Genomic DNA, 655,000 nt, shown 5'->3' with positions numbered 1-655,000 from the left:
AACATCTCAGTACCCGCAGGAAGAGAAAACAACCGTGATTCCGGGAGTAGTGGCGAGCGAAACTGGATGAGGCCAAACCGTATGCGTGTGATACCCGGCAGGGGTTGCGTATACGGGGTTGTGGGAGTGGGCTTTCATGGTCTGCCGGCTGTGAGACGAGTCAGAAACCGTATGGATAGGCGAAGGACATGCGAAAGGTCCGGCGTAGAGGGTAAGACCCCCGTAGCTGAAATCTGTACGGCTCGTTTGCTTACCACCCAAGTAGCACAGGGCCCGAGAAATCCTGTGTGAATCTGGCGGGACCACCCGTTAAGCCTAAATATTCCCTGGTGACCGATAGCGGATAGTACCGTGAGGGAATGGTGAAAAGTACCGCGGGAGCGGAGTGAAATAGTACCTGAAACCGTGTGCCTACAAGCCGTGGGAGCGTCGCATCGAGTGCTTGCGCTTGGTGTCGTGACTGCGTGCCTTTTGAAGAATGAGCCTGCGAGTTTGCGGTGTGTTGCGAGGTTAACCCGTGTGGGGGAGCCGTAGCGAAAGCGAGTCCGAACAGGGCGCCGTCTTTAATTAGACATTTAGTAGCATGCTCAAGACCCGAAGCGGAGTGATCTAGCCATGGGCAGGTTGAAGCGGCTGTAAGAGGTCGTGGAGGACCGAACCCACCAGGGTTGAAAACCTGGGGGATGACCTGTGGTTAGGGGTGAAAGGCCAATCAAACTCCGTGATAGCTGGTTCTCCCCGAAATGCATTTAGGTGCAGCGTCGTGTGTTTCTTGCCGGAGGTAGAGCACTGGATAGGCGATGGGCCCTACCGGGTTACTGACCTTAGCCAAACTCCGAATGCCGGTAAGTGAGAGCGCGGCAGTGAGACTGTGGGGGATAAGCTCCATGGTCGAGAGGGAAACAGCCCAGAGCATCGACTAAGGCCCCTAAGCGTACGCTAAGTGGGAAAGGATGTGGAGTCGCAGAGACAACCAGGAGGTTGGCTTAGAAGCAGCCATCCTTGAAAGAGTGCGTAATAGCTCACTGGTCAAGTGATTCCGCGCCGACAATGTAGCGGGGCTCAAGCGTACCGCCGAAGTCGTGTCATTCGTATGTTAAGCCCTAACGGGTGTACGGATGGGTAGGGGAGCGTCGTGTGCCGGGTGAAGCTGCGCCGGAAGGCAGTGGTGGACGGTTCACGAGTGAGAATGCAGGCATGAGTAGCGATACAAGAGTGGGAAACTCTTGCGCCGATTGACTAAGGGTTCCTGGGTCAAGCTGATCTGCCCAGGGTAAGTCGGGACCTAAGGCGAGGCCGACAGGCGTAGTCGATGGACAACCGGTTGATATTCCGGTACCCGCTTTGGAACGCCCAGTACTGAATCTTCTGATGCTAAGGCCGTGAAGCCGCCTTTGATCTCTTCGGAGTGATGGGGAGTGGTGGAGCCGCTGGCCCGATGGGGTAGTAGGTAAGCGATGGGGTGACGCAGGAAGGTAGTCCAGCCCGGGCGGTGGTTGTCCCGGGGTAAGGGTGTAGGGCGTGCGGTAGGTAAATCCGTCGCACATGGTGCCTGAGACCTGATGCCGAGCCGATTGTGGTGAAGTGGATGATCCTATGCTGTCGAGAAAAGCCTCTAGCGAGTTTCATGGCGGCCCGTACCCTAAACCGACTCAGGTGGTCTGGTAGAGAATACCGAGGCGTTCGGGTGAACTATGGTTAAGGAACTCGGCAAAATGCCCCCGTAACTTCGGGAGAAGGGGGGCCATTCCTGGTGATGGGATTTACTCCTTGAGCTGGGGGTGGCCGCAGAGACCAGCGAGAAGCGACTGTTTACTAAAAACACAGGTCCGTGCGAAGCCGTAAGGCGATGTATACGGACTGACGCCTGCCCGGTGCTGGAACGTTAAGGGGACCGGTTAGTCATGCTTTGGTGTGGCGAGGCTGAGAACTTAAGCGCCAGTAAACGGCGGTGGTAACTATAACCATCCTAAGGTAGCGAAATTCCTTGTCGGGTAAGTTCCGACCTGCACGAATGGCGTAACGACTTCTCGACTGTCTCAACCATAGGCCCGGTGAAATTGCACTACGAGTAAAGATGCTCGTTTCGCGCAGCAGGACGGAAAGACCCCGGGACCTTTACTATAGCTTGATATTGGTGTTCGGTTCGGCTTGTGTAGGATAGGTGGGAGACTGTGAACCCTAAGCGCCAGCTTGGGGGGAGTCGTCGTTGAAATACCACTCTGGTCGTGCTGGATGTCTAACCTCGGTCCGTGATCCGGATCAGGGACAGTGTCTGGTGGGTAGTTTAACTGGGGCGGTTGCCTCCTAAAGGGTAACGGAGGCGCCCAAAGGTTCCCTCAGCCTGGTTGGCAATCAGGTGTTGAGTGTAAGTGCACAAGGGAGCTTGACTGTGAGACTGACGGGTCGAGCAGGTACGAAAGTAGGGACTAGTGATCCGGCGGTGGCTTGTGGAAGCGCCGTCGCTCAACGGATAAAAGGTACCCCGGGGATAACAGGCTGATCTTCCCCAAGAGTCCATATCGACGGGATGGTTTGGCACCTCGATGTCGGCTCGTCGCATCCTGGGGCTGGAGTCGGTCCCAAGGGTTGGGCTGTTCGCCCATTAAAGCGGTACGCGAGCTGGGTTTAGAACGTCGTGAGACAGTTCGGTCCCTATCCGCTGCGCGCGTTGGAGTCTTGAGAAGGGCTGTCCCTAGTACGAGAGGACCGGGACGGACGGACCTCTGGTGTGCCAGTTGTTCTGCCAAGGGCATGGCTGGTTGGCTACGTTCGGGAGGGATAACCGCTGAAAGCATCTAAGCGGGAAGCCTGCTTCGAGATGAGGGCTCCCACCCACGTGATGGGGTAAGGCTCCCAGGAGACGACTGGGTTGATAGGCCGGATGTGGAAGCCCTGTGAGGGGTGGAGCTGACCGGTACTAATAGGCCGAGGGCTTGTCCATGTGTGCTCGCGTCCACTGTGTGGTTCTGAAACAACCAGCCACCAACCCCCACCCTTGGGGTTTCCGGGGTGGGTTGGTGTGTGTTTCATGGTGTTTCGGTGGTCATAGCGTTAGGGAAACGCCCGGTTACATTCCGAACCCGGAAGCTAAGCCTTTCAGCGCCGATGGTACTGCAGGGGGGACCCTGTGGGAGAGTAGGACACCGCCGAACAATTATTAGAGGCCCGGCCTCGGATCTGAACAGGATCCGGCGCCGGGCCTTTTTTGTGTCTGGGGTAGAGTCGCCCCGCAACGTCCGCACATGCAGCACGTAGATACAGCAGGAGGGGACCCGGTGGAGGTCCAGGAGACCAGGGTGCAAACGGATCGGATCTTCACGATCCCCAACATCCTGAGTATGGCCCGCCTGGTGGGCGTTCCCGTGTTCCTGTGGCTGATTCTGTGGCCCGAGTTCGGTGGACCGAAGGTTGACGGATGGGCGCTGCTCGTTCTCGCGCTCAGCGGCATCAGTGACTACCTGGACGGGAAGCTGGCCCGGCGGTGGAATCAGATCAGCAACCTCGGCCGGCTGCTCGATCCGGCCGCGGACCGGTTGTTTGTACTGTCCACGCTGGTCGGGCTCACCTGGCGCGACATCCTTCCGCTGTGGCTCACGATCCTGCTGCTGGCACGCGAGGCGATGATGGCGGTGATGCTGCTGATCCTGCGGAGGCACCACTACGGCCCACCCCAGGTGAACTTCATCGGGAAAGCGGCTACCTTCAACCTCATGTACGCCTTTCCGTTGCTGCTGCTCAGCGACGGAAGCGGATGGCTCGCGACCCTGGCAGCAATTTTCGGCTGGGCGTTCGCAGGTTGGGGTACAACCCTGTACTGGTGGGCAGGGATCCTCTATGTGGTGCAGGTCCGGCGACTTGTCAGGGCTGACACCACGGCTGACTGAGTCACGAGGAGGATGTTTCCGACATGAAGGCGGTTGTAATGGCAGGCGGCGAGGGTACCCGCCTTCGCCCGATGACCTCGAGCATGCCCAAGCCTCTGCTGCCTGTGGTCAACCGGCCGATCATGCAGCACGTTCTGACACTGCTGAAGCGGCATGGCCTCACTGAGACGGTGGTCACAGTCCAGTTCTTGGCGTCCCTGGTGAAGAATTACTTCGGGGACGGCGAAGAACTCGGAATGGAGCTTACCTACGCCCACGAGGAAAAGCCGCTGGGGACGGCCGGAAGCGTCAAGAACGCCGAAGAGGCGTTGAAGGACGACTCCTTCCTCGTGATTTCCGGTGACGCCCTCACCGATTTCGATCTGACCGAGCTGATCGAATTCCACAAGGAGAAGGGTGCACTGGTCACGGTCTGTCTGACCCGTGTTCCGAATCCGCTGGAGTTCGGTATCACGATCGTCGACGACGAAGGCCGCGTCGAGCGCTTCCTGGAGAAGCCGACGTGGGGTCAGGTGTTCTCCGACACGGTGAACACCGGTATCTACGTGATGGAACCCGAGGTCTTCAACTACGTCGAGCCCGATGTGTCCGTGGACTGGTCGGGCGATGTATTTCCGCAGCTGATGAAAGAGGGGAAGCCGGTTTACGGCTTCATCGCCGAAGGCTACTGGGAGGACGTCGGCACCCACGAAAGCTATGTCAAGGCCCAGGCCGACGTACTGGAGGGCAAGGTCGACGTCGACATCGACGGCTTCGAGATCTCGCCCGGCGTGTGGATCGCCGAAGGTGCCGAGGTGCACCCCGACGCGGTGCTGCGCGGACCGCTCTACATCGGTGACTACGCGAAGGTCGAGGCCGGCGCGGAGATCCGCGAGCACAGTGTCATCGGTTCCAACGTCGTGGTGAAGACAGGCGCGTTCCTGCACAAGGCGGTGATCGCCGACAACGTCTACATCGGACAGCACACCAATCTGCGCGGCTGCGTCATCGGCAAGAACACCGATGTGATGCGGGCGGCGCGGATCGACGAGGGCGCGGTCATCGGTGACGAGTGCCTGATCGGCGAGGAGTCGATCATCTCGGGCAATGTGCGGGTCTATCCGTTCAAGACCGTCGAGGCCGGTGCCTTCGTCAACACCTCGGTGATCTGGGAGTCCCGCGGCCAGGCGCATCTGTTCGGCGCCCGCGGCGTCTCCGGCATCCTCAACGTGGAGATCACCCCGGAGCTGGCGGTCCGGCTGGCCGGTGCGTACGCGACCACCCTGAAGAAGGGTTCGACCGTCACCACGGCCCGTGACCACTCCCGTGGTGCCCGCGCGCTCAAGCGGGCGGTCATCTCGGCGCTGCAGGCGAGCGCCATCGATGTCCGGGACCTGGAGAACGTGCCGATGCCCGTGGCGCGGCAGCAGACCGCGCGCGGCAGCGCCGGCGGCATCATGATCCGGACGACGCCGGGCCGGCCCGACTCGCTGGACATCATGTTCTTCGACGAGCGGGGCGCCGACCTGTCGGCCGCCGGACAGCGGAAGCTGGACCGGGTCTTCGCCCGCCAGGAGTACCGCCGGGCGTTCCCCGGCGAGATCGGTGACCTGAACTTCCCGGCCACCGTCTTCGACTCCTACACCGGTGCGCTGCTGCGCGCGGTGGACACCTCGGGCATCGCGGACGCCGGGCTCAAGGTCGTGGTCGACGCCGCCAACGGCAGCGCCGGCCTGGTGCTGCCGAGCCTCCTCGGCAGGCTCGGGGTGGACGCGCTGACCGTCAACCCCGGTCTGGACGAGGCCCGTCCGACCGAGACCGAGGAGAGCCGCCGGGCCGGCCTGGTACGGCTCGGCGAGATCGTGTCGTCGGCGCGGGCCGCCTTCGGGGTGCGCTTCGACCCGGTGGGCGAGCGGATGTCGCTGGTGGACGAGCGCGGCCGGATCATCGAGGACGACCGGGCGCTGCTGGTGCTGCTCGACCTGGTGGCCGCAGAGCGGCGCAGCGGCCGGGTGGCACTGCCGGTGACCACGACACGGATCGGCGAGCAGGTGGCCGCGTACCACGGCACTCAGGTCACCTGGACGACGACGTCACCCGACGACCTGACCCGGGTGGGCCGGGAAGAGGGCACGATCTTCGGCGGTGACGGGCGCGGTGGGTTCATCGTGCCGGAGTTCAGCAGTGTCTTCGACGGCTCGGCCGCGTTCGTGCGGCTGATCGGCCTGGTGGCCCGTACCCAGCTCACCCTCAGCCAGATCGACGCCCGTATCCCGCGCGCCCACGTCCTCAAGCGGGACGTACCGACACCGTGGGCGGTGAAGGGCTCGGTGATGCGCCGGGTCGTGGAGGAGGCCGGGGAGCGGTCGGTGGACACCACGGACGGTGTGCGGGTGGTGGAGTCCGACGGACGCTGGGTGATGGTGCTGCCCGACCCCGCCGAAGCCGTAACACACCTGTGGGCGGAAGGCCCGGACGACGCGTCCGCGCAGGCCCTGCTGGACGAGTGGTCGGAGGTCGTGGAGAGCGCCGGGCGGTGACCTGACGCCGCAACGGCGCGTCGTACAGGGGCCGTTCGAGTCCGACGGCCCCGACGTGCGACGATGTGCGGCATGCCGCAGCAGCGACCCGATCGGAGCAGCCCCGTACCCGGGGCTGCTCCGCGGCGTCCCGACGCCTCGATGTCGCTGCTCACCAACGTCATGGAGCACAGCCTCGACGACGGGTACGCGGAGGCCGCGGCGCGGCGTGGCGCGGTCGGCACCTCCCGGCTGCCCACCGCGCTCAGCGGCCGGCTCTGGCTCGCCGCCGGACTGGTGCTCGCCGCGATCGTGGTGACGCTGGGCGCGGCGCAGGCGCAGGTCTCGGCGCCGACCGAGGCCAAGGAGCGGCAGAAGCTCATCGACCGCATCCAGACCGAGACCAGGAGCGCCGACCGGCTCCAGCAGGATGTGGACTCGCTGCGTGACACCGTCTCCAGCGAGCAGCAGGCCGCGCTCAAGCAGCACGGCGGCGACGGTGACGCCCGGCTCGAACTGCTGGCCGCGGCCACGCCGGTGCGGGGGCCCGGTGTGAAGCTGATCGTCGACGACGCCAGGGAGGCCTCCCAGGGATCCACCGGCGGTCCGCGTGAGAGCAGTGGTTTCGCCGACACCGGGCGGGTCAGGGACCGGGACATGCAGCGTGTGGTGAACGGCCTGTGGGCATCGGGTGCCGAGGCGATCACGGTCAACGGGCAGCGCCTGACCGCACTGTCGGCGATCCGGGCCGCGGGTGACGCCATACTGGTCGACAACAAACCGCTGGCGCCGCCGTACACGGTGCTGGCGATCGGGGACGGGAAGCGGTTGAGCAAGGCATTCCAGGAGAGCGCTGACGGGCAGTACCTGCACGTGCTGCAGGAGAACTACGGGATCCGCGCGAGCATCTCCGTCCAGGAGGACCTGCGGCTGGCCGCCGCTCCCAGCCTGATCGTGCGGTACGCCGAACCGGTCGCCGGGCAGCCGGCGGCCGACGGCGGCAAGCAGGCGGGCAGCGCCGGGAACGGAAAGGGTTCGAAGTGATCGCGGTACTGGGCCTCGTCGTTGGAGTCGTGGTCGGACTCGTGGTGCGCCCCGTGGTGCCCTCCGGCTTCGAGCCCTATCTTCCGATCGCCGTGGTGGCGGCCCTCGATGCGGTCTTCGGCGGCCTGCGGGCCATGCTGGACGGGATCTTCGACGACAAGGTCTTCGTCGTGTCGTTCCTCTCCAACGTGGTGGTGGCCGCGCTGATCGTCTTCCTCGGCGACAAGCTCGGGGTCGGCTCGCAGCTGTCCACCGGTGTGGTGGTGGTGCTGGGCATCCGGATCTTCTCCAACGCGGCCGCCATCCGCCGCCATGTCTTCCGGGCGTGAGCGCGCGATGAGCGACGAGCACGAACCGCCCGAGCCGGACGGCCCGTTGGAGCCGGCGGATCATCCGCCGGAACAGGCCCAGCCGGCCGCGGAACCGGCCACTCAGCCGGCCGCCGCGCCCAAGGCCCGGATGACCGGCCGGCAGCGGCTGGTGGCCGGCCTGTGGCCGCCGCGGCTGTCGCGGGCCCAATTGATCGTGGCGCTGCTGCTGTTCGTCCTGGGGCTCGGCCTGGCCATCCAGGTCCGCTCCACCAGTGACAACGGCGGTGCGCTGCGCGGTGCCCGGCAGGAGGACCTGGTCCGCATCCTGACCGAGCTGGACAACCGCAGCCAGCGACTGGAGGACGAGAAGCGGGGACTGGATAGCCAGCGCAGCCAGTTGGAGACCAGTTCCGACCAGGCGGCCGAGGCGCTCAAGCAGACCCAGCAGAAAGCGCGGGAGTTGGGCGTGCTGGCCGGTACGGTGCCTGCCCAGGGGCCGGGCATCACGTTGACCGTCACCGACCCGCGCGGCGGTGTGGAGGCGGATTCACTGCTGGACGCCGTCCAGGAGTTGCGGGCAGCAGGAGCGGAGGCGATCCAGATCGACAACGTCCGGGTCGTCGCCGACACCTATTTCACGGAGGGTACGGACGGCGTGCAGGTCGACGGCCACCAGGTGGCGCAGCCGTACGAGTTCAAGGTCATCGGCAATCCGCAGGATCTGGAACCGGCGCTGAACATCCCCGGCGGGGTGGTTCAGACGCTGGAGAAGGAGCAGGCCACTGCCGATGTGGTCAGGTCGCAGAAGATCGTCGTGGACGCCTTGCGGCCGTCGAAGCAGCCTGACTACGCTCGGTCATCCCAGTGAGGCTGGGGGCCGGGGCATCGGTGGGGTGCGGTGTAGGGGAAACTGTGTGTAGCGAGGGTTCGTCCTGCCCCACGGGCGGGTCTGCTTCTTTCAAGGGGAATCGCCCGTGAAGTTGTTTGGGAAGTTGTTCGGCAAGAGCGCGCGGCAGTCGGGTGACCCGGCGACGGCGCGTCACCGTGCGCCACGGAGCCAGGCCGAGGAGGACCAGGGCGCGGAGCGCCCGCTGTTCAGGAATGAAGGACAGGGCCGCGGCGGGGAGTATTCCGGCGCTCCCGGCGTGGCGTCTGTTGACCCCGCTTCGGCCGCCCGCATAGGTTTCGGGGAATCATCGGCCTCAGCGACGGGTGGAGGGTCCGGCTTGTCGGTCTGCAGCAGGTGCGGTCACACCAACGCGGAGTCGAGCCGCTTCTGCAACAACTGTGGCGCGCCGCTGCGTGGCTCCGGTGGCGGGTACGAGCGGGCGTCGGAGACGACGTCCACCATCTCGATCTCCGGTCTTGAGGCGTACGAGGCGGAGGCCACCGGTCAGACGGTGATGCCGTCGCTGTCGCCGGAGGCGCAGGCCGCGGTGGACGCGCTGCCGATCGGTTCGGCGCTGCTGGTGGTGCGCCGCGGGCCGAACTCGGGCAGCCGCTTCCTGCTGGACGGTGAGCTGACCACGGCTGGCCGGCATCCGCAGAGCGACATCTTCCTGGACGATGTGACGGTCTCCCGGCGTCATGTGGAGTTCCGGCGCGGCCAGGACGGCGGGTTCACCGTTTCGGACGTGGGCAGCCTCAATGGCACCTACGTCAACCGGGAGCGGATCGACTCCGTGCCGCTCGCGAACGGCGACGAGGTGCAGATCGGCAAGTACCGGCTGGTCTTCTACGCGAGCCAGCGGGGCATCTGACCTCTCCCGGACTCCGTCGGGGGGAGGGTCTTAGGGAAGGTGTGCATGCCGAGAACGTCGGGCGGTGCCGGAGACGGCACCGCCATCGCCGACGGTGCCCTGCTGAGCATCGGCGCGGTGCTCAGCCGGCTGCGGGACGAGTTCCCCGAGGTGACCATCTCCAAGATCCGCTTCCTTGAGGCGGAGGGGCTGGTCGAGCCGCAGCGCACCCCGTCGGGGTACCGGAAGTTCGGTCCCAAGGACGTGGAGCGGCTCGCCTACGTGCTGCGGGTGCAGCGGGACCACTACCTGCCGCTGCGGGTGATCAGGGAACACCTGGACGCCATGGACCGCGGTGAGACGGTCTCGCTGCCGGGCCCGGGGGAGTCCAGAGAGGCCCTGGACGGCTCTGTGGAGGCTCTGGAGCCCGAACAGCCGCCCGAGCTGCGGATCGGCCGGGAGGAGCTCCTGGCCGCCACAGGGGCCGACGACGCCGAGCTGGAGAGCTGGGAGTCGTACGGGCTCGTCGAGGCCGGCCGGGACGGCGGCTACGACGCCGAGGCGGTCGCCATCGGGCGGCTCATCGCCGACCTGGGCCGCTTCGGCCTCGAACCGCGTCACCTGCGGGCGGTGAAGGCCGCCGCGGACCGGGAGGCGGGCCTGGTGGAGCAGGTGGTGGCGCCGCTGCGCCGGCACCGCAACCCGCAGACCCGGCTGCACGCCGAGGCGACGGCCCGGGAGCTGGCGTCGCTGTCGGTGCGGCTGCACGCCGCGATGGTGCAGTCCGCGCTGCGGGTCCGCCTGCGCTGACCGGCCCGTCCGGCCCCCTCGGACGGCCCCGGAAGCGCCGTCCGAAGTGGCGGTATGTCGGCGCGGCGGGGTGCCCGACTACCCAAACCCGGCGAGCACGGCCTAGGGTTGCTGTGTGAACGAGCTCGACGTTGTGGGTGTCCGGGTCGAAATGCCGTCCAACCAGCCGATCGTGCTCCTGCGCGAAGTGGGAGGCGACCGGTACCTGCCGATCTGGATCGGGCCAGGTGAGGCGACGGCCATCGCCTTCGCGCAGCAGGGCATGACGCCTGCGCGACCGCTCACCCATGACCTCTTCAAGGACGTGCTGGAAGCAGTCGGCCAGACTCTCACCGAGGTGCGCATCACGGATCTGCGCGAGGGCGTCTTCTACGCGGAGCTGGTGTTCGCCAGCGGCGTCGAGGTCAGCGCCCGCCCGTCCGATGCCATAGCGCTCGCGCTGCGCACCGGGACGCCGATCTACGGCAGTGACGGGGTGCTGGACGACGCCGGGATCGCGATCCCGGACGAGCAGGAGGACGAGGTGGAGAAGTTCCGCGAGTTCCTCGACCAGATCTCACCCGAGGATTTCGGCACCAGCAACCAGTGACAGCGGCCGTCGATGAACCGCAGTGACGCGGCGCCGGGAGGCAGCACTGCCGCCGGCAGACCATTCGGAGCGCCGTTCCCGTCTTCCGGTCACGTCAAACCACTCTTGGGGGGAATATCACTCGGCGTGCCGAGTGTGGCGATCGTTGACGCACCCCTGGTGACTGCCTACCGTCGGTGGGGAAAGTCCGGTGGCACGTGCGCGCGGCCACAGGACGTGAAGGGACGGAGGGCGGCGTGAGAAGCACCGGCGACGGTCTGGCGACCGGCGGCCCATATCCGCCCCGGGGGACACTGGCCCGCGCCACGTCCGAGGCGGGCGGCGGACCCGCACAGGAACCACCGGCCGAGACCATCGGCTACCGCGGACCCACGGCCTGCGCGGCCACCGGCATCACGTACCGCCAGCTGGACTACTGGGCGCGTACCGGCCTGGTCGAGCCCAGCGTGCGGCCTGCTTACGGCTCCGGCACCCAGCGGCTCTACAGCTTCCGCGACGTCGTGGTGCTGAAGATCGTCAAGCGGCTGCTGGACACCGGCGTCTCCCTGCAGAACATCCGCACCGCCGTCCAGCACCTGCGTTCGGTGGGGCCGGCGGAGCTCGCCAGGATGACTCTGATGAGCGACGGCGCCACCGTCTACGAGTGCACCTCGCCCGACGAGGTGGTGGATCTGCTCCAGGGCGGGCAGGGCGTCTTCGGCATCGCGGTGGGTGTGGTCTGGCGGGACGTGGAGAACTCCCTCTCCCAGATGCACGGCGAGCGGGTCGACACCGGTGAGACGCTGGTCGGCCACAATCCGGCCGACGAGCTGGCCAGGCGGCGCAACCGGGCGGTCTGAGCCGCCCCCGCGGGTGCCGCCGCCCGGTCCCGTCCTGTGTCGCGGCAGGTGCGGCGGGCGCCGCGCCGTACACCCGTACGGTGAATGTCGGTGGTGTGCGGCACGATCGATGGTGTGAGAAGTTCGCCGACGATCCTGCATCTGGACATGGACGCGTTCTTCGCCGCGGTCGAGCAGGCCTCCAAGCCGAGCCTGCGGGGCAAGCCGGTGGTGGTCGGCGGCCTCGGGCCCCGCGGCGTCGTGTCGACCGCGTCCTATGAGGCACGGGTGCACGGCGTCCACTCGGCGATGGCCATGGCACGGGCGCGCCGGCTCAGCCCCAATGCCGCGTACCTCTACCCCCGTTTCGGCATCTACCGGCGGATCAGCGAGACGGTGATGGGGCTGCTCGCCGAGGTGTCACCCCTGATAGAGCCGCTCAGCCTCGACGAGGCGTTCCTTGACCTGGAGGCGGCCGCGCGCGACGAGGACCCGCGGGTTGTCGCCGTCGTGCTGCGGGCACGTATCCGCGCGGCCACCGGGCTCACCGCGTCGGTCGGGCTGGCCGGCTCCAAGCTGCTGGCGAAGATCGCCTCGGAGCAGGCCAAGCCGGACGGCCTGGTGGTGGTCGAGCCGGGCACCGAGCGCGCTTTACTCGACCCGCTGCCGGTCCGCACCCTGTGGGGCGTCGGTCCTGCCACCGCCGAGCACCTGCGCCGCGCCGGTATCGGCACCGTCGAGGAGATGGCGAACTCCGGCGAGGCCGAGCTGGTGCGGCTGCTCGGCAAGGCCCACGGCGCGTCGCTGTACGCCATGGCGGCCGGCCGGGACAACCGGCCGGTGGTCGCCGACCGGGACGTGAAGTCGATCTCCGTCGAGGACACCTACGACAACGACCTCACCGACCGCGCCCACGTCCGGTACCAGATCGACCGGCTCGCCGACCGCTGTGTGCAGCGGCTGCGCGGCGCCGGCCGCTCCGGCCGCACCGTCGTGGTCAAGGTCCGCAGGTACGACTTCTCCACCCTGACCCGCTCCGAGACGCTGCGGGCGCCCACCGACGACCCCGTGGTGGTGCGGGAGACGGCACGGCGGCTGGTGGAGGGCGTCGACACCACCGGCGGCGTACGGCTGCTCGGCGTCGGGGTCGCCGGGCTCGCCGACTTCACGCAGGAGGACCTCTTCGCGCAGAGCGCCGGGAGCCGCCCGGCGGACGAGGACGCGCCCGCGTCGCTGCCCGCGCTTCCGCCGCCGGTCCCCGAACGGGTGAACCGCTGGCTGCCGGGCCAGGACGTCACCCATGAGGAGTACGGCGCGGGGTGGGTGCAGGGCAGCGGCGTGGGACGGGTCACCGTCCGGTTCGAGGTGCCGTCGGACACCGGGCCGGGACGGGTGCGCACCTTCGCGGTGGACGACCCGGCACTCGTCCACAGCGACGCCCTGCCGCTGGTGACCCCGCCGGACGCTCCGGAGCGGGGCCAGGACTCAAGTCGGGCCGGATGAGGGATCGGTGCCGTCCTGGCCGCCCGCCAGCTCGCCGAAATCCCGGTCCTGATGCGGCCCGCCGTCCGCCTTGGGCACCTGCATGCCGTAGTGGTGGTAGAGCTGCAACTCCTGCTCGGGCGACAGGTGGCGGCCCACCCCGAAGTCCGGCGCGTCCCTGATCAGGGATTTCTTGAACGGCACCCGCAATTCGTCGTTCACCAGCTCGCTCGGCTCCAGCGGCACGAAGGCATCCCGGGTGAACAGCCCGGTGCGTACCGCGGCCCACTCCGGCGCGCCCGTCGCGTCGTCGAGGTACACCTCGTCCACCGTGCCGATCTTCGTACCGTCGCGGTCGAAAGCACGGCGGCCGATCAGGCTGCGCGGATCGATGTCGGTCTGCACGGTCCCTCCAACCGGTGGCGCCGGGTCGGCGCCATCCAACGACGCCAACGAATGACGACTGCTGCTGGGTACCACGAAAAGCCACATCGCAGGCGGTGTCGACTCGGGGAGTGGCGTGACGTGTGTCGCTCCGGCGGTTCCGGACGGCTGGAAAGAGGCGCTGGTAGGCTGGGAAGCGGCCGCAAACTCCATGCGGGAGAGTCTTCCGAACACCCGGCGACGGGTGGGACGGAGGCGCCGAAGGAGCAAATCCTCCCCGGAATCTCTCAGGCACCCGTACCGCATGGGCCAGGTCACTCTGGAAAGCAGGGCCGGCCCGGACGTTCGGGGCGCGTCCTCACCGACGGTGCAAGCCGCCCCCGCCCGGGCGGTGAAGCTCTCAGGTTCGATGACAGAGGGGGAGGCCAGAAGGGTGCCCGCGCCGCCGGCACCCCCGAAGGTCGTCACGACCAGGAGGGCCTCCGCAGATGACCGACCGCCGTATTTCCCTCGCCGAGCTGGAAGCCGGCTCACCCTTCGCCACCCGGCACATCGGCCCTGACGCCGCAGCGCAGGCCAAGATGCTCGCCCAGGTCGGCTACGGCTCGCTGGACGAACTGACCGACGCGGCCGTGCCGGACGCCATAAAGAGCGCCGAAGCACTCGGCCTGCCCCCGGCCCGCACCGAAGCCGAAGTCATCGCGGAACTGCGCGCGCTGGCCGACCGCAACCAGGTGCTGGCCCCGATGATCGGCCTCGGCTACTACGGCACCATCACGCCGGCGGTCATCCTGCGCAACGTGATGGAGAACCCCGCCTGGTACACGGCCTACACGCCGTACCAGCCGGAGATCTCGCAGGGCCGCCTCGAAGCGCTGCTGAACTTCCAGACCGTCGTCGCCGACCTCACCGGGCTGCCCACCTCCGGGGCGTCGCTGCTGGACGAGAGCACCGCCGCCGCCGAGGCGATGGCGCTGTCCCGCCGGGTCGGCAAGGTGAAGCAGGGCGTCTTCCTGGTCGACGCCGACACCTTCCCGCAGACGGTCGCGGTCATCGAGACCCGCGCGGAGCCGACCGGCGTCGAGGTCGTCACCGCCGACCTCAGCGACGGCATCCCCGCCGAGCTCGCCGAGCGCGGGGTGTTCGGCGTACTGCTGCAGTACCCGGGCGCCTCGGGCGCGGTACGCGACCTGCGGCCGGTGATCGAGCGGGCGCACGAGCTGGGCGCGGTCGTCACCGTCGCCGCCGATCTGCTGGCCCTGACCCTGCTCACCTCGCCGGGCGCGCTGGGCGCGGACATCGCGGTCGGCACGACGCAGCGCTTCGGCGTCCCGATGGGCTTCGGCGGCCCGCACGCCGGCTACATGGCGGTCCGTGAGGGCTACGCCCGCAACCTGCCGGGGCGGCTGGTCGGCGTCTCGGTGGACGCCGACGGCGACAAGGCGTACCGGCTGGCGCTGCAGACCCGTGAGCAGCACATCCGCCGGGAGAAGGCCACCAGCAACATCTGCACCGCGCAGGTGCTGCTCGCCGTCATGGCGGCGATGTACGCGGTCTACCACGGCCCCGACGGGCTCGCCGCCATCGCCCGCCGCACCCACCGCTACGCCGCCGTGCTGGCGGCCGGTCTGCGGGCGGCCGGGGTCGAGATCGTCCAGGACGCCTACTTCGACACCCTCACCGCCCGGGTGCCCGGCCGCGCCGGCGAGGTGGTGGCCGCCGCCCGCGCCGCCGGAGTCAACCTGCGGCTGACCGACGGCGATCACGTCGGCATCGCCTGCGACGAGACCACCGACCGGGGCCGGCTGACCGCGGTGCTCGCCGCCTTCGGCGCCGGGAGCGAGCCGGACCTGGACGCCTTCGACGCGGCCACCGAGGACGCCCTGCCGGCCGGCCTGCTGCGTACCGATGCGTACCTGACCCACCCGGTCTTCCACCAGCACCGCAGCGAGACCGCGATGCTGCGCTACCTGCGGCGGCTCGCCGACCGCGACTACGCGCTGGACCGCGGCATGATCCCGCTCGGCTCCTGCACCATGAAGCTCAACGCCACCACCGAGATGGAACCGGTGACCTGGCCGGAGTTCGGCGCGCTGCACCCCTTCGCGCCTGCGGAGCAGGCCGAGGGCTACCTCGCGCTGATCCGCGGCCTGGAGGACCAGCTGGCCGAGGTCACCGGCTACGACAAGGTCAGCCTGCAGCCGAACGCCGGCTCACAGGGCGAATTCGCCGGACTGCTCGCGGTCCGCGCCTACCACCGGGCCAACGGAGACACCGGCCGTACCGTCTGCCTGATCCCGTCCTCCGCGCACGGCACCAACGCGGCCAGCGCCGTGATGGCGGGCATGCAGGTCGTGGTGGTGAAGACCGGTGAGAACGGTGACGTGGACGTCACCGACCTGCACGCCAAGATCGAGCAGCACCGCGACCGGCTCGCCGTCCTGATGGTGACCTACCCCTCCACGCACGGTGTCTTCGAGGACAACATCACCGACATCTGCGCGGCGGTGCACGACGCCGGCGGCCAGGTCTACGTGGACGGCGCCAACCTCAACGCGCTGGTCGGTCTGGCCCGGCCGGGCCGGTTCGGCGCCGATGTGTCGCACCTGAACCTGCACAAGACGTTCTGCATCCCGCACGGCGGCGGCGGCCCCGGCGTCGGCCCGGTCGCGGTCCGCGAGCACCTCGCCCCCTACCTGCCGAACCACCCGCTGCAGCCCGGTGCGGGCCCGGCGACAGGTGTCGGCCCGGTGTCGGCCGCCCCCTGGGGCTCGGCGGGCATCCTGCCGATCTCCTGGACGTACGTCCGGCTGATGGGCGCCGACGGCCTCAAGCGGGCCTCCCAGACGGCCGTGCTGAGCGCCAACTACGTCGCCAAGCGGCTCGAACCGCACTTCCCGGTGCTCTACACCGGCCCCGGCGGCCTGGTCGCGCACGAGTGCATCATCGATCTGCGCCCGCTCACCAAGGAGACCGGGGTCAGTGTCGACGACATCGCCAAGCGGCTGATCGACTACGGCTTCCACGCCCCGACGATGTCCTTCCCGGTGGCCGGCACCCTGATGATCGAGCCCACCGAGAGCGAGGACCTGGCCGAGCTCGACCGCTTCTGCGCGGCGATGATCGCGATCCGCGGCGAGGTCGACCGGGTCGGCTCGGGCGAGTGGCCGGCCGACGACAACCCGCTGCGCAATGCCCCGCACACCGCGGCGGCGCTCGGTGGCGAGTGGACGCACCCGTACACCCGGCAGGAGGCGGTCTTCCCCGCCGGAGTGTCGGCGGCGGACAAGTACTGGCCGCCGGTGCGCCGGATCGACGGTGCCTTCGGTGACCGCAACCTGGTCTGCTCGTGCCCGCCGCTGGAGGCGTACGACCAGTGACCGCGGGGCGGTAGCCCGGCAGGATGACGACCATGGCAAAAGCCGGTTCCGCGGGCGGCAGCGGGACCGGCTTTGTCGTCAGGGGCCCGCTGTCAGGCCGCGGTGGTGATCTGTCCGGCGCCGAGCGGGCGGTGCGGCGCCACGATCCGGCCGTCGGGCAGCAGTTCGCCGGTGTCGTCGAAGAGCAGAACCCCGTTGCACAGCAGGCTCCAGCCCTGCTCCGGGTGGTGGGCCACGGTGCAGGCGGCCTCACGGTCGGCGCATTCGGCGGTGGGGCACTGCGGCTGGTGCTTGCACATGGGAGATGTCTTTCGGTGCGAGAAGTGGGTGGTGCCGGTGGTCGCTTGCCCTGTCTGGTTCATGTCCGTCCCCCCGTTCACGGTGCGGCCGGTCCCAGTGTTGCTCCGCGGGCCCGGATTCGCAGGCATTTGGCGCAGGCTGTCCTCAAAGGAGGAAGACGCGTCACCCGCCCGGGCGGTTGCCGTCACGGTCTGTTCATGCTGAGGGCCCAAAAGGGGCAGTGCCCCTCACCCGTGCGGGTGAGAGGCACTGTTGTGCGAGGCGGACCGGCGCCGTCTCAGGCGGGCGACCCCAGCAGCGGGGGAGCCAGCCGGCGGGTCAGCGCCGGCACCAGCTCGACCAGCCGGTGCACCCGGTGCGCGGTGATCCCGGGCGGCGCGGGCGCCAGCGGGATCAGCAGATCCGACGGGTCGGGCTGGGCGGTCGCCGCTTCGGCCCGCGGGTCGCTGTGCAGCCACAGCGCGAGCATGTAGAGGCCCGGCACCGACAGCAGATGCGGCTGGTACGTGGCCGGGAGCGTCTCCGCCTGCCGCAGCGCCCGTTCGGTGGAGGCCAGGTACGGGCCTTCGGAGAAGCGGGAGAACACCCAGCCGTCCGGCGTCGCCACCGTCTCGCCCGCGGCCGCCACGGTGGCGCCCGACCTGATATGGAACCGCCAGCCGGTCAGCCGCGCCTGGGGCAGGCCGCCGGGCACCGGTGCCGGTTCGAAAACATGGACGGGCAGCGGGTGTTCGGCTTCCAGCGGCCCTTCGGCGGTACGCAGCGCCGGGGTCCGGATCTCCAGGACCGCGGCGGGCGAACTGAGCGCGGCCAGGACGCTCAACAGGGCGGGGGCAGGTGCTGGCGGGACAAGCAGCGGCATGATGTCGCCTCTCACTGGGAGACAAACAGTGGTGCGCGGGCGGGTGCGGACGGCGCAGTCGATGCAGGGCGGACTCCTGCTCCGGCACGTCCGGCGAGGGCGGATATTTTGCCTGGTGCGCGGAGTTTATACGACGCGTGTTCGCTCCGTGTTTCATCTAGTCGCTGCCAGTATTACGCGCAAGGCGAGAATTCGCCTTCTTCTGCGGGGGTGGCCACGACAATCCCGCAGGGTATGGGGCGGCGGGCGCGTTTTCCTGCCCGCCAGGGACGGCTGGAACGCAACCGTCTATTCGCCGCGACTTTACCCGGGGCCGGAGACAAGCGAATGTGCCACTGGAACGTGCGCGTGAGAGTGCTATGCCAAGCGTAGCGTGCCGAACGGGTCGGGTACGGCGTTATCGATCATTTGGGTGGGCATCCTCTCAACGGAACCGGACCCCGGCCGGACGACGAAGGGACGCGTCGATGGGCGAGAAGGTCGTTGCCAGCGTGTTCGACCTGGCCGACCGCCGGCTGCACCGGCGCAAGCTGCAGCAGTGCCTGGTGGGGCTGGAGCGGCTGCTGGACGAGGGGCGGTTCGACCGGCCGCGCAATCTGATGGGACTTGAGATCGAGTTGAATCTAGCGGATTCGCACGGCCTGCCCCGCATGATGAACGAAGAGGTGCTGGAGCGCATCGCCAGCCGGGATTTCCAGACCGAGCTGGCTCAGTTCAATATTGAAGTGAACATCGCGCCGCACCGGCTTTCCGGCCGGGTCCTCGACCGGCTCGGCGAGGAACTGCGCACCGGCCTCGGCTACGCCGACCGGAGGGCGTCCGAAGTGGGTGCCCGCATCGTCATGGTGGGAATTCTGCCCACCTTGGAGGCACAGGACCTGGTGTCCGCCAATCTGTCCACTGCCGACCGCTACCTGCTGCTCAACGAGCGGATCCTGACGATGCGTGGCGAGGACATCACGCTGGACATCCAGGGGGTGGAGCACCTCGTATACACCTCCGCGTCCATTGCCCCGGAAGCCGCCTGTACCTCCACCCAGATGCATCTGCAGGTGACGCCCGGCAGATTCGCCGGGGTGTGGAACGCGGCGCAGGCGGTGTCCGGGCCGCAGATCGCGGCCGGCGCCAACTCGCCGTTCCTCTTCGGCCGGGAGCTGTGGCGCGAGACCCGCCCGATCCTCTTCCAGCAGGCCACCGACACCCGCCCGCAGGAACTCCGGGCCCAGGGCGTCCGGCCGCTGACCTGGTTCGGCGAGCGCTGGATCGACTCGGTCACCGATCTCTTCGCGGAGAACGTACGGTACTTCCCCGCGCTCCTGCCGATCTGCGAGGACGAGGACCCGCTGCGGGTGCTGGACGACGGGGGAGTGCCGCGCCTGCGTGAGCTGACCCTGCACAACGGCACCGTCTACCGGTGGAACCGGCCGGTGTACGAAGTGGTGGACGGGGTGCCCCACCTGCGGGTGGAGAACCGGGTGATGCCCGCCGGGCCGACCGTCGCCGACGTGCTGGCCAACACCGCCCTCTACTACGGCCTGGTCCGGGCGCTGGCCGACGCGCCGCATCCGGTCTGGCAGCGGATGCCGTTCGGGGCCGCCGCCGCCAACTTCGACGCCGCCTGCCGTTACGGCATCGGCGCCGTGCTGCACTGGCCGCGCGGACGCGGCGGGAGCCTTGCCGAGATCCCGGCCGCCGACCTGCTCCGCGACGAACTGCTGCCGCTGGCCGCGGCGGGGCTCGACGCGTGGGGCATCGACCCGGTGGACCGTGACCACTACCTCGGCATCATCGAGGAGCGCTGCCGGAAGCGCACCAACGGCGCGGAATGGCAGTCCGCGGTCTTCCACCGGATGCTGGAACGCGGCCTGGACCGGCGGCCGGCGCTGGCCGCCATGACGCAGCGGTACCGGGAGTACATGGAGGGCGGCGAGCCGGTGCACACCTGGCCGGTGGCGTGAGGGCGCCCGCGGCGGTCCTCGCGTCACCCGGCACCGTGACTGCGGCTGCGGCTGCTGCTGCTGGGCCTGGGGCTCGGGCTCGGGTCAAGGAGTCTTCGCCGCCGCGCTGGTCGCCGCGGCCACCACCGCCTTCAGCAGCACCGCCTGGATCTGCGCCGGGTCGTTGACGCGGTAGGCGGCGCCGCCGGTGGCCTGGGCGATCTTGTCGCACGCCGACTTGTCGGCGTCCGGGCCGACCGCGATGGCGATCAGCGGCACCGGGTGCGCCGGGTCGTCGAGCGCCTTGAGCTTCGCGGTCAGGGCGCTCAGCGAGATGCTGCCCGGGTCCTCGTTGGCCCCGTCGGTCAGGATCACCACCGCGTTGAACTTGCCGTTCACATACGACGAACCGGCGTCCTGATAGACCGCGAGCGCGGTGTCGTACAGACCGGTCGAGCCGTCCGGCACCGGCTTCAGCGCCTTGAAGGCGGCACTGAGCAGGTCCCGGCGGGTCCTGCCGCCGGAGGGGTCGCCGAGGCGGCCGGCCGGGACCACCTTCTGGTAGTCGCGTGCGCCGTCCAGGCGGGTGGAGAAGCGCCAGAGTCCGATCTCGTCCTGGTCGGTGAACTGACCCAGCGCCTGCTGCAACGAGGCCTTGGTGACGTCGAGCCGGCTCTTGCCGCCGGAGCCGGGCACCAGGGTGCCCATCGAGCCGGAGACGTCCACCACCGTGGTGATCCGGGCACTCTGCACGGTGATCTGCCATTCCAGCCGGAGCTTTTGCAGATCGGCCGGCGAGGGGGAGGACGCGGGTGCGGCGGTCACCGGCTGCGGTGCCTGGCCGCCGGCCTGCTGGATGGTGGCCTTCGCCGGGTCGCCGACGGCCGGCCGGAAACCGGCCTCGCCGAGGGCGTGCACCGAGGCGGTCTCCCCGAGCAGGCTCAGGAAGCGGGTGGCGGCCCGCGACTGGTCGATGTCCTGCGCGGTGTCGTCGACCAGCGTGTAGGGGTAGTCGAGCGTCGCGGCGCCGTCCTTGGGATAGAAGAGCCGCAGCGGTGGGCCCGAGCCGCCGTTGTGCGCGTACGCGGCCTGCTCGGAGAGGATCAGCGCCTGACTGTGCTGCGGGTCGGCGAGTTCGGTCTGGGTGGCGCCGCGCGGCAGGGTCGCCTCCGCCTGGGCGGCGGTCGGCGAGGTGCGCTGCGCGAGCAGTCTGGCGGCGCCGGCGGACTGGGTGTCGGTGTCCGCGCTCTCACCGCCCGCGGCGTGCACGATCGAGGCGTTGATCATCGCCAGTGCGAGCATGCCGGTGGAGTTCTTCGCCGGATCGGGAGTGCCGACGCGCAACCGTGTCGTCGCCGCGGCGCCGGCGAACTCCGCCCAGCTGTACGTCCTGGTCGGCCAGCCCAGCCCGTCGGCCGGTGCCTGCAGCACCCCCACCACCACCGGGGACAGCGCGACCGATCCCATCGGCGAGAGCGGCAGGCCCTGACCGGAGTTGACGATCTGGCTGACCCAGAGACTGTCGTCCGGGATCCACACCGTGAAGCCGGGCCGGTGGGTGCTACCGGGCGCCGACGGCTTCCCGCTTCCCGCGAGTTCGGCTGCGACCTGCGCGGATTCGCGTGCGGTGACCCGTACGTCGAGGCAGCGGCCGTCGGTGAGCGTATGGTCGGCGCGGGCCTCGTCGGCGATCTTGCCGAGAGTGGGGGCGATGTCGGGGGAGGCGACGGCGGTGATCCGTACCGTGCCGTCGTGGCAGGCGCCGCCGACCGGCAGCAGATTGCCGCGCAGCACCCCGAAGGCACCGGCGCCGACGGCGAGGACCAGAATCGTGGTCAGCACCGTGGTCCGGCCGCGATGGCGTACCGGCCCGCCGCCTGGCCCTCCCCGCGACGAGGGCTGGTGGGAAGGGGATAGCCGGTGACGTCCCATGCGGCCGTGCCTCTCCTGCGATGCTCCGAACGTTGGGGGGTGGCTCCCTGCCGCGGAGCCCGATCTTCGTATCTTTTTCCGGAAGACCCTAATCGCGCGCGGACCGCGCTGAAGCGGGATGACGATATTGGAGGGCCGCGTGCACGCACAGTCATACGAGGTGGAGACGCGTACAGAACCCCGCATGCTGCGCAGCGAGACCCTGATCGTCCTGGCGCTCTCGCTCGGTGCGAGCGGGGTCTCCGCGCTGATCAGCTTCATCGGCTCCGTCACCAGGCCCGGTGCGCTGAAGAACCAGGCGGCCACCCTCGTCGGCTCGCAGGCACCCGGGCGGCCGTGGCTCGACCTGGCCTGGCAGCTCTTCGGCATCGCCAGCTCGCTCGCCCCGGTGGCGCTGGTGGCCCATCTGCTGGCCAGGGAGCGGGTCGGCATGCCGGCGATCGGCTTCGACCTGACCCGGCCGCGCCGCGATCTGGCCTGGGGAGCGCTGGTGGCCGCCGTCATCGGCGGTACCGGGCTGGCCTTCTACCTCGGCGTGCGGGCGGCCGGCTTCAACCTCACGGTGGTGCCGGAGTCGCTGCCGGACGTGTGGTGGAAGATCCCGGTGCTGATCGCCTCCGCGGCGCAGAACGCGGTGCTGGAGGAGGTGATCGTGGTCGGCTATCTGCTGCGCAGGCTCAGCCAGTTGGGCTGGTCGCCGAACGCGGCCCTGGCGGCCAGCGCGATGCTGCGCGGCTCGTACCACCTCTATCAGGGGCTCGGCGGCTTCGTCGGCAACATGGCGATGGGCGTCGTCTTCGTGCTGCTCTACCGGCGCTGGGGCCGGGTCGGGCCGCTGGTGGCCGCGCACACCCTGATCGACACGGTGGCCTTTGTCGGGTACGCGCTGCTGGCCGGCAAGGTGGGGTGGCTGCCGACGGGCTGAGCGGGCTTACGGGACGGCGTGCAGTTCGCCGTCCACCACGGTGACGGCGGAGCCGGTGATCAGGACGCGGTCGCCGCTCAGGCGGGTGGTGACCAGCCCGGTGCGGGCCGACGCCTGGAGGCCGACCAGGCGGTCGCGGCCCAGGCGGCGCGACCAGAAGGGGGCGAGTGCGGTGTGCGCGCTGCCGGTGACCGGGTCCTCGTCGACGCCGACCGCCGGGAAGAAGCCGCGCGAGACGAAGTCGTAGCCGCTGCCGGGGCCGGCGGCCGGGGCGGTGGCGATCACCCCGCGGCGCGACAGCCGGGCCAGGGCGGGGAAGTCGGGCGCGAGCGCGCGTACCGTCGCCTCGTCGGCGACCTCGACCAGCAGGTCGCCGCAGTCAGGGCCGGTGTCCAGTACGGACAGCGGCTCCGCGCCCAGCGCCCGCGCGAGGCCGGCCGGAACTTCTTCCGGCGTCAGCGGCGCGGCCGGGAAGTCCAGGGTGATCGTGCCGTCGCCCTGCGCCGAGGTGGACAGCGCTCCGGCGCGGGTGCGGAACCAGACCGTGCCGTGCGCGGTGCCGGTGGTCCGCATGACGTGCGCCGTGGCGAGCGTGGCGTGCCCGCACAGCCCCACCTCGGTGACGGGGGTGAACCAGCGCAGCGCCCAGTCGGCGTCCGGTGCGTCCTCCAGCGGGTGGGCGAAGGCGGTCTCGGAGAGATTCAGCTCGGCCGCGACCTGCTGCATCCAGCGGTCGCCGGGAAACCCGTCGGCGCCCAGCAGTACCACCCCCGCGGGATTGCCGGCGAACGGGCGGTCGGTGAAGGCGTCGACGATTCGGATGCGCATGCGGTGAGCCTAGGCCGTGTCCGGCCCATCCCGCCCGCCCCGCGGCGTCTGTGACGGCCTTGGGGCGGCCTGGGGGTTCCAGCCCGGTGCCCTGTGGCAGTGATGTCTGACCGTGGTCAGCGGAGTGTGACCGCGGGGCCGCTGCTGACCGTTTTCTGGGCGACGTCCTCGGGAAATCGGCGTCCAGCTGGTCCCCGTCTCACATGGTCTGGTCCGATCCGCCGGGCACCTCGGAGGATCTGGTCCGCCAGAGCTGTCAGCAGGTGTCGGATCCGGGGGGTTCCGTGACATGCGTGTCCTGGGAGTCGGTCCGCAGGGAGCGTGCCACATCGGCGACGTGCTGTGCCTGGGCAGCGGACAGACGCCGTGCCTCCCACAGCAGTGCTGCGGCATCTGCCGCCTCCGTCGGCGGAGGCGGCGGAAGCTCGGGCAGATCGACGCCCGTCAGCGCGGCAAGGTCGCGTGCGTCCATCCCCAGCAGGGCGGCGAAGTCCGTCACCAAGCGCGGGGTCAACTCCTCGCGGCCAGAGCCGATCACACCGTAAGTGGCCGCCGACAGATACGTGGGCGTCACCAACGCGAGAGCCTTCGCCATGCCCGTCCAGTCCAGATTGCGGTACTGGAGCATGCGGACGACCCCCTTTCCCGGACCGCCGGCGAGGGGCATGAACAGCGATGCACGGGAAAGCCTGAAGCACCTTCCGGACCGCAGACCGACTCATCACCGGCCTGTCTGATCTGCGAAGTCGTCCTGCCAGCGGTAGAGGTCGCGCAGCAGGGAGATCTCGGCGCCGTGATGGATCAGCTCCCTGTTGACGTGCAGGACCCTGTTCTCCATGGGAAACCGCTCGGGACCCACCGTGGGCGGATTGTCCAGGTCAGCGTCCGAGAGCTCGCGGACCCCCGCGTTCCATCTCCCATACATCTCATCGAGCTGTTCCAGCGCCTCGTCAGCGGTCCCCGCGTAGGCGAATGTCTGGGAGTCGACGTCCTGGCCGCCGAAGTACCATCCGACCCGATAGCCCAGGCACGAGACGATGATGTGCGCCAGCCGCCAGGCAATCGTGGTCACCGGTGCCGGCACCGGGGCAGGGGACGCGGAGTCCATCGTCCATTCCCCCGAGCCTTCCACCATCGGTGCGGCCGACGTGCCACGTGGGCGGAGGCTCCAGCAGCCGCGCACCGGCTCCCAGAGGTATTCCTCGTCGGTAAGACCGTCCAGCCGTGGCCGCAGGTTCTTGCGCCAGTACCAGTCCAACTGCTCCGCGAGCCGCTCGCTTCGTGTCATCGCCGCACACTACAGACCCATCGGGCAGAGTGATCGTCGCCGTCTGCGGTCCTCCTCCACTGTCACGAACCCCGCAGACAGTCATCCCTCACTGTCACAGAAGTCCCTTGACCGGCCTTCGCCGGCAATCGATCAACACCCACTGACACAGGTCAGACATGCCTGGCGGGGGGGGGTTGTCAGGCGATCGGTTCCGATATATCGTTGAGCTGTCGCGAACGATCAACGATGGAAGGAGCGACATCATGCGTTCCCAAGGACACGAGCATGGACATGGAGCCGGCCGCGGGCACTGCGGGCCCGGCCATCACGGGTGGGGCGAGCGGGAGAGCCTGCGAGCCGCATTCGCACAGTTCGGGCCGCCGTTCGGCGGACCCTTCGGGCCCGGCGGAGGCCGGGGGCGCGGGGGACCGCGCGGCCGGGCGCGGCGTGGCGACGTACGCGCGTCGATCCTGGCGCTGCTGAAGGACCGCCCGATGCACGGCTACGAGATGATCCAGGAGATCGCCGAGCGCAGCGGCGGCGCGTGGCGGCCGAGCCCCGGCTCGGTCTACCCGACGCTGCAGCTGCTGGAGGACGAGGGCCTGATCACCAGCGTGAGCGAGGGCGGCAAGAAGCTCTTCACGCTCACCGAGGCAGGGACCACCGAGGCCGAAGCCGCCCCGGACGCCCCCTGGGAGGACGCCGGCCGCGGAGTCGACTGGGACTCCCTCAACGAAATAAGGAAGGCGGGCGGCGGCCTCGTCGAAGCCTTCCGCCAGGTCTGGGCCACCGGTACGCCCGAGCAGCGCGACAAGGCGCTGGTCGTGGTGAACGAAGCCCGCAAGAAGCTGTACCTGATCCTCGCCGAGGCCGAAGAGGACAGCACGGAGGACTGACCGGAGCGCCGGACAGTCTGACGGCCGGGCAACCGGCTGACGGGCCGGCCAACGGTCCGCATCGAGCCGGCCGGGGCATCACGCCCTGGTCCGGCTCGATCCGCGTATCAGCAGCCGGGTTGGGACGATCCGCGGCTCGGCCTCCAGCTTGACCTTCGTCGGGCCCGCGTCCAGCAGCCCGCGCAGCGCCGCCACCGCCTGCTCGCCCAGCGCCCGCTGGTCCTGCGCCACGGTCGTCAGCGCCGGCCTGACCAGCGCCGCCGCGTCGATGTCGTCGAAGCCGACCACCGCGAGGTCGCGCGGCACGGCAAGCCCCGCGTCGGCCGCCGCGTGCATCGCGCCGATCGCCATCTGGTCACCCGCCGCGAAGATCGCGGTGGGCGGCTCCGCCGCCCGCAGCAGTTCGCGGGCCGCCGCCTCCCCGCTGGCCAGGAAGAAGTCGCCCTCCGTCACGTACTGCGGCGGGACCGCGAGCCCGAGCCGCTCGCAGGCGCGCCGGTAACCCGCCAGCCGTTCGGCGGCCGGCGGCAGGTGCAGCGGCCCGGTGATGGTGGCGATCCGGCGGTGACCGAGCCCGTAGAGGTGGTCGACCGCGGCCTCGGCGCCGGCCGCGTTGTCCGAACTGACCCGTACCGTACGGGGACCGGTGAAGCCGGTGTCGATACCCGCGCACGGCACATTGGACGCGGCGAGCACCCGCAGACAGCGGTCGTCGGGCGGCGTGGTCAGGACGATCACGCCCTCCAGATTGTGCCGCCGCACCGCCTGCAGATAACTGCCGTCCGGATCCTCGGCAGCCGGCGTGGTCAGCAGCATCAGGTGGTAGTCGGCCTCGGAGAGCGCGGTACGCACCGCGCTCAACAGGCCGAGCAGAAAGGGGTTGTGCAGCCCGCGCGCCTCCTGGCCGCTGTCCCAGATCAGCCCGATGGTGTCCGAGCGCCGCCGCACCAGCGTGCGGGCCGGCTCGTTCGGCGCGTAGCCCAGCTCGATCGCCAGCCGCCGGATGCGCTCGCGGGTGGCCTCGCTCACCTCGGCCCGGTCGTTCAGCGCGCGTGACACGGTGGCGGTAGAAACCCCGCTTCGGCGGGCCAATTCACGGATGTTCACGAAATACCCGTTCTGCGCGAGGGACATGACCGTATGGGGTTAACACCTGGTGGCAAGCGTGCGGCAAAACGGCTCCTGCGTACAGTCTTGACGATCCGTGAGAACGGGGGACAGACTTCCGGCCGATCGGAAACGTTTACGGCACTCGGTCCCCATGCCGGGACCCCGAACAGGAACGGGACTCCTGCGATGCCAACAAACGCACGACGACTGCCACGCCCACGCCTCAGAGGCATCCTCACGCTCGCCACCACCGCGGCATGTGTCGCGGCGGTCGCGTCGGTACCGGCCCAGGCCGGCGACAATCCGACGTACACCAATCCGAACGCCCCCATCGATGTGCGGGTCCACGATCTGCTGAAGAGGATGACACTCGCCGAGAAAATCGGCCAGATGGACCAGATATCCGTGGTCAACATGCAGGGCGACTGCCAGTGGAGCGGTGGCGAATTCACCGAGTCCTGCATGAAGAGCGTTCTCGTCGACAATGCGGCCGGTTCCGTACTGTCCGGCGGCGGCGCGGGACCGGCCGTCAACACCCCGGAGAACTGGGCGAAGATGGTGAACACCGTGCAGAAGTACGCGGTGGACCACTCCCGCCTGCACATCCCGGTCATCTACGGGGTCGACGCCGTGCACGGCCACAACAACGTGCTGGGCGCCACGATCTTCCCGCAGGAGATCGGCCTCGGCTCGACCTGGGACCCGGCGCTGGTCAAGGACGCCGGTGCCTCGACGGCCGAGGCGGTCGCCGCCACCGGGATCGACTGGAACTTCGCCCCGGTCGCCGACATCGCCCGCGACCAGCGCTGGGGCCGCTACTACGAGACCTTCGGCGAGGACCCGCTGCTGGCCGGCACGCTGGCCGCCTCCGCCGTCAAGGGCATCCAGGGCGCCGGCGGCGCCAAGGACGTGGCCGCCACCGTCAAGCACTTCGGCGGCTACGGCGAGCCCGGCAACGGCCACGACCGGGTGCCGGGCGATGTGTCGATCCGCTATCTGCAGGACACCCTGCTGCCCTCGTACAAGCAGGCCATCGACGCCGGCGCCAAGTCGGTGATGGTCAACTCCGGTGCCATCAACGGCATTCCGGCCACCGCGTCGCACTACCTGCTGACTGATGTGCTGCGGCGCCAGTGGGGCTTCGACGGCGTCGAGGTCAGCGACTGGCAGGACGTACGGGCGCTGCAGACCTCCTACCACGTCGCCGCCGACTACCCCGAGGCCATCGCCAAGGCGGTCAACGCGGGCCTGGACATGGCGATGGAGCCGTACGACGCCCAGGGCTGGAGCGACGGGCTGAAGACCGCCGTGCAGCGCGGACTGGTCTCGGTGAAGCGGATCGACCAGTCGGTGTCGCGGATCTTGACGATGAAGTTCGAACTCGGCCTCTTCGAACACCCCTATGTGGACGCGTCGAAGGCCAATGGCCGGGTGCTCGGCGCCGACACCGGCCTGGCGCGGCAGGCGGCCGACGAGTCGCAGGTGCTGCTGCGCAACGACGGGAACGTGCTGCCGATCCCGTCGTCCGCCAAGAAGATCGTCGTGGCCGGCTCCTACGCCGACGACATCAACGACCAGGTCGGCGGCTGGACCGTCGGCTGGCAGGGCGTGCCCGCCGGGGTGACGCTGCCCGGCACCACCGTGCTCCAGGGCATCAAGAAGGCGGCGCCCTCCGGCACCCAGGTGGTGCGGGCCACGACCGCGGACGACGCGGTGGTCCAGGCCAAGAGCGCCGATCTGACCGTGGTGGTGGTCGGTGAGAAGGCCGCCGCCGAGGGCAGCGCGGACAGCCCGCGGCCGGAACTGAGCGCCGACCAGGTGGCGTTGGTGAAGTCGCTGAAGGCGACCGGCAGGCCGGTGGTCACCGTGGTGCTCGCCGGACGCCCGCTGGTGCTCGGCGACGCGGACGGCACCCAGGGTCTGCTGATGTCGTGGCTGCCCGGCAGCGAGGGCGGAAACGCCGTCGCCGACGTGCTGTTCGGCAAGGTGAACCCGAGCGGCCGGCTCAACGCGACCTGGCCCAAGGACATCGGCAACGAGCCGATGTACTACCAGCAGCTGCCCGGCACCAACGCGGGCCCCGAGTCCTTCGTGGACGCGGCCTACCCGTTCGGGTCCGGCCTGTCGTACACCTCGTACAGCTTCGACTCGGTGAAGGCCGGCTCGGCCACCGCACGGACCAAGGACACCATCCACCTGAAGGTGGCAGTCACCAACTCCGGTGCCCGCGCCGGTGACCTGGTGGTGCCGGTGTACGTGTCCCGGCCGTCGGACGACGTGCTCTCGCCGTCCCGGAAACTGGTCGCCTTCACCCGGGTGCACCTCAGCGCCGGGCAGTCCGGCACCGTGAACCTCGATGTGCCGCCGAGCCGCCTCGCGGTGACGCCGGGTGACATCGACGGCGCAGGCAAGCAGCAGGTGGAGCGCGGGGAGTACGTCTTCACCGCCGGCACCCGGACGGTGACGGTGACGGTGCGCTGATCACCGCCGGCCGGGGCGGAACCGTCCCGGCCGGCCGGCTCCGTGCCGGGCCCGGGCGGGTTGCACCGCCCGGGCCCGGCCTGTGCTGTCTGATGGACCCCGTTACGGTCGGGCGGACGACGGGAGGACCCTCATGGGCGACGGTGACCGGACGGGCGGCGGTACGGGACCGGTGGACGACGCGGAGCTGCTGGCGCGGCTGCGGGCGGCGCCGGTGCTGGCGGGACCGCTGCCGGAGTTCGACCCCGGGCAGGCGCCCGGCACCCCCGGGCCGCTCTTCGCCCAGTGGCTGGACCGCGCGCTGGCGGACGGGGTGCCGGAACCGGGCGTCGTCACGCTCAGCACCGCCGGGGCGGACGGGACGCCCAGCGCCCGGGTGCTGATGCTGCGCGGCATCGACACCTCCGACTGCGCCTTCGACTTCGCCTCCGACTCCCGCAGCCCCAAGGGCCTCGACCTGGCGGTCAACCCGGTGGCCGCGCTGACCTGGTACTGGCCCGCGCACGGCCGGCAGATCCGGCTGGCGGGACCCGTCAGCGTCCGCGGGCCCGAGGACACCCGGCGGGACTTCCTCGGCCGCAGCGAGACCGCCAGGGCCGCGGCCCTCGTCGGGCGGGTGAGCGCACCGCTGAGGGACGCGGGGGAGTACGAGCGGGCGATGCGGGTGGCGCGGGAGCAGGTGGCGGCCGAACCGGAACGTGTCCCCGCCACGCACGCGCTCTACCGGCTGCGCGCACGGGAGGCGGAGTTCTGGCAGGGCAACCCGGTGCCCTTCCATCTGCGGCTGCGCTACGAACGCGACGGGGACGGCTGGACCCGGAACTTGCTGTGGCCATGACGCGTCCCCCGCGCCGCGGCGGCCCGGGGGGCCGGTGTCAGCGGCCTGGCCGACCCGCTTGACGCGCCCGCCGCCGGCCCCGGCTGCCGGGCCGGGAGAGCGCCGCGGGCGGCCGGCGCCGATGTCAGCGGCTACTGGGATGACGGTCCTGTCGTGAGCTGACATCATGTCCCGATGTACGCAACTCGGGGCAGCAGCAGAGGACTCGGGCTCGCCCTCGTGTCCGCCTGCGCATTCGGCGGGTCGGGGGTGGCGGCCAAGCCGCTGATCGAGGCGGGGTTCGACCCGCTGGCGGTGGTCTGGATGCGGGTGGCCGGCGCAGCCCTCATCCTGCTGCCCGTCGCCCTGCGCGACCGCACCCTGCCCCGGGCACGGCCCGGACTGCTGCTCGGCTTCGGCGCACTCGGCGTCGCGGGCTGCCAGGCGCTGTACTTCGTGGCCATCTCCCGGATACCGGTCGGCGTCGCGATCCTGGTCGAGTACCTCGGTCCCGCGATGCTCCTCGGCTGGGTGCGGTTCGTGCAGCGCCGGCCGGTCAGCCGTGCCGCGGTCGTCGGCGTGGTGCTGGCGGTGGCCGGCATGGCGTGCGTCGTGGAGATCTGGTCCGGCCTCGCCTTCGACGCGATCGGACTGCTCTGCGCCTTCGGAGCGGCCTGCTGCCAGGTCGCCTACTTCGTGCTGGCCGACCACGGCGCCCAGCAGGAGGACGCACCGGACCCGGTGGCCGTCATCGCCTACGGACTGCTGGTCGGCACGGTGGTGCTGACCGCTTTCGCCCGGCCGTGGACCATCGACTTCCCGGCACTGGCCCACCAGGCGGCGCTGGGGGACCGCGAGGTCCCCTCGGTACTGCTGCTCGCCTGGATCGTGCTGGTGGCGACCGTCGTCGCGTATCTCTCCGGCGTGCTCGCGGTACGGCGGCTCAGCCCGCCGGTCGCCGGGGTGGTGGCCTGCATCGAGGCCGTGGTCGGGACCGTGCTCGCCTGGTTCCTGCTCGCCGAGCACCTGGGCGCCGCCCAGTTGGCGGGCGGCACGCTCGTCCTCGCCGGGGCGTTCACCGCGCAGACATCGGCGGCCGGTGCGCCGCCGCGGGCGGACGGCCCCGAAGTCGCCCAGTCCCGGCAGGATCCGACGCTCGGCCCGCAGCCGGCGGTCAGGACCGAGGGACAGGGTGCGGACGTGCCCTCCACCGTGCTTCCGCCTCCCGCCCGCTGACGCGGGCGGCGCGACCAGTTGAGAGACCGGCCGGCACCCGGTGTCCGACGACGCGGGTGAACCGGGTGGTGAGTGCTGTCCGCAGACGGTGACGAGACCGATCGCACCTCTTGCGCGGGAGAACACTGGTGTCACTCATCCCTGCCCGGCCTGCCGGGCTGTCGACCGGCCGCGGGCTGGTCTACGTCGTCTTCGCCGCCACCGCCTGGGGAACCGCGGGCGCCGCGGCGGCTCTGCTCTACGACGGCAGCGGCCTGGGGCCGCTCGCCCTCACCTTCTGGCGCGCCGCCGGCGGCTTCGTGCTGCTGCTCGCGGTGCGGTGTTTGCGTTCCCGCGGCGGCCCGGCGCGGGCGGTGCTTCCGGTGCTTCCGGTGTTTCCGGCACGTTCCGGGGCGCGGGGCCGGCGCGGCGCGGTGCGGATCCTCGCCACCGGTGCCGGGCTCACGCTCTTCCAGGCCGCGTACTTCGCTGCGGTCAAGTCCACCGGGCTCGCCGTCGCGACGGTGGTCACCCTCGGTTCCGGGCCGGTACTGATCGCGCTGGCGGCCCGGCTGACGATGGGCGAACGCCTCGGCCGGGGCGGCGCCGCGGCGGTCTGCGGCGCGCTCGCCGGACTGGCCGTGCTGGTCCTGGGCGGCGGCGGAACGGCGGTCCGGCCGGCCGGGGTCGTCCTGGCGGTGCTGTCGGCCGCAGGCTACGGCGGAATCACCCTGCTGACCCGGTGGTTCGGGGTCCGCGGCGCGGCCGGCGACCCGCTGGACACCTCGCTGTGGTCCTTCGGCATCTGCGCGCTCCTGATGCTGCCGGCCGCGCTCCGCGAAGGCATGTGGCCGGCCGCGGCCGGCATCGGCCGCACCCTGCTGCTCCTCGGCTATCTGGCCACGATCCCGACCGCGGTGGCCTACGGCCTGTATTTCGCGGGCGCCGCGGTGCTGCGGTCCGCGACGGTGTCGGTGATCGCCCTCATCGAACCGGTGTCGGCGGCGGTGATCGCGGTGGGCCTGCTCGGCGAACACCTCACCGCCGCCACCCTGGCCGGGACGGTGATCCTGCTGGTCGCGGTGGCGGCGCTGGCCTGGGAGGAGGCATACGGCGACCGTCCGGTGGCGGTCCCGGCCGGCGGCTGAGGCGGCCCGCTGGGCCGGGCCGCCGCGGCGGTTCAGTCGTCGGCGTGGGTGTCCCGCGCCGCCAGCCGCCGCAGCTGGTGGGCGCGGGCCGCCGCGTCGTGCGGGGCGGCCCGCTCGGCGAGCAGACCGGTGACCCGGCGCTGGACCGCGGCGGGCTTGTTGCCGCCGAACTTGAACTTGGCCCGCACCTCGGTGATGTCCAGCCGGATGCCGCGCAGCCCGGGCAGCATCCTCCCGAACGGCTCCTGGCCCGGCACGACCGGTGCGGTGCCGCCACCGGGCTGGAAGTGGGCGACCTGACGGCGCAGCAGTTCGGCCTTCTGCCCGGGGTCGTCCAGGACGCTCGCGACGCCGAGCAGCTGGACGGCCGCGTAGAAGCTGGTGGGCGTGCCGCGGTCGGTGGGCTCGTCCAGCGGGGCGTGCCAGGGGCCGGGTATGAAGGCGTAGTCGTCCACCACGCTCAGGGTGACCCGCGGGTTCGCCGCCAGTGCGGGCCACAGCGGGTTGGGGCGGGCGAGGTGCAGCAGTACCTCGCCGTGCGCACCGGGCGCGGGGTCGTAGAGGAAGTGGGTGGGCTGGACGAACGGCGGTTCGCTGTCCGGGCCGTTCACCGCGAGCTGGCCGAAGTCGTGGGCGGACAGCCAGTCGCGCCACTCGCTGTCGTCGGCCGGGGCGTCCCAGGGGTGGATCAGCACGGGGATTCCTCCCGGACGGTGCCGCGCGGGCCGGCCGGCGACAGATAGGCGGGCAGCGGGGTCGAGGGGTCCAGGCCGTCGGCGGGCAGCGGCGTCCCGTAGGTGCTCGCGACCGGGACCAGCCCGCTCCAGTACGGGAGCGCGAGATCCTCGGGGTCGTCCTGGGGGCCGCCGGCCCGGACCTTCGCGGAGACCTCGCGCAGGTCCAGCCGGATCACCGTGGTGGCGGCCAGCTCTTTGGCGTTGGCCCGGCGGGAGTCGGTGGACCGGCCGGGCACCGCCTGCTCCACGATCGCGTCCAGGGCGACCGCCCGCTCCCCGGGGTCGGTGACCTGGTGAGCGGTGCCGTGCACCACCACCGAGCGGTAGTTGACCGAGTGGTGGAAGGCGGACCTGGTCAGCACCAGGGCGTCGACGTGGGTGACGGTCAGGCAGACCGGCAGCCCCGGGCCCGCCCCGCGCAGGGGGCGCGATCCGGTCGAGCCGTGCACGTACAACCGCTCGCCGTGCCGGGCGTAGAGGGTGGGCAGCACCACGGGCGCGCCGTCCCGGACGAAACCGAGGTGGCAGAGATAGCCCTCGTCGAGGATGGCGTGGACGAGCGCGCGGTCGTACGAGGCCCGTTCCCGCAGGCGGGTCGGGGTCACGCGGTCGGTGACCGGATAGCCGGGGGAGGGGGCGGGGGCAGGATCGGGGGAGGGCACGGGTTCAGGTCCGGGAGACGTCGCGGAAACCATGGCGCGTTCCTTTGTACTAGTGCATAATCTCTTTTGTGCTAGGAGAGTATCGAATCCAGGGCAGGGGCGCATCGGAAATCGCGGCCGACGTCGAGGGCGCGGTCGGCTCGGGCGTGCTCCGCCCCGGTGACGCGCTGCCGCCGCTGCGCGAGCTCGCCCGGGAGCTCGACGTCAACCCCAACACCGTCGCGTCCGCCTACCGGTTGCTCCGCGACCGCGGCGTGATCGAGACGGCCGGCCGCCGCGGCAGCCGCATCCGCTCCCGGCCGGCCACCTCCCCGCGCGACGAGATCGGCGTCGATGTCCCGCCCGGTGTCCGCGACCTGTCCCGGGGCAACCCCGACACCGCCCTGCTGCCGTCACTGGCCGCAGCACTCGCCGAGGTCGCCGCGGACCACGACCGCGCTCCGGTGCTCTACGGCGAACCGCCCGTCGATGCCGGACTGGCCCGTCTCGCCCGGGCCGGCCTCGACGCCGACGGCGTGCCGGACGGCCCGATCGGCGTCACCTCGGGCTCCCTCGACGCCATCGAACGGGTACTCGCCGCCCATCTCCGTCCCGGTGACGCGGTGGCCGTCGAGGACCCGGGCTGGGGCAGCCTGCTCGACCTCGTACCGGCTCTCGGACTGCGCCAGGTCCCGGTCGCGGTGGACGACGAGGGCCCGGTCGCCGCCGAGGTCGCCCGCGCCCTCGACGCCGGAGTGCGCGCCCTGATCGTCACCGACCGGGCCCAGAATCCCACCGGCGCCGCCCTGTCCGCCGGCCGCGCCGCCGAGCTGCGCCGGTCGCTGGCCGCCCACCGCCAGGTGCTGGTCATCGACGACGACCACGCGAGCGGCCTGGTCGACGTACCCCTGCACTGCCTCTCCGGTGCCACCGACCACTGGGCGCTGGTCCGTTCCACCGCCAAGGCGTACGGCCCCGACCTGCGGCTGGCGCTGTACACCGGCGACTCCGTCACCGTCGACCGGGTACGCGGGCGGCACCGCCTGGGCGCCGGCTGGGTCAGCCACCTCCTGCAGCGGACCGTCGTCCACCTCTGGTCCTCCGGCGCCGTGGACGCGGCGGCTGTGGCCCGTTCCTACGGCGAACGGCGCGACGCGCTGCTCCAGGCGCTCGCCGGACACGGGATCCCGGCGCACGGACGCAGCGGCATGAACATCTGGATCCCCGTCCCCGACGAGACCGGCACCGTCACCGGACTGCTGCGACGGGGCTGGGCGGTGACGCCCGGCGCCCGCTTCCGGGTGCACTCCGCCCCCGGCGTACGGCTCACCGTCTCCCCGCTCACCCCCGCCGACATCGAGCCACTGGCTGACGCGGTCGCCGCCGTGCTGGCATCGGCCGGCGCCGGCCGCTACGGCTGACCCGCCGCACCGGCCTTGCGTATCGCCCGCGGCCGCAGCTGGGTCAGCGCGGCACCGGCCAGGATCACCACCGCGCCCACCGGCTCGTTCCAGCTCAGCGTCTCGCCGAGGAGCAGCGCCCCGGCCGCGGTGGCCACGATCGGGATCAGATAGGTGACCATGGACCCGATCGTCGGCCCCTTCTCCGCGACCAGGCCGTACTGGATAAGGAAGGCGAAACCGGTGCCGACCGCGCCCAGCGCCAGCACCGACAGCACGGACTTCGCCGGATACGTCTGGGGGAGCGAGGTGAAGAGCGGCGTGACGACCAGCAGTTGCGCCGTCCCCAGCATCAGCTGGGTCGCCGACACCGACAGATGGGAACTGCCGGTGTGTGTGAGGGTCCGCCGCACATACGCCCAGCCGACCGCGTAACTCAGCGCCGCCGTCAGCGCCATCACGGTGCCCTTCGGGTCCTGGCCGGAGAAGCCCTGCCAGGCGCCCAGCACGGTCAGCACGCCGGCGAAACCGATGCCCACCCCGGCGAACCGCTGCCGGGAGGGCCGGTCCTCGGACAGCGCGACAACCGAGACCAGCATCGAGAAGAGCGGGGTGGCCGCGTTGCACATCCCGGCCAGCATCGACGGGATGGTCTGCTCGGCGGTGGCGAAGAGCGAGAACGGCAGCGCGTTCAGCAGGAAGGCGGCCACGGTCAGATGGGCCCAGGTGCGCAGGCCCCGGGGCAGCCGGTCCCGCTTGACCGCGACCGCGCCGGCCAGCACCGCCGTACCGAACACCATCCGGCCCAGGGTGACCTGGAGCGGTGCGAACGCCTCGTTGCCGACTTTCATGAAGAGGAAGCTGAAGCCCCAGACCAGGCCCAGCGCGGCGAAGCGCACCCGCCAGTCCAGCAGCCGGCGCACAGCGACCGCAGGGCCGTTCCCGGTTACGGGTACGGTCACGGCGCCGGCCGCGGTCCGTGTCCCGGGCCCGGTCCCGGCAGGCGGACTCGTCCCGACCGTGGTGGCCGCCGTGGCCGTAGTGACCGTTGCCGCTGTCGTGCCCGCTGCCGCCGCCGCTCTCGTGCCGGTCGTGCCCGTCGTGCCCGTCGCGGCGGGACGGCTCCCCGTGGATGCGCTCATGGCTCCACGATGGACCGCCGGACCTCGTAGAACAAGCGAGTTCTTTTACACGGACGACGTAGCATTGCTTACATGTTGAGCCTGGAACGTCTCCGCATCCTGCACGCCATCGACACCTACGGTTCGGTCAGCGCCGCCGCCGACGTGCTCGGGGTGACGACCTCCGCCGTGTCCCAGCAGATGGCCAAGCTGGAGCGGGAGACCAACCAGACGCTGCTGGCCAAGAGCGGCCGGGGCGTGCGGCTCACCGACGCCGGCCGGCTGCTGTCCGGGCACGCCGACCGGATACTGTCCCTGGTCGAACTCGCGCACTCCGACCTGGAAGCACACCGCGGCGCCGCGGTCGGCGAACTGCGGGCCGCCGCCTTCCCCACCGCGGTGCGCGGGCTCTTCCCGGCCGCGCTGACCGCGCTGCGCCGCGACCACCCCGGCCTGCGCACGGTCGTCCACGAACTGGAGCCGAACGAGTCGCTGGCCCGCCTCACCCGCGGCGACATCGACCTGGCGGTCGTCCTCGACTGGTACAACAAACCTCTGTCGCTGCCCGGCGGTCTGGCCAAGGCACCGCTGCTGGACGACGTCGCGGACGTCGCCCTGCCGGCCGGGCACCGCCTGGAGGGACGCCCCTGGATCGAGCTGGACGAACTCGCCGACGAGGAATGGATCGCCTGGCCGGACGGCGGCTTCTGCCACGAATGGCTGCTCTTCACCCTGCGCGGCAAGGGCATCGAGCCGCGCATCTCGCACCACGCCGAGGAGCACGCCACCGCACTCGCACTGGTCGCCGCCGGCCTCGGTGTGGCCGTGATGCCGCGGCTCGGCCGCGATCCGATGCCGGGCGGCGTGTGCATCACCCCGGTGCGCCGCACCATGCACCGCCATGTGTACGCGGTGTGGCGGGAGGACGCGGACCGCCGGCCGGCCATCCGCGTCGCCGTCGACGCGCTGCTGCAGTCGGCCGGCCGGCCCCGGGCCTGATGCCAACCGGCATCGGGCCGCGGGCCGGCCTGTCCACCCGTGCGGCGCCCCGGACACCAGGGCGCCCAGGGCGTCAGGCCAGCGTGACCTCGCTCCCGGAGACGGTGACCTGCTTGGCGGGCAGGGCCTGGGTCGCCGGGCCGTTGGCCACGCTGCCGTCCGCCACGTGGTACTTGCTCCCGTGGCAGGGGCAGTTGATGGTGCCGTCCGAGACGCTGGTGACCGTGCATCCCATGTGGGTGCAGATCGCCGAGAAGCCCTTGAACTGACCTGCCGTGGGCTGCGTGACGACCACCTTCTGGTCGGCGAAGATCTTGCCGCCGCCGACCGGGATGTCGGAGGTCTTGGCCAGCGGCGTACCGCCGCCCCCGCCGGAGCCGGCGGTGGTCGGGGCGTCGGAGGGCGCCGGGTTGCCGTTGGACGCGGACGACGGCGAGGAGGAGTCCGAGCTGGAGTCCGAGCCCGACCCGCAGGCGGCGAGGACTGCGGCCAGTCCCACGCCGCCCGCCGCGGCGACGACACCGCGGCGGGTGGGGGACACGGGAGATCCGGAGGTTTCGGGCATGACGTGAATCCTGTCCGTTCGTGGAACCGGGCGGCGGCGAGCCGCCGCCCGGCAGCGTTCTCTTACGCGTGACCGTTCATACGGCCGGGCGGGCCGGAACGTTCAACGACACGCGCAAGAAGTTCATCTGGTGGCGCAGCAACCCCTCCACCACCGCCTCGTCACTCGGCGAGTGGGTGGTGGCGGAGAGCGGCAGCACCTCGTGGTGGCGGTGGGCGGCGAGCAGCGCAGCGGACAGCCGCAGGGTGTGCGCGGGCACCACGTTGTCGTCGGCCAGACCGTGGACCAGCAGCAGCGGCCTGCGCAGCGCCGCCGCCTCGCCGATCGGCGAGCTGCGGTCGTACGCCTCCGGTTCGTCGTCGGGGTGGCCGAGGAAGCGCTCCCGCCAGTGCGTGTCGTACAGCCGCTGGTCGCTGGGGCCGGCGCCGGAGATCGCCGCGTGGAAGACATCCGGACGGCGCAGCACGGCGGCGACGGCCAGCGTGCCGCCGTAGGACCAGCCGCGGATCGCGACCCGGGTGAGATCCAGCGCGGGGAACCGCTCCGCGGCGGCGTGCAGGGCCGTCACCTGGTCCTCGATCGGCGCGCTCAGTGTGTCGCCGTGCACCGTCTTCTCCCACCGCGGGCCGCGCCCCGGGGTGCCGCGGCCGTCCGCGATCACCACCGCGAACCCCTCGTCGGCGAACCACTGCCCCTCGGCCATCGCCCAGCCGCAGGCCCGGGTGACCAGTTGGGCCGCCGGGCCGCCGTACGGCTTGAGCAGCACCGGCAGCGGGCCGCCGCCGGGCTCGTACCAGGAGGGCAGCAGCACCGCGGTACGCAGCTGCCGCTCCCCGGCCCGCAGCCAGGTGACGCGGGGCGGGGTGACCGGCTCGGCGGCGAGCGAGGCGACGGGGAGGACGCGCCGCGGACCCGCGCCCTTCGGGACCGTACTCTCGGGGTCCGCGCCGGCCGGTCCCGCGCCGTCCCACCGCGCGCCGTCCGGTCCCGCACTCCCCGGAGCTGCGTGCTCCGGTCCCGCGCCGTCCCGCCCCGCGCCCGGCCGGGCACCGTCCATCAGCAGCCGGAAGGTCCGCCGGCCGTCCACCGCGGACTCCAGCAGCACCGTGCCGCCCGCGCGCTGCCCGCTGTGGACGCCCGGCTCCGCGCTGATCCGGCGCAGACCGCCGGCCCGCGGATCGTACGACCACAGGTGCTGCTCGGTGGGCTCGTCGCTCGCCACGAAGAGCACCGACTCGCCGTCCACCGACACGACGTACCGCAGTTGCAGCCCCGGCGGGGTGACCGGTTCGCCGTCGACCGTCAGCCGCCTGGTGTCGCCCTCGTCCGCGGTGTGCACGAGGGTTCCCGTGGCCGTCCGGGCGGGTGTCCCCGGGATCAGCTGCACCCACGCCGGGTCGCGCTGCTCGTGCAGCGGCCGGGTGGCGCCGGAGTCCGGGTCCGCGGCCAGTACCCGCAGCGTCCGCTGATCGCGGCTCTGCACGCCCAGCAGCGGGCCGTGGGCGTCCCAGCCGGCGGTGGCCAGGTACTCGTACCCGGCGCGGTCCCAGCGCACTTCGGTGCGTTCGCCGTCGAGGCCGAGCACGTGGAGCGACACGTCGGCGTTGGCGGTGCCGGCCGCCGGGTACGGGACGGCGCGCGGCGGCCGGTGCGGATTCGCCGGGTCCCCGATCCACCACCGCTGCACCGGCGTGGTGTCCACCCGTGCCGCCAGCAGGTGCTCGCCGTCGGGGGACCACCAGTACCCGCGGTAGCGGTGCATCGACTCGGCCGCGACGTGCTCGGCGAGGCCGTACGTGATGTCCTCGTGCTCGGGCTCGGCCGCCGCCAGGTCCGCCCCGGTCGTCTCCACCACGTGCAGCGCGCCGCCGGTGACGTAGGCGACGCGGTGCCCGGTCGGGTCGAGCCGGGGGTCCACCACCGGTCCCGCGGTGGGCAGCCGCCGGGCCGGCCGGCCGCCGTCGAGGCCGAGCATCCACAAGGTGCCGTCGAGCGCGAAGGCGACGGTCCGCACCGCGGCGTCGGCGCTGTAGGCGACGATGCCGCCGGAGTGCTCGCGGGCCCGCTCCCGGCGGACGCGTTCGGCTTCCGGCAGTTCGCCGGCCGCCCCGGCGAGTGTCGAGGGATCCACGAGCAGCCGTTCGCCGGCCGCGTCGCGCAGCCACAGGCAGCCGGTGCGGTCCTCCGGGCCGCGGGTGCGCAGGAACAGCACCCCGGAACCGTCCGGGAGCAGGGTGAAGGACCGGGGCAGGCCGAGTGAGAAGCGCTGGGTGCGGGCGAGTTGGCGGGGAAGAGTGATCTTGTCCATAGGGGCAGTCTTCACCCGGCTAGCCTGGGGGGATGTTGAGAGAAGTGACCGGCATCCGCTACGTGACGCCGCTGCGTGAGGGCGGCTCGGTGCCCGGTGTGGTCGAGGCCGACGACCTCGGCACCTACGTCGTGAAGTTCACCGGCGCCGCGCAGGGCCGCAAGGCGCTGATCGCGGAGGTGATCGCCGGGGAGCTCGGCAGGCGGCTGGGGCTGCGCGTGCCCGAACTGGTGCGCTTCGACTTCGACCCGGTGATCGGACTCGGTGAGCCCGACGTGGAGATTCAGGACCTGCTGAAGGCGAGCGGCGGGCTCAACCTCGGGATGGACTTCCTGCCCGGCGCCCTCGGGTTCGATCCCCTGGTCTTCGGGATGGAACCCGAGGAGGCGAGCCGGATCGTCTGGTTCGACGCGCTCATCGGCAACGTCGACCGTTCGTGGCGGAACCCTAACATGCTGGTCTGGCACCGGAACGTGTGGCTCATCGACCACGGTGCCTCACTGATCTGGCACCACAACTGGAAGTCGGCGGCGGCAGCTTCGGCGAAACCGTACGACGCCTCGGACCACGCGCTCTCCCGCTTCTCACCCGAACCTGCGGCTGTCGCGGCCGAGTTGGCGGCCAGGGTGACGGAGGAACTCCTCATCGAGGTGACCGCTCTCGTGCCCGACGAGTGGCTGACCGACGAGCCCGGCTTCGACACCCCCGACGACGTGCGCCGCGCCTACCGCGAACTGCTGGCCGCCCGCGCGGTGGATGTCCACCAGCGGATCACCACCGGTCAGCGGCCGGAGAAACAGCCGCCGCCGGAGTGGCTGCGCCCCTGGGTCGAAGGGAAGAACGCCAAGTGAGCGGGCGCGACGTCTTCGAGTACGCGCTGGTGCGCGTGGTGCCGCGGATCGAGCGCGGCGAGATGATCAACGCCGGGGTGCTGGTCTACTGCCGGGCGAAGAGCTATCTGGGCGCGCGCATCGACCTGGACGAGACGCGGCTGCGCTGCCTCGACGCCGAGGTGGACGTCGCGGGCGTACAGGCGGCACTGCGTGGCTACCAGGGCGTCTGCGCGGGGGGCGGGCCGGCCGGGCAGGCGGCGGGGGACGACGCCGGCCGCCGTTTCCGCTGGCTCACGGCGCCGCGCAGCACGATCGTGCAGCCCGGCCCGATCCACACGGGGCTCACCGCGGACCCGGACAAGGAGGCCGACCGCCTCCTGGACCTCCTGGTCCGCTGACCCGTCCGCCCCCTCCACCCGTCGTCGCGCGCGCGGTTCCGCGCGTCCGGACGGGCACCCCGCGACCGCGGCAGGCCGGCGGCAGGCCGGCGGCAGGCGTGCGGCGGGCATGCGACAGGCGTGCGGCGGGCATGCGGCAGGCATGCCGAGCGGGCGTCGACCGGGCCACATCGCCGGTGGATGGCGTTGACAGTGGGTCACTGCCCTCCTACGGTTTCGCAAAGGGACCTACTAAGCGGTCGCTCATACGCGGGGCGCATGCGCGACCGCCCGTCACACCGGGCTGAGGAGAGACAGATGTCCACCACCGAGCAGCGCGTCGCGATCGTCACCGGCGCCGCACGCGGAATCGGCGCCGCCACCGCGGTACGGCTGGCCGCGGAGGGCCGGGCCGTCGCCGTACTCGACCTCGACGAGGGCGCCTGCAAGGAGACCGTGGAGACCATCACGGCGGCCGGCGGCAAGGCCGTCGCGGTCGGCGCCGACGTCTCCGACGAGGAGCAGGTCGAAGCCGCCGTCGCCAAGGCCGTCGAGGAGCTGGGCGCGCCCACCATCCTGGTCAACAACGCCGGCGTGCTCCGCGACAACCTGCTCTTCAAGATGACCGCCACCGACTGGGACACCGTCATGAACGTCCACCTGCGGGGCGCCTTCCTGATGACCCGGGCGGTCCAGAAGCACATGGTGGACGCGAAGTTCGGCCGGGTGGTCAACCTCTCCTCGTCCTCCGCGCTCGGCAACCGCGGCCAGGCCAACTACTCCGCCGCCAAAGCCGGTATGCAGGGCTTCACCAAGACCCTCGCCATCGAGCTGGGCAAGTTCGGCGTCACCGCCAACGCGGTCGCCCCCGGCTTCATCGTCACCGACATGACCGCCGCCACCGCCGCCCGGGTCGGGATGGGCTTCGAGGACTTCCAGGCCGCGGCCGCCACCCAGATCCCCGTCCAGCGGGTGGGCAGGCCCGAGGACGTCGCCAACGCCATCGCGTTCTTCACCGGCGACGCGGCCGGCTTCATCTCCGGCCAGGTCATGTACGTGGCCGGCGGCCCGCTCAACTGACAAGCGCGAAGGCATCGTTCACCATGACTCAGCTCCCCCCCGCCAGCGGCCGTGTGGCCCTGGTCACCGGCGCAAGCCGCGGTATCGGCTACGGCATCGCGCAGGCGCTCGTCGCCCGCGGTGACCGCGTCTGCATCACCGGACGCAACGAGGACGCCCTCAAAGAGGCCGTCGAGAAGCTCGGCCCCGACCGGGCCATCGGCGTGGCCGGCAAAGCCCACGACCTGGAGCACCAGGCGGTCGCCGTCGAGCGCACCATGGAGGCGTTCGGCCGGATCGACCACCTGGTCAACAACGCGGGCACCAACCCGGTCTACGGCCTGCTCAGCGAGATCGACCTCGCGGTGGTCCGCAAGGTCTACGAGACCAATGTGATCTCGGCGCTCGGCTTCGCCCAGCAGACCTGGAAGGCCTGGCAGAAGGAGAACGGCGGTGCGATCGTCAACATCACCTCGATCGCCGGCCTGGCGCCGTCGCCCCTCATCGCGGCCTACGGCATGAGCAAGGCCGCCATGGTCAACCTCACGGTGCAGCTCGCCGCCGAGATGGCCCCCGGAGTACGGGTCAACGCCATCTCGCCGGCGGTGGTGAAGACCAGGTTCGCCGCCGCGCTGTACGAGGGGCGCGAGGAGGAGGCTGCCGCAGGGTATCCGCTGCGGCGGCTCGGCGTCCCCGAGGACATCGGCGGCGCCGCCGCCTTCCTGCTCTCCGACCAGGCCGGCTGGATCACCGGCCAGAACCTGGTGATCGACGGCGGGATCTTCCTGCGGGCCGGCTCCTGACCTCCGCTCCGCGCCCCGGGTGGCGGCCCCAACACCGCTGCCACCCGGGGCTTTTCGCATGCCGGGCCGCGCTGTCAGTGGGGCGCGGTACGTTCTGGAACAGCAATGGATCGCTTACCGGAGGTTCCTGACGTGCCCAGCATGCTGCCCGATTCCTGGGAGACCGCGCTCGGTGGGGAGTTGGAGAAGCCGTACTTCAAGCAGCTCACCGACTTCGTCGAGGAGGAACGGCGCGAGCACCGGATCTTCCCGCCGCGTGACGAGGTCTTCGCGGCGCTGGACGCGACCCCGTTCGACCAGGTGAAGGTGCTCATCCTCGGCCAGGATCCGTACCACGGCGAGGGCCAGGGGCACGGCCTGTGCTTCTCGGTGCGGCCGGGCGTGAAGACCCCGCCGTCGCTGCGGAACATCTTCAAGGAACTGCGGGACGAGCTGGGTTACCCGGTGCCGGACAACGGCTATCTGATGCCGTGGGCCGAACAGGGTGTGCTGCTGCTCAACGCGGTGCTCACCGTCCGCGAGGGCGAGGCCAACTCGCACAAGGGCAAGGGCTGGGAGAAGTTCACCGACGCGGTGATCAAGGCGGTCTCCGCGCGCCCCGACCCGGCGGTCTTCGTGCTGTGGGGGAACTACGCCAAGAAGAAGCTGCCGCTGATCGACACCGAGCGGCACATCGTGATCCAGGGCGCCCACCCGTCACCGCTGTCGGCGAAGCTCTTCCTCGGCAGCCGCCCGTTCAGCCAGATCGACGAGGCGGTCAAGGCCCAGGGACACGACCCGATCGACTGGCGGATCCCCGACCTCGGCGCGACGGCCTAACGGCCGTAATTCTGACGGCAGATGGTGGCCGCGGGGCTGCCCGCCGCCCAGCCGCCGTAGGACTCGCCGAGGTCGCACACCGACGTGCCGCCGGGCAGCGCGGTGGCCCGCGGCGCCGCTTTGGGCCGGGGCTGCGGCCGGGGCACCACCGTCCGGTGGCCGTGGTGCGGCGGCGCGGCCGTGCCTCCGGCGGGCGGCACCGAGGGCGAGGAGGTGGCGGGAGGCTTCGCCCCTGCCGTCTCCAGCACCGCGTGGGGCGGCTGGGCCGGCGCCCCGCCGGAACGGTCCGCGCCGGGGCCGGGGTGCGCGGGGGCGGCCGACCGCGGTACGGCCGCGGGGTCGGTCGGCGTGGCGGTCGACGTGGCGGTCGAGGGGGACACGCTGGTGCAGCCGGCGGCAGCGCAGGCGGTCAGCAGGATCAGGGCGAGAGAGGCGCGACGCACTCGGCCAACTGTGCCGCAGGGCAGGGCGGCCGGGGAATTCCCCGAAGGGGTGATCCTCCCGCCGCCGCCCACCCCCAAGCCACCCGTACGGGGAAGCCCGCGCCCGCCGCGCCCTCCCGCCGTGGCGGCCCCGACCGGCCCGTATGCTGCGGTGACACCCGTACGGGAACCTGTGGGACGGACCCGTACGGCGATCGCGTACGCGAGCGGGCCGACCACCGTCCCCACGGGTCCGGCGCAGCCGGGCGGAGACGACAGGAGCATTCATGGCACCGGGCAGCGCCCCCCTGAAGATCGGCGTCATCGGACTCGGTGACATCGCGCAGAAGGCGTACCTCCCGGTGCTCGCCGCCCAGCCCGGCCTCGAACTCCACCTGCACACCCGGACCCCGGCGACCATGGAGCGGGTCGGCGACGCCTACCGGCTGCCGCACCGCCACACCTCGCTTGACGCGCTCCTCGACCAGGGCCTGGACGGTGCCTTCGTGCACGCGCCGACCGAGCACCACGCCGAGATCGGCGCCCGGCTCATCGAGGCCGGCGTCCCCGCCTACATCGACAAGCCCTTCGGCTACCACGTGGCCGACGCCAGGCGGCTCGTGGAACTCGCCGACAGCCGCGGGGTGTCCCTGACGGCCGGCTTCAACCGCCGCTGCGCGCCCGGGTACGCCCAGTGCCTCGACCACCCGCGCGACCTGATCCTCATGCAGAAGAACCGGGTCGGTCTCGCCGACGACCCGCGCCGGGTGGTGTTCGACGACTTCGTGCACGTGGTGGACACGCTGCGCTTCCTCGTACCCGGTCCGGTGGAGCAGGTGCGGGTCTCGGCCCGGGTACGGGAAGGGCTCCTCCACCACGTGGTGCTGCAGCTGACCGGTGACGGCTTCACCGCGATCGGCTCGATGAACCGGATGAGCGGCTCCACCGAGGAGAGCCTGGACGTCAGCGGCGCCGACTCGCGCCGCCAGGTGCTCAACCTCGCCGAAGTGGTGGACCACAAGGGTCAGCCGACCCTCCGGCGGCGTGGCGACTGGGTTCCGGTGGCCCGGCAGCGCGGCATCGAGCAGGCCGCGCTCGCCTTCCTCGACGCGGTGCGCGGCGGCACGCTGCTCAGCGCGCGCGACGCGCTGGAGACCCACGAGCTGTGCGAGCGGATCGTCACCGAGATCGCCGGCTGACCGGGCCGGCCGTTTCCCGGGAAGGCCGGCCGGGAGCGGCGCCCGGTCTCAGACGGCGTGCTCGGGGACGGGCGCCGCGGACTTCCTGACCCGGGCCGTCACCTCGTAGGCGAGCGCGGCGAGCGCCAGCAGCAGGGCGAGCCGCGGCACCCAGTCGCCGAACCGCGCATAGGGGCTGCGCCCGGTCGCCAGCGGCACCTGGAAGACCTCGGACGTGCTGCTGCTCGTACCGATCCGGTGGCCGACCGGCCGGCCGTCCGCGTCGTACACCGCGCTGATCCCGGTGAGGGTGGCGTGCACCATCGGCCGCCAGTCCTCGGCGGCCCGCAGCGCGGCGAGCGAGGCGTGCTGGGCGGGCGCCCAGCTGTGCTGGAAGGACGACGTCGACGACTGGGCGATGAGCACCTGCGCCCCGTCGCCCGTCAGATGACGGCTCATGTCGGGGAACGCGGACTCGAAGCAGACCAGCGGCCCGAGCCGCAGTGTCCCGGTGTCCATCACCACCTGCCTGGTGCCGGGCAGACGGTCCTGGCCGGCCGCCTTCCCCACCGAGGTGGCCCAGCCGAGCACCGAGCGCAGCGGTACGTACTCGCCGAAGGGCACCAGACGCATCTTGTCGTACGTCGGGCCGGTCACGCCGTCCGGGCCGACCAGCTCGGAGGTCTTGGAGATGCCCTTGCCGTCGGCGCGCGGGGCGTCCACATTGACCAGCAGGTCGGCGCCCACCTCGCGGGACAGGGCGGTCAGCTTCCGGGTGACCTGCGGATGGTCGGCCAGGTCGACACTGATACTGCTCTCGCCCCACACCACCAGGTCGGGGTGCGATCCCACCAGCCCACGGGTCAGCTGCACTTCACGGTCGAACCGGCTGTTGCCGGCCGCCAGGACTCCCGACTGGACCACCGCGATCCGCGCCGAGCCGGACTGCTGGGCGCGCGGCGCCCACAGCCACACCGCGGTGGTGACCGCGGCCGCCAGGGCCAGCGCGGCGCCGGCCGGCCGGCGGACGGCCGGCACCGCGAGGAGCGCCACCAGGCAGGTGTTGACCAGCACCAGCAGGAAACTGACCAGCCAGACCCCGCCGATCGACACCAGCCGCAGCGCGGGCGCGAACTGCCACTGGCTGGCACCGAACAGCCCCCAGGGACCGCCGAGGTACTGCCAGGAGCGCACCAGCTCGACCAGCAGCCAGGCCGACGGGACCAGCACGGTCGCCGCCACCGCCTGACCGGAGCCCGCGCCCTCGCCGAGCAGCCGGCGCACCGTCCAGCCCCACGGCGCCCAGAACACCCCCAGCAGCAGCGCCAGCGCCACGATGAACACACTCAGGCTCGGCAGCAGCCAGTGGTGCACGGCCAGCATGAAACCGGCGCCGCCGAGCCACCCGTCGATCGCGGCCCGCCGCCCGGTGGGTGCCGAGCGGACCAGCAGCATCCACGGCACCAGGGCGACATAGGCGAGCCACCACAGGGAGGGCGCGGGGAACGCCAGCGCGGGCAGCGCGCCCGCCAGTGCGACGGCCGCGCCGCGCCACCAGGGCGACGACAGCCGGGGCGTGGCATGTCGCTCGGCCGTCACCGTCATGAGCCGCTCCCTCACGATTCCCCGCGTGTCTCCCGGGGCGACCAGTGTCCTGGCACCGGCCTACCCTGCACCACACGCGACATGCCGTGCGTCCGGCGTGTCGCCCCGCGCCGGCGGGAGGGGGCGGAATCCGGGGGGCGGTTCAGGCTTCTTCGGGTTCCGTGGCGGTCTGCTCGCCGTTCTGCCCGTCGCCGCCGGCCGAGCGGCCGCGGATGACCAGGGCGGCGGCCGTGGCGGCGGCGGCGAACGCGGTCGCCACCACCCAGGGCCGGTTGAGGCAGTGCCCGGTGACGTGGTCGAGCGAGAACCGGCCGGGGCCGGCCAGACCCAGCGAAGCGGCGGTCCAGCCGACCAGACCGGGGTGCTCGAAGCCGCCGCCGGCGTTGAAGAAGCCCGCCGGGGCGTGCACCGAGACCGCGCTGGCCATCGCACCGGCCGCCGCCGCGCCCGCGGCCGGGGGTGCCGAAGCCCAGCGCGAGCAGCAGGCCGCCGCCGGTCTCCCCGAGCCCCGCGGCGATGGCCGCCGCCCGGCCGGGCCTGAACCCCATCTGCTCCATGCCCTGCGCGGTGGCGCCGATGCCGCCACCGCCGAACCAGCCGAAGAGCTTCTGGGTACCGTGCGCGAGCAGCACCGAGCCGGTGCCGAGGCGCATCGCGAGCAGGCCGAGATCGGTGCGGTACGGAAGGGCCATGGCCGGAGTCCTCTGCTGAAGCGGGAAGAGCGGAAGGGGGCGGGGGCGGCAGGGCGTGCCCCTCTTCCCAGTCTTCGCGCCCCGGGCCGCTCCGCCCGGTCACGGGGGCCGTACGGGCGAACCGGCGCCTGCCGCGGGCGGCGCGGCGGGCCGCTCAGGGCTGGCGGTTCCAGGCGGTCAGCACATGGCGTCCGTGCTCAAGGCCGAGCCGGCTGACCGTACCCGTCGACAGCTGGAAGAGCGCGCCGTCGGAGGCCGGCAGACCCAGGCGGCGGGCGGTGAGGACCCGCAGGAAGTGGGCGTGCGCGACGAGCACCACATCGCCGCCGTCGCCGTCGGCGAAGGCCGCGTCGACCCGGGCCAGTACCCGGTCCGCCCGGTCGCCGACGTCCTCGGCGCTCTCGCCCGGGTGCCCCTCGGGGCCCGGGATCACGCCTTCGGTCCACTGGTCCCAGTGCGGGCGGGTGCGGTGGATCTCGCGGGTGGTGACGCCCTCGTAGCCGCCGTAGTCCCACTCCCGCAGGTTGGGGTCCACCTGGGCCTGGTCGAGGCCGGCCAGCTTCGCGGTCTGCCGGGCCCGCTCCATCGGACTGGTCAGTACGCATCCGATGTGCCGGGAGGCCAGCAGCGGGGCCAGCGAACGGGCCTGGTCCTCACCCCTGGGGGTCAGCGGGAGGTCGGTGTAGCTGGTGTGCTGCCCGGAGAGGGTCCACTCGGTCTCTCCGTGCCGGATCAGAACAAGCTCGCCCATCGAGCACACCTCCCGTGACGCCCCTCGGCGCCCCGATCTTGATCATACGTGGCCGGTCCCCGCCCATCACCTGGAGCGGATGACGGGCCACCGCCGACTTCCTTACGGGAAGGGAACGGGGGAACGCAGGAAAGGCTTCCCCCGCGGCGGCCTCGTTACGATGGCGCCGCACACACCGGTCGGGGCAGCAGGCCGCCGGACAGCGACACAGCAGCACAGGGAGCCCATATGAGCGACGCCGCCCGCACCTACGACGTGGTGGTCATCGGAGCGGGACCGGTGGGCGAGAACGTCGCCGACCGCACCCGGGCCGCCGGGCTCAGCACGGTGATCGTGGAGAGCGAACTCGTCGGCGGCGAGTGCTCGTACTGGGCGTGCATGCCGAGCAAGGCACTGCTGCGGCCGGTGGTGGCCAGGGCCGAGGCCCGCCGGCTGCCCGGGCTGAGCGACGCGGTGGCCGGGCCGCTGGACGCGCCCGAAGTGCTCTCCCGGCGCGACGCGTTCACCTCGCACTGGAAGGACGACGGCCAGGTGGGCTGGCTGGAGTCGGTGCACGTCGACCTGGTGCGCGGCCACGGCAGGCTCGACGGCCCCCGCACCGTGACGGTGGCGACTCCGGACGGCGGCAGCGTGACGCTCACCGCCCGGCACGCGGTCGCCGTCTGCACCGGCACCGACGCGGCGCTGCCCGAGCTGCCGGGACTGGCCGACGTGCGGCCGTGGACCAGCCGGGAGGCCACCAGCGCCAAGGAGGTCCCCGGGCGCCTGGTGGTGGTCGGCGGCGGGGTGGTCGCGGTCGAGATGGCGACCGCCTGGCAGGCGCTCGGCGCGCAGGTGACCGTGCTGGTGCGGGGGAGCGCGCTGCTGTCGAAGATGGAGCCGTTCGCGGGAGAACTGGTCGCCGACGGGCTGCGCGAGGCCGGGGCCGACGTGCGCTTCGGGGTGTCGGTGGTGTCGGCGATCCGCGAGAACGGGCAGGTGCTGGTCGGCCTCGACGACGGCGGCGAACTGACCGCCGACGAGATCCTCTTCGCCACCGGCCGCACCCCGCGCACCCGCGACGTGGGCCTCGAAACGGTGGGGCTGACCCCCGGCGACTGGCTGACGGTCGACGACACCCTGCGGGTGACCGGTGTCGAGGACGGCTGGCTGTACGCGGTCGGCGACGCCAACCACCGCGCGCTCATGACGCACCAGGGCAAGTACCAGGGCCGGATCGCGGGCGCGGTCATCGCCGCCCGGGCCAAGGGCGAACCGCTGGACGACCGGCCCTGGGGCCCGCACGCGGCAACCGCCGACACCGCCGCCGTGCCGCAGGTGGTCTTCACCGACCCCGAGGTCGGCGCCGTCGGCCTCACCGCACAGGAGGCCGAACGGGCCGGCCGCCGTATCCAGGTGGTGGACTACGACATCGCCGATGTCTCCGGCGCGAGCCTGTACGGCGACGGGTACCGCGGCAAGGCCCGGATGGTCGTGGACCTCGACCGCGGGCACCTGATCGGTGTCACTTTCGCCGGCCCCGGTGTCGGCGAACTGCTGCACTCGGCGACGATCGCGGTGACCGGCGAGGTCCCGGTGGAACGGCTCTGGCACGCCGTGCCCTCGTACCCGACGATCAGCGAGATCTGGCTGCGCCTGCTGGAGACGTACCGGGGCTGACACCCCCCGGGGGGCGGCCGGTGGTACGGCGGAAGGGTGACCGGCCGGCCTCAGGCCCCGAGCAGTCCGGCCAGCCGGTCGTGGACGCCGTCCCTGCCTTCGGTGCGGCCGGGCACCAGCTGGTCCGGGTCCTGCGGGTCCCGGACCAGGGTGTGCAGACGGCCGTCGTGGCGGGCGAGCACCAGGTCGGTGCTCTCGCCGGCGACCTCCGCCGAGCCCTCGGCGGTGTAGTGGGTGACGGTCACCAGCGCGGACCGCTCCGCCGCGGTGAGCACGGTGTCCACGTCCGGGGCCCGTCCGGCGTCGGCCGACGGCCCCCGGGGGAGCCATTCGGTGAGGATGTCCAGGGCGTCGTCGAGTGTGTGCAGGCCGATCTGGTGGACGCCGAGTGCGTCGATACGGACCATCAGGGCGATCCGCTCGGGCTGCGGAAGCAGCAGGATCCGCCACGGCTCCCCGGGGACCGTTCCGGTCGCGCGGGCGTCGAGCACCGTCCGGGCCCGCTGCTGGAGCGCCACCGCGATGCCGAGGTCTCCCCGGACCTGGACCTGGTCGCCCGAGGAGCCGGCCAGCAGCAGCTGGCGGGCCGCCAGTGAACGGACCGCCTCGGCGAGGACCTCGTCCGACGGACGGGCCTCCAGGAAGTCCACGATCGCGTCCACGACGGTGAGTTCGGCGATGGTGTAGGCGCCGAGCAGCACCGGCCCGGTGTTCACCAGTTCCACCACGGACGCGACGAGCCCGGCCGGGACGGACGCCTCGCCGGGACCCGGTGCCGGCACGCCGTGCTGATCGTCGCTCACGAGGAACCTCCCAGGCCGTGTCCGCCACCGCCTACGCGCCATCCGTCCGTGCCAGGCGCCGGACAGGGCGCACCGAGCACCCCGGCCGCGATCCGTGACGGCATCTCGGTGACCCATACCTCGGAACTGCCGAACACCCCGCGCCCCGACCTCCCGGACAGCGCCTGGCCCAGCTCACCGGCCAGGTCCTGGCGGTCCGGAGGCGGGAAGCGGGCGGCCAGGTCCTGGGACGCGGCGGTCGTGTCGTCGTCCTCCTCGATCCGGCGCAGCGCCTGGGTCAGCGAGCGGGCGACGGGAGGAGTCAGGGTGGTGGGGACGGCCAGGTTCGGCGAGAGGTACATCGGGCGGCGTTCGGTCATCCGCGACAGTCCCCACGGACCCACATTGCTGCGGGTGATCCGGTACACCACATAGTCCATGAGGTGCCGGACGTCGCTGAGGCTGGGCAGCTTGCGCTTGCCGAAGGCGGCCGGGGTCTTCTCCATCTGCACCCAGGTGCCCTGCTCGGTGCGCCCGTGGAGCTTCTCCCGCACCACCTGGCCGCGCATTCCGTAGTCGGGGTAGAGCTTCTTGTCGATGTTGTGGTGGTGGCTGGACAACCGGGCGTGGCTGATCTTCGGGAACTGCCAGTCCTCGTACAGCTGGGGGTCGTCCACCAGCACATGTCCTCCGCACAGGACGTCGTGCAGCTGCGGCACCTGGAGACCGTGTCTCTCCAGGTCGTCGATGACCACCGCCTCCTCCGGGCTGAGCCGCTCGGCCGCCTTCACCAGCCCTCTGCGGTACTGACCGGACCGGGCGGTGATGTCGATCATGAGCCGGACCCTGCGGCGTACCTCGTCGGCCGTACGGGCGCGCGCGCCGCCGGGGTCCGCGTCGGCGGACCGCGCGGCGCGCGCGACATGGCCGTGCTTGTGATCCACTCAGCCAGTACAGCACGGCCGGTGTGTCTCCGCCCGGGCTGCGCGTCCGGCTGCCGGAGGCGGGCCGGGGCTGGTCAGTGGCCGGCGATCTGGGGGTAGAGGACTTCCGGCCCGGCGGCGAGGGCGGCCTTGACGCGCCTGCTGAGGTCGTCGGCGAGGACCTCGTGGAGGCCCGCCTCCAAGCCTTCGAGGGCCGCGGCGACGACATCGGCAGGGTCGTTCTTCGGCGCGTCGACGTGGGCGGCCAGGTCGGTGTCGACATAGCCGACGTGCAGGCCGGTGACCTGGGTGCCCTGATCGGCCAGGGACAGGCGCAGGGAGTTGGTGAGCGACCACTCGGCGGCCTTGGCCGCGCTGTAGCCGCCGCTGTTCGGTGCGGCGTACCAGGACAGGACGGAGAGCACATTGAGGATCCCGCCGCCGCCGTTGCGGGCCAGGACGGGGGCGAAGGCGCGGCTCACCCGCAGGGTGCCGAAGACGTGGGTGTCGAACTCGCGCTGGAAGTCGGCGAGGTCGCCGGCGACGGTGCTGGCGCCGGTGTCGATGCCGGCGTTGTTGATCAGCAGGGTGACGTCCTGGGCCTGCTCGGCGGCGGCCCGGACCGACTCGGGGTCGGTGATGTCGAGCCGCAGCGGGACGGCGCCGGGGACGCTGACCTTCTTGGGGTCGCGGGCCGAGGCGTAGACCTTGGAGGCGCCCGCGTCGAGGAGGGACTTCACGAACTGCTCGCCGATACCGCGGTTGCCGCCGGTGACGAGCGCGACGGAGCCGTTGATCTTCATCAGGGTGCCTTTCGGAGGTTCTCGGCGACCGGTGAAAACCGATCGGTTTCCAACACCGTATACCGATCGGTTTCCGGTGTCGACCCGGCGCGGTAATGTCGGGGTATGACCACGACGACATCCAAGGCGTCCTCCCGCGACCGGCTGCTCGACGCGGCGGCGGAGCTCTTCTACCGCGAGGGCGTCAGCACCGGCATCGACGCGCTCTGCAAGGCCGCCGGGGTGTCCAAGCGGTCGATGTACCAGCTGTTCGAGAGCAAGGACGCGGTGATCGCGGCGGCACTGGAACGGCAGGGGCCGCGGCTGAGCGCCCTGCTGCTGCCGCCGCCCGGCGTCCCGGAGCGCCCCAGGGCCCGCATGCTGCACGTCTTCGAACGCCTGGAGGAGGCCGCGCTCGAAGCGGACTACTGCGGCTGCCCGTACCTGGCCACGCAGGTCGAACTGAAGGACCCCGGGCACGCGGCCAGCATCGTCGCCGCCCGCGCCAAGGAGGAGATGGCGGAGTTCTTCCGCACCGAGGCCGAACGCGGCGGGGCCGCCGACCCGCGGCTCCTGGCCCGCCAGCTGGTCCTGGTCTACGACGGGGCGAGTGCCAGGGCCGGCATCAAGGCGGACACGCTGGAGGGGCTGGCGGTGGTCACGGCGTCGGCGCTGATCGACGCGGCCGGGGTGAGGGCCTGAGCCCTCCGCCCTGCGGTACGCCGACCCGTTCGCGCCCGCGTCGCCGGCCGCTGCTGCCTCGTCCCGAGCTGACCACGGCCCGCTGACCGCCAGGGCTGTGCCGGTGCCGCGCGCACGGAGGGTGACGCACAGGCTGCCGACGTAGACTCCGCGGCCGTGCGATCCGACGAGGGGGTAAACCTCCATGACCCGCAGGACTGACCGCAGGCGGCCGCACCAGGAACGCCGTCCGCGGGCTGCCGAGTCCGTGGGGGTGGTCACCCGGGGCCGGGACGGCGGGGCGGAGGAGAGGTGCGGCGGGCGCGCCGGCGGGCACAAGGTGCGGGAGATCGGCCACCGGGGTACGTACGTCCGCGTGGACGGCCCGCTGAACGCACAGCGCTTTCCGCGGAGTTGCCCGCCGCCCGTCCGGACCGGCGCCGGCGAGAACCCGGCCGGACCCCGCGCCGGAGCCGTCGTCACCCCCCGGCGGGCCCCCGGCCCGGGCGGCGACCCCCGGAGCACCGGGGTTCCGCGCCGTGCCGCCGGACCCGGCCGTGACCCCAGCGGCATCAGGGTTCCGCCCGCTATGCCCGGACCCGACCGCGACCCCGGGAGCGTCAGGGTTCCGCGCTGTGCCGCCGGCCTGGGACGCGCCCGCGGCGGCGTCGGGGTTCCGCCCCGTACCCCCGCACACGGCCGGCTGAGCCGCCTCGCCGGCCGCCTCTTCGCTAGGCCCACCACCAGCGCCGGGCGTGCCGGCACCGCACTCACGGAGGCCCGGTGACGGACCGTCAGCCTGTAACCCCCGAGCCGGCCGCCGCCGCGGCCGGCTCGGCCGTGCCCGTGGCGGCGACGGCCGGCTGGGTCCGCAGACTCGGCGGTTACTGTCTGCGGCACCGTGCCGACCTGTACACCGCCTTCCTCGGCGCGGTGCTCGCGGCGACTGCCACCGCCACCCTCCCCCTGGTCCTGCGGCACGTCGTGGACGGCGTGGCGGCCGGCACCACCGGTTCCCTGGCGCCCTGGACGGCGCTGCTCGCCTGCCTGGGCGCGCTGCGCTTCGGCGCCAGTTTCACCCGCCGCTACCGGGCCGGCCGCCTCTCCCTCGGCGTGCAGTACGACCTGCGCAACGACGCCTTCGCCGCCCTGCTGCGGCTCGGCGGCGCCCAGCAGGACAACCTGCGGACCGGACAGATCGTCAGCCGCTCGATCTCCGACATCACCCTCATCCAGACGCTGCTGCAGTTCCTGCCGAACATGACAGGCAACGCGCTGATGTTCCTGATCTCGCTGGTCTTCATGGCGGTGCTCTCACCGCTGCTGACGCTGGTGGCGCTCGTGGTCGGCCCGCTGCTGTGGCTGATCGCCCTGCGCAGCCGCCGGGACCTGTTCCCGGCGAACTGGCACGCCCAGCAGGAGGCCGCCGAGGTGGCCTCGACCGTCGAGGCCACCGTCACCGGTGTGCGGGTGGTCAAGGGCTTCGGGCAGGAGCAGCGGGAACTGGCCGGCCTGGAGCGGCGGGCCCGCACACTCTTCTCGTCCCGGCTGCGGGTGGTGCGCTGCACCAGCCGCTACAACCCGGCACTTCAGGCGGTGCCGGCGCTCGGCCAGGTCGCGGTGCTGGCACTCGGCGGCTGGCTGGCGCTGCACGGGCGGATCTCGCTCGGCACCTTCCTCGCCTTCACCAGTTACCTCGGCTCCTTCGTCACCCCGGTCCGCCAGGTCGCCACCCTGCTCACCGTCTGGCAGCAGGCCAGGGCAGGCACCGAACGCGTGCTGGAGGTCATCGACGAGGCACCGGTCATCACCGACGTGCCGGACGCCCGCGAACTCCCCCCTGAGCCACCCGCGTTGAGCTGGCAGGACGTCACCTTCGGCTACGGACACGCCGCCCCGCTGCTGCGCGGCCTCTCCCTCGACATCGCGGCGGGCGAGACCGTCGCCCTGATCGGCCCGGCCGGCTCCGGCAAGTCCACCGCGGCGGCGCTGCTGCCCCGCTTCTACGACGTGCCTGCCGGTGCCGTACGGGTCGGCGGCACCGATGTGCGCGAGCTGCGGCTGGCCTCGCTGCGGTCCCGGATCGGCTTCGTCTTCGAGGAGAGCCTGCTGCTCTCCGACACCGTGCGGGCCAACATCGCCTACGGCGACCCCGACGCGAGCGAGCAACGGATCAGGGAAGCCGCCAGGATCGCCCGCGCCGACGAGTTCATCGAGAACCTGCCGCAGGGGTACGACACGGTGGTCGGCGAGCAGGGCCTGACCCTGTCCGGCGGACAGCGGCAGCGGGTCGCGCTGGCCAGGGCGCTGCTGGTGGACCCGGCGGTGCTGGTGCTTGACGACGCCACCTCCGCGATCGACGCCCGGGTCGAATCGGAGATCCACACCGCGCTGCGCGAGGCCACCCGCCGGCCCACCACGCTGATCGTGGCCCACCGCAGGTCCACCCTGGAACTCGCCGACCGGATCGCGCTGCTGGACGGCGGGCGGGTGGTGGACACCGGCACGATGGACGAACTGCGGGCGCGCTCGGCGCTGTTCCGGTCGCTGCTGACCGCGGCGGAGGTGCCGGAGCCGGGTGACAGTCCCGCCCCGGGCGATCAGCCGGCGGCCCAGGACGTACCCGCCGCGCCGGCCGCCGCGGAACCGCTGCCGGCCGACGAGGAGGACCTGGTCGCGGCTCCGGCCGTGACCGCGGCGCTGTGGCGCCGCCCCGACACCGACGGGCCGGGGCGCCAGGAGGGCACCACGCTGCGGGCCGCCCAGATGATGGCGACGGCGGCGGCCACCGCGGGCCGGGGCCGGGGGCCCGGTGGCAGCGTGCTCGGCGCCGCTCCGCCCACCCCCGAACTCCTCGCCGCGCTGGCCAGGATGCCGCTGCCGGCCGGCGACCCGGACGTACCCACCGAGGAGACCAGGGCCGCCGACCCGCACTTCGGCCTCGGCGCCCTGATCCGCCCGTTCCGGGTGGCACTGCTGCTCGGCCTTGTGCTGGTCGCACTCGACGCCCTCGCGCAGATCATGGTGCCCATCCTCGTCCGGCAGGGCGTGGACGACGGCGTCAGCCGGCACTCCGGCAGCGTGCTGCTCATCGCGGCCGGCGCCGCCGCAGCCGTCGTCGCCACCGACTGGGTGATCTCCATCGCCCAGCTGCGCACCACCGGGCGCACCGGCGAACGGCTGCTCTACACCCTGCGGGTCAAGACGTACGCGCAGCTCCAGCGGCTCGGCCTGGACTACTACGAGCGCGAACTCGGCGGCCGGATCATGACCCGGATGACCACCGACGTGGACGCGCTGTCGAACTTCCTGCAGACCGGGCTGATCACCGCGGTCGTCAGCCTGCTGACCGTGCTCGGCGTCCTCGTCACCCTGCTGGTGATCGACGCCGGACTCGCCGTCGTGCTGCTGTGCGCACTGCCGCCGCTGATCGGCTCCACCGCGCTCTTCCGGCACTACTCGGTGCCCGCCTACCACGAGGCCAGGGAGCGGGTCAGCGCGGTCAACGCCAACCTGCAGGAGAACGTCACCGCCATCCGCGTCACCCAGGCGTTCCGCCGGGAAGAGCGCAACGCCCGCGACTTCGCGGTCCTCGCCTGGGGCTTCCGCGACTCCCGGCTGCGCGCCCAGCGCTACATGGGCACCTTCTTCCCCTTCGTGGAGTTCCTCGGCACCCTGTCCACCGCCGCCGTGCTCGTCGTCGGCGCCGGCCAGGTCCGCTCCGGCACCCTCACCGCCGGCACCCTGATCGCCTTCCTGCTCTACGTGGACCTCTTCTTCTCCCCGATCCAGCAGCTCTCCCAGGTCTTCGACGGCTACCAGCAGGCGGTCGTCGGCCTCGGCAGGCTGCGCACCCTCATGCGCACCCCGACCGGCACCCCGGTCGCCGAACACCCGCTGCCGGTCGAGGGGCTGCGCGGCGGGATCGAGTTCGACCAGGTGTCCTTCGGCTACACCGGCACCGGCGGACAGGAGGTGCTGCACGGGGTGGACCTGCGGATCGCCCCCGGCGAGACGGTCGCGCTGGTCGGCGCCACCGGGGCCGGCAAGTCCACCGTGATGAAACTGATCGCCCGCTTCTACGACCCCACGTCCGGTGCGGTGCGGGTGGACGGGCACGATCTGCGGGAGCTGGATCTGCCCGGATACCGCCGCAGGCTGGGGGTGGTGCCGCAGGAGGCACACCTGTTCAGCGGCACCGTGCGGGACGCCATCGCCTACGGGCGGCCCGAGGCGAGCGACGCGGAGGTGGAGGCCGCGGCGAAGGCGGTGGGCGCCCACGAGATGGTCGCGGCGCTGCCGCTCGGCTACCTCCAGCCGGTGGGGGAGCGGGGGCGGAGCCTGTCGGCCGGCCAGCGGCAGCTGCTGGCGCTGGCCCGTGCGGAACTCGTCGACCCCGACGTGCTGCTGCTGGACGAGGCCACCGCGTCGCTCGACCTGGCCACCGAGAGCCGGGTCGCCGCCGCCACTGACGCGCTGACCCGGCGCCGTACCACCCTGGTGGTCGCCCACCGCCTCACCACCGCGGCCCGGGCCGACCGCGTGGTGGTCATCGACCACGGCACCGTGGTGGAGTCCGGCACCCACGCCGGGCTGCTCGCCGCGCAGGGGCCGTACCGCAAGCTGTGGGACGCCTTCCGGCAGACCGGTGGCGGGGCGACTGTCGACCAGCTGGCGGCGGACAGCGCGGTGACCACTGCGGGGGGCTGACCGCGGACCGGCCGGGGTGCCCCTGTCGCTCGGTTTCCGGACCTTCTGCTGGTGGGGGTTGCGCGCGCCGTTCCTCGCGCCCCTTCCGGCCGGGCTGCCCCGGTCGGTCGGCTTCCGGACCTTCTGCCGGTGGGGGGTTGCTCGCGCGGTTCCTCGCGCCCCTTCCGGGCGGGGTGCCCGGTTCGGTCGGTCCCGGACCTTCTGCCGGTGGGGGTTGCTCGCGCCCCTTGGGGGTCAGTGGTGCCATTCGTCGGCGAGGAGGGTGAGGGAACGGACGCGGTCCTGGTGGTCGTGGGTGATCGTGGTGACGAGCAACTCGTCCGCGCCGGTGGCCTGTTGAAGGACCCGCAGCTTCGCGGCGACGGTCTGCGGCGAACCCGTGAACTGGGTACGGATGCGGTCGTCGACCAACCCGCGCTCCACGTCGGTCCACTCGTGCGCCGCGGCCTCCTCCGGGGTCGGGAAGGGGATCGCGCCCCGCCCGGAGCGGATGCTGTGCACCCACAGCCCGTAGGGCGACGCGAGGTGCCGCGCGGTGGCGTCGTCCTCGGCCACCACGACATCCGCGGAGACCAGCACATGCGGCCGGTCCAGCACGTCGGAGGGGACGAACGCCTTGCGGTACGCCTCGACCGCCTCCAGGACCGCGGCCGGACTGACGTGGTAATTCGCCCCGAACGGCAGCCCGAGCGCACCCGCGGCCTGCGCGCTGGCCCCGGCGCTGCTGCCCAGGATCCACAGCTGCAGATCGGCTCCCTCGCCGGGCAGCGCGTGCGCCTCCAGACCCTCCGGGGTGCGGTAGTCACCGCGGATCAGCGCCTGGATCTGGTCCACCTGGTCGCGGTACTCCGGCAGGTCGGCGCCGGGGAACTGCACCAGCTGGATGTACCGGGTGAGCAGCGGCGAACCGATCAGCGAGCTGATGTCGAACGGCGCCGGTATCAGCAGCCCCTCCGGCGTCCACCGGTCGGCCACCTGCCGGGGCTTCGGCGGTGGCGGCGGGGCGGCGCCGGCCGCCCCGGGCTTGCGGAAACCCGACCGGCCGAGCCCCAGGTCGATCCGGCCGGGGAAGAGCGCGTCCAGCAGGCCGAACTCCTCCACCACCGACAGCGGGGTGCGGTGCCCGAGCTGCACCGCGCCCGCCCCGACCCTGATCCGCTCGGTGGCCGCCGCGACCAGCTGGATCAGCAGCGCGGGCGAGATGCCCGCGACTCCGGTGGCCAGATGGTGCTCGGCCAGCCAGTAGCGGGCATAGCCGGCTTCCTCCGCCCGCCGGGCCAGGTCGACGGTGTTGCGCACTGCCTGCGCCGGCGTGCTGCCCGACGGGATCGGCGACAGATCGAGAACCGACAGGGGTACGGCGGAGGAGTCCGGGGACGGGTGGCTCATGCGCGGCCGCCTTCCTGGGTCGTGGCGAGTGCCGGGCCGGGCGGTTCCGGCGCGGCGGCGGGCAGGGTCAGGACGCGGTTGCCCGGCGTACCGCGTCACCGGGGTGCGGGGTGCGCAGTCCCAGGTGGTCGCGGAGCGTCGTACCGGCGTAGTCGTGCCGGAAGACGCCGCGCTCCTGGAGCAGCGGTACGACCGTGTCGGCGAACTCGTCCAGGCCGCCGGGGGTGACATGCGGGACGAGGATGAAGCCGTCGGCCGCCCCGGCCTGCACAAAGGAGTTGATCGTCCCGGCCACCGTCCGCGGTGACCCGATGAACGTCTGGCGGGCGCTGGTCTTGATGATCAGATCGCGGATGGAGAGTTTCTCGGCCGCCGCCAGCTCCCGCCACTCCCGGGCGGTGGCCAGCGGGTCGCGGACGCTGCGTACGCTGGCCCGGCCCCGCGCCACCGTGTGCTCGCCCGGGTCGGGATCGATCTGCGGCAGCGGGCCCTCCGGGTCGTACGCCGACAGGTCCCGGTTCCAGACCTGTTCCAGCAGCTTGATCGCGGTCTGGCCGCTGACCTGGCTGCGCCGCACCTGATGCGCCTTCTCCTGCGCCTCCGCGTCGGTGTCGCCGAGGACGAACGTGGCGGCCGGCAGGATGAGCACTTCGTCGGGGGTGCGCCCGTACCGCTCCAGCCGGCCCTTGACGTCGCGGTAGAACGCCTGTCCGGCCTCCAGTTCCGCGTACCGGCTGAAGATCGCGTCGGCGGACGAGGCGGCGAACTCCCGGCCCTCGTCGGAGTCGCCGGCCTGGAAGATCACCGGCCTGCCCTGCGGGCTGCGCGGGACGTTGAACCGGCCGGCGATGTCGAAGTGCTCGTCCTTGTGCCGGAAGGCGCCGGCCGCCGGGTCGGTGAGGAAACGGCCGGACTCCTTGTCCGCGACGATCTCGTCACCGCGCCAGGAGTCGAAGAGCTCACCCCCGGTCTCCAGGAACCGCTGGGCCCGGGTGTAGCGGTCGCTCTGGGCGAGGAAGCCGCCGCGCCGGAAGTTCTCACCGGTGAAGGCGTCCCAGGAGGTGACGACGTTCCAGGCGGCGCGGCCGGCCGACAGGTGGTCCAGGGAGGCGAACTGGCGGGCCACCTCGTAGGGCTCGTTGAAGGTGGAGTTGATGGTGCCGGTCAGCCCGATCCGTTCGGTGACGGCGGCGAGTGCGGCGAGCACGGTGAAGGTGTCGGGGCGGCCGACCACGTCCAGGTCGTAGATCTCGCCGCCCTGTTCCCGCAGCCGCAGGCCCTCGGCGAGGAAGAGGAAGTCGAACTTGGCACGCTCCGCGGTCCGGGCGAAGTGGGCGAAGGAGCTGAACTCGATGTGGCTGCCCGCCGCCGGGTCGCTCCACACGGTGGTGTTGTTGACACCGGGGAAGTGCGCGGCGAGATGGATCTGACGGGGCTCGGGTGTGCTCATGGCGGTTGCGGTCCCTCCGGCTCATGCACTGGTGGTGGCGTGGCGGTTGGCGGGGCGCGGCGGTCCTTGCAGGCCGCGCGGCGTCGCGGGCGGGGCGGCCGGTTCGGCTGACGCCGGGAGTCGCCTTTCTCGGTCGGCCCGGAGCCGTACGCGACCGCGGGCCGACGGCCCCATGGCGGTGGGGCGGGCGGTGGTGTCAGCCCGGAAGGGAACCCGGGAGCACCCGGAGTGCGGTCGCGTCGCGGGGGAGGCGGATCAGCGGCGACACAGTGCCGCGGCGACGCGCAGCAGATCGATGTGCCGGCGCCCGTAGAGCCGGACCGGCGGCCCGCCGGGCGCCAGGGTGCGTACGGCGGCGAGGTGGAAGAGGGGGCGCGGAGCGCGGCGGCGGACCGGTGCGCCGGTACGGCGGGACACGCGCACTGCGGTCACCCCCTGTCCGTATCGGACGGTCCACTGGCCTGCGACGTTAACCCCCGGTCTGCGGCGGGCGCAATCCCCGTCCGATGGGCGGTATCTCATGGCTTCTCCCACCTCGCCGCGGGCGGGTTCAGTCCCTGGTGCGCGCGTCCTGCGGGACGGTCAGGAAGTGGAAGACGACCGCGGCGCGCTGGGTGAAGCCGATCGACTCGTAGAGCCGGATGGCGCCGGTGTTCACCGCGGCGGCGTGCAGGAAGGGCGTGTCGCCGCGGTCGGTGATGCCGACGGCGACGTGCCGGACCAACCGGGTGGCGAGTCCCTGGCCCCGGTACCGGTCGTCGGTGCAGACCGCGCTGATCTCGGTCCAGCCGGGCGGGCGCAGCCGCTCACCGGCCATCGCGACCAGGTGCCCGTCCCGGCGGATGCCCCAGTACGCCCCCAGTTCGATGGTGCGCGGCAGGAAGGGGCCCGGCTTGGTGCGCTCCACCAGGTCCAGCATCTCGGGGACGTCCGCCGGACCGAGCCGGACCGCCTCCGGGTCGGTCGCGGGGCGCAGCCCGGTCCCGACCAGCTGGACGCCCTGTCCGGACTGGCCGGTGGCCCAGCCCTCGGGCAGCGTCGGCACCCCGGCGAGCGCGAAGGAGTTCCCCGGTCCGACGAGGGTCGCCAGGTCGGCCCAGCCCGCCGGGTCCCGGTGGTCGGCGATGGCCACGAACGGGGCCACGTCCGTGGGGTAGCGGGCGGCGGACCCGACGATCTCGGCCAGCGGCCGGTGCGCTCCGGTCAGCGTGGCCCAGGCCGGGTTGTCCAGGACGGCCGCGCTGTCCTCCGGCACCTGCTCGTACGGGGACTGAAGACTGGTCGACATCGGCGCCGGTCACTCCGTTCGGGTACGGCACAGCGTCGGTCGCCGCGCACCAAAGGTACGAACCCGGCGACCGGGCCGCTCATTCCGTACCGTCTCAGGGGATGGACAGCACGTCAGCCGGTCCGGCGGCGCGAGGCGGTCTTCTTGGCGGACGTGGCGGATTTGGCGGGCGCCTTCTTCGCGGCGGCCTTCTTCCCCGCGCTCTTCTTCGACCCCGTGGATGACCCGGATGACCCGGATGACCCGGTCGACGACCCCTTCGACGACCCCGTGCCGGAGCCGGCGGATCCGGAGCCGGCCGATCCGGTGTCGTCCCGCGTGCCGGTGGTCTTCTTCGTGGCCGCCTTCTTCGCGGGGGCCTTCTTCCGGCCGGTGGGCTTGAGTTGGTGCACAGTGGCTTCCTGCGCGTTGTCACCCCCGCGGGCCTGGTCCACGGACGCCTGGAGCGCCGCCATCAGATCGACGACCTTGCCGCCACCGCCCTCCTCGCCGGCCGTCGGGGGCTGCACGCCTTCGAGTTTGGCGCTGACCAGGGCCTCCACCGCCTGTGCGTACTCGTCGTGGTACTGGCCGAGATCCGCCTCGCCGAGCGCCTCGATCAGGGTGTCGGCCAGCCGCAGTTCGTTGTCGGTGATCTTGACGTTGCTCCGGGGGGCGGCCTCGGCGGGGGAGTTCAGCTCGTCCGGCCAGCGCAGAGTCTGCAGTACGAGGACGTCGTCCCGGGCCTGTACCAGCGCCAGATGCTCGGAGTTGCGCATCGCGAACTTGCCGACCGCCGCCTTCCCCGACCGGGCCAGCGCCTCGCGCATCAGGACGTACGGTTTGTCGGCCGCGGGGGTGGCGGGCGCCAGGAAGTACGGGGTGTCGAGCTGGAGCGAGTCGACTGCCGCCCTGTCCAGGAAGCCGTTGATCTCGATGGTCTTGGCGGTCGGCAGCGGCAGCGCCTTGAGGTCGGCGTCGGTGATCTCGACCAGCTGGTCCGGCGTCTCGTAGGCGCGCCCGATGTCGGAGGCGGAGAGCACTTCCTCGTCGAGTTCGCAGGTCTTCTGGTAGCGGACACGGCCCTGGTCGGCCAGGTGGATCTGCCGGAAGCTGATCTTGTGGCTTGACACCGCGGCCCCGAGCTTCACCGGGATCGAGACCAGGCCGAAGGCCAGGTTCCCGGACCAGACGCTGCGCATGGCGTGTCCTTTATGTATGGCTATGGGATCTTTATCGTATGCCGATCACCGAGATCGAGGGCCGCCGGATCACCCTCAGCCACCTCGACCGGGTGCTCTGGCCCGGTACCGGCACCACCAAGGGCGAACTGCTCCACTACTACGCGAGCGTCGCGGACACCCTGCTGCCTTACGTCCGCGGCCGGGCGGCGAGCTTCGTACGCACTCCCGACGGGGTGGAGGGCCAGCGCTTCTTCCAGAAACGGCCGCCCGCCGGTACGCCCGACTGGGTGACCGTCGCCGAGACCGTCCGCCACAACGGTGAGCTGATGGACCAGGTGCAGGTGAACGACCTGGCCACCTTGATGTGGGCGGCCAACCTCGGCTGCGTGGAGATCCACATCCACCAGTGGCCGGCCGGTGCGCCCGAGCGCGCCGACCGGCTGGTACTGGACCTGGACCCCGGCGAGGGCCGCACCGTGATCGACTGCTGCCGGGTCGCGCTGCTGCTGCGGGACCGGCTCGCCGAGGACGGCATCGAGGCATGGGCCAAGACCAGCGGCGCCAAGGGCATGCACCTGCTCGCCGCGGTCAAGGGCGCGACGCCGAAGTCCACCAGCGCCTACGCCCGGCACATCGCGCAGGAGCTCCAGACCGGCCACCGCGACCTCGTGGTGGCGACCATGGCGAAGGCCGACCGGACCGGCCGGGTGTTCATCGACTGGTCGCAGAACGCCGCGCGCAAGACGACCGCTGCGCCCTACACCGTACGGGCGCAGCGGGTGCCTGGGGTCTCCGCGCCGCTGTCCTGGGCGGAAGTGGCCGCCGCGGGCGATCCGCGCGAGCTGGCGCTGACCATCAAGGACGTGCCGGGGCGCATCGCCGACCAGGGAGATCCGCTCGCCGCACTGCTCGACCCGGGCCGCGCGGCGCGCCTGCCGGACTGAGCCCGCCCGGCACGCTGCCGGTCACGGCTCGCTGCCCGTCAGGGACCGCTGTCCGTCACGGCGCCCGCTGCCTGTCAGGGCCCGCTGTCTGTCACGGCGCTCGCTGCCTGCCGGCGCGTCAGCGGGGCTCCCCCTTCCAGCGCCACGCCGTCCGCCGCGGGCGGCCCGGCAGCGCCGGCCGCCCGGTCGCCCACAGCAGGGCGGGCCACGGTTCGGCGTCCGCCGGGGCGTCGGGGAAGAGCCGGTGCACGGTCCGCGCGCACCGGGCGGCCGGCGGCTCGAAGGGCGGCAGGCCGAGGCCGAGCGCGAGATCGTGGGTGTGCACCAGGGTCTCCACCACGCCACCTCGATCGGGTACGAGGAGAACTGACCCGCGTCCGGACCCGGCTTCGTCCTCGCCGCCCCGCGCATTCTGACCCGATTCGCGCGCCGCGTCCAGGTTGAGGGTTCGGCGACTGCTCGGCAGTGGTACGTTATCAATCAACCACTAATGCAGGAGTCAATGTGACAGTCAAGGAAGACAACGCAGACCGCCGTGCCGCTGCCCAGCACACCGTGGCCGAGCACCTGCGCCTCACCGCCGCTGGGCACACCGAGGAGTGGGTGCGGCTCTTCGCCCCCGACGCGGTCCTGGAGTTTCCGTTCGCGCCGGCCGGCGTGCCCCGGCGGGTAGCGGGGCGGGACGCCCTGCTCGCGCACATGAAGAACTTTCCCGAGACCTTTGACGTGGAGTTCGTCGGCCTGGAGTTCCACGAGACGGTCGATCCGAGCCTCGTGATCGCCGAATTCCGCTCGACGGGCACCGCCCTGCCGACCGGCAAGCCGTACGAGCAGACGTGCGTATCCGTCGTCCGGACCGATGACGACGCGCGCATCACCCACTACCTGGACTACTGGAACCCGCTGGTGGCCATCGAGGCGCTCACCCCCGACGACGTGCCGTCCGACACCGACCACAGCGTGACGTTTGGCGGCTGAGGGGAGCCGTGTTTCACTGACGCCCATGCCTGCCGCCGGTACGAGCACGAAGAGCGACGAGCGACGCCGGGCCATCATGGCCGCCGCCGTCGACTGCTTCGCGCAAAAGGGGTTCTACGGTACGACGACGCACGAGATCGCCGAGCGGGTCGGCATCTCACAGCCGTATCTCTACCGCCTGTACCCCAACAAGCAGGCGCTGTTCGCGGCGGCGGTCGACCATGTGTCCGTGGTCATGGCCGAAAGCCTGGTCCCACCCGAGCCCGCGCCCGGGGCCGGTGGGGCCGGGCCGACGGGCGAAGCGGCGTTGGACGCGGCGCGCCGCGCCTACGCCGCGCTCGTCGCGGACCGGGCGATCCTGCGTTTCCTCATGCACGCCAACTGCGCCGCCGGCGAGCCGCTGGTGGCGCAGGCCGTGCGCCGCTGCTACGCCAAGCAGGTCGACACCGTACGGCAGCTGCTGGGCGACGACGCCGCCGTGCGGCACTGGTTCGGCGCCGGAATGCTCGACAACGTGGTCGCCGTCCTGGGCCTCGCCGACATCGACGAGCCATGGGCACACGTCCTCACCGCCCGATGACCCCGGCACCGACCAGACGATCACGCTCGGCGCCACCCAACGGACTTCCGGCGGCACCGACGACCGTCACCGCCAAGACGTTCGCCTGTCCCCCACTCGCCCCCCACCGGCCCCGCCGGCTTCTCCCAGGGCCGCCGCCGACCGGATGGTGGTGTTGGGGTACTTCGCTGGTGGCGGTTGGTCCCGGCGTGGTGGGCGCCTGGTCATGGTGTCCGTCGCGCAGGGTCGATGTGCTGCTCGCGGCGTGCGGTGAGCCGTGCCGGCGTGGTGATGGCGTCGGCACGAATGAGGTGGTGACGGATGCCAGGCCTCACCGGTGGGCCTGACGGGCCGACCCGCCGCGGGCGACGCCGGCTCCGTACGGTCGGTGACGGGCATGGAGTAAACGCGTCGCCTCCCGTGTTTCTCCCCCTGGTGGTTCGACGATGACGACGAGGTGGGCCGCGGTCCACCGCAGGGAGGGGTGGGAGCCGGTGAGTCTTCGTCAGTATGAGTACGCCCTGGCCGTTGCCGAGGAGGGCTCGGTGACGGCGGCGGCGGAGGTGCTGCACGTCGCTCAACCGTCGGTGTCCCAGCAGATCCGCGGTCTGGAGCGGGAACTCGGCGTGGAACTGTTCGCCCGTACGCCGACCGGGCTGGTGCCCACCGTGGTCGGCCGCGCGTTCCTGCGGGAGGCGGAGGTCGCGGTGAGGGCGGCGCGGCGGGCGAGGGCGACGGCGCGGGCCGGTGCCGATGACCTGGTGGGTGAGCTGGTGGTCTCGGCGCAGATGGGTTTTGGCACGCGGCAGCTGCCGGGCGCGCTGGGTGCGCTGCGGCGCCGCTTCCGGCGGCTGGAGGTCAGCGTCTTCGAGGAGCCGAGCTCCGCCGAGCTGGATCGGCTGTGCCGCCGTGGCGTGCTGGACCTGGCCCTGATGGCGGCGTGCGAGCGGAGCCCCGCCGACGCCCATCACCTCGGCGACGAGGAGTTCGTCGTGGTGCTGGGCGCCGGGCATCGTCAACTGGCCGCGGACCGGGTCGAGTTGCGCGAGCTGGAGGGGGAGCCGTGGGTGAGGTTCGACCGCGACAGCGCGCTCGACGGTGTGCTGCTGGACGTGCTGCGGGACAACGGTCTGACCCCGACCACGGCTGCCCGTGTGTCACAGACGGCGACGGCCGTACGCTGGGCCGCCCACGGCCTGGGGGTGACGCTCGTCCCGGCCTCCGCGGTGCCTCACGGGTACGAGCACCTCGTTCGTCCGGTGTTCCCGGTCGTGTCCCAGCCCGTCATCGCCGTTGTCCGACAGGGCGCGGGCCCGGCGGAGACGGCCCTGCTCGAATTCCTGCGACAGGAAACCTGGTCCGATTCCGCTTCCTTCTCGCCGATTTCCTGACAGCCGGAGAAGGAAGCGGGCGCCGCTGAATTCCTTCGCCGAAACCGGCGTTTCGGAATGCCGGCTTCAGCGCATGGGGAATTCTCCGCCGTCCACGATGAGATTCCGCCCGGTCAGCCAGCTCGCCCGGTCGGACACGAGGAACAGCACCGCGTGGGCGATGTCCTCGGGCCGGCCATCGCGCCCCAGCGGCGTGCTGTCGCCGGCGTTGATCTCAGCCGGCGCCGCGTCCACGCGCGCGGATACCTCCGCCCACTGCTCCCGCGTCGCTACGCCGCCGGGGGTGGCGGTTCTGCCGGGGGCCACGGTGTTGACGCGGATTCCGGACGGGGCCAGCTCCAGGGCAAGTCCCCGGCTGTAGTTCTCCAGCGCCGCCTTCGCCGTGGTGTAGTGCAGGAACGGTCCTATCGGGGTGAGGACCGCGGCTGACGAGACATGCACGATCGTTCCCGAACGCCGTTCCCGCATCCCCGGTACGAGCAGCGAGTCGAGCCGCACCGACGCCAGGAAGTTCAGGTCCAGCGCGTTCTGCCACTCCTCGTCGGGGATGGCCAGGGCGCCTTCGTGAGGTCGCGCCCCACCCGCGTTGTGGACCAGGATGTCCACCGCGCCGAGCACTTCCTGCGCGGCCGCGGCGAGCCTCTCCGCTCCGGCCCGCGTCCGCACGTCGGCCGCCACGAAGGTGGCCCCTTCCGGCACCGTGCTCGTCGCCGACCTGGCGGTCGTGAGCACCTCGGCGCCCGCGTCCAGGAGTTGGCGTACGACGGCAGCCCCGATTCCGCGAGAACCGCCCGTGACAAGAGCCCGCTTTCCCTCGAGTTCCTGCGTTCCCGATCCGTTCTCGAATGTGGTCATGCCACCGGTCCTCTCGATTGCGTGTTTTTCCGCTCGACGGAAGGAGGATCGACGGTAAGCAGAGCGCGAATCTTCGGAGGAATCGCCGTGGAGCTCCCCGTCGAGCTGTTTCACGGTACGTTCGGAAAAGAACGGGAGGCAAAGACGAAATGTCAGCAGGTGCCATAGCGAATGCCTATGGCATCCCGGCCCCGTACGCCCCCGGCGTGCCGGCCTCGCCTCATTCCTACTGATGAGGTCGTGCGCGGAGTCCGTCGAGGATGAGGGCGAGCATGCGGGGTGAGCGGTCGTCCGGCCCGGGGGCGGCCCGCCAGAGCGCGCCGGAGAGTTGAAGGAAGTCGCCGGCGTCGGCGTCCTCCCGGATGCTTCCGTCCTGCTTGCCGACGTCGAGAATCGCGTTGATCGCGGCGACGACGGGCCCGTAGGACTGTTCGTTGATCGACTGGTACGCGTTGGGGCTGAGCGCGTCGCCGAGCCCGTGCTTCCTGCGCATGACCGCGACAAGCCCGCTTGTCCAGTGGCGGAGCGCTTCCAGCGGCGGCTTCTCCGCCAGCAGTGCCGGCGCGCTGTCGACGATGCGCGCGACCTCGTCCTGGTACACGGCGAGAACCAGTGACTCCCGCGTCGGGAAGTTGCGATAGAGGGTGCCGGCGCCGACTCCGGCGCGCTGGGCGACCTGGTTCATCGACGTGGCGCCGTCCTCGGTGAACGCCTCGCGGGCGGCGGCGAGGATGCGCGCCCGGTTCTCGCGGGCGTCGGAGCGAACCATGGGGAGCCTCACGTTTGCTATGCGGAGAGCTCTCCACTAATGTATCTGGAGAGATCTCCACATACTTTAGAGGAGCACCATGCAGTACATCAAACTCGGCACGACCGGCCTGGACGTGTCACCGATCGCGATCGGCGCGATGACCTACGGCCAGCCGGATCGCGGTCATCCGGTCTGGTCGAAGGGCGAGGACGAGGCGCGCCCGCTGATCAGGCACGCCCTCGATGCCGGGATCAACTTCTTCGACACGGCGAACCTGTACTCGAACGGTTCCAGCGAAGAGATCCTGGGACGCGCGTTGCAGGACTTCGCGGACCGCGACGCCGTGGTGATCGCCACCAAGCTGCGGCACCCGATGCGCCTGGGACCCAACGGCCGGGGTCTGTCGCGGAAAGCGGTCATGACCGAAGTCGACCACTCGCTGCGCAGGCTCGGGACCGACTACATCGACCTCTACCAGATTCACCGCAACGACCACACGACCCCGTGGGAGGAGACCCTCGAAGCCCTCAGCGACCTCGTCAAGGCCGGCAAGGTGCGCTACCTCGGCGCGTCGTCCATGCACGCCTGGGAGTTCGCCAAGGCGCTGCACCTGCAGAAGCAGAACGGCTGGGCACGGTTCGTGTCGATGCAGGACCACTACAACCTGCTCGCCCGCGAGGAGGAGCGCGAGATGATCCCGCTCGCCCTGGACGAGGGCGTCGGCACGATCATCTGGAGCCCGCTGGCCCGCGGCCGCCTCGCTCGGGCGTGGGACGACGCGAAGTCGACCGTCCGTTCAGGGACGGACGGTGCCTACGCCGACATGCTCTACTCGCCGGAGCAGGAGGCCTCGAACCACGCCATCATCGACGCGGTCGGCCAGGTCGCGGACGGCCACGGCGTGAGCCGCGCGCAGATCGCGCTCGCCTGGCTGCGCCGTCAGCCGGTCGTCACGGCCCCGCTGGTGGGAGCCGGCTCGGTCCACCAGATCGACGACGCCGTGGCTTCGCTGGACGTCGAGCTCACCGACGACGAGGCGCACGCACTGGAGGCGCCCTACACGCCGCGGTACGACTGGCAGGGCGTCTCCGACGAAGCCGAACTGGAGGCCATCCGCAGGCGCGTCCCCGGAATGGCACTGTCGTGAACACGTTCGCCCGTCCCGGTGCGGCCGGCCGCGCGGGCCCGTCCTCGGACCGGACGATCCCCCCTCGCTGCGCGTCGTCCGCAGCACGCTCACCGGGGAGGTTCCGGCCTGCCCGCCGATCGGGTCCAGCGGGATCGACGTTCGCGACGTCGCCGGCCTGCGTCTGCGGGCCATGACCGACCCGGCCGCCGGCGGCGCTCACGTGCGGTCCGGCTGAGCGGGCGCAGGCGCCCGTCGTCTACCGGGTCTTCGCCCGGGCTCGCAGCTGTTCTGCCAGGCGTTCCAGTTCGGCCGCCATCGCGGGGGAGGTGTCGCTGAGTCCGCTGTGTACGGCTGTCGAGCTGCGCAGGAAGCGCCGCAGTACGGCCACGAGCAGCCCTTCCGGGAGGGTCCGCAACGCGGTGAACCCGCGGGGGACCGGTGGCGTCGGCAGGGCGGCCAGGTTCTGCCGTACGAGGTGGAGCATGCCGCGGACGGCGTCCGGATCACCGGCCAGCGCCACCGGGCCGCCCGCCGCGTGCACCGCCTGCCCGAGGGGTACTTCGAACGCGGCGTGCGTCCGGAGCCAGGCATCCATCCGCGGCTCGGCCCTGGCGTTGATCCCGGTGGTGCGGAACGCCTCCACGATCCGTTCCAGTCGCGGGGTGGTGCGGCCGTCGGGTTCACCGATCGGCATCGCGACCCGGCGGGTCATGAAGCCGGTCGCGCGGTGGCGGACCACGTCGCCGTCCATCGTCCCGCCGGCGGCGGGGAAGCCGAGCAGCACCCGCTCGTGACCGATCACCGCCCCCAGCGGCTGCGCGCCGGCCGCCCAGTTGTGCAGGAACAGCACGTCGTCTTCGAGACCGGCGAGTGACTCCAGCACCGCGTCCACCTGATGGGTGCGGACGAAGACGGCGATCAGGTCGTAGCCGCCGGCCGGATGCTCGACCACCGGCACCGGTACCCGCCGGACGGCCGGGCTGTTCTCCTCGGCGAGCTGCACGCCGTGCCGGCGCAGGGCGGCCAGGCGCTCGCCTCGGGCGAGGAGTGAGACGTCGTGCCCTGCCTCGTACAGGCGGGCGGAGAACAGGCTGCCGAGGACTCCGGCGCCGTACACGAGCAGTTTCATGGGCAACCCTCTGTCGCACGTTCGGTAGGTTCATCCGGCTTGTTCGAGAGATGTGCGGCCGCCTGGCGCCACCCGGGCATCTGCACCGCGGTCGCCCGCCGCGTGATCGCCGGGTGACCGAGCCCGTCAACGCGCGCACTGCGCCGTGCTCGACCGGCCGACCGACCGCTCGCGCGGCGCGGCCGACGCCCGCGCCGGTGATCGCGCCGGACAAAGACCTAGCTGTCGCTGTGATCGATGAAGCTGAGTGCCGGCCGGATGATCGTCCGGAACAGCTCCTGTCGGGACACCGCGTTGTCCTCCCGGCCGCCGATCAGGGGGGAGAAGGCGAGGTCAGCCAGGATCAGGTGGGCCAGCCGCTGGAACAGGGGCGTGTCGCGGACGATCTCGCCGCGGTCGGCGGCGGCCTCGAAAACGGCGGCCAGTTCGTTCACGACCGGCACGATGATCTCCGTGCGCAGCGCGATGGCGAACTCGGGGTCGGTCGACGCCGTGTGCAGCAGCATGAACCCCATGCGCAGGTCGCGGGCCGGCAGACGATCGGCACGGGCCATCTGCGCGAACACCTCGTCGAGTGAGGCCGCCGCGGCGTAGTCGGGCAGGGCCGGACGCTGATGGGTGAGAGCGGCCATGACCAGGCTGGATTTGTTGCCGCCCCAGTGCCGGTACAGCGTCGCCTTGCTCGTTCGGGCACGGGCCGCCACCGCATCGAAGGTGAGCCGTTCGTAGCCGGATTCCAGCAGCAGCGCACGTACGGCCGCGAACAGCTCGGCGAGACGCTCGGGCGACATGCGGAATCGGGGCGTGGAGTCCGTCGGCATGCCGCAACGGTACGAGAAAGTTTCGTACAGTTCAACCGCGGCGACCGTGCCTGAGCTGAGAGCCAGGACTCGCTCAGCGGTCCGCCCGGGTCACCCGGGCCCCCGGACAAGCACCCGGGCCGCCCCGCGGCAGCGCTCCGCGGGCCGGACCCCGGAATACGGCCCGCCGACCCCGGTGCGCGCATCGTCAAGACCGCGTCAACGTCGCCGTCGCGGGCGCAAGGGAAGCGTCAACAAGCGTCGATACCCCGCCGAGCAGGCGGTTTCCTACAGGAGCCGGGACTTCCGGCAACCCATCTGCCTGCTGTTTCGACAATCCGGGGATCCGCCCATGTCCGATTTCGTTTTCATCGTTGTGACGATCGCGGTCTTCGCCGTGCTCGCCTTCGTGGCCAAGGGGGCCGAGAAGCTGTGAGCGCGGAGAACATCGTCGGACTCATCGTGGCCTGCTGTCTGCTCGGCTACCTCGTGCTGGCCCTGATCCACCCGGAGAAGTTCTAGTGAACGACACTCTCGCGGGCTGGCTCCAGATTCTCGCCCTGCTCGGGGCGCTGGCGCTCTCCTATCGTCCGCTGGGCGACTACATGGCCCGTATCCTCACCACCGCCCGCCATCTGGCGGTCGAGCGGGGCATCTACAAACTGGCCGGTGTCGACGGTGACGCCGACCAGCGCTGGCCGGTTTACCTGCGCAGCGTGCTGGCCTTCTCGGTGGTCTCGGTCCTGTTCCTGTACGGCTTCCAGCGGCTGCAGAACCACCTGCTGCTGTCGCTCGGCTTCCCGCCGGTCAAGGCGGACCAGGCGTTCAACACCGCGGCCTCCTTCGTCACCAACACCAACTGGCAGTCGTACTCCGGCGAAGTCACCATGGGCCACCTGGTCCAGATGACGGGCCTCGCGGTGCAGAACTTCGTCTCCGCGGCCGTCGGCATCGCCGTCGTGGCCGCGCTGATCCGGGGCTTCACCCGCAGGCGCACCGACCGGGTGGGCAACTTCTGGGTGGACCTGACCCGGATCACCGTCCGGCTGCTGCTGCCGCTCGCGTTCGTCTTCGCGATCGTGCTGGTCGCGGTCGGCGTGGTGCAGAACTTCCACGGCATCCACGAGATCACCACGCTGCTCGGCGACAAGCAGTCCATCACCGGCGGCCCGGTCGCCTCGCAGGAAGCCATCAAGGAACTCGGCACCAACGGCGGCGGCTTCTACAACGCCAACTCCGCCCACCCGTTCGAGAACCCGACCGGCTTCAGCAACCTGCTGGAGATCTACCTGCTGCTGGTCATCTCCTTCTCGCTGCCGCGCACCTTCGGCACGATGGTCGGCGACCGCCGCCAGGGCTACGCGATCCTGGCTGTCATGGGCCTGATCTGGGCCGCTTCGGTCGCCCTGATCACCGTCAACGAACTGCACAGCTACAGCAGCACCGCCGGCCACGCGGCCGGCGGCATGCTGGAGGGCAAGGAACAGCGGTTCGGCATCTGGGCCTCGGCCCTCTTCGCCGCGTCCACCACGCTGACCTCGACCGGCGCCGTCAACTCCTTCCACGATTCGTTCTCGCCGGGCGGCGGCGGGATGACGATCTTCAACATGATGCTCGGTGAGGTCGCGCCCGGCGGTACCGGTTCTGGGCTCTACGGCATCCTGATCCTGGCCGTCATCACGGTCTTCGTGGCCGGTCTGATGGTCGGCAGGACCCCGGAGTACCTGGGCAAGAAGCTCGGTGCCCGGGAGATGAAGTTCGCCTCGCTCTACATCCTGGCCACCCCGGCCGTGGTGCTGATCGGCACCGGCGCCGCGATGGCGCTGCCCGGCGAACGGGCCGCGATGCTCAACTCCGGCCCGCACGGCTTCTCCGAAGTGCTCTACGCCTTCACCTCGGCGGCCAACAACAACGGCTCGGCGTTCGCCGGTATCGGTGTCAACACCACCTGGTACAACACCGCGCTGGGCCTGGCGATGCTCTTCGGCCGCTTCCTGCCGATGATCTTCGTGCTGGCGCTGGCCGGCTCGCTCGCCAAGCAGCAGCCCGTCCCGGTCACCACGGGCACCCTGCCTACCCACCGACCACAGTTCGTCGGCATGCTCAGCGCCGTGATCGTCGTGGTCGTCGGCCTCACCTACTTCCCCGCACTCTCGCTGGGTCCGCTCGCGGAAGGTCTGCACTGATGTCCCTGACCACTGACCGGCCCCCGGTCCCGGCCGGCGGCGGTACCGCCTCACAGGGCCCGCACCGGGTCTCCGGCGGGCTGCTCGATCCGAAGATGGTGCTGCGGTCCTTCCCGGACGCGGTGCGGAAGCTCGACCCGCGGGTGATGGCCAAGAACCCGGTGATGTTCGTCGTCGAGGCCGGGGCCGTCCTGACCACGGTGTTCGCGATCAAGGACCCGAGCGTCTTCGCCTGGGTGATCACCGTCTGGCTCTGGCTCACCGTGGTCTTCGCCAATTTGGCGGAGGCCGTCGCCGAGGGCCGCGGCAAGGCGCAGGCCGAGACCCTGCGCCGTACCAAGACCGAGACCGTCGCCCGCCGGCTGGTCGACTGGCGGCCCGGCGCGGCCCACCCGCGCGAGGAGTCGGCGCCCGCCGCCGAACTGCGGCTCGGCGACCACGTGGTGGTCGAGGCCGGGCAGACCGTGCCCGGTGACGGCGATGTCGTCGAAGGCATCGCCTCGGTGGACGAGTCGGCGATCACCGGCGAGTCCGCGCCGGTGATCCGCGAGTCCGGCGGCGACCGCAGCGCGGTCACCGGCGGCACCCGGGTGCTCTCCGACCGGATCGTGGTGCGGATCACCTCCAGGCCCGGCGAGACCTTCATCGACCGGATGATCGCCCTGGTCGAGGGCGCCTCCCGGCAGAAGACCCCCAACGAGATCGCGCTGAACATCCTGCTCGCCTCGCTGACCATCGTCTTCCTGCTGGCCGTCGTCACCCTCCAGCCGATGGCGATCTACGCGGGCGCCGAGCAGTCCATCGTGGTCCTGGTGTCCCTGGTGGTCGCGCTGATCCCGACCACCATCGGCGCGCTGCTCTCCGCGATCGGCATCGCCGGTATGGACCGGCTGGTGCAGCGGAACGTCCTCGCCATGTCCGGCCGGGCCGTCGAGGCGGCCGGCGACGTCAACACCCTGCTGCTGGACAAGACCGGCACCATCACCCTCGGCAACCGGCAGGCCGCCGAGTTCCTCCCGGTCGGCGAGGTCCCGGTCGGCGAACTGGCCGACGCCGCGCAGTTGTCGTCGCTGTCCGACGAGACCCCCGAGGGCCGGTCCATCGTGGTGCTCGCCAAGGAGCGGTACGGCCTGCGCGGTCGCGCCGAGGGCGAACTCGGCAGCGCCTCGTTCGTGCCCTTCACCGCGCAGACCCGGATGAGCGGCGTCGACCTCGTCGAGGACGGCGACCAGCGCCTCCTGCGCAAGGGCGCCGCCACCTCGGTGATGCACTGGATCCGGGAGAACGGCGGTCACCCGACCGACGAGGTCGGCCCGATGGTCGACGGCATCGCCTCCAGTGGCGGCACACCGCTGGTGGTCGGGGAGGTCGTCGTCCGTGACGGCCGGACCAGCGCCACCGTGCTCGGCGTGATCAACCTCAAGGACGTGGTCAAGGAGGGGATGCGGGAGCGGTTCGACGAACTGCGCCGGATGGGTATCCGCACGGTGATGATCACCGGTGACAACCCGATGACCGCCAAGGCGATCGCGGACGAGGCGGGGGTGGACGACTTCCTCGCCGAGGCCACGCCCGAGGACAAGATGGCGCTCATCAAGCGCGAGCAGGCCGGCGGCAAGCTGGTCGCGATGACCGGTGACGGTACCAACGACGCCCCGGCGCTGGCCCAGGCGGACGTGGGCGTGGCCATGAACACCGGCACCTCGGCCGCCAAGGAGGCCGGGAACATGGTGGACCTGGACTCCAACCCCACCAAGCTGATCGAGATCGTGGAGATCGGCAAGCAACTCCTCATCACTCGGGGCGCGCTCACCACCTTCTCGATCGCCAACGACATCGCGAAGTACTTCGCGATCATCCCCGCGATGTTCACCGTGGCCTACCCGGGCCTGGACACGCTCAACATCATGAAGCTGCACAGCCCGACGTCGGCGATCGCCTCCGCGATCATCTTCAACGCGCTGATCATCGTGGTGCTGATCCCGCTGGCCCTGCGCGGTGTGCGCTACCGGCCGTCCTCGGCGGCGAAACTGCTCAACCGCAACATCTGGGTGTACGGCATCGGCGGCCTGGTGCTGCCGTTCGCCGGCATCAAGATCATCGACCTGATCGTCCAGTTCATCCCCGGACTGAGCTGACCGCGGACACCGAGAACGTAGGTGCGTGACATGAACAACCTCCCCACCGCGGTCCGCCGGCACCTGTCGGCGCTGCGCATGCTGATCCTGATGACGATCGTCTGCGGGCTGATCTACCCGCTGGCCGTCACCGGGGTGGCCCAGGCCGCCTTCAGTGACAAGGCCGACGGGTCGCTGATCAAGCAGAACGGCCGGGTCGTCGGATCCAGCGAAATCGGCCAGAACTTCAACCTGCCGAAGAAGGACCCGGACAACGCCGACGAGGCCGCCCGGCCGGACCCGAAGTTCTTCCAGCCGCGACCGTCCGCCGGGTCGTACGACCCGCTGGCCTCCGGTGCCTCCAACCTCGGGCCCAACGACCCGGATCTGGTCAAGACGATCCAGCAGCGCCGGCACGACGTCGCCGCCTTCGACGGGGTGGACCCCGCCACGGTGCCGCCGGACGCGCTCACCGCCTCCGGATCCGGCCTGGACCCGGACATCTCCCCGGCCTACGCCTACGAGCAGGTCAACCGGGTCGCGGCGGCCCGCGGCCTGTCCGCGGACGCGGTGCACCGACTGGTCGCCGCGCATGTGGACGGCCGCAGCCTCGGCTTCCTCGGCGAGAGCCACGTCAATGTCCTGGAGCTGAACAAGGATCTGTCGAAGCTCTCCTGACCGGCGGTCCGGCGCGGCGGGCGGGGTCCGGGTCCACGGCGGACCCGGACCCCGCCGCCACCGACTCGCCAACCGCGATCGGTATCGAGTTCGAGGCGGCGAGCCGGACGTGCCCCGACAGGTCGTCGGCGGGCGTCGGCGCCGGTCAGCAGCCCGGCCAGATGGTCACGCGTCATGGGGTTCCTTCCGCAACGCCGTGACCGGGCGTCACTTCGACGGTGCGAAGACCCGCTGGGCGGCGATCGCCGCACCTCCGCGGGCCCACTCCTCGAACGGCAGCGGCCGGACCACCAGATCGCAGTCCGCGGCGGCACCGAACGCGTGATCGGCGAAGGTCTGCCGGATCTGGTCGGCGAACAGGTCGTACGAGGCGACCCCCTCGCCGGAGATGATGATCCGCTCCGGCCCGATGAGATTGGCCACCGAGGCCATCGCCAGCCCGAGCGTGTGACCGGCCCGGGCGAAGACCGCCCGGACCGCGGGGTCACCGGCGTGCGCCAGCCGTACCGCCTGGTCCATCGTCAGCTCGTCGTCGCCGGTGGCCTGCCGGGCCTGCTCGGTGATGGCGTGCGTCGAGGCGACGGCCTCCACGCAGCCGGTGTTGCCGCAGGTGCAGATACGGTCGGTGCCGCCGACCGGCAGGTGGCCGACCTCGCCCGACACCCCGTGTGCCCCGGACACCACCCGCCCGCCGATGGAGAGCCCGCAGCCGATGCCGGCCCCCACGGTGACCAGGGCGAACGACGACAGTCCGACCCCGGCGCCGAACCACTGCTCGGCCACGGTCAGGGCGCGTACATCGTTCTCGATCACGGTCGGCGTGCCGGTGGCGGTCTCCACCAGCTGGGCCAGCGGCACCCGCCGCCAGTTGAGGAAGGGGGAGTACTGCACGGTGCCGGTGTGTCCGTCGACATCGCCGGAGATGGTGACGCCGATGCTGTGCACGTCGTCCTCGTGCCGGCCGCCCTCGTGCTGCAGGTCCCCGTGCCTGCCGTCCCCGTCCCCGCCGCCCGCCTGTCCGCCGCCTTCCTGGCCGGCCCGCTCGAAGCCGGCCGCCTTGCGCAGCTGGGTGACCAGCCGGGCGATGGCCAGCACCACGGTGCCGACGTCGCGGGAGCCGAGGCGCGCCCGCCGCGCCGCCAGCGGCTGGGCGGTCAGGTCCACCAGCACGCCGATCAGCTCGTCCGCGGTGACCTTGACACCGATGAAGCGGGCGCGTTCCGCCCGCACCGCGATCAGGGTGGCCGGCCGGCCGTTGGCCCGCTCCACGGTGGGGCGGCCGAGTTCGGTGATCCAGCCGTCGGCCAGCAGCGGAGTGGCCACCTTCGTGACCGCGCCCGGTGACAGTCCGGTCCGCCGTCCCGCCTCGGCCCGGGTGAGCGGACCGTGGGCGAGCAGGGTCTGGAAGACCAGAGCAGCGGCGGGCGGCTGATCGGCGAGCGTCATGCCTGGACCATACATTTCCAGGGGAAAGTAAGGAAGTGCGGAGATCGGGCACTTGCGGCCTACGTTCCGCCCGTCCTGGGCCGGTTTTCCGGGACTGGGCCGACTTGGGTGCGGATCGGTCGGGCCAAACATCGGATTTTTCCTGCCGATTATGTTGACGCTGGAAGGAAACCCTGGCTACATTCGCCGCACTTCCTCGCCCCCTCGGTGGTGCTCCGGGACGACCGCCACCGAGGGAACGACCCGAGGACGAGTGAACCCCTGTCCGCATCCCCGGCAGTTCTGATCTCCGCCGCATGCCTCCGCGCCGAGATGGAGTAGACCCATGCCTCGTCCAGCTGGACCCGAAGGACCCGCCGCCCCGCCGCGGCGCAGAAAGCCGTTCTCCCGCCTGCGGGGCGGCCTCGCGCTGCCCCTGCTGGCGGTCGCCGCGCTCGCCGCGGCCCTCCTGGTGCCGACCGCGGCATCGGCCACCGCGTCCGCCGGCGATTCCGGCCGGGCCCCGGCCGCCACCCAGCACGGCAGCGCGCCGGTACTGGCCGACAAGCCGTACATGGGCTGGAGCAGCTGGAGCCTGGAGTCCACCAACTTCCCCGGCTACGGCAACGAGAAGTACCTCACCCAGGCGCACATCCTCCAGCAGGCGGACGTGCTCTCCAAGAAGCTCAAGGGCCACGGCTACGACTACGTCAATGTGGACGCCGGCTGGGTCGGCGGCTTCGACAGCTACGGCCGCCCGGTCCCCAACAAGGCGACCTTCCCCGACGGCTTCACCTACCTCGGTGACCAACTGCACCGCAAGGGACTGAAGTTCGGCGCCTACCTGGCGGTCGGCCTCTACTTCGACGCCTACAACGACGGCAAGACGCCGATCTACGGCGCGCCCGGCTGCACCACCAAGGACATCGTCTACCCCGACCTGCGCAAGACCAGCGGCTGGGACAACGTGTCCTACCAGATGAACTGGTCCAGCCCCTGCTCGCAGAAGTACATCGACTCCGTCGCCGACGAACTGGCCGGCTGGGGCGTGGACTTCCTCAAGGTGGACGGTGTCGGGCCCGGCTCCAACCAGGGTGACGCGGCGCACGACAACGTGCCCGACGTCCAGGCCTGGCACCAGGCGCTGCAGAACACCGGCCGCCCGATCCAGCTCACCCTCTCCTGGTCGCTGAGCCACACCAAGGCCGACGTGTGGAAGGCCAACTCCAACGGGTGGCGCGTCGACACCGACGTCGAGTGCTACTGCGACACCCTGGTGACCTGGAACAACTCGGTCAAGGGCCGCTGGAACGACGTCGTGCCGTGGATCGACGACGCCGGGCCCAGGCACTGGAACAACCTCGACTCCCTCGACGTCGGCGTCGGCCCGATGGACGGCCTCACCGATGTCGAGCGGCAGAGCTACATGACGCTGTGGGCGATCGAAGCCGCCCCGCTGTACATCGGTGACGACCTCACCAAGCTCGACGACTACGGTCTCTCGCTGCTCACCAACGACGAGGTCATCGCGGTCGACCAGGCGGGCAACCCGGCCAAGCCGGTCAGCCAGGCCACCGACCAGCAGGTCTGGTACGCCCGGAACGCCGACGGCAGCTACACCGTCGCCCTGTTCAACCTCGGCAAGGGCTACCAGAACGTCACCGCCGACCTGTCGGACCTCGGCATCAGCGGGCAGGCGAACCTGCGCGACCTGTGGAGCCACAAGAACCTCGGTGGCGTCAGCGGCCACTACACCACCGAACTCCCGCCGCACGGCTCGCGGCTGTTCACCATCACCCCGAAGAAGCCGTCCACCCCGGGCGTCCCGCTCGCCGTGCACGGCACCGCCGCCACCGCCGCCTCGGTCTCGCTGGCCTGGGACGCGGTGGAGAACGGCAAGCCCGCGGGCTACGACATCTACGTCAACGGCAAGAAAGTCAGCTCGACCACCGGCACCGCGGCCACCGTCACCGGTCTGACCTCCGCCACCGGCTACTCCTTCACCGTCGTCGCCAAGGACGCCAAGGGCCACCGCTCCGCGCCCAGCAAGGCGGTCCCGGTCACCACCCCGGCCGCGGGCGGACCCGTCTCCTACGAGGCGGAGGCGGCGGCCAACACGCTCACCGGCAACGCGAGCGTCGGAGACTGCTCCGGCTGCTCGGGCGGCAAGAAGGTCGGCAACCTCGGCGGCGCCGGCAACGCACTGGCGATCAACAACGTCACCGCGCCGAAGGACGGCACCTACCTGCTCAAGCTCGACTACGTGGACGGCTCCACCGGCCGGACCGTCGTCGTCACCTCGGGCGGCACGTCCTTCCAGCTCCCGCTCCCCGGCACCAACGACAACAACTGGGGGACCGCCCAGTCGGTGACCGTTCCCGTCCAGCTGAAGGCAGGCAGCAACACCGTCAGCCTCGGCAACCCGGACGACTACGTGTCCGACATCGACCGGATCACCGTCTGATCCTGCGCCCCTGAAGGCCCAGCCCCGTAAGGCCCGACCCCGCTAGGAGAGTGCCGTGGTGGTCACTTCGCACGACAACCAGACGACGCCGGTGAAACCGCCGTCGGACGCAGTGGCCACCACGGCCGCCCGGACCAGCAGGTTCCGCAAGCCCGCCGGCCCCGGCCGGACCGGCAGGGGCGGCCGGAAAGCACAGCGCAGCACCGTCACCCGGTCCCGTGCGGCCAGCCGCAAGGACCTGCCGGTGGCCCTGCTGCTGATCCTCCCCGCGGTCGCCGGCTTCGCGGTCTTCTTCGCCTATCCGACCTTCCGCGGCATCTACCTCAGCTTCACCGACTTCCATGTGCTGACCCCGCCGAGCTGGGTGGGCCTGTCCAACTTCCACGAGCTGGTCCACGACAGCGTCTTCTGGCACTCGCTGCTGGTCACCGTCTACTTCGTGGTGCTCGCCGTCGTCTTCGGCACGCTGATCTCGCTGGTGACCGCGGTGGTGCTGCACCGGGTCACCCGCTCCGGCCTGCTGCGCGGGGTGATCCTGCTGCCGTTCCTGATCTCCAACGTGGTCGCGGCCCTGGTCTGGCAGTGGATGCTCGACCCCCAACTGGGCGTGGTCAACATCGTGCTGAAGAACGTCACCGGCCACTCGGTCATGTTCCTGGGCACCGGCAACTGGGCCATCCCCTCGCTCGCCGCGATCAGCGTCTGGAAGTGGATGGGCTACTACGCCCTGCTGATCTTCGCCGGGCTGCAGACCATACCGCCGACGATCTACGAAGCCGGCCGGGTCGACGGCGCGGGCGAGGCCCAGATGTTCCGCCGCCTCACCGTGCCGCTGCTCCGCCCGATCCTGGTGATGGTCGTGGTGCTGACCGTCATCAACAGCTTCCAGGTCTTCGACATCGTGGCGGTCACCACCAAGGGCGGGCCGGCCAACGCCTCCAACGTGCTGCAGATGTACATCTACGACAAGGCCTTCCGGCAGTTCGACTTCGGCTACGCCGCCACCATGTCGCTCGCCCTGTTCGCGCTGCTCATCGCGGTCACCTTCACCCAGCTGCGGCTCGCCCGCTCCGACGAATCCGACCTGAACTGAAGGAATCTCAATGATCGTGTCAAGCCGCCTGCGTGACTGGCGGGGCGGAGGTGAACAGCCTCTTGTCACGCAGCATCGCCCAGAGCACGTCGACCCGGCGTCGGGCGAGCGAGAGCAGGGCCTGGGTGTGCAGCAGCCCCTCGGCCCGCTTCTTGAGGTAGTAGTCGCGGGAGGGGCCGGGCCGCATCATGGCGGTCTGGGCGGCCATGTAGAAGATGTGCCGCCGCAGACGGCGGTTGTAGCGCTTGGGCCGGTGGTAGTTGCCGGTTCGGCGGCCGGAGTCCCGGGCCACCGGGGCCAGACCGGCATGCGAGGCAAGGCGGCCGGCGTCGCGGTAGCCGGCCAGGTCGCCGACGATGGCGACGAACTCGGCGCCCAGGATGGGCCCCATGCCGGGCATCGACTCGATGATCTCCGCGCGGTCGTCGGATCGGAACGTCTCGCGGATCTCCCGGTCGTTGTCCTTGATCCGCTCGTCCAGGGCCAGCAGCTGGTGGGCGAGGTCGCAGACCAGCTTGGCGGCCCGCTTCTCGCCGGGCAGTGCGATCTGCTGGGCCTGGGCCGCCTCCACGGCCTTGGCCGCGACGTCGGCGGCACTGCGGACCTTGCGGCGTTCAAGCCAGGCCGTCAGGCGCTTGACGCCGATCCGGCGCAGAGCGGCCGGTGTCTGGTACTCGGTGAGCATGACGACCGGGCCCTTGGCCGCGGAATAGTCGAACGCCCGCTCCAGGGCCGGACAGATGCCGACCAGCAGGTCACGGAGCCGGTTGATCAGCCTCACCCGGTCGGCGATCAGGTCGGCCCGGTAGTTCGTCAGCACCCTCAGGTTGGAGACCAGCTCCGGGGGCGTGTCCAGCGGAGCGAAGTCCCGGCGCATGCGCGCCTGGTCGGCGATGACACGGGCATCCTTGGCGTCGGTCTTGCCCTCGCCCCGGTAAGCGCCGGTCATCCGGTTGACCGTTCGACCGGGGACGTAGACGACCTGTTGGCCGTGCGCGATCAGCAGGGCCAGCAGCAAGGTCGAGGCCCGGCCGGAGATGTCCACTGCCCACCGCACCTCGTCGGCCCGTTCGCGGGCCGTGTCGATGAGGGTGAGGATCTGGGCCTCGTCGTTGATCACCTTCGTCGAGAACAGCGTCTCGCCGTCGGCGTCCACCGCGACTGCCCAGTGGTGCCCCTTGCCGGCATCGATGCCGACCCATATCCGCGTGTCAGACGTGCTCAAGCCCGCCGCTCCGTATCCCTCGTGACCAGCACTCCATGGTCCGAAGAACACCCCGCCGACAGGTCCCTAACCAGCGATGACCGCAGTTCTCAATCAGTGGTCGGAGCGCCCCGGAGGACCGGGCGGCCATTCCTTCCGAGTCATCAACGACAGACCCCCATCAGCCACACCCGGTCCTCCCGGACCGCCTCACATTCTTAGGGAAGCCCCCATGGCGGTCACCCTTGCGCCCACCGCGATCGTGCGGAGCCCCCGCCGCCGGACATTCGCTCCTGGCCGGATCGTGGCGTGGACCTACCTCGGCATCATCGTGCTGATCACGCTCTTCCCCTTCTACTGGATCCTGCGCACCGCGCTCTCCAACAACTACAGCCTCGCCACCCACCCGTCCTCTCCGCTGCCGGTCGGCTTCACCTTCGGTGCCTTCGAACGCGCGCTGGGCATCGCCGACACCGCCCAGGCGCAGGCGCAGGGCGGATCGGGCGCCTCCCTCGACATCGCGCTCTACCTGCGCAACTCGCTGGTCTACGCGTCCGTGCAGACCGTGCTGATCGTGCTCTTCTCGGCGGCGGCGGCCTACGCCTTCTCCCGGCTGCACTGGCGCGGCCGGAACCTGGTCTTCAACATCCTGATCGCCGCGCTGATGGTGCCCAGCGTCTTCACGCTGCTGCCGAACTTCGTCTTCGTCAAAGACCTCGGCCTGACCAACACCTTCGCCGGACTCATCCTGCCCGGGGCGCTCTTCCAGGCGTTCACGCTCTTCTTCCTGCGGCAGTTCATGCTCGGGCTGAGCAGTGAGATCGAGGAGGCCGCGATCATCGACGGCGCCGGGCCGCTGCGGATCTTCTTCCGGATCATCCTGCCGATGTCCTCCGCACCCATCGCCACCATCTCGCTGCTGATGTTCGTCAACGCCTGGAACGACTACCTGTGGCCGCTGCTGGTCACCAACGACGACAGCGTCCAGCCGCTGACCCTGGCGCTCGGGGTCTTCAAGCAGTCCTCGCCGCAGGCCGCCCCCGACTGGGCGGGCCTGATGGCCGCCGCCCTGATCGCGGCGCTGCCGATGCTGCTGCTCTTCGTCGCCTTCGGCAGGCGCATCGTCAACTCCATCGGCTTCTCCGGCATCAAGTAGCGCCGGCCGGCCACGCCATCCGCGGCACCGGATCCTTCGCGGTCCCCGCTTTCGAGCACAACGGGATGAATCACGTGCACACCACCCCCCTGGACACCGCGGGCGACCTGCTGCTGGCCTGGCCGCGGCCGGCCGCCGACTGGAACGAGGCGGCCCCGGTCGGCAACGGCCGGCTCGGCGCGATGGTCTTCGGCGGCGCCGGACGCGCCCGGATCCAGATCAACGACTCCACCGTCTGGTCGGGCACCCCCGGCGGCCCGGCCACGGCGCTCGCCGCCGTAAGGGCGGCCGGCGCGGGCCCGGAGCGGCTGGCCGAGGTCCGTACCGCCATCCGGGCCGAGGACCACCGCCGGGCGGAGAGCCTGCTGATGTCCTTCGAAGGCCCCTACAGCCAGGAGTACCTGCCCTACGCCGACCTCTGGCTCACCGTGTCCGGCGCCGGCCACGGCCGCAACGCCCCGCGGACAGTCCACCACGGCCGTACCCTCAACCTGGACAGCGGTGTGGCCGAGGAGATCTTCGAGACGGCCGGCGTGACCGTCCGCCGGGCCGTCTGGGCTGCTGCCACCGCCACCGCCACCGCCACCGCCACCGCGACCGCCACCGCCGACGGCCCGGCGGACGGTGGCGCGGGCGGCACCCTCGTGGTGGCCCTCACCACCGAGGGCGGAACCGCCGACCTCGGCCTGGACCTGAGCACCCCGCTGCGGGAGGTGCACCGGGCGTGCGACCCCGGCGGCATCACCCTCGGCGTCGAGATCCCGGTGGACGGCGCCCCCTCCCACGAGACCGGCGTCGCAGAACCGCTGCGGTACGCCGGCGGCCCGGTCGACGGGTACGACCCGTTCGGGGCGCTCGCCCTGCGACTGGCCACCGACGGCCGGGTCACGGTCAGCCCCGACGACGGATCGCTGCGGATCACCGCTGCCACGCACCTCCTGGTCACCCTCGCCAGCTCCACCACGGCCGCCGCCCACTGGTCCGGCAACGAAGCCCCCGCCGACCGGGCCGCGCACCTCGCCGCCGCGGCCCGTATCGCCGCCCGGGAGGCCGCCCGCGGCGCCGCGGACCTGCGCGAGAGCCACGAGGCGGACCTGCGGTCCCTGCTCGGCGGCAGTGCGCTGCGGATCGGACCGCGCCGCGCCGGCACGTACGACGTTGCCCGCGACATCCTCGGCGGCGGCGACGAACTCCTCACCGCCACCGTCCTGTTCCAGCTCGGCCGCTACCTGCTCGCCACCGCGTCACGCCCGCACGCCGGGCCGCCCGCCAACCTCCAGGGCATCTGGAACGCCGAACTGCGCCCCGCCTGGTCGTCGAACTACACCGTCAACATCAACACCCAGATGAACTACTGGGGCGCCGAGGCCGCCGGGCTCACCACCTGCCACGAACCGCTCTTCGACCTGCTGGACCGGATCGCCGCCAACGGCGCCGGTGTGGCCCACGAACTCTACGGAGCACGCGGCTGGGTCGCGCACCACAACTCCGACATGTGGGGCTGGGCGCTGCCGGTCGGCATGGGCCACGGCAACCCGTCCTGGGCGATCTGGCAGATGGGCGGCGCCTGGCTCGTCCAGCACCTCTGGGACCACTACGAGTTCACCCAGGACACCGCCTTCCTGCGGGACCGGGCCTGGCCGCTGCTGCGCGGCTGCGCCGCCTTCCTGCTCGACTGGCTGGTGGACGACGGCGCCGGCGGCCTGGAGACGATCCCCTCCACCTCCCCGGAGAATCTCTTCCTCTCGGCTGCCGGCGTCCCGGAATCCCTCACCCGCTCCAGCGCCATGGACATCGCGCTCACCCGCGCGGTCCTGGAGCGCACCCTGCGTGCCGCCGAACTCCTGGGCACCCAGGACCCGTTGACCGCCGAGATCCGGGCCGCGCTGCCGCGGCTGCCGCAGCCCGCGATCTCCGCCGAGGGCCGGCTGCAGGAGTGGTCGCAGGACCTGCCCGAGGCGGACCCTCAGCACCGCCACCTCTCGCAGATGATCGCCGTCCACCCGCTCGGGCAGATCGACCCCGACACCGCCCCCGAACTCGCCACGGCCGCAGGGCTGTTGATGGACCGCCGCGGGCCGGGCGCGATGGGCTGGTCCTGGGCCTGGAAGATCGCCCTGCGGGCCCGGCTGCGGGACGCCGGCACCGCCCGCGCGCTGCTGCTGGAAGCGGCCCGCCCCCTTGACGGCGACCCGGGCGACGACGCGCCGGTGGACGGATCGCGGTGGGGCGGTCTGCTGCCCAACCTCTTCTCCACCCACCCGCCGTTCCAGATCGACGGCAACTACGGCTTCATGGCCGCGCTCACCGAAATGGTGCTGCAGAGCCACACCGGCACCGTCCACCTGCTGCCGGCGCTGCCCGCCGAGTGGCCCGACGGCGAGGCCACCGACCTGCGCTGCCGCGGTGGCCTCGCGGCCGACTTCACCTGGCGGGACGGCGAGCTGACCGGGGTCACCCTGCGCCGCCGTGCCGGCGACGGCGACCGGCCGGTACGAGTACGGCACCGCGACCGGACCGCCGAGGTCCGCGTGCCCGCCGGCGGCCGCCTCACCCTCGACGGGCGACTGCGGCCGGCCGGCCGGGCCACGGCATGCTGACCGGGCCGGATCTGCCGGAGCCCCCGAAGCGCCAAGAGCCCCCGGAGCCGCCCCAGCCGCCCGAGCCGCCCCAGCCGCCCGAGCCGCCCGAGCCGCCGGATCTGCCCGACCTGTGGGCGTACCGCAGCAGTTACCGGGAGCCGGCCGACTTCGACGCCTTCTGGCAGGACACCCTCGCCGAGGCCCGACGGACCGGCCCCCGGCTGGAGCTGACCCCGGTCGACACCGGCCTGGAGACGGTGGACGTCTTCGACGCGTCCTTCCCCGGCTGGGGCGGCCATCCGGTACGCGGCTGGCTGCGACTGCCCCGCGCCCGGAGCGGACCGCTGCCCGCGGTGGTCCAGTTCCACGGCTACGGCAGTGGCCGCGGCGCCCCCGTCGACGACCTGCTCTGGTCGTCGGCCGGCTACGCCCACCTGCTGATGGACACCCGCGGCCAGGGCGGCGCCTGGGCCGGCGGCGGCGCCACCCCCGACCCGGTCGGCAGCGGCCCCGCCCACCCCGGCTTCCTCACCCGCGGGATCGAGGACAAGGACACCTACGTCTACCGGCGGGTCTTCACCGACGCCGTCCGCGCGGTCGACGCCCTACGCGGCAGCGGCCTCGCCGATCCCGCCAAGGTCGCCGCCATCGGCAACAGCCAGGGCGGCGGTATCGCGCTGGCCGTCGCCGGACTCGTACCCGACCTGACCGCGGCGCACATCCAGTCGCCGTTCCTGTGCGACATCCGGCAGGCCACCCGGCTGACCGGCGCCGGGCCGTACGCCGAACTCATCGGCTACCTCGCCGCCCGCCGCGACCGGGTGACGCGGACCTTCGGCACCCTCGGCTACTTCGACGGCCTCGCCTTCGCCCGCCGCGCCACCGCGCCCGCGTGGTTCTCCGCCGGGCTGCGCGACGACGTCTGCCCGCCGGCCACCACCGTCGCTGCCCACCACGCCTACGCCGGTCCCCGGCAGTTGCGGCTGTGGGAGTTCAACGGCCACGACGCCGGCGGCTCGGAAGACCTCGCCATCGCCCTGCGCGCCTTCGGGCCGCTCCTCAAAACGTCGTCCCGCCCCCAGAGCGACGCCCCAGGCACGCTCGGAACCGAAAGAAGGAACCCATGAGAATCCGAAAGGCCGCCGCGCTGGGCGCCACCCTCGCCCTGGCCACCGTCGTCTCCGCCTGCTCCTCCGGCTCGGGCGGCGGCTCCGGCTCCAAGACGGTCAACTGGTGGACGTGGGACGACAAGCAGGCCGCCGCCTACCAGGTCTGCGCGACGGACTTCGAGAAGGCCAACCCCGGCACCACCGTGAAGATCTCCCAGTACAACGTGGACGACTACTTCACCAAGCTCACCGCCGGCTTCGTGGCCGGGAACGCCCCTGACGCCTTCCAGAACAGCGTCCAGTACTTCCAGGCGTACGCATCGCAGCACCAGTTGATGCCGCTGGACGACTTCATCGCCAAGGACGCGTTCGACCTGTCCCGCTTCTCCGTGGGCGTCGACGCCTGGAAGTTCACCGACGGCAAGCAGTACGCGCTCCCGCTGGACTGGGCCGCGGCCGGCACCTACTACAACACGGACATGATCACCAAGGCCGGCTACACCGCGCAGGACGTCGCCGGTCTCACCTGGAACCCCGACGACGGCGGTACCTTCGGCAAGATGGTCGCCCACCTCACCCTCGACGACAAGGGCCGCCGCGGCGACCAGCCCGGCTTCGACAAGAACCACGTCAAGACCTACGGCTTCGGTGAGATCGCCGCCAAGGACTTCATCGGCCAGACCACCTGGAGCCCGTTCGTCTCCACCACCGGCTGGCGGCTGGGCGACAAGCCCAACTGGCCGACTGTCTTCAACTACAACGACCCGCGGTTCGTGAAGACCATGGACTGGGTGCGGTCGCTGGAGGACAAGGGATACGCCCCGAAGATCGGCGAGTTCACCACCAGCGTCAGCGACGTCGACCTGCTCTCCTCGGGGAAGGTGGCCCTGGAGACCGGCGGGTCGTGGGAGGCGTCGACCTTCGCCAAGATCCCGAACCTGAAGGTCGGTATCGCGCCCACGGTGCTCGGCCCCGACGGCAGGACCCGCGCCGTGATGAGCAACTCCAACGGCAACAACATCTGGGCCGGCACCAAGAACCCCGGCCTGGCCTGGAAGTGGGTCTCCTACATGGGTTCGGAGTCCTGCCAGACCAAGGCGTCGCAGACCGGTACGTTCTTCCCCTCGATCCCCGCCGCCATGGACGCCTCGGCGAAGACGCTGGCCGCCCAGGGCGTCGACCTGTCGGTCTTCACCGACATGCTGAAGAACAAGGTGCTCTACCCGTCCCCGGTCTACGGCAACGGAGCCGCCGTCCAGGACGCCATGGACCCGCTCTTCGAGGCGTATTTCGCCGGACAGAAGAGCGACAGCGTCTTCGCCTCCATGCAGAGCCAGAGCAAGTCCCTGCTGGGCAAGAAGTGAGCGCGGCAGAATGATCACCGGCGGCCGTCCCCCGTACGGCCGGCGGCGGTCCACGGACCGCGAAGTTCCACCATGACCACAACCGGGTCCGGCCGGCCACCGGCAGGCCGGACCCGGTCGGCCGGACCCGTCCACTGCGGTGGACACTCGGAAAGGACTCTGTATGCCCGACACCACCGCGCGGATCGTCTCCCTGCGCGCGGCCGGCACCTGCTTCGTCGTGGAGCTCAGCGAGCCGGTGCCCAGAGTCCTGCACTGGGGCCCTGACCTCGGCGAACTCTCCGGCGAGGACGCCGCCGCGCTGGTCCTGACCGCGGAGGCCGCCGTGCTCAACAACGCCATGGACGCTCCCCGCCGCTTCACCGTCTGGCCCACCGAGGCCGAAGGCTGGTCCGGCACCCCGGCCCACGCCGGCCACCTGGCAGGTACCGCCGCCGCCCCCCGGCTCCACACGCTGGCGACCTCCAGCCGCCAGGAACCGGGCGGCGGCGGCGAACTGACCATCGAGCTGGCCGACGACACCTCCGGCCTGGACTTCACCCTCCGCTACACCCTCGACCCCTCGGGCGTGCTGGCGGTCGCCACCGGCGTCACCCGCCGCGGCGGCGCCGATCCGGCACCGTACGACCTCAGCCAGGTCACCACGCTGCTGCCGCTGCCCCGCCGGGCCACCGAACTCCTGGACTTCACCGGCAAATGGAGCCGCGAACGCTCGCCGCAGCGCCGCCCGCTGAACCACGGCACCCACGCCCGTGAGCTGCGGCGCGGCAAACCCGGTCTCGACTCGCCCTACCTGGTCACCGTCGGCACCCCCGGCTTCGGCTTCCGCGACGGCGAGGTGTGGGCCGTCCACCTCGCCTGGAGCGGTGACCAGCGCTATCTCGTCGAACGCCTGCCGGAGGGCGCCGGCACCCATGCCGCCGTCCTCGGCGGCGGCGAACTCCTGCGGGCCGGGGAGATCCGGCTCGGCCCCGGCGACAGCTACCAGGCCCCGGTCTGCCACTACGCCTGGTCCGACGAGGGCCTCGACGGCCTCGCCGACCGCTTCCACACCCTGCTCCGCAACCGCCCGACCCACCCGCGCACCCCCCGCCCGGTCATTCTGAACAGCTGGGAGGCGGTCTACTTCGACCACGACCTGGACCGGCTGCTGCGGCTCGCCGAACGGGCCGCCGAGGTCGGTGTCGAGCGCTTCGTCCTCGACGACGGCTGGTTCAGCGGCCGCCGCTCGGACCACGCGGGGCTCGGCGACTGGACGGTGGACCCGGTGGTCTGGCCCGGCGGGCTGACCCCGCTGGTCGACCATGTCCGGGCGCTCGGCATGGAGTTCGGCCTCTGGGTCGAGCCGGAGATGGTCAACCTCGACTCCGACCTGGCCCGCGAGCACCCCGACTGGGTCCTCGGCCCGGCGGCCGGCGTCGGCCCCGCGGCCCGCCACCAGCACGTGCTGGACCTGGCGAACCCCGACGTCTGGGAGTATCTGCTCGACGCGCTGGACGGACTGGTGGAGAAGTACGCCATCGGCTACCTCAAGTGGGACCACAACCGCGAGGTGCACGAGGCCGTGCACGGCCCGGCCGACCGGCCCACCGCCCACGGCCAGGTCACCGCCCTCTACCGGCTGCTGGACACCCTCAAGGAGCGCCACCCCGGGCTGGAGATCGAGAGCTGCGCCAGCGGCGGCGGCCGGATCGACCTCGGCATCCTGTCCAGGACCGACCGGGTCTGGGCCTCGGACTGCAACGATCCGGTGGAGCGCCAGGCGATCCAGCGCTGGACCGCCCAGCTCCTGCCGCCCGAACTGATCGGCAGCCACGTCGGCCCCGCCACCAGCCACACCACCGACCGGTTCAGCACGGACACCTTCCGGCTCGCCACCGCGCTCTTCGGCCACGCCGGCATCGAGTGGGACATCACCGGCTGCACCCCGCAGGAACTCGCCCGGCTCACCGCGTGGACCGCGCTCTACCGTGAGGTCCGCCCGCTGCTGCACTCCGGGCGGACGGTCCGCGCCGACCTGGAGGACGCCGTGCTGCTGCACGGGGTGGTCGCCCAGGACGGTGCCTCGGCGCTCTACGCCTGGGCCCGGGTGGCCACCTCGCCCGAGGGGCAGTGGGGACGGGTGGCGCTGCCCGGTCTTGACCCCGGCAGCCGCTACCGGATCCGGGTCCGTACCGACCTCGGTGAGCCGTCCTGGCACCAGACCGGCGGCCCGGCGTGGCTCACGGCGGCGCTCGACGGGTGGGTGACGCTGCCGGGCACGGTGCTGGCGGTGGCCGGAGTGCCGATGCCGACGCTCAACCCGGACCAGGCGATGCTGCTGGAGGTCCGCCGGACCGGCTGACAGCGGTTCGGGCGGTTCCCCTGCTCCGGCACCCGGAGCCGCCCGAGCCACGGCAGCGGCCGGCGCGGTGTCATCGTCCGCCGGCCAGCCGGGCCCAGACCGTCTTGCCGGCCGGCTCCGGCGGCGAGTGGCCCCAGGTGTCGCTGAGTTCGGCCACGATGTGCAGTCCCCGGCCGGATTCGGCGAACGGGTCCGCCTCGGTCAGCGCGGGCGGCTCGGGGCTGGGGTCGGCCACCGCGCACACCACCGCGTCCCGCATCCGCAACAGGGCGATCCAGGCGGTGGGTTCGTCCGGCGGCGGCGCCGCCGGGGGCACCGGCAGGAGGGCGTGGGTGACCGCGTTGGCCACCAACTCGGCGGCGACGGTGGTCGCGTCGTCCACCAGCTCCGCCAACTGCCAGTCGGTGAGGGTGCTGCGCAGGAAGCTCCGGGTGCGGGTGACGCTGACCGGGGTGGCGTCGAAGCGCAGGGCGGCGAACCCCTCACCGTCGAAGTCCGACCGGCCGCCGCCGCCCCACGCGCGCCAGTCGGCGCGCAGGAAGGAGTCCAACTGCCGCTCGCCGGGCGGCGGTTGATGGTGCCTGGCGGGAGCACTCCGGGCGGTGGACGACTGGGTGGTCATGCGGGTCACCCCTCCGAGCGAGGTTGCCGGGCGCGCATCGAGTTCGTGCCGACACGGTCAGTATCGAGGTTTAGCACACCGGGATGCAATTGCATCGGAAATTGCATCCGCAAGTGCGCAACGGGCGCCCGGGTATCTATGGTGGTCCCTGATGCGGAAGTGCACACGGGGGACTACAGAACCAACGAAGGAGTGATGCTCGGTGCAGCAGTTCGACAACGGCGTGCAGGCCAGCTCCATCACCGGAGTCCAGTGGATCAAGAGCGGGCGCAGCAACCAGAGCGGCAATTGCGTCGAGGTGGCCATGCTGCCCGACGGCAGTGTCGCGATGCGCAACTCGCGCCACCCCGACGGCCCGGCCCTGGTCTACACCCAGGCCGAGCTCACCGCCTTCGTCGAGGGCGCCAAGGACGGCGACTTCGACGCTTTCACCGGCTGACACCCCGCCCTCACCGGCGGAAAGAGGCAATCGCGCCTGAAGTAGGCCGATAAGCAACCCCGTTAGGCAGTGGCAGCGGGCTCTCCAATGCAATACTGGCCTGTCCGGATATCGCTTGGGAGCCCGTATGCCTGCCTCGCCGCAGCTCGTCTCGCCCATACAACTGCTTGAACGGCGGCCCGACATGGGCGCCAAGGCCATGGCGCGAGTGCTCGGTACGTATCTGCGGTCGCTGCGGGAGAGCCGCGGGCTGACCCCGGCGGCGGCCGGCCACCACATCCGCGCCCACGCCAGCAAGATCAGCCGGATGGAGACCGCCCACGTCACCTTGAAGTCGCGTGACGTCGACGACCTGCTGGCACTCTACGGCGTGGACGACAAGGAGCGCGCCGATATCGGGCGTCTCGTCCAGCGCTCCGCCCAGCCCGACTGGTGGCAGCCGTACGGTGAAGTCGTCCCGGACTGGCTGCAGCAGCTCATCGGCCTGGAGCGGGACGCCCATGTGATCCGCACCTACGAGACCCAGTTCGTCCCCGGTCTGCTGCAGACGCCCGCCTACGCGCACGCCGTCGTGCTCAGCGGCCACCGTCTCGCGCCGGCGGAGGAAGTGGACCGCCGGGTCGCGCTGCGGCTGGAGCGGCAGCGCCGGATGTGGGAGCCGGGCGCGCCCGTGCTCTGGGCGCTGATCGACGAAGGCGTACTGCACCGGCCGGTCGGTGGACCGCGGGTGATGCGGGACCAGTTGACGTATCTGCTCGATGTGCTGCGGCAGCCGGGCGTCCGCCTGCAGATCGCTTCCTACGAGGCCAGCGCCGCGGCCACACCGGGCGCCGCCGTCACCTATCTGCGGTTCGCCCAGGGGTTCCTGCCCGACGTGGTCTACCTGGAGCACATGACCAGCGCGGTCTATCTGGACCGGCTGGAGGACCTGGACCGCTACCGCGCGGCGCTCGACGAGCTGAGCGCGCTGGCCGCGACTCCGGCCGCCAGCCGGGTGATGCTGGAGAAGGCCCTGCAGCGCTACCAGTAATCGGCAGGCGGCAGGGCCCCGGGCCGGAAAGGGCCCTCGTCGAGCGGCTGGTGACGGGCCGTCAGGTCAGGCGGGCGACACCGCCGAACTCGATCCACTCCTCGCTCGGCTGCTTCGGGGCGAGGTCGTTGTCGGCGCGCCAGGTGGAGACCTCCACCAGGCCGGGCTCCAGGATCTCCAGGCCGGCCAGGTAGCTCTCGACGTCCTCCGGGGTGCGGACCCGGCCCCACTGGTCGCCGGTGGACTCGGCCATGAACTCGGTCACGAAGCGGCGCGTCTCCGGGTCGTCGCTGACCAGCTGGCACACCACCAGGAAGCTGCCGGGGGGCAGCTTCTCCCGCACCTTGCGGACGACACCCGCCGGGTCGTCGGAGTCCTTGATGCAGTGCAGCACCGAGACGAAGAGCGCGGCGATCGGTTCGTCCAGCTTTATCAGCCGCTTGAGCTCCGGGCTCTCCCAGATGCTCTCGATGTCGCGGAAGTCGGCCTGCAGCACGGCGGTGTTCTCGTTCTGCTCCAGCAGCGCGCGCCCGTGGGCCAGGACGATCGGGTCCACGTCGCTGTAGACGACGCGGGCGTCGGGGTGGATCGCCTGGGCGATCTCGTGGACGTTGTCCACCGAGGGCAGGCCGGAGCCGTGGTCCACGAACTGCTTGATGCCGTAGTCCCGGGCGAGCACCCGCACGACACGGCGCAGGAAGTCACGGTTGTTGAGCGCCAGCACCTTCATGCTCGGCACCTGCTGGAGCAGTTGCTCGGTGGCCTCACGGTCGGCCGGGTAGTTGTCCTTTCCGTCCAGGAGGTAGTCGTACATGCGGGCCACGCTCGGCACCGTCACGTCGATCTTGTCGGGCAGCGGCGCGTCCCCGTGTTCCATAGGGCCCCTCATGACGTCTCGACTCTGAGTAATCCCGCACGTGCAGAAGCTGCCCCACATCCTAGGCAGCGGCGATCCTCCGGTCGAGTGCGGTCCCCCATCTTCGGTGTCCGCAGCGGATGTTGACGATCCGTCAGCCGCCGAGGACGGATACGGCCCAGGTGTCCGCATCCGGGAGCGCGCTTCACGGCCCCTCGGTCCACGCCATTTCCTTCAGTGCCATCCGGGCGGCCGGTGCGACGTCGGGCACGGTCGCCCAGAACGGATGCGCGGTGATCCGCACGGAGAGCCTGACCAGCCGCCGCCGCAGGACGGTGGTCTGCGTGCCGCCGGCTCCGTTTCCGGCCAGTTCGCGGTAGGTGGCGTACCAGTCGCGCTGCGCCTGGAGGAGGTCGTCGGGGAAGGCGAGGAGGGGCATGGGAGCGATTCTGGCACACATTCGAACGTGTGTGCGATAGCGGGGCCGGTGTTGTCTCACCTGGTCCTGCGGACGCCGCGGCCGGCACGTGGTTCCCGGCCGCCCGTGCCCGTCCGGCCGGTCCGGTCGGCCGTGCCGGCTCCACCGGCCGTGTCGGTCCGGCCGGTGGAGACGTCCCCCTGGCCGCCCTCCGGCGGCCCGGCGGGGTCGAGGAGCGGACCCAGGGGCGGCTCGGTGGCCAGCACCGCGCCCGCGGTGATGGTGAAGGTGATCACCGCGCAGATCGCGATCAGCCACGAGAGCAGGGTGAAGACCGAGCCGAGCGATCCGTACGCGGCCAGGCTCCGGTTGAGGGCCATCGGCATGTAGATCCGGGCGGTGACGGAGAGCGCGGTCATCGCCAGCGCGGTGAGCACCGCGCCGGGCAGCAGGGGCGGCCACGGCATGCGCTTGCTGAGCAGCAGATGCTGCGTCCACCACCACACGCCGGTGTCCACCAGCAGGATCAGCGGCACCCCGAGCCAGAGCCCGGCTCCGAGGCCGTGCCGCAGCGGGCCCTGCAGCACCAGCACCCCGAGCCAGGCCACGATCCACACGAACCAGCGCCACACCGCCACCCGGGTCGCCGCCCGCGGCAGCCGCCAGGCGCGTTCGCACACCCGGGCCATCGCCCGGCTGCTGGCGGTGGCCGACAGCAGCGCCACCAGTGAGCCCACCACGCCGGTGGTCTGCCGGATCGCCTCGGTCTCGTCGTCGCCCCGCGCGTAGACCTGCCGCAGTTGCTCCTGCGAGGCCCCGGAGAGCCCGAACAGGTCCCGCGCGGAGGTCACCAGCTGGTCCCGTACGCCCTTGGGGGCGAGTGCTGCGACCACGAACATCAGCGGGACCGCGGTGAGGAAGAGCTGCGCGGCCAGCCGGGTGGCGGCGTCCAGCAGGTTCACCGAGAGCAGCCGCGCGGTGAGTTCGGTGATCACCGGGAACCGCCGCTCCGCGGCCTGCCGCAGGTGCGCCGCGCGTGCCCGCCACCCGGCCGGCCACCGCTTCCACGACGGCGGTTCCCCACCGGGCCGGTGCCCGGACGGCGCGGCGGCGATGGCGACCTCCAGGCGGGAAAGGAGCGGACGGACCCGGCGGACCCGGCGGACCCGGTGAACCCGGTGACCGGATGAACCCGGTGAGGGAATTATGCGCGTTATGGGCGCTTTTCGGTGTCCGTCCGGTGCGATGTCGGTGGCCGGGTGTGGCCGGGAGGGGGTGGGCGCACCGGCTCCAAGGTCACTAAGTTATTCTTAGCGCCGCTCCTCTCCGTGCGGAGGCGAGCACGACGACCCGTCATCCGTACTGCTGAAGGAGCACGCAATGGCGAAGCTGGGAATCATTGTGGCGAGCACCAGGCCCGGGCGCGTGGGGCTGCCCGTCGCCCAGTGGTTCGAAGGGGAGGCGCGCGCCCACGCGGGCTTCGCGGAGGTCGAGCTGATCGACCTGGCCGAGGTCGCACTGCCGTTCATGAACGAGCCCAACCACCCGCGGTTCGGCAACTACACCCACCAGCACACCCGCGACTGGAGTGCCCTGGTCGGCGCGGTGGACGCCTTCGTCTTCGTCATGCCCGAGTACAACTACGGCTACAACGCCGAGTTGAAGAACGCCATCGACTACCTCCACAACGAGTGGAAGTACAAGCCGGTCGGCTTCGTCAGCTACGGCGGGGTCTCGGCCGGCACCCGTGCCGTGCAGATGATCAAGCAGGTCGTCACGACGCTGAAGATGACACCGGTCTTCGAGGCGGTCAGCATCCCCTTCGTCCACCAGTTCCTGGACGAGGAGGAGGGCCTGGTCCCCAATGAGGTGCTGACCGCCGCGGCCAAGTCGATGCTGGACGAACTGGTACGGGTCGAGGAGGCGCTGCGCCCGCTGCGCCCGGCTCTGGCAGAATCGCCGAAGGGCGCGTAGCCGACGGGGGTCTCCAGGTGTCCGAAGAGTCCATTGCCGAGATCCACCGGGTCTGCGTGCGGTTCCACTCCGCCATCGAGCTGATCGGCGGCCGGTGGACCGGCGCCATCCTGCGCGCCGTCTTCACCGGCCACCACCGGTTCGCCCGGATCAAGGCGGCCGTGCCCGGGCTCAGCGACACCATGCTCGCCCAGCGGCTCCGTGTCCTGGAGGAGAACGAGCTGCTCGAACGCCGGGTGGGCGCGGCGGGCCCGGCGCAGATCGAGTACCACCTCACCGAGAAGGGCCGCGAACTCGGCCCGGTGCTGGAAGCGGTGGTGGCCTGGTCCCACCGCTGGATCCCGCTCCCGGACGACTCCGCCCGGCCGTGACCGGACCCCGCTGACCGGCCGTCAGCCCCCCATCGCACCCCCTTCCTCCGGCCGGCCCGAGGCCGGGCCCCGCGACGCCGCCGGGCCCGGCCTTCGTCGTCCCGCGGTGGCGGCCGGAGCCCGGTGCCGGCCCAACTCCCGTGTCGCGCGGCCGCACTCGCTCACCTGAGGCCCCGCCAACCATTACGTGCACGGGCCTTGTAAATCACCGAGGCGGCTCCTACGGTTTCGCGGTGAGCGGGAATGCTCGACTCTGTTTCCTTCCGTTGACTTAGAACGGCGCATCATCGCGGATCCGCACAACTTCCGCATGCCCGCGTCCGTTGCCGCGAGCGCCGCTGACGCCCGCACTCACCGACACCACGAGCAGAGGAACCCCCATGCCAAGACCTGTCCGCAGGCTGCTCGCCTGTGTGACCGCCGCCGTCGTGTGGAGCGGCGGGCTCGGCGCCGTGGCCGTCACCGCGGGCGTGGTGGCGACCGCCACCCCGGCCGCCGCCCTCGACAACGGTCTCGCCACGACACCCCCCATGGGCTTCAACGACTGGAACGCGTTCGGCTGCGATGTGAGCGAGCAGCTGATCGAGCAGACCGCCGACTACTTCGTGACCTCCGGGCTGAAGGCCGCCGGGTACACGTACGTCAACATCGACGACTGCTGGATGACGCACACCCGGGACGCGCAGGGCAGGCTGGTCCCCGACCCGGTGAAGTTCCCCGACGGCATCAAGGGCACCGCGGACTATGTGCACTCCAAGGGCCTGAAGCTGGGCATCTACGAGGACGCGGGCACCGCCACCTGCGCCGGGTACCCGGGCAGCCTCGGCCACGAGACCACCGACGCGCAGTCGTTCGCCGACTGGGGCGTGGACTACCTCAAGTACGACAACTGCAACAACAACAGCGACGGCACCCGGCAGGACTTCATCAACCGGTACTCCGCCATGCGCGACGCGCTCGCGGCGACCGGCCGGCCGATCGTCTACTCGCTCTGCGAGTGGGGCCAGCAGAACCCCTGGGAGTGGGGCGCCGACATCGGCAACTCCTGGCGCACCACCGGCGACATCAGCGACAACTGGGCCAGCATGCTCAGCATCACCAAGAGCAACCTGCCGCTGGCCCCGTACGCCGGCCCGGGCCACTGGAACGACCCGGACATGCTGGAAGTCGGCAACGGCGGCATGACCGACACCGAGTACCGCTCGCACTTCTCGCTCTGGTCGATGATGGACTCCCCGCTGCTCATCGGCACCGACCTGCGCAAGGCCACCCCCGAGACGCTGGCCATCCTCGGCAACAAGGACGTCATCGCCCTCGACCAGGACCCGCTGGGCGCGCAGGCCACCGTCCTTGCGCAGACCGGCGACACCTACGTACTGGACAAGAAGCTGACCGGCGGCGACCGCGCGGTGGCGCTGTTCAACTCCGGTGACACGGCGCAGCGGATCTCCACCACCGCCACCGCGGCCGGTCTGCCCAAGCGGGCCGGGTACGCCGTCCGCGACCTGTGGTCGCACACCGACTACCAGAGCTCCGGCACACTGGCCGCGACCGTGCCCGCGCACGGCACCGTCCTGCTGCGGATCAGCGGCAGCGCGCTGTCCGCGGTGACCTCGCTGGCGAACCCGCCGCTGCTCGACACCGGGGTGACCGGCGCGGCGACACACATCCAGCCCGGGCAGACCGCGCAGTTGTCCAGCTATGTCACCAACCTCGGCACACTGCCCGCGACCAAGGTCAGCGTGAAGCTGACCGCCCCCGGCGGCTGGACGGTGAAGCCGGCCGGCTCCGGCAGCAGCCTGCTCCTGCTGGGCGGCGCGTCGCTCAAGACCCCCTGGAAGGTCACCGTCCCGGCGGGCACCGCACCGGGCAGCTACCCGCTCGACGGCACGGTGAGCTACCGCGCCCTGCTCGGCAAGAAGACCGTGACGGTCCCGCTGACCGGCAGCGTCACCGTCTTCGTACCGCCCCCGGCCGGGACCAGCTACCTCAGCGATCTGGGCTGGACCGCCGCCACCAACGGGTGGGGACCGGTCGAGAAGGACCAGAGCAACGGCGAGACCGCGGCCGGTGACGGCCACCCGATCACCATCAGCGGCACGGTGTACGCCAAGGGCCTCGGCACCAACGCCCCGAGCACCGTGACCTACGAACTCGGCGGCCTGTGCAGCACCCTGGACACCACCGTCGGCGTGGACGACGAGAAGAACGGCAAGGGGACCGTCGACTTCCAGATCACCGCCGACGGCACCAAGGTCGCCGACAGCGGGGTCCTCGACCACGCGGCCGGCGCCAGGACCCTGCACGCCGGCCTCACCGGCGTGCAGACCGTCCAGCTCGTCGTCACCGACGGCGGCGACGGCAACGACAGCGACCACGCGGACTGGGCCGACCCGCGGATCACCTGCTCCTGACCGGCGCCCGCGGCGGTCCGCCGGGACCCCGCCCGCACCCAGCGGCGGGGTCCCGGCGGCAGGTGCGCCGGCCACCGGCGGCCGCGGCTCAGCCGGCCGAAGCCGCCTGCGCGGTACGGGACCGGGCGTCCGCTTCCGCCGAGCCGGGCGCCCGCGGGGTCAGCGCCCGCAGGATGTCCTCCACGCTCTGCCGGGCGTCGCCGAAGAGCATCCGGGTGTTCTCCCGGAAGAAGAGCGGGTTCTGCACACCCGCGTAGCCCGACGCCATCGAGCGCTTGAAGACGATCACCTGCTCCGCCTCCCACACCCGCAGCACCGGCATCCCGGCGATCGGGCTGCCGGGGTCCTCCATCGCCGCCGGGTTCACCGTGTCGTTGGCGCCGATGACCAGGACCACCGAGGTGCGGGCGAAGTCGTCGTTGATCTCGTCCATCTCCAGCACCACGTCGTACGGCACTTTCGCCTCGGCCAGCAGCACATTCATGTGGCCCGGCAGCCGTCCGGCGACCGGATGCACACCGAAGCGCACCTCGACGCCCCGCTCCCGCAGCGCCCTGGTCAGTTCGGCCACCGGGTGCTGGGCCTGGGCCACCGCCATGCCGTAGCCCGGGGTGATGATCACCGACTCGGCGCTCTCCAGCAGTGCCGCCGTCTCCGCCGCGGTGGTCTCCCGGTGCTCGCCCTGCTCCGTGTCGCCGCTCGCCGGGGCTTCGATGCCGAAGCCGCCGGCGATCACCGAGATGAAGGACCGGTTCATCGCCTTGCACATGATGTACGACAGATAGGCACCGGAGGAGCCGACCAGCGCGCCCGTGACGATCAGCAGGTTGTTGTTGAGCAGGAAGCCCGCCGCCGCGGCCGCCCAGCCCGAGTAGCTGTTGAGCATGGAGACCACCACCGGCATGTCGCCGCCGCCGATGGATGCCACCAGGTGCCAGCCGAGCAGCAGCGCCAGCGCGGTGACGGCGATCATCAGCCCCAGCCCAGGACTCACCGCGAACCAGACGGTCAGCGCCACAAAGGCGGCCAGTGCGCCGAGGTTGAGCAGGTTCTTGCCCGGCAGCATCAGCGGCCGGGACTTGATCCGCGCCGACAGCTTGAGGAAGGCGATCAGCGAACCGGTGAAGGTCACCGCGCCGATGAAGATGCCGATGAACACCTCGGCGTGGTGGATCCGCAGCAGATCGTGGGCGATCGCGGTCTGCGCCGAGCCGTGTGCCTCGACCTCCAGGTAGCTGTTCCAGCCGACCAGGACCGCGGCCAGGCCGACGAAGCTGTGCAGGACCGCGATGAGTTCCGGCATGCCCGTCATCGCCACCTCGCGGGCCCGCCACAGGCCGAGCGCCGCGCCGATCGCCATGGCGACCAGGATCAGTGCCACGGTGGTGCCGGAGACCGAACGGGAGGCGAAGATGACGGTGGCGATCAGCGCCAGCGCCATGCCGCAGGCCCCGAACACCACGCCGGCGCGCGAGGTGCGGTGCTGGGAGAGTCCGGCCAGGCTCAGGATGAAGAGCAGCGCGGCGACGACGTCCGCGGACTGCGTTGCTGTACTGGCGTTCATGGGGTCGGCCTCAGTCCTTCGAGAACATGCTGAGCATGCGGCGGGTGACGGCGAAACCGCCGAAGATGTTGATGCTGGTCAGCAGGATCGCCACGAACGACAGCACGGTGACCGCCGTCCGGTCGTGCCCGATCTGCAGCAGCGCCCCGATGACCACGATCCCGGAGATCGCGTTGGTGACCGACATCAGCGGGGTGTGCAGCGCGTGGTGCACCTTGCCGATCACGTAGTAGCCGATGACCACCGCCAGTACGAACACCGTGAAGTTCTCGGCGAGTTGGGCGGGGGAGAAGGCGATCAGCAAGAAGAGCGCGACCATGCCGAGGCCGATCAGCGAGAAGCGCGCCGCCGCGGACAGGCCCGGCTTCGGCGCCGCGGGGGCCGGCGGCGCGGGCGCCGGTCCGGCCGGCGGGGCGGCCGACACCTGCACCGGCGGCGGTGGCCAGGTCTTCGCGCCGTCCCTGACCACGGTCACCGACCGCTGCACCACGTCGTCGAAGTCCAGGTGCACCCGCCCGTCCTTCTCCGGCGTGAGCAGCTTCAGCAGATTGACCAGGTTCGTGCCGTACAGCTGCGACGCCTGTGCGGGCAGCCGCCCGGCGAGATCGGTGTAGCCGATGATGGTCACCCCGTTGTCGGTGACGACCGCCTTGCCGGCGACCGTGCCGGCCACATTGCCGCCCTGCGCCGCCGCCATGTCCACGATGACGCTGCCCGGCTTCATGCTCGCCACGTCCTCCGCGGTCAGCAGCCTCGGCGCCGGCCGCCCCGGGATCAGCGCCGTGGTGATGACCACGTCCACATCGGCCGCCTGCTCGCGGTAGATCTCCGCGGCCCGCCGGTCGTACGCCTCGGAGGTCGCCCTGGCGTAACCGTCGCCCGCCGACTCCTGGGCCACCTCGACGGCCAGGAACTCACCGCCCAGCGACCGCACCTGGTCGGCCACCTCCGGACGCGGGTCGGTGGCCCGCACCACCGCCCCCAGACTGCTGGCCGCCCCGATCGCGGCCAGTCCTGCGACACCCGCCCCCGCCACCAGGACCTTCGCCGGCGGGACCTTGCCCGCCGCGGTGACCTGTCCGGTGAAGAACCGCCCGAAGACATGCGCGGCCTCGATCACCGCCCGGTAGCCGGCGATGTTCGCCATCGAGCTGAGCACATCAAGGGACTGGGCCCGGGAGATCCGCGGTACCGCGTCCATGGCCAGCACGGTGATCGGCCGCCGGGCCAGCTCCTCCACCAGACCGGGATCGAGCCCCGGGCTGATCAGCCCCACCAGGGTCGCGCCCTCCCGCAGTCGCCCGGCCTCCTCCCGTGAGGGCGCGTTCACCTTCAGCACGACATCGGCCCGCCACGCCTCGCCGATCCGGGCCCCGGCCTGAACATAGGCGTCGTCGGTGAACCCCGAGGCCGTACCGGCCCCTGATTCGACCACCACGTCATAGCCGAGGGCGATGATCTGACGGACGGTCGCCGGGGTGGCCGCGACGCGGGTCTCCCCGGCGGTCGATTCGGCGGCGACACCGACCTGCTGTGGAGCTGAATCTGACATCGTTATCCCTCTCACCTGACAATGGGGTAGCCGGAACCGGGATGTGAACAGGGTGCAGGACACACCCAGAAGACACTGAACGAGCCCGCCCCGCCGCACAAGTCTCCGACGCCGAAGATCGGCCCGTGTGCCGTCCGGTCGTGCCGTCCGTCCGTGTCGTCCATGCCCTCCGTGCCGCTCGCACGGTCCGTGCCCGCTCCTGTCGCCCCTGCCGCGGTCAGCCCTCCCAGTGCCAGTCGGCCACCTCCGGCAGGTCGGTGCCGTACTCGCGGATCCAGGAGTGGTGCCGCAGCCGCACATCTTCCATCAACTGCCGTACCGGCGCCGCCCGTACCGCCAGACCCGGCACCCGGTCGATGACGTCCATCACCAGCCGGTAGCGGTCCAGGTCGTTGCGCAGCACCATGTCGAAGGGCGTGGTGGTGGTGCCGATCTCCTTGTAGCCGCGGACGTGCAGGTTGTCGTGGCCGGTACGGCGGTAGGCGAGCCGGTGGATCAGCCACGGATAGCCGTGATAGGCGAAGATCACCGGCTTGTCGGCGGTGAAGAGCGCGTCGAAGTTCGCGGCGGGCATCCCGTGCGGGTGCTCCTCCTGCGGCAGCAGCCGGGCCAGGTCCACCACGTTGACCACCCGTACCGCCAGCTCCGGCAGGTGCCGCCGCAGCAGCTGCGCCGCCGCCAGCACCTCCAGGGTGGGGACGTCCCCGGCGCAGGCCAGCACCACATCGGGCTCGCGGGTGCCGTCCTCGGTGCCCGCCCAGTCCCAGATGCCGGCGCCCCGGGCGCAGTGCGACCGGGCGGCGTCCAGGGACAGCCAGTCGAAGGAGGGCTGCTTCCCGGCCACCACGACATTCACATAGTCCTTGGACAGCAGGACGTGTTCGGCCACCGACAGCAGGGTGTTGGCGTCCGGCGGCAGATAGACCCGGACGACCTCCGGCGACTTGTTGAGGACGTGGTCGATGAAGCCGGGGTCCTGGTGCGAGAAGCCGTTGTGGTCCTGCCGCCACACATGCGAGGTGAGCAGGTAGTTCAGCGACGCGATGGGGCGGCGCCAGGGCAGGGAACGGGTGGTGCGCAGCCACTTGACGTGCTGGTTCACCATCGAGTCCACGATGTGCACGAAGGCCTCGTAGCAGGAGAACAGCCCGTGCCGGCCGGTGAGCAGATAGCCCTCGAGCCAGCCCTGGCAGGTGTGCTCGGAGAGGATCTCCATCACCCGGCCGTGCGGGTCGAGGTGCTCGTCCACCGGCAGCGTGCGGGCCTGCCACGCCTTGCCGGACGCCTCGTACACCGCGTCGAGCCGATTGGAGGCGGTCTCGTCCGGGCCGACGATCCGGAAGTCACGCCGGTCCGCGGTGTCCTTCATGAGCTGTTCGAGCAGATCCCCCAGCACCCGGGTCGGCTCGTGCGCCGTGGCGCCGGGGGAGTCCACGGGCACCGCGAAGCGCTCCAGTGCGGGCACCGGCAGGTCGCGCCGGAGCAGGCCGCCGTTGGCGTGCGGATTGGCGCCGAGCCTGCGCTCACCCGCCGGCAGGTAGGCCAGCACCTGGGGGAGGGGCCGGCCGTCGGCGTCGAAGAGTTCGTCGGGCCGGTACGAGCGCAGCCACGCCTCCAGCTGGCGCAGGTGCTCGGGGTTGTCCCTGACGCCGGAGAGCGGCACCTGGTGGGCCCGCCAGGTGTTCTCCACCGGCAGCCCGTCCACCTCGGCCGGGCCGGTCCAGCCCTTGGGGGTGCGCAGCACGATCACCGGCCAGCGGGGCCGCTCGGTGGCGCCCCGGGTGCGGGCCGCGCGCTGGAAGGCGGCGATACGGTCCAGGGCGGTGTCCATCGCGACCGCCATCGTGCGGTGCACGGTCAGCGGGTGGTCGCCGGTGACATGGATCGGATCGTGGCCGTAGCCGCGCAGCAGTTCGTCCAGCTCGTCCTCGGCCAGGCGGGCCAGGACAGCCGGGTTGGCGATCTTGTAGCCGTTGAGGTGCAGGATCGGCAGGACGGCGCCGTCGTGCACCGGGTCGAGGAACTTGTTGCCGTGCCAGGAGGTGGCCAGCGGTCCGGTCTCCGCCTCGCCGTCGCCGATCACGCAGGCGACGAGGAGATCCGGGTTGTCGAGCGCGGCGCCGTAGGCATGCGAGAGGGAGTACCCCAGCTCGCCGCCCTCGTGGATGGAGCCGGGTGTCTCGGGCGCGACATGGGAGGGGATGCCGCCGGGGAAGGAGAACTGCTTGAAGAGCCGCCCCATCCCGGCCGCGTCCTGGGTGATGTCCGGATAGGTCTGGGTGTAGGTGCCGTCGAGCCAGGAGTTGGCGACGACCGCGGGACCGCCGTGACCGGGGCCCCAGATGCAGATCGCGTCCAGGTCACGGGCTCTGATCACCCGGTTGAGGTGGGTGTGCACCAGGTTCAGCCCCGGGGAGGTGCCCCAGTGGCCGAGCAGCCGCGGTTTGATGTGTTCGCGGCGCAGCGGTTCGGTCAGCAGCGGGTTGGCCATCAGATAGATCTGGCCCACCGCGAGATAGTTCGCCGCCCGCCAGTGGGCGTCCAGGGTGCGCAGTTCGTCGTGGCCGGGCGCCTTGGGCACGCGGGACATCAGGGCCTCCGTCGGGATCGGCAGCGGACGCGCGCCGCGGGGCACGCACTCCTTCCCGTTTCCCCGGATCGGCCCCGACCGCCCCTGTTCCGGGCCATTCAGGTGACGGCGGGCCGGTCGCCGCAACGCCCGGGCGGCGCCACACCCGGTCGCCGCCACGCCCGGGCGGCGGCCCCGCGGGAGGCGGTCCGCGCCGGTCAGACGGCGGTGACGCTGACCCCGGCCGCCTCGAAAGCGGCCCGCGCCTGCGGGGAGATGTCCTGGTCGGTGACGAGGATGTCGACCGTCTCTATCGCGCACACCTTGGCGAACGCCCGCCGCCCGATCTTGGAGGAGTCGGCGGCGACGACCACCCGGGTGGCCTGCTCGGCGAGCAGCCGGTTGACGCTGGCCTCGTCCTCGTCGTGCGCGAAGGCGCCCGCGTCCGGGTCGAGGGCGCCGACGCCGAGCACCGCGGTGTCCAGCGTGATCTCCCGCAGCACGGTGCGGGCCAGCGGACCGGTCAGCTCGTACGACTGGGGGCGGGCGACACCGCCGGTCACCACCATCTTGATCTGCGGCCGGATCACCAGTTCGTTGGCGATGTTCACCGCGTTCGTCACCACCGTCAGCGCCGGCTGCCGGGCCGCCCCCTCGGCGGCGATGTCACCGCGCAGCGCCAGCGCCCTGGCCACCTCGGTCGTGGTGGTGCCGCCGGTGAGCCCCACCACCTCGCCGACCGCGACCAGCGCGGCCACCGCCTGCCCGATGCGCTGCTTCTGCGAGGCGTGCCGTGCCGTCTTGTACCGCAGCGGCAGCTCGTAGGACACCCCGTTGGCCACCGCCCCGCCCCGGGTTCTGGCGAGCATCCGCTGCTCGGCCAGCTGGTCCAGGTCCCGGCGGATGGTCGCGGGCGACACGCTCAGCGCGGCCGCCGCGTCGTCCACGTCCAGCCGGCCGTGCTCGGCGAGCAGATCGAGCAGCGCGGACCACCGGGCATCGCGGGACACGGGCGCCGCCTCCTCATTGTTGGAATCCCTTGGAATCCTGGGACCGTCCTGCACCGCCCCGGGACCGAAATCCTGTCACCGCGTGCCGCCGGCCGGACCCCTCCGGCCGAACGGACGCTGCTCGATCCTAGGCACTCCCCGGGCCCTCCCGCGCACCGGCCGCCGGCGCGCACCCGCGGACCGCGGTCCACAGAAGGGGTTTTCATCGCCCGACTCGGGTCACGCGAAGCGGTGGAGAACAATCCGCGAGACCAGCAGAGGAGCCGGCAATGAGTTCAGCCGAGACCGAGCGGGAAGCCGCCGCGATGCTGCCGAACGGGGACGTGGTCGCACTGCTGCTGGAGCAGCACGCGCAGATCAGGGGCCTGTTCGCGGAGATCGCCGTAACGGACGCCGAGGCCAGGAAGCGGGCGTTCGACGAACTGCGGGCGCTGCTGGCCGTGCACGAGGCGGCGGAGGAACTGATCGTCCGTCCGGTGGCCGAGAAGACGGCCGGGCCGGGCGAGGCCGACGCGCGCAACGAAGAGGAGAAGGAAGCCAGCCGGGTCCTCAAGCAGCTGGAGGGCATGGACGTCACGTCGCCCGAGTTCCTGCGCACCATCGCGGAGTTCGAGCAGGCGGTCAGCGCCCACGCCGCCCACGAGGAGCAGGAGGAGTTCCCGGCGATCGTCGCCCAGTGCACGGTGATGCAGCGGCGCACCATGGGGGACCGCCTCCGCAAGGCGGAACACCTCGCGCCCACCCACCCGCACCCCACCGCGGCCGGCAACCCGACCGCGCTCAAGATGACCGGCCCGTTCGCGTCGATGATGGACAAGGCCCGCGACGCGATCGGCCGCTGACCGCGCGCCGCGCCGCGCGTCAGGCGCGACCGGGCCCGGGGGGACCGATGCCCAGCGGTCCCCCCGGGCCCGGTCCGTGACGGGGCTGGTGTCCGTGACGGGTCAGGCGTCCTCGGCGGGTCTGGCGTCCTCGGCGGGTCCGGTGTCCTCGGCGGCCGGCCGCCGGGCGCGTCCGCGGACCAGGACCGTGCCCGCGCATCCGGCTGCCAGCGCCGCGCAGACCACCGCGGTGGCCGACCAGCCGGACCCGTCGCCCACACTGTTCCTGAGCAGGTGAACACCGCTGACCGTCGAGGCCACCGCGTGGACGACGATGACGCCGACCGCGGCGGTGGCCGCCGCCGCCCAGGTCCAGACGGTGTCCTGAACGGTCAGCAGCGCTGCCGTCACCAGGCAGACCACGGCGGTCACCACGGCGACGCCGTCCATGTACTCCCCCGCGCGCAGCCCGGCGAAGCCGGCCGGCAGATGGATCACGCCGATGGCCAGCAGCGCGACGGCCGTGGGCAGCCGCAGCACCGACCGCAGCGCGGCAGAGGCGTTACGGCGGGGTGCGGTACCGGCGGCAGGCACCGCCTCGGCGCCGGCCGCCGCACCGGGATGGTCGTCGTCGCGTACGGGACGGGACTCAGGTGACATCGGACGTGTCTCCCTTGCTGGAACGCCAGGGGTGGACACACCCTGCCGATCACCGTGCGTCCGTGCGGAGGCACGTGCCGTCCATGACACCTCCGCGGTGACCGCCGCGCCATCCGAGCCGGGCATACGGGCGAGGCCGAACCCGGCCGGGGCGCGTCCGGCCGGGCAATGTGATGCGGTCAGTTCAGACGCTGCTGCCAGTCCGCCGGCACCCGGTCGGCGGGCCCCGGCACGGACTGGTCGTCCGGCCGGCTCAGCGGCGGACTCAGCTCCGGACCGTCCTCGACGTACGTCTCGGTGCGGTAGTTCCAGAACCACTCCTCGCCCGGCTCGTAGCTGCGGACGATCGGGTGGCCGGACGCGGCGGCGTGCGCGCTGGCGTGCTGCGCGGGTGAACTGTCGCAGCAGCCGATGTTCCCGCACTGGGTGCAGCGGCGCAGGTGCAGCCACCAGCCCCCGGCGGCCTCGCAGTCGGCGCAGCCGGTTCCGCTGGGCTCGGCGGTCAGGTCGATTCCCGGGATCGCGGTCATGCCTGCTCCTCGTTGGATACGGGTGTCTGTGGTGTCTGTGGTGCCTGTGGTGTCTGTGTCTTGGACGACTCCGCCGGCGACGGGTCGGACTCGCCCGACTCCGTCACGGCGGGCCCCGGCTCGGTGGACTCCGCGGTCAGCGGCAGCCGCACCAGGAACCGGGTGTCGCCCGGCTCCGACTCCAGCCGGATGTCGCCGTGGTGCTTGTTGACGATGATCCGCCAGGTGATGTCGAGCCCGAGCCCGGTGCCCTCGCCCACCGGCTTGGTGGTGAAGAACGGCTCGAAGATCCGGCTGCGGATCTCGGCCGGCACACCCGGGCCGCTGTCGCGGAACTCGACCAGCAACTGGTCCAGGTCCAGCGCCGTACGCACGGTGAGGGTGCCTTCGCCGCCCATCGCGGCAACCGCGTTGTCGATCAGATTCGTCCAGACCTGGTTCAACTCGCCTGGATAAGCCGGGATCTTGGGCAGCGTACGGTCGAAGTCCTTGACCACCCGGACGCCGGGGCCGATCTTCCCGGTGAGCATCTGCAGGGTGCTGTCGAGGAGTTCGTGCACATCGACCACCTGGAACGGCGCCCGGTCGAGCTGGGAGTACTGGCGGGCCGCGCCGACGAGGGTGGAGATCCGGGTGGTGGACTCCTGGATCTCGTTCATCAACAGCTCGGTCTCCAGGGTGTAGTTGAGCCACCGCAGCGCCCCGTCCAGCACCCCCGGGTCGCAGGCTTCCGCCACCTGGTCGAGCCAGAGCGTGTCGAGACCGGCCTGGACGAAGGTCGGCGCCATGTCCCAGCCGCCGGTCACATCGTGGTCGTCCAGCCAGTCGGCCAGCGCGTCCTCGCGGTCGGAGGTCTCCACCGGGGAGAGCGGCGGGGCGTTGACGGCCTTGACGGCCTGCTCGACCGCCCGCTCTTGCAGTTCGATCAGTGAGGCCATCGCGGCCCGCCGGTTGGGGTCGCCCGCGATCATGCCCAGCTTGTGCCGCATCCCGGCGACCCGCTCGCGCAGCGTCGAGGTGGCCCGCTGGGCCGCCGCCGCGGGGTTGTTGAGTTCGTGGGTCAGGCCCGCCGACAGGGAGCCGAGTGCCAGCAGCCGCTCACGCTGGTCCACCGCCTGGCGGATGTTCTTGTTGCCGAAGAAGAGCCCTTCCAGCATGTGCACGGCCATCGGGAACCAGTCCCGCATCATCTGCGCGAAAAGCTCCGCGGAGAGCACGTAGAACCGCGAAGGCACCGTGGCCCGCAGCGAGTTGTTGTAGAACTGCGGCACCCGGTCGCCGAGGTACGCCTGGAACGCCCCGGCGTACACCCCGGGCTGGGAGGTCCGGTTGACCTCCACGTCGTCCTCGCCCACCCGGCGCGACATCACGATGGTGCCTTCGAGCAGGACGTAGAAGCAGGTCGCGGGATCGCCCTCGGCGTACACGGGGCCCGGGCCGATCGCCTCCGCCCCGCCCTGCCGGCACAGCCAGTCCAGCTGCTCGTCGGTGAGCTTCTCGAAGAGGAACAGCGACCGCAGTTCGGCCGCGCTGCAGGGACTCTGCTCGATGCTGGTCACAGCCGCTCCAGGTATCGGTGGACGAGCATGACCGCCATCGCGCCCTCGCCGACCGCCGACGCGACCCGCTTGGCGGACTCGGCCCGGGCGTCGCCGGCCACGAACACGCCGGGCACGCTGGTCTCCAGGTGGTACGGGGGCCGGTCCATCGGCCAGCCCGGCGGGCGCTCGCCGGCGGCGGCCAGATCGGGTCCTGCGATCACGAAGCCGCGGGGGTCGCGGCGGACCACGCCGTCCAGCCAGTCGGTGCGCGGCGCGGCGCCGATGAAGACGAACAGATACTGTCCGTCGACCAGTTCGGTGTGTCCGGTGACGGAGTCGCGCAGGGTGATCTGCTCCAGGTGGTCGGTGCCGTGCACGGCCACCACCTCGGTATTGGTGCGGACCGACAGGCCCGGCGTCGCCGCGATCTGCTGGATCAGGTAGTGGGACATGGAGTTGGTGAGCGCGGAGCCGCGGTAGAGGATCGTCACCGACTTGGCGCCCCTGGCCAGATAGACCGCGGCCTGCCCGGCGGAGTTGGCGCCCCCGACGATGTAGACGTTCTGGTCCTGGCAGCCGGCCGCCTCGGTCAGCGCGGAGCCGTAGTAGATCCCGCGGCCGGTCAGCTCCGGCACCCCGGGCGCGTCCAGCTGCCGGTACGACACGCCGGTCGCCAGGATCACGGTGTGCGCGGAGACCGCCGAGCCGTCGGCGAACCGCACGGTACGGGTGGGTCCGTTGATCTCCAGTGCGGCGACCTCGCAGGCGGTGAGGATCTCGGCGCCGAACTTGGTCGCCTGCCGGTGCGCGCGGTCGGTGAGCTGCACGCCGGACACGCCGTCGGGGAAGCCCAGGTAGTTCTCGATCCGGGAGCTCTGGCCGGCCTGGCCGCCGGTCGCCGTCCGCTCGGCCAGCACCGTCCGCAGCCCCTCGGAGGCGCCGTAGACCGCAGCGCCCAGGCCGGCCGGGCCGCCGCCGATGACCACCAGATCGTAGAAGCGCTCGGCCGGCGTGGTCGCCAGGCCCGCGCCCACCGCCAGGTCCTGGTCCGAGGGCTCGACGAGCACGGTGCCGTCCCGGGTGATCACCAGCGGCAGCCGCAGCCCGTCCTGCTCGGCCGCGGCCAGCAGCCCCTGGCCCTCCGGTTCGTCGCTGGCGTACCAGCGGTACGGGACCTGGTTGCGGGCCAGGAACTCGCGGACCTCGGAGGAGCGTGCCGACCAGCGGTGCCCGACGACCTTGGTCTCAGAAACCGGCCGGTGGTCGCTGGCCGACCAGGCGTCCAGCAGATCGTCCATCACCGGATAGAGCTTCTCCTCCGGCGGGTCCCAGGGCTTGAGCAGATAGTGGTCCAGATCGACCACGTTGATCGCGTCGATGGCGGCGCCGGTGTCCGCGTACGCCGTCAGCAGAACCCGCCGGGCGCCCGGGTAGACGTCCATCGCCCGCTCCAGGAACTCGATGCCGTTCATCGCCGGCATCCGGAAATCCGCCAGGATCACCGCGACCTGGTCGCCGCGCAGCCGCATCTCCCGCAGTGCGCCGAGTGCGGACTCGCCGGACTCGGCCCGCACGATGCGGTGCCCCTCGCCGTATTTGCGCCGCAGGTCACGGGCGACCGCCCGCGACACGGCTGGGTCGTCGTCGACGGTCACGATCACGGTCCGTGTCGCACCGCCGGATGCTGTCCCGGGCATGCGTACCCCCATTCGCGCGCTGTTCCGGTGCCGTTCCGAAGCACGGCATTCCTATCGTATGCACGCCGGGCGTGGCGGCGCAGTCCCAGCCGGGGGAGAGGTGCCTGGTCGCGGGGCTGAACCGGGGCATTTGCGGTGAGCGGACCCCGGCCCGGCCTTCCCGCGGTCCCCTGCCCATCCGGCTGCCGGCCGTGACACCGGCCCGGTCCGGCCGGAAACGCGTCCGCCGCCCGCAGGACCGGCCGTCTGCGCCCGCAGTCACGCTCTGTGTCCAATACGTCGGCACTCCGCAGTCGGCAGGACGCGCGCCCCCGGTCCGCTCCACCGTGGGACCGGCCGCTGAATCCCGGGTTGCGGATGCGCCCGGCCCGCCCGACCCCCGATGCTGTGGGGGAGCGGTGACCATGCCGCCCGGCGAGAGGACGTGGGGCACGTGACCGAAGAGCTGCAGGACCGGGTGGCCGTCGTGACGGGGGCCAGCAAGGGGATCGGACTTGCCGTGGCGCGGACCCTGGCCGGTGCCGGCGCCCGGGTGGTGGCCGCCTCCCGGGGTGGCTCCGCGGAGCTGGACGCGCTGGTGGAGAAGTACGGCGCCCGCTCGGTGCGGGCCGACCTCTCCGACCCGCGGGGCGTCGCGGCGCTCGCCGAGGCCGCGGGCGACCGGGTGGACATCCTGGTGAACAACGTCGGCTACGCGCCGGCCCGGCCGGGCGGCTTCCTGTCCATCACCGACGAGCAGTGGCGGACCAGCATCGACCGCAATCTGCTCGTCGCGGTCGCGGTGACCCGGGCGATCCTGCCGCTCATGCTGGACACCGGGCGCGGCTCGATCGTCAGCATCGGCTCGGTCAACGCGGTCTTCCCCGACCCCCTGGTCATCGACTACTCCGCGGGCAAGGCGGCACTGGTCAACTTCTCCAAGGCGCTCTCCAAGGAGTTCGGCGGGCGCGGGATCCGGGTCAACACCGTCAGCCCCGGCCCGGTCGAGACCGACCTGTGGCTCGGCGGCGAGGGCGTCGCGGCCACCGTCTCCGAAGCGACCGGCATGTCCCCGGCCGAGGTACGCGCCCAGGCGACCGGCGCCATCGTCAGCGGCCGGTTCTCCCGTCCCGACGAGGTGGCCGAACTCGTCCTGCTGCTGGCGAGCGACCGCGCCGCCAACGTCCTCGGCAGCGACTTCACGATCGACGGTGGTTTCGTCACCACCACATGAACCCCACGCCCCCCACCCGTAGTTGGTCCAGACCTATTGACGGGTGGTTGAGACCACTCCTACGCTCCGGTCGGCGGCTTCTACCAACGCGTGGCCCACGGGCCAACGACGGGAAGGGAGCAGAGCATGATCGGTCGGAGGTTACGGCTGCTCGGGGCCGGTTTGGCGATGGCCTTCCTCGCGCAGATCCCGGTCGCGGCGGCGGCCCACGCGGCCCACGCGGCGCCGAGCGCCGACACCTGCGCGGCGAAACCGAAACCGGCGGGCAAGGTCCTGCAGGGCTACTGGGAGAACTGGGACGGCGCCGCCAACGGTGTCCACCCGGGGCTCGGCTGGATTCCCATCACCGACAGCCGGATCGCCCAGCACGGCTACAACGTCATCAACGCGGCCTTCCCGGTCATCCGCTCCGACGGCACCGTGCTCTGGCAGGACGGGATGGACACCGGGGTGAAGGTCGCCACCCCCGCCGAGATGTGCCAGGCCAAAGCGGCCGGGGCGACCATCCTGATGTCCATCGGCGGCGCCGCGGCGGGCATCGACCTCAGCTCCAGCGCCGTCGCGGACCGCTTCGTGGCCACCGTCGTACCGATCCTGAAGACGTACAACTTCGACGGCATCGACATCGACATCGAGACCGGCCTGGTGGGCAGCGGCAGCATCTCCACCCTCTCCACCTCGCAGGCCAACCTGATCCGCATCATCGACGGCGTACTGGCCCAGATGCCGGCCGGCTTCGGCCTGACCATGGCGCCCGAGACGGCCTACGTCACCGGCGGCAGCATCACCTACGGCTCCATCTGGGGCGCCTACCTGCCGATCGTGAAGAAGTACGCGGACAACGGCCGGCTCTGGTGGCTCAACATGCAGTACTACAACGGCAGTATGTACGGCTGCTCCGGTGACTCCTACGAGGCCGGCACGGTGACCGGCTTCACCCGCCAGACGGACTGCCTCAACGCGGGGCTGGTCGTCCAGGGCACCACCGTCAAAGTCCCCTACGACAAGCAGGTGCCGGGGCTGCCGGCCCAACCGGGCGCCGGCGGCGGCTACATGCCGACCGGCCTGGTCTCCCAGGCATGGCGGACCTACAACAACGGCCTCAAGGGCCTGATGACCTGGTCACTGAACTGGGACGGTTCGAAGAACTGGACCTTCGGCGACAACGTCAAGGCACTGCAAGGACGTTGACCCGGTGTGATGCCCGCCGGACCCCACCGGCGGGCATCGCTCAGCGCAGGATGCCCGCCACCGTGGCCGCCTTCAGCCAGGACGGGAACTCGGTGAGCAAGCGGTCGTACAGCTCCTCGTCCGACAGCTGCTCGATGTCGTCCACCGCGAAGAAGCCGACGTTGTCGACGCGGCGGCCCGGCAGTGTGTCGAAGCGCTCCAGCACGCCGTAGTCGGCCCGGCCCATGCCGACGAACTGCCAGAACAGCGGCTCCTCGACCGCCTCGCGCAGCTCCCGCTCGATCTCGGCGTTCCGGTACACCCCGCCGTCGGAGAAGAAGAGCACGAAGGTCGGCTCGGGCCGCGGGTGCTCGCGGACGTAGTTCCGCACCTCCGCGATCACCTTCTGCTCCTCGTTCTGGATGCCGACCTGCCGCATGTCGACCTGTCCCGGCTTCATCCCGCGCGGCGGCTTCTTCCGCCCGAACACCGAGATCGCGCCCACCCGGACGTGCAGCTCGATCCACTCGGGCAGCTCGCCCATGGTGAGATCCGGCAGCCGGGCCGGGTTGCGGGCGAAGGTCCACGCCCGCAGGGTGCCGTCCTCGGCGAGCTGCGCGGCGACCGCGGCCATCCGCTCCACCACCCGGCCGACAGCCCCCTTCGCGTACAGCTGCGTCATCGAGCCGGAGGCGTCCAGCACCAGGATGATCCGTGCGGTGACCCCGGCCGCGCCGTGCTTCCGCAGGCTCACCGCGACCTGCTCCTTGCGCAGCGAGAGGCGCTTGCGCATGTCGATCGGCAGGTGCTCCTCGCCCTTGGTCAGCCGCGGGGCCGGCGAAGGAGCCGCCGGGGCTGCCGCCGCCGGGGCGGAAGCGGGCGGTGCGGCCGGTGGCGCGGGAGCGGGGGGCGCGGGCGGCATCGGCGGTACGGGCTGGACCGGCTTCACGTACTGCGCCGGTGCCGGCGCGGCCGGCGGCTGCGCAGGCTGAGGGGCCTGCTGCGGCTCCGCGTCCACCGTGATCCCGAAGTCGGTGGCGAGCCCGGCCAGGCCCGAGGCGTACCCCTGCCCGACCGCGCGGAACCGCCAGCCGCCCTGGCGCCGGTACAGCTCACCGCCCACCAGCGCGGTCTCACCGGCCGCGGTGATGTCGAAGGACGCCAGCTCGGTGCCCTGGGCCGCGTCCAGCAGCCGCAGGACGAGCCCGCGCATGCCGCCGAAGGAGCCTCCGTCGGCGGAGGCGCTGAGCACCACCCGGTCGACGGCCGGCTCCAGCCGGGCGAGGTCCACCTCCACCGCGTCCTCGACCACCGTGCCCCGGCTGGACTTCCCGGCGTGCCGTACCGCGCCCGAGGCGTGCACCGGCTGGTTGTAGAAGACGAAGTCCCCGTCGTCGCGCACCTTGCCGGCCGCCGTCAGCAGCAGCGCGGAGGCGTCCGCGTCCACCCCTGGGCTCTCCGCCCACGACAGCACCACTCGCACCGCGCCGGCCTCGACCGGCAGATTCGCACCCTTGCTCAGCGCCTTGGACGTCATTCCCCCAGTCTGCCGCCTTCCCCGGCGGGCCGACCCGGGGAAGGCACGGACGCGCCCCCGAGCAACCCGTCCAGCGCCGCGTGCGCGACGGCCGCGGCCCCGGCCTCGGTGAGCGGCTGGTGGCCGCTGAGCCGGCGGAAGACCAGCGGGCCGAAGAGCACGTCGATGGCGGTCTCGACATCGACCGTGGGATCGACCTCGCCGCGCCGCAGCGCCCTCGCCCACAGCGTGCGGATGGCCTCGCGGCGGCGGGCCAGGAAGAACCGGCGGAAGTACGGGGCCGCTTCGGGGTCGCCGACGCAGGCGGCCAGCAGCTGCGCGAAGACGGCTCCTGCGGGACTGGCGTAGAAGGCGCTGACCCGCACGATCTGCTCGGTGAAGTCGCCGCGGGCGGTCCCGGTGTCCGGCAGCGGCACCGCCTCGGCCATCTGTGTGCCGAACGCCTCGGCGGCCACCGCGGTCTTCGACGGCCAGTGCTTGTAGAGGGTCGCCTTGCTGACCCCGGAGCGGTCCGCGATGGCGTCCACGGTGACGGCCGGCAGGCCGCCCTCGGCCAGCAGTTCGCGGGTGGCGGCGATGGCCGCGTCGTGGGAGCGCATGCTGCGGGCGGACCTGGGGTGGGCGAGGATGCCGTCAGCCGCCCGCGCGCCTTCGTCGGTGAGTGCCACCGCTCAGGCCGCCGCGACGTCGTCGTGGTCGGTGGAGAGCGACAGGTCGCGCCACTGCTCGATGTCCGCGAGCAGGGAGCCGGTCTTGGTCTCGACGTTGGCCACGCAGTCGGAGCCGAGCAGCAGCCGCAGCGGGGGCCGCGGTGCCTCGGTGATCGTCACGATCGCGGCGGCGGCCTTGACCGGGTCGCCCGGCTGGCTGTGGTTGACCCGGGTCGCGGTCTCCCGCATCGCGCCGGCGGTGCCGGCGTAGTCGGCGATCTCGGTGCCGGCGGTGTGCAGGCTGGAGGCGTCGAGGAAGTCGGTGCGGAAGTAGCCGGGCTCGACGAGGGTGACATGGACGCCCAGCGGGTCCAGTTCCCTGCTCAGCGCCTCGGTGAAGCCCTCCACGGCGAACTTGGTGGAGTTGTAGATGCCCCAGCCGGGAGAGCCGACCAGACCGCCGACGGAACTGATGTTGACGACATGGCCGGAGCGCTGGGCGCGCAGTACCGGCAGCACCGCCCGCTGGACGTTGAGCGTGCCGAAGACGTTCACGTCGTACACCGCCCGGACCGCCTCGTCGGACGCCTCCTCCACGGCGCCGAGCAGGCCGCGTCCCGCGTTGTTGACCACGACGTCGATCCGCCCGAAGGTGTCCACGGCCGTGCCGACCGCGCGCTGGGCGGCGGCCGGGTCGGTCACGTCGAGGTCCAGGGCGAGCAGCCGGTCGCCCGCGTCGGGCAGCAGCTCCTTGATCCGGGCGGAGTCACGGGCGGTGGCGACCACGTGGTGGCCGCGGGCGAGTGCCGCGCGGACCAGTTCGACGCCGAAACCACGGGCGGCCCCGGTGATGAACCAGGTCTTCACGTGCTCGTTCATGGCGGTCGTTCCCTTCGCTGACCGTACGTTTTTCCCTCCCAACCAAACTAAACGACCAGTTCGGAAAGCGCCAGGGGAGTCCTGCGCTGCGGGCGAGAGGCAAGCGTTCTTGCGTCCTGTGTGTCAATTATTTCGCCTGACGCGCGGAGTATTGCGCTCCGGTAACCCCGTCATTACGATCCCCCGCGCCAGGCTTTCACGCCGCAGCCAACCCCACGGGCCCTCGCGGCGACGGGAGTTGACAGCCGATCGGAGGAGAGTCCAGATGGGTGTCTCACGCCGGGTCTTCCTGCAAGCCGCCGTCGCGGTCGGAGCCGCTGGCGCGGTCGGGGCCACGCAGACCGCGACGGCCGGCGCCGCGGCGGCCGCGAGCCCGCCGGGGGATGTGGTCGGCAAGGTGACCGTGGGCTACCAGGGCTGGTTCGCCTGCATCGGCGACGGCGCCCCGATCAACGGCTGGTGGCACTGGACCCAGAACTGGGGGCAGTCGCCCTCACCGTCCAACACCGGCATCAAGTGCTGGCCCGACATGCGGGACTACACCCACGGCTACCAGACCGCTTACGCCAACCTTGGCAACGGCCGGCCCGCCACCCTCTTTTCCTCCTACGACCAGCAGACCGTGGACACCCACTTCCAGTGGCTGCAGCAGTACGGCATCGACACCGCGGCCCTGCAGCGCTTCAACCCCACCGGCGGCGAAGGTCCGACGCGGGACGCGATGGCCACCAAGGTGCGCAGCGCGGCCGAGTCGCACGGGCGGAAGTTCTACATCATGTACGACGTCTCCGGCTGGACGACCATGCAGTCCGAGATCAAGACGGACTGGACCAGCAAGATGTCCGCGCACACCGCGTCCCCCGCCTACGCCCGGCAGAACGGCAAGCCCGTCGTCTGCATCTGGGGCTTCGGCTTCAACGACAACAACCACCCCTTCTCCACCGACGCCTGCCTGGACGTCATCAACTGGTTCAAGTCGCAGGGCTGTTACGTCATCGGCGGGGTGCCGCGCGAGTGGCGGACCGGCGGCGCGGGCACCCGCACCGGCTACTCCGACGTCTACCACGCCTTCAACATGATCTCGCCGTGGATGGTCGGCGCCATCGGCAACTCCGGCGACTCCGACAACGCGTACGCCACCTACACCGTCGGTGACCAGGCGGACTGCGACGCGCACGGCATCGACTACCAGCCGTGCGTGCTCCCCGGCGATGTCTCGGGCCGCCAGCGGGCCCACGGCGACTTCATGTGGCGGCAGTTCTACAACATGGTGCGGGCCGGGGTGCAGGGCATCTACATCTCGATGTTCGACGAGTTCAACGAGGGCAACCAGATCGCCAAGACCGCCGAGTCCCAGGCGTGGACCCCCACCAATTCCGGTTTCCTGGCGCTCGACGAGGACGGTACGGCCTGCTCGTCGGACTACTACCTGCGGCTGACCGGCGACGGCGGCCGGATGCTCAAGGGACAGCTCGCGCTCACCGCCACCCGCCCCACCCAGCCGATGGTCTCCGGCGGCGGCGACACCAGCGCACCGAGCGCGCCGGGCAATCTGCATGTCACCGGGCACACCAGCGCCTCCATCGCCCTCGCCTGGAACGCCTCGACGGACAACGTGGGGGTGACCGGCTACCGCGTCCGGCGGATCACCGGCGGCACCGCGACCGTCGTCGGCACCGTCACCGGCGGCGCGACCGCGTACACCGACAGCGGCCTGAGCCCGTCCACCGCCTACACCTACGACGTACAGGCACTCGACGCGGCCGGAAATGTCTCCGGGCCGTCCGGGCAGGTGAGCGCCACCACCGACGCGGGCAGCTCCCCGAACACCAACCTGGCGCTGCACCGCCCGACCTCCGAGAGCAGCCACACCCAGGTCTACGGCTCCGGCAACGCCACCGACGGCGACCCGAACAGCTACTGGGAGTCCGCCAACAACGCCTTCCCGCAGTGGCTCCAGGTCGACCTCGGCTCGGCGCTCGGCGTACGCCGGATCGTGCTCACTCTGCCGCCCGCCACCGCCTGGGCGACCCGCACGCAGACCGTCTCGGTGCAGGCGGGCGCCGACGGCGGCAACCCGCCGCAGGTCCTCGGCGCCACCGGCTGCACCTTCGACCCGGCGTCGGGGAACACCGCGACACTGACCCTGCCGGCCACGGTCACCGCGCGCTATGTGCGGCTCACCTTCACCGGCAACACCGGCTGGCCCGCAGGACAGCTCTCCGAGATCCAGGTCTACGGCGCCTGACCCCCCGTTCGCCGCCTCATGGACCCCCGGCGCGCGTGCGGTCCATGAGGCGGCTCGCTGTCCTCCGGTGTGCCGTCCGCGGGACCTTGCCGCTGTCCCCGGACGCCCAACTGGTCAACGCGCCCGGGGAACGCACGTCATCGCGCTCGCGGGCCGCCTGCGGGTACGTTCGCGGGCGACCGCTGACGATTCCCGTCGGGCGCGCCCGCCCCGGCGGAGGAAGGACCCACCGATGGCGCACCCTCCCGCACTGGCCCGCGCGCTGGACCTGAGCCCGCACCCCGAGGGCGGCTGGTACCGCAGGATCTACGCCTCCGGGGTCGAACTGCCGCACCCCTCCGGCAGCGGCACCCGCTCCTCCGCGACCCTCATCCACTACCTGCTGGCCCCCGGCGAACGCTCGCAGTGGCACAGCGTGGCCTCCGACGAGATCTGGCTCTGGCACCAAGGCGGCCCGCTCCGCCTGCAGACCAGCGCACCGGGCCCGGCGCCCAGCTCGCTCACCGACCACCTCCTCGGCCCGGACCTCGACCGCGGTGAGCAGTTCCACGTCACGATCCCGGCCGGGCACTGGCAGCGGGCCGAACCGGCCGCCGACCACGAGGTGCTGGTCAGCTGCATGGTCAGCCCCGGCTTCGACTTCGCGGACTTCACCCTGCTGCAGTCCCCGTAGCCGCCGGCGCCCGATGGTCAGTGGCGTCCGGCGGCCAGTGAGCCCCGCCCCTCGCGCCCGGGCACGGCGGGCCTGTGAGGGGGCCCGGTCCTCAGCTGCGGGCGAAAGCCAGCAGGTCGGCGTTGAACTGGTCACGGAACGGCGCGATCTGCGACAAGCCGTGCGGAGCACCCGGGTAGACCTTGTACGTGACGTCCTTGACCAGCTTGGAGGACTTGTCGCCGGCCGCGACGATGGGGACGATCTGGTCGTCGTCGCCGTGGATGATCAGCGTGGGGATGTCGAAGCGCCCGAGGTCCTCGGTGAGGTCGGTCTCGGAGAACGCCTTGACGCAGTCGTAGGCGCCCTTGATGCCCACCGACATCGACCAGAGCCAGAAGGCGTCCCGGGTGCCCTGGGAGACGTTCGCCCCGTCGCGGTTGGCGCCGTAGAACATCGCGCTGAGGTCCTCGTAGAACTGCGAGCGGTCGTTGGCGACGCCCGCCCGGATCTCGTCGAAGACCTGCAGCGGCAGCCCTTCGGGGTTGGCGTCGGTCTTGAGCATCAGCGGCGGGATCGCGCCCAGCAGCACGGCCTTCGCGACCCGGTCGGTGCCGTGCAGGCCGATGTAGCGGGTCACCTCGCCGCCCCCGGTGGAGTGGCCCACCAGGATGATGTCGCGCAGGTCGAGGGTTTCGATCAGGGCTGCCAGGTCGTCGGCGTACGTGTTGAGGTCGTTGCCGTCCCACGGCTGCCCCGAGCGTCCGCCGCCGCGGCGGTCGTGGAAGACCGCCCGGAAGCCGTTGTCGGCCATCAACTGCGCCTGGGCGTCCCAGACGTCGGCGGTCAGCGGCCAGCCGTGACTGAAGACGACGGGCTGTCCTGAGCCCCAGTCCTTGTAGAAGATCTGGGTGCCGTCCTTGGCGGTGATGAAGGGCATGGCGTGGTTCCTTTCGATCGGATCGACCGGCGATGCCACGGGTGCCGGCGCTCGCTGCGCGGCGGCGGTACGGGAAGCCGGGTCCACGTTCACTTGTGCGAACGGCCGCGTGGGCGCCCTGCCCGGGCCGCGGACGCGCCGGCGCGCGGCGCTCATGGCCATATCGGCACAGGCCGTGGCGAAAGCCCCGAATGGGTCAATCACCTCAGACCACGCTACCCGCAAAGCCCCGTATCGGCGCGCCGCGGCAGCGGGCCCTGATACGACGCCGGTCGTACCCCCGTTCACTCTGAGGTCGCACCCGCCGGCAAGCGGAATCCGCCCGTGGGGTGTCGCCGCGGCGGGGGGCCGGGCCGCACGATGAGGGCATACCGCCCCGCCGGCCCACCCACCCGCAAGGACCACCGATGATCGAAGCCCACGCCCTGACCAAACGCTATGGCGAGCGCACCGCGGTCGCCGATCTCAGCTTCACCGTACGGCCGGGCGCGGTGACCGGCTTCCTCGGTCCGAACGGCGCCGGGAAGTCCACCACGATGCGGATGATCCTCGGCCTGGACGCGCCGACCTCGGGCGGTGTCACGGTGAACGGCAAGCGGTACGCCGACCACCCGGCGCCGCTGCGCGAGGTCGGCGCGATGCTGGAGGCCCGCGCCATCCACACCGGCCGGAGCGCCTTCAACCACCTGCTCGCGCTCGCCACCACCACCGGCATCCCGCGCCGCCGGGTGGAGGAGGTGATCGACATCGTGGGCCTGCGCGACGTGGCCCGCAAAAGGGTCGGCGGCTTCTCGCTGGGCATGGGCCAGCGGCTCGGCATCGCCAGCGCCCTGCTCGGCGACCCGGCCACCCTCGTCCTCGACGAACCGGTCAACGGCCTCGACCCCGAGGGCATCCTCTGGATCCGGAATCTGCTCAAGGACCTCGCCGCCGAGGGCCGCACCGTCCTGCTCTCCTCCCACCTGATGTCCGAGATGGCGCTCACCGCGGAGAACCTGATCGTCATCGGCCGCGGCAGGCTGATCGCGGACACCTCCGTCGCCGAGTTCGTACGGGACGCGGCCGGCAACTCGGTGCGGGTGCGTACCGATGACGCGGACAGCCTGATGCGGCTGCTGGCGGGCCCGGACGTGACGGTCGCCTCGACCGGTGGCGGCGTCCTGGAGGTGACCGGTCTCACCAGCGACCGGATCGGTCGGATCGCCGCCGACAACGCCATCGCACTGGCCGAACTCACCCCGCAGCAGGCCTCGCTGGAGGAGGCGTTCATGGAACTCACCCGCGACTCCGTCGAGTTCCAGACGCCCGCGCGCGAGCCGGAAGGACAGCCCGTATGACCACCACGACCCCCGCCACGGCTCCCACCGCGGCCCCCGCCCGGCCGGCGGCCCCGCGCGCCCGGGTCACCCAGGCCCGCGTGCTGCACTCCGAGTGGATCAAACTGCGCACCCTGCGGTCCACCTTTTACACCCTGATCGCCGCCGTGGTGGCGCTGATCGGCTTCGGCGCGCTCTTCTGCGCGGTGACCGCCAACCGCTGGCCGCACATGTCCGTCCACGAGCGGGCCGACTTCAACCCGGCACTCACCAGCCTGCGCGGTTTCTTCCTCGCGCAGCTCGCGGTCGGAGTGCTCGGCGTACTGGTGATCACCGGGGAGTACGCGACCGGCATGATCCGCGCCACGCTGTCCGCCGTACCGCGCCGGCTGCCGGTGCTCTGGGCGAAAGCGGCGCTGTACTCGGCCGTCACCTGGGTGCTGATGACGGCCGGCGCCCTGGTGGCCTTCCTGATCGGGCAGGCCCTGCTCTCCTCCCAGCACATCGACACCTCGCTGAGCGCCCCCGGTGTCACCCGGACAGTGCTCGGCGTGGGGTTCTATCTGACCGTCGTGGCGCTGCTCGGCGTCGCGATCGGCGCCCTCGTCCGCAACACCGCGGGCGGTATCGCCACCGTCTTCGGCCTGCTGCTGGTCCTCCCGGTGCTGGCCGAGGCGCTGCCCGCCTCCTGGGGCGACCGCATCAGCCCGTACCTGCCGGGCAACGCCGGGCAGGCGGTGATCGCCCTGCACCGCGAGGCGCACACGCTGGCCCCGTGGACCGGTTTCGGGGTCTTCTGCCTGTACGCGCTGGCCGCTCTGGCCGGCGCGGCGGTGCTGCTCAAGCGGCGCGACGCCTGAGCCGCCCAGCGGCGATTGGCCCCGGCCGTGGTTCGCCGCGGCCGGGGCCACGGTCAGTGCGGCGCGGTTCCCGGGCCGGTGCCGGCCAGCAGCCGGCGCAGCAACTCCTCGTCGTCGTGGGAGAGCTGCGACACGAACCGGGCCAGTACGGTGTGCCGGTCCCGGCCCCGGCCGGCCAGTTCGGTGTGCATCCGCCCGGCCGCCAGACCCGCGGCGTCCTTGATGGGTGTGTACGCGTAGGCCCGCCCGGTCCTGGCGCGGGCCACCGTACCCTTCCGGTGCAGCCGGGACAGGACCGTGGCGACCGTGTTGCGGGCGAGCGTGCCGCCGAGCGCGTCTCGCACCGCGGCAGGGGTCAGCGGCGCACCCGCCGCCCAGAGGGCCGCCAGCACCGCGGCCTCCAGTTCCCCGGAGCGGCGGCGCGGGGTGCCCGGCTGGGGCATATCGGCGTTCTCCTGATCCATCGCTCCGGTCGCACAGAGGTCTACGTCACTGTAGACGAGCACGTTCCGGCCCGGACGGCGGACTCCGGCAGGCGAGGGCCGGGGCAGCCGGGGGGCCGGTCCCGCATGCCGCCAGGGGCGGTCACTCGGGGACGTCGTACTTCTCGGACCACCGGTTCTCCAGGCGCGGTACGAGCCGGGTGAGGACGAACTCCTTGAAGTGGGGTGTCCGCAGGTGCGCTTCGGCCGCGTCCCGCGACACATACCGTTCGAGGATGACGAGTTCGCGGTCGTCGTCCAGTTGACGGAAGACCGCGAAGGAGACGTTCCCGGGTTCTGCGCGGGTGGCCGCCGCCAGCTTCGGGTAGACGGCGAGGACTTCGTCCACATCCTGGTCGGCGGCGATGGTGTGGTGGGCGATGACCAGGAACTCGGGCACGGTGCTTCTCCCTCAGGGGCCGGTGTGTACTCCGCCCGGTCCTCCGGGTGGGCGCGAAGGTGATGGTCGGGGCGGAAAGCCGCAAATCTAGCAGCGCCCCGGCCGGGACCGGCGGACGCCGGCCGCTGGTCGCCGGCCGCAGGTCGCACCGGCCGGACATCCGCGGTCCGTCCGCAGGCCGCCAGGAAACGCCGCCACCGGAGCGCGGCCCTCCCCGCGGCCACCGGCCGCGAGGAGGGCGCGTCACGACCGCCCGGCCGGGAGCGGGGGTCAGCCCCCCTTCACCGGCGCCATCTTCTGGACGACTGCCGGGTTCTTCTCGATCCAGTCCCGCACGCCCTTGGCGGTTCCGCCCTGGCCGGCGCGCTGGATCGACGCCTCCAGTGAGCCGAGTTGTGCCTCGGTCAGGTGGAACCTCCGCATCCACGCGCTGACCTGGGAGAGCTTCGCGCCGCTCTGCTTGTTGGCGAGATCGTGGATCGCGTCGCCGGGACCCCACAGCCCCTTGGAGTCGCCCAGCTTGGTGAGGTGGTAAGTGCTGTACGCCCAGTGCGGGGACCAGAGCACCACGGCGACCGGCTTGTGCCGAGCGTAGTCGCGTTCGAGTTCGGCGAGCATGCTCGCGGTGGAGCTGCTGACCAGCTGGTACTCCTTGTCCAGCCCGTAGCCGGGCAGCACCTTGGACGCCAGCAGTTTCATCTCGCCGGCGCCCGGCTCGATGCCGATGATCTTGCCGCCGAACTCCTTGCTCCTGCCCTTGAGATCCGCCATCGTCCTGACGCCCTTGACGTAGGACGGCACCGCGACCTCCAGCGATGTGCGGTCGTACCACGTGCCCAGGTCGGTGTAGTCCTTCCCGTACTGCTGGAGGTACGAGGCATGTGTCGTGGGCAGCCAGGCGTCCGTCAGATAGTCCAGCGATCCGCTCGCCAGGCCGGTGAAGGCGGCGCCGGGGTCGTACGTGCTCACCTGCGCCTTGTAGCCGCGGTCGGTGAGCACCTGCTGCCACAGGTTGGCGGAGGCGATGGACTCGTCCCAGTTGAAGGAGCCGATCCGCACCGACTGTCCCTTCCCGGTGTTCTGCCCTGCTGTCACCGGGCCGCCCGGGGAGCCGCTGCCACCGAAGACGCCCGCACCGCCGGCAACCAGCGCCAGCGCGACCACGCAGGACAGGCCCACGGCCGGCCGCGGCCGGTAGCGCAGCACACCGAAGCCGTGCACCGAGCCGCGCAGCCCGGCCAGGGCCCGGCGCCCCAGCGGTGAGACCTGGTCGCCGAGCGCGCCGGTGATCCGGTCCAGGTAGATGGCCAGGATCACCACCGCGACGCCGCCCTCGAAGCCGAGGCCGATGTTCACCTGGCTGATCGCGCCGAAGACCGTGGAGCCGAGGCCCTGGGCGCCGACCATGCCGCCGATGACGACCATCGACAGTGCCAGCATGATGACCTGGTTGACGCCCGCCATGATCGTCGGCAGCGCCAGCGGCAACTGGACGCGCAGCAGGGTCCGGCCGGGCGGGGTGCCGAAGGCTTCGGCCGCCTCGACCAGTTCCCCGTCGACCTGCCGGATGCCCAGCTCGGTCATCCGGACGCCCACCGGCATCGCGAAGACGATGGTGGCGATGACCGCGGGCACGGTGCCCAGGCTGAAGAAGATGATCGCCGGGATCAGATAGACGAAGGCGGGGAGGGTCTGCATCACGTCCAGCACCGGCCGCACCACCGCACCGGCCGTGCGGCTGCGGGCCGCCCACACGCCGAGCGGCACCGCGAGCACGAGGGCCACCACGGCGGAGACGACGACCAGCGACAGCGACTGCATCGCCTGGTCCCACTGCGCGACCGAGTCGATCAGCGCGAAGCCGGCGAAGGAGAGCACCCCGGCCGTCACACCGCGCATCCAGAAGGCGATCACCGCGAGGATGCCCGCCATCAGCAGCGGCGAGGGCCCGCCGAGCACCCACTCCACGCCGTCGTACATATGGTTGACGACGGCGCTGATGAGGTCGAAGAGCCACGCGGCGTGATGGGTGAGCCAGTTGACGACGTCCTCGGCCCGGTCGCCGAGACGGATCCTAGGCACGGTCGGCCTCCTTCCCGGTGCCGGCCGGGGCCGGGCCGGCGGCTCCGACGGCGCTGGGCGGGGCCGCGGCGGCATGGCTCAGGCCGACCACGGTCTCCGGCTCGTCGCCGAGCGCCGCGAGCAGGGTGACCCGCGGTATGACACCGGTGAGCCGGCCGCTGCCGTCCACCACGGCGAGCGGCAGCTTCGACTGGGAGGCGGGGGTGAGCAGTTCGGCCAGCGGAGTGTCGCCGTGCGTGGTGACGCAGTCGGTGTCCATCAGGTCCCGCACCGGGCCGTCGCCGCCGCGCAGCGCCTCGGCCACCTTCTCCTCGGTGACGGTGCCGACCAGCGTGCGGCCGGGCGTGACGACGAAGGCGGCGGACGCCTGCTCGGTCCGCAGGGCGCGCAGCGCGGCGCGCGGCCCGTCGCCCGGGTCCACCGTCGCCCGCGGCTGCTGCATGATCGAGGCCGCGGTGAGCACCCGGGACCGGTCGACGCCCCGCACGAAGCCGGCCACGTAGTCGTTGGCCGGGTCGACCAGGATGTCCTCGGCGCTGCCGGTCTGGACGACACGCCCGTCGCGCATGACGGCGATCCGGTCGCCGAGCCGCATGGCCTCGTTGAGGTCGTGGGTGATGAAGACGATGGTCTTGCGCAGCCTCTGCTGGAGGTCCAGCAGCTGATCCTGCATGTCACGGCGGATCAGCGGGTCGAGTGCCGAGAAGGACTCGTCCATCAGCAGCAGGTCGGCGTCGGTGGCCAATGCGCGGGCCAGGCCGACGCGCTGCTGCATCCCGCCGGAGAGTTCATCGGGCCAGGACTCCTCCCACCCCGACAGACCGACCAGCGCCAGCGCTTCGGCCGCCTTCTGCTCGCGCTCCCGGCGCGGGCGGCCCTGCACCTCCAGGCCGTAGCCGGCGTTCTCCAGCACGGTGCGGTGCGGGAAGAGCGCGAAGTGCTGGAAGACCATGCTGATCCGGTGGGAGCGCAGCTCGCGCAGGGCCTTCGGGGACAGGGCCGACAGGTCCTGTCCGTCGAACAGCACCCGGCCGGAGGTGGGCTCCGACAGGCCGTTCAGCATCCGCAGCAACGTGGACTTGCCCGAGCCGGACAAGCCCATGACCACGAAGATCTCGCCCTGCCCGACCTCGAACGAGGCGTCGATGACGGCTGCCGTGGTGCCTTCCGCACGCAACTGGCTCCGGTCGGCGCCCTCCTGGACACGGCGGACGCCCTCTTCCGGCCTTCGTCCGAAGACCTTGAACACATGCTCGGCGACGAGCTTCGACACAACTGCCTTTCGGGGCCGGTGACAGGACCGAACCGGCAGCCGGGGCGGATGGACGGGCGCGACACGGCGCGCATCCGGTACAAACCCGCAGTAACCGGTTCAGTTCCGAACCTAACGGCCCGCCGGTCCCGGTTCCCAGCGCGCGGTCCGGCGGCGGAGCGGCCCCTCGAACGGCTCCGGCCGACCCCGTACCCCGGCCCCCGGGCTGGGAAAACCAGGCAGGGTCGGAGAAGTGAGCCAGGTCACGCCGCCGGGGTACCCGATGCGGTGGATGCCCGCTTTGCACGGCCTTTGCGACCGTCGCCGTGTGTGGTGGTCCGGGTGCGCTCGGCGGCCGGCGTCCCTGGAGGTGGGGGCGGGTCCTTTGTTTGGAAGGCGGCGCGAGCGGGCGGGAATTTGTCCGATAGGTTCCGCTTTGCCATCGCGCCATCGTTGCCCAGCCGTTATCCACGGGAGACGCTTCCGTAGCCGGCCCCGCCGGCGGTCAGCCGGCCGCCGTCCGGCGGGCCCAGTGGTCCCGGGCCTTGCGGGTCTCGGCGAGGGCCGCCTCGGGCGCCGGCGGAGCGCCCGGGGGAGGGGGCGCCGCCAGCATGGTCTCCAGCAGCCGCACCGCGCCGGCCGGGTCGCCGCTGAGGGCGACCGCGGTGGCATGGGCGCGGGCGTAGTCGAGGGTGTCCGGGTCTGTGGGGCCGCAGGAGGCGGTGGCGTCCGCGGTGATGGCGGCGAAGAGCCGCACCGCCTGGAGCGCGCGGTCGGGCCGGCCGAAAGGGGCGTCGTCGTCGGGGCGGCTGAGCTGGAGCACCCGGTCGGCGAAGTGGGCCCGGGAGCGCAGACCGGCCCGTGTGGTGCCCCGGCCGAACGCCGGATTGCGGGCGAGGGCCAGATCGGCGCTGCCGTCCACCGCACGCTGGCGGGGCGCGGGATAGCGGTGGTCCAGGGGCGCGTCGGCGCGGACCGCGGTACTGGGGAGCATGACCGCCAACTGGCGGTGGACGGTGCCGAGGTCGAGCAGCTCACCCCCGTCCGGGACGCCTTCGCCGAGCAGCCGCAGGAGTTCCCTGGTGAAGCCGGTGACGCGTTCGCCCGGCTCGTAGCGGGCCTTGTGCCGGGCGTCGGTCGCGGTGAGGAGATGAACTCCCCTGGTGGCGGCCGTATCCAGCGCCAGCCCGGAGTAACAGCAGTCCAGCACCGCCACTTTGTGACGGGCGGTGGAAGCGCCCAGCAGCCGCAGCACGTCGTCGGCGGGCAGTCCGGTGCGCGCGGCCTCGCTCTCCCGGTCCACCGAACGGGTCAGCGCCAGGCAGAGCCGCCCTCCCTCGCCGATCAGGCCGTGCCCGCTGAAGGAGAAGAGCAGCAGGTCCGTGCCCGGGGCCGTGCAGGCGGCGGTGACGGCGTCCAGCACCTCGTCACGCGACCGCGGGTCGAAGACGCAGCGCACCCCGCTGGGGTGCAGCGCGCCGGCCGGACCGGTGAGCGCGGCGGCCACCTCCCGGACGGAGCCTGTCGCCTGCGGCATGGGCGTGAGGTCGCTGGGGGAGACGTGTGTCGCGGTGCCCACCAGGACCGCCCGGCTCGCCATCCGGTCCGGGAGCCGCACCGCCCAGTGCGTCACGGGTTCGCGGAACCCTGCTGGGCGCCGCCGTCGAGGAAGGAGCGGACCACCGGCTCCAGCGCGGCGGCCTCGGCGGCGCTGGCCGCGGACAGCTTCACGCGGGCGCCGTCCGGGCGCTGGAGGTCGAAGGTCACCCGCTGGTTCTTCACCCGCTGACCGAGCCAGACGAAGAAGGCGGTGGTGACAGCGCTGACCACCGGGGCGGCCACGGTGGCGATCTCGACGGCTTCGGCCGCACCGCCTTGTTCCCCGGTGCGCGCCGCGACCAGCCGCAACCGTGCGAGACCGCGCAACTCTCCGGTCTCGTCGATCCAGTGCGCCAGCCCGCGGCTCAGCGCGTCCGCCTCGGCGGGCGGGCCGGGAAAGGCGAAGGCGAGCTTCCCGGGCGCGGGGCCCGCGGCCGGCATCGTTTCTTCCGTCATGGTGTGCGGCGGACCTCTCAGCGGTGGGGTGCGGCTGTCAACGGGCGTACGGCGGGCCGAACCCGGCCCCGGGATACCCCGGCAGGTCGCCAAGGGGAGACGGCGGCGGTTCCACCGGGCCGGGCGGTGCACCCGGCGGCCCCGGGGGTTCCGGGGGTTCCGCCCATTCGGCGAAGAGCGGCGGCCTGTTGGGCACCGCGTACGGAAGGCGGAACGCGGCCGCGGCCTCGTCCAGGTCCAGCAGGTCGCTCAGTATCCGTACGGTGCCCGGGTGGCCGAGCACCTGTCCGCTCTCCTGCCGGGCCGGGGCAGGGACACCCTGCCAGTAGGTCTCCTCCAGCCAACTGCGGTTCAGGCCGAGGAGATTGTCGGTCGCGGCGGCTGCCTCCCACGGCGGGGGACGGCGTACGACGGCGGCCCCGGGCGGCGCCGGAAGCCCCGGAAATCCCCCGCCCGCCGGCCCCGCCGGCGCGGAGACGGTGCGGGCGACCTCCTCGGCGAGTTCGAAGAGCCGGTCGCCGTCCGGTGCGGGACCCTCCGAGGCGAGGCTGATCCGCATCCGGTAACCGCGTTCGCCGTAGCGGCGGGCGGCATCCGCCCAGACCCCCTCGGCGTACTGCGAGAAGGGGTCGGGCGGTACGGGCCGCTGCCAGATCGGGTCCGGTGTGCCCGGCCGGGCCAGCACGCCGTAAGCCTGCGCGATATGGGTGAGGCGCGCGGTGAATCCGGCCGGCGCCGACCAGGGTTCGAGGCAGACGCTCAGCATCGTGCGGCGCGGCCGGCGGGCGAGGCTGCTCCACACCGGCTCCCACGACACTCGTCCGCCGCCACCCAACGGTGGGACAGCCAGGCCGAGTTGCTCACCGCGGACGGTCCAGCGAGTGATCGGGCCACGGGCGATCACCTTGCGGATCTCCGCGAGGGCGTCAGGGGCGGGACCCAGCGGCGCCAGCAGTCCTGCGACCTCCGCGGCCTCCTGGACCGGCACCGCCCTGACGTGCGGCGGCGGCCGGCCCAGCCGGTCCCGCAGCGCGATGGCGGCGGCCTCGGCGCCCCGCGGATCGGCGGCGTGCACCTGGCCGATGAGGGCGCAACGGATCTCACCGGTGGGCGGATCGCTGAGGTATCTGATCTCGAAGCGCACCGAACCGCCCGGCACCCACTGATGCGCCAGCCAGTCCCGCTCGCGCCCGACGGCCTCGGTCCGCCGCTGCTCCTCGGTCAGGTCGGCGTAACCGCGGGCGTCCCGCAGATCGGTGGCCGGTGCCAGCCGCACCGCGGTCCACGCCCAGCTCTCGCCGGGCGTGGACCGGATGAGCACCCCCTGCGGTGCCATCGTCGTTCCCCCTGTGTGTCCTGGTGTGCCTGTCCGGGGCTACTGCCGCGGGCCGCCGGGCGGTGCCGTGTCGGGGCCCCAGCTCTGCGTGCGGCCCGGTTCGTGGCCGGGACCGGGACCGGGACCGGGGCCGGGACCGGGGCCGGGCGTCCCGGCGGCGGGCGTGCCGCCGTACGCCGGGGTGCCGTGAGGCGGGGTGTAGGCCGGGCCGTGCGTGGCGAACGCCGGGCCCTGTCCGGGGACGGGGGCCGCCTTCGCGCCTTCCTCGACGATCGGCGGAAGGCCCGCCGGGAAGCCGAAGGACACCGGTACGTCCACCCCGTCGATGGCGCTGCTCAGCCCCTCGCGGCAGGCCGCGTGCACGGCTTCGCGCATCGCCCGCACCCGCTCGGTGCGCAGCATCGACTGCTCGGGGCCATTGCGCCCGAGGACCCCGCCGATGACGTCCACCACGAACTTCCCGATCAGCGTGTAACCGCGCCGGGAGCGCCACATCTGCCAGCCGAGGTACAGGCTCGATCCGTAACCGAACACCGACACATACGCGTTGCAGTTGCCCTCGGTCAGGATCAGCCGGTTGGCCACCTGGCGTGCCCCGACGCCGGTGTACACCGGGCGGTTGGCGGCGGCGATCGGGATGCCCCGCTGCCGCAGGGTGCCCGCGATCTTGCTGTAGACCGAGTCGGTGCGGTCGTACCGGTCGGTGAGCAGCACCCGCCACTCCGCGATCGGCTCGGTCAGCCGCGAGCCGAGCAGCACCGCCCAGAAGGTGACGCCCGAGACCACGTTCGCCAGCACGAAGAAGGCGGCGAAACCGGCTCCGCTCTGCGTGACCAGGGCCGCGATCAGACCCAGGAAGAGCAACGGCAGATACACCACGAGCGAGGCGATGAACGCGGCGACGAACAACTGCAGGATCGCGCGCCAGCCGACCCGGTCGTCGAGCGCGATCTCGATCGGGCGGTGCCGCAGGATCTTGTCCAGATAAGCTGCGTTGGCGTCACCGCCCTTCCAGCCGGGCATCCCTAAGACGTCTGTGTCTGCCATCTCTCCCCCTCCAGGTCCACCGACGGAATCTGACGCTCCGTCATGAAAAATGGTCCCATGGCGGGTATGGGGCGCGCACGGTATTTCCCGTTCCGCGGTGGCGTATTTTCCCCGGTCCTGCGCCGGTCCCTGCTCCGGTCCTGCGCCGGTCCCTGCTCCGGTCCTGCGCCGGTCCCGGCGCCGCCGGCCGGTCCGGGGCGGGAGGCGGCGCCGGGGCGCGGGGACAGGCGTGCCAGCATGGCGTCTGCCCGTTGCGGTGCAGCGGGCCGGCCTGCGGTGCGGCGGCTGCCGCGCGCGGGTCGCGCAGGCACCGTTCGCCGCGGTGGCGGCGAGGCCGCCGCCCGGCCCTGGCGTACCGCAGGAGCAGCGTCGTGACCACCGCAACAGAACTGGACACCCTCCGGGCCCTGATCTCCGACGGGTGCCGGGTGCTCGCCGCCCGCGGTCTCGCGGACGGGATCCTCGGCCACATCAGCGCACGGGTCGGAGCCGAGCGGCTGCTCGTACGCTGCCGGGGCCCGCGGGAACGCGGTCTGCTCCACACGACCCCGGCCGACATCCACCTGGTGGACCTCGACGGGCGGCCCGGCGGCCCGGGCGAACTCGCGGGCGGCTGGCGTCCGCCCAACGAACTTCCCCTGCACACCGAGGTGCTGCGGACACGCACCGACGTCGACACCGTGGTGCACGCCCACCCGCCGGCCGTCGTGGCCGCCGACCTGGCCGGTCTGCGGATACGGCCGATCATCGGCGCCTACGACATCCCGGGCACCCGGCTGGCGGCCGGCGGCGTGCCGGTCTACCCGCGGGGCGTCCTGGTCCGCGACCGGCGCCTCGCGGCCGAGATGGTGGCCGCCCTCGGCTCCCGTCCGGTCGTCGTACTGCGCGGGCACGGCCTGACCAGCACCGGACAGAGCGTCCAGGAGGCGGTGCTGCGGGCGGTCTCGGTTGACGGCATCGCCCGGCTCAGCCTCGACGTCGCCCAGGCGGGCGGTGTCCTCACCGACCTGCCCGACGAGGACCTGGCCGAACTCCCCGACCTGGGCGGCACCTTCAACCTCGACACTGCCTGGCGCCATGAGCTCGCCCGGCTGGAGCCGGTACGCTGACCCGCCGCGCTCACGCCCCGGCCGGACTCCCGGCCGCGCCGGCCCCGGACCGGGCGTGTTCCGGCGCCGGGGCGAGCCTCGCCGCCGTGACGTGGGAGACGACCACGGCCACGATCACCAGGGGCATGACGGTCACGCCGTCGTGCCCCAGCAGCAGCGTCGCCAGCAGCACCGACGTCATCGGCAGCCTGAGCACCGCCACCGACATCGCGCCCATGCCCACCGCGGCGCCGGCCACGTAGGGGAGCCCGGGGAGGTGGGACAGGGCGATGCCGCCGGCCGCCCCGACGAACATCGCCGGAAAGATCGGTCCGCCGCGGAACGCCGACAGCGACACCGCGTAGGCCAGGGCCTTGCACACCACCAGCAGCGTCAGGGTGCCCGCCGAGTAGCCCGCGTGGTGGATCAGCAGCCCCGGCAGCGCGCTCTGCCCGGAGAAGAGCACGTCGGCGGTCTGCTTCCCGGTGCCTTCGGCGTACGCCACGGCGAGGCCCGCGACCACCGTCCCCATGACCGGCGTCCACCACAGACGGCGGCGGTTCACCCGTGGCTGGAGGTGGCGCGCCAGCCGCAGGACACCGGTGCCGGCGAAGGCCGCGGCGAGGCCGATCACCAGCGCCCAGCCGAACTGGGCGATGTCGGGCCGCCCCACCGGTGGCAGGCTCGGGATCGTCAGCGTGCCGCTGCCGACGCCCGCCCAGGAGCCCAGGCCGGTGAAGATCAGTGAGCCGATGCCCGCCGCCAGCAGCCCGGGGAGCAGTACGACGCCGAGCGTCGGTCCGCCGAGACCCGACGCCTCCATCAGCAGGAACGCACCCAGCAGCGGCGATCCCAGCAGCGCGCTGATGGCCGCGAAACTGCCGGCCGCCGCCACCACCGCCTGCGTCGTCGCGGGGGCGTCCGGCCGCAGCAGCCGGAATCCGTACCGGGCCAGGCCGCCGCCGAGTGCGATCAACGGGGCTTCGGGGCCGATCACCGCGCCGAAGGCCAGCGACGCCAGGGCGGCGAGCAGGATGCCGGGGAGTTCCGCCGCGGGCGCGGCCCCCTTGGTGTTCAGGCCCTCGGCCGGCTGGTGGCCGCCGTTGCCCGGCAGATACCGCACGGTCAGCGCGACGAGCACACCGGAGGGCGCGAGCAGCACGAAAGGCCACCACTCGGGTGTCCGGTGGAAGCCGAGCCCGGTGGGGAGGTCCTGGTAGAGCGCGGTCTGCAGGTGGTCCACCGCCTGCAGGAAGCCGTACGCGCCGGCGGAGACCACCACGCCGGCGAAGCCGGCCAGGACCAGGAGCACCGCGTAGGGCCTGGTCCGCAGTGGTGCGAACGGGTCCGCGGCGGAAGCGGCCGCGGGGTCTTCCACCGGGGGGCCTGCCGCCGTGGGGTCCGATGGCATCGGGGAATTCCTCCTGGGGGCCGTCCCGGGTCCAGGAGTCCGGCGTGCCGCCGTCGTCCGGCTGTCGCGTCGATGATGACAGCCGGGCGTGTGGTTTCGCGGTATTTGTCCGGCGGTCGGCGAGCGGACCGCCCGGCAGGCCGCGCACCGTGCGGGAGGGTCACGGCCGGCGGTCCGGCCCTGTCCCCGTTCACCGCAACGCCACAGGTCACGCCCGACGCGTCACGTGCGAACCGACGAGCCGTCGACGCCCGGCGATGTCAGGGCCGACCGGTCCGCCAGGAAGCGGCGGATCCGGGCGACCGTGGTCTCGGCCTCGATCTGCGCGGCCGGCCCGTCGTGCGGCCCGACGGTGAAGACATTGGTCGGCGCGCCGGGCCCCCGGCCGCTGCCCCTGCGCCGCGGCGGCGGCGCAGAACCGGTGGCCACCACCAGCACGTCGTAGCGGAGCGTCGTCCCGTCGGTGAGGCAGACCTCGTCACGGTCGAGGTCGATGCCGGCCGCCCCCGCCCGGCGGAAGGCGATCCCCTCCCGGAGCTGGAGTGTGTCGGGGGGCCGGACGGACTGCGGGCCGTAGACGCCGATGGCCGTGAGCAGGTCGAGTTCGGGGTCACCGCGGTCGGCCCGGTCGATCACCACGATCCGGAATCCGTCCTCGTGACGGTGCCGTGCCAGCTGATTCGCCGTCAGCGTCCCGCTGTTGCCGCTGCCCAGAATGACGATGCGTTTGTCCATGGCCCCACTGTCGGCCGGGAGCGGCGCCGGCCGCATGGGCCGAAAGCCCCTGCCGTGGTGCCCTTTCGGGCACACCTCGCAAGGCTCGCGGCCCCGTGACCGGCGAGCCGCCTCAGTGCCCCAGCGTGGCCCGCAGCCCGGGCTGGAGCAGGTCCGCGTGCGCGCGGACCATCTCGTCGCACAGATCCCAGATGCCCTCCACGGGCAGTGCCGCCGCGGTCGCCGGGTCGGCCATCGCGGCCTGCCGGATCGAGCGCGGGTCGTCCTGGAGGGCGGCCCGCACCACCAGGTCGTTCATGCTGAGGTAGGAGCGGTTGAGCGCGGCGCACTGCGCGGGCAGCGCCCCGACCCGGGTCGGCTGCACCCCCAACGCGTCCACCAGGCAGGGGACTTCGACGGTGCCGCCGGCCGGCAGGTTGTCGATCAGGCCGTGATTGGGCACATTGCCGTAGACCGTGCGGGGCGTGCCGGTGGTGACGCTGTGGATGATCTGCGGCGCGTACTCCATGGTCCCCTCGACCGGCAGCGGGCCGCCGGCCGCGAGTGCGTCCCGGGTGGACTCGTAGATGGACACGTTCTCGTCCACGATGCCGAGGTACGCGCCCACCGGCAGCCGCAGCCGCTCCACTTCGCTGTCGTGGTGCAGATACCAGGGGACGTACTCGGCGGAGTGCTCGCTGGTCTCGGTCGGGTAGTAGCCGAGACGCCGGTACATGTCGACCCGCACCCGGCGCCGCAGCTGCGGGTCACCGGCGATGAGGGCGTCGAGCCGGGGGTAGAGGTCGGTGCCGCCCCGCTCGAAGCGCAGCACCCACGACTGGTGGTTGACGCCCGCCGCCTGGTAGTCGATCTCCTCGAACGGCACCCGCAGCAGTTCGGCCAGGTCGTGCATGGTCCAGTACACCGAGTGGCACAGGCCCACCACCCGGGTCAGCCCGGTGGCCTGCGTGAGGTACTGGACATTCATCGCCATCGGGTTGGTGTAGTTCAGCAGCCACGCGTCGGGGCAGACCTCGGCGATGTCCTCGGCGAGCGACCTGAGCACCGGGAAGGTGCGCAGCGCGCGGAAGATGCCCCCGACGCCGAGGGTGTCGCCGATGGTCTGCCGGATGCCGTAGCGGGCCGGCAGGTCGAAGTCGGTGCGGGTGGACTCCCGCATGCCGACCTGGATGATGTTGATCACGAAATCGGCGTCCGCCAGGGCCGCGCGCCGCTCGGCGTGCGCGGAGACGCGCGGTGCGGCGCCGCGCTCCTCGGCGATCCGGCGCGCGGCGCCCTCGGCGGTGGCGAGGCGTTCGGGGTCGATGTCGTGCAGCGCGATGTGCGCGTCCTTCAGCTCGGGGAAGGCGAACAGGTCCGCCAGCAGCCCCTGGGTGAAGACGACGCTGCCGGCGCCGATGAACGCGATCTTGGTGGGAGTCATCACTGGTTCTCTCCGTTGCGGGGTACGGCGGCCAGCGCCTCGGTCCAGGTGGCCTGGGCGGTGGTGCCGCCGTAGGCCCGGGTGGACAGGGCGCCGCAGGCAGCCGCGAGATCGAGGGCTTGCGTGAGGGGCAGGCCGGCCAGCAGGGCGGCGACGAAGCCGGCGTCGAAACTGTCGCCGGCGCCGACCGTGTCCAGCGGCTCGGCGGGTGTGCCGGCGGTGCGCACGACGGTGCGGCCGTCGTGCGCGAAGGCGCCGTCGGCGCCGTCCTTCACCACGACCAGCGGCCCGCGCCCGGCGAGTCCGGCGGCGGCCTGCTCCGCCGTCACCGCGCCTGCGCCGGCCAGCGCCCGCACCTCCGCCGCGTTGGGCAGCAGGACGTCGGTGACCGCCAGCACCGCGTCGAAGCCCGGTGGTGTCCACTGCCCGCTGGGGTCGTCGTTCGTGTCGAGCGAGGTGGTGGCGCCGGCGGCGCGCGCCGCGCGCAGCACGTCGGGCAGTGCGCCGGCCAGCTTCGGCATCAGGAAGTACGACGCCGCGTGGACATGCCGGGACCCGGTGAGCAGGTCCGCCGGTACGTCGTCGGCGCAGGTCGCCGCGAGCGTGCCGGCCGCGGTGAGGATGGCGCGGTCCGCGCGGCGGTTGACCACGGCGGTCAGCGGGGTCGGCAGGGCCGGGTCGAGCCGCAGCGCGCCGATGTCCACGCCCCGCGCGGCCAGGGCGTCGCGGACGAAGCGGCCGGCGTCGTCGTCGCCGACCCGGCCGGCGAAAGCGGTCCGCAGGCCGAGCCGGGCGGCGCCGCAGGCCATGATCGCGGCGGAGCCGCCGAGGGTGAGCAGACCGGTGTCGACGAGTTGTTCGCGCTGGCCGAAGGCGAGCGGTGTGTCGAGCGGTCCGAGGACGACATCGGGGTTGGCGTCCCCGATGACGAGCAGGTCGAAGTCGTGCGGCATCCGGTGTCCCGTGGTGGTGGAGGAGAGGAGGGCGGTCGTGGCGGGCGGGGCGGCTCAGCCCTTGAGTCCGCTGGAGGTGATGGACTGGATGAAGGACTTCTGCGCGGCGAGGAAGGCGAGCAGCACGGGCGCGATGGTGATGGCGTTGCCCGCCATCACCGCGGACCACTTGGTGTGGTGCTGCCCCTGGAAAGTGGTCAGGCCCAGCTGCAGCGTGTAGTGCACATCGTGGTTGATGGCGATCAGCGGCCAGGTCAGGTCGTTCCAGGTGGACAGGAAGGTCAGCACCGCGACGGTGCTCAGCGCCGGGCGGGAGAGCGGCAGCACGATCGAGAAGAGCACCCGCAGCCGTGAGCAGCCGTCGATCCAGGCGGCCTCCTCCAGCTCCCGCGGCAGCGACAGGAAGAACTGCCGCAGCAGGAAGACCGCGAAGGGCGTCACCAGCGACGGGACGATCAGCGCGCCGAGCGTGTCGATCAGTCCGAGCTTCTTCATCACCAGGAAGGTCGGGATCATCGTGAGCTGGAACGGCACCGCCATCGTCGCCAGCATCAGCGTCAGCAGCGTCTTGGACCCGGCGAACCGCATCCGGGCGAAGGCGTAGCCGCCGAGCGAGCCCAGCAGCAGGTTGGAGGTGACCGCGACCGCCGAGACGATCAGCGAGTTGGCGAACCAGCGCGGGAACATGGCGTTGCCCAGCACGTACCGGTAGCCGGTCAGATGGATGCCGTGCGGCCACAGCGCCGGCGGGAAGCGGTTGATCTCCGCGTCGCTCATCACCGAGCTGAGCAGCAGCCAGATCAGCGGGACCGCGAAGAGCAGCGCCAGCGGTGCGAGCAGCAGGTGCCAGGGGCTGAACGGCAGCCGCAGCCGGCGGCGCGCGGTGCCTCCGCTCCCCGGCGCCGGAGGGGCGCCGCTCTGCTGCCGGGCGCCGGCGGCCAGGGACGACGCCGATGTCGCTGATGTGGCCGTCATCGTGTGGCTCCTTCGAGGCGGGTGTTCTCCCGGCGCCGCATCAGGCGGCTCGCGGCGGCGATGACGAGCAGGGCGATGGCCAGCACGTACGCGGCTGCCGCGCCGTACCCGGCGGTGAAGTTCTGGAACGCCTGCTGCCAGACGAAGTAGACGACGACCGTGGTGGAGCCGATCGGGCCGCCCTTGGTGGTGACGTACACCAGGTCGAAGACCTGCAGGGCGTTGATGGTCTGCCAGAGCAGCAGGAACACGCTGACCGGGGTGAGCGTCGGCAGCACCACGTGCCGCAGCAGGTGCCGCCGGCCGGCACCGTCCAGCCGGGCCGCCTCGATCAGGGTCTGCGGTACGTCCTGGAGCGCGGCCAGGTAGATCACCACGCAGAAGCCGATGCTGCTCCACAACGAGATGCCCACCAGGACGTACAGCGCCTGCCCGGGGTCGGTGAAGAAGCCCTGCGGGGACAGGTGCAGCGCGTGCAGCACCGAGTTCGCCGCGCCGAACTGCGGGTCGAGGATGAAGGAGAAGAGCACGCCCTGCGCGGTCTCGGAGATCACGAACGGGACGAAGATCAGGGTGCGGTAGAGGCCGACGAATCTGATCCGCCGGTTCAGCGCCAGGGCCAGCGCAAGCCCGAGGAGCATGCTGAGCGGCACGTACAGCGCCGTGTAGATCAGGGTGTTGTCCACCGCCTGGCTGAAGTGCGGGTCGTGGCTGAGCGCGCGGTAGTTGTCCAGGCCGACCCAGCGGCTCGGGGTGACCAGGTCGTCCGCCCTGAAGGAGAGCAGCAGCGACCACACCACGGGTACGGCGCTGAGCCCGATGATGACCAGCACGGACGGCGAGATGAACGCCCAGGCGGTGGCCGACTCGCGGCGCCGGCCGCGGCGCCGGGCGCGCAGCCGTGCCCGGTCGGTGTCGGAGAGGGTGAGCGGGGTGGGCAGCGGGGGCATGGGAGGCTCCTCAACGCGGGATGAGCAGGGCGGCGTTGGCCTCGTCGGCGCAGCGGCGCAAGGCTTTGGCGGGGGTGCTCCGGCCGAGCAGCACCGAGACGATCGCTTGGCCCAGCGCCTCCGAGATCTGCGGGTACGCGGGGTGCACGGGCCGGACCCGGGCGGTGTCCAGGGACCGTGTGAACACCGGCATCCCGTCGGTGCCGGCCTCCTGGGCGCGCCAGGCGGCCAGCTTCTCGGTGCTGCGGCTGAGCGGCAGGCTGCCGGCCTCCACGTCCCACCGCACGTCCTGTGCGGGCTGCATCAGCCAGCTCACAAAGGTCTGCGCGGCCCTGACCCGGGCGTCGCCGTTGTCGAACACCGTCCAGGTGTCGGGCCCGGAGATGGTCATCGGCTTGCCGCTGTAGCTGGGCAGCGGCACCACGTGGTAGTCGATCTTCGCGTCGATGATGTCCGGCAGTCCCCAGGGGCCGGTGGCGACCATTCCCATCCGCCCGGAGTTGAAGACCTGGTACATCTGCTCGCTGCCGGGCTTGGGGTCGATGTAGACGCTCTTGGCCCCGGCGAGCGCCTGGACGGTCTCCAGGGCCCGCACCCCGCTGTCCGCGAAGCCGATGCCCTTGCCGTTCGGGGCGACCACGTCGCCGCCGAGGTCCCAGATCATCGGCCACAGCCGCCACACCGTGTCCTCGTCGCCGACGCCCGGCCAGCCGGTGCCGTACACACCGCGCCCCGCGTCGGTGAGCTTGGCCGCCATGTCAAGGAACTCGTCCCAGGTCCAGCCGGCCTGCGGCATCGGCAGTCCGGCGGCGGCGAAGAGCTTCTTGTTGCACACCACCGCCAGCGAGTCCAGCAGCGCGGGGGCGGCACGTACCCGCCCGTTGATGGTGACCGCCTCCCGGGCCGGCGCCCAGTAGTCGCTCCACGGCAGGGGGAGCGAGCCGACCATACGGGTCAGGTCGACCACCCGCGGGCTGCGGGCGATGCCGGCCAGGTCGGAGCCGAAGATGTAGGCGATGTCCGGGTACGAGCCGGAGGCGAGGGCAGCGGTCACCTTCTGGAGCATGGAGTCGGCCAGTACGCCGCCGCCGGGATCGACCCGGATCCCCGGATGGGTGGCGTTGAACGTCTTGACCAGCCCTTCGATGGCCGCCCGGCCGGTGTCGGTCTGGCCGTGCCAGAGTTCGATCGTGACGCGGCCGTCCGCGCCGACCCCGTCGCCGCTGCCCGAGCCGCACCCGGCCAGTGCGGCGCCGGCCGCGATGCCGAGCGCGGCGCCGGAGCCCTGACGCAGCACCCGGCGGCGGGACGGCCGGGCGGGGAGGGACGGCAGCCCGGCGGGAAGGGAACGGCCGAGAGCCATCGGACCTCCAGGGGGAACGGGAAACGGAACGGAACCGGAGGATGATCTTCCGGTCGAAGGGCGGACGCGGCCCCGGGGAGTTGGGGTGGGAGGCACGTCGGGGTCCGTCCCCTGGGGCGCGCTCGAAGGCACGCGCCCCAGGGGACGGTGTGGCCGCGGGTCAGGAGCGGCCGGGGACGGATCAGCAGGTCTGCCGGACGTATCCCTTGTCGCCCTTGGCGACGACGTCCACGTCCCGGCGGACGATGCTCAGCGTGCTGCCCCAGTTCTTGCACGCTTTCGTCAGGCCCTTGGCCGAGTACTCGATGACGATGACCTCGTTGCCGTAGGCAGCGGTGTAGTCGCCGCACTCGTCGTAGTCGGCGCACTCCTCGGCGACGGCGAAGTCCAGGCCGTTGGCGGTGTGGTCACCGGAGAGCTCGGCGGTGTTCTTCTGGGCGATCGCCAGGTTCTTCTGGTGCGCGTGCGCCGAGAGCAGCCGGATGTACGCCTCCGCCTGGGCCTGGGTGAGGTAGTCGGGGAAGCGGTCGAAGGTGTCGAAGTTGTCGGGCTCGACCGCCTGGAAGCCCTTGGCGGCGCACTGGTCGATCCAGCCGTTCACCTTGTCGGCGATCCGCTGCCGGTTGCTCGCGGTGCGGATGTCGAGCACCGCCTCGTCCCAGCCGTCGTCCTTGACGATCTTCCCGTTGGCGTCGTGCAGCAGGAGGTCGGAGTCCCACTCGCCCTCGGCGCCCTCCTGGGTCTGGAAGGCGTTGACGTAACAGATGTTGTAGAGCCCGGCGGCCGGGGTGGCGTCGTGGTCACGGCTGACCACCGTCACACCGGCCGGCGGGGTGTAGGGGCTGCCGATCTGGTAGTCGAAGCCGGCGTGGGCCGGCGGTGGGGTGACGGTGCCGGCCGCGCCGGCCGTGGAGGAGGTGAGCAGGGGCAGGGCCACCGCCGCGGCGGCGGCGGTGGCGCCGGCGGCGATCGCGGCGATCCATCGACGCTGGGGGGCTCGGACGTGATCGTTGCGCATCATCGGACTCCAGATGATGGGGGGTACGTCCCCGCCTCGGAGGCCGGCGGCCGTCCTGGCGACTTAGTCCGGGCTTGCGGCGGGAAGGCCGTCCACCGGCTAGGCGTACCTCTGCGCCGAGTGCTCGAATTCGGCGTTGCGGGAAGTAAAGCGAGCAGCTTTCGTCATGTCAAGGTCCCTCGAACGCCCGGAATTTCCCCCGGCGGGTGGTTACGGGCGGCTTTGGGAGCGCGGGCGGTGCGAGGTCAACGGGCCTGGTGGGCGGCGAAGTAGCGGACGATCTCCGGATCGGGCGGCTCGACGGGGACCGGGACGCCGCCGGCGCGCAGTGACGCGGTCGCCGCGACACCTGCCGCGACCGCCTCGCGGGCGGCGACCGGTGAGGTCTCGGTCGGGCCGCCCTGGGCGGCGAACCGCAGGAACTCGGCCACCAGTGCCGCATCGGCGCCGCCGTGGCCGCCGTCGCCGTCCTCCGCGGCCACGCCCTCTTCGGTGTCCGCACCGCTCCCGGGGTGCTCGGCGTTCCCGGGCTCCGGCGGGTCCGCCGGGAAGGTGACGGTCAGGTCGGCGTCCGGGCGGTAGCCCGAGCGGCGCTTGTTCCAGACCTTCACGGTCGCCTCTTCGCCGCTCAGACCGTCGCCGAAGTTCTCCAGCCGCCCCTCGTCGCCGATGACGGTGTAGTTGCGCCAGTAGTCCGGCGTGTAGTGGCACTGCTGGTAACTGGTGAACACCCCGTTGTCCAGCCGGCTGAGCATCATGCTGAGGTCCTCCACGTCGATGACCGGGTTGAGGTCGCGCAGCGCGGCCGGCGGCCAGGCGTCGGCGTCGAACCAGTCCGGCATCCGCCGCCCGGCCGCGGTGGCCGCGCCCTCGCGGCGGTGCGGATTGTCGCCGTAGACGGTCAGACCGCCCAGCGCGACGACGGTGCGCGAGTAGCCGGACGCCAGCCAGTGCATGGCGTCCAGATCGTGCGCGCCCTTCTGCAGCAGCAGACCGGTGGTCCTGGCCCGCTCCGCGTGCCAGTCCTTGAAGTAGAAGTCGCCCCCGTGCCCGACGAAGTGCCGGCACCACACCGAGCGCACGGTGCCGATCGCGCCCTGCTCGATCAGCGCGCGCATCCGGCGCAGCACCGGCAGGTGCCGCAGGTTGTGGCCGACATAGAGCCGGGTACCGGTACGGGCCGCCTCCGCCAGCACCGCGTCGCAGTCGGCGACGGTGATGGCGAGCGGCTTCTCCACGAACACCGCGACCCCGGCGGCCAGGAAGAACCGTACGGGCTCGGTGTGCACGAAGTCGGGGGTCAGCACGAACACCGCGTCGAGGCTGTCCGCGAGCATGTCCCGGTGGTCGCGGTGCAGGGCCGCCTCCGGTCCGAACAACTCCCGGGCGGTGGCCAGGGCGTACGGATCGGGGTCGGCGCAGGACACGACGCGGGCGGTGCCGGGGCGGTTCGCCGGCACCGCCAGCGGTGCGCGCTGCCCGATCCCGACCACTCCGATACGCAGTTCCGCCATGGGCCGGCACTCCTTCACGCTGCGGCCGGGCCGGCGGCCCGACTGCCGCCGGCGCTCGGCGTGCCGACCCTAGATGCTCACAGATGCTCGATCAACAGCCCCTGTGTGCAGTTACGATCACCTGTGGCATCCTGAGACCCTGGGACGGCGGCGGCTTCACCGGCTCGGGACCTGGACGGACGTTCCGGTCAGCCGCCGAGGAAGTGCACGGTCGGACGGGGGTGCATCAGGAAGTCGTGGTGCGAGATGTTCCACGCGTACGCGCCGGCCAGGGCGAAGACCACGCGGTCGCCGGCCCGGATTCCCGGCGCGGTGACCCCGCGGGCGAGGACGTCCTTGGGGGTGCACAACTGGCCGGTGAGCGTGACCGGTTGCGGACCGGCGGCCGGCCGCGGCCAGGGGTGCGGCCACTCCTCGACCGGGAGCACCGAGCAGGGCTGGTCGTGCCCCTTGGCGGCCGGTGTGCGCAGATGGTGCGTGCCGCCGCGGACGACCGCGAACTCCGCACCGTGGCTGCGCTTCACATCGAGCACTTCCGTGGCGTAGAAGCCGCAGTAGGCGGTCAGGGCGCGGCCCGGTTCGATCCGCAGCAGCAGACCGGGGTGGTCCGCGGCCAGACGTCCGAGCCCGGCCCCGTAGGCAGGCCAGTCGAACCGTGCTGCCGGATCGCCGTAGTCGACGTCCATGCCACCGCCGACGTTCACCTCCCGCAGGGCGATCCGGTGCCGGGCGAACAGCTCCGCCGACCAGGTCACCACCGACGCGGCGACAGCCAGGAGTTGGGGCGCCGCCAGCCCGCTCGCCAGATGGGCGTGCACGCCGAGCAGTTCCAACCGCGGGCAATCGCCGCCGGTGAGCAGGCGCACCGCGGCGTCGGCCCGCGAGGGATCGAGACCGAAGGGCGCGGGGCGCCCGCCCATGGTCAGCGAGCCGGCCGCCAGCATCCCCGGCGGCACCGCGAGATTGACCCGGAGCAGCACCCCGACCCGGTCCCCGGCCTGCTCGGCGGCCCGCTCGGCGGCAGACTCAGCGGCCCGCTCGGCGGCACCGGAAGGGCGCGCGGTACGGGAACTGAGGTCCGCCAGCATCCGCAGCTCGTGCTCGCTCTCGACATGGAAGCGCCGCACCCCCAGCTCCAGCGCCGCGCGGAGCTCGTCCGGGGTCTTCCCCGGACCGCCGAAGGCCAGCGCGGCGTCCGGCAACGCCTTTGCCACATGGGCCAGTTCCCCGCCCGAGGAGACTTCGTACCCGTCCACGAAAGGCGTCAGGGCAGCCAGGATCTCCGGCTCCGGATTGGCCTTCGCCGCGTAGTAGAGCTCGACGCCCGCCGGCAGCGCCGCCCGCACGGAGCCGGCGTGGGCCCGCAGAGCCGCCAGGTCGTAGAGGTAGGCGGGCAGTTGGCCGGACGGCAGGGACCCGGCGTGATCGCGTACCGGCGCGGTGAGGATGCTCCCCTCCGGGCGGCTCACTCGGTCACGTCCCCGGCCAGCGGCGACGGCAGGCGGACATACCCCGCCTCGCGGTCGGCGGCGCGCCCCCACCGGGTGAGCAGGTTGGCCTTGGCCGGCAGCGGGGCCCCGGCCAGCAGTGCCTCCAGCCGCGGCGAGCGGGCGTGCGTCTCCGCGTACTCGACCATGGTGCGGCGGACTTCGGACCACAACGCGCCCTCGGCCGACGGGTGCAGATCGGCGAGCGCGGACACCATCTCCCCGATGTGGTTGACCAGCAGGCAGTACACCAGCCGGTCCCAGCCCCGGTCGGCGTCATAGGTCAGCGGTCCCGCGACCCGCGTCGGCAGTGCGGCGAGCGCGGCGGCGTGGTGTTCCGGAAGGAGTTTGGTGCCCTCCAGGTCGCGGAAGAGCACCTGGACCGGCCGGCCGTCCGCGGCCACGCACACCAGCACGTTCTGCAGATGAGGTTCGAGCACGACCCCGTGGTCGAGGTAGGCCGCCAGCACCGGCGGCACGAGCAGCCGCAGGTACGCACGCCACCAGCGCAGCGCCGCACCCCGGTCGTTCCGGCCGACCAGCCGGGAGATGTGCCCGGGGCCTGTCGGGTACTCGTCGGCCACCGCGGCGGCCAGCAGGGCGGTGGTGCCCGGCCGGGCCCGGTCGGTGAGTCCTTCCCTGACGATGACCCCGAAGCCCTCCAGCAGCGACAGGTCGGGCCGGCCGTCCGGCCCCGGCAGCGCCAGGCTGCGGAAGGCGGGCTCGCGCAGCATGTCGCTCCCCGGGAAGCGCGCCGCCAGGTCGGCCAGCACCGGATCGAGCAGCCGGGTCAGCGCCACCGCCCCGGACAGTTCGTAACTCGCGTTCTTCCGCAGGCAGTTGGTGATCCGGATATTCAGGCTGAACTTGAGGAAGGCGGCGCCGTCGTAGACGGTGCGCACCGAGGCGGTCGCGGCGAAGCGGCGCTGCCCGGTGCCCAGATCGAGTACGTCGCCCCGGCGCAGCGCCGCCCGCAGGCCGGGATGCCGGTGCAGCAGTTCGTACTGCCAGGGGTGCGCGGGCAGCAGCCGGTAGCCGGCCGGCACCGCGGCCAGCCGGTCCAGCGGGGCCGCCGCCCCGGGCGCCGCGCGCTCCTCCACCACCAGCCGGTCGCGCACCGCGAGCAGCCGCAGCGGGAAGGACGCCGCGGCCTCGGGGGCGTACGCGGCCCAGGAGGCGGGGTCTCCGCTGCGGGCTTTGGGCGTGGGATGGAAGCGGTGGCCGTAGACCAGTGACTGTTCGGAGGCGAGGTAGCGGGCGAGCGGGTCCCGGCCCGTCGCGCGGCGCGGCGCCCCGAGGCCGGCGGCCACGCCCCGGTGGCTGGAGACCACCTGGTCGAGGAATTCGTCGTTGGGCATGCCGGTCCGTGCGGACAGCTCGGTGTGCATGTGCTCGGCGAGCCGGAGCCAGCCGATCGCGGCCCAGCCGTCCTCGCGGTGTTCGGCCACCGGCCCGGTGAAGCGGTGGGCGCCGAGCCGGGAGGTGCGGCGCAGCGCGACCCGCAGGCGTACCCCGCTGCGCGGCAGCCGGAGCACCAGCTGCCCGTCGGTGACGGCCGTGCGGTGCTCGGGACCGGACACCTCGCGCAGCAGGCAGTTGAGCAGTGTGTGGGCCACCGCGTCGTCGGCCGTGGCCAGTTCGGCGGTCCCGGTCCGGTCGGCGCAGTCGGCGGGGCCGGTGACGGAGGTGAGTGCCATCAGCGACTCCGCAGCAGGTAGTTGGGACCGGTGGTGTAGTGCTTGTTGATGTCGGACGCTCCTGAACGTTTCTTGGTGAGCAGCGTGCCCGCGGTGACCATGGCCTTGACCGGCAGCCGCGCGGCGTCGAGTACCTGGGCGCGCAGTACGGCTCCGGGCCGGCCGGGGCCGTCCCCGAGCCGCACCGCTGCCTCGTCCAGCCGGTCGTGCACGAGGCCGAGCAGCCGGGTCAGGGGGGCGTGGCCGTAGCGGGCGAGCGTGAAGGCGAAGGCACCGGCGCACAGATGGACGGTGATGGTGGTGAAGAGGTCGAGCACCGGTCCGTCGTCGTCGGCGAAGATCCGCGGGTCGGCGAACTCCGCGGGGCCGGGGGCGTCGGACCCCAGGGCGTCGCGCAGCCGGAACCGGTTGATCCGCGGCCCGTCGTCGTCCTTGAAGAGCAACCGGAGCCGGGGGCGGCCGGCGGGTCCGTCCAGCAGCAGCGAGATGTTCTGCTGGTGGGACTCCAGGGCGATGCCGTAGCCGAAGAGCGTGGTCTGCCAGTCGAGCAGCAGCGTGAGCACGGCGTCCAGGAGGGCGAGCACCTCGCCGCCGAACCAGTGGGCGGCCAGGTGCTCGATGACCGGGCGGCCGTCGGGGGCCGGGGCGGTCAGCGCCGCCAGCGGCAGCACGACCGTGCCGTCGAGCCGGCCGGGATGGCGGCGGACGAGTGCGGCGAGGAGTTCATGGCCGGCGTGGACGTACCGGGTCTCGTCGGCGTGCAGGACACGTCCGGCGAAGCGGGGCTCGCGGGCGGCCACGGTCTCCAGCAGGCGCTGCCCGGCGGCTCCGTCGGTGAGACTGCCGGGTTTGATGGTGCGCCGGTTGAGCAGGCCCAGGGTCGAGGTGGCCAGCGGCAGTTTGAGGTGGACACCGGGGGCTTCGGCGAGCGCGACGGTGCGCATCGACAAGGTGGGCGCGACCGCGAGGTGCGGCCGGTCCGCGAGGAAGGCGCGCTCCGCCAGGCCGGCTTCGCGTAACGCGTCCCGCAGTGGTCCGGCGGCCGTCAACGGGTGGACGGGCAGGGCCAGATGGCTCTCGTCCAGCCCCGGCAGACCGAGCGCGGACGGCCGCGGCCAGAAGGCGCCGAGCCCCGCGGTCCCGTGCGGACCGGGCGCGGTGACCGCGTCCTCGGGCAGCACGGCCCAGCGCAGATCGAAGCGCGGGGCGAACTCCGGTGCGCAGGAGGTGAGGTCACGGTCGCCGAGCCCGGGGCGCGCGGCGGCGGTCGGATAGAGGGGATGGCCGGCCCGGGCGGCGAGCGTGTCGAAGGCCAGGGACGATGCCAGGCCCCGCCACCGCACCGGATCGGCGCCGTGCCGGGCACCGAGCCGGGCCATCACCGCGTCGTGCGTCGCCGCCTGGAGCCGCAGCGCGGCCAGGGCGTCCTCGTACTCGGCGGCGAAGGCACCGAAACCGGTCCTGTCCTCCAGCGGGGCGAGTGCCGCCAGCGCCGCAAGCACCTGCGCACCGGACGTCAACCGCCGTCCCCCGGGCTCCTCTTGGAGCATCGGCAGCCGGGCGGCGTATTCGCACTGGAAGCCGTCCGCGACGACCGGCAGCGCGAGTGCCCGGCCGTCCGGGCAGGGCAGCCGCAGCCAGCGCCCGTCCGCCCGGTCCTGCACGGTGGTGCGGGTGCGCAGGCCCAGCACGTCCTCGCGCAGCAGCGTGCTCAGCACCCGCAGCAGCAGTTCCTCCTCGGCCGTACCGGCGGGGCCGGTCACCGTCACGAGGTGATCTCCCAGCTGTGGCCGGCGAGGAAGCCGGACACCGCCCGGTCCACCGCGTCCTGCCCGGGGCCGACGGCCCGGACGACACCCAGCAGATCGCGGTTGGTGTGGTGCAGCGGATGACGCTCGCCCACCGCACGCAGCGGACGGTACGTCAGCCGGACCTCGCCGACGGTGAGATCGCTGGGGCCGGGCGCGGCGGTCAGCGTCCCGGCCTGCCGTGCGTAGGGGTAGTCGAGCCGGGCCGCCCAGCCGGTGCGGGCACCGAGTTCCGCCGGCAGCCGCTCGCCCAGATGGACCCGGAGGATGTGCTCGAAGAGCGGGATCTCCAGCAGATCGGCCAGGAGCAGATCGCACTGGTCGCCGATCGCCCGGTAGTTGACCTCGATCAGCCGCGCCTGTCCCTCCGACACCACGAACTCGGTGTGGCAGGCGCCGAACCCCACCCCGAGCGCGTCGAGTTGGGCGAGCACCTGCGCTTCCGGCGCGGCCGGCCGGTCCGCGGTGAAGGTCAACCGCTCCTCGATGAAGTACGGCGGCGGGGACAGCCGGGTGCGGAAGCCGCCCAGCACCTCGCGGCGTACTCCGTCCCCCAGCGTCTCCAGGGTGAAGAGCTCACCGGGCAGATACTCCTCGAGCACCAGCGCTTCACCGGGCCGGCGGGCCTGGATCTCCTTGCACCGCTGCTGAAGTTCGGCCGGCCCCTCGACGCGGACGACGTCCTCGCTCGCCACCCCCTCACGCGGCTTGATCACGCAGGGGTACGGCACGTCGGGGGCGGCCGCCACAGTGGCCGGATCCCGACCCGGGGGCAGTTCCGCCGACCAGACGGTGCCGGCGCCCGCGGCGGCCAGCCGGCGGCGCATCTCCGCCTTGTCCTTGGTGCGCAGTGCGGCCCGCCAGTCCTTGCCCGGCAGACCGAAGTAGCCGGCCGCCAGGGCGGTCTGGGTCTGCAGGTGGTCGCTGTTGCTGAAGACCGCGTCCGGCGCGCGGTGGGTCGAGACGCGGGTGATCACCGCGTGGACGTCGCGCACATCGCACTCCAGCAGCTCGACGCCCGGATCGCCGCCGTACGCGGCGCGGTGCGCGGCGGGCTGGTCGGTGAGCACGGTGACGTCCAGGCCGAGCCTGCGGGCGGCGGGGAGGAACCCCTCGGTGACCGAGTCGGTCGGGTTCAGGGCCAGCAGGTAGAGCTGCATCTGGAGATCACTTCCGCGCGCACAGTCGTCGGCCGGCACCGCGGGGCGGTGATCGGCCGGAGGTGGGACGAGCCTAGGTTAGGCATGCCTAAGCCTGTCAATTCGCACCGGCGTGGCTCCGATTGGTGCGAACGATCTCCGCCATGATTAGGTCAGCCTTACCTAATCGTGCTGGTCCTCGGCGTTGAGGAGAACGTGTGCCTCTGGCCCCGGCATCCCCGCCGGCCCGTGCGGCCGACGGCCGCGCCGCCCCGCTGTCGGCTGTTTACCGACGGCTCGTCTCGCTCTGCCCTGCGCTCGACCTCCGGGTGGTGGCTCCCGGCTCGGCGGCCGGCCCCGCATGGGTGGACAGCGCCGCCCTGCTCGCCGGCGACGGCGTGCTCGACGCCTGGCTGGAGGCCGAGGCGGCCCGGATCCGGCAGCGGCACGGCCGCACCGCCCGCCCGGAAGTCGTCGCGTCCCGCGCCCTGCACGGCTACCTCTGGGCGGTCTGCCTGACGATGAGCGGACCCTGGTACCTCCAGCGGCGGGTGCCGCGGATCCGGCCGCGGGACCTGCGGACCGAACTTCCGACCGGAGCCTTCGGCATCGTCCCCGGCGACTTCGCCTGCCTGCCCGGCGACCCGGCGGCCGGACGCCCCGGCGTGCGCGTACTGCCGCACGAGGAGGCCCTGCGGACCGAACTGCGGGCAGCGGTCGCCGACCACGTACGGCCGCTGCTCACCGCGCTGGGGCCGCGGACACGCCGGGGGCCGCGCGCGCTGTGGGGCATGGCCGGGGACGACCTGGTCTCCGGCATCTGGCACCTGGGCCGCGCCCTCGGTGAGGAGGAGCGGGCGGTCCGGGCGGCCGGCGAACTGCTGCCCGGCCCCCTGCCGCCCTTTCCCGGCGGCGCGGACTTCCGCCGGCTGGCCGCCCATGACGGCCGTACGCATCTGACCCGTACCCGGCTCGGCTGCTGTCTGCACTACACGGTCCGGCCCACCGAGACCTGCGGCACCTGCCCCCGGCTGTGCGACGCCGAACGGCTCCTGGCGGCGGGCGGCTCGGCGCCGGACTGACGACCCGTCCCGGTCCCGGCCCCGGCTCCCGGCTCCCTGTCCCGGGTCCGCCGGTGGCCGGGCCGCACGCCCGCGACCCTGGCGCGGTGTCACCCGAACGGCCCTGTACAGATGTCCGGCCGGCCGCGATGGGCCCAGTCTTGAGGCCATGCGCCCGCTCCGGTACAAGCTGGGGGTAGCACTCCTTCCGCTCGTCTTCGTCGCGGCTTCCACCGTCCCGGGACGCGAGTCGCGCGACCCCGGGGACGGCTCGGTCACGCACCGGGCGTCGCTGCGGCCCGTCGTCATCGGGCGGTCGACGTGGCACGCCGATGAGAAGTCCGTGCACGGCAAGCCCCAGTACGACCGTTCGGTGAAGGCGATCTTCATCCATCACACGGACAACCCGAACGACTACGACTGCAAGACCGACGTGCCCGCCATGCTGCTGGCCATAGAGGAGACCCACATCCACGACATGGGATGGGACGACCTCGGCTACAACTTCATCGTCGACCGGTGCGGCAACATCTACGAGGGCCGGGCGGGCGGAGTCGACCGGGATGTGCGGGGCGCGCACACCGAGGGCTTCAACGTCGACACGGTCGGGGTCGCGGCGCTGGGGAACTTCGGCAAGGGGCAGAAGGTGCCGCGTCCCATGCTGGAGGCCATCGCCTCGATAGCGGCGTGGAAGCTCGACCCCGGCATCGACCCGAGGGGCCGGGTGCGGCTGGTCTCCAGCAATGACGAGAGCCGCTTCCCGAAGGGGAAGGCGGTGATGCTGCACGCGATCTCCGGGCACCGCGACGCCTACGAGACCACCTGTCCGGGTGACGCGCTGTACGCGAAGCTGCCGTGGATCCGCGATGCCGCGGCCCGGCTGCGGGCGAAGGCCATCTGGACCACCTGACGCTCACACCGCGGCCGGAACCTGCCGGGACCTGCCGGGACCTGCTGGGACCTCCCCGGGCTCCGGCCGCGGCCTGAGGGTCCTTCCCGGCGGCGCAGCGGCCGTCCACCGCGCGACCGCTCTCCGGACGTAGCGCCGCTGCCCGGAGCCCCGCCCGCCGTGGTCCTTTACCGGAAGCCACTCCTCAAAAGCAGTCCTCGCTGCTATGTTGAGAGTTCGGAAAGTTAACAAACTCAGGCCCTCGCCCGACCTGCCATGGGCTGCTCCGACCGGGACGCGGACGGCTGCCAGATCCAGGGGCGTGTCGGGACGTACGCGCGGGACGGCGCGACCGGCCGGACGGACGCCCGGCTCCGCCCCGCGTCCCTCGATCATCTGTACTTCGACACGGAGGCTCGTATGCCGACCCCATCCACGCCGAACCCCTGGGACGGCGCCCTCTTCATCGGCGGGGAGTTCGTCCCGGCCGAGAACGGCCGAACCTCGGCGGTTCTCGACAAGGCGCGCCAGGAGCCGCTCGGCACAGCGGGCTGGGCCTCGCCCGCCGACCTGGACCGGGCGGCCCGCGAGGCCGCCACCGCCGCCGCGGGCTGGGCAGCCACCGACTTCGGCACCCGCGCCGACCTGCTGCGGGATGTCGCGGCGCGGCTGCGGGAGCGCACGGATGAATTCGCCGGCCTCATCGTCCGGGAGACCGGCTCGATCCGCGGCAAGGCCGAGTACGAGGTGCACGGCGCGATCGACGAACTCCACCAGGCCGCCGCGCTGGCGGGCACCGCGCTCTCCGAGACGCTGCCCTCGCGCGCGCCCGGCCGGGAGAGCGTCGCCGAGCGCGTCCCGCTGGGCGTCATCGGCGTGATCACCCCGTGGAACTTCCCGCTGGTGCTGGCGATGCGGGTGCTCGCGCCGGCGCTCGCCGTCGGCAACGCGGTGGTCCTCAAGCCGTCACCGCACACCCCGCTGAGCGGCGGCCTGCTGCTGGCCGACCTGTTCGCCGCGGCCGGCCTCCCGGCGGGCGTGCTCCAGGTGGTGCCCGGCGGGCAGGACACCGGCGAGGCGCTCACCGCCCACCCGGACATAGCGATGGTCCACTTCACCGGCTCCAGCGCGGTCGGCCGGACCATCGCCCGCGAGGCGGGCGGCGCACTGAAGAAGGTCTCCCTCGAACTGGGCGGCAACAACGCCCTGATCGTGCTGGAGGACGCCGACCTGGAGCAGGCCGGGCAGATCGGCGCCTGGTCCGCCTTCCACTACCAGGGCCAGACCTGCATCACCGCCGGGCGGCACATCGTGCTCCGGCCGGTGTACGAGCGTTACGTCGCCGACCTGGCCGCACGCGCGGCCCGGATCACCGTCGGCGACCCGGCCGAGGACGGGGTCGGCCTCGGCCCGATGATCAGCACCGAGCAGCGCGAGCGGGCCAGGGAACTGCTCGCGCAGGCGGTCGGGGCGGGCGCGAAGGTGGTGGAGGGCGGTGACGGCGAGGGGCTGTTCCACCGGCCCACCGTGGTCACCGGGGTCACCCGCGACATGGCGCTGTGGACGGAGGAGATCTTCGCCCCGATCGCCCCGGTGCTCGCGGTCGACAGCGAGGAGGAGGCGCTGGCGGTCGCCAACGACACGTCCTACGGCCTGGTCGACGCCGTCGTCACCGGTGACCCGGAGCGGGGCCGCCGGCTGGCCAGGCGACTGGGCGCGGCCATGGTGCACGTCAACGACACCACCTGCCTGGACGAGGCGCAGGCGCCGTTCGGCGGGCGCGGCGCCTCGGGCCTGGGCGGGCGCGCGGGCGGCGAGTCCAACCTGCACGAGTTCACCGAACTGCGCTGGCTGACCGTCCAGCACGAGCCGGTGGCGTACCCGTACTGATGCCTCCTGCCGGAAGAGCGGCGCGGTCCGGTGGTCCCGACGGGGCCGCCGGACCGCGCCGCTCCCGACGGCCTCCGGCTCACGCCATCGAGTCGAGCGCCCGGCTGCCGGCGAGGTGCACCGCGCCCAGCAGCGTGGCCCGGTCGCCGAGTCCGCCGACCGTCACCTCGGTGTCCCAGGCCAGCTCGCGCACGGTCCTGCGGACCTCAAGCAGCACCAGCTGGTTCTGGCCGACACCGCCGCCCAGCACCACAAGACCGGGGTCGATGAGCGCGACCACGGCGGCCACCAGCCGGCCGATGTCGGTCGCGTGCCGGTCCACCACCCGGCGCGCGGTGGCGTGGCCGCCGGCCGCCGCCTCGAAGAGCGCCTTGGCGTCGCGCGGCACCGGCCCGGCGCCGGCCGCGGGCCAAGCGGCCGCGCACCGCTCCATCAGCGCGTCGGAGCCCAGGAACCGCTCCAGCCCGGCCCGCCGCGGCTGCTGGGACTCCGACCACGGGAACGGCAGCATGGCGGCCTCGCCCGCCGCGCCATTGGCGCCGTTCATCAGGCGCCCGTCCAGCACGATGCCGACACCGATCTTCACGCCGACCTGGATGTACGCGAACATCTGCTGGTTGCGCGCCACCCCGAAGCGGTGCTCGGCGACGGCCGCGCAGTTGACGTTGTTCTCCACCCTCACCGGCACACCGGGGGGTACCGCCAGGGCGTCGGTGATCCCGGCCGTGCCGTCCGGGCGCAGCGTGCCGCCGCGCTCGGTGGTGGGCAGGGTCGGCGCCGCCACCACCACTTCGCGCAAGGGGCCGTGCCGGCCGCCGACCGTGTCCCGCACCGTGCGCACCGCGCCTGCGGCGGCCTCGACGGCCTCAGGGGTCACGGTGGGGTGGTCGGACGGGAGCCGTTCCTGCGCCGATCCGATCTCGCGGCCGTCCAGGGTGTACGCGGCGGCCCTGACGCCGGTCGCGCCGATCTCCACGCCGAGGACGTGGCCGGCCCGGGACGCCAGGGAGTAGACCACCGCGCTGCGCCCGGTGGCGCCCCGCGAGCTGCCCTGGCCGGCCACGAGCCCCAGCCGCGACAGTTCCGCCATCGCCACCGACATGGTGGGACGGGACAGCGCCAGCACCTCGCTGAGCTGCGGTCTGGTCGCCGGACCGTCGACGGCCAGGGCGCGCAGCACGGCGCGCGCGCTGGCGGGCAGGTCGAACCGGTCGGCGGTAACGCTCGTATCCATCGTGTCCCTCGTGCGACGTGCCCCGGTGCTGCGGGGCGGCCCGGTGGGTCCGGATCCTGTCTCCAGGGGATCCTGGAAGGCAAAGTTATCCGATGGACCTCACCGGGCCCACCTGTGTTCATCAACTTAACGAACTCAGGCTGTCGCGACGCTGAACGGTGACCGTCAGAGCAGGCCGCTCCGGGCGCGGGCCAGCGCGACCGCTCCGGTGACCGGGGCCACCTCCAGCACGTGGAGGGCCAGGTCCGGGTGAGCCGCCGCGAGACGGGTCCGCAGGCAGTCGGCGAGCAGCGGCTGGCCGACCACCACCCCGCCGGCCGCCACCACGGTGTGTCCCCGCGCGCCCCGCGCACGCAGCCGGGTGACCAGGGCGGTCAGCTGCGCCGCCGCCTCGTTCACCACACCGAGCGCCAGGGCCGAGCCGGCCGCCGCCGCGTCGAAGACCGCGGGCGCCGCCGGGCCCCAGTTGGCCGTGGTGGGTTCGTCGTTGACGGTACGGGCCAGCGTCTGCGGGTCCGGGTCGCCGTAGTGCTTCAGCAGCGCCGAGAGCAGCCCGTCGTCGGGACGGCCGGCGTCATAGGCGCCCAGGGCCGCCTTCGCCGCCTCCCGGACGATGGCCGGCGCACTGCCCTCGTCGCCCAGCACCCAGCCCCAGCCGCCGGCGAAGAGCACCGTGCCCGCCGCGTCCGCGCCCACCGCGATGGAGCCGGTGCCCGCGATGACACCGATCCCGCTGTCCAGACCGGCCGCCGGAACCAGCAGCGCCGCGTCGTTCACGACGGTGGCGGGCACCCCCAGCGCCTCCACGGCCGCCGCCAGATGCGCGCAGTGCTCCTGCGTGTCACAGCCCTGCGCCCCGACGCCGACCGCCGCGATCTCGTCGCCCTCCGGCACCACCCGGGCCAGATGGCCGAGCAGCCAGCGCGCGGCCCGGTCCACCGGGGCGGCCTCCCAGCCCGCGGCCGGCATCTCGACGTCGGCCCGTACCGCGCCCTGCGGTGTCTCCACCCGGACGGCGAGCTTGGTGCCGCCCACGTCGGCACCCACGAGAACCCTCATACGGCGGGCCGTTCGGTGGTGACCTTGATGTCGGAGTTGTGGAAGACGAACTCCTCCACGTCGACCCCGCGGACCTCGGCGACCGCCTCGACGAGGATCTGCGCCACCAGGATCTCGATGACGGCACGCTGCGCGGCCGGCATCCGGGGCACCCGCACCGCGTGCAGCAGCGGGCTCTCCCGCACCGGTTCGCCGGTCACCAGGATCACCTGGTGGCCGGCCGACGCCAGGGTGCCGGCGACGGCGTGCTCCCGGGAGTCGCCGAAGATGACATGCACGCCACCGCCGGCCGACTCCATCGCACCGTGCAGGTACTGACGGGTGCTCATACCGGTGGACGGGATGCGGGCCACCTCGCGGAAGAGCAGCGCGCTCCCCTCCGCGGAGCCGACCGCGGGGCCGGCGCCGACGAAGTCGGCCGAGGTGGCGGTGGCGAAGAGCGGCGCCAGGCCCCGCACCTGCTCGCCGAGTTCCTTCTCCGCGGTGGCGAAGGCGGCACCGAGACCGGCCCAGCCCTCGTCCACCGTGCCGCCGTCCCACGCGTCGGCGAGGATGCCGAGCGCGGCGACCGTCGCGGTGAAGCCGATGGTCGAGGCGTAGCTGTCGGGGATGCTGCCCAGGTCGAGCAGGCCGGTGGCGGCGTCGGCGATCGGCGAGGGGACCATGTTGACCACCGCGTGGCGCAGTGCCGGTTCGACCGACTCCAGCACGGCCAGCGTCTCCGCACTCCGGCCGCTCTGCGAGACGCCGAAGACCGGGTGCACGCTGGCCGGGAAGGGCAGCGGGTGGTCGCCGGCGCCGAGCCGCCAGGAGTGGATGCCCCGGCTGCGCAGCTCCCACACCGGCGCGCACGCGGCGGCCAGGCTGGCGCCGATGCCGACGAAGACCGGGCCGGGACCGGCGAGCCGGCCGTCGGCGGCCAGGGCCCGCACTGCCGGGGTGAGCCGGCCGATCGCGGCTTCCAGTTCCTCGGCCTGGGTGCTGCGGGCCGCGGCGTAGGCCAGGTAGCCGTTGCTCATGTCTGTTCCGTTCGGTCGTAGGTCCGTGCGGCCGGATCCCAGTGCGGTGGGATCGGGAGGACGGATGGGGCGGTGCTCGCCACGTGCACCGGCGCTCCGAGGCCGATGGACTCCTCGATGGAGAGCATGACATCGAGCACGTGGTAGGCCAGTTCGCCGCCGGCGCGCGGCGGCCGTCCGGCCCGCACCGCGCGGGCCATTTCCAGCACACCGACACCGCGGTCGCTGGGGACGCCCTCGGCGGGCCGGGTCTGCCAGGGGGCGTCGGGCGTGGTATCGGTCAGCAGCCTGGTGGGGCCGTCGAATCCGCTGACCGGCACCTCCAGCACACCGTCGGCGCCGGTGATCTCGAAGAGCTGGCGGCGTACCGGGGAATCGAAGCTGTAGACGGAGGTGCCGACCACCCCGGAGGCGAACTCGGTCACCACGCTGACGTGGGTGGGGACCTCGACCGGGAAGACCGTGCCGGCGTCCGGTCCGGAGACGATGGTCCGCTCGTGGCGCGGAATCTGGCCGCGCGCGCTGACCGAGGTGATCGGGCCGAGCAGCTGCACCAGGGTGGCGAGGTAGTAGGGGCCGATGTCGAAGAGCGGGCCGGCGCCCTTGGCGAAGAGGAACTGCGGCCTCGGGTGCCACAGGTCGGGTCCTGGCCCCTGCATGAGGGTCAGCACCGTCCGCGGCGCGCCGACGGCTCCTTCGGCCAGCAGCCGGTGGGCGGTCTGGACACCGGGGCCGAGCACGGTGTCCGGCGCGTTGCCGACCACCACACCGGCCGCCGCGGCGGCGTCGAGCACCGCGCGGGCACTCGGCCGGTCCAGCGCGAACGGCTTCTCGCCCCACACGTGCTTGCCGGCCGCTATCGCGGCGAGCGCGACCTCGGCGTGCGCGGCGGGAACGGTCAGGTTCACCACGAGGTCGACGTCGTCGCGGCCCAGCACCTCGGCGGTGGTGCCCCAGCCGGCGATGCCGTACGCCTCGGCCTGCGCGCGGGCCCGTTCGGGCACCAGGTCGGCGACGGCGGTGACAGCCAGGTCCGGGTAGCCGGTGAGGGACGTGAGGTACTGGTCGGAGATGTCACCGGCGCCGATGACCGCGACCCGGGTGGGGGCGCTCATGCGTTCACCAGCCCTTGGAAGTAGGCGGCGTTGCGTTCGACGAGCGGCCATACGTCACTGTGGTGCGCGACGACCTCGACGACGGGCAGTTCGATGCCCGGGCCGGCCAGCGCGAGCACTTCGCCCATCCGGCCGGTGGCGTCGACGCCGAGCACCGGGCGGTCGTTGCCCGGTTCCCGCTCGTGCACGACGTGCAGGAGCCGCACCCGGTCACCGAGCCGGGGAAGCAGTTCGAAGACGTCCGCGCCGCCGACCCCGGCCCAGTAGATGTCGAGTTCCAGCACGACGGCCGGGTCGAGCAGGCCGGTGAGCACCTCGTAGGCCGGGACCCCGTCGACGAGCTGCGCGAACTCGAAGTCGTGGTTGTGGTAGCCGATCCGGATGCCGCGGGCGGTGGCGAGTTCTGCGGCGCTGTTGAGCGCCGCGGCCAGCCGTTCCACGCCCGCCCGGTCGGCGATGCTGCCCGGGTCGACGTACGGCGTGATGACGGTGCCGATGCCGAGGGCCTCCGCGGCGTCCAGGATGTCCGTCACCGCGTGCCGGACCACCGACGCGTGGGCGGTGGCGGCGTGCAGGCCGGCGTTCCGCAGGGCGGTGCCGAGCCCGTCGGGGTCGGTGAGGATGTCGTACGGCTCCGCGTGCGTGAAACCGAACCCCGCCAGGCGGGCGAGGGTGCCGCCGAGGTCGGCCGGTCCGATGTCGTCCCGCACGCTGTAGAGCTGGATCCCCAGCGGCTGTCCGGTCGTCATTCGGCGGCCTTTCCGTGGTCGTGGTCGTGCCCGTGGTGGTGTTCGCCGTGTTCGTGGCCAGCCGGGTGGCAGTGGTCGCCGCCCGATGCCGGGATGTCCAGCGTGGGATTGCGGTCGAAGAAGCCGTAGGGCTTGAGGGCGAAGCCCGCGGAGTCGACCGGCATCACCGGCCAGTCCTCAGGCCGCGGGAAGTGGGTGAGCCCGAAGGTGTGCCACAGCACGATGTCGGTGTTGTCGACCGAGCGGTCCGCGGCCGTCCACTCGGGCAGTCCTGCGCCGCCCTTGTGCATGTTGACCAGGTCACCCGCCGGGTAGATCTCGTCCGGCGCGTAGGGCGTGACCCACAGGTGCCGGGTGGCGAAGGTGGCCCGCTGGTGGATGTCGGAGTCCGTGTCGGCCAGCAGTACGGGCCGGCCCTCCGGGTGCAGCATGTAGCCCACCGGGTTGCCCAGCCGGTTGGTGACCGAGGGGTTGACGACCAGCCAGGACCGGTTGCGGGTGTTGTCGGCGAGCCGCTGGGCGCCGGACTCGGTACGCAGCCGGGTGACGGTCTGGGTGAAGCCGGTCCCGGTCGGGTTGCGCGGACCGCGGGGCACGGCCGCCGCCTCCACCTCGTCGACAGCGTTGTCGGTGCCGTCGACCGCCATGTCCAGCCGGGCGCTGAACAGGTGCTGGTGGTAGGGGGCGCCGAGGCCGGGCGCGAGCTCGGAGGCGAACGCGTAACCGGGGCCGGGATAGGACGAGGTGAAGACCACCCCGGTCGCCTTGACCTCCAGTTCGATGGCGCCGTCCAGGGAGAAGTACCAGTAGAAGCCGTAGTCGTAGTTGCCGACGGTGACGAAGAAGGAGATGACCAGACGCCGGTTGCGGCGGGAGTCCGAGGAGCCGTTCCAGTTGTCGAAGTGCTTCCACAGGATGCCGGTGTCCTCCTCGTGGATGCAGATCGCCTGCGGGATGACCCGCACATCGCCTGCGTTGTCGGCGAGCACCGCGTCGAGATAGGTGATGTCGCCGACGCAGTCGCAGCCCAGCTCCAGGGAGTTGGCGAAGCCGCCGAGCAGGTACTCGCCGCAGTCGAAGAAGTTCTGGAACCAGCGCTGCGGGCTGGGGTCGCCATAGGGGACCATCATCTCGGCGACCGAGGCGCGGTAGACCACCGGGCGCTGCCGGCCGGCGTCGTCGATGCTGATGTTGTGCAGCACCAGGCCCTCCCGCTGGTCGAAGCCGACCTGCAGGGACCAGCCGAGCCAGTCGATGACGCCGTTCTCGTCGATGGTGAAGCTGGGACCCTCGGGCTGGGTGATCTCGATCGGCTTGATGCCGGCCCGGGGCGGGCGGCCCACCCACCGCGGGTCGTGGAAGTTGCCGTCCTCGTCGGGCACCGGCAGGTCCGCGTAGTCGATGACGTCCAGCACCTCGCGGGTGACCACGTCCACGATGACGGTGACGCCGTCCACCGGATGCGCCCAGCCGAGGTCGTCCGGTGTCTTCTGCACGAAGGTGAAGCAGCGCTGCAGCCGGCGGCCGTCCTCGCCCTCGCCGGGGACACCGGACGACAGCGGGTTGACGCGCAGTTGGGTGAGGTCGGTCAGACCGCGCTTGCGCATGGCCGCCAGCCAGCGTTCGTCGCGGTGCACGATCTCCTCGACCAGCGAGAACTCGGCCAGGACCACCGGGACATGGCCGTCGGTGGCGACATCCAGTTCGCGGGCCGAGACGACGCGGTCCTCACCGGGGCAGGCGACCACGTCGTGCGACAGGCCCGTCCGCAGGTCGACCAGCATCGCCCGGAAACGGCGCGGGGCGCTCACCCCGGCCAGGAGTTCGCGCTTGTCCTGCTCGGCCAGGCCGAAGTAGGCGACATGGGTGTCGGGGCCGAGCAGACCCGCCCGCTGGAGGAGGGCCTTGCACGCCGTGATCTCGTCGGGGCGTGGCGAGGCGAGGGCGGCGGCCAGGTCCGCCGGGCTGTGGGCGCCGCCGGGGGAGGGGGGCTGCGTTGCTGTGGTCACAGTGGCTCCGCTTCTGCGAAGGGGGGTCGGAGGACGCCGGCTCATACGCCCGCGTTCCGCATGAAGGAGGTGCGCAGGCGGTAGCGGTCGCCGGCGTAGCGGATCGACGAGGAGAGCAGCGGACGCTGCGTGCGGTCGCGGACCGTCTGCCGCATTTCGAGGACGGGGGTGCCCGCCGCGATGGCGAGGTGACCGGCAAGCGCCGCGTCGGCGGGGCGCGCCTCGATGGTGGTGTCGGCCTGGGCGAGTTCGAAGCCCAGGCCGGTGAGCGTGTCGTACAGGGAACGGGTGGTGAAGTCGACCTCGTCGAAGCCGACGGCGATGTCGGCCGGGACAAGCGAGTGGTCGACCGCGATCGGCACCCCGTCGAGCATCCGGACCCGCTCCAGGCGGTACAGCGGAGTGCCGGGGGCGATCTGGAACGCCTCGGCCTCGTCGAAGGTGGCCGGACCGGCCTCGCGGCGCAGCACCCGGGAGGTGGCCACCAGACCCATCCGCCGGGCGGTCTCGGAGAACGACTCCAGGGTGTTGGGCCACTCCTTGCGCTCCGGTGCCGCGACGTACCAGCCGCGGCCCTGTGCCGCGCGCAGCACGCCCTCGTCGACCAGGGCGGTCAGCGCCTTGCGCAGGGTGACCCGCGAGATGCCGAGCATCTGGCACAGCTCCCGCTCGGGCGGCAGCCGGGAGCCGGGCTTCACCTCACCGACGGCTATCCGGTTCTCCAGCGCGGCTCTCGCCTGCATCCACAGCGGCTCCGGGTACGCGCCGGTCAGCGGCGACGCCGCCAGGCCCGGCCGCTCGGGGCTGATGTGCTCGGTACTCATGCCGGGACCTGGACCCTTTCCCACGTGCCGGAGCGCATCGAGGTGTAGCAGGCGTCCAGTACGTGATTGACGACGACGCCGTCCTCGAAGGTCTCGCGTGGCGTCTCGCCGCGGGCGAAGCAGTCCACGAAGTGCCGCATCTGCTGGCTGAAGCCGTAGGCGCGGGCCTCCTCGGGGACCGGGTAGACCCAGCCGGTGTCGGCGTCGGCCTTCTCCACCAGATAGCCGGCCGGGTGCTCGATGAAGCCCCACACCGGTGTCGCGGAGGTGTCGGTGACCAGGCGGCCGGCGCTGCCGACGAGTTCGTGGCGCAGTTGCATGCCGCCCTTCTCGATCCAGGACGACTCCACGGTTGCCAGCTGCCCGCCGGCGAACTTCAGCAGCGCGATCGCGGTGTCCTCACCGGTGGTCCGCTCCCCGTGCGCGAGGGTGGCACCCCAGGCGAAGACCTCGGTGATCGGGTTGTCCTTGCCGAAGAAGTGCCGGGCGGACTCCACCGTGTGGCAGCCCATGTCGAGCAGCGCGCCGCCGCCCGCGGTCTCGGCGTCCCAGAAGTGCGGGGCGTGCGGGCCGGAGTGGGCCTCGCGGGCCCGCATGGTGAGCAGGTCGCCGATCGCGCCGGCGGTGACCATCTCGTGCGCCTTGGCGATGTTGGGCGAGAAGACCGAGCTCTCGGCGTAGCCGTGCCAGATGCCGGCCTCGCGGACGACGTCCAGGATCCGCGCCGCCTCGGCGCCGGTACGGGCCAGCGGCTTGGTGCACACCACGCCCTTGCCGGCCGCGGCGACGGCGCGGACGGCTTCCAGGTGCGCCTCGTTGGGGACCGCGACGACCACCAGATCGACGGCCGGATCGGCGCACAGTGCCGCCATGTCGTCGTAACCACGGGCGTCCGGTGCCCATTTGGCGGCCAGCGCGGTGGCCCGCGCGAGGTCGCGCGAACAGGTGGCGACCAGCGTCGCGTTCCGTACATCCTGGAGCGCGTCCGCGTATGTGTCGCCGATGAATCCCGAACCTATGAGACCGACGCCGATCACGCGTTCCTCTTCCCTCGTCCTGCGGTGGCCGGCACCGGGCACTGCCCGGTCCGGACTCTCATGGTAACAAATGGTCTACTAGTGGTATTGCATGGGTCCGCTTAATAAAGACCACAGAAGACCACGCAGTCGGCCGTTCCCGTCACCCACTCATCAGCCCCCCAGCAGCGCGTCGAAGGCACGGGAGAGCTCCTGGTCGACCGACTTCAGCTCCGGGTGCGCGTCGTAGTACGCCAGCGCCTCGCGGGCGCCTTCCGCGAAGGACACCTGGGGCGCGAACCCCGGCACCAGAGAGCGCAGTTTGGAGGTGTCGAAGAGCATCGAGTGCCGGAAGTCGTGCTCCAGCACCTCGCCCCAGCCGGGCACCTGCTCGGCGATCGACTCGCTGGAGCGGTGCCGCAGCAGCGGATCGCGCACCCCGGCCGCGCCGGCCAGCGTCAGATGGATCTGGTCCCAGGTGAGGATGTCGCCGCTGACCACGTTGACGCTCTCGCCGACCGCGTGGTCCAGTCCCAGCAGCGGTACGAACGCGCGCGCGAAGTCCCGCGAGTGCGTCAGCGACCACAGCGAGGTGCCGTCGCCGTGCACCACCACCGGCCGCCCGCCGCGCATCCGCTCGATCGCGGTCCACCCGGCGAGCACCGGGATCACCGTGCGGTCGTAGGTGTGGAAGGGCCGCACGATGGTCAGCGGGAAGTCACCCGAGCGGTAGGCGTCCTCCAGCAGCAGCTCACAGGCGACCTTGTCCCGTGCGTAGCCGAAGACCGGCTGGCGGCGCGGACTGGACTCGGTGATCGGCAGATTCGGCACCGGCCGGCCGAAGACCGAGCAGGTGCTGATGAAGACGTACTGCCCGGTCCTGCCGGTGAACAGCTCCGGGTGGGCACGGACGTCGTCCGGGGTGAAGCCGACCCAGTTGACGACCGAGTCGAACTCCTCGTCACCGAGCGCCGCCTTGAGTGCCACGGGGTCGCGCACATCCGCGCGCAGCGACCGTACGCCGTCGGCGACCGGCCGGACGGGCGCGGAGCGCGTCACGATCGTCACGTCGGCCCCCGCGGCGGCGGCCTGCGCCGCCGCCGCGGAGCCGATCATCCCGGCACCGCCGAGGAACAGCACCCTCATGCCCGCTCCTTGGCCGATGCCGGGACGTGCGCGCCACGGGACAGCCCGCGGCCTACCAGGTGGTCGTACGAGCGCCGCAGCGCCTCGAAGGTGTCGATGTGCAGCCGCTCCAGTTCGACGATGTGCCACCGCAGACCGGACGGTGTGGTCAGGGTGCGGGCCCAGTCGATCCCGCCCTCCCCGATCGGCACCATCACGTCGTTCTCGTAGCTGACCGCAGGACCGTCCTTGACGTGCACGAAGCGCACCCGGTCGCCGAGCCGGCCCAGCACTTCGGCCGGGTCGGCGCCGCCCATCTGCGCCCAGTACGCGTCGAGTTCGACCAGCACCCGGTCGTCCAGCAGCTCCAGCAGCAGGTCGTACGCCTGCCGGCCGCCGAACTCCTGGGAGAACTCGGCGAAGTGGTTGTGGTAGGCGATCCGCATACCGCGGCCCGCCGCCCGTTCGGCGGCCTCGTTGACCCGCTCCACCCCGCGCCGGATCGCCTCCGGCGAGTCGAACTCCTCGCGCTCCATGCTCCACACGAGGACCTCGGCGCCCAGCTGCTCGTTCTGGTCCAGCAGCGCCTCGGCTTCGGCGCCGGCCGGGAACGGGGTGTGCGCGCTGGTCAGGGTGAGCCCGGCGGCGGCGATGGCGTCCCTGACCCGGGCCGGGCCGAAGTGCTCCACCAGGCCGTAGGTCTCGATGCCCAGGTATCCCAGGCCGGCCAGTTGGGCCAGGGTGCCCTCCAGGTCGGCTCGCGCCTGGTCGAGCACGGTGTACATCATGACGCCGATACCGGCTGTCATGTCTCCTCCTCCAGCCGTCCCCGCGGGACCGGCGCTTGTCGGCTCAGTCACGGCCGGACGCCCAGAGCAGCGCCTGGCGGACCAGGGTGCGGACCGGGGGTTCGCCCCAGGAGCGCATGTCGTGGCCGAGGGCCAGATAGACCACCCGCCCCGCGCCGGCCTCGCGGGCGTACAGCACCGGAATGACGGCGCCGTCCGCCCGGTGCCGCTGCGCGAGCACCGTCACGTCCTGGTCCGCCAGCTCGAACTCGTAGTACTCGTCGAAGAGTTCGAAGTCGCTCACCCCGCTGGTGATCGGGTGGTCGGCGACGATCTCGATGGTGTGCCGCCCCTCGTGGTGGCCGGGGCCGTGCGAGAGGTAACGGTTGCCGAGCAGTTCGAACAGCGGCCGGTCGGCCGGGTCGAGCCCGTCCCCCTGCCAGCCCATGATGTTGGCGCCGTGCACCCCCACCAGCCCCTTGCCGGCCCGGACCGCGTCGGACAGCGCCTGCTGCTGCTCCGTCGCGAAGTGCCCGCCCGCGGTGTAGAAGAGGTAGACGTCCGCCTCGGCCGTCTCAGGCCGTGGATCGACGAAGCGGCTGGTGCCCATGGCCTTGCGGGTGGCGAAGCCCGCCTCGACGCCCAGCTGCTGGAAGACTCCGGCGGCGCTGAGCAGATCGTGGTGGATGTCGTCGCCGTTCACGACGACCATGGCTCTCGGCGTCGAGAGGTGTGGCATGGCTCTCCTCGCGGGTGCGCGTGGAACAGGAACAAGGGGCTGGATCGGGGGCGCTCAGCGCCGGGGTGCTCAGACCGGCTTCAGCCGCAGGGCGACGACAGGGTTGGGCACCGGGCTGAAGTAGGGATTCTGCGGAGAGGGGAACCCGGTCGCCTTCGCGGTGCTCCAGTTGCCGTAGCTGCCCCAGTAGAACATCGGGATCCAGGGCAGGTTGTCGACGAAGATCTTCTCGATCCCGTCGAGGATCTGCTGCCGCTGGGCGTCCGTGGTGGCCTTGGGGAACTCCTTGAAGAGCTGCGCGGCCTCGGCGTTCTGGAACCGCTCGATGTTCTGGAAGGTCGGCGTGGCCTTCCCGATCGGGTAGTACAGGTTCGGGTTGATCGTGTCGTTGTAGTACGAGAAGGCACGCGGTGCGGAGTTGACCGGATAGCCCATCGTGGAGTCGAAGTCGCCCTTGGAGGTGATGGTGTTGATGTCGTTCACCGTGGTGGTGTCGATGTTCAGCTTGATGCCGATGTCCTTGAGCTGGGACACCAGCACCTGCACCCGGGAGGCGATGTCGGTGTACGCCGACGGGAAGCTGATCGAGAACTCGACCCGCTTGCCGCCCTTGCGGTAGTAGCCGTCGCCGCCCTTGGTGTAGCCGGCGTCGGTGAGCGTCTTGTGCGCCTTGGCCACGTCCTGGGTGAAGTTGACGCCCTGGAGCGCGGGGGAGACCGACGCGGCGTACGCGGGCATCGGCAGCCCGGTGACGCTGGTGGCCTGCGGCGAGTCGGTGGCCGCGCCGACCTGCTTGCGGTTCACCCCGAGGCTGATGGCCTGGCGGACCGCGAGGTCGCTGAGCGGCCACCGCTCCAGGTTGGGGATCAGACCGTCGGTACCGGCCAGCGGCGCCCAGTAGTTGTAGTGCTTGCTGCGGCTGAGATACGTCTTCTCGGCGTTGGCGATGTACGTGCCGCCCCAGTCCGCCTGGCCCTGGACGAGCGCGTTCGTCATGCTCTCGTTGTCCTTGTACGCCACGAACTGCAGCGCCTTGATCTGCGCCTTCGGCTGCCAGTAGTCCTCGTTGCGGATCAGCGTGAAGCTCTGCGCGGAGAACTTGTCCAGCTTGAAGGGGCCGGTACCGACCGGGGTGTCGTCGGTGTACTTCGTCGGGTCCTTCACCTTGGACCAGATGTGCTGCGAGACGATCGGCGCGGACACCACATTGGTGAAGAACTGCTCGGACGGCACCGGGAAGGTGAACACGACCTGGGTGGGGCTGGGCGCGGTGACCGAGGTGAAGTCGACGCCGAGCAGATTGAGTCCGGGGTTCTTCTTCAGCATCGTGTACGTGAAGACCACGTCGTCGGCGGAGAACGGTGTGCCGTCGGTCCACTTCACACCGGACTGCAGATCGAGCGTGAGGGTCTTGTTGCCGTTCGACCAGCGCCAGGCCTTGGCCAGCCAGGGGATGTCATGGCCGATGTTCACGGTGTTGATCTGCACCAGCGGCTCGTAGATGAAGCCGCCCTGACCCTGCGAGGTGTAGGTCAGGCCCTGCGCGGTGTTGGCGAGGAACGGGTTGAAGACCTTGGTGAGGTTGTCGGACTGGCCGGCGACGGTGAGCGTGCCGCTGCCACCGCCCGAACTGCCCCCCGCCGACGGCGAGCAGCCGTAGAGGGCGAGGGTTCCGGCGCCTGCCAGGGCGCTTGCGAGAAGGCCGCGTCTCGTCATGCCTGACGCGATCGGCGACTGCGAAGTGGTCACGTGCGTCTGCTCCTTGGAAGTAGGGAGAGCGGAAGAAGAACCTCGGGGGGCGGCGGGTGGCCCCGGCGGATCAGGAAACGGGGGCGGTCAGGCCCGCGACGGCCTCGGCGTTCTCGGCCCGCTTGGCGCGGGCCTCCGGGTCGTCGGCGTAGAGCCAGCACCGGGCGGTGTGGCCGGCGGAGAGGTCGAACGGCTCGGGCGCCTGGGTCTTGCACCGCTCCATCGCGTACGGGCAGCGCGGGTGGAAGCGGCAGCCGGCCGGCGGGTCGATCAGGCTGGGCGGCTGCCCGATGTCGCGGACCCGGTCCGCGCCGGCCCGCGACGGGTCGGGCGCGGAGGCGATCAGCAACTGGGTGTACGGATGCGCGGCCTGCTGGGTGACCGCCTCCGACGGTCCGCTCTCCACGACCTGGCCGGCGTACATCACCGCGGTGTCGGCGGCGAAGTAGCGCGCGGAGGCGATGTCATGGGTGACGTAGAGCATCGCGGCGTTGCGCTCCTCGGTGAGGCGGCGCAGCAGGTTGAGGATGCCCAGCCGGATGGAGACATCGAGGCTGGAGACGGGTTCGTCGGCGAGGAACACCTCGGGGTCGGCGGCGAGCGCACGGGCGATGGAGATGCGCTGCAGCTGTCCGCCGGACAGTTCGTGCGGGTACTTCTCGGTGAACTGCCGCGGCGGCATCAGGTTGATCTGGGTCATCAGGTCGTCGATGACCGCGGTCTGCTCCTTGCCGCGCTTGCCGGGCTGGTGCAGCGCGACGGCCCGCTTCAGGGTGCCGGCGATGGTCGCCACCGGATTGAAGGACGCGAACGGGTCCTGCAGGATCAGCTGCACCTGGCGGACGTGTTCGCGGAACGCCTTTCCGCGCATCGCCCTCACCGGCTTGCCGTGCAGCCGCACCTCCCCGCCGGTGAGCGGGTAGAGCTGGGCCAGCAGCCGGGCCAGGGTCGACTTCCCGGAGCCGGACTCACCGACCAGCGCGGTGATCCGCCCCGCGTACAAACTCAGCGACACGTCCTCCACGGCGTGCACCACCTTGCGGGTGGCGCCCCTCTTGGGAAGCCCGCCGCGCACCGGGAAGTACTTGGTCACGTGGACGGCTTCGAGCACGGGCTGCGGCCCGTCCGTGGCACCGCCGGTGGTGGTCGCCTCCCCGGCCGTCGTCTCAGCGCTCATCGTGTCTCACCTGTCGCCAGTTCGTTCGGGGTGGTCTCGGAGTGCGCACCGGCGGCACTCGCGTCCGCGGCCGGCTTCGCGTCCGTGTGCAGCAGGCAGGCCGCCAGCGAGGTGCTGCCGCCGGGGCCGCTCACCTGGTAGAGCCGCGGCACCTGAGCGGAGCAGGCGTCGAAAGCGTGCGGGCAGCGGGGCCGGAAGGCGCAGCCGCTGGGCAGCCTGCGCAGGTCCGGCGGGGACCCGGCGATGCCGGTCAGCTCCCGCTTGGGCCCGCCGAGCGTCGGGAAGGAGGCGAGCAGCCCCCGGCTGTAGGGGTGCTGCGGGCGCCGGTAGAAGTCGTCGGCGGCCGCCATCTCGACGATCTTGCCGCCGTACATCACGGCGATGGTGTCGGAGAGTTCGATCAGCAGGGACAGGTCGTGGGTGATGAAGACGACCGAGAAACCGAGCCGGTCCTTCAACTCCATGATCTTCTCGATGATCTGCCGCTGGATGACCACGTCGAGCGCGGTGGTGGGCTCGTCCATGACGATGATCTCCGGGTCGAGCGCGAGCCCGACCGCGATCATGGCCCGCTGCCGCATCCCGCCGGAGAGTTCGTGCGGGTAGGAGTTGGCCCGGTCCGCCGGGATACCGACGATGCCGAGCAGCTCGATCACCCGGGCGGCACGCTCCTGGGCGTTCATCTTCGGCCGGTGGGCCACGATGACGTCCTCGATCTGGGCGCCGATCCGCAGGATCGGGTTGAGCGCGTGCATCGCCGACTGGAAGACGATGGACAGCTCCTCCCAGCGGAAGCCCCGCAGTTCGGCGTCGTCCATGGCCAGGACGTCGACGGTGCTGCCGTCCGGCTTGGTGTAGTGGATCTCGCCCTGGGAGATCTCGGCCGGCGGCTTGTGCAGCCGGGTGATGGCGTAGGCGAGGGTGGACTTGCCGGAGCCGGACTCACCTGCGATACCGAGCACTTCGCCGCGCCGCAGGGTGAACGACACATCGCTGACCGCGGGGGTGCTGCCGTCCTCGCCGACGTAGTCCACCCGCAGATTGCGGACGTCGAGCACGACGTCGGTGCTGTCCTGGGTGAACGGTGTCGCCGCCGGGCGCCGGACCACCGGGCCCTGGCGCTTGACGCGCCGCGCCCGCTTCACCGACACCTGACCGCGCTGGGCCTTCTTGGTGCCGATGCCGGCCTGCCGCAGCCGCGGGTTGATGAACTCGTCGATGCCGAAGTTGACCAGCGACAGAGCCGTACCGAGCACCGCGATCGCCAGTCCCGCGGGCACGAACCACCACCAGGCGCCGGTCAGCAGCGCGCTGCCGGTCTGCGCCCAGTACAGGATCGTTCCCCACGACCACTGGGTGACGTCGGCGAGACCGAGGAACGCCAGGCTCGCCTGAGTGAGGATGGCGAAGTTGACCGTGCCCAGGAAGGAAGCCGCGATCACCGCCACCTGGTTGGGCAGGATGTCCTTGAGGATGATCCGCCAGGTCGGCTCGCCGGTGGCCCGGGCGGCTTCCACGAAGTCCCGTTTGCGCAAGGACAGGGTCTGGGCGCGGAGCACCCGGGCGCCCCAGGCCCAGCCGGTGATGGTGATGACCAGGATGATGCCGAGCGAACCGCTGTGCGGCAGGTACGCGGCCAGGATGATGGTCAGCGGCAGGCTCGGCAGCACCAGGAACACATTGGCCAGCAGCGACAGCAGTTCGTCGCCGATGCCGCCGACGTATCCGGCCGTCACCCCGACCCCCACCGACAAGATGGTGGTGATCACGGCGGCGCCGAGGCCGACCAGCATGGACGCGCGGGCTCCGTAGAGCATCTGGGACAGGACGTCCTGTCCGTTCTGGGTGGTGCCCAGCCAGTGCGAGCCGGACGGTCCGACCAGTGCGTTGTCACTGACCGTCGACGGGTCGTACGGCGAGATCCACGGCGCGATCACGGCCAGCACGATGAAGATCAGCACGATCGCCAGACCGATGATGGTCATCGGCGAGCGCAGCAGACGCAGCCACAGGCGGGTGGGGCCTTGCGAGGACTCCGCGGGGCTGCCCGGGTCGGCGAGGGCAGTTGCTTGCAGGGCCATGATCAGCTCTCCCTCGTCCTCGGGTCGAGGAACACATACGCGATGTCCGCGATGAGGTTGGCGACGAGTACCAGCACGGTGATCAGCAGGAAAATCGCCGACATCAACGGGTAGTCGGCCGCCTGCGCGGCCTTGAACAGCACCGAGCCGATGCCGGGGTAGTTGAAGACGACCTCGGTGACGATGGAGCCGCCGATGACGAAGCCGAGGGACATCGCGAAGCCGGAGAAGGAGGGCAGCATCGCGTTGCGGGCGGCGTAGGTGTACATCACCCGGCGCTTGGACAGGCCCTTGGCCTCGGCGAGCCGGACATAGTCCTCGCTCAGCGTGGTGACCATCATGTTGCGCATGCTGATCAGCCAGCCGCCGACCGACGCGATGGTGATGGTCGCGGCCGGCAGGACCGCGTAGTTGATCGCGCTGCCGATGAAGCCGCCGTTGAGCCCGATGCTCTGGTCCAGTGCGTAACCGCCGGAGAGCGGGAACCACTTGAGCGAGATGGCGAAGACGTACACCATGATGATCGCGAACCAGAAGTACGGGATGGACGACAGGAAGGTCGTGATCGGCACCAGCGAGTCGAGCCAGGTGCCGCGTTTCCAGCCGGCCAGCATGCCCAGCGAGGTGCCGATGACGAAGCCGAGCACCGTGCAGATGGTGACCAGGATCAGCGTCCAGTACATGCTCTGCCCGAGGACCGTGCTCACCTTCGACGGGTAGTACGCGTACGAGATGCCGAAGTTGCCGGTGAACACGCTGTGCCAGTAACTGACGTACTGCTGCCAGAGGTTCTGGTGCGACTGGCCGAAGAGCACCCGCAGGGCGTGCACCGCGGACGGGCTGAGCTTGCCGTGGAACTGGTTGATCAGGTTGTCCGCCGGGTTGCCCGGCATGATCCGCGGGATGACGAAGTTGAGACTGATCGCCGCCCATGCCGTCAGCAGATAGAAGGCGATCTTCCGGAGAAGTGTGCGCACGGGTCAGTCCCCTTCACGATCGGGTCGACAGGCCCAGCGGGCGGCGCGCCGCACGAGTTGGCGCATGGCGGGCTCCCCCCAGATCCGCATGTCGTGGCCCAGTTGGATGTAGCAGACCCGGCCGGCTCCGTACTGGCGGGCGTGGACCAGCGGTTCGGGCCCCGCCTCGGTCTCCCGCCAGGCGACGACCCGCACATCGGCCGATGTGGCCAGCCGGTAGTGCTCGTGGGTCACCTCGAACGGCGCGATCCCCGCGGTCAGTTCGTGGTCCGCGTCCAGCCGCACCTCGAACCGGCTCTCGTGCGGCGGGGGTCCGTGGGACACATAACGGCTGCCGATCAGATCGGCCAGCAGCCGGTCGGCCTCGTCCAGGCGCTCCGGCGGCGAGGCGAGCACCGTGGTGGAGTGCAGTGCGACCAGCCCGCAACCGCCGTGGACCGCCCGGGCCAGCCCCTCGCGCTGCCCGGCGGTGAACCGGCCCAGCGCGGTGTAGAGGACGATCACATCCGCTTCGGCCGCGCCGTCCAGCGGGGCGGTGCCCAGGCTGGTACGGGTCGCGTACCCCTCGTCGGTCAGCGCGCCCTGCAGCGCGGAGGCGGCGGTGAACAGGTCTTCGTAGACATCGTCCCCGCTGATCACGGCGAGGGCGGTGGACCTGGCGACCGGGGCGCGGGCGACGGAGACATGGCGGGGCTGGGATATCTGCATGCGGAGGCTCGATTCAGTAGGTGGAGCGCAGTTCACCGGTAGGGCTCCAGAAGCCCTCCGCTCGCCCGCTGATCAGGGCGTTGTCCATGCGGTCCAGCGGCAGCGGCACACGCCGCCGGGACCTGCTGCTCTCATAGGTGGCGAAGATCAGTTCAGCGCCGCGCAGCCCGTGCTCCGCGTGCAGCGCCGGCCGCCGGCCGGTCCGCAGTGCCGCGACCAGATCGCGGATGGCCTCGGCGGTACCGGCGACGATCGAGGGATCCACCGCGTGGTCCCAGGTACTGCTGTCGGTGTTGAACGGCGACTCCCGCACCAGGTCGTCCTTGCCGAAGCGCCGCGCCACGACGCGTGCGCCCCGGATGTCGGCCCGGCCCTGGGTGCCTTGGACGATCAGTCCGAGGTCGTTCTCCAGGTGGAGTACGGGGGTGTGCGGTGCGCGCCCGGTGGAGACGACCGCCCGCACCCCGTCCGCCCAGCCGACCTGCGTCAGTGAGGCCGTCTCGGTGAAGACGCCGTACACATACCGGTCGACGGAGGCGTCGATCTGGCCGAGCACCCACTGGGGGGCGGCGTCGTGGCGGTGGAAGAGGATGAGGTCGAGGATGTGGGTGCCCCAGTCGAAGAGATTGGGGCAGTAACCCTCGACGGTCACCACGTCCCCGATCTCACCCTGGGCGATCCACTCCCGGGCCTGGCGCTGGAGAGGGTCGAAGCGCCGCTGGAGATTGAAGGTCAGCTGGACCCCGGCGCCGGCGGCGGTGGCCGTCATCTCCAGGGCTTCGCCGTAGGTGAGCGCGATCGGCTTCTCGCAGTGGACCGCCCGGGCCCCGGCCGCGATGGCCGAGCGGACCACCTCGGGGTGGAACGCCGGGGGTGTGCAGACGCTGACGATGTCCGGCCGGGTCGCCGCGAGCAGGTCGTGGACGTCACGGTGGACCGCGGGGATGTCCAGTTCTCCGGCGAGCGCCTCGGCGGAGGACAGGTCCACGTCCGCGACGCCGGTCAGTGTCACTCCGGGGGCGGCGAGGTAGCCGAGAGCGTGCACCCTGCCCTGCGAACCCGCTCCGACCACCACCGCCGAAAGGTTCTCGACGCTCTCGGTGGCGGTTTCCGCAGCATGTTCCATGGCTGACCCCTCCTCTCCGGACCGTTCTGATGGTGTGCCAAACGCATACCACTTGCCGACATCTTAATACGAACGGCGATCCTGTCTAGAGGTTGATGAGGAGGTAACGCGGCGGAAACTCGCCCTCCTATTAGCCACTTTGCCTACAAAAAGGGACATAGAAGACAGGCGAATCCGGCCAAGGACGGGCCGAACCAATGCTTACCACTTAGAACCAGATGGCTACACTGACCAGCACCACTCAGACAGGAGACTCGTATGAAGATCAGTCAGCTTGTCGGCCCTCGCACCTCCGAGGTCGTCTCCGCGGACGACCCGGTCCCCGCGGACGACCAGGTGCTGGTGGAGGTCGTGGCCTGCGGGGTGTGCACCTCGGACATCGGGCCGTGGCTCACCCACGACAAGGGCGCAGACCCGGTGCGGCTCGGTCATGAGATGGTCGGCCGGGTGGCCGCCGCGGGGCGCCACGCGGGACGGTGGCAGCCGGGCGACCTGGTGACCGGTCTGGGCGGTGACGGCTTCGCGACCCTGGCGGTGATGGACGCCAACGCGATCCTGCCGGTGCCGGCGGGCATAGAGCCGGCGCACGCCATCGGCGAGCCCGTCGCGGACCTGGAGGAGGCCCTGTCCCGTACCGGCATCCGCGCCGGGGACCGGGTGGCCGTGGTGGGCCTGGGCTTCATGGGACTCGGACTCGTCCAGCTCGCCAAGCGGCACGCGCCCGGCCTGCTCGTCGGCGTCGACCCCGACCTGGCCCGCCGGCAGCGGGCCCTCGCGCTCGGCGCCGACCTGGTCTTCGCCCCGGACGAACTGCCCGAGGAGTACCGCACGGCGACCAGCCGGGGCACCGACGCCCGGCTGTCCATCGTGCTGGAGGCGACCGGGGTCACCCCCGGCCTCAAGACCGCGGGCAGCCTGGTCCGCCCGTTCGGCACCCTGTGCGTGGTGGGCTATCACCACACCGGCGACGCGATGATGGACATGGACCTCTGGTACAAGGCCGTCACCGTGGTCAACGGTTTCTGTCCCGACCGCACCCGCTTGATGGGCGCCATGCGGGAGACCCTCGACCTCATCGCCGAGCGGCGGTTCAGCTACGAGCCGCTGATCACCCACCGGTTCGGCCTCGACGGCATCGACGAGGCGTTCCGCACCATGGAGGAGAGCGGGCCGGACTTCGTCAAGGGCGTCGTGCTGTTCTGAACGGCCTGATCCTTCTGAGCGGCGTGACCGGCGTGACCGGCGCGGCCTGCTTGACCTGCCCTACGACCGCGCGAACGACGTACGCAGCCGGTAGCGGTCGCCCGCGTACTGGATCGTCGAGACGAACAGCGGCTCCTGATGGGCGCTCAAGGCGAGCTGGCGCATGACGAGCACCGGGTCGCCGGGTGCCAGATCGAGGTGCTCGGCCGCCCGCTCGTCGGCCTTGGTCGCCTCGATGGTGCTGTCGGCCCTGACAGGTTCGACGCCCGCCGCTTCGAGCGTCGAGTACAGCGACCGGTCCCGGAAGTCGGCCTGCCCGATGTCCGGGACCAGGGCCTGCCGCAACAAGGTCAGATCAAGCGCTATCGGAACCCCGTCCAGCAACCGCACCCGCTCCAGCCGGAAGAGCGGGGTCCCCGGCGCGATGCCCAGCTGCTCCGCCTCGTCGATGGTCGCCGGGCTCGTCTCGGCCCGCAGCACCTTCGAGTTCGAGGTGAGCCCCATCCGGGCCGCCGTCTCGCTGAAGGACTCCAGGCTGTTGGGCCACTCCTTCTTCGCGGTCTGCGCCACGTACCAGCCACGCCCGTGCGAAGGGCTCAGCACACCCGCCTCGACCAGGCTGCCCAGCGCCTTGCGCAAGGTCACCCGGCTGATCCCCAGCTGCCGGCACAGCTCGCGCTCCGGCGGCAGCCTGCCACCCGGCTGGAGCACTCCGCGGTCGATCTCCCCGCGGATGACATTGACCGCCTGGATCCACAACGGCTCGGGATATCCCGGCAGTACGGCTCCTGAGACCTCGGGTGAGTCATTCATACGGTGGAGGCCCCCATGGTGATCCGCTCCGGTGAACAAGCGCGGATCACCTTAGCTTCACCGGCCACTCCCTGGCCAGAACCGGCTACACGGGGTGGCGGCACCCGCCGCCGGGCCGGCCGGCCCGCGGTCCCGGCGGCGCCGGCGGGTGGGGGCGGCCGGCCGCCGGCTCAGACGGTGGGCAGCGTGCCGCCGTCGATGACGTACTCCGCGCCGGTGATCCAGCCCGCCCGGTCCGACGCGAGGAAGGCGATGAGCTCCGCGACCTCCTGCGGGCTGCCGGTGCGGCCCATCGGGATGCCGCCGAGCGAGTCCATGATCAGCCGGCGGGCGCCCGCCCGGTCGGTGCCGGTCGCCTCGGCGGTGTCGTCCATCAACTGCTGCGCGCCCTCGGTCTCGATGAACCCGGGCAGCACCCGCACCACCCGTACCCCGGCGGGTGCCAGCTGCGTGGCCAGCCCCTTGCTGTAGTTGCTCAGCGCGGCCTTCGCGGCGGCGTACGGCATCGGCCCGCTCATCGGCAGCGCCCGCGCGATCGAGGTGACGTGCAGGATCACACCCGAGCCCTGGTCCACCATGAGCGGGGACAGCGCACGGTCCAGCCGGACCGGTGCGAGCAGATTGAGGTCGAGGTTCCGCTGCCAGTCGGTGTCGTCGAAGGAGGCCGCGGCGCCGGAGGTCGTGTCGGCACCACCGGCGTTGTGGACGATCACGTCGATGCCGCCGAACGCTTCGAGCACACCGTCCACGACGTCGCGCACCCCCGGTTCGGTGCTGATGTCCGCCGCGACGAAGAGATCGAGAGCGGCGGGTACACCGCCGGCCGGCTTGGACCGTGCCGTGGTCGCCACCCGCGCGCCCTCACCGGCCAACCGGTCGACGATCGCTGCACCGATACCCTTCGATCCGCCGGTGACCAGTACCCGCTTGCCCGCAAGGGATGCCGTCGACATGACTGTCGCCTCCGTGATCCGTGATCCGTGGTTACGGCCGGTCCGATTCCGGCCGTGCAACCACCGTCGGCCTTCCCGTCAGGGGAAGGTCAAACGGGAGACCGCGGAGGTCAGCGGTTCTGCCAGTCGCCACTGGTGATGCGCCGGCCCGAAGCCTCCAGCTCGGCCGCGGTCCGCGCGGTGGCGAGATACACCCACGCGGTGACCGACGCGCCGTTGGTGGTGCGCACCTCACGGGCGACCCGCTCGACGGCCGCGCCGGGATTGCCGGGGGAGTAGTCCATCATCTGGTCGAGACCGGCCAGCATCTCGTCGTACACATCGTCCGGGACCTGGATCGCCTCGCCCCGCACCCGCCCTCCGTTCGGTTTGGCCACCGCGCACGGGAAGTCCGGTCCCTCGTAGAGCTCGGCGTCGTGCAGGACGGCCGGCAGCTCCGAGGTCGCCAGGCCGCGGAACATCCAGCTGTGCTCGGTCGTGCCAGGACGCAGCGTGCCGTAGACGAAGAAGGGCCACTGTCCGGGACGGGGCTCATCCATGAGCGGTGCCCCCTGCTGCCACGACCCGGCCGGCGGCCGGCCCCGGACGACACCGGCGAGTACGGAGGACATTCACGAGGACTCCTTGCTGGAGGGCCGACTTGCGGGGCACGACCGGCAGCCGAGGAGGATGCCGCACGCCGGGTACCGCCGCGGACGCGAAGAGGCAGCTGCCGACGCCCGCGCCTTTCGGGCAACCGTAAAGTCCGTGAGCGCCGCAGCCGTAAAGTGACGCGCCGGGAGATCGCGCGCGGCCCGGCGGCCTATTCGGCGGCTTCGGCCGGTTGCGCTGGTTGGGCCGGTTGCGCCGCTTCGGCCTGTTCCGCCCGTCCGGCAGACCCCCTCGGCGGCCGGGCCGGGAGGTCCGCCTCGGCGAGGCCGGCCGGGGCGGCCTGCCGCCAGGAGTCGACCAGGATCACGTACAGCTCGTCGAGCCCGTCCAGCGCCGCCAGTCTGGCCCGCACCCAGGAGGAGTTGGCCTCATGAGGAGGCACCCAGAACCTCTCCGGCTCCGCGGCGATCAGCTCGTCCCGCTCGTACCGGGGGTAGCGCACCGCGAAGGACGTGCCGTCGCCCGGGACCGTGACGAACATCCGCCCGGCGACATGGAAGGTGGGATGGTTCCACAGCTCCTTCTCCACCGTCCCGGGCAGGGACAGGGCGATCCGACGGACGTCGGAGGAGTCGAGCATGGAGGCGGCCTTCGATCGGCGGGGCGGTTCTGCCCGGACGCTAGCAGCACGCCGCCGCGCGGGCCCGTTCGCCTGCCGTACCTTGCCGCACCTTGTCGCATGTTGCCGCGCGGGCGCGGATGATACCGGCTGGAGCGCTGTCGTGCGGCGTGGAACGCCGCACGATGACCCGTCCGTGGGTGACGACTTGCCGGTCTCTGCGGCACAGATCAGCATGAGGGGGCAGGAGATCGACCTCCGTTCTCCGGAAAGGTCGGGGACATGGGCCTTTACTTCGCGAACGCGATCGACGATCTGGTCGTTGACGCGCTGGCCGGCTTCTGCCGGGCGCACGGTCAGATGGTGAAGTGGGAGGAGCACGACGGCTACGTGCGGGCCTTGCGGTCCGCGCCGTCTCGCCGGGTGGGCCTGGTGTCCGGCGGCGGGTCGGGGCACGAGCCGCTGCACATCGGCTACGTCGGGACCGGCATGCTCGACGCGGCCTGTCCCGGGCGGATCTTCGCCTCGCCGCACAACCGGCAGATCTTCGAGGCGTCCCGGGCGGTGGCCCGTGAGGACGGCGTCCTCCATCTGGTGAAGAACTACACCGGCGACAAGATCAACTTCGGTATCGCCGCCGAACGGCTGGCCCGGGAGGGCATCCCCTGCGCGCGGGTCCTCATCGACGACGACGTGGCCTCGGACTCCGAGGAGGTGGCGACCGGCCGCCGCGGCACGGGTGCGACCGTGCTGGTGGAGAAGATCCTCGGCGCCGCCGCCGACAGCGGGATGGGCCTGGCCGACCTGGCCGCCCTCGGCACCGACGTGGTGAGCCGCTGCCGCAGCCTCGCGGTGGCCTCCGCCGCCCACACCTCGCCGGCGACCGGGCGGCCCGCCTTCGACCTGCCGGCGGGCGACATCGAGTACGGCGTCGGCATCCACGGCGAACGCGCCCGGCGGACCCTTGTCGAGCGGCCGTTGCGCAAACTGGCCTCGGACATGGTGGGCACCCTCGCCGACACCCTGGGTGTCGGTGCCGGGACCCCGGTCTTCGTTCTGGTCAACGGCCTGGGCGCGGTCACCCGGATGGAGCTGTACGCCGTCCTGAACGAGGTGGTGCCGGCGCTCGACGACCGCGGCGCGGTCACCGAACGCACCATGGTCGGTGACTTCGTGACGGCCCTGGACATGCGTGGCTTCTCGCTGACCCTGATGGTGGCGGACGAGGCCACGCTCGCCTATTACGACGCACCGGCCCGTACCCCGGCCTGGTGCTGACCCAGCCCCGCACCGCGACGCCCCCCGGCGCGGCTCCGGAGCATCCGGACCGGCCCTGAGACCACCGGAAGAGGCAGCCATGTCCGTACGACCCGAATCCGCGTCCACCGACGGCTGGATACGACGCTTCGCGGCCTCCGCGGCCGCGACCGAGGCGGAACTGACCGCCTTGGACCAACAAGTCGGCGACGGTGACTTCGGCACCAACCTGCTGGCGGGCCTGGATGCGACCCTGCGCCGCCTCGACCAGGGCACCGCCCCGGGCGCGGCCGGTCCGCTGGAGGCCGCCGCCGCGGCTTTCCTCGACGAGGTCGGCGGCACCAGCGGCCCCCTGTTCGGCCTGCTCTTCCAGGAGATGGCGGTCGCGGTGGCCGCCGCGGGCGACGCCCTGGACATCGCGGCACTGGCGTCGGGCGCGGGCAACGGGCTGGCGGCCATCCAGCGGGTCGGGGAAGCGTCGGTCGGCGACAAGACCCTGGTGGACGCGCTCGCCCCCGCGGTCATGGCGCTGGGTTCCTTCCCGCCGGCGGCCGACCCGGCCGGGGCGCTGGCCCGTGCGGCGGACGCCGCCTGGGAGGGGGTGGGGAGCACCACGCGGCTGACCGCCCGCCGCGGCCGGGCCAGCTATGTCGGCGACCGGGCGGCCGGCGTCCCGGATCCCGGTGCGGTCGGCATCGGCCTGCTCTTCTCCGCGGCCGCGGGCACCGTGTCGAGTCTGGAGCCGCTGCTGCGGGGACCGGTGCCGGACGACGTCCCGGTGGAGCGGAGCGCCTGACGGCTGCCTGAGGCACCGCCCACGGTTCACGCGGGCAGCTGCCGGGCCACCCGCTTGCTCGCCCACTCGAAGACGTCCGGCTGGTCGAGCGAGGCGACCCACAGGTCGACGCTCGCCGCGACCTCCTCGCCCGGCCACGGGCCGACCCCCAGGACCCGCAGGCCGGCCCGGACGGCCGCCTCCACCCCGCAGGTGGAGTCCTCCACCGCGAGGGCGTCGGCCGGCGCGGCCCCGCAGTACCTGGCCGCGGTCAGGTAGACGTCCGGGTACGGCTTGGGGCGGTTGTTCTCGTCGGGGACCACGATGTGGTCGAAGTAGCCCCGCAGCCCGGCGTGGCGCAGGCAGCTCTCCACGACGTCACGCGGGCAGTTGCTGGCGACGGCGAGCGGGGCGAACTTCGCCGCGTTCGCCACCAGCTCGCGGGCGCCGGTCATGGTCTGCGGGTTCCGCTCCACCAGGGTGCGGAAGTGTTCGAGCAGGCCGGACGTCAGCTGCTCGCCGAGCTCGGGGCGGCCGGATTCGTCGGCCATGAGCCGGCCGCATTCGGTGTAGTGCAGGCCCTTGCTGCGCTCGGCGAAATCCGGGGCCGGAGTGACCCCGAAATCGCGCATCACGAGTTCGCGGGCGTCCTGCCAGTGCCGTTCTGTGTCCATGAGAGTGCCGTCGCAGTCGAAGACGATCGCTGCGGGAGTCCAGTTGAGAATGCGATGAGAGGTCATCACAGGAGATGTCCGTTCGGGAATGCCTGGAAGCGCCGGTACGGGATGCCGTGTGCATACGGCTGCCGGCCGGCGCGCCGAAGATTCAGGCAGGCGCGGGCCCTCGGTGGACACAGCCGCAGAAAAGGCGTTTTGGCGTCCACCAAGAACATATCGATCATTACGTTATTGACCGATGCAGAGGGTAGTCAAGCCCTCTCAAGGAGTAACTATTGGTGTCGGCTGTATCCGAGGACCCCGTAGGCGGAGTATTCGGCGCCCTGCAGAACCCGGAAGACACAGGTGCGGTGGTACGCCACGGACTCGACACGCGCGGGCGGCGCGAACTCGGTGAAGCGGGTTGCCACCAGGCGTGCGCTGGTGGGACGGGTCAGCCTGCCGTCGCTTGCTGCCGCGGCCGCCTGACGCGCCGACTCCAGCAGCACCATCCCGGGCACGTGATCGGTCGGATGATCGAAGAAGAAGGGGTGATGGGGGTCAGCCGGCTCGACCGCCAGAGCGTCACCCATTCGGGTGATTAGCACGTCGCGCCCGTCGGCGACGGCCAGCGTCGCGGGTTCGGGACGTCCACCGGCCGCCGGGGGCGACTGCTGTTGCGGCGGTGCGTCCGCCCGCAGAGCGGCGTAGCGCTGTGCTGCGACGAAGCGGACACCGCCGCCGGACCGGGCGAAGATGTCGCCGCCGGCGAGGTAGGTGACGTCGAGCCGCATGCCGTTGACGTCGCCGTGGGTGCCCCGGTGGAGGTCGCTCACCTCGACCCGGCAGGTGACCTCGGTGCAGCCCTGGGCGGCCCGCGGCTCGCGGCCCGCCGTCAGGGTGTACTGCAGATCGGTGATCAGCAGGTGGCTTGTCCGCGGGACGCCGAAGTACCGCAGCGGCACGTAAATGCCCAACTGGCGCATGGTCTCCACCAGGATCAAAGGGCTGTGCAGATCGCTACCGTCGCGCGGAAACGTCGTATGCGATCGCGGCCAGCTGGCCGCGGCCTCGAAACCACCGGTCCGGTCCGGGCGAACGTCCGTAAGGAGCACTTCGGCGACGGACGTGCGGTGCACCAGTTCGCGGGGGACCGTTTGTGACCGGCTCAGTGAACGGTCATGCCCGGAGACATCTTCGACCGAATCTTTCATACAATAAGAAGAACTCACGCTTTGCCGATACGCATGCGCAATTGCTTCGCGGATGTTACTGGAGGCAGTACATTGCCTGCCGTTGGTAACGATGCGGCATCGGAGTGAGTGTGCAGGTACGTGCGGAGACGACCCGGGGGTTTCTTGTGGAAGCCGCCGCGAAATTGTTCGACGAACGCGGATATGCCGGGACGAGCATCAGCGACATCAGCGCCCTGTCCGGCCGTACCAGTGGAGCGATCTACTTCCACTTCGCCGGCAAGGAGAAGCTGGCGCTGGCCGTGGTCGAGGCGCACTTCGCCGCCTGGCCGACGCTGATCGGCGACGCCCGGGCGGAAGACAGACCGGCCCTGGAGAAGCTGGTCGAACTGAGCTTCACGGTGGCCAGGGCCTTCCGGGACGACGTCATCGTCCGGGCCGGATCACGGCTGTGGATGGAGCGCAAGGCCATCGACGCGCAGCTGCCCACCCCGTTCATCGGCTGGATCGAGGTGGTGACCGAACTGCTGGAGGAGGCGGCCCGCAGGGGTGAACTCGCCACCGGGGTCGACCCGGTCATCGCGGCCCCCGGCATCGTCTACGCCTTCTTCGGGCTGCACACCGTCTCCGACGCCCTGGACGGCCGCGACCGCATCGAGGAACGGCTGCACGACCTCTGGCTGCTGCTCCTCGTGGCCCTGCAGGAAACCCCCGACCCGGCCTCCCTCCTCGCCCGTGTCCACGTCACCCGCGCCGCCCGCGAGACCGCCGGGGCACCCGCTTAGCGGCGGCCCGCCGGCCGGGCGGGCCGGCGGGCTAGTGGGAGGAACGGATGCGCAGGGAGCCCTCGGCGGCGAGGTGGTCCCGCACGGTGGCGCGGGTGAGGGTCGACGCCGTGTGCACGATGCTGGCGATGGCGTCCTGGGGGTCGAGCCCGTGCAGGTCGGTCAGGCTGAAGAGCGCCTCGGCGCTGACCACGACCGCGAGATCGTTCTTCAGCTGGGCCAGCGCCGCGGGGTCGGTGGCGCCGAGGGTCCGGGCCAGCGGTGCCAGCGCGTGGTCGATCAGGCCGAAACGCAGGCCGGGCCGGGTGACGCCGCCGGCCGCCGGCCGGACGACGGTGGCCGCGATCATGGCGCGGACCACGCCCTGCCGGGCCAGGACGTGCCGCAGCAGGAACTCGGTGGCGACGGCGACGCGTTCCACCGCGTCGTCCGATCCCGCGACCGGTTCCAGTGCCTCCTCCGGGGTGGGCAGCTGCCCCGCGATGGCCTCCTGCAGCAGGCTGGCGAGGTCCGGGAAGTAGCGATAGGCGGTGGCCTCCGAGACCAGGGCCGTCCTGGCCACCTCGGGCATGGTCACTTCGCGGCCGGTGCGGCTCAGCTCGGCCGCGGCCTGCACGATCGCGGTACGGGTGCGCAGCTTCTGGTTGGCGCGGCCGTCCGTGCTCGGCGATGTCATCGGTCCACCTCTCGTCCGCAATCGCTAGCGAGTGCGCTCCCATGATGAGAGTCTGCTTGCGTCGTACGACGCAAGCACTCTACAGTCATGAGAGCATACTCTCACAAAGGAGTCCACTATGAACGAGGCCGTGATCGTCGCCCCGGAGGGTGGTGAGGTGATCGAGCTGGGTCCGGCCCGGATACGCATCCTGGAGGACGGTGGCACGACCGCGCACCGGCTCGGCATCGGGGAGATCACGCTCGCCCCGCACAGCGCCGGCCCGCCCCAGCACCGTCACGCCGAGCACGACGAGGGCTTCTACGTCGTCTCCGGCACCGCGCGGTTCACCGTCGGACACACCGATCACGACGCGCCGGCCGGCACGCTCGTGATGGTGCCGCCCGGCGTCCCGCACACCTTCGCCAACCCCGGCGACGAGCCGGTCGTGATGGTCAACACCTTCACCCCGGATCTGTATGTGCGGTACTTCCGGGACCTGCGGGACGCTCTGGCCGGAGGCCGGGAGGTGAGCGCGCAGACCACCGCCGAGGTGATGGGCCGTTACGCGACGACGCCGGCCACCGACTTCGCCTGACCGACTGCCGCCGGTCCGCCGCGCATCGGAGCCCGGTGGCTCCAAACGCGCGGCGGGTCGGACCGGATGATCAGGCGGTCTCGGACGGCTTCACGACGGTGTCGACGAAGTCACCGATGGCGCCGAGGGTGAGTCCGGCCTGCTCGATGTGCGGGAAGTGGCCGGCTCCGGGGACCTGCACGAAGTGGCCGTCGGGGAAGGACGCCGCATAGCCGCGACCGTACTCCAGGGGTGAGATGCCGTCCTGTTCACCCCAGACGACGAGGACCGGCACGGTGACCCGGTGCAGGCGGCCGCGGAGCTTGGGGTCATGGGTGAACTCCGGTCCCGCGTATGTGGCGAGCGTCTGCTGGTTGGCGGCCATCACGGCCCGCTGCTGGTCGGTGAAGGAGGAGAAGTCGGGGCGGAAGGCCGGGTTGGCGAAGGAGAGTCCGCTGATGCCGGCGGGGGCGAGACCGCGGGTGTCGACGACCTCGTTGCCGTCCTCGCCGTGGATGCCGACGGCGTTGAGGAGGGTCAGGCAGCCGATCCGGCCGCGGGTGTCGCGCAGGGCCATTTCCGCGGCGATCCAGCCGCCGACGGAGTTGCCGATGACCATGACCCCGGTGAGGTCGAGGGTGTCGAGCAGGTCGAGGTAGGCGATCGCGAGGTCGGCGACGGAGTCGGTCCCTTCCGGGCGGGGCGTGCCGTCGAAGCCGGGGTGGGTGGGGGCGATCACGTAGGCGTGCTCGGAGAGTGCGGAGGCCAGGCCGGCCACCGTGCGGGGGCCGGCGCCGCCGTGCAGCAGCAGCACGGCGCTGCCGTCGGTGTTGGTGCCGAACTCGTCGATGGTGAGGGTGAGGCTGTCGGTGAGGTCGACGGTGCGGGAGGTGTGGGTGGCGGTGGGGGTGCTCATGATGGGCGTTCCTCTTTCGTAAGAGTTGACTCGCATGAATATAGGCGGCTCGCACCCCATCGTGCAAGTCGACTCTCACGACGAGGGTCGGCCACTGTTTCCGGCTGGCGAACGCAGGGCTCAGGAGGCGTCGGACTCCCCGGAGCCGGAGCCGGAGCCGGAAGCGGATTCGGAACCAGAGGCGGCCAGGTGCCGGTCGAAGGCGGTCATCAGCAAGACCAGGACGCCGATGCCGATCAGGATGAGGGCGACATGCCGCAGCCCGGTGTCGTCGACGTGGGTACGGAAGGCGACGCCGGTGATGGTGGAGGCGGCGATCGAGCCGATGTAGCCGAAGGTGCGCAGCAGTCCGGAGGCGGTGCCGACCTTCTCGGCCGGGGACTCCTTGTACAGGGCCGTCTGATTGGTGACGTTGCTCGATCCGGACGTGAGACCGAAGAGCGCCGTCACCGCGATGATCGCGATGACGGGGCTGTGGCTGGTCAGGAAGAGGGTCGCGACCGCCCCGGCCAGCATGAAGACCGCGGCGGCGATCAGCGGCCGGTGGATGGCCTGCCGGCGGGAGACGACCCGTGCGGCGGCCGCGGAGAGCAGGCCCATCGGGATGAGGATCAGTCCCGCTTCGTAGGCCGACAGGCCGTGCGCGGCCTCCATCCACTGGGTGAGCCCGTACAGGATCACGTAGGTCCCGAGCAGGGTGAGTCCGTAGCGGACGTACGTGCGGGTCAGCGCCAGGTTCGAGGCCAGCAGCCGGATGTCCAGGAACGGGTTGGCGGCCCGCAGTTCCCACCGGATGAGCGCGGCGGCGACGGCTGCGGAAGCGCCGAGGGCGATCCACTCGGGGTGGGGGAGGGCGAGCAGGAAGACCAGCAGCGCCGTCATCGTGCCGCCGAAACCGATCACGCCGGCCAGGTCGATGCGCCGGATCACCTCACGCGCCGGGCGCCCGCTGATCCGGTCCGGGTCCCTGGCGATCCAGCGCAGCGCCATCACGAAGGCGACGGCGGCGACGGGGACGTTGATGAGGAAGGCGGCCCGCCAGTTGAACCAGCCCACCAGCAGCCCGCCGATGGTGGGGCCGATCGCGACCGTCGCGGCTCCGGCGATGGCCAGGCCGCCCAGCACGCTGCCGGGCGGCGACGCCAGGCCGACGGCGGTCGCCCGCCTCCGGATCAGCAGCATCGCCGAGGGATAGCCGGCGGACGTGCCGAGTCCGATCAGGACCCGGGCGGCGACCAGGGTGGGCAGGTTCTGGGCGGTGCCGCCGAGGATCCCGCCGGCCAGCACGATGACGATGCCGACCAGGAACACCCGCCGCGGGCCGAACTCCTCGGAGAGCCGGCCGGCGGTGGGCTGCGCTATCGCGCTGGTCAGATAGAGGCTGGAGATCAGGATCGAGGTGCGGCCCACCGGAACGCCCATGGCGGCGGCGATCGACACCAACGCGGTCGCGATCACCGAACTGTTGATGGGGTTGAGGGCGGACCCGATGAACATCGGCGCGACGAACCGTGGTCCGAACGGACGGTCCACGACAGGCGTACGTGCTGTGGCGGTGGCGCTGTCGGACACATCCATGGGCGGCGGCCTTCCCTGTGGTCATCGGACCGCGCACAGCCGCGCGAACTGGTCATCCACGCAATGCGCAGGCTACCTGTCAAAATATAGCAGGCAGCCTGCCTATCCCGTAGGCTGGCCCCATGGTCAGCGGATCAGAGCGGGCACCCAAGGCAGCCACCGAGCTGATGCAGGCGATGACCCGGCTGCGCGCCCGGCTGCGGACGGAATCCGCTCCGGGCGAGATGCCGTGGACCTGGTCGCAGCTGATGACGCTGGCGCGGATCGTGAGGGAGGGCCCGACCACGACCAGTGCGCTGGCCCAGGCCGAACACGTGCGCCGCCAGTCGATGGCCGAGACGGTCGCGGTGCTGCGCGCCAACGGCCTGATCACGTCCGACCAGGATCCGAACGACGGCCGGAAGACGCTGATCAGCGCGACCCGCGAAGGACAGGTGCTCTCCGCGACGATCCCGGCCGCACGGGAGGCATGGCTCGTCGCGGCGATCGGCGACCTCCTCGACCCGGAGGAGCAGCAGACCCTGCTGAAGGCCGCCGCGATCATGAACCGGATCGCCGACAGGACCTGACCGGTTCCGGACCTGACCGGGCCGCGGGGCCGAGGTGCCGGGCCCCGCGGCCCGCAGAGCAGTGGCCGGCGGCCCGCAGCGGCTCCTCGACGCCCCAAGACGCGCCGCCCTGGGCCGGGCGCCAGGTCCCAGGCGGTGCCGGCCGCCATCAGTGACAGCCCGATCCGGTAGGCCGCCTCGCGGGTGTTGTTGACGCTGCGGCGCCGCGCCGGGGTCATGCGGACACTCATGCCGTTTCTCCCTGATCGTCCCCCTGGTCGGACAGCCTGGGACGGTGGGGCCGGGGACGGTGGGGCCGGGGCGCGCTGCTTATCAGCCAATCCCCGGCTTGGCCAAGTCATTACCCAGCGAATGCCCGATGCGGTAAACCTCCCGGCGGGTTCATACGTTCGTGAGGCATGACGCTTCCGCAGACCAAGCCATCCGAGTCCGCAGCGCCCACCGTCCCCACGGAATCCGCCGCCGAGTCCGCCGCCGAGTCCGCCGCCGAATCCATCGCCGGAGCCGGCGTCCAGTCCGCCGCCGGGTCCATCGCCGGGTCCATCGCCGGAGCAGCCGCCGAGGCCGCCGCCCCGGCGCAACGTGCCGCGGAGCCCGCCGCGGCCACCGGAATACCCAGGGCGCCCCTGCGCAAGTACCGCGACGTCGCGCCCGAAGGCGACGTCCCCACCACCCGTACCACCGGCCTGCATCCCGACTTCTGGTACCCGCTCGCCCGCTCACGGGACCTCAAGGCGGGCAAGACGCTCGCGGTGAAGTTCGCCGGCACACCGATCGTGCTGGTCCGGCCGCGCAGTGGCGCGCCCTACGCCCTGGAGGACCGCTGCGCCCACCGCCAGGTCCCGCTGAGCATGGGCGTGGTGAAGGACGAGCAACTGCTCTGCGGCTACCACTGCTGGGCGTACGACCGCACCGGCGCCTGCGTGAGCATCCCGTACCTGGACCGCGGGCGGACCCTCCCCAACGGTGTGCGGAACTACGCGTGCCGGGAGGCGTACGGCTTCGTCTTCGTCTTCACCGGCGACCAGACCCTCGCCGAAGGCACACCCATGCCGGAACTGCCGTCGTACTCCGACCCGCGGTACAAGGCCCGGGTGCTCGACCGCGACATCGCCTGCCACTACTCCTTCATGCACGAGAACCTGATGGACATGAACCACCAGTTCCTGCACCGCAGCCTGATGGGCCGGATCCGGGCGAAGCTGCTGGACGTCCGCGAGGGCGAGGACTGGCTGGAGGCCGACTACTCCTTCTCCCGCACCGAGGGCAAGCAGTCGCTGGGCGAGCGGTTCATCATCGGCAGCGGCAACACCGACAAGTACGCCGACCTGATGACGATACGCACCGGCTACCCGTATCAGACGCTGCGCTACTGGACCGACGGCGATCGCGACGAGCCGCCCGCGCTGGACCTGTGGAACGCGTACATGCCCACCGACCGGGAGCAGCGCCACAACCACACCTACGGTCTGATCATGGTGCAGAAGCCTCCGGTTCCCGGGGCCATCCATCTGCTGTGGCCGTTCATCACCCTGTTCACCGAGGCCATCTTCGGCCAGGACCGCGTCATCGTCGAAGCCGAGCAGGGGGCCTACGAGTCCCAGGGCGCGGATCTGAACAACGAGGTCTTCCCCATCATCCAGTCCCTCAAGTCCCTGCTGGCCCGGCGCGGCATACCGCTGCCCGCGGGCGGCAACTGAGCTGTCCGCAGGGCCCGTCGGGACCCTGCGCGCCGGTCCCGCCGCGTGTGCGGCGGGGCCGGTTCGGGCTGTGCGCCGGTGAACGTCCGCTGAACATCCCCGGCGCACATGGAGAGTTGTGGCGTGTCGGCACTGTCGGGCGCGAGTGATGTCGAGCATCATCCAGGTGGGACTCGCGGGGCCTGCGGGGCCTGTGGCTCATGGGAGACCCCGTCTCGCTCCTGAATCCCACCGACCATGCCCTATGACAAGGACAACTCTCTTGCACAAGAGGAAATCAAGATTCCGGCCGCCCGTCGTGCTCGCCGTCGCCGCGCTGGCCGCCGGCAGCGTCGTGGCCCTCCCGATGACCGCACAGGCGGGCGCCCCGAAGGACACCGGAACCACGGCAAGGCAGGGTGAGTTCGCCGCGGCGGCCGCGAAGTACCACATACCCGTGAGCGTGCTGCTGGGACTGGCCTACCAGGAGTCCGCCTGGGAGACGCACGCGGGCACGCCCAGCAGCGACGGCGGCTACGGTCCCCTGCACCTCACCGATGTGACCGAGGAGATGATGGCCGGCGGCGGCGCCGGCGCCGCGGACAAGGGCGACCTGGCGGCGTTCGCCAAGAGCCCGGCGCAGCACACCCTGCAGGCCGCGGCGGCACTGACCGGACTGCCCGAGGCGCAGCTGCGGACCGACCCGGCCGCCAACATCCTCGGCGGCGCGGCGCTGCTCGCCTCGTACGAGAAGGCCCTGGTGGGCAGTTACCCCACCGACGCGGGCCAGTGGTACGGAGCCGTCGCCCGCTACAGCCAGTCGGCGCAGAAGCAGAGCGCGGAGATCTTCGCCAACCGGGTCTTCGGCACCCTGCGGACCGGTGCCGGGCGGACGACCCGGGACGGCCAGCAGGTCAGCCTGCAGGCGGCGCCCGCGCTGCGGCCGGCGACCACCGAACTCAACGCCCTGCACCTGCTGGCGACGCCGGCCACCCAGGCCGAGTGCCCGCCCACCGTGCTGTGCACCTTCATTCCGGCCGCGGCGTCCAACGGCCAGGTGTCCGACCGGCCGGCCAACGGCATCAAGATCGACACCATCGTCATCCACGACACCGAGTCGTCGTACGACTCCGCCATCGCCACCTTCCAGGCTCCCGGCGGGGATTCGGCGCACTACGTGATGCGTTCGTCCGACGGCGCGGTGACGCAGATGGTGCCCACGAAGGACATCGCCTTCCACGCGGGCAACTACTCGACCAACCTGCACTCGATCGGCATCGAGCACGAGGGATACGCCGCGCACGGCGCCACCTGGTACACCGAGGCGCAGTACGAGGCGACCGCCGATCTCGTGCGCTACCTCGCGCACCGCTTCGGCATCCCGCTCGACCGCGAGCACATCATCGGTCACGACAACGTCGCGGGGCCCAACTCCAGCCTTGTCGCCGGGATGCACTGGGACCCGGGCACCGGCTGGGACTGGGAGCACTTCATGGCGCTGCTCGGCGCCCCCGTGACCGGGGCGCACGGTGTCGGACCGGTGGGGTCGGTCGTGACCATCGCGCCCGGCTACAGCCGGAACGTGCAGACCGTCGAGGTCTGCCCGGCCGACGACCCGACCGGGGCCACCCCCTCCTGCACCGCGCAGCAGCAGAACGCCAACTTCGTTTACCTGCGCACCGCGCCCGACGCGACCGCGCCCCTCTTCGGGGACCAGGCGCTCCACGGCACGGCGCCCGGCACCAACGACATCAGCGACTGGGGCAGCACCGCACAGGCCGGGCAGCAGTTCGTCGTCGCCGGCCGCAGCGGCGACTGGACGGCCATCTGGTACAGCGGCGCGAAGGTCTGGTTCTACAACCCCGGCGGGTGCAACACCACCCGGGCCCACGGCGTCAAGGTGATCACCGCCGCGAGCACCTCCCCGGTGGCGGTCTACGGGTCGAGCTACCCGGACGCCGCGGAGTACCCGGCCGGGCTCTCGCCCTCCACCCAGGCGCCGTTGAGCTTCTACACGGTGCCCGCGGGACAGGCGTACGTCGCCACCCGGCCCGCTGCCGCGACCGCCGACTACTTCACCTCGGGTGCGGTCGTGACGGGTGCGAAGACGATGTACACCATCCAGTACAACCACCGCGTGGCGCTGGTGTACAGCGCCGACGTGAGCGCGACCCCCGCCCCGTAACCCGGGAGCGTGAACAGGCACGGCGCCGGCCGCGCAGCCGGCGCCGTGCCTGTCGTACGTCCCGCACCCGGACGGGAGGGCGGCGCAGCGTCACGCTCCGACGAGGTCGCCCGGGCCGGTCGCCGCGACAGCCGGGACGGCGGCGGCACGGCGGCGGGCGATGCGTCCGGAGACCAGATACCCGGCGATCATCAAGGCGATGACGGCGACGGTCTCGGTGCTGCCCCAGATCCACGTGGACGCACTGACCTCCTTGGCGGGGATCTTGGGCAGGTCGTCGAGTGACACACCGGGCTGCTTGGCCGCGTCCGCCTGGAACGCCTGGTTGCGGGCGGAACCGTGGAGGAACGGCGCGACGAAGAGCACGCTGAGCCCGAGCACGGCCTCGACCGCGATCGTCGCGGGGAACTGCCGGACGAGGATCGTACGGAGCGGGCGCTGGTCGCCGGCCGCGCGCAGGGCGTCGATGCGCGGGTGCAGCCAGAACTGGTTGAAGACGCCGAGCAGCAGCAACGCCCCGAAGATGAGGATCTTCACGCCGAGCACCCGCCCGTACATCGTGCTGGTCAACTGCGAGAGTCCGTCGACGTGTTCCCAGTACAGGAAGAGCCCGGACAGGGCGATGGCGGCCACACAGCTCATCGCGGCGGCGGAGAAGCGGCGGATCGCGGGGGACCAGAACGCACCGCGGTCGGCGGGGGCGACGGCGCCGGGGAGGGCGAGCAGCAACAGTCCGGCCAGTCCGCCGATCCAGACCGAGCCGCCGAGCAGGTGAAGCATCCACATGACGGTCTCGAAGCTGGTGCGGCCCCAGTCGTCGGGCACCGCGTCGGGGAACTTGGTGGTGCCCAGGGCGACCGCGCCCGCGCCGAGTCCGGTCGCCAGCAGCCAGCGCCGGGCAGGACCCGCCGCGACCCGGCGGGCGGCGAGCGGGGCGACCAGCACGGCGCCCACCAGGACGAGGGTCACTTCGAGCCCCGACAGCCGGCCCGCGTTGCTGCCGTCGTACAGGGCGTTCCAGGCGGCGCCGTAGTCGTAGCCACCGCTCTCCGACGCCCCGTGGGCGAGGTCGGTGAGCACGGCGGGCACGGCCAGCACGCCGAGGACGGCCGCCACCCGGGCGAGCCGGGCGGTCACCGCGGCCAGGGTCTCCGATCCGACCTGACGGGCCGCCGGGCCCACCGCCAGCAGAGCCAGAGCGGTCAGGCCGACGAATCCCATCAGCGTCACCCAGGTCGTCCAGGCCACCGCGCTGTCCTCGAAAGGACCCAGTGGGGTGGAGGGCCCCGCAGCCGCGAAGAGCGGCAGTGCGTGGGACAAGTGACTGGTGAGGGGCATGGCTGACCGCCCTTGCTCGGGATATGTCGGTAAGAGGCGCCTTAGGTTAGGCATGCCTAAGTTGAGCGGTCAATGTGACGAAGACGACGGGTCCGCCGTTGAACGCGAGGGCTCCTGACTGCGTATTTGTCCTTTCCACGCCGCGCCGCCCGCAATTCGCGGGCGGCAGAAATGTCGGGTGCGGCGTGGTCGCCATCGGCCGGATGGCCCGGCAGGGACTGCCGCACGGGCACAACTCACGGGCCGGCGCCGCCGGTTGGGGACGCGGCCTCCGCGCACCTCGCGCGTGGTCACCGCGTGCGGTCAGCGCCGCGGGCCCGGCTGCTCCGGGTGCCCGACGAGCGTCTGGGTGCCCAGGACGGCCAGGAGCGCGAGCCGTTCCGCGTCCTCGGTGCCCGGCTCGGCCGTGTAGATCATGATCCGCAGATCGCTGCCCGCGACGGTGAGCACGTCGCAGTCCAGCGTGAGCGGACCCACCTGCGGGTGCTCGACGGTCTTGCGCGACGCCTCGTGCCGGCCCACGGTCCCGGCGTCCCACAGCTCGGCGAAACGCGCGCTGTTCGTGCGCAGTTCCGCGACCAGCCGGCGCAGCCGCTGGTCCGCGGGGTACCGGCTCGCGGTGGAGCGCAGATCGGCGACCAGCGCGACCTCGAACGCGCGCCGGGCCTGCGGGGTATGGCGGACCCGGCCGCGCGGCCCGACGAGGTTGCGCCACACCGCGTTGCGCTCGTTGCCCCGCCACCCGGACGGATCGCCCATCAGGGCCCCGTACAGCGGACTGGCCAGCAGCAGCGTCCAGGCCGCGTCGAACACCGCGACAGGCGTACCGGTCAGCCGGTCCAGCAGCCGCTGGACGCTCGGTGTGATGTAGGCGGGCACGGTGCCCTGTCCCGGCGGTACGAGTCCTGCGACGTGGAAGAGATGTTCCCGCTCGGCTCCCGACAGCCGCAACGCCCGCCCCAGCGCCTCGACGACCTGCTCCGAGGGGTGGGCCGCCCGGCCCTGTTCGAGGCGGGTGACGTAGTCGACCGAGATCCCGGCCAGCAGCGCCAGTTCCTCGCGGCGCAACCCCGCCGCCCGCCGGTGCCCGCCGGCCGGCAGCCCGGCCGCCTCCGGCGCGACGCGGTCGCGCCAGCGCCTCACCGTCTGCCCGAACTCCGAGGTTGCCATCTGACCACTGTGCCTCGCGCCGCACGGATGTGCCTGGTACCAGGAGTCCCAGGAGTAGCGGTGACGGCGGGGAGCGGCTTCGCCGGATCGACCGGGCCCCGCCCGGGCGCCGGGCGCTCATCGTACGATCATCGAATGGCTGACATGACCGAAACCACGCCAGGCTGGCTCGCCCCCGACGAGCTGGAGCTGACGCGCGCCCGTATGCCGATCCTGTATGTCGACGCCGTGCCCGTACGGGTGGACGACAGCGGGGAAGTCACCCACATCGGCCTCCTGCTGCGGATGGGGCCGGACGGGACGGTGAGCCGCACCCTCGTCTCGGGTCGCGTCCTGCACCACGAGCGTGTCCGCGACGCCCTGATGCGCCACTTGGAGAAGGACCTCGGCCCGGTGGCGCTGCCCCGGATCCCGGTCTCCCTGCAGCCTTTCACCGTCGCCGAGTACTTCCCGACCCAGGGGGTCACGCCGTACCACGACCCCCGGCAGCACGCGGTGTCCCTCGCCTACGTCGTAGCCGTCGCGGGCGACTGCCGCCCCCGCCAGGACGCCCTCGACCTCGTCTGGTTCACCCCGCAGGAAGCGTCGTCCCCCCAGCTGCAGGAGGAGATGCCGGGCGGCCGGGGCGTGCTCCTCAAACAGGCCCTGGCCCACGTCGGCTGCCTGTCCTGACCCACCGGCCACCCGCCGGGCGCGGGGACCCCGGCCGGCCGCCTCGCGTCAGGGGCGGGGCCGCACCGGGGCGGCGGCCGGCCGGCGGCGGGGGAGGTGCTCGGCGGCCCAGATCGTCAGTCCGCCGGCCATGAGCGCGGCGGCCATGATGGTCACTCCGCTCCAGCCCCACGTTTCGTACACCGGACCGGTGACGGCCGAGGACGCGGCGCCGCCGAGGAAGATGCTGGTCATGTAGACGGAGTTGATACGGGCGCGGGCGTCCGGGCGCAGCGCGTAGATGTCGCGCTGGCCGAGGACCTGATGGCTCTGGACGGCGAAGTCGAGCAGGATGCCGCCGAGGGCCAGAAGGACGAGGTGCGACACACCGAGGCCCGCGATCAGCATGGCGACCAGCCCCAGGAGGATCGCCGTCGCGCGGCCGGCCACGCCGTGTCCCGCGTCGCCCAGCCGCCCGGCGACCGGCGCCGACGCCGCTCCGGCTGCACCGACCAGGGCGAAGACGGCGACGCCTCCTTGCGAGAGGTGGTGACGGTCGACGAGTTCGTACGAGACCGCGGTCCAGTACGCCGTGAACGCCCCGAACATGCCCGCCTGCGTCAACGCCCTGCGGATGAGGACCGGTTCGGTGCGGGCCAGCCGGCCGACGGACGCCAGCAGGCTTCCGTAGCGCGCGGTGTGAGCCGGCCGGCGCACCGGCAGCACCTTCGTCAGGGCGATGGAGGTGAGCAGCATGACCACGGCGGAGATCACATAGATGCTGCGCCAGCCCCAGGCCGCCGCGGCGAAGCTGGCGACGGACCGGGCCAGCATGATGCCCAGCAGGAGGCCGCTCATCACCTGGCCGACCAGCCTGCCGCGTGACTCCTCGGGTGCGAGGTGGGCGGCCAGCGGGATCAGGATCTGGGCGACCACCGACGTCACGCCGATCAGGGCGGAGACCGCGAGGAAGACCCAGAAGTCCGGCGCGAACGCCGCCACGGCGAGCGCGGCAGCCGTCAGCAGCAGCGTCCGGGACGCCAGCCGCCGGTTCTCCAGCAGGTCACCGAGCGGCAGCAGGAGCGCGAGGCCGAGCGCGTACCCGATCTGCGTGGCCGTGACCACGATCGTCGCCGTGCCCTGGCCGACCCCGAAGGAGCGGCCGAGCAGACCGAGCAGCGGCTGCGCGTAGTAGAGGTTCGCCACGCTCGCCCCGCAGGCGAACGCCAGGGTCAGCACCACCCACCGCAGGGAACGCCCCGGTCCGGTCGGCTCGACGGGGCTCCGCTCAGGGGTCGCCGTCGGGGCCGAGGGGCGTTCGGTACGTGTGCGCATGGCGCTCCCGGACTAGTTACTGAACATTGCGTTCAGTATGAGCGTGGCGGGTATCGCGGCTATTCCCGGGGCCCGCGATCCCATCGAGGAGGTATTCCACGGAGCGTTCGGCGAGGGCGTCGTCGAGGGAATCGTGGCTGAAGAGCAGGCGGTAGTAGACCGGTGCGAAGACCAGGTCGAGCGTGGCGTTGACGTCCAGGTCCCGGCGCAGTTCGCCGGATTCGATCCCCTTGCGGATGATCTCCGCCGCGACCGCGCGGCGCGGGCTGAGCCACTGTTCGCGCAGCGCCTGGGCGATCTCGGGGTCCGATTGCGCGTCGGCGGCCAGCGCGCGCATCAGCGGGCCGGCCGGGGTCCGCGTGAACAGGCGGACGGCCGCCACCGCCAGGATGCGCAGCGCCTCCGTGGCCGTGACCCCTTCGGGGATCGACCAGGAGTCGGCGGCGCGCAGCATGAAGCCCTCCAGCGCGACCGCGCCGCGCGAGGGCCACCACTTGTAGATGGTCGCCTTGCCCACCCCGGCGCGGGCCGCGATCGCCTCCATCGTGGCCGCCCGCAGACCGCCCTCGATCATGAGGTCGCCCGCCGCCGCCAGGATCGCGGCCCGCCGCGCTTCGCTGCGCGGGCGCCCGGTGCGTACGGGCTTGCCGCCGTCCGCCTCGCCGGCGCCCTCTCCGGTCGCGTTCACCAGCGTCCCGCCTTCTGTCCCATGAACCCGGCACCCTACTGAACGATACGTTCACGCCGGCCGCGGCATGCGGGAGCGCCGGTGCGTCGCTCGCGCGCCGCGCTGCGCCATGGACGGGGTCGCCGGGGAGGCCGGGCCGGCCGCTCGGCCCGGTCGGTTCGGCACCGCGGGGCGTAGCCTGAACGGAGTAGCGCTGAGTCGCCCGGGAGGCCGCGATGTTCAACCTCATGGATGAGCTGTTCGTACCGGGGCGCAAGCACGCCGAGGACGAACGCAACCGCCTGGAACTGACCCGCGAGGACGAAGGCAGCAGTGACCCGGCGCGGGGACCGATAGACCTCGCCTCCGGCACCGTGACGGTCCGCCCGCCCCGGCGGCCCGCGCAGACACCCCCGCCCGGCTCCCAGGACTGACCCCGGCGGCTCCTGTCAGCTCTCCCTGACCTGTACTCCACGGTGCGCGCCAGGCGTTCGTTCACCGACCCGCCGCTGCCCGCCGTCTTCCTGGTACCCGTGGTCCCAGGAAGACGGGAGGACTGGCTGACCGCGCCCCCGCGGCGGAGCCTGGAGACATGACGACAACACTGATCACCGGAGCGAACAAGGGACTCGGCTACGAGACCGCCCGTCGGCTCATCGCCGCGGGACACACCGTCTACGTCGGCAGCAGGGACGCCGAACGCGGCCGGCGGGCCGCGGACGAACTGGGCGCGCGGCTGGTCCTCATCGATGTCACGGATGACGCGTCGGTCGCCGCGGCGGCGGACGCCATCGCCGCCGACGGCGGGCTTGACGTGCTCGTCAACAACGCCGGCGTCGAAGGACGGACACCGGACGGGGGCGTGGTCGGCGCCGCCGAGCTGACCGCCGGCTTGATGCGGCCACTGCTGGAGACGAACGTCCTCGGCGTGGTGCGCGTCACCCACGCGTTCCTGCCGCTGCTGCAGCGGTCCGCCGCCCCGGTCGTGGTCAACCTCAGCAGCGGCCTGGCCTCGATGGCCCGGATCACGGCCGAAGGCACACCGACCTACGCCTACCCGGGCGTCGCCTACCCGGCGTCGAAGGCCGCGCTCAACGTGATCACCGTGCAGTACGCGAAGGCCTTCCCGAACATGCGGATCAACGCGGTGGAACCCGGCTACACCAAGACGGACCTCAACGCGAACACCGGTACGCAGACCGTCGAGGAAGGCGCGGAGATCATCGTCCGCATGGCGCAGGTGGGCCCCGACGGCCCGACCGGCGGGTACTTCGACGCCAACGGCCCCCTCCCCTGGTAGACGGGGATCTCAGCCGAACCCTGGGGAAGAAGGGGCCCGCCGAGCGGCGGGCCCTCCCGCGTCACTGAGCCCTGAGACCGTGCGCGCGGAACTGCTCCCTGACACGGGACAGCGTGGCGGCGTCCGGCACGGGATTGCCGGCGAGCGGGAAGGGGATGCCGAGGGCTTCGTACTTGGCGCTGCCCAGCTTGTGGAAGGGAAGCACGTCCACGCGCTCGACGTTGCCCAGGCCCGCGAGGAGCGCCGCGAGGCCGTCGACCGCGACCGGGTCGTCGGTCCAGCCGGGGACCAGGACGTACCGGATCCACACCGGGACGCCGAGCCGGTCCAGGCGCCCGGCGAAGCTGAGCGTGGGGGCGAGCGACTGGCCGGTGAGCCGGCGGTAGGTGGTGATGTCGAACGACTTGATGTCGAGCAGCACCAGGCTGGTGTCGGCCAGGAGCCGCTCGTCCGCGGCCGCGCCGAGGAACCCGGAGGTGTCCAGGGCGGTGTGCAGACCCAGTTGCCGGCAGCGGCGGAAGATCTCGGCGGTGAAGGCGTGCTGGAGCAGCGGTTCACCGCCGGTGACGGTCACCCCGCCGCCCGCGGCGGTGACGAAGGCGCGGTACTTCTCGATCTCCGCCATGATCTCGTCCACCGTGGTGAGCTTGCCGTCGCGCATGTACCGGGTGTCGGGGTTGGCGCAGTAGAGGCAGCGCAGCGGGCAGCCGTTGAGGAAGAGGACGAACCGGGTCCCGGGCCCGTCGACCCCGGTCGACAGGTCCCAGGAGTGGACGCGGCCGGTCAAGGCCGCGTCCCTGGTGTGCGGGCTGCTGGTCACAGGGCACCGTGGAAGGTGCGGCTGATCACATCGAGCTGCTGCTCGCGGGTGAGACGGATGAAGTTGACGGCGTAACCGGAGACCCGGATGGTCAGGTCCGGGTGGTTCTCCGGGTGTTCCATGGCGTCCTCCAGGGTGGCGCGGTCCAGGACGTTGACGTTCATGTGGAAACCGCCGGCCCCGGTGTAGCCGTCGAGGATGCCCACCAGGTTGCCGGCGCGCTCGGCCGGATCGTGGCCCAGTCCCTCCGGGGTGACGGTGGAGGTCAGGGAGATGCCGTCGCGGGCCGCCTCGTAGGGGATCTTGGCCACCGACAGCGCGGAGGCGGCCAGACCGTGCCGGTCCCGTCCGTTCATGGGGTTCGCCCCCGGCGCGAAGGGCGCACCGGCGCGGCGGCCGTCCGGGGTGTTGCCGGTGTGCTTGCCGTAGACGACGTTCGAGGTGATGGTGAGCACCGACTGGGTGTGCACCGCGCCCCGGTAGGTGGGGTGGCGCTGGAGCTTGGCCATGAAGGAACGCACCAGATCCGCCGCGATGGCGTCCGCGCGGTCGTCGTTGTTGCCGTAAGCAGGGAACTCGCCTTCCACGACGTAGTCCACCGCGTGGCCGGCCTCGTCACGGACCACCCGCACCCGGGCGTACTTGACCGCGGCGAGGCTGTCGGCGGCCACCGACAGGCCGGCGATGCCGCAGGCCATCCAGCGGTGGACCGGGTGGTCGTGCAGGGCCATCTCCAGCCGCTCGTAGGCGTACTTGTCGTGCATGTAGTGGATGACGTTGAGGGTGTCCACGTACAGGCCGGCCAGCCACTCCAGGGTCCGGTCGAAGGCCGCGTACAGCTCGTCGAAGTCCAGGTACTCACCGGAGAGCGGCACGGTGGCCGGCGCCACCTGCACGCCGGACATCTCGTCCCGGCCGCCGTTGATCGCGTACAGCAGGGCCTTGGCGAGGTTGACCCGCGCGCCGAAGAACTGCATCTGCTTGCCGACCTTCATCGCCGACACGCAGCACGCGATGGCGGTGTCGTCCCCGGTGACGGGGCGCAGCAGTTCGTCCGACTCGTACTGGATCGAGGAGGTGTCGATCGAGACCTGGGCGCAGTAGCGCTTGAAGCCCTCCGGCAGGCGCGGCGACCACAGCACGGTGAGGTTCGGCTCGGGCGCGGGACCCAGGTTGTACAGGGTCTGCAGGAAACGGAAGGAGGTGCGGGTGACGAGCGTGCGGCCGTCGCTCCCGATACCGCCGATCGACTCGGTGACCCAGGTCGGGTCGCCGGAGAAGAGCGCGTCGTACGCGGGCGTCCGCAGGAACCGTACGATCCGCAGCTTGATCACGAAATCGTCGATCAGCTCCTGCGCACCGGTCTCGTCGATCAGCCCCTCGGCGAGGTCGCGGGCCAGGTAGATGTCCAGGAAGGTCGAGGTGCGGCCGAGCGACATCGCCGCGCCGTTCTGCTCCTTCACCGCGCCCAGGTAGCCGAGGTAGAGCCACTGCACCGCCTCGCGTGCCGTCCCGGCCGGGCGGCTGACGTCGCAGCCGTATGTGGCCGCCATCTCCTCCAGCTCGCCCAAGGCCCTGATCTGCTCGGCCAGTTCCTCACGGTCGCGGATGACCTCGGCGGTGGAGGCGTGCGAGTCAAGCCGCGCCCGCTCGGCGCGCTTGGCCTCGATCAGCCGGGTGGTGCCGTACAGCGCGACACGGCGGTAGTCGCCGATGATCCGGCCGCGGCCGTAGGCGTCCGGCAGACCGGTGACGATGCCGGCCTTGCGGGCACGCCGCATCTCCGGCGTGTAAGCGTCGAAGACACCGTCGTTGTGCGTCTTGCGGTAGGTGCCGAAGACCCGGGTGACGAACGGGTCGGGTTCGTACCCGTAGGCGCGCAGACTCGTCTCGACCATCCGCAGGCCGCCGTTCGGCATGATCGCGCGCTTCAGCGGTGCGTCGGTCTGCAGGCCGACGATCAGCTCCCGTTCCGGGTCGATGAATCCGGGCCGGTGGGAGGTGATGGTGGACGGCGTCGCCGCGTCGACGTCGAGGACGCCCTTGCGGCGCTCCTCGGGAAAGAGCGAGGAGACCTTCTCCCACACCGCCCGGGTGCGTTCGGTGGCACCGGCGAGGAACGACGCGTCGCCTTCGTAGGGCGTGTAGTTGGCCTGGATGAAGTCGCGGACCGCGATCTCCTGGCGCCACGGTCCCTCGGTGAAGCCGTGCCAGGCGGCGACGGGTGCTTCTCGTGTCGTTCGGACGGTGGTGGTGGTCATGGGTTCCCATCCCTGGCTGCGTTCGCCGGACACGCCATCGCGTGTCCGCTTGTCCCATGTCCCAGCTTCGCCGCCGGCCGTTCGCCGGGGCAGGGCCGGTCGAGGCCGTCGGGAAGACCGTTCGGCTCTGCCGGCAGGGTCCAAAGTCCCGGGCGCCGGGTTGCGGCCGGCCGGCGGCCCGGACCTGTTGAAACGTCACTCCCATCACGCGGATCCCGTGCAGACCATTGACCCCGGGCGCGCCACCCCCTACCTTCGGCCACGGTACCGAGTAATGAAACGTTTCATTCCCCAGAATGCCAGCCCCGGACGTCCTCACCCTGTCAGCGGCCCAGCCGGCCGCTTCAGGCGTTCATGCCCGCTTCCTCCCTCCCCCCACGGAGCCAACCATGGTCCCTGAACGGCGTGTCCGCGGTCGCCGCCGCGTCGCCGCTGCACTGAGCTGCGTACTCGCACTCCTCGTCTGGGCGCCCGCCCCGACCGCCTCCGCCGCCGCGCCGGGCACCCCGTGGCCCGCGGCCCCCGACTGGCAGAGCTACGTCCAGGCGCCGTCGAGCGCGACGGTCTGCCCGACCGCGGTGACCAGCACCTCCGGCGCCGTCACCGGCGCGCAGAACCTCGTGTGCGGCGGATCGGGCACCGCCACGCTGACCCTGACCGCGGGCGGCGCCACCCCGACCGTCGTCCTCGACTACGGCAAGAACGTCGGCGGCGTGCCCTACTTCGACGTCCGGGCCGCGTCCGGCTCGCCCACCCTCCAGGCCGGCTACAGCCAGGCCCGGCAGTACCTGACGGCGACCGGCGACGCCGCCCAGCCGTGGGCGGAGGGTGATCCGGCCCGCCACGACACGTACACCGTCTCCGGCCCGGGAACCATCACCAACCGCTACGAGCAGGGCGGTGAGCGGTACGAGGAGATCACCCTCACCTCACCGGGCAGCCTCACCCTCGGCGCGGCCGGCCTGCACTACATCGCCGACCGCACGACCGCCGACGGCTACCAGGGTTACTTCGTCTCCAGCTCCGACGAGCTCAACAGGATCTGGTACGACGGCGCCTACACCGGCCAGCTCGACTCCGCCCCGACCGGCTCGCTGCCCGGCAGCTGGACGATCACCGGCGGCGTGCTCGACAACTTCGGCGGCAACGCCGGCCTGCTCCGGCAGGGCACGTCCTGGGGCGACTACACGACCACCTTCGACACCCGGATCATCGCCGACCAGGCCGGCTGGGTGGTCCGCGGCCAGGACGCCGACAACGGCTATGTGTTCATCCTGAACGCCGCCGACGACACGGCGGGCACACCGAACACCCTCCAGGAGTTCGACGTGCACGACGGGACGTACACCAGTGTCGGCACCGCCCCGCTGCCCACGAGCCTGGCGCCGGACACCTGGCACACCGTCACCACCACGGCCGCCGGCACCACCGTGACCGTCTTCCTGGACGGTGTGAAGGTCGCCGCCGTCGACTCCGCGTCCTTCCCGGCCGGCACCCGCGCCTACCCGGCCGGCACCGTGGGCCTGCGCGAGTTCAACGGTGAGGAGGCCGACTTCCGCAACCTGAGCGTGGTGGCAAGCTCCGGCGCCACCCTCTACAGCAACCCGCTGAGCAGTGCCACGGCACTGGCGGACTTCACCGTCCCCGGCGTCAACACGCTGCCCTCCATCCTCGACGGAGCCGCGCGCGACCGCGCGGTCTGGAGCGGCGACCTGAACATCGAGGGCCCGACCGTCTACTACTCCACCGGCAACGCCTCCTATCTCAAAGGCGCGTTGCAGCTCCTGGGCAGCTACCAGCTCTCCAGCGGCTTCGTGGCCGGCGACAAACCGCCGCAGTCACCCCTGCACACCGGCGCACCCATAGCCGGCACCACCGGCGACTACTCCGCCTCGTACTCGGTCTACTGGCTGCTGGGCCTCGGCTCCTACTACCTCTACACCGGCGACACCGCGTTCATCCAGCAGGAATGGCCGGTCGTCAGGAACGAACTCGCCTGGAACGCCTCGCAGCTCGACGGCAACGGGCTGCTCACCACCACCGCGGCCGACGGCGCCGACTGGGACTTCTACGACAGCAACAAGACCGGTGAGGTCACCGCGTACAACCTCCTCTACTACCGGGCCCTGCTCGACGGCGCGCAGATCGCCACCGGGGCCGGGCAGGGCGCACAGGCCGCCGCGTACACCCAGCAGGCCGCCGCGCTGAAATCGGCCATCAACGCCCACCTGTTCAACACCACGACCGGGCTCTATCTCACCAGCAGCACCCAGACCTCCTCGGTCGCGCAGGACGCCAACGCGCTCGCCGTCCTCTACGGGGTCGCGCCCGCGGGAAGGGCCGCCTCGATCCTGGCGTCCCTGAAGTCCCGGCTGTGGACCAGCCCCTACGGTCCGCTGCCCTTCTCCTCCGACGCCGGCAACAGGCCGCTGGTCAGCCCCTTCATCAGCGGCTACGAACTCCAGGCCCGGCTGGCGGACAACGACACCGCCAACGCCGGGCAGCTGCTCAGCAGTGTGTGGGGCCACATGATCACCGCCGGCGGCTACGAGGGCGGCACCATGTGGGAGAACGTCTCCGCCGCCGACGGAACGCCAGGACTCGGCTCGGGCACCAGCCTGGCGCACGGCTGGTCCACCGCGCCGACCAGCGCCCTGTCGGGTTACGTGCTGGGCATCCAGCCGGCGTCCCCGGGCTACGCGACCTGGTCGGTACAGCCCCACCCGGGCGATCTGGCCTGGGCCGAAGGAAAGGCGCCGACACCGCACGGAGCCGTGCAGGTGTCGTGGGCGGGGGAGCACGGGGCCGGCGAGTTCGCGATGAGCGTGACCGCGCCCTCCGGCACCAGCGGCACCATCGCGGTGCCCACCTTCGGCGCCGCCTCCCCGGTCGTCGCGGTCAACGGCCAAGTGGTCTTCAGCGGCGGTGTGTTCACCGCCGCCCCCGGTGTCGGCGGCGCCCACCAGGACGCCGACTACGTCTACCTCACCGGTGTCCAGCCCGGCACCTACACGGTCGCCGCGAACCCGGGCGGTACGGCGCCGGCCGGTTACACCCTGTGTGCCCAGCAGAACGGCACCTGCGCCTTCACCGGCACCCAGTCGGTCGCCTACGGGGCGGCCGGCATCTACGACTACCGCACGGTCACCGGCGGCACCCCCTGCGACGACGCGACCCTCGGCGACCCCGACTTCGGCTTCGTCAAGTCCTGCTACACCGGCCCGGTCGTCAACGGCCCCGGCGGATCGGCGTACTGCGCCCCGGAGAACGGCCTGTGCGCCTTCGGCGGAACACGCACCGTCGCCTACGGCGCGGGCGGGACCTTCACCACCAAGTCGCTGTCCGGCGGGACCGCCTGCACCAACGCGGTGTTCGGCGATCCCGTGCCCGGCACGGTGAAGTCCTGCTTCCTGCTGCCTGGTTGATCACCTTCCGGGCCGAGGTGCGCCGGTGCTGAGCCCGGGGACGGCTACCCCGCGGCCTGTACAGCGGACGTGGCGGGCGCCGGGACGGGCCGGGCGGGTGCGGGATCGCCTGCGCCGTCCTCCTCGGTGTCCACCAGGGTGCGTTCGTCGAAGGGCAGATCGCCGCCGAGCACCAGGTTCACCCGGTTCTTGTCGACCTCCCGCACCCACGTGCCGACCAGCAGCGTCGCGATCGCGTTCCCGGCGAAGTTCGTCAGTGCGCGCGCCTCGCTCATGAAGCGGTCGATCCCGACGATCAGGCCGACACCGTCCACCAGGGCGGGCTGGTGGGACTGCAGACCGCTGGCGAGGACGGCGATACCGGAACCGGACACGCCCGCCGCGCCCTTGGAGGCCAGCATCATGAAGAGCAGCAGCCCGATCTGCTGGCCGAGGTCCAGCGGCCGGTCGAGCGAGTCCGCGATGAACAGCGACGCCATGGTCAGATAGATCATGGTGCCGTCGAGGTTGAAGGAGTACCCCGTCGGCACCGTGATGCCGACCACCGGACGGCTGACACCCAGGTGTTCCATCTTCGCGATGAGCCTCGGCAGCGCGGACTCGGAGGAGGAGGTGGACAGGATCAGCAGGAACTCGCGGCCGAGGTAGCGCAGCAGCCGGAAGAGATTGACGCCGGTGACGAGCCGCAGGACGGTACCGAGCACCACGACGACGAACAGCAGACAGGTGATGTAGAAGCCGATCATGATCGTCGCCAGCGCCCTGAGGGCGTCCGTGCCGGTCTCCCCGATGACCGCCGCCATCGCCCCGAAAGCGCCCACCGGGGCGGCCCACATGATCATGGACAGGACGCGGAAGACCAGTTTCTGGATGTGGCCGATGCCCCGCAGCACCGGTTCGCCGGCCCGGCCCATGGCCTGCAGGCCGAAACCGACCAGCAGGGCGACCAGCAGGGTCTGCAGCACCTCGCCCTCGGTGAGCGCCGACACCAGGGTGGTGGGGATGATGCCGAGCAGGAAGTCCACCGCGCCCACATGGGCGTCCGCCGCGGCCGTGTGCCCGATGCCCCTGGTCGCGTCGGTGAGATGCAGACCGCTGCCGGGGTGCAGGATGTTGCCGACGACCAGCCCGATGGCCAGTGCCACCGCGGACATGACGACGAAGTAGCCGAGCGCCAGACCACCGACCCGCCCGACCCTCGCGGCCTGGCGGACGGAGCCGACCCCCAGCACGATCGTGCAGAAGATGATCGGCGAGATCATCATCTTGATCAGGGCGACGAATCCGGTGCCCAGCGGCTTGAGTTCCTTGGCGAAGTCGGGCCACAGGAAGCCGGTCCCGATACCGAGCAGCACGGCGACGATCACCGCGAGGTACAAATACTGTGTGCGATCCCGCTTGACGGGTGGCGGCACCGCCGGCGATTCGGACATGACGGTTCTCCTTGACGACATCAATGGCGTACGAGGCAAGCCCCGGCTGCCCGCCGGGGGACCGCGGGCGTGCGGTACGTCAGTGCGTGCGGCTCACGTCCTGGCGGTTCCCGCGACTATCCCGATTCCCGTGACGTAGGTCACTGTTGTGTTCGTTGAGTTCACGCATCACACCGAAGGGCGGCCGATTCCGATGGCAGCGCGGCGCGTGCCGTACCCCCGCAGCCTGGCCGGGCAGTTGTTCTTGATCCAGACCGTGCTGGTCACCCTCGCGGTGACGGCGTGCGTGATCTTCACCTACGTCAGCAACAGCAGGCAGGCCGAGGAAGCCGCCCGCCGGCAGGCAACCGCCACCGCGCGCGCGGTGGCCGACGCGCCGTCGGTCGCCGCGGCGATCGCGGCCGCGGGCAGTCCGGCCGGCAGTCCCACCGCCGTCCTCCAGCCGTACGCGACAGCGGTGCAGCGCGACACGGGGGTGGACTTCGTGACCATCATGGACACGCACGGCATCCGCTGGACCCACCCGGACACACGGCAGATCGGGCGACGCTACCTCGGCCACATCGCGCCCGCACTGGACGGGAGGACGTTCTCCGAGACGTACACCGGGACGCTCGGCCCGTCGGTGCGGGTGATCACCCCCATCCGCTCCGGGCCGCGGACCGTCGGGCTGGTCAGCGCCGGCATCACCGTCCAGGCGATCAGCGAGCGCTCCCGGGAACAACTGGTCACCCTCATCGGTGTGGCGGCCGGCGCGCTGGCCCTGGGCGGGATCGGCACCTACGTGGTCAACGCCCGGCTGCGCCGCCACACCCACGGCATGAACGCCGGCGAACTCCACCGGATGTACGACTACCACCAGGCGGCGCTCCACGCGGTGCGCGAGGGGCTGCTGCTCCTGGACGGCAGCCAGCGCATCGCGCTGGTCAACGACGGCGGCTGCGAACTGCTGGGCATCGGCGCCGGCGCGGTGGGCCGCCACGTCACGGAACTCGGCCTCCCGCAAGCCCTGACGGCGGCGCTGCTGTCCGGCGAGACCCGCGTCGACGAACTCCACCTGACCTCCGAGCGGGTCGTCGTCCTCAACACCGCGCCCGTCTCCGGCGGTGAGCAGAGCGGCACCATGGTGACCCTGCGGGACCACACCGAACTGCAGGTGGTGATGGGCGAACTGGACTCAGAACGCGGCTTCAGCCGGGCCCTGCGCGCCCAGGCCCACGAAGCGGCGAACCGGCTCCACACCGTTGTCTCCCTGGTCGAACTCGGCCGCGGGGACGAGGCGGTCGACTTCGCCACCTCCGAACTGCGGCTCGCGCAGGCGCTGACCGACCAGGTCGTCGCGGCGGTCGGCGAGCCCGTACTGGCCGCCCTCCTGCTCGGCAAGACAGCACAGGCCAACGAGCGCGGTGTGGAACTGCTGGTCACGCGGGACAGCCGGCTGGACGACGGACTGCTGCCGGACGCGCTGCCCGCGCGGGACCTGGTGACGGTGCTGGGCAATCTCATCGACAACGCCGTCGACGCCACCCAGGGCCTGCCGGCCGCGCAGGTCACGGTCACCGCGCGGGTGGACGCCGGCCATCTGCTGCTGCGGGTGGCGGACACCGGACCCGGCATACCGTCGGGCGACGCGGACTCGGTCTTCGAGCACGGCTGGTCGACGAAGCCCCCGGCGCCGGGAGGCCGCGGGCTCGGGCTGGCCCTCGCACGACAGGCGGTCACCCGCAACGGCGGCACGCTCTCCCTGACCGTGCCTCCTGAGGGCGGCGCGGTCTTCACCGCCCGGCTTCCGCTGGCGCCGGCCCGGCAGACCGGGGCACCCGTACCCGATGCGCGTCCCGCCCTGAGAGGAGCCGGCAGATGACCGACGCCGACATCCGCGTCCTCGTGGTCGAGGACGACCCCGTCGCCGCCGACGCGCACGCCCTGTACGTCGACCGCGTGCCCGGCTTCACCACCGTCAGCAAGGCGCACTCCGCCGCGCAGGCCCGGCGCCTGGTCGGCCGGGTGCCGGTCGACCTGATCCTGCTCGACCTGTATCTCCCCGACGGGCACGGTCTGGAGCTGGCCAGGTCACTGCGGGCCGCAGGGCACCGGATGGATGTCATCGCCGTGACCTCCGCCCGGGACCTGGCCGTCGTCCGCGAAGGGGTCTCGCTCGGCGTGGTCCAGTACGTCCTCAAGCCCTTCGCGTTCGCCACCCTCCGCGACCGCCTGACGAGCTACGCCCGGTTCCGGGCGTCGGACGGCGAGGCGGGCAGCCAGGACGAGGTCGACCGTGCGCTGGCCGCGCTGCGCACCCCGGGCCCGGCGGCGCTCCCCAAAGGACTCAGCGCGCCGACCCTCGAAGCCGTCGTCCGTGTGCTGCGCGCGACACCCCCCGGTCTGACCGCGACCACCACGGCCGAATCCGTCGGCATCTCCCGCATCACGGCACGCCGCTACCTGGAGCACCTCGTCGACGCCGGACGCGCCGAGCGCAGCCCGCTGTATGGCCAGGTGGGACGCCCGGAACTGCACTACCGGTGGCTGAGCACCCCGTGAGCCGCGGCGCAGCAGCCGCCCGTACTGCGCCGCTGCCGGTCAGCTCCCGGCGCGGTCGCCGGGGAGCGGGGTGCCGGTGAGGGCGGCACAGCGGTCGAGGAGTTCGTCCTGGAAGGCGGGCGCACCCGCCGCCGGATGGGCCTCCTCCTGCCGCTGGTGGTAGAAGTACCGGCCACTGACCCGCGCTTCCGCGTCGTCGCTGACGGCCAGCCACGCCTGGGTGACCGGGGCGAGGCTCAGATCGTCCGGCGCTCCGCGCCCGCCCATCCGCGTGGCGACCCAGCCCGGCGTCAGGGAGTTGGAGAGCACGTCGGGCCACCGGCGGGCGACGGCGAACGCCAGCGTGACATCGAAGAGCTTGCTGTCGGAGTACGCCTGGGCCGGGTCCCACCGCCGCCGGCTCCAGCCGAGGTCGGAGAGGTCCGGATTCCCGCCGTAGTGCATCGCGGAACTCAGGTACACCAGCCGGGCCGGGCGGTCCACGAGCGCGGTGAGCAGGTAGGGCGCGAGGACGTTGACCGCGAAGGTGTGCGCGACCCCCTCGTCCGTCACCCGGTGCCGCTCGCGGAAACCGACGCCGGCGTTGTGGATGACCGCGTCGTAGCGGCCGAGCGCGTTCACCTGCTCCGCGACCTCCCGGGTCTCGTGGACGCTCGACAGGTCGCCGGTGACCACGGCCTCCGCCTCGGGCAGGGCGCGCCCGGCGTCCTGCGCCCGCCGGCTGTTGCGGGCATGGAGGGTGACCTTGTGCCCTTGTTCCGCGAGCAGCTTCGCGGTCATCAGACCGAGGCCGTCGCTGGATCCGGTGATCAGTACACGTGACATCAGGTACTCCCGGTCGCGGTAAGCGTGCGGTGGCCCCGGCCCTTCTGCTTCCGGGCCCGCGAGGACCACTCCCTCCAACGTAAGGGGTGCCTCCGGGGCTGTCGCCGCGCGTTCGGTGGCGCGGGGTACCTCTGCGTGCGGATTGATACTGTTGAGGCATGGATCTGGACCTGCGCAAGCTGCGTTATTTCGCCGCGGTCGCGGAGCACCGGCACTTCGGCCGGGCCGCCGAGCAGCTCTACATTTCCCAGCCGGTGCTCAGCCGGCAGATCCGCGCGCTGGAGCAGGAACTCGGCTGCGCCCTGCTGGTGCGCACCACCCGCAGCGTGCAGCTGACGCCGGCCGGCGAGCAGTTGCACGAGGACGCGCGCGGGGTGTTCGCGAGCGTCGATTCCGTGGTCCGCCGCGTCCACGAGGCCGACCGCGGCGTCGAACGGCTCGTCGTCGCCTTCGCGTCGGGACTGCACGTGTCCGAGGCGGTTCGCGCGTTCACGGCCACCCATCCCGGCGTCGAAATCGAGCTGTTCCGCCTGAACTGGTGGGAGCAGGACGCGCCGCTGCGCGACGGCCGGGCCGACGTCGGATACCTGCGGCGTCCGTTCGACGACACGGGGCTGCGCGTGCTCGCCGTCGGCAGCGAGCAGAAGGTCTCCTGTCTGCCCGTGACCCACCCGCTCGCCCGCCGTCGCGCCCTGACCCTGGCGGATCTCGACGGCGAGACGATCCTCGACGCGCAGGCCCGGCGGACGTCCTCGGTCGAGGAGAAGTTCGAGCTCATCGCGGCCGGCCACGGCATCGCGATGGTGCCCCGCAGCGTCGCCGCCTCCTACTCACGGCCCGACCTGGTCTACCGCCCGGTGACGGACGCCGCACCCGTCGAGACGTGCGTCGCCGTGGCGGAGGACCGCCGCGAGCGCCGCGTCCTCGACTTCGTGACGTTCGCGGCGCAAACGCTGGGCGAGGAACCGCCGCGGCTGGCGGCGGTCGACTGACCCGCCGGTCACCGCGCTCTGCCCATCGTGCCTGACGGCCGGGTGCCGGGCGCATCACCCGGCACCCGGCCGTCAGGCACGATGGGCACGTGCTCATCAGCCTCGGCGGCCTGCCCGCCACCGGAAAGACCACCCTGGCACGGGTTCTCGCACCGCAACTGGGCGCCGTTCACCTGCGGGTGGACACCATTGAGCAGGCCATCGTCCGCTCCGGACTGGCCACGCACCCGGTGGGCCCGGCCGGCTACGTCATCGGGTACGCGCAGGCCGAGGAACACCTCCGCCAGGGACTCACCGTCATCGCGGAATCCGTCAACCCGCTGTCCGTCACGCGCGACGCCTGGCGCGACACGGCGACCCGCGCCGGCACACCGGTCCTGGAGGTCGAGACCATCTGCTCGGACCCCGTGGAACACCGGCGCCGCGCGACCACCCGTGCGGTCGACATCCCCGGCCTGCGGCTGCCGGACTGGGAGGACATCACCGGGCGCGCGTACGAGCCCTGGACACGCGGCCACCTCGTCATCGACACCGCGGCCCATGACATCGACGCGTGCGTCACCGCGTTGCGCAGGGCGCTGGAACGGGTGGGCGGGTGAGGGCCGAGACCGCGTACCACGAAGGGCTGGGCGAACGCTTCGCGGCCCAGGCCACGGACGGCTGCTGCAACGCGTAGACCGGCCGGCCCTGTTCGGCGCTCGCCGGTGACGCGGCCGGCCGGCGGGTCCGGGACCGCGGCTGTGGGCGGGCGGGCCTCCACGCCGCCGTCGTGCCGAGTTCCTGGGCGGCGGCGGGTCCGGCGTCAGGCCCTGGTGGACGTCAGGGGACCGGTTCCGCGCCGGAGGCCGGGCTCACGGCGTGGGCGCATCGCCCAGGAGGAACTGTCCGCCCGCCTTTGCGGCGAGTTCGGGACCGAAGAGCGCCCCGGGGGTGTAGGCGCCCGGCCGGCCCTCGCCCCCGGCGAGCCGGCGCGCGACCTCGGCCGTCACCGCGGAGGTGAACGCCATGGCCTCGCCCGTGCGCATCCACCCTTCCCGGACGCTGCCGTCCGATCCCTCGACCCTGGCCCGCGCCCAGGAGAACTCCCTGGTCCGCTCGCGCGGTGTGACGCGGGTACGGGCGAGCCTGCGTTTGGCGGAGTTGCCGAGCGGTGGCAGCGACAGCAGCGCCGCCACCACCGGCAGGACCGCGCGGATCGCCCGGCCGGCCGGCACCATGCCGGAACCGGCGACCACGAAGGGCGCGCCGGTGGCCCGGCGGGCGGCTTCCAGCTCACCGGTGGGCGCCCCCATCGCCTCGGCTGCCGACCCGTCGGGCAGGGTGAAGCGTTCGAAGTCACCGCCGAGCCGGGCGCGTACGAGCCGGCCGTGCTCGTAGCGGCGCCCGCCGCCCGCGAGAGCGTCGACCATGGACCCCGCCAGCGCGGAACCGATGCGGCCGGGCTCCTCCTCGACCATGGGCAGTGCGTCGACTCTCACCCGCGTCACCGCGGGCCGGTCCGCGCACAGTTTCAGTACGACGCTCTCCGTGCCGAGCACGCCGAACCCCGCACCGGTCACCAGACACCGGCCGGCCGCGGCGGCCTCGTCATGCAGCGCGAGCAGTCCGGTGACGGCGGAGAGCTCGTTCGCCAGGTCGACGTAATGGCTGCCCGGTGGGCACGCGCGGGCGAGCGGTACCGCGGTCCCGGTGAACGGCCCGATCGTATTGACCACCACCGCGGGACCGGCCGCCGCCAGCCGCGCCGCGACGGCGCCGACCGAGTCCGCCACCACGGTCCGCGGCGTGCCGCCGATCGTCGCGGCCAGCTCACGCAGACGTTCCGCATCGCGCCCGACCAGCACCAGGGCGGCGCCACTCGCCGCCAGGCGGGCGGCGATCGCACGACCGGACCGGCCGGTGGCTCCCAGAATCCAGATCTCGTTCATCGTCGTCCACTCATCCAGATCGCGGTGGCGCGGACGCGGCTGTCCCTGCCGTGCCGGCCCCGGCCGGTGCTGCCGGGCCGTGTGGCCACCTTGCCGTCGCGGCCCGTGCCGGGTCCAATGACTGTTCCGCACAGCGCATCCCGGTTCGCGCATCACCGCAGGTCGCACGTCCCGCTGAGCCCCTGAGTGGGGGAGTGCGCGGGTTACGCTGGACGCATGACGGACTCGCCCCCACCCCCGCCTGCGGAGGACCTCGATCTGCGGCTCGTACGCTGCTTCACGGTCGTTGCCGAACTCCGGCACTTCGGGCGCGCCGCCGCTGTCCTGCACCTCACCCAGTCGTCGCTGAGCCGCCAGATCCGCCGCCTTGAGGAGCAGGTGGGCGCCCGTCTGCTGGACCGCACCCCGCAGGGCAGCCGGCTCACCGAGGCCGGCGAGGTCTTCCTGCCGCTGGCGACGGCGGTGCTGCGTTCCTCCACCCAGGCCGTCGTACGGGCCAGGGCCGCCGCCCGGCCCAGCCGTGTCACCATCGGCTACACCGCGAACCTCATCGTCACCCCGGCGGTAAGCGAGCTGCGCCGCAGGCACCCGGACGCCGAGGTGCGGACCCAGCACCTGTCCTGGCGCGAACCCCGGGCCGCGCTGCTGGAGCACCGGGTCGACGCGGTCGTCACGCGACTGCCGTTCGCCACCGACGACCTGCACGTGACGGTTCTCTACGACGAGCCCCGGGCGCTCCTGATCCCGCGCGACCACCGCCTGGCCGGCAAGGAATCCGTCACCCTCGACGACATCGCCGACGAACCGATGCCCCGGGCCGCCGACCCCGCCTGGAACGCCTTCTGGCGCATCGATCCCCGGCCCGACGGCAGCGCCGCGCCCGACGGCCCCCTCATCGACGCCGTCGAGGACAAGATCGAACTCATCGCCGCGGGGCAGGGTGTGGCCATCATTCCGGGGTCCGCCGGCGTCAGCGGCTTCCACTTCCGTCCCGACCTCACCACCGTGCCCCTCGAAGGCGTCGAGCCGAGCCACGTCGTGCTGGCGACCCGCGCTGGCGACCGCAGCCGGCTGGTGGCGGCCTTCGCCAAATACGCCGAATCCCACCTCACAGCCCTCGGCGCCCCGCGGTCGTCCGCCGGGCCCCCGGAGGCTCGTTGTCAGAGGGCTGTGTCACAGTGGGCGCATGCTGGGGATCGTGGCGCGGACGGAGGACGGTGAGCGGCGGCATGTCCGTTTGTCCGCCGAGGAGTTGACCGGGTTTGCCCGGCGCATCGGCGGCGGTTTCGACGGCTCGTCCGAGACCGCCGCGGCCGGCGTCCGTGCCGCCGGGGACCAAGATCCCGGCCGGGCGATCACCGTCACCCTCGCGGAGGGGCGGCCTCGCCGTGCCGGCTAGCGACCGACCCGCGTCCGGGGCCGGACGGGCATCCTCCGGCGGAGGCCCGCGGTGGCCTTGGCTTCTCGGGTGGTGCGCTGTCGGCGCCGGCCTGGCCACCGCACTGCTCGGGCTGCTGTCGATCGGGTTGTTCGTGCTGCCCGTCGCCGTCGTCGGCGGGCTGATCCTGTGGCGGACCGGTCCGGCCCTCGCGTGGCCCGGGCTGCTCTCCGGGGCGGGCGTGCTGCCGCTCTACGTCGCCTTCCTCAACAGGAGCGGCCCGGGAACGGTGTGCACCTCGACGCACGGCGGCCAGAGCTGCACCGACGAGTACACCCCGTGGCCGCTGCTCGCCGCGGGCCTGCTCCTGCTCCTGGGCGGGGTCCTGCTCCACCGGCAGCTCCTGCGCCGGGGCGGTCGCCCCGCCGGCTGACCGAGCACCGTGCGGCGCCGGAAGAAGGTCCAGCCGGGACCGCGGCCGTGACCGTGACTGCGGCCGTCAGCACGAAGCGGCGTGGGCGAGGTGGGTGGGCAGGGTGTGGGCCGGCGGGGAGTAGACGGTGCCGTCGTCCTGGTCCTGGCCGCCGCGGTAAAGGATGTTGAGGGCTTCCTCCATGGCCGGCGGCAGATGCGGGGGCGTGCCCTGGTAGCACTGGCGGAGCAGCGCGTGGTGGACACGGGTGGGCAGCAGGGAGAGGCCGCCGGGCTGACGCCGGGGCGTACGGGGACAGCCCGGGGTCTGCAGCAGGCGCGCCTGGTTGCGCCAGTGCTGGGCGGTGCGGTGCTGCCCGAGGTGGCGGTGGTGCAGGTAGAGGCAGAACGCCGCAGTGTGGCTCTCACCACCTGCCGCGTACTGCCACCAGAACTGTGCAGCTTCGCGGTGGCCGGTGAGGTGGAGCAGGGCGCCGAAGACGACCGCGCCCTCGGTGTGCGGGGTGGTGCTCTGGGCGAAGCGGGTCAGGGCCGCGGCGGCGCGGGGATCGCCCAGGACCAGCGAGACGGCCAGATGGAGGTCGCGGGCGGCGGTCTCGCGGATGGTACGGGCGCAGGCCGACACACACACCGGTTCCCGTGCCGCGCCCGGTGGCGCGTCCGTCGGCGGCGGGCGGTGGTGCTGACAGCCCGGCGCCGCCTCCGCGCCGTCGGTCCCGGCATCCGGCAGGTACGGGTGGAGCCCGGCGGTGGTGACGTCCTGGAGGACCTCGGCGTCCTCCAGGAGCGCGTCGAGACCGAAGGAGATGCCGCTTCGCTGCGGGCCGCTGGTCACTGTTCCTCCCTCAATTCCTTCATCTGCCGCGCCAGTCGGAGTTTGGCGTAACGGATGTGCGAGCGGACGGTCGCCTCGTTGACACCGAGGTAGCCCGCGACGTCCTGGTCGTCCGCGCCGAGGACGTACCGCAGCACGATGACGTCGCACTGGTTCTCCGGCAGCCTCGATATCGCCGTGTACAGGCCCAGTTCGCTCTCCAGGACGGCGAACTCGTCCTGCAGCTCGCGCAGCAGGATCTTGCGTACGGCGGCGTGGAAAGCGGCCGTCTCCGGCATGACCGGCAGGCGGTCGTGTTCGGCCAGCCAGACCGCCAGGTGGTCCTTGAGCACGGCCCAGGCGTAGGAGGGCACCGACTTCTGCCGCAGCGCGGCCTCCCAGTCCTGCTCCAACTGCTCGCGCACCGCCCGGACGATACGGGCGGCGGTCCTGCGGTTGCCGACCTGGAGGAAGGCGTACCGCAGCCAGAGCTTGGAGTGGTACGCGCAGAACGCGTCGAACGTCAGCAGTTCCCGGTGCGTGCCCCGTTGGGGCGGTATCAGCGAGGGGGCGGCGGCCGGGCGGTTCCGCGGGGCGTCGGTCACTGCGGCTCCGGATACTCGGGCGGGGCCGGCCGGGGGCACGCAGGCCGGAGTGACGGCGGGGCACCGCACGTTCCCGCCGCCAAGGGATACCGGGCAGGTGACCGCAGGCCACCGGCCAGGAGCCCAGCGGCGGCTCCCCGGACCACCGGTTGCTGTGGATCTATGGACACGGACGATCCGTTCGCTGGCACCGCGCCGCTCCGCCGTCGCGTGGGGCATCGGTGAGGAGGTGTTCCCTTACTCCTCAGCAAAGCGGACCGTATGCCCGGTTGTGCAAGACTGCTCCGGCCTTTTTTCGCCGAACGTGATCATGCGACTACGCGGGTGATCTTGCTCGGCGGTGCGGTAGTGCGGCGATGCCGGGGCGCGGGGGCGCGGAGACCCGCCGGGGGCGGCGGGACCCGGGATTCGGCCGAAGACCGACGCTTGTAGGCTTCCGCCGCCGGGGAACAACCAGGGGCGGCGGACCCCGGCGACCGCCCGTTCGCCGCCCGGCGGCACAACGCACAGGTGCGAGGGGGACCGTGATGAGCGACGGCAACGGAGCCGGGCAGATCGATCTGCGGATGGACCGGCCGCATTCTGCCCGCATGTACGACTACTACCTCGGGGGCTTCACCAACTTCCCCGCCGACCGCGAAGCCGCCGGGCAGGCCATGAGCGCCTTTCCGTCCGTACTGGTGGCCGCCAGGGCCAACCGCCGCTTCGTGCACCGCTCCAGCCGCTACCTCGCCGCGCGCGGCCACCGTCAGTTCCTCGATGTCGGCACCGGTATCCCCACCTCGCCCAACCTGCACGAGATCGTCCAGGGCGTCGACCCCACCGCCAAAGTGGTCTACGCCGACAACGACCCCATCGTCCTGGCCCACGCGGCGGCCCTCCTGCAGAGCACGCCGGAAGGCCGTACGGCCTATGCCCAGGCCGACATCACCGACCCCGCCGGCCTGTTGAACGCACCCGGGGTCCGCGACACCCTGGACCTCGGCGAGCCGGTCTCCCTCAGCCTCAACGCCATCCTCCACTTCGTCCCCGACGAGCTGGGGGCGCATGCCATCGTCGACGAGCTCAAGGACCGGCTCGCTCCCGGCAGCACGCTGACGATGACTCACCTGACGGCCGACTTCGACCCGGAACCCGTGCACCGGCTCGTCGCCGCCTACCGGGCGGCCGGCACCGCGGGACAGGCCCGCACCCGGGAGGAGTTCGCCGCCTTCTTCCACGGCTGGACCCTGCTGGAGGAAGGCGTCACCCCCACCTCACGGTGGAATCCGGACCGCGAAGAGGACCAGGGCAACATCACCGACGCGGAGGCGGCCTGTTACGCCGCCGTCGCCGTCAAGCCCTGACCGCTCCGGTTCACGGCGGACGGGGCGCTGCCCGGGGGCCCGGCGTCGGGGGAGGGGTCCGGCCGGGCCCGCCCCACGCCCGCCGGCGGGCGCAACGGCCTCGACCGGCGCTTCCCCGGCTTCGCCGAGGCGCTGCCGCGCCGGCCGTCGCGGCGATCGTGCTCTCGCCGACCGGGCCGGGACCGCGGTCCCCGCGTGCCTGTCACGCCGGGGTCAGACAGCATCCGCGGGGACGCTGATGAGCCCTGTGACGCGCGCGAGGTCGAGCTTGGTCTCGTCCTCGCTGCCGGGCGCCGCGGTGAAGATGACGATCTTGAGGTCCGTGTCGGCGTCGCCGAGCACGTCGCAGTCGACGGTGATGTCACCGACCGCGGGGTGGTGGATGGTCTTGTGGTCCTCGGCGTGCGCGCCGACCGCGCCTTCCTGCCACAGCCGGGCGAACCGGGCGTTCCCCTCGACGGTGCGGCGGATCAGCTCCGTCACCCGCGGGTCGCCGGGATAGCGCGCGGACGCCCGGCGGAGGTCGGCCACGATCGCCCGGTCCGAGGTCTCGGCGTTCTGCATGTCGACCCGCCAGCCGGCCACCCGTCCGCGGTCGGCGGCCACCGGGAAGCGCGACCGTACGAGATTCCGCTCGTCCGGCGCCAGGGCCGACAGGTCCCCGAGGAGCGCGGCCCAGCCGTGGTTCCACCACAGCAGCCGCCAGTCGGCCGCGAACACCGCCACCGGTGTCTTGCCGAGCCGTCCGACGACGCGCTGCACGCCGGGCGGAATGTGGTCGCTGACCATGCCGTCGTGCGGCGGCTGCAGACCGGCCAGCCGGTAGAGGTGGTCGCGCTCGTCGCCACTCAGCCGCAGCGCCCGCGCCAGCGACCCGGCGACCTGCGCCGACGGGGTGGTCGCCCGGCTCTGTTCCAGCCGCACGATGTAGTCGACCGAGACGCCGGCGAGATCGGCGAGTTCCTCGCGGCGCAGCCCCACGGCCCGACGCACCCGGCCGGCCGGCAGCCCGACCTCGGCCGGCGTGAGCCGCTCTCGCCAGGCGCGGATCGTGGCTCCCAGGCCGGTCGCATCTATGCTCATCTCCCCATTGTGCGCCGGTCGGGAAGCCGGAGGGTGGTACTGCCGTTCCTACCGGCGAGGGATCCCTGGCTGCTTCCCCCCGGGCCGCGCACAGTGGAGACATGACCATCACCTTCATCACCGGGGCCAACAAGGGTCTCGGCCACGAGACAGCCCGCCGCCTCGCCGAACTCGGCCAGACCGTCGTCCTCGGCGCCCGTGACCGCGAGCGCGGCCAGGATGCCGCGGACCGGATCGGCGTCCGCTTCGTACCGATCGACGTCACCGACGACGCGTCCGTCGCCGCGGCGGCGTCCGACATCCTGGAGCACGAAGGGCACATCGACCTCCTGATCAACAACGCCGGGATCATGGAACCCCGCGTCCCCGCCGGGGAACTCACCTCCGCCGACGCCGCCAACGTCTTCCAGACCAATGTGATCAGCGTCGTCCGTGTCACAAGCGCGTTCCTGCCCCTGCTGCAGAAGTCGCAGCACCCGGCGGTGATCAACGTCAGCAGCGGGGTGGGGTCGCAGGCCCTCACGCACGACCCGGACCGGGTCGAGTCGAAGGTCGTCTCCCCGCTGTACGCGGCGTCCAAGGCCGCGGTGACGATGCTGACCATCCAGTACGCGAAGGCGCTGTCCGGCGTCCGCGTGAACGCCGTCGACCCCGGGTACACCGCCACCGACCTGAACGGGCGCCGGGGTCAGCAGACCGTGACCGAGGGGACCGACGCGATCGTCGCACTGGCGACCGAGACCTCCGACGCCGGTACGGGCCGCTTCGTCGACCGCTTCGGCCCCGTCCCCTGGTGACGGGCGCGGCCGGACTCTGATCGCCGGAGCCGCGCCGGTTCAGCTACACAGCCAACTGTGCAGTTGGCTGTGTAGCTGCTAGGTTGGGGACATGAGCGGACAGCGGGCGGATGCGTCCCTTCTGGCGGGGGAACTCCGGGTCGTCCTCGGACAGCTGCTGCGAAGGCTGCGCGAGCAGACGGAGGGCAGTGACCTCACGAGGTCGCAGTCATCGGTACTGTCACGCCTGGAGCGGGAGGGCTCGGCCACGGCCACGGCTCTCGCGCGCGCCGAAGGTGTTCGGCAGCAGTCGATGGCGAAGATCATCCACGCTCTGCAGGACGCCGGGCTGGTCAGCGGCTCCCCGGATCCGAACGACGGCCGGAAGAGCCTGCTGAGCCTCACCGAGACCGCACGTGAGCAGTTCCGCACCGGACGCCGCGCGAAAGAGGACTGGCTGACCAACGCCATCGAGACCAGCCTCTCGGCCGAGGAAATCGGACAGCTCTCGTCGAGTACGGAGCTGCTCAGACGGCTGGCGCAGTCGCTCTGACCGCGCCCGGCCCCGCACCCCCCCCGCACGCGCCGGCGGCCACGCGCCGCCGTCACGCGGGCGCAGGTTCCCCGGTGTCCCACTGTCCCGCTGCCCTCACCCTGACCGAACCGTCACCCGAAGGATCCGGCATGCCCCTGACCACCCTTGACCCGAAGACCGCCCTGATCGTCGTCGACCTCCAGAAGGGCATCGTCGAGATACCTCTCGCACACCCGGTCGCCGGCATCGTCGACCGCTCGGCGGCTCTCCTGAAGACGTTCCGCGGACTCGGCCTTCCGGTCGTGCTCGTCAATGTCGCGGGAGCGCCGGCCGGCCGCACCGACGCCGGACCCGGTGCGGGCCGCTCCTTCCCCGACGGCTGGACCGACCTCATCCCGGAACTGGACCGGCAGCCCGACGACCTCCTCGTCACCAAGCACGCGCGCAGCGCCTTCGCCAGGACCGGCCTGGCGGACCGGCTCCACGCCCTTGGTGTCACCCAGGTGGTCATCACCGGCATCGCCACCAGCAGCGGGGTGGAGTCGACCGCCCGTGACGCCCATGAACTGGGCTTCCATGTGACGCTGCCCGTCGACGCCATGACCGACACGGAACTCGCCCGGCACGAGCACAGCGTGGCCCATATCTTCCCGCGCATCGCCGAGACGGGCACCACCCAGGACGTGCTGGACACCCTGTCCGACCGGAGGTGACCGCCGCGACCGCGGCCCCCGCCGCCGGCCGCCCGTGAACCGGACTCAGAGCTGGGAGCCGCCTCCGTCGACGGGGAACTCCGCACCTGTGGTGAAGGTGGCGTCGAACGCCAGGAACGCCACCGCCTTGGCGATCTCGGCGGAGTCCCCGAATCGCAGCATGGGGTTCTCCGCGGCCATCTGCGCCCTGGTCTGCTCGGCGGCCTCCTTCGGCATCGACTTCTCCAGAATTCCGGTGTCGATGGGACCGGGGCTGATCGCGTTGACGCGAATCCCCCGCGGCAGGAGTTCGCGGGCGAGACTCCGTGTCATGGAGCGCAGCGCGGCCTTGCTGGCGGAGTAGGCGCCGCGGGACTCGCTCCCGGCTCGGATCTCGATCTGCGGCTGGTCCGGTACTTCACGGTCGTGGCGGAGCACCTGAACTTCGGCCGGGCCGCCATCGCGCTGCACCTGGCCCAACCGTCACTCAGACGAGGAACTCGTCGCCTGCACCAGCACGGCGGCGATCTGGTCACGGCCTCTCGGACCCGGCCAGGACGGCCGGCCGGCACCCGCCGGTCCCGGCGTCGACGACAGCTTCGAGGACAAGCTCGAACTCGTCGCGGGAGGCCACGCCATCGCCATCCTGCCGGCCGGCGACCGGCGCAGCACCCTGCGCGCGGACCTGGCCACCCTTCCCATCGAGGGGATCGACCCCTGCCAGGTGGTGCTGGTCACCCGCGCCAGTGACCCCAACCCCCTGGTCGCGGCCTTCCGCGCGTCCGCCCGCACCCGGCTCACGGGCGGCAACTAGCGCGGTGACCATGGATGTTCGCCGGGGCTGAGCCCTCAGGTGCGGCTCCGGTACGAAGGCTTGCGGCGTTTCCGGAGGCCCGGACGGTGTGAGCGCCGCCGCCTGTCGCTTCGGGGTCACCTCGGGGTGACGCGGCCACTTCAGGACTCCGCGGTGCGGAACTGGGCGAGCAGGACCTTGATGCGGTCGGCGTTGTGCCCGGGGCGCAGCCGGTCGTCGCGGCCGAGCATGACCAGTCCGTGCAGCGCCGCCCAGAGGACCTCGGTGAGGGTGTCGATGTCGCGTGCGGCCGGAATGGTGGCGACTGCCTCGCGCAGTTCGCCGAATGCCTGGGCCAGCGGCGCCGGGGTGTCCTCCGCGCCGAAGCGCAGGTGCGTGGGCCGTGTGAACATCGCGTCGTAGAGCGCGGGGTTCTCGGCGGCGAAGCCGCTGAAGGCGGCAGCGACCCGGCCGAGCTCGTCGGCGGGCGTGGCACTCCCGAGACGAGCCGCGCGCAGCGTCTCGGCGAGTTCGCCGAAGCCCTCCACCGCGACGGCTTCGACGATGTCCTCCATCGACCCGAAGTGCTTGTAGAGCACCGGCTGGCTGTACTCGATCGCGGCGGACAGCCTGCGCGTGGTGACCGCGTCCCAGCCTTCGCTCTCTGCCAGGGTGCGCGCCGTCGCCGTGATGAGCCGGCGACGGGCGGTGCGCTCGCGTTGCCGGCGGTCCTCGATAGCCATACCTGACAGTATCACCGCTAGAACGGCTAGCGTCGCTATTGACGGAAGCATGGCTAAGGGTTAGCGTTGCTAGTGCTAGCAACGCTAACCACCGTAAGGACACCGACATGACCACCCCCGAACGCCGCCTCGCCGACCTCTTCGTCGAGATGGGCAACACCCACAACCCGGACCTGGTGGACCGCTTCGTCGCTGAGGCCTACATCAACCACAACGACTTCGTCAGCGACGGACGCGAGGCCAACCGCCAGTTCTGGACCGCGTTCTACACCGGCCTGCCCGACGTGAGCGTCACGATGGAAGACCTGATCGTCTCCGGTGACCGCGTCGTGGGCCGCTTCACGTACCGCGGCACCCACACCGGGGACCTCCTGGGCATTCCCGCCAGCGGCGCGTCCGTCGAGATGCGCAGCATCGACATCTGGCGCGTCAAGGACGGCATGTTCGTCGAGCACTGGGACGAGCTGAACCTGATGCAGGTCTTCCAGCAGGTCGGCGCCCTGCCGCCGCTCGGCGGTCCCGAGGCCCGGGCATGACACTGCTCGCGCACCTCGCGGCGCTCCTGGCGATCATGAGCACGGGAGTCGTCTACGGCACCGATGTCTTCTGCGCGCCCGTCCAGCGCTCCGTCACCGTCGCCCGCACAACCGTTCCGCCCGGCGGCGGGTCCAACGGGCAGGACCAGCCGCGGGCGGAGCGCGGGATCGCGTCGCCCCGCCCGTCAAGAAGGGGGACCCACGATGAGATCCGGCACCTACCTCTCCACGTTATGCGTCGCGGCAGTCATGACCGCGACCGCGGTGATCACCGCGACCACCGCGACCACCGCGACCTCCGCGACCGCCGGTCCGGCCGCGGTCGCGGCACCGGGAGCCGCCACGGCCCGCCACCAGGCGGTTCCGGCCGCCGGCCCCGCGTGGCACACCGTCCAGGCGGGGAAACTGTCCAGCTCCGCCTTCCTGTTCGAGGTGGCGACGGCCGGTGCGGACGCCGCATGGGCGGTCGGGAACCAGACCGTGGGCGGGGTCACCAGCGGCGTCATCCTGCACTGGGACGGCACCGCGTGGCGGCGGCAGCCCACCCCGGGGGTGCCGGCGACCGGTGTCTGGCACGCCGTCACCGCGGCGTCGGCGCACGACGTATGGGCCTACGGCTGGAGTCAGACCCGCGAGACGCTGGCCCACTACGACGGCAGAAGCTGGACGGCCGTCGCCCTCCCGGAGCTGCCGCCCGAGCAGATCTACGGATTCGCCAAGATCGCCGCGGTGCCCGGCCGGCTGTGGGTGGTGAACGACACCAGCATCGCCACGTACTCCGGTGGCACCTGGCAGCGCACGGCCCTGGGAAGCGGCGTCTTCATCACCTCGATCGAGGCGCACAGCGCCACCGACGCCTGGGCGGTGGGAGAGTCCGGCGACGTGCCGGGAGGCCGGTCGGTGGCCCTGCACTGGAACGGCCACGCATGGAAGGACGTCTCTCCCGCCGGGAGCAAGCTCATCCTGTCCGACGTCTACCGCGAATCGGCCCGCAGCGTCTGGGCCGCCGCGGTCACCCAGGCCGACGAGGACAACCCGCCGCAGACCCGCGTCCTGCACTGGAACGGCCGCACCTGGAAGGACGTCACCGGCCCCCTGACCGGCCTGGTCTCCGGCGAGATCAGCGGCGACGGCAGGGGTACGGTCTGGGTCTCGGGCGACCCGGCCGGCTTCGAGGGCCCCGCGGTCTACTGGCGCCACCGCGGCGGAGTCTGGACGTCGGCCGTGGGAGACACCGTCCCCGGCGGCGTGACGCAGTCCTACACCGTCCAGGATCTGGCACCCATCGGCCGCACCGGCCGGTTCTGGTCCGTGGGCAGCTACGAACTCCTTGTCGGCGAGGCCACCTCGGCCACGTACGAACTGATCCAACGCTCGCCCCGCTGACCTTCCCGCTCCCACCGGCCGGCCCGGCGGATCCGGTACGGGGCGCGAGTGCTCGGGGTGCTCGGGGCGCTCAGGGCGCTCAGGGCGCGCCGGCCGCGCCGGGCCGCAGTCCGTCGAGGAGCAGCCGGACCACCGCGTGCGCGCCTTCTTCCCAGTCGGGCTGGTCGTGCGACGTGCAGATGCCGCCCATCGCCCGGAAGACCGTTGCCGGGGCGACGTCGGCGCGGAGGGCGCCGGCCTCGACCGCGGCGGCCATGATCAAGGCGATGGCCTCGGTCATGGCCGCCCGGCCCCTGGCGAAGACCGGTGAGCCGGTGTTCATGACGTTCTGCAGGGCGACGGCCATTCCCTGGCTGGCCGCCGAGTGGGCGATGAGCTGCCCCAGGAACTCCCGCAGCGCCTCGTAAGGGGTGACGGTCTCCAGCAGCCGTGGTGCCGCCGCGCACAGGTCCTCCACCCGCTGCCGGTAGACGGCCTCGACGATGGCCTCGCGGGTCTCGAAGTGGCGGTAGAGCGTGCCCACCCCGACCCCCGCGCGGCGGGCGATCTCCTCGATGCGGATGTCCGGCCGCCCGGCGTCGAACGCCTCCCGCGCCGCTGCCAGCAGGGCATCGCGGTTGCGCAGGGCGTGCGCGCGCAGCGGCTTGCCGGCCGCCGTCCGTGGTGGCGGGCCACCGTGCGCGGAATGGCTGTCCAATGGCTTGTTCCTCCTGCCGGATGCCGGTCGGTCCACCGGCGCTGCGCTCCCTCGTCCCTCCTCGAAGCTTACCGGAATCAGATTCCGCTATGCTTGGCGGAATTATATTCCGGTTTCCGGCGGAAGAGCCCGGCCGGTGTCACCGCACCCCACGACGCCGCTCGCACCCTGCTTCTGCCGCCCCCGACACCCTCCTGAGGACCGAGACGATGCAGCACATGACGTTCGGCCGGCGTACCGGCCTGCGCGTGTCCGAGTACGCGCTGGGCACCGCCAACTTCTCCACCACGCCCGGCGCCGGCGCGGACCGTACGGAAGCCAGGGCGATCTTCGACACCTTCGCGGAAGCGGGCGGCACCTTCGTCGACAGCGCCGACCATTACCAGCGCGGGGAAGCCGAGACGGTGCTCGGGGAGTTGCTGGGCGCCGACCGGGACCACTTCGTCGTGGCGACCAAATACACCCGGGGGAGCGGCGACCACACCCGCATCGGCGAGACCGGGAACAGCCGCAAGGTGATGGTCCGCTCGCTGGAGGCGAGCCTGAAGCGGCTGCGGACCGACTACGTCGACGTGTACTGGGCGCATCTGCCCGACACGCTCACCCCCGTGGACGAGATCGTCGCGGCCTTCGACGACCTGGTCAGGGCCGGAAAGATCCATTACGGGGGTCTGTCCAACTTCCCCGCCTGGCGGGTGGCGACCGCCGCGACCGTGGCCGATCTGCGCGGGCGGGCGTCGGTCATCGGCGTGCAGACCGAGTACAGCCTCGCCGACCGCACCGCGGAGCGCGAACTGCTGCCCATGGCCGAGGCGTTCGGTCTCGGCGCCGCGCTCTACGCACCACTGGCCGGCGGCCTGCTGACCGGCAAGTACCGCCACGGCGACGAGGGGCGTCTCAGCAGGTGGGGCGGCGGGGTCCACACCGAGGACGGCGAACGCAAGACCGCGGTCGTCGACGCCGTCCTTGCCGTCGCCGAGGAGACCGGGGCCGGTGCCGGCCAGGTGTCGATGGCATGGCTGCGTCGCCGCGCCGCGCGCGCCGCCACCGCCCTCGTCCCGGTCATCGGGCCGCGCACCACCGCCCAACTCGGCGAGTACCTCGGCGCACTCGAAGTCCCTCTCACCGATGAGCAGTACGACCGGCTGGAACGGGCGAGCGCCGTCGTCCTCGGCACACCCCACGACACGAGCGCGGCGGGTCTGGCAGCGAGCCTCGGCGGCGACCCCCGGCGTATCGAACACCACCCCGTACCCGTGATCTGAGCACAGGGTGCCAAGGCGGCGCGCGTAAACCGTGAACGCGCCGCGAGCGACGCCCTTTCTTCGCGTCCGGCGGCTCATGTGCGGGCGCCAATTGCTCCGATCGGCTGACGCGTCGGCGGGGCCGACGTATCAGCCGGAGCCGCGACGACATTCTGCTTCCAAGGCCAATGGGGCGCCGACCGAAGGAGTGTTGTCGTGACAAGTGGCGGTACCGCGGGTGCGGTCGAACTCGACGACTCGTACGAGGACGCGCTGCCGGCCGAACGCAGGCGCCCGGGCAGCATCTTTGTGAGCTGGGCGAGTTCAACGGATCACAAGATCATTGGCTCGCTCTATCTCTGCACGTCCTTCGTGTTCTTTCTGCTCGGCGGCATCATGGCGCTGCTGATGCGCGCCGAACTCGCCAGGCCGGGCAGCCAAGTCCTGTCGAACGAGCAGTACAACCAGGCGTTCACGATGCACGGCACCGTGATGCTGCTGATGTTCGCGACCCCGCTCTTCGCCGGCTTCACCAACTGGATCATGCCACTGCAGATCGGCGCGCCCGATGTCGCCTTCCCGCGGCTGAACATGCTGGCCTACTGGCTCTACCTGTTCGGCTCGCTGATCGCGGTCGGCGGCTTCCTGACTCCGCAGGGCGCCGCCGACTTCGGCTGGACCGCCTACTCCCCGCTCTCCGACGCCGTACGCTCGCCCGGTGTCGGCAGCGACCTGTGGATCATGGGCCTGGCGTTCTCCGGCTTCGGCACCATCCTCGGCGCGGTCAACTTCATCACCACGATCATCTGCATGCGCGCCCCCGGCATGACGATGTTCCGGATGCCGATCTTCACCTGGAACGTGCTGCTCACCTCGGTCCTGGTGCTCTTCGCCTTTCCCGTCCTGGCGGCTTCCCTGCTCTGCCTGGAGGCCGACCGGAAGTTCGGCGCGCACATCTTCGAAGCCGCGAACGGGGGACCGCTGTTGTGGCAGCACCTCTTCTGGTTCTTCGGCCATCCGGAGGTGTACATCATCGCGCTGCCGTTCTTCGGGATCGCCTCCGAAGTGATCCCGGTCTTCGCGCGTAAGCCGATCTTCGGCTATGTCGGGCTGGTCGCGGCGACGATCTCCATCGCCGGTCTGTCGGTGACCGTGTGGGCGCACCACATGTTCGTCACGGGCGCGGTGCTGCTGCCGTTCTTCTCCTTCATGACCTTTTTGATCGCGGTGCCCACCGGGGTGAAGTTCTTCAACTGGATCGGCACGATGTGGCGGGGATCGCTGTCGTTCGAGACGCCGATGCTGTGGACACTCGGCTTCCTCGTCACGTTCCTCTTCGGTGGTCTGACCGGTGTCATCCTGGCCGCGCCGCCGCTGGACTTCCACGTCTCCGACTCGTACTTCGTGGTGGCGCACTTCCACTACGTGGTCTTCGGCACTGTGGTCTTCACGATGTTCGCCGGCTTCCACTTCTGGTGGCCGAAGATGACCGGGAAACTGCTGGACGAGCGGCTCGGCAAGATCACCTTCTGGACGCTCTTCTTCGGCTTCCACGGCACCTTCCTGGTCCAGCACTGGCTGGGCGCGGAGGGCATGCCCCGCCGGTACGCGGACTATCTGGCCGCTGACGGGTTCACCACGCTGAACACCGTCTCGACGATCAGCTCGTTCCTGCTCGGCCTGTCCATGCTGCCGTTCCTCTACAACGTGTGGAAGACGGCGAAGTACGGCAAGAAGGTCGAGGTCGACGACCCGTGGGGTTACGGCCGTTCGCTGGAGTGGGCGACCTCCTGCCCGCCGCCGCGGCACAACTTCCTCACCCTGCCGCGGATCCGCTCCGAATCCCCGGCGTTCGACCTGCACCACCCCGGTGTCTCGGCGCTCGAAGAGCGCACCAACCGCCCTGACAAGTCGGTCACCGTGGCGCCGGGGGACAAACACAAGTAGCGGCCGCAGCGAACCGGGGTGACTCGTGCGCACAGATGGGAACGACGACCGTGGGCTCGATCAGATCGAGAGCTATCTGCTGTGGAGCGCGGAGGTCGAGGAAGGGCGCCGGCAGGCGGCCCGCTTCACCGCGCATCTGCCGTGGCTCACCACCGCGCAGCGCGAGGAGGTCGAGCGGGTCTACCTCGCCGACCGGCTGGCCCTCTCACGTGCGACGCTGCACCGGATCGGCGATCGGGCGGCGGAACTCCGCGAGGAGTACGGCGAACGCTACCGGCACCTCAGAAGGCGCTGCGTAGGAACCGCGGTGGCCGGCGTCGGCCTGGCGCTCAGCGCGCTCGGCGCCACGGTCTTCCTCACCCGGTGACACCGCCCCGCGCGCGCCCGCACGACATGCCGAACGTCCCGCGGTCGCTGGTCGGGCGGGATCTCCCCTGCCGGCTCGCCACGGCCGGTCGAATGCGGTCCCGTCAGCGACCCCCGTAGCAACCGTCGCTTCGACCCGGCGGCCCGGCCCAACCGGAATCGCCACGTACCTGGCAACGACCGATATCGACCAGTTCGCCGGCATCGAAGCGGAGGTCCGCACGCACTACGAGGGATTGACGGCCACCGACGAGGGAGAACGCATCTCCTACGTCCACGCCGATGTCCGGGAACCGGAGAAGATCCTCGAAGCGGCGCGCGGGCACCTCGACTTCGACCGGCGGCGACGATCTGGTCAGTTGGCGAACTCGTACTGCTTCGAGCGAGGTGCGTAGCTGAATCCGGCGAAAGGCCAGGTACGCCGCAGCCAGGTGTCGATGACGTGGTAGAGCGGAGCATCCAGATGGGCGTAGTCCTTGCGCACCCAGGAGCGGACGACAGCGTGCCCGGGCCGGCCGGCAGGGTAGATGTACACACAGCCGATCACGTCGTCGTCCTCGCTCATCACGGAGTACGTGAATCCCGCGCGCGTGCGGAAGTCGGCGGCGTGCTGGACGAGATCACCCATGTTCTCGTCGATGGTCATGGAAGTCGGCCAGCTGTACTTCTCGAAACCGGGGGTACGCCGGATGTGTTCCATGCTTGTGGTCCAGGCCCGGTAGTCGCGTTCGTTGTGTTCGGGGCCGAGGGGGACCAGGCGGAACTTCCCCTTGATGAATCCGTCGGGCACTTCGAAGTCGGCCGGCACGAAGGTGCCGCCCACCGGCATACCGTTCCCGGAGGGCATGTCCGCCGACTGGTTCATCCGTTGTCACCCATTCCCGAAGATTCCGGCGGAACGCCAGGACCACCGACTCTGCACCGCGTGGCCGTTGTGGACCCTGACGCCCGATTTCTCCGCCAGCATACCAACGGGTGCTCGGGACTCCAGCCCGACGGTATCGGGTTCACATCGGTTTCGCACTCACCCAATCACGATGGAACTGACGCAGTGTCGAGTCCAGGTAGAGCGGCTCGATCGTCACTCCGCCCTGGGCGTCGGGGCGTTCGATGGACAGATATGCCCAGACCCCTTCTGCCGAGATGTTGTCCTGATGCCGCTCCCACAGGATCGGTTCCTGGCGCTTGATCAGCGGCACATCGAGATCCAGGATGCAGACCGAGCTGATGAGTTCCCTGTTCAGGGAGCGGAATTGCAGGAGCTCACGGGAGAGTTCCACCGGAACGCCGCTGCGGACCACCAGCTCCCGGAACGATTCGACGGCCGCGGTCCACGCCTCGCGCTCGCCGTAGAGCAGGTACTGGTACGGACGGCCGGAGCGCAGATTGGTGGAGACCACCTCGAAGAAGGCGCCCGGTTCGTCGCCCTGGGTGTCCGACTGGAACAGGCGTGTCATGATGCGCATCCGGGTGATGCACGCCTCCAGTCCGATCGCCTCGGCGTCGGTGACGAAGCCCACCGGCCCCCAGCCCTCGCTCTCCTCGGCCAGGTCGCGGGCGACATCGCTGATCTTGGCTTCCAGGCGACGGCTGATCCGGGTGAACATGTCCAGGTGCCGCCCGCCGAGGTCGCTGGACTCGACGATGGCGCGCCGGATCTGAGCCCGTACGCCGACGGGGTCGTCGGGGGTCTGCGGGCGCGGCCGCTCGCCGAACACGAGGTAGTCCAGGCTGACGTTGAAGAAGTCGGAGATACCGACGAGGGTGTCGAAGCTGGGTCTGATCCGGCCGTGCAAGTAGTGCGAGATCGTCGCCTCGTTGACGCCGAGCGCACGGGCCAGTTTTTTCCTGTTCCCAGCTAGTCCCGGGCTGTCCAGCAGGGCGCGCAGAGATGCCTCGAACGCAACCCGTCGCGGTTCCAGGGCCATGGTCAGTACCTCAACACAGGTTCATTCCGCCGTCGGTGAGCCACCGGTTTATTCAGGCTATCGGCCGCTGCCTCCCCAGTAAAGAAGGGCGTTGATACCCCATCAGGTCCGACCGTACGGTGAAGCCAGTGAGGGGCTGGGAGGCAGTCATGATCCGTGTCAGGGGCCGATTACCGCGATCACCACGGCTGCGTCGCCGGGTGGCCGTATCCGTCGCCGCGCTGATCATGGCACTTCCTCTGCTGGTGCAGCCGGAACTCTGGCAGTACCTCACCGCCGCGATCCTCGTACACGACATCATTCTGCGGCTGCGCGGCAGCGAGAACGACCAGCCGGAAATCCGGACAGCACCACGGCCACGTCCAGCGGAGGAAGAGCGAGATGAGAGCATCGGTCAGACTTCCGAATCTGACACAGTACGAACATCTGGGAATCGACCGTGAGTTCAATCTGGCGGACGGTCATGCCCACCAGTTCCAGGATCCCGCGCAGCAGCGGATCATCCGGCAGTTGCCCATTCTCTTCGCGGAAAGCGCGGCGCTTCCGCAACGGGATGCCGAAAGGGAATTCCAGCGGCATTTCTACCGACTCGCCGGTCAGCTGTCCGCGGCTGACCGGCCGCACACGCTGCTGTGCCACTCGGCGTCCACGTCCATCGACCTCATCGCGGCCTTCCTCAGCACCCGGGGGATACCGGTCGGCCTGCTGCGGCCCTGCTTCGACAACCTGCCGGGCATACTGCGCCGGCGCGGCGTGATGCTCCAGCCGGTCACGGAGGCGGAACTCACCGGCCCCGGGCTGGAGCGTCTGCTCGCCTCAGGCGGACAGGGAGCGCTGTTCCTGACGCTGCCCAACAACCCCACCGGATTCGAACTGGGCGAGCCGGAATTCGCCCGGCTCGCCGAGGGGTGCGCCGCGTCCGGCACCCTTCTCGTTCTCGACTGGACGTTCCGCTTCTTCGGCCGCTACGAGCGATGGGACCAGTACGCGGTGCTGGAGCGCTCCGGAGCCTCCTACCTCTGTGTCGAGGACACCGGGAAGACGTGGCCGACCCTCGACATGAAGTGCAGCGTCCTGGCCACCAGCGAGGATCTGTACGGGTCTGTTTACGAGCTGCACAACGACCTGCTGCTCAACGTCAGCCCGTTCGTGCTGCGTCTGCTGACCCGGTACCTGGAGGACTCCGGGCGGCGCGGTCTGGAGGCGACGGTGCGCCGGCTGGTCCGGAACAACCGCGCGGTCCTGCGGCAGGCACTGGAGGGCACCGTGCTGAGCCCGGCCGAACCTGGCCGGACGATCAGCGTCGAGTGGGCGCGGATCGAGTCCCCTGGGCTCAGCGCGTTGGAGGTGGTTGATCTGCTGGGCGGCGCGGACGTCGGGATCCTGCCGGGCGACCACTTCCACTGGGACGATCCGGCGGCCGGCTCCCGCTTCGTCCGGTTCGCACTCGCCCGCGACCCGGAGGTGTTCGCCGCCGCCTGCGCCCGGGTGCGGGCCGCACTGGGCGGCCAACGGCCGCCCGAGCGGTGGACCGGTGCGGCATGAGGATCATCTATCTCGACGAGCCGACGTACCTGCCCGGCGCCTGGCGGCTGCGGTTCGCCGAACTGGGCGACTTCGAGGTCTACGACGACCGGCCCGATCCCGCGACGGCCGCGGCCAGGCTGAGCAGCGCCGATGCCGCGATCGTGGAGTGGACCCACCTCGACTCCGCCCTGCTGGCCGAGGTCAGCAGGCTGCGCTACCTCACCTTGGTGACCAGCGGTTTCGACACCGTGGATCTGCCGGCCGCGCAGGCCCGCGGGATCACGGTGGCCCACTGTCCCGACTACTCGTGCCAGGCGGTGGCCGAGCACACGTTCGCACTGCTGCTGGCGGTGAGCCGCCGGCTGCCGGCCGCCGACCTCGCGGTACGGCGGGGCGCAGGCCATCTCTACCGGCCGTTTCTCGGCAGGCAGCTCGGCGGCGCGACGCTGGGGCTGCTGGGGACCGGCCGGATCGCCACCGCCGTCGCCAGGATCGCCAGCGGCTTCGGCATGCACGTCATCGGCACCAACCGCACCGGCGCCCCCGCGCCCGGCATCACCCTCGTCCCCCTCGACGAGCTGCTGAGGCGCAGCGACGTACTCTCCCTGCACCTGCCGCTCAATGCCGCCACCCGGCAGATCCTCGATGCGGAACGTCTGGCCGCGCTCCGGCCGACGGCGGTACTGGTGAACACCTGCCGGGGCGCCCTTGTCGACCAGCAGGCGCTGGCCGGCATGCTCACCGACGGCCGCCTCGCAGGAGCCGCACTCGACGATCTCACGGAGGAAGGCGCGGAGCAGCTGCGCGGGAGCGGCAACGTTGTGCTCAGCCCCGGCATCGCCTGGTACACGGACACCGCACGCACCGCGAACCTCGCCGAGATCCACCACAACCTGGCCTCGTACCTCGCCGGCCAGCCGGCCAACGTGCTGACCGGCCCCGCCTGATCCGTACTGCCCCGGCAGTCGGCTTTCCGGGACGGCCGGCCCACCCTGCCCCCTGGTAGTCCTCCGGAAGATCGCAGGGGGAGCACCGTGAGCCATGCGCCGACCGGTCCGGTGAGAGGGCCGGTGACCTCGGGCCAACGGCGCCGCACCTCGTCGTTCAGCCGGGGCAACGCCTCGATGCCGTGCCACGTCGGGTCGGACGCGCCGAAGTGGAGTCGGCCGACCCGCGCCACCACGACAGCTCCGAGACACATCGGACAGGCAGCCGCTCGCGGCTGCGCGGGCACGCGGACGCGTGAAGCTGGAGTCCGCACGCTCACTCTCGTGAAACACCCGGGAAACCGGCGCTTCCTAGACTCCGAAGGATGCACCTGACGGTCCTTGACGCCCCCACCGAGTGGAGCCGATTCGCCGAAGGCTCCATCGAACGCCGTATGCTCACCGCTCTCGGCGACGCGCTCGGCGTGCCGCTGCGTCCGAAGCCGCTCATGCTGCCGGACGGCAGCCGCGTCGAGGTCGAGGGCATCGACGCCAGGGGCTGTCTGCTCGTGCAACTCGTCAGCAACCAGGGCGCCTACAAACCCGCCTACCGCAACAAGGTCATGGCCGACATGTTCAAGCTGCTGTGGCTGCGGGACTCGGTGCCCACCGCCGAGCGCACCGTGCTCGTCGTCACCGAACTGATCGTCCAGGCGCTCGGCGGCTGGGTGGCCCGCGCCGCCGCCGAACTCGGCATCGAGATCTACGTTTTCGACGGCAACACGGTCGTAACGCTGCGGCGCCCCGCGTAAAAGGGGCGACATCGGCGGCAGCGCACGGCCGAAACACACAGTGGCTACGGTCGGAGAACCTAAGCGGATTTCCGCGTGGCAGTCAGCCGAACTCGCTACGCACGCTCTCCGACTTCCAGGATCGGGCCCATGCGCCCGCGACATGGATGGGAGCGTGAAGGTGCCAGCAACGCCTGCACTGGAATTGCGGTCCGTGCGCCAGGCCTACGGCTTCGGGCCGGCCGCGACGGTCGCCCTCGACAACGTCTTCCTGACGGTGCCGCCCGGCCGCTTCGTCAGCCTCATCGGGCCCAGCGGCTGCGGCAAGTCCACGCTGCTGCGCCTCGTCGCAGGCCTCGAACAACCCGACCGCGGCGACGTCCGCGTGCACGGTGTCACACCCGACAAGGCGTGCGCCGCCAAGCTGATCGGTCTGGTGCCGCAGAGCCCGGCCCTGCTGCCGTGGATGTCCGTGCTCCGGAACGTCACACTGCCGCAGAAGATCAACCCAGGCGCCGCCAAACGCCGCGAGCGCATTGCCGGCTTCACCGAACGCGAGACCGCGCCGGCCGCCCCCGACATGCGGGAACTCCTGGTCAAAGCAGGTCTCGGCGAGGCCCTGCACAAGCTGCCTGCCCAGCTCTCCGGCGGCATGCGGCAGCGCGTCGCGATCGTGCGCGCCTTCGGCCTGCGGCCCGATGTGCTCGTCATGGACGAACCCTTCTCCGCGCTGGACGAGTTCACCCGCGAAAGCCTCCAGGACCAACTGCTCGATCTGTGGGACGAGCTGAAGACGACGGTCCTGTTCGTCACCCACTCGGTGTCCGAGGCCGTCCGGCTCTCCGACACCGTGGTCGTCATGGCCCCGAATCCCGGCCGGATCGTGGAGACCATCGAGGTCGACCTGCCCCGGCCGCGCGGTGAACGCCTCTTCGGGGAGCGCCGCTTCCACGAGTACGAGGACCTGATCAGAGACCGGCTGCGCCGCGCCTGGCACAGCGACGCCGCGTGAGTGGGGGTTCAACGACATGACCGTAGCCGAGGAACGCACCACCGCCGCGTCCGTGGCGGAACAGCCGGCCGAACCGTCGCGCTTCAGCCTCAGCCATCCGAAGTCCCGGCTGGCCTGGATCCGCCCCTCCATGTGGCTGCCGCTCGTGGTGATGCTGGCGGTTCTCGCCGTCCTGTGGCAGTACGGCGCCAGGAAACTGCCGTACCTGCTGCCGTCACTGCCGGACATCGGCAGGTCGCTCACCTCGAACCTCGGCTACTACGTCGACAACGCCCTGGTCACCCTGGGCGAGGCGACCGCCGGGCTCGCGATGGGGTTCGCCGCCGCGTTCCTCCTCGCGGTCTTGACCAGCGAACTCCCGCTCGTGCGCAGGGCGGTCATGCCGATCGCGGTCGTCCTCAATGTCACCCCACTGGTGGCGATCGCGCCGGCCCTGGTCGTGGCCTTCGGCTTCGGCCCGCTGCCCAAGCTGATCATCACCGGCCTGATCTGCTTCTTCCCGATCCTCATCAACACCGCGGTCGGCCTGCGGTCCGTGCCGCAGCAGGTGCTGCAGGTGTACCGGACGATGGACGCCGGCCGTATCGAACTGCTCTGGCACCTGCGCATCCCCAACGCGCTGCCCTTCCTCTTCGCCGCGCTGCGCATCGTCTTCCCGCTGTCGATCATCGGCGCCGTGGTGGCCGAGATGTCGGCGGCCGGCTCGACCCGCGGCCTCGGCACGGCGATCAGCGTGGCCTCGTCCATGAACCAGCTGCCGGTCGTGTACGCGTCGATCTTCGTCCTCGCGCTGATGGGCGTACTGCTCCTGCTCGCCGTCACGCTCGTCGAGCGGCGCGCGCTGCACTGGCACGACAGCGCCCAGGACTGACCCGCCGACCCCACCACTGCACCATCACCACCGATCACACCCAACCGTCGCCATCGCGCACGGCCACCACGGCCGGGCGCCCGGTGATCCATGCCCGCATTCGCACCACCCCCGGCGCAACGCCAGTTTGGAGTCACCCATGCAGCACCGTCTGATCAGATCCGGGTTCGCCGGCCTCGCCGCCGTCGCGCTGACCGCCGCCGTCGCGGGATGCGGCTCGGGTTCGGGCGACAGCACCCCGGCGGGCTCGAAGGGTTCCGCGATCTCCGCCAAGCGCTGCGCCGAGAACAAGGCGGCCGGCAAGATCACCTATCTGTCCGGCTACCAGTACCAGTCGTCGGTGTCGATCCTCGAATACATCGCCGCCGCCAAGCTCGGCTACTTCAACGACCTCTGCCTCTCCGTCACCCTCAAGCCAGGCACCGGCGACACGGCGCAGAACACCAAACTGCTGGCCAGCGGGCAGGCGACGGTGTCCGCCGTCGCCGAACAGGACGTCATCCAGGCCCAGGCGAACGGCATCGACATCGAGGGCATCTCCTCGTACTCCAACGCCGGCCTGGACATCCTGATGACGAACAAGGACATCACCAAGCTCACCCAGCTGGACGGCAAGGTGGTCGGCCACAAAGGCTACGTGCCGGCCGCCGTCGAGGCGATGCTCGTCAAGGCCGGGGTCGCGTGGGACTCGCTCAAACTGGTGAAGGAGGGATACGACCCCTCCGTACTGCCCCGCAGGCAGGGCGGCCTCGAAGCGCTCACCGGCTTCATCTCCAACGAGCCGAACCAGCTCAAGGCGGCCGGCAAGGACGTCACCGTGTGGAAGCCCGTCGACTACGGCATCCCCAGCTCCATCGGCGCGATGGCGGTGAACCCGGCGTTCGCCAAGGCGCACCCGCAGGCCGTCGAGGACGTCCTGCGCGCGGCACTGCACGCCTACGACTACTGCTCGTCCAGCGAGCAGCACCTCACCGAATGCGTCGGCTACGCGGCGCAGCTGTCCGGCCCGACGTACGACAAGGCGCTGAACGCGACCATCTGGAAGACCGAGACGCAGGTCGTCAAGGAGAACCCGACACCGGGACAACCGCTGGGCGGCATCGACCCCGCCAACGTGGCGAAGCTCGTCGACATGCTGCACCAGTTCAAGATCGTGCCGGCCGACGTGACCGCGGACCGCGCCAAGGGGTGGTTCGACACCTCGTTCATCAGCAGTGTCTACGCCGCAGGCAAGCTCGTCTGGCCCGCACCGTAGCCGCGCCGGCCCGGGGCGGCGCAGCCGGTCCCCGGCCTGCCCGAGCGGTTTGAAGAATCTCACGGAAAGGCCACACACGTGCCTGCGAAAGAGTACGGAATCTTCCTCCCGATCGGGAACGGGGGATGGATGCTGTCCACCACGGCCCCGCATCCCGAGGCGGACTACGCGTGGAACAGACGCGCTGCCCTGCACGCGGAGAACATCGGCCTCGACTTCATCATGTCGATGGCGAAGTGGCGCGGCTTCGGCGGCACCACCGACCACTGGGGCCGCTCGCTGGAGTCGATGACGATGATGTCGGCGCTCGCCGAGGCCACCACCCGGGTCAAGATCTGGGCGACCCTGCACGCGAACGTGCACAACCCGGCCATCGCGGCGAAGATGCTCACCACCCTCCAGGACGTCTCCGGCGGCCGGGCCGGGATGAACATCGTCAACGGCTCCTACGCGGGGGAGTTCGAGCAGTTCGGCGTCTGGGACCCGGAACTCGGCCACGAGGACCGCTACCGGATGACGGAGCTGTGGACGGAGGCGGTCACCCGGCTGTGGACCGAACCCTCGGTCACCATGCACACGCCGTACTTCGACCTCGTCGACTGCGAGTCCCGCCCGCATCCGGCCAGTCGCCCGACCGTCATCAGCGCGGGCAAGTCCGAGGACGCGCGCCGCTTCCAGGCGCGGTACGCCGACGGCGCCTTCCTCGCCGCGGAGAGCCTGGACGAGATGAGGATGCTGTCGGCCGACGTCCACGCGCGGGCGAAGGCCAACGGCCGCGTCTGCAAGACCTATTCGATGCTCACCGTCGTCCAGGACGCGACCGACGAACTGGCGGCGAAGAAGGTCAGGGAGTGGGGCGCGGGACTCGACCGCGAGGCGCTCGCCCACATGCGCAGGACCTGGGGAGTGCCCGAGGACCAGGCCCGCGCGTGGGCCGAGGGCGCCGAGGGGGAAGCGGCGTTCCAGACCGCGTACGTCGCCGGGTCCGCGGAGACGGTCACCGAGCACATCGAGTACATCGTGCGCGAGGCCGAGCTGGACGGGCTCATGCTGATCTTCCCTGAGTACGACGAGGACATGGTGCTGTTCGGCGAGACGGTACTGCCCGCCCTGCGTGCCCGCGACGAGGTGGCGGCCTGATGTCCGACCTGCGCGAGCGACAACTCGCCCGTCTCACCCGGCCCGGCAGCAGCCCCGCGCTCGTCGTCGTCGACGTACAGCGCGACTTCGCCGATCCGGCGTGTCTGGCGGAGTACCACCTCACCGCTGCCGCCCTGACCGCCCTCGACCGGGCCGTCACCCGTATCGGCGATCTCGTCGGCGCCGCCCGCGCCGCCGGAGTGCCGGTGGTCTGGGTCGAGCTGGGCAGCGATCCGGCGCGGCCGTGGCGGGCGAGCAACTGGCTGCGCGGCGGCGACTACGACGCGCCCGTGAGCCCGGCGGAACCGTGCCTGCTCGGTACGCCCGGCGCCGAGATCCACCGCATGCGGCCCGCCGCGGGCGAACCGCGGGTGACCAAGCGCGGCTACAGCGGATTCCTCGGCACCGACCTCGACGCGCGGCTGCACGCCGCCGGCTGCGACTGGCTCACCGTCGTTGGCCTGACCAGTGAGTGCTGTGTCTACGCCACCGCGCAGGACGCCACGCAGCTGGACTGGCCCGTGGTCGTGCCGCAGGACGCGACGGCCGCCTACGACCTCGACGTGAACGCCGCGGCCCTGGTCCAACTGGGGCTCAACGTCGCCGTACTCAGCGACGCGGACGAGGTCGTCGAGCTCTGGAAGAAGGTCCCGCGGTGAACGGCATGCACACAGCCTTCGACCTCTCCTTCACCCACACCGAGGGCGCGTGGGCCCGGCAGGGCTCCTGGGTCGGGCTGGACTTCCCGGACGTGCGCATGTTCATGGAGCTCGCGCGGACCGCCGAGCGCGCCGGCGTCGGCATGCTGTTCTTCGGCGACGGCAGCGGTGTGCCCAGCACCTGGCGGGGAAGCATCGCCCCCGCCGTGGAGTGGGGCATCCAGTGGCCCCGCCACGACATGGCGCCGGTCATCGCGGCGATGTCCACCGTGACGGACCGGATCGGCTTCGGCCTGACCTACTCCTCGACGTTCATGCACCCGTTCTACGTCGCCCGGCTGCTGAACTCCCTCGACCATGTCACCGACGGGCGCGTCGCCTTCAACGTGGTCGCCTCGACGCGCGGCGCGGACGCGGCGAACTACGGGTTCGCGGAGCTGATGGACCACGACCTGCGCTACGAGCGGATGGAGGAGTTCATCGCGGTCTGCCGCGCGCTGTGGGACTCCGTGGCACCCGACGCGATCGTGCGCGACCGGACGACGGGCCGGTTCGCCGACCCCTCCAAGGTGCACCCCATCGACCACCGCGGGCGCTTCTTCACCGTCAAGGGCCCGCTCGCCTCGGTGCCCAGCCCGCAGTACCACCCGCTCATCGTCCAGGCGGGCAACTCGCCCCGGGGCATCGCCGCTTCGGCCCGGTTCGCCGACCTCATCTTCGGCTTCGGCGGCAACGTCACAAGCCAGCAGCGCCACCGCAAGCTGCTCGACGAAGCGCTCCTCGCCGAAGGGCGCGACCCGGCGCACGTCGGCATCCTCTGGGCCACGCAGGTGATCGTCGGCCGGACGACCGCCGAGGCACGCGAACGCTTCGACTCCGTCCTGGAGTTCTGGAACGAGGAGGCGATCGCCACGTACCTCTCGCACAACGCCGGCTACGACTTCTCGACGTTGCCGGAGAACTTCCGGTTGGCCGAACTGCGCGACGAGATCGTCGCGGTCAACGCCAGCCCCGCGGGCCTCGTCGGCTCTCTCATCGCGGAGTTCGGCGAGGAGCGGACCATGAGCCGTGACGAGTTCTTCACGCACGGACGCACACGGGCGGTGGGCCTCGACCACAGCCTGGTCGGTGACGCCGCCACCGTCGCCGACGCGCTGGAGGAGAACTTCGCCGCGACCGGATCACGCGGCGGTTACATGTTCTCCTGCCCGCTGGCCATGCCCTCGGGGTTCGGCGGCATCAGCGAACTGCTGCTGCCCGAGCTGCGCCGCCGCGGTGTGCTCGCCTCCCAGTCCCCGGGCGCCACGCTCCGCGAGAACCTGGCGGTGTGAGATGACCGCGGCAGGCGGGCGACGCGACTGGCTCGCCCTCGGCAGCCTGTGCCTGGGGTTCTTCATGCTGCTGCTGGACAGCACCATCACCTCGGTCGCCCTGCCCGCCCTCATCACCGGGCTGCACACCACCGAGACCCTGGCGATCTGGGTCAACAGCGGCTATCTGATCGCGTACGCCGTGCCCTTGATCGTCGCGGCCCGGCTCGGTGACCGCTACGGTCACCGGCGCGTCTACCTCATCGGTCTCGTGGCCTTCACGCTCGGCTCCCTGCTGTGCGCGCTGGCCCCGACGGTCACGGTCCTCATCGGCTGGCGGATGGCGCAGGGGGTGGGGGCCGCGCTGATGACACCGCAGTGCCTCACCCTCATCAAGGCCATGTTCCAGCCGCCGCGCCTGGCCGTCGCGCTCGGCGTGTGGGGCGCGATCGGCGGCGCCGCGGTCGCCCTGGGACCGCTGCTCGGCGGGCCGCTCGTCGCCGGGGGCGGCTGGCCGGCGGTGTTCTGGGTCAACGTCCCCGTCGGCGCCGTCGCCATCGCCGCGGTGTGCGCGTTCGTGCCCGCCCTCACCCGCCAGGCGGCCCACATCCCGGTCTGGGCGATCTGCGCCAACGCGGCCGGCGTCCTGGCGCTCGCCCTCGGCATCCAGGGCACGCACGCCGGGAGCGGTGACGCGTTCGGTGTGCCCCGGTGGCTGCTCGCGGCAGCCGGCGCGCTGACAGTCGCGGCCGTGGTCCGGCTGCAGCGCCGTGACGGGCCACGCGCGCTCGTGCCGCTCGATCTGCTGCGCAGCCGGGGATTCGTCACCTCTGCCTGCGGGGCCGCCGCGGCGGCGTTCTGCTCCGGCTCGGCCATGATCCCCCTGATGCTCTACCTGCAGCGGGAACGCGGGCTCGACGCCGGTGCGGCGGCGCTCACCCTGGTGCCGATGGGGGTGGTCTGTCTGCTCGGCGCACCGGTCTCGGCCCGCCTCAACAACGGCATCGGGCCCAGGGGGGTCGCCGTCATCGGCTCCCTCGCGCTGGTCGTGTCCATCGGCGCGTCAGCGGTGCTGGTCGCGGCGGACGCTCCCGTGGGCGCGCTGACCGCCGTCTTCGCGCTGTACGGCGTGGCCAACTCGTTCGTCTGGTCGCCCCTGTCGATCGCGGCGGTGACCACGGTCGCACCGCAGATGGTCGGGGCGGCGTCCGGAGCCTTCAACGCCATGAAGCAGCTCGGCGCGGTCCTCGGCAGTGCGATCTCCGCGGTGCTGCTGACCGCCTTCGGATACGCGGCCACGCTCAGCGGCCTCGCCGCGGTCGGACTGCTCTGCCTCGCGGCGGCGCTGTGCCTCCGCGTGGACCGGCGCGGGGACGGATCTCCGGGTGCGTCCGCCGCGCCACCCGTACTCACAGGAGTCGCATGATGAAGTCTGTCGCCGTCGTCGGAAACCCCAAAGCCGCCTCCCGTACCCGCGACGCCGCCGAACGCCTGGCCGCCGCCCTCGGGCTGGAGTGCGAGGTCCTCGAAGTCGCCGCGCTCGGGCCCGGCCTGCTCGGCTGGGGCGATCCGGACGTCACCGCCGCGGTCGACCGCGTGCGGGCCGCGGACGTCGTGATCGCCGCGTCCCCCACCTACAAGGGCACCTACACCGGACTGCTCAAGGTCTTCCTCGACCAGTTCCCCACGGCGTCCGGCCTGGCCGGCCAGGTGGCGCTGCCCCTCATGCTCGGCGCGGGGCCCGCGCACGCGCTCGCCCCGGAGACCGGTCTCAAGCCGGTGCTCGTCGAACTCGGGGCCACCTGCCCCGCACAGGGTCTGTACCAGCTCGACTCCGCCTACACGACGGACGGGTCGCTCGCCGGGTGGGTGGAGCGGTGGGGCCGGACCGTACTCGACGCGGCGAGAGCGGCGCGGACGGCCAGAGCGGCGCGGACGGCCAGAGCGGCGCGGGCGGCGGACACGGCAGACACGGCGGACACCGCGGACACGGCGGCGACGCCGAAGGGCGGGGTCAACCGATGACGTCCGCACCGGACTTCACGTCCGACCCCGGTGAGATGAAGAGGGCGTTCGCCGGGTTCCCGTCAGGAGTCGCGGCCCTGTCGGCGGTCGTCGACGGCGACCCGACTCTCATGATCGTCTCGTCGTTCGCTGTCGGGGTCTCCTACGACCCGCCGATGGTCTCCTTCGCCGTGCAGCGCAGCTCGACGACCTGGCCGGTGCTCTCCCGTACACCCGCGATCGGGGTCTCCGTCCTCGGGGAGGAGCACACCGGCAAGGCCCGGCAGATGGCGTCCCGCAGCAAGGACAGCCGGTTCGCCGGCCTCGGCACGGTGCAAACGGCGTCCGGCGCGGTGTTCCTGGAAGGCGCGCCGGTCTGGCTGGAGTGCGCCGTCGAGCGCAGCTATCCGGCCGGTGACCACGACATCATCCTGCTGCGGGTGCTCGCCATGATGACCGACGACGAGCGCAACCCCGTCGTCTGGCACCGGCAGACCTTCAAGCTGCTGGGCAGCTGAGGCGCCAACGGCGCCCTGCCGCGCCGGACTTCGGGGGCACGCCGCAGCGCGTACGGCCCGCCCGGCCGGTGGACTCCTGGGCGGGCCGTCATGGGGTGGAACGGAACACGTAGTCGCCGGAACCGGTCAGGAAGACCGCGTAACCGTCGCGCACGCCGGCGAACCTGGCGTCGGGCGCCGCCGTGACCGCGTGCCGGTCGTGCGCGGGGACGAGGATCTCGGCCGTCGCGCCGACGGGCACGCTGACGCGGAGGGTGAACTCACCGTGCTGGAGGGTCCAGGCCGAACTCACCCGGCCGAGCGGGGACGCCACGTGGGCGGAGGCGCTGGTGAGGCCGCCGACCGGATACGGCTGGATCCTGACCTTCGTGTAACCGGGCGCCGCCGGCTCGATCCCGGCGACGCGCTGGTAGAGCCAGTCGTCGACCGTCCCCAGGAACGCGTGGTCGTGCGAACGCGAGCCGGCCCCCCACTCCTCCCACATCGTCGTGGCACCGAGAGCCTGGAACCAGTAACCCCAGCCGGGGTAGGTGGGGTTGGTGGCGACCTGGTAGGCGAGGTCTCCGGCGCCGGAGTCGGTGAGCACCGGAAGGATCACCTTCGTGCCCAGCGCGCCGGTGTTGAGGTGGTTGCCGCGGGTCCTGATGTCGTTGGTGAGGTTGGCGAGCACGGCCGGCCGGTCGGCCGCGGGGACGAGGCCGAGGCTCAGCGGCAGCAGGTTCGAGGTCTGCCGGTAGCCGGCCGCCTTGTCGTCGTAGTAGGCGTGGGCCGAGGTGTCGAAGAAGGCCGCGTTGAAGGCGTCCGCCGTCGTGGCCGCCAGGGTGCCGAAGTGCGTGGCGTCGCTGTCGTGGCCGAGGGCGTGCGCGATCCTGGCCATGATGGTGGCCGTCCGGTAGATGTACGCGGTTGCGACGAGCCGGGTGCCCTCCGGCGGGAACGCGGCGCCGGGCGCGACCCAGTCGCCGTAGCTGAAGCCCGTGTAGATGCCGCCGGTCGCCGCGATCGTCTGCTCGTAGTGGTCGAGCCACTTCTTCATCGCGGCGTAGTTGTCGGCGAGCGGGCGGGTGTCGCCGTAGTACCAGTAGAGATCCCAGTTGATCAGCACGAAGCTCGCGGACCAGACCGGGTCGGTCACACCCTTGGCCCCCACGGTGCCGGGGACGGTGTGGCCGATCGTCCCGTCCGCGTTCTGGTCGTCGCGGTGGGCGCGCATCCAGTTCTCGTAGAAGTTCTCCATGTCGAAGTTCGCGATCGCGGAGTCCGCGTTGAGGTGCGCGTCCGCGTCGTAGGGCCGCTTCTCGTACATCGGGGTGTCGGTCGGGATGGAGTGCAGGTTGTTCAGCGTCGTGTTCGCCTGGGCGTCCTGGTAGCTGTTGAGCAACGGGCTGGAGCTGGTGAAGTCGCCGGTGGCCGCGACCGCCGTGTGTACGCGCTCCGCGGTGACCGATGCCACGGTGACTCCGGCCGGCGCGTCGATCTGGACGTAGCGGAAGCCGTCGTAGCTGTAGCTGGGCCGGTAGCTCTCCAGGCCGCCGCCCTTGAGCGTGTACCTGTACGACTGCAGGCCGGCGTTGTCGACGGTGCCGTCCGGGAGCAGCTTCTCCCCGTAGGTGATCGACACCACCGCCCCGGCCGGTCCCCGCAGGGCGACGCGCGCCCACCCGGCCGTAGGAGTGCCGAAGTCGTGGACCTGGACGCCGTCGCCCGGCGTGGTGACGTTCTTCACCGGCAGGCTGCCGGTCACCTTGATCGGCGGGAACGCCGCGGCGCGGAGCGTTCCGCCGGGCGCGGTGACGGCGGGCGCGGGCTTCCAGCCGGCGTCGTCGAACCCGGGACGGTTCCAGCCGGGCTGCTCCAGCCGTGCGTCGTACGTCTCGCCGTACAGGACGGACTCGGTGCGCGTCGGCCCGTCGGCGGCCTTCCAGCTGCCGTCGCTCGCCACCTGCTGGGTGCTGCCGTCCTGGTAGGTGATGTCCAGTTCGAGCTTCAGTTTCGGCTCGCCGTGCCAGGGCGAAGCGTCCCACTCGTCGGGACTCGTCATCGCGTAATAGCCGCGTCCCAGGCTCACCCCCAGCGCGTTGCGGCCGGTCCGCAGCGCCTCGGTGACGTCGTACGTCGCGTACAGGACGGTCTTGTCGTAGACCGTGAAGGCGGGGTCGAGTTCGTGGTCGCCGACGCGCTTTCCGTTGAGGTAGAGCTTGTAGTAGCCGAGCCCTGCGATGTACGCGCGCGCGGACCTGATCCGCTGGCCGGCGCTGAAGTCCTTGCGCAGCAGCGGCTCGGGCGGGCTCGGCACGCTGACCGAGGTGTACCAGGGGGCGTCGCCGTAATGGGCGGCTTCCAGGGCCGCAGGCCAGGCCGAGTCGTCGAAGTCCGGTTGCTGCCAGCCGGCGGCCGCGCTGTCGGCCGAGGTCCAGGCGCTGTCGGTGACGAGGTCGAGCGGGTCACCGGTCGAGCCCTGGACGTGCAGTGTGCCGATCAGTCCGGCGGGGCCGGCGAAGGCGTTGACGGCCTGGACCGCGATCACATTGCGGCCGGGACGCAGGTCGGCTGCGATGTCGACGAGGGTCGCCGTGCTCCAGGAGTTGCTCACGTCCGGCGAGCGGGTGATCTCTTTCCCGTTGACGTAGAGGATGAAGCTGTCGTCGGCGGTCAGCTCGAACTGGGCCGTGCTGACCGCCTCGTTCGCGGGCAGGTCGAACGCGCGCCGGAAGTACCGGGTCGCGACCGGCACCGAGTCGGTCGGTCTGCCCTCGGGGTACCAGATCCAGTCGGCGCCGGTGAGCGAGCTGGTGGCCGGCTGCGAGGGCGAACCGATCCACTTCCCGTGGAACTGGTCCGGCGTCAGGAACGCCGTCTCGAACCACGCCGGCTGACTCCACCGCGACGCCTTGTGGGCGGTGTCCCAGACCCGCACCCGCCAGAAGTAGCGGGTGCGGGAATGCAGGGCGGCCCCGGCGTAGTCGATGTCGAAGGACCGCGACGAGCGCACCGTGCCGCTGTCCCACACGTCCGCCCGCCCGTCGCGCGTGGTGGAGACCGCGACCTCGTACGCCGACTGCCCGGCGCCGTGCGCCTGCGCGCTCAGGGTCCAGCCGAGCCGCGGCCTGGCCTCGTCGACCCCGAGCGGGTCGACCTGATGCTCGACCGTCAGCTGCCCGGCCTGGAGGCCGCCGGTCCGGGCGGCGCTGTCCGCCCGGACGGGTGCCACCCCGAGGGCCAGCAGGACCAGCACCGCTGTCGTCACGCGCAGAATCACTGCGTCTCCTCTGCTTCGGAGGGGATGGCGTCGGCTCGGGGTGCGGTGTGACGCGCACGAGGCTGTCGGGGTTCGGGGTTCGGGGTTCGGGGTTCGGGGTCCGGCGTCCGGGGGCCGGACGCTGTGCCGGCCCGGCGTTGCGTCATCGCCGTGGGAAAATCGTTTCAACTCCGCGTGGCATGAAGGTAGGGGCCGCACCGGGGTAGGTCAAGAGTGCTGCCGTAATGAGCAACGGCCCGGAATTGAAACGTATTTGAAATCCTGACAGGCCAGGCATCGGCCGAAACGGGCCTGCCCGCCGCCCGCCCTCGCGCGGAGGCGCGGCAGAGGGGCGGGCCGGCCGGCCGGTCGGCGGCTCTCGCTGAGGGCGTTCGCGTACTGCTCGTCGGTCACGGGCTCCAGCCAAGCGGTGCCGTCGCCGCTTCCGTCGCCGACCACGAGCGCGGGGTGGGCTATCCGCACATTCCTGGCCTCTCGCCGCGCCAAGACCGCCCCGCAGCAGGCCGGGCTGCCTGCGTACGGCGGCAACCGGTGCGTGCCGGGCCTGCGCCGTGAAGAAGCGGCCCTGCTGGCCGGCGTCAGCATCGCGTCACCTCGCCGGGGCCTCCGAGGAGTTCCTTACCGCGTGGGCGTGCGTCTGGCCACAGCGGCCGCAAGTCCTTCCGCCACCCCGCGGCCGGCACCCGTGCGCAGGGCGGCCGGCAGCACCGGTGAGTCCTGTGATCGCCCCGCCCTCTGATCGTGTGTCCTCAGGACACCGGTGGCCGGATCACGATCCGGTGGAGGCTCCGTGGCCGAGGGCCCACGCGTCGATGTCGCGGTAGTGGATCGGCCCGCGGCTGCGGCCGGCGTTGCTGCCGACCAGGTGCAGACGGCGGGCAGGCCATGGGCGGCCGGTGAATCCGGTCAGCCCCTCGGCGATTTCCCCCGCCGAGGACTGATCCCCCCGGCGGGCACGGGCCAATGTCAGATGCGGGCGCAGGGGGCGGTCCTCGAAGGCGACACCGCAGTTCCTGACGACGGTCCGCACATCGGCGGCGAGTACGTGCAACGCGTCGAGTTCTCCGTCGACACCGGTCCACAGCACCCGGTCGTCGAAGCTTCCGCTGCCGCGCAGAGCCAGCCGGAGCGGTGGATGGTCCGCCGCGAGGCCGGCGAGAGGCGGCCGCAGAAGCGGCACCGTACCGACCGGCAACTCCCCGAGGAACGCCAGCGTGATGTGCCAGTCCTCCACCCGGTTCCACCGCATATGCGGGTACGCCGCACAGGCGGCGCGCAACTCGCGGGCCAGTTCCTCCTTCGCGTCGTCGGGCGGGGCGAGGGCGATGAACACACGCACGGTCGCGGCCTGAATCTGATCATTCACACCGGCCTTCGTACCACCCGGGCACCGCACGCGACCGCCCGGACACCGCAGGGGAGCGTGGCAGAAGTGCGCACGGTCCCGCGGTTGTGGAAGGGGCGCTTCGGCACCCGGCAGGTGGGACACGGGGACGACCGCGTGACCACGCAGATGCGATGCACCACCAGCCAGGCAGAGTTCGCGCCGCTCAGCGTGACGGTGGCGGGCAAGTCGCAGCCCCGGAAGCCGCGTTCGCCGGTGGGGGACCATCCAGATCACTGCACTACTGTGGCGGGCCATGAACGCGGATCGTTGGCTGGCGGACACCCGGACCTCCTACGACACGGTCGCGGTCAGCTATGCCGATCGCATGCGCGGGGCTCTGGCGGGGGAGCCGTATCTCCGGGCGGCCCTGGCGGCGTTCGCCGAATTGGTGGACGCCGCGGGCGGTGGGCCGGTGGCGGATGTGGGCTGCGGTCCCGGACACGTCACCGCTCACCTTCAGGAGCTGGGCGTGGACGCTTTCGGCATCGACCTTTCATCCGCGATGATCGACGTGGCCCGGCGTGACCACCCCCGCCTGCGGTTCGAGGCGGGCTCGATGACGGACCTCGACCTCGCCGACGCTTCACTGGCAGGCCTGCTCGCCTTCTGGTCGCTGGTTCACGTCCCCGACGAGGCGGTCCCCACGGTCTTCGGCGAGTTCCGGCGCCTGTTGCGTCCCGGCGGGCCATTGCTGCTCGGCTTTCACGTCGGCGACGGGTCGACGCTGAAGACGCAGGGCTACGGCGGTCACCCGATGAACGTCCACGTCCACCGCCGCCGGCCCGACCAGGTGGCGGCCTGGCTGCGCGACACCGGCTTCACCATGGAGGCCCACCTGCTGATCGCCCCCGACGAGAACCTTCCCGGTGCCGTCCTCTTCGCACGCCGTCAGCCTTAGCTGAGCGCTCCCGGTGCGGCCGACCGTGTTCGGCGGTTCCGCGACGCCGACAAACCGGCCGGGCATGGTGCGGACGCGGACCGACCACCCCCGCGCGGTGCGGTCGTCTGGTTCGGGAGGACCGAGCGTGCCTGTGCGGCGAGCCCTCACCTTGGGACAAGGTCAGGCGCGATCCTCCGAGGCGCAGAACACATAAGGCCTGGCGAAGCCGGACGCCCGGCTCGCGGTCGGGCGGTCACCGCTAGGAGCCGTCGAAAGCCGTTCGGGAGTCGAGGATGCCGCCGGCGTTCTCCTCTGCCCAGCGGGCCAGGGACCGGACGACTTCCAGGAGGCTGAGGCCGCGCGCCGTGAGGGCGTAGTCGACGCGAGGGGGCTTGGTGTCACGCACGGTCCGTGTGACGAGGCCGTCGCGCTCCAGCCTGCGCAGCGTCGCGCTGAGCATCCGCTGAGTGATCGGACCGCTGAGGCGGCGCAGTTCATTGAACCCGCGCGTGGTGCCGGCGAGCTTGCAGATCACCACCACGGTCCATTTGTCGCCGATCCGTTCGAGCACGTTGCGGATGAGATCCTGGCCTTGTTCGCACAGAGCGCGAGCCGTGTCGTCCGGTTCCGTGATCGGGTGCACCATGCCAGTAAGTATACGAGCGACACCCGGTGCGCTCCGCGCCGTCCCTGACGGCGGACGGTATCCGCAGAGATACCTGCGCACTTCAAAATTCCCTCTTGCCGCCTTGATCGTGCTCCCGGAGACTCGAAAACGCCGGGATATGCCCCGGGTATTCATGGGCGACTTACCAGGAGCTGTGACGTGCGAGCGGTTGGGCTGTACGAGTTCGGCGGACCGGACGTATTGCGGGTTGTCGATCTCCCGGATCCGCACGCAGGACCCGGCGAGATCCGTGTGCGCGTTCACGCGGCCGCGGTGAATCCCGCGGACACGCTGCTGCGCTCCGGAGTGCACGCGCGCATGCTCGCGGCCGTTCCCGGCCCGTACGTCCCCGGAATGGACATCGCGGGCGTGGTCGACGAGATCGGCCCCGGGACCGAGACCGATTTGCGTATCGGCGACTCGGCCATGGCTGTGGTCATGCCGATGGGGACCGCCGCCGGCGGTTACGCCGAGTACAAGGTGCTGCCGGCGAGCTGGGTCGCCCGTGCGCCGAAGGGCTGCGACCACACGAGCACCGCGACCCTGCCGATGAACGGCCTCACCGCCCTGCGGACGCTCGACCTGCTGGCACTCCCGGCAGGATCGGTCTTCGGCGTCGTCGGAGCGGCCGGGGGGCTCGGCGGACACCTGGTGCAACTGGCCAAGCACCAGGGACTCACCGTGATCGCCGATGCCGCACCCGCCGACGAGGAACTGGTCCGCAGCTTCGGCGCGGACGAGATCGTCGCCCGGGGGACCGGTGTCGCCGAGCGTATCCGCGCCCGGTATCCGGACGGTGTGGACGCGGTCGCCGATGTCGCGCTGTGCGGTCCGGGACTGTCCACGGCAGTCCGTGACGGCGGCACATTCGTCCTTTTCCGCGGCGCTGATGAGCCCGGTGGCTATGCGTACGGAAACAGTGGCAGGATATCGGTTGTGACGACTTTCGTCCCCGACTATTTCGGGCGAACGGACAAGCTGGATCAGATTCGGGAACTCGCGGAGGCGGGCGTCCTCGCCCCGCGGGTCGCGGAGACCTTTACCCCGGCCGGGGCAGGTGATGCGCACCGGCGGTTGGCGGGCGGCGGTGTCCGCGGCCGGCTCGTTATCGCTTTCTGATAATCCTTCATTTCGATAACTCCAGGAGTAGTCAGTCATGTCAGCACGTTTCGCCGAAAAGGTCATCCTTATTACCGGTGCCACGTCCGGTATGGGCCGCGCCGCCGCTGAGCGGGTCGCGGCAGAGGGCGCGAAGGTCGTCCTCGCGGCCCGCGGCAGGGAGGCAGGTGACGCGCTGGCCGCCGGCCTCCGGGCCGGTGGGGCGGACGCCGTCTTCGTGCGCACCGATGTGACGGTGGAAGCCGAGGTCGCGGATCTTGTCCAGCAGGTGGTGGACCGGTACGGGCGCCTCGACGGGGCCTTCAACAACGTCGGCGCGGCCACCGCTGTGGGCCCGCTGACCGGGATCGACGGCAAGGCATGGGATGCCGACCTGGCCCTCAACCTCAGCAGCGTCTTCTTCAGTCTCAAGTACCAGGTGCCGGTGCTGCAGGCCTCCGGTGGCGGTGCGATCGTGAACAACGCCTCCAACCTCGCGGTGACCGGTGCCGCCGGGATGGCGTCGTACAGCGCGGCGAAGCACGGTGTCGTCGGTCTCACCCGGTCGGCCGCTCTCGATACGGCGGCTTCGGGTGTACGGATCAACGCGCTCGTCACCGGCGGTGTCGACACCCCGCTCCTTCGCAACAACATGGGTCTGCCGCCGGAAGAGGCGGTCCGTGTCGCCGGAGCGGCGCACCCGGTCGGGCGGATCGCCCGCCCGGAGGAGATCGCGGCGTTCGTGGCGTTCCTGCTCAGCGACGAATCGACCTTCATCACCGGGGCCGCACTGGCCATCGACGGTGGGATGACCGCGGCGTGACGGTCGCGTCGGCGGTATGCGGGTGAAGCGGGCCGGTGGGCAGCCGGCACCGCGGACGTACGCTGCGTTGACCGGGCCCGGGGACACGCACGGTGTCTTCGTCCCGCGGCCGTGAGCCCGCCCCGACCGGGGACGGCCCGCGAAGTCCAGCCGCGCAGCCCGCACGCCCCGACGGTGCCCGTCCGACGCCTACCGCCTCCGCGGGTCCTGGGTCCGACCACGGGGTTGTCGGCCGACTCGCCGCGATCGGGACGCGGGCTGCGAAGCGTTGATCAGCGCCGGGGCGGTCGAGGCGGACGGGGGAGCCGCCCCTGCTCTTCGCCGCGGCGGGGAAGGCGCCACCGGCGACGCACCGGGCCGCTGGTTCGTACGCGGGCAGGCCGCAGGCAGGGAGGCCGTCTCCCTGGACCGGCCGCCGTTCGCGCAGACCAGCTCCCACCTGGCGGAGACCGCAGCACCGATCCGCAACGCGGAACGCCGCCCGGACTACGCCCCGGAGGCCCTGCAGCCGCCGCCCGTGAACTGCCGAGGCTCCGGGTCGAACTCGCCGCAGCCGACCGCCGCTTGCGTTGTCTCACCGACGTACGTGCCGCGGTCGTCCTCCCCTCGGCTCCGCGTGACGCGCTGGTCGACTCCAGGCAGATGGGGCGGGCGGCAGGCCACTGGGCTGGACGCCGCGCCGACGACCCGCCTTGACGAAGTCAACCCACAGTTGCTGACCCCCGCTGGCCGGCAACCTCAAGGACGAGACGACAGCCCATCAGCCCGGCCTCCCGAACGCACCGCCCGGCACCGCCTGAGTTGCCGGCCGCGCTCAGCCGTTCGCGCCTCCTGCCGGACTCGCCCGGCGCAGCCCCCCACCTCCGGCGCAGCGGCGCCCCCGCACCCCGCGGCGGCCAGCCGTGAAGCACGTGGGTCCCCGCCGCGGAGCGGCACGCGCCGCAACCTCCCCGCGTCCGGGCGGCCCCGGGACCGCCAGGACGCGACGCCCCACAGACCACGCTGTCACCAACTCCCAGCCCACAGGCCCCTCGTCCGCCCCGCGTCGCGGACCTGGACCGACACCGCACCCGGCACAACGGCACATTCTCCGTTCGCAGATATTGACAACGTTGTCTACGCGAGCCACGCTAGCGGCGATTTCCATCCGGCTGCGCCGCCGTGCGAGCCCTTCGTCGTGCGTGGAGTTGTGGAGTTGCCGTATGGCCCGAGAACTTTGTCCCTGCTGATGACCACGGCCGAGGACTTTTCCGCACCCTTCCCGCGCCGATCCGCGCGAGCCCGCCGCCCGGACGCGTCCTTCGTCCATCATGTCGGGGCGGACGGACCGGCGGACCCGGAGCGAGTGCCGCACCGGCGACGTGCACTCCGCCCGCGGCGGACGGAGGGCGGCAGCCGGGCTTTCCCCTCGCGGCAGGCGACGGCCGCGACAACTCTCCCACCGAAAGGCTCTGTTGTGTCACATCACCCCCATGCTCACCTCTTGTCCTTGAGACGGTGGGTGAGCACGGCCGCGGCACTGATGCTGCCGGTGCTGGCGCTCGCCGTCCCGCCGGCGGCGCACGCCGCGACGGCGAAAGGCACCGCACCGGCGGCCGGCAGCTTCAGCTCCTCCTTCGAATCGGCCGACCCGCAACCGGCTGTGAACACCGTCGAGGTCGACGCGCACGGCAACCCGGTGCAGAAGAACCTGAGCGGAACGAGCCCCTCGGGCCTGCCCGGCAGCCTGCTCGGCCAGGTCACCGCGGTGACCGCGAGCGCCGAGAACGCCCCCGGCGAGGTCGCGGTGAACCTCAAGGACGGAAACCCGTCCACCAAGTGGCTCACGTTCAGCTCGACCGGCTGGGCGGCCTACCAACTGGCCAAGCCCGCCGCGGTGGTGAAGTACTCGCTGACCTCCGCGAACGACTCACCCACGCGTGACCCGAAGGACTTCACCCTTCAGGGCTCCGACGACGGCAGCGGCTGGGTGGACCTGGACAAGAAGACGGGGGTGACCTTCAGCGGCCGGTTCGCCACCAACACGTACAGTTTCACCAACACGACGGCCTACGCGTTCTACCGGCTGAACATCACCGCGAACTCCGGCGACTCGATCATCCAGCTCGCCGACTGGGACATCAGTGACGGCACCAACGTCCAGCCCCCGGCCACCCCGATGGTCACCACCCCCGGGTCCGGCCCGGTCAGCGGCTACAACATGAAGCCGAGCGCCGGATTCACCGGAGTGGCCTCGCTGCGGTACTCGGGCGGCGCCCAGGCCGACGGCGAGGCGTCCGCCACCAACCAGCTCTTCGACGTCCACATCCCGGTGGGACCCAAGAGCCGGCTGTCGTACAAGATCTTCCCCGAGTTCACCGGCCGTGACGCCCAGTACCCGTCGACGTACGCCGCCGTGGACCTGCACTTCACCGACGGGACCTACCTGAGCCGGCTGTCGCCGGTCGACCAGCACGGCTACCGGCTCACGGCCGCCGGCCAGGGCGCGTCGAAGGTGCTCTACGCCGACCAGTGGAACGCGGTCGAGTCGGAGATCGGAAAGGTCGCCGCGGGCAAGACGATCGACCGCGTCCTGCTCGCCTACGACGACCCGCAGGCCAAGGCGGCGACCCGTTTCCAGGGCTGGATCGACGATCTCACCGTCACGGGCACGCCGACGCCGATCGACGCCTCCAGCCTGACCAACTACGTCGACACCCGCCGCGGGACCAATGCCTCGGGCTCCTTCTCACGCGGCAACAACCTGCCCATCTCGGCGGTGCCGAACGGCTTCAACTTCTTCACGCCGGTCACCGACGCCTCGTCCAACTCCTGGGAGTACGAGTACCAGCAGGCGAACAACGCGGCGAACCTGCCCCTGCTGCAGGGACTCGCGATCTCGCACGAGCCGAGCCCGTGGATGGGTGACCGCGACCAGATGTCGGTCATGCCGGTGCCGGCCGGAGGATCGCTGACCGGTTCGCCGAGCAGCCGGGCACTCGCCTTCAGCCACGACGACGAGATCGCCCGGCCGGACCTCTACCAGGTCACCCTGCAGGACGGCCTGGTCGCGCGGATGTCGCCGACCGACCACGGCGGCGTCATGCAGTTCACCTTCCCCTCCGGGCAGGCCACCGGAAGCCTCGTCTTCTTCAACGGCACCTTCACCATCGGTACGGACGGTACGTTCACCGGCTGGGTCGACAACGGCAGCGGTCTGTCCGCGGGGCGTACCCGGATGTTCGTCTCCGGCACCTTCGACCGGGCGCCGACGGCCTCCACCGGTACCTCGGCGACCTTCGACACCTCCTCGAACCGCCAGGTGACGCTGCGCATAGCGACGTCGTTCATCTCGACCGACCAGGCCGGCAAGAACCTCGGCCTGGAAGTCACCGGGCGCAGCTTCGACCAGATCCACACCGCCGCCACGGCCGCGTGGAACAACCGCCTCGGCCGGATCTCGGTGGCGGGTGCCACCCAGACCCAGCAGGTGACGCTCTACTCCAACCTGTACCGGCTGAACCTCTACCCGAACTCGCAGTCGGAGAACACCGGCACCGCCTCCGCGCCGCACTGGCAGTACGCGAGCCCGGTGTCGCCGGCCACCGGCACCACCACCGCCACCAGCACCGGCGCGAAGCTCGTCGACGGTCAGCTCTACGTCAACAACGGCTTCTGGGACACCTACCGCACCGTGTGGCCCGCCTATTCGCTGCTCTACCCGGACGTCGCCGCCAAGATCGCGGACGGCTTCGTCCAGCAGTACCGCGACGGCGGATGGATCGCCCGCTGGTCCTCCCCGGGCTACGCCGACCTGATGACCGGCACCAGCGCGGACAACGCACTGGCCGAGGCGTACCTCAACGGCGTGAAGCTGCCCGACCCGCTCGCCGCCTACGACGCCGTGGTCAAGGACGCGACGGTCGCCTCCGGGCGCAGCGAGGTCGGCCGCAAGGGGATCGAGTCCTCGCTCTTCCTCGGCTACACCCCGACCTCCACCGGCGAGTCGGTCTCCTGGGCGCTCGAAGGCTTCATCAGCGACTACGGCATCGGCAACATGGGCGCGGCCCTGGCCAAGGACCCGAAGACGCCGAAGGCGGAGCGCGGCCGGCTCAAGGAGGAGTCCGCCTACTTCCTGGAGCGCGCCCGCGACTACGTCAACCTCTTCGACACCAAGACGAAGTTCTTCGAAGGACGCACCGCGAGCGGTGACTTCCTCGCCGGCGACCCGCTGGACTGGGGCGGCGTCTACACCGAGACCGACGGCTGGAACTACGCCTTCACCGCGCAGCAGGACGGCCAGGGACTGGCCAACCTGTACGGCGGCAAGAAGGGGCTGGAGCAGAAGCTCGACCAGTTCTTCGCCACTCCGGAGAACGCCGACCACCCCGGCGGCTACGGCGGCACCATCCACGAGATGGTGGAGGCACAGGCGGTGCGGATGGGCCAGCTCGGCATGAGCAACCAGCCGTCCCACCACATCCCCTACATGTACGACTACGCCGGCGCGCCCGCCAAGACCCAGGCGCTCGTCCGGGAGATCATGCAGCGGCTCTACGTCGGCGACGAGATCGGCCAGGGCTACCCGGGCGACGAGGACAACGGCGAGTCGTCGTCGTGGTACATCCTCAGCTCGCTGGGCATCTACCCGCTGCAGGTCGGCTCCTCCAACTGGGCCATCGGCTCACCGCAGTTCACCAAGATGACCGTCCACCGGAGCACCGGCGACATCGTCGTCAACGCGCCGGCCAACAGCACCAAGAACGTCTACGTGCAGGGCGTGACGGTCAACGGCAAGACCCAGCGTGCGGTGTCCATCGACTCGTCCGTCCTCGCTCACGGCGGGACGATCGACTTCCGGATGGGCCCGAACCCGTCGTCGTGGGGCACCGGCAGCAATGACGCCCCGCCGTCCCTGACCAAGGGCAGCGCGGCGCCCGAGCCGCTGCAGGACACCACCGGCCCCGGGCTCGGCACCGCGACCGCCGACGGCGGGCAGGACGCCGCGAAGCTCTTCGACGACACGTCGACGACGCAGGTGACCTTCGCCACCGGTACCCCGCAGATCACCTGGGTGTTCCGCGGCGGCAAGCAGACGCCGACGACGTACACCCTCACCTCCGGGGCGGCTCCGGGCGACCCGGCGGACTGGAAGCTTCAGGGGTCCAATGACGGGATCACCTGGACCACGGTGGACTCCCGCAGCGGCGAGGTGTTCCCCTGGCGCGACCAGACCCGGCCGTTCACCATCGCCAAGCCGGGACGGTTCGCCCAGTTCCGCCTGGCGGTGACGAAGACCGCGGGAGCCGCGCAGACGAACCTCGCCGAGATCGAACTGCTCGCCGGCGGCGACGTCCAGCTCGGCGGCGACACCGTCAGTGTCAGCGCGGCACAGAACCCGGTGCCCGCGACGTCGGGTGTCGCGGTGTCGGCGCCGCTGGCGACCCTCACCGGTGGCACGGCGAGCGGCTACCAGGCCACGGTCAACTGGGGCGACGGGTCACCGGCCACCACCGGGGTCGTCTCCGCCAGTTCGCGGGGCGTGTACAACGTCACCGGGTCGCACACCTACGCCAAGCCCGGTTACTACCAGGCGAGCGTCCAGGCGACCGACGGCACGAGCCAGGGGTCCACGACGGTCGGGGTCGACGTGTCGTACGCCCCGGCTTCCGGCCTCACGGCGGCGTTCGACACCGTCTGCGTCGGCGACGACGGCGTGCTGGCTGCGGACTGCGACTCCGTGGGCTACGGGTTCTCGCGCACCGCCCTGGCGGCGGCCGGCGTGACGCCCGGCAAGCAGCAGCAAGTCCCGGGAACGGCACTGCACTTCACGATCCCGGCGACCGGCGCGGGTGCGCCGGACAACGCGACCGGCAACGGCAGCACGATCGTGCTCAACCTGCCGGACGACGCCAAGAGCATTTCCTTCATCGGCACCGGAACGGAGGGCAACCAGAGCACGACCGGCACCGCGACGTTCAGCGACGGCAGCACCGCGAGTGTCCCGATCCAGCTGAGCGACTGGACGCTGGGCGGCAACGCCAACGGCACACCGGCGTACGGCAATGTCGTCGTCGCCAAGTCCGCGTACCGGCTGGCCGGCACGGCCAAGGACAGCGCGCAGCCGTTCCTGTTCGCCACGACTCCGTACCAGATCCCGGAGGGCAAGACACTCGTCTCGGTCACCCTGCCGACGCAGACCGGCGACCCCGGTTCTGTGGGCAGGATCCACGTCTTCGCCATCGCCGACGACGGCACCGCGGCCCCCGCGCTGACGGCCACCGCCGGGAAGGACCAGACGGCCACCGCCGGCAAGGCCCTGTCGGCGGACCTCGGTTCGGTGACCGGCGGGGTCACCGACGCGACCGGCTACCACGCACAGGTCCAGTGGGGTGACGGTACGGTGCCCGAGGACGTCACGGTCGGCGCCTCGGGTTCGCTGAGCGGACAGCACACATACCAGCAGCCGGGCACGTACACGGTGCACGTCACCGCCTGGGACACGCTGTCCAGCATCACCGGGACGTTCACGGTGACCGTGGCGGGGGAAGCGGCACATCCGTCCATCACGGCAACGGTGACCTCCAGCGGCAAGGGTAAGAGTTCGGTCGTCGTCACCGGCACCGGATTCACCGCAGGCGAGCGGGTGACCGTCAAGCTCGGCACCGGCCCCGCTGCCGTCGTCACGGTGAAGGCGTCCTCCGGCGGAGCGGTCCGCGCGACCGTCGAGGTACCCCGGAACACGCGGCCGGGACGCTACTCCGTCACCGCCACGGGTACGTCCTCGCGGACCCCGGCGACGGCCACCGTGCAGCTGGGCGCCCACTCGTCCGCACCGGCGTACCGTACGCCGGTGATCCCCACCAGCACCCCGAAGCCGGGGGGTGGCGCCGCCTGAGGCTCCCGCTGACCGGGCCGCACTGAGCGGACCGGTCAGCGACCCGCCCCGCCCGACGCCGTCGGCGGACGACCCCTCCGGGGGCCGGCCCGCCGGCGGCGTCTCGCGCGCCGGACACACCGGACTCGCCGGGCCTGGGGGGCCCGGGTGGATGCCGGGGTCTTCGCGGCCGATGAGTCTTGTCGCTCCCGGCGGTCTCCACCCCCGAGGATCTTCCTGTTCCGCTGCTGAGGAGGAGACGGCGAAGGATGAGCGTGTTCGTCTTGATTCCCGGGGCCGGGGGGCGCGGCCTGGTACTGGCATCGTGTCGTGCCGGAGCTGCGGGCCAGAGGGCACGAGGTGGTCGCTGTCGAACTGCCGGGCGCTGACGAGTCCGCGGGGCTGCCCGAGTACACCGACGCGGTGGTCGCCGCGGTCGGCGATCACGACGACGTCGTGGTGGTGGCCCAGTCGATGGGCGGCTTCACCGCCCCGATGGTCTGCGCCCGCGTCCCCGTGGCGCTGCTGGTGCTGGTCAACGCGATGATCCCGCTGCCGGGCGAAACACCCGGGGCCTGGTGGGACAACACCGGATCGCAGGAAGCCCGGGTCGCGGCGGCCGAAGCGGGGGGCTACGCCGTGGAGTTCGACCTGGACACCTACTTCCTGCACGACGTGCCGTCCGAGGTCGCCGCCGACGTGGGTCAGCAGGGCCCCGAAGCCGAGATCGCCTTCACCCAGCCCTGCGACATCGCACAATGGCCCGACGTGACCACCCGCGTACTCGCCGCGGCCCAGGACCGCTTCTTCCCCCTGGACTTCCAGCGCCGAGTCGCCCACGACCGCCTCGGCCTCCCAACCGACACCATCCCCGGCGGCCACCTGGTCGCCCTGTCCCACCCCACCACCCTCGCCACCCGCCTGACCACGTACCCACACTGACCAGCGGGGCGGTTCCGTCCGCAGTCCGGATCCGGTGGTCGCAAGCTGTCCGGGCCCGGGCCGCACCGGACGTTCGTGGGGATGTTCGCAGGGCGAGCGCGCGGTCAGGGGACGGGAGGGCCGGGACGCTGGGGCTCGGGGCGGGCTGGCGCAGGCTTTCCCCGCTCCGCGCCCGGTCGGTGCGCAGGCATGAAGGAGACCGGCCCCTTCCGGTGAAGCGTCGCGACGCTGGGGGTCAGCTCTTGCGGAATTCGTCGACCATGGCGTCGGCGTCCGCGTTGTTGGGCTCGCTGTTCACGTTGCCGACGCCGGTGCGCCCGCCCTCTTCCTGCCACTTCTGCATGAGTTCGCGCTTGCGTTCGTTGGGCAGATTTTCCACCCACTTCCGATTCTCCGGCGACATCCGGCCTGTCATCTCAGCCATCGGGTTCTCGGACATCTCACATCCTCCTCGGCGGCGATAAGCCTGCTGCGGACATTTACAACGTCTCAAATGACCGGTCCCGCCGCCACCGGAGACCTTTGGGCGGCGGGGCCGGACCGGCCCGGGACGACCGGCCGGAATCCAAGATCGTAGGAAGGCGTCCGGACGGGCGACGCGCCTGACGGCGGTCAGTACGTGACGAAGATGCGCCCGGCTGCCGCCTGGAGGATGGTGGATGCGTGGGGCGTTTTCCCGGGACGCGCCGGTTCGCGCAGCGCCACAAGAGGTCCCGGGGACGGTGGAACCACCAGCCCGCAGGACTCCCGGTCGGTGTCGGGTGAGTGCCCCAGGCGAAGCGCGTTCTCCTCTCCCCAAGGGAAATCGCTATGGATTCCAGTACCAGGGCAATGATTGCTGTCGGCGTGGCGGCGGGTTACATCGTCGGCCGCAACAACAAAGAGAAGCTCGCTCTCAGCCTTCTGTCCCTCGCAACGGGCCGCGCCCTGGACCCCATGGCGCTGCTGGGCCAGGGCATCAGAAAGCTCACCGAGAGCCCCCAGTTCGAACAATTCAGCGAATCGCTCACCAGTGCCCTCGAACAGCAGACGCGCTCGCTCCTGGAGAGTGAGGCCGCCGGGAAGCCGGAAGACGTAGAAGACGTAGAAGATGAGGAAGATGTAGAAGGCGCCACAGACGAAGGGGACGAGGAAGAGGGCGCCGGGGGAGAGGAAGAGCCGGGGCACCCGGACGACCAAGCGGTGACGCCCGCTCCGCCTTCTCCGCCCCCCGCCGCCAAGCAGACGAAGACCGCACCGCCTTCCGCCCGGGCAGCCGGACCGAAGAACCCTCCCGCCGCGAAGGCGAAGGCACTGGGGAGGAAGGCGAAGGCCGAGAGGTCCGCCAGAAGGCCCGGACCGAAGAACCCGCCGGCCGCGAAGGCCATGGCCAGGAAGGCCGCCGCCGAAGGGGCAGCGGGGAAGGAAGCCCCCGCCCGTGGAAGCCGGCGCAGGTGAGTACGGCGGCAGCGCTGACCCATGCCCGAGCCCCGTCCTCCGTCCGGTCGCAGCGGCCTGTGACTCCGATCGCCCGGAAACAGCCCATGCGCAGGTCTCGGCCGGGCCCGCCGGACGTCCGGCCCGCGGGTATCCCGCCGACCCGCCCCGGGACACGGGTGCCGCGGGGGCGACGAACCACACCGGCCCCGAACAACCGATGAGAACCAACGGCCTCACTCGTCAGTGGAAGGCGGAGCATCGTGGGTGAATCGAAGAATGTCGGCTTGGCCGCGGCCATGGCCGGGGGCTACGCACTCGGCCGTTCCAAAAAGGGACGGATAGCCCTGACCGCCGCAGCGCTCCTGGTGGGCAAGGGTCTCAGTCCGCGCCACGCGATATCCGGCGGCATTCACAGACTCCCAGGAGTCCCGGCGAAGAAATCCGAGGAGACGCCGGATGCCGAGCAGGGCGAGGAGGCCGAGGAGCAAGAGGAAGCTCATCACAACCCCCTCGCACGCAAGGCACGTGCCGTCACGTCGGCAGCCGCGAAACGCCCCCTGACGGCTCTCACCGACGCCCTGCACGAACGCACGCTCGCGCTCGGCGGCGAGCCAGAGTCAGAGACGGTGCCGGAGTCGGAGCCGGATGAAGAATCGGCCGAAGAAGCCGACGACGCATTCGACGGCGAATTCGACGACGCATTCGACGAGGACCAGGACGGCGAAGAGGCCGACGAGGAGCCTCCCCCGCCCGCGAAACCCCGGCGGCGTCCGACGGCCGAGAAGCGGACCGGCGGTACCGGGAAACCGAAGTCCTCCGCCGGGAGGTCCGCGCCGGGCAAACCCGCCGCGTCCAGGAAGCAGGCCGCGGCGAGGAAGCGTCCCGAGGAGAAGTCCGCTCCTGCGAAGAGGACCGCGGCGAGAAAGGACTCGCCCACCAAGAAGTCGGCCTCGCGGCCTCGACGGGAGAGGTGATCTGTGGTGGCAACCGATCAGAAGGACGCCGGGACCGATGCGACCCCGATGACGCTTCTCAAGCAGGAGCTTCGCCAGTATCTGGGTGCGCAGATGAAGCACTTGGCGCAGAAGGCCGGGAACAAGCTGACCGACGCGACGGGGCTCTCCAGTGTCGACGAGGACAGCGGGACCCTGCCGAAGATCGGCGCCCGGGTACTCCACGGCGAATCTCCGGTGAAGGCCGTCGCCGGCGAAAAAGCCCAAGACGTCAAGGAGAAGGTCACCGGAAAGGTCAAGGACATGGTGCCGGGCGGCGGATCGGGCGGGGGCGATCAATCCGCCGACACCAAGGCCATGACCATCGTCGAGACGATCGACGTCGGGGTGCCCTTGCGTTTCGCCTACGACCACTGGACGGAGTACGACAGCTTCAGCGGATTCACCAAGGGCGTCAAGGAAGCCGAACGCGGTGACGAGGCGACCAGTGAGTGGACCGTCAAGGTCGGGCCGTCCACGCGGAAGTGGAAGGCCACGGTGCAGGAGCAACTGCCGGACGATCGCATCGTGTGGACGTCCGAGGGTTCTCAGGGCACCACGCAGGGGGCGGTCAGCTTCCACGAGATCGCTCCCACGCTCACCCGGATCGTCCTCGTCGTCGTGTACTACCCGTCCGGAGTCGTGGAGAAGACCGGAAACATCTGGCGGGTGCAGGGCAGGCGGATCCGGCTGGACTTCAAGAATTTCCAGCGGTACGTCACCTTCTCCGAGGACGAGCCCGAGGGATGGCGCGGCGAAATCCGTGACGGGGAGATCGTCCGCACCCATGACGAAGCGGTCGCCGAAGACGAGGACGAGACGGACGGCGAAGACGAGGACGAGACGGACGCCGATGAGGAATACGAGGACGAGACGGAGGACGAGGACGAGTAGATTCCCCGCCCCGCTTTTCCCGGTGTCGCCCGCGCGGAACGGTAGCCGATCCGGCATGACGACGACATCGCTGCGGGCCGTGGCCCTTGTGTGCACCCTCCACCCGTCTCCGTCCCGTTCGAGTTCTTTCCGCGGCCGTGCCGCCCGGGGCGATACGTCCCCGGGCGGCTCCGGCGTGGCGAATAGCCGCCGGCCGGCCGTTCCCGCGTGGCGGGCCCGCCCCCTCGGACCCAGGCCGGTCAGCCGCCGGTGCGCTGGTCGTCGCTGGCCTGGCGGAGCCGGTGGGTCTGATGAGTGATGGTGTCGACGCGGGCCGCGAGCTCGGGATGGCCCTGGAGGTGCGGGCGGGCGGCTGTCAGGGGAGCGATCAGGTCCGCGGCATTGTCGGTGCCCAGCGCCTGGTCGAGGTCGAGGAGGGTGGCCCGGGCGCCGGCGGGCAGGTCGGTGAGGGCGGTGATCCGGCCGGCGAGCCGCCGCAGGTCGGCGGCGTTGAGGCGGGCCCACGCGGTGATGCTGCGGTCGGCCGCGCGGCGGTCGCGGGTGGCTTTGACGCGCTCCTCGCCGGTGGTGCCGGGGTGCCCGGGACGCAGCCGCAGGTAGCGGCGTTCGGCGGCCTGGCGGCTGGCCACGCCGAGCGGCGCGGCGAGATCGGCCCAGCTGGCGCCGGCTTCACGGGCCGTCTCGATCAGTCCGGTTTCCCAGCCGGCGAGCCGCTCTCGCACCTCCCGGAGCAGGAGCAGGGACGCCAGGGCCTGCTCGGGCAGGGGGTCGGGGCCTGGCCGCCTGTCGTCGTCGGCGGCGGTGCGGACGGCCTCACCGATGGCTTCCAGGGCCGCGGAGGCGGCGAGAAAGGAGACCGGATCGGTGCGCGGGCCGTCGGGCGGGAACGAGGGATCGGCAGCGTGCATGGGACCTCCTTCGGTGGCGTCACCTCTCGGATGACATCGGAGTTGTCAACGAATGGATGACATGCTACAACGGATCTCAGGTGAAGCGCATTGGCAGTCTCACTGCCTGGACCGACTGGAGGTGTTTCGCGATGTTGATGCGCACCGACCCCTTCCGCGAACTGGACCGCCTGGCTCAGCAGCTCATGGGCCCGGGGACCTGGTCACGGCCCTCGGCGATCCCGATGGACGCCTACCGCGAGGGTGACGAGTACGTGGTCTCGTTCGATCTGCCGGGGGTGTCCCCCGAGGCGATCGACATCCACGTCGAGCGCAACATCCTGACCGTGCGGGCCGAGCGCCGGCCGGCCGAACGGGCCGAGGACGCGCAACTGGAGCTTTCGGAAAGGCCGTTGGGCGTGTTCTCGCGTCAGATCACGCTGGCTGACGTCCTCGACACCGAGCGCATCGCGGCGGACTACGACGCGGGTGTCCTGACGCTGCGGATCCCGATCACCGAGCGTGCCAAGCCCCGCCGGATCTCCATCGGCGCCAAGCCCGAGCACCAGCAGATCAGCAGCTGAGCGGCGAGCCGCCCGACCGCCCGCACCTGCCGGTGGTCACCGCCGGGGCGGGGCCGCCGCCCCGTCCCGGCCCCGCCCACGGCCCCGTTCTCCTGCCTGTCCTTGGCTCGCAAGCCCGCACCCCGAGGAGGCTGAGGTGACCCCGCGTACGGAAGCGTTCCTGTCCCGGGTGCAGGAACGCGGCGAATACGACACCCGGCACGAGGCCGAACGGGCGGCCCGCGTCGTCCTGGCTCTCCTGGGCGCGCACCTGGTCGGCAGGGAACGCGCGGAACTCGCCGCCCGCCTGCCGGAGACCTACGCACTGATCCTGCTCAACCCCCTGCCGGCGGAAGAGCCGCTGACCGCCGAACGATTCGTGCGCGCGACCGCCGCGTGGATCCCCGGCGCCACGGAGCAGACCGCGACCTGGGACGTAGGCGCCGTCCTCAGCGCGGTCTCCGACGCGGCCGGCCGGGAACTCACCGACCGCATTCTGCTGCAGCTCCCTCCCGGCTACGACCTGCTCTTCGGGCTGCCACAACCCACCTGACCCCCGCTGATCCGCTGATCCGCTGATCCGCTGATCCGCCGATCCCCGGATCCACCCGCTGTGCGTACCCACCCCGAGCGAGAAAGGCAGACGTCCCGCCCATGTTTTCCCGCCCCGCATCCCGTACGAGGTTCGAGCAGCTGCTGGAATCGGTGCGCTACGAGGGCGCATATCCCACCAGGCAGCGGGCCGAGGAAGCGGTCCACACCGTGCTGGCCGCCCTCGGGCGGCAGCTGACCGGCGAGGACCGTACGGCGCTCGCGGCCCAGCTCCCGGTGGAGGCGGCGATCACCCTCACCGCCCAGGTTCCCGACCGTGAACAGCTCAACGGCTGGGCCTTCGTGGCGGACATCGCCGCCCGTACCGGCGGCACCCACGCCACCGCCCGCTGGGACGCCGGTGTGGTCCTCACCGCGGTCGCCGCCCTGGCCGGCCGCGAGCTTCTCGCCCGCATCCTCGACCGGCTGCCCGCCGGCTACGCGCTCCTGTTCGGGCGCGCCGAACTCGTCCAGGCCGCCTAGGGACGCGGCGGAGTACGGTACCGGCCTGCCGGGGGACGTCGAGCCATCGACGTCTCCCGGCGACCCGGCGATCGTGAGAACCTGACGCTGACGGCGGGCGATGCAATCGGAGGAGGTGCGGGCGGATGGCGAACGAGGCGAACGAGGGGACAGGAGATGCGCCCGCACCGGAGACGACGCAGGCGGGCGGACTGCCCGGCCTGCTGGGGGCCGCGGCCTGTCTGGTGGACGAGCGTGGCGCGATCGCCGCGGTGAACGCGCCCGCGGAGCGACTGCTGAGAAGGAACGCGGCCGATCTCGTCGGCCGGGACGCCCATGACCTGCTCCACCGTGACCGCCACGGCCAGCCTCTGGCCAGGGCCCAGTGCCGCATGGTGGAGGCGTTCCTGGGCCGGCGCACGCAGGGCGGCAGTGGCTGGTTCGAGCAGGGCGACGGGGCGCTGGTCCAGCTGTCGTGGCTCGTCACACCATGCGCCACTGCACGGGATGAGCTGGGCGTGCTGGTGGTCTTCTACGACTCCGGCCCGGAGCCGGCGGCCACCGATGTGCCGGAACCCGGCGGTGCCGGCAACTCGACGCTGCCGGAACTGGAACGCCTGGCGCTGCTGGCCGAGACGACCACCCGGCTGACGTCGACGCTCGACAGTGACGAAGCTCTGCGCCGCCTGGTGCGGCTGGTGATCCCGCGGCTGGCGGACTGGGCGGTGATCGACCTGATCACCGAGGTCGACGAGGTGCAACGCACGATGGTGGTGCACCAGGAGGAGGGCGAACTCGTCGTCCGGGAGGACTTGCAGGGGCCGATGCCGCCGGTGCCGGCCGAATCGCCGATGCCCCTGTCGCGGGCGTTGCGGGGCGCGGCGTCGACGCTGGTGACACCGGTGACGTACCAGGGGCCGCCGGACTCCGGAATCGCCCTGGAACAGCAGCGGCTCTTCGAGGCGACGGGCATGCACTCGGCGGCGATCGCGCCGATCCGGGGCGTGCGGGAGGTGCTGGGCGCACTGACGCTGGGGCGGTCCAAGCGCCCCGACCCGCTGACCCCGGCCGATCTGTCCCTGCTGGAGGACATCACCCGCCGCACCGGACTTGCCCTGGACAACGCCCGGCTCTACCAGCGCCAGCGCAAGATCGCCGAGACGATGCAGCGCCACCTGCTGCCGCAGCTCCCCTCGGTGCCGGGACTGCAGATGGCCGCGCGCTACGTGCCCGCGCCGAACGACTCGCAGGTCGGCGGTGACTGGTACGACGCCTTCCTGCTGGCCGACGGCACGACGGCCCTGGCGATCGGCGACGTGGTCGGACACGACCTGGACGCGGCAGCCGGGATGGCGCAGATCCGCAGTGTGCTGCGCGCCTACGCGTGGACCCACCACGGGCCGCCCAGCGCGATCCTGAACCGGCTGGACACGTCGGTCACGCACATCACCGGGGTGCCGATGGCGACCCTGATCTTCGGGGTCGTGGAGCGCTCCGAGGACGGCACATGGCGCCTGGCCTGGACGAACGCCGGCCATCCGCCGCCCCTCCTGGTCACCCACGACGGGCAGGCCCGCTACCTCACCGACGGGCACGGGATGCTGCTCACCACGGGCCTGTCGCCGGTACGCACCGACGCCTACCTCACGCTCCCGCCGCAGTCGACGCTGGTCCTCTACACCGACGGGCTGGTCGAGAGCCACGACCGCCCGATCGACGACGGCATGGACCGGCTGCGCAAGCATGCCGCTTCGCTGGCACACCGCCCGCTGCCCGCCTTCACCGACCTGCTGCTGGAGCGCGCCCGCCCCGCCGGCAATGACGACGACGTCGCCATCCTCACTCTGCGCACCCCGGCCGCCCTGGGGGATCCGCTTGCGAACGAGGCTCCCCGGGCGGGCCGTTGACAACAGGTCAGGCCGCGGGCTGGGCGGTGGTCGCCTGGAGGGCGAACGACGCCACGATCACCTCCGTCGGCTGAGATGCGGGCGTGATCCCGCGCGAAAGCCCGCCCGCGCACCGGTCCACCGGTCCGCGGGCGGCCCGTTGCGCGGTGCCTCAGGCGCCGACCCGCGGTGGTGTGCGGGTTCCGTAGACACGCTGGGCGCGGGAGGCGTAGAGGCGGGGCCCGAGCAGCGGCATGATCAGGCGGGCAGGCGGCGGCGCCTGCGCGAGCAGATCCTTGATCAACTCGGGGTCCGCCTCGTACATCGCCATACCGAAGGTCAGCGGCAGCGTCTTCTTCGAGCTCTTGGCGAACCCGTGCTCGGCCAACTGGTTCCACTCGGCGGCGGTGACGTGCTTCTCGGCCAGCGGCAGGATCTCCTTCTCCTCCAGCGCGAGATGCTCGACCAGCGCGGACAGCAACTGCTCCAGGGCGCGGGCGAGTTCCTCGCCGCCCTGTCCCGTGGCACGCCACCCGGGCAGCAGCCCGGTCACCTCGTCGTAGGCCCGGTGTATGGCGTTGTGCTGCTCCTCCATCGTGGGGACGATGGCCGCGCTCGCCTCGCCGCCACGCTCAAGGAGCAGCGGCCACAGCACCAGGTCTTCGCCTTCGTGGTGCAGATGCAGGACGCCGCACACCAACTCGACGTGGAGCGCGACGACTTCCGCACGCTTGGTGTCGTTCGCAGCCACGTCCAGCACCGCCTGCGGCAGGAGGCGGAACTCCCGGCGGAGCATGGTGTGGGCCATGTACATGTCCCGTACGTCGGCCATGGGCTCGTTGCTTGGGCTGTTCACTGGTACCTCGATCGATGACAATTGGGTGGCAATGGTCAGGGGTTACGACGGCCCCGGGGAAGCGGCCGAAGCCCGCAAGGTTGCCACAGATGCCGTCGTCGGCGTTACCTGTCCTGGGCACGCACAGCAGTGGTCACGGCACGATCACTGCCTTGAGTGGCTCGCCGCGGCCCACCGCGTCGATCGCGTCCTGTGCCTGGTCGAGCGAGAAGCGGTGCGTGACCATCTCGGCGAGCGGGAACCGCTGGTGGCACATCCGGGTGATCCGGATCGTCTCGTACATGTGCCGCGGCGTCGTATAGGCCGAGCCGATCACGCTGATGTTGCGGTTGTTGAGATAGCGCGGCTCGACCGGCGAGGTGCCCGGCGCGGACCACAGGCCGAGGATGATGTACGTCCCGTCGGTGGCCACCAGCGGGAGGCCCTCGGTGAATGCCGGGACCCGGCCGGCGGCCTCCACGATGACATCGGCGCCGCGCCCGCCGGTGATCTCCATGACCGCGGCGGCCCGCTCCTGCTCGCTGGTCTTCGTCACGTCGATCGTGGTGGTGGCGCCGAGCCTCTTGGCCATTTCCAGCCGGTTGGGCGGTGCGCCGAGTACCGTGACGCTCCCCGCGCCGGCGAGGTGTGCCAGAAGCGTCGCGGCCAGGCCGACCGGCCCGGAGCCCTGCACGACGACGTTCTGCCCGTACTGGATGCCGCCCAGCCGGTCCAGGGCATGGAGGACGGTCGGCATGGCGCAGCCGAACGCGATGAGGGCGTCGGCCGGGACATCCGCCGGGACCTTGAAGAACGCCGTGCGGTCCGGCAGCCAGGCGTACTCCGTGTAGGTCCCCACCGGCGGCTTGTCCGCGTGCTGGTGCAGCTGGAACGTGACCAGGTTCGGACACATGGACACGTCTTCCAGGACCGTGCAGTAGTAGCAGCGGTAGCACGGCTGCGCCGGCTGCCAGTAGATGACGTCTCCCACCGCGACCGGCTCGCCGGCGCTGTCGGTGGTGATGCCGGAGCCGAGTTCCTCGATACGGCCGATGGCCTCGTGCCCGAGGACCATCGGGTTGGGAAGGCTGATGTCACCGGACTGGAGGTGATGGTCCGTGCCGCACACGCCCGACATCTGGACGGACACGATGACCTCGCGGCCGGCCGCGGAGGGGGTGGGGCGCTCCCAGATCTCCAGGGGCGAACCGGGCTTCACCAGCACGGCACGCTTCACATTGCGCATGTTCTGTCTGTCCTTCGTCTGATTCTGTGAGTCGAGGATCTTGGCCGGGCCGACCGGTGGGGTCACCGGGCGTAGCCGCCGTCGGCCATGACGGTCTGGCCCGTCACGAAGGCGGCGTCGTCGCTGGTGAGGAAGGCGATGGTGCCGGTGAGGTCTTCCGGCAGTCCGTTGCGCTTGATGGCCTGGGCCTGCGCGGCGGCCTCAAGGGCTTCCTGCGGGTGGACCTGCTGGGAACCCGGGGTGATCGTCAGGGTCGGGCCGACGGCGTTGACGGTGATACCGAACGGGGCGAGGTCGTTGGCCAGGCCGCGGCTGAAGCCGATGTTGCCCATCTTGCTTGCCATGTAGTGCGAAATACCGGCGACGTTGGTGACGATCGAGTTGGAGGTCAGGTTGACGATGCGGCCCCAGCCGCCCTTCTTCATGGTCGGCAGCACCGCCTTGACCATGAGGAACTGGGAGTCCAGGTTGACCGCGAGGACGCGCCGCCAGGTGTCGTAGTCCAGTTCGTCGATGTCGAGGAAGGGGAAGATGCCGGCGTTGTTGACCAGGATGTCCGCCCGCCCGAAGCGGTGTGCGATCTCTTCGCCGACGGCCGCGGTCTGCTCCGGGTTCGACACGTCGGCGGTGAGGCCGAGCGCCGTGTGCCCCTTGTCGGCGAGGAGCGCGACCGTCTCGCCGGGGCTGTTGAGGTCGACCGCGACGACCGTGGCGCCACGCGCGCCGAGATCGACCGCGATGGCCTGTCCGATACCGCGTCCGGCGCCGGTGACAACGGCCACCCGGCCCTCGTGCGTCTGAAAGACCGACATGTCTGAACTCCTTTGCTGTGAACTGATCCGGTTCCGGGCCTTGTGCGGACGGGACCGGCGACTTCGTGGCCGGGCTTCTGCGAGCCCGGGCGTCTGACTGCCTGGGGACCTGACTGCCTGCGGGCCGTTATGCCGCGCGGCCGGCCTTCAAGGTCCTGGTGACCTCGGCGATCCGCCGGCCCTGGAAGGCGCCGGAGGCGCGGGCCGTGCGGTCGACGGGGAACTCCGCCTCGGCACCGGTCACATGGGAGGTGCCGTACGGGTTGCCGTCGGCGAACTTGACGGGGTCGGTGAAACCGGGGGGCACCACGAACCCGCCGAAGTGGTAGATGGAGTTGTAGAGCGCCAGCAGGGTGGACTCCTGACCGCCGTGCAGCTGGGACGTGGCGGTGAAGCCGCTGTACACCTTGTCCGCGAGGAGCCCCTGGCCCCACAGGCCGCCGAGCGTGTCCAGGAACTGCTTGAGCTGGCTGGCGACGTTGCCGAACCGGGTGGGGGACCCGAAGATGACGGCGTCGGCCCACGTGATGTCGTCCGGCGTGGCGAGCGGGATGTGCTCGGTGGCCGCCACGTGGTCGGCCCACGGCTTGACGTTGGCGATCACCTCCTTGGGCGCGAGCTCGGCCACCCGCAGGAGACGCACGTCGGCCCCGGCCTCGGAAGCACCGGTGGCGATGGTCTCCGCCAGCTCGTGAACGGTGCCGGTGGAGGAGTAGTAGATGACGGCGACATTGGGTGTGTGGGGCATGGTGTGGTCCGTTTCGGTGGGGAACGCGTGAAGCCCGGAGGCTTCGGTGAGTCAGGGCGGCGCATAACGTTGCGTGCGCAAACAAGGAAATCGAGAGCCGTCGGATCCGCAGCTTTTGGCCCTGCCGGTCAGACGCGGAGGTCGCAGACCGGACGGGGCACCGAGGCGGCGAACCTCGAACTCACACCCACCATGATTCGGCACGCAGACGCTGCCGCACAGCCTCCCTGTGCACCACTGGTGGTGCCACTGGTGGTGGCACCACCAGTGCGGGGGCTGGGGCCCACGGGATCCGTTGGTGGGTCACGCCTGTTGGCTTGGCCTGCGGCAGGTGCGGCGCGTACGCAAGGCGGGACGGGGCCGACGGCGAGCAGCGGCGCCCCTCACGGCCGGTCCACGCCGGCGGACGCGTTGGTGCGGTGCTCGGCCACGAGTGGCCACGGGGGCTCGACGCAGGCCGGCGTTACGCGATCAGTGGTCGCGGTGCCGCTGGCGCTGCCGCGCTTCGGCGGACGGCCGGTGCGTACTCGCCGGAGCGGTTGTTCCGCCACGGCCCTGGGGGCGCCTGGTGGCGGTGGTCCGGCCGTGAGGAGAGGCGGGCCCGCGCGGCCATGAGCGGCCCGCTGCCTCGTCCGTAGCCACGACGAGGCCATAGTCCTGCAGGGTGCGCCGGACAGCCCTCAGGTGGCGACTTTGAGGTCCTGGTAGGGCTCTTCGGCGCCGAGCTTCTCGCGGGTGGCCCCGTCGGGAAGAAGAAGCAGCAGCCGGCAGCCGCCGGGACCGGTGAAATCAAGCGAGACGTGGGTGAAGCTGACGCGGCCGAGCTCTCGGTGCCGCATCTCCAAGGGGGCGGACGGGCCGTCCAGAACGTCCCGCGACTCCCACAGCCGCGCGAATTCCTCACTCCGAGTCTGCAGTTCCACGGACAAGGCGCAGAACGCAGGGTCATCGACCAGGCCGGTGGTATGGGCCCTGAACCGGGCGATCGCCTCCGCGGCGGACCGGCTCCAGTCCGTGAACAGCTCTCGGAACGACGGCTCGGTGAAGAGCAGCCGCAGGAAGTTACCGCCTGCCAGGCGTTCCCCGAACAGTCCGACCGCGGCGCTGTTGGCGGACACCACGTTCATGTACTTGTCGAGCACGTAGGCCGGACTGGGCGAGTAGCCCTCGACGATCCGGTCGGCCAGCGACGCATCGGGGAGGAACGCGGCGGTCGCACCGCCGGTCATGCCCGCCAGCTCCAGCACGTACCGCCGCTGGGCCGAGTCCAGGCGCAGCACCTGGGAGATGGCTTCCAGGACCTGCCGGGACACGTTCTTGGCGCGCCCCTGCTCGATCCACTGGTACCAGGAACCCCCCACGCCCGCGAGCATGGCGACCTCTTCCCTCCGCAGCCCGCGCCGGCGTCGCGGTCCGGAGAGCAGCCCCACCTCCTCCGGGGTGAGATCGGCACGGCGCGCCATCAGGAAGCGGCCCAGCTCGCGGGCCCTGAGATCTGCAGTGGTCGAGCGTTCCTCCATGCCGCGAGTGTACGTCGATGCAGTTGCATGGATCCACGCGCGCTTCGCCCGAGAGGCGCCTCGCATCAAGGTCGCCGTGCGGTCCTTCGTTACGGACCCTCACTGTCCGCCGTCTGCGGGCCGGGTCCCGGCGGCGCGCCGGCCGGGGTCAGGGCCGCGAGAGCGGTGTGGGCAAGGGTGGCCTCCGCGTAGTCCCAGGACCAGCCGCAGTCCATGACCAGGGTGCGCCACGCGGCGGGGCCGAACCACAGCCACAAAAGGTCGCCGGTCTTCTGGGGGGCGGGGGAGAGCGGGCCCGGGGTGAGGGTCTGGAGATGGTCGGCGATGACGTTCAGGGAGTGGCGGTAGGCGGCGGTCGCGCGTTCCCAGAGGGCAACCCCGCTCTCGTGCACGGGCAGCGCCTTGCGGATCGCCTCGTGCGTGGTGAACTGCCGTTCATTGCCGAGCCGGGTGCCGTGGGCCGTCGACCGGAGCACCTCGGCCGGTGTGTCCAGCTGGAGCGTATGGGCGACCGCCGCCTCGTGGCCGGACTCCGCGACGGCCCGGTCGACGATCCGGTCCAGGATTTCGGCCTTGCTGCCGGCGCTGGCGAAGACGGTCTTCGGCGCCACCCCGGCCGCCGCGGCGATGTCCGCGACGGTCACCCGCCCGTAGCCGCGTTCCGCGAAGAGCGCGGTGGCCCGCGTCAGGATCAGCTCGCGGGTGCGTGCGGCGGACTTCTCCCGCAAGGGGGAGACATAGGCGCGTTTGGCGGTCATGGCGGCCACGATACCGAAAGGGGGCTGCTGTGTGGTATTCATTATCTCGCTTATTACTCGAATTGGAGCGGCGGGTCCCGCCTGCTTCTCCTCCGGCGAAGGATGCGCAGATGACGACCGATCCCGCGGAGCTGGGCGAGGCCCTGTTCCGAGTCCTGCAGACGGGCGACGCCGACCTCGCGGTCGAGGTCGTCCATCCCGACAACCACAACCGCGAGGCCTCGGTCGCCCCCGCGGCCTGCTCCCTGCCCGGCCCCCGGGGCACCCTCGCCTCCGGCGCGTGGATGCGCTCGGCCTTCAGCGATCTGCGCTTCCCGGTCTCCGCTGTCGTACGCGACGGCGACCAGGTGTGGCTGCGGCTGCGCATGCAGGGCACCCACACGGCGTCCTTCGTACGCTTCCGCGAAGGCCGCCTCGACCAGGCGATTCCGCCCACCGGACGGGACATCGACTTCGAGCAGGTCCACATGCTCGATGTGAAGGACGGCAAGGTCGTCCGCCACGAGGCGCTGCGTGACGACCTCACGATGCTCGGCCAGCTGGGCATCTTCCCGCCCTCGCCGTCCGTGGGACTGCGCATGCTCGCCTGGAAGGTCACCGGGCGCGCCGGCCGCGCGGCCGAAGCGGTCAGCGCGAAGGCGGCGGAAGCAGCCGCCGCGCTCGACCGGACCTGACGGGCCCTCAGGGTCCTGGCATGCGTGAACCGTTGGCGGCCTGATGCCTACCGTTGGGCGGTCGGCGCCCGGACCGTACCGCCGGCAGCTCTCGCCTCCAAGGGGGCCGAGTGGAGGTGGCGCGGGTGCTGACGGCCGGTTCGCTCGCGCGGCGGGTTGGCCGCCAAGCTCCACCTGAGCGCGGACGGCCGCTGCCGCTCCCTGTCCCGGCTCGTCGGACCCGGCCGGCGGGCTGACCGCGTGCGGTTCGCCTCGGTGGAGCAGCAGAGATTCGAGCCCTGGGACGCGAGCCGGGCAGGACCCGTATGAAGTCCGCGGGCGTGGCCGCGCAACTCACCGTGCGAGGGGAAACGCGGTCCGGGCCAGAGCCTCCGCCGCGAGGCGTACCGCGTTCTCCCAGGTCCGGAAGTCTTCGGGGGACAGATGGTCGAGGTAGTACTCCTCGCCCACGGCCTGCACGAATGCGTACTCAGGTGCTGTCAGGCACGCGATCCCCTGCCAGACCCGAGCCGCCGCGTCCCTCGGCGATACGGCACCTGTGCACAGCCGTGTTGCCATGTGATGCAAGAGGCAGCGTTCGGCGGTCTCGTCGTCGGGGATCCGGACCCCGAGCTCGTTCGTTGTCCCCTCGAAGAGTGCGGCGGTCTCCTCGGTGTCTGTGCGCCGGGAACGGCCGGCCAGGTCACGCAGCGAGGGAGAGTCGTAGCCGGCGGCCAGCACGTGGGCCGCCGCCATCGGCAAGTCCTCCGGGAAGATCAAACCCACGACGTACTGCCAGGCGATGGTGACGGGCTGGTCCATGAAGGCATCCTGCCCATCCGGGACAGGTCTGACCAGCCAGTTCTTCCGACCCGTCCGGGGCGGGGGCAGAGGAGGAGCGCGGCTGAACCGGCGAAGGCGCCGCGCCCTGCGGCCACGCCCAGGCGGTCCAGGCATCCATCGACGCCGGCGAACTGCGCGGGGAAGTGGACGCCCAGGCACTGGGCCGCGTCCTCGTCGCGATCGGCGACGGGCTGAAGCACAGCCGGTCCGCTGTCCACCCCGATGTTCCAGTCGAACTCACCCGCGGCATCGGCTTCGGCCTGAATCTGCTAAAGCAGCCGTTCCCAGGTGCCGTCGGCCGACCACAACCGGTGTCGCTCATGGACTGTCTTCCACGGCCCGAAGCGTTCGGGCAGGTCTCGCCAGTGCACTCCGGTCCGCACCCGGTGCAAGATCCCGTTGATCAGCTCCCGGTGATCACGCCACCGCCCGCACCGCGCGTTGCCCACCGGCAGGAGCGGCCGAAACCGTCCCCACTCAGCGTCTGCCAGGTCACCCCGCCCCATGACTGGAGGAACGACCTGGACACACGCTGGTCGCAAGATCAATCGACCCCTGACTGCGATTCCACAACGAAGGGTGCGTATCCCGCCGTCACCTCGCTCACCTGGAGATCAGAGAAGAGGAGGGTCAGGTTGTGTGCGTTGGTCTCAAGGTGTACCTCGTGGAAGTCGATTCCAAGGGCTTTCGACCAGCGTTGGGTCGCCTCCGACTCGGGAAGGAGCTTGGCTCCCGGGTACATGCAGTGCCACTTCACGCCCCACACGTATCCGTCGAGGTCGACACCGGTCTCGTAGTCGATGAGCCGGTCGTCCAAAGAGACCCGCCAGGTCTCCGCCGGCACTGACGTCCGGCACCAGGCCTCGACACAGTACCGGAAGAGATACCGCAGGTGAGATGGCGCTATGCCGGTACTCGGCGCAGCCGTCGCGTGGACGATGACCTCGTAGTCGCGCATGTAGTTCGTGTATCCGTGGTGCACGACAGCGTGGTCAAAGGTCTCGTCCAGCAACTGTTCGAGTTCGGCGGTATCCATGCCGTCCTTCTACCTCCCTCACCGAGACGTCCGACAACGAGATTTACAGGTGCCAGGCGCTGCTGTCTTGCCTGATCCTCCGCGGCTTCGCGAGCGCTTCCGACGTGGGGTCGGTTCTCCCTTGTGGCTGCTGGAGGCGCGGTGGCCGCACAACGCCGTGGACGTGCCCGCGTCCGCGGTGAGAAGGGCATCCGCCGGGGCGGACACCCCCTCAAAGCCGCGGCCTGACCCACCGGGGGCCACCAACTCACAGCACCGGTCAGCTGGTTGGACCCGCCCCCGCCCCGTCCACCCGCCGCGGCTCCACCGCTCGCCCCGGTACCAGGACGGCAAGGGTGCTGCGCGCGTCACGCCGCAGCGTGCGGCGCCGGGCGAAAGTGGCAGTAAGGGCGAGGACTGAGACCGTGCCTCCGTAGAACACAGCAGCGATCGCGGAGAGGAGCCCGATCGTCATCGGGCACGCACCTTTCTTCCCCCGTTCGGCCGCCCGGCTCACAGCCCTGGGCGGGCGTTGATGCGCTTTCCTCTCACCATACGCACGCCGTCAACACCTCCCGTGCGTCGGACATCACGCGGATTCCGCCGGCGGGTCGGCGCGATCCGCAGGGGAGCTGGCGTCGGTGGCGACGGGGCCGGTACGGGTACGGGTCCGGCGGGCCAGCGCGGCCGCTGCGACGCCGGTCACTCCGAGGAACCCCAGGGCCAGCAGGAAAGCCGGTGAGGTGGGGGAGGTGGCGCGGCTCCCGGCGACCACGTAGGCCGCGGTGTTGGCCAGGCTGCCGGCCGCGGTGGCGGTGAGGAAGGGGAGCAGCCGGATACGGGAGATGGCCGCCGCGTAGTTCGCCGCCGCGAACGGCACCCCCGGGAAGAGCCGCAGCGCCAGCGTGCTCCGGAAGCCGTGCCGGCTCAACTGCCGGTCCACGGAGAGCACCACGCGCCCGCGCAGCAGCGGCCGTACGGCGTCACGTCCGAGGAAACGGCCGAGCAGGAAGGCCAGTCCGGCGCCCAGCACGGTGCCGCCTATCGCCGCGGGCAGCCCGGCGTGGATGCCGTAGAGGGCGCCGGCCGCCGCGTTGAGCAGCGGGCGCGGTACGAAGGCGACGGTGGCCAGTCCGTAGGCGAGGGTGAAGAGCGTCACCGCGGTGACCCCGGACGACGCGTGCAGGGGCCACCCGTCCGTCAGCAACCGCTGCGGCTGCCACGCGAGGACCCCGGCGATTCCGCAGGCCAGCAGCAGGACCAGCAGGGCGAACCGCGCCCACGGAGAGACCACCGCCCGCGACCACCGAGCCGCGAAGCCGCGGGCAGGCGGCGCGGCGGATCCGGGAGCGGGAGCGGGAGCGGGAGCGGAAGGGGGAGCGAGGATGGCGGGGTCGGGGTCGGCGGAGTCGGCCACCCGGCGAGCCTAACTGAGCGGGCACCCCTCCCGTCCCGCCGGCGGCACGAGGCCCGCCCGACACCCCGTCAGCCGCCCGCCTGAAAACCCTTCGACAACCCCGGCCCCCGGGCCGCATGCTCACTCCCATGTTCCGGACCGCCTTCCGCGCAGTCGCCACCGCAGCAGCGGTCGCGGCGCCGAAGGCTGCCCAGGCCCGGGCAACAGCCCCCACCGCTCAGGCACCGGCCCAGGCCCACGCAGCGGCACCGGCCCCCGCCCCCGCCGCAGCCCCCCGGCCCACCCCGAGCCCCCGGAACACCCGGCCCACCCCCGCCCCCGCCCTCCTCGACGGCACCCGACGCTGACCCTCCCCGGACAGAACAACCGGCGGACCCCACAGGGGGAGGGTCGGTCCGGCCAAGGGGTCCAGGCATTCAGGCCAAGAGTCATTCCGTCCGCGCGGACCACCACCTCCCGCGCGGCGCTTCGAGGAAGAGCACACCGATGCCCAAGCAGGCATACGTCCGGACCAAGCCGCATCTCAACATCGGCACCATGGGTCATGTCGACCACGGCAAGACCACGCTCACCGCCGCCATCACCAAAGTGCTGGCCGACCGCGGCACCGGCACCTTCGTACCGTTCGACCGCATCGACCGCGCCCCGGAGGAGGCGGACCGGGGCATCACCATCACCATCTCGCACGTCGAGTACGAGACCGGTACCCGGCACTACGCGCACGTCGACATGCCCGGGCACGCCGACTACGTGAAGAACATGATCACCGGCGCGGCCCAGCTGGACGGCGCGATCCTGGTCGTCTCGGCGCTCGACGGCGTGATGCCGCAGACCGCGGAGCACGTCCTGCTGGCCCGGCAGATCGGCGTGCGGCACATCGTCGTCGCGCTCAACAAGGCCGACGCGGGTGACCCGGAACTCACCGACCTGGTGGAACTGGAGGTACGCGAACTGCTCACCGCCCACGGCTACCCGGGCGACGTCCTGCCGGTGGTCCGCGTCTCCGGGCTGCGGGCGCTGGAGGGGGACCCGCGGTGGAGTGCCGCGATCGGCGAGCTGCTCGACGCCGTGGACAGTTATGTCCCGGTGCCCGAGCGGTACACCGACGCGCCGTTCCTGCTCTCGGTGGAGAACGTGCTCAGCATCACCGGGCGCGGCACCGTCGTCACCGGGGCCGTCGAGCGGGGGACCGTGCGGCCGGGCGACCGCGTCGCGCTGTACGGCGACACCGGCGAACCGCTCACCAGCGTGGTCACCGGCCTGGAGACCTTCGGGAAGCCGATGGACTCCGCGCAGGCCGGGGACAATGTGGCCCTGCTGCTGCGGGGTGTGCAGCGTACGCAGGTGCGGCGCGGCGACATCGTCGCGGCGCCGGACAGCGTCACCCCGCACCGCCGGTTCACCGCGCGCGTCTACATCGTGCCCGCGGTGGAGGGCAGCCGGCACACGCCGGTCGCCAGCGGCTACCGCCCGCAGTTCTTCATCCGCACCGCCGACGTGTCGGGGGATGTGGACCTCGGGCCCGGTGGCATCGCGCTGCCCGGTGACACGGCGGACATCACGGTCGAACTCGGCCGCGCGCTGCCGCTGGAGCCGGGGCTCGGCTTCGCGATGCGCGAGGGCGGGCGCACGGTGGGCGCGGGGACGGTCACCGAGGTGAGCTGACGGCACGGCGTGTCGCACCCCTGCACGACAGGGGTGCGACACGCCCGTGCGCCACCCGCGCTCCCGGCGCCCCCGGGGGCGTACGCGGTCGCCGGCGGGGGCTGGGAGAATCGGCGGATGAGCCAGGAACCCGTCCCCGTGACCAGGGCAGTCGACTTCGGCACCGCGAAACTGCTGCCTGATCTGGACCGGCCGCGGGCCTGGCTGCTCACCGTCGACGGGGCCCCGCAGTCGTACGTCGACCTGGACGACCCGGCGCACCTGGAGTTCGAGTACACCCGGCGCATCGCCCATGTGCTGGAGTCCGCCTTCGACACGCCGGTGCACGCCGTGCACCTCGGCGGCGGCGCGCTGACACTGCCGCGCCGGCTGGCCCACACCCGGCCGGGGTCACCGCAGCAGGTCGTGGAGGCCGACCGGGGGCTGGCGGCGCTCGTCACCGAGTACCTGCCGGTGGCAGAACCGGGCATCGCCGTGTACACCGCCGACGCCCGGCAGTGGCTGGCCGCGGCGCCCGACAGCAGTGCGGACGCGATCGTCGCCGATGTCTTCACCGGCTCACGGGTGCCGGCGCATCTCACCTCGGTGGAGTTCCTGCGCGAGGCGGTGCGGGTGCTGCGCCCCGGCGGCGTCTACACGGCGAATCTCGCCGACGCGGCGCCCTTCCCTTTCCTCGGGTCCCAACTGGCGTCTGTGCGCGAAGCGTTCGGGCCGGACGCCGAGCTGTGCGTGCTGGCGGAACCGGGTGTGCTGCGGGGTCGCCGCTTCGGCAACGCCGTGCTCGCCGCCGCCCGCCGGCCGCTTCCGCTGGACGCCCTCGCCCGGCTGTGCGCGGGCGACGCCTTCCCGGCCAGGGTGGTGACGGGCACGGCGCTGCGCGAGCTCACCGGGACCCCCGTGCACGACGCGTCCGCGGCCCCGTCACCCGAACCGCCGGAAGGCGCCTTCACCGTCGGCTGAGACCGGGGGCGGAGGGGCGCCCCGGGGGCGGACCGGATCTACTGCCCGGTGGGCTGCGGCACCTGCAGGTCCGCCGTCACCACGTGCCCCTCGGGCGTACGCCGCTCCAGCCGCCGTACGTCCGGCAGCACCAGCACCGCGCCGGTGAGCAGCACCACCAGCGCCGCCGACCCCCACAGCGCGTCGGTCCGGCCGAAGGCGTTCGCCGCGGGACCGGCGGCCGCCATCGCCAGCGGCGTCAGCGCCACCGAGCCGAGCCAGTCGTACGCCGACACCCGGGCCATCTTCTCGTCCGGGATCTCCTGGTGCAGCGCCAGCATCCAGCCGACCGCGAACACCTCGACGGCGATCCCCGCCACGAACATCACGGCCACCAGCAGCCCGAGGGACGGCGCGAGCGCCAGCGCGGCGGGAGGCAGCGCCAGCGGGAAGATGGCGAGGGTGCCGACCAGCAGGATGCGGCGCGGTCGCCAGCGCATCATCAGCAGCCCGCCGCCGACCGTACCGATGCCGCTCGCGGCCAGCGCCAGCCCCCACGGCCCGGCGCCGCCCAGATGCTCCCGGGCGACCAGCGGACCGTAGACCGCCTCGCAGGCGCCGACCACACCGTTGACGACCGCGAACTGCACCACGATGCCCCACAGCCAGGAGCGGGAAACGAACTCCCGCCACCCCTCGTGCAATTCGCGCAGGATGCCGCCGGACGGGGTGTCCCGGACCGCCCTGGCCACCTCGATCCGCGAGCGCAGCGCCGCCGCCACCGCGAAACCGGTCGCGTCCACCGCGAGCACCCAGCCGGGACCGATCCCCGCCACCAGGGCGCCGCCGAGCGCCGCGCCGCCGATGGTGGCGCCGTTCACCGACAGCCGGTAGACCGAGAACGCCTTGCCCGCGTGCTCGCCGTCGACGGTGGACAGCAGCAGACCCTGGGAAGCCGGCGAGAAGAACGCCTGGGCGGCGCCGCCGATGCCGGTGAGCAGCGCCATCTGCCACAGCGCGGGATGCCCGGTGAGCACCAGGAACGCGAAGAAGCCCTGCGAGAGGGCGTTCGCGCTGTTCGCCACGACCATCACCAGCTGCCGCGGCACCCGGTCCGCGACGGCGCCGCCGACCAGCAGGAAGACCACCATCGCCAGCGTGCGGGCAGCCGCCACCAGGCCCACGTCGGTGGCGCTGCCGCCCTGTTCGATGACCGCGTAGGCAGCCGCGATGGTCGCGCCCGAGCCGCCGAGGTTGGTGATGAAGGACGCGGAGACCAGCAGCCGGAAGTTCTTCCCGGCCCACGGCGGCATCACCGGCAGCCGAGGCCGGGGCCGCGGGCGGGGCAGGCGGGGTGCCGGAGCGTCACTGGTCACCCCGGGACTCAACACGAGCGCCCCGCCCGCCGCAAACTGTTTCCGGCCCGGCTAAGGCTGCTTGATCAGCCGGATCGTGCTCTTGATCTTGTCGACGGTCGCCTGCGACACCTGGTCGGCGTTCCCGCGGTCCGCGTAGAGCACCCACACCACGAGCTTCTTCGCCGGGTCGGGCTGGGTCGGGTCGATCCAGGCGACGGTCCAGGCCTCACCGGTGCTCGTGACGCACTTGCCGGCCGGCACCTTCGTGGCGGTGGCCTGCGCCTGCCAGCCGCTGATCCCGTAGGCGTTGGTGAACTCCTTGCTGTTCTGCGCCTTGGAGAAGGTGCCCTTGCCCTTGTTCTGGAACGCCCAGTACGCCCAGGAGGTGGCCTGCGACTCGGCGGCGTTGCGGACGCTCGTGGCGCCGTTCGCGCCCTTGGTGCCGACCACCGCGCGGTCGGCGGTGCCCTCGGAGGACGTGCACCAGGCTTCCTTGTAGTAGGCCGGGCCGCTCATCGCGACCTGCGCCTTGCCGTTGTCGTCCTCGTAACCGACGATCTCGTCCTCGGTCTTGACCGACCAGTCCGGTGGTACGTCGAAGGCGACGTTGCGCTGGGTCCTGGTGACCACTTTCCAGCCCGGGACGACCGGCTTGACGTTCGCGGTGCCCGGCGCCGCGCGCGGGTTGTCGGTGAGGTCGTCGCTGGGGGTGCCGGTCGCGGTGGGGGAGGGCGTGGCCGAGGTCACGGTGGCGGTCGGCGTCGGGGAGCCGCCGTTCTTCGCGTCGTCCTTCTTGTCGCCGCCGGCCAGATACACCGCGCCGACGACGATGGCGGCGATCACCGCGACCGCCGAGGTGATCGCGATGGCCACGTTGAGGTTCCGGCGGCCACGCGGCGGCTGCGGACCGTCAGGGCCCTGGGGGCCGGCCGGGCCGCCGGGCCCGGTGGGCTGCCCCCACGGCTGGGGCGGCGGATAGCCGGGCTGCTGCTGGTAACCGGGCTGCCCGTACGGCGACGGCGTGCCGTACGGGGACGGCGGCGGTTGCTGCGGCGGGTAGCCGGGCTGCTGCCCGCCCGGCTGCTGATAGCCGGGCTGCGCGTACGGGTTGGGCGGCCCGTACGGTCCCTGGGGTTGTTGTGGGGAGTTGTTCCCGCTGCCCTGCGGATACTGCTGTCCCCCGTTTTGTTCTCCTGGCCACATGGCTGGAAACACTAGGGGAGGCGGCCCCGAGGTTCCATGCCGCATCTCATTACCGGCTGGTAATCTCCAGTCATGTCAGAGACCTTGCCCGCCTCCGGGCCCTCGATAGGCGAAATGCTCAGCGCCACCGTGCCCATGGTCCGCACCCTCAACCTGGAGTACGAGCAGATCACCGCGGAGCGTGCCGTGGTCCTGCTGCCGGACCAGCCCGCCTTCCACAACCACGTCGGGGGCCCGCACGCCGGGGCGATGTTCACCCTCGCCGAGTCCGCGTCCGGCGCCATCGTGCTCGCCGCCTTCGGCGACCAGCTGAGCCGGGCGGTCCCGCTCGCGGTGCGCGCCGAGATCGCGTACTCCAAGCTCGCCATGGGCCCGGTCACCGCTACCGCTGAACTCGGCAGGCCGGCCGCCGACGTCGTCGCCGAGCTGGACGCCGGTACCCGCCCCGAATTCCCCGTCGAGGTGTCCATCAGCCGGGCCGACGGCGCCGAGACCGCCCGGATGAGCATCGTCTGGACGCTGCGGCCCAACAAGTGACGACCCCGCACCGGGCCGCTGGCTGTCCACAGCCGCTCCGCTGACCGGACGCCATCCTCCGCCGGTCGGTTAGGCTTCCCAGGTGGGCGCCGGGCGCGCCCATTTTCCGACCGTTGTCATGGGGAGGGGACCGGCTGTGCACGTCCAGGAGTGGCTCGACGGCATCCCACCGGTCGCCGTCTACCTGACGGTGTTCCTGGTGGTCGGTGTGGAGAGCCTGGGCATCCCGCTGCCCGGTGAGATCGTCCTGATGACCGCCGCACTGCTCTCCTCCCACGGGAGCGTCAACCCCTGGCTGGTCGCCGTCAGCGCCATCATCGGCGCGATCGGCGGCGACTCGATCGGCTACTCCATCGGCCACAAGGGCGGCCAGCCACTCCTGGACCGGCTCGGCGAGAGATTCCCCAAACACTTCTCACCGGGTCATGTCGCCACCGCCGAGCGCTCGTTCCAGCGCTGGGGCGTGTGGGCGGTCTTCTTCGGCCGCTTCGTGGCGCTGCTGCGGATCTTCGCCGGGCCGCTGGCGGGCGTGCTGAGGATGCCGTACGGGAAGTTCCTGCTGGCCAACGCGCTCGGCGGCATCGTCTGGGCGGGCGGCTTCACCGCGATCATCTACTACGTCGGGGTCGTCGCCGAGCCGTGGCTCAAGCGCTTCGGATACTTCGGGCTGGCCATCGCGGTGCTCTTCGGCATTGGTTCGTTCCTCCTCGTGCGGCGCCGCGCGGCCAGGGCACAGGAGGAGATCGAGTCGGCCTCGGCCGAGACGGCGCCCGAGGTCGCGGTCGCCCAGGCCGGCGAGTAGCGCCGCCCGGCAGCCCCCTCGGTCCGGCAGAGCCGCCCCTCGGTCCGGCAGAGCCGCCGCAGGGCCCGCGCGGGTCAGCCCAGGGACTCCCGGTGCACCACCGCGAGCGACACGTAATGCCCGGCGTTCAGCCGGATCCCGGCCCGCTCCTCCGGCGAGAGCTGCCGCCTGACCTTCGCCGGCACCCCGGCCACCAGTGAGCCCGGCGGCACCACCATCCCCTCCGGCACGAGGGCTGCCGCCGCGATCAGCGAACCGGTACCGACGCGGGCGCCGTTCAGCACCGTCGCGCCCATCCCGATCAGTACGTCGTCCTCGATCACGCAGCCGTGCAGCACCGCGTTGTGGCCGACGGTCACGCCCGCGCCGATCACCGCGGGGAAGCCGGGGTCGGCGTGCACCGTGCAGTTGTCCTGGATGTTCGAACCCGCGCCGAGGCTGATCGACTCGCCGTCGCCCCGCAGCACCGCGTGGTACCACACGCTCGCCCCCGCCGCGATCGTCACGTCACCCACCACCACGGCGCCCGCGGCGGTGTACGCGCCGGGGTCCACCCGGGGCTGCCGCCCGCCCACCGCGGCGATCAGCGCACCGGCCGGCGGCCGCTGTACCGCGGTGCCCGGACCGTCCGCCGCGCCCGTGCCGTCCGGACCGTCCGCCGCGCCCGTGCCGCCCGCCCGCTCCGCCATGGCCACCGTCCTCACGCCGCTCCACCGCCGTCCACCGGCACCGTATACGGTGGGCCCGTGCCCAAGAATGAGAACGTGTTCTTCTCTGTGATCGGGGGCGCCGCGGCCTGGCGGCGCCGCGCGTCCTCGCGCCTGGTGCACCGCGGCTGGCGCTGGATGCAGAACGCGGGCGCGGTCACCGCCGCCCGCCCTGGACCGCTGCGCTTCGGCGCCATCGGTGCCGGTACCCGCCTCGCCTTCCCGCAGGGGACCGTCTTCGGCGAGCGGTGGATCCACCTCGGCGACCATTGCATCATCGGTGAGCAGGTCACGCTCACCGCCGGGATGATGCCCGGCCTCGACCTCGGCCCCGACCCTGTGCTGCGGTTCGGCAACGGGGTCGTGCTCGGCCGTGGCAGCCATGTGGTCGCCTCGGCGCCTGTGACCTTCGGCGACGACGTCTACTGCGGCCCGTACACCTATGTGACCAGCGACAACCATTCCTACGACGACACCACCCAGCCGGTCGGCAAGCAGTGGCCGCGGACCGCGCCGGTGGAGATCGGCTCGGGCAGCTGGCTCGGCTCGGGGTGCGTGATCCTGCCCGGTGCCCGGCTCGGCCGCAATGTCGTGGTCGCCGCCGCGGCGGTGGTGCGCGGTGAGGTCCCCGACTACGCGGTGGTGGCAGGCGCCCCGGCCCGCGTCGTCCGCCGCTGGGACCCCGCGGCGGGCTGGCAGCCACCGCTGCGCACTCCGGCGCCGGTCCCGATCCCGGACGGCGCCACGCCGGAACAGCTGCTGGCGCTGCGGGAGTTGGAGGAGCAACTGGCGGACGGGCAACTGGAGGACAGGAGCGGCGCGTGAGCGGCCCCGCCCGTGGATCCCGCCGTCCGGGGATTTGTTAGGTTCGCCGTATGCGCGCACCGATCGGGAACTTCGAGGACGCCCACCCCGCCACCGAACGCCGGGAACTGCTGCCGCCGCCGGTCGCCGCCGCGGTGACGCCCGAGATGATCCTGGTGGACACCGATCCGGCGAAGGCGGACACCGCGGACTTCGTGGCCGCCTACGGCCCCGAACTGATGGATGTCTCCGCGAACTGCGTCGTCGTGGCCGGCAAGCGCGGCCAGGACGTCACCCTCGCGGCCTGTGTGGTCCTCTCCACCACCCGCGCCGACGTCAACGGCCTGGTCCGCCGCCACCTCGGAGCGCGCAAGGCGTCCTTCGCCGCGATGGACCTCGCGGTGAGCGAGACCGGCATGGAGTACGGCGGGATCACCCCCGTCGGGCTGCCGGCCGGCTGGCCGCTGCTGATCGACGCGGCCGTTGTCGACACGCCCTATGTGGTGATCGGCAGCGGCGCCAGGCGCGGCAAGCTCATCGTCCCCGGCAAGGCGCTCGCCGGGCTCCCCGGCGCCGTGGTGCTCGCCGGTCTGGGCACCTGACCCGCCGGTCTGTGCACCTCCGGTCTGTGCACCTGACCGCGGTGGCTCAGCCGGCCAGCCGCGGAATCTCGATCGCGGGGCACCGGTCCATCACCATGGCGAGCCCGGCCGCCCGGGTCCGCTCGAACGCCTTCTCGTCCACCACCCCGAGCTGGAACCAGACGGCCTTCGCCCCGGCCGCCACCGCCTGGTCGGCGACCGCCCCCGCCAGCTCGGAATTGACGAACACGTCCACCACGTCCACCGGGAAGGGGATGTCCTCCAGGGAGGCGTACCCCTGCTCGCCGTGGACGGTCTCCGCCTTCGGATGCACCGGCACGATCCGCTTGCCGAACCGCTGGAGCACCGCCGCGACGCCGTACGCCGCCCGCGAGGTGTTGTTCGACAGGCCCACCACCGCCCAGGTGTCGCCCGTCCCGGTCAGAATCCTCCGCACCGTCTCCGCGTCGCCGTACACGCCGTCCTCCAGCCTGTCCCGTCTCGGAACCATCATCACGTCCTGCCTGCTCGAACCCCGGAACGGCGGCTGCCATTCCCCCGGCCGTAGGCTGAACGGATGATCGACCGGTATCTGACGGTGGCGCGCGAAGGCGTCCACGAGAGCGAGATCAAACGCTCCCGTTTCCTGTGCGCGCTCGCCCCCGCCGCCGCGGCGGACACCGCGCAGGAGTTCATCCGCCGGATCCGCAAGGAGCACCCGGCCGCGACCCACAACTGCTTCGCCTACGTCATCGGCCCGGACGGACGCCTGCACCGGGCGAGCGACGACGGCGAACCCGGGGGCACCGCCGGCACCCCCATGCTCCAGGTGCTGCTCGCCCGCGAGGTACGCGACACCGTCGCCGTCGTCACCCGCTACTACGGCGGCGTCCAGCTCGGCGCCGGCGGCCTCGCCCGCGCCTACGGCGGCGCCGTCTCCGCCGCGCTGGACAACATCGGCACCATCGAGCGCCGCCGCCTCGCGCTGGTCACCGTCACCGCCGACCACCAGCGGGCCGGCCGGCTGGAGAACGAACTGCGCGCCGCCGGCCGCACCGTACGCGACGTCACCTACGCCGCCGAGGTCACCTTCCACCTCGGCGTCCCCGAGGCCGACCTGCCCGCCTTCCGGTCCTGGCTGGCCGACACGACCTCGGGCGCCGCGGGACTCACGGTCGAGGGCAGCGCGTACGTGGACGTCTGAGCGCCCAGGACGGCCGCCGCTGACACCGCGTCACACCCGCGCCACGGCCCTCGGACGAAGCGCCGGCCCCGCGCCCTCTACAATCCTGATCACCGCGGACATCCACGGACACATGACCCGGGCCGGGGGAGCGGCCCGGGCGGGGACGACCGCGGTGCCACGACCGGCGCGACCGTGCCGGGACCGTACGTACCGGCGCTCAACCGCGCTGACCGACGGGGACCGGCGTCAACCGACACCAAGGAACGGCGAGGCCAAACGTGCGGGTGGGAGCCACCGAGTGAGATTCCTGCACACATCGGACTGGCACCTGGGGCGGTCCTTCCACCGGGTGAGCCTGCTCGACGCCCAGCGCGCCTTCCTCGACCACCTGGTGGACACCGCCCGCAGCGAGCGGGTCGACGCCGTTCTGGTGGCCGGAGACGTCTACGACCGCGCCGTGCCGCCGCTGTCCGCCGTCGAGCTCTTCGACGAGGCGCTGCACCGGCTCGCGGAGCTGGGTGTGCCCACCGTGATGATCTCCGGCAACCACGACTCCGCCCGGCGGCTCGGCGTCGGCGGCCGCATCATGGGCCGGGCCGGTATCCATCTGCGCACCGACCCGGCGACCTGCCACCAGCCGGTCTTGCTCTCCGACGAGCACGGCGAGGTCGCCGTCTACGGACTGCCCTACCTCGAACCCGCCCTCGTCCGCCAGGAGTTCGACGCCGAGCAGGCCGACCACACGGCGGTGCTCGGTGCCGCCATGGACCGCGTCCGCGCCGACCTCGCCGGCCGCGCCGAGGGCACGAGGGCCGTCGTGCTCGCGCACGCCTTCGTCACCGGAGCCGCGCCCTGCGACAGCGAGCGCGACATCACCGCCGGCGGCGTCCAGGCGGTCCCCGCGGCGGTCTTCGACGGCGTGCACTACGCGGCGCTCGGCCATCTGCACGGCTGCCAGACGGTGAGCGAACGCGTCCGCTACTCCGGCTCACCGCTGGCCTACTCCTTCTCCGAGGAGCACCACCGCAAGAGCGTCTGGCTCGTCACCCTCGGCGCGGCCGGCGAGGTGGACGCGGAACGCGTCGACACGCCCGTGCCCAGACGACTCGCCCGGCTGCGCGGCCGCCTCGACGACCTGCTGGGCGACCCCGCCCATGACCGCCACACCGACGCCTGGGTGGAAGCCACTCTCACCGACCCCTACCGCCCGCACGAACCGATGGCGGCCCTCACCAAACGCTTCCCGCACATCCTCAGCCTCGCCTTCGAACCCGAGAACGGCGACGACGACCCGGCGGCCTCCTACGCCCAGCGGCTGCGCGGCCGGACCGACCGGCAGATCGCCGAGGACTTCGTGGCGCACGTACGCGGCCAGGCGGCGGACCCGGGCGAACGGGACGTGCTGGCGGACGCGTTCGACGCGGTACGCAGCGAGGCGGTACGGACGGAAGGCGACTGACCCGATGCGACTGCACCGACTCGAACTCACCGCGTTCGGACCCTTCGCCGGCACCCAGCGGGTCGACTTCGACGAACTCTCCTCAGCCGGGCTGTTCCTGCTGCACGGCCCCACCGGAGCAGGCAAGACCTCCGTCCTGGACGCGGTCTGCTACGCCCTCTACGGCCAGGTGCCCGGGGCCCGGCCCGCGACGAGGCTGCGCAGCGACCACGCGGCGGCCGGCACCGCCACCGAAGTGGTCCTGGAACTGACCCTCGGCGGGCGGCGGTTGGAGATCACCCGGCGGCCGGAGCAACTGCGGGCGAAGAAGCGGGGGACGGGTACGACTCTCGACAAGGCGGTCACGCTGCTGCGCGAGCACAAGGGCGGGCAGTGGGAGGGGATCTCCAAGTCCCACCAGGAGATCGGTGAGGAGATCAAGCAGCTGGTCGGGATGAGCTGCGAGCAGTTCTGCCAGGTCGTGCTGCTGCCGCAGGGCGAGTTCGCGACCTTCCTGCGGGCCAGTGCCACCGAACGGGCCGCGCTGCTCGGCAAGCTCTTCGACACGCGCCGCTTCCGCGGGGTGGAGCGGTGGCTGCGGGACCGCAAGCAGGAGGCGTCCCAGCGGCTCGGCCAGGGCGACGCGGACCTGCGCGACCTCGCCGCCCGGCTGCGGCAGGCGGCAGGACCAGGACCCGGCCCGGAGGCCGAGGCGGACCTTCTGGAGTGGGCCGCGGTCCTGCGCTGCGACGCCCGCGAGGCCCGCACCGTCGCCCGGTCGGCCCTCCACCACGCCGAGACCGCCCACCGGGCCGCCGCGGACTCCTTCGACGCGGCCCGGGACCTGCACGCCCTCCAGACCCGCCACGCCGACCTCTGCCGCCGCGCCGACGCGCTGGCCGCCGAGGACGCGGCTCGTACGGCAGCCCGCACCGCCCTCACCCGCGCCCTGCGGGCCACGACCGTCGAACCCGCCCTCGCCCACCGCGACAAGGCCGCCACCCAGCACCGGGACGCGCTGACCACCGAACGGCGGATCGCGGCCGAACTCACCGCGTCCGGAGAGCAGTTGCCCGAGGGCGCCCTCCCGCAGGCCCGCACCGGCACGCGTCCCGCCCGGGGCGAAACCACCGCCCCCCGAGCCGAGCCCGGACCCCTTACGGGCGGTACGGATGCGGCCCCGGCTGCTTCCGGGCTGCCCGGGTACGAGAGCGGGTTGCGTGGTGAGGCGAGGGAGCCGGGGCGGGCGGACGCGGCCGGCGGGGTCGAGTCCCCGGCGCGTGCGAGCCGTACGGATGCGACCCTGGCCGCTTCGGGGCTGCCCGGGTACGAGGCCGGGTTGCGTGATGAGGCGAGCGGTTCTGCCGGCCTCTCGCAGCCGGAGCGGGCGGGCTCGGTCCCGGGCGCTTCCGGGCTGCCCGCGGCCCGGGGTGCAGGCGGGGAGGCCGAGCGGCTGGCCGTGTCCGGGGCGTCTCGGCAGGAGCGGCTCGGGCGGGCAGAGGCGGCGGGTGGGGCTGAGCCGTCGGCCGCGTCCGGGGTCCGTGGCATGCCGGCCCCTTCCGCCGGTGCCCGGCAGCAGGACGAGGCGGCTGATGTGACCGCGCCACGGGGGCGGAACGTGGTGCCGGGGCAGGGCGGGGCGGTGGGCCGTGCGGAGCCGTCCGCCGGTTCCGGGGCGGCCGGGGGTGGTTGGGCCGCCGCAGTCAGTGACGTGCTCGCGCGGCGGGTCGGGGAGCTGCGGGAAGAGCTCGGGGGGCTGGCGCAGGCCGGGGAGGCCGAGGCGCGGGTCCGGGAGGTCGAGGCCCGGCGCGGGCAGTTGGAGCGGGAGGAGCGGGCCGCCGAAGGCATCGTGCGGGAGGCGGAGGCGTGGCTGGGCGAGTGGCCGCGGCAGCGGGCCGCCCTCCAGACCCGGCTCGACGCCGGCGCGGACGCCGCGGCGCGCGCGGGCGGCCTGAGCGCGCGGCTGGAGACGGCCCGACGGCAGCGCGACGCCGCGGCCGAACGGGACCGGCTGAGGGCCGAGTTGACCCGCACCGAGGACGCCGTACGCCACGCTCGGGACGCCGCGGCCGACGCGCGGGACACCTGGCAGGACCTCCGCGAGGCACGCATCGACGGCATCGCCGCCGAGTTGGCCGGGGAGCTCGCGGCGGGGGAGCCGTGCCGGGTCTGCGGCTCCGCCGAACACCCCGCGCCCGCCCGCCCCGCGCCGCAGCAGGTCACCCGGGCGGACGAGGAAGCCGCCGAGGCGGCCTACCAGCGGGCAGCCGCCGCGCACGACACCGCGCGTACCGAAGCCGCCCGGCTGGGCGCCGCCCTGGAGGCGGCCGCCGCGACCGCCGGTGCGGAGCCGGCCGCCGGACTGGCCACCGCCTGCGCCGTACTGGAGGCCGAACACGCCCAGGCCACTCGGGAGGCCGCCGGGGTGCCCGAGGCGAAGCAGGCGCTGGCCCGCGCCGAGGAGGAGCGCGACAGCCGTACCGAGCAGCGCAACGCGGCGTTGAACCAGGCTGCCGCCCATGCCTCGCGGCGCGAGGAACTGGACGACCAACACGAGCAGTTGAGCGCGGAGCTGGAGCGCGCCAGGGCCGGTCACCCGAGCGTCGCGGCCCGCCGGGCCCGGCTGTCCGACCGCATCGCGCTGCTGGAACGCGCCGTGCACGCCGTGCGGGCCCGCGGCGAGAGCGCCGACCGGCTCGCCGAGGCCGAGCGGGCACTCGCCGACGCGGCGGCCCGCGCCGGGTTCGGCTCACCGGCCGAGGCGAAGGCGGCGCTGCTGCCCGCCGAGCGGCTGTGGCGGGCCGAACGCCAAGTGGAGGCATGGTCCAAGGAGGAGGCCGCGCTCGAAGCCGATCTGGCCGCACCGGAACCCGCCGCCGCGGCGGCGCTGCCACCGGCCGACCCGGCCGCCGCCCAGGCCGCACTCGCCGCCGCGACCGCGCGGCTGCGGGCCGCCTCGGCCGCCGAGTCCGCCGCCACCGCCCGCTGCCGCGACCTCGACCGGCTCTCCGCGGACGCCACCGCACGCGTGCGGCAGCTCGCCCCGGCCCGCGCCGAGTTCGCAATGATCGCCCGGCTCTCCGACCTGGCGTCGGCGACCAGCGCCGAGAACCGGTTCCGGATGGAGCTGGAGACGTACGTGCTGGCCGCCCGCCTCGAACAGGTCGCCGCCGCCGCCGGGGTGCGCCTCCAGCGGATGTCGGCCGGCCGCTACACCCTGGTGCACAGCGACGCCCGGGGCAGTGGCCGTACCAAGTCCGGCCTCGGCCTGATGGTGGTGGACGCCTGGACCGGCACCGAACGCGACACCGCCACGCTCTCCGGCGGCGAGACCTTCTTCGCCTCACTGGCCCTCGCGCTGGGCCTCGCGGACGTGGTGACCGACGAGTCCGGCGGCACCCGGCTCGACACCCTCTTCATCGACGAGGGCTTCGGCAGCCTGGACGACCAGACCCTGGACGAGGTCCTCGACGTCCTCGACGGCCTGCGGGAGCGGGACCGCGCGGTCGGCATCGTCAGCCACGTGGCGGACCTGCGGCACCGCATCCCGGCCCAACTGCGTGTCCTCAAGGGGCGGGACGGCTCCACCGTACGGATGCGGACGGCCGCGCACAGCTGATCCGGCTCAGAGCACGAACGGCCGGCGTTCCAGGGGTGAGGAGTACACGATGCTCGTGGTGACCGCCCCGAGCCCGGCGATCCGGCCGGTGACCTCTTCCAGGTGCCGCATGGACCGCGCGGCGACCTTCATCACGAAGCAGTCGTCCCCGGTGACATGGTGCGCCTCCAGGATTTCGGGCGTGGTGCCGAGCAGCGCGTGGAAGGGCTTGTAGTTGCCGGTGGGGTAGCGCAGCCGGACCATCGCGAGGATCGGCAGTCCGACCCGCTCGTGGTCGATCACCGCGGAGTAGCCGCTGATCACCCCGGCCTCCTCCAGCCGGCGGACCCGGTCGGTCACCGCGCTCGGCGACATCGACACGGTCCGGGCCAGCTCGGCGTAGCTCGACCGCCCGTCGCGTTGCAGGGCCTCCAGCAGTCGCCAGTCCGTGGCGTCCAGGGAAATCGTGGTCATCCGCCATGCGTAGCAGCCGAAACCCCGGTGAATCAACAGCAGTGCCGGGGAATCCCTCTTCAGCGGCGGCGTCCGCGCGCCTAGATTTCCGGGCATGACCACTTCCGACACCGCGGACCTGCTGCCCCCCGCCGACAATGCCGTCCTGCGCGTCCCGCCCGCCGCACCCACCGACGCCGCCGCGTACTTCGCCGCGTCGCTCGCCTTCCACACCGACGTCTCGGATGTCGCTGCCGCGCTCGCGGCCGGTGGTGACCCCGGCTTCGTGGTGGTCGACTGCCGCAGCACCGAGTCCTGGAACCAGGGGCACATCCCAGGCGCGGTCCACCTGCCCACCGACCGGATCCCGCGCCTGGCCGGTACGTTCCTCGACCCCGCGGTCCCGGTGGTCGTGCACTGCTGGGGGCCCGGCTGCAACGGCGCCACCCGCGCCGCGCTGAGCCTCGCCACCCTGGGCTACCGGGTCAAGGAGATGCTCGGCGGCATGGAGTACTGGATCCGGGAGGGTCTTGATCACGAGATCGCCGACGGCGCCGTACGGCGCGCACCCGACCCGCTCACCGCTCCCGTCGGAGCCGCCGACTGCGGCTGCTGAGCGGCCGGGACGATCAGGCCGGGACCGTCAGGCCGGGACTGTCAGGCCGCGACGATCGGGCCCGGACCTTCGGGCCGCGCCGGCCCGGAAGAAACGATCAGGCCGGAGCCGTCACGCGGAACCGTCACGCCGGAACCGAGGTGAGCTCGTACGCCCAGAGCTCGCCTCGGTCCGCCACCCGTATGAAACCGACTCTCTCCAGCACCGCCTGGGACGCGCGGTTGCCGGGCTCCGTGGTGGCCAGGACCACCATCACATTCGGCTGGGCGAGCGCCCACTGGCACAGCGCCCGGGCCGCGTCGGTCGCCCAGCCCGCGCCGCGGGCCGATTCCGACAGGTCGTAGCCGATCTCCACCGAACCCTGGTCCGGCGGTCCGTGGAAGCCGGCGCCGCCGACCGCGGTGCCGTCCTCGGACCTGGTGATCGCGAACAGGCCCCAGCCGGGCCGGTAGACGCCGGCTCTGGCGGTGGCCACCGTCATGGTGGCGGCGCCCACCGTGCCCTCGCCGGGCACCCCGTCGATCCAGACCAGCTCGGCGGGCTTGCCGTCGGACAACTGGACGGCGTCGGCCGGCAGCTGCTCCCGCAGGGTCAGTCTCCCCTGGGTCAGCACCAGGCGTCCGCCGTCATGGGAAGCGTGCAGGGTCATCCAGCCGTACCGCCTTGTCGTACGAGAGGGTCCGGCCGGGCCGCCGAGGCGATCCGGCCGCCGAGCAGCAGGGTAACGGGCGGGCGCGGAAAGAGGTTCCACTCCGGCGGGCCGCCGTGTGCCCCGTGCGGTGCGGGCCGCCCCTGCCGGTGGCGGCCCGCACCGGTGTCCTAGAGCGCGGAGAGCTCCGCCACCAGGTCGTCAAGGCCGAGCGAACCCAGCGACAGCGCCGCCATGTGCCACGCCTTCGCGTCGAAGGCGTCGCCGTGGGCCGTGCGGGCCGCCGCCCGGCCGGTCAGCCAGGCGCGCTCGCCGAGCTTGTAGCCGATGGCCTGGCCGGGCATGCCGAGGTAGCGGATCAGCTCGCTGTCCACGAAGTTCGCCGGCCGGCCGCTGTGCCGGCCGAAGAACTCCCGGCCCAGTTCCGGCGTCCAGCGCTCGCCCGGGTGGAAGGGCGAGTCCGCCGGGATCTCCAGCTCCAGGTGCATACCGATGTCCACGATGATCCGGTTGGCCCGCATCATCTGGGCGTCGAGGTAGCCGAGCCGCCGCTCGGGGTCGGTGAGGAAACCGAGCTCGTCCATCAGGCGTTCGGCGTACAGCGCCCACCCTTCGACGTTGGCGCTGACCATGCCGACCGTCGCCTGGTAGCGCGACAGGTTCTCCGCGACGTGCACCCACTGCGCGATCTGCAGGTGGTGACCGGGCACACCCTCGTGGTACCAGGTGGAGACCAGGTCGAAGACCGGGAAGCGGGTGCGGCCCATGGTGGGCAGCCAGGTGCGCCCGGGCCGGGTGAAGTCCTCCGACGGACCGGTGTAGTACGGGGCCGCGGCGCCGCCGGGCGGGGCGATCCGGGACTCCACCCGGCGGACCCGCTCCGCCAGTTCGAAGTGGGTGCCGTCCAGCGCGGTGATCGCCTCGTCCATCAGGCCCTGCAGCCAGTCGCGGACCTCGTCCACGCCCTCGATGGCCTGCCCGTGCTCCTCCAGGTGCTTGAGCACCTCCCACGGAGTGGCGTCGGGCAGGATCTTCCCCGCCTCGGCGAGCATTTCGGCACGCAGCCGGTGGAACTCGGACCAGCCGTACGCGTACGCCTCGTCCAGATCCAGGTCGGTGCCGTTCCACAGCCGGGACCAGCGGGCGTACCGCTCACGGCCCACTGTGTCGGGGGCTCCGGCGACGGCGGGCGCGTAGGTGTCCCGGAACCAGTCGCGCAGTGCCGCGAAGGCGGCGGTCGCCTCGGCGCCGGCCGCGGCCAGCTCGCCCCGCAGCTCCTGCGGGCCGTCCGCGCCCAGCTTCTCGAACCAGCTGCCCGACCCGTCGTCGCCGATCCACTCGCCGAACTGCCCGATGACGGTCTCCACCTGGCGCGGACCCGCCTTCAGCCCGCGGTTCAGACCCTCGGTGAGCGAGGCGCGGTAGCCGTCGAGGGCGGCCGGGACCGCGCGCAGCCGGGCGGCCACGTCGGCGTACTGCTCCGGGGTGTCGGTGGGCATCAGCGAGAACGTCTCGCGGATGTTGTGCGCGGGCGAACCCAGGTTGTTCACCGCCCGCAGGTGCTCGTCGGCGTCGTGCACCGCCAGCTCGGCGGTGAGCCGCTCGCGCAGCAGCCGGGCGCAGCGCCGCTCGGCGTCGCTCTCCGCGCCCGGCCGGGCCTCGGCCTCGGTCAGCCGGTCCAGCGTCGTACGCGCCAGCGCGGCCAGCGCGTCGGCGCCCGCCGGTGACAGGTCGGGCAGCCGCCGGTTGCTGTCGGGGGCGCCGAGGTACGTGCCGAGAATCGGGTCGAGTTCGAGGAGGTCGTCGACATAGGCGTCCGCGACCTGCCGGGGGAGTGCACTGCTGCTGAGAGTGGACATGGCGCCATCCTCGTACGAGGAAGCGGTCCGCGTCACTAGCAAAAAAATCAGCGAACCTTACGTGTCGTGAGCGGGCGGCAGCAGCGGCCCGCACTCCCACTGCTGGAAGATCAGCCGGGTCTCCACCCGGGCCACTTCCCGCCGGGCGGTGAACTCGTCGAGCACCAGCCGCTGGAGGTCCGCGGTGTCGCTCACCGCCACCTGCACCAGGTAGTCGTCGGGGCCGGTCAGATGGAACAGCGCCCGCGACTCCGGCAGGCCGCGGATCCGCTCCACGAACGGGCCGACCAGCTCCCGCCGGTGCGGGCGCATCTGCACCAGCAGCAGTGCCTGCAGACCGCGGCCCAACTTCGCCGGGTCGAGCCGCAGTTCGTGGCCGAGGATGACGCCGCCGCGGCGCAGCCGGGCCACCCGGTCCAGGCAGGTGGAGGGTGCCACGCCGACTACCGCGGCCAGGTCGCGGTACGTGGTCCGGGCATCGTTCTGGAGCACCCGCAGGATGTGGAGATCCACCGGATCGAGTGCGACAGATTCGGTCATCGGCCGAACGTAGCACGGGGTTTTCCCGCCCCGTCCCGTTGGGCGTTCAGTCTGAATGGCATGAAGCCGACCGCATCCCCGTCCGCTCCCGCCGCCGCGGGACACCCCGGCTGGGCACCCGCCACCGAGGCCGTGCACGCCGGCCGCGAGGACCTCGCCGCTCTGGGTGTCCACGCCGTGCCGCTGGACCTGTCCACCACCTATCCCTCGTACGACAGCCGCGCCGAGGCCGAGCGGCTGGACGCCTTCGCCGCGACCGGCGCCCGCCTCCAGGGGCCGCCGGTCTACGGACGGCTCGACAACCCGACCACCGCTCGCTTCGAGACCGCCCTGGCGCGGCTGGAGGGCACCGGGACGGCGGTCGCCTTCGCCAGCGGAATGGCCGCGCTGACCGCCTGCCTGCTGGCCCGCGCCGCCGAGGGGCTGCGGCACATGGTCGCGGTCCGGCCGCTGTACGGAAGCAGCGACCACCTGCTCAGCGGCGGGCTGCTCGGCACCGAGGTCACCTGGACCGACCCGGCCGGCATCGCGGCCGCGCTCCGCCCCGACACCGGCCTGGTGATCGTGGAGACGCCGGCGAACCCGACGCTTGCCGAGGTCGACCTGCGGGCGGTGGCGTACGCCTGCGGGTCGGTGCCGCTGCTCGCCGACAACACCTTCGCCACCCCCGTGCTCCAGCGGCCGGCGGAGTCCGGTGCCCGCATCGTGCTGCACAGTGCCACCAAGTACCTGGGCGGGCACGGTGATGTGCTCGGGGGCGTGGTCGCCTGCGACGAGGAGTTCGCCCGGCGGCTGCGGCAGGTGCGCTTCGCCACCGGCGGGGTGCTGCATCCGCTGGCCGGCTATCTGCTGCTGCGCGGGCTTGCCACGCTGCCGGTACGGGTCTCGGCCGCCTCGGCGACGGCCGCGCTGCTGGCCGCCCGGCTCGCGGACGACCCGCGGGTGACCGCCGTGCACTATCCGCGGCTCGGCGGCGCCATGGTCGCCTTCGAGACGGCCGGCGACCCGCACGCGGTCATCGGCGCGGTCCGGCTGATCACGCCGGCGGTGAGCCTGGGCAGCGTGGACACCCTCATCCAGCACCCCGCGTCGATCAGCCACCGCATCGTCGCCGCCGACGACCGGCGCAGCGGCGGTGTCGGTGACCGGCTGCTCCGGCTGTCGGTGGGACTGGAGGACGCCGAGGACCTGTGGCGCGACCTCGACGGCGCGCTCGCCGCGTCGGTGGCCGGCCCGGCCGGGCACGGCGGCACCGACGCGGCGGCCCGGGTCAGGGCCGGCGGCTCGTGACCCAGGGCAGCGGAGCCGGCGACGGGTCGGCGTCCGTCGCCGGCGGCAGGGAGGCGGTGATCACCAGGGTGCTCTCCTCGACCTGGTAGTCCAGCGGCAGGTCCAGTTCGCGCATGACCGCCACCATCGCGGTGTTGGTGGACCGGGTGACCGCGTAGACGCTATCCCGGCCCGCCTCGGCGGCCAGTTCGATCAGCCGGCGCAGCAGCGCGGCGCCGATGCCGCGGCGCTGCCACTCGTCCTCGACGAGCAGCGCCACCTCGTTCTCGTCGCCGTCCCACAGCAGGTGCCCGAGTGCCACCAGCCGCCCGGAGGCGGTCTCCACCGCGAGGGAACGGCCGAAGCGCGGGCTCAGCAGGTGGGTGAGATAGCGGTCGGCGTCCTCGACCGGGCCGTGGTAGCGGGAGGTGAGGGTGGCGGAGGAGCAGCGGTGGTGCATCGCCAGGGCCGCCTCGTGGTCGTCGGGGCCGGCCCGGCGGACGGTGATCTCGTTGCCTTCGGGGAGGATCAGGGTGTCCTTGCGGGCCGGCATCCGCACGCCGAGCCGCGCGTCCAGTTCCACCAGTGCGCGGGCGCGGGCGAACTCCGTCGGGGTGAAGGGGAGATGGTCGCGCCGGACGGTGATGATGCCGCCGGACGGGTCGCGCAGCCGCATCACGGTGGGTTTCCCGCTCTCCGGCTCCGGGGGTTCCTCAGCGGCCGCCGGACCGCTCTGCGGCGTCGAGGTGATGGTGCAGCGGCCGAACAACTGGCGCAGGGCGAGCGGCAGTTCAGCGGCGTCCAGGGCGGTGCGGGTGGCCAGCGCGAGCATCCGGGTCGGCGCGTCCACCAGGTCGTGCGCGTCGGCCCGCTCCAGCCAGTTGTCGGTGCCGCCCGCGTCCGCCACGGTCAGCAGGAGGGCGGCGGCCGGCAGCGAACGGGGCGCCCGCAGCAGGAATTCGTCCACGGTTCCCTCGGCCAGCGGATGGGTCTGCAGCGTCACGATGTCGACCCGGCCGGCGGCCAGCGCGGTGCAGACGGCCCCGAGGCTGCCCGGGGTGTCCCGGACGGTGGTGCGCATCCGCCACAGCGTGGTGTCCTCGGGCGCGGCCGGGGCCGGCGGGGCGTGGCTGTGCCGCCGTGTCCACCAGGTGTGGAAGGCCGCCGCGGCGAGCAGTCCCAGCGACGACGTGACCAGCAGGACCCTCCCGTCCGGGCCGTGGTTCACCAGGTCGGCGACGAAGTCAGCGGCGGCCATCGCCGTGAAGAGCGCGGCCACTTCTGCGAGGTCGCGGCCCCAGTACCGGTGCCGTGCTCTGCTCTGGGCAGGGGTCGAATGAGGCATGCGACCACAGTGCCGAAGGCGTGTTGCGTGATCACGAACGTTCCATGACCAGACGGTAAAGGACCGATCGTCCCGGTTGATTGACCTTTCCCCCTGTTTCTCGCCATCCATGGCTGAAATCCGCCGTTGCGCCGGATCGGCGGGCGGGCCCCGGTCGCGGCGCGGCCCGGACGGGGCGCGGTGAATATCCGCGGGACGCCGGGAACTCCGCCGGGATGGGGGGAGTTGTCTCAGTACGGGCCGGTGCGAGCACCGGTCCGGCCAGCAGCCTCGACCGGGCGCCCCCGTCCCGGTCGAGGCGCCCCGGCCGCCCGCCCGTCCGCGGGTCCCCTCCTCCCGCGGACGGTGGGCGGCACCCGCCTCGGCTACTTCACGCCGAACGCCTGCTGCAGCGGGTCGATCGCGAAGTAGGCGAGGAAGAAGACCGACACGATCCACACCAGCAGGTGCACCTCGCGCGCCTTGCCCAGCGCGGTCTTGATGACGATGTAGGACAGGAAGCCCGCGCCGATGCCGTTGGTGATGCTGTAGGTGAAGGGCATCACGGCGATGGTCAGGAAGGCCGGGATCGCGATGTCGTACTGCGTCCAGTCGATGTTCCGGACCTGCGCCATCAGCAGGAAGCCCACCGCGACCAGCGCCGGCGCCGCGGCCTGCGAGGGCACCACCCCGGCCAGCGGTGCCAAGAAGAGCGCCACCGCGAAGAGCGCGCCCGTCACCACGCTCGCCAGACCCGTACGCGCGCCTTCGCCGACACCCGCCGCCGACTCCACATAGGCGGTGTTGGAGGAGCTGGACGCCAGACCGCCGGCCACCGCGGCCGCGCCGTCGATGAACAGCACCCGGCCGATGTTCGGCACCCGGCCCTCCTTGTCGAGCAGCCCCGCCTCGCTGGAGATACCGACGATGGTGCCCATCGCGTCGAAGAAGTCCGACAGGACCAGGGTGAAGACGAACAGCAGCGCGGTGACCACGCCCGCCTCCTGGAAGCCGCCGAAGAGGCTGAAGTGCCCGAGCAGCCCGAAGTCCGGGCTGGCCACCACGTCGTCGGGCAGCTTGGGCACGGTCAGGCCCCACGCGGCGTCCGGGATGTCGGCGATCGAGTTGACGATGATCGCCACGATCGTCATCACCACGATGCTGATCAGGATCGCGCCCTTCACCCGGCGCGCCACGAGCGCCACCGTGAGCAGCACGCCGAGGCAGAACACCAGCACCGGCCAGCCGGTGAGCGCGCCGGTCGCGCCGAGCTGGACCGGGGTGGTGGTCTTGGCCGCGTCCGGGATCCGGCTGGCGAAACCCGCGTCGACCAGGCCGATGAACGCGATGAACATGCCGATGCCCACGCCGATCGCCTGCTTGATGGCCTGCGGTATCGCGTTCATGATCGCTTCACGCAGCCCGGTGGCCACCAGCACACAGATCAGCAGGCCCTCCAGGACCACCAGACCCATCGCGTCCGGCCAGCTCATCTTCGGCGCGAGCTGGAAGGCGACCACCGCGTTCAGACCGAGACCGGTCGCGATGGCCAGCGGCAGATTGCCGCCGACGCCCATGATCGCGCTCATCACCGCGGCCACCAGTGCGGTGGCGGTGAGCAGTTGACCGGTCGAGAGGTGGTGCCCGAACTTGTCCGTCGCGCTGCCGAGGATGATCGGGTTGAGAACGAGGATGTACGCCATCGTGAAGAAGGTGGCGAGACCGCCCCTGACCTCCCGCAACGGGGTCGAACCGCGTTCGCTGATACGGAAATAGCGGTCCAGCAGGTTGCCGGCCGGAGGCGGTGGTACTTCGGTGGGCGTCTCGGCTTCCACGGCGGGTCCTGACATGGCGCTCCTCTGAGGTCGAACCGGGCTGACCGGTCGTACGTGAACGGCACTTCAACAAACGGTGTAAGCGTGGGGCACACGGATTGTGCTCCTGCCGGGACGATCGCGGGTTTCCGGCGGGTTACCCGGTATCACCGTCAGGTTTCAGTCATGCCCCGGTCAACACTCCTGGCGCCGCCCGCCGTTCGGCCGGTGTCCGCTGACCGGCCGTATCCCTTCAGCGCGTACGGCTCACAGCCCGCCGGCCACCCGCAGCACCGCGCCCGTGGTGTACGACGCCTCCGGCGACAGCAGCCACGCCACCGCCCCCGCGACCTCCTGCGGCTGCCCCGGCCGCCGCATCGGAATCCGGTCCGGGTTCCGCCACGGCCGCTCCGCGTCGCCCATCGCCGCGTGGATACCGGTGACGATCATCCCGGGCTGCACCGAGTTCACCCGCACCCCGTCGGGCGCCAACTCCTTGGACAAGCCCACCGTCAGGGTGTCGACCGCGGCCTTGCTCGCCGCGTAGTGCACGTACTCGCCGGGACTGCCGAGAGTGGCGCCGCCCGACGAGATGTTCACGATCGCGCCGCCCTGGCCCCCGTACCGGGTGGACATCTCCAGCGCCGCCCGGCGGGCGCAGATGAGCGACCCCATCACGTTGACCTCCACCACCCGGCGCATCACCTCCACCGGCGTCTCGGTGAAGCGGCCCAGCGGCCCGGTGATGCCCGCGTTGCCGACCAGCCCGGTGACCGGGCCAAGGCCCGACACGACCGCGTCGAAGAAGGCGTCCACCTGTGCCTCGTCGCTGGTGTCGACCTGGTGCACCAGGCACGCGGCGCCGGCCGCGCGCACCTCGGCGGCCACCTCGTCCGCCGCGGCCCGGTCCCGCTCATAGCCGATACCGATCCGGTGCCCGTCCGCCGCGAGCCGCAGCGCCACCGCGGCCCCGATCCCGCGTCCGCCCCCGGTGACCACCGTGACCTGGGCCATCCCCGTTCCCCTCCCGCTCCTGGTCTCCGTGCCCTGTCCCCACGGAGATCACGAACGTTATCGCAGCACATCATCAACAGATCATGAACGTCTCATGTATCCGGTTCCGGTGGGCATGAGCCGGTTCGAGGATTGGTCTTGACCAAGTTTGCGAACCGGCCGTATCGTCCTAGTAGTGCAAGGACCTTTAATAAACACAGGTTCCGAAACAAGGCTTAACAAGCCGTCGGATCCGGCCCGACCGGCCGGCCACGGCCATGGTGAATGCGAGGACAGGGTGGGGACCACGCAGCTCGAAGCGGTGCAGGAGCCGAAGTACTGGCACCTCAAGACGGTGCTGAACGACGCCCTCGACTCCGAGTTCGAGGTCGGCGAGATCCTGCCGAACGAACGTGACCTGGCGGCCCGCTTCGGCGTGGCCCGGGCCACCTTGCGCCAGGCGCTCGAACAACTGGAACTCGAAGGCCGCCTCCAGCGGCGGCGCGGCGTCGGCACCACGGTCGCCCCGCCCCGTATGGGCGTCGCGGTCGGCCCTTCGGCCAACGCCTGGCCGGGCGCCGGCCGTGACACCTGGAACACCATCGGGTGCGTGGAAGCGGTCGCCCCCGCCTCGGTCGCCGCGCTGCTCGGCACCGGTTCGGACGAGGCCGTGCACACCATCCGCCGCGAGCGGGTGATGCAGGGTCAGTCGGTCGCCACCGAACTCCTCTACGTCCCGCCGGCCTCGGTGCCGGGGCTCTCCACGCTGCTCACCCCCGCCACCCACGCCCCGGCGGTGCTGCGCGAGCTGCACTCCCTGGAACTGGAGGGCGAGGACCGCGCGGTCGAACTCGGCTCCGCCCGTGCGGAGGACGCCAAGCAGCTCGACCGGCTGCCCGGCGCGCCGGTGCTCGTCGTCACCACCCGGTACTACGCCGGCGGCCGGGTCGCCGCCGCGTCGGTGGCCACCTACCGCGCCGACACCTGCCGGCTCACCTTCGGTGACTCGGGCGCGATCGAGGTCACCCACCACGAGCCGGAGCCCCACCGCCAGGCGTCCTGACTCGTTCGCGCCACCAGTCGGCCCGCCACCCCGGTCACCGGGATGGCGGGCCGACGGACGTTTCCGGCCGGACTCCGGCCCGGCGTCAGTGCCGCGCCAGCGTCGTCTGCTCCACCGCGAAGAGCTGCTCCTCCACGGTGTCCAGCGCCAGCCGCAGCGCCCCGGTGGCGATCGCCTCCTGGCCCAGCGCGGAGAGCACCACACTCGGCGGGCGCAGGCAGTAGCGGGCGAGTTCGGAGCGCAGCGGCTCCAGAACGCCGTCCAGGCCGGCCGCCCAGCCGCCGATCACCACCAGTTCCGGGTCGATCGCCAGCACCAGCGCGGCCACGTCGTGCACCAGCCGCCGCAAGAACCGCTCCACCGCGTCCTTCGCCTGCACATCGCCCTGCTTGGCGAGCGCGAAGACCCGCGCCACGGCCGGTTCGTCCAGCGGGTGCAGCGGCGTGCCGGTGGTGGACAGCAGATGCTCGGGGGTGACCTCGCGTCCCAGCAGATGCAGCGCCCCGATCTCGCCCGCGGCGCCGCCGAAACCACGGTGGAGACGCCCGCCGATCAGCGAACCGGCGCCCGGGCTCAGCCCGACCAGGACGAACACCACGTCGTCGGTACCGACCGCCGCACCCTTCCAGTGCTCGGCGACAGCGGCCACATTCGCGTCGTTCTCCACCAGGACCGGACATCGGAAGGAGCGCTGCAACCGCTCGCCCAGCGCCAGCCCGGTCCAGCCGGGCAGCGCCGTACCGAGCGTCACCTCACCGTGCGCCTCGACGATGCCGGGGCTGCCCACACCGACCGCCCACAGGGTGCTGCGGGCCACTCCGGCCTTGCGGAGCAGTTCGGCGACGGTGACCCGGACCCGTTCCAGACGGTCGTCGGCCGAGGCGGACTCGTCCACCTCCCGGCCGTGCGAGCCCAGCACCTGGCCGCTGAGATCCGCCAGCACCACCCGTACCTGGTGCGCCCCGATCTCGATGCCGAGCAGATGCCCGGCCTCGGCGTGGAAGCGGAACCGGCGGGCCGGCCGGCCCTGCTTGCGGGTGTCGCCCGGCTCCGGGGCGACCTCGACCACCAGATCGGACTCCGTCAGTCCCTCGATGACGCCCTCGACCGTCGGCCGTGAGAGACCGGTGCTGTGCACCAGTTCGGTCAGGGTCGGGGTCTGTGCCCCGCGGAGCGCATGGAGGACGACCGCGGAATTGATCCGCCGGAGCAGGGAGGGGTCCCCGCCGGTGAGTCGCCCCAAGGTATGTCCTCCCAGCCTGTACCTGTGTGTGGCGGATCGTACCCGGCGGAAGGCCGCGCGGCGAGTGCCGCCGGGTTCCGGTTGCGTGACATACCGGCCGGTGGGTTTCCGACGGGCCGCCAAGTGCCGCGCACCAGCCCTGTGCTGGGCGCCGACCGGTTACGCCGGCCCGTACGCCGCAGCCCGCAGCCGCCCGAACTCCTCCGCCAAGGTGGCCGGTGACCAGTGCGCGTTGAGCCCGCTCGGGCTGGGCAGCACCCAGATCCGGGTGTCGCCGATGGTGCGCTGCTGCGGCCCGATCCGCGCCAGCCGGTGGTCGAAGGCGACCCGGTAGGCGCCCACACCCAGCACCGCGAGCCACCGCGGCTTGGAGGTCTCCACGGTCACGGTGAGCCGCTTGCCGCCGGCGATCAGCTCGTCCCGGGTCAGCTCGTCGGCGCGGGCGGTGGCCCGCCCCGCCACGTTCGTGATGCCGAAGCCGAGGGCCGGCACCTCCTGTTGCTCGGCGGGCGCGAACCGGCGCGGGGTGAAACCCGAGGCGTGCAGCGCGGGCCAGAACCGGTTGCCCGGCCGGGCGAAGTGGTGCCCGGTCCAGGCCGACATCAGACCCGGGTTGATGCCGCAGAAGAGCACCCGCAGCTGCGGGCCGACGATGTCGGTCAGGGTGCGGTCGCGTGCCGCGGCCAGCTGCTCGGGGGTCAGAGGATCGCCCCCGGGCGGTAACCGGCAGCCTGGGGGTGCGCCTTGGTGACCTCCTCGATCCGCCGGATCACCTCGGCGACCTGGCCGGCCGCGGCGCCGGTGAAGGAGAGCCGGTCGGCCATCAGCGCGTCCAGCTGCGCCCGGTCCAGCGGGATCCGGTCGTCGGCGGCCAGCCGGTCGAGCAGCTCGTTCCGCTCGGTGCCCTGCTCGCGCATGGCCAGCGCGGACGCCACCGCGTTCTCCTTGATCGCCTCGTGCGCCACCTCCCGGCCGACCCCCGCCCGGACCGCGCCCATGAGCACCTTGGTGGTGGCCAGGAACGGCAGGTAGCGGTCCAGCTCGCGGGCGACCACCGCGGGGAAGGCACCGAACTCGTCGAGCACCGTCAGGAAGGTCTCCAGCAGTCCGTCGAAGGCGAAGAACGCGTCCGGCAGCGCCACCCGGCGGACCACCGAGCACGACACGTCGCCCTCGTTCCACTGGTCGCCGGCCAGCTCGCCGGTCATCGACGCGTAGCCGCGCAGGATCACCATCAGCCCGTTGACCCGCTCGCAGGACCGGGTGTTCATCTTGTGCGGCATCGCGGAGGAGCCGACCTGGCCGGGCTTGAAGCCCTCGGTGACCAGCTCGTGCCCGGCCATCAGCCGGATCGTCCTGGCCAGCGAGGAGGGCGCCGCGGCGAGCTGGACCAGCGCGGTCACCGCGTCGTAGTCCAGCGAGCGCGGGTAGACCTGGCCGACCGAGGTGAAGGCCCGGGAGAAACCGAGGTGGTCGGCGATCCGGTGCTCCAGCTCGGCGAGCCGGCCGCTGTCACCGCCGAGCAGGTCCAGCATGTCCTGGGCGGTGCCGACCGGGCCCTTGATACCGCGCAGCGGATAGCGCCCGATCAGGTCCTCGACCCGCTCGAAGGCCACCAGCAGTTCGTCGGCGGTGGTGGCGAACCGCTTGCCCAGCGTCGTCGCCTGCGCGGCCACGTTGTGCGAGCGGCCGGCCATCACCAGCTCCGCGTACTGCCCGGACAACTGGCCCAGCCGGGCGAGCACCGCGACCGTACGGTCCCTGACGTGCTCCAGGGACAGCCGGATCTGCAGCTGCTCCACGTTCTCGGTGAGGTCCCGCGAGGTCATGCCCTTGTGCACCTGCTCGTGCCCGGCCAGCGCGTTGAACTCCTCGATGCGGGCCTTCACGTCGTGCCGGGTGACCTTCTCGCGCTCGGCGATCGACACCAGGTCGACCTGCTCCAGCACCCGCTCGTAGTCCTCGATCGCACCGCCGGGGACCTCGATTCCGAGGTCCTTCTGGGCCCGCAGCACCGCGAGCCACAGCCGCCGCTCCAGCACCACCTTCTGCTCGGGGGACCACAGGGTGGCGAGCTCCGCGGAGGCGTAGCGGCCGGCGAGAACATTCGGGATACGCGGCTTGGCAGTCACGTAGGCAGATTCTACTGGTCGAGGAAGGGCAGCAGGTCCGGGCGTTTGGGCGGGCGGCCGTCGCCGGAGGAGCGGCCGGTGAGGCGGCGGCCGATCCAGGGCAGGAGGTGGTCCCGGGTGAAGCGCAGGTCGGCGCCGCGCCGGGCGGTCCAGCGGACGGGTACGGGCGGCGGGAGCTCCTGGGTCCACCGCGCTTCGGGGGGAAGGCCCAGCGTCTGCCACACCGCCTCGGCGACCCGCTCGTGCCCTTCGGCGGTCAGATGGAGCCGGTCGTCCGCCCACATCCGGGCGTCGCTCAGCACCCCTGCGCCGTACAGGTCCACCACCAGCGCGCCGTGCCGCTCGGCCAGCTCACCGACGAAGTCGAACAGCCGCACCATCCGCGGCAGCATCCGGGTGGCGACCGGGCCGCTGCGTACCGGGCTGCGCATGAGCACCAGCTGCTTGCAGGCCGGCGCCAGACGCGCCGCCGAGCTCTCCAGCAGCGCGCACACCTCGTCCACGTCGCACGTGGGCCGCAGCACGTCGTTGAGGCCGCCGACCAGGGTGATCAGGTCGGCGCCCATGTCGGCCGCGGTGTCCACCTGGTCCTCGGCGATCTGCCGGATCAGCTTGCCGCGCACCGCGAGATTCGCGTACCGGAAGCCCGGCGAGCGGGCGGCGAGCCGGCCGGCGAGCAGATCGGCCCACCCCCGGTAGGTGCCGTCGGGCAGCAGGTCGGACATCCCCTCGGTGAAGGAGTCGCCGACCGCGACGAAGCTGGAGTACGTGAGAGGCGTCTGCATGGCGCGGCGATCCTATGCGACCGCTTAGCTGGTGCGGAAAACGGGGTGCGGAGGACCCCATTCCGGCGACCCGCCTCGGCGGAGCCACCGGCGCGGGCGGTACCCACCCTGCCCGCAGGTGCGTTACGGGCGCCCCCGCCCGACCAGCTCCTTGAGCACGTCCTCCATCGTCACCAGGCCGACCCCGCGCCCCTCGTCGTCCACCACCGCCGCCAGATGGGCCCGGCCGGCCCGCATCGCGGTGAGCACGTCGTCGAGCGGGGTCGCCGCGCCGACCCGGGTGATGTGCCGCAGCGCCGAGCGCGGGAAGGGGGCATCACGCGGGAACGCGTCCAGCGCGTCCTTCACATGCAGATAGCCCAGCACCCGCCCGTCCGCGTCCGCCACCGGGAAGCGGGAGAAGCCGGACCTGGCCGCCAGTGCCTCCAGACCCTCCGGGGTGATGCCGAGCTGCGCCCGCACCACCCGCTCGGCCGGCAGCACGATCGCGCCGACCGGCCGCCGGCCCAGCTCCAGGGCGTCCCGCAGACGTTCGGTGGCCCGCTCGTCCAGCAGCCCGGCGGCGCCCGCGTCCACCACCATCCGGGACAGCTCGTCGTCCGAGAAGACCGCCTCCACCTCGGATTTCGGCTCGACCCGCAGCAGCTTCAGGCCGCCGTTGGCGAGCGCGTTCACGCCGAAGATCACCGGCTTCAGCGCCCGGGTCAGCCCCACCAGCGGCGGCCCGAGCAGCAGCGCGGCCCGTACCGGCTCGGCGAGCGCGATGTTCTTCGGCACCATCTCCCCGAAGAGCATGTGCAGATACGTCGCCAGCGCCAGCGACAGCACGAAGGACACCGGATGCACCGAGCCCTGCGGCAGGTGCGCCGCGTGGAAGAGCGGCTCCAGCAGATGCGCGATGGCGGGCTCCGCCACGATGCCGAGCACCAGGGTGCACGCGGTGATGCCGAGCTGGGCGGCGGCCAGCAGCGGCGAGAGGTGCCCAAGACCCCACAGCACCCGGTGCGCCCGCCGGTCACCGGCCTCGGCGAGCGGCTCGACCTGGCTGCGGCGTACCGAGATCATCGCGAACTCGGCGCCGACGAAGAAGGCGTTCACCACGATGGTGAGCAGCCCGACGACCAGCTGGACAACGGTCATCGCCCCGGCTCCCGGTCGTCCGCGGCCGGCGCCGGTGAGGTGAGCCGGGCCCGGGCCGCCCGGCGCCCGGACGCCTCGGTGACCTCGATCCGCCAGCCCTCCAGCTCCACCACGTCACCCTCCTGCGGAATCCGGCCGAGCCGCTGCGCCACCAGCCCGGCCAGCGTCTCGTACGGGCCCTCCGGCACGTGCAGTCCGATCCGCTCCAGCTGGTCCTCGGTCCTGGTGGCGCCGTCCGCGTCGTAGATCCGGCGCCCTTCGGGGTCCTCGCGCAGGAAGAGCAGTACCGGCACCTCCTGGGGATCGTGCTCGTCGCGGACCTCGCCGACCACCTCCTCGACGATGTCCTCCAGCGTCACCACCCCGGCCGTACCGCCGTACTCGTCGATCACCACCGCCATCGTCTGCCGTCCGGAGAGCCGGTCGAGCAGGCGGTCCACGGTCAGTGACTCCGGCACCAGCAGCGGCTCGCGGAGCAGTTCGGTGACCGGCCGCCGCGGCCGGTGGTCGGCCCGCACCGCCAGGACGTCCTTGATGTGCACGGTGCCGATCACCGTGTCGAGGCTGCCGCGGTAGACCGGGAACCGGGACAGACCGGTGGCGCGGGTCGCGTTGGCCACGTCCTCCGCGGTGGCCTGCGCCTCCAGGGCGGTGACCTGCACCCTGGGCGTCATCACGTTCTGCGCGGTGAGGTCGGCGAGGCTGAGGGTACGGACGAACAGTTCGGCGGTGTCCGCCTCCAGAGCGCCCTCCTTCGCCGAGTGCCGGGCGAGCGCCACCAGCTCCTGCGGGCCGCGGGCCGACGCCAGTTCCTCCGTCGGCTGCAGCCCGAAGCGGCGCAGCACCCGGTTGGCGGTGTTGTTCAGATGCCGGATCAGCGGACCGAAGGCCGCCGTGAACATCCCCTGCGGTCCCGCCACCGCCCGCACCACCCGCAGCGGCTGGGAGATCGCCCAGTTCTTCGGGATCAGCTCCCCGATCACCATCAGCACCACCGTGGAGATCGCGGTGCCCAGCACCAGGCCGAGCGAGGACGCTCCCGACTGCGGCAGCCCCGCGGCCCGCAGCGGGCCGCGCAGCAGCTTGCCGATGGAGGATTCGGCCAGCATGCCGATGATCAGGCCGGTCGCGGTGATGCCGAGCTGGGCACCGGACAGCTGCACGGTCAGCGTCCGCACACCGGCCAGCGCCGGGGCCGCCCCCCGCCGGCCCTCCTCCGCCGCCCGCTCCAGCTCTCCGCGCTCGACCGTGGTCAGCGAGAACTCCGCGGCGACGAACACGCCACAGGCGAAGGTGAGCAGCAGGGCCACCACCAGGAGCAGCACTTCGGTCATCCGGACACCTCGGGTTCCATGATCGGCCAGGTACGGGGGTAACGCACGGCGCCGGACCGAAAGCTCCCGGCGACCACCGCCGGCCGCGGATCGGCCGCGCGGTTCAGCAGCGCGGATCGGCCGCCCTCGCGCCCGGCCGCGGCGGACGGCCGGCCACCGCCCGGCGTCTTACTCCCCGGTGAGCGGCTTGGTCCAGCGGCGCCACTGCTGCTCCCGGCCGTAGCCGGCCGCCTGCCAGGCGGCGTGGGCCGGTTCGTTCCGCTCCAGCACCATCGCGTCGCCGCGCCGGCCGCCCAGCGCGAGAAAGCGCTGTTCGGCGGCCTCCAGCAGGGTCCGCGCGACGCCCTGGCGGCGGGCCGCCGGGTGGACGGCGAGCCGGTACAGGTGACAGCGCCAGCCGTCGAAGCCCGCGATCACCGTGCCGACCAGCGTCCCGTCCCGGTCGGCGAGCAGCAGCGCCTCGGGGTCCCGTTCGATCAGCCGGGCGACACCCGCCGTGTCGTCGCTGATGCTGGTGCCCTCCGCCGCGAGCTGCCAGAAGGCGAGCACCACCGCCGCGTCACCGGGGCCGGCCGGCCGTATCCGAAGATCACTCATACCGGAAGCCAATCACCCCGGGCCCCGCGGAGCCGGTAATTCCGGGATCCGGGACGACGCCCTTGCCGCTACTAGCGCCACAGCGCTAGCTTTGTCGTATGGCGAAGACCCAGTTGAATGTGCGGGTGGAAGAAGCCACCGCCGAGACGGCGCGGGAACGGGCCTCACAGCGCGGCATCAGTGTGAACCGCTACATCGAGGAACTCGTCCAGCAGGACGAGGGTGAGAACGGGCGGGCGTTCGTGCAGGCCGCGGCGGACTTCATGGAGCGGTACGAACAGGTCTTCGCGGAAGAGTTCGACAGCCCGGACGAAGGCGTCCGTTGACCCTGCGGATCGACCTCGCCTGGCTGCTGATGGTCGCCGAGCACAACACCCCGGGCGACCCGCAGGTCACCGACTGGGGTGCGCTGGTCGCCGCGGTCAGCAGACACCGTGCCGAGATCTTCGGCCGCCCCGTCTACCCCGACGAGTACACCCGCGCCGCCGCACTGCTCCAGCTCCTGCTGCTGGTGCCGGCCCTGGAGCGCACCAACGCGCTCTTCGCGACCGCCGTCGCCTACGCCTACCTGGTGGCCGGCGGCCTCAAGGTCACCACCACACCGGAACAGGTCAGAGAGCTGGCCCGGCTGGTCAAGGACGGCAGCGCGGGACTGGACCGGATCGCGGCGGAACTGCGGGCCTGGACGGTGTGACGAGGGCGCGCGTACCGGCCGGCGCCGAGGGTGCCGGCCGCCATGACGGGCGCCTCCCGTCCGGCGGAGCGTTCGCCCCGGCACGACGGGAGACGCCGGCAAAGCGGCGCCGCCGCGGCTACGCGTCGCCGGAGACCGCTGCGAAAGGCGGCGGCGCGTAGGCCATGGCGAAGGAGGCCGCGTCCCAGGTGCCGCCGAGCTGCGGGGAGAGCCAGCTCGGCGCGGCGGCGCGGAATGCCTCGGGGGACAAGGAGGCGGCCGCCTCCGGGAGCGCCCCGAGCAGCGGGGCACCCGCCGCCCCGGGCAGGTCCGCGAGATTGCAGCGCTCGGCGAGGTCCGGGTCCGCCCGCCAGCTGCCGATGATCACCCCGAGGCAGCCGATCTTCCGGGTCTGAAGCGCCTCGGCGGTGAGCGCGGTCGCGTTGAGGGTGCCGAGTCCGGACGTGGCGACCAGCAGGACCCGGGCGTGCAGCAGCGCCGCCGCGTCGGCCAGCGTCGACCCCTTCGCGTCGTACGGCACCAGCAGCCCGCCCGCGCCCTCGACCAGCACCACGTCGTGGACGGCGGCCAGCTTGGCCGCGGCCTCCGCGATGTCCTCCGGCCCGACCGTCTCCGCACCGGCCCGCAGGGCCGCCGTGGCCGGCGCCAAGGGCTCGGGGTACCGGGCCAGTTCGGCCGCGGTCACCTCACCGGCCAGCCGCGCCACTTCGGCGGCGTCCCCCGGCTCCGCGCCCGACAGCCCCGTCTGCGCGGGCTTCAGCACCGCCACGCTCAGCCCCTGCGCCAGTGACGCGGCGGCGACAGCGGCGGTCGCGACCGTCTTCCCCACCTCGGTACCCGTTCCGGTGACGACCACGATGGCCATGACCTCAGCCCCTTTCCTGGAGAACTCCGGGCCGACGATACGACCCGGTGTGAACGAACGGCCGCGCGGGCGGTCGCCGCGCACGGCGGAGCCGCTGTGCGCCGGCCCGGCACGTCACCGTGCCGAAGGCGCAGATGACCCGTGAGAGGACGCGGGTCCCCGGGGCCGCGGCGCCTTGTCTATCCCGCCAGTGCCGCGTCCCGCAGACCCCGGCAGATCCGGGCCACGTCCTCGTCCCCGGTGACATAGGGCGGCATCGCGTACACCAGGTCACGGAAGGGCCGCAGCCACACGCCGGCCCGGACCGCCGCCCGGGTCGCCGCCGCGACGTCGACCTCGTGGCCGAGCTGGATCACGCCGATCGCGCCGAGCACCCGGACATCGCGCACCCCGCGCAGTGCGGCAACGCCGGCGAGGCCGTCCCGCAGTCCTGACTCGATCCGTTTGACCTCCCGCGCCCAGTCCTGCTCCAGCAGCAGGTCGATCGACGCGCAGGCGACTGCGGCGGCCAGCGGATTGCCCATGAAGGTGGGTCCGTGCGCCAGGACCGGTACCTCGCCGCGGGAGATGCCCTCGGCCACCCTCGATGTGCACAGCGCGGCGGCCATCGTCAGATAGCCGCCGGTGAGCGCCTTGCCGACGCACATCACATCGGGCGCGACGCCCGCGTGCTCGGCGGCGAAGAGCCGGCCGGTGCGGCCGAAGCCGGTGGCGATCTCGTCGAAGACCAGCAGGACGTCGTGCTCGTCGCACGCCTCGCGGAGCACGCGCAGATAGCCGGGGGAGTGGAAGTTCATTCCGCCGGCTCCCTGCACCACCGGTTCCACCACGACCGCGGCGAGTTCGTCCGCGTGCTGCCCGATCAGCTCCCGCAGCCGCTCGGCGTAGGCCGGGTCCTCCGCGGCGTCGAAACCGGCGGGCGGGGCCGGGGCGAAGACCTGCTCGGGCAGCACCCCGGACCACAGGTGGTGCATCCCGCCGTCCGGGTCGCAGACCGACATCGGCTGCCAGGTGTCACCGTGGTAGCCGCCACGCCAGGTCAGCAGGCGCTGTTTGCCGGGACGCCCCAGCGAACGCCAGTACTGCAGGCACATCTTCACCGCGACCTCGACCGACACCGAGCCCGAGTCGGCGAGGAAGACATGCCGCAGCGGCTCGGGCGTGATCTCCACCAGCCGGGTGGCCAGCCGTACCGCCGGCTCGTGGGTGAGCCCGCCGAACATCACGTGGCTCATCCGCGACAACTGGTCCCGTACCGCCTCGTCCAGCGCCGGGTGGCGGTAACCGTGGATCGCCGACCACCAGGAGGACATGCCGTCGACCAGTTCGGTGCGGCCCTCGGCCGGCGCGGCGAGGCGCAGCCGGACTCCGGACGCGGACGCCACCACCAGCGGGTCCTGCCGGCCGGGCATCGGGCCGTACGGGTGCCAGACGTGCTGCCGATCGAGGCCGAGCAGCACGTCCGGCGCCAGTGGCTCAGGCATTGGGCGGCAGATCCGTCCCCGCGCCCCGCCGGCGTACCGAGACCAGGCCGGTCCTGGCCGTGCTCTCCTCGGCCGGTACGGGCTGCCCCGCCGGCACCGTCACCGGTTCCCGGTGCCCGCCGCAGGTCCCCGCCTCGTGCCCGCAGGCTCCCGCCTCGTGCCCGCCGCATCCCGCGCCGGTGCCGCAGCCTTCCGCGTCCGAGGCGCACAGGCCGCCGCGGTGCTCCGGCAGGGTCCGGGTCCCGGCGCCCTCCACCACGAACCCGGCGTCGGCGATCATGTCGAGGTCGGCCTGCCCGGCCTGGCCCTCGCTGGTCAGATAGTCGCCCAGGAAGATCGAGTTCACCAGGTGCAGCGCGAGCGGCTGCATCGTCCGCAGGTGCACCTCACGGCCGCCCGCCAGCCGGACCTCGACGTCCGGGCAGACGAAGCGCACCATCGCCAGGATCCGCAGGCAGCGCTGCGGGGTGAGGTTCCACTCCTTGGCCAGCGGCGTGCCCTCGAACGGGATCAGGAAGTTCACCGGCACCGAGTCCGGGTCGAGTTCGCGCAGCCCGAAGACCACGTCCACCAGATCCTCGTCGGTCTCGCCCATGCCCGCGATCAGCCCCGAGCACGCCGACAGGCCGGCCGCCTGGGCCTGCTGCACGGTGTCGACCCGGTCGGCGTAGGTGTGGGTGGTGGTGATGTCGCCGTACGTGCTCTCGGAGGTGTTGAGGTTGTGGTTGTAGGCGTCCGCGCCGGCCGCGCGGAGCCGTTCGGCCTGTCCTGAGGAGAGCAGCCCGAGGCACGCACACACCTCGACGCCCTCGTTCTGGTCCTTGATCGCCTCGATGGTCCGGGAGACCCGGTCCACGTCGCGGTCGGTCGGGCCGCGCCCGCTGGCCACCAGGCAGACCCGTTTGGCGCCGCCGGCCACTCCGGCGCGGGCCGCGTCGGCCGCCTGGTCGGGCCGCAGCCAGGTGTACTTGAGGATGTCGGCCTGTGAGCCGAGCCGTTGGGAGCAGTACGAGCAGTCCTCGGGGCAGAGCCCGGACTTGAGGTTCACGAGGTAGTTGAGCTTGACCCGGCGCCCGAACCACTGGCGGCGGACCCGGCCCGCCGCGGCCACCACATCAAGCAGTTCGTCGTCGGAGGTCGCCAGTACGGCGAGCGCTTCCTCGCGGGTGGGCGGCTCGCGGCGCAGCCCCTTGTCCACCAGTGCCGTCAGCAGATCCATGAGGAGATCCTGACGTACGAGGGTGCCCGCAGCCAATGACGGACGGCACAACACGCGTGGCCCGGAGTGTGTGCATCACCACACCCCGTGTCCGGTCCTGCCCCCGGTACGTTGCTGACCAGCACCATCGCACACCGCTCACCGCGTCCGGCGGCACGGGACGCCGCCGGACACCGCCGGACACCGCCGGAACCGACTCGAAGGGGATCGCCGTGACGAGCGTCAGCAGCGGAGACGACACGCAGCAGGCCGGCCCCTTCGGCTGGCTCGCCGAACAGGACCGGGTCCGCCGCGCGGCCGGGCTGCGCCGGCAACTGCGCCCCCGCCAGGCCGATTCGCCGCTGCTGGACCTGGCAGGCAACGACTACCTCGGCCTGACCCGGCACCCCGAAGTCACCCGGGCGGGCGCCGACGCCTGCCTGCGCTGGGGCGCCGGCGCCACCGGCTCCCGGCTGGTGACCGGCAGCACCGCGCTGCACGCCGAACTCGAAGCGGAACTCGCCGACTTCACCGGGTTCGAAGCCGCCCTGGTGCTGGCCTCCGGCTACGCCGCGAACCTCGCCGCGGTCACCGCGCTCACCGGCCCCGGTACCCTGCTGGTCTCCGACGCCGGCAACCACGCCTCGCTCATCGACGGCTGCCGGCTCTCCCGCGCCACCACCGAAGTGGTCCGGCACGCCGACCCCGACGCCGTGCGCAAGGCGCTGCACGGGCACGAGGGGCCGGCCGTGGCGGTCAGCGACTCGGTCTTCTCGGTGGACGGGGACGCCGCCCCCCTGCCCCGGCTCGCCGCGGCCTGCCGGGAGTACGGTGCCGGGCTGCTGATCGACGACGCGCACGGCCTCGGCGTGCTGGGCGACGAGGGGCGCGGCGCGGCGCACACCGCCGGGCTGGCCGGGGCGCCCGACCTGGTGTGCACCGCCACCTTGTCCAAGGCGCTCGGCGCCCAGGGCGGCGTGGTGCTCGGCCCGGCGGCGGTCATCGAGCACCTGGTGAACGCCGCCCGTACCTTCATCTTCGACACCGGCCTCGCGCCGGCCGCCGCGGGCGCCGCGCTCGGCGCGCTGCGGCTGCTGCGCCGTGAGCCGGAGCGCGCCGGGCGGTCCCGGGCGGTCGCCCGCGACTTCCACCGGCGGCTGACCGCGGCGGGGCTGAGCGCGACACCCCCGGACGCCTGCGTGGTGTCGGTGCGCGCCCCGTCGCCGGAGTCCGCGGTCGCCTGGGCAGCGGCCTGCCGGGACGAGGGGCTTGCGGTCGGCTGCTTCCGCCCGCCGTCCGTGCCCGACGGGGTGTCCCGGCTCAGGCTCACCGCCCGCTGCGACCTGACCGAGGACCGGATCGGCGCCGCGGTGGAGACCATCGTCCGTACCGCGCCACGCGGCTGACGGCCCCTCAGACCGGTCCGAGGGCGCCGGCGGCCAGTGCCCGGACGAACGCCGTCCAGGCGTCCGGTGCGAAGAGCAGCGCCGGGCCCGAGGGGTCCTTGGAGTCGCGCACCGCCAGCGGACCGGACGCCAGCCGGGCGGTCTCCACACAGTTGTTCGCGGCGGTGCTGTGGCTGCTGCGCCGCCAGGTCACCCCGGAAAGGGCGGAACTGGGGGAAATGTAACGGGCCCGCGGCATGATGGGACCTCCACGTTCCGGTCGGCGGGGCTGCTCGGCTCGCTGCACTAACCCGACAGCTCGGCTCGGATCCCGGCGATCATTGCCGCCGATTCCTCCCGTGGAAGGGCCCGGGCGTGCAATCGGGTGAACGCGGCCGCGTAGGCCGCAACATCCTCTTTCCGATCGACGTAGAGACTACTCGTCAAATGGTCGACTACGACCACGTCGAGATCAGCAATGCGCGGAAATGAGAAAATGACGAAAGAATTGGTCACTCCCATGTGCCCGCCCGCCGCGAACGGCAGCACTTGCAGCCGGACCTGCGGAAGTTCGGCGGCTTCCACCAGCTTTCGCAGCTGACCCTCCATCACCTTGACGCCACCCACGCCCCGCCGCAGCACCGCCTCGTCGAGCACCGCCCACATCTCCAGCGGCTGGTCCTGGTGGAGCACCGCCTGCCGGGCTATCCGTACGTCCACCAGCGCGTCGAGCTCACGCCGGCTGAGCTGCGGCATGACGTCCGCGGTGAGCGCGCGGGCGTAGTCCGGGGTCTGCAAAAGCCCCGGGACCACGGTGTTCTCCATCGAACGGGCCTGGCTGGCACCCGTCTCCAGGCTGATGAAGTCGCGGTACTCCTCGGGCAGCAGGTCACGGAAGTCGTGCCACCAGCCGCGCTGGTAACCCCTGTCCGCCAGGGTGCCCAGCAGGTCGCGCAGGGCGAGGTCGCGCACCGCGTAGACATCGAGCAGCACGGTGACGTCCTCGGCGCGGACATTGCTGCGGCCGGTCTCAATCCGGCTGACTTTCGACTGGTGCCATCCGGCCATGCTGGCCGCTTCACCACTGGTGAGCCCGGCCAGGTCGCGCAGTCGGCGCAACTCCTCGCCCAGTCTGCGCCGGCGTACGGCGGGAACCCGTTCCATGCTCTTCTGCGCCTCCTGGAGTGTGCGATCGGCCGTGCGGGGGCCGATACGACAGTGTGCCGACCGCATGCGTATCCACGGGGCAGAGTTCACCGATTCGAGCGACAGATATATGCAGTGCGCAGCGGGGCGTCCCCATTGGCGCCACCATGAGTGCACTCTGACGCGAATCGGCAGTATCCGGAGCCTGGTTCACCACCGGTGCCGGAACCCGGATCCGGGTGCGCGCGACGGAGTCCGGTCGCGGGTGGAAAGGGAACGGCGTCGCCATGGCGGATCTCCAGGAAGCAACGATCACCCTTCCCAGCGACCCCGAGTCGGTGACGGCGGCACGCCACTACGTCTGCGCGCGGCTCAGGGAGTGGGGCCTGCCGCCGGGGGATCCGGCGGTCGACTCGGTACGGCTGATCGTCTCCGAACTCGCCACCAACGCGGTGCTGCACACCTCCGGCCAGTCGCCGAACTTCACCGTCGACGTACGGCTGGAGCGGGGCGGGCAGTTGCACATCGGCGTCACCGACAGCCACCCGCGCTGGCCGCAGCGGCTGCCCGCGGCCGGCCAGCAGGACAACGGGCGCGGCATGGTGATCGTCCGCCACCTCACCACGGAATCCGGCGGTGACTTCCAGGTCACGCCGACCGACGAGGGCGGCAAGACGGTGTGGATCATGCTCCCGTGGGCGGTCCCGGTGGTGTGACCGCGCGCAGAGCCGTCCGTCGGCTGGGCCGTCCGTCGGCTGAGCCGCTGGACGCCCGCCGCCCCCGGCGGCGCCCGGGTCCCGCTCGCCACGGCAGCGCCGGTCCTGGTCCGCGGGGCAGCGGTCCGGGCCGCCACGGTCAGTTCACCCGGCCGTACCAGACGCTCCCCGTCCAGATCCGTTCCAGCCGGACCTTCGCACCCGTTTTGGGCGCGTGCCAGATGTTGCCGCCGCCCGCGTAGATCCCCACGTGGTAGACCGACGAGATGGACGATCCGGTGTGGAAGAACACCAGGTCACCGGCCTGCCGGGAGCCGGCCGCGATGTGCTTGGTGCTGTTGTACTGGGCCGAGGCGGTGCGCGGGAGCTGCTTGCCCGCCTGCTTGAACGAGTAGAGCGTCAGCCCGGAACAGTCGAAGCGGGACGGGCCCGCGGCGCCCCACTGGTAGGGCGAGCCCTTCTTCGACGCGGCCACGTCGAGGGCCCTGGCGGCGGTCGCGGCGGCGTCGGCCTGCTGGGCGCCTCCCGGCAGCAGCGTCGGCAGGGCGACCGCCGCCGCGGTGAGCACGGACGCGGCTCCCAGCCGGCCGAGCCGGCCGGACGCCCGGGAGGGCGTCCGGCGCGAGGGGGCCGGCCGGGCGGCCGCAGGAGTGTCCTTCGGGGCTCTGTCCCGGGAGGAGATGCGATGGAGCGCGGTCATGCGCAGCCCTTCGTCATCAGCCTGCGAAGGATGACCTGTCGGGTTCGGGCAGGCGAAGATGCCCGGCCGCTCGCAGCGGCTTCACCCCGAGGGGCGGTGCGGAATCAGGTCCGCACCGGCCCCGTACTGCTGGGTCCTCCGCTCCTGCCATTGCACGAGTGTCGACCTGGCATCCGCGCGGCGGCAGGATTCGGCGTCCGCTCGGACCGCCCCGTCACGGTGGCGGGGGCTTGTCGTCACCACGGATCGTTACGCACGGAACGTGTTCGTGCCGCGACAGAAACGCGCAATGTGACGTTCGTCACCTTTGCGCCGTTTGGGGGAGAGGCCGGCCCCGGCGTCCGATGCCGGGGCGGTGCCCGGCCGTTGACCTGCCGTGATGGGCCCGGTCGGGAGCGGGGTCCGCGCAATCCGCGCAACTGCGCCGGATCGCGGCGCCCGGCAACCGCTACGCCAAAGGACTGAGTCCGCCGCGCCGCCGGCGGAGGCGTTTTGCTGCCGCACAGTGACCGTGTGGAGGTCGGCGCGGGACCGGGTCCGTGGGTCAGGGCTCCTGCGGTCCGATCGCCGGCTCCGGGGCCACGGTGACTGCCGCGGAGCGGCGTTCGCCGTCCAGCACCCGCAGCGCCCGGCCCAGGGTGGCGTGGTGGACTTCGGTCTCTCCCCGCATGTGCATCACGGTGAGCGCGTCCTTGAGGGCCGTCGCCCGGCTCACCAGGGCCTGCGCCGCCCGGAGCGCCGCATAGGTGTCGGTGGTTCTGGACGGGTTGATCCGGCCCAGCAGATCCACCATGTCGAGGTAGCAGTCGACCAGTTCACCCTCGGAGCGGGTGAGGGCGGGCAGCGGCGGCAGTTCCGGCACCACCGCGGGTCACCGCAGGCCGTACGGAGCGGTGTTGGACTTGCGGCTGGTGGTCAGCCGGTCCACCAGGCCGTAGGCCACCGCCGCTTCGGCGTCGAAGATGTTGTCCCGCTCGATGTCCGCCGCGATCCGGGCCCGGTCCTGGCCGGTGTGCCGGGTCAGCAGCGTCTCCAACCGGTCGCGGGTGCGCAGCAGTTCCTCGGCCTGGATCTGCAGGTCGGAGACCGGGCCCTGCACGACGTCGCCGAGGGAGGGCTGGTGGATCAGGATCCGGGCGGCCGGGGTCATCATCCGCTTGCCGGGTTGGCCGGCCGCGAGCAGCACGGCGGCGGCGGAGGCCGCCTGGCCGATGCACACCGTCGCCACGTCGCAGGTGACGAACTGCATGGTGTCGTAGATCGCGGTCATCGCGGAGAAGGAGCCGCCGGGCGAGTTGATGTACAGGTGGATGTCCTGCTCGGGGGCGGCGCTCTCCAGGTGGACGAGCTGCGCCATCACGTCGTTCGCGGCGGTGTCGTCGATCTGGGTGCCCAGAAAGATGATCCGCTCCTGCAGCAGCTTGGAGTACGGGTCCATGGTGCGGATCCCGCTGCTGCTGCGCTCGGTGAATTCGGGCAGTACGTAGCGGGCGGTCGGTCGCGGCATGCGGGCACCTCCGGCATTCGGTCCAACACATCAAAATGTACAGGACGTACATCTCGTTATGATGGGGAGCATGACCCATGACGTACCCGTGACACAAGCGCGGGCCGAGCTCGCCGAGCTCATCAACCGCGTGGTCTACGGCGGTGAGCAGGTGGTGCTGACCCGCCACGGCAAACCGCTCGTAGCCCTGGTATCGGCCGCTGACCTGCAGCGACTGCGTGATCTCGACGCCGGGACCGAGGAGCGGGTGATCAGCACGGTGTCCTCGGTCGGGTCCCGCCCGTCCGCCACGGGCGAACGCCGCAGGTTCGGTATCGCGGCCGAGCACCGGGGGCCCGAGGCCCGCTGATCCGCCGCGCGGACCGCCCGCCCGGGAAGGGCGGCCGGCACCCGTGACAGTCGCCCGTAACAACCGTTAACGCTGTCGAAATGGTGCCGAACTAATCTCGCGGGACCCGGACGACTGTGAGGTGCGGCTGTGCAGCTGACCCCCCATGAGCAGGAACGCCTGCTCATCCATGTGGCCGCCGACGTGGCGGAGCGGCGGCGCGCCCGCGGGCTGCGTCTCAACCACCCCGAGGCGATCGCGCTGATCACCGCGCACCTCCTGGAGGGCGCCCGCGACGGCCGGACGGTCGCCGAACTGATGACCTCCGGCCGGGCCGTGCTGACCCGCGAGGACGTCATGGACGGCATCCCGGAGATGATCCACGAGGTCCAGGTCGAAGCCACCTTCCCGGACGGCACCAAGCTCGTCACCGTCCACCAGCCGATCGTCTGAAGGGCGGTTCACGGTGATTCCCGGAGAGATCTTTTACGGCCAGGGCCCGGTGCCGCTGAACGCCGGCCGCCCGGTGAGCCGGCTGACCGTGCTCAACGCCGCCGACCGGCCGATCCAGGTCGGGTCCCACTACCACTTCGCCGAGGCCAACCCCGGGCTGCGCTTCGACCGCGCCGCCGCCCACGGCCTGCGGCTGAACATCGCGGCGGGCACCGCCGTACGGTTCGAGCCCGGCATCCCCGCCGAGGTCGAACTGGTGCCGATCGCCGGACAGCGGATCGTCGCCGGGCTGCGCGGGCAGACCGCCGGGCCGCTCGACGCGACCACCGAGCGCACAGGAGCCGAAGGTGTCTGACCTCACCCGGGCCGTATACGGCGACCTTTTCGGCCCCACCGCCGGTGACCGCATCCGGCTCGCCGACACCGATCTGCTGATCGAGATCGAGCGCGATCTCGCCGGCGGTCCCGAACTCGCCGGAAACGAGGCGGTCTTCGGCGGCGGCAAGGTCATCCGCGAGTCCATGGGCCAGGGCCGGGCGAGCCGCGCGGAAGGCGCGCCCGACACGGTGATCACCGGCGCCGTGGTGCTCGACCACTGGGGCATCGTCAAGGCGGACATCGGCATCCGGGACGGCCGGATCACCGCACTCGGCAAGGCGGGCAACCCCGAGACGATGGACGGCGTCCACCCCGACCTGGTGATCGGCCCAGAGACCGAAGTCATCGCGGGCAACGGGAAGATCCTCACCGCCGGCACCATCGACGCCCACGTCCACTTCATCTCGCCGACCCTGATGACCACCGCGCTCGCCTCGGGCGTCACCACCGTCGTCGGCGGCGGCACCGGACCCGCCGAGGGCACCAAGGCCACCACCATCACGCCCGGCGGCTGGCACCTCGCCCGGATGTTCGCCGGCCTGGAGGCCTACCCGGTCAATGTGGGACTGCTCGGCAAGGGCAACACCGTCAACCAGCAGTCCATGCACGACCAGTTGCGGGCCGGCGCGGTCGGCTTCAAGATCCACGAGGACTGGGGGGCCACCCCTGCCGCCATCGACGCGTGCCTGACGGTCTGCGAGCAGAGCGGCGCCCAACTCGCCATCCACACCGACACGTTGAACGAAGCCGGTTTCGTCGAGGACACCCTGGCGGCCATCGCAGGACGGGGAATCCACGCCTATCACACCGAGGGCGCGGGGGGCGGGCACGCGCCCGACATCATCACCGTCGTCTCGCAGCCCCACGTGCTGCCGTCGTCCACCAACCCGACCCGGCCGCACACCGTCAACACCGTCGAGGAACACCTCGACATGCTGATGGTCTGCCACCACCTCAACCCCGCCGTCCCCGAGGACCTGGCCTTCGCCGAGTCCCGGATCCGGCCCTCCACCATCGCCGCCGAGGACGTCCTGCACGACCTCGGCGCGATCAGCATCATCTCCTCCGACTCGCAGGCGATGGGCCGGATCGGCGAGATCGCGCTGCGCACCTGGCAGACCGCCCACGTCATGAAGCGGCGCCGCGGAGCGCTGCCGGGCGACGGCCCCGCGGACAACCACCGGGCCCGTCGCTATGTCGCCAAATACACCATCAACCCGGCGGTGGCGCAGGGCCTGGACGGCGAGATCGGCTCGGTCGAGGCGGGCAAGCTGGCGGACCTGGTGCTCTGGGAACCGGCGTTCTTCGGAGTCAAGCCCCAACTGGTCATCAAGGGCGGTCAGATCGCCTACGCGCAGATGGGCGACGCCAACGCCTCGATCCCGACCCCGCAGCCCGTGCTGCCCCGGCCGATGTTCGGCGCGGTGGGATCCGCGCCCGCCCGCAACGCGGTCAACTTCGTCACCGAGGCGGCACTTGCCGACGGCCTGCCCGAACGGCTCGGACTCGGCAAGGAGTTCGTCGCGACCCGGAACACCCGCGGGCTCACCAAGGCGGACATGCGGGAGAACGACGCACTGCCGGTGGTGGAGGTCGAGCCGGACACCTTCACGGTGCGGATCGACGGTGAAGTGGTGGAGCCCGCACCCGCCGCCGAACTGCCCATGGCCCAGCGGTACTTCCTCTTCTGAGGGGCGGACGATGACCCAGCCGGTCGCCCGCGCCGCCCTGTTGCTGCTCGCCGACGGGCGCTTCCCGGCCGGCGGGCACGCGCACTCGGGCGGCGCCGAAGCGGCGGTCCGCGACGGGCGGATCCGCGACGCGGCCGGTCTGGCGGAGTTCTGCCGCGGCCGGCTGCACACCACGGGACTGGTCGCCGCCGCACTGGCCGCGGCGGCGACCACCGGGTTCGACCCGCTCGCCCTCGACGAGGCGGCCGACGCCCGCACCCCCTCGCCGGCCCTGCGCGCGGTCTCCCGGCGCCTGGGCCGGCAACTCCTGCGGGCCGCGCGCGCCGCCTGGCCCGATCCCGCGCTCGACCAGCTCGCCGCGGCCCGTCCGCGTGGCGCCCACCAGCCCGTCGTGCTCGGCAGCACCGCCCGCGCGGCCGGCCTCGGCCCGCTCGACGCCGCCCACGTCACGGCCTACGAGTCCGTCTCAGGTCCGGCCACCGCCGCCGTCCGGCTGCTCAGCCTCGACCCCTTCCACGCGGCCTCGGTACTGGCCCGCCTGGCCCCGGACATCGACGCGGTCGCCGAGGCGGCGGCGGACGCGGGGGTCCGCACCCGCGGTGAAGGAGCCGCCGCCCTCCCGGCCACCTCTGCGCCCCTCCTCGACCTGGCGGCGGAGCACCACGCGACCTGGCCGGTACGGCTGTTCGCCTCATGACGGCGGCCCGCCCGCCGCACACCGCGGTGTCCGCAGCACCGCTCACCCCCAAGGGAGTTGACCATGCACCTCGATCATCCTGAGATCTTCCCGGAGCGGTATGCCCACTCGGCCGCCGAGACCGGCCCGGACGGGCGCCGCCGGGCGCTGCGGGTGGGGCTCGGCGGACCCGTGGGATCGGGCAAGACCGCGACGGTGGCCGCGCTCTGCCGGACCCTGCGGGCACGGTGGTCGATCGGGGTGGTGACGAACGACATCTACACCCGCGAGGACGCCGACTTCCTGCTGCGCAACGCGGTGCTGCCCGCCGACCGCATCGTCGCCGTCGAGACGGGCGCCTGCCCGCACACCGCGATCCGCGACGACATCTCCGCCAACCTCGAAGCGGTCGAGGACCTGGAAGAGGCCGTGGGCCCGCTCGACCTGGTGCTGGTGGAGTCCGGTGGCGACAACCTCACCGCGACCTTCTCCAAGGGCCTGGTGGACGCCCAGATCTTCGTCATCGACGTGGCCGGCGGCGACGACATCCCCCGCAAGGGCGGCCCGGGAGTGACCACAGCCGACCTGCTGGTGGTGAACAAGACCGACCTCGCGCCCTATGTCGGCGCCGACCTGGGCCGGATGGCCCGGGACGCCGCCGCCCAGCGCGGTGAACTCCCGGTGGTCTTCACCTCGGTGGCCGCCGCCGACGGCATCGCCCCGGTGGCCGGCTGGATCGCGGAGCGCCTGGCCGCGTGGTCGGTGCCGTCGGGCGCGGCCACGGTATGACCGCCCGCGCGGTGGCGGCCGTCGCCCGGATCAGGGCCGTCGCGGACGGGCACGGCGGCACGGCGCTGCCCGTACTCGCCGGCGACGGTCCGCTGGCGGTACGGCGGACCAGGGGCGGCGCGGTGAGTCTGGTCGGCGCGATGAGCGCCCCGCTGGGCGGCGACCGGCTGCGGATCGAGGCCGAGGTGGGTCAGGGGGCGCGCCTGGTGGTCGTCGCGGCCGCCGCGACCGTGGCGCTGCCCGGGCGGAACGGCGAGACGGCGACGTACGACATCCGGCTGACCGTCGCGGACGGGGCGAGCCTCGAATGGCTGCCGGAGCCGGTGATCTCGGCCCGCGGCAGCTCGCTGCGGATGACCACGCATGTCGAACTCGCCCCGACCGCCCGGCTGCTGCTCCGCGACGAGCAGATCCTCGGCCGGCACGCCGAACCCCCGGGTGACCTGACCACCCGCCTCACCGTCCACCGGGGCGGACGCCCGCTGTTCGACCAGGAACTCTCCTTCGGCCCCGCCGCCCCCGCCTGGTCGGGACCCGCTGTCCTCGGCCCGTACCGCGCGGCCGGCCAACTCCTGCTGGTGGAGCCGGAACGGGACCCCGGCACACCCCTGCTCCTGCCAGGGGAGCCGGCCGACGGCCGGGCCGCGCTCGCCCCGCTGGCCGGCCCCGCCCTCCTCGTCACCGCCGTCGCCGCCGACGGCCTGCGGCTGCGCCGGCTGCTGGACCAGGGCCTCAGCGCGTCCCGGAACCGCTGACCAGTGCCTGCGCGAAGAGCGCGGCGACCGGGTCAGGCGAGGTCGCGCGCACCACCTCCACCCGGTGCACCAGACGCGGCCCGGTGACCGGCACCCCACCGGCTCCCGCGACCGAACGCGGCAGCACCGCGAGCCCCTGACCGGCGGCGACCAGCGCGTGCAGGGCGCGGGCGTCCGTGCCGTCGTAACAGACCTGGCCGGGAAAGGCGCCACCGGTGGCCGCGCGCAGTTCGGCCAGCCGGACCGCGGCGCCGGGCGCGTCCAGCCAGAGCGCGTCGGCCAGGTCCGGCAGCCGCAGTCCCGCACGGTCCGAAAGCGGGTGGCCCGGCGGCAGCAATACCGTCAGCGGCTCCTCAGCCACCTGGTTCGTCACCAGGCCCGCCGCCTCCGGAAGCCGCAGCGGATCGGTGGGCGCGGCCGCACCGTCCACCAGAGCGGCACCCAACTCGCCCTCCGCCACCCCCCGCATCAGCACCTCCCGGTCCAGCAGCCGCACCACCACGTCCGTGCGCGGCATCGCCGCCCGCACCCGGCCCAGCGCCCGCGCCGCCCGCGGTCCGAAGGCGAGCGCGGTGGCTCCGACCACCAGACGTGCGGCAGGCGTCCGCCCGACCCGTACGACATCAGCGCGGGCCGCCGCCAGCCGGGTCAGCAACGGGCCCGCGTGGTCGAGCAGCCGGGCACCGGCCTCCGTGGCGACGACCGGCCGCCGGCCCAGCAGTTCCACCCCGAGATCCGCCTCCAGCGCGGCGATGTGCTGCGACACCGCGGACTGGGTGTAGCCCAACTCCCGTGCTGCCGCGGAGAAGGAGCCCAGCCGGGCCACCGTGGTGAAGGTACGGAGCAGATGCGGGTCCATGGCCATCAGTATCACTGATGTGGTGACCACTCATCATCGTTGGACGCGATGCACCGGTCGCCCCGAGGATGGGCGCATGACGACGACCACCCGCCCCGCCCGGATCGCCCTGGTGGGCGACCACTCCCCGTCGGTCCGTTCGCACCAGCGCGTGCCCGGCCTGCTCGCCGCGCTCCGCGAGCGGCACGGTCTGCCGGTGGACGGCTACTGGATCGCCTCCCAGGACGCCGAACTCCCCGGCGCCGTCGACCGGTTCGACGCGGTCTGGCTGCTGCCGGGCAGCCCGTACCGCAGCGAGGCCGGCGCACTGGCCGCCGTGCGCACCGCCCGCGAGCAGGGCATCCCCTTCCTCGCCACCTGCGGCGGCTTCCAGCACGCCCTGCTGGAGTTCGCCCGTGACGTCTGCGGCCTGACCGGCGCGCGGCACACCGAGAACGAAGCCGAAGGCGCCACCGGTGCGGAGGACGACGTCCTGATCGCGCCGCTCGCGTGCTCCCTTGTCGGCCACGAAGGGCGGCTGAGCACCGTGCCCGGCAGCCTCGCCGAACGGCTCCTCGGCAGCAGGGAGACCGTCGAGCGCTTCCACTGCTCCTACGGTCCGGTGGCCGGCCTGCTGCCGCTCCTCGAAGCCGGGGGTCTGCGCTTCACCGCCCACGACACCGAAGGCTCCCCCCGAGTCGCCGAACTTCCCGGCCACCCGTTCTTCCTCGGCACCCTCTTCCAGCCGGAACTGGCCGGTGACGGCAGTGTGCCGCACCCCTATATCCGGGCGCTGGCCGAAGCCGCTCTCACCCGGGCGGCCCACCCGGCGGGCGGCGTGGATCCGGCCGACTCCGGCGGGAAATCGCCGTCTGACGAAGAATCACCCGCCTGGGCTGTTCACAGCTGACCCACAGGGGAAAGTATTCGCACCTCATCACTGTGACCACCGTGGCCACATGTCACGGTCTTCAGGGGGAGGTCCGCTCTTGAGACGCACGATCGTGCTCGTCTCCACCGGTGTCCTGCTTGCCGGCGCGGTGGTCGCCGCCCCGGCGGCCACCGCCGGTCCGGTGCACTCCGGCCGGCCCCGGCCCATCACCGTGCCGGAGTCGGTGGGCGTGGTGATCGCCGCCCAGAACGCGGGGAAGCGCGGGGTGACCTGGGCCGGCTGTCCGGCCGACTGGTCCCTGGCCGCGCCCGTCCAGTGCGGCTGGGTCACCGTGCCGGTGGATTACACGAAACCCTTCGGCGACACCATCCGGCTCGCCGTGGACCGGGCGGTGAGCACCGGCACCGCCCAGGAGCGGCAGGGCGCGCTGATCTACAACCCGGGCGGCCCCGGCGGTTCGGGGCTGCGCTTCCCGGTACGCTCCACCAGCGCCTCCGCGCTGTGGGTCAAAACCGCCAAGGCGTACGACTTCGTGGGCTTCGACCCGCGCGGCGTCGGCCACTCCGCGGCCATCTCCTGTCAGGACCCGCAGGAGTTCGTCCAGGCCCCCAAGGCAGACCCGGTGCCGGACGACGAGGCCGACAAGCGCGCCCAGCGCAAGCTCGCCGCCGAGTACGCGCGCGGCTGCCTGGAGCGCACCGGCGCGCCCATGCTCTCCCGGATGACCACCGCCGACACCGCCCGCGACCTCGACGTCATCCGCGCCGCCCTCGGCGAGCGCAAGCTCAACTACCTCGGCGCCTCCTACGGGACCTACCTCGGGGCGGTGTACGCGACCCTCTTCCCCGCCCATGTGCGCCGGATGGTCGTGGACAGCGTGGTCAACCCCGACCCGGACCAGATCTGGTACCAGAACAACCTCGACCAGGACGTTGCCTTCCAGGGCCGCTGGAACGACTGGGAGGACTGGGTCGCCAGGTACGACTCGGCCTACCACCTCGGCACCACCCGGGCACAGGTCGAGACGGAGTGGAAGCGACTGCGCGCCGCCGCCAAGGCGCACCCGATCGGCGGTGTCGTCGGCCCCGCGGAACTCCTCGGCTTCTTCCAGAACGCGCCCTACTACGACTCCTCCTGGGCCACCGTCGCGGGCGTCTGGAGCAAGTACCGCGCGGGGGACACCCAGGCGCTGGTGGACGCGGCCGGTCCCGACCTCTCCGACACCGCGGGCAACAAGACCGCGGAGAACGGCAACGCCGTCTACACCGCGGTCGAGTGCACCGACGCCAAGTGGCCCACCAGCTGGCCCAGATGGGACCGCGACAACACCGCGCTCAATGCGTGGTACCCCTTCCTCACCTGGTCCAACGCCTGGCTGAACCTGCCGTGCGCCACCTGGCCGGTCCGGCAGCAGACCCCGGTCGACGTACGCTCGCACCGCCCACTGCCCGGGGTGCTGATCGTGCAGAGCACCCGCGACGCGGCCACCCCGTACGGCGGTGCGCTCGAACTCCACCGCAGGCTCGCCGGATCGCGGCTGGTCACCGAGCGGGACGCGGGTTCGCACGGCGTCACCGGGCTCGTCAACCCGTGCGTCAACAGCCGGGTCGACGGTTATCTGCTCACCGGCAGCCTCGACCCGCACGACGTGGTCTGCGGCCCGCACGCCGCGCCGGTGCCCGCCACGCCGTAGGCGTCATGCGCCCAGGGGCCGTTCGCACCTCCGTCAGCGAGGAGCGGACGGCCCTTCGCACGCGGTCCTTCACTGGGCCCCTTCGCACGTGACCCTCGGCACGGCGGCCCGGCGCGCTCCCCCGGCCGTCAGCCGGCGATCGGCTCGGTGCGCGGCGCGGCCACCCGTACGTAGTCCTTCGCCGACAGTGCCAGGGACCGGTCGAGGCGCGCCGCGTTGAAGAAGATCTCGTCGTGCGCCAACAGCGACGGATCCACGATGAGTTCGAGCTTCTCGTCGAAGGAGAACGGCAGCACGGTGCCGCTCACACTCCCCGCGAGCCGCTCCGCGGTGTCCTTCGACGCGAAGGACACATAGGTGCCCTCCAGCAGCGCCTTCACCGCGTTCAGGTCCACCCGCCGGTCACCGGGCACGACGGCGAGCACATAACGCGTCACCTTCTTGCCGACCTTGACCATGACGACGATGCACTTCGCCGCCTGGTCAAGGGAGTTGCCCCGCAGTTCGCTCACCACTTCGGTCGCGCCCTCGGGTGCGTGGTCGATGGTCCGGTACTGCGCACCCTGCTCGTCCAGCAGGGCGATCAGCCGGTCGTACGTCTCGTGCTCGCTCATGGCCGCCTACCGTTGTGTCGTCGGTTCCCGCGGCGCGGCGGTGCGGGCCGCGCCGAACGCCGCCTCGAAAGCGGCCCGGACGGGCGCGTCCGGCTGCCCGTCGAGCACCGCGAACACCACCTCGTCCACCGCGCGGGCGAACCGGCCGTTCCCGGTGAGCAGCGCCGCGAAGGCCGCGGCGACCCTGGCCGGATCGTTGCGGAACACCCCGCAGCCCCACGCGCCCAGCACCAGCCGCCGGTAGCCGCCCCCGGCGGCCGGCCGGGAGGACTCCCCACCCGTGTCAACCGCCGCGGCCACTTCCAGCACCCGCTCGGCCCGCGCGTCCAGCGCGGGCCCGATCTCCGCCACCCGCTCCGGCATCGTACGCGCGATCACCCCGGCGTTCGGCGCCGGTGAGGTGAGGAAACCGGCCCGGAACGGCACCTCGAGCAGTGCCCCGCGGTCGTCACGGAAGACCGGCACGGCGGGGGAGTGGATCACCCGGTCGCTGTAGAAGGCGGAACGGTGCGCACGGTGATGGGCATAGAACTCCGGCGCCCGCAGCAGGCACGGATGGAGCGCGGAGGCACGGTACAGCGCCTCTTCCTGGGCCTGTGCCCCGTTGACGTAGCCGCCGCCGGGGTTGCGGGCTGAGGCGAAGTTGAGCACGGCCACCGGCCCTCCACCGGCCTCGGCCAGCCGCCGGGCGGCCTCGGTGCTGCCTTCCGCGGTCACCGTGATCCGGGCGCCAGGGCCGCTGTCCCGGCCGGCCGGCACCGCCACCGGCGCCGGGCCGTACAGCCGGGTGCCGGCCGCCGCGGCCTCGACCGCCGGGCCCAGTTCGACCCACCGCCCGCTGGGCGCGAGGTAGCCGCCGGCGGCCATGATCTGCTTGTTCTGCCCGGCGATGTTCCGCAGTCGCGCACTCATGGCGGCAAGCCTACGGGCGCCCCGCCCGCACTGGCCCGCGGATATCGCCCTCGGGCCAGGTCCTTTCCCGGCGGCCGGAGTGCCTTGCAGGCCGGTGGGGACGCCGGTGGGCTTCCGTCAGGTCGCCCGGCGGGCCAGCCAGGCGTCCTCAGCCGCGTAGTCGAACCAGTCGCCATTCTCCCGCGACAGCCGGGCCGGGAACGGGAACACCTCGGTCCAGTCCTTGCCGTCGAGCGCCTTCACCAGCCCCGCCACCGTCTCCGGCAGCGATTCCTGATACGTCGTCACCGCCCGGTAGCCCAGCTCCCGCCGGGCCGCCGACATGTCGAGGACGATCGGGTAGGGCGACCCCCCACGGGCTGTCACCCACCGTCGCCGCCGTCGTAGGCCACACAGTCCACCAGGACGTCGCAGCCGGCGCCGAGCGCGGCGGCCAGCGCAGCGTCGTCGGTGCGGTCCACCCGGACGGTGCGGACGGTGCCGGGCCACTCCTCGGCAGCCCCGCCGGCCCGCGAGGCCGCGGTCACCTGCCAGCCGTCGGCGGCGAGCGCGCGTACCGCCTGCCGGCCGATCTGCCCGGAAGCGCCGATCACGAACGCGGTTCCTGTCATACCGCGACGCTAGGCGCTCCGCCGCCACCGGACCAGGCAGTTCGCCCTGCGCGGATCCGCCCGCGGCGCAACCGCCCGGTCAGGAGGACTTGCGCCGCAGCCTCGCGCCCAGCCCGCGCTGCGCCTGCTCGGCCTTGACCTCGCCCGCGTAGCGGTCGACGTACTCCTGCCCGGAGAGCTCCATGATCGCGTACATGATCTCGTCGGTCACCGACCGCACCGCGTACCGCTCACCCTCCATACCGGCGAACCGGCTGAAGTCCAGCGGCCGCCCGAAGCGGATCGTCACCCGGCCGAGGCGCGGGAACTTCCGCCCGGGCGGCTGGAGTTCGAAGGTGCCGACCATCGCGCACGGAACGACGGGCGCTCCCGCCCGCAGCGCCATCACGGCGACTCCGGTGCGCCCCCGGTAGAGGCGGCCGTCGTGGGACCGGGTGCCTTCGGGGTAGATGCCGAGCAGTTCCCCCCGGCCCAGCACGCCGAGCGCCGCGTCGATCGCCGACTCCGACGCCCTGCCGCCGGTGCGGTCCACCGGGATCTGGCCGACACCGCGGAAGAAGGCCGCGATCAGCCGTCCTTTGATACCGGGGCCGGTGAAGTACTCCGCCTTCGCCAGGAAGGTGATCCGCCGCGGCAGGATCGCCGGCATCACGAAGTGGTCCGAGAACGACAGGTGGTTGCCCGCGACGACGGCGGCGCCGCTCTCCGGGATGTTCTCCAGGCCCTCGATCCGCGGCCGGAAGAACAACCGCAGCAGCGGTCCGAGAATCACGTACTTCAGTACCCGGTAGAACACCGCGACCCGCCTCCCCGACCGGTCCCGTGGCGCCCGGCTGCGCTGCCCCGGCGGTCCGGTGCCACGGCAGAGTAGTGCCCGCACACCCACCGTGACCAGTGGCGCACGCCGCCGGTCCGCCGAACGCGCCGGCGGATAAACCGCGTGCGCCATGAGACGGCGGCTGCCTACAGTTGGCCGTGCCGCGACAACCGGACACAGGTGGTCGGCGAAGCGCAGTACGGGCCTACTTCGACTCATAATCGGCAGGTCGCGGGTTCGAGCCCCGCCCGGTCCATGGGGCCGGTAGCTCAGATGGCAGAGCAGCTCGTAGCTCGTACGACGGGTACTCGCCGGCCTCCTGTGTCCAGTTGCGCATCACCGTCCGGCCCGGCGGCCGGACCGACAGCCGGAATTCAGCCTCGCGAAGCGCGGTACGGGTCTCCTTCCGGGGAGAACACGGGACACCGTGTTCGATGAGCCGACCGCACCACAGCACCCGTACGCCAGGTACTCGCGACGCTCCTCCCTCCTCTCCGTCGGTCCGCCGGCGTACCGGTCCGTCGTCCTGCCCACGTGAGGAGAGCACCGGCATGAGCAAGTTCGCGCTGCGCCGCCGCGCACCCACCGGACCCGTCACCACCGACGGCCGTACCACCACCTTCGAGGGCGGCGCCGCCTTCACCCGTGACGCCAGGAGCGACCTCTTCCTCTTCGCCGCCGTCAACATGGCCGGCGAGGACACGTACTACGAGCAGGCGGGCGACCGGGACCGGCGGTTCCGCGACCTGGTGCACAGGGCAACAGCCCACGACCCGGACTGGGTGGCGCGCTTCGTGCCCTACCTGCGCGGCGAGATGGGCATGCGCTCGGCCGCGATCGTGGTCGCCGCCGAGTCCGCGCTGGCCCGCAAGGCCGGCGCCGCCACCGAACCGGCCGTGCCGGTACGGAAGATGGTCGCTGACGCCCTGCTGCGCGCGGACGAGCCCGCGGAGTTCATCGCCTACTGGAAGGCGCGCACCGGTACGGTGACGCTGCCCGGTGGTGTGCAGCGCGGTGTCGCCGACGCGGTGGCGCGGCTCTACACCGAGCGGGCGGCGCTGAAGTACGACGGCGTCGCGTCCGCGTGGCGGATGGCGGACGTGGTGGCACTCGCCAAGCCCTCTCCGGTCGGGCCGTGGCAGGCAGACCTCTTCGACTACCTCGCCGACCGGCGGTGGAAGCGCGCCACGGTCCGGGTCACCGACCGGCTGCCGGTGCTGACCGCCTACCGGGCCGCCATGGCGATGCCGCCGGCGGAACGCCGGGAGTGGTTCCTCGCCGACCCGGACCGGCTGGGCCGCGCCGGGATGACCTGGGAGCAGCTCTCCTCGCTCGGCGCCATGGACGCCGAGGCATGGGCGGCGATCGTGCCGCGGATGGGGCTGATGGCGCTCACCCGCAACCTGCGCAACTTCGACGAGGCCGGACTGCCGGACGAGATCGCCGGACAGGTGGCGGCCCGGCTCTCCGACCCCGAGCAGGTACGGCGCTCCCGGCAGTTCCCGTACCGGTTCCTGTCCGCCTACCGGGCGGCGCCGTCACTGCGCTGGGGCCACGCCCTGGAGCAGGCGCTGCTCGGGTCGACCGCGAACATCCCGGCGCTGCCCGGGCGGACCCTGGTGCTGGTCGACACCTCCGCCTCGATGCGCACCCCGGTCTCGGCACGCGGCCAGGTCCGGCACGCCGACATCGGCGCGCTCTTCGCGGTGGCGCTGGCGGCCCGTGGCTGCCAGGTCGACCTGGTGGGCTTCGCGGACGGCGCGTTCGGGCACCGGCTCCGGTCTGGCGGCAGCGTGCTGCGGCAGACCGAGGAGTTCACCGCGCGGATCGGTGAGGTCGGCCACGGCACCGCACTACCGGCACCACGACCGCGTGGTGGTCTTCTCCGACATGCAGGCTTTCGCCCACCCGGGCACGGGCGCGCACGGCCTGTCGGTGTCGGAGGCGATCCCCGCCACGGTGCCCCTCTTCGGCGTCAACACCACCGGCTACGCGGGCTCTTCGCTCGACACCGCCCGCCCGTACCGCTACGAGATCGGAGGGTTCTCGGACAAGCTGTTCACCCTGGTCGACCTGCTCAGCCGCGGCCGGGACGCCGGGTGGCCCTGGGAACGGTGACCCCGGCGCCGTAGGCCGCGGGGCCGGAGGCGACCGGAGCGTGCCGTGCCCACGAGGGGCCGCTGCCGCGCCGTCGGGTGGGCCCGGCCGTGATCAGCGGCCCGGTCGACGACGTCGAGGTCATCGTTTTCCGCGCCGGTCGCCAGGGCGCCCGCTGCTCCCGGGACCGCCGTCCCGCTGCCCGGCCCGGCTCGGATCAGCGTGGCGGGGGCAGCCGTCCGGCGGCGGGCCCGGAGGAGCGTGGTGGGCCCGGATCAGCATGGTGGCGCTCGGTACACCGGATTCGGCCGGCGGCGCCATCACGCGCTACCACGCGCCGCCGGGCACCTGGTCCGGGCCGTCGCCCAGCGGTCTGAGCCGCCCGGGCCGCGGCGGCACCCACGGCTGCCCGTCCCCGAGCCGGTCACCGGCCGGCCGGCGACCGGTGGGCGGATCCGCCGGGGCAGCGTCCGTGGCGTCCGTGCTGTCCGTGCCGTCCGTGCCCTCCGCGTCGTCATCGTCGTAGGAGTCGAACCACGGCAGGCCGGCCGCGTTGTACGCGGCGCGGTCCACCGGGGAATCAGGCGCCGGCTCCCCGGTGATGGCCCGCCACTGCGCGGCGGTGGCCAGATGGACGAAGACCCGCCCGGAGGGCTGCTCGCGCCAGTCGGCCGGCGGCCGCTCGTCCCGGTAGACCTCCTGCCGCATCCGGCCGCCGGTGCCGAGGCCCGTCACCGGCGGCGCCCTGACCGGGTCCGGCGCGGGCGGCGGCACCGGCCCGGCGCCCGGGACCGCCGGCGGGAAGGCGGGCGCCGCCCCCGCCCCGTACCAGGCCCCGCGCGTCCGCTCCCGCTGGGTCTCCTCCCACTGCTCCAGTACCTCGGCGCGCAACTCGAAGACCTGCAGGCACACCCCGTCCCAGACCTCGTCGCCGGCGGCCTGGCCCGCCACCGTGCCACCGGGCCCGGGGGGCAGCGCCACGAACTGCCGGATCGTGCCCTGCCCGGAGTTGATGCCGTCCAGCCACGGCTGCCGCGGCAGCACCACGTAGTTCTGCGGGTCCTGGGACAGCCGGTCGCTCCACGGCCGCCCGGAGATCGCGCTCACCTTGCCCACCCCCACCTGGAGGGCGGCAGGCGCCGTCGAGGAGAAGCTCAGCCACATGGCCTCACGCCGGTACACCGGCAGCAGCACCCCGCCGTGCTCCAGCCACGCGGCCGGCACCCGCTCCGGGTGCTCCGCCACCCGCCGCAGCGGGAAGCCCCCCAGCCCCGGCGGCAGCGGGTGCGTACCGGTCTCCGGCAGGCGCAGGGTCCGCATGAAGCGGACCGTCACCCCGCCGGGCAGCTCCAGCGCCGCACCTGAGACCCGCACCTGTCCGCCCATCGAAGGGCCCCCTCTCGTCAGCCGCGGCTGCGCGCCTCCAGCGATGCCAAATAGGCGTTGTACGCGACGAGTTCGGCGTCACCGTCCCGGTCCGCCGCCCGGTCCGTGCGGCGCGACTGACGCTGCTCGGAGGTGTACCACTGGAAGAGCAGCACCACCAGCACGATCACCGACGGGACCTCGCTGAACGCCCAGGCGATACCGCCCGCCGTGGTCTGGTCGTTGAGCGGATCGATCCCCAGCGACGCCGCCGGGTGCTCGAAGGTGCTGATCATCGGCTCGCTCGCCATCATCAGCGCGATCCCGAAGAAGGCGTGGAACGGCATGCCCGCGAACAGCTCCAGCATCCGCATCACATGGCCCGGCCGGTGCGGACCCGGGTCGACTCCCATGATCGGCCAGAAGAACACCAGTCCCACCGCGAGGAAGTGCACCATCATCGCGATGTGCCCGGCCGTGGTCTGCATCAGGGTGTCGAAGAGCGGGGTGAAGTACAGCCCGTACAGGCTCGCGATGAAGAGCGGAATGGTGAACGCCGGGTGCGTGACGTACCGCAGGTACCGGCTGTGCAGCAGCTTCACCAGCAGCTCGCGGGGGCCGAGGTGGCCCCGCTCGGCGGCCGGCAGCGCCCGCAGCGCCAGGGTCACCGGAGCGCCCAGCAGCAGCAGGATCGGCGAGAGCATGCTGAGGATCATGTGCTGCACCATGTGCACGCTGAAGACGACCATGCCGTAGTCGTTGAGCTTGGTGCACATCGTCACGCCGACCGTCAGCACGCCCAGCACGAAGGCGATCGTCCGGCCCACCGGCCAGCGGTCGCCGCGCCGCACCAGCCGCAGCACTCCCCAGCCGTACAGCACCAGCACCAGCGCACAGCCGGCCAGGAAGAACGGATCGCCTCCGCTGAAGGCCAGACCCCGGCCGAGCGTGAACGGCGGCAGATCCATGTGCATGCCGTGTCCGCCGTGATCCATCCGCCGCTCCTTCAACCGTTGTGCCCGCACCAGAGTAGAACCGCCCCCGGCCGGGAATCCGGGCGGGGGCGGGCAAACGGTCCGTAAGCGTCCTGAGGTGTCCGGTCCGGAAAGGACAGGCCCTCAAGCGGTCCGGGTCACAGCACGCACTCGGCTTCGACGTAGCGCTCGGCCGGCACCGTCTTGAGGTGCTCCACGGCCTCGGCGAGCGGGACCAGCTGGATGTCGGTGCCGCGCAGCGCCGTCATCATGCCGAACCGGCCGTTGTGCACGGCTTCCACCGCGTGCCAGCCGAAGCGGGTGGCGAGCACCCGGTCGTACGCGGTCGGGGTGCCGCCGCGCTGCACATGGCCCAGGATCACCGGCCGGGCCTCCTTGCCGAGCCGCTCCTCCAGCTCCACCGAGAGCTGGTTGGCCACCCCGGAGAAGCGCTCGTGGCCGTAGATGTCGGTGGCCCCCGACGTGAAGTCCATGGTGCCCGGCTGCGGCTTGGCGCCCTCGGAGACGACCACGATGGCGAACTTCTTGCCCGCCTCGAAGCGCGCGCCGACCACCCGGGCCAGCTCCGCGACGTCGAACGGCCGCTCCGGCACCAGGATCGCGTGGGCACCCGCGGCCATGCCGGAGTGCAGCGCGATCCAGCCGGTGTGCCGCCCCATGACCTCCACGATCAGCACCCGCTGGTGCGACTCCGCGGTGGTCTTCAGCCGGTCCAGCGCCTCGGTGGCGACGCCGACCGCGGTGTCGAAGCCGAAGGTGACGTCGGTGGAGGTGATGTCGTTGTCGATGGTCTTGGGCACACCGACGATCGGCAGACCCGCGTCCGACAGCAGCCGGGCCGCCTTCAAGGTCCCCTCACCGCCGATCGGGATGATCGCGTCGAGACCGAGGTCCCTGACGTGGCCCTTGGCCTGCTCGACCCCGCCGCGCAGGTGCGCGGGCTGTACCCGGGAGGAGCCGAGGATGGTGCCGCCGCGGGCCAGGATGCCGCTCACCGCGTCCAGGTCCAGCTTGCGGTAGTCGCACTCGAGCAGACCTCTCCACCCGTCGTGGAAGCCGATCACCTCGTCGCTGTGGTCCACCACGGCGCGGTGCACCACGGACCGGATGACGGCGTTGAGCCCGGGGCAGTCGCCGCCGCTGGTCAGCACACCAATACGCATTGCTCTCGCCACTCCCGCACTGCAACTCAACCGGACGCCGGACCCCGTCGTCCGGATGGATCCCGGCAAGTTTACCGAGCCCCGCTCCCGGCCCTCCACGCCGACCGGACTGCGGACACCTGACGATTACCCGAACTCCAGGAGGCCGCCTCGTAGCGTGACGGCGCCCGGTCGGGGCGGGGCACCGCCGCGGCGGAGCCCGCTCAGGCGGGCTGGACCGCCGCCGCGATCCGCTCGGCGCGCAGCGCCTCGTACCACTGGTCGTCGACCGGCGGCAGCGCGTTGACGTCCAGTGCCAGCTTGATCAGCAGATCGGCGATCTGCGGATTGCGGGCCATCACCGGGCCGTGCATGTACGTGCCGAACACGGTGTCGTTGAAGGCGCCCTCGGTGCCGTCACCGGTGCCGTTGCCCTTGCCGATCCGCAGCCGCGCCAGCGGGCGGGCCGTCGGTCCGAGGTGGGTGATGCCCTGGTGGTTCTCGAAGCCGGTCAGCGGCGGCAGGCCGAGCCGCGGGTCGATGTCCGCCAGCACGTCACCGACACAGCGCTCGCCCTCGCCGCGGGTGCTCACCACGTCCAGCAGGCCGAGCCCCGGCTCCGGACGGCCCAGGTCGTTGATGAACTCGTGGCCGAGGATCTGGTAGCCCGCGCAGACCGAGAAGACGATCGCGCCGTTGGCGACCGCCCGGCTCAGCCCGCCGTCGCGGCGCAGCCGCTCGGCCGCCAGCCGCTGCGGCCGGTCCTCGCCGCCGCCGATCAGATAGATGTCGCCCGAGGTCGGGACCGGCTGGTCGGAACGGACGTCGACCCGGGTCACCGGCACCCGGCGCTGCTGGGCCCGCCGCTCCACGACCAGTGCGTTGCCCTGGTCGCCGTAGGTGCTCAGCAGGTCGGGGTAGACCCACACCAGGCGCAGGCTGGACTCACTCATGCGTGCTTCTCCTCGGGGTCGTCGGCGCCGCGCGGGCCGGGGGTCAGTTGCCGACACGGCGGCGCATGTCCTGGAAGGCGGTGTAGTTGGCGATGGCCTCGATCCGGCCCTGCGGCGCAGACCGTACCGCCTCGTCCAGATCGGCGCAGACCCGGAACTGCAGGCCGGCCACCTCAAGACGTACGGCCAGGTCCAGCTTGCGGTCGCCGATCACCATGATCGGGTGCCCGGCCAGCCGGGTGTAGTCCACATCCCACAGCCAGGAGGTGTCGGTGCCGTCCGCGCCCCGGGCGTTCACCGACAGGATCACCGGGGTCGGCGGGCCGTCGATCAGCGAGAACGTCTCCAGCCAGCCTGCCGGGTTCTTCGCCAGTAGCAGCCGCAGTTCGCGCTGCTGGTACGACACCACGTCGTACCGGCCGGCCACCGCCTGGACCTTGTACATCCGCTCCAGGGCGATCTTCGGGTCGACGCCGAAGGCGGCGGCCGCCGCGGTGGAGACCGCCGCGTTGGACTTGTTGGCGCGGCCGGGCAGTTGCAGGTGGATCGGCCAGGCGACACCGTACGGGTCGACGACATGGTCGCCGGAGAGCGCCCAGGTGGGGGCCGGGCGGCGGAAGCCGCACTCGGCGCAGAACCAGTCCTCGGACGGGCGCTGCAGCACACCGCCGCAGGACGGGCAGGACCAGGCGTCGTCCTTCCACTCCTGGCCGGCCGCCACCCACACCACGGTCGGGCTGGACGAGGCGGCCCAGGTGATCAGCGGGTCGTCCGCGTTGGCGATGATGATCGCCTCGGAACCGGCCAGCCCCTCGCGCCACTTCTCGGCGAGCATCCGGGTCTCCGCCGCCCGGTCCAGCTGGTCGCGGGAGAGGTTGAGCAGGGCGATGGCCTTGGGAGCGACGTCCCTGGCGACTCCGGCCAGGTACTTCTCGTCCACCTCGATCACGCCGTAGCGGGCCTCGGACCCGCCGGCCAGCGCGGAGGTGATGCCGGCCGGCATGTTCGCGCCGAGCGCGTTGGAGACCACCTCGCCGTTGGCCCGCAGCGCCTCGGCGAGCAGCCGGGTGGTGGTGGTCTTGCCGTTGGTGGCCGAGACCAGCACCACGTCCAGGTGCCGGGCGAGCCTGGCCAGCAGGTCGGGGTCGAACCGCAGTGCGACCTTGCCGCCGATCACCGACCCGCTGCCCTTGCCCGCCGCACGCGACACCGCCGCCGCGGCCTTGCCCGCCGTCACGGCCAGCTTGGCCCGCGGCGACAGCGGCTCCGAGTTGCCTGCCATCGTCCTTGTTCCTCCTCGACTCCGGCCCCGCCGCTCACCTCGCGGCGGCCGGTCCTCCGCCCCTGTCCGCCGCCTCGGCGGCATACAAGTTCCGGTTACGGCTCAGCCTATCGACATCACGCCCCGCCGCCGCACCGCGCCGCCCCGATCAGCGTTTACCCTGTCCGCCATGCGATACGGCCAGATCCCCGGCAGCACCGGCACCGTTCACCGGATACGGCGGCTCGGCGACGCCGCGCTGCACCGGCCGTGCGCGGAGGTCACCGAGTTCGGCGCTGAACTCGCCCGGCTGGTGGAGGACATGTTCGCCACCATGTACGCGGCCGGCGGGGTCGGGCTGGCCGCCAGTCAGATCGGCGTGGGCCTGCGGGTCTTCGTGTACGACTGCCCCGACGACGAGGACCGCCGCCACCTCGGCCAGCTGGTCAACCCCGGGCCGGTGCGGGTCGGCGGTGTCACGGTCACCGGGGCCGAGGGCTGCCTGTCGCTGCCCGGCATCGAGTCCGGCACCCGGCGGTACGACGAGGCGGTGGTGGAGGGCTTCGACCTCACGGGGGAGCCGGTGACGGTGACCGGCACCGGGTTCTTCGCCCGCTGCCTGCAGCACGAGTGCGACCACCTGGACGGGACGGTCTTCACCGACCGGCTGCGCGGGCCGCGGCGGACCCGCGCGCTGTGGGCGGCCCGCCGGGCGGCCAGGACCGACGCCTAGGGCCGGCGGGAGCCGGCGGGTGCGGGGGCGCTCACAGGCCCTGGCTGCCCGCACGGTCGCCGGCCGCGGCCAGCCGGCCCCACAGCAGATCCGCCAGGCTGCGTACCAACTGGTCGCGGGAGACCGGGCGTTCGCCCAGCCACCAGTCGCCTGCCGCGTACATCATGCCGACGATGCCGTGACCCCAGGCCCTGGCGACCATCCGGCTGTCCGGGCCGAGGTCGAGCCGCTCGGCGATCACCTCGGCGAGGTCCTCGCCCAGCCGGCGCAGCAGCGGCACCTGGTGGCGGCCGACGTCGAAGCCCTTCTCGCCGTCGGCGGAGGGGGTCTCGGCGGGGTGCATCAGAAAGCGGTAGACCTGCGGCCGGGTCTCGATGGCCGACAGGTACGCGTGCAAGGTGGCCTCCACCCGGTCCCGGCGGTCGCCGGGGGAGTCCAGTGCGGCGCGCAGGGTGGCGAGCAGGGCGTCGGTGTGGCGCTTGGCGAGCGCCCGGTACAGGCCGCTCTTGTCGCCGAAGTGGCGGTAGAGGATGGGCTTGGTGATGCCCGCCTCGGCGGCGATGGCGTTCATCGACGCTTCCGGGCCGTCCCGCAGCACCACGCGCTCCGCGGCTTCGAGCAACTCCTGGCGCCGTCGCTCGGTGGCCGTGCGCTGGTCCTGCCGCTGGCCGGTCTCCACCCGCGCCTCCCAGGTGTTCGAATGCTGGTGATCTGCGCAACGTAACACCCCGCGGGGGCCGGTTCGCCCGCCGGGAGTGGAGTTGACATTCCTTACCAGAGGGTAACAGACTGCCGTTACCGCAAGTAACAAGCACGTGGAGGGGACGATGGGCGACTTCTCGCTCGAACTCAACGACGACCAGCAGTCCGTGCGCTCGTGGATCCACGGCTTCGCCGCCGATGTGATGCGCCCGGCCGCCGCCGAGTGGGACGAGCGCGAGGAGACGCCGTGGCCGATCATCCAGGAGGCGGCCAAGATCGGGCTGTACTCGCTGGACTTCTACGCGCAGCAGTTCTTCGACCCCACCGGGCTCGGCATCCCGATGACCATGGAGGAGCTCTTCTGGGGTGACGCCGGGATCGCGCTGTCCATCGTCGGTACCGGACTCGCGGCCGTCGGGGTGCTCGCCAACGGTACCGAGGAGCAGATCGGCACCTGGGTGCCGCAGATGTACGGCGACGCCGACGACGTCAAGGTGGCCGCCTTCTGCTCCTCGGAGCCGGACGCCGGCTCGGACGTGGCCGCGATGCGCACCCGTGCGGTCTACGACGAGGCCAAGGACGAGTGGGTGCTCAACGGCACCAAGACCTGGGCCACCAACGGCGGCATAGCCAACGTCCATGTGGTGGTCGCGGTGGTCGACCCGGAGCTGGGCTCCAAGGGCCATGCCTCCTTCGTCGTGCCGCCGGGCACCCCGGGCCTGTCGCAGGGCCAGAAGTTCAAGAAGCACGGCATCCGCGCCTCGCACACCGCCGAGGTGGTGCTGGAGGACGCCCGCGTCCCCGGGCACTGCCTGCTCGGCGGCAAGGAGAAGCTGGACGAGCGCCTCGCCCGGGCCCGCGAGCGCGCCCAGGCCGGGGGCGAGCGGGTCAAGAACGCGGCGATGGCCACCTTCGAGGCGTCGCGCCCGGCCGTCGGCGCCATGGCGGTGGGCACCGCGCGTGCCGCCTACGAGTACGCGCTCGAATACGCCTCCACCCGCGAGCAGTTCGGCCGGCCGATCATCGACAACCAGGGCATCGCCTTCCAGCTCGCCGACATGCGCACCCAGATCGACGCCGCCCGGCTGCTGGTCTGGCGCGCTTCGTGGATGGCGACCGCGGGCAAGCCGTTCACCTCCGCCGAGGGGTCGATGTCCAAACTCTTCGCCAGCGAGACCGCCAAGAAGGTCACCGCCCAGGCCGTCCAGATCCTCGGCGGCAACGGCTTCACCCGTGAATACCCGGTGGAGCGGATGCACCGCGACAGTGCGATCTACACGATCTTCGAGGGCACCAGCGAGATCCAGCGGCTGGTCATCGCCCGCACCCTCTCCGGCCTGCCGATCCGCTGACCCCGCGGCCCGCCGCGCCCTGCCTCGATTCGCACACTCCGTAACAAACCCGGCGAACCGGCTGCCACCGGTGCGCCGGGCTGCGAGGCTCGTCACCCTGGACCACACCCGAGGGGGACGACCACATGCCCAGCCACACCCGGACCCGGATCGCGGCCTTCGCCTTACTCGCCGCCGCGGCGGCGCTCACCGCCTGCGAACCGGACGGGACCGACGCCAAGCACCCCGATGTGTCCATCGGCGTGACCGCCACCACCGCGACACGCTCCTCCGGACGCGTACCGGCTCTCGTCGGCAAGGGCCTGCAGGCAGCCCAGGACGCGGCGCAGAAAGCCGGGTTCCGCAATCTGACCAGCCACGACTCCGCCGGCCGGGCCCGCCACCAGATCCTCGACCGGGACTGGAAGGTCTGCTCGCAGCGGCCCGCCGCCGGGAGCACGGTGAAGACCGGCACCACGATCGACCTCGGCGCGGTCAAGCTCGACGAGACCTGCCCCGCGACCGACCAGTCACCACCGGCCGAAGCCGGCGCCACCATGCCGGACTACATCGGCAAGGCGCTGAACACCGCCACCGGCAGTCTGCCGTCCGGCACGTCCATCAGCACCTCGGACGCGGCAGGCAGCCGGGTCATCCTGCTCCAGTCCAACTGGAAGGTCTGCACCCAGAGCCCGGCGCCCGGCGCCGCCCTCAAAGGGCAGCCGGTGAAGTTCACCGCGGTGAAGTTCGGCGAGGGATGTCCGTGACCGTACGGACGCCGGCGGCCGAGGCGCCGTGGGTGTCAGGAGCCGTACCGGGCGGCTGATCTGGGCGTTCGCCGACGAGGCCGCCCGGGGGCCGCGGGGCTGCCGGGGTGCCCCGGCGGTCAGTCGTTGTTGCGGTAGCCGCGCAGCACGAACCAGGCGAGAAGCGCGCCGCCGACCACCGCGACGACGATGATGCTGCGCATCACCGGCCCGGGTCCGGTGGAATCGCTCACGGCGAGGTTCAGCGCGTGGTGGATCTGCATGGGGAGCTCCTTCTGGTCCGGCGGGACCAGACTAGACCCGGGTCGGGAACCGGCCGCGCGGCGGGGCCGCGCCATGACTACTTACACTCTGACGCGGCACGCCCCACGTCTGGTTCAATAGGGGCATGGCCAGCATCACGCACACCGGGACGGGTCGCCACGACCTTGAGCCCTTCTGGCCGTCCCGGCAGGAGCACCACTTCGACCGCTGGTGTTGCCGCGCGATCCCCGCGCGGACCCGCGTCGCCCGCTGACCTGCCCCGATCCGGCAAACGCCGCCGCACGTCAGCCCAGCATCCGGTCCCGCGCAATACGTCGTCCAGCGACCCTTCGCGCGAAAGAGCCGAACCCATGCCGAACGTCTCGCAGTTCCCGACCCACCCCACCACCGTCCCGGCCGGCCGCCAGCGGCTGCGCGCGGTACGCCCCGACGAGGTGCCGCCCGCACCCGATTTCCTGCCGCCGGGTGCCACCTGGCTGCCCGCCCCCGGCCATGTGCTGCCCACGGTGGCCGGCGGCGCCCCGATGGTCGGCTACCTGGTGCTGGTTCCCGCGGAACCCGGCGCGGAACAGGTCCCCGAGGCGCCGGCGGCGGCCCATGACCTGCCGGTGCACATCGACAGCGACCGGCGTACCGCCATCGTGGACGGTCGCCAACTCGACCTCACCTACCTGGAGTTCGAACTCCTGGCACACCTGGTGGCGCACCCGCACCGGGTGCACTCGCGCGACCAGCTGGTCACCACCGTCTGGGGGTACGGCCACGTCGGCGACGGCCGGACCGTGGACGTCCACATCGCCCGGCTGCGCCGCAAGCTGGGCGCCGAGCACCGGGACAGCATCGTGACGGTGCGCCGCGTCGGCTACAAGTACGCGCCGGCGGTCACGGCACGACCGTGACCGGCCAGCGGCCCGCTTTCACCAGCCGGACGGCCACCGATCCGACGAACCGGTGGCCGGCCCGCTCCGAGGCGCCGACCACCACCGCGTCCGCGGTGAGCTGGTCGGCGGCCATCGCGAGCCCGTTGTAGGGATCGCCGCGGAAGGTGTGGAACTCCCAGCGCACCCGGAAAGCTCCCCCCATCCGCTCCACGGCGTCGCGTATCTCTGCCAGCAGCTGCTCGGCGATCCCGTTGTCGGTCTCCGACACCGGGACGCCGAGGGCCGCGCCTCCGGCGATGTAGGGCTGTACGTAGACCACCGCCAGGAGCGCGTTCTGGCGGCGGGCCAGACCTGAGGCGTAGGCGGTGGCGCGCCACGACGATTCGGAGCCGTCGAGCCCGGCGACGATGACCTTGGGGCCGTCGGTGCCACGCTCGAAGTGGGCGGGGACCTGCTGTTCTTCCACGCGGCAAAGGCTATCGACACCAGGGCCGCCGTACGCATCCCCGGGCACGCTGCGTTCTCACCCGAATGGCCTCATTGCCACGACATGCGGCCATTTGCGATGCACGCTTTCGGTGAGGAGTGAAACAGGCGGCTTCCCCCGCCCGGCGCCCATCGTCAGTTCCGGTCCGCGCCTCGCATGCTCAGCCGCCCACGCCGCTACCGGGGAGGTTTGTGATGCCGTGCGTGTCCACCAACGTGTACGTGCCGAGGCCGGTCGCGGAAGTCTTCGACTTTCTCGCCGATGCCCGCAACCTCGCCCTGTGGAGTTCAGGAGTTTCCTCGGTCGACAAGGCGTTCGTGCCGCCCGGTGCCGACGCGGAGTACCGCTACCGCTACCCGGGACGGCGCCGGCCGCACCGGCTGGTCTGCGCCGATTTCGAGCCGTGCCGCCGGATAGCCTTCCGCGGCCAGCGGATGTGGAGCCCGCTGGGCACCCAGGTGCCGCTCTACGCCTTCGACCTGCTGCCGCACGCGGAAGGCACGCTGGTACGGCTGTCGGTCACCAGCTCGCTGAGCGCGGGTCTTGTGCTGCTCGCCCCGCTGATCGCGATGGCCTGGCGGCGGGATCTGCCGGCCGACGGCCGCAAATTCTGCGATCTGCTGGGTTCGGGCGGACCCGTCCGTCCGGAACTGCCGGCCGGCCCGCCGGTGCGGATCTCTCCGGCGCCCCATGGCTTCGACTACGCTCATTGAGTGTTAAACTAATAAGGCGGGGACATGCGTGAACACCCGCTCAAGAACCGCCCCGGCCTGGTCCCCCCGTCCCGGCCGGGGCTCCTTGCTGTCCGGGCCGGGGACCGCGACCGGAACCACCGCGGCGCCGCGACAGTGCCGCTGGCGCCGCTGGCGCCGCTGGCGCCGCCGATGTCGCGCCGCCGATGTCGTACCGCCGATGTCGTACCGCCGATGTCGTACCGCCGATGTCGTACCGCCGTTGTCGTACCCCCGGCGTAGGTTGGCGATCATGACCGACGCGCGCACCGACACCCCGCCAGGACTGGAGCTGCGGCCCTGGAGCCAGGACGACTTCTGGCTGCTGCTGCGGACCAACGCGCCCGAGATGACCGAACACCTCGGCGGCCCGGAGAACGAGGCGCAGCTCGCCTCACGCCACCTGCGCTACCTGGGGATCCAGGGCGAGGCGGGCGGGATGTTCACCGTGCGGCTGGCGCCCGGTGGCGAGGTGGCCGGTTCCATCGGCTTCTGGACCCGGGACGGCTGGCAGGGTGAGGACATCTATGAGACCGGCTGGGGCGTACTGCCGGAGTTCCAGGGCCGCGGCATAGCGGCCGCCGCCGCCCGGCTGCTGATGGCGCGGGCCGCGCGGCAGGGCAACCGGCCCCGGCTGCACGCCTTCCCCTCGGTCGACCACCCGGCGTCCAACGCGGTGTGCCGCAAGGCCGGCTTCACCCTGCTGGGGGAGTGCGCGTTCGAATATCCCAAAGGGACCTTCATCCGCTCCAACGACTGGGTGGTGGACCTGACCGCGGCCGGCTGAGCGGGCCGTAGGCCTGACGGGAGCCGTGCCGCGCTCGCGCGCGGTGCCCCGGTATCCGCGAGCTGAGTAAAATATTGACCAAGTCGCTTTGGTGCCGCGGCAGTTGACGGGGTCGGAACGGCCGTAATCGCCACAGGTCAGACGTTCGGGCCCGGATCCGGCGCCGGCCGGGGCACGGCGGAAACCGGTTGCACGGCCGCACTCGTCCGCGCTTGATCGGCCGTGCCATGATGCAGGCGGCCGGCAGCTGTGCGCGCGGGGGACGGGGACCCTTGTGACGCGCCCTCGGCGCCCGTGGTGAACACGAGCGCGCATGCCGGCGGCCAGCGAGCGACCAGGGGGCATGAAGAGGTGTCAGAAGAAATCGGACCGTGCTTTCAGAGGTCCAGACCTGCCGGCGGGACAGCGGCCGATGTCACCCGCCGCCTCGGCAAGGGGCCGGTATGACGAACGACTTACTGCTCGCCTTACGCACGCAGCGCGGCTGGACCCAGGAGGAACTCTCCGAGCGCTCCGGGATCAGCGTGCGCACGATACGGAATCTGGAGCGCGGCCGGGTGCAGAGCCCCCGCCGCAGCTCCCTCGACCTGCTGTTCTCGGTGCTCGATCCGGAGCGGCGGGGGAGCGGCGCCCGGCCGGCCCGGGCCGGCGGTGAAGCGGTCCGGCCCGCTGCCGTGGCGCCCGGACCGGGACAGCCGGCGGCTGCCCGGCACCACACGAGCCGGTGGCGCGGCACCCGGCCGCCCAGGACCGCGCTCATCGGCCGCGACGGTGAGCTCGACCGGCTGGCCGCCATCGTCACCGACTGCCCGGTGACCGTGCTCACCGGCGCCGGCGGCATCGGCAAGACCCGGCTCGCGCTGGCCGTGGCCGAGCGGACCGCGGCGGACTTCCCCGGCGGCGTCGCGGTCGCCCAGCTCGGACGGATCGCCGCGCCGAGCGGGACGGAAACCGGCGCCGGGACCGCGGCCGGCGCCCTCCAGTCGGTCGGCCCCGCAGCCCTGGCCGCTCCCGCGTTCGGCGGCCACGGTCCGGCCGCCGTCCCGGAGAGCGAGGGTCCCGGCCCGCTCGCGGGCGCCTGGCAGGCCGTCGTCGAACTGCTCGGCGGCGAACGGCAGCCGCCCGGCGGCAGGCCGGCCCTGCTCGTGCTCGACACCGCCGAGCACCTGCCGCAGACCACGACCCTGCTGGTCGACCGGCTCCGCGGCGCCTGGCCCGGCCTGCGCATCATGGTGACCACCCGGCGGCCCCCGGTACTGGCCGAGGCGCGGATCTGGGAGACCGCGCCCCTGGCGGAGGAGAGCGCACTGGAGCTGATGTCCCGCCGGCTGGCCGGCGGCCCGCTCACCGACGGCCTCACCGGGTCGCCGGAGCAGGCGCGCGAGCTGTGCCGCGAACTGGACTGCGTCCCGCGGCTGATCGAGTTCGCCGCGTACTGGCTGCGCAGCGTGCCGGTCTCCGCGCTGCTCCGGCCGGAACACGTCCTGGAACTGCTCGGCGTCCCCGACGTCGCCGCGCTGCCGCACCAGCGGTCGATGCGCGGCAGCCTGGACTGGAGCTGGCGGATGCTCACCCCGCGCCAGCGGGAGTTCATGGACCAGCTCGCCGAACGGCCCGGTCCCGTGGTCGGCGACGGGCTCGAAGACGCCCTCCTGGAGCCGGAGTTCGGCAGCACCGAGGCGGTGCGCCTGCTCGCGGAACTGGCGGACGCCTCGCTGCTCCAGGTGCGCCGCGGGCCGCGCTACGAGTACCGGATGCTCCGTCACGTCAGAGCGTTCGTCCGCCACGGGGCCCGCCAGTCCGCGGCCCGCGCGCTGCCCGCGGCGGTCGGCGGCTGATCTTGACGCGGTGTCCCGCCCTCCGGCGGGGCACTGCCGGCTCGCCGCCGGCGCCGGCGGCCGTACGGCGCGTTGCTCAGTACCGCAGCACCGCGGCGATCCGTCCGACGTCGGCCAGGGCGTCGTCCGGCACGAACTGGACCCGGGCGCCGGTGTCCAGGGCCTGTTCGGCGATCTCGTCCACGATGTCGTCGCGGGCGCCCCGGTCGCCGGACCCGGCCGGCACCAGATGGTCGCCGTCGTCGCGGACCGTCGTACGGTAACCGTCCTCGATGGCGACCAGCCCCGCCCGGCCTTCCGACACCGACTGCCACACCTCGTCCACGCCGCCGGCGAACTCCTTGCGGCCCCTGGCCCGGTCCAGGTCCGCCAGCACCCCGGCGACCGTCTCCTCGTCCTGAGCCCGGTCGGCGTCCCGTACCGCCCTGCCCAGCGCCTCACCGGGACCCTCGGCGAGACCGCCCTGCGTCACCCGGGCCACCGCCTCGCGCACCACCGGACCCGCGTCGTCCAGCGCGGTCAGCACCTCCGCCTCGCCCACCGCGTACAGCGGGCGCGGATCGACCGCCTGGACGGCCGCCACCGCCTCGCTGACCTCCCGCAGGAAGCGCCGGGTCCCCTCGTCGTCGAAGGTGCCCGGCGTGTCGCCGATCCGCTCCTGCCGCTCCGGGTCGAAGTCCGTCTCCGGCCGGCGGACCGGGAAGGCCGGGGACACCTGGTCCGACACCGGCTCCGGTACATGGCTCCGCCCGCCGCTCCACAAGGTGGCCAGCCGGGAGTCCAGGGCCAGCACCCAGTACGGCTGGTTCGCGGTGTGCGCGGCCACCAGATTGCGGGTCAGGAAGGTCTGCGCGAGCAGCACCCGGGCCGGTACCGAACGGCCGAGCGACCACACCTGGTGCTCGCCGGGCGCGGCGAAGATGGCCAGCCCGTCCTCGGCGTGCACCAGGTCGACCTCCGCCAGCGCCTGGTCCAGCTGCCCGATCACGTCGATCCGGTCGGCCCTGGACACCTCCGGATCGTTGTGCACGGCCTCCTTCGCCTCCTCCAGGAGGTTGCGCAGCCGTACGGCGTCCTGGGTGCTGTCCGGCTCGCGCCGGTGCGTGGGGAGCAGCACGGACACCGCGGGGTACTTGCGGGGACGGCGCAGTTCGGCGAGCACGGCAGGGGTGAGCGGCTGGTGCGTGGACGGCATGGCTGACCTTTCCGGCGAAGCCCCCGAGGAGACCCGGGGTGCCCCCCGGGGAGGCCCCGAGGCGACCCCCGAGGAGAACAGTCCTTTCCTGCATAGCTCAATCCGCGGCGGTCCGCAGCCGGGGGAGCCTTGTCCGTGGGCCTGTCCGGGCCGCCGCGGCTCGTCCAGCAGTTCGTCCTCCGGCCAGGCCGGCGCCCCGGTCCGGGAGGGCTGCGATACCCCGGCGGACCCGGTCGGATCCGCCAGCGCCGGCGCCCACCGCGCCGATCCGGTGCCCCGCGGCGCCGATCCCGCGCGCTGCCCGCCGGACCCGCGGTGGCCGTCCGCGCTGACCAGCAGCGATGCCGAAGTCGTCCGGATCCGCCCGCGCGAGCTGCGGAACGTACGAGGCCACCGCGCCGTCGGTCAGCGGGAGCCGTTGCCGGTGCGCATCGGCGAGACCCTCGCTGATCACGTCGAACCCGGCGGAGCCGATCATGCGTCCATGGTTGACGCGCCGCAAGCCCGCCGCAACGCGGGAGGGCCGCCATACCGGATTCCGGCCGGCCGGTGCGCGGGGCGGCCGTCCCGTGGCGCCCCCGCCGGAATCCGCAGGGGGCCTGCTGACAGCCACAGCATGGTGTGCGAAGCTGCCGGACGCCGGAAGAAGAGGGTGTGGCGGTGGGGCGGGTACGGGGAACACGCGCGGGGGTCGGTGCCGCGCAGGCAGCACTCGCCGTGGTCGTGGTCGCGGGGGTCGCGCTGGGAGCGCTGGCGCTGCGTCCCGGCGGCGGGGGCTTCAGCAGAGGGAGAGGACCGCTCGGCGGGAGCTCCGCCCTCGTGGTGCTGCTGGCCGTCGCGTGGGCCGCCGGCCTGCTGGCGGTGAACAGCCGCTACCGCGGCCGCGTGGGCTACGACCAGGAACTGAACCCGGTGGAGCAGCGGCTCGCCGACACCGTGCGGTGGGCACTGGTCGTCCTGGCGTTCGGGGTACCGGTCCTGCTGCTCAGCCTCCACCGGTTCAGCCCGCACGAGCACGGCACGCGCAGCGAACTCGTGCGGCCGCGGTTCGTGCAGCCGCCGCCACCGGCGCGCCTGCCACCGCCGACAGAGGCGCCAAAGGCGAAGCACGGCTGGGACGCGAGCCTGCTGCTGCACATCCTGGCCGGCCTCGGCATCGCCCTGCTCGTCGCCGCCGCGGTGGCCGCCGCCGTCTACCTGTGGCGGCACCTGTACCGGCCGCCCGGGGCAGAGCCGCACGGCACGTACGCCGCCGCCGACGACGAGGAGGAGCGCCTCGCCGACGCCGTCGCCTCCGGGCGGCGCGCCCTGCTCGGCGGGGACGACGCACGCGCCGCCGTCATCGCCTGTTACGCCGCGATGGAGGAGTCGCTGGCCGCCTCCGGGGTGGCCAGGAAAGCCTCGGACAGCCCGCAGGACCTGCTGCGACGGGCCACCGCGGGCGGCCTGCTGACCGGCACCGCTGCCGGTCAGCAGGCCGCCCTCACCGCGCTCTTCCGCGAGGCCCGCTACTCCACCCACCCGATGGACAGCAGCCACCGCGACCGGGCCGCCGCCGCCCTCACCGGCATCGCGGCCGGTCTCGAAGCGCACCGGGCGGCCACGGCAGCCGGAGCGGAGACCGCCTCGTGAAGCCCTCAAGGAGCGCGCCCGGGTCCGTCCGGCACTCCGCCGTCCTGCTGGCCGGTACCGGTGCCGCGGCCGTGGTCCTGCTCGCGCTGACCGACGGCGTCGCGGTCGCCGCCGCCGGGCTCGGCCTGTTCACCGCGGCCGGCCTGGTCATCGCCCGGTACGTGGCAGGCGGCGGCGCCCAGGACAGCGGCTACCGCCGGTCGGTACGGCTGCTCGGCAGCCGGGCGCCGGTGCTCGGCGAGTGGGAGTGGATCGTCCACAACGCGCTGGGCGCCAACGGCGACGTCCACTTCGCCACCTCGCTCCGCCCGCAGCTGCAACGGCTCTTCACCGCCCGGATCGCCGAACGGCACGGCATCGACCTGTACCGAACCCCGCAGCGGGCCCGCGCCCTGGTCGGCCCGGAGCTGTGGCCGTGGATCGACCCGGCGGAACCGCCGCCCGCCGCGGTCCTCCCCGAAGCGGTCCTGCGCGCGCTCCTCGACCGGCTCGAAGCGCTGGACACCCCGGCGGGACCCGCCGCGGCGGACCGCGCCACCACGTACCGACCCCAGTGACAGTGAGGATCCCGCCCGTGTCCAGCCCGCAGTACCCCAGCGACCACGGCACCCTGACCCCGCGCCAGGCAGGCGAGCAGGCCGGCCGGGTGCTCGACGAGATCCGCAACGCCGTCGTCGGCAAGGCGGAACCGCCGGCCCTGGTGATGCTCGGCATCCTGGCCGGCGGCCATGTGCTGATCGAGGACCTGCCCGGCCTCGGCAAGACCCTGCTGGCCCGCTCCTTCGCCACCACCCTCGGCCTGGACTTCCGGCGCATCCAGTTCACCCCCGACCTGCTGCCCTCCGACGTCACCGGAGCACCCTTCTACGACCAGCGCAGCGGCGACATGGTCTTCCGCCCCGGGCCGGTCTTCACCCACCTGCTGCTCGCCGACGAGATCAACCGCACCCCGCCCAAGACCCAGGCGGCGCTGCTGGAGGCGATGGCCGAGTCGCAGGTCTCCATCGACGGCAGCACCCGCGCCCTGCCCGACCCCTTCGTGGTGATCGCCACCGCCAACCCGATCGAGTACGAGGGCACGTACACCCTGCCCGAGGCCCAGCTCGACCGGTTCCTGCTGCGGGTGCGGATGGGCTATCTGACCGGGCCGCAGGAGACCGGGATGCTCCGCGCCCGGCTCGACCGGGCCACGCCCGAGGCGACCCTGAAGACCCTCAGCACACCCGCCGGCGTGCTGGCCATGCGGGCCGCGGTCGAACGGGTCGAGTTCGAGGACGACCTGCTGGAGTACGTCGTCGCCCTGGTCACCGCCACCCGCGAGCACCCGCACATCCAGGTCGGCGCGTCGCCCCGCGGGGGCCTGGCCCTGGTCCAGCTCGCCCGCGCCCGCGCCGTACTGGAGCTGCGGGACTACGTCACGCCCGAGGACATCAAGTCCGTCGCCGTCCCCGCGCTGGCGCACCGCGTCACCCTCAAGCCCGAACTGTGGGTGCGGCAGATCGCCTCGGACGACGTGATCCGGGAGATCGTCCAGTCGGTGCCCGCGCCGCAGACCCTGCCGCGCGCCGCGGTCGCCTCATGACGCAGCGGCCCGCGAACGCCGTCGAACGCGCGCTGGGCGGACCGCAGTCCGGCACCGGCACTCCGGCCGAGCCCCCGCCGGCGCCGCCCACCGGCTGGCGGGCCGGCGAACGCACCCTGCGGTACGGCACGGTGGCCGCCGTGGCCCTCGCCGCCGCCCTCGTCACCGGCCGCCCCTGGCTGCTGGCGCTCGCCGCCGGCCCGCTGACGCTGCTCGCCCTCGCCCTGCCCCACCAGCCGCGCGCCCGGCAGGTGGCCGTCACCGTGGACGTCCAGGGGCGGCGCTGCTTCGAAGGGGAGCAGGTGACCGCCCGGATCACCGTCGCGCACGACGGCGGCCCGGGACGCCTTGACCCCGGTGTCACGCTCGGGCCCGGCGTACGCCTCGACCACCTCACGCTCGGCCCCACGAGCATCGAACTGCGGATGACCGTCCAGCGCTGGGGCCGCTGGAGCCTCGGCACCGTGGACGCCGACCTCTACGACGCGGGCGGCACCGCCCGCCGCACCGTGCGCGCCGACCTCGGCGAGGTCTCCGTCTTCCCGGTGCCCTCCGCGGCCGGCCTCACCCCGATCCCGGTCCGGCTGCCGCAGCGCCTCGGGGAGCACACCTCCACCCAGCGCGGTGAAGGCGTCGAGGTCACCGGCGTGCACCCGTACGTACGCGGCGAGCGGCAGCGGCGCATCAACTGGCCGGCCACCACCCGGCGCGGCTCCCTCCAGCTGCACCAGTTCGCGGCCGAACGCGCCGCCGACACCGTGGTACTGCTCGACGTGCTCGCCGATGTCCGGGATCCGGAGACCGGCGTGTCCTCGCTGGACGAGACGTTCCGCGCCGCCGCCGGCCTGGTCCGCGCCTACCTGCGCACCCATGACCGGGTCGGCGTCGTCTCGGTCGGCGGCGCCACCCGGTGGCTGCGGGCCGGCAGCGGCAGCACGTACTTCTACCGGATCGTGGAGAGCGTGCTGGAGGTCCGCAAGGACCTCGCCTACCGCAGCCCCGGGATCAGACGGCTGCCGCCGCCCGCGCTGCCCGAAGGCGCCCTGGTCTACGTCTTCACGCCGCTCACCGATCCGCGCATCCTCGACGTGCTGCACCAGATACGCGGCCGGGCCAACCCGCTGGTGGTGGTGGAGATCGTGGCCGGCGTCCCGCGGACCGAACCCGGCGACCCCACCGCGGAACTGGCGCTGCGGCTGTGGCGGGCCGACCGCGACGCCCTGCGGTTCGCGCTCACCGAGCGGGGCATCGCGGTGATCAGGCACCAGCCAGGGGAGACCCTCGACCTGCCGCTCGCGCCCCTGCTGCGCACCCGGATCCGCGGAGGAAGCCGATGAACGCCGCCGTCGGCCCGCTGACCGCCCGGGTGCTCGGTACCGCGCTCGCGGTCGCCGCCTGCGACCCGCCGGCCGCCCTGCACGGCCCCGGCATCGCGGTGGCGGGTCTGGTGGCCGCAGCGGCGGCCGGCTGGTGGGCCGCCCCGATGACGGACGAACGCCCGCTGCACAACGCCCTGCGCTGGAAGGCGCTCGCGGTCCGCCGCCGGTCGACGGGGCTCGCGGCCGGCGCGGTCGTACTCGCCGCCCTGACCGGCCCGTCGGTGTGGACGGCGGCCTGCGTCACGGCGCTCCTGATCGCCTACCTGGTCGTCACCGACGCCTGGACGGGCGGCGTCATCGCCCCGCCCGGGGCGAACCGGCCGGGCCCGGCCCTGATCGCCGCCGCGGCCTGCGCGCTCGTCTTCCTCATCGCCCAGGCCCCCCTCGACGGCACCTCCTGGTCCCGCCTTCCGGCGGCGCTCGCCCTCGGCGCCACCGCGGTCTGCCTGGGGCTCGCGCTGCGACGGCGTAGCGGACCGCGGTGACCGCCGGACGGCTCCCGGTTCCGCGCCGGCCTGCTGGACCGGTTCAGCGGGACCGGCCGCACCGTCCCGAACATGCCGCTTCCCCTCGTCACTTGCGGTGCTTTACCGTTTAATGATCAGCGGCGGCCGGTCCCGGCCCGCCACGAACGGAGCAGGCAGGGAGCGGGAATGAAGGACGTCACGCCGGTCGCCGACGGCTGGAGGCTGCGCCTTCCCGACAGCCTGCCAGGTCACCCTGAGGGCGCAGGCAGCAGCGTGCCCGCCGCCGTACCGGGCTGTGTGCACACCGACCTGATGGCCGCCGGCCTGCTCGCGGACCCGTTCCTGGACCGGAACGAGACCGACGCCGCCTGGGTCGGACGGACCGACTGGACTTACGAGACCGTCCTGCCGCCCCGGCGGACCGGCCACGAACGGACCGACCTGGTCTTCGACGGGCTGGACACCGTCGCCGACATCCGGCTCGGCGACACCCCGCTGGGGACCACCCGGAACATGCACCGCGGCCACCGCTTCGACGTCACCGGGCGGTACCCGGCCGCCGGCGCCCCGCTGACCGTCGCCTTCACCTCCGCCTACACCGAGGCCGAACGGGTCCGCGCGCTGCTCGGCGACCGGCCGAACGCGTACCCCGAGCCCTTCCAGTACATCCGCAAGATGGCCTGCTCCTTCGGCTGGGACTGGGGCCCGACCCTGGTCACCGCGGGCATCTGGAAGCAGGTCAGGATCGAGCACTGGTCCACCGCCCGGCTCGCCGCCGTGACGCCGCTGGTCACGGTCGCCGACGGCGCCGGCCGGGTCGAGGTCCGGGTGGAGCTGGAACGTACCGCGGCCGGCGCCGGCCGCCCGCTGACCGTACGGCTCCAGGTGGGCGAGACCCTCGTCGAGACCGCGGCGCCGGCCGGCGCGGACCGGTTCACCGTCACCGCCGAGATACCCGGCCCCGCCTTGTGGTGGCCCCGCGGCTACGGCGAACAGCCGCTCTACGACTGCGAGATCACCCTGCTCGACGGCTCCGCACCGCTCGACACCTGGCGGCGCCGGATCGGCTTTCGCACCATCGTCCTGGACACCGCACGCGACGCGCGGGGCAGCGCCTTCACGCTGGTCGTCAACGGCACGCCGGTCTTCGCCCGCGGCGTCAACTGGATCCCGGACGACGTGCTGCCCACCCGGATCGACGCCGCCCGCTACCGCCGCCGGCTCGGCCAGGCGGTCGCGGCGGGCGTGGACCTGATCCGGGTCTGGGGCGGCGGACTCTACGAGAGCGACGAGTTCTACGACGCCTGCGACGAACTCGGCCTGCTGGTCTGGCAGGACTTCCTCTTCGCCTGCGCCGCCTACCCCGAGGAGCAGCCGCTGCGCGGGGAGATCGAGGCCGAGGCGCGGGAGAACGTGGCCCGGCTCGCCCCGCACCCCAGCCTCGCGCTGTGGAACGGCAACAACGAGAACCTCTGGGGCTTCCGCGACTGGGAGTGGGAGGAGGAACTGGCCGGCGACTCCTGGGGGGAGGGCTACTACCTCGGGCTGCTGCCCCGGGTGGTCGCCGAGACCGACCCCACCCGGCCGTACTGGGCCGGCAGCCCGTGGTCCGGTTCCTGGGACCACCACCCCAACGACCCCGCCCACGGCACCGCCCACTCCTGGGACGTGTGGAACCGCACCGACTACACCGACTACCTCGACAGCGTGCCGCGGTTCGTCGCCGAGTTCGGCTGGCAGGCACCGCCCGCGTACGCCACCGCCCGCCGCGCGCTCAGCGACCAGCCGCTCACCCCCGACTCGCCCGGCATGCTGCACCACCAGAAGGCCGGCGACGGCAACGGCAAGCTCGCCCGCGGGCTGGCGCGGCACTTCCCGGTCCCGGCCGACTTCGACACCTGGCACTACCTCACCCAGGTGAACCAGGCCCGCGCCATCGCCACCGGCATCGAGCACTGGCGCTCGCACTGGCCGGTCTGCGCCGGCACCATCGTCTGGCAGCTCAACGATTGCTGGCCGGTCACCTCCTGGGCCGCCATCGACGGCGACGAGCGGGAGAAACCGCTCTACCACGAGCTGAAGCGGCTCTACGCCGACCGGCTCGTCACCGTGCAACCGCGTGACGGCGGCCTCGCCGGGGCGCTGGTCAACCAGACCGCCCAGGACTGGTCGGGCACCGCGGTCGTGCGCAGGGTCGCGGTGGACGGGGCGGTGCTCGCCGAGGCACGGCTGCCGTTCAGCGCGCCCGCCCGCGGTGTGGCCACCGTCTCCGTACCGCCGGAGCTGCGGCCGGCCGACGGCAGCGACAAGGAACTGCTCACCTTCGAGGCGGACGGGCTGCGCGCCTGGTGGTTCGCCGCCCGTGACAAGGACTTCGGCTATCCCGCGCCGCGCTGGGACGTCGCGGTGACAGTTCCCTCGGGGGCATCGGGGTCCTCGGCGTCATCGGCTTCCCCGGCGGGCGGCGACACGGTGGAGGTCACCGTCACCGCCCGCACCCTGCTGCGTGACCTGCTGCTGCAGGCCGACCGGCTCGCCCCGGCCGCGACCGCCGACCGCGGGCTCACCACGCTGCTGCCCGGCGAGAGCGTGACGATCACCGTACGGGGCTGGGAGCATCCCACCCCCGAGGCCGCCGCGGCGGCCCTGTACAGCGTCAACGCGGCAGTGCGGACGCCGTGAGCCGGTCAGCGTATGCGGTAGGTTGGGGCGGCGCGGGCGGACACCGCGCCGCCGCAAACGCCGAGGAGGTGGGACCGATCACCGCCAGTTCAGGACGGGTCTTCCCGCCGTACGGCCGCGCGACCTGACGTGTCGCCGCCGCGGAGCCGGGGAGCACTCACCGGTTTCCGGAAAGGCTCACATGCAGGATTCCTTCTCGACCCCGCCGCGCCCCGCGTCACCCGCCTCCGCCGAGCAGCCGCCACCGCCGCCGTCGCTCTCGGAGTCGGCGGTGGCCGACCGGCTGCGGGCGGCCGGCTGCGTCTTCGCCGAGGACGAGGCACGGCTGCTGATCTCCGCCGCCGCCGGTGCGGGCGAGCTGCGGGACATGGTGGAACGGCGGGCCGGCGGACTCCCGCTGGAACACGTCGTCGGCTGGGCCGAGTTCGCCGGCCGGCGGATCGCCGTGGACCCGGGCGTCTTCGTGCCCAGGCGCCGTACCGAATTCCTGGCCGGCCAGGCCGTCGCGCACGGCCGGCCCGGCGCGGTGGTGGTCGATCTGTGCTGCGGCTCCGGCGCCCTCGGGGTCGTGCTCGCCGAGGCCCTGGGCGCGGCCGAACTCCACGCCGCCGACCTCGACCCGGCCGCGGTCCGCTGCGCCCGCCGCAACGTACTGCCGCTCGGCGGCCGGGTGTACGAGGGCGACCTCTTCGCGGCGCTCCCGCCGGATCTGCGCGGACGGATCGACGTCCTGGCGGCCAACGTCCCCTATGTGCCCACCGGTTCGGTCGCCCTGCTGCCCGCCGAGGCCCGCGACCACGAAGCGCTCATCGCCCTCGACGGCGGCCCGGACGGCCTGGACACGATGCGCCGGGTCGCCGCGGAGGCACGGTACTGGCTGGCTCCCGGCGGCGTACTGCTCTTCGAGAGCAGCCGGCAACAGGCGCCGCAGGCCCTGGAGATCGTCACGGCCGGCGGCCTCGACGCCCGGTCGGTCACCGACGAGGACCAGTACGCGACCGTGCTGATCGGCACGAAACGGGCCGGGTAGCCGGGCGGACCGGCCGGGGCGGCCCTCCCCTCCGCAGCGGGGGAGAGCCGCCCTCGGTGCGGCTCAGTCGGACGGCTGCTCGGCGGTCCGCAGGCCCGCCGACCACTTCTCCTCGATGTTGCCGAACCGCCACACCGCGAAGGCGACCGCCCAGGTGACGAAGAACAGTCCGACGATGACGTAACCGATGATGTTGAGGTCGAGACCGCCGACCCAGTCCCAGAAGGCGCCGTGCAGCTTCGCCTTGTCGGCGACCAGGCCGAGGAGTTCGACGGTGCCGATGATCAGCGCCACCGCCACCGACAGACCGGTGATGGTGAGGTTGTAGTACACCTTGCGGACCGGCTTGGAGAACGCCCACTCGTAGGCGAAGTTCATGAAGGAGCCGTCGATGGTGTCCAGCAGGGACATGCCGGCGGCGAAGAGCACCGGCAGGCAGAGGATCGCGTACCAGGGCAGCCCGGACGCCGCGCCTGAGCCGGCCAGCACCAGCAGCGCGATCTCGGTCGCGGTGTCGAAGCCGAGGCCGAAGAGCAGGCCCAGCGGGTACATCTGCCACGGCTTGGTGATCGACTTCATCACCCGGCCGAGCAGCCGGTTCATGAAGCCCCGGTTGTTCAGCTGCTCTTCGAGGGCGGCCTCGTCGAAGTGGCCCTCGCGCATCTGCCGGAAGACCTTCCAGATGCCGGCCAGGATCACCAGGTTGATGAACGCGATCACGTACAGGAACGTGCCGGAGACCGTGGTGCCGACCCAGCCGGTGACGTTGTGCAGCTGGGAGTCGTCGTCCTGCACCGGGCCGGCCAGCGACTTGATGCCCAGTGAGAGCAGGAAGGCCAGTGCGAAGACGATGCTGGAGTGGCCGAGCGAGAACCAGAAACCCACCGAGAGCGGGCGCTTGCCCTCGCCCATCAGCTTCCGGGTGGTGTTGTCGATGGCCGCGATGTGGTCGGCGTCGAAGGCGTGCCGCATGCCGAGGGTGTAGGCGGTCACCCCGATGCCGATGCCGAAGGACTTGGTGCCCAGGCTGTAGTGGTTGGGTGCCACGATCGCCGCCAGGGTGAACCATCCGATGACATGGAGCGCCACGATGAAGGCGGCCATCCCGCCGAGCCGCGTCCACTCCGCCCGGGTCATCGAGCCGGACATCCGGCGCCAGCGGGACCCGGTGGGGACCGGGGCCTCGGTGGTGGTGGTCATGATGGCGTCCTCCGGGGGCGGCGGTTCGAGCGGCTACTCGCAGCAGGTTACTAGTTGCAAGCCAGTCGCAATAGTGGGCCCCCGGCGATTGGGGCCGGTCCGTTGGTGGTATGCCCCGGGCTGTCCGTCTCAGCCGGCCTCCCGCACATGGTGGCGGCCGACCGGCAGCACCAGCGGCGTACCGGAGACGTCGTCGGTGATGATCCGGCACTCCATGCCGAAGATGTCGCGGACCGTCGCTTCGGTGAGCACGTCGGCGGGCGGCCCTTCGGCGGCTATCCGGCCGTCCTTCATCGCGATCAGGTGGTCGCCGTAACGGCAGGCCAGGTTGAGGTCGTGCAGCACCGTGACCACGGTGGCACCGCGGTCCCGGTTGAGATCGGTGACCAGGTCGAGCACCTCCACCTGGTGCGGCAGGTCCAGATACGTGGTCGGCTCGTCGAGCAGCAGCACCCCGGTCCGCTGGGCCAGCGCGACCGCGATCCAGACGCGTTGGCGCTGGCCGCCGGAGAGTTCGTCGACACAGCGCTCGGCCAGTTCGAGGGTGTCGGTGGCGGTCAGCGCCTCGGCCACCGCCAGATCGTCCTCCTGCGTCCAGCGCCGGAACCAGCCCTGGTGCGGGTAACGGCCCCGGCCGACCAGGTCGATGACCCGGATGCCGTCCGGTGCGACCGGGGTCTGCGGCAGGATGCCGAGCCGGGCCGCCACGTGCCGGGTGGGCAGGGCGTGGATGTCCTCGCCGTCCAGCAGCACCTGGCCCTCGGCCGGTACGAGCAGACGGGCGAGCCCGCGCAGCAGCGTGGACTTCCCGCAGGCGTTGGGGCCGACGATCATCGTCACCTGTCCGGCCGGGATTTCGGTGCTGATCCCGGCGACCACCCGCCGCTGCTCGTACCCGAGATGCAGGTCGCGGGCGGCGAGCGTGCTCGGCGGGCCGCCTTCCGCGGCAGCGGGCGCGCGGCCCTGCGGTGGCGGGCGCCGGGGCCCGACGGAGATCTCCGGCCGCTTCGGCGCGGCGGTGCCGGGTGTCGTTTCGGTCATCGGGTGGTTCCCGTCCTCCCCATCCTTGTCATCCTTGTGATCCTTGTGATCCTTGCCATCTTTCTCAGCTTTCTCAGCCTCCCTGCCCGACCCGGTTGGTCCGGGCCAGCAGCCACAGCAGTACGGGGGCGCCGAGCACCCCGGTGATCACACCGACCGGGAAGGCGGTCGGGCCGAACAGGTGCTGGCCGGCGAAGTCGGCGCCGAGCATGACGACGGCGCCGGTCAGCGCGGACAGCCCGAGCGCGGGCCCGCGGCCGTGCACCAGACGCCGGGCCAGCGGGCCGGCCAGGAAGGCGACGAAGGCCACCGGCCCGGTCGCCGCCGTCGCGACCGCGGCCAGGCAGACCCCGACCAGGATCAGCAGCAGCCGGCCGCGCTCCACCCTGACCCCCAGCCCCTTGGCGGTGTCGTCGCCCAGGCTCAGCGCCGGCAGCGTCCGGGCGGCGGCGACCGTGGCCGGCAGCAGCGGCGCGAGGCAGTACAGCAGCACTCGGGCCCGCGGCCAGTCCGCCCCGTCGAGGCTGCCGGTCAGCCAGAGCAGCGCCTGCTGGGCGGTGTAGACGTCGGCGCGGGTCAGCAGGAAGGAGACGACGCTCGACAGCGCCGCGGCCACCCCGATACCGACCAGCACCAGCCGGTTCCCGGTGACCCCGCGCCGCCACGCCAGCAGGTAGATCGCCAGCGCGGTGATCAGCGCGCCGGCCACCGCCATCCCGGGCACCGCGGCGCCGCCCAGCCCGAGGGCGACGATGGCGATCACCGCCGCCGCACTGGCGCCCGCGGTGATGCCGATGACATCGGGGCTGGCCAGCGGGTTGCGGATGAGGGTCTGGAAGATCGAGCCGGACAGCCCGAAAGCGGCCCCGGCACCGATCGCGGTGACGGCCCTCGGCAGCCGTACCCGCAGCACGATGAAGCCGGTGCTCGCGTCCCCGCCGCCGGCCAGCGTCCGCAGCACATCGGGCAGCGGGATGGCGAAGTCCCCGACGGACAGCGACGCGCAGAGCAGCACGACGACCGCCGCCAGCAGCGCGGCGGCGACCGACCAGGTGCGGGCCCGGCCGCGGACCCGGGCGGCGCGCAGCGTCCGCAGCGTCTGCGCGGACACCGGTGCGGGGGAGGTACGGGCAGGTGGCGCGGTGGTCATCTAGAGTCCCGCCCGCCTGCTGCGGCGGACCAGCACGATCAGCACCGGGGCGCCGATCAGCGCGGTGACGATTCCGACCTGGATCTCCCCCGGGCGGGCCGCGATCCGGCCGACCACGTCCGAGACCAGCAGCAGCGCGGGCGCCAGCAGCATCGCGTACGGCAGGATCCAGCGGTGGTCGGGACCGGTGAAGAAGCGGACCGCGTGCGGAACGGTCAGCCCGACGAAGCCGATCGGTCCGGCCAGCGCGGTGGCGGACCCGCAGAGCAGCACCACGCAGACCCCGCAGAAGATCCGGGCCGCGGTGACGTTCTGGCCCAGCCCTCTGGCGGTGTCGTCGCCCAGCGCGAGCGCGTTGAGCAGCCGGCCGCAGCCCAGCGCGCAGACGACACCGAGCAGGACGAACGGGCCGGCCTGATAGGCCACCGACAGGTCCCGGCCGGCCAGCGAGCCGACCTGCCAGAACCTGAACCGGTCGAAGGTGGCGGTGTCGCCGAGCAGTACCGCCGTGGTCAGCGAGGAGAGCCCGGCGCTGACCGCCGCGCCCGCCAGCGCCAGTTTCACCGGTGTGGCGCCCTCCCGGCCGAGCGAACCGACGAGGTACACCAGCAGCGCGGCGGCTGCGGCGCCGAGGAAGCCGAACCACACGTATCCGGTGAAGGAGGTGACGCCGAAGACACCGATCGCGGTCACCACGGCGAAGGACGCCCCGGCGTTGACGCCGAGCAGTCCCGGGTCGGCCAGCGGGTTGCGGGTCAGCCCCTGCATCACCGTCCCGGCCAGCCCGAGGGCGGCGCCGGCCAGCAGGCCGATGACGGTCCGCGGCAGCCGCAGCGAGGTGACGATGACCTGATCGGGGTCGTCCGCGTCATGGTGGAAGACGGTGTCCAGCACGGTGTGCGGGGGTACGGACTTGGCGCCGACCGCGAGGCTGGCGGCGACCGCGAGCGCGAGGACGAGCACTGCCACCAGGAGACCGGTGGTGAGCGCGGCGGTGCGGTGGCGGCCGGGCGCGCGCGGGGGTACGGCGGCGGCCGGCAGGGCGGCAGCGGGAGCGGCGGCGTCCGATGGGGCGGGGTCGGGCGCCGGACGGCCGGGCGGCACGGGCCCGGCGGCGGCGCGCGCGGGTCCGCCCCCGGCTCGCATGACGTTCATGGGCTCTCCTCGGCGGACTCCCCCGGGGAGGGAAGTAAGGGGACCCTAACCCATGGATCGGCGGCGATTTGCCGTGCCCTGAGCGCAATCGCCCGCCCGGCATCCGTCCGGCGATCGGCAGAGCGACGACCTGTATCGCTGGACGGACACGCCCCCGCGGGTCCCCACGGCGGCCCTGCGGGGTGGCGCCGGACCCGCCCGGCCCAGGCGGGCGCCGGAAGTGACGCCGCCGGCGGGGGAGTTGGCCGGCGCGGTGCCGGGTGGGCGGCCGGGGGGTGCGGAAGCCCCGCGTGGCGGGCTGCCGACACCGCTTGTCCGTGGGCTGATTCTCCGGCGCGAACAGCGACTTAGGGTATCCAAAGTTAGGCGAGCCTAAGTCCGGCTCCCGCCGCCGTACCCCAGTGAGCGCCTCCGCGCCCTCCTGTCCCGCCACGTCTCCCGGAGATCCACATGCCCATGCCGCCCGCACCCTCCTCCCGGCTCTCGGGCCCGACCCGCCGCGGTCTGCTCGGGGCCGGCGCCGCCGGCGCCGCGCTCTTCGGCCTGGCGGCCTGCGGTTCCGGGACATCGCACACCGGCGCCACCAGCGGCGGCAGCCCCAAGGCGACCACCCGGACCGTCGACAGCGCCAAGGGACCGCTCACGATACCGGCCGCGCCCCAGCGCGTGGTGGCCATCAACGACTTCCCGATGGCCGCCATGTTCGACCTCGGACTCACCCCGGCCGGCGTCTTCAACGCCGGTGAGGAGTACGTCCCGCAGCGCGACCTCGCCAAGTGGAAGCCGATCCCCAAGGTCTCCGACGGCGTGGGCGGCGCCATCCAGGTCGAGAAGGTCGCCGCGCTGCGTCCCGACCTCATCATCGGCATCGACGCCCAGGCGAACCTGCCCTACGACCAGTTGAGCGCCCTGGCCCCGACCGTGCTGCTGCCGTTCACCAAGTCCACCGCGCCCTGGCGCGACATGGCCGATCAGACCGCCGCCGTACTCGGCGTGCCGAACGCGCTTGACCGGCTCAAGCAGCGCTACACCGAGCGGACCGCCCAGCTCCGCAAGGAGTACGCCACGGTCCTCGCCCGCACCCGGTGGGACCTGCTCCAGGGCGGCTTCGACGAGGGCAACTGGTGGCTCTACGGCCACGGTTCGCCGATCGGCGGCATCCTCGGCGACGCGGGCGCGCGCTTCGCCACCGCCAGTGCGCGCCTCGGCGTGCAGCAGTCCGTCTCCTACGAGCTGGTCACCGGCAGACTCGCCGACGCGGACGCGGTCTTCTACTACACGACCAACGACGGGAAGCCCGCCAACCTCGGCCCGAAGCTCTTCGCCCAGAAGTCCTTCCAGCAGCTGCCCGCGACCCGCTCGAAGCACCTCTTCGGCAGCATCTACTTCCTGCCCGGCGGTTACGAGGACGCGCTCGCCGCGCTCGACGACTTCGAGAAGGCGCTGCGGTCACTGTGACGGTGCGGGCCGCCCGGTTGCGGAACGGCGGCGAAGTAGGACCCGGGAGTCCGGCCGGTCTCCTGCCGGAAGGCGGCGATGAACGAGCTGGAGCTGGTGTACCCCACCTGGTGGGCGACCGCGGCCAGCGGCCGGTGGGCCGCCATGTGCTCAAGGCTCGCCCGCAGCCGCGCCCTGGTCCGCCAGCGGCCGAACGACATGCCGGTCTCCGCGCCGAAGAGCCGGGCAAGAGTGCGGGCGCTGGCGCCCACCGCCCGCCCCCACTCCTCCAGCGGCCGCTGGTCGGACGGCATGGCCAGCAGTGCCTCGGCGACCTGCCGGGCCCGGTCGTCCGACGGCATCGGCAGTTCGATGGTCATCACCCCGACCGGCCGGAGCAGGTCGAACATCACCGCCTCTGCCCGGGCTTTCGCGCCCGGGTCCAGGTCCGGTACGGCCAGATGCGTCACCAGCTCGCGCAGCAGCGGCCCGACGGCGACCACCGTCGGCTGCGCCCACCGCACCGGGCAGGCCTGCGGGCGCACGTACACGCTGCGCATCTGCGCGTGCCGAGTCGCGCCGGTGGTGTGCGGCACCCCGGCCGGAATCCACAGCGCGAGGGACGGCGGCAGCACCCAGGAGTGGTCGGCGACGTCCACGGTCAGCACGCCGACCGGGGCCCACACCAGTTGGTGCGTGTCGTGTTCGTGCTCCCCGAAGTGCTGGCCGCGCACCATGTCGAAGTTGACGACACGCAGCGCCTCGACGGGCGGCGGCACCGGATCGGTCTGGCTGTTGAGCGACATGAGTCTGCAAGATAGCGCATCCGTGCCAACCGGCCACGGCATAGCCTCGGCCGGGGACCGCGCGGCCGCTGTCCCGCACCGGACGGTGAAACCGCTGGTAGGCGCCGCCTGCCACGCTCCGACCCGGTTCAGCGGGACCCACCCGGGCCCGTCCAGGCCCGTCCAGGCCCGTCCAGGCCAGAAAGGTCGCCCGTCACCATGTCCGAAGCCACGGACGCCCCGCCCGCCCCCGCCGGCGGGCTCGGCGCACCTCCGCCCGGCGCGGCGCCCGCCGCGGGCCGGCCGCCCCGGTCGGTGCTCAGGGAAGCCGCCGCCGGAGTGCGCCGGCCCCTGGCGGCCGCCATGCTGCTGCGCAGCGGACACCAGGTCTTCGAGGCGTTCGTGCCGGTGCTGGTCGGCGTGGTGGTGGACCGGGCGGTGGACGGCGGCAGCGCGACGGCGCTGGGCGGCTGGATCGCGGTGCTCGTCGCCGACTTCCTCGCCCTCTCGCTCTGCTTCCGCTTCGGCTCGCGGGCCACCGTCGCCGCCGCCGAGGAGGCGGCGCACGCCCTGCGGGTACGCCTCTCCGGCCGGCTGCTGGCACCCGGTCACACGGCCGGCCGGGACCGGCTGCCCGGCGAGCTGATGTCCGTCGCCGTCTCGGACACCCAGCAGATCGGCCGCTTCGCGGCCTTCGCCGTCCAGGGAGTGTCCGCCGTGGTCGCACTCGCGCTCGGCGCCGCGCTGCTGCTGCGGATGTCGGTGCCGCTCGGCCTGCTGGTGCTGCTCGGCACCCCCGCGGTGCTGGTCGCCATGAACCGGCTCGGCCGCCCGCTGGAACGCCGGGGCGCCGCCGAACAGGCCGCCGCAGCCCGGGCGGCCGGCACCGCTGTCGACTACGTGGCCGGCCTGCGCGTCCTCAAGGGACTGCGGGCCGAAGCCCCCGCCTACGCCCGTTACGCGCAGGCCAACCGGGCCAGCCTGCGGGCCACCGTCACCGCGGCCCGCTTCGAGGCGCTGCTGGACGGCGCCGCGGTCCTGCTCGGCGGAGTCCTGGTCACCGCCGTCGCCTTCGTCGCCGGCCACCTCGCCATGGACGGCCGCATCGGCCTCGGCGACCTCGTCGCCTGCACCGGCCTGTGCCAGTTCCTCATCGGCCCCACCCAGTCCCTGATGTCCGTACCCCCCGACGCCGCCCGCGCCCGCGCCTCGGCCGGCCGGGTGGCCGCACTGCTGGAACAGGAGCCCCCGGAGCGGGAGTCGTCCGCGGTGCCGGACGTACCGCGTCCCGCCAGTGGGCCGGTGACCGGCGCACTGGAGATCGACCGGCTGTCGTACGGGCGGCTGCGCGGCGTGACGCTGGCGGCCGGGGCGGGGGAGCAGGTGGGGCTGGTGGTCCCCGACCCCGGCGCCGCCGCGGAACTGCTCGGCTGCCTGCGCGGCGACCTCCTGCCGGACACCGGCGACGTGCGGCTCGACGGGGCGCCGTTGCGGTCGTGGAGCGAGGACGGGAAACGCGCCGCCGTGCTCGTCGTCCCGCACCAGCCGTTCCTCTTCGACGGCACCGTCCTGGACAACGTGCGCTCCGGGTGGGCCACCGACCCCGGCCCGGCAGGGGCGCTCGCCGGGCTGCTGCCCGCGCCGCCCGGCACCCGGGTCGGCGAGCGCGGCGCCTTCCTCTCCGGCGGCCAGCGCCAACGCGTCCTGCTGGCACGGGCGTTGCACGCCGACCCGCCCGTCCTCGTACTGGACGAGCCGACCACCGCCGTCGACCCGGTGACCGAATCGCGGATGGCCCGCACGCTCAGGCTCGCCCGGCGGGGCCGTACGACATTCGTGCTGACCTCCTCGCCGATCCTGCTGGGCAGTTGTGACCGGGTGGTGCTGATCATGTCGGGCGCGGTCGCCGCCGCGGGGCCGCACGCCGTCCTCGCCGCCACCGAACCGGCCTACCGCGCGGCGGTGTTCGGATGAGCGCCGACCGCGAGCTGCTGCCCACCGCCACCGCCCGCAGGACCGGCCGGGTGGCGGCCGAACTCATCCGCCCGCAAAGGGCACGTGCCTGGCTGACCGCGGCGGTCTTCGTGGCCGCGGCCGTGACCGGCCTGGTCGGGCCGCTCGCGCTCGGGCGGATCGTCGAGGCCGTGCAGGGCAGGAGCGGCGGCGGGCAGGTGACCGCCGCGGCGCTCGTGCTGCTCGGCGCGGCGCTGGCCCAGGCCGCGCTCACCGCGCTGGGCGCCGCGCTCACCGCGCAGGTCGGCGAGACCGCGCTGGCCCGGCTGCGCGAACGGGTCATCGCCCGCGCCTTCGCACTGCCCGCGCAGCGGATCGAACAGGTCGGGGCGGGCGACCTCGCCGCCCGGATCGGGGACGACGCCGCGCTGGTCGGCACCGCCGTCCGCGGGGTCCTGCCGAGCGTCACGGGCGCCGCGCTGACCATCTGCTTCACCGTGCTCGGACTCACCGCCCTGGACTGGCGGTTCGCGCTCGCCGGACTCTGCGCGCTGCCCATCCAGACCGCCGCCCTGCGCTGGTACCTGCGGCACTCCGGACCGCTGTACGCGGCCCAGCGGGTCGCGGGCGGCGAGCGGTCCCGGCAGATCCTGGAGTCGGTCTCCGGCGCCGAGACCGTCCGCGCCTTCCGGCTCACCGCCGACCACACCCGGCGGATCGCCCAGCGCTCCGCCGTCGCCAAGGACTTCGCCCTGCGCGCGGTCACCCTGCGGTCACGCTTCTACGGCCGCCTCAACGCCGCCGAGTTCACCGGTCTCGCGCTGATCCTCACCGTGGGCTGGCTGCTGGTGCACACCGGCCGCGCGAACGTCGGCGAGGCCACCGCGGCGGCGCTGCTCTTCATCCGCCTCTTCGACCCGGTGAACATCCTGCTGGGCCTGGCCGCCACGGTCCAGGAGGCCGCGGCCGGCCTGGCCCGCCTCGTCGGCGCCGCCGACCTGGTGCCCGGCCCCGACCGCGGCGGCCCGGCCCCCGGCCCCGACGACGGTCAGCAGGCGTCCGGCCCCCACAGCGCCGGTGCCGCCGCGTCCGCAGCGGGACGGCTTCCCGCCGCGTCGGCGCCGGGACGGCTCCCCGCCGCGGACGCACCGGGACGGCTTCCCGCCGCGGACGCACCGGGACGGCTCCCCACCGCGTCGGCCCCGGGACGGCTCCCCGCCGCCCGCGAGCCGGACGCCCCCGCCCAGGTGACCGTCCGCGACGTCCACCACGCCTACGTCCCCGGTGACCCCGTACTCCACGGCGTCAGCCTGCGGCTGGCCCGCGGCGAGCACGTGACGCTCGTCGGGGCCAGCGGCGCCGGCAAGAGCACCCTCGCCCGGATCGTGGCGGGCGTCCATCCGCCCACCGCGGGCCGGGTCACCGTGCACGGCCAGGGCGAGGAACGGCCCGCTGTCCTGCTGCTCGACCAGGACACCCACGTCTTCGCGGACACCGTCGCGGGCAACCTCCGGCTGGCGCGCCCGGACGCCGGCGCGGCCGCCATGACCGCCGCGCTGGAGGCGGCCGGCGCGTGGCCGTGGGTACGCGCCCTGCCGCAGCGGCTCGACACCCCGATCGGCTCCGGCGCCACCGAACTCACCCCCGTCCAGGCCCAGCAACTCGCCCTGGCCCGGCTGGCACTGGCCGATCCGCCGGTCGCGGTGCTCGACGAGTCCGCCGCGGAGGCCGGCAGCGACGGCGCCCGCACGCTGGAGGCCGCCGCCCGCCGCGTGCTGCGCGGACGCACCGCGCTGGTCGTCGCGCACCGCCTCTCGCAGGCGGCCACCGCGGACCGGGTGGTCGTCATGGAGGCAGGCCGCATCGTGGAGGAGGGCGGCCACCTCGAACTCGTCGCGGCCGGCGGCCGGTACGCGCGCCTGTGGGCGGCGTGGTCCGACCGCACCTCCGCGGGCCCGGGAGAGCTTGCTCACAACGGCCAGGAAAGCCCGTCAGAGCTGCGTTCGTCCTGATTGACGCATGACAGAACCGCCCCCTACGCTCCTGGGTGTAGTGATGACGCGGGGAAGCTGGTGGAACTCCAGCACGGTCGCGCCACTGTGAGCCCGCCGTCCCAGGACGGCAGGTGAGTCAGACAGCCGCTCATCACGACGCCCATGGAAGAGGGACGCACGATCCCCGAAGGAGGGCTCACCTTGAGCAGCATTTCCGCTCCCCGCCCGGCCGCGACGCCGGTCGTCCTGCCGGTCTCCAAAGCCGTACTGTGGCTCGTCGGCACCGCACTTGTGGCGCTCGCCGCCTACTACTTCATCGGCGTCGACCAGGGCGCCGTCTCCGTCTTCGGCAAGGACACGCACATCCACGAGTTCGTCCACGACGCGCGTCATTTCCTCGGCTTCCCCTGCCACTGAGCGCCCCCGGGCGCCACTGACGCACGTCACCCCCGTCACCTGAGACGTACGGACAACTCGACATGGAAAAGAAGCTCATCCTGCGCGGCCTGCTGGCCGGCGCAGTCGGCGGGCTGCTCGCCTTCCTCTTCGCCCGGATCTTCGCCGAGCCGCAGATCGGCAGGGCGATCGACTACGAGAGCGGCCGGGACGCGGCCCAGGCCGCGCTCGACAAGGCGGCGGGCATCCCGGCCGAGGCGGCCGGCCCCGATCTGTTCAGCCGCACCATCCAGGCGGACGTCGGCATCGGCGTCGGCATGATCGTCTTCGGTATGGCGATGGGCGCGCTCTTCGCCGTCGCGTACGCGATCTGCCTCGGCCGGGTCGGTGCGCTGCGCGCCCGCAACCTGGCGCTGGTCGTCGCGGCCGGCGGCTTCCTCGGCATGTATCTGGTGCCGTTCCTGAAGTACCCGGCCAACCCGCCGGCCATCGGGCACGAGGAGACCATCAAGGCCCGCAGCGGCCTCTACCTGACCATGGTGGTCTGCTCGGTGGTCTTCCTGATCGGCGCCGCCTGGCTCGGCAAGCGTCTCCAGGCGCGCTTCGGGAACTGGAACGCGGTGCTGCTGGCCGGCGCCGCCTTCGTCGTCGCCATCGGCGTCGTCATGCTCCTCCTGCCGTCATTCGGCCACCTCGGCTACAACAGGGAGCACTTCGGCGACCACGCCACCGAGACTCCGCTGCCGCTGACCGACGGCAAGGGCACCATCGTCTATCCGGGCTTCCCGGCGGACGTGCTCTTCTCCTTCCGCTTCTACTCGGTCGCCGCCCAGTTGCTGCTCTGGACGGCCATCGGCCTGGTCTTCGCCCCGCTGGCCGAACGCCTCCTGCAGCCCCGCCCCGGCACCGCCGCCGCGCGGGAGCCGGCACCGGTCCCCGCGTGAACGCACCCGTGCCGCCGCCGGGCGACGCGGAGCCGACCGCGGTGATCTCCGCGATCACCGCGCTCGGCGCGTTCTTCGCCCTGGAGGAGACCGGGGCCGCGCCGCCCGCCGGCTGGCAGCCGATGTCCGCGGCGCTCCTCGGCGACCGGGTCACCGGGGTACGGCAATGGCTCGCCGCCGCCGGCGGGCAGCCGGCCGGGGCCGTCGAACCACGGGTGGCCGCGTCCGTCGCGCATCTCGGACTCGCCGCACGGCTGGTCTCGCCCGCGCTCGCCGCCGCCGTACTGTTCGGGCGCCCGCTCCTGTTCGCGCTGCACGAGGTGCGCTGGCAGCCGGTGCTCGGCGGTCCCGTACCGCTGGCACTTCCCGCCGGCGCGCTCGGAGCGCCCCTGGCCGGCCTGGAAGCGCTCGCCGGCCTGCTGGCGGCACGGCTGCTGGCCGGCCCGCTGGAGGAACTGGCAGCCGTCTTCGGCACGTTCGGGGTCTCCCGGCACATCCTGCGCGGCAACACCGCCTCGGCGGTGAACGGCGCCGCGGTGAGCCTCGTCCGAGCACGGCCCGAACTGGCCGTCCGCACCCGGGCGTTCACCGGCCTGCTGCTTGACCGGCCGCCACTGGCCGGTGAGAGCACGGCAGAGGAGGGCGTCTTCCGCCGCCGTAGCTGCTGTCTGATCTACCGGGCCGGGCCCGGCGGCAAGGGCGCGCTCTGCGGGGACTGCGCCCTTGACCTGCGGCCCGCCACCGGCCGTGTGCCAGACTCCGCGTCGTGAAGCAGATCTACGTCATCGGCATCGGCGCGGGCGACCCGCAGCAGCTCACCCTGCAGGCGGTGGATGCCCTCGGCCGTACCGATGTGTTCTTCCTGCTGGACAAGGGCGAGGAGAAGGCCGACCTGGTGGGCCTGCGCGAGCAGCTCCTCCAGCGCCACGCGACCCGGCCGCACCGGGTGGTCGTCGCCCGCGACCCGGAACGGGACCGCGGCGCGTCCACCGCCGGCTACGCGCCCGCCGTCGGCGACTGGCGCACCCGGCGCGCCGAGGTGTACCAGCGGCTGATCGCCGAAGAACTCCCCGACGGGTCCTGCGGGGCCTTCCTGGTCTGGGGCGACCCGGCGCTCTACGACAGCACGCTCGGCATCCTGGAAGAGGTGCACGCGCGAGGCGGCGCGGAGTTCGACTGGACGGTCGTACCCGGTATCAGCAGTGTGTCGTCGCTCGCCGCCAAGCACCGCACGGGCCTCAACCAGGTCGGCCGCCCCGTGCAGATCACCACCGGCCGCCGGCTCTCCGAAGAGGGCCTGCCGGGCGGGGTGGACGACGTCGTGGTGATGCTGGACGCGCGGCAGGCGTTCGGGGACCTCATCGGCGAGGGACTGCACATCTACTGGGGCGCCTACCTCGGCACCCCCGACGAGATCCTGCTCTCCGGTCCGCTGGACGGGGAACTGGCCGACCGGATCCGCGGCGTCCGCGCCGCCGCCCGGGCCCGCAAGGGATGGATCATGGACACGTATCTGCTGCGCAGGGCCGACGAGCGCTGATGCGGCGGGTGCTCGTGCTCGGCGGCACCGCGGAGGCCAGGACGCTGGCCGCCGCGCTGGCCGCCGACCCCGCCTGGCGGGTGACCAGTTCGCTGGCCGGCCGTACCGCGGAACCCCGGCTCCCGGAAGGCGAGGTCCGCAGCGGCGGCTTCGGCGGTGCGGCCGGGCTCGCCGCGTGGCTGCGCGCGGAGCGCGTGGACGCGATCGTGGACGCCACCCACCCGTTCGCGGCCGGCATCAGCCGGCACGCCGCCGAGGCGTCCGGCACGGCCGGTGTCCCGCTGCTGGCCCTGCGCAGGCCCGGCTGGAGCGCGGGCCCCGGCGACCGCTGGCACTCCGCGGCGACCCTCCGGGAGGCCGCCGGCCTCCTCGCGGCCCTGGGCACCCGGGCCCTGGTCACCACCGGCCGCCAGGGATTCGCGGCCTTCGCCGAGGTGGAACTGCCCGTCGTGGCCCGCATGGTGCGGCCCCCTGAGCCGCCGCTGCCGCGCGGCTTCCGCCTGCTCCTCGACCGGGGCCCGTTCACTCTCGAAGGTGAACGCGCGCTGCTCCGCGACCACCGCATCGACGTCCTGGTCACCAAGGACAGCGGCGGGCCTGCCACCGCCCCCAAGCTGACTGCCGCCCGGGAGGCCGGCCTGCCGGTCGTCCTCGTCCGCCGGCCCGCGCCGCCGGCCGGCGTCCCGTCGGTGGCCTCGCCGGAGGAGGCGCTCAGCTGGCTCGCCGGCCGCGCCTGAGACCTCGCGTCTGAGACCTCGGGGATGGGCACCGGCGCCGCGATGTGCCCCGGGTGCCCCGCTGATGAAAGGGCGTCGGCACCGAGCCACCCCCCCCCGCGTGCGTGTCCTGCGGACGCGCCGGGTGATTTGGGAAGAACGCCCTGTTCTGCCTACGGTCATGCAGATGATCGGTGGCCGCTGTCGCGCCGGGGTGCCCCCGCGCCGCGGGCGGCCCCCCGCGTCCGCCATCCGCCCCTGCCGGAACCGTCCCACTCTGCGAGGCCCGCGGTATGTCAGAACCGACAGCAGCAGACCCCACCGCGGTACGCCCGTACGCCCTCCCTGACCCGCCGCGTGCGGCCAGGACCGCGGCGGTGGCTCCCTGGCTCGCGGCCGTGGCCGCCTCCTTCACCGCCCTCCAGCTGGCGCTGGTCGTCCCGGGCAGCGGGCTGGGCTGGGACGAGACGGTCTACACCAGTCAGGTGAGCGGATCGGTGCCGGCGGCCTTCTTCAGTGCCCCCCGGGCCCGCGGCGTCTCGCTGCTGGCCTGGCCGGTGGCCGAACTGACCACCTCCACGGCCGTGTTGCGGGTGTGGATGGCGCTGCTGTCGGGCATCGGGCTGTACCTGGCGCTGTGGGCCTGGCGGACCCTGCTGCCCACCCGCGTTCTCGTGCTGGCGGGCGCCCTCTTCGGGACCCTGTGGATCACGCTCTACTACGGGCCCGAGGTGATGCCCAATCTGTGGAGCGCCTACGGCGCGCTCGCGGCAGTCGGCTGCTTCCTGACGGCGCTGCGACGCCCGCTGGACCGTTCGCCACTCGTCGGACTCGTGCTGGCGGTCACGCTGACCGGGCTGATGCGGCCGCCGGACGCCGCCGCGCTGGTGCTGCCGCTGGCCGTGGTCGCGCTCTTCGCCCGGGGCGGCCGGCGCACCGGACTGCTGGTCGCGCTCCTTGCCGGTGCGGCGCTCGGCTGCGGGGAGTGGGTCATCGAGGCGTACGTCCGGTACGGCGGGCTCAGCGAACGGCTGGACCGGGCGAGCGAGATCCAGGGCGGCACCTCCTGGAACATCGCTGTCGACGACCAGATCCGGGCGCTGGACGGGCGGACCCTCTGCCGGCCGTGCGAGGTGCCGTGGCGTCACCGGGCCACCGCCGCCTGGTGGTTCGCGCTGCCACCCCTCGCCGCGGGCGGCGCGGTGGCGGCGGCCCGCGCCCGCCGGCACGGGACGGCCCTGCTGCCGGTGCTGGTCGCGTCCTGCCTCGCCGTGCCGTACCTCTTTCTGATCGGCTACGCGGCCCCCCGCTTCCTGCTCCCGTCGTACGCGCTGCTGGCGCTGCCGGTCGCCGCCTGCCTGTGGTCCCTGGTCAGCTTCCCGGCCGGCCGGTGGCGGCCGGCGCTCACCGGGCTGGTCGTGGCAGCGCTCATCGGCCATCTGGCGATCCAGCTGAGCGTGACCCTCACCGACCTGCGGAACAATCGCGCGATGAGCAGCGCCTACCGGGCCACCGCCGCCCGGCTGCACGCCGTCGGCGTCCGCCCGCCGTGCCTGCTCACCGGCGACCACGCCGTCCCCATGGCCTACTACACCGGGTGCGCCTCCCGGCAGATCGGCGGCCCGGACGGCAGCATCACCCCGGCCGGCGTACTCACCGCGGCCCGGTCCCGGCCGGTCGCCGTCCTCGTGCCCCGGCACGGCCGCCCGCCCGCGTACGCCGTCGCCTGGCCCGCCGTCCCGCTGCCCGACTCCCACGCCTTCCCCGGCTACCACGCCTACCTCGCACCGCCGCTCACCCCGGGCGACCGGCCGATCCCGTAGCGACCGCCGGGCCCGGCGCGGGGGAGGCGCGGGGGACCCGCCCTTCCCGCCGCGCCCCGGCCTGCCATCGCTGCGTGATTCCCTGACCAGCTCTCGCCCTGTCGCCGCGTGCCGCTGTCCGCCGCACGCGCCGAGTGCGCCACGATGTCCGCGCCGTGCTCGACCGGCCGTGGCAGGAAGGGGGTGGGGACCATGGTGTCGACGATCGGCGGCACCCCGGCGGCGCGCGCCGGGTCGACCACCGCGCGGGTTGCCGGAAGCCGCGGGCGGGCCGAAGACGCACCACACGGTTCGTACTCCGCCGGCGGCATGGCCGGATCTGTGGGACATCCGGCCGTACGGACAGGGCGGGCGGCCGAGCACTCGCCGATGCTGGGAGACGGCGGGCCCCGACGGTCCGCCTCCCCGGACCAGGACGAAGGCGGCAGCGATGAGCAGGGAACCCAGCGGAGCGGCGGGAGTGGCCGTGCCCGACACCAAGCTGGCCCGCGAGGCCACCGCCCTGGTGCGTGACACCACGAGCGAGCTGATCTACCACCATTCGCGGCGCGTCTTCCTCTTCGGGAGCCTCCAGGGGCATCACCGCGACCTCAGCCACGACCCCGAACTGCTCTACCTCGGCGCGATGTTCCACGACCTCGGCCTGTCCGAGCGGTTCCACGGCAGCGGCCGGCGCTTCGAGGTGGACAGCGCGGACGAGGCGCGCCGCTTCCTGCGCGCCCACGACGTGCCCGAGGACAGCGTCCGCCGGGTCTGGACCGCCATCGCGCTGCACACCACCCCGGGCATCCCGGAGTTCATGGAGCCCGAGGTTGCCCTGGTCACCGCGGGCGTCGAGTACGACGTGCTCGGCATCGGCTACACCGACATCCCGGCAGCCGACCGGGAGGCGATCACCGCCCTGCACCCCCGCCCCGACTTCAAGCGGCGCATCCTGGCCGCCTTCACCGACGGCATCAAGCCGAAGCCGGAGACCACCTTCGGCAACGTCAAGGCCGATGTGCTGGCCGCCTACGTGCCCGGTTTCGAACGCGGCGACTTCGTCACCACGATCCTCGGGTCGCCCTGGCCCGAGTGACCCCCGTCAACCGATCGGTGGACGCCGGTATCCACCGCTCCCGCGCCCGAGACGCTGGCGCTCTTCGCCTCCTTCTACGCCCGCCCCGCCGACCCCGGCACGCTGCTGTACCGGCTCGGCCTGCGGGAGAAGGCCGGCGCCCGCCACAAGAACCTCTCCGGCGGCCGGCGGCAGCGCCTCGCCGGCCTCGGCCCGGCGGCTTTTCATCAGGGAGGACACCGTCAAGACGCACCTGCTGCACCTGTACGCCAAACTGGGGGTACGGGACCGCGCCGCCGCGGTCGCGGGGGCGTACAAGGCCGGACCACTGGACTGAACACAGTCCGTTCCGTAATCTTCACCTTATGTGACCATTGCTCCGGACGGGCGACATCGTCCCGCCCGGGGCATCATGTAGAGGTCCGGCGAAAGCCCAGCGGAACGGGCGGTGGGGCGAAGGCCCGCACCACCTGGCGGGAGGCACGCATGGAAAACCCGGAAAGCTATGAACTCGTCTTCCATTCGGCTGCGGACGGGGACGACGTCGTGTCCGTCCACCGCACCGAGCAGAAGGGGTCGGGCGGGTACCCGATCTACGAGGACGAGACGGGGATCGTCCGCGCCGAGATCAGCGCGGACGACGAGGTACGGATGCTGGCCAGCGGCGGCCACCAGGCACCTGTGGTGCCCCGGGCGGTACGCACCCTGCATCCCTGAGGACATCCCGTCCGCGGCGCTGCGGGCGGCCTGAACAGCGGGCGGACCGGACCTGTGCGGTTCCGGCCCGCCCGCGGTATGTCAGGCCCGCTGTTTCAGGATCGCCCGGTCCCGCGCCGCCAGCACCGCCTCCGACAGACTGGCGATGTCGTAGGCCCCGTGGTGCCGGCGGCCGTTGATGAAGAAGGTCGGTGTCCCCGCCACGCCGCTGTTGTCGGCCGACTCCACGTCCCGCATCACCCGCGGCCGGAACTCATGGGACTTCAGCGCACTGTGGAAGGCCACCGTGTCCAGCCCGAGTTCCTTGGCGTACGCCATCAGGTCGACGATCCGCAGCGCGTCCTGACGCGTCATCAGCAGATCGCGCATCTCCCAGAACTTCCCCTGCGCCCCGGCCGCTTCCGAAGCCTCCGCGGCGAGTTCGGCGTGCGGATGCACATCGGACAGCGGCAGGTGCCGCCAGACGTACCGCACATCACCGAAGTCGGAGAGCAGTTCGCGCACCACGTCCTCGGCCTGCCCGCAGTACGGACACTCGAAGTCGCCGTACTCCACCACGGTGACCGGCGCTGCCATCGGCCCGCGGATGTGGTCCAGCCGCGGATCCACCGGATCGGTCAGGTCCACCAGTGACTGCGCGGTTCCCAGCAGGGCCCGCGCCCGGCGCACCTCCGGCAGCCGGTTGGTGACCAGGGCCACCCCCGTGGTGGCGAGCATCGCGAAGATCACCGCGCTCAGCACCCCGATCTTCGCCTGCTCCAGCTGCCGGCCGTCGAAGGCGAGCGTGGCGATCAGCAGCGAGACCGTGAAGCCGATGCCGGCGATGGTGCCGCCGCCCAGGACCGAGCCCCAGCCCACTGGCGGCCGCAGCCGCCCCCGGCTCAGCCTGGTGCTCAGCGCCGAGGCACCGACGATGCCGATCGGCTTGCCCAGCCCGTAGCCGAGCAGGATGCCCAGCGTGATCGGCGAGGTGAACGCGTCCTTCAGCAGCGCTCCGTTGATCTGGATGCCGGCGTTGGCCAGTGCGAAGAGCGGCACGATCAGATAGCTGCTCCACGGATGCCAGATCCGCTGCAGCCGGTCGTTGGGCGACAGCGCCGAGGCGATACCGAGCCGTGCCTCCCGCTCCAGTTCGGCCGTCGGCTGCTCCCGGAAGGACCGGAAGAGGCCGCTGGCCCGCTCCAGCGCGTCCCGCTGCGCCGGGTAGGCGTACGACATCAGGCCCAGGATCAGGCCCACCACCAGCGGGTCCACCCCGGAGTGCAGGAACGCCACCCAGGCGACGACCGCCAGCACCGCGTACACCAGGCCGCGCCGCAGTCCCGCGCTGCGCGCGACCGCCGCGACCACCAGCAGCCCGATTCCGATCAGCAGCGGCGTCACCGAGATGTGGTCGCTGTAGGCGACCGCGATCACCCCGAGCGCGAGCAGGTCGTCGACCACCGCCACGGTGAGGATGAAGGTGTGCAGCCGGGGCGGAAAACGCGAGCCCAGCAGCGCCAGCATCCCCAGCGCGAACGCGGTGTCGGTCGACATCGCGGTGCCCCAGCCGTGCGCCGAGGACCGGCCGGCGTTCACCGCCAGGAAGATCCCGACCGGGACGACCATGCCGCACACCCCGGCCAGCAACGGCAGCGGGATACGCCGCCGGTCACGCAGTTCCCCCAGGTCGAACTCGCGCCGCGCCTCAAGACCGACCACCAGGAAGAAGAGCGTCATCAGCCCGCTGTTCACCCACTCCCGCAGATCGAGATCGATCCCGTGGTTGCCCAGCCGCAGCATCAGATGCGTGTCCCACACCGTCTCGTAGGCGCCGGGGGCGGCGTTCACCCAGATGAGCGCCGCCACCGTCGCCGCCAGCAGCACCGCGGCGCTGCCGGTCTCGGTGCGGATGTACGCCCAGGCCGATGCCGCCGTCGTGCGGTCGTTGTCGCCCCGCCCCGTCAAGGACGCAGTAAGGCCCCGGAACATCCAGCCTCCCACCAGTACAATTCCTGCCCACACTCTGGCACGAGCGGGCGCCGCAGAGGTGTCCAACCGGTGGCATGATCCCGTGCGCGCCGCCGGACGCCCAGCCGGACGCCCCGCCGGTCGCGGCATCGGACCCGGCGCCCGAACCACCGCCTTCTGCGACGGCGCCCCTTGACGGGAACCGGACACGCGCACAGCGCGTATTCCGTAAGGACCGCCGCCGGTCGGGGGACGACTCCTGGTGGGAGGATGGTCACGTCGGAGAATTCAGCGTGACGACGACAAGGGGGCGGCCGTCGATGACACGGGACGAGGCGGTGATCGGCCGCACCGGGGAGCTGCTGATCGGCACCCGGGGAGCGGCCGGGCCCGGCGAGGTCCTGGTACGGGTCAGGGGCGGCTCCGAGGCGTTCCTCGCCTGGTCGGAGCAGCCGCTGCCACGGGGATCCACGGTGCTCGTGGTGGACTCCCGGGGCACCCGGCAGGTGGATGTCATCGCATGGGCCGACCCCCTGGAAGCGCCGGCCGGCTGAGCCGTGCCAATGAAGGAGACAAAGGATGTTCGGTTACCGCGTTCCCGCACCCGATGAGGCGATGCTGATCTCGGGCGGTCGGCGAGGTCTTGGGGGTGCGCCGTTCCGGGTGGTCACCGGACACGGCAAGTTCGTTCCGCCGGTGTTCCGCAAGACCCGTTTCCTCACCCTCGCGATGTGCGAGGCCGAGGTGTCGGAGACCTGTGTCACCAAGCAGGGCATCGCACTGACCGTCACCGCCGTCATCGCGTTCAAGGTCGGCAACGACCACGAGAGCATCGTCAACGCCGGCCAGCGCTTCCTGTCGGACCAGGACCAGATGTCGGTGCTCACCGGCCGGATCTTCGCCGGCCACCTGCGGTCGATCATCGGCTCGATGACGGTCGAGGAGATCGTCACCGAGCGGCAGAAGCTCGCCACCGAAGTGCTGGAGACCTCGAAGACGGAGATGGGCAAGATCGGCCTGACCGTCGACTCGCTGCAGATCCAGTCCATCGACGACGGAGCCACCGGTTACATCGAGGCGATGTCCGCGCCGCACAAGGCGGCCATCCAGCGGCAGGCGCAGATCGCCCAGGCGCAGGCCACCCAGGCGTCCGCCGAGGCGCAGCAGGCCGCGGCCCGCAACCAGGCGGAGTACGCCCGGCAGACCGCGGTCGTCCAGGCGCAGTACAACGCCGAGGTGGACCGGGCCCAGGCGCAGTCCGCGCAGGCCGGACCGCTGGCCCAGGCGCACGCCCAGCAGGAGGTGCTGGCCGCCCAGACCGAACTGGCGCTGCGCGCGGCGGAACTGCGCCAGCAGCAGCTGGTCGCGGAGATCGTCAAGCCGGCCGAGGCGGAGGCCGAGCGGATCCGGGTGCTGGCCGTCGCCGAGGCGGAGCGGATGCGGATCCAGGCGGCCGCCGCCGCGTCGCACGACCGGGTCGCGCTGGACCGGATGCTGATCGACCAGCTGCCGCTGATCGTCAAGGAGGCGGCGGGCGGGCTGTCCGGCGCCAATGTCAACGTGCTCAACGGGGCGGACGGCCTGAGCGAGATCGCCGCGGGTCTGGTCAGCCAGGGGCTCACCATCCTGGACTCGGTCCGCAAGAACCTCGGCAACGGCGAGGGCGCGGAAGCGCGGGCCGAGGTCGCCCTGCGCAACGACCCCGGGTCCCCGAACGGCCGCCCCGGCAAGTCCGCGGACGGCCCGATCGACATCCAGTGACCCCCGCGGGGGCGGGACCGGCCGGCCCGCCCCCGCCCCCGCGGGCCTGACCGGTCAGTTCTTCGCGCGCAGGTCCCGTACGCGCTGGATCTTGCCGACCGACCGCTCCAGGGTCTCCGGGTCGACGACGGTGACGTCCACTGTGAGGCCCACGCCGTCCTTGATGCCCTGGGCGATGGCCGCCGCCGCGGCGGGCCGGTGGTCCGGGCCGGCCGCGGCGGAGCGGTCCGCCTCGGCGAAGACGGCCATGTGGTCGAGCCGTCCGCGGCGGGTGAGCTCGATGCGGAAGTGGGGTGCCACCCCCGGCGTCCGCAGCACGATCTCCTCGATCTGGCTCGGGAAGACGTTGACCCCCCGCAGGATGATCATGTCGTCGCAGCGCCCGGTGACCTTCTCCATCCGCCGGAAGGCCGGCCGCGCGGTGCCCGGCAGCAGCCTGGTCAGATCCCGGGTGCGGTAGCGGACCACCGGCATCGCCTGCTTCGTCAGCGAGGTGAAGACCAGCTCCCCGCTGTCGCCCTCCGCCAGCACCTCGTCGGTGAACGGATCGACCACCTCCGGATAGAAGTGGTCCTCCCAGATGTGCAGCCCGTCCTTGGTCTCCACGCACTCCTGCGCCACCCCAGGGCCGATCACCTCGGACAGGCCGTAGATGTCCACCGCGTCGATGCCGAACCGCTGCTCGATCTCGGACCGCATCCCCTCGGTCCACGGCTCCGCCCCGAAGATCCCCACCCGCAGCGAGGTGCCCCGCGGGTCGACGCCCTGCCGTTCGAACTCGTCCAGCAGCGTGAGCATGTACGACGGGGTGACCATGATGATCTCGGGCCGGAAGTCCTGGATGAGCCGCACCTGCCGCGCCGTCATCCCGCCCGACGCGGGGATCACCGTGCAGCCGGCCCGCTCCGCACCGTAGTGCGCGCCGAGGCCGCCGGTGAACAGCCCGTAGCCGTAGGCGACATGGACCTTGTGCCCGGGGCGCCCGCCGGCCGCCCGGATGGAGCGGGCCACCACGTCCGCCCACATGGACAGGTCGTCCTCGGTGTACCCCACCACGGTGGGAAGCCCGGTGGTCCCGCTGGAGGCGTGCAGCCGCCGCACCTCGGACATCGGGACCGCGAACATCCCGAAGGGGTAGGCCTCCCGCAGGTCCTCCTTGGTGGTGAACGGGAACCTGGCCAGATCGGCCAGGCTCCGGCAGTCCGCCGGCGTCACGCCCGCCGCGTCGAACTTCCGCCGGTACAGCTCCACATGGTCGTAGGCGAGCCGCAAGGTGCTCTTGAGACGGTCGAGTTGGAGGGCCAGCAGCTCGTCGCGGTCCAGCCGCTCCGCCGGATCAAGCAGCAGCTCGTCGTCCATGACGCTCTCCCTCGTGCTCGCTCCCTGGGCCGACCGACCGTTCGGTCAGAGATCAGACCCAAAGAACCAGTACCGGTCGGCGCCTGTCAAGAACGGTGCACGGCCGAGCGGATCGCGGGGAAGGAGGAGCGCGGGGTTACCTCCCTGAACTCAGCTTTCGCCTGTGCGCCGGCCGCGGGAGCGGTATCCCGCGACCTTGGCCAGATTCCCGCAGCGGTCCATTGAGCACCAGCGCCGGCGCCGTGCCTGCGAATCATCGAGGAAGAGCAGTGAGCACTCCGGGTTCTGGCACTCCTTCACCCGGCCGACCAGCGGACTGCCGACCAGCGTGACCGCGTCGCGGGCCACCGTGGCCAGTGCGGCACCGGCGCCGCCGGCGGCCGGCCGGCGCAGCGAGAGACCACCGCCGTCCGGGGCGAGGCGGGGCACCAGATCCGGCCGGGCGGCGGCTTCGTTCACCACCTCGATGTCGGTAGGCGCCGGGGCGCCGCCGGCCATCGCGGTGCGCACCACCCGGTAGAGCGCCTCCCGCAGAGCCAGCGCCCCCCGCAGGTCCCGGGCGGTGAGCGGGGATCCGCCCGCGCCGGGGTCGTGCAGGCCGGCCAGTTCGAACCAGCGGGCCAGCGCCGCCGGTTCCGGCAGCTTCTCGACCGGGGTGGTGTGACGCTTGCCCAGGGTCGCGACGAAATCCAGGCACGGCCGGCCGCCGATGAACCGGAAGCCGGCCGGGCTGTCCTCGCTGCTCGTGTCGGGGCTCATGGGAGGACCGTAGCACTTGACACCGGTTCATGGGGTGTCAGAAGGTGTCACCTGTTCAACAGGTGACAACAGATGACGACAGCGGAGCAGGTGGCGGTATGCGAGCAGTACGGATCGACACGTTCGGCGGACCGGAGGTCCTGGTGCCGGTGGAGGTGCCCGACCCGGTGCCCGGCCCCGGTGAGGTGCTGATCCGGGTCGCCGCTGCCGGGGTGAACCGGGCGGACGCGCTGACCCGCGCGGGCACCTACCACCGCGCCGGCAAGCCGCCGCTGATCCCCGGTCTGGAGGCGGCCGGTACCGTGACCGGAGTGGGCGCGGGCGTCGAGGGCATCACCGCGGGCCAGAAGGTCATCGCCATGGGCGCCGCCAACGCCCCCGGTTTCTACGCCGAGGCCGCCGCGGTGCCCGCCACCCGGGTGACCGTGCTCCCCGACGGGATCGACCTGAGGTCGGCCGCCGCGCTGCCCGTCGCCTGGCTCACGGCCTGGTACTGCCTGAACCGTCTCGGCCGGCTGGCCGCGGGGGACACCGTCGTCGTCCAGGCGGCGGCGAGCGGGGTCGGCAGCGCCGCGGTCCAGATCGCCGCGGTGGCCGGCGCGCACGTCATCGCCGTCGCGAGCTCGTCCGCCAAGACCGGGTGGGCGGCGGAACTGGGCGCGGAGCACACCGTCGACACCTCCGCGTTCCCCGGCGAAGCGGCGGTGGACGAGGTCCTGCGGCTGACCGGGGGCCGCGGCGCGGACATCGTGCTCGACACGGTCGGCGGCGATGTCTTCGCACAGAGCCTGCGGGAGGCCGCGTTCGCCGGCCGGGTCGTCGCCCTGGCCAATGTGGCACTGCGGCCCAGCACCGTGGACACCCGTGACTTCTACCCGAAGAACGTGAGCATCCACGGCTTCCAGCTCACCGCCCTGCTGGAACACGGCTACGACCCCCGCCCCGATCTGCGCGCCCTCGCCGACCGGGTGGCGGCCGGCGACTACCGGGTGCCCATCGAGGCGTCCTTCCCGCTCCAGGACGCCGCCCGCGCCCACGAGCGCCTGGAGGACCGCACCAACCGCGGCAAGATCATCCTCACCACCGGCTGAACCCGGGACGCCGGCCGGCGACCGACCGCCCTGGCCGCGGCGGTCGCCGGCTCGCCCACCGCCCGATCCGCGCCGGGGTCCCGGCCTCCTGCACGGCGCTGCCCGGCAGCCTGCACGCCGCCGCCCGCGCAGCGCTGACCCCCGGCCCGGACGGCGCCCGCTGGCGGGCCACCCCCTGCCGGGGTAGGACTTGAGGTGCGAGGCCGCGCTCCGCGGGGCAGGTGTGCGTACGACCGCCTGGGCCAAGAAGGGACGGATACCGTGGCACGACCGAAAATCCTTGTGGTGGGCGCCGGATTCGCAGGTGTGGGGTGTGTCCGGCGGCTGGAGCGCCGGCTCGGACCCGACGAGGCCGACGTCTCCTTGGTGACGCCGTTCTCGTACCAGCTCTACCTGCCGCTGCTGCCGCAAGTCGCCTCCGGGATCCTCACCCCGCAGTCGATCGCCGTCTCCCTGCGCCGGAGCAAGAAGTTCCGCACCCGGATCATCCCCGGCGGTGCCATCGGGGTGGACACCAAGGCCAAGGTCTGCGTGATCCGCAAGATAACGGGCGAGATCGTCGACGAGCCGTACGACCAGATCGTGCTGGCCCCCGGCAGCGTCACCCGCACCTTCGACATCCCGGGCCTGGCCGACAACGCCCGCGGTATGAAGACCCTCGCCGAGGCCGCCTTCATCCGCGACCACGTCATCGCCCAGCTCGACCTCGCCGACGCCAGCCAGGACCAGGCGGAGCGCGCCTCGCGGCTGCAGTTCGTGGTGGTCGGCGGCGGCTACGCGGGCACCGAGACCGCCGCATACCTCCAGCGGCTGACCGCCACCGCCGTCAAGCGCTACCCGCGGCTCGACCCGGGCCTGATCAAGTGGCACCTGATCGACATCGCCCCGAAGCTGATGCCGGAACTCGGCGACAAGCTGGGCATGAGCGCGCTGAAGATCCTGCGCCGGCGCGGCATCGAGGTCTCGCTGGGCGTCTCCATCGCGAAGGCCGGCCCCGAGGAGGTCACCTTCACCGACGGGCGGGTACTGCCCTGCCGCACCCTCATCTGGACCGCGGGCGTCGTCGCCAGCCCGCTGATCGCCACCCTGGACGCGGAGACCGACCGCGGCCGGCTCGCGGTCACCGCGGAGATGAACCTGCCCGGCGTCGACGGGGTGTTCGGCCTCGGCGACGCGGCGGCCGTGCCGGATCTCGCCAAGGGCGAGGAAGGCGCCTACTGCCCGCCCACCGCGCAGCACGCCATGCGCCAGGGCCGCAAGGTCGCGGACAACGTCATCGCCACCCTGCGCCGGCAGCCGCTCCAGCCCTACACCCACAAGGACCTCGGCCTGGTGGTGGACCTCGGGGGCAAGGACGCGGTCTCCAAGCCGCTCGGCATCGAGCTGCGCGGCCTGCCCGCCCAGGTGGTGGCCCGCGGCTACCACTGGTCGGCGCTGCGCACCAATGTGGCCAAGACCCGGGTGCTGACCAACTGGGTACTCAACGCGGCGGCCGGCGACGACTTCGTGCGCACCGGCTTCCTCTCCCGCACCCCGGCCGCTCTGCGTGACTTCGAGTACACCGACAGCTACCTCACCCCTGAACAGGTCCGCGAGCACACCGTGGCACTGAACGCCCGTCAGGAGTGACGGCCGCGCATTCCCGGGGCCGGGAGCGGTTCCGCTTCTAGTGCAGATTCACTAGTCTGGTGTGGTGTCCGCGGTACAGGCAGTGAGAGGGATCGTACGATGACCGCCCCGGCCCTCCAGGTCAGGGCGGACATCCATGACGTCCGGGCGACGCTGGCCCTCGACGGAGAGCTCGACCTGGACGGGACGCAGGCGCTGCGCGCCGCGCTCGCCGAGTGTTTCGCCGCACACCCCCAACTGCTCGTCCTCGACCTGTGGGACCTGCGGTTCTGTGACTGCGCCGGCCTCAATGTCCTGCTGGAGGCCCGGATCACCGGCCGCGAACGCGGCGTTGACGTCCTGGTGGAAGGCGTACGCCCGCAAGTGGCACGGCTGTTCACGCTCGCCCGGGTCGACATGGAGTTCGCCGCCGACGCACGGCGCGTCCCGCCCAGGATCGTCTGATGCCCCCGTCCCCACCGGCCGCCACCCCCGGGGCGGCCATCAGGATCCTGCTGGTCGAGGACCACGACATGGTGGCCGAGGCGATCCGGATGGCACTGGACCGCGCTACCGACCTGGAGGTCGTCGGCCGCAGCGCCTCCATCGGGGCGGGGCTCGCGGACGCCGCCCGGCTGAGCCCCGATGTGGTGCTGCTCGACCGGCGGCTGCCCGACGGCGACGGCATCGGCGGCATCGCCGGTCTCAAGGCCGCCGCACCGCACTGCCGGGTGCTGGTCCTGGCCGGTGAGGCGACCGCCTCGGTGGCGACCCGGGTCGCCGAGGCCGGCGGCGCAGGACTGCTTCTGAAGACCGACAACCTGACCGAACTCCAGGACGCGGTACGGCGGGTGGCGGCCGGCGAGGTGGCCTTCAGCAAGGGCCTGCTCAGCGATGTACTGGACCGGCTGACCGGCCGCACTCCCGACCGCGGTGCCACCCTCACCCCCCGTGAGCGCGAGACGCTCGACCTGCTCGGCGAAGGACTCGGCAGCGCCGAGATCAGCCGGCGGCTCGGGGTGGCGGTCAACACCGCCCGCAACCACATCCAGCGGGTGCTGGAGAAACTGGGCGCCCGCACCCAGCTGGAGGCCGTCACCACCGCCCGCCGCGACGGGCTGCTGCGGTGACCGGCCGTCGCGGAAGCCTGCGATGACCGCCCGGCCACCGGACCCGGGACCGCGCCGGCCGGTCGCCCCGCAGTCCGAGACCGCGTTCGGCCTGCTGGTCCAGGGCGTCCTGGACTACGGCATCTTCATGCTCGACCCCGAGGGCCACGTCACCAGCTGGAACGCCGGCGCCGAACGCATCAAGGGCTACCGCGCCGACGAGATCACCGGCCGGCACTTCTCGGTCTTCTATCCGCCCGAGGAGATCGCGGCCGGCAAACCGCACCGGGAGCTGGAGATCGCGGTCGCCGAGGGCAGGCTTGAGGACGAGGGCTGGCGGATCCGCAAGGACGGCTCCCGGTTCTGGGCGAACGTGGTGATCACCGCCCTCTTCGACGAGACAGGGAAACTGCACGGCTTCGGCAAGGTCACCCGCGACATGACCGAACGCCGGGCCGCCGAGCAGGCGCTCAGCGAACGCCGCGGGCTCTTCGCCCACCTGGTACGGGCCCAGGAGGCCGAGCGGCAGCGCATCGCCTGGGACGTCCACGACGACTCCATCCAGGCCATGGTCGCCGTCGGCATGCGGCTGCAGCTCCTGTCCCGCCAGGTACCGGAACCCGTCGCGGCCGAACTCGCCGCGCTGGACACCGCCGTCCGCGAGGCCGTCGGACGGCTGCGCAATCTGAGCTTCCGGCTGCACCCTCCCGGCATCGACCGGCACGGCCTGGCCGAGTCGCTCACCCTGCACCTGGACGACGTGGTCCGCGGCTGGGGACTGGCCACCGAGTTCAGCCACGACCTGCGGCGCGAACCGGCGCCGGAGACCGCCATCACCATTTTCCGGATCGTCCAGGAGGCGCTGCTCAACGTCCACAAACACGCCAGGGCCAGGACCGTCCGGCTGGAGATCACCTCGGTGGACGGCGGACTGCTGACCCGGGTGACCGACGACGGCAGCGGCGACGCGCTGGCGTGGCCCGCGGTCCATCCGCACTTCGGGGTGATGGAGATGCGGGAGCGGGCCGAGACGGCCGGCGGCTGGTGGACCATGCACAGCGGGTCCGGCGCCGGAACCACCGTCGAGTTCTGGGTCCCGGACCTGCCCGCCGTGCCCACCGACCGGCTGCCGTACGCCGAGGAGACGTCGTGACGCGGCGGCACACCGGCCGCCCGGCTATTCGCCGTCCGGCCCTCCCGCCTCGTGCAGCGCGAACCACACCGTCTTGCCGGCCGGTTCCGGCCTGACGCCCCACTGGTCGGAGAGCAGGTCGAGCAGTACCAGACCCCGCCCGGACGAGGCGAGTTCCCCCGGTGCCCGCTGGTGCGGCAGTTCGTCGCCGGTGTCGGTGACCTCGACCCGCAGGGTGCGCCGGCCGGGGTTGCCGGTGACGATCGCGACCAGCGCCGCCGGCTGCTCGGTGTGCACCAGTACGTTGCCCAGCACCTCGGAGGCCAGCAGCACAGCGGTGTCCACCTGGTCCGGCCGCGCCCAGTCGTGCAGCAGCGCCCTCAGCTCGGTCCGCGCCTCGGCCAGGCCCTCCGCCTGGTCCTGCTCGATGGTCAGCACCAGCCGCCGCTCCGGCACGCCCGGCTGCGGCACCCCGCCGTCCCGGCGCAGCAGGAGCAGCGCGATGTCGTCCTCGTTCCGCGGTGACAGCCTGATGTCCTCGGCGTCCGGCTGCGGGGTGCCGACGGCCGCGATCAGCCGGTCCGCCATGCCCTCGATGTCGGTGGCGGGCCCGGGGGAGAGGGCGTCGCGCACCCGCACCCAGCCGGTGTACATATCGTGGCCACCGGTCTCGATCAGCCCGTCGGTGCACAGCAGCATCACCTCGTCGGGGCGCAGCTCCAGCACATTGACCGGATAGTCGTCCGAGTCCGGCATCAGTCCCAGCGGCAGCCCACCGCGGATGTGCTTGATCATGCAGGTGCCGTCCGGAATCCGCAGCACCGGGTGCGGATGGCCGGCCCGGGCGATCTGCAGCACCCCGGTCGCCGGATCGGCCTCGATGTAGATGCAGGTGGCGAAGCGGTCCTCGTCCAGGGCGGTCAGGAAGTGCGAGGCACGCGACATGACCGCGTCGGGACCGTGGCCCTCGGCGGCGTAGGCGTGGACCGCCGTACGCAACTGGGTCATCAGACCGGCCGCGTGCACATCGTGGCCCTGCACGTCGCCGATGACCAGCGCCACCCGGCCGGTCGGCAGGTTGATGATGTCGTACCAGTCGCCCCCCACCATCAGTCCGCCGCCGGTCGGAACGTAGCGGGTGGCCACACTGAGTCCCGGGTACGCCGGTTCCGCCGAGCCCATGCTGCGCCGCAGCCCGCGGGAGAGCGCGAGCTCCGCCTCGCCGGTCCTGGTGCGTTCCAGCGACTGCGCCACCAGCCGCGCGGCCGCCGTCAGCAGGCTCCGCTGCTCGGGGGTGAACGTGACCGGTTCCGCGAAGGCTGCCAGCCACACCGCGGTGATCCGCCCGGTGGCGACCAGGGGCATGAACGCCCACGACTTGCGGTCCTTGGACTCGGTCAGCGGCCACATCGTCGGATAACGGGCCCGGTACTCGTCGGGCGACGACAGGTACACCGGCCGTCCCGTCCTGAGCACGTCGACCGCCGGATAGTGGGTCGTCACCGGGATCCGGACGGTCCGCTCGGAGCCGAACGGCTGGAAACCGTACTGGCCGAGCCCGTTGAGGAACTTCTCGGTCACCCCGAAGACCACCATGCCGTCCAGCTCGAAGCCCGGAGCGCGCAGCCGCGACAGCACCCGGAGCACGTCGGCGAGCGAGTCCGCCTCGGCGACCTCGTGACCGGTGGTGAGCAGGACCGCGTCCCGCAGCCGGGCGTCGGCGTCCTGGCCCGGGGGCCTGTCGTCGCGTGGTGGCGGCCGGTCCGGGCGCAGGTGCGCAGTCGGCAGCGGATCCAGCCGGTTGAGCTCGTCGATCTGGCGCAGTTCGACGGATTCCTGATCGGAGCGATCGGAGCGGTCCTGGCCCGGGTCACGGCCGTCCCGGTCGGGGCCGTCCGGGGTGTCCGGGGTGTCCGTGCCCGCGGCATCCGCGGCGTCCTCGTCGGTTCCGGACGGGCCCTGCCGGGAGGTGTCACCGGCGGCATCCCGGTCCGGCAGGTCCCGGTCCGGCGTGGGCTCGTCCCGTCCACCGCCCATCCGACGCCCTTTCGTCCGGTTCGCGTGCCGTCATCCCCATGCTCCGTCCGCGCCGCGTTCCGCGCAGTCCGGGACGCGCGAACGCCGTAGCCCGCCGGTGGCGTGGGACCGGTCAGGGGCGGTGTACCGGCGGCCCCCGGCGAGCTGGCATGATCGGGGGGTGGTCGAGCGCATCATCGCCGCGTGTGACGGGGCATCGAAGAGCAATCCGGGACCGGCCGGCTGGGCATGGGTCATCGCCGACGAGGCGGGCGAACCGGTCCGCTGGGAGGCGGGGCCGCTGGGCACCGCCACCAACAATGTGGCCGAGCTGACCGCGCTGCAGCGGCTGCTCGCCGCCACGGACCCGCGGACGCCACTGGAGGTCCGGATGGACTCCCAGTACGCCATGAAGGCGGTCACCACCTGGCTGCCCGGCTGGAAGCGCAAGGGCTGGAAGACCTCGGCCGGCAAGCCGGTGGCCAACCAGGACCTCGTGGTCGGCATCGACGAACTGCTCACCGGCCGCCCGGTCGAATTCCGCTATGTGCCCGCGCACCAGGTGGGCGGCGACAAGCTGAACGACTTCGCCGACCGCGCCGCCAGCCAGGCCGCCGTCACCCAGGAGCCGGCCGGCAGCGACCTCGGCTCACCGGCCCCGCCGCGGTCGCCCACCAGCGCTGCCTCCCCGGCGCGGAAGACCGCCGCCGGGAAGACCGCGGCGAAGAGGACCGCCACCGGGTCCGGACAGTCCGCCCGCACCCTCAAGGCCAAGTACCCGGGCACGTGCCGCTGCGGCCGCGCCTACGCCGCGGGCGAGGAGATCACCCGCAACGACGACGGCTGGGGCCACCCCGGCTGCTGAACCCCGGGCCCCGCGTGACCCGGAGGCGAGGCCGTTCCCCGCGGCGAGCGGCCCTGTGGTCACCGCCGTGGCCGTGCGCCGCCCGATGAGGTGCACCATGCGGATCCCGGCGCGCTTCACGCGGGCCCCGCGTCACCCCGTTGCCGGGGGAAGGCCGCGGCTTGTCGAGCCGGTGGCCCCGGGCTCGCCTCAGGGGGTGGTTTGGCGCGGGCCGTCGTCCCGCGGGTCTTCGGCGGCGGCGGGGCCGGAGGCGTCGGGGGCGTCGGAGGTGATGTCGGTGTCGTCCGCGTCCGCGCGGTGTGCGCCGCCTTCGGCGGGCTCCGCCGGCTCGCGGTAGCGCAGCAGCAGCATCGCCGCGTCGTCGTGCAGCGGGCCGCGGGTGTGCAGGATCAGGTCCGCGCGCAGCGCCTCCAGCGCGCTCTGCGGATCCGCCTCGGAGAGCAGCCAGGCCCGCTGTCCCAGCGGATAGAACGTCCCGGCCGGGTCCCTGGCCTCGGTCACGCCGTCGGTGTAGAGCAGCAACTGGTCACCCGGCTGGAACGACACCTCGAACGGCACCGGGGGTTCGCTGCGCGGGATGCCAAGCCCCAGCGGCAGCGCGTACGCCGGCGGCTCCGGGAAGACCACGCTCCCGTCGGGGGAGACCACCATCGGCGGCGGATGCCCGAAGTTCAGCAGCGTCGTCCCGTTCTCCGGGCTGATCTCGGCCATCAGCGCGGTCACGAACTTCTCCCCGCTGACGGTACGGTCCGCGGCCCGCTGCACCCGCTCGCCGACGCCCTCCAGCGTCTTCTCGTCGTACGCGGCTTCCCGGAAGGCGCCCAGCACCACCGCGGCCGTCTCGACCGCCTCCAGGCCCTTCCCCTGCACATCGCCGATGATCACCCGGACCCCGGCGGGCGAGGCCACCACCTCGTAGAGGTCACCGCCGATCCTGGCCTCCGCGACCGCCGAGGTGTACGACACGGCCGCCCGCAGATGCCCGGCGCTGCGCGGTACCGGCCGCAGCAGCACCCGCTGGGCCACCTCGGCGATCGACCGTACGTTCGCCAGCTCCGCCTCACGCCGCTGCCGGGTGACCGCGGCGATCACCCCGGCCACCGTCACACCGACCACGGCGCCGATCGCGGCGAAACCGCGCCGTTCGGAGAAGAGCCCGTCCACCACACCGAGCGCGCACACCACCGCGACCGCCAGGGCCCCGATGACCGCGGTACGTACCCAGGTCCCGACCAGACCGGCGAAGGCCGGGCCCAGCGACACCAGCGGCAGCAGGCCGACGCTCGCCCCCACCACCCCGTCGACCACCGCGACCAGTGCCATCACCGCGTACGGCAGCACGGTCAGCGGCAGCGGTATCGGCTGCCGGCCGTCCGGCCCGGGTGCCCCGGGCGTGGTGAAGAGCGCCTTCACCCGGCTCGGGGGGCGCGGGCCGTCCGGGACTCGTCTCAGCACGGTGACCTCTCCTTCCCCCGTTCCTTCCAGGCTAGGGCTGTCGCCGTAACGCGCCTGTTCGGACTTGACCTTCCGTTACCTCTTTGAGGCCCTCAGCGACCGAACCGGCCGAGCGCGGCCACTGCCAGCGCTTCGACCCCGGTGGTGATGGTGGGCTCGGCGACCGGCGCGAATCGCGCGGAATGGTTCGAGGGAAGTTCGTCGAACCGGCCTTCCAGGAAGGCGGTGACCACCGTCTCGGCGTCGGGCCCGCCCCAGAACCAGAACACGGTGGGCACCCCCGCCGCCTCGCCCAGGTGGCCGACGTCCTCGCTGGCGGCGATCTGCGGCAGCGGGAGCATCTTGTCCTGCCCGAAGTGCGCGGCCAGGTCGGCGACCACCGCCCGGGTCTGCTCCGGGTCACTGACCAGTACCGGAGCCGCCGGCAGCCAGTCGATCACCGGCGGTTTGGGCGACCCGCTCGCGGTGGCCTCCGCGGTCACTATCCGTTCCACCGCGGTCCGCAGCAGTTGACGGACCTCGGGGGTGTAGGAGCGCAGGCTTATGCCCAGCTGGGCGGTCTCCGGGATGACATTGCTGACGGTGCCGGCCTGGAGGCGGCCCACGGTGAGCACGGCGGTCTCCTGCGGCGGCACCTCACGGGCGACCACACCCTGGAGCCGCACCACGACCGAGGCGGCCATCAGCACCGGGTCGACCGTCGCCTCGGGCCGTGAACCGTGGCCCCCGCGGCCGTACAGCTCCACCGAGGCGGCGTCGGCGCCCGCCATCACCGCGCCCTCGCGGTGCCCGATCATTCCGGCCGGCAGCGGCCCGACATGCTGGCCGAGGACGATGTCCGGGCGCGGGAAACGTTCGAAGAGCCCGTCGTCGATCATCGCCCTGGCACCCGTCGCCAGCTCCTCGGCCGGCTGGAAGACCACCAGCAGCGTGCCCGACCAGCTCGCGCGGACCGCGGCGAGCAGCGTCGCTGCCCCGGCCAGGCAGGTGACGTGCATGTCATGGCCGCAGGCGTGCGCCACCGGTACCGGCCCCCCGTCCGGCCCGTCGGCGTACACCTGCGAGGCGTACGGCAGACCGGTCTCCTCCGCTACGGGCAGCGCGTCCATGTCGGCGCGCAGCATCACGACAGGACCGGCGCCGTTGGCCAGTACGCCCACCACGCCGGTGCCGCCGACGCCCTCGGTGACCTCGTACCCCGCGTCGGCCAGTGCCCGCGCGGCCTTTCCCGCGGTGCGGTGCTCGTGGCCGGAGAGTTCGGGATGCCGGTGCAGGTCCTCGTACAGCGCGTGCAGGCGGTCGAGGAGGCCGGGGGGCCACGCGTCGGGGGGCAGCGACATCGGTGCCTTCTTTCATCTGCTCTGGCGTGCCGCCCATTCGATCACGCCCGGCTGTGCGCCATACGGGTCTCGGCGGAACCCGCGGCGGACGCGGCATGGAGCGGCCGGCCCCCCGTTTCGGGGGCCGGCCGCTCCATGCCGCGTCCGGAGGCGGCGGTGTCCGGTCAGTGCTTGCCGATCACCGCGAACATCAGCCACAGGTAGAAGGCCATGAGGTGGGCGACGGCGACGTAGACGAGTACCCGGATGACGACGCCGCGCTCCTTGCGGCGCTCGGTGCCGTTGGTGGTGCGGGCGACCACCGGCTCGACGGCCTCTGTGGCATCGACGGTGGGTTCGGTCTCGCTCATGGTCATCGCCGTTCTCCTCGGTGGTCGGTGGCGTCCTGCGGTCCGATGCACAGAGCCGAGGTCTCGCTCTGCATCAGGGTGTGGACGAAAAGCAGGTCGACCCCGCCGGAGCCGGCCGCGGCCAGCCGGTGCGGCACCAGTGAGTCGAAGTGGGCCGCGTCCCCGACGTGCAGCCGGTGGGTGCGCTCCCCGAGGGTCAGTTGCAGTTCGCCCGCGGTGACATAGAGCCACTCCTCGCCGGGGTGCACCCGCACGAGTTCCTGCTGGGCCCGCGCCGGCACGTGCACCCGCAGCGCCTGCATGGCCCGGCCGGTGCCGCCGGCCCGCCAGTACGTCCAGCCGCCGGCCGGTACCGGTGCCATCCGGTCGCCGCGTACGATGGGGTCGGGTTCGGCGGACGTCTCCCCGAGCAGGTCGGAGACGGTGGTTCCGTACAACCGGGCGAGCCCCAGGAGCACCGGCAGCGACGGCTGCCGCAGTCCCGATTCCAGCCGGGACAGATGCGCCGCCGACAGTTCGAGCCGGTGGGCCGCGGCCTCCAGGGTCAGTCCGCTGGCGCGCCGCCGCTCACGCAGGCGGGGGGCCAGGACGAGTTCCTCGTCGGGGGCCTGAGCCGCGGTTCGGATCGCTTCCATGAGTCCATGGAACACCGTTTGTGCCTCTGAGGCAAAAGGCTTGCCCCAGAGGCAAAGAACCCGGGAAATCCCCTGATCAGGGGTGGCCGGTCACCCGCGCGCACCGTCCGCGCCGGCCCGGCTGTCCACCGCGGCCTCCACCGCCGGCCGCGGAGCGGCCGGGGGCGGGTCGTCCACCGCCTTCAGGCCGCCGTCCAGCCGGTCCCACAGGGCCAGCAGCGGGGTGGCCATCATCGTGGTGACCAGCGCGACCAGCACCAGCACGGTGAACATCGAGCGCGTCACGATTCCCTCCGCCAGCCCCACATTGATCGCGATCAGCTGCATCAGCCCGCGGGCGTTCATCAGGGTGCCGATCCGCAGGGCCACCGGACCGCTCTGCCCCACTGCCCGGGCGGCCAGCCAGCACGCCGCGAACTTGCCGGCGATCGCGCACAGGATGCAGCCCGCGGCGAAGGCCAGCAGGGCGGGATCACCCAGCAGCCCGGTGTCGGTGTTGAGACCGGAGTAGGTGAAGAAGAGCGGCACCAGCAGGGCGTTGCTCAGCGGGGCCGTCGCCTGCACCGCCCGCTCGATGGCGGGGGAGCGCGGGAAGGCGACCCCGAGGCTGAAGGCGCCGAAGACCGCGTAGAGGCCGATCCGGTCGGTGTACCAGGCGGCCAGGCAGAGCAGCAGCACGACACCGAGCACCAGTTGCTGCGGCGGCAGCCCGCTCACCGCCCGCGCCACCCGGTCCCGCACCCGCAGAAGCACCGCGAGCACCACCACCAGGCCGAGCCCCCCGATGACCGCCAGCAGCACCGGGCCGGAACTGCCCCGCGACAAACTGAGCACACCGGCCAGCAGCACCCACGCCACCACGTCGTCCAGCGCGCCCGCGGCCAGCGAGACGGTACCGAACACCGTGCCGGTCAGGCCGCGTTCGGTGATGATCCGGGCCAGCATGGGAAACGCGGTGATGGACAGGGTGACGCCCACGAAGATCGCCGTGATGTGCACCGGGACACCCGGCGGTGAGGTGTGCACCGAGCTGTGGACGGCCCAGGTGAGCCCGCTGCCCAGCGCCAGCGGCACCGCGATGCCGGCCAGTGAGATGGCCCCCGCCTGCCGGGCCACCGGCCGGATCCGGTCGACGCGGAACTCGTACCCCGCATGGAACATGAACAGGGCAAGACCCAGCTGACCTGCCACATACAGCACCGGTCGCAGCTCGGCCGGGAAGAGCGAGTGCTCCACGCCGGGGGCGATCAGCCCGAGGACGGACGGTCCGAGCAGCACACCGGCCACCATCTCCGCGACCACCGGGGGCTGCAGCAGCGGCCGCAGCGCCCAGGTGACGATCCGGCAGACGACCAGGATCACGACGGCGGCGAGCAGGAAGGCGGTACCGAGCGAAGTCGCGGACATGACGGGATGGCCCTTCGGCGGTGGGCGTGCGGGGGGAGAGAGAAGCGGGGGACGCGGGGACCCGGAGGTGCTGTCAGGGGTGGTACGGGCAGCCCGGTGGCGTGGCGGGGGTGCTCTCCAGCGGCCGGCCCTGGGTGTCGTGCCGTGCGAAGTACCGCTCGGCCGGCCGGGACCGGCGCGCGTCGAGCACCATCGCGCCGCCGAGCCCGAACTGCAGCAGGCTGCGGCCGACGTCCTCCCAGCGGTCGCGCAGCCGCAGGAAGGCCAGCGTCGCCGCGATCCGGTGGCGCGGCAGCGGATGGTCGCTGGCCACCAGCAGACAGGGCGCGCGGTGCGGGATGGACCGGGTGTGGGACACCGTGGAGTGCAGGGTGAAGCGGCGCAGCACCTCACGGGTGACCGCCCGCATCACCAGCGGGGCCAGCCGCCACGCCGGGCACGGCCGGTTCGTGGCGACGCCGAAGGGGATGTGGTGGGCCTCCTTGACCGACAGGCGGTCCCACCGCCCGGGGTCGAACCGCTCCGGGTCGGTGTAGCCGGTCGCGTGGTAGGCGGGGTAGTCGAAGCAGAGGACGGTGCCCGCCGGGTAACTGATGCCCTCGCCCAGATCGATGTCCGCGGTGGTGATGCGGTGCGCGATGCCGAAGAGCGGATACATCCGCAGCGTCTCGTTCATCACATTGCCCAACTCGTGGTCGTCGTCAGGGTGTTCGGCCAGCCGCTGCTGGATGCCGGGCCGGGCGGCCAGTACCAGCAGCAGATGGGCCATCGCCTCCGACATCTGCACCACGGCGGTGTTGAAGAAGGCGCCCTGGAGGTAGTGGGCCCGGTCGCGCAAGGTGGCCAGTTCGGCGGGGAGTTCGTGCGGCACCTCGCCTGCGGCCAGCCGGCGCACCAGGTAGCGGGTGAGCTTCGCCCGCCGGTCCATGTGCCGCAGCCTGGTGTTCTTCAGGGAGTTGATGACGTCCTCGGCGTTGTCCACGATGAGCCGGCGGGCCTGCGGCGGACACGGCTCGCGGAACACCAGCTCGTAGAAGAACTCCGCCCAGACGGGCATCATCAGGTCGCGCAGCCGGACCAGGGCGACCTCCCCGGGCACGAGTTCGTCCAGGACGGCGGCGGCGCAGCGGGTGGCGGCAGCGGACAGTTCGGCGCTGCCGCCGGCCAGGATCGCGCTGGTGGTGCGGGCCACCGCGTCGTAGCGCGGGCCGGGTTCCAGATGCTCCTGGTGGACCTCGGGGCCGGGGGCCAGCCAGTACCAGAAGAGGTCGGACAGGCCCGCCCCGCGGCTGCGGCCGTTCGCCGCCGGGTGCCCGTACAGCTCGGCGAACCGCTCAGGGGACACCTGCTCGTTGGGCACCACGACGCCTTCGGGTCCGTTCACCTTGGCGAAGACCTTGACCCGCAGCCCGACGACGGCCTTCGGCAGCCAGTAGGGGGTGGACAGCGCCACCGCGGTGACGGCGAGTCGCTTCAGCATCCGGTCACCTTTCACAGTCGGCATACGGTCCTGCCGGTTTCCCTCGTGGCGGCGGGTCTCAGCACGGCGCTGTCCCCTGCCCGCGCACGACCACCTGGCCGCGGCTCAGGTCACCGCGGTCGCGGGCGCCGCACAGGGTCATCACCTGCGCCACGTCGGCCCGCAACTCCGCGAGCACCTGGGCCACCCCGTCCTCGCCCTCGGCGGCCAGGCCCCACAGCGCCGGACGGCCGATGCCCACCGCGGCGGCGCCCAGGGCCAGCGCGATCACCACGTCGGAGCCGGTCCGTACCCCGCCGTCGAGCAGGACCGGCAGCCGGTCGCCGACCGCCGCGACGACCGCCGGCAGCGCGTCGACCGTCGCCGGGGCCGCGTCGAGCTGGCGGCCTCCGTGGTTGGAGACGAGCAGCGCGGCCACGCCCTCGTCGGCGGCCCGCCGGGCGTCGTCCGGGTGGAGCACGCCCTTGAGCACGATCGGCAGCCGGGTGCCCGCCCGCAGGCGGCGCAGGTCGTCCCAGGAGAGCGCCGGGGACATCGCGATGTCCCGGGTTCCGCCCGGCGGCGCACCGGGCAGATCGCGCATGTTCGCGGCGGTGAGGCCGGCGGGCAGGTCGTGGAAGCCGTTGTGGTCGTCCCGGGCCCTGCGGCCGAAGACCGGCGAGTCGGCCGTCACCACCAGCGCGCCGCAGCCCGCCTGTTCTGCCCGCCGGACCAGTTCCTCGGTCACTCCCGGTGCCGGCTGGAGGTAGAGCTGGAACCAGACCGCCGCGTCGGCCCGTACCGACCGGGCCGCGGCGGTCACCTCGGCCACCGCCGTGGTGGCCGCCATCGAGGTGATCAGTACGGTGCCGGCCGCGGCGGTGGCGCGGGCGGTGGCCAGTTCGCCGTCGGGGTGGGCCAGCCGGTGGAAGGCGGTGGGGGAGACCACGACCGGCAGCTCGGCCCGGTCGCCGAGCAGCGTGACGGCGGTGTCGGCCGGGCCCGCGCCGCGCAGCACCCGGGGGAGCAGGGCGAGCCGGCGGAACGCCCGTTCGTTCTCCGCCAGGGCGGTCTCGGTGCCCGCGCCGCCCTCGAAGAAGTCCCAGTGCACCGGGTCGAGCCGGGTGCGTGCCTTCTCGCGCAGCTCAGAAAGGACGGTGGGCGGGCGGTCGCGGCCGGGGGTCACGACGGGCTCGAAGCTGCGGTTTCCGGCTGGAGGTGCTCGGTCAGAAAGCGCACCAGTGGTACACGGTGGACTTCTTCACGGTCCCATTCGTTCTCCAGGTTCTCCGTGAGGTGGTGTTCGGCGAGGAGTTCCCCGGCCCGGAAGAGCCGGACCACCGGATGGAGATAGCGGCCGTCGAGGCCGCCGGTGTCGGCCTGCGCCACCCGGCCCACCGAGATGTCGAAGGGATTCACCTTGTCGTGGTCGGCGCCGTATTCCAGCGTGATCGCGCAGTAGCGGTCGACAGGGCCGAAATCGCCCTCGGCGACGGCCTGGTGGAGATGGGCGAGCGGCACTTCCTCGTGGTAGGCCGCTGCTCCGCCGGGGGCGACGGTCACGGTGTCGGCGAGGAAGCCGAAGAGCTGCCACAGCGCCGAGGTGCGGTTGATCCGGGTGATGATCGCGTCGGCGACCGCCTCCGGGCCGGCGGCCAGCTCACGCCGGGGCCAGGGCTCGTCGTGGTAACGCTGCTCCAGAATGCGGTGGAGCGCCCGTACCCCGTACCGGAAACCGTGGATGAATCCGCTGGTGGACTTCTTGAAGTCACGTACCTGGGTGATGGTCCCGGCGAAATACAGATCGGGCACGTTGGGGGATTCCCAGGCCGCGGTCTGGGCCGGAAAGCGGTCCTTTATGGTGAGTTCCGGCCGGCATTCCGGGCCGAAAAGGGAGGCGTCGAAACGGAAGCCGGTGGCCAGGATCACCCGGTCGTACGGTATCTCCTTGATGATTTCTTCCACCCGTACGAACTTCACCGCGACCCGGTAAGGACCGTTTTCCCCGTCCCGCTTGATGCTCATGATCTCGCCGTCGAGGAGCGCGTTCTGCGATTTGAGCTGATAGGTGTCAAGGAAGTTGTTGTTCACCGCCCGCAGATGTCCTACGAAGTGGGTCTGCCAGGCCAGCCGCAGCGCGCCAGGTCCCGCCACATGAATCACCGCGGCGGTCTCCACGAGATTGTCCGCGGTCTCGAAGGCGGAATTCCCGCGGCCGATGATCAGCACCCGCTGGTCGGTGAAGTCGGCCGGGTCGACGGACACGTCGTGGTAGCTGTCGGCCAGTTCGGCGCCCTCGATGGGCGGGATGTACGGCCGGGTCAGGCCGGTGGCCACGATCAGCCGCCGGGCCCGGAAGACCGTGCCGTCCTCGGCGGCGGCCCGGAAGTCACCGCGGGCGCCGCCGTCTTCGGCGGGCGGCCGGGTGATGGCGGTGATGCGCGTGTTGTGCCGGATGTTCAGCTTGTGGGTCTCGGCGAAGTCCGCGAGGTAGCCGACGAGGTCGTCGGCAGCGGGGAAGTACCGGGGGGTGACCGCGGTGAACAGTGGGGCGTTGCCGGCCGAGAGCAGTGAGTTCCAGTCGGTGCGGAGATTGAGCTCCGGGTCGTCCCAGCCGGTGTGCACCTTGTTGATGGATATCAGTGTCCGGTGCCGGGGGAATCTGGTGAAAAAGGTGCCGGGGGCCTCGCCCGCCTCCACCACCAGATAGTCGCGTCCGGCCTGCTCCAGGAAATATGCCGCCTGGATTCCGGCCGGTCCCGCGCCCACGACGAGATAATCGAACCGCTCTTCTCCGGACATGTGCCCTCCCGGTTCCGAAGGTAGTGCGCCCACCGTAGTTGAGAGTTAAAGGAGGTATCCAGACCTCGCAATGTGATCCATATCACACCGGATCGAGAGGTCATGATTCACTACGGGCGGATAGCTTCGGCGTCGGTAGGCCGCACCTGCGGGCACCCGCCGCCGGGGCGGCGCGCGGGCGTTTCCCAAGAGTTTTCTGTGTGGCCGAAATCGACCCCGTGATCATCCGTCCCGGATCGGAGGAAGCCATGAGCAATCCGGCCGAATCGGTATTTCCGCAGGCGCTGGTGGACGCGTTCCGCCACCGGCCGGACCTCCCGGCCTTCGAATTCCGGACCCGCCCGGTGACCCGCGGCGAGGTCCTCGACCTGGTACGGCACAGCGTCGCCGGCCTGCGGGCGGCCGGCCTCGGCCGGGGCACCGGAGTCGCCGTCACCACCGCCGTCACCCCGGCCGGCTTCGCCGCCCAGATCGCCGCCCACCTGCTCGGCTGCCGGGTCACCGGCCTGCGCCCGGGACTCACCCCGCCGCAACTCGCCGCCGTACTGGCCGAGGACATCGAGGTGGTGATCGCCGACGAGTCGACCCTGACACCGGAGCTGGCCGGGGCCGCCGCGGGTCTGCGGGTCCTCACCACCGAACGGGACCTTGAGGCCGCCGCCCCCCTCGCCGGGGACGAACTCGTCCCCCGCGGCCGGCCCGACGACCTCGCCCTGATCACGCTCACCAGCGGCAGCACCGGCCGCCCCAAGGGCGCCGCCCAGACCTACCGCTCACTGACCGAGGCCTGGAGCTGGCAGCCCGCCCGCCGCAACCCTGTCATCGATCAACTGGCGTCCGGCTACGGCCGGTTCCTGGTCTTCGGGACCCTCACCAGCGCGGTGATGCTGGAACACCTCGCCCTCTGCCTGCTCAACGGCGGCACCGCGGTCATCCCGGAAGAGCCGCTGGAGTTCCCGCGGGTCTGGGAACGCCACGCCATCACCGCCTGCCTGTGCACTGTCCCCCGCCTCTACCAGGTGCTGGACACCCTGCGCGGCGAGCAGGGGACCCCGACGGACCTGAGCAGCCTGCGGGTACTGCTCGTGGCCGGCTCACCCCTGCCCCCGCACCGGCTCGCGGAGGCCGCGGACCGGCTCGGGCACGCCCTGCACCAGGGCTACGGCCTCACCGAGACCGGCATGCTCGCGCTGCTCACCCCGGCGGACCTCGCTGAACACCGGGACCGCGTACGGGACTCGGTGGGCCGGCCGATGCCGGGCATCGCGCTGGAGATCCGCGACCCGCAGGGGCAGCCCGTACCGGCCGGCACCGCGGGCGAGATCTGGGTCAGGACCGGCGGTCAGGCGACCGGCTACTGGTACGACGACGAGCAGACCCGCGAGGTGGTGCGCGACGGCTGGTTCCGGACCCGGGACCTCGGCGCCCTCGGCACCGACGGCTTCCTCCGGCTCGTGGGCCGGGCCAGGGACGTCGTCTTCGTCAACGCCATCCTCTACTACGCCGGGGCGATCGAGACGGCACTGGCCGCCCACCCCGATGTGGACCAGGCCTATGTGATCAGCGCACCCGACGACCGGACCGGCGAGGCCGCGCACGCCTTCGTCGTCCCGGCCGACGGCCGCAAGCCCGACGAGGACGCCCTGCGTACCGCCGTCCGCACCGCGCTCGGCGAGCCGGCCGTCCCCGCCACCATCACGGTCCTCGACGCCGTACCGGTGGCGCCCGGCGGCAAGCCCGACAAGAAGGCGCTGGCCGCGCTGCTCCCGGGCGCGTCCCCGGCCTGACGGCACGACAGCCCGACGGCACGACCCGTGACGGCACGACCGGGGACGGGCCCGGCCGTCACCGCCCACGAACGGCCTGCGAACCGCTCACGAAGGCGGGTTGCCCGTCCGGCCGGCGGTCAGCGGGGTGATCGCGAGCAGGTTGTCGCAGTTGGTGAGCTGCCCGGGGAAGACCAGTGACGCCCTGCTGCCCGGCGGATAGACCCGTACCTGGGCAGAGGTCGGCAGGCAGGTGCCCTGGTGATTGATGGTGTGCACCGTGTCGCTTGCGTTCCCGCCGGGCTTCAGCACCACCACGCTGTAATCGACGGGCTCGCGGGTCGCGGGATCGCCGATCTGCTTGCCGTCGGCGTCCAGCAGCGACAGTCCGGGGAAACCGGCCAGGTGGCAGGCGGTCTTACTGGTGTTGGTGAAGACCAGATAGGAGTAGAGGTTCCCGGCTCCCGCGTCGCCGCCGCTGAGCTCCGCGCTGAGCTGGCCGGCCGTGCACATCGGGGTGCCGGCCGGCGGGGCGGTGGCGCCGGCGGAGGGTGTGGATCCGGTGCTGGTCGGGCCGGCGGTGGTGGTCGGTGCGGGGGCGAGCGGAGTGGGCCGGGTCTGCGGTGAACCGGTGGTACCGGACTCGGGGGCCTGCGGCGCGGTCGTGGTGCGGGTGGGCGCGGGCGCGGACGTGCTCCGCAGGCTGCTCGCGGGCGGCCCCACCACCTCGTCGCCGCCCCCGGTGTGCAAGGACCCGGCCAGGTAGAACGCGCCGGCGATCACCGCCACGGCGGCGGACCCGCCCACCGCGGCCCTGGCCCGGCGGCGGCGTGCGGCCTTGCGCCGGATCCGCTCGAAGGAGCCGGGCGGCGCGGGCAGGAAGGGCGCCGGGTGGCGCAGCAGCGGCTCCAGCGGGTCGGGGGAGCCGGCGCCGTCCAGGGAACCCGGCACTTCGGGGCTGCCGGCCGCGCCGGGACCGCCGGGACCGCCGGGGCTGCCGGTGCCGTCCGGAACACGAGGGGCGCCGGGACCATCGGGGACGCCGCCGGGGCGGTCGTCAGGAAATCCGGTCATGGTGTCCCCTGAGTTGGGCGCGCAGCAGTTCGCGGGCGGCGTGCAGATCGGCTTTGACGGTTCCCTCGTTACGGCCCAGCAGTGAGGCGACCTCACGGACCGGCAGATCGGCGTAGTAGTAGAGCAGCGCGGGGTCGCGCAGCCGTTCGGGCAGCGACTGGACAAGCATCCGTACCGACGGGTCGGCCGACTCCGGCTGCTGCTTCACCGCTTCCTCCGTCTTGACCCGGCGCAGGGCACGCCGCTCGCGCTCCATCTTGCGCCAGTGGTCGCGCACCAGGTTGGCCGCGGTCACGAAGAGGAAGCCGGTGGGTTCCTCGACCTTCGTCCAGCGGGCCCACAGCCGGGTGAAGGACTCGGAGGCGATCTCGTGCGCGGTCCCGTCGTCGTCCACCAGCCGGCGGCACCAGCCGGCCAGCCGCGGGTAGACCGCCTGGAAGAGTTCGGAAGCCGCGCGCTCCTGGGACCGGTTGACCGCCGTCTCCTCACTTCTCGCCCTGCCGGCGCTTCCCGCCGCGCCCCTGCCGCCGGCCGGCCGCGCCGTACCGGTGCCACCGACCGTACCGGCCACCGCCGGACCGATCCGCCGGACGGTCGCCTGTTCCCGGGTCACGAACCGGTGGCCAGCGAGGCGTAGACGATCACATTGTCGGTGTAGCCGCCGCCTCCGGTCACCCGGGTACCGCCGCAGGTGATGAGACGCAGCGCCGGGTGGTCGACGTTCCCGTACACCGCCGACGTGGGGAAGTGGGATTTCGCCACGGTCTGCACCGAGTCCACCGTGAAGGTCGCCACCGTGCCGTCCTTCCGGGCGACCATCACCGTGTCACCCTTGTGCATCCGGTCGAGGTGCAGGAACACCCCGTCGCCGTACTTCCCGACCGTCACATGGCCGAGGATCACCGAAGGACCGGTCTGTCCGGGCGTGGGGGAGCCGTCGTACCAGCCGGCCGGTGCGTGCGCGGCGATCGGCGGCACCCGCACCGTGCCGTCGGCGGCGAGCCCCAGCGACATCACGGCGGTGTCCACTCCGATGGCCGGAATACGCAGCCGGGCCGGCTCCGAGCGGGCCAGCGGACGCACCGCCGCGGTCCCCGGCGGCTCGCCGGTCGCCGGCGCGCCGCCCGGCCGTACGGTCCCGGTGGCGGTCGGCACCGCCCCGCCGTCGGTGGGGACCTGGGCGGGCGAGGACGACGCGCAGCCGCAGAGCAGCGCGAGGCCGGCCGCGGCCAGGGCGAGGCAGGTGAGGGGACGGCGGTGCGGGCGGACCGTGGCCCGCCCGCCCGCGGCTGTCCTGAACAGGCGGCTCAACACTCAGCCCCGGACCTGGGACCTGCGGCGCCGCGCCGCCAGCACACCGAGCCCGCCGACGACCAGCACACCGGCCGCCGTACCGGCCGCCACCGTGGCGCCGTCACCGCCGCCGGACGCCGAGGCGGCGAGGCCGGTGTCGGGTGCGCCGCTGGGCACGGTGCTCACCTGGGGGCCGCCCCCGGCCGGAGCGCCGCTGGGCGCGGACGTGGGGGCCGACGTCGGCCCGCTGCCGGTCGGGCTGCTGCCGCCGGCGCCGGCGGCGAGCGGGGTGACCGAGAAGGTGTTGTAGCACTCGGTGATCTTGGCCGGGACGTTCACCGACGCGGTGTTCCCCGGCGGGTAGACGTGGAGCTGGGCCGAAGTGGGCAGGCAGGTGCCCTGGTGGTTGACGGTGTGGATGGTGTCGCTCGCCGAAGCACCGGGCTTGAGGACGACCGCGCCGTAGGTGGACCGCTCGCGCGTCGCGGGCTGCCCTATCTGCTTGCCGCCGCTGTCCAGCATGGACACACCCGGGTATCCGGTCAGATGGCAGGCGGCCTTACCGGTGTTGGTGAAGACCAGGTAGTAGTACAGGTTGCCGGCCCCCGCGTCGCCGCCCCGCTGGGCGACGGACAACTGTGAGGTCGCGCACATCGGGGTGCCCGACGCGTCGCGGACCGGTGTCGAGGCCGCCGCGGGGACGGCGGTGCACACGGCGGCGGCAACGGCCGCCGCCGCCACGGCTACTGAACGCTTGCGCATGTCCTGTTCCCTCGTCTCTCCCGCGGCCGCCGGACTCGCAGCGAGCTCCGGCGGGCCGGACCGGGAATCGCGAACAGAGACGACGTGGCGCCGGGCCGGGTTGTAAAGAGATGTCAAAGTTCTCCGCGCCGCCGCGGGCCGTCCGCTCCCCGGCCGGTCCGGCCGCGGCCGGCCCGCGCACCCCCGCCGGCGGCCGTTCACTGTCGGCGGCCATGTGTTTCCCGCCGGAACGGATTGGACGTATGGGATCACAGCGCGTCAACTCGCCCTGCGTACCCCGCCATTGCCCGCCGGAACTGCTCGCCGGATTACCTGCCGCACGGCGAACGGAATGGTGTAGCGTCTCCCGCCAAAGGAGCGTCTCCTGTGGGGTGGGACCTTATAAGGACAGGTTGACTCCGGACAGATTCATGCCAGTCATTCACGGTGAACGTGAATGCACCAGCAAGGAGTCCAGGCCATGGCAAAAACCGTGCTGTCGGGCTTTTCCGGACGACGTCCGCTGCTCTTGGCGGGCGTTCTCACCCTGCTTCTCTTCCTGCTCGCCCTGCTGATCGTCGCGGCCCCGGCCGCGCACCCCGCCGCGGCGTCCCCGATCCCCGGGTCGCCGCTCGACGCGTACGACAAGCAAGTCCCCTACGACATGGGCGTGCACAAGCTCGCCCGGGTGGCGGCCATCATCGCCTACGTCCTGATGGTCGCCACCGTGGGCCTGGGAGTGGTGCTGCGGCTGCGGTTCATGCAGCAGGCGGTCAACCGGGCCACTTTCTACGGCGCCCACATGACCCTGGCGCTGTCCGCGATGATCTTCGGCGGTATTCATGGCCTGACATTTCTCTACCAGCCGGTCTGGAAGATCGATACGGCACGCCTCATCGTGCCGTTCAGCGGCGGACTGCAGCGTATTCCGGTGGGATTCGGAATTCTGGGGACGGAGCTCGCCATCGCTGTCGCCTGCGCCGTGTGGCTTCAGCGACGACTCGGTTACCGCCGGTGGCTGAGAGTGCATCAATTCGCCTATGCCGCATTCGGGCTGATCTGGCTGCACGTGTTCCTGGTCCACCCGGAACCGCGCCATGTGAACCTCGTCTCGGTCGGCATCGGGGCCGGCGCGGTGACCGTCCTGCTGGCGTTCCTGGTACGGCTGCTCCCGTCGCGTTCCAGGCTGAGACAGCGGGCCTTTCCCGGCCGGACGGAGGCCGCCGAGTGACGACCTCCCGCCCGCTGCCGGCGCCGCTGCCCCGTACCTCCCCAGGACGCCAGACCCCCGCTGTACCCGGCGCGGTCAGCGCCGGCTCCTTCGACCCGGCCCGGCCGGTCCTGGTGCCCGAGGCCGAACCGGTCAGGATCAGCGTCGACAACAACCGCTGCCACATCTACGGCATCTGCCAGCAGGAGGCCCCCGAGGTCTTCCGGATCTCCGAAGGCGGCTCACTGCACTACACGCCCGGCGTGCCCGCCGCGTACGCCGCCAAGACCCGGCAGGCGGCCCGCTGCTGCCCCATGCAGGCCATCGCGGTCAGCGGCGGACAGGCACCCGGCGGCGCGCCCTCCGGCCAGTACACCGGGCGGCCCCTGCGCAGCGGCTCCGGGGCACGCGCGGGACGCCGCCGTATCGTCGTGGCCGGCGCGGGCCTTGCCGGGCTCAGCGCGGCGACCCGGCTCAGGGAACGCGGCTTCGAGGGCGAACTGGTGCTGGTCGGCGACGAGCCGCACCGCCCCTACAGCCGCCCGCCGCTGTCCAAACAGTTCCTGACCGGCGCGCTCGGCGCCGCCGACCTCGCCTTCCGCGCCGACGACACCCTCGACGCCCACTGGCTGCTCGACGCCCCGGTCACCGGCCTCGACCCGCGCGAACGCACCCTCGAACTGCGCGGCGGCGAGAAGCTGCCCTTCGACGGCCTGGTCATCGCCACCGGAGTCGACGCCAAACGCCTGCCCGAGGCCCCGCTGTTCACCGACCGGATCCGTACCGTCCGCACGCTCGCCGACGCGGTCGCCGTCCGGCAGGCCATGGCGGCCGCCAAGGCGCACCACGTGGTGATCCTCGGCGGCGGCTTCGTCGGCTGCGAACTGGCCTGCACCGCCCGCGAGCACGGCATGGACGTCACCGTGGTGGCCCGTCAGGCGCCGCTGCTGGGACGGGTGCTGGGCGCCCGCGTCGGCGAGGTGGTGGGAAGGATCCAGCACCGGGCAGGGGTCGACCTGCGGCTGGGCCGGAACATCACCGACTGGCAGGACCACGGCGACATCCTGCGCCTGGTCCTGGACGACGGATCGGTGCTCACCTGCGACTTCGTCGTACTCGGTCTGGGTGGCACCCCGCGCACCGAGTGGCTGCGCGGCAGCGGTCTCGACATCTCCGACGGCGTCCAGTGCGGCCCCACCTGCCACGCCCGCGATCTGTGGGGACACACCGCGCCGCACATCGTCGCCGCCGGGGACGTGGCCTGCTGGCCCAACCCGCGCTTCGACGACCGGCCGCGGCGCGTGGAACACCTCATCCACGCCGTCGAGATGGGACAGCACGCCGCCGACGCCCTGCTGCGCGGACCGGACCGCGCCAGGCGCTTCACACCCGTCCCGCGCTTCTGGTCGGAGCAGCACGGCACCCGCATCCAGGCGGCGGGACTGCCCGCCCTCGGCACCGAGGTGGAGATCGTCGAGGGCTCGCTGCGGACCGAGCGGTTCATCGCCCGCTACACCAGGCCCACCCCTTACGGCTCCCAGGTGGTCGCGGCGGTCGCCTTCGACATGCCGCTGCGGCTGCTGGAGTACCGGGACCAGATCGGCCGGGCCAGGCCGCAGTCCCGCATCGCCGGGCGCACCGAACTGACCGGCGCCGCCGGCAGTGCCGGAACCGGCGGCCGAAGGAGGCGCCGGTGAGCCGCCGTGGCCGTCCGCAGGCCGGAAGTCCGCTGCACCGGCTGCTGAGCCTGCCGGCCCGGCTGCACCTGCGCTGGCTGGTGATCGCGGTCCTGATGGTGGCGGCCGTCACCCTCTACGGCCGCGTGCTGGTCACCTCCCCGCCGATGCCGCCCAGCCGCGCGCCGCAGACCGGCAACCCCACCTGGTCGCCGTCACCGAGCCCCGGCCACACCTGACCATGTGGGGCATGTCGCCTACGTCCCGGACCGTGCCCGGGCCAACGCACCGTGCTGACCAGCCGACTTCGGGATTCGCCAAGCCTTCAATACGATCCTGCGATGATCACCAGAAAGGTACTGACCGCCGGACTGGTCTGCGGCCTCTTCGCCGCGCTGTCCGTCGGTCTGCTGCCCACGAGCGCGTCCGCCGACGCCGACCAACCCTCCCCGGCACCGCCCCCCAAGGTCGAGCTGGTGCTCGACGTCAGCGGCTCGATGCGGGCCCGCGACATCGACGGCGAGTCGCGGATGTCGGCCGCCAAGCAGGCGTTCGACGACGTCCTGGACTCGGTGCCGGACGGTGTCCAGCTCGGTATCCGCACCCTCGGGGCCACCTACCCGGGCAACAACGTGGCGACCGGCTGCAAGGACACCAAGCAGCTCTACCCGGTCGGCCCGCTGGACCGGACCGAGGCCAAGGCCGCGGTGGCCACCCTGCAGCCCACCGGCTGGACCCCGATCGGCCCGGCGCTGACCGCCGCCGCCAACGACATCAAAGGCGGCGACGGCAGCCGCCGGCTCGTTCTGATCACCGACGGAGAGGACACCTGCAAGATCAACCCCTGCGATGTCGCCCGTGACATCGCCGCCCAGGGCATCCACCTGGTCATCGACACCCTCGGCCTGATACCGGACTCCAAGACCCGCACCCAGCTCAGCTGCATAGCCGAGGCCACCGGTGGCACGTACACCACCGTGCAGCACCGCGACCAGCTCACCACCAAGGTGCGGCAACTGGTCGACCGCAGCGACGACACGGCGGTCGTCCCGGTCGCCACCCAGGGCGGCGCCACCTGTACGGACGCTCCGCTGCTGAAGGAGGGCCTGTACACCGACCGGGAGACCTTCTCGCAGAACCGCTGGTACCGGGTGGTGGTCAAGCCGGGGCAGGAACTGCGGGCGGCGGTCAGTGTGTTCGACGACCGGACCGTCAACGCCGACTACGGCGTGCTGCTGCGCGGCGTCACCCAGCACGGACGGGAGATCGTCCGCGACGACGAGGGCGGCACCGGACGCACCGACGCGGTGTCGGCCGGTATCCGCTACCCGAAGCCGAAGGGGGACGACGACACCCCGCCGGAGACCGTCTGCCTGCAGGTGGGCAACTCCTTCTCGGCCCCGGCCGGTGTCAAGACCACCCCCGGGCTGCCCGTCGAGCTCTCCATCGACTTCACCCACGGCCCGGACAACGCCGACGACGTGGCGTTCTACGGCCTCGGCAGCGGATGGTGGCTGCTCGGCCTGCTCGCGGTCGTCGGCGCGGTCGGCGGTCTGCTGACCGGCTGGATCTCCCGCTGGCGCCTCAACACCGGGAGGACCGACTGATGCGTGCCGCCAAACTGCTCGGCTGCGCCGCACTGCTCGCCGGTACGGCCCTCGCCGTACTGACCGGGCCCGCGGTGGCCGACACCCCGTCACCCGGCGACTCCGCGTCGCCCAGCGGCACCGCCACCCCGAGTGACGCGCCGCCCACCGTCGCGGGTACCAACTTCCGTACCGCCACCGTCATCCAGCAGGGCGTTCAGGCCACCGCCGACGCGTCCACCGGCGACTACCTGTACTGGGTGTTCCCGGCCGACTCCGGGCAGCACGTCAAGGTGACCGCCACAGTCACCTTCCCGGAATCCACCGCCCGGCACGGCGCCTCCACCTGGCAGCTCGACGTCTACGACGGGCTGCGCCGCCACCAGTCCTGCCGTTACGGCACGACGACCGAGACCGCCGCGGCCGACGCCACGACGGTCCAACTGGCCTGCAACCTGCGGACCGTGCGGTCCTGGGCTGAGCCCTGGTCCAACGACCCGCTGCGCGGTGCGTACTACCTGCGGCTCACCGTGCTCGACCTGCCGCAGACCGACCTGGGCCTGCCGGTCAAGGCGGCCGTGAAGGCCACCTCCACCGGTACGGCGGGGGAGCAGGCGGTGGACGGCTCGGTGGCGCCCGTGGTGTCCGAGAACGCGCCCGACGTCCGGCCGGCCGACGGCTGGGCCGGCACCTGGTGGTCGCCGCGCTGGCTGTGGACCGGTGGGGGCGGGCTGCTCGCCGTCCTGATCGCCGTCGGGGCGCACCGGCTGGCCCGCGGCCCGGTCCGGCTCAGTTCCGCCTACCGGCGGCCGGAGCGGGTGGAACACCCGCGGGATCCGGGGCAGGGGTACTACTCCGGCTGAGCGACCGGGACGCCGGCTCCCTGCTCGTTCCACCGGCTCATCCATCGCGAAGGGCCCGTCCGACGACACGTCGGGCGGGCCCTTCGGTATGTCCGGGGAGAGCCCGGGGAGCACCCGGGGAATGACCATGCCATCGCTTCTGTTATATGCTATAACTGAAGCAAGATGGACTAGCGAAGGTGGAGTGATGGAAGCAACCGAGATCGTGCTGCCTGCCGTCGGCGAGCCGGAGACCCTGCAACTGCGCACCCGCTCCCTGCCCGAGCCCGGCCCCGGCCAGGCCGTCGTCCGGGTGGAGGCCACCGGCGTCTCCTTCGCCGAGCAGCAGATGCGCCGTGGCAAGTACTACGACCAGCCCGCCTTCCCGTTCGTCCCCGGCTACGACCTGGTGGGCGTGGTCGAGGCGACCGCCGCGGACACCGCGGACAACACGGGCGCCGCGGCCGATGGAGCCGCCGGGAACACCGGTGGTGCCGGCGCGATCCGCAGCGGGCAGCGGGTCGCCGCGCTGACCAAGACCGGCGGCTGGGCCGACCGGGTCCTGCTGGACACCGCCGACCTGGTGCCCGTCCCCGACGCGGTGCCGGCCGCCGACGCCGAGACGGTCGTGGTCAACGGTGTCACGGCCTGGCGGATGCTGCACCGCACCGCGAAGGTGCGCGCCGGGCAGACCGTCGTCGTCCTCGGCGCCGCCGGGGGCGTCGGCAGCACTCTGGTCCAGCTCGCGGTGCACGCCGGCATCCGGGTGATCGGCACCGCGTCGCCGCGCAGCCACGACCGGCTGCGGGAACTCGGCGCGGAACCGGTCGACTACCACGACGACGTTCCCGCCAGGGTGCGGGCGCTCGCCCCCGGCGGCGTGGCCGCCGTCTTCGACCACGTGGGCGGCCCGGGCATCAAGGACTCCTGGCGGATGCTCGCCCCCGGCGGCACGCTGGTCTCGTACGGCAGCGCCTCCACCCGCGACGTCCCCGGCAACGCGGCGCTTCCCGTGCTCAAGCTGGTGGCCCGCCTCATGCTGTGGAACTACCTGCCCAACGGCCGCCACGCCTACTTCTTCAATCTGTGGGCCGGGAAGTCCCGCCGGCCCGACCGCTACCGCGCCGAACTCCGTGACGACCTCGGCCAGGTCTTCGCTCTGCTCGCCCAGGGCGCCCTGACCGCGCAGATCGACCGGGTCTTCCCGCTGGACCAGGCGGCCGCCGCCCTGCGGCACGCCGAGTCCGGGGGAATCACCGGCAAGGTCGTCATCCAGCCGACCCTGTAAACCACCTCGACCCGATCCGACCCGGCCCCGGCGACGGCGCCGGGGCCGCCGCGTCCGGGAGCGCTACTCCGGATCCGCCAGCTCCTCCCGCTGCTCCTCGCTCCACGAACGGGTGTCCCGCGGCCTGACGTACGGCTCCGCGTCCGCGGGCAGGCCGCCGGCTATCGCCCGCTGCCGGGCCAGTTCGGCGTCGAACTCCAGCCCGAGCAGCATCGCCACATTCGTCAGCCACAGCCACACCAGAAAGACGATGACACCCGCCAGCGTGCCGTATGTCCGGTTGTACGAGGCGAAGTTGGCCACGTAGAGCGCGAAGCCGGCCGAGGCCAGCAGCCATACCGAGAGCGCCAGCAGGCTGCCGGGCGTGATCCAGCGAAAGCCCCGCCCCTTGGCGTTGGGCGCGGCCCAGTAGAGGATCGCGATCATCACCACGACCAGCACCACCAGCACCGGCCACTTGGCGATCGACCACGCCGTCAGCCCCGCATGGCCGATGCCCAGCAGTGTGCCCGCCTGGTCGGCGAGCGCACCGGTGAACACCACGATCAGCGCACTCGCGCAGGCCAGCACCATCAGCACCACGGTCAGCAGCAGCCGGAGCGGGGTGACCTTCCAGACCGGCCGCCCCTCCGGGATGTCGTACACCGTGTTGGACGCCCTGATGAACGCCCCCACATAGCCGGAGGAGGACCACACCGCACCCAGCAGGCCCACCACGGCCAGCACCGACCCGGTGCCCCCGGTGTCCTGCAACTGCTCCACCGCATGGGTGATGATCTCCCGCGCCGAGGCGGGCGTGAGCTCCGTCAGGTTGTCCAGGATGCGGTGGGTGGCCGACTCCCCGGCGACCCCGAGCAGCGACACCAGGACCAGCAGCGCCGGGAAGAGCGACTGCACGGCGTAGTACGTCAGAGCCGCCGCCCGGTCGGTCAGCTCGTCCTTCTGGAACTCGGTGACGGTGCTGCGGATCGCCGCCCACCACGACCGTCCGTGCAGCTGCGTCGGCTGGTCGGGCCCGGCCGCCTCGGCCGCCCGTACCCCGCGCCGCCGGAAGTGCCTGCCACGTCTGCGCCCATCGGATCTCATGGTGGATCGGATTGCCGCGAATGCGGAAAGCGAACCGGTCCGGGCGCGCCGGCCGGTTTTCCCGGGCGAAGGCTTCCCGGCCGGCGGGCACTCCGCTCCGGCCGGGCGGTTCCGGTGGGCCGGTCATCGCCAGCCGGTTCCGCTGGGTCAGTTCTCTTCGGGCTGCGCGATGTACAGGTGCGCCAGGTCCACCGGCACCGGCCCCGACGGCCGGAAGAACGGCGCCGCCAGACCGTCCTGTGCGGTGGCCGGCGCGTCGGTGAGCCGCAGCCGGTCGCGCAGCCGCCCGTAGAAGTCGGCCGGCCGCAGCCGGACCAGCCGCAGCGGGCGCGGGGCCGCGAAGACACCGATCCAGTCCCCGGGGTCGAGCACCCCGCGCAACTGCCCGTCGACGCTCACCGCGGCCTGCCCGGAGTGCGGGAGCACCCGCAGCGCGACCGGCTCGTCGGCGCCGATGACCACCGAACGGTCGAAGGTCATGTGCGGGGCGACCGGCGTGAACACCAGCGCCCGCATCCGCGGTGACAGCACCGGCCCGCCCGCGGCGAAGCTGTACGCGGTCGAACCGGTCGGCGTCGCCACGATCACGCCGTCGGCGGAGTAGGAGGCCAGCAGCCGGCCCGCGATGTAGACCCCGAGGGCCACCTGCCGGTCCCGGGCCAGCTTCTCCAGCACGATGTCGTTGAGTGCGGTGATGTCCAGGGCCACGCCCCAGCCGTCGTCGTCGGGGATCTCCGGCCTGACCTGCGGCGGCGGGAGCATCGGCCCGCGCCCGTAGCGCAGCAGCGTGTCCATCCCGCTGGGCATCTCCAGCGGCCGTGATGCCCGCATGGTGAGCGTCATCCGCTCCTCGCAGGCCGACTCGCCCGCGTGCACGGAGTCCAGCGTTCGCTCCACGTCGGCCACGTCGATCTCGGTGAGGAAGCCGACCCGCCCGAGGTCCACACCGAGTACCTGGATGTCCTTCTTGGCGGCGATCCGGGCCCCGCGCAGGAACGTCCCGTCACCACCCAGGGTGACGATCAGATCGGGGCTGCCGGCCGCGGCCACCTCCTCGCGCCCGCTGCGGCGGTTCTCGTTCACGCCCCACACGTCGATGGCCACGCACCCTATGCCGTTCCGGGCGGACCAGCCCCGTACCGTCCTGGCGCCCTCCACCGCAGCGGGGCGTCCCTCGTGAACGACAAGTCCCAACCGGCGGATCGGCATGTCCTGCTCTCCTCGGACGAACGCGGCGGCGTGCCCTGGCAGGCTACCGGCGCACGACGCCTGCTGCCTGCGGTCCGCACGCGGTGATCGCCGGCCGCCCGTCGCTGACGGCCGGGCTGCGCTTTCCCGGCGCGAGAGGTTCCCCGATACGTGAAGCGGTCCGGGACCGGTCGGGGCGGCGGATCGCACCGGCGGACCGGCGTGCTTCCAACGCCGGATCAGTGCTGCCGGTCGCCGGCCGGCTTCGGCTGTGTGCAGGGGCGTATGTGTCCGGCCACCGGCTGCACGGCACGGCAGGGCCGCGCGGTGCACCCGGGGACGTGGGAGCCGGGGCGGGCGGCGGCAGCCGTGGGAGCGTCCGCGGGGGCGTCCGCCCTGGCGTCGGCGTACGCGCAGCCCGGCGGCAGCGCGGTCGCGTTGACGTGCCGGAGGCGACGCCCGATGAGGACACCCAGCGGAAGGGAGAGCAGAGTCCACGCGGCGAGGACCAGCGCGGCGACGACTAAGAAGTGCGGCATGGGCGTTTCCGTACGAGCGTGGCGGACGAACTGCGCTTATCAGCGGTTTACCCGCCTACACGAAAACGCACCGTCTTCGCGGGCAGGACCTTGACCCTCTTGCGGCTGGAGACGGCACGCTGACTGCTGTGGACATCAAGGACCTCCTGCCGACAGGGCAGTTCGCCCAGGCCACCGGCCTGCCTCCCTGACGACGCTACGGCACTGCGACGCGGTCGGCCTACCTGTCCCCGCCGCCACCGGCTCGGGTGCGCGGCTGTCGCCACTACGCTCAGCGGCCCACTGGCGACCACCTAACTCGTACGCCCCACGTGCCAGTTGGGCGCTCCCCCCGGCGGCATCCGGCGCGCCTCCCGCCGGCGCTTCCGCGGCGACGGTACCGTGCCCGACCAGGCAGGACGCCTATGGGGCGCCGCAGTGCGCCCCGCGACCCCGTGGCCGGTCCCGTGCTCCCGTACCACCCGATTGAGTCAAAGGGCTGCCGTCACCGGATCACCGTCCGCCCCTGTCCCGCGTCCGGCGTGAGGCCGCGGTGCCGTACGCCCCGAGTGCCTCCGGCCGCCGGTATCCGACGCAGGCCGGCGGTCGTTGGGCAGGTACGGGCGTCAACCCGTGCCCGTGCTGCTCCAAGGAGAGCTGACATGACTCATGACATGGCCCAACAGTCGCCGGCGGTGGTCTTCAACGCATTGTTCTCCGACCGCACCGCCTGGGCGGCCGGCCGCACCTCCGCCTACCCGGAGAACGGCCGGAACCCCGGCGACAACAAACTCGACCAGATCGGCCCCGCGTACGCGCCCACCGCGAACGGCGTCTTCCGCGCCCGCCGCGGCCCGCGCGGCCTGTGGTACACCGACCTGGTCTCGACCGAGTACGCCCCGGGCGGCTTCGAACTCCTGCCAGGCGACGAGGTGAGCGCGACCTGCCTGGTGCACGCCACCCGCGGTGCCTGGCCTGCCCTGTGGACCTGGGGCCGCGACACCAGGACCGGCCGCCCGCAGCCGGGCCACGGGGAAGTCGATCTGTTCGAGTACCACCCCACCAACCCGCGGCTGCTCGAACTCACCAACCACGTCGCCGGCGCCGGCGACTACGCGCGCGACGCCATCACCCCCGACCGTCCCTTCCTGCTGCGCGTCGTGCTCGGCAGGCACAGCGTGGACTGGTCGGTGGACGGTGTCACGGTCTTCGCCGACGGCTTCGGCGTCGGCGCGCAGTGGCGCGCCTGGCTCGTGGTCGGCATCAGCGTGTCGGCGGGCGCCTACGGCCACCTGGCGCCCGCCCCGGGCACGGACGAGCTGAGCTGGCAGTGCACCGGCCTGACCGTCAGGCGCCCAGCGGCGGCGTGACCCGCCGCAAGACCGCGGCTCCACCGTGAACACGGTGCCCTGCGCGATCGCGCACGGCGCTCCCGGCGCCGTCCTCGGCGACCGCGAACAGCGCCCCGGCAGACCGCCTGCCGCCGCCCGGCACGCACGGTCCTGGCCCGCGCGACCGGCGGCACCCCCGCCGCCGGCCGCGGGTACTGAACGCTGAAACCGCCGGTGAGGACGGCGGGACCCGGGGCGTTCCCTCGGCTCCGGCCGGCCGGGCGGGCCCTTGCGGCTCGCGGGGCAGCCCGGGCCGCGCCGCGCGCCCCCGGCGGCCCGGGACGCGGACCTGCGGGGTAACGTTGTGCGTAGGCCCGCTGGCACATGGTGGAGGACTGCCGTCCACCGCATCGCGCGTGCATGACCGTGCGCATCCCGGGCATGCGTGCAGAGCACGCGAGCAGGACGGCCGGCCAGGGCGGCCGCACCCCGAGAAGAGACGGTAAGACGGTAACTGTGATGACCGACCAGCCACCGGTGACCGGCGCCCCGAGCGCCCCGGCGAAGGCCGCACACCCGGACCCGTCGCAGCGCGCGACCGGCAACGCCGGCCGGGGCGCACCGTGCTGGGTGAGCCTGAGCGCACGCGACCTGGAGTCCGCCGAGAAGTTCTACGGCACCGTCCTCGGCTGGGAGTTCCGCTCCACCTCGCTCGGCGACCACTTCGCGGTCGCGCTCAAGGACGGCAAACCGGTGGCCGGCATCGGCGCGGTCGCCTCCGACATGCAGGTCGCCGTCGTCTGGACGCCGTACTTCGCGGTCACCCAGGCCGACGAGGCCGCCGCCCGGATCCGCGAGCGCAGCGCCACCGTCGCCCTCGGCCCGGTCGCCTTCGCCTCCGGCCGCGCACTGGTGGCCGCCGACCGGGACGGCGCCGTCTTCGGCGTCTGGGACGGGCGCCTGCCCTACGGGTGGGAGACCTGGCACGACGAGGGCCCGGTCGTGCTCCGGCTCCGCACCCGTGACGCCTTCGAGGCGGCCATCTTCTACGGCGGTGTCCTGGAGTGGGCCGACGGCGAACCCGGCGGCGCCTCGGTCGCCTACGAGAACGAGGAGGTGGTGGTCCGCAGCCGCGGTGAGATCGTCGCCCGCCTCGGCTCGGGAGCCGTCGAGGCCGCCCCCGATCCCCGGATCCGCCCGCACTGGGAGGTCCAGTTCGCCGTCGACGACGTCGCCGCCTGCATCACCGCTTCCCGTGCCCTCGGCGGGACCCTGATCCAGTCCGGCACCACCCGGGCCGGCGAGTACGCCGAACTCCGCGACCCCGACGGGGGCCGCTTCACCGTCGTCGCCGCCCTCCACCCCCCGCAGCCCGCCGGCCGGTGAGCACAGGGGCTCGTTCCCCCCTCCGTCACCCGTCCGGCCGGCGGCGGCCCGGTGCCGAACACCCGGTGCCGAACACCCGGTCAGGGATCCCCTCTTGGACCCCCGGTGACGCCCAGGGCAGCCGTTCTTGGTGAACGCGCCCTCCGGCGGCCCTGGTTGGCGCATTCCACGGGTGTGTCCTCCCGGGCCCGGGGCAGACGCACCGGCAGGGTGAGGTGCGGTCCTGGAAGGGGTACGCCAGGTGGACGACATCAGTCTGTCGGCGCGGGAGATGCGCGTGCTGCAGGAGTTGGAGAAGGTGCTCCGCCGTGAGGACCGGCGGCTGGACCGGCGGATGCGGTCGGCCGGCCACCGGGCCGGGGGCGCGAAGACCGGTCCTGGGTGGAACGGACCGGCGCGCGGCAGGCCCGTACCGAACGCTCCGGGGCCGAGCCGCAGGACGCCCGGGGGACAGCGGCCGGGCGGGCCGGGTCGCGGCGCCTGGTTCCTCACCGTCCTGTCGGCGTCGTTGCTGGTCGCGGCCCTCGGCGCCTCGGGACGGCTCACCCGGCGGATGACGGCGCTGGCCTTCGGGGCCGTATGGCTGACGACGCGGCTGACCACGCACCGGCACGCGAACGCCTGACCGGCGCGGTTCACCGACCCTGCGCGGTCCGCCGACCCGGCGCGGCCGGCCGGACCGCTACGCCACCGCGTCCCCCGGCCGGAGCGGCTTGCCGCCGACGGGCCCGGGTTCCGGCTCCGGCGGGGCCGCGGGTACGAGCTCGCGGGCGAGCAGTGTCGCCCCCGCCACCGCGCCCGGCATCAGCGGCACCGCGAGCACCGGCACCAGGAACGCCAGTACCAGCGGCACCCCGAAGCCCAGCACCATTCCCAGCCGGCCGCGCAGCAGCCGGAGTTGCTCCCGCAGCGGGACCTCGCGGCGCTGCAGCGCCACCCCGGCCAGCTCCAGGGTGAGGAAGAACCCGGAGACGCAGAAGCCGATCGCCGGGACCACGGTCTGCCCGGCCACCGGGATGAAGCCCGCGGCGAAGAGGACCACCCCGAAGGCGGCCACCCGCACCAGCACCCGGACGCTGTCCCGCGCCGAGATCCACAGCTCCCGCCACAGCGGCCGCTGCGGCCCGGCCGGCGCACCGCCCTCGGCCCGGTCCACCCGCTCGGCGACCGTCTCGTAGAACGGCTGGCCGACCAGCAGCGTCACCGCGGTGAAGGAGATCAGCGCCAGCAGCAGCCCGCCACCGAAGAGCACCGCGGTCAGCAGCCCGCGGAAGACGCCGGCCCACGCCGACGCCCAGTGGTCGGCGAAGGGCGTGGCCCAGTCCGCCAGATCATCGGCCCACAGCGCCAGCGCGACGAGCGCGGCGGCGTACCCCACGAAGGTGATCAGCGCCGGGATCATCCCGAACCGCCAGTCCCGACCGTGCCGTATCGCCCACCGCTGGCCCTCGAAGAGCAGGCGCAGGCCCCTGCTGAGATCACGCATGGCCGGATCGTAGAGGTCCGGGGCCGTCCCCCGCCTCCCGGTCGGCGCACTTCGCCGCGGCGGGCGCGCATCTTAGGGCAGGCACAGGCAAGTACCGCAGGAAAATGACGGAAATCCCCGAACCGGGTGCAGCGGTGCGTAATTTCTTCGTCACCGCCGGAACACGCCGGCCGGTGACGGCCCAACCTGCCGTGCAGTGAGGGGAGTTACGTGTCCGGGATCGACGAGTGCCTGCTCGAAGCGATGACGCTGCCCGGGGCGCGCGGTGCCGCTCTGGTGGAGTGGATCAGCGGTCTCGCGCTCGGCAGGATCGGCGAGGCACCCGGCGGCGACCACGAGGCGATGGCCGCCGAGACCGCCGAGTTCGCCCGGGCCGCCGCCGAACACCCGGTCTTCACCGCGCCGGAGACCGGCGGGCACGGACTCCCGGCCGACGCCGACGCCGGAACGGACGCCGACGTTGGCATGGACGCCAAGGCCCCGCCGGTCGAGGACCTGGTGGTGGTCACCCGCACCGACTACCACCTGCTGCGGTTCGTCGCGTCCCCGTACGAAGGCGGCCTGTTCCTGCACCTGTGGCTCGACCGGACGCACGCCAACCTGGCGCTGGCCCTCCTGCGGCTGCGCGACCTCGCCGAGCGGCTGGTGCTCGCATGACCGCCACGCGGGCCGCCAGCGCCCCGCTGTCGCCCCTGCTGGTCCGCCTCGCCCAAGAGCGGGCCACCGGCGCCCTGCTGCGCAGCACCGGCGTCCTCTATCTCTCCGACGGCGCGGTCGTGCACGCGGAGAGCCCCAGCGCACCAGGCATCGAACGGCTGCTCACCACCGGCGGCCGGCTCCCCGCTGAGGCGTGGCGGGAGGCCGTCGACCAGGCCGGCGCCCAGTGTCGCATCGGCCACTGGCTGATCGACCACCGCCGGCTCTCGGCCGGCGAGGTGGAGATCAGCCAGCTCGGCACCCTGCACGACGCCGCCTTCTTCGTCCTGGCCCCCAGTGGCGGACCCAGCCGCTTCCGGCACGGCGCCGAGCACTGGTTCGGCGTCGTGAGCGCGGTGCCCGTGCACGAGGTCGAGCGTGAGGCCCGCCGCCGCAGACGCCTGCTCGACGCGCTGTGGCCGCACCCGGGTCTCGACGACGCCCCGCTGGTACGCCGCCCCGCCGCCCGGCTGCCGCCCGTCACCCGGCGGCAGCGGGCCCTGCTCGACCTCGCCGACGGCTCACGGACCCCGGCCGCCATCGCCGCCGCCCTCGGCCGCCCCGCCTTCCACACCCTGGTCGACGTCCGGCGGCTCGCCGCCGCCGGACACCTCGCCCCGCCCGACGGCGCACCCCCCACCGCCAGAGCACCGCTGTGGTTCAAAGACATCGGCGGCGACCCGGACACGGCCATGCTGCGCCGTCTCCGTGACGCCCTGGAGCACCTGTGAGACGGACGCTGAGACAGCGCGCCGAGAGGAGGAAGCTGATGGTCCACGAGGCCGAAGTACGCGACGAGATCGGCCGGTTGCGCTCACGGCTGCCGGACGTCACGGGCGTCCTCGCGGCGACCGTCGACGGCATGGTCGTCGCCGAGGACGCCCCAGCCATCGAGCCGGAGGGCTTCGCCGCACTGACCGCCGCCGCCCTCGGCGTGGGCCTGCGGCTGACCGACGCGGCCGGCCAGCACACCTTCCGCGAGCAGCTGATCCGCACCGGACACGGCTACATCGCCACCTACGCGGCCGGCGACCAGCTCGTCCTCACCGTCCTCGCCGGACCGCAGATCAACGTGGGCCGGCTGCACCTGGAGGCCCGCCGTTGCGGCGCGTCCCTCGCACTGCTGCTCGACGGCGCCGCCGACCGAACGGAGGACGCCCGACCCTCATGACCGAACGCACTCCCCGGGCGCGCAGCGCCACGGCCAGAATCCCACGCACCCCCACCAGGCAGCCGGAACGACCCGGCACCCCGAAAGGAAGCACAGACATCATGGCCAACACCGAAACAGCCCTCAAGGACGCGATGACGAGCATCGAGGGCGTCATCGGCGTCGCCCTCGTCGACTACTCCAGCGGCATGGCGCTGGGCACCCTTGGCGGCGGCAAGGACCTGGACCTCACCGTCGCCGCGGCCGGCAACACCGACGTGGTGCGGGCCAAGGCACGCACCATGGAAATGCTGGGCCTCAAGGACGAGATCGAGGACATCCTGATCACCCTCGGCTCCCAGTACCACCTGATCCGGCTGCTCCACGGGCGCGGCAAATCCGGCCTGTTCCTCTACCTCGCGCTGGACAAGCAGCGCTCCAACCTCGCCATGGCCCGCCACCAGCTCAAGCGGATCGAGAGCGATCTGGAGATGTGAGGGCGCGCCCCTTCCCCGGCGGTCCGGACGCGGCCCGCAGCGGGGAAGGGGTGCCACCCCGCCCGTTCCGCGGCTGCCGGCCCGGCCCGCTTGTTACAGTGCGCCGGTGCCCGCCTCTTCACGTGACTCCGCGGCCGGCGCCGGATGGCGCAGCCAACAACCCGGTTCCTACCGGGAGTTGATGCCCGACGACGTTCCCAAGGTCTTCTGGCTCAACCCCGCGACGCTGTGGAAGGCCCGCAACGGACCGCTCGCCTCCCTCTTCGGCGACCCGACCGGCACCGACCGCGAACGGTGGGTCCAGGGGCAGTTGGAGCGCGGCGGCGACCCCGACCTGGTCATCCGGCGAGACGACCCGGCCGCCTACTCCTTCGTGTACATCGCGGACACCGGCGAAGGCGACGACCCGCAATACGCCGTCGTCCCGGGGCTGTTGAAGGCCGGCGCGGACACCCGCTTCGCCGTGCTGTCCAGCGACGTCCTCTACCCGGTGGGCAGCGCCAACGAGTATCCCCACAAGTTCTTCCGGCCGTACAAGGACTACGACGCCCCGATCTACGCCGTCCCCGGCAACCACGACTGGTACGACGGCCTCACCGGCTTCATGCGGGTCTTCTGCCGCGCCCCGCAGCTGCCCGAGCCGCCCCGGCCCAGGCTGCTGTCGGCAGCCTGGTGGCGCACCCTGCTGTGGAAGCGCCCGGACACCCCCGACGACGCGGCCCTCGACCGGGCCCGGCTGCTGCGCTCGAAGCCCGCACAGGCCGCGGAACAGCCGGGTCCCTACTGGGCGCTGGACACCGGCCCCCTGCGGATCATCGGTATCGACACCGGTCTGCTCGGCGACATCGACCAGCAGCAGGGACAGTGGCTGCGCCGCGTCTCCCAGGGGCCCCGGCCCAAGATCCTGATCACCGGCTCCCCGCTCTACGTGGACGGCCGGTACGACCCCTGCGCGATAGCCGGCGGCGGCACCGTGGACGACATCGTCCGCGACCCCGCCAACAACTTCGTGGCAGCCATCGGCGGCGACATCCACAACTACCAGCACTACCCGGTCGACGTCGACGGCCGCCGGATCGAGTACGTGGTCGCGGGCGGCGGCGGCGCCTTCATGCACGCCACCCACACCATCCCGCGGGTCGCCGTCGGCGGCGTGGTCGAAGAGGACTTCCGCTGCTACCCGCTGCGGGGCGACTCGCTCGCCTTCTACAGCCGGCTCTACGGCCGCCGGCTGCGGCTGCGCAAGCTCTTCGAGCTCACCCCCGAGCAGGCGGGTGCGGTGGTCGCCAAGCGGCTCGGCATCACTCCCGTCCGGCCCGCCGACGCCCATGTCACCTGGCGGAGCAGATTCGTCGCGACCGTACTCGGGGTGGCGCCCTCCCCGCACCGGAAGGCATGGCTGCGGCTGCCGGTGCGCAAGACGTACACCAAGGTGCTCTCACCGGGCTCGGCGACCTTCAGCCCGCCGTTCTTCAAGAGCTTCCTGCGGCTCGACGTCACCCCGGGCGAGGTCCGGATCCGGGCCTACGCCGCCACCGGCATGCGTGAGCAGGAACTCGACCCGCCGGTCGAGGACGACTTCACCATCACGCTCCCGCCGGACCCCGCATAGCGCCCGTACGCTGGGGCGACGCGATCGCGGAGGTGCACGATGACGGAGCCCGGTACCGACCGGCGGGTGTCGCTGGGGTCCTGGCCGACCCCGGTCGAGCCCGCCCCCCGGGCGCTGGGCCTTGGCGCCGGCGACCTGTGGGTCAAACGGGACGACCTCACCGGCCTCGGCGGCGGCGGGAACAAGGTCCGCAAGCTCGAATGGACCTGCGGCCGGGCGCTCGCCGACGGCGCCACCGTCCTGGTCACCACCGGCGGACGGCGGCAGGTGCCGGACACGCCCTGGCATCCATCCGCCCCCTGGGCAGCGCCGACGGCATCTGGACACCCACGGGCCGCCCGGGAAGGATGACGGATGCACGCACCCGGGCGCCGGGGACGCGCACCGAACCGTACGACCGGCGGCCGTCGTTCCGGTCCGGTCGTTCCGCCCGGCCGGAGGGAGACACCTGATGACCGCTCGCCCGCTGCCCGCCGACACGCCCGCCGCCCAAGGCGTCGACGCGACCGGGATCGAAGCCTTCCTCGACGCGGTGGAGGCCGCCCCCGGCATCGAGCCGCACAGTCTGATGATCCTGCGGCACGGCAAGCTCATCGCCGCCGGCTGGTGGGCGCCCTACACCGCCGGCCGGAAGCAACTGCTCTACTCCCTCAGCAAGAGCTTCACCGCCACCGCCGCCGGCCTGGCCGTCGCCGAAGGACTGCTCGACCTCGACGCACCGGTCGTCTCGTACTTCCCCGAGTTCGAAGCCGGGATCACCGACCCGCGCAGCCGCGCCATGCTGGTCCGGCACATCGCCTCGATGGCCTCGGGGCACCTCGCGGACACCCAGCAGCGTGCCCTGGCACGCGACCCCGACGAGCCCGTCCGCGGTTTCCTGCTGCTGCCCCCGGACCGCGCCCCCGGCACCGTCTTCGCGTACAACCAGCCCGCTACGTACACCCTCGCCGCGATCGTCCAGCGTGTCACCGGCGCCACCTTGACCGCGTATCTGCGGCCCCGGCTGCTCGACCCGCTCGGCATCGGCGACGTGGGCTGGCTGGAGTACCCGGCCGGCCGCGCGATCGGATTCAGCGGTCTGCACGCGACCACCGACGCTGTCGCCAGGCTCGGACAGCTCTACCTGCAGGGCGGCGTCTGGGAGGGTGAGCGGCTGCTGCCCGCCTCCTGGGTCGCCGAGGCGACCCGCTGTCACATCGCGAACTCCAGCGGCACCCCCGAGGCCGCCACGTCGGACTGGCAGCAGGGCTACGGCTTCCAGTTCTGGCAGTCCCGGCACGGATACCGCGGTGACGGCGCGTACGGGCAGTTCTGCGTGGTGCTGCCCGAGTACGACGCGGTGATCGCGATGACCGCGCAGACCGAACTCATGCAGGACCAGGTGAACCTCATGTGGGACCACTTGCTGCCGGCCTTCGGCTCCGCGCCGCTGCCCGGCCGGGACAAGGCCGACACCGCGCTGCGTGAGCGGCTGGCCCGGCTCGCGCTTCCCACGCCCGCCGCCGGCCCCGGGACCCCGGCGGACCCGGACGCCTGGTCCGGTGTCTCCTTCGCCCCCGAGGGCGGTGGCTGCGCGGCCCAGCCGACGCTGACCGCCGCCACCCTCACCGCCGCCGGGACCGGCTGGACGCTCACCCTCACCGACAGCGACACGCCACTGGACCTGGCCTTCGGCGGTTCCGGCTGGACGGTCGCCGACACGCCGGTACCCGCCGCTGTCACCGCCACCTGGCCGGACCCGGCCACCTTCACGGCGGACATCGCCTTCCTGGAGACTCCGCACCGCCTGACGGTCAGCTGCTCGCTGCCGGAGGGCACTTTCACCGCCCGCTGGCACACCGCGCCGCTGCACCCCGGCCCCCTGCACCAGTACCGGTCACCCGAACGCTGAGGTCCGCGTGGTCTGCCGGGGCCGCCCGGGGGAAGAACACCCGTGACCGGCCGGCGATCATCGGGAGCGCGGGGCGGCCCCACGGGGACAGGCGGTGATGGCCATGCGGGCGGTGCGGCGGTTCGACGCCTACCAGCAGCGGCACGGCTGGGCCGGCGTGCCCCTCGCGGTGGTCTACAAGTTCGTGGAGGACCAGGGCGGCTACCTCGCCGCCCTCATCGCCTACTACGGCTTCCTGTCGGTGTTCCCGCTGCTTCTGCTGCTCGTGTCGGTCCTCGGCTTCGTGCTGCACAACGACCCGCACCTGCAGCAGATGGTCGTCGACTCGGCGCTGCACCAGTTCCCGGTGATCGGCGACCAGATCGGCGAGAACATCACCTCCTTCCACGGCAACCCGCTGGCGGTGGCGGCGGGCGCGATCGGCGGGCTGTACGGGACGCTCGGCGTCGCCCAGGCCGCCCAGAACGCGCTGTCGAAGATCTGGGCGGTACCCCGGCACGCCCGGCCCGATCCGCTGCGGGCCCGGCTGCGCAGCCTGCTGGTGCTCGGCGGCTTCGGCATCGGGCTGCTCGCCACCACCAGCCTGACCGCCCTCGCCGCCGACGAACGGTTCTTCGGCGCGCGCCTCGGCGTCGCCGTCAGGACCGGGGCCACCCTCGTCTCGGTCGCGGTCAACGTCGGACTGCTGCTCTTCGCCTACCGCTTCTTCACCGTCCGCAGCGTGCGGCTGCGCCACCTGGCCGGCGCGGCGGCGGGCGGCGCCGTGCTGTGGCAGGCCGTGCAGTGGGCGGGCACCTACTACGTACGGCACCAGCTGCGCGGCGCCACCGCGACCTACGGCCTCTTCGGGATCGTGCTCGGCCTGCTGACGTGGATCTACCTCGGGGCGCTGATCTTCGTCCTCGCCGCCGAGGTCACCTCCGTGCGGGTCCGCCGTCTGTGGCCGCGCAGCCTGCCCACCCTCTTCACCGACAAGGTCGTCCTCAACCAGGCCGACGAGCGTGCGTACACCTCGTACGCCACCACCGAGAAGTTCAAGGGTTTCGAGCACATCCGGGTCTCCTTCGACCAGCCGGCGGCACGCAGCCGACAGGACGGGGGAGCGCGGGGGCCTGTCGCCGGCCAGGATCACGCCGACAGGAAGCCCGGGGGTACGGCCGGCGAGGAGGGCACGGCGAAGGGTGAGCGCGGCCCGTGCGACGGCGGCACCAACGGCACGCAGGGCGGGGCGACACGATGGCGCGGGACGGGTCCCGCCGACCCGCCCCCTCCCGCCGACCCGCCCACTCCGGCCGACTGAGCCGGCCGGTGCCGCCCGCCGTCAGGTCTGCCGCTGCGGCGCGTACGCCTCGGCGGTCAGCCCGAACGTCCACGCCACGCCCTCCTTCGCCGTCCGCGTCCCTGGCGGCACCCGCAGCCAGTACGTACGACTGGTGCCGTCCGGCTCCGGCGTGGAGTTGACCACCTCGACCATCACCACGTCCTCGTCACCGGTCAGTGCTATCCGCCACAGCACACCCGTCTCGTCCTTGTGCAGCGGCACCGCCCCTGATTCGTCGAGATAGCGGTCGTAGCCGTAGTGCTCCAGCATCACCCGGCGCAGCTCCGCGTTCTCCTCCGTGCGGATCCGCTCGGCGGTCAGCGCCCCGAGTTCCGCCAGGAATTCCGCGGGCACCGGCATGCCCCGCCAGGCGTACAGCGCGAAGCCGTCGGAGAAGGCCAGCGCCGGACCGTCCGCCCGGTCGAGGCGGCCGGCCTCGTCCCGGTGGAGTTCCACAGGCCGCTCGCAGAGCACGGCGGTCCGCTCGTACGGCCACCACCAGCCGGCCGCCCCGGCGACCGCGGCCAGGCCCGCCAGCGGAGTGTCCGCCGAGGTGTCGAAGGCGCACAGCCACGCGGCGTCCTGCTGCCCGAGCACCGCGTCGAGCAGCACCAGCCGGATCGCCGCCTGCTGCCGCGGGTCCGCCGCGTACACCTCGATGATCCCGGTACGGATCCGGCTGACCAGCCCCTGCGTGATGTCCCACAGCCCGGCTCCGGTGGCGTTCCACCGCTCGGTCCAACCGGCCGGCCCGAGCAGCGTGTGCAGCCGGTCCCGCTCCGCCGCCCACGGCCGGCTGCGCACGGCGTCCCGCACACTGCGGCCCCGGCTCCCGGCCGGCTGCGCGGCAAGCCGGCGCACCGCCTCCCGTGGCGAGGCCACCCACCGGATGTCCGCCGGCTCCGGCAGCCCGGCCCAGCGGTACGCCAGCCGCACGCCGGCCTCGGCCGCCGCGCGGTCCGCCGGCCCGGTGGCCGCGGCCGTCCGCCGCCAGAAATCCCCGGTGGCCACGCCGCCGGTCCCGTCACCCTCGTTCACGCCACTCCCTCCCGCACGGGCGAGCCCTTCCCGCCCGGATCGCTGCCTGCCGCGCACCCGACGTCCCCGCCGCAGTGGTCAGTCGGCCACCAGCCGTACCGAACCCGGCACGTACTCCCGCTGCCGCACCACGCGGTACCAGCCCCTGGACAGCGATATCGGCCCGTGCTCCTCGTGCACCACCCGGCCGCCCTCCGGCAGATGCAGCAGCATCGGCCCGGCGGGACCCGCCTCGCGCACCAGCCGCCCGGCGCCGACCACCGCGTGCGCGTGCCCGGTGACTTCGCCCAGCGCCAGCACCAACCGCCCCCGTGCGTTCCGAGGTTGGCGCGGCGCGTCCTCGATCCCGGACGGCAGCGCCGACTCCTCGATCGGCACGATCAGCACATCCCCCTGCCGGTACACGGCACTCCCTCCCCGCGACGCGCGGTGCGCCGCCGTCGGTTCCGACCGTAGCGGCGGGGTCCGACAGTGGCCTGCGGGCGGCTCGCGAACGGCCCGCGGGCGGCTCACGGCGGGCCCGGCGACCGGCGCTGTCAGTGCCGCTTGGTAGAACTTGCCTCATCCGGCGACGGCCCCGGCCGGCCGCAGCACGCCGTACCCACCCGGCCCGTACGGCACTTCGAAGCGTCAGGAGCAAGGCGGACATGACCATCGGGAACCACCTCCAGGAGCTGGACGGCCTGCCGGCCCACGACTTCGCCGTGTACGAAGCCGGAAAGTCCGAGCTGCCGGCGCCCGACGCGGTCGCCTGGCGGATCGCGGTGTCCTCGTACGACAGCCAGGAGAGCTGGCCGGAGGCGTTCACCCGCTTCACCGAGACCGTCGACACCACCCGGGTCCGTGCCCTGATAGCCGGGGCCTGGAGCTCACCGTACGAGGACGGTCCCGAGGAGGTCGTCGCCGCGCTGCTCGCGGTGCGCGACCGCCTGCCCGCCCTGCGCGCGGTGTTCATCGGCGACCTGGTGACGGAGGAGTGCGAGATCTCCTGGATCATCCAGGGCGACGTGACCCCGCTGCTTGCGGGCTTCCCGCAGTTGGAGGTGCTCGGCGTCCGCGGCGGCAACGGCCTGGAGTTCCCGGCCGTCCGCCACGAGAAGCTGCGTTCCCTCACCGTCGAGACGGGGGGCATGCCCGCCGACGCGGTCCGCGGGGTCGCCGCCGGTGATTTCCCCGGGCTGGAGCACCTCGACCTGTGGCTCGGCACGGGGGAGTACGGCGGGGACTGCGAGATCGCCGACCTGGCACCGTTCTTCGCCGGCACCCGGCTGCCCGCCCTGCGCTCCCTGGCGCTGCGCAACAGCGACCTGCAGGACGAGATCGCCGCCGCTTTCGCCGCCGCGCCGGTCGTCGCCCGGCTGGAGAGGCTCGACCTGTCCATGGGCGTGCTCTCCGACGAAGGGGCCACCGCGCTGCTCGGCGGCCAGCCCCTCACCCACCTCAAGCAGCTCGACCTGCACCACAACTACCTCAGCGACCCGATCAAGGAACGCCTCCAAGAGGCTCTGGCCGAGGCCGGCGTGGAACTCGACCTCTCCAAGGACGACGCCGAGGACGAGGAGGAGGACGAGGACGGCACCGTCTGGCGCTACGTCGCCGTCGCCGAGTGAGCGCCTGATCCCGAAGAGCACCGTGAAGAGCGACTGAGGGCACCGGACAGCAGCGCGAAGGCACCACGGCGTGCCCGCGGGTGCACGAGAGAAAGGGGCGGCATGGCCCACCGGACAGCGGCGCCCGGCGCCGCGCACGCGACCCCCCGGCTGGCCGTCGTCGGCAACCCGGAGAACCGCCGGGTGCGGTTCTTCACCGCCGCGGCGGTGAGCGCCGGCCTGCCGGCGCCCCGCGTCGTCCCCTGGCTCACCGTCCTGCGCGACGGCGGCGCCGCCTTCGACGGCGACGAGACCGTACGGCTGGAGTCACCCGGCGAGAACCCCGAGGTCGACCGGCTGCTGCGGGACACCGACGACCCCACCAGGGTCGAGGGCAGCGCCCGCTGGTACGCCCGCTTCACCAGCGCCGTGCGCACCCTGCGCGGCGGTGTACGGCTCGACGACCCGGGCGAACTCGCGGTGCTCTTCGACAAGCGGCGCTGCCACCGCGCGCTGGCCGACGCGGACGTCCCCGTCCCCGACTCGCCCACCTCCGGCGCCGGCGTCCCGGTGCGCGACTGGGCCGACGTCAGGGCTCTGATGCGGAGCCACCGCATGCCGCGCGCCTTCGTCAAGCTCGCCCACGGCTCTTCGGCCTCCGGGGTGCTCGCCGTGGAGACCGCCGGCCGCGGCCGGGTGCAGGCCACCACCTCGGTGGAGTCCGACAACGGCCGGCTGCACAACTCGCTCCGGGTCAGGCGCTGCACCAGCGAAACGGAGATCGCCGCCCTGGTCGACGCCCTGGCCCCCGACGGCCTGCACATCGAACGCTGGCTGCCCAAGGCGTCACTCGGTGGCCGCACCTCCGACCTGCGGATCGTGGTCATCGCCGGCCGCGCCACCCACGCCGTGGTGCGCACCAGCCGCACCCCGCTGACCAACCTTCACCTCGGCGGCGCCCGCGGCGACCTCGGCGCCGCCGTCGAGGCCGCGGGGCCGCACTGGAACGACGCCCTGCGGATGTGCGAACGGGCCGCCGCCTGCTTCCCCGGCACCCTGTGCGTCGGGGTCGACCTCCTGCCGGCCATGGGCTGGCAGCGGTTCGCCGTCGGTGAGGTGAACGCCTTCGGTGACCTGCTGCCGCGCCTCACCGGTCTGCCCGGCAGCGGCGCCGAGGGCCTGGACACCTACCAGACGCAGCTCGCCGCCGTGCTGCGGCGCGCGCCCGCGGACCCACCCCCGCTCCCCTTCGCAAGGACCGACCATGCCTGACGCCCGCGCGGCCGGCCACCCGGCCGCCCCCGACATGAACGCGGTCGTCGGCCGTGACGACCTGCTGCTGCTCACCCTCGACACCCTGCGCTACGACGTCGCCGCCGAACTCGCCGCGGCGGGGCGGCTGCCCAACCTCGCCCGGCACCTGCCCGGCGGTGCCTGGGAGGAGCGGCACGCCCCCGGCAACTTCACCTACGCCTCGCACCAGGCGATGTTCGCCGGATTCCTGCCCACACCGGCCGCTCCCGGACCGCACCCCCGGCTCTTCGCCGCCCGGTTCGCCGGCAGCGAGAGCACCGCCGAGCGCACCTATGTCTTCGACACCCCCGACCTGGTCTCGGGGCTCGCCGCGGCCGGCTACCGCACCGTCTGCATCGGCGGCGTCGGCTTCTTCAACAACCGCGGTGCCCAGGGCGGCGTGCTGCCCGGCCTCTTCCAGGAAAGCCACTGGGAACCGGAGTTCGGCGTCACCTCCGCCACCTCCTTCGAGGCGCAGATCTCCCGCGCCGAGCAGAGCATCGCCCGACTGCCCCACGACCGCAGGCTCTTCCTCTTCGTCAACGTCTCCGCGCTGCACCAGCCCAACTGGTTCCACCTGCCGGGCGCCACCCGGGAGGCGGGGGACACCCGCGCCACCCACCGGGCCGCCCTGGAGTACGTGGACCGGCACATCGGCCGGCTCTTCGGCCTCCTGCGCGCCCGCCACCGCTGTTTCGCGATCGTCTGCTCCGACCACGGCACCACCTACGGCGAGGACGGCTACACCGGCCACCGCCTGGGCCACCCGGCGGTCTGGACGGTGCCCTACGCCCACTTCTTCCTGGAGCCGTCCGTATGACCACCTCCGCCCTCGCCCCGGTGCGCCCGTACCAGTCCTATGTGTACGCCTACCCGCACAAGACCGCGTACCGCCCGCTGCCGCACCGCCCGGCCCTGCGCGACCTGTGGCGCGACGAACCCAGGGACGCTCTCTCCCTCTACCTCCACATACCCTTCTGCGAAGTCCGCTGCGGCTTCTGCAACCTCTTCACCAGGATCGGTGCCCCCGGCGAGCTCACCACCCGCTATCTCGACGCCCTCGACCGGCAGGCCGCCGCGGTCCGCGACGCTCTCGGCGACGACGGACCGGTCCGCTTCGCCACCGCGGCCTTCGGCGGTGGCACCCCGACCTTCCTGGACGCCGGGGAACTGGAGCGGCTCTGCGACATCGCCGAGCACCGGATGGGCGCCGACCTGCGGGCCGTCCCGCTCTCGGTGGAGGCGTCCCCCGCGACGGCCACCGCGGACCGCCTCGCGGTGCTGGCCGACCGCGGTGCCACCCGCGTCAGCCTCGGTGTGCAGAGCTTCGTGGACGACGAGGCGAGGGCAGCGGTCCGCCCGCAGCGCCGCGCCGACGTCGAGGCGGCACTGACCCGCATCCGGGACACCGCCGTGCCGGTCCTCAACATCGACCTCATCTACGGCATCGACGGCCAGACCCCGGCCAGTTGGCGCGCCTCGCTGGACGCCGCCCTGGCCTGGCAGCCCGAGGAGCTGTACCTCTACCCGCTGTACGTCCGCCCGCTCACCGGCCTGGCGCGCCGCGCCGAGGACACCGACCCGGCCTGGGACGAGCAGCGGCTCCGCCTCTACCGGCAGGGCCGCGACCACCTGCTCGCCCGCGGCTACGAACAGGTGTCGATGCGTATGTTCCGCCGCCGGGGAGCCGCCGCGCAGGGACCCGACGACCACGCCTGCCAGACCGACGGCATGATCGGCCTCGGCTGCGGGGCCCGCTCCTACACCGCGTCCCTGCACTACTCCTTCGACTACGCCGTCGACATGCACCGCATCCGTTCCATCATCGACGACTACACGCAGGCCCGGGACTTCACCACCGCCCGCCACGGCCGCGCTGTCGACACCGCGGAAGCACGCCGCCGGCATCTGCTGCAGTCCCTGCTCCAGGCCGCCGGGCTGCCGGTCGCCGAGTACCGGGAGAGGTTCGGCACCGACCCGCGCACCGACTTCCCCGCCGAACTCGCCGGCTTCGCCGACCGCGGCTGGCTGGACCAGGAGGCCGGCCCTGCGCTCCTGCGCCTGTCACCCGAGGGGCTCGCCCATTCCGACGCGCTCGGCCCCGTCCTCTTCTCGCCCGCGGTACGTGCCGCGATGGCCGCGTACGAGGCCAGGTGACCACCGGTGGACCTGACGCTCCTCTACCGCGGCCCGCTCGCCTCCTGCGACTACGACTGCCCTTACTGCCCGTTCGCCAAGCGACGGGACACCCCCGAACAGCTCCGTGCCGACCGGGCCGCCCTCGACCGCTTCACCGGATGGGCCGGCCGGCAGCGCGACGACCGGCTGTCCGTCCTGTTCACCCCCTGGGGAGAGGGACTGGTCCGCTCCTGGTACCGCCGGGCGATCGTCGGCCTCTCCCACCAGCCGCACGTCCGGCGGGTCGCCATCCAGACCAATCTCAGCTGCCGTACCGACTGGCTCGCCGCGGCCGACCGGGAAACCGTGGCCCTGTGGTGCACCTACCACCCCGGCCAGACCCCTTACGACCGGTTCCTCGCCAAGACCCGCGAACTCACCGCGCTGGGCGTCCGGTTCAGCGTCGGCGTGGTCGGCCTGCCCGAACACCTCGACCACGCCCGCGCGTTGCGCGCCGCGCTGCCCGAGCAGGTCTACCTGTGGATCAACGCGGCCGAGGGCCACACCTACACCGATGCCGAAGCCGCCTCCTGGACCGGGATCGACCCGCTCTTCGCCTACAGCCGGCACCCCCACCGCTCCGCCGGACTGCCGTGCCGCACCGGCGAATCCGTGCTCTCCGTCGACGGCGAAGGCACCGTACGCCGCTGCCACTTCGTCCGCACCGAACTCGGCAACCTCTACGACGGCTCCTACCGCGGCGCGCTCGGGCCCCGGCCATGCCCGCTCGCGGTCTGCGACTGCCACATCGGCTACGTCCACCTCGAATCGCTGCCGCTGTACGACGTGTTCGCCGGTGGTGTACTGGAGCGGATACCGGCCCTTTCACCGCCGCGGACCGGCGTGACGACCGGACTTCGGGGAAGGTGACCGGCAGACACCGGAGGACCAACGAGGGGGCGCGCCATGACGATCGCCGACGAAAGCCCGACGCTGTCGGACGAACTGCGGGACCGGGCCGGGTCGTTCGTCAACAGCCATGTCGACCTGTGGGTCGCGGTCGAGGACGGCGGCGTGCTGGCGCTGGCCGGGAACGCGCCCGCCGCGGTCTTCCAGGCCGCCGCCGACTGGCTCGCCGACGGCCCCGGCTACGAGGTCACCGACGCCACCTGGGCGTACCAGAGCGCCGAGCCGGCCTGCACGCTGCGGCTCGCCCTGCGCCGCCCCGCCGCGTAGCACCCCCGCTGGGGCGGCCGGCCCGCTCAGCCGGTCGTCCTGCCGTGCCGTACGAACGCCGGTGTGCGTTCGGTCGCGTCATAGGTGCGGTGGAAGACCGGCGTCGCCGCCCCCGACATGGGCGGCACGATCCATGACCAGTCGGCGCCCACCTGCCGGCCCTTCTGTCCCTCGCGGGCGATGTGCTGCAGGAAGCGCCGGGACTCGGTGTGGTGGTCCGCCATCGTCACCCCGGCCCGGTCGAAGGAGTGCAGCACCGCCCGGTTCAGCTCCACCAGCGCCCGGTCCTTCCAGAGCGAGCGGTCCGTCCCGGTGTCCAGGCCGAGGCTGCCGGCGACCCGCGGCAGCAGGTCGTAGCGGTCGGTGTCGGCCAGGTTGCGCGCCCCGATCTCGGTGCCCATGTACCAGCCGTTGAAGGGCGCCGCCGGGTAGCAGATGCCGCCGATCTCCAGGCACATGTCGGAGACCGCGGGCACCGCGTGCCAGCGCAGCCCCCACTGCTCCGACCACGGCTGCTCCGGGTGGTCGAGCGGCACCTCGAGTACCGCGTCCTGCGGCAGCGGGAACAACCGCGGCGCCCCGCCGGCGCCCCGCACGATCAGGGGCAGCACGTCGAACGGGGTCCGCTCGCCGGGCCGCCAGCCCAGCCCCAGTGCCAGATCGGTGAGCCCGGTGTTGAGCGGATCGCCGGTCACCCGCCCGTCGCGGTCGCGGTAGCCGGCGTAGCGGATCAGCTGGTCGCTGTGGATACGCGGCCCGGGCCGGCCCGGCGCGGCAGGGGCGAACACCGAGATCAGCGGGCGGATCCGGCCCCCGTTGGTGGCGATCCGCAGATGGGCGGCGCACTCCTTGGCGATCGCGGCGGCGTCGCCGGCACCGTCACCGAGGTGCCGGAGGTCGCGCACCTGGAGCGAGCGCCAGTACAGCCGGCCGATGCACCGGTTGCTGTTGCGCCAGGCGACCCGGGCGCCGAAGGCCAGTTCCTCGCCTGTGTGCCGGTAGGTACCGGTGTCGTCCAGCTCCGCACGCACCTCGGCGAGCCGGTCCTCCAGGGACCCGGCGTCCGGCTGCTCACGGTGGTAGAGCCGCAGGAACTCCACAGCCGGCCGCCACACCTCCGCCCGTTCACCGCGCACCGGGCCGGCGCTCGCCGGCCTGCTGAGAAGTCTCCGTATCACGCGGACCCCGGTTCGACGGCGCTGTGGACGAGCACCGACGATGCCGCCAACCACCGGCCGGCCGCGCCCGCTGCCCGCAATCGTCCGCAACCGGCCGCGTGCTGCCACTCGCGTACCCTGCAGTGACCGCCGCACCGGTGGATTCGACCGGAACCGATCACTTCGCCGTCATCGGTGGCAGCGGGCCCGGACACCTGACCAGGCCACCGTCATGTTGTCAGGTTCACGGGGCAGACGAGCGCATACACCCGCCGGGAGGACCTGGCCGGAAGGTTCTGAGGGGGCATTGCATGCAGAAGTGGAACGGCCGTCCCTATCCACTGGGGGCGACCTATGACGGTGCGGGCACGAACTTCGCGCTGTTCTCGGAGGTCGCCGAACGCGTCGAACTCTGCCTGATCGACAACGCCGGCCGCGAGCAGCGGGTGGCGCTCACCGAGGTCGACGGCTTCATATGGCACGCGTATCTGCCGGGAGTGGGGCCGGGGCAGCGGTACGGGTTCCGGGTGCACGGCCCCTACGACCCGGCCCGCGGGCTCCGGTGCAACCCGGCGAAGCTGCTGCTCGACCCGTACGCCAAGGCCGTCGACGGCCAGGCCGACGGTCACGAGTCGCTCTTCGGCTACCCCTTCGCCGACCCGCAGGGCATCAACACCGCGGACAGCCTCAGGCACGCCATGCTCTCCGTCGTCGTGGACCCCTCCTTCGACTGGGGCGACGACCGGTCGCCCGGCCACTCGTACCACGACTCCGTCATCTACGAGGCGCATGTGCGGGGGTTGACGCGGTTGCATCCGGGGTTGCCGGAGGGGTTGCGGGGGACGTATGCGGGGTTGGCGCATCCGGCGGTGGTGGAGCATCTGTCGGGTCTGGGGGTGACGGCGGTGGAGCTGATGCCGGTGCATCAGTTCGTGCAGGACGGGCATCTGCTGGACCGGGGGCTGTCGAACTACTGGGGTTACAACACGATCGGGTTCTTCGCTCCGCACAATGGTTACGCGTCGGCGGGTGGCCGGGGTGGGCAGGTGCAGGAGTTCAAGGCGATGGTGAAGGCGCTGCACGCGGCGGGGATCGAGGTGATCCTGGATGTGGTGTACAACCACACCGCGGAGGGCAATCACATGGGTCCGACGCTGTCGTTCCGGGGGATCGACAACGCGTCGTACTACCGGCTGGTGGATGATGATCCGGCGCATTATTTCGATACGACGGGGACGGGCAACAGTCTGCTGATGCGGCATCCGCATGTGCTGCAGCTGATCATGGACAGTCTGCGGTACTGGGTGACCGAGATGCATGTGGACGGTTTCCGGTTCGATCTGGCGGCGACGCTGGCGCGGCAGTTCCACGAGGTGGACCGGCTGTCGGCGTTCTTCGATCTGGTGCAGCAGGATCCGGTGGTCTCGCGGGTGAAGCTGATCGCGGAGCCCTGGGACGTCGGCGACGGCGGCTACCAGGTCGGCAACTTCCCCCCGCTGTGGAGCGAATGGAACGGCATCTACCGCGACACGGTCCGTGACTTCTGGCGCGGTGAGAACTCGACCCTGCCCGCCCTGGCCTCCCGGCTGACCGGCTCCTCCGACCTCTACCAGGACGACAGCCGCCGCCCGCGGGCATCGGTGAACTTCGTGACCTGTCACGACGGTTTCACGCTGCGCGACCTGGTGTCGTACAACGACAAGCACAACGAGGCCAACGGCGAGGAGAACCGCGACGGCGAGAGCCACAACCGGTCCTGGAACTGCGGGGCGGAGGGCGAGAGCGACGACCCGGAGATCCTGGCGCTGCGGGCCCGGCAGCAGCGCAACCTGCTGACCACCCTGCTCATCTCCCAGGGCGTCCCGATGATCTCCCACGGCGACGAACTCGGCCGCACCCAGCACGGCAACAACAACGCCTACTGCCAGGACAACGAGACCTCCTGGACCGACTGGAACCTCGGCGCCGAACAGCGCGAGCTCATCGATTTCACCCGCCGGCTGATCGCCCTGCGACGGGAACACGCGGTCTTCCGCCGCCGCCGCTTCCTGCGCGGTGACACCGGCGCCACCGGCACCGGCGACTCGGTCTGGTTCCGGCCCGACGGCCATGAGATGACCGAGGAGAACTGGCACCGTGACGACGCGCACGCGCTGGCCCTGTTCCTCAACGGCGACGGCATCACCGAGCCCGACGCGCACGGTGGCCGCATCGTGGACGACTCCTTCCTGATCCTGCTCAACAGCCACTACGAGCCGGTGGACTTCGTCCTGCCCGACCGGGACCACGGCGACAGCTGGCGGGTCGTGGTCGACACCGCGGCCGAGTCCGACACCAGCGACGAGACCGAGGTCAAAGCCGGTGGCACCATGACGGTCCCCGGCCGGGGCGCCATCGTGCTCACCAGCCCGCGCCGCACCTCCTCCGGCCGGCTGCGCCGCGCACTGGCCGCCGCCACCCGCCGGCCCCGGCAGCGCCCGGCGGCCCGCGGCTGATCCATCCGGGCTCCCGCTTCTGCTTCCGCCGGACAGCCGGAATACGTACGCTCATCTGACCGGCAGTGGGCGTACCAAGGCGGGGGAGAGGCGGGAGCGTTGGACGTCATCCACGAGCCGGGGGGCACGGCCGCGCCCGGGCGGACCAGCGGCGCCGTCGAGATCCGCTCCTCCGCCGACGGCGCGCCGCATCTGCTCGGCTCCGGCCACCAGGTCACCGGGACGCTGATCCTCACCGCCGGCCATGTCGTCCACCGCGACGGCGCCGGCGTCCGCCACCGGGTCCGCTTCCTGGACGGCCGCGCCGACCCCGTACGCGACGCCGAACTCCTGTGGCACAGCGCCGGCGGCTGCCCGCTGCACGAGGGCCGCTGCCCGGACGCCGACCGGGACCCCACCCGCGGTCTCGACCTCGCCCTGCTCCGGCTGCCCGCCCCCGGCCAGGCGGTCACCGTCCGCTGGGGCCGGTTCGTCACGGACCAGCCGCACCCCGTCACCGTCACCGGGGCCCCCGGCGGACGGCGGCGCGACGGGCTGCGCGGCCACCACGGACTGCCCGCCGGCGTCATCCCGGCCACCCGTCCCGGCGACGACCGCTACGAACTCCAGCCGGACACCGACCCCGCGGACGAACCGCCGCCGCCGGGCCGCGACCCCTGGCACGGCTTCTCCGGCGCCGCCGTGTTCTGCGACGGACTGCTGATCGGCTGCGCCCAGCGCCGCCTGCGGGACGACGGCACGCTCTACGTCCTGCCCGCCGCCCGGCTGCTCCAGCACCGCTGCCTGGTCCGGCTGCTGACCGAGAGCGCCGAGGACACCGCGGGCGCCCCGGTCGCCGAGCCCGTCGAACTGCGCCCGTACCTGACCGCCCCGGCCCCGCCGCCGCGCACCCCCGCCGCCCTGCTCGACCCGGAAGCCGCCGTCGTCCCGCTGGTCGGCGACGCGCCCGACGCCGTGCTGACCTGGTGCCTGACCGCGCACCGCGCCGCCTCCCGGGGGCGCCGCCCGGACGTCCGGGTACGGCTGGTGACCGCGCCCAGCGGCTGGGGCAAGACCCGTACCGCGGTCGAGGCGGTACGCCGCCTGGCCCGCATCGGACCCGCCCGCCCGGCGGACACCGGCCCGGAACCGATGACCTGGGCGGCGGGCTTCCTGACCGCGGAACCCGCCCACCGCCCCGACTGGGACCGGCTCCTGAGGGCGCTGACCCGCCCGCTGCTGCTCGTCGCCGACCGCGCCGAGAACCGTACCGAGCAGCTCGCGCCCCTGCTCGCCGCCCTCGCGGCGTACGAGGGGGAGGTGCCCGTCCGGGTCCTGCTGCTCGCCCGCACCGGCGGACCATGGCTCGGCCGGCTCCCCGGTCCCTGGCCGGAGCGGCTCGCGGCCGGCGCCCGGCCCGGCGGCCCGGTACCCGGCACGGTCGCCGCCGACGACCACTACCGCGCCGCCCTGGACGCCCTCGCGGCGCACCTGCCCGCGCCCGGCGGCGCACCGGAGACGGTCGGCGGCGACCCGGCCTTCCCGCCCACCGCCCAGGAGCAGCTGAGCATCGGGGACGTCCAGCTCGGCGCCCTGGGCGGTCTGCTCACCGCCCGCGGCCACCGCGGCGGCGCGGACCCCCGCCAGCTGCTGCTGGAACGCGAGCACGAGTACGTCCTGCGCGCCGCCCACGACCGCGGCCTGAACATCGACCGGGACCTGGTGACGCTGCTGCTCACCGCGCCTGCCCTCTCCCCGGCCCCGGACGAGGCCACGCTCACCTCCGAGATCCAGGACGCGATGGCCTACCGCTACCGCCACATCAGCAGGCGCAGCCAGCCGCTCCACGACTGGAGCGCGGTCCGGCTCGCCGCGGACCTCGCCGTCCTGCTGACCGAGCTCTACCCGCCCCGCGACGACGGCTGCCGCGGCACCCTCCCGGAAGCCGTGGCCGCCGCCCAGATCGCCTACGCCGAGAGCACCGACCGCGGGCGCGGGTTCCCCGGCAGGACCGCGGCCCGGATGCGCGCCCTCGGCCGTACCGCGCCGGCCGCCGTCCTGGAAGCGGCCCGCGAGCTCTACCCGGACACCACCGCGGGCCTGCACACCGGGATCAACGGCGGACGCTGAGACCGGCCCCGCCGGGACCGGAGGCCGGGACGGGAGGCCGGGACCGGAGGCCGGGACCGGAGGCCGGGACCTGGGACCGCCACGGGAGGCCGTGACGCGCCGCCGGGACCGGGCGGGGCCGGCTGTCAGTGCCTCACGGCATGCTGAGCCCATGATCCCGCCGCCGTGGACCCTGACCGCACTCGACCGGGCGCTGCGCGCGAGCTGGGCCGCCGACACCTGCTCGCCCGACGACGTGGCCCGGGAGCCCTGGCACCCCGGCAATCCGGCCTGGGGCCACTGCGACATCACCGCGCTGATCGTGCACGACCTCTTCGGCGGTGATCTCGTGCTCGGCGATGTGCACCTGGGCGCCGCCCGGGCCGGCTTCCACTACTGGAACCGGCTCCCCTCCGGCCTGGAACTCGACCTCACCAGGGAGCAGTTCCGCAGCGGCCAGACCGTCACCGCCGCACGGGTGGTGCGGCGCCCGCCCGGCCCGCTGCCCCGCCGCCGGGCCGCGTACGAACTGCTGCGCGGCCGGCTCGCCACCCGTATCGGCCCGCTCCCGGAAGCGGGAGCCATGGCCCGGTAGGTCCGCCCGCCCGATCCCCGCCGCCGGGCTGTTCCGGTTGTGCAGGGGTGGGCGCGTGGGTTCGGGGCAGACGGGACTCCAGGCAGAGCCCACGTCTGTTGCGCGCATGCGCAGGAAGGGGCGACCTCCGGTGAGGCTGGCGGAGCGCTATCGACTCGATACACCGCTCGGGCACGGCGGCATGGGCGAGGTGTGGCGGGGCTGGGACGAACTGCTGGAGCGTCCGGTGGCGGTGAAGGTCCTGCGCGACGCCGCGGCCCGCAAGCCGGACGCCGCGGCCAGATTCGCGCAGGAGGCCCGCACCGCGGCCAGGCTCAGCGATCCGCATGTCGTCGCGGTCTACGACTTCGGCAGCTGGCAGGAGCGCAGCTTCCTGGTGATGGAGCTGATCGAAGGCCACACCCTGGCCGAGGAACTCCGGGAACACGGCACCCCGGCCCCGGCCACGGTGGCCTCCGTGGCCGCGCAGGCCGCCGCCGGCCTGGAGGCCGCCCACACCGCGGGCGTCCTGCACCGCGACATCAAACCCTCCAACCTGCTGCTCGACCGTGACGGCACCGTCAAGATCGTGGACTTCGGGATAGCCAGCGGCCCCGGCGGCGAGACGACGGCGCCCATGGGCGGACCGGCCGAACTCACCGGCACCAGCTTGTACATGGCGCCCGAGTCGGCCCTCGGCAGGCCCTCCCGCGCGGCCGGCGACGTGTACTCCCTCGGCTGCGCCCTGTACGAACTGCTCACCGGCCGCCCGCCGTTCGTCGGCGACAGCGCGCTCTCCGTCATCTCCCAGCACGTCCAGTGCGAGCCGCTCGCACCTGGGCGGCTGCGTCCCGGCATCCCCGGTGCCTTCGCCGACTACCTGCTGCGCATGCTCGCCAAGACCCCCGAACAGCGCCCCAGCGCCCGCCAGGTCACCGGCTGGTTCGCCGGGGACGCCTGGCAGCGGGAACCCCGCGAACCCGCCCCCGAAGCCCCACCGGCCCCCGCCCCGGTCCCCGCCTCCCGTCACCGCGGCGCCGGCCGTCCGCTCGCCGCCCGCCGCAGGCACCGCCTGATCGGCGCCGCTGCCGCCGCGGTGCTCACCACCTATGCCGCTCCCGGACCCCACGGCGCCTGAGCGCACACGCCGGTCTCCCGTCCGGCCGGCTCCTTCGCCGCCGGTCCCAGCCGCCGGAAGGCGGGGTCGGCCATCACCACCCCACGGACCGTCACCGTCCGCGCCCGCCGGCGACGAAGGCCATGTGGCGATCGTCACCGGAACGAAACCTTTGGCCAGGGAACCAAATTGACCCCTCACCGCGTCATAGGTAACAGAGCGGTACTTCTTCCCGGGTGTGCACAGGGAACCACAGGGACTGAGGGGTCGTCAGCGATCGGGTGGGTCCGGTGTGAGGTTTGCGCCGGGGTCCCGGGGCAGACGAGCAGTTGGTCACCGGTGGTGACACACGGGGAAGCTCAGGTGAAAGGAGTAGCCCATGTCCTGCCCGAACGTCGACTGCCGCCGTGGCGGCTGCACCAGCGACCCGAAGCCGACTCAGGCCGGTGGCTCCGGCGGCAAGTAGCCCGCCGGCGACAACGAAAGAGAAACCCACGCCAACCAACGGGAAACGCAGAAAACCGAAGCGAACACCGTGCGCCGGCGGCTAACGGGGGCCATGAACTTCCGGCCGGCGCACACCCCTCGCTCCTGTCGTCCCCGTTAGCGCACTTCCTGCCGAAGCTCCGGCAGCGCCGGCCGCGGAAGCAACTGATCAGCCCTCAGCAACTGCCCCGGCAGCGCCAGCTGCGCCCGCAGGGTGTACATCCCCGGCTCGTCGAGCCCGCCGATCACCGTATGACCCTCCGTGCAGCGCACCGCCCGCAGCTCCGCCGGATCGATGTCCTCGCTCTCCAGCAGATCCGCACTGTGGCTGGTGGCGATCACCTGACGCCGCGAACTCGCGTCCCGCAGCGCCGCCAGCAGCGCACCGGCCGCCGTCGGGTGCAGCGCCGTCTCCGGCTCCTCCACCGCCACCGTGCTGTATGCCTCACCCGGCGCCGCGAAGAGCCCCACCAGCACCCCCAGTGCGCGCAGCGTCCCGTCGGACACCGACTGCGCCGCGAACCGCCACGGGTTCTTCGCGCCCGGCACCTCCTGCGCGAACTCCACCGTCTCCCGGCCGCCCTGCACCCTGCGGGCCACCCCGTGCACCCCCGGCACCATCTCCCGCAGATAACTCTCGATCCGCAGCCGGTCCTCGCGCCCCCGGGCTGTGCGGCCCATCCGGTGCAGCACCGCGGCGACATTCGAACCGTCCCGCCGCAGCGCCCGCCCGGCGTCGGGGGCGCCGGGCCGCCGCATCGCCTGCGGATCCAGATTCAGCACCCCGATCCCGGCCAGGCCCTCGAACACCGGCCGGAAAGCCTTCACCCGGCCCGCGTCCGCCAGCATCAGCCGCCGCGGATCGGCGGCCGGCATCCCGCGCTCGGTCACCGAGACCAGCTGCCCGCCGTCCACCCGGAAGCCGGCCGGCGTCCCGGAGCCGTACCGGACCTCGCACTCCTCGCGCACCACCCGGAAGCCGCCGGCCCGCGCGCCCGCCACCTGGATCCCGTACCCGCCCTCGAATCCCGGCCCGCGGAAGTCCAGCTCGACGCCGAATCTGCTCGGGTGGCCGGTGGACTTGCGCCGCACCTCCGCCACCCCGCCGCGTGTCTCCAGCGCGTCCGCCAGGGACGTCCGCAGGGATTCCGAGACCAGTCGCAGGGCATCGAGGAAGTTGCTCTTACCGGCGCCGTTCGGACCGACGAGGAACACCAGTCCGCCCAGCTCCACATCCGCCGCGGCGATACTGCGGTACTGCCTCAGCCGCACCCGGGTGAGCGAGAAGTAGTCGTCCAGCATGGGATCAGTCTGTCAGCAGCTCGGGGCGGCAACGCCACGCGACGCAGAAAGAAGCAGCAAGCAGTCGCAAGCGGAGGGCATCCGGTCACGCTACGGAGTTCAGTCGATCGCCATGTGCAGCCGGACCGTCGTGCCGCTCTTCGGGTCGGAGCGGATCTGCACCAGGTCACAGAGCTGCTGCACCAGCCACATCCCGCGGCCGCCCAGCTGGTCCGGCTGCGGCCGGACCCGCCCGACCAGGGGGTCGGAGAGGTAACCGGAATCGTGGAACTCGCAGATCATGTCGCCGTCCTCCGACCACATCCGCAGCGTCCCGCCGCCGCCCCCGTACCGCAGGCTGTTCGACGCCACCTCGGTGCAGGCGATCAGCAGCTCCCGCAGCCGGGTGCCCTGCATCCCGTTGCGGGTCGCGCACGACGTCACCGCCTCGCGTACCGCCGCCAGATCCCCGAAGCCGAAGGTGAAGTCGTGGCCCGGCCCGCACGGCGCCGGCAGCGCCTCGAAGGCGAAGGGCTCGTCGCCGTACTCCGGGCCCTCCTCGCGCTGCCCGTCGCGCAGCACCAGCGGGTGGCAGCGCCGGGCCCTGGCCAGCTCCTCCTCGTCGACCGTCGTGGTGTCGTACGGGCAGAGCAGCCACCACATGGGGGAGTGCGCGAAGGCGCGGTTGAGCAGCCACTCGTGGTAACGCAGCTCGGCCGTCTCGCCCGCCGTACGGCCGCTCCACTGCGATTCGCCGATCGCGTGCACGGGGCTGCCGTCCGCCGACCGCTCGGCCACCCACGCCTGCCAGGCCGGAATCATCCGCCCGGGGTTGCGGCCCACCGTCCCGGTGTCAAGGAACGTCACCCGGCGGGCGGCGTCGGTGCGCGGCAGCTCGGCCCGCAGCAGCTCCTTCTTCGTCTCGTCCACCGCGAGCAGCACCACCGCACCGCCGCTCAGCGCCTCCTCGATGTACGCGAGCGCGCCCGTCACGAAGTGCCGCTGCCCGTCGTACGGGTACAGCACGTGCTGGAAGCCCGGGTCGGTCCGGTCCGGAGTCTCGCTCATGGGCCCAGCTCCACCGGGACGACCGGGCTGTCATAGCCGAGCAGCGCCCACACACGGCGGACCGTCTCGTTGGCACCGCTGAGTACCACCAGTCGGCCGGGGAAAGCCCTGGCCGACTGGACGAGTGCGGTCATCCCGGCGGCATCCATCCATTCCAGGTTCTCGCAGTCCAGCCGAACCGTGCCGCAACGCGCCAGCAGCTCTCGCATGGCGGTACCGAAGGTCTCGGCTCCTTCCGAGTCCACCAAGCCGCTCACACTCCAGCAGTCGGCCTTGCCCGCGCTGAACAGCCGGAACGCGGGTCCCACTGCTCCCGTGCCCAGATGGTGGGGATGCACACTGGCGACCTGGTCCAAAGTCGCGGTACCGAAACCGGCCCGGTGATACGCGCAGACCACGATGGTGCCGCCCCGCGCCACCAGCGCGTCCAGCGTCAGTTCGTTCCTGGCGACCGTGTCAGGACCCGACGCGCCGCAGCCCGGCTCGTGGTCCCACCGGGCCAGCACCCGCAGCGCCCGGAAACCCTCACGGCTGGCGGCCTCGGCCTCCCGCCGCACCCTGCCCAGAAAGCCCTGCCGGGAGTCGTCACCGAGGATCAGGACCTTGTCGCCGACCAGTGCCCCGCCCGCGGTGAAGGCCCGGGCGGTACCGGAGAAGTCCTCGCCGGGACCGACCAGCCAGCACACATGATCGCCGACCTCGACGGGATCGAGCGTGGCCAAACCACGCACGGTCCTCACACCGGTCTCCCATCGCGCGCTCCCACACCCCTGACGGCAGTGAACCTACCGGATGCGCGCTGCGGGCCGCGGAGCGCCCGGCTGCCCCCGGGCGCTGCGCGGCCCGCCGTCGCCGGCTAGCTGCCGGCCAGGGAGTTGACCAGGTTCGTGACCAGGTCGAGCTCGGTGTTCGCGGACGTCAGCTCGGTCCCGGCCTTGTCGATCAGCGCCGAGTCCTTCTCGGTCGTGCCGTCCCGGCAGTCCGCCGCCGCCTGACCGAGCTGCTCCAGCGCCTTGGACCAGTGCGCCTGCGTCTGCGGCTCGGCGATCGGGGGAAAGACCTGAGCCGACTGCACGTCGGTCAGCAGCGTCGCACAGTCGCTCTGCATGCTCACGGTGTCACCGGCCGCCTGGTCGTCCTGGATGCTCGTGACGTCGCGGGAGACCTGGGTCAGGTGGGGTTCACCGCCCTTCACGTACCAGTCGCGCACCGTGGAGGCCGCATCGGGTGAGATGCCCGCCGTCGCGCTCTGACCGGAACCGGCCCCGGCCCGGTCCGGGGAACCGCCACCGCCGCCTGTGTGCGTGGTGACCAGGATGATGCCCAGCACCGCCGCGAAGGAGGCGGTGCAGACCAGCACCGGCACCAGTCGCGACTTTCTGGGTCTTTCGGTTTCCGGCGACCATTGTTCGCCGATTTCTTCGAGGTTCCGCACAACGCCCCCAAGGCTTCGTTCTACTCGGAGACCGGGAGCATCCCAGCAAGTCATCCCACACGACGCAGTCGTTGCCAGGTTGTGACAAAGAGCTGTCAGATGGAGCTGTCCGGGTGGAACCCGGCGGTCACCGGGGGAGATAAAAGTCCCCGGGCGACGATACGGCCATAGTCGTGCGTATCACTACCGACCAGGTCAGGAGTATCTCCATGGGAGTTCGCGTCGCGGTCGTCTACTACAGCGCAACGGGCAATGTGCACGCTCTGGCACAAGCGGTCGCAAACGGTGCCCAAAGCCGCGGTGCCGAGGTCAGGCTGCGCCGGGTGCAGGAACTCGCGCCGGACACCGCCATCGACGCCAACCCGGCCTGGCGCGCCCACGTCGACGCCACGAAGGACCAGATCGGCGAGGCCACGCTGGAGGACCTGGAGTGGGCCACCGCCTACGCCTTCGGCACTCCGACCCGTTACGGCAACGTCTCCGCGCAGCTCAAGCAGTTCATCGACCAGACCGGCGTCCAGTGGCAGGCCGGCGTCTTCCACGCCAAGCCCGTCACCAGCTTCACCTCCGCGATGAACCGCCACGGCGGCCAGGAGTCCACGCTCCTGTCGCTGAACAACGTCTTCTACCACTGGGGCTGCGTGATCGTGCCGCCCGGCTACACCGACCCGCTGCTCTTCGCGGCCGGCGGCAACCCGTACGGCACCAGCTGGCCCAGTGGCGGCGGTGAGACCCCCGACCAGGCCACCCTTGAGGCGGCGAACTACCAGGGCCGCCACCTCGCCGACATCGCGGGCCGTCTCGCCGGCTGACCACCGCTCTCCCCGCCGACCGGGTGTCCGTACGGGTGAACGGCGCCCGGTCGGCCCAGGGCGGCGTACGGTCCGGAGCGGACGGCTGGAATGCTGAGTCCTGCACGTTCCTCTTCCCGGGCGCGGCTTTCACCGCGACCGCGGATCCATCCCTCTACGTCGCGGGAGGCCGGCCCTGCTGGTGCTCTGTGTGTTCTTCGCGTTCCTGGGCGCGGCCAGCAATGCGACGGGTACGGTGCTGCAGCGCAAGGCCGCCCTTGCGGTACCGCCCGAGGACGCCCTGCGACCGCGGTTGTTCATCGACATGGTCCGCCAGCCGATCTGGGTGCTCGGCATCTGCGGTGTGGCGGGCGCTGCCCTCTTCCAGGCACTGGCCCTGGTCACCGGCCCGCTCGCGCTGGCCCAGCCGGTGTTCATCCTGGAGCTGCCGCTGGCACTGCTGATCAGCCTGCCGGTGCTGCACCGGAGTCTGCCGGTCTCGGGCTGGATCGCGGTCGGCGTCATGGTCAGCGGTCTGGTGATCGCGCTGGCCTGCGCCGCCCCCTCGGGCGGCAATACGCAGGCGTCGATGGCCCGCTGGATCCCGGCGGTCGCGCTCTGCGCGGGCGCCGTGGTGCTGGCGGTGATGTCCGCGCGGCACCGTCCGTCGGGTGCGGCGCGTGCCGCGCTGCTCGGCACTTCGGCGGCGGTGGCGAACGCGCTGACGGCGGCGCTGATGAAGTCGGCCGCCGACACCTTCTCCTCGCACGGCTTCGAGGCGTTCCTGCGTGCCTGGCAGACCTACGGCTTCGCGCTCTTCGGGGTGCTGGCCGTGTTCCTGCTGGAGAACGCGTTGCAGGCCGGGCCGATCGCCGCGTCGCAGCCGGCGCTCACCCTGGGCGACGCCGTGGTGAGCCTCGCGCTGGGCATCATCGTCTACTCCGAGCACGTTCGCACCGGCCTGTGGCTGCTGCCCGAGTTCGGCGGGGTGGCGCTCGTGGTGGTGGGGACGCTGTACCTGTCCCGGGCGGTCCCCCTGACCAGGGAACTGGCGAACTGAGCCGGCGGGCCCGGCCGTTCCCCCGCGTCCTGTGACGGTGGGAACGGCCGGGCCCGCCGGCCTGCGGCGACGCCGGGTTCAGCCGGTGATGCTGTGCGAACCGTCCTCCAGGTGGCCGCTGTAGCGGCGGGTCCAGGAGCGGTCGCCGCTGAGCGTCACGGTCAGGTCGTACCAGCCGTCGCTCTTGGCCTGCGGGTCGATGGTGTGGGTCGCGTGGCCGTGCGCGGGCACGTGGTAGCTGTGCGCGCGGTCCTTGAGGTAGTGGTTCGAGGTGACCGTGAAGGTCACGGCCTTGTGGCCGGTGTTGGTCAGCTTCAGGACCAGCTTGGGCCGCGAGCCGTGGCTGTCCGCCGGGTACTCGGCCGTCACCTGCGCGGTGTCGCCGGAAACGCCGGTGTCCCCGGTGAAGTGCCGCAGGAAGCGGTTCGGTCCGACGACGGTGATGTCGTACGCCGTGTCGCCGGCCGCCGCGCCCACCGGGGCCTTCCCCGTGACGCTCCGGTCGGCGCGGGTGGCGGGGTCGACCGTGTACTGCCCGGGGAACTTCGCGGGGTAGTCGGTCAGCGCCGGGGTGCCGGCGAGGTTGTTGTAGACCGAGAAGTGGCTGGCCTTGCGGGCGTGCGGACCGTTGTTGCTGAACGCCAGGTCCGCCGTGACCGACCCGCTGTGGTCGGTGCTGAAGCCGACCAGGTTCGCGTTCGGCTGGTACGGCAGCGGCCTGGCCCGCTTGGTGCCCGCCTCCTGCCGCGGCATGGCGTTGGTGGTGACCGGCGGGTTGTAACCGGCCGGCTCGCCGATGGGGGAGAGGTCGGGCAGCTTCGGCAGGCCGTAGACCGGCGAGGTGAAGTCGAAGGCACCGGTGAGGTCGCCGCAGACCCGGCGGCGCCAGTCGCTGATGTTCGGGCTGATGGCCGGCTTGCCGAGCGCCCCCGTCCACTTCTCCAGGAACTGGATGACCGAGGTGTGGTCGGAGACCTCCGAGGTGACCCAGCCGCCGCGGGTCCACGGCGAGACCAGCAGCAGCGGCACCCGGAAGCCCAGCCCGACCGGTACCGGCTGGTTGAAGCCGTACTGGGACAGATCGGTGCCGGCCACGAACTCGTCCGTCTCGCCCGGCGCGGGCACCGGCGGCGGCACGTGGTCGAACTGGCCGTCGTTCTCGTCGAAGTTGATGATGACCAGCGTCGAGTTGAAGACGTCCGGGTCGGCGTTGAGTGCCTTGAGCACCTCGTGCACGTAGTAGGCGCCGTCGGTCGGGGCGCCGTCCGGGTGCTCGGAGAACCGCTGGTTGGTGACCAGCCAGGAGACCTGCGGCAGAGTGCCCGCCAGCACGTCCTTGCGGAGCGCCAGCGCGAGGTTGTCGGCGTTCCCGGTCTCGGAGTCGTGCGGTTCGGGGACGATGGCGACACCGTTGTCGTAGAGCACATTGCCGGGTGCGGGGGTGCCGCCCTGCCCGGGGTCGTACTGGGCGAAGTTCTTGAAGTACTCCAGGGCGTTGTCGCCGTAGTTGTCGGCGCCCTGGTAGACCTTCCAGCTGACCCCGGCCTTCTGCAGCGTCTCGGCGTACGACTCCCACAGCAGGTTGCGGCCGAGTTCGTCACCGCCGCTGTACGCGGTGAAGCTGCTGTACTTCTTCTGTGCGTCGATCGTGCCGCCCCAGTGGTAGGTGCGGTTCGGGCCGGTCGCGCTGAGCACCGAGCAGTGGTAGGCGTCGCCGATCGTGTACGCGTCCGCCAGGGCGTAGTGGAACGGCAGGTCCCGCCGGTCCAGGTAACCCAGCGTCGTCGGGCCGCCCTTGCTGACGTACCAGGCGTTCATCAGGCCGCCGTACCACGCGGTGTGCTGGCTCTCCCAGCTGTGGTCGGTGCCGCCGTAGTTCTGCGCCCCGACCTCGGAACTGGGCGGCTGGTGCCCCGCGGGGTAGGCCGAGACGGGGGCGTCGCTCAGCCGCCACGGGAACTGCGTGGCGGTGACCGGCAGGCCGGGCGTCGAGGTGGGCTGCTCGAAGACCGACAGGCCGCCGGGCAGCGTGATCGCCGAGCGGTCGCCGAAGCCGCGGACACCGCGCAGCGAGCCGTAGTAGTGGTCGAAGCTGCGGTTCTCCTGCATCAGGATGACCACCCGCTTGATGTCGCGGATGTCACCGTGCGGCTTCGGCTTGTGGGCGGGCTCGGCCTCGGCAGCCGGCGCGCTCACACCGATCGCCGCAGCGCCGGTGATCGCGGTGGCCGCGCCGAGAAAGCCTCGGCGGGACAGGTCAGGCATGGATCAACACCTCCGGGACGGGGTGGGGGGTGTCGCGAAACCTACGGACCGTGTCCGGCCTACCGGCGAAGAGTTCATGAATGGCGGCGGAAATGATCATATGGTCAGGGCAATCTGTGCCAGGGGGAACCGACGGCCGGGCGCCCTGGTGCGGGGCGCCCGGCCGGGCCGTGGCGGGGGTGTGGCAGGTGGCTGTCAGCGTTTGCTGTCGTCGAGCGGGGTCTGCGGCTCGGTGGCCTGGCGCTCGGGTTCGGGGACGGCGGGGCCGCCGGCCGAGGCGGCGGCCGTGTCGGCCTCGGCCGCTTCGGCTGCGGCCCTGGCCTGGGCGCCCGACAGCTTGCGCAGCGGCACCTCACGGATGGTCAGCATCAGCAGGAAGCACAGTGCCGCCACCCCCGCGACGATGATGAAGACGAGGTGCATGGAATCGGCGAAGCCCTGCTTGAAGGGCGCGGCCAGCGCCGGGTCCAGCTTCTTGATGAACGACGAGTCGCTCAGGACGGCCTTCGCGCTGTCGGGCGTGATGGCGTTCGGGTGGGCGTGGAGCGCGGCCTGGAAGTCCGGTTTGCCGCGGGCCGCGTCGAACGCCGAGGAGATCTTCCCGGTGACGGTGCTGAAGAGGACCGAGAGGAAGACCGCGGTGCCCGCGGTGCCGCCGAGCTGGCGGAAGAACGTGGCCGAGGCGGTGGCGGTGCCCATGTCCTGGGGCGGTACCGCGTTCTGCACCGACAGCGTCAGGGTCTGCATGGTGAAGCCGAGCCCGACACCCATCAGCGCCATGAAGCCCATCGTCTCGGGCAGCGGGGTGTCCCACTGGACCTCGAAGTGGAAGAGCAGCATCGCGACACACATCAGCGCGGTGCCGATGACCGGGAAGATCTTGTAGCGGCCGGTGCGCGCGGTGGTCTGGCCGGTGGCGATGGAGGCGGTCATCATGCCGAGCATCAGCGGCAGCATGAGCAGCCCGGACTTGGTGGGGCTGGCGCCCTTCACGATCTGCAGGTACTGCGGGATCATCAGCAGCCCGCCGAACATGGCCGCACCGACCAGGACACTGAGCAGGCTGGTCCGGCTGAAGACCTTGTTGCTGAAGAGCCGCATCGGGATGAGGGCCTCGTCACCCATCGCGAACTCGACCCGGATCCAGGCGATGACACCGACGACGCCGATGACGTAACAGGTGATCGCCGCGGTGGAGAGCCAGCCCCAGGTCTCGCCCTGCTCGGCGACGAGCAGCAGCGGGACGACGCCCATGACGATGGTCAGGGCGCCCCACCAGTCGATGCGGTGTTCACGGCGGCGGTGCGGGATGTTGAGCACCTTGGCGACGACGATCAGCGCCAGGATGCCGATCGGCACGTTGACCAGGAACACCCAGCGCCAGCCGGAGATCCCCAGGATGGTGGCCTGTCCGGCGAGGAACCCGCCGACCAGCGGCCCGGCGACGCTGGAGGTCCCGAAGACGGCGAGGATGTAGCCCTGGTAGCGCGCGCGTTCCCGCGGCGGCACGATGTCGCCGATGATCGCCAGCGCCAGCGACATCAGACCGCCCGCGCCCAGACCCTGGAACGCGCGGAAGACGGCGAGCTCCACCATCGAGGTGGAGAAGGTGCACGCGACCGACCCGATGATGAAGATGCTGATCGCGGCGAGGAAGAACGGCTTGCGGCCGTAGATGTCGGAGAGCTTGCCGTACAGCGGGGTCGCGATGGTGGACGTGATCAGGTAGGCCGTGGTGGTCCACGCCTGCTCGTTGAGCCCGTGCAGGTCGTCGGCGATGGTCCGGATCGCGGTGCTGACGATCGTCTGGTCGAGCGAGGCCAGGAACATGCCCAGCATCAGGCCGCTGAGGATGGTCAGGATCTGGCGGTGGGACAGGCCGCCTGGTGCGCTGTCCGGTGGCGCGGACGCGGTCCGGCTGGTCGTGGTCACGAGGGTGTTCTCCTGTTTCCGGCCGGGCTCGTCTGCGGACGCGCGCGGCGGGGTGGTACGGAAGGGGTACGGGGGTGGGCGGCCGGTACTAGCCGCTGCCGGGGGTGCAGCGGGGACGCAGCTGGCGCTCGGCGAAGTCGTCGTTGAACCGGCGCAGCAGCCGGACGAACGCGCGCCGGTCCTCCGCGGGCCAGTCGCCCAGTGCCAGGGCGAGCTGTTCATTGCGCTGTGCGCGGTAGCCGCGGACGGTCTCGCGGCCGGCGTCGGTGGGGAAGAGCAGCGCACCGCGCCGGTCGTCGGGATCCGGGCGGCGGTCGACCAGGCCGCGTTCGACCAGCGAGCGGACCTGCCGGCTCACCGTGGACAGGTCCAGCAGGGTGTCGGCGGCGAGGTCGGTGGCCCGCTGCGGCCCGGAGTCGGTCAGCCGCGCGAGGAGCAGCCGGTCACTCCAGTGCTCCTCGCGGGCCCGTTGCTTCCACGCGCCGATCTGCCGCATCATCCGCACGATCTCGTCCCCGAGACCGGCCCCGTCCCACTGCGGGTCCTGCGGATCGTCGGCGGTGTCCATGGGTCCCCCCATCGCTACTTGCTTGGCTCCTGCAAGTAATAGTAGATGATAAATACACCTGCTTCTGCCACCCCGCACCGCGTTCGGGCCGGGGTGATACGGGCAGGCGTCGTCCGGGCGGTGGCGGGGGTTCGCCGTGGCCGGGCTGCTGAGCTACCGCAGGTAGGCGCCGGTGTCGGCTCCGAGGACATTCAGCAGGGCCAGAGCCTCGGCGTCACGGGATCCCTGGGGCGCGCTGTAGAGCACGAGGTGCTGGTCGCGGTCCGTGAGCGCGAGCGCGTCGCAGTCGACGGTGATCTCCCCGACGGCCGGGTGCCGGAAAGTCTTCGTGAGCACCGCCGCGGACCGCACGTCGTGCCGCTCCCAGAGCCGGGCGAACTCCGTGCTGCCGTCGCGGAGTTCGTCGATCAGTCCGGTCACCGCGGGGTCGGACGGATAACGGGCGAGGGTGGAGCGGAGCTGCATGACGACGTGCCGCCGGAACTCCGCGGCGTCGGAGACCCCGTAGAGCGGCGCCTCGGCACGCGACGACCCGAGGAATGCCCGGCGCGCGAGATTGCGGTCCTCCGGGGTGCGCTCGGCGAAGTCCTCCATGAGCGCCGCCGCGAGGTCGTTCCACGCGAGCACCTCGAACGCGGCGGACATCACGAAGGCGGCCGTCTGCGGCAGCCGGTCGAGGAGCGCGAGGATGCTCGGGCGGACGTCGCGCCGGTGCAGTCCGCTACGGCTCGGCGCGGTGCCCGCGAGGACGTGGAGGTGGTCGGACTCGGCATCCGTGAGCCGCAGCGCGCCTGCGATCCCGGCCAGGACCTCGCCGGACGGTCGCGGCGCCCTGCCCTGCTCCAGCCGGACGTAGTACTCCGTGGAGATGTGGGCCAGGACCGCCACTTCCTCGCGGCGAAGGCCCGGTGTCCGGCGTCGCGAGCCCGAGGGGAGACCGGCGTCCTCCGGCCGCAGCCGTTCGCGACGGCTGCGGAGGAATGCCCCGAGTTCGTGCTTGTCCATAACCCAAGTGTGCCTGCCGCGCGGCGGCGGATCCTGGTACTGCCTGTGCCTGCATCCGGCCCGCGGGCCGGTCCAACACTGTCGTCATGACCAACACCAGCGACATCACACCCATCGGCCTGCTCACCGGGAAGGTCGTGTTCATCACCGGCGCCAGCCGCGGCATCGGGGCGGCAGCGGCCCGGCTCTTCGCCGCCGAGGGCGCCGCCGTCGTGCTCGCCGCCCGCAGCACCGAATCCCTCCAGCGGATCGTCACCGGGATCCGCGCCGGCGGCGGCGTCGCGGATGCGGTGACCGTGGACCTCGCCGACCGCGCGAGCGTCCGCGCGGCGGTCGACCGCGTCGGGGAACTGCACGGACGGCTCGACGGAGCCTTCAACAACGCCGGGGTGGGCCAGCAGCCCGGCCCGCTCGACACCACCGGCGACGAGGACATCGAGCAGCAGTTCGCGGTGAACTTCCGTGCGCACTGGACCGCGATGACAGCCGAGGCCGCGCTGATGCGGCGGGACGGCGGCGGGGCGATCGTCAACACGTCGAGCATCGGCAGCCGCCGCGCGAACCCGGAGCTGCCCGCGTACGGCGCCATGAAGCGCGCGCTCAACAGCATCACCGAGACCGCCGCGGTGACCTGGGGCGCTCAGGGCATCCGGGTCAACGGCATCACACCGGGCGGCACCGCGACGGAGATGATCGACGCGTGGGAGGCCGCGACCCCCGGCATCGTCGAGCGCATCAACGCGATGGTTCCGCTCGGCCGCATGGCCGAGCCCCACGAGGTCGCCGAGGTGGCCGCGTGGCTGCTCAGCGACCGGGCGTCGATGGTGACCGGCGCGATCGTGCCGGTCGACGGCGGCGCGGGCGCCTGAGAGCGAGAACCGGGCAGGCCACGGCGGCCGGCCGCCCGGTGGTCGGGCGGAGACGGTCGCCGTCCCCGGGGAGACCCGCAACGGCCCCGGCCGGCCATGTCCGGTCGGGGCCTTTCACGGTTCAGCTCGTGATGAGGCTGAACTTCTCCCACGGGCCGATCGCCGTCCTGTTGGCGATCAGCGAGGACGCGCCCGCGCTCTCCGCCGTGACGTACTGGTTGTTGGCGATGGCGAGCAGGCTCACCGTCCCGTCGCTGTTGCGGACGAGCGTGAAGGTCTGGGCGCGGCCGAGGGCGGTGCCGTCGGCGATCAGCGGCGCCGAACCGGCGGTGACATAGCGGCTGTTGGCGTGGGCACGCAGGGCCACGTTGCCGCTTCCCGCGTCGAGGAGGTCGAACTGCTCCCAGGGTCCGATGGCGGTGCGGTTGGCGATCAGGGCAGCCGCGCCGGCGTTCTCGGCGGTGACGTAGTCGTTGTTGACGCCCGCGCGCAGACTGACCACGGTGCCGGTCCCCGGCGTGGTCGGCGGGGTGGTGCTGCCACCGGTGACGACGGGCTGGGTGGGGCGGGTGGCGGTCAGTGCGAGCTGTCCCTTGAGCATCCGGCCGCCGTCGCCGGTCAGCCGCAGGTAGTAGTCGGAGGAGCAGGCCGTGCCGTCCTCGTCGAGCGCCAGGAACCCGGAGTCGGTGGGTACACCCGCCTGCGTCTCCGCGGTCTTGGCGATCTGGTTGCCCTCGTTGAACTCGTCGAACATCGAGATGTAGATGCCCTGCGCGCCGATCCGCACCATGTTGTAGAACTGCCGCCACATGAAGTCGCCGTGGGCCCGCTGCCGCTCCGAGACATCGCCGGGCAGTACGCACGGCTGGTAGTCGATGCCGTGGGCATCGCACTCGGCCTGATCGCCCAGGTTGACGTTCTGGTAGTACTGGTCCGAGTCACCCACGTTGCCGATGGCGCCGACCATCCACGGCGAGATCATGTTGAACGCGTGGTAGACGTCGCCGAACCCCGTACGGGTGCCCTGGCCGCCGGTGCGCCACTCCTTGGGGATGCCGCCGATGACGTAACAGCCCTGCGACTTGAACCAGTTGATGACATCGAGGCACGCGGCCGGGTCGAAGGGGTGGTTGTTGTCATTGAAGCCGAAGCCCCAGATGCACACCACCGGCTTGCCGTTCTGCGTGGCATACGCCGACGACGCGGTGTGTGCCTTCATCTTGGTGGTCCAGTCGTTCTTGATCTCGGACTGCATGGTCGTCCAGCCGGAGACGTCGTACATGATGTAGAACTTCACGTTGTGGGACTCGGCCGCGCTGCGGACCTTGGTGGCCATCGCGTCCCGTGTGGGGCCTTCGCCGCCGGTGGGGTTGAAGCGCTGGAGGGCCGCGGTGTCGATGCCGTACTGCTGCATCCACTGGAAGTGGGTGTCCACGGTCTGCTGGTCGTAGGAGGAGAAGAGCGTGGCCGGCCGGCCGTTGCCGAGGTTGGCGTACGCGGTCGGGTAGCCGTGGGTGAAGTCCCGCATGTCGGGCCAGCACTTGATGCCGGTGTTCGAGGGGGAGGGGGCCTTGCTCATGTCCTGGGTCCAGTGCCACCAGCCGTTGATCGGGGCGCCGTCGCCCTTGGCGGCGAACCAGCCCTGATACCCGACGGTGATCTTGCCGACCACGTCTCCGGCGGCGCCGGCCGCGGGCGAGGCGGAGGAGGTGGTGGCGGCCTTGGCGACCCCCAGCGCGCCGAGCGCGGCGGCCGCGGTGCCGCCGGCGGCGGCGCTGATGACCCTGCGGCGGGACCAGGTCTTCCTGCGGTGGGACATGGACATGGGGTGGCTCCGTGGGGGGAGGTGCGCGGTACCGGTGAACGGGCGCGACGGCGGACTGAAGGTGGGGGTTCCGCTGCGGTGAAGGCCGACTCACCGCCTGTCCGGGGCCGCTTGACTCGTCGTTGAGTGCGCGCCGGGACGGGTGAAGAGCCGTCGTCCGAACCGTGCCGGCCGCATTTCCGTGCAGGTCCGAAGCGGTGGTCGGTGGTGATCGGATTCAAGTCCCGGGGCCCGCGTTCCGTCAAGGCGAGCGGGGTGGTTGCGCCCGTTGCTCCGGAATAGTCGGTTCCGGACGGACCCGCCGACCCTTCCGGGGAGAAACGGCCGGGTGAACGGCCGGGTGGCCGGCCGGGGACACGGCGGGGGGTACAGCCGGGAGTGCTCCAACTCCGCGCGCCAGGGCGACGGTTCGAGCCGCGGCGCCCGACGCGAGCCCTTCCGTCCCGCAAAGCTACGCGCGTAACATCCGTGGTGTCATGCTCCGATCAATCTGACGGCGTAAGGACACTTCCATGCCCGACACCACCAGAATCCCGCGGCTCCGCGCGGTCACGGCCCGCGGACCGCTCGCCGCCGTGACCGCGCTGCTCACCGGAACGCTTCTGCTGCTGGCGGCCGGCCCCGGAGCCGCCGCGGCGGGAACAGCCGTGACACCGCACCCCACAGCGGTGACACATCCCGAGCAGGACTACGCCGGGGCCGGCCTGCACAGGCTCCGTGCGGCCGGGGCGCGGTCCGCGCCCGCGGCGGCCCCTGCCGCGACCCCCGCGGCCGTCGGCGGCCTGCCGGGACTCGACGTCAGCGGCTGGCAGGGGACGGTCAACTGGGCATCGGTCCGGTCGGCCGGCGCCACCTTCGCCTACGTGAAGGCGACCGAGGGAACCGACTACACCAGCCCGTCCTTCAGCGGGCAGTACACCGGCGCGGCCGGTGTCGGCCTGATCCGCGGCGCCTACCACTTCGCACTCCCGAACAACTCCACCGGCGCCGCCCAGGCCGACTACTTCGTCTCCCACGGCGGCGGCTGGTCGGCCGACGGGATCACGCTGCCGCCCGCCCTCGACATCGAGTACAACCCGTACGGTGCCACCTGCTACGGGCTCAGCCAGAGCGCGATGGTCACCTGGATCAGGAGTTTCAGCGACGAGGTGCACGCCAGGACCGGGCGTTACCCCACGATCTACACCACCACCGACTGGTGGACCAGCTGCACCGGCAACAACTCCTCCTTCGGCGGCACCAATCCGCTGTGGCTCGCCAACTACACCGGCAGCGTCACACCCCTGCCGGCCGGCTGGTCGGCGCAGACCATCTGGCAGTACGCCGATTCCGGCACCTTCCCCGGCGACCAGGACGCCTTCAACGGCACCGCCGCCGCTCTCCAGGCGTTCGCCGGCGGCACCGGGGGCACTCCGCCTCCTCCGCCGCCGTCGGCCGGGTGGCCCACAGTGAGCCAGGGTCAGACCGGTGAGGCGGTCCGCGCCGTGCAGTACCTGCTCAACGCGCACGGTTCCGCGCTGACCGTGGACGGCGACTTCGGGCCGGCGACCAACACGGCGGTACGGTCGTTCCAGTCGGGCCACGGTCTCGCCGTCGACGGTGTCGTCGGCCCCGCCACCTGGGGCGCGCTCGTCGTCACCGTGCAGCAGGGCAGCAGCGGCCCCGCGGTCTCGGCCGTGCAGCACGAACTCAACGCGCACGGCTCGGCGTTGACCGTGGACGGTGTGTTCGGGGCAGCTACGAACACGGCGGTGCGGTCGTTCCAGTCGGGCCACGGTCTCGCCGTCGACGGTGTCGTCGGTCCCAACACCTGGAGAGCACTCGTCGGCTCCTGACGGCGAACCGGCCCGGGGGTGCGGCGGGATGCGCCGGAGCGGACGGCTGAGCAGCGAGGGTCTGCCGTCCGCGACGGGGCGTGCACACCGCCACCCCCGGGCCGTTCCCGGTCGGTGCAAAGGACCAGTACGTCGACGGCGCGGACCTCATCGTGCGCCGCGCCACCACCCGCCGCCGCGCCGGTGCGGTCAGCGGGCGAGTTGCACGGTTGTGCGGAGGTAGGCCCGCTGGGTGGTTTCGCGGAGCATGAAGTCGGCGACGTCGGCACGGGAGATGCGGGGCACGCGGCCCAGCCGCAGTTCCTCGCCGACGCGGTACGTGCCGGTGCGGGGGCCGTTGACGAGCATCACCGGGTAGACGAACGTCCAGTCCAGGCCGCTGTCACGGAGGATGCGCTCACCCGCGTCCTTGTCGGCGAACATCCGTCCGAGGGCTTTGTACACCGCCCAGTACACCGCCGGGGCCTGCGCGGCGGTGTCACCGACGCCGTGCGCTGACAGGTGGACGATCCGGCTCACCCCCGCGTCCCGCATGGCCCGCACGATCAGCGGTACCGCCTGGACGGTGAGGGTCGGGGAGACCACCCCGTGCCAGGTGGTCGGGCTGCCGAACGCCGTCAGCACCGCTTCCTGCCCGTCGACGGCCCCGCGCACCGCGGCCTGGTCGGACGTCACCTCACCGGCCAGCACCCGCAGTCCGGGGCGGGGACCAGGTGCCTTGCCCGGGTCGCGTACGAACGCGGTCACCTCGTGCCCCGCGGCAAGGGCCTGCGTGACGATCTCCCGCCCGGTCCTGCCGTTCGCCCCGAACACGACGAGCCTCACGACGGTCTCCTCGATGCGTGCGGCCGCAACCGGCCGGGTGGTGGCGCGGCGGCCCGGCCCGTGGTTCAGCGTACGTCTCGCCCGGCCGCCGTGCCGGTCCGCCGGTCCGAGAACGCGCCGCCCGCGGTGAAGGCCCGTTCGGCGAAGCGTTCGCCGATGCGGCGGTGGGCGGCGGCGTCCGGATGGAGGGCGTCGGGCAGGGGCAGCTCGGCGAAGTCCGCCTCGCCGTAGAGTTCGCGCCCGTCGAGGTAGTGCAGGTGCGGGTCCTCGGCCGCGCGCTGCGCCACGATCCGCTCCAGCTCCCCGCGGATGATCCGCAGGGTCAGCTTCCCGCTCGCGTGTTCCGCCGGATCGCCGGTGGCCTGGAACCGCAGCTCACCGGAGCCGAGCGCGTCGAGGTCGAAGGCGCTGGGGCCGGGGGTGTCCTCGTGGATGGGGCACAGGATCGGCGAGACGACCAGCAGCGGTGCGGTCGGGTGGCCTTCACGGATGATGTCGAGGAAGCCGTGCACCGCCGGGCCGAACCCGCGCAGCCGCATCAGGTCGAGGTTGACCAGATTGATGCCGAGTTTGACGCTGATCAGGTCGGCTGGCGTGTCACGTATGGTGCGAGCGGTGAACGGGTCGAGCAGGGCGCTGCCGCCCAGGCCCAGATTGATCAGCTCCACACCGCCGCCGGAGGCGGCCAGGGCGGGCCAGATCGTGGTGGGACTGACGGCGTCGGAGCCGTGGCTGATCGAGCTGCCGTGGTGCAGCCACACCCTGCGACCGCGGTCCGGCAGCGGCTCGACAGCGGCGTCGGTGCGCAGCGCGACCAGCGCGGTGGTCTCGTTGTGCGGCAGCCAGATCTCGATGTCCTTGGTGCCGCCGGGCAGTCCGGTGAAGCGGAGGGTGCCCGGCTGCCCGGGCTTCTGCTCGGCGGTTCCGGTGGACATGTCGATGGTCAGGGTGTCACCCTCCGTCACGCTCCCCTGAGCGGTCAGCCGGCCGTCGACGAGCAGGTCGTAGACGCCGTCCGGGCGGGGCGGGAGCCCCGCGTAGACGCGTTTGGTGGGCAGCGTGTCCAGTTCGACGGCGGTCGCCGTGGTGCGGAAGGCGAGGCGTACGCCGGACGGCTGGCCCTCGGCCATGGCCAGTTGCGGGTCGGGGCACTGGGCGCGGGCCCCGGCGGGCAGCCGGTGCGGCAGGATGCCGCGCTCGGTGTGCTCCACCTCCAGGGCGCCGCGCAGCAGCGCCGCGGTGATGGGCGTGGTGATCCAGTCGTTTCCGGTGGGCATCGCTCAACCTGTCGGATGGTAGGGGCGGGTGGTTCGGTCGTGCCCGTACGTCACCGGCGTCCGGGGGGCGTACGGCCGGCGCGGGCTCCGCTCAGGGCGCGGGCCAGTTCCGCAGCAGGGCGTCGAGGGCGTCGATGATCCGTTCCCAGGTGTCCTGGGTGTCGGGGGCGCTGTGGCTGAACCCTCCTCCCATCTCCAGGCTGACGTAGCCGTGGAAGACGCTCCCGAGCAGGCGGACCGCATGGGTCTGGTCCGGCTCGGTGAGGTCGTAGCCGCGCAGGACGGCCCGCGTCATCTGTGCGTGCCGTCCGCCGGCACCGGCGGCCGCCGTCTGCGGATCGAGCCTGAGCTGGGCGGCGGCATAGCGGCCGGGATGCTGATGGGCGTAGTCGCGGTAGACGTCCGCCAGCGCGGCCAAGGCGTCCTTGCCGGCCCGCCCGGCCAGCGCGGCGGCGCCCCGGTCGGCGAGTTCCTCCAGGGCGAGCAGGGCGATCCGGGTCCTGAGGTCCTGGGAGTTCCGCACGTGCGAGTAGAGACTGGCGACCTTCACGTCGAACCGTCTGGCGAGTTCCGAGACGGTGACCTGATCGAACCCGACCTCGTCGGCCAGCTCCGCACCCGCCCGGACCAGGCGTTCCGTGGTCAGTCCCGCGCGCACCATCGCCATCCTCCCGGCTGCCTGATGCGATTATGCACATGCCTAATATCTTTAGGCAAATCACTACGGCCCATAGGAAGTGGCTGCCCGCGGGTGCCCGGGGGGTGCCAGCGGGGCGCGCCTCACGTGCGAGGAGGAGGGGAAGGGGCGGGCACCGGCGCACGGTGTTCCGGCGCCCAGGCGTGGCACGCGTGAACCGGCCGTCACGGCCAGGGGGGCGGGCATCGCGGCCCGCCCTCCTGGCCGGCGAGCCGCCGGTCCGAACGGAACCAGGCGGCTGTCAGCCGCCCGCACCTTCGAGCTCGAACGTGAAATAGATGCTCAGCAGGTAGGGCCTGTCTTCGTCGTGCAGGAAGTCCCAGGAGACGTCGAGCAGGAAGACCTTGTTCTCCGCCACCCACGCACCCGCCTTCTCGAAGGCCCCCGCGGCAGTCGTGGCGGCGAAGAACTTCCTGGCCACGGGGTGCACCTGCGCATCCGCGTCACTGTCGTCGAAGCCGTCCGGAACGTCCAGGCAGAGGCCGGGGTCGAACTCCATGGAAGCGCCTTTCGCGTCGGTCACTGGTACGCGTCGGCAGAGGCCGGACCTCTGAACGCGACACACGGTAGGACCGCCGCACACCGCCGGGGGGTTGCCTCGGCCGACGGCCTGCTGCGGCAGCCGGCGGCGATCCGGACGGACCGCCCCGGTCGCGCCTCTCGGTGCCCAGCAGCGGCCCGCGCGCCCCGCCGCATCACGCGGAGGAGGCGGGCGGGGTCTCGTTGGCGATCCGGATGGCGCCTTCGCCTCCGCCGGGAACATCGACGAAGGCGCAGTCCCAGCGCGCCCCCAGCTCCGCCAGCGCCCGCACGGACGGGGCGCCTCCCGTCGCGGAGTTCAGCTCGGCCATCTCCGCGAAGAACCCGTCCATGGCCGGCGAGGTGACGAAAAGGAACCGGACCGGGACACGGCCCCTGTTGTAGGGGCGGTGCGCGGCCCCGCGCGGGACCATCGCGTACTCGCCCGGGCCGAGGGTCAGCGTGCGTCCGTCCACATCGAGGGTCAGCTCGCCCTCCAGCACGCGGAACGCCTCCTCATGGTGCTGATGGACGTGCGCCGGCGGTCCGGGGGCGCCCGGCGCGTGCTCGTACTCGATCAGCGAGTACGCGTCGTCCGTCATCGTGCCGTCGATCTTCACCGCCATCGGGGCGCCCGTCGGTCCGCGGAACAGGCGGCCCTGTCCCGCCGCGATCACCACCGGATCACTCATGACCACGCCACCTCCCGGCATCGCCCCGCCTCAGCGCCATCGTCCCTCCCCACCCGGCGCACCGCACCCGGTGAACCGCGCCCCGAGAAACCCGCCCGAGAAACCCGCCCGCGGAACCCGTCAGCCGGTGATGTCCTCGATCGACCGGACCGCCAGGTCGAGCAGCCCGGTGCCGGACAGGGCAGTGGGCGCGCCCGCCGGGAGCGGGTGGCCGTCGCGCCGGGTGATACGGAAGGTGTGGGACTCACCCGGAAGGAGCGTGACGAGGGCCGCGTCCACGGTCAGTTCGCTTGGGGCGACACCGAGCGGGGCGGCGAGCCGGTCGGCGAAGACGCACAGGTCGCGCAGCACCGTCACGGCGGTGACCGTCACCCGCAGTTCTCCGTCGGCCATGGTGAGGGCGACCTGGCGTTCGGGCCGTGCGGGGGTCAGTTCACGGTCGGGACGGTACGTCCAAGTGGTCCTGACCCCGTCGATGTCGGCGACCAGCAGTTCGGCGTGCGGGTCGGCGGGCAGAGCGACCGCGGGGTCGAGGGCGAACTTCTCCAGGCCGCCGGCCCGGCACCTCGGCCGGAGCCGGGTCCCCGCGTGTTCCCGGCCGTCGAGACCGACCCGCCGGATGCGGACGTCGGGGTGCCAGTCGGTGGCGGAGTCGTTGACGAGTGCCAGGACGAGGCCCTGGTCACCGGTGGGGTCGTGGGTGGGTCCCGGCTGGACCGGCTGGAGGGTGGCCAGTCGCGGGGCGAACGCCCGGCGCAGGGCGTACCAGAGGGGTTTCTCGATGCCGGAGCTGTCGACGGCCGACCAGCTGATGGCGGGCCAGCAGTCGTTGAGCTGCCAGACGACGACCCCGGCGCAGCGCTCCCGGGACCGCAGCCACTCGGTGCCCGCCGAGACCGCCCTGGCCTGGACCACCTGGGTCGCGAAGTGCCAGTCGGCGCCGTCCCCGGGTGTGGGCACGTGCGGCTGGAGGCCGCGGGTGAGCTTGTGCATGCCGTCGATCGCGCGGAGGTGGTGGCGGGTGAGAGCCGAGCCGGGGCCGGGTTCCTCACCGTCGAGGACGCGTTCGAGGGTGGTCCAGGCGGCGGGGCCGCACCAGCCCATCTCCGCGACGAACGCCGGGTCGTGGTCGCGGTAGTGCGCGTAGTCGGCGTCGTTCCAGGGCGTCCACAGGTGGCTCGGGCCGTGGGAGTCGGCCACCGGGTCGCGGTCGAGGGTGCCGGACCACGGCGAGTTCGGCAGGTAGGGGCGGGTGGGGTCGAGGCGGGCGAGAACGCCGGGCAGCACGTCCAGGTAGTAGGCCGCGCCCCAGCCGCGCGTGCCGAGCTGGTCGGCCCATCCCCAGTGGTGGCGGCCGAGGACCGTTTCGTTCCCGCCGCACCACAGGACGAGGCTCGGGTGGGACGCCATCCGGGCGACGGCCTGCTCGGCTTCCCTGGTGACGAGTGCGGCCGTCTCGTCGTCCTCGCTGTAGGCGGCGCAGGCGAAGAGGAAGTCGTGCCAGACCAGGACGCCGCGCTCGTCGCAGGCGTCAAGGAACTCCTCGGTGGCGAAGTGGCCGCCGCCCCAGACCCGCAGCAGGTTGGCGTTCCCGGCGACGGCCTGGTCGATGCGTCCGGCGACGCGTTCGGGTGTCACGCGGCCGGCGAAGGTGTCGTCGGGTATCCAGTTGTAGCCGCGTACCCGTACCGTCCGCCCGTTGACGACGAGGGCCCAGCGGGTGCCCAGCGCGTCCGGGGACTCGTCGAGGGCCGTGCTGCGCAGGCCGAGGCGGACGGCCGCTGCGTCGAGGACGACGCCCGCGTGGACGAGTTCCACCCGCAGCCCGTAGCGGGGCTGTGCGCCCAGACCGGTCGGCCACCACAGGGCGGGGTCGGCGACGGTCAGCTCGGTCACCGCCTCGTCGCCGGTGACCGGGCCGGCCGCCGACCCGGCGGACCGGCCGTCCGGGTCGGTCAGCTCCAGCCGGATCTCGGCGCCTGCCGGGGCGTCGACGGGTACGTGGACGGTGATCCGGGCGGCGCTGTGGTCGTCGGCGAGGCGGACCAGCGGCCGGACGTGCTCGATCCGGCCGAGGTAGGACTCCAGCCGGATGCCGCGCCAGATGCCCGCCGTGACGTAGTGCGGCCCCCAGTCCCAGCCGAAGTTCGCCGCGGCCTTGCGGATGTGCGGGTAGGGCTCGTCGTACGGGCTGGGCAGCGGGCCGTGCGCGCGTTCGTGGGCGCGGGCGGCCTCCCAGGCCGAGGCGAAGCGCACCTCGATGACGTTGTCACCCGGCCGCAGGGCGTCGTCCACCCGCCACCGGTATGCCAGGTGCTGGTCGTGTGCGGTTCCGACGCGGCGCCCGTTGACGTGGACCTCGGCGACGGTGTCGAGGCCGTCGGCGACAAGATCGGTCCGGGTGCCCGGCTTCGGTGACCACCTGACGTGGCGGCGGTAGACCCACTGCGAGTGGCCGACCCAGGACTGTGCCCGCTCGCCGAGGCCGACGTCGGGATCGGCGAGCAGGCCCGCGGCGAGCAGAGCCGTGTGCACTTCGCCGGGCACGGTCGCGGGGACGGTCGCGGTGCGTACGGCCCCGGGCACCTCCGGCGGGCCGCCCGCCCAGCTGAGTTCCCATTCCCCGCCGAGGTCGAGCCGGGCGGCGGTGCGGGTGGTGGTCTGCGTGGTGAGTGTCATCCTTTGACTGCCCCTGCGGTGAGAGCTTCCTGCATACGGCGGCTGGCGAGTGAGTAGGCGACGTACACCGGCAGCAGGCTCAGCACGGTGCCGGCGGTGAGCACTCCGAAGTCGGTCGCGTCGGAGATCAGCGTGGGGAGGGCGACCTGCGCCGTGCGGATGTCCGGTGCGGTGCCGGTGATGGTGAGCGAGAACAGGTACTCGTTCCAGAAGGTGAGCAGTTGGAGGATCGCCACGCTGATGACGCCGGGCATGGCGATGGGGATGAACACGCTTGCGAGCAGGCGCAAGTTGCCGGCGCCGTCGAGAGCGGCCGACTCCACCAGCTCCGGCGGCACCGTGCGCATGAACTGGGTGAGCAGGAGCACCGACAGCGGCAGCGCGCCGGCCGGCAGGAAGAGCATCTGGAACTCGCGCGTGTAGAAGAGGTCCATCTTGATCGCCAGGACGACCGTGGGGATCAGTGCCGCGAACGGCGGTATGAGGAAACCGGCGGAGAACGTACCGGTGACCGCCCGGGCGAGCCGGTTGTCCTGGCGCGCCAGCGCGAAGGCGGCCGGCAGCGCGAGGCCCAGGGTCAGCACGATGGCGACGGCGGAGATGAGCACGGAGTTGAGCAGTGCCCGGCCCAGGTCGGCGGTCTGCCAGGCGGTGCGGAAGTTCTTCCACAGCCAGTGCTCGGGCAGCGCGAACGGCCGGGTGAAGATCTCGATGTTGGTCTTGAACGCGCTGACCGCCAGGTAGTACAGCGGCGCCGCGAGCAGCAGGGCGTACAGCCACGACAGACCGGTGGCGACCGGTCCGCCGGCGCGGCGCCGGCGGCGGCGTACGGGTGGGAGGCGGCGCAGTCGGGTGGGGTGCGGGGCGGTCATCGGGTCTTCTCCAGGGGGCTGCGCAGCAGGAAGTGGATCAGCAGCATTCCGGCGACGCCGAGCAGGAGCAGCACCACGCCGACCACCTGGCTGTAGCCGAGGTCGCTCTGCGAGAACGCCTTCTCGTAGACCAGGTACGACAGCGTCGTGGAGGAGGTGCCGGGTCCGCCCTTGGTGAGCAGCAGGATCAGGGCGGCCGAGGTGAACAGCGTCCACAGGAACTGGAGCATGGTGAGGGTGCGGACGTAACTCCTGACCATCGGGAAGGCGATCTGCCACATGATGCGCAGGCGCCCGGCGCCGTCGATCCGGGCCGCCTCGATCACCTCGGCCGGCAGACTGGCCAGGCGGGCCGAGAAGAGCACCGCGGTCCAGCCGATGCCGCGCCACAGGTCGATGGCCATCAGGCTCGGCAGCGCGGTACCCGGGTCGGCCAGCCACGGGGTGATCAGCGAGTCGAGGCCGGCCAGGTGCAGCAGGCCGTTGGCGCCGCCGTCGGGCGACAGCATCCCGTAGAAGATCATTCCGGTGATGGATATGGAGATGAGGCCGGGGGAGAAGTAGAGCACCGACAGCACGCGGTAACCGCGGGGCCTGGTGCTCAGGTGGTAGCCGAGCATGAACGCCAGCGGGATCATCACCGGGATCACGACGACCACCTGCACCAGGCTGTTGCGCACGGCGTCGCGGAACACCGGATCGGCGAAGACATGCCGGATGTTCTCCGTGCCGACGTACCTCGGGTCGTACAGCAGCCCCTTCCACCGGAGGGTCGCGATGACGAACATCGCGATGAGCGGACCCACCGAGAAGACGGCGAACCACACCAGGGACGGGACCGTCAGCCAGAGCAGATGGGGTGAGTCGAGGCCGCCGCGGCGGCGGCGCCCGCGCCGCCGGGCGGGGGCGGCGGCCGGCTGCGGGGTGCGAACGGCCGCCAGGGTGCTGGTCGTTGACATCATGCGTTCCTTCTGCGGGGGTGGGGGCCGTCGCCCGGCGGCGGCCCCCACTCGGCGGTCGGGTCTCAGCCCTTGGTGGCGCTGTCCAGGCCGGCGCAGATCTTCTGCGCCGACGACTTGCCGTACGCCGAGGTCAGGACCTGGATGATCCGGTCGGAGGCGGAGCCGATCCAGACGTCGGGCACCACGGCGTTGTCGACCTTGCCGTCCAGGGCGAGCGACTGGCCCAGCAGCGGATCCTTCGCGTAGGAGGTGAAGTCGCCGGTGGTGGGGGGAAGGATGCTCGCGTCCTTGACGAAGTCCCCGACGGTGGCGTCGGCGTAGAACTTCGTCACCAGCTTGCGCACCTTGTCGATCCGGTCGGGCTGAGCGCCCCGCTTGGTGATCATGAAGCCGACTCCGGTGAAGCCCTGGAGCGCGGTGGGTTTGCCGAAGGCCGAGCCGGCCGGCAGTGGCAGCCCGGCGAGGGTCGTGTGCTGCTGTATGCCGGTGCCCGACGCGGCGGCCTCGGTGTACGCCCACGAGCCGGCGGACATCATCGCCGCCTTGCCTGAGTAGTAGGACGCGTACATGCTGTCGGCGACGAGACCGGCGGCGTTGTCGGCGAAGACACCGGCGTCGCGCAGCTTGGTGAAGAGCCTGATGCCGTTGAGGACGGACGGCGTGGCGCAGTAGCCGCCGTTCTTCATCACCTTCTCCATGGTCGCGGCGTCGGTGTAGGACTGCGCGATCTGGTAGAAGAGCTTCTGGCCGGTCCAGTCGTTGCCGCCGACGGTGAGCGGCTGGATGCCCGCGGCACGCAGTTTGCCGGCGGCGGTGATGAGCTGGTCCGTGGTGGTCGGGACGGCGTCCACGCCGGCCTTCTTCAGCAGGTCGGTGTTGTACCAGACCGGCCAGCTGAACCCGGAGAACGGCAGGCCCTGGAGCTTGCCGCCGGGGGCGCTGCCGGTCCGCCACTCGTCGAGCGCGGCGGGCTTGATCCTGTCCGCGAGGCCCCACTCCTTGACGTACTGGTCGGCGGGGACGGTGACGCCCGCGTCCAGCCAACCCAGCGTCTTGTCATAGAGGTTGACGATCACCAGGTCGGGGGACTTGCCCGCCGCCACGGCGTTCTCCACCTGGTCGTCGATGGTCTCCAGGCCGTCGGTGGCGTTGACCTTGACGCCGGTCTCCGCGGTGAACGACGCGAAGACGCGGCTCTGGGCCGCGGCTGCCGAGTTGCCCGCAGACCAGCGGGTCACGACGTCGATGGAGTCGCTGCTGCCCGACTGGCCGCCGGATCCGCAGGCGGCGAGGCTGAAGGCGAGGGCGCTGACGGCGAACGCGGCCACGGCGCGCACGGCCCGTGGCCTGGTGCGGTGGTCCATTGGCATCCTTAACTCCGAGTGCGGGGCAGGGCAGGGGACAGCGCGTCGGCCTTGGTGCACGGCCTGGAACGGCCTGGAGCGGTGCGGAACGACGGGCTGGAACGCGCCGTGGGACGGGTCTCCCAGGCGGCTACCGGGAGCGCACCGGCCTGCTGGGCGGGTGCTCGCCAGACAGCGTCTACGACGCCACCACCGAAGTCAATAACTAAGATTAGTAATCTATGAAAGTGTGCCGCGGGCGACCAGCCGGGCCGGTGCGGCCTTCACGACCCGCCCTCCGGCGGCCGGCGCGTCCGCGGTCAGCGCCTCCACCAGCGCGTTCCCGGCCAGTTCGCCCAGCTCCTGGACGTCGTGGCTGACCGCGCCGAGCGGCGGCACCGCCAGCTGGCAGAGCGCGGAGTCGTCCCAGGCGACGAGGGACAGGGCGGCCGGGACGCCGAGGCCCCGGCGGTGCGCTTCGTGCAGGGCGCCGAGCGCCATGACGTCATTGTCGAAGACCAGCGCGGTGGGCCGGTCCGCCATCAGCGCCAGGGCGGCGATAGCGCGTACCCCCGCGGCCTCGGAGTAGTCGCCGTCGAACGTCGTGGTGCGGACGCCGTGTTCGGCGGCGACGGCCTCGAACGTCCGGCGCCGGATGATGGTGTGCGCCATCTGCGCCGGGCCTCCGACGTGGCCGAGGTGCGTGTGCCCCGCCGTGACCAGGCCGGCGACGACGTCGGCCATGGCGACGTCGTCCTGTGTCCACACCGCCGGCAGTCCGCCCGCGGTGACCGGGTCGCCGATGACGACGCACGGCAGTCCCAACTGCTGGACGAGCGCCACCCGTTCGTCGCCGGGCAGGAGGTCGATGAGCAGTACCCCCTGCACCTGGCCGTAGCGCGCCCAGGCCCGCATGCGTTCACTCGCCTGGGACACCGTGGCGACCACCTGGAGGAGCACCGGCACGCCGAGCGGTACGAGCACGCGTTCCATGCCCGCGATGAACTCGTGGAAGAACGGCTCGGTGCCGAGCACCTCGGCGTCCCGGACCAGGGCGAGGCCGACCGGAGTGCCCTGCCGCGGGCGTGGCGATCGGCCGGTCGGTGCCGCGGCCATGGTGTCCTCCCGGTCGATCAACCTCGTCTAACCTCGTCCCCGTACCGTAGTCGTGCGACAGCGTACGGCGAGACGAGAGGTGGTCGAGCGTGGCCCGACGGGAGTCTGCGGCTGCCGGACCGGGCAGCCGTGCGCTCATCGTGGACCTCATCCGTTCCTCCGGACCCATCAGCCGGGTGGAACTCGTCAATGTCACAGGGCTGACCCAGCCGACGATCTCCAACATCGTCCGCCGCCTGATCGACGACGGCGTCGTCCGCGAGACCGGCGACACCGTCGCGACCCGCGGCAAGCCCCGCGCCATGCTCATCATCAACTCCCGTGCCGCGTACGGCGTCGGCATCCACATGGGCGCGGACGCGCTGACCTGCGTGGTGACCGACACCCGCGGCGGCACCGTCGGCCGCGAACTTGTGGCGGTGCCCGACGGCGGCCGGCCCGCGGACCTCGTCGACCGGCTCGCCGCGCTGTACCAGGACGTCACCGCCGGCCTCGGCCTGCCCCCGCAGAGCGTGGCCGGGATGGCCGTCGTCGGACCCGGCCCGGTCGACGTCGCCCACGGCGGATTCCTCGCGCGACCGGGCCAGCAGGAGGCAAGCCTCGACCTCGCCCCCGCGCTGAGCGACCGGCTGAACGTTCCGGTGCTGGTCGACAGCGACGCCTCCGCGGCGGCGGTCGGTGAGTTCTGGGGGCGGCAGGTCTCGCGCGAGCGCACCTTCGGCTGCCTCTACATGAACTCCGGCATCGGCTCCGGCGTCGTCCTCGACGGCGCCCTGCACCGCGGCGCCAGTTCGAACGCCGGCAAGATCGGCCACATCGCGGTGGTCCGCGACGGCGAGCCGTGCCCGTGCGGCAACCGCGGCTGCCTTGAGCAGTACGCCGCCCCGCGGGTGGTCGTCGCCCGTGCCCGGGCGCTGCCCGGCCTCGCCGAGCGGCTGCGCATCCGGCCCGACGACTCCGACGCGCGGGCCTTCGACGTCCTGGCGCGGGCGGCGGTCTACGGCGACGAGCAGGCACGCGCGCTGGTCGACGAGTCCGCGGCGCTGCTCGCGGAGGGCGCGGTCACGCTGGCCAACCTCTGGGACCTCGACACGATGGCACTGGCAGGACCGGGTTTCGCCGTCGCCGGGTCCCTGTACGTCACCGAGGTCAGGCGCCGCCTCGCGGAACGGGCTTTCACCCGGGAGGTGCACCCCGTCCAGGTCGACCTGTCGAGCAACCCGCGCGACTCGGCGGCGATCGGCGGCGCGGCGCTGGTGCTCCAGGGGTCGGTCGCGCCCGGCCACGGGCCGCAGGTCGCGGCGCGGGTCTGACCAACACCCCGGCGGCGTAAGCGTTTCCGGCGGGTCCTTGCCGTCGCGGGAGCCGGCCACGGCCCAACCCGCCTTATTCGTCCGACCTCTTGATGCGCGAGCGGGCCGCCGGTACGGTGCTCGAACCGCCGGTCGTGTTGCGGGTGCATCACGAGTCGTACTTGCATAGATTAATAATGAAACTAGGCGGACATGCGGCACCCCCCACCCTGAACCACCGCGCCCGCCCCCGTCGTTGCCGGCCCGACCGGCGAACGGACCGGGGGCCGGCTTCCGCGAAGGAGCCCCATGAGACACGGCAGGACCCACCGGGCCGCGCGCCTCGGCGTCCGGATCAGAGCGCTGTGCGCCCTCGCCGGCAGCCTCGCCCTGGCAGCGATCGCCGTACCCGCGATCACCGCACACGCGTCGGCCCAGGCACCGCGCACCCTCTATGTCGCCAAGAACGGCAGCGACAGCAACCCCGGCACGCAGGCCGCCCCTTATCTGACCATCAACCACGCGGCGCAGGAGGCGCAGCCAGGTGACACGGTGAAGGTGCACGCCGGCCTGTACCGGGAGACCGTCAAGCCCGCGCGCGGCGGAACCGACGAGGCCCACCGCATCACGTACACGAACGCCGGCGACGGCGAGGTGGCCATCAAGGGCTCCGAGGAGGTCAACTCCTGGGTGCGGACCAGCGGCAACGTCTGGAGCGTCACCCTGCCGAGCGGTTACTTCGGGGACTACAACCCCTACGCGACCGGCCAGCCGCAGGGCGGCGACGGCGGCACCTTCCCCGGCTACACCGCGGGCGACGTCTACCTCGACGAGCAGGCGTATTACGAGAAGCCGGCACTGAGCGACGTGCAGAGCGCCGCCGCCTCCTGGTACTCCCAGGTGTCCGGCGGCACCACCACGATCTGGGCGAACTTCAACGGCGCCGACCCCAACGCCCGGCTCGCCGAGATCAACGTCCGCCGCCAGGTCTTCGCCCCGGACGCCTGGGGGCTCGGCTACATCACCGTCAACGGCTTCACCGTGAAGCAGGCCGCCACCACCTACTCGGACTTCCCCAGCAGCCCGTCGCGGCGCCAGGCCGGCGCCATCAGCGTCAACGGCGGCCTGAAATGGATCATCGAGAACAACATCGTGATCAACGCCCGCACCATCGGCATCGACATCGGCCTCGGCAACGACGAATGGGCCGGCAACCGGCCCGGCACCACCAGAACCGACTTCCACGCCACCGACGCGTACGGCTCGCACATCGTCCGCAACAACTACATCGCCCGCTGCGGGCAGTCCGGCATCGCCGGTGTCTTCTCCTGGCACTCGCAGATTCTGTACAACATGATCGAGGACACCAACTACCGCAACGAGTTCAGCGGCGCGGAAACCGCCCCGATCAAGGTCCACTACATGAACGAGGGCCTGATCAAAGGCAATTACGTCAAGAACTCCAAGGGCGGCAACTCCGCGGGCATCTGGACGGACTGGGGCAACCAGAACGTCCGCATCACCGGCAACATCGTGATGAACAGCCCCTGGGGCTACTACGCCGAAGCCGTCTTCGGCCCGATCCTGGTCGACAACAACGTCTTCATCGGCAACAGCGACATCCGCACCCTGGACGCCACCGGCATCGTCTTCGCCAACAACCTCTTCCTCGACAACGGCGCCATCCACAACGACGGCAGTGGCCGCGACGCGTACTACTTCCAGCCGGGCACGATGAACGAGACCACCGCGCTCACTTCTCCCGAGAAGTTCTTCTGGTACAACAACCTGGTCCAGGGCTCGGCACTCCCCGACAACGCGACGGACAAGACCCAGGTGAAGGAGGGGAACGTCACCGGCGGCATCTCCAACGTGCACTACACGGCGACCAGTACGCAGATGTCCCTGGCCTTCGACCTCGACGCCTCCGGCATCCACGGCCTCACCCCGGTCACCCAGGCCCGGGTGGGCACCATCCCCAAGGCGAACCAGAGCATCGCCGCCGACGTGACCACCGACTTCTTCGGCGCCCCGGTCGGCACCGCCGACATCATGGCCGGGCCGTTCGCCGCCGCGCGGGGCGGCAGCAACTCCTTCACCCTGTGGCCGCCGGCCGGTCAGACCGTGCCCAAGCCGCCGGCGAACCTCCCCGTGAACCTGTCGCTCAACCCCGCCGCGAGCGCCTCCGCCTCGTACCAGGACGGCGCGTACACAGCGGCCAACGCGATCGACGGCAACGCCTCCTCCCGCTGGTCGAGCGACCACGGCGACGACCCCAACGCCTGGATCCAGGTCGACCTGGGCGGCACGTACGACATCAGCACGGCGGTGCTGTCCTGGGAAGCGGCGTACGCCTCGGCGTACAAGGTCCAGGTGTCCGACGACGGCACGCACTGGACCGACGTCTCCTCCACCTCCACGGGCCACGGCGGCACCGATACGGTGAATGTCGCCAGGACCGGCAGATACGTGCGCATGCAGGGCGTCACACCGGCCACCCCATACGGTTACTCGCTCTACGAGTTCGAGATCTACGGCACCCCCGCCGTGGCTCCCGCGGGCGGTCCTGTCGTTTACGGCGACAGCAACTACAGCGGCCCGCACGCCACTCTCGCGGCCGGCGACTACGACCTGCCGCGGCTCCAGGCCGCCGGTGTCGCCAATGACAGCATCTCCTCGCTGCGCGTGCCCGCCGGATACACCGTCACCGCCTATGGGGACGCCGGCTTCGGCGGCACGCGGTGGACCTTCACCTCCGACGCCCCGGACCTGACCGCCACCGGCAACAACGACTCCATCTCCTCGCTGCGCGTGACGGCCGGGTGACCGCCGACCGGTGACCAACGGCCGGGTGCCCGCCGGCCCCGTCCACCGCTGACAACGTTGCCTGGCGGGCCGCCGGTGCGGGCGTCCGCACCGGCGATCCCGGGACACCCCCACTTCGTCGCCGGGCCGGCCCGCGGCCGGCCCGGCACCCGTCTCGGCCGGCCCGGCACCTGTCCCTCCATGGCTCCCCTCCATGGCGCCTGCTCACCGCCGTGGGACCACTCCGAGCAGAGGACCCCCCATGAAACAGGGCATGAACCGCACCCGCCCCGGCGGCGCCGTCATCAGACGACTGCTCGGCGTCGCCCTCCCTCTGATCCTGCTGTTGTCGACCGGACTCGGGTCCGGTGCGGCGCAGCCGGCCGACTCACCGGTGAACCTGTCGCTGAACCCCGGAGCGACGGCGGTCGCCTCCTACCAGGACGGCGCGTACACCGCGGCCAACGCGATCGACGGCAACGCCTCCACGCGCTGGTCGAGCGACCACAGCAACGACCCCAACGCCTGGATCCAGGTCAGTCTCGGCGGCGAGTACCACGTCACGACCACCGTGCTGTCCTGGGAGGCCGCCTACGCGAAGGCGTACAAGGTCCAGGTGTCCGACGACAGCACGCACTGGACCGACGTCTCCTCCACCACCACCGGGCACGGCGGCACCGAGACGGTGAACGTGGACAAGACCGCGCACTACCTCCGTATGCAGGGCGTCACCCCTGCCACCACGTACGGCTACTCGCTCTGGGAGTTCCAGGTCTTCGGCACCGCGGACGGCGGCAGCGGACCCGGCGTGGCGGGCTCCCCCACGGTGGCGCCGTCCACCACCTACCCGCAGACGTACAGCGACTGGCAGGACGGCCTGCTCGCCGGCAACGGCAAGCAGGGCATCATCGTCTTCGGCAATCCGCGCGACGACACCGTCGTCTTCGACGACAAGGACTTCTTCATGGCGCGGACGGAGGCCCACCCGCACCGGACGTTCAACACCGTGAGCGCCGGCGACATCAACCGCGTCCGCGACCTCCTCACCACCGACGACTACCAGGACGCCAACCAGCTCGCCGCAGACGTCCAGGGATACCAGGGCGGGGGAGAGGGCAGCAAACACCCCGGCTACAAGATGACCATCCAACTGCCGGACAGTGGCCCCATCAGCGACTACGTCCGCTCCACCGACTACTCCTCGGGCGTGGTCAAGGTGAACTGGAGCGACAGCAAGGGGAAGTGGGAACGCGACTCCTTCGTCTCCCGGGCCGACGGCGTGACCGTGCAGTACCTGCCCGCACCGACCGGGCAGAAGCTCGACGTCAGACTCGGCCTGTCCGTCGACCCGGGGATGAATCTGCTCAACAAGGGCCTGACCTTCACCAACAACTCCACCACCGACTACCTCAATCTGCGGGCGAAGTACCCGGCCGGCAGCTACAACGCCGGATACGAAGGCGTCACCCGGATCGTCACCGACGGCGCCAGGACGATGTCCGGCACCGACGTCTCCGTCTCCGGCGCCAGCTATGTGATGCTGCTGTCGCTCACCCAGCGCTACAACGGCACCTACAACGGTGGTGTCCCCGCAGAACAGGACTGGAACAAGCAACTCCTCCGGTCCAGGCTGGCGGCGGTCAACGACACCTACCAGACGCTGCTGAACCGCCAGGTGAGCAAGCACAGCCAGATCTTCGACCGGGTGTCCCTCGACTTCGGCGCCTCACCGCAGGACCGGGCCAAGTCCACCGAGGAACTGCTCGCCGAGCAGAAGTCGTCGTCGGTGCCGATCCCCGCCCTGTACGAGCGGATGTTCTACGCCGGCCGCTACCACCTGCTCGGGTCGAGCAACGAGACGGCGGCGCCCGACCTGCTCGGCAACTGGACCGGTGACAGCAACGTCGGCTGGGACGGCTACTACCACCTGGACGCCAACCTCAATCTGCAGATCTCCAGCGGCAACATCGGCAACATGCCGGAGGCGATGGCCGGCTACTTCTACCTCAACAAGCAGTGGCAGAACGACTTCAGGACCAACGCCAGAAAGCTGCTCGGTACCAGAGGCATGCTGACCGGCGGCAACACCCCCAACACCGAGGGCCTGATCTCCAACATCAACTTCGACTACCCCTACCAGTACGTCACCGGCGGGGAGTCCTGGCTGCTCTACCCCTTCTGGGAGTACTACGAGGTGACCGGCGACCAGACCTTCCTCGCCGACCAGTTCTACCCGCTGATCCGGGACATGGGGGACTTCTACGAGGACTTCCTGGTCAAGAAGGACAGCAACGGCAAGTACATCTTCGCCGGGTCCATCTCGCCGGAGAACACCCCGCCCGGCGGTGTCCCGCTCGCGGTCAACTCGGTGTACGACATCTCCGGCGCCCGGTTCGCGCTGTCCACGCTGATCCAGACCGCCAGGACGCTCGGCCGCGACAGCGACAAGATCCCGGTCTGGCAGGAGAAACTCGACAATCTGCCGCCCTACCTCATCAACAACGACGGCGCGCTGGCCGAATGGGCGTGGCCGGACCTGGCGAACAAGAACAACTACCAGCACCGGCACTCCAGCGGGCTGATGCCGGTGTGGCCCTACCGGGAGATCACCCCGGAGAAGAACCCCGCCCAGTACAAAGCCGCCCAGGTGTTCCTGCAGAAGAAGGACGCCGGCTCCTACGAGAACGCCGGGCACGGACTGCTGCACGGCGCCCTGATCGCCGCCGACCTGAACCAGGCCGACTCCGTCGGCGCCAAGCTGCTGCGGTTCGCGAAGGACGACTACTACTACAGCAGCATGGCGACCTCCCACTACAACAACCACAACACGTTCGCCACGGACGTCGTCAACTCCGTTCCCACGGTGATGATGGAGATGCTGGCCGCCTCCCAGCCGGGCACCCTGGAACTGCTGCCCGCGCTGCCGAAGGGCCTGAACAAGGGCTCCATCAGCGGCATGCTCGGCAAGGGCCAATTCACCATCGACAACCTGAGCTGGGACACCGGCGCCCACACGGTGAAGGTGACGCTGACCTCCGGCATCGACCAGAACCTGACGCTGATCCAGCGCTCCGGCATCGCCTCGGCCACCGGTGACGGGGTGTCGGTGCAGAGTTCGCCGCTGGGCGGCATCGCCCGGGTGCTGCCGCTGCAGAAGGGCCGGACCGTCACCGTGAACCTGACGCTCGACGCACCGAAGACCAACCTGGCCCAGGGCAAGCCCGCCACGGCCTCCTCCGCCTCCACTGCCGACCAGGGCGCCGCCAAAGCCTTCGACGGTGACCTGTCGACCCGGTGGAGTGCCGGTCCCGGCGACGGCGAGTGGCTCCAGGTGGACCTCGGCGCCACCTACACCCTCAGCGAGGTCGATCTGGCGTGGGAGGAGTCCTATGCGAAGGGCTACAAACTCCAGGCGTCCACCGACGGTTCGACATGGCGGGACCTCTCCACGCAGACGAACGGCTCCGGTGGCACGGAAAAGGTCCCGGTGACCGGCCCGGCCCGCTACGTGCGCATGCAGGGCACCCAGAAGTCCGGCCCCTGGGGCTACTCCCTCTACGAAATGGAGGTATTCGCCTAGCCTCCGGCTTTCCCGGGGCCCCGGCACCCCGTCGGGTCCGACCTCCGCTCACCGTCACGGTGGTGGTCGCCGGACCCGACGGTGACCGGCGCGTCCCCGGTCCGGGAAACGTGCCGGGCATTGTCACCGATGTCCATGGATCACGCGTGCTCTTGCTTCTCACAAGTTACCTTCCGTGCATAGGAGTTGGTCGGGGAGGCGGTCAGGTGACGGATCCGGACGCGGGACAGGGACAGGGCACGGGAGAGGGACCCGGGCAGGGGGTGGAGATCCTTCGCACGCGGGAGGCACACGTGCCGGCCGTCGCGGCGCCGGCGAGGTCCCGCAGCCTGGCGGAAGGGGATGTCCCGACCGCTGTCCGTGGCGGTTTCCCCGTGTCGGGATACACGGAGGAGACGTATCGCGAACGGCTGGTCACGGCCGAGCACTTCTACGTCGCGGTCAAAGGGGACGACGTACTGGGTTTCGGGCTCGCCTACAGTGACGACAGACTTGGCCCGGACGAGTGGCTGAACCATCGGATCAGGACCGGGCTGGGAAGTTTCCTGGTCATCAAACAGGTGTGTGTGGCGGAGAAGGCCGCGCGCCGGGGTATCGCCTCCCAGCTGTACCACCACGTACTGGGCCAGTGGTCGCAGAGCCCGGTGATCGCCGCGGTCGTGGCCGCGCCGGTGAATCTCGCGTCCACGGCCTTCCACCGCCGTCTCGGTTTCGAGGTGCTGACGGAGCTGACGCCGCCCGACGGGCGGCAGCGGAAGGTCTGGGTGTGGCGCAAGCCGCGGGAGGCGATGCTCCAGGCCCAGTACGGGTGGCGGTCGACCTCTACAAGCACGAGGACACGACCAACTGGAACAAGCTGAACAATTTCTTCTCCGGACTTGACCAACCGCAGCGTCACGTCCCGCCCGGGAGAGGAAGGCGTCGCCGGCGCCGTAGGTGAGCGGTGCGGTGTGGTCTGGCGGTCGGCGGTGGGCGCGGGTGTCGGTGGTGGGTGGCAGGCTCGCGGGCATGGACGCCCGATGGAAACTGCGGCGCGTGTACGGCGCCGATCACGACGACCCGGACCCCGGTCCGCGGCCAGGTCACGACTATGCCGAACTGGTCGGCGGCGCACTGGACGGGCTGCTGCTCGACGTCACCGGCTGGAGCGCGGAAGAACGGTCCGACGGGGCCGCGCTGACGACCGAGATCGGCGCGTACGGCCCCGGCGGCCGTGCCTGGTACCGCCCGCGTGCCGCCGATCCCGCCTTCTGGGAGTGGGAAGCCGACTCGCCCTGACGGGCGACCGGCGCCGACGCGCGGCCAGGGCGTGCCGGCAAGTGCTCCGCCGCCGGTCAGGCGTCCCAGGCGCGAGGGCGGAGCAGGGAGAACCGGGCGAGGTCGTAGCGGCGGCCGCGGTGGAGACAAGAAGTCCGCGGCCGGTCTCGCGGCCTTCTTCCGTACCTCAGGCCGCCCGGAGAACGCCCACCGGGTGCGCCGCCTCTTCGAACGGGGCCTGCAGCGGCCGGACGGCGCCGAACCCGACCTGGGCCGCCAGGTCGCCGAGCCTGCCTGAGGCCCTCGGCACGCCGCCGCGCCGACCTCCGGACGCCCGTTCCGCGCCGGGCGCGGCCGGTTGCACGCCGGTTCGGCACGGGCGTGCCGCACACGCGGAACACCGGTCGCGGCGTCGCTGACCTCGCAGGTCCAGCCGGCGGCGGGCCGCCTCCCGGGCGATCGGTGCGGCCTCCGGGTCCGCGGGCAGGACACGTGTCAGTACGGGGCCGCGCGGCAGCGCCTTCGTGCCGGGCCCCGGTGCGGGTCAGGGGCGGCAGGCGCGTTCCACGAGGTCCTGCCAGGCCTGTCCGATGCGGGAGCCGGCCTCCTCCACGGCGTCGGTGAACTCCTCGGACGAGAGGTACAGCAGGACGGGACCGTCCAGGGCGCCGGTGAGCTGGACGGCGAGCATGTCGAGGTCGGCGCCCGCGAGTTCCAGCTGTCCGAGCAGCATGCGTACGTGGACCTGGGACATGGGTGTCCGCCGGCGGATCGGTACCGGCCGGCTGCCGCCGAGGGCGGCCCTGGCGATGTCGCGGTGCTCGACCAGGAAGCCGGTGCGGGCGCGGCCGTAGGCGATCAGCCGGTCGAGCGGCGCGGCGCCGGGGCCCAGGGGAGGGGGGCCGGAGAGCACCTGCTCCTGGAAGGCGTGCTCGTCGTCGTCCAGCAGGGCCTGGAAGATGCCGGCCCGGCTGCCGAAGCGGCGGAAGACGGTGCCCTTGCCCAGGCCCGCCCGCTCCGCCAGTGCGTCCATGGTGAGGCGGTCCGCGCCCTGCTCAGCGAGCATCCGGCGGGCCGTGTTCAGCAGGTGGAGCCGGTTGCGGACCGCGTCGGCGCGCTCGGCCGGCGGCGCTCCCCAGGCGACTGGTCGTTTCACATGGTGACCCTACCGAACCGCGGAATCGGGGTATAGTCCGTTTATGCTCCGTGGCCGTGCGGCACCTGGCTGCCGCAGCCGGCCCCAACGTCGAATGGGATGGTGCAGACATGCCGCTCACCGGGACTTACGAGCCGAGCGGGTCCGAGTTCGCCCGCAATCAGGTCGATCTCTACGAGCGCTCCGGCGGTACCGAGGGCACGGACAACCAGGGGAAGCCGGTGATCATCCTGACGTCGGTGGGAGCCAAATCCGGGAAGATCCGCAAGACGCCCCTGATGCGTGTCGAGCACGACGGCGAGTACGCCGTCGTCGCGTCGTTGGGCGGCGCACCCAAGCACCCCGTCTGGTACTACAACCTGGTCGCGAACCCGCATGTGGAACTCCAGGACGGCCCGGTCAAGAAGGACTACCGGGCCAGGGAGGTCGACGGCGAGGAGTACGACGCGTGGTTCGAGCGGTCCGTGGCGGCCTGGCCGGACTACGCGGAGTACAAGAAGAAGACCACCAGGAAGATGCCCATCTTCGTCCTCACGCCGTTCGACGCGTAGTCCCCCGCGGCGGGGTGCCGTTGCCTCTGCGGTATCCCGCCCGCGGCGGGGCGCCGTCGCCGTTACGGCATCGCTCTTCCTGGGAGCCGGGCAGCCGCGCGGCTCCCAGGCCGCCGGCGGTCGCCGGCCGGCCCGCCACCGGGATCAGCCCGCTGCCTGCTGGGCGTGCTTCGGCAGGAGCCAGACCAGCGCGAAAGCGATCAGGTACAGCACAACGGCAAGCCCGGTGACGAGTTCGCCGGCATGGTCGAAGTTCGCGGTTCCGCCGTGGTTGGCCCGGGCGAAGAACACCGTGCCGAGGGCGGCGACACCGATGGCACCGGAGAACTGCTGGACGGCGTTGAGCATGCCCGAGCCGGTGCCGACCTCTTCGGTGGTGGCGCCGCCGAGGACGAAGTCGAAGATCGGGACGAAGACCAGACCGGTGCCGAACCCGATCAGCAGCAGCGAAGGGGCGAGCGTCGCCGAGGTGAGACGGTCGCCCCAGTGGACGATGGTGACCCACAGCGCGAGCAGGCCGACGACCGCGATGCCGAGGCCGAGCTGCAGGCCGGCCCGGCCGAGCCGCTGGGTGAGTACGGCGCCGGACAGACCCACGGCGAGGGCGCTGCCGAGCGCCCAGGGGATCAGGGTGAGGCTGGTGTGCAGCGGGGTCCAGTGCAGGCCGAGCTGCAGCAGCAGGTTGAACGCCAGCTGGAATCCGCTCAGCGAGGCGAAGAAAGCCCCCACGATGGCCAGGCCGGCCACAAAACTGCGCTTGCGGAACAGCGAGGGCGTGATCACCGGATGCGAGCTGCGCCGCTCCGAGCCGGCGAACAGGGCAAGGGCGACGACCGAGCCGGCCATCGACACGTAAGTCCACAGCGGCCAGCCGAGTTCGCGGCCCTGGACCAGCGGAATGATCAGCAGCGCCGAGGCCAGGGTGAGCAGGCCGACGCCGCCGAGGTCGAGCCGGGCGTCCGGGTCCTCGCCGGTGCGGTGCGGCAGGAACCGCCGGGCCAGGGCCCAGGCGAGGACGCCTGCGGGGACGTTGATCAGGAAGATCGAACGCCACTGGCTGCCGAACAGGTCCAGGTGCAGCAGCCAGCCGGCGAGGATCGGCCCGGCCACGGTGGCCAGTCCCATCACCGGCCCGAACGGGATGAGCGCCTTGCGCAGGTCCTGCGGCGGGAAGACCACCTTCACCATCGCGAACCCCTGCGGAATCATCACCGAGCCGCACAGGCCCTGCACCAGGCGGGCGGTGATGAGGAAGCCGACGCCGGGTGCCAGCCCGCAGGCGAGCGAGGCGAGCGTGAACCCGGCCATGCCCAGCAGGAACAGCCGGCGGCGGCCGAGCAGGTCGCCCAGCCGGCCCGAGGTGATCAGGCCGATGGCGAAGGCCGCGGTGTAGGCGGTGAGCACCCATTGCAGGGTCGTCTCGCTGCCGCCGAGGTCGGCACGGATCGACGGGCCGGCGAGGTTGGCGATGGTCGAGTCGATCACGTCCATCACATCGGCGATGAAGACGACGGCGAGGACGAGCCAGGCCCGCCGCGGAGGAAGCGGAGCGATGCCGGGGGCGTCGCCCGATGCGCTCAACGAACTTTGTTCTACAGTCACAAACTAAGCTCTACGCTTGGATGGCCGTTCGTGTCAAGGTAGGATCGATCGCATGCCAGCCGATCCAAAACGACGCCGCGCCGCCCGGCACGCCCAGCTCGAGCCCCCTCAAGCGCCACCGGCGCGCAGGAAAGCACCGATCACCGTCGACAGGGTCGTCGACGCGGCGCTGCAGGTCGTCGCCACCCAGGGCTACGACGCGTTGACGATGCGCAGCGTCGCCGGCGTACTCGACACGGGACCCGCCTCGCTCTACGCGCACGTCGTCAACAAGGCCGACATCGACGAGCTGGTCATCGGCCGGCTCTGCGCCCAACTGGTGCTGCCCGAACCCGATCCGGCGGCATGGCGCGAGCAGATCCTCGACGTCTGTGCGCAGATCCGCGACCAGTACCTGAAGTACCCCGGCGTCTCCCGCGCCGCGCTGGCCCTGGCCCCCACCAACCTCGACGTGCTGCGCGTCAACGAAGGAATGCTGGCCATCCTTCTCGCCGGCGGCATCGAACCGCGGACGGCGGCCTGGGCGATCGACGCCCTCTCGCTCTACGTGGCTGCCTACACCCTGGAGACGTCCCTGGTCGTGCAGCGGCAGAACCAGCAGGACGACGCGTGGGTCGTCAGCCGCGACGAACTCATGCGCCGGTTCGCCGCGCTGCCTGACGACCGGTTCCCCCAGGTCAGGCGCTACGCGGCCGAGTTGACCTCAGGCACGGGACACGAACGGTTCGACTTCACCCTCGGCCTGATCGTCGGCAGCCTCACCGAGGGCCGGCCGGCACCTCCGGCTGCGTAGCCTCGCCACAGGCGAGCGGGCACCGGAGCGCGACAGGGATGGACCTCCTGAACGGCGTTGTCCTGTGCGGCGACACGCGACGGCACTGCCCACCTTCCAGGCCAGCGGCCCGTGCGTACTGTTCCAGCACCCCCTGATCCGTGCGGTCTCCTCCGCGGCTCGGGTGCCAGGACACGTCAGTTGTCCAGACGGCGCTTGCTGAGCCAGGCGACCATCCCGGGGTCGTGGTGGTCGAAGAACAGCGTGGTGCCGGTGTCGAGGGCGGCGATCCGGGCCATCTTGTCGTGGTCGGGTTCGAAGTCGAAGACGTCGGTGTTCTGCGCCATCCGGTCAGGATTGACGGACTTCGGGATCGTGACGATGCCCCGCTGGATCAGCCAGCGGAGCACGACCTGCGCCACGGACGTGCCGTGGGCCCGGCCGATCCCGCTGAGGACGGGGTGGGTGAACAGGTCGTTCTTCCCTTCGGCGAAGCCGCCCCACGCCTGGTGCTGGACGCCGTGCTCCCGCATGAGGCTGTGGTCGGGCTCGCGCTGGAAGAACGGGTGGGTCTCGATCTGGTTGACCGCGGGGGTGATCTCGTTGTGGCGCGGCCCACGGCCTCCTCGTTGCCGTAGGCGGCGGCGGTGTCAAGCAGCCGGTAGCCGGCCGCGAGGGAGTCCGAGACGGCTTGCTCGGTCCGCTCGGCAGGGATCTGGTAGACGCCGAAGCCGAGGACCGGCATGGGGATGCCGTTGTTCAACGTGACGGTCTGCATGGGGTGTTGTTCCTTCTCGTGCTCGTACGGGGGAGGTGCGGGGCCGTGGCTGGGGTCAGCCGGTCAGAGGGTGATGAGCGCTTTGAGAACGCGGCGCTGGGCCATGGCCTCGTACGCATCCGGGGTCCGGTCCAGGGGGAAGGTCCGGTCGAAGACACGGCCCGGCTGGATGGTGCCGTCCAGGACGTCGGGCATGAGTTCCCCGATGTAGGCACGGGCCGGGGAGACGCCGCCGGTGAGGGTGATGTTCCGCATGATCATCGACATGTTGACGGGACCTTCCTCGTACTGCGGGACGCCGAGGCGGCTGATGGTGCCGCCGTCGATGACCGTGCCGAACGCGGTGTCCAGGGTCTGCCGGGTGCCGACGGCCTCGACGACCCTGTCGACGCCGTCGCCGCCGGCCAGATCCCGGACCCGGGCGACGCCTTCGTCGCCGCGTTCGGCGACGACATCGGTGGCGCCGAACGCGAGGCCGAGGTCGGTACGGTCGGTGTGCCGGCCCATGAGGATGATCCGTTCGGCGCCGAGGCGCTTGGCCGCGATCACCGCGCTCAGGCCCACGGCGCCGTCACCGATGACCAGCACGGAGTCGCCCCGGGAGACCCCGGCGGTGACGGCTCCGTGGTGACCGGTACCCATCACGTCGGACAGGGCGAGCAACGAGGGCAGCAGGTCGGAGTCCTCGCCGACCGGCAGCCTGACCAGGGTGCCGTCGGCGTAGGGGACACGCACCGCCTCACCCTGACCGCCGTCCACACCGTCGAAGCCGTACCTGCCGCCGTGCCGGCACGACGACTGCAGGCCCTTGCGGCAGAAGTCGCAGGTGTTGTCGCAGTAGGTGAACGGCGTGACCACCAGATCACCGGCCCTGACGCCGGCCACGTCGGAGCCGGTTGCCTCGACCACACCGACGAACTCGTGCCCCATGGGGCGGCCGCTCTCGGTGGCGGGCAACGACTTGTACGGCCAGAGGTCCGATCCGCACACGCACGACAGGACGGTCCGCACGATGGCGTCGGTGGGTCGCTGGATCTTCGGATCGGGACGGTCCTCGACACGGACGTCGCCGGCCCCGTACATCACTGCTGCGCGCATGGAAATGCTCCTGTCGTGGACCCCTCCGCGGCTGCGGAGAAGTGGAAGAGGTTGGTGCCCGGCGGCCTGCCGCGTGGCCGGCTCAGCGTTCGAGCATCCGCAGACCGGCCTCGGTGTGCGTCTCGCCGGCGGCCGGGGGCAGACCGCTGAGTCTGCCGATCTGTTCGGTGGTCAGTTCGATGCCGTCGGCGGCGGTGTTCTCCTCGACGCGGGAGACGCGCTTGGTGCCGGGGATGGGCGCGATGTCGTCGCCCTGTGCGAGCAGCCAGGCCAGGGCGACCTGTGCGGAGGTGGCGCCGGCTTGCGCGGCCACCGCCTGGACCTCGTCGGCGAGACGGAGGTTGCGCCGGAAGTTCTCGCCGCTGAAACGCGGATTGCCGCGCCGGAAGTCGCCCTCTGCGAAGTCGGCCTCGTCGCGGACCGTACCGGTGAGGAAGCCGCGGCCGAGCGGCGAGAAGGGCACCAGGCCGATGTTCAGCTCGCGCAGCACCGGCAGTACCTGTGCTTCCACGCCGCGGGTCCACAGGGAGTACTCCGACTGGACGGCGGTGACGGGATGGACGGCGTGGGCGCGGCGGATGGTGTCCGGTCCGGCCTCGGACAGGCCGAACGCCCGGACCTTGCCCTCGGCGACCAGCTCACCCACGGCGCCGGCTGTCTCCTCGATGGGGGTGTCCGGATCGACCCGGTGCTGGTAGTAGAGGTCGATGTGATCGGTGCCCAGCCGCTTGAGTGAGCCTTCGACGGCGGTACGGACATTGGCCGGGCTGCTGTCCGGGTGCCACGCGCCCGCCCCGGAGTGGGCGATCATGCCGAACTTCGTCGCCAGCACCACCTGATCGCGGCGGCCCTTCAGCGCACGGGCGAGGAGTTCCTCGTTGGTGTAAGGACCGTAGATCTCGGCGGTGTCGATCAGTGTGACGCCCAGTTCCAGCGCGCGGTGGACGGTGCGGACGGACTCCGCGTCGTCCGTTCCGGCGCCGGTGTAGCCGTGGGACATGCCCATCGCACCCAGGCCGATCCGGGAGACCTCCAGATCACGGAGCCTGATGTATTTCATCGTGATTCACCCATTCCTGTCCGCTGATGAGGAGGTCTGCCGTCCTGCGACCGTGTGCCCGCCGACGCCGCACCCACGTTCGCGGGCTTCGCGTGGTCCAAGAGGTCCGGACACGGAAGAACGCTCCTGGTGGGCCTGGACGTGGACGTGGACCTGAGCGTGGACGACTTGGCGACGTCATCCACGGTGCCGCCTCGCGCCTCGCACAGGCAGGCCGGGTTCTTCGGGGGAGAAGCCAGCGGTGGGTACGGCAGGACCCCCCTCGGTGATTCCACCCAGGTGGAAGCTGGGTGACACTGGCCCCATGGCACCCGAGCAGCACACCAGTGGCGACGAGCTGGGACGCTTCCTGCGCGCCCGCCGTACCCAGATCAGCCCCGAGAGTGCCGGCCTCACCCCCGGGCCCGGGGTGCGCCGCACTCCCGGCCTGCGCCGCGAGGAACTGGCCACGCTCGCCGGTGTCAGCATCGACTACTACACCCGCATCGAGCGCGGCAAGGAGACCCGGCCCAGCCCCGGCGTCGTCGATGCCCTGGCCCGCGCCCTGCACCTCGACGACGACGAACACCAGCACCTGCGTGATCTCGCCGCCCGGTCCGCCCGCTATGCCCCTGAGCCGCCACCGCCGCCCAGCCGGACCGTACGACCCCACCTGAAGCTGCTCCTGGAGACGATGCGGCCGAGTCCGGCCTACGTCATCAGCCGCAGCATGGACCTGCTCGCCTGGAATGCCGCCGGCCTGGCGCTGTACGCGGGCCTGGCCGACTGGCCGGCCAAGCAGCGCAACCTCGCCCGCTACCTCTTCCTCCACCCCGCCGCGCGCGAGCTGTTCCCCGACTGGGACTACCAGGTCCGCGGCTGCGTCGCCCGGCTGCGCGCGCAGGCGGGCACCGACCCGGACGCCCCGGACCTGGCCAACCTCGTGGGTGAACTCCTGCTCAAGAGCCCCGACTTCACCAAGTTGTGGGAGCGCTACGACGTCGTCGGGCGCAAAAGCATCCAGAAGACCTTCCACCACCCGCAGGTCGGCGTCCTCACCCTCAGCAGCCAGAGCCTGCACGTCGAAGGCAGCACCGGACAGCGCCTCGGCGTCTACACCGCCGAACCCGGCGCCCCCGACCACGACGCGATGCTCCTGCTCGACCTGGCCGCCGCACCCCGGACCTCCCCGAGCCCCAGCCGGCACTCCTCGGGCGGGCTCTCCCGCTGAGACCCTTCCGGTGCCGGGGGCCGTACGATCGCGCGGGCCCCCGCACGCCGGCGCAGGCCACAGTGCCGAACGGCTCCCGACGGGTGGCCTCTGTCCGGCCGTCCTACAGTGGGCCGGGAAGACGGACATCCGGAGACAGGGAGCAACTGTGCGGCACGTTCCGGCGTACTCGCTCAACGACGGCACGATCTTCCAGCCGTGGGGCTCGGCACGTACCCGATGGACGACGCGGAGGCCGCCGAGGCGGTGGCGTCGGCCCTCCGCACCGGCTACCGGCTGATCGACACCGCGGTGAACTACGGGAACGAGACCGGCGTCGGGCGCGGCGTCGCGGCGAGCGGGGTCGACCGCGGGGAGATCCGGATCACCACCAAGCTGCCGGGCCGCCATCACGGGTACGACGAGACGCTGGCGTCTTTCGAGGAGTCCCGTGCCCGGCTCGGCGTGGAGTACGTGGACCTCTATCTCATCCACTGGCCGCTGCCGCGGGTGGACAAGTACGTGGACTCCTGGCGGGCGATGATCAAGCTGCGCGAGGACGGCCTGGTCCGCTCCATCGGCGTCTCCAACTTCACTGCCGACCACCTGGAGCGGCTGCGCCGCGAAACCGGCGTGCTGCCCTCGGTCAACCAGATCGAGATGCACCCCCTGCTGGTGCAGAGCGAGTTGCGTGCCGTGCACGCCGAACTGGGCGTGCGCACCGAGAGCTGGAGCCCGCTGGGCCGTGGTTCCGACGTGCTGGAGGACGCGGCGATCGGGGCCGTCGCGCGGAAGTACGGTGTCACCCCGGCGCAGGTGGTGCTGCGCTGGCACACGCAGCTCGGTGCGGTTCCGATCCCGAAATCGTCCGACACGGAGCGGCGGCGGACCAACCTGGACCTGTTCGGCTTCGAACTCACCGACCAGGAACTGGCGCAGGTGGCCGACCGCCGTCAGAAGCGGCTGGGCGGGGACCCCGCCGTCCACGAGGAGTTCTGACGACGGTCGCCGCGCGGCGGCCCCAACGCCTTCCGCCCGCCGCCCGCGCCGCCCGTGCTGCCATCCGCCCGCCGTGGGCGTCTACCCTCGCTGCCGGGTTCGACGGCCGGTGGACCCGGGAGCCGTTCGAGGGCAACGCGGGCAGCGGGCTCCGACCGAGCCGACGTCGTGCGCAGGTCAGATGACTCCTGCCGAAGCCGGTCCGTCGTGGCGGAGGACGAGGGGCAGGAAGAGTTCGTCGACGATCGACCGGATGCGTGCGGGCCCGACGGGTCTGAGGTCCATGAGCAGGTCGTGGCGCACCAGGTCGAACGGCATGCCGAGCACCGCGGAAGGGATCCGTTCCAGGTCGATCTCGCCGCGGTCATGGGCCCGCTGGTAGATGGTCTGAACGCGCGCGAGCCGCTGGTCGCCGATGACCCGGTCACGCACCTGGGAGGGGGTGAGCCCGGTGCCGGCCAGCAGGCCCGAGAAGGCGGCGGCCGCGGCGATAGCGAAGAAGGCGGTCCGGGCCTCGCCCATGCCGGTCAGTGCGGCGAGCAGGTCACCGCGCAGGGTGCCGGTGTCGGGGAGACCGACCGGGTGGCCGTCCCGGTAGTGCTTGAGCGCGGCGAGCACGAGCTCGTCCTTGTTGGCCCAGCGGCGGTACAGCACGGCGATGCCGGTGCCGGCGCGGGCGGCGACGGACTCCATGGTCAGCTTCGCGAAGCCGGCCTCGACCAGCTCGTCCCAGGCCGCGTCCAGCAGTGCGGCCTCGAGCTCGGGGCCCCGTCGGCGTTGGCGGGCAGATGTGGTCACCGCTCCACTATAAGGAAGATTTGCATTCCGTACCGGCGCGCCCTAGCTTCTTAAGAGATGGATTTCACTCTTATCTTGGGGGCCGGACGATGACGGAGACCACCGAGGTCAAGCTGTCGCCGCAGGTGAAGAACGCGCTGCTGGCGCTGATCGTCGGCGGGATCGCGGCGATCCTCGACTCGACGATGGTGACGCTGGCGATCCACACACTGGCGGTGAAGCTGCACTCGACCACCGGCACGATCCAGTGGGTCACCACCGGCTTCCTGCTGGCGATGGCCGTCGCGATCCCGGTCACCGGGTGGGCCGAGCGCCGCTGGGGCGGCAAGCGGGTCTGGATGGCCGCGCTGGTGGTGTTCGTGCTCGCGTCGGTGCTGTGCGCGGTGTCGTGGAACGACATCAGCCTGATCGGCTTCCGGGTGCTGCAGGGCTTCGGCGCCGGACTGATCTTCCCGCTGATGCAGACGCTCGCCGTCAGAGCCGCCGGCGGGCATGTCAGCAGCCGGCTGATGGCGGCCGTCAGCCTGCCGATCGCGCTCGGCCCGATCCTCGGCCCGGTGATCGGCGGGGTCGTCCTCAACTGGTTGAGCTGGCGCTGGCTGTTTCTCATCAACGTGCCCGTGATCGCGGTCGGTCTGCTGCTCGCCCGGCGGTTCCTGCCGGCCGACCGCCCCGAGTCCCCGGCCGGGCGCGTACGCCTGGACTGGATCGGCCTGGTGCTGCTGGCGCCCGGCCTCGCGGGCATCCTGCTCGGTCTCTCGCAGCTCTCCGAGGACGGCGGGATCGGCCACGCCGGTGTGCTGGCACCGCTGCTGGCCGGGGTCGCGCTGCTGGCCGCCTTCGTCGTATGGGCGTTGGGGCCCGCCGAGCGCCGGCCGGTCGTCGACATCCGCCTGCTGCGCCTGCGGTCGCTCGGCAGCGCCTCCGCGGTTCTCTTCACCGCCGGCGCGGCGATGTACGCCGGCATGTTCCTGCTCCCGCTCTACTACCAGCAGTTGCGGGGCGAGAGCGTGCTGGACGCCGGGCTGCTGCTCATACCGCAGGGAGTCGGCGCACTCGCCTCGCGCTTCGTGGTGGGCAAGCTGGTCGACGGGTTCGGAGCGCGCGCGGTGACGATCGCCGGCTTCCTGCTCGCCGCGCTGGCCACCGTCCCGTTCGCGCTTGCCGGGGCGGGCACGAGCCTGTGGTGGCTGGGAGCCGTACTGCTGGTACGCGGCCTGGGCATCGGGGCGGTGCTGATCCCGCCGATGTCCGTCGCCTACCAGGACATCCGACCGGCAGGCATTCCGCACGCCACGATGAACACCCGCATCGCCCAGCAAGTGGGAGCCTCGTTCGGCACCGCGATCGTCGCCGTCGCCCTCCAGTCGCTCCTCGGTCACGGCGCCACCGGTGCCTTCCGGGACGCGTTCTGGTGGGCGATCGGCATCACCGTCGCCGCGGTCCTCCCCACCGTCGCCCTCCCGGCCGGGAAACCGGCGGACCACTGACCGGCCGCGGAGCCACCGCACAGCGACGGGAACAGCAGCCGGCCGGCGGGGCGCCGGAAAAGGGTTCGACGGCTTCGCCGGGCCCCGCCTGTCCCCACCACTTCACGCACTTCACGCCGGCGTGCGCCGGGCGCGCGGATCTGCGTCCTGCCGTGGCGGCCCCGGCGTGCCTGTCCGCGGAAGACATGACATACGTACGTCCTCGCAGGGCATTCGATCATTCGGAGTCAGTTGCTGTCCTTCTCGTTCATGTCCGCCCGCAGTGGAAGGGGCCGTTCCATGCTCATGGCGGAGCGTTATCGCCTCGACGTGCCCCTCGGGCGCGGCAGCATGGGCGAGGTGTGGCGGGCGTGGGACGAACGCCTGGAGCGTCCGGTGGCCCTGAAGCTGCTCGCGGAACGCGCCACCGACGACGAGGCGCTGACCGCGCGATTCGAACGGGAGGCCCGTACGGCGGCCCGGCTCAACGACCCCCATCTGGTGTCCGTTTACGACTTCGGCGTCTCCGGCGACCACTGCTTCCTGATCATGGAGCTGGTCGAGGGCCACGACCTGGCCGAGGAGCTGCGCCGGCGGGGACCGCTGCCCGCGGATCAAGTGGCCCGGATCGCGACCCAGGCCGCGGCGGGGCTCTCCGCGGCGCACGAGCACGGGGTGGTCCACCGCGATGTGAAGCCCTCCAACCTGGTGCTGGCGGAGGGCGGCACGGTGAAGATCGCCGACTTCGGCATCGCCCGGGGCCTGTCCGGCACCACCGCGGCGGACATCACCCAGACCGGTGCGGTGATGGGCACCAGCCTCTACATCGCCCCCGAGACCGCGCTCGGCCGGTCCGCCGGAACCGCCGGTGACGTCTACTCCCTCGGCTGCACGCTCTACGAACTCCTCACCGGTGCGCCACCGTTCGTCGCCGAGAATCCGCTGGCCGTCCTGCGGCTGCACGTCGAGACAGAACCCCCGCCCCCCGACGCGCCCCGCGCGCTGGCCGCCTACCTGCTGGCCATGCTCGCCAAGGACCCGCGACTGCGCCCCAGCGCCCGGCAGGCGGCCGACTGGTTCGCCACCGACGCGTGGCGCGAGGCAGACGCGGCCGGCCCGGGGGCCGGCGCCGGGTCCGGGTTCGGGTTCGGGGCCGGGCTTACGAGCACGGTCCCCGTATCGCTCCGGACACCGCCCGCCGCGGCGACTCACCGGCAGCCGCACCATCAGGCGTCCCGGCGTGTCCCCGGCCGGCACCTGCTGGCCGGCGCCGCACTGGCGGCCGCGGCACTCACCGCGGCCGGACTCGCACTGGCCCCCTCGTCGGCGGACGGCTCGGCCCCGCCCGCCTCACCGGGCGCCGCCAGTCGCCCCGCATCCCACAGCGTGACGTCTTCCCAGCCGTCCGGCTCCGGCGGCGGGCGGCACCTCCCGTCGTCCCCGCGGAGTTCCGACGCGCCGGCCGCGGCCCCTACCCGGGGCGCGGCCACCGCGAGCCCCGCCGACGACCACTCCACGCGGGCGGCCACCACCCCGCGCAGCGCCCCACCACCGAGCCCGAGCACCACCCCGACCGGGTCGCCCTCGGCGGAACCGTCCGCCTCGGACAGCCCCGCCCCGACCGACCGGCCCACGACGCCGTCCGCCACCCCGACCCCGCCGACGGCTTCCCCCAGCGAGAGCCCCATCCCCTCGCCCACCGGCTCCGAGGCCCAACCCCACTGAGCGACGGCCACGTAGGCCCCCGACGGCCTCATCCCGCTCGACGCCCACCGGCCGACGGCCAGGGTCCGCGCCGGCGACCCCCCGCGGCCCGGCCTGCCCGGAACTGCTCGACGAGCACGGCGCCCCCGGCACCGTGCCGCTGACGGTCGGCGGGCCGGGGCCGCCCGCGGCGGCACGGTCAACGGCGCCGCCGTCAGTCGGTGCCGACCGCGCGCAGGCCGGACTGGGCGAGGCGGCCGCCCTGGTGGGCCGGTGCGGTGGAGTGGCGGACGACGAGTTCGGGTTCGTGGAGGAGTTCTTTGGGGGTGGGGTTGGTGCCGTTGATCTGGTTGGCGAGGAGGGTGACGGCGGCGCGGGACATGGCTTCGATGGGTTGGCGGAGTGTGGTGAGGGGTGGGTCGGTGTAGTTCATGAAGGCGGAGTCGTCGTAGCCGACGACGGAGAGGTGGTGGGGGACGGTGAGTCCGTGGCGGCGTGCGGCGCGGATGGCGCCGAGGGCGAGGATGTCGCTGCCGCAGATGAGTGCGGTGATGCCGGTGGTGAGGAGTTCGGTGGCGACGGCCTGGCCGCCTTCGAAGGAGAAGATGGCGTGTCCGATGGGGTGGGCGGTTCTGCCTGCGGGGGATCGGGTGGCGAGGGTGGTGAAGGCGGTGGCTTTGCGGCGTGAGGGGGTGTGGTCGGCGGGGCCGACCAGGAGGCCGATGCGGGTGTGGCCGAGCGAGGTCAGGTGGGCGTATGCCTGCTGCACCGCGGCCACATCATCCGTCGACACCTGCGGAAAACCCGGCGTCCGTGCCGTCCTGCGGTCCAGCCGGTCCTGGTGCCGCTCGGCGGGGTGGTACGAGCCGCCACGCGCGGCCGGCGCGGACCGGTCGGGCGGCCGGGTGGCTGCCCGGTCGTCCACGCGGTGTTCCGCCTGGATCGCCGCGTAGTCGACCGCCGCGTTGAGCAGGACGACCGGGACGCCTCGCCGGAGCAGGGCACCGTACTCGTCGGTGCTCAGTCCGCCGCAGAAGATGACGCCGGAGACCTGCTGGTCCAGCAGCATCGTGACGTACTCGGCCTCGGTCAGCCCACCCGCGGTGCGCGTGCACAGCACGGGTGTGAAGCCGAGCTGCACCAGTGCGCCGCCGGCCACCTCGGCAAGGGCGGGGAAGATCGGGTTCTGCAGCTCCGGCAGCACCAGACCCACCAACCGGGCCCGCACACCGCGCAGTTGAGTGGGCCGCTCGTAGCCCAGTACGTCCAGGGCGGTCAGCACGGCCTGGCGGGTGCTGTCGGAGACACCCGGCTTGCCGTTCAGCACCCGGCTCACCGTCGCCTCACTGACGCCCACCCGCTTGGCCACTTCCGCAAGTCTCCGCGTCATGACGCTGTCTGCTCTCTTTGTGGTGCCCGGTCGGATCGCTGCTTGCTCGCCGGCGGCGTTCCGGTCAGCGCTGCCGCAGCCATACGGTCGTGTCGTTCGGCAGCTCTGCCGTGCCCGGGGCGACGTCCGGATCGCTGGCGAGGAGGACGTCCGCGTCCGGGGGCAGCGGCACGGCGGCACCGGAGAGGTTCGCCAGGCAGAAGAAGCCGCCGCCGCGGGCGAAGCCCAGGACACCGGGAGCGTTTCCGGGCAGCCACCGGAAGTCCGCGCCGCGCAGCCCCCGCTCGCTGCGGCGCAGTCCCAGGGCGGTGCGGTAGAAGGTCAGCATCGAGCCGGGCCTGCCGTCCTGCGCCCGCGCGGTGTACGCGGCCCACCGCGCGGGCTGCGGAAGCCACGGCGGCGCGGTGGCGCCCTCGGGGCTGAAGCCGAACGGGGGCAGCTCGCCCGACCAGGGCAGCGGCACCCGGCAGCCGTCGCGGCCGATGTCGGTGCCGCCGGTCCGGTGGAAGATCGGGTCCTGGCGCAGCTCGTCGGGGATGTCCTCGACTTCCCACAGGCCCAGCTCCTCGCCCTGGTAGAGGTAGCAGCCGCCGGGCAGCGCCAGGTCGAGCAGCAGCGCGGCCCGCGCCCTGCGGGTGCCGAGTTCCAGGTCGGTGGGCACCTGGTGCCGGCGCAGCGCCAGACCGAAGGAGGTGTCGGAGCGGCCGTAGCGGGTGACGTGCCGGGTGACGTCGTGGTTGGACAGCACCCAGGACGCGGGGGCGCCGACGGAGGCGTGCGCGGCCAGCGTCGCGTCGATGACCCGGCGCAGGTCGGCCGCGTCCCAGGGGCAGTTGAGGTAGTCGAAGTTGAAGGCGCTGTGCATCTCGTCGGGCCGCAGATAGTGGGCGAACCGTACCGGGTCGGCGAGCCACACCTCGCCGATCAGCGCGCGCGGCTGCTCGTAGCCGTCGGCGAGCGCCCGCCAGGCGCGGTAGATGTCGTGCACGTCGTCACGGTCGATGTACGGGTGGGGCACCGGCGGCGCGGCGGGGTCGAAGTCCGGCAGCGCGGGGTCCTTGGCGGGCATCGTCGCGGAGTCGATCCGTACGCCGTCCGCCCCGCGGTCGAACCAGAACCGCAGCACGCTCTCGTGCTCCTCGCGGACCTTGGAGTTGTTCCAGTTCAGGTCGGGCTGTTCCGGCGCGAAGAGGTGCAGGTACCACTCGCCGGGTGTGCCGTCCGGGTTGACCGTACGGGTCCAGGCCGGTCCGCCGAAGACGGACTGCCAGTCGTTGGGCGGCAGTTCACCGTCCTTGCCGCGGCCGGGCCAGAACCAGAACAGGTCACGGGCCTCGGCGCCAGGGCCGGCGGCGACCGCCTCCTGGAACCAGGCGTGCTGGTCGGAGACATGGTTCGGCACCACGTCGACAATGATCCTCAGACCGAGCGCGTGCGCCTCGGTGATCAGCGCCTCGGCCTGCTCCAGCGTGCCGAAGGCGGGGTCGACGCGCCGGTAGTCGGCGACGTCGTACCCGGCGTCGGCCTGCGGGGAGGCGTACCACGGGCTGAACCACAGGGCGTCCACGCCGAGTTCGGCCAGATACGGCAGGCGGTCGCGGACACCGGTCAGGTCGCCGATCCCGTCGCCGTCGCCGTCGGCGAAGGACCGCGGATAGACCTGGTAGATGACGGCGTCACGCCACCACTGGGTGTGTTCGGCGGGCGTTGTGCTGATGGAGGGCTCGGCGTGCTGCTCGGCTGCTGCGGGCTGATCGGCCACGGGGGCGGGCTCCTTTGCGCGAAGGGGGGGCGTAGCTGAAGAAAGGCGGGCAGAACCGCCGGGAGAAGGGCAGGGGAGGGCAGGGCTCGGCCGCAGTGGTCGGCGGTGGTCTGCGGAAGGGCTCGGCTGGGCGGCCGGCGGCGTCCGGGAGCGTCGGGGTCAGCCCTTGAGCGCCCCGGCCGACAGGCCACCGAGGATGTGCCGCTGGAAGAAGAGGAACAGCACGATCATCGGCACCGCCGCGATGGACAGGCCGGCGATCATCTCGGTCGGCGGCACCTGCGTGGTGGAGGTGGAGAGCCGGTGCAGTGCCACGGACAGCGTCTGCCTGTCCGGGTCCTGGAGCACCAGCAGCGGCCACAGGAAGTCCTTCCACATCCCGACGACCGCGAAGATCGAGATCACCGCGAGCACCGGACGCGACAGCGGCAGCACCACGCGCAGCAGTGTCTGCAGACGGGAGGCCCCGTCGACGGCGGCGGCGTCGAGGAGTTCCTGCGGGATCTGGTCGAAGAAGCGGCGCAGCACGTAGATGTTGAACGCGTTGGCCGCGCCCGGCAGCCACAGTGCCCAGGGCGTGTTGAGCAGACTGAGGTGGAGCAGCGGCAGATCGGAGACGGTCAGATACGCGGGCACCAGCAGCGCGGCCGCGGGCAGCATCAGGCTGGCGAGCATCCCGGCGAAGATCACCTTGCCGAAGGCGGGCCGCAGTTTGGACAGCGCGTAGGCGGCGCACACGTCCACCGCGATCTGGATCAGCCAGCCGCCGGCCGCGTACCAGACGGTGTTGAGGAAGAAGTGCGCGATGTCCATCTGCGTCCACGCGTCCTTGTACGCACTGACGTGCACGGACTTCGGCAGCAGCGTCGGGGTCTGCGCGGCGAATTCGCGCGGGGTCTCCAGCGCCGAACTCGCCATCCAGTACAGGGGGAAGAGGAAGGCAGCCGCGAACAGCACGGTCGTGACGGTCAGCACCGTGAAGTAGACGGCGCGGTAGTGCGGCCTGGCCAGCTCCTGGTCGGAGATCAGGCTGCGGGGCGCCGGGGAGGATGAAGGGGAGGATGAAGGGGAGGCGGAACGGGAAGCGGCACGGGAGGCGGGGGCGGAAGCGGGGGAGGCAGTGGTCATGGTCTCAGTCCGATTCGCGGGTCAGCCGCAGATACAGCGCGGAGAAGACGCCGAGCACGGCGAAGAGCAGCACGCTCATCGAGGCCGCGAGCCCGAAGTCGTTGTTGACGGCGAAGGCGTAGCGGTAGATCAGCGTCATCACGGTGATGGTCGACGGGTCGGTGAAACCGGTCAGCTGGAAGGGCTCGATGAAGACCTGCATCGTCGAGACGATCTGGAGCAGCAGCAGGACGAGCATGATGAACCGCATCTGCGGCAGGGTCACGAACCGCAGCCGGGCCCAGATGCCGGCGCCGTCCAGCTCGGCCGCCTCGAACAGCTCGCCGGGGATGGCCTGGAGCGCGGCCAGGTACATCAGCGTCGCGCCGCCCATGTTGGACCAGGTCGACACCAGCACCAGCGAGATCATCGCGGTGTGCGGCGACTGGACCCACTGCGAGGTGGGCAGATGCGCGCCGCGCAGCGCGGTGTTGAACAGTCCGTCGCCGGGGTCGTAGAAGAACTGCCAGAGCATCACGCCGACGATCGGCGGCAGCATCACCGGCAGGTAGACCGCGATGCGGAAGTACGCCTTGAAGTGCCGCAGTTCATTGAGCAGCACCGCGATGACGAACGGCACCGCGTAGCCGAGCAGCAGCGCGAGGCCGGTGAACTGCGCGGTGTTCTTCCACGCCGTCCAGAACAGCGGATCGGCGAAGAGGTGGTGGTAGTTGTCCAGGCCCACCCATTGCGGGTCGCTGATCAGGTTGTCCTGCTGGAAGCTGAGCATCACGCCCCGGACCAGCGGGTACCACGAGAACACCGCGAAGCAGAGGACGCCGGCCGCCAGGAAGGCGTACGCCAGGGCGTTGTCGGCGATCCGGCGGCGCAGCCGGGCGTGCCGCGCGGTGCGTGCCCCGGTGCGGTCGCGCGGTGGTGCCGCGGGGGAGCCGGGCCGGTGGGGGGCCAGGGAGGTGGCCATGGGATCTCCTTGTTCGGCGTCCGCGGGCCGCGCCGGTGGTCAGGGCTCGGCGCGGCCCGCGGGCAGCGCGGGGTCGGGTTCCGGGCGGGCGGCTACTGGGCCGCGAGCAGGGAGTCGACCTGCTGGGAGGCGTCCGACAGCAGGGAGTCGATGTCGGCGTCCTTCTGGGTCAGGACCTTGGCCATGGCGGTGTCCAGCACGGCGTAGATCTGCTGGGCCTTCGGCGGCTCGAGCACCAGCGGGATCCCGGCGATGGTCCGCTGGAACGGGGCGTAGTTGGCGACCGGTACGTTGGCGTACTTCGCGTCCGCGGCGGACTTGGTCTGCGCGGCGGCGCCGGTCCAGATGTTCGGCTCGGGCAGGCCGACCGGCTGCCCGGCCTGGGCCGCGCGCTGCGAGCCGAGGGCGATGCGGTCCGGGTTGTCGTACTTGAAGGTCACCCAGGCCATGGCGGCCTTGATCTGTTCCGGGGTGTCCTTGGGGTTGAACATGAACCCGCCGCCGCCGGCCAGCGTGCCTTTGCCGCCGGGGATCGGGCCGAGTCCGTAGTCCTTGGGGTCGCCCTTGTACTGCGAGGCGATGGTGGGGATGTTGTCCGAAGTGGCGAGGTACATGCCGAGCTTGCCCGCGCCCATCATCTGCAGCAGGTCGGCCCACTCCAGCAGTTGGCGCCGGCCCATCGAGTCGTCGGTCCAGCGCATGTCGTGCAGCTGCTGGAGCACCGCCGTGCCGGTGGCGTTGGCGAAGTCGGCCTTCCAGGTGCCGTCGGGCTGCTGCTTGGCGACATCGCCGCCGCGCGAGTACATCTCGGCGGTGAAGTGCCAGCCGCCGGTGTTGGACTTGCTGTAGTCGCCGTAGCCGACGATGCCCTTGCCGAGCGCGGCGATCTTCTTGGCGTCGGCGCGGACCTCGTCCCAGGTCGTCGGGGGTTTGTCCGGGTCGAGCCCGGCCTGCCTGAACAGCGCGCGGTTGTAGACCAGGCCCATCGAGTAGTTGCCCTCGGGCAGGCCGTAGGTGTGTCCGTCGGTGTCCTGGAACACCTTGCGCAGCTGCGGCTTGACCTGGTTCACGGCCGGGAACTGCGACAGGTACGGCGTGATGTCGGCGGCCTGGTGCTTGGCGATCAGCCCGGCCGGGTCGGTGTAGTAGACGTAGAAGGCGTTCTCCAGCTGGCCGCCCGCCAGCTTGGTGGAGAAGGTCTGCGGGTCCATCTGGCCCTCGTGCGGTACCACCTTGATCTTCGGGTGGAGCTTCTCGAAGGCGGCGACGTCCGCAAGGAAGATCTTCCGGTTCACGGGGTCGGTCTTGGCGGGCATGTCGTTCACCGTGACGGTGACGGTGCCGTCGGCGGATTTCGACGAGCCGGAGGAGCCACCGCAGGCGCTCACCACGAGGGTGAGCCCGGCTGCTGCGACGACGGCGAGGGCGGTGCGGGCTCTGCTGCCCGCCGGGAAACCGGTCATGAGTCGTCCCTGGTCATGAGGGTGATGGAGGGGCGGCCGCTCCCCGAGGTGACGCACAAGCTACGTCGCCGTCACCGGGCCCGCAATGGAGAAACACATTTACGCAAAAAGGCGACGACTCTGTCGGCGCCGGATGCAACGAGCGCAAACTCGACGCATAAAATCAACGCCGAGTGCGGTTATAGTGCGCTCATGGTACGCAAACTCGTGCAGGTGGCCCAGAAAGTCGGGGTCAGTGAGGCGACGGTGAGCCGGGTGCTGAACGGCAAGCCGGGTGTCTCCGACAGCACCCGGCAGGCCGTGCTGACCGCCCTGGACGTACTGGGCTACGAGCGGCCCACTCAACTGCGTGGTGTGCGGGCCCGGTTGGTGGGTCTGGTGCTGCCGGAGCTGCAGAACCCGATCTTCCCCGCCCTTGCCGAGGTGGCCGGCGGCGCACTGGTGCAGCTCGGCTTCACACCCGTGCTGTGCACCAGGGCGGCCGGCGGGCTGACCGAGGCCGAGTACGTGACGATGCTGCTGGATCAGCAGGTCTCCGGTGTCATCTTCTGCGGCGGTCTCACCGAGGACGAGAGCGCGACCCTGAAGGAACGCGGCGTGCCGGTGGTGATGCTCAACGCCGCTGTCGACCACGGCGGTTTTCCGCAGGTGTCGACGGATGATGTGGCCGCGGTGCAGCAGGCATACGCCCACCTGACCTCGCTCGGCCACACCCGCATCGGCCTCCTGGTCGGCCCCGCCGACCACACCCCCTCACGCCGCAAAGCCACCGCCTTCACCACCCTCGCCACCCGATCCCCCGCAGGCAGAACCGCCCACCCCATCGGACACGCCATCTTCTCCTTCGAAGGCGGCCAGGCCGTCGCCACCGAACTCCTCACCACCGGCATCACCGCACTCATCTGCGGCAGCGACATCCTCGCCCTCGGCGCCATCCGCGCCGCACGCCGCCACGGACTCACCGTCCCCCACCACCTCTCCGTCGTCGGCTACGACGACTCCGCCTTCATGAACTACACCGACCCACCCCTCACCACACTCCGCCAACCCATCGAAGCCATGTCCCGCGCCGCCGTCACCCTCCTCGCCAACCAGATCAACGGCACCAACCCCACCCCCAAAGAACTCCTCCACGAACCCGAACTCGTCGTCCGCCACTCCACCGCACCGGCTCCGGCACGGCAGTAGGGCTCCCGAAAGCCGCGGGCAGGGCGCCCCGGCGCCCCGGAATTCCGAGCAAGAAACCGACCGAAAAGCTTCACCGTATGCACCGGCGGATGCCGCTCACCGGCCCGCTCGCCACCGTCCCCACAGGTCAACGCCCTTGTCGGAGGCGGCAGGCCAATTCCGTACGGGGGAGGCGGTATTGCGCGGGATCGCGCCGCCTCATTGCACCGGGGTTAACGCGGGGCTACGGTGCCGCTCACTCGCACCCCCCCTTCCTGCTGCGGAGCCCATTCATGCCCGAAACACCCCGGGGCACACGTCTGCCCAGAACCGCACCGGCCGCGCTCGTCGCCCTGCTCGCCCTGCTGGCCGCCCTCGTCAGCTGGACCGCCCTGCGCGCCTCGGCGTCCACCACCGGCACCGTCTACGAAGCGGAGTCGGCCGCCCTGTCCGGCGGCGCCGTGGTGGCCACCGACCACTCCGGCTTCACCGGCAGCGGATTCGTCGGCGGTTACACCGACGGCAACAAGGGGACCGCCGCGACGACCTTCTCCCTGACCGCCCCGAGCCCGGGCGGCTATGTCTCCACCCTGCGCTACGCCAACGGCACCACCGCCGCGCAGACGCTGTCGGTCTACGTCAACGGCGCCAAGGTCACCCGGATCTCGCTGCCCGCGACCGCGGACTGGAACACCTGGAGCACCGTCGCCACCCCCGTCACGCTGGCCGCCGGGACCGACACCGTCGCGTACCGCTTCGACAGCGCCGACAGCGGCAACGTCAACCTCGACAACCTCACCCTCTCCGCTGTCCAGGCATCGGCCGACGGCCAGTACGAGGCCGAGTCCGCCGCGCTGTCCGGCGGCGCGGTGACCGCCTCCGACCACACGGGCTTCACGGGCAGCGGATTCGTCGGTGGTTACACCGACGGCAACAAGGGGTCCGCCGCGACCACCTTCTCCGTCACAGCGGCGAGCGCCGGCAGCGCGCCGGTCGCCCTGCGCTACGCCAACGGCACCGGGTCGACCCGCACCCTGTCGGTCTACGTCAACGGCACCAAGGCCGTCACGACGTCGCTGCCCGCGACCGCCGACTGGAACACCTGGGGCTCCGCCACCGAGAACCTGACGCTGAAGTCCGGCGCCAACACCGTCGCGTACCGCTTCGACAGCGGCGACAACGGCAACGTCAACCTCGACGCCATCACCGTCGGCAGCACGACGACGACTCCACCGACGACGCCGCCGACGACGCCGCCGACCACCCCGCCGACGACGCCTCCGACCTCCCCGCCCTCCGGCGGCGGCCAGGCGTACGACGCGGCGACCGCCTTCTTCACCGGCGGCCCCTCGGTCGGCACGTCGATCTCCGGCTACGACGGCAGCGGCTATCTGACCGGCTTCACCGCCCAGGGCGCCCAGACGCAGATCGACACCGCCGTCCCCTCGGCCGGCACGTACAGCGTCTCCGTCGCGTACGCCAACTCCTCCGGGTCCGCGCAGACCCTCTCGCTCTACCTCAACGGCATCAAGAACTCCCAGCTCAGCCTGCCCGCCGGCAGCGGCTGGCGCTCCGTCGCGAAATCCGTCACGCTGCGCTCCGGCCTCAACCTGATCGGCCTTCAGCACGACTCCGGCGACACCGGCAATGTCGCCGTGGACGGCGTCTCGGTCGACGGCGGCACCGCGCTCGCCACCCAGGGCGCGACGCTCCCGTACACCGAATACCGCGCCGCCGACGCCTCCACCAACGGCACCGTGCTGCCGGTCAGCCGCGCGTACCCGTCGCTCAGTGCGGAGGCCACCGGCCGCAGCGCTGTCCAGCTCACCGGCACCGGGAATTACGTCCAGATCACCCTGACCAAGCCCGCCAACTCCGTGGTCGTGCGCTACTCGATCCCCGACACCGCCGACGGATCGCCCGTCACCGCACCGCTCGCCCTCTACTCCGGCAGCACCAAGGTCACCGACCTGAGTCTGACCAACAAGTACGCCTGGCTGTACGGCGCCGGCTACTACGACACCAACAACCCCGGTGACGGCACCGGGCATCACTTCTACGACGACGTCCGCTACAAGAACTCCGCCACCTGGCCGGCCGGAACCGTCCTGAAGTTCCAGAAGGACAGCACCGCGGGCGGCACCTTCACGATCGACACCGTCGACACCGAACTCGTCGACGCCGCCTACGCGATGCCCGCGGGCTATGTCTCCGCGGCGTCCTACGGCGTGACCCCCGGCGGCGGCGACGTCACCTCGGCGCTCAACAGCGCGCTCGGCCAACTCTCCGGCACCGGCCAGGGCCTGTGGCTGCCGGCCGGCACGTACAGCATCTCCGGCCGGGTCAGCCTCAGCGATGTCTCGCTGCGCGGCGCCGGCCCGTGGTACACCACGATCCAGTCCACCGCGGAGAACGGCGGCGGCGGCCTGTACGCGACCGGCGGCCGCAACCAGATCGCCGACCTGTCGGTCTTCGGCGACCACACCTTCCGCAACAACGACCAGGGCGCGCCGGCCATCGAGGGCGCCTTCACCTCCGGCTCACTCATTCTCAACGTGTGGATGGAGCACGCCAAGGTCGGCCTGTGGGCGGTTCCCGGCACCGGCCTCGACGTCTCCGGCGTCCGGGCCCGTGACATCTACGCCGACGGCATCCATGTGCACGGCGGCTCTTCGGGCACCCGCGTCGAGCAGTCCAACGTCCGCAACACCGGCGATGACAACATCGCCCTGGACACCGAGGGCGGCGACGTCACCAACTGCACCGTCTCCCACAACACCGCGCAGTCGCCCATCCAGGCGGGCGGCATCGGCGTCTACGGCGGCGGCAACAACATCGTGGAGAACAACGCCGTCAGCGACACCGTCGCCTTTGGTTCCGGCATCAATGTGAGCACCGCCTTCGGCTCGAACTTCACCGGCCCCACCACCGTCCGCGACAACGTCCTCACCCGCGCGGGCTCCCACAACTACAACTGGAACTCCGACATCGGCGCCCTGTGGATCTTCGCCGATGCCAAGGGCGACATCACCCAGCCGGTCAGTGTCACGGGCAACACCATCAAGGACAGCTCCTACCAGGCCGTCCTCCTCTCCTACGCCCACCGGATCAGCAACCTGACCCTCGACCACGACACCATCACCGGCGCCGGCACCTTCGGCTTCGACATCAACAACGTCACCGGCAGCATGACGGTCAGCAACACCACCGTCAGCGGCACCTCCGCGGCCGCCCTCAACAACCCGGGCGGCTACACGGTCAACCGGGGCCCGGGCAACTCCGGCTTCTGATCCGCCCGTTCCTCCAACGAGACCCGGCCACGCACTCGGTGCGCGTGGCCGGGTCTCGTTGTCGGGACGGGCCTCCCGGGACAACCCTCAGGCGGGGGCATCAAGGGGGTTGGCGGCCATTCTGCCGGCGAGTCCCGATCGCACCGCGCCGGCCGCGGAACTGCCGGGCTTGCGGGTGGCCTGGGACCGGAAGCACGCCAGGAACTGCCCGGCGAGGTCCAGCCGGGGGTAGCGTTCCAGCACCTCGGCCCGGAAGCCCGCAGGGTAGTCGTCCGCTCCCTTGCCGATGACCTCGGTCGCGGTGGCGCGGGCCAGCAGGTGCCCCTCGGGGTCCGCGGACACCTCCACCCGCGGCCACATATGGCGGACGATCACCTCCGACAAGCGCTCACGGCGCTCTGCCGCCCATCCGGCGCCGGCTGCGAAGACCTGGGCGACGTGACCGCCTGCCTCCTCGAAGGCGACGGTATGGCTGTCGAACACCGGCACCAGCCCGATGTCGTGGAACAGCGCGGCCGTGTAGAGGAGTTCCGCGTCGAAGGGGATGCCGTCCGCCGTGCCGCGGGCCGCCGCCCACACGTAGGCCCGCAGCGAATGGTTGAGCAGCGCGGGAGACAGGTAGGCGGTCGCCACGTCCAGGGCGGCGGCCGAGGCCGTACCGCCGGGCACGGGGAGAGCGTCGAGCGACATACGGGTCACTGGGTGCCTGCTTCCGTCGGGCTGTCCGGCACGATGCGGATGATCGTCCTACTGGCCTCGACTGCCGGCTCCGCCTTGCGCCGCCCGTCGGAGCCGGCGGCACGCACGCGTACGGTGATGGCTTGCACAGGAGTTCCTCTGAAGAGCGAAGCAGCGGTGGTCACGCATACGGATGCCCCGCTGGGGTCGACAGGGCACGTGATGCGTCGTGCTCTCGACCGTATGCTCCGGCCGCTCCCTGCGGGTGGGCCACTTCCGGGGCAAGAGGATGAGCCACTTTCGCGTCGCCGGCAGGACCGGGCAGCCCGGCTCGGGGAGCCTCCCGCACCGGGCCCACTGAGGCCGCCGCCGTGGCCCACTCGGGCCGGCCGCAGGCGTACCGCAGCCGGCCCGTGGTGTGCGGGGCGGGTCAGACGGCGGTGCGGCCTCCGTCGGCGGCCAGGACGGCGCCGTGGACGAAGCTGGCGCGGTCGGTGGCCAGGTACGTGATGGCGGCGGCGATCTCCTCGGGGGTTCCGGTGCGCTGGGCGGGCCCGGCCGCGGCCAGGTTGTCGAGGGCGTCACCCATGACGGCGGTGCCCTCGGTGCGGGTGGGGCCCGGACTGACGGCGTTGACCCGTACGCCGCGGGGGCCGTACTCCGCCGCCCAGGACTTGGTCAGCAGAACCAGGGCCGCCTTGCTCGCCCCGTACAGGCTCATGCCGTCCATCCCGAGGCCGGCGACCATGGTGGTCACATTCACGATCGCGCCACGGCCCCGGGCCGCCATGGCCGGCGCCAGCTCCGCGACGAGGAAGTACGGGGCTTTGACGTTCACCGCGAACACTTCGTCGAAGTCTTCGCCGGTCGTCCGGTCGGTGGGGCCGAAGGGGAAGATGCCCGCGTTGTTGACCAGGATGTCCACCGGTCCCGCCTGCTCGGTGGCCTGGCGGGCCAAGCCGCGGGCGGACGCCTCGTCGCCCAGGTCACTGGCGATGAACAGGGCGCTCCCTCCGGCGGCCCGGATCTCCTTGACGGCCTGACGCCCGCGCTCCTCGTTGCGCCCGGACAGCACGACGTCGGCTCCCAGAGCGGCCAGGGAGAAGGCGGTGGCCCGCCCGATCCCGCTGGTCGCTCCCGTCACCAGGGCGGTGCTTCCCGACAGTTCCGTTGACATGGGCAATGGTCCGTTTCTCTCACGTGGTGACGGTCCGGCCGGTTTCCGGATCACCCGACGTGGTGTTCAAGGCACACCGGCCGCCCGGCCTTCCGGGATGCCACCTTGTGCGGCTTATGGCCCCCATAGGCACAGCCTCGGGCCCACAGCCGGGCAGGCGGCGACCCCGAAGGCCGCACTGTTCCGTGCGCCGGACCCGCCGCACCCGCAGGACGGGGAGGCCCACCCGGCATAGGCGCGCGTTATCGCGGGTGCAGCCAGACGCTCTGGCCGCCGGTGCCCTCTCGGAGCCGGCCGGCAGTTGACTGGTCCTCACCCGTACCGTGACCGACAGGACCTCCCATGACCGAACAGCAGTCCGCCATCGCCTCCACCGCCATCGCCTCCACCACCGTCGGCCTGGAACCGTGGCTGGATGCCCTGCACACCGCCTCGAAGCGGCTGCGGTCGGCGACCGACGCCCTGTCCGACGAGGAACTGCGCCGCCCCTCGTTCACCGGTGAGTGGAGCATCGCCCAGGTCCTTTCCCATCTCGGCAGTGCCGCGCAGATCGGGACCACCGTGCTGGAACGCGGCCTGGCCGGGGACCGCACCGCTCCCACCCGCGAGGACATGCTGCCGCTGTGGCAGCACTGGGACGCGCTGGACGCACCGGCGCAGCGAGCCGCCTGGCAGGAGGCCGACGCGCGCCACCTGGACCTGCTGGACGCTCTGGACGCCGACCGGCGGCGGACACTGCACGTGCCCTCCTTCGCCGGCTGGATCAGCGTTACGGCCTACGCGGGTTACCGGCTCTCCGAACAGTCCGTCCACAGCTGGGACGTCGAAGTGGCTCTGGACCCCGCGGCCACGATCCCCCCGCGGGAGACAGCGTTGCTGTGGGAGCGCTTGGACCTGGTGGCCACCCGCTTCCGGGACGCCGGGACCCTGGCCCGGCTCCGACCCCGCCGGCTTTCCCTCGAACTGACCGGTCCCTCCCGTACGCTGCTGCTCGACCTGGACCGCGAGCTCCATGTCCGTGCCCGCGAGGCCGTCCGGCCCGAAGGCACCCTCACCGGCCCGGCCGAATCAGTGCTCCGCCTCTTCTACGGACGCAACCGGCCGCAGGACCCCGTGACCGCCACCGGCTCGATCACCCTCGACGACCTGCGGGCACTGTTCCCCGGCTACTGACCGCCGGTCGTCACCTCAGGCCCCGGCCGTCGCCGTGGGGGCGCAGGGCGACGAAGCGGCGGTCGTCGCGGCTCCACGCTGTCGCGGGCGCCCAGCCGGCGGCGGTGGCGTGGCGGATGAGGGCGGTGGGGCCGACCCGGGTCCAGGGGAAGGCGGCGCCGTGGGCGCCGGTGCCGTCGTGCAGCCGGACGGGGGTGCGTTCGTCGAGGTCGTCCGCAAGGCCGACGGGGGCCGCTTCGACGATCAGGGTGCCGTGGGAATGGACGAGTTGCCGTACCCGGCTGAGCAGGGCACCGGGGTCACCGCCGATGCCGATGTTGCCGTCGATGAGCAGTGCGGTGCGCCAGTGGCCCTCTTGGGGCAGCGGCTCGAAGACCGATCGCAGCAGCGCGGCGCCGCCGGCGGCGCGGGTGCGGCGGACCGCCTCGGTGCTGACGTCGATGCCGAGAGCGGGGCGGCTCCCCTCGGCGAGGGCGGTGACCATCCGCCCGGGTCCGCAGCCGATGTCGAGAGTGGCACCGCGGCATGCGGCCAGCACGGTGCGGTCGGCGTCATCGGGTCCCGCGCACCAGCGTTCGACGTCGAGGGGAAGCAGCCAGCCGTCGGCCCGGTGCAGGAAGAGGGGACCGTGCCCGGCCCGGAGCGCGGTGGCGTACGGGTCCGCGGTGGACCACGCGCGGGTCTCGGGGACGGTGAGCGAGACGGTCACCGCACCCCCGCCGAGGCCAGGCCCGTGACCAGCGCGGCGAAGCGGCCGGCCGGGGCGTCAGCGGCGACGAGCCGTGCGTCACGTGCGGTGTCCACGTCCCGCAGCTCGGGCAGGTCCCGCACGCTCAGGCCCGCGGCGATGAGGCGGTCGCGCTGTGCCGTACCGGTGTGCGGCGTCGACATCGGCACCCCGAGGACCAGCCCGGGATCCGGCCGGGTCAGTCCGAGGGCCCAGAACCCGCCGTCCGTGGCGGGCCCGAACCAGGCGTCCGCGCCGTCCCCCGGGCCCGGTTCCAGTGCGGGACCCAACAGCTCAGGGGTGACCTGCGGGGTGTCCATGCCGATGAGCAGCGCCGGCCCCCGGCACAGGGAGAAAGCTGCCGCGATCCGTTCGTCGAGGCCGCCGGCCGCCTGGGGAACGACCTCGATCCCTGCCGGCAGCCAGTCGCCGGGGGCACCGTCCAGGACCAGGATCCGCCGCCGCGCGGAGCTCGCCGCCACGGTGGCCAGGGTGTCGGCGAGGGCGGCTTCGGCGAGGGCGGCCGCCTGCACCGGGGTGTACGGAGGGGTGAGCCGTGTTTTGACCCGGCCGGGCCGGGGTTCCTTGGCGATCACCAGAAGTGTCGTCATCGTGCGTCCACCAGGTCACCGGCCGGGCGCGGGGGAGCGGCCAGCACGGCTCGCATGTCCCGTACCGCGTGCCAGGTCCCGCGCCAGGTGCCGGTGACCTTGGACCGGCCGGTACGCGGGTGGTAGACCACGTCCCGCTCGGCGATCCGCCAGCCCGCGTCGGCGGCCAGGACCACCGTCTCCAGCGGATAACCGCTTCGGCGGTCCGTCATTCCGAGCCCCAGCAAGGCCTCTCGCCGGGCCGCCCGCAGCGGTCCGAGGTCGCGCAGCCGCAGGCCCGTCCGGCGCCGCAGCATCCGGGCGAGCGCGACATTGCCGGCCCGGGCATGCGGCGGAAAAGCGCCGGGAGCCACCGGGCGGCGGCGCCCGAGCACCAGGTCGGCGTCACCCGACACGAGCTGGGCGACGAAGCCGGGGAGCAGTCCGGGGTCAAGGGACCCGTCGCAGTCGCAGAAGCAGACGAACTCGGCGTCGGCGGCGAGCAGGCCGGCGTGGCACGCGGCGCCGAAGCCGCGCCGTGGCTCCGGGACGACGGTCGCCCCGAGGTCCGCCGCGATCCGGGCGGACCCGTCGGTCGAGCCGTTGTCCACGACGACGGCCCGCCATCCGGCGGGGATCCGTCCGAGTACCCAGGGCAGGGCACCGGCTTCGTCGAGGCAGGGGAGGACGACATCAACTGCGGTGGGGGTCACGGTCGTTCCAGGGGGTCGGGAAGGGCGGGGGAGCGGACAGCTCGGGGCACGCGGGCGGTCAGCGCTGGGGAGCACGGGCGAACTCCGTGACGCCCTCGGCGAAGCCCACGCCGGGGCGCCAGCCGAGTTCGGTGCGCAGCCTTTCGGACGAGGCGGTGATGTGCCGCACGTCGCCGAGGCGGAACTCGCCGGTGATCTCCGGGGCCGGGCCACCGCTCGCGGCGGAGAGCGCGGTGGCCATCTCCCCGACGGTGTGCGGGTTCCCGCTGCCCACGTTGTAGGCGCGCAGGGTGCCCGCCGGGCGAGTGGCGAGCGTTTCCAGGGCTACGACGTTGGCTGCCGCCACGTCGCTGACGTGGACGAAGTCGCGGCGCTGGCCGCCGTCCTCGAAGACCTGCGGGGCGTCGCCGCGGGCGAGCGCGGACCGGAAGAAGGACGCGACCCCGGCGTACGGGGTGTCCCGCGGCATGCCGGGCCCGTACACGTTGTGATAGCGCAGCGCCACGGCCCGGCCGCCGGTGGCCCGGGCCCACGAGGAGGCCAGGTGTTCCTGGGCGAGCTTGGTCGCCGCGTAGACATTGCGCGGATCGGCCGGCGCGTCCTCGTCGACCAGGCCCGGCGCCAGCTCGGCGCCGCACAGCGGGCAGGCCGGCTCGAAGCGCCCGGCACCGAGATCGCCGGCCGCGCGGGGGCCGGGGGCGACCCTGCCGTGCCGTGGGCAGTCGTACCGGCCCTCGCCGTAGATGACCATGGACCCGGCGAGGACGAGGTACGGGATGTCCAGCCGGGCCATGGCGGCGAGGAGTTCGGCCGTGCCGAGGTCGTTGCAGCTGACGTACGCCGGGGTGTCGGCGATGTCCTTGCCGAGGCCGACCATGGCGGCTTGGTGGCACACCGCGTCGACGCCGCGCAGCGCCCGGGAGACGGCCGCCGCGTTCCTGATGTCCTCGTGGAAGAACGCGGCGGTTCCGGGCGGCGGCTGCGCCGGGGGAGCGGTGTGGGCGGTCGGCAGCAGGGCGTCGACGACGACCGGTTCGTGGCCGCGGGCGGCGAGGGCGGTGACGACGTGCGAGCCGATGAAGCCCGCGCCACCGGTGACGAGTACACGCATGGGGCGACCTTAGGAGCGGGTGGACACAGATGGGCGTTCGCCAAGCCTTCGCCATGGGTTCGTAAGGATTTACCCACCGCTTTCCGCTGCCGGGGTCCGCGGGCGTCTCCAGACGCGCAGGGCGAGCAGTGCGGCCGACAGGGCGAAGAGCGCGGCGCTGATCAGCAGCCACCGCTGCCGGAAAACCCCAGGTGTCAGGCCGGTCGCGTAGTGGTACGTCGGACCCGAGTCCTGCGAGATCAGCGGCCAGTACACCAGGAGCAGGAGCAGCGACAGGAAGGCCGGCACCCTGATGTGGTTCACGACCGCGATCCTGACCGCGGACCGCGGACGTCCGGCGCGTACCGTCTTGTGCAGCAGCCAGTCGGTCCCCCCGTACAACGGGACCAGCACGAGGTCGTGGATGACGGCGGCGCCGACGACCCATTGGACGATGCCCCACCAGTCGCCCGTCAGCAGCCGGGCCAGGGCGTAGCCGCACAGGGCGAAGGAGGCCAGCAGCGTGACCAGGTGCGGGGGCGTCCCGCCGTACACGGTGCGGAACAGCCGTTTCATGCCTTCTCCCCGAAGTCCGTTGCCTCGAAGTCCGTTGCCCCGAAGGTGAGTTGACGCACCCACTTGGTGTTCATCACGCCCGGCGCGCCGGGCACGACGATGCGCGCCGGGTATCCGTGGTCGGGGGAGAGCGGTGCGCCGTTGACCCGCAGTGCGAGCAGGGAGCGGCCGTCCCGGACCTGGTTGGCGCGCAGCGCCACGGCGCGGAACGAGCCGGCGAGCTGCAGCGACTCGACGAACACCCCCGGCACATCGGTGTGGTGTCCTACGAGGGCTGCCAGGTCGCGCAGCCGTATCCCTTCCCAGTGCTGGTTCTCCGTCGACCAGCCTTCGACGCAGGCGATGGGCAGCGCCGAGGTCCGCTGGGCGAGTTGCCGGAGTTGCCCGAGCGTCAGCCGCACGGTGAGACCGTTGCCCCGCACGGTCAGCTGCCAGTTGTCGCCGGTGTCCTGAGCCCTGATGTGCGAGGCCGCCGCGGTCTTGTTGACCGGGAAGCCGTTGGGCCCGCTGCCGGGATCGCGGCCGTGCGGTGCGAGCAGGGCGGTCTGCCGTAGCGGTCCGCCGATGCTCTGGCCCGCGGTGACCACGAGAAGCACGAGGGAACCGAGGCCCACCATGCCCAGGGCCCCGCGCCGCGACATCGTCGGGTCGGCCGGATGCGACGGCACCAGCCCGCTGTCGTCGGCCGGTTCCGGGCGGGTGCGCGAGGTCGGGGTGCGCAGTTCGGCGCGGAAGTCCCGGCTGCGCAGCGCCCGTACCGCTCTGGGCAGTCGCAGCGCCACATGGGCGATGACCGCGCCGACGAACACCCAGGCGCCGTAGAAGTGCAGCGGGTAGAACGAGCCGGGGAAGATGTAGTCGAGCTGCGCGTTGAGGATGCCGGTGGTGAACTCGAACAGCCCGCCGCCGACCAGCAGCAGCAACGAGAGCCGGTCCAGGGCGTGGGCCACCGATCTCACCGGCGGCAGCACGAACAGCTTGGGCACCACCGACCAGAGCTTGGCCAGCAGCACCGGCACCAGCACGATCCCGAGGGTGACGTGGAGGCCCTGACTGAGGCGGTAGAGCCAGTACGGGTGCGTCGGCCAGGAGAAGAGGTAGAAGCCGAGGAGACCTTTGTCCGGGGTCTTGTCGTTGACGTGCGACAGATCCGGGTTGTACGCGGCGTACGACAGCAGGCCGGTGACGAACACGACCGGAATGCCGATGAGCAGCACCAGGCCGAACACCGACGTCAGCCACGGTCCGCGCAGGGGGCTGCGGAAGGGACTGCGGAAGGGGCCGCGGAGGGGGCGCGGAGGGACTTTCATGCCAGCCGACCCTAGGGGCGGCCGGGCGCACCGCCGGCGGATCAACTCATGACGAAAGTCTGACGTCCGGCCGGAGCGTGGCTGTCCGCGGCCCGCGCGTGCCTAGGGTGCGGCAGGTGAGCCTTTCGCCTTCGTCCCTCCACCACGCGGGACAGCCCACCCCTCCCGGCCGTGCTCCGGCTGCTCCGGCCGCCGGACGACGGGACCTCGTCGCGGGTGGCGCGGCGCTTGCCTTCTTCCTGGTCATGGTCGCTATCGGCGCGTACATCCAGCGGGACGGCTTCGCTCTGCGCTCCCCGTTCCCGCCGCTCGAAGCGTGGTGGCGCCCGCATGCCGGGGTCGGGACACCGCTCGCGGTGAGCGTGGGGGTGCTGCTGGCCGGGTACGGACCGGCCCTGGCGTCACGTCTGAGGTGGGGGACACTTCTCGCGGCGGCGTGGGCGGCGGCGATGGCCTGGACGTGGTCGCTGGCACTGATCGACGGCTGGCAGCGCGGCATCGCCGGCCGGCTGACCGTGGACGGTGAATACCTGACGCAGCTGCGGCGGTTCGACCACCTCGGTCCGGCGCTGCACGGCTTCACCGGGCACATCCTGATCAACTCCCCGCAGCACTGGACCACCCACATCGCAGGCCACCCCGCAGGCGCCGTGCTCACCTTCGTCGGCCTGGACCGGATCGGTCTCGGCGGGGGCGCCTTCGCCGCGGCCTTCGTGATGACGGCGGGCACGTCGCTGGTCATGGCCGTCCTGCTGACACTGCGCATTCTCACCGGTGAGGAACGCGCCCGGAGCGCCGCTCCCTTCCTCGTGCTCGCCCCCGGCGCGGTGTGGGTGGGTGTCTCGGCCGACGGCTACTTCGCCGCGGTCGCCGCCTGGTCGCTCGCCCTGCTCGCCGTCGCGGCCACCCGCACGTCCCGCTTCACGACCGGGTTGGCCGGGCTCGGCAGCGGACTGCTGCTGGGCGCCGCGGTCTACTTGTCGTACGGACTGGCGCTGCTCGTGATCCCCGCGGCCGTGGTCCTGGTGTGCGCCAGGACGGTGCGGCCCGTGCCGTACGCCGTCCTCGGGGCCGCCGCCGTCGCCGCGGCCTTCACCGCGGCGGGATTCGACTGGTGGGAGGCGTACGGCCTCCTGCGGACCCGGTACTACCAGGGATACGGCGGCATCCGCCCGTACAGCTACTGGTTCTTCGGCGACCTCGCCACCGTCACGGCAGCGGCCGGCCTGGCGTCGATGGCCGGCCTGCGCCGGGTGCTCGCCGCCATGCCCGGGGCCGCCCGGGACTGGTGGGGGCGGCGCGAACCGCGGGCGGCGGCAGCGGTGCTGCTGCCGTGCGGTTTCCTGCTGGCGATCCTCGCGGCGGACCTGTCCGGGATGAGCAAGGCGGAGACCGAACGGATCTGGCTGCCGTTCACGCTCTGGCTGCCGGCCGCCGCTGCCTTCCTCCCCCGGCGGGACCACCGCTCCTGGCTCGGCGCCCAGGTACTGGCCGCTCTGCTGCTCAACCACCTGCTGCTGACCGGATGGTGAGACCCCCGGAGGGGCGGTGGACGCGGGACTCAGCGGTGCTTCAGCCGGTGGGTGCCGGCCGCTACGGCGCCGGCGATCGTTCCCGCGCCCGCCCAGGCGAGAACCGGGTGACGGGCCGGCCGGGTCTGCGGTGACCCCGGGTGGGACCGGTCGGCGGCGTTGACCCACGATACGCAGCGGCGCTGCCTTTCCGTTGCCCCAGGAAGTCCCGGGAAGTCCCCAGGAAGCACGGTCCGGCCGCCACAGACTCTCGGTTGACCGGCCCGGCGAGACCGGAAACCCGGCCAGGCGAGCCCCGGCGGCGACCGGACGGACGCGAGTAGGCACTGATCCGGCGGGCAGGCGGACACCGTCGGTCGTACGGGCCCCATGGGGCACGGAGGCCGGCGGGACCGTACAGAAGGTCCTGCGGACCGTACGGAACGGACCGTAGAGACCCGTCAGGAAAGACCCGTCAGGAAGGGCGGACACCATGCCCCGAGGATCCAGCGCGAAGCGGGAACGCCAGTACGAGCACATCAAGGACAGCGCCGAGGACCGCGGTGCGTCGTCCAAGCGCGCGAAGGAGATCGCCGCGCGGACGGTGAACAAGGAGCGCGCCCGTTCGGGCGAGTCGCGTACCGCGAGCCGCTCGTCGACGAAGGACATGTCCTCCTCAAAGCGCGGCGGGCAGCGTTCCCACTCGGGACCCGGCGGCCCGACCAAGGAGCAGCTGTACAACGAGGCCCGGCAGCGCAACATCAAGGGCCGCTCGACCATGACGAAGGCAGAGCTGACCAAGGCGCTCGGCCGCTGACGAAGCGCCCCGGAAACGGTGCGCCGTCCGGCAGTCCGGGCCGGCCGGCGAGCCGCGGTGTCCGGGTGCCCGGGAGAGGCGCGCGCATGACCATGACCGCGCAGGGCGGCGCCCACGTCGAGTCGTCCGACTCGTTCCCGGGCGGCGACAGCCGGCTGTTCGTGCGGTTCGGCGGGGACGACCAGGAAGACGTCGAACGGCAGGCGCACGACCTCCTCCGCGGTCCGGGCCGCTCGCCGGACGACGAGGACATCAAGCGGTTGTCCGGGCAGTTCCTCACCTTCTCCGAACTGCTGCTGCGGCATGCCCCGGAAGGCCGGCAGCCGCCCGCGCCGACCCGGGCGGCCACCGTGCAGACGCACTGCCATCAGCACGTGGTCACCGCGTTCGACGCCGGCCGGCCTCCCGGAGAAGGCCGAAGCCCGGCCCGCACCTCCCGGCAGGGGGCGGCGCGCCTGGCGACCGGCGTCGCCGCTGTCACCGCGGCGGGGGCCGTCGCCGCGGCGGTGACAGCCCTGGTGCGCCGGCTCCGGCGCTGAGCCGCCGCCGCACGCCGCAGCGCCGCAACGCACGCCGCAGCGCCGCACGCCGCGAACCGTCCGCACATGAGAGGAAGAACCACCGTGTCGATGAAGGTGTCCGACCACGTACTCCAGCGCCTGCGCGAATGGGACGTCGACCATGTCTTCGCCTACGCCGGCGACGGCATCAACGGCCTGCTCGCCGCCTGGGGCCGAGCCGACAACAAACCCATGTTCGTCCAGGCCCGGCACGAGGAGATGGCCGCCTTCGAAGCGGTCGGCTACGCCAAGTTCTCCGGCAAGGCCGGGGTCTGCGCGGCCACGTCGGGTCCCGGCGCCATCCACCTGCTCAACGGCCTGTACGACGCCAAGCTCGACCACGTGCCCGTGGTCGCCATCGTCGGCCAGACCAACCGCAGTGCCATGGGCGGCAGTTACCAGCAGGAGGTCGACCTGCTGAGCCTGTACAAGGACGTGGCGTCCGACTTCTGCGAGATGGTGACCGTCCCCGAGCAGCTGCCGAACGTCATCGACCGGGCGATGCGCACCGCCTACGCCAAACGCACCGTCACGGCCGTGATCATCCCCGCCGATGTGCAGGAACTCGACTACTCCCCGCCCACCCACGCCTTCAAGATGGTCCCCTCCAGCCTCGGCATGTCGCGGTCGGAGCCGGTGCCCTCCGCGCCGGACCTGCGGCGGGCCGCCGAGATCCTCAACGCGGGGGAGAAGGTGGCGATCCTCGTCGGCCAGGGCGCGCGCGGCGCCCGCGCCGAGGTGGAGCAGATCGCCGGCCTCCTCGGTGCGGGAGTGGCCAAGGCGCTGCTCGGCAAGGACGTCCTGTCCGACGAACTGCCGTACGTCACCGGCTCCATCGGGCTGCTCGGCACCCGTCCCTCGTACGAGCTGATGCAGGGCTGCGACACGCTGCTGGTGATCGGGTCCAGTTTCCCGTACACCCAGTTCCTGCCCGGCCTCGACCAGGCCCGGGCGGTGCAGATCGACATCGACCCCTTCATGATCGGCCTGCGCTACCCCTTCGAGGTCAACCTCGTCGGCGACGCGGCCGCGACCCTCCGGGCGCTGCTGCCGCGACTGGAGCAGAAGAAGCACGGCGCGTGGCGGAAGAAGATCGAGCAGGACACCGCGCGGTGGTGGGAGGTCATGCAGCGGCGTGCCGCGGTCGACGCGGACCCGATCAACCCCGAGTACGTCGTGCACGCCCTCGACGACCTGCTGCCCGATGACGTCATCCTCGCCGCGGACGCCGGGTCCTCGGCCAACTGGTACGCCCGTCACCTGCGGATGCGCGGGAACATGCGCGGCTCCCTGTCCGGGACACTCGCCACCATGGGCCCGGGTGTGCCCTACGTCATCGGCGCGAAGTTCGCCCACCCCGGCCGGCCCGCGATCGCCCTGGTCGGTGACGGTGCCATGCAGATGAACGGCATGGCCGAGCTGATCACCGCCGCCAAGTACTGGCGGGACTGGCAGGACCCGCGGCTGATCGTGGCGGTCCTGAACAACCAGGACCTCAACCAGGTCACCTGGGAGATGCGCGCGATGGGGGGCGCCCCGCAGTTCCTTCCCTCGCAGGCCCTGCCGGACGTCCCGTACGCGGACTTCGCCCGCTCCATCGGACTGGCCGGGGTCCGGGTCGAGAAGCCCGGCGAGGTGCTGGACGCCTGGCATCAGGCACTGGCCGCCGACCGCCCCTTCGTCGTCGACTTCCGTACCGACCCCGCCGTACCGCCGATCCCGCCCCACGCCTCCCTCGACCAGATCGAGGCAGCCGCCTCCGCGGTGCTCCACGGGGACAGCGACCGGGCCGGCATGATCCGGCAGGGCGTCAAGGCCAAGGTCCAGGAGATGCTCCCCGGCCGCCGGCACCGCGACGACCGCCCGGGCGCCGAGGACTGAGACCCCGAGCCGTGAGCCGCCCCGGCCGTCCGCGAGCATCCCGCCCGGGCCGTCCCCGGGCTCCCGGCCCCGGACGCACCCGCGGCCGACGAGCCGATACCCGGGCGGGCGGTGCGCAACCCCGCCCGCCCGGGCGCCGGCGCTGCGCGAGCGGGCCGCCGGGCGGTACCGGCGCAGCGGGCACTGACGGTTCAGCCGCGGCGGCGCGAAGCCCGGCGGCACGATTCCGGCCGGGGTGCTGCGGGCAGTTGACGGGCCGCCTCCGGGACCTGAAAGCGCCGCTCGGGTTGCGCTCTCCGTGGGGTGAGCAAGACTGATTCCCGACACTATGCGGCATGAAGAACGGATATATCCCTTGTGTCGGGTACAGTGCGCTGGGCTGCCCCGTCCGAGAGCGCCACCGTTACCCGCGCGAGCCGTGCTCGTAGGTCCCTCATTCAGGCAGTGCCCTCTTTCTTGTCCCGGGCACGGCCCTGCCCCGCGGGAGCGGCGGCAGCCACGGCAAAAGGAGCCCTCGTGACAACAGTGATCGAACACGTGCTGAACCGGCTGCGGGACATCGGCGTGAAGCACGTCTTCGGTGTCCCCGGCGACTTCGCGTTCCCCATCGATGACGGTATCGCCAACCATCCGGATGTGGCGTGGGTCGGCAGCTGCAATGAGCTCAACGCCGCCTACAGCGCGGACGGCTACGCCCGTGTGCACGGCGTCGGCGCGGTGTGCAGCACCTACGGTGTCGGGGAGCTGAGCGCGATCAACGGCATCGCGGGCGCCTACACCGAGCACCTGCCGGTGTTCCACCTGGTCGGGATGCCGGCGATGCCGGTCCAGGCGCACCACTCGATCGTCCACCACACCCTGGGCAACGGCGAGTTCAACCTGTTCCAGAAGATGTCGGAGTCCGTGGTGTGCGCCGGCGCGATCATGACCCCGCAGAACACCGCGGCCGAGACCGAGCGCCTGATCGCGGCTGCTCTCTACCACCGCCGCCCGGTCTATATGGCCTTCCCGTCCGACCTGGCGACGATGCCGGTGGTCGGTACGGCCCAGCCGATCCCCGCCCCGGCCAGCGACCCCGCGCAGGTGGATGCCGCCGTGCAGGCGATCAGCGACATGCTCGGGAAGGCCGGGAGTGCGTGTGTGCTGCCCGGCATCCTCGTCTCCCGCGCGGAACTCGGCGACGATCTCCAGCGGCTCCTGGACGCCACCGGGCTGCCGTTCGCGACGATGTTCTCGGACAAGGGGGTCCTGGAGGAGGGCCAGCCCTCGTTCGTGGGCATGTACGACGGCAAGCTCCTCAACGAGGGGGTACGCCGCTTCGTCGAGGACGGCGACGTCGTCATCCTGGCCGGCACCCTGATGAACGACTTCAACACCGGGGCGTTCACCGCGCACCTCGACCCGGGCCGCACGATCGACATCCGGCACCACCATGTGAGCGTCGACGGCATGACCTACCAGAGCGTGGAGATGAAGGACCTCTTCAGCGCTCTCGCGGACAAGCTGCCCCGCAAGCAGTGGCCCCGCCCGGCCGCGGAAGCCACCCGGCTCGCCACGGCCGGCGGCCACGGCGACGACCCCATCACCGCCGAGACCCTCTACCCGCGGTGGGAGAGGTTCCTCAAGCCCAACGACATCGTGGTCGCCGAGACCGGGACGGCATCCATGGGCATGGCGTTCTACCGGCTGCCGAAGGGTGCCACCTTCCAGAACCAGACGCTGTGGGGCTCGATCGGCTGGGCCACCCCGGCCGCTGTCGGCGCCGCCATGGCCGCCCGGGACGACCAGCGCGTGGTGCTGATCACCGGCGAGGGATCCCACCAGCTCACAGCGCAGGAGATCAGCCAGTTCGGACGTAACGGACAGCACCCGATGGTGTTCGTCCTCAACAACAACGGCTACCTCATCGAGCGCATGCTGTGCGCGAACCCCGACATCTCGTACAACGACCTCGCCCGCTGGCAGTACCCGAAGCTCCCCGAGGCCCTGGGCTGCAAGGACTGGTTCACCGCACGCGTGACCACCCTGGCCGAACTCGACCAGGCCATGGACGCCGCGGCGAGCGCCGGCACCGGCTGCTACATCGAGGTCGTCACCGCCACCTACGAGGTGCCCCCCTTGGTCACCCAGCTCCACGAGAACGTCGCCACCCTCTACTCCACCTGACAGGGGTGCCTGCGGGGCCCGCCCGGTCCGCGGGCACGGAGCCTGGACACGCCCCCACCCGCCACGCCAACGGAGATCACGATGCCTGACGAGGAACACCCGTCGGAGCGGTTCCGCCGATTCGCACGGACCGCGCTGGCGCACTGGAACGGCGGCCGCAGCAGCCGGCACGACGCCGAACGGGCCCGGGAGGTGTACCAGAGCTCCACCATGGGAGCCCTGATCGACGGCGTGTACGACGGAGACGTGACGGTTGGAGAGCTGCTGCGGCACGGCGACTTCGGGCTGGGCACCTTCAACCACCTGGACGGCGAGATGCTCGTCCTGGACGGCGTGTGCTACCACCTGCGCGCCGACGGTTCCGTGGAGATCGCCTCCGACAGCGACCTGTCGCCGTTCGCGGCGATGACCCACTTCAGTGCCGGGACCACGCGGGAGGTGTCCTCCCCGATGACGCGCGGCGAGGTGACCGCGCTCATCGACCGGACGGCCCGCAGCACCAACCTGATGTACGCCGTCAAGGTCACCGGCCACTTCAGCGACGTCCGCACCCGCACCGTCAAGGAGCAGAAGCAGCCGTACCCGCCGCTGACCGAAGCGGCCGCGGGCCAGGCGGAAACGGTGTTCTCGGACCTGGACGGCACCCTGGGCGGCTACCGCACACCGGACTACGAGCAGGGCATCTCGGTGGCCGGCTACCACCTGCACTTCATCGACGACTCGCACAGCCGCGGCGGCCACTGCCTGGACTTCACGCTGCAGCACGGGACGATCGAACTCACCGAGCGGTCCGAGCTGCAACTGAGCCTGCCCACCACGGAGCAGTTCCTCAACTCCGACCTGACCCCCGCCAACCTGGAGGGCCAGATCAAGCAGGCGGAAGGCGGCTGAACCGGCCCCGGTGCACCGCCGGCAGAACACAAAGGACACGACACCACCGCGGCTTCCGCATGGCGCCCACGCCCTGCGCGCCCGTCCACCCGTCGAGTGAGGCAAAGGGAATGGCTACCCAGAAAACCGAGTCAGTGCGCAGCGCCGATCGCGTTGTCGAGGGCCTTGCGGCAGGCGGCGTGAAGTACGTCTTCGCGGTTCCCGGCGGCAAGATCGACCAGGTCTACGACGCCCTGGCCGACAGTGACATCCAGGTCGTGCTCTGCCGCCACGAGCAGAACGCCGCCTTCATGGCCGCGGCCATGGGCCGGATCACCGGAACGCCCGGCGTGGTGCTCGCCACGTCCGGGCCGGGCACCTCGAACCTCGCCACCGGTCTGGTCACCGCGAACACCGAAGGCGATCCCGTGGTGGCCCTGTGCGGGGCGGTGCCCCGGGCAAGCCTGCTGAAGCGGACCCACCAGTCCATGAACGCCGAGGCCCTCCTGACGTCCGTCACCAAGTTCGCGGGGACGGTCAACGACCCGGACAACGTACCGGAAGTAGTGGCCAACGCCCTGCGTGCCGCCGCGACAGAGCCCCGCGGCGCGGCCGCGATCGTCCTTCCCAACGACGTCATGGCCGCTCCCACCGCGAAGCAGGCCGCCCGGTCGCTGCCGATCGGCGAGATGGGAGCCGCGCCGGGCGCCGACATCGAGCGGGCCGTCCAGGTGATCCGCTCGGCCCGGCGACCGGTACTTCTGGCGGGGGTGCGCGGCGCCGACCCGGCCGCCTGCGCCGCGGTGCGCGCCCTGCTGAGCGCCACGCCCGGCCTGCCCGTCGTGGAGACCTTCCAGGCGGCCGGCGTCGTCTCCCGGGAACTCGAAGAGCACTACCTGGGACGCGTCGGCCTGTTCAGGAACCAGCCCGGTGACGAGATCCTCGGCAGCGCCGACGTCGTGGTCACCATCGGCTACGACCCGGTGGAGTACGACCCCGGCCTGTGGAACGTGAGCAGTCCACAGATCATTCACATCGACACCATCCCGGCCCAGATCGACAACCACTACAAGCCGGCACTGGAACTGCGCGGCGACGTCGCCGCGACCGTGAAGGAGATCGCCACCGCGCTGAAGGGGCTGTCCATCAGCAAGGACTACGCCTCCGACCTCGCCGGCCAGCGGCGCGCCCTCCAGGAGATCGACGATGTCGCCCGGCGGGGCGCCCACGGGCCGAGCGGCATGAACCCGGCCGCTCTCGTCCTCCACCTGCGCGACCACCTCGACGACGACGCGACAGTCACCAGCGACGTCGGCTCCAACTACATCTACATGACCCGGCATTTCCGTGCCTGGGAGCCGCGCCACCTGCTCTTCAGCAACGGCCAGCAGTCCCTGGGCGTCGGCCTGCCGTGGGCGATCGCCGCAGCCCTGGCCCGCCCGGGCAAGCAGATCGTCTCGATCTCCGGCGACGGCGGCTTCCTCTACTCGTCCATGGAACTGGACACCGCCGTCCGGCTCGGACTGACCTTCACCCACATCATCATGCGCGACAACTCCTACGACATGGTGAAGTTCCAGCAGGTCCTGAAATTCGGCCGGCAGTTCGGCGTCGACCTCGGGGACCTGGACATCGTCACCTACGCCGCCTCATTCGGAGCCCACGGCCACCGAGTCCGGACCCCCGAGGAATTCGGCCCCGCACTGACCGCGGCTCTCGCCGAGCCCGGACCCTCCGTCGTCGACGTCATGGTCGACTACACCCACAACACCGCCCTCTACTCCGAACTCATCGACGACCCCTTCGAGTGAGCACGGGTATCGACGAGCACCCGGCTGTTCCTGATCGCTACGCCCGCTGCGGGTGAACGTCCGCGGCTTCGACGACCGCCTCGGCGAGCGCGGCGGGCCGGGACAGGTTGCAGCGCCACCGGGACGGCGTTGTCCCGGGTACAGGTCACGTACGCGTGCGGGACACGGCCGTAACGCCATGCGGTGACGGTCAGTTCTTCTCCGGGCAGGTGCTGTAGAAGGCCGCCGACACCCCGTTCACCGGTGCGAGCGCGGATACGTGGACCAGCCCGCTCACGAGTTCCGGCGCGCGTTCCGCCGGCGCGGTGGCGACGGCCAGGACCGGTGACGGCTCGGTGGCGAACGCCTCCGCGTCGAACGGCCGCGCCCGCTGGGCGCGCGGTGCCCGCCCCCACAGCCCATGTCTACCGGACGCGAGTGCGCGTCGCCGCACACGTGGTGACCCGCGGCGCCGAATAGTTCCGGAGCGGAGCCTCCGTGCCGGACGGCGGTTCCTGCTGGTGCCGCGGCCGTCCCTGAACAATCTGCTCGCCGATACCGTCGGCCCGGACCGGATACGCCTGGCAGTCCACGCGACCGGCTTCACCGAGCACGACACGCACGTGGCGGTGCGGTTCGCCGATGGGGAGGAACTGCACGCGGACCTGTTGATCGGCGCCGACGGGGTGCACTCCGGTGTGCGGGCCACGCTGGTGCCCGGCAGCGAAGCCGTCGAGCACGTCGGACACTATGCCTGGCGGGCGGTGCTCCCCTCCGCGGGCGAGCGGCCGGAGGGCACGGTGCTCACCATCGGCTCCGACCGGACCCGTGGCGGGTACGCACGGGTGGCGGAAGGCCGGACGATGTGGATGATCAACCAGTTCGGAGTCGGCGAACTGGTCGGCAGCAAACGGGACCGGGCGCTGCGGCGTGCCCGCAACCTGGCCGAAGCGGGATTCCACGACGACCTGCTGGAGATGATCGCCAGGACGCCCGAGGAGGCCATCCTGGAGAACCAGATCATGCTCGTGCCCGAGCTGCCCTCCTGGACCAGCGGCCGGGTCGCCCTGGTCGGGGACGCCGCGCACGGCCTGTCCCCGCACATCGCCGCCGGCGGCACGCTCGGCATCGAGGACGCCGGAGTCCTGCGTACCGAACTGGCGGCAGGACCTGACACCGCCAAAGCCCTGGTCCGCTACGAGCGCGCCCGCGCCGCCCGCTTCGAGAAGGTCCGCGCGTACTCCGCCTCGGTCGAGGACGCCGAAGGACCCGCCGAGTTCGCCGAGCGCTACGCGGCCTTCAGCCACTGGATGCTCACCACCGCGCCCACCACGTAGAACCGTGCGGGACACCGTCCTCAGCGCAGGGGCTCGCCGGGGGCACCAGGCGCGGCCGGCGGTGTCGAAGGGGTCCTTGACGCCGCGAACGGCCCCCCGTGCAGGGGCCGTTCGCGTCAAGGACCCGGAAAGCCCGGGTCAGGACAGCGGGACCAGACGTGCGCCCCCGTCGGCCTCGATCACGGTGCCGGTGAGGTTGGTGTTGGTGGCGGCGAGGGCCACCACCTCGGCGACCTCCTCGGCCGAGGCGATGTGACGGACCGGCAGGACCGCGGCCGTCCGGGCGAAGTAGTCGCGCCTGGCGTCTTCCGGCAGGCCGCTCCACCAGGGCGTGTCGACGAGCCCGGGCGACACGGCGTTCACCCGTATCGGTGCCAGCTCCGCGGCCAGCGGCTTGACCAGGGCCTCGACGGCTGCGTTGACGGCCGCGATGCCGGCGGTCCCCGGCATGGCCGCCCGAGCGCTGATGGCACTGAGCAGCGTGATCGACCCGTCCGGCGCGAGATGGGGCAGGACCGCCTGGATCGTGGTGACGTGAGCCCAGAACTTGGCCTCGAACGCCCGTCGCAGCATGGTCAGTTCCAGATCGGCCACCGCCCCCAGCCCCTCGCCTCCACTGGCCGCCAGAATCAGCCAGTCGACCGGTCCGGCCGCCTCGGCGAGCGCGCGCATCCGGTCGGGATCCCCCGCGTCGGCCCGGTGTCCGACCAGCCCGGCATCAGTGACGGCGAGGGCGCCGAGACGCTCCTGGCCGCGGCCGGTTATGTGCACGGTGGCACCGCCTGCCCGGAGTACACGTGCCGTCGCGAGCCCGATGCCGGACGTTCCCCCGACCACGAGGGCAGTGCGCTTGGACATGACATCCCCTTATTTCGAACCGCTGCGTCTCGCATTAAGCTAGCCTCCATGGTCATGGAGAAGCAACCCCCGCCGGAGTCACGTCCGGGGCGCAAGCGCAGCGAGGAGAGCCGGATGGCGATCCTGGCCGCGGCGTTCGAACTGGTCGGTGAGGTCGGCTACGCGGGCCTGACGATCGAAGGAATCGCCGGCCGCGCCGGGTGCGGCAAACAGACGATCTACCGCTGGTGGCCCTCCAGGGCCCACGTCCTCCTCGAAGCGCTCGCCGTCAAAGCCGATCTGCACATCACGAACACCGACCACGGCTCTTACGCCGACGACCTGCGGGCCTTCCTGCAGGACACCTTCCGGCTCGGCAGCCGGCAGCGCGTCGCCGACATCCTGCGCGCCCTGATGGCGGAGGCCCAGATCAACGAGGAGTTCGGCCGGCTCTTCCGCGGCGCCTTTCTGCAGCGCCGGCGCGACGCACTCCAGGTGGTCCTCGACCGGGCCTGGACACGGGGCGACCTGCCACCCCGTCCGGCCGCGTCCACGGTTCTGGACATCGTCTTCGGCACCTTGTGGTACCGCCTGCTGGCCACGCACCAGCCCATGGGCGACGACCTCGTCGAGGACCTCATGACCACCCTCGCGCAGGGGCCACACCACCCGGCCGGCACACCGATCGCCCCAGGAGACCAGCAGTGACCCGTTCCCGTACCGTCCTCATCACCGGCGCCACCGACGGCCTCGGCCTGGCGCTGGCCGAACGCCTGGCGGCCGAGGGCACCGACCTGATCCTGCACGGCCGCGACCAGGCCAGACTCGGCAGCATCGCCGACCGGTTCGCGGCCCGCGGCGCATCCAGGCCCCGCACCGTGACCGCGGACCTCGCCGACCTCGGACAGGTCCGCCGTATGGCCGCCGAGATCCGCGCGTCGGCGGACCGGCTCGACGTCCTGGTGAGCAACGCCGGCATCGGCTCAGGGCAACCGGACGGCCGCGACCGCCGCACCAGCGCCGACGGCCACGAGCTGCGCTTCGCCGTCAACTACCTCGCCGGCTTCCTGCTCACCCTCGAACTCCTGCCGCTGCTGCGCGAGTCGGCGCCGGCCCGCATCGTCAACGTCGCCTCCCTCGGCCAGCACCCGCTCGACTTCGAGGATCTGATGCTTGAGCGCGACTACGACGGCACCCGCGCCTACGGCCAGAGCAAGCTCGCCCAGATAGCCTCCGGCTTCGAACTCGCCGCGCGCCTGCCCGCCGGCGACGTCACGGTCAACAGCCTGCACCCCGCCACCTACATGCCGACCAAGATCGTCCTCGCCGAGGCCGGACACAGCATCGACACGCTGGAGGAGGGGGTGACCGCCATCCGCCGGCTCGTCGCCGATCCGGCACTCGCCGGCACCACCGGACGCTTCTACGACCGCACCCGCGACACCCGCGCCCACTCACAGGCGTACGACCGCCAGGCTCGACTGCGCCTGTGGCAGGCGAGTCTGGAACTCACCGGGGCCGACAGCCCGCTCGGTTGAAGGTCAATCGGCGGCTGATTCCAGCTTCTGCCAGATCCGGCTGATCGCGGCGATGTCCTCCTCGTCCAGGGGGTCCACGAAGTATTTCCGCACGGACGCCTCGAACGTTTCGGCGACGGCCTCAGCGTACTGACGCCCCGTCTCGGTGAAGCCGATCAGGGAGATGCGGCCGTCGTCCTGGTCGGCGCCGCGCCGCAGGTGGCCGTCGTCGATCAGGTCCTGCACCAGCCGGGAGGCCCGGGTCGGGCTGACGCTCACGAGCTGGCCGGCCAGTGCCCGCACGGGCTGGGGTTCGAGATCCTGCAGCCGGCAGAGGATCTCGAATGCGCTGAACGAGATCCGATGGCGCTCCATCAGGACGGCGTCGATACGTGCGGTCACCGTCGCATGGGTGAAGAGGAGGGCGAACCAGGCGTTCTCCTGTGCCTGCGAAATGATCGCGTGCCTGGTGGAGGGCGGTCTCATGACCCGATCCTAGCAAGATGCCCGCAGGCTTGCGTGCGCGCGCACGCATCTTCTACTGTGCGGACATGAATCGATCCGAACACGGGGCGGATGCCGTCGATCCGCACTACGAGCGCCGCTGGCTGATCCTGCTGGTGGTCCTGATCTCGCAGGTCATGATCTTGATCGACGCCACCGTCATCAATGTGGCGCTGCCCTCGGCGCAGAAGAGCCTGCACTTCTCCGATGCCGCCCGCCAGTGGGTGGTTACCGCCTACGTCCTCGCCTTCGGCAGTCTGCTCCCGCTCGGGGGGCGGCTGGCGGACCTGGTGGGACGCAAGCTCATGTTCGTCGTGGGTCTGGTGGGCTTCGGCGTGTTCTCCGCGCTCGCCGGCGCGGCCCCGGACACCGCCGTTCTGCTCATCGCCCGCACGCTGCAAGGAGTGTTCGCCGCCGCCCTGGCACCCACCGCGGTGTCGATGATCACCGTCACCTTCACGGATCCCACGGAGCGGAACAAGGCGTTCGCGGTCTTCGGCGCCGTCGGCGGCAGTGCCGGCGCGCTCGGGCTGCTGCTGGGCGGTGTGCTGACCAGTTCCCTGGACTGGCGCTGGACGATGTTCGTCAACATCGCCTTCGCCGCTGTCGCCCTGGTCGGAGCGCTCGCCCTGATGACGAACTCCGCCGACCCGCACCGGCCGCGCCTCGACCTCCCTGGTGCTCTCCTGGCGTCCGGGGGCCTGTTCCTGCTCGTCTTCGGCAGCGCCAAGGCGGAGACGGACGGCTGGAGTGCCCCTCTCACCGTGGCGTCCCTCGCCGGCGGCATCCTTCTGCTCCTGGGGTTCGTCGGTGTGGAGCGCAGGGCACCCCATCCGCTGATCCCGCTGCGCGTCGTGCTCGACAGAAATCGCGGCGCCGCCTACCTGAGCCTGCTGCTGGGCAGCGCCTCGCTCTTCGCCCTGTTCCTCTTCCTCACCTACTACTTCCAGGGAATCCTGGGCTACTCGCCCATCAGGACCGGGCTGGCGTTCCTCCCGCTGCCGGTCGGCATCGCCGTCGGAGCCACCGTGGCCCAGAGCGTCCTTCTTCCGCGCCTCACCGCACGGAGCATCATCGGCGGGGGGCTGAGCCTGTCGGCGGCAGGGGCCGCACTGCTGGCCCAGGTGGGCCTGCACGCCGAGTACGCCTCCCGCGTCCTCCCCGGTCTTGTCCTCGTCGGGGCCGGTGTCGGGGCCTACTTCGTCATCGCCACCACCATCGGCAGCGTTCCCGACGACCCGGAGGACGCCGGAACCGCCGGCAGCATGAACAACGTCAGCCAGCAGATCGGCACGGCCCTCGGCGTCGCTCTGATCAGCACCTTCGTCGCCTCGGCGACCAGCGGTTATCTCCACTCCCACGGTCCGGCCGGCCCGCTGGTCCTGGCCCGCGCCTCGGTCCATGGATACGCGGTCGGTTTCTGGTGGGGAGCGGCCGTCTTCGCGATCACCGCGGTCGTCTGCACGGCCATGATCAGGCCGAGGACGACCCTGGCCGCCACCGCCTCGCCCCCGGTGCCAGAACCCGTCTCACAGACTCTCTGAGGCGCCCGCCCCGCCCCGTGACCGGCGCATTCGAGGGGCGGGGCGGCCGGCCGCGCCCTCACGGGGGATCGCCGCCCTGGCAGTGGGGGCAGCTGACGGTCGTCCGTCCGGCGATCCTGCCGCTGCGGAGCGGCCCGTGGCACCGCGGGCACCTGGGATGCGCGTCGTTCCGGTGGCCGGTGAGCCAGGAGCGCCGGTCGGGCACGCGCCCTGCGCGCACCGAGAGGCGGAGGGTGCGGCGCATGACGGAGTGCAGAGCGCGGCTGTCGTCGTAGGTGAGCCCGTTCGCGGGACGGGCCGGATGCAGGCGGGCCCGCCAGAGGATCTCGTCGGACAGCAGGTTCCCCAGGCCGGCCAGTGCCGACTGGTCCATCAGTACGGCCTTGACCGTGGCCCGGCGCCCGGCGAGCAGGTCCCGGAAGGTCTCGCGGTCGACGGACAGTGCGTCGGGCCCCTGCCCTGCGAGGACATGCTCGACGTCCGCTGCGGAGGCGGCGAGCCACAGCCCCTGCAGTTTGCGCTGATCCCGGTAGCGCAGTCCGTGCTGCCCGCCGAGGTCGAGCCGTACCCGGTCGTAGCGGTGCGGCGGGTCGTCCGGTGCGCGGCACAGGAGCTGTCCGGTCATCCCGAAGTGCAGCAGCAGCGCCGGTCCGCCCTCGGTGCGGGCGATGAGCCATTTGCCGTGGCGCCCGGGCGCGGTGAGTCTGCGGCCCTCCAACGCGCGGCGCAGCCGCCCCGCGCTCACGCCGTGCAGCACGCCAGGGTCCGTGACCTGGACCTTTTCGATCTGCCGTCCCCGGCCGCACGAGTCCAGGATCCGGCGGAAGCCCTCGACGTCGGGCAGTTCGGGCATCGGTCCCCCTCCTTCGTGCGGGCAAGGGGCGCGAGCGTCTTGTGTGCCTCGGCGGTATGCCTTGCCCGCTTGTCCCCGCTGAAACAGAGGGCGACCGCGTGCCCTGCGGGAGGTCCGGGACGAGTGGGGGACCGGACGACGCCGCCGGAGGGCAGCCTGACCGAGGGCGTCCAGCGACCGGTCGGGTGTACGTGCGTGGCACGGTCTCATCTGCCGGATTCCCGCGTTGCCCGCCCTGTGGGCCGGGACTAGCGTGGGGATCGTGGCAACTGACGCCATCTGTCGCGGGGCACCGTGCCGCTGAGGGAAAACGTTCCCGAGTCTCCGCGGCGACCGCCCCGGGCCTGGTCGCTTCGCATCCGGTCGCATGCGGGCGGATATGGCGAAATCCCCGCGCCTGCAGGCGTCCGGAGGTCGAAATGCTCCCCACGCGACACAAGACAGCGACGATCAACGGCCAGGAAGTCTTCTACCGGGAGGCGGGCCCCGGCGACGCCCCTGTTGTGCTACTGCTGCACGGATTCCCGAGCAGTTCGCACATGTTCCGCCATCTCGTCCCCGCACTGGCCGACGACTATCACGTGATCGCCCCCGACCACATCGGATACGGTCACTCCGCCATGCCCAAGGTCGACGCGTTCGACTACACCTTCGACAATCTCGCCGGCATCACCGCCGGACTACTGGACCATCTCGGCATCCAGCGCTTTGCCGTCTATGTGCACGACTACGGGGCACCGATCGGCTGGCGCCTGGCACTCAACCCTTCCTTCGACGTCACCGCGATCATCTCGCAGAGCGGCAACGCCTACATGGAAGGCTTCGCCAAGCCCTTCTGGGACGACCTCTTCGCCTACGCCACTGCTCCCGGTCGTGACACGGAACCCGGGGCCCGGGCCAAACTCAGCCCTCGTACGACCCGTTGGCAGTACGAGAACGGCGCCCCCGACACCAGCCTGGTCAGTCCGGACACCTGGACCCTCGACCAGCTCCTGCTGGAGCGGCCGGGCAACGACGAGGTCCAGCTCGCACTCTTCCGCGACTACCCGACGAACATCGAGGGCTACCCGAAGCTGCAGGAGTACTTCCGTACCAGTCAGGTGCCGCTGCTCGCGGTCTGGGGCGAGCGGGACGAGATCTTCGGGCCGGACGGCGCCCGGGCGTTCTCCCGCGACCTGCCGGACGCGGAAGTTCATCTGCTCCCTGCGGGACACTTCGCCCTGGAGACACATCTGGACGCCATCAGCGGATACATCCACGGATTCCTCGGACGCGTCCTCACCTGACGTGTGCCGGAACCGGCGCACCGCCGCGCGGCGCCCGTCCTGGAAACGGTACGCGCGCTCGGCACGGTGGGGACACATCTGGTGATGTCGGCGGGCGCACGCCTGAGCATCGAACTCGAACTCCGCCGCGACCCGGCCGAATTGGAGAAGCTGGCGGACGTCGTGCACGACGCGCGCAATATGGGCGCCGCCATCTCCTCGGGCTCCTTCACCACGCTCGGCATGGTCGTCGTGCCCTGCTCGATGCGGACCCTCGCGGCCGTGGCGACCGGTAACTCGGACAACCTCGTGGCGCGGGCCGCCGATGTCACGCTCAAGGAACGCCGGCGGCTCGTCCTCGTCACCCGTGAGACCCCGCTGAGCTACATCCACATCGAGAACATGAGGCGGTCACGCTGGCGGGCGCCACCGTCCTGCCTCCCGTGCTGTCCTTCTAGCACCGGCCGAAGAGCCTCGACGACATGCTCCGGCAGGTGTGCGGGAAGATCCTCGACCAGTTCGGCATCGAGAACGACACCTTCGACCGCTGGACCGGCTGAACGAACCGCGAACGGCCGTGTGCCCCGGAGTCCGTGGCCGGCACGGCGGCCGGCACCGTCAGGCCGGAGGCCGGCGCGCCGGACACCGCCGAACGGGACACCGCCGCCCCGGCGGCCGACCGCTCATCCGTCCCGCGTGGCGCCGGGGTTCTCGCGGCGGGCGATGGCCTCGACCATGTCGCTGATGACGGCCTGGCCGTCGACCGAGAGGTTCACCGTCCGCAGGGCGATGGACCGGACACCCGCCTCCCGCAGGGCGCCGAGCAAGGCGATCTCCTCGTCGAGCTTGGCGCTCTGCTCGTCGTCGAAGAAGTACGCGGGCGGCACCTGGAAGAACTGGGCGAGGGCTTCGAGGTGCCGCTTGGTCGGGTTGTCCCGCTTGCCCGTGCGCAATTGCCAGAGATACGTCGTCGAGAAGCTCTCGCCGGTCGAGTCGCGGCACGCCTGAGCCACCTGCTCGTTGGTGTAGCGCTCACCGTCCGGCCGCCGGACGACGTCGAACAATCGTTCGACCTTGTCGGCGAGCGTCGCGTTGCCCCCGGTTTCATTCATTTTCGGAACCGACCCATTTTCCTTCGGCGCAGCCAGCACGTCCCTGATCCGGCGCAGGGTTCATCTCAGTTTACGGTGAGAACGCCGGGAAGAGCAGAGGGCGGGCCACGACGGCCCCCGCCCACCACGACGGCCTTGCCGCACCACGCCGCTCGTCCCGGCCGGGGGCGGCCCCCACCGCATGCGGCATGAATGTGGGTGGTGAACGCGCATGCGGCCAGGCCCTGTCGCGCGGTCAACTCGGAGTGGGCACGCGACGGCGTCTCGCTTCGGGGCGCCGCCCGGCCCGGCACGTTTCCCATGCCTGCGCCCGCGTGCCGACCCGGCGGCCGGCGGGGCGCCGACGAGGAAGGCCACCATGGTGTCGAAGAACGGCTCGCACGCGACGCGTCCGCTGGTCATGCCCTGGGAGCGGCGTGGCAGGGCGGCTCTGACGGGGGGCTGGTGGGCCAGGGCGCTGCGGCTCGACGAGCGCTGCGCGGCGGGCTCGCCGGACGCCGACCCGCCCGAGGACGGCGATGCCGTGGCGGTGGCGGACATCCGGATGCGGCGGTGGCGCGACGCCTTCGCCCACCTCGCAGCGGACACGCTCGACCGGCAGGCGGCAGCGTACGGGTGCACCCCGCGGCAGCTTCGGCGGCTGCTGGCAGAGCCGCCCGAGGAGCTCGCGCGGCGGGTGCCCAAGCCCGCGTGGGCCGCGGACGTCGAACGGGTGGCGGCCCTCGTACAGGACGGGCCGGCCGCCGGGCAGCGCCGTCCGGCGGGGCCCGGATCGCCGAACGGGAGCTGGCAGCAGGGATTCGCCCTGATCGTCGATCCCTTCGTCCGCGAGGCGCTGCGGGTCTTCGACGCCCGGACGGCGGGCGCCGCCGGAGCGGCCGGCGCCACGGCCCCCGGGACGAACACCATCGGCAGGGCCTCCGGCGACTCCCAGACAGCCGGCGCCCCCCGGACGGGCGGCAGTCTCCGGGCGTTGGGCGACCCCGGGACAGTCGGCGCCCCCCGGACTTTCGGCGACCCCGGGCGACCGGACGCACCCTCCACGGACCTCGCCGCGGTCAGGGAGTCCGTGCGCCGCGAGGCCACCCGGCAGCTCGTCCAACTGGCCACGCGCGTCCTCGTCCTCGAACTGAACGTCCTGAGGGTCACCGGCGGGCTCGACGGCGACTCTCCCGAGGAGCGTTTCTGGTCGTTCGTCCGGCACTTCCGCGGTCCCGCGGGGCTGGCCGCCCTGCTCGACGAGTACGCGGTCCTGGCCCGCCTGTCGGTCGCCACGGCCGGCCGGGTCGCCGAGGCGCACGCCGAGTTCCTCGACCGGCTCGCCGGTGACCGCGCGGCGCTGCGGGCGGAGCTGTTCGGCGGGGCCGACCCCGGCCCCCTCACCTCCCTCGACCTGGCGCGCGGCGATACGCACGCCGGTGGCCGCTCGGTGGGAATCGCGGTGTTCGCCTCGGGCGCCCGGGCCGTCTACAAGCCCCGGCCGATGGGCATCCACCGGCACTTCAACGAAGTGGTCGACGGATACAACGCCCGCCTCCCCGCGGACCTGCGGCTGCGGACGCCCGCGGTCGTGGACCGCGGACACCACGGATGGGTGGAGTTCGTCGCGGCCGAGCCGTGCGCGGACGCCGCCGCCGCGCACCGGTACTTCCGCCGCCAGGGCGCGCTCCTGGCCCTGCTGCACTGCCTGGCCGGTGTCGACTTCCACTTCGAGAACCTCATCGCGGCCGGCGACCAGCCCGTTCCGATCGACCTGGAGACGCTGCTCTGCGCCGAACTCCCGCGGTCCTTCGGCAGTCCGACCCGGGACACGGACCCGGCGGCACTGGCCTACCGGGAGTCGGTCGGCCGGGTCGGCCTGCTCCCGTCCGTCATCGTCGGCGGCGACGGGCAGGCGTTCGACGCGGGGGGCATGGGCGGCGACACGGACGCGGCGCTGCCCTACCGCGTCGCGGACTGGACCGCGGGCGGGACCGACACGATGCGTCTGGAACGGGTCACGCCGGTCCTGCCCGCCGGGCAGAACCGGCCCCGTCTCGACGGCGCCGACCTGGACGCGCTCCGGTACGCGGACGAACTGCAGGACGGCTACCGCGCGGGCTACCGGGCGCTCGCCGAGGGCGCCGGGGAGTTCCCGGCGCCGGACCGCTTCGCCGCTGACACGGTGCGGATCATCCCGCGGCCCACCCACGAGTACGCGACGCTGCTGACCGAGACCACCCATCCCGACGTGCTGCGCGACGCCCTGGACCGGGACCAGGTGTTCGGCGTGCTGTGGGCCCGCGCGGCGACCGATCCGGTCCGCGCCCGCCTCACGCGGCACGAGGTCGCCGACCTGTGGGCCGGCGACGTCCCCCTGTTCACCGCGTCGGCCGGCGGCCGGGAGATGCGGGCCGCGGACGGCACGTCCGTCGGCGACCTGCTGCCCGAGTCGGGGGTGGAGCTCGTCGCGCGCACCCTGGCCGCCATGGGCGGACGGCATCTGACGGAACAGCGGTGGATCATCTCGGCGCAGTTGGCCACCCGGGTCACCGGCGCGGCGCCGGGGGCGTCCGACGCGGGCCCGGCCGATCCGGCGGACGGCGTTGAACTCCCCGAGCGGGCGCTGGCCGCGGCCCGCGACGTCGCCGACCGTCTGGCCGCCACCGCCGTCCGTGGCGGTGACCGCATCGGCTGGCTGGGACTCGACCTGTGGGAGGACGCCCGCTGGACGGTGCAGCCGCTGGGCGTGGACCTGTACAACGGCTACGCGGGTGTCGCCCTGTTCCTGGCCCAACTGGCCCGCGTCACCGGCGAGCAGCGTTACGCGGAGCTGGCCCGTGGCGCGCTGGCCCCGGTCGCGGGCTGCGCGCGGGAAGTGCTGGACGGGCTCGGCCCGCAGGACGCGGCGGGCATCGTCGGAGCCTTCACCGGGACGAGCGGCATGGCCTACGCACTCGCCGCCTGCGGCGAGTTGCTCGACGACGACGCTGCTCGCGCACTCGTCGCCCCGGTCCTCGACCTCGTCGCACGGCGGGTGGCGCCGGAGGCCGGGTACGACGTGATCGGCGGGGTCGCGGGGTGCCTTGCCCTCGCGGAGGCGCTGGCGGCCGGATACGGACCGGTGGCGCACACCCTGGCCGAGCGCTGCGCCGAGGTGCTGGTGGCAGGCGCCGTTCCGGTCGGCGACGGACTCGGCTGGTCCGGGGCCGGGGCTCGCCCGCTGCTCGGCTTCTCGCACGGCGCCGCCGGGATCGGCTGGGCCTTGCTGGCGTACGCGCGGCGGACCGGCGACGAGGCGGCGGCGACGGCCGGCCGGCGGGCGTACGCGTACGAACGCGGCGCGTACGACGGGGAGTCGGGCAACTGGCCCGACCACCGCAAGCCGGAACCGAGCAGCCAGCACTCGTGGTGCCACGGCGCGCCCGGGGTCGGGCTGGCCAGGGCCGCCGTGCTCGCCGCGGATCCCGGCCGGCCGGAACTCGTAGCGGATCTCCGGCGCGCTCTGGAGAGCACCGAGTCGTTCGGGCGGCACCGGAACCACAGCCTGTGCCACGGCGAGCTGGGCAACCTCGAACTGTTCGCCGCGGCACGGGACTCGGCCGTCCCCGGGGCCGGCCAGGCGTGGCGCCGCCGGGCCGCGGCCGTGGTCGGGCGGATCGAGCGGGACGGACCGCTGTGCGGCACGCCGGGCGGCATCGCCACGCCCGGCGTGATGACCGGCCTGTCCGGTATCGGCCACGGACTGCTGCGGATCGCGGCGCCCGCCCAGGTGGCGCCGGTGCTCCTGCTGCCGCCCGTCTGAGGCGCGGCTGCGCGGTTCACCCTCCCAGACGCACCTCGCCCGGACACCGGGCGGGTGCGGCGGTGTCGCGCCGGTATCCCCCGGCGGCACCGCCACCAGCAGCAACTCCGATTCCCGAATCCCCACAGCACCGAAAGGGTTGCCCATGGAAATGACGATGAACGACGCCACCGTCCGCGCCTGGAAGGCATACGCCCCCACCGCAGGGCCCGTCTCCGGCCCGGTCCTCGCGATCGACGTCGAGGACGTGGCGCGCGGCGGCGTGATCGGCAGCTGGGCGGGGACGTTCAGCTGCTGCGACACGACGATCTGTGCCGGCTGCACCATCTGGTGACCTGACGGAGCGGAAGGACCCGACGCAGAAGCCATCAGGACGAGAGGAGTGCTCATGAACATGGACAACGGCACCGTGCGCGCCTGGAAGACGTACGCCACGGCTGCGGCAGGAACCAGCCCGGTCCAGGCGATCGACCTTGAGGACGTCGTGAACGGGGGCCGGATCATCGACAGTTGGGCAGGCTCGTTCAGCTGCTGCGACTCGACGCTGTGCTCGGACTGCAGCATCTGGTGACCGCCGTCAGGTGACCGCCTGCCGGTCGGCAAAGGGCCGGTGGCCACCGGCCGGTGACGGCTGGTGAGCACCGGTCGTGGCGCGGGTCGCACCGAAGGCCGGTGCGGCCCGCGCTGTTCCTTGTCATTCATCTCAGCTAAAGTGTTCCGCGTCGTCATCAATGACTGCTGATTTCACCGACCGGAGCCTGCTTGTGATGAGTGAGGACCGTTCCACCGCGCAGGAGTCACCGGCCCCGGCTCCGCGCGGGCGCCCCGGCGAAGGAGCCCGCGGCGAAGAGACCTACGGCGCCGCGGTGATCGGCCGCGCCACCCGGCTGGTGGGCCGGGAGGCCGAGTCCGCCGCGCTGCTCGCGGCGATCCGCGCGGCCCGCGCGGGGGAGGGCAGCGTGGTGTTCGTGGTGGGCGAACCCGGCATCGGGAAGTCGCGGCTGGCGGACGACACGGCGGCGTCCGCGCGCGCCGCCGGGCTGGGCGTCCTGCGCGGACGGGCCGGCCTGTCCGGCACCTCGGGGCTGCGGCCCTTTGCCGAGGCGCTGCTGGGGCTCGCGCGCGACGGCTGGACGCCGCCACGCGGCCTCGCCCCCTACCGCGGCGTCCTGGGCCGGCTGGTCCCGGACTGGCGGACCGAGGACCCGGGCGCGGCCACCGCGGCCTCCGGGGCCGCGCCCCTCGCCGTGCCCGGGCCCGCGCCCGTCGTGCGGCCCCCCGATGAGCCCTTCGTCTACGGCGAGGCGATCCTGCGGGTCCTCACGGCGGCGGGTGAGCGGGCCCGCGTGCTGATCCTGGAAGACCTCCACGACGCCGACCCGACCACCGTCGCGGCCCTGGAGTACCTCGTCGACAATGTTGTGGGCCGGCCCCTCGCCGTCATCGGCACCCTGCGGGACGTCACCTGCCCGGCGCTGGATCTCGCCCGGTACGCGGGGCGACGGGCACCCGGTGCCCTGCTGACGCTCCCGCGCCTCGGCCTCCCGGCCACCGCGGAACTGGCCGCGGCCCTCCTCGGCACCGGCGGCGGAGCGCTGCCCCCGGGCCTCGGCGACGCCCTCTTCCTCCGAAGCGGCGGCAACCCACTCGCCGTCGGCGAGACGCTGCGCGACGCGGTCGCCGGCCATGCCCTGACCCGCGACGCCGGCGTGGGGCATGCGGGCGCGGGCCCCGCACCTGCGGCCGCCTGCCGTCTCCAACTCGCCCTGGCCTTCGATGCCCTGCTGCGCGCCCGGTTCGCCGAGGCCGAGGAGCTGGTGGCCGCCGCCCGCGCGGGCGCCGACCGCCTCGGGCTGTCCGAACTCGGCAGCCGCGCACGGGCCCTGTCCGTCGTTCTGCACGCGCACCGCGGGCACGACGCCGCCCTGACCGCCGCCCTGGCCGACTTCGACCGGCGCCGGGGCGCCCGCACGGACGAGATCCCCCTCGTCGAGGGGCTCGGCCTTGCCGTCCGCGCCCTGCTGTCAGGCGCCGTGGGGGCGGCTCGCGCGCATCTGGCCGGCCTGCGGGCAGCCGGCGAGGACATGGACACCGGCACGGACCTCGCCATGGACGCAGCCGCAGCCGCAGCCGCAGCCGCAGCCGCAGCCGCAGCCGCAGGCGTGGACGTGGACGTGGACCCGGACGTGGACACGGACGCGGCGGGCCTCCTCAGCGGCCGGCACGGCCTCGCCCTCCTGCTGGAGGCCGTCGACGGCGCGGCGGACGCCGCCGACCACGAGGCGGTCGCCCGCCACCCGGCCGCCCTCCTGCCCTGGAACAGCCAGTTCGTCCACCTCGCCCGAGCGGTCCTGGCCGGGCGCGCCGGCGACGGCCCCGTGTCCGTGGCGGCGGTGGCCCGGGCCCAGGCCGCCGCCGCGCCGTTCCCGGTGGCCCGCCACCTCGGCCTGGTCGTCGTCGCACGGTCCGCCGCCCGCGACGGCTGGGGCGACCCGGTCGCCTGGCTGCTGGAGGCCGAGTCCTTCTTCACCGCGCACGGCATCCCCGTCGCCGCCCGCCACTGCCGTGACGTCCTGCGGGGACTTGGGGCCCGTGTCCGCCAGCGCCGCAGCGGCAGCGTCGGCGTACCCCGGGACCTGTGGGTGATGGGCGCCACCGTCCGCGAGTACGACGTACTCCTCCGGCTCGCCCAGCGCCGTACCAACCGGGAGATCGCCGCCGAACTCCACATCTCCCACCGTACGGTCGAGCGCCACGTCGCCAATCTGCTGGCCAAGACGGGCGCAGGCAACCGCCGGGACCTCGGGACGCTCGCCTCCCCGGACCGCGGGGCGCGGTCACTGCCGACGCTCGGGCCCCAGGGTGTGGGAGCGGTTCCACAAGTCGGGGGCTCGGCAGCCAGGATGAAGCGGAGTATGGTGCAGCCACACTCGGGCTGAACGGGCGGAGGAGGAAGGCGGCGGCATGGACGATTCCGATTCCGTTGCGTCGAGCCTGGCGGACAAGGTCGACGCGCTGTTCCGGATCGTACGGCGGCCGGACCGCGAGCAGTTCAGCCACGAGGAGGTCGCCCGGGCGTGCCGGGAGACGACGGGCGAGAGCTTCTCCGCGACCTACCTGTGGCAGTTGCGCACCGGGCGGCGGGACAACCCGACCAAGCGTCATCTGGAAGCCCTGGCGCGGTTCTTCGAGGTCCCGGTGGCGTACTTCTTCGACGACGACCAGGGGGTCGCGATCGCCCGGGAGCTGGAACTCCTCGGCGCGCTGCGGGATGCGCGGGTGCGCGGTGTGGCGCTTCGCGCGGTCAACCTCTCGCCTGAGGGTGCGAACACCATCAGCGACATGATCGACGTGCTCGCCCGCCACGAGCGCGCCGGCGGGCGCCAGGTGCGCGACCCCGGCCCACCGGGCGACGACGCCGGCGGCGGCGCACGCTGAACGACCGAACGGAAGCCGCCCCATCGAATGGCACGGGGAAGAGGAACGGCACGTGCACACTGCCCGGAGCCACAGACAGCTGTGGCAGCGATGTCGCCACCTGGTCGACGGCCTTGTGCTGCCGACTCCGTTCGACGCCGAGACCTTCATCGGCATGCTGGCCGAGTCCCGCGGGCGCCCCATCGACCTCGTGCCGGTCACCGCACGCCCGCACATCCCGTGCGGACTGCTCGTCACCACCGACCGGGCCGACTGCATCCTGTACACGGCGGACACGACGCTGCTGCACCGGCAGCACATACTGCTGCACGAGGCCGCCCACCTCCTGTGCGGCCACCATGAGACCTCGCCGTCCGCCTCCGCCGCCGCCCAGATGCTGCTGCCGAACCTGCCCGCCTCGCTGATCCGGCGCGTGCTGGGCCGCAGCGTCTACACCGAACCGCAGGAGGCGGAGGCCGAGTTGGTCGCCTCGCTCATCCTCAACCGCGCGGCCCGGATGGTCAGGGCGGGCGGCGCCGTGCCGCCGCCGGACGGTGCGGGCGACATCCTGCTGCGCTCCCTGTTCGGCACGCCCGACCAGCGCGGCCAGGAGGACAGAGCACGGGACGGCCGCGCGCATGACTGATGTCGCGGGCTGTCTCACCGCCGCCGTCTTCCTGGTCTTCGCGGTGCACCGGTTCACCGTCACCCGCGGCGAGGCCGCCGACCCGGCGCAACTGCGGGTCGCCGGCTTCGCGTTGTGCATGGGCGCCGCGGTGCTGCTCAACGCGCCCACGGCAGCGGCCGCGGTCGACGCGATCGCGCCCCCGTGGGGAGTGGCGTTACTGGTCACGCACGGGCTGAAGACCGGCGCCTTCACCTGTCTGGCCACCCTCGCCCTCGCGCTGGACCCGCAGGCCGCCGGGCCGGACGCCGAGCGGCGGCGCAGGCGGCGCCAGATCCGCCTGGCCGTCGCGGTGCAGGCGGGCGCCGTGGGGCTCTTCCTGGCCGCCGGGACCAGGACAGGGGACGGCTACGTCGCGGCCGCCGACGGCCGGGGCTGGGTGCTCGCGCTGTACAACGCGCTCTACGCGGGCTACGGCTGGTGGTGCCTGCTCGGCCTGGTGCGGGCACTGGCCCGGCACACCCGCAGGATCGCACCGAGCCTGCTGCGGACGGGGCTGAGGCTGATGATGCTGGCCGCCGCGGTCGGCGCGGTGTGGACGCTGTGGGTGCAGGAGGACGTCGTCGCCGACCTGGCCCACGGGCGCCAGGGGCTGGGCGCGGACCCGGTTTCCACCGCGCTCGCCGCGGTCACCTCGCTGCTGGCCACCGGCGGGGCCACCACCACCTTGTGGGGCGACCGGATCGCCGCCCCGGTGCGGTGGCTCCGCGCGTACCGCACGTACCGGGCACTGGAGCCGCTGTGGGCGGAACTGCACGCCACCTTGCCGGAGATCGCGCTCAGCTCGTCCGCGTCGGCCGGCGGTCCCCGGCTGCGGCACGCGGAGTTCGCCCTCTACCGCCGGGTCATCGAGATCCGCGACGGCCATGTGGCCCTGCGCCCCTACCTCCAGCCGCGGGCGCCGGCCTGGGTGACGGAGGCGCCGGGCGGGACGGGCGGCGGTCCGCTGGACCCCGACGCCGTGGTCGAGGCCGCCGTCATCGCCGCCGCCCTGGAGAACCGGCGGGCCGGACGGCTCCCGGACGGCGCGCCCGAGTCGCGGGAGTACGGACACGGGCCGCGGACCGCGCTGCTGGAGACCGTCGAGGACGAGGCCGCCTGGCTGGTCCAGGTCACCCGGGCCTTCGCGCGGTCCCCCGCGGTCGAGGACGTCCGCAACCGGGTGCGCGCCCAGTGGCAGGGCACCGAGCGGGTCGGCTGAGGGGGCCGGGCCGCGGCCCCCTTTCACCTGTCCCGCCGGCCGGCCTGCTCGGCCCACCCGCCTCCGTCTGTTACTCCGTGGCCCGTGTGATGGTCGTCGTGCAGTCCAGGATCACGCTGAGATGGCTGTTGCTCGTCGTGATGGGGAGCAGGCCGGTTTCCTCGGATTCCGTCGGATCCAGTGACTGAAGTGCCAGAACCTTGTTCATTGCGGCCTCCTTGGGCGTCCAGGTGTCGGCGTCCGACAGGGCGAGATTAGCCAGAATGAATCTAAAGAACAAGGTCATTCACATCAGTTGACATCGCCTGCCTTGGGCTGCCACCGTTTGGCTGTCAGCCGGCGCACGGAGCGGCGATCTCCCTTCGTGCTCCTTTCGTGGCGGCTCATGGCCCTGCTCGCGCGGACCGCTGGAGGATCACATGAGGAAACCGTACGGTTTCGCCCTTGCCGACCCGGACTTCTACGCGCCGCTGGAGACCGCCACCGCAGTCGGCAGGCGGTTCCGCCCGGCACGGGTGGCGGACGGATGGAGGGAGAGCGCCTCGGGCGTGTGGACGATGTGGCGGCCGGAGGGCGCGACCCTCGCCGAGGACGGCTGGAAGGTCCACGTGTCGGCCCGGCCCGACCGCCTCGACGAGGTCCTCGACACCGCCGCTGCCGTCTGCTTCGAGCAGGACGTCCCCTTCAAACACCTCGCCGCCCAGCTGTTCCACCAGTGGATGCACGGCAAGCACGCGGCCCGCCCGCAGAGCGGCAAGTTCATCGCCGCCTACCCGCCGGACGTGGCCGCGGCGCGCAAGCTGATGGAGCGGCTGAGCGAGGAACTGGCGGGGGAGGAGGGCCCGTACATCCTCACCGACCGCCGGTTCGGCGACTCCCGCACGGTGCACTACCGGTACGGCGCGTTCCGCCGCCGGGAGCGGATGCAGGCCGACGGCACCGGGCTGTCCCTGGTACGCGACGGGCACGGCGACCTGGTCGAGGACCGGCGCGGCGCCTCGTTCCGGCTGCCGCCCGGCATCACGGACCCCTTCGCCGTGCCGGACACCGCGTCGTCGGGCGAACTCTCCTTCCAGGGCTTCGCGTTCGAGGCGGCACTGCGGCACAGCAACGCCGGCGGCGCCTACCGCGGCCGGGAGACGGCCACCGGCCGGACCGTGTTCATCAAGGAGGCGCGGGCGTACACGGGGCTGGCCGGCGGCACCACCGCCACGCAGCGGCTGCGCGCCGAATGGGAGACGCTCAAGGCGCTGCACGCCGCGGACCCGGGACTCGCGCCGGAGCCGATCGCGTACTTCCGGGAGTGGGAACACGAGTTCCTGGTCACCGAGTTCATCGACGGCCGGAACCTCAACGCCTGGACGGTCGCCGCCAACCCACTGGTCAAGACGGGCTCCACGGCCGAGGACCTCGCCGCCTACTACGCGGACTGCGAGCGGATCCTCGACGCGATCGAGCAGGCCATGGACCGCCTGCACGCCCGCGGGTGGATCTTCGTCGACGTCAGCCCCGGCAACGTGCTCGTACAGGCCGACCACGGCATCCGCCTCATCGACTTCGAAGCGGCGTCCCGCGCCGACGGCGAACTGTCGCCGCTGAACACCCCCGGATACGCCCCGCCGCGCGAGCTGATCGGCGACGATCCCCGGATCCACGACGACTACGGTGTCGCCGCGCTCGCGCAGCTGGTGCTGTTCCCCCTGCACCAGGTGGTGCGCCGCAACCCGGACGCGCTGGCGCACCTGCACCGCGACCTGTCGCACGTGGCCGCCGTGCCGCCGCCGCTGTGGGCGCGCACCGTCCGCTTCCACCGCCCCGACGACGCCGCGGCGGCGCCGATCAGCGACGACGAGCTGCCCGCCCGCCTGGCCGACCTGCGCGACCGTACCGCGGAGGCGCTGACCGCCATGGCCGAACCGGACCACCCGGACCGGGTGTTCCCCACCGTCCCCGAGGGATACACCGCCAACTCCCTGTGTGTGGCGTACGGAACGGCCGGTGTGCTGCACGCGCTGCGCCGCGCCGGGCGGCCGGTGCCCGCCGGAGTCCTGGACCGCTTGCGGCGCGACGCGCTCGACGACCGGCCCACCATCGGCCCCGGACTGCACGTGGGCCTTGCCGGAATCGCCTGGGTGCTGGCGGACTTCGGGCTGACCGAGGAGGCGGCCGAGCTGATCGACCGCGCCCAACGGCATCCGCTCACGGCCACGGACGCCACCCTCGGCGGCGGCTCCGCCGGTGTCGCCCTGACCCGGCTCGCGCTCTACGGCCGCACCGGCGACGAACGGCACATCGACGCCGCACGGGCCCTGATCGCCGCACTGCCACCGGACGCGGTCCTCACCCGCCACCTCGGCGCCGACGCCGCCACCGGTCTGCTGCACGGCCGCGCCGGAATCGCCCTCCTCCTCCAGCAGTTCGCGGAGGTCACCGGGGAGCATGCCCCGCTCGCCCGCGGACTGCGGCTGCTCCACGAGGAGTTGGACCGGGCGACCGATCCGGACGCGGTCGGTCTTGCGTTCCCCGTCTCCGACACCGATCGGCGGTCGGTGCCCTACATCTTCAGCGGGACGGCCGGTGTCACCCACGCGGTGAGCCGCTACGTCCGTGCGACCGGCGACGAACGGCTCAGCGCCGCGATGCCGGCACTGCTGGCCACGCTGAACACCCGCTTCACGGTGATGTCCGGCCTCTACCAGGGACTGTCAGGACTGGGCCTGGTCCTGGCCGAACACGGCCGGCTCTGCGACGACGACACATCGCGGCAGGCGGCCTTCGACGTGGCACGCGGGCTGTTCAAGCACGCCGTCCCGCACTCCACGGGTGTGCGCTTCGCGGGCGACCAACTGCTCCGCTACAGCGGCGAGTTGTGGAGCGGCTCGGCCGGCGTACTGCTGTTCCTGACGCAGCTGCTCCAACCGCGGCCCGACCCGTTCTTCACGGTCGACGCGCTCGCCGCCGCTCCCACCCCCTGAACTCCGGCCGCGACCGGCCGGGCAAGGAAAACAATCACGCACCGACAGAAGGAGACCGCCATGACCCAGATCCTCGAACTCCAGGAGCTGGACACCGACTTCGGCCCCGACGAGGAAGGCGTCATCGCCTACAGCTCGCTGAGCGGCGCGGCCTGCGACAGCAACTGGAGCATCTTCGTCTGCTGACCTGGATGCCCTCCGTGCGCCCGGCGGCGGCCGAACCCACCGCCGGGCGCGCGTCCTCCCCACCACCGCGGCGTGCTTTTCCGCGCCGCCCCCCGGTGCACCTCGCCGAGGAGTGCCGCCCCTGTGCCCCCGCTCCCGGGCCTCGACGCCGATGAGCCCGGGGTCCCTGCGCCGTCCCCCGCTCACCACGCCGAAAGGAAGCGGTCTCCATGGTCCAGGTCCTGCTGCTCCAGGAACTCGCCGGTGACGACAGCGCCGGTCCGGACGCCATGGTCCCGATCAGCGCCATCAGCCTCGGCGACTGCTCCAGCGCCTTCAGCGTCGTCCTCTGCTGAGGCAGGCCGCCGGCGCCGGCTGCGTCCGCGCGGGGGCGCCGGTTCCGTCCCCCAGCCACCCCCACTGCTCCCCTTCTGCGAAAAGGAAACGATCCCCATGACCCAGGTCCTGCTGCTCCAGGAGCTCGCATCCGACGACGGCCCCGATCCGGACGTTGTGATGTCCACCAGCACCGCCAACTGCTGCGGCAGCATTTTCAGCCTCTTCTGCGAATGACCGGCGAGCCCGCGCAGCAGGCAGCCGCCGCGCTGGCCCGGGCGCTGAAGGCGGGCCCCGGGCCGGTGGGAGCCGTACGGCAGATCGAGATCGCCGGCGAGCCGGGCACCGGCCGGACCCGTACGCTGTCCCGGCTCGCGTCCCGCGCCGAGCTGCACGGGCTGACCGTCCTGTGGAACCCCGCGCGGATTCCGCCCGGAGCCCGCGGTGTCGTCGTCTGTCTGGACGACGGCCCCGCCCGCCCCGCCGGTCATCTCCCCGCCCGCGATCCCGGCAGCCGGGGCGGGCCCGGCGGCACCCTCGTCGTGGCCCGCACCGTGCTGCCCGAGCACCCCGTCACCGACGGGGCAGAACGGATCGCGCTCGCGCCCCTCGACCGCGAGGCGTTCGACAAGCTCCTCGGGCCACGGACGTCCCCCTGGCGCGGCGCACTGCTCCACCGCCTCACCGGCGGCATCCCGGGCTGGGCGGGCACACTGGCCCCCCTCTCCGACGGCGAGTTGCGCGCGCTGGCCCGCGACGGCCTGTTTCCCGGCCCTGCCCCGGCCGTGGCCCGCGAGCCGTCCGGGCTCGCTCCCGCCGAGCGTGAAGTGGCCCGGGCCGCGGCCGTACTGGGCGACGTCTTCCACCCGGCGCAGGCCGCGGCGGTCGCAGGGTACGACCTGCCCCGCGCACTGACCGCGCTGGACGCCCTCGCCGAACGCGGCGTCATCCGCGCCGCACCCGGAGCCGTCCCGCTCCTCCGGTTCCGGCACCCCCTGCTGCGGGCCGTCCTGCACGCCAGGATGCCGCCCGGTGCGCGCATCGCCGCCCACGCCCGCGCCGCCCGTGTCCTCCGGGCGGCCGGCGCCGACCCCGTCGACCGCGCCCCGCACCTCGCCCGGTCCGCCGCGCCAGGCGACCTGCCGGCCGTGCGCACGCTTGCCGAGGCGGCCCACCGCGTCCTCGACACCCACCCGGCGCGGGCCGCCCAGTGGCTGCACGCCGCCCGCCGGATCCTGCCCGGCGACGCCGACACCACGGTGCGCCGGCGCATCCTGCACGCACTGTGGCACGCCGCGGAGCGCACCGGCGACCACCGGCTGCGCGGCGACCTGCTGCCCGAGATCGAAGACCTCGCCGACCCGGTGGCGGGCCTCGCGCTGCACGCCCGGCTGGCGACCGACCTCGGCCGCCACCGGCAGGCCGGGGACCTGCTCCGGACGGCACTGCGCACCGCCGACGAGACCGAAGCGGCCGACCTGCGACGGCAGTTGGCGGTGCTGGCCGCGGCCCGCGGGCGGCTGCCCGCCGTCCGCACCCTGCTGGCCGACGACACCGGGCCGGACGCGGCCGCCGTCCTCGCCCTGGCCGGCGCCCTCGCGGGCGACGACGCGGCCTACCGTGCGGGAGCCGCACGCGCGACACCCGTACTGGCGGATCTCACCCCCGCGGACCTCGCCCGCCGGCAGCACACCGTCGTACGCCTCGGCTGGGCAGCCAACCTGGCCGAGCGCTACCCGGCCGCCGCCGAACTCTTCGGCCGCGGCGTGCGGGCCGCGCGGGAGACCGGCTGGACCGGCCTGCTGCCCCGGCTGCTGTTCGGCCACGGCTACGCGCTGCTCGCGCTGGGCCGCACCGGCGAGGCGCTGCGCTCGCTGGAGGACGCCGAGGCCGCGGCGGACGACCAGGACCGCGGCGATCTCGCCCGGCTCGCACGGATGCTGCGCACCTCGGCCCTGGCCTGGCGGGACGGCCCGGCGCCGTCGGTCGCCGGCGCACCGGCGGCCGACGGCGCCGAACGGCTGTGGTGGGCGGTCCTGGCCCCCGCGACCCCCGTGGCCCCTGCGGCCTCCGCAGTTCCCGCGGCCGGCGATGCCCTGCCGGTCCGGCCGGGCCCCTCGACACCCGGCCGCCGCGCGACCGCCCTGTGCGCGCGGGCGTCCGGGGCGAGCGACGCGGACGCGGTGCCGCTGCTGAGCGAGGCCGCCGCGGGGTTCGCCGACCGCGGAATGGCCCTGTGGGAGAGCCACGCGCGGCTCCTGCTGGCCCGGCGGCTGGCCGCGCTCGACCGGCTGACCGAGGCCACGGCCGAAGCGGGCCGGGCCAAGGCGCTCGCGGTGGCGGCGGGTTCGACCTGGCTGCGCGGCCTCGCCGTGGACCGGCAGCGCGCGATCGGCGCCCGCATGCCCCGGCAGTCGGCCGCCGCGCCCGGCGCCGGGCTGTCGGTACGGGAGGCGGAGATCGTACGGATGGTCCGCGCGGGCAAGTCCAACCGGGACATCGCAGCCGCGCTCTTCGTCTCGGTGAAGACGGTCGAGGCCCATCTCACTCGCATCTTCCGCAAGACAGGCGCCCGTTCGCGTACCGCGCTCGCCGCCGCCCCGCCGCTCCCCGTCGCCGGGGGCTGACCTCCGGCGGGGCGGACCCGCCCGCTGAGGGTGCAAGCCGCCTGGACGGCAGGCGCGTTCACGAGGCCGGCGCCGGCACCGGAACGGCCCAGTGACCGACCAGCGACGCGTACGCCGGGCTGGCGGTGAGGAGTTCGGCGTGCGTGCCGAGGGCCGGGCTGCCGCCGTCCAGGAAGAGGATCCGCCGGGCACGGGCCGCGGTGGTGAGGCGGTGGGCGATCACGATCAGGGTGCCGGGCCTGGCCGCGAACGCGGCTTCGGCCACCGCCTCGGCGGCCATGTCGAGGTGGCAGGTGGCCTCGTCCAGGACGATCACGCGCGCCGGGGACGCGTACATCCGAGCCAGGGCGATCAGTTGGCGCTCCCCGGCGGACAAGGTGCGGGCCGGGTCGGCCAGTTCGGCGGCGTGACCGCCCAGCCGGGCGACAAGCTCCTGCGCCCCGACCGCCGCGACGGCCCGGTCAAGCGCGGCGGTGCCGAGTTCCGGCGCGAGGTAGCGCAGGTTCTCCCCGACCGTGCCCGGGAAGACGTAAGCCTCCTGGGGCAGCAGGGCGATCGGGCCGACGCGGACCGGGCGCCCGCCGAGGGTCACGGACCCGGCCAGCGGGGTCTCGATCCCGGCGAGCAGCCCCGCCAGCGTGGACTTGCCGATGCCGCTCGGCCCCACCACGGCGAGGTGGTCGCCGTCCGGGACCGTCACATTCAGCCCTCGCAGCACCGGCTCGGCGTGCGGCCCGTACACGAAGGTCAGGTCACGCACCACCAGGTCGCCCGCACCCTCCTCCGCGGCGCACAGCACACCGGGCGCGGGTTCCTCCGGCTCCTCGGGCACCGCAGAGGCAGCGGCCAGCCGAGCGGACAGTACGCGCAACTGGCTCCAGTAACCCGCCACCGAGCCGGTCATCAGCTGGAGGGCCGGGATCAGGTACGCGGTGACGTACAGGATCGCGCCGACCACCACACCGGGCCGGACGGCGCCCCGCTCCACCAGCGCGGGACCCGCCAACAGCATCAGCAGGACCGGGAGTTGACCGCCGATCAGCAGCACCGGCACACGGACGGCCGCTGCCCGGGCGACGGACAGGGCCGCCGCCGTCGAAACGTCCGCGGCCCGCCGCACGTCGGCCACGGCCTGTTCCTCGGCGCCCAGAGCGGTCAGATCCCGCCCGGCCGCCAGCACAGCTCCCGTGGTAGCGGCGACCTGCTCCTCGGCGATCAGGTAGTCCCGCCGGCGCCGCGTCAGCGCGCGCATGCTCAGCAGGAAGACCGCCAGTGCCGCGGCCAGCGGCAGCGCGACCAGCCCCGCGAGCAGCGGATCGAGGGCGGTGAGCCCGGTGAGCGCGGCGACCAGGGTCACCGCCAGCGGGCGGGCGGTGCGCAGGATCGCGCCGACGATGCCGCGCACGCTGTCGACCTGCGTCGTCAGCCGGGAGACGCCGGCCGCGTCCGCGGGACGGGTCCGGTACGCGGCGGCGTGCAGCGTCCCGCGCACGACACGGCGGACCAACTCGTCGCGCAGCGGTTCCACGATCCGGGCGAGCGGCTCGAACACCGCGCGCTCGGCCAGGGCCCGGACCGCGTACAGCCCGCCCAGCAGGATCAGCCAGGCCAGGCCGACCGACGGGCGGCCGGCGAGGAAACCACGGTCGAGTGCCGCGGCCAGCACCCAGCCGGCCGCGAGCGCGGGCGCCGCCTCCACCGCGGACCACACCCCGACCCGCAGCAGCGACCCCCGGGTGCCGCGCAGGGCCTCCCGCAACAGCCGCAGCCCGGACCGGTGTTCGGTGACGTTCATGACGCGGCTCCTTCGACGGCGGCGAAGACCGCCCGGTACGCCGGGTCGGGCCAGAGCGCGGAATGCGGGGCCAGCGCGCGGACCCGGCCGGCCTCCAGCCACAGGACCACGTCGCAGCGGGCGGCGGTGGTGACGCGGTGCGCGACCACCAGACGGGTCCGCCCCGCCAGGGTGGTGGTGACGGCAGCGCCGACCTCGGCCTCGGTGACCGTGTCCAGCCCGGAGGTCGCGTCGTCGAGCACATAGACGCCGGCCTGCCGGGCCAGCGTGCGGGCCAGACCGAGGCGTTGGCGCTCGCCGCCGGACAGGGGCGTGGCCGCGAGCGCGGTGTCGTAACCGTCGGGCAGCCGCCGCACGAACCCGTCGGCGCGGGCGGCCCTGGCGGCACGCTCCACCTCCGCGCGCGGCAGCCCCGGCCGACCGTACGCGATGACGTCGTGCAGCGTGCCACCCACCAGCACCGGCTGCTCGAAGGCGTACGTGACCGCACGCCGCAACTCGGCGGAGGAGAACCGGCGGACGGGCACGCCGTCGAGCAGCACCTCGCCCTCGTCCGGGTCAATGAGCCGGCCGGGCAGCCCGGCGAGCAGGCTCTTGCCCGCGGCCGTGCGGCCGACCAGCGCGATCGAGGCACCGGCCGGCAGGTCGAGGTCGACGCCGTCGAGCAGCACCGCGTCGTCGCGGCGCACCGTCACCCGGCGCAGGCTCACCGCACCGGGACCGCGGGGAGCGCCGCCCGCGCCGTACCGCAGCGGCGGATACGCGAGCGCCGCGGCGGTCCTGGCCGCCGCCGCGCGGGACTGCGCGAGCCCGAGAATCCCGTCGATCTGCTCCACCGCCTGGAAGGAGAGCTGCAAGTACCCAGCGACGGCGACCAGTTGGCCCGCGGTCAGCCGGCCGTCACTCACGCCGAAGCCCGCGACCCCGAGCACCAGCGCCTCGGTCAGCGACATCAGCAGGCCGAACTGCCAGATCGTGCCGCGCTGCAGCCGCCACATCCGCCACCCGGCGGCCGACACCTCGGGCAGCGGCGCCAGCACGCGTGCGGTCTCGGCGTTCAGCGTGTCCGAGGCGCGGATGGTCCGGGCACCGGCGAGAGCGGTGAGCAGGCGGGTCGCGACGGCGCCCTGGGCCGCCAGGTAGTCGGCGTGCGCCTCGGTGACCTGGCCGACGAACCGCCGGGCGACCAGCACGGTGGCCGGCGTCGCGAGGGTGAAGGCGAGCCCGGACGGCCAGTCGAGGATCCACAGCCAGCACAGTGCGGCGAGCGACCCCGCCACCGTCACCGCCCACTGGGCGAAGGCGGCGGGCAGCGCGCCTGCCTGGGAGGCGGCCTGTACGACCCGGGTGACCGCCTCCCCGGCCGGGAGCGGCGGCCTGGTCCCCAGACCCACGAGGTGCCCCACGGTCCGCATCCGCAGCCAGCGCGCGCCGTACGCCGCGCAGGCGGTGCCCAGCGGCGCCATGACGGATTCGCAGACGGCGCCCAGCGTCACGACCGCCGCCCAGGCGACCGCCGGGCCGGCGGCGCCCGAGCCGCGCAGCACCGCGTCGACAGCGGTCGCGAGCAGCGCGGGTGCGGCGAGCCCGGTCGCGGTGCTCACGAGCAGCAGGGTGGCGAGGAGGATGAGCCGGCCGCGGGTGGTGCGGGCGGCGCCGCGCAGCAGGGAGCCGGCGGAGGGGGGCGGGGGAGTGGGTGCGGGGGCGGGTGCCGGTCCGGGGGCGGGCTCGGGTTCCGGGCTGGGAGCTGGGTTGGGTGCTGCGCGGACATCAGCCATGGCCGGCCGCCTCCACCCGTTCCGCAGTACGGTCCTGGCGCTGCCCGCGGTTCTGGTCCGGCGCGTGTCCCTGTGCCACCGTGCCGGTCTCCTCCGGCGCAGGGTCGTTCAGCGGTGCGCGCTCGTTCAGTGGTGCGTGGTCGTTCAGCGGTGCGCGGCCGTCCCGCGCGGCCCGGCCCTCTGCGAGTACGCGTGCCGCGACCCGCAGGATGACGGGCAGTCCGGGCATGGCCGCGGCGCTGGCGGCGCCGAGGTGGACGGACAGCCCGGGTCCCATGGGCACGACGTGATACCCGTCGTCGGCCAGGCACTGGAGGTTGCGCCGGACGGCGGGGCGGGCGAGCGCGTTCTCCGGGATGCTCGGGGCGATCAGTACCGGGGCCGCCGTGCAGAGCACCGTGGTCAGGGCCAGGCTGTCGGACATGCCGGCCGCGGCCTTCGCGACGAAGTTCGTCGTGGCCGGGGCGACGACGACCAGATCGGGCCACTCCGCCAGCTCCTGGTGCGGCACGACGCCCTGCTCCGTCCCCCAGCCGGGGCCGGCGACCGGCGCCTGGGTCACCGCGGCGAGCGCCTCCCGGGAGACGAGCCGGTCCGCGGAGTACGTCAGGCACACGCGCACCGACCAGCCGTACTGGACACGCAGCAGCATCGCCCACTCGGGCAGCGCGGTGACGCCGATCGCGCCGGAGGCGACGAGGAGCACCCGGCCCCGGTCGAGGGTGATCCGCGGCAGCCGGCGCGAGGCGTCCGGGCGCGCCCGGACCGTTCCGGCCACGTCCTGGGAGTCCGCCACGTCAGTCCTTCCCCGAAGTCCGTACGCCGGGCTCGTCCACGTGCTCGGCGGCCGGGCCGGCCGCGTCAGCCGTGTCATACGCCGGTTCACGCCGGACTCCCCGACCCGCTCGGGCGGGCTGAGCCGACAGACGCGCGCGGAAGGGGAGCAGGACCACTCCGTCCGCGGTGTACGCCGTCTTGTTCACCGCGGCCCCCCGAGAAGGGAGCCGCTCACGGTGCGGGCAGGGCGGCCACGCCCACCGGGCGCGGGCGGCACCTGCGGCATGCCGGGTTCGAACTCCATCGTGGATCTCCCCTCCGTCGTTCCGGTCGGCCCTGGCGTCCGACCCGTCCACACTGCCCGGGAAGCAGCGGGGGAGCATTGGGGAAAACCCTCAACTGCCGTAAGGCACGCCCCCGATGAGACAGCCGCGGCCCGCGAACCGCCCGGCGAGCAGGAGATGCGCTCCGGCAGCGCCGGTCTGGACGAACACCCCCGCGTCTGATCGCATGTCCGGGTGCGCACCTCACCCCCTCGCGTCGCCGTCGTCACCGGAGCCGGCCGGGGCCTCGGACTCGCCATCGCCCGGCAACTCGCCCAAGGCGGTGACGTCCACGTCTTCCTCACCGCCCGCCGCCACGCCGCCGCGGAGAAGGCAGCCGCGGAACTGGTCGGTACCGGCCTGCCAGTGACGGGTGCTGAGCTGGACGTCACGGACCCGGCGAGCGTCTTCCGGCTCTTCGCCGACGTCGAACAGACGCACGGACGGCTCGACATCCTCGTCAACAACGCCGGTATCGCGATCGACAGGGGCGCCGTGCCTTCCCAGCCCGACATCGAAGTGTTCCAGGCCACGCTCGACACCAATCTGCTGGGCGCCGTGCGCTGTTCCTCGCGGGCGGTGCCGCTGATGCGCCGGGGCGGCTACGGCCGGATCACCAATGTGAGCAGCCATATGGGGAGCCTCGCTCTGACCGAGGCGGCCAACAGCCCCGCGTACCGGATCTCCAAGGCTGCCCTCAACCAGTTCACACGGGTCCTCGCCGCCGAGACAGCCAACGACGGCATCCTCGTCAACGCCGCTTCGCCGGGGACAGTCGGAACCCGCATGAGCTACGGCCGGGCCGAGTACACGCCCGAGCAAGCCGCGAGCCGCCTGGTAAGGCTCAGCAGGCTCCCCGTCGATGGCCCCACCGGTCGATTCTTCGACGGAGACACCGAACTGCCCTGGTGACGCTCCCTCGCGCTCGCCCTCCCGCGGAACGGCCGGCCGCCTGTTGGTTCACCAAGATCCCCGTATGGTGCGCCTCCGGACAACTCCACCGCACCGGCGGCCTTCGCCATGATCAAGCACCGGCAACCCGTCAGCAGGGTCCCGTGATCGGTAGACCTAGTCGGCTGGGGCCAGCGACGCCAGTGTCGCCAGGGCCTTGGCGGAGGGGGAATCGGGTGCGGCGTGGAGGAAGAGGGCTTCCAGGCCGTCGGCGCCGACGACGGAGAACTTCTCGATCAGCAACTCCAGGTCGCCGACCCGCGGATGGTGGATCAGGAAGTTGCCGGCGCGGGCCGTGCGTACGTCGTGACGGGCCCACAGCCGGCGGAATCTGTCGCTCTTGAGTGACAGCTCACCGATCAGCGCGTGCAGGCGCTCGTCCTCGGTCCGGGTGCCGATCTGGGCGCGCAGGTGGGCCACCGCGATGGCCGTGTACCGCTCCCAGTCGGGATGGTGGCCCTGGGCCGCCGGGTCGGTGAACAGCGCCCTGAGCCGGTTCACGCCCGGCATCATGCCCGGCGAGAGCATCCGGGCCAGCGGATTGGCGGCCAGCACGTCGCTGTACTTGTTGAAGACGATGGCGGGCACGTTGACTGTGGCGAGCAGCAGGCCGAGACCCGCAGGCACGCGCTCTTCGCGCCGGGCGGGGCGACGCTGCGTTCTCGGGCCGGCCAGCGCCATCAGGTACGCGGTGCCCTCCGCGTCCAGCTGGAGCACCCCGGCGATCGCGTCGATCACCTGGGCCGAGGGGCTGCGGTCGCGGCCCTGTTCGAGGCGTACGTAGTACTCGGCGCTGATCCCGGCGAGCATGGCGACCTCCTCGCGGCGCAGGCCGGGCACCCGGCGCAGGCCGTTCCCTGGCGGCAGGCCCACTTCCGCGGGCGTGACCAGCTCTCGCCGCGCGCGCAGGAAATCCCCGAGGTCGTTGTCCATGGGGCAACGCTACGACCCGGCGGCGGTCAGGTGGGTATCCCTCCTACTACCAGGAACACCAGGAGCTGCCGGGCCGCCCGCCTCCTCGCCAGGATCGGGAGTATGACAACGCGCACATGGTTCATCACCGGAGTCAGCAGCGGCTTCGGGCGGGAACTGACCCAGCAGCTTCTCGCACGCGGCGACCGGGTCGCCGGCACGGTCCGGCGGAAGGGCTCGGCCGATGACCTCCGGGCCCGGTACGGCGACCGCTTCTGGCTCGGCCACCTCGATGTCACCGACCTGCCAAGGATCCGCGAGGTCGTGGACGCCGCCTTCGCCGACCTCGGCCGCGTGGACGTGGTGGTCAGCAACGCCGGCTACGGCCTCTTCGGCGCGGCCGAGGAACTCACCGACGAGCAGGTCCAGCACCAGATCGCCACCAACCTGCTCGGTTCGATCCAGACGGCCCGGGCGGCGCTGCCCCACCTGCGCGCCCAGGGCGGCGGGCGTCTGATCCAGCTCTCCTCCGTCGCCGGTCTCGCGGCACACGCGGGCGCCTCGCTCTACCACGCCGGCAAGTGGGGCATCGAGGGCTTCATGGAGGCGCTGGCCCAGGAGGTCGCCCCGTTCGGCATCGAGATCACGCTGGTCGAGCCGGGCGGCGCGTCCACCGCGTTCGCCGGCGGCAGCCTGCGGCTCGGGGAGCCGCTGCCCGCTTACGACGGGACGCCGGCCGCGTTCGTCCGCCAGTTCAAGGAAGCCCCCGTCCCGCTCCGCGGTGACCCGGCGAAGATCGCAGCCCGCATCATCGACAGTGCGGCGCAGCAGCCCGCTCCGCTGCGGCTGGTACTGGGCAGCGACTCGTACCAGGCGGTCACCACAGCCCTGCGCGACCGCCTCGCCCAGGTGGAACCCCAACAGGCCACCGCCGCCGGGACCGACGCCGACTCCTCGGAGCCACCGCCACCTGATCACGGACCGTCGGTCACGACGGCGTGACACGCCATCGTCGGCGGGCAGCGAACGGCGGGCGGCAGGCGTGCGGGCGTGCGGGCAGCGGGCGCCGCCCGCCGGGCGATCGGAAGACGCGGGTACCCACGACGACCTCGCCCCCCGGCACAGACCCCGGCGCCCCGAAGCCCGGCAGAGACATCACCCGGAGGCCCGGCCGGTGCGGGCGAAGACCCCCCGCAGCATCCCGGTGGCCTGGCCCACCTCGATCAGATAGCCGTCAGGATCGCGGAGGTAGCAGCGGATTTCGGCCTCCCGGTCGATCGGCGGGGTGAGGAACTCGGCTCCTTTCGCGGTCCATTCCGCATAGCAGGCGTCGATGTCGGCGACCCGCAGGTTCATGAAGGCGGAGGTGGTACGTGGATCGTCGGGCGGAGCCAGGGTCACGTCGGGTTTGTCTGGTGTCGGGCCGCCGCCCGGGTTCATGATGATCCAGCTGTTGGCGAGCTTGACGGTGCAGGGGTTCTCGGCCAGCACCACTTCCCCGCCGAGCACCTCGCTGTAGAAGCGCCGTGACCGCTCCACGTCACGTACGGTCAGGAACAGTGCGACGAGCAGCCCCTCATCCGGAGCCGGAAAACCGTCCATGCGCGCGCCAGCCTCTCATCTCCGATCGTGCTTCCTCGCGCATCATCGGTTCCGCCGGCCCGGCACCGCGGCGGAACACACCGCCGCCGAAGGCCGTCCACCTGTCCGGTCCAGCGGCCGTGCCACAACGGGAGGGCGCCACCCTCGGACGGGCCCGGCAGGGCATCGCCCCGCCGGGCCCGTCCGGTCAGGTGGCGGCCGGGGCGGGGTCGGTGAAGAGGATCTCGATGGCCGTGTACCGGTCGTCACCGGGCCGCTGCGTCCCGTCGGGAGCGGTGCCCTCCGGGACCGCCCGGCCGGTGGTCCGGCCCCGGACGTAGCCGGGCGGCGGGAAGGACAGCCCCCGGTCCCGGAAAAGCTGCTCCAGATGCCGCTCCCACGCGTCGCGTACGGCCGTGGCCCGTTCCAGACCGGTCCGCCTGGCCTGGTCGACGGCGCGCACGCCGCCGTGGCCGTAGCCGGTGAACCCCACCGTGACGTGGGTGGACCTGCCCTCGGCGGCGCGCTGGTCGAGTTCCGCGGCGAAGTGGTCGGCGCTCTTCCTCAGCCAGTGGGCCTCCTCGCTGCTGAGCGTCTTCTCCTGATGCCCGAAGTACGCCACGTGGTACGGCGGTTGGCCTGCCTCGGCGCGATCCGCGCGGACGCCCTTGCTGTCGTTGCCCGACCGTCCCTCGGAGGAGCCCGCCGCCAGGCTCTCGGTCAGCCGGCGGACGTAGGAGCCGCCACTGCGCGACCGGTCGGACATCTGGATGAACTCGGCCGGCTTGTTGACGGCGGAACGGTCCGTCAGCGGCAGGGGCCGCAGAGAACCGCCGGCCGCCGGGCGGACGTCCGTGCCGACGGTGGTGACGGTGCCGGCCGCGGTGCGGCGGTGCAGCGGGTTGCCGGAACGCTCCTGGCCGTCCGGGCCGATCCACCGGTCGACCGGACCGTCCGAGCCGTCGCCCGGGAGGTGCAGCCGGACCAGGGCTTCGAGGTTGTGGGCGATGTTGCCGGTCAGCCGGACCGGGTCCAGCGCGGCGAAGACGAGTTCCGTCGGAAGCGGCACCTGCGCGTCTTCCGGCACGTCCGGCCGGGTGCGGTGATAGTCCTGGACCGCCTGGACGACGGCGTCGGTGCCGTCGTCCCCCAGCAGACGTGCGGCGCCGGGCCGGGAGGTCGCAGGCAACTCGGCCAGCTCCCCTTCGAACCGTGCGAGTTCGGGCGGCGGCGGGGCGTCCGGGTTCAACTCGCGCACCACCGCGTGATCGGCGCGCAGGGTCTGTACGGCCCAGTCGAGGGCCGCCCGGCGGGTGCCCAGCGCGAGCCGGTCACGGTCCACGGTCAGCGAGATCCCGCGCCCCCAGTCGTTCCTGACCTGGTCGGCAAGGGCCCGGCTGACCGCGATGTCGGCGCGGCCCGCGCTCGCGCCGGGCGCGGCTGCGGCATCCAGGATCAGCGGTGCGAGGTCGACCGGGGTGCGTTCGGCCGCCATCCGCCAGCCACGCCGCTCCTCCCGCATGATCCGGGTCTGCCGGCCGATCCCGGCGCGCATGATCTCCACCTCGTCCCGCGACATCTCCACGTACATCTCGCCGTTGACCGGATCGCTGGTCCAGGAGCGGCCCCGGCTGTCGGAGACGAAGATGTGCTTGCGGTGGTCCTCCGCGTCCAGGTGCACCTGGACGCGCACCCGCACCAGGTAGGTCGGGCCCTGCTCCTTGACGTGCTGCTCCCGCCGGTAGTTGGCGGTGCCCGCCGCACCGTGCGAGGCGGCGGTCGTCCGGTTCTGGGGGGTGGAGCCAGAACCGGTGTCCTGCGGGTGGTGCGGCAGCGGACCGCCGATGTCGTTGCCGCTGCCACCCAGGGCGCCCCGCCAGTGGTCGGTGGAGGCCGAGACACTCGTGCCGCTCTGGTGCTTGATGTAGCGGCCGGCACCGGTGCCGCCCACCTCGCCGAGCACTTCGAGGTGGTAGGCGACACTGCGCAGGTACAGCTCCACGCCGTGCCCCGAGCGGCCGGGCTGGAAGATGTGCCCGGCCAGTTTCACCCGCTCGTTGGGACCCACCCGCCCGAGTACGTTGGTCAGCTGGGTGCGCAGCATCAGGTTCGACAGGGCCAGGCTGCTGCGGAACTTGGTGGGATCCTCGCCGCGCCCGAAGACCTGGGCCATCAGCCGCCGGGCGGCCGGGAGCGCGTCGTCGAGCACCACACCCTGGACGGTCGCGTCGCCCGGTAGCTTGGGCAGGGCCCGCAGATCGGTCGGCATGGACAGGCCGGTCTGCGGACGCGGGTTGAACTCGGCGATGCCCTTGGGCAGATGGAGCAGCGTGGAGCCCTCCGAGACCACCGTGCGGACGGCGCCGAGACCGCGCAGATACCGGAAGGTGCTCACGGCGAGTTCGTTGATCGGCCGGTTCGGCATGTCCACCCGGGTCGCGGTGATGGTGAACCGGTGCGGTACCCGCGCCTCGAACAGGTTGTTCCAGGAGTAGACGGTCTGCTCCGACACCGCGGACTGCGCGTGCGTGACGCCCCGGTGCCGGGTGGTGCCGAACGCGAGCGAGCCGCTGCCGCCGCCGTTCGCCCGCCCGGCGCCGCCCTTGAGGGCCGTGAAACTCTGACCGCCCTCACGTGAGGTGTTCCGGGACGCGTTCACGTAGTGGTGGCCGTAGACCTCAAGACCGGCCTGCGGGCGTTCGTCGATCACCTCGATGCCGGGCAGCAGTTCGGCCTTCACCGTCACCTTCACCACGTCGGTGAGGAACCAGCCCACCTGGTTGGTCAGGTAGAACTCCGCACCGTTGGCCGACAGCAGGTCCTCGTACGCCGCGTCGTCCCGGCCGCGGGCGAACAGCGACTGGAGCGAGTCCACGGCGCTCTGCAGCCGGCCCAGGTGGCGGCCGGAGTTGTTCCACAGGTCCGGCCGGCGGGTCAGCAGACCGGGCGCGGCCTGGTCCACCGCGTCGCGGATCAGGTCCGCGGTGGACCGCCTGCCGTCGTGGTCGATGCTGACGACGTTCGCGTGACCGAGCAGATTCCCGCCCGGGTCCTGCCGCCTGAAGTACTCCGGCAGCGGCAGGGAGGCCAGCGGGTTGGCGTGCGGGTCGAGGGCGAACCCGTCCTCCGGGAAGGCCCGGTGGAACGCGTTGCGGGTCTTCTGCTTCCACACCGTCAGCCGTGTCGGGTCGTTGGCGTCCGGTGTGTTGTGGCGGTCGGCCAACGCCTTTGCGGCCTTGGTCAGATAGTCCGGGACGGGGTGGTGGCGCGCCTCCAGGTCGGTACGGTGCTGGGCGAGCATGCCCGCCACGGTGTTGCCGGGCAGCACCAGTTCGTCGGCCATCCAGCGCTCGATGGCGCTCTTCAACTGGATGTCCGAGACCGGGAGATCCTCGGTCGCGTAGAGCGCGAGCGCCTCGTGCTCCGGCAGCAGATACATCATCTCCCGTTCGCGCACCGCACCTTCGGCGATGTCCCGCGAGGTCCACAGCAGCTTGCCGCGCTTCTCCGACAGCCGGGAGATCTCGAAGTCGGTCCTGGCCCGGTAGAGATACACGTGGGAGAAGCTGAGCTGGATCATCTCCCGTGCACCCTGGACTCCATAACTCTCGGACTCCGAGTGCCCCCAGTGGTGGGTCATGTCGACGCCGCCGCTGCCGCTGATCGTGTCGGCCGCGTTGTGCCCGCCGACGGTGACATCGGCCTGGGCCCAGGTCAGCCCGTGCGAGGACGTCGTCGAGGTGGTGGCCTGGGCCAGCCACAGCTTGATCACGCCCTGCACGAAGGAGTTGGTCGAGGCGCCCATGAAGTCCGACCGGCCGAGCTTCGCCCGCACGTCCACCGCGGCGTGCGTGTCCCGGAACAGCCCGCTGTCGAAGGGCTGATCGGTGAAGAGCGAGCCGTTCGCCGCCTCCTTCAGATGGGCCCGCAGCGAGGCGGTCACCGAGTCCATGACCCGCGCCGCACGTCCCTTCGGCCCGTCCAGATCGGCCAGCAGCCGGCCCAGTTCCTGCCGCATCCCGGTGGTGTCCAGGTGGAAGATCACCGCCTGGTCGAGCACCTTCGCCGGCGTGAACGGCTTGCTTCCGGCCCGGAATCCCTGTGCGCCGTCGCCCAGCGGCAGCACCCGTACGACCGCCGGCTGGTTCGGCACGACCACCGGCTCCGGGTCGCGGCGGCCCGGCTTGATGTGACCGCTGAGGCCGCTGTGCTGGAACTCGATGGTCGCGGTGTACGAACTCGTCACCTTCACCCGCAGGACGTCCCCGGTGCCGTACTCCATCAGCTCGGGCCGGTTGTTGAGGTAGAACACCGAGTCCGAGGCGTTGCGCCCGGCCCCCAGGTTGAAGCCGCCCGCACCACCGAGCAACTGCCGGAAGACGCTCTTCACCCGGAAGTTGAGGGACACGCTGTGACTGCCGGTGACCCCGCTTGAGGCGGTGTCCATGCCCATCGCCAGGTTGGTGACGTGATAGTCCTGCGCGCTGTCGAGGAACTCGTTGGGGCCGGTCCGCCGCGCGGTGAGCGTGATCCGCGCGGTGTCCACGTCGAACTCCATGCCCGCGAAGCCCCGCCGCCGGTGCAGCACCAGGGGCAGGCCGTCCTGGTGCAGCCGGTCGTGGTGCACCCCGAGGCCGTCGTCGAGGAACTTCCTCAGCAGGTCCTCGTTGTCGATCCGGCTGTCGAGCGCGGAGTCCAGGTCCCGCCACGTCGTGCCGCCCAACGGGTTGCGCTGGCCGTCCGGCAGCAGAAAGCCGAACTTCTGCAGCTCGGCGGCGATGCCCTCGTACAGGCTTTGCGAGGTCTCCTCGGGCACCTCGACCAGACCCATGCCGACACCCCGGTACGGCTTGCCGTCGTCCATGTGCGCCGGCAGCGGACGCGGCTTGAGCTGCTCCGCGGAGGGCTGGCTGGTCAGTGCGTCGTTCCGGTACGTCACGGAGGTCTCGGTCGGCAACGGTTCGCGCAGCGACGCGCGGTCCACCGGGAAGTGGTGCTTGAACGCCTCGGGCTCCGGCAGCCGCAGCAGGGCGTGTCCGGTCACGCTCGGGGTGTAGCGCAACTGGTCGGCGCCGTCCGAGCGCAGTGAGATGACCACGTGGTGGGAGAAGGTCGCCCAGTAGCCCGCGGTGGGGCCGGAATAGCGCGGGACCATCACCCACAGTCCGGTCCGCCCGGCGCCGCTGGAGTCGCCGGTGCCCCACGTCGAGGAGAGGCTGAGGCTCAACCCGATGCCGGCATCCGGGTCCTTGAGGGGGAAGGGGGTCACGTCGAGTTCGGCGTTGACCGGGGTCAGCGTGGAGGAGTGGCTGAGCGAGTGGTCGCCACTGGTGCCGTCGATCGCGGTACGCACGTTCTCGATATGGGACTTGGCGCTGGTGGCACCGACCCGGGGCTCGCTGCCCGGTTGCACCCGGGTGCTGTGCACGGCGATCGAGGCGATCATCCCGCCGTCCTCGCCCGGCAGCCGGAAGACGTACCCGGTATCCGAGTTGACCGACTTGTCGAGGAACGACCCCAGGTTCCACAGCCGGTCCACCAGGGTCAGGCGGGCCTTCGAACCCGGCTCCATGGTCACACCGCCCTGCTGCATCTCCCGCACGATGTGGTCGAAGAGGGTGGGCAGCCCGGTCAGCCCGGACGCGAAGTAGTGCTGGGGCAGCCGGTTGCGCACCACCTGCGTGCCGGTGGCCAGCACCTGCTCCGCGGGGGGCTGCTCCAGATACGACTTGGGGACCCACAGCAGCAGCCGCTCGTCGTCGCTGGTCGCGACCTTCCGCTCCCGCCAGTTCAGGTCCCCCGGCGGGCGCAGCCGGACCGTCCAGGTCGGTTCCCAGGAGGTCAGCGTGGCACCGTCGCGGTTGTCCTCGACGTGGCCGCGCTCGGAGTCCGCGGTGTGCGAGGTGGACCGGCCCGACACGTTGGCCGTGCCCGAGACGCCGGCGCCGACCGCCAGCACATGCGCCTGCGTGTTGGGCAGGCCGATTCCCCACTTGGCCGACACCGCGCCGCGGGTCGCGCTCGTCGAGCCACCCTCCCGCTGCACGTGCGCACCGGTCGCGTACGTGGCGTTGACGGTGCCGGTCGCCACGTGTTCAGGACCGTCCGGGTCTCCCGGCACTTCGTCCGGACGGGTCACCGATCCGCCCGGGTTCCGTACCGGCTGGGGCGCGTCGAGGTCGAGCGTCACCAGCGCCTCGACTTTGCCCAGCGGGATCAGCAGACCGTCCTGGCCGGCACCCTCGCGGAGCAGGAAGGGGTAATTGGCCAGCAGCCGGTGCGGCAACTGGGCCCAGTCCTGCTCGGACACCGTGTGTCCGAGCTCGTCGGCGAGATCCCGGAGGGTTTGTACCACCTCGGGCAGGTGCGGCAGACCGGCCTTGGGCACGCCGATCGACCTGAGCCGCTGCATCTGCTCGGCGGGCGGCAGACCCGTCTCGGCCGGGACGGGCTCTTCCTCGTGCGGGAACTTCGGGGTGAGGTGGTCCTGGTCCTGGGCGGGGTGGTGCAGCGGGTCGTGCGGCGGCTGGTGGGACGGATCCCGCAGCGGGTCGCGCCGCTCCTCGATGGGCTTGGACGGCGTCATGTCCGTCGAGAGCAGCGATTGCGGCTGAAACGAACGGTGGGGATGCGGCTCGGGAGCCGGCGGCGTCGGCACCCGCTGCGGAATCGTGGGGGCGATCCCGGTGAGCTCGGCGAGGATGCGGTCGGAGACGGTCATCGGCACCGGCGGTGTGTACGGCTCGGGTTCGAGTTCGGGGGGCAGGTCGAGTGCGTGGGGTTGCCGGCCGTCCGGGGGTGTGACCATGAAGGTGGGGAGCTTGGCCGGCGGGGCGGACCGCTTCTGCTGCGGGGCGCTGAGGTCCGACGTGGTGTGCAGCGGCTCCGGTGCGGGGATCTGCCGGGAGCGGTAGTCCTCGACGAGGGCCTGCGGATCGCCCAGACCCCAGCGCTCCAGCGAGTGCTGGGCGGCGGCGAGCTCCTGGTCGCTCTCCACGCGTACGGTCTCCGGCAGGCGGCCGTCGACCACCGCCTGGCGGGTGTTGTACGCGATCAGGTAGTTCTGCCAGGCGGCGACCCGGCTGGGGGGAAAACCGTCCGGCGCCTTGGCGAGGTTCGGCGTGCTCTGCGCGAGCTCGTCCAGCCGGTGGGCCCACGCGTCGCGCTGGGCCGGGGCGAGGGGGCGCAACGGGGGCTGCGGCGTGGGCTGTTGTTCGTCCCTCTGCTCGGGGGCGGACACCTTGTCTTCCGGGGAGACGGCCTGGTGTTCGGGGCCGAGGGGGAGCGGCTTGATCTCGGGTGCTTGCTGGGTGGGGTTTGGCTCCGGTTCCGGCTCTGGCTCCGGTTCCGGCTCGGACTCGGTGGTGGGGTTCGGCTCGGCTTCGGTGATGGTGATGGTGGGGATGACCGGGGGATGTGCGGCGACTTCGTCGTTCTGCTGGATGGTGGGGAGGGGGTTGGGGGAGGGCTGGACCACGGTGGGGTCGGTGTCCTCCTCGGTGACCTCTGGTTTCTTTTCCTGGGCGGGGGCTTCCTCCTCGGCGGGGGTGGCGTCCTTCTTTTCCGGGGGAGGGGCCAATGTGCCCGCCCTGAGCCCGCGTGGGTCGGGCTTCGGCTCCGGATCGAGGGTCTCGAGAGTGGTGTCAGTGACCGTGATGGTGGGGATGGCCGGCGGTGGTGGGGTGGTGTCGTCGTCCTTGGGGAGTTCCGGCTTCTGCTCCGGTGCGGGGTCCTTCTCCTCGACGACGGGGTCCTTCCGCTCGGGGGCGGGGGTCTTGTCGTCGGTGGTGGTGGGGGTCTTCTGTTCGGAGGCCGGGGGGAGTGGCTTGATCTCGGGTGCTTGCTGGGTGGGGTTTGGTTCCGGCTCTGGCTCCGGTTTCGTCTCTGGTTCCGGCTCGGACTCGGTGGTGAGGTTCGGCTCGGCTTCGGTGATGGTGATGGTCGGGATGACCGGGGGCGGTGCGGCGACCTCGTCGTTCTGCTGGATGGTGGGGAGGGGGTTGGGGGAGGGGTGAACCCCGGTGAGGCCGGTGTCCTCCTCGGTGACCTCTGGCTTCCGTTCCGGGGCGGCGCTTTCCTCTTCCGGCGTGGGGGTCTTGTCGTCGGAGACGGAGTCCTTCTTCTCCGCTGCGGGACCTTTCGGTTCTGTGGGGGTCAACGGCTCCGGCTTCGGCTGTTGCTGGGGCTCAGGCTTAGGTTCTGACTCAGCGTCAGATTGCGTCCTGAGTGTGGTGTCGGTTTCCGTGATGGTGGGGGCGGCCGGCGGCGGGGCGGTGGTGTCGTCGGTCTGCTGGACGGTCGGGAGGGTTCGGGGGGAAGGGTGGGTTGTGGTCTGCCCGGTGCCCTCGCTCTCCTGTTCCGCGGTGGGGTCCTTGCGCCCCGCCGTGGGGTTTTCCTGTTCCGCGGTAGGGGTCTTGTCGTCTTCCGGCAGGGGGGCCTTGTCGTCGGAGACGGAGTCCTTCCGTTCCGGGCCGGGGGCCGGTGGCTGGTCCTTGGGCAGTTGCCGGGTGGGCTCCGGCTCTGGTGCTGACTCGGTGTCAGGGTGTGCTTTGGATGTGGTGTCGGTTTCTGTGATGGTGGGGGCGGCCGGCGGCGGGGCGGTGGTGTCGTCGGTCTGCTGGACGGTAGGGAGGGGGCGCGGGGAGAGCTCGACCGTGGCCGGGTCGGTGTGCTCCGGGATCGCGGTCTCCTCGTCGTGCCCGGTGGTCCGGACGGGCGGCGGGGTGGTGCCCTCGGCGTGCAGCGGGTCTTGGGGGAGCCCGTCGCCTCGCGATCGGCCGTCGCCGGACGCCTCGCTCGACCCCGTCGATGTCTGCTTGCCGGCCGTGGGAGCCGGCGGGGGCGAGGTGCGGGTGTCGCCTGTGCCCTGCGGAGTGGGCTGGCTCTGGCTCTGGGGGATGAGGGGCGGGGGTACGTCGGTGCCGGTACCGAGCGGCTGCCCCTGCTCCTGCTCCTGCTGCTGGTCCTGTTCCTGCTGGTCCTGCTGCTGGTTGTGTTCGGGGTGGGAGAGGTCGCTGGTGGAGGTGCCTTCCCCTGTGGGGTTGCCGTCCTGCGGGGTGGGGGTGGTGTCGGTGCTGCCGCCGCGCAGGAGGAGGGGGTCGCCGTGGTTGGCGATGGTGCCGGCGATGTGGAAGGCCTGGTGCTTGAGGGGTTCGGTGAGGCGGTGCGGCGGGAGCTGTTCGTAGTGGGCGCGGACGGTGTCGGCGTCGACGTGCGGGCCGGGGTGGCCGAGCCTGGCCAGTTCGGAGTTGACCCCGTGGACGAGTTCCGAGTGCCGGCCCGGGTCCAGCGGCGGCGCGGGCACCTGCCGGCCACCACCGCCCTCCCCGCCTTCCCCGCCCGCGGGGACGTGCCCCCCGGTGTCCCGTACCACCGGCGGCGGTGAGGGGACGTGCAGGTCACTGCTGTCCGTCGTCGGCAGACGCACACCACCACCGGCACCCTCGAAACCGTCGACACCGTTGCCGTTGGTGTGGGTGTTGGTGTGGGTGTGGTCCGGTGCGAGCAGGTCGAAGGTGTTCTTGCCGAGCCCGGACACCGGGACGCCGGAGGGGCTCTCGGTGTACGGCGGCAGATCCTCACCTCCCGACCCGCCTCCGCCCGTAAAGCCGGTCCCGAAGCCGGTCCCGAGGGTGCCGGTCTTCCCGTCAGGACCGGGCCCGGGTGCGGGGGTTGCTGAGGGTGGTGCCGTGTTCAGGTGCTCCGGTGCCAACCCCCCGGAGGTGAAGGTGAGGTTCTTCAGGGTGAACGCGGTGGACTTCAGCCCCGCCCCGATCGCGGACGCGTTCACATGCAGGGCGTGCCCGACGAGGTGAGCGCCCGCACCGGCGATACCGGTCTCGACACTGGTGGTGAACCTGCCGGTGGTCGCCAGATTGTAGAAACCCTCAGCGAGATTCTGCTGCGCCGCGGACACCGACACCATCGCACCGTGGAAAGCGAACTTACGGCCCCAGTCCGTCCCCACAGTCCCCGCCACCCCCGTGGACAGCGCCCGCCGCACCCCCTGGTACTCCCGTGGCAGTGTCGACAGTGCGTGATCCAGATCCCTGGCCAGGTTCTTGCGGCCCATCCCCGCCAGGAACGTCTCCGCCCAGTGCTCCCCGATCCCCCGCGCCGTATCCGCGTCCAGACCCCGCAGATCCCGCGCGAACACCTCCCCGACCGCCTCCCGGAACGTATCCCGCGTGGCACCGCTGATCCCGGAGAACGCCGTCCCGTCCACCAGCCTCCCCGTCAGGTCCGCGACATCCCGCGCAAACCCCGGCCCCGGCCCCGGCCCGAACTCACCGAAGTCCCCGAACCCCCTCCCACCGACCCCGCCGACCCCGCCGGGCCCGAAGTCGTCGAAGCGCGTCCCGCCGGGCCCGCCCGGGCCGCCCCCCGGCCCGGTGTCCCGCGGACCCCTCGGCGGTGGCAGCACATGGTCCCCGTCCCGCCCCGCGCCCTTCCCGCCGACCGTCAGCAGATCCCCCGCCGCGTCCCTTCCCACCGGCCCCCCCGGCCCGAAGGACCCCTTGCCTCCCGGCGGCGGCGTCTTCAGGTCCCGGCTGATGTTCTTGAACAGGTCCTTCGCGGTGTTGCGGCCGATACCGCTGCCGACCGCTTTTGCGAACGCCCCGCCCAGGAACGGGATGAACGGTGACAGCGCCCCCTGCACCGCACCGAACCCCACCGCCTGCCGCAGGAAATCCCCCCCGTGCGACGTCCTCTCCCCGTCGTTTGCCAGCGACCACCGCACCAGCACATCCATCGCCGCACCCAGACCGATGTTCAGCGCCATGTGCTCAGCGATCAACGCGATCACCCGCAGGATCGTGCTCCGCATGATCACCCGGTACAGGGCCCGCAGGAACGACTGCTCCACCAGCGCCTCGATCGGATTGAAGATCGCCAGGATCAGCGTGATCGCCCACTCGACCAGGAACTGCACCACCTGCGCGATGATCATCCGGTTCATGTAATCGACCTGATACGCCGACTCATGCCCGAAATCCGCCATATTCGCGGCAGTGTCCTTCAGATTCTTGATCGCATCCGCACCGTCCCCCGACGCGAACGTCTTCATCGCCTCGACGTAGTCCCGGCTCCACTTCCCGTCGACCGCACCCCCCACCGAGTTCGCCACCCGCGCGATCTCGTTCTGCAACTCCCCCAACGCCCCCACCAGAGCCGCGTTCGGCTGCTCCACCGCCGCCCGGATCGCCGACGCCTTCGCCCGCGGAACATGCATCCCGGTCAACGCCACCACCACACCGTCGATGAACGGGTCAACAGCCACAGCCACCTTCTCCATCACGGCCGGGCGGGCCGGCGGGGCCCGCGAACGGGTTGAGCGGTTACTGCCGACGCCCCCGGAAACCGCTTCTGACGAGTCGTCCTGCGAGGCCGGAGGGAGCGCCAGGGCGCCGACCGCCTCGGCGGAGTCGACCCGCCGTCACGGAGTCCGAGGCGGGCGAGCCGGCGAGCCCGAGCAGCCGTCAGCCGCTGCCGCCGCCGGTGCACGTCCGGATCGGAATTCACTGACCCTATGACCGCCGGCAACCTGAAGGCAATACGTCGTTAACCTGTGCGTTGCACAAGTGCGGGGAAGAGCGGCTCGAAGCCCATTTCGGCGAGGCACCTCCTGATGCCTCGGAGGGCTTGGCCGCGGGCAGCGCGGAATACCCGCGTGCCCGAGTGCCGAACTGCCCTTTTCCTGGCCCGGACCCCGAATGTGCGGCAGGTGCCCGCAGCGTGGGCGGAATTCAGGATCAGTGCGACATGGCCGGGTAATGCGCCCGGAAGCCGCGAGTCGGGCGGATCCGTCACGGGCGACGGCAGGGCAGCGGGCCACCGGCCACGAGCCGGGGCGGACGGCAGGGGTGATGACGCGGCGCCGGGTCGCGTTCCCGCAGGCAACAGGCGTGCCGGGCAAGGCCGTAGCGGCCTGAAGGCTCGTCGGACGGACCTCGTCGCCACGGTGTGCGCCGGCCTGCGTCCGAGGCCCACCGCACCGGCAGCCGACTGTCCGGCGCTGCGAGTCCGTGCACGGCGCCCGGTGGTTACCGCGGCGGCTCCTATTCGTGCCGCACCCGGAAACACCCGGCACCGAGTTGGGGTCTTCGCGATTCCGTGAATCTCTTCCGGACCCGTCCCGTCGCCGGACCCCGCAGAACCGAGGGCGGAATCACGGCGAACATCGCATCCGGGTGTCCCCGCCCGATTGCGACAGGATGGCTGATTCGTATACCTGGGAAGAGGTGAGAAAGGTGGAAGAGGAGGGGGCGGGTGCGGCCCGCACCGATCGCGCGGGCCGGCCCCCTCGCCGTACGGGCTCCTATTTCACCGAGCCGGCCATCACCCCCTCGACGAAGTGCCGCTGGAAGGCGAAGAAGACGATCAGCGGCACGATCAGGGAGAGGAACGCCCCGGGCGCGAGCACGTCGATGTTCGCGCCGAACTGCCGCATCTGCGACTGGAGCGCGACCGTCAGCGGCTGGGACTTGCTGTCGGCGAAGATGAGCGAGACCAGCAGGTCGTTCCAGACCCACAGGAACTGGAAGATCGTCAGGCTGGCCAGTGCCGGGCGGCTCACCGGAAGGATCAGCCGGGTGAAGATGGTCCACTCGGTGCCGCCGTCCATCCGCGCGGCTTCCATCATCTCCCGGGGGATCTCCGCGAAGTAGTTCCGCAGCAGGTAGACGGCGAACGGCAGCCCGTAGGCGACGTGGAAGAGGATCACACCGTAGATCGAACCGAAGATCCCGACGGCGCCGAAGAGCCGGGCCACCGGCAGCAGTCCGATCTGCACCGGCACCACCAGCATGCCGACGACGACCAGGAAGACCGCTTGACTGCCGGGGAAGTCCAGCCAGGCGAAGGCGTATCCGGCCAGTGCCGCGATCACCACCACCGCGGCGGTGGCCGGGACGGAGATCAGCACCGTGTTCCAGAAGGCGTGGGTGATGTCGCCGTTGTCCAGCAGATGCGTGTAGTTGGAGAAGGTGAGCGTGGACGGGCGGGTGAACGCCTTCCACCAGCCCGAGGAGTCCTGCTGCGCGCCGGGCCGCAGCGAGGACACCAGCAGGCCCACGGTGGGGGTCAGCCACACCAGGCCGACCACCACGAGCACCGCCTGCACGACGCCGCTGCGCAGCAGACCGCCGATCCTGCGGACCGGTGCGGTGTGCCCGGCCGGGTGGGAGGAGCCGGCGCGGGGGGAGGCTTCACCGGCCGGGGCGGCGGCCGGCGCCGTTCCGGCACTGCTGGCGAGAGTCATGAGCCGCTCCTGCGGAAACGTCGGATGTTGATGATCATCGCGGGGATCACCAGGAGGAGCAGGACCACGCCGATGGCGCTGCCGAGCCCCTGGTTGTTGCCGCCGCCGAAGGAGACGAGCCACATCTGCAGGGCGAGCACGTTCGCGTTCTGCTGCACCGGGCCCGGCGCGATGATGTAGACGAGGTCGAAGACCTTCATCACGTTGATGATCAGCGTCACGAACACCACGCTGAGCACGGGGGCCAGCAGCGGTACGGTGATGCGGCGGAAGGTCTGCCACTCGCTCGCCCCGTCCATCCGCGCCGCCTCCAGCACCTCACGGGGCAGGGCCGCGAGGCCGGCGCCGATGAGGACCAGTGCGAAGCCCGTCCACACCCACAGGTAGGCGGCCATGATGGCCGGTGTGACCAGGCCCGGGCCGAGCCAGGAGATCCCGCCGTAGGCGGAGGCGAAGTTCGACCCGGGCAGCGCCACCTTGTAGGAGCCGTCGGGGACTCCACTGAAGCGGAAGGTCCCGTCGGGCCCGCTGGTGGCGTGGCCGACGGTGTGCCCGTCCCGCTCCAGCTGGACGCGGATGCCCGGCAGGCCGCGCTCACCGGGGTCTACCTGGCCGGGGCGCCCGCCGCCGCCCGGCTTGAAGTCGAGGTAGACGGTGCCGGTGACGGCGCCCGGGGTGGCGGCCGCCGGGACGGCCGCCACCGACGACTTCGGCAGCTTCGCCGGGAGGATGCCGACCATGCCGAGGGTGACGGTCTGTCCGGGGGCGGCGGCCCGTACGGTGGTGAAGCCGCCGTGCCCGTCGCCGGCGAGTGTGCCTCCCTGACCTTGCCGGGGGCGGGCGTCGGGATAGCCCGCCGCGTCGCTGAACGCGTCGTGCACCGAGACGGTGACGGCGTTGAGCACGCCGCGGTTCGGGTCCTGGTCGTATACGAGCCGGAAGGTGATGCCCGCGGCCAGGAACGACACGGCCATCGGCATGAAGACGACCAGCCGGAAGGCGGTCTTCCAGCGCACCCGGTCGGTGAGTACCGCGAGCACCAGGCCGATGCCGGTGAGCAGCGCCGGCACCACCAGCACCCACACCATGGTGTTGCGCAGGGCAAGGAGGGTCGCGTGGTCGGTGAAGAGCTCGTGGTAGTTGTCGAGGCCGACGAACCGGTGGCCCTTGGCGTCGAAGAGGCTCCGGATCACCGAGTAGACGATCGGGTAACCCACCAGGGCGCCGAGCAGCACCAGGGCCGGTGCCGCGAACACCGCGGCGGTGATCTTCGCCCGGCGGGAGCGGCGGCGTACGGCGGAGCCCGGGGAGCCGCCGGTGGGGAGGGCCGGCAGAGCGGGTTGCAGGGTGGTCACGGCGCGTCAGCCCTTGTACGCCTTGGCCGCGGCGGTCTCCAGCGTCTGCGCGGTCTTCTGCGGGTTCGACGGGTCGCGCAGGAAGTCCTGGAGGATCTTCCACTCGCCGGTTCCCGCGGTGCCGCCGAAGGCCGCGGGCGCCTGGTCCGACATGTCGAACCGCACGCCGTTGCCCGCCTCCACGATGGACTTGGCGGTCGCCCGCAGCGTCGGGTCGGTGTAATCGGCGAGCGGGACTTGCTTGTTGGGGGAGATGTAGCCGCCCGCCTTGGCCCAGATGGCGGCCGCGTCGGGGCTCGCCAGGTACTTCACCAGCGCCATCCCCGCGGCCTTGTCCTTGCCCTTGTTCAGGACCACCGCGGCGTCGCCGCCGCCGACCACCGGGGCCTGGCCGCCGTCGACGGGCGGGAACGGGAAGAACTTCGCGTCGGTGCCGACCTTCTTGTGCAGGGCCTGGATGTTGCCGCTGACGAAGTCACCCTCGTAGGTCATGCCGGCCTTGGGCGAGTCGCCGAAGACCTGCTCGACCGAGGTCGGGAAGTCGGTGGCCAGTGCGCCCTTGCGGCCGCCGGCGATGAGGGTGTCCTGCTTGAAGAACGCGCCCAGGGTGGTGAGCGCCTTGACCACCGTGGGGTCGGTCCACGCGATCTGGTGCTGCGCCAGCTTGTCGTAGTTCGCCGGCCCGGCCTGCGAGAGGTAGATGTTCTCGAACCAGTCGGTCAGCGGCCAGCCGTCCTGCCCGGCGACGGAAAAGGCGGCGATGCCGGAGTCGGCCATCGTCTTGGCGTCGGTCATCAGCTGCGCGTACGTGGACGGGGGTGTGATGCCCGCGTTGGCGAACGCCGTGGGGCTGTACCAGATCGTCGACTTGTCGGAGGACTTGAAGTAGACCGCGTACAGCGTGCCCTTGACGGTCCCGTAGTTCTTCCACACCGGGGCGTAGTTCTGTGTCACGGCCGCGGTCACGTCCGCCGCCAGCGGCTGCAGCCAGCCGTTCGCGGCGAACTGCTGCACGACGCCGACCTGCGGGACCATCACCACATCGGGTGCGTCACCGCCGGCGATCTTGCTGCCGATGACGGTGGAGACGTTGTCCCCTGTCGAGGTGAAGGTCACCGAGGCGCCGGTGGCGTCGGTGAAGCCCTTGAGCACCTTCTTGAAGCTGGCCTGTTCCTCACCGGTCCACACACCGGCCACCGTCACCGAGTGGCCCTTGAGGCTCTGTCCGCCCTTGGGCGCGGACGAGCCGCTGCCGGAGGAGGAACCGGATCCGCCGCAGGCGGTCGCGGTCAGGGCCAGGCCGGTCAGGGCGACCGCCGCGGGAAGGGTACGTCGCAGTCTCATGGATGAACTCCGTTGTTCGTCGGGCCCGCGGGCGGCGGGCTGATGGTGGGGTACGCGGCTCCGGGGGAGCCGGGGCATGAGGGGGCGCGGGCCGCCGGTCGCTCCGGTGGCGATCAGCGGGGAGGGGAGGCGGTCACCGCCGGCCGGCGGCCCGCGCGTTCGGGGGCAGGAGCGGGGTCACACGGCGGTGTCGCTGGGCAGCACCCACCAGGCGGCGGTGTTGCCGGGCAGGAGTCCTTCGGCGCAGGGCTTGCTCGCCAGCAGTGGCGCGCCGGAGGCGGGTGCGGGCACCGGTGTGTCGCCGAAGTTCACCGCGCAGACCAGGCTGTCGCCGCGGACGAACGCCAGCACCTGCGGGGCGCTGTCCAGCCAGCGCAGCCGTTCGTCCTTCAGCTGCGGCAGCCGGGCCCGCAGGGCGAGCGCGTCCCGGTACAGGTGCCAGAACGACGTCGTGTCCAACTGGGCCCGGTCGGTGGTGTATCCGGCGAACCACTCCGGCTGCGGCAGCCATGGCCGGACCGCGCCGCCGGCGGCGGTGAAGCCGAAGGGTGAGGCGTGTCCGGACCAGGGCAGCGGCACCCGGCAGCCGTCCCGCACGTACCGGCGGCTGCCGGTACGGCGGAAGATCGGGTCGGTGAGTACGTCGTCGGGCAGGTCGAGCACCTCGGGCAGGCCCAGTTCCTCGCCCTGGTAGATGTACGCCGCTCCCGGCAGCGCGAGCATCAGCAGGGCGGCGGCCCGGGCTCTGGCGGTGCCCAGTACCGGGGTCTCGCCGCCGTAGCGGGTGACCGTACGCACCTGGTCGTGGTTGTTGAGCACCCAGGTCACGGTGGAGCCGGTGCCGGCGATGTCCCGCAGCGCGTCGGTGATCGCGGTGCGGAAGGCGTCGGTGCTCCACGGGGCGTCGAGGAGGTGGAAGAAGAACGCCTGGTGGAGTTCGTCGGGCCGGACGTACCGGGCCTGGTCGGCGGCGGTCGGCACCGAGACCTCACCGACCAGCAGCCGCTCCCGGCCGTCGCGGGCGGTGTACTCCTCGCAGATCGCCCGCCAGCGCCGCCAGACGCCATGCACCTCCGGGCGGTTCCAGGCGAGCGGGTTCACCGAGTCCCTGGCCCGTTCGTCGGCCTCCGGGTCGGGGGAGTCCGGCAGGCCGGGGTGGCGGAACAGGCCGGCCGCCACGTCGATCCGGAAGCCGTCCACGTCCCGGTCGAGCCAGAACCGCAGGATGTCCTCGAACTCGGCCCCCACCCGCGGGTCGCGCCAGTTGAGGTCCGGCTGGTCGGGCGTGAACAGGTGCAGGTACCACTGGCCGGGCCGGCCGTCCGGTTCGGTGACGCGGCTCCACGCCGGGCCGCCGAACATGGCCCGCCAGTTGTTGGGCGGTTCCGTGCCGTCCGGGCCGCGGCCGTCCCGGAAGTGGAAGAGGCGGCGGTACGGGCTCCCGGGGCCCCCGGCCACCGCGGCGCGGAACCACGGGTGGTCGCTGGAGCAGTGGTTGGGGACGATGTCGATCACCACCCGCAGGCCGTGCTGGTGGGCGTCGGCGACCAGCAGATCGAACTCGGCCATGTCGCCGTAGACCGGGTCCACCGTGCGGTAGTCGGCGACGTCGTAACCGTGGTCGCGCTGGGGCGAGGGGTAGAACGGGCTGAGCCAGATGCCGTCGACACCCAGCCGGCTCAGATACGGCAGGCCGGCGCGGACCCCGGCGAGGTCACCGATGCCGTCACCGGTGCTGTCCAGGAAGCTGCGGATGTAGACCTGGTACACCACCGCGCTCCGCCACCACGGCAGGCCCGCTGCCGGGCCCGAGGTCAGCGCGTGAGGACGGTCCTGCTCCTGCGCGACTGGTACTGCCATCACCCAACACCGTCCCAAGTGCCGGCCCGTGCGGCCATGGACCGGCACGGGATGAGAACGCAGCACGCCCGCGGACACCGCCCTCGGTGGCTGCTCGTTATACATACACGTTATCTATGGAGGGCCGACGCGTGTCAATGGTGTTGCCGCAAGGTGACGCGCGAAGTGGCCCACGGCGCAGGTGATTTGGGGTAGATGGCCCGCTCTGTGCCGGCGGGGGTGGCGGAGCCGATACCTAACATGAAAGTCAGGAGGTCGGTGGTCGGCTCCGGCTCAGTGGCCCCGGACGATCGCCGTGAGCTCCCGGCTCAGCCGCGTGAGCGCCTGGTCGACGGTGAACCGGCCGCGCAGCGCGTCGCTCGTGACGGCCGCCACCGCGAGGCTCACCTGCTCGTAGTGGGCGCTCTTCGGCCGCGGCCGGGCCGTGCGCACACTCTGCTCAAGCACCGGCAGATAGGGATAGCGGCGCACCAGCGCCGGATCGGTGTAGAGCGAGGCCCACACCGGCGGCAGCGACCCCAGGGTGAGCACCTGGCGCTGCACACCCTCGCTGCCCAGGTAGGCGAGCAGGTCAGTGGCGGTACGCGGATGCCGGGAGTGGGCGTTGACCGCGAGGTCGGAGCCGCCCAGCACGCTGGAGCCGCGCGCGTCGGGGCCCGGCAGCGGCACCACGCCGATCTTCCCGGCCACCGGCGAGCCGTTCGCCGAGGCCGCGTCGTACACATACGGCCAGTTGCGCAGGAACAGCAGGTGGCCGTCCTGGAAGTCGCGCCGCGACTCCTCCTCCTTGAAGCCCAGCGCGGACTGCGGAATCCAGCCCTCGCGGACCCCGTCCACCAGGAACGACAAGCCCTGACGGGCAGCCGGCGAGTCGACGGTGACCGAACGTCCCTCGTCGCCGAGCACCGTGCCGCCCGCCGACTGGATCGCCTCGGTGACGTTGACCGTCAGCCCCTCGTAGGGCAGCAGTTGGCCCGCGTAGCCCTGCAGGCCGTACCGCGGGGCGATCGTCCGCGCGTCCTGCGCCAGCTGCGCCCAGGTCCGCGGCGGGGCCACCCCGGCCTTGGCGAGGATGTCCTTGCGGTAGTACAGCAGGCCGGCGTTGGTGACGTACGGCATCGCGTACACCCGGCCGCGGAAGGTCGCGGTGCCCAGCACAGAGGGCAGCAGATGGCCGAGCGGCAGACTCCGGGTGTCCAGCGGCGCGATCCATCCCGCGGCGGCGAACTCCGAGGTCCACGCCACATCGATGTTGACCACGTCGAACCGGGAGCTGCCGGCCCGCAGGCTGTTCGCCATCTGCGCGTACACCTCGTCGGCGGCCTCCGGCAGCTGGACCAGCGTCACCTTCTCCGCGGGGTGCCCGGCGTTCCAGCCGTCCAGCACATGCTGGAGATAGCCCGTCAGATCGCGGCCGGTGGCCAGGGTGATCGGACCGCGGCCGGTGTCGTCCCCCGTGGTGGCGGAGCACCCCGCGAGCAGCACCAGCAGAGCGGCGAGCAGCAGCCGGCCCGCTGTCGCGCTCCGCCGCATCCTGCGCCTCCCCTGTTGCCGCGCCGTCCGGGCGGCGACACGTCATGTATACCGATGTATATCGTCCGCGCCGCGCACGATGCTAGGGTCGCAACCACACTGAGTGTCGTCCGCCGGGAGGGCGGGGCTCAACCGGCCCCGGGGCGGGACAGGGCCAGGAGGAGGCCGATCCCACGTGCGCTTCGCGCTGCTGGCGCTCCTCGCCAAGGGACCGGCGCACGGCTACGAGCTGAAGCAGGCCCTGGAGGCACGGCTGGGAGCCGCGTACCCGCAGCTCAACATCGGCCAGATCTACGTCACCTTGACGCGGCTGGAGAAGGCCGGGCTGATCCGGGGGCAGGACGTCGAGCAGGCCGGCCGCCCGAACAAGCGCACCTACGAACTGACTCCGGCGGGCCATGAGGCGGTCTCCGCGTGGATGGAGGAGCCGTCGGAAGAGCCGCGGGTGCGCGACGAGTTCTTCATGAAGCTCGCCTTCGCCCGCGACAGCGGCATGGCCGACCCGGTCGGCCTGATCAACAAGCAGCGCAGGCACTATCTGAACCTCATGCGTGCGATGTCCCGCCTGGCCGGTGTCGACGAGCCGGGCAACCCCTTCCCGCGACTGCTGGTCGAGGGAGCCGTTCTGCACCTCCAGGCCGACCTGGACTGGCTGGAGAAATGTCAGGAGGAACTCGAGTGAGACGCAGCAATGGCGGTGCGTCCGGCCGGGACGAGCAGCCGGCCGAGCACATACTCGTGGCCGAAGACCTGGTGAAGACCCACCGCGTCGACGGTTCCGTGGTACGGGCCGTCCGCGGGGTGGACCTGCGGGTCGAGCCCGGTGAGTTCGTCGCCGTCACCGGACCGTCGGGAGCCGGCAAGTCGACCCTGCTGCATCTGCTCGGCGGTCTGGAGCGGCCCGACAGCGGCCGGATCCTGCTGGACGGGCGGCGCGTGGACGGCCTCGGCGAGGCCCGCTGGGCGGTGCTGCGCCGCCGCCGCATCGGCATCGTCTTCCAGTTCTTCAACCTCGTCTCGACCCTCACCGTCGCGGACAACGTGGAACTGCCCGGCCTGCTCGCCGGGCTGCCGGCCCGCCAGGTACGGGCACGACGCGAGGAACTCCTCGCCGAGCTGAGCCTGACGGGCAAGGAGGACAGCACCCCGCAGGACCTCTCCGGTGGCGAGCAGCAGCGCGTCGCCCTCGCCCGGGCCCTGGTCAACCGCCCCGACCTGCTGCTGGCCGACGAGCCCACCGGCAGCCTCGACAGCAAGGGCACCCGCGAGGTGCTGCGCCTGCTGTCCGGCTACCACGAGCGCGGGCAGACCATCGTGCTCGTCACCCATGACGCGGGTGTCGCCAGCGCCGCCGACCGGGTGGTGAGCCTGTTCGACGGGCGCGTGGTGGACGACATCCGCTTCCCCGAGACAGCCGTCCCGCGCAGCGGTGCCGGCGCCGTCGTCCGCCTCACCGGCTGACCGCCGTGCGTGCCGTACTGCGCTGGGCCCAGGCCGACTTGCGCACCCACCGGGGCCAGGCACTGACCATCGTGCTGGCGAGCGCCGGTGTCACGGTCGCCCTGGTGATGTCCGTCGCCCTCCTGGTCGTGGCCGCCCACCCCTGGCAGCGGCTGTTCACCGCCACCCACGGTGCACACGTGTGGCTGCGGGTGGACAGCGGCGCCGACACCGCGCCGCTGCGCCGGCTGGACACCGTCACCGAGGTCGCCGGGCCGTTCCGTACCGTCACCGTCACCGTGCAGCACGGCGCCGACAAGGCGACCGTGGGTCTGCGGGCCGCCGGCAGCCGTCCGCCGTCGGTGGGGCGGCCCGACCTCGTCTCCGGCTCGTGGTTCACCGGCGGTGCCCCGGCTCCCGCGGGCGTCGTGCTGGAACAGTCCGTGGCCGCCGCGCTGTGGGCTGGGCCGGGCGATGTGCTGACCGCCCGGGACGGCGGCGCCACCGTACGCCTGCTCGTCGCGGGCATCGCGGAGACGGCCGAGCCGCACTACGCCAGCGGCGCGGGGCCGGGCATCGGCTGGGCGCCGGCCGCGTTCGTCGACGACCTGGCCGCGCGCACCCACCAGAGCACGCAGACCGTCGGCCTGGTCACCTCCGATCCCGGCGACACCCGCTACCTGGTCCAGCAGGCCGTCGCCGCCGTGGGCCCCGACAAGGTCGTGGCCGTGTCCACCTGGCGCGACGCCCGCGCCGACGCCGAGGGCGACAACCACCTGCTCGGTCTGCTCACCGGGATCTTCGGCATCGGCGCGCTGCTGGCAGCGGCCGTGGCGGCGACCGGCGGCATCGGGGTACGGGTGCGGGCCCACGCCCGCGACGTGTCCGTCCTCAAGGCGATCGGGCTGACACCCGTTCAGGTCGCGGGCATGTTCCTGATCCAGCATCTGGTGCTCTCCGGCGCCGGTGTCCTGACCGCGCTGGCCGCCACCGAGCTGCTGGGCACACGGGTGCCGGGCCCGCTCGGCCAGGCCATGGCGGTGTGGCGCACCCTGCCCTCGCAGAGCTGGTCGCTCCCGCTCACCGCGCTCGCCACCCTGCTGGTGATCGGTACCGGAACGGCACTGGCCGGCTGGCGGGCGGCCCGGCTCCCGGCCATCCCCGTCGCACGCACCGCGGTCACCGGACGCCGGCGGCTTTCCGGCGCCGCCCGCATCGCCCTGCGGCTGCGGGTGCCGCCCCCGCTCGTCCTCGGCTGGCGTGCCGTCGCCCACCGGCCCGGCCGCTCGGCCGCTGCCGCCGCCCGGCTGACCGTGTCGGTGCTGATGATCAGCGCCGCGCTGGGCACCTGGGCGACCCTGGACGCCTTCCAGCAGCACCCCGCCCGCTACGGGCTGGCCGGCCAGCTCACCGCCCGGGCCGGGACCGACCCGCAGCAGGTCGAGCGCCAGGTGGCCGCGGTGCCCGGCGTCGCCGCCGCACGCCCCGAGGTGGACCTGGCGGCGCTCGCCCCCGGCCAGACCGAGACGGTGGCGCTGCGCGGCGTCGGCACCGCCGCCGACCCCTACCCGTTCGCTGTCGTCGAGGGCCGCGCGCCGTCCGCCCCCGACGAAGCCGTCGCGGGCCAGGGGCTGTTCACGGCGCTCGACGTCTCGGTCGGGCAGTGGGTACGTCTGACCGTCGGCAGCACCCCGCACATCCTTCACCTGGTCGGCCGCTGCATCGAGACGCAGGACGGCGGACGGGTGGTGTCCACCGGGTTCGACATCCTGCAGGACCAGGACCCGACGCTCCGGCCCACCTCCTACGACCTGCAACTGGCGCCCGGCGTCGCACCGGCGGCCGAGCAGACCGCGCTCACCGCGGCCACCCACGGCACCGTCGAGATCCACCGGGTCACCGACCCGGCGGCCGTGGAGTTCCCGCCCATGCGCCGGGTGATCCTCGGCCTGCTGTTGCTGCTGGCCCTGGTGGTCCTCGCCGAGATGTCCACATCCATCGCCACTGTGGTGCGCGACCACACCCGTGACCTGCGGGCGTACCGGGCCGTCGGACTCACCCCGCAGCAGACGGTGGCCACCATCGTCACCAGCAATGCGCTGCTCGCCCTGGCCGCGGCCGTCTGCGGTGCCCTGCTGGGTGTCCTGGCCTCCCAGTACCTGGTCGACATGGAGGGTGCCGCCAGCGGGATCGGTGCCGGGATCGCCCGCACCCCCTCGCCGGTTGTCCTCCTGAGCCTGGTTGCGGCCACGGTGCTGCTGGCGGCAGCCGCCTGCCTTCTCCCGGCCGTCCGTGCCGCGCGCACGGCGAGCACGGCGGTGGGGGAGACGTAGGAGGTTCGGGGCCGGCATGCCGGCCCTGGGGAGGTGATGGGACGCCGATCACGATCAAAGGCTGCAGGAAGAGGGTCCCGCGGGTTCCGGATTGCGGGCGCCGCCAGGGCGGAGGACCGTGAACAGGAGAGGCGATACCGGGAGGTGAGCCGTATGGCCGGTGAACTGACGCGGAGGCGTCCGCGCTGGTGGCCGGAGGTGCTCGAGGACTTTCCCTGGGAGATGCGTCTGCGCGGTGGGGAGCACATGATCCGGGTGGAGGAGTCGACCGAGGACGGGGCGTTCGTGGTGCGGGCCGAGCTGCCAGGCATCGACCCCGGCAAGGACGTGGAGATCACCGTGCAGGACGGGATACTGACCGTGCACGGTGAGCGCTCCGAGGAGGAGCGTACGAAGCGGCGCTCGGAGTTCCGCTACGGCTCCTTCACCCGGGCGGTTCAACTCCCCTCCGGTGTCCGCGAGGAGGACATCACCGCTGCCTACGACAAGGGCATCCTCACCGTGACAGTGCCCCTGGCCGAGAGTGAGAGGCGGCCCCGGAAGATCCAGATCGGCGAGAAGAGCTGACGTCTGGGGCCGGCCGGGCCGTGCGCGGTGCGCGGCTCCACGCGCGGTTCACCAGCGCGTCAGCGGCCGGCCTGCCACCCGGGGCACGCCGGGCGAAGCCTTCTGGTGAGCGGAGAGGCGGGATGACCCGTGGGTGGTCCGGTGGTGGTCGGGACCGATGGTTCCGCGTCGAGTCTCGACGCTGTCGCGGAGGCCGCCCGCGAGGCCCGGCGGCGTGCCGCGGACCTCCGGGTGGTCCATGCCTTCGTCCAGCCCGAACTGCGCATCCCGTTGAGCAGCCCGCCGCTGGTGTGCACCGACGCGGATATGCGTGCGCTCACCGATCCCCTGATGGCACGGGCGGTGGAACGTGCCCGTGCGGTGGCACCGCAGGTGGAGGTCTCCCGGGCCGTGGTGGCCGGTGACGCGCTGACAGTCCTGGAGAAGCAGTCGCGGACCGCGCAGTTGGTGGTCGTCGGTTCCAGGGGGACAGGGACCTTCACGAGATTGCTGGTGGGATCGACCGGCGTGGATCTGGCAGCGCATGCCCGATGCCCCGTACTGGTGCTGCGCGGGACGTACGACGCCACAGGACCGGTGCTTGTGGGGGTTGACGGCTCCCCGGCCGCGGGGGACGCCGTGGCTTTCGCTTTCCAGGAGGCCGCTCTGCGCGGGACCGGCCTTGTGGCGTTGCACGCGTGGACGACCTGGAACGTGCCCGTGCCCCCGCCGCCCCAGGATCCCGCGACACCCTACGCCTACGGGCCCGGCATGCTCGAACGGGACGAGGAGCGGCTGCTGGCCGAGGCACTCGCCGGTTGCGCGGAGCGGTACCCGCAGGTCCCGGTGGAGCGCAGGCTGGTCCACTCGGCGACACGGGAGGCACTCGTCGCCGCGAGCCGGAACACACAGCTTCTCGTCGTCGGAGCCCGGGGACGTGGCGGCTTCACAGGCATGCTGCTGGGATCGGTGAGCCAGGCCGTGCTCCACCACGCCCACTGCCCGGTGGCCGTGGCACGCCCGCCAAGCCCGCCCCGGTGACTGAACCGGCGCCCCCGGGCGACCCGCGTGAGGCGCTGGCCCTGCTCTACCGTGACCTGCGCTCCTCGGATGCCGGGCTCTCCACCCGTGAAGCCGCCCGCCGGCTGACCGTGCACGGCCCCAACACCCTCGTCCGGCGCGGTGGCGACGCCACCGGCAAGGGTTCCGAGCCCCACCATGTGTACCGGCAGGCCACCACCGTCGCGTGGCTCGGCATCGTCGCCTGCCAGATCGGTACGGCCTTCGCGGCCCGGACCCAGCACGCTTCTCTTCGCTCCATCGGTGTCCTCAGTAACCGCCCTCTCCTGTGGGGGATCGCCTTCTCCCTCGCCGTCGCCGCCGCCATCATCTACGTGCCTGCGCTGCACTCCGTCTTCGGCACCGAATTCCTCGCCCCCGCGCAGCTCCTAAGTGCTGCGAACGTACGGGCGAAACCGGTGCCGTTCCGCTGCCGTCTGGTGTCCATACGCCCACCAACGAGCCCGGCCCGTGGCCGGACACGCCTTCCGCGCCGAGGGGCCGGGTCATCCGCCGGCCATACCGAGACGTCAGGGGCGTAGCGACGGTTGAGAGAGATGTCCCGGTTCAGCCGTGCGGTATCACGGCGACCGGCACCGCGACGTGATGCAGGACGTCGTGCGCGACCGGGCCGATGTGCGTACCGAGGACCGCCGGGCGCACCTTGCGGCCGATGACCATCAAGGCGGCATCGGGCACCGCCCGTACCAGTACCTCTCCCGGATCCCCGCGTTCGACCTGCTGGACCACCCGCAGTCGAGGGAACGTGCGGCGCCACGGACGGAGGGCGTCCGACAGAGCCTTCTCCGCACGGTCCGCTGTTCCCCCGTCCTCCTCCACGAGCCGGAGGGCCTCGGCGTCGTGACGAATCGCGGAGGGCACATTCCAGGTGTGCGTCGCACGCACCGCCGCTCCTCTCGCGTCCGCCGCCGTGAAGGCGAACCGGAGCAGCGGCTGAGCGGCACCACCCAGTTCCGCCAGAGCGACGACGATGTCCTTGCCTTCCTGGTCTTCGTCGGCATGTTCGTTCGCCCGCACCATCACCACCGGGCCGGTGGCCCGCGCCAGGACCTGCTGGCCGATGGAGCCGAGCAGGAACCCGGCGACGGCACTGTGCCCGCTCGATCCCAGTACGAGCATCTGCCCGCTCTCCGAGCAGTCCAGGAGAGCGGGCACCGCCGGTTCGGTGGTCATCGCGGTGGTGAGAACCAGCCCGGGATGCGCGGTGCGCAGGCAGGTCTCGGCCTCCTGAACGGTGCGCTCCGCGCGGCTCCTCGCCTGGATGTCCAGAGGCGCGGGCAACTGGGGGTGCCACCCCCAGGAGTGCACGACATGCAAGGGAAGCCCGCGGCGCACCGCCTCCCGGGCGGCCCAGGCCGCGGCGGCCTTGCTCTCCGCGGAACCGTCCACCCCGGCCGTTACGGGACGAGGCATGAAACCCCACCTCCGAGTCCGGCACCGAAGCCTTGCGAGCGGCCTGCCTTCCCACCCTCACACCGACGGTGCCCGGCCGCCAGCCGCCGGATACTCGCACGGCGCGGACAGCGCAGCGAACCCCCCGTCCGGGGCAGGCGCCCCGCCCGCGGCATTCGCGGGCCGCCGCGTGAGCAGGACTTCCTGGCTCCCTCGCGTCACGCCCGGGCCAGGCGCGACCGGGCGAGGATCACGATGCCGGTCACGGCGACACCCGCACCCACGGCCTGCACCAACACAGCCCCGGGGGAAGAAGCGAGCCGTTCATTGAAGACGACAACCCCGATCAGCACCGCGCCGATCGGCTCCAGCGTGTCGATGACCGGCAGGCTGATGGCCAGCGAACCGGCCTGGAAGGCGCTCTGCGACAGGACCAGCCCCACGATGCCGACGACGATGAGCACGTACGGCTCCCAGTGGAAGAGCACGCCGAATCCGTCGGCCCGAGCCCGGCCGGCCACGCTCTTGGTCAGACTGTCGAGCAGAGCGAACAGCAAGGCCGCCGAAACGCCGTACAGGGTGGTCTGTGCCCGGTGCCCGCTCCTCGACCCGACAGACGCGAACAGCGCCACCGCGCCACCGGCGACGACGAGCACCGGCAGCCAGTCGAGCAGCCCTGGGACCGTCGTTCCGCTGGAGGCAGGCGGCAGCACGGTGAGGAAGGTGACCACACCCCCTGCCGTGCAGGCGATCCCGGCCACCTCCCAGCGGTTGAGGTGCTCACCGTGGAGCCGGGCCAGCAGCGGCAGCGCGAAAGCGAGGTCGGTGGCGGCGATCGGCTGGACCAGCACCAGCGGGCCGAAGGTCAACGCGAGCCCCTGCATCACGAAGGAGAGGCCGGTCAGCGCCATCCCGGCCAGCCACACCGGGCGGCGGGCGAGATGGAGAACCAGACCGAGCCGCAGCGACTCCTTGGCGGGGGCCTCGCTCGCTGCGTGCTGCTGAACAACCGACGAGACGCCGAAGCAGACGGCAGACAGCAGGGCGGCGAGCACCGCGATGGCGGTGTCCATGAGGCAACGATCACCGGACGGCGGCGTCTGCCGGCACCGCGACACGCGAAACCCGGGCAGTGAGGTGGCGGCCCGCTGCCGTCCGATGATCAGGTGCGGGCACAGTCGTCCTGCCCTTCAACGACGTCGTCGACGAGCAGGACATCGTCCACCGCACCGCTCGGTGTGCCGGAGACCTGCCGCACCGTGACGTCCAGCCCCTGGTGACGTACAACGCTGACGCGATCTGATAGGGAATATCCGTCTGACACCATTTTCTGAGAGTGCCCGTTGGGCCGGTGACCCACGGTCACGGTCCGAACGGCTCGCTTCGCCGCTGCTGACGGCGACTGCCCGGAGCAGGAGGAGTCCGTGATCGAGTTCCCTGGCGTCAACAGCTCGCGGGTGACCGAACGGTTGTGGACGGCGGCTGCCGGTGGTCCGGGGCGGTGGCCGGCCTCGCTGACGCGCTTGCCCTCGTGGTGAGGCCCGCACCTCCGGAAGGAGCCGGACAGCCCGGCGGGCTGTCCCAGGCGCAGGCCGCAGCCGAACTCGAACGGCACGGCCCCAATACGGTCAGCGCGCGGCGGCCCGCGCCCGTGTGGCGGAGGGTCCTGACGCAACTGCGCGATCCGCTGATCCTGGTCCTTCTGGCCGCCGCGTCTCTGACGGTCGTCACCGGAGATTACGCCGACACCACCATCATCGTCTTCGTCGTTGTGGTCAACACCGCCGTGGGCACTGTCCAGGAGGTGCGGGCCGAGCGGGCGATCACCGCGCTGCGGGAACTGAGTGCGCCCACGGCCCGCGCGGTCAGGGACGGGGAGGAACGGCAGATTCCGTCAGCCGAGGTGGTCCCCGGGGACCTCGTGCTGCTCGGCGAAGGAGATGTCGTTCCGGCGGACGGCACGGTCCTGACGGCCGTGACCCTCCTGGTGGACGAGTCGGCGGTCACCGGCGAATCACTTCCCGTGGACAAGACCGCCGCGGACGGCTCCGCCGCGTCCTCGGCGGTGGTCTCGGCGGGCACCGTGGTCGTCCGAGGCCATGGCCAGGTACGGGTCACAGCGACGGGGGCGGAGAGTACAACGGGGCGGATCGCCTCGATGCTCACATCGCCCTACGAATTGACGCCGCTGCAACGGCGGCTGGCGGGTTTCGGGCGGATGCTGGCCGGATTCGCGGTCGTTCTCTGCGTAGTGGTGCTTGCCAGCGGGCTGGCACGCGGCCAACCGGTGGAATTGACCGTGGTGGCGGCCATCAGCCTGGTGGTGGCCGCGGTTCCCGAGTCGCTGCCCGCCGTTGTGACGCTCAGCCTCGCACTGGGGGCGCGGCGGATGGCCGAGCGTCACGCGCTCGTACGGCGGCTTCCCGCGGTGGAGACACTCGGTTCTGTGACCGTGATCGCGACGGACAAGACGGGCACCCTCACCGAAGGACAGATGTCGGCGCAGTGGCTGTGGACGCCGCTCGGCGACGGAAAGGTGACCGGGACGGGGTACGAGCCGACGGGCACGGTGGTACGGGACGGACACACCGTACGTCCCTCTGACGCACCCGATCTGGCGGAACTTCTGAGTGCCGCGATGCTCTGCAACGATGCGGCTCTTCAGCCTCCGGACGGCGCCCACGGTGCCTGGCTCGCCCTCGGCGATCCGACGGAAGCCGCGCTGCTGACCGCCGGCGGCAGACTGGGCCTGGACCGTGCGGACCTCGACCGGCAGTACCCACGGGTGGACGAGGTTCCCTTCAGCAGTGCCCGGAAGCGGATGACAACGGTCCACCGCCGTCCCGGCGGCGGACTGCGGATCGTGTGCAAAGGCGCTCCGGAGGCGGTACTCGGTCCGGACCTGGTAGCGGACGATCCGTCCCGGCGAGAGGCCGCCGCCGACCGGGCCGGAGAGCTGGCGCGGCAGGGGCACCGGGTACTCGCCGTCGCGACCGCCGACCGGGACGAGGGCGAGCTTCCACCGCCGTCCTGGGAGTCGGGGCTGAGCCTGCTGGGTCTTGTCGCCATCGTGGACCCTCCGCGGGAGGCCGCCGTCGGCACCGTGTCGGCCTGCCGCGACGCCGGCATCACACCGGTCCTCATCACGGGTGATCATCCGCTGACCGCGGCAGCGGTCGCGCGACACCTGGGCATCGCCGCGGCGGACGACGAGGTGGTGACCGGTGAGCAGATCCGGCACAACGCGGTCACCGACCTCACCGCGGCACGGGTGTTCGCCCGTACGACCCCGGAGCAGAAGGTCGGCATCGTCCAGGCATGGCGTGCCGCCGGCCAGGTGGTGGCCATGACGGGCGATGGCGTCAACGACGGCCCCGCCCTGCACCAGGCCGACATCGGAGTGGCCATGGGCCGCCGTGGGACGGAGGTGGCAAGACAGGCGGCCGATCTGATCCTGGCCGATGACGACCTCGGCACAGTCGTGGCAGCCGTCGACGAAGGACGCCGTGTTTACGCGAATGTGCGGCGTTTCCTCCTGTACGGCCTGGCAGGTGGGAGCGCCGAGATCCTGGTGATGCTCGTAGGGCCCGCCTTCGGGATGGCTCTTCCGTTGCTGCCGGCGCAGATTCTGTGGATCAATCTGCTCACCCATGGCATCCCGGGGGTGGCGCTCGGTGCCGAACCCGCCGCGGAGGGCTCGATGCGGCAGCCACCGAGGCCTCCGGAGGAGACCGTGCTGGGCGCCGGCCTGTGGGCACGGATTCTCACCATGGGTACGGTGATCACCGTCCTCACACTGGCCTCCGGCAGCTGGGCCCATCAGACGGGGCGGCCGTGGCAGACCATGGTGTTCGTGGTCCTCGGGGCCAGCCAGCTCGGTGTGGCTCTGGCGTCGCGGGCCCGCCCGGGCACACGGGGGAATCCGTTCCTGCCCGTTGCCGTCATCGTCGCGCTGGGCCTGCAGGTCGCCGGCGTCTATCTGGCGCCGCTCCGCGACCTGCTGGGGACCGACACGCTGTCCGTGGTCGAGCTGGTCGTGGCCTGTGCGGTGTCGTCAGTGGGGTACGCGGCCATGCGGCTCCTGTCACGGCTGGCTCCTGAGGTTCGGGCCGGCGGAACGAAAGTGCGTGGCGTGCGGTTCGGCGGTGGATCCGACTGAGCAGCGTGCGGCCTGCCGGCGGCCTGAGAACCGTCGCTGTGGGGCGTACGGACCCGGTACAGGACCGGTCGGCCCTGGCGGGTGCCGGGCTCCGGGCGCAGGCTGGACGGAGAGGGACGGAATCGGTGCCTGCGAGGGAGTCTGCTATGGACGAGCAGCGGTCCTCCGTGGTGGCGGGTGTGTCGCGTACCCGCACTGCGGTGAGTGAAAGGGTGGTTCTGTGGGCCGCCGACGAGGCGGCGTCCAGGGGTCTGCCACTGTGCTTGCTGCATGCGCAGGAGTGGCCTCGGGGGGCGGCGCCGCATGTCGGGCCCGATCATCCGTCGTATGCGTGGTCGAGGCACTATCTCACCACCGGGAGGGTCCTGCTTGAGGAGGAGCGCAGGGCCGTTCTGGCGCGGTACCCCGCCCTGGAGGTGAACACCCAGCTGGCGGCCGGGCGGCCGGTGCATGTGCTGCGGGAGGCCGGTGAGCGGGCGGCGCTGCTGGTGGTCGGTGCCCGCAAGCTCTCCGGTCTTCAAGGGTCGCTCTCCGACGGGGGCAAGGGCGAGGCCCTGCTGGGGCATCTGCCGTGTCCGCTCGCCCTGATCCCCGAAGCACCCGGAACCACCGAAACCGTCCACGCGCCCGAAGCCGCCCAGGCGCCCGGCGCCGGTGTGGACACACCGCCGGACGCGCCGGTGGTGGTCGGTGTGGACGGGTCCGCCGCCTCGCAGGCCGCGGTCGGGCTGGCTTTCGCCGAGGCGGCCGCCGCGAAGGCGCCTCTGGTGGCGGTCCGGGTGTGCCGCCCACGGGAAGCGGCGTGGCCGGACTTCCCGGAGCGCGCCGAACCCGAGCTCTCCGGGGAACTGGCCGGCCACCGCGAGCAGTACCCGGACACGGAGGTCCGCTACGAGGTCCTCATCGGCGACCCCGCGCACATGCTCTCCTCCGCGGCACGCTACGCACGCTGCCTGGTCGTCGGCACCAGAGGACAAGGCGGCTTCCGCGGCATGCTGCTCGGCTCGACCAGCCGCTCCCTGGTCCACCGCACCTACTGCCCGCTGCTCGTCACGCCACCGCCCGACGGCCGATGACCGGCCACACCGGCGCAGGGGCTGTCCGGTCTGCCATGAGGGACCTTTCGGCCCTGATCGTCTCCAAGGATCCATGGGACGGTGGAGACGTGGGACCAGCACGAGGGGGGTTCGCGTCAGGAGGCGAGAGCCATGCGGAAACCTTTGATCGTCGGAGTGGACGGTTCGGACTCCAGCCTGCGGGCACTCGACTGGGCGGTGAGGGAGGCCGAGGTGCACGAGGTCGGGCTGCGGCTGGTCCACGCGTCCCGGTGGGAGCAGTACGAGCGGGCACTACCGGACGTGCGCACCGAACGGCCGACCGGCCAGATCATGAGCGAGCACATTGTCGGCTCGGCGGGGGAGCGGGTGGCGCGTCTCGCGCCGGACCTCCCCCTTACGGTCGAAGTCCTGACCGACGACCCTGTTTCCGCCCTGGTGCAGCTGGGTCAAGATGCTTCGGCCCTGGTCGTCGGCCATCGTGGCAGGGGCGGAGTCACCGGGCTGCTGCTGGGCTCCACGAGCCTCGCCGTGGCAGCCCACGCGGACTGCCCCGTGGTCGTGGTGCGAGGTTCGGAGCAGCACACGCGTGGCGACCTCGCACAGGTGACCGTGGGCATCGGTGCCGGGGGAGAGTCCTCGGCTGCCACCGCATTCGCTTTCGAAGAGGCGCAGGCACATGATGCGGAGTTGGTCGCTGTCCGCGCCTGGCGCCGTCCGGCGTACGGGTTGCCGGACTTCCCGCAGGTGCCGGAGAGCGAACAGGAGTGCCACGGAGCCGTCACGGCCCGCCAGACGGTGGATGAGGCCCTGGAGGATCCGTCGACGGCCCGTCCCAAGGTGGCCACCCGTTCGGAGACCCCTGAGGGATCCGCCCGTGACGCCCTGCTCAAGGCGAGCGAGACCACCGACCTGCTCGTGGTCGGTGCACGCCGGCGCCAAGCACTCGTCGGCATGCAACTCGGCCCGGTGAGCCACGCACTCCTGCACCATGCCTCCTGCCCGGTAGCGGTCGTACCGCAGCACCGGTGATCCGTGCCGGAAGCCCGGATGCCGCGGCATCCGGGCGGCTCCGTCCGCCGCGGTGCACCGGTCGGTTGCCGCTGGGCACTAGCGTGGATCCTGCCGTACGCCGTGGTCCCCGAACCGGACCGTGAGAGGAGGTTCCGGTGAGTGAGGGTTCAGCCGCGGACAGCCCACCGGGCGTGGGCGGTGAGCTGACCGTCTTCGGGCTCCCCACCGGGGAAACCGACCGCGAACGGCCGAGGCTGCGGGCCCGTGCCGCCGCCAGTACGGAAAAAGCCGTCCGCACCCTCGGCTTCACTCCGTCTTTGCGGATGGAAGGACGCACCGGCACGGACGTTCCGCGGGCCATCGCTGACGACGCGGCCGCCGTTGTGGAGCTCTCCAACGTTGCCCGCCACGCGCACGCGTCAGGCGTCCACCGCGGCGGCCTGCGCGATCTCGCCGAGCGCGCGCACTGCCACGGCGGCAACCTGACGGTCGGCCCCGGCGGGAAGGGCGGCACCCGCGGGGAAGGGAAGGCGCCGCTTCCGCCCGGGGACGATGGAGGCGGCCGACGGTGAAGAGGTCACCTGACCGCCGTGTGCTGCCCCGGTACCTCGCCAGGACTCTCGCACGGCACCGGGAGGCGGTGCCCGCCGGGCGGCAGGGCCCGCCTGCATCTCCCACGGGCACCGGAACCGGGCGGACCGGGGCGGTCTCCGCCATCGCTTCAGCGGCCTGTCTGCCCGGGGAGCGCGTCGTGGAGCAGCTGGCCTCCAGCAGCGAGGGACTGTCCGCCCAGGACGCGGCCGAGCGGTTGTCACGCGGCGGTCCCAACGCGGTGTCGTCGCACCGGGCCCGTGTGCTCCCGGTGCTGTGGCGCCAGGTGAAATCCCCGCTTCTGCTCCTGCTGCTCGCCGCGGCGGCGGTCTCCTACGGAGTGGGAGAGCGCGGCACCGCCGTCATCATCGGAGTGATCGTCGCCCTGTCGGTGGGGCTCAGCTTCGCCAACGAGTTCCGGGCGGAGAAGACCGCCGAGGCACTGCACAGCCAGATCCGCCACCAGGCGGTGGTACTGCGCGACGGGAGACCCGTTGAGGTCGCGGTCACCACCCTGGTACCAGGGGACGTCGTAGAACTCCGGCTGGGAGACATAGTGCCGGCCGACGTCCGGCTGCTCCAGGTGACCGGTTTGGAGTGCGACGAATCCGTGCTCACCGGCGAGTCCCTCCCGGTACCCAAGGAGACCCCCGCTGTGCCGCCAGGACCGGCGCTGGCCGAGCTGACGGGCTGTGCGCTGATGGGAACGGTGGTCCACGCCGGAAGCGGCCGCGGCATCGTGGTCGCCACCGGAGCCGGCGCGGAGTTCGGAAAGATCGCGGCCGGGCTGAGCAGCCATCAGCTGGAAACCGAGTTCCAGCGGGGACTGCGGCGCTTCTCCATGCTGCTGGTGTACGTCGCCGCGTCGCTGACGGCGTCGATCCTCGTGATCAATCTGGCCCTGCACAAACCGGTCATCGACTCGCTGCTCTTCTCTCTCGCCATCGCGGTCGGCATCACCCCGCAGCTCCTGCCCGCCGTGGTCTCGACGAGTCTGGCCGCCGGCTCCCGGCGGCTGAGCCGGCGCAAGGTACTCGTCAAGCGCCTGGTCTGCATCGAGGACCTCGGCGACGTCAATGTGCTGTTCACCGACAAGACGGGCACCCTCACCCTGGGCCGGGTCGACTTCATGCGAGCGGTGCCTGTCGGTGAAGCCTCCGCGGAACAGGTTCTGCGCTGGGGGCTGCTCGGTACCGAGAGCGACACCACAAGAGGACCGACGGCCGGCGAGAATCCGCTGGACGCCGCCTTGTGGGAATCACCGGCCGCGCGAACGCAGCACGACGCGGTGAGCACCTGGACACGAGTCGGGCTGCTGCCCTTCGACCACGAACGCCGGATGGTTTCGGCAGTCGTCCAGGACAGTTCGGGCGCGACGACGCTGGTGTGCAAAGGTGCTCCCGAGAGCGTCATGGAGCGCTGCGTCAGCGTCCCCGGGTCGGCCCGGCACGCGCTGGAAGCCGAGTTCGCGGCAGGCAACCGCGTCATCGCTGTTGCCACCCGGCCGGCCCCGGGACTGCGACAGCCAACTCCCGGGGACGAGACCGCACTGAATCTGAGTGGTCTGCTGGTCTTCCTCGATCCGCCCAAACCCGGCGCGGCGGACGCGCTGCTGCGGCTGGCGGACCTGGGAATCACCGTCAAGATCGTCACCGGCGACAACCCCGCCGTTGCCCTGCGGGTCTGCCACGACCTGGGACTGCCCGAAGCGGCCGCCCTGACCGGTGGAGATCTGCGCGGGCTCGATGACGACCAGCTGGTCTCCGCCATCGAACGCACCACCGTGTTCGCGCGCGTCAGTCCCGAGGACAAGGCGAGGATCGTCCGCGCACAGCGCACCACCGGCAACGATGTCGCCTTCCTCGGTGACGGAGTCAACGACGCACTCGCCCTGCATGCGGCAGACGTGGGAATCTCGGTGGATTCCGCCACGGATGTCGCCAAGGACGCCGCCGACGTGATCCTCCTGGAGAAGGATCTCAATGTCCTCGCCGACGGAGTTGTCGAAGGCCGGCGGATCTTCGCCAACACCATCAAGTACGTGCTGATGGGAACCTCAAGCAACTTCGGCAACATGTTCAGCGCTGCCGGAGCCTCGGTCTTCCTGAGCTTTCTGCCGATGCTTCCGTCGCAGATCCTGCTCAACAACCTTCTCTACGACAGCAGCCAGCTCGCCATTCCCACCGACAACGTCGACGAGGCCCAGTTGCGCCGTCCCGCGCACTGGGACATCGCCTTCATCCGGCGGTTCATGGTGTCCTTCGGGCCGATCAGTTCGCTCTTCGACTTCGCCACCTTCGGCGTCATGCTGTGGGTCTTCCATGCCGGAGCGACGCAGTTCAGGACCGGCTGGTTCGTGGAGTCACTGGCGACTCAGGCTCTGGTGATCTTCGCCATCCGGACCCGCCGCATCCCCTTCTGGCACAGCCACCCCAGTCTCGCGCTGTCCTTGTCCGCGCTCGGTGTGACCGCCATCGGCGCCCTGCTCCCATCGACCCCGCTGGCCCATACCCTCGGCTTCCAGCTCCTGCCTTCGGCCTTCTTCGCCGCGCTCGCCGGTCTGGTGGTCTGCTATCTGGCACTGATCGAAGCGAGTAAGTGGATCTTCTACCGGACACTGCCGGAACCCGGCGCCGTACAGCGGCCGCGCGTGGGCCACCATCGGCTGCTGCGCCGACGGGCTGCCCGGTTCAGCACCTCGCAGAGAAGGCCGGGCCCGCCTGCTGCCACGAGGCAGCCGCAAGAGCGGAAGCCCCACGGGTGAGGGTGGGCGCGGCGAAGGCAGACGCCAGTTCTCCACCAGCCCCCGCGTCGTCGCCCCGAACGACGTCTACGCACCGACCGTCGGGAAATTCCTCACGGACTTCTCCGCACTGCCGCCGCAGGCGTTCGGCGATCCGGAGGCCGTCGCGGACGCGGTCATGGCCGTCGCGCCGCTGGCGGAGCCGCCCTTGCGCCTGGCCGTCGGAGCGGACGCGGTCGAGCACATCCGGGCCTCCCTCCGCTCCCGACTGGCCGAACTCGACCGCTGGGAGTCCTTCCCGCGCGTACCCGCAAGCCAGAACGCATAGCTGCCGCCCACCCCCGCTGAGGGCCCGTGCAGGCGTCGTAGTCACAGGTGCGGGGTCACCAGGGGATGACGCCGCCGTCCTCGAAGAACGAACCGGTCGGGCCGCCGTCGGGCAGCGTGGCGAGCCGGATCGCCGTGGCTGCGCCCTGCTCGGGGGTGCGGGGTCCGTGGAAGCCGGTGAAGTCGGTCGCCACCAGGCCCGGGCAGGCGGCGTTGATCAGGATGTTCGTACCGGTGAACTGCCGCGCGTACTGCACGGTGACGGCGTTGAGGAACGTCTTCGACGGCGCGTAGGCCGCCATGACGGGACCGACGTCGATGTCCGGGTCAGCCTGCCGGGTCAGGGAGGCGACGGCGCTGGAGACGTTGACGATGCGGGGTGACGCCGAGCGCCGCAGCAGCGGCAGCATCGCGTTGGTCACCCGGAGGACACCGATGACGTTGGTCTCCACGACCGTGCGGACCAGGCCGGGGTCGAGCGTGGTCGGGTCCTGCACCCAGCCAGGACCCGTCTCTCCCAAGATGCCGGCGTTGTTGACCAGGACGTCCAGGCGCCCGGCCTGCCGTTCGAGGAGTTCCGCGGCATCGGTGACGCTCTGGCCGGCGGTCACGTCCAGCGGTACGCCGAACGCGTCCACCCCGGCGGCGCGCAATTTCGCCACGGCGTTCTCACGCCGGTGCTCGTCGCGCGCCCCCACGCCCACGCGGTACCCCAGGGCGCCCAGTCCGCTCGCGATCTCGTACCCGATTCCCTTGTTCGCGCCGGTCACCAGCGCGGTCTTCGTTTCGCTCATGCCGTTGATGCTCGCTCGCGGACGAGTGACTCGGCCAACACCGATCCGGTGCGCTGTCATACCCGGTAGGTATCACCGAGGTACGCTGGGGCGATGGACACCCTGGAGACCCGCGAGTTGAGGTACTTCACGGCCGTCGCCGAGGAACTGCACTTCGGCCGTGCCGCCGAGCGCCTCGGCATGGCCCAGCCGCCGCTGTCCCGGGCGATCCAGCAGCTCGAACGGCGCCTCGGCGTCACCCTGCTGGAACGCAACCGCCGCGGCGTCTCACTGACCGGCGCCGGAGAGGTGCTGCTGCACGAAGGCCGGGCAGCCCTGGACGCGACCGCCGCCGCCGTCCGCCGCGCCCGTCGCGCCGGCGGCGCCGACAGACCGGGCAGCCCCCGCGAACGCCTGGTGCTGGCGTTGAAGGCCGCCGGCTCCCACGAACTGCTGCAGAAGCTTCTCGACGCCTACGCCGCCGAGCCCGACGCCGCCGAGATCGAGGTCCTGCCGTGCGGCACGTGTGAGCAGGCGGAGCTGCTGCGCGACGGCCGCGCCGATGTGGCGCTCATGCACACGCCGTACAACTCCCTCACCGGGTTCGACAGCGAGGAGCTGATGACCGAGGGGCAGATCGCCATCCTGCCCGCCGGGCACCCGCTGGCCGCCCGCCCGGCCTTGTCCCTGGCCGACGTCAGCGACATCCCCGATCTTCCGCTCGCCCGCTGGCCCCGCCACGGCACGTACCCGCCCGGCCCGGGCCCCGAGGTCCGCGACCAGACGCAACTGGCCCAGCTGATCGCCCTCGGACGCACCGCGGCCGTCTTCCCCGAGTCCGCCCGCGCCTGGCTGTGGGCCGACCATTCGGCGGTCCCCCTGACCGACGCGCCTCCCGTCGTCACCCACATCGCCTGGCCCGCCCACAGCCGCTCCCTCGCCCTCGCCGGCCTGATCCGCACGGCCGCGCGCCTCTGACCCGGTACCGGCGAGGATCGCTGCGACCCCGGACCCATCTCCGCCTCCGGCGCGTCGAGTTCGGGGGCGTCGACGTTCACGGTGCCGGGTTGAACAGCTTCCAGCCCGCCGCAGGCTCTACGGCGAGTTCATCGAGCGGAATCCGGCCTTCTTCGCACGCACGGAACGGCGCGTGGTGAGCTATTGGTCCTGCTCCTACCGCCGGACGTACGAGGTGCTCTGGACCTATCCGGGCGCCGGACTGATGGAGGCGTTCCGGGCCGCCGCGTCAGAGCACACCGGAGCGCCGTGGCCGTGCCACACACCTCCTCCGCCGACGGACGCGGTCAGCGGGTGCGCCTTGAGCGCAAGCGCGAACTCCTGGCCGGCGGCGGCGCCGGGCTTCATGCCCAACTTACAGTCCCACGAGGTGAGTTCGACCCGTCGAGCGGCGCCGCGCTTGAAGGTCACCGCCGGCGTCACCGCGTCCTGACCTTCGGGCGCGGCGTGCCTCGCCGGGCTCAGTGGAGGGACAGGGCGCCGGCTGCCCGCACTTCGCCGAGGGCTCGCCGTGCGACGTCACCGAACTCCTCGGCGTCAGCCGCGTCGCTCCACTGCTCATAGGCGATCTTCAAGGTGAGCGCGCCCAACTCCGCGGCCACGCGCGAGGCCAGGTCGGGAACGCCGCGGCGCTTGAGCGCGTCGGCCATCGAAGCGGTGAGGCCGAGTCCCTTCAGCGCCTCGCGTTCCTGCAGCTCCGGGTGGGCGGCGACCACCGCCTGCCGGCGGGCGGCGAACTCGCGCCGGGCGGGCGTGAAGGCTTCCCTCCCGACTGCGTCCAGGGCATGCGCCACCGCTTCGAGCGGGGCGGCCGTGTCCGGCGCCGTGGCGATCCCCTTGACGAGCAGTCCGGTCATCGTGTCCCCGCCGAAGAGCACTTCCCGCTTGTCCTGGAAGTGCCGGAAGAACGTGCTCTTCGTCAGTCCGGCGCGCTCCGCGATGTCGATCACCGTCGTGTTCTCGTAGCCCCGTTCCGCGAACAGATCGAGGGCGGCGACAACGAGTCGCTCGGATGCGTTGGGCTGCCAGCGGGCCATGGGAACAGCTTACGGCACTTGGTCCCGTCACTCATGTAGGGTGATAGGACCAAGTCCCATCACTTCGTCTGCTGGAGGTCTCCCGTGAGCCGCGCCGTCATGTATGAAACGTTCGGTGGCCCGGAGGTGCTGGAGGTGCGGGAGGTCCCGGAGCCGCACGCCGGCCCGGGCGAGGTCCGTGTCCGCGTGGCGGCCGCCGGCCTGAATCCCATGGACTGGGTCCTTGCCGCGCAGCCCGAGGCAGCGGAGCGGTTCGGCATCACCCTGCCCTCCGGCTTCGGGTACGACTTCGCCGGCGTCGTGGACGAGGTCGGCGACGGCGCCACCGGGTTCGCCGCGGGCGACCGCGTTCACGGAGGCGCGCTGGGCCGGGCCGTCGCCGATGTCGTCGTGGTCAAGACGCCCGCCGAGGGGTCCGAGGCGCTCTTTCGCACGCCGGACGGCATCAGCGACGAGGTGGCCGCCGCGCTTCCGGTGGCCGGCCTGACCGCAGCCGCCGCTCTGGAGGCGATCGGCCTGCGGTCCGGCGACACCGTCCTGATCGGCGGCGCCGCCGGAGGTGTGGGCGTCTTCGCCGTGCAGCTCGCGAAGCTCGCCGGCGCCCGGGTCATCGGGACCGCCTCGGAGAGCACGTTCGCGTTCCTGCGGCAGTTGGGCGCCGAGCCCGTGGCGTACGGCGCCGGCCTGGCCGACCGGGTACGGACCCTGGCTCCCGAGGGCGTCACCGCGGCGACCGACCTGTTCGGCACCGACACGGCCGAGACCGCGCTCGCACTCGGCGTACCGCCCGAGCGGATCTCCACGATCGCCGCGGGTCCCCATCCTCCCGGCGGGGTACGCGCGACGGGCGGCTTCGACGCGGGGCCGGACGCCCTGGACCGGATCACGGACGCGATCCTTGCCGGCGAGATCACCGTACCGATCGCCGCGACCTTCCCGATCGAGCGGACCCGCGACGCCGTGACACTGCAAGCCGGACGCCATGTCCACGGCAAGATCGTGATCACGCTCTGACCGGATCTTCCGGCGAACGGTCCCACCGGATGCCCCGCACTTGCTCGGCCCGGCGAAGAGCGCGGCAACGGGTGCGGCAAGGACGCGGGGCGACCTGACTCCCCGAAGGCTGCTCCGTGGCCGGCGCCGGGTGGAGGCCGCCGGAGGCCGCCTCCACCCCTCCTCGTCCGCGCGGGCACCGCGTCCCCCGCGGCAGTCCACGCCGCCGGACGGCACCCGTGGCATAACCGCTCATCTCCTTCTCATTGGCCATTTACTCCGCGAATCCTTGAGAAAGCAGGAAAGAGCCCCCGGCCCGCAGAGGCACTGTTGACACTGCCAGCCGCTGCCGTCAACCTTGTGAATGCACGTCCGCGTTGAATTCGTTTTGCTTTACCCGGCCGGACCGCTGAACAGGGGAGCTGCCTGAGAGCAGCAGGCGTGGTCCGGCTTCCACCGGGTATTCCGTTGCCCGATCGCGGTGCCGTCCACGAACTCGCTCCTGCAGGCAGGACCTGCTGCCCCGCGCCCGTCACCGGTCCCGGGAAAACACCGTGCAATGCCGGCTGTGATCGCGGGCCGGCAGTTCCGCGCCATTGTGTCCCCTCTCCGGTCCGCTCTCAGCACGTGGTTCCGTTTCCGCCGAGTTGATTCCGGCACGGTGCGCTGGCATTCATCGGCGCGCCGTTGTCCCACGAGATTCCGTGAGATTCCTGCGAAAGGGGCAGACCATGCCGGTGACGCGACCTGATTCCGCCGTCCGGGAAGCCGCGGAAGCCGCCGGCGCCAAGGAAGCCGCCCGCGCCGAAGAAGCCGCTGAGCCCGCGGAAACAGTCGAGGCAGCCGAGGCCGCACACGCCGAGGCCGCCTCCCGGGCCGCCGGACCCGGACCCGGACCTGGACCCGCGCAGGAGTCTGCGGCGTCCCCCGGGCAGCAACGCCTGTGGCTGATCGACCAGTTGGACGGCGCGGGCGGCGCGTACAACGAACAGCTCGCCCACCGGCTCCGCGGCCCGCTCGACCACGCGGTGCTCGGCCGCGCCCTGGACGCACTGGTACGGCGGCACGCCTCCCTGCGTACCCGGCTCGTGGCCGGTGACGACGGCCCGCGCGCCCTGATCGACCCGCCCGGCACCCGCTTCGCCCTCGCCGTGGACGATCTCACCGGCCGGGCCGACCGTGACGACCGGCTCGCCGCGCTGCAGCGGCGCGAAGCGACCGAAGTCTTCGGCCCCGGGCAGGCACTCGCCCGCGGCCGGCTGGTCGTCCTCGGCCGGCAGGAACACGCCCTGCTGCTCACCTTGCACCACGCGGTCTTCGACGGGCGGTCCATGGAGATCATGCTGACCGAACTCGGCGCGCTGTACCGGGCGTTCGAACGGGGCGAACCCGACCCGCTGCCCCTGCCGTCCGCGACCTACGCCGAGTTCGCCCGCCGCCGGCAGGAATGGCGGGACAGCGCCGAAGCCGCCGGACAGGAGGAGTTCTGGCAGCGCACCCTGGCCGGTGCCCCGCCCGCCCTGGAACTGCCCACCGACCGTACCCGCCCCGCCCGGCAGACCTGGGAGGGCGGCCGGGTGCCCTTCCGGCTGAACCCCGCCGATACCGCCGAACTCGCCGCCGCCGCCCGCCGCGACCGCACCACCGTCTACGGCGCCGTCCTCAGCGGCTGGGCAGCCCTGCTCTCCCGCCTCACCGGGCAGACCGACATCGTTATCGGAACGCCCGTCGCCGGCCGCAGGGGCAGGGAGTTCGCCGACGTCATCGGCTTCTTCGTACAGACCCTCGCGTTACGCATCGACCTCGGCGGCGACCCCACCGGCAGCGAACTGCTCGGCCGGACCCGTGGCGCCCTGCGGGCCGCGCTCGACTGCCAGGACCTGCCCTTCGACCGCGTCGTGGAACTCGCCGGACAGCCCCGCAGCCCCGCCCACACCCCGGTCTTCCAGACCATGCTGGCCTGGGCCCCCGCCCGCGGCGGCCTGCTCGACCTGCCCGGCGTCACCACCGAACCCCTCGGCATCCCGCACGCCGCGGCCCGCTTCGACCTGACCCTCTCCCTGGAACAGGACAGCAGCGGCGTCCACGGGTATCTCGACTACGCCACCGCCCTGTTCGACCACACCACCGCCGAGCGCTGGGCCGGTCTGCTCCACCGCCTGCTGACCGGGCTGGCCCGGCACCCGGAGCAGCCCGTCGCCGCCCTCGCCCTGCTCGACGCCGAAGAGGAGCAGCGGATCCTCACCCGTTTCAGCGGCGTCGGCGCCGCAGGACCGGCCCCCGCCCGGCCCGCCTCCGGCCTGGTCGAACGCTTCGAGGCACAGGTCGCCGCCCGGCCCCGCACCCCCGCCGTCGTGGACGAACACGGCAGCCTCGACTACGCCGCGCTCGACCGGCGGGCGAACCGGCTCGCCCACGCGCTGGCCGCCCGCGGGGTCCGCCCCGGTACACCCGTCGGCCTGCACGCCGGGCGTACCGCCGAACTCGTCACCGGTGTGCTCGGCATCCTCAAAGCCGGTGCCGTCCACCTCCCGCTCGACCCCGCGCAGCCCATGGAGCGGCTGCTGGCCATGGCCGCCGACTCCGTACCCGCCCTGGTCCTCAGCGACGATCCGGCGCGGCCCGCGAGTTGGGAGTCCCTTGCCGCGGTGGAGGCGGCGGGGGAGCGCGACGACCCTCCGGGAATCCGGGCCGCGGCCGGGGACCTCGCCTACGTCATCCACACCTCCGGCTCCACCGGCCGCCCCAAGGGTGTCGCGGTGACCCACGGCAGCGTGCTGAACCTCTTCGCGAGCTGGCGCAGCCGGTTCCCCGACACCCCGGCCGAGGCCACGTCCGCCTGGTCGGGCATCGGCTTCGACGCCTCCATCCACGAACTGCTGCTGCCGCTGACCACCGGCGCCACCGTCCACCTGGTGCCCGACGCCCTGCGCGCCGACCCGTGGGCGCTGGTGGACTGGCTGCGCGAACACCGCGTCGTACAGGCGTTCCTGCCGCCCTCCCACGTCCGGTGGATCGCCGAGGACCCGCCGGCCCGGCTCGCCGGCCTCGCCCTGCGGCAACTGCTCACCGGCGTCGAGTCCCTTCACGAGGGCGACCTGTTCCGCATCACCGAGGCACTGCCCGGGCTGCGGATCCGTTTCGGTTACGGGCCCACCGAGGCCACCCTCTACAGCACCGCCCACGACGACCTCCAGCCGCTGGACCGGCCCTGCCCCATCGGCCGCCCCCTGCCCGGCACCCGGCTCTACCTGCTGGACGCGCGGCAGCGGCCGGTGCCCGTCGGCGTACCGGGGGAGGTCTGGCTCGCCGGGGCGAGCCTCGCCCGCGGTTACCTGCACCGCCCGGACCTCACCGCCGAGCGGTTCCACCCCGACCCCTACGTGCCAGGGGAGCGCATGTACCGCACCGGGGACCTCGCCCGCTGGCTCCCCGACGGCAGCGCGACCTTCCTCGGCCGCCGCGACGACCAGGTCAAGCTGCGCGGCTTCCGCATCGAACCGCGCGAGATCGAGGCCGCGCTGCTGGCCCTTGACGGCGTACGCGACGCCGTCGTGCTCGCCGACCGCGACCCGGCCGGCGAGGTCCGGCTGGTGGCCGCCGTCGCCCGCGACGCCGACCGGCCCCGCCCCGCGCACGAGTGGCGGAGCCTGCTCGGCCGCCGGCTGCCCGACTACATGATCCCCGCGCTGTTCGTCGAACGGCCCCGGCTGCCGCTCACCCCCAGCGGCAAGACCGACCGGGCCGCGCTGCTCGCCGAGGCCGGGACCACCGCACCCGCGCAGGTCAACACCGCGAGCCCCCGCGACCGCGTCGAGATGGCACTGCACCGCATCTGGCAGCGGATCCTGCTCCACCCCGCGATCGGCGTCGCCGACAACTTCTTCGATCTCGGCGGTACGTCGCTCTCCGCCGTCAAGGTGGCCGCCGCCGCGCGCGAGGAGTTCCACCGCGACGTGCCGGTCCGCGACATCCTGCTGCACCCGACGATCGAAGCGCTCGCCGCACACCTGCGCAGCGGCGAGTCCTCGCCAGGAGACGGCGGCGTGGTGGAGTTCCGGCCCGGCGCCGGACAGCGGCGCGTGGTGTGCGTGCACCCGGCCGGCGGCACCGCCTTCTGCTACCTCTCGCTCGCCGCCGCCCTCCCGCCGGACGCCGGGGTGCTCGGGCTCCAGGCACCGGGCATCAATCCCGGCGAGACCCCGCTGCCCGACATCGAGACCATGGCCGAGCGCTACCTGGAACTCGTGGCACCCCGCCCGGACGAGTCCCTCGTACTGTGCGGGCTGTCGTACGGCGGCCTGGTCGCCCACGAGATGGGCCGCAGACTCGCCGGCGCCGGGCACGAGCGGCTCACCGTCGTACTGCTCGACACCTACGCCACCGACGACGAGCAGGTCCGCGCGACGCTCGGACCCGTCGACGCCGCCGAGTTCCGCGACAAGCTCGTCCGCTTCAACGGCATGTACCCGGGCATCGAGGACGCCCAGATAGAGCGGTACTTCCGGATCTACAACCACCACCGGATCACCGCCCGCGCGTACGGTGTGCCGCCGACACCCGCGCGCACGGTGTACATCGAGGCCGCGCCCGAGGACGCCGCCGGACCCGCCCACGAGGCCCGCGGCTTCTGGCGGGCCCGCGCCCGCGGGGAGTTCGCCGTGGAGCGCGTCGGCGGCGGCCACTGGGACCTCCTGGAGAGCGACGAGGTCCCCCGGATCGCCGCGGTCATCGCCGCCGAACTGGACCGAAGCGCCGCCGCCCGCCCCGCAGACCTGGAGCGATGATGCGACCCGAGCCCGTCTCCGAAGGCACCCCACCCCCCGCGCCCACCCCCGCCGTTCCTTCGGAGCCCGGCCCCGGCGGTGGTGGAGAGTTCGGCGGCAGGCCCGACGCCGGGCCGGATGGTGCCGCGCAGCTCGTTCCCGCCGCTGACGGTACGTCGACGTCCGGACGGGGCTCGCTCGCCGGGCGGGTTCACGAGCAGGCGCTGCGCAGTCCGGCCGCTACCGCCGTGGTCGACGGCGACCTGCGGCTGGACTACGCCGGACTCGATGCCGCCGGTGCCGTGGTCGCCGCCGCTCTCGAACGCGCGGGCGTGCGGCCCGGGCAGGCCGTGGCCGTGTGTCTGCCGCGGTCCTGGCGGCTGGTCGCCGTGATGCTGGGCATCCTGCGGCTGGGCGCACAGGTCGTCCCGCTGGACGCGCAGAGCCCACCCGCCCGCCGCGGGCACATCCTCACCGACTCCGGCAGCGTCCTGCTCGTCCACACCGGCCCGGCGCCGCGGAGCCTGCCGGACGGCGTGCGCGCCGTGCCGGCCGGTGAACTGCTGCCCCCGCCCCCGTACACGGCCGAGCCGGGCACCCCGCGGGCGCCCGCCCCGGCGTCCTTCCTCTTCTACACCTCCGGCACCACCGGAGCACCCAAGGGCGTCGAGGTCACCGCCCCCGGCATCCTGCGGCTCGCCGACCCCGGCTGGATCGACCTGCCCGCGGGCGCCCGGTACGCCTGCCTGTCCAACCCCGCGTTCGACGCCCTCAGCTTCGAGGTGTGGGTGCCGCTGCTCACCGGAGGCCGCTGTGTGATCCTCGCCGACGAGACCGTCCGCACGCCCCGCGCACTCGCCGCCGCCCTGCTGCGCGAACGTATCGACACCGCCTTCGTCACCGTCGCCCTCTTCAACGCCGTGGTCGCCGAGGTGCCCGACTGCTTCGCGGGCGCCCGCCAGGTGCTGGTCGGCGGTGAACAGCTCAACGCCCGGACGCTCCGCGACTGGTACCGCCACAACCCCGGCGCACCCACCCGGCTGCACAACATCTACGGCCCCACCGAGACGACGACCTTCGCCCTGTACCACCCCGTTCCCCGCGACTTCGCCGCCGACGTGGTCCCGATCGGGCGGCCCCTGCCCCGTACCGGCGCGGTCCTGGCCGTGCCCGGCGGGGGGCGTGAGGCGGCCCCCGGCGAACTGGCCGAGCTGTACCTCTCCGGTGCGGGCGTCGCGGCCGGCTACCGCGGCCTGCCCGCGGAGACCGCCCGCCGCTTCGTCACCCTGCCCTGGTACGACGGCGGCAGCACCCGCTTCTACCGCACCGGCGACCTGGTGCGCGCGGGCGCCGACGGCCTCGTGGAGTACGTCGGGCGCGCCGACCGCCAGGTCAAGGTCCGCGGCTTCCGGATCGAACCCGGCGAGGTGGAACGGCACATCGCCCGCCACCGCGCCGTCCGCCAGGCATACGTGTGCGCACGGCGGGACGCCGACGGCACCGGCGAACTGCTGGCCTGGGTGGTCCTCGGCGGCGAGACGACGTTCGAGGACCTCGACGCCCACCTCGCCGCCGGCCTGCCCGCCTACATGCGCCCGCACCGGATCCACCGCGTCGACGCACTGCCGCGCAACGCCAACGGCAAGATCGACCAGGCCGCCCTGCTGGCCGCGGACCTGCCGCAGTGGCGCCCCGCGACGGACGACACACCCGTCACCGCCCGGCAGCGCGAGGTGCTGGACCTGGCAGCCGCCGTCCTCGGTACCCCCGGCCTGCGCCTCGGCGACCGGTGGACCGCCGTGGGCGGCGACTCCCTCAAGGCGCTGCGCCTGCGGTTCGAGGTGCGGCGGCGCTGGGGCCGCGACCTCCCGCAGTCACTGATCACCGGGGGCGACCTCGCCGCTGTCGCCGACGCGGTCGGCCGCGACCGGGAGCCCGTGGCTGCGCCCTACCCCCAACTGCCCGCCCCGGCAGGGGCCCGGACCGCACCGGCCACCTCAGAACAGCAACGCCTGTGGCTCCTCCAGCAGCGCTCCCCGTCCTCCCGCGCCTATGGTGTGCCGCTGGCCTTCCGGCTGGACGGCGAGGTGGACCCCGCGGCGCTGCGCAGCGCCCTGGCCGCCCTGGTCGTACGGCACGCGGCCCTGCGCACCGGCTTCCACGCCACGGCCGAGGGCGTGCAGCAGACCGTGGGCGAACCGTACGACCCCTGGCACGAGGCGCCCGGCCCCGCACAGGACACGGAGAGCGGCACCGAAAGCGCCGGCGAGGAACCGCGCGCCTTCGCCGAGCGCTTCTTCGCCGAGACCTTCGACCTGGCCCGCCCGCGGATGCTGCGGGCCTGCTGGCTGCCGGACGACGGCGGCGGCACGCTCCTGCTGCACCTGCACCACATCGCCGTGGACGGCTGGTCCCTCGGTGTCCTCTTCCGCGACCTGTCGGCCGGCTACCGCGCGGCGCGCGAAGGCGCGGCCACCCCCGGCGGACAGGCGGGCGCGCCGACCCCGCTGGACCACGCCGCCTGGCAGCGCGAGTGGTTCGCCCACCCCGCCTACCACGCACTCCGCGACGAACTGCGCACCCTGCACGCGGCGGCCGGCCAGGACACCGAGCCCCTGGCACCGACCGGCCCCGTCCCCGGCACCGCCCACCTGCTGCACACCACGCTCGACCCCGTACGCCGCGCCGCCGTCGACCGGCTCTGCACCGAACTGGGCCTGACCCGCTTCGAGTTGCTGCTCGGCCTGTTCACCTGGAGCGTCTACGGGGTGACCGGCCGACTGCGGCCCCGGACGGCCGCGCCCGTCACGGGCCGCCCGGTGGGAGGATTCGCCGACAGCGTCGGCATGTTCGCCAACACCGTGCTGCTCCCGCTCACCGTCACCCCCGGCGAGCCGCTGCGCGACCAGGCGCGACGCCTGGCCGCCGACACCCGCGCCCTGCTCGACCGGCAGGACGTGGCACTCGCCGACGTCCTCCCGGACACCCAACCCGCCGCAGGGCAGGGGCCGTTCGACTTCCTGTTCGTTCTGGAGAACACCGACTTCGCCGCCCTGGACCTCGCGGGCTGCACCACCCGCCCGCTGTGGCCGGCACCCACCGGCGCCAAATGCCCGATGACGCTCAGCGTGATCGAGCTCGGCGACGGGCTGGAATGCCTGTGGGAGTACGCCGACGGCCACTTCACCGAGCAGCAGGCCGCCGACCTGGCCGCGCTGTTCGCCCGCGGCATCGACCTGCTCTCCTCCGCCGGACCGGCCACCCCCGTGGACCTCGTCGCCCCCTACCGCCGGGCCCTTCCCGACCCCGGCCGCGGCGCCCCGCAGGAACTCGCCTGGACCACCATGGCCGAGGGCTTCGCCCGGCAGGTGGACCGCACACCCGCCGCCGTCGCCCTCGTCAGCGGCGACCGCTCGCTGACGTACGCCGAACTCGACGCGTACGCCAACGCGTTGGCGGTCCGGCTGCTCCGAGCGCACCCCGGTCCTGACGACGCGGGCCCGCGCTGCGCGGCCCTGTACGCCGAGCCGTCCGTGGAGCACGTGGTGGCCCTGCTCGCCCTCGCCCGGCTCAACTGGACGGCGGTACCGCTGGATCCCGGCTACCCGCCCGCCCTGCTGCGCGATGTGCTGCGCCAGGCCGCGCCGTTGTGCGTCCTCGTACCGCCCGGCGGCGCGACCGGACTCGACGAAGTGGCCCCCGGTGGGCTGCCCCGGCACGAGATCACCCTCACCGCCGACGACGCGCCGCCGCTTCCCCCGCACGACGGGACGCGCCCGCTCTACACGCTGTTCACCTCCGGATCGACCGGCACCCCCAAGGGCGTCCAGGTGCCGGACCGCACGCTGGCCAACCTCGTCCAGTGGCAGGCCCGGGACGGCGGCCTCGGCGCACCCGCCGTCACCCAGCAGTTCTCGATGCTCTCCTTCGACGTCTCCTTCCAGGAGATCTTCGGCACCCTGTGCACCGGCGGCCGGCTGCACCTGGTCCGCCCCGGCTGGCGGCAGGACGCCCCCGCCCTGCTGGACCAGCTGGAGACGGCCGGTGTCGAACGGATCTTCATGCCGTGCGTCGCCCTGCACCTGCTCACCGAGTACGGCGTCCGCTCCGGCCGCTACCCGTCCCGGCTGCGCGAGGTGGTCGTCGCCGGCGAACAGCTGGTGTGCACCGACGTCCTGCGGCAATGGTTCGCGGGCCTGCCCGGCGCACGCCTGTTCAACCACTACGGGCCCACCGAGACCCACGTCGTCAGCAGCCTGTGCCTGTCGGGCGACCCGGCACGCTGGCCCGAACGCCCGTCCATCGGCAGGCCCGTCGCGGGCGCGCTGCTGCGGGTGGCCGACGAGGCCGGCGAGCCGCTGCCCCCGGGCCGGCCCGGCGAGCTGTTCATCGGCGGACCGATGGCTCTCCGCTGCTACACCGGAGACGCCGCCGCCGACCCCACCCGCTTCACGGACCTCCCCGGCCTGGGCCTGTTCTACCGGACGGGCGACCGGGCGCGCTTCGACGAGCACGGCCTGCTGCACTGCCTCGGCCGCGCCGACGACCAGATCAAGCTCAGCGGACACCGGCTGGAACCCGCCCAGGTGGAGGCCGCACTCCTGCGCCACCCCCAGGTCACCGGCGCCGTCGTGGCCTACGACGGGCAGGGACTGGTCGCCTGCCTGCGGTGTGGGGACCGCGCGCCGAGCCCGGAAGACCTCACCGCCCACCTCGGCGGACTCCTTCCTGCTCACGTCCGCATTCGCCGCTACCGCCTGCTGGACACCCTCCCGCGTACCCCCAGCGGCAAGCTGGACCGCCGGGCCGCGCTGCACGCGCCGGGCACGGAACTGCGCGCGGGGGAGCGGGCCGAGCCCGGCTGGTCGGCGGACGAGGCCCGGCTGGCAGCGGCCTTCGAGGCGGTCACCGGCGGGGAGATCGGCCCTGAGCAGACCTTCTTCGAAGCCGGCGCGTCCAGCCTGGCCCTGATGCGGTTCCATCTGCGCTGCACCACCGAGCTGGGGCTGCGCTTCACCGTCGCCGACCTGTTCGAGCACGTGACGGTCCGGCGGCTGGCCCGGTTCCTCGCCGGCGGCGGAAAGCCGGAGACCGGCACCGGGCGTACGGCCGGCGGCGGGAAGCGGGACACGGACAGCGCGCGTACGGGCAACGCCGGGAAGGGAGACACGGACCGCGCCCGCACGGCCGGCGCCCCGCAGCCGCCGCGCGCCGACGAACCGATCGCGGTCGTCGGCATGGCCGTACGGCTGCCCGGCGCCCCCGACCTCGCCGCCTTCTGGCGGATGGTCGAGACCGGCGCCCGCGGTATCGAGCACTTCCCCGCGCCCGACGGCCTCGTCGGTGCCCGCAGCCAGATGGACGGGCTGCTCGCCTTCGACCCCGACCGGTTCGGCATCAGCAGGCAGGAAGCCCGCCTGATGGACCCGCAGCAGCGGCATCTGCTGATGGCCTGCGTCCAGGCCCTCGCCCACGCCGGCATCGCCGACCCGCAGGCGCTGCGGGTCGGCCTGGTCGCCGGGGCGGGCGAGAACACCTACTTCCAGGCCATGCTGCGCGAGACCGGCCCCGACCGGCTCCCCGACCCCTTCCAGCTCGCCCTCCACCACGACAAGGACTTCCTCACCACCAAGGCCGCCTACCACCTGGGTCTGACCGGACCGGCCTTCTCCACCCAGGCGGCGTGCTCCAGTTCCCTCGTCGCCGTGCACGTCGCGGCCGGCCTGCTCCGGCAGGACGACGCCGACGTGATGCTCGCCGGGGGAGTCCTGGTCGACACCGGACTCGGCGACGGCTACCGCTACCAGCCCCAGCACATCTTCTCCGCCGACGGCCACTGCCGGCCCTTCAGCGACGACGCCACCGGCACGGTCGGCGCCAGCGGCGTCGGCGTCGTGGTGCTCAAGCCGCTGCGACGGGCCCTGGCCGACGGCGACACCGTCTACGCGGTCATCACCGGTTCGGCACTCACCAACGACGGCGCGGCCAAGATGAGTTACAGCGCCCCCTCGGTCGCCGGGCAGCGCGCGGTGATCCGTACGGCCCTGCGGCGCAGCGGCCGGACCGGCGCCGACGTCGGCTACGTCGAGGCGCACGGCACGGGCACCCGGCTCGGCGACCCGGTCGAAGTGGAGGCGCTGCGCCAGGCGTTCGGCACCGGGGACTGCGCGCTCGCCTCCGTCAAGAGCCAGCTCGGCCACCTCGGGGCGGCGGCAGGCGTGGTCGGCCTGGTCCGCGCGGTGCTCGCGGTGCACCACGGGGTGATCCCGCCCAATGTGGACTTCCGTTCCCTCAACCCGGCGATCGGCACCGACCTCGGCCCCTTCCGCATCCCCGTGCGCGCCGAGCCCTGGCCCAAAGGACGCCCCCGGGTGGCCGCCGTCAGCAGCTTCGGCGTCGGCGGCACGAACGCCCACGTCGTCCTCGAAGCCGTGGCCGCGCCGGCCCCGGCCGATCCGCCCGCACCGCCGCCGTGCCTGATCCTCTCGGCCCCGAGCCGCCCCGCGCTCATCGAGGACGCGGCCCGCACCGCCGCGTACCTCGCCGCCCACCCGGGCCGCTACCCGCAGGTCCTGCGCCACCTCCAGTCCGGCCGCCCGCCGTCCCGCTGGCGCGCGGCGGCCCCCTGCTCCGACCCGGCGAGCGCGATCCGCTGGCTGCGTTCACTGGGCGAGGAGCAGCCACCGGGAGACGCCGCCGAGGGCCGGCCGGGCCGCGGGGCCGCCTCACCGGGCGGGGTCGCGCGGGAAGACACGGTGAACCCGCCGCGCGGGAGCGTTTCGGCAGCGGCTCCGCAGACGGTTGCCGTGGAGGGCGGTCAGGGACGGACCGCCGGGCCCGTGGCCGCAGCAGGGGGTCCCGTACCGGTGGGCGGGCGCACCGCCCCGGAACTCGCCGCGGCATGGCTGCGCGGGGAGGAGATCGCCTGGGCAGGCGGACCCGCCCCCGCGCCCTGGGACTTCCCGCCGCCCGCGTTCGAGCTCGCCGACTACCACTACCGGGACACCCTCCCCGGGACCGTGCCCCCCGACGCAGCCGAACCGACAGCAGAAACGGAAGGGGACGGGCCGCGCCGGCTTCCCGAGGAGCGGTGGCTGCACCAGCAGCACTGGGCACGCAGCCACCGCGCCGCCACCACCCCACCGGCCCGCCGCCCCAGGACGGCGGTCCTGCTCACCGCGGGCACCTTGGGGCCCACCGTGGCGACCGCGCTGGCGAAGACCCACGCCCGCGTGGTGCACGTGACCGCAGGCAGCGGCTACGCCCGGACCGCTCCTGACACCTTCACCGCGGACCCGGCGGACCCCGCGGCACTCCGCCGCATCCTCGACACCCTCAAGCACGAGGCACCCGAAGGCGCCGAAAGCGTGGACTGGCTGCACACCCTGCCGCTGGCGGCGGACGGCCCGGTGACCGCCACCACCCTCGAACACGCCCGGTGGGCCTGCCTGGACACCCCCGCCGCCCTGGCCCAGGCGGCCGGCGGCAGGCCGGACCTGCGCGTGTGGTGGCTGTCGTCCGGCGCGATGCCGGCCGACGGCACGGTCACCCGGCCCGAGGCGGGACTGCTCGCGGGGATCGGCGAAGTGGGCCCGCAGGAGGGCCTGGTGGACGCCCACTGGCTCGACCTGCCCGGCCCCGGCCCGGCCGCCTGGGCGGGAGCCGTGGCCGGTCTCGTCGCCGGGACCGGCCGGCCGCCCCGGCGGCTGGCACTGCGCCGGGGCTTCTGGTGGGCACCGGACACCTCGCCGCTGCCGGACCCCGCCGACTCCGCGTCGCCGCTCCCGCCGGGCGGCACGCACCTGATTCTCGGCGGCACCGGCGGCATCGGCAGGACCGTCGCCCGGTGGCTGCTGGAAGGCGGCGCGCGACAGGTGCTCCTGCTGGCCCGCCGCCCCCACCTCCCCGCCGAACTCGCGCCCTACGCCGACCGTGTGGGGCTCATCGCCGCGGACCTGACGGGGGGCACCCCGAACGGGATCGCCGACCTCGTCGCGGCGCACACCTCGCGGCTGGACGGCGTCGTGCACGCCGTCGGTGTGGCGGGCGGCGGCCTGATCGCCCTGCGGCAGGCCACGACCGCCCGCCCGGTGACCGCCGCCAAGGCGAACGCCGCGCTCGTCACCGAGGAGCTGATCCGCCGTCACGACCCGGCTGTCGTCGTGTACTGCTCGTCGATGTCGGCACTGCTCGGCGGGGTCGGCCAGCTCGACTACGCCGCCGCGGCCGGGCTGCTGGACGCCTTCGCGCACCACCGCTCGACAGCGGACGAGAGCACCGTACGGATCACCGTCGACTGGGACGTGTGGCGCGAGACGGGCATGGCGGTGGACGCCCCGGGCGCGGACGCCCGGCACCGCGCCCATCTGGCCGTCGGCCTGACCGTCGCGGAGGCCGGACGGGTGCTGTCCCGGGCGATCGGCAGTGGCTTCCCGCAGGTGCTGGTGTCGGTGACCGACCTGGCGGAATCCCGGACCTTCTACGCCCGGGACCGTCCCGCCGTCCTTCCCGGCGCGGGCACGGCGGGGACAGCGGTCACGGGGGACACGGAGCCGGCCGAGACCGTCCTCGGGGACCTGCTGCGCACCTGGCTGGGCGTGGACGACCTCGACCCGCGGGCGTCCTTGTACGACCTCGGCGCCGACTCGCTGACGATGCTCGACCTGATCGACGAGATCAAACGGCACTTCGGGGTGGAACTCGAACTCGCCCGGCTCGGCCACCGGGTGGGCCTCGCCGGGATCCTCGCCCTCCTCCGGGAGGAGATGCCGGGCGGACCCGCCGCACCGCAGGCGGCGTCGCAGGACGTACCGCTGGAGGTCTGGCAGGAAGGGGCAGGCCCGGACGTGCTCTGCCTGGTGCATCCCGTCGGCGGCGACATCCAGTCCTACCGTCCCCTGGTGTCCGCGCTCGACCCCCGGCTGACGGTGTGTCTGATCGCCGACCCCGCCCTGCGGGACCCGGCCGCCCCCGCCTGGACCCTCCCCGAACGGGCGGCCCGGTACCGGCAGGCGCTGGAGACCCGGTTCCCGGCCGCCGCGCACCGCGTCAGGCTCGCGGGCTGGTCGTTCGGCGGCTGGGTCGCGATCGAGATGGCGGCCCAGGCCGAACAGGAGCACCGCCCGGTGCGAAACCTCTACCTGCTGGACCCGCCGCCGCCCGGTTCCGGTCCGCGGCTCGCCCGGTACGACGAGGCCGAACTGCGGGCGGTGTTCACCCGCGAACTCGGCCAGGGACACCCGGACGGGCAGGCAGCGGACGGCGGCCCGGCCGCTCACACGGACTACGCGGAACGCCTGGCCCGCTGCTGCCGGGCGAACCTGCGGAGCATGACCACGTACCGGATGCCCGGCCTCACCACCACACCGGTGCGCATCTGGCTCGCCACCCGCCCCGAGCCGGATCTGCCGCCCGCCGACGCGCCGGCCGCACGGCCGGAACCGTGGCTGCCGTACGTCGGCCGTACCGGATCCTGGCACCTGCTGGACACCACGCACTACGGCGTCGTGGCGGCCCCGCACGCGCGGACCGTGGCCGCCGCGATCAACGGCGACCTCGGCGAGTCCGGCGCGGCGCCCACCGCGTACGGCCCCGCCCACGCCGACGACCTCCCGCGCACCTCCGCGGCCGGCGAGCCGGCCCCCGGACCGAGGAAGTGACCGTGACCACCGGCAACCCCTACCGCTCCCTGCCCGCCCGCTCCTTCTGGCGGCCCGCGGTCGCAGAACCCGGCATGCTCGGCATCGACGAAGTGTGGACGCCCGCCTTCCCCCTCGGCCCCGACGACCCGGTCCTGACCGCCGGCTCCTGCTTCGCCGCCCGCCTCGGCCCCGCACTCCTGGCCGCCGGCCTCAACTGGTACGACGCGGAACCGCCACCGCCCGGCCTCGACCGGGAGGAGCAACAAGCCCGGCACTACGGGGAGTTCTCCTTCCGGACCGGCACCGTCTACACCGCCGCGATGCTCCGCCAGTGGCTGTCCTGGGCGGCCGGCCGCACCCGGCCGCCGGACACCGCGTGGCCGCAGGACGGCAGGGTGTACGACCCGTTCCGGCCGAGCGTCGAACCCGCCGGGCACGCCTCCGTCGCCGAGATGCTCGCGGCACGCGAGACGACGCTGGAGGCGATCCGCCGGGGGCTGACCGCCGCGAGCTGCCTGGTCTTCACCCTGGGGCTCACCGAGGCGTGGCGGGACCGGAGCGACGGAAGCGTGTACGCCTCCTGCCCCGGAACCGTACGCGGCACCTTCGACCCGCGGCGGCACGCCTTCAGCAACGCCACCGTGGGGGAGGTGCACCGCGACCTCGCCGCGGCCGTGGCGCTGGCCCGCGTGATCAACCCGGACCTGCGGCTGCTGCTCACGGTCTCACCGGTGCCGCTCACCGCCACCGCGACCGGCGGCCACGCACTGGTGGCCAACACCTTGTCGAAGTCGGTCCTGCGGACCGCGGCCGGCGAACTGGTCAACGGCACCGAAGGGACCGACTACTTCCCGTCCTACGAGCTCATCTCCTGCGCACCCTTCCGCGGGGTGTTCTACGGGCCGAACCTGCGGTCCGTCACACCGGACGGCGTCGCCTTCGTCATGCGGCACTTCATGGCGGGCCTCGCCCGCGCCGGACACCCCGGCGACCGGCCGCGGCCCGAAGCCCCGACCGGCGACGCGGTCGGCGACGCGGCCGGTACGCTGCCGCACCGCACGCTGTCGGGAGGTGACATCTGTGACGACGCCGTCCTCGACTACTACGGCCCCCGCTAGATTCCTGCTGCTGGGCGACTCCCACGCCGGACCCGTCGGACGCGCCGCTCACGCGGCGGGCATCGCCTTCCAGGGCGGCCCGCTGGGCGCCGGACGGGAGTTCACCGGGGACTTCTTCACCGTCGCCGTAAAAGACGTGGTCTTCCGCAAGCAGGAGTCGGACGCGTACTACCGCGGCTTCCTCGCCGCCCTGGACACGCCGGCGCTCGGCGCGCTCACCGTCCCCCTGGTGTCGACGTTCGGCCTGTGCGCGCACTTCGTCGCCACCGCCGCGAACTGGCGGATCCACCGGCTGCCGGCGGGCCCGTTCGCCCCCGGATTCCTGGGCAGCGCCCTGTTCGACGCGATCGTGCTGGCCATGGTCGGCGGCGCGGTGGACTTCTACCGGCACGCCCTCGGACTCGGCCTGCGGGTCCTCGCGGTGATGCCGCCGCAACGCGTCCCCGACCACTGCGACCCGCTCGTCTTCGCCGCCGCACAGGAGAGCATCAGGACCGAACTGGTCCGCGTCGGCGTGGAGATGGTGGACCTGCGGGCCCGCTCCACCGGCCCGGACGGCCTGCAGCGACCGGAGTTCTGCGAGGCGGACGACGCGATCCACGGCAACCTCGCGTTCGGCCGGCTCATCCTGTCCGATCTGCTCGCCCGAGGGCTGTGAGATGCCGAGAGCCGCCAACTCCCGTGCGTGACGGGAGCGTTCCGCAGCCACCACCGCAGCGACCGCACCACCGCACCGAGTCCACCGGCCGCACTGAACGCACCGAATGCACCGAATGCACCGTCCGCACCCAGTACAGCACCAGCACCGCACCGGCACCGTATCGAGGAGGAGCCCATGGAGAGCTACGAGTTGGCGGCCGTCGCGGCCGTCACCACCCGGCCCGCCGCCGAGTACCGCACGATCGGTGTCGCACCGGTCACCCCCGTCATCGGTGCCGAAGTCACCGGCGTCGACCTCGCCCAGGAGCTTCCGGCGGAGCAACTGGCGGAAGTGAAGGCCGCGTTCCTCCGCCACCACGTACTGGTCCTCCGTGACCAGCACATCTCCGACGAGGACCACAAGCGCTTCGCGGCCCACTTCGGCGAGCTGCGCCCGGTCAACCCGGCGCCGCCCGAGGGAGATCCGTACATCCTGGAGATCAGCACCGACCCCGCCGCCGCGAACGTCGCCGGCAACGGCTGGCACGCCGACGGCACGGCCGACGAGGAGCCGTCGCTCGGCTCGATGCTGTACATCTCGCGCATCCCGGAGGGCAACAGCGGCGGCGACACACTGTTCGCCAACATGCACCTGGCGTACGAGATGCTGTCACCGGCGCTGCGGACCCTGCTGGACGGGCTGACAGCGGTGCACGACGGCGGCCTGGCGCTCAAGGGATACACCCCGCCGGCCGACTATGTGATCCCGGTGAGCGAACACCCGCTGGTGGTATGGCATCCCGAGACCGACCGGCCGGTGCTGTACGTCAACGGCGCCTACACCGCCCGGATCCCGCAACTGGCACCGGACGAGAGCGACGCACTGCTGCGCTTCCTGTGCGAGGTGCCCGCCCGCCGCCCGATGCTGACCTGCCGCATCCGGTGGGCGCCGGGCACCCTGGTGTTCTGGGACAACCGCTGCACCCAGCACCACGCGCTGTACGACTACTACCCGCTCACCCGCTACGGGCGCCGGGTCGCGCTCAACGGCGGTCCGCTCAAGGGCTGACAGAGCCGTCGGTGCCGTCGGTGCCGTCGGCTCCGACAGGGCCGGCCAGGGCGTGCAGCAGCCCCGCGGCGATACGCTCACGGGCCCGCCGGGCACGTCCGGGATCACCGTCGGCGTACGCGGTGACGACGGCGCCGACCCGGGCGTGCGGGAAGGTCGCCGCGTAGCCGTCCGGCTGCCCGGCGGCGTACGCGGCGGCCAGCGCCGCGGCGCCCGCGACCGTGTTCGCCTCCACGTGGGCGAGGCGGTTGGTGTCGGTGTTCTGCCGCGCGTAGACCTCGCCGTACTGCCGCGCGTCGCCCTCGGCGTAGCCGTTGGCCCGCGCGTAGGCGCCCGCGGCCGCCGCGGCCTCCGCGTACGCGTCCCGGTAGGGGTAGGCGCGGGTGAACAGGTCGCGGAGCGCGGGCTCCAGGGCGGCGCGCCAGACGGGCTCGGGGCTCGGCCGTCCTGTCAGCGTCCGGCGGTGCAGGGCCCCGACCGCGCGGTGCTCGGGCCCGGTGAGCAGCGGGTCGCCCGCGCACTGCCAGGCGTGCACGGCGGCCATCGGCAACTGCCCCTGGTGGCGCACGAGTTCGCGTTCCACCCGGTCCGTCCATCCCGCGCGGAGGCCCGCTTCGGGGAACAGGACGTCGGCGACGTGGTCGAGCCACGGTGGCGGAGCGGCGGTGCCCGGTTCCATGCGGCGTCTCCCCGGTGCGACGGTGAGCCTCAAGCAGTTTGCGGTGCCCCAACTGCCCCCAGGCTAGCGGTGGTGACGCGCTCCCGGCAGGGTGCCTCCGCGGGCGCGCGGCCGGGACCGTACTGTGCCGCTGCCGTGCGGCTGGGTCGTGACCACGTCCACGTCCCGGGTGGAGCCGGCTGCCGCGGCCACCCGGATCGCCTCTCTCGCCCCCGCTTTCTCCCGGGGTGGAGCAGCGGGTGACGGCACGGGCGTCCGGCACGCAGGTCTGTGAACTGCGCACCGGACGCCCGGGGTTGGCCATGGGGTGGAGTCAGGGGGTGGTGCTGAAGGCGTCGAAGTCGGTCTCGTTGGTGGTGCCCGACGCGTGGGAGGTGTTGGTGAGGCCGACGTCCTGGGTGGGCGCGGCCGTGGGGAGGTCGATCGTGCCGACCAGCTTCCAGGTGGAGTTGTCCTTCGAGTAGTAGCCGCTGTACGTGGTGCCGGTGCGGACGAGCTTCAGCCAGGAGGGGTAGGCCGCGGTGCCGGCGGAGTCCTGGGAGTCGAGGTGTCCGTCGCCGTCGCTGTCCCAGTCCAGGAGATAGCCGTTGCCGGGGGTCGCGACAAGGGCGAGATAGCCGGGTGAGGTGTCGGACTCGGTGATGTCGTTGCGGACCATGATCCCGGCCTTGGCCCAGACGTCCGTGTCCGCCTGGGAGTTGATCTTCACCGTGGTCGTGGAGCCGTCGTGCTCGGCGCCGGGGAGGTAGATCGCGCCGTACTCGTTGATGGCGTTGTACAGGTCGGCGCCCTGGGCGCGGATGCCGAGCTGGGTGCCGGACTGGCTGAAGACCGCCGTGGTGGAGGAGTAGGTCCGGTAAGGGGCGGTCACCGGGTGGTTGACGGTGAGGGTGTCACCCGCCGTCAGCCGGTTGGTCCCGGAGCGGTAGCGGTAGTCCGCCGTGCCCTGGAACGCGCTGGAGGCGAAGAGTTCGGCCGACGGCTCCAGGGTGACGGTGAAGGTGGCCCGCAGGGCGCTGCCGCCCTTGATCGTCCTCGCCCGCGTGGTGGAACCGGTGGTGATCTTCGTACCGGCCGGCCCGGTGAGCGTGAGGCCGGCGTCGGTGACCGGCCGGGACCCGTTGTCCGACAGGACCGCGGTGACGGTACGCGTCGTGCTGTCGCTCGCCGCCGGGGCCCAGTTGAGCGCGAACGAGACGTCGGGCGCCGCGTTCACCACGTGGCGGGCGGCGTGGACGCGGTACAGGGCCACACCGTGCGGCGGGACGTCTGCGGCGATCCGGCCCGCCGACTCGGTTCGCCGGTGGGTCCACAGGTCCTGCAGCGCGTAGTCGCGAGCCGCGGGCAGGCCCAGCGCCGTCGCGGTGGTGGCGACCTCCCGGGGCGCGGAGCCGGTGTTGAACAGGCCGACGATCGCGTCGCCGTTCGGCTCGGTCTTGGCGAACACCTGGGAGTCGGCGTCCGAGGAGATCCGCGTGGCGTCGATGCCGTCCTGGTCGACCGCGAGGACGTCGGTGTTCTTGAGCATGCCGAGGTCGGCCGGATCCAGGTGGGTCAGGTCGGTGCCGAGGAAGAGCGGCGACGCGGCCAGCGACCACAGGCTCATCTGCGTCCTGCGCTCGTCGGGGGTGAGGCCGTCGTCCGCGCCGTTCCCGATCTCCAGGGAGTCGTAGTCGTTGTAGCCGCCGGGACCCCCGTACGGTGCCCAGGCCGCGACCTGGTCGAAGCGCGAGGTGAGCGACGACCAGGTGGTCAGCGGGTAACTGCTGCCGTCCGGCCCGCAGTAGCACTCGATGTCACCGCCGGTGCGCCAGCCGTCGGACAACTGCTTCCAGGCGGCGGCGTTGTTGATGTCCAGGCTGTTGGAGAGCTCCAGGTGGACGTGGCGACCGGTCTGCCGCAGCGCCTTCGACCACGCCTGGACGTCGGCGATGTCGGGCGTGCCGACGCCGTCGATCTTCAGGTAGTCGATGCCCCAGCCCGCGAACTGGTCGGCCCAGGAGTTCACGAACTGCTGGGCGCCGGGCTTGGCGTAGTCGATCCCCACCATGCCGCCGCAGTTGTAGTTCGCCTCGGTGGCCGTAGTGGCGATGTCGGCTGCGTGGTAGGCAGTGCCCTTGATGGCGGTGTTCTGCGCCACGGCCTGCTGGGAGATGCCGGGCGTGACGTACAGGCCGAACTTCAGCCCGAGCGAGTGCACATAGTCCGCCACGACCTGAACACCGTTCTTCCCGCCCTTGGGCGGGAACTTCGCCGGGTCGGTGACCCAGCGGCCGTACTCGTCGACGTTCGGCCCCTGACTTCCCGGGCACTCGTACCAGAAGTCGTCGACGTTGGCGTAGACGAACCCGTTCTTCGCCAGCCCGCTGTCCTTGAGCGCCTTGGCCTGCGCCTCGATGTTCTGCGCGGTCGGGTTGCGACGGATGAAGCTCCAACTGCTCCATCCCAGCGCCGGTTTGGCCGCGGCGCCGTCGCCCTCGGCGTGCGCGGCCGGTCCGCTCGCCACGGTGATGCCCGTGGAGAGCAGCAGCGCTCCGGTGAACGCGGCCAGCCACCCGCGGATCGGTCTCCTCATGAGTTTCTTCCTCCATCGCAGCGCCCTGACAGCGCGACAGCCGGTGGTGGACGGCTCGCGCGACGGCCACCGCCGGCGGACGTCCTGCGCCGGCAGGGAACGGTCCGCCGCGCGGAACACCACCTGATGCACCTGATGCAACAGAAAGCGCTCAACACCCCAGCGGGCCGGGGCGTCGAGCGAACACAATCAAACGTCTTCCATCAGATAGCCCCACGCCACCAGCTCATGTCAAGCCTCATGCCCAACTCGGTTCCCACTCGCCCGGACCACACCTCCGACCCCACGCGCCCGTCACGCCGCCGGGGAAACGGCCGGACTCATGGGTCCCGGCGGGTCGGACCGGCCCGGACGTGCGGGTCCACGGCTGTCGGTGCGGGGGGCCGGCCGCCGTGCCCGGGGGGTGACCGACCCGGACGGGCCGGACATCGGATCTATCGTCGCGCGCACAAGATGAGTGCGCGCCTCTTGTATTTCGTTATTTACGAGTTTTACGTTACTGCCGTTCCTCGGACGCGGCTCCTGCCTGGCCGCTTCCCGCTGGTTCTGCGCTGGTTCGGTCTCCACCGGACGGGCGCACCTCGTCGATCCTCAGGAGGGCGCCAAGGTGATCGGTCGCCGATCCGGGCTCCTCCCGTACAGGCATCGGACCTTTCCGGCACCGTCCGTCGCCGGCATCGACCACGCGCCGCACCGTGCGGGGGCGGCCACCGTCCGCCCCACCCCGCAGACCAGCTCCCCATTTCTTCGCCCGCTCCACCCCTGCCTCGGGAGACATCCATGAGTGAGTCCCGCCATCCGCTCACCAGGCGCACATTTCTGGCCGGTACCGGCATCGCCGCCCTCGGCGCCGCCGGCGCGGTGCCGGCCGCGGCTGCGGCCCCGGCGGCTGCCCACACAGCGGTCCAGGCCGCCGACACCGTCCGGCGGGCCGTCACCCCCGTGGACCTGGTCGACCCGCTGCTGGGGGCGCTCACCACCTCGCCCGACACCGCCTGCGGCAAGACCTTCCCCGGCGCCGACACCCCGTTCGGCATGGTGCAGTTGAGCCCGGACACGATCAGCGGCGGCGACAACGGCAGCGGCTACTCGGCCGACATGACGACCATCGAGGGCTTCAGCTTCCTCCACCTCGGCGGCGTCGGCTGCTACGGCGACCTGGGCAACCTCCAGGTGATGCCGCAGACCGGGGAACTGGTCACCGGCCGCGACGCGGCGAAGAGCCCGTACCGCAAGGAGACCGAGATCGCGCGGGCCGGCTACTACGCGGTGGACCTCGACCGGTACGCGGTGCGCGCCGAACTCACCGCGGCCCGGCGGGCGGGCATGATCCGTTTCACCTTCGCCGAGGCGGGCAGCGGACGGATCAAGGTCGACCTCGCCCGGCGGATCGGATTCGACGGCTCCCACACCGTCGCACAGGAACTGCGGCTGGTGGACGCGCACACCGTCGAGGGCTCGATGCGGGCCGACCGCTCGGGCGGCGGCTGGATCTGCGGCAACGGGCCTGCGTACACCGTGTACTTCTGCCTCAGGTTCCAGGACCCGGTGACCGCCTTCGGCACCTGGGACGGGGAGACCGTCTCCCGTTCCGCCACCGAGCAGTCCAGCGCGAGCGACAGCGCCGGGTTCTTCGTGGAGTTCCCGGTGCGGGCCGGGCAGCGGGTGCGGCTCAAGGCCGGGGTGTCGTTCGTGAGCGTCGCCGGAGCCCGCGGGAACCTCGACTCCTCCCTGCCTGGCTGGGACTTCGACCGTACCGAGCGCCGGGCCCGCGACGCCTGGTCCGAGGCGCTCGGCCGGATCTCGGTCAAGGGAGGCACCGACACCCAGCGGGAGATCTTCTACTCGTCGCTCTACCACACCATGATCGACCCGCGGATCTCCAGCGACGCCGACGGCGCCTCCCGCTTCGGCGAAGGGCCGGTCCGGCACGACCCGTTCACCCAGCGGACCGTCTTCAGCGGCTGGGACGTCTTCCGCGGCGAGTTCCCACTGCTGACGCTCATCGACGAACAGACGGTCGCCGACCAGATCAACACGCTGCTGGCCCTGACGGACTCCGGTGCGGTGAAGGGTCTGGCCCGCTGGGAACTGCTGGGCACGGACACCGACACGATGGTCGGCGACCCGGCGGTGAACATCATCTCCGAGGCGTATGTCAAAGGCGTGCGCGGTTTCGACGTGGACAAGGCCTACGCCTACTGCCGCGACGTGGCACTGGGGCCGGCCGAGAAGTCCAACCGCAACGACTTCCAGAACTGGACCACCCTGGGCTGGTGTGTGGACACCAGCTTGTCCAAGACGCTGGAGAACAGCTACTCCGACTACGCGCTCGCCCGGTTCGCCGACGCACTGGGCCGGCACGCCGACGCCCGGCGGCTCGACGGCACCGCGCGCAACTACCGCAACGTCTTCAGCCAGGAGGCCGGCTGGTTCCGCGGCCGGAACGCCGACGGCTCCTGGATGGGCGACCAGGACGGCTGCATCGAGTCGAACCCGGACCAGCAGGGCTGGTTCGTGCCGCACGACGTGCCGGGGCTGATCAGCCTGCTGGGCGGCAGGGAAGCCTTCACCGAGCGCCTCAACGGCATGTTCGAGCGGACGCCGCCCGAGCTGATGATGAAGTGGAACGACGCGTACAACCACTCCAACGAGCCCGTCCACCAGATGGCGTTCATGTTCGTCTACGCGGGTGCGCCGTGGCTGACCCAGAAGTGGTCGCGGTACGTGTGCGAATACGCCTACGCAACGGGCCCGGCCGGCCTCGCGGGCAACGACGACTGCGGCCAGATGTCCGCCTGGTACGTGCTGGCCGCGACCGGCTTCTACCCCGTGGCCCCGGCGAGCGGGATCTACGCGCTGGGCAGCCCGCTGTTCGACGAGGCCGTGATCACCACAAGCCGCGGCACGCGGTTCACCGTGCAGGCGCGGAACAACTCCGCGGCCAACCCGTACATCAGGTCCGCCCGCCTCAACGGCCGCCCGCTGGAACGGGCGTGGCTCACTCACCAGGAGATCGTGGAAGGCGGCCGGCTGAGCCTGGTGATGGGCCCCGAGCCCGACAAGAAGTGGGCCAGCGATTCGCGCCAGGCACCCCCGTCGAGCACCCACCCGGTCCCGCCGGCTCCCCGCCGGCCCTGACCCGCAGCACGCGGCGCGACCTGTGCCCCGCTCCACGGGGGCACAGGTGATGCGTTCCGTGACCGGCCCGGAGGTGACGGGCGCTCAGCGGAGTCAAACCGTCGCCGAGACGGTCCCGGTGCTCACGGGAGCTGGTTGCGTCCGCCCGGGTGCGGGGTTGTCGTCCTCGGTGTCTCGGGTGACGCGAGAGCCGCTGCGAGGCCGTTCAGCCGCAGGCGCGTTCCGCCGCGGACGTGCGGCAGGTCGTCGCGTCCGTCGCCGGTCGGGGTGACGAAGGTGACCTGCTCCGTCCAGGAGAGTTCGGTCCCCGCCGACCCGGCGTGCAGCTCGACGGTGGCGAGGGACGCCCACCGCACCACCCCGTCCACCTGTGACGCGTAGACGTACACGATCCGGACGTCCGGGGTGATGTCGATGTACCGCGACCAGTACGCGAGCCGCTGAGGGGGCGCATCGGGAGTCGCGAAGGTGCTGAACGCGGTCTCACCACCGCCGACGCGGAAGTCGTGCTCGTACGTCGCTCCGGTGCCGGGGAGCTTGAACCACCGCCGCCGGAGCCCGGGGTCCGCGAACGCGCGGAACACCTCGGCGGGGGGCACGGAGAGGCGCAGCGTCACCGTGAACGTATCGTGCCGGACACCATCGTGAGCCTGCTCGGGTGGCAGCTCGGGTGGCGTGCCGTGGGCCTGCTGCGGTGCGCGGTCCCGGTCCTCGGTCATGACGGTGTCCTCCTGTAGGCAAGTTACGATCAGTAAGAAACGGCACGACCTGGTGGATTAGTCCGGCGCGGGATCACCCACTTTGACGTCACTTGCTCACGCGGGAGGAACAATCGTATGGACGCCGCGCTCCGTTCCGATCTCGCGGCCAGGGGAGTCGCCCCGGAATGCATCGAGACCATCGACCTCGTGCGGGACGTGCTCGCCCGCGTGGGAGACAAACGGACCGTCCTGGTGACCACCGCGCTCGCCCCGGGGCCGCTGCGCTTCACCGCCCTGCACGACCAAGTGGCAGGCGTCTCCCAGAGGATGCTCAGCCAGACCTTGCGGCTCCTGACCAGGGACGGTCTGGTGACGAGGACGGCGTACGCGGAAGTCCCACCCCGCGTCGAGTACGCCCTGACCCCGCTGGGCCGGTCGCTCAGCGACGCCGTGGACGGCGTCGTCCACTGGGTCCGGGAGCACCAGGCCGAGGTCATGCAGAACCGGACCGAGTCCGAAGCGGAACGCCGACGCGGCGGGCGCCTGCGCTGACCCGAGCCGGCACTCGTGCGTGTCCAGCTCGCCGTACGGATCCAGAACAGCGGTGGCGGCGCCTATCCGGTCGGTCAGCTTGCTGGCCCAGGTTCGGCCGCCGGCTGCTACAACTCCGTCGTGACCACACGTAATTCGCTTGCCGACCAGGAGCGGCGGTTGATGGACTGGTGCGGTGGCCGCTGAGATCACTGACGACATGAGGACGACGTTCCGCCGCGAGGGATATCTCATCGTTCCGGACGTGCTGACTCCTTCGCAGATCGACGCCGGACGCCAGGTGGTCGCAGCGATGCTGGCGAAGCAGCCGCCGGCCGAGGGACATGTGGGTCCGCACTTCGTCTTCCGGCACTTCGGCGACCAGGGGCACCCCCTGCTCGACTTCTTCTTCCGCACAAGGATCGGGGAGTTGGCTGGGCAGTTGCTCCGCGACGGGCTCGGAATCCAGCGGCCGGAAGGCGTACAGCTGGCCACCACGATCCCTCCCTGGCCGTACCCGCCAGGGGGGCCGCACGTCGATGGCCTGACTCCGACGGAACCCGACGGCCGCCCGGGCACGTTCACCCTGCTCGCAGGTACGTGGCTCACCGATCACACAACACCGGGGCGGGGCAACCTGTGGCTGTGGCCCGGTACTCATCTCAAGTTCGGTCAGTACCTCGCCGAGCGTGGAGCCGATGCGCTCACGCGCGTCGCGGACATGGCGCCCGGACCGTATCCGAAGATCGAACTCGGCGATCCGGTGCAGGCGGTCGGCCCGGCCGGGAGCGTGCTCTTCGCTCACTACCTGCTCGCGCACAACATCGGCGACCACACCGGCTCCGCCGGTGACGAGCGTCGGGAGACCCTTTACTACCGCCTGCAAGCTGACGGCCACCGAGCCCGATGGCAAGAGGCGGTCACCACACCGTTGACCGAATTCGCCTGACCCAACGGGCAACCGCGTGCGCGCACGGGACCCGCACGACCGTCTTCGGTAACGCGGACGACCCGCGGATCCCGCGGCACCGCGAGACCCACGGGCGAGGGGCTCCGACGGCCCACCCGCACAGACCAGGCAGCTAATCCCGCTCGTCGGAGATCCCGAAAGTGATTACGTAGCAGGCGAGTTCGCCGTCGGCGGTGTGGCCGATCCTGGTCGGGTAGGTGCCGTCGCCGGTCCTGAACACCACCGCATCCCGGCCGTCCTCGTCTTCGAACGGCTCCAGCGGACCGCCGAAGTCCAGATCGGCGTTGGCGTCCTCGCGGAAATCAAGGAACGTGCCGGCCTCGTTGAGCTCGCGAAGATACCGCGCGTCGATCAGGCTCGCCTCGCCGCCGTCCACCGGAAAGCCGCAGAAGTTCCGTTCGTCCAGCCCGGAGGGGTCCTGGCCGGGCAGCAGCGACATGGTCCAGGACGCGACCGGGGCATCGCGGATGACCAGTTTCACCGCCCGCGGCACCGGATAGCGACCTGGCGGCGCGGTTTCGGTGAACCCGACCGGCTCCCAGCGTCGGCCCGAGGCGACCACCTCGCCTGAGGGCAGGGACAGTTCGGCACCCAGCGGCTCGACGCCCGTGCCGGGCCCGCACCCGGTGGTGACCCGGGCGCCGCGGACGAGAAGCCGGTTGAGGTCCGGCGGTGGCAACGGCATGGGGCAAGCCAACCATCACCCGCCGACAGCCGCCGGCGTGCACCAGACCTGCACCCGTCCCCAACCACGGCTCACACCCTGATCCCTCGCCCTGGTCAATGAATCTGCTTCATTGGGCTGCAAGCGCGCCGAGCGTAGCGGTAGACCCGCGCCCCGGGCAGCTCCCATCCGCTACGACCAGGCACTCTCCAACACCCCCGAAGCGGCTCGAACGAAAATTGACCAGACTCTTCCTTCCCCGGAGTGCGGATGCCATAGTGACGGCGCAAATGAATCAAACTCATTGCGCTGCGAGGGAGTTGCCCTGTGTCCGGCGAACGTGACGTCCCGCCCGGGGGAGCCGAGACGGCAGCCGTCCCGTACCGCCCGGGCTACGAGGTCGTCGCAGAGCAACTGCTCACCTACGTCGCCGAGCAGAACCTGATGCCCGGGGACCGCCTGCCCACCGAGCAGGGACTCGCGCAGTTGCTGGGAACCACCCGCAACGTCACGCGGGAGGCGATCAAGGTACTGGCCGGGATCGGCCGGCTCACCGTGCGCAAGGGAGCGGGCATCTTCGTGGCGGCCTCACCCGGGGCGCTGAACGACGACCGTCTCGCGCACTTCCAGCCGACGCGCAAAGAACACGTGATGATGCTGATCGACTACCGGCAGCTCATCGAGTCCGACACCGCGCACAAGGCCGCCGCACTCGCCACGCCCCTTGAGGTGCGGGCCATCGGCAAGAGTGCCGAAGTCTCCCTCGTCGCAGCCCTCGCCGACGACATCCCGGCGTTCGCCGACGCGGACGAGCGGTTCCACGACTCGGTAGGAGCGGCCGCGCACAACGTGTTCCTCCGGTCGAGTGTCACCACCATCCGCCGGCTGATGTCCCAGACCGACATCCTCCTCTTCCACGGCGACATACCGGGGTCCCTGGACGTGGCGGCCAGGCAGCACCTCGCCATCGCGGAGGCCATCGCGTCGGGCAGCGCGGAGAAGGCCGCCGAGCTGATGCGGGAACACATCGACACGACTCGTCACCAGGTCGAACGCAAGATCCGCGACCGGCTCTTCAACCTCACCGCGCCGGTCGGTGCGGCCCGCGGACTACGCAGGCCACCGCAGAAAGGGCACGGCGGCTCCCCGCAGACCTCAGCCCCGTAAGCCTGCCTCGCCCCGCCCGCCGCGGTCCACCGGCACGACCGGCCGCAGGCACGCCGGCCGCCGACGCACTCCAACGGCCGCCGCCACCCGTCGTGACAGAAGAGCCCCGCGCCGGAGCGAGCCGCGGGCGCCGCGGCACCCCGGCCGCCGACGCATTCGAACGGCCGCCGCCACCCCGGCCGGCGCCGCCCGGGGCCGCGCCGTGCCACCCCCGCCCCACGCCACCGCACACCTCCACATCCCGCCCCCCACCTCCACACCCCTCGAATCAACGAAGCCTCGGGAGTGACACGCATGAAGAAACCCGGACTGCGCCGCCGCAGTCTCACCGTGAGCGCGGGCGCCGCCGTCGCCCTGCTCGCCGGTTTCCTGTCCAGCGGCTGGGCCTCCGCGTCCGCCCCGGCACGCTCGGCACCGCCGGCCGTCACCTTCTCCGTCGCCCCCGACGGGCACGGCTCGGCCTGCTCGCCGCACGACCCCTGTTCGCTGACCACCGCCCAGGCCAGGGTGCGCGCCGCGAGCCGCAGCGCACACGCCGACATCGATGTCGTCCTGGCCGGCGGCACCTACCGCCTCGACCGGACCTTCGCCCTCGACGCCGCGAAGGGCGACGGCGGGCAGTCAGGACACGGCGTCACCTACGAGGCCGCACCCGGCGCGCACCCCGTCCTCAGCGGCGGCGAGCAGGTCCAGGGCTGGAAGCAGGGCGCCGACGGCGTCTGGCAGGCCACGGTGCCGCCCGGCACGGACACGCGCCAGCTGTACGTCGACGGCGTACGCGCGATACGCGCCCGGGGCGCCGACCCGACCGGATTCACCCGGACCGCCACCGGCTACACCACCTCCGACACCACCCTGGACAGCTGGCAGAATATCTCCGACGTCCAGTTCGGCTACACCGTCGGCTGGACCGAGATGTCCTGCGGTGTGGCCGCCGTCTCCGGAACCACGGTCACCATGGACCAGCCCTGCTTCGACAACTCGACCAAGAAGCCCTACGGCGTCAACGCCAACCTTCCCGACTACGTCGAGAACGCCAGGGAGCTGCTCGACGACCCGGGGGAGTGGTATCTCGACAAGCCGGCGCACACCCTCTACTACAAGCCCCGTGCGGGACAGAACCTCAGGGCCGCGGACGTCGAGATACCGCGGCTGCAGACCCTGGTGTCCGGAACCGGCACCAAGTCCCGTCCTCTGACCGGCCTGTCGTTCAACGGCATCTCCTTTGCGTACGGCGGCTGGACGGAGCCCAACGGCCCCGACGGCTTCTCCGAGGTGCAGGCCAACATGCGGCTGACGGGCAACGGTGCCTGGGAGAAGCAGGGCTCCTGCGACCGGTACTCCTCGACCGACCCCGGCACCTGCCCCTACGGGAACTGGACGATGACGCCCGGCAACGTCGTCTTCGACCACACCCGGGGACTGGCCATCACGGGCAGCACGTTCGAGCACCTGGGCGCGGTCGGTCTGCAACTCGGCCGCAGCGTCGACGACTCCACGCTCCAGGGCAACGAGTTCACCGACATCTCCGGGAACGGCGTCGAGATCGGCAACGGCGCCGACGCCGATCCGGCGGACGTCACGCTCCTGCCGGCCCGTAACACCGTCGCGGACAACTGGGTGCACAACGTCGCGGTGGAGTACACCGGCGGTGTCGGCATCTTCCAGAGCTACACGCGCGACGACGTGATCGAGCACAACCAGGTCAACGACGTCCCGTACAGCGGTATCAGCTCCAACTGGGGCTGGGGCCGCACCCCCACCAAGACCAGGGGGAACAAGATCCTCGACAACCTGGTCTTCGACGCCATGCAACTGCGGTTCGACGGAGGAGGCATCTACGTCCTCGGTCCGGAAGGCGACTCGCTCGCCGACGGCCTGCTGGTCAGCGGGAATGTCGTACGCAACGGCGTCCAGGGCGGCCACGGCATCTACACCGACGGCGGCAGCGAGTACGTCACCCTCACCGGCAACGCGGTGTTCGGCAACGGGACGTTCTCGATGGGCGGCTGCAAGGAAGGCGACCTGCCGTACGGGAACTTCTCCTTCACCGGCAACTACGTCGAGGACACCGCACCCGACTGGGGCTGCGGCGATCCGGACAACCTCACGCTGGACAACACCCAGGTCGCCTCCGACGGCACCGGTGTGCCGGCGTCCCTCATCGCCGCCGCCGGGCTCGAACCGCGGTACGCACACCTCGCGTCGGCGCCCGCGGGCACCACCCCGAAGAACCTCGCCCTGGGCAAGCCCGCGCAGGCGCAGTTCATCGACGGCAGCACCGCCTCCCTCCAGCCGGGCACGCGGCTGTCCAGCGCCACCGACGGCGACCCGAACACCTGGGTGCAGGCGAGCGGCCAGTTCCGGTGGCAACTGGTGGTCGACCTGAAGAAGACGGACATCCTCGGCTCCGTGACCGTCGGGATGCCCGGGCCGCACTTCGCCACGGACTTCCATGTGGACATCTCCACGGACGGCGTCGCGTGGACGACGGCCGGCGCCGTCCACGACGCCAACGCGGGAACCGTGCCGGTCGTGTTCGCCTCGCCGGCCGCGGCACGGTACCTGCGCGTCGTCGCCGACAAACCTGACGACTGGGGACAGCGCGGTGACCAGATGGCCATCAGCGAGGTCGGCGCCTACGCTCCCACGAAGGGCAGGACCAACCTGGCGCTCCAGGCGCCCGCCCAGGCGCTGTTCACCGACCGCACCCAGGCGGATATGCAGCCGGACTCCCTGCCGTCCTACGCCACCGACGGCGACCCCGCCACCTGGTCGCAGGCCACCGGGCAGTACCGCTGGATACAGCAGATCGACCTGGGCAAGCCGCGGTCGATCGCCTTGGTCACGCTCCTTCAGCCGGACGACAAGTTCGCCACCGACTTCCACATCGACGTCTCCGGCGACGACTCGACCTGGTACACGGTGGCGCGGCACACCGGCAGCGCCGGGGGCCTCACCGGCGTACAGCTCGACAGGCCGGTGACGGCGCGCTACCTCCGTCTGATCGTCGACCGGCCCGACCAGGGCGGTCAGACCGGTGGCCAGATGGCGGTCAGTGAGCTGGGCGTCTACGGGCTCGACGGCAAGTAGCAGCAGGACGGACGGGGCGGGAACGGACACCGGACCCCCGCCCCGCCCCGTCTCACGCGGCCGTTGCCAACGCAGGAGCCGGCGCGCCGTCACCCCGGCAGGAACACGCGGTCCGCCAGGAGGAAGTCCCGGTGAGGGCCGGAGCCCGGTTCGCGTCCCGGGTCAGTGCAGCCACACCAAGGCTGCCGCCCGCAGTTCGCGCGCCGCACGGAGCGCCAGGTACTCCACGATGACCGGCTCGCCCTGGACCACGATGCTGTACCGCAGCCCGACCTCGTCGAGGCGCTGACCGGGCGGGGGCTTGCCCGCGTCGATCGCGCTCCCGGCCTCAAGGGCCAGCGCCGACAGGAAATTCAGCACCGCCCTCTGCAGTTCCTTCGGCATCGCCTCGACGGCGGCGGCCGGATGCGCTCCGACGGCCAGTGTCCAGCCGCGGCGGGGCTGAGTCACTCGGCAGCCAGGGGAACACCCAGCCGGCCTGCCAGGTCGCCCAGTCCTACCAGGCCCCGGCCGTCCAGCGCGGCTGACACCTGGTCCTCACGGCCGGGGACCTGGTCCAGCAGGGCATCGGTCCACCACCGCTCGATCACGCCCTCCAGGTCGGCCGCGTCGGTCTGGCCGACCTGGGCGTAGAACGCCATCCGCTTGGCGCCGCTGAGGGCCACCGCGATGGCGTCGATGGTCTTGGGAATAGCGGCCACCGAGCCGGCAGCTTGGTGGACGGGCTGTGCGCTCATCGCGTCCTTCCTCTCCCGCGGTGCGAGATCCGGGCCCGGCTGCTGTGCGGTGCCTCGCCCTCATGGTGGCACTATCAGCCACCCGGTGGGGAGACGATCCCCGAAGCGGCGGGCATGAGGCCCCTGGCTATTGACACCGAATGCGACGAGTGGGCTACTTAGGGTAGTTGAACTGTCACGGCCGTGGAGGAGAGGCTGCTTCGAGGGGCGCCCCCTCCGTCGGCGATCGTCCAAGGGAGGGCCTTATGCCGGTCGCACCGAATCAGGGATCCACCGGCGGAGGCGACGCGGTGACCCTCACCGGGAGCCACTTCACCGGCACCACCGCCGTGCGCTACGGCTCCCGCCCGGCGACGAGCTTCGTGGTCGTCAGCGACACCACGAGCAACTCCATCACCCCTTCAGGGCACGGCGCCGTCCCGGTCTCCGTGACAACCGCCGGCGGCACGGGGATCATCGGCACGTTCTTCTATCTGCCGCCGCCGTCCTTCCGCATCGAACCGCCGCCCGCCGGCCCCCTGGGAGGCGGCAACACGCTGATCTTCACCGGTCTCGGCCTCTTCACCACGAGCGAGGTCAGTTTCGGCACGGAGACCGCCGCGTTCACCGTCGACTCGGACGGCCAACTCACCGTGACCGTCCCGGCCGCGGCCTCCGCGGGCCCGGTCGCGGTCACCGTGACCACCCGGGGCGGTGTCGCCAGCGGGGTCACCTACACGTATCTCGACCCGCCCGCCGTCACGGTCGTCACCCTCGACTCGGGGCCGGTGGACGGCGGCAATCTCGTCGTCATCACCGGGACCGCGCTCTCCTACGCCACCGCCGTCACCTTCGACGGCGCACCCGCCATCTCCTTCCGGGTCGCCTCCGACACCGAGATCGACGCCGTGGTGCCGGCCGGCGCGCTCGGGCCGGCCGATGTCTCCGTCACCACCCTCGGCGGCACCACCACCGCCACGGACGCCTACACCTATCTGGGACTCTTCGCGGTCCTGGGCGGGGCGTCGGTCACCAACACCGGTCCGTCGATCGTCACCGGGGATCTCGGAATCAGCCCGGGAGCGTCCATCGACGGATTCCCGCCCGGCACGGTCAACGGAACCGTCCACATCGCGGATGCTGCCGCCGCCGACGGGCAGGCGGACCTGGTCGCGACGTACAACGCCGCGGTCGCCCAGACCCCGGACACCGGCATCGCCGGAGACCTCGGCGGCCTCACGCTGCTCCCTGGCGTCTACAACTCTGCCGCTGCCATCGGGATCACCGGCACCCTCACGCTGGACGCCCAGGGCGACCGCAACGCCGAATGGGTCTTCCAGATCGGATCGGCCCTGACGACGGCAACCGCGAGCAACGTGCTCCTCATCAACGGCGCGACCGCCAGGAACGTCATCTGGGCGATCGCGACGTCGGCCACCCTGGGCACGGACAGCGACTTCGCGGGAAGGGTGCTGGCCCAGACCACGATCACCGTGACCACCGGCGCGACGGTCGACGGCCAGGTCCTGGCCATCGACGGCTCCGTCATCCTGGACACCGACACCATCACTCGCCCGTGGTGAAGGAGCCACCCACCACACGAACGGACCGCACGCGCCGTCAACCATCGGTCCGCGTGCCCCGGTGATCCCCGGGCGGGCGCTCGGCCGGCTCCGTCGGCACGGCGTGCGACCCCTCGCGGCGTGAACCCCGCAGCCTCAGCGGGTCGTCGTGGTCGTCGTCGCGTCCCGCTGCGCCTGCGGCGCCTGCCGTACGTGCTCGGCGGCGGGTTCCGAGTGGTCGAGGAGGAGGTGCAGGACGAGGGCGAGGACGATGAGGCCGAGGACGACGAGGGTGTAGGTCTCGGCAGTGGGGCGGAGACCGATGTGGGTGTCGGCGAGGCCGGCCGCGACGGCGGGGACGCTGAAGGCCAGGTAGGAGATGACGTACACCGCGGCGATGAGGGCGCCGCGCTCGTGGGACCTGGCATTGCCCGCGACCGTGCCGAACGCAGCCATGGCGACCGCGCCGAAGCCCGCGCCGGCGACGACCGTACCGGCGACGGCGAAGGAGACGTGGCCACCGTGAAGGCCGATGAGCAGCAGGACCGTACCCAGGCCGAGGGCCGCGGCGGCGGGCAGCAGAAGACGGCCGGCGGGAACAGGACGCACGAGGAAGGAGGAGAGCGCCGCCACCGCGCAGAGCAGTGCGATGACGATGCCGCCGATCAAGTGGCTGCCGAGGCCGAAGACGCCGACGGCGACGGACGGACCGAGGGAGAAGTAGAGGCCGCCGAGGGCCCATCCGGCGATCAGGACCGGGATGACGGGGACGATACGGGCGCGCAGATGACGCGGGATGGCGGCGTTGGGCCTCAGGCTCCTGACGGCTCCGGGGCGGCGGACGACGGTCTCGGGCATGGCCGTGACCACCACTCCGGCGAGGACCATGCCGGCCAGCAGTACCGCGTAGACGAGGTGGGTCGGGGCGGGGCCGTACTGCACGAGGGCGCCGCAGCCCAGCGCTCCCAGGGCGAGGCCGGCGGTCGGCGCGACCGAGTTGACCGCCCCGGCGCGGTGCTTCGCCTGCGGGTGCGCGAGATCGACGAGCGCGGCGCCCAGGACGGAGATCGCCGCTCCGGTGGCGACGCCCTGCAGCAGCCGGGCGGCACACAGGACGGCCGTGCTGTCGGCGAGCAGGAACACCACCAGCGACACGGCCTCCAGGGCGATCGCCCCGGTCAGCACCGGGCGGCGGCCGACGTGGTCGGACAGGCGCCCCACCACCAGCAGGGCGGCGAGCAGGCCCAGGACGTAGATCGCGAAGATCACCGTCAGGACGGTGGGCGAGAAGCCCCACATGCGCTGGTAGACGACGTAGAGCGGCGATGGGGCGCTGGAGGTCGCCATGAAGAGCGTGACCAGGGCCGCGGTGACACCGAAGAACGTGCTGTGCCGTCGGGTGTAAGCGGGCTCCGGCTGGGCGGTGGTCATCGTCGGTCGGTCTCCCGGGTTCGATTAATGCAGCACTCACTGCGTTACGCGCACCGTACCCTAACGCATCATCCATTGCATTAGCTTGCCGCAGTCATCCGTGCGATAGTGGGACCATGTCGAGTCCATCAGGCGTCGCCGACGAGGTCGGAAGCGCCTCAGGCCCGAAGGGCGCCACCGGCAGCCGGCCGGGGGGCAGGTCGGCACGGGTGCGTGCCGCCGTCCACGCCGCCGTCCACGAGCTGCTGACGGAGCAGAGCATCGAGGCCCTGACTCTCCCCGCGGTGGCCGCCCGGGCCGGAGTGCACCCGACGACGCTGTACCGCAGGTGGGGGTCGGTCGCGGAACTGCTGGGCGACGTGGCCTCCAGCCGGTTCGGCGGCCCCGACCGGGCGATCGTCGTGCCCGACACCGGCAACCTCCGCGACGATCTGCGGCAGTGGGCGGCGAGCGTGGCCACCGACCTCGCCGACCCCGACGTCCTGACGCTGATGAGAGCCACCATCGGTGCCGGAGAGGAGGGCGGCTGCCTGTGCCGGGGCGACCGCATGGACCAGCTAGCGGCCATGGTGAACCGCGAGCAGGAACGCGGGGGCGCGGCCATCGACATCGAGCACGCGGCCGACATCCTGCTGGCTCCCCTGTACTACCGGGCCGTGTTCAGCGAAGCGCCCGGATCCGCCGCCTGGGCACGTTCACTGGTGGACAACCTGACGTGACCCCTCCGGCGCCGCCCGGAGCGCGCGGTCGGCCGCGGCCGAAGCACCCCGATGCGGCGGCGGCCCCCGACCGAGGTGGCGGTCCATACGGGTCTGCCCCCTGAAACAGCCCCTGAAATCGGGGACTCCCGGGGGCCCCGGGAAGGGGCCCGTAGGCGACTTGGCCGGTGCCTGGCTGCATTTCGACCGTGTCCCGCGACTTCCAGGGCCGCCTGCCTCCCGGCAGGCGCTCAATCGCCGGCCCATGCCCTCGCCGAACCGCCACTGACCTGGTGGCTCCCGGGAATTCGCCTAGGCTGGGCAGCTCTGCTGGACCCGGCCGGAGGGGGATGACGTGAGCGGGGACGCCAACGGATACGACGTCACTCACATCACGGTGCTGCAGGGGCGGGAAGCCATACGGAAGCGGCCCGGCATGTACGTCGGCTCGACCCGTGAACCCGGCCTGCACCAAGCTGTGTTCGAGGTCGTGGGCCGGGCGGTGAACGAGGTCCTGGCCAGCCGTGCCGGTTCCGTCGACGTCACCCTCACCCCGGGCTGCGTGAGCGTCGCCGACGACGGGCCGGGCGTCCCCGTCGAGGCTGCCGGGGACGAGGACGGTCCCGGCCTCGAAGCTCTGCTGACCCACATGCACCCCAGGGCGAGGCCCGGCCGGCGCACCACGAAGGCCCTGTCCCTGCCCGGAATCGGGCCCTGTGTCACGAACGCCCTATCCAGCCGCCTGACGGCCGAAGTGCGACGCGATGGGACCCGCTGGGTCCAGGAGTATACGCGCGGCCTCGCTGTCGCCCCGCCCACCGCCGAGGGGCCGGCGTCCGGCAGCGGGACCACCATCACCTTCCGGCCCGACCCCGGCATCTTCCACACCGTGGAGTGCTCCTTCGCCGTACTGGCAGGGCGCTTCAGGGAACTGGCCTTCCTGAACCCGGACCTGGACATCTCACTGACCGAGGCGCGCTCCCCGGACGCGCCCCGGTCGGTACGGTTCCGATTCCCGGGCGGAGTACGGGACTTCGTCGCCTTCCTCGACGCGCCGACGGGGACCCCCGTTCACCCGGACGTCATCGCCGTCGCATGGGAGGACCCGCGGATGGCGGGAAGGGCCGAACTGGCCCTGCGGTGGAGCACCTCCCGCGAGGAGCGGATCCGCAGCTTCGCCAACAGCCGGCCCACCCCCGTCGGCGGCACCCACGCGGCGGGCTTCCGCGACGGGCTGGTGGCCGCGGTCAACGCGTACGCATGCGAGCACCGTCTGCTGACGGCGTCCGACCCCGGCCTCGGCGCCGACCGCATCGGCGAGGGCCTGACGGCAGTCGTGTCGGTGAAGCTGGACCACCCTGAGTTCGAGGGCGCCACCCACGGCGCGCTCGGCAACCCCGCAGTGCGCCCCTGCGTCGAGGAGACGGTCCGGGAACACCTCGGCAGATGGCTGGAAGAGCACCTGGAGCAGGCCGCGGCCGTCACCGACCGGATCATCGGAGGACCCCAGCAGCAGCCGAGCGGCAACCGCCCCTCGCGGTAAAGGAGACAGCGGCAGCGATCGACCCGGAACACGCCCGACGGCCGGCCTGCCGACCGCGGGTCCCGGGCGGACATGGCGGAAGGCTTCGCGGGGGCCGGAAGGGTGGAACCGACCTCTTCCCATCCCGAACTCCCGGAGCGGCCGAACCCGCTCAGGTGAACTCCCCACCCCTTGTGCGACCTCGCTCAGCGAGCCGGATGGCGCAGTTCTGTTCGATGAGGACCTGCGTGAGAACCCCTCCGCACGCCCGTCCGGGCACCTTGGCGGGGGGCTTGAGGCAGTACACCCCGGCTTGCGCGGCGCACGTACGCGTCTGTGCACCAACCGGGAAGCCACACGCCGGTGTGCGCAGCACCGTCGGTGCCGGAAGGTGGCCGCAGACGTCCTCGCGTCGGCACGGCGTGCCCGTAACGAGCGATCGGACGGCATACCGGCATGCCCGCACGAAGGGGGTTCTGGATGAACGGCTTCGGCCTCGGAGGTACCGATGTGGGGAAAGCTGACGTGACGTCAGAACGGAAGAAGGCCGGCGGACACCCGGGCGGGAGATGGCGGCGCCGGGCGGCCACCGCGCTGCTGGGCGCCGCGGTGCTGGCAGCCGGTTCGGTGTCCGGGATCGGCCCGGCCGGGGCGAACACGCCCGGCCACCCCGGCACACCGAGCGCCCCGACCACGGTGTTCACCGAGGGCTTCGAGCACGGCCAGGGCGCGGCGGTGACGACACTGACCGGCTACACCGGTGCCGCGCCGCTCGCCGAGACGTACGCGGCGGACCCGGCGTGGCTGACGTCCTGCAACGGCCTGCTGGTGTCCGAGCAGGCCCCGGCCTCTGCTCCGCCCGGAGTCAACTGCGGCGGTTTCTGGGAGGCGAACAAGCAGATGGCCGCCGCACTGGGCACCTGGGCAGGTGGCGACGCGTCCGTCAACCATTCCCTCACCGCCTACACCCAGAGCGACCCGGGCCCGGGGCGCACCGAACTGCAGACCGTGAAGCCGATCCCGCTGAGCGCGGACAGCCGGTTCCTCACCTTCTCGGTGGACGCCGCGGCCCAGAACTGCTTCACCACCCACCCGTTGCTCGCCTTCTACCTGCTCGACGGCGACACCGCCCGCGCCGCGTTCAGCTCTCCCATCGACCCCTGCCAGAATCCCGGCAGCGTCATCGGCGGCACCTCGGTCGGCACCTACGCCAGCAACGGCTCGGTCCTGTTCACCGGCGACTCGGCCGGCATCCGGCTGGTCAACGAACAGGCAAGCGGCAACGGCAACGACGGCGCGATCGACAACATCCGCCTGCTGGACGCCACCCCGCAGCTCGACCAGGGCTTCGCGCCGGCCCAGCTGCCCGTGGGCGCGCCCACCACGCTGACCTTCACCATCACCAACACCAGCGAACTGGCCGCCAAGGACGGCTGGTCCCTCACCGAGCAACTGCCCGCCGGCCTGCGACTCGACGGCAACAGCGCCGCCACCAGCTGCGGCTCCGGCACGGCCACCGCGGACGCCGCGCACGGCACGGTGACCGTGCACGGCGATCTGGCCGCGGGGCAGCAGGACTGCACCGCGACCGTCCGGCTCACCTCCACCACCGGGGGTACGTATCAGGTGTGCGGTTCGGCGGTCACCGACGCGGCCGGCGTCGACCTGCCCGGCTGCACCTCGGTGACCTTCACCGCACCGGTCTTCGACGCACGCTCCCACGGCGTGCAGCTCACCTCGCCGCTGCTCCACGTCGGCCCGCTGCCAGCGTCCGCGCACTCCTGCACGCCGCTGCCGGGCGACGACACCCACTCCGTGCTCAGCGCCGGGCTCGGCACCCTCGGCGGCCTCGGCGTACTGACCACCGACGCCTCCGGTACCGTCGGCACCGACGGTACCCGCACCGCCGCGGCCCACGCCCGGACAACCGGGGTCAACCTGCTCGGCGGCCTGATCACCGCCGACCTCGTCGGCACCTCCGCCCAGGCGCGGCAGCCGCTCACCGGCACCGGGCCGGGTGCGATCACCCTGACCGGCGCGACCACCCTGACCAACCTCCGCGTCGCCGGGGTCGCCGTCTCCGCGAACAGCGCACCGAACACCACCATCGCCCTGCCGCTGGTCGGCTCACTGGTCGTCAACCAGCAGACCCCCGTCGCCGCGGGCAAGGGCATCAGGGTCACGGCACTCTCACTGACCCTCCTCACCGGAGTCCACGTCACCATCGCCCAGAGCACCGCGGCCCTGCTCACGACCACCGACACCTGCCCCGCCGCCTGATCCGCCCGCCCGCCGCCTGATCCGCTTGCCTGGCGGCTCATCCCGAGGCCCGGCCTCCGCCCCCCGGGGCGGAGGCCGGGCCCTGCGCGGGCAGCACACCGCAGACCGGGACGGCGCCGGACGCCTGTCCCGCCCCGGCAGCCTCGCCCGGCGGGTCATCGTCCGCCGCCTGTGCGGGGATCGGGGCCGCATAGGCTGCCCGTGCGCACCGCAGCTGACGGGCAAACCGCGGGGGAGGACGTGTGGAACTGACGGAGCGTGAGCTGTCCGATCCGTGGGAGGGCGTCCTGGTCGCTCCTGCGACCGGTACCGAGGCCGGTGTTCTGGTCCTGGGCGGTTCCAGCGGGCGTATCGAGCGGGAGAGGGCACGCCTTCTTGCCCGGCAGGGCATCATGGCGCTGGCGGTCCGCTGGTTCGGCGGCCCTGGACAGTCCCCGGGAATCTGTGAGATCCCCCTGGAGACCTTCCTCGACGCCGTCGGTCTTCTCCGCGCCGAGGGCGCGCGCCGGGTTGGTGTCCTCGGCCTCTCCAAGGGGGCTGAAGCGGCTCTGCTCACCGCGGTGCACGACCCCCGCGTGGACGTGGTCATCGCACTGTCGCCGACGTCGCGGGTCTGGTGCAACGCCGGACCCGGCCTGGACGGTGCACAGCGGCCGTATCGGTCGTCCTGGACCTGGCAGGGGCAGCCGGTTCCTTTCGTGCCGATGGACGATTCCTGGACGGCCGCACAGCCGTCGAGCGCCCCCGTCGCCATCCGCGGGCGCTACGAACGGAGCGAGAAGACCTTCAGCCATCTGGTTCCCGCGGCGGAGATACCCGTGGAGAAAGCCCGGGCGGATCTGCTGCTCGTCGCTGGCGGCGACGACGCGATGTGGCCCTCCCTGCCCTTCGCCGACCACCTCGCGGAACGCCGCCGCTCCGCCGGGGCCACCGTGCGGCTGATCGCCCGTGATGACGCCGGCCACCGCCCGCGCCTCCCGGGCGAGACCCCGGCGCCGGCTTCCCCGCACTTCCTGTACGGAGGTACGCCCGAGGCCGACGCACTCCTGGGGGCGGCTGCCTGGCCGCACATCCTCACCGCGCTCAGCGGCAGAAGCTGACGGACGGTCCTGGCCGTGAGGGCGGCCCGACGCTCTCCCCGGCGGCGGGCTGTTCCGTGCCCTGGGGGCGGAGCCGCGGGCGCCCGTGCCCCGGGGGTGGCGCTGGTGTGGACGCCGGGCGGTCAGAAGATGCGGGTACGGGTCTGCTGAGTGAGGTTGCCGAGGATTTCGCGCAGCCATGGGCTGCGGGCGGCCGGCAGCCGGACGAGGGTGTGCTCGAACGTATCCTGGTCGATCCGGAACGGGTGGGGATGGGGCGGGAACGGGTCGTCGCGGAGGACGCCGTCGGGCATGCGGCCGGACGCGGGGACGGGCGGGTACGGGTCGGGGAAGGCCAGCCAGCGCCATATTCCGTACGGCAGCGGCACGCAGTACGCCGGGCGATCCGGGTGGGCCGGAGCCCAGGTTTCCCCTGTCCGGGGGTGGACCGGCACGAGAAGGATGTCCGTATGCGGAGCGGGAGCGGGGAGACCAGGTCCGGCCAGGAGTGCGTGCCGTGGGGTCGGGCCTGCGGGCAGGAGCGCGTCGAAGGCGCGTTGGAACATTTTTACGGTCAGGCCGTCCGGGACGGTGACGGGCCGACCCTGTGAGGCTACGAGCAGGTGGGCGAGGGCCTGGCCGGCTGCGGCTTCCCACTGCGGGCTCCACGACCACCAGGAGTCCGATCCGGACCGTGCCCGTGGGGTGATCGGTTCGAATGGGGGTGTGCTCTTCCCCTCCGTCCCTGCCTGCGCTGTCAGTTCTTCCCAGGACAGCGGTGCGGCGGTGTGGCCGGCGGGGATGCGGCGCACGGCGTCCGGGGCGAGCCGGACTGCCTGCCAGAGGGAGCAGTCGTCGATCCGGCTCGCCACGGGCAGACCGCATCTCTCACACGCCATGTTGGGGCCGCTGGCGCCGTCGAGGCCGCAGCAGTAGCCGTCGGCTTTCCCGGGGATCAGGAGGGTGCCGCGAGTGTCTCCGGGCGCGGTGACGATCGCGCCGGCCGCGCCGTCGGACACGGCGCTGACCGGTGCGTGGATGCCGCGGGCGGCCGCCTCACCGGGACCGAGCTCTTCCCACGTCCGCCGCGGTGGCCCCCAGGGTTCCGGGTCCACGGCGAAGGTGCCCGGTTCCATGAGCACCGGAAGCTGAACCCCGTTCCCGTACTTCTGGTGGGCGTGGACCGGCAGCGCGACCTGGGACAGCCGGGCCGTCAGCGTGGCGCCGCACCCCGCACACACGAAAACGAACACGCGTCATCCCCCCAGGAACCAGGGGGCATCGTCGCAGCCCGCCAACGTCCCGTCCAACGCGTTTTCCCTCCGCCCCATCCCCAAGCCACCGCCACAGCGCGGAGCCCCGGCTCCGACCGCGAACGGCTGCCGCCCGCGCGGCCCGTGCGCGGCACAGACGGCGTCAGCCGACGACGCTCCCGCCATTACCAGCACCGACGGCGACATGGCCGGCGACAGTCACCCCGACGTGGTGGTGGTCGGAGCGCAGGCCGGTCTCCCCTCAGGCCTGTGGCTGGCGCCTGGCCTGGCCGTCAACCGGATCGACACGGCCGCCACCGACATCGGGGAGCTGGGCACGGGTGTCAATACCCCCGGCTCGCCCGCCGCCTGGGACGGCACCCAGGCCGTCACCGGCCATTTCGCCACGGGCGGCGGCTTCAACGACGTCCTGGACTACAACCCCGCCACCGCCACCGGCACGATCCCGTTCGGTGATGGCACCGGCACGGCCCTGTCGCCCACCAGCGGCCACCAGATCAACCTCCCCTCGCCCGTCTTCCAGGACAGCCTGTCCGGTCAGACCGCCACCTCCGTCGCCAGCGGCGGCGACCTCTACAACACCGTCAACGGCTTCCCCGACCTGCTCCTGGTCCTCGGCGGAACCCTCCTCGACGAGCCGGCCGTGCCCACCCCCGGCGGGTTCACCGGAGCGGACGCAGCTCTGCCGCTGTCCGGCACCAACCCCGCCGGCACCGGCGACTGGACCGGCTGGACCCTCACCAGCGCACTGATCGACGGCCTCCCCGCGCTCTTCGCCCGCGACACCACCGGCGGCAGCCTCTGCTACTACAGCCCCGCCGAACTGGAGAACCTCGCCACGCCGTGGCCGGAGCCGTTTGACGCCGGCGCGCCAGCCCGTGGCGGAGCCGCCCCAGCTGCGCGTACTGCCGCTCCGGCCCAGCAGCACACCGACCGCGGACGCTGGGCCCTGCGCGGCGGACGATCCGGTCTGCGTTGCCCGAAGCGGCAGAGGCGGCCGCAGCTGCCCCACCGCCCGCGTCCAACGTACCGCCCGGATGTGCGCCAGAGGTCGGGGCCCGCTCTCCCCGGCACACGCGCTGCCGCGCTGCGACATGTACCGGTCGGGTCCTACATCCGCCCCGAACGCCGACCGCGCCGCGCGGACCGTACCGCGCTCGCCAGGGCCGCGAGGACGGAGAGGAAGGAGGCCACCGCCAGCACGATGACCACATTTCTGGTGTCTCCGGGCCGTGTCGCCGACGCACCCCAGCAGAGCAGCCCCGTGACGGCGAAGAAGAAGGCCGCCGTGGCGAGCGGCAGTCTGAGCGACGCCCTGCCCGGGGGCCCGGTGCCGGCAGGCGCCGTACCCGCCTGTACCGCTCCATGGTGGCTCAGCACGTGCATAGCGGACCTCCTTGGGCTTCCGGTCGTGGATGACGCCGCCTGCCACGCGGACCGCGTAGCCCTACGGGCCGGCTCGTAGACGGAGACGCCGACGGCTGTCCCACCATTGTCCGACGCGGGCCGCGCACGTGCACCCTCCCGCTGCGCCGCGGCACCCCGCCCCGCAGATGGGCGAATCCCCGGGGCGGGCCCAGGCGGCGCCAATCCGGCCAGGCATTCCAGCGCCGGGCCTGCGGGAACCCGGAATCAGATCTGCCCACGGCAGGGGCGGGCGTACGGTTCCTTGAGAAGGTACCTATCTGGTACCTTCAAGCTATGCCAGCTTTGAACATCACCTTCACCGAAGACGAGCTCGAGGCGGTGCGAGCCGCGGCCTCCGCCGAGGGCAAGAGCCTGAAGCAGTACGTGCACGACCTGCCGCTGCGCGAGCGGCAGCGGGCCGTGTTCGTCCGTTACGCCGCGGCCTTCGGCGAGCAGCACCGGAGCGAGTTCGACGAGGCGTTCCCGGACGAGGTCCCGCCGGTTGCCGCTCCCGGGGCCGAAGCCGCCTGATGCCGCCGGTGCTCTACCTCGACGTGGCCTGGCTGCTCGACATCCAGGAGCAGACCCTGCCCGAGGACGTGTCGGTGGCCGACTACTCCGCGCTGGTCGCCGCTGTCGCCCGGCACAAGACGAAGATCCCCCGGCACGACACCCCCGCCCCGGATCCGGCCTGGCGAGCGGCTGCCCTGCTGCACACCCTGGTGCGCCTGGAGCCCCTGCCGTACCGCAACTCCCTCTACGCCTGCCAGGTCGCCGCCGCCTACATGCACGCCTCCGGCGAGGGCATCGACCCCCCGTACGGAGCCCTCGTCGAACTGGTCCGCGCCATCCAGTCCCACAAGGCAGACATCTTCGACGCCGCCGACCGCATCCGCACCTGGCGAATCTGACCCCACCCGCCCCCCGCCCCGGGACCAGCCCCCCAGGGGGCACCCTGCACCCGCCACCTCGAGCTTCCGAGCCGGTCGCCGCCCGCAGTCGGCATCGAAAGCTACGCGTACCTGCCCAACTTCCCTATTGCGGCGGCCGAGTTGCCCGAGAAGGCCGGAGGTTGACGTTCAAGGTTTGTGCTTGTTCCGGTCCCGGACCAGCAATACCCCCGGCCGCCAACGAGAACAGCGGGGACAGGCCGTGAGTGCCGGCCGGAAAATGTGGCGTCAGCCCGCGCTGCACGCGGACGTACCGAACTCTCCAGGAGCCGGCTGCTGCCGACGCGCATCTCCACCATCAAGGACTCCCGGCCACCGGTCAGACCGAGCCGCGGTTCCGATTGCCATACAGTCCTCCTGCTGGATTCCGGCGCCGCTCTTCGTCGTTGATCCTTACATCGCGGGCACGATGCGGCGCCCGCACTTCGTACCGTCCGGGGGGCATTTTCATGAGCGCCAACCATCCGCCGTCGCAGGCCGGCGGCCAGAACTCGTTCGGCCCACAGCCCGGCGGCACGCCCAGACCACCGCACGGGGTTCCGAACGACGCCTCCGGCTTCAGCGGTCCGGCGGCTCCGGCCTCCTTCGCACCGCCGCCGGTCGCCCAGTTCCGGAACAACCCCGTCCCCGGCCTGCTGGTGGGCGTGCTCGTGGCGATCGTGGCGGCACTCGCCTACGCCGGGTTGCTGCGGGTACTGGTCCATGACAACGGCAGCACGACCGAGTTGGGCTACGGCCCGCTCGCGGTGGGCGCGCTGGTGGGCATCACCGTCGGAAAGGCCGGCGGACGCAACATCATCCTCCCCATCGCGGCCTCGCTGCTCACGGTCTTCGCGGTGATCTTCGGTGATCTGTTCGGCACCGCGCTGATCGAAAGTCACATGGCCTCCAAGCTCGGCGGCAGCCTCCCGGTCACCGATATCGTCTTCCACCACTGGGGCAGCCTGTGGAAGGCGTGGAAGCACGACTTCGACGTGAAGCGGCTGATCGCTTTGTGGTTCGCTGCGCTCGCCGCGTACGAACTGGCCAGGCGCTTCGGCGACAACTGAGCCCGGCCGGGCGGGAACGCCAGGCGTGTTCTTCGTACGGGCCGACGGCCAGGGGCAGATGGTACTCGCCGGTCACAGTGGCCGCGTGAGCCGGGAAGGCCAGCCGGTGCCGGGTTCTTCTGGGGCAGTCGTACGGCGCTGTCCCTGATCTGCCAGGGATAGCGCGGCGGGTGCCTTGCGGCGCGCCGCAGCTGGCACCTGCTGCGCGCGTACCCGGCCGCTCAACTGCAGGCACGGCCATCACTTCAAGCACGCTCCCCAGTTGGCTGACCCCGTCGACCCCGCCGGACCCGCTGATTCTCGGCGGTCCCGAACTGCGGCCGGGCCAGCGGGAAGCGCTTCAGCTGGTTAACTGATCGTTTCAGAATGAGATCGATCCGCCTCGGCTCCGCGTGCGGTCTCTCGCCTACCTGGGTGCATCGCCGCCTTGGAGGGCCGTGTGGCACTGTTCCGCCGTGAACAACGACACTCGGAAATACCTCGCTCACTGCCTGGCCGTCTGGGAAGGCGACCGCCCGCCCAGTGACCTTGCTGCTGGGCGGACCTACAAGGAGCTCTACAGCCGCTTCGTCTGGGACGGCGGCCCACTCAAGGACCTCTGCCAGTACGAGCCTCCGACCGGGCGCATAGCGGCGTATTCGGCGGCACTGTTGGAGCGGTGGCCCAATCCGACCGGGGAGGAGGATGACCACCCGGTATGGGAAGACGGACTGGTCGGCAATGAGGTAGGGCCGCTGCTCTGCATCGGTGTGCGGTGGAACATGGCCGAGGAAGTCACGGAGTTTGCGGTGCAGGTCGCGACGTCCATGGGGCTGGTCTGCTTCGACGTCTCGCAGGGGAAGCTGCTGTCGTAACAGGCAGCTGTTTGAGCATGCGGCGCAGGCAGATGATGCAGCATGCCGGCTCCAGCAGGGCCTGGTGGAGGTCGGCCCGGCGTTCGCAGCGGGTGCGGAGTCGTTTGAACTGGTGGAGCCAGGCGAGTGTGCGCTCGACGACCCAGCGGGTTTTGCCCAGGCCGGAGCAGTGGGCGACGCCGCGCCGGGCGATGAGGGGTTTGATGCCGCGTTTCCACAGCAGGCATTGGTACTTGTCGTAGTCGTAGCCGCGGTCGGCGAACAGCCGTTTCGGTCTGCTGCGGGGTCGTCCCCGCATTTCTCGTATCGGCGGGGCGGCGTCCAGGAGAGGTATGAGCTGGGTGACGTCGTGCCGGTTGCCGCCGGTCACCGAGATGGCGATCGGGGTGCCGTGCCGGTCGACGATCACATGGTGCTTGGAGCCGGGGCGGCCGCGGTCGACGGGTGAGGGCCCGACGTGGTCCCCGCTTTGAGGGCCCGGACGTGGGAGCCGTCGATCGCGCAGTCGTCCATCTCCAGCAGACTCCTCCCTCCCTCCACGGTGATCGTGCGCTTCTTGGCCGAAGCAAAGGATCAGCCGGGAGGGCCGCCTTCGGGTCAGGCGAATGCCCGCGAAGGAGATCACGTTCGAGAGCAGTGGTCGCCCCTGGACTACCCTCTCGCGGATGACCACGAACTGGACGAATGAGACCGCGATTCGGCAGTGGAATGCCATGCCACGTTCGGTGATCGAGGCAATGCAGCCGGACGGGGACTTCGCCAAACGCCACTTGATCAACCCGGTGCTGCTGCGGATGCTGGGTGACCTGCCCGGTCGGCGCGTGCTGGACGCCGGCTGCGGGCAGGGGTACTTCAGCCGGATGCTCGCCGAACGCGGGGCGGAGGTCGTGGGCATCGAGCCCACGGACGCGATGTTCTCCTACGCCCAGGAGAAGGAGCGTGAACGACGGCAGGGGATCCGCTACGTCCAGGCGGACCTGACCGGCGGCCTGCCGGACCTGGGTGGCCCCTTCGACGCCGTGGTCTGCAGCATGGTGCTCTCGGCCATCCCCGACTGGAAGCCCGCTATGAATGCGTGCGTGCAGGCAGTGCGACCCGGAGGGTTGTTCGTCTTCTCGGTCAACCACCCTGCTTTCGAGCAACTGTGGAAGACATGGCGCGAACACGGCGAGTACCGCGTGCGGAGCTACCTGCAAGAATACGAGATCGCCCAGACCTACGCCTCCGACTTCCACCGACCGCTCTCCGTCTACCTCAACGAACTCGCCGACCTGGGATGCCGACTACGGGAACTCGCCGAGCCCGGCCTCGACCCCGCCACCGCACAGGACGCCAAGCACGAGACACCCGGCATCGAAAGCTACACGTACCTGCCCAACTTCCTGATTGCGGCAGCCGAGTTGCCCAAGAAGGCCGGAGGTTGATGTTCAAGGTGTGTCCTTGTTCCGGTCCCGGACCGGCAATACCCCCGGCCGCCAACGAGAACGCGGTCAGGCGCGCCCTCGCACGCGACAAACCCGACGACGGAGACGGTCATGCCCGGGATACTGGGCGCCCATGGATGGGGTCAAAGTCGTCGTCGCCCATTCCGAGCGCGCGACCCTTCGCGTTGGCGCTGTGTTCCTGAAGGTGGACGCCGATCAGGAGCGCCTCGAGGTCGAGGTCGAGGTCGAGGTCGAGGCGATGGCCCTGGCTCCGATCCCGACCCCGGAGGTTCTGTGGCGTAAGCCGCCCGTGCTCGTGATCGCCCGCGGTCCCGGGGACTGCGCTCGGGCGCCTCGGCGAGCCGTCGACCGCGTCCCCGGCGGCGTGGGCCGCGGCGGGTGCCGCCGTCCGGAAGTTGCACGACGCGCCGTTGCCACCCTGGCCCGGCCGGCGTCGCCAAGGTCGCGACGAGTTTGCGGCAGAACTCGACGGCGAGTGTGAATTGCTTGTGGCGAACGGCGTCCTGCCCGCCGACCTGGTCACCCGCAACCGCCAGGTCGCCGAGGCCGCGCTCCGGCCGTGGACTCCGATGTTCACGCACGGCGACCTTCAGATCGATCACGTCTTCATCGACGGCGACGAGATCACCGGCATCATCGACTGGTCCGAGGCGGGCCCGGGCGATGCCCTGTTCGACCTCGCCACCCTGACGCTCGGACAGGAGGAGCACCTCGGTGACGTTATCGCCGGCTATGGCACTGACGTCGACCTCGACGTGATTCGCGCGTGGTGGTCGTTGCGAAGCCTGCTGGGGGTTCGCTGGCTGGTCGAGCACGGCTTCGACCCGTTCGCGGCGGGCTGTGAGGTCGGCGTGCTGAGATCCCGGATGTGAGCCCGTGCAGGCCCGCCGCTGCTCAGTGCGTTCCGGCACGTCGAGCGGGCCGGCTCCTGAGGTGCATCGCCTGCCCTCGCTTCCGACTCCCGCCAAAGTGCGGCGCGCAGCCGACGCCCGCAGGTCATCCCCCGAGCCGAAGCCCAGCTCCTGGGGCAGCAACTCCCCGCGAATCCCGGTGTGCAACACGAACAGGACCCGACCCAGCACCTTGCGGTGATCCGGACGCTCGCGACCCGGAAACGCTGCGGCTTGCGCGGAACGACCGGCAGCAACGGCTCGATGCGCGCCCACGACTCGTCGTAGATCTCCCACAGCAGGCCCGGCGGTCAGCGACACGTCCCAGCCCCCCGTCGCACGCCATGCCCCGCTTCCTTCGCGTCCCCCAGCACCCCAGCCGAGCCGAACGTACCGCGAACGATGCCGAGTTGCCCGCCCCCGGCCCCGGGCAACGCTCCCGCACCGTCGTGATCGGGCACCCCCTCAGGCCCCATTGACATGTCTAGTCCACTGGTTCCACTGTGTGCCCTCAGTGCTCCTTGTGATCCCGTGTTGCGCGAGGGGCGTTCTGTGACGAATCCCCGTGGGAGTGGTTGGTGCGTAGAGAAGGAAGGCCGGCCCCCTTGAGGGGACGGAGGGTGCCGGGCGTACTCGCACTGCTCGGCGCGGTCGCGGTGGCTGTTTGGGGGTTGCAGGCGCCGGCGGCGTCCGCGCGTCCGGCGCCGGCGGGTGGCGGCGGCGCCGCGGGGTCCTACAAGCCGGTGTGTGGCACGCCGGAGCCAGGCCGGTTCGCCTGCTTCGCGCTGCGCCGCACGGACGTGTCCGCGGCGCGTAACCTGCGCGGACCTGCCGCGGCCCCTGGGGCCGCCGCGCCCGCCGGGTACGGCCCCGGTGACCTGCTCAGCGCCTACAACCTTCCGTCTGACGGCGGCGCCGGCCAGACCGTCGCGATCGTCGACGCGTACGACGACCCGGCGGCGGAAGCGGATCTCGCCGCCTACCGTGAGCAGTTCGGGCTGCCGGCGTGCACTGCGGCCGGCGGCTGCTTCACCAAGGTCGACCAGCGCGGGGGCAGTTCCTACCCGCAGCCGGATCCGGGTTGGGCGGGGGAGATATCCCTCGACCTCGACATGGTCTCGGCGATAGCGCCCAACGCGCGCATCCTGCTGGTGGAGGGGGACGATCCGAGCGGCGACAGCCTCGGCGCGGCCGTTGACACCGCGGTGGCGCTCGGCGCCAAGTACGTGTCCAATTCCTACGGTACGGACTACCGGGCGGGCCCGGGCAGCGGCGAGGACCCGTCGGAGACCACCGCGCTCGACGCCCACTACAACCATCCGGGCGTTGCCGTCGTGGCCTCCTCCGGTGATTACGCCTACGGCGTCGCCTATCCGGCGGCTTCACAGTTCGTCACTTCCGTGGGTGGCACCTCGCTGGCCCGTGACGGGAACAGCGCCCGGGGCTGGTCCGAAGCGGCCTGGGGGCGGGCGGGTTCCGGGTGCTCCCTGTACGAGCCGAAGCCTGCCTTCCAGCAGGACACCGGATGTGCCAACCGCGCGGTGGCGGACGTCTCCGCGGTCGCCGACCCGGCTACGGGTGTCGCGGTCTACCAGACCTACGGCGGCACCGGCTGGGCGGTTTTCGGTGGCACCAGCGTGTCGTCGCCGATCATCGCGTCGGTGTACGCGGACGCGGCCACCCCGGTCCCGGGCACGTACCCCAACGCCTACCCGTATGCCGACCGTGAAGGGCTCAACGACGTCACCACGGGGAGCAACGGCGGCTGCGACCCGGCCTACTTGTGCCGCGCCGCCGCGGGCTACGACGGTCCCACCGGCCTGGGCACTCCGAACGGCCTGCAGTCCTTCCGCACCGGGCCGCACGGCCGGCTGTCCGGAACGCTTCTCGACAGCACTACGGGCAAGCCCGTCGTCGGCGCCGTGGTCTCCTCCGGGACGGATGCCGCCCACACCGACGCCACGGGGCACTACGCCCTGGTGCTGCCGGCCGGCAGCCATGAGGTCACGGCGGCTGCTTTCGGGTACGCCACCCGGACCCTGAAGGACGTCCCGGTCGCCGACGGCGCCTCCGTCACCCGGAACATCACGGTCACCCCGGTGCCCAGTGCGACGGTCACGGGCAAGGTCACCGACGGTTCGGGCCACGGCTGGCCGCTCTGCGCCAGGATCGGTGTCGCCGGTGATCCCGAGGCCATCTGGACAGACCCCGTCACCGGCGTCTACAAGGTGACCCTGCCGCGCAACGCCGACTTCACGCTCGACGTGGCCGCGGTCGCGCCCGGTTACCAGGCCCTCACCCGGCGGATCCACGTCGGTATGAAGCCACTCACCGCCGACTTCTCGCCGACCGCCGACCCGTGGGTTGCCACCGCTCCGGGTTATGCCGTCCACCTGACCGGCAGGACCGAGACGTTCGACTCGTCCACCGCCCCGCCGCACGACTGGACGGTCACCAACGCCGCTGGGGCCGTGGGCGGTTGGGAGTTCGACGACCCGGCCGGCGAGGGCAACAGCACCGGCGGGCAGGGATCCTTCGCCATCGTGGACAGCACCTACTACGGCTGGGATGCCCGTCAGGACTCCGAACTGGTCAGCCCTGTCTACGACTTCACCGGGCAGGACACCCCCGAACTGGCCTTTGACACGATGTACACCTACAACCCGTCGCGGATGAACTTCGGCGTTGAGGCGTCCGACGACGGAGGGGCCACCTGGACGGCGGTCTGGTCTCCTGACGACAACGTGTACTACGCCGGACCCACACCGGTCGTCGTGCCGCTCACCGCTTACGCGAATGCCAAGGCCGTGCGCCTGCGGTTCCATTACGCGGCAACGGGCGTGTGGTACTGGGGCGTTGACGACGTCTTCGTCGGGCAGCGTGATTTCACCCCCACCCCCGGCGGTCTGGTCGTGGGCACCGCGAAGGACGCCAACACCGGTCTGGCGGCCGCGGGTGTGATGGTCAGTGACGGCAGCGATGCGGCCGTGCACACCCAGACGATGGCCACCCCCGAGGACCTGTCCCTCGATGACGGGTACTTTTCGCTGTTCGTCCCCGGCCCCGGCAGGCACACTCTCACCGCGGTCAAGAGCAACTACACCGACCGCCCGGAGGTGTTGACGGTTCGGGCCGACCGCACCACCGCGGTCTCGTACTCCCTGAAAGCCGGCCGGCTCGCCGTGACACCCGGCAGCATCGACGCCACCGTGCCTCGCGGCAGCAAGGTCACGCGGCGGCTGAGGGTTTCCAACACCGGTACGGCGACCGCGACGCTGACGCTCGGGGAGCAGCCCGGCGCGATGCTCCCCGGCGCGGCGCAGGGAGCCCCCCTGCAGCGCGTCAAGGGCACCTACCCCCTCGGCCGGGTCCCCGCCGCCTCCGCCGGTGCCTCGCCGGCCGGGCATACGGCACCGGTCCCGGTCAATGCCTGGCAGGGTGCCCCCGGCCTGCCGTCGGCTGTGATGGACAACATTGCCGACAGCCACCAGGGGAAGGTCTACTCCGGCTTCGGTGACCCCGGGTTCTCCGTCAACGGCGAAGGTGACAGCAACGACCTCTACGTCCTCGATCCGGATTTGGGTACCTGGAAGCAGCTCGCGGGCGCGGCCGACGCCCGTGAGGCGCCGGGGCACGGCTTCATCGGGGACAAGCTGTATGTCGCGGGCGGCTGGGGCGGCCCGGAGGAGAACCCGGACCCGAAGCTGGAGGTGTATGACACCGTTTCCGGTACGTGGTCCACGGGTGCCCCCGACCCGCGCCCGCACGCGGGTTCCGGTTCGGCCGTACTCGGCGGCGAGCTGTACCTGGTCGGGGGCTGCGACGTGGACTGCGGCGTGGCCGACGTCAATGTCTACGACCCGGTGACCGACACCTGGAGCCGGGCCGCCGACTACCCGGAGCCGGTTTCCTGGGCGTCCTGCGCGTCCAGCGCCGGGAAGCTCTACTGCGCCGGCGGCGCCACCAACGCGGGGAACATTGCCCACACTTACGCCTACGACCCGGCGCTGGGGACGTGGTCGCGGCTCGCGGACATGCCGGTGCCGTTGTGGGGCTCGGCGTACGCGGCGGCCAACGGCCTGCTGGTGGTCGCCGGCGGTGTCGACGGCGACGTCCTGAGCAACCAGAGCTTTGCCTTCGACCCGGACAGGGATACGTGGAGCGCGCTGCCCAACGCAGCCACGGCCACGTACCGCGGTGGCGGTGCGCTCGGGTTCTACAAGGTCGGCGGCGGGACCGGCGGGCTGGCCGTGACCTCGGCGGTGGAGAATCTGCCGGGCTTCGCGGTCGACCCGGCTTCCGACGTGCCGTGGCTGGGGGAGAGCACCCAGCGGCTCACCCTGCGGCCGGGGGCGAGCACCACGCTGACGGTGACCCTGGACGCGCACACCCCCCGGATGCCCGCCCCGGGTAACTACGAGGCCCGCCTCACCTTCGGCACGGACACCCCGTACACCCTTCCGCCAACCGCGGTGACCCTCCACGTCACCTCACCGCCCCACCACCCTGGAAGCCCTGCGGGCTGACGTGCCCGGTGCCGGGGCCGTCGACGCCTCAGCTGTTCTGTCCGGGGAGGTTGTGGACAGTGGTGATGATCACTGCCGGGTGATCTTGAACGGGTGAGGGCCTTGCGGGTTCGGTGTGGATTGCGACGTCCCACCGGAGCGAAAGGCCCTCATGCCCCACCGTAATGCACCCCTGACCGAGACCGGTCGTCTGCGTCTGGCGCGCTGCGTCGTGGACGACGGCTGGCCGCTGCGACGGGCCGCGGAGCGCTTCCAGGTCTCACCGACCACGGCCCAGCGGTGGGCGAGCCGCTACCGGACCACGGGCGAGGCCGGCATGACCGACCGCTCCAGCCGCCCGCACCGCAGCCCGCGGCGGACACCGGCCCGCACCGAACGCCGCATCATCAAGGTCCGCATCCCGCGCCGATGGGGCCCGGCCCGCATCGCGCACCTGCTCGGGCTGAACCCGTCCACCGTCCACCGGGTCCTGACCCGCTACGGCCTGGCCCGCCTGGCCCGCCTGGACCGCGCCACCGGCCGCGTCATACGCCGCTACGAACGCGACCGGCCCGGCGAACTCGTGCACGTCGGCATCAAGAAACTCGGCAACATCCCCGACGGCGGCGGCCACAAGGTCCTCGGCCGCCAGGCCGGCCGCAAGAACCGCTCCGGCGCCGGCTACAGCTTCATCCACACCGCCGTCGACGACCACTCCCGCCTGGCCTACAGCGAGATCCACCCCGACGAGAAGCAGGAGACCGCCACCGCCTTCTGGACCCGCGCCCAGGCCTACTTCGCCTCGGTCGGCATCACCGTCGAACGCGTCCTGACCGACAACGGATCCTGCTACAAATCCCGGCTCTGGCGCGACACCCTCACCGCGGCCGGGATCACCCACAAACGAACCCGGCCCTACCGGCCCCAGACCAACGGCAAAGTCGAACGCCTCAACCGCACCCTCCTCGACGAACGGGCCTACGCCCAGCCCTACCGCTCACAGGACGAACGCCGAGCGGCGTTCCCACGATGGCTCCACACCTACAACCACCACCGCGGACACACCGCCCTGGGCGGCCAACCACCCGCCACCCGCGTCCCCAACCTCACCGGGCAATACACCCAGCCGCAGGCCAGCACATCACATTCAGCGTTTCCGTGGTCACTGTTCGTGCGGTTTGCTATGGCTTTTTTAGGACAAAGGGACAGGGCTACGAGGGAGACGGGAAGCTGACGTCGGGGTAGTCGACGGCGGCGATCCGGTGGATCCGGTGGCGAAGGGCGGGCGGCAGGTCGTCCAGCGCATGGCCGCGCAGCCACTGGGAGGCTTGGCCACCGAAGACTGCGCCCGACAAGCCGTGATCGTGGACCGTCACCCAGGCTTGCCACCCGCGTACGTCATGTGTCTGACGGAGCGAGACGATGTCGCGAGCGATGCCCAGCAGGGAGACCCGGGCCGCGGGGTGCGGCTCTGAGACGAGGGCGGCCACCGCTGCCACCAGTACGAGTTCCGCCGTGTCCGCGGCTTCGAGCAGGATTTCCGAGTCCAAAGGCCGCAGCAGCGACACCACCAGGTCTGCGGGGAGTCGGCCCGCGTCGTCGGCCAGCAGGCCGAGCACCATCGGACGCACCCCGGCGGCCCACGGGTCCGTCAGCCAGACGGCACACAGCCGGTAGGCGTCAGCGAGCCGCCGCGCCGACGACCGCGTCCGCCCGGCGAGCAGCACCCGCAGCACGTCGTGGGCGATCGAGGACGCCCGGCCGTCAGCGCGGGCGGTGAAGGTCATCAGCTCCGGCCCGAGGCGGTCGACCACGGGCTCCAGGGCGTGCCTGACCACGGAGTCGTTGGTGCCGCCCGAGACGTCCATCTTCCGAGGCAGTTCGTTCCAGTAGGTCCTGCGCCAGCTCATCCGTTCAGGCGCGTCGCGCTCCGGCCGGTTCCCGTACAGCCAGTTCGGGTCGACAGGCTCCGGGTCGTCCGCCGGATCCCTCGCGGGCACTACCTCCAGTTCCCGTTGCGTCCCCGCCCAGGTGTGCTTGAGGTGTAGCGAGAACGCGAAGGCCGCCCATTCGTCCTCGTCGAGAGACGACCGCCACAGCAGGGCGCGGCGGTGCCAGGTGCCCGGCGGGTCGACGGACTCGGGAAAGACGCGGCGCGCCGTGAAACCTCCGGTCAGCGCGAGCATCAGCAGCATGAGATTTGCCTCGTACCGCCCGTGCCGGGAGGAGGTCGGGCTCTGCGGAGCGGGACGGTAGTCGGCGTGGTCGTGCCGGGTGCGGACCGCGTTGGCGGCGATGACCCGGACGACGAGGTCCGCCAGCGCCTCGCGGTCCGCCTCGGGTAGGTGGGCGACACGGGCGCGGACGAAGCGGAGCATCTGACGCGAGGACAGGGGGACGTACGAGAGCAGGGCGTAGAGGAGGTCGTCGGCGACCGGGGCGGGGCCGGAGACGAGCAGGGCAGGGCGGCTGTCGAGCAGGCCGTACAGGAGGTTCACGGCGAGGCGCACTGCGAGGTATTCGCCGAAGGTGGCGTGCAGGAACTCGTACGTGGCCAGGCGGCGCGCGTCGCGGACGGCTTGGGCGCGCTGGACGAAGAAGAATCGGCCGAGGGCGATCTCGGCCTGGTCGAGCGGGGCGCGGAAGCCGGATTCGGGGCGGTGGCCGGGGTCGAGGAGGGCGGTGAGATCGGCCGTGAGTTCGTCCGCGGTGACCCACTGGCGGCGGCGGTTGAGCATGGCGAAGGCGACGAGGGAGAGGCGTTCCAGCTCCTGCTGGACCCGGTCGGCCACCTCGCCAGGCCGGGGGGCCACGGCGGACTTGCCGACCTCGCGGGCGGCGAAGGCGGTGAGCAGGTCCTCGTACAGGTCGGCTTCGTCCAGCGGGACGCCGTCGTTGCGCCGGAGGGCGTTGTCAGTCGCGTCATAGAGGGCGAGCATCAGCAGCAGCAGGGGCTGGCCGGCGAGGTCGCGGTGCTGTTCGACGAGGGAGGCGGGCAGGGGGCTGAGGCCGTTCGCGGCGAAGTAGCGCTCGTTGGTGCGGTTCCACAGCGCGACCCAGGTGCGGATCTGCTCGTCGCTGAAGGGTTCCAGGCGTAAGGCGACCGAGCCCTCGGGGAAGCGGGCCCGGTCGGCGACGGCGGTCCTGGTGGTGACCAGCGCGATGACCGGCCGGCCCTGATCGGCCTCGCGCTGCTGGAAGGCGGCGGCCCGCTCCAAGAAGTCGGACTGGCTGACGCCGGTGGCCTGGAGGAGTTCGTCGAAGCCGTCGAAGAGGATGACCGGGACCAGGCCGGGGGCCGCCCGTACGAGATCCGGCCAGGTCGCGCGCTCGCCTGTCCCTGACCGGATCGCGTACTCGATCTGGTCTTGGACGTCTGCCTCGGCGGGCACCTCGCGCAGTACGACACGGACCGGCAGGAAGCCCGCGGCGGGCAGGCGGGCAGCGAGGACCTTCGTCAGCAGTGACTTGCCGGCACCGGGCTGGCCGAGGACGACCAAGGGCGCGGCCGTGGCGCCTGGGCTGGTTAACGCGCCCGCCAGGTACTCGCTCAGGTCCTCGCGCTCGTCGGCGCGGGTCCACCACGCCTCGTCGGCCGGGCCGCCGCCGTCGCCGCCCACCGCCCGCACCCGGAAGCGCGGGTCGAGGTAGCCGGCGGCGACCGTTGGCAGGCCCACGCCGGTCGGCACGTCGCCATCGGCGAGGATCGGGCGGCTGAGCGCGGCCCGGGCGGCGGTGGACAGGGCCGCGGCCACGTCCACCGGGGGCGCACCCGCCGACAGCCCGGCGAGGAGCGACGCCACGCCGGCCAGGGCTTCGCGTACGGTCGCGCGGGTGGTCTGGTGCTCCATCTGGTGTGTCCAGAAGGCGAATTCGGGGATCTCGCCAGCCAGGCGGGTGTACAGCTCCTCGTAGCGGCGCAGGGCTCCGCCCGCGGCTCCCCTGATCTGTTCACGGGTCGCGCGCCGCCCGTTCTCGTTCAGGCGGTCCCACAGGGCGAGGCCGCACAGGAAGTTTTCCAGCCGCGCGCCCAGGTCCCCATACCAGCTCGCGAGGGTATCGAGGACCCGCTCGTACGGGATGTGGGGCGCCGGCATCGGCGGGGCGGCGGCCGTGAGGGCATGGACGAAGTCGCGCGCGGTCGACTCGGCCGCGCCCGCCAAGGCGAGCTGTTCGCGGCGGGTCAGCCGCACCTCCGCCCAGTCGAAGGGCAGCTCGGTCACCGCGAGTTCCTCGAAGTACGCGGTCACCACCAGCACCGCGTGGGCGGCCGCGAGACGTTCGCTGCGGCTCGTCCGGTCGGCCGTTCCCAGCCGCTCGCGCAGGCTTCCAACCATATCCCGGCCGAGCCGCAGGATCCGGCCCCGCGCCCCCGCCAGGTTCAGTACGGTCTCGCTCGCCCCGCCCGTGGCCAGCCCCAGCGCACTGCCGAGCGCCTCGTCCAGCGCGGCCAGCCCCGCGGGGTCGCCTCCCAGCAGCACCACCGCGTCCCCGTACCCGATCAACCGCCGCGCCGCCATGCCCGATCTCCCTCCCCTTGAGCCCGCGGCTCAGCAGCCTGCCATGCCGCGGGGGCCGCCACCCTAGGGTTCGGGCGGCTCGGGACACACGGCGACTCGGGAGGTAGTACGGGCGGGAGCCGACAGACCGCGGGTGACGCTCGAGGGGGCTTGTTGGTGTGTGGGGTGCCGGCTGGCCTGGTGTGTTGTGGGTTTCGGCTCCCAATCCTACGCCGACGTCGTCCGCGACCGAGTCACCGCCGACCCCCGCGACGCCGTGCTCCTGGCGGTCGGCGACTTCGACTGCTCGGGCGAGGACATCGAGCGGGACCGGGTGGAGCGCACCGGCTGCTGGAGCTCGGTGACCCGGGTGCTGCTCACCTATGAGCAGATGCGCGCGTACGGGCTCCTGGCGACCGAGGGCAAGCGCGGCGGCCCGAGGTGGCCGCCCTTCGCCCGCCTACGGCTTCGACATTGAGTGCCCGGTGCACGGGAGGTGGAGGCGCTGGAGGCGGACGAACTCCAGCGCCTGGTCCTCGCCGCCGTCGACCCGTACATCGACCGCGACGTCCCCGCGCAGCAGATCGCCCGCGAGGAACAGCAGCGCCGCGCGTTGTCCGAGTTCCTCGGTCGATGGGGCACGGGCGGCGGAAGGACGTCCGCCTGAGCCCTCAGTACATCTCGAAGTCGGGTTCCCAGTCCGGGTCGGGCTCTTCGTCGTCGTTGGGTATCTGGCCCTTGATTCCCGCGAGGTCGAGTTCCCACATCGTGAGTGTGAGACCGCACAGGCGGCACCCGAAGTGCCGGGGGAGGAACCAGACCTCCCCGTATTCCCCCGTCTTGTCCCGGCCGCTTGCGAAACCAGTGTGTCCGCACGCGGGGCATTCTGCGGGTACGGCGATCGGCCACGGGGCGGCCGCGTACATCACCGGCCTGCCCAATGACCACCCTCTGCGTCGCAAGGAGAACGTCTTCGTGTTCTCCTTGCGAACGCCGCAGCCGCGCAGCTGACCCAGTTCGTGGCCATGACGACCGCGCCGGGAGGAATCGCTGACACCGGCGCGCATTTGTATCACTGACCACCGGCACCCTTGACCGCCGCTTGGAGGGCTGCGCTCCAAGCTGCATCTACGACGGCTGCTCACTGCAGGCGCTCGGCGATGAAACGCCCATCCCCGTCACCGGGCAGCACCTGGCCGCCGAGCAGGCCCGCGCAGATCGTGCCCGCGCGGCACGCCGCTGGCCACTGCGCGTCCGGCGTACCTTCGACGGCTTTCTCCACCGTCTTCGGTTATGTCGTCTCAGTTGGGATGGTGCGGATCATGCCATGTATGAGTCTCTGACCTGCGAGGACTCAAATATTGAGATTGAGTGCCGACCTCCGGCGATGCGGGCTGTCTTGGGGTAGGTATGACGTCTGACCTGCGAGGAGTCTAATTGTGAGACCTTGGACTCAATCTCGTTGAGGTGGCGCTTAGATCGGCGCTGAGTCTCGGGTAAATGATCTTGATCGGTGGAGTGCCCTGGCCTGCGTGTGTAGCCACAAGCCGACAAACTGCACGGCCCGCACCGGCCGGCGGCGGTTCGCGGCTTGCCCGTAGGGCGTGCCGGCTTCGCCCGACTCTCGGCTGGGGGTAGTGGCTGCACTGAGGTGATGGTCGAGTGCGCTTGGTCTCAGATGATCGTGGCGGGCACGTGGTGGGCGGTGAGGAGCTGGACGAGGGGCTCTGCCTCGTCTTCGGGTACGGCCAGGGCAGCGAGGCGGCGTGCGCGGGTGAGGGCTACGTACCAGATCCGTAGTTGCTCGTCGGTTACAGGGTCGCTGGTTGCCCAGCGGTTGACGTTGCCCTGAGGTTCCCCCGAGATGCGGGGAAGGGTGACAGCAGGTCAGATGGGTCTCATGAGAGGAGCCCTGACGATGCCTGCCCCGAGGAAGTACCCGCTGGAGTTGCGTGAGCGTGCGGTGCGGATGTACCGGGCGGCCGAGCCGAAGCCGGTGATCCGCCGCATGGCCGAGGATCTCGGTGTCCACCACGAGGCCCTGCGCAACTGGATCCGCCAGGCCGAGGCCGACGCCGGCGAACGGGAGGACGTGTTGACCACTGCCGAGCGCGAGGAGTTGGCCGCCCTGCGCAGGGAGAATGCCCAGCTCAAGCGGGCGAACGAGGTCCTGCGGACAGCCTCGGCTTTTTTCGCGGCCCAGCTCGACCCGACCCGGCCCAGGTGACCGCGCTCCTCGATGAGCACGCGCACCTGGGGGTCGAGCCCGTACTCCGGGAACTGCACATCCCCTCGTCCACCTATTACCGCTGGCGCCAGGCAGAAAAGGAGCCGTGTGAACGGCGCCGTCAGGACACGGAGCTGACCGGCCGGATCCGGCAGGTCCATGAGGAATCCGGCGGGGTCTACGGCTCGCCCCGTGTCCATGCCGTCTTGAAGCGCGGTGGAGTGCACGTCGGCCGCAAACGGGTCGAGCGCCTCATGCGCGAGGCCGGTCTCGTCGGCATCAGCCCCCGCCGCGGCAAGGGGTTCACCCGCCGCGATCCGGACGCCGATCTCGCCCCTGACCTCGTGCAACGCGACTTCACCGCGCCCGCGCCGAACCGGTTGTGGGTCACCGACCTCACCATGATCTCCACCGGGGAGGGGCCTTTGTGGCTGTCGGCGATCCGCGACGTGTTCTCCCGCCGCGTCGTGGCATGGGAGACCTCCGCCCGCGCGGACGCGGACCTGGTCCTGTCCTCGTTGGAGTATGCCCTGGCCAGCCGTGAGGTCGCCCCGGGCGAACTGGTCCACCATGCCGATCACGGCTGTCAATATACGAGTATCAAGCTGACGACGCGGCTGGTCAGAGCGGGTATCCGGGCGTCCATGGGCTCCGTCGGGGACTCCTTCGACAACGCCCTGGCGGAGAACCTGTGGATGATCATTAAGACCGAGTGCATCCGCGGCCGCGTCTTCGCGACCAGGGCCGAAGCCAATCTGGCGCTCTTCGAGTACATCGACGGCTTCTACAACCCCCGACGCATCCAAAAACGCCTCGGCTACCTCAGCCCGATCGAGTTCGAGGAGAAGCGCTACGCCGACCAGGCAGCGGCCGAACCGGTGAACCTGAAACCACGTCAACCCGCCCTGACCAGCTAGTCAGCCACTCCCGCACAGCGGGGGAACCTCAGTCTTCCAGGAACCCGACTTCGGCCACACCCCCCATGGCGCCGATGCCCAAGCGTGGTCGAAGAACCCGCTCGATTCCCGGCTCATCTCCTCCGCGCTCTTCGATGACCCCTTCGAAAGAGTCTCGCTCACCGCGACGCTGACCTGACACCCACAAGAAGCGCCGCGATCCCGACTGTTGAGCCTGCCGACTGCCCTGCGGTGGGCCGGGCGCTGGCCCGGGCCCCTCTGGAGCCCAGTCCTTCTGACTGCATGGTCGCTGCCAGTACTGGGTCCGTGTCGCCGTCTGGCTCACGTGCGAGGGCTTCACGACCGCGCAAGTGATGTACGTGTCCAGATTATCAGGACACTGATAGCGTGGTGGCGTGACCTCAACTGTCGAGTTGCTGCGGGGCATGCTGGGCGAGAACGCATACCGCGCCCTGGAAACGCTGGCCGCCACGACCGTGCCCCTGTCAGGCCGGAAGGTGGCAACGGCCCTGGGGGTGTCCCCGACCACGGCAACGGCGGCGCTGGACAAGCTCCGAGAGGCCGGGCTCGCCGCCTCGAGTCAGGTCGGGCGTTCCCAGCAGTGGCATCTCAACACCGACAGCGACACGCTGCGCACATGGCTGGAGCAGACCCGGGCGAGCGCCGCCGACACTGCGACGCCTACCGGTATGAGCCCGTACGCGACCGGCGGCGGTGGCGTCACTTTCGAGCGCAAGGTCGCTGTGCAGTACCTTGCCCATCTGCTTCTTGGCGACGGCGCCGATGAGTTGGGCGACAGCCGGTCAGTTGTCAGTGTGGCCTTCCAGAAAGCACCAGAGCACGCGGTCGACGACCTTGTCCTCCATGCCGCCCGCGCCGATGAGCCGGAGCCGTCCCTGGTGCTCGCCGTCGCTGTGCGCCGCGCACCCGACCTCGTGCAGAGCAACGAGTTGAGCAGAAAGCTCATCCGCACCTTTGTTCAGGAAGTCGTCGACGCGCCCAGCGACGGGCCTGAACACCGAGCGGCACTGGTCGTCGCAGGCCGGCAGGAGCACGCGGAGCAACTGGCAGTACTTGCAGCCGAGGCCACCGTGCAAAAGGACGCGCCCAACTTCTTCGGCCTCCTGCGCACGCACCGGAAATTCCACGTTGACGTCCGGGCACGCCTTACCCACATCGAAAAGCTCGTCGAACTCGCTCTGGCTGCACTCGGGGCCACCGATCCCAGCCCGCAGCTTGTTGAGCAGCGCACCTGGCAGCTGCTGTCACGGCTGACCGTGCTCATGCCCAGACTCGAGACCCCGGACGAACTGGACTGGGCCCCCGTAACGAACTCACTCATCCGCGTTGCCCGCGGCACCGACCTCTACGGGGCCACGCGACTGCGGGAGCGGCTCGTCGCTCTGGCCGACGACTACTCGCCCAAGGCCGCCACCGTCGACCTGAGTCTTCTGCGGCGCGACGCCCACCAGGTCCTCGACTCGGCCGTGCGCCGTCACCGGCGAGGATGGCGGATGCTCGGCCACCTCCACGAACGCGCGCTCACGTGGGTGCGCGACGAGATCACCACCGAGGACCGCAGCCGCACGGTGCACCTTGACCGTAGCGATGCGGCACACCAGCTGCTTCAGCTGGTGGAGTCCCAGGCGACTGCGGTCGTCGTGCACGGCGAATCCGGCGTGGGCAAGAGCGCCCTGGTCGTCCGTACGCTCACCGACGCTGCACAAGACCCCGACCGCCTGCAGGTGGCGTGTATCAACCTGCGGCATCTCCCCGTCACCACCGTGGAAGCGGAGTCTGTACTTGGTACCTCGCTGGCAGCGCTCCTCAAGGAGCTGAGCGCCCCTCGGCGGATCCTTGTCATCGACGGGGCGGACGCGCTCGCTGAGGGCAGGCTGGAAACCCTCCTCTACCTCATCGACGCCGCCATCCAGGCCGAGGTCAAAATCGTCGCCATCACCGCGAACGACGCCCAGCAAATCGTCCACGACACCATCAGTGACCGCTGTGCCGGGGAGGTAGCCGGCTTCGAGGTCCCGTTGCTGACCGATGCCCAGGTGACCGAAGCTGTCGCGGTCTTCGAAGAGTTGTCGGCCCTCGCGGCCGACCCGCGGTCACGGGAGCTGCTGCGACGGCCCGTCGTGGTGGACCTGCTGGTACGAGGGGGCGTGAAGGCCACGCCCCTCAGCGACGCCGACGCCATGCAGCAGGCGTGGTCGGGACTGGTACTCCGCCCAGGACGCCCTGAACGCGGGACCCCGGACGCCCGGAACGTCGCGCTTCTGCGTCTGGCCGCTCTGGAACTCGGCAAGGGAGATGCCCTGGATGTCGTGGGAGCGATCGATCCCACGGCTCTTGCCGGACTGCGCCAGGACGGTCTGCTGCGCACAGAGACCGACGCCCCGTTCGCTATCGGCCCGCAGTTCGCACACGACGAGGTGCGCCGGTATGCGATCGCCCGGCTCTTCTTGTCGGCTCCCCACCCCACGGCGGTATTGGTCGACGCCGGCGTGCCGCGCTGGGCGCTGGGTGCCGCACGGCTTGCGTGCCAGGCACGCCTTGCCGCCCCCGACAGCCAGAGGGCGCCTGCGCGCGGCAGGTTCGCCCGCTTGCAGCAGGCCTTTGACGATCTGGTCGCGGCAGGTCACGGGGAGCGCTGGGGAGACGTGCCCGGTGAAGCGCTCCTGACGCTCGGAGCGCCCGACCCGGTGCTGCGCGAGGCATGGCCTGTGCTGCGTGCTGAACCGGACGCCGGCCTGCGGCGACTGATTCGTCTGGTGGACCAGCGGTTGCACGACGAAGCGGGGCTGGTGCGGATCGTGGCAGTCGAACCGCTCATCGCCCTGCTGCTCGACGAGGAGGAGCCCTGGCGGGAAGGTAAGCACGTTCAAGGCATCCTGCGCGACTGGCTCCACGCGGTCATCCTCGCGAATATCCCCGCCGGTTATCCGCTGCGGATCAGGCTGCACGACCGTCTACTCGCTGCCTGCGGCGCAGCCGATCGCCAGCTGAAGGACGAGCAGGCGGCACGGCCGCCGCGCAAAGCCCAAGGCGAAGACGACTTCGCGCGGCAGCCGCTGCTGCGCTTGACAGGAAACGGGCGCCGGCGTGCCCGCCGTCGTGCGCGCGCCGAGATCCCCCGCGAGATCTCCGACAAACTCATGGTTGAGCTGCTGGCCTTGCTCGGACCGGATCTCGGTGAGGACGGCGAGGCGGTCCTGCGCCGGGTAGCGAGGGACGCACCGGCATGGGCCGGCCCCGCCGTCGAAGAGGTGCTGACCGGCCGGGCACTGGCAACCTACCGGCGTGGTTTCCTGGCCGAGCTGACCGAGGCCTACTACCTCAACGACGACGAAGACGGGTCAGGGTTCCACGAGGACGGCATCCGCCATCACACCGCTCACGGGGTCGGAGTGGCCCCTCTTGCGGCCTGGTACCGCGGCCCGTTCATGGCGCTGTTCCAGACGGACTTCCGCACCGGCGTCGCGGTGCTGAACCGCTTGCTCAACCACGCCGCGCTGGCGCGCGCCCGCACCCTGGCAGGCCTCGGCCAGTACGGCGCCCCGTCCACGGATCACGACGTCAGCGCCTACCGGACACAACTCGACGTCGCAGGGGCTCGCCGTACCTACGTCGGAGACCCGCACGTGTGGCTCTGGTACCGCGGAACCGGTGTCGGCCCCTATCCCTGCATGAGCGCACTCCAAGCGCTGGAGCGGGTGTGCGACCGCATGGTCGAGGCTGACATTTCCGTGGCCGCCATGGTTGCCGTCCTGCTCGAGGACTGCGAGAACCTTGCGATGGTCGGCTTCGTCGTCGGCCTGCTCATCCGCCATCTCGAACACGACGACCGTCTGCTGGACCGCTATTTTGCCGAACCGATGGTGTGGAAGCTGGAGTTCACACGCACGGTCCACGAATCGAGCGGGCTGAGGGCGGCCGCCGACGATCTGACCGCTCCTGAGCGCCGGAGCTGGTCGCTGCGGGAAACGGCCATGGCGACGGTGCTGCGTGCTGACGACCAGCGCGCGCAGGAGCTGCGGCTGGTTGGGCAGGAGCTTGTCGCAACGGCCCGGCGGCTGGCCATGGGGGACCTCGGCGAGACCAGTGAGGAAAGGGTCCAGGAACTGCTTCACCCTGTACGCGCCTGGGCCAGTGCCCTGGACCGCGACACTTACCAGGCGCAGCACGTGGAAGGGGGCCTGCAGATCCAGGTCAACCCCCCTGACGACGTCGTCGAAGCCCTGCAGGCCAAGAACACGGACCTGGCACGCGTCCACGAAGCCTTGCGGCTCAGCGTCCGCTACTACGTCCATCCCAGAACCGGCAAGGCCGAAGATCTCAGTGCTGACGACCTGGCCGGCGATCTGGCAGCAGCCCGGGAACTCATCGACAGCTCGTCCTCCGACTCCGACGACCGGTGGGAAGCGCCCGCCGCGGTCGCCGCGGCGGCACTCACAGCACACCTCGTGAACGGTGTTGACCTGCCCACCGACGACCTGCGCTTCGCCGCCCAGACACTTCTTCGGATCGGGGAGGGAGCGGTCTCACCGCACCCCTTCGACTCTGAGGAGGCCTATTACGAGCAGGGGGCCGACCGCACCGCCGCACGAGCACTCCCGCTGCTCCTTCTGCCTGCCGCCGCCACGCTGCGAGCCCATGTCGACGGCAGCGACGGCTCCACCGCATACCGTCAGGCCGCCGCCGCAGCGAGCAAGCTGGCGCGGGGCCTAGCCAACGAGGTACGCGTGCACCTGGCCCGCGGCCTCGACCCTGTCTGGCAGGCAACCTGCACAGCCGGCGACAGCACCTGCCATCACGCAACAGCCCTCCAACTGGCGGTCGAAACCATGCGCGACTGCGTCCTCGGCACCTGGGACCCGCAGACCGGCCGGCGCGCCATCGTCACCCTCGACGATCCGGTCTCCGACGCACTCGCTGAGGCCGCTGCTGACTCCATCTTGGTGGACCGCCTCGATGGGGCGATCAGGGCCCTCGGCCCAGCCGCGGCGGCATCAATCTGCATCTCCGCCCAGGCTGGCGAACTCCTCACCGTGCTTCTTGCAACGCACCGACGCGCCCTGCTGGCCTCGGAGCGCGACATGGACCATCGCGGCACCCATGCCCTGATCGCGGCGCGGGCGGTGCTCACCGTGGCAGGCACAGGCCAGGACGCACCCGTCTTCCAGCACATCGACGCCTACGCTGACCACCCGACACTCCTCGGCAGCTTCCTGAGTGCACTGTCCTCAGCTGCCGAGGAGTCTGCGGACAGGGCAGCCACCGCACGGAGTATGTGGCCCACCGTGATCGCCCATGTGATCGCCCTGGAAGCCTCCGGGCACACACCCTTCATCGGCAGGAACGAGTACAACTCCGCCCTCGCCGCGCTCCTGCCCAACCCCGCCGCCGAAATCGCCTACCTGTACCGGGAAGTCCACGACCAGCCCATCGTCTGGTGGGAGCCGCTCGCCTGGCAGGACACCGTCGCCCAATGGCTGCCCCACGCCCAGGGTCACGCCACGTGCGTGGACCAGCTCGTCGGCTTCCTCAAGCCCCTGCCAGCGGACGACCAGGCACGCGTCGGCCTTCAGTGGGTGGCGGACCTTGTCCTCGCCCACCCCAGCCAGGTTGCGAACCGGACATTCCTGCTCACGTCATGGCTGATCGAACTTCGCCAGGCTGTCGCCGACGCAGGCATGACCACCGACTGGCAGCGGGTAGTTGACGCACTCGTCGTTGCTGGAGTGTCCCGACTCGCGCCGTACTCCGAGTGAACACATGCAGATCGGGACCCTGCCGGTGCCTGAGGTTCCCCCGCTGTGCGGGAGTGGCTGACTAGCTGGTCAGGGCGGGTTGACGTGGTTTCAGGTTCACCGGTTCGGCCGCTGCCTGGTCGGCGTAGCGCTTCTCCTCGAACTCGATCGGGCTGAGGTAGCCGAGGCGTTTTTGGATGCGTCGGGGGTTGTAGAAGCCGTCGATGTACTCGAAGAGCGCCAGATTGGCTTCGGCCCTGGTCGCGAAGACGCGGCCGCGGATGCACTCGGTCTTAATGATCATCCACAGGTTCTCCGCCAGGGCGTTGTCGAAGGAGTCCCCGACGGAGCCCATGGACGCCCGGATACCCGCTCTGACCAGCCGCGTCGTCAGCTTGATACTCGTATATTGACAGCCGTGATCGGCATGGTGGACCAGTTCGCCCGGGGCGACCTCACGGCTGGCCAGGGCATACTCCAACGAGGACAGGACCAGGTCCGCGTCCGCGCGGGCGGAGGTCTCCCATGCCACGACGCGGCGGGAGAACACGTCGCGGATCGCCGACAGCCACAAAGGCCCCTCCCCGGTGGAGATCATGGTGAGGTCGGTGACCCACAACCGGTTCGGCGCGGGCGCGGTGAAGTCGCGTTGCACGAGGTCAGGGGCGAGATCGGCGTCCGGATCGCGGCGGGTGAACCCCTTGCCGCGGCGGGGGCTGATGCCGACGAGACCGGCCTCGCGCATGAGGCGCTCGACCCGTTTGCGGCCGACGTGCACTCCACCGCGCTTCAAGACGGCATGGACACGGGGCGAGCCGTAGACCCCGCCGGATTCCTCATGGACCTGCCGGATCCGGCCGGTCAGCTCCGTGTCCTGACGGCGCCGTTCACACGGCTCCTTTTCTGCCTGGCGCCAGCGGTAATAGGTGGACGAGGGGATGTGCAGTTCCCGGAGTACGGGCTCGACCCCCAGGTGCGCGTGCTCATCGAGGAGCGCGGTCACCTGGGCCGGGTCGGGTCGAGCTGGGCCGCGAAAAAAGCCGAGGCTGTCCGCAGGACCTCGTTCGCCCGCTTGAGCTGGGCATTCTCCCTGCGCAGGGCGGCCAACTCCTCGCGCTCGGCAGTGGTCAACACGTCCTCCCGTTCGCCGGCGTCGGCCTCGGCCTGGCGGATCCAGTTGCGCAGGGCCTCGTGGTGGACACCGAGATCCTCGGCCATGCGGCGGATCACCGGCTTCGGCTCGGCCGCCCGGTACATCCGCACCGCACGCTCACGCAACTCCAGCGGGTACTTCCTCGGGGCAGGCATCGTCAGGGCTCCTCTCATGAGACCCATCTGACCTGCTGTCACCCTTCCCCGCATCTCGGGGGAACCTCAGAGGCGCAAGCTGACGGGCGACGGGCCGAACTCATGGCGGCGCTACGGCTGGGCGAGCAATTCGACACAGCCACGGGGCTGCCGGTCACAGAACTGCGCGCGAGAAACAGGATCACCTGGTTCGAACACGCTGTAGAGCATGTACGGAGGAAGTGGCCGCGCGCCTCGGCCAAGCACCGGGCGGGCATCGCCGAGGCCCTTGCCACCGTGACGATCCCCCTCATCGCGTCATCCACACTGCGTCAGGCCCCGGCGGGCCTGCGCGCGGCGCTGTACGGGTGGGCGTTCCGCATGACTCGGGGCGGAGACGGGGTGTGGGTGCCGCGCAGGGATGCGGAGGAGCCCCCTGGGGACGTGGCGTGCTGCCTGGACTGGATCGCGAGCCACTCGATGCCGCTGGCAGACGTTGCCAGGCAGGAGAACCTGCACCGAGCCCTGGAGGCGCTCGCGCGGAAGCTCGACGGAAGCGAGGCCGCGGAGAACACCGTCCGGCGCAGGAGGATGATTTTCAACAACGCGCTGGTCTACGCGGTCGCTTGCGACCGGCTCGAGGCCAACCCGCTGCCGAAGGCAGACTGGCAACTGCCGTTGGTCGACATTGAGGTCGACTTCCGCTACGTGCCCGGCCCGCTTCTGGCCCGGGGCCTGATCAGTGCCGTAGGGGCGCAAGGGGTGCGTGGCGCGCACCTGGAGGCGTTCTTCGGCTGTCTCTACTACGCTGCCGTGCGGCCGGCCGAAGCCGCTGCGCTCACCCACCGGGACTGCCTGCTGCCCAGTACGCGCGAAGGTCCGCATGCCTGGGGCGAACTCGTCCTGGCCCGCAGCCATCCCGAAGCAGGCTCCGGCTGGACCGACGACGGTCACCCCCACGACACTCGGGGACTCAAACGACGTGCCCGCAACGCCACCCGCACCGTCCCCATCCCGCCTCATCTCGTCCGCCTGCTGCGCACCCACATCGAGTGCTACGGCACTGCACCGGACGGTCGGCTCTTCCGCGCGGTACGAGGCGGTCGCGTGAGTTCCAACGAGTACAGCCGCACCTGGCGTGTCGCCCGCCAACACGCCCTCCCTCCCGACGACGTGGGGACCCCGTTCGCCCAGGTCCCTTACGGCCTGCGCCACGCAGGAATCTCTTTGTGGATCACCGCCGGGGTTCCCCCGGCCGAAGTGGCTCGACGGGCCGGACACAGCCTCACAGTGCTCTACCGCATCTACGCCAAGCCGTTGCGAGGCCACCAACACCATGCCAACCAGCTCATTGCAGCCGCTCTGCGCGACATCCAAGAGTGACTCCCACGCGAAGCTATATTCGAACTTTTTATCGAATGTGCTGGAGTTGAAGCTTGCACGCGCTTCTTCCGTATCTGCTGCCGGCTGCTTGTCGTGTAAGTCTGGCTGGATCTCGCGTGATGAGCGGTCTGCGGTACGGCACCGATCGTTGCCGCGCAGGCGTAACGCTCCTGGCGGCCTCAGATCTTGTTCGGGTACCAGTTCGGGCAGGTCAAGGCCCCTGCTGGGGACACTTGTTCCACATACGCGATGAGCAGGGTGCGGGCCGATGGCGGCCGTTGGCTGGTGGCTGCCGCCGACGAATTCAGGTCACGCACGAAGAGGGGTGAGCCTGGATTTCCTAAGTTTTCGGGGCGGTTGTCAGTGGCGGCGTCTACTTTCCACATACGGGCCGGGAATGTGGCCCGTGGCAGTACGGAGGGGGAGTGGTGACGCAAGAAGAGCAGGATTTCGCCGGAGCTGAGGTGGTGTCTGATGCGCGGCGGGTTGTGGGATATCTGGTGCGTCCCGAGTCCGACGAGTACATCGCGATCATGGATGTGCTTGAAGGATCGGTGACCGACCTGACGGCAGCTGAGGTGACGGCAGCGCTGTCGGCTGCGGGAGTTCGCCTGGATACGCGTGTGGTGGAGACGCGCCTGAACGCGCTCCACGCTCTGGGCGCGGTCTCGCCGCGTTCGGATCACAGCAACGCGCGCCGGTATGTGGAGATCCTGGCGCGGAACTGGCGCTACACCGCCAGCCCCGCAGGCCGACACGTCCAGCGCTTCTACCGGCAGGTCCTGGCCGGGACGGCGACGGTGCGGGAGATCCCGATCGCGTCGCTGAACCGGATCGTCACCCACCTGGAATCCCTCGCCGCCTCACTGGGGGAGAGGGAGCCTGTCATCGGCGGCCTGGACCGTGCGTGCGTGGATGCGGTGGGTGCGGTGTTCACCAGCCATGACGACCTGGATGCTGCCCTGGTCGGTGCTGAGGATGCGCTGATGGCGCTGGCCGACCGGTTCGACCTGGACGAGGAACGCACCGGGGACCTCAAGGGTTTGTTGGTCGACTATGCCA

At 72.0% G+C, this 655,000-nt stretch carries 551 protein-coding genes, 1 tRNA gene, 2 rRNA genes, 18 pseudogenes and 3 riboswitches (1 of these 575 cut by a window edge); of the genes and pseudogenes, 298 read left to right on the top strand and 274 right to left on the bottom strand.

The annotated features are described in order from the left end of the window. The 12 genes from OG552_RS02860 to OG552_RS02805 form a co-directional block, all read left to right on the top strand. Positions 1–2,944, top strand: a 23S ribosomal RNA gene (locus OG552_RS02860); it begins 198 nt to the left of the window's first position. Positions 2,945–3,038: 94 nt separating this feature from the next. Next, a 5S ribosomal RNA gene (gene rrf, locus OG552_RS02855) occupies positions 3,039–3,155 on the top strand. A gap of 123 nt (positions 3,156–3,278) precedes the next feature. Continuing rightward, complete coding sequence (locus tag OG552_RS02850; protein ID WP_329129282.1) at positions 3,279–3,887, top strand: CDP-alcohol phosphatidyltransferase family protein; 609 nt, start codon at positions 3,279–3,281, stop codon at positions 3,885–3,887. Positions 3,888–3,910: 23 nt separating this feature from the next. Further along, the gene (locus OG552_RS02845) at positions 3,911–6,406 is read left to right on the top strand and encodes a mannose-1-phosphate guanyltransferase (RefSeq protein ID WP_329129280.1); all 2,496 of its coding nucleotides are present in this window, start codon (positions 3,911–3,913) and stop codon (positions 6,404–6,406) included. Positions 6,407–6,478: 72 nt separating this feature from the next. Continuing rightward, complete coding sequence (locus tag OG552_RS02840; protein WP_329129278.1) at positions 6,479–7,429, top strand: DUF881 domain-containing protein; 951 nt, start codon at positions 6,479–6,481, stop codon at positions 7,427–7,429. After that, positions 7,426–7,758 (top strand): small basic family protein, encoded by a 333-nt coding sequence (locus OG552_RS02835; protein WP_329129276.1) that lies wholly within the window; start codon positions 7,426–7,428, stop codon positions 7,756–7,758. The genes OG552_RS02840 and OG552_RS02835 overlap by 4 nt, the downstream gene beginning before the upstream one ends. Before the next feature lie 7 nt (positions 7,759–7,765). Next, the gene (locus tag OG552_RS02830; RefSeq protein ID WP_329129274.1) at positions 7,766–8,608 is read left to right on the top strand and encodes a DUF881 domain-containing protein; all 843 of its coding nucleotides are present in this window, start codon (positions 7,766–7,768) and stop codon (positions 8,606–8,608) included. A gap of 64 nt (positions 8,609–8,672) precedes the next feature. After that, complete coding sequence (locus OG552_RS36370; RefSeq protein WP_443071133.1) at positions 8,673–9,500, top strand: FHA domain-containing protein; 828 nt, start codon at positions 8,673–8,675, stop codon at positions 9,498–9,500. A 45-nt stretch (positions 9,501–9,545) separates the two neighbouring features. Further along, the gene (gene ftsR, locus OG552_RS02820; protein ID WP_329129269.1) at positions 9,546–10,289 is read left to right on the top strand and encodes a transcriptional regulator FtsR; all 744 of its coding nucleotides are present in this window, start codon (positions 9,546–9,548) and stop codon (positions 10,287–10,289) included. Between the two features lie 115 nt (positions 10,290–10,404). Next, a complete protein-coding gene (locus OG552_RS02815) occupies positions 10,405–10,878 on the top strand; it encodes a bifunctional nuclease family protein (protein WP_031518684.1) in 474 nt (157 codons plus the stop codon). A 236-nt stretch (positions 10,879–11,114) separates the two neighbouring features. Further along, positions 11,115–11,717 (top strand): MerR family transcriptional regulator, encoded by a 603-nt coding sequence (locus tag OG552_RS02810; protein WP_443070856.1) that lies wholly within the window; start codon positions 11,115–11,117, stop codon positions 11,715–11,717. 114 nt (positions 11,718–11,831) lie between these two features. Next, positions 11,832–13,199, top strand: coding sequence for a DNA polymerase IV (locus tag OG552_RS02805; protein ID WP_329129263.1), 1,368 nt, complete (start codon positions 11,832–11,834; stop codon positions 13,197–13,199). Here OG552_RS02805 and OG552_RS02800 read toward each other — a convergent pair. Continuing rightward, positions 13,182–13,583 carry a PRC-barrel domain-containing protein gene (locus OG552_RS02800; RefSeq protein WP_329129262.1) on the bottom strand — a complete coding sequence of 134 codons (402 nt, stop codon included), beginning with the start codon at positions 13,581–13,583 and terminating at the stop codon, positions 13,182–13,184. The genes OG552_RS02805 and OG552_RS02800 overlap by 18 nt on opposite strands. Before the next feature lie 183 nt (positions 13,584–13,766). Further along, positions 13,767–13,875, top strand: a riboswitch (glycine riboswitch). A 1-nt stretch (position 13,876) separates the two neighbouring features. After that, positions 13,877–13,985: riboswitch (glycine riboswitch) on the top strand. A 65-nt stretch (positions 13,986–14,050) separates the two neighbouring features. Between OG552_RS02800 and gcvP the strand changes: the two genes are divergently transcribed. Further along, on the top strand, positions 14,051–16,942 hold the full coding sequence (gene gcvP / locus OG552_RS02795) for an aminomethyl-transferring glycine dehydrogenase (RefSeq protein ID WP_329129261.1): 2,892 nt from the start codon (positions 14,051–14,053) through the stop codon (positions 16,940–16,942). Between the two features lie 92 nt (positions 16,943–17,034). Here the strand turns inward: gcvP and OG552_RS02790 are convergent, their stop codons facing one another. Both OG552_RS02790 and OG552_RS02785 read right to left on the bottom strand, forming a co-directional pair. Further along, the gene (locus OG552_RS02790) at positions 17,035–17,241 is read right to left on the bottom strand and encodes a DUF5999 family protein (RefSeq protein ID WP_329129259.1); all 207 of its coding nucleotides are present in this window, start codon (positions 17,239–17,241) and stop codon (positions 17,035–17,037) included. Positions 17,242–17,519: 278 nt separating this feature from the next. After that, positions 17,520–18,104 (bottom strand): hypothetical protein, encoded by a 585-nt coding sequence (locus OG552_RS02785; protein ID WP_329129258.1) that lies wholly within the window; start codon positions 18,102–18,104, stop codon positions 17,520–17,522. Between the two features lie 467 nt (positions 18,105–18,571). Between OG552_RS02785 and OG552_RS02780 the strand changes: the two genes are divergently transcribed. Beyond that, a complete protein-coding gene (locus OG552_RS02780; protein WP_329129256.1) occupies positions 18,572–20,062 on the top strand; it encodes a glutamate--cysteine ligase in 1,491 nt (496 codons plus the stop codon). 84 nt (positions 20,063–20,146) lie between these two features. On the opposite strand, the gene OG552_RS02775 is transcribed toward OG552_RS02780, so the two are convergent. Then, the gene (locus tag OG552_RS02775; protein ID WP_443070855.1) at positions 20,147–21,973 is read right to left on the bottom strand and encodes a VWA domain-containing protein; all 1,827 of its coding nucleotides are present in this window, start codon (positions 21,971–21,973) and stop codon (positions 20,147–20,149) included. A gap of 184 nt (positions 21,974–22,157) precedes the next feature. On the opposite strand from OG552_RS02775, the gene OG552_RS02770 reads away from it, so the two are divergent. Beyond that, the gene (locus OG552_RS02770; RefSeq protein ID WP_443071132.1) at positions 22,158–22,898 is read left to right on the top strand and encodes a CPBP family intramembrane glutamic endopeptidase; all 741 of its coding nucleotides are present in this window, start codon (positions 22,158–22,160) and stop codon (positions 22,896–22,898) included. Positions 22,899–22,904: 6 nt separating this feature from the next. Here the strand turns inward: OG552_RS02770 and OG552_RS02765 are convergent, their stop codons facing one another. The 3 genes from OG552_RS02765 to OG552_RS02755 all read right to left on the bottom strand — a co-directional run bounded on the left by OG552_RS02765 (position 22,905) and on the right by OG552_RS02755 (position 25,014). Next, a complete protein-coding gene (locus OG552_RS02765) occupies positions 22,905–23,726 on the bottom strand; it encodes a PhzF family phenazine biosynthesis protein (RefSeq protein ID WP_329129249.1) in 822 nt (273 codons plus the stop codon). 256 nt (positions 23,727–23,982) lie between these two features. After that, positions 23,983–24,354 carry a hypothetical protein gene (locus OG552_RS02760; protein ID WP_329129248.1) on the bottom strand — a complete coding sequence of 124 codons (372 nt, stop codon included), beginning with the start codon at positions 24,352–24,354 and terminating at the stop codon, positions 23,983–23,985. A gap of 93 nt (positions 24,355–24,447) precedes the next feature. Further along, positions 24,448–25,014: a DinB family protein gene (locus OG552_RS02755; RefSeq protein WP_329129247.1), complete on the bottom strand. Its 567-nt coding sequence runs from the start codon at positions 25,012–25,014 to the stop codon at positions 24,448–24,450. A gap of 245 nt (positions 25,015–25,259) precedes the next feature. Between OG552_RS02755 and OG552_RS02750 the strand changes: the two genes are divergently transcribed. Continuing rightward, the gene (locus OG552_RS02750; protein ID WP_329129246.1) at positions 25,260–25,892 is read left to right on the top strand and encodes a PadR family transcriptional regulator; all 633 of its coding nucleotides are present in this window, start codon (positions 25,260–25,262) and stop codon (positions 25,890–25,892) included. A gap of 78 nt (positions 25,893–25,970) precedes the next feature. On the opposite strand, the gene OG552_RS02745 is transcribed toward OG552_RS02750, so the two are convergent. Beyond that, entirely contained in the window at positions 25,971–27,026 is a 1,056-nt protein-coding gene (locus OG552_RS02745; protein ID WP_329129245.1) for a LacI family DNA-binding transcriptional regulator, read from the bottom strand. 162 nt (positions 27,027–27,188) lie between these two features. Between OG552_RS02745 and OG552_RS02740 the strand changes: the two genes are divergently transcribed. The 4 genes from OG552_RS02740 to OG552_RS02725 all read left to right on the top strand — a co-directional run bounded on the left by OG552_RS02740 (position 27,189) and on the right by OG552_RS02725 (position 32,663). Beyond that, positions 27,189–29,483: a glycoside hydrolase family 3 N-terminal domain-containing protein gene (locus OG552_RS02740; RefSeq protein WP_329129243.1), complete on the top strand. Its 2,295-nt coding sequence runs from the start codon at positions 27,189–27,191 to the stop codon at positions 29,481–29,483. Positions 29,484–29,616: 133 nt separating this feature from the next. Further along, on the top strand, positions 29,617–30,321 hold the full coding sequence (locus OG552_RS02735; RefSeq protein WP_329129242.1) for a pyridoxine/pyridoxamine 5'-phosphate oxidase: 705 nt from the start codon (positions 29,617–29,619) through the stop codon (positions 30,319–30,321). A 174-nt stretch (positions 30,322–30,495) separates the two neighbouring features. Beyond that, positions 30,496–31,536 carry an EamA family transporter gene (locus OG552_RS02730; protein ID WP_329129241.1) on the top strand — a complete coding sequence of 347 codons (1,041 nt, stop codon included), beginning with the start codon at positions 30,496–30,498 and terminating at the stop codon, positions 31,534–31,536. 128 nt (positions 31,537–31,664) lie between these two features. After that, the gene (locus OG552_RS02725) at positions 31,665–32,663 is read left to right on the top strand and encodes a DMT family transporter (RefSeq protein WP_329129239.1); all 999 of its coding nucleotides are present in this window, start codon (positions 31,665–31,667) and stop codon (positions 32,661–32,663) included. A 32-nt stretch (positions 32,664–32,695) separates the two neighbouring features. On the opposite strand, the gene OG552_RS02720 is transcribed toward OG552_RS02725, so the two are convergent. Beyond that, positions 32,696–33,358: an FMN-binding negative transcriptional regulator gene (locus tag OG552_RS02720; RefSeq protein ID WP_329129238.1), complete on the bottom strand. Its 663-nt coding sequence runs from the start codon at positions 33,356–33,358 to the stop codon at positions 32,696–32,698. Beyond that, positions 33,352–34,095 carry a pyridoxamine 5'-phosphate oxidase family protein gene (locus OG552_RS02715; RefSeq protein ID WP_329129237.1) on the bottom strand — a complete coding sequence of 248 codons (744 nt, stop codon included), beginning with the start codon at positions 34,093–34,095 and terminating at the stop codon, positions 33,352–33,354. The genes OG552_RS02720 and OG552_RS02715 overlap by 7 nt, the downstream gene beginning before the upstream one ends. 35 nt (positions 34,096–34,130) lie before the next feature. On the opposite strand from OG552_RS02715, the gene OG552_RS02710 reads away from it, so the two are divergent. Continuing rightward, on the top strand, positions 34,131–35,462 hold the full coding sequence (locus tag OG552_RS02710) for an aminotransferase class I/II-fold pyridoxal phosphate-dependent enzyme (RefSeq protein WP_329129235.1): 1,332 nt from the start codon (positions 34,131–34,133) through the stop codon (positions 35,460–35,462). Here OG552_RS02710 and OG552_RS02705 read toward each other — a convergent pair. Further along, positions 35,453–36,403: a DMT family transporter gene (locus OG552_RS02705; protein ID WP_329129233.1), complete on the bottom strand. Its 951-nt coding sequence runs from the start codon at positions 36,401–36,403 to the stop codon at positions 35,453–35,455. The two genes, OG552_RS02710 and OG552_RS02705, sit on opposite strands and share 10 nt — an antisense overlap. Positions 36,404–36,655: 252 nt before the next feature. On the opposite strand from OG552_RS02705, the gene OG552_RS02700 reads away from it, so the two are divergent. After that, the gene (locus OG552_RS02700) at positions 36,656–37,561 is read left to right on the top strand and encodes a LysR family transcriptional regulator (RefSeq protein ID WP_329129232.1); all 906 of its coding nucleotides are present in this window, start codon (positions 36,656–36,658) and stop codon (positions 37,559–37,561) included. 73 nt (positions 37,562–37,634) lie between these two features. On the opposite strand, the gene OG552_RS02695 is transcribed toward OG552_RS02700, so the two are convergent. Next, positions 37,635–38,126 (bottom strand): Rieske (2Fe-2S) protein, encoded by a 492-nt coding sequence (locus OG552_RS02695; protein ID WP_329129231.1) that lies wholly within the window; start codon positions 38,124–38,126, stop codon positions 37,635–37,637. A gap of 76 nt (positions 38,127–38,202) precedes the next feature. Next, a complete protein-coding gene (locus tag OG552_RS02690; protein WP_329129230.1) occupies positions 38,203–40,434 on the bottom strand; it encodes a prolyl oligopeptidase family serine peptidase in 2,232 nt (743 codons plus the stop codon). A 32-nt stretch (positions 40,435–40,466) separates the two neighbouring features. Here OG552_RS02690 and OG552_RS02685 point away from each other — a divergent pair, with 32 nt between their 5' ends. The 5 genes from OG552_RS02685 to ung all read left to right on the top strand — a co-directional run bounded on the left by OG552_RS02685 (position 40,467) and on the right by ung (position 44,325). Further along, positions 40,467–41,285 (top strand): HipA family kinase, encoded by an 819-nt coding sequence (locus tag OG552_RS02685; RefSeq protein WP_329129229.1) that lies wholly within the window; start codon positions 40,467–40,469, stop codon positions 41,283–41,285. Then, entirely contained in the window at positions 41,282–41,665 is a 384-nt protein-coding gene (locus OG552_RS02680) for a DUF3037 domain-containing protein (protein ID WP_329129227.1), read from the top strand. The genes OG552_RS02685 and OG552_RS02680 overlap by 4 nt, the downstream gene beginning before the upstream one ends. 297 nt (positions 41,666–41,962) lie before the next feature. Then, on the top strand, positions 41,963–42,724 hold the full coding sequence (gene fabG / locus OG552_RS02675; RefSeq protein WP_329129225.1) for a 3-oxoacyl-ACP reductase FabG: 762 nt from the start codon (positions 41,963–41,965) through the stop codon (positions 42,722–42,724). A 23-nt stretch (positions 42,725–42,747) separates the two neighbouring features. Further along, positions 42,748–43,506, top strand: coding sequence for an SDR family oxidoreductase (locus OG552_RS02670; RefSeq protein ID WP_329129223.1), 759 nt, complete (start codon positions 42,748–42,750; stop codon positions 43,504–43,506). A 141-nt stretch (positions 43,507–43,647) separates the two neighbouring features. Then, on the top strand, positions 43,648–44,325 hold the full coding sequence (gene ung / locus OG552_RS02665; protein ID WP_329140508.1) for a uracil-DNA glycosylase: 678 nt from the start codon (positions 43,648–43,650) through the stop codon (positions 44,323–44,325). Here the strand turns inward: ung and OG552_RS02660 are convergent. After that, positions 44,322–44,768 (bottom strand): hypothetical protein, encoded by a 447-nt coding sequence (locus tag OG552_RS02660; RefSeq protein ID WP_329129221.1) that lies wholly within the window; start codon positions 44,766–44,768, stop codon positions 44,322–44,324. The genes ung and OG552_RS02660 overlap by 4 nt on opposite strands. A 287-nt stretch (positions 44,769–45,055) precedes the next feature. Here OG552_RS02660 and OG552_RS02655 point away from each other — a divergent pair, with 287 nt between their 5' ends. After that, positions 45,056–45,946, top strand: coding sequence for a Gfo/Idh/MocA family protein (locus OG552_RS02655; RefSeq protein ID WP_329140506.1), 891 nt, complete (start codon positions 45,056–45,058; stop codon positions 45,944–45,946). A 48-nt stretch (positions 45,947–45,994) separates the two neighbouring features. On the opposite strand, the gene lnt is transcribed toward OG552_RS02655, so the two are convergent. From lnt to OG552_RS02640, 3 genes and pseudogenes are all read right to left on the bottom strand, one after another. Next, the gene (gene lnt, locus OG552_RS02650; RefSeq protein WP_329129220.1) at positions 45,995–47,530 is read right to left on the bottom strand and encodes an apolipoprotein N-acyltransferase; all 1,536 of its coding nucleotides are present in this window, start codon (positions 47,528–47,530) and stop codon (positions 45,995–45,997) included. Between the two features lie 142 nt (positions 47,531–47,672). After that, positions 47,673–48,222: pseudogene (locus tag OG552_RS02645) on the bottom strand (DoxX family protein). Positions 48,223–48,376: 154 nt separating this feature from the next. Beyond that, entirely contained in the window at positions 48,377–48,973 is a 597-nt protein-coding gene (locus OG552_RS02640; RefSeq protein ID WP_329129218.1) for a histidine phosphatase family protein, read from the bottom strand. A 228-nt stretch (positions 48,974–49,201) separates the two neighbouring features. Between OG552_RS02640 and OG552_RS02635 the strand changes: the two genes are divergently transcribed. Next, positions 49,202–50,632 carry a dihydrolipoyl dehydrogenase family protein gene (locus OG552_RS02635; protein ID WP_329129217.1) on the top strand — a complete coding sequence of 477 codons (1,431 nt, stop codon included), beginning with the start codon at positions 49,202–49,204 and terminating at the stop codon, positions 50,630–50,632. Positions 50,633–50,682: 50 nt separating this feature from the next. Here the strand turns inward: OG552_RS02635 and OG552_RS02630 are convergent, their stop codons facing one another. From OG552_RS02630 to OG552_RS02620, 3 genes are all read right to left on the bottom strand, one after another. Continuing rightward, positions 50,683–51,435 (bottom strand): hypothetical protein, encoded by a 753-nt coding sequence (locus OG552_RS02630; RefSeq protein ID WP_329129216.1) that lies wholly within the window; start codon positions 51,433–51,435, stop codon positions 50,683–50,685. Beyond that, complete coding sequence (locus OG552_RS02625; RefSeq protein ID WP_329129214.1) at positions 51,432–52,358, bottom strand: hypothetical protein; 927 nt, start codon at positions 52,356–52,358, stop codon at positions 51,432–51,434. The genes OG552_RS02630 and OG552_RS02625 overlap by 4 nt, the downstream gene beginning before the upstream one ends. A gap of 74 nt (positions 52,359–52,432) precedes the next feature. Next, positions 52,433–53,140 carry an SDR family oxidoreductase gene (locus tag OG552_RS02620; protein ID WP_329129213.1) on the bottom strand — a complete coding sequence of 236 codons (708 nt, stop codon included), beginning with the start codon at positions 53,138–53,140 and terminating at the stop codon, positions 52,433–52,435. 105 nt (positions 53,141–53,245) lie between these two features. Here OG552_RS02620 and OG552_RS02615 point away from each other — a divergent pair, with 105 nt between their 5' ends. Both OG552_RS02615 and OG552_RS02610 read left to right on the top strand, forming a co-directional pair. Further along, positions 53,246–53,821, top strand: a complete 576-nt coding sequence (locus OG552_RS02615; RefSeq protein WP_329129211.1) for a TetR/AcrR family transcriptional regulator — start codon at positions 53,246–53,248, stop codon at positions 53,819–53,821. 825 nt (positions 53,822–54,646) lie between these two features. Beyond that, complete coding sequence (locus OG552_RS02610) at positions 54,647–58,510, top strand: ABC transporter ATP-binding protein (RefSeq protein ID WP_443071131.1); 3,864 nt, start codon at positions 54,647–54,649, stop codon at positions 58,508–58,510. A gap of 234 nt (positions 58,511–58,744) precedes the next feature. Here OG552_RS02610 and OG552_RS02605 read toward each other — a convergent pair whose 3' ends face one another. From OG552_RS02605 to ku, 5 genes are all read right to left on the bottom strand, one after another. Continuing rightward, a complete protein-coding gene (locus tag OG552_RS02605; RefSeq protein ID WP_329129209.1) occupies positions 58,745–59,899 on the bottom strand; it encodes an LLM class flavin-dependent oxidoreductase in 1,155 nt (384 codons plus the stop codon). A gap of 67 nt (positions 59,900–59,966) precedes the next feature. Continuing rightward, positions 59,967–61,349, bottom strand: a complete 1,383-nt coding sequence (locus tag OG552_RS02600; RefSeq protein ID WP_329129207.1) for an NtaA/DmoA family FMN-dependent monooxygenase — start codon at positions 61,347–61,349, stop codon at positions 59,967–59,969. Between the two features lie 255 nt (positions 61,350–61,604). Next, on the bottom strand, positions 61,605–61,781 hold the full coding sequence (locus OG552_RS02595) for a putative leader peptide (RefSeq protein ID WP_329129206.1): 177 nt from the start codon (positions 61,779–61,781) through the stop codon (positions 61,605–61,607). 118 nt (positions 61,782–61,899) lie between these two features. Continuing rightward, on the bottom strand, positions 61,900–62,637 hold the full coding sequence (locus tag OG552_RS02590; RefSeq protein WP_329129204.1) for a GNAT family N-acetyltransferase: 738 nt from the start codon (positions 62,635–62,637) through the stop codon (positions 61,900–61,902). 113 nt (positions 62,638–62,750) lie between these two features. Next, complete coding sequence (gene ku, locus OG552_RS02585; RefSeq protein WP_329129202.1) at positions 62,751–63,818, bottom strand: non-homologous end joining protein Ku; 1,068 nt, start codon at positions 63,816–63,818, stop codon at positions 62,751–62,753. 38 nt (positions 63,819–63,856) lie between these two features. Here ku and ligD point away from each other — a divergent pair, with 38 nt between their 5' ends. After that, complete coding sequence (ligD, locus tag OG552_RS02580) at positions 63,857–64,744, top strand: non-homologous end-joining DNA ligase (protein WP_329129201.1); 888 nt, start codon at positions 63,857–63,859, stop codon at positions 64,742–64,744. Positions 64,745–64,862: 118 nt separating this feature from the next. Here ligD and OG552_RS02575 read toward each other — a convergent pair. Beyond that, positions 64,863–65,087 (bottom strand): annotated as a pseudogene (locus OG552_RS02575) (hypothetical protein); the annotation flags it as partial. Between the two features lie 161 nt (positions 65,088–65,248). Here OG552_RS02575 and OG552_RS02570 point away from each other — a divergent pair. From OG552_RS02570 to OG552_RS02560, 3 genes are all read left to right on the top strand, one after another. Then, positions 65,249–65,722 (top strand): nuclear transport factor 2 family protein, encoded by a 474-nt coding sequence (locus OG552_RS02570; protein WP_329129199.1) that lies wholly within the window; start codon positions 65,249–65,251, stop codon positions 65,720–65,722. 25 nt (positions 65,723–65,747) lie between these two features. Further along, positions 65,748–66,302 carry a TetR/AcrR family transcriptional regulator gene (locus OG552_RS02565; RefSeq protein WP_329129198.1) on the top strand — a complete coding sequence of 185 codons (555 nt, stop codon included), beginning with the start codon at positions 65,748–65,750 and terminating at the stop codon, positions 66,300–66,302. Positions 66,303–66,775: 473 nt separating this feature from the next. Then, positions 66,776–67,672: a LysR family transcriptional regulator gene (locus OG552_RS02560; protein ID WP_329129196.1), complete on the top strand. Its 897-nt coding sequence runs from the start codon at positions 66,776–66,778 to the stop codon at positions 67,670–67,672. Between the two features lie 66 nt (positions 67,673–67,738). Here the strand turns inward: OG552_RS02560 and OG552_RS02555 are convergent, their stop codons facing one another. Both OG552_RS02555 and OG552_RS02550 read right to left on the bottom strand, forming a co-directional pair. Continuing rightward, positions 67,739–68,527 carry an SDR family oxidoreductase gene (locus OG552_RS02555; protein WP_329129195.1) on the bottom strand — a complete coding sequence of 263 codons (789 nt, stop codon included), beginning with the start codon at positions 68,525–68,527 and terminating at the stop codon, positions 67,739–67,741. Positions 68,528–68,753: 226 nt separating this feature from the next. Continuing rightward, the gene (locus OG552_RS02550) at positions 68,754–69,296 is read right to left on the bottom strand and encodes a TetR/AcrR family transcriptional regulator (protein ID WP_329129193.1); all 543 of its coding nucleotides are present in this window, start codon (positions 69,294–69,296) and stop codon (positions 68,754–68,756) included. A 79-nt stretch (positions 69,297–69,375) separates the two neighbouring features. Here OG552_RS02550 and OG552_RS02545 point away from each other — a divergent pair, with 79 nt between their 5' ends. Then, a complete protein-coding gene (locus OG552_RS02545) occupies positions 69,376–70,425 on the top strand; it encodes an aldo/keto reductase (protein ID WP_329129192.1) in 1,050 nt (349 codons plus the stop codon). A 238-nt stretch (positions 70,426–70,663) separates the two neighbouring features. Here the strand turns inward: OG552_RS02545 and OG552_RS02540 are convergent, their stop codons facing one another. Further along, the gene (locus OG552_RS02540) at positions 70,664–71,536 is read right to left on the bottom strand and encodes a ketopantoate reductase family protein (protein ID WP_329129191.1); all 873 of its coding nucleotides are present in this window, start codon (positions 71,534–71,536) and stop codon (positions 70,664–70,666) included. A gap of 218 nt (positions 71,537–71,754) precedes the next feature. After that, positions 71,755–72,357 (bottom strand): TetR/AcrR family transcriptional regulator, encoded by a 603-nt coding sequence (locus OG552_RS02535; protein ID WP_329129189.1) that lies wholly within the window; start codon positions 72,355–72,357, stop codon positions 71,755–71,757. A gap of 411 nt (positions 72,358–72,768) precedes the next feature. On the opposite strand from OG552_RS02535, the gene kdpF reads away from it, so the two are divergent. The 4 genes from kdpF to kdpC are packed head-to-tail and all read left to right on the top strand — an operon-like array spanning position 72,769 to position 77,317. Next, positions 72,769–72,858, top strand: a complete 90-nt coding sequence (gene kdpF, locus OG552_RS02530; protein ID WP_329129187.1) for a K(+)-transporting ATPase subunit F — start codon at positions 72,769–72,771, stop codon at positions 72,856–72,858. After that, positions 72,858–74,522: a potassium-transporting ATPase subunit KdpA gene (kdpA, locus tag OG552_RS02525; RefSeq protein ID WP_329129186.1), complete on the top strand. Its 1,665-nt coding sequence runs from the start codon at positions 72,858–72,860 to the stop codon at positions 74,520–74,522. The genes kdpF and kdpA overlap by 1 nt, the downstream gene beginning before the upstream one ends. Then, the gene (kdpB, locus tag OG552_RS02520) at positions 74,522–76,660 is read left to right on the top strand and encodes a potassium-transporting ATPase subunit KdpB (protein WP_329129185.1); all 2,139 of its coding nucleotides are present in this window, start codon (positions 74,522–74,524) and stop codon (positions 76,658–76,660) included. The genes kdpA and kdpB overlap by 1 nt, the downstream gene beginning before the upstream one ends. Before the next feature lie 30 nt (positions 76,661–76,690). After that, positions 76,691–77,317 (top strand): potassium-transporting ATPase subunit KdpC, encoded by a 627-nt coding sequence (gene kdpC / locus OG552_RS02515; protein ID WP_329129184.1) that lies wholly within the window; start codon positions 76,691–76,693, stop codon positions 77,315–77,317. A 207-nt stretch (positions 77,318–77,524) separates the two neighbouring features. On the opposite strand, the gene OG552_RS02510 is transcribed toward kdpC, so the two are convergent. Beyond that, on the bottom strand, positions 77,525–78,763 hold the full coding sequence (locus OG552_RS02510; RefSeq protein ID WP_329129182.1) for an ROK family transcriptional regulator: 1,239 nt from the start codon (positions 78,761–78,763) through the stop codon (positions 77,525–77,527). A 325-nt stretch (positions 78,764–79,088) separates the two neighbouring features. On the opposite strand from OG552_RS02510, the gene OG552_RS02505 reads away from it, so the two are divergent. Both OG552_RS02505 and OG552_RS02500 read left to right on the top strand, forming a co-directional pair. After that, entirely contained in the window at positions 79,089–81,206 is a 2,118-nt protein-coding gene (locus OG552_RS02505; protein WP_329129181.1) for a fibronectin type III domain-containing protein, read from the top strand. 55 nt (positions 81,207–81,261) lie between these two features. Continuing rightward, complete coding sequence (locus tag OG552_RS02500; protein WP_329129179.1) at positions 81,262–82,299, top strand: carbohydrate ABC transporter permease; 1,038 nt, start codon at positions 81,262–81,264, stop codon at positions 82,297–82,299. 19 nt (positions 82,300–82,318) lie between these two features. Here OG552_RS02500 and OG552_RS02495 read toward each other — a convergent pair whose 3' ends face one another. Beyond that, the gene (locus tag OG552_RS02495; RefSeq protein WP_329129178.1) at positions 82,319–83,524 is read right to left on the bottom strand and encodes an IS110 family transposase; all 1,206 of its coding nucleotides are present in this window, start codon (positions 83,522–83,524) and stop codon (positions 82,319–82,321) included. A gap of 211 nt (positions 83,525–83,735) precedes the next feature. On the opposite strand from OG552_RS02495, the gene OG552_RS02490 reads away from it, so the two are divergent. The 5 genes from OG552_RS02490 (at position 83,736) to OG552_RS02470 (ending at position 92,058) form a co-directional block, all read left to right on the top strand. Further along, positions 83,736–84,659: a carbohydrate ABC transporter permease gene (locus tag OG552_RS02490; protein ID WP_329129176.1), complete on the top strand. Its 924-nt coding sequence runs from the start codon at positions 83,736–83,738 to the stop codon at positions 84,657–84,659. Between the two features lie 74 nt (positions 84,660–84,733). Beyond that, positions 84,734–87,259, top strand: coding sequence for a glycosyl hydrolase family 95 catalytic domain-containing protein (locus OG552_RS02485; protein WP_329129174.1), 2,526 nt, complete (start codon positions 84,734–84,736; stop codon positions 87,257–87,259). Next, a complete protein-coding gene (locus OG552_RS02480) occupies positions 87,253–88,368 on the top strand; it encodes an acetylxylan esterase (RefSeq protein WP_329129173.1) in 1,116 nt (371 codons plus the stop codon). The genes OG552_RS02485 and OG552_RS02480 overlap by 7 nt, the downstream gene beginning before the upstream one ends. Continuing rightward, positions 88,365–89,714 carry an ABC transporter substrate-binding protein gene (locus tag OG552_RS02475; RefSeq protein WP_329129171.1) on the top strand — a complete coding sequence of 450 codons (1,350 nt, stop codon included), beginning with the start codon at positions 88,365–88,367 and terminating at the stop codon, positions 89,712–89,714. The genes OG552_RS02480 and OG552_RS02475 overlap by 4 nt, the downstream gene beginning before the upstream one ends. 163 nt (positions 89,715–89,877) lie before the next feature. Continuing rightward, positions 89,878–92,058, top strand: coding sequence for an alpha-galactosidase (locus OG552_RS02470; RefSeq protein WP_329129169.1), 2,181 nt, complete (start codon positions 89,878–89,880; stop codon positions 92,056–92,058). Positions 92,059–92,128: 70 nt separating this feature from the next. Here OG552_RS02470 and OG552_RS02465 read toward each other — a convergent pair whose 3' ends face one another. Next, positions 92,129–92,680: an ATP-binding protein gene (locus OG552_RS02465; protein WP_329129168.1), complete on the bottom strand. Its 552-nt coding sequence runs from the start codon at positions 92,678–92,680 to the stop codon at positions 92,129–92,131. Between the two features lie 202 nt (positions 92,681–92,882). On the opposite strand from OG552_RS02465, the gene OG552_RS02460 reads away from it, so the two are divergent. Both OG552_RS02460 and OG552_RS02455 read left to right on the top strand, forming a co-directional pair. Then, on the top strand, positions 92,883–93,119 hold the full coding sequence (locus OG552_RS02460) for a DUF397 domain-containing protein (RefSeq protein ID WP_329129166.1): 237 nt from the start codon (positions 92,883–92,885) through the stop codon (positions 93,117–93,119). A gap of 127 nt (positions 93,120–93,246) precedes the next feature. After that, positions 93,247–94,149 carry a helix-turn-helix domain-containing protein gene (locus tag OG552_RS02455; protein ID WP_329129165.1) on the top strand — a complete coding sequence of 301 codons (903 nt, stop codon included), beginning with the start codon at positions 93,247–93,249 and terminating at the stop codon, positions 94,147–94,149. Between the two features lie 61 nt (positions 94,150–94,210). On the opposite strand, the gene OG552_RS02450 is transcribed toward OG552_RS02455, so the two are convergent. The 3 genes from OG552_RS02450 to OG552_RS02440 form a co-directional block, all read right to left on the bottom strand. Beyond that, positions 94,211–95,026, bottom strand: coding sequence for an SAM-dependent methyltransferase (locus OG552_RS02450; RefSeq protein WP_329129164.1), 816 nt, complete (start codon positions 95,024–95,026; stop codon positions 94,211–94,213). 184 nt (positions 95,027–95,210) lie between these two features. Next, positions 95,211–95,444: a hypothetical protein gene (locus tag OG552_RS02445; protein WP_329129162.1), complete on the bottom strand. Its 234-nt coding sequence runs from the start codon at positions 95,442–95,444 to the stop codon at positions 95,211–95,213. 56 nt (positions 95,445–95,500) lie between these two features. Next, a complete protein-coding gene (locus OG552_RS02440; protein WP_329129160.1) occupies positions 95,501–96,418 on the bottom strand; it encodes a YhjD/YihY/BrkB family envelope integrity protein in 918 nt (305 codons plus the stop codon). 385 nt (positions 96,419–96,803) lie between these two features. Between OG552_RS02440 and OG552_RS02435 the strand changes: the two genes are divergently transcribed. From OG552_RS02435 to OG552_RS02425, 3 genes are all read left to right on the top strand, one after another. Then, positions 96,804–97,397, top strand: a complete 594-nt coding sequence (locus tag OG552_RS02435) for an NADPH-dependent FMN reductase (protein WP_329129159.1) — start codon at positions 96,804–96,806, stop codon at positions 97,395–97,397. 17 nt (positions 97,398–97,414) lie between these two features. Beyond that, positions 97,415–97,768, top strand: coding sequence for a winged helix-turn-helix transcriptional regulator (locus OG552_RS02430; protein WP_329129158.1), 354 nt, complete (start codon positions 97,415–97,417; stop codon positions 97,766–97,768). Positions 97,769–98,148: 380 nt separating this feature from the next. Further along, positions 98,149–100,182 (top strand): NPCBM/NEW2 domain-containing protein, encoded by a 2,034-nt coding sequence (locus OG552_RS02425; RefSeq protein WP_329129157.1) that lies wholly within the window; start codon positions 98,149–98,151, stop codon positions 100,180–100,182. Positions 100,183–100,270: 88 nt separating this feature from the next. Here the strand turns inward: OG552_RS02425 and pntB are convergent, their stop codons facing one another. From pntB to OG552_RS02405, 4 genes are all read right to left on the bottom strand, one after another. Next, on the bottom strand, positions 100,271–101,746 hold the full coding sequence (gene pntB / locus OG552_RS02420) for a Re/Si-specific NAD(P)(+) transhydrogenase subunit beta (protein WP_329129155.1): 1,476 nt from the start codon (positions 101,744–101,746) through the stop codon (positions 100,271–100,273). Positions 101,747–101,756: 10 nt separating this feature from the next. After that, on the bottom strand, positions 101,757–103,298 hold the full coding sequence (locus OG552_RS02415; protein WP_329129154.1) for a Re/Si-specific NAD(P)(+) transhydrogenase subunit alpha: 1,542 nt from the start codon (positions 103,296–103,298) through the stop codon (positions 101,757–101,759). A gap of 217 nt (positions 103,299–103,515) precedes the next feature. After that, positions 103,516–105,888, bottom strand: coding sequence for a phosphoketolase family protein (locus OG552_RS02410; RefSeq protein WP_329129153.1), 2,373 nt, complete (start codon positions 105,886–105,888; stop codon positions 103,516–103,518). Between the two features lie 197 nt (positions 105,889–106,085). Next, on the bottom strand, positions 106,086–106,877 hold the full coding sequence (locus tag OG552_RS02405) for a DeoR/GlpR family DNA-binding transcription regulator (RefSeq protein WP_329129150.1): 792 nt from the start codon (positions 106,875–106,877) through the stop codon (positions 106,086–106,088). A 269-nt stretch (positions 106,878–107,146) separates the two neighbouring features. On the opposite strand from OG552_RS02405, the gene OG552_RS02400 reads away from it, so the two are divergent. Beyond that, positions 107,147–107,719, top strand: a complete 573-nt coding sequence (locus tag OG552_RS02400; protein ID WP_329129149.1) for a hemerythrin domain-containing protein — start codon at positions 107,147–107,149, stop codon at positions 107,717–107,719. Positions 107,720–107,821: 102 nt separating this feature from the next. Here OG552_RS02400 and OG552_RS02395 read toward each other — a convergent pair whose 3' ends face one another. The 4 genes from OG552_RS02395 to OG552_RS02380 form a co-directional block, all read right to left on the bottom strand. After that, on the bottom strand, positions 107,822–108,358 hold the full coding sequence (locus OG552_RS02395; RefSeq protein WP_329129148.1) for a hypothetical protein: 537 nt from the start codon (positions 108,356–108,358) through the stop codon (positions 107,822–107,824). Positions 108,359–108,537: 179 nt separating this feature from the next. Then, positions 108,538–108,888, bottom strand: a complete 351-nt coding sequence (locus OG552_RS02390) for a UBP-type zinc finger domain-containing protein (protein WP_329129146.1) — start codon at positions 108,886–108,888, stop codon at positions 108,538–108,540. Then, positions 108,885–110,447 (bottom strand): ATP-binding protein, encoded by a 1,563-nt coding sequence (locus OG552_RS02385; RefSeq protein ID WP_329129145.1) that lies wholly within the window; start codon positions 110,445–110,447, stop codon positions 108,885–108,887. Before OG552_RS02385 ends, OG552_RS02390 begins: the two co-directional genes overlap by 4 nt. Then, complete coding sequence (locus OG552_RS02380) at positions 110,444–112,126, bottom strand: FAD-dependent oxidoreductase (protein WP_329129143.1); 1,683 nt, start codon at positions 112,124–112,126, stop codon at positions 110,444–110,446. The genes OG552_RS02385 and OG552_RS02380 overlap by 4 nt, the downstream gene beginning before the upstream one ends. Before the next feature lie 433 nt (positions 112,127–112,559). Here OG552_RS02380 and OG552_RS02375 point away from each other — a divergent pair, with 433 nt between their 5' ends. Continuing rightward, a complete protein-coding gene (locus OG552_RS02375) occupies positions 112,560–113,339 on the top strand; it encodes an SDR family oxidoreductase (protein ID WP_329129141.1) in 780 nt (259 codons plus the stop codon). Between the two features lie 126 nt (positions 113,340–113,465). Then, on the top strand, positions 113,466–114,530 hold the full coding sequence (locus tag OG552_RS02370; RefSeq protein WP_329129140.1) for a chitinase: 1,065 nt from the start codon (positions 113,466–113,468) through the stop codon (positions 114,528–114,530). A 40-nt stretch (positions 114,531–114,570) separates the two neighbouring features. Here OG552_RS02370 and OG552_RS02365 read toward each other — a convergent pair whose 3' ends face one another. Genes OG552_RS02365 through OG552_RS02355 form a run of 3 tightly spaced genes read right to left on the bottom strand, consistent with a single transcriptional unit; the run spans position 114,571 to position 117,563 of the window. Then, entirely contained in the window at positions 114,571–116,046 is a 1,476-nt protein-coding gene (locus tag OG552_RS02365; RefSeq protein ID WP_329129139.1) for a VWA domain-containing protein, read from the bottom strand. Further along, a complete protein-coding gene (locus tag OG552_RS02360; RefSeq protein WP_329129137.1) occupies positions 116,043–116,714 on the bottom strand; it encodes a TetR/AcrR family transcriptional regulator in 672 nt (223 codons plus the stop codon). The genes OG552_RS02365 and OG552_RS02360 overlap by 4 nt, the downstream gene beginning before the upstream one ends. A 3-nt stretch (positions 116,715–116,717) precedes the next feature. Then, a complete protein-coding gene (locus OG552_RS02355) occupies positions 116,718–117,563 on the bottom strand; it encodes an oxidoreductase (protein WP_329140502.1) in 846 nt (281 codons plus the stop codon). A gap of 277 nt (positions 117,564–117,840) precedes the next feature. On the opposite strand from OG552_RS02355, the gene OG552_RS02350 reads away from it, so the two are divergent. Both OG552_RS02350 and OG552_RS02345 read left to right on the top strand, forming a co-directional pair. Beyond that, complete coding sequence (locus OG552_RS02350; RefSeq protein ID WP_329129135.1) at positions 117,841–119,823, top strand: galactose-binding domain-containing protein; 1,983 nt, start codon at positions 117,841–117,843, stop codon at positions 119,821–119,823. Between the two features lie 232 nt (positions 119,824–120,055). Next, on the top strand, positions 120,056–120,496 hold the full coding sequence (locus tag OG552_RS02345) for a cupin domain-containing protein (protein WP_329129134.1): 441 nt from the start codon (positions 120,056–120,058) through the stop codon (positions 120,494–120,496). 91 nt (positions 120,497–120,587) lie between these two features. Here OG552_RS02345 and OG552_RS02340 read toward each other — a convergent pair whose 3' ends face one another. Continuing rightward, complete coding sequence (locus OG552_RS02340) at positions 120,588–121,415, bottom strand: alpha/beta fold hydrolase (protein WP_329129132.1); 828 nt, start codon at positions 121,413–121,415, stop codon at positions 120,588–120,590. Between the two features lie 407 nt (positions 121,416–121,822). Between OG552_RS02340 and OG552_RS02335 the strand changes: the two genes are divergently transcribed. Both OG552_RS02335 and OG552_RS02330 read left to right on the top strand, forming a co-directional pair. Then, positions 121,823–122,752: an ABC transporter ATP-binding protein gene (locus OG552_RS02335; RefSeq protein ID WP_329129130.1), complete on the top strand. Its 930-nt coding sequence runs from the start codon at positions 121,823–121,825 to the stop codon at positions 122,750–122,752. After that, positions 122,749–123,591 (top strand): ABC transporter permease, encoded by an 843-nt coding sequence (locus OG552_RS02330; protein WP_329129129.1) that lies wholly within the window; start codon positions 122,749–122,751, stop codon positions 123,589–123,591. Before OG552_RS02335 ends, OG552_RS02330 begins: the two co-directional genes overlap by 4 nt. Before the next feature lie 53 nt (positions 123,592–123,644). Here OG552_RS02330 and OG552_RS02325 read toward each other — a convergent pair whose 3' ends face one another. The 8 genes from OG552_RS02325 to OG552_RS02290 form a co-directional block, all read right to left on the bottom strand. Continuing rightward, a complete protein-coding gene (locus OG552_RS02325; protein ID WP_329129127.1) occupies positions 123,645–124,055 on the bottom strand; it encodes a BlaI/MecI/CopY family transcriptional regulator in 411 nt (136 codons plus the stop codon). A 121-nt stretch (positions 124,056–124,176) separates the two neighbouring features. Next, positions 124,177–124,473 carry a putative quinol monooxygenase gene (locus tag OG552_RS02320; protein ID WP_329129125.1) on the bottom strand — a complete coding sequence of 99 codons (297 nt, stop codon included), beginning with the start codon at positions 124,471–124,473 and terminating at the stop codon, positions 124,177–124,179. A 270-nt stretch (positions 124,474–124,743) separates the two neighbouring features. Beyond that, on the bottom strand, positions 124,744–126,555 hold the full coding sequence (locus OG552_RS02315; RefSeq protein WP_329129123.1) for an ABC transporter permease/substrate binding protein: 1,812 nt from the start codon (positions 126,553–126,555) through the stop codon (positions 124,744–124,746). Further along, the gene (locus OG552_RS02310; RefSeq protein ID WP_329129120.1) at positions 126,548–127,828 is read right to left on the bottom strand and encodes a quaternary amine ABC transporter ATP-binding protein; all 1,281 of its coding nucleotides are present in this window, start codon (positions 127,826–127,828) and stop codon (positions 126,548–126,550) included. The genes OG552_RS02315 and OG552_RS02310 overlap by 8 nt, the downstream gene beginning before the upstream one ends. A gap of 484 nt (positions 127,829–128,312) precedes the next feature. Continuing rightward, complete coding sequence (locus OG552_RS02305) at positions 128,313–129,440, bottom strand: caspase, EACC1-associated type (RefSeq protein ID WP_329129118.1); 1,128 nt, start codon at positions 129,438–129,440, stop codon at positions 128,313–128,315. Further along, a complete protein-coding gene (locus OG552_RS02300; RefSeq protein ID WP_329129115.1) occupies positions 129,437–129,862 on the bottom strand; it encodes an effector-associated constant component EACC1 in 426 nt (141 codons plus the stop codon). Before OG552_RS02300 ends, OG552_RS02305 begins: the two co-directional genes overlap by 4 nt. A gap of 37 nt (positions 129,863–129,899) precedes the next feature. Then, positions 129,900–131,198, bottom strand: a complete 1,299-nt coding sequence (locus OG552_RS02295) for a hypothetical protein (RefSeq protein WP_329129114.1) — start codon at positions 131,196–131,198, stop codon at positions 129,900–129,902. A 39-nt stretch (positions 131,199–131,237) separates the two neighbouring features. Beyond that, on the bottom strand, positions 131,238–132,245 hold the full coding sequence (locus tag OG552_RS02290; RefSeq protein ID WP_329129112.1) for a hypothetical protein: 1,008 nt from the start codon (positions 132,243–132,245) through the stop codon (positions 131,238–131,240). Positions 132,246–132,616: 371 nt separating this feature from the next. Here OG552_RS02290 and OG552_RS02285 point away from each other — a divergent pair, with 371 nt between their 5' ends. Next, a complete protein-coding gene (locus OG552_RS02285) occupies positions 132,617–133,354 on the top strand; it encodes a class II aldolase/adducin family protein (protein ID WP_329129110.1) in 738 nt (245 codons plus the stop codon). A 10-nt stretch (positions 133,355–133,364) separates the two neighbouring features. Here the strand turns inward: OG552_RS02285 and OG552_RS02280 are convergent, their stop codons facing one another. From OG552_RS02280 to OG552_RS02220, 13 genes are all read right to left on the bottom strand, one after another. Continuing rightward, on the bottom strand, positions 133,365–134,744 hold the full coding sequence (locus OG552_RS02280) for a chloride channel protein (protein WP_329129108.1): 1,380 nt from the start codon (positions 134,742–134,744) through the stop codon (positions 133,365–133,367). 222 nt (positions 134,745–134,966) lie between these two features. Beyond that, a complete protein-coding gene (locus OG552_RS02275; RefSeq protein WP_329129107.1) occupies positions 134,967–135,479 on the bottom strand; it encodes an FAD-dependent oxidoreductase in 513 nt (170 codons plus the stop codon). A gap of 112 nt (positions 135,480–135,591) precedes the next feature. Further along, complete coding sequence (locus tag OG552_RS02270) at positions 135,592–136,902, bottom strand: alpha-glucosidase/alpha-galactosidase (protein WP_329129105.1); 1,311 nt, start codon at positions 136,900–136,902, stop codon at positions 135,592–135,594. Continuing rightward, positions 136,902–137,855 carry a carbohydrate kinase family protein gene (locus OG552_RS02265; protein WP_329129103.1) on the bottom strand — a complete coding sequence of 318 codons (954 nt, stop codon included), beginning with the start codon at positions 137,853–137,855 and terminating at the stop codon, positions 136,902–136,904. Before OG552_RS02265 ends, OG552_RS02270 begins: the two co-directional genes overlap by 1 nt. Before the next feature lie 54 nt (positions 137,856–137,909). Then, complete coding sequence (locus OG552_RS02260) at positions 137,910–138,830, bottom strand: carbohydrate ABC transporter permease (RefSeq protein WP_329129101.1); 921 nt, start codon at positions 138,828–138,830, stop codon at positions 137,910–137,912. Beyond that, entirely contained in the window at positions 138,827–139,780 is a 954-nt protein-coding gene (locus OG552_RS02255; RefSeq protein WP_329129100.1) for a carbohydrate ABC transporter permease, read from the bottom strand. Before OG552_RS02255 ends, OG552_RS02260 begins: the two co-directional genes overlap by 4 nt. 10 nt (positions 139,781–139,790) lie before the next feature. Continuing rightward, complete coding sequence (locus tag OG552_RS02250) at positions 139,791–141,143, bottom strand: ABC transporter substrate-binding protein (RefSeq protein ID WP_329129099.1); 1,353 nt, start codon at positions 141,141–141,143, stop codon at positions 139,791–139,793. Positions 141,144–141,324: 181 nt separating this feature from the next. Continuing rightward, positions 141,325–142,161 carry an endo alpha-1,4 polygalactosaminidase gene (locus OG552_RS02245; RefSeq protein ID WP_329129097.1) on the bottom strand — a complete coding sequence of 279 codons (837 nt, stop codon included), beginning with the start codon at positions 142,159–142,161 and terminating at the stop codon, positions 141,325–141,327. Between the two features lie 245 nt (positions 142,162–142,406). Beyond that, positions 142,407–143,675, bottom strand: a complete 1,269-nt coding sequence (locus OG552_RS02240; protein ID WP_329129095.1) for a Gfo/Idh/MocA family protein — start codon at positions 143,673–143,675, stop codon at positions 142,407–142,409. Positions 143,676–143,863: 188 nt separating this feature from the next. Further along, positions 143,864–145,144, bottom strand: coding sequence for a type III PLP-dependent enzyme (locus tag OG552_RS02235; RefSeq protein ID WP_329129092.1), 1,281 nt, complete (start codon positions 145,142–145,144; stop codon positions 143,864–143,866). Further along, a complete protein-coding gene (locus OG552_RS02230) occupies positions 145,141–146,859 on the bottom strand; it encodes an IucA/IucC family protein (RefSeq protein WP_329129089.1) in 1,719 nt (572 codons plus the stop codon). Before OG552_RS02230 ends, OG552_RS02235 begins: the two co-directional genes overlap by 4 nt. Continuing rightward, positions 146,859–148,628 (bottom strand): IucA/IucC family protein, encoded by a 1,770-nt coding sequence (locus OG552_RS02225; protein WP_329129087.1) that lies wholly within the window; start codon positions 148,626–148,628, stop codon positions 146,859–146,861. The genes OG552_RS02230 and OG552_RS02225 overlap by 1 nt, the downstream gene beginning before the upstream one ends. Beyond that, a complete protein-coding gene (locus tag OG552_RS02220; RefSeq protein WP_329129084.1) occupies positions 148,625–149,827 on the bottom strand; it encodes an ATP-grasp domain-containing protein in 1,203 nt (400 codons plus the stop codon). Before OG552_RS02220 ends, OG552_RS02225 begins: the two co-directional genes overlap by 4 nt. Positions 149,828–150,024: 197 nt before the next feature. Between OG552_RS02220 and OG552_RS02215 the strand changes: the two genes are divergently transcribed. The 3 genes from OG552_RS02215 (at position 150,025) to OG552_RS02205 (ending at position 153,646) form a co-directional block, all read left to right on the top strand. Continuing rightward, the gene (locus OG552_RS02215) at positions 150,025–150,888 is read left to right on the top strand and encodes a (2Fe-2S)-binding protein (protein WP_329129082.1); all 864 of its coding nucleotides are present in this window, start codon (positions 150,025–150,027) and stop codon (positions 150,886–150,888) included. A 148-nt stretch (positions 150,889–151,036) separates the two neighbouring features. Beyond that, complete coding sequence (locus tag OG552_RS02210) at positions 151,037–151,777, top strand: N-acetylmuramoyl-L-alanine amidase (RefSeq protein WP_329129080.1); 741 nt, start codon at positions 151,037–151,039, stop codon at positions 151,775–151,777. Positions 151,778–152,176: 399 nt separating this feature from the next. Then, on the top strand, positions 152,177–153,646 hold the full coding sequence (locus tag OG552_RS02205) for an aldehyde dehydrogenase family protein (RefSeq protein WP_329129078.1): 1,470 nt from the start codon (positions 152,177–152,179) through the stop codon (positions 153,644–153,646). Between the two features lie 79 nt (positions 153,647–153,725). Here OG552_RS02205 and OG552_RS02200 read toward each other — a convergent pair whose 3' ends face one another. From OG552_RS02200 to OG552_RS02115, 18 genes and pseudogenes are all read right to left on the bottom strand, one after another. Beyond that, positions 153,726–154,880 carry an ROK family transcriptional regulator gene (locus OG552_RS02200; protein ID WP_329129076.1) on the bottom strand — a complete coding sequence of 385 codons (1,155 nt, stop codon included), beginning with the start codon at positions 154,878–154,880 and terminating at the stop codon, positions 153,726–153,728. A 165-nt stretch (positions 154,881–155,045) separates the two neighbouring features. Further along, positions 155,046–155,927, bottom strand: a complete 882-nt coding sequence (locus tag OG552_RS02195) for a BadF/BadG/BcrA/BcrD ATPase family protein (RefSeq protein WP_329129074.1) — start codon at positions 155,925–155,927, stop codon at positions 155,046–155,048. An 8-nt stretch (positions 155,928–155,935) separates the two neighbouring features. After that, entirely contained in the window at positions 155,936–156,958 is a 1,023-nt protein-coding gene (locus tag OG552_RS02190; protein ID WP_329129072.1) for an SIS domain-containing protein, read from the bottom strand. After that, on the bottom strand, positions 156,955–158,073 hold the full coding sequence (locus OG552_RS02185; RefSeq protein WP_329129070.1) for a Gfo/Idh/MocA family protein: 1,119 nt from the start codon (positions 158,071–158,073) through the stop codon (positions 156,955–156,957). The genes OG552_RS02190 and OG552_RS02185 overlap by 4 nt, the downstream gene beginning before the upstream one ends. Then, positions 158,070–158,822 (bottom strand): sugar phosphate isomerase/epimerase family protein, encoded by a 753-nt coding sequence (locus OG552_RS02180; protein WP_329129068.1) that lies wholly within the window; start codon positions 158,820–158,822, stop codon positions 158,070–158,072. Before OG552_RS02180 ends, OG552_RS02185 begins: the two co-directional genes overlap by 4 nt. Continuing rightward, positions 158,819–160,831, bottom strand: a complete 2,013-nt coding sequence (locus OG552_RS02175; protein WP_329129066.1) for a primary-amine oxidase — start codon at positions 160,829–160,831, stop codon at positions 158,819–158,821. Before OG552_RS02175 ends, OG552_RS02180 begins: the two co-directional genes overlap by 4 nt. Positions 160,832–160,872: 41 nt before the next feature. After that, positions 160,873–161,655, bottom strand: a complete 783-nt coding sequence (locus OG552_RS02170) for a GntR family transcriptional regulator (RefSeq protein ID WP_329129064.1) — start codon at positions 161,653–161,655, stop codon at positions 160,873–160,875. Continuing rightward, positions 161,652–162,692: a Gfo/Idh/MocA family protein gene (locus OG552_RS02165; RefSeq protein WP_329129062.1), complete on the bottom strand. Its 1,041-nt coding sequence runs from the start codon at positions 162,690–162,692 to the stop codon at positions 161,652–161,654. The genes OG552_RS02170 and OG552_RS02165 overlap by 4 nt, the downstream gene beginning before the upstream one ends. A gap of 153 nt (positions 162,693–162,845) precedes the next feature. Then, complete coding sequence (locus tag OG552_RS02160; protein WP_329129059.1) at positions 162,846–163,817, bottom strand: NAD-dependent epimerase/dehydratase family protein; 972 nt, start codon at positions 163,815–163,817, stop codon at positions 162,846–162,848. Next, positions 163,814–164,605, bottom strand: coding sequence for a sugar phosphate isomerase/epimerase family protein (locus OG552_RS02155; protein WP_329129058.1), 792 nt, complete (start codon positions 164,603–164,605; stop codon positions 163,814–163,816). The genes OG552_RS02160 and OG552_RS02155 overlap by 4 nt, the downstream gene beginning before the upstream one ends. 43 nt (positions 164,606–164,648) lie before the next feature. Then, a complete protein-coding gene (locus OG552_RS02150; protein WP_329129056.1) occupies positions 164,649–165,323 on the bottom strand; it encodes a ThuA domain-containing protein in 675 nt (224 codons plus the stop codon). Between the two features lie 69 nt (positions 165,324–165,392). Then, positions 165,393–167,072, bottom strand: coding sequence for an ABC transporter substrate-binding protein (locus OG552_RS02145; protein WP_329129055.1), 1,680 nt, complete (start codon positions 167,070–167,072; stop codon positions 165,393–165,395). Positions 167,073–167,142: 70 nt separating this feature from the next. Continuing rightward, complete coding sequence (locus OG552_RS02140; RefSeq protein ID WP_329129054.1) at positions 167,143–168,249, bottom strand: ABC transporter ATP-binding protein; 1,107 nt, start codon at positions 168,247–168,249, stop codon at positions 167,143–167,145. Continuing rightward, a complete protein-coding gene (locus OG552_RS02135) occupies positions 168,246–169,358 on the bottom strand; it encodes an ABC transporter ATP-binding protein (RefSeq protein ID WP_443071130.1) in 1,113 nt (370 codons plus the stop codon). The genes OG552_RS02140 and OG552_RS02135 overlap by 4 nt, the downstream gene beginning before the upstream one ends. A gap of 141 nt (positions 169,359–169,499) precedes the next feature. Then, positions 169,500–170,330, bottom strand: a pseudogene (locus OG552_RS02130) (ABC transporter permease); the annotation flags it as partial. A gap of 2 nt (positions 170,331–170,332) precedes the next feature. Continuing rightward, positions 170,333–171,307 carry an ABC transporter permease gene (locus OG552_RS02125; protein ID WP_329129052.1) on the bottom strand — a complete coding sequence of 325 codons (975 nt, stop codon included), beginning with the start codon at positions 171,305–171,307 and terminating at the stop codon, positions 170,333–170,335. Between the two features lie 3 nt (positions 171,308–171,310). Beyond that, the gene (locus OG552_RS02120) at positions 171,311–172,015 is read right to left on the bottom strand and encodes a ThuA domain-containing protein (protein ID WP_329129050.1); all 705 of its coding nucleotides are present in this window, start codon (positions 172,013–172,015) and stop codon (positions 171,311–171,313) included. A gap of 13 nt (positions 172,016–172,028) precedes the next feature. Further along, on the bottom strand, positions 172,029–173,141 hold the full coding sequence (locus OG552_RS02115; protein ID WP_329129049.1) for a Gfo/Idh/MocA family protein: 1,113 nt from the start codon (positions 173,139–173,141) through the stop codon (positions 172,029–172,031). 258 nt (positions 173,142–173,399) lie between these two features. Between OG552_RS02115 and OG552_RS02110 the strand changes: the two genes are divergently transcribed. After that, positions 173,400–174,344, top strand: coding sequence for a zinc-dependent alcohol dehydrogenase (locus OG552_RS02110; RefSeq protein ID WP_329129048.1), 945 nt, complete (start codon positions 173,400–173,402; stop codon positions 174,342–174,344). Positions 174,345–174,404: 60 nt separating this feature from the next. Here OG552_RS02110 and OG552_RS02105 read toward each other — a convergent pair whose 3' ends face one another. The 4 genes from OG552_RS02105 to OG552_RS02090 all read right to left on the bottom strand — a co-directional run bounded on the left by OG552_RS02105 (position 174,405) and on the right by OG552_RS02090 (position 177,341). Then, positions 174,405–175,157 carry a GntR family transcriptional regulator gene (locus OG552_RS02105; RefSeq protein WP_329129047.1) on the bottom strand — a complete coding sequence of 251 codons (753 nt, stop codon included), beginning with the start codon at positions 175,155–175,157 and terminating at the stop codon, positions 174,405–174,407. 170 nt (positions 175,158–175,327) lie between these two features. Then, entirely contained in the window at positions 175,328–176,110 is a 783-nt protein-coding gene (locus OG552_RS02100; protein WP_329129046.1) for an SDR family oxidoreductase, read from the bottom strand. A gap of 110 nt (positions 176,111–176,220) precedes the next feature. Continuing rightward, positions 176,221–176,721: a gamma-glutamylcyclotransferase family protein gene (locus OG552_RS02095; RefSeq protein WP_329129044.1), complete on the bottom strand. Its 501-nt coding sequence runs from the start codon at positions 176,719–176,721 to the stop codon at positions 176,221–176,223. A gap of 191 nt (positions 176,722–176,912) precedes the next feature. Next, positions 176,913–177,341 carry an MmcQ/YjbR family DNA-binding protein gene (locus OG552_RS02090; protein WP_329129043.1) on the bottom strand — a complete coding sequence of 143 codons (429 nt, stop codon included), beginning with the start codon at positions 177,339–177,341 and terminating at the stop codon, positions 176,913–176,915. Positions 177,342–177,602: 261 nt separating this feature from the next. Between OG552_RS02090 and OG552_RS02085 the strand changes: the two genes are divergently transcribed. Both OG552_RS02085 and dhaL read left to right on the top strand, forming a co-directional pair. After that, the gene (locus OG552_RS02085; protein WP_329129042.1) at positions 177,603–178,598 is read left to right on the top strand and encodes a dihydroxyacetone kinase subunit DhaK; all 996 of its coding nucleotides are present in this window, start codon (positions 177,603–177,605) and stop codon (positions 178,596–178,598) included. A 79-nt stretch (positions 178,599–178,677) separates the two neighbouring features. Beyond that, positions 178,678–179,373, top strand: a complete 696-nt coding sequence (dhaL, locus tag OG552_RS02080; protein ID WP_329129040.1) for a dihydroxyacetone kinase subunit DhaL — start codon at positions 178,678–178,680, stop codon at positions 179,371–179,373. 26 nt (positions 179,374–179,399) lie between these two features. On the opposite strand, the gene OG552_RS02075 is transcribed toward dhaL, so the two are convergent. Together OG552_RS02075 and OG552_RS02070 are read right to left on the bottom strand one after the other, a co-directional pair. After that, positions 179,400–180,092 carry an HAD family hydrolase gene (locus tag OG552_RS02075; RefSeq protein ID WP_329129039.1) on the bottom strand — a complete coding sequence of 231 codons (693 nt, stop codon included), beginning with the start codon at positions 180,090–180,092 and terminating at the stop codon, positions 179,400–179,402. Positions 180,093–180,301: 209 nt separating this feature from the next. Next, a complete protein-coding gene (locus tag OG552_RS02070) occupies positions 180,302–181,222 on the bottom strand; it encodes a ScbA/BarX family gamma-butyrolactone biosynthesis protein (protein WP_329129038.1) in 921 nt (306 codons plus the stop codon). Between the two features lie 110 nt (positions 181,223–181,332). Here OG552_RS02070 and OG552_RS02065 point away from each other — a divergent pair, with 110 nt between their 5' ends. Beyond that, positions 181,333–181,986 (top strand): ScbR family autoregulator-binding transcription factor, encoded by a 654-nt coding sequence (locus OG552_RS02065; RefSeq protein WP_329129035.1) that lies wholly within the window; start codon positions 181,333–181,335, stop codon positions 181,984–181,986. Positions 181,987–182,017: 31 nt separating this feature from the next. Here OG552_RS02065 and OG552_RS02060 read toward each other — a convergent pair whose 3' ends face one another. Next, positions 182,018–182,662: a TetR/AcrR family transcriptional regulator gene (locus OG552_RS02060; RefSeq protein ID WP_329129034.1), complete on the bottom strand. Its 645-nt coding sequence runs from the start codon at positions 182,660–182,662 to the stop codon at positions 182,018–182,020. Between the two features lie 118 nt (positions 182,663–182,780). On the opposite strand from OG552_RS02060, the gene OG552_RS02055 reads away from it, so the two are divergent. Further along, on the top strand, positions 182,781–183,239 hold the full coding sequence (locus tag OG552_RS02055) for a cupin domain-containing protein (RefSeq protein ID WP_329129033.1): 459 nt from the start codon (positions 182,781–182,783) through the stop codon (positions 183,237–183,239). A gap of 70 nt (positions 183,240–183,309) precedes the next feature. Here OG552_RS02055 and OG552_RS02050 read toward each other — a convergent pair whose 3' ends face one another. Then, on the bottom strand, positions 183,310–184,134 hold the full coding sequence (locus OG552_RS02050; protein WP_329129030.1) for an alpha/beta fold hydrolase: 825 nt from the start codon (positions 184,132–184,134) through the stop codon (positions 183,310–183,312). 120 nt (positions 184,135–184,254) lie between these two features. Continuing rightward, positions 184,255–185,712: an MFS transporter gene (locus tag OG552_RS02045; protein WP_329129029.1), complete on the bottom strand. Its 1,458-nt coding sequence runs from the start codon at positions 185,710–185,712 to the stop codon at positions 184,255–184,257. Between the two features lie 122 nt (positions 185,713–185,834). Between OG552_RS02045 and OG552_RS02040 the strand changes: the two genes are divergently transcribed. The 3 genes from OG552_RS02040 (at position 185,835) to OG552_RS02030 (ending at position 190,145) form a co-directional block, all read left to right on the top strand. Further along, positions 185,835–186,281 carry a MarR family winged helix-turn-helix transcriptional regulator gene (locus tag OG552_RS02040; RefSeq protein WP_329129027.1) on the top strand — a complete coding sequence of 149 codons (447 nt, stop codon included), beginning with the start codon at positions 185,835–185,837 and terminating at the stop codon, positions 186,279–186,281. A 398-nt stretch (positions 186,282–186,679) separates the two neighbouring features. Beyond that, on the top strand, positions 186,680–187,981 hold the full coding sequence (locus tag OG552_RS02035) for an aromatic ring-hydroxylating dioxygenase subunit alpha (RefSeq protein ID WP_329129026.1): 1,302 nt from the start codon (positions 186,680–186,682) through the stop codon (positions 187,979–187,981). A 244-nt stretch (positions 187,982–188,225) separates the two neighbouring features. Then, on the top strand, positions 188,226–190,145 hold the full coding sequence (locus tag OG552_RS02030; protein ID WP_329129025.1) for an N-acetylmuramoyl-L-alanine amidase: 1,920 nt from the start codon (positions 188,226–188,228) through the stop codon (positions 190,143–190,145). 90 nt (positions 190,146–190,235) lie between these two features. Here OG552_RS02030 and OG552_RS02025 read toward each other — a convergent pair whose 3' ends face one another. Then, the gene (locus OG552_RS02025) at positions 190,236–191,483 is read right to left on the bottom strand and encodes a copper resistance D family protein (protein ID WP_329129023.1); all 1,248 of its coding nucleotides are present in this window, start codon (positions 191,481–191,483) and stop codon (positions 190,236–190,238) included. Positions 191,484–191,786: 303 nt separating this feature from the next. Continuing rightward, positions 191,787–192,653: a helix-turn-helix transcriptional regulator gene (locus tag OG552_RS02020; RefSeq protein ID WP_329129022.1), complete on the bottom strand. Its 867-nt coding sequence runs from the start codon at positions 192,651–192,653 to the stop codon at positions 191,787–191,789. Positions 192,654–192,788: 135 nt separating this feature from the next. Here OG552_RS02020 and OG552_RS02015 point away from each other — a divergent pair, with 135 nt between their 5' ends. Then, positions 192,789–193,325, top strand: a complete 537-nt coding sequence (locus OG552_RS02015; RefSeq protein ID WP_329129021.1) for an NUDIX hydrolase family protein — start codon at positions 192,789–192,791, stop codon at positions 193,323–193,325. A gap of 48 nt (positions 193,326–193,373) precedes the next feature. Here the strand turns inward: OG552_RS02015 and OG552_RS02010 are convergent, their stop codons facing one another. After that, the gene (locus OG552_RS02010) at positions 193,374–194,639 is read right to left on the bottom strand and encodes an MFS transporter (protein ID WP_329129019.1); all 1,266 of its coding nucleotides are present in this window, start codon (positions 194,637–194,639) and stop codon (positions 193,374–193,376) included. 16 nt (positions 194,640–194,655) lie between these two features. After that, a complete protein-coding gene (locus OG552_RS02005) occupies positions 194,656–195,327 on the bottom strand; it encodes a TetR/AcrR family transcriptional regulator (RefSeq protein ID WP_329129018.1) in 672 nt (223 codons plus the stop codon). A gap of 227 nt (positions 195,328–195,554) precedes the next feature. Here OG552_RS02005 and OG552_RS02000 point away from each other — a divergent pair, with 227 nt between their 5' ends. Then, positions 195,555–195,740, top strand: a complete 186-nt coding sequence (locus OG552_RS02000) for a DUF6191 domain-containing protein (protein ID WP_329129017.1) — start codon at positions 195,555–195,557, stop codon at positions 195,738–195,740. 158 nt (positions 195,741–195,898) lie between these two features. After that, positions 195,899–196,606, top strand: a complete 708-nt coding sequence (locus OG552_RS01995) for an SDR family NAD(P)-dependent oxidoreductase (protein ID WP_329129015.1) — start codon at positions 195,899–195,901, stop codon at positions 196,604–196,606. A 61-nt stretch (positions 196,607–196,667) separates the two neighbouring features. On the opposite strand, the gene pflA is transcribed toward OG552_RS01995, so the two are convergent. After that, complete coding sequence (gene pflA, locus OG552_RS01990) at positions 196,668–197,426, bottom strand: pyruvate formate-lyase-activating protein (protein ID WP_329129014.1); 759 nt, start codon at positions 197,424–197,426, stop codon at positions 196,668–196,670. Further along, positions 197,423–199,687: a formate C-acetyltransferase gene (pflB, locus tag OG552_RS01985; protein WP_329129013.1), complete on the bottom strand. Its 2,265-nt coding sequence runs from the start codon at positions 199,685–199,687 to the stop codon at positions 197,423–197,425. The genes pflA and pflB overlap by 4 nt, the downstream gene beginning before the upstream one ends. A 389-nt stretch (positions 199,688–200,076) precedes the next feature. On the opposite strand from pflB, the gene OG552_RS01980 reads away from it, so the two are divergent. Continuing rightward, complete coding sequence (locus tag OG552_RS01980) at positions 200,077–203,112, top strand: alpha-L-rhamnosidase-related protein (RefSeq protein WP_329129011.1); 3,036 nt, start codon at positions 200,077–200,079, stop codon at positions 203,110–203,112. 44 nt (positions 203,113–203,156) lie between these two features. On the opposite strand, the gene OG552_RS01975 is transcribed toward OG552_RS01980, so the two are convergent. After that, the gene (locus OG552_RS01975; RefSeq protein ID WP_329129009.1) at positions 203,157–204,545 is read right to left on the bottom strand and encodes a cation:dicarboxylate symporter family transporter; all 1,389 of its coding nucleotides are present in this window, start codon (positions 204,543–204,545) and stop codon (positions 203,157–203,159) included. Positions 204,546–204,738: 193 nt separating this feature from the next. Between OG552_RS01975 and OG552_RS01970 the strand changes: the two genes are divergently transcribed. Together OG552_RS01970 and OG552_RS01965 are read left to right on the top strand one after the other, a co-directional pair. Continuing rightward, the gene (locus OG552_RS01970) at positions 204,739–206,409 is read left to right on the top strand and encodes a sensor histidine kinase (protein WP_329129007.1); all 1,671 of its coding nucleotides are present in this window, start codon (positions 204,739–204,741) and stop codon (positions 206,407–206,409) included. Next, positions 206,406–207,089 (top strand): response regulator, encoded by a 684-nt coding sequence (locus OG552_RS01965; protein ID WP_329129006.1) that lies wholly within the window; start codon positions 206,406–206,408, stop codon positions 207,087–207,089. Before OG552_RS01970 ends, OG552_RS01965 begins: the two co-directional genes overlap by 4 nt. A gap of 39 nt (positions 207,090–207,128) precedes the next feature. Here OG552_RS01965 and OG552_RS01960 read toward each other — a convergent pair whose 3' ends face one another. Further along, positions 207,129–207,914 (bottom strand): SDR family NAD(P)-dependent oxidoreductase, encoded by a 786-nt coding sequence (locus OG552_RS01960; RefSeq protein WP_329129004.1) that lies wholly within the window; start codon positions 207,912–207,914, stop codon positions 207,129–207,131. Positions 207,915–208,072: 158 nt separating this feature from the next. Between OG552_RS01960 and OG552_RS01955 the strand changes: the two genes are divergently transcribed. Together OG552_RS01955 and OG552_RS01950 are read left to right on the top strand one after the other, a co-directional pair. Further along, a complete protein-coding gene (locus tag OG552_RS01955) occupies positions 208,073–208,906 on the top strand; it encodes a LysR family transcriptional regulator (RefSeq protein ID WP_329129002.1) in 834 nt (277 codons plus the stop codon). A gap of 89 nt (positions 208,907–208,995) precedes the next feature. After that, on the top strand, positions 208,996–209,505 hold the full coding sequence (locus tag OG552_RS01950; RefSeq protein WP_329129000.1) for an AAA family ATPase: 510 nt from the start codon (positions 208,996–208,998) through the stop codon (positions 209,503–209,505). A gap of 252 nt (positions 209,506–209,757) precedes the next feature. Here OG552_RS01950 and OG552_RS01945 read toward each other — a convergent pair whose 3' ends face one another. Further along, on the bottom strand, positions 209,758–210,834 hold the full coding sequence (locus OG552_RS01945; RefSeq protein ID WP_329128998.1) for an NAD(P)-binding domain-containing protein: 1,077 nt from the start codon (positions 210,832–210,834) through the stop codon (positions 209,758–209,760). 216 nt (positions 210,835–211,050) lie between these two features. Between OG552_RS01945 and OG552_RS01940 the strand changes: the two genes are divergently transcribed. Continuing rightward, positions 211,051–212,055 carry a LysR family transcriptional regulator gene (locus OG552_RS01940; RefSeq protein WP_329128996.1) on the top strand — a complete coding sequence of 335 codons (1,005 nt, stop codon included), beginning with the start codon at positions 211,051–211,053 and terminating at the stop codon, positions 212,053–212,055. 311 nt (positions 212,056–212,366) lie between these two features. Further along, positions 212,367–212,645 (top strand): hypothetical protein, encoded by a 279-nt coding sequence (locus OG552_RS01935; protein WP_329128994.1) that lies wholly within the window; start codon positions 212,367–212,369, stop codon positions 212,643–212,645. 66 nt (positions 212,646–212,711) lie between these two features. Here OG552_RS01935 and OG552_RS01930 read toward each other — a convergent pair whose 3' ends face one another. Together OG552_RS01930 and OG552_RS01925 are read right to left on the bottom strand one after the other, a co-directional pair. Next, positions 212,712–213,479 carry a hypothetical protein gene (locus OG552_RS01930; protein WP_329128992.1) on the bottom strand — a complete coding sequence of 256 codons (768 nt, stop codon included), beginning with the start codon at positions 213,477–213,479 and terminating at the stop codon, positions 212,712–212,714. Next, positions 213,476–214,063 carry an RNA polymerase sigma factor gene (locus OG552_RS01925; RefSeq protein ID WP_329128990.1) on the bottom strand — a complete coding sequence of 196 codons (588 nt, stop codon included), beginning with the start codon at positions 214,061–214,063 and terminating at the stop codon, positions 213,476–213,478. Before OG552_RS01925 ends, OG552_RS01930 begins: the two co-directional genes overlap by 4 nt. 527 nt (positions 214,064–214,590) lie before the next feature. Here OG552_RS01925 and OG552_RS01920 point away from each other — a divergent pair. Next, a complete protein-coding gene (locus tag OG552_RS01920; protein ID WP_329128988.1) occupies positions 214,591–215,409 on the top strand; it encodes an SAM-dependent methyltransferase in 819 nt (272 codons plus the stop codon). A 213-nt stretch (positions 215,410–215,622) separates the two neighbouring features. On the opposite strand, the gene OG552_RS01915 is transcribed toward OG552_RS01920, so the two are convergent. Beyond that, entirely contained in the window at positions 215,623–216,492 is an 870-nt protein-coding gene (locus tag OG552_RS01915) for a helix-turn-helix domain-containing protein (protein WP_329128986.1), read from the bottom strand. 101 nt (positions 216,493–216,593) lie between these two features. Between OG552_RS01915 and OG552_RS01910 the strand changes: the two genes are divergently transcribed. From OG552_RS01910 to OG552_RS01900, 3 genes are all read left to right on the top strand, one after another. After that, a complete protein-coding gene (locus tag OG552_RS01910) occupies positions 216,594–217,289 on the top strand; it encodes an SDR family NAD(P)-dependent oxidoreductase (protein WP_329128985.1) in 696 nt (231 codons plus the stop codon). Positions 217,290–217,380: 91 nt separating this feature from the next. After that, positions 217,381–217,821, top strand: coding sequence for a MarR family winged helix-turn-helix transcriptional regulator (locus tag OG552_RS01905; RefSeq protein ID WP_329128984.1), 441 nt, complete (start codon positions 217,381–217,383; stop codon positions 217,819–217,821). A 131-nt stretch (positions 217,822–217,952) separates the two neighbouring features. Beyond that, positions 217,953–218,516 carry an isochorismatase family cysteine hydrolase gene (locus OG552_RS01900; protein WP_329128982.1) on the top strand — a complete coding sequence of 188 codons (564 nt, stop codon included), beginning with the start codon at positions 217,953–217,955 and terminating at the stop codon, positions 218,514–218,516. Between the two features lie 45 nt (positions 218,517–218,561). Here the strand turns inward: OG552_RS01900 and OG552_RS01895 are convergent. Further along, positions 218,562–218,861, bottom strand: a pseudogene (locus OG552_RS01895) (SDR family NAD(P)-dependent oxidoreductase); the annotation flags it as partial. Between the two features lie 72 nt (positions 218,862–218,933). On the opposite strand from OG552_RS01895, the pseudogene OG552_RS36365 reads away from it, so the two are divergent. Further along, positions 218,934–219,011 (top strand): annotated as a pseudogene (locus OG552_RS36365) (hypothetical protein); the annotation flags it as partial. Between the two features lie 438 nt (positions 219,012–219,449). Here OG552_RS36365 and OG552_RS01885 read toward each other — a convergent pair. Beyond that, the gene (locus tag OG552_RS01885; protein WP_329128979.1) at positions 219,450–220,031 is read right to left on the bottom strand and encodes a TetR/AcrR family transcriptional regulator; all 582 of its coding nucleotides are present in this window, start codon (positions 220,029–220,031) and stop codon (positions 219,450–219,452) included. 107 nt (positions 220,032–220,138) lie between these two features. On the opposite strand from OG552_RS01885, the gene OG552_RS01880 reads away from it, so the two are divergent. Together OG552_RS01880 and OG552_RS01875 are read left to right on the top strand one after the other, a co-directional pair. Beyond that, on the top strand, positions 220,139–220,567 hold the full coding sequence (locus OG552_RS01880; protein WP_329128977.1) for an ester cyclase: 429 nt from the start codon (positions 220,139–220,141) through the stop codon (positions 220,565–220,567). A gap of 249 nt (positions 220,568–220,816) precedes the next feature. Beyond that, positions 220,817–221,953 carry a hypothetical protein gene (locus OG552_RS01875; protein WP_329128975.1) on the top strand — a complete coding sequence of 379 codons (1,137 nt, stop codon included), beginning with the start codon at positions 220,817–220,819 and terminating at the stop codon, positions 221,951–221,953. 79 nt (positions 221,954–222,032) lie between these two features. Here the strand turns inward: OG552_RS01875 and OG552_RS01870 are convergent, their stop codons facing one another. Beyond that, on the bottom strand, positions 222,033–222,650 hold the full coding sequence (locus OG552_RS01870; protein ID WP_329128973.1) for a TetR/AcrR family transcriptional regulator: 618 nt from the start codon (positions 222,648–222,650) through the stop codon (positions 222,033–222,035). A gap of 209 nt (positions 222,651–222,859) precedes the next feature. Here OG552_RS01870 and OG552_RS01865 point away from each other — a divergent pair, with 209 nt between their 5' ends. From OG552_RS01865 to OG552_RS01855, 3 genes are all read left to right on the top strand, one after another. Then, a complete protein-coding gene (locus OG552_RS01865) occupies positions 222,860–223,915 on the top strand; it encodes an aldo/keto reductase (protein WP_329128971.1) in 1,056 nt (351 codons plus the stop codon). A gap of 195 nt (positions 223,916–224,110) precedes the next feature. Next, the gene (ctaD, locus tag OG552_RS01860) at positions 224,111–225,841 is read left to right on the top strand and encodes an aa3-type cytochrome oxidase subunit I (RefSeq protein ID WP_329128969.1); all 1,731 of its coding nucleotides are present in this window, start codon (positions 224,111–224,113) and stop codon (positions 225,839–225,841) included. A gap of 25 nt (positions 225,842–225,866) precedes the next feature. Next, entirely contained in the window at positions 225,867–226,208 is a 342-nt protein-coding gene (locus tag OG552_RS01855; protein ID WP_329128968.1) for a hypothetical protein, read from the top strand. Between the two features lie 354 nt (positions 226,209–226,562). Here the strand turns inward: OG552_RS01855 and OG552_RS01850 are convergent, their stop codons facing one another. Next, positions 226,563–227,072, bottom strand: coding sequence for an N-acetyltransferase (locus tag OG552_RS01850; protein ID WP_329128966.1), 510 nt, complete (start codon positions 227,070–227,072; stop codon positions 226,563–226,565). A 142-nt stretch (positions 227,073–227,214) separates the two neighbouring features. After that, positions 227,215–228,135, bottom strand: coding sequence for a helix-turn-helix domain-containing protein (locus OG552_RS01845; protein WP_329128964.1), 921 nt, complete (start codon positions 228,133–228,135; stop codon positions 227,215–227,217). Positions 228,136–228,516: 381 nt separating this feature from the next. On the opposite strand from OG552_RS01845, the gene OG552_RS01840 reads away from it, so the two are divergent. From OG552_RS01840 to OG552_RS01785, 12 genes are all read left to right on the top strand, one after another. Continuing rightward, entirely contained in the window at positions 228,517–229,680 is a 1,164-nt protein-coding gene (locus OG552_RS01840; protein ID WP_329128963.1) for an aminotransferase class I/II-fold pyridoxal phosphate-dependent enzyme, read from the top strand. Continuing rightward, positions 229,677–230,609, top strand: a complete 933-nt coding sequence (locus OG552_RS01835) for a 2-hydroxyacid dehydrogenase (protein WP_329128961.1) — start codon at positions 229,677–229,679, stop codon at positions 230,607–230,609. The genes OG552_RS01840 and OG552_RS01835 overlap by 4 nt, the downstream gene beginning before the upstream one ends. A 365-nt stretch (positions 230,610–230,974) precedes the next feature. Continuing rightward, positions 230,975–231,400: a hypothetical protein gene (locus tag OG552_RS01830; protein ID WP_329128960.1), complete on the top strand. Its 426-nt coding sequence runs from the start codon at positions 230,975–230,977 to the stop codon at positions 231,398–231,400. A gap of 193 nt (positions 231,401–231,593) precedes the next feature. Further along, positions 231,594–232,391 carry an ABC transporter ATP-binding protein gene (locus OG552_RS01825; RefSeq protein ID WP_329128958.1) on the top strand — a complete coding sequence of 266 codons (798 nt, stop codon included), beginning with the start codon at positions 231,594–231,596 and terminating at the stop codon, positions 232,389–232,391. Positions 232,392–232,407: 16 nt separating this feature from the next. Further along, positions 232,408–233,262: an ABC transporter permease gene (locus OG552_RS01820; protein WP_329128956.1), complete on the top strand. Its 855-nt coding sequence runs from the start codon at positions 232,408–232,410 to the stop codon at positions 233,260–233,262. Positions 233,263–233,401: 139 nt separating this feature from the next. After that, the gene (locus OG552_RS01815) at positions 233,402–234,517 is read left to right on the top strand and encodes an ABC transporter substrate-binding protein (protein ID WP_329128954.1); all 1,116 of its coding nucleotides are present in this window, start codon (positions 233,402–233,404) and stop codon (positions 234,515–234,517) included. A 78-nt stretch (positions 234,518–234,595) separates the two neighbouring features. Beyond that, on the top strand, positions 234,596–235,657 hold the full coding sequence (locus tag OG552_RS01810) for an LLM class flavin-dependent oxidoreductase (RefSeq protein ID WP_329128953.1): 1,062 nt from the start codon (positions 234,596–234,598) through the stop codon (positions 235,655–235,657). Next, positions 235,657–236,316 (top strand): cysteine hydrolase family protein, encoded by a 660-nt coding sequence (locus OG552_RS01805; protein ID WP_329128951.1) that lies wholly within the window; start codon positions 235,657–235,659, stop codon positions 236,314–236,316. The genes OG552_RS01810 and OG552_RS01805 overlap by 1 nt, the downstream gene beginning before the upstream one ends. Positions 236,317–236,321: 5 nt before the next feature. Then, positions 236,322–237,647, top strand: coding sequence for an NtaA/DmoA family FMN-dependent monooxygenase (locus OG552_RS01800; protein WP_329140498.1), 1,326 nt, complete (start codon positions 236,322–236,324; stop codon positions 237,645–237,647). 1 nt (position 237,648) lies between these two features. Next, the gene (locus OG552_RS01795; RefSeq protein ID WP_329128949.1) at positions 237,649–239,052 is read left to right on the top strand and encodes an MFS transporter; all 1,404 of its coding nucleotides are present in this window, start codon (positions 237,649–237,651) and stop codon (positions 239,050–239,052) included. Next, on the top strand, positions 239,052–239,651 hold the full coding sequence (locus OG552_RS01790; RefSeq protein ID WP_329128948.1) for an NADPH-dependent FMN reductase: 600 nt from the start codon (positions 239,052–239,054) through the stop codon (positions 239,649–239,651). The genes OG552_RS01795 and OG552_RS01790 overlap by 1 nt, the downstream gene beginning before the upstream one ends. After that, positions 239,648–240,148, top strand: coding sequence for a flavin reductase family protein (locus OG552_RS01785; RefSeq protein WP_329128946.1), 501 nt, complete (start codon positions 239,648–239,650; stop codon positions 240,146–240,148). The genes OG552_RS01790 and OG552_RS01785 overlap by 4 nt, the downstream gene beginning before the upstream one ends. An 88-nt stretch (positions 240,149–240,236) precedes the next feature. On the opposite strand, the gene OG552_RS01780 is transcribed toward OG552_RS01785, so the two are convergent. Continuing rightward, positions 240,237–243,407: a family 78 glycoside hydrolase catalytic domain gene (locus tag OG552_RS01780; protein ID WP_329128944.1), complete on the bottom strand. Its 3,171-nt coding sequence runs from the start codon at positions 243,405–243,407 to the stop codon at positions 240,237–240,239. Positions 243,408–243,861: 454 nt separating this feature from the next. On the opposite strand from OG552_RS01780, the pseudogene OG552_RS01770 reads away from it, so the two are divergent. Beyond that, positions 243,862–244,039: pseudogene (locus tag OG552_RS01770) on the top strand (transcriptional regulator); the annotation flags it as partial. A 137-nt stretch (positions 244,040–244,176) separates the two neighbouring features. Here OG552_RS01770 and thpR read toward each other — a convergent pair. Beyond that, positions 244,177–244,773, bottom strand: coding sequence for an RNA 2',3'-cyclic phosphodiesterase (gene thpR / locus OG552_RS01765; RefSeq protein WP_329128942.1), 597 nt, complete (start codon positions 244,771–244,773; stop codon positions 244,177–244,179). A gap of 274 nt (positions 244,774–245,047) precedes the next feature. Here thpR and OG552_RS01760 point away from each other — a divergent pair, with 274 nt between their 5' ends. Continuing rightward, the gene (locus OG552_RS01760; protein WP_329128941.1) at positions 245,048–245,692 is read left to right on the top strand and encodes a class I SAM-dependent methyltransferase; all 645 of its coding nucleotides are present in this window, start codon (positions 245,048–245,050) and stop codon (positions 245,690–245,692) included. A 241-nt stretch (positions 245,693–245,933) separates the two neighbouring features. Here the strand turns inward: OG552_RS01760 and OG552_RS01755 are convergent, their stop codons facing one another. Next, complete coding sequence (locus OG552_RS01755; RefSeq protein WP_329128939.1) at positions 245,934–246,320, bottom strand: winged helix-turn-helix transcriptional regulator; 387 nt, start codon at positions 246,318–246,320, stop codon at positions 245,934–245,936. 180 nt (positions 246,321–246,500) lie between these two features. On the opposite strand from OG552_RS01755, the gene OG552_RS01750 reads away from it, so the two are divergent. The 4 genes from OG552_RS01750 to OG552_RS01735 all read left to right on the top strand — a co-directional run bounded on the left by OG552_RS01750 (position 246,501) and on the right by OG552_RS01735 (position 256,060). Further along, a complete protein-coding gene (locus tag OG552_RS01750; protein WP_329128938.1) occupies positions 246,501–247,460 on the top strand; it encodes an NADP-dependent oxidoreductase in 960 nt (319 codons plus the stop codon). A 37-nt stretch (positions 247,461–247,497) separates the two neighbouring features. Further along, positions 247,498–248,262: an SDR family oxidoreductase gene (locus OG552_RS01745; protein ID WP_329128936.1), complete on the top strand. Its 765-nt coding sequence runs from the start codon at positions 247,498–247,500 to the stop codon at positions 248,260–248,262. 1,522 nt (positions 248,263–249,784) lie between these two features. Further along, positions 249,785–255,139, top strand: a complete 5,355-nt coding sequence (locus OG552_RS01740; RefSeq protein ID WP_443071129.1) for a GH92 family glycosyl hydrolase — start codon at positions 249,785–249,787, stop codon at positions 255,137–255,139. Positions 255,140–255,448: 309 nt separating this feature from the next. Next, positions 255,449–256,060 carry an alpha/beta hydrolase gene (locus OG552_RS01735; RefSeq protein WP_329128934.1) on the top strand — a complete coding sequence of 204 codons (612 nt, stop codon included), beginning with the start codon at positions 255,449–255,451 and terminating at the stop codon, positions 256,058–256,060. A gap of 235 nt (positions 256,061–256,295) precedes the next feature. On the opposite strand, the gene OG552_RS01730 is transcribed toward OG552_RS01735, so the two are convergent. Beyond that, positions 256,296–256,499 carry a hypothetical protein gene (locus OG552_RS01730; protein WP_329128932.1) on the bottom strand — a complete coding sequence of 68 codons (204 nt, stop codon included), beginning with the start codon at positions 256,497–256,499 and terminating at the stop codon, positions 256,296–256,298. A gap of 371 nt (positions 256,500–256,870) precedes the next feature. Between OG552_RS01730 and OG552_RS01725 the strand changes: the two genes are divergently transcribed. The 3 genes from OG552_RS01725 (at position 256,871) to OG552_RS01715 (ending at position 259,365) form a co-directional block, all read left to right on the top strand. Next, a complete protein-coding gene (locus tag OG552_RS01725; protein WP_329128931.1) occupies positions 256,871–257,497 on the top strand; it encodes a hypothetical protein in 627 nt (208 codons plus the stop codon). 242 nt (positions 257,498–257,739) lie between these two features. Continuing rightward, on the top strand, positions 257,740–258,453 hold the full coding sequence (locus OG552_RS01720; RefSeq protein ID WP_329128930.1) for a hypothetical protein: 714 nt from the start codon (positions 257,740–257,742) through the stop codon (positions 258,451–258,453). 6 nt (positions 258,454–258,459) lie between these two features. Beyond that, complete coding sequence (locus tag OG552_RS01715; protein WP_329128929.1) at positions 258,460–259,365, top strand: SRPBCC family protein; 906 nt, start codon at positions 258,460–258,462, stop codon at positions 259,363–259,365. A 239-nt stretch (positions 259,366–259,604) separates the two neighbouring features. On the opposite strand, the gene OG552_RS01710 is transcribed toward OG552_RS01715, so the two are convergent. After that, positions 259,605–260,273 (bottom strand): hypothetical protein, encoded by a 669-nt coding sequence (locus OG552_RS01710; protein ID WP_329128927.1) that lies wholly within the window; start codon positions 260,271–260,273, stop codon positions 259,605–259,607. A 131-nt stretch (positions 260,274–260,404) separates the two neighbouring features. Here OG552_RS01710 and OG552_RS01705 point away from each other — a divergent pair, with 131 nt between their 5' ends. The 4 genes from OG552_RS01705 to OG552_RS01690 all read left to right on the top strand — a co-directional run bounded on the left by OG552_RS01705 (position 260,405) and on the right by OG552_RS01690 (position 263,775). Further along, positions 260,405–260,836, top strand: a complete 432-nt coding sequence (locus OG552_RS01705) for an Hsp20/alpha crystallin family protein (RefSeq protein WP_329128926.1) — start codon at positions 260,405–260,407, stop codon at positions 260,834–260,836. A gap of 136 nt (positions 260,837–260,972) precedes the next feature. Further along, positions 260,973–261,368 carry a DUF2267 domain-containing protein gene (locus OG552_RS01700; RefSeq protein WP_329128925.1) on the top strand — a complete coding sequence of 132 codons (396 nt, stop codon included), beginning with the start codon at positions 260,973–260,975 and terminating at the stop codon, positions 261,366–261,368. A 101-nt stretch (positions 261,369–261,469) separates the two neighbouring features. Then, positions 261,470–261,889 (top strand): DUF2267 domain-containing protein, encoded by a 420-nt coding sequence (locus OG552_RS01695; protein WP_329128924.1) that lies wholly within the window; start codon positions 261,470–261,472, stop codon positions 261,887–261,889. Between the two features lie 125 nt (positions 261,890–262,014). After that, positions 262,015–263,775: a SpoIIE family protein phosphatase gene (locus tag OG552_RS01690; protein ID WP_329128922.1), complete on the top strand. Its 1,761-nt coding sequence runs from the start codon at positions 262,015–262,017 to the stop codon at positions 263,773–263,775. Positions 263,776–263,926: 151 nt separating this feature from the next. On the opposite strand, the gene OG552_RS01685 is transcribed toward OG552_RS01690, so the two are convergent. The 6 genes from OG552_RS01685 to OG552_RS01660 all read right to left on the bottom strand — a co-directional run bounded on the left by OG552_RS01685 (position 263,927) and on the right by OG552_RS01660 (position 269,673). Beyond that, complete coding sequence (locus OG552_RS01685; protein WP_329128920.1) at positions 263,927–264,586, bottom strand: hemerythrin domain-containing protein; 660 nt, start codon at positions 264,584–264,586, stop codon at positions 263,927–263,929. A gap of 157 nt (positions 264,587–264,743) precedes the next feature. Beyond that, positions 264,744–265,835 (bottom strand): zinc-binding dehydrogenase, encoded by a 1,092-nt coding sequence (locus OG552_RS01680; protein ID WP_329128918.1) that lies wholly within the window; start codon positions 265,833–265,835, stop codon positions 264,744–264,746. Between the two features lie 62 nt (positions 265,836–265,897). Continuing rightward, positions 265,898–266,647, bottom strand: a complete 750-nt coding sequence (locus tag OG552_RS01675; protein ID WP_329128916.1) for an SDR family NAD(P)-dependent oxidoreductase — start codon at positions 266,645–266,647, stop codon at positions 265,898–265,900. Between the two features lie 127 nt (positions 266,648–266,774). Then, positions 266,775–267,395: an NAD(P)H:quinone oxidoreductase gene (wrbA, locus tag OG552_RS01670; RefSeq protein WP_329128915.1), complete on the bottom strand. Its 621-nt coding sequence runs from the start codon at positions 267,393–267,395 to the stop codon at positions 266,775–266,777. A 680-nt stretch (positions 267,396–268,075) separates the two neighbouring features. Further along, positions 268,076–268,915 (bottom strand): helix-turn-helix transcriptional regulator, encoded by an 840-nt coding sequence (locus tag OG552_RS01665; RefSeq protein WP_329128913.1) that lies wholly within the window; start codon positions 268,913–268,915, stop codon positions 268,076–268,078. Positions 268,916–269,004: 89 nt separating this feature from the next. Beyond that, entirely contained in the window at positions 269,005–269,673 is a 669-nt protein-coding gene (locus OG552_RS01660; protein WP_329128912.1) for a TetR/AcrR family transcriptional regulator, read from the bottom strand. 110 nt (positions 269,674–269,783) lie between these two features. Between OG552_RS01660 and OG552_RS01655 the strand changes: the two genes are divergently transcribed. Then, positions 269,784–270,347 carry an ester cyclase gene (locus OG552_RS01655; RefSeq protein WP_329128910.1) on the top strand — a complete coding sequence of 188 codons (564 nt, stop codon included), beginning with the start codon at positions 269,784–269,786 and terminating at the stop codon, positions 270,345–270,347. 333 nt (positions 270,348–270,680) lie between these two features. Here the strand turns inward: OG552_RS01655 and OG552_RS01650 are convergent, their stop codons facing one another. The 4 genes and pseudogenes from OG552_RS01650 to OG552_RS01635 form a co-directional block, all read right to left on the bottom strand. Further along, on the bottom strand, positions 270,681–271,148 hold the full coding sequence (locus OG552_RS01650) for a hypothetical protein (protein ID WP_329128908.1): 468 nt from the start codon (positions 271,146–271,148) through the stop codon (positions 270,681–270,683). A 230-nt stretch (positions 271,149–271,378) separates the two neighbouring features. Further along, a pseudogene (locus OG552_RS01645) lies at positions 271,379–271,675 on the bottom strand (transposase); the annotation flags it as partial. Between the two features lie 38 nt (positions 271,676–271,713). Then, positions 271,714–272,205, bottom strand: a complete 492-nt coding sequence (locus OG552_RS01640) for a YxiG-like protein (RefSeq protein WP_329128907.1) — start codon at positions 272,203–272,205, stop codon at positions 271,714–271,716. Positions 272,206–272,773: 568 nt separating this feature from the next. Continuing rightward, entirely contained in the window at positions 272,774–273,571 is a 798-nt protein-coding gene (locus OG552_RS01635) for a TVP38/TMEM64 family protein (RefSeq protein ID WP_443071128.1), read from the bottom strand. Positions 273,572–274,087: 516 nt separating this feature from the next. Here OG552_RS01635 and tuf point away from each other — a divergent pair. Further along, complete coding sequence (gene tuf / locus OG552_RS01630; protein ID WP_329128906.1) at positions 274,088–275,266, top strand: elongation factor Tu; 1,179 nt, start codon at positions 274,088–274,090, stop codon at positions 275,264–275,266. A 117-nt stretch (positions 275,267–275,383) separates the two neighbouring features. Continuing rightward, complete coding sequence (locus OG552_RS01625; RefSeq protein WP_329128905.1) at positions 275,384–276,226, top strand: spermidine synthase; 843 nt, start codon at positions 275,384–275,386, stop codon at positions 276,224–276,226. Between the two features lie 38 nt (positions 276,227–276,264). Here the strand turns inward: OG552_RS01625 and OG552_RS01620 are convergent, their stop codons facing one another. Beyond that, positions 276,265–277,518, bottom strand: a complete 1,254-nt coding sequence (locus OG552_RS01620; RefSeq protein ID WP_329128904.1) for an MFS transporter — start codon at positions 277,516–277,518, stop codon at positions 276,265–276,267. Between the two features lie 114 nt (positions 277,519–277,632). Further along, positions 277,633–278,766: a hypothetical protein gene (locus OG552_RS01615; protein WP_329128902.1), complete on the bottom strand. Its 1,134-nt coding sequence runs from the start codon at positions 278,764–278,766 to the stop codon at positions 277,633–277,635. A 72-nt stretch (positions 278,767–278,838) separates the two neighbouring features. On the opposite strand from OG552_RS01615, the gene OG552_RS01610 reads away from it, so the two are divergent. Next, on the top strand, positions 278,839–279,303 hold the full coding sequence (locus tag OG552_RS01610; protein ID WP_329128901.1) for a DUF4442 domain-containing protein: 465 nt from the start codon (positions 278,839–278,841) through the stop codon (positions 279,301–279,303). A 136-nt stretch (positions 279,304–279,439) separates the two neighbouring features. After that, a complete protein-coding gene (locus tag OG552_RS01605; protein WP_329128899.1) occupies positions 279,440–280,105 on the top strand; it encodes a DedA family protein in 666 nt (221 codons plus the stop codon). 74 nt (positions 280,106–280,179) lie between these two features. On the opposite strand, the gene OG552_RS01600 is transcribed toward OG552_RS01605, so the two are convergent. Next, positions 280,180–280,692 (bottom strand): gamma carbonic anhydrase family protein, encoded by a 513-nt coding sequence (locus OG552_RS01600; RefSeq protein ID WP_329140495.1) that lies wholly within the window; start codon positions 280,690–280,692, stop codon positions 280,180–280,182. A 159-nt stretch (positions 280,693–280,851) separates the two neighbouring features. Between OG552_RS01600 and OG552_RS01595 the strand changes: the two genes are divergently transcribed. Both OG552_RS01595 and OG552_RS01590 read left to right on the top strand, forming a co-directional pair. Further along, the gene (locus tag OG552_RS01595; RefSeq protein WP_329128898.1) at positions 280,852–281,637 is read left to right on the top strand and encodes an acyltransferase; all 786 of its coding nucleotides are present in this window, start codon (positions 280,852–280,854) and stop codon (positions 281,635–281,637) included. A 50-nt stretch (positions 281,638–281,687) separates the two neighbouring features. Then, positions 281,688–282,218 (top strand): YbaK/EbsC family protein, encoded by a 531-nt coding sequence (locus OG552_RS01590; RefSeq protein WP_329128896.1) that lies wholly within the window; start codon positions 281,688–281,690, stop codon positions 282,216–282,218. 46 nt (positions 282,219–282,264) lie between these two features. Here the strand turns inward: OG552_RS01590 and OG552_RS01585 are convergent, their stop codons facing one another. Continuing rightward, on the bottom strand, positions 282,265–282,675 hold the full coding sequence (locus OG552_RS01585) for a CoA-binding protein (RefSeq protein ID WP_329140493.1): 411 nt from the start codon (positions 282,673–282,675) through the stop codon (positions 282,265–282,267). A 99-nt stretch (positions 282,676–282,774) separates the two neighbouring features. Between OG552_RS01585 and OG552_RS01580 the strand changes: the two genes are divergently transcribed. The 3 genes from OG552_RS01580 (at position 282,775) to OG552_RS01570 (ending at position 288,440) form a co-directional block, all read left to right on the top strand. Next, positions 282,775–283,401 carry a YigZ family protein gene (locus tag OG552_RS01580; RefSeq protein ID WP_329128894.1) on the top strand — a complete coding sequence of 209 codons (627 nt, stop codon included), beginning with the start codon at positions 282,775–282,777 and terminating at the stop codon, positions 283,399–283,401. 280 nt (positions 283,402–283,681) lie between these two features. Further along, entirely contained in the window at positions 283,682–284,842 is a 1,161-nt protein-coding gene (locus tag OG552_RS01575) for an exonuclease SbcCD subunit D (RefSeq protein WP_329128893.1), read from the top strand. A gap of 4 nt (positions 284,843–284,846) precedes the next feature. After that, the gene (locus OG552_RS01570) at positions 284,847–288,440 is read left to right on the top strand and encodes an AAA family ATPase (RefSeq protein WP_329128891.1); all 3,594 of its coding nucleotides are present in this window, start codon (positions 284,847–284,849) and stop codon (positions 288,438–288,440) included. Between the two features lie 6 nt (positions 288,441–288,446). On the opposite strand, the gene OG552_RS01565 is transcribed toward OG552_RS01570, so the two are convergent. Continuing rightward, positions 288,447–288,893, bottom strand: a complete 447-nt coding sequence (locus OG552_RS01565) for an Lrp/AsnC family transcriptional regulator (RefSeq protein ID WP_329128890.1) — start codon at positions 288,891–288,893, stop codon at positions 288,447–288,449. Between the two features lie 94 nt (positions 288,894–288,987). Here OG552_RS01565 and OG552_RS01560 point away from each other — a divergent pair, with 94 nt between their 5' ends. Further along, a complete protein-coding gene (locus OG552_RS01560; RefSeq protein WP_329128888.1) occupies positions 288,988–289,488 on the top strand; it encodes a rhodanese-like domain-containing protein in 501 nt (166 codons plus the stop codon). A 124-nt stretch (positions 289,489–289,612) separates the two neighbouring features. Here OG552_RS01560 and OG552_RS01555 read toward each other — a convergent pair whose 3' ends face one another. The 3 genes from OG552_RS01555 to OG552_RS01545 all read right to left on the bottom strand — a co-directional run bounded on the left by OG552_RS01555 (position 289,613) and on the right by OG552_RS01545 (position 292,536). Then, a complete protein-coding gene (locus OG552_RS01555; protein ID WP_329128887.1) occupies positions 289,613–290,137 on the bottom strand; it encodes a GNAT family N-acetyltransferase in 525 nt (174 codons plus the stop codon). Positions 290,138–290,307: 170 nt separating this feature from the next. Then, the gene (locus OG552_RS01550; RefSeq protein ID WP_329128886.1) at positions 290,308–291,996 is read right to left on the bottom strand and encodes a DUF885 domain-containing protein; all 1,689 of its coding nucleotides are present in this window, start codon (positions 291,994–291,996) and stop codon (positions 290,308–290,310) included. A gap of 57 nt (positions 291,997–292,053) precedes the next feature. Further along, positions 292,054–292,536 (bottom strand): Lrp/AsnC family transcriptional regulator, encoded by a 483-nt coding sequence (locus OG552_RS01545; protein WP_329128885.1) that lies wholly within the window; start codon positions 292,534–292,536, stop codon positions 292,054–292,056. 60 nt (positions 292,537–292,596) lie between these two features. On the opposite strand from OG552_RS01545, the gene OG552_RS01540 reads away from it, so the two are divergent. Further along, the gene (locus OG552_RS01540; protein WP_329128883.1) at positions 292,597–293,826 is read left to right on the top strand and encodes a trans-sulfuration enzyme family protein; all 1,230 of its coding nucleotides are present in this window, start codon (positions 292,597–292,599) and stop codon (positions 293,824–293,826) included. On the opposite strand, the gene OG552_RS01535 is transcribed toward OG552_RS01540, so the two are convergent. From OG552_RS01535 to OG552_RS01525, 3 genes are all read right to left on the bottom strand, one after another. After that, on the bottom strand, positions 293,807–295,150 hold the full coding sequence (locus OG552_RS01535; protein ID WP_329128882.1) for a GNAT family N-acetyltransferase: 1,344 nt from the start codon (positions 295,148–295,150) through the stop codon (positions 293,807–293,809). The two genes, OG552_RS01540 and OG552_RS01535, sit on opposite strands and share 20 nt — an antisense overlap. Positions 295,151–295,515: 365 nt before the next feature. Continuing rightward, positions 295,516–296,979 (bottom strand): NCS2 family permease, encoded by a 1,464-nt coding sequence (locus OG552_RS01530; protein ID WP_329128880.1) that lies wholly within the window; start codon positions 296,977–296,979, stop codon positions 295,516–295,518. Positions 296,980–297,210: 231 nt separating this feature from the next. After that, entirely contained in the window at positions 297,211–297,957 is a 747-nt protein-coding gene (locus OG552_RS01525) for an SDR family oxidoreductase (protein WP_329128879.1), read from the bottom strand. A gap of 277 nt (positions 297,958–298,234) precedes the next feature. Between OG552_RS01525 and OG552_RS01520 the strand changes: the two genes are divergently transcribed. Continuing rightward, complete coding sequence (locus OG552_RS01520; RefSeq protein ID WP_329128877.1) at positions 298,235–298,999, top strand: GntR family transcriptional regulator; 765 nt, start codon at positions 298,235–298,237, stop codon at positions 298,997–298,999. 85 nt (positions 299,000–299,084) lie between these two features. On the opposite strand, the gene OG552_RS01515 is transcribed toward OG552_RS01520, so the two are convergent. The 7 genes from OG552_RS01515 to OG552_RS01485 form a co-directional block, all read right to left on the bottom strand. After that, on the bottom strand, positions 299,085–300,242 hold the full coding sequence (locus OG552_RS01515; RefSeq protein ID WP_329128875.1) for an ROK family protein: 1,158 nt from the start codon (positions 300,240–300,242) through the stop codon (positions 299,085–299,087). 159 nt (positions 300,243–300,401) lie between these two features. Continuing rightward, positions 300,402–300,944, bottom strand: a complete 543-nt coding sequence (gene mug, locus OG552_RS01510; RefSeq protein ID WP_329140491.1) for a G/U mismatch-specific DNA glycosylase — start codon at positions 300,942–300,944, stop codon at positions 300,402–300,404. After that, the gene (gene purB, locus OG552_RS01505) at positions 300,941–302,374 is read right to left on the bottom strand and encodes an adenylosuccinate lyase (protein ID WP_329128873.1); all 1,434 of its coding nucleotides are present in this window, start codon (positions 302,372–302,374) and stop codon (positions 300,941–300,943) included. The genes mug and purB overlap by 4 nt, the downstream gene beginning before the upstream one ends. 11 nt (positions 302,375–302,385) lie before the next feature. Further along, positions 302,386–303,159 carry an SGNH/GDSL hydrolase family protein gene (locus OG552_RS01500; RefSeq protein ID WP_329128872.1) on the bottom strand — a complete coding sequence of 258 codons (774 nt, stop codon included), beginning with the start codon at positions 303,157–303,159 and terminating at the stop codon, positions 302,386–302,388. Positions 303,160–303,282: 123 nt separating this feature from the next. Next, the gene (locus OG552_RS01495) at positions 303,283–304,299 is read right to left on the bottom strand and encodes a hemolysin family protein (protein WP_329128870.1); all 1,017 of its coding nucleotides are present in this window, start codon (positions 304,297–304,299) and stop codon (positions 303,283–303,285) included. Next, positions 304,296–305,633: a hemolysin family protein gene (locus OG552_RS01490; RefSeq protein WP_329128869.1), complete on the bottom strand. Its 1,338-nt coding sequence runs from the start codon at positions 305,631–305,633 to the stop codon at positions 304,296–304,298. Before OG552_RS01490 ends, OG552_RS01495 begins: the two co-directional genes overlap by 4 nt. Positions 305,634–305,801: 168 nt before the next feature. Further along, positions 305,802–306,230, bottom strand: coding sequence for a GNAT family N-acetyltransferase (locus OG552_RS01485; protein WP_329128868.1), 429 nt, complete (start codon positions 306,228–306,230; stop codon positions 305,802–305,804). A gap of 98 nt (positions 306,231–306,328) precedes the next feature. Between OG552_RS01485 and OG552_RS01480 the strand changes: the two genes are divergently transcribed. Further along, the gene (locus tag OG552_RS01480) at positions 306,329–306,556 is read left to right on the top strand and encodes a toxin-antitoxin system HicB family antitoxin (RefSeq protein ID WP_329128866.1); all 228 of its coding nucleotides are present in this window, start codon (positions 306,329–306,331) and stop codon (positions 306,554–306,556) included. Further along, complete coding sequence (locus tag OG552_RS01475; protein ID WP_329128864.1) at positions 306,553–306,924, top strand: fic family toxin-antitoxin system, toxin component; 372 nt, start codon at positions 306,553–306,555, stop codon at positions 306,922–306,924. Before OG552_RS01480 ends, OG552_RS01475 begins: the two co-directional genes overlap by 4 nt. Before the next feature lie 118 nt (positions 306,925–307,042). Here OG552_RS01475 and bioD read toward each other — a convergent pair whose 3' ends face one another. From bioD to bioB, 3 genes are all read right to left on the bottom strand, one after another. Beyond that, positions 307,043–307,789 (bottom strand): dethiobiotin synthase, encoded by a 747-nt coding sequence (bioD, locus tag OG552_RS01470; protein WP_329128862.1) that lies wholly within the window; start codon positions 307,787–307,789, stop codon positions 307,043–307,045. Between the two features lie 179 nt (positions 307,790–307,968). After that, the gene (locus OG552_RS01465) at positions 307,969–309,273 is read right to left on the bottom strand and encodes an adenosylmethionine--8-amino-7-oxononanoate transaminase (RefSeq protein WP_329128861.1); all 1,305 of its coding nucleotides are present in this window, start codon (positions 309,271–309,273) and stop codon (positions 307,969–307,971) included. Then, positions 309,266–310,492: a biotin synthase BioB gene (bioB, locus tag OG552_RS01460; protein WP_329128860.1), complete on the bottom strand. Its 1,227-nt coding sequence runs from the start codon at positions 310,490–310,492 to the stop codon at positions 309,266–309,268. Before bioB ends, OG552_RS01465 begins: the two co-directional genes overlap by 8 nt. A 212-nt stretch (positions 310,493–310,704) precedes the next feature. On the opposite strand from bioB, the gene OG552_RS01455 reads away from it, so the two are divergent. Continuing rightward, positions 310,705–311,877 carry an 8-amino-7-oxononanoate synthase gene (locus tag OG552_RS01455; RefSeq protein WP_329128859.1) on the top strand — a complete coding sequence of 391 codons (1,173 nt, stop codon included), beginning with the start codon at positions 310,705–310,707 and terminating at the stop codon, positions 311,875–311,877. A 7-nt stretch (positions 311,878–311,884) separates the two neighbouring features. Here the strand turns inward: OG552_RS01455 and OG552_RS01450 are convergent, their stop codons facing one another. Then, the gene (locus tag OG552_RS01450) at positions 311,885–312,115 is read right to left on the bottom strand and encodes a DUF397 domain-containing protein (RefSeq protein ID WP_329128858.1); all 231 of its coding nucleotides are present in this window, start codon (positions 312,113–312,115) and stop codon (positions 311,885–311,887) included. A gap of 47 nt (positions 312,116–312,162) precedes the next feature. Continuing rightward, positions 312,163–313,020 (bottom strand): helix-turn-helix domain-containing protein, encoded by an 858-nt coding sequence (locus tag OG552_RS01445; protein WP_329128856.1) that lies wholly within the window; start codon positions 313,018–313,020, stop codon positions 312,163–312,165. Between the two features lie 269 nt (positions 313,021–313,289). Here OG552_RS01445 and OG552_RS01440 point away from each other — a divergent pair, with 269 nt between their 5' ends. Beyond that, positions 313,290–313,718 (top strand): ATP-binding protein, encoded by a 429-nt coding sequence (locus OG552_RS01440; protein WP_329128854.1) that lies wholly within the window; start codon positions 313,290–313,292, stop codon positions 313,716–313,718. A 139-nt stretch (positions 313,719–313,857) separates the two neighbouring features. Here the strand turns inward: OG552_RS01440 and OG552_RS01435 are convergent, their stop codons facing one another. From OG552_RS01435 to OG552_RS01425, 3 genes are all read right to left on the bottom strand, one after another. Further along, the gene (locus tag OG552_RS01435) at positions 313,858–314,418 is read right to left on the bottom strand and encodes a C40 family peptidase (protein ID WP_329128852.1); all 561 of its coding nucleotides are present in this window, start codon (positions 314,416–314,418) and stop codon (positions 313,858–313,860) included. A 3-nt stretch (positions 314,419–314,421) separates the two neighbouring features. Continuing rightward, positions 314,422–314,595: riboswitch (cyclic di-AMP (ydaO/yuaA leader) on the bottom strand. A 367-nt stretch (positions 314,596–314,962) separates the two neighbouring features. Further along, the gene (locus OG552_RS01430; protein ID WP_329128850.1) at positions 314,963–315,283 is read right to left on the bottom strand and encodes a hypothetical protein; all 321 of its coding nucleotides are present in this window, start codon (positions 315,281–315,283) and stop codon (positions 314,963–314,965) included. Positions 315,284–315,289: 6 nt separating this feature from the next. Then, complete coding sequence (locus tag OG552_RS01425) at positions 315,290–315,925, bottom strand: ATP-dependent Clp protease proteolytic subunit (RefSeq protein WP_329128848.1); 636 nt, start codon at positions 315,923–315,925, stop codon at positions 315,290–315,292. Between the two features lie 70 nt (positions 315,926–315,995). Between OG552_RS01425 and OG552_RS01420 the strand changes: the two genes are divergently transcribed. The 7 genes from OG552_RS01420 (at position 315,996) to OG552_RS01390 (ending at position 320,995) form a co-directional block, all read left to right on the top strand. Continuing rightward, positions 315,996–316,274, top strand: coding sequence for a type II toxin-antitoxin system Phd/YefM family antitoxin (locus OG552_RS01420; protein WP_329128847.1), 279 nt, complete (start codon positions 315,996–315,998; stop codon positions 316,272–316,274). A 129-nt stretch (positions 316,275–316,403) separates the two neighbouring features. After that, complete coding sequence (locus OG552_RS01415; RefSeq protein WP_329128845.1) at positions 316,404–316,706, top strand: urease subunit gamma; 303 nt, start codon at positions 316,404–316,406, stop codon at positions 316,704–316,706. Between the two features lie 13 nt (positions 316,707–316,719). Next, the gene (locus OG552_RS01410; protein WP_329128844.1) at positions 316,720–317,061 is read left to right on the top strand and encodes an urease subunit beta; all 342 of its coding nucleotides are present in this window, start codon (positions 316,720–316,722) and stop codon (positions 317,059–317,061) included. Continuing rightward, a complete protein-coding gene (locus OG552_RS01405; RefSeq protein WP_329128842.1) occupies positions 317,054–318,775 on the top strand; it encodes an urease subunit alpha in 1,722 nt (573 codons plus the stop codon). The genes OG552_RS01410 and OG552_RS01405 overlap by 8 nt, the downstream gene beginning before the upstream one ends. Positions 318,776–318,785: 10 nt before the next feature. Further along, positions 318,786–319,472: an urease accessory protein UreF gene (locus OG552_RS01400; protein WP_329128840.1), complete on the top strand. Its 687-nt coding sequence runs from the start codon at positions 318,786–318,788 to the stop codon at positions 319,470–319,472. A 63-nt stretch (positions 319,473–319,535) separates the two neighbouring features. After that, the gene (gene ureG, locus OG552_RS01395; protein WP_329128838.1) at positions 319,536–320,240 is read left to right on the top strand and encodes an urease accessory protein UreG; all 705 of its coding nucleotides are present in this window, start codon (positions 319,536–319,538) and stop codon (positions 320,238–320,240) included. Further along, on the top strand, positions 320,237–320,995 hold the full coding sequence (locus tag OG552_RS01390) for an urease accessory protein UreD (RefSeq protein WP_329128836.1): 759 nt from the start codon (positions 320,237–320,239) through the stop codon (positions 320,993–320,995). The genes ureG and OG552_RS01390 overlap by 4 nt, the downstream gene beginning before the upstream one ends. Here OG552_RS01390 and OG552_RS01385 read toward each other — a convergent pair. Then, a complete protein-coding gene (locus OG552_RS01385; protein ID WP_329128835.1) occupies positions 320,973–321,854 on the bottom strand; it encodes a LysR family transcriptional regulator in 882 nt (293 codons plus the stop codon). The genes OG552_RS01390 and OG552_RS01385 overlap by 23 nt on opposite strands. A 76-nt stretch (positions 321,855–321,930) precedes the next feature. Between OG552_RS01385 and OG552_RS01380 the strand changes: the two genes are divergently transcribed. Both OG552_RS01380 and OG552_RS01375 read left to right on the top strand, forming a co-directional pair. Beyond that, positions 321,931–322,743 (top strand): CTP synthase C-terminal region-related (seleno)protein, encoded by an 813-nt coding sequence (locus tag OG552_RS01380; protein WP_329128833.1) that lies wholly within the window; start codon positions 321,931–321,933, stop codon positions 322,741–322,743. Positions 322,744–322,792: 49 nt separating this feature from the next. Continuing rightward, the gene (locus OG552_RS01375) at positions 322,793–324,418 is read left to right on the top strand and encodes an alpha/beta hydrolase (protein ID WP_443070854.1); all 1,626 of its coding nucleotides are present in this window, start codon (positions 322,793–322,795) and stop codon (positions 324,416–324,418) included. Between the two features lie 128 nt (positions 324,419–324,546). Here OG552_RS01375 and OG552_RS01370 read toward each other — a convergent pair whose 3' ends face one another. The 5 genes from OG552_RS01370 to OG552_RS01350 form a co-directional block, all read right to left on the bottom strand. Further along, positions 324,547–325,032: a YbaK/EbsC family protein gene (locus OG552_RS01370; RefSeq protein WP_329128831.1), complete on the bottom strand. Its 486-nt coding sequence runs from the start codon at positions 325,030–325,032 to the stop codon at positions 324,547–324,549. 6 nt (positions 325,033–325,038) lie between these two features. Next, on the bottom strand, positions 325,039–325,944 hold the full coding sequence (locus OG552_RS01365; RefSeq protein WP_329128829.1) for a TIGR02452 family protein: 906 nt from the start codon (positions 325,942–325,944) through the stop codon (positions 325,039–325,041). 117 nt (positions 325,945–326,061) lie between these two features. Next, complete coding sequence (locus OG552_RS01360; protein ID WP_329128828.1) at positions 326,062–326,310, bottom strand: hypothetical protein; 249 nt, start codon at positions 326,308–326,310, stop codon at positions 326,062–326,064. Beyond that, positions 326,307–326,555, bottom strand: a complete 249-nt coding sequence (locus OG552_RS01355) for an NAD(P)H-binding protein (RefSeq protein ID WP_329128827.1) — start codon at positions 326,553–326,555, stop codon at positions 326,307–326,309. Before OG552_RS01355 ends, OG552_RS01360 begins: the two co-directional genes overlap by 4 nt. Positions 326,556–326,634: 79 nt before the next feature. Continuing rightward, on the bottom strand, positions 326,635–327,351 hold the full coding sequence (locus tag OG552_RS01350; protein ID WP_329128825.1) for a lysophospholipid acyltransferase family protein: 717 nt from the start codon (positions 327,349–327,351) through the stop codon (positions 326,635–326,637). A 218-nt stretch (positions 327,352–327,569) separates the two neighbouring features. Between OG552_RS01350 and OG552_RS01345 the strand changes: the two genes are divergently transcribed. Continuing rightward, positions 327,570–327,628 (top strand) — tRNA-OTHER (locus OG552_RS01345). Positions 327,629–327,923: 295 nt separating this feature from the next. Next, positions 327,924–329,504, top strand: a complete 1,581-nt coding sequence (locus tag OG552_RS01340; RefSeq protein WP_329128824.1) for a TROVE domain-containing protein — start codon at positions 327,924–327,926, stop codon at positions 329,502–329,504. A 292-nt stretch (positions 329,505–329,796) separates the two neighbouring features. Here the strand turns inward: OG552_RS01340 and OG552_RS01335 are convergent, their stop codons facing one another. From OG552_RS01335 to OG552_RS01315, 5 genes are all read right to left on the bottom strand, one after another. Next, positions 329,797–330,855 carry a hypothetical protein gene (locus OG552_RS01335; RefSeq protein ID WP_329128823.1) on the bottom strand — a complete coding sequence of 353 codons (1,059 nt, stop codon included), beginning with the start codon at positions 330,853–330,855 and terminating at the stop codon, positions 329,797–329,799. Between the two features lie 17 nt (positions 330,856–330,872). Next, complete coding sequence (locus tag OG552_RS01330; RefSeq protein WP_329128822.1) at positions 330,873–331,829, bottom strand: cytochrome c oxidase assembly protein; 957 nt, start codon at positions 331,827–331,829, stop codon at positions 330,873–330,875. 137 nt (positions 331,830–331,966) lie between these two features. Continuing rightward, positions 331,967–332,992, bottom strand: coding sequence for a 6-phosphofructokinase (locus tag OG552_RS01325; RefSeq protein ID WP_329128821.1), 1,026 nt, complete (start codon positions 332,990–332,992; stop codon positions 331,967–331,969). A 203-nt stretch (positions 332,993–333,195) separates the two neighbouring features. Continuing rightward, positions 333,196–333,924 (bottom strand): type 1 glutamine amidotransferase, encoded by a 729-nt coding sequence (locus tag OG552_RS01320; RefSeq protein WP_329128818.1) that lies wholly within the window; start codon positions 333,922–333,924, stop codon positions 333,196–333,198. 43 nt (positions 333,925–333,967) lie between these two features. Further along, positions 333,968–335,206, bottom strand: coding sequence for a MurT ligase domain-containing protein (locus tag OG552_RS01315; RefSeq protein WP_329128817.1), 1,239 nt, complete (start codon positions 335,204–335,206; stop codon positions 333,968–333,970). A gap of 169 nt (positions 335,207–335,375) precedes the next feature. Between OG552_RS01315 and def the strand changes: the two genes are divergently transcribed. Continuing rightward, positions 335,376–335,918, top strand: a complete 543-nt coding sequence (gene def, locus OG552_RS01310; protein WP_329128815.1) for a peptide deformylase — start codon at positions 335,376–335,378, stop codon at positions 335,916–335,918. A gap of 31 nt (positions 335,919–335,949) precedes the next feature. Here def and OG552_RS01305 read toward each other — a convergent pair whose 3' ends face one another. Further along, positions 335,950–336,597: a TetR family transcriptional regulator gene (locus OG552_RS01305; protein ID WP_329128814.1), complete on the bottom strand. Its 648-nt coding sequence runs from the start codon at positions 336,595–336,597 to the stop codon at positions 335,950–335,952. Between the two features lie 148 nt (positions 336,598–336,745). On the opposite strand from OG552_RS01305, the gene OG552_RS01300 reads away from it, so the two are divergent. Both OG552_RS01300 and OG552_RS01295 read left to right on the top strand, forming a co-directional pair. After that, the gene (locus tag OG552_RS01300) at positions 336,746–337,972 is read left to right on the top strand and encodes an acyl-CoA dehydrogenase family protein (RefSeq protein ID WP_329128812.1); all 1,227 of its coding nucleotides are present in this window, start codon (positions 336,746–336,748) and stop codon (positions 337,970–337,972) included. A gap of 125 nt (positions 337,973–338,097) precedes the next feature. Continuing rightward, positions 338,098–338,718, top strand: coding sequence for a PASTA domain-containing protein (locus OG552_RS01295; protein ID WP_329128811.1), 621 nt, complete (start codon positions 338,098–338,100; stop codon positions 338,716–338,718). 119 nt (positions 338,719–338,837) lie between these two features. Here OG552_RS01295 and OG552_RS01290 read toward each other — a convergent pair whose 3' ends face one another. Next, positions 338,838–338,981, bottom strand: a complete 144-nt coding sequence (locus tag OG552_RS01290) for a hypothetical protein (protein WP_329128810.1) — start codon at positions 338,979–338,981, stop codon at positions 338,838–338,840. A 125-nt stretch (positions 338,982–339,106) separates the two neighbouring features. Here OG552_RS01290 and OG552_RS01285 point away from each other — a divergent pair, with 125 nt between their 5' ends. Both OG552_RS01285 and OG552_RS01280 read left to right on the top strand, forming a co-directional pair. Beyond that, complete coding sequence (locus OG552_RS01285; RefSeq protein ID WP_329128808.1) at positions 339,107–339,235, top strand: hypothetical protein; 129 nt, start codon at positions 339,107–339,109, stop codon at positions 339,233–339,235. A gap of 97 nt (positions 339,236–339,332) precedes the next feature. Then, positions 339,333–339,881, top strand: a complete 549-nt coding sequence (locus OG552_RS01280) for a winged helix-turn-helix domain-containing protein (RefSeq protein ID WP_329128806.1) — start codon at positions 339,333–339,335, stop codon at positions 339,879–339,881. Here OG552_RS01280 and OG552_RS01275 read toward each other — a convergent pair. After that, on the bottom strand, positions 339,865–340,329 hold the full coding sequence (locus OG552_RS01275; protein ID WP_329128805.1) for a universal stress protein: 465 nt from the start codon (positions 340,327–340,329) through the stop codon (positions 339,865–339,867). The two genes, OG552_RS01280 and OG552_RS01275, sit on opposite strands and share 17 nt — an antisense overlap. A gap of 224 nt (positions 340,330–340,553) precedes the next feature. On the opposite strand from OG552_RS01275, the gene OG552_RS01270 reads away from it, so the two are divergent. The 4 genes from OG552_RS01270 to OG552_RS01255 all read left to right on the top strand — a co-directional run bounded on the left by OG552_RS01270 (position 340,554) and on the right by OG552_RS01255 (position 343,706). Then, the gene (locus OG552_RS01270; protein ID WP_329128804.1) at positions 340,554–341,063 is read left to right on the top strand and encodes an SRPBCC family protein; all 510 of its coding nucleotides are present in this window, start codon (positions 340,554–340,556) and stop codon (positions 341,061–341,063) included. Between the two features lie 24 nt (positions 341,064–341,087). Beyond that, complete coding sequence (locus tag OG552_RS01265; RefSeq protein ID WP_329128803.1) at positions 341,088–341,324, top strand: hypothetical protein; 237 nt, start codon at positions 341,088–341,090, stop codon at positions 341,322–341,324. 10 nt (positions 341,325–341,334) lie between these two features. Beyond that, complete coding sequence (locus tag OG552_RS01260; RefSeq protein ID WP_329128801.1) at positions 341,335–341,868, top strand: GNAT family N-acetyltransferase; 534 nt, start codon at positions 341,335–341,337, stop codon at positions 341,866–341,868. A 443-nt stretch (positions 341,869–342,311) separates the two neighbouring features. After that, complete coding sequence (locus tag OG552_RS01255) at positions 342,312–343,706, top strand: helix-turn-helix domain-containing protein (RefSeq protein ID WP_329128799.1); 1,395 nt, start codon at positions 342,312–342,314, stop codon at positions 343,704–343,706. Between the two features lie 76 nt (positions 343,707–343,782). Here OG552_RS01255 and OG552_RS01250 read toward each other — a convergent pair whose 3' ends face one another. Next, positions 343,783–344,901, bottom strand: coding sequence for a baeRF3 domain-containing protein (locus OG552_RS01250; protein WP_329128797.1), 1,119 nt, complete (start codon positions 344,899–344,901; stop codon positions 343,783–343,785). A gap of 654 nt (positions 344,902–345,555) precedes the next feature. On the opposite strand from OG552_RS01250, the gene OG552_RS01245 reads away from it, so the two are divergent. The 7 genes from OG552_RS01245 (at position 345,556) to OG552_RS01215 (ending at position 353,673) form a co-directional block, all read left to right on the top strand. After that, positions 345,556–346,533 (top strand): DUF4129 domain-containing protein, encoded by a 978-nt coding sequence (locus OG552_RS01245; RefSeq protein WP_329128796.1) that lies wholly within the window; start codon positions 345,556–345,558, stop codon positions 346,531–346,533. Then, a complete protein-coding gene (locus OG552_RS01240; protein WP_329128795.1) occupies positions 346,530–347,090 on the top strand; it encodes a hypothetical protein in 561 nt (186 codons plus the stop codon). The genes OG552_RS01245 and OG552_RS01240 overlap by 4 nt, the downstream gene beginning before the upstream one ends. A gap of 17 nt (positions 347,091–347,107) precedes the next feature. Next, complete coding sequence (locus OG552_RS01235; RefSeq protein WP_329128794.1) at positions 347,108–348,115, top strand: AAA family ATPase; 1,008 nt, start codon at positions 347,108–347,110, stop codon at positions 348,113–348,115. Then, positions 348,112–349,452, top strand: coding sequence for a DUF58 domain-containing protein (locus OG552_RS01230; RefSeq protein ID WP_329128792.1), 1,341 nt, complete (start codon positions 348,112–348,114; stop codon positions 349,450–349,452). The genes OG552_RS01235 and OG552_RS01230 overlap by 4 nt, the downstream gene beginning before the upstream one ends. Then, on the top strand, positions 349,449–349,979 hold the full coding sequence (locus tag OG552_RS01225) for a hypothetical protein (protein ID WP_329128790.1): 531 nt from the start codon (positions 349,449–349,451) through the stop codon (positions 349,977–349,979). The genes OG552_RS01230 and OG552_RS01225 overlap by 4 nt, the downstream gene beginning before the upstream one ends. A 168-nt stretch (positions 349,980–350,147) precedes the next feature. Beyond that, positions 350,148–352,643: a glycoside hydrolase family 2 protein gene (locus OG552_RS01220; RefSeq protein WP_329128789.1), complete on the top strand. Its 2,496-nt coding sequence runs from the start codon at positions 350,148–350,150 to the stop codon at positions 352,641–352,643. 181 nt (positions 352,644–352,824) lie between these two features. Next, the gene (locus OG552_RS01215) at positions 352,825–353,673 is read left to right on the top strand and encodes a putative protein N(5)-glutamine methyltransferase (RefSeq protein ID WP_329128787.1); all 849 of its coding nucleotides are present in this window, start codon (positions 352,825–352,827) and stop codon (positions 353,671–353,673) included. A gap of 63 nt (positions 353,674–353,736) precedes the next feature. On the opposite strand, the gene OG552_RS01210 is transcribed toward OG552_RS01215, so the two are convergent. From OG552_RS01210 to OG552_RS01195, 4 genes are all read right to left on the bottom strand, one after another. Continuing rightward, entirely contained in the window at positions 353,737–354,810 is a 1,074-nt protein-coding gene (locus tag OG552_RS01210) for a HoxN/HupN/NixA family nickel/cobalt transporter (protein WP_443071127.1), read from the bottom strand. 192 nt (positions 354,811–355,002) lie between these two features. Continuing rightward, positions 355,003–355,914 (bottom strand): ABC transporter ATP-binding protein, encoded by a 912-nt coding sequence (locus OG552_RS01205; protein ID WP_329128784.1) that lies wholly within the window; start codon positions 355,912–355,914, stop codon positions 355,003–355,005. A 73-nt stretch (positions 355,915–355,987) separates the two neighbouring features. Next, on the bottom strand, positions 355,988–357,064 hold the full coding sequence (locus tag OG552_RS01200) for a FecCD family ABC transporter permease (protein ID WP_329128782.1): 1,077 nt from the start codon (positions 357,062–357,064) through the stop codon (positions 355,988–355,990). Then, complete coding sequence (locus tag OG552_RS01195; protein ID WP_329128781.1) at positions 357,065–358,219, bottom strand: FecCD family ABC transporter permease; 1,155 nt, start codon at positions 358,217–358,219, stop codon at positions 357,065–357,067. Positions 358,220–358,669: 450 nt separating this feature from the next. Between OG552_RS01195 and OG552_RS01190 the strand changes: the two genes are divergently transcribed. Further along, positions 358,670–359,677, top strand: coding sequence for an ABC transporter substrate-binding protein (locus OG552_RS01190; protein WP_329128779.1), 1,008 nt, complete (start codon positions 358,670–358,672; stop codon positions 359,675–359,677). On the opposite strand, the gene OG552_RS01185 is transcribed toward OG552_RS01190, so the two are convergent. Next, positions 359,620–360,462 carry an AraC family transcriptional regulator gene (locus OG552_RS01185; RefSeq protein WP_329128777.1) on the bottom strand — a complete coding sequence of 281 codons (843 nt, stop codon included), beginning with the start codon at positions 360,460–360,462 and terminating at the stop codon, positions 359,620–359,622. The genes OG552_RS01190 and OG552_RS01185 overlap by 58 nt on opposite strands. 198 nt (positions 360,463–360,660) lie before the next feature. Between OG552_RS01185 and OG552_RS01180 the strand changes: the two genes are divergently transcribed. The 8 genes from OG552_RS01180 (at position 360,661) to OG552_RS01145 (ending at position 369,807) form a co-directional block, all read left to right on the top strand. Continuing rightward, positions 360,661–362,415, top strand: a complete 1,755-nt coding sequence (locus OG552_RS01180; RefSeq protein ID WP_329128775.1) for an ABC transporter ATP-binding protein — start codon at positions 360,661–360,663, stop codon at positions 362,413–362,415. Further along, complete coding sequence (locus tag OG552_RS01175; protein ID WP_329128774.1) at positions 362,412–364,406, top strand: ABC transporter ATP-binding protein; 1,995 nt, start codon at positions 362,412–362,414, stop codon at positions 364,404–364,406. The genes OG552_RS01180 and OG552_RS01175 overlap by 4 nt, the downstream gene beginning before the upstream one ends. Before the next feature lie 183 nt (positions 364,407–364,589). Beyond that, positions 364,590–364,805 (top strand): CbtB domain-containing protein, encoded by a 216-nt coding sequence (locus OG552_RS01170; protein ID WP_329128773.1) that lies wholly within the window; start codon positions 364,590–364,592, stop codon positions 364,803–364,805. Between the two features lie 62 nt (positions 364,806–364,867). Then, positions 364,868–365,728 (top strand): CbtA family protein, encoded by an 861-nt coding sequence (locus OG552_RS01165; protein ID WP_329128772.1) that lies wholly within the window; start codon positions 364,868–364,870, stop codon positions 365,726–365,728. Next, positions 365,725–366,498 carry a (2Fe-2S)-binding protein gene (locus OG552_RS01160; RefSeq protein WP_329128770.1) on the top strand — a complete coding sequence of 258 codons (774 nt, stop codon included), beginning with the start codon at positions 365,725–365,727 and terminating at the stop codon, positions 366,496–366,498. Before OG552_RS01165 ends, OG552_RS01160 begins: the two co-directional genes overlap by 4 nt. Continuing rightward, on the top strand, positions 366,495–367,268 hold the full coding sequence (gene cobF, locus OG552_RS01155) for a precorrin-6A synthase (deacetylating) (RefSeq protein ID WP_329128769.1): 774 nt from the start codon (positions 366,495–366,497) through the stop codon (positions 367,266–367,268). The genes OG552_RS01160 and cobF overlap by 4 nt, the downstream gene beginning before the upstream one ends. Continuing rightward, the gene (locus tag OG552_RS01150) at positions 367,268–368,005 is read left to right on the top strand and encodes a cobalt-precorrin-6A reductase (RefSeq protein ID WP_329128767.1); all 738 of its coding nucleotides are present in this window, start codon (positions 367,268–367,270) and stop codon (positions 368,003–368,005) included. The genes cobF and OG552_RS01150 overlap by 1 nt, the downstream gene beginning before the upstream one ends. A gap of 272 nt (positions 368,006–368,277) precedes the next feature. Then, complete coding sequence (locus tag OG552_RS01145; protein ID WP_329128766.1) at positions 368,278–369,807, top strand: hypothetical protein; 1,530 nt, start codon at positions 368,278–368,280, stop codon at positions 369,805–369,807. Between the two features lie 128 nt (positions 369,808–369,935). On the opposite strand, the pseudogene OG552_RS01140 reads toward OG552_RS01145, so the two are convergent. Then, positions 369,936–370,055, bottom strand: a pseudogene (locus OG552_RS01140) (PLP-dependent transferase); the annotation flags it as partial. Positions 370,056–370,237: 182 nt separating this feature from the next. Here OG552_RS01140 and OG552_RS01135 point away from each other — a divergent pair. The 3 genes and pseudogenes from OG552_RS01135 (at position 370,238) to OG552_RS01125 (ending at position 371,581) form a co-directional block, all read left to right on the top strand. Further along, complete coding sequence (locus OG552_RS01135) at positions 370,238–370,885, top strand: HD domain-containing protein (protein WP_329128765.1); 648 nt, start codon at positions 370,238–370,240, stop codon at positions 370,883–370,885. Positions 370,886–371,075: 190 nt separating this feature from the next. Next, positions 371,076–371,201: pseudogene (locus tag OG552_RS01130) on the top strand (LuxR C-terminal-related transcriptional regulator); the annotation flags it as partial. A gap of 149 nt (positions 371,202–371,350) precedes the next feature. Then, positions 371,351–371,581, top strand: a complete 231-nt coding sequence (locus OG552_RS01125; protein WP_329128764.1) for a DUF6296 family protein — start codon at positions 371,351–371,353, stop codon at positions 371,579–371,581. Between the two features lie 81 nt (positions 371,582–371,662). Here the strand turns inward: OG552_RS01125 and nhaA are convergent, their stop codons facing one another. Next, positions 371,663–373,552, bottom strand: coding sequence for a Na+/H+ antiporter NhaA (nhaA, locus tag OG552_RS01120; RefSeq protein WP_443070853.1), 1,890 nt, complete (start codon positions 373,550–373,552; stop codon positions 371,663–371,665). A gap of 299 nt (positions 373,553–373,851) precedes the next feature. Here nhaA and OG552_RS01115 point away from each other — a divergent pair, with 299 nt between their 5' ends. Together OG552_RS01115 and OG552_RS01110 are read left to right on the top strand one after the other, a co-directional pair. After that, a complete protein-coding gene (locus tag OG552_RS01115) occupies positions 373,852–374,085 on the top strand; it encodes a hypothetical protein (protein WP_329128762.1) in 234 nt (77 codons plus the stop codon). Positions 374,086–374,110: 25 nt separating this feature from the next. Further along, on the top strand, positions 374,111–375,292 hold the full coding sequence (locus tag OG552_RS01110; protein ID WP_329128760.1) for an SPFH domain-containing protein: 1,182 nt from the start codon (positions 374,111–374,113) through the stop codon (positions 375,290–375,292). Positions 375,293–375,346: 54 nt separating this feature from the next. On the opposite strand, the gene paaK is transcribed toward OG552_RS01110, so the two are convergent. Beyond that, a complete protein-coding gene (gene paaK, locus OG552_RS01105; protein ID WP_329128759.1) occupies positions 375,347–376,651 on the bottom strand; it encodes a phenylacetate--CoA ligase PaaK in 1,305 nt (434 codons plus the stop codon). A gap of 150 nt (positions 376,652–376,801) precedes the next feature. After that, complete coding sequence (locus OG552_RS01100; protein WP_329128758.1) at positions 376,802–377,410, bottom strand: CGNR zinc finger domain-containing protein; 609 nt, start codon at positions 377,408–377,410, stop codon at positions 376,802–376,804. A 98-nt stretch (positions 377,411–377,508) separates the two neighbouring features. On the opposite strand from OG552_RS01100, the gene OG552_RS01095 reads away from it, so the two are divergent. The 5 genes from OG552_RS01095 (at position 377,509) to OG552_RS01075 (ending at position 382,371) form a co-directional block, all read left to right on the top strand. Beyond that, on the top strand, positions 377,509–378,501 hold the full coding sequence (locus OG552_RS01095) for a quinone oxidoreductase family protein (protein ID WP_329128756.1): 993 nt from the start codon (positions 377,509–377,511) through the stop codon (positions 378,499–378,501). Between the two features lie 261 nt (positions 378,502–378,762). Continuing rightward, complete coding sequence (locus OG552_RS01090) at positions 378,763–380,130, top strand: NAD(P)/FAD-dependent oxidoreductase (protein WP_329128755.1); 1,368 nt, start codon at positions 378,763–378,765, stop codon at positions 380,128–380,130. Positions 380,131–380,229: 99 nt separating this feature from the next. Continuing rightward, positions 380,230–380,574 (top strand): STAS domain-containing protein, encoded by a 345-nt coding sequence (locus tag OG552_RS01085; RefSeq protein ID WP_329128753.1) that lies wholly within the window; start codon positions 380,230–380,232, stop codon positions 380,572–380,574. After that, positions 380,574–381,239, top strand: coding sequence for a response regulator transcription factor (locus OG552_RS01080; protein WP_329128752.1), 666 nt, complete (start codon positions 380,574–380,576; stop codon positions 381,237–381,239). The genes OG552_RS01085 and OG552_RS01080 overlap by 1 nt, the downstream gene beginning before the upstream one ends. Before the next feature lie 22 nt (positions 381,240–381,261). Further along, positions 381,262–382,371: a PAS domain-containing sensor histidine kinase gene (locus OG552_RS01075; RefSeq protein WP_329128751.1), complete on the top strand. Its 1,110-nt coding sequence runs from the start codon at positions 381,262–381,264 to the stop codon at positions 382,369–382,371. A 24-nt stretch (positions 382,372–382,395) separates the two neighbouring features. Here OG552_RS01075 and OG552_RS01070 read toward each other — a convergent pair whose 3' ends face one another. Continuing rightward, positions 382,396–384,387, bottom strand: a complete 1,992-nt coding sequence (locus OG552_RS01070) for an ATP-binding SpoIIE family protein phosphatase (protein ID WP_329128750.1) — start codon at positions 384,385–384,387, stop codon at positions 382,396–382,398. Positions 384,388–384,547: 160 nt separating this feature from the next. On the opposite strand from OG552_RS01070, the gene OG552_RS01065 reads away from it, so the two are divergent. Next, positions 384,548–385,231 carry a ribonuclease H family protein gene (locus tag OG552_RS01065; RefSeq protein WP_329128747.1) on the top strand — a complete coding sequence of 228 codons (684 nt, stop codon included), beginning with the start codon at positions 384,548–384,550 and terminating at the stop codon, positions 385,229–385,231. 189 nt (positions 385,232–385,420) lie between these two features. On the opposite strand, the gene OG552_RS01060 is transcribed toward OG552_RS01065, so the two are convergent. The 8 genes from OG552_RS01060 to OG552_RS01025 all read right to left on the bottom strand — a co-directional run bounded on the left by OG552_RS01060 (position 385,421) and on the right by OG552_RS01025 (position 394,679). Continuing rightward, a complete protein-coding gene (locus tag OG552_RS01060) occupies positions 385,421–386,554 on the bottom strand; it encodes a PP2C family protein-serine/threonine phosphatase (protein WP_329140489.1) in 1,134 nt (377 codons plus the stop codon). A 224-nt stretch (positions 386,555–386,778) separates the two neighbouring features. Continuing rightward, positions 386,779–388,026, bottom strand: a complete 1,248-nt coding sequence (locus OG552_RS01055; RefSeq protein ID WP_329128746.1) for an amidohydrolase — start codon at positions 388,024–388,026, stop codon at positions 386,779–386,781. A gap of 164 nt (positions 388,027–388,190) precedes the next feature. Continuing rightward, a complete protein-coding gene (locus OG552_RS01050; RefSeq protein WP_329128744.1) occupies positions 388,191–388,382 on the bottom strand; it encodes a DUF6126 family protein in 192 nt (63 codons plus the stop codon). Then, complete coding sequence (locus OG552_RS01045; RefSeq protein ID WP_329128743.1) at positions 388,379–389,011, bottom strand: helix-turn-helix domain-containing protein; 633 nt, start codon at positions 389,009–389,011, stop codon at positions 388,379–388,381. The genes OG552_RS01050 and OG552_RS01045 overlap by 4 nt, the downstream gene beginning before the upstream one ends. Positions 389,012–389,101: 90 nt before the next feature. Beyond that, entirely contained in the window at positions 389,102–390,418 is a 1,317-nt protein-coding gene (locus OG552_RS01040) for a cation:proton antiporter (protein ID WP_329128741.1), read from the bottom strand. A 73-nt stretch (positions 390,419–390,491) separates the two neighbouring features. Beyond that, positions 390,492–391,898, bottom strand: coding sequence for a cytochrome P450 (locus OG552_RS01035; protein ID WP_329128739.1), 1,407 nt, complete (start codon positions 391,896–391,898; stop codon positions 390,492–390,494). Between the two features lie 58 nt (positions 391,899–391,956). After that, positions 391,957–393,063: an alpha-hydroxy acid oxidase gene (locus tag OG552_RS01030; RefSeq protein WP_329128737.1), complete on the bottom strand. Its 1,107-nt coding sequence runs from the start codon at positions 393,061–393,063 to the stop codon at positions 391,957–391,959. Further along, entirely contained in the window at positions 393,060–394,679 is a 1,620-nt protein-coding gene (locus OG552_RS01025; RefSeq protein ID WP_329128735.1) for an NAD(P)-binding domain-containing protein, read from the bottom strand. The genes OG552_RS01030 and OG552_RS01025 overlap by 4 nt, the downstream gene beginning before the upstream one ends. A gap of 248 nt (positions 394,680–394,927) precedes the next feature. On the opposite strand from OG552_RS01025, the gene OG552_RS01020 reads away from it, so the two are divergent. Continuing rightward, positions 394,928–396,466, top strand: a complete 1,539-nt coding sequence (locus OG552_RS01020; protein ID WP_329128734.1) for a class I adenylate-forming enzyme family protein — start codon at positions 394,928–394,930, stop codon at positions 396,464–396,466. A gap of 87 nt (positions 396,467–396,553) precedes the next feature. Here OG552_RS01020 and OG552_RS01015 read toward each other — a convergent pair whose 3' ends face one another. The 4 genes and pseudogenes from OG552_RS01015 to OG552_RS01000 all read right to left on the bottom strand — a co-directional run bounded on the left by OG552_RS01015 (position 396,554) and on the right by OG552_RS01000 (position 399,574). Further along, positions 396,554–397,519 carry a DUF4232 domain-containing protein gene (locus OG552_RS01015; protein WP_329128733.1) on the bottom strand — a complete coding sequence of 322 codons (966 nt, stop codon included), beginning with the start codon at positions 397,517–397,519 and terminating at the stop codon, positions 396,554–396,556. After that, positions 397,503–397,994 (bottom strand): annotated as a pseudogene (locus OG552_RS01010) (RNA polymerase sigma factor); the annotation flags it as partial. The gene OG552_RS01015 and the pseudogene OG552_RS01010, both read right to left, overlap by 17 nt. Positions 397,995–398,128: 134 nt before the next feature. Further along, positions 398,129–398,830: a class F sortase gene (locus OG552_RS01005; RefSeq protein WP_329128732.1), complete on the bottom strand. Its 702-nt coding sequence runs from the start codon at positions 398,828–398,830 to the stop codon at positions 398,129–398,131. A gap of 3 nt (positions 398,831–398,833) precedes the next feature. Beyond that, complete coding sequence (locus tag OG552_RS01000; protein WP_329128730.1) at positions 398,834–399,574, bottom strand: DUF4232 domain-containing protein; 741 nt, start codon at positions 399,572–399,574, stop codon at positions 398,834–398,836. A 460-nt stretch (positions 399,575–400,034) separates the two neighbouring features. Here OG552_RS01000 and OG552_RS00995 point away from each other — a divergent pair, with 460 nt between their 5' ends. The 6 genes from OG552_RS00995 to OG552_RS00970 all read left to right on the top strand — a co-directional run bounded on the left by OG552_RS00995 (position 400,035) and on the right by OG552_RS00970 (position 406,155). After that, the gene (locus OG552_RS00995) at positions 400,035–400,784 is read left to right on the top strand and encodes a ferric reductase-like transmembrane domain-containing protein (protein WP_329128728.1); all 750 of its coding nucleotides are present in this window, start codon (positions 400,035–400,037) and stop codon (positions 400,782–400,784) included. Continuing rightward, entirely contained in the window at positions 400,781–402,460 is a 1,680-nt protein-coding gene (locus OG552_RS00990) for an FAD-dependent oxidoreductase (RefSeq protein WP_329128727.1), read from the top strand. The genes OG552_RS00995 and OG552_RS00990 overlap by 4 nt, the downstream gene beginning before the upstream one ends. Next, the gene (locus OG552_RS00985; RefSeq protein ID WP_329128725.1) at positions 402,457–402,678 is read left to right on the top strand and encodes a hypothetical protein; all 222 of its coding nucleotides are present in this window, start codon (positions 402,457–402,459) and stop codon (positions 402,676–402,678) included. The genes OG552_RS00990 and OG552_RS00985 overlap by 4 nt, the downstream gene beginning before the upstream one ends. Before the next feature lie 102 nt (positions 402,679–402,780). Further along, positions 402,781–404,046, top strand: coding sequence for a VWA domain-containing protein (locus OG552_RS00980; protein ID WP_329128724.1), 1,266 nt, complete (start codon positions 402,781–402,783; stop codon positions 404,044–404,046). Further along, positions 404,046–404,888 (top strand): hypothetical protein, encoded by an 843-nt coding sequence (locus tag OG552_RS00975; RefSeq protein ID WP_329128722.1) that lies wholly within the window; start codon positions 404,046–404,048, stop codon positions 404,886–404,888. The genes OG552_RS00980 and OG552_RS00975 overlap by 1 nt, the downstream gene beginning before the upstream one ends. Positions 404,889–405,075: 187 nt before the next feature. Further along, positions 405,076–406,155, top strand: coding sequence for a medium chain dehydrogenase/reductase family protein (locus OG552_RS00970; protein WP_329128721.1), 1,080 nt, complete (start codon positions 405,076–405,078; stop codon positions 406,153–406,155). 63 nt (positions 406,156–406,218) lie between these two features. Here OG552_RS00970 and OG552_RS00965 read toward each other — a convergent pair whose 3' ends face one another. The 3 genes from OG552_RS00965 to OG552_RS00955 form a co-directional block, all read right to left on the bottom strand. Further along, the gene (locus OG552_RS00965; RefSeq protein ID WP_329128719.1) at positions 406,219–407,241 is read right to left on the bottom strand and encodes a YihY/virulence factor BrkB family protein; all 1,023 of its coding nucleotides are present in this window, start codon (positions 407,239–407,241) and stop codon (positions 406,219–406,221) included. A gap of 147 nt (positions 407,242–407,388) precedes the next feature. Then, positions 407,389–408,450, bottom strand: coding sequence for an NAD(+)/NADH kinase (locus OG552_RS00960; RefSeq protein WP_329128718.1), 1,062 nt, complete (start codon positions 408,448–408,450; stop codon positions 407,389–407,391). Positions 408,451–408,668: 218 nt separating this feature from the next. Continuing rightward, a complete protein-coding gene (locus tag OG552_RS00955) occupies positions 408,669–408,968 on the bottom strand; it encodes a hypothetical protein (RefSeq protein ID WP_329128717.1) in 300 nt (99 codons plus the stop codon). Positions 408,969–409,609: 641 nt separating this feature from the next. Here OG552_RS00955 and OG552_RS00950 point away from each other — a divergent pair. From OG552_RS00950 to OG552_RS00940, 3 genes are all read left to right on the top strand, one after another. Continuing rightward, positions 409,610–410,317: a beta-glucanase gene (locus tag OG552_RS00950; RefSeq protein ID WP_329128716.1), complete on the top strand. Its 708-nt coding sequence runs from the start codon at positions 409,610–409,612 to the stop codon at positions 410,315–410,317. Positions 410,318–410,797: 480 nt separating this feature from the next. Beyond that, a complete protein-coding gene (locus tag OG552_RS00945) occupies positions 410,798–411,664 on the top strand; it encodes a VOC family protein (RefSeq protein WP_329128715.1) in 867 nt (288 codons plus the stop codon). Between the two features lie 241 nt (positions 411,665–411,905). Then, positions 411,906–412,289 carry a DUF3040 domain-containing protein gene (locus OG552_RS00940; protein WP_329128713.1) on the top strand — a complete coding sequence of 128 codons (384 nt, stop codon included), beginning with the start codon at positions 411,906–411,908 and terminating at the stop codon, positions 412,287–412,289. Positions 412,290–412,346: 57 nt separating this feature from the next. Here the strand turns inward: OG552_RS00940 and OG552_RS00935 are convergent, their stop codons facing one another. Beyond that, the gene (locus OG552_RS00935) at positions 412,347–413,150 is read right to left on the bottom strand and encodes an EI24 domain-containing protein (protein ID WP_329128710.1); all 804 of its coding nucleotides are present in this window, start codon (positions 413,148–413,150) and stop codon (positions 412,347–412,349) included. 210 nt (positions 413,151–413,360) lie between these two features. Here OG552_RS00935 and OG552_RS00930 point away from each other — a divergent pair, with 210 nt between their 5' ends. The 8 genes and pseudogenes from OG552_RS00930 (at position 413,361) to OG552_RS00895 (ending at position 420,296) form a co-directional block, all read left to right on the top strand. Continuing rightward, positions 413,361–413,807 (top strand): hypothetical protein, encoded by a 447-nt coding sequence (locus tag OG552_RS00930; RefSeq protein ID WP_329128709.1) that lies wholly within the window; start codon positions 413,361–413,363, stop codon positions 413,805–413,807. Next, positions 413,804–414,577, top strand: coding sequence for a transcriptional regulator (locus OG552_RS00925; protein WP_329128707.1), 774 nt, complete (start codon positions 413,804–413,806; stop codon positions 414,575–414,577). Before OG552_RS00930 ends, OG552_RS00925 begins: the two co-directional genes overlap by 4 nt. Positions 414,578–414,615: 38 nt before the next feature. After that, positions 414,616–415,017, top strand: coding sequence for a roadblock/LC7 domain-containing protein (locus OG552_RS00920; protein ID WP_329128705.1), 402 nt, complete (start codon positions 414,616–414,618; stop codon positions 415,015–415,017). A gap of 101 nt (positions 415,018–415,118) precedes the next feature. Further along, positions 415,119–415,493 (top strand): hypothetical protein, encoded by a 375-nt coding sequence (locus OG552_RS00915; RefSeq protein WP_329128703.1) that lies wholly within the window; start codon positions 415,119–415,121, stop codon positions 415,491–415,493. Between the two features lie 106 nt (positions 415,494–415,599). Next, on the top strand, positions 415,600–417,105 hold the full coding sequence (locus OG552_RS00910; RefSeq protein ID WP_329128702.1) for a metallophosphoesterase family protein: 1,506 nt from the start codon (positions 415,600–415,602) through the stop codon (positions 417,103–417,105). Between the two features lie 39 nt (positions 417,106–417,144). Next, a pseudogene (locus OG552_RS00905) lies at positions 417,145–417,360 on the top strand (D-cysteine desulfhydrase family protein); the annotation flags it as partial. A 196-nt stretch (positions 417,361–417,556) separates the two neighbouring features. Next, on the top strand, positions 417,557–418,996 hold the full coding sequence (locus tag OG552_RS00900) for a serine hydrolase domain-containing protein (RefSeq protein ID WP_329128701.1): 1,440 nt from the start codon (positions 417,557–417,559) through the stop codon (positions 418,994–418,996). Positions 418,997–419,093: 97 nt separating this feature from the next. Then, the gene (locus OG552_RS00895) at positions 419,094–420,296 is read left to right on the top strand and encodes a YihY/virulence factor BrkB family protein (RefSeq protein WP_329128700.1); all 1,203 of its coding nucleotides are present in this window, start codon (positions 419,094–419,096) and stop codon (positions 420,294–420,296) included. A 21-nt stretch (positions 420,297–420,317) separates the two neighbouring features. Here OG552_RS00895 and OG552_RS00890 read toward each other — a convergent pair whose 3' ends face one another. Both OG552_RS00890 and OG552_RS00885 read right to left on the bottom strand, forming a co-directional pair. Further along, a complete protein-coding gene (locus tag OG552_RS00890) occupies positions 420,318–421,355 on the bottom strand; it encodes a DUF6745 domain-containing protein (protein ID WP_443070852.1) in 1,038 nt (345 codons plus the stop codon). Between the two features lie 78 nt (positions 421,356–421,433). Further along, positions 421,434–421,760 (bottom strand): hypothetical protein, encoded by a 327-nt coding sequence (locus tag OG552_RS00885; protein ID WP_329128698.1) that lies wholly within the window; start codon positions 421,758–421,760, stop codon positions 421,434–421,436. A gap of 242 nt (positions 421,761–422,002) precedes the next feature. Here OG552_RS00885 and OG552_RS00880 point away from each other — a divergent pair, with 242 nt between their 5' ends. The 6 genes from OG552_RS00880 to OG552_RS00855 all read left to right on the top strand — a co-directional run bounded on the left by OG552_RS00880 (position 422,003) and on the right by OG552_RS00855 (position 427,591). Continuing rightward, positions 422,003–422,965, top strand: coding sequence for an STM4015 family protein (locus OG552_RS00880; protein WP_329128697.1), 963 nt, complete (start codon positions 422,003–422,005; stop codon positions 422,963–422,965). Positions 422,966–423,067: 102 nt separating this feature from the next. After that, positions 423,068–424,216 carry an STM4014 family protein gene (locus OG552_RS00875; protein ID WP_329128695.1) on the top strand — a complete coding sequence of 383 codons (1,149 nt, stop codon included), beginning with the start codon at positions 423,068–423,070 and terminating at the stop codon, positions 424,214–424,216. Between the two features lie 34 nt (positions 424,217–424,250). After that, on the top strand, positions 424,251–425,057 hold the full coding sequence (locus OG552_RS00870; RefSeq protein ID WP_329140485.1) for an STM4013/SEN3800 family hydrolase: 807 nt from the start codon (positions 424,251–424,253) through the stop codon (positions 425,055–425,057). Next, positions 425,054–426,394, top strand: a complete 1,341-nt coding sequence (locus OG552_RS00865) for an STM4012 family radical SAM protein (protein WP_329128694.1) — start codon at positions 425,054–425,056, stop codon at positions 426,392–426,394. Before OG552_RS00870 ends, OG552_RS00865 begins: the two co-directional genes overlap by 4 nt. Positions 426,395–426,400: 6 nt before the next feature. Beyond that, positions 426,401–427,285 carry an STM4011 family radical SAM protein gene (locus OG552_RS00860; protein ID WP_329128692.1) on the top strand — a complete coding sequence of 295 codons (885 nt, stop codon included), beginning with the start codon at positions 426,401–426,403 and terminating at the stop codon, positions 427,283–427,285. Between the two features lie 36 nt (positions 427,286–427,321). Next, entirely contained in the window at positions 427,322–427,591 is a 270-nt protein-coding gene (locus OG552_RS00855; RefSeq protein WP_329128691.1) for a hypothetical protein, read from the top strand. Between the two features lie 26 nt (positions 427,592–427,617). On the opposite strand, the gene OG552_RS00850 is transcribed toward OG552_RS00855, so the two are convergent. Then, the gene (locus OG552_RS00850; RefSeq protein WP_329128689.1) at positions 427,618–428,727 is read right to left on the bottom strand and encodes a nitric oxide synthase oxygenase; all 1,110 of its coding nucleotides are present in this window, start codon (positions 428,725–428,727) and stop codon (positions 427,618–427,620) included. A 332-nt stretch (positions 428,728–429,059) separates the two neighbouring features. On the opposite strand from OG552_RS00850, the gene glgX reads away from it, so the two are divergent. The 4 genes from glgX to OG552_RS00830 all read left to right on the top strand — a co-directional run bounded on the left by glgX (position 429,060) and on the right by OG552_RS00830 (position 435,043). Further along, complete coding sequence (glgX, locus tag OG552_RS00845) at positions 429,060–431,243, top strand: glycogen debranching protein GlgX (protein WP_329128687.1); 2,184 nt, start codon at positions 429,060–429,062, stop codon at positions 431,241–431,243. A gap of 99 nt (positions 431,244–431,342) precedes the next feature. Continuing rightward, complete coding sequence (locus tag OG552_RS00840; protein ID WP_329128686.1) at positions 431,343–433,352, top strand: hypothetical protein; 2,010 nt, start codon at positions 431,343–431,345, stop codon at positions 433,350–433,352. Between the two features lie 151 nt (positions 433,353–433,503). Then, a complete protein-coding gene (locus tag OG552_RS00835; RefSeq protein WP_329128685.1) occupies positions 433,504–433,926 on the top strand; it encodes a YunG family protein in 423 nt (140 codons plus the stop codon). Between the two features lie 130 nt (positions 433,927–434,056). Continuing rightward, the gene (locus OG552_RS00830; RefSeq protein ID WP_329128684.1) at positions 434,057–435,043 is read left to right on the top strand and encodes a serine/threonine-protein kinase; all 987 of its coding nucleotides are present in this window, start codon (positions 434,057–434,059) and stop codon (positions 435,041–435,043) included. Between the two features lie 582 nt (positions 435,044–435,625). Here OG552_RS00830 and OG552_RS00825 read toward each other — a convergent pair. From OG552_RS00825 to OG552_RS00810, 4 genes are all read right to left on the bottom strand, one after another. Beyond that, positions 435,626–436,810, bottom strand: coding sequence for an AAA family ATPase (locus tag OG552_RS00825; protein WP_329128683.1), 1,185 nt, complete (start codon positions 436,808–436,810; stop codon positions 435,626–435,628). Positions 436,811–436,909: 99 nt separating this feature from the next. Beyond that, positions 436,910–437,857 (bottom strand): sensor histidine kinase, encoded by a 948-nt coding sequence (locus tag OG552_RS00820; RefSeq protein ID WP_329128682.1) that lies wholly within the window; start codon positions 437,855–437,857, stop codon positions 436,910–436,912. Beyond that, positions 437,854–438,588: an MEDS domain-containing protein gene (locus OG552_RS00815; protein ID WP_329140483.1), complete on the bottom strand. Its 735-nt coding sequence runs from the start codon at positions 438,586–438,588 to the stop codon at positions 437,854–437,856. The genes OG552_RS00820 and OG552_RS00815 overlap by 4 nt, the downstream gene beginning before the upstream one ends. Before the next feature lie 125 nt (positions 438,589–438,713). Next, on the bottom strand, positions 438,714–439,223 hold the full coding sequence (locus OG552_RS00810) for a hypothetical protein (RefSeq protein WP_329128681.1): 510 nt from the start codon (positions 439,221–439,223) through the stop codon (positions 438,714–438,716). 278 nt (positions 439,224–439,501) lie between these two features. Here OG552_RS00810 and wrbA (OG552_RS00805) point away from each other — a divergent pair, with 278 nt between their 5' ends. Then, a complete protein-coding gene (gene wrbA, locus OG552_RS00805; RefSeq protein WP_329128680.1) occupies positions 439,502–440,104 on the top strand; it encodes an NAD(P)H:quinone oxidoreductase in 603 nt (200 codons plus the stop codon). 175 nt (positions 440,105–440,279) lie between these two features. Then, a complete protein-coding gene (locus tag OG552_RS00800; protein WP_329140481.1) occupies positions 440,280–441,143 on the top strand; it encodes a DMT family transporter in 864 nt (287 codons plus the stop codon). Positions 441,144–441,221: 78 nt separating this feature from the next. Here the strand turns inward: OG552_RS00800 and OG552_RS00795 are convergent, their stop codons facing one another. From OG552_RS00795 to OG552_RS00780, 4 genes are all read right to left on the bottom strand, one after another. Further along, positions 441,222–443,408, bottom strand: coding sequence for a phosphocholine-specific phospholipase C (locus OG552_RS00795; RefSeq protein ID WP_329128679.1), 2,187 nt, complete (start codon positions 443,406–443,408; stop codon positions 441,222–441,224). A gap of 195 nt (positions 443,409–443,603) precedes the next feature. Beyond that, positions 443,604–445,247, bottom strand: coding sequence for an MDR family MFS transporter (locus OG552_RS00790; protein ID WP_443071126.1), 1,644 nt, complete (start codon positions 445,245–445,247; stop codon positions 443,604–443,606). A 181-nt stretch (positions 445,248–445,428) separates the two neighbouring features. Beyond that, entirely contained in the window at positions 445,429–445,908 is a 480-nt protein-coding gene (locus OG552_RS00785) for a MarR family winged helix-turn-helix transcriptional regulator (RefSeq protein WP_329128675.1), read from the bottom strand. A 153-nt stretch (positions 445,909–446,061) separates the two neighbouring features. Next, positions 446,062–446,913, bottom strand: a complete 852-nt coding sequence (locus OG552_RS00780; RefSeq protein WP_329128673.1) for a helix-turn-helix transcriptional regulator — start codon at positions 446,911–446,913, stop codon at positions 446,062–446,064. 86 nt (positions 446,914–446,999) lie between these two features. On the opposite strand from OG552_RS00780, the gene OG552_RS00775 reads away from it, so the two are divergent. Then, positions 447,000–447,782 (top strand): SDR family NAD(P)-dependent oxidoreductase, encoded by a 783-nt coding sequence (locus OG552_RS00775; RefSeq protein ID WP_329128671.1) that lies wholly within the window; start codon positions 447,000–447,002, stop codon positions 447,780–447,782. Between the two features lie 121 nt (positions 447,783–447,903). Here the strand turns inward: OG552_RS00775 and OG552_RS00770 are convergent, their stop codons facing one another. Continuing rightward, positions 447,904–449,601, bottom strand: a complete 1,698-nt coding sequence (locus tag OG552_RS00770; RefSeq protein WP_443071125.1) for a glycoside hydrolase family 71/99-like protein — start codon at positions 449,599–449,601, stop codon at positions 447,904–447,906. A 518-nt stretch (positions 449,602–450,119) separates the two neighbouring features. On the opposite strand from OG552_RS00770, the gene OG552_RS00765 reads away from it, so the two are divergent. Next, complete coding sequence (locus OG552_RS00765; protein WP_329128666.1) at positions 450,120–451,442, top strand: GH25 family lysozyme; 1,323 nt, start codon at positions 450,120–450,122, stop codon at positions 451,440–451,442. Positions 451,443–451,631: 189 nt separating this feature from the next. Here the strand turns inward: OG552_RS00765 and OG552_RS00760 are convergent, their stop codons facing one another. From OG552_RS00760 to OG552_RS00715, 10 genes are all read right to left on the bottom strand, one after another. Next, on the bottom strand, positions 451,632–452,267 hold the full coding sequence (locus OG552_RS00760; RefSeq protein WP_329128664.1) for an NAD(P)-dependent oxidoreductase: 636 nt from the start codon (positions 452,265–452,267) through the stop codon (positions 451,632–451,634). A gap of 65 nt (positions 452,268–452,332) precedes the next feature. Next, the gene (locus OG552_RS00755; RefSeq protein WP_329128662.1) at positions 452,333–453,544 is read right to left on the bottom strand and encodes a lipase; all 1,212 of its coding nucleotides are present in this window, start codon (positions 453,542–453,544) and stop codon (positions 452,333–452,335) included. A gap of 91 nt (positions 453,545–453,635) precedes the next feature. Continuing rightward, on the bottom strand, positions 453,636–454,205 hold the full coding sequence (locus tag OG552_RS00750; protein ID WP_329128660.1) for a TetR/AcrR family transcriptional regulator: 570 nt from the start codon (positions 454,203–454,205) through the stop codon (positions 453,636–453,638). Between the two features lie 277 nt (positions 454,206–454,482). After that, positions 454,483–454,740 (bottom strand): hypothetical protein, encoded by a 258-nt coding sequence (locus OG552_RS00745; RefSeq protein WP_329128658.1) that lies wholly within the window; start codon positions 454,738–454,740, stop codon positions 454,483–454,485. Between the two features lie 196 nt (positions 454,741–454,936). Further along, a complete protein-coding gene (locus OG552_RS00740) occupies positions 454,937–455,452 on the bottom strand; it encodes a cupin domain-containing protein (RefSeq protein WP_329128656.1) in 516 nt (171 codons plus the stop codon). Between the two features lie 120 nt (positions 455,453–455,572). After that, positions 455,573–458,131, bottom strand: a complete 2,559-nt coding sequence (locus tag OG552_RS00735) for a glycosyl hydrolase 2 galactose-binding domain-containing protein (RefSeq protein WP_329128654.1) — start codon at positions 458,129–458,131, stop codon at positions 455,573–455,575. Then, the gene (locus OG552_RS00730; RefSeq protein ID WP_329128651.1) at positions 458,128–459,003 is read right to left on the bottom strand and encodes a carbohydrate ABC transporter permease; all 876 of its coding nucleotides are present in this window, start codon (positions 459,001–459,003) and stop codon (positions 458,128–458,130) included. Before OG552_RS00730 ends, OG552_RS00735 begins: the two co-directional genes overlap by 4 nt. After that, positions 459,000–459,965, bottom strand: coding sequence for a carbohydrate ABC transporter permease (locus OG552_RS00725; protein ID WP_329128649.1), 966 nt, complete (start codon positions 459,963–459,965; stop codon positions 459,000–459,002). Before OG552_RS00725 ends, OG552_RS00730 begins: the two co-directional genes overlap by 4 nt. 62 nt (positions 459,966–460,027) lie before the next feature. Beyond that, positions 460,028–461,329 (bottom strand): ABC transporter substrate-binding protein, encoded by a 1,302-nt coding sequence (locus tag OG552_RS00720; protein ID WP_329128646.1) that lies wholly within the window; start codon positions 461,327–461,329, stop codon positions 460,028–460,030. A gap of 219 nt (positions 461,330–461,548) precedes the next feature. Then, on the bottom strand, positions 461,549–462,424 hold the full coding sequence (locus tag OG552_RS00715; protein ID WP_329128644.1) for a LacI family DNA-binding transcriptional regulator: 876 nt from the start codon (positions 462,422–462,424) through the stop codon (positions 461,549–461,551). Between the two features lie 89 nt (positions 462,425–462,513). On the opposite strand from OG552_RS00715, the gene OG552_RS00710 reads away from it, so the two are divergent. The 5 genes from OG552_RS00710 (at position 462,514) to OG552_RS00690 (ending at position 471,379) form a co-directional block, all read left to right on the top strand. Then, positions 462,514–463,737: an ROK family transcriptional regulator gene (locus OG552_RS00710; RefSeq protein WP_329128642.1), complete on the top strand. Its 1,224-nt coding sequence runs from the start codon at positions 462,514–462,516 to the stop codon at positions 463,735–463,737. A 288-nt stretch (positions 463,738–464,025) separates the two neighbouring features. Continuing rightward, entirely contained in the window at positions 464,026–466,542 is a 2,517-nt protein-coding gene (locus OG552_RS00705) for a discoidin domain-containing protein (RefSeq protein WP_329128640.1), read from the top strand. A 241-nt stretch (positions 466,543–466,783) separates the two neighbouring features. Then, a complete protein-coding gene (locus OG552_RS00700) occupies positions 466,784–470,101 on the top strand; it encodes a glycosyl hydrolase family 95 catalytic domain-containing protein (protein ID WP_329128638.1) in 3,318 nt (1,105 codons plus the stop codon). A gap of 374 nt (positions 470,102–470,475) precedes the next feature. Then, positions 470,476–470,961, top strand: coding sequence for a GNAT family N-acetyltransferase (locus tag OG552_RS00695; protein ID WP_329128636.1), 486 nt, complete (start codon positions 470,476–470,478; stop codon positions 470,959–470,961). A 148-nt stretch (positions 470,962–471,109) separates the two neighbouring features. Next, positions 471,110–471,379: a hypothetical protein gene (locus OG552_RS00690; protein ID WP_329128634.1), complete on the top strand. Its 270-nt coding sequence runs from the start codon at positions 471,110–471,112 to the stop codon at positions 471,377–471,379. Between the two features lie 166 nt (positions 471,380–471,545). On the opposite strand, the gene OG552_RS00685 is transcribed toward OG552_RS00690, so the two are convergent. Together OG552_RS00685 and OG552_RS00680 are read right to left on the bottom strand one after the other, a co-directional pair. Next, complete coding sequence (locus OG552_RS00685; protein WP_329128632.1) at positions 471,546–471,668, bottom strand: hypothetical protein; 123 nt, start codon at positions 471,666–471,668, stop codon at positions 471,546–471,548. Positions 471,669–471,902: 234 nt separating this feature from the next. After that, on the bottom strand, positions 471,903–472,514 hold the full coding sequence (locus OG552_RS00680; protein ID WP_329128631.1) for a TetR/AcrR family transcriptional regulator: 612 nt from the start codon (positions 472,512–472,514) through the stop codon (positions 471,903–471,905). Between the two features lie 110 nt (positions 472,515–472,624). Between OG552_RS00680 and OG552_RS00675 the strand changes: the two genes are divergently transcribed. Beyond that, positions 472,625–473,065: a nitroreductase family deazaflavin-dependent oxidoreductase gene (locus OG552_RS00675; RefSeq protein WP_329128629.1), complete on the top strand. Its 441-nt coding sequence runs from the start codon at positions 472,625–472,627 to the stop codon at positions 473,063–473,065. 144 nt (positions 473,066–473,209) lie between these two features. On the opposite strand, the gene OG552_RS00670 is transcribed toward OG552_RS00675, so the two are convergent. After that, complete coding sequence (locus OG552_RS00670) at positions 473,210–474,646, bottom strand: DHA2 family efflux MFS transporter permease subunit (RefSeq protein ID WP_329128627.1); 1,437 nt, start codon at positions 474,644–474,646, stop codon at positions 473,210–473,212. A 73-nt stretch (positions 474,647–474,719) separates the two neighbouring features. On the opposite strand from OG552_RS00670, the gene OG552_RS00665 reads away from it, so the two are divergent. Next, positions 474,720–475,460 (top strand): TetR/AcrR family transcriptional regulator, encoded by a 741-nt coding sequence (locus OG552_RS00665; protein ID WP_329128625.1) that lies wholly within the window; start codon positions 474,720–474,722, stop codon positions 475,458–475,460. 176 nt (positions 475,461–475,636) lie between these two features. On the opposite strand, the pseudogene OG552_RS00660 reads toward OG552_RS00665, so the two are convergent. The 3 genes and pseudogenes from OG552_RS00660 to OG552_RS00650 form a co-directional block, all read right to left on the bottom strand. Further along, positions 475,637–476,217, bottom strand: a pseudogene (locus tag OG552_RS00660) (aldo/keto reductase). Positions 476,218–476,280: 63 nt separating this feature from the next. Next, the gene (locus OG552_RS00655; protein WP_329128624.1) at positions 476,281–477,315 is read right to left on the bottom strand and encodes a zinc-binding dehydrogenase; all 1,035 of its coding nucleotides are present in this window, start codon (positions 477,313–477,315) and stop codon (positions 476,281–476,283) included. Positions 477,316–477,397: 82 nt separating this feature from the next. Continuing rightward, positions 477,398–478,375 carry an aldo/keto reductase gene (locus OG552_RS00650; protein ID WP_329128622.1) on the bottom strand — a complete coding sequence of 326 codons (978 nt, stop codon included), beginning with the start codon at positions 478,373–478,375 and terminating at the stop codon, positions 477,398–477,400. A gap of 304 nt (positions 478,376–478,679) precedes the next feature. Between OG552_RS00650 and OG552_RS00645 the strand changes: the two genes are divergently transcribed. Next, a complete protein-coding gene (locus tag OG552_RS00645) occupies positions 478,680–479,585 on the top strand; it encodes a helix-turn-helix transcriptional regulator (RefSeq protein WP_329128621.1) in 906 nt (301 codons plus the stop codon). 148 nt (positions 479,586–479,733) lie between these two features. Continuing rightward, positions 479,734–480,563, top strand: a pseudogene (locus OG552_RS00640) (aldo/keto reductase). A gap of 177 nt (positions 480,564–480,740) precedes the next feature. On the opposite strand, the gene OG552_RS00635 reads toward OG552_RS00640, so the two are convergent. Further along, the gene (locus tag OG552_RS00635) at positions 480,741–481,361 is read right to left on the bottom strand and encodes a TetR/AcrR family transcriptional regulator (protein WP_329128619.1); all 621 of its coding nucleotides are present in this window, start codon (positions 481,359–481,361) and stop codon (positions 480,741–480,743) included. An 89-nt stretch (positions 481,362–481,450) separates the two neighbouring features. On the opposite strand from OG552_RS00635, the gene OG552_RS00630 reads away from it, so the two are divergent. Both OG552_RS00630 and OG552_RS00625 read left to right on the top strand, forming a co-directional pair. After that, on the top strand, positions 481,451–482,851 hold the full coding sequence (locus OG552_RS00630) for an MDR family MFS transporter (RefSeq protein WP_329128618.1): 1,401 nt from the start codon (positions 481,451–481,453) through the stop codon (positions 482,849–482,851). Positions 482,852–483,136: 285 nt separating this feature from the next. Further along, positions 483,137–484,555, top strand: a complete 1,419-nt coding sequence (locus OG552_RS00625; RefSeq protein ID WP_329128617.1) for a serine/threonine-protein kinase — start codon at positions 483,137–483,139, stop codon at positions 484,553–484,555. Between the two features lie 193 nt (positions 484,556–484,748). Here the strand turns inward: OG552_RS00625 and OG552_RS00620 are convergent, their stop codons facing one another. From OG552_RS00620 to OG552_RS00600, 5 genes are all read right to left on the bottom strand, one after another. Beyond that, entirely contained in the window at positions 484,749–485,924 is a 1,176-nt protein-coding gene (locus tag OG552_RS00620; protein WP_329128616.1) for a LacI family DNA-binding transcriptional regulator, read from the bottom strand. Positions 485,925–485,988: 64 nt separating this feature from the next. Then, a complete protein-coding gene (locus OG552_RS00615) occupies positions 485,989–487,641 on the bottom strand; it encodes a glycoside hydrolase family 13 protein (protein ID WP_329140479.1) in 1,653 nt (550 codons plus the stop codon). Positions 487,642–487,845: 204 nt separating this feature from the next. Beyond that, positions 487,846–488,814: a carbohydrate ABC transporter permease gene (locus OG552_RS00610; RefSeq protein ID WP_329128615.1), complete on the bottom strand. Its 969-nt coding sequence runs from the start codon at positions 488,812–488,814 to the stop codon at positions 487,846–487,848. Between the two features lie 4 nt (positions 488,815–488,818). Then, complete coding sequence (locus tag OG552_RS00605; RefSeq protein WP_329128613.1) at positions 488,819–489,775, bottom strand: carbohydrate ABC transporter permease; 957 nt, start codon at positions 489,773–489,775, stop codon at positions 488,819–488,821. Positions 489,776–489,867: 92 nt separating this feature from the next. Then, positions 489,868–491,238: an extracellular solute-binding protein gene (locus OG552_RS00600; protein WP_329128612.1), complete on the bottom strand. Its 1,371-nt coding sequence runs from the start codon at positions 491,236–491,238 to the stop codon at positions 489,868–489,870. A gap of 192 nt (positions 491,239–491,430) precedes the next feature. Here OG552_RS00600 and OG552_RS00595 point away from each other — a divergent pair, with 192 nt between their 5' ends. Continuing rightward, positions 491,431–492,426: a LacI family DNA-binding transcriptional regulator gene (locus tag OG552_RS00595; RefSeq protein ID WP_329128610.1), complete on the top strand. Its 996-nt coding sequence runs from the start codon at positions 491,431–491,433 to the stop codon at positions 492,424–492,426. Between the two features lie 272 nt (positions 492,427–492,698). Further along, positions 492,699–495,695 carry a CBM35 domain-containing protein gene (locus OG552_RS00590; protein ID WP_329128609.1) on the top strand — a complete coding sequence of 999 codons (2,997 nt, stop codon included), beginning with the start codon at positions 492,699–492,701 and terminating at the stop codon, positions 495,693–495,695. An 87-nt stretch (positions 495,696–495,782) separates the two neighbouring features. On the opposite strand, the gene OG552_RS00585 is transcribed toward OG552_RS00590, so the two are convergent. From OG552_RS00585 to OG552_RS00575, 3 genes are all read right to left on the bottom strand, one after another. Continuing rightward, entirely contained in the window at positions 495,783–496,385 is a 603-nt protein-coding gene (locus OG552_RS00585; RefSeq protein WP_329128607.1) for an HD domain-containing protein, read from the bottom strand. A gap of 5 nt (positions 496,386–496,390) precedes the next feature. Next, entirely contained in the window at positions 496,391–496,522 is a 132-nt protein-coding gene (locus OG552_RS00580; protein WP_329128606.1) for a hypothetical protein, read from the bottom strand. Between the two features lie 281 nt (positions 496,523–496,803). Next, the gene (locus OG552_RS00575) at positions 496,804–497,550 is read right to left on the bottom strand and encodes an SDR family NAD(P)-dependent oxidoreductase (protein ID WP_329128604.1); all 747 of its coding nucleotides are present in this window, start codon (positions 497,548–497,550) and stop codon (positions 496,804–496,806) included. Between the two features lie 342 nt (positions 497,551–497,892). Between OG552_RS00575 and OG552_RS00570 the strand changes: the two genes are divergently transcribed. Further along, positions 497,893–498,723 carry a maleylpyruvate isomerase N-terminal domain-containing protein gene (locus tag OG552_RS00570; protein WP_329128603.1) on the top strand — a complete coding sequence of 277 codons (831 nt, stop codon included), beginning with the start codon at positions 497,893–497,895 and terminating at the stop codon, positions 498,721–498,723. 10 nt (positions 498,724–498,733) lie between these two features. On the opposite strand, the gene OG552_RS00565 is transcribed toward OG552_RS00570, so the two are convergent. From OG552_RS00565 to OG552_RS00540, 6 genes are all read right to left on the bottom strand, one after another. After that, positions 498,734–499,432 (bottom strand): class I SAM-dependent methyltransferase, encoded by a 699-nt coding sequence (locus OG552_RS00565; protein ID WP_329128601.1) that lies wholly within the window; start codon positions 499,430–499,432, stop codon positions 498,734–498,736. Next, positions 499,429–500,061 carry a TIGR04282 family arsenosugar biosynthesis glycosyltransferase gene (locus tag OG552_RS00560; protein WP_329128600.1) on the bottom strand — a complete coding sequence of 211 codons (633 nt, stop codon included), beginning with the start codon at positions 500,059–500,061 and terminating at the stop codon, positions 499,429–499,431. The genes OG552_RS00565 and OG552_RS00560 overlap by 4 nt, the downstream gene beginning before the upstream one ends. Then, complete coding sequence (locus OG552_RS00555; RefSeq protein ID WP_329128598.1) at positions 500,058–500,753, bottom strand: glycosyltransferase family 2 protein; 696 nt, start codon at positions 500,751–500,753, stop codon at positions 500,058–500,060. The genes OG552_RS00560 and OG552_RS00555 overlap by 4 nt, the downstream gene beginning before the upstream one ends. A 58-nt stretch (positions 500,754–500,811) precedes the next feature. After that, positions 500,812–501,864, bottom strand: a complete 1,053-nt coding sequence (locus tag OG552_RS00550) for an NAD-dependent epimerase/dehydratase family protein (RefSeq protein ID WP_329128596.1) — start codon at positions 501,862–501,864, stop codon at positions 500,812–500,814. Positions 501,865–501,933: 69 nt separating this feature from the next. Continuing rightward, complete coding sequence (locus tag OG552_RS00545) at positions 501,934–502,419, bottom strand: hypothetical protein (protein WP_329128594.1); 486 nt, start codon at positions 502,417–502,419, stop codon at positions 501,934–501,936. After that, the gene (locus tag OG552_RS00540; protein WP_329128593.1) at positions 502,416–503,729 is read right to left on the bottom strand and encodes a molybdopterin-dependent oxidoreductase; all 1,314 of its coding nucleotides are present in this window, start codon (positions 503,727–503,729) and stop codon (positions 502,416–502,418) included. Before OG552_RS00540 ends, OG552_RS00545 begins: the two co-directional genes overlap by 4 nt. Positions 503,730–503,845: 116 nt before the next feature. On the opposite strand from OG552_RS00540, the gene OG552_RS00535 reads away from it, so the two are divergent. The 7 genes from OG552_RS00535 (at position 503,846) to alsS (ending at position 513,345) form a co-directional block, all read left to right on the top strand. Continuing rightward, entirely contained in the window at positions 503,846–505,261 is a 1,416-nt protein-coding gene (locus tag OG552_RS00535; RefSeq protein ID WP_329128592.1) for a hypothetical protein, read from the top strand. A 472-nt stretch (positions 505,262–505,733) separates the two neighbouring features. Further along, complete coding sequence (locus OG552_RS00530; protein WP_329128591.1) at positions 505,734–506,057, top strand: plasmid stabilization protein; 324 nt, start codon at positions 505,734–505,736, stop codon at positions 506,055–506,057. A gap of 86 nt (positions 506,058–506,143) precedes the next feature. Further along, a complete protein-coding gene (locus OG552_RS00525) occupies positions 506,144–506,596 on the top strand; it encodes a hypothetical protein (RefSeq protein WP_329128589.1) in 453 nt (150 codons plus the stop codon). Between the two features lie 90 nt (positions 506,597–506,686). Continuing rightward, complete coding sequence (locus tag OG552_RS00520) at positions 506,687–508,498, top strand: thiamine pyrophosphate-requiring protein (protein ID WP_329140476.1); 1,812 nt, start codon at positions 506,687–506,689, stop codon at positions 508,496–508,498. Positions 508,499–509,014: 516 nt separating this feature from the next. Then, complete coding sequence (locus OG552_RS00515; protein WP_329128586.1) at positions 509,015–510,664, top strand: alpha-keto acid decarboxylase family protein; 1,650 nt, start codon at positions 509,015–509,017, stop codon at positions 510,662–510,664. Between the two features lie 81 nt (positions 510,665–510,745). Beyond that, positions 510,746–511,555 (top strand): acetolactate decarboxylase, encoded by an 810-nt coding sequence (gene budA / locus OG552_RS00510; RefSeq protein WP_329128584.1) that lies wholly within the window; start codon positions 510,746–510,748, stop codon positions 511,553–511,555. A gap of 110 nt (positions 511,556–511,665) precedes the next feature. Further along, complete coding sequence (gene alsS, locus OG552_RS00505) at positions 511,666–513,345, top strand: acetolactate synthase AlsS (protein ID WP_329128583.1); 1,680 nt, start codon at positions 511,666–511,668, stop codon at positions 513,343–513,345. A gap of 190 nt (positions 513,346–513,535) precedes the next feature. Here alsS and OG552_RS00500 read toward each other — a convergent pair whose 3' ends face one another. Then, on the bottom strand, positions 513,536–513,778 hold the full coding sequence (locus OG552_RS00500) for a hypothetical protein (protein WP_329141381.1): 243 nt from the start codon (positions 513,776–513,778) through the stop codon (positions 513,536–513,538). Between OG552_RS00500 and OG552_RS00495 the strand changes: the two genes are divergently transcribed. Continuing rightward, positions 513,681–514,661 carry an FAD-dependent monooxygenase gene (locus OG552_RS00495; protein ID WP_329128581.1) on the top strand — a complete coding sequence of 327 codons (981 nt, stop codon included), beginning with the start codon at positions 513,681–513,683 and terminating at the stop codon, positions 514,659–514,661. The genes OG552_RS00500 and OG552_RS00495 overlap by 98 nt on opposite strands. A gap of 138 nt (positions 514,662–514,799) precedes the next feature. Here OG552_RS00495 and OG552_RS00490 read toward each other — a convergent pair whose 3' ends face one another. Beyond that, positions 514,800–515,519, bottom strand: a complete 720-nt coding sequence (locus OG552_RS00490) for an SDR family oxidoreductase (RefSeq protein ID WP_329128579.1) — start codon at positions 515,517–515,519, stop codon at positions 514,800–514,802. Between the two features lie 54 nt (positions 515,520–515,573). Between OG552_RS00490 and OG552_RS00485 the strand changes: the two genes are divergently transcribed. Beyond that, on the top strand, positions 515,574–516,206 hold the full coding sequence (locus OG552_RS00485; RefSeq protein ID WP_329128578.1) for a TetR/AcrR family transcriptional regulator: 633 nt from the start codon (positions 515,574–515,576) through the stop codon (positions 516,204–516,206). Then, the gene (locus OG552_RS00480) at positions 516,203–517,036 is read left to right on the top strand and encodes an SDR family NAD(P)-dependent oxidoreductase (protein ID WP_329128576.1); all 834 of its coding nucleotides are present in this window, start codon (positions 516,203–516,205) and stop codon (positions 517,034–517,036) included. Before OG552_RS00485 ends, OG552_RS00480 begins: the two co-directional genes overlap by 4 nt. Positions 517,037–517,039: 3 nt before the next feature. Here OG552_RS00480 and OG552_RS00475 read toward each other — a convergent pair whose 3' ends face one another. Continuing rightward, positions 517,040–517,501 carry a MarR family winged helix-turn-helix transcriptional regulator gene (locus tag OG552_RS00475; protein ID WP_329128574.1) on the bottom strand — a complete coding sequence of 154 codons (462 nt, stop codon included), beginning with the start codon at positions 517,499–517,501 and terminating at the stop codon, positions 517,040–517,042. A 65-nt stretch (positions 517,502–517,566) separates the two neighbouring features. On the opposite strand from OG552_RS00475, the gene OG552_RS00470 reads away from it, so the two are divergent. Continuing rightward, entirely contained in the window at positions 517,567–519,063 is a 1,497-nt protein-coding gene (locus OG552_RS00470) for an MFS transporter (protein ID WP_329128573.1), read from the top strand. A gap of 58 nt (positions 519,064–519,121) precedes the next feature. Here OG552_RS00470 and OG552_RS00465 read toward each other — a convergent pair whose 3' ends face one another. Then, positions 519,122–519,916 carry an Fpg/Nei family DNA glycosylase gene (locus tag OG552_RS00465; RefSeq protein WP_329128570.1) on the bottom strand — a complete coding sequence of 265 codons (795 nt, stop codon included), beginning with the start codon at positions 519,914–519,916 and terminating at the stop codon, positions 519,122–519,124. Positions 519,917–520,335: 419 nt separating this feature from the next. On the opposite strand from OG552_RS00465, the gene OG552_RS00460 reads away from it, so the two are divergent. Together OG552_RS00460 and OG552_RS36360 are read left to right on the top strand one after the other, a co-directional pair. Beyond that, a complete protein-coding gene (locus OG552_RS00460) occupies positions 520,336–521,202 on the top strand; it encodes an alpha/beta fold hydrolase (protein ID WP_329128569.1) in 867 nt (288 codons plus the stop codon). A gap of 84 nt (positions 521,203–521,286) precedes the next feature. Next, a pseudogene (locus OG552_RS36360) lies at positions 521,287–521,532 on the top strand (flavoprotein); the annotation flags it as partial. 332 nt (positions 521,533–521,864) lie between these two features. Here OG552_RS36360 and OG552_RS00455 read toward each other — a convergent pair. After that, positions 521,865–522,293 (bottom strand): helix-turn-helix domain-containing protein, encoded by a 429-nt coding sequence (locus OG552_RS00455; RefSeq protein ID WP_329128567.1) that lies wholly within the window; start codon positions 522,291–522,293, stop codon positions 521,865–521,867. Positions 522,294–522,651: 358 nt separating this feature from the next. On the opposite strand from OG552_RS00455, the gene OG552_RS00450 reads away from it, so the two are divergent. The 7 genes from OG552_RS00450 to OG552_RS00420 all read left to right on the top strand — a co-directional run bounded on the left by OG552_RS00450 (position 522,652) and on the right by OG552_RS00420 (position 531,380). Beyond that, on the top strand, positions 522,652–526,077 hold the full coding sequence (locus OG552_RS00450) for a type 2 lanthipeptide synthetase LanM family protein (RefSeq protein ID WP_329128565.1): 3,426 nt from the start codon (positions 522,652–522,654) through the stop codon (positions 526,075–526,077). Between the two features lie 157 nt (positions 526,078–526,234). Beyond that, positions 526,235–526,411: a hypothetical protein gene (locus tag OG552_RS00445; RefSeq protein ID WP_329128564.1), complete on the top strand. Its 177-nt coding sequence runs from the start codon at positions 526,235–526,237 to the stop codon at positions 526,409–526,411. Positions 526,412–526,465: 54 nt separating this feature from the next. After that, on the top strand, positions 526,466–526,648 hold the full coding sequence (locus tag OG552_RS00440) for a hypothetical protein (RefSeq protein WP_329128563.1): 183 nt from the start codon (positions 526,466–526,468) through the stop codon (positions 526,646–526,648). A gap of 196 nt (positions 526,649–526,844) precedes the next feature. After that, entirely contained in the window at positions 526,845–529,016 is a 2,172-nt protein-coding gene (locus tag OG552_RS00435) for a LuxR family transcriptional regulator (protein WP_329128562.1), read from the top strand. Positions 529,017–529,041: 25 nt separating this feature from the next. Further along, complete coding sequence (locus OG552_RS00430) at positions 529,042–529,515, top strand: XRE family transcriptional regulator (RefSeq protein WP_329128560.1); 474 nt, start codon at positions 529,042–529,044, stop codon at positions 529,513–529,515. 52 nt (positions 529,516–529,567) lie between these two features. After that, the gene (locus OG552_RS00425) at positions 529,568–530,140 is read left to right on the top strand and encodes a ParH-like protein (RefSeq protein ID WP_329128558.1); all 573 of its coding nucleotides are present in this window, start codon (positions 529,568–529,570) and stop codon (positions 530,138–530,140) included. Next, positions 530,133–531,380, top strand: coding sequence for an MAB_1171c family putative transporter (locus OG552_RS00420; RefSeq protein WP_329128553.1), 1,248 nt, complete (start codon positions 530,133–530,135; stop codon positions 531,378–531,380). Before OG552_RS00425 ends, OG552_RS00420 begins: the two co-directional genes overlap by 8 nt. Positions 531,381–531,450: 70 nt before the next feature. Here OG552_RS00420 and OG552_RS00415 read toward each other — a convergent pair whose 3' ends face one another. After that, on the bottom strand, positions 531,451–531,666 hold the full coding sequence (locus tag OG552_RS00415; protein WP_329128552.1) for a hypothetical protein: 216 nt from the start codon (positions 531,664–531,666) through the stop codon (positions 531,451–531,453). 133 nt (positions 531,667–531,799) lie between these two features. Here OG552_RS00415 and lanKC point away from each other — a divergent pair, with 133 nt between their 5' ends. From lanKC to OG552_RS00395, 4 genes are all read left to right on the top strand, one after another. After that, positions 531,800–534,355 (top strand): class III lanthionine synthetase LanKC, encoded by a 2,556-nt coding sequence (lanKC, locus tag OG552_RS00410; RefSeq protein WP_329128551.1) that lies wholly within the window; start codon positions 531,800–531,802, stop codon positions 534,353–534,355. A gap of 60 nt (positions 534,356–534,415) precedes the next feature. Beyond that, positions 534,416–534,541, top strand: coding sequence for a SapB/AmfS family lanthipeptide (locus OG552_RS00405; protein ID WP_329128550.1), 126 nt, complete (start codon positions 534,416–534,418; stop codon positions 534,539–534,541). A gap of 209 nt (positions 534,542–534,750) precedes the next feature. Continuing rightward, on the top strand, positions 534,751–534,876 hold the full coding sequence (locus tag OG552_RS00400; protein WP_329128549.1) for a hypothetical protein: 126 nt from the start codon (positions 534,751–534,753) through the stop codon (positions 534,874–534,876). 213 nt (positions 534,877–535,089) lie between these two features. Then, positions 535,090–537,483, top strand: a complete 2,394-nt coding sequence (locus OG552_RS00395; protein ID WP_329128548.1) for a helix-turn-helix transcriptional regulator — start codon at positions 535,090–535,092, stop codon at positions 537,481–537,483. Between the two features lie 58 nt (positions 537,484–537,541). Here the strand turns inward: OG552_RS00395 and OG552_RS00390 are convergent, their stop codons facing one another. Genes OG552_RS00390 through OG552_RS00380 form a run of 3 tightly spaced genes read right to left on the bottom strand, consistent with a single transcriptional unit; the run spans position 537,542 to position 541,852 of the window. Further along, the gene (locus tag OG552_RS00390) at positions 537,542–539,278 is read right to left on the bottom strand and encodes an ABC transporter ATP-binding protein (protein ID WP_329128547.1); all 1,737 of its coding nucleotides are present in this window, start codon (positions 539,276–539,278) and stop codon (positions 537,542–537,544) included. Beyond that, positions 539,275–541,056 (bottom strand): ABC transporter ATP-binding protein, encoded by a 1,782-nt coding sequence (locus tag OG552_RS00385; RefSeq protein ID WP_329128546.1) that lies wholly within the window; start codon positions 541,054–541,056, stop codon positions 539,275–539,277. The genes OG552_RS00390 and OG552_RS00385 overlap by 4 nt, the downstream gene beginning before the upstream one ends. Then, on the bottom strand, positions 541,049–541,852 hold the full coding sequence (locus OG552_RS00380; protein ID WP_329128542.1) for a flavoprotein: 804 nt from the start codon (positions 541,850–541,852) through the stop codon (positions 541,049–541,051). The genes OG552_RS00385 and OG552_RS00380 overlap by 8 nt, the downstream gene beginning before the upstream one ends. A 499-nt stretch (positions 541,853–542,351) precedes the next feature. Here OG552_RS00380 and OG552_RS00375 point away from each other — a divergent pair, with 499 nt between their 5' ends. Next, the gene (locus OG552_RS00375; RefSeq protein WP_329128540.1) at positions 542,352–543,068 is read left to right on the top strand and encodes an SDR family NAD(P)-dependent oxidoreductase; all 717 of its coding nucleotides are present in this window, start codon (positions 542,352–542,354) and stop codon (positions 543,066–543,068) included. 156 nt (positions 543,069–543,224) lie between these two features. Here the strand turns inward: OG552_RS00375 and OG552_RS00370 are convergent, their stop codons facing one another. Continuing rightward, complete coding sequence (locus tag OG552_RS00370) at positions 543,225–544,040, bottom strand: helix-turn-helix domain-containing protein (RefSeq protein WP_329128538.1); 816 nt, start codon at positions 544,038–544,040, stop codon at positions 543,225–543,227. 102 nt (positions 544,041–544,142) lie between these two features. Between OG552_RS00370 and OG552_RS00365 the strand changes: the two genes are divergently transcribed. Then, positions 544,143–545,021 (top strand): SDR family oxidoreductase, encoded by an 879-nt coding sequence (locus tag OG552_RS00365; protein ID WP_329128537.1) that lies wholly within the window; start codon positions 544,143–544,145, stop codon positions 545,019–545,021. Between the two features lie 153 nt (positions 545,022–545,174). Here OG552_RS00365 and OG552_RS00360 read toward each other — a convergent pair whose 3' ends face one another. The 7 genes from OG552_RS00360 to OG552_RS00330 all read right to left on the bottom strand — a co-directional run bounded on the left by OG552_RS00360 (position 545,175) and on the right by OG552_RS00330 (position 564,953). After that, positions 545,175–545,621: a VOC family protein gene (locus tag OG552_RS00360; protein ID WP_329128536.1), complete on the bottom strand. Its 447-nt coding sequence runs from the start codon at positions 545,619–545,621 to the stop codon at positions 545,175–545,177. Between the two features lie 187 nt (positions 545,622–545,808). Next, on the bottom strand, positions 545,809–556,881 hold the full coding sequence (locus tag OG552_RS00355; protein ID WP_329128535.1) for a hypothetical protein: 11,073 nt from the start codon (positions 556,879–556,881) through the stop codon (positions 545,809–545,811). Between the two features lie 1,038 nt (positions 556,882–557,919). Next, a complete protein-coding gene (locus OG552_RS00350) occupies positions 557,920–558,861 on the bottom strand; it encodes a carbohydrate ABC transporter permease (protein WP_329128534.1) in 942 nt (313 codons plus the stop codon). Further along, positions 558,858–560,216: an ABC transporter permease subunit gene (locus OG552_RS00345; RefSeq protein ID WP_443070851.1), complete on the bottom strand. Its 1,359-nt coding sequence runs from the start codon at positions 560,214–560,216 to the stop codon at positions 558,858–558,860. Before OG552_RS00345 ends, OG552_RS00350 begins: the two co-directional genes overlap by 4 nt. A gap of 6 nt (positions 560,217–560,222) precedes the next feature. After that, the gene (locus OG552_RS00340) at positions 560,223–561,560 is read right to left on the bottom strand and encodes an ABC transporter substrate-binding protein (protein WP_329128533.1); all 1,338 of its coding nucleotides are present in this window, start codon (positions 561,558–561,560) and stop codon (positions 560,223–560,225) included. Between the two features lie 177 nt (positions 561,561–561,737). Then, entirely contained in the window at positions 561,738–563,420 is a 1,683-nt protein-coding gene (locus OG552_RS00335) for a glycoside hydrolase family 13 protein (protein WP_329128532.1), read from the bottom strand. Positions 563,421–563,693: 273 nt separating this feature from the next. Continuing rightward, positions 563,694–564,953, bottom strand: a complete 1,260-nt coding sequence (locus OG552_RS00330; protein WP_329128530.1) for an ABC transporter substrate-binding protein — start codon at positions 564,951–564,953, stop codon at positions 563,694–563,696. 175 nt (positions 564,954–565,128) lie between these two features. Between OG552_RS00330 and OG552_RS00325 the strand changes: the two genes are divergently transcribed. The 6 genes from OG552_RS00325 (at position 565,129) to OG552_RS00300 (ending at position 570,873) form a co-directional block, all read left to right on the top strand. Then, entirely contained in the window at positions 565,129–565,635 is a 507-nt protein-coding gene (locus OG552_RS00325) for a PadR family transcriptional regulator (protein ID WP_329128529.1), read from the top strand. Next, complete coding sequence (locus OG552_RS00320; protein WP_443070850.1) at positions 565,614–566,414, top strand: ABC transporter ATP-binding protein; 801 nt, start codon at positions 565,614–565,616, stop codon at positions 566,412–566,414. The genes OG552_RS00325 and OG552_RS00320 overlap by 22 nt, the downstream gene beginning before the upstream one ends. Before the next feature lie 5 nt (positions 566,415–566,419). After that, the gene (locus OG552_RS00315) at positions 566,420–568,726 is read left to right on the top strand and encodes an ABC transporter permease (protein ID WP_329128527.1); all 2,307 of its coding nucleotides are present in this window, start codon (positions 566,420–566,422) and stop codon (positions 568,724–568,726) included. Between the two features lie 198 nt (positions 568,727–568,924). Continuing rightward, a complete protein-coding gene (locus OG552_RS00310) occupies positions 568,925–569,293 on the top strand; it encodes an Hsp20/alpha crystallin family protein (protein ID WP_329128526.1) in 369 nt (122 codons plus the stop codon). A gap of 129 nt (positions 569,294–569,422) precedes the next feature. After that, entirely contained in the window at positions 569,423–570,313 is an 891-nt protein-coding gene (locus OG552_RS00305) for a universal stress protein (protein ID WP_329128525.1), read from the top strand. Next, positions 570,310–570,873 (top strand): cation transporting ATPase C-terminal domain-containing protein, encoded by a 564-nt coding sequence (locus tag OG552_RS00300; RefSeq protein ID WP_329128524.1) that lies wholly within the window; start codon positions 570,310–570,312, stop codon positions 570,871–570,873. The genes OG552_RS00305 and OG552_RS00300 overlap by 4 nt, the downstream gene beginning before the upstream one ends. Positions 570,874–570,898: 25 nt before the next feature. Here the strand turns inward: OG552_RS00300 and OG552_RS00295 are convergent, their stop codons facing one another. The 3 genes from OG552_RS00295 to OG552_RS00285 all read right to left on the bottom strand — a co-directional run bounded on the left by OG552_RS00295 (position 570,899) and on the right by OG552_RS00285 (position 573,071). Next, the gene (locus OG552_RS00295; protein WP_329128523.1) at positions 570,899–571,765 is read right to left on the bottom strand and encodes a universal stress protein; all 867 of its coding nucleotides are present in this window, start codon (positions 571,763–571,765) and stop codon (positions 570,899–570,901) included. 197 nt (positions 571,766–571,962) lie between these two features. Continuing rightward, positions 571,963–572,817 (bottom strand): DMT family transporter, encoded by an 855-nt coding sequence (locus OG552_RS00290; protein WP_329128522.1) that lies wholly within the window; start codon positions 572,815–572,817, stop codon positions 571,963–571,965. Positions 572,818–572,906: 89 nt separating this feature from the next. Beyond that, a complete protein-coding gene (locus tag OG552_RS00285; protein ID WP_329128521.1) occupies positions 572,907–573,071 on the bottom strand; it encodes a hypothetical protein in 165 nt (54 codons plus the stop codon). Positions 573,072–573,245: 174 nt separating this feature from the next. On the opposite strand from OG552_RS00285, the gene OG552_RS00280 reads away from it, so the two are divergent. The 6 genes from OG552_RS00280 to OG552_RS00255 all read left to right on the top strand — a co-directional run bounded on the left by OG552_RS00280 (position 573,246) and on the right by OG552_RS00255 (position 581,634). Further along, positions 573,246–575,903, top strand: a complete 2,658-nt coding sequence (locus OG552_RS00280) for a cation-translocating P-type ATPase (protein ID WP_329128519.1) — start codon at positions 573,246–573,248, stop codon at positions 575,901–575,903. A gap of 146 nt (positions 575,904–576,049) precedes the next feature. Then, a complete protein-coding gene (locus tag OG552_RS00275) occupies positions 576,050–576,979 on the top strand; it encodes a universal stress protein (RefSeq protein WP_329128517.1) in 930 nt (309 codons plus the stop codon). Positions 576,980–577,111: 132 nt separating this feature from the next. After that, entirely contained in the window at positions 577,112–577,990 is an 879-nt protein-coding gene (locus tag OG552_RS00270) for a universal stress protein (RefSeq protein WP_329128516.1), read from the top strand. Between the two features lie 137 nt (positions 577,991–578,127). Beyond that, complete coding sequence (locus OG552_RS00265) at positions 578,128–578,544, top strand: hypothetical protein (RefSeq protein WP_329128514.1); 417 nt, start codon at positions 578,128–578,130, stop codon at positions 578,542–578,544. Positions 578,545–578,564: 20 nt separating this feature from the next. After that, the gene (gene mgtA / locus OG552_RS00260; protein ID WP_443071124.1) at positions 578,565–581,327 is read left to right on the top strand and encodes a magnesium-translocating P-type ATPase; all 2,763 of its coding nucleotides are present in this window, start codon (positions 578,565–578,567) and stop codon (positions 581,325–581,327) included. 157 nt (positions 581,328–581,484) lie between these two features. After that, the gene (locus tag OG552_RS00255; RefSeq protein ID WP_329128513.1) at positions 581,485–581,634 is read left to right on the top strand and encodes a hypothetical protein; all 150 of its coding nucleotides are present in this window, start codon (positions 581,485–581,487) and stop codon (positions 581,632–581,634) included. Positions 581,635–581,689: 55 nt separating this feature from the next. On the opposite strand, the gene OG552_RS00250 is transcribed toward OG552_RS00255, so the two are convergent. After that, entirely contained in the window at positions 581,690–582,427 is a 738-nt protein-coding gene (locus OG552_RS00250) for an SDR family oxidoreductase (protein ID WP_329128511.1), read from the bottom strand. Positions 582,428–582,520: 93 nt separating this feature from the next. On the opposite strand from OG552_RS00250, the gene OG552_RS00245 reads away from it, so the two are divergent. Next, on the top strand, positions 582,521–583,384 hold the full coding sequence (locus OG552_RS00245) for a LysR family transcriptional regulator (protein ID WP_329128509.1): 864 nt from the start codon (positions 582,521–582,523) through the stop codon (positions 583,382–583,384). A gap of 500 nt (positions 583,385–583,884) precedes the next feature. Here OG552_RS00245 and OG552_RS00240 read toward each other — a convergent pair whose 3' ends face one another. Further along, positions 583,885–584,460: a TetR/AcrR family transcriptional regulator gene (locus OG552_RS00240; protein WP_329128507.1), complete on the bottom strand. Its 576-nt coding sequence runs from the start codon at positions 584,458–584,460 to the stop codon at positions 583,885–583,887. 99 nt (positions 584,461–584,559) lie between these two features. On the opposite strand from OG552_RS00240, the gene OG552_RS00235 reads away from it, so the two are divergent. The 6 genes from OG552_RS00235 to OG552_RS00210 all read left to right on the top strand — a co-directional run bounded on the left by OG552_RS00235 (position 584,560) and on the right by OG552_RS00210 (position 602,686). Continuing rightward, positions 584,560–585,474 (top strand): NADP-dependent oxidoreductase, encoded by a 915-nt coding sequence (locus tag OG552_RS00235; protein WP_329128505.1) that lies wholly within the window; start codon positions 584,560–584,562, stop codon positions 585,472–585,474. Positions 585,475–586,184: 710 nt separating this feature from the next. Then, positions 586,185–590,240 carry a non-ribosomal peptide synthetase gene (locus OG552_RS00230; RefSeq protein WP_329128504.1) on the top strand — a complete coding sequence of 1,352 codons (4,056 nt, stop codon included), beginning with the start codon at positions 586,185–586,187 and terminating at the stop codon, positions 590,238–590,240. Then, entirely contained in the window at positions 590,240–599,878 is a 9,639-nt protein-coding gene (locus tag OG552_RS00225; protein WP_329128502.1) for a non-ribosomal peptide synthetase, read from the top strand. Before OG552_RS00230 ends, OG552_RS00225 begins: the two co-directional genes overlap by 1 nt. 2 nt (positions 599,879–599,880) lie before the next feature. After that, positions 599,881–600,978: a GSCFA domain-containing protein gene (locus tag OG552_RS00220; protein ID WP_329128501.1), complete on the top strand. Its 1,098-nt coding sequence runs from the start codon at positions 599,881–599,883 to the stop codon at positions 600,976–600,978. After that, positions 600,941–601,636 (top strand): hypothetical protein, encoded by a 696-nt coding sequence (locus OG552_RS00215; protein WP_329128500.1) that lies wholly within the window; start codon positions 600,941–600,943, stop codon positions 601,634–601,636. The genes OG552_RS00220 and OG552_RS00215 overlap by 38 nt, the downstream gene beginning before the upstream one ends. A 177-nt stretch (positions 601,637–601,813) precedes the next feature. Then, positions 601,814–602,686 (top strand): TauD/TfdA dioxygenase family protein, encoded by an 873-nt coding sequence (locus tag OG552_RS00210; protein WP_329128498.1) that lies wholly within the window; start codon positions 601,814–601,816, stop codon positions 602,684–602,686. Here OG552_RS00210 and OG552_RS00205 read toward each other — a convergent pair. Then, entirely contained in the window at positions 602,676–603,365 is a 690-nt protein-coding gene (locus OG552_RS00205; RefSeq protein WP_329128497.1) for a SpcZ, read from the bottom strand. The two genes, OG552_RS00210 and OG552_RS00205, sit on opposite strands and share 11 nt — an antisense overlap. Positions 603,366–603,678: 313 nt before the next feature. Continuing rightward, positions 603,679–605,940: an NEW3 domain-containing protein gene (locus OG552_RS00200; protein ID WP_329128495.1), complete on the bottom strand. Its 2,262-nt coding sequence runs from the start codon at positions 605,938–605,940 to the stop codon at positions 603,679–603,681. 780 nt (positions 605,941–606,720) lie between these two features. Between OG552_RS00200 and OG552_RS00195 the strand changes: the two genes are divergently transcribed. After that, positions 606,721–609,081, top strand: a complete 2,361-nt coding sequence (locus tag OG552_RS00195) for a GH92 family glycosyl hydrolase (RefSeq protein WP_329128493.1) — start codon at positions 606,721–606,723, stop codon at positions 609,079–609,081. 122 nt (positions 609,082–609,203) lie between these two features. On the opposite strand, the gene OG552_RS00190 is transcribed toward OG552_RS00195, so the two are convergent. After that, the gene (locus OG552_RS00190) at positions 609,204–609,800 is read right to left on the bottom strand and encodes an SRPBCC domain-containing protein (RefSeq protein ID WP_329128491.1); all 597 of its coding nucleotides are present in this window, start codon (positions 609,798–609,800) and stop codon (positions 609,204–609,206) included. Positions 609,801–609,917: 117 nt separating this feature from the next. Here OG552_RS00190 and OG552_RS00185 point away from each other — a divergent pair, with 117 nt between their 5' ends. After that, positions 609,918–610,334 (top strand): winged helix-turn-helix transcriptional regulator, encoded by a 417-nt coding sequence (locus OG552_RS00185; RefSeq protein ID WP_329128489.1) that lies wholly within the window; start codon positions 609,918–609,920, stop codon positions 610,332–610,334. Positions 610,335–610,509: 175 nt separating this feature from the next. After that, positions 610,510–611,262 (top strand): phytanoyl-CoA dioxygenase family protein, encoded by a 753-nt coding sequence (locus OG552_RS00180; protein WP_329128487.1) that lies wholly within the window; start codon positions 610,510–610,512, stop codon positions 611,260–611,262. Positions 611,263–611,395: 133 nt separating this feature from the next. Here the strand turns inward: OG552_RS00180 and OG552_RS00175 are convergent, their stop codons facing one another. Further along, on the bottom strand, positions 611,396–611,968 hold the full coding sequence (locus tag OG552_RS00175) for a DUF4241 domain-containing protein (protein WP_329128485.1): 573 nt from the start codon (positions 611,966–611,968) through the stop codon (positions 611,396–611,398). 306 nt (positions 611,969–612,274) lie between these two features. Here OG552_RS00175 and OG552_RS00170 point away from each other — a divergent pair, with 306 nt between their 5' ends. After that, positions 612,275–613,114 carry a FadR/GntR family transcriptional regulator gene (locus tag OG552_RS00170; RefSeq protein WP_329128483.1) on the top strand — a complete coding sequence of 280 codons (840 nt, stop codon included), beginning with the start codon at positions 612,275–612,277 and terminating at the stop codon, positions 613,112–613,114. A gap of 294 nt (positions 613,115–613,408) precedes the next feature. After that, a complete protein-coding gene (locus OG552_RS00165) occupies positions 613,409–616,207 on the top strand; it encodes a discoidin domain-containing protein (RefSeq protein ID WP_329128482.1) in 2,799 nt (932 codons plus the stop codon). 162 nt (positions 616,208–616,369) lie between these two features. Here OG552_RS00165 and OG552_RS00160 read toward each other — a convergent pair whose 3' ends face one another. After that, a complete protein-coding gene (locus tag OG552_RS00160) occupies positions 616,370–616,657 on the bottom strand; it encodes a hypothetical protein (RefSeq protein ID WP_329128481.1) in 288 nt (95 codons plus the stop codon). Beyond that, a complete protein-coding gene (locus OG552_RS00155) occupies positions 616,654–616,944 on the bottom strand; it encodes a hypothetical protein (RefSeq protein WP_329128479.1) in 291 nt (96 codons plus the stop codon). Before OG552_RS00155 ends, OG552_RS00160 begins: the two co-directional genes overlap by 4 nt. A 245-nt stretch (positions 616,945–617,189) precedes the next feature. Here OG552_RS00155 and OG552_RS00150 point away from each other — a divergent pair, with 245 nt between their 5' ends. Further along, positions 617,190–618,506, top strand: a complete 1,317-nt coding sequence (locus OG552_RS00150) for an ice-binding family protein (protein WP_329128477.1) — start codon at positions 617,190–617,192, stop codon at positions 618,504–618,506. A 135-nt stretch (positions 618,507–618,641) separates the two neighbouring features. Here the strand turns inward: OG552_RS00150 and OG552_RS00145 are convergent, their stop codons facing one another. Then, positions 618,642–619,916: an MFS transporter gene (locus OG552_RS00145; RefSeq protein WP_329128475.1), complete on the bottom strand. Its 1,275-nt coding sequence runs from the start codon at positions 619,914–619,916 to the stop codon at positions 618,642–618,644. Positions 619,917–620,032: 116 nt separating this feature from the next. Between OG552_RS00145 and OG552_RS00140 the strand changes: the two genes are divergently transcribed. The 4 genes from OG552_RS00140 (at position 620,033) to OG552_RS00125 (ending at position 625,516) form a co-directional block, all read left to right on the top strand. Continuing rightward, complete coding sequence (locus OG552_RS00140; protein WP_329128473.1) at positions 620,033–620,635, top strand: TetR/AcrR family transcriptional regulator; 603 nt, start codon at positions 620,033–620,035, stop codon at positions 620,633–620,635. A 334-nt stretch (positions 620,636–620,969) separates the two neighbouring features. After that, positions 620,970–622,157, top strand: coding sequence for an ATP-binding protein (locus tag OG552_RS00135; protein WP_329128472.1), 1,188 nt, complete (start codon positions 620,970–620,972; stop codon positions 622,155–622,157). A gap of 504 nt (positions 622,158–622,661) precedes the next feature. Then, positions 622,662–624,416, top strand: coding sequence for a choice-of-anchor P family protein (locus tag OG552_RS00130; RefSeq protein WP_329128470.1), 1,755 nt, complete (start codon positions 622,662–622,664; stop codon positions 624,414–624,416). A 242-nt stretch (positions 624,417–624,658) separates the two neighbouring features. After that, on the top strand, positions 624,659–625,516 hold the full coding sequence (locus tag OG552_RS00125; RefSeq protein WP_329128468.1) for an acyl-CoA thioester hydrolase/BAAT C-terminal domain-containing protein: 858 nt from the start codon (positions 624,659–624,661) through the stop codon (positions 625,514–625,516). 122 nt (positions 625,517–625,638) lie between these two features. On the opposite strand, the gene OG552_RS00120 is transcribed toward OG552_RS00125, so the two are convergent. Then, positions 625,639–626,748, bottom strand: a complete 1,110-nt coding sequence (locus OG552_RS00120) for a hypothetical protein (RefSeq protein WP_329128466.1) — start codon at positions 626,746–626,748, stop codon at positions 625,639–625,641. 205 nt (positions 626,749–626,953) lie between these two features. Between OG552_RS00120 and OG552_RS00115 the strand changes: the two genes are divergently transcribed. The 5 genes from OG552_RS00115 (at position 626,954) to OG552_RS00095 (ending at position 631,029) form a co-directional block, all read left to right on the top strand. After that, complete coding sequence (locus OG552_RS00115) at positions 626,954–628,234, top strand: hypothetical protein (RefSeq protein WP_329128465.1); 1,281 nt, start codon at positions 626,954–626,956, stop codon at positions 628,232–628,234. A gap of 236 nt (positions 628,235–628,470) precedes the next feature. After that, positions 628,471–628,707 carry a hypothetical protein gene (locus OG552_RS00110; protein ID WP_329128464.1) on the top strand — a complete coding sequence of 79 codons (237 nt, stop codon included), beginning with the start codon at positions 628,471–628,473 and terminating at the stop codon, positions 628,705–628,707. Then, entirely contained in the window at positions 628,707–629,087 is a 381-nt protein-coding gene (locus OG552_RS00105) for a toxin Doc (RefSeq protein WP_329128462.1), read from the top strand. Before OG552_RS00110 ends, OG552_RS00105 begins: the two co-directional genes overlap by 1 nt. Positions 629,088–629,575: 488 nt before the next feature. Next, positions 629,576–630,175: a hypothetical protein gene (locus OG552_RS00100; RefSeq protein ID WP_329128460.1), complete on the top strand. Its 600-nt coding sequence runs from the start codon at positions 629,576–629,578 to the stop codon at positions 630,173–630,175. 455 nt (positions 630,176–630,630) lie between these two features. Continuing rightward, positions 630,631–631,029: a hypothetical protein gene (locus OG552_RS00095; RefSeq protein WP_329128458.1), complete on the top strand. Its 399-nt coding sequence runs from the start codon at positions 630,631–630,633 to the stop codon at positions 631,027–631,029. A gap of 16 nt (positions 631,030–631,045) precedes the next feature. Here OG552_RS00095 and OG552_RS00090 read toward each other — a convergent pair. After that, a pseudogene (locus tag OG552_RS00090) lies at positions 631,046–631,548 on the bottom strand (IS5 family transposase); the annotation flags it as partial. Between the two features lie 146 nt (positions 631,549–631,694). On the opposite strand from OG552_RS00090, the gene OG552_RS00085 reads away from it, so the two are divergent. Both OG552_RS00085 and OG552_RS00080 read left to right on the top strand, forming a co-directional pair. Then, positions 631,695–632,453, top strand: a complete 759-nt coding sequence (locus OG552_RS00085; protein WP_329128456.1) for a class I SAM-dependent methyltransferase — start codon at positions 631,695–631,697, stop codon at positions 632,451–632,453. A gap of 133 nt (positions 632,454–632,586) precedes the next feature. Beyond that, a pseudogene (locus tag OG552_RS00080) lies at positions 632,587–633,346 on the top strand (phosphotransferase family protein). A 104-nt stretch (positions 633,347–633,450) separates the two neighbouring features. On the opposite strand, the pseudogene OG552_RS00075 reads toward OG552_RS00080, so the two are convergent. Continuing rightward, positions 633,451–633,666, bottom strand: a pseudogene (locus OG552_RS00075) (transposase); the annotation flags it as partial. Positions 633,667–633,969: 303 nt separating this feature from the next. Between OG552_RS00075 and OG552_RS00070 the strand changes: the two are divergent. Together OG552_RS00070 and OG552_RS00065 are read left to right on the top strand one after the other, a co-directional pair. Then, on the top strand, positions 633,970–637,890 hold the full coding sequence (locus OG552_RS00070; protein WP_329128455.1) for a Kelch repeat-containing protein: 3,921 nt from the start codon (positions 633,970–633,972) through the stop codon (positions 637,888–637,890). Between the two features lie 151 nt (positions 637,891–638,041). Then, positions 638,042–638,992, top strand: a pseudogene (locus tag OG552_RS00065) (IS481 family transposase); the annotation flags it as partial. Between the two features lie 88 nt (positions 638,993–639,080). On the opposite strand, the gene OG552_RS00060 reads toward OG552_RS00065, so the two are convergent. Further along, complete coding sequence (locus OG552_RS00060) at positions 639,081–642,389, bottom strand: NACHT domain-containing protein (RefSeq protein WP_329128454.1); 3,309 nt, start codon at positions 642,387–642,389, stop codon at positions 639,081–639,083. Between the two features lie 187 nt (positions 642,390–642,576). Between OG552_RS00060 and OG552_RS00055 the strand changes: the two genes are divergently transcribed. Both OG552_RS00055 and OG552_RS00050 read left to right on the top strand, forming a co-directional pair. Then, positions 642,577–642,846 carry a hypothetical protein gene (locus OG552_RS00055; RefSeq protein ID WP_329128453.1) on the top strand — a complete coding sequence of 90 codons (270 nt, stop codon included), beginning with the start codon at positions 642,577–642,579 and terminating at the stop codon, positions 642,844–642,846. Continuing rightward, positions 642,847–643,035 carry a hypothetical protein gene (locus tag OG552_RS00050; protein ID WP_329128451.1) on the top strand — a complete coding sequence of 63 codons (189 nt, stop codon included), beginning with the start codon at positions 642,847–642,849 and terminating at the stop codon, positions 643,033–643,035. Positions 643,036–643,509: 474 nt separating this feature from the next. On the opposite strand, the gene OG552_RS00045 is transcribed toward OG552_RS00050, so the two are convergent. Next, positions 643,510–643,650 (bottom strand): hypothetical protein, encoded by a 141-nt coding sequence (locus tag OG552_RS00045; RefSeq protein ID WP_329128450.1) that lies wholly within the window; start codon positions 643,648–643,650, stop codon positions 643,510–643,512. 380 nt (positions 643,651–644,030) lie between these two features. Here OG552_RS00045 and OG552_RS00040 point away from each other — a divergent pair, with 380 nt between their 5' ends. From OG552_RS00040 to OG552_RS00025, 4 genes are all read left to right on the top strand, one after another. Further along, positions 644,031–644,168, top strand: a complete 138-nt coding sequence (locus OG552_RS00040) for a hypothetical protein (RefSeq protein WP_329128449.1) — start codon at positions 644,031–644,033, stop codon at positions 644,166–644,168. A 118-nt stretch (positions 644,169–644,286) separates the two neighbouring features. Next, a complete protein-coding gene (locus OG552_RS00035; RefSeq protein WP_329128445.1) occupies positions 644,287–644,595 on the top strand; it encodes a transposase in 309 nt (102 codons plus the stop codon). After that, the gene (locus OG552_RS00030; RefSeq protein WP_329128447.1) at positions 644,592–645,512 is read left to right on the top strand and encodes an IS3 family transposase; all 921 of its coding nucleotides are present in this window, start codon (positions 644,592–644,594) and stop codon (positions 645,510–645,512) included. Before OG552_RS00035 ends, OG552_RS00030 begins: the two co-directional genes overlap by 4 nt. Before the next feature lie 395 nt (positions 645,513–645,907). Continuing rightward, the gene (locus OG552_RS00025; RefSeq protein WP_329128448.1) at positions 645,908–651,289 is read left to right on the top strand and encodes an ATP-binding protein; all 5,382 of its coding nucleotides are present in this window, start codon (positions 645,908–645,910) and stop codon (positions 651,287–651,289) included. A gap of 61 nt (positions 651,290–651,350) precedes the next feature. Here the strand turns inward: OG552_RS00025 and OG552_RS00020 are convergent, their stop codons facing one another. Beyond that, the gene (locus tag OG552_RS00020) at positions 651,351–652,271 is read right to left on the bottom strand and encodes an IS3 family transposase (protein WP_329128447.1); all 921 of its coding nucleotides are present in this window, start codon (positions 652,269–652,271) and stop codon (positions 651,351–651,353) included. Beyond that, positions 652,268–652,576, bottom strand: coding sequence for a transposase (locus OG552_RS00015; RefSeq protein WP_329128445.1), 309 nt, complete (start codon positions 652,574–652,576; stop codon positions 652,268–652,270). Before OG552_RS00015 ends, OG552_RS00020 begins: the two co-directional genes overlap by 4 nt. Before the next feature lie 102 nt (positions 652,577–652,678). On the opposite strand from OG552_RS00015, the gene OG552_RS00010 reads away from it, so the two are divergent. Together OG552_RS00010 and OG552_RS00005 are read left to right on the top strand one after the other, a co-directional pair. Further along, on the top strand, positions 652,679–653,938 hold the full coding sequence (locus OG552_RS00010; RefSeq protein ID WP_329128443.1) for a site-specific integrase: 1,260 nt from the start codon (positions 652,679–652,681) through the stop codon (positions 653,936–653,938). Positions 653,939–654,366: 428 nt separating this feature from the next. Beyond that, on the top strand, positions 654,367–655,000 hold a 634-nt coding region (locus OG552_RS00005), incomplete at its 3' end, for a DUF2397 family protein (protein ID WP_329128440.1).

Source organism: Streptomyces sp. NBC_01476, from assembly GCF_036227265.1.
Classification (GTDB): Bacteria; Actinomycetota; Actinomycetes; order Streptomycetales; family Streptomycetaceae; genus Actinacidiphila.
Note: the sequence above shows the minus strand (reverse complement) of the source record. Positions and strands in the feature narration are given on the sequence as shown.

What these genes read in the sequence shown, in the direction of transcription:
- OG552_RS02845 (WP_329129280.1), top strand. Translation starts at nt 3,911, where the DNA reads ATGAAGGCGGTTGTAATGGCAGGCGGCGAGGGTACCCGCCTTCGCCCG.
- OG552_RS02840 (WP_329129278.1), top strand. Translation starts at nt 6,479, where the DNA reads ATGCCGCAGCAGCGACCCGATCGGAGCAGCCCCGTACCCGGGGCTGCT.
- OG552_RS02830 (WP_329129274.1), top strand. Translation starts at nt 7,766, where the DNA reads ATGAGCGACGAGCACGAACCGCCCGAGCCGGACGGCCCGTTGGAGCCG.
- ftsR (WP_329129269.1), top strand. Translation starts at nt 9,546, where the DNA reads ATGCCGAGAACGTCGGGCGGTGCCGGAGACGGCACCGCCATCGCCGAC.
- gcvP (WP_329129261.1), top strand. Translation starts at nt 14,051, where the DNA reads ATGACCGACCGCCGTATTTCCCTCGCCGAGCTGGAAGCCGGCTCACCC.
- OG552_RS02790 (WP_329129259.1), bottom strand. Translation starts at nt 17,241, where the DNA reads ATGTGCAAGCACCAGCCGCAGTGCCCCACCGCCGAATGCGCCGACCGT.
- OG552_RS02785 (WP_329129258.1), bottom strand. Translation starts at nt 18,104, where the DNA reads ATGCCGCTGCTTGTCCCGCCAGCACCTGCCCCCGCCCTGTTGAGCGTC.
- OG552_RS02780 (WP_329129256.1), top strand. Translation starts at nt 18,572, where the DNA reads ATGGGCGAGAAGGTCGTTGCCAGCGTGTTCGACCTGGCCGACCGCCGG.
- OG552_RS02775 (WP_443070855.1), bottom strand. Translation starts at nt 21,973, where the DNA reads ATGGGACGTCACCGGCTATCCCCTTCCCACCAGCCCTCGTCGCGGGGA.
- OG552_RS02770 (WP_443071132.1), top strand. Translation starts at nt 22,158, where the DNA reads ATGCTGCGCAGCGAGACCCTGATCGTCCTGGCGCTCTCGCTCGGTGCG.
- OG552_RS02765 (WP_329129249.1), bottom strand. Translation starts at nt 23,726, where the DNA reads ATGCGCATCCGAATCGTCGACGCCTTCACCGACCGCCCGTTCGCCGGC.
- OG552_RS02760 (WP_329129248.1), bottom strand. Translation starts at nt 24,354, where the DNA reads ATGCTCCAGTACCGCAATCTGGACTGGACGGGCATGGCGAAGGCTCTC.
- OG552_RS02755 (WP_329129247.1), bottom strand. Translation starts at nt 25,014, where the DNA reads ATGACACGAAGCGAGCGGCTCGCGGAGCAGTTGGACTGGTACTGGCGC.
- OG552_RS02750 (WP_329129246.1), top strand. Translation starts at nt 25,260, where the DNA reads ATGCGTTCCCAAGGACACGAGCATGGACATGGAGCCGGCCGCGGGCAC.
- OG552_RS02745 (WP_329129245.1), bottom strand. Translation starts at nt 27,026, where the DNA reads ATGTCCCTCGCGCAGAACGGGTATTTCGTGAACATCCGTGAATTGGCC.
- OG552_RS02740 (WP_329129243.1), top strand. Translation starts at nt 27,189, where the DNA reads ATGCCAACAAACGCACGACGACTGCCACGCCCACGCCTCAGAGGCATC.
- OG552_RS02735 (WP_329129242.1), top strand. Translation starts at nt 29,617, where the DNA reads ATGGGCGACGGTGACCGGACGGGCGGCGGTACGGGACCGGTGGACGAC.
- OG552_RS02730 (WP_329129241.1), top strand. Translation starts at nt 30,496, where the DNA reads ATGTACGCAACTCGGGGCAGCAGCAGAGGACTCGGGCTCGCCCTCGTG.
- OG552_RS02715 (WP_329129237.1), bottom strand. Translation starts at nt 34,095, where the DNA reads ATGGTTTCCGCGACGTCTCCCGGACCTGAACCCGTGCCCTCCCCCGAT.
- OG552_RS02700 (WP_329129232.1), top strand. Translation starts at nt 36,656, where the DNA reads ATGTTGAGCCTGGAACGTCTCCGCATCCTGCACGCCATCGACACCTAC.
- OG552_RS02695 (WP_329129231.1), bottom strand. Translation starts at nt 38,126, where the DNA reads ATGCCCGAAACCTCCGGATCTCCCGTGTCCCCCACCCGCCGCGGTGTC.
- OG552_RS02690 (WP_329129230.1), bottom strand. Translation starts at nt 40,434, where the DNA reads ATGGACAAGATCACTCTTCCCCGCCAACTCGCCCGCACCCAGCGCTTC.
- OG552_RS02685 (WP_329129229.1), top strand. Translation starts at nt 40,467, where the DNA reads ATGTTGAGAGAAGTGACCGGCATCCGCTACGTGACGCCGCTGCGTGAG.
- fabG (WP_329129225.1), top strand. Translation starts at nt 41,963, where the DNA reads ATGTCCACCACCGAGCAGCGCGTCGCGATCGTCACCGGCGCCGCACGC.
- OG552_RS02670 (WP_329129223.1), top strand. Translation starts at nt 42,748, where the DNA reads ATGACTCAGCTCCCCCCCGCCAGCGGCCGTGTGGCCCTGGTCACCGGC.
- ung (WP_329140508.1), top strand. Translation starts at nt 43,648, where the DNA reads ATGCTGCCCGATTCCTGGGAGACCGCGCTCGGTGGGGAGTTGGAGAAG.
- lnt (WP_329129220.1), bottom strand. Translation starts at nt 47,530, where the DNA reads ATGACGGTGACGGCCGAGCGACATGCCACGCCCCGGCTGTCGTCGCCC.
- OG552_RS02640 (WP_329129218.1), bottom strand. Translation starts at nt 48,973, where the DNA reads ATGGGCGAGCTTGTTCTGATCCGGCACGGAGAGACCGAGTGGACCCTC.
- OG552_RS02635 (WP_329129217.1), top strand. Translation starts at nt 49,202, where the DNA reads ATGAGCGACGCCGCCCGCACCTACGACGTGGTGGTCATCGGAGCGGGA.
- OG552_RS02620 (WP_329129213.1), bottom strand. Translation starts at nt 53,140, where the DNA reads ATGAAGATCAACGGCTCCGTCGCGCTCGTCACCGGCGGCAACCGCGGT.
- OG552_RS02615 (WP_329129211.1), top strand. Translation starts at nt 53,246, where the DNA reads ATGACCACGACGACATCCAAGGCGTCCTCCCGCGACCGGCTGCTCGAC.
- OG552_RS02605 (WP_329129209.1), bottom strand. Translation starts at nt 59,899, where the DNA reads ATGAGCCACCCGTCCCCGGACTCCTCCGCCGTACCCCTGTCGGTTCTC.
- OG552_RS02600 (WP_329129207.1), bottom strand. Translation starts at nt 61,349, where the DNA reads ATGAGCACACCCGAGCCCCGTCAGATCCATCTCGCCGCGCACTTCCCC.
- OG552_RS02590 (WP_329129204.1), bottom strand. Translation starts at nt 62,637, where the DNA reads ATGTCGACCAGTCTTCAGTCCCCGTACGAGCAGGTGCCGGAGGACAGC.
- ku (WP_329129202.1), bottom strand. Translation starts at nt 63,818, where the DNA reads ATGCGCAGCGTCTGGTCCGGGAACCTGGCCTTCGGCCTGGTCTCGATC.
- ligD (WP_329129201.1), top strand. Translation starts at nt 63,857, where the DNA reads ATGCCGATCACCGAGATCGAGGGCCGCCGGATCACCCTCAGCCACCTC.
- OG552_RS02565 (WP_329129198.1), top strand. Translation starts at nt 65,748, where the DNA reads ATGCCTGCCGCCGGTACGAGCACGAAGAGCGACGAGCGACGCCGGGCC.
- OG552_RS02555 (WP_329129195.1), bottom strand. Translation starts at nt 68,527, where the DNA reads ATGACCACATTCGAGAACGGATCGGGAACGCAGGAACTCGAGGGAAAG.
- OG552_RS02550 (WP_329129193.1), bottom strand. Translation starts at nt 69,296, where the DNA reads ATGGTTCGCTCCGACGCCCGCGAGAACCGGGCGCGCATCCTCGCCGCC.
- OG552_RS02545 (WP_329129192.1), top strand. Translation starts at nt 69,376, where the DNA reads ATGCAGTACATCAAACTCGGCACGACCGGCCTGGACGTGTCACCGATC.
- OG552_RS02540 (WP_329129191.1), bottom strand. Translation starts at nt 71,536, where the DNA reads ATGAAACTGCTCGTGTACGGCGCCGGAGTCCTCGGCAGCCTGTTCTCC.
- OG552_RS02535 (WP_329129189.1), bottom strand. Translation starts at nt 72,357, where the DNA reads ATGCCGACGGACTCCACGCCCCGATTCCGCATGTCGCCCGAGCGTCTC.
- kdpB (WP_329129185.1), top strand. Translation starts at nt 74,522, where the DNA reads ATGTCCCTGACCACTGACCGGCCCCCGGTCCCGGCCGGCGGCGGTACC.
- kdpC (WP_329129184.1), top strand. Translation starts at nt 76,691, where the DNA reads ATGAACAACCTCCCCACCGCGGTCCGCCGGCACCTGTCGGCGCTGCGC.
- OG552_RS02510 (WP_329129182.1), bottom strand. Translation starts at nt 78,763, where the DNA reads ATGACGCTCGCCGATCAGCCGCCCGCCGCTGCTCTGGTCTTCCAGACC.
- OG552_RS02505 (WP_329129181.1), top strand. Translation starts at nt 79,089, where the DNA reads ATGCCTCGTCCAGCTGGACCCGAAGGACCCGCCGCCCCGCCGCGGCGC.
- OG552_RS02490 (WP_329129176.1), top strand. Translation starts at nt 83,736, where the DNA reads ATGGCGGTCACCCTTGCGCCCACCGCGATCGTGCGGAGCCCCCGCCGC.
- OG552_RS02480 (WP_329129173.1), top strand. Translation starts at nt 87,253, where the DNA reads ATGCTGACCGGGCCGGATCTGCCGGAGCCCCCGAAGCGCCAAGAGCCC.
- OG552_RS02475 (WP_329129171.1), top strand. Translation starts at nt 88,365, where the DNA reads ATGAGAATCCGAAAGGCCGCCGCGCTGGGCGCCACCCTCGCCCTGGCC.
- OG552_RS02470 (WP_329129169.1), top strand. Translation starts at nt 89,878, where the DNA reads ATGCCCGACACCACCGCGCGGATCGTCTCCCTGCGCGCGGCCGGCACC.
- OG552_RS02465 (WP_329129168.1), bottom strand. Translation starts at nt 92,680, where the DNA reads ATGACCACCCAGTCGTCCACCGCCCGGAGTGCTCCCGCCAGGCACCAT.
- OG552_RS02455 (WP_329129165.1), top strand. Translation starts at nt 93,247, where the DNA reads ATGCCTGCCTCGCCGCAGCTCGTCTCGCCCATACAACTGCTTGAACGG.
- OG552_RS02450 (WP_329129164.1), bottom strand. Translation starts at nt 95,026, where the DNA reads ATGGAACACGGGGACGCGCCGCTGCCCGACAAGATCGACGTGACGGTG.
- OG552_RS02445 (WP_329129162.1), bottom strand. Translation starts at nt 95,444, where the DNA reads ATGCCCCTCCTCGCCTTCCCCGACGACCTCCTCCAGGCGCAGCGCGAC.
- OG552_RS02435 (WP_329129159.1), top strand. Translation starts at nt 96,804, where the DNA reads ATGGCGAAGCTGGGAATCATTGTGGCGAGCACCAGGCCCGGGCGCGTG.
- OG552_RS02425 (WP_329129157.1), top strand. Translation starts at nt 98,149, where the DNA reads ATGCCAAGACCTGTCCGCAGGCTGCTCGCCTGTGTGACCGCCGCCGTC.
- pntB (WP_329129155.1), bottom strand. Translation starts at nt 101,746, where the DNA reads ATGAACGCCAGTACAGCAACGCAGTCCGCGGACGTCGTCGCCGCGCTG.
- OG552_RS02415 (WP_329129154.1), bottom strand. Translation starts at nt 103,298, where the DNA reads ATGTCAGATTCAGCTCCACAGCAGGTCGGTGTCGCCGCCGAATCGACC.
- OG552_RS02410 (WP_329129153.1), bottom strand. Translation starts at nt 105,888, where the DNA reads ATGTCCCGCGTGCCCAAGGCGCCCGGCCACGACGAACTGCGCACCCTG.
- OG552_RS02400 (WP_329129149.1), top strand. Translation starts at nt 107,147, where the DNA reads ATGAGTTCAGCCGAGACCGAGCGGGAAGCCGCCGCGATGCTGCCGAAC.
- OG552_RS02395 (WP_329129148.1), bottom strand. Translation starts at nt 108,358, where the DNA reads ATGTCACCTGAGTCCCGTCCCGTACGCGACGACGACCATCCCGGTGCG.
- OG552_RS02390 (WP_329129146.1), bottom strand. Translation starts at nt 108,888, where the DNA reads ATGACCGCGATCCCGGGAATCGACCTGACCGCCGAGCCCAGCGGAACC.
- OG552_RS02380 (WP_329129143.1), bottom strand. Translation starts at nt 112,126, where the DNA reads ATGCCCGGGACAGCATCCGGCGGTGCGACACGGACCGTGATCGTGACC.
- OG552_RS02370 (WP_329129140.1), top strand. Translation starts at nt 113,466, where the DNA reads ATGATCGGTCGGAGGTTACGGCTGCTCGGGGCCGGTTTGGCGATGGCC.
- OG552_RS02365 (WP_329129139.1), bottom strand. Translation starts at nt 116,046, where the DNA reads ATGACGTCCAAGGCGCTGAGCAAGGGTGCGAATCTGCCGGTCGAGGCC.
- OG552_RS02350 (WP_329129135.1), top strand. Translation starts at nt 117,841, where the DNA reads ATGGGTGTCTCACGCCGGGTCTTCCTGCAAGCCGCCGTCGCGGTCGGA.
- OG552_RS02345 (WP_329129134.1), top strand. Translation starts at nt 120,056, where the DNA reads ATGGCGCACCCTCCCGCACTGGCCCGCGCGCTGGACCTGAGCCCGCAC.
- OG552_RS02340 (WP_329129132.1), bottom strand. Translation starts at nt 121,415, where the DNA reads ATGCCCTTCATCACCGCCAAGGACGGCACCCAGATCTTCTACAAGGAC.
- OG552_RS02335 (WP_329129130.1), top strand. Translation starts at nt 121,823, where the DNA reads ATGATCGAAGCCCACGCCCTGACCAAACGCTATGGCGAGCGCACCGCG.
- OG552_RS02330 (WP_329129129.1), top strand. Translation starts at nt 122,749, where the DNA reads ATGACCACCACGACCCCCGCCACGGCTCCCACCGCGGCCCCCGCCCGG.
- OG552_RS02325 (WP_329129127.1), bottom strand. Translation starts at nt 124,055, where the DNA reads ATGGATCAGGAGAACGCCGATATGCCCCAGCCGGGCACCCCGCGCCGC.
- OG552_RS02300 (WP_329129115.1), bottom strand. Translation starts at nt 129,862, where the DNA reads ATGACGGAAGAAACGATGCCGGCCGCGGGCCCCGCGCCCGGGAAGCTC.
- OG552_RS02295 (WP_329129114.1), bottom strand. Translation starts at nt 131,198, where the DNA reads ATGGCACCGCAGGGGGTGCTCATCCGGTCCACGCCCGGCGAGAGCTGG.
- OG552_RS02290 (WP_329129112.1), bottom strand. Translation starts at nt 132,245, where the DNA reads ATGGCAGACACAGACGTCTTAGGGATGCCCGGCTGGAAGGGCGGTGAC.
- OG552_RS02280 (WP_329129108.1), bottom strand. Translation starts at nt 134,744, where the DNA reads ATGCCATCGGACCCCACGGCGGCAGGCCCCCCGGTGGAAGACCCCGCG.
- OG552_RS02275 (WP_329129107.1), bottom strand. Translation starts at nt 135,479, where the DNA reads ATGGACAAACGCATCGTCATTCTGGGCAGCGGCAACAGCGGGACGCTG.
- OG552_RS02270 (WP_329129105.1), bottom strand. Translation starts at nt 136,902, where the DNA reads ATGACTCCCACCAAGATCGCGTTCATCGGCGCCGGCAGCGTCGTCTTC.
- OG552_RS02265 (WP_329129103.1), bottom strand. Translation starts at nt 137,855, where the DNA reads ATGCCGCACGACTTCGACCTGCTCGTCATCGGGGACGCCAACCCCGAT.
- OG552_RS02260 (WP_329129101.1), bottom strand. Translation starts at nt 138,830, where the DNA reads ATGACGGCCACATCAGCGACATCGGCGTCGTCCCTGGCCGCCGGCGCC.
- OG552_RS02255 (WP_329129100.1), bottom strand. Translation starts at nt 139,780, where the DNA reads ATGCCCCCGCTGCCCACCCCGCTCACCCTCTCCGACACCGACCGGGCA.
- OG552_RS02250 (WP_329129099.1), bottom strand. Translation starts at nt 141,143, where the DNA reads ATGGCTCTCGGCCGTTCCCTTCCCGCCGGGCTGCCGTCCCTCCCCGCC.
- OG552_RS02245 (WP_329129097.1), bottom strand. Translation starts at nt 142,161, where the DNA reads ATGCGCAACGATCACGTCCGAGCCCCCCAGCGTCGATGGATCGCCGCG.
- OG552_RS02240 (WP_329129095.1), bottom strand. Translation starts at nt 143,675, where the DNA reads ATGGCGGAACTGCGTATCGGAGTGGTCGGGATCGGGCAGCGCGCACCG.
- OG552_RS02230 (WP_329129089.1), bottom strand. Translation starts at nt 146,859, where the DNA reads ATGGCACTCACCTCCGTCACCGGCCCCGCCGACTGCGCCGACCGGACC.
- OG552_RS02220 (WP_329129084.1), bottom strand. Translation starts at nt 149,827, where the DNA reads ATGCAGCTCTACCTGCTGGCCCTGAACCCGACCGACTCGGTCACCGAG.
- OG552_RS02210 (WP_329129080.1), top strand. Translation starts at nt 151,037, where the DNA reads ATGCGCCCGCTCCGGTACAAGCTGGGGGTAGCACTCCTTCCGCTCGTC.
- OG552_RS02205 (WP_329129078.1), top strand. Translation starts at nt 152,177, where the DNA reads ATGCCGACCCCATCCACGCCGAACCCCTGGGACGGCGCCCTCTTCATC.
- OG552_RS02200 (WP_329129076.1), bottom strand. Translation starts at nt 154,880, where the DNA reads ATGGATACGAGCGTTACCGCCGACCGGTTCGACCTGCCCGCCAGCGCG.
- OG552_RS02190 (WP_329129072.1), bottom strand. Translation starts at nt 156,958, where the DNA reads ATGAGCAACGGCTACCTGGCCTACGCCGCGGCCCGCAGCACCCAGGCC.
- OG552_RS02185 (WP_329129070.1), bottom strand. Translation starts at nt 158,073, where the DNA reads ATGAGCGCCCCCACCCGGGTCGCGGTCATCGGCGCCGGTGACATCTCC.
- OG552_RS02180 (WP_329129068.1), bottom strand. Translation starts at nt 158,822, where the DNA reads ATGACGACCGGACAGCCGCTGGGGATCCAGCTCTACAGCGTGCGGGAC.
- OG552_RS02170 (WP_329129064.1), bottom strand. Translation starts at nt 161,655, where the DNA reads ATGAGTACCGAGCACATCAGCCCCGAGCGGCCGGGCCTGGCGGCGTCG.
- OG552_RS02160 (WP_329129059.1), bottom strand. Translation starts at nt 163,817, where the DNA reads ATGAGGGTGCTGTTCCTCGGCGGTGCCGGGATGATCGGCTCCGCGGCG.
- OG552_RS02155 (WP_329129058.1), bottom strand. Translation starts at nt 164,605, where the DNA reads ATGACAGCCGGTATCGGCGTCATGATGTACACCGTGCTCGACCAGGCG.
- OG552_RS02150 (WP_329129056.1), bottom strand. Translation starts at nt 165,323, where the DNA reads ATGCCACACCTCTCGACGCCGAGAGCCATGGTCGTCGTGAACGGCGAC.
- OG552_RS02140 (WP_329129054.1), bottom strand. Translation starts at nt 168,249, where the DNA reads ATGAGCGCTGAGACGACGGCCGGGGAGGCGACCACCACCGGCGGTGCC.
- OG552_RS02120 (WP_329129050.1), bottom strand. Translation starts at nt 172,015, where the DNA reads ATGCAGATATCCCAGCCCCGCCATGTCTCCGTCGCCCGCGCCCCGGTC.
- OG552_RS02115 (WP_329129049.1), bottom strand. Translation starts at nt 173,141, where the DNA reads ATGGAACATGCTGCGGAAACCGCCACCGAGAGCGTCGAGAACCTTTCG.
- OG552_RS02110 (WP_329129048.1), top strand. Translation starts at nt 173,400, where the DNA reads ATGAAGATCAGTCAGCTTGTCGGCCCTCGCACCTCCGAGGTCGTCTCC.
- OG552_RS02105 (WP_329129047.1), bottom strand. Translation starts at nt 175,157, where the DNA reads ATGAATGACTCACCCGAGGTCTCAGGAGCCGTACTGCCGGGATATCCC.
- OG552_RS02100 (WP_329129046.1), bottom strand. Translation starts at nt 176,110, where the DNA reads ATGTCGACGGCATCCCTTGCGGGCAAGCGGGTACTGGTCACCGGCGGA.
- OG552_RS02095 (WP_329129044.1), bottom strand. Translation starts at nt 176,721, where the DNA reads ATGTCCTCCGTACTCGCCGGTGTCGTCCGGGGCCGGCCGCCGGCCGGG.
- OG552_RS02090 (WP_329129043.1), bottom strand. Translation starts at nt 177,341, where the DNA reads ATGCTCGACTCCTCCGACGTCCGTCGGATCGCCCTGTCCCTGCCCGGG.
- OG552_RS02085 (WP_329129042.1), top strand. Translation starts at nt 177,603, where the DNA reads ATGGGCCTTTACTTCGCGAACGCGATCGACGATCTGGTCGTTGACGCG.
- dhaL (WP_329129040.1), top strand. Translation starts at nt 178,678, where the DNA reads ATGTCCGTACGACCCGAATCCGCGTCCACCGACGGCTGGATACGACGC.
- OG552_RS02075 (WP_329129039.1), bottom strand. Translation starts at nt 180,092, where the DNA reads ATGACCTCTCATCGCATTCTCAACTGGACTCCCGCAGCGATCGTCTTC.
- OG552_RS02070 (WP_329129038.1), bottom strand. Translation starts at nt 181,222, where the DNA reads ATGAAAGATTCGGTCGAAGATGTCTCCGGGCATGACCGTTCACTGAGC.
- OG552_RS02060 (WP_329129034.1), bottom strand. Translation starts at nt 182,662, where the DNA reads ATGACATCGCCGAGCACGGACGGCCGCGCCAACCAGAAGCTGCGCACC.
- OG552_RS02055 (WP_329129033.1), top strand. Translation starts at nt 182,781, where the DNA reads ATGAACGAGGCCGTGATCGTCGCCCCGGAGGGTGGTGAGGTGATCGAG.
- OG552_RS02050 (WP_329129030.1), bottom strand. Translation starts at nt 184,134, where the DNA reads ATGAGCACCCCCACCGCCACCCACACCTCCCGCACCGTCGACCTCACC.
- OG552_RS02045 (WP_329129029.1), bottom strand. Translation starts at nt 185,712, where the DNA reads ATGGATGTGTCCGACAGCGCCACCGCCACAGCACGTACGCCTGTCGTG.
- OG552_RS02040 (WP_329129027.1), top strand. Translation starts at nt 185,835, where the DNA reads ATGGTCAGCGGATCAGAGCGGGCACCCAAGGCAGCCACCGAGCTGATG.
- OG552_RS02035 (WP_329129026.1), top strand. Translation starts at nt 186,680, where the DNA reads ATGACGCTTCCGCAGACCAAGCCATCCGAGTCCGCAGCGCCCACCGTC.
- OG552_RS02030 (WP_329129025.1), top strand. Translation starts at nt 188,226, where the DNA reads ATGACAAGGACAACTCTCTTGCACAAGAGGAAATCAAGATTCCGGCCG.
- OG552_RS02025 (WP_329129023.1), bottom strand. Translation starts at nt 191,483, where the DNA reads ATGCCCCTCACCAGTCACTTGTCCCACGCACTGCCGCTCTTCGCGGCT.
- OG552_RS02020 (WP_329129022.1), bottom strand. Translation starts at nt 192,653, where the DNA reads ATGGCAACCTCGGAGTTCGGGCAGACGGTGAGGCGCTGGCGCGACCGC.
- OG552_RS02015 (WP_329129021.1), top strand. Translation starts at nt 192,789, where the DNA reads ATGGCTGACATGACCGAAACCACGCCAGGCTGGCTCGCCCCCGACGAG.
- OG552_RS02010 (WP_329129019.1), bottom strand. Translation starts at nt 194,639, where the DNA reads ATGCGCACACGTACCGAACGCCCCTCGGCCCCGACGGCGACCCCTGAG.
- OG552_RS02000 (WP_329129017.1), top strand. Translation starts at nt 195,555, where the DNA reads ATGGATGAGCTGTTCGTACCGGGGCGCAAGCACGCCGAGGACGAACGC.
- OG552_RS01995 (WP_329129015.1), top strand. Translation starts at nt 195,899, where the DNA reads ATGACGACAACACTGATCACCGGAGCGAACAAGGGACTCGGCTACGAG.
- pflB (WP_329129013.1), bottom strand. Translation starts at nt 199,687, where the DNA reads ATGACCACCACCACCGTCCGAACGACACGAGAAGCACCCGTCGCCGCC.
- OG552_RS01980 (WP_329129011.1), top strand. Translation starts at nt 200,077, where the DNA reads ATGGTCCCTGAACGGCGTGTCCGCGGTCGCCGCCGCGTCGCCGCTGCA.
- OG552_RS01975 (WP_329129009.1), bottom strand. Translation starts at nt 204,545, where the DNA reads ATGTCCGAATCGCCGGCGGTGCCGCCACCCGTCAAGCGGGATCGCACA.
- OG552_RS01970 (WP_329129007.1), top strand. Translation starts at nt 204,739, where the DNA reads ATGGCAGCGCGGCGCGTGCCGTACCCCCGCAGCCTGGCCGGGCAGTTG.
- OG552_RS01965 (WP_329129006.1), top strand. Translation starts at nt 206,406, where the DNA reads ATGACCGACGCCGACATCCGCGTCCTCGTGGTCGAGGACGACCCCGTC.
- OG552_RS01960 (WP_329129004.1), bottom strand. Translation starts at nt 207,914, where the DNA reads ATGTCACGTGTACTGATCACCGGATCCAGCGACGGCCTCGGTCTGATG.
- OG552_RS01955 (WP_329129002.1), top strand. Translation starts at nt 208,073, where the DNA reads ATGGATCTGGACCTGCGCAAGCTGCGTTATTTCGCCGCGGTCGCGGAG.
- OG552_RS01945 (WP_329128998.1), bottom strand. Translation starts at nt 210,834, where the DNA reads ATGAACGAGATCTGGATTCTGGGAGCCACCGGCCGGTCCGGTCGTGCG.
- OG552_RS01940 (WP_329128996.1), top strand. Translation starts at nt 211,051, where the DNA reads ATGACGGACTCGCCCCCACCCCCGCCTGCGGAGGACCTCGATCTGCGG.
- OG552_RS01920 (WP_329128988.1), top strand. Translation starts at nt 214,591, where the DNA reads ATGAGCGACGGCAACGGAGCCGGGCAGATCGATCTGCGGATGGACCGG.
- OG552_RS01915 (WP_329128986.1), bottom strand. Translation starts at nt 216,492, where the DNA reads ATGAGCATAGATGCGACCGGCCTGGGAGCCACGATCCGCGCCTGGCGA.
- OG552_RS01910 (WP_329128985.1), top strand. Translation starts at nt 216,594, where the DNA reads ATGACCATCACCTTCATCACCGGGGCCAACAAGGGTCTCGGCCACGAG.
- OG552_RS01905 (WP_329128984.1), top strand. Translation starts at nt 217,381, where the DNA reads ATGAGCGGACAGCGGGCGGATGCGTCCCTTCTGGCGGGGGAACTCCGG.
- OG552_RS01900 (WP_329128982.1), top strand. Translation starts at nt 217,953, where the DNA reads ATGCCCCTGACCACCCTTGACCCGAAGACCGCCCTGATCGTCGTCGAC.
- OG552_RS01885 (WP_329128979.1), bottom strand. Translation starts at nt 220,031, where the DNA reads ATGGCTATCGAGGACCGCCGGCAACGCGAGCGCACCGCCCGTCGCCGG.
- OG552_RS01880 (WP_329128977.1), top strand. Translation starts at nt 220,139, where the DNA reads ATGACCACCCCCGAACGCCGCCTCGCCGACCTCTTCGTCGAGATGGGC.
- OG552_RS01875 (WP_329128975.1), top strand. Translation starts at nt 220,817, where the DNA reads ATGACCGCGACCGCGGTGATCACCGCGACCACCGCGACCACCGCGACC.
- OG552_RS01865 (WP_329128971.1), top strand. Translation starts at nt 222,860, where the DNA reads ATGCAGCACATGACGTTCGGCCGGCGTACCGGCCTGCGCGTGTCCGAG.
- OG552_RS01850 (WP_329128966.1), bottom strand. Translation starts at nt 227,072, where the DNA reads ATGAACCAGTCGGCGGACATGCCCTCCGGGAACGGTATGCCGGTGGGC.
- OG552_RS01845 (WP_329128964.1), bottom strand. Translation starts at nt 228,135, where the DNA reads ATGGCCCTGGAACCGCGACGGGTTGCGTTCGAGGCATCTCTGCGCGCC.
- OG552_RS01840 (WP_329128963.1), top strand. Translation starts at nt 228,517, where the DNA reads ATGAGAGCATCGGTCAGACTTCCGAATCTGACACAGTACGAACATCTG.
- OG552_RS01835 (WP_329128961.1), top strand. Translation starts at nt 229,677, where the DNA reads ATGAGGATCATCTATCTCGACGAGCCGACGTACCTGCCCGGCGCCTGG.
- OG552_RS01830 (WP_329128960.1), top strand. Translation starts at nt 230,975, where the DNA reads ATGCACCTGACGGTCCTTGACGCCCCCACCGAGTGGAGCCGATTCGCC.
- OG552_RS01820 (WP_329128956.1), top strand. Translation starts at nt 232,408, where the DNA reads ATGACCGTAGCCGAGGAACGCACCACCGCCGCGTCCGTGGCGGAACAG.
- OG552_RS01815 (WP_329128954.1), top strand. Translation starts at nt 233,402, where the DNA reads ATGCAGCACCGTCTGATCAGATCCGGGTTCGCCGGCCTCGCCGCCGTC.
- OG552_RS01805 (WP_329128951.1), top strand. Translation starts at nt 235,657, where the DNA reads ATGTCCGACCTGCGCGAGCGACAACTCGCCCGTCTCACCCGGCCCGGC.
- OG552_RS01800 (WP_329140498.1), top strand. Translation starts at nt 236,322, where the DNA reads ATGCACACAGCCTTCGACCTCTCCTTCACCCACACCGAGGGCGCGTGG.
- OG552_RS01795 (WP_329128949.1), top strand. Translation starts at nt 237,649, where the DNA reads ATGACCGCGGCAGGCGGGCGACGCGACTGGCTCGCCCTCGGCAGCCTG.
- OG552_RS01790 (WP_329128948.1), top strand. Translation starts at nt 239,052, where the DNA reads ATGAAGTCTGTCGCCGTCGTCGGAAACCCCAAAGCCGCCTCCCGTACC.
- OG552_RS01785 (WP_329128946.1), top strand. Translation starts at nt 239,648, where the DNA reads ATGACGTCCGCACCGGACTTCACGTCCGACCCCGGTGAGATGAAGAGG.
- OG552_RS01760 (WP_329128941.1), top strand. Translation starts at nt 245,048, where the DNA reads ATGAACGCGGATCGTTGGCTGGCGGACACCCGGACCTCCTACGACACG.
- OG552_RS01755 (WP_329128939.1), bottom strand. Translation starts at nt 246,320, where the DNA reads ATGGTGCACCCGATCACGGAACCGGACGACACGGCTCGCGCTCTGTGC.
- OG552_RS01745 (WP_329128936.1), top strand. Translation starts at nt 247,498, where the DNA reads ATGTCAGCACGTTTCGCCGAAAAGGTCATCCTTATTACCGGTGCCACG.
- OG552_RS01740 (WP_443071129.1), top strand. Translation starts at nt 249,785, where the DNA reads ATGCTGCCGGTGCTGGCGCTCGCCGTCCCGCCGGCGGCGCACGCCGCG.
- OG552_RS01730 (WP_329128932.1), bottom strand. Translation starts at nt 256,499, where the DNA reads ATGTCCGAGAACCCGATGGCTGAGATGACAGGCCGGATGTCGCCGGAG.
- OG552_RS01725 (WP_329128931.1), top strand. Translation starts at nt 256,871, where the DNA reads ATGGATTCCAGTACCAGGGCAATGATTGCTGTCGGCGTGGCGGCGGGT.
- OG552_RS01710 (WP_329128927.1), bottom strand. Translation starts at nt 260,273, where the DNA reads ATGCACGCTGCCGATCCCTCGTTCCCGCCCGACGGCCCGCGCACCGAT.
- OG552_RS01705 (WP_329128926.1), top strand. Translation starts at nt 260,405, where the DNA reads ATGTTGATGCGCACCGACCCCTTCCGCGAACTGGACCGCCTGGCTCAG.
- OG552_RS01695 (WP_329128924.1), top strand. Translation starts at nt 261,470, where the DNA reads ATGTTTTCCCGCCCCGCATCCCGTACGAGGTTCGAGCAGCTGCTGGAA.
- OG552_RS01690 (WP_329128922.1), top strand. Translation starts at nt 262,015, where the DNA reads ATGGCGAACGAGGCGAACGAGGGGACAGGAGATGCGCCCGCACCGGAG.
- OG552_RS01685 (WP_329128920.1), bottom strand. Translation starts at nt 264,586, where the DNA reads ATGGCCGACGTACGGGACATGTACATGGCCCACACCATGCTCCGCCGG.
- OG552_RS01680 (WP_329128918.1), bottom strand. Translation starts at nt 265,835, where the DNA reads ATGCGCAATGTGAAGCGTGCCGTGCTGGTGAAGCCCGGTTCGCCCCTG.
- OG552_RS01675 (WP_329128916.1), bottom strand. Translation starts at nt 266,647, where the DNA reads ATGTCGGTCTTTCAGACGCACGAGGGCCGGGTGGCCGTTGTCACCGGC.
- wrbA (WP_329128915.1), bottom strand. Translation starts at nt 267,395, where the DNA reads ATGCCCCACACACCCAATGTCGCCGTCATCTACTACTCCTCCACCGGC.
- OG552_RS01665 (WP_329128913.1), bottom strand. Translation starts at nt 268,915, where the DNA reads ATGGAGGAACGCTCGACCACTGCAGATCTCAGGGCCCGCGAGCTGGGC.
- OG552_RS01660 (WP_329128912.1), bottom strand. Translation starts at nt 269,673, where the DNA reads ATGACCGCCAAACGCGCCTATGTCTCCCCCTTGCGGGAGAAGTCCGCC.
- OG552_RS01655 (WP_329128910.1), top strand. Translation starts at nt 269,784, where the DNA reads ATGACGACCGATCCCGCGGAGCTGGGCGAGGCCCTGTTCCGAGTCCTG.
- OG552_RS01650 (WP_329128908.1), bottom strand. Translation starts at nt 271,148, where the DNA reads ATGGACCAGCCCGTCACCATCGCCTGGCAGTACGTCGTGGGTTTGATC.
- OG552_RS01640 (WP_329128907.1), bottom strand. Translation starts at nt 272,205, where the DNA reads ATGGATACCGCCGAACTCGAACAGTTGCTGGACGAGACCTTTGACCAC.
- tuf (WP_329128906.1), top strand. Translation starts at nt 274,088, where the DNA reads ATGCCCAAGCAGGCATACGTCCGGACCAAGCCGCATCTCAACATCGGC.
- OG552_RS01625 (WP_329128905.1), top strand. Translation starts at nt 275,384, where the DNA reads ATGAGCCAGGAACCCGTCCCCGTGACCAGGGCAGTCGACTTCGGCACC.
- OG552_RS01620 (WP_329128904.1), bottom strand. Translation starts at nt 277,518, where the DNA reads ATGCCGCCGTGGGCCGGGAAGAACTTCCGGCTGCTGGTCTCCGCGTCC.
- OG552_RS01615 (WP_329128902.1), bottom strand. Translation starts at nt 278,766, where the DNA reads ATGTGGCCAGGAGAACAAAACGGGGGACAGCAGTATCCGCAGGGCAGC.
- OG552_RS01610 (WP_329128901.1), top strand. Translation starts at nt 278,839, where the DNA reads ATGTCAGAGACCTTGCCCGCCTCCGGGCCCTCGATAGGCGAAATGCTC.
- OG552_RS01590 (WP_329128896.1), top strand. Translation starts at nt 281,688, where the DNA reads ATGCGCGCACCGATCGGGAACTTCGAGGACGCCCACCCCGCCACCGAA.
- OG552_RS01580 (WP_329128894.1), top strand. Translation starts at nt 282,775, where the DNA reads ATGATCGACCGGTATCTGACGGTGGCGCGCGAAGGCGTCCACGAGAGC.
- OG552_RS01570 (WP_329128891.1), top strand. Translation starts at nt 284,847, where the DNA reads ATGCGACTGCACCGACTCGAACTCACCGCGTTCGGACCCTTCGCCGGC.
- OG552_RS01565 (WP_329128890.1), bottom strand. Translation starts at nt 288,893, where the DNA reads ATGACCACGATTTCCCTGGACGCCACGGACTGGCGACTGCTGGAGGCC.
- OG552_RS01560 (WP_329128888.1), top strand. Translation starts at nt 288,988, where the DNA reads ATGACCACTTCCGACACCGCGGACCTGCTGCCCCCCGCCGACAATGCC.
- OG552_RS01555 (WP_329128887.1), bottom strand. Translation starts at nt 290,137, where the DNA reads ATGACCCTGCACGCTTCCCATGACGGCGGACGCCTGGTGCTGACCCAG.
- OG552_RS01550 (WP_329128886.1), bottom strand. Translation starts at nt 291,996, where the DNA reads ATGTCCACTCTCAGCAGCAGTGCACTCCCCCGGCAGGTCGCGGACGCC.
- OG552_RS01545 (WP_329128885.1), bottom strand. Translation starts at nt 292,536, where the DNA reads ATGACCGAATCTGTCGCACTCGATCCGGTGGATCTCCACATCCTGCGG.
- OG552_RS01540 (WP_329128883.1), top strand. Translation starts at nt 292,597, where the DNA reads ATGAAGCCGACCGCATCCCCGTCCGCTCCCGCCGCCGCGGGACACCCC.
- OG552_RS01535 (WP_329128882.1), bottom strand. Translation starts at nt 295,150, where the DNA reads ATGCCTCATTCGACCCCTGCCCAGAGCAGAGCACGGCACCGGTACTGG.
- OG552_RS01530 (WP_329128880.1), bottom strand. Translation starts at nt 296,979, where the DNA reads ATGTCAGGACCCGCCGTGGAAGCCGAGACGCCCACCGAAGTACCACCG.
- OG552_RS01525 (WP_329128879.1), bottom strand. Translation starts at nt 297,957, where the DNA reads ATGGCCCAGGTCACGGTGGTCACCGGGGGCGGACGCGGGATCGGGGCC.
- OG552_RS01500 (WP_329128872.1), bottom strand. Translation starts at nt 303,159, where the DNA reads ATGCAGACGCCTCTCACGTACTCCAGCTTCGTCGCGGTCGGCGACTCC.
- OG552_RS01495 (WP_329128870.1), bottom strand. Translation starts at nt 304,299, where the DNA reads ATGACCGTTGTCCAGCTGGTCGTCGGGCTGCTCACCATCGTGGTGAAC.
- OG552_RS01490 (WP_329128869.1), bottom strand. Translation starts at nt 305,633, where the DNA reads ATGACCGAAGTGCTGCTCCTGGTGGTGGCCCTGCTGCTCACCTTCGCC.
- OG552_RS01485 (WP_329128868.1), bottom strand. Translation starts at nt 306,230, where the DNA reads ATGAGTGATCTTCGGATACGGCCGGCCGGCCCCGGTGACGCGGCGGTG.
- OG552_RS01480 (WP_329128866.1), top strand. Translation starts at nt 306,329, where the DNA reads ATGGCGAAGACCCAGTTGAATGTGCGGGTGGAAGAAGCCACCGCCGAG.
- bioD (WP_329128862.1), bottom strand. Translation starts at nt 307,789, where the DNA reads ATGGCCATCGTGGTCGTCACCGGAACGGGTACCGAGGTGGGGAAGACG.
- OG552_RS01465 (WP_329128861.1), bottom strand. Translation starts at nt 309,273, where the DNA reads ATGCCTGAGCCACTGGCGCCGGACGTGCTGCTCGGCCTCGATCGGCAG.
- bioB (WP_329128860.1), bottom strand. Translation starts at nt 310,492, where the DNA reads ATGGATCTGCTGACGGCACTGGTGGACAAGGGGCTGCGCCGCGAGCCG.
- OG552_RS01450 (WP_329128858.1), bottom strand. Translation starts at nt 312,115, where the DNA reads ATGCCGCGGGCCCGTTACATTTCCCCCAGTTCCGCCCTTTCCGGGGTG.
- OG552_RS01445 (WP_329128856.1), bottom strand. Translation starts at nt 313,020, where the DNA reads ATGGAACGGGTTCCCGCCGTACGCCGGCGCAGACTGGGCGAGGAGTTG.
- OG552_RS01440 (WP_329128854.1), top strand. Translation starts at nt 313,290, where the DNA reads ATGGCGGATCTCCAGGAAGCAACGATCACCCTTCCCAGCGACCCCGAG.
- OG552_RS01435 (WP_329128852.1), bottom strand. Translation starts at nt 314,418, where the DNA reads ATGACCGCGCTCCATCGCATCTCCTCCCGGGACAGAGCCCCGAAGGAC.
- OG552_RS01425 (WP_329128848.1), bottom strand. Translation starts at nt 315,925, where the DNA reads ATGCCGCGACCGACCGCCCGCTACGTACTGCCCGAATTCACCGAGCGC.
- OG552_RS01420 (WP_329128847.1), top strand. Translation starts at nt 315,996, where the DNA reads ATGACCCATGACGTACCCGTGACACAAGCGCGGGCCGAGCTCGCCGAG.
- OG552_RS01400 (WP_329128840.1), top strand. Translation starts at nt 318,786, where the DNA reads ATGACCCAGCCGGTCGCCCGCGCCGCCCTGTTGCTGCTCGCCGACGGG.
- ureG (WP_329128838.1), top strand. Translation starts at nt 319,536, where the DNA reads ATGCACCTCGATCATCCTGAGATCTTCCCGGAGCGGTATGCCCACTCG.
- OG552_RS01390 (WP_329128836.1), top strand. Translation starts at nt 320,237, where the DNA reads ATGACCGCCCGCGCGGTGGCGGCCGTCGCCCGGATCAGGGCCGTCGCG.
- OG552_RS01385 (WP_329128835.1), bottom strand. Translation starts at nt 321,854, where the DNA reads ATGGACCCGCATCTGCTCCGTACCTTCACCACGGTGGCCCGGCTGGGC.
- OG552_RS01380 (WP_329128833.1), top strand. Translation starts at nt 321,931, where the DNA reads ATGACGACGACCACCCGCCCCGCCCGGATCGCCCTGGTGGGCGACCAC.
- OG552_RS01375 (WP_443070854.1), top strand. Translation starts at nt 322,793, where the DNA reads ATGTCACGGTCTTCAGGGGGAGGTCCGCTCTTGAGACGCACGATCGTG.
- OG552_RS01370 (WP_329128831.1), bottom strand. Translation starts at nt 325,032, where the DNA reads ATGAGCGAGCACGAGACGTACGACCGGCTGATCGCCCTGCTGGACGAG.
- OG552_RS01365 (WP_329128829.1), bottom strand. Translation starts at nt 325,944, where the DNA reads ATGAGTGCGCGACTGCGGAACATCGCCGGGCAGAACAAGCAGATCATG.
- OG552_RS01355 (WP_329128827.1), bottom strand. Translation starts at nt 326,555, where the DNA reads ATGACAGGAACCGCGTTCGTGATCGGCGCTTCCGGGCAGATCGGCCGG.
- OG552_RS01340 (WP_329128824.1), top strand. Translation starts at nt 327,924, where the DNA reads ATGAGCAAGTTCGCGCTGCGCCGCCGCGCACCCACCGGACCCGTCACC.
- OG552_RS01335 (WP_329128823.1), bottom strand. Translation starts at nt 330,855, where the DNA reads ATGGGCGGACAGGTGCGGGTCTCAGGTGCGGCGCTGGAGCTGCCCGGC.
- OG552_RS01330 (WP_329128822.1), bottom strand. Translation starts at nt 331,829, where the DNA reads ATGGATCACGGCGGACACGGCATGCACATGGATCTGCCGCCGTTCACG.
- OG552_RS01325 (WP_329128821.1), bottom strand. Translation starts at nt 332,992, where the DNA reads ATGCGTATTGGTGTGCTGACCAGCGGCGGCGACTGCCCCGGGCTCAAC.
- OG552_RS01320 (WP_329128818.1), bottom strand. Translation starts at nt 333,924, where the DNA reads ATGAGTGAGTCCAGCCTGCGCCTGGTGTGGGTCTACCCCGACCTGCTG.
- OG552_RS01315 (WP_329128817.1), bottom strand. Translation starts at nt 335,206, where the DNA reads ATGGCAGGCAACTCGGAGCCGCTGTCGCCGCGGGCCAAGCTGGCCGTG.
- def (WP_329128815.1), top strand. Translation starts at nt 335,376, where the DNA reads ATGCGATACGGCCAGATCCCCGGCAGCACCGGCACCGTTCACCGGATA.
- OG552_RS01300 (WP_329128812.1), top strand. Translation starts at nt 336,746, where the DNA reads ATGGGCGACTTCTCGCTCGAACTCAACGACGACCAGCAGTCCGTGCGC.
- OG552_RS01295 (WP_329128811.1), top strand. Translation starts at nt 338,098, where the DNA reads ATGCCCAGCCACACCCGGACCCGGATCGCGGCCTTCGCCTTACTCGCC.
- OG552_RS01290 (WP_329128810.1), bottom strand. Translation starts at nt 338,981, where the DNA reads ATGCAGATCCACCACGCGCTGAACCTCGCCGTGAGCGATTCCACCGGA.
- OG552_RS01285 (WP_329128808.1), top strand. Translation starts at nt 339,107, where the DNA reads ATGGCCAGCATCACGCACACCGGGACGGGTCGCCACGACCTTGAGCCC.
- OG552_RS01280 (WP_329128806.1), top strand. Translation starts at nt 339,333, where the DNA reads ATGCCGAACGTCTCGCAGTTCCCGACCCACCCCACCACCGTCCCGGCC.
- OG552_RS01265 (WP_329128803.1), top strand. Translation starts at nt 341,088, where the DNA reads ATGCGTGAACACCCGCTCAAGAACCGCCCCGGCCTGGTCCCCCCGTCC.
- OG552_RS01260 (WP_329128801.1), top strand. Translation starts at nt 341,335, where the DNA reads ATGACCGACGCGCGCACCGACACCCCGCCAGGACTGGAGCTGCGGCCC.
- OG552_RS01255 (WP_329128799.1), top strand. Translation starts at nt 342,312, where the DNA reads ATGACGAACGACTTACTGCTCGCCTTACGCACGCAGCGCGGCTGGACC.
- OG552_RS01250 (WP_329128797.1), bottom strand. Translation starts at nt 344,901, where the DNA reads ATGCCGTCCACGCACCAGCCGCTCACCCCTGCCGTGCTCGCCGAACTG.
- OG552_RS01230 (WP_329128792.1), top strand. Translation starts at nt 348,112, where the DNA reads ATGACGCAGCGGCCCGCGAACGCCGTCGAACGCGCGCTGGGCGGACCG.
- OG552_RS01225 (WP_329128790.1), top strand. Translation starts at nt 349,449, where the DNA reads ATGAACGCCGCCGTCGGCCCGCTGACCGCCCGGGTGCTCGGTACCGCG.
- OG552_RS01220 (WP_329128789.1), top strand. Translation starts at nt 350,148, where the DNA reads ATGAAGGACGTCACGCCGGTCGCCGACGGCTGGAGGCTGCGCCTTCCC.
- OG552_RS01215 (WP_329128787.1), top strand. Translation starts at nt 352,825, where the DNA reads ATGCAGGATTCCTTCTCGACCCCGCCGCGCCCCGCGTCACCCGCCTCC.
- OG552_RS01210 (WP_443071127.1), bottom strand. Translation starts at nt 354,810, where the DNA reads ATGACCCGGGCGGAGTGGACGCGGCTCGGCGGGATGGCCGCCTTCATC.
- OG552_RS01205 (WP_329128784.1), bottom strand. Translation starts at nt 355,914, where the DNA reads ATGACCGAAACGACACCCGGCACCGCCGCGCCGAAGCGGCCGGAGATC.
- OG552_RS01200 (WP_329128782.1), bottom strand. Translation starts at nt 357,064, where the DNA reads ATGACCACCGCGCCACCTGCCCGTACCTCCCCCGCACCGGTGTCCGCG.
- OG552_RS01195 (WP_329128781.1), bottom strand. Translation starts at nt 358,219, where the DNA reads ATGAACGTCATGCGAGCCGGGGGCGGACCCGCGCGCGCCGCCGCCGGG.
- OG552_RS01190 (WP_329128779.1), top strand. Translation starts at nt 358,670, where the DNA reads ATGCCCATGCCGCCCGCACCCTCCTCCCGGCTCTCGGGCCCGACCCGC.
- OG552_RS01185 (WP_329128777.1), bottom strand. Translation starts at nt 360,462, where the DNA reads ATGTCGCTCAACAGCCAGACCGATCCGGTGCCGCCGCCCGTCGAGGCG.
- OG552_RS01180 (WP_329128775.1), top strand. Translation starts at nt 360,661, where the DNA reads ATGTCCGAAGCCACGGACGCCCCGCCCGCCCCCGCCGGCGGGCTCGGC.
- OG552_RS01175 (WP_329128774.1), top strand. Translation starts at nt 362,412, where the DNA reads ATGAGCGCCGACCGCGAGCTGCTGCCCACCGCCACCGCCCGCAGGACC.
- OG552_RS01165 (WP_329128772.1), top strand. Translation starts at nt 364,868, where the DNA reads ATGGAAAAGAAGCTCATCCTGCGCGGCCTGCTGGCCGGCGCAGTCGGC.
- OG552_RS01150 (WP_329128767.1), top strand. Translation starts at nt 367,268, where the DNA reads ATGCGGCGGGTGCTCGTGCTCGGCGGCACCGCGGAGGCCAGGACGCTG.
- OG552_RS01145 (WP_329128766.1), top strand. Translation starts at nt 368,278, where the DNA reads ATGTCAGAACCGACAGCAGCAGACCCCACCGCGGTACGCCCGTACGCC.
- OG552_RS01135 (WP_329128765.1), top strand. Translation starts at nt 370,238, where the DNA reads ATGAGCAGGGAACCCAGCGGAGCGGCGGGAGTGGCCGTGCCCGACACC.
- OG552_RS01125 (WP_329128764.1), top strand. Translation starts at nt 371,351, where the DNA reads ATGGAAAACCCGGAAAGCTATGAACTCGTCTTCCATTCGGCTGCGGAC.
- nhaA (WP_443070853.1), bottom strand. Translation starts at nt 373,552, where the DNA reads ATGTTCCGGGGCCTTACTGCGTCCTTGACGGGGCGGGGCGACAACGAC.
- OG552_RS01115 (WP_329128762.1), top strand. Translation starts at nt 373,852, where the DNA reads ATGACACGGGACGAGGCGGTGATCGGCCGCACCGGGGAGCTGCTGATC.
- OG552_RS01110 (WP_329128760.1), top strand. Translation starts at nt 374,111, where the DNA reads ATGTTCGGTTACCGCGTTCCCGCACCCGATGAGGCGATGCTGATCTCG.
- paaK (WP_329128759.1), bottom strand. Translation starts at nt 376,651, where the DNA reads ATGGACGACGAGCTGCTGCTTGATCCGGCGGAGCGGCTGGACCGCGAC.
- OG552_RS01100 (WP_329128758.1), bottom strand. Translation starts at nt 377,410, where the DNA reads ATGAGCCCCGACACGAGCAGCGAGGACAGCCCGGCCGGCTTCCGGTTC.
- OG552_RS01095 (WP_329128756.1), top strand. Translation starts at nt 377,509, where the DNA reads ATGCGAGCAGTACGGATCGACACGTTCGGCGGACCGGAGGTCCTGGTG.
- OG552_RS01085 (WP_329128753.1), top strand. Translation starts at nt 380,230, where the DNA reads ATGACCGCCCCGGCCCTCCAGGTCAGGGCGGACATCCATGACGTCCGG.
- OG552_RS01080 (WP_329128752.1), top strand. Translation starts at nt 380,574, where the DNA reads ATGCCCCCGTCCCCACCGGCCGCCACCCCCGGGGCGGCCATCAGGATC.
- OG552_RS01075 (WP_329128751.1), top strand. Translation starts at nt 381,262, where the DNA reads ATGACCGCCCGGCCACCGGACCCGGGACCGCGCCGGCCGGTCGCCCCG.
- OG552_RS01070 (WP_329128750.1), bottom strand. Translation starts at nt 384,387, where the DNA reads ATGGGCGGTGGACGGGACGAGCCCACGCCGGACCGGGACCTGCCGGAC.
- OG552_RS01060 (WP_329140489.1), bottom strand. Translation starts at nt 386,554, where the DNA reads ATGGCACTGGTCGCGGTGGTCGACGGGGTGGTGGGGGCGAGCGTCGGC.
- OG552_RS01055 (WP_329128746.1), bottom strand. Translation starts at nt 388,026, where the DNA reads ATGTCGCTGCCCCCCGACGCGTGGCCCCCCGGCCTCCTCGACCGCCTG.
- OG552_RS01050 (WP_329128744.1), bottom strand. Translation starts at nt 388,382, where the DNA reads ATGACCATGAGCGAGACCGAACCCACCGTCGATGCCACAGAGGCCGTC.
- OG552_RS01045 (WP_329128743.1), bottom strand. Translation starts at nt 389,011, where the DNA reads ATGGAAGCGATCCGAACCGCGGCTCAGGCCCCCGACGAGGAACTCGTC.
- OG552_RS01040 (WP_329128741.1), bottom strand. Translation starts at nt 390,418, where the DNA reads ATGTCCGCGACTTCGCTCGGTACCGCCTTCCTGCTCGCCGCCGTCGTG.
- OG552_RS01035 (WP_329128739.1), bottom strand. Translation starts at nt 391,898, where the DNA reads ATGCTGAAGCGACTCGCCGTCACCGCGGTGGCGCTGTCCACCCCCTAC.
- OG552_RS01025 (WP_329128735.1), bottom strand. Translation starts at nt 394,679, where the DNA reads ATGTCCGGAGAAGAGCGGTTCGATTATCTCGTCGTGGGCGCGGGACCG.
- OG552_RS01020 (WP_329128734.1), top strand. Translation starts at nt 394,928, where the DNA reads ATGAGCAATCCGGCCGAATCGGTATTTCCGCAGGCGCTGGTGGACGCG.
- OG552_RS01015 (WP_329128733.1), bottom strand. Translation starts at nt 397,519, where the DNA reads ATGACCGGATTTCCTGACGACCGCCCCGGCGGCGTCCCCGATGGTCCC.
- OG552_RS01000 (WP_329128730.1), bottom strand. Translation starts at nt 399,574, where the DNA reads ATGCGCAAGCGTTCAGTAGCCGTGGCGGCGGCGGCCGTTGCCGCCGCC.
- OG552_RS00995 (WP_329128728.1), top strand. Translation starts at nt 400,035, where the DNA reads ATGGCAAAAACCGTGCTGTCGGGCTTTTCCGGACGACGTCCGCTGCTC.
- OG552_RS00980 (WP_329128724.1), top strand. Translation starts at nt 402,781, where the DNA reads ATGATCACCAGAAAGGTACTGACCGCCGGACTGGTCTGCGGCCTCTTC.
- OG552_RS00975 (WP_329128722.1), top strand. Translation starts at nt 404,046, where the DNA reads ATGCGTGCCGCCAAACTGCTCGGCTGCGCCGCACTGCTCGCCGGTACG.
- OG552_RS00970 (WP_329128721.1), top strand. Translation starts at nt 405,076, where the DNA reads ATGGAAGCAACCGAGATCGTGCTGCCTGCCGTCGGCGAGCCGGAGACC.
- OG552_RS00965 (WP_329128719.1), bottom strand. Translation starts at nt 407,241, where the DNA reads ATGAGATCCGATGGGCGCAGACGTGGCAGGCACTTCCGGCGGCGCGGG.
- OG552_RS00960 (WP_329128718.1), bottom strand. Translation starts at nt 408,450, where the DNA reads ATGCCGATCCGCCGGTTGGGACTTGTCGTTCACGAGGGACGCCCCGCT.
- OG552_RS00955 (WP_329128717.1), bottom strand. Translation starts at nt 408,968, where the DNA reads ATGCCGCACTTCTTAGTCGTCGCCGCGCTGGTCCTCGCCGCGTGGACT.
- OG552_RS00950 (WP_329128716.1), top strand. Translation starts at nt 409,610, where the DNA reads ATGACTCATGACATGGCCCAACAGTCGCCGGCGGTGGTCTTCAACGCA.
- OG552_RS00945 (WP_329128715.1), top strand. Translation starts at nt 410,798, where the DNA reads ATGACCGACCAGCCACCGGTGACCGGCGCCCCGAGCGCCCCGGCGAAG.
- OG552_RS00935 (WP_329128710.1), bottom strand. Translation starts at nt 413,150, where the DNA reads ATGCGTGATCTCAGCAGGGGCCTGCGCCTGCTCTTCGAGGGCCAGCGG.
- OG552_RS00925 (WP_329128707.1), top strand. Translation starts at nt 413,804, where the DNA reads ATGACCGCCACGCGGGCCGCCAGCGCCCCGCTGTCGCCCCTGCTGGTC.
- OG552_RS00920 (WP_329128705.1), top strand. Translation starts at nt 414,616, where the DNA reads ATGGTCCACGAGGCCGAAGTACGCGACGAGATCGGCCGGTTGCGCTCA.
- OG552_RS00915 (WP_329128703.1), top strand. Translation starts at nt 415,119, where the DNA reads ATGGCCAACACCGAAACAGCCCTCAAGGACGCGATGACGAGCATCGAG.
- OG552_RS00900 (WP_329128701.1), top strand. Translation starts at nt 417,557, where the DNA reads ATGACCGCTCGCCCGCTGCCCGCCGACACGCCCGCCGCCCAAGGCGTC.
- OG552_RS00895 (WP_329128700.1), top strand. Translation starts at nt 419,094, where the DNA reads ATGGCCATGCGGGCGGTGCGGCGGTTCGACGCCTACCAGCAGCGGCAC.
- OG552_RS00880 (WP_329128697.1), top strand. Translation starts at nt 422,003, where the DNA reads ATGACCATCGGGAACCACCTCCAGGAGCTGGACGGCCTGCCGGCCCAC.
- OG552_RS00875 (WP_329128695.1), top strand. Translation starts at nt 423,068, where the DNA reads ATGGCCCACCGGACAGCGGCGCCCGGCGCCGCGCACGCGACCCCCCGG.
- OG552_RS00870 (WP_329140485.1), top strand. Translation starts at nt 424,251, where the DNA reads ATGAACGCGGTCGTCGGCCGTGACGACCTGCTGCTGCTCACCCTCGAC.
- OG552_RS00865 (WP_329128694.1), top strand. Translation starts at nt 425,054, where the DNA reads ATGACCACCTCCGCCCTCGCCCCGGTGCGCCCGTACCAGTCCTATGTG.
- OG552_RS00855 (WP_329128691.1), top strand. Translation starts at nt 427,322, where the DNA reads ATGACGATCGCCGACGAAAGCCCGACGCTGTCGGACGAACTGCGGGAC.
- glgX (WP_329128687.1), top strand. Translation starts at nt 429,060, where the DNA reads ATGCAGAAGTGGAACGGCCGTCCCTATCCACTGGGGGCGACCTATGAC.
- OG552_RS00835 (WP_329128685.1), top strand. Translation starts at nt 433,504, where the DNA reads ATGATCCCGCCGCCGTGGACCCTGACCGCACTCGACCGGGCGCTGCGC.
- OG552_RS00825 (WP_329128683.1), bottom strand. Translation starts at nt 436,810, where the DNA reads ATGCTGGACGACTACTTCTCGCTCACCCGGGTGCGGCTGAGGCAGTAC.
- OG552_RS00820 (WP_329128682.1), bottom strand. Translation starts at nt 437,857, where the DNA reads ATGAGCGAGACTCCGGACCGGACCGACCCGGGCTTCCAGCACGTGCTG.
- wrbA (WP_329128680.1), top strand. Translation starts at nt 439,502, where the DNA reads ATGGGAGTTCGCGTCGCGGTCGTCTACTACAGCGCAACGGGCAATGTG.
- OG552_RS00795 (WP_329128679.1), bottom strand. Translation starts at nt 443,408, where the DNA reads ATGCCTGACCTGTCCCGCCGAGGCTTTCTCGGCGCGGCCACCGCGATC.
- OG552_RS00790 (WP_443071126.1), bottom strand. Translation starts at nt 445,247, where the DNA reads ATGCTGGGCATGTTCCTGGCCTCGCTCGACCAGACGATCGTCAGCACC.
- OG552_RS00785 (WP_329128675.1), bottom strand. Translation starts at nt 445,908, where the DNA reads ATGGACACCGCCGACGATCCGCAGGACCCGCAGTGGGACGGGGCCGGT.
- OG552_RS00780 (WP_329128673.1), bottom strand. Translation starts at nt 446,913, where the DNA reads ATGGACAAGCACGAACTCGGGGCATTCCTCCGCAGCCGTCGCGAACGG.
- OG552_RS00775 (WP_329128671.1), top strand. Translation starts at nt 447,000, where the DNA reads ATGACCAACACCAGCGACATCACACCCATCGGCCTGCTCACCGGGAAG.
- OG552_RS00770 (WP_443071125.1), bottom strand. Translation starts at nt 449,601, where the DNA reads ATGTCCCACCGCAGGAAGACCTGGTCCCGCCGCAGGGTCATCAGCGCC.
- OG552_RS00765 (WP_329128666.1), top strand. Translation starts at nt 450,120, where the DNA reads ATGCCCGACACCACCAGAATCCCGCGGCTCCGCGCGGTCACGGCCCGC.
- OG552_RS00755 (WP_329128662.1), bottom strand. Translation starts at nt 453,544, where the DNA reads ATGCCCACCGGAAACGACTGGATCACCACGCCCATCACCGCGGCGCTG.
- OG552_RS00750 (WP_329128660.1), bottom strand. Translation starts at nt 454,205, where the DNA reads ATGGTGCGCGCGGGACTGACCACGGAACGCCTGGTCCGGGCGGGTGCG.
- OG552_RS00745 (WP_329128658.1), bottom strand. Translation starts at nt 454,740, where the DNA reads ATGGAGTTCGACCCCGGCCTCTGCCTGGACGTTCCGGACGGCTTCGAC.
- OG552_RS00740 (WP_329128656.1), bottom strand. Translation starts at nt 455,452, where the DNA reads ATGAGTGATCCGGTGGTGATCGCGGCGGGACAGGGCCGCCTGTTCCGC.
- OG552_RS00735 (WP_329128654.1), bottom strand. Translation starts at nt 458,131, where the DNA reads ATGACACTCACCACGCAGACCACCACCCGCACCGCCGCCCGGCTCGAC.
- OG552_RS00730 (WP_329128651.1), bottom strand. Translation starts at nt 459,003, where the DNA reads ATGACCGCCCCGCACCCCACCCGACTGCGCCGCCTCCCACCCGTACGC.
- OG552_RS00725 (WP_329128649.1), bottom strand. Translation starts at nt 459,965, where the DNA reads ATGATGTCAACGACCAGCACCCTGGCGGCCGTTCGCACCCCGCAGCCG.
- OG552_RS00720 (WP_329128646.1), bottom strand. Translation starts at nt 461,329, where the DNA reads ATGGACCACCGCACCAGGCCACGGGCCGTGCGCGCCGTGGCCGCGTTC.
- OG552_RS00715 (WP_329128644.1), bottom strand. Translation starts at nt 462,424, where the DNA reads ATGGCCGCGGCACCGACCGGCCGATCGCCACGCCCGCGGCAGGGCACT.
- OG552_RS00705 (WP_329128640.1), top strand. Translation starts at nt 464,026, where the DNA reads ATGAGACACGGCAGGACCCACCGGGCCGCGCGCCTCGGCGTCCGGATC.
- OG552_RS00700 (WP_329128638.1), top strand. Translation starts at nt 466,784, where the DNA reads ATGAAACAGGGCATGAACCGCACCCGCCCCGGCGGCGCCGTCATCAGA.
- OG552_RS00690 (WP_329128634.1), top strand. Translation starts at nt 471,110, where the DNA reads ATGGACGCCCGATGGAAACTGCGGCGCGTGTACGGCGCCGATCACGAC.
- OG552_RS00675 (WP_329128629.1), top strand. Translation starts at nt 472,625, where the DNA reads ATGCCGCTCACCGGGACTTACGAGCCGAGCGGGTCCGAGTTCGCCCGC.
- OG552_RS00665 (WP_329128625.1), top strand. Translation starts at nt 474,720, where the DNA reads ATGCCAGCCGATCCAAAACGACGCCGCGCCGCCCGGCACGCCCAGCTC.
- OG552_RS00655 (WP_329128624.1), bottom strand. Translation starts at nt 477,315, where the DNA reads ATGCGCGCAGCAGTGATGTACGGGGCCGGCGACGTCCGTGTCGAGGAC.
- OG552_RS00650 (WP_329128622.1), bottom strand. Translation starts at nt 478,375, where the DNA reads ATGAAATACATCAGGCTCCGTGATCTGGAGGTCTCCCGGATCGGCCTG.
- OG552_RS00645 (WP_329128621.1), top strand. Translation starts at nt 478,680, where the DNA reads ATGGCACCCGAGCAGCACACCAGTGGCGACGAGCTGGGACGCTTCCTG.
- OG552_RS00630 (WP_329128618.1), top strand. Translation starts at nt 481,451, where the DNA reads ATGACGGAGACCACCGAGGTCAAGCTGTCGCCGCAGGTGAAGAACGCG.
- OG552_RS00625 (WP_329128617.1), top strand. Translation starts at nt 483,137, where the DNA reads ATGGCGGAGCGTTATCGCCTCGACGTGCCCCTCGGGCGCGGCAGCATG.
- OG552_RS00620 (WP_329128616.1), bottom strand. Translation starts at nt 485,924, where the DNA reads ATGACGCGGAGACTTGCGGAAGTGGCCAAGCGGGTGGGCGTCAGTGAG.
- OG552_RS00610 (WP_329128615.1), bottom strand. Translation starts at nt 488,814, where the DNA reads ATGACCACTGCCTCCCCCGCTTCCGCCCCCGCCTCCCGTGCCGCTTCC.
- OG552_RS00605 (WP_329128613.1), bottom strand. Translation starts at nt 489,775, where the DNA reads ATGGCCACCTCCCTGGCCCCCCACCGGCCCGGCTCCCCCGCGGCACCA.
- OG552_RS00600 (WP_329128612.1), bottom strand. Translation starts at nt 491,238, where the DNA reads ATGACCGGTTTCCCGGCGGGCAGCAGAGCCCGCACCGCCCTCGCCGTC.
- OG552_RS00595 (WP_329128610.1), top strand. Translation starts at nt 491,431, where the DNA reads ATGGTACGCAAACTCGTGCAGGTGGCCCAGAAAGTCGGGGTCAGTGAG.
- OG552_RS00590 (WP_329128609.1), top strand. Translation starts at nt 492,699, where the DNA reads ATGCCCGAAACACCCCGGGGCACACGTCTGCCCAGAACCGCACCGGCC.
- OG552_RS00585 (WP_329128607.1), bottom strand. Translation starts at nt 496,385, where the DNA reads ATGTCGCTCGACGCTCTCCCCGTGCCCGGCGGTACGGCCTCGGCCGCC.
- OG552_RS00575 (WP_329128604.1), bottom strand. Translation starts at nt 497,550, where the DNA reads ATGTCAACGGAACTGTCGGGAAGCACCGCCCTGGTGACGGGAGCGACC.
- OG552_RS00570 (WP_329128603.1), top strand. Translation starts at nt 497,893, where the DNA reads ATGACCGAACAGCAGTCCGCCATCGCCTCCACCGCCATCGCCTCCACC.
- OG552_RS00560 (WP_329128600.1), bottom strand. Translation starts at nt 500,061, where the DNA reads ATGACGACACTTCTGGTGATCGCCAAGGAACCCCGGCCCGGCCGGGTC.
- OG552_RS00550 (WP_329128596.1), bottom strand. Translation starts at nt 501,864, where the DNA reads ATGCGTGTACTCGTCACCGGTGGCGCGGGCTTCATCGGCTCGCACGTC.
- OG552_RS00545 (WP_329128594.1), bottom strand. Translation starts at nt 502,419, where the DNA reads ATGAAACGGCTGTTCCGCACCGTGTACGGCGGGACGCCCCCGCACCTG.
- OG552_RS00540 (WP_329128593.1), bottom strand. Translation starts at nt 503,729, where the DNA reads ATGAAAGTCCCTCCGCGCCCCCTCCGCGGCCCCTTCCGCAGTCCCTTC.
- OG552_RS00530 (WP_329128591.1), top strand. Translation starts at nt 505,734, where the DNA reads ATGCCCCGAGGATCCAGCGCGAAGCGGGAACGCCAGTACGAGCACATC.
- OG552_RS00525 (WP_329128589.1), top strand. Translation starts at nt 506,144, where the DNA reads ATGACCATGACCGCGCAGGGCGGCGCCCACGTCGAGTCGTCCGACTCG.
- OG552_RS00520 (WP_329140476.1), top strand. Translation starts at nt 506,687, where the DNA reads ATGAAGGTGTCCGACCACGTACTCCAGCGCCTGCGCGAATGGGACGTC.
- budA (WP_329128584.1), top strand. Translation starts at nt 510,746, where the DNA reads ATGCCTGACGAGGAACACCCGTCGGAGCGGTTCCGCCGATTCGCACGG.
- alsS (WP_329128583.1), top strand. Translation starts at nt 511,666, where the DNA reads ATGGCTACCCAGAAAACCGAGTCAGTGCGCAGCGCCGATCGCGTTGTC.
- OG552_RS00490 (WP_329128579.1), bottom strand. Translation starts at nt 515,519, where the DNA reads ATGTCCAAGCGCACTGCCCTCGTGGTCGGGGGAACGTCCGGCATCGGG.
- OG552_RS00485 (WP_329128578.1), top strand. Translation starts at nt 515,574, where the DNA reads ATGGAGAAGCAACCCCCGCCGGAGTCACGTCCGGGGCGCAAGCGCAGC.
- OG552_RS00475 (WP_329128574.1), bottom strand. Translation starts at nt 517,501, where the DNA reads ATGAGACCGCCCTCCACCAGGCACGCGATCATTTCGCAGGCACAGGAG.
- OG552_RS00470 (WP_329128573.1), top strand. Translation starts at nt 517,567, where the DNA reads ATGAATCGATCCGAACACGGGGCGGATGCCGTCGATCCGCACTACGAG.
- OG552_RS00465 (WP_329128570.1), bottom strand. Translation starts at nt 519,916, where the DNA reads ATGCCCGAACTGCCCGACGTCGAGGGCTTCCGCCGGATCCTGGACTCG.
- OG552_RS00460 (WP_329128569.1), top strand. Translation starts at nt 520,336, where the DNA reads ATGCTCCCCACGCGACACAAGACAGCGACGATCAACGGCCAGGAAGTC.
- OG552_RS00455 (WP_329128567.1), bottom strand. Translation starts at nt 522,293, where the DNA reads ATGAATGAAACCGGGGGCAACGCGACGCTCGCCGACAAGGTCGAACGA.
- OG552_RS00450 (WP_329128565.1), top strand. Translation starts at nt 522,652, where the DNA reads ATGGTGTCGAAGAACGGCTCGCACGCGACGCGTCCGCTGGTCATGCCC.
- OG552_RS00445 (WP_329128564.1), top strand. Translation starts at nt 526,235, where the DNA reads ATGAACGACGCCACCGTCCGCGCCTGGAAGGCATACGCCCCCACCGCA.
- OG552_RS00440 (WP_329128563.1), top strand. Translation starts at nt 526,466, where the DNA reads ATGAACATGGACAACGGCACCGTGCGCGCCTGGAAGACGTACGCCACG.
- OG552_RS00435 (WP_329128562.1), top strand. Translation starts at nt 526,845, where the DNA reads ATGAGTGAGGACCGTTCCACCGCGCAGGAGTCACCGGCCCCGGCTCCG.
- OG552_RS00430 (WP_329128560.1), top strand. Translation starts at nt 529,042, where the DNA reads ATGGACGATTCCGATTCCGTTGCGTCGAGCCTGGCGGACAAGGTCGAC.
- OG552_RS00420 (WP_329128553.1), top strand. Translation starts at nt 530,133, where the DNA reads ATGACTGATGTCGCGGGCTGTCTCACCGCCGCCGTCTTCCTGGTCTTC.
- OG552_RS00415 (WP_329128552.1), bottom strand. Translation starts at nt 531,666, where the DNA reads ATGACCTTGTTCTTTAGATTCATTCTGGCTAATCTCGCCCTGTCGGAC.
- lanKC (WP_329128551.1), top strand. Translation starts at nt 531,800, where the DNA reads ATGAGGAAACCGTACGGTTTCGCCCTTGCCGACCCGGACTTCTACGCG.
- OG552_RS00405 (WP_329128550.1), top strand. Translation starts at nt 534,416, where the DNA reads ATGACCCAGATCCTCGAACTCCAGGAGCTGGACACCGACTTCGGCCCC.
- OG552_RS00400 (WP_329128549.1), top strand. Translation starts at nt 534,751, where the DNA reads ATGGTCCAGGTCCTGCTGCTCCAGGAACTCGCCGGTGACGACAGCGCC.
- OG552_RS00395 (WP_329128548.1), top strand. Translation starts at nt 535,090, where the DNA reads ATGACCGGCGAGCCCGCGCAGCAGGCAGCCGCCGCGCTGGCCCGGGCG.
- OG552_RS00390 (WP_329128547.1), bottom strand. Translation starts at nt 539,278, where the DNA reads ATGAACGTCACCGAACACCGGTCCGGGCTGCGGCTGTTGCGGGAGGCC.
- OG552_RS00385 (WP_329128546.1), bottom strand. Translation starts at nt 541,056, where the DNA reads ATGGCTGATGTCCGCGCAGCACCCAACCCAGCTCCCAGCCCGGAACCC.
- OG552_RS00370 (WP_329128538.1), bottom strand. Translation starts at nt 544,040, where the DNA reads ATGGACAACGACCTCGGGGATTTCCTGCGCGCGCGGCGAGAGCTGGTC.
- OG552_RS00365 (WP_329128537.1), top strand. Translation starts at nt 544,143, where the DNA reads ATGACAACGCGCACATGGTTCATCACCGGAGTCAGCAGCGGCTTCGGG.
- OG552_RS00360 (WP_329128536.1), bottom strand. Translation starts at nt 545,621, where the DNA reads ATGGACGGTTTTCCGGCTCCGGATGAGGGGCTGCTCGTCGCACTGTTC.
- OG552_RS00350 (WP_329128534.1), bottom strand. Translation starts at nt 558,861, where the DNA reads ATGACTCTCGCCAGCAGTGCCGGAACGGCGCCGGCCGCCGCCCCGGCC.
- OG552_RS00340 (WP_329128533.1), bottom strand. Translation starts at nt 561,560, where the DNA reads ATGAGACTGCGACGTACCCTTCCCGCGGCGGTCGCCCTGACCGGCCTG.
- OG552_RS00335 (WP_329128532.1), bottom strand. Translation starts at nt 563,420, where the DNA reads ATGGCAGTACCAGTCGCGCAGGAGCAGGACCGTCCTCACGCGCTGACC.
- OG552_RS00330 (WP_329128530.1), bottom strand. Translation starts at nt 564,953, where the DNA reads ATGCGGCGGAGCGCGACAGCGGGCCGGCTGCTGCTCGCCGCTCTGCTG.
- OG552_RS00320 (WP_443070850.1), top strand. Translation starts at nt 565,614, where the DNA reads ATGTCAGGAGGAACTCGAGTGAGACGCAGCAATGGCGGTGCGTCCGGC.
- OG552_RS00295 (WP_329128523.1), bottom strand. Translation starts at nt 571,765, where the DNA reads ATGCCTCGTCCCGTAACGGCCGGGGTGGACGGTTCCGCGGAGAGCAAG.
- OG552_RS00290 (WP_329128522.1), bottom strand. Translation starts at nt 572,817, where the DNA reads ATGGACACCGCCATCGCGGTGCTCGCCGCCCTGCTGTCTGCCGTCTGC.
- OG552_RS00285 (WP_329128521.1), bottom strand. Translation starts at nt 573,071, where the DNA reads ATGGTGTCAGACGGATATTCCCTATCAGATCGCGTCAGCGTTGTACGT.
- OG552_RS00275 (WP_329128517.1), top strand. Translation starts at nt 576,050, where the DNA reads ATGGACGAGCAGCGGTCCTCCGTGGTGGCGGGTGTGTCGCGTACCCGC.
- OG552_RS00270 (WP_329128516.1), top strand. Translation starts at nt 577,112, where the DNA reads ATGCGGAAACCTTTGATCGTCGGAGTGGACGGTTCGGACTCCAGCCTG.
- OG552_RS00255 (WP_329128513.1), top strand. Translation starts at nt 581,485, where the DNA reads ATGGCCGTCGCGCCGCTGGCGGAGCCGCCCTTGCGCCTGGCCGTCGGA.
- OG552_RS00250 (WP_329128511.1), bottom strand. Translation starts at nt 582,427, where the DNA reads ATGAGCGAAACGAAGACCGCGCTGGTGACCGGCGCGAACAAGGGAATC.
- OG552_RS00245 (WP_329128509.1), top strand. Translation starts at nt 582,521, where the DNA reads ATGGACACCCTGGAGACCCGCGAGTTGAGGTACTTCACGGCCGTCGCC.
- OG552_RS00240 (WP_329128507.1), bottom strand. Translation starts at nt 584,460, where the DNA reads ATGGCCCGCTGGCAGCCCAACGCATCCGAGCGACTCGTTGTCGCCGCC.
- OG552_RS00235 (WP_329128505.1), top strand. Translation starts at nt 584,560, where the DNA reads ATGTATGAAACGTTCGGTGGCCCGGAGGTGCTGGAGGTGCGGGAGGTC.
- OG552_RS00230 (WP_329128504.1), top strand. Translation starts at nt 586,185, where the DNA reads ATGCCGGTGACGCGACCTGATTCCGCCGTCCGGGAAGCCGCGGAAGCC.
- OG552_RS00225 (WP_329128502.1), top strand. Translation starts at nt 590,240, where the DNA reads ATGCGACCCGAGCCCGTCTCCGAAGGCACCCCACCCCCCGCGCCCACC.
- OG552_RS00210 (WP_329128498.1), top strand. Translation starts at nt 601,814, where the DNA reads ATGGAGAGCTACGAGTTGGCGGCCGTCGCGGCCGTCACCACCCGGCCC.
- OG552_RS00205 (WP_329128497.1), bottom strand. Translation starts at nt 603,365, where the DNA reads ATGGAACCGGGCACCGCCGCTCCGCCACCGTGGCTCGACCACGTCGCC.
- OG552_RS00200 (WP_329128495.1), bottom strand. Translation starts at nt 605,940, where the DNA reads ATGAGGAGACCGATCCGCGGGTGGCTGGCCGCGTTCACCGGAGCGCTG.
- OG552_RS00195 (WP_329128493.1), top strand. Translation starts at nt 606,721, where the DNA reads ATGAGTGAGTCCCGCCATCCGCTCACCAGGCGCACATTTCTGGCCGGT.
- OG552_RS00190 (WP_329128491.1), bottom strand. Translation starts at nt 609,800, where the DNA reads ATGACCGAGGACCGGGACCGCGCACCGCAGCAGGCCCACGGCACGCCA.
- OG552_RS00185 (WP_329128489.1), top strand. Translation starts at nt 609,918, where the DNA reads ATGGACGCCGCGCTCCGTTCCGATCTCGCGGCCAGGGGAGTCGCCCCG.
- OG552_RS00175 (WP_329128485.1), bottom strand. Translation starts at nt 611,968, where the DNA reads ATGCCGTTGCCACCGCCGGACCTCAACCGGCTTCTCGTCCGCGGCGCC.
- OG552_RS00165 (WP_329128482.1), top strand. Translation starts at nt 613,409, where the DNA reads ATGAAGAAACCCGGACTGCGCCGCCGCAGTCTCACCGTGAGCGCGGGC.
- OG552_RS00155 (WP_329128479.1), bottom strand. Translation starts at nt 616,944, where the DNA reads ATGAGCGCACAGCCCGTCCACCAAGCTGCCGGCTCGGTGGCCGCTATT.
- OG552_RS00150 (WP_329128477.1), top strand. Translation starts at nt 617,190, where the DNA reads ATGCCGGTCGCACCGAATCAGGGATCCACCGGCGGAGGCGACGCGGTG.
- OG552_RS00145 (WP_329128475.1), bottom strand. Translation starts at nt 619,916, where the DNA reads ATGACCACCGCCCAGCCGGAGCCCGCTTACACCCGACGGCACAGCACG.
- OG552_RS00140 (WP_329128473.1), top strand. Translation starts at nt 620,033, where the DNA reads ATGTCGAGTCCATCAGGCGTCGCCGACGAGGTCGGAAGCGCCTCAGGC.
- OG552_RS00115 (WP_329128465.1), top strand. Translation starts at nt 626,954, where the DNA reads ATGGCCGGCGACAGTCACCCCGACGTGGTGGTGGTCGGAGCGCAGGCC.
- OG552_RS00110 (WP_329128464.1), top strand. Translation starts at nt 628,471, where the DNA reads ATGCCAGCTTTGAACATCACCTTCACCGAAGACGAGCTCGAGGCGGTG.
- OG552_RS00105 (WP_329128462.1), top strand. Translation starts at nt 628,707, where the DNA reads ATGCCGCCGGTGCTCTACCTCGACGTGGCCTGGCTGCTCGACATCCAG.
- OG552_RS00100 (WP_329128460.1), top strand. Translation starts at nt 629,576, where the DNA reads ATGAGCGCCAACCATCCGCCGTCGCAGGCCGGCGGCCAGAACTCGTTC.
- OG552_RS00085 (WP_329128456.1), top strand. Translation starts at nt 631,695, where the DNA reads ATGACCACGAACTGGACGAATGAGACCGCGATTCGGCAGTGGAATGCC.
- OG552_RS00060 (WP_329128454.1), bottom strand. Translation starts at nt 642,389, where the DNA reads ATGGCGGCGCGGCGGTTGATCGGGTACGGGGACGCGGTGGTGCTGCTG.
- OG552_RS00035 (WP_329128445.1), top strand. Translation starts at nt 644,287, where the DNA reads ATGCCTGCCCCGAGGAAGTACCCGCTGGAGTTGCGTGAGCGTGCGGTG.
- OG552_RS00015 (WP_329128445.1), bottom strand. Translation starts at nt 652,576, where the DNA reads ATGCCTGCCCCGAGGAAGTACCCGCTGGAGTTGCGTGAGCGTGCGGTG.
- OG552_RS00010 (WP_329128443.1), top strand. Translation starts at nt 652,679, where the DNA reads ATGGCGGCGCTACGGCTGGGCGAGCAATTCGACACAGCCACGGGGCTG.